Origin of the sequence: Streptomyces decoyicus (genome assembly GCF_019880305.1) — a bacterium.
Taxonomy (GTDB): Bacteria; Actinomycetota; Actinomycetes; order Streptomycetales; family Streptomycetaceae; genus Streptomyces; species Streptomyces decoyicus.
In genome coordinates this window covers 3657823-4580568 of the sequence record NZ_CP082301.1, presented here as the reverse complement: position 1 = coordinate 4580568, position 922746 = coordinate 3657823, and the positions used below count along the sequence as shown (strand labels likewise).

Here is a 922746-nt window from a genome sequence, read left to right as displayed (position 1 = left end):
TGTGCGGCGACGTACTCGCCGAGCGAGGCACGCCAGCGGGCGTCACGACGGCGCAGATACGCCTCGACGAGGTCGTGCTTGGCGGGGAAGCACTGGTAGAGGCGCTTGAGCGACACCCCGGCGGCGGTGCGGAGTTCGTCCATGCCGACGGACTGGATCCCGCGGTCGTAGAACAGCTTCTCCGCGGCGTCGAGTATCCGTGCGCGGGCTTCGTCGAGGTCCATGACACTTCCGGTGACTTTGCGGGAGAACGATCGTTCTCTACACTAGCCGACGCGAGGGAGAACGATCGTTCTCCCGGTTGACGCGCCGATTTCCGCTGCGCGCCGAGAGAGGGAGCCCGTCATGGAGCCACGCCCCCCGTTCCCGCCGTTCGACGAGCCGGGCGCGCGACAGAAAGTGCAGGCCGCCGAGGACGCCTGGAACACCCGCGACCCGGAGCGGGTCGCCCTCGCCTACACCGAGGACTCGGTCTGGCGGAACCGCGACACCTTCCTCACCGGCCGCGACGAGATCGTCGATTTCCTGCGCCAGAAGTGGACCCGCGAACTGGACTACGCGCTGCGCAAGGAGCTCTGGTCGTACAGCGGCAACCGCATCGCGGTGCGCTTCCAGTACGAGTCCCATGACGCGGCCGGCGAGTGGTGGCGCAGCTACGGCAACGAGCTGTGGGAGTTCGACGAGAACGGTCTGATGCGGCGCCGGGAGGCCGGCATCCACGATGTCGCGATCACCGGCGACGAACGCCGCATCTTCGGGCCCCGCCCGGAGGAGGAGCGGGTTCGCCCGCTGCCGTTCCGCTGATCAGCCGACACCGGGGAACTCCCCCTCATCGAGGGCGTCTACGGGGGGAAGCGGAGCAGCCGCGAGCTGCGCCGGCCGCCGTCATTCACCTGCGGACGTTTCGCTTCCCCGCGGTGTGGGGACGAAGTACCCACCGAACCACTGGGCTGCCCATCCCTCCTCGGGGATGTGCAGCCCGCCGTGTTGTTGCGCGTGTGGTCTGTGGTTGTGGTGCCCCGGAGCGGGATCTCTGGACGGCCCCCACAAAAGGGGTCCACATGAGTACGAATGTTCAGTCGCTGTCGCAGGAGCTGCTGCGGACAGCCGAACTCCCCGGCCAGGCCGCTGCGCCCGCCCCGGCGGGGCAGATGAGCCGGGCGGCAGTCCCGGCGCGCCTCTTCCTGGCCGTCACGTCGATCCCTGTCGGCAACAATCCGGTCGGGCTGGCGATCGCCCCCAACGGCGACCTCTACGTCGCCAACTCCGGGTCGGCCAATGTGTCGGTGATCAACACCACCACGGACACCGTCGTCGGCGGCCCGATCGGCGTCGGCGGTACGCCGGTCTGGCTGACGGTCGCCCCCAACGGCAACGCCTACGTGACCAACCGGGGATCGAACACCGTGACGGTGATCGACACCGCCGGCAACACCGTGATCGGCGCCCCGATCCCCGTCGGCGCCCAGCCGAACTTCGTGGCGATCGCGCCCAACGGCAACGCCTACGTCGCCAACATCGGGTCGAACAGCGTGACGGTGATCAACACCATCAGCAACACCGTCGTCGGCGCCCCGATCGCCGTCGGCAACCAGCCGTGGGGAATCGCGGTCGGCGCCGACGGAATCGCCTACACCGCAAACCGGGCGGCGAACAGCGTGACGGTGTTCGACACCGCCACCAACACCGTCGTCGGCGCCCCGATCCCCGTAGGCGCCGGACCGATCGCCGTGGCGGTCGCCGGCAACAACAAGGTCTACGTCAGCAACATCAACGGGAGCAACGTCAGCGTCATCCAATTCGACCCGACGCTGACCATCATCAACCCCACCCAAGGGCCCATCGCGGGCGGCACGGTCGTGACGATCAACGGCACCAACCTGACCGGAGCAAGTGTCGACTTCGGCGGCATCCCCGCCACCGGGGTGAGCGTCAACGCCACCGGCACGCAGATCACCGCCACCATTCCGCCCGGGGCGGCGGCCGGTCCTGTGATCGTCACCGTCACCACCCCTGGTGGCAGTGCCAGTCTGGTGAACGGCTTCACCTACCTCCTGCCCGTCCACGCCACCTCGCTGGTCGCGACCCCGGCGCTGTCGAAGCTGTTCCCGCCGCACGTGTACTTCCCGTACCTGACCGCCACGCTGACCGACCAGGTCACCGGGCTGCCCGTGCCCGGCCAGACCATCAGCTTCAAGATCGGCAGCAACCTCGTGGGCACCGCCACCACCGACGCACAAGGTGTCGCCCGGTTCAACGAGACGCTCATCCTGACGCTCATCCTCGCCCACGGCGGCTATGACGCCGAGTTCGCCGGCGGCTCCACCGGGTCGGCAATCCTGTCGCCGTCCAGCGACCACGCGGGAGTCATCGAGCCCTGACCCCCGCCCGGCCACCGGCCGACCCGGCGGCACCGGCGGGCACCGCCCACCACCCCGCCACGCCTCGCCCGAGCAGCCGCCGGGTCACCAGGCAGGCACCCCACCATTCCGTGTGCTGCGAGAGCAGGAGCGCACGGAATGGCCCGCTGCCCAGCGGTGGCGCACAGCCCCGTCACCCGCCGCGCAGCGCCTCGCCGACGACGGCCACCCCCTCCGCGATCTCGTCCGCTGTGCGCGCCGCATAACCGAGTACCAGCCCCGGCGGGTACCGGCGTTGGCTGTGCCAGGACAGCGGCTGGACCTTGACGCCGCGGGCGAGGGCGGCCGCGGCCAGGTCCGTGTCGGAGCCCCGGCAGCCGTCCCGCCCGAAGGTGATCGTCAGATGCAGGCCCGCCGCGGCGCCGTGCACGGTCGCTTCCGGCAGCCGGTCGCGGATCGCCGCGATCATGGCATCGCGGCGGCGGCGGTGGCGGCGGCGCAGCAGTCGCAGCCGGCGCTCCAGTTCACCGGACTCCATCAGCCGGGCCAGGACCAGTTGGGGCAGTGCGGCATTGCCGAGGTCGGCGAAACGCTTGGCGTCGACCAGCGCCTTCCGGTACTTCCGCGGCGGCAGCAGCCAGCCCACCCGCAGGGCGGGGGCCAGCAGCTTGGAGACGCTGCCGGCGTAGCAGACCTGCTCGGGGAGGAGCGAGCGCAGGGCGGGGACCGGCGCGCGGTCGTAGCGGTGCTCGGCGTCGTAGTCGTCCTCGACGATCAGGCCGCCGCCGGCCGCCCAGCGCATCAGCTCGCGGCGCCGGCCACCGCCGAGCACCACCCCGGTGGGGAACTGGTGCGCCGGGGTGAGCAGGACGGCCCGCGCACCGCTCGCCCGCAGCGCATCGACGCGTATCCCGTCGTCGTCGACCGGGACCGGGGGCGTCGCGAGCTGCCAGTGGCGCAGATGCTGCCGCGCTCCGAGGGAGCCGGGGTCCTCCACCGCGATCTCCGGGATCCCGTCATGGTGCAGCACCTGGGCGATCAGGCCGAGCGCCTGTGCGGTACCGGCGACGATCAGCACCTCGTCCGGGTCCGCCCTGATCCCGCGGTTACGTGCCAGCCAGTTGACGACGGCCAGCCGCAGCGCCGGAGTGCCGCGGGGGTCCCCGTAGCCGAGCTCGGTGGACGCGAGACCGGCGAGCACCGAGCGTTCGGCGCGGAGCCAGGCCGTGCGGGGGAAGGCGGACAGGTCGGGCACGCCGGGTGAGAGATCGATCCGTGCGGGCGCGGCGCGCAGCTCGTCGAAGATCTCCGGACCGGGCGGGGCGGCGAACGGAGCGGCGGGCGGAGCGGCGGGCGGAGCGGCCGTCGGAGCGACGGTCGCAGGGGCGGGCGGAGCGACAGACGGCGCGGCGGTCCGGTGCGCGTACGGCGTCGGAGCCGCGCCCTTCGCCACCGTGGTCACCGGAGCGGCGACGACCACGGTCCCGCCTCTCCCCCGTCCGGCGAGCTGCCCGTCCTCGGTCAGCCGCCGATACGCCTCGGTGATCACACCCCGCGAGACGCGCAGCTCGGCGGCGAGCACCCGGGTCGCGGGCAGCCGGCTCCCCACCGGCAGCCGGCCGTCCGCGATCGCGCCCCGCAACTCCCGGGCGAGCCAGACCGACCGGCCGCCCGCGGGCGCATCCTCGATGCGCAGTTGCAGGAAGTCGGAGGAACCGGCAGCCGCGGAAGGGGACGAGGAGCGCGCGGACGAGGAGGTCCCGAGCGACGCGGCGACGGACGCGGGAGTTATGGACTGCTCAATAGGCCGATCTTTGGACCTGTTCACCGATCCATTGTCCCGGCACGGTGAAGCCATGAAGACGAACACGGCATACGTACACGGCTACTCCTCCCAGGAGGCCCGGCGCCTCGGTGACCAGGCGGACACCCTGGCGACACTGCTGCATGCCGGTACGGCCTACCCCGTCGGCTCCCGGGTCCTGGAGGTCGGCTGTGGGGTGGGCGCGCAGACCGTCCATCTGGTCAGGAACAGTCCGGGGGCACGGATCGTCGCGGTCGACCGCTCCGAGGAGTCGCTGGCACAGGCCCGCGCGTACCTGGCGACGCGGGAGCCCGGGGCCGATGTGACGTGGCGGACCGCCGATCTGTTTCACCTGCCGTTCCCTGCACGGACGTTCGACCACGTCTTCGCCTGCTTCGTGCTGGAGCATCTCCAAGCCCCCGGCCGGGTGCTGACCGCACTGCGCCGGGTCCTGCGGCCCGGCGGGACCCTCACCGTGATCGAGGGCGACCACGGCTCGGTGGTCTTCCATCCGGACAGCCACCGCGCCCATGAGGTGATCGGCCACCAGGTCCGCCTACAGGCCGCTGCCGGTGGAAATGCGCTTCTGGGACGGGAGTTGCAACCGCTGCTCAGGGGAGCCGGATTCAGCGATGTGGTCATCCGGCCGCGTACGGTCTATGCCGACCGGACCCGGCCCTCGATGGTGGAGGGATTCACCCGGAAGACCTTCATCGCCATGGTCGAATCGGTCCGGGACGATGCGCTGGGCGCCGGTCTGACCACCGCCGCCGACTGGGACCGGGGGATCGCCGATCTACGGCGGACCGCGGACGACGACGGCACCTTCCACTACACGTTCTTCAAGGCCGTGGCCGTCAATCCGGGGCCTTAGGGTCTCGCCCCGGAGCCCTGTCGCCCTACCGTGCGCCCACCGGGCCGACCGCCGCTCCATCCGGGTCCGCGCCCGCCGCGCACGCCTGGAGCGCGGGCAGCTTCCGCGTCGTCGCCGCATCGGCCGGCATACACGCGAAGAGCTTGATACCGGGTGCGTCCAGCGCGGCCAGCTTCACGTAGTCAAAGGTCAGCTCCCCGGCCCGGGGATGGCGAAAGGTCCGGCGGCTGCTTCCGAAGTCCGCGATGTCATGCGCCGCCCACCAGGCCCGGAACTCCTCACTCGCCTCCCGCAGCCCGCCGGTGAGCTGCTCGTAGCGGGGGTCCCCGGAGCGCTGCCGGGCATCGGCCCGGAACTGGGCGACCAGGTCCTGCGCCTGCCCGGACCAGTCGGCCAGCAGTGAGCGCATCGCCGGATCCGTGAACACCAGCCACAGCAGGTTGCGTTCGGCGGGCTCCAACTGCCCGGGATCGCCGATCAGTCCCGCCTCGGCACGGTTCCAGCCCACCAGGTCCCAGTTGGCGTCGAGGAGGTATGCGGGGTTCGGTTCGAGTGCGTCGACCAGCCGTTGCAGGGCGGGGCCGGGGCCGGGGCCCGGCGGCCGCTCCGGCAACGGTTCCCCGGCCAGCGCGAACAGATGGCGGCGCTCGACCGAACTGAGCATCAGGGCGCGCGCCAGGCTCGTGAGGACCTGCCTGCTGACGGTGATGTCGCGCGCCTGCTCCAGCCAGGTGTACCAGGTCACGCTGACCCCGGAGAGCTGGGCGACCTCTTCGCGCCGGAGCCCCGGGGTGCGCCGCCGCGGTCCCGCGAGGATGCCCGCTTCCCGGGGCGTGAGCCGCTCCCGGCGCGAGCGCAGGAACTCCGCGAGACTCCGCCGCCGTTGCAGGTCAGCCATCGAAACTCCCGTTCGCCGCGGGTCGCGGGGGCCGGCCCGGGGTCGGGGCCCGCCGCACGCGTTTCCGGGCACAGCCCCTGTGTGGGGGTGGTGGGGACACCAGCATAATCGGCCTCTGTATGTCCGCCCGGGGCTGTCCGACGCTGGCCGCATGACCCAGACCACCCCACCCTCAGGCCCCACGGGACGGCACGCGGCGCCGGTTCGGCAGGACGCACCGGTTCGGCAGGACGGACCGCTACGGCAGGACGGGCCCCTACGGCAGGACGCCCCGGTACGGCCGGACCTCCCGCCGGACGGTCCGCGCTCCACCGCGGCACCGTGGCGGGCCCTGGCCATCGTGCTGGCCGGGGCGTTCATGGCCGTGCTCGACACCTTCATCGTGCTGGTCGCCGCCCCCGCCATCCAGGCGGATCTGCACTCCTCCGCCGCCGATGTCCAGCTCATCCTGGCGGGCTATCAGCTCAGCTACGCCCTCGCCCTGATCACCGGCGCCAGGCTCGGCGACCGCTTCGGCCGCAAGCGGCTGTTCATGACGGGGATGGCGCTGTTCACCCTCTCCTCCGTGGGCTGTGCGCTGGCACCCGGCTCCGGCAGTCTGATCGCCGCACGGCTGGTCCAGGGCCTCGGTGCGGCCGCGATGTTCCCGCAGGTCTTCGCGGTGATCCAGGTGCTGATCCCGGCCGCCCGGCGCCCGAAGGCATTCGGTGTGCTCGGGGCGGTCATCGGCATGGCCACGATGTCCGGCCAGTTGGTCGGCGGACTGCTGATCGCCGCCGACCTCTTCGGCACCTCGTGGCGGCCGGTGTTCTGGGTCAACGTGCCGGTGGGCCTGCTGACCCTGCTGCTCGCCGGTCGCTTCGTACCCGAATCACGGGCACCGGAGGCCCGGCGGCTCGATCTCCCCGGTGCCGTGGTGCTGACCGTGGCCCTCACACTGCTCGTGGTGCCGCTGGTCGAGGGCCGCGCGTACGGCTGGCCGCTGTGGGCCTGGCTCGGCCTGGCCGCAAGCGTCCCCGCGTTCGCCGCGTTCGGCCTGGTGGAACGGCGGGTGGACGCCAGGGGCGGCACCCCGCTCGTCCGGCTGAGGCTGCTGCGCGAGCGGCCGTTCGCGGTCGGGATGACCCTGGTCGTCGTCACGTATGCGGGCATCAATTCCTTGTTCCTCGTCCTGTCGCTGACCCTCCAGGACGGTCTGGGGATGGACGCGCTCGGCGCCGGCCTGGTCTACACCCCGTTCGCCGTCGCCTTCTTCGCCGCCAGCCTCGTCGCCGGCCGGCTGGCCCGCTTCGGCCGGCGCGTGCTGCTGCTCGGCGCCCTGACCGGCGCCCTGGGCTTCGTCGGCACCATCGCCCTCACCCTCAACGCCGGTTCCGCACTGACCGCCTGGGCGCTGGTGCCGACGCTGCTCCTGGTGGGCGCGGGCAACGGCCTGCTGGTCACCCCGCTGCTGAACGCGGTGCTCGGCAACATCCGCCCCGGGGAAGTGGGCATGGCCTCCGGGGTGCTCTCCACCGGCCAGCAGATCGGCGGCGCGGTCGGCGTGGCCCTCGTCGGCATCCTCTACTACGGCACGCTCGACGGCGCCGCGCACCACGACACCGGCGCGTACGGGCATGCACTGGCGGCCGCGCTGGTCCTCAACGTCGTCCTGGCCGCAGCGATTTCGACCCTCCTGCCGTTCCTTCCCGACGCCGCCGCGCGCCGCGCATAACGACCGCCGGACGACTCTCCTGAAACGGACGGCTCCCGCACCGGACGGCTTGCGCTCCGGACGGCTTGCGCTCCGCACCCCTTCACGGAAGGGCCGGTTCCAGAAGTTATCCCCAGCTGACTTCCCCAACTCCTTGACAGCGGAGGCGACTCGGAGCATCTTGGAATAACCGTTCCAAGATATGGGGCGAAGACGACGAGGCGGTGGCGGGCGCTTCCCGCGGCCCCCACCACCCGAATTCCGACGACCCGAACTCCCACGACCCGAACTCCCACCGCCTGAACCCGCACCACCCGACCCGGAACCACCCGATCCCGTACCGCCCGTGACAGCGAAACGAGCAGGCCGGCCATGCCCGACATCAAGCACTTCAACCCCGACATCGTGCTCGACGACGCCATCCAGGTCTTCTGGCGCCAGGGCCTGCCCACGACCGGCATCCAGGCGCTGGTGACCGCGACCGGAGTGAGCCGCTCCAGCCTCTATGCGACGTTCGGCAGCAAGGACGGCCTCTACGCCGCGGCGCTGGACCGCTATATAGCGCAGCACTCCACACCGGCCTTCGCCCAGCTGTCATCGGCCTCCTCGGGGCTGACCGCCATCGAGGAGTTCTTCAGCGGTCTGATCGAGGTGCGCTGCTCCGGACCGGTCGCCGGCTGGGGCTGCATGGTCACCAATGCCTACGCCGGACCGGAATGCGGCGACCCCGGCATCCGCACCCTGCTCGAAGAGCACCACACCACGCTGGAAGCGGCCATGCGAGCAGCCCTCACCACGGCCCACGACCTGGGCCAACTCCAGGAGGACGGCGATCTCGACGCCGCCGCCGCGGTGCTGGCGACGCTCGCGTACGGCGTCAATCTGCGCTCCCGTGGGGGCGCCGACGCCCAGGCGCTGACCGACACGGTGAACGCCGCCCTCGCGCCACTGCGCACCCGTCCCTCACCTCAGGAGCACCTACCGCAATGAGCCTCCGCGACGAACTCACCACGCTTCTCCGCACCGGCTACCCCGAACTCCCTCCCGCCGCACGCGAGGTGATGGAGCGAGCCGGCCGCGACCTCGCCGCATCGGGCCGGGCCGCGCGGGCCCGGCAGGCCGGTGACACGGCGCCCCGCTTCAGCCTCCCCACCGCGACCGGCGCCACCGTCAGCCTGGACGCCCTGCTGTCCGCCGGCCCCGTCGTGCTCACGTTCTACCGCGGCGCCTGGTGCCCCTACTGCAACCTCGCGCTGCGCGCCCTCCAGCAGCACCACGCCGATATCACCGCCCGCGGCGCCCAGTTGGCGGCCGTCTCGCCGCAGATCCCCGACGAGTCCCTCACTCTCACCGAAAAGCACGCGCTCGCCTTCGACGTCCTCAGCGACCTCGGCTCGGACACCGCCCGGCAGTACGGCCTCAGCTTCGATCTGCCCGACGACCTGGCCGCCGTGTACGACTCCTTCGGTTTTGAGCTACAGCGCGTCAACGGCGGCCATCCGCGCACCCTCCCGATACCCGCCACCTACGTCGTCGACCGCGACGGAACCATCCGCTGGGCCTTCGTCGACACCGACTACACCGCCCGCGCCGAACCATCCGACATCCTCGCCGCCCTCGACGCATTGCCCTCGGCCCGCTGAATTACGCCCGGCACTCCAGCACCACACCCGCGCAGGGAAATTACGCACCGAATATGCGGAGGTCTTAACGGGAATTCGACCGTCGCGACCCGGCACCCCAACTCGCCACCATCCCCCCATAGGCCGCCGCGTGCCGGAGCGCTAGGGTCGGTTTTCCAGGAACGTAACGGGGGAGGGCAGCCGCCTATGGCACAGGACGATGCCGTGATCGGCTGTACGGGAGTGCTGCTGATCGGCACACGTGGGGCTGCCGGCCCCGGTGAGGTCCTGGTACGGATCAGAGGCGGCACCGAGGCATTTCTCGCCTGGTCCGCCGAGCCCCTTCCGGTAGGGGCGACCGTGCTCGTGATCGAGTCCCGTGGCAGTCGCCAGGTCGATGTCATGGAGTGGGCCGATCCATTGGACGCGTTGTCCGGCAATGCCGACGACGCCGGCTGAGGAGACAAAGGATGTTCGGTTACCGCGTTCCTGCCCCCGATCAAGCCATGCTGATCTCAGGAGGCAGGCGTGGACAGGGGGGCGCGCCATTCCGAGTGGTCACCGGGCACGGCAAGTTCGTGCTGCCGGTCTTCCGTAAGGTCCGCTTTCTGACGCTGGCGATGTGTGAGTCGGAGGTCGCCGAGACCTGCGTGACCCGGCAGGGCATTGCGCTGACGGTGCGGGCCGTGATCGCGTTCAAGGTAGGTAACGACACCGAGAGCGTGGTCAACGCCGGCCAGCGATTCCTGTCCGACCAGGACCAGATGTCGGTGCTGACCGGCCGTATCTTCGCCGGTCACCTGCGCTCCATCATCGGTTCGATGACGGTCGAGGAGATCGTCACCGAGCGGCAGAAGCTGGCCACCGAGGTCCTGGAGACGTCCAAGACCGAAATGGCGAAGATCGGGCTGATCGTCGACTCGTTGCAGATCCAGTCGATCGACGACGGCGAGACGGGCTATATCGAGGCGATGTCCGCCCCGCACAAGGCGGCCATCCAGCGGCAGGCGCAGATCGCCCAGGCCCAGGCCACCCAGGCGTCGGTCGAGGCGCAGCAGGAGGCCGCGCGTAATCAGGCCGAATACTCCCGGCAGACCGCCGTCGTCCAGGCCGAGTACTCCGCCGAGGTGGACCGCGCCCAGGCCCGTGCCGCCCAGGCCGGCCCGCTCGCTCACGCCCATGCACAGCAGGAAGTCCTCGCCGCCCAGACCGAACTCGCCGAGCGCGCGGCCCGGCTGCGCCAGCAGGAGCTGGTGGCCGAGGTCGTCAAGCCCGCCGAGGCGGAGGCCGAGCGCATCCGGCTGCTGGCGCTGGCCGAGGCCGAGCGGATGAAGATCCAGGCCGAGGCCGCCGCCTCGCACGACCGTGTGGCGCTGGACCGGATGCTCATCGACCAGCTCCCGCAGATCGTCAAGGAAGCCTCCGCGGGCCTGGCCAACGCCAATGTCAATGTCCTCAACGGCACCGACGGCCTGGGCGAAATCGCCGCCGGCCTGGTCGGCCAGGGTCTGACCATCCTCGATTCGGTCCGCCGCAACCTCGGCACCCCCGACGGCCAGGACGACAAGACCGCCAAGAACGGCGGCACCGCAGCGAACCAGGGCCACAGCGGCCGGGTCGAGATCGAGTAACACCGGTCGGGGCGGCGGCGCCGCCGGCACCGGACGGGGTGGGGCCTCGCCCCACCGCGCTCATGCCTCCCGGTCCCGTGGCAGCTCCTCCGCCGTGTGCTTGCGGCGGGCATGGGCCACCAGATGGTTGAGCACAGTGACGGTGGTGGCGATGTCCGCGTCGTCGAAGCCGGCGAGGGACTCCCGGAGACCGGCTCGGCTGGTTTGCTGGAGACGGTTGAGGACCGCCTTCCCGTGGGGCGTGATCGCCACCTGACGGGCCCGCCGGTCGAGGGAGTCAGGGGTGCGTTCGACCAGGTCCTGGGATTCCAACTGGCTGATCTGGCGCGTCACATGAGGCGGTTCGACCATCAGCAGGGCGGCCAGATCGCCGACCCTGCTGACCCCTCCGCTGTCCTCCAGGGCCATCAGCAGCCATAGGTCGGAGCGTGCCGCCGTGACGCCCGCCCTGGCCGCCTGGCGTTCGTGCGCCCGGGAGCGGGTGAGCAGGTAGGACAGCGTGGCCAGCACTCTTTGCAGCGCGGCGGTGGGGTCCTGGTCTCTTCCGGGGTCCGGCATGCAGGCACTTTAGCGGCCCCCGGGGTGCTGGGAGCCCTGCTCCGGGACGCCGGTGCAGGGAGGGGCGGCCGCTCGGTTTGAGCCAACCTCGGGTGCGCCGTGATCGCCTCTTCCCTCCCCCGTTCAGGGTGAGTTAGCGTGACGAAAGTTAGTTGCTTAAGTTAGGTAACTAGTCGCTGACTGGTCACCACCTGACCGCGATTGCACTGGTCACGGCGGCTGACGAGCTGGTTACCGAGGTCGCAGCACCCGTCAAGGAGAGGCGCCACCCGCACCGTTCGCCACGGCAGTGCCGTGTCCCGATCGTGGAAGGACCAGCCGCATGACGACTGCACAAGGCACCGAGGCCGCACACGACTTCGGTCCGGGTGAGGGCCTCGCCCCCCTCACCGTCCCGGCCGCGCGGGCCGCCGGCTGCCCCTTCGATCCCGCACCCGGCGTCGAACGGGCCCGCCGGGAGGAGCCGGTCACCCGGGCCACGCTGTGGGACGGTTCCTCCTGCTGGCTGGTGACCCGGCACCAGGACGTACGGGAGGTGCTCGGCGACCCGCGGTTCAGCGCCGATGCGTCGCGGCCGGGTTTCCCCTTCCTCACCGTCGGCTCGCGCGAACTCGCCACCTCCACACCGACCTTCATCCGCAGGGACGACCCCGAGCATGCGCGGCTGCGCCGGATGCTCACCGCCGACTTCATGGTGAAGAAGGTGGAGGCGATGCGCCCCGAGGTGCAGCGCCTCACCGACGGTCTGCTCGACCGGATGACCGCGGGGCGCAGCTCGGCGGATCTGGTGGCCGAGTTCGCGCTGCCGCTGCCGTCCCTGGTGATCTGCCTGCTGCTCGGCGTCCCGTATGACGACCACGAGTTCTTCCAGGACCGCAGCCGCCTCCTGCTCAGCCTCCGCTCGACGGCCGAAGAGGTGCGCACCGCAGGGGACGAGCTCCAGCACTATCTGAGCCGGCTCGCCGAGGCCAAACGCCGCGAGCCGGACGACGGCATCGTCAGCCGGCTGGTCGCCCGCGACGATCTCGACGCCGAGGAAATCGCCTCCATGGGACGGTTGTTGCTGATCGCGGGCCATGAGACCACCGCCAATATGACCGCGCTGTCCACCCTCGCCCTGCTGCGCAACCCCGACCAGTTGGCGCGGCTGCGCGCCGACCCGTCGTTGATCAAGGGGGCCGTCGAGGAGCTGCTGCGCTACCTGTCGATCATCCACAACGGTCTGCCGCGGATCGCCGACGAGGACGTCACCATCGGCGGCCGCACCATCCGCGCCGGCGAGGGCGTGCTGTGCACCCTGAACTCCGCCAACCGTGACGAGGACGTCTTCCCCGGGGGCGAGGCGCTCGATATCGGGCGCGACGCCCGCCGTCATGTCGCCTTCGGCTTCGGTGTCCACCAGTGCCTGGGCCAGCCGCTCGCCCGGGTGGAGCTGCAGATCGCCGTCGAGACACTGTTGCGCCGGCTGCCCGGCCTGCGGCTCGACATCCCCTTCGAGGACGTCCCGTTCCGTCACGACATGGGGATCTACGGGGTCCACGCACTGCCGGTCGCGTGGTGACCCCCGCGTTCCGCCACCGCCACCCCGGCGCGTTCCGTCATCCCGGCGCGTTCCGCCACCCCGGCGCGTTCCGTCATCCCGGCGCGTTCACCGCCACCCCGGCGCGTGCCGCCGCCCCGACGCCTTCCGTCATCCCGTTCCAGCCCGTCCGCCAACGGCCCTCAGGGGTCGGGCGGCCCATCGTGGGGAGAGCCATGCGCGTGCACATCGACCAGGAGAAGTGCTGCGGCGCCGGAAGCTGTGTGCTGTCCGCGCCGGAGGTGTTCGACCAGCGCGAGGAGGACGGCATCGTCGTCCTCCTCGATGCCGAACCACCGGCCGACCTCCACGAAGCGGTCCATGAGGCGGCGGCCATCTGCCCGGCCGGAGCGATCTCGGTGGAGCAGGCGGAACAGGCGGAGCGGGTGGAGCGGGTCTAGGGGTGCCCTCCCGCTAGACCTGACGCCCGGCCAGAGCCGGACAGGCCCCGGGCCGGACAGAACGCAGGGCCGGACAGGCCGTAGGGGGGTGTCCGGCCCTGCGGCGGGCCCGCCCTACGGCTGGGGCGCCAGCCCGTCTTCGACCAGCCCGGCCAGCACCGCCTCCCCCAGCGCCTGCACCGCGGACTGCGGCCGCACCATCACCGTGAACTCCTTGATCCGGCCCGCCTCGTCGAATTGCAGCAGGTCGATGCCGTGGATCTGCTTGCCGTTCACGGTGGCCCGGAAGATCAGGATCACCGAGTCCGCGGAGCCGCCGTCCGGCCCCGCCGCCGTCTGTGCGCTGCCCGCCAGCTCGCCGACGTAACGGAAGTCCTCGAAGGTCCGCAGCAGCACCCCGAACAGTCCGAGCACCATCGGCCGCCCCTCGAAGGGCGTGAACTTCACCGGGCTGTACAGGCGGACATCCTCGGTGAACAGCCCTTCCGCCGCATCCAGATCCCGTGCTTCCACTGCCGCCTTGAAGCGGTCAGCGGTCGTCCCCGTGACTCCCCTGGCTCCCATGGCTCTTCCTCCTCGCTCGACCGGGCAGCGGCCCGGTCCCGATGTCTCATAGTCGCGACTATGATTAGTCAGATTCTTGAGTATGGGAAGGGGTGGCCGGGGAGATGTCCCTCAAGCACGCGGTGCTGGCGGCGCTGCTGGACGGCGAGTACAGCGGCTATCAGCTGGCGAAGGCGTTCGATGCCGGTGTCGCCAATTTCTGGCACGCGCTGCCGCAGCAGCTCTATGCGGAGCTGACCAAGCTGGAGGCGGAGGGACTGGTCGCCGGCCGCCAAGTGGTCCAGGAGACCCGGCCCAACAAGCGGCTGTTCCACGTCACCGACGAGGGCCTGGCCGAGCTGGAGCGGTTTGCGGCGACCGCGTCCAAACCGTCGTTCATCCGCGACGACCTGCTGGTCAAGGTGCAGGCCGTGGACCGGATCGACGCCGCACCGGTGATCGGGCAACTGGCGGAGCGGGCGCGGGTGGCCGCCGCCAAGGTCGAGATCTTCGAGCAGCTGCTGGCGCGGCTGCGCGGCGGCATGGACGAGACGGAGTTCCTCGCCCGCGGCGACCGGATCGGCCCGTACCTGACGTGTCTGCGCGGTCTCGGCTTCGAGCGGGAGACCCGCGACTGGTGCGAGCGGATCGCCGGGGTGCTGCGGGAGCGGAGCGGTGCGCACCCACGGCCGTAGGCGGCACGGCAATCCGCGCTCACGGCTCGCTTACGCCCTCACGGCCCGCATCCGCCCTCACGGCACGCATCCATGCGCGGGGGGGGCGGCGCGCCTTCGATTCCGCGGGCGTCGCGGAACCCGGGCCGACCCGAAACAGCGACCGAGGGATCGTTTCTTCGGAACCCCTTCGTGTGACAACGGACATCACAGGGCGTATGCGGGGCAACACACATTCCGCACGGAAACGGAAGGAAAGGAATATTCTTATGCGTCTTCGCCATACCGTCGCCACCGCCATCGGCACGCTCGCCCTCACCCTGGCCCTGCCCACCGCCTCGGCCGGCGCGGCCACCGGCCCGTTCACCTACGTGTACACCGACTCGACCGGCAACCCGCACGTGGGCCTGCTGTCCGACCCGCCGAGCCGGGCCTGCCTCAGCCTCCCCGAGGTGACCGACCCGTCCGTCCAGCCCGCCCACACGCCGAAGAACTACACCTCGTCCGTCGCGACGGTCTTCGCGGGCCCCCACTGCACGGGCGACTACTTCAGCCTCCGGCCGAACGGCGGTCATGCCTCGGACCGGCTGAAGGTCCGTTCGGTGGTCTTCGCCTGACCCGACGCCGGCAGCCGCAGTGCGTCGGCCGACCGCGACCCCGGCCCGGCGTGGTGGGTGATCACCTGTCGGCCGGGGTCGGCGGGCAGGGCCGGCGGGCAGGGCCGGCGTCGCATACGCCCAGGCCGAAGGGTGGTTCCGGCAGTACTAGGCACGCCGTGCATATGTTGAAGGGGGCCCTGGTTACGAGAAGCGCCACGAAGCATTCTCGATGGCATGACCCACACCTCTGTCTCCGCGTACGCCGCACCCGCCCCGAAAGCACCGCTGGAGCGGATCACGATTCCGCGCCGCGAGCTGGGGGCCCACGACATCCTGATCGACATCAAGTACGCCGGCATCTGCCACTCCGACATCCACACCGTGCGCGCCGAGTGGGGCGACGGCGGGGCCTTCCCGATCGTCCCCGGCCATGAGATCGCCGGTGTGGTCGCCGAGGTCGGCGCCGAGGTCACCCGCTACCGGGCGGGCGACCGGGTCGGGGTCGGCTGCTTCGTCGACTCCTGCCGGGAGTGCGAGAACTGCCGGGCCGGCCTGGAGCAGTACTGCACCGGCGAGCTCGGCAACGTCGGCACGTACAACGCGACCGGCCGGGACGGCGAGACCACCTACGGCGGCTACTCCACGCACCTCGTGGTCGACGAGAACTACGCCCTGCGGATACCCGAGAGCATCCCGCTGGACGCCGCGGCCCCGCTGCTGTGCGCGGGCATCACCCTCTACTCGCCGCTCGCCCACTGGCAGGCCGGCCCCGGCAAGAAGGTCGCCATCGTCGGCCTGGGCGGCCTCGGCCACATGGGCGTGAAGATCGCACACGCGATGGGCGCCGAGGTCACCGTGCTGAGCCAGTCACTGCGCAAGAAGGACGACGGCCTGCGGCTGGGCGCGGACCACTACTACGCCACCTCCGACCCGGCCACGTTCGAGGCGCTGGCGGGCACCTTCGACCTGATCGTCAACACCGTCTCCGCCAACCTGGACCTGAACGCCTACCTCGGACTGCTGGCCACCGACGGCACCCTGGTGCAGGTCGGCGCCCCGGAGAACCCGCTGCCGGTCGCGCCGTTCGCGCTGATCCCGCGGCGCCGGTCGATCGCCGGCTCGATGATCGGCGGCATCCCGGAGACGCAGGAGATGCTCGACTTCTGCGGTGAGCACGGGCTGACGGCGGACATCGAGGTGATCAGCGCGGAGCAGATCAACGAAGCGTACGAGCGGGTGCTCGCGAGCGATGTCCGCTACCGCTTCGTGATCGACACCTCGACGATCTGATCCACGGCCCGCTTCGGCGGCCCGGCCTTCGGAGGCGCGAACGCCCGGGGCTGCCTGACGCAGGCGGCCCCGGGCGTTCGCCTGCCGTGACCCCATGACCCCTGGCACTAATTGGAAACGGTATCCATTTTCATATAGCCTCTGACCTCCTGCCGCCCGACCGCCGAAGGAGGCCCCGCCCCATGGCCGTGCCCAAGCGCAAGCTCTCCCGCAGCAACACCCGCCACCGCCGCGCGCAGTGGAAGGCCACCGCGCCCCAGCTGGTGCCCGTCACCGTCGACGGCTCCGTCTACCAGGTCCCGCGCCGCCTCGCGAAGGCGTACCGACTCGGCCTGATCGACCCGAAGGACTGACCGGCCATGCCGCACCCCCGGCAGCCCGTCACCGTGCTCTCCGGATTCCTCGGCGCGGGCAAGACCACCCTGCTCAACCACGTCCTGGGCAATCGGGAAGGCCTGCGCGTCGCCGTCATCGTCAATGCGACGCCGCCGGCTTCCTGCCCGGACTCACCGGCGGCGACGGCCTCGCCGAACGCGGCCTCGACCAGTACGAGGGCGACGAACGCACCATCAGCGATCGGCTCATGGACCAGATCGAATTCGCCGATGTCATCGTGCTCCACAAGACCGACCTGGTCGACAGCGCGACCACCCTACGGCTCCAGGCGACGCCGGCCCGGCTCAATCCGGCCGCCCGCATCGTCCCCGCGCAGCGCGGCAGGGTGACGCCCACCGAGGTGCTGGGCACCGGCCGCTTCGACCTGGAACGCGCCCAGCAGGCGCCCGGCTCGGTCAGGGAGCTCAACGGCGACCATGTCCCGGAGACCGAGGAGTACGGCATCGCCGGCACGGTCCTCCGCGCCGGCCGGCCCTTCCCCCCGGCCCGTCTCTGGCACTTCGTCACCGGACAGCCGGACAGCGGCGCCTACGGCGAGATCCTCCGCTCCAAGAGCTTCTTCCGCCTCGCCACCCGCCCCGGCGTGACCGGTCTGTGGTCCCAGCCCGGCGCGGTCGCCCGCTTCGAGCCGTCGGGCGTGGACACGTCGGTGTCGGCAGCCAACTCAGTTGCGCAGGGCCCGGGTTGAGAGAAGGGGCGACCCGTCACCGCCCCTACCCGTAGCGCCCTCCCGCTCCCGCAGCGCCCTCCCGTCCGACCCCTGGAGCCCTTCCTCAGCTCTGCGCCCGCCGCATCGTGCGGGACGGCCACCAGCTCGCCCGCCCCAGGAGGATCAGTGCCGACGGCAGGATCACCACGCGGATGACGAAGGCGTCCAGCAGGACGGCCACCGCGAGACTGAAGCCGATCTGCTTCATCTCGGCGAGGTGCAGGAACATATAGCTGGCGAAGACCGTCACCATGACCGCTGCCGCGCTGGTGACGACCTTGGCGGAGGCGCCGACCCCGTGCAGCACCGCCTCCCGCGTCGGTACGCCGCGCAGTGCCGCCTCCCGTATACGGCTGACCACGAAGACCTGGTAGTCCATCGACAGGCCGAAGAGGATCACGAACAGGAACAGCGGGACGCGGGAGCCGATCGCGCTGGTCGCCGCGGCGTCGAAGCCGAACAGCGTGCTCGCCAGGCCGTGTTGGAAGAAGATCACGACCAGCCCGAACGCGGCGGCCGCGGACAGCAGATTGAGCGCGACGCCGACCAGACCGATGACGACGGAGCGGAAGACCAGGGCCGTCATCAGGAACGTCACCAGCAGCAGCGCCCCGACGACCAGGGGCAGTTTCTCGTTCTGGTGGGCGAGGTAGTCGGTGTCGTGCGCCACGTCCCCGCTGACCGCGAACTCCGCGCCGGGCACCTTGCCCACGGTGGCCGGCAGATAGTCCGTACGGAGGCGGTCGAGGGAGGTGAGCGCCTCGGGGGAGCTGACCTTGTGGGGCGTCGGCACGTCCATGGTGGTGGTGCGGCGGTCCCGGGAGGTACGGAGGGGCGGTGCGGAGTCCGTGGCGTACAGGGGATCGGAGTGGGTCCGTGCGCCCGCCTCCCGTAGTGCCGCCGCCACTTCGGGCGCGTGGGCGGCGGCGGACCGGACCACGATCTGGTGCTGGACGCGCAGGTCGGGGAAGGCCGCGGTGAGGCGGTCATAGGTCCGCAGTGCGGGGATCTCGCGTGAGTGGCTGTCCTTGTTGAGGACGCGCAGCTGCATGCCCAGGGCGGGTGCCGCAAGACCCAGCATCAGCAGGACGGACAGGCACAGGGCACGGGCCGGGTGGGTGCTCGCGGGGCGCAGCAGGGCGCGCCAGATGCGGCCGCTGCCGTCCGGCCGGACCCGCGGCGCCGGCCGGCGTCCGGTCCGCCGCTCGCGGCGGGCGGCGCGGCGTTCGGCGCGCTGGGCGATCTTGACCAGGAGTGCGGGCAGCGCCGTCAGCGAGCTGAGGACCGCGGCCAGGACGACGATGACGGTGCTCGTCGCGAGCGAGGAGAAGATCACGTCGGTGGCCAGGTAGAGGGTGGCCGTGGAGACGACGACCGCGAGGCCGGAGACGACGACCGCCCGGCCGGAGGTGGCGGCGGCCAGTTCCACCAGCGCCTCGGATCCGAGGCGGCCGCCCGCGCGGGCCCGTTCCTCCCGTTCGCGCTTGAGGTAGAAGAGCGTGTAGTCGACGCCGACCGCCATGCCGATCAGCAGGATGATGCTGGTGCCCACCCCGGCGTCCGGCAGTACGTGGGAAACCGTCATCGACAGGCCTATGGCGGCCGCGATCGACGTCAGCGCGAGCAGCAGCGGCACCGCCACCATCAGTGCGGACCCGAAGACGGCCAGCAGGGTCAGCAGGGTGACCGGCAGGGTGATCGCTTCGGAGAGCGCCAGGTCCTGGCCACGCTGGGTGTCGACGCCGACGCTGACCGACGGGCTGCCGGTCTCCGCCACCCGCAGGTGCGTATGGCTGCGCTGGACCGCCGCGGTCTGGGCGGCGAGCGGGGCGACATGGTCCTTGGCGTCCGCCGCCGCCCCCTTCATGATCACGGGGACCCGCAGCGCGCCGCCGTCCGCCGAGCGGACCGGGGGCGCGACCCGCGCCACCTCGGGCAGCTTCCGCATCCGGGCGGTGACGTCCCGGACGGCCGCCCGGACCGCGGCCTCCTCCAGCGGGCCGGACCGGGCGGAGATCAGCACCTGTTCGACCGGCTCGTGCCCCAGACCGGCCTCGGCGGCCAGGGTCTCGGCGCGGCCCGCCTCACCGACGCGGTGGTCCTCCGCGGTGGCCTGGTGGGTGCCCGCCGCGAGGCCCACCCCCAGGCACAGCACCACGAACGCCAGCCATCCGGCCAGTGCGCGCCAGGGATGCCGTGCGCTCCAGGCCGCCAACCGGACCGTGACCGGCCGCCTTTCCTCCGGCCGCTGCTCCGTCGGCCGCATTCGTACCGCCACGTTCATGTGCCCGGCTCCTTCGACATCACGTCGCGCCCCCCACTGGTACGCATGTAAGTCGAGGATTACAGGTGTCGGAGTGAAGCGTCAACCGTAAGATTGTGGTGGCCGGAGGGCGGCGGACGTGTTTGACAGTCCGTCGTGTCATGCGAAAACCTCCGCTGACAGGCGTCCGGAACGGCAAGAAGGTGGGCCATGAACAGCGAGGAGCTGCTGGCCCTGCTGTCCGCCGTGGGCCATGCGCAGCGGCTGCGGGTGATCGCCGAACTGGCCGACGGCCGGCTCTACGTCAGCGAACTGGCCCGTCGGCTGGAGATGTCCCGGCCGCTGCTCTATATGCACCTGGACCGCCTGGAGAAGGCCGGTCTGGTGGCGGGACGGCTGGAACTGTCCGAGGACGGCAAGGCGCTCAAGTACTTCGAACTGACGCCGTTCGAGCTGAAGCTGAACGTGGACACCGTCCTCGGCGCCCTCCAGGAGGACCGCTCGGGGGCGGCGTCATCGCAAGAAACCGGGGGCACGGACGGCTGAGCCGTCGGCCGCGGAGGGACCGAACGACCCTAGGGGGACCCGTACATGAACGGCAGCACCATCATCCCGATAGCCGTCCTGGTGATCATCTTCGCCTCGGTCACCACGATCGTGGTGTCGTACTTCAGGCTTCAGCGGCACCGGGCGGATGCCGCTGCGCTGGCCGAGTACCGCAGGCTCGCGGAACGGATCACCGTCCAACAGGAGACGGTGAGCGCGCAGTTGGCGGAGCTGGGCGACCGGGTCAAGGCCGTGGAGAAACTGCTGCACAGCGTGGGCTGACGGCCCAGGGAGGGGCGGACGCGGACCCGCGGAAGAATTTCCGCACCTCCCGGCAACCCCCGTCCCTGCCGCACGTCGTCACGGGTGAGGGCGCAATCGGGCGCCGACCTGACGAACAACGTGGAGCAGCCGACCGTGAAGTTCACCCGTACCTCCCCCGCCTCCGCCGGTTTCCGGCCGTCCGCCGCGCGCCCCCGTCTGCGCGGTGCGGCCGGCGCCGGACTGGTCGCGACGCTCGCGCTCGCCGCGCTGTCCGCGGCCGGCACCGCACACGCCGACGCCGCCGCATCCCAGCCGCAGCATCCGTACACCGGCCACGCGACCCCGTCACCCGTCCCCCAGCCGGCCGACGGCAGCGCCCGCCCCACGCCGGCCACCAGCGTCCCCCCGAAGGCCACCGCCCCCGCCACCCCCCGGCCCTCCGCCTCCCCCAGCCGCCCGGGGCCGCAGCCCAGCGTCAGCGTCCCGCCCAGCGCACCGCCGACCTCCCCCGGCAAGGGCGGTGACAGCCCCTCGGCAAGCGCCCGCCCCGCCCCCGCCAAGGGATCGGGCAGCGACAAGGAACTCGCACGCACCGGGGCGTCCGCCACGACCACCATGGCGCTCGGCGGAGCCGCCGCGGCCCTGATCGCCGCGGGCGGCGGCACCGTCTACGCGGTCCGCCGCCGGCGCGGCTGAGCCACCGCGCCCGCCCGCCCCGAGGATTCGATGGAGTACTCCGCCACCCCGCGGCACGCCCCGGTACGGTTCGCCCTGCCGGGGCTCCGGCCTGCCCTGCGGCGGTGGCTGCTGCGCACCGCCCGCCCGCCGGCCGCCCGCCGCGAAACACCGCGCCCCGGCCGGCAACCCCGGTATCCCGCGTACGGCGGGCCCACGGGCGTCGAGGCCCGGTTGCCGGACGACGACGCCCCCGCCCCGCCCCAAGCCGGGCCGACGATCAGCGAGCTCTACCACGCACACCGGCTGAACATGGTCCGGCTGGCCGTCCTGCTCGTCGACGACCGTGCCACCGCCGAGGACGTCGTCCAGGACGCGTTCGCCGCGCTCTACAAGCGGCACGGCGAGGAGCTCGGCGAGGTCGACAATGCGCTCGCCTATCTGCGCACCGCGGTCGTCAACGCCGCCCGCTCGGTGCTGCGGCGCCGCCGTACCGCACGCGACTACACCCCGCCCCACGAGGCGGATGCGCCGTCCGCCGAGGAGCGGATCGTGCTGGACGAGGAGCACCGGGAGGTGTTCGCCGCGCTGAGCGGGCTGACCGCCCGCCGCCGGGAGGTGCTCGTCCTGCGCTACTGGGGCGATCTGACCGAGGCGCAGATCGCGACGACGCTGGGCATCAGCCGCGGCTCGGTGAAGTCGATCGCCAGCCGCGCACTGGACTCGCTGGAGAAGATCTTGGAGGAGCGGTCATGAACGGCCCCGGCACGGGTACCGGCCGCACCGGCAGCGGGCCCGGCGACGGCGTGGGCGGCAGCGGCACGGGCCCTGACGACGGCACGTCCGGGCGCCCCGTGGAGGACCGGCTGCGCCGGGCCCTCGCGGCACGCGCCGAGAGCATCGCCCTGCGGGACCTGCGGCCCGCCGCGCCCCCCGGACCGCATACCCGCCGCGGCCGGCTGTCCGTTGCCGGGCTGCCGTGGCTGCGCCGTTTCGGGCTGCCGCTGGCCGCGGCAGCCGCCGCCGTCGTGATCGGCTGTCTGGCGACCGCCCCCGGCGGCCCCCCGGACCGGCCCTCCCCCGCGACGCCCCCGCACCCGGTCACCCCCGCCCCGTCCCCGGCGCATACGGGACCGACCCCCGAGCCGCCTACGGACACTCCCTCGACGGGCCACCGCAGCGTCGACCCCTCCGACTCGCCTGCGCCCGGCACCGGCCCGCCCCGGAGCCCCCGTGACACCCCCACGCCGAGCCCGACGGACCAGCCGGGCGACCGTCCCCCCACGACCTCCCGGCCCCCCTCCGCCACCCCGTCGGCTCCCACCCCGCAGAGCAGCACCACACCCGGCGGCAGGAGCAATTCCCCTTCACCCTCAAGCAGTTGAGCGTGCCACTGACGGACACCCGCTCCCGCCCCGCCGGCCTCGGGCCACAGCAGCCCGCCCGGCCCGTTCGCACGCCCGGTGCACAGCGGGCCCCGGCGGGCCGGCCGCAGCCGTGCGGTGCGGTCCGCGGGCGGGCGCCCCCGGCCGTGCCCGTACGGCAGCCGGTCCGCGACCGCCGGGCGGCGAAGCCCGCGCGCCGGACGGAGCGGGCACGGCGGCCGAGGCCTCCGGCATGCGTTAGCCGTGCGTTAGCGGATCACCAGCACCGGAGCCGAAGGTCGTGCACACGCCACCGTCCCGGGGGAGATCCCTATGCCGTTCACCGACACCACCACCTGCCGGGCCGTCGCCGCCGCCCTCCTCGCCACCGCCGCACTCGCCCTGACCACCGCCTGCCACGAGATCTCCGGCAACCGGATGGGCAACCCCGCGGGCGTCTCCCCGGCCCCCACCTCGTCCTCCCGGGAGGACGGCGAGAATCTGTCCCCCGGCCCCGACGGCCGGGTCGCCTGCACCCCCGAGATGCTCAGATTCCACGCCGGCGCGATGCCGCGGCGGACCCACCGCATGCTGCTGACGGTCACCAACTCCTCCGGCCGGACCTGCCACTTCGCCGCCCAGCGATACCCCCTGCTGCGGTTCGGCGACGACCGGCAGCCCATCCTCCCCGCAATCGCGGCGAGCCGGCCGTCCACCGCGGTCTCGCTGGCGCCCGGCGACACCGCGTACGCCACGATCACCACCTCCGCCGCCGGCGGAACGGGCGGCAGGGGCCACCGAGGCCGGAAGATCTCCCAGTTCGGCGTCGCGCTGACCGGCCGCGCCACCCCCACCCAGGTCGGCCTGGACGGCCGCGCCCCGGTCCATGTCGACCCGCGCACCGCCACGGTCACGTACTGGCAGCCGAGCCTGGAGGCCGCCCGGAAGTGGTGACGGTCCGGCCGCGGCACGAGTCCGGGACGCGCCGTGCCGTAGTCCGTTCGGGTCGCATCCGGCCATATCCTTCGGCCCTCCCCTCCCCAATGATCCAAGTTTGCCGTCAATGATCCTTTTGCGTTGCTGCGGCATGGCTGCGCCCGGTGCCGCTCGCCCGGTAGGCTTTCCGTGTGATCTTCAAGCGCATCGGAAACGGCCGGCCGTACCCGGACCACGGCCGGGAGAGCACCCGCCAGTGGGCGGACGTCGCCCCGCGTCCGGTACGCCTCGACCAGTTGGTGACGACCAAGCAGCAGCTCGATCTCGAAACGCTGCTCGCCGAGGACTCGACGTTCTACGGCGACCTCTTCGCGCATGTCGTGAAGTGGGAGGGCGACCTCTACCTGGAGGACGGGCTGCACCGCGCGGTACGCGCGGCTCTCCAGCAACGCCAGGTCCTGCACGCCCGCGTGCTCGAACTGGGCTGACGCCCACCCCCTGAGCAACTGGCCGGAAATCCCCTCTTACCGCCCGGCAGCACCCAACCCACCCTGTCCGTATTGACCCTTTTGGGTTGGGTCTCGCGCCACGCGTTGATCATTTGATAGGCACAACCCGCCTCCCGCACTACGCTGCGCCCATGAGCATGCTGACGCCCCCAGGCATGGGCGGTAAGAAGTACCGCATCACGGGCGACAGGTATCCGCGGATGCGCCGTCCCCGCCACCGTCGCCGGATCGCCCTCGCCCTTGTCGCCACGGCCTGCACCCTCGGCCTGGCCGGCTGGGGGACCCTGCAGCTCATCGACGTCTTCGGCGGCCGCAGCAGCACCGCCCAGGCCTCCCCGGGCAAAAAACACTGCCAGGACAGCAGCGAGAAGGAGGCGGCGCAGGCCAGGACGGCCGCGCAGAAACTGCCCGCGCCCGGCACGCTGACCGTCAATGTCCTCAACGCCACCCCGCGCTCCGGACTCGCCAAGCGCACCGCCGACGAACTCCAAAAACGCGGCTTCAAGATCGGCAAGGTGGGCAACGCGCCCGCCGCCTACGACAAGAAGGTCAAGGGCGCCGGGATACTGCTCGGCCCGGCGGCGGCCGACGGCCCGCTGAAGGTGCTGGCCACCCAGCTCGCCGGCGCCCAGCAGAAGACCGACGGCCGCAAGGGCGCCGAGCTCGACCTGATCATCGGCGACACCTTCAAGGCGCTGGCCCCCCGGGCGAGCGCGGCGAAGTCCCTGTCCCTGCTGACCCGTCCGTCCCCGGCCCCCGCCGACGCCGCCAAGTGCTGACCGCATACGGACGGGCCCCGCACCAACCCGTGGTGCGGGGCCCGGACAAAGATCAGGCGGGAAGGCCGCGGCCCGTTCAGCCGGCCGTGCCGTACATCCGGTCCCCGGCGTCGCCGAGGCCCGGCACGATGTAGCGGTCCTCGTTGAGCCGCTCGTCGACCGCCGCGGTGACCACCGTGACGGGCGTGCCGGCCAGCTCCTTCTCCATGACGGCGACGCCCTCCGGCGCAGCCAGCAGACAGATTGCGGTGACATCGTCCGCACCGCGCTTGATCAGCTCACGGATCGCCGCGACCAGCGTGCCGCCGGTGGCGAGCATCGGGTCGACGACGTACACCTGACGGCCCGAGAGGTCATCGGGCATCCGCGTGGCGTAGGTGTGCGCCTCGTACGTCTCCTCGTTGCGGACCATGCCCATGAAGCCGACCTCGGCGGTGGGCAGCAGCCGGACCATGCCGTCCAGCATGCCCAGACCGGCCCGCAGGATCGGTACGACCAGGGGGCGCGGGTGCGACAGCCGCACGCCGGTGGTCGCCGTCACCGGGGTCTCGATGTCGACCTGCGCGGTGCGCACATCACGGGTGGCCTCGTAGGCGAGCAGGGTGACCAGCTCGTCGGCGAGCCGCCGGAAGGTGGGGGAGTCGGTGCGCTTGTCGCGCAGTGTGGTGAGTTTGTGCGCCACCAGCGGGTGGTCGACGACGTGGATCCGCATGACATCGACAGTAACCGAGGCGGAAGGCACCGACGCCCGCCGTGCGGCACCGGCCTCCGTTCACGGCAGCACGACATGGTCGGCATCAAACCGCCGAAAGGAGGGAAAGTGGGCACGTACGCCCGATTGGCCGTCCCGTCGCCGGGCGAAGATCCTGCCCGAGGTGGTGCATGGGTGCCCGACCGTCAGCGGACCGATGACACGAACGAGGCCGTCCCCGGCAGCGAGGGCGCGGCCCCGGACGCCGCTGCGGAAGCGGCGCGCCGACGGCGCCGCGCACAATTTCTGCGGGAACTGCACGAGGCCAAGGAGCTGCGCAACCGCGTCCAGCCGCGCCGCGCACGGGCCGAACGGATGCGCCAGGCCATGCGGATGCGCACATTCCGCTGGTAGCGGAACACCCCCGCGCCCCCTCCTGCACTGCGGCACGTGAGCGACATCTCTCACAACCTCCGCACGACGCAGCGCCGAAGACCCCGCGCGAAGGCGTTGTTTCTGCCACGATTCCGAAGGGGCGGGACCAACGGCGTGCAGCGCCGCCCCGCCCGGCCCGGCACGCCTATGACCAGTGGGAGAGTCACGGTGTACTTCGCCGCACTGCTCGCGCGCACCGAAGACGGGTGGGAAGCGAGCGATACGGAGCTCGACGATGTGGAGACGCTGACCGATCTGGCCGATCTGGCCCGAGAGGCAGCCGTCGACGACGACACGGTGGTGGCCTTCATCGAGCAGGAGGACGCCTGGTTCGGCGTCGTCCGGGTGGACGGCGAGGAAGACCCGCGGGTCTTCCTCTCCAATGCCGCCGCCGCCGCCAGAAGCTCGTACGGCGCGATGCTGGCCGACGAGCTGCTCGGCCGCGATGAGGACGACGCGGCCGATGACCTCGACAGCCTCGACCTGGACGGCACGGAGGACGGCGAACCCGAATCGGACGACAACGTGGACGACGACGACCCCCTGGAGGCCGTGAACGGCTCGGACGGCCCGCCGCGCGGCCCGCTCGGCGATGCCGCCCTGCTGGCCGATCTGGGTGTCAGCGAGAAGGAGCTGCTGGCCCTCGACAGTGATGCGCTGAGCACCATCGCCGACTCGCTGGGCTGCACGGAGGTCCTGGAAGCCGTGCGCTGAGCCGGCCAGCCGGACCCGCGCCCCCAGGGCCCGGGTCCCGCCCCCGGTCGCGTCCCCGACACTGGGGACATGACCGTCCCCCCATCCGCCTCTCACCCCTCCCCCGCTCCCGACCCGCTGCGCGATCCCTGGATCGCACCGATGCGGCAGGCGCTGGGCGAGGCCGCCCGCGCCCCCGGGACCGGTGACGTCCCGGTGGGCGCCGTCGTGCTGTCCGCGGACGGCACGGTCCTCGGCACCGGCCACAACGCGCGTGAGGCCACCGGCGATCCGACCGCACACGCCGAGATCCTCGCGCTGCGGGCAGCGGCCCGGACCCTCCGGGAGCGGTCCGCGCTCCCGGAGCCCGCGGGAGGCGCCGGCCCGGGTGGCGGGCGCCGGCCGGGCGAGTGGCGGCTGACCGACTGCACGCTCGTCGTCACCCTCGAACCGTGCACGATGTGTGCCGGCGCGATCGTGCTCTCCCGCGTCGACCGGGTCGTCTACGGCGCCCGCGACGCCAAGGCCGGCGCGGCCGGCTCCCTCTGGGACGTCGTACGTGACCGGCGCCTCAATCACCGCCCCGAGGTCATCACCGGCGTCCTCGAAGCCGACTGTGCGGCCCTGCTCACCGACTTCTTCCGCGACCGCTGACCGGCGTTCCGCCCCCGCACGGGCCGCTCCCCGGAATCCGATTTCGGCGCACGGCCACCCGTGGGCTAAGCTCTCTCTCGGTAGCGTGTCCGAGCGGCCGAAGGAGCGCGCCTCGAAAGCGCGTGAGGGGGCAACTCCTCCGTGGGTTCAAATCCCACCGCTACCGCTCAGAGGGCAAGGGCCCCGATCTTTACGGATCGGGGCCCTTGTCGTTTCCGGGGCGCGTCGCACCCGAGGTCCGGCGCACCCGGGGTCCGGCGCAGGTCTCCTCAGGCCGCACACAGCCTCCGGTCACCGGGAACTCGCCCCTCCCACAGCGTGCGGAGACCGTGGGAAAGCGTCGATTACCTTTTCACGGCCAGGGCGACGCCCAGCATGCGTGCGAAAACCCCGACCATGGTCACGTCGTCCTGATGCAGATCTCCCGGCCTGAGGCCGTCGACCGCCAGGACCCCGAACGATTCGTCCCCGGCTTTCACCGAGCAGGCGATATAGGTCTTATAGCTGTCACTGTCGGGCTTTAACGCGGCAGGCAATTGGTCCACATTTTCCACGAACGTACTGGTGCCGTCGTCGAGCAGCTTCAATAACTCTTTTCCGCGGAGGTCGGCCTCCCGGAACGTCGTCACAGGCGCCACGTTCCTGCCCGACCAGAGGCTGTTACGGCACTTCACCTCACGCTGCCCGGACGGCGTACCGGGAACCTGCTCCAGAAAGCAGGCCCGTACATCCTGAGGACCGATCAGAGAAGCGGTGAGCGAGACGATCGCCTGCTTGGTCTGCTGCTGCAGTGCGGTCCGTTCGGCCTTGGTGGAACTCGAAACGATCTGGCCGAGGTTGGACGCCAGGGGAACGAGCACATCCTCAAAAGCGCGCCGCTGGTTCTTCGTCGCCGCCTTGGCGGCTTCATTTGCCGTGGTCACCCGACGGCTGGCCAACCACACCGTGGCGACCGTGGCGACCGATCCGACTCCCGTGATCACCCAGAACAACCATGTGGCCATGTCCAGCCCAATGACCATTTGAGCCACATATGCCAGGACCGCCAGAGCTCCGGCGGAAAACGCACCCCACCCCATATGCAACCCCCTCCCCTGTCCCCAACCCCAGGTTGCGTGTGCTGTCACGCACGATACACACAGAGTAGTCTCATCGGGCGAAAATCGTTTAGTTCCGGGCTGGTTCGGGTATCCCTCGGCTACTGTGTGATGCCGGATAAGGGCGATGTGCTCGGCTTGCACAGATGCACGTCGTGATGGGGCTGCTCGTGATCGCGACGCGAGCGGCCAGTGGCAGTGATCTCGCTGGGGGCACATATCGGCAGCTCGCGGCGGGTGTTCACCTCGGGGGTGAGGGATGGAACTTATGCCCGACCACCGCGGCAGACTCGCACGCGACGCAGAATCCGGGGGGGATTCAGTCATGAGTACGACGGCAGGTGTCTGGAACGGCGTGGCCTTAGAAACAGACCCGCGCATCGGGGAGTTTCAAGCCGACCCGGCCGCCTATATGAAACAGCACGCCGGAGCATGGCGTTCAGGTGACCTGGCGCAGGAACAGGCCCGCATCCTCAAGCAGAAGAACCAGTCTCTTCGGCTGGCGCTGAGGACATTGCTCGGCCGCCTCAGCAGCAAGTGACGCAGCCGAGGCGGTAGTCGGCCGGAGGTGGAGCGGAGGCCGAGTTGTCGTGGCATCCCGGTCCGGTGGCCGTGGCGCCATCGGACCGGTCGTTCGTCGCCGTCCCCCGTCATCAGCCGGCGTTCGTCGGCTTTCGTCGGCAGAGGGCAGCGCCCCCTGTTACGACCAGGAGGCGAGCCAATTCCCGGGAGAAGCCATCCCGTTGTTGCGCGCGAGGTGACAGACGGCAAAAAGCGGCGCGCCCGCCGGAACGGACGCGCCGCGGGGGCCTGAACGGCCCATGAGGCACTGATCAGGCGTCGCGACGGTTCCGCGCGCGGCGGAAGAAGCGCACGATCAGCCAGATCACCAGGATCATGACGACGAGGAAGAGGACGAACAGCACGATCAAGAAGATGCCGAGCTTCTTGAAGAAGCCGCCCTTCTTCTTCACCTTCGACTTCCACTTCGACGTCTTGGACTTCTTGGACTTGAAGACCGTCTTGACCGCAGTCGAGTGGTGCGTGCTGTGGTGGCGGTACGCGGCGGGCTGCGCGGGCGCGGCGGCGAGCCGGGAGGCATCCGCGCTCCGGCCCGGGGCGCTCGCGGTGGCCGTCACGCGTGCGCCGTCCACCGCGCTGCGGCCCGCCGCCGTTGCCGGTGCGACGGCCGCGGCCAGCAGGCCGACCAGCAGCGCCAGCACGACGGCCGGCCGCCGCCGGGTCAGGGGAGACCGCGGTCCCCTCCGGTCCGGCCGGGCAGCCGCGTGGGACGAATCGGTCTCGCGCGATACGGAGTTCATGGGCATTCTTCGGTTCCCCCTAGAGACGGGCGTTCAGCCATTATGGGCGGTGGCGGCCACTCCGGCCGAGGTCTCGACTTCGAGGAGGGAGGCGCTGTGCCGCTCCTCGTCGAAGGCGGCGCGGCCGCCCCTTAGCCCGAACAGCCGCTTGGTGAGCGCGATGTAGAGCACCGCGAGGATGTTGATCACCAGCGTGGCGATCTTGAGCCAGCTGACCTTCTCGGTCAGCTCGTAGATCTCCAGCGGCAGGAAGGCCGCCGTCGCCACCACCGTCAGATACTCCGCCCACCGCTTGGCCCGCCACAGGCCCACGCCCTCGATGATCTCCACCAGGGCGTAGACCAGCAGCAGCGCGGCCACCAGCAGCAGCGTGGAGTGGCGGTAGCCGAAGGTCTTCTGGATGGTGCCGACGACCGGTGAGTGGTCCAGGTCGTAGTGGAAATGCCGGGCCACCGGGCGGAGCACGGCGATGTACTCGTCGAAGAACCGGCGGACCGCGTCCTTACGGTTGCTGAACTGCCATACGCCGACCGCGGCCAGCACGATGAACACCCCGCGCACCGCGCGCTCGACGGCCAGGAACCGCAGGATGAACAGATCGCGCAGGACCTTGCCGCGCGGGACCAGCGGGGCGTCGGCGGCCGGCCCGGAGCCGTGCGGGTCACCGAGGGCGAAGTCGCCGCAGCGCAGACAGCGCCAGGCCTCGCCGAGAGCGGTGGCCGCGCGCAGCTTGTCCCGGAGGTGCTCCTCGCGCGGGAGGTAGGTGATGTGCCCGCGGCGCGCGCAGGTACGCCGGTCCCAGTCGATCTTCATCGTCGGAGCCTGTCTTCCTTTCGTCGTCCCACGCGGCCACATGCCGCGGTACGACACACTGCCGATGCGTCATGTGTCGTGTACATGATGCACGCTCCATGGCGACCAGGTACGTCGCGGCGCATGACGTCCAGGGTGCCCGCGTCGTACCGGGTGGGAGACGCGGGGTGCGTTCCTCTTGGTTGCGGCCGGCCCGCTGAAGAGGAACGCACCCCGCGGACGCGTGGCCGCGGGCTCCGGGGCCGCGTACGGCACGCGCGGCCGCCGCATGCGACGGAGCCCCGCCTCCGGGCCGTGTCCTGGGACCCCCCGTGGATTCCAGGGGTGGCGCGGGAGGCGGGGCTCCTGTTCGGTCGGGGGAAGCGGGCGTCAGGGGACGACCGCTCCCCCCGATTGCGGACCGAACCCCCGAATCCGCGCCACCGTCCCGCGGACGATCTTGGCGCGGACCCCGCAGAGAGGCCCTGGTCCCGGGCCCGTGGATTCCTGCCAGATCCACCGGGCCACCTCCTTCATGGTGCCTCGGGGAGGCCGCCCAACAGGCAGGCAAAGGGCCTCCCTTGGCAGGCCTTTGGTCCATAAAGTCCGGATCAGTGCCGGAGCCCGGGTGCCGCGGCCCGGCGGGGCCGCCCGAGCGGAGCCCGTAGGCCCGGCTCCCGCGATCGAACACGTGTGGTTACACTCGCCCGACTGCAACGGGGACGTGCAGGCATTGCCGGTAGGGGACTGCGTAGGGGAGACGGGACTGATGGCGCAGGCGAAGAAGATCGCGTTGTACATGATCATCGTCTTCGTGCTGTACACGATCATCACCTCCCCGCAGCGGGCCGCCGAAATGGTCCAGATAGGGTTCGAGGGCATATCGTCCGCCGCTCAGGGCGTCGGCCAGTTCATGACCCAGCTGATCAAGTAGGGATCGTCCGGTCCGACCCGGCGGGCCCTGGCGCCACCCGAGAGGCCGGCCCGCGATCGGCCGGCACCCCAGCCCGGCCCAGTCGGCCCACCGGACCGGCTGCGCCTCGTCCGCCGCACGGAGGCCCCCAGTGATCCGCCACCTGGTCCTGTTCAAGCTCAATGAAGGTGTCTCCCGCAACGAGGAGCGGGTGCAGGCCGGCGTCCGCGCGTTCGCGGCGCTGGAGGACGAGATCCCGGAGCTTACGTTCTGGGAGTGCGCCTGGAACATCACCGACCGCCCGATCGCCTACGACTTCGCGATCAACTCCGCCGTGGCCGACAAGGACGCCCTCAAGCGCTATATCGAGCATCCGGCCCACCAGGCGGCCGCTGCCCAGTGGCGCGAATTCGCCACCTGGGTGATGGCCGACTACGAATTCTGAGCCGCGGCACCTCCGTACAGCGCCCCGCCGAGCCCCTCGCCCCCTGCGGGCGGGGGGCTTCGCCGTACCCCCGGGCACCACCCGCCCCCCGGCCGCCCCGCACCCACTCAACTCTCTGTTCAACACGGCATTATGGGGTGCTTGCACACAGTGCACATGTCTTGTGATGCTATGACCGCTTTTGCCGGATACATGCACTGTGAAGGGTGGCGTGACCGTGACGGCCCGTACTGCGCCCAAGGCTCCATCCCGCGAGAGCCGAAGCGCGGACACGCGGGCGCTCACGCAGGTGCTGTTCGCGGAGTTGACGGACCTCGAACCGGGCACCCCCGAGCACACCCGGGTCCGTGCCGCGCTGATCGAAGCCAATCTGCCGCTGGTCCGCTATGCCGCGGCGCGCTTCCGCAGCCGCAACGAGCCGATGGAGGACGTCATCCAGGTCGGCACCATCGGCCTGATCAATGCGATCGACCGGTTCGATCCGGACCGGGGCGTCCAGTTCCCCACCTTCGCCATGCCCACCGTCGTCGGCGAGATCAAACGCTACTTTCGAGACAATGTCCGCACGGTCCATGTTCCGCGCCGCCTGCACGAGCTCTGGGTGCAGGTCAACGGCGCGACGGAGGACCTGACGGTGCTGCACGGCCGCTCCCCCACCACCGCCGAGATCGCCGAGCGACTGAAGATCGGGGAGGACGAGGTGCTGGCCTGCCTGGAGGCCGGCCGCTCGTATCACGCCACCTCGCTGGAGGCCGCCCAGGAGGGCGACGGCCTGCCCGGCCTGCTCGACCGCCTCGGATACGAGGACCCTGAGCTGGCCGGTGTCGAGCACCGCGACCTCGTACGGCATCTCCTCGTCCAGCTTCCCGAGCGCGAGCAGCGGATCCTTCTGCTGCGTTACTACAGCAATCTGACGCAGTCACAGATCAGTGCGGAGCTAGGGGTGTCGCAGATGCATGTCTCGCGGCTACTGTCGCGGAGCTTCGCCCGGCTGCGATCCGCAAACAGGATCGAGGCCTAACCGGGACGGGCGACCCGTCCCCGTACAGCCTGCGCAGATATGTCGACATGGCGCTACAGCGTGTTGCCGACATGTGACATTCTGCTGGAACCGCGTTTGCCGTAGCGCTGCCTCCGGTATTCAGGTGGAGGCATCACTCCTCGGTCCGCCCCGGTCCGAGGACGCCACAGCGACCCGACCGCGACCTCAAGGGGGTGGCATGTCCGTAGAACTGGGCAGCTCGAAGGTGCTTCCCGCGATTCCCGCGCCCGCACCGCACGTGCATGACGACGACGCCATCAACACCCGCACGCTCTCCCGCTCCCTGTTCCTGCGGCTGGCCTCGCTCGACAAGGACTGCGCGGAACGTACGTACGTCCGAGACACGCTCATCGAACTGAACCTCCCTCTGGTGCGCTACGCCGCGGCCCGCTTCCGCAGCCGCAACGAACCGATGGAGGACATCGTCCAGGTCGGCACCATCGGCCTGATCAAGGCGATCGACCGTTTCGACTGCGAACGCGGCGTGGAATTCCCGACGTTCGCGATGCCGACCGTGGTCGGCGAGATCAAGCGCTTTTTCCGTGACACGTCATGGTCGGTACGGGTCCCGCGCCGGCTCCAGGAGCTCCGGCTCGCCCTCACCAAGGCCAGCGACGAGCTCTCCCAGAAGCTGGACCGCTCCCCGACCGTCCCCGAACTGGCCCTGTGCCTGGGGGTGTCGGAGGAGGACGTGGTCGACGGCCTGGCCGTCGGCAACGCGTACACCGCCTCCTCGCTCGACTCCCCCTCCCCCGAGGACGACGGCGGCGAGGGCTCCCTCGCGGACCGCCTCGGCTACGAGGACACCGCCCTGGAGGGCGTGGAGTACCGCGAGTCCCTCAAGCCCCTGCTGGCCAAACTCCCGCCCCGCGAGCGCCAGATCATCATGCTGCGCTTCTTCGCCAACATGACGCAGTCCCAGATCGGCGAGGAGGTCGGCATCTCCCAGATGCACGTCTCCCGTCTGCTCACCCGCACCCTGGCGCAGCTGCGCGAGGGCCTCATCTCCGACTGAGGAACGGTCCGCCGAGGGGCTGCAAGGCGCTCAGCGTCGCTCGGCGGACAGTTGTAAAGCTTCGGAGAGGAAGGGGCGGGGCGTGGCGCGAGAGGCGCGCGCCCGGCCGCATGAGGGACGGCACGAGGCTCGTGAGCGCGTTCGGGCGTTTTATGTCGGGCGTTTTATGTCGGGCGTTTTATGTCGGGCGTTGTGCGTCGTTCCGGGTGTTCCGGATGTTCCGTTGGTGGATTGCCCTCCGTGCGTCGCCCTCTTTGGGTACCTGTGTTTGGGTCCCTGTCTTTGGGTCCCCGTGTGTGGAACCCCGTCTGTAGGTCCCGTCTGGGGGGCCTTTCGTGCGCCCCCGTCCGTGGCTCCCACGTGGATCGCCGAACGCAGCCCGTGGACCGAGAACTTGGTCCGGCCTTGACCGCCCGCCCTCCTGCCCGTCCGTCGCCCGTGAGGGTCAACCGGCCGACGCCGTCAGCAGTGCGCCCGGCCACGGGGGAGCAGGCTGTCGATCGCGTGCCCCATCGCGTCCTCCCCGGATCGCCGAGGAATGCGTCCGGCCGGCCTCTGTACACCTGATGCACCGTCAGCAACACTGGCGCGATGCGACGGACGACGACTGTGGCCTCCGCCTCTGCGGCCGTGCTGTGTCTGGGTGCGCTGCTCACCGGCTGCGGGAGCGCGGCCGGCCAGGGCTATGTCGCGGTGGGCGCGGCGGGCCCCGCCGATGGTCAGGCGCCGACCCGGGCCGTACCGCCTGGCGATGGTGTGGAGCTGACGCCCCTGGACGGCGACGGGGGCCGCAGGGGCGGTAGCGGAAGCGGCAGTGGCAGTGGCAGTGGAGACGGGGACGGCAACGGAGGCAGTGCGCCTGCTGGGCGGCCCGGATCCGGGTCCCCCGCCGGATCCGGCGGGGGCGAGGCGGCCGACGGCTCAGGAGCCCCCGGCAGCCCCGGTGCGTCCGGAGCCTCGCCCGGCCCCTCCGCACCACCCGCCGGAGCGCACTCCGGTCACGGCGACGGCGCCACGTCCCCGGGCTCACCGGACTCACCGGACTCACCCAACTCCCCCAGCCACCCCGGCGGTTCCACCCCGCCCCATGGCTCTCCCGCCCCGGAGCCGCCCTCCCCCACCATCCCGGCCGGTGCGGACGCGCCTGCCGGTCTTCTGATCGGCAAGCCCGCTCTCGCCGGCACCGACGTCCGCTGGTGCCAGAAGGTCACCCTCGACTTCCTCAACAGCGGCGACCGGCCCGTCACCGCCGGAACCGTCACCTTCGGCACCCACATCATCGGGGCCCTCGGCATCGACTGGGCGACGATCACGTCCACCCACGAACTTCCGCTGCCGCTCGCCCCCGGCAAGAAGAAGACCGGCACCTGGCGGGTGTGCGTGGACGGCTGGCGGGTGCCGCTGGGCATGCACCTCGACACCAAGGACGTCACCTTCGGGTGGAAGTGAGGCCGCTCGCGAAGGCCGTCCCGCACCCGGGCCCGGTCCGCGACCGTCCCGCTTCACCGCCGCCGCCGTCACCGCCACGGTTGGCCCACTCGCCGCTGCCATCGCCGCCGCCATCGCCCCGTCGTCGTCACCGTCGCCTTCGTAGTCGGCCTGGCCGAAAAACGCCCCCACAGGGCGAGCCGAATCGCGTCCCTGGAGGTGCGACCCGAACCGCGTCCCTGGATAGCGATGAGTTCCGAGCGGTGCGACGGTCTTAGGAGGCACAGACGCTGCCACCGGCAGCGACCCCGTCTCAGGGAGAAGACCATGCCCAAGATCATCCCCAACCTCTGGTTCGACACCCAGGGCAAGGAAGCCGCGGAGTTCTACTGCTCGGTATTCCCGGACTCGAAGATCAAGAACGTCACCTATTACAACGAGGCAGGCCCGCGACCTGCGGGGACCGTACTGACGGTGGAGTTCGAGCTCGACGGCCAGGAGTACATCGCGATCAACGGCGGCCCCGAGTTCACCTTCGACGAGGCCATCTCCCTGATGATCAGCTGCGCCGACCAGGGCGAGATCGACTACTACTGGGCCAAGCTCTCCGAAGGCGGCGAGGAGGGCCCCTGTGGCTGGCTGAAGGACAAGTACGGGCTGTCCTGGCAAGTGGCGCCCGGCGGCATGGCGGAGATGCTGAACGACCCCGACCAGGCACGTGCGGCCCGCGCCATGCAGGCCATGTTCGGCATGAAGAAGATCGACATCGCCGCGCTCCAGGCCGCGGCCGATCAGGCCTAGAGGCCCAGGAACAGCCCAGGCATCGGCTGTGCGCCGCGAGAGCCCCGGGCCGGCCACGGTCCGGGGCTCGCCGCCGCACCGGGAGCGGCTACCGTCCCAAACTCGCCGCCGCGCCAGGAGCGGCTACCGTCCCGGACTCGCCGCCGCGCCCCCGGCCGCCGCGCCTCAGGACCGGCTGCGATTGCGTCCCGTGCGCAGCGGGCGCGGTGCGGGGAGGCGGTGTACGCCCACGTCCCGCAGCGCTCGGGTGGCCGCGTTCACGGCCGTGGGGGACGCCTCGGCGAAGACCGCCTCATGGGCGTCTGCATTGACGCGGACGGCACGCTCGGCGGTCCGTACCCCGTCCGGTGTCAGCCGGATCATGGTGCTGCGGCCGTCGTCCGGTGAGGGCTCGCGGAGGACGAGCCCGCGGCCGGTGAGGTGGTTGACGACGTTGCTGATGCCGCCGGAGGACAGCAGCAGGGACCGGGCCAGTTCGTTCGGCTTCATACGGTACGGCTCACCGGACCTGCGCAGGGCGACCAGGATGTCGAACTCGGCGACGGTCAGGCCGAGTTCGGGCAGTACACCGCGGGTGGCCGCGTCCAGGGCGCCGGCGAGCTGCGTTATCCGTTTCGACAGTTCCGTCGTCGGGCGGAGCACATCCGGCAGCTCGGTGCGCCATGCGCTCAGCAGCGCATCGACGGGGTCGGGTACTGGTCCGGATGCTGCGGTCACTTCGGCAGGATAGATCACCACCATGATAGCTTTCTATAAAGCTTTCTTCCGAACGTGTAGAGGGTGACTTGCCATGGAAAACGAGCGCCACCACACACCGCGACTGCTTCTGCGCGGCGGCCTGGTCATCGACACCGCCCCCCACCCCGTCGTCCACCCGCACACCGACGTCCTCATCGAGGAGGGCCGGATCGCCGCCGTGGGCCCCGACCTGCCCCTCGACGACTCCGATCCCGGCCTGGAGGTGATCGACGCCCGCTCGATGGTCGTGCTGCCCGGGTTCGTCGACGCCCACCGGCATCTGTGGCAGGGGGTGCTGCGGTCCGCCGCGGTCGACGCGAGCCTGGACGGCTACTTCAGCCGGGTCCTCGGTGAGCTCGCCGGCCGCTTCACGCCCGCCGACGTGCACACCGGCAATCTCCTGGGCGCGCTGGACTGCCTGGACTCGGGGATCACCACCGTCCAGGACTTCTCCCACGTCCAGTACTCGCCGGAGCACACCGCAGCCGCCGTCGAGGCGCTCGAGGAAGCGGGGATCCGTGCCGTCTTCGGCTACGGCTACCCCGTCTTCGACGAGTCCGCCCGGCAGGCCGACTGGGTCCGCAAGGCCCGCACCGCGCACTTCCCGTCGCGCGGTGCGCGGGTCACGATGGCCCTGGCCCCGGTCGGCCCCTCCTTCACGCCACCGGAGGCCGTACGGGAGGACTGGCTGCTCGCCCGCGAGCTGGGGCTGCCCGTCGCCGTCCATGTGAGCGCCGGGCCGGTGGCGATGCGGCCGGTCAGCGCCCTCCGGGAACAGGGGCTGCTCACCGCCGGCACCCTGTATGTGCACGGCAATTCGCTGCCCGACTCCGAGCTGCGGCTGATCGCCGAGTCCGGCGGGGCGGTGGCGATCACGCCGGCGATCGAGGCCTCGATGCGGTTCGGCGCACCGATGGCGGGACGGCTGCGCCGGGCGGGCATCACCACGGGGCTGGGCGCGGACGCGGTCACCTCGGCGCCGGGTGACATGTTCTCCCAGATGCGCGCCGCACTGATGAGCAGCCACTTCGACGGCGACGGAGACGGAGACGGAGACGGAGACGGCGCCAACGGCGGGTTCGCGCTCAAGGCAGCCGATGTGCTGCGCATGGCCACCGCCGAGGGGGCCGCGGCGCTCGGCCTCGGCGAGGAGGTGGGCTCACTGGGCGTCGGCAAGCGCGCCGACCTCGTACTGCTGCGCGCCGACGCACTCAACCTCGCCCCGGTGGCGCACGATCCGGTCGGCGCGGTGGTGACCGCCGCACACCCGGGGAACGTCGATACGGTCCTGGTGGACGGGCGGGCGGTCAAGCGCGACGGGCGGCTGCTGTACGCGAACCTCGGTGGCGTACTGGCCGAGGCACATCGGGCGGCGGAGCGGCTGGTGGCGCCCGGCTCCCGGTAGGCCCGTGGCCGAGCTTGGCGGACAGAGGCGACAGCCCGCGCCCATCGGCTCCGGTGGGCGATGACGGCATGCCTCTCGAGTGCCCCGCCCCGAACGCGGCCGCGGACAAGCAGCAGGCGTACAACGACATCGTCGCCGTGCGCGAACAGGCCCTGCGGCAGGCGACGGAAGCGGACGAAAAGACAGCGGCCGAGCTGTACCGCCTGGCAGGCACTGTCGGCATCAGCGGCCCGGACAAGGCACTCAAAGAGCAGAACCGCGCCTCGCATGTCGAGATGGACATGCTCGCCGCCGACATCCCGAAGGCGAACACCGACCCGGCCGCGGTACGTGCCTGGTGGAACGGGCTGAGCGAGAAACAGCAGTACGACATGATGCGGGCCGAGCCCGTAAAACTCGCGCAGTTGGATGGCATCCCCGAGAACGCGAAGCGTGAAATGCGCGGCACGGACGGGAAGTTCGACCGGGTGAAGATGGTGGAGTACGCGCTGGAGAACTGGAACAAGAAGGACCCGATCCAGTTCGACAACAACTGCACCAACTTCGTCTCCCAGGCGCGACCACGCAGGCATGCAGAAAAAGATCGACCCTTGGTCAGGGTCCCGGGGCGACGACACATGGGGAAACACCGGCGGCATCGGCATCGACTCGGTCGACGCGAGCCTTTACTACTCCCAGACCTGGGCCGGAGCGGAGAACCAGCAGAACTTCATGCTCAAGCACGGTGGGGAGGAAGTCCCGCAGTACCGGGCGCGCCACCGCCCGGGAACTCCGTTTCTGCGTCCACCGACTGTGGGAAGCACTGCGGGTCGCGGCGAGCAGGGGCGGGCGCGTGAAGTAACCGTCGGCAGAAAGGTCAAGGGCCCGGCACAGCCATGCCGGGCCCCGTACACAGGAAGACGACTGCGGGGAAAGGCGTTACGCCAGCGCCAGCCACGCCGCGCCCGCGACGACCAGAACCGCGACGATCACGCCGACGATGACGCCCACCCGGGGGCCGGCCGACTGCTGGGGGGCCGGTGCGCGGCGGCTGCCGGCCTGCGGGGTGCCGCCCTCGTCCACGAAGGCCCGGAACATCTGCGTGCTGCCCGCCGGGTCGTAGTTGCCGCCGGCCTGGTTCTGCGGGTTGGTCGCCATGGGGAAGGACCCTAGCGAACCGGGGGCGGAGGGGCACCCCTGGGGCAGGTATGCGGCGCCCGCGAAGGCGCCTACGGAGCGGGGTCGGGCCGCGTACGGCGCGTCGCCGGGAGTGCGGCCGGGTCGTCTGGGGGTGTCCCGCTACCGACCAGTATCGGCCAGGGGCCACCGTCCGGGCCCTCACCTGCGCCTTTACGGGGGATCTTGCACCCATTGACCATCCCCCGGCGCAGACTTTTGGCTCCCTTTACTTCAACTCTGGACGAATCGTTTGCCTTCAGCAACCAACTTTGCTTATGGTTGCCCCAAGCAACAAAAGATGTTGATGCGATGTGCGATGGATGCGTGGAGGAGCTCGTGGCCGCCCACAGTCAGTACGAGGAGCTGGCCAGGCAACTCAGCGCCATCGGTGCCGTCAAGCGCGAAATGGGGCGGATGCTGCCCCAGGACTGCCCGCCCGCTTCGGCCGGGGTGCTCACCCTTCTCGACCGGCACGGCGAGATGCGGATGAGCCAGCTCGCCGAGCTGCTCGCCATCGACATGTCGGTGACCAGCCGGCATGTCGCCCACGCCGCCGAGCGTGGCTGGATCGAGCGGAAGCCCGATCCCGCGGACAAGCGGTCACGGCTGCTGCGCCTGACCCCGAGCGGCACGGCACTCCTGGAGGAGCTCGCCGAGCGCTACACCGCAACGCTCGCCCGGTACTTGGACGACTGGACCGACACCGACGTCGGACACCTCGTCGAACTGCTCGCCAGGCTCCGCACGAGCTTCGGCGACTGCCGCACCCGGGCGCATCACGACTCCACCACCCGTACACCCGCAGGATGAAAAGGAACTACATGGCTACGACCACACCAGCCGGTGTGCGGGGCGGCCACGCCAGGCATGGAGGCGGACACCACCACGCCTCCGACGGGGCCCCTATGACGCACCGTCAGATCATGGAGGCGCTCTCCGGGCTGCTGCTCGGCATGTTCGTCGCCATTCTGTCGTCGACGATCGTCTCCAACGCGCTGCCCGAGATCATTCATGACCTCGACGGCGGACAGAGCGCCTACACCTGGGTCGTCACCGCCTCGCTGCTCGCGATGACCGCGACCACCCCGCTGTGGGGCAAGCTCTCCGACCTGTTCAGCAAGAAGCTGCTGGTGCAGTTCGCGCTGATCATCTACGTCGCGGGCTCGGTCGTGGCCGGTCTCTCGCAGAACACCGGCATGCTGATCGCCTGCCGTGTGGTGCAGGGCATAGGCGTGGGCGGTCTGTCCGCCCTGGCCCAGATCGTGATGGCCGCGATGATCTCGCCGCGCGAACGCGGCCGGTACAGCGGATACCTCGGCGCCACCTTCGCCGTCGCCACCGTCGGCGGGCCGCTGCTCGGCGGTGTCATCACCGACACCGACTGGCTCGGCTGGCGCTGGTGCTTCTACGTCGGTGTGCCGTTCGCGATCATCGCGCTGATCGTGCTCCAGAAGACCCTGAAGCTGCCCGTCGTCAGGCGCGAGGGCGTCAAGGTCGACTGGGCGGGCGCCTTCTTCATCAGCGCGGCGGTCTCGCTGCTGCTGGTGTGGGTGACGCTGGCCGGTGACAAGTACGACTGGATGTCGTGGCAGACCGCCGCGATGGTCGGCGGCGCGGTCGTGCTCGGCGCGATCTTCGTCTTCGTCGAGACCAAGGCCAAGGAGCCGATCATCCCGTTGCGGCTGTTCCGCAACAAGACGATCACCCTGGCGTCGGTGGCCTCGCTGTTCGTCGGTATCGCGATGTTCTCCGGCACCGTGTTCTTCAGCCAGTACTTCCAGCTGGCGCGTGGCAAGTCGCCGACGATGTCCGGTGTGATGACGATCCCGATGATCGCCGGTCTGTTCGTCTCCTCGACCGTCTCGGGCCAGATCATCACCAAGACCGGCCGCTGGAAGGCCTGGCTGGTCTCCGGTGGCGTGCTGGTCACCGCGGGTCTCGGCCTGCTGGGCACCATCCGCTACGACACCGAGTACTGGCACATCGCGATCTTCATGGCCCTGATGGGTCTGGGCATCGGCATGATGATGCAGAACCTGGTGCTCGCCACGCAGAACCAGGTGGCGCCCGAGGACCTCGGTTCCGCCTCGTCCGTCGTGACCTTCTTCCGTTCCCTCGGTGGTGCGGTGGGTGTCTCGGCCCTCGGTGCGGTGCTCGCCAACCGCGTCACCCACTACGTCAAGGACGGCCTGGCCGACCTCGGCCCCAAGGCCGCCAAGGCCGCCGCCCACGGCGCCGGCAACAGCGGCGGGGGCATCCCGGACCTGGACGCCCTCCCGGCGCCGCTGCGCACCGTCATGGAGAGCGCCTACGGCCACGGTGTCGGCGATGTGTTCCTCTACGCGGCGCCCTGCGCGCTGCTCGCCTTCCTCTTCACCCTGTTCATCAAGGAGGTCGCGTTGAAGACGCGTGGCGGACTGTCCCAGAGCGCCGAGAGTGCCCAGGCCGCGGCCACCCCGTCGGATGCCGTCGTCCCGGACCCCGCCGCCGCCGCGGCGCTCGAGGAGCTGGAGCCCGCCCTGGTGGGCGCCCCCTCGGTCGCCTCCGACGACGACGTGCACACGCCCTCCTGGGCGCAGCCGGCCGCCGCGCCGGCCACCCAGCCGCTGGCGGCGTACGCCTCGGCCGGTGGCGGTGGCACCACCCCGACCGGTTCCGCGATCCACGGCTTCGTGCGCAATGCGGAGGGCCACCCCGTACCGCGCTCCGCGGTGACGCTGATCTCGCTCAGCGGGCGTCAGCTGGGCCGCGCGGTCGCCCAGGCGAACGGCTCGTACGCGCTCGACGCCCCCGGCGCCGGTTCGTACGTGCTGATCGCCGCGGCCGACGGCCACCAGCCGCAGGCGTCCACGGTCGTCGTCGGCGACCAGCCGTACGGCTACGACATCCTGCTCAGCGGCACCAGCGGCCTCGGCGGCCAGGTCCGCAGCGCGGCCACCGGCGAGCCGGTCGACGGTGCGATGGTCGTCGTCACCGATGTCCGCGGCGAGGTGCTGGCCACCGGAAGGACCGGCGCCGAGGGCTACTTCTCCTTCGACGAGCTGGCGCCCGGGACCTTCACCGTCGCCGTGAACGCCGCGAACCACCGCCCGGCCGCACTGCCGGTCGAGATCGGCGGCCAGGGCACGACCCGGATCGAGATCGAGCTGCTGTCCGGCGCGCGGGTGCAGGGCATCGTGCGGGCGGGCGGCCCGGACGGCGCCCGCCGCCCGCTGCCCGACGCCCGGGTCACGCTGGTGGACGCGGCGGGCAACGTCGTGGCCACCTCGACGACCGGCGAGGACGGCGCCTACGCCTTCACCGACCTGGACGCCGGCGACTACACGGTCATCGCGAGCGGCTACCCGCCGGTCGCCACCGGCCTCGTGGTCGATGCCCGCGGGGTCGACGGCTACGACGTCGAGCTCGCCCACCCCGGGGACTGAAACACCCCGGGCCCGGGGATCCACCCGGGAGCAATACCCCGGAACGGGGCGCGCGTTGAGCGGATACGCGCCCCGGGCCGGACCCCAGGGCTCCGGCGGCGGCGCTGCGCACAGGCAGGGGACGGCCTGCACGCCGCCGTCCGGAGCCCGACACTCCCCCAGGCTCTCGGCTCCGAGACGCTCTCGGCTTCGAGCAGGGGGCACCACCAGGCAACAAACGGGAGAGGCAATGACTTCGACGGGCGCGGGAGCTGCGGGACTGAGGGCCCAGGTCCGCACACGGGACGGCTGGGCGGTCCAGCACGCCGTGCTGACCGTCACCGATATGACGGGCGCACAGGTGCTGCGCGCAGCGGCGGACGACGAGGGTGCCGTCCGCAGCGAACAGCCGCTGCCCGCCGGCCCTTACACGGTCATCGTGACGGCCGTCGGCTATGCACCGGTCGCCTCCACCGCGATCGTGACGGCGAGCGGCCGGATGGACGTCGGCAGTGTCGTCCTGGCCCGGCAGGGCGGGGCCGAGCTGCCGCCGCCCGGCGCCTGGACCATCGACCCGATGCACTCGACGGTCGCCGCGGTCGCCCAGCACCTGGGGATCTCCAGCGTGCACGGCCGGTTCACCGAGTTCAGCGGCCGGATCGAGATCGCCGAGGACCTGTCCGCCTCGCAGGTCGAGGCGGCCATCAAGGCCACGTCGATCGACACCGGCAACGGTATGCGCGACGGGCATCTGCGCTCCGAGGATTTCCTGAACGTCGAGGAGTTCCCGGAGATCACCTACCGCAGCTCGGGCCTGGCACCGGCCGGCCCGGACCGCTGGACGGTGCACGGCGAGCTGTCGCTGCACGGGGTCGTACGCCCGGTGGACCTCGACCTGAGCTACCTCGGCACCGGCCCCGACCCGTGGGGCGGGGTGCGCGCCGCCTTCCGCGCCACCGCGGAGCTGCGCCGCGAGGACTTCAAGATGAACTACAACCAGGTCGTCGCGGCCGGTATCGCGGCGATCGGCACCACCCTGAAGGTCGAACTGGACATCCAGGCGGTGCAGGGGGAGATCCTGCCGATGGGGTGAGCGCCCCTGGACACACAGGCATGCGGGAGAAGGCCCCGGGCTGCTGAGCCCGGGGCCTTCTCCTGTCAGCCCTCCGGCCGGTCCCGCATCGCCTCGATCCCCGCGATCTGGAGATCGAGGGCGAACGCGAAGTCCCGGTCCAGCATTTCCACCACGCTGCGGCCCCGGCGGACCTCGCCGACCCGGGTGGACGGCTCCAGCATCTCGGCGAACTCCGGCCGGTCCGAGAGCGCGGCGACGACCTGCTCGAAGTAGTCGTCGAGGCTCATGTCGGCGGCGCGGCAGCGGGCCTCGTGGGTGGCCCGGATCGTCGAGAAGCCGTAGACGAAGTGGAAGAGGGACGCCAGCGCACCGGACGCCTGGTCTGCTGCCAGGCCGCTGCGCCGCATCACCCGCTGGGTGGCGTTGGAGAAGGCCGTCGAATACGGGCCGATGTTGATGAACTCGCCCAGCAGCCGGGCCGCCCAGGGGTGGCCCAGCAGCATGTCGCGGTAGCCGAAGGCGAGCGTGCGCAGCTGGTCGCGCCAGTCGGCGCCGGCGTCCGACTCGTCGGGCAGGTCCATCTCTCCGGCCACCGCGTCCACGGCCAGTTCCAGCAGGTCGTCCTTGGTGTCGACGTACCAGTACACGGACATCGCGGTGACGCCGAGCTCGGCGGCGAGCCTGCGCATCGAGAACTTCGACAGGCCCTCGGCGTCCAGCAGCCGGACCGTCGCCGCGACGATCTTGTCGAGGTCGAGTCCGGCCGGCTGCTCCGCCTTCCGTTTGAGCGGGGGCCGTTCGGTCAGCCAGACGCTGTTCGGCCGCTTCCTGGCGCGGTCGTCCGTCGCTGCCATGGCGCCCCTCCCTGTCCTGAGCGTCGTCGACGTCGTGGGTGGCGTCGTCGAGGTCGGCTTCGGTGTCGTCCGTCGGTGACGGCACGTACGGGTGTCATACGTGCCGCCGGTACGTGCCGTTCACGATCACATACCGGGCCGATGCTATTCCGCCGCGGCAGCGGCCGGTTGCGAACCGGGAGGCGCTGCGAGCGGCTCCGCCTCCTGGCCGGTGCGCTCCGCCCGGCGCAGCAGGACGGCCGCGACCAGCCCGCCGAGGAACACCGCGGCCGCGCCGACCAGCTGGCTGGTGCCGATGCCGGACGCGAAGGCGTCGTGGACGGCGGTCCGTTCGGCGTCCGTTCGGGTGCGGGCGAGTGCCGCGGACAGCGACCCGGCACCCGCGGCCGCCGCCGGAAGCAGCGCCACGAAGCGGGAGTTGAGGACCGCACCGAGGACGGCGACGCCGAGACCCTGGCCGAATTCCATCAGTGTGCCGTTGACTCCGGCCCCCACTCCGGCCTTGGCCGGCGGGATCGCGGACATGATGGCGTTGGCCATCGTGGGCATCGCGAGCGCGATACCGACGCCCATCACGACCAGGCCGAGCAGCATGCCGCCGTAGCCGGCGCCGCCCATCAGGGAGACGGCGGCCAGGCCGGCCGCGAGCAGCGACATCCCCGAGACGATCATTCCGGGGGTGCCGAACCGGGGGATCAGACGGGCGCCCAGCCCGGTGAAGTTGATCAGGATGACCGTCACGGCGAGCGGCGCCATCCGCAGTCCCGCATCCAGCGGGCCATAGCCCAGTACCAGTTGGAGATGCTGGGTGAGCAGGAACATCGAGCCGCCCATCCCGAAGGCGACGAGGATGCCGCCCGAGACGGCGCCGATGAACCGGCGGTTGCGGAAGAAGTGCATATCCAGCATCGGATGCGGGACGTGCAGTTCCCACAGCGCGAAGGCGGCGAGCCCGATGACACCGATGGCGGCGGAGATCAGCACCCGGCCGGACAGCCAGCCGTCCATCGGCCCGGAGATGATCGCAAAGACCACTCCGACCATGCCGATCACGGACAGCAGGGCGCCCAGCAGGTCGAGGGGGGCACCGCCGCGGCTGCTGGACTCGGGCACCAGGAAGACGACGGCGGTCAGCGCGATCACCGCGACGGGGAGGTTGACCAGGAACAGCGAGCCCCACCAGAAGTGGTCGAGCAGCGAACCGCCGATCAGCGGGCCGGCGGCGAAGCCGAGGGAGTTGACCGAGCTCCAGATGCCGATGGCCCGGGGGCGCTCCTCGTCGTCGAAGATCTGCATGACGACGGCGAGGGTGGTGGTCACCAGCAGGGCGCCGCCGATACCCATGCCGGCGCGGGCGGCGACGAGCTGGCCGGGCGACTGGGCGAGCGCGGCGCCGAGCGAGGCGACCCCGAACAGCGACAGGCCGACGACCAGCATCTTCTTACGGCCGTAGCGGTCGGCGGAATTGCCCGCGGTGAGCAGCAGGCCGGACTGGACCAGCGAATACGCGTTGATCATCCACTGGACGTCGGCGGTGGTCGCGCCCAGGTCCTCGGTGAGGGAGGGGATGGCGACGTTCAGGACGGTGTTGTCGAGGATGACCGTCAGCTGGGCGAGGCAGATGACGGCGAGGGTCAGCCACCGGGTGGCGGACCGGCCCGGTGGCTGGAGGGCGGTGGAGGTGGCGTCGGAGGCCACGGAGGACATACGGGCTCCCAGTACGGTGCGGGCGGTGACTTACACCGTACAGGGAGAGCTATACGCCGTACATTTGATTTCGGCCGCTCGGGGGAGGGGGCGGCGCGGACCGTCGCCGCGGCGGCGCCGCCCCGGGCGCGCCTCCCCGCTCAGGCCTTCCGGGTCAGGTCGTAGAAGGTGGCGCTGCCGACGGTGACCTTCTTGAAGGTCTTCGTCACCCACGCCGTGATCTTCGACGAGCCGCCCTGGCCGCCGCCCTGGCCGCCGCCGGGGCCGCCCCGCCCGCCCGCGATGAAGTAGTGGATCTTCCCGTCCGCGACATAGGCCTGGAACTGGGCGAGGGTCGGCGACGGGTCGCTCCCGTTGAATCCGCCGATCGCCATCACCGGCTTCTGGGTGGCGAGTTGATAGCTCGCCGCATTCTGCGCGCCGATGGCCGCGGCGGCCCAGGTGTAGTCCCCCGCGTCCTTCTCCAGCAGCGCCTTGGCCCGGTCGCTGACCTTGCTGCCGTTGAGCAGTCCGCCCATGCCGCCCATCCGGCCGGCGCCCCGCTCGCCGAGGCCGCCCGGCCCGCCCGCACCGCCGGGGAAGCCCGGCCGGCCGGCGCCCTGCCCCGGGAGCCGGCCCCGGTTGTTGGGCTGGTTGCCGACCCGGTTGCCGGGCTGGTTGTTGCCCTGCCGGGTGGCCTGGTTGGTGCCTTGGGGGCCGCCCGCGCCCTGGCCGCCCTGGCCGCCGCCCGGCGCGCCCCCCGCCGTACCGCCGTTGGTGCCGCGCCACATGCCGGGCGGCCGGCCGCCGGGGAAGCCGCCACCGGGCCCGCCCATGCCGCCCCGCACCGAGGGGCCGGCCGTGATGATCGACCCGCCCTTGGGCGTGTCGACCGTATTGAGGGTGTACGCGAGCGGACCGGCCAGCGCCGTCACCACCCCGAGCCCGGCCGCCAGCACCGCGACCCGCCGGCCGGCCCGCAGCGGCGCTCCGGCCGTGGCAGACGCTCCGGCCCGTACAGATTCCTTGTCCCGCACAGGCTCCCCGTCCCCCACAGGCCCCCTGTCCCCCACGGGCTCCCCGTCCCGCACCGAAGCTCCCGCCCGTACCGGCAGCAGCAGCCCCACCGCCGCCACCAGGCCGACGGCCAACACCGTCCAGCGCAGCCACGGCAGCCACTCCGGCGACCGGCCCAGCAGCACGTACGACCATCCGGCGGTCACCGCGACCGTCGCGGCCGGCACGAGCGAGGCGACCCGCCCGCCGCGCCGCCACAGCAGCGCCGAGCCCATCCCGACCAGCGCCGCGATATACGGGGCCAGCGCGATGTTGTAGTACTGATGGAAGATCCCGGACATGAAGCTGAAGGTCGCGAAGGTCGTCAGCAGCGCACCGCCCCACACCAGGAACTCCGCCCGCTGCCCGGCCTGTTCGGCGGCGGTCGCCCGCCGGGCCCGCCGCAGCACCCACACCCCCGCGACCAGCAGGATCAGCGCGGCAGGCAGCAGCCAGGAGATCTGCCCGCCCATGTCGGACGAGAACAGCCGGGTGATGCCGGTCTCTCCCCATCCGCCACCACCGGCCCCGGGCCGGCCGCCGCCCCCGCCGACGCTGCCGGTCTCATTACCGGTGATCCGTCCGAAGCCGTTGTAGCCGAAGGTCAGCTCCAGGAAGCTGTTGTGCTGCGAGCCGCCGATGTACGGACGCGAGGACGCGGGCCACAGCTCGACGATCGCCACCCACCAGCCGCCGGACACCACGATCGCCAGGCCGGCGACCAGCAGCTGACCGAACCGCCGGCGCAGCGCCACCGGCGCACAGCAGACGTAGACCACGGCGAGCGCCGGCAGGATCAGCCACGCCTGGAGCGTCTTGGTCAGAAAGCCCAGGCCGAAGCAGACACCGGCCAGCACCAGCCACTTCGTACGGCCGTCGTCCAGGGCCCGCAGCACGGCGGCGATCGCACAGACCATCAGCAGACACAGCAGCGCATCGGGATTGTTGAACCGGAACATCAGCGCCGCGACCGGCGTGACGGCCAGCGCCCCGCCGGCCAGCAGCCCCGCCCCCGCGCCGAACCGACGCCGTACGGCCCCGTGGAGCACCCCGACGGTCGCGACCCCCATCAGCGCCTCGGGCACCAGGATCGCCCACGAGCCGAGCCCGAAGAGCCGTACGGACAGCGCCATCGGCCACAGCGCGGCCGGCGGCTTGTCGACGGTGATGGAGTTCGCCGCGTCGGAGGAGCCGAAGAAGAACGCCTTCCAGCTCTCGCTGCCGGCCTGTACGGCGGCCGAGTAGAACTGGTTGGCATAACCGGACGCGGACAGGCTCCAGAGGTAGAGCACGGCCGTGACCAGCAACAACGCCAGCAGAGCGGGCCGCGCCCAGCGCGGCTGCGCGGGCTGTGCCGCGGCCCCGGGCGTCTGGGGGACAACGACCGACGCCGGCCCTCTCTCCTGTGGCGTGAGGGGCGACGGATACGACGGCTGGGCCGGCGTACCGGAGGGGGGCGGGGTCATCGAGCGCTCCTGGTGAGGTCGTTGTGTTCGTGTGTGGCGTGCGGCTGCGGTGCGTCGGCGTCGTCGGACCGCTCACGGTCGGGGAAGACCCACGCGCGGAAGAGCAGGAACCGCAGCACCGTCGCCGCGAGGTTGGCGGCCACCAGCACCGCGAGTTCGGTGCCGTGCGAGGCGTCGCCGCCCGCGGCGTCGAGGGCGGCCAGGGAGCCGCTGGTCAGGGCCAGTCCGATGGCGAAGACCACCAGCCCCTGGGCCTGGTGACGCAGCGCCCGGTCCCGGCCCCGCACCCCGAACGTCAGCCGCCGGTTGGCCGCCGTATTGGCCAGTGCCGACACCAACAGCGCCCCCGCATTGGCGAGCTGAGGTCCCACCCCGAGCCGGAAGAGGGAGTAGAGGGCGAGGTAGAGCAGGGTGCTGAGTCCGCCGACGGCACAGAAGCCGACGAGCTGACGGGCCAGTCCGCCGGGCACCCCGGACAGCTCACGGTCGCGCGGGTCGTCCCCGAACGGCCGGGCGAGCCGGTCCAGCGGCAGCCCACCGGTCGCCAGCGCCCGCCCCACCCGCCATACGCCCTTGAGGTCATCGGCGGCCGTACGCACCAGCTGCACGGTGCTCTCGGGGTCGTCGACCCAGTCCACCGGCACCTCGTGGATCCGCAGCCCCGCCCGCTCCGCGAGCACCAGCATCTCGGTGTCGAAGAACCATCCGGTGTCCTCGATCATCGGCAGCAGCCGCGCGGCGACATCCCCGCGGATGGCCTTGAACCCGCACTGCGCATCGGAGAACCGGGCGGCGAGCGAGCCGCGCAGGATGAGGTTGTACGTACGCGAGATGAACTCCCGCTTCGGGCCGCGCACCACCCGCGCACTGCGGCTGAGCCGGGAGCCGATCGCCAGATCCGAGTGCCCGGAGATCAGCGGAGCGACCAGCGGGAGCAGCGCGTTGAGGTCGGTGGACAGATCGACGTCCATATAGGCGAGCACCGGCGCCCCGGAGAGCGACCACACGGTGCGCAGTGCCCGCCCGCGCCCCTTCTGCTCCAGCCGTACCGCCGTGACCTCGTCGATCTCGTCGTCGAGCAGGGCGGCGACCTCCGGCGTACGGTCCGTGCTCGCGTTGTCGGCGATGGTGATGCGGAAGCCGTACGGGAAGGTGCGGGCAAGGTGCTCGTGCAGCCGTCGCACACACGGTTCGAGGTCGCGCTCCTCGTTGTAGACGGGGACCACCACATCGAGCACGGTCGCGATCTGACCGAGCCGCAGATGCTCGCGCGGTGGCAGGGAGCCCAGCGGTGTGCGGGGCGGCTGTGTCGTCGTCATGCCGACGACACTCGCCAACCGCGCTGTCACGGGGGTGTGCTGAGCCTGTGTCCTGACTGTGAGGGGGGAGCGGGGGCCGCAGCGGGCACCGGGGCAGGCACGGCCTTCGTCGGCAGCGTCACCGTGAAGACCGTCCGTCCGGGGACACTGTCGACGCCGACCGTGCCGCCGTGCGCGGCCACCACCGCCTCCACGATGGCCAGGCCGAGCCCCGTACTCCCGGCGGCTCGCGACCGCGAGGCATCACCGCGCGCAAAGCGCTCGAAGACATGCGGGAGGAGGGCGGCGGGAATGCCGGGCCCGTCGTCCTGCACCTCCAGCTGAACGACATCGCGTCGCCCGGCAGGAACGTCTGCCGTACGACCGGCCGCCGGACGACCGGCCGTAGGACCGGCAGGGCGCACCCTGGCGGTCACCGTCGTGCCCTGGGGCGTATGCGTCCGGGCGTTGGCCAGCAGATTCACCAAGATCTGGTGCAGCCGTCCGCCGTCGCCGTACACCCACGCCGGCTCATCGGGCAGCTCCAGCCGCCACCGGTGGCCGGGCCCCGCCACCCGCGCATCGCTCACCGCGTCCACCACCAGCGGCGACAGATCCGTGCTCTCGTAGGAGAGCGGCCGCCCGGAATCGAGCCGGGCGAGCAGCAACAGGTCCTCCACCAGCCCCGTCATCCGCTCCGCCTCCGACTCGATCCGGCCCAGGGCGTGCCGGGTCTCGGGCCCCGGCTGCTCCCGCCCGCGCCGGGTCAGCTCGGCGTACCCACGGATCGACGCGAGCGGCGTACGCAGCTCATGGCTGGCGTCGGCGACGAACCGCCGCACCCGCATCTCGCTCTCCTGACGAGCCGAGAGCGCCGCCCCGACATGCCCCAGCATCCGGTTCAGCGCCGCACCGACCTGCCCCACTTCCGTACGGCCGTCCGACTCGGCCGCCGGCACCCGGACGTGCAGCGCCACCTCGCCCTGGTGGAGCGAGAGTTCGGAGACCCGGGTGGCGGTGGCGGCGACCCGTCGTAGCGGCCGCAGGGCGATGCCGACGATGGAGGAACCGGCGATGCCGGCCGCGATCAGCCCGGCGACCGTCACACACTCCTCGATGACCACCAGTTGGCTGACCGTGTCCTGCACATGGCCGAGCGGCAGACCGAGCACCAGCGAGCCGTCCCGGGCGGACATCACCCGGTAGTCGCCGAGTCCTGGCAGCTCGGCGGTGTGCTGCCTGCCGTCCCGTGGCACCGAGCTCAGCGCCGCAACCTGCTGGCCGGACAGCCGCGCCAGCCGCTCCTCGGGCAGCCGGCTGGTCGAGTTGCTGAGCTTGGCGCCGTCCACGGCCATACCGTCGCGCGCGATCCGCGCCCCCACCGTCCCGATGGGCTGGCCCCCCATCGCCACGAAGTCCAGGCCTTGGCTTTGCGGAGGCACCGGGTCATGCGGCCGCGGGCCCTCGGCCCGTTTCACCGAACCCGTCAGCTGAATGTCCAACTGGCCTTGCAGGTAGGAGTGCAGGGCGATGGTCGTCACGGTGCCGATGACGGCTCCGACGACAGCGATCAGCGCCACCGCCGACACGACGAGCCGGGTCCGGAGCGACCAGCGGCGGCGGGGGGTGGGAGGGGGTGCGGCGGGTGTGCGCGGCCCCGAAGGCCCGGCGGCCGAGGCGGCGGACACCCGTCTACCCACCGGGCTTGATGAGGTAGCCCGCGCCCCGCCGGGTGTGGATCATCGGCGCCCGCCCCACGTCGATCTTCCGCCGCAGATACGAGATATACAGCTCCACGACGTTGGCCTGGCCGCCGAAGTCATAGCTCCAGACCCGGTCGAGGATCTGTGTCTTGCTCAGCACCCGCCGCGGATTGCGCATCAGATAGCGCAGCAGCTCGAACTCGGTGGCCGTCAGATGGATCTCCTGGCCGTCCCGCCACACCTCATGGCTGTCCTCGTCGAGTACGAGATCGCCCACCGTCAGCCGCGATTCGCTGCGCGCGGTGGCCGCGCCGGCCCGTCGGAGCAGCCCCCGCAGCCTGGCCACCACCTCTTCCAGGCTGAACGGCTTGGTGACGTAGTCGTCGCCGCCCGCCGTCAGCCCGGCGATCCGGTCCTCGACCGCGTCCTTGGCCGTCAGGAACAGCACCGGCACATCCGGAAGTTCACGCCGCAGCCGTCCGAGCACCGTCAGCCCGTCCATGTCCGGCAGCATCACATCGAGCAGCACCGCATCCGGCCGCCAACTACGGGCACAGCGCAGCGCTCCCGCGCCGTCCCCCTCCGCGCGGATGTCCCATCCCTCGTAGCGCAGCGCGAGGGACAGCAGATCGGCGAGGGAGGACTCATCGTCCACGACCAGCACCCGCACGGGGGTGCCGTCGGGCCGCAACAGCTCCGGCTGCTTCCCCGGCGCGCCCCTGGAGGACGAGGCCGAAGCCGGCATACGAAACGACGCTGAGGACGACGAAGTCACGGTCATACCCGTGAGCTTGACCCGCTCCCGTGAGAGCTCCCTTGCGCCTTTCTGTGAATCTCCTGAGAATCCCCCGTGCTTCGCTGCCCCTTCTCCGGGGCGTCTTCCCCTCCCGTGGGCCGCTTCCCCTCTCCTGCTCTCTCCCCCTCCCCGGGCCCCCGCCCCCACCCCGCCCCCACCCCCCGCCGGCCCCCACCGGCCCCGCCATCCCCCGCCGACGGCCAGCCCCCACCGGCTCCGCCGGCCCCTACCGACCGGGCCCCGTCAGCCCCCGCCAGCCCCGTCGGCCCCCTACCGACCTGGCCCCCGTCAGCCCGTACCGGCCCCCGCCGGCCCCCCGTTGGGCCCCATCTCCACCCCACCCCAGCCCTGACCGACCTGGACCGCCCCCCGTGCGGCCCAGGTCGATCACCACTTCTTAAGCATCGCACCTGGCACTGACAATCGCCCTGACCAGCACTTTCACCGCCGTCCGGAAGCCCGTCCGGCACTCCCGCAGCCCCCGGCCAACGGCCCTCGCCCCCCGCTGCACGGTCCACCGCCCCGCCCCCGAGCCGCACGCCACGTACCGTCATCCCATGAGACTCCTCGCCCTCTCCGGCAGTCTGCGTGCGCGCTCCTCCAACGGCGCGGTGCTGCGCTCCGCGCTCGCCCTCTGGGACGGCCCGACCACCACCGCGGACATCGGCGCACTCCCGCACTTCAACCCCGATCTGGACGGCGAGGACGCCACGCCCCCCGCCTCCGTCGCCGCCCTGCGTACCGCGGTCGCGACGTCCGACGCCCTGCTTCTCGTCAGCCCCGAGTACGCGCACGGCGTCCCCGGCGTCCTCAAGAACGCCCTCGACTGGCTGGTCAGCAGCGGTGAATGCGTCAACAAGCCGACCGCGGTGATCACCGCCTCGCCGTTCCCCACCGGCGGCGACCACGCCAACGCCCAGCTCCGCGAGACCCTGCGCATGATGACCGGCGAGGTCGTCACGGCCGCGTGCCGCGAGATCCCCGCGATCGGCCCGAAGACCGACCCCACTACGGAACGCGTCACCGACGAGGCCACCCTCGCCGATCTGGGCGTGGCCCTCACTCAGCTGGCCACGGCCGCCACCGCGACCGCCACCGCTCTTCCGTCCGAACAGCGCTGAACACCCGACGGCCCGCCCCGCGCACGCCCAAAAGGCCCTGAGCGCCCTGCACTCCGCCCAGCCACGCGCTGCGCCCTGCATCCCGCGTCCCGGCGTCCCGCTCCCCTGGCCGAAGCGGCCCCCTCCCGCTCCCCTGGCCGAAGCGGCCCTCTCCCGCTCACACCCCGAACAACCGCGCCGCGTTCCCGTAACAGACCCCCCGCAGCCACTCCGCCCCCAGCTCCAGCCTGCTGAGCGCCTCCAGCGCATGCGCGTACCCGTAGGGGATGTTGGGAAAGTCGCTGCCGAACAGCACCCGGTCGCCGAGGTCCGTGAGCCGCCGGCGTTCCGTCCGCGGGAACGGCGCGTCCCGCTCGGAGAAGTCCGTGAAGACCATCGTCGTATCGAGGTGTACGCCCGGGTAGCGCTGCGCAAGGTCCAGGAAGTCGGCGTACTCCGGCATCCCCATGTGCGCGATGATCAGCCGCAGCCCCGGATGGCGGGCCAGCAGCCGCCCGATCGGCTCGGGCCCGGTGTACTTGCCCGGCGCCGGTCCCGACCCGCAGTGGATGACCACCGGCACACCGGCCTCCGCGACGGCACCCCACACGGCATCGAGCAGCGCATCGGCCGGGTCGTACCCGCCCACCTGTACATGCGCCTTGAAGACCCGCGCCCCACCCGCCAGTTCGGCGCGCACATACGCCGCGGCACCGTCCTCCGGAAAGAACGTCGCGGTCCGGAGGCAGTCGGGCGTACGGGACGCGAAGTCGGCCGCCCAGCCGTTCAGCCACTGCGCCATCCCCGGCTTGTGCGGATAGACCATCGACGTGAACGCCCGCACCCCGAAACCGCGCAGCACCGCCAGCCGCTCGTCCTCCTCGAACCGGTAGGCGATCGGCCACTCCCGGCCGACCAGCGGCCCGGCCGCGTCGAAGTACGCCCAGACCTTCGCCATCACCCGCTCGGGCATGAAGTGCGTATGCACATCGATCAGCCCCGGCAGCCCCAACTCCCGCCAGAACGCGCCGACCCGCTCATCACCCTCCGCCACGCCGGGCCCCTCCCCTACGGTTCCGACCCCTACTCCCGGTCACGACGACCGCAACCAGGACGCCGCCCCTTCCACAGGCCGACACCACGCCCCCGGTGACACCCGTCCTCCGGCGACACCACGCGCCCCACCGACGCCACACCCTCCGGCGACGCCACACGCCCGGCCGACATCATGCACGGCCCACGCCACACGCCCGGCCGATGCGTCACGCTGCCGCCGTGACGCGCCCACCGATGCCCCGTGCCCAGCCGACGCACAACGCCCAGCCACCGAGCCCGCCATCTACCTGCCCCGAGCGTCTACCCGTCATCTACCTGCACCCAGCATCTAATCGCCCCCATCGGCCCGGAACAACCCCCGCCCTCCACTTCCCCAGCAGGCCGGCAAGCCCAGTAACCCCAACAAGCCCCGCAATCGCCAACCCGGCCACCAAGCGCCGCAAGCGCCGTAGGCCCACTGCCCGCCCACAAGTCCACCAAGCGCCGGCACGGCCATCCCACCACCAGCCCCGAAGCCCCCGGACGCCCCGAAGCCCCCTGGCCCCTCCCCGGCCATCCCCCCGAAACCGGCCCGCCCCGCCCCGAACCGAGCCGAGCCGGACCGAACCGAGCCGGACCGAGCCGACCCGCGCCCCGCCCCGCCCCCTCAGAACAACCCTTCCTGCCGCCCCGTCCCCTCCCCCTCCCGCTCCCCAGCCCCGGCGCCCACAGCCCGCACCGGCACCGTCGTCACCCGCCCCACAGCCGCCCCCAACACCCACCCCGACAACATCCGCGCATCCATCACCGCAACGCCCCCACCGCCCCGTCCCGCCACACCGACCGGACCCGTCCCACCGACCGCACCCGTCCCACCGGTCATCGCCAACCGCAGATACACATCGGACCCCACCCCGGTCAGCACCTCCCCCACGATCTCCGCTCCGGGCGTCATCCCGCCCAGCTCCGCCACCTCCCCCGGAATACGGTCGAGCCCGAACAGCTCCGTATGGTCCGCACAGGCGAACTCCACCGGCTGGAGAGTCTCCGGCCAGCCCGCCAACTCCTGGGCAGCACAGTGCAGTTGTTCCAACTCGGCAACCCGGTCCGGCACCGGGGGCAGCGCCCCGCGCGCCGCCCGTTTCGCCGCCTTCGCAAACCGGTCGGGCACCGCCAGCGCGCTCCCCAGCAGCGCCTCCGCCCGCCGCGCCGCCATCAACGGCCCGCGCCCCAGCCATGCGTACGCCACCGCCCCCTGCTCCACCAGCCGGGCCGGCCCGCGCTCGGCGGCCGTGATCCCCACCTTGAGCAGGCCGGGGCCGAAGTACGCGAGATAGACGCCGTACGGGCGCGGATCATCGGCCATGGTGTCCGCGGCCACCGACCGCGACCGGTCCAACTGGGCGCACCGCGCGCACTGATCCCTGGCACTCGCACCGTCGAGCACCGCACCGTACGGGCACACGAGCCGGCCGCCGGCCCGCCGCACGCCCAGACAGCGCCGCTCCCCCTGCGCGGCGAACGCCAGCACCTTGCCCGCGGGGAGCATGCTCACCCGCTCCTCGGCCCGCTCGGCGCAGTACCAACCGAGCCGCTGCCCGAACCGCCCCTCCGGCTCCGACCCCGGCCCGCCACCTGACCAGCGCGGTCCCGTACATCGCCACACACCGCCAGCGTACGACCACCCACTGACAACGCCGCCCGCACGCAGGACCGCCGGACACCAGGCCACCCCCCCCCCCACCGCCCCGCAGCGCCCGCCGGTAAGCGCACCACCCCACCCACCCGCAATACCCGCCCTCCCGAACCGGCGCCCTCACCCAGCTCAGGCCCCACCCAACCCCCGGCGCCACCCAGCCCCCGGCCCCACCCAGCCACAAACCTCACGCGCCCCCGGCCCCACGCGGTCCCCGGCCTCACACCATCCCCCAACCGCCCCCTCCCCCGACCACCCCCTCCCTCACGCAACCATCCCGCCCCCGCCTCCCGGCCCCCGGAACGTACTCCGATAGGCCCGCGGCGACACCCCCAGCGCCGACTGGAGATGCATCCGCAGCGAGGCCGCCGTCCCGAAGCCCGCCTCCGCCGCGATCCGGTCCACCGTCAGCTCCGTCTCCTCCAGCAACTGCCGTGCCCGCTCGATCCGTTGCTGCGTCAGCCACTGCAACGGCGAGATCCCGACCTCCTCCCGGAACCGCCGGGTGAAGGTCCGTACGCTCATCGACTCCCGCGCCGCCAGCTCCCGCAGGCTCAGCGGCCGGTCCAGATGTTCCAGCGCCCAGGCCCTGGCCATCCCTGTGGAGGACACCTGCGGCTCCGGCATCGGCCGCTGGATGTACTGCGCCTGCCCGCCCTCCCGGTGCGGCGGCACGACGGTCCGCCGGGCCACATCATTGGCCACCGCCGCGCCGTGATCACACCGGACCATGTGCAGACACAGATCGATCCCGGAGGCGACCCCGGCCGCGGTCAGCACATCGCCCTCGTCCGTGTACAGCACGTCCGCGTCCAGCTCGACGGCCGGGAACAACCGGCGGAAGTCGTCCACCGACCGCCAGTGCGTGGTCGCCCGCCGTCCGTCCAGCAGCCCGGCCGCGGCCAGCACGAACGCCCCCGTACAGATCGACGCGATCCGGGTGCCCGGCCGGATGCGCCCCAGGGCTTCGGCCATCGCCGGACTCAGCCGCCCCGCACTCCGCTCCTCCGCCCGCCCGTAGTCCGTCCCGGACGCCGGTACGACCACGGTGCCGGCCTCCGCCAGCGCCTCCGGCCCGTACGCGACATTCACCGTGAAGTCCGTGTCCGTCCGCACCTCACCGGGCTCCAGCGCGCAGGTCACCAGCTCGTAGAGCCGCTCCCCGTCCGCCGACCTGGCCTCCCCGAAGATCCGGTGCACGATGCCCACCTCGATCGGCAGCATCCCGTCCCGCACCAGCACCGCCACCCGGTGCGGCCGCCCCCTCCCCGGCACGGCCCGCACATGCCCACCACCGCTACCTCCACGGCTGCCTCCACCGCTACCGCCACCACGGCCGCTCTCCACCACACTCATGGCCCGATCCTTGCACACAATGGCCATCGGGCCACTCGTATGCCACCCGCCAATCGCACGACAGTGGAGGACATGAAGGTCCTCTGGCTGTTCGCCCACCCCGACCAGCGCTCCCTGAGCGGCGCGCTCAAGACCGAGGCACTGCGCACCCTCGAAGCCCACGGCCACCAGCACCGCGTCTCCGACCTGTACGCCATGAAGTGGAACCCGGTGGTCGACGCCGCCGACTACGACCACGACCCGGCCGACCGCCTGCTCGTCGGCCCGGCCTCCGAACGCGCCTATTCAGGCGGCCACTTGAGCCCCGACATCGCCGCCGAACAGCAGAAACTCACCTGGGCGGACACGCTGATCATCCAGTTCCCCCTCTGGTGGTACGGCATGCCGGCCATCCTCAAGGGCTGGTTCGACCGCGTCTTCGTCAAGGGCTTCGCCTTCGGCATCACCGACCCCGTCACCGGCCGCCCCCAGCGCTACGGCGACGGCAAACTCACCGGCAAGCGCGCCATGGTCATCACCACGGCAGGCGCCCGCGCCGCCACCCTCGGCCCGCGCGGCGTCAACGGAGACCTCAACGACCTCCTCTTCCCCCTCCAGCACGGCACCCTCTGGTACACCGGGATCTCCGTCGTCCCGCCCCTCCTGATCCCCGGCGCGGACCGCACCACCCCCACCGCCTTCGCCACCGCCGCCACCCGCCTGCACGAGCGGCTGCACAGCCTCCCCACCACCGAGCCGCTGGCCTTCCGCCACCAGAACGACGGCGACTACGACGACGACCTGCTCCTGCACCCCCACCTGGCCCGGCCCCACACCGGCCCGGCCGCCCACTACACCGCCCCGCCCCCACCGGTCCACGGCTGAACCGCACGCACAAAAGCCGCAGGCCCAGTGGAAGTGAATCCACTGGGCCTGCGGCGTCAGTAGCGGGGACAGGATTTGAACCTGCGACCTCTGGGTTATGAGCCCAGCGAGCTACCGAGCTGCTCCACCCCGCGTCGGTGAAATGAACACTACGCCACTCCCCCACCAATGCCTAATCGTTTCCCTCACCGCCACTCACCACCCCCACGGCGCCCTCTCAACTCCCCTCCCCCGCAAGCTGGTTGCCGCACTTCGCCGCCCACGCCCGGCCTCCCCCGTGCAAAGCTGCTGCCATGACGAGGCACCTGATAGCAGTCGTCGGCAACGGCCCGGGCGTCGGAAAATCGACCCTCTGCCACTCCCTGGCCCCATGGATCGCGAGCACCGGAGCCACCGTGGACCATTTCCGAGAGGCCGACATCCTCACCCGCCCCGCCTTCCGCCCCGTGGCCGAAGAGTTCGCCGACGGCAACCACAGCGTCCGCCCCGAGACCTTGATCGAGTCCACCCGCGCCTACCTCGCCGAGTCCCGCGCCGCCGGCATCGGCATCCTCGTCACCGACGCCCTGCTCCCCTTCATTCCTTCCCTGGTGGCCTGGGGTCACGACGAGCCCGCCATCGCCCATGTCCTGCGCGAATTGACCACCGCCGTCGAACCCACCCAGGTGACCGTGGTCTACATACACGACGACCCCTCGACCGCCCTCGCCCGCGCCGTCGTCCGCGAGGGCCCCGCATGGGAAAGCTGGTACATCGCCAAACTCGCCGCCTCCCCCGGCACCCGCTCCGTCCACGACCTCCCCTCAGCCGCCACCCACCTACGCCACGAAGCCGCCCTGACCCGGCGCCTCCTGGCCGCCACGCCCTGGAACGTCATCACTGTCGACGTCGCAGACCTCGACGCACCCCAAACCGCCACCCACGTCCGCCACCAACTCACCGCCCTCATCGGCTCCACACCCCCCTGAAGCCCCCACAGCCCCCACAGCCCCCAGCAACGAGATCCCCCGGCACCCCGGTCCTGCCTCCTCCGCCCGTCCGGCTCGCTGGCGTACGGGCGGGGTTGAGGGCGCGCGGACCGTGCTGGCGACGACGACGTGTCCGGCCTCATGGATGGCGCTGAGTAAGCGAATGCGGCGAGGCTCCAGACCGAGCATCGCGATCACCTCAGCGGAGAGGGCGATCTCCTTCTCGGATGACGCCGATCATTTGAGACGGGACACCCGGCCTGGGCGCCGCGCGGATGGAACTGGTGAGCCCCTGGGGCTTAGGGGAAAGCCCCTAGGGCTCCAGCAGTGGGGCGATCTTCCAGCAGTGGAGATCTTTTGAAGGCTGCGCGCGGCGCGTATCGGGCAGGCCGTGGGCGGCGACCGTTTGCAGTGCTTCGGGGCTGTTGGAGGTCTCAGCGTCCGAGGCGATGATGCCGGGCCAGTCGCCGCATGACCAGTACAGCCGATGCCGTCCGGGCGCCAGGGGGAGGACCCCCACCAGATTCACCCTGTCTGTCGAGTGCATCGTTTCCGGGGTCAGGACAGCCGGTTCCTGCTGTTCCTGGTCTCCTCGGATGTCGAGCAGGTCAAGGGCCAGGGACGGCATCTGCGACAGGTCGCCTTCGTCGTCGCGGTAAAAGGTCCGGTAGAAGGGGTCTGCGGTCTGGGCGGCCCGCACGATCTGGAGGACTTCGCCGGCGGCGATGATGATCTCGTCTTGGATCAGGGGGATTTCGTAGACATTCAGGTCCGGTGCACACGCGTCCTCCGTGCCGACGTCAACGCATACGGCTTCCTCCCCGCCCTGTGGTGGGAGTACTCCCCGCATGTAGGTGTTCCCGTGCAACGGGAAGGACAGGTGACGCAGGACCAGGTGGACCACCTGTGTCTGAATGCGGGAGCTGTAGAGAGAGGAGGAAGGCGTCAACGTCGACTCCGATCAGCAGATCAGACGGATTCGGCCACACCCCGCATTTGACGCGGCGGACCTTGGTTACGGCCTTCTCCGGGGTGTCGGCGACGCCGATGATCTCAGTGCCGATGACGCTGCGCCATTCGCGTACCTGGCGGTTGGCGCACTTCTTGCGGGCGTCGGCTCGCCATGTGCTGGGAGCCCTCGATGTAGACCCGCAGGCCGGGACCGCGCCGGTTGGGCACGGCGGAGACGTTGCCGACGACGACTTCGGCGATACCTCCAGGGCCCGCTGTACGGCGGCCGCGGTGCGCTCGGCCTTGCCGGGGCCGGAGTCCATGAGCCGGATCGACGTCACCAATACCTCAATACCTCACCAGGTCTGGGGCGATCGGCTGGAGGCGGGTAGAGCCGAGATTCGCCGCTGGTCGACCGTCCTGCGTATCGGACACGACCTCGCCCGCCTCGGCGCCACGCAGCACGCCGAACTGTGGCCCCACCTCATCAGCGGCCCCGTCGACCTCGCCGTCGAAGCGCACGAGTGCTTCCAGCGGTGGCGCGACGAATTCCACCCCACTCACCAGTACGGAGAGGCGCGATGACGAACCTGGACCAGGCCGCCACCCTGGCGACGTTCAGCGCGGTGTGGGCGGTGCGCTCCGTCGGGCACAACCTCGCGGATCACGTCACCTCGCCAGTCCTCCTCGATGGCGCGCTTGCGTCGGGCGGTGAGGTCCTCCTCCAAGTCGTCCAGGCAGGCCGGCATCTTCGGGTTGATGCTGAGCATCGGGCAGCGGATGCAGGCGTGCTCGTGCGCGCACGGGGTTCCGTAGGGGCGTCCGCAGACCCGGCAGGGAATCCCAGCCGCTACCTCCGCCATGCCGTTCGGCGACTTCCTCACCTACTGGCTCGCCGCCATCGTGCCCACCCGCCTCAAGCCCGCGACGCTCAACAGCTACGAGGGCCTTTCGCGGCTCTACATCAAACCCGCGCTCGGGAAGAAGAGGCTCAACCGCCTCTCCCCCGCCGACATTCGCCTGTTCCTCGCGGAGTTCAAGGGCGGCTGCCTCTGCTGCCTGCGAGGAGTCGACGCGCACGCGCCAAGGAAGACCGGACGTGCTGCGCCGTGAACAAGTGCTGCAAGCGCCGGCCATCGGCCCGCACCGTCCAGTACGTCCACGCCGTACTCCGCTCCGCGCTCCAACAGGCCGTCCGGGAAGAGCTCATCGCACGCAACGTCGCCCGCATCGTGGAAACGCCCACCGTCGAACGCCGCGAGGTACGCCCGTTGGACGCCGCAGAGGCAAGAATCCTGCTCAGACCGCCCGCAATCACCGGCTCTACGCCCTGTGGCTGCTGCTCATCGCCACCGGTCTGCGCCGCGGAGAAGCCCTTGGGCTCACCTGGTCGGACATCGACCTCTCCACCGGCCAGCTCGCGTCCGGCGCAACCTCCAGCGCATCAAGCGCGAACTGCTCTTCGGGACGCCCAAAACGACTCGCTCGCTCCGGACGGTGTCCCTGCCCAAGAGGTGTATGTGGACGCCCTGACCGCCCCCCAGGCGAAGCAGGAAGAGGAACGGAAGGTGGCCGGCGCCAAATGGCAGCCTCTCCCCGACGACCCGAACGGCCTGGTCTTCACCACGGCCTCCGGCCGGGCCACCGACCCTCGCAGCCTCAACCGCTTGCTCACGACCCTCTGCCGTGACGCCAAGGTGCGCCGCGTGCGGGTGCACGACCTCCGGCACACCTGCGCCGCCCTGCTGCTGGCCCAGGGCGTCGACCCCCGCACGATCATGGAGACGCTCGGCCACAGCACCATCACGATGACGCTGGACACCTACGCGCACATGATGCGGACCACTCTCAAAGCGGCGGCCGACCGAATGGACGACGCCCTGGGAATGGACGAGCCGACCGAGGACGCGGAGGGCGATCCGGGGTGTGCGCCGGCCGCGTGACGGACACGGCACCCACGTTGATGTCACCCGCCTGATGTCAAAGGCCCCCTGGACGATGTCCAGGGGGCCTTTGACCTGTGTGCGCTCGGCAGGATTCGAACCTGCAACCTTCTGATCCGTAGTCAGATGCTCTATCCGTTAAGCTACGAGCGCTTGGCTTTCCGGCGGTTTTTCTTGCCGGTCGGCGTTGCGGGAACAACATTACATGACCTGCGCCGTGAGGCGAAATCCATTGCCCGCAGCACCTCTGACCTGCGGAAACGCGCTCCTGGGGGACTTCGGGAGGCCATTGGGGCCAGGGGGACTCCTCGATGATGCGGACGAAGTTCGGGCGGGTGTAGCCCTCTTCGAAGCGGTCCGGAACGTCGGCCTTCACCTTGCCGAAGGCGGTCCGGGGTCGGTGGGCCGGGCCGGTGTGGAAGGCGTGGAGGGTGCGGCGCTTGAAGCCGGGGCGCGGGTGGGCGGCGATGACGGCCTCGCGGGTTTCCGGCGGGAGGGTGTCGTGGCCGATGCCGACGCCGAGGACGTCGAGCTCGACGTCGACTGTGACGAGCACCACTTCGGGGGCCATGTGGTGCGGAATTTCCTGGGCGGTGTGCAGGGCGATGCCCTCCCGGACCAGGTGGGCGCGGTCGGCGGGGATGCCGCGGGCGGTCAAGAAGGCGCGGGCCTCGTCGGCGCCGTCGAGCTCGGAGCGCTGCTGGGAGGTGCGGAACTTCTCAGTGAGACCGAGGTCGTGGAAGAGGGCTCCCATGTAGAGCAGCTCCGGGTCGAAGCCCAGGCCGTGCCGACGGCTGTGCCGACGGTCGTGATGGGCGCCGAGAGGTGGACGCGGCGGGAGTGGTGGTAGATCAGGTCGTCGGTGACATCGCGGATCAGCTCGGTGGCTTCCCTGGCCAGTTTGCTGTCGGGAGGGGGATGCCCCCGAGGGCCGGGCCGGTGTCCGACGCGGGCGAGCGGTCCTGAGGTGTCGTGGGTTCTGGGACGCCTGGTCCGGCGGGTGGCGCCCGGCGTGTGGCGTCCGGTGTGCGGGGACGGGTTGCCCACAGCTGTGGACAAAGCAGCGCCCAGCGCCCCCGGACCGTGGGCGCGGCGGTCATCGGACCTGGGGCGCGGCATGGGCCAGGCGCGGGGCTGGGCACGAGGCGGAGCGGGGCGGGTGGAGCGGGGTGGGTGGAGCGGGGTGGGTGGAGCGGGGCAGGTGGAGCTGGGCGGGGTGTAGATCGTTTCTGGGCGCGCAGGCCGTTCCCGTGCCTGCGCTCAGGCCGTTCCGGTACGCCTAGCTCACGCGCCTGGCCCAGGTCGCCGGCTCCGGCCCCATGCAGAGAAGATCGCGTCGCGCCGTACGGCGAAGATCGCTCCGCGACGGGTGGGGGAGATCGTCCCGGGTCGTACAAATGCGTTCAGGCCCCGGTCGGAGATGACCGGGGCCTGAACGAATAGGAGCGGAGGCGGAGGGATTTGAACCCTCGATGGGGGGTAAGCCCCAAACCGCATTAGCAGTGCGGCGCCATAGACCGGACTAGGCGACGCCTCCACACACCCCACACGCGCATGCACGCTGTGGCGTGTCCAGATGATGGCACAGCTCCCAGGGCTGTCACCAATCGCCCCCTACGGTACTAGGCGCGCGGGCCACCCGGCAAAGACGTTCCTGCGGCGCAACGTCGGGGGCGGCAGCGCGTTAGAGGTGTCGGGGCCGTGGCAACTCGCGTTGTCGTGCGCCCCCGGCGTGTACGTACCGCGTACCGCCCCGCACTCGCCTCTCAGGAGCCTGTGATGCCGCACCGCCGTACGTCATCCCTCTTCGCCGCGGCCGTCGGCGCGGCCGCCACGGCCGTGACCCGCCTCTCCGCCACCACTGCCGCCGCGAGCCGCTTCTCCGCCACCACCACCGCCGCCGCGGGCCGCCTCTCCACCACCGCCGCCGCGGCCGTCGTCTCCGTCACCGCGGCCCTGGCCCTGGCGGCGCCCGCCGCCTCGGCCGCTCCGATCCCGCTGCCGCACCACCGGTCCGGGAACGGCATCACCGGTGCGGGCCACCACACCCTCGCCGGTCACCCAACCGCCGTCGATCACTCCACCCTCGCCGGTCAACTAACCGCCGTCGGCCACTCCACCCTCGGCGGTCACCCAACCGCCGTCGGCCACTCCCCCCTCGGCGGTCTCGGCGTCTCCACCGGCCCCCGTACCCTCACCGACCCCCCTGCCCTCACTGCCGACCACGGTCCTGCTGCCGGTGAGGGGACACCGGGGCGCGAGCACGCGGCGGTCGACCACCTGACCGTCACCGTCCGCGACTCCGGCTCGGCGGCCACCGACGGCACCTTCGAGCTGTACTGCCACCCCGGCCGCGGCAACCACCCTCACGTCAAGCGCGCCTGCAAGAAGTTGGACGGGATGACGATGTGGGGCAGGGACCCGTTCGCGCCCGTACCGCAGGGCACGAACTGCACGATGATGTACGGCGGCCCGGCCACCGCGCATGTCACGGGGACCTGGGCGGGGCGTCCCGTCAACGCAGATTTCCGGCGCACCAATGGGTGTGAGATCAGCCGCTGGGGCCGCTTCGAACCCCTGCTCCCCTCGACCAGTTCATGACCCGGTTCGTGCCGTAGTAGCGCGCCAGGTCAGGACGAGGGGCACATGTCGGGCGTGCGGTGAGTCGCACAGAGCCGTGGCATTACCTCCTCGTCATCCGCCTCCGCGCCAGGGGCAAGTGCCCGTAGACTCCATTCCAGCGATCCGCCACGGTGGGTCGGCAAGGTGCGGTAACAGGGAGGAAGCGTCGTCGTGAGCAGCAGGCCATCCCGAGGCGCTGCTCGCCTCGCAGCCATACTCGACGCCCTCCCCGACGCGCTGTTGCTCGTCAACTGCAACGGCACGGTCGTCAACGCCAACTCCATCGCGCTGGAGACGTTCGAGGCGCCGGGCACGGCCCTGGTGGGGCGCGGGCTGCTCGATCTGCTGCCCTCCTTCGACTCCAAGCGCATCCCGGGCTCCATGCGGCGCCGGGACGAGGACGTCGAGGGCGGCCGGACGAAGCCGACCCGTATGGTCGCGCGGCGTACGGACGGGACCGAGCTGCTGGTCGAGGTGACCAGCGCCAATCTGGAGGACGGCCGCACCCCGTACGAGTCCGCCTTCGAGGCCGCGTACGCCGATCACCGCAACGGCTATACGGGCAATGAGCTGCTGATGCTCGTCGTCCGTGATCTGACCGGGACGCTGGACACCGAGACCGAGCTGGCCCGCCAGCAGCGGCAGACCGAGATGATTCTGCGGGCCGCGGCCGAGGGTGTGGTCGGGGTCGATGCCGAGGGCAAGGTCGTGCTCGTCAATCCGTCCGCGGCGCAGATCCTGGGGTTCCGGGCGAGCGAGCTGGGCGGCAAGGAGCTGCATCCGCTGATCCACCACTCACGGGCGGACGGCTCGCCGCTGCCGTGGGAGGACACCCCGCTGGCCGACACGCTCAAGTCCGGGCGCAAGCACCGGGTGCGCGGGCAGGCGCTGTGGGCGAAGGACGGGCGGGCGGTGTCCGTCGACCTGACGACGGCGCCGGTGCGGGACGGCGATCAGCTCGTCGGCGCGGTGATGACCTTCACCGACCGCCGTGCCTTCGACGCGCTGGCGGCCCGGCACACCCAGCTGCTGGCGGTGCTCGACCAGGCGTTGCGCGGGCCGCTGGAGGAGCTGAAGGGCGAGCTGGGCACGCTCGCCTCCGACCCGGCCGGGCAGCTGTGGCCCGAGGCGAACCAGATCCTCCACCACCTCGCGGCCGGCCACGCCCGGATGACGACGCTGGTGGACAACGTCCTGAGCTATCAGCGGCTGGACTCCGGCAAGGAGAAGCTCAACCGCACGAAGGTTTCGCTGGACGGGGTGGTCGCGGCCGGTGTGGAGGGCGCGATCGAGCTGATCGGTCCCGGCCGGGCGCAGTTCGCGGTGCATGCGCCGCCGATAGAGGCGACGGTCGACGCGGAGCGGATCGCCCAGGCGCTGTCCCATCTGATCGCGGATGTCGCGGGGGTGGACTCGACGGGCCGGATGTCTGCCGGTGAGGCTGCCGCGGGCGGGCGTTCGGGGCCGATCCCGGGTGATTCGACGATCGTGGTGGCGGCGGCCAAGCGCGGGGATGTCGTACGGATCGAGGTGCGCGGTCCGTACGGTGGCGGCGACCCGGTCCATGAGCCGATCGTCCGCGGGATCGTGCGGCAGCACGGCGGGCTGATGCAGACGCATGAGGTGCCCGGCGGCGGGCCCGGCGCGGGCGGCAGCTCGTATGTGCTGGAGCTGCCGGTGGCGGCGGACGGCACGACGGTGGACGGCGCGAGCCCCGGCGCGGACCGGATGGACGGGCCGACCGGCAACGAGACGACGGTGATGCCGGTACCGGCCGCCCACGCGCGGGGCACCCGGGGCGACGCCGCGGACACGGCGGGCACGGCGGACGCAGCGGACACGGGCAACGGTGACCAGGGGCCGGAGGGCGAGGGTCACGAGGGCGACGACGGCCACCCCGGCGGTGACGGTGGGCCGGGCGGTCCCGGCGGTTCCGGCGGTCCCGGCGGTCCCGGCGGTCCCGGCGGTCCCGGCGGTCCCGGCGGTCCCGGCGGTTCCGGCGGATCCGGTCAGCCGCTCGGTGGCGGTGGTGCGGAGCACGGTGTGGCGGTGCCGGCCCAGGCGGGCGGGGCGCAGCCGACCGGCCGTCGGCGTGCGCGGCATTCGGGCGCCGAGCAGGGCGCGCACCCGGGCAGGCCGGCCACGGCAGCGGGCGCGGGGCCGGAGTCCGGCGCTCCGCACGGTGCCGTGGGCGACGGGCCGCAGGGTGAAACGGGTCCCGGGGCGGCCGAGGGCGGCCGGGGGGCGCATCCGCAGCACGGTGACGCGGCGCGGGGCACACAGGGCGGGCGGCCGGCCGCGGACGGTGCGGGGCTGCCGCCGGGCATGGCGGGGGCCGAGTCCGTACCGCCGTCCGGCCGGCGCCGGGCCCGGCAGGGCGCACAGGAGGGGGGCGGGCTGCCCGCGCTCCCTCCTGGACCGAGTCACCCGTCGGGGCAGCAGCCAGGTAACGGGCCCGCGGCGGGCGCGCAGGGCCACGGCCAGGCCGCCGACGGGCCGCAGGGCCCCGCGGCGACGCCTCCGGGCGGTACGCAGGCGCCGGCCGCGGCGCCGGTCTCCGTGCCCACAGCCGCGGGCGCGTCCGGGTCGGCTCCGGTTCCTGCCCGTCCGCAGATTCCGGGACAGGCCCCCGCCCCGGGACAGCCGCACGTTCCCGGTCAGGCACAGGCCCCGGCCCCGGGACAGCCGCACGTTCCCGGTCAGGCACAGGCCCCGGTCGGGCCCCAGGGCCTCGGCCCCGTACAGCCGAGCGGCCGGCGGGCGCGCCGGGCGCTGGCCGAGGCGCCCGAGCGGACCGCGCAGGGTGAGCGGGGCCGGGCATCCGCGGCCGCCTCCGGGACGCAGCAGCAGGGCGGTGCGCGTACCGCCTTTGCGCTGCCGCCCGCCGCGGCGGACCGGACCCCGCAGTCGTCGGTGCCCGCGCCCGCCGACCAGGTGCCCGCGCAGGCGACCGGGCCGCAGGACGGCGGCGGCACGGGACGCCGTCGGGCGCGTCGGCCGGTGGCCGGCGGCCCGGAGGGGGCGATGGCCGGCGGACAGCCGGGATACGAGCTGGAAGCGGCCGCCCACTCCGCTGGTGCGCAAGGAGAGTGGGCCGGCGAGCCGACCGGCAGACGGCGGGCCAGACGGGCCGCGGCCGAGGAGCGTGCGGCGGCCGCGATGGCCGATTCCGAGTCGTCCGGCACGTTCGTGGCGGGCCCGGAGGGGCTGGTGGCGCAGCCCACCGAACCGGCCGAGGCCACGGGTACGGCCACCGGCACGGCGCCCGGGATCGCCCCGGCGCCGGACGCCGGTGCTGCGTCCCAGGCACCCAACGCGCCCCAGCCACCCCATGCGCCGGTCGCGCCCCAAGACCCCCAGGAGCCCAACGCTCCCGCCCCCACCGGCCGTCGGCGCGGCCGTCCCAGCCCGGCCGAGGAGGCGGCGGGCCGGCCGCCCGTGCCCCCGCACGGCGGGCCCGCCACCGGCCCGCACCGTCAGCCGCTGCCGCCCGCCGCCGAGGACGAGGCGCACGCCGCGGGGCACTCCCACGGGCGGGCGTTCAGCGTGCGGACGCTGGGGCAGGGCGTGCCGTTCGCCCAGCAGATCGCCGACCAGCAGCGCCCGCCGGTGCCGCCCGGCAGCACCCCGCCCGGCAGCACCCCGCCCGGCGGTACGTCCGCCGGTTCGGGCCGCCGCCGTAAGCTCGCCGCGCCACCGCAGGAGGGCGAGCGCACGACGGCCGCCGAGTCCCTGCCCCCGGAGGCACGTCCGCACCCCGGGGCACAGCAGCCTCAGCAGCAGCCCAGGCCACCGGCCCCGAACCAGGCCCCTGCCCAGCCCCCGGCGCAGTCCCAGCCGCAGCCGCGTCTGATGGATGCCGGCGAGGGCCGGGCCTTTGCCATCTCCGCGCCCGACGAGGGCAGCGAGGGGCCCGAACCGCTGGACGGTCCGAACGGCGCCATAGAGGTGATGGATCGTCAGCCGATGCCGATGGACGACGAGTTGCCGCCGGAGCCGCTGGACAATCCGCGTCGGCTGCTGGTCTGGCCGGCGCCGGATGTCGCCACCCAGCAGGCGCTCAGCGACCGCGGCTACCGCCCGGTGATCGTCAACTCCCGCGAGGAGGTGGACGCCCAGATCGCCGCGTACCCGGCGGCGCTCTTCGTCGACCCGCTGACCGGGCCGATCACCCGCACCGCGCTCCAGTCGTTGCGCCAGGCGGCGGGAGCGGCCGAGGTCCCGGTCCTGGTGACCGCCGGGCTGGGGCAGGCCACCCGGGAGGCCGCGTACGGCGCCGACCCGGCCGTTCTCCTCAAGGCGCTGGCCCCGCGCGACAGTGACGTCCATCCGCCGCGGGTGCTGCTGATCGAGCAGAACGACGACATCGCGGGCGCCCTCACCATGTCGTTGGAGCGGCGCGGGATGCAGGTCGCACGGGCCGGCGGGGACACCGACGCGGTCAACCTCGCGACGCAGATGCGGCCGAATCTGGTCGTGATGGACCTGATGCAGGTACGCCGCCGACGGGCCGGGATCGTCGACTGGCTGCGCGCCAACGGTCTGCTCGACCACACGCCGCTGGTCGTCTACACCTCCGCCGACATGGACCCGGCGCAGCTGCCGCGGCTGGCCGCCGGCGAGACGGTGCTCTTCCTCGCGGAGCGCTCCACGAGCGCCGAGGTACAGGCCCGGATCGTCGACCTGCTCGCCAAGATCGGGACGAACTGACCAACCTGGCAGGTGCCGGCCCCGGCCGGCACGAAGTGACCGGGGGGCGGCAGGAAGCGATCACGGGCGGGGCGAACTGACCACGGGCGGCTGCGAGGGCCGGTCACCGCTGCATGGGCCGGTCACGGGCTGCGGGGGCCGGTAACGGTCGGCGGGGTCCGCGGGGGCCGGTAACGGTCGGCGGGGTCCGCGGGGGCCGGTAACGGTCGGCGGGGATCAGCAGGGTCGGCAAGGTCGGCAGGGGTCTGCCGAAGCGACCCCTACGGGCCGCTCCGGCCCCGTACACGCACCGCCCGCGCCCCGTACACGCACCACCGAGCCCCGTAAACACACCGACCGGCCCCGTACGCACAGGCAGCTGACCGGCCCCGTACGCACAGGCAGCTGACCGGCCCCGTACACACAGACAGCTGGCCGGCCGGGCGCCCGGCCCGCGGACGCCCGGCCGTCGGCTCACGCCAGCAACGTCACGTCCAACTCGCCCTCGGCGTACTGCCGGCGCAGCACCTTCTTGTCGAACTTCCCCACGCTCGTCTTGGGCACCGCCGGAATCACGGCCCACCGCTCCGGCAGCTGCCAGCGCGCGATCCGCTCGCCGAGGAACGCCTGCAGCTCCTCGTACCCGATGGTCGCGCCCTGGGTGAGCACCACCGTCGCCAGTGGCCGCTCGCCCCACTTGTCGTCGGGTACGGCGACCACCGCGGCCTCCGCGACATGCGGGTGGGCCATCAGGTGGTTCTCCAGCTCGACCGAGGAGATCCATTCGCCGCCGGACTTGATGACGTCCTTGGCGCGGTCGGTCAGCGTCAGATAGCCGTTCGGGGTGATGGTGCCGACATCGCCGGTGCGCAGCCACCCGTCGGGGCTGAACTTGTCCTCGGGGCGCAGCGGTTCGCCCTGTGCGCCGCCGTAGTAGGCACCGGCGATCCACGGCCCGCGGACCTCCAGCTCGCCCGCGGCCACGCCGTCGCTCGGGAGCTGTTCGCCGTTGGGGCCGATCAGCCGTGCCTCGACGGAGGCGGGGAAGCGGCCCTGGGTGGCGCGGTAGGCCCACTCGTCGTCGCCGCTGACTCCGGCCGGCGGGTGGGCGACGCTGCCCAGCGGGGAGGTCTCGGTCATGCCCCAGGCGTGGACGACGCGGATGCCGTGGCGCTCCTCGAAGCCGCGCATCAGGGCGGGCGGGCAGGCGGAGCCGCCGATGACGACGGTCCGCAGGCAGGCGACATCGCGCTGCTTGGCATCCAGATCGGCCAGCAGCCCCTGCCAGATGGTGGGCACGGCGGCGCCGATGGTGGGACGTACGGTCTCGATCATCTCGGCGAGCGGCGCGGGCTGGAGGAAGCGGTCCGGCATCAGCAGCGAGGCACCGGCCATGAAGGCGGCGTGCGGCAGGCCCCAGGCGTTGACGTGGAACATCGGCACGACGGGGAGCGTGATGTCGCGCGAGGTGAGCGCGAACGCCTCGGCGGTGTTGACCTGCATCGAGTGCAGATAGAGCGAACGGTGGCTGTAGAGCACGCCCTTGGGGTCGCCGGTGGTTCCCGAGGTGTAACAGAGCGCCGCGGCCTCCCGCTCGTCGATCTCCGGCCACGCGTAGCTCTCCGGTCGCCCGGCGATCAGCTCTTCGTAGTCGTGCACCCGCGCCCGGCCGCCCGTTACCAGGGAGTGGTCGCCGGGGCCGACGACAACGACGTGTTCGATGTTGGGCAACTGCGGCAGCAACGGGGCGAGCAGCGGCAGCAGGGTGCCGTTGGCGAGCACGACCCGGTCCTCGGCATGGTTGATGATCCACACCAGCTGCTCGGCGGGCAGCCGCAGATTGAGCGTGTGCAGCACCGCCCCCATGGAGGGGATCGCGAGATAGGCCTCCAGGTGCTCCGCGTTGTTCCACATGAGCGTGCCGACCCGTTCCTCGTCGGCGACGGACAGCTCCTCGCGCAGCGCATGGGCCAGCTGTGCGGCCCGGCGGCCCACCTCGGCGAAGGTGCGCCGGTGCGGATCTCCCTCGGTCCAGGTGATGACCTGAGACTCGCCGTGAACCGTCGCCCCGTGGGACAGGATTCGCGAGACGGTGAGCGGTACGTCCTGCATCGTGCTGAGCACCGGGTGCCTCCGCTTTGTTACGGGCGGGTAGTGGTGCTGAGATTGTCAGCGCATACCGATCGGTATGTCACGCCCTCCGGGGTGTGTTCTTACCCGCTCATGCCGGAATGTGGCCCTCAGCGGGGTCGCACCAGGCGCACGACAACCAACAACGAGCCCCCTCGCGCCGTCGCGCGCCTACCCGTCCCCTCGGTCGATCCTGCGGTCGTCCCCTCGGTCGATCCTGTGGTCGTCCCCTCGGTCGATCCTGCGGTCGATCCTGTGGCCGATCCGGCCCGCCCGTCCGTCGAGGCCCCCGCTGCAGCCCGTAGTCGAATGTGTCGTCACGCGTCCGGCCCCCGGTGAAGCCGCCGCCGGGGGGGACGGCCGTGACCCGTCAGGTCCCCGGCAGCCTTCACCCGCAGGAAAGGCCCTTACGGCACGTTACTTGTGCGGTATCCGGCGGGGCCGGCACGCCGGCGGTCACCCGGTTAGTCAGCAGCGGGTTACTCAGCGCCGGGTCACTCCGTTAGTCGGCTACTCAGTCACTCGGCTACTGGGTCTCGTCTACTGAAGGAGCGTCCTATGCGCCCCCACCTCGGTCGTTGCCTCGTCCTTGCCGCCCTGGGCGGTGCGAGCGTGCTCGCGTCCGGTGTCGCTCAGGCGGCGCCGCAGGCCGCACAGGTCCAGCGGTCCTCCGGCGACGGCCTGTCGCTCGGCCGCCCGCTGTTCAGCGGGCAGTTCGACCCCGTCGGCGGTATGGGCGGCGGGGTGATCTCCGGCGGCGGGAGGCCGGTGTTCACCCACGCCGACGGCGGCAGGTCGTGACGCCGCGGCGCTGACCGCCCGTCCCCGGTGGGCCGGCCGGCCGCTCACGGGCGCCGTTCGGCCGCCGGGGTCACCGCCTGGAGCACCAGCACCGACAGATCGTCCTCGACCGGGCCGGTGCCGAAGTCGTGTGCGGCGCGGCGTACGTGCTCGGCGAGGGCCTTGGCGCCCAGCCCCATGCCGTCCCGCATCACCTCGATCAGACCGTCGTTGTCGTCCAACTGCCAGTTGCCGCAACGGCGTTCGGTGACCCCGTCGGTCACGCACAGCAGCGTCTCGCCCGGTGCGAGGTGGAAGGTGCTGGCGTGGAATTCGGTGCCCCCGTCGATGCCGAGCAGCATCTGGGGGTCGGAGGCCGCCTCCACGGCGCCGTCGACGAACATGTGCAGCGGCGGCGGATGGCCGGCGGTGGCGACCGTGCAGCGGGCTCCGGGTACGCCCGGAGCGACCTCCAGCTCGCCGTACAGCAGGCTCAGGAAGCGGGAGGCGGCCTGTTCGCCGCCCAGCTCCACCGCCTCCGCGCTCTCCTCGGCCATGGCCAGATTCAGCCTGCCGAGCACCGACTCGACGCCATGCCCCTCCCGGGCCAGCAGCCGCACCAGATGGCGGGCCAGGCCGGTCACGGACATCGCCTCCGGGTCCTTGCCCTGTACGTCCCCGAGCAGGAAGCACCAGCGGCGGTCGCCCATCGGAAAGACGTCGTAGAAGTCGCCGCCGACGGTCTGCCCCTCGCCGTGCGGCTCGTAGACGATCGCGGTGTCGACGCTGGGGATGCTGGCGAGCGTCGCGGGCAGCTGCCTTCGCTGGAGCGCCAGGCTGATCGTGGTCTGCCGGGTGTACTGACGGGCGGTGTACACGGCCTGCGCGACCCGGCGTGCCACGTCCTCGACCATCCGCACCACGGTGTCGGTCATCTGGAGGTGCCCGGCCCGCCCGAGCAGCAGCATGCCCTGCTCGGCGTCCCGGGCGATCAGCGGGAAGGCGAGCGCGGAGCCGCCCGAGGGAGCCGCACCGGCGCAGTCCGGCCAGGGCCAGGGGGTGCCGGCGGTGCTGACGATGTCGGCCGGCGGGTCCCGTTCCAGTTCGGCCCGGAGGGGGGTGATCCGCCGCTCGTCGACATGCCAGACCCGGGAGAGCTGCACCCCGCCGCCCTCGGTGCTCAGCCAGATGGCGCACCAGTCGGCGAGCCGGGGCACCAGCAGCTGGGCGGCGAGCGCGGTGACCATGTCCTGGTCGAGCTGCCCGGCCAGCAGTTCGCTGGTCTCGGCGAGGAAGGACGGGCCGCCGCGGTCGGCCCATTCGGCGGCGAACCTGTGCGGGCGGCCGCGCGGGGCCACGGGGTGGGGGTGGGCCGAACGAACGGGAGGCTCGGGGGCGCGCGCCTCGGCCCTGGGCACGGCACTGATGCGTCCGGGCTCCCCCTCGGTGGCCTCCAGACGGAACCACACGGTCTTCACGGCCCGGCGGTAGGTCACGCCCCAGGACTCCGCCAGCGCGCTCACCAGCTGGAGTCCGTACCCCGGCTCTCCGGTGCGGGCATCCACCCCGCCGCGGACGCGCCGGGCGGGATGGCGGTCGGAGACCTCCAGCACCACTCCCACCTTGGCCGGGCGGCGCTCCCCGTCGCCCTCGGCGGGCGGCCGGTCGTGCTCCAGGCGGCAGGTCACATCGATATCGGTACCGGCGTACATCACGGCATTGGTGACCAGCTCGCTGGTGAGCAGGACGGCGTCGCTGATCAGCTCCGAGCTGATCGCGGCCGCACCGGGCCCGGCCGTGGCGGGTGGGGCACCCGCCCGTTCGATGAGCAGCGCGCGCACGAATTTACGTGCGCCGGCGGCCGCGAGCTGGTTCGCGGGCAAGCCTTTCCGGGACACGCATTCCGTCGCGGACGGGGAGGACAGCGGTACCACTGCGCCCCCTGAAAGTGCCGGGAAAAACTAATTACAAGCGCTTTATACTATGTCATATCTGCCCAAATGGATCTCTGCCCGACCGGTTTCTCCACATCGATCACTGGGGGGATGGTGTGCCATGGCGCTCGACCCGTCCCGGCCCGAGCCTGCTTCTCCGCCCCCAGAGCCTCCCGAGCCCGCCGAGCCCCCGCAGCCCGGCGGCTCCCGGCACGACGGACAGTGGGTGCGGACCGGTGAGCTACGGCCGTTGCTCGCGGCGATGAACGCGCTGCGCGACGGTGATTTCACCGCACGCGTGGAGATCCCGCAGGACAGCACCTCCACCGATGGCGTGCTGGCCGACATGACCGGCGTCTTCAACCAGGTCGTCGCCCGCAACGCCCATCTGGCCTCCGAGCTCCAGCGCGTACGCAGCGAGATCATCCGGCAGGGCCGGCTGGACGAGCGGATCACCGCGAGCCCCGGCCAGGGGACCTGGACGACGAACATCGAGGCGGCCAACACGGTCCTCGAAGCGCTGGTGGTCCCGCTCGCCAAGGCCACCCGGGTGCTGGACGCGGTGGCCGACGGCGACCTGACCCAGCGGGTCGATCTGCACGACGGCAACCGCCAGCTCCGCGGCGATCTGCGCCGGCTGGGCAGCGGGGTGAACCGCATGGTCGACCAGCTGTCGCTGTTCACCGGCGAGGTCACCCGGGTCGCCCGTGAGGTCGGCACCGAAGGGCGGCTCGGCGGCCGGGCCAAGGTCCAGGGGCTCTCCGGCGACTGGCTCCATGTGACCGAGGCGGTCAACACCATGGCGTCACGGCTGACCGCGCAGGTCAGGGACATCGCCGTGGTCACGACCGCGGTGGCCACCGGCGACCTGACCCAGCAGGTGACGGTCGAGGCCACCGGCGAGCTGCTGGAGCTGAAGCTCACCGTCAACAAGATGGTGGACCAGCTGCGGGCGTTCGCCGACGAGGTCACCCGCGTCGCCCGCGAGGTCGGCACGGAGGGCCAGCTGGGCGGCCGCGCGCAGGTCAGGGGCGTCTCCGGGGTCTGGAAGGACCTCACCGACAACGTCAACTTCATGGCGTCCAACCTGACCTGGCAGGTCCGCAACATCGCCCAGGTCACCACGGCCGTCGCCAACGGCGACCTGAGCCAGAAGATCACCGTGGACGCACGGGGCGAGATCCTGGAGCTGAAGTCGACGATCAACACCATGGTCGACCAGCTCTCCGCCTTCGCCGACGAGGTCACCCGCGTCGCCCGCGAGGTCGGCACCGAAGGCCGGCTGGGCGGCCGAGCGCAGGTCAGGGGCGTCTCCGGGGTCTGGCGGGACCTCACCGAAAGCGTCAACTTCATGGCGGACAACCTGACGTCGCAGGTCCGCAACATCGCACTGGTCGCCACCGCCGTCGCGGAGGGCGACCTCGGCAAGACGATCACCGTGGAGGCGAAGGGCGAGATCCTGGAGCTGAAGACCACGATCAACACCATGGTCGACCAGCTCTCCGCCTTCGCCGACGAGGTCACCCGCGTCGCCCGCGAGGTCGGCACCGAAGGAAACCTGGGCGGTCAGGCGCAGGTCAGGGACGTCTCCGGGGTCTGGAAGGACCTCACCGACAACGTCAACTTCATGGCGCTGAACCTGACCTCGCAGGTCCGCAACATCGCCCAGGTCACCACGGCCGTCGCCAACGGCGATCTGTCCAAGAAGATCGATGTGGACGCACGGGGCGAGATCCTGGAGCTGAAGGACACGGTCAACACGATGGTCCAGCAGCTGCGGGCGTTCGCGGACGAGGTCACCCGGGTGGCCCGCGAGGTCGGCACCGAAGGCCGGCTGGGCGGCCGGGCCCAGGTCCATGGCGTCTCCGGCGTCTGGAAGAACCTCACCGACAACGTCAACTCCATGGCCGACAACCTGACGTCCCAGGTCCGCAACATCGCCCAGGTCGCGACCGCCGTCGCGAAGGGCGACCTGTCCAAGAAGATCGATGTGGACGCCCGCGGCGAGATCCTGGAACTGAAGACGACGATCAACACGATGGTCGACACCCTGTCCTCGTTCTCCTCCGAGGTGACCCGGGTGGCCCGCGAGGTCGGCAGCGAGGGCCAGCTCGGCGGCCAGGCCCGGGTCGAGGGCGTCTACGGCACCTGGAAGCGGCTGACGACCAGCGTCAACGAGCTGGCGCTGAACCTGACGACGCAGGTCCGCGCGATCGCCGAGGTGGCCAGCGCCGTCACCCAGGGCGATATGTCGGGCTCCATCTCCGTGGAGGCCCAGGGTGAGGTCGCCGCCCTGAAGAACAACATCAACCTCATGGTCGCCAATCTCCGCGAGACCACCCGCGCCAAGGACTGGCTGGAGTCCAACCTCGCCCGTATCGCCAGCCTGATGCAGGGCCACCGCGACCTGGTCGAGGTCGCCGACCTGATCCTGCGCGAGCTGACCCCGCTGGTGAATGCGCAGTTCGGCGCGTTCTTCCTGGCCGAGGCGGGCGCCGAACCCGGCGAGGGCCTGGAGCTGATCGCCGGTTACGGCACCGGCCAGCCCGAGGGCCGCCGCTCCCTGCCGCGGCTGCGCCTGGGCACCCCCGGCTGGGGCCTGATCACCCAGGCCGCCATGGAGAAGAAGCGCATCGTCGTCGAGGCCGTACCGCCCGACTACATCACCATCAGCTCCGGACTCGGTGCCGCGGCCCCGGCCAGCATCGTCATCCTCCCGATCCTCTTCGAGGACCAGGTGCTCGGCGTGATCGAGCTGGCCTCCTTCAGCCGGTTCAGCGAGGTCCACCTCGCCTTCATCGACCAGTTCGTGAACACCATCGGCGTCTCGATCAACACCATCATCGCCAACTCCCGTACGGAATCGCTGCTTTCGGAATCCCAGCGGCTGACCGCCGAGCTCCGCCAGCGCTCCGACGAGCTCCAGCTGACGAATGCCGAGCTGGAGGAGAAGGCGGCCCTGCTCGCCACCTCCTCCCAGTACAAGTCGGAGTTCCTGGCGAACATGTCGCATGAGCTGCGCACCCCGCTGAACTCCCTGCTGGTGCTCTCCCGGCTCCTCGCCGACAACCCCGACGGCCGGCTCTCCTCCCAGGAGGTGGAGTTCGCCGTCACCATCCACCGCGCGGGCTCCGACCTGCTCCAGCTCATCAACGACATCCTCGATCTGTCGAAGATCGAGGCCGGCCGGATGGACGTCCACCCCAAGACCCTGCCGCTGATCAAACTGCTCGACTACGTCCGCGCCACCTTCAAGCCGCTCACCGTCGACCGCGGCCTGACCTTCGACGTCAGGGTCGGCGAGAACGTCCCCAAGGAGCTCTTCTCCGACGAACAGCGCCTCCAGCAGATCCTCCGCAACCTCCTGTCCAACGCCGTGAAGTTCACCTCCTCCGGCAGCGTGGAACTCATCGTCCAGCGCGTACCGGGCACGGAATTCGAGGAGGAGTCCCTGCGCACCGCGGACGACGTCATCGCGCTCTCCGTGAAGGACACCGGAATCGGCATCTCACCGGAGAAACTCGACGGCATCTTCGAGGCGTTCCAGCAGTCCGACGGCACCACCAACCGCAAATACGGCGGCACCGGTCTCGGCCTCTCCATCAGCCGCGACATGGCCTCGCTGCTCGGCGGCCGGATCATCGCCGAGAGCGAGCCGGGCGTCGGCTCGACCTTCACCCTGTATGTGCCCGCGCGCTACACCGGGCCCTTCCCCGCGCCGAGCCCCACCGCCGCGACCCGCCCCGCGGACATCACCGCACAGGCCGGCCCCGCGCGCCCCGTCCTGGCCGAACAGCTCACGGCCGCGCCCAGCCCCGCGAGCACCTCGGCCTCGCCGAGCTCAGCCTCCGGTGACGTCTTCCCCGCCAAGACGGAGCAGGAGCAGACCCCGCACCTGGGAACCCACTCCCCCGACGGCAGCGATGTCACCTGGCCCGAGACCACCCGCCTCAAGGACTGGCTCAGCGGACGCCCCGGCGAGGTGCTGGTCAACCGCCGCATCCTCATCGTCGACGACGACATCCGCAATGTCTTCGCGCTCACGCATGTACTGGGCCGGGTCGGCATCCGCGTCAAGTACGCCGAGAACGGCCGCGAGGGCCTGGAGGTCCTCGACCGGACGCCGGACGTCTCGCTGGTGCTGATGGACATCATGATGCCCGAAATGGATGGTTACGAGATGATCAAGGCGATCCGACAAGCGCCCAGATTCGCGGACCTGCCGGTCATCGCGCTCACCGCGAAGGCCATGCCGGGCGACCGCGAAAAGGCGATCGAGAGCGGTGCCAACGACTACATCCCCAAACCGGTGGACGTGGACCGGCTGCTGACCGTGATCTGCGGCCTGCTGGACCCGGAGAACTGCGGTATGGCCCCGGCCCCTGATCCCGACAGCCCGGAGAGCCCGGAGAACCCCGCCAACCCGGAGAGCTGTGACACCGCAGAGACCGCCGGGAGTCCCGACAGCCCCCGGAGCGCCGACGACGGCGAGAGTGCAGACCAGGCCGACCAGCGACCGACGGGGGAGCCGTCATGACGACCGCACCGGACACCTCAGCCGGCATCCTCATCGTCGACGACATGGAGGAGAACCTCGTCGCACTGGAAGCCGTACTGAGCTCCCTCAGCCAGAAAGTGGTCCGCGCGCGCTCCGGCGAAGAGGCCCTCAAGGCCATGCTGCGCGAGGAGTTCGCGGTCGTTCTCATCGATGTGCTGATGCCGGGCATGAACGGTTTCGAGACCGCCGCCAACATCAAGGGCCTGGACCAGACGAAAGACGTCCCGATCATTCTCCTCACCGGCGCCTCGGTCGACCCGAACTACGCCTACCGCGGCTACACGGTCGGCGCCGCCGACTTCCTCATCAAGCCCTTCGATCCCTGGCTGCTGCGCACCAAGGTGAACGTCTTCCTCGACCTCCATCGCAAGAACCGTCAACTGGCCGCCCAGGCGGAGCAGTTGAAGCGTCTGCTGACGTCGGAAGACCACCCTGGGGACGAGGGGCCGTCGCCCGCCACCACGACGCCCACGACGACGCCCACGGCCGCGACCACCGCCACGATCACCGCCGGAACGGATGCGGCTTCGCCGTCGCCGCCGGCCTCGCCCGCGGGGTCGCCGACGATGTCGCCCTCGGTGTCGGCCGAGCACCCTCCCCTTCCCCCGGAAGGCCCCGGTGCCCCGCCGCCTCCCGAGCCGCCCCCGCAGCCCGCGGCGCCCGCCTCCGACGCCTCCCGCCTCGCGGACATCGCCGGCCAGCTCGCCGAGGTGGAACTCCTCCTGCGTGACGCAAAAGGCTCCGACAAGAAGCGTCTCGCCGACCGCATCACCGAATTGGAGCAGGCGGTGGGGCGGTTGATGGTGAGCCGGGGGACTTGAAGAGTGACGCCGGGAAAGTTACAGAGACTGTCCTTCTTGGGGGCTCTTGCCGCGAGGTCCCGGCACCTTGTCGACAGTAAAGGCGTAAATTCCGCCCAGCGCGAATGTGGACAGATACTGAGCCCAGATGAAGTCATCCAGCACGCTGTTCACCGCAATGACCACGCCGGCCCAGAGCACAGTAAATACAATCTTGCCCATCAGAATTCCCTAAGCCCGCAGGAGAGCGAGGAGAGGCAGCCGGTGGCCCCGGCAACGACGGCCTTGCCCGCGGCGCCCTTGACCACGTCCTCGCTGACGTGGCGGCCGACGGTCAGCGCTCCGGCCCCACCGATCGCCCCCGAGGAAATACTCTTCATCGAATTGTCCCCGATTCAACTTTTCATTCAGGGCGGCATGGGTCAGATACCGCGCCCTCTTGGTCCTCAACGAAAGTACTAGCTGGTAGCTGTATCCGGAACCCGCGTTTAGCGGATCTTGAGCGTGATGATTTTGTGAAACTCTCGCGTGACAGTCAATGGTGGCGTTTCGGCTGACTGATAACTCGATGTCCAACTATCCGTAGACGCGGGCATGTCGCCAAGCGCGCCGGTGGTACTGTCAACTCCCGCTAAACCGTGGGCAGTTCACTCGGCTGTTGGTCGATAGCGCGTTGGGTCGAGGAAGAACCGCCGGCCTGCCGGCCGGAGCGCTCAGCTCAACTTCATGCCTCTCTGCTCTTTGCTCTGACGTCCCGGCTGACGGCAGTCGCGGCAGCGGCCCGGGACAGGGGCGCGGAAGGCACGCTCGCAGCCGTCGCAGGTCTGGAGCGGGGGTGGTGGGGCCGTGGGGGTGGAGGGGGTTGCCGCCGGGAGAGGTGGCGGCAGGAGCTCTGCGAGCCGGTGGGCGAGTAGTGCTGCCGGGTGGCGGAGGGTCGGGGGGAGGCCGGTGGTCAGGGCGCTGTGTACGGCGTCCGGGGACGCGCCGCGCTCCAGCCAGGCGGCCACGGGCGGGGTGAGACGGTGGATATCCCGTACGGAGAGCAGGAGGCGGGGATCGTCACGGCGGAGGTTGGCCAGGAGGGCGGCGGCCGAGGTGTGGTGGTCGCGGGTGGCGGGTTCCGGTAGTTGCGCGAGCTGCGGACGTCGGTGCGGCGGGGGTGCGGGCTCCGTTCGTCCGTGCGGAGGCTCAAGAGCCGGGGCCGGGGCCGGGCATGGGGCCGGGGCCGGGGCCGGAGCGGCAGGGGGCGGCGGTTCGGCGGCGGTGCGGCGCTTGGTCTGCGCGGCGTCCTCGCGTGCGCGGCGGGCGCGGGTGGCCGCCGGGTTGTTGTACGAGATCGTGACCGTGACCATCCGCCCGTCGTCGGTGCGCCGCCGGACCCGTTCGAGGTAGCCGTACGCCTCCAACTCCCGTAAGGCGGCGGCGATCCGGCCCCGCCCCTCCGGGAACCTCTTCGCGAGCGTACGGACGTCGACCGGCGCGCCCTCGGGCAACGACTGGATGTAGGCGGCGAGCCCGATCGCCAGGCCGGACAGGGATCGGTGCTGGGTGAGGTGATTGCCGACGATCGTGTAGCCGGGGTCCTGGTGTTCGGTGACTTTGCGGACGCCGGACGGGGATCGGTGAACGTCGTACCGGGCGCGCGCAGGCGCATTAAACTGCTGCTCAGCCATCAGGAAGCTTGCTTCTTCCTCGTTGGTCAGGCCCTCGATCGGGATGCCAGTCCCGGCCGGGGGCCGTCGCATGTCTGCGGTTGGTTTGGGTTGTTGTTACCGAGAGTGCATGGGCGGGGGCCGCGGAGGCCAGCCTTCCGGTCGTGGATCACCCGAGTGAGTGACGGCGGCGGGGCGCCCAGGGCCGGTTGGGCTGGGTGGGGTCGGTTTCTGTACCTGGGGTTATGGGGTCCTTTACAGGCCGAAACCCCGGCGCGCGGCACACCGAAGCCCGGTTTTCCGGCCTCCGGTTGACGGGCGGCCGACCGCCTCATCGGCCCCACATCGGTAGGTCGAATTCCGCCCAGACCGTTTTGCAGGGGAAGGGTCCCCGTCGGGTGCCCCAGCGGTCGGCGAGCGCGTCGACCAGGATCAGACCGTGGCCCGATTCCCGTAGGCCTGAGCCCTGTGGGTCCGGGAGCCGGTCACCGCGGGCATCCGTCACTTCGATACGGAGCGTGTCCGCGTCGGACAGAACGGCGAGGCGGAAGTCCCGGCCCGGCACGAGGCCGTGCGACGCGGCGTTCGCGGCCAGCTCGGCAATGACCTGAGCCGGGCCTTCGAACGGCAGCCCCCAGGACCGGAGTTGCTCAGTCGCGAGAAGCCGCGCGAGACGGGCGCCCCGGCGGGTGGCGGACAGCTGGACGTGGAACGTGAGCTTGTGCTCGGCGATTTCCTGATTCACGTCACTCAGCGTGGTCGTGCGTGCTTACGCTGAATAGTGATAACGCCAGTACGCATGGTGATGTCCAGGATTTGTCCAGGGGCGTCCCCGCTGTCCAGGAGGTGGAAGCGGATGAATGTTGACGGTGCGGAAGACGGGGGTTGGGAACTCGACCCGGAAGATGACGCACAGGCGGCCGTGGAGACGGTCGGGCGCCAGCTCAAATTGTGGCGGGAGGCCGCCGGGCTACGCCCGGCAGAGTTCGGCGCGGCCGTCGGGTACGGGGAGAACCTCATCTACAAGATCGAGCGCGGCAGCCGCATCCCACGCCCGGAGTTCCTCGAAAGGGCCGATGAGGTCTTAGGCGCGGGCGGCAAGATCGCCGCAATGAAGAAGGATGTGGAGCGAGCCCGGTACCCGAAGAGGATTCGCGACCTGACGAGGTGGGAAGCCGAGGTCGTCGAGCTGGGCGCGTATGGCAATCACAACCTGCATGGGCTGTTGCAGACGAAGGAGTACACACGCGCACTGTTCGAGATGCGCCGCCCTGCCTACTCGCCAGACAAAGTGGAACGCGAGGTGACCGCGCGCATTGCTCGACAGTCGATCTTCGCCCGCACTCCTGCACCGGCGCTCATGTTCGTCCAGGAAGAGGTGACACTGCGCCGCCCCATTGGAGGCACAATGGTTCTGCGACAACAGCTCGAACACCTGTTGGAGGTAGGTCAGTTGCGGAACGTCGAAGTCCAGGTGATGCCGACGAACCTCGACGACCATGCCGGGATGGGCGGTGAGATCGAGATCCTGAAGTTCGGGGACGGGTCAGTAGTGGGTCGCCCCGATGACCAGTTCACCAGCCGTCTGATCTCCAGCCCGAAAGAGACCCGGATCCTGGAACTGCGGTATGGCATCATCCGGGCCCAGGCTCTCACGCCCCGGGAGTCGATGGCCTTCATCGAGAAAGTGCTGGGAGAGACATGACACTCAAGCCCTCTGCCGGAGACGCTTCCGAGCTGGAGTGGACCAAGAGCAGCTACAGCGGCCAAGGTAACGGCAACGAGTGCGTCGAAGTCGCCTGGCAGAAGAGCAGCTACAGCGACAGCAGTAACGGCCATGACTGCATCGAAGTCGCCCCCACCCCCCACACCATCCACATCCGCGACTCCAAGAACCCCCACGGCCCGCAGCTCCACCTCCGGCCCGCCGCTTGGGCGGACTTCGTCGCGTACGCCGCCGCCGGGCGCTGACGCGCGTCAGAGGGCCTCTGGCGCCTTGCTCCTGGGCCCTCCCGCGTCGCCCGTGTTGAGCGTGCCGGTCGGTTCGAGGAGCAGGATGGCGGTCTCTTCGTCCGCCACCGGGCAGTGTTCGACGCCTCGGGGAACCACGTACAGCTCGCCGGGGCCGAGCACCACATCGCCGTCCCTGAGCTGAAGGGTGAGCCGGCCGCTGATGACCAGGAACAGTTCGTCGGTGTCCTCGTGCGTGTGCCAGACGAACTCGCCCTTGAGCTTGGCGAGTTTGACCTCGTAGTCGTTGACGTCGGCGATCTTCTTCTGCGACCACAGGTCAGTGAACTGTGAGAGCTTGTCGGCGATATTGACGGGTACGGGAGAGTCAGTCATGCCATGAGACTGCCGTGCCCGGCCGTCGGCGGTCTTGTACGTTCCTGGCATGGCAGACGGCCCGCCCCGTACGAGGGTCAGCGCTTGGCGACCGCCCGTTGCGGGAATCGCCGAGGTCTTCCACGCGCACTTCACCGAGCACGCGTACCCGTCCCACACCCATGACACCTGGGCCCTGATGATCCTCAATGACGGGGCGGTCGACTTCGCGTGTGACCGCCACCGGCATGGCGTGACCGGGACCGGCACGGTCGTCCTGCTGCCTCCCGGTGTCGCCCATGACGGCAGGACCGTCACCGCGGCAGGATTCCGTAAGCGCGTGCTCTACCTCGACGCGACCGTCCTCCCCGAGGGCCTGACCGGCCGGGCGGTGGACGCCCCGGTCTTCGGCGATGTGCTGCTGCGCCATCGCATCCACCAGCTGCATATGTCCCTCGGCCACGCGGGCGACGCGCATGCGGGCGACTCTCCTGCGGACAGCGCTCAGGCGGACAGCGCTCAGGCGGACAGGGCTCAGGCGGCCAGCGCTCAGGCGGGCGACGTCTTCGAAGCCGAATCCCGGTTGGCGTTCATCCGGGAGCGGCTGCATTTCCACCTGGATGCGCTGCGGCCGACGCGTACGCCAGGCCGTGAGGCGCACCGGCTGGCTGCCGTCTTGCGGGACCTCCTGGACTCCCGCCTGGCGACCGGTCTGTCCCTGCACGAGGCGGCCGCCGTCCTGCACGCCCACCCCACGCACTTGATCCGCTGCTTCAAGCAGACCTACGGCCTGCCGCCGCACGCCTATCTCACCGGCAAGCGCATCGAGTGGGCCCGTGGGCTTCTGCTCGACGGCAGGCGGCCGGCGGAGGTCGCGGCAACGGTGGGATTCCATGACCAAGCTCACCTGAACCGGCACTTCACGCGGCACGTGGGCACGACGCCGGCGCGCTACGCGGGCATGTGAGGACGGCCCCCGGCCGCCGAGGGGGCGCCAGACCATCCGTAACGTCACGCCACACCACGTCACGTCACGTCACGTCACGTCACGTGACAGGCGCCTCCCCGCCCGCGCAGGATGAGTGGCTCTATCGTGCCGCCGGCTGGTGGAGCCAGGGCGCGCTGGTGGCCCAGAACATGACGTCGGCACCGAGGGTGTTCGTGCCGAAATCGATGAACTCCTCCCGGGTGTACGGCTTCTTCGTCGTGGGGTTCTTGTATTCGAAGTCGGGCTCCTGTACGGCCATGGCCACGATGGGGAGCTTGCCGCGGTATTTCTTGAAGAAGGGGTACGAGTTTTCCATCTGTGCCGGGCGGTTCGGGAGGACGTCAGGTCCGCCCAGGCCGATTCCGTGCGACTTGGCGAACTCGAAGGTGCGCTTCATATAGTTGCGGCTGTTGTTCCATTCACCCGGCCAGAAGTTGACATACTGAATGAACTGCGTCTTGGTGAAGACCTTCTTGCCGTAGGCCATGTTGGCGAGTTCTGCCTTGAAGTAGGATTCGTGACTGTATCCAGTACGGTCCTTCTTGGTGTCCACTCCGGTAGCGGTTTCCGGAAGGTTCACCCCGGCGAGGCGCCCGTCGAATCGCTGCGCCAGCGCCTTCAGCAGATGCTGGAAACGGCCCCTCACCTGTGGGTTCCACTGCGCTGCGACCGCTCCGGGCTCACCGGGGCCGAGGCCGCTTTCGTTCGTTGTCGGAGCCGCGCCTCCCTTGTATTCCGGCTCACGCAACAGATAGTCCGGGAGCCTGGTCGGCGGTGCAAAGAACCGGTCCTGGATCTGGATGAACAGCTTCTTGTGGCGGGGCTGCAGATAGTTCAGCACCCGGTCGATCTCCGAGAAATCGTACTGATTCTTCTTCTGCTCGAGTGCCTTCCACGGCACCACCAGCTGCACGCCGTTGACATCGGGGCGATCGATCAGCGGTTTCACCTCTGTATCGAAATCCCCAATGGATGCGTACAAGTAGTTCTTCGCTGCCCTGTTGCCGAGTGCTGAGGCGGAAGCAGAAGCCTTGTCGGACGTCGGAGCGGGACCCGCGGCGGCCGTCGCGGCTACGCCTGCCAAGGTTATCGTCGTGAGCATTCCGACACCGACGGCAATTCGTTTGGTCACCATGAACCCCACCATGTGGCGCGGTTATTAGAGAGATGTAAGAACGCCACGACCAGCTACCCGGCCGAGCCTGATCCCGCCGGGCACGGCCTGAGGCCGTCAGGCGAGGCTCACTTCGTGGCGTGTCCTCCGGCCGTCGGGAGAGATGCGCAGCCGATGCCTTTCGATTCCGGGCCGGCCAGCGGATTTGCCCCATTCCTGCCCCTTTCGCCAGGCGCCACGGGCACGGCCACGGCCACGGCCACGGCCACGGCCACGGAGAGCGTATGAGTGGTCACGGCAGTGCCGATAGGGCGCATTGGCGGAGACACCCCTGACGTGCGCCCTGACGTGCTCCTCTGACGTGCTCGCCGACAGCGACGGATCAGGCCGAGATCATCGCCAGCTCCGGGTCTTCCCGGAGTTTGGCCAGGGCGCGGGAGACGGCGCTCTTGACCGTGCCGATCGAGACCTCCATGACCTCGGCGGTCTGGGCCTCGCTCAGGTCCTCGTAATACCTGAGGACGACCATGGCCCGCTGACGGGCGGGCAGGCGCATCACCGCGCGCCACATCGCGTCGCGCAGGCCCTGGAGTTCGGCCGGGTCGGGCGCCGGCAGCGGGTCCGGCTCCGGCAGCTCGTCGACGGCGAACTCGTCGACCTTGCGCTTGCGCCACTGGGACGTGCGGGTGTTGATCAGCGCGCGGCGGACATAGCCGTCCAGCGCGCGGTGGTCCTCGATGCGTTCCCAGGCCACGAAGGTCTTGGCCAGCGCGGTCTGGAGGAGGTCCTCGGCGTCGTTCGGGTTGGCGGACAGCGACCGCGCAGTGCGCAGCAGGACCGGCCCCCGGGCCCGTACATAGGACGAGAACGTCGGGAACACAGCGGCGGTCGAAGCGCTTGTGCACACTGGCGTGGTCATGTGGACCACGCTAGAAGCGAGGGTGGGGCGGGCGGATCGCCCCAAGGTGCCGAAGCACCATCCGCCTCAAGTTGTACGGGTGGGGCTTGCCCGACCTCCTCTGGGGGGACAGGGCAGGGCTTACCCCTAGGGCATTGATCACGGTACCGAGTGCCGGCGACCGCTGGGGAGCGAGTGCCGGTGACCGGTGGGGACAGAGTGCCGGTGACCGGTGGGGACACGTACCCCGTGGGTACGTGTACGGCCGCGGCGGGCGGGCGCGCTCCTCCGCGGTCAGCCGTCCGCGCCGAGGATCAGCCCCGAGGTCGGGACGCCGGTCCCGGCCGTGACCAGGACATGTGCGGGGCTGCCGGCCTGGTTGACGGAGGTGCCGCGGAGCTGGCGGACGGCCTCGGCGATGCCGTTCATGCCGTGCAGATAGGCCTCGCCGAGCTGGCCGCCGTGGGTGTTGAGGGGCAGGGTGTCCGCGGCGACGAAGTCCGCGGCCTCCCCGGGGGCGCAGAAGCCGAACTCCTCCAGCTGCATCAGCACGAAGGGCGTGAAGTGGTCGTAGAGGATCGCGACGTCGATATCGGCGGGGGTGAGGGCGGCGGTGCGCCAGAGCTGGCGGGCGACCACGTCCATTTCGGGGAGGCCGGTCAGGTCGTCGCGGTAGAAGCTGGTCATCTGCTCCTGGCCGCGGCCCGCACCCTGCGCCGCGGCCGTGATCAGCGCCGGCGGGTGGGGCAGCCCGCGGGCCCGCTCGGGCGAGGTCACCACGATCGCCTGGGCGCCGTCCGTCTCCTGGCAGCAGTCCAGCAGCCGCAGCGGCTCCACGATCCAGCGGGAGGCGGCGTGGTCGGCGAGGGTGATGGGCTTGTTGTAGAAGTACGCGGCCGGGTTGCGGGCGGCATGGCGGCGGTCGGTGACCGCGACCGGGCCGAAGGCGTCCGGGGTCAGCCCGTAGGTGTGCAGGTAGCGCTGGGCGGCCATGGCGACCCAGGAGGCAGGGGTGAGCAGGCCGAACGGGAGGTTCCAGCCGAGCGCCGCGCCCTCGGCGGTGGGCTCCCGCTGCTGTACGCCGGAGCCGAAGCGGCGGCCGGAGCGCTCGTTGAACGCGCGGTAGCAGACGACGACTTCGGCGATGCCGGTGGCGACCGCCAGGGCCGCCTGCTGGACGGTCGCGCAGGCCGCGCCGCCCCCGTAGTGGACCCGCGAGAAGAAGGACAGCTCGCCGATGCCGGCCGCCTGGGCGACGGTGATCTCGGGGTTGGTGTCCATGGTGAAGGTGACCAGGCCGTCGACGTCCGCGGGGGCCAGCCCAGCGTCGTCCAGGGCGGCGCGTACCGCCTCGACGGCGAGCGTCAGTTCGCTGCGGCCGGAGTTCTTGGAGAACTCGGTCGCGCCGATTCCGGCGATGGCGGCCCGGCCGCCGAGGGAATCGGGACGGTGGACGCTCATGCCGTGCCCTCCGGGAGGCCTACGGTCACCGTGCCGGTGACGTGGTGTCCGAGGCCGTTCGCTCCGACGACCCGCACCACCGCCGTACCGTCCGTCACCTCGGTGACGGTTCCGCTCAACACCATGGCGTCTCCCGGGTAGTTGGGGGCGCCGAGGCGGATGGCCACCTTGTGCAGGGTGCAGCGCGGTCCGAAGTGGTCGGTGAGGTAGCGGCCGACGAGCCCGTTGGTGGTGAGGATGTTCATGAAGATCTCCGGAGAGCCCTTCTGCTGGGCCGCCTCGGTGTCGTGGTGCACGTCCTGGTAGTCGCGGGAAGCGAGCGCCCCGGCGACGATCAGGGTGCGGGTGATGGGGATGGTGAGCGTCGGCAGCTCGTCACCGGCCTTCATCCGGTCTCCTCCCGGTCTTCGCGGTCCGTGGGCGATATCAGCAACTCCCCCAATTCCTCCAGGGCTTCGGCTCCCGCGCCCAGGTACCCGGCCAGTTGCCTGCCCCAGAGGAAATGCCGGTGGACGGGGTGGTCCACGTCGGCGCCGATACCGCCGTGCAGATGCTGGCCGGTGTGCACCACGCGGGTGCCCGCCTCGGACGCCCACCAGGCCGCGGTCAGCGCATGCGGCCCGGCGTCCAGGCCCGCGTCCCGGCGCCAGGCCGCCTCGTAGGCGGTGAGACGGATGGCCTCGGTGTCCATGTAGGCGTCGGCGGCGCGCAGCTGCACGCCCTGGTTCGTGGCGAGCGGGCGGCCGAACTGCTCGCGGGTGGTGGTGTGGGACACCGCACGGGCCAGGGAGCCGGCGCAGACCCCGGTCTGGAGTCCGGCGAAGGCGGTGCGGGCGAGGGCCAGGACGTCGTCGTAGGCGCGGGCGGTACGGGGGTGCGGGGAGGTGGTCTCCCGGCCCAGGCAGGCGGCAGGGGCGTCGTCCAGGGTGAGCCGGCCCGCCGACCATGGGGCGGTGGTCTCGACCGGGTCGCGCCGTACCCCGGTGTCGTCGGTACGTACGAGCCACAGCGTCCGCGTCGTCCCGTCCGGCACCAGTACATGGGTGGCCTCGCGCAGCCATGGCACCACGGGGACCGTGCCGGTCAGCCGCCCCGTGCCACCCCCGCCATCCGTGGCACTCGTGGCACCTGTGGCGCGCTCGGCCCGTACGCCGCCGCGCCGCGCCGGGAAGGCCCCGGTGGCGACCGCCTCGCCGTCCCGCAGCGCCGGCAGCAGCCGTGCCCGCTGCTCCGGGCTTCCGTGCGCGCCGATCGCCAGCAAGCCGTACACACAGGTCGCCGCGAACGGCACCTGCGCCGTCGTACGCCCCTGCTCCTCCAGCATCAGCACGAGTCCGAGCAGACCCGTCTCCTCCACCGCGCCCGGCAGACCCGCTGCGCACAGCGCCTTCCACAGTGCGGCGTCCGTGCCGCTGCCGCAGGCGGCGAGGCGGTCCGGCGTGGACAGATCGCCGAATATCTGCGCGGCCAGTTCGCGGGCCGCCGCCTGCTCCGGAGTGGGCGTGAAGTCCATCTCACCCCTCACCGCCCTCTGCCGCGCGAAAGACCGGCAGCTCCAACTCCTCGTCCACCCGGAGGAATTCGAGCCGTACCGGCATGCCGATCCGCACCTTGTCGTACGGGACGCCGATGACATTGCTGACGATCCGTACCCCCTCGGCCAGTTCGATCAGCCCGACCGCGTACGGGGCGGGCGCGTCCGGGCCGGGGCTGGGTGCGCCCGCGTGGGGACGGGGCGCATCCGCATGGGGGCGAGGCGTATCCGCATGGGGACGGGGCGCATCCGCATGGGGACGGGAATGGGGCGCATCCGCATGGGGGCGAGGCGCGTCCGCGACGTGCTCGGAGACCGTGAATGCGGGGAAGGGCGGATGGTGCATCACGACGTAGGAGAAGACCGTTCCCGCACCGCTCGCCGCGACGGTCTCCCACTCCGGCGACCCGCAGGCATTGCACCCGGGCAGCCAGGGGAAGCGCAGCGTCCGGCATCCCGTGCAGCGCTGGATCAGCAGCCGGTGTCCGCAGACGCCCTCCCAGAAGCCGGCATTGTCGCGGTTGATGACGGGGCGGGGGCGCCGGGCCCGGGGCTGCTCGGGTGCCTGCGACCGCTGAGGCGCTTGCGGCCGCTGGGACACCTGCGGCCGCTCGGCTGTCCCGGGGGCCCGCTCGGCTGTCCCGGGGGTCCGCGGCCGCGTGCGGGCGGCCGCCTCGGACGTATGCGCGGCCGCCTCGGGCGTACGCACCGCCGGGGCGTACTTGAGGACCCGGAAGCGGTGCGTCCCGGCCGGCTCGCCGTCCGCGCGGATGTCCATCCGCGTCGTGATGAAGTACCCGGTCCCCAGCTTCGTCGTCTTGCGCTCCGACACCGATTCGATCACCGCGTCGAAGGTGATCCGGTCACCGGGCCGCAGCGGCCGCAGATACTCCTGCTCGCAGTCGGTGGCGACGATGGAGGTGTATCCGGCGCTGTCCAGCAGCCCGGACAGCTCGTCGTACGCCCCCGAGCGGTCGGTGTGGCCGGACAGGCCGCCCATCGTCCAGGCCTGGAGCATGGTCGGCGGGGCGATGGCGTCCGGCCCCCGGTAGGCGGGGTTGGCGTCACCCACGGCCTCGCACCAGTGCCTGATCATCGGCTCGTTGACCAGGTCCTTGCCCACACCGGCGGCCGAGGTCGACCGGCCCTCATAGGCCTTGAGCTGCTCGTATGTGAACTGTACGGCGCTCATCGCCGCCCCCTCCGCATCCCCAGCCGCATCGTCGCGACGATCTCCCGCTGGACCTCGCCGACTCCGCCCCCGAAGGTGTTGATCTGCGCCGCACGGTTCATCCGTTCCAGCTCGCCGTCCCCGAAGGCGCCCGGCGAGCCGGCCCGCACCAGGGCGGCGTCGCCCACCACCTCCTGGCACATCCGATAGACCTCGACGGTGCTCTCCGTACCTGCGAACTTGACCCCGCTGGCGTCGCCGGGGCTCAGCGTCCCGGCGCCCACGTCGCCGACCAGCCGCCAGTTCAGCAGCCGGGTGGCGGCCAGCCGGGCGTGCGCCTCGGCGAGCCGGGACCGCACCCATGGGCGGTCGGCGGGCCGCTCGCCGCTCGCCGGTTCCGGCGTACGGGCATGGGCCAGCGCCGCGTCGAAGGCTTCCTCGGCCTGCATGCCGATGGCGGCCAACGCCACGCGTTCATGGTTGAGTTGATTGGTGATCAGCCTCCAGCCGGCGTTCTCCTCGCCGACGAGGTTCCCGGCCGGGACGCGTACGCCGTCGTAGTAGGTGGCGGTGGTCGTCAGCCCGCCGACCGTCTCGATCGGCGTCCAGGAGAAACCGGGGACGTCGGTGGGCACGAGGATGATCGAGATGCCCTTGTGCTTGGGGGCGCCGGGGTCGGTGCGGCAGGCGAGCCAGATCCAGTCGGCCTGATGGGCGTTGCTGGTGAAGCTCTTGACGCCGTTGATCAGCCAGTGGGCGTCGTGGGCGTCCTGGGCGTCGTAGCCATCGGGGCGGCCGGGGCCGGCGGGGTCGGCGTGGGTGTCGTCGTCGGTCATCGGGACCTCACCCTCGCCCGTCCGTTTCACCGCGCGGGTGCGGAGCGCGGCGAGGTCGGTGCCGGCCTCGGGTTCTGTATAGCCGATCGCGAAGACGAGCTCGCCGCTGAGAATCCGCGGCAGGAAGTAGTCCTTCTGCTGCCGGGTGCCGTACTTCATCAGGGTCGGTCCGACGGTGTTGAGGGTGACCATCGAGACCGGGGCGCCCGCGCGGTACGCCTCGTCGAAGAAGACGAACTGTTCGCCGGGACCGCGGCCCTGCCCTCCGTACGCGGTCGGCCAGCCCAGTCCCAGCATGCCGTCGGCACCGATCCGGCGTAACACCGCACGCTGCGCCGCGGGGTCTTCGACCGGCCCGTCCGGCAGCAACTCGCGGAAGTACGTGCGCAGTTCAGTGCGCAATTGCTCCTGGCGCGCGGTCGGGGCGAGGTGCACGTCGGCGGCTCCCCTTCTGGTGGCCGCACGCCCGGCCCGCAGGAAGGTCCGGGCATACGAACGAGCGAGCGGGTTTCTGACTGTCCGTCAGAAACCCGCTCACTGTCAAGGTCGGCGCTGTGAACCCCGGAGAATCCCCATTCTCTCCCTACCGGCCCTGACGTCTCACCCTTCGATTCGCCCTTCGACTCACCCTTCGGTGCACCCTTCGATGCCCCCTTCGGTCAGTCGCCGCTTCCCCAGGCGGCGGGCCGGCTCACCAGAGGTTGGTGAAGTTGACGGTGGCGTTGGTCTGGTCGATACGCGTGGGGCCGGAGCCGTTCACGCTCGCGGTGTTGTTCTGGTTGGAGGCGCCGGCGCCATTGGCGACCTGCTGACCGGTGGTCGAGTTGCCGAGGTTGCTGCCGGCGACACCGGTCCCCGTCTGGCTCGTGGCCGCCGAACTCGACCCGTTGTTCGCAAGGCCGCCGTTATCGGCCTGCGCCACGCCGGTGAAGAGCGCGGCCGCGAAGGGCAGCGCGGCGGCAACGGCGATGACGCGGGCTGTACGGGTGCTTGCCATGTCTATTCCTCCTACGGAACACGACTTCTGGATCGCTGGAACTCCGCTTGCTCACCGGGCAGTTGGCCGACCACCGCGGTGCTTGCTTCGACGTCGCGCACTCAGGCTTGCCCATCAACCCCCGGCGGACCCGTCGCAACGGGTCGATTCCCTCGCAAGCATGAGGAACCCCGGGTAAACCCCCGCCGCCACACGGCCGCCCCGTCACACGCACCGCTCGGCGCCGCGACACCCCGCCGCGGCCCGCCACACCCCGCCCCCGCAAGGCCCGCGCGCTCCACGCGCCCCCTCGACAAAACCGGCGCACGGGCCGCTTCGCGCACGCCCCCCTTCCCTTTCTCGAACGTTCGTACGAAAATAGAGCCATGGCCATGCACCGACGCCATACCGGAACACCGACCGACGACCGGCCCGATCCGTGGCCTGGCCTGCGGGCCGAGCCGCCGGGAGAGCCGCGCGCCGAGCCGTGGGTCGAGGTCCGACCGGATCCGCGCGCCGAGCCATGGGGCGAAGTTCGACCGGATCCGCAGGCCGAGCCGTGCGCCGAATTTCGGCCGGATCCGCGGGCCGATCGGCCGGCCGCTCCGCCAGCCGAAGCCCGACCGGATCCGCAGGTCGCACCACACACTGACGCCCGGCCCGAAGCCCGCTCTGAGACCCGGCCCGCCCCGCCCCTCTGGCTCCCTTCCACCCCACCCGGGGATGCGCACGCCGCCGCGCTCGCCCACGCCCTCCTCGCCGCCGGACGCGGCTACCCCGTTATCCCGCTGACCCGCAGCAAGCTTCCGGCCATCCGGTCCCCGCACCGCGGGCACCCCGAGGCCCCGCCCTGCCGCGGCGAGTGCGGCCGGCTCGGGCACGGCGTCCACGACGCCGGCACCGACCCGCTCACCATCCGCCGGATGTTCGCCGCCGCCCCGTGGGCCATCGGCTACGGCCTCGCCTGCGGACTGCCCCCGCACCACCTCATCGGCATCGACCTCGACACCAAGAACGGCGCCGACGGCCTGACCGCCCTCCGGTTCCTCGCCGAACAACACAGCTTCCCGATCCCGCCGACGGTCACCGTCCTCACCCCCAGCGGCGGCCGCCACCTCTGGTTCACCGGCCCGCCCTCCGCACCCGTACCGAATTCGGTCGGCAGGCTCGCCCCCGGCGTCGACATCCGCGGCGCGGGCGGCTACCTCGTGGGCCCCGGCTCGCTCACCGCCCACGGGCGTTACGCCCTCGCACCGGGCTCACCGCAACGCCCCGCCCCCGTGCCGAGCACCCTGCTCACTCTCCTCACGGCCCCGCCCCCGTCCACCCACCGCGAGTTCCCGGCCGGCGTCCCGCCCCAGCCCGCCGCGGCACTCGTACGGTTCGTCCGCGCCTCCCCGCCCGGCCAGCGCAATGCCCGCCTCTTCTGGGCCGCCTGCCGCGCCTACGACTCCGGTCTCGGCCAGGAACTCACCGCCAGGCTGACGGAGGCGGCCCGCCACACCGGCCTGTCCGCACAGGAAGCCCACGCAACGATCACCTCGGCGGCCCGCCGTCGGCAGGGATAACAGGGAGCGGCAGCCCCTAGATGAATGAGTCCGATGTTCTCAGTGGTCGAAGGCGATCAGGGATCGTTTGATCTTGGCGCCGGTGGTCCAGTTGTGCCAGACACCTGCTGCGAGGGCGAGGAGTCGTTGGCCGGTGCGGGCGAACACTCCGGGCAGGGTTCTGCCGCCGTGATGTTCCAGGCTGAGCTGGCCTTTGAGCGTGTCGAACACGGCCTCGATCCACTGACGGACACGGGCGAGACGGCCGTGCCGGACGGGCTCGCCCTTCCGGTCCGGCCGCACCAGATGGACGCCCAGTCGCTCGGTCAGGAACGCCTCGAACTCCCGCCCGGCGAAGCCCTTGTCCGCGAGGATCACCTGACCGGAGCGGACAAGGCGGTGGTCGCGTGCCAGCAGTGCGGTCATCACCTCCCGTTCGCCGAGCTTGGGGTTCGCCAGGCACCACGACACCGGCATGCCTTCGGCGGTGGTCAGCAGGTAGAGCCGGAATCCCCAGAAGAAGCGGGAGTGGCTGCGGCAGTAGCCGTAGCCGGCGTGCCCGGCCAGTTCGGAGCGTTTGACGGTCTCGCGGGAGGCCGCGCAGGGCAGCGGTGTGGAGTCGATCAGCCGCAGGTCGTCGGTCCAGGTCGGGACCTGCCGGGCCAGGGCCTCGATCACGTCGCTGATCAGCGGTCCGGCGGCGTTGAGCCGCTTGTTGTAGGCGGACTGCTGAGGCAGGTAGCGAAAGAGGTGCCCCAGCCGGGCGTGGGCGAAGCGGATCCAGTGCCGGGCCGAGGGAAAGCCCAGCAGGACCTGGGCGACCGCGAGGCACAGCAGTTCGGCGTCTGTCAGTTTCGGGGGTCGCCCGATCCGGCGACGTGGCGCCACATGGTCGTCGATGAACACGTACAGTGCCGCCAGAAGGGCGTCCAGGTTTGTCGTCACACACGAGCCAACGGGCGCCCTTCGCCATGGTCGCGGCCAGCACAAACATCGGACTCAATCATCTAGGGGCGCCAGAGGCAGAGGCGCCATGTGGCAGAGGCGCCAGAGGCAGAGGCGCCATGTGGCAGAGGCGCCAGGGGCAGGGGCGCCAGAGGCAGAGGTGAGGGCGGGTGCCAGGAGTCAGCCCCGACGCGCCTCGATCAGGAAGCGGGTCGTGTGCGCGACGAACGCGCCCTCCCTACGGATCAACTCATCCAACTCCCGCAGGCGATCCCGATATTGCTCCACCGTGAACCCGGGGACCATCCACACCACCTTCCGCAGGAAGTAGATGACCGCCCCGATGTCGAAGAACTCGGTCCGCAGCGACTCCGCACGCAGCTCGACCACCTCAAGACCTGCCGCCTCCGCCGCCCGGAGCGCATCCTCGGGGTGCCGGGACCGCCGTACGTGCTCGGGCTGCGGCCCCAGAAAGTACTCCACCAGCTCGAACACGCTGGCCGGTCCGACCTGCTGAGAGAAGTACGTGCCCCCGGGCCGCAGCACGCGGGCGATCTCCTCCCACCACACGGTCACCGGATGACGGCTCGTGACCAGGTCGAACGCCGCATCCCCGAACGGCAGCGGCGGCTCATCCGCGTCGGCCACCACGACCGCACCGAGCGGATGCAACAGCGCGGTGGCCTTGGCGACATTCGGCGCCCAGGACTCCGTCGCCACCATCACCGACGGCAGCTTCGCCGCCCCGGCGAGCACCTCGCCACCGCCCGTCTGGATGTCCAACGCGGCCGACGCCCGCGCCAACCGCTCACTCATCGCCCGTTGATAGCCCCACGAGGGCCGCTCCTCCGTGGCTCGTCCTTCCAGCCACGAGAAGTCCCACCCCTCGACCGATACGGCATCGGCCTCGGCCACCAGTTCCTCAAATGATCGCGTCACACCTCCACACTCAATGCGAGAGGACCGCTTGGCCAACGATTTACTTGCCGGCCCCGCTGTCGGCCACCGGAACCACCGGAGCAACCGGAACCTCCGGAGCAACCGGAGCTACCGGAGCTACCGGAGCTACCGGGAATTCGAGCTCCGGGCGGTCCCACATCACCGCCGGCGGATTCGCCGGCACCGTTCCGACGGGCCGGGCGCCCACGCTGCGGTAGAAGCCCTCGGCGGGCGGATGCGACACCACCCGCACCCTGTCGATCCCGGCGCGCCGCGCCTCGCCCCGCATGTGCTCGACCAGCCGGCGCCCGATGCCGTACCCCTGCGCCTGGTCCGACACGAACATCAGGTCCAGCTCGGCCGGCTCCACCATGAGCGAGTAGAAGCCCAACACCCGCTCTCCGGGACCCTCATCACCAGGAATCTCCTCCACAGCGACAAAGACCCGATGCGCCTCGATGTAATCCGGCCCCACCCGATACCCCTCGACCATCGAGGCATACCGCCCCTCATAGGCCCGAGAACTCCGCACCAGCCGCGTGAGCCGCCCGGCATCCCGCCCTTCGGCCCGCCGGATCAGCACGACTCCCCGCCGGGCCGCACCCGCTGCCCCCACCCTCCGCGCACCCACGGTGACCACTACCCACTTCCCGCATTACACCTGGAATTCAATTCACATTCCCACCAGCCCCACCCTACCGTGCCACCGAACAACAACTCAGGCCCGCCGAAAAGAACGCCTCACCCTGAAGCGAATTCACCGCCTCGAAAAGGAATACCTGCCCCGAATAGACCTCCCGTCGCACAGCAAAGCCTTACGCGGCAGGGATTACAGGAACCCGGATGCAAAAATGGCCCTGCCCTCCCGCGCACGGGCGCGGGAGGGCAGGGCGGGCGCGGGCGCGGGCACGGGAGGGGCAGGACGCTGATGCAGGCGTACTACGCCCAGACCTTGTACCTGGGGGAGCAGTAGCTGAAGCCGGACTTCTTGAAGCACGCCTGAAGATAGAGGGTCTTGCCCTCGGCTACGTTCTTGGACTTGCACGCATCGTACGGAGACTTGTGGCCCTTGGTGGAGACGCTGACGCCGCTTGAAATGCTGCCGGTGATGTAGCCACCGTCGCCGGCGCCATCCCAGGCACAGAGCTTGTCGCCCTCGTTGCGGAACTCCACGTGGGAGTTGGCGACACCGTTGACGTATATCTGGATCTCGTCGCGGGGGTCGTAGTGGTTGAACTCGAAGGAGACCTTGGTGGCGGCGGAGGCCGGCGCGGCGGTGACGGCGGTCAGCGCGCTGGCGGCCAGGGTCGCGGCGCCCAGGGACGCGACGATGCGTCGGGATATGCGCACGGGTTCGTGCTCCTTGCTGGATCAGTGTGGAGGTACGGCCGAGTGGCCGTCGCATGAGCCTAATCCCTGGTCACAGGCTTACACGTCGTCAATCTCCGTTACCTGGCACCGTGTTCCGCCATCCCCGCCCGGATCCTGGCCACAGGTTGGCCGCACGCACTGGTCAGCGGTGGGACCCAGGGTGTGAGGTGCGACGGCAACAGTTCCAAGGGCGTTCCGGCTACGGGCACGGCTAGCGCACCGGTCTGGGACGTCGACCTGGGGGAGTCCAACTGGGCGCCACTGGCCCGCACATGGCCCACGAGGGCGGCAAGGACGGAGGGACCGCTGGAGAGAAATGCCGCCCCTGTCCTGCGGGGCGGCTCCTTCTCCCGTTCCGGGAGCGGAACCTGAAGAGCGCTTCAGGACTTCAGGTTGTGTTCAGGTTCGGTTCGGCACTGTGGTGAATGTCGGAAGGGCGCAACAGGGCCCGCCGACGGAACAGAACGCCACACGATCCGGAGGAACGTCCCCATGAAGGCCACCGCCAAGCGCACGCTCACCCCCCGCGCCGTCGTCCTGGCCACGGCCGCCGCCGTCGCACTGATCGGCAGCACGGGTGCCGCGACCGCCTTCGCGGACGACGACGGCCCGGCCCCGCAGTCCTCCGTCCAGCTCTCCCAGAACGAGCGCCACCTGGACGACACCGCCAAGGACCGCGCGCAGGTCAAGGCCGACAAGATCAGCCAGTCCGAGGCCACCGCCAAGGCACTCGAGGCCGTCCCCGGCACCGCGACCTCCGCCGAACTCGACAACGCGGACCGCAACGGCTCCCTCATCTGGGAGGTCGGCGTCCTCGGCAAGGACCACAAGAACCACGACGTCACCATCGACGCCGGCAACGGCAAGGTCCTGAACAAGCACACCGACCGCGACGACGACGCCGCCCAGGACGCCGCCGAGACCCAGGCCCTGGTCAAGGCCGACAAGATCGGCCACGGCAAGGCCACCGACAAGGCCCTGAAGGCCGTCCCCGGCACCGTCGTCTCCTACAGCCTCGACGACAACGACCGCAACGGCTCCACCGTCTGGGAGGTCGACGTCCTCGGCAAGGACCACAAGAGCCACGACGTCACCATCGACGCGGCCAGCGGCAAGGTCCTGGGCCAGCACGTCGACCAGGACGACAACGACGGCGACCACGACGGCGACGACGACTGATCAGACATCAGGCCACAGCCACCTGCCTGAAGCCTCCCCCCAGAGCCCGAAGGGGCCGCGCCCGCCACAGTCCGGCGGACGCGGCCCCTTCGCCGGTTCCGGACCTCGAAAACGCAGTCGGAACGGGCCCCGGAAGTACCGGAACCCGCTCCGACCTGCATGTTCATCTACCTCTGCGGAGGCTGTGGGATTTGAACCCACGGTGACGTTGCCGCCACGACAGTTTTCAAGACTGTTCCCTTAGGCCGCTCGGGCAAGCCTCCCCGCAACACCGGTGTGCAAGTGTCGCGGGATCAGACTAGCGCGTCACTTGTCGCCTGTGCGCTGGCCCAGGGTGACCTGGGTGGTGTGCTCCTTGCCGGCGCGCTTGTAGGTCAGGGTGACCTCGTCGCCGGGCTTGTGCTGCCAGATCTCGCTGATGAGGGTGGGGCCGCTGTCGACCACCGTGTCGTCGAGCTTGGTGATGGTGTCGCCGGGCTTGAGGCCCGCCTTGTCGGCCGGGCCGTTCGGGGTGACCGCTTCGGAACCGTTGTTGCCGGTCTTGGCGATGGTCGCGCCGTTGCCGGTGTCCCGCATGCCGACCTGGACGCCGATCTGGGGGTAGACCGGCTTACCGGTCTTGATCAGGTCCTGTGCCACCCGCCGCGCCTGGTCGATGGGGATCGCGAAGCCCAGGCCGATGCTGCCGGACTGCTGGGACTCGCCGCCCATTCCGCCGCCGTTGCCGGCCGACTGGATGGCGGAGTTGATGCCGATGACATTGCCGCCGGCGTCCATCAGCGGGCCGCCGGAGTTGCCGGGGTTTATCGAGGCGTCCGTCTGGAGGGCGCTCATGTAGGAGGCGCTGGTGCCGCCGCCGTCGCTGGAGGCCACCGGGCGGTCCTTGGCGCTGATGATGCCGGTGGTGACCGTGCCGGACAGGCCGAAGGGTGCGCCGATGGCGATCGTGGCGTCGCCGACCTGCACATGGGAGGACTTGCCCAGCGGGAGCGGGTTGAGCGGGGCGCCGGAGGCGTTCTTCAGCTTGATCACGGCGACGTCGTAGCCCTGGGCGTTGCCGACGACCTCGGCGTCGTACTTCTTACCGTTGGAGAACGTCGCGGTGAGCTTGCCGCCATTGGCCGCGCTGGCGACGACGTGGTTGTTGGTGAGGATGTGGCCCTGCTTGTCGTAGATGAAGCCGGTGCCCGTGCCCCCGTCGCCGGTGGCACCCTGTGCCTCGATCGTCACGACGCTCGGCAGCGCCTTCTGCGCTATCCCGGAGACGGACGTGGGCTTGCGGTTCAGTGCCCCGGGGTCGCCGGACGCGGAGACCGTCGTGGACGCGCCGTCGTTCTGGCCCGCGGCCCAGAAGCCGATACCGCCGCCGACACCGCCGGCGACCAGCGCGGCCACCAGGACGGCGGCGATGAGGCCGCCGTTGCGCCGCTTGGGGGCAGGGATGGCTGCCGTGCCCCAGGGGTCGCCGCCGCCACCGTAGGGAGGCTGCTGGCCCCAGCCGCCGGCGCCCGCTCCGGGGCCGGCTGCCGAGTAGGTGGGGAACTGGCTGGTCTGCTCGGCCGCGGGGTCGTCGCCGGGGTGGCCGTAGCCGGGGTGCCGGGGGTGTCCGGCGCCGTAGGCGGGCGGCATGGGGCCCGGCTCCTCGAAGTCGCCGGAGGTCGGGACGACGGTCGGTGCGAAGTCCGGCGGCGGGGGCGCCGCGGGCCGAGCGCCCGGCGCGGGCGGGGCGCCGGGAGTCCGGGCGCCGGAGGCGGACGCGCTGTCCGGCTGCGGCCCGGTCGGCGGCTTGGCCTCCGACGGGACGGCGGCTCCCTCGTTCTCGGTGCTCACAGCTCTCTCCTCAGCTTCACGACTGTCGGCGCCCACGGCCCTGGCAGGAGGGTCTCCTGTCCGCCCGGGGCCTCAGCCATGTCTGAGTGCCGGGGGCGGGCCGTTTCTTCCGGGGCTTGCAGTTCGGCCGGACCCTGGGGGTGCGTCCGGATGGTGCGGTCTTACGGGCCGGCGGACCGTGCGGCCCGCCGGGTGTGCGGTTGTTGCGTTCGGAGGCCCGAGGGCCGCCAGGTCCTGTCGTCCGGTCCGGCGGGCCTGGCGGGCCCTCCGGGTCGTGCAGCTCGCCGTGCCGGTCGACGCGGAACCCGTACTCCAGGATCAAGGATCCGGGCGGTACGAGCGAGTCCCGGTCCGCCGGTCCGGGCCCGCGGCCATGACCGCAGGCCCCGTCCCGCGTATCGGGGCTGTCGCGAGTCCCGGTCCGCAGGCCGCTCCGGACACCGCGGGCCGGCCGGTAGGGGCGAGTCTCCCTTCCACCCTTTCCCACCGCGCGTCAGAGCGCCGTAAGCCGAGGCTGTGACTGTCCCCTCATCCTTTATGCCGGACAAAACCGGCGCATCCCCTGTTCCGCACCTCGGGGTATGCGCCCGGCGGCCCGGCAGCGGTGGATGGCACGATAACGCGGTGACCTATGCACGCCCCGCCCAGGACGCCGGTCCCGGCCGTCCCGCCATCTCCGTCGTCGCCCACCGCGGTGCCTCGGAGGACGCTCCGGAACACACGCTCGCCGCCTACCGCAGAGCGATCGAGGACGGCGCCGACGCCCTGGAGTGCGATGTCCGGCTGACCGCGGACGGCCATCTCGTCTGCGTCCACGACCGGCGGGTGAACCGCACCTCGAACGGGCGCGGACCGGTCTCCGCCCTCGAACTCGCCGACCTGGCCACGCTCGACTTCGGCTCCTGGAAGGGCGACGGGGCCGCGAACGAGGCCCCGGACCGGCAGCACGAGGATCCCGAGCGGACCTCCGTACTGACGCTGGAGCGGCTGCTGGAGTTGGTCGCCGACGCCGACCGCCGGGTCGAGCTGGCCATCGAGACCAAACACCCCACCCGCTGGGCCGGACAGGTGGAGGAACGGCTGGTCGAGCTGCTCGCCCGGTTCGGACACACCAAACCGGCCACGCGGGCCGACCGGACCTCCCAGGTCCGGGTCATGAGCTTCTCGGCGCGCTCACTGCACCGCGTACGGACCGCGGCGCCCGGCATCCCCGGCGTCTACCTGATGCAATTCCTCACGCCGCGGCACCGCGACGGCCGGCTCCCGCCCGGCGTCGGCATCGCGGGACCCGGAATACGGATCCTGCGCGCGCACCCCGAGTACGTCGCCAGGGCGCACCAGGCCGGCCACCGGGTCCACGTCTGGACCGTCAATGACACCGCCGATGTCGAGCTGTGCCAGGAATTGGGCGTGGACGCGGTCATTACAAATCGCCCCAAGCAGGTACGAATGCAACTCGGCCTTGGCTAAAGCTCCTCACAGGGTGTGCACCGGCGCATTCGGGCCGTATTCGCTTATGTCCAATGCGTCACTGCGTGCCGCTTGGCCGGTTTCCGGTCCAGTCCATTGGGGCATTCATCCCGTGGCGTGGGGCAAAGGAGGTCTCGGGGGTGGCGTTGGTGGTGGCACAAGAGGTGCCGACGTCGTCGATCATGGCCGTACCTCATGGTCCAGTGGGTGTGGGCATGGCCAGACGACGCATGCGAGAAGAGCTGTTGGCAAGTGGAGTTCAGGACACCGTCGTCGATGACGCGGTGCTCGTTCTTTCCGAGCTGTTGAGTAATTCGTGTCGCCATGCGCGTCCGATATACGAAAACGGATCACCGGGTTCCGTAACGCCCGGCACAAAGGACGCCCCCCCGGCATCCGTCCGGGCTTCCTGGCGAATTGATGCGCAGGGCAGACTGACCGTCGCGGTCACGGACGGCGGCGGCCCGACCCGACCACTTCCGGCCACTCCGTCGGTCACGGCGCGCGGCGGCCGCGGGCTGGCGATCATCCGCTCGCTCGCCAAGGACTGGGGCGTACGGGACACCGTCGCCGGCGAGGTCACGGTCTGGGCGGTGCTCTCGCTTCAAGGCGCGTTCGCTACGCGCGTGGACCTGATGCCGGATCTGCCGGCCTCGCTCCCCACGGGCGCGGGCCTGAGCACCGGGCGGCCGCTGACCGCGGGCTTCCCGGACTTCGACGATCTGACGTAGCGGCACCCCGGGACACGCCGACGCCCGCCGCACCCAGGCGGGACACGGCCCGGTACGCAACGAGCGCGGCCTCGTACGCAATCCTCTAGGCTCGCGCCGAAACGCGTCCGTACGCCCAGGATCGACCAGGAGACACCGTCGCCATGGCCAAGAAGCGCCGTCCCCAGCCCCAGGCCGCAGCACCGCAGATCAGGGACGGCGAGGTGCCGGTCGTCGGCGCCCGTGAGCCCTGTCCGTGCGGCTCCGGCCGCCGGTACAAGGCCTGTCACGGGCGACAGGCGGCGCACGCCGCCACCGAGCTCGTGCAGCGCCCCTTCGAGGGCCTGCCCGGTGAGTGCGACTGGGTGGCGATGCGCGAGCTGGTGCCCGCCGCCACCGCCGAGTTGACGCTGAAGGGCGGGCTGCCCGAGGGCGTCCCGTCCGTGACGCTGGCGACCGTGCTGCCGATGGCCTGGCCCGCGCTGCGCCGCGACAACGGAGCGGTGCTGCTCGGCCTCCAGAACGACACCGCCTCCGGCGACCTCAGCCGCGACCTCGCGGACACGCTTCAGCGCGCGCTGGCCACGGAGCCCGGCAACCCGGTAGCGGCCGAGCGGCACACCGCCGACGGTCCGCGGCTCCAGGATCTGCTCGACCCCGACGCGGCTTTCGAGCCGACCGTCCACACCGGCTTCGAGTTCTGGGTGGAGAACGCCGAGAACGCCACCGGCGAGGTCGCCGCCTCCCTGGAGCGGGCCAACGCCGCGGCCATCCCGACCGCCCGGATCCCCGGGCTGGAGGGCGCGTACTGGTGCGAGGCCCCGGAGAAGAACCATCTGCGCTGGGTCACCGCGCACCCCGAGGAGCAGCTGCTGGACGCCCTCGCCCGGCTGCACGCCGCGGACGCCACCTCGCTCGGTGAGGGCACCCGTCTGGTGGGCTCGTTCCGTGCCCACGGCCTGGTCGTTCCGGTCTGGGACCTGCCCTCGTCGATGAGCGCCGACGACGTCGCCAAGCCGGCCGAGGCCTTCGCCGAGCGGCTGGCCCAGGCACTGGCGACGGACGCCCCGCTGACCCCGGAGGAGCGGCGGGCACGCGGCGGCCTCACCAACCGTCAGGTCACCCTGAGCTGACCGCGCCGCCCCCGACCATGCGGACCGGACGCCTCCGGGGAACCCCCTGCGTGACGCCTGTCACAACTCCCCGTACCTGCCGGTAAATAGGCGTCCGGAAATCCACGATCGAATTTGCGAACTGCCGATCTCTTGTTACGGTTCTAGAAGCCCGGTCGCTGGTGCATCCCCCGTCGCCAGCGACCGGGCGCTTCCATGTCCGGAACCAAGCATTCCGCTTGGCTCCGTCGACTCTCGCGCCCGCGCCCTCAGTGGACCGAACCGCCGCCTTCCGCGGACGAGTTGCTGCCGGAGCGCAGCAGCAGCCGCTCCCCCGCCGCATCGGCGATCTCCGCGACCGCGGCGTACGCCAGCCGGCCCCTGTGCACGGTCGGGGCGGTGGGCGTCTCGCACAAGCCCGGCACCCCGCCCGGTGGTACCTCGCAGTTCACCTGGACGGTCCTGCCGTCGGGCCGCAGCAGCGTCAGTACGGCGCGCAGCCGGTCACCGGTGCGGTTGCGGTAGTACGTACGCCCCCAGGTCAGACCGTCCTCGGCGAGCACGCAGGTCTGGGCCTCGATCCCCTGGGGAGCGGTGAGTTCGGGGCCGCAGCGGGAGGTGCGGCCGGTGAGGTGCGGCAGGCCGGGGCGGGCGAGGGAGCCGGCCTGCCTCGTGGAGGCGGCAGCGGTCCGCTTGCCCGGCTTGGGGCCGTTTTCAGACGTGTCTTCCGTTTCCGCCGTGGAGCTGTTTTCGGCCTTGGCTGCCTCCCCGGACCCCGTTTCCGGAGCCGAGGTGCCTGCCGGGCCGGCCATCGCGGCGCCCAGCGGCACGGCGATGGCAAGCAGCGCCGTACCGGCGAGCCCGATCATGCGGAATTTCTGCGCACGCTGCATGGGCCCCACCTGCGATTGAAGATGCCGCTGACGGCGGCTTGACAGTAGGCCGAACCTATCGGCCGGCGAGGGTGCCCCCGGGCACCCGGACCCCCGTTTCCCCAAGAGATCGGGGCAGGTCACACCCGTACGGGTGATCCGTCGCGGGTTGTTTCGTCCGCCCCCGTCACCCGGGTACGTCGTCCCGCTCGACCGACCGGCCGACCCTGCCGCCCGCCCGACTTCCCGTCCACCCGTCCGACCACCCGACCGTCGGTCGCTCGCGGGGGACGGCCGAGCCGCCCGGCGCGACGGGCACCCACGCGACGGCGGGCACCCACGCACGGCGGGCGCCCGCACAGGACGGGGCGCCCGGGGAGCGGGCGCCCAAGGCATCCGCAGGCACCGCAGGCAGCCGCAGGTGTCAGTACGCGAGGCGGCTGCCGCCGTCGGGGGTGCTGGTGCTCGCCGTGACCAGTGCGTCCACGATCGTGGCCACCTTCGGCAGCCAGGGCGCGGCAGGAGTGACGGCCGGCGGCCGCTCCCAGCGGACCCGGCCGGAGCCGATCTGGGAGGGCGGGAGCACCACATAGCCACCCTCGCCGTGGAACCGCAGCGAGCTGGGCACCCAGTCCTGGGAGTGCAGCAGCTCACCCAACTCCGGTAGGCCGTACGGCGATACGAGCAGCGACCAGCGGGTGGGCGTGGCCACCACGGGGCCGAGCCGCACACCGAAGTGGTCCAGGGCCGCCAGGGCGCGGGCACCGGCGACGGCGGGCAGGCTCACCGCGCAGGGCGCGCGGTCGCCGGTGGCCAGCACGACCGGGGCATCGGGGCGGTTCGTCCACCACCAGCGCACCATCCGGGCATCGGTGGTGGCCGCCAGCAGACCGGGGTCGAAGGGGTGCGCGCCGGGCACCACACAGTCGGGGTCGGGACAGCTGCACCGACGGGCGACCCGCTCGCCGAGGCCGAGCCGGGCGCCGGCCGGCTGCCGGCCGGCGGACCTGAGTCCCACACCGGGAAGAACCGGCCACTGCCACTCGGTGGCGTAATGGAGCGCCGCACCGAGCTGCGCCGACCTTCCGCCGCGCCGGAACAGGAGCTTGCGTCGCCTTCCGAGGATCTCGCGCATGAGCGCTCGTTCCTTTCCGTTAACGCCGAGGGCTTTGTCCATCGCACTACATGGCACTACAGGTCCGGTTCACCATCGTTTCGCGCCGTGCCGCTTCGTGCCGTTGTGGGGCGTGTCCTGCGGCCCGGCCGTGGAACCCGGGGTCGATCGCGCATCGATCACGCCACGTGGATCACTGGTCACCGCGTGTACAAGGCAGCGCATCACGCCGAAAGCCGAGCGTGAAACATGGCGAGGGGTGGCGTGCGTATGGCGCTTGCGCTTCCGTGGTGCAGCCCCCGCCGCTTGGGAGTGCGTCGCGGCCGTCGGCGTGTTAGACGCCAGTGCCCGCCGGAGAGTTCCGGTGCGGCGCCAACTGACCCGCACCTTTCCGAGTACGTACCCGCCACTGTGGTGATGACGCGCTGCTGATCGCCGTCAGTCGACCTTAAATTGACGCTCGGGGGGCTATTTTCAGGCCAATCCCCAGACCTCGTTGACACCACAAACCCCATGGGGACAATGCTGGACATCACATCGCTGGTGCGTGTACATGTGGAGGCATTAATAGCGGAGCAGCATGACATGGGGGTTTGCGATGCTATTGAGGAAATTGAGCGGCCACCCGTACCGCACAACGTCACTCAACAAAATGCCTCACTCCCTACCAAATAGCGGCCTGACCTGGGGTAATGCCTGGCGCGACGATAGCCGTCGGCCATGACCGCCCCGCACGTACCGAAAGTGGCTGGAATCGAACCAGCTCTGCCCGCTCCCGCGCACACTGTCGACCCGCGCGTGGCAAAAACCGCCGCGGACCCTGCCGCCGACACCCCGTCAGACGGCTTGCCCGGCACCCCTGCGGACGCTCCCCGGGGCACCGCACCCGACTCCGTATCCGGCGCCGCCCCCGACGTCTCCGCCGTCGACCAACTCGCCGCCGTGCAGGACCGGCTGGCCGGCTGGATCTCCGACCTCAGCACCCTGCACGACCTGACCGAACAGCTCGCGCGCACCCGTACGCTGGGCGACGCCCTCCACGAGCTGCTGCGCGCCGGCGCCTCCCTGGTCGGGGCGCGCCGCGGTCTGGTCGTCCTCGCACCGTCCGACGGCCTCGGCCCGGAGACCACCGTCGGCCTCGGCCTCGGCCACGCCGAGATCGGTCATATCGAGACCATCCCGCGCCGCGCCCTGTCGTACGCGCGGATACTGGACGGCCTCCCGGAGCGGGACCCCGGCGACGACGCCCGGACCGACCCGCTCGACGACACCCGTCACGAGACGCGCGGCGAGGGCCGTACCGCCGGCCCCCGCGACGACGCCCAGGCCGGACCCTGCACCGAGATCGCCGAACCGGACATCCCCGGTGAGAAGGACCTCGACCCCCGCCTGCGCGAGGTCGCCGCCCGGCTCGGGTACGCCGCCAGTTACGCGGTCCCGCTCTCCGCCGAACCCCTCGGCAGGACCGGTGCCGCGGTCTGGCTCTACGACGAACCGGCCGAGCCCACCGAACGCCAGCGCCACCTCGTCGGCCTCTACCGCGCGCACGCCGCCGAGCACCTCGCCCGGCTCCTCGAACTCCACCGCAGCCACCAGGCCATGCGGACCCTCCATGCGGAGCTGCTGCCGCAGCGGCTGCCGCGGATCCCCGGCGTACGCCTCGCGGTGCGGCACAGCACCGGGCCCCGCGGCGGCGGCGACTGGTACGACGCGCTGCCGCTGCCCGACGGCGCACTGGGCCTGGCCGTCGGTTCGGTGACCGGCTCCGGGCCGAGCGCGGTGGCGGCCATGGGGCGGCTGCGGGCGTCCCTGCGCGCCTACGCCGTCATGGAGGGCGAGGATCCGGTCGCGGTCCTCTCCGACCTCGAACTGCTGCTCCGGCTGACCGAGCCGGCCCGCAGCGCCACCGCGCTCTTCGCCTTCACCGAGCCGCCGCCCGGCACGGTGATGCCCGGCGGCATCGCCGACCCCTTCCCCCGCAAGCTCGTACTGGCCGGAGCCGGCCACTGCCCGCCGCTGATCCTCGGCGCGCTGCGGACCGAGTTCGTGGAGACCTCGCTGTCCGCGCCGCTGGGCATGCTGGCCTGCTGGGAAGCGCCGAGCGTGGAGATCGAGCCGGCCGGCGGCGAGACCCTGCTGCTCTACAGCGACGGGCTGTTGCACCGCACCGGCGAGCCCATGGACCGTGCCTTCACCCGGCTGCACGCGGCCGCCGCTGGCGTCCCGGCGGGGAGCCGCCATGATCCGGAGGCGGTCGTCGACCACATCGTGCGCACGATGCTGCCGCAGGGCCTGGACGATCCGTCGTCGGAGGAGGACGTGGTGCTGCTCGCGGCGTACTTCGAGGGGTAGGGCCGGCAGGAACGGCCCGCGCTCAGGGCCGGCAGGAGGGGCCCTGAGCGCGCCAGGCGTCGTGAGGCGGGCGCACGGCCGCCCGCCGGGGCGTGCGCCGGGTGCCGGGACCGTGCGCCGGGTGCCGGGTGCCGGGACCGTACGCCCCGTCCGGGCCGGTGGGCGCCATGCGTCCTATGACTGGAATGCCGGAGAGGTCACATCTTTCTGCCCGTGGACCTCTTTCCATCCGCACATACGATGGAAAGCGGTTCAGTCTTAAGAGGAGGCATTGTGACCGACGAGCTCACGCCGGAGACCCCGGACGAGGACGAGCAGCCGATCAAGCAGCGCAAGAACGGCCTTTACCCGGGCGTCTCGGATGAGCTCGCGGAGAACATGAAGGGCGGCTGGGCCGACACCGAGCTGCGCGACCTGCGGCCGATCGAGCAGGCCCCGAACGCCGCCCGCCGCCGCGCCGCACTGTCCGCGCGCTTCCCCGGCGAGCGGCTGGTGATCCCGGCGGGCAATCTGAAGACCCGCTCCAACGACACCGAGTACGACTTCCGCGCCTCGACGGAGTACGTCTACCTCACCGGCGACCAGACCGACGACAGCGTCCTGGTCCTGGAGCCCACGAAGGACGGCCACGAGGCGACGGTCCACCGGCTGCCCCGCTCCAACCGCGAGAACGGCGAGTTCTGGCTCGACGGCATGGGTGAGCTGTGGGTCGGCCGGCGCCACAGCCTGAGCGAGGCCGAGGCGCTGCTCGGCGTCCCCTGCAAGGACGTACGCGAGCTGGCCGAGGCGCTCAAGGAGGCCACCGGCCCGGTGCGCGTCGTGCGCGGCCATGACGCCGGCATCGAGACCGCGCTGACCGACAAGGTCACGGCCGAGCGCGATGAGGAGCTGCGGGTCTACCTCTCCGAAGCGCGCGCAGTGAAGGACGCGTTCGAGATCGGCGAGCTGCAGAAGGCCGTCGACTCGACGGTGCGCGGCTTCGAGGACGTCGTGAAGGTCCTGGACAAGGCCGAGGCCACCAGCGAGCGCTACATCGAGGGCACGTTCTTCCTGCGCGCCCGCGTCGAGGGCAACGACGTCGGCTACGGCTCGATCTGCGCCGCGGGGCCGCACGCCACCACCCTGCACTGGGTCCGCAACAACGGCGCGGTGCGCTCCGGCGATCTGCTCCTCCTGGACGCCGGCGTGGAGACCACCACCCTCTACACCGCCGACGTCACCCGCACCCTGCCCATCAACGGCCGCTACACCGACCTCCAGCGCAAGATCTACGACGCGGTGTACGAGGCGCAGGAGGCGGGCATCGCGGCGGTCAAGCCGGGGGCGGCCTACCGCGACTTCCACGACGCGGCGCAGCGGGTGCTCACCGAGAAGCTGGTCGAGTGGGGTCTGGTCGAGGGCCCGGTGGAGCGGGTGCTGGAGCTGGGGCTCCAGCGCCGCTGGACCCTGCACGGCACCGGCCACATGCTCGGTCTCGACGTGCACGACTGCGCCGCGGCCCGCACCGAGAACTATGTCAACGGCACGCTGGAGCCCGGCATGGTGCTGACCGTCGAGCCCGGTCTGTACTTCCAGGCGGACGATCTGACGGTGCCGGAGGAGTACCGCGGCATCGGCGTCCGGATCGAGGACGACATCGTCGTCACGGACGACGGCAACCGGAACCTGTCGGCCGGGCTGCCGCGGCGGTCGGACGAGGTCGAGGCGTGGATGGCGGGGCTGCTCGGCAAGTAGCCGGGTGGCACATGGCGGACCGTCCGGGGCGCGGCGTCCGCCACGGCTGACCGGATGAACGGATACCGGGCTGTCCGGACTGTCCGGCGGACAGGGCCCGTTGGCGCGCGCCCACGTCTCCCGGTGGCATCAGCCGCCGGGAGACGTGCCGTTCACCGGCGCCCCGCTCTTCGGTGCCCCGTTCACCGGTGTGCCGTTCACCGTTGCGCCGTTCACCGGCGTGCCGTTCACCAATGTGCCGTTCACCCCGGCGTGCCGTCCGTCCGCACGTACGCGCCGGCCCGGACCGCCGCCCAGACGGCGGTGGCGGCGGACTCGGCGAGGTCCTGGTCGACGGGACGGCGGGCGATCAGGATCCGGTAGTAGAAGGGCGCGCCGAGCGCCGCCATCACCTTCTCCGGGTCCGTGTCCGCGGGCAGCTCACCGCGGTCGACGGCCCGCTGCACCATCCGGCCGGCCAGCGCCAGCCGTTCGCCGAAGAAGGTCCGCAGCACCGTCGCCGCCTGGGAGTCCCGGGCCGCGGCGGAGACCACCGCCTCGATCAGGCGGCTCATCCGCGCCTCCCCGTAGAAGGCGGTTATCGAGAGGGCCAGCGCCCGCAGGTCCCCGGGCAGGGTGCCGGAGTCCGGCAGCGGCACCTCGGAGCTCAGGTCGGTCAGCAGATCGCACACCAGGCCCTCGGTGCAGCGCCAGCGACGGTAGAGCGTCGCCACATGAATTCCCGAGCGCTGCGCGACCCTCTCCATGGTCAGCCCGGCGAAGCCGACTTCGCCCAACTCCTCGAAGACGGCGGTCAATACGGCTTGCCGGGTGCGGGCGGTCCGCCCACCGGGCCTGGTCTCGCCCGGGGCATGGTGCGCTGTCGTCACGACGGCTCCGTATTGCAGTGCGGGTTCACGCCAAGTATTGTCCAGGAAAGATTAACGCGAGCAACTTCGCGTTAATCATGGTGCGCGCTGGTCTCGCAGGGACAGGGGACGCCGCGGGGGAGGTTCTCTCACCGCGAGACCGCGTTGCGCACCGCCCGCAAAGGGCTATTTCCAGCCAGTTTTCCGACTGCTGATGTTAGCCCGGATTGACACCTCATACGCGGACATCCTCGCGTCTGGCCGCTGTCGCGGGGTTCTCAGGGGCTCTCAGGGGCTCACACAGGGTTCACCGAACGTGCGCCGGTACGTTCCGGGCGTGGCACCGAATGCGGTGCGGAACCGGCGCCGCAGGTTGACGGCCGAGGAGAGTCCGACCCGCGTGGCAATGGCGTCCACCGACAGATCCGTCCGCTCCAACAGAACCCGGGCCGCGTCGAGGCGCTGTCCGAGCAGCCACCGGCCGGGGCTGGTCCCGAGCTGGTCGGCGAACCGGCGCGCGAGAGTGCGCTCCGATACGCCGGCCCGGGCGGCGAGCTGGTCGACCGTCAGGCGGGCGTCGAGCCGGGACACGGCCCACTCCAGCAGGGGCGCCAGCGAGGCGTCCGCCCGGGTGGACGCGTCGGCGTGGTGTGCGGCGTACTGGAGCTGGCTGCCCTCGCGGTGTGGTGGCAGCACCATGCTCCGGGCGACCTGGGCGGCGTACGCCGCCCCGTGGTCGGCACGCACCAGGTGCAGACAGAGGTCGATTCCGGCGCCCGAGCCGGCGCTGGTGGCCACGTCGCCGTGGTCGACGTACAGCACATCGGCGTCCACGCTCACCTTCGGGAAGGCAGCGGCGAGTTGGGCGGTGCGGCGCCAGTGCGTGGTGGCGCGGCGTCCGTCGAGGAGCCCGGCGCGGGCCAGGACGAAGGCGCCCGTACAGATGGCGGCGAGCCGTGCGCCGCGCCCGTGAGCGGCCCGTAGTGCGTCAAGGACGTCCGGCTCGACGGCCGTTCCGGGCGGCTGCCACCCGGGGACGATGACGGTATCCGCCTCCCGGAGGGCCTCCAGGCTGTGCTCGACGAGGAGCGAGTGCCCGACCGTGGTGCGCAGCGGACCGGGGCGACGGGCGCACACCGCGAAGTCGTAGTGGACCGGCAGGTCCGGACGGACGGTGCCGAACACCTCGGCGGCGCAGGCGAGCTCGAAGGGCGACTGCGGCTCGTTGAGCAGAGCCACCACCCGGTGGCGGGTCACGGGCGTGGGGTCATCGTCATGGTCATGGTCATGGCAGGAATGTACCCGAGGATGTCATTTCAGACTCTGCCTCGGCCGGCCTCACGGCGGCACAGTGGCCCCATGAGTGAGAGCACCGACACCCCCATGGGGAAGACCGTCGTCCACGTCGATGACGTGGCACCGCAGGAAGTCGTCCCCGGGATCGTGCGCCGCAGGCTTCCGGGGACGCCGTACGCCCGGGGATGGCTCATCGACTTCGCCCCGGGGACGGAATGGCCCGAGGTCGATGTGCATGCGGCCGAGGAGCGGTACTTCGTGGTGAGCGGGGAGGTGATCGACGGTGGGGAGCGCCACGGCCCCGGCTCGTACGTGGTCTTCGCACCGGGCAGCCGGCACCGGCCGCGCAGCGAGACGGGTGCGCGGATGCTCGGCATCACGGTGCTGAACGAGCGTCACCGGTAGGCGTCCGGCGTGGGGTCCGGCCCCGGGGCGGGGCGGCTCATACTGAAGCTCCATCGTGCGCGTGCTCGCAGCGTTGGATATTCAACGCCGGTCGTGGCCCCACGACTTCGCGGATACACCGCGTTTGCTCCGCGCGGTGCCGTCGCGCAGCGGGATGCGGACACAGCCGGGCGGCAGGATGAGCTTGTACCCGTGGGGCGCGGCCTGCTCGACGGCCGGTGGCTGCTGCTCGAGGTCGGACTCGGTCACGCGGCCGCCCGCTTTTTCAGAATGGGGCCGCTGATCGTCTGTTTGAGGTAGGTGCCCCTCGGTGAGTTAAAGGTGAATTCCCGGTACGTGACGAACACGATCAGGAACCCCACAGGTGCAAGCATGAGGGGCCAGAATGTGTAAGCGGGGGTGAGCCAGTCCATGCCGCCGTACTTGCTGCCTAGGTCCTGAAAGGCGGCGCAGAGGACCGGAACCACGGCGAACACACCAAGGGTCTTAACGCCCCTGGATTCTTTTCGACTTCGTCCCATATATCCAGCGAACTTTCCGATCAGTCCTGCCAGAAGGAACCAGAGCAGCGGTCGAGCGCGATCACTCGAACCGCAAGCAGGGCCCTGGACCCGCCTTGCCGGATGACATCGCGCTACCGCCTGCATTGCTTTGGCCGAAGTGGCTCACCAGTGGCTCCCCCCTTGCCATCAATCAACGACAATGTCGTTCGGGTGCACCACCTTCAGGCTGTGAGCGAATGCGTCGAACGCGTCAATATTCGCGGACACCCAGCCGAGGTCGTCGCTGACGGTGCGCATGGACAGGTCGATGCCATAAGGCTCGACGCGCCACCCGTAGTTGACCGACATGCCGAGAGCTTCGCCGCCCTTCGGCACGAAGTGGCGGATGGAGCGCAGCCCCCTGCCGAGGTTGTCGGTGGTGAAGTCATCGATGTGCGGATCCTGCGCGGCTCCGGGCTCGTTGCGTTGCACCAGCGCGTCCAGAACCTGCTCCACCGGCCCTTCCGACCGGGCCGCGTAGAAGAAGAACGGCACGAGGTCCCTGCGGAGATCCGGAGCGTACAGGAACATATAGTGCATAGGGATCTTCTGCGGAAACTGTTCGGAGAAGCCCTCAAGCGTGCGTGCCAGTTCCTTCACCTGCGACTTGTCACGAGGACCCTCGTCCTCAAGAGCCCAGCGCAACTCGGCGCTCCTCTTCGCCCACTTCCGCCGCTGCCGGCCAGCGCCCCGCCCCTCAAGGATGGGGACGGGAATCCAGTCTTCCGGGTCTTCGGTGAAGTCGAGTGCGTACGGAATGCTCATACTGCGCTCCAGCGAAAGGTGGCCATGACGTTAATGTTTATCCCTCGTCTTCTTTCCAGCGAAAGCAGCAGGCATCCCTTACTCAAGCCGTTCGACGAAGAAGGGCCCAGGCTTCGGGGTAAAAGCATGGGAACCAGTGGTCCGCATCGGATTCGATCCGATCATGAAGACTTCCAGGTATCCACTTCCTCATCCGGACTGATCCGGATGGTGCGGGCGAATTCGTCGATGTCGTCGAGGGACCGGAGGATCCGGCCGGCGTCGGGATCGGCCAGGATGATCAGGACGTCCGCGGCTTCCGTGCCCTTCTCGAAGCGCCAGGCGTAACGGAGGCCGACGTGGACCTCGTTGCTGTCCTCGTCCTGGTCCTGGTAGTAGCGCAGCACCCGCAAGCCGGCTCCCAGGTGCGGGGAGTCGAAGTCATCGACGATGGGGGGCTCGATGGCGTAGCCCGCATCGGCGTGGGTCAGAGCACGAAGTGCCGTTTCCCGGTCTTCGTCCTCCTCGATCTCCACCAGGTCGACATACGCCGGAAGCGGGATGTCCCTCGGGTGCGGGAGATGGAGGAAGACCTCGAAGTCAGGGAATGCCGCAGGGGCCCTGAGGGCGTACATCAACAAGATGTTGGTCAGCAGGTCGACTTCGCCCGGCTTTGGCTTCTCCGACGCGAAATCCTCCCAGAGGCCTTCGGCGAAGCAGCGTGCCCACGCCTCCGGCGACTGTGCCTCCTCGATGTCCTCAAGGCCGGGTTCCGGCCACATGAGCGGGATACGGATCCAGGGGGACAGTTGCATCGCGTGCTTGACGTTGAGCCAGCTCACTCATAACTCCATCGGAAGGTGCCGACCACCGCGTCGAACAACTCGACCAGCACGCCGGTGAATTCACTGTCGAGGTCGCCGTCGCCCGGTGTGGAGAAGTTGATGCTGATCCAGCGACCGTGACCGTCCGCGACGGGCATCACGTACTCGACCCGGCGGGTCGGCAGGGCGGTCTGCTGTACGGCTTCGGGGGCTGATCGCAGCTTTGCCGGGTCGGGAGCGGATCGGTAGGAGCGGCGGAGGGCGGGCACTCCCGCCACTTTCACCTCGGTCGCCGATCCGTCGGGGCCATCCTCGTTCGCCAGCTGAGCGAGCACTGCCTCCGGCGGCGCCGCACGGTCATGGCCGATCGGCATCTCGGCGACGATGAACGAAGCCATGAGAAAGATCCCCCCGCGCGGGAGCATCGGCAGGTAGAGGTCAAGGCCGCCGTTTCTCCTGGCCGCACGGGCCTGCTTCTCTATCTGGCGGCGCATGTCCAGGCGGAAGCGCATCGCATCGTCCCGGGGGATACCCTCCGGGACTTGCCCCATATGCGAGAAGAGGACCCTCTCCAGTGCTTCCTTTGTGCCGTTGCGCAGGGGGATGCGGACCCAGCCGGGTGGCAGGACGAGCTCGTAGCCACGGGGAGCGGTCCCCTCGACGGCTGGGGGCTGCTGCTCGAGATCGGACGTGCTCACGCGGACGCCCGCTTCTTCAGCTGCCGGTCGCCTACCAGGATCGCCAGAGAGGAGAGCACCGAAATCACCGCCAGCCAGCTGTAGCCGATGGCCCCGATGATGTTCCAGAGCGCGTACATGCCGGCGACGATCTTGATCGTCTGAGAGAAGTTGGAACCCGTGCGCGGGTTACGGATGAGTTCCCGATTCCTGATAAACAGGACCAGCATCAGCACAGGTGCGATCATCAACGACCATGCCGTGTAATCGTAGGTGAGCCAGTCCATGCCGCCGTACTTGCTGCCGAGGTCCTGGAAGGCGAAGCAAAGGATCGGCACCAATGTGCACGCAGCAAGGAACTTCATGGCCCGGGATTCCTCTGGACTTTTCGCCGGGATTGTTGCCACTGTCTTCCACTCCCTAGAAGGCTTTAGATTTCGCCATGTCCGGTTGTCGCCGGTCGCGTCTTACTCAGGGGTGGTCACCAGCGGCTCCCCACTTCACGCGTGAGGACGTCCTTGGCATCGCCATACTGGTCCGAGTAGGGGCCCTTTTCCCCGAGCTTGTCCCCTACGTCCACCGTGGTAGCAGCCCCGTAGTTCAGCTTGAACTTCAGTGCAGCCTTGTCCATCGCATCGGCCGCCTTCACCACGTCGGGATTCCCCCCGAATTCGGCCCGCATCGCCTTGGCGAACTTGCTCGCGCTGGCGACCTCTCCCTCACCGCTCAGCAGGCGGTCCAGTCGGGTCGTCCCGGGCGTTGTCTCCTTCGACCCGATCTGGCGCAGCGCCCGTTGTGCTCGAATCGCTTTCGCGCCGCGGGCCGAGTCAGCCCCGTGCTTCATGACGTTCTTGTTGAGCAGCTTGCGCAGATTCGTGTACCGCTCGAACCGTCCGGCCCTGGTGGTGGCCTTGAGCGTCGTGTGTGCGGCCTTAATGCCCTTCATTGCCACGCTGCCGACCCCCAACGTCGCCAGCGCGAAGACGTCCATGGCAACGTCCGCCCAGTTCCCGTCCCCGGAGAGAGCCAACATCGTGTGCCCGACACCGACGAGCGCGGTGAGACCGATGGTGGCCACCGTGATGAGAGTCGCCAGCCATCCGACCGGCGTGAAGAGGAGGGCAACAACCCCGATGATTGTGGCCGCCCAACTCAGGACTTCAATGACAGATTTGATCGTATCCGCGTTCTCGTGCACCCAGTCCTTGAAGTCCTCCCAGCCGCTGTCCTCAAGGACGTCCGAGATGTCTTCGCCGATGTTGTCGGCGTAGTGCTGGGCGCGGGTGTCGCGCTCGGAGGTGACGTCGTCCAGCTGCTTGTGATACTTCGCCAGGTGACTGTCGGAGTCGGAGTCCTCAGGCTTCTTCTTGTCGCCGTCCTTCTTCGCTTCGGCTTCCTGCTTATTCACCTCGGCAGCGTGTTCCTCGTCGGCCTGCTTTGCGGCCTTGAGGATCCCGTCCGCCCGCTCCTGGAAACCCTCCAGCTCGTGCGCCCACTTGCCGAGGTCACCGACCACGCGTTCGTAGCGGCCCGCCGTCTCGCGGAAGTGCTTCTCCAGGTCGCCGGACTTCTCGCGGATCTTGTCGGCGTACTTTCCCTTCAGCGCATCACCGTCCTCGGCCTTGCGCAGGATGCCGGCCTGGTCGCGGAGGGTCTTGGCGAGGTCCTTCATCTTGGTGACCTCGTGCCGGATATCCTCCGGATCGCCGGGGACCGGGTCCTTCTCCGCCAGGGGGTGCCAGTCGACCGGGCGCCGCCTACCCCTACCTGTTGCCATCGGTTACTTTCCCCCGTTTTTCTCTTTTTTCTCGGTCGCGTTCTTCAGGTCGAGGTCCTGTTTCTGGAAGCTCTTGAGCGCTCCCTCTACCTGCTTCCCCAAGTTCTCGACGTTGTCCTTCAGTTCACGTCGATAGTTGTCCCAGTTCGTGACGAACTCATCCATCTTGCCGGCGATGCTGTCGTGGCCCCAGATATCACGTATGTCGTCGCGGTGGTCGTCGATGTTGCCAAGGACTTTCTTGATCTCCCGGAGATTGCTCTTCGAAGATTCCAGCAGTGTGTAGTCGACAACCAGCCGGTCGTGGCCGCCCATGTGTCCCCTCCCTTTGTGCTTACGTGGTCAACAGGCTCACGTCGCGGCTCAACCCACCGGCACAACCACCGTGAACGCCTCCCCGCTCCCCAGGTGCAGCAGGCCCTTGCCCGGGGTGACCGGGCCGCCCACCGTGCTCCGGCTCAGGCGCACGCCGACCAGTTCGCCGCTCGAGGTGTCCTGCGGGGACAGCAGCAGGCCGCGCTTGGACTTCTTCAGGTCGACCTGCCAACCGCTGAAGCCCGAGCAGACGTCGTCCTCGTCGCCGGCGATGACGATGCCGATGCCGCGGTCGGAGCCCGTCGAGATCAGCTTCTTGAACTCGTCCTCCGCATCGCAGTCCTCCAGCAGTTCGCCGTCGTCGATCAGGACGACGATCGGATGCTCCACGGACGCCGTCGCCACGGCCTCCTGCAGCTCGTCCTCCTCGATGTCGCTGGCCGTGAAGACCGCCAAGACGCCTTCCAGGCCCTTCAGTTCGCGCAGCGGAGAGGGCCGCGGGGCGCAGACCACCAGGCGGGCGCCGCGGCCCACGAACGTACGCGCCAGGTTCATCAGCACCGTCGAGCGGCCCGACTTCGCCGGGCCCGCGATCACGAAGCCCGGCGAGCCGTGCGCCAGGTCAGGGCCGAAGGCCGTCAGGTCGTCGCCGCCGACGCCCACCAGGCCCCACAGCCGCGAGGCGGACGCCGCCTGGTCGATGTGCTGCCACGCCTGGTCGAAGGTGATACGGCTGGGCAGCGAGTCCACCCGGAACGGCCGCAGGGTCCGCGGCACCGCAGCGTCCCGGTGGGCCGCCCCCTCTCCGATGGCCACCAGGGCCGCGTTCTGCCCCTGCCCGGTGGAGTCCTCGCTCAGCAGCGCGAACTGGATCTCCGTACCCGTCTCGTTGCGGAACGCGCGGCCCGGCGGGATCTCGTCCGGCACCTTGCGGCTGTTGATGCCCAGCATCGAGAAGTCGGTACGGTCCGCCAGGCGCAGGCCGATCTTGTCCTCCGTCAGCGAGGAGATCCGACCGGTCAGCAGCTGCCTGTCGCCCGTGATCACCAGGTGGATGCCGACGCTCGCGCCCTCGCGCATCAGGGTCAGCAACTCGTCGGTCAGCTCGCCGTGTCCCAGCTCGCCCAGGGAGGAGACCCAGCCCTCCCAGCGGTCGAGGAGCAGCACGATGTGCGGCAGCCGCTGGTCCGCGGGCGCCCCGGCGCGCTGCTCGCCGATGTCCGCGAAGCCGTACTCCGCAAGGAGCTCCTGCCGCCTGCCCGACTCCGCCGACAGCCGGCGGACCAGGCGGACCGCCCGCTCGCTCTGGTTGCGGCCCACCACCGCGCCGCAGTGCGGCAGCTTGGCGAGAGCGTTCAGCGCGCCGTTGCCGCAGTCGATGCCGTACAGGTGGACGTCGCCGCAGGAGAGGGTGCGGGCCAGGGAGCCCGCGATCGTACGCAGCACCTGGGAGCGGCCGCTGCGCGGCGCACCCGCGATGAGCAGGTGGCCGAAGGTGGCGAAGTCGATCGCGACCGCGCGGCGGGACTGGCTCGACGGCATGTCCTCGATGCCGTACGGCGCCGCGGGCAGCACGCCCAGACCCTGCACCGGCGGCAGGTCCGCGGGCAGCACGGTCTCCGCGAGGGCCGGCAGCCACGGGCTGTGCTGCTGCGGGATCTGCAGGTGCGCGTTGGCCTCCCGGACGGCGTCGACGAGCACCTTCAGGTCGGTGATCTCCTCTTCCTCGCTCTTGGCGGCCGCGGGCTTCGCCAGCGCCGCGCGGCCCAGGCCGGTCCAGTCCAGCTCCCCGGCCCACGGGGCGAGGGCCATCGGGTCCGCGGTGCCGGGGCGGCGGCCGCCGACGCGGCCGGACTGGAAGGGGATGAGGGAGGCTGCGCCGGTGCGCACGTAGGCGCGGCCCGGGTTGTTCTTGGAGATGTTTCCGGCCTCGGGCGAGTCGATGACGTCCGACGACTCGCCGCCGTCGGTGACCCGCAGGGCGATACGGAGGTTGGTGTTGGCCCGGATCTCCGGCGAGACCACGCCGGACGGCCGCTGGGTGGCCAGCATCAGGTGGATGCCGAGGGAGCGGCCGCGCTGGGCGATGTTGACCAGGCCGGTGACGAAGTCCGGCAGGTCGCGGACCATGGACGCGAACTCGTCGATGACCAGCAGCAGCCGGGGCAGCGGCGCCATACCCGGATTACGGCGCACCAGGTCCTGGTAGTCCTCGATGTCCTTCGCCCCGACCTGGGCCAGCATGTGCTCACGGCGGTGCAGCTCGGCGCCGAGCGACTCCAGGGCGCGCTCGACGAGGTGGGCGTCGAGGTCGGTGACCATGCCGACGGTGTGCGGCAGGTGGACGCAGTCCTTGAACGCGCTGCCGCCCTTGTAGTCGATGAGCACGAAGGTCATGTTCTCCGGCGTGTTCGCCACCGCGAGCGCGGCGACGATCGTCTGCAGCAACTCGGACTTGCCGGATCCCGTGGTACCCGCGATGAGGCCGTGCGGCCCGTCCTTGCGGATGTCGATGCCGAACGGCCCGTCGTACGACTCACCGATCACCGCGAGCGTGGACTGCCCGCCGCTCTGCCAGCGGCCGGCCACCGCGCCGGCCGTCGGCGGCTCCATCCCGATGACGTCAAGGAGCCGGCTGGCGTCCGGCAGCGCGCTGTCCGTCGTCTCGCCGCTGATGTCGCGCAGCGGGGCGAGCGCCCGGGCCACCCGGGCGCACCAGGCCGGCGAGACGAAGTCGGGCCGTACGCCCAGGACTTTGTCCTTGCCCTCCTGCTGCACACGCAGCCGCAGCACGGAGGGGTCGACCTGCTCCGCGGCCGCCCGCGAGGCGGGCGAGGGGGCGCCGCTCTGGTTGTCGAGGGAGAGCATCACCGCGGCGGTGTTGGTCAGCGCCGGCGAGGCGGGCGCGGCCGACTTCTTCTGCTTCCCCTTGCGGCGCGACCTGCCGGTCTCGGCCGCCGCCTTCTGCCGCTGCTCCTCCTCGGCGGCCCGCCGCAGCACTTCGAGAGCGTCGCTCGCGCCGCCGCCGGCCTGCCGCTCGTGCGCGGCGTGCCGGGCATTGCGCGGCTCCGCGATCACGATGCCCTTGCACTCGCCCGGCAGGAAGCGCTCCTCGGCGTCCAGGCAGATCGCGTACATCGATACGGCCGGGCCTTCCTTCAGCAGCCGTACGACGCCGGGCATCGAGCGCAGCCGGCGCGAGCCGTCCCAGACGGCGACGATGTCGGGGTCGGAGAAGCCCGCCTGGCCGCGGTTCTCCTGGGCGGCCTTCTGCCTGGCCTCGAGAATCTGGGTGAGTTCGCCGATACGGGCGCCGACGGTCTCGGCGTCGTTCCCGATGAGGACGTTGGCGTCCTGCGCCGTCGGACGGGCATGCGGCAGCCAGCGGACCCAGTCCCAGCCGGCCTGCGCGTGCGCCTCGGTGAGCACGTAGAACTGCACGTCCAGCGGGCTGTGCAGGGCGGCCGCCTGCGCCACCGTCCACCGCGCCAGGCTGCGCGCGGTGTCGTCGGGACCCGCGAAGCCAATCACGCCGAGCCGGCCCAGATGCAGGGCAACGGGGGTGTCGGCGATGTCCCAGGTGACCTGGCGGCGGTGGTCGTCCTGCTCGGGGTCGTCGAGGACGACGGCGGAGGGCAGCCGGCCGGTGCCCACCCGCAGCAGCAGGTGGTCGGCGTCGCTGCGGCGGCGCTCCCAGACACGGGTGCGGGGGCCGGTGGCGTGGGACCAGACGGTGCCGGGGTCCGGGTGGTCGAGGCTGCGGTCGCCGCGCTCCAGGATCAGCGCCTCCTGCGCGTCGCGCTCGATCCGGGCCTTGTGCTCCTCGTACTCCTGGACCTGCTTGGCGTGGGACTTGCGGCCGTGCTTCTTGTCCCAGAAGTAGTTGGCGATCATGATCAGCGGGCTGAAGACCGCGATCAGCAGGTACGCCGTGCGCCCCATCACCAACGCCATGGTGACGGCCATGACGAGCGGGGAGGCCGCCATCAGCCAGGGCAGCGGCCGGGCCTCGTACTCCTTCGGGGGCGCCGGCAGGCGGAACTTGGTGACGCGCTCCGGCGGGCGCAGCCGCGGCGGGCGGTTGTAGTCGTGCCCGGAGCCGTCGTCGGACCACTTCAGGGCCGCGTCCGGGGGCGTGTAATAGGCCACGTCGAGCAGGGTGTTGCCGAGGGCGAGCTGGGAGCCGACGCGCAGCTGCTGCCCTTCGAGCGGCTTGCCGTCGATGCGCACCTCGCCGGGCCGGGGCTCCTCGCCCTCGGGTGCCGCACCCGGCCGGCCGTGCCCGCCCGGCTGCCGGCCCTGCCCCTCGCCGCCCTGCCCGCCGCCGTGCACGGCCAGGCGGAGGTCGTCCGGGGAGACCACGTAGAGCGTCAGCGCACGCTGCGGCACCTCCGGGTCGTTGATCAGCAGTTGGCAGCCCGGACCGCTGCCTATGTCGTACCGGCCGACGCCGAGCCGGAACACGGCGCCGGCGTCGGGCCCGCCGGCCACCCGGACCTCGATGACACCGGGCTGCTCGCCGGGCAGCGAGCCGGAGGGGTCGTCCAGGCTCACCACCGCGCCGTCGCGCAGCGGGGAGGTGGTGACGGTGTGGTGGGGGTCCACGTGGTGGTTGTCGACATAGAGCGCGGGACCTGGCGGCCCGGCCGCGGCCCCGCCCCGCACCCGGGCCGCCAGCTCCCGGGCAACGGCGTCGATACGGGTCTCCGGGTCGGCATCGAGGACGAGGTCTTTGTGCGCGTTCGTATAGGGGTCGACGACAGTCAGCTTCAAACGCACTTAGCTCCTCCTCGAAATGCCTCTCAACGCGGGAAAGGATATCGTCCGGCAAAAACTCGGTCAGGCACCTGTGAAATGCCACAACAATGTCCGGATTTGAGGGCAGTTAATGGCTGCCGCAATTGCGCTTATGTGCACCTGCGAGGGTTAGCAACTAAGGTGCCCAAAGGCGTGCGCCGAACCGGTGCGCGCCACACGTATGCCGGGAGGGGGACCTCGCGGTCGTCAGCGGAGCGAAGGGGAGCGTCATGGCTAAAGACCTCGATGTCACATATGAGGACATGCGGGCCGCCGCGAAGAAGATGAACCGCGAGAAGGAGCGCATCGAGGACAAGCTCCAGGACCTCAAGAGCTACATCGACGGCCTGCTCGAGAACGGCTTCGTCACCCGGCAGGCATCGAAGAAGTTCGGCCATGACTTCGAGGAGTTCAAGCAGGGCATGTCGAAGACCAACGAGGGTCTCGACGGCCTGGCCCAGTACCTGGAGAAGGCTGCGGACTCCTTCGAGAACCTCGACTCGGAGCTCGGCAAGTAAGTCGGCGACTGCCGCGGTTGGACCTGCCTGCGCACAGCGCCGGGGGGTGAGGGGGATGTCGGTCTGGAGCGGCCGATATCCCCCTCACCCCTTTTTTGCTTTCTGCGGCATGGCGCAAGAGGCGTTATGGGCGGCCGGGCCGCCACCCCGATGCTTCACCCGGAATTTCTCCATCTCCGTTACATCTTTTACGGCGCATTCACAGAGTATTCACAGGCGGCAAGTGTCGACGGGCTGGCAGTGTCAGCGGGATCGAAAATGCACCGCCACAGGAGAAGGGAAACGAGCCGGAGGCTCTGCCGCTGTCCTGGTTGAGGGCACTTCTGTCCCCTTCGGCGGCAGTCGTCATGGTCCTGGTGAGGGGGCGCTGGTATTTCCTGATTCTCGCTCCATGGACAAGAAGCACGGCCGTAAGAGGTCGCGCAGAAAGGTCCCATGGGGAGGACCGGAAATGTCAGTGGCGGCAGCGGTGAGACGAATGCGACCGGGCCGTCCCACGGCTCATGTGGGGGCACCCCATCGACCACCGGCAGCACCCGCGGGCAGACGCCGGAGTCATCGCGTCCGACCGGTCACGACGCCAGAGGAAGCGCCGCCCCCTCGCGCCACTTGAGGATCTTGTCGAAGCTGACGACCGCGCCGGGGCGGCCCGTCCGGTTGCGGTAGCGGACGTGGTCGGTGAGGGCCTCGATCAGAAAGAGCCCCCGGCCGTCCTCGGCAAAGGCGGGGGCCTGTGCGGGGGTGGGCACGGGGGCCGGCGGGAGGGCGCGGTCCGCTGCGGTATGGGGTGGGGCGGGGGGCGCGGGACAGTGGCGGAAGCCGGGGCCCGAGTCGGTGACTTCGATACGGCAGGTGTCGCCGTCGATGAAGGCCGTGACGCGGTAGTCCTCGGTGGCGTCGCCGCCGTGCTCCACGGCGTTCGCGCAGGCCTCGGAGAGGGCCACCGCGAGGTCGTAACAGATGTCCGGGTCGACGCCCGCTGTCTCCATCGTGCCCAGGAGCAGACGACGGGCCAGCGGCACGCTCGCGGCCTCACGGCGCAAATGGAGTGACCACCAGATGCTCATCGCTCCAGCCTCCTGGCCGCGGCTCGACATATCGATACCTATTGCCGCGCCGCATGGTCCGTAAGCATGTCCGGGACGTGATACCGCTCATTCGGCGGATGCGAAGAGCGAGCGCATCGGTGTAGGCGAAGCGCCGCCCATGCGCTGCCGCGCGCCCCGTCTGCCTCCCTGGACACCTCGCGGGGCGCCCGCTCGGCGCCGACCTGGCGTAGGCGTCGCGCAGGGGCAGTGGGATGATGGCGCGGCCATGACTCCACCGCCCGCCTCCACAGCGCGCGCAGCCGCCGATCTTCGGCTGTTGAGGGCCGCGGTCTTCACCGCGGTCTGTGTTGCGCTGTCCGCGGGCGGGCACATCGCCGCGTCGTGCACCGCCATCCCCGTGTGGACGCTGGGCGTCGCGGCGGCCGCGGTGTTCGCGGTCGCGGCTCCGATGGCGGGGCGGGAACGCTCGCTGCCGGAGATCGCCACGGGTCTCGCCGTGGGGCAGCTCGCCCTGCACGCGCTGTTCACCTGGGGCCAGCTCCCGATGTCCGCCATGGCGCGAGACGGTGCCGGCGGCACCGGCGGCACCGGCGGGCTTTCGGACCGGGCGGCGATCGCCCTTGCCCGGCATGTGACCTGCGGGCTCGGCAGCGGGCCCGCGGACGGCGCGGAGGCGCGCCGGATTCTCGTTTCGGGCGGCTTCGATACGGCCTCCGGTGCCGGGACGGCCGCACCGGCCGGGACCGGGACGGCCGGTGGCACGGCCGCCACCGACCCCGCGATGGCGCATGCACTGCTGCCGTCGCTGCCCATGGTGCTGGGACATCTGCTCGCCGCGCTCGCCGTCGGCTGGCTGCTGCGGCGGGGCGAGGCGGCCCTGTGGCGGCTGGTGCGGCTGTCGGCTCCGGCGGCGTACGAGATGGCGGTACAGGCACTGGTCGGTGCGGTGCGCGGGGCGCTCGCCCTCATCCGTGCCCTGCTCACGGGCCTGGAAGCAGCGCACGACGATGCGCTGCGCGCCCCCGTTTCGTACGGGGATGACAAACCCGGCCCGAAGAACCTCGCACTCCACCACAGTGTCGTGAGGCGTGGGCCACCCACCCTCGCCCTCGCGGCCTGACGACGCGAAGCACGCTCCCACAGGACGGGTACGGGCTCACGCGCCGTTGTCGCACGCGCGCCACCTGCACCGTCACCAGCACCTCTCTCCTTCCTGTGGAGTGTTTTCCGATGTCGAAGAACTCGAAGATGGCGAAGATGTCGCAGCAGCAGTCGAACGGGTCGTCCGCGCGCCGGCTCGCGCGGCGGCTGCCGCTCGTGGGCGCCGCCGCGGCCGGCAGTGTGCTGCTGCTCGCCGGCCCGGCCTTCGCGCACGTCAGCGTGCAGCCTGCGGGCCCGGCCGCCAAGGGCGGCTATGCGACCGTCAACTTCAAGGTGCCCAACGAGAAGGACGACGCCTCGACGGTGAAGCTCGAGGTCACGCTGCCGACCGACCACCCGCTGGCGTCCGTGATGCCGCAGCCGGTGCCCGGCTGGAAGGTGAACGTCACCAAGACCAAGCTCGCCAAGCCCATCGAGATGCACGGCGAGAAGATCACCGAGGCGCCCTCGAAGATCACCTGGACCGCCGAGGACAAGGGCGTCGAGCCCGGCCAGTTCCAGCAGTTCCCGGTCTCCGTCGGGCAGCTGCCCGAGGACGCCGACGAGGTCGTCTTCAAGGCCCTCCAGACGTACGACAACAAGGACGTCGTGCGCTGGATCGAGCCGACGAAGGAGGGCGCCCCGGAGCCGGAGAACCCGGCGCCGGTCCTCAAGCTCAGCGCGGCCGAGGAGGACGGCCACGGCGCCGCCGGCGCGGCGGACAAGGCCAGCGCCACGGCCGGCATGAAGAACACGGCCGCCGCCGCGGACGCGTCGGGCAGTGACACCACGGCGCGCGTCCTGGGCGCCATCGGCATCGTCGTCGGCATCATCGGGGTCGGCTTCGGCGTGTTCGCCGGCCGGCGCCGCAGCGCCTGATCACCGGCCGGGCCGGCGCCTGAACCGCGTCGGCCCGCCCACCCCTTCCCGCACCAACGGGAACCAAAGACACGGGATTTATCTGCCATGCACAGAAGGACCCTGCTCGCGTCCGCCCTCGCGGCGGCCGCGGCCCTCAGCCTGACCGCCTGCAACAGCGACGAGAGCAAGCCCGCCGCCGACGTCTCCGGCGGCACCGCGGCCAAGCCGATCGTCACGCTCGACAGCCCGATGGAGAAGCCGGACCTCGTCCTGACCGACTCCGACGGCAAGAAGTACGACCTGCTGGAGAAGACCAAGGGCCACCCGACGCTGGTCTACTTCGGCTACACCAACTGCCCGGACGTCTGTCCGCTGACGATGGCCAACATCGCGGTCGCGGTGAAGCAGCTGCCGCCGGCCGAACAGAAGGACCTGCGGGTCGTCTTCGTCACCTCCGACCCGGAGCGTGACACCCCGGCCGCGCTCAAGAAGTGGCTCGCCGGCATCGACAAGGACTTCGTCGGCCTGACCGGCAAGTTCGACACCATCCAGGCCGGCGCGCGCAGCGTGAACATCGGGATCGAGAAGCCGGTCAAGAAGAAGAACGGCGATGTCGTCTCCACCCACGGCGCGCAGGTCCTGCTGAGCTCCCCCAAGGACGACAAGGTCCACTGGATGGGCATGCAGGAGGCGACCTCCGACAACTACACCAAGGCACTTCCGAAGATCGTCAAGGGGCAGAACCCGTGAACCGCCGCACCAAGCTCGCCGCCGCCCTCACCCTGACAGCCGGTCTCACGCTGGCGGGCTGCGGCGGGGACAGCTCCCCGAAGATCGAGGTCACCGGCGCGTACATGCCGCAGCCGGTCACCGAGCAGATGGCCGGCGTGTACCTCACCGTCAAGAACAACGGCGACACCGCCGAGAAGCTCACCGAGGTCACCAGCAACCTGGCCAAGGCCATCACGATCCACAAGACGGTGGGCAGCAAGATGGAGCAGGTCGAGTCCCTGCCTGTCCCGGCGGGCGGCACGCTCCGGCTCAGCCACGGCGGCAACCACCTGATGTTCATGGGGCTGAAGAACAAGCCGGGCAAGGGCGACACCTTCACCGTCACGCTGCACTTCACCGCCGCCGACCCCGTCAGGGTGCAGGTCCCGGTCAAGGCCGCCGACTACCAGCCGAAGCACTAGCCGGATTCCGGAGAAGCACCCGCGGTCCGAAGAAGCCGGCAGCGGCCGGAAGCACCACGCCGGCCGGTACACACAACGGGAGTAAGGGGAGCGATCACTATGGTCACCACCGGGCTTCGGCCGCGACGGTCCGCCGTGCTGCGCCTGCTGGTCGTCGCGGTGGCGCTGGCCGGCGCACTGATCGGCGCGCTCGGCGGCGCCGCTCCGGCCTCGGCGCATGCCGCGCTGACCGGGAGCACGCCCGCGCAGGGCTCGGTGGTGGACCGCGCCCCCGAGCAGGTGACGCTCACCTTCTCCGAGGGCGTCGCGATGGGCGACAACTCGATCCGGGTGCTGGATCCGCAGGGCAAACGGGTGGACCGGGGCAAGCTGCGCAACCTGTGCAGCGACAGCATCGTCAAATACGGTGCGGGGCTGCCGCCGGGGCTCCGCGACGGTACGTACACCGTCACCTGGCAGGCGGTCTCCGCCGACAGCCACCCCGTGGCCGGCGCCTTCACCTTCTCGGTCGGCGCGCCCTCCAAGACGGCCGCCCCGGTGCCCGAGCAGAAGGTCGGCGGCGGTCTGGCCGGCGCGCTCTACGGCATCGCCCGCTACCTCGCCTACGCCGGGTTCGTGCTGCTCGTCGGCGGCGCCGCCTTCGTGCTGGCCTGCCGGCCGGCCGCGGCCCTCGTACGGTCCGTGCAGCGGCTGGTCGTGCAGGGCTGGGCGCTGCTGGCCGGCACCACCGTCGCGATGCTGCTGCTGCGCACCCCGTACACCGGGTCCGGCGATCTCGCCGACGCCTTCGACCTCGGCGGTCTCCAGCAGGTACTGATCACCAAGCCGGGCGCGGCGCTGATCTCCCGGCTGCTGCTGCTCGCCGCGGCGGCGCTGTTCGTGGCGGTGCTCTTCGGGACGTATGCGCGGCTCCAGGAGCCGGCGGAGGAGTCGGCGGAGGAGTCGGCAAAGGACAGCGGGCCGGGCGAGGCGGGTGAGGCAGCCGCGGACGGTGCGGAGAAGGCCGCGGAGGGCGCCGGGCAGCCGGCCGTGAACGCCGCCGAGCAGGCCAGGCAGCGCAAGGACCTCACCTTCGGGCTGGGTATCGGCGGCGTGATCGTCGCCGCCGGACTCGCGGCGACCTGGGCGTTGGCCGAACACGCCTCGACCGGTCTCCAGCCGGCCGTCGCGATGCCGGTCGATGTGCTGCATCTGCTCGCGGTCGCCACCTGGCTGGGCGGACTGGCGGCGCTGGTCGTGTCCCTGTACTGGGGGCCGCCCGTCGAGCGGACAGCCGTACGCCGCTTCTCGCGGATCGCGTTCGGCTCCGTGGTGGTGCTGGTGGCCACCGGCGTCTACCAGTCCTGGCGGCAGGTCGGCTCCTGGCGCGCGCTGACCGACACCACGTACGGGTGGCTGCTGCTGCTCAAGGCGGCTCTGGTCGTGGTGCTCGTCGGGATCGCCTGGGTGTCGCGGCGGTGGACGGGACGGCTGGCGGAGGTCCGGACGGCGCAGGTCGCTGCATCCGCGGTCCAGGCGGCGGAGGCCCGGCCCGCGGAGGCCAAGGCTTCCACGGCCCCGGCTCCGGTGGCTCGGGCGGCGGAGGCTGACGGAGCGGCCGAGAAGGACAGGACGGCCGAGAAGGCGACCGTCGGCGCCTCGGCGGCCGCCCGCGCCGGTAACGGGGTCCACACCGATAGCGGGGCCCACACCGGTGACAGTGCCCCCTCCGGTGACAAGGCCCCCGCCGCAGACACCACCGCTGACGGGGAGCCCTCCGCTGACGGAGCGACCGCCGGCGAGGAAGCCCCCGACCCCGCCCGCGCCGCCCAACTCGCCCGTCAGCAGGCGGCACTGCGGACCGCCCGTACCAAGCGGGAGCGCGATGCCGATCCGGAGCGGCTGGGGCTGCGCCGGTCCGTGCTGGCCGAGGCGGCGGTCGCCGTCGTCGTGCTCGTGGTGACCACGGTGCTGACCGCCACCGAGCCGGCCCGTACCGAAGAGGCGGTCAAGGCCACCGCGGGCGGGCAGTCCACCACGGGCAACCAGCCGCAGGTGCTGAGCATCCCGTTCGACACCGGCGGCCCGCACGGCAAGGGCACCGCCCGCCTCGACCTCGACCCCGGACGCAGTGGCAGCGCCAACGCGCTGCGGCTGCGGATCTCGGACCCCTCGGGCAAGGCCGTCGACGTCCCCGAGGTGAAGGTCTCCTTCACCCAGAAGGCCAAGAAGATCGGGCCGCTGCCGGTCGTCCCGAAGCACGTCGGCAAGGGCCGCTGGCGCGCGAACGGGGTCCAGCTGCCGGTCCCCGGGCAGTGGCAGCTGTCGCTGCTCGTGCGGACCTCCGACATCGACCAGGTGACCGAGATCAAGAACGTGAAGATCGGCTGATGAGCAAGCAGACGTCCCGCAAGAAGGCGCCCGGGAAGAAGGCCCCGGGCGCACAGTCCGCCGGGCCGGGCGGCAGAGCAACCGTGCCCGCACCGGCCGCAGCCCCGGCGCCCGAAGCCGACGGCGCCCCCGCCCTGGAGTTCTCCCGCCGCCGGCTGCTCGGCACCGTCGGCGCGGCGGGCGCGGCCGGGCTGGTCGTCGGCGGGGCCGGTGGCGCCATCGGGGCCACCGCCGGGCAGTCGGCCGCGCAGGACGCCGCCGCCAAGGCCGTGACCACCATCGGCTCGACCGAGGTTCCGTTCCGGACGGCGCACGCCGGGCAGCAGGCGGGGATCACCACCCCGTTGCAGGCCACCGGGCATCTCGTGGCCTTCGACCTGGCACCGGGCGCGGACCGCAAGGCCGCGGCCGCGCTGCTGCGCCGCTGGTCGCGGACGGCCGAGGAGCTGATGGCCGGGCACACCCCGGACGCCGACACGGGGGTCGCGCTCGACGCGGGCCCGTCCTCGCTGACCGTCACCTTCGGCTTCGGGCCCAGCTTCTTCGGCCGTACGGGCCTGACGAAGCGGCGCCCCGTAGCGCTCGACCCGCTGCCCGACTTCTCCGCCGACGCGCTGGATCCCGAGCGCAGCAACGGCGATCTGTGGATACAGATCGGCGCCGACGATGCGCTGGTCGCCTTCCATGCGCTGCGCGCGCTCCAGAAGGACGCGGCCGGCACGGCACGGCTGCGCTGGCAGATGAACGGCTTCAACCGCACACCGGGGGCCACCGCGCGCCCGATGACCGCCCGCAACCTGATGGGCCAGATCGACGGCACCAACAACCCCAAGCCGTCGGACCGGGACTTCGACGAGCGGATCTTCGTGGGCCGGGACGCCGACCAGGACTGGATGCGCGGCGGCTCGTACGCCGTCGTCCGCCGGATCCGGATGCTGCTGGACGACTGGGAGAAGCGTTCACTGCACGAACAGGAGAAGGTCATCGGGCGCCGCAAGGACAACGGGGCGCCGCTGACCGGAGGTTCCGAGACCACCCCGATGCGGCTGGACGCGAGCGGCCCCGACGGGCTGCCGGTCATCCCGGCCAATGCGCATGCGCGGATCGCGGCGCCGGAGTCCAACCAGGGCGCGGCGATGCTGCGCCGCCCGTTCTCCTTCCACGACGGGTTCCGGGAGGACGGCGCCCCGGACGCCGGGCTGCTCTTCATCTGCTGGCAGGCCGACCCGCTGCGCGCCTTCACCCAGGTCCAGCGGAAGCTGGACCGCGGGGACGCGCTGTCGCGGTTCCTGCGGCACGAGGCGAGCGGGCTGTACGCGGTGCCCCCGGCCGCCGAGCCGGGCGACTACGTGGGCCGCCCGCTGCTGGAGGGCTGAGCCCCCCGGCCAGGAGGCGGCCGCCGGGAACCGGCCCCCTGGTCAGCAGCCGCGGAGAGCCGGCCTCCCGGGAGACGGCGGCCGGGACGGCCCCGGTGAGCGGCCGGTCCCGGCCCTCCAGGGAAGTCCCGCCCGGCCTCCGGAGGGCTGGGTATCGTGGCGGGACAGGGAGAAGATCGGCGGGGTGCCCCCGCAGCTACGCGAGGGAGTCCGTTTCCATGTCGGCCAGCCGCTATACCTATCTCGGCCCCCAGGGCACGTTCACAGAGGCCGCGCTGCGCACCCTTCCGGAGGCGGCGACCCGTGAGCTGGTGCCGATGGTGTCGGTGCCCGCCGCCCTGGACGCGGTGCGCGCCGGTGAGGCTGCCGCGGCGCTGGTGCCGATCGAGAACTCCGTCGAGGGCGGGGTGACCACCACCCTCGACGAACTGGCCTCCGGCGAGCCGCTGATGATCTACCGCGAGGTGCTGCTGCCGATCGCCTTCGCGCTGCTCGTCCGCCCCGGTACGGTCGTCAGCGAGGTCAAGACGGTGACCGGGCACCCGGTCGCCCAGCCGCAGGTGCGCAAGTGGCTGGCGGCCCAACTCCCGGAGGCCGTATGGGAGTCCGCGGCCTCGAACGCCGACGGTGCGCGGCTGGTGCAGGAGGGCCGCTACGACGGCGCGTTCGCGGGCGAGTTCGCGGCGGCGACGTACGGCCTGGAGCCGCTGGTCACCGATATCCACGACGCACAGAACGCGGCCACCCGCTTCGTACTGGTGGGCCGCCCGGCCCGGCCCGTGGCGCCCACCGGCGCCGACAAGACCTCGGTCGTGCTGTGGCTGGCCGAGGACCACCCCGGTGCCCTGCTCGAACTGCTTCAGGAGTACGCGGTGCGCGGGGTGAACATGATGCGGATCGAGTCCCGGCCGACCGGCGAGGGCATCGGCCGCTACTGCTTCTCGGTGGACTGCGAAGGGCATGTCACCGACCGCCGGGTCAGCGAGGTCCTGATGGGCCTCAAGCGGGTCTGCCGCGAGGTGCGGTTCCTCGGTTCGTATCCGCGGGCGGACGCGGTGCCGCCGACCGTGCGGCGGGAGATGACGGACACCGCGTTCAGCGAGGCGTCGGACTGGCTGTCGCGCTGTCTGGACGGGCGGGGCTGAGGCGGATCCGGGTGCTCCTCGGCGGAGCCGACGGGCGCTGCGGAACGGCACGACCTGCGGCTTTGGACGACCTGTGGGTTATCCACAAAGTTATCCACAGGCTCGGTTCTCGACCTGTGGGTAAGTCGACACGAGAGTCGGACAGAGTCGACATATCGCCCTACTGACCGCACACCATTCCACAGCACCCCACCTCGGACACCGTCAGCACAATTCACGCGATCAATCCTTTAGGGCGAGGTAATCCCACACGAAAGAGTGCGTGAACGGGGTTTGGGCAGGGAATCCATAGCCGAGCATTTCGGGAGCGAAATGATCAGCTCCGACTTCCACAGATCTCACACACAGCCTGTGGATAAGAATCCCGAAACCCCGCCCCCCTGTGGACAACCAGGGGGTCCCGGGGGATAACCACAGCCTGGAACCCCCTCCGAGGCCCCCCCAACTCCCCTTGTCCACACCATGGATCAGCCGGCACGGAGACCGCGAAAGCCCCATCGCGGACACTGCGAAGATCTCGTGACGGACACCGCGAAGTCCCCCGCGGGCCGCCGCAAAGGCTCCTGGCCGACCGCGGGAAAGTCCGCCGCCGGACCACCGCGACCCTGGAATGCGCAAGAATTCCCCGCCCGTTTTCCCCCTCCTCCCCTCGCTCGCCTCAAGGGAATAAACAACCCCAAAACGGGCAAAACGACATGCCGGGGAATATCGCGTCGAGGGGTGAGGCGCGGCCCGGTAGCCTGGTGGGGTGATTGACCTTCGCCTGCTCCGTGAGGACCCCGACCGTGTGCGCGCGTCCCAGCGCGCCCGTGGAGAGGACGTCGCACTCGTCGACGCGCTTCTCTCCGCCGACGAGCGGCGCAGGTCGTCCAGCGTCCGCTTCGACGAGCTGCGTGCCGAACAGAAGGCGCTCGGCAAGCTCATCCCCAAGGCCGCCGGCGACGAGAAGGCCGTGCTGCTGAAGAAGGCCGGTGAGCTGTCCGCCGCCGTCAAGGCCGCCGACGCCGCACAGGACGAGGCCAAAGAAGAGACGCAGCAGCTGCTGCGGCAGCTCGGCAACCTCGTCCACCCCGACGTACCCGTGGGCGGCGAGGAGGACTTCTCCGTCCTGGAGACGCACGGCACGATCCGTGACTTCGCCGCCGAGGGCTTCGAGCCCAAGGACCACCTGGAGCTCGGCGAGCTGCTCGGCGCCATCGACGTCGAGCGCGGCGCCAAGGTGTCCGGCTCCCGCTTCTACTACCTCACGGGCGTCGGCGCGCTGCTGGAGCTCGCGCTGGTCAACGCCGCCATCGCGCAGGCCACCGAGGCCGGTTTCACGCCGATGCTGACCCCCGCCCTGGTGCGCCCGCGCGCCATGGAGGGCACGGGCTTCCTCGGCCAGGCCGCGGAGAACGTCTACCACCTGGAGAAGGACGACTACTACCTGGTCGGCACCTCCGAGGTCCCGCTCGCCGCGTACCACATGGACGAGATCCTGGACGGCGCCAAGCTGCCGCTGCGCTACGCCGGTTTCTCGCCGTGCTTCCGCCGCGAGGCCGGCACCTACGGCAAGGACACCCGCGGCATCTTCCGGGTCCACCAGTTCGACAAGGTGGAGATGTTCTCCTACGTCGCGCCGGAAGACGCCCAGGCCGAGCACCAGCGGCTGCTGGACTGGGAGAAGCAGTGGCTGACCGGCCTGGAGCTGCCGTTCCAGGTCATCGATGTCGCCACCGGTGACCTCGGCGCCTCGGCCTCCCGCAAGTTCGACTGCGAGGCCTGGATCCCCACCCAGGGCAAGTACCGCGAGCTGACCTCGGCCTCGAACTGCGACGAGTTCCAGGCGCGGCGGCTCTCCGTCCGGATGCGCGAGACCGTCGACGGCAAGCAGAAGGTCTCGCCGCTGGCGACCCTGAACGGCACGCTCTGCGCCGTTCCGCGCACGATCGTGGCGATCTTCGAGAACCACCAGCAGGCGGACGGCTCCGTGCGCGTCCCCGAGGTGCTCCGCCCCTACCTGGGCGGCCGGGAGATCCTGGAGCCCGTCGCCAAGTGAGCTCATCCGCTCCGCAGCCCTACAAGCTCATCGCGACGGATCTCGACGGGACGCTGCTGCGCCACGACGAGACCGTCTCCGAGCGCACCCGCCAGGCGCTCGCCGCGGCCACCGCGGCGGGTGCGGCGCATATCGTCGTCACCGGCCGGGCCGTGCCCTGGACCCGGCACATCCTCGACGCCCTGGACTACAAGGGCCTTGCGGTGTGCGGACAGGGCGGTCAGGTCTACCACGCCGGTGAGCACCGGCTGCTGACGTCGGTGACGCTGGACCGCCAGCTGGCCGGTCTCGCGCTGGCCAAGATCGAGGCGGAGGTCGGCCCGCTGCATCTGGCGGCCAGCCGGGACGGCCTGGAGGGCGAGGTGCTGGTCGGCCCCGGCTACCGCGTCCAGGAAGGCCCGCTGCCGAACGTCATGATGGACGACCCCGGCGAGCTGTGGGCGGCGCCGCTCAACAAGGTCTACATCCAGCATCCGACCCTGGACGACGATGCGCTGGCGCTGGCCGCACGTCAGGTCGCCGGGGATCTGGTGGGCGTGACGGTGGCCGGCGAGGGCATCGTCGAGCTGCTGCCGCTGGGGTTGTCGAAGGCCACCGGACTGTCGCTGGCCGCGCGCCGGCTGGGCGTGACCGCCAAGGAGACGCTGGCCTTCGGCGATATGCCCAACGACATCCCGATGTTCGCCTGGTCCGCTCGCGGAGTGGCGATGGCCAACGCCCATGACGAGCTGAAGGCCGTCGCGGACGAGCTCACCGCCTCCAACGAGGAGGACGGTATCGCGGTGGTGCTGGAGCGGCTCTACCTCTCCTGACGGCCCTCCGGCTCCGGCTCCTGCTTCGGGGGTGGTTGCGCGGCCGGATCCCGGAGTGGTTCCGGTTCCGCGGGCCGTTCGCCGTCCTCCTGCTCCGGTGGTGTCCCCTCGGCCGCCGCCGGGGTCAGCGGCCAGGCCGCAAAGCCCATGACCAGCGCGATGGCATGGCCGAAGTCGGTGAACGAGGCCCCGGTCAGCAGCGGAACCGCGAAGAAGACCAGTACCGCGGCGAGATAGCCGTAGCGCCAGGGCGGCCGCAGCCGGTACGTCAGCACACCGGCGGCCGCCGCCAGCCCGTACGAGACACCGATGTCCACGACATGGGTCATCGAACGCGGCAGCCGGTGGCCCTCGATGGCCAGCAGGACGAGTTCCTGGCTGGCGAGGGTGGCGGCGACATGCGCACCGCCGACGGTCAGCAGCCAGCGCACGCTGCCCGTCCAGCGCTCCACGTTGGCATGCACCAGCTCGAACATCACCACGTAGAGCAGGTACGACGAGGGGCGTTCGATCCAGAAGCCGCTGATCAGCAGCGACGGCAGCGGATGCTCGTTCAGCTCGTGGATGTTGCTGCTGGTGCGGTGGACGAGGAACTGCCCCAGCCCCTCGGACGCGGAGGCGATGACCAGGCTGGTGATGCCGATGACCAGCAGCCAGATATGGGTGCCGGGGCTGCTGCGCACCCAGTCCTTCACCCAGGTCAGGGGGTTGCCGGGGAACGGCCGCCGGCCGCCGCGGGGCGGCTCCGTCAGCGGCCTCACCGGCGGCGTCCGGAGGCCGCGGGGGAGAGGGGCACCAGCGGGCCCGCCCCCTTGATGTGGCGGATGCGGGGCGCGCTCTCCATCGCCCGTACGCCGGGCAGCGCCGCGACCCGGGTCGTCAGGTACGTATAGAGCGCGCCGACGTCCCGGCACAGCACGGACGCGAAGAGGTTGTTCGGGCCGGTGGTGGCGCAGGCGAAGGCGACCTCGGGGTGGACGGCCAACGCCTCGCCCGTGGCGGCGAGTTCGGCGGGAGCGACGGACAGCCAGAGGGCGACCATCACGCCGTGGCCGAACTGCCGCAGGTCGTAATCGACGTCGTAGTAGAGGACCCCGTCCGCGCGCAGCTCCGCGAGCCGGCGGCGGACGGTGGTGGGCGACCAGCCGGTGACGGCGGCGAGTTCGCCCAGGGGCGTACGGCCGTCCTGGGCGAGCGCGTCGAAGAGCCGGCGGTCGGCGTCGGTGAGCGTCACCGGGGCGGCGGGCGGGTCCGGCGGGGGCGGGCTCAGTTCGGCGATCTGTGTGTCGGTGAGCGCGCCGGACTTGGTGATCAGGCCCTGCGGGCCGCCGAAGAACTCGTGCAGCAGGCAGTGCGCGGTGACGCCGACGACGCTGGGGGTGCGCGGCAGCTTCTGAAGCAGCAGCGCATCGCTGTGGTCGCTGCTCGCCGCGCGGCAGACCGCGGCGATCTCGGTGCCGCCGGACATCAGGCTCACCCAGGAGGTGTCCGAGCGGCGGGCCAGCGCCTCGGCGACGGAGACGGCCGCGTCCGGCGTGCACTGGACCCGCACCATCCACTCGATTTCGCCCAACGCCCGGGCGTCGGCCAGCCCCAGCACCTTGAGCCCACCGGTGGTGCGGTGCCGGGTGTAGCGCCGGGCGACGGTCTGGTCGGAGACGCCGAGCACGGCGGCGATCCGGCTGAACGGCGCCCGGCCGTCCAGTTGCAGCGCATGCACCAGTTGGCGGTCGAGGGCGTCGAAGCCGGTGGTGGGGACGGTGGAGGTGGGGGGACCGATGGAGCTGGCGGGGCCGCCGAGGGGCCGGCCGGTGGTGGCTCTCCCCTGGGCCGTTCCGTCGGGCTTCCTGTCGCTTTTCACCATTCGAGGCTAGCGCGTGTCGGATTGCGTCGCCGGGAGCCCGGTGGCTGGGAGAACAGGCGGCTCGGGCCGCACGGTGGCGTCGGCAATACGGGGCGGCGCCGCGGAGCGCCGCGTCGGCAACACGAGCGGAGGATTGATCATGGTGAGCGCACCGGAGCGGGGGACCGCGGCGGGCGGCCGGGCGACGGGCACGGGCGGGAGACCGGGCGGTGGGCCGGATGCCGGGCCGGAGGCCGGTCCGATTGCGGGTCCGGAGGGGAGACGGGGTGGGAAGTGGTGGCCGCTGGTCGCCATCACCCTCGGCAACTTCCTTCTGCTGGTCGATGTGACGATCGTGAACACCGCGCTGCCGCGGATAGCCGACGGTCTGGGCGCCTCCTTCACCTCGCTCCAGTGGGTGATGGACATCTACGCGCTGGCGCTGGCCGCGCTGCTGATGGTGGCCGGCTCGGCCGCGGACCTCTTCGGACGGCGCCGGCTGTACGTGGCCGGACTGGCGTTGTTCGCGCTCGCCTCGCTGGCCTGCGGTCTGGCCCCGGACGCGGGCACCCTGGTCGCGGCCCGCGCCGTGCAGGGCATCGGCGCGGCGGCGATGTTCGCCACCAACACCCCGCTGCTGATGGCCGCTTATCAGGGCCGGGACCGTGGTGTGGCGTTCGGTGTCTGGGGTGGCACCAGCGGGGCCGCGGCCGCGCTCGGCCCCGTACTGGGCGGTCTGCTCACCGAGTACGTGGACTGGCGGGCGATCTTCCTGGTCAATCTGCCGCTGACCGCCGTCGCGGTGTGGATCACCCTGCGCCGGGTCCAGGAGTCGCACGGCGACCTCGCCCGGTCTCGAACGAAGTCTCGGACGAACGCGGCCGGGACGGCCCCCGTCGCCCGTATCGACTGGCCGGGTGCGGCGTCCTTCACGGCGTGCGCGGGCGCGCTGACATACGGGCTGATCCGCGGCGGTGAGCGGGGCTGGACGGAGTCCGGGACGCTCGCCTCGCTCGGCGGCGCGGTGCTCGCGCTGCTGGTCTTCCTCGTCATCGAGCGGCGGGTGCGCCGGCCGCTGCTCGACCTGCGGCTGCTGCGCCGGCCGTCGTTCGCGGCGCTGCTGGCGGCGGCGCTGCTGCTCCAGGCCGCGGCGTTCCCGTATCTCACGTTCGTGGGGCTGTGGGTGCAGAACGTCGTCGGGCTGAGCCCGGTGCAGGCGGGTCTCTCGGTGACACCGATGGCGCTGATGTCGCTGCTGGTCGGGGCGCTGGGCGGGCGGGCGCTCCAGCGGATGGCACCTCAACTCCCGGTCGGTGTGGGTCTGTTGTTGGTGGGCGCGGGCGCGCTGTTGTCGTGCGCGCTGCTGGACGACGACTCCGGCTGGGCGGCGCTGGTCCCCGGACTCGCGGTGAGCGGGCTGGGCATCGGCATGGCGATGCCGGTCCTGGTCTCGGCGGCGCTCGGCGCGGCGCCCCCGGAGCGGGCGGGCATGGCCAGCGGCGCCGTGAACACCTTCCGGCAACTGGGCTACGCGCTGGGCATCGCGGTCCTCGGCACCGTCTTCGCCACCGCGCTGCACGATGCCGCACGGCCCGGCGGCTCCCGTACGGCGGTCAAGGCCGCGTACGTCTCCGGGCTGACGGACATCATGCTGATCTCCGGGGTGGTGGCCCTGGCGGGCGGGCTGCTGGTCCTTGCGGTGGTACGGCGCGGGGAGGGCGGCGACGGCGGTCCGGCCGAGCGCTCCGCGGAGGGCACGGCGGCCGCTCCGGTACGGGATGGCATGGCGGCCGCTCCGGTGCGGAAGGGCGCGGGGGTATAGGGAGAACGACCGGTGCGGGTCGGCACCCGGAACCGTACGGCCGTACGCGGTTCCGGGTTGCCGCCCTGGGCCCTGTGACGAGCTTCGCTGCACCCCACACCCAAGTCAATCCTCTGGTCTTCTTCCAAATCCCTTAGTAATAGCTTGGGTTGAGGCATACCGTACGCGGGTGACCCTCGATGATCTGCGCGCCTTCGTCGCCGTCTGCGAGGCGGGCAGCCTCAGCGCCGTCGCCCGCGATCTCGGCTGCACCCAGTCGGCCGTCAGCCAGCGCATCAAACGCCTCGAACGGGAGGCGGGCATCGGTCTGCTGGAGCGCCAACCGCGCGGTGTGGCACCGACCCAGGCGGGCCGGATTCTGCACCGCGCGGCCGCGGACAGCATCGGCGGCCTGGATCTGGCGCTGCGCCGGCTGGCCGATCTGCGCGCGGGGGACGGCGGCACGGTCCGGGTGACCACCGGCGCCACGACCGTCCGGCACTTCATGTCCGAGGCGGTGGTCGCCTTCCGCGCCCGCCATCCGCACGTCAACCTGGAGTTCCGGACCGAGAGTTCCAGCCGCCGCTGCTTCGAGGCCGTCGCGGACGGCGATTCCGAGCTGGCCTGGATCACCATCGGCCCGCCGGTCGCCGGCATCGAGCAGCATCCGGTGGTCCGCCTGCCGTGGGTGCTCGCCGTGCGCGCCGACGACCCGCTCGCCTGCCGGGAGCGGATCGAGCCCGAGGAGCTGGCCGGTATCCGGCACATCCGGCTCCCGGAGAACTCCACGTCCCGTATGCGCCTCGACGGTCACCTCGGCCAAGGGGAAGCCGGCCCTGTGCCACCCCCGAGCACCACCAGCGTCGCCGACTGGGACACCGCCCTGCTGCTGGCCGAACTCGGCGTCGGCCCTGCGGTCGTTCCCCAACTGCCGGGCCTCCAGGCCGCCGCCCACCCGGCGCTGCGGCTGGTCCCGATCGCCGCGCTGCCCCCACTGGCCACCGGCTGGGCGGTACGCCGGTGGGAGGCGCTGAGCCCGGCGGCGGTGGCGTTCGCGGAGACGGTCACGGCATGCCAGGGCGGCAACACGGTCACGGCACGCCAGGGCGGCGACGCGGAGAGCTTCAGGCCCTGACCACCGGCTCCTGGATCTCGGTGACCCATTTCTCCTGATCCGACACTCCAGATACAGCTCGCGGGCGTACCCGGCGGAGCGGTAGCCGTTGGCGTCGATCCAGTGCGCGAGATTCTGGACGGTCGGCAGAATCCGGCTCATCGGGCCGCGGTGCACCACCGTCGCGGCGCAGTCGAGGGCGGGGAGGGTGACGACGTCGAAGCCGAGGCCGGTGGGGGGGTGAGGGTGGGGGTGGCGGAGGTGGTGCCGGGGCGGCCGGGCGTCACGTGGGCGATGGCACCGGCCTTGGCCAAGGCCTCCTCGGTGATCACGATCCCCGCGTGGACGACGATGGCCTCCCGGGACCAGGTGGGACCGTGCTTCTCCGGTGTCGTTGCTGCCAGTGTCTCCACTTCTGGTGTCTCTGCTGCCGGGGTCTCCGCTTCCGACGTCTCCGCTTCCGGTGTCTTTGCTGCCGGTGTCTCCGGTGCGTCCTCGTAGTACGCCAGCCCCGGCCCCGCCGGGGTCACCCCTGCCGTCTCCAGCCGTCGGCACAGCTCCCCGTAGAGCGGCTGGATGACCGGCCCGATGTCCTCGGGCCCGTAACTGGCGGCGACCCCGCTCAGCTCCGCGAGCAGAACCGCTCCGGTGCGTTTGACCACCACATCGTCGGCAGACATGCGTCCCTCACTCTCGATCGTCCGGAGCCTCGCCTCGACCTGCGCCAGCCGCGCACCCGCCGCCGCCAGCGACGCTTCCAGCTCCGCCCGGCGCAGCCGCAGCATGCCGCGCAGCTCCGGCACGCTCACCTCCTCGGCCAGGATCGCCCCCACCTGCTGGAGGCTGAATCCGAGGTCCTTGAGCGCGATGATGCGGTTGAGCCGGGCGAGCTGGGCCGCCTCGTAGAAGCGGTAGCCGCTGACGGGGTCGGTACGGGCCGGGCGCAGCAGTCCGATCGCGTCGTAGTGGCGCAGCATGCGGGCCGACACACGGCCGTACTGGGCGAAATCTCCGATGCTGAACATGCCGCCTTCCAGTGGAGTGCTTTCCACAGTGTCAAGGTCAAGCGCGGCGGTCCACGGAAGACGGACGGGCCGGCGGAGGCGGGACGCTCCGGGGGCATGTGGATACGGAAGAGCCGTGCTGCGGCGCCTGTCGGGGGACGTTGGGGGCGTTGGGGGCCAATGGATGCGGGACGTTGCGGGGGGGGCCGGGATCTGGCCCGGGCCCGGATCGGCTCCGGAACGCGTTCCCGGCCCGTACGGGTCACGCCTCAGCGTCACCGCCGCCGCACAATCGGCCACCGAGCAGCAGCATCGCGTCAAGTAGGGGCCACAACCCGTCAATGACGCGTCAGCGGCCGGCGGAGTGCCGCCTTCCCCGGGAATAGCGTCAGGGCCGAGCCCCGGCGTACGCGTTACCCACCGGTCCGGGGCCGTGGTCCTGTTCGAGGAGCAACGCCGTGTCCCACCTCTTGTACGCGGAAGATCCCGAGCCTGCCGATCGTGTCCCGGCCGGGCTTCTCTTCGTCCCTGTCCGGTCGGGCCCCGCGGGCTGCACGGCCCGCCTGTTCCGCACTCCGCTCGGCGGCCGTACCGCCGTCGGCTTCACCTCACCCCAGCGCCTCGCCGCGGCCCTCGGCAGCGACCAGCCCTGGGTCAGGCTCTCCGAGCCCGCGCTGCGTGCGCTGGCCGAACCCGTCGGAGCGACGGTCCTGACCGTCGATCCACGGTTCGCCCCCGACATCCCCCGTGGTCACCACCTACGGGCCGTCTGAGGGAGGGGCAACCACCATGAGCCACCGCACCCTGCCACCGACCGCCCACGGGGCCGGCGACCCGGCGTCGGCCACGACCATGGCGCCCCCGCCGCGGACCGCCGCCCCGCCGTCACCCGGAGGCGGGCCGCTTCCCGGCAGCGAGCTGCCGCGCGGCAGTGAGCCGTCGGCCGGCAGTGAATCACCGTCCGCCGGCGAGCCGCTGTCCATCTGGCCCCGGTCCGCGGCACCGCTCGGCCATGACGACCTCGCCGTGGGCGGCGTCCCGCTCACCGAGATCGCCGACCGCTTCGGCACCCCCGCCTACGTCCTGGACGAGGACGAAGTGCGCCACCGCTGCCGCGCCTACCTACGGGCCTTCCCCGATGCCGATGTCTGCTACGCCGCCAAGGCATTCCTGTGCCGCGCCATGGTGCACTGGGTGCACGAGGAGGGGCTCGGCCTGGACGTCTGCTCGGCCGGCGAGCTGGAACTGGCCGTCACCACCGGCTTCCCGCCCGAGCGGATCGTGCTGCACGGCAACGCCAAGAGCCCGGCCGACCTGCGGGCCGCGCTACGGCTCGGCGTCGGACGGATCGTCATCGACAGCACCTCGGAGATCGCCCGGCTGGCCGCCGCGGCCCCTGCGGGCAGCCGGCAGCGGGTACTGATCCGGGTCGTTCCGGGCATCGCGGCCGGCGGCCACGCCAAGATCCGTACCGGGACCGACGACCAGAAGTTCGGGCTGTCGATCGCCGACGGCTCCGCACAGCACGCCATCGCACGGGTACTCAGCCAGCCGCGCCTCGAACTGGTAGGCCTGCACTGCCACTTGGGCTCACAGATCACCACCGTCAAGCCCTATCTGTCGGCCGTACGCCGGCTGATCGGCCTGCTGGCCCGGATCCACGAGCAGCACGGCGTCACCCTGCCCGAGCTGGACCTCGGGGGCGGCCACGGCATCGCCTACCGCCCCGGCGAGCCCGCGCTCGATCTCCCCTCCCTCAGTACCAAGATCCGCGCCGAACTCGCCGGCGGCTGCGCGGCGGCCGGGCTGCCGGTGCCACGGCTCGCGGTCGAACCCGGCCGCGCCATCGCGGGCCCGGCCGGTGTCGCCCTCTACCGGGTGCTGGCCGTCAAACGGACCGGTGCGCACACCTTCGTGGCGGTGGACGGCGGGATGAGCGACAACCCGCGGCCCGCGCTGTACGGGGTGCGCTATGCGCCGCGGCTGATCGGCCGCCGCCCGTCCGCCGCGCCGGAACCGGTCACCGTCGTCGGACGGCACTGCGAGGCCGGTGACGTGCTCGCCGCCGAGGTCCCGCTGCCCGGCGACATCCGGCCCGGCGATCTGCTGGCCGTTCCCGTCGCCGGCGCGTACCACCTCTCCATGGCCTCCGGTTACAACCTCGTCGGCCGGCCACCGGTCATCGCCGTCACCGAAGGGCATGCCCGCCTTCTCGTACGGCGCGAATCCCTCGCGGACATCCAGGAGCGGGACATCGGGCTGTGAGACCGGGAGGGCCTGCCGCACGCCCCGCCTCTAGGGGGCGATGCCCGGCAGGCCCTCGCCTGGCGAGGTGCTCGCCTTGCTCCCCTGCTCTCCCCTGCTCTCCCCCTGTTCCCGCTGCTCCGTCCGTCACCTCCGGTACTTCCGTGTACGATGAATGCATCAGTTGTAGGATGACCGGGCAAGGTGCGGGGACAAGGGAGCAAGGGAGCGGAGGGGACATGGCGCTGCAGGCGGCGGGACGGCACTCCCTCGTGGACACCGTCGTCGACACCCTGCGGTCCCAGCTGACGGCCGGGGAGTGGCAGGTGGGGTCCCGTATCCCCACCGAGCACGCGCTCGCCGAGCAGCTCCAGGTCGGCCGCAACACCGTCCGTGAGGCGGTGCGGGTGCTCGTGCACGCCGGAATGCTCCGCTCACGGCAGGGCGAGGGCACCTTCGTCGTCTCCACCACGGATCCGGGCGACATCATGCGCGGCGTCCAGCGGGCCGGTATCCGCGACGTCCTGGAGCTGCGGATCGCCCTGGAGGCGGAGGCCGCCCGGCTGGCCGCGCTGCGCCATCAGCCCGCCGACCTGGAGCGGATGCGGGCGGCCCTGGACGCCCAGGCCGAGCTGGCGGACGCGGCGGGGCGGCCCCACTCCGACAGCCTGGAGCTCTACGCCGATCACGACATCGCCTTCCACAAGGCCGTCGTCGAGGCCGCGCACAACACCGCACTGACGGCGACATACGGCTGGTTCAGCAGCTCCGTGCGGGAATCGCTGGTCAGCTATCTCGACGACCGGGCGATGCCGGAAATCGTGCACGGCGATCACGTCGCGGTGCTGGACGCGATCGCGGCGGGCGACCCGGAGGCCGCTCAACAGGCCATCCGAGACGTGCTGGAGAAGCCGATGCGGGCCGTGGAGGCCCTGCTGACCACCCACTGAAGCCCCTCCCGCACTTCCCCGTTCCCCCTCAATTCCCTCCCCCCGTTTCTCCGTTGCTTTTCGTGCCCCGTCCCGCCTCTCCTGTCCTCTCCTGCCCCCCCTCCTGCCCCCTCCTGTCCCTTCCCCTCCTGCCCTTCTCTGGCCTTCCCCGTCCTTCCCTGTCCTTCTCTTTGCTCTCCTTTCTTTCCTCCCTGAACACCGATCTCCATCCCGAACGCACACCACTCTTGGCGAGGTACGCACGTATGGCAGGGCCCAGCCCCGAAGCACCCTTGATAGACGCTGAGGCAGATCTGGTCGCGGCAGCGCCGGTCGCCGCGGCCCGCCGACGGCTGCGGGCTCACCCGGCCCTGGTCATGGCCGGAATCGTCCTTGCCGCGCTCAATATGCGGGCGGCGCTGGCCGGGGTTTCGCCGTTGCTCAGCGAGATCGGCCGGCACTTCCAGCTGACCGCGACCGCCAGCAGCCTGGTGACGACCATCCCGCTGATCTTCATGGGCCTCGGCTCGATCGTCGCGCCGAAGCTGGCCCGCCGCTGGGGAACCGAGGCGGCGCTGTGCGCGGCGCTGGTGGCACTCTGCGGCGGCATCGTGCTGCGGATCGCCCCGCCGGTGGTCGCGCTGTTCGCCGGGTGTGCGGTGGTCGGTACCTCCATCGCCCTGCTGAACGTGCTGATGCCGGGCCTGATCAAGCGGGACTTCCCGGAACGGGCCGCGGGCATGACGGCGCTGTACTCGACCGCGATGATCCTGGGGGCGACCGTCTCGGCCGCCTCCGCGGTTCCGCTGGAGAGTGCGCTCGGCAGCTGGCAGGGGGCGTTGGCCTCCTGGTCGCTGCTGGCCGCTGTCGCCGCGGTCGTCTGGATCCCTCAGACGCTCATGGCCCGGCGGGGCACTCGCCACGGTGCGGCCGCGGCCACCCCGCTGCACGTCGGCGCGGACGGGCCGAAGCTGAGCCGCTCCCCGCTGGCCTGGCAGGTCACCTTCTTCATGGGCTCGCAGTCGCTGATCGCGTACGTGATCATCGCCTGGATGCCGACGATTTTCACCGACCACGGCATGGGCAAGGGCGAGGCGGGCCTGGTCTTCGCCTTCAGCACGCTGGTGCAGATGGTCGGTTCGTTCATCGTGCCGATGCTCGCGGGGCGGATGCGGCGTCAGCGGCTGCTGGGGGTGGCGGTGTCCGCGCTGATGGCCTGCGGCGTCATCGGTCTGCTGGTGGCACCGGTGGCCGGTGCCTGGCTGTGGGCCGCGCTCCTCGGCGTCGGGCAGGGCGGCGCGCTGGGCCTGGCCCTGACGATGATGGTGCTGCGCTCCGACAGCGCCCACACCGCTGCCCGCCTCTCCGGCATGGCCCAGACCGGCGGGTACCTCCTGGCTGCCGCCGGTCCTCTCGTCCTGGGGGCCGTCCACCAGGCCACCAACGGCTGGACCGTCCCCCTCGCCCTGCTGATCGTGGTCTGCGCCGGCCTGGCCCTGTTGGCCGTGGGCGCGGGGCGGGACCAGCGGATCGGGGTACCGGCGGACCGGTGATGACGGTGGGCCTGCGGTGACCGGTGGACCGGCGGTGACGGTGGGCCTGCGGTGACGGTGGACCGGCGGTGACGGTGGACCGGCGGTGACGGTGGGTCGGCAGTGACGGTGGGTCGGCGGGTGTGCGGCGTGTGGGGGTAGAGCCCGGCTGGCGGCATGCGCGGCGACCGGGCCCTCGTACCCGTACGGGGCGTCCCTCTGCGGGGTGTTCCGTGGGGGGCGTCCTGTACGGAGCGTCCGGTGCGGGGCAGGAACGTACGAGGCCGGGGCCCCGCAGCGCCGCGGGTGGCCGCTGCGTGGCGAGGTGGTGAATGATCTCCGCTGTCGGCAACGATCCGGGAGCGGCCGCCCCGCCCCTCTCCGGCCTCGCCTACCGTGCCCCCCATGAGCGATGTTCAGCGCACCGTTCGCCGGCCAGGACCGCGGCTCTCCCGCACCGGCCGGCTCATTGTCGTGGCGGTGCTGTGTGTCCTGGTTGTCCTTGCCGTTCTGCTGCTGCCGCGATTGCTGCGCGGGTTGCGGCCCGAACAGACGCTGACCGTCCCGGAGGGGCAGCGGGCCGCACAGATCTACGCCGCCGCCGACAAGGCCCTGCACCGGCCCGCCGGTTCCACCGCTAAGGCCGCCAAGAGCGCGCATCTGACGCTGCCGGACGAGGCGAAGGGCAATCCGGAGGGGTATCTCTTCCCGGCGACCTATCCCATCGACGCGGACACCACCCCGGCGTCGCTGCTCTCGTACATGGTCAAAACCGCCAACCAGCGGCTCGCCGATGACGGCATCGCCTCCTACCGGACGGTGATCATCGCCAGCATCGTGCAGGCCGAGGCGGACCGGCCGGCCGATATGGGCAAGGTCGCCCGGGTCATCGACAACCGGCTCGCGCACCACATGCCGCTACAGATGGATTCGACGATCAACTACGCGCTGGGCCGCAGCACGCTCCACACCAGCCACGCCGACACCAGGACCAAGAGCCCGTACAACACCTACCGGTACCAGGGCCTGCCGCCGACGCCGATCGACAATCCCGGGGCGGACGCGCTGAAGGCGGCCGGCGCCCCGCCCGCCGGCGACTGGCTCTACTTCGTCACCGTCAAACCGGGCGACACCCGCTTCACCGCCGACTACCAAGCGCATCTGCGGAACGTCCGGGAGTTCAACGACCGCCAGAAGGGCGCCGGGAGCGGCGGTGGCGGGGCTTAGGGCCCTGGGCTCCTGTCCGGCCCTGATCCGCCGGACGCCCCTTGGGGGGATCCCCGCGTCCCCTCCACCCACACCCACGCCCCGCCCGGACGTCATTACTCCTCGCCCGCGAGGGTGAGCGCCTTCAGACGGCGGGAGGCATACCAGGTGGCGGCGGCCGTGAGGGCCACCAACAAGCTGATTGCCACGGGCAGTTGGACATCGGAGGTGATCGCGCCCTCCGCGGCCGCCTTCTGGCCGACCGCCAGCGCCCACTGCTGGACGCTGAGCGTCTTCGCGCCCGGGACGAGGGTGCCTACCAGCGCCTCCCAGACAAGCGCATAGACCAGGCCGAACACGACGGCGTGCCGGGTGATCGTGCCGAACAGGAGGAACAGGGCGCTGTAGGCGACCGAGGCGATGGCCGCCGCCACGGCGTACCCCACGGCCATCTGCTGGCTGTTGCCGTTGAGGAGGAAGCCGGCAAGCAGGACGGGGACGGCCGAGAAGACGACCGTGACGCCTATCGCGACCAGGAGTTTGGTGAAGATGATCGTCGGCCGGGACACCGGCTTGGCCAGGAGGTAGACCACCGAGCCGTCGTCGATCTCCGGGCCGATCGCGCCCGTACCGGCGATGACACCGATCAGCGGCACCATCGTGCCCAGCGCGAAGCCGCCCAGGATGCCGCCGGCGGTGGAATCGTCGGCACCGGCCAGCACACGGACGGCCACCGCGAGCACCACCAGCAGGGCGGGCAGCGCGAAGAGGATCAGGGCCCGGCGCCGGCCGAGCAGGGCACGGTAGGTGAGCCGGGCGACGGTCGGGTGGAACAACGAGGCCTTGGGCGCGCCGGGACTTACGGGCGGGGCCGTCGTAGTGGTCGTGGACATGCGTCAGGGCTCCTTTCAGGCCTCAGGCCGCTACGAGGTAGGAGAAGACGGATTCCAGCGACTCGTCGGAGGGCGAGACCGTCAGAAGGCGGATGCCGTGGTCGCGGGCGACCCGCGGCAGGAGTTCGGTGAAGCGGCCGAAGTCGACCGCCTGGATGCGCAGTGCGCCTTCGGCGAGGTCCACCTCGATGCCGGCCGTCGAGGGGTCGGCGATCAGCGCACCGGCCAGTGCCCGGTCGTTGTCGGACCGGACCAGATAGCGGTGCGGGCGGTCCGTCATCAGCCGGCGGATCTTGCGGAAGTCTCCGGACGCGGCATGGCGTCCGGCCACCACCACCTCGATGTGCGAGGCGAGTTGCTCGACCTCTTCGAGGATGTGCGAGGAGAACAGGACCGTACGGCCCTCGTCGCCCATCCGCCGCAGCAGCTCCATCAGCTGCATCCGCTGCCGCGGGTCCATACCGTTGAACGGCTCGTCGAGCAGCAGCACGGACGGGTCGTGGACCAGCGCGGAAGCCATCTTCACGCGCTGCCGCATGCCCTTGCTGTAGGTCGAGATCTTGCGGTCCTGGGCGGACTCCATCTCGACGGTAGCCAGCGCCCTGGCCGCCTCCGCGCGGCCGAGGCCGTGCAGCTCCGCGTTGGCGACGACGAATTCGCGCCCCGTGAGGAAGTCGTACATCGCCTCGCGCTCCGGGACGATGCCGATGTGGCGGTAGATGCCGGCGTTGCGCCAGATCGTCGTCCCGTCGAGGGTGACGGAGCCGTTGGAGGGCGCGAGGAAGCCGCCCATCATGTTGATGAGAGTGGACTTGCCGGCGCCGTTGGGGCCGAGCAGGCCGGTCACGCCGGGGCCGATGGTCATCGTGATGTCGTTGACGGCGACGACATTGCCGAACCAGCGCGAGACATGGTCGATGGTGAGAGTGCTCATGGGCGCAGCCCATTCCTTCGGAGGGTGGTGGTCGGGCCGGCGGTCCCGGCCGAGGGGAGCCGGCGGCGCGGGGCGGTCACAGTCCGGCCTTCCTGTAGCGGCGCAGCAGCAGGGCATAGCAGCCGGCGATGACGGTCAGCGTGACGAGGAGATAGACGAATCCGGCACCGGTCGACGGCGCCAGGCCGTTGGGGAAGGAGCTGGTGCCGCCGAGGAATGTCGACTGCACACCGTCGATCAGCGTGATGGGGGAGAACAGCCCCAGCCAGCCGACGGCGGCCTCGTTGCCCTGGACGAAGGCGATCCCCTGGACGGCGCTCACCGCACCGTAGGGAATGGTGAGTACGGCGATCACGGCGGCGACGCCGAAGCCCCGGCGGGGCGTGACCGCGGAGACGACCAGGCCGATCCCGGCGAACAGCAGCGAGAGCAGCACCACGGAGACCAGTCCCTGCGCCAGCCCCTTGGTCTGGTCGACGAAGTCGAGCTTCGCCAGCAGCGCCCCGACGTAGAGGACCACCAGCGGGGCGCCCGTGAGGATGAACAGGGAGCTCGCCATCGCCGCGAACTTCGAGGCCACATAGTCGCCCCGCTCGATGGGGCGGGAGAAGTACAGCGGTATCGACTTGAAGCGCAGATCGCGCGAGACCGACTGCGGGGCCTGGGCGGCCAGATAGAGGCCGATGACGGCCTGGAGGTAGACGGCGTAGCGGGAGTAGCCGACCGGGAGGCTGGCGGCCTTGGTGAACACCGTCACCGCGACCATGATCGCGGCAGGCAGGCACATCACCGCGAAGAGCAGCATCGGCAGCACCTTGCTCTTGGCAGAACGGCCCAGACCGTAGGCGCCGCGCAGGCTCTGCGAGAAGAGCGACCGGCGGGCGTAGGCACGGCCCAGGCGGGGGCCGTCGTAGTGGCGGTAGCCGATGTTGTGGATATAGGCGCCGCCCGGCGCGGTGGATACGGGCGTCGTGGACGCCGGCGTCATGGGCTCAGGCGACATCGTGGGCGCCTCCGTCCTGGGTGGCATACGGGGCGCTCGGGGCGCCTGCGGTGGCGGGGGTGGCGTGCTCCGCGTCCGCGTCGCGGAAGACCTCGGCGATCTGGTGCCGGCGCTGTTCCATCCGGACCAGGCCGAGCCCGAGTCCGGCAACGGTGTCCCGCACCAGGTCGTAGGTCTCCTCACCGGCCGCCTCGACATACAGGAGGTGCCCGGCGGAGGCGACGCTCTCCGAGCCTGCGGCGCCGGTGGTCACGTTGGCTCCCGCGGCGGCCAGGGCCGCGCGCAGCGCTCCGGTGCCGTCCGGGTGGGTGTCGGTGTCCGTGACCTCGACCGCCAGCGAGGCCGTGACCTGCGTGAACTCATCGGTCGAGGAGGAGCGCAGCAGTTTGCCGCCGTCGATGACGACGACATGGTCACAGGTGCGCTCCAGCTCACCGAGGAGATGGGAGGTCACCAGGACGGAGATCCCGAAGTCGGTGTGAACGCGCCGGATCAGGCCGAGCATCTCGTCCCGCCCGGCCGGGTCGAGGCCGTTGGTGGGCTCGTCGAGGAACACCAGCTGGGGGTCGTGGACCAGCGCCTGGGCCAGTTTCACCCGCTGCTTCATACCCGTCGAATAGCCACCGATGGGGCGGTAGCGCTCCTCATAGAGGCCGACGTGGCGCAGGGTGTCCGCGGTGCGCTCACGGGCGGCGGCCGGCGGCAGACCGGACATCCGGGCCATGTGCACGACGAATTCGGTGGCCGAGACGTCCGGCGGCAGGCAGTCGTGCTCGGGCATATAGCCGACCCGCTCACGGATGGTGCCGCCGTCCTTGGTCACGTCCAGGCCGAGGACGTGCGCGGTCCCTTCGGTGGCGGGGGCCAGTCCGAGAAGGATCTTGATCAGGGTGGACTTGCCGGCACCGTTGGCACCCACCAGGCCCGTTACGCCGGGGGCGATGTCAAGGGAGAGCCGGTCCAAGGCGGTCACCCGCGGGTACCGCTTGCTCAGGCTTTCGGTCACGATCACAGTCACGTCATCGACGGTAGTGGCGCCCGCCACATCGGTCGTCAGACCAGACGATGGGATCTGCCTCCCCCTGCGGTATTACGTGCCCGTAGGGGTCTCCTGCTCAGAGTGCCCCCGGCGTCGGGGTGCGGTGCACGGCCGTACGCCCCCTTGACGCAGCCGCCGGTCATTGTCACATTCATCAGTGTCAAGTTACGGGCACGTACCGCGATGCACCGCTCACGGACGGACGGTTGGCGATGGCCTCAGTCACCTCAGCGACCTCACCACGAGCCGGAGAACTCACCGCCGGGCCGGAACTCACCGCCGGGCTGAGGGGGTTCAGAGAGGTCCAGCGGCTCGCCTATGCCTGCGCGGAAGCGGTGGCCGCCCAGCTCAAGCCCGGGGTCACCGAGCGTACGGCGGCACGGATGCAGCGCGAGTGGCTGCGTGAGCGCGGGGTGCGGGACTGGTTCCATCTGCCGTTCGCCTGGTTCGGCGACCGCACCGCTTTCGTCAACTTCCGCGTACCCCTTCAGTTCTTCCCGACCCACCGCGAGCTGGAGCCGGGGATGGCCTTCATCCTCGATATGGCACCGGTGTATCAGGGCTTCACGGCCGATATCGGCTACTCCGGCTGCCTCGGACTCAACCCCGTGCACGACCGGCTGCTCGCCGATCTCGAAGCACACCGGGAGCTGATCCTGCGCGAGGTGCGCGAGCGGCGCCCGCTGCGGGAGATCTACGAGGACGTCGACCGGCTGATGGCGCGGCAGGGCTATGCCAACCGCCACCGCGCCTACCCCTTCGGCGTCATCGCGCACAAGATCGACCGGGTCCGGCAGCGCCGCTGGTCCCCCACCCTCTTCGGTTTCGGCACGCAGGCGCTCAAGGGCCTCGCCTCCGATGCGCTGCACGGCCACCGTGACGGCTGGTCCCCGCTGTGGAGCCCGTACACCTTCTCCGACCACCCGCCGCAGCCCGGACTGTGGGCGGTCGAACCCCACCTCGGATTCCGGGGAACGGGCGCGAAGTTCGAGGAAATCCTGGTCGTCACGGACTCCAAGGACCCACAGGAAAGCGCCTTTTGGCTCGACGACGATCTGCCGCATGTGCGGCGCTGGCAGGAGGAGAAGGCCGCATGAACACGGGACGGGAAAACGGGCAGGGACAGGGAGACGGCCAGGGACAGGGAGACGGTCAGGGGCAGGAGCACGGGCCCGCTCGGGGACGTGGGCAGGAGCGTGGGCGAGGTAAGGGACGTGGCCGGGGAGCGGATCGGCGCCTCGCGAAGGGCCAGATGCCGTCTGGAGCCGGGGCCGGAGCCGGGGCCGGGGCCGGGGCCGGGGCCGGGGCCGGAAATGGCGCGGGGCTCGACGGGGTGGGGCTCGACGGTGCGCGGGAGCGCTGGGTGCGGACCGGCGGTATCGAGCTGTGCGTCGCCGAGCTGGGAGACCCGGCCCGGCCGACGGTGCTGCTGGTGCACGGTTATCCGGACAGCAAGGAGGTGTGGTCCGAGGTCGCCCGCGGCTTGGCCGACCGGTTCCATGTGGTGCTCTACGACGTCCGGGGCTGCGGCCGGTCCACCGCCCCCAAGCCGCTACGAGGTGGCTTCACGCTGGAGAAGCTGACGGACGACTTCCTGGCCGTTGCCGACGCCGTCAGCCCCGACCGCCCGGTCCATCTGGTCGGCCACGACTGGGGCTCGGTGCAGGCCTGGGAGTTCGCCACGGTGCAGCGCACGGAGGGCCGGATCGCCTCCTTCACCTCCATGTCGGGCCCGTCCCTGGACCACTTCGGCCACTGGATCAAGAAGCGGATGGCTCGCCCCACCCCTCGGCGCGCCGCCCAGCTCCTCAACCAGAGCGCCAAGTCCTGGTACGTCTACATGCTGCACACGCCCGTGCTGCCCGAGCTGGCGTGGAAGGGCCCGCTCGGCAAGCGCTGGCCCCAGATCCTCCAGCGGATGGAGAAAATGCCGGAGGGTGACTACCCGACCGCTTCGCTGCCGACCGATGCGGCCCATGGCGCCTGGCTCTATCGCGACAATGTTCTCCCCCGGCTCCGCCGGCCCCGCGCCGACGCCTATGCGCACTGCCCGGTCCAGCTCATCACCCCTACCGGCGATGCGTTCCTCTCCCAGCGGCTGTACGACGATCTGGAGCAGTGGGCGCCCCAGCTGGTACGCCGCACCCTCCCGGCCAAGCACTGGGTGCCGCGCACCCGCCCCGACCAGCTCGTCGCCTGGATCGGTGAGTTCGTCACCGCCAAGGAAGAGGGGGATCCGGCCAAGCAGGTCGTGGCGTCCGGCCCGCACGCCGACCGGTTCGGCGGTCAGCTGGTGCTGGTGACCGGTGCGGCGGGCGGCATCGGCCGGGCGACGGCGTTCGCCTTCGCCGAGGCCGGCGCGCGGGTCATCGCCGTCGACCGGGACGCCGAGGGCGCGGCGCGGACCGCCGAGATGTCCCGGCTGATCGGTGCACCGCAAGCCTGGGCGGAGGTCGTCGATGTCTCCGACGAGGCGGCGATGGAGAAGCTCGCCGACAGGATCGACGCCGAGTACGGCACCGTCGACGTGCTGGTGAACAACGCCGGCATCGGCCTCTCCGGCGCCTTCCTGCAGACCAGCGCCGAGGACTGGAAGAAGGTCCTGGACGTCAATCTGTGGGGCGTCATCCACGGCTGCCGGATCTTCGGCACGCGAATGGCGCGCCGCGGACAGGGCGGCCATATCGTCAACATCGCCTCGGCCGCCGCCTTCCAGCCCTCGAGGGTGCTGCCCGCCTACAGCACGTCCAAGGCCGCCGTCCTGATGCTCAGCGAGTGCCTGCGTGCCGAACTGGCCGGTCAGGGCATCGGCGTCTCGGCCATCTGCCCGGGGCTGGTCAACACCGGCATCACCACCACGGCCCGCTTCACCGGCGTCTCGGCCGAGGAGGAGAAGCGCCGCCAGGCCAAGGCCGCGCGGATGTACCGGCTGCGCAACTACCCGCCGGAGAAGGTCGCCGACGCCATCCTGCGTGCGGTGGTCCGCAACCAGGCGGTGGTGCCGGTCACCCCCGAAGCACGCGGCGCCCATCTGATGTCCCGCTTCACCCCGCGCGCGCTACGCGCCCTCGCCCGCTTCGAGCCCCGGCTGTAGCCGTATCTGCCGGCAGGCGTCCGTCCGGGCGTCACCCCCTATCCGCCGGCGGGCGCCCGGCCACGCATCCGTCCCGAACCCGATGCCGTACGGCGTCCCGGGGCGGTGGCCCGTCGCCACGGCCCTGAGGTACTTCCGGCCGCGCCCCGGGCCCGGCCGCCTCACCGTCAACCGGAGAACGCGCACGTCAGGAGCCGCGCATGAGCACGCCGCAATTCCCGTCACCCTCCCAGCCGCGCCCCCTGCCGGCCACCGACGAGCAGCCCCCGATATCGCCGCGTCGGGTGTCGTTCGACTGGGCTGATACTCCACTGCTCTGGATACCGGACGAGCCCACTGCCACCCACGTCATCAATGTGCTGCATCTGCTGCTCCCCGCGGGCGAGCGATGGTTCGTCAAGGTCTTCAAAGAAGCCCTGCCACTGGTCCGGGACGAGCGCCTCCTCAAGGACGTCAAGGGCTTCATGGGCCAGGAAGCCACCCACAGCGTCCAACACTCCTACGTGCTCGACCACTTGGCCCATCAGGGCCTGGACACCCGCCCCTACACCCGGCACATCGACTTCCTGTTCACCTGCCTCCTGGGCGAGAAGCCCCCCTTCGGCATCCCCATACCCGACCAGGAGTGGCTGCGCTTCCGGCTCTCGGTCATCGCCGCCATCGAGCAGTTCACCGCGGTGCTCGGCGACTGGGTGCTGGACGCCGACGGTCTCGACCGCGCCGGACCCGACCCGGTCATGCTCGACCTGCTGCGCTGGCACGGGGCGGAAGAAGTCGAGCATCGCGCGGTCGCCTTCGACATGTACCAGCACACCGGTGGTGAGGACCCCGCCCGCTATGCCCGCCGCGTCCTGGGCATGGCCGTGACGGCCCCCGTACTGCTCTACCTCTGGGGCTGGGGCACGGCCTACCTCCTCCGGCACGATCCCCAGCTCGCCACCCGGTCCCGCTACTCGCTGCGCGAGCACAACCGCGCCGTACGCAAGGGACTGCTGCCCACCTGGCGTGCGCTGGGAGCGGCGATACCGCGGTACCTGCGGCGGTCGTACCATCCCTCGCAGGAAGGGTCGCTGCGCACGGCCGTCGCCTACCTGGCGTCCTCCCCGGCCGCACGGGCCGCGGCGGGCGCGGTGGGCCGCGCGGCAATCTCGTAGCGCGCGGCCATCTCGTGAGGAGCACCGCAGTGACCGAGCAGCCGCCGACGGCCGAATACCGCATCGAGGACCTGGCGCACCTCAGCGGCGCCACGGTCCGCACGATCCGCGCCTATCAGGACCGGGGGCTGCTCCCCCGTCCGGAACGCCGCGGCCGGGCCAATGTCTACGGCGAGACCCATCTGGCCCGGCTGCGCCAGATCGCCGATCTGCTCGACCGTGGTTACACCCTCGCCAGCATCAAGGAGCTCCTCGCGGCCTGGGACGCGGGCCTCGACCTGGGCGGGGTACTGGGCCTGGTCGCCGAGATCGACGGGCCGTGGACCGATGAGGAGGCGTCCCGGATCAGCCGCCCGGACCTGGACGCCGCCTTCGGGGGCACCTCCGACGAGGAAGCGATCGCCGAGGCGGTCGAACTGGGCGTCCTGGAGCGCATCCCCGGCAAGGACGACGAGTTCCTCGTCCCCAGCCCGCAGGAACTCGCCGTCGCCGCCGAACTCCACTCCGCCGGCGTCCCGCTCCTGGCGATCTCCGGTCATCTGCGGGAACTGCGCGGCCAGGTCGAGCACATCGCCTCCCGCTTTCTGGACTTCACCGCCGAGCATGTCTTCCAGCCCTTCCTTGACCATCCGCCCACCGATGCCGAGGCTGCGGAGGCCGCCGCCCTCGTACGCCGGCTGCGCCCTCTGGCCCAGCAGACCATCGACGCCGAACTCGCCCGCGCCATGCGCACCCTGGCCACCCGGTACCTGCACCATCACCTCAGCGAGGCACTACCGGCAGAGGCCCAGCCAGTGACAGAAGCCGAGCCAGTGACAAAGGCAGGGACAGCGGCAGAGGCAGTGACGAAGGCGGAAGCAGTGGCGGAGGCAGTTCCGGCCGCCCCCGGGCCGGTCGCGGCCCCCCGTACCGTGACCGGCCCGGCGGTGGTGCCCGAGGCGGTGCTGCTCCCCGCCGAGGCCGTGCAGGCCGTGCGGGATCTCGTGGGCGCGGAGAACGCGGCCGCCTTCATCGCCGCCGCCGCACACCGGGAGGTGCAGGCCCGCACCATGGACGCCCTGGCGGCGCGCGGAGGAGGGACTGCATCGGGGTGGGGGAGCGAGGCCGCGCCGGCGGACGGAAGCGGGACCGCATCTCCGGTGGATGCGGCCGCCGCCGACACCCACACCCACACCCAGCACCAGGCCGGCAACCAGCCCTGAGCCGACGCGCGGGCGCTCTTCCCCCGCAACCCGCCCGCGCCCTCGTACATACCCAGTCTTGAGTTGTCAAGGATCAGGCGGTGCGCGGTCCCCCGCCGCGCCCTTGGTTGCCGTCAACTGACCGGATCGGGCAGCCAGTTGCCATGGAAGCCGTACGGCACTCGCTGCGGGAGATGGACCGTGGCGACCGGGTCGGCTGATATGTCCTCCGCGTCGAGTACGACGAGATCGCTGGTGTCCGTGGAGGCGTCGTAGACATAGGTGAGCAGCCAGCCCGGCCCTCCCGGACGGTCGTCCGCCGGGGCGAAGACCGCCTCGGCCGGAGTGCGCCCCGGACCGAAGTCATGGCGGACGACGGCACCGGTCTCCAGGTCGTAGCGGAGCAGGGCACCGGGTATCGGGCCGCTGCCCGGAAGCTCGCCGGTAGTGGCATGGCCGAAGCGGGCCGGCAGCCCGGCGAGCCGGTCGTCCACCCTGGGGAACTCGCAGAATTGGTCGTCGAGTTGCTCCTCGGTGACCGTGCCCGTCGCCAGATCGATCGTCCAGCGCCAGAGGTGGGCCGGGGTCCTGCCGCCGAATTCGGCGTAGCGGGACACATACAGAACGATGCGCTGCTCGCCGTCGTCGTGGGCGTTCAGGGCGTGGAAGACATAGCAGGGGTCGATGGACAGCCAGCGGACCTCGCCATAGGGGTCGTCACGCCGCAGCACCCCCAGCCGGGCGCCGTACTCCGGGTTCCAGTGGAACGGCATGCCGGGGCGGTTGCGGTCGAAGACGACCGGGAGGTCCATGAAGACGACATGGCCGGCGGTCAGATGGAAGTCATGCATCATCGTGTGCCCCGGAACATCGATGGGGCGGCTGATCACCAACTCCCCCGAGACGTCGGCACGGTGGTAGGTGAGATAGGGCGGAGTGGGCCCGCCGTAGCCGAAGAAATGCAGCTCGCCGGTTGTGGGGCAGGTCTTGGGGTGGGCGGTCATGGCCGTGGTGAGCCGGCCCCCGAAGTCATGGGCGCCGAGGGTCTCCAGCTCATGGCCGGGGCGGCAGTCGATTTCGTAGGGGAACGACGACTCGACCAGTGCGAGGGTGCGTCCGGCGTGCCGGACGATATGGGTGTTGGCCACGCCCGCCGCCAGATTGCGGCGGCCTTGCGCGTCCACCGGCCGCGCCCCGTCGGTGAAGGTGGAGGTGCGGACCCAGCGGTTGCGGTAGGAGACGGCCCGGCCGCCCTCCAGGCGCAGGCCATGGACCATGCCGTCGCCGAAGAACCAGTGCGGAGTGGCGGCGTCCCGCGGGTTCGGGCCGTTACGGAGGAACCAGCCGCTGAGCTCGGGGGGAATCGTGCCCGTGACCGGGAGGTCGTAGGCGGTCAGCTCCTCCTTCACCGGGGCGAAGTTGCCAGCCATATGAGGCGCGGGGGCACGGGATTCGGTGGCGGTGGTCGGGGGTGTGGTGGTCATGCGGCCATACCTCCTTGATTGGCAGTCCGCGCGCCGGAGTTCTCCATGAAGCGGGCACGGGCCCGCTCCGGGTAGCCGGCGGTGAAGCGGACGGGAAGGACGAATCCGGCGATCTGGATGACGATCGAGACGATGACGTTCACCTCATAGGCGGAGACGACGGTCTGGGCGATCGCAGTGAGAGTGAAGGACACCGCCCACACGCTCGTGAGCACGACATTGATGCGGCGGAACAGCAGGGTGTGCCAGACCTCCGGCGGGGCCATCCGGCGCGCGATCGCCATCGTGAAGGGCCGCTGCACGGCGACCGAGACCCAGGCGATGAGCGCCAGCCAGCCCATCGACAGGGCGCTGCCGTACAGCTTGAGACCGCTGTCGGGACGGGCGAAGGCCAGCACGCCGAGGGCCGCGAAGTACACGATCGTGCCGTACTCCAGCAGGCGGTAGTCGAGGGAGAGACCGGCGGCCCGGTCGGCGACGAGCAGCGCGACGGATATCGCCAGGCCCGCGAGCGCGCCCCACTGCCAGCCGACGGAGGACACCCCCGCAAAGGCCAGCCACGGAATGAAGTTCCGCAGGTAGTTCATGATCCCCCTCGTCACTCGCGACCGCACGCACGGCCGCACGCCTCGGCGCCGGGACGAGTGGCCGCATCTGCCGCACACTCCCCCACAGCACATTCCAACTTCGACATGTCGAACATAGAACCTCCACCTTTGACATGTCAACAGTGGAAAGTAAAGTGCTGACCATGAGCCTGAGACATGCCGTGCTGGGCCTGCTGGCCGAGGCCCCGGCGAGCGGATACGACCTGATGAAGCTGTTCAACGCCTCGCTGTCGAGCGTCTGGCCGGCCACACAGAGCCAGGTGTACGGCGAGCTCACCAAGCTCACGACCGCCGGCCTCGTCGAGGTCGCCGCCCACGGCCCCCGCGGCCGCAAGGAATACGCGATCACCGACGACGGCATGGCAGAGCTGCGCCACTGGCTCACCGAGGTCGAGCCCAGCGGCCCCCAGCGCCATGACGGCCTGCTGCGCGTCTTCTTCCTCGGCGTCGTCACACCGCTGGAGGCGCAGACATATCTCCTGCATCAGGCCGAGCGCGCCGCGCGCACCCGCGCCACGCTTGAACACATCGAAGAGACCGCCGAGTGGGACGAGGAGATGATTTCGGTCTACGGGCGGATCGCGCTGGAGTACGGCCTGCGGATGTCGGCGACCCAGGAGGAATGGGCCCGTTGGGCAGCTGACGAGGTGACCAGCGCAAAGGCGAGAAAGGCGAGTGAACTCGCGAGGGCGCAGCACAAGGAAGGCCGGCAGAGCCAAGAGAAGTGACGGGCCGGCCGGGCGAGGGCTGGCGATGCCCTCGGTTCATCCCGCGGGTCCGCAGGGCGAGCGCCGCCCGGGGCGGCCCGGCACCTGCCACGGCTCCCGGGCCCGCAATTCAGGTGCCGTCGCGCGCCTTGCGCGGCACTCTGGAGACATGAACAACCAGCGCTCCGTGCGCATCTCGAAGTATCTGGCGAAACATCTGCGCCATGAACCGGAGCGGATCGGCATCACCCTCGATCCCCAGGGCTGGGTGCCCGTGGAAGAGCTCATGGCAGCGGCCGCGCGACATGGATTCCGTTTCTCCCGGGCGGAGTTGGAGGCAGTCGTCGTCGGCAACGACAAGCAGCGATACGCCATCGAGGACGGCCGGGTCCGCGCCCAACAGGGCCACTCGGTACGCGTCGACCTCGATCTGCCGCCGACCGTACCGCCTACCCAGCTCTTCCACGGCACGGCGGTCCGCAGTGTGGCCGCCATCCGGGACGAGGGGCTGCGGCCGATGTCGCGGCACGCCGTCCATCTCTCGACCGACCGTGAGACCGCGACCCGGGTGGGCGCGCGGCGCGGCAGGCCCGTGGTCCTCACCGTCGACGCGGCCGCGATGCACCGCGCCGGCCATGTCTTCCGGGTCAGCGGCAACGGGGTCTGGCTCACCAGCCATGTACCCGCACAGTTCCTGCGATTCCCGGGCTGAGCCACCACCCCCGTAGGACCGACCGGGCTGAGCCACCGCCCCCCGTAGGACCGGGCCGAGACCAGCGCCCCCAGAGGCCGCGTGGTCCACCACCCCTCAGAGCCCCGGCGCTCCCCACACCGGGAACCACCGCGCCAGGTCCTGCTCGATCGTCAGATCGTCCCCGAGCATCGCCCGCACCTGAAGTTCGAGCGGGTTGTCGCGCTTCTCGCCACCGCCCTCCTTCGGGGAGAAGGGGTAGAACGTGCCGCGCTTGTAGAGGTAGACCAGCGCCAGCGACCGCTGCCGCTCATCGCGGAAACCGGCCAGCGAACACAGCAGCTGTGGGCCGAAACCCGCCTCCTCCAGGGACGTATTGACCGCGTGCAGGTCGTTGACCAGGCCCGCCACGTCCTCCGGCGGATGCCGTACGAGCAGCCACGTATAGCCGTACGCGTCCTGTGTGAACTCCACCGAACCGTCCAGGAGGGAGCGCGCCTCCTCCTGGATACGCGAGAACGTCGCGCCCTCCACGCTCGCGAAACACACCGACCCCAGGCCGGTGGGTTCAAAACCGGCCGCGGCCTGCAGAGTCACCGCGGCCGACGGCAGCGCGAACAGCTGGTCGAGATCGGGACGTACCGGCTTGCTGCGGCCCAGGATGGCGTCCAGAAAACCCATGCGCGACTACTCCTTGCTCGATACGGCGGTCCCCACTGCCCCGCCCGTCACGCCCGCCCCAGCTCCCCCGAGATCCTTGCCAGCTGGTCCAGGCGCTGTTCCAGCGTCGGGTGCGAGGACAGCAGGCGGCTGAAGCTCTCCTTGTTGAACGCCGGGGCGAAGTAGAAGGCGTTGAACGGCTGGGCCTTGCGCAGATCTTCGGTCGGAATCCTCGCGATCTGGCCGGTGACCTTGGTCAGCGCGGCGGCCAGCGCCGAGGGACGGCCGGTCAGCAACGCGGCAGCCCGGTCGGCGGACAGCTCGCGGTAACGGGACAGCAGCCGGGTCAGCAGGAAGCTGATGGCGTAGACGGCCACGCTCACGGCGGTCACGATGAGCACGGCGATGGCCGCGTTCTGGTCCCGGTTGCTGCGGCCGACACCGCTCCACAGCGCGGCCCTGGTGATGATCCCGGCCAGCACGCCGAGGAACGAGGCGATGGTCATCACCGCGACATCGCGGTGCGCGACATGCGAGAGCTCGTGCGCCAGCACCCCCTCCAGCTCCTCCGGCTCCAGTCGCCTGAGCAGCCCGGTGGTGGCACACACCAGCGAGTTCTTCTGGCTGCGGCCGGTGGCGAACGCGTTCGGCACATCCGACTCGGCGATCGCGACGCGCGGCTTGGGCATATCGGCCAGCGCACACAGCCGGTCGACGGCGCCGTGCAGCTCGGGCGCCTGCTCCGGTGTGACCTCGCGCGCGCCCATGCTGAACGCCGCGATCCGGTCGCTGAACCAGAACTGCGCCACGAACAGGGCGCCCGAGATCACCAGCACCACCACCCAGGCGCCTTTGAGCAGCACCACCAGCACGCCGACGACCACGACGTACAGCAGGCCGATGAAGAACATCGTCGTGACCATGCGTGTGGTCAGCCCACGGTCCGGGGCGAATCGGGTCTGTGCCATGGCTCCTCCGCAAACGCCGCACTTCGCGCAGTGCGCCGGCCTGCCGCGCGCCGTCCTCGCACCGCGCGCGGCGGCCCGCACACTGCGCCGCTGTCCCGATTCTCCCTCTTCAGAGCTATATGTGGGGTAAAGCCCAGGCCAGGGGAGTACCGGGCGCGCCGGGGCGGCCGGGCGCGTCGGGCATCCGAGCACCTGCGCCGCCGGAGGAGCCGAGCCGGCCGGCGGTCCGCAGGGGGCCGCCGGTCCGTGCTCCGCCTACCGGGCGGCCAGCTGCGCCGGCCCCTCCGTGGCGATCCGCTCGAAGACCGCGACATCGGCCTCGAAGACCGAGTCGGCGATCGGCCAGTGCAGGACCAGCTCGTCGATGCCCAGCTCGGCGTGGCGTCCGGCGAAGTCGACAAAGGCGTCGACGGAGTCCAGCGGGCTGTCGGGGGTGAAGCCGGTCAGCATGATCTTCTTCAGGTCGGCGAAGTCCCGCCCCTGATCGGCACAGGCCTTCCCCAGCCGCTCGAGCTGTCCGCGGATCGCCTCCCTCGACTCATCCGGCGTTCCGCCCCCGTTGGAGACCTTGGGATCGCCGGTCGTCACCCAGGCCTGGCCGTACCGGGCGGCCAGCTTCAGCCCGCGCGGCCCGGTGGCCGCCACCGCGAACGGCAGCCGCGGCCGCTGCACACAACCGGGGATGTTGCGGACCTCGTGCGCGGAGTAGTGGTCGCCGGCGTATGAGACGACATCCTGGGTCAGCAGCCGGTCCAGCAGCCCGACGAACTCGGCGAAGCGGTCGGCCCGTTCCCGCGGCGCCCAGGGCTCCTGGCCGAGCGCGGTGGCGTCGAAGCCGTTGCCGCCGGCCCCGATGCCCAGGGTGATCCGGCCGTCGCTGATGTCGTCGAGCGAGATCAGTTCCTTGGCGAGGGTGACCGGATGCCGGAAGTTCGGCGAGGTGACGAGGGTGCCCAGCCGCATCCGGGAGGTCGCGGCGGCGGCCGCGGTCAGCGTCGGAAGGGCGCCGAACCAGGCCTGGTCCCGGAAGCTCCGCCAGGAGAGGTGGTCATAGGTGTACGCGGCGTGGAAGCCAAGCTCCTCGGCGCGCTGCCACGCCTCCCGCCCGCCTTGGGACCAGCGGCGGACAGGGAGTATCACGGTGCTCAGTCGCATACCCCCGAGCGTACGGCCGTCCGGACGGTACCAACGCTCCGCTGCCGTGCCGTGGGCCTCCACCCCGCCTGTCCGTACGCCCTCGGCCTGCCGCCGCCGGCTCATGCGCGCAACCCACCGCACGCCTGTGCACGGCGGTACGGGAAGATGGCCCCGTGACTGATGCCCCCGCCACACCACTACGGGCGCCCGAAACGGCCGTTGCGCCCCGGCTGATCGCCACCGACCTCGACGGCACGCTGCTGCACGACGACAAGACGGTCTCGGACCGGACGATCGCCGCGCTCGCCGCCGCGGAGCAGGCCGGCATCGAGGTGTTCTTCGTCACCGGGCGTCCGGCCCGCTGGATGGGCGTGGTCAGCGACCACGTGCACGGTCACGGTCTGGCGATCTGCGCGAACGGCGCGGCCGTCGTCGATCTGCACCGCGGCGGCCGGATCGTCGAGGTCAGCCCCCTGGAGCGGACGGTCGCGCTGGCCGTCGTGGACGCGCTGCGCAGCGCCGCGCCCGGCACCTCGTTCGCGGTCGAGCGCACCGGCGGCATCCACTACGAGCCGCAGTACCCGCCCCTCCTCCTGGACCCGGCCGCGGCCGTCGCACCGGCGGAGAAGCTGCTCGCCGACGACTTCGTCTCGACGCTGTGTCCGGAGGCGAACAAGCCGGACGCCACCCGCGGGCCGGACGGCCGGTCCGCGGCCGCCCACAGCCCCTCCGATTCCGCCGGCCCCGCCTTCCCGGACCAGCCGGTGATCAAGCTGCTGGCGCACCACCCCGAGCTGGACCCCGACACGTTCCTCCAGCTGGCCCGGACAGCGGCGGGCGATCTCGCGTCCTTCACCCGGTCCAGCCCCACCGCCCTCCTGGAGATCAGCGGGCCCGGCGTCAGCAAGGCCGGCACCCTGGCCCGCTGCTGTGCGGAGCGCGGCATCTCCCCGGACGAGGTCGTCGCCTTCGGGGACATGCCGAACGACATAGAGATGCTGAGCTGGGCCGGCACCTCCTACGCCATGGCCAACGCGCACCCGGACGTGCTGGCCGCCACGACGGGCCGTACCGCGTCCAACAACGACGACGGTGTCGCGGCCGTCATCGAGCGGATCCTGCATGACGGCGGCCCACGGGGCGACCGCTCACACTGAAGACGACCGCTCACACGGGAGCGGCCGGCCGGCGGCAGCCGCCGGCCGCGCGTCGACGCCCGCCCTGCCCCTCACAGCGGCGCCTCCCACCTGACCATCGTCCCCGTGCCGTCCGCGCCCAGCCCCGGGCCGTAGGAGCTGGAGCCGCCCAGTGACTCCGCGCGCTTGGCGAGGTTCTTGAGGCCGCTGCGGCGACCGCCGTCCGAGATGCCGATGCCGTCGTCGGCGACGGTCAGACGGACTCCGTCGGCACCGTCCGGAAGCCGGATCGTGGCGTCGACGACGACATCGATCCGGGAGGCCTGGGCGTGCCGGAAGGCGTTCGACAGCGCCTCACGCAGCGCGGCGATCAGGTTTTTGCCGGTCAGCTCGCCGACCCGGGAGTCGACCGGGCCGATGAAGCCGGCCGACGGCTGGAAGCCGAGCGGTACGGCGGCGGTGCCGATCTCGCGCAGGACCCTGGTCCGCAGCCCGGACGGCGCCTCGGCCGGGCCCTGTTGCAGGGCGAAGATCGCGGTCCTGATCTCCTGGATGGTGACGTCCAGCTCGTCCACGGCCTTGCCGACGCCCTGTGCCACCTCGGGCACGACGGATCTGCGCTGTGCGCTCTCAAGGATCATGCCCGTCGCGAACAGCCGTTGAATGACGAGATCGTGCAGGTCACGGGCGATCCGGTCGCGGTCCTCGTAGACGGCGAGCCGCTCGCGGTCGCGCTGGGCGTCGGCCAGCACCAGCGCCAGCGCGGCCTGCGCCGCGAACTGGGTGGCCAGCGTCCGCTCGGCACCGGTGAACGGGCGGGCGCCCCGGGCCCGCGGTGTCGCCAGGGTGCCGAGCACCCGTCCGCCGCTTTTGAGCGGCAGCATCATGCTGGGGCCGAAGCGGGCCGCGATATCCGTGACCATCCGTGGGTCGGTGGCCGAGTCGTGTACGAACACCGGCTCCCCGGCGAGGAGTTGTTCGACCACCGGGCTGTCGGGCGGAATCTGCGTCCCCATGATCCCGGCGGGGGCGTCCGCCGACACCGCGACGATCTCCAGACCGCCCTCCTCGTCGGGCAGCAGCACGATGCCGGCCGCCGAGTCCGCCAGCTTGCGGGCCTGCTCGGCGACCACCGCGAGTGCGTCGTCGACATCGCTGCCGGCGAGGAGTTCGGTGGTCACCGCCACGGAGCCGTCGATCCACCGCTCCCGCTGCCGGGTCGCCGCATGCACCCTGGCGTTGCCGATCGCGATACCGGCCTCGGTGGCCAGCACCCGCACCATGTGCAGGTCTTCCTCACTGAACTCCGCGCCGCCGCGCTTCTCGGTCAGATAGAGATTGCCGAAGATCTCGCCCTGGACGCGGATCGGCACCCCGAGGAACGTCCGCATCGGCGGGTGTCCGGGCGGGAACCCTGCCGACCGGGGGTCCTTCGTGAGGTCGCCCAGGCGCAGCGGCTTGGGATCATGGATGAGTGCGCCGAGCAGGCCCTTGTGACCGTCCGGCAGCGCGCCGATCCGCTCGTGCGCTGCCCCGTTCACGCCGTACGTCACAAAGTCCGACAGCCCCTCGCGGGCATCGTCGATGATCCCGATCGCGGCATAGCGGGCGTCGGCGAGCTCGGCGGCGGTCTCCACGATCCGGTCCAGGGTGATGTGCAGATCAAGACCGGCACCGACCGTACGCATCGCTTCCAGCAGCTGCGGCACCCGCGCGGTCAGCTCGGACGACAGGCCCTGGAGACTGCGGGTCGCCTCGGTGGCGGCCTCCATGGGGTCGGGGGCCGCGCTCGCGCCCTCGCTCCCGGGGCCCCTGGGGTCCGGGGGTGGGGGTTCTGCCGTAGCTGCCATGCCATGAGCCTAATAACGGCTGATTTCCGGGGAAAGTCCAGTTATGCGGGGGAGGGGCCAGGGAGGGAGCGCCGGTGCGTGGCCGGCCCGCGACGGGAGACGGCGTCCGGTGCGCGGCGCAGGAGTGGCCGGGGGCGGCGGCGGGAGCCGGCCCATGGAAGTACGGCCGCCCCGGGCACCGGCCGGGCGCCACTTGACGCCACCGGCAGCGCGTCGCGTCATGCCACCGGCTGTGCGTCGCCCTGTGCGATCACCTGCACCTCGCCGTACGCCGCGTCCACCGCCCGCTCGCGCTCCAGCATCCGCCGGAACGGCCCGTCGGCCGCGGCCAGCTCCGCGTAACTCCCGCGCTGCACGGCCCGCCCCTGGTCCAGGACCAGCACTTCGTCGACCGCATCGAGACCGGTGAGCCGGTGGGTGATCAGGACCGTCGTACGGCCCTCGGTCGCGGCCAGCAGATCGGCGGTCAGCGCATCGGCGGTGGCCAGATCGAGGTGCTCGGCGGGCTCGTCCAGGACGAGTACCGGGAAGTCCGCGAGCAGCGCACGCGCCAGGGCCAGTCGCTGCCGCTGGCCGCCGGACAGCCGGGCGCCGTGCTCCCCGACCATGGTGTCCAGGCCGTCGGGCAGCCCGCGCACCCAGTCCGCGAGCCGTGCCCGGACGAGCGCGTCCCACAGGTCCTGGTCGCCGTCGCCCGCGGCGTCCCGGCGGTCCCGGCGGGCGAGCTTGAGGTTCTCCCGCAGCGAGCTGTCGAAGAGGTGCGCGTCCTGCGCACACAGCCCCACCAGCCGCCGGACCGCGTCACCGTCCACCGCCTGGGCATCCGTTCCGGCCAGCGTGTACGTCCCCCCTTCCCGGTCCAGGAAGCGCAGCAGCACCTGCGCCAACGTGGTCTTGCCGGAGCCGGACGGGCCGACGACGGCGAGCCGGCGGCCGGCCGCCAGGGTGAAGCCGACGCCGTCCAGCGCCGGCCGGCCCTGTCCCGGGTGGCGCGCGGTCAGATCCCGTACGGCCAGCGGGAACGGTGCCTCGGGAGCATCGGCCGGAGTGGCCGGCTCCTGCACCGGGACCGGGGCGTCCAGCACCTCGAAGACCCGCTCGGCGGCGTGCCGGGTGCGCCGCCGGTACTGCACGGCGAGCGGCAGCCCCGTCACCGCCTCGAACGCGGCGAGCGGGGTGAGCACGACGACGGCCAGCGCGACGCCCGTCAGCCGGCCCGCGTGGACGGCCTGGACCGCGGCCACCGCCGCCGCGGCGACCGTCAGCCCGCACAGCAGCGCCGACAGCCCGGCGCCGGTCCCGGCGACGGTGGCCGAGCGGGCGGCGATCCGGGTCAGGTCCCGGTCCGCGCGCCGTACCGAATCCGTACGGGCGGGGAGGGCACCGGCCACCGTCAACTCGGCGGTACCGGTGAGCACATCGACGACACGGGTGGCCAGCCGTCCGCGGGCGGGGGCCACTTGCCGCTCCGCCCGCCGGGCCAGCGCACCCGAGAGCACCGGCACCCCCACACCCGCGAGCAGCAGCCCGACGGCGAGGATCGCGCCGGCCTCGGGCAGCAGCCATCCGGTGAAACCGACCGCGCCGGCGCCGACCAGCACCGCCGCCCCTGCGGGCAGCAGCCAGCGGAGGAAGTAGTCCTGTCCCGCATCGACATCGGCCACCAGCCGCGACAGCAGATCGCCACGGCTGCGCTCCTTGAGCCTGGCCGGCGCCAGCCGCTCCAGCCGCCGGAAGACGGCGACGCGTACGTCGGCGAGCATCCGGAACACCGCGTCATGGGCGACCAGCCGCTCGGCGTACCGGAAGATCGCACGGCCGATACCGAACGCCCTGGTCGCGGTCACCGCCACCATCAGATAGAGCACCGGCGGCTGCTGTGCCGCCCGCGAGATCAGCCAGCCGGAGGTCGCCATCAGGCCCACCGCACTGCCCAGCGCGAGGCTTCCGAGCAGCAGCGCCACCGCGAACTGCGCCCGATGGGCACGGGCCGTCCGGCGCAGCCGGGTGAGCGCCGAGCCGCGGCCAAGGTCGGGCTCGGTGCCGGACTCCGGGCCCGCGTCCGATCCCTCGGCCTCGGCCTCGGCCTTGGTGGAGTCCCGGTCCGCAGCGGCCGGTTCCACGGCCGTCTTCGCAGGCGGAGCCACCGCGGCCGCTCCCTCGCGCGGTCCCGCACCCACCGCTTCCATCGGCTCCGTACCGACCGCCGCCCCCACCGGCTCCGGCAGCCGCACCACCCGGTCCGCCACCGCCAGCAGCGCCGGCCGGTGCACGACGAGCAGGACCGTACGGCCGACCGCGAGCCGGCGGACCGCGGCCACGACCGCCTCCTCGGTGGCGCCGTCCAGGTTCGCGGTGGGCTCGTCCAGGAGCAGGATCGGACGGTCGGCGAGGAAGGCGCGGGCGAGCGCGAGGCGCTGGCGCTGGCCGGCCGAGAGCCCGGCACCGGACTCGCCGAGCCGGGTCGCCATGCCGTCCGGCAGCGCGTCGATGAAGTCCAGCGCGCCCGCGTCGCCCAGGGCGGTGCGCACCGCGGCGGCGTCGGCATCCGGGCGCGCCAGCCGTACGTTCTCGGCGATGGTGCCGGCGAACAGATGCGGGTGCTGCGGAACCCAGGCGATCCGCTGCCGCCAGCTCTCGGGGGAGAGGGAGGCGATGTCCCGGCCGTCGACGAGAGCCCGGCCGCCATGCGGTTCGGTGAAGCCGAGCAGCACGCTCAGCAACGTGGACTTGCCCGCGCCGGAGGGGCCGACCAGTGCGACGGTCTCGCCGGGCCGGACCTCGAACGAGGTCGCCGGAAGTGAGTCGGCGGAGCGCCCGGGGTGGCGGACCACCAGATCCTCCACGGCCAGCGCGGTGCCCTCGGGCGCGGGTGCGGTGCCGGGGGTCCGCAGCGGTGTCTCCAGTACCGCGAAGATCTCCTCCGCGGCCGAGAGTCCCTCGGCGGCGGCGTGGTACTGCGCACCGACCTGCCGCAGCGGCAGATACGCCTCGGGCGCCAGTACCAGCACCATCAGGCCGGTGTAGAGGTCGAGCTCGCCGTGCACCAGCCGCATACCGATGCCGACCGCGACCAGCGCGACGGAGATGGTGGCGAGGAGTTCGAGCGCGAAGGAGGAGAGAAAGGCGATCCGCAGGGTGCGCAGCGTCGCCCGGCGGTATGCGCCGGTGATGGCCCGGATGGAGGCTGCCTGGGCCTTGGCCCGGCCGAAGACCTTGAGGGTCGGCAGGCCCTCGACGACGTCGAGGAAGTGGCCGGACAGCCGGGCGAGCAGCCGCCACTGGCGGTCCATCCGCGCCTGGGTGGCCCAGCCGATCAGGATCATGAACAGCGGGATCAGCGGCAGGGTGAGGACGATGGTGAGCGCAGAGATCCAGTCCCCGGTGACGATCCTGGCCAGCACCGCGAGGGGGACGACGACGGCCAGCCCCAGCTGCGGCAGATAGCGGGCGAAGTAGTCGTCGAGGGCGTCGATGCCGCGGGTGGCGAGGGCGGTGAGTTCGCCGGTACGCATCTCCAGGGTGCCCGCACCGTCGGGCTCGCCGGCCGCCTCCGGACCGTACGCACCCGGGGCCTGCGCGCCGCCGTCCGCGCGGCCGATCACCGCGCCGGGCCCCAGCTGCGCCGCCCGCTCGATCAGCCGCATCCGCAGCTCGGACTTGACCGCCGCGCCGGCACGGTGCGCGGCCAGCTCGGTGAGCCAGGCGATCAGACCACGCCCGACGGAGATCGCGGCGAGCAGCGCCACCGGTGTGGTCAGCGCGCCGAGATCGAGATCGTGCTGGAACGCCCCGACCACGATCTCGGCAATCAGCATCGCCTGGCCGATGACCAGGCCCGCTCCGGCAAGCCCGAGTACCACCACCGCGACGAGGAAGCCGCGGGTGGCGTGGGCGTAGCGGAGCAGACGCGGGTCGACCGGTTTCACGTGAAACATCCGTCCTGCTGAGGCCGCCCCCGAGAGGGCGGTGGCTCAGCTAGTGGGCATCGGCGATGTGCTGGGTGCCGATCCGCTTGCGGAACACCCAGTACGTCCACCCTTGGTAGAGCATCACCAGCGGCGTGGCGAAACCGGCACACCACGTGATGATCTTCAGGGTGTAGGGGCTGGACGAGGCATTGCCGACCGTGAGGTTCCAGCTCTCGTTCAGCGTGGACGGCATGACGTTCGGGAAGAGCGTCAGGAACAGCATCGCGACGGCGGCCACGACGGTGATGCCGGAGAACGCGAACGCCCACCCTTCGCGCCCGATCTTGTTGGCCCCGAGCGCCGCGGCCAGCGCGACCACCGCGACGATCATGGCGATCAGGCTGGTGCCGTCGCCCTTGTCGGCCTGCGTCCAGCCGAGGAAACCGACCGTCGGCACCGCGGTGAGCAATCCGAGGACGGTCGCCATCCTGCGTGCCCGCTGCCGGATGTCGCCCGTCGTCTTCAGCGAGGCGAACACTGCGCCGTGGAAGGTGAACAGCGTCAGCGTGAGCAGCCCGCCCAGGATCGCGTAGGGGTTCAGCAGGTCGAGAACGCTCCCGACGTACTCCTTGTGAGCGTCGATCTTGACGCCGTGCACGATGTTGCCGAACAGGACGCCCCAGAGCAGCGCGGGCAGCAGTGAGGCCCAGAAGATCGCGTTTTCCCAGTTCCGCTGCCAGTGCTCCTCTGACCGCTTGTGGCGGTACTCGAAGGCGACCCCGCGCACGATCAGGCACACCAGGATCAGCAGCAGCGGCAGATAGAAGCCGGAGAAGAGGGTGGCGTACCAGTCGGGGAAGGCGGCGAAGGTCGCGCCGGCCGCGCTGATCAGCCAGACCTCGTTGCCGTCCCAGACCGGGCCGATGGTGTTGATCAGTACGCGCTTCTCGCGCCGGTCGCGGGCGAGGAGCTTGGTGTGGATGCCGATTCCGAAGTCGAATCCTTCGAGGAAGAAGTACCCGGTCCAGAGGACGGCGATCAGGACGAACCAGACGTCGTGGAGTTGCACAGTCGCCTCCTAGTACGAGAAGGCCATCGGCCGGTCGGCGTACGCGCTGTCGCCGCCGATCTTGGTGGGCGGGTTGAGGTCGGAGTCGGTGAGCTCCTGCGGGCCGGCCTTGATGTACTTCACCAGCAGCTTGACCTCGACCACGGCGAGGACCGCGTAGAGCGCGGTGAAGACGATCATCGAGGTGAGCACCTCGCCCTGCGAGACGCCCGGGGACACCGCGTCCGAGGTGCGCAGCACTCCGTAGACGACCCAGGGCTGGCGGCCCATCTCGGTGAAGATCCAGCCCCACGAGCTCGCGATGAGCGGGAAGCCGAGGGTGACGAAGGCGAGCGACCAGTACCACTTGCTCAGACGGGCACCGAGCACCTTGTTCTTGGTGAGCGCGAGAAGCGGTGGTTCCTCGTCCCCCGTACGCAGCCCCGGCGCCAGCCAGAACTTCTTACGGGTGAGCCAGAGCCCGGCGAGCCCGATGGCGAAGGACGACATACCGAAGCCGATCATCCAGCGGAAGCCCCAGTAGGCGACCGGGATGTTGGGGCGGTAGTCGCCGGGCCCGAACTTCTGCTGCTCGGACTTGTTGACGTCGTTGATGCCGGGGACCGGCGAGGTGAAGTCGTTGTGCGCGAGGAAGGAGAGCAGGCCGGGTATCTCGATGGCGACCGAGTTGTGGCCCTTGTCGACATCCCCGTAGGCGAAGACCGAGAACGGTGCCGGCTCCTCCTTGTCCCACAGCGCCTCGGCGGCGGCCATCTTCATCGGCTGCTGCTTGAACATGACCTTGCCGAGCGAGTCACCGCTGACCGCGGTGAGGATGCCCGAGATGACCAGCGTGATCAGCCCGAGCCGCAGCGACGTCCGCATGACCTTGATGTGCTTCTTGCGCATCAGATGGAAGGCGGCGATACCGACCATGAACGCGGCACCGGTCAGGAAGGCCGCGGTCAGCGTGTGGAAGACGACCACCAGGGTGGTGTCCTGGGTCAGCACCTTCCAGAAGTCGGTCAGCTCGGCACGGCCGTTCGCGGCGTTGTACTTGTAGCCGACCGGGTGCTGCATCCAGGAGTTCGCCGCGAGGATGAAGTACGCCGACAGGATCGTGCCGATCGAGACCATCCACATGCAGAAGCAGTGGATCTTCTTCGGCAGCTTGTCCCAGCCGAAGATCCACAGGCCGATGAAGGTGGACTCGAAGAAGAACGCGATGAGCGCCTCGAAGGCCAGCGGGGCACCGAAGACGTCACCGACGAACCGCGAGTAGGCGGACCAGTTCATACCGAACTGGAACTCCTGGACGATGCCGGTGACGACACCCATCGCGATGTTGATCAGAAACAGCTTGCCCCAGAACTTGGTGGCCTTGAGGTACTTCTGCTTCCCCGTGCGTACCCATGCGGTCTCGAGTCCGGCCACCAGAGCGGCGAGGGAGATCGTCAGGGGGACGAACAGGAAGTGGTAGACGGTGGTGATGCCGAATTGCCATCGCGCCAGAGTCTCTGGCGCCAACGCCAGTTCCATGCCGTGCTCCTTACGTCGCCGTTGCACTACGGCAACGCCCCATTTGCGCCACATAAAGGGGCCCATACGGGACGCGCTTGTGAACGCGTTCACATTCACAAGCAATTATCTCCTACGCCCCCCAGCCATTCTTGCCGGGGGGTACGTGACTGCGGTCACGCCGGAATCCAGGGCACCGGGAGGTCCTCCACCTGCCACGTCCCGGGCCGCCTCGACGGTGCCCTGCGCGCTCGGGCCATCGCCCTCAGCGGCGCAAAACAGCGCCTCGCGCAAGAGGCCGTAGGTCAGGGACCTACGGCCTCTTGCCATGTCGTACGACGCCGTTCCCACGACGCCATTGCCACGTCCGACGACGGGCTTACAGCGCCTTGCGGAACTCCTCCGCGGCCTGGAGGAACAGATCCATCGCCGGGCTCTCCCCGATCGTCACCCGCACCCCCTCGCCGGCGAACGGCCGCACGACCACACCGGCCCGCTCACAGGCCGCCGCGAAGTCGGTCGTACGGTCCCCCAGCCGCAGCCAGACGAAGTTCGCCTGTGACTCGGGAACGGTCCAGCCCTGCCCGAGCAGCCCGTCCACGACCCGCGCCCGCTCGGTCACCAGCGCATCGACCCGCTCCAGCAGCGCCTTCTCGCTGCGCAGCGACGCCACCGCCGCCTCCTGCGCCAGCTGGCTCACGCCGAACGGCACCGCCGTCTTGCGCAGCGCGGCGGCCACCGGCTCATGCGCCACCGCAAAGCCCACCCGCAGCCCCGCCAGGCCGTACGCCTTGGAGAAGGTGCGCAGCACACACACATTGGGACGGTCGCGGTAGAGATCGATGCCGTTCGGCACCGAGGGATCACGCACGAACTCGCAGTACGCCTCGTCCAGCACCACCAGCACATCGCTCGGCACCCGGTCCAGGAAGGACTCCAGCTCCGCACGGCGCACGACGGTGCCGGTGGGGTTGTTGGGGTTGCAGACGAAGATCAACCGGGTCCGGTCGGTGATCGCGGCGAGCATCGCGTCCAGGTCGTGGACCTCATCGGAGGTCAGCGGGACCTGCACGGACGTGGCGCCGGAGACCTGGGTGACGATCGGGTACGCCTCGAAGGATCGCCAGGCGTAGATCACTTCATCGCCGGGCCCGGCCGTCGACTGGACCAGCTGCTGGGCCACCCCGACCGATCCGGTGCCGGTCGCCAGATGCTCCAGGGGCACCGAGAACCGCTCGGACAGCTCCGCCATCAGGCCCGTGCAGGCCATGTCCGGGTAGCGGTTGAAGGAGCCGGCGGCGGTCACCGCGCTCTCCAGGACGCCCGGCAGCGGCGGATAGGGGTTCTCGTTGGAGGACAGCTTGTACGTGACGGGGCCGCCGGTCGCTGCCGGCCGTCCCGGCTTGTAGGTCGGAATGCCGTCCAGCGCAGCACGCAGCTTGGGGGTCTTCTCGCTCACCGCAGGTCCTCCTCGACCGTCCTGCCCTTCTCCAATACTGCACACCTTATGAGGATTGACCCGTTCGGCGGCAGCCCCGGCCCGCCCCGAGTCCGGCGCCGGGCTCCCCCACGCACCCCTGACCGCCATCTGGGAAGCCCGCGCAGAGCCCCCAGGGGGCGCCGTCCAGTCCGGCGCGCGCCGGTGGCCTACGCCGTGGCGCGCATCCCCCGTCAAGGTGACTTGAGACCGATACGGGACCCGGGCCGATCGGCAGGCGAAGGCGCCATACCTCCCCCGGAATGATCACTTATCACGCCAACGTCCTTGGTTTTTCCGGGAATTGCTCGTTGATCGCCATGCAGAAACGTACCTCTTCACCACCGTCGGCCGGGCCCCGCGAATGGCCCTAATGAGCCCTACTATCGGCTCGCCATGACAGCAGCAGGGAAGCACCAGGTGAGCCGGTCGACCGGTCGCCGGCTGGGGCGGGCGGGCATCCGGGACGTGGCCGCCGCAGCCGGTGTGTCGATCACGACCGTCTCCGACGCGCTCAACGGCAAGGGCCGGCTTCCGGATGCCACCCGTAGCCATGTCCGCGAGGTGGCCGACCGGCTGGGCTACCGCCCGTCCGCAGCCGCCCGCACCCTCCGTACCGGCAAGTCAGGACTTCTGGGCCTGACCGTGACCACGTACGGGGACGAACCTTTCACCTTCACCGAATTCGCGTACTTCGCCGAGATGGCCAGAGCCGCCACCTCAGCGGCCCTGGCCCGCGGCTATGCGCTGGTCATCCTCCCCGCGACCTCGCGCCACGACGTGTGGTCCAACGTCGCCCTGGACGGCACCGTCGTCATCGACCCCGCCGACGGCGACCCCGTCGTCACCGAACTCGTCCGGCACGGCATCCCCGTCGTCTCGGACGGCCGCCCCGGCGGCGCACTGCCCGTCACCGGCTGGGTAGACAACGATCACGAGGCGGCCGTCCTCGGTCTGCTCGACCATCTCGCCGACGCCGGCGCCCGCCGCATCGGACTGCTCACGGGCAACACCACCGACACCTACACCCGGCTGTCGACCACCGCCTATCTGCGCTGGTGCGAGCGGGTCGGCCAGGACCCGGTGTACGAGGCCTACCCGGCACACGACCCGTGTGCCGGAGCCGTCGCCGCCGACCGGCTGCTGGCCCGCCCGGACCGCCCGGACGCCGTCTACGGGCTCTTCGACCCCAACGGCACGGACCTGCTCGCCGCCGCCCGGCGGTACGGCCTGAGAGTGCCGGAGGACCTGCTGCTGGTCTGCTGCAGCGAGTCCACCCTCTACGCCGCCACCGAGCCGCCCGTCACCACGCTGTCCCTCAAGCCGCGCCGCATCGGCACCGCCGTCGTACAGATCCTCATCGACGCCATCGAGGGGCTCGACAACGGCCGGCCCGTCGAACAGGTCATACCGACCGATCTGATCGTCCGGGCCTCGTCCCAGCGACGTTCCCCGAGAACGACCGTCAGCCCGCCACGAGGACCCACCGGCGACTGAGTGTGCTCCCTCATACGAGCGACCGGGCGATCTCTTCTTCGAGGAAAAAACAGGGTGATCCCGGGATAAATCAGCCGTGAACGCCGGGCTCCGGCGGATTGACCACCCCCGGGTGCGTCACAACCCGCGATCGGCATTCCTATGATGGGCGCACGACACCGCGGACCGCCGTCGACCAGGCAAAGGTCCGAGAGGTGCACGGCGGCGCGACGGTGGAGGGGTCGATGACTCAGGGGGCCAGCCAGGGACCCATGGTGTGGACCATGGCGGGAAACGCTGCGGCGTCTGTTCCGCCACCCGGAGTACCCTCCGGCGCGTCCGCCGGGTCCCCCGTGCCGCCGGTCGGCCCGCCGCTCCATCTGCCCGCCGGCGCCCCGCCCGCGCCTCCGGCGGCGCCCCCCGTGGTGCCGCCCGCGGCCCCGCCGGCCGAGCTGCCCGAGGAGTACACCCCGACCGCGCGCGACCTCCCGGTCATCGAGCCCGGCCGCACGGACACCCTCATCGACAGCCCCGTCGTCGTCCCGGTGCCCGAACCGGCCCAGGAGCCCGACGCGCCCGAGGGCATGGGCCCGCTGTATGTCGTCGGCGATGTGCACGGCTACTACGACGAGCTGCGCGAGGCGCTGGCCGTCGAGGGCCTGATCGACGCCGACGGCAACTGGGCGGCCGGCAACGCCCGGCTCTGGTTCCTCGGCGACTTCACCGACCGCGGCCCCGACGGCATCGGCGTCATCGACCTCGTCATGCAGCTCTCCGCTGAGGCCGCGGCGGCCGGTGGCTACTGCAAGGCCCTGATGGGCAATCACGAGCTCCTGCTGCTGGGCGCCAAGCGGTTCGGCGACACCCCCGTACAGTCCGGCGCCGGCACCGCCTCCTTCCAGGCCGCCTGGCTCCTCAACGGCGGCCAGAAGACCGATATGGACCGCCTGGAGGACCACCACCTCCAGTGGATGGCCCGGCTGGACGCCGTGATGGAGGAGGACGGGCATCTGCTCGTGCACTCCGACACCACCGCCTACCTCGAATACGGCGACTCCATCGAGGCCGTCAACGACACCGTCCACGACGTCCTCACCCGCAGCGACGCGGACGAAGTCTGGGATCTGTTCCGCAAGTTCACCAAGCGCTTCGCCTTCCGCGACGAGGCCGGCTCGGACGCCGTCCGCGAACTCCTCGACGCCTACGGTGGCGACCGCGTCGTACACGGCCACAGCCCGATTCCCTATCTGCTGGGCGAGGTCGGGACGGAGGAGGGCGAGAGCGAAGCCATCGCGGTCGACGGTCCGCATGTCTACGCGGACGGCCTGGCCATCGCCATGGACGGCGGCATCACGATGGCCGGAAAGCTCTTGGTCGTTCAACTTCCGCTGGCGGGCTGAGCGTTATCGTGACCGGCGTGCGGCAGGCTGCGCAGTGGGCGGTCGGCACGCCGTCGGGGGCAGCACGGGCGCAATCCGGTCGTGGCATTACTCAAATTCCGTAAACTCTCTGTCACCCCGCGCCGGAGTCGCTCTACCATCGGACTATCCGTAGCAGGCTCTCCTCCGTTTCCGCCCACTGCCCGGCCAACGCCGGCCGTACGGCCCTACGGAGCATCGGGGGATCCACATGAACAGCGCTCCGCACCTGTTGAACGAGGACCGCGCGGAATTTGCGCGGCTCCTTGATGAGGCGCTGCGCACCGCCGCCTACCGCCCGGACGACTTCACCACCACCGCGGGAAACCAGCTCAATACCGAGCAGTTGCGCACGATGGCGCTCAGCGCGACCACCGCCATTGCCGCATGCGCCACGGCCGAATACCAACGCTATGTACAGCTCCGCGCCGAGTTGCGCGCGCCGGTGCCCGCACCGTCCCGCCCCGAAGCGGACGACGGGGAGCAGAACGGGGCGGCCGACGGGAGCCCAGGACCGGCCACCGCCACCGTCCTCGACGAGGCCGGATCCACCGGCGCCGGACTCACCGCCATGGTCGCCGTCCTCGCCCCCGTCCTGGCCGGCATCGCCGCGGTCCTCTTCCTCCTCATCGGTTATGTGCTGCGCGCCCTCAGCCCCGACAAGTCCCTGGCACAGCCGCTGATCAGCGTCGGCTGGATCTTCGCTGCACTGACCGCCGCAGGCACCCTCGTCGCGATGGCAGGCCTCCTCGTCACGGCCCTGCGCAACGGCTCGTCCGCACAGGCCGCCAGAGCCGATGAACTGGGGGAGGCGCTGGACCACGCCCGTGAGGCATGGCGCCGCGCCCTCCTGGAGCGCGGCCTGCTGCCGTTTCTCCGTGAGGCCCTCACCGACCCCACGGCCGCCCCGGACGACGACCCGGCCCGCTATGTCCCCCGCCGTGCCCCGTCCCCCGAGAGCCGCATCCCGACTCTCGGCTACACCCGTCCCGAGTTCACCAGCCCCGACAGCGGCTCCTCGGGGTCCCGCCCGCGCTACTCCAGCCCGGACTTCACCAGCCCGGATTACGGGGGGCCTGACCACCGGCCGGACTAGGGCCTGTCCGGCGGATCAGGGCCGGGACGGCGGAGGGCCCCTACCTCCTCGGTAGGGGCCCTCCCTCACAGGTGTCCGAACTCCGGCTAGTCGGCGATCGGCAGGTACACGCGGTTGCCCGCCGCCGCGAACTCCTTCGACTTCTCGGCCATCCCGGCCTCGGCGTCGATCGCCAGATCACCCCCGTGTTCGCGGCGGATGTCCTGACTGATCTTCATCGAGCAGAACTTCGGGCCGCACATCGAGCAGAAGTGGGCCGTCTTCGCCGGCTCGGCGGGCAGCGTCGCGTCGTGGAAGGCGCGGGCCGTGTCCGGGTCGAGAGCCAGGTTGAACTGGTCCTCCCAGCGGAACTCGAAGCGGGCGTCGGAGAGCGCGTCGTCCCATTCCTGGGCCCCCGGGTGCCCCTTGGCCAGGTCGGCCGCATGCGCCGCGATCTTGTACGTGATGACGCCGGTCTTGACGTCATCGCGGTCCGGCAGGCCCAGGTGCTCCTTGGGCGTGACGTAGCAGAGCATGGCGGTGCCCCACCAGGCGATCATCGCCGCGCCGATACCCGAGGTGATGTGGTCGTAGGCGGGTGCGATGTCGGTGGTCAGCGGGCCGAGCGTATAGAACGGGGCCTCCTCGCAGATCTCCTGCTGGAGGTCGATGTTCTCCTTGATCTTGTGCATCGGGACATGTCCCGGGCCCTCGATCATCGTCTGTACGCCGTGCCGCTTGGCGATGGTGTTCAGCTCGCCGAGCGTCCGCAGCTCCGCGAACTGCGCCTCGTCATTGGCGTCCGCGATGGAGCCGGGGCGCAGACCGTCACCGAGCGAGTAGGTGACGTCGTAGGAGGCGAGGATCTCGCAGAGCTCCTCGAAGTGCGTGTAGAGGAACGGCTCCTGGTGGTGTGCCAGGCACCAGGCGGCCATGATCGATCCGCCGCGGGAGACGATGCCGGTCTTGCGGCGGGCCGTGAGCGGGACGTACCGGAGCAGCACACCGGCGTGCACCGTCATGTAGTCGACGCCCTGTTCCGCCTGCTCGATGACGGTGTCCTTGTAGATCTCCCAGGTCAGCTCCTCGGCCTTGCCGTCGACCTTCTCCAGCGCCTGGTAGAGCGGGACGGTGCCGATGGGGACGGGGGAGTTGCGGAGCACCCATTCGCGGGTGGTGTGGATATTGCGGCCGGTGGACAGATCCATGACCGTGTCGGCACCCCAGCGGGTCGCCCAGGTCATCTTCTCCACCTCCTCCTCGATGGAGGAAGTGACCGCCGAATTACCGATGTTGGCGTTCACCTTCACCAGGAAGTTCTTGCCGATGATCATCGGCTCGATCTCCGGGTGGTTGATGTTGGACGGCAGCACCGCGCGGCCCGCCGCGATCTCATCGCGTACGAACTCGGGCGTGACGTTCTCGCGGAGGGCGACGTACTCCATCTCCGCGGTGATCTCGCCGCGCTGCGCGTACGCGAGCTGGGTGACCGCGGCGCCGTCACGGCCGCGGCGCGGCTGGCGGGGGCGGCCCGGGAAGACCGCGTCGAGGTTCTTGAGTCCACCGCGCGGCGAGGTGTGCTTGAGGCCGTCGTCCTCCGGCCGCATGGGGCGGCCCGCGTACTCCTCGGTGTCGCCGCGGGCAATGATCCAGTTCTCCCGCAGCGGCGCCAGACCACGGCGGACGTCGGTATCGATATTGGGGTCGGTGTACGGCCCTGACGTGTCGTAGAGCGTCACGTCGTTGCCGTTGGTGAGGTGCACCCGCCGGACCGGGACCCGAAGGTCCGAGCGCGATCCGGAGACATAGCCCTTGTGCCAGCCGATCTGCGGCTCACTGCCGTCGGCACCGTTTCCGTTTTCGGGCGTGCGTGCATCCTGCAGAGTCATGAGACCCAACTCCCTACGCCGGCATTACCCGGTAACAGGTTCGGCGGTCGACGCAGCGGCTTCCGTCCATGGGCGTTTCACGTGAAACGCCGCTGGGACGAAGGTCAGCGCCCTCTCAGCCCGGTGCTCCGAGCTCCCGCGATTGCAAAGGTGCCACCACGGTAGCGGCCGATGTGGCGGGGTGAACAGGGGGCCCCGAGAGTTCTTGCGATGATCGGGCGGTGAGCCCTCACGAGTCCCACCACCAGTCCGCCGTGCACTCACATGCGCACGGCCATGGCCCTGCCACGCCGGTCTCCCGGCATCTGCGCAAGGTCATCGCAGCAGTGCTGATCCCCTTCGCGGCTGCGGTGGCGGTCGGCCTGGTCGTGCTGTGGCCAGGCGGCGCGCCCTCCCATAAGCCCTCCGGCGTCGGCTTCGACCAGCCCACGGAGCAGGCCAGAGTCATCAAAGTGGCGGAGGTGAACTGTGCGGATGTCCATGCCGAGCAGCAGCCCCAGCCGCCGTCTCCGACGGGACAGCCACCGACCGGGGGAGCGTCCAAGGGCAAGCCCTGCCAGCAGGCGACGATCAAGGTCACCACGGGAGAGAACGCCGGGCGTACCTTCCAGACGGTGGTGACACCGGACGCGCTGCGCCACTACACCACCGGGCAGGACGTGGTGGTGGCGTACTCCCCCAAGGCGCCGAAGGATCTGCAGTACTCGGTCAGCGATGTCGACCGATCGCTCCCGATGTGGGTGCTGGCTGGGATCTTCGCCCTCGCAGTGGTGATCGTGGGCCGACTCCGTGGAGTACTCGCGCTGGTGGCCCTGGCCGCCAGCTTTGTGGTCCTGACGCTGTTCATCCTCCCGGCGATCCTCCAGGGCTCCAATCCGCTGCTGGTGGCGGTGATCGGCGGAAGCGCGATCATGCTGATCGCGCTCTACCTGTGTCATGGGCTGACGGCCCGTACCTCGGTGGCGGTGCTCGGCACCCTCGCCTCACTGCTGCTGATCGGGCTGCTCGGTTCGGTATTCATCAACTGGGCTCTGCTGACCGGCAATACGGACGACACGACCGGGCTGGTGCACGGCCTGTACCCCGACATCGAGATCCGCGGTCTGCTGCTCGCGGGGATCATCATCGGGTCGCTGGGTGTGCTCGACGATGTGACGGTGACGCAGACCGCCGCGGTCTGGGAGCTCAAGGAGGCAGACCAGGCAGCCGGCTGGCGCAAGCTGTACGGTGCCGCGATGCGGATCGGCCGGGATCACATCGCCTCCGTCGTCAACACCCTGGTGCTGGCCTACGCGGGCGCCGCACTGCCGCTGCTTTTGCTGTTCTCGATCGCACAGAGCAGCGTCGGCACGGTCGCCACGAGCGAGGTGGTCGCGGAAGAGATCATCCGCACGCTCGTGGGCAGCATCGGACTGGTCGCCGCGGTGCCGCTGACGACGCTGCTGGCAGCGCTGGTCGTCTCGGCGGACCGGAAGGGCCTGGGCGGGCCGGGGAGCGGCGGCGGGGCAGGAGCCGGAGAGGGATCCGGGGCGGGTACGGGAGCCGGGGCCGCTGCCGGCGCGCCGACAGGCACCGCGGAGGGCAGGCCCAGCCGGCGCGGGGGACGGGGCAAGCGGCGTAAGCAGTGACGGGCATGAGTACGGCCCCTGGCAGGCGACTTCAAGCACGCGACGTGGCGCGTGAAGGGGCAGGGCACAGGTCGAGGGCAGCGAAGGGAGGCAGCACGGCCAGGAAGCGGCATACAGGTGCGCGGGTACGCGGGAGGACCGGCGTACCCGGTATGACGTCGGCGTGGACGGTCCGTCCGGCTCGGGGTCAGCCGGCCGGGGCCTCCGTGAGGATCTGGTCCAGTACGGCTTCCAGGGTGTCGCAGACCTCTTCCTTGCCGAGCGGCACGAGCCGGTCCGTACGGTCCAGGAAGGCGACCAGCGGTGCCGCACTCACCCGGAACAGCGCGCGCTCGGCGCCGACCTGAAGGCTGATGAAGACATCGCTGAGGTGCGTGGGGGAGGCAGGCTCGATCCGCACATCACCCTCGCCGGACGGCCGACTCAGGCCGTCCAGTAGCAGCTCCCGGCCGAACGCCCAGGTAACGGGCGCATCTCCGGGCAGATCGAAGGTGAGACGGACGGCGTACGGATCGGCGCTGGCAAAGTCCAGCTGCACCGGAATCCGGAACGCGAGCTCCTCCGAGACGACGAAGCTCATGATCACTTCTGCCTGAACTGTGTCGGTCATCAACCACTGCCCCGCACTTGATCGGAGATGGCCGGGAAACATCCCCCGTAGCCCTATTGGCGCCATCGTCTGCCACGCGCAAGCAGATCACAAGGAGTGAGTTTTCAGATACTGACAGAGAAGGCGAGTGTCGTTAGTGTCGCCTCCGCCATTCTTCGTAGTCGGTCTGTAACGGACCGCAATCGATGCAGTTCGTCCGTGCGCGGAGAATGCGCCGATGCCCCGGCGGCCGCCCCGACCTGGACCGGGAGGACCGGGCACGTCGTGCCCAGGGCATATGTCCGAACCAGGAAAGACCCCTGATGACAACGCACCGTATCCAAACAGTGCAGCAATTCGTCCTGAGATCGCACGGAAAAAGGCGTTATCAACAAGACGGCATGGCGGGCGTGGCGCTCTCTGCTCGATACCTCGTCAAGCTGCGCAAGCCGGCATTGCCCGATCGCGTGGGCGTCTGCGGCGGTACGGAAGTCGGCCCGCCCCGCCCCCGGCGAAGACTCCGGTTCATCGGTGCCCGCGAGCCTCTCGACATCACCCTTGCGGTAGACGGCGAAGTAGACGGGGGCGCCGGCTCCCGTCCCGCCGCGGCCGGCGCTTCGGAGATCCGGGCCGGGGCCGGCACCCGGAGCCGGCCCGGCCGACGGCCTGGGCGAGGATCGGATTCGCTGTTCACGATTGCCAACTCCGGCCCCCGCGTCCGCTCACAGCGGGGCGCGGGAGCCGGTCGGTGGAGAAACCGCGGCTTACCAATCGCTCTTCGACGAGGACGATGACGACGAGCCACTGGACCTGCGGACGAGGTAGATGACTCCGGCGATCAGGGCCGCCGCGATGAGGACCTTGAACAGCACGCTGATCAGGAAGCCGAGCGCGGTGGTGATCAGTCCGCCGAAGACCACGATCAGGACGACGGGCACCACGACCCAGGTGACCCACCACGGAAGCCCTGCGAATATCCCCTTACCAGCCACTGCTCTGCCCTGCTTTCTGTCTGTCGCGCTGTCGCTGTCCGTACCGCGATGACCGTCTGGTGCGCCGTTGTCGCGGTGGTGGCACCGTCCGCATGCGGCATGTCTGTCGCCTCACACCTCCGGTTCCCCCTGCACCAACGATGCTAGGACGCGGACCGCGGCCGCGGGGGCTTCGCAGCCCCGGCCCTCCCCTGACCCTTCCCCTACGGGTACCGGGGCCCGACCCTTAGCTCTCAGGAGGAGAGAAGACCACCATCACCCGGAGGTCCTCGCTGATGTGATGGAACTTATGGGGCACTCCGGCCGGCACATAGACCACGCTGCCCCGCGCCACCGGCTGTGTCTCCGTCCCGACGGTGATCGCCGCCCGGCCGCTGACCACGAGATACACCTCGTCCTGAGCGTGCGGCTGCTGCGGATCGCTGCTGCCGGCGTCCAGCGCATACAGCCCGACCGACATGTTGCGTTCCCGCAGGAACTGTAGATACGCGCCGTCGTTCGCAGCCCGTTCCACTTCCAGCTCGTCCAGTCTGAAAGCCTTCATGCCGATCGCACCCCTCTGATGATTCAGACTCGTCTGCGACGATCTCACCATGAAGCATTTTCTGGTCAAGACGATCGCCAACGCCGCGGCGCTTGCCGTGGCCATCTGGCTGCTCAAGGACATCACGCTCACCGGCGAGAACACCGGTCGCAAGATACTCACCCTGGTCCTCGTCGCGCTGATCTTCGGGCTGGTCAATTTCCTGGTCAAGCCCGTGGTGAAGCTGCTGTCCTTCCCCCTGTTCATCCTCACGCTCGGCCTGATCACACTGGTCGTGAACGCGCTGATGCTGCTGCTGACCTCCTGGCTCGCCGGCAAGGCCGACCTCGCCTTCCATGTGGGCGGCTTTTGGACGGCACTGCTCGGTGGCGTGATCATCTCCATAGTGGCCTGGGCGATGCACGTGATCCTTCCCGACGAGGACTGATCCTTGAACGCCCCCTTCCGCATCTGCTTCGTCTGCACCGGCAACATCTGCCGGTCGCCGATGGCGGAGTCCGTCCTCCGCGCCCGCTTCGCGGAGGACGGACTCGACGGCCTGGTCGAGGTCGACAGCGCAGGGACCGGCGGCTGGCACGAGGGCGATGGAGCCGACCCGCGCACGGTCGCCGTCCTGCGCGCGGGCGGCTATGAAACCGCCCACACAGCGCGGCAGTTCCACGCCTCCTGGTTCGCCCACCTCGACCTGGTCATCGCGCTCGACTCCGGCCATCTGCGCGAGCTGCGCGGCCTGGCACCCACCTCGCAGGACGCCGCCAAGATCCGTCTGCTGCGCTCGTACGCTGCGGACATGGCGGACACCGGCCCGGCGTCGGAGCCCCACCGCGCCTCCGGCCACGGCCTCGCCGGTGACCTCGACGTAGCCGATCCGTACTACGGCGATTTCGCCGGCTTCGAGGAGCGCCTGGACATGATCGAGACGGCGAGCGACGGTCTGCTCGCGGCGGTCCGCGCCACCGTCACGGCCCGTACCGTGGCCACGGCCCACGCACCCGGGCACGACACCGACCGGCACCAGGCACGGAACCCGCACCTACTGCGAGAGAAGGAGAGCGCATGACGGGCGACGGCACCCGAGCCGTACGTGCCGGGCTTCCGGAGCCCGAGGCCTACGAGCCGACCGTCCCGGGGCCGGTGTTCGCGGCGCACTACCACCTTCCCGGCGACGCCGTCGGCCCGTACACATACGGCCGCGACGCCAACCCGACCTGGACCCGCCTGGAACAGGCCATCGGTGAGCTCGAATCACCGGACGAAAGCGCCCATACCGTCGCCTTCGCCTCCGGGATGGCGGCGATCACCGCTGTCCTCTTCTCCCAGCTGCGCACCGGCGACTCGGTGGTGCTCCCCAACGACGGGTACCAGCTGCTGCCGGCCGTCCGCACCCGTCTGGAGAGCTACGGCATCGAGGTCCGTACGGCTCCGACCGCGCACGACGCACAGCTCGATGTGCTGGACGGCGCCCGGCTGCTGTGGATCGAAACCCCGTCCAACCCCGGCCTCGACGTCTGTGACATCCGGCGGCTGGCCGACGAAGCCCACCGCCGCGGCGCGTTGGTCGCCGTCGACAACACCCTCGCCACCCCGCTCGGGCAGCGGCCGCTCGACCTCGGGGCGGACTTCTCGGTCGCCAGCGGCACCAAGGCGCTGACCGGCCACGGAGACGTCCTGCTGGGGTACGCCAGCACCCGCGATGCCGCGCTGGCCGACTCCGTGCGGCTGTGGCGCAAGACGGTGGGCGCGATTCCCGGCCCGATGGAGAGCTGGCTCGCGCATCGCTCGCTCGCCACCCTTGCGCTGCGCGTCCGCCAGCAGTCGGAGGGTGCGCTGGCAGTGGCCGCGGCGCTGGCCGACCGCCCCGAGATCACCGGCCTGCGCCACCCGGGCCTTCCGTCCGACCCGTCCCATGAGCTCGCCGCCCGGCAGATGCGTCCGGGCCGCTTCGGCTCCGTGGTGTCCTTCGTGCTGCCCGACAAGGCCCACGCGGAGCGGTTCATGGCCGCGCTGACCCTGGTGGACGATGCGACGAGCTTCGGGGGCGTACGGTCCAGCGCCGAGCGACGGGCCCGCTGGGGCGGCGACGCCGTCCCGGAGGGCTTCATCCGCTTCTCGGTCGGTGTCGAGGAGCCGGAGGATCTGGTCGCGGATGTCATCCGGGCGCTGGACGAGGCCGCGCAGAACTGACCGGGCCACCGGCATGAACCGAAGCCGGGGAGCGAGTCGAACAAGCGGAGCGCGGCCCACGCCCGGCACACCGGCAGTGGCGTGAGGCCGGCCGGCAGGGCATCCCCCCTCGTCACCCTGCCGGCCTGCGGTTCCACATGGCCCCGAGTCCACGCGTTTCACGTGAAACCAACCGTTTCACGTGAAACGAACCGCTCGAACAAGGCTAGTTGACTGAGCGTCATTGTCCAATCACGCTAGCGACACAGCCCTATCGACAAATTTATAGTTGGCCCGCGACCAGGCTTCCGAGAGGCGCAGGGGGTACGCGATGGATCTGGCTCTGCTGCGCACCTTCGTCACCGTGCACCGAGCCGGCTCCTTCACCCGCGCCGCGGCACTGCTCGGCCTCTCCCAGCCCGCGGTGACCAGCCAGATCCGGGCGCTGGAACGCCAGTTGGGCCGTCCGCTCTTCCTCCGGTACGCCCGTGGCGTCACCCCCACCACCATCGGCGATGAACTCGCCCACAAAGTGGCACCGCACCTGGACGCGCTCACCGAGATCACCGAGGCCGGACTGGACCGGGACTCCGTCACCCGCACTCTCCATTTCGCCGGTCCCCCGGAGTTCCTCGCCGAACGCGCCCTCCCGGCGCTGACCCCGCTGATCGCCCAGGGCCTGTCCATACGCACCGCCTTCGGCCCGGCGGAGGAGCTGCTGTCCGGCCTGGCGGCGGGCCACCACGATCTGACCGTCACCACCACCAGGCCGCGCGGCGGGCTGCTCACCGCCACCCCGCTCTGCGACGAGGAGCATGTTTTGATCGCCGCGCCGCACTGGGCGGTCGAGCTGGGCGGGTCCGCGGTACTGCAGGCCGGGGGAGCCCGCGTGCTGGACCCCGTGCCGCTCGTCGAGGTCCACGAAAGCCTGCCGCTGATCGCCCGCTACTGGTCCGCTGTCTTCGACGCCAAGCCCGCCGCCTCCGCCGCCGTGATCGCTGCGGACCTTCGGGCGGTGCTGTCCTGCGTCACGGCCGGCGCGGGGCTCGCCGTACTGCCCCGCTATCTGTGTGCCGACGCGCTGGAGAACGGCGACGTCGTGGCCCTGCTCGACCCGCCGGTGCCACCGCTGCGGACATACTTCCTGGCCGTACGGACCGGGACGCTCGGACTGCCGCATATCGCGCGGGCGCATGAGTGGCTGCTGCGAACCGCTGTCGACTGGTGACCGAGGGGCGTGGGTTTCACCAGGGCGTGACTGCGGCATCTGTCCCCTATGAACGTACGGCCAGTCGTCAAACGCACCGCCCGCGCGATTCTGCTCGACGGCGCGGACCTCGTTCTGATCAAACGCACCAAGCCGGGCCGGTCCCCGTACTGGATCACTCCGGGTGGGGGTGTGGAGCCCGAGGACGCCACCGTTATCGACGCCCTCCACCGTGAACTGGACGAAGAGCTGGGCGCAAAGATCAAGGACGTGGTGCCGGTCTTCGTCGACACCGTCGAGCACTTCAGCGACGGCGGGGTGGACGGCGTGAAGGTGCAGCACTTCTTCGTCTGCCGGCTCGACTCGATGGACACCTCGCGCCGGCACGGTCCCGAGGTCGAGGAGCCCTGCGGGGAGTACGAGATCGTGCGGGTGCCCTTCACCCGCGTCGGCATCGCCTCCGTCGAGGTCGTGCCGCTGTCACTGCGGCACTACCTCGACGGCAACATCGAGGGCGTGTGGGCGATGCACGCCCCGGATCTGGGCTGAGGCCCGCCTGCCGCCGCGCCCGCCGCTCCGGCAGGCGCGGTGTCAGCGGCCGTCGGGCCGGTCGAACCAGCCGCTGAACTCGGGGCCGTCCTCCACCGACCGATGGGGCTGGGCACGGGCGAGCACCCGCTCGACCCGGTCGAGGAACTCCGCGTTCAGCTCCTCCACGAAGTCGCCCCGGACCGGGGCACGGTGTCCCCCGGCGTACGCGGGATCGACCCGTGGGGCAGGGTCCATGCCGGTTCCGTATGCCGGGCCGCTCCCGTACGCCGGGGCCGCACCTTGGTACACCTCGTCCTCGGTGTCCTCGTGCAGTCCGCCCCGGAGATGCTCGTTCTTGCGCTCGGCGCGCTGGAAGGGCGGCCGCTGCTCCGCCTCGGCCGCCGAGCCGAAGAAGTCGCCGCCCTTGCGCTTGACGTCGTCGGTGCCCCACGCTCGCGCCCCGCGCTGCTGTGCCGGGACCTTCTGCAGATGCGGAATGTGCTTGGCGCAGTGGATATAGGCCTCTTCGACCTCGACGGTGACCCACAGCTGGGCGCGTCGGCCGGGGATCGGGTCGACCGGCAGGCCCGGGTGGTGCGCCCGCATTTCCTCGTCCATGACGACCCGCGACCGGCCGTTGATGTGCAGCCCGATGCGGTCTCGGGTGAAGTCGACCATCAAGATGCCCAGGCGCGGGTTCTCCGAGATGTTCCCGATGGACGCCATGACACCGTTGCCACGGTATTCCGGGTAGGCCAGCGTCCGGTCGTCGAGCACCTGGACGAAGCCCGGCGGCCCGGCCCGGAAGGTCGCATCGCATTCGCCGTGCCGGTCGGCCGTGGCCAGGAAAAACATCTCCTGTCGGGCCACGAACTCCTGCATACGGACATTGAGATGGTCCAGTACCTGGTCCCGGTAGAAACGGTCGGCGCGCTCGGTCGTACCGAGTCTCTGCTGCACCAAGTGCTCGCCGTCGCTCCCGGGGCGCTCCTGCCGTGGCATGCCCCACCCCTCCCCTGTCGGACCGTATTCGACCTGTGCTGCCAAGATCTCAATCCCCTGCCGAGACCAGCTGGTCCACCGAGTCGTGCCGTATGCGCTCGGTCGGGATGCCGACCCCCACCAAAGCGTCCACACCGCTGCGGATCAACCCCGGCGGCCCGGAAAGATAGGCGTCGTATTCCCGGAACGGCCCGTATTGCCGTACTGCATCCGGCAATTGACCGGTTTCGCTGCTCGTCCCGCCGCGGGCCGCGGGCCCCGTGGCGACGACCGGGCGGACGGAGAGCCAGGGGTGGGTCTGTTCCAGGCGCAGCATGGTGTCGAGGTCGTAGAGGTCATGGTCGCTGCGGGCGCCGTAGAAGACCTCGACGGGGCGCCGGACACCGTGTTCCGCTACATCCTCGACCAGCGCCTTGATGGGTGCGATGCCGGTGCCGCCGCCGACGCACAGCAGACCGCTGCGCGTGCTGTGGTCGACGGTCATCGAGCCGCCGGGGGCGCCGAGCCGGATGACATCGCCGGGGCGGGCGCGGTGGACCATGGCGTTGGAGACCCAGCCGGCCGGGACCGCCTTGACGTGGAACGAGAGCAGGCCGTCGGAGCGCGGCGCCGAGGCGAAGGAGTAGTGCCGCCAGACCCGTGGCCACCAGGGGGTTTCCACACTGGCGTACTGCCCGGCGAGGAACGGGTAGGGCTGGTCCGGGCGGACCATCACCACCGCGATGTCGGGCGTCCGCAGCTCGTGGGAGACGACCTCGGCCTGCCACCAGGCGGGGGCCACGGCCTCGTCCTCGGCAGCCGCATCGATCATGATCTGCGAGATCGCGGTGTAGGCACGCACCCACGCGGCCTGGGTCTCCGGCCCCCAACTGGACGTCGCATAGCGCGCGAGCGCGTTGAGCAGGCACTCGCCGACCGCCGGGTAGTGGTCGGGCTGGGTGCCGTATTTGCGGTGTCCCCGGCCGAGGTTCGAGAGGTACGCGGTGAGCACATCGGCGTCGTCGACATGCTGGGCGGCGGTGAGCAGCGCCTTGAAGAGCCGGTCGCGCTGGGTGTCCATCGACGCGGGGAACAGCGCCCGCAGATCGGGGTACTGGACGAAGAGCAGCGCGTAGAAGTACGACGTGACCTTGTCGGCCACGGGCTCGATTTCCGCCATGGTGCGACGGATGAGAACCGCGTCGGGGGAGGCGGGTGTTGCGGACGAGGCCGAGGCTTGCAGGGCGTCGAGAGAGGGCTCCGGGGCGGGGGCTGCGGGACGCGCCTTGGGGGTGAAGGCAGAGGGAGCGGCGGCCGGGGCCTCGTTCTGGACGCGCGGCTCCGCGGCGGGCACGGCGCCGGTGGGGACACTCACCGCGGGCGCTCCCGTGGGGCGCGCCGATTCGTGTACGGGCTCGGGCTCCCGGCCCCTGGGGGGCTCGGCCTCGCGCCGCGGCGGCGCATAGGCCGGGGCCGGGGCGGCGTACCCGGGATCCGCGGCGGGCTGCTCGGGGTACGTGGCGGGCTGCTCGGGGTACGTGGCGGGCTGCTCGGGGTACGCGGGCGCGAAGGGCTGCTCGAGATAGACGGCTGCCCCGGACGGCCGGGCCGCTGCGTGCCGCGACGCAGGAGCCTGCGGCTGCTGCTCCGGCTCTCGCTCACGCTCGGCGGCGGTGCCTACCGGCCGGATCGAATTGACCGGCCGACTGGGTATCTGTTCCCGGTCGTTCCGTTCGTCTCTCGCGTTCCGCTCATGGCGGTCTCTGCGGTCGTGGCGTTCACTCCGGCCGTCCGGTTCGGCCCGGCCGTCCTCGTCCTGTGGCCGGTCCTGGCTGTTTTGCCGCTCCTGCTGTTCATCGGAGGACTTTTTCGCCGGCGGAGTGAACCAACCCCAATTGCCACTGCTCCCGCCGGAAGAGCCGCTATCGGCCGACGTGGTGGTCGGAGCGTCCATGGTCTGCCTCGCCTCGAACGTCTTTCGGTTGTCTTCGCACTTCCGTGGATCGGAACTGCCCGGAATTCCCCCGCCTGCCCCGGAATTCTTCATCGACTCAAGCGATTCCGGCAAAACCCTCCAAAACGGACAACACTCACTACCTCGCGACAATGTGGAGCAGATGCCACGTCAGTAGCATGTCACTCCGGCTCATCACATCGGACAAATAGTCGGAAGTCCGGGTGCCGAGGGCCGCTTTGCCGCTAGGCTGACGAGCTTTGAGCCCACCTTCGCGCACCCGCGGAAGCCCTCCCTCCGCCAAGCCGGACTCGACCATACCGGCAGTAGTTGAAACCACAAGCCCTGATCTTGGAACACTCCGCGCGGGCCCTCCGATAACAGTGATCCTCCCCACAGAGTGCATTTTCAGCACACACAGCGGACGAATCCGCCGGAGAAAGCGCGTAATTACCGGCCAGTACGCAACAGCTCGTATGCCTCACGCAGATCACCGCCCGCGTACACATATGAGGCCAGCCCACTGACATGGTGATCCGCATTCACGGCCACGGACTGCCCGACTGCCGCGAACAGTTCGGTGTCCGACATGGAGTCGCCGTATGCCACACAGTCGGCTCGGGTCAGTCCGTACTGCACACAGAGTTCATCCGCGATGTGTACCTTCGCCGCCGACGACAGGATGCCGGCCGGCTCCACCGCTTCCCGGAACGGCAACGCGGGCCAGCGGGAACCATGCGCCGCATCGGCTCCCCACGCCAGCAGCCGTTCGACGAAGAAACCCGGCGAGAGGGAAATCACCGCGCACCGTTCGCCACGCGCCCGGATATCCGCCCAGACTTCCCGGATTCCGGTCAGCCATGGTGCGCCGTCAAAAGCCGCGGCCACCATGAGTTCGGTCAACTCGGCGGCCCATAGATCGCATGCCCGCTGCGCGAACTGCGGAGGTGTCAGTTCACCCGCGGCAAATCCACGTTCCAGCTCGGCAATCTCCCGGTCCAGCCCGAGCTGCCGGGAGATCTCGATGGCGGCCGCGGACCCCTGGAGCAGAGTCCCGTCCATATCGAACAGATGCAGCTTGCCCATGCCCCGGAGCCTAGGACGCACAGTGGCGGAAGGCTCGGGCGGGCCCGCGGGAGGGTGCGACCGGTGCGCACGATTCCCGGGGGGGGCGAGGGCGCGACCGCTCCCGTACTCTCGGGCCCCGGAACAGAAGATTCCGGCACCGCACTTCGGGGACGTACCGGGACGTACCGGTGACGTACTCAAGCCCGCGTACGTGCGGATACTCCCGCCGGCAGATGTACCGCGGGGCCCGGGTCGCCACCGTGGAACCCATGCAGCAGCTCAGCCGCCCCGCCCGCCGGGCTCTCCTCGTCCTTCACCTCGCCGTCTCCGTCAGCTGGCTCGGTCTCACTCTCGGGCTGCTCGCGCTCGGCATCACCGGCTACACCACCGAGTCCCCCGACATGGCAGGCGTCGCCTACCGGGCGATGAAGATCTTCGGTGACTGGCTGGTCCTCCCCGTCGCCCTGGTCTCGCTGGTCAGCGGGCTGGTGCTGTCGCTGCGCACCGCCTGGGGGCTGGCCAGGCACCGCTGGGTCTACCTCAAGTTCTGGCTGACGCTCATCACCGTGCTGCTGTCGGTCTTCTCCCTGCAGCCCGGTGTCAACCACCTGGCCGCCCAGGCCGCGGCGGGCACCCCGGCCCCGGACATCAGCCTCGTCGTCGCACCGGCGGTCGCCACGGCCACCTATCTCTTCATCACCGCGATCTCCGTCCTCAAGCCCTGGGGACTGACCAAACGCGGCAGCCGACTGCGCGAGGCACAGTCGGCCGAGGCCCGCGCCGGCCGGGCGCGAAGGAGCGGTATCAAGGGCGCGGGCGTCCGTTAGGGCGTGTCCGCGACGCCGCGTCGTTCGCTCGTAGGGCGGGGCGTCGCGGACCCCGCCCTGCTGCGGGGCTGCCGTCGTTCAGGCGAGGTCGGCCTCCGCTATCGCCTCGGTGACGATCCGGTGGTCCTGTTCGGGGGCGCCGCCGCCGAAGCCGATCGCACCGATCAGCCGGCCGTCCCGGTGGAGCGGCACACCACCCGCGAGGAAGAGCAGCGGCCGGTCCAACGCCGTGGGGAGAGTGTGGAACAGCCCGTCGGGCCGTACGAGCTCCACCAGGTCAGCGGTGGGGGCGTCCAACTGAAGTGCCGTGTACGCCTTGCGGGTGCTCGTCTCCCCTGAGATCAGCACGGCCGTGTCGTCGCGCCGGAAGCCGAGCAGATGACCGCCCGCGTCCAGGACGGTGACACTGCCCCGCACGCCGAGCCCCTCGGCGGCACGGACGGCGGCCTCGATAAGACCCTCGGCGTCGCGGGTGGTGAGGGGACGGACGGTGGGGGCGGGGGTGGGCGTGGCAGGGGTGGTGGTGCTCATGAGAAGTGTCCCTTGGGGGTGTAGTGGTGCTGGTGGTGCGTGCTGAGCTCGTGGCGCATGGTGTGCTCGTGGTGCTCGTTGGTCTGGTGGCACGCCTTGCGCTGGTGGTGCTCGTAGCGCCGTTGATTCGGGGCGGGCGGCACGGGCCCGTCAGCTGTGCGCGGCTGCTACGGGCTCTTCGACGGCCACGGTGGAACCGCCGACGGCCACCACACGGCCACGGCCCCTTTGACGCCGCTCCAGAGCGGAGGCGAATATCGCCACCCCCAGCGCCGCGGCAGTCATGAGCGCACCGACCCAGTTGGGCGCGGTGTAGCCGAGGCCGGCCGAGATCACGATCCCGCCGAGCCAAGCGGCCAGCGCGTTGCCGAAGTTGAAGGCCGCGATGTTGCCGGCCGAGGCGAGGGTGGGCGCCGAGGCCGCCTGGTCCATCACCCGCTTCTGGAGCGGCGGCACGGTGGCGAAGCCGAAGATGCCGATCAGCGCGATGGTGACGATGGCGGCGATCTTGTTGTGCGCGGTGAAGTTGAAGGCGGCCAGCGACAGCGCCAGACCGGTCATCGACACGAACAGCATCGGCATCATGGCGCGGTCGGTGAAGCGACCTGAGACCAGGTTTCCGCCGACCATGCCGAGGCCGAAGATGGCCGTCAGCCAGATCACGGAGGACGGTGCGAAGCCGGTGACCTCGGTCATCATCGAGGCGAGGTAGGTGACGGCCGCGAAGACACCGCCGAAGCCCAGGATCGTCATCAGCATGGCGAGGCCGACCTGCGGATTACGGAATACCGCGAGTTCGCTGCCTAGGGGAGAGGCCGCCTTCGTCCGCTGCGCGGGGACCAGCTTGACGATGCCGAGCAGGCCGATCACGCCGAGCGCGGTGATCGCGTAGAAGGTGGTGCGCCAGTCGAACTGCTGGCTGAGCATGGTGCCGGCCGGTACGCCCACGACGTTGGCGATGGTCAGGCCGCTGAACATCAGCGAGATGGCCGTGGCCCGCTTCTCGGGCGCGACAAGGTCGGCGGCGACGAGCGCGCCGATGCCGAAGAACGCACCGTGCGTGAACGCGGCAACGATCCGTCCGGCCAGCATGATCCCGAAGTTGGGTGCGACGGCCGTGAGCAGGTTGCCGACGATGAACAGGCCCATCAGCAGCATCAGCATCTGCTTGCGGGTGAAGCGGGTGCCGAGGGCGGTCATCAGCGGCGCCCCGATGACGACGCCGAGGGCGTAGAGAGTGGTCGCGTATCCGGCGAGTGGGATCGAGACACCGAAGCCGGCCGCCATGTCGGGCAGCAGGCCCATGACCGCGAACTCGGTCGTTCCGATCCCAAAGGCACCTATGGCAAGAGCCAGGAGTGCGAGAGGCATGACGGATCCCTTCACATCATTGCGTACGTGCCTTACGAGCGTCCACAATAATTGCATACGCGGGTTAATTGCAAGCGCCGTATATTTCGAAGGTGTCCTATCCTGGGTGATGCGCCCATGAGGTGCGCCCTTGAGGAGGTCGTCGATGACGCAGCAGACGCGGGAGAAGCAGGAGACTCAGGAGACGGTGGAGGCACCGCAGCCGGCAGCACCCACTGCCCCCGGCTGCCCGCCGGCGCCCGCCCCCGCACTGGCTCAGGGCTGGTGCGCGCTCTCCGCCCTGCACGGCCGTATCGAGTCGCACATCGAACGCGCCCTCCAGACGGGGCACGACCTCAGCGTCCGTGAATTCTCGGTCCTCAATGTGCTCAGCGAGCAGCACGACGGACCCGGCGGCCATCTACGGATGCACCAGGTCGCGGACTCGGTGGTCCTCAGCCAGAGCGCCACGACCCGCCTGGTCACGCGGCTCGAGGAGCGGGGGCTGCTCTCGCGCTACCTGTGCCCCGACGACCGGCGCGGCATCTACACCAACGTGACGCCCGACGGCCTCGCGCTCCTGGTGGAGGCCCGGCCCACCCATGACGACGCGCTGCGTGAAGCCCTCCAGGACGCCGCACAGCGCCCCGAGCTGGCACCGCTCGTCACCGCCGTCGAGACGCTCGCGCCACCGGAGTGACGCCGGGGTGATGCGGGCGGACGGGCACGGGGTCGGGCCGACGGCTGACCGGGCGGCACGGCTGCCTGCCTGCCGCCCCCGCGATCACACGGCATAAGGTCGCGCCCATGAGCGATATCGAGATACGCCGCGCGACCGAGGCCGATCTGCCCGCCATCATCGCGATGCTCGCCGACGACCCGTTGGGCGCCACCCGCGAAGCGCCGGACGACCTGGCTCCGTACCGCGCCGCGTTCGAGGTGCTGGCCGCCGACCCGCAGCAGCACCAGATCGTCGCGGTCCGCGAGGGACGGACCGTCGGCACGCTCCAGCTCACGGTCATCCCCGGTCTGTCCCGGCGCGGTGCCACCCGCTCCATCATCGAAGGCGTACGGATCCACCGCGACGAGCGCGGCGGCGGCCTCGGCACCCAGCTCATCGAGTGGGCGGTCGCGGAATCCCGCACGCTCGGCTGCCAGATGGTGCAGCTCACCTCGGACGCGACCCGCATCGACGCACACCGCTTCTACGAGCGCCTCGGATTCGAGGCCTCCCACCTGGGCTTCAAGCTCCAGCTCTGAGCGACGCACCGGCCGGCACACGGCGACGTCTGATCACGTCTGCCGTGTGCGTCCCCGTGCCCGGTGTGCCTTCTGCCGGCAGGCGCCACCGCAGTAGCGGGCGGGCCGCCCCGTGCGTGCCGTCGTGATCGCCGTGCCACACAGCTCACATCGCGATTCGTTACGTTTCACCGGCTCAACCGGAAGTTTCGTCACGGCGCGCTCCGGCCGCAACGCATCGCACATCAGCGCCGTCATCCGGTCCTGCACCCCGGCCTCCACACCGCTTCCCGTCCTGGCCCGCTCCATCGAAAGACAGCCCACCAGCAGGGCCCTGAGATCCGTTATCCCAACGTCCTGCCGTACATCACCTGCCTCTTGGGCCCTCCCGAGTAGCACCTCCAGCGCATCGTCGAAGTCCTGCCCGACCCCGGGCGACGGCTCGAAACGACCGGCGCCGGCCGCTTCCAGCGCGTCACACAACGCCTTGTTCCGTGACGCGAGCCGCACCACGGAGGAAAGGAAGCGAAAGAACACCGCGCCGGGGTCCGGAACCTCGGCCAAGTCCCTTGCGGTGTCGGTGAAAAGCTCGATCCGCTCCACGATCGTCGCCCTGAACAGGGCTTCCTTGGAAGGAAAGTGGCGGTAGACGGTGCCCGCACCGACACCCGCCCGGCGCGCGATCTCTCCGAGGGGGACCCCCAACCCCCGTTCCTCGAAGGCGAATAGAGCCGCCTGGAGCACCAGCGCCCTGTTGCGCCGCGCATCCGCACGGGAAGGCGTGACACCACCCTCGACCACCGCCGGCCTCCCGAAAAAACGTCGACATCCGGTGCGCGCGTGCCGCTCTCACAAACGGGTCGCTCGTTCCGATTCTACGGGAGGCTTCGAGCATGATCGTTAAATGACCCGGACACGCGGCGGCGGGGGAACGGGCCGACGACGACCGGCACCGGGCGGACGTGCGAACCACCGAAGAGCCGCCGAGAGCCGTCGAATGGCCGTCGGCATGACCGGACCGCCGGCCGGGGCCCCGCAAGCGACGGCGCATACGGCGTCTTCCCGTCCAGCCTGCCGCCGGAGCCGGAGCACGCCACTGCACTGCTCCTGACGGACGACGGATGACGGGCGACGGGCGACGGGCGACGGGCGAGATCACGGTCAGCCGCAATGCCGCCGGAGCTGCCTCAGCGGCCGTGCGACACCTCGTCCCTTCTGGCTTCCGCAGCGGCCAACTCCCCTGCACATAACGGAGGTTGGTGAACGCCGAGCCGCCGAGGGGCGCACGCGGGCACAGGTGTTTCACGTGAAACGACGCCGCTTCCAGACACACGTGTGGGGTCGTGTTTCACGTGAAACACGGCCCCACCACGCCAACACGCCCTACGGCTGGGCGCCGGCTCGCCTCAGCCTGCGACCACCGCGTCCCATGCCGCGCCCGCCGCCACGGCGGCACCCTCGGCGTCCACGGACACCCCCAGCGCACGCAACCCGCCCGCCAGTGCCACCAGCGAGGCCGTGACCACCGCCCGGTCAGCGGCCCGGCCATAGTGGTTCACCCGGATCATCTCCTTGGCCAGCGCTCCGGCCGCGGCCTGCACCGGCACCGCCGCGTCCACCGCGAGCGCGGCGGTCACGATCTCCCGGGCGTCCACTCCCTCAGGTGCACGGAGCGTCGTGGCGGCCGGCGCCGCGTCCTCGTCACGCACGACGTAAGGAGCGAGCCCGCCCAGCGCCCGCACACCGGCCCTGGTCGCCGCGGCCGCCGCCCGGTGCCGGGTGATGACCGCATCCAGCCCCTCGGCGTTCATCCGGTCCGCCGCCTGCTCCAGAGCGAGCATCTCCAGCTGGGCCGGGGCGTGCGGCAGTGCCGTGCGGCCGCCGTCGATCCAGCGCTCCTTCCAGTCCAGCAGCGAGAGGTACGAGCGCCGCGGAGCCTGCTCATTGGCAGCGATCCGCTCCCACGCACGGGCGCTGACGGACGCCACCGACACCCCGGCAGGCCCGGCCATCGCCTTCTGCCCGCCGATCACACACAGGTCCACGCCCCACTCGTCGGTGAGCAGCGGCTCGGCGCCCACCGATGCGACCGCGTCCAGCATCAGCAGCGCGCCGTGCTCCCGCACCACCGCACCGATCTCGGCGACGGGGTTGGTGTTGCCGGTGGCTGCCTCCGCGTGCACCAGGCTCACGAAGTCGATCTCGGGGTGTTCCCGCAAGGCGTCCGCCTCCTGCCGCGGGTCGACCGCACCCGTGAACGGCGCGGTGACGGTGATCACCTCGGCGCCGCAGGAGCGCAGCCAGCCGCCGAAGGTCTCGCCGTACGGGCCGGTGATGATGTTGAGCGCGGTGCTGCCGGGCCGCACGGCGGAGCGGATACAGGCCTCCAGGGGCAGCAGCGCCTCGCCCTGCATCGCCACGACATCGCAGCGGGTGTGCATCAGGGCCGCGACCTTGTCCTCGATCCGCGCGAAGTGGGCCGCGGTGAGCGGAGGCAGGTCGAGCAGGTCCGGGGCGGCGTTCGCGGTCGGATCAGACACGGCAGTCACAGGGCCTTCCAGCGGTAGCGAGCCGACTCGGCGCGGCTCCTGACATCTGGTTCGACTGTACGTCCGCGGCCCGCGCCCCCGCCGTACGGGCCTCACACCCGCCAACCCTGCGGATCCACTCCACCGGGCACCGGTGCCGACGGCTCGTACGGTCCGCGGGTGAACACGAAGGTATGGAGATCGAGATGGCTGACCGAACCGTTTTCGTCGCGCACCACCCGCAGCGTCTCGCCCGCGTAATAGCCGTCCAGGCCCGTCCATGTGCCGTCGTTCTCCGCCCGGAACCGCGAGGAGCGCCCCGTCCCGGACAGCGGCGTGAGCTCCAGCCCGCGTTCGGTCCACAGCCGCAGGATGTGCGGGTTCGCGCCCCAGTACCAGGGCCCGGTCAGGGCCAGCAGTTCCGGATCCAGCGGCCCGGGCAGCGGGTGCCAGGGCTCGGGGATCCGTGGCTCGTGCTCGCTCACGATCCCGGTGAGATCGGCGGCGAGCGCGGCGACCGCCGGGCCCGAGGTGCAATTGGCCAGCACGACCCCGGCGATGTCCTCCTCGGCATCGGTCCACAGCGCCGCCAGGAACCCGGGCATCGAGCCGACATGCCCGGCCAGCAGCCGGCCTTCCCGCCATACGAGCTGAACGCCCAGTCCGTACCCCGCATCCCAGGCGTTCGTCTCCGGCGGCACGGCCGGTGTCCGCATCTCGGCCAGGCTCGACGCACTGAGCACCCGGCCGTCGCCCCGCAGCAGAAACGCCGCCCACCGGCACAGATCCTGGAGCGTCGACCACAACTGCCCCGCCGGGCCCATCAAACCGGTGTCCGCGGCCGGCTCCGGCAGCACGGCGTCGGCCCACGGGTGGACCGCCCAGCCGCTCGCGTGCGGCCCCTGCGGCCGCAGCGTCGTACGCCCCATGCCCAGCGGTTCCAGCACTTCGTTCCGCAGCACCTCGTCCCACGGGGTACCGCCCCGCAGCCGTTCGACCAGCGCGCCGAGCAGCGCATAGCCAGGGTTGGAGTAATGGTGGCGCCGTCCGGCGGGGAGCCGCTGCGGCCGCTCGTCGAAGAGATCGGCCTGCTCGGGCCGCAGTTCACCCGCGGTCCGCTCCCACCACGGACCTCGGGTCTCGGCCGCCAGCCCCGAACTGTGCGCGAGCAGTTGGGCGATCGTCGCATCGGGCACCGGAGACCCTTCCAGGTGCCTGCCTACCGGGTCCTCCAGTCGCAGCAGTCCCTCGTCCCGCAGCCTCAGTACCAGCACCGCGACAAAGGTCTTGGTGAGCGAGCCGATCCGGTACTGCACATCGTCGTGCGGTGCCTTCCCCTCCACCGAACCACGGGCCCCTGTCCACACCACTCGCCCCCCGCGGACGACCGCACCCGTCAAAGAGGGCGCCCGCCCCTCGGCCTGCCCGACCGCCAGCCGGCGCAGCAACGCCCGTCGGGTCGGGGGCAACAGCTCCGCGAACTCATCACGCGCGGCGCCCGCCTCCGGCCCGTGGCCGGCCGGTCCGGGCTCATGGGGCTCCGTGGGCTGTGGAATGGTCATGGCACTCTCCTCAACGGCGAATCCGACGCGGCCGGGCCCCATCCTCGCCGCATCACCACAGCGCCGCCGCACCGATCACCGCGCCCAGTTCGGTCTGCTCGTCCTCCGGCAGCCTGCGCGCGGCGTGCACCATGTGCAGCGCAGACCGCAGCCGCACCCGGTCCCCCTCCGTTCCGAGGTATCCGAGATAAGCGGGGAGCGTCAGCGCCAGGGCCGTGAGGTCGGACCGCGCACACCACCGCGCCACCAACTCCCGCACCCGCCCGTCGACCGCCGCATCGAGGTGCCGTGGCGCCATATCCCCGCCGTCCTCGTCCTCTTCCTCAAGGACCTTCCCAGCCGGCTCGGGAGCCGTCTCCCGCAAGCCCTCCGCGATCGCGAACCGATTCCAGTCGCCGTACTGCCCCTCGGGGACCTCACCCACCCGCTCGGCGGCCCGCGCGAAATACGTGTGCGCAAGGACCGTTCGGCCAAGCCGCCGGCAGGCCTGCCCCAGGTTCGCGTACAGCGACGGATAGAACCCGTGCACCCGCTCGTCACCCACCCGGTCAGCGCGCTCCAGGCACTCCTGGTTCCAACGGAGCGTCTCCTCGGGCGCGTTCTGATGCCGTGCGAGATAGTGCGCGGCGATACACGCCTCGTAGTCATCGGCAGCGATCTCCCAGGCCTGCTGGAACAGGCCGAGCGCCCTGCCGGCCTGCCCGTCCGCCTCGGCCCGCATCCCTTCCACGCACAGTTGCACCACCGGCAGTTCCGGATCCACCGGCCCGCTCCCCTCCTCAGCCATGGCAGCAGTCCCCGGTCCCGTCGGCTCAGTCATCGGCGGGAGCGGTGTCGCAACGATCCGCACCGGCACACTCGCGCACCGGCATCACCCATGTCGTGAAACTTCCCTGGTCGGCAGAGCGGACGACGACCGGCCGGTCCGCCGAAGTGATCTCCAGCAGCACATCCGGCCCCACTCCGGCCTCCAGCGCAGGCACCAGCACGGCCGGATCGAAGGCGATCCGCAGGCCCGGCCCCGTGCGCACCGCCCGCATCCGGACGGGCCCACGGCCGCCGCCCGCCACCTCCAGCACCTGCCCGGCCTCGTGCCGCGCCGTGTCCCCCACGGTGTCCGGTTCCCCCGGGCCGCCCACGTCAGCCGCCTCCCCGTGCCCCGCTCCGAGCGACAACGACACCGCTCCGGCCCGCCCGGTCACCGCGTCCCGCAGCCCCGCCCGGTCGACGATCACCCGATGTCGCCCCTCCTCCGGGCCCTCCAGGAGCAGCCGGTAGTCCGGATATGCGCCGGGGTCCCGGGCACCGCCCCGCCCCTGGCCGGCTCCCGCCGGCACCTCCCGCCGGCCCGACCCGCTCCGCAGCCGGACCCCGGCCGCGTCCGCCGCGCACTCCACCTCGACCGTCACCTGCCGTACGGCCCACTCCGCCAGGTCCCGTGCCGCATCCGGGCCGATCAGCACCCGTCGCGGCCCGCCCTCGAACCCCGTCGGTCGCAGCACCCGCGCCGCCAGCCGATAGCGGTCCGTCGCCACCCATCGCACCTCGCCGTCGGCGAGTTCGAGCAGCACACACCCCAGCACCGTGAATTCCTGTCGGCCCGCCCCGGTCGCGACCGCGGGCGCCACCTGCCGTACCGCACTGGCGAGTTCGGCCCCGCCCACCCGCGCCCAGGCCCAACTCGCGCGGTGCTCCGCCGTGCCGGTCGCCTCCCGCAGGAACCCCTCGACCACTGCCCGCGTCTCGTCCGCCGTCCGCCGCGTCCGCTCCAGATGAGTCCGCAGGACACCGCGCGCCGCGTCCTCGGGCCCGTCCAGTACGACCGCGACATCCACCAGCGGCAGCCCCGCCGCACGCAACTGCCGCACCTTCACTGCCCGCGCCGCCTGCCCCGCCCCGTAGCGGCGGTACCCCGTCACGGCATCCACCCGCGCGGGCCGCAGCACCCCGCAGTCGTCGTAGAACCGCAGGGCACTCGGCGCGAGCCCCACTCGTCGCGCAAACGCGCCGATGGTCAACAGCTCTTCGGTGTCGTCCATGAACGCGATTGTGGAGCTTCAAGCAGCCTGAAGGTCAAAGACCGCGACCCGCCCGCCGGTCTTCAGGCGGTCAGCTCGGCAGCGCTCCGGAACGTCCGCCGGTACACCTGCGGTGCCACCCCCACCGCGCTGTGCAGATGCTGGCGCAGGGAGGTGCCGGTGCCGAAGCCCGCGTGATGGGCGACGAGGTCGATGGGCCAGTCCGTGGTCTCCAGCAGATGCCGGGCCCGTTCGATGCGCTGGCCGGCGAGCCACTGACCGGGGCTCATGCCGACCTCGTCGCGGAAGCGCCGGGTGAGGGTGCGCACGCTGACCCGGGCGTGCGCGGCGAGGGCGGTCAGGGTCAGCGGCTCGCCGAGACGCTCCAGGGCCCATGCGCGGGTGGCCGCGGTGCCGCCCGTCGACGGTGCGGGGACGGGCAGCCGGATGAACTGGGCCTGACCGCCGTCCCGCCAGGGCGGCACGACACAGGAGCGGGCCACTTCATTGGCGACGGCGCTGCCGTGGTCACGGCGCACGATGTGCACACACAGGTCGACTCCGGCGGCGGCTCCGGCAGAGGTCAGCACATCGCCGTCGTCGACGAAGAGCACATTGGGGTCGACCCGTACGGTCGTGAAGAGGCGTTGCAGCTGCGTGGCCTCCCGCCAGTGGGTGGTGGCCGGCCGGTGATCGAGCATCCCGGCGGCGGCCAGTACGAACGCGCCGGTGCAGATGGCCACCATCCGGGTGCCGGGCCGGATGTACTCCAGCACCTTGCGCAGCTCATCGGGCAGCCGGCCGTCCTCGACGATCGTGGCCAGCGCGTGGGACGGCGGGACGACGACGGTGTCCACGCTCGCCAGGACGGAGGCGTCCTCGGCGACGGCGATCTCGTAGTCGGCTTCCGCGCGCACCGGGCGTCCGTCCGGACTACAGGTGACGACGGAGTACAGCGGCTCCCCGGCGGCGCCGTGCGCAGCCCCGAAGATCCGCGCGGGGATAGCGAGCTCGAAGGGGACGACACCGTCCAGGGCGAGAACACCGACGCGATGCATGACCCGATTCTTTCAAACGTTGGCCATCAGGACACCGCCGGGCCCCCGGCCGCCACGGAAAGCTGACAGCACCCCCGGGAAACCCGCCCGGTCAGCGACGCTGGATGCCCGGTCACCGCCGTGGCACCGTACGAAGGAGACACCATGCCCGAGACCCGGACCCCGCAGATGCGGGCCGTCAGCCAGGACACCGCCGGAGGCCCCGACGTCCTCAAGATGATCACTACCGACCGGCCGGTGCCCGGCCCGACGGAGATCCTGGTCCGGGTGCACGCCGCGGGCGTCAACCCGACCGACTGGAAGTCGCGCTCCCAGGGCGCTTTCCTGACGGGTGCCAAGGCCCCGTTCACCCTGGGCTTCGATGTCTCGGGCGTGGTGGAGGCGGTCGGCCTCGGCGTGACCCTCTTCGCGCCGGGCGACAAGGTCTTCGGCATGCCCCGCTTCCCGCACCCCGCCGGGGCGTACGCCGAGTACGTCACCGCCCCGGCCCGCCACTTCGCGCACCTCCCGGCGAGTCTGGATCACGTGCAGGGCGCCGCGCTCCCGCTGGCATCGCTGACCGCCTGGCAGGCCCTGGTCGACACCGCGCAGGTCCAGCCCGGCGCGCGGGTGCTGATCCACGCCGCGGCGGGCGGCGTCGGCCATCTGGCCGTGCAGATCGCCAAGTCCCGTGGCGCGTATGTCATCGGCACCGCCCGGCAGGCCAAGCACGACTTCCTGCGCGACCTGGGCGCCGATGAACTCGTCGACTACACCCAGCAGGATTTCGCGGAGGCGGTGCGCGACGTCGACATCGTCCTCGACACCATCGGCGGCGACTACGGCGCCCGTTCACTGCGCACCCTGCGCCCCGGCGGCACGCTGGTCTCGATCCTTCCGCTGGACGACGGCTTCCCGGCCGCACAGGCGAGCGAGGCACAGATCCGTGCGGGGTTCCTGCTGGTCGAGCCCGACCGGGCCGGGCTGCAGGCCGTCGCCGGCCTGGTGGACAGCGGACAACTGCGGGTCGCCGTCGACACCGTCGTACCGCTCGAGGAGGCCGCAAAGGCGCACACCCTCGGCGAGACCGGCCGCACCACCGGCAAGATCGTGCTGGCCGTGGCGCCCTGACGGCGGTCACCTGCCGACGGGTCCGCCACCGGCCGTTCCGTCGCCCTCGACCGCGCCGGCCGGTGGCTCCTCACCGACCGGCGCGGACCACTGAGGGCCGGCGGAGTACCTCACCTGGGGCGCGTCGAACTCCACGAAGCTGTCGACCGGCTGCATGCCGAGGGATTCGAGGAGCCGGCGCGAGCGGACGTTGGCTTCCTGGGTGGCGGCGATGACCGAGGGATCGGGTGACGGGACGGCCTCCAGCGCCCAGCCGACGACGACGGCCACGGCCTCACTGCCGTATCCCCGGCCCCAGTGCTCGGGCAGGAAGGCGTACGACACCTCTCGCCGGCCGTCGCACCGGGAATCCGCTTCCACCGACACCGAGCCGACCACGACGCCATCGTCCCGGGTGGTCACGCTGAACACCTGCGGCCGTCCCGCGAAATGCTGCTGGTAGAGGGCGAGCTTCTGCCCGGCGACCGGCCCGCCGAGAAAGCGCCGGACCTCAGGGTCCGTCCACGGCCGGGTGAACGCGTGGACGTCGCCGGCTTCGGCAGGACGCAGCAACAGCCTGGGCGTCCGGAGGGTGGCGGGCCAGGGACCCTCGGCAGGTAAGGCGGACATGCCCCGGAGCATCGCAGCCGGAGGCGTGTCGCGGCGCCCGCTTCAGGAGGACCAGGCCGGATATCGCCGCTGTTGCGCTTCGCGCGCTCTGCACTGCTGACGCGGGAGAAGCTCGCCACCCACGGCACAGACCGCCCGGGGCGGGGATGCCGGGCCCTACGACGCTCCCCTCACGTCTGCGCCATGTCCACGAACCGCGAGTAGTGGCCCTGGAACGCGACCGTGATCGTCGCCGTGGGGCCGTTACGGTGCTTCGCCACGATCAGGTCGGCCTCGCCGGCGCGCGGGGACTCCTTCTCGTAGGCGTCCTCGCGGTGCAGCAGGATGACCATGTCGGCGTCCTGCTCGATCGAACCGGATTCACGGAGGTCGGAGACCATCGGCTTCTTGTCCGTGCGCTGCTCGGGGCCACGGTTCAGCTGGGAGAGCGCGATGACCGGGAGCTCCAGCTCCTTCGCCAGCAGCTTGAGGTTTCGGGACATGTCCGAGACCTCTTGCTGGCGGCTCTCGGCGCGCTTCGAGCCGCCGGACTGCATCAGCTGGAGATAGTCGATGACCACCAGCTTCAGTTCGTTGCGCTGCTTGAGCCGCCGGCACTTCGCGCGGATCTCCATCATCGAGAGGTTCGGCGAATCGTCGATGTACAGCGGCGCGGCCGAGACGTCCGGCATCCGGCGCGCGAGCCTCGTCCAGTCCTCGTCCGTCATGCTGCCGGAGCGCATGTGGTGCAGCGCCACCCGCGCCTCGGCGGACAGCAGACGCATCGCGATCTCGTTGCGCCCCATTTCCAGCGAGAAGATCACGCTCGGCAGATTGCTCTTGATCGAGCAGGCCCGCGCGAAGTCCAGCGCAAGGGTCGACTTACCCATGGCGGGGCGGGCCGCGATCACGATCATCTGGCCGGGGTGCAGGCCGTTCGTCAGGGAGTCCAGGTCGGTGAAGCCCGTGGGCACGCCCGTCATCTGGCCCTGGCGTGAGCCGATCGCCTCGATCTCGTCGAGGGCGCCCTCCATGATGTCGCCGAGCGGAAGGTAGTCCTCGCTGGTCCGCTGCTCGGTGACGGCGTAGATCTCCGCCTGGGCGCTGTTGACGATCTCGTCGACATCGCCGTCCGCGGCGTATCCCATCTGCGTGATACGGGTGCCGGCCTCGACCAGGCGGCGCAGCACCGCACGCTCATGGACGATCTCGGCGTAGTACTCGGCGTTCGCCGCGGTCGGTACGGACTGGACGAGGGTGTGCAGATACGAGGCGCCGCCGACCCGCGCGATCTCGCCGCGCTTGGTCAGCTCCGCGGCGATGGTGATCGGGTCGGCCGGCTCGCCCTTGGCATACAGATCGAGAATCGCCTGGAAGACCAGCTCATGGGCGGGGCGGTAGAAATCCTCGCCCTTGAGGACCTCGACGACATCCGCGATCGCGTCCTTGGACAGCAGCATGCCGCCGAGCACGGACTGCTCGGCGTCCAGGTCCTGCGGGGGCACCCGCTCGAATCCGCCGTTCCAGGAGCCGCCGCCGTCGTCGTCGCGGTCCTGGCGGTCGCCGCGACCGCGGCCCTTGCCCTCGCCTCGCCGGGAGCGCGCGGCCGGCAGCAGGTCGCTGGGACCGGAGTCCGCCCAGGGGTCTTCCATGGGCTCGGGAATGCTCACCCCGGCACCTCCTCCCGTCCGCGACGCGGACCTTGCTGTGCTGTTCTTTCTTACGGCACAGCTCTGACAATCGAGACGCCCGACTCCGGTTACGGCGCGTCGAGTTCGGACGATTTCTCAGGCCGGAACAGGCGGCGGGTGCCGGACCACGGTAGGCCCGTGGGCACCGTCCGCCAATCTGGTTATCCACAGGCCATGTGGATGACTGCCCTACAGCTGTGGAGAAGTCCCCGGATCCTGTGCACGGCCCGGGGGAAACTTCTGTGGACAAGCACACAATCGCCCCAGCCCCACTGAGCTGACCTGCGCTTTTCTCATCCATAGGCTGTGGGGGAGAAAAACTTTCGCTCGCGGTTCAAGATCGCGACAAACGGCACAGGGGAGGCAACTCCGCACAGCGGAAAGTAAGGACTGCAAGGGGTTTGCATCTCTTACCTGTGGACGATTACATTGAGCGCATGACCCAGGCTCCCGCGACCCCGCGGCGCTCCGACCGCCGCCACGACCGCGAGATCATCGCCCTGGCCCTGCCGGCGTTCGGTTCACTGGTCGCGGAACCCCTCTTCGTCATGGTCGACAGCGCCGTCATCGGCCACCTCGGCACTCCCCAGCTCGCCGGCCTCGGTGTCGCCGCCGCCCTGCTCACCACCGCCGTCTCCGTCTTCGTCTTCCTCGCCTACGCCACCACCGCCGCGGTCGCCCGCAGGGTCGGCGCCGGCGACCTGCCCGCCGCCATCCGCCAGGGCATGGACGGCATCTGGCTCGCCCTGCTGCTCGGCGCCGCCGTCATCGCGACCGTGCTGCCCACCGCCCCCTGGCTCGTCGAGGCCTTCGGTGCCTCCGGTACCGCTGCCCCGTACGCCACGACCTATCTGCGCATCAGCGCGCTCGGCATCCCCGCGATGCTCGTCGTGCTGGCCGCGACCGGCGTGCTCCGCGGGCTCCAGGACACCAAGACCCCGCTCCATGTCGCCATCGGCGGCTTCTCCGCCAACGCCGCGCTGAACGTCGCCCTGGTCTACGGCGCCGGGCTCGGCATCGCGGGCTCCGCCTGGGGCACGGTCATCGCCCAGTGCGGCATGGCCGCCGTCTACCTCATCGTGGTCATCCGTGGTGCGCGACGGCACGGCGCCTCACTGCGTCCCGACGCGGCGGGGATCCGTGCCTCGGCCCAGGCCGGGGTCCCACTGCTGGTGCGTACGCTCTCGCTGCGCGCTGTGCTGATGATCGCCACCGCCGTCGCCGCCCGGCTCGGCGACGCCGAGGTCGCCGCCCACCAGATCGTGCTCACGCTGTGGTCCCTGCTGGCCTTCGCGCTGGACGCGATAGCCATAGCCGGGCAGGCCATCATAGGCCGGTACCTCGGTGCGGGGGACCGCGACGGTGCCAGGGCCGCCTGCCGGCGCATGGTCCAGTGGGGCATCGCCTCCGGCCTGGTACTCGGCGTGCTGGTCGCCCTCGCCCGCCCCCTCTTCATCCCCCTGTTCACCTCCGACCCCGCCGTGCAGGGCCCGCTGCTGAGCACGCTCCTGGTCGTGGCCGTGACACAACCGGTCTCCGGGATCGTCTTCATCCTCGACGGCGTACTCATGGGTGCGGGGGACGGGCCCTATCTCGCCCGGGCCATGGTCGTGACCCTGGCGCTGTTCGCTCCGGCCGCGCTGGCCGTACCTGTCCTCGGCGGCGGACTGGTCGCGCTGTGGTGGACGATGGCGCTGATGATGACCGTCCGCATGCTGACCCTGTGGCTGCGCACCCGCTCGGGCCGATGGATTGTGACCGGAGCCTCCCGCTGAAGGACCTCCCACAATACGCAGCGGGTGCCGATAATGACCGTGTGCGCTCGCTTGCCAGGAAGTCCGTGCTGCCCCTGACGTTCATCGTCATCGTGGCTGCTGTTGTGGTGGGCTACGCCTCGGAGGAAGCCGATACGAGCAACAGCGCCCTCGGCGGCCGCAGCAGCTTCGGCAAGTCCGGCGAGGCCGGCCAAGATCCCCAGGACCAGGACCCGGCCGCGACGGCCCCGGCCGATAACGGCAGTGCGTACACCCCGCGCAGAACCGAGCAGAACGCCCGGGTCGGCGCGGTCTTCGAGAAGGACGACACCGGCGAGCACTTCTGCACCGCGAGCGTGGTGCAGAGTCCGGGCCGGAACATGCTCATCACCGCGGCCCACTGTGCCTTCGATCCCGACGCCGAGACCACGGTCGACGATCTTGTCTTCGCGCCCGACTACCGCAACGGCAAGGAGCCCACCGGCCTGTGGAAGGTCAAGAAGGTGGTCATCGACGACCGCTGGGCCAAGTCGCAGGACGAGGATCTCGATATCGCCTTCCTCGTGCTCGACAAGAAGAACGGCAAGCAGATCCAGGACGTGCTGGGCGGCAACACGCTCGGCATCGACCGCGGCTTCGACAACGAGGTCAAGATCACCGGCTATCCGACCAGCCGTGACACCCCGATCTCCTGCCAGAACCGCACCACGAAGTACAGCAGCACCCAACTCCGTATCAAGTGCAGCGACTTCGAGGGCGGTACGAGCGGCAGCCCCTGGCTGGCCGACTACGACCCCAGAAGCCACACCGGCACGGTCATCGGCGTTCTCGGCGGCCATGAAGGCGGCGGTGACGTGGACGATATCTCCTACGCCGCGTACTTCGACGACGATGTCGTCAAGCTCTACAAGCGCGCCCAGGACGAGGACTGACAGCGGGCCGTCGGCACCCGGACACGGCAAAGGGCCGCATCCCGGACGGGATGCGGCCCTCGGCGTGGTGCTGCGCTTACGCGGCGACGACCTCGACGCCGAGCTTCGCAACGACCTCGGCGTGCAGACGCACGGAGATCTGGTGCGCGCCCAGGGTCTTGATCGGCGAACCGAGCTCGACACGACGCTTGTCGACGTCCGGACCACCGGCGGCCTTGATCGCCGAGGCGACGTCGGCCGGGGTGACGGAGCCGAACAGGCGGCCCGCGTCGCCGGCGCGAACGGCCAGCTTCACGTTGACGCCCTCGAGCCGGCCCTTGACCTCGTTGGCCTGCTCGATCGTGGCGATCTCGCGGATCTTGCGACCGCGGCGGATCTGCTCGACGTCCTTCTCGCCACCCTTGGTCCAGCGGATCGCGAAACCACGCGGGACCAGGTAGTTACGGGCGTACCCGTCCTTGACGTCAACGACGTCGCCGGCGGTGCCGAGGCCGGAGACCTCGTGGGTGAGGATGATCTTCATGATTCGGTCACCCTTCCCTTATCGCGCGGTGGACGTGTAGGGCAGCAGCGCCATCTCACGGCTGTTCTTCACAGCCGTGGCGACGTCACGCTGGTGCTGAGTGCAGTTGCCGGTGACCCGGCGGGCACGGATCTTGCCGCGGTCGGAAATGAACTTCCGCAGCAGGTTCGTGTCCTTGTAGTCGACGTAGGAGATCTTCTCCTTGCAGAACACGCAAACCTTCTTCTTAGGCTTGCGAGCAGGCGGCTTCGCCATTATCTCTCTCCAATGAGTTCAAGAAGTTTGTGCTGACGCCCTCAAGGCCCCTGACCGCTTCGCTGCGCTGTTTCACGTGAAACCGCGCGGAATCGAGCCAGCTGTACGGACCTAGAAGGGCGGCTCGTCCGAGTAGCCACCGCCGGAGCTACCGCCCCAGCCACCGCCGCCACCCTGCTGACCGCCGCTGGGGCCGCCGGCAGGACCATTGGTCGCCCACGGGTCGTCGGCGGGAGCACCGCCGCCGCCCTGCTGACCGCCGCCGGGGCCGCCGCCCCAGCCGCCGCCACCCTGGCCGCCGCCCTGCTGACCGCCGCCGAAGCCGCCGCCCTGGCCACCGCGACCGCTGGTCTTGGTGATCTTGGCTGTGGCGTTCTTGAGGCTCGCGCCGACTTCCTCGACGTCGAGCTCGTAGACCGTGCGCTTCACGCCCTCGCGGTCCTCGTAAGACCGCTGCTTGAGGCGGCCCTGGACGACCACGCGGGTACCCCGCGTCAGGGACTCGGCGACGTTCTCCGCCGCCTGACGCCACACCGAGCAGGTCAGGAACAGGCTCTCGCCGTCCTTCCACTCATTGGTCTGGCGGTCGAAAGTGCGGGGAGTGGACGCGACGCGGAACTTCGCGACCGCCGCACCGGACGGGGTGAAGCGCAGCTCGGGGTCGTCGACAAGATTGCCGACAACCGTGATGACGGTCTCGCCTGCCATTAGGGGAACCTCTCGGCGGGTGTGCTGCTGGCTGCTGGTGTTGCTGCTACTCGGACCCGGTTACCGCTGGGCGCTTGCGCGCTCAGTGGGTCTCGGGACGAAGGACCTTGGTCCGGAGGACCGACTCATTCAGGTTCATCTGACGGTCGAGCTCCTTGACGACCGCAGGCTCGGCCTGCAGGTCGATGACCGAGTAGATGCCCTCGGGCTTCTTCTTGATCTCGTAAGAGAGACGACGACGGCCCCAGGTGTCGACCTTCTCGACCTTTCCGTTGCCCTCACGGACGACGGAGAGGAAGTTCTCGATCAGCGGGGAGACAGCGCGCTCCTCGAGATCGGGGTCGAGGATGACCATCACCTCGTAGTGACGCATGTAGAACCCACCTCCTTTGGACTCAGCGGCCACGGTCGTTCCGTGGCAGGAGGGTCGTATGCGTTCCGCGCCGAGCCCGTCCGGGTCATCCGGGCAGACATGGGCGCAGACCGTACAGAGTACCTGCCTGAAGCCTTCCGGTTGAAATCCGCCCGGTGCACCCCTCAATCTGGAACACAACGGGTGTGAGCGGCGTTACAGTGCGCCGCCCTGTCATCGGAGGTGCCGCATGGCACAGGCAGCACGGACCCAGCGCAGTCTGCTCTCGCTTCTCAACAGCGACGGCAAGGCGCATCCCGTCGAGAACACCATCGCCATTGTGACCGTGGTCCTCGGCGCGATCGCCGTCTTGACCACGCTCTCTCCCAGCCTGCACCTGGTCAGCTCCTGGGTCGGCCTGATCGGAATCGGTACCGGCCTGTGGGGGCAGTTCATCTCGTCGACGACAGGTGAACGATTCCTGTTGATCATCGGCCTCGGGGCAGCGGCCGTCGGCTTCTACCTCGGCCTGGCACACGGCGGCCTCTTCGGCGGCCTTATCGGCTAGCCGATGCGGCATACGGGGCCCCGGCCCGTATGGCCCAGACGGGGCGCTCCGTGGTCACAGTAGGCTTCGGCGCGAGAGCCGGAGCCCCGACCGAGGGGACACACCTGCCGAGGAGCGCCCCGCATGAGCCTGACCCTGAGGACCATCAGCCGAGAGCAGCATCTGGCATACATCCAGAGTCTGCCCGCGGCCAGCCACATGCAGGTCCCCGCCTGGGCGGACGTCAAGTCCGAATGGCGGGCGGAGAGCCTGGGCTGGTTCGACGCGAGCGGCGAGATGGTGGGTGCGGGCCTGGTGCTCTACCGCCAGGTTCCCAAGGTCAAGCTCTACCTGGCGTACCTCCCGGAGGGGCCGGTCATCAACTGGCACTCGCCGAATCTGGAGGACTGGCTTCAGCCGATGCTGAAGCACCTCAAGCAGCAGGGTGCCTTCACCGTGAAGATGGGCCCGCCGGTGGTCATCCGCCGCTGGGACGCCCAGGCGATCAAGGCCGGCATCCAGAACCCTGACGTCAAGCGTCTGAGGGACGTCGAGGCGACGCACATCGAGCCGCGTGCCTTCGAGGTGGCCGACAAGCTGCGCCGTATGGGCTGGCAGCAGGGCGAGGACGGCGGCGCCGGCTTCGCCGACGTACAGCCCCGCTACGTCTTCCAGGTGCCGCTGGCCGACCGCTCGCTGGAGGAGGTCCACAAGGGCTTCAACCAGCTGTGGCGCCGCAACATCAAGAAGGCCGAGAAGGCCGGCGTCGAGGTCGTCCAGGGCGGATACGACGACCTGGCCGAATGGCAGCGCCTCTACGAGATCACCGCGGTCCGTGATCACTTCCGGCCGCGGCCGCTCGGCTACTTCCAGCGCATGTGGACGGCCCTCAACGCCGAGGATCCCAACCGCATGCGGCTGTACTTCGCGCGCCACGACGGCGTGAACCTCTCTGCGGCGACCATGCTCGTCGTCGGCGGGCACGTCTGGTACTCCTACGGCGCCTCGGACAACATCGGACGTGAGGTCCGTCCCTCGAACGCGATGCAGTGGCGGATGCTCCAGGACGCCTATGCGCTCGGCGCAACGGTCTACGACCTCCGCGGCATCAGCGACTCGCTGGACGAGAACGACCACCTTTTCGGCCTGATCCAGTTCAAGGTCGGCACAGGCGGGCAGGCAGCGGAGTACCTCGGCGAGTGGGACTTCCCGCTCAACAAGCTTCTGCACAAGGCGTTCGACATGTACATGGCGCGCCGCTGACCGCTTCACCGCACCGTCCGTACTCCTGACACACCAGCCACGAGAAAGGTTCCGGGCCCGGCCATGGCGCTCACCCTCTACGTCGACACCGCGCGCTGGCGGGCGCATCACCAGAGCGTTCTCCAGCAGTTCCCCGGGCTGGTCCCGGTCTGCAAGGGCAATGGTTACGGCTTCGGCCATGAGCGCCTCGCCGATGAGGCGACCCGCCTGGGCGCCGACATCCTCGCGGTCGGGACGACCTATGAAGCGGCCCGAATCAAGGACTTCTTCAGCGGCGACCTGCTCGTTCTGACACCGTTCCGCCACGGCGAGGAGCCGGTGCCGCTGCCCGACCGGGCGATCCGCTCGGTCTCCTCGGTCGAGGGCGTGGGCGGCCTGGTCGGCGCCCGGGTCGTCATCGAGGTCATGAGCAGCATGAAGCGCCATGGCGTCAAGCCGGAGGATCTGCCGAAGCTGGCCGCGGCCATCGAGGACATCCGGCTCGAGGGCTTCGCGCTGCACCTGCCGCTGGACCGCACCGACGGGTCCGACGCGGTCGAGGAGGTCATCGGCTGGATGGACCGGCTCCGCGCCGCCCGTCTCCCGCTGCACACCATGTTCGTCAGCCACCTCAAGGCCGATGAACTCGCCCGTCTCCAGCAGCAGTTCCCCCAGACACGGTTCCGCGCGCGGATCGGTACGCGGCTGTGGCTCGGCGACCACGAGGCCACCGAGTACCGCGGCTCGGTGCTCGATGTCACCCGGGTCGCCAAGGGTGAGCGCTTCGGCTACCGCCAGCAGAAGGCGGCCTCCGACGGCTACTTGGTCGTGGTGGCCGGCGGCACCTCGCACGGTGTCGGCCTGGAGTCGCCCAAGGCCCTGCACGGCGTGATGCCGCGCGCCAAGGGCGTGGCCCGGGCCGGTCTGGCAACCGTCAACCGCAATCTCGCGCCGTATGTGTGGGCCGGGAAGCAGCGCTGGTTCGCGGAGCCGCCGCACATGCAGGTGTCGATCCTGTTCGTGCCGGGAGACGCACCGCAGCCGCAGGTCGGTGAGGAACTGGTGGCCCATCTGCGGCACACCACCACCCAGTTCGACCGCATCGTGGACCGCTGAACCGGCCGAGCCCGCGCTCTGACACACGCCAAGGGCCCGGTGCCGCAGACGTTCTCTGCGGCACCGGGCCCTTGGCGTGGAGGGTCAGTCAGGGGGCCGGCTCATTCCCGTACGGCGCCCCAGCGCACCTGTGGCGCCCCCTCGAAGTGCACCGCGTGCCGGGGGCGGTGATAGGCCCGGCCTAGCACGAACGCATCGGGGCTGCGGTCCAGCACTCCGCCCGAGGGGTCGTCGTCCCCGTCCCTGCGGACCACATCGCGCTCCGGCATCAGGATGTCGCGTACGACCACGGCACACAGATAGAGCGTGCCCACGAGGTGCAGCACGATGGCCAGCTGGTAGCCCTCCGGCGGCAGTCCTTGGTGCTTGTCGCCGCTTCCCGTGTAGGCGAGGTACATCCAGATGCCCAGGAAGTACATGACCTCGCAGGCCTGCCAGATCAGGAAGTCCCGCCAGCGCGGCCGGGCCAGCGCGGCGAGCGGGGTCAGCCACAGGACGTACTGCGGCGAATAGACCTTGTTGGTGAGGATGAACAGCGCGACGACGAGGAACGCCAGCTGCGCGAAACGCGGTCGGCGCGGCGCATAGAGGGTCAGCAGGCCAATGGCGCCACAGCCCACGATCATCAGCAGCGTGGCATAGGTATTGGCGTTCTCCAGGGGGTTGCCGGTGCGCTGCGAGATCAGGAGCCAGATCGAACCGAAGTCGATGGGCCGCTCCTGGCTGAAGGTGTAGAACTTCGCCCAGCCCTCCCGGATGTGGAATCCCGCGGCATCGTGCGTGATCATCACCGGCAGGTTCACCACCAGCCAGGAGGCCGCAGCACCGGTCACCGCCCTCCCGTACGCGCGCCAGGATCCCGCGCGCCAGCAGAGCACCAGCAAGGGGCCCAGCAACAGCACCGGATACAGCTTCGCCGCGGTAGCCAGGCCGATGAGGATGCCGGCCGCCAGCGGGCGGCTGCGCGACCACATCAGCATCCCGGCGGCGGTCAGGGCGATCGCCAGCAGGTCCCAGTTGATGGTGGCGGTCAGGGCGGCGGCCGGTGCCAGGGCGACAAGGAGACCGTCCCAGGGGCGTCGCCGGTGGGTGCGGGTCACGCACACCGCGATGACAGCGGCACAGATCATCAGCATGCCGGCGTTGACCAGCCAGTAGATCTGTTCGCGGTGCTGGATCCCCCCGGCGTCCGGTGTCATCCAGGAGGCGATCTCCATGAAGACGCCGGTGAGCACGGGGTACTCGAGATACTCCATATCGCCGGGCAGCCGGTCGAAATAGGGGATCAGTCCATCGGCAAAGCCCCGCCCCGCATACAGATGGGGAATGTCCGAGTAGCAGGCGTGGGTGTACTGGCTCGTGGCGCCGAAGAACCAGCCACCGTTGTAGCAGGGCAGCTTCTGCACCATGCCCAGCGCGAACATGCCGATGGCGATGAGCGCGATGATCCGCACCGGCGTCAGCCAATGCGCCCCGAACAGTGCGCGCCGGCCGATCGGCCCGCCGATCAGCTCGCTGCCGGCCGCCCCCACCTCATCCCGCCTGGTCGGCCGTACCGACTCGTCCCGTCGCACGCTCGTCATGGGCCCATCCTGCCGTACGACCCTGTGCAGAAGACGGTGAAGCCCCCGCCCGGTCAAGCCGGGCGGGGGCTTCGTGGCTCCGTGTTTCACGTGAAACATGCAGCGTTTCACGTGAAACGGTCGTCAGCCGCTGGGGCCGCCGAACAGGCCGCCACCGCCGTTCGCATCCGTCGGTTCAGGTGTCGGACTCGTGCCACCGGTGTCACCGCCCGGCCCACCCGGTCCGCCCGGTCCTCCGCCGTTACCTCCACCGTTGCTCGTTCCCCCGCTGTTCTTGCAGTTGATGTCCCAGGGAGAACAGGTGTCTGTCGGGGTCGGGCTGGGAGAGTCCGTCGGGGAAGCGGAATCGCTCGGAGTCTCCGACGGAGTCTCCGACGGGGAGTCCGACGGCGTGGGCGTCGGCGTCGGCGTCGGCATACCCGCCTGGTCCACCTTCTGCCCGATGGGCGTAGCGGGCTGGAAAGTCTCCGGCGTCACGCCCTTCATCGCCTGGAGCATGTACTCGGTCCACACCTCGGTGGGCAGTGCACCACCGTGGATCGAGTCGAAGCCACCGACGCCGTTCATGGACAGCTGACGCGGATTCCCTGCGTCCTCACGGAACATCGTGACGGCAGTCGACAGCTGCTTGGTGTAGCCGACGAACCAGGCCGACTTGTTCTCGTCGGTGGTGCCGGTCTTGCCCGCTGCCGGCATGTTCAGCCGGCTGGCCAGCTTCCCCGTACCGTTCTTGATGACGTTCTGCAGCACCTTGGTCACGTTGTTGGCGACGTTGGGTTCCATCGCCGTCTCCTGCTTGGGCTTGTCGAAGCCCTGCAGGTCTTCACCCTCGAACGTCACCTTGGTCACCGAATAGGGCTCCACCTTCGTCCCCGACTGGGCGAAGGTCGCATAGGCATCGGCCATACGAATCGCGCTCGGCGTGGAGGTACCCAGCGCGAAGGACGGGTTCAGGTTCTTGTCGAAGCTGGCCGCCGAAATACCAGCAGCCTCCGCCATGTCGCGCACCTTGCTCATCCCGACATCCATGCCGAGCTGCACGAACGGCGTGTTGACGGACTGTTCCATCGCCTTGGTCAAGGGGATGTAGCCCCAGGGGTGGTTGCTCTCGTTCTCCTGGAAGAAGGGCGTGTTGTCCCGCTTCGTAACGAAGTGGCCGTCGGCGTCCTTCACCTTGAGGTGGTCATCGCCGTTGTAGCGGCTGTCCGGCGAGAGCGGCCCACCGCTATGGGCCGTTCCGTACTTCATCGCCGCTGCGAGCACGAACGGCTTCCAGGTCGAGCCGACCGGTACACCGAAGGTGTCGGCGTTGTTGCTGAAGTGCCCCTTGTCGTAGCCCTCACCGCCATACAGGGCGACGATCTTGCCGTCTCCCGGCACCACGGAGGCGCCACCGAACTGGACGTATTTGTCCTTCGTGCGCTTTTCCGGGTCGATGTACCGCTTGTTGACCTTCTTGACCGCGCCCTCGAGCTGCGTGGTCTTCTTCGCGTCGAAGGTCGTCCGGATCGTGTAGCCGCCCTTGTCGAACTGCGCCTCGCTGAGACCCGCGTGCTTCAGCACGTACTTCTTCGCGGTGTCCATCATGTAGCCGATCTGGCCGCCCTTGCTGGCCACCGGCTTCGGCAGATGCGGCTTGGGGAAGTGACCCCGGTACTTCTCCCGCTGCGCCTTCGACAACAGATGGTTCTCGACCTCCCGGTCGAGAATCCAGGACCACCGTGCCTCGGCACGCTTGGTGTTCGCCGCCCGCGTGGCTCCCGGGCTGGTGCCGCCCGCCGGGTCGTACAGGTCCGCGCCCTTGAGCACGGTGGCCAGGAAGGCGCTCTGATTCGGGTTCAGCTTCTCGGCGTCGATTCCGTAGTACGCCTGAGCCGCTGCCTGGATCCCGTAAGCACCGCGGCCGTAGTAGCTGGTGTTGAGATAGCCCTGAAGGATCTGGTCCTTGTTCTTCGACCAGCCGACCTTGATCGCGATGAACAGCTCCTTGAACTTGCGGTCAAGGGTCTGCTGCTGGCTCAGCATGGCGTTCTTCACGTACTGCTGGGTGATGGTCGAGCCACCCTGGGTCGAGCCACCCTTCGCCATGTTGAACACGGCACGCGCGATGCCCATCGGGTCCACGCCCGAGTCCGTTCGGAACGACGCATTTTCCGCAGCGATGGCCGCATTCTGCATCGAGCGCGGGATCTCGTTGATCGTGACGTTCTGCCGGTTCGTCTCACCGTCACGCGCCATGACCTTGCCGTTGGCCCAGAGGTAGACGTTGTTCTGCGACTTGGCGGCGTCGCTCTCGCTGGGCACGTTCACCAGGGCCAGCGCGACGCCGGAGGCGCCCACGATCAGCCCTATGAAACCGACGCACAGGGTGGTGACCTGTTTCCAGGACGGCACGAAGCGCCGCCACCCGACGCGGTTGGCACGCGGATAGTCGATCAGACGCTTCTTGGCCGGCTTCCCGCCGCCACGACCGCGACCGCGGCCCCCCTCGGGGCCACCGCCACCACCGCCGCGCCGACCTCCGCCGCCACGGCCGCCGGCGCCGTCTCCGGCAGCCATCCCGGACGCCTCGGACGCCCGTCGGCGGCCGCTGCGCTGGGTAGCTCTGCGGGCCTCGGCGCGCCCTCCTTGCCGCGGCTCATGACCGGTCGGCTCGGGGTGAGAGGCAGGATTGGCTGCGGAGCCACGCGAAGAGGCGCCTCGACGCCCCGGTGGCTGCTGTGCGGCGCGTCGGGCCGCGGCACGTCCGCCACTCTGCGGCTGTGGCGGTTTGCGACGGTGCTCGCTCATGGAACGAATACTCCTCGGGCAGGCGCGCTATCTCGTCGCCTGAAGGCGGCAGTTGTCTTCAGGTCCCCCCGATGCACGGCTCGCTCCTGAGGCGCGAGCCGCACTACACCGAGGACAGGGACGCCAGATATTGGCCCACGGTTCCCGGCAGTCTGCATGCCGCACAGACTACGCACGGCCAAAACCTGCCCAGTGTTGAAATTCACTCCAAATCAGTCAGGTTGATGAGAACGATTCGGTGATGTGATGCCGTTCACCGTGCCCCCTCTTGTTCCACCCAGCCGACCGATCTATCGTCTGGATGTATCGAGTCGATACATCAGCACGACATAAAGAGCGCACAGGACCAAGGAGGCGGAGGATGAGCAGACGTTCCGGCATCCTCGAGTTCGCCGTCCTCGGCCTGCTCCGCGAGTCCCCGATGCACGGCTATGAGCTGCGAAAACGGCTCAATACCTCGCTCGGGGTCTTCCGTGCGTTCAGCTATGGCACCCTCTACCCCTGCCTCAAGGCGCTGGTCGCGAGCGGCTGGCTCATCGAGGAGACGGACGGCGCCCCGGAGGACGTACCCCCCGCGGCGCTGTCGGGTCGCCGAGCCAAGATCGTCTACCGATTGACCGCAGCGGGCAAAGAACACTTCGAGGAACTGCTCGCCCACTCCGGACCGGATGCGTGGGAGGACGAGCACTTCGGCGTCCGCTTCGCGTTTTTCGGCCAGACCACGCGGGACGTACGGATGCGTGTGCTGGAGGGCCGCCGGAGCCGGCTGGAGGAGCGTCTCGAGAGGATGCGTACCTCCTTGGCCAGGTCCCGCGAGCGGCTGGACGACTACACCCTCGAACTACAGCGGCACGGCATGGAGTCCGTGGAGCGCGAAGTGCGTTGGTTGAACGAGCTCATCGAGAGTGAGCGCGCCGGGCGCGATCAGCGCCCACCAGGCCCCGCAGCACAGGACAAGAAGAACCAGTCAGGAGATACGGGCGGCCTGCCCCGGCACCGGGGTGGTTCCCGGCCGGATCCGTCCGATGACACCACCACATGAGGCTCTGCTGTGCAGGCCCTCATCGAGAACACAGGGAGCAACCGGAATGGGTTCGGTTCGCGTAGCCATCGTCGGCGTGGGCAACTGCGCCGCCTCGCTGGTACAGGGCGTCGAGTACTACAAGGACGCCGACCCGAAGAGCCGCGTGCCCGGCCTCATGCACGTGCAGTTCGGCGACTACCACGTGCGTGACATCGAGTTCGTGGCGGCATTCGACGTCGACGCCAAGAAGGTCGGGCTCGACCTCGCGGACGCCATCGGCGCCAGCGAGAACAACACCATCAAGATCTGCGACGTGCCCAACGCGGGCGTGACGGTCCAGCGTGGCCACACCCTCGACGGTCTGGGCAAGTACTACCGCCAGACCATCGAGGAGTCCCCCGAGGCGCCGGTCGACATCGTCCAGGTCCTCAAGGACAAGCAGATCGACGTCCTGGTCTGCTACCTCCCTGTCGGCTCCGAGGACGCCGCGAAGTACTACGCCCAGTGCGCCATCGACGCCAAGGTCGCGTTCGTCAACGCCCTCCCGGTCTTCATCGCCGGCACCAAGGAGTGGGCGGACAAGTTCACCGAGGCCGGTGTCCCGATCGTCGGCGACGACATCAAGTCGCAGGTCGGCGCCACGATCACGCACCGCGTGATGGCCAAGCTCTTCGAGGACCGGGGCGTCATCCTGGACCGCACGATGCAGCTGAACGTCGGCGGCAACATGGACTTCAAGAACATGCTCGAGCGCGAGCGCCTGGAGTCCAAGAAGATCTCCAAGACGCAGGCGGTCACGTCCCAGATCCGCGACCGTGAGATGGGCGAGGACAACGTCCACATCGGCCCCTCGGACTATGTGGCCTGGCTGGACGACCGCAAGTGGGCCTATGTCCGCCTCGAGGGACGCGCCTTCGGTGATGTCCCGCTGAGCCTGGAGTACAAGCTCGAGGTCTGGGACTCCCCGAACTCCGCGGGTGTCATCATCGACGCCCTGCGCGCCGCGAAGATCGCCAAGGACCGGGGTATCGGCGGCCCGATCCTCTCCGCGTCCTCGTACTTCATGAAGTCTCCGCCGGTGCAGTACTTCGACGACGAGGCCCGGGAGAACGTCGAGAAGTTCATCAGCGGCGAAGTCGAGCGCTGAGACGCCCGACTTCCCTCCCCTGCGCAGGCCCCCGGGTATTCCACCCGGGGGCCTGCGGGCTGTGTGAGGCTGTGCCCTATGCATGCTGTGCGCGACCTGCGCGTCCTCCTCCGGCTGCGCGACTTCCGTTCGCTCCTTGCCGCACGGCTCCTGTCCCAGGGGGCCGACGGAGTGTTCCAGGTCGCGCTCGCCACCTTCGTCGTCTTCTCGCCCGAGAAGCAGACCTCGCCCGCGGCCATCGCCTCCGCCATGGCGATCCTGCTGCTCCCGTACTCCCTCCTCGGGCCGTTCACCGGCGTGCTGCTCGACCGCTGGCGGCGCCGTCAGGTCCTGTTCTACGGCAATCTGCTGCGCACCCTGCTGGCCATGGGGACAGCGGCACTGATCGTGGCGAAGGTCCCCGACTGGCTCTTCTACGCCTCGGCCCTGGCCGTGACCGCCGTGAACCGCTTCGTCCTGGCCGGGCTCTCCGCCGCGCTGCCGCGCGTGGTCGACGGTGAACAGCAGCTGGTCATGGCCAACTCCCTGACCCCCACGGCCGGAACGCTCGCCGCGACGGCCGGCGGCGGGCTCGCCTTCGCCATCCGGCTGGCCGGCTCGAATGTGGACGCGTACGTCGTACTGCTCGCCGCGGCCCTCTATTTCTGTTCCGCCCTCACCGCCCTGCGCATGGCACGGCAGCTGCTCGGCCCCGATCCCGCAGGCCTCCAACCGCACCTCCGGGAAGCCCTGTTGAGCACGGTGCGCGGGCTGGTGGCCGGGCTGCGCCACCTCGCCGAGCGGCGCACCCCGGCCCGCGCACTGATCGCGATGACCGTGATCCGTTTCTGCTACGGAGCCCTGACGGTCATGGTGCTGATGCTGTGCCGGTACCTCTGGTCCGGCACCGAGTCGGAGGGCCTGGCCCTGCTCGGCCTCACCGTCGGGGTGTCAGGAGCGGGCTTCTTCGCGGCCGCTGTGGTCACGCCCTGGGCCGTCGGGCGGCTCACCGCGTTCGGCTGGATCGCCTGCTGTGCCGCGATAGGCGCCGTGTTGCTGCCGTCTCTCGGGCTGTTCTTCACGCCGGGTCCGATGCTGGCCGCCGCGTTCGTGCTCGGCCTCGGCACCCAAGGGACGAAGATCTCCACCGACACCATCGTCCAGTCGTCGGTCGACGACGCCTTCCGCGGCCGGATCTTCGCCATCTACGACGTGCTCTTCAATGTCGCCTTCGTCGGTGCCGCCGCGGTCGCCGCCCTCATGCTGCCGCCTGATGGCAGATCAGCCGCTCTGCTCGGCGTCGTGACCGTGCTCTATGCGGTCATCGTCGCGGCAGTCATCCGCTGGGGACGTGGATAGGCGTCTCGTGGTGCCCAGGCCCTGCGGCGCGGCGCCGGGACCAGATACCTTACGCACGTCCTACACGAGCCTGTACACATCAAAAATCGGGGGAGATCCATGACCACGCCGCCGCAGGGCCAGCAACCATACGGGCAGGCGCCGTACGGGCAGGCGCCGTACGGGCAGGCGCCGTACGGGCAGGCGCCGTACGGGCAGCAGCCGTACGGACAGAACCCGTACCCGCAGGCGCCGCCGGCACCCCAGGCCCCCTATGGCCAGCCCCAGGGCGGATACGCCTACCCGCAACAGCCGCAGGCTCCGTACGGACAGCCGCAGCAGGGCTACCCGGCGCCGCCGCAACAGCCCTTCATGCAGGGCGGAGCTCCCGTACCGCCGCCGCGGCCCGGCAAGACCCGTTCCCCCAAGGCGATCCTGAAGGGCATCGTCGTCGTCATCGGGCTGGTCTTCATCGGGGTTGCCTGGATCAGCAGCATGGACGACGCGAGCAGCGCCGAGGTCGGCGACTGCGTGAAGAAGTCCAGCAGTTCACTCGACGACGGCCTCGAGGTGGTTGATTGCGGCACCTCGGACGCCCAGTACAAGGTGTCCGCGGTGCACGAGAACACCTCGGACCCCTCCGTGTGTGCCGCAAACGAATCGGCCTACACCAAGAGCGTGCACCGTCGCCGGCGGGCCGACACGCACATGGTGCTCTGTCTGACATCGGCGAAGTAGCGCACCGCGAAAGCGTTGGATAAGCCGTGGGGCGGCGTTTCACGTGAAACACCGCCCCACGTTTCACGTGAAACATGGCGGCTCTCCAACCGCCTGTTTCACGTGAAACATCAACCCTGCGTGGCCCACCATTCCTTCAGAGCGGCGACCGCCGCCTCCCGCTCCATGGGCCCGTGCTCCAGCCGGAGCTCCAGCATCTGCTTGTACGCCTTGCCGACCTCGGGCCCCGGACGGATGCCCAGGATCTGCATGATGTCGTTGCCGTCCAGGTCTGGGCGGATCGACTCCAGCTCTTCCTCTTCCTGCAACCGCGCGATGCGCTCCTCAAGCCCGTCGTAGGCGCGCGACAGGGCACTGGCCTTGCGCTTGTTGCGAGTGGTGCAGTCCGAACGTGTCAGCTTGTGCAGCCGCTCCAGCTGCGGGCCGGCATCTCGCACATACCGGCGTACCGCGGAATCCGTCCACTCGCCCGTCCCGTAACCGTGGAAGCGCAGATGCAGCTCCACCAGACGCGAGACGTCCTTGACCATGTCGTTGGAGTACTTCAGAGCGGTCATCCGCTTCTTGGTCATCTTCGCGCCCACCACCTCGTGATGGTGGAAGGAGACCCGGCCGTCCTTCTCGAAGCGCCGCGTCCGGGGCTTGCCGATGTCGTGCAGGAGGGCGGCCAGCCGCAGCACGAGATCGGGCCCGTTCTCTTCGAGGTCGATCGCCTGCTCCAGGACCGTCAGCGAGTGCTCGTAGACGTCCTTGTGGCGGTGATGCTCGTCACTTTCCAGCCGCAGCGCGGGAAGCTCAGGCAGGACCTTGTCGGCCAGGCCCGATTCGACGAGCAGCCGCAGCCCCTCACGCGGGTGCGCGGACAGGATCAGCTTGTTCAGCTCGTCACGTACACGTTCCGCGGAGACGATCTCGATGCGGTCCGACATCGCCTTCATCGCGGCGACGACCTCGGGGGCCACTTCGAAATCCAGCTGGGCGGCAAAGCGGGCTGCGCGCATCATCCGCAGCGGATCGTCGGAGAACGACTCCTCCGGCGTCCCCGGCGTGCGCAGCACGCGCGCGGCCAGGTCCTCCAGGCCGTCGTGCGGGTCGACGAACTCCTTCTGCGGCAGCAGCACCGCCATGGCGTTCACCGTGAAGTCCCGACGCACCAGGTCGTCCTCGATGGTGTCGCCGTAGGACACCTCGGGCTTGCGGGAGGTGCGGTCGTACGCCTCGGAGCGGTAGGTCGTGACCTCGATGTCGAACGATTCCTTCTTGCAGCCGACCGTCCCGAAGGCGATACCGACCTCCCAGACCGCGTCCGCCCACGGCCGGACGATCTTCAGAACGTCCTCGGGGCGGGCATCGGTGGTGAAATCCAGGTCATTGCCGAGCCGGCCCAGCAGGGCGTCCCGGACCGAGCCGCCGACCAGGGCAAGTGTGAACCCGGCCTCCTGGAATCGACGGGCCAGGTCATCCGCGACGGGGGACACCCTCAGCAGTTCGCTCACGGCACGTCGCTGGACATGGTTCAGCGCGTTCGTCGACTGCGGGGTCCGCTCGGCGATCGGGGCGGGGAGGTCATTGTTGGCGTTCGGCACAACAAAACAGAGTACGTGGCCGCGCAGTGCAAGGCGTCACGTAATAAAGGGGACGGGCTGGGCGCGGGCCCTCCGGCCCCGCGATCATGTGGAGCAGTCCCTGGCACTTCGTCGCAGCGGGTCTCGTTACCATTCGTGGACGCACATTCCGAACGACCACTGACGACGACGAGGGACGGGCGAGCGCGTGGCCGAGGCGGCAGGGTTCCAGGGGACTGAACGGCCGCGTGGTCGATGGCTGCGAAGGACCGTGACACTGCTCACTGGAGTGCTCCTTCTCATGGGGCTGCTCCAGGTTCCGCATGCCTCCTCCGCCCAGGCGGCCCCGACGGGCTCCCGCACGGTCGACGTCACCATCGACTCCATGTCCCCGTCCGCTCCCTCCAAGAGCGACACGGTCACCGTCTCCGGCACGCTCACCAACGACGGCCGCAGCACGATCACGGACGCGCATGTCGGAATGCACCATGGATCCGCGCTCGGCGGCCGTAGCTCCATCGAGAATGCGTCCCGTCGTACCGGCTATCAGCCGAGTACGGACGGTGAGGAGATCAAGGGGCACACCGACAAGATCGGCAAGCTGGAGCCCGGCGTCAGCCGCCCCTTCAGCCTCAGCGTGCCGGTCAAGGACCTCAAGCTCACCGATAGCGGTGTGTACCCGGTCGGCATCTCTCTGTCAGGGCGCTCCCAGGCCGCGCCGTACGGGCAGGTCCTCGGCTTCGACCGGACGTTCCTGCCCTGGCAGACGGCCAATGCCGACAAGAAGACCCAGCTCACCTACATGTGGCCGCTGATCTCCCCCACCCATCTCACCGCCGAGACGGATGCCGACGCTCAGCAGACCCCGGTCTTCCGCAACGATGACCTCGCTGCCGAGCTCGCGCCCGGGGGCCGGCTCCAGCAGATGGTCGCGCTCGGCAAGAACCTTCCGGTGACCTTCGTCATCGATCCCGACCTGCTCGCGACCGTCGACGCGATGACCAAGTCGTACCGGGTGGACGGCCCGGACGGGCCCATGGGCAAGAACCAGGCGGTCGCCAAGCAGTGGCTGCACAACCTCGAAGAAGCGGTCAAGACGCACGAGGTCGTCGCGCTGCCCTTCGCCGACCCCGACCTGGCCTCGCTCGCCCACCACGGCAAGGGCGTGCCCAGTGCGCTCAGCCACCTCGGCCCGGCCACCGACCTCGCCGACAAGACCGTGGACACGATCCTCGGAGTCAAGCCCCGCACGGACTTCGCCTGGCCCGTCGACGGCGCGGTCGACTCGTCCATCGTGGATGTCGCGACCTCGGCCGGCGCCCACAACGTGATCACCCGCAGCGACAGCCTGCGGGACGCCGACAGGCTGCCCTACACCCCGACGGCGGCCCGCCCCATCGGCGGCGGCAACACCGCAGTCGTCGCGGACGCGCAGCTCTCACGGGCCTTCGAAGGCGATATGTCGAAGGCCGGAAACTCCACCCATGCGGTCCAGGAGTTCCTCGCCCAGACCCAGATGATCAACCTTGAGGACCCCGGCCGGCAGCGCAGCATCGTCGTCGCGCCGCAGCGCATGCCGTCGGTCAGCCAGGCCCACGCCATGGCCACCGCCCTGCGGAGTCTGGACGAGTCCGGGAGTTGGACCCAGTCGCTGAACCTCGCCGGCGCGGCCAAGGCCAAGCCCGACCGCGCAGCCACCCGTCATGTGCCGAGCGGCGCCGTCTACCCGTCCTCCCTGCGCAGGCAGGAACTCCCCGTCAACGCCTTCCGGCAGATCCAGGGCACCCAGTCCGCGCTGGACGACTTCCAGGTGATCCTGGCCCAGCCGGAGCGCGTGGTGACCCCGTTCGGCAACGCCATAATGCGGGAGATGTCGACGGAGTGGCGGGGAAACACCACCGGCGCCAAGACGTTCCGGCACTCCGTACGCAACTACCTCGACGGTCTGACCAAGAAGGTGCGCCTGATCCAGAAGTCGGGGGCGACGCTCTCCGGGCGCAGCGCCACGATTCCGGTGACGGTGCAGAACAACCTGGTCCAGGGCGTCAAGGACATGACGCTGAAGCTGACCTCGTCCCAGCCCAACCGTCTGGACGCGGGGAAGTCGCAGCAGATCACGGTGGACGGCGGGCACAGCCAGTCGTTCAAGTTCGACACCACGGCGAACGCCAATGGCCGGGCATGGGTGACCGCCCAGCTCTACACGGCGGACGGAAAGCCCTACGGTGAGCCGATGATGTTCCAAGTGAACGTCACGGAGATCACCGCCACGGTGATGCTCGTCATCGCGGGCGGCGTGCTGCTGCTCGTGCTCGCCGGTGTGCGGATCTATCTTCAGCGCAAGCGGTCGGCCGCCCGGCGGGCCGAGAACGGGCCCGACGGCGACGAGCCCGATGACGGTTCAGGCACGGACGGCGACAACGGCGGCACGGACGGCGACGAGCCGGAGAAGCCGAGTGACCCCACGCCGGACACCGGATCGGAAAGCTCCGACCCGTCCGGCTCAGGTGAGAAAGTGGACCGTTGATAGATGGCGGGGCCGGATGGCCGGCGACGGATGAGGTGGGGCAGCGATGAATGCGCCGTACGACGGTGACCGGGGCCGGGGCGCCAATGGCGACCCCACGGGGCCGGTCCCTCCGACGCCCCCGCCGCCCGGGGACCAGGATCCTTACGTCCAGGACCCTTATGTCCAGGACGCCTACCGCAACGACCCGCACCGCGCACAGGACCCGACGGCCCAGGATCCGGTGACCGAGGCGCTCTACGACCGTGCCGCGCACCCCCCGCCGCCCCCGGGGCAGCCCGCGCATCCGCTCTACCAGCAGCCTGCCGCGGGCCGCCACACGCCCGACCCGCAGCTGTGGGCCTCGCCCCCGCCGCCCGAGCCGCAAGGCCCGACCCGCAACCTCCCGTACGGCGATGCCGCCGCGACGACACAGTTCGTGGGTGTCGACGACCTGATCACCCAGGCCGCCGACGAGCGTCCGGAGCCCGATGCCTTCGCGCATCTCTTCCGGGACCAGCAGTCCTACGAGGGCCAGCACCCCGCTCCCGCGCCGATGGGCCCCCCGGTGGCCGGTGCGGCGCCCGGACCGGAGGCCGTGCCCCACCAGCCCGCGCCGGAGCCGGAGCCCGCCCCCGTGGCGGCGGCCGGCAAGCCCTCCGGGGGCCGCGCCTCCGGGCTGCTGAAGTCCAGCGCGGTCATGGCCGCCGGCACGATGGTGTCGCGTCTCACCGGCTTCGTCCGTTCGGCACTGATCGTCGCGGCCCTCGGTGGTGCGGTGCTCGGTGACTCCTGGCAGGTCGCCTACCAGCTTCCGACGATGATCTTCATCCTGACCATCGGCGGCGGTCTGAACTCCGTCTTCGTCCCGCAGCTGGTGCGCGCGATGAAGGAGGACGACGACGGTGGCGAGGCCTACGCCAACCGGCTCCTGACGCTGGTCATCGTGATTCTCGGCGCGCTGACGGTGCTGGCGGTCGTGGCGGCGCCGCTCCTGGTGAAACTGGTCTCCTTCGACATCTCCCGTGACCCGGCGGCCAACGAGGTCGCCGTCGCGTTCACCCGCTACTGCGTACCCACGATCTTCTTCATGGGTCTGCATGTCGTGATGGGACAGATCCTCAACGCCCGCGGCCGCTTCGGCGCGATGATGTGGACCCCGGTCCTCAACAACATCGTCATGATCGCCACCTTCGGCCTGTTCATCTGGGTCTACGGCACGGCGAACACCTCGCACATCGGCGTCACCACCATCCCCGACGAGGGCATCCGGCTCCTGGGGATCGGCACCCTTCTCGGGCTGGTCGTCCAGGCGCTGGCGATGATCCCGTACCTGCGCGACGCCGACTTCAAGCTCCGGCTGCGCTTCGACTGGCGTGGCCACGGCCTGGGCAAGGCCGCCAAGCTCGCCAAGTGGACCGTGCTGTTCGTGCTCGCCAACCAGGCGGGCGTCCTCGTCGTCACCCAGCTCTCCACCTGGGCCGGCAACACCGCCAACGATCAGGGCCACCCGGGCACCGGCTTCATCTCCTACGCCAGCGCACAGCTGATCTGGAACATGCCGCAGGCGATCATCACCGTCTCCGTCATGGCCGCGCTGCTGCCGCGGCTGGCACGGTCCGCGCACGACGGTGACACGGGAGCCGTCCGCGACGACATGTCGCAGGGCCTGCGCACCTCCGCCGTCGCCATCGTCCCGATCTCGTTCGGCTTCCTCTCCCTCGGCATCCCGCTGTGCACGCTGGTCTACGGCTCGTCCGGCGCCGGCATCCCGATGGGCTACATGCTGATGGGTTTCGGTGTGGGGCTGATCCCGTTCTCGGTGCAGTACGTCGTCCTCCGCGCCTTCTACGCGTACGAGGACACCCGCACCCCCTTCTACAACACCGTGATCGTCGCCGCCGTCAACGCCGCGGCCTCCGGTCTCTGCTTCCTGGTCCTGCCCGCCCAGTGGGCCGTGGTCGGCATGGCGGCCTCCTACGGCCTGGCATACATCATCGGCGTGGGCGTGGCCTGGCGCCGTCTGAGCAAGCGCATGGACGGCGACCTCGACACCGCTCATGTCGTCCGGACCTACGCACGGCTGGCGGGCGCCAGCATCCCGGCCACGATCATCTCGGGGGCCGCGGTGTACGGGATCATGCAGACGCTCGGCAGTGGGTTCCTCGGGTCGCTGGCCGCTCTGGTCGCCGGCTCCGCCGCACTTCTGGCCGTGTTCTACGTAGCTGCACGCAAAATGCGCATCGAGGAACTGAACGCCCTGGTCGGCATGGTCCGGTCGAAGCTTGGGCGTTGATTGAGCACAACCATCGACTGCCACCGTGTGTCGTGCATAGTGGCGGACTGTGGGCACAATTGTCTTGGCTCATTGAGCCTGCAACGGATGGGGAGGCAGGAACGACGGTGGCGGAACGGAGCACGGCTGCCGTCGACGTGGCTGACACGAGCGGTGAGGAACCGCTGACCGCCAAGGCGGGTAAGGCCACGGACGACGGTGCTAAGGCCGAGAAGGTATCCGGCGGGGAAAAGGACGCCGCAGGCACCGACGAGGAGCGTGCCGCGGCGATCGAAGCCGAGCCACCGGAGCTGCACAGCGGCCACAAGCTTGCCAGACGCTACCGCCTCGAGGAGTGCGTCACCCGTCTGGACGGATTCAGTAGTTGGCGCGCGGTCGACGAAAAGCTGCGCCGCGCCGTCGGCGTGCATATCCTGCCCGCCGACCATCCGCGGGCGCGGCCGGTGCTGTCCGCCGCCCGTTCCTCGGCACTGCTGGGTGACCCCCGGTTCGTCCAGGTCCTGGACGCCGTCGAGGAGAACGACCTCGTCTACGTGGTCCATGAGTGGCTGCCGGACGCCACCGAGCTCACCACGGTGCTCGCGAACGGCCCCCTGGAGCCGCACGACGCCTACCAGCTCGTCAGCCAGGTCTCCCAGGCCATGGCCGCCGCGCACCGCGAGGGCCTGTCCCATCTGCGGATCACGCCCGGCTCGGTGCTGCGTACGGAGTCCGGGCAGTACCGCATCCGCGGGCTGGCCGTCATGGCGGCGCTGCGCGGCATCACCTGCGAGCACCCGCAGCGCACGGACACGGAGGCGATCGGTGCGCTGCTCTATGCCGCGCTGACGCAGCGCTGGCCGTACGAGAACGATGCCCATGGCCTCACCGGCCTGCCCAAGGGCGTCGGTCTCATCGCGCCCGACCAGGTGCGGGCCGGCGTTCATCGTGGGCTGTCCGAGCTCGCCATGCGTGCGTTGATCAACGATGGCGCCACGGCTTCCCGGCAGGAACAGCCGTGCACCACCCCGGAGGAGCTGGCGAAGGCCGTCGCGGCCATGCCGCGTATCCGGCCTCCGGAGACCTCCTTCACCACACCTCCGCCGTACCAGCGCACGGGATTCCAGCAGGGCAGCTACCGGCAGTCGCCGGGGCAGGCGGCGCAGTCGACCCGGGCGACGCAGCCCGTCGCCACTCCGCCGCCCCCGCTGCAGAGCCGTACCGGCCGGGCGCTCAAGTGGTCCGTCTCCGCGCTGCTCATCGCGGCGCTGGGACTGGGCAGCTGGCAGCTGGCGGACACCCTGCTGAAGCGCGAGAAGGACCAGGACGACCCGAGCAATTCGCAGCCGAGCAGCGGCGGGGCCAAGAAGCCCCAGGGCAAGCCGATCAAGATCGTGGACGGTAGTGAGTACTACCCCGACGGTCAGCCGCAGCACGCGAATCAGGCGCAGGACACCTATGACGGGAACCCCAGCACCTACTGGGGCAGCAAGGGCTATCACGAGGGCCCTGATCTGAACCCGGCCTTCAAGAAGGGCGTCGGCCTCGTCTACGACTTGGGCTCGAAACAGCAGATAAGCGGCGCGTCGATCGGCCTGCACTACACCGGCGATCACACCACCGTGACGCTCTATGCAGCCAATTCACTCTCCCCGTCCGAGCCGCTCAGCTCCATGCGGCAGCTCGGAACGGGCAGGACCGCGGACTCGACGGCCAAGGTCAAGCTGAAGCAGCCGGAAAAGGCGCGCTACGTCGTCGTGTGGCTGACCGCGATGCCGTATGCGCCGGGTGACGGGTACACCAGCGCCGGGTACCGGCAGGGTGTGACAGAGGTGTCCTTCACCAGCTGAGCAGGTGGTGAGGCGGCACGACCGTCCAGGACAGTGGTGGGGCTCCGGTCCGGTATGGACCGGAGCCCCACACCCTTGGGCGCTGCTTCTGTGCGGAACGCCCACGTGAGAACGGCGTATATCGGCCACCTGCCTGCTCACCGCCGCCTTTCGACAGCATTTACATTCATGACCTGGCGGGCTTCAATTGGACCGAGATCAGGCAGCTACGGCCGGGGGGCCCGTGTCCACCGACAGCGACAAGGCTTCGATACCAACCGACGCCGATCTCCTTGCCCTGCACGTAAAGGGCGACCCCGACGCGTTCGGAGAGATCGTCCGGCGCCATCGCGACCGGCTCTGGGCGGTGGCGTTGCGCACCCTCGGTGACCGCGAAGAGGCCGCCGACGCCGTCCAGGACGCCCTGGTCTCCGCCTATCGCGCGGCCCACACCTTCCGCGGGCAGTCCGCCGTGACGACCTGGCTGCACCGCATCACGGTCAATGCCTGTCTGGACCGGGCCCGCAAGGCCGCCTCTCGGCGCACCTCGCCCGTTGCCGAGACCGAGCGGCTGGAGCAGCTTCTCGAGCCCGAGGAATCCGCCGCGGCCCCTGCCGAGCGCCAGGATCTGCACCGGGAACTGCTCGGCGCCCTGCGCACTCTTCCCGAGGAGCAGCGTGCCGCGCTCGTCCTCGTCGATATGCAGGGCTACCCCGTCGCGGAAGCCGCGGCGATCCTCGATATCCCCACCGGCACGGTGAAAAGCCGCTGCGCGCGGGGCCGCGCTCGACTCCTCCCCTTGGTCACCCATCTGCGCGCCGACAACGGGGATAGCAAACCCACGAGCGGGGGAAGGAACCGGGCGCAGGGGACATCCGTCCCACCGACGGCAGGGCCGAAGGACACAGGTGCCGTGAAGGGCGGAGGTGGGCGAGCGTGACGTCGACGACCGGCACGGGTGAGCACCCCACAGGTGAGCACCCGGAAGTCTCCGAGATTTCCGACCTCACGGACGGGCTGCTTTCTCCCTCCCGCAGCGCGGATGTACGTGAGCATCTCGTCGGCTGCCCGCTGTGCGATGACGTCTACGCATCCCTGGAAGAGATCCGGGCGCTGCTCGGCACTCTCCCTGGCCCGGTCCGGATGCCGGCCGACGTGTCCGGCCGCATCGATGCCGCCCTTGCTGCCGAGGCGCTGCTGGATGCCACTGCCCCCGGCGGCGCCGGGGCTCATGTTTCACGTGAAACAGCCACGCTCCCCGTCACTGTTTCACGTGAAACCGACGAGCTGCCCCGCGGTGCCACGCCGCCCGCACGGCCGTCCGGGCGGCCCCGGGGCTCGTCCGGGCCCGGTCGCCAGTCACCCGGCGTGCGCTCGTCCCGTGCACGGCGCTGGCCCCGGATTCTGCTCAGTAGCGCTGCGGCCGCGGCGGTCTTCAGCTTCGGCGGCCTGCTCATCCAGAACGCAGCCGTCGACGGCACACAGGCAAAGAGCCCTGGCCGGACCACCGCGACCCCCAAAGAGACCACGGATCGTGCGGCCGGTCTGACCGCCGCCAGCCTTGGGTCGCATGTCCACGATCTGCTGGCGGCAAAGGGCTCGCACAAGTCCCCGGAGATCGGCACGCGTACCTCCCCGGAGTCGACGCTGCGCGGCGGTGCCGACACCATCCCGTCGTGTGTCCGCCTCGGGATCAAGCGCATGGAGACTCCGCTCGCGTCCAGCCACACCCGATACCAGGGCAAGGACGCCTACCTCGTGGTGCTGCCGAACCCGACCGACCCGAAGCGCGTCTCCGCGTATGTCGTCAGTTCCTCTTGTGTCTCCGCCACGCCGCCGGCTCCCGGAAAGGTCCTGCTGTCTCACTCGTACCAGCGAGACTGAGCGACGAGAAGTGCGCTGTGACACTCCGGGAATGCTCGGCCCGTAGGATCCGTTGGGTGGGGTGAGAGTTCCGAGAGCCCCCAGCAAGCAGTCGGCAGAGACAAGGAAGACACCCGTGAGCGACGTCCGCAACGTGATCATCATTGGCTCCGGGCCCGCGGGCTACACCGCAGCGCTCTACACCGCCCGCGCGTCCCTGAAGCCGCTGGTCTTCGAAGGTGCCGTCACCGCCGGAGGCGCGCTGATGAACACCACCGACGTGGAGAACTTCCCCGGTTTCCGCGACGGCATCATGGGGCCGGACCTCATGGACAACATGCGCGCCCAGGCGGAGCGCTTCGGCGCCGAGCTTGTGCCGGACGACATTGTCTCGGTCGACCTCTCCGAGGAGATCAAGACCGTCACGGACACCGCTGGAAATGTGCACCGGGCGAAGACCGTGATCGTCAGCACCGGCTCCCAGCACCGCAAGCTCGGGCTCCCCCGTGAGGACGAGCTGTCCGGCCGTGGCGTTTCCTGGTGCGCCACCTGTGACGGGTTCTTCTTCAAGGACCAGGACATCGCCGTCATCGGCGGAGGCGACACCGCGATGGAGGAGGCCACCTTCCTCTCCCGCTTCGCCAAGTCGGTCACGGTCGTCCACCGCCGTGACACCCTGCGGGCCAGCAAGGCGATGCAGGATCGTGCCTTCGCCGACCCGAAGATCAAGTTTGTGTGGGACAGCGATGTCGCCGAGATCCACGGCGAGAGCAAGCTGTCGGGTCTGACGCTGCGCAACCGCAAGACAGGCGAGACCTCCGAGCTCCCCGTCACCGGCCTCTTCATCGCGATCGGCCATGACCCGCGGACCGAGCTCTTCAAGGGTCAGCTGAAGCTGGACGACGAGGGCTACCTCAAGGTCGATGCGCCCAGCACGCGGACCAACCTTCAGGGCGTTTTCGCCGCGGGCGATGTTGTCGACCACACCTACCGCCAGGCGATCACCGCAGCCGGCACGGGCTGCTCCGCCGCCCTCGACGCCGAGCGGTTCCTCGCTGCGCTGTCGGACAGCGAGGCCTCCGAGCCGGACAAGACCGCGACCGTCTGATCCGCACCCAGCTTTCCCACCACCCACCCCAGTAAGGAGACTGCCATGGCCGGCGCCACGGTGACCGTCACGGACGACAACTTCGAAGAGGTCGTCCTCAAGAGCGACAAGCCCGTCCTCGTGGACTTCTGGGCCACCTGGTGCGGTCCCTGCCGCCAGGTCGCCCCGTCCCTGGAGGCGATTGCCGCCGAGCACGACGAGATCGTCATCGCCAAGCTGAACACCGACGAGAACCCGGCAACCACCGCCAAGTACGGCGTCATGTCGATCCCGACCATGAACGTCTACCAGGGCGGCGAGGTCGTGAAGACCATCGTCGGTGCCAAGCCGAAGGCCGCGATCGAGCGCGACCTGTCGGACTACCTCGCCTGAGTCGCGCTACGACGTTTCACGGGAAACGGGCCCGCCCCACGAAGGGGGCGGGCCCGTTCTCTGTTTCACGGGAAACCGCGTGCCTCACAGCGGCCGCAGGGCGGGTTCCTTCTGGACGGCTCCCAGCAAGCGGTCGAGAGCCAGCTCGACGTCTTCCTTCCACGAAATCGTGGTCCGTAGCTCAAGGCGCAGCCGAGGAAAGCGGGGGTGGGGGCGTACGGTCTTGAAGCCCACCGCGAGGAGATGATCGGCGGGCAGCACACACGCCGGCTCGCTCCAGCGGGCATCGCCGAAGGCCTCGATGGCCTTGAAGCCGCGCTGGATGAGGTCCTTGGCGACCGTCTGGACCATCACCCGCCCCAGCCCCTGACCTTGGTAACCGGGAATCAGCCACGCCGTCAGCAGCTGCACCGCGTCCGGCGAGACCGGACTGGTCGGGAAAGCCGTGGAGCGCGGCACATACGCCGGCGGGGCGTACATCACGAACCCGACGGGCACCTCGTCGACATAGACAACCCGCCCGCAGGACCCCCACTCCAGCAGTACTGCCGAGATCCAGGCTTCCTTCTCGAGCTCGGGGCGACCCGCCTTTACCGCGGCCTCGCCGCTGACGGGGTCGAGCTCCCAGAAGACACAGGAGCGGCAGCGCTTGGGGAGGTCCGGAAGGTTGTCCAACGTGAGCGGTACGAGCCGACGGCCCATGGAACCAGGTCCTCACTTCCCTCGCCTGCCACACCACGAAGCGCCGTCAGCGCCGCCTGCTCTCTGAGCAGACCGCCAACGAACCCTCCGACGGCTGCGAGGCCGAACCCCGCTGCCAACAGTCCGGTGCGGCTCACCGATTGCATGGCTCTCTCCTCGGTGTGAGGTGTCTCCACATGGATGCGTGCCATACCCGAACGCATCGTATCCACCCTTTACGGGCACGGGTACCGCAAGAGAGCAAAGGGCGGGCCGTGTTCCGGTATGGGCTCCGGAACACGGCCCGCCCAGGAGCCGAGAGCATCAGCTCACTCTTCTTCGTTGATCTCCTCGGCCAGCGACTGGCCCAGGACGCGCCCCTCACCAGGAGCGAGCGTGCCGAGGATCCGCTCCAGATCGTCTATCGAGGCGAACTCGACGACGATCTTTCCCTTCTTCTGTCCCAGGTCGACCTTCACCCGAGTCTCAAAGCGGTCGGACAGCCGGGAGGCCAGGCCCGTGAGCGCGGGGGACACCCGGGTACCCGCACGGGGCCCCTTGGCCTTGTTCGCGCCCTTGGGGGTCGACCCCATCAGGGTCACGATCTCCTCGACGGAACGGACCGACAGCCCCTCCGCCACGATGCGGCGCGCAAGGTGGTCCTGCTCTTCCGAGTCCTCCACGGAAAGCAGAGCGCGGGCATGTCCTGCGGAGAGCACACCGGCGGCAAGCCGCTTCTGCACGGACGGCGAGAGCTTCAGCAGCCGCAGCGTGTTGGAGACCTGCGGACGCGAACGCCCGATCCTGTCGGCCAACTCGTCATGCGTGCACTTGAAGTCCTTCAACAACTGGTCGTAGGCGGCTGCCTCTTCCAGCGGGTTGAGCTGTGCCCGGTGGAGGTTCTCCAGAAGCGCATCGAGCAGCAGCTTCTCGTCGTCCGTGGCCCGCACGATCGCGGGAATCTTCTCCAGGCCGGCCTCACGGCACGCCCGCCAGCGGCGCTCGCCCATGATGAGCTCATACCGCCCCGGCCCCGTCTGCCGAACCACCACCGGCTGGAGCAGGCCCACCTCCTTGATGGAGGTGACCAGCTCGGCAAGGGCGTCCTCGTCGAAGACCTCGCGCGGCTGGCGCGGGTTCGGCTTGATCGCATCCAGCGGCACCTCGGCGAAGTGCGCTCCTGCCACCGCTGAGACGCCCGCCGACGAGGGATCCGTCGCGGCCGGTGCTTCCGTTTCACGTGAAACACCGTGCGCCGGCAGCGAAGTCACCTTGGCGGCCGCTACTCCTCGCTCCGGGGCCAGGACCGGTGCGGACGACGGTGACGTCGCGCCCTGTCCCGCCGACCCTGCGTTGTCCGTGCTCTGCGGTGCCGCGGGGATCAGCGCACCGAGCCCACGGCCCAGGCCTCTACGTCGTTCACTCACTGAGTCCCCTCCGAGATGCTGTGCTGTGCTTCATAGTTGACGCTGAGGCCCTGGCCTCCGGTTTGCGGGGCCCCACGCAACGCGATCTCTCGGGCCGCTTCGAGGTAGGAAAGCGAGCCACTGGATCCCGGGTCATAGGTGAGCACTGTCTGCCCATAGCTGGGTGCCTCGGAGATACGCACCGAGCGGGGGATGCTCGTACGGAGCACCTCGTGGCCGAAGTGACTGCGCACCTCGTCGGCGACCTGGGAGGCCAGCCGGGTGCGCCCGTCGTACATGGTGAGCAAGATCGTCGATACATGAAGTTCGGGGTTGAGATGCCCCCGCACCAGATCAACGTTCCGCAGCAGCTGCCCCAGCCCCTCAAGCGCGTAGTACTCGCACTGAATCGGGATCAGGACCTCGGCGCCGGCCACCAGCGCGTTGACCGTCAGCAGGCCGAGCGAGGGCGGACAGTCGATGAAGATGTAGTCCAGCGGCTGTTCATACGCCTTGATGGCCCGGTCCAGGCGGCTCTCACGCGCCACCAGCGAGACCAGCTCGATCTCCGCACCGGCCAGATCGATCGTGGCGGGCGCACAGAACAGGCCCTCCACATCCACGACCGGCTGCACCACATCGGAGAGCGGCTTGCTCTCCACCAGCACGTCATAGATGGAGGGCACTTCGGAGTGGTGGTCGATCCCCAGCGCCGTCGACGCATTGCCCTGGGGGTCGAGGTCAATCACCAGAACCCGGGCACCGTGCAGGGCCAATGAGGCTGCCAGGTTCACCGTGGTCGTGGTCTTGCCGACCCCGCCCTTCTGGTTGGCAACCACCATGACCCGCGTCTGTTCAGGCCGGGGCAGCCCCTCACCCGCGCGGCCAAGTGCCTCCACCGCCAGCTGAGCTGCACGACCGATCGGGGTGTCGTCCATCGGGGGCGGCGTTTCACGTGAAACGTCGTCCCCGAACGACTCGCTACGGGGACCGGGGACCGGATCGGTCATCGGTCCCGCGATGTTGGCGTCGGACCGCAAGGATTCACTCTCCTCGACATCAGGCTCACAGTGTTCAGAGCCTGCCATGCTTTCGGTGTCGTGAACCAGTGAGGTCCGTTCTCCTGTGGACGAATCCACTTCTGTGGATACTTCGCTGACCCTTGTGGGCCTACGGTCGCGCGGCGCGGCGGCCGCACGACCACGGCCGATGATCCCTTGCAGCAGAGAACGACGTTTCACGTGAAACACGATGCCAGCGTCGCGCCTGAATGAGCCGCGACACTCCGTCTTGTGTCGTTTTGGTGGCATTTGCGAAATTCGCACGTTCCGCTCCCTGGCGGAACGGAAAACCGGTGCCTCCATGCCGGTGTGTGTGGTTCCGGCACCCGGATGTCAGCGCCGGCGCCCCCTCGACACACGGCCCACCCGAGCCGCCTTCGCCCGCTTGGCCGCAAAGCGCACACCGCCGGGGCTCTCGCCCACCTCGACCCGCACGACGGTCGAGGGCGGGTCCACGATGCCCTCGCCCACATGCACCACCGAGGTCTCCACCACGCCGAGCTTGCTCAGCGCGGCACGGGCCCCCTTGAGCTCCTCCTCCGCGGCATCGCCCTTGAGCGCCAGCATCTCGCCATAGGGGCGCAGCAGCGGAACGCCCCAGCCGGCCAGCCGGTCGAGCGGGGCCACGGCACGCGCCGTCACCACATGCACCTGCGGAAGCTTGCCCATGACCTCTTCGGCCCGCCCGCGCACGACCGTCACATGGTCCAGCCCGAGCAGCTCGACGACCTCCTGAAGGAAGTTCGTCCGCCGCAGCAGCGGCTCCAGCAGCGTGATCTTCAGGTCCGGCCGCACCAGAGCCAGCGGGATACCGGGCAGCCCGGCCCCCGAGCCCACATCGCAGACCGAGACACCCTCGGGCACCACCTCGGAGAGCACCGCGCAGTTCAACAGATGCCGCTCCCACAGCCGTGGCACCTCACGCGGGCCGATGAGCCCACGCTTCACCCCGGCGTCGGCGAGCAGTTCGCCGTACCGCACAGCCTCCGGAAAGCGCTCGCCGAAAACCTCCTCCGCCGCCTGCGGCGCAGGAGGGAGCTCCGCTGCTTCCTCCGTCACGGGAACCGCCCTTCCTCTGGACTGCTTTTCCTGCCGGAAACCCGGGTTACGCCCCCGGGATAACACAGAACGCTGACAACTTTTGGCCCCGCCTGCGAGCAGACGGGGCCAAAGAAAAACGGGAGCGCTGAGCGGTCAGGCCGGGAGGACAACCACTCGGCGCTGCGGCTCCTCGCCCTCGGACTCGCTCCGGAGCCCCGCCGCCGCCACCGCATCGTGGACGACCTTGCGCTCGAACGGCGTCATGGGGTCGAGCTTCAGCGGCTCGCCGGTGCCCTTGACCTCCTCGGCCGCCTTCGCACCGATCTCCGCAAGCTCCTCACGCTTACGCGCCCGGAAGCCGGCGATGTCCAGCATCAGACGGCTGCGGTCACCGGTCTCACGGTGAACGGCAAGCCGGGTCAGCTCCTGAAGGGCCTCCAGCACCTCACCGTCGCGGCCCACCAGCTTCTGGAGGTCACGGCTGGTCGAGTCGCTGATGATCGACACAGCGGCGCGGTCGGCCTCGACATCCATGTCGATGTCGCCGTCGAGGTCGGCGATGTCCAGCAGACCCTCGAGGTAGTCGGCCGCGATCTCGCCTTCCTGCTCCAGGCGGGTCAGGGTGTCGGTGCCCTTGGTGGCAGGGGTCGTGTCCGTCACGAAAGGACTCCTTCTTACTTCTTCGACGGGTGCTTGGGGCGCTGCTGGCCCTTGCGCTGTCCGGACTTGGTGGTGCGGGACCCGGAGGCGCCGCCCTTCTCCTTGCCGTCCTGCGCGTCCTTCTTCTCCAGCGACTGCTTCTTCGCAGCACCCTCACCGGCGCCACCCGACGCCGATCCGGCACGCGTACGGTTCTGCGCACCGCCGGCCGGAGCGCCGCCGGTCTGCCGCTTGGACTTCGTCTGGCGCTTGGGCTGCTGGCGGTTCTGGCGCGCCTCTTCGACGGCCTGCTTCGCGGCGATCTCGGCCGGGTCCTCGACGATCTTGCCGGCGGCCCGCAGCCGCTCCTGGCGCTCCGCGAAGGCCTTGCTGCCCGGAGTCGGGTTACGACGGATGACGAACATCTGCTGGCCCATGGTCCACACGTTGGTGGTCAGCCAGTAGACGAGCACACCGACGGGGAAGTTGATGCCGAAGACGGCGAACATGATGGGGAAGACGTACATCAGCATCTTCTGCTGTTGCATGAACGGCGTCTTCACCGTCAGGTCGACGTTCTTGGTCATCAGCTGGCGCTGCGTGTAGAACTGCGACGCCGACATCAGGACGATCATGATGATCGTGACCACGCGGACGTCGACCACGGAAGCGCCCAGGCTCTGGATCTTCTCCGCGCTGTCCATGAACTTCGCCGCCAGCGGCGCACCGAAGATGTGGGCCTTCTGCGCGCTCTCCAGAAGCGGCTGGTCGATGACACCGACCACCTTGTTCTGGGCGATGTGGTTCAGAACCTGGTACAGCGAGATGAAGAACGGCGACTGGGCCAGAATCGGGAGACAGCTCGAGAGCGGGTTGGTGCCCGTCTCCTTGTAGAGCTTCATCATCTCTTCGGACTGGCGCTGCTTGTCGCTCTTGTAGCGCTCCTGGATCGCCTTCATCTTCGGCTGGAGCGCCTGCATGTTCCGCGTCGACTTGATCTGCTTCACAAAGAGCGGGATCAGGCAGATACGGATCAGCACCACCAGCGAGACGATGGACAGACCCCACGCCGCGCCACTGTCCCTGTCAAAGATGAGGCTGTAGAACGAGTGGAACTGGACGATGATCCAGGAAACAGCGATATAGAGGGGACCGAGGATCGTGTCCACGAATCAGGCTCCTTGGGCGTTGGGCTGAGTCTCGGGCTGGGCGACAGGCTCAGGGACGGTGGGCCCGCCCAGGCGGCTCCTCAGCCGCTGATGCCAAACCGGACGCTTCCGGGGAGGGACGTGGTCGACGCCACCGAGCGACCACGGATTGCATCGCAGGATGCGCCAAGCTGTCAGCGCAGTCCCTTTCACCGCGCCGTGCCGGTCGATGGCCGTATAGCCATAGTGCGAGCACGACGGGTAGTACTTGCAGACCGGTCCCAGCAGGGGGCTGATGGTCCACTGATAGATCTTGATCAAAAGCAGCAGCGGGTACTTCACTGTGCGCTCCCTCCCGGGTCCCGTCCGGGGTTCCGGGGGCCCGCGGCGCATCCGCCGTCGGTAGCAGCCCCCGGGGGATTGCAGCCTCTCGGCACCCCTCCCAGCAGCCGCTCGAGGGCGGCATCCAGGTCGCGGGCCAGCTGGTCGTGATCCGCATCACCCGCGCAGGGCAGGGCCCGTACGACAACCAGGCTACCGGCGGGAAGCCGGTCCAGCCGGTCGCGCATGAGATGCCGAAGCCTGCGCTTGACCTTGTTGCGCACGACAGCGTTGCCCACTGCCTTGCTCACGACGAAACCCGCACGTGCCGAGGGAACACTTTCCCCCGACCCGTGCGGGTCCGTTGCACCGCTGCGGAAATGAACGACAAGGAGCGGGCGCCCGGCCCTGCGTCCCCGGCGTACCGCGGTCGCAAAGTCCTCGCGCCGCCTCAGCCGATTCTCGGTAGGCAGCACGTCATGGACCTAGGTTCAGGCTGCTCAGGCCGACAGGCGGGCGCGACCCTTGCCACGGCGGGACGCGAGAATCGCGCGGCCGGCGCGGGTCCGCATGCGCAGACGGAAGCCGTGGGTCTTCGCGCGGCGGCGGTTGTTCGGCTGGAAGGTGCGCTTGCTCACTCGGGGGCTCCAGGAATGCTTGTTGCCTCAGCAGAGACAGATGTGGGGCGTCGACTGGCTGTCACCGTGCGCCCACGAGTAGCTCGCAACGCCTAAGTGCACCGCTACACGATCACTCGAGCGTGATCTTTGCCCATCGGAGGCAGGCGGCAGCAGCCATCGACAACTCGACCTGGTCACGGTACGCGCGGCTACGCCATCCGGTCAAACCGGCTTCTCGGCAGCGCCGACGAGCCGCTTGTCAGGACACACTATGCACAGCCTGTGGACAACAACTTGAATCACCAGGCCCGCCCTGACTACCGTGGCTGAACTCCGATTCCTTCCCGCCCGTCCTGAGAATCACACATTCGTGGGACTGCTGAGAGAGCGTGCCCCGTGGCTGATGTACCTGCCGATCTTGCCGCAGTGTGGCCGCGCGTGCTCGACCATCTCCTTCGCGCGGAGGCCGACGGCCTCAAGCCCAAGGACCAGGACTGGCTCAAGCGCACCCAGCCGCTGGCGCTGGTGGCCGACACCGCGCTGCTCGCCGTTCCCAATGAATTCGCCAAGGGCGTGCTCGAAGGCCGGCTGGCGCCATTGATCGGGGAGGCCCTCAGCCATGAGTGCGGCCGCCCGATCCGGATCGCGATCACCGTTGACGACTCCTCCGAGGAGCCCCCGGCGCAGTCCGCACCGCCCGCGCCTCAGCATGAGTCGCCGCAGCACCAGTCGCCCCAGCAGCACGCCCCGCGCCATCAGCCGTCGCATCAGTCTCCCCAGCAGCACGATGCCTACGACGGCTACGAAGCCCGGCACGACAACCGGCACGAGAGCCGGCAGGGCTACGGGCACCAGGGCGACGATCTGCCCGGCGTCCGGCCCGCCTACCCGGACTACCAGCAGCCGCGGCACGAGCCCGGCGGCTGGCCGCAGCACTCCTCCCACATGGCCGGCGGCCCCGGCCCGCGCGACGACTACGGCTGGCAGCAGCAACACCTCGGCGGCTTCCCCGAGCGCGACCCGTACGCCTCGCCGTCGTCCCATGTATCGCAGCATCAGCAGCGGCAGAACGACTACCGCGGGCAGGCGCCCGACCGCAGCGGTCCGCCGCAGCACTCCGACGGTCCGCGCTCCCCTTATGACCAGCCGCGGCGCGACCTCTCCGAGCACCAGCCCGGCGGGCACAACGGCCGCACGGGCGGTCCCGGCAGCATGCTTCCCGCGCCCAGCGGTGCGCCCAGCCCGCTCGCCGCGCAGCCCGCGCCGGCGACCGGCCCCGGTGAGCCGACCGCGCGGCTGAACCCGAAGTACCTCTTCGACACCTTCGTCATCGGTGCCTCGAACCGCTTTGCGCACGCCGCCGCGGTCGCTGTCGCCGAGGCACCGGCCAAGGCGTACAACCCGCTGTTCATCTACGGGGAATCGGGGCTGGGCAAGACCCACCTGCTGCATGCGATCGGGCACTATGCGCGCAGCCTGTATCCGGGCACCCGGGTGCGGTACGTGAGCTCGGAGGAGTTCACCAACGAGTTCATCAACTCCATCCGCGACGGCAAGGCGGACGCGTTCCGCAAGCGCTACCGCGACATGGACATCCTGCTGGTCGACGACATCCAGTTCCTGGCGAGCAAGGAGTCGACGCAGGAGGAGTTCTTCCACACCTTCAATACGCTGCACAACGCGAACAAGCAGATCGTGCTCTCCAGTGACCGGCCGCCCAAGCAGCTGGTCACCCTGGAGGACCGGCTGCGCAACCGCTTCGAGTGGGGACTGATCACCGACGTCCAGCCACCCGAGCTGGAGACCCGGATCGCGATCCTCCGCAAGAAGGCGGTACAGGAGCAGCTGAACGCGCCGCCGGAGGTGCTGGAGTTCATCGCGTCCCGGATCTCGCGCAACATCCGCGAGTTGGAGGGCGCGCTGATCCGGGTCACCGCGTTCGCCTCGCTCAACCGGCAGCCGGTGGACCTCGGGCTGACCGAGATCGTGCTGAAGGACCTGATCCCCGGCGGTGAGGACGCCGCGCCGGAGATCACCGCGACCGCGATCATGGCCTCGACCGCCGACTACTTCGGGCTGACCATCGACGACCTGTGCGGCTCGTCGCGCAGCCGGGTGCTGGTGACCGCCCGCCAGATCGCCATGTATCTGTGCCGCGAGCTGACCGATCTCTCGCTGCCGAAGATCGGCGCGCAGTTCGGCGGCCGGGACCATACGACCGTGATGCACGCCGACCGCAAGATCCGCGCGCTGATGGCCGAGCGGCGCTCGATCTACAACCAGGTCACCGAGCTGACCAACCGCATCAAGAACGGCTGAGGCCGGCCACCGTCGGCCCGCCGCCACCGCAGGACGTCCCAGGGCGCTCCGGATCCGCTCCCGGAGCGCCCTTCGGCGTACGGGGGCGGGGCCGTCGTGGGAAGCGCCTTTGCCCCTCGGTCCTCCCGCGGTTCCCCGACGCTCCTCAGGCCTCCCCGTCTCCTCTCGCGCCGCCCCTCAAGCCCTCCCGAGCGCCTCTGTACTCATCCACGTACGGCTCCCGAACCCGTTCCGGGCCTCTCCCGCACCCTCTCCGCCGCCGGTCCGATCCGCCCCGACGCCGTCCCAAACCTGTGGAGCGCGCCGCCGGTGTTCGATTCCGCGGCCGGTCACGGCTTCTCTCCACAGATTGGGCAAGAATCTTCCGTCCACATCCTGGGGAGGGGAAAGTTATCCCTGTGGGATCCACAGGCCGGTGTTCTGACGGGGCATCGGAGGAGGTCAACCGCGTGTGGATTTGTGGCCAACCCTCCTCCACAGGGTGTGGACAGAAGATTCGTCCACAGGAGGGGCCGCGTCTTGTCCACCGCCCGCCCACAGGCAAGCCGCCGTTGTCCCCAGCAATCCCCGGCTTCTCCACACCGCTGTCCACTGTTCGGCAACGCAACACCCGCCCTCACCGGGCCGAGTGAAAGCGGTCACACCAAGGTGATTGATTGGGCTGTGGGGAACGTGGGTAAAGCTGGGGACGGCACTGGGGAGAAGTACCCGTCCCCTGTGCATCGGGTGTGCAGAACTTCTGGCGGTCCACAGAACCGCCGGCTTATCCACGACCGCCACCCACAGGGGCAGTGGACAAAAAATCCGGGTTGACCTGCGCAAAAGCAGTTGTCCACGGTTTCCACAGCCCCTACTACTACGACCACGGATATCTACCGGGGAACTCGTTCGGAAACGGGGCCTGTGCACAAGTTGGCCGCCGGGCGTCCGCCATCGGTCGAGCCGACTTGACCCCGAGCCGCACCGACTGTCGGTGGCGTGCGTCAGACTGGTCTCCGGCAACCCAGCCGACGACGAAGGCCAGCAGGGCGAAGAGCCAGCAACAGCAGGAGGCGGTTTCCGGTGAAGATCCGGGTGGAGCGCGATGTACTCGCGGAGGCAGTGGCCTGGGCGGCCAAGAGCCTCCCGGCCCGTCCGCCGGTGCCCGTCCTCGCGGGCCTGCTGCTGAAGACGGAGGACGGCACGCTGAGCCTCTCCGGCTTCGACTACGAGGTCTCCGCGCGGGTTTCGGTGGACGCCGAGGTCGAAGAGGAAGGCACGGTCCTCGTCTCCGGCCGGCTGCTCGCCGACATCTGCCGTGCGCTCCCCAACCGCCCGGTGGAGATTTCCACCGACGGTGTACGGGTCACCGTCGTCTGTGGCTCCTCGCGGTTCACCCTCCACACCCTTCCTGTGGAGGAGTACCCGGCCCTGCCGACGATGCCCACCGCCACCGGCACCGTCCCCGGTGAGGTCTTCGCCGCCGCTGCCGCCCAGGTCGCCATCGCCGCCGGCCGTGACGACACCCTCCCGGTGCTCACCGGCGTACGCATCGAGATCGAGGGCGACACGGTCACCCTGGCCTCCACCGACCGTTACCGCTTCGCGGTGCGCGAGTTCCTGTGGAAGCCGGAGAGCCCGGACGCCTCCGCGGTCGCGCTGGTCCCCGCCAAGACGCTGCTGGACACCGCCAAGTCCCTGAGCAGCGGCGACACCGTCACGCTCGCGCTGTCCGGCTCCGGCCAGGGCGAGGGCCTGATCGGATTCGAGGGCGCCGGGCGGCGGACGACGACGCGTCTGCTGGAAGGTGACCTGCCGAAGTACCGCACGCTCTTCCCGACCGAGTTCAACTCGGTCGCCGTGATCGAGACCGCCCCGTTCGTCGAGGCCGTCAAGCGTGTGGCGCTGGTGGCCGAGCGGAACACTCCGGTCCGGCTGAGCTTCGAGCAGGGTGTGCTGATCCTGGAGGCCGGCTCCAGCGACGACGCACAGGCTGTGGAGAGGGTGGACGCCGACCTGGACGGCGACGACATCTCGATCGCCTTCAACCCCGGCTTCCTCCTGGAGGGCCTGTCCGCCATCGACTCCCCGGTGGCGCAGCTGTCCTTCACGACCTCGACCAAGCCCGCGCTGCTGAGCGGCCGGCCGGCCAAGGACGCCGAGGCCGACGACGCGTACAAGTACCTGATCATGCCCGTGCGGCTCTCGGGCTGACGGCCGCACGGCCAAGGGATCGCTGTCCGGCAGACACCGGACAGCGCCCTGGTCGGGGGCCTTGCGGCGACCGGCTGAAGAGGCCCTGATGAGCAGCTGAGCCCACAGGTGTGCACGGACCTGCGGGCGTAGGCTCGGACTCGGGTACGAACAGCAACGACTACGTGCAAAGAGGGTCTCTGATGGAGCTCGGTCTCGTCGGTCTCGGCAAGATGGGCGGCAATATGCGCGAGCGCATTCGCCGCGCCGGCCACACCGTCATCGGATACGACCGCAACCCCGACGTGGCGGATGTCAACAGCCTTCAGGGGCTTGTGGACAAGCTCAAGGGTCCGCGGGTGGTCTGGGTCATGGTGCCGGCCGGTGCCGCCACCCAGTCCACGATCGACGAACTGGCCGAGCTGCTCTCGCCGGGCGACATCGTCGTGGACGGCGGCAACTCCCGCTGGACCGACGACGAGAAGCACGCCGAGGAGCTGAAGGCCAAGGGCATCGGCTTCGTCGACTGCGGTGTCTCCGGCGGCGTCTGGGGCCTGGAGAACGGCTATGCGCTGATGTACGGCGGCGACAAGGACGATGTCGCGAAGGTGCAGCCGATCTTCGACGCCCTCAAGCCCGAGGGGAAGTTCGGCTCGGTGCACGCCGGCAAGGTCGGCGCCGGCCACTTCGCGAAGATGGTCCACAACGGCATCGAGTACGCGATGATGCAGGCCTATGCCGAGGGCTGGGAGCTGCTGGAGAAGGTCGACTCCGTCACCGACGTGCGCGAGGTCTTCCGCTCCTGGCAGGAGGGCACGGTCATCCGTTCCTGGCTGCTCGACCTGGCCGTCAACGCGCTCGGCGACGACGAGCACCTCGACGAGCTGCGCGGCTACGCCGCCGACTCCGGTGAGGGCCGCTGGACGGTCGAGGCCGCGATCGACAACGCCGTGCCGCTGCCCGCGATCACGGCCTCGCTCTTCGCGCGCTTCGCCTCCCGTCAGGACGACTCGCCGCAGATGAAGATGATCGCCGCGCTGCGCAACCAGTTCGGTGGCCACGCGGTCGAGGGCAAGAAGTAGCAAGCAGCACCACAGCAACCAGAAGCAACAGGCAGCACCAGCACGCAGCAGCCGGAGAGGTCGGCGCCCAGCAATGCACGTATCGCATCTGTCTCTCGCCGACTTCCGCTCGTACGCCCGGGTCGAGGTTCCGCTCGATCCGGGCGTCACGGCTTTCGTGGGCCCCAACGGCCAAGGCAAGACCAATCTCGTCGAGGCGGTCGGCTATCTCGCCACGCTCGGCAGCCACCGGGTCTCCTCGGACGCCCCGCTGGTGCGGATGGGCGCCGAGCGGGCGATCATCCGGGCCGCGGTCGTCCAGGGCGAGCGGCAACAGCTGGTCGAGCTGGAGCTCAATCCGGGCAAGGCCAACCGCGCCCGGATCAACCGGTCCTCCCAGGTCAGGCCGCGGGATGTGCTGGGGATCGTCCGGACGGTGCTGTTCGCGCCGGAGGATCTGGCGCTGGTGAAGGGGGACCCGGGGGAGCGCCGGCGGTTCCTGGACGAGCTGATCACCGCGCGTTCGCCGCGGATGGCCGGGGTGCGTTCGGACTACGACCGCGTCCTCAAGCAGCGCAACACCCTGTTGAAAACCGCGGCGTTGGCGCGCAGGCACGGCGGGCGGCAGATGGATCTGTCGACGCTGGACGTCTGGGACCAGCATCTGGCCCGCGCGGGTGCCGAGCTGCTGGCGCAGCGGCTCGATCTGATCGCCACGCTTCAGCCGCTCGCGGACAAGGCCTACGAGCAGTTGGCGCCGGGCGGCGGGCCGCTGGCGCTGGAGTACCGCGGTTCGGCGGGCGCGGCGATGGCCGACGCCACGACCCGCGAGGAGCTGTACGGCGTGCTGCTGGCGGCGCTCGGCGAGGCCCGTAAGGGAGAGATCGAGCGCGGGGTGACGCTGGTCGGCCCGCACCGCGACGATCTGGTGCTCAAGCTGGGGCAGCTCCCGGCGAAGGGCTACGCCAGCCACGGCGAGTCCTGGTCGTATGCGCTGGCGCTGCGGCTGGCCTCGTACGACCTGCTGCGCGCCGAGGGCAACGAGCCGGTGCTCGTGCTCGACGACGTCTTCGCCGAGCTGGACGCCCGCCGCCGCGAGCGGCTGGCGGAGCTGGTGGCCCCGGGCGAGCAGGTGCTGGTGACGGCCGCGGTGGACGACGATGTGCCGGGCGTTCTGGCCGGGGCGCGCTATGCGGTGTCCGACGGCGCCGCGGAGAAGGTGAATCCGTGAGCGAGGAGCAGCCCGAGCGGCCCAAGCCTCCGGAGCTCTCCGGCGTGGATCTGGCCCGGCAGGCGCTGGTGGCCGCGAAGGAGCAGGCGCGGGCGCGGGGCGCGGCAGCCCAGCAGAAGAAGCAGGCCAGGCGGGGCGGGCTGCGCTCGGGCGCACGGGCCGACGGCCGCGATCCGCTGCCGCTCGGTGCGGCGATCAACCGGCTGATCACGGAGCGCGGCTGGGAGACCCCGGCCGCGGTCGGCGGGGTGATGGGGCGCTGGCCGCAGCTGGTCGGGCCCGAGGTGGCCCAGCACTGTGAGCCCCAGAAGTACGACGAGGACGCACGGGTGCTGACCGTCCAGTGCGATTCGACGGCCTGGGCGACGCAGCTGCGGCTGCTGGCCCCGACGCTGGTGGCCCGCCTCAACGAGGACCTGGGCCACGGCACCGTAAAGATGATCAGGGTGCTCGGTCCGGGAGGGCCCGCACGCCGGTACGGATCGCTGCGGGCACCGGGAAGCAAGGGCCCCGGCGACACCTACGGCTGAGCCCCGCGCACCCCCTATACGGATGAGGCGGGTGAGACCCCGCTCACGGTAGCGGCCGGTTGACAGCCGGAAGCGCTGAGTGCCCGCTTGAGCGTCCTGAGGCCCCTTCTCGGATATGGGGAGTCGGCGGACGCCAGTTCAGGGCGGCACATGACGACTCAGGTGCCTGCAAACCCCCATGAGTGTCAGCGCTACCGGTAGACTGGTGGCAATCCCGCCCACTTGCGGAACATGTCGAACGACGCAGCCGCTCCCGCCTGTCCTCCCAGGGGTGAATCCCACAGGCGCGGAAGGGCTCGTGCTGTGCCAGAAAGGGCGCTTCGTGGCCGACTCCGGCGACCTCAACGAGAACAACACGGCTTCTACTGAAGAGGGGGTTCCTGCCGGCGCCATGGGCGACTCCGCGGTGGAGAAGTCGTATGACGCCAGTGCGATCACCGTCCTCGAAGGCCTGGACGCGGTCCGCAAGCGCCCTGGCATGTACATCGGCTCGACGGGCGAGCGTGGTCTGCACCACCTCGTGCAAGAGGTCGTCGACAACTCCGTCGACGAGGCGCTGGCGGGCCACGCGGACACCATCGCGGTGACGCTCCTGGCGGACGGTGGCGTCCGCGTCGTCGACAACGGCCGCGGTATCCCGGTGGGCATCGTGCCGTCGGAGAACAAGCCGGCCGTCGAGGTCGTGATGACGGTGCTGCACGCCGGCGGCAAGTTCGGCGGCGGCGGCTACGCGGTCTCCGGTGGTCTGCACGGCGTGGGTGTCTCCGTCGTGAACGCCCTGTCGCAGCGGGTGGCGGTCGAGGTCCGCACGGACGGCTACCGCTGGACGCAGGAGTACAAGCTCGGTGTGCCGACCGCGCCGCTCGCCCAGAACGAGGCGACGGACGACACCGGCACGACCGTGACGTTCTGGGCCGACCCCGACATCTTCGAGACCACCACGTACAGCTTCGAGACGCTGTCGCGCCGCTTCCAGGAGATGGCGTTCCTCAACAAGGGTCTGACGATCGCGCTGACCGACGAGCGCCCGGACCATGTGGACGAGGAGGGCAAGCCGCTCTCGGTGCGGTACCACTACGAGGGCGGCATCGTCGACTTCGTGACGTACCTCAACTCGCGCAAGGGCGAGCTGGTGCACCCGACCGTGATCGCGGTGGAGGCGGAGGACAAGGAGCGCCAGCTCTCGGTCGAGCTCGCGATGCAGTGGAACACCCAGTACAGCGAGGGTGTCTACAGCTTCGCGAACATCATCCACACCCACGAGGGCGGTACCCACGAAGAGGGCTTCCGCGCCGCGCTGACGGGCCTGATCAACCGCTATGCGCGCGACAAGAAGCTGCTGCGCGAGAAGGACGACAACCTCACGGGTGAGGACATCCGCGAGGGTCTGACGGCGATCATCTCGGTCAAGCTCGCCGAGCCGCAGTTCGAGGGCCAGACCAAGACCAAGCTGGGCAACACCGAGGTGAAGACCTTCGTCCAGAAGGTGGTCTACGAGCACCTCACTGACTGGCTGGACCGCAACCCCAACGAGGCCGCGGACATCATCCGCAAGGGCATCCAGGCCGCGACCGCACGCGTGGCGGCCCGTAAGGCGCGCGATCTGACCCGCCGCAAGGGCCTGCTGGAGACGGCGTCGCTGCCGGGCAAGCTGAGCGACTGCCAGTCCAACGACCCGACCAAGTGCGAGATCTTCATCGTCGAGGGTGACTCCGCCGGCGGCTCGGCCAAGTCCGGCCGGAACCCGGAGTACCAGGCGATCCTCCCGATCCGAGGCAAGATCCTCAACGTCGAGAAGGCCAGGGTCGACAAGATCCTCCAGAACAACGAGGTCCAGGCGCTGATCTCGGCGTTCGGCACGGGCGTGCACGAGGACTTCGACATCGAGAAGCTCCGCTATCACAAGATCATCCTGATGGCGGACGCCGACGTCGACGGTCAGCACATCAACACCCTGCTGCTCACGTTCCTCTTCCGCTTCATGCGACCGCTGGTCGAGGCCGGGCACGTCTACCTCTCCCGCCCGCCGCTGTACAAGATCAAGTGGGGCCGGGACGACTTCGAGTACGCCTACTCCGACCCGGAGCGGGACGCGCTGATCGAGATCGGCAAGCAGAACGGCAAGCGGATCCGCGAGGACTCGATCCAGCGGTTCAAGGGTCTCGGTGAGATGAATGCCGAGGAGCTGCGCATCACGACCATGGACACCGACCACCGGGTCCTCGGTCAGGTCTCGCTGGACGACGCGGCCCGTGCGGACGACCTGTTCTCCGTGCTGATGGGCGAGGACGTCGAGGCGCGCCGCTCGTTCATCCAGCGCAACGCCAAGGACGTCCGCTTCCTCGACATCTGAGCCCTGTCGGCCCGTACACCAGCCGCAGCTCGAAAGGACTTTGAACCACCATGGCCGACGAAAACCCCCCTGTGACCCCGGACGGCGTGACCGCCGAGGGCGCGCCCGCCGCCATCGAAGGCGTGGGGATGCGTGTCGAGCCCGTCGGGCTCGAGACGGAGATGCAGCGCTCCTACCTCGACTACGCGATGTCCGTCATCGTCTCGCGTGCGCTGCCCGATGTGCGGGACGGCCTCAAGCCGGTGCACCGCCGTGTGCTGTACGCGATGTACGACGGCGGCTACCGCCCCGAGAAGGGCTTCTACAAGTGCGCCCGCGTCGTCGGCGACGTCATGGGTACGTACCACCCGCACGGCGACTCCTCGATCTACGACGCCCTGGTGCGTCTGGCGCAGCCGTGGTCGATGCGGATGCCGCTGGTGGACTCCAACGGCAACTTCGGCTCCCCGGGCAACGACCCGGCGGCGGCCATGCGGTACACCGAGTGCAAGATGAAGTCGCTGTCCATGGAGATGCTCCGGGACATCGACGAGGAGACCGTCGACTTCCAGGACAACTACGACGGCCGTAACCAGGAGCCCACGGTCCTGCCGGCGCGCTTCCCCAACCTGCTGATCAACGGCTCGGCCGGTATCGCGGTCGGTATGGCGACGAACATCCCGCCGCACAACCTGCGCGAGGTCGCGGCCGGTGCCCAGTGGGCGCTGGAGCACCCCGAAGCCTCCAACGAGGAGCTGCTGGAGGCGCTCATCGAGCGCATCAAGGGCCCCGACTTCCCCACCGGCGCTCTGGTCGTGGGCCGCAAGGGCATCGAGGAGGCCTACCGCACGGGCCGCGGCTCGATCACGATGCGCGCGGTGGTGGCGGTCGAGGAGATCCAGAACCGCCAGTGCCTGGTGGTCACGGAGCTGCCGTACCAGGTCAACCCGGACAACCTCGCGCAGAAGATCGCCGACCTGGTGAAGGACGGCAAGGTCGGCGGCATCGCGGACGTCCGCGACGAGACCTCCTCGCGTACGGGCCAGCGCCTGGTCATCGTCCTCAAGCGGGACGCGGTCGCCAAGGTCGTCCTCAACAACCTCTACAAGCACACCGATCTGCAGACCAACTTCGGCGCGAACATGCTGGCGCTGGTCGACGGTGTGCCGCGCACGCTCTCCCTGGACGCGTTCATCCGCAACTGGGTGACGCACCAGGTCGAGGTCATCGTCCGCCGGACGAAGTTCCGGCTGCGCAAGGCCGAGGAGCGGGCGCACATCCTGCGCGGTCTGCTCAAGGCGCTGGACGCCATCGACGAGGTCATCGCGCTGATCCGGCGCAGTGAGACGGTCGACGTGGCGCGCGAGGGCCTGATGGGCCTGCTGACGATCGACGAGATCCAGGCGAACGCGATCCTGGAGATGCAGCTGCGCCGGCTGGCCGCCCTGGAGCGCCAGAAGATCACGGCCGAGCACGACGAGCTGCAGCGCAAGATCAACGAGTACAACGCGATCCTGGCCTCCCCGGAGCGGCAGCGCCAGATCATCAGCGAGGAACTCGCCGCGATCGTCGAGAAGTTCGGCGACGACCGGCGCAGCAAGCTGGTGCCCTTCGAGGGCGACATGTCCATCGAGGACCTGATCGCCGAGGAGGACATCGTCGTCACGATCTCCCGTGGCGGCTATGTGAAGCGGACGAAGACCGACGACTACCGCTCGCAGAAGCGCGGCGGCAAGGGCGTACGGGGCACGAAGCTCAAGGAAGACGACATCGTCGACCACTTCTTCGTCTCCACCACCCACCACTGGCTGCTGTTCTTCACGAACAAGGGCCGGGTCTACCGCGCCAAGGCGTACGAGCTCCCCGACGCGGGGCGGGACGCGCGGGGTCAGCATGTGGCCAATCTCCTCGCCTTCCAGCCGGACGAGCAGATCGCGCAGATCCTGGCGATCCGCGACTACGAGGCCATGCCGTACCTGGTGCTCGCCACCAAGGCCGGCCTGGTGAAGAAGACGCCGCTCAAGGACTACGACTCGCCGCGCTCCGGTGGTGTCATCGCGATCAACCTGCGCGAGCAGGAGGACGGCACGGACGACGAGCTGATCGGCGCCGAGCTGGTGTCGGAGACCGACGACCTGCTGCTGATCAGCAAGAAGGCCCAGTCGATCCGCTTCACGGCGACCGACGAGGCGCTGCGCCCGATGGGCCGGGCCACCTCCGGTGTGAAGGGCATGAGCTTCCGCGAGGGCGATGAGCTGCTCTCGATGAACGTGGTTCGCGCCAACACCTACGTCTTCACCGCCACGGACGGCGGCTACGCCAAGCGCACCGCGGTCGACGAGTACCGCGTCCAGGGCCGCGGCGGTCTGGGCATCAAGGCCGCCAAGATCGTGGAGGACCGGGGTTCGCTGGTCGGCGCGCTGGTCGTCGAGGAGACCGACGAGATCCTCGCGGTGACGCTCGGCGGTGGCGTGATCCGTACGCGGGTCAACGAGGTGCGGGAGACCGGCCGTGACACCATGGGCGTCCAACTGATCAACCTGGGCAAGCGTGATGCCGTCGTCGGCATCGCATGGAACGCCGAGGCCGGTCGTGAAGCCGAAGAGGTCGACGGGGGCGAGATGCCCGACGAGACCGAAGCGGCCGAGGGGACCGTGCCCACGGAGACCGAGGGCGAGCAGCCCGCGGCGGAGTAGCACGAGGAGTAGGTCGTGAGTGGAGCCACGGGCGCTACAGCGGGTGGATCGGGAGCCGGGAAGGATTCCCCGTCCGGACCCGCGACCGTGACGGATGACAGCGCCCGTGGCTCCGCCGTTTCTGACACCGGCCCCCGGGACGAGGGCTCGCACCAGGGGGGACCCGTGACCGATACACGTCAGCCGCAGCCGCAGCCCCGGCAGCAGTCCCAGGGGCAGGCCGAGAGCGGCTCTCAGCAGCCGTATCAGCCGCCTCAGGCGTATCCCACCGGCGGTGGGCAGAGTGGCGGGCAGGCGGTGCGCCGGCCGCGTACGGGCGCCAGTACGGCCCCGCGGACCCGCAAGGCCCGGCTGCGGGTGGCACGCGCCGATCCGTGGTCGGTCATGAAGGTCAGCTTTCTGCTCTCCATCGCCCTGGGCATCTGCACGGTCGTGGCCGCCGCGGTGCTGTGGATGGTCATGAACGCGATGGGCGTCTTCTCCACGGTCGGCGGGACGATCAGCGAGGCCACCGGCTCCAGTGACGGGGCCGGCTTCGATCTCCAGTCGTTCCTCTCGCTGCCGCGGGTACTGCTGTTCACGTCGATCATCGCGGTGATCGACGTGGTGCTGGCAACCGCGCTGGCCACGCTCGGTGCCTTCATCTACAACCTGTCGGCGGGCTTCGTCGGCGGTGTGGAGCTCACCCTCGCCGAGGACGAGTGACCTCCTCACGGGAGGGCGTTCGGGAGGCTCCCGGAACCGATTTTGGGAACGCCTCTGAAGTGCGCTAATCTTTCGGTGCAGCGAACGCGCGGCTATAGCTCAGACGGTTAGAGCGCTTCCCTGATAAGGAAGAGGCCCCAGGTTCAAGTCCTGGTAGCCGCACTGCACAATCGGCCCGGCCGGGGAACTCCCCGGCCGGGCCGATTCGTTGTACGGAGGCGGAAGTTGGCTCGCGGCCCAAGCCCTCGGACGAGGTGTTGCCGACTGCGAGCTAGGTAACCGATCGGTATCGGCCGGTGTGTATCATCGGCCGACATAGGTCCCCTACGTCAACGAAAGACGAGGTCGCGCGGTGAAGAAGCTTCTCCTGGTCGCACTGGCCGCCATCGGCGGGCTCCTCGTGTACCGCCAGATCCAGGCGGATCGCGCCGAGCAGGATCTGTGGACGGAGGCGACCGACTCCGTGCCCGCAGGTTCGGGTGTCTGAGACCCCCCACAGTTCGTTCGTACGGACCCCGATTGCCCCTGGGTGATCGGGGTTTCGTGCGTCCGGGGGCGGGCTGGCGGCGCGGTCTGGGCCGGGGCGCCGGAGGTCGTGCCCGGGTGGCTGGTTCTCGTTGCAGGACCGTGACGGCAGCCCTCTTGAGTTTGCTATAGCACACCACTAGATTGCGGTAGCAAATTCTGTGATGTGTCCGGCAGGGCACAGGGGGGATCAGGACATGGCACAACGACCGTGCAGAGGGGCGGTGGCGGTACTCGGGGGGCTGTTGCCGGCCCTGATCATCGGGCCACTTCCGGCCACAGCGGCCACACCGGCCCGGGCGCAGGCCGCCGAGGGCACCGGGATGGTGATGGTGCTCGACTCGTCCGGCTCGATGGCGGGGGGCGACGGCTCCGGCAGCACCCGGATCGATTCCGCCCGTAAGGCCGTCGGCACGGTCGCCGACGCCCTGCCCGACGGCTACCCCACCGGCCTGCGGGTCTACGGTGCCGACAAGGCCAAGGGCTGTGACGACACCCGGCTCGCCCAGCCGGTCGCCGCCCTCGACCGGGCGGGCCTCAAGCGGGCGGTCGCGGCCGTCCGGCCCAAGGGTGACACCCCCATCGGGCTCTCCCTGCGCAAGGCGGCCGGCGACCTTCCCCGGCCCGTCGGCGGAGCGACCGGCAAGCGCACGATCCTGCTGATCTCCGATGGCGAGGACAACTGCCAGGCGCCGCCGCCCTGCAAGGTCGCCGCCCAACTCGCCGCATCCGGCGGCGATCTGCACATCGATGCCATCGGCTTCCAGGTGGCGGGCAAGGCCCGCGCACAGCTGGAGTGCATCGCGAAGGCCGGCAACGGGCGGTACTACGACGCCCCGGACGCCAGGGCGCTCGCCCGCCAGCTCCAGCGGGCCGGCCAACTCTCCGCGGACAGCTACCGCTTCAAGGGCAAGCAGATCCGCGGGACGACGACGCGGAGCGGTGCGCCCGGCATCGTCCCCGGGCAGTATCTGGACACCATCGGGCCCAACGAAGAGCGCTACTACGCCGCCGGCCTGGATGCCGTCTCGACGGCCGACTTCTCGGCGACCGTGGTGCCCCAGGCCGGCGCGGCCGTCGACTCCCTCGACATGCTGCGCACCCGCATCGCGTACGGCACCACCGGCTCCTGTGCTTCCACCTCCGAGATGTTCGGGCAGCACGAGGGTGCGACACCGCTGACCTCGGGCGTCAGCCGTATCCCCACGCAGGGTGGCAACGGCGGATGTGACAAGGCCGGGCGGTACTGGCTGGTCGTCGAGCGCAAGGCCGCCAAGGGGTCGGACGCCGCCCGGTGGCCGATGGAGCTGACGTTTCACGTGGAACATCCGCTGAAGAAGGGCGTCACGCCCGCACAGTCGGAGCCGGAGTACGGCGCGGGCGGCAAGGACGCCTCGCTGCCCACCACCGCGCCCCAGGACGTCACCGGCGGCACCGGCTTCAATGACGCCCGTACGCTGCACCAGGGCGTCTGGCGGGACAAGGTCCTGCCGGCGCAGACCCTTTGGTACAAGGTGCCGGTCGGCTGGGGCCAGCAACTGCGCTACGACGTGGAATTCGCCAACGAGCCGACGGTCAAGGGCTACAGCGCGCATACGTCCTACGGCGGTACCCAGGTCTACACACCGTTCCGCGCGCCGGTCGGCAGCGGTACCGGCCAGTTCAGTGCCCAGGTGTCCTACAACGGGCGGCTGGCGTCGCTCAGCATGGGGACGGTCCCGGTCGCCTGGACCAATCGCTACGAGACGCACCCCGATGTCGTCCCCGTGCACCGCAACGGCGACTTCTACCTCGCGGTGACGCTGGGCGCCAAGGCCGCCGAGATCGCGCAGCATCCGCAGATCGGTGTGGTGCTGCGGATCGCGGTGCTGGGCCAGGAGAAGAGCGGCCCGCAGGCCGGGGCGTCCGCGGTCCGGGCCGAGGTCTCCCCGGGCGATTCCGGGCGCTCGGCGGACGGCACGCCCGACGGCGGTGGAGGATGGTCCACAGGACGTGTGGTGGCCGTCGCCATCGGTGGAGTGGGCGTACTGCTGCTGGCCGGTCTCGCGGTGGCCTACGGGTGGGCTCGCAGGAAGCCGCAGGCCGGCGCCGGGAATTCCGATCCGATGAGGGGTGGCTCGTGGTGACGGGGCGCACGACGAACAGGGGCATGGCCGTACTGGCGGCGCTCGCCGTGGTGGCGATTCTGCCGGGGACGGTGGGCGTGGCCTCGGCCGAGTCCATACCCGGCTACCGGACGGGGGACGGCGCCACGGCGACCAAGGGCACCTCCAGCGCCGCGGATGCGCCGCAGCTCAAGCCCGGACTGCACACCGACTCCATCAAGCGCGGCGAGCAGAAGTACTACGCCGTCACCCTGGACGACAGGACCAGCGCGTACTTCTCGGCCGTCGCGGCGCCCAAGCCCGGCACCAAGGTCGAGGACTACGGCGACAAGCTGACCGTCAACGTCCAGGACAGCGACGGCACGACCTGCGGCACGGGAGCCAGCCCGTCCTTCAACGGCGGCGGCATGGCGTATCCGCTCGCCGACTACGCCACCCGTCGCATCGGCGCCGACCGGACGGAGTGCCAGAAGGCCGGCCCGTACTACCTGGTGATCACCCGCGAGGGGTCGACGACCTCCGGACCCGACCCCTGGCCCCTCGAACTGAACTACCTCGACGAGCCCCCGCTCAAGGGCAACACCCCCGCCCGGCCGGGCCAGGGCAGCTGGAGCACCACCACGCCGGCCCCGCGCACGGACGCCACCAAGCGCAGCGCCAAGGGCGGCACCGGTTTCAACGACGCGGGTTCGGTCGACACCGGTGTGTGGAAGGACCGGATCACGCCGGGCGAGACCCGGTTCTACCGCGTACCGGTGGACTGGGGACAGCGGCTCAACCTGAGCGCGGAGCTGCCGAACGCGTCCTCCGGAGCGGCCGGCTTCGTCACCAGGGTGCTCGGACTGGGTGTCTACAATCCGGCGCGCGGTGCGGTCGGCAACGTCAGCTTCGTCCCGTACACCGGCAAGCCGGCCACGGCGAAGCAGTTCACCGCGCCCGTCGACTACGGCAACCGTTTCAACGCGACCGACTCGGTCGGGGCGATGCGGTTCGCGGGCTGGTACTACCTCGAGGTCAGCCTGCACCCCGACGCCGCGAAGTATTTCCCCAAGGGCGCGGAGCTCACTCTCCGGGTGGATGTCCTTGGCGCCGCGAAGGAGGGGCCCGGCTACGCCGAGCCGACCGACACCTTCTCCGTCACGACCGAGGACCGGGAGACGGCGCACAACGGCCAGACCGCGCAGGACGCGGCGAAGAGCGGCACCCTGATGACGGTGGCCTACGCCGGCATCGGTACGGGGGTGGTGCTGCTGGCGGGGCTGGGGGCGTGGACGCTGATGGCGCGGCGGTCCCCGGCCGTTGCGGCGGGTGCGCCGCCCGGGCCGGCCGCGGCGGCCGGGCCGGGCGGTCAGCCCTCCCTGCCGGGACAGTCGACACAGACGACCCAACAGGCTCAGTCCAACCGGCAGTTCGGGCCGCCACAGGGCTGGTAGCGGGCTCCCGAGGGCACGGGCGGGCCCGTCTGGTGGTGCGCCCCATGGCGTCCCCTCAGACGGCCTCTCAGGCGGTCACCAGTGCCCAGACACCGACCGCGATGCACAGCAACGCCACGATCAGTACCGGGATCGCGACCTTCGGGGGCGGTCCCGGCTTCCTGTACGGGACGGGCGGCGCCGCGGCCTGGGCGTCGGCAGGGGCGCCGCCCGGGGCCTGTCCCGGGACCGGGAGCGGGCCCGCCGTATAGGGGCGGGTCGCGGACTCCGGGTGGACGGCGGCCGTGGGCACGTACGAGGGCGCCGGAGGCGGGGGAGGCGCCGGGCGCCCGCCGGACGCGGTGCCGGGTCCGGCCGGGGTGCCGTGCCCGGTGGGCGAACCGCCGTGGCCGGTAGGCGAACCGCCGTGCCCGGTGGGCGAGCCGTGGTGCCCCGTGGGCGAACCGCCGTGCCCCGTGGGCGTCTCGCCGTAGCCGGTGTGCCAGTCACCATGTCCCGTGGGCGTATCCCCGTGCCCCGTGGGCGAACCGCCATGGCCGGCAGTCGAACCGTCCGGCACCGGCACCGGCGGGGGCGTCGCCGAGGCGCCCGGCCCCGACGCGGTGCTCGGCTCCGGCGGCGCGAGCTGGAAACTTCCGGTGTCCGACATGGAGAGGTGCCCGGTGGCCGCCGTGCCTGCGGTGGCGCCGGCCGTCGCGGGTCCGTCGGCCTCCTTGGCACGCAGCGGGCCGTCGGGCCCGAAGCCGGCCGGCAGCGGGCCTATGTGGTCGAAGACCTCGACGATCTCTTCCTCGATCGTCGCGTCCGGCAGCAGCTCGACCGTCGCGATGACGGCCTTACGCGCCCCCGTGGCCGTCCTGAACCGGGCTTCCGGGTCGGGGTGCACCAAGGACGCCAGCACCTGCCACAGCGGCTCCGGCACCCCCTCGGGCGCGTTCGGGATGCCGTGCCGGGAGAAGTGCTGGATCAGGCCGTCGGCGTCCGGTTTGGTGCCGGTGATCAGATAGAGCGCGACCAGACCGACCGCGAACAGGTCCGCGGGGAAGTCGGGTTCGGCACCCAGCAGCTGCTCCGGTGCGAAGTAACCGGGCGTGCCCACCACGAGGTTGGTCTCGGTCAGCCGTGGCTCACCCTTGCGCATCGCGATGCCGAAGTCCGACAGCCGCAGATGCGGCCGGCCGGTACCGGTGGCCTCCAGCAGGATGTTCGCCGGCTTGATGTCCCGGTGCACCACGCCCTCCGCATGCACCGCGGTCAGCCCGGCCAGCAGCTGGTCCAGGAGGAGGCACACGAACCGCGGCGGCAGCGGGCCGTAATCCCCGATCAGATGCGCCAGCGAGCCGCCGTTCACCAGATCCATGGTGAACAGCACCTTGTCGTCGTCCGCGGCCCAGCTCGCCGGGGCCAGCACATGCGGATGGTCGATCCGCAGGGCCTGTTCACGGACGAAGCGCAGCAGTGTGTGCGCGTCGCTCTGCTGCAGCACCTTGGCGGCAACGTAGCGGCGTCGCCGGGCGTCCCAGGCGCGCCAGACCGCGCCCACCCCACCCCGACCGATCGGGTCGATCAGTTCATACCGACCGGCGAAGATCTCACCCATTGCGCCCCGTCCGCCTTCTGAACTCGCAACGTCCCCTGTGGCTAACTCTGGTGCGCCTCGTAGTGGGCGACCGCGTCCGCGGTACGACCGGCACCGTAGACCCGGAGGAACTCTGCCAGTTCGGGGTGAGCGGGGGCGAGGGTGTTCGCCGCATCGATGATGTCCCCGGCGTCGGAGACGGACCGCAGCAGCGACTGGATCTCCCGTACCACGCGCCGCACCGTGGTCGCCCCCGTCGACGACGTCTGCTGTGCGGTGTTGTTGAGCACCGAACCCCCCGCCGTCTTCTTGATCTCTTCCATGCGGTCGGTGGCCTCGCCGGCGCTGACGCTGCCGTCGGCGACCTGGCCGGCCAGATCCTGCAGCGCCTGCACCCGCTGCACCACGGCCGGGTTGCCTATCTTCGCGCGCTGTCCGCTCATCAGCTGCGACAGCATCGGGGCCGACAGACCGAGCACAGCGGCGAGCCGGGCCTGGTTGAGACCGAGATCGTCGATGAGACGGCGGAACAGCGCACCCAGAGGCTCTCCGTACCAACTGCGCTGAAGTTCCCGGGCCCGTGCGGTGGCTTCCTGCTGTGCTGCGTCCATACCGTCTCCCCTGTCTCCCCGGTCGCTTCGCTGCCGCGAATCTCGCGAAGCATCCTACGGAGAGCGACGGTGTGCGGCGATACCCGGTCGGGAAAGCGGTCGGACACCGGGTACCCTGGTCGGCGAAGGGGCCTTAGCTCAGTTGGTAGAGCGCTGTCTTTGCATGGCAGATGTCAGGGGTTCGACTCCCCTAGGCTCCACTCCCAAAGCCCTTCGGATCGGCGTCGTCGCTGGTCAGGAGGGCTTTTGCGTTTCCTGACGAGACGTCGGCCCGCTCGCCGCGGCAGCTTTGCCGGCCCTACGCGACCGGGCCGCGCCCGCCACCCCTCGTACGGGGTGGGGACACGGCCCGGTGATGTTGCGGCGGTCCGCGGTCAGGCGGTGGTGCCGCCGCCGCGTTCGTCGGCCTCGGCCTCGGCCTGCTTGGCCTGGACGTCGGGGTCGAGCGAGGCGCCCTCGCTGCCGTCGACCGCGCTCAGCCGACCTCGGTCGCTGACCTCGGTGGGGGCCGGCGGCTCGACCAGCCAGTCAGGGTTGGCCTGCTTGTCCCACCACTTCCAGGCGGCGACCGCGCCGCCGGCCAGGATGCCCAGCACGGTGAGGCGCTTGGCGAGCTTGCCGCACTTGGCCCGTCGGCTGTGCTTCTTCTGGAGCTTGGCGATCTCGGCGGCCGTCACCTGGCCGCGGAGTGCGGCGAGCGCGGCGGTACCGCGGGCCAGCGCTTCCTCGCGTACGGGTTCGGCCGCGGCACGCGCGTGGGTCACGGCGTGCTCCAGCCGCGGTGCCGTGTAGTCGGCCGCCTGGCGGGCCGCCTTACGGGTCCGGCAGGCCGCCCGGGTCGCGGCCGCGTCCACCTTGGGCGGCAGCGTGCCACGGGCGTGTTCGATACGAGGGTGCAGATGGGCGTCGTACTGCGCACGTGCCTGGTGGGCGGCCTCGGCCACCTTGGGAGCCGCTCGCGTCCGGGCCTCGTGAGCGAAGTGCACGGCGGCGTCCTTGGCCGTACCGGCATAAGGAGCTACCACCTCCGCGGCGTGCCGCACGCTGTCCTTGGCCGTACCGGTCGCGGCGCGCACGCTGTCCTTGCGGGTCACGGGATCCTCCTCCTCGGTGGCGTGTCCGGGGCTTGGGGGGCTGGTCCCCCATGTCTGCTGTGTCGCCTGTCCACCCGTTTGAAGATCATGCCCGCTCATGCGCCGTACGGCATGTGCGAGCGGGCATCCGGGTCATTGCGGACCTTCCGGAGCCTTCTTGACGACAATGCCACGATTTGCCGCTCCGGGCGCAGGAAATCAGCACGAAAGATGTCAGGAAGCGAGGTCCGGGCGACGCGCGCGAGGCCGTGTGAGGCTCGTGGGGGCGGTTGTGGCCGGGCGAGGGTGAAAAGCGGCGCGAAGCTCTGTGCGGGGCCGTGGTCGGACGATTGGAGGGCCGGTCCGTGCGAGGATCGGGAACCGTCAGCGAAGACTTATGGAAGGTAGATCGTGGCTGAGCAGCTCTACGCCACCCTGAAGACGAATCAGGGCGACATCGAGATTCGGCTCCTGCCGAACCATGCACCCAAGACGGTCAAGAACTTCGTCGAGCTCGCCAAGGGCGAGCGGGAGTGGACCCACCCGGCGACCGGCAAGAAGTCCACGGACCGGCTGTACGACGGCACCGTCTTCCACCGGGTGATCAGCGGTTTCATGATCCAGGGCGGCGACCCGCTGGGCAACGGCACCGGCGGCCCCGGTTACGAGTTCGGGGACGAGTTCCACCCCGACCTGGCCTTCAACAAGCCGTACCTGCTGGCCATGGCCAACGCCGGTCCGGGCACCAACGGCTCGCAGTTCTTCATCACCGTCGGGGCGACCGCGTGGCTGACCGGCAAGCACACCATCTTCGGTGAGGTCAGCAACGAGGCGAGCAAGAAGGTCGTCGACGCCATCGCCGGCACCCAGACCAACCCGCGCACCGACCGTCCCGTCCAGGACGTCGTCATCGAGTCGGTGGTCGTCGAGACCCGCTGAGCCGCCTCTTGTGCCCCGGCCAGGTCCGGGGAACCATTGCGCCCCGCCCGGTCGTACATCAGGCGGGGCGCGAGGCTCGTCCAGGGCCGGGCGGGCGGGTGGAGCGTGGAAGCGCCCGGACGGAGAAGAGGACGAGGGGACGGATGGACCAGGTGCCAGGCAGCCCACAGAAGCCGCAGGACGCGCAGGGGAATGACGGCCTGCCGGGCTGCTACCGCCACCCGGATCGCCCGACCGGCATCCGCTGTACCCGCTGTGACAAGCCGATATGCCCCGAGTGCATGGTCAGCGCCTCGGTCGGCTTCCAGTGCCCGGACTGTGTACGCGGCGGCAGCGGCACGGGCCATGCACCGCAGGCGACGGCGCCGCGCACGATCGCGGGCGGCACGATCGCGGCCGATCCGCGGCTGGTCACCAAGATCCTTCTGGGCCTGAACCTCGCCGTCTTCATCGCCGTGCTGGCGACCGGCGACGAGCTGGTCAACCGGCTCGATCTGCTCGGGCTCGCCTTCGACCCGGGCCGCTATCAGCTCGTCGGCGTCGCCGAGGGCGAGTGGTACCGCCTGCTGACCGCGATGTTCCTGCACCAGCAGATCGCGCACATCGCCTTCAACATGCTGTCGCTGTGGTGGCTGGGGCCGCCCCTGGAAGCGGCGCTCGGCCGGCTGCGGTTCATCGCGCTCTACATGCTCTCCGGCCTGGGCGGCAGCGCGCTCTCGTATCTCCTCGCCGCGCAGAACCAGCCCTCGCTGGGTGCGTCCGGCGCGATCTTCGGGCTGCTCGGCGCCACGGCGATACTGCTGCGGCGGCTGAATTACGACATGAAGCCGGTGCTGATCCTGCTCGGCCTCAACCTGGTCTTCACGTTCCTGTGGCCGAACATCGCCTGGCAGGCCCATGTCGGCGGCCTGGTCGTGGGTGCCGCGGTGGCGTTCGGGATGGTGCATGCGCCGCGTGACCGCCGGACCCTGGTGCAGGCCGCGACGTGTGTGGTCGCGCTGCTCGCGGTCGGCGCGGTGGTGTGGGTACGGACCGTTCTGCTGGCGGCCTGAGGAGCCCGGCGCGTCAAGTTGTCCACAGTGCGTGGCCGATCTTGTGCATGCTGTGCGGCACGTCCGCCCCGGGCCACCCTGACCTGCGTTTCCCCAGCAAGGATGCGGGCAGACGCAGGCCGGGCGGGGGTGCCGCCGATCACACCGGCGTCAACCTCCGGAAGGTTATCCACAGATCTTCTGAAGTTTTCCCCGGCTGTGGATAACCGTGTGGATGGCCTTGGGTAGGGCTTGCGCTACTTCCACTGGGTGGATACGCCGAAGCCCACCGCGATGAAGCCGAAGCCGCACACGATGTTCCAGTTGCCCATGGCCGCGATCGGCAGATCGCCCTCGGACACGTAGAACATCACGATCCACACCAGCCCGATCAGGAACATCGCCAGCATCAGCGGCGCCACCCACCCGCGGCCTGAGCTCATCTTCAGGTTGGTGGTCTTCGCCGGCGGCGGCGTGAAGTCGTCCTTTTTGCGGATCCGTGACTTCGGCACGAGGAACTCTCCTGTCGATGCGCTGCTCCCCCGCCCTCAACCAGGCTTGAGCGGGCGGTGCCCCCATTGGCGGGGAGGTACGAGGTGTGCCGGGGCACGGACGAGGTGGGGAGCGGATTCCTTTTCCCGGGCGTCCGTTAGCGTAGTGCTTCCGCGGCGCCGTAAGGAGTAAGGGTACGTTGAGCAATTCCGCTGACCCCCCCGACCGCCCCACTCGCCCCCGTCTGCGGCCCGTGCGGATTCTCACCCTGATTGTGTTCGCGCTCGCCGGGCTGCTGTTCTGGCTGAGCTTCGACACCGCGCGGGGCACGAATCTGCGCTCGGACGACTCGATGCTGCGGCTGTCCGACCTCATCCAGGAACGCAGCCACAAAAACGGCTCCCAGGACGACCGCAACGCCACCCTGAGGGAGGATGTCGACGCCCTCGCGCGGCGCGACAACGGCAACTCCGAGGCCGAGGAAGCCAAGGTCAAGGGGCTGGAGAAGAGTGCCGGCACCAAGCCGGTGAAGGGCCAGGGCGTGACGGTCACGCTCACCGACGCCCCGCCGAACGCCGCCGCCAAGATCCCTGGGGTGCCCGAGCCGCAGCCCAACGACCTGGTCATCCACCAGCAGGACCTGCAGGCCGTGGTGAACGCCCTGTGGCAGGGCGGCGCCAAGGGCATCAAGGTCATGGACCAGCGGCTGATCTCCACCAGCGCGGTGCGCTGTGTCGGCAACACCCTGATCCTCCAGGGCCGGGTCTACTCCCCGCCGTACAAGGTCACCGCCGTCGGCAACCGCGAGGCCCTCACCAACGCGCTGACGGCCTCGCCCGCCATCCAGAACTACCTCCAGTATGTGAACGCCTACGGCCTGGGCTGGAAAGTCGACCAGCACGAAGCGGTGACTCTTCCCGGCTACTCCGGCACAGTGGATCTCCACTACGCACAGCCTGTGAAGCCGTAGCCCGCACGCCGCGGGGCGGCGGGAGGGGCGGGGCAGGATGACGCTGCGGGGCCGGACAGCGGTGCGGTGGATCGTGCGGACGCTCAGCGAAATCTGCGTCACCGTCGGCGCGCTGATCGTGATGTTCGTGGTCTATGTCCTCTTCTGGACCGGCGTACGTGCCGACAGCGCCATGGACGGCGAGATCGGCAAGCTCCAGCACCAGTGGTCCACGGGCTCCGTCACCGGCCCCGGCGGCGAGCAGACCCCCGACCGGAAGCCGGCCCCCGGCAGCACGTCCGCACCGGCCGAGCCGCCCCGCCGCTACACACCGGGTGCTTCCTTCGCCGTCATGTACATCCCGCGTCTGGGGGCCGACTGGGCCAAGCCCGTGCTAGAGGGCACCGCGACCGACGTCCTCAAGCGTGGCCTCGGCCACTACGACCGCACCGCGCGCCTGGGCGAGACCGGCAACTTCTCCGTCGCAGGCCACCGCCGCACCTACGGCGACCCCTTCAAGGACTTCCCACGGCTGCGCCCCGGCGACGCCGTGGTGCTGACCGACGGTACGACCTGGTTCACCTACCGCATCGACAACCGGCCCTATACGACGCTGCCCGCCGACACCGGGGTGATCGACCCCGTACCGCGGAAATCCGGCTTCAACGGCCCCGGACGCTATCTCACGCTGACGACCTGCGAGCCGGAATGGGGCCACAGCCACCGGCTGATCGCCTGGGCACACCTGGATTCCACCCAACCCGCGGCGCAGGGAAGGCCATCGGCTTTGACCGGCTGACCCCCCTGTGCCCGCCCTCGCCCCTTACTCTGGTGTCGCAATCGACATCGTCATCGGCATCGGCAAGGGGACAGCGACAGCATGTACGGCTGGATCTGGCGGCATCTGCCGGGCAACACGTGGGTGAAGGCGCTGATTTCACTGGTGCTCGCGCTGGCGGTCGTCTTCGTACTCTTCCAGTACGTCTTTCCGTGGGCGGAGCCCTTGCTCCCCTTCAATGACGTCACTGTCGACCAAGGGATGGCAGCCGTCCGATGACCGCACGGATTCTCGTCGTCGACAACTACGACAGCTTCGTCTTCAACCTCGTCCAGTACCTCTATCAGCTGGGTGCCGAATGTGAGGTGCTCCGCAACGACGAGGTCGCGCCGCGGCATGCCCAGGACGGCTTCGACGGGGTGCTGCTGTCGCCCGGTCCCGGCACCCCCGAGCAGGCCGGCGTCTGCGTCGACATGGTCCGGCACTGCGCGGAGACCGGCGTCCCGGTCTTCGGTGTGTGCCTGGGCATGCAGTCGATGGCGGTCGCGTACGGCGGTGTGGTGGACCGTGCGCCGGAACTGCTGCACGGCAAGACCTCGTTCGTCACCCACGAAGGCGCCGGCGTCTTCTCCGGTCTGCCGTCCCCCTTCACCGCCACCCGCTACCACTCCCTGTCCGTCGAAACGGCCACCGTCCCCGACGAGCTGATCGTCACCGCCTGGACGGTGTCCGAGGACGCCCCCGGCGGACGGATCGCCATGGGCCTGCGGCACCGCGAACTTCCGGTCGAGGGCGTGCAGTTCCACCCCGAATCGGTCCTGACGGAGTGGGGGCACCTGATGCTCGCCAACTGGCTCGTCGAGTGCGGCGACAAGGGAGCGGTGGAGCGCTCTACGGGGCTGGCCCCGGTGGTCGGCAAGGCCGGCGCGTGACCGACCTACGCCCCGAGCGTGAAGGGAGATCCTCCGAGCCGAACGACCCGCAGCAGTCGTACGCGCCGCAGGAGCCGCACGGACCACAGGATCCGTACGGGTACCCCGATGCGTTCGAGGCGGCGGTGGAGCAGCTCGACGACCCGTTGAACGATCCACTGCCGGGCCATGCGGCACCGACGCCCGCGCCCGGTCCGTACGGGCAGCCGGGCCGGGGGCGACGACGGGGCAAGGCGGCTCAGGAGGGCGGGGCGCAGGGTTCTCCGTGGTTCCGCCCGCATGTGGAGCCGGAACGCCCGTCCCGGCCGGACCGCCAGTCCTACGGCGCCGAGACGGCCGCCTACGGCCAGGGATATGGCTCGGGCCATGACTCCCGCCCCGCGTCGACCGAGCCGATATCCCAGCGCTATGCCGCGCCGGAGGCACCGGTACCGCCTGCCCCCGCGCCGGCCGTGAGTCCCGCTCCGGCCGCGGCAACTGCTCCCACGCCGTGGCTGGACGACAACGAGACCATGGCGCTGCGTCACGCCGAGGAGCCCGGCGAGACCGTTTCACGTGAAACCGAGGACCCGGTTTCACGTGAAACCGACACGTCGGATGCAGCGAACCCGGCCTCCGGAGGCCGAGCGGCCCGGCGCAAGGCCGCTCAGGAGGCCGCCAAGCGCGGCGGCAGGCGCGGACGCCACAGCGGTGCGGCCGCCACCACAGCGGCTGCTGCGACCGCATCTGAAGGGGCGTCCGCCCCCATGTCCCGGCTGGAGGCCCGGCAGGCCGCGCGAGCCGCCAAGGACAGCCCCAGCCTGATCGCCAGCCGCGCGCTGGGCGAAGTGTTCATCACCCTCGGCGTGCTGATGCTGCTGTTCGTCACCTATCAGCTGTGGTGGACGAATGTGATGGCCGAGCAGGAGGCGGGCGGCGCCGCCAACAACCTTCAGCACGAGTGGGACAAGGGCGGCGGCGAGAAGAAGAATCTCGCGGACGGCGAGCGCTTCGGGATCATGTATATCCCCAAGCTCGATGTGAAGGCGCCGATAGCCGAGGGGATCGACAAGCACAAGGTGCTGGACCACGGCATGGTCGGGCACTACGACAAGAACAGCGGGATCAAGACGGCGATGCCCTGGGACAAGAAGGGCAACTTCGCGGTGGCGGCCCATCGCAACACTCACGGTGAGCCGTTCCGCTACGTCAACCGCCTCACCAAGGGCGACAAGATCATCGTTGAGACGAAGAGCTCGTACTACACGTACGAGATGGAGAGCATCCTCCCGCAGACGTCTCCGAGCAACACCAGCGTGATCGGCCCCGTGCCGCCCGGTTCGGGATTCACCGGGCCCGGCCGCTACATCACCCTGACGACGTGTACTCCCGAGTTCACCAGTACCTTTCGGATGATCGTCTGGGGCAAAATGGTCGACGAGCGGCCGCGGAGCAAGGGCAAACCGGATGCGCTCGCCGGCTGAGCCAACATAAGAGGGGTGCAACGCGGTGACTGCAACCGGAACCGACGAGGAGTGCGACCGGTCCGCGCCGCCAGTCAAGCCGCGCCGTGTGCGCAGGACCATCGCCGCCGTCGTCAGCGTCATAGGCGAGCTGTTGATCACCGCCGGGCTGATCCTGGGCCTGTTCGTCGCCTACTCGCTGTGGTGGACCAACGTCCTCGCCGACCGCGAAGCGCACAAGCAGGGCGACCAGGTGCGGCAGCACTGGGCGAACAGCGGGCCCAAGGGGCCGGGGAAGCTGGACACCAAGGACGGCATCGGCTTCCTGCACGTACCGGCGATGAACAACGGCGAGGTACTGGTCGAGAAGGGCACCGACTCCGAGATCCTCAACGAGGGGGTGGCCGGCTACTACACCAAGCCGGTCAAGTCGGCGCTGCCGAAGGACAAGAAGGGCAACTTCACCCTCGCCGCGCACCGTGACGGCCACGGCGCGAAGTTCCACAACATCGACAGGCTCAAGGACGGCGATTCGATCGTCTTCGAGACCAAGGACACCTGGTACGTCTACAAGGTCTTCGCGACGCTGCCCGAGACCTCGAAGTACAACGTGGACGTCCTCGACGGCATCCCGAAGGAATCCGGCAAGCACAAGGCGGGCCGCTACATCACCCTGACGACCTGCACCCCGGTCTTCACCTCCAACTACCGCTACATCGTCTGGGGCGAGCTGGAGCGCACCGAGAAGGTCGACGCGGACCGCACCCCGCCGAAGGAACTCCGCTAGCGCAGGTCCGGCGCGCGCCAGAGCCCCTCAGGGCCAGGACCTGAGGGGCTCTGGCGCGCCGGGTGGGGTCGGCCCCGGGGGTGTGGACCGTCGCACTGAACACACCGCGTATGGCGGGGCGACCGCTGCCGGTGAAAGGAACTCCGAAGCGGCGAGATGCCACGGCGGTCGTTCGGTGCACGAGGGGCACGGTAAGGCGAGAGCCCCGGCCGCCTTGAAGGCTGCCGGGGCTCCGTGTCGCTTCCGTACGGGGACCGCTAGCCGTCGCCTCCGAACGGTCCGCCGATGAAGCCGCCGTTGCCATTGCCCCCGTTGCCGCCACCACCGACGGTCGTCAGCGTCACGGTGGTGGCCTTGGGGTCCGACGGTGTGTTCGGCTGCGGGTCCTGATTGATCACGCGGGCGTTGTCTTCCTGCGAACTGCCGCCGGCGAGCTGGAGGTTGGTGAAGCCGGCCTGCTGGAGCGCCTGCTTCGCCTCCTTCAGGGTCCGGCCGACCACACCCGGGACCGGTGTCTGAGCACCTGCCTTGCCGACCGTGAGAGTCACCGTGGAGCCGATCTTGGCCTGGGTGTTGCCGACGGGGCTCTGGTCGAGCACCTTGCCGACCTGGTTCGGGTCCGTGACTTCCTGCTCGGTCTTGCTGACCTCGAAGCCGTTGTCGCGCAGCTGCTTCTCGGCGGCCTCGAAGGCCTGGCCCTTGACGTCCGGGACGTTCCGCTTGGGGGACTCCTGGGCGACGGTCAGCGTGATCTGGGTGTTCTTGGTCGCCTCGCTCTGGCCCGGGGGGTCCTGGTCGATCACGGTGCCCGGCGTGCGGTCGGAGACCTTCTGGGTCTGCTTGACGTTGTCGAAGCCCTTGCTGCTGAGCTCGTCGGCCGCCTTCTGGAACGTGAGGCCCTTGACGTCCGGAACCGTGACCTTGGTGGCACCCGAGCACAGCGTGACGGTCACCGTCTCGTTCTTGGGGATCTCTCCGCCGGCTGCCGGCTTCTGGGAGGTGACCTGGCCCTTCTTGACGTTGTCGCAGGACTTGCGGCCACCCTCGGCGACCTTGAAGGTGCCGTTCCGCCCGTAGGCCTTGGCTTCCTTGAGGGTCTTGCCGACGAGGTTGGGCACCGGCGTGGTGCCGCCGCCCTTGTTGCCGCTGAACATCGCCTTGCCGATGAAGATCGCACCGACCAGGACGAGGACGGCCGCCAGCACCAGCAGGATCGTCGAGGTGTTGCTCTTCTTCTGGCCGCCACCACGACGCCGGTCGCCGCGATCGTCGTAGCCGTAGCCCCCGTCGTCCGGGTTCATCGGCGGAAGCATGGAGGTCTGGCCGGCCGGGTCCTGCGGCCGCAGCATGGTGGTCGGCTGGTCCTGGTCGTAGCCCGCCGCGCCCATGGCGGAGGTCGCCGCGACCGGCTGGCCGTCCAGCGCCGCCTCGATGTCGGCCCGCATCTCGTCGGCCGACTGATAGCGGTAGTCCGGGTCCTTGACCAGCGCCTTGAGGACGATGGCGTCCATCTCCGGCGTGATCTCGGGGTCGAAGTTGCTCGGCTTCTGCGGCTCCTCGCGGACATGCTGATAGGCCACCGCGACCGGTGAGTCACCGACGAACGGCGGCCGCACGGTGAGCAGCTCGTAGAGCAGACAGCCGGTGGAGTACAGGTCGGAGCGGGCGTCGACCTGCTCGCCCTTGGCCTGCTCGGGCGAGAGGTACTGCGCCGTGCCGATGACCGCCGCGGTCTGCGTCATCGTCATCCCGGCGTCGCCCATCGCGCGGGCGATGCCGAAGTCCATGACCTTGACCTGGCCGGTGCGCGTCAGCATGACGTTGGCCGGCTTGATGTCGCGGTGGACGATGCCGGCCCGGTGGGAGTACTCCAGCGCCTGGAGGACACCGGTGGTCATCTCCAGCGACCGCTCGGGCAGCAGCTTTCTTCCGGAGTGCAGAAGCTCACGCAGCGTGGAGCCGTCGACGTACTCCATGACGATGTACGGGATCGAGACACCGTCGACGTAGTCCTCGCCGGTGTCGTAGACCGCGACGATCGACGGATGGTTCAGCGAGGCGGCCGACTGGGCCTCACGGCGGAACCGGGCCTGGAAGGACGGGTCACGGGCGAGGTCCACCCGCAGCGTCTTCACAGCTACGGTGCGGCCCAGGCGGGTGTCATGCGCGAGGTACACCTCGGCCATGCCACCGCGGCCGAGCACCGAGCCCAGCTCGTACCGGCCGCCGAGGCGACGCGGCTCTTCCATAAGCTTCTCCAGCCCTCTCCGTCAGTCCCGACCGCACCGGTGTGTGGTCCGGCGGTGTGCTGTCCGGGCATACCGTACCCGGCACGCCGTACCGGGCCGGGCCGGAGCCGCAACCTGATACGTGACCGGTATTGGCATGGCCCGAGTCACTTCTCGCCTTCGAGTACCGCCTGCATGACGCGCTTTGCGACCGGAGCGGCAAGCCTTCCGCCGGCGATGTCGTCGCGAAGCGTGTCGGATCCCTCAATGACGACGGCGACCGCGACGGGGGTGCCCTTGTCGGTCTTCGCGTAGGAGATGAACCAGGCGTACGGGTTGTCCTTGTTGTTCTCGCCGTGCTGCGCGGTACCGGTCTTGCCGCCGACGGTGACGCCGGGGATCTGGGCGTTGGTTCCCGTGCCCTCCTTGACCACGGTCTCCATGATGCTCTGGACCTTCTGGGCGTTCTCCGGGCTGAGCGGGCGGTTCATCTCCTGCGGCGTGTGCTGCTGCACGACATTGAGGTTCGGCGCCACCAGCTTGTCGACCATGTACGGCTTCATTAGCTTGCCGCCGTTGGCGACCGCCGAGGCGACCATGGCCATCTGCAGCGGCGTGGCGCGGTTGGAGGCCTGGCCGATGCCCGCCATCGCGTTCTGCGGCCGGTTGTCCTTGGGGAAGATGCTCTCCGAGGCGCGGACCGGAGTGTTGATCCCCGGGTCGTTGAAGCCGAACTTCTCCGCCTCGGCCTTCATCTTCTTGTTGCCGAGGTCCGCGCTGATCTTGCCGAACACCGTGTTGCAGGACACCCGCAGCGCCTCACGCAGGGTGGCGTTCTCGCAGGGGATGTTGCCCTCGTTCTTCAGCTCGATACCCGAGGTGTCGGGGAGCGTGTAGGGCAGCGGCGACTGGGTCTTGGAGTCGACGTCGTCGTAGAGCCCGTTCTCCAGCGCAGCCGAGGCCGTGACGACCTTGAACGTGGAGCCGGGCGGGTAGGTCTGGCGCAGCGCCCGGTTGAGCATCGGCTCGTCGGGGTCGGCCTTCTTCTGCAGTGCGCTGTACGCCTCGGCGTCTTTGTTGCTCATCCCGGCGAAGGTGGACGGGTCGTACGACGGGGTGCTGGCCAGGGCCAGGATCGCGCCGGTCTCCGGGTTGATCGCGGCGACCGCGCCCTTCTGCGTGCCGAGGCCCTCGAAGGCGGCCTTCTGGGCCTTGGCGTCGAGGGTGGTCACCACGTTGCCGCCCTTCTGCTTGCTGCCGGTGAACATGTCGACCGTGCGGCTGAAGAAGAGCCTGTCGTCGGTGCCGCTGAGGATGCCGTCGTTGAGCTTCTCGAGCTGGTTGGCGTCGAAGGCCTGCGAGGCGTAGCCGGTGACCGGCGCCCACATCTTGCCGCTCTTGTACGTGCGCTTGTACTTGAAGTCGCCGCTGTCGGTGGTCGTGGAGCCGGTGATGGCCTTGCCGTCCACGATGATGTTGCCGCGCGGTGTGCTGTAGCGCTCGATGGCGACCCGGCGGTTGTGCGGGTCGTTCTTGAGCGCGTCACCCTGGACGAACTGCACCCAGTTGACGCGGACCAGCAGAGCGAGGACGAGCAGGCCGCAGAAGATCGCGACCCGGCGCAGGGGCTTGTTCACGGGCGGACCACCTGGGTCATCTCGGCGTCGGTGGACGGGGCAGGAGCCGGCGCCGGGCGGCGCGCGGTGTCGCTGATCCGGAGCAGGATGGCGACCAGTGCCCAGTTGGCGATCACGGACGAGCCACCCTGGGCGAGGAACGGCATCGTCATGCCCGTCAGCGGGATCAGGCCCGTCACACCACCGGCGACGACGAAGACCTGCAGCGCGAAGGCGCCGGACAGGCCGATCGCCAGCAGCTTGCCGAACGGGTCGCGGGCGGCCAGCGCCGTACGGATACCGCGCTCGATCAGCAGGCCGTACAGCAGCAGGATCGCCATCAGCCCGGCGAGCCCGACCTCCTCGCCCACCGTGGCGAGAATGTAGTCGCTCTTCGGCGCGATGCCGAGGATGAGCCGGGAGTAGCCCTGTCCCAGACCGGAGCCGAGGATGCCGCCGGAGCCGAAGGAGTACATCGCCTGGGCGGTTTCGGTGACACCGCCGTTGAGCAGCTCCAGCGGGTTGAGCCAGTTGTGGACACGCGTCTGGACGTGCGACTCGAACGTCGCCACCGCGACCGCGCCGCCGGCGCTGAGCAGCAGACCGAACACGATCCAGCTGGTCCGCTCGGTCGCGACGTACAGCATCACGACGAACAGGCCGAAGAACAGCAGCGAGGTACCCAGGTCGGTCTCGAAGACCAGGATCATCAGGCTCAGCGCCCAGATGACGAGGATCGGACCGAGGTCACGGCCGCGCGGGAGGTAGAGCCCCATGAAGCGGCGGCTGGCCAGCGCCAGCGCGTCCCGCTTCACCATCAGATAGCCGGCGAAGAAGATCGCGATGATGATCTTCGCGAACTCACCGGGCTGCAGCGAGCCGAGACCCGGGATCGTGATCCAGATCTTTGCGCCGTTCACACCGGGGAAGAACACCGGCGCGACCAGCAGCACCAGCGCGACCACCATCGAGATGTAGGTGTAGCGCTGGAGGACGCGGTGGTCCTTGAGGAAGATCAGGATGGCGAGGAAGAAGGCGACGCCGAGGGTCGACCACATCAACTGGTTGGGCGCCATCGCCTTGCCGAGCGAGGGCTCCTGGTCCAGCCGCCAGATGAAGATCAGACCCAGACCGTTGAGCAGGGTGCCGATGGGCAGCATCAGCGGGTCGGCGTACGGCGCCCACTTGCGGACGACGAGATGCGCGACGCCGGCCAGCAGGCCGAGGCCCAGGCTGTAGCCCAGTACGCCGGCCGGAACCGAACCGTCCTTCGCCAGACCGACGTTGACGTACGCGAACACCGGGATCAGCACCGCGAAGATGAGCATCGCCAGTTCGGTGTTGCGGCGGCTCGGGGCTCCGATGGTGCCAATGGTGGTGGTGTTGGTGGTGCTGCTCATAAGATCTACGGCCCCCTACGCCCTCACTGCTGGGTGCTGCAATTTCTTTCCAGCTTCTGCTGCTCCTCGGAGGGGGCCTGGCTGGTGGTCGGTGTGGGTTTCGGAGTCACGGTCGCCGCCAGCGGACCGGCCGCGCCGGTGCCGCTGTCGTTGCCCGCCTTGCTGCTGGAACCGGGCCTGGCGCTCGGCGAACCGGACGGCGAACCGGGCTTGGACGGCGAACCGGGCTTGGCCGGCGTACCCGCCTGTCCCTTGCCCGGGTGGCGCGCCGCTTCGCGCTCGGCGGCCTCCCGCTGCTCCTTAGTACGGCAGGCATTGGCCTGTTTACTCAACTCGGTGACTTTTTCGCCCGCCTGCGTGCGGCTGTCGACCGCGATCGTCTCCTTGACCTGGTTGCGCTGGTACGGCGGCAGGTACTTGAGTTCGATCTCGGGGTGATCCTCGTCCACGTCGTTGAGCTTTATCCACGCGAGGTCCTGGCTGATGCCCCGGTAGAGCGCGATGTGGTTGTCCTTGGCACCGACGAAGTACTGGGTCTGCGTCCAGTTGTAGCCCGCGTAGCACCCGCCGCCGACGACGGCCAGCGCCAGCGCGAGGAACAGCGACCGCTTGATCCACCTTCCGCGCCGACGGGGCTTGACGAAGTCCTCGTCGATGAACGCGCCGAACGAACCCTGCGGCGGCCCGACGATGTCCTGGTCACCGCTGCCGGGCGGCCCGAAGGCGCCACCGGGCCCGGACGGCTGCCCGCCCGCCCGGCCGAGTTCGGCGGCCCGCGCGGCGGGAGTCTGCAGCGTGCTCGGGTCGCTGAGCTGGTGCTGGTTCTCCGCGACGGCGCCGACGATGACCGGGGTGTCGTTGAGCTGGCCCGCCATCGTCTCGTTGCCGTCCACGTCCAGGACGTCGGCGACGATGCAGGTGATGTTGTCGGGTCCGCCACCGCGCAGGGCGAGCTGGATCAGCTCCTGCACCGTCTCGTGCGGCCCGTGGTAGCTGGCGAGGGTCTCTTCCAGCGTCTGGTGGCTGACGACCCCGGACAGTCCGTCCGAGCAGATCAGATACCGGTCGCCGGCCCGCACCTCGCGGATCGACAGATCGGGCTCGACATGATCGCCGCTGCCCAGCGCCCGCATCAGCAGCGACCGCTGCGGATGGGTGGTGGCTTCCTCTTCGGTGATCCGGCCCTCGTCGACCAGCCGCTGCACCCACGTGTGGTCCTGGGTGATCTGCGTCAGCACGCCGTCGCGCAGCAGGTACGCACGCGAGTCGCCGACGTGGACGAGGCCGAGCCGCTGCCCGGTCCACAGCAGGGCGGTCAGGGTCGTGCCCATGCCCTCCAGCTGGGGGTCTTCCTCGACCATCACCCGCAGCTGGTCATTGGCGCGCGTGACGGCCGTGCCCAGCGAGGTGAGGAGGTCGGAGCCGGGGACGTCGTCGTCGAGCTGGACGAGCGTGGAGATCACCTCGGAGGAGGCGACCTCACCGGCGGCCTGGCCGCCCATGCCGTCGGCGATGGCGAGCAGTCGTGGTCCGGCATAGCCGGAGTCTTCGTTGCCCTCGCGGATCATGCCCTTGTGCGATCCGGCGGCGAAGCGCAGTGACAAGCTCATGTGCACCTCACCCGTCGGCTCGGGGTACAGCCGGTCTCGTCGAGCCACACTGCCCACCCTCCGGTCGGGAGCACGCCCGGGTCCGCCGAGTGGACCGTCGCGGCTCGCTCGCTCCGCTCGCTCATTGTCGTACTACTTCCGCAGCTCGATGACGGTCTTGCCGATGCGGATCGGGGCTCCCAGCGGAATCGGTGTCGGGGTCGTCAGCCGGGTCCGGTCCAGATACGTGCCGTTGGTGGAACCGAGATCCTCGACGATCCACTGGCCGTCACGGTCCGGGTAGATCCTGGCATGCCTGCTGGACGCGTAGTCATCGTCCAGCACGATCGTGGAGTCGTGCGCACGGCCCAGAGAGATGGTCTGGCCCTGGAGGGCGACGGTGGTGCCGGTCAGCGAGCCCTCGGAGACCACCAGCTTGGTGGGTGCTCCGCGCCGCTGACGATTGTTGCCGCGGCCGCCTTCCTGGCGGCGCTGTTGTTGCTGCGGTGGCGCAGCCTGACGCTGCGGACGCGCTTCTTGCCCGCCGCGCCGGGCGGCACCGCGCTGTGTGACGCGCGTGCCGAACAGATCGCTGCGGATGACCTGAACGGCCACGATGACGAACAGCCACAGTACGGCGAGGAAACCCAACCGCATGACCGTGAGGGTCAGCTCTGACATTGCCCCCGCTTCACCCTTCGGCTTGCCGGTAAACGATGGTGGTACTGCCCACGACAATCCGCGAGCCGTCGCGGAGAGTAGCGCGAGTGGTGTGCTGCCCGTCTACCACGATGCCGTTCGTGGAACCCAGATCCTGGATCGTGGGGGGCGTTCCGACCCGGATCTCACAATGACGCCGGGAGACACCCGGGTCGTCGATCCGTACGTCAGCTTCGGTGCTGCGGCCCAGCACGAGCGTCGGGCGCGAGATCTGGTGGCGGGTGCCGTTGATCTCGATCCAGCGCCTGGTCTGCGCGGCGGGCTGCGGTCCTGCACCGGGCGGTGCCGTACGGGGTACGGGCTGCGCGCCGCCGGGAGGCGGGGACGAAGGCATGGGGGGCGGGCTCACGTGGCCGCCGCCGGGACGGCTGCCACGGGGCGCCGCGGCGCTCCGGTCGGCCGCCGCCGGGGCGTCCTGGGACGAGCTGGAAGCGAGCGTGCGGCTGCGGACGCGGTACAGGCCGGTGTCGAGATCGTCGGCCTTCTCCAGATGGACCTTGATGGAGCCCATGAAGGTGTAGCGCTGCTGCTTCGCGTAGTCGCGGACCATGCTCGAGAGCTCGTCACCGAGCTGCCCGCTGTAGGGGCTGAGCCGCTCGTAGTCGGGCGTGCTCAGCTCGACGATGAAGTCGTTGGGGACGACCGTGCGGTCGCGGTTCCAGATGGTGGCGTTGTTGTCGCACTCGCGCTGTAGCGCGCCGGCGATCTCAACGGGCTGCACCTCGGACTTGAACACCTTGGCGAAGGTGCCGTTGACGAGACCTTCGAGACGCTGCTCGAAACGCTTCAGTACTCCCACGGGGCACCTCCTTCCTCAGTCTTCGACGGGGTCGTCCTGATCGAGTCGTCCTGATACTGCTTACTGATCGTATCCACGCGTAGGGAAATCGGCTGGTTCCCCTTTCCCGCCTTGAGGACGAGTGTCGCCCCTCACAGGGTTGCCCGGTGCTTGCTTGCTCCTTGCCCACTGCTTGTGCACTGCGATCGTAGATGTGCCCCGCAGACAGTGTCCCGCAACCGCCGACCTCTCCCGCCGGGCGGGGGCCGGAGCCGGGCGTCGCGTGGTGCCGGACCCGGGCGGCCGGCACGGAGGCGGGCCGGGCGGCCCTGCTCCTGTTGCGGCTACCGCGAGTGTGAACCCTTTGGGCAGTGCTCGGCGAATGACCGAGGCACGGAGGGGTACCGCCCGGGGGTGCCGCGGGGCGGGGACCGGCGAAAAGGCGTGTGAAGGCACCCCCGTCAGCGTGCTAATGTTCTGGATGTCGGCAGGCGCTCGCACAAGACCCGGACGGAACAGCCCGGATCACGTGAGAGAATCAACCGGCAGCACCCATGCGCGGGTGGCGGAATAGGCAGACGCGCTGGATTCAGGTTCCAGTGCCCGAAAGGGCGTGGGGGTTCAACTCCCCCCTCGCGCACAGATGAGACCCCCGGTCTCCGGAGAAATCCGGAGACCGGGGGTCTTTCGTTGTGTTCGTCACGCTGTTGTGTATGTCACGGGCGCGGGGCGTCCGTGCCCGACGGCCCGCTCGGCGGGACCGCTTGAGGTCTACGTCACATGCGCGCCCTCTGCTGCCCGCGCCGCGGTGCCGACCGCCTCCGCGGCCTCCGTCACGGCCGTACGGAAGGCATGCACCCGGGCCGTCTCCCGCGCGGTGTGGTGGGCCAGGCCCAGGACCGAATCCGGCAGGCCGGTGACGGGGACGAAGGCGAGGTCGCGGCGGCCGTGGTAGTCGGCGGTGGGGCGGCACAGCAGCATGCCGCCGCGGCCGGCCGCGGCGAGGGTCAGGCCCTCCTGAAGGGTGCTGACGCCGGGGCCGGCGGGTATCGGGCGGCCCCGGGGGGTGGTGGCCGGGGCATGGGCCGTGCGCCAGTAGGCGGGCGCGGGAAGGGCCGGGGAGATCAGCGCGACGGCGGCGAGCTCCTCGGCGTCGATCTCCGCGCGGGACGCCAGCGGGTGCCGTACGGAGACGGCGAGGGTCTGCTGCTGGGCGGAGAAGACCGGGCCGAGGGTGAGATCGGGCTCGGCCACCGGCAGCAGCGTGACCGCGACATCGACCGCTCCGCTGCGCAGCGCGCCGAAGGGGTCGCAGAGCGGGATCTCGACGATCTCCGTGGCGCAGCCCGGGTGACGGCGGTGGAAGAGGTCGAGGGCCTGCATGATCCGGTCGTCCGCGGTGCCCTGGAAGCCGATCGTCAGGCGGCCTTCGATGCCGCGGGCGGCGCTGCGGGCGCTGTCCACCGTGGCGCGCAGTGCCTCGTAGGCGGGGCGCAGGGAGGTACGGAACTGCTCACCGAGCGGGGTGAGGCGGACGCGGCGGCTGGTGCGGTCCACGAGCCGGGCGCCGATCCGGGATTCGAGGGCGCGCAGGAGCTGGCTGACACGGCTCTGTGAGACGTACAGACGCTCACCGGTACGGCCGAAATGCAGCTCCTCGGAGAGCACGAGAAAGCACTCCAGCTCGCGGAGTTCGAGGCCGGGGGCGCGGTGGCCGGCGGTCGTGGCGGGCGGGCCGCTCATGGGCTTCCTTCGAGGGCGTCGGCGGTGGATCGATGAGTCCTGCTCATAGAAGGGTGAGGAGTTGGCCGTTGTTCCCCCGGGGGCGCGGGCGTTGGCTGGGGGCATGACGGACATCGAGGGTGGCACGGCGGCACGGACGGCCGAAGCGGCGGCGCGCGCAGGGGAGTCGGGGCGGAGGACGGGCGGTGGCTGGCCGGCGGTGGGGGCACTGGCGGCCGCGACGTTCACGGTGGTGACGTCGGAGATGCTGCCGGTCGGGCTGTTGACGCCGATCGGCCGGGAACTGCGGGTCTCGGACGGGACGGCGGGGCTGACGCTGACGGTCACCGGGCTGGTCGCCGCGGTGGCGGCGCCGTTGGTGACGCTGCTGGTGGGGAGGCGGGACCGGCGGGTGGTGCTGGCCGCTCTGACGGGCGCGCTGGCGGTGGCGAATCTCCTCGCGGCGTATGCGCCGAATGTCGGGGTGCTGCTGGCGGCGCGGGTGCTGGTGGGGCTGGGGATGGGCGGGGTGTGGGCGATCGCGGCGGGGCTGGCGGTGCGGCTGGTGCCCGCGCGGAGGGTGGCGGCGGCGACCTCGCTGGTCTTCAGCGGGGTCGCTGCGGCCTCGGTGCTGGGGGTGCCGGCCAGTGCCCTCGTGGGCGAACTGGGCGGCTGGCGCACATCGTTCGTGGCGATGGCCGCGGTCTGCGGGGCGGTGGCCATCGCGCTGGCCGTACTGCTGCCGCCGCTGCCGGAGGCCACCGTGGTGCGGCTGAAGGGAGTGTTGGGACTGCTGGGCGACGCGCCTGTACGGACCGGGCTCCTGCTGGTGACGTTCCTGGTCACGGGGCACTTCGCGGCGTACACGTATGTGCGGCCGGTGCTCGAGGAGGTGGCCGGCGCGGGGGCGGGGCAGATCAGCACGCTGCTGCTGGCCTTCGGCGTCGCGGGCCTGGCCGGGAACTTCGCGGCCGGTGCCGGGGCGGCGCGCTCGCCGCGGGCGGCGTTGCTGGTGATCTGCGGGGTGCTCGCGGGAGCGGTGTTGATGCTGCCGCTGCTGGGGCGTGGTGCGGGGATGCCGGGCGCGGCGGCCCTGGTCGCCGTATGGGGGCTGGCCTACGGGGGCGTCTCGGTCGGCACCCAGAGCTGGTTGATGGCGGCCGCGCCGGCCGCGAGGGAGGCGGCGTCCGCCCTGTTCGTGGCGGTGTTCAACGGGGCCATCGCCCTGGGTGCGCTGGCCGGCGGGCGGGCCGCGGACGGCTGGGGCGTGGTCGGCGTGATGTGGCTGGGCGGTGCGCTCGCGGTGGGGGCGTTGGTGACGGTGGGGGTGGGGAGAGGGCCGGTGCGGGAGAGGCCCTGATCTGCGGTGTGGGGTGGGGTGCCGTGCCGTGCCGTGGCGTGGGGTGCGGGGTGGAACGGGCGCGGGCCCGGGGGTGTGCGTTGGCGCGTTGGGCGGACCATGTGGCCCGCGGTGGCCCGGGGCGGGCGCGTGCGGGTGGGTGCGGGCTCGCGGTGTGTGACCGCACCCACCGGCTCGGTGGCGCTGCCGGGCGGTCTTGGCCGCGCTGGAGCGCCCGCGGACCGCTGGGGGCTGCCTCAGGCGGCGAGACGCTCGACGAGGGCCTTGGCCTTGGCCGCCGCGTCCTCGTGGGCCTTGTCGCGGGAGGCCTCGAACAGCGGGACCAGCTCGGCCATCGCCGGGTTGCTGGGGGCCATGGTCAGCTCGGGGACGATGAAGTCGACCTCGAGTCCCAGCCCGCCGTTGAGCACGGCCTCCAGGTAGTTCTGCACGTACTCGAACGACTCACGGGGCGTGCCCGGCGCGTACGAACCGCCGCGGCTGGCGACGACGGTGACCGGGGTGCCCTTGGCGGACGGCTTCTCGCCTGCCGTGCGCCCCATGATGATCACCTGGTCGAGCCACGCCTTGAGCGTGGAGGGGATCGTGAAGTTGTACATCGGCGCGCCTATGACGACGGCGTCGGCCTGCTCCAGCTCCTCGGCCAGCTTCACGCGCAGCGCGAAGGCGGCCTGCTGCTCGGGGGTGTGGCCGGCCGGGTCGGAGAAGCCGGCGGAGGCGCCGACGCCGTCGAGGTGCGGCAGCGGTTCGGCGGCCAGGTCGCGGTGGATCACGGTGCCGTCGGGGTGCTGCTCCTCCCAGGCCTTGCGGAAGGCCGCGGTGACCGAGCGGGAGGCGGAGCCGCCCTCAGGGAAGAGGGAGGAGTCGATGAGCAGAAGCGTGGCCATGGGGATCGGTCCTTCGGTACGCGGCCGGGCGGTGCGCGACCACTGGTTGAATTCCGTACGTCCCTATTAATAACACAGGGGCTTACTTTTCTACAGTAGCCAACGTCAGGGCGGTATCCTGGCTGTATGGCGGACCATGGCGAGGCGACGTGCAGGCAGGTCGACGGCGGCATGACGCGGGTCTTCGAACTGTTCGGGAAGCGCTGGACGGGGCTGATCGTCGCCACCCTGATGCCGGCCCCGGTGCACTTCGCCGATCTGCGGCGGGCCATCCCGGGGATCAGTGAGCGCATGCTCTCCGACCGGCTCATGGAGCTGGCGGGGACCGGCCTGCTCGTGCGCGAGGTGGATCCGGGCCCGCCGCTGCGTGTCTCCTACCGGCTGACGGAGGCCGGTCTGGCGATGGAGCCCGCGCTCAAGGAGCTGGCGCGCTGGGCGGAGACCTACCTTGCCGACGGCGGGCAGTGTCCGGAGCAGTTCCGGAAGTAGGGGGCCGGGGCGAAGCGGGGGCCGGTGCGGGGGCGTCGGTGGCTGCTTCGGTGGTCGCTGCGGTGGTCGCTGCGGTGGTGGTTCCGTGAGCGGGGCGGCGGGCCCTCCCGTGGCTGCTTCCGTGGCTGCTTCAGCGGCCGCTTCCGTGGCTGTTTCTCGCCGCAGCGTTGGCGGTTTCCCTAGCCCAGCCGTTAGCCCAGCCGTTCCTGGGCGGCGTTGTAGCGCAGCAGATACGTGGCGAAGCGGTCGAGGTCGTCCTCGTCCCAGTCGGCTAGCCGCTCGTGGAACGCCTGGCGGCGGCTGGCGGTGACGTTGGCGAGTACCTGGGCGCCCTTCTCGGTGGGGTGCAGTACCTGGACGCGGTGGTCCTCCGGGTCGACGCGGCGCTCGACGAAGCCGAGCTTCTCCAGCGCGGCGATCTGCCGGCTGACCGTGGACTTGTCCAGGAAGTAGTGCGCTGCGAGGTCCGTGGCGCGGCATCCTCGCTGGTCATCGAGGTGCGCCAGCAGGGTGTAGGAGACCAGTGACAGCTCGGGGTGCATCCGGGCGGCGGCCGCGCGAGCCCGGCGGGCAAACGCGGTCATCTCCTGCTGGATGGTCTCGACGGAGTCGTCGCGGTGGGCCACGGGTTGCCTTTCGTAGAGGTAGTTGTATAGTACAACGTGGATTGAGAGTTGTATTAGCCAACTAGTGGTCCCGGTCACTGGTGGCGACAGCTGAGCCGACGAGTTGAGAAGGCCTGCCCCATGAGTACGGTCCGACGTCCCGACCACCGGAGTGAGCAGCACGGCGGCCACCGTTCCGCGCGTTCCCTCCACTCCGCCGGGCTGCGTCACGTCCTGACGCACCTGATCACCCCGCTGCTGATGTGCATCGGGATGGGCCTGGCGTACCTGGGCGCCTTTGCGCACCCCGCGCCGCACCAACTGCCCGTCGCGGTCGTCGGATCGGGCCACAGCGCACAGCTGCTCGCCCAGTCGATCAACGACAAGGCGGGCGGTGACCTGGAGGTCCGGACCGTCGGCGACCGGTCGGCGGCGGTCGACCGGCTCAAGCACCAGGACATCTTCGGTGCGTATGTGATGCCTGCGAAGGGTGTGACGACGGGGGCGGCGAAGGCTTCGGTCGGTGGAGCCGGTGCCGAGGGGGCGGCCGCGGGCTCGTCGAAGGCGGCGGCGGCCCCGTCGAAGGCGGTCCCCGAACTGCTGGTGGCGACCGCGGGTTCCGACACCAGCGCCTCCGTCGTACAGAAGGTCTTCACCCCGATCGCGGCGCGCCAGGGCGCCCCGCTGAAGGTCACGGACGTGGCACCGACCGCCGAGGACGACCCGACCGGTCAGGGCATCTTCTTCCTGTTGGTCGCGATCAGCATCGGCTCCTACGCCTCGGTCGCGGTGATCGGCGGTGCGGGGGCCGTCCTGCCGGTCCGGTTGCGGGCGGGGCTGGCGATCGGCACGTCCTTCGTCGTCAGCCTCATCGGGACGGCGTTCGCCGGTCCGGTCTTCCACCTCGTCGACCACGGCCTCAGGGGCCTGTGGGCCATGGCCTGGCTCTACTCCGCCGGCATTCTGCTGATCGGCACCGGTCTCCATACCTTCCTCAAGCGCTGGACCACGCTCGGTGTGATGGCCCTCTTCGTGATGCTCAACTTCACCTCCTCCGGCGGGATCTTCCGCCCCGAGATGCAGAACGGATTCTTTGCGTCGCTGCACTCCTTCTGGAACGGCGCGGGCTTCGTGGAGGGCACCCGCAGCCATGTCTACTTCGACAACTACGGCCTGTCGGGGCACGTCTGGACGCTGGTGTGGTGGCTGGTCGCCGGCCTGCTGATGGTCGGTGTGGCGGCGCTGGCCGAGAAGCGACGGCGTACCGCGGAGGCGGAGGCGGCGGCCAATGCCGCGGCCGTGGCGGCGGCCGCGGTGGCGGCGACGGTGCCGGAGCCGACGGCGAAGCGGGGGAGCCGGACGGTGCGGTCGGCGCGGACCGCAGGGGGAGCGGGGACGGAAACGCGTGAGGGGGCTGCGGACGTGAATGAGGCTGCGGAGGCGGAGTCGGAGGCGGATGTGGCGATGGAGATGGAGATGGAGATGGAGGAGGTCGTGGGCGTTTAGCGGGTGGTTCGGGGGGCCGTGCCCGGCGTAGTGCCTCCGACGCCTCGCTGCGTGTCGTGTTGTGCCTCTTTGTGTCGCTGAGCCCCTCCTGGCCCTGTCCTCCGCGTGTCGGGAGGGGCTCGGCGGTTCTGGGAGGCTGAGGGGATGCTGAGGGGATGCTGAGGGGGCGGAGGGCGCGGAGGGCTCTGTGCGTTCTGAGCGCTCGGCGATCCCGTGTACCGCGACCCGGGAACCCAGGCGTATTCGGGTTCGGAGAGGTCGAGGGCTGGGGTCCGAAGAGTTATCCACAGGCTCTGCGGGATGTGGCGGGCTCTCGGTAACGTCATTGCTCGTCGGCGGGCCGGGATCGGTCGGCGGCTGGTGAATGCAGCGGACAGGGACACAAGAACGCAGGTCGTGAAGGGGGAGGTGGCCCGCTATGCCGCGTGTGCCGTACGTACCGGGGTTTGCGAAGGCGGAGGCGGAGGGGGCGTCGCCCAAGGCCGCCGGGCGGGCGCTGCGGGAGCGTGTTCCGCGGGCCGAGCAGGCCGCACTGTCGATCGCGGCCGGGCGGCCGGATGCGGTCGCGGCGGTCGAGGAGTCCAATGCCGGCCGGCTGCCCGAGCTGACGCCGATACGGGTCGGCCGGATGGCCGCGAGCCCCTTCGCCTTCCTCCGCGGTTCCGCGGGCCTGATGGCGTATGACCTCACGGCAGGCCCCGTGACCGGCATCGGAGCCCAGATCTGCGGCGATGCCCACGCCGCCAACTTCGGACTCTACGGCGACGCCCGCGGCCAGCTCGTCATCGATCTCAACGACTTCGACGAGACCCTGTACGGGCCGTGGGAGTGGGACGTGAAGCGGCTGGCGACGTCGATGGTGCTGGCGGGCCGGGAGGCGGGCGCCGGAGAGGACGACTGTCGCAGGGCGGCGCAGGACGTGGCGGGCGCGTATCGGCGCACGATGCGGCTGCTGGCCAAGATGCCGGTGACCGAGGCGTGGAACGCGATCGCCGACGAGGCGCTGGTCTCGCATGCCGACGCCAAGGATCTCGTGGGGACGCTGGAGCTGGTCGCGGACAAGGCGCGCAAGAACACCAGCGCGCGGTTCGCGGCGAAGGCGACGGAGCGGACGGAGGACGGCGGCCGCCGGTTCGTGGACGCTCCGCCCGTGCTGCGCCGGGTGCCGGACGCGGAGGCCGCAGCCGTCGCCGCGTCCCTGACCGGCTATCTGGAGACGCTCCCCGAGGACCGGCTGCCCCTGCTGGCTCGGCACGCGGTGCACGACGTGGCCTTCCGGGTGGTCGGCACGGGCAGCGTGGGCCTGCGGTCGTATGTGGTGCTGCTGCTGGACCACCGGGGCGAGCCGGTTGTCCTCCAGGTGAAGGAGGCGCGTTCCTCGATGCTGACGTCCTTCGTGGAGAGGGCGGGCTTCCCGGTGCCGCCGGTGGTGCACGAGGGCCGCCGGGTGGTGCTCGGGCAGCGCCGGATGCAGGTGGTCAGCGACATTCTGCTGGGCTGGACGACGGTGCAGGACGCGGCGTCGCTGGGCGGCGGCGCGGCCGTGGCGAACGGCCGGCGGGAGGGCCTGCACTTCCAGGTCCGCCAGTTCAGAAACCGCAAGGGCAGCGTGGACCCGGCGCAGCTCTCCGGCGACCAGATGGACGACTATGCCCGCATGACCGGCGCTCTCCTGGCCCGCGCCCATGCGCACAGCGCCGACCCGCGCCTTCTGGCCGGTTACTGCGGCAAGAACGAGGAGCTGGACGAGGCGCTCGCGCAATTCGCGGTCGCCTACGCGGACCGCACGGAAGCGGACCATGCGGAGCTGGCCACAGCGGTGAAGAACGGGCGGATCGCGGCGGAGACGGGGGTGTGAGGGGGAGGCGCGCGGCCGGGCCGCCACGCCGGCAGGAAACGATCGAATGCCGTGGAGGGCCCGGCCCGGCGTGGGCCGTACGCTGACCGGGTGACGAACTCGCACGCGGAGAACACGCAGGACGGTCAGCACCGACCGGACGTGCCGGGCACCCCGGACGCCCCGGCCGACCCGCAGGCACCGGACGCCCGCGGCGGCGGTCAGGGCTCCGGGCTCGGGCACGGCGGCGGCTCGGACGACCAGGCGGTGGGCCCTGAGGGGGTGGGCGCCGGCCAAGGGACTCAGGGCGATACGCCCACCGCTGAGGCCGGGGCGAACACCGAGCCGGGCGCTGAGCCGGGCGCCGAGCCGGGCCCCGCGCCGGGTGAGCAGGCGGCTCAGGACGAGGCGACCCGGCGGCTGGCGAAGGCGGTCCTGGCCGCGGAGCAAGCCCTGATCGAGTTCGAGATCGCGGTGGAGACCTTCCGGGTGGAGGTGGAGAACTTCTCCCGCCTGCACCACCAGCGGCTCGGCCCCATGTACGCGCGGCTGGACGAGCTCGACGCACAGATCGCGGAAGCGGTGGCGGCACGTACGGGCGCTCCCGAGGACCTCCGCAAGGCGCAGGAGGCGCGTGCGTCGGTGCTTCCGATGCCGGAGGTCGAGGAGCTGTTCCACGGCTGGATGGGCTCGGACGGGCTGTTCCCGGAGGCACAGGCGATGCTCACCGAGCAGTCGGTGCGGCCGCCGCAGAAGGTGCGGCCCAGCGAGGAGGCCCGCAAGGTCTACCGCGACCTGGTGCGCAAGGCCCATCCGGACCTGGCGCGGGACGATGCGGAGCGGGTGCGGCGCGACGAGTTCATCGCGCGGGTCAACGCGGCGTACGGCCAGGGTGACGTGGCGGTGCTGCGGGCGCTGGCCCAGGAGTGGGAGACCGGTCCTGCGCCGGCCGAGGAGCAGCTCAGTGCGAGCGAGGAGCTCTACGCCCGGCTGGAGTGGCTGGCCGAGCGCAAGGAGTTGCTGGCTGCCATGGCCTACGAGCTGGAGGAGAGCGCGATCGGCGCGATGATCAAGATGGCGCCGGAGGATCCGGACGCGCTCCTCGACGAGATCGCCGAGAAGCTGCTCGCCGATGTCGCGGAACGCGAGACGTACCTGGCGCAGCTGGTCGGGTAGCGTCGGATCCATGCAATTCGGTTCTGTGCCCACGGTCGGTGTCGACGCTCTCACGTCGGAGGACTTCCTCCTGGATGTGCGTGAGGACGATGAATGGGAGGCGGGGCACGCCGAGGGCGCGCTGCACATCCCGATGAGCGAATTCGTCGCCCGCTACGGTGAGTTGACCGAGGCGGCTCCCGAGGACGGCAAGGTGTACGTGCTGTGCCGGGTCGGTGGGCGCTCGGCGCAGGTGGCGCAGTATCTGATCCAGCAGGGCGTCGACGCGGTGAACGTCGCGGGCGGCATGCAGGCCTGGGAGGCCGCCGGCCGCCCCGTATCGGATGGCAAGGGCGGCTCCGGGGCGGTCGTCTAGTCCAGGACCCGCGAGTCCGGGAGCCGGGGAGCTCGTGAGTCCGGGAGTCTGGGAGTCCGCGAGTACGGGAGCTGGTGAGCCCGGGAGCCGGGAGCTCGTGAGTGGATGGCCGGGCGGCCTGATGGCGGGTTCTTTGGTGAAGCGGACACCCGCTGTGCCCTCCGCCTGCTTGCCCCCCTCGCCTCAGCCCAGCGGATGTGCCGCGAGCAGGTCTCCGAGTGCCTCCTCGTGGGCGGCGGCGGGGCCGAGGGAGAGCTCCAGCTGTTTGGCCCAGGCGTGATAGCGGTGCAGCGAGTAATCGGTGTCGGCGCCGAAGCCGCCATGAAGATGCTGGGCGGTCTGGACGACGCGGCGTACGCCCTCGGCGGCCCAGATCTTGGCGACCGCGACATCGCCGGCGGGCGGTAGCGGGCCGGCGGCGTCCGTGGTGATGCGCCAGGCGGCCTGCCAGAGCGTGGCCTCCATGGCGCGCAGGTCGATGAAGCGGTCGGCGGCCTGGACCGCGACGGCCTGGAAAGTGGCCACCGGGAACCCGAACTGTTCGCGCTTGCTGGTGTAGTCGCTGGTCATGGCGAGGACGCGCTCGCCGAGGCCCAGCGCGAGTGCGCAGGTGCCGGTGGTCAGAACATGGCGCAGCGACTCCCAGGCGGCTGGGTCGGTGATCGTTTCCTGGGCGCTGATGCGGACGGACTCCAGCCGGACCTCGGCATGGCGCTCTCCGCTGGTGGATATCTGCTCGTCGAGCGTGACGCCGGGGTCGGTGCGGGGGACGAGCGCGAGTACGGCGTGTCCTTCGGGGGTGTGGGCGGGGAGCAGGATCCGGTCCGCGGCCTGGGCCCAGGGGACGGCCGTCTGTGCGCCGTCGAGGATCCAGTCGGCACCCTCTTGGCGGGCATCCACGGCGAGTTCGGCCGGCTCGTGCCCCGTGCGGCCGCCGGCGGCGACGGTCACGACGAGGTCCCCGGCGGCAATCCGGGGGAGCGCTTGCGCACGCAGCTCGTCGGCCGCGTAACGCTGGAGGGTGAGCGCGGCGGCGCCTGACTCCAGCAGCGGTACCCGCGCCAGCACCTTGGCCGACTCGCGGAGCACGAGGCAGAGCGCGATCGGGTCCAGACCCGCGCCGCCGTACTCGGGTGCGATCGGCAGGCTCAGCAGATCGGCGTCGGCGAGCTTGCGCCACAGCGCGCGGTCGAAGTCGTCGGCGACCGCACCGGGGGCGAGCGCCGGGCTGGGCACGCTGTCCGGAGCGACCCCCGAGAAGACGGCCCTCGCCGCTTCGACGGCGGCCTGCTGCTCCTCGGTGAAGGTGAAGTCCATTGCTCTGTCCTCCCACGCGGCGCCTCGAACTGACGATGCGTCAAGGTAGAACAGGTTCCAGGAATTGGGAATGGCCGCAACGGCGGAGGGGGGAAGGAATGGGAGGAGTTCGCGGTGAGTTGCTGGGGCAGGGACGGATGGAGCGCGGCGGGCACGGGCACGGCTCGGCTGCGGTCGCAGCTGTTGGGCCGGCTCGGCGTCCACTGCCGGTTCGTCCGGTGCAGCGACCAGCAGCGGGCCGTCTGCGGGCCCGGTCCCGGCGCAGGAGGCCGTGCGGCGACTGGGCGGCCACCGGGGGCGACGGGGGCGACAGGATGGCTACTGGGGTGGTGCCGCCCGGCCGGCTCGTCGGGCCGCGCGCCCGGCCGGATCGGTGCTATCGGTCGAAGTCCAGCTCGACCTTTTCCGTGACCGGGTGGGACTGGCAGGCCAGGACGTACCCCGCGTCGACCTCTTCGGCTTCCAGGGCGAAGTTGCGGTCCATGCGGATCTCGCCCGAGACCAGGAAGGCGCGGCAGGTGCCGCAGACGCCGCCCTTGCAGGCGTACGGGGCGTCTGCGCGGTTGCGCAGGACCGCTTCGAGCAGCGACTCGCTGTCGTGGACCGGCCAGCTGCCGGAGCGGCCGTCGAGCGTGGCGGTCACGGTGCTGTGCGCGGGGGCGGAGACGGCGGGGGCGGTCGGGGCGCCGCTGTCGACGTGGAAGATTTCCTCGTGGATGCGGGTGCGGGGCACGTTGAGCGCGCGCAGGGCGCGTTCGGCGCCCTGGACCAGGCCGTAGGGGCCGCAGAGGTACCAGCCGTCGATGGAGTCGATCTTCAGCAGCGCGGGCAGGAGGGAGCGGAGCCGGGCCTCGTCCAGCCGGCCGGAGGGCAGGCCGGCCTGTTGTTCCTCGCGGGAGAGGGCGTGGATGAGCTGGAAGCGCTGGGGATAGCGGTCCTTCAGGTCGGCCACCTCCTCCAGGAACATCGTCGAAGCCGCCGTGCGGTCGCTGCGGATGAGACAGAAGTGGGCGTCCGGCTGCCGGTCGAGCAGGGTGGAGGCGATGGACAGCACGGGAGTGATGCCGCTGCCGCCGACGATGCCGACGAAATGGCCGGAGCGTGGTTCGAGGGTGAACCGGCCGGCCGGGGCCATGACCTCCACCGTGTCGCCGACAGCCAGCTCCTTGAGCGCGTAGGTCGAGAAGGCGCCGTCCTCGACGAGGCGGATGCCCACGCGCAATACGGGCTGGTCGGTGGCCGGGGTGCAGATGGAGTACGTGCGGCGGATCTCCTGGCCGTCGACCGATCTGCGCAGCGCGATGTGCTGTCCGGGGGTGTGCCGGAAGGTCGTGCGAAGCTCGGGCGGGACCGCGAAGGTGACGGCCACCGCGTCGTCCGTGAGCCGCTCGATCTCCCGGACCTGGAGCGGGTGGAACATCACAACTCCTTGAAGTGGTCGAAGGGTTCGCGGCAGGACTCGCAACGTCGCAGTGCCTTGCATGCCGTGGAGGAGAACCGGCTCAGCAGGGTGGTGTCGGTCGATCCGCACTGCGGGCAGCGGATGGTGAGGTCGACGGCGACCGGTCCGCCGGCCGGTCCCGTGGGGCGTGGGGGTGCGATCCCGAATTCGGCCAGCTTGCGGCGGCCTTCGGCGGTGATCGCGTCCGTGGTCCAGGGCGGGCTGAGGACCGTACGGACCTCGACCTCGGGTATGCCGTGGTCGTGCAGCACCTGCTCGATGTCGGCCGACATCGCCTCGATGGCCGGGCAGCCGGTGTAGGTGGGGGTGAGCCGCACCTCGACCCGGCCGGGGGCCGTGAGCTGCACCCCGCGCAGCACGCCCAGCTCGGCGAGGGTGAGCACCGGCAGCTCAGGGTCCGGAACGGAGCCGGCCAGCGCCAGCAGTTCCTCTTCGAGGGCGGTGGTGGTCACCATGTCGCCCCCGGGTGGCTGCGGTGGAGGTGCTGCATCTCGGCGAGCAGTCGTCCGAACGACTCGGTGTGCAGGCCCTGGCGGCCCGCGCCGGCCGTCCAGGCGCCGTGCCGGGGGCCTTCGGGGACCGTGAGGGTGGCTTCTTCCAGGGTGGTGGTGACGCGCGCGGTCCAGCTGTCGTGCAGGGCCGGCCAGGGCACCGTCTCCAGACCTTCCACCGGCTCGAAGAGTTCGCCGGTGAAGCGCCAGAGGGTGTCGACGGCGCGCTGCATCCGGGTATGGCTCTCGTCGGTGCCGTCGCCCAGGCGCAGCGTCCACTGATGGGCGTGGTCGCGGTGGTAGGCGACCTCCTTGACGGCCTTCCCGGCCAGCGGCGCCAACTCGCTCTCCGTTGCGGCGAGATGGCCGAACAGCAGCTCCTGGTAGGTGGAGAAGTAGAGCTGGCGGGCGATGGTGTGGGCGAAGTCGCCGTTGGGCTGCTCGACCAGCTGGAGGTTGCGGAACTGCCGTTCCTCGCGCAGATAGGCCAGCTCGTCCTCATCACCGGCCAGGGAGAGCAGCACGCGGGCCTGGCCGAGCAGGTCCAGCGCGATATTGGCCAGCGCGACCTCCTCCTCCAGGACCGGGGCGTGGCCGGCCCACTCGCCCAGGCGGTGGGAGAGGATCAGTGCGTCGTCCCCGAGGGGCAGGGCCGGGATGGCGGTGACGTTCATCAAAGGTGATGCACCCCGTCCGGGATCTCGTAGAAGGTCGGGTGGCGGTAGGGCTTGTCGCCGGCCGGCTCGAAGAAGACGTCCTTCTCGTCCGGCGAGGAGGCGGTGATCTGCGCGGAGGGCACCACCCAGAGGGAGACGCCCTCCGAGCGGCGGGTGTAGAGGTCGCGGGCGTTGCGCAGCGCCATCTCGGCGTCCGGCGCATGCAGGCTGCCGGCGTGGGTGTGCGAGAGGCCGCGACGGCTGCGGACGAAGACCTCCCACAGGGGCCAGTCGGTGGGCCGGGCGGCCGTCCCTGCGGCGGCCTCGGGGGCTTCGGCGGGGCGTGGTGTCGTCATCGGCTGGCCTTCCCGTGCTTGGCCGCGTGCGCGGCGGCTGCTTCGCGCACCCAGGCGCCTTCCTCATGAGCCTGCCGTCGGCGGCTGATCCGCTGTTCGTTGCAGGGGCCGTTGCCCTTGAGGACCTCGCGGAACTCGGCCCAGTCGATCGGGCCGAAGTCCCAGTGGCCGCGCGCGTCGTTCCACGTCAGGTCCGGGTCGGGGAGGGTGAGTCCGAGGGCCTCGGCCTGGGGAACGCAGATGTCCACGAAGCGCTGGCGCAGCTCGTCGTTGGAGTGCCGCTTGATCTTCCAGGCCATGGACTGCGCGGAGTGCGACGACTCGTCGTCCGGCGGGCCGAACATCATCAGCGACGGCCACCACCAGCGGTTCACCGCGTCCTGCGCCATGGCGTGCTGGGCGTCGGTGCCGCGGCTGAGGGTCAGCAGGAGTTCGTAGCCCTGTCGCTGGTGGAAGGACTCCTCCTTGCAGATGCGGACCATCGCGCGGGCATAGGGGCCGTACGAACACCGGCACAGCGGGACTTGGTTGGTGATCGCCGCGCCGTCCACCAGCCAGCCGACGGCTCCGACATCGGCCCAGGTCAGGGCCGGGTAGTTGAAGATCGAGGAGTACTTCTGGCGGCCGGAGTGCAGCTTGTCGAGCAGCTCGTCGCGGCCGGTGCCCAGGGTCTCGGCGGCGCTGTAGAGATACAGGCCGTGACCGGCTTCGTCCTGCACCTTCGCCATCAGGATCGCCTTGCGGCGCAGGGACGGCGCCCGGGTGATCCAGTTGCCCTCCGGCTGCATGCCGATGATCTCGGAGTGGGCGTGCTGCGCAATCTGCCGCACGAGTGTCGAGCGGTAGGCGTCCGGCATCCAGTCCCGCGGCTCGATGCGCTCGTCCGCGGCCACGGTGGCGTCGAATACGGCCTCGCGAGCCGTCTCTTCCGGCGCGATCGTCGTCATGTGGTGCCCCCTCGCTCCCGACCGACCGATCGTTCGGTTCAATGGTGAGTGGACGGACCTCGGGTGTCAAGCCTGTGGATAACCAGGGGAAGGGTGTGCCCGGTGCGGCCGCGTAGGTACGGTTCCGAAGCGGAGTCAGCCGCATGGATTCTTGGAACGGGGCGGGAATGCAGTCATACGGGGACGAATCGCGGCCATTGTCCGCGCTCTCGCTGCCCTCGCGGATCGTCATAGGGGTGGCGGCCTGTGCCATCGCAGTCATCGTCGCGATTCATCTCGCCATGATGTTCCTGCATGTCGCGCCGTCGAACACGCTCAGCAAACAGCAGGGCGCCCTGATCAGCGACTACGTCTATCCCGAGTACGAACAGAACTGGAAGCTGTTCGCACCCAACCCCCTCCAGCAGAACATCGCGGTCCAGGTCCGTGCACAGCTGCGCAGCGAGGACGGCACCGTGCGGACCACCGGCTGGACCGGCCTGACCGCCCGCGACGGCCAGGCCATCCTCCACAACCCGCTGCCCAGCCACACCCAGCAGAACCAGCTGCGCCGCGGCTGGGAGCTCTTCCTCAACACCCACAACGCGCAGAACCGCCCGGTCGGCCTGCGCGGTGAGCTGTCCGAGCGCTATATCCGGCGGATCGTGATGCTCCGGATGGACGGCGAGTGGACCCAGGGCGGCGGCCGGGTCGAGCAGATCCAGGTCCGCTCGCAGACGACGGCGGTCCGCCCGCCGCCGTGGAGCTCGGAGAAGATCAGCGAGAAGCCCGTGTACCGCGTGCTGCCCTGGTGGCAGGTCACCGCAGACGACCTGCCCAAGGGGGCGAAGAACCAGTGACATCACCGACGCCCCACCAGCCTCAGCAGACCCCGGGCGCACAGCAGTCCGTGCAGACGCCGGAGTCGGCCGACGTGCCTCAGCAGACGCAGGCACCGCAGACGCCCCAGGAGTCCGCCCCCTACGAAGAGACCCGTATCGAGCGGGCGATCGGACGCGGCTTCGGGCGGGTCACCAGCCGCGCGCTGGCCCCGTACCAGACCGCCGTGATCCGGATCGGCTTCTCGGCGACCTGGCTGCTGTTCCTGCTGCGTGAATGGCCGCACCGCGCGGTGCTCTACGGGCCCGACAGCCCCTGGAGCCTGGACATGGCGCGCCGGCTCCTGGACGGCAACCACGCCTTCTCCGTCCTGCCCTGGTCCGACAGCCGCGGCTGGTTCGAGTGCGTGTACCTCGTCGCCATCGTGGCCAGCGCCCTGCTGATGCTCGGCTGGCGCACCCGCACCATGTCGGTGCTCTTCATGGTGGGCGTGATCTCGCTTCAGAACCGCAGCATCTTCATAGGGGACGGCGGCGACAACGTCATCCACCTGATGTCGATGTATCTCGTGCTGACCCGGTGCGGGCAGGTCTGGTCGCTGGACGCACGCCGTGCGAAGCGGGCAGCGGCCGCCGCGTCCGCGTCCGGCGGGGACGCAAACGGCGGCGCCACTACCGCTTCCCGCGATCTCCCCGGCGTCATCCTGTGGGCCGTGCTCGGCCTCGGTCTGGCGGTGGCCCAGCTGAGCGGCAGCTACGGCCTCGGCTGGTCCGAGGGCGGCCCGGTCCCGCACATCGGCTGGAGCCTGGTGCTGTGGGGCCTGTGGCTGACGCACGGTGTGTGGTGGGCTGCGCAGCGGTACGCGCCCGGAGAGCCGCGCGTCGTCCTGGACACCCTCGCCAAGCTCGCCCACAACGGCGCACTGTTGGTGATCATGATCGAGGTCTGTCTGATCTACGCCACCGCCGGCTGGTACAAGATCCAGGGCTCACGCTGGCAGGACGGCACCGCGGTCTACTACCCGATGCACCTGGACTACTTCTCCCCCTGGCCGGCGCTGTCCGAGCTGCTGGGCAGCAACGGGGTGATCGTCATGCTGATCACCTACGGGACGGTGATCGTGCAGGTCGCCTTCCCGTTCACGCTCTTCAACCGCCGGCTCAAGAATGTGCTGCTGGTCGCGATGATCTGCGAGCACCTCTCGATCGCGTTCCTGCTCGGGCTGCCGTTCTTCTCGCTCGCGATGGTCGCCGCTGACGCGGTCTTCCTGCCGACGAACTTCCTGACCTGGCTCTCCGCCCGCGTCTCCGGCCTGCGCAAACGGCTCTTCTCGCGCGGCGGCCGGGACCGGCCGGCCGACGGTGCCGGGGGCGGCGAGCCGGAGGCCCGTACGGAGCACGACGGCGGTGGCCATACGCTCGTGGGGTGAGCAGCGAGAAAACCGCCCCCGCCGAGCCCCTCCAGTACGACGAGGGGTACGGGACCCAGATCGGCGTCGGACCGCACCCGGAACCCTGGCCGCAGGACGACCGCCTGGACCCCGAGCTGCTCGCGAACGGCGACCGCCGCAATGTGGTCGACCACTACCGCTACTGGAAGCGCGAGGCGATCGTCGCCGACCTCGACACCCGCCGCCATGACTTCCATGTGGCCGTCGAGAACTGGGGGCACGACTTCAACATCGGCTCGGTCGTGCGGACCGCGAATGCGTTCCTGGCCAAGGAGATCCATATCGTCGGGCAGCGCCGCTGGAACCGGCGCGGCGCGATGGTGACCGACCGCTACCAGCACGTCCGCCACCACCCGGACACCGCGGACCTCACCGCCTGGGCGGCGGCCGAGGAGCTGCCGATCATCGGGATCGACAATCTCCCCGGTTCCGTGCCGCTGGAGACGACCGAGCTGCCGCGGCGGTGTGTGCTGCTGTTCGGCCAGGAGGGGCCGGGGCTGACCGAGGAGGCGCGTCGGCATGCCTCGCTGACCTGCTCGATCGCGCAGTTCGGTTCGACCCGCTCGATCAATGCGGGGGCCGCGGCCGCCATCGCGATGCATGCCTGGATCGGCCGCCATGCGCGGATCGCGGGGCCGGACGGCCGCTGACGGAGCCCCTGCCCCGTCGGCCGCCTGGCGCGGGGACCAGGAGCACGTCCCGGGCCCCGGCGCCCGCACCGGTCAGGCCGGCCGCCGCACCTCCACCGTGCGGAAGCGGTTGGCCACGAAGGCGCCGTCGCACAGCGCGGCATTGGCCGCCGGGTTGCCGCCCGAGCCATGGAAGTCCGAGAACGCCGCGGTCTGGTTCACATAGACCCCACTGGTCAGATTCAGCGACAGCTGGGCGCACTCCTCCAGGCAGGCCTCCTCCACCAGCTGCTCGACCTCGGCGGAGGTGGTGTACGCGCCGACCGTCATGGCGCCCTTCTCGCGGACCGTGCGCCGCAGCAGATCCACCGCGTCGGCCGCGGAATCGACGGCCACCGCGAAGGACACCGGGCCGAAGCACTCCGACAGATAGGCCGCCTCGGAGTCCGGCTTGGCACCGTCCAGCTTGACGATCACCGGCGTCCGGACCGTGGCCCCGGGGAACTCGGGGTTGGCCACCTCACGGGAGGCCAGTGCCACCTCGCCGAGCCCGGCAGCCGCGTCGATCCGCTCCTTGACCTGCGGATTGACGATGGCGCCCAGGAGCGCGTTGGCCCGCGCATCGTCGCCCAGCAGCCCGTTCACCGCGGCCGCGAGATCGCTGACCACCTCGTCGTACGACTTCGGCCCGGCGTCGGTGGTGATGCCCTCGCGCGGGATCAGCAGATTCTGTGGGGTGGTGCACATCTGGCCGCTGTAGAGCGACAGGGAGAAGGCGAGGTTGCTCAGCATGCCCTTGTAGTCATCGGTGGAGTCGATGACGACGGTGTTGACGCCCGCCTTCTCCGTGAAGACCTGCGCCTGCCGGGCGTGCGTCTCCAGCCAGTCGCCGAACGCGGTCGAGCCGGTGTAGTCGATGATGCGGACCTCGGGACGGACGGCCAGTGTCTTGGCCAGCCCCTCGCCCGGCTTGTCCACGGCCAGGCACACCAGGTCGGCGGGGAAACCGGCCTCGGCGAGCACCTCGCGGGCCACCTTGACGGTCAGCGCCAGCGGGAGCACGGCGCGCGGATGCGGCTTGACCAGCACGGGATTGCCGGTCGCCAGAGAGGCGAACAGGCCCGGATAGCCGTTCCACGTCGGGAAGGTGTTGCAGCCGATCATCAGGGCGACGCCGCGCGGTACGGCCGTGAAGCTCTTGGACAGCTCGAGCGGGTCGCGCTTGCCCTGCGGCTTGGACCAGGGCGCCTGCTCCGGGGTGCGGACCTGCTCGGCGTACGCATACGCCACCGCCTCCAGGCCGCGGTCCTGGGCATGGGGTCCGCCCGCCTGGAACGCCATCATGAAGGCCTGGCCGCTGGTGTGCATCACGGCCTGCGCGAACTCGTGGGTCCGCGCGCTGATCCGGGCCAGGATCTCCAGGCACACCGCCGCGCGCGCCTCGGGGCCGGCTCCCCGCCAGGCGGGGAGCGCGGCGCGCATGGCCGGGAGCAGCACGTCCACGTCCGGATGCGGATAGCTGATGTCCAGCTTCAGGCCGTACGGCGAGACTTCCTCGCCCGTCCAGTCGTCCGTGCCGGGCTGGTCGAGCTCGAACCGCCGGCCGCGCAGTGCCTCGAAGGCGGCCAGCCCGTCGGGCGCGGCACTCTCGCCGTATGCCTTCGGGTGCTCGGGGTGCGGGGACCAGTAAGCGCGGGTGCGGATCGCCTCCAGCGTCTGGTCGAGGGTCGGGCGGTGCTTCTCGATCAACTGCGCTGTGGTCGTACGCGCTGCGGTCATTTCGGCGGCCATCGATGACCAACTCCTCGTCGAGCTGGGCGGAGAGCGGATAGGGGCTGGGAGCGGACAGGGCAACGGAGTTAGAGTAACCGAACGATCGGTCGGGGCAAGAGGGCCCGGCCAGCCTGTGGAAAAGTCGGTCGGGGAGGATCAGCTGGCATGACGGCTCTCGCAACCAGCAACACCGTGGCAGTGGTGGGCACCGGCACCATGGGACAGGGCATCGCGCAGGTGGCGCTGGTCGCCGGGCATCGCGTACGCCTCTATGACACCGCCGCCGGGCGCGCCGGACAAGCCGCCGAGGCGATCGGGGGCCGGCTGGACCGGCTGGTCGAAAAAGGCCGGATCTCGGCGGACGAGCGGGACGCCGCCCGCGAGCGCCTCTCCCCCGCCACCGCCCTCGCGGAGCTGGCCGACGCCGCACTGGTCATCGAGGCGATCCTGGAGCAACTCCCCGCCAAACAGGAGCTGTTCACCGCCCTGGAGGACATCGTGGCGACGGACTGCCTCCTGGCCACCAACACCTCCTCGCTGTCCGTGACCGCGGTCGCGGGGCGGCTGCGCCACCCCGGCCGCTGCCTGGGCATGCACTTCTTCAATCCCGCGCCGCTGCTCCCCCTGGTCGAGGTGGTCAGCGGCTTCGCCACCGACGAGTCCGCCGCCACCGCTGCGTACGAGACCGCCGTGGCCTGGGGCAAGCAGCCGGTGCGCTGCACGGACACCCCCGGTTTCGTCGTCAACCGCATCGCCCGCCCCTTCTACGCCGAGGCCCTGCGTGCCTACGAGGAGCGGGTCGCCGACCCGGCCACCATCGATGCGGTGCTGCGCGACGGTGCCGGCTTCAAGATGGGGCCCTTCGAGCTGACCGACCTCATCGGGCAGGACGTGAACGAGGCGGTCACCCACTCCGTATGGCAGGCCTTCTTCCAGGACCCGAAGTTCACGCCCTCCCTGGCGCAGCGCCGGCTGGTCGAGTCCGGGCTGCACGGCCGCAAGGCGGGCCGCGGCTGGTTCGACTACTCCGAGGGCGCCCGGCGGCCCGGGCCGCGGACCGCGGAGCCCTGCCCGGCGCCCGGGTCCGTCGGCCTGCACGCGAAGCTGCCCGGTCCCGCGGTGGTGCTGCGCGAGCTCATCGAGGAGGCGGGCATCAAGGTCACCCGCGACCGGACACCGGGGGAGTCGGAGGGTTTCCTCCGGCTGCCCGGCGGGGCCTGTCTGGGGCTGACGAACGGCTATCCGGCGACGTCCGACGTCCACGGGAAGTGCATCCGCTTCGACCTCTCCCTGGACTACCGCGCCGCGACCCGGATCGCCCTGGCGGCCTCGGAGGCGGTTTCCGAGGCGGACCTCGCGGAGGCCGTCGGGCTGTTCCAGGCGATGGGCAAGCAGGTCAGCGTGATCGAGGACGTACCGGGGATGATCGTCGCCCGGACGGTCGCGATGATCATCGACTTTGCGGTGGACGCCGCGGCCCGCGGGGTCGCGAGCCCCCAGGACATCGACACGGCCATGCGGCTGGGCGTGAACTATCCCGGCGGCCCCTTGGAGTGGGCCGAGCGGCTCGGCGCCTCATGGGTGTGGGATCTGCTGGACTCGATGCATCACCAGAACGCCGGTGGACGCTACGCACCGTCCTGGGCGCTGCGGCGCCGTGCAGACCTCGAGAAATAGGTGCTCTAATCATGACCATGGCCAAGCGCGACACCTATACGCCCGATTCGCTGCTCGCGGTCGCCGTCGAGGTGTTCATCGAGCGCGGCTACGACGGCACGTCCATGGAGCACCTCTCCAAGGCGGCGGGCATCTCCAAGTCCTCGATCTACCACCATGTCCGCAGCAAGGAAGAGCTGCTGCACCGCGCCATAAGCCGGGCCCTGGACGGGCTTTTCGGTGTGCTGGAGGAGCCGGGCGCCCTCCAGGGTCGGGCGATCGAGCGGCTGGAGCATGTCACCCGGCGCGTGGCCGAGGTGCTGATGGACGAACTCCCCTATGTGACGCTGCTGTTGCGGGTGCGCGGAAATACGGACACCGAGCGGTGGGCCATGGGGCGCCGCCGGGAGTTCGACCACGAGGTCTCCGCTCTGCTCAAGCAGGCAGCCGCCGCCGGCGACCTCCGGGACGACGTGGACATCCGGCTGGCCACCCGGCTGCTCTTCGGCATGATCAACTCGATTGTCGAGTGGTACCGGCCGGGGCGGGGTGGCGCGGTGAGCCGTGACGAGGTCGCCGAGGCCGTGGTGCGTACGGCGTTCGCGGGACTGCGCAAGGCCTGATCCGCGCACGCGCCGACCTGCGTGGCACCTGACCGGGGGCCCTGGTCCGGTCCGTATCCGGTATCCATCCGGTCGCCGACCGGGCGTCCCTGAGGCGTCCGCGCCCCGGGGGCTTTCTTCGCGACGCGGGGCGCGGGTCATCCCTCCTCGGGCCCGAGGTCGGTCTCCTCGAAGACCAGCAGGGTGCGGGTGCTGAGCACTTCCGGTATCGACTGGATGCGGGTGAGGACCAGCTCCCGCAGTTCGCGGTTGTCCTTGGTGTGGACCAGCAGCAGCACATCGAAATCGCCGCTGACCAGCGCGATGTGGGTGGCCCCCGGCAGCGCCGTGAGCTGTTTGCGCACCGTCCGCCAGGAGTTCTGCACGATCTTCAGCGTGATGTAGGCGGAGGCGCCCTGACCTGCGCGTTCCTGGTCGATGAGGGCGCTGAAGCCGCGGATCACGCCGTCGTCTATCAGCCGGTTGATCCGGGCGTAGGCATTGGCGCGCGAGACATGGACCCGCTCTGCCACGGAGCGTATCGACGCCCTGCCGTCGGTCTGGAGCATGCGCAGGATCGAACGGTCGATGGTGTCGAGCGGGCGCGCGGCCGGCGATGGCGGGGTGGGTGCCGCGGGCGGCTGCCCGCCGGAATTGGCCATCTGTTCGTCCGGCATATGGTCCCGCCTCCCCTTTGTGGACGCCCTGGCTTCATCTCAAGCTGTGCGGAACCGTTTGTCCACAGGGTGAGCCCGCCTGTAGCCAAAATGCATCAGCGACCGAACAATCGGTAGGGCAGGGCGTACCCGCCCTGGCCGATTCCATCCTGCCCCCCGCCGTCCGCCCACCACCCACATGAGGCGCACCGCGCCACCCCTTCGATCCGAGGAGGTGCTCGACATGACGGTCCTTGAGCAGCCAGGCAGCAGCAGGAACAAGAGCAGCCTGGCCGGCCCGCCGCCCGCCTGGCGACCCCGCGTCGACCCCGCGCCCCTCCTGCCCGACGAGGAGCCCTACCGCCTCCTGGGTACGGACGCCGCGGCCCGGCTCGACTCCGGGCTGCTGACCCGGCTGTACACCCAGCTGGTGCGCGGCCGCCGGTACAACGCCCAGGCCACGGCCCTGACCCGGCAGGGACGCCTGGCGGTCTACCCGTCCTCCACCGGACAGGAGGCCTGCGAGATCGCCGCGGCGCTCGCCCTCGAAGACCGGGACTGGCTCTTCCCCAGCTATCGCGACACCCTCGCCGCCGTGGCCCGCGGCCTCGACCCCGTACAGGCACTCACCCTGCTGCGCGGCGACTGGCACAACGGATACGACCCGCACGAGCACCGCATCGCCCCCTTGTGCACCCCGCTCGCCACCCAGCTCCCGCATGCCGTGGGACTGGCGCACGCCGCCCGCCTCAAGGGCGATGAGGTGGTGGCGTTGGCCATGGTGGGCGACGGTGGCACGAGCGAGGGCGACTTCCACGAAGCGCTGAATTTCGCGGCGGTCTGGCAGGTGCCGGTCGTCTTCCTCGTCCAGAACAACGGCTTCGCGATCTCCGTGCCGCTGGCCAAGCAGACCGCCGCGCCCTCCCTGGCCCACAAGGCGGTCGGATACGGCATGCCCGGCCGACTGGTCGACGGCAATGACGCGCCCGCCATGCACGAGGTGCTCACCGACGCCGTGCAACGGGCCCGCAGGGGCGGCGGCCCCACCCTGGTCGAGGCCGTCACCTACCGCATCGAGGCGCACACCAACGCCGACGACGCCACCCGCTACCGCAGCGACGCCGAGGTCGAGACCTGGAGGGCGCACGACCCGATAGCCCTTCTGGAGCACGAGCTGGCAGCCCGCGATCTGCTGACCGACGAATTCGTCGGGGCCACCCGGGACGGAGCCGAGCAGCTGGCGGCCGACCTCCGGGAACGGATGAACGCCGACCCGGAGCTGGACCCGATGGACTTGTTCACGCACGTATTCGCCGAGCAGACCAGCCAACTGCGCGCCCAGGCGGCACAGTTGCGCGCCGAGCTGGACGCCGAGGCCGACGGACACACCGAGGACGCAGCGGGCGCCGACGGCTCCGCCGAGGAGGCCAGGCCATGACGACCACCGCTCCGGCGACCGCGCGCAAGCCCGCCACCATGGCGCAGGCGCTGACCCGCGCGCTGCGCGACGCCATGGCCGACGACCCGTCCGTCCATGTCATGGGCGAGGACGTCGGCGCCCTGGGCGGCGTCTTCCGGGTCACCGACGGCCTCGCCAAGGAATTCGGCGAGGACCGCTGCACCGACACCGCGCTCGCCGAGGCCGGCATCCTGGGCACCGCCGTCGGTATGGCGATGTACGGGCTGCGGCCGGTCGTCGAGATGCAGTTCGACGCCTTCGCCTACCCGGCGTTCGAGCAGCTGATCAGCCATGTCGCCCGGATGCGCAACCGCACCCGTGGCGCGCTGACGATGCCGCTGACCATCCGCATCCCGTACGGCGGCGGCATCGGCGGGGTCGAGCACCACAGCGACTCCTCCGAGGCGTACTACCTCGCCACCCCCGGGCTCCAGGTCGTCACCCCGGCGACCGTCGAGGACGCCTACGGGCTGCTGCGCGCGGCCATCGCCTCCGACGACCCCGTGGTCTTCCTGGAGCCCAAGAGGCTGTACTGGTCCAAGGCCGACTGGTCGCCGGACGCACCCACCGAGGTCGCGCCCCTGGGCCGGGCCGTGGTCCGGCGCCGCGGCAGCAGCGCCACGCTGATCACCTACGGCCCGTCGCTGCCGGTCTGCATGGAGGCCGCCGAGGCCGCCCGCTCCGAGGGCTGGGACCTGGAAGTGGTCGATCTGCGCTCGCTGATGCCGTTCGACGACGACACGGTCTGCGCGTCGGTGCGGCGGACCGGGCGGGCCGTGGTCGTGCACGAGTCCAACGGGTTCGGCGGTCCCGGAGGGGAGATCGCCGCACGGATCACCGAGCGCTGCTTCCACCACCTGGAGGCACCGGTCCTGCGCGTCGCCGGCTTCGACATCCCGTATCCGCCGCCCATGCTGGAGCGGCACCATCTGCCGGGCGTGGACCGGATTCTGGACACCGTCGCCCGCCTCCAGTGGGAGTCGGACTGGACCGAGGGACGTGGTGAGTGATGGCCGTGGTCCGCGAATTCACCCTCCCCGACCTGGGAGAAGGCCTCACCGAGGCGACGATCGTGCACTGGATGGTCGAGGTCGGCGAGGTGGTGGCCATCGACCAGCCGGTGGTGGAGGTCGAGACCGCCAAGGCGATGGTGGAGGTGCCGTGCCCGTATGGCGGCGTGGTGACCGCCCGCTTCGGCGAGGAGGGGGAAGAAGTCCCGGTGGGGGCAGCGCTGGTGACGGTCGCGGTGGGGGCCGTGCCTGATGATCTGGCGGGGCTCGGGCACGGGACGGGGCCGGGTGCCGGGGCAGGTGCGGCAGGCGGTGCGTCCGATGCCGGGGTTTCGGCGCCGCCTTCCGGTGGGGCCTCCGGTCCGGCCGCGGAGGGCCCGGGGGATGCCGGGTCCGGGAATGTGCTCGTCGGCTACGGCACGAGCGCAGCGGCCGCGCGGCGGCGCCGGATCCGGCCGGGGGGCGTCGCGGGGCCCATGGCGGGAGTGCCGCGGCGGCCCGGAGAGACGGCAGACGGATCGGCCGGGGCCGAAGCGGTCGACGGTGCGCCTGGTGGCGCAGGGGCGGCTGAGGCCGGGGCGGCGACTGTTGGGGCAGTCGGTGTCACCGGAGCAGCCGGCTCCACGGGGATGCACGGTTCGGCCAGGACGGCCGGGGCGAACGGTTCGGCCGGGTCCGGTGCGGCGGATGCCGGTAGTCGTACGGCGGCCGTGATCTCCCCGCTGGTGCGTCGGATGGCGCGGGAAAACGGGCTGGATCTGCGGGAGTTGACGGGTTCCGGGCGGGATGGGCTGATTCTCCGCACGGACGTCGAGTGCGCGATCCGGGCACGGCAGGAGCGGGAGACGATGGGGGCTGCCGGGGCGGTCGCCACGGTTGGTGCCCATGGGGTGGGCAGTGCCGAGAGGATGCTCGGTGCCGGTGTGAGGGGCGTGGCGGGGGCCGCGACCGGCGGAGCCGTGAAGGCTACCGGGGCCACGCGAGCCGGTGCCGTGGCGGGCGAGGAGCGGATCCCGCTGAAGGGGATGCTCGGTGCGGCCGCCGAGAAGTTCAGCCGCAGCCGTCGGGAGATTCCGGAGGCGACCTGCTGGGTCGAAGCCGATGCCACCGAACTCCTCGCCGCCCGTAGGGCGATGAATGTGCCAGGCGCTCCCAAGGTGTCGCTGCTTGCGCTGCTGGCCCGGATCACCACGGCCGCGCTCGCCCGGTTCCCCGAGCTCAACGCCACCGTCGACACCAAGGCCCAGGAGATCGTCCGGCTGCCCGCCGTCCATCTGGGCTTTGCGGCGCAGACCGACCGCGGCCTGGTCGTGCCGGTCGTGCGGGACGCTCATGCCCGTACGGTCGAGGAGCTGTCCGCCGAGATCACCCGGCTCACCGAAACCGCCAGGGCGGGCGGGCTCTCCCTGGCCGAGCTGACGCATGGCACCTTCACCCTCAACAACTACGGCGTCTTCGGCGTGGACGGCTCCACGCCGATCATCAACCACCCCGAGGCGGCGATGCTCGGCGTCGGCCGGATAGCCGCCAAACCCTGGGTGCACGAAGGGGAGTTGGCCGTCCGGCAGGTCGTGCAGCTCTCGTTCACCTTCGATCACCGGGTGTGCGACGGCGGCACCGCCGGCGGTTTCCTGCGGTTCGTGGCCGACTGCGTCGAACAGCCCGCGGTGTTGCTACGGGCGCTGTGACGGCAGGGAGGACGGCGATACGGCGAGGCCGGTGAGTCCCGTGGCAGCCGCCACGGGTGGGGAAAGAGCCTTGCCCACCCGTGGCCCGTTGCGTGCGCTGTGGCGGAGCTGACATCGGCCGCAGTTCCGGCAGCGGTGTGATCCCGTTCCCCCCGGCGATACTCAAGAGGTGGACGACCTCACCGACTACGACACCATCGTGCTGGCCGGAGGCGCGGCCCGGCGGCTCGGCGGGGCGGACAAACCCTCCGTGGCCGTCGGCGGCCGCCCCCTCTTGGACCGGGTGCTCGCCGCCTGCCCCGATGCGGCGATCACCGTCGTCGTCGGCCCGCGTCGCCCGGCCGCCCGCGCCGTCGTCCACGCCCTTGAGGACCCACCCGGTGGCGGTCCGCTCGCCGCACTGGACGCCGGCCTGCGGCACACCACCGCCCAGACCGTGCTCGTCCTCTCCGCCGACCTCCCGTTCCTGACCGCCGCGACCGTACAGAGCCTCCTGGAAGCGGCGACGCGAACGGGCGGCGCCGCCGCGCCGGGCGGCGGTTCTGCGTCTCACGAGGGCCGTGCGTCTCACGAGGGTCACGCGCCTCATGAGGGTCACGCGCCCCACGACGGCCGCGCACCGCGCGACGGCGCGATGCTCCAGGACGCCTCGGGGCGGGACCAGCCGCTGGTGGCCGCCTATCGGGCCGAGCCGCTGCGCCGTGAGCTGGCGCGGGTGCGGGCCGAGCACGGCACTCTGGCCGGTCTGCCGCTGCGTGCCCTGATGGCCGGGTTGCTGCTCGAACGGGTCCCGGACGCCACGGCCACGGCATCCTTCGACTGCGACACCTGGGAAGACATCAGCGCGGCACGCGCCCGTATCAGGGAGCATGGAAACGTGTTGGACGAATGGATCACCGCAGTCAAGGCCGAACTGGGCATCGAGCTCGATGTCGACACGGCGGCGCTTCTCGATCTCGCGCGGGACGCGGCGCACGGCGTGGCCCGGCCGGCCGCGCCGCTGACCACCTTCCTGATCGGTTATGCGGCGGGCCAACAGGGCCGCGACGTGCAGGAACTGACCGACCGGGCCGCCGCGCTGGCCAACCGCTGGGCAGCCGAGGGCGCGGCGGACGCCGACGCCACGCGTGCCGAAACGAAGCCCGCGGAATGACCGACGGCGAGATCGACGGCGAGATCGACGGCGCGTTCGACGGAGCGTTCGGCGGGGAGCCCGGCGGCACGGGCGGTATGGCGGGCCCGGCCCGGGGCGAGCCGGCGGGCGAGGGGCGCGGTGACCCGTTCGACGAGGCACTCGCGCTGGCCAACGCGGCCGCACCGGTGCGCGTACGGCCCGAAACCGAAACCGAGGCCGGGTCCCGGGCCGAGCCCACGACCGTGCGGGTGCCGTACGCCACCCGTGAGACGGCTGCACCCCACTCCTCCACCACCGGAGGCGGCGGCGACGTCCCCTACACGCCGGACGACCCCTTCTCCCTGGACGACCCCGCCGCCTGCGGGAACGGCCACTCCAGCACCTCTCGCTCCTCCAGCACCTCCAGGTCTCCGGGTCACTCCGGCTCCTCCGACCCTTCCGGCCCCGAAGACCCACCGGCCCCCACCGCCTCCGGCCCCCGCCCCACCCCGGCCGCCCTCCCCTGGCACATCGCCCGGGACATCGCCGAGCGCGCCGTACCCGGCCCGCCCGCGCCCGAGGCCTCGGCGCTCGGTGACGCGCTCGGCCGCACGCTCGCCGCGCCCCTCACCGCACTCACGGATCTGCCGTCGTTCGACACCTCGGCGATGGACGGCTGGGCGGTGTCCGGCCCAGGCCCCTGGCGGCTCGACCACCCCGCGGGTGCACCCGAGGACGGCCCCCCGCCCGGCATCCTTGCCGGTCATGCGCCTACCGAGGTGCTGCACGACGGCCATGCCGTCCCGATCGCCACCGGCGCGCGCGTGCCGCCCGGCGCCACCGCCGTGCTGCGCAGCGAGCACGGCGAGGTCCGTGAGCTGAGTGACGGCGGCCGTCGCCTGTACGCACCGCAGCCCGCGCCGCCGGGCCAGGACATCCGGCCGCGGGGCCAGGAGTGCCGCCGCGGCGACCACCTGCTGCCCGTCGGCGCCTTGGTGACCCCCGCCGTTCTCGGCCTGGCCGCCGCGGCCGGCTACGACGAGCTGACTGCCTACCGCCGGCCTCGTGCCGAAGTTCTCGTCCTGGGCGACGAGTTGCTGGACCACGGCCTGCCCCAGGACGGCCGGATCCGGGACGCGCTCGGCCCGATGCTCGCCCCCTGGCTGCATGCGCTGGGCGTCGAGGCGGCCGCGCCGCGCCATCTCGCCGACGACGCCGACACCCTGTACGCCGCCGTCGCGGAATCCACCGCCGACGTGGTGATCACTACGGGCGGGACGGCGTCGGGCCCGGTCGACCATGTGCACCCGACCCTGCGCAGGCTGGGCGCCGAGGTGCTGGTGGACGGCGTGGCGGTACGCCCCGGGCACCCCATGCTGCTCGCCCGTCTCGCCCCGAACCGGCATCTGGTCGGCCTGCCCGGCAACCCCCTCGCCGCCGTCTCCGGCCTGGTCACGCTCGCCGAACCGCTGCTCCGTACGCTCGCCGCCCGCCCTCCTGCCGCGCCGTACCGTACGCCGCTGGCCGCCCCCGTCCACGGGCATCCGCAGGACACCCGGCTCGTTCCGGTGGCCTACCGCGAGGACGAACGACTCGGCCTGACGGCGGCGCCGCTGCACTTCCACGGCCCTGCCATGCTGCGCGGGATCGCCGCCGCCGATGCGCTGGCCGTCGTCCCGCCCGGTGGCGCGGAGCGCGGCACCGAGCTTGAACTGCTGGAACTGCCCTGGTCAGCGGGCTGGTCACCGGGTTCGTCGACGGGCTGGACCGCCCCCGGGGGCGCGTAGGACGCCGCACTGCGCCAGGCAGCCGCCCGCCCCTTCGGTCCGCCGTCCGCTTCGCGCTCCCGTCCACCGAGCCCCCGTCAGCTGCTCGGTACCGCCTGCCTGATGGTGATCACACGGTCGGTGAGTTCGAGCTTTGCGGCCTGCGGGTCGGTGTAGTTCAGCACCCGGTGCCCCCGAACGACCGCCACCACCAGATCCTGGAGCTCGCGGGGGGAGCGGCCTGCCTCGCTCCTCGTCACCGGCCGCTCGTCGAGATCCAGACCGTTCCCGTAGGTCAGCAGATCCTCCAGGATCGTGCCGACGTTCGGGCTGGCCATGGACATACCGAGCAGCCGCCCTGCCGCGCTCGAACTCGTGATGACCAGATCGGCGCCGCTCTGCTTCAGCAGCGGTACGTTCTCGTCCTCCCGGACCGCCACCACGATGGAGGCGTGCTTGTTGAGCTGCCGTGCCGTCAGGGTGACCAGGGCGGCGGTGTCGTCGCGCTGGGTCGCGACGACCACGCGCGCGGCGCGCTGCAACTCGGCTCTGATGAGAGTGTCGGAGCGGGTGGCGTCTCCGTGAACCCCCACGAAGCCGTCGCTGCTGGCGGCGTCCACGACCGACTTCTGGGGGTCGACAATGACGATCTTCTCTTTGGAGATGCCCTGGACGATCAGGGTCTCGATGGCGTGGCGGCCCTTCGTCCCGTAGCCGATGACGACGACGTGATCTCGCATACGGGATCTCCAACGGTGAATGCGTACCTGGTGCCGGGTGCGTGCGGTGAGGACTTCGAGCGTGGTGCCGACCAAGATGATCAGGAACAGTACGCGGAGCGGTGTGATGACCAGGATGTTGATCAGCCGTGCGCTGTCGCTGACCGGAGTGATGTCGCCGTAGCCGGTGGTCGAGAGGGTGACGGTCGCGTAGTAGGCCGCGCCGAGAAAATCGACCTGTTGGTGGGCGTTGTCGCGGTATCCGTCGCGGTCGAACCAGACGAGCAGCGTCGTGACGGCCAGTACCCCGAGCGCCATGACAAGCCGTCGCAGGACCTGTTGGAGCGGCGGTGCCATGCCCTGGGCGGGCAGGACGATGGAGCGGCCGGCCTCGGTGTCGTCCTTGGCCTCGGTCCGTGTGCGGGACCAGAGGGAGCGGAGGATCGGGAATCTGCCGGTCTCGCGGCGCGGTTGCTGCGCGTCACTCATCCGGCCGACCCTCCCGGAACGGTGTGAGCTGCGACGGTCTGCGTAGGGGGCATGCCTCCCATGCTCGGGCATGCAGGCGCCGGTGCGCCCGTAGCCGTGGAGGGAATTGGCGACCGGCGGTAAGGGGGTGCCGCGCCGGCGAAGGCGCGGGCGGACGTCTTGATCATGGAGCGTTGATATCGCCGGCAGAGGAGCCGTGGTGGGGCAATGCCGGGGTGCTCACCCGGTGGAGTGGCACGTGGCGGCGGGGCGACGAGATGCCCTGGCCGAGGTGCCGCACCGGGCCGGCCGGCCCGCGCACTGCGGCATGTCCAGCACCCGCCGGTCCCCGGTTCCCCCGCAGCGGCGTCGCCCCGATGCCGCGGGAGGACGGATAACCGCACGTCATGCGGGGTCCGGTGGCCGACCCGGGCGTAGCCGTCGGCCCCCGCACCGTCGCCCCGTGCGCGGACGACGAGTAGCCTCGCGCCCATGCGAGCGATCACTATCCCCGAGCCCGGTGGCCCCGAAGCACTTGTCTGGGCGGACGTGCCCGATCCGAAGCCCGCCGAGGGCGAGGTCCTGATCGAGGTCGCGGCCAGCGCCGTGAACCGCGCCGACCTGCTCCAGCGCCAGGGCTTCTACGATCCGCCGCCCGGGTCCTCCCTCTATCCGGGTCTGGAGTGCTCGGGGCGGATCATCGAGCTCGGATCCGGCGTGCACGGCTGGGCCGTCGGTGACGAGGTGTGCGCGCTGCTGTCGGGTGGCGGATACGCGGAGAAGGTTGCCGTCCCGGCCGGGCAGCTGCTGCCGGTGCCGCACGGCCTGGACCTGGTCTCCGCCGCCGCGCTGCCCGAGGTGACGTGCACGGTCTGGTCGAACGTCTTCATGATCGCGCACCTGCGCCCCGGCGAGACGCTGCTGGTCCACGGCGGTGCCAGCGGCATCGGCACCATGGCGATCCAGCTCGCCAAGGCGGTCGGCGCGCGGGTGGCGGTCACCGCGGGCGGCCCCGAGAAGCTGGCCCGCTGTGCCGAGCTGGGGGCGGACATCCTCATCGACTACCGCGAGCAGGACTTCGTCCAGGAGATCCGGAAGGCCACCGACGGCAAGGGCGCGGACGTCATCCTCGACATCATCGGCGCGAAGTATCTCCAGCGGAACGTCAAGGCGCTGGCGGTCAGCGGACGGCTGGCGATCATCGGGCTTCAGGGCGGGGTGAAGGCGGAGCTGAATCTCGCCGCCCTGATGGCCAAGCGCGCCGCGATCACCGGCGCCGGGCTGCGCGCCCGCCCGCTGAACGAGAAGGCGGCCATCGTCGCCGCCGTACGGGAGCACGTCTGGCCGCTGATCAGCAACGGCCAGGTGCGGCCGATCGTGGACCGTACGCTCCCGCTGGCGGAGGCCGCCGAGGCGCATCGCATCGTGGAGGCGAGTACGCACATCGGCAAGGTCGTACTGACGGTCTGAGCCGGCCAGCCGCCCCGCCCCGTAGCCCGCGCCGCCTGCGCCCCTCCCGCGTTTCCCGCCGAGTAACCCGGCTGATATGTCCGAGATGCCGTGAATCTCATCACATGTGACGCTGGGGTGGTCACTCGACGGCTCGGCACGGGAGGGGCACTGTGGTCGCTCCAGGTTTCCGTTCGCGCATTGCCACCGGTCTGTTGGTGGCCGCCGTCGTGCTGCCCGTACCGATAGGAGCCGCCTCCGCAGCGGCTGCGGATCGGCGGGCCACACCGGTCGACCGCCCCCCGCAGCTCGCCCGCCCGGGCGATCAGCCCGAGGACTATGTGCAGGAAGACACCGGGCCCGGCGACTACGACTTCGACGGCTACGGGTCCGACGACTATGGGGCAGACCCCCGCTCGGGCGACGGGCGGGGTGCCGGAGCGCGCCGCGGCCACCACGGTCACCCCGGCCATCCGGGTGCCCCGGGGCACCTCCCGGAGCTGCCGCCCCGCTTCCCCGGCCTGCCGGACGCCGTTCCGGGCTTCCCGCACCGGCCTCCGCACCACCACTTCGGCGGGCTTCGTGGGCCCGGGCGGTGGCACCACCGCCCGCTTCACCCGTTCGACCCTTCCTTCATCGGGCCGGACGCGCCCCGGTACCCCTTCCCGGGTCGCGACGACGACGTGTACTACCCGAGTCCGGGTCACCATGGGCCGTCCGCCGGGGCGAGCGCTCCCGACGCCGACCGTGCGCACCCCCGGCCTGGCCGGCGTGCCCCGTCACCGAAGCACCACAAGCCCTCGGCGCCCCCACCCCACGCGAGCGAGGGGACCCCGGCACGGCCGTCCCCCTCGCACCGCTTCCATGCCGCGGACCGGCTCATCCAGCACCCCTACGAGGCATTGCCGCCGCTCCCGAGCCCTGCCGTCCCGCAGGAGGAGGCGCGCTCTGCACCGGACAGCACGGATGGCGAATCGGCCGCCACGGCGAGTCCCTATGCCATGGAAGGCCCGGGCGCACCGGTCGAGCGGGTCCTTCCGATGGGCGCCGGCCTTGCTCTGACAGGTCTGGGGCTGGCCTTCTTCGCCCTGCGGCTGCGTCGGAGCTGATTTTTCGGTGGTTTCACGTGAAACGGTGGGAATCCGTTGTTTCACGTGAAACCACGGCAGCCGGGTGCGCCCAGAGGGGTGGATCACCTTCTCTCAGGGGCACCACCCTTCATGACCCCTCGTACGAGAGAATGGCGGCATGGATATGCCGATGAATGAACGGTCGCAGGAGAATTCGCACGTCCTGGTCGTCGGCCCGGACGGCATGGCACTCGGCAGCACCGGCTCCGGTGGCGGGGACGACGGCAACGAGTCCCGCGAGACCCCCGTGACGGACATGGTCGAACAGCCTGCGAAGGTCATGCGCATCGGCAGCATGATCAAGCAGCTGCTGGAGGAGGTGAAGTCCGCTCCTCTGGACGAGGCGAGCCGGGTCCGGCTCAAGGAGATCCACGCCAGCTCGGTCAAGGAGCTGGAGGACGGGCTGGCGCCCGAGCTGGTCGAGGAGCTGGAGCGGCTGTCGCTGCCGTTCACCGATGAATCGGTGCCGACGGATGCGGAGTTGCGGATCGCCCAGGCCCAGCTGGTGGGCTGGCTGGAGGGCCTCTTCCACGGCATCCAGACCGCACTGTTCGCCCAGCAGATGGCCGCCCGCGCCCAGCTGGAGTCGATGCGCCGTGCCCTTCCGCCCGGCGCCGTTCCGATGGAGGCCGAGGAAGGCCACCCCGGTCAGGGCGGCGCCCGCTCGGGCCCGTACCTCTAGGGAGAGACACACCCCCTAGCACTGTCTCCAGAGCCTGCAGAAGACAGAAGGGGCCGGCACGCATTCCGCGTGCCGGCCCCTTCCGCTGTCCACGGGAGGCCCGTGGGCCGTATGCCGTCAGCCGCTGCGGCCGGTCGAGACGGTCAGCTCGATGGTGTCGGACTTGCTCGGGTACCACCAGCTGATGGCGGCCGGGGTCTGGTTCGTGACGGTGTTCTTACCCCAGATCGAGCTGTCCTCCTGCCCCACGACCTTGTACTTCCAGCCCGCGGCCTCGATGCACTTCTTCACCGAGTCGAGGTTCTTGAAGCGGAACGAAGGGATGAGGATCTTGCCCTTGTCGCTGTAGCTCTTGGTGGGGTTGGTGCACTCGGACGTCAGGATCGTCGCCGACTTGTCCTCGGGCCGGACGCTCTCGGTGGGCGACGGCGACGAGGTGTCGGAGTACGCCGACGTCGGGGTGACATCACCGCCGTTGTCGTCGCCGGAGCCGGCGCTCAGACCGATGCCGATCGCGATCGCGGTGACCACGACCACGCCGACTATCGCCGAGACGACGATCACCGCGGTGTTGCTCTTCCGCGGGCCGGGGCCACCGGCCGACGGCATCGACGCCGTCACGGGCGGCGGGGTGTAGGTCGGCGGGGGCTGGAAGCCACCCGAGTTGAACGGTGCCGGCCCCGGGATGGGACCCGGCACCGGCGTCGGGTAGGCGTTGTTCGGCGGCGGGGGCGTCGAGGGCCCGAACCCGACCGCCTGCGTCGGCTGATACGGCTGCTGCACGCTCGGCGGGGCCGGGGTGTGAAGGTTGCCGGAGGCGGTGGGGAACACCGCGGAGGAGACCGACGAGCCGCTGGTGCGTGCCTTGGGGCCCTCGCCGATGATCAGCGGCGTCGCACCGGACTGCCCGGACCCGACGATCCGCAGGCACTCGTCCCGCATCGCCTCGGAGGTGGGGAACCGCTCGTTGGGATTCTTCTTCAGCGCCCGGGCCACCAGCGCGTCCACGGCCGGCGGCAGCGAGCTGTTGATGCTCGACGGGACCGGGGGCTCTTCCTGGACATGGGCGTAGGCGATGGCGAGCGGGGAGTCCGCGTCGAACGGCAGCTGACCGGTGAGCAGCTCGAAGAGCATGATGCCGACGGAGTAGAGGTCGGAGCGGGCGTCCACACCGCGGCCCAGGGCCTGCTCGGGCGAGAGGTACTGCGGAGTGCCGACGACCATGCCGGTCTGCGTCATCGACGTCACACCGGACTGCATGGCGCGGGCGATGCCGAAGTCCATGACCTTGACGACGCCACGCTTGTTCAGCATGACGTTCCCGGGCTTGATATCGCGGTGGACCAGGCCCATCTCATGGCTGACCTCGAGCGCGGCCAGCACATCGGCCGTGATCTTCAAGGCTTTTTCCGTCGGCATCGCGCCAAGTTGCGCAATGTCGGTGTCCAGATCCGAGCGCAGTGGCTGGCCCGCGACGTACTCCATGACGATGTACGGCACCATGCCGCCGTCGAGCTCGTCCTCACCGGAGTCGTAGACCGAGACGATATTGGTGTGCGTGAGTTTCGCCACGGACTGGGCCTCGCGGCGGAAGCGCTCACGGAAGGCCTGCTCGCGACCGAGCTCGGTATGCAGGGTCTTGATCGCGACCTCGCGATCAAGCACGCTGTCGTAGGCGAGGTGCACGGAGGCCATGCCACCGGCGCCCAGAAGATCACGAAGCTGGTAACGTCCTCCGCCGACCGAACGGCCCTCGAATTGGCCTTGAGCGCCGTCCTGGCTCATCGTTCCGCTTCCCCCTAGGCGCACTACATACGTAGAGCGATCAAAATCTGGAATTCCGCAGCCAAGTCTGCCCCAGGCCTCGGACACGTCAAGCTGTGTGCCCGTTCCGTGACCAGATGTGCAAGATCCCGTCACGGCCGTGAGGCTTTTGCGCGCCCGATCACCCCTGGTGAACTTGCGACTCGTGGCTTCCGGCAGGTTTGATGGCCGGTCCACGACGGACCGGCGGGTGCCGCGGAACCTGTAGCGTGCTCTAGCGAAGACCGATGACCCTACCGCTCTCATGCGGATCGATTCGACGGCGAGGACCGATGGCACCGACGCAGAGCCCACAGGGCCCGTCCGATCCTGACGCCACCGGCTCCAATATCCCCGACGCACCGGAGATGTGGGGCAATGGCGGGCTGGTCGGCGATGGCCGCTACCGGCTCACGCATCGGCTCGGCCGCGGTGGCATGGCGGAGGTGTTCGCGGCCGAGGACGTACGTCTCGGCCGGACCGTCGCCGTGAAGCTGCTGCGCGCCGACCTGGCCGAGGACCCGGTGTCCAAGGCCCGCTTCACGCGTGAGGCACAGTCCGTGGCCGGGCTGAACCACCACGCGGTGGTGGCGGTCTACGACTCCGGCGAGGACCTGGTCGGCGGCAACACCGTGCCGTACATCGTGATGGAGCTGGTCGAGGGCCACACCATCCGCGATCTGCTGCTCAACGCCGATGCCCCGCCGCCGGACCAGGCGCTGATCATCGTCTCCGGTGTGCTGGAGGCGCTGGCCTACAGCCACCAGCACGGCATCGTGCACCGTGACATCAAGCCCGCGAACGTGATCATCACGAACAGCGGCGCCGTCAAGGTCATGGACTTCGGCATCGCCCGTGCCCTGCACGGCGCCGCGTCCACCATGACCCAGACCGGCATGGTCATGGGCACCCCCCAGTACCTCTCCCCGGAGCAGGCGCTCGGCAAGACCGTCGACACCCGCTCCGACCTCTACGCCACCGGCTGTCTGCTCTACGAACTCCTCACGCTGCGGCCGCCGTTCACCGGCGAGACCCCGCTGTCGGTCGTCTACCAGCACGTCCAGGACATGCCGGTGGCGCCGTCCGAGGTCGCCAACGCGGTGCCGCCGGAGCTGGACGGCCTGGTCATGCGGTCGCTGGCCAAGGACCCCGACGACCGGTTCCAGTCCGCCGAGGAGATGCGCGGCCTGGTCCAGTACTCGCTCCAGATGCTGCACGAGCAGGGCGGTCACACCGGCACCTGGAACACCGGCCCGGTCGCCCTGCACGAGGGCGGTCACACGCCCATGGGCACGGCGGCCACCACCGCGCTGCCGCACTCCGACGCCGGCCGCACCACGGCGCAGCCGATTCTGACCCCCGGAATGCGGGATGACGACGGCGGCTTCGACGGCGGTCCCCGGCCGGGCAAGGGTGGCCGCGGCAAGATCTGGCTGATCGCGGCGCTCGCGGTGATCGCGATCGCCATGGGTGTGGCCTACGCGATACAGAACACCGAGGGCCAGGGCAAAAAGCACGAGACCCCCACGTCGCAGTCGCCGAAGCCGACGAAGGACGACAAGGCGAGCGAGTCGCCTTCGGAGGAGCCCAGCACCCCGGAGACCGACCCCGGCGACACGGGCGAGGACGACAGCACGTACAGCCAGCCGCCGCCTGAGCAGCCCAGTACGCCCGAGACGTCCGAGCCGCCCACCTCGGAGCCGCCGACGTCCGAGCCGCCGACGTCCGAGCCGCCCACCGACGACACCGGTGGCACGACCGACGGTGGTCCCACGGACGGTGGCACCGATGACGGGGGCGCCGCGAACGGTGGCGCCGCCGACGGCGGGACGTCCACCGGCACGGACAGCGGGGCCACCGCCGGCAGCGGCGCGGACTCCGGCACCTCGCTCGGTACGACCGGCTGACCGGCGCGCCGCCCCGGTTCAGCGGGTGAAGGCGTTCCGTACGGCCCGGTACTCGCGGGTCCACCACACGGCCAGTGCGGCCGCCGCCGGGAACTGTGGATCGGTGCGGCGGTCGCCCAGCTGGTAGCGCCAGGTGAGCATCCAGAAGTCGTTCAGCCGCTCCCACCACACCCGGTGGACGGCTGCCGCGAGCTCCTCGGCCCCGGCTCCGCAGGCCCTGCGGTAGGCGCCCGCGTACGCCGCCACCTTCGCCAGGTCCAGCGTGCCGCAGGGGCGGACGAAGAAGATCGCGGCGGCGCGTACCGCCTCCTCGGCGCGGGGCTGGACGCCCAGCCGGTCCCAGTCGACGATCGCGGTCGGCTCCGCGTCGCGGTAGAGCACATTCAGCGGGTGGAAGTCGCCGTGCACCCAGCCCGCCGGGGGTTCCGCACCCGGGGCGGGGCGATGGTGCGCATGCTGCGCCAGCAGGGCCCGGCGCTCCAGCAGACGGTGTTCGGCGAGTTCGTCGAAGCTGGTGCGCGGGCGGGCGCCGCGGGCCAGCGCCAGCAGTTCGTCGATCATCTCGAAGGTCCGCTCGGGGTCGGCGGCGGCGTCCGCGCACGGCGGCCGGGGCGGATGCGGCTCGTCGGCCATGACCTGCTCCAGTGCGGTGTGCACGAGCCCGAGCAGGGCGCCGAGCTGCCAGGACTGGCCGCGGGTCAGTGCGGCGCCGCCCAGGTGGTGGCCTTCGACCCAGGGGTGCAGGGCGTAGCAGCGGCCGTCGAGGACGGTGACGGTCCGGCCGTCCGCGTCGGCGACGGGCGGGGCGACCGGCAGGCCGAGCGCGGCGAGCCGGCGGCCGGCGCGGTGCTGGCGGGTGAGGGCGGCGCGGTCGCCGTCGAGGTGGTGTTTGAGGAAGTAGCGGCCGCGCGTGGTGGCGAGGAAGTAGCCGTGGTTGAGCAGGCCCTCGGCGACGGGTTCGCAGGACAGCGGCGCGCCGGCGCCGGTGTAGTGGCGGAGCAGGGATCCGAGAGTGTCTCTGTCGGGCGTCGCCGCCGTCCGGACTACAGATGAGCGCAGCACGCGCCAGATGTTAGATCAACTGCGCCCGTCGGAGTGGGTGTACCGCATGGATTCACGCAGAGTGCACATAGCGGAAGACCGGCACATCGGTGAGGTAGTGCAGGGTCACGAACTCGGGCTCGATGCGCAGGAAAACCGGGTCGAAGGGGACCCCGTCGGCCAGCCGGGGTGTGCGGCCGAAGAGCTCGCGCTCGGCCGGGCTGGGCTCGACGACCCGGGCGGTGCCGGTGAACTGCACCGACCATGTGTCGTGCTCACCGCTGTTGACGTTGTCGGCCTCGTAGGCGACCACGCTGCCGTCCAGGGCCTGGTGGTAGTCGTAGCCGCGGTGCAGCCGCAGCATCAGCCGCCCGTCCAGGATGAGATGGCGGGTGACGGTGGTGAAGGGCAGCGCCCGCCGACTGGCCGAGACGCGCCCGTAGGGCGTGCGGCTCAGCAGCTCGATGGCACGGTAGTTGTCGGTGGGCATGTCACCACCTTGCCGGTGGGTCCGGTCGGCAAGTAGAGGCCGGCAGCCCCGAGGAACAGGGACGATGGTCCTGAATCGCCATGAGCCGGGCAGAGCGTTACCGGTTCCTCTTTGCCGACATGCTGTTTCAGTGGCGTTCCGCCTGCATCCGCGCGACATACGCGGCGGCCTGGGAACGGCGCTCCATGCCGAGCTTGGACAGCAGGCTGGAGACATAATTCTTGATCGTTTTCTCGGCGAGATGGAGCCGTTCGCCGATGACGCGATTGGTCAGCCCCTCGCCGATCAGATCGAGGATCCTGCGCTCCTGGTCGGTGAGGCTCGCCAGCCGGTCGTCGCCCTTCGGGGCGTTGCCGTCGCGCAGCCGCTCCAGCACCCGGGCGGTGGCCACGGGGTCGAGCAGCGACTTGCCGGCCGCCACGTCGCGAACCGCGGAGAGCAGCTCGTTACCCCGAATGGCCTTGAGGACATACCCGGCCGCACCGGCCATGATCGCATCGAAAAGGGCCTCGTCATCCGCGAACGAGGTGAGCATCAGGCATTTGATGTCCTCGTCCTGCGAACGGATCTCGCGGCAGACCTCGACACCGCTCCCATCCGGCAGCCGGACGTCGAGCACCGCGACGTCGGGACGCGTCGCCGGGATCCTGACCAGGGCATCTGCCGCGGTACCCGCCTCGCCGATCACCTCGATGTCGTCCTCGACCGACAACATTTCGTGAACGCCACGCCGGACAACTTCGTGGTCATCGAGCAGGAATACCGTGATTTTTCCGTCTTCGCGCACCTCATCAGTCTCACACATCAACCCTTCCCGTGCTCCAGGTCAGCGATATAACGTGCCGTTGTCCCGGCGGCCTGCAACGCTGTGACCAGGAGTTGTTCCAAGCCTTAGCGATTTACTTGGAAATCCAAGCAAAATCGCAGGTCAGCGCCGTTTCCACTTCGGCTTTGACAATGGGTAACGTGCAATGAGCAGGCCACTGTCCGGGAGCTTTGTTCCACCCGGATCCGGCCGCGTTCGCACACACCCCGTGCGCCGTATCGGATACCGGGTGAGCCGCAATACGGCCACCGGCGGACCCCGGGGGCCGGACAGACGGAGGAGCAGCACGTGACCGTGGAAGGCACTGCGCAGCGGAAAAACGCCCGCGGCAGCAGCAAGCGCACCACCGCCAAAAAGGCGACGTCGGCCAAGAAGGCGTCCCCGGCCAAGACCCGGAACTCCGGTGGGCCCGAGGCGGAGCAGAACCAGCTCGTACAACTGCTGACCCCCGAAGGCAAGCGGGTCGAGCACCCGGATTACTCGATCGATCTTTCCGCCGACGAGCTGCGCGGGCTCTACCGCGACATGGTGCTGACGCGGAAGTTCGATGCCGAGGCGACCACTCTCCAGCGCCAGGGCGAACTGGGCCTGTGGGCTTCGCTGCTGGGCCAGGAGGCCGCCCAGATCGGCTCCGGCCGTGCGCTGCGCGACGACGACTATGTCTTCCCGACCTACCGTGAGCACGGTGTGGCGTGGTGTCGTGGCGTCGACCCGACGAATCTGCTGGGCATGTTCCGCGGTGTCAATCACGGCGGCTGGGACCCCAACAGCAACAACTTCCACCTCTACACGATCGTCATCGGTTCGCAGACACTGCATGCGACCGGCTATGCGATGGGAGTGCAGAAGGACGGCGCGGATTCCGCGGTCATCGCCTATTTCGGTGACGGCGCCTCCAGCCAGGGAGATGTCGCGGAATCCTTCACCTTCTCCGCGGTCTACAACGCCCCGGTCGTGTTCTTCTGCCAGAACAACCAATGGGCGATTTCCGAACCCACCGAGAAGCAGACCCGGGTGCCGCTCTACCAGCGCGCCCGCGGTTACGGATTCCCCGGTGTACGGGTCGACGGCAATGACGTACTGGCCTGTCTGGCGGTGACCAAGGCGGCGCTGGAGCGGGCGCGCACCGGCCAGGGCCCGATGCTCATCGAGGCGTTCACCTACCGCATGGGCGCGCACACCACCTCCGACGACCCGACGAAGTACCGGGCGGACGAGGAGCGGGCGGCCTGGGAGGCCAAGGACCCGATCCTGCGGCTGCGGACGTATCTGGAGGCCGAGGGCCTGGTCGACGAGGCGTATCTCGCCTCGATCGACGAGGAGAGCGAGGCGCTGGGCAAGCGGGTCCGCGACGCCGTTCGTGCCATGCCCGACCCGGACGACATGGCGATCTTCGAGAATGTCTATGCCGACGGGCATGCGCTCGTCGATGAGGAGCGCGCGCAGTTCGCCGCGTACCAGGCGTCGTTCGCCGACGCCGATGCCGTCGCGGAGGGGAACTGACCATGGCCGTCTTCGAGAAGATCACCATTGCCAAGGCGATCAACGAGTCGCTGCGTGCCTCCATGGAGGCCGACCCCAAGGTCCTCGTCATGGGCGAGGACGTCGGCAAGCTCGGCGGCGTCTTCCGTGTCACCGACGGCCTGCAGAAGGACTTCGGCGAGGAGCGGGTGATCGACACCCCGCTGGCCGAGTCCGGCATCGTCGGCACCGCGATCGGTATGGCGCTGCGCGGCTACCGCCCGGTCGTCGAGATCCAGTTCGACGGCTTCGTCTTCCCCGCCTACGACCAGATCGTCACCCAGCTCGCGAAGATGCACGCCCGTGCGCTGGGCAAGGTCAAGGTGCCGGTCGTCATCCGCATCCCGTACGCGGGTGGCATCGGCGCGGTCGAGCACCACTCCGAGTCCCCCGAGGCGCTGTTCGCGCATGTCGCGGGCCTCAAGATCGTCTCTCCCTCGAACTCCTCCGACGCCTACTGGATGCTCCAGCAGGCCATCGCGGGTGACGACCCGGTCATCTACTTCGAGCCCAAGCGCCGCTACCACGACAAGTCGCGGCTGGACACCGAGTCGATCCCCGACCCGCTGCACAAGGCCCGGATCGCCCGGACCGGCTCCGACCTCACGCTGGCCGCCTACGGCCCGATGGTCAAGGTCTGCCAGGACGTCGCCAATGTCGCGGCCGAGGAGGGCAAGTCGCTCGAGGTCGTCGACCTGCGCTCGCTCTCCCCGATCGACTTCGACACCGTGCAGTCGTCGGTGCAGAAGACCGGCCGGCTGGTCGTCGTCCACGAGGCCCCGGTCTTCTTCGGTGCGGGTGCGGAGATCGCCGCCCGGATCACCGAGCGGTGCTTCTACCACCTGGAGGCCCCGGTCCTGCGGGTCGGCGGTTTCCACTCCCCGTATCCGCCCTCCCGTCTGGAGGACGAGTACCTTCCGGGGCTGGACCGGGTGCTCGACGCCGTCGACCGTGCGTTGGCGTACTGAGGGTTTGAGGAGAGTTCGTGACCATGACTGCAAGTACCGCCAATGCTCAGCGCTTCCGCGAGTTCAAGATGCCCGATGTGGGCGAGGGGCTCACCGAGGCCGAGATCCTCAAGTGGTACGTCAAGCCGGGCGACACCGTCACCGACGGCCAGGTCGTCTGTGAGGTCGAGACCGCCAAGGCCGCCGTGGAGCTGCCCATCCCCTACGACGGGGTGGTGCATGAGCTGAACTTCGGCGAGGGCGTCACCGTCGATGTCGGCACCGTCATCATCTCTGTGGACACCGATCCCGGAGCCGGGCCCGCAGCGGCGCCGGCGGCGCAGCAGGCGCCGCAGGAGGCCGCCGCGTCCGAGGCGGGGGACGCCGAGCCGCAGGGCCGGCAGGCGGTGCTGGTCGGCTACGGCGCCGCGCCGTCCTCGACCAAGCGCCGGGCGCGCAAGCCCCAGGCGGCGGTGCCGGCCCAGCCGGAGCCCGTGAGCGCCGCGCTCCAGGCGGAGCTGAACGGGCGGGCCGCCCCCGCACCGACGACTGCCCCGTCGATCACTCCCGCCGCGCCCGCGGCCGCTCCGGTGACTCCGGTCGCGAACGGCGCCGGTGCCAGGTCCGCCGGGCGGCCGCTGGCCAAGCCGCCGGTGCGCAAGCTCGCCAAGGACCTCGGCATCGACCTGGCAGCGGTCGCCCCCACCGGGCCGGACGGCATCATCACCCGCGAGGACGTCCATGCGGCGGCCGCCCCGGCAGCGGCGCCGTCCCCGGCCGCCCCGGCCGAGGCCGCCGGGCCGGTCGCCGTTCCGGCGGCTGCCCCCGAGCCCGGCATCGTCGATGCGGCCGCCCGCGAGCGGCGGGTGCCGGTCAAGGGCGTACGCAAGGCCACCGCGCAGGCGATGGTCCAGAGCGCCTTCACCGCGCCGCACGTCACGGAGTTCATCACCGTCGATGTGACCCGCACGATGAAGCTCGTCCAGGAACTCAAGCAGGACCCGGACATGGCGGGGCTGCGCGTCAACCCGCTGCTGCTCGTCGCCAAGGCCTTCCTGGTCGCCATCAAGCGCCACCCGGAGGTCAATGCGTCCTGGGACGAGGCGCGTCAGGAGATCGTCTACAAGGACTACGTGAACCTCGGGATCGCGGCGGCCACCCCGCGCGGGCTGATCGTCCCGAACATCAAGGACGCCGGAGTCAAGACGCTCCCCCGACTCGCCGCGGAACTGGGCGAGCTGGTCGCCACCGCACGCGAGGGCAAGACCTCCCCCGCCGCGATGAGCGGCGGCACGGTCACCATCACCAACGTCGGCGTCTTCGGCGTCGACACCGGTACGCCGATCCTCAACCCGGGGGAGTCGGCAATCCTCGCCTTCGGGGCGGTCAAGCTCCAGCCGTGGGTCCACAAGGGCAAGGTGAAGGCGCGCCAGGTGACCACCCTCGCGCTGTCCTTCGACCACCGGCTCATCGACGGCGAGCTGGGCTCCAAGCTGCTCGCGGACATCGCGGCCGTGCTGGAACGGCCCAAGCGTCTGATCACCTGGGGATGAGCCAGGATGCGGGGCCGGGCGGTTCGGAGCGGTGTTTCACGTGAAACACCGCCTCGGGACCGCCCAGGCCTCGTGGACGAGCATCCGCTCGCCCGCCCCGTGCCGCCGCTCCGGCCGTACGTCAGCTCGTACGCCGGATACCGGCAGGCCGGGGTCCCACCGGGGCGGCACCGTGGGCTTCCCTCGCCACGGCTGACCCTGATCTTCACCCTCGACGAGCCGCTCACGCTGGCCGGCCACCCCGACCCCGGGCAGGCCCCCGGCACCTACGACACCCTCATCGGCGGTCTGCATACCAGCCCCGTGCTGATCACCCACCAGGGCCGTCAGTCCGGGATCCAGGTCGGCCTGCACCCGCTGGGCGCCCGCGCCTTGCTGGGGCTGCCCGCCGGAGAGCTGGCAAGCATCGACCTCCCCGCGGATGCGGTGCTCGGACGGCAGGGCACGGACCTCGGGGAACGGCTGCGTACGGCCCGCAGCTGGCCGGAACGGTTTGCGCTGCTGGACGCCTATCTGCTGCGCTGCCTGTCGCGGGAACCGCGCGGCCTCGGCGCCGCTCCGGTGCCGGAAGTCGTCCGCGCCTGGCGGTTGCTGGCCCGGTCACGGGGCACCGCACCGGTGACGGCGCTCGCCGAGGACGTCGGCTGGAGCACCCGCCATCTGACCGCCCGTTTCCGGCAGGAGACCGGTCTGACGCCCAAGACCGCCGCGAGGGTCATCCGCTTCGACCGGGCACGCCGGCTGCTCGGTGACGCGGTCCGTTCGGGCGCCCCGCCGCTGCTGGCCGATCTGGCCGTGCGCTGCGGCTACTTCGACCAGGCCCATCTCGCCCGGGAGTTCCGCTCGCTGGCCGGCTGCCCGCCCAGCCAATGGCTCACCGAGGAGTTCCGAAACGTCCAAGCTCCCGGGGATGCCATCGAGGAATGCTGAGGCCAGCGGCTCACCAGGGGCCGCCTGTCCGGCCTAGGAGGTCCGGCCACCATGCCCGAGAACCTGTCCGACACCACCCCCGCGCCCCAGGTATGGCCGACGCTGCGGGCCCGCGACGCCCGTGCGCTGATCCGTTTCCTGGTCGAGGCGTTCGGCTTCGAGGAGACCGTGGTCTACGGGGAGGGCGAGCGCGTCGAGCACGCCCAGCTCTGCTGGCCGGAAGGCGGCGGGATCATGCTCGGCTCCGTCAAGGACGCGGACGAGGACCGCTGGCCGCTGCGGCCGGGGACGTTCGGGGCCTACGTCGTCACCGACCACCCCGACGAGCTGTGTGCCCGCGCCAGAGCGGCCGGCGCGGAGATCACCGATGAGCTGACCGACACCGAGTACGGTTCGCGGGGCTTCGGCGCCCGCGATCCCGAGGGCAACCGCTGGTCGTTCGGCACCTATCGCGGTGAGCCGCGGAAGGCCTAGCAGGCCGGGCGGCGCCCGGCGCCCCGGTCAGCCGCGGATGAGCTCCACCGCGCGGCTGAAGTGTCCCACCGGCCCGACCGGGACGGAGTCGTCGGGGTGCGAGGCGCCGCGGGTCAGTGCGACGCCCGCCCACAGGCCGGCGACGATCAATGCCAGCACGACGGTGTTCCGCGTACGGCGGCCGGCGTTCGTCCTGGGCTGCATGGTCAACTCCCCTTGGATGTGGGAGCCTCCCCGGCTCCCTGCCTCTATTCACCCATGGGATCCGCGCCGGTCCGTACGCGGCAGGTATGGACTCTTGTCAGACTTGAGGCGGACCCGACATCCCTCTGCGGTCCCCCTTTCGACAGAGTCCCGGGCCCGGCGCGGAAAGGGTTTGCCGCCCCCGGCCGTGCTGTTTACGGTCGGCCGCATGAGCAGCGAAATGATCATTCGGCGTTATCGGGCCTCCGACCAGGACGCGGTCACCGATCTGTGGTCCCGGGCCGTGCGGCAGGCGCACCCGTTCATCGACGGGGAGGGCGAGGGGGAGCGGGCCCGGGTCCTCCGCGAGGTGTACCTCGTCCAGGCGGAGAACTGGGTCGCCGAGCGTGCGGGCAGCGTCGTCGGGCTGCTCGGACTGCTGCACGGCGGGCCCGGGGAGGGCGACGGGGGCGGTCCGGGGGCCGAGGTCGGCGGACTGTTCGTGGCCCCGGAGGCCCAAGGGGACGGCGTCGGGCGGGAGTTGCTGGAACATGCGGCGGCGCTGCACGGGGCGCTGGCCCTGGAGGTCTTCGAGGGCAACGGCCGGGCCCGACGCTTCTACGCGTACCTGGGCTTCACGGAGCGGGGACGGCGGACGGACGAGGAGACCGGCCATCCGCTGATCTCCCTGGAGCGTGCCGCGCCGCTGAAGTCGGTGAGCTGGCTGCATCTGCGCGACGGGCGGCTGCTGAGCGTACGGACGCGGGGGAATGACACGTTCTACCTCCCGGGTGGCAAGTACGAGCCCGGGGAGACCGCACGGGAGGCGCTCTCGCGTGAGCTCCACGAGGAACTCGGCCTGGTGGTGCCCGCCGAGGAGCTGTCGGAGGCGTTCGTCATCCATGACGTCGCCCATGGCAAGAGCGGCCGGCGGCTGCATATGACCTGCTTCACCGGCGGGCCGCAGGACATCGCACCGGCCCCCGGCCGGGAGATCGCCGAGTTCGCCTGGTTCGACCGCCGGGAGGCGCGGGAGCGCTGTGCCCCCGCCCATGCGCAGGTCGTGAACCGGTTGATCGCCCAGGGGCGGATGCCGGGCTGACGGCGCGGCCGGGCGGCGGCCGGCCGGGGCCCGCCTCGCCGCCCGGCCGCCGTTCAGTCGTGGGGGCGGGGTCCATAGCGCCCCTGCCAGGGCACATGTCCGCACCCTTGTCCGCATCGCGGAATGCACTGCCGTGCGCCTACCTGTTGTATCTATCCTGTGTGCATGCCCTCCGCCGCCACGCCCACCGCTCCTGCCAGAGTGCCCGCCGCCAAGCAGCCGCCCGCCGCCGAGCGGGTCTATGCACACATCAAGGACGCCGTCCTGGACCGCCGCTACGAGGGCGGGATGCTGCTCACCGAAGGCGAGCTGGCCGACGCCGTGGGGGTGTCACGGACGCCGGTCCGTGAGGCGCTGCTGCGGCTGGAGGTCGAGGGGCTGATCAAGCTCTACCCCAAGAAGGGCGCGCTGGTGCTGCCGGTCTCCGCGCAGGAGATCGCCGATGTCGTCGAGACCCGGCTGCTGGTGGAGAAGCATGCCGCGGCCAAGGCGGTGCCCGTGCCCGAGGCGCTGACCGGCGAGCTGACGGAGCTGCTGGAGACGATGCGGGAGCAGGCCGCATCCGGTGATCTGGCCGCCGTCTCCGTCACCGACCGCGCCTTCCACGCCGCCATTGTGCGCAGCGCCGGCAATCAGATCCTGGACCGGCTCTACGAGCAGCTGCGCGACCGCCAGTTGCGGATGGGCGTCGCGGTGATGCATGCCCACCCGGACCGGATCGCCAAGAACATCACCGAGCATGCGGAGATCCTGGAAGCCCTGCGAGCAGGGGATGCGGACGCCGCCACCGACGCCGTGCACCGGCACGTCAGCTGGGTCCGCAACCTCGCGCAGGGGGACGCGCGATGAGCGGTGGTACCGACAGCGCCGACAGCTCCGGCATAGGCGGCGGCTCCGCCCGGCTGCTGCCCGCCGATCCGCCCGGCGGCCGTAAGGCGATGGCCGTCTGGGGCATCGGCGTTGCGGTCTACTTCGTCGCGATCACCTACCGCACCAGCCTCGGCGTCGCCGGTCTGGACGCCGCCCAGCGCTTCCACATCAACGCCTCGGCGCTGTCGACGTTCTCCATCCTTCAGCTGCTGGTGTACGCGGGGATGCAGATCCCCGTCGGCCTGATGGTCGACCGGCTCGGCCCCAAGAAGGTGCTGACCCTCGGCGTGGTGCTCTACACCGTCGGCCAGTTCGGCTTCGCCCTCTCCTCGTCGTACGCCATGGCGCTCGGCTCGCGGGCACTGCTCGGCTGCGGGGATGCGATGACGTTCATCAGCGTGCTGCGGCTGGGCTCCCGGTGGTTCCCGGCCCGCCGTGGTCCGATGATCGCGCAGATCGCCGCGCTGGTGGGGATGGCGGGCAATCTGGTCTCCACGCTCGTCCTCGCCCGCTTTCTGCACACCTTCGGCTGGACCCCGACCTTCGCCTCCAGTGCCGCCGGCGGCATCGTCGTACTGGTCGTGCTGCTGCTCTTCCTCAAGGACCACCCCGAGGGCTTCGAGCCGCCGCCCGCCTCCGCCGAGCACACCGGCGCCGGATTCGTGCGCCGTCAGATCATGGACGCCTGGCGGGAGCCCGGCACCCGGCTGGGCATGTGGGTGCACTTCACCACCCAGTTCCCCGCGATGGTGTTCCTGCTGCTCTGGGGCCTGCCGTTCCTCGTCGAGGCGCAGGGCCTGTCCCGTGGCACCGCCGGTGAACTGCTCACCCTCGTGGTGCTCTCCAACATGGCGGTGGGCCTGGTCTACGGCCAGATCATCGCCCGCCATCACGCGGCCCGTACCCCGCTGGCACTGGGCACCGTCGGTGCCACAGCTCTGATGTGGGCGCTCGTGCTGTGCTGGCCGGCCGATCATGCGCCGATGAGGCTGCTGATCGCGCTGTGCGCGGTGCTGGGCGCCTGCGGCCCCGCCTCGATGATCGGCTTCGACTTCGCGCGGCCCGCCAACCCTCCGGAGCGCCAGGGCACCGCCTCCGGCATCGTCAACATGGGCGGCTTCACGGCCTCGATGACGACCCTGCTCGCCGTCGGCGTCCTGCTGGACGCGACCGGAGACAACTACCGGATCGCCTTCGCCTCGGTCTTCGTCCTGGAAGCGACCGGCGTTTCTCAGATTCTGCGGCTGCGTCGGCGCGCGGCACGGCGCGAGCGCGAGCGGCTGGTCGTCAGCCGCGTCGAGGCGGTCCACGTGCCGGCCTGAGGCCGGGAGCCGGGCGGTCGGCGGCCGGTCCGTTTCACGTGGAACGGACAGGGCTGTTTCACGTGAAACGGCTCACTCCGGGGCCAACTCCGCGTGCGCCAACCGGCCGAGGGCCAGGACATCGGGTGGCGTGGCATCTCGCCGGGACCCGACCGGGCCCCTCTCCGCTACGGCGTGATGGCGAAGTTGTCCAGGATCGCCTGGGCCAGCTCTTGATCGCCGTCGATCTTGATCTGCTCGGCGACGGCCGCCGGACGGACCCGGCCACAGGCCAGCTGGTGGAAGGTGTCCCAGTCCAGGGCGAGCGTCACGGTCGGGCCGAGCGAGACGCTGCCGTCGATCGTGGCATTGCCCTCGGCGTCGAGGCGGACCGTGCGCAGGAATTCCAGCGGCCCGCTGACGTCGAAGACCACCGCGGAATCGGCGGGCGCCTGGGCCCTCTTGGCGACGATGCCGGGCAGCACCTTCACCAGCAGATCGCGCGTCACATACGCGCCGGGGGAGTCGAGATTGCCGGGCTTGCCGAGCACCCGGCGCAGGTCCTGCTCATGTACCCAGACATCGAACGCCCGCTGCTGCAGCACGAATTCCAGCGAACGGTCCTCGCCGAGCGGGCTGCGCACCACGGCGTCCGGCTGGCGGGACTCGTTGCGCAGCTGCCGCGAGCGGCGGATGACGGTGTATTCGAGTTCGCTGAGCATCTCCGGCGCGGTGTGGTGCCGGCGGACGTCGACCTGCACCTCCATGCGCCGCGCCGACTCGGTGCGTACGTGGTAGAGGTCGCGCGGCAGCGTGTGGATCGGCCGCGGGTCGCCCAGCATTTCGCATTCCAGGCCGATGACATGGGAGACCACATCGCGAACGGACCATCCTGGGAGGCCCGTCGCCCTGTTCCACTCGCCTTCGACGAGCGGAGTGACCAGCTCGGTTATCGCTTCTATGGAGTGAGTCCAGGCATCGATGGAGGACTGAAGGCTGGGATGGACGGTCACGGGACCCCTCGGACGGTTCGTACGCGGGCTGCTGTCTGTGCAGTTAAGTTACGCTGCGCACGGGCACCCCGGCAGTGCTTTCGGATGACCATCGTAGGCCGATGTTTCCGGGCCGCAGAGGGGTGCTGCGTGCGGCCGCGAAGCCCGCTCGTCAGTCGTCCCCGTGCTCCCGCTCCGCCAGCCGGATCACGCACACCGCGACGGCGATCAGCAGCGGCGGATCCGCGTCGTCCCGTACGACATTGACCGCGTAGGTGTCGCGCACGGTCAGCCAGCGCCGCGAGATCTCCGCGAGCAGCTCGCCGTCGTACTCGATCGCGAACTCCCGGTCCAGGATCTTTCCGCTGACATCCAGCTCGGTGCCGTCCACCAGCTCGACGCGGTAGTGGTTGCGCAGCAGTGAGAGCCGCTTGCGCTTGATCGTGGCCAGCGGCTGGTCGTCCCGCTCGATGGTCATCGTGTCGCGCAGGCTGAGCATCTTCTTGCGGATGGTGATCAGCACCCGCCGCTCGGTGTCCTTCAGCTCGAAGGTCTCCCGCAGCCGCAGCGCCTTCGCGTCCACGAGGAAGGCATGCCGCCCGTGCTCGTCGTCGATCCAGTAGTCGTCGCCGATGCCGAAGATGCGGTCGCGCACCATGTACTTGCCCGAGTGCGGGGGCGGCCCCCCGGGAGATTGCTGCATGGCTGACGTGTTCCCGCGGGGACCTGCGGAATGCGCACGCACCGGAGTGACGTTGAATGTGCACATGGCTTCACGTGCACGCGTCCGCGCCCCCGAGCTGATCGGCAAGGGCGGCTGGCTGAACACCGGCAACAAGGATCTCACCCTCTCTGACCTGCGAGGACGCATTGTCGTCCTGGATTTCTGGACCTTTTGCTGTGTGAATTGTCTGCATGTCCTGGACGAGCTGCGGGAGCTGGAGGAGCGGCACCGCGACACGGTCGTGATCATCGGTGTGCACTCCCCGAAGTTTGTGCACGAGGCCGAGCACCAGGCGGTCGTGGACGCCGTGGAGCGCTACGGCGTCGAGCACCCGGTTCTGGACGATCCCGAGCTCGCCACATGGAAGCAGTACGCGGTACGGGCCTGGCCCACGCTCGTGGTGATCGACCCCGAGGGATATGTCGTCGCGCAGCACGCCGGCGAGGGCCATGCGCACGCCATCGAGAAGCTCGTCGAGGAGCTGGAGGCCGAGCACGGCGCGAAGGGCACGCTGCGGCGAGGTGACGGCCCGTACGTGCCGCCGGAGCCCGTCGCCACCGACCTGCGCTTTCCCGGCAAGGCGGTCCGGCTGCCCGGCGGCGGCTTCCTCGTCTCGGACACCACCCGGCATCAGCTGGTGGAGCTGGCGGCGGACGGCGAGCAGGTGCTGCGCCGCATCGGTACCGGCGAGCGCGGGCTGACCACGGACTCCTTCAGCGAGCCGCAGGGCCTGGCCCTGCTGCCCGACGGCCGGGTGGCCGTCGCGGACACCGTCAACCACGCCCTGCGCGTCTTCGATCCGGAAACCGGCGCGCTGGAGACGGTGGCCGGCACCGGCAAGCAGTGGTGGCAGGGCTCGCCGGCCTCCGGACCGGCGCGTGAGGTGGACCTCTCCTCGCCGTGGGACATCGCCTGGTGGCAGGACCGGCTGTGGATCGCGATGGCCGGGGTGCACCAGCTGTGGACCTACGACCCGGCCGCCGGCACGGTCGAGGTCGCGGCCGGCACGACCAACGAGGGCCTGGTGGACGGCCCGGCCGCGGAGGCGTGGTTCGCCCAGCCGTCCGGGCTCGCGGCAGCCGGCGACCGGCTGTGGATCGCGGACTCGGAGACCAGCGCGGTCCGTTGGGTGGAGCCCGCCGAGGAGGGCGACGGTTATGTCGTCCGTACGGCCGTCGGCACGGGTCTCTTCGACTTCGGCCACCGTGACGGCGCCGCCGACCAGGCGCTGCTCCAGCACCCGCTGGGCGTGACCGCCCTGCCCGACGGCTCGGTCGCCGTGGCGGACACCTACAACCACGCACTGCGCCGCTTCGACCCCGCGAGCGGCGAGGTGACGACGCTGGCGACGGATCTGCGTGAGCCGTCCGACGCGGTGCTCGTCGACGACGACATCGTGGTGGTGGAGTCGGCGCGGCACCGGCTGACCCGGCTGCGGCTGCCCGAGGAGGCGGTCCGCGTCGAATCGGTGGCGCACCGCACCCAGCGCGCGGCCACCGAGGTCGCCCCGGGCGCGCTGCGGCTCGATGTGGTCTTCCAGGCCCCGGCGGGCCAGAAGCTCGACACCCGATACGGCCCCTCCACGCGACTGCTGGTCAGCGCGACGCCGCCGGAGCTGCTGGCCGACGGCGCGGGCGCGGGCACCGATCTCGCACGGGATCTGGTGCTCGCGGACGGCGTGACCGAGGGCGTGCTGCATGTCTCGGCGATGGCCGCGTCCTGCGACGACGACCCGGACATCGAGTACCCCGCCTGCCATGTGCACCAGCAGGACTGGGGCGTCCCGGTCGAGATCGCCGAGGGCGGGGTGGCCCGGCTGGGGCTCGTCCTGGCAGGGCTGGACGCCGAGTAGGAGCGGACCCCGGGCCCGGCGGCCGGGTCCGGGACGAGACCGGCCGGTGGGCGGGGGGCGAGGCATCGGCGGATTACTGTCCGACGCCGCCCGCCAGCTGGGCCCCGTGAATGCTCGAGCTCCAGTTGGTGACCTTGCTCTTGCCGACGGAGATGTGCAGCCGCTTCTCCGCGAAGTTGACGGTCGCCGGACCGTGTGTGACGGAGCTCGCCGAGATGCCCATGAAGTCGATGGTCACCGACTTCTGTTCGGTGCCCTTGGTGGCCGCGGTGTTGGTCGGGATGACCGCGTAGGCGTAACCGTGGGCGGGCACGGTGATGCGGGTGCCGTCGAGGTGGCCGGGCGTGCCCTGGAGGAGCGGCAGCGGGTCCTTGGCGTGGTTGAAGCGCAGCAGCGGCGCGTTGTAGAGCTTGCAGTCGCGGCTGGTGGAGTTCTTGAACTTCACCGCCACATGGCTCTTCGGGCCGGTCTGCTGGGAGAACGTGACCTTGTACGTGCTGGGGTAGCAGTCGGGGACCCGCCGCGACGCCGTGCCCGCTCCCGCTGCGGCCGCGCCCCCACCGATGATCCTGCGCTTCTTGCTCTTCGAGGACGACGAGGACGACGAGGACGACATCTTCGACTTCGACGAGGAGGACCTCTTCGACTTCTTCGAGGAGTGGCTGTTGCAGCCGGTCAGCGCGAGCGAACCGGCCAGTCCGAGGGCCAGCGCTGCATACGCGGCGGATCGGCTGCTGCGGGAGCGGCGTGCGGTCATGGGTGGTTCCCCCCGTGGGTTGCTGCAATCAGCGCGGCGTGGCTGTCATGGCACGGCCACGATATCCATTGCCGGGCAATGCGCCAGGGCCGGTGCGCCGCGCCCTGACACGATGGGGCGTCATAGCAGGTCAGAGGGGTTGTGCGGGGCCGAGATCGGCCCGTGGAGAGGGCGTGAAGATCAGCTTGCGGGCGGGTCGGGACCGTTCCGCGGCAGGCGCCGAAGATCAGTCCGGGCAGCTGGGCAGCTCGGTGTTCTCCAGCTGTTCCGGGCGAACACGGATGCCCGGTACCCACACCTGCTTGCCGACGTGATCGACCCGGAACCACATGCTGCTGTGCCCGCCCACCTCGTCGGTGACCGTGACGCCGTCGGCGATCCGGCAGACGGCGCGCAGCACGTCGCCGTGCCATACATGGCCCACGATGTTGGAGCGGCGATAGAGCCGGTACGGGTCGCCTGCCAGGCCGAGTGCGCAGTTATCGGTGCGCCGGTGCTGACAGTTCCGTTCGGCATTGTGGACGGTGATCCGGGCGGAGCCGGGGGCCGAAGCCTCGGGCTGCGTGCCCTGTGTCCGGCCGTCGTCCGTCGCCCCGTCCGAGCCGGTCAGCGCCGGTACGGCCAGCATCGCTCCGGCGATCACCACGGCGGCCCCGAGCGCGGCGAGCACCAGCCGCGCCCGACGCCTCCCGGCCGTCGATCCGGCCCCGGCTTCCGCGTCGGCCCCGTCCCCGTCCGCGGCGTCGGACCGCGGCACCTCCGCGGACGCACCGTCCCGCTCCGCCGCCTCGTCCGCCGCTCCCCGCTCGCCCGCATCTGCCGCCTCCAGGGCGCGATGCAGCAGTTCGACAAGGGCGGGCAGCCGGTCCTCACCGGTGAAGGAGAGCTTGCACCACTGCACCAACAACCGTTCGTCCGGCAGGCTCTGACCGCGCAGGTAGCGCGAGAGGGACGAGCGGCTGGCGGGCAGCCGGCCCTCCAGCTCCTTGAGGCTGTAGCCGAGTTCGCCATGCATACGGCGCAGAGCGGCGACGAAGTCCCGCATCGGTCCGGAGAGTTCGTCGGGCAGAGGGGCTAACGGCTTACGGCGGACACGAGCGCCGTGGTTCTGATTGCCAGGCACGTCTCGCATTTCAGCACAGCGGACATGCGCGCGCGAGGGGCACCTCCGCTCCCCTGTGGCGGAAGTGCCCCTCGTTACACGATCCGGATCGGGCCCGGATCAGACGGTGACGTTTCACGTGAAACAGCGTGAGATCCTCCGTTGGACCCGTGTCCCGGACCGGGGTCAGTCGCCGAACTTCACGGGACGGTAGGGCTTGAACTCGGCGTCGCCGCCGGGCAGGCCGTAGGTCAGCGTCCGGTGGTCGGTGCCGTGGTCGCCGCGCTGCTCGTAGGCGGTGTACGAGGAGTGCGCGTCGTTGTTCCACTTCTCGAAGATCACGACATGCCGGGTGTTGTTGTCACCGGCCGCGTCGATGAGCAGGTCACCGGGCTTGAGTTCGCCCGGCGAGATGGGCCGGGTGATGTTGCGGTTGGTGGCCAGGCCCACGGTGTTGGTCCCGGGCGTCGGGAGCCCGAGCGCCATCGACGCATAGCCCGAGCAGTCCTGGCGGTAGCCGTCCTTCCAGACCTCGGCCTGGCTGTACGGCACCTGGGCACCGTTGTTGGCGGTCAGCCAGGTGGCGGCGCGGTTGAGCATCTCCTGACGCGAGCCGCCGGGCTGCGGCTGTCCGCCGCCGCCCTGGACCGGCACGCCCGGCAGCCGGTCCTGCGGGATGTCCACCGCGACCACGCTGAGGAAGCCGGAGACCGGCCCGGTGAGGTGCGCCATGAACGTCGAGCAGGTGCTGCCCTCGCAGACCTTGTGTCCGGTGTCGACTTGGTAGTCGGCAGTGATCCGGTCCTGTCCCGGCGCCGTCTTGTTGATCATGCCGACGGCGGGGGAGTCGGCGTCCGCGGTGGCGTGCACCGTCCAACGGGTGCCCCATGTGGGGAAGTCCGCAGCCGCGGCCTGCTTCACGGAACCGGTGCGGGCGGTGAGGGCGGAGCCGGTGGCGGAGGAGTCGCGGGAGAGCTTGGTGGCGGTCGCGGAGTGCCCGCCGGCGGCCGCCGCCGGGCCTGCCTCACTGCCGTGGGCGGGTCCCGCGAACCCGGCGACGCCGATACCGACGGCGGCAACCGCGGGCAGGAACGTGCGCAGTACGGTCCTGCGGAACGGGGACGTCTTCTGGCGGGTGGGTGCTGCGTGGTGCTCGGGGGCCGTGGTGTCTGCCGGGTGCGTGCTGCGGTGCTCGTACATGCCGATTCCCCTCCGTAGGAGGCCGGTTGGCCGATGGCTGAGCCGCCGGATGGTCTGTTCGCGGCGACGGAATCCATCGTCGAGCGGGGCACGGGAGCCGGCCGGAGGTTCCTCGCCCCATGAGATGTCCCGGCCCTGCGCACGACTGTGACCTGCGGAGTCACGCGAATGCCGGGACAGGGCGGGCCGCTGTGCGAGACATGACGGGACGCCGGACAGAGGAAAGGGCGCCCGCTGGGGGATGCGGGCGCCCTGGTTCAGGGGGATCTTCCGTCGAAGGCCTCGAAGGCCTCGAAGGCCTCGAAGGCCTCGGAGGCCTCGAAGGCCTCGAAGGGCATTCGGACGGCGTCGGACGGGATCGGTGGGTGACGGTCTGCCAGGAAGCCGCTCAGCAGGCGACAGTCGCTCAGCAGCTGTCAGTTGGCCGGACTCCGGAGCACCGGACGCGGCTCACCAGGCCGCTGCCTCGCTCGCGCCCGACTGCCAGTAGGTCACCCAGGCGCTGTCGTCGAGGTACACCGAGCCAAGGGGAAGCGCCACCGCCGCCGAGCCACCGATGCTGCCCTTGCCGTCACGGCCGGGGAGGCTGACCGACAGCGAGGTCACGGTGCGGCCGTTGCGGCCGGAGCCGTCGGCGGACGAGGTCAGCACGCCGGCGTAGCCGGACTCGCCGGGGGCGAGGGTGACCACGGCCTGCGGCCTGCTGTCCGGCAGCTCGGGGAGGGGGGCCTGCGCCGCGTCGAACCGCAGATACGGGGCGGAGTAGAGGTCGCAGGTGGCGCCGGAGGTGTTGGTGGCCTTCACCAGCAGGTGGTTGACCGGCCGGGTCAGCGGCTTGGCGACGATACGGATCTTCGCGGCGTCGCAGGCGCGGTGCCGGACCCCGGGGGCGCCGGCGGACCTGCCCGCGCCGTTCGTGCTCGCCCCGGTGGCCTTCGTCCCCGCGTCCGCACCGGTGCCGTTGCCGCCGCGTCCTGCGCTGACCTGCTCCGTCCGGCCGCCGTCGGTCCGTGCGCCGCCCTCAGCCCGCGCGGCCGGGGCGTCGGAGTCCTGGGGCGCCGGGTGGAACGGCTTGGCGGCGCTGGTCTGGAGGGGGTTGTCCTGGCTGCCGCAGGCGGTGAGGCCGAGAGCGGCGACGGCCGTGAGCCCGGCCGCGGCGATCCGCAGCGTCCGGCGGCGGACGGTACGGGACCCAAGAGGGGCACCGGTGGCGGTCCTGGCGCCCGTCTCGACGACGGCCTCGGGGCGGGTATGGCTGCGCGGCATTTCCGGTCTCCCCCGGTCGGTGGGCCGTGCCGCGGCTGCGGTACGTCCTGCGGTCTGGCCTGTGAGCTGTCCTGCGGCCTGACCACCAGGTTGCCGCCCGCCGCTGCCGTGCCACTAACGTGCGCCTAACGTTCCCCCGCGCCGGGCCGCGCGGTCGGCCACGGCTCAGCCGTCACTCCCCTAACTCCCGTCCCCCGTTCCGCCGGTGTCGCTCTCACCGCCTTCGCCGCGCTCGTCCCGCGCGAACAGCTGCGTCAGTGTGCTGATCGTGTAGACATCGGTGGCCTCTTCGTCCACCAGGTGCATCTCCGTGAGCCGGTCCAGACCGTCCTGGGTGCGCTCCGGGTCGTACCCGGCGAGCGCCGCCGCCAGCGACGCGTTGAGGTGCCCGTCCGCGCTGGTCGCCAGCGCGCTGAGCAACCGTGCGTCGTCCGCCGACAGCCGGGCGACGGACATCCGCAGCGCCGCCGCGATGCCGGTGTCCTCCGCCGACAGCAGCGCCAGCCGCCGCCGTTCGTCGCGCAGCGCGGCCGCCAGCCGGGCCAGCCGCCAGCGCGGCCGGGCGGTCAGCTGGGCCGCCGCGGCCCGCAGCGCCAGCGGCAGACCGTCGCACAGGTCGACCAGCTCCCGCGCGGCGGCCGGGTCCTCGGCGACCCGCTCCGGGCCGAGCATGGCGCCGAGCAGCGCCGCGCCCTCCTCGTGCCCGAGCGTCTGGAGACCGACCGGCCGGGCGCAGTCCGTGGCGACCAGGCCGTCGAGACGGCTGCGGCTGGTGACGACCGTGGCGCAGTGCGGACCGCCGGGCAGCAGCGGCCGTACCTGGGCCGAGCTGCGCGCATTGTCGAGGACGACCAGCAGCCGGCGCTCCGCGACCAGCGACCTGAACAGTGCCGATGCGGCCTGCGCCGAACTCGGCACCCGCTCCGGCGGGGTGCCGAGCGCCAGCAGGAAGTCGCCCAGGATCTCGGCCGGCGGCGCCTCGTCGCCCTCGCCGAAGCCGCGCAGATCGGCGAAGAGCTGCCCGTCGGGGAAGGATCCGGCATACAGATGTGCCCACTGCACGGCGCAGGCGGTCTTGCCGACGCCGGCCGGCCCGGCCACCACAGCGAGCGGGCTCTCGCCGGTCGTACCGTCCGTCAGCACCGTGGTCAGCGCGGCGAGTTGGGCCTCCCGGCCCAGGAAGCGGGCCGGTGGCCGGGGCAGCAGCCGCGGTGGTGCACCGGTCCGCCCGGAGCCGGAGCCGGAGCCGGAGCCGGACCCGCCACGGCCGCCGGCCGGTGTTCCCTGTTTCGTCCCGTCGCTACCTGGTGCACCCGCGGCACCGTGCGCCTCGTCCGTGTCGGCGCTCCCCTGTACGGGCGCCCGCCCCGTACCGTCAACGGGCCGCGCTGCATTGCCCGTTGCGGGACGGCTGTCTCCGGAAGCCCCGTAACGGCCGCCTCCGGAAGACGTCCCACCGGAAGGCGTCCCACCGGAAGCGCCGCCCGTTCCGCGCGCACCGCCCGCAGGCCGCGCCGCGCCCGTCCGCCCCCCGCCGGCCGCCTCCGCCCGCAGAATCTCCTCGTAAGCGCCCCGCAGCCGCTCGCCGGGGTCGACACCCAGCTCCTCGTTGAGCAGCCGCCGGGTGCGGTGGAACCACTCCAGCGCGTCGGACTGCCGCCCCGTATGGAACAGCGCGCGCATCAGCCCGGCGATCAGGCCTTCCCGCAAGGGGTGGTTGACGGCGGCGGAGTAGAGGATGGCCGCGGCCTGTTCGTGCTCGCCGAGCGTGCCGTGCGCCCGCCCCAGCGCCTCGACGGCCGTCAGCCGGCGCTCCTCCAGCGCATGTGCGGCGGCCGCGAACGGCGGGCTGGTGACCGTGCCGGTCAGCGCGGGCCCGCGCCACAGCCCCAGCGCCTCGCGCAGCAGCGGTACGGCGTCGGCCGGTGCCGCCTCGGGGCGTGCCAGCGCCACCAGCTCACCGAACCGGTGGGCGTCGATCAGCTCCTCCGGCAGCCGCAGCAGATAGGCCGAGCCATGGGTGGCCAGCTCGATGCCGTACGCCTCCGCACCGCCCTCGGCGAGCGTGGCGCGCAGCCGCGAGACATGCCCCTGGACGACCGTACGGGCGTGTTCGGGCGGCTCCTCCTCCCACAGGGAGTCGATCAACTGCTCCAGTGGGACGGTGGTGTTGGGCTGCAACAACAGCAGGGCCAGCACACTCCGCCGTTTGGCGGGGCCGAGCGACAGCTCCGCGGAGCCGGTCGTCACGGCGATCGGACCGAGCAGTGAGAATTCCAACTCAGCCCTCCAGGAAGGCCGTCAGGGCGTTCGCCAGCAGATACGGGTCCTCGGCGCCGCACAGCTCACGCGCCGAGTGCATGGACAGGATGGCAACGCCGATGTCGACGGTGGCGATGCCGTGGCGGGCCGCGGTGATCGGCCCGATGGTGGTGCCGCACGGCATCGAGTTGTTGGACACGAAGCTCTGCCACGGCACCTCGGCACGCTCGCAGGCCGCCGCGAAGACGGCCCGTCCGCTGCCGTCCGTGGCATAGCGCTGATTGACGTTGACCTTGAGGATCGGCCCGCCGTTGGGCATCGGGTGGTGGCCCGGCTCGTGCCGTTCGCTGTAGTTGGGGTGGACGGCGTGCCCGGTGTCGGACGACAGGCAGATGGTGCCGGCGAAGGCCCGTGCCCGGTCCTCGTACGAGCCGCCGCGGGCGAAGACGGAGCGCTCCAGGACCGTGCCGAGCAGCGGCCCGTCCGCGCCGGTGTCGGACTGGCTGCCGTTCTCCTCGTGGTCGAAGGCGGCCAGCACCGGAATGCTGGTCAGCTCGCTCCCGGCGGCCGCCGCGGCGGTGAGCGCGGCCGTACCGGCGTGCACGGACACCAGGTTGTCCATCCGGGGGCCGGCCACCAGCTCGCGGTCGCGGCCCAGGTAGGCGGGCGCCTCGATGCTGTGCATCATCAGGTCCCAGCCCTTGATGTCGGCGGCCGGTATGCCGGTCTCCTCGGCGACGAAGGTGATCAGATCGCCCTCGGCCACCTCGCCCAGGCCCCAGATCGGCGTCATGTGGCGCTGCTTGTCCAGCTTCAGGCCGTCGGCGTTCACCGAGCGGTCGAGGTGCACGGCAAGCTGGGGCACTCTCAGCAACGGCCGGTCGACATGGACGAGCCGGTGGCTGCCGTCACCGAGCGTCACCCGCCCGCTCAGCCCCAGGTCGCGGTCGAGCCAGGTGTTGAGCAGCGTGCCGCCGTAGATCTCGACGGCGATCTGCCGCCAGCCCCGGGAGCCGGTGTCCGGAATCGGTTTGACGCGCAAATTGGGAGAGTCTGTGTGTGCACCGACAATTCGGTACGAAGTCGAGGTGCTTGCGCCCTCGGGCACGTACCAGGCGATGATCGCGCCGCCGCGCAGCACATACTTCCCGCCGGTCCCGCCGTCCCATTCATCGACCTCGGCGACCTGCCGGAACCCGGCCTTGTCCAGCCGCTCCGCCGCATTCGCCACCGCGTGGTAGGGCGACGGACTGGCGGCGAGGAAGGACATGAGGTCGTCGGTGTGGCCGCGATCGAAGCGGGCGGAGTTGGTCATGGATTCAGCATAAGGAGCCGGACGCCGCATTCCCCGTGCGCATGCATCGTGACTCCGCTCCCTTCCGGCCAGGATTTCCGTATTCGGGACGGGAAAGCCCTCTGGAGCGGGGGATTCCGGGTTTCCGGGCCGATGTCCCCGCCCTGTGTGCCGCGCAGCCACGGCGGCCGGTGCGACCGCGGAGCGGACATGACGAAGCCCGCCTCTCCGGGGGAAGAGAGGCGGGCACCATCAGTCTGAACGGCCAATCTGAGAGATGTCTAAGAACGGCCGCCGCGGCGGGGCCGCGGAACGCGCTCCTAGAAGGCGGCTTCGTCGAGCTCCATCAGCGACTGGTCGACGGACTCGGCCAGACCGCGCTGGACGCCGACGCCCGGCAGCACGTTGTGCGCGAAGAACTTCGCCGCGGCGATCTTGCCGGTGTAGAAGGGCTTGTCCTTCGCCGAGGCGCCGGCCAGCTTCTCGGCGGCCACCGACGCACCCTTGAGCAGGAGGTAGCCGATGACGACGTCGCCGGAGGCCATCAGCACGCGGGTGGTGTTCAGGCCGACCTTGTAGATGGACTTGACGTCCTTCTCGGTCGCCGCGAGGTCGGTCAGCATGGCGCCGACGATCGCCTCGAGGTCGGCTGCGGCCTTGGCCAGCTCGCCGCGGGCCTGCTCCAGCTCCTCGCCGCCGGTGTTGTCGGCGAGGAACTTCTTGATCTCGTCGGAGAGGGCGGTGAGCGCCTGGCCCTGGTCGCGGACGATCTTCCGGAAGAAGAAGTCCTGGCCCTGGATCGCGGTGGTGCCCTCGTAGAGGGTGTCGATCTTGGCGTCCCGGATGTACTGCTCGATCGGGTATTCCTGGAGGTAGCCGGAGCCACCGAAGGTCTGGAGCGACTGCGCCAGCTGCTCGTAGGACTTCTCCGAGCCGTAGCCCTTCACGATCGGCAGCAGCAGGTCGTTGAGGCGGATCGCGGCGCTCGCGTCCTCGCCCGCGGCCTCCTTGACGAGGATCTCGTCCTGGACCGTGGCGGTGTAGAGCACCAGGGAGCGCATGCCCTCGGCGTACGCCTTCTGCGTCATCAGCGAGCGGCGCACGTCGGGGTGGTGGGTGATGGTCACGCGCGGGGCGGTCTTGTCGGTGAAGGCCGCCAGGTCCGGGCCCTGCACGCGCTCCTTGGCGTACTCCAGCGCGTTGAGGTAGCCCGTCGAGAGGGTGGCGATGGCCTTCGTGCCGACCATCATCCGCGCGAACTCGATGATCTTGAACATCTGGCGGATGCCGTCGTGCTTCTCGCCCAGCAGCCAGCCCTTGGCCGGGTGGTTGGCGCCGAAGGTCATCTCGCAGGTGTTGGAGGCCTTCAGGCCCATCTTGTGCTCGACGTTGGTGGCGTAGGCGCCGTTCCGCTCGCCCAGCTCGCCGGTCTCCCAGTCGAAGTCGTACTTCGGCACGATGAAGAGCGACAGGCCCTTGGTGCCCGGACCGGCACCCTCGGGGCGGGCGAGGACGAAGTGCACGATGTTCTCGGACATGTCGTGCTCACCGGAGGTGATGAAGCGCTTGACGCCCTCGATGTGCCAGGAGCCGTCCGCCTGCTGCACGGCCTTGGTGCGGCCGGCGCCGACATCCGAACCGGCGTCCGGCTCGGTGAGCACCATCGTGGAGCCCCACTGCTTGTCCACCATCAGCTGGGCTATGCGGTGCTGCTCCTCGGTGCCCTCCTCGTGGAGGACGCCGGCGAAGGCGGGGCCGGACGCGTACATCCACACGGCCGGGTTGGCGCCCAGGATCGTCTCGGCGAAGCCCCAGAGGAGGGAGCGCGGCGCGGTGGTGCCGCCGAGCTCCTCCGGGATGCCCAGACGCCACCACTCGGCGTCCATGAAGGCCTGATAGCTCTTCTTGAAGGTGTCCGGAACCGGCGCGGTGTTGGTGTCCGGGTCGAAGACCGGGGGGTTGCGGTCCGCGTCGGCGAACGACTCGGCCAGTTCGTTCTCGGACAGCCGGGCGATCTCGGACAGCACGCTCTTGGCGGTGTCGACATCCATCTCCGCGAACGGTCCGGTGCCGTACACGCTGTCACGGCCGAGCACCTCGAAGAGGTTGAACTCGATGTCGCGGAGATTCGACTTGTAGTGCCCCATGGATACGGCTCCGTAAGGGTTCGGGAGGGAGGACCTCAAACGCAATACCAGCAAGTAGCAAGTGCCTACGATGATGCTACCCACCGGTAATAAGAAGCAACCCCTACCGCCCATCTGTGACGAGCGTCCCCCGGCGAATCGCCGACTCAGTACGCTGTGGCGCATGTACGGCTACGACCAGAACGCGGGTGCAGGGCAGCAGCAGTACGGAGCGCCGCCCCCGCCGCAGCAAGCGGCCCCCGGGGGCTACGGCGAACAGCCGCTGTATCCCGAGCCGTCCCCGCCCTCCCTCGCCGACGCGGTGCGCGCCTTCACCACCGGCTCGATGTCGGCCGAGGACTTCCAGGGCATCTTCTCCACGTCCAAGATCTACTGCCCGCGTGGCGACAACCCCGGCTTCCTGGCGCTGCACAACACCCAGCAGCCGGTGATCCCGATGTTCACCTCCCTCAAGGAGCTGCGGCGGTACGCGGGCAAGGAGTCCAAGTACTTCGTGATCACCGGCGCCGAGGTGCTCGACCTGCTGCCGACCGGCTACGGGTTCGTCCTCGACATGGAAGGTGATCACCGGATGGTCTTCGACGCGAAGGCCGTGGAGCAGATGGTCGACTTCGCGATGCGGCGTATGTATGGCTGACCGCCACTGCTGTGCAGATGGCTGATGGCCGCCGCGGCGGCTGATGCGAGGGCCGGCCCCGGACGGGGGCCGGCCCGATGTGTGTGCCGGTCGGCGCCGGATCCGGTCCGGACCAACCCCTTCGACCTGCGGAAATACGCGCGGGAATGCCGCACGCCTTGCGGGTTGTTCACCATTCAACTAAGTTGATGCGAACGACCGAGGAGGCCGTCATGCCCGCTGTGACCGTAGAGAACCCGCTGACCTTGCCCCGTGTGGCGGCACCCGTCGCGGCACACACTCGTCCCGTGCTGGCCGTTGCCACCGCTCCCAGCGGCTTCGAGGGCGAGGGCTTCCCGGTGCGCCGGGCGTTCGCCGGCATCGACTACAAGCACCTCGACCCGTTCATCATGATGGACCAGATGGGCGAGGTGGAGTACGCGCCCGGAGAGCCCAAGGGCACGCCCTGGCACCCGCACCGCGGCTTCGAGACGGTCACGTATCTGATCGACGGCACCTTCGTGCACCGTGACTCGCACGGCGGTGGCGGCGTCATCAACGACGGCGACACCCAGTGGATGACGGCCGGCTCGGGGCTGCTGCACATCGAGGCGCCGCCGGAGTCGCTCGTCACGTCCGGCGGGCTCTTCCACGGCCTCCAGCTGTGGGTCAACCTGCCGAAGAGCGACAAGATGATGGCCCCTCGCTACCAGGACATCGGAGGCGGCCAGGTCAAGCTGCTGACCTCGGGCGACGGTGGCGCGCTGGTGCGGCTGATCGCCGGCGACATCGACGGCCACAGCGGTCCGGGCATCACGCATACGCCGATCACGATGATGCATGTGACGGTGAACCCGGGCGCCGAGCTCACCCTGCCCTGGCGCAAGGACTTCAACGCCCTCGCCTATGCCCTGGCCGGAAGCGGCTCGGCCGGTGCGGAGGGCCGCCCGTTCCGGATGGGGCAGGCGGTCGTGTTCGGCACCGGAGACTCGATCACGATCCGGGCGGACGAGTCCCAGGAGTCGCGGAGCCCGAACTTCGAGGTGGTGCTGCTGGGCGGGCAGCCGATCCGCGAGCCGATGATGCATTACGGCCCGTTCGTGATGAACACCCATGCCGAACTGGCCCAGGCCTTCGAGGATTTCCAGGCCGGCCGGCTCGGGAAGATCCCCGCCGGCGAGCGCTGACGCCGCGTCGGCGGCAAGGGCGGTGTTTCACGTGAAACACCGCCCTTGACCCGTTTCGGGGTCCGCGCCCAGGGCCTTCGGCCGTGGTGGACTGTCCGGGTGCAAAACGACTCGGATGGATCGGATGGAAAAGGGCGCGGCGCCGAGCCTGAACGGACACTGCCCGCGCAGCCGTTGCTGCCGGTCCAGGCCCGCCGTGCCGGGGCCTGGTGTCTGCTGGGGCTGCTGATCGCGGCCGTGGTGGCCCTCGTGGTGTGGCTGTGTGTCGAACTGAGCGCGGCGGTCACGCCCGTACTGCTGGCGCTGCTGGGCAGCGGGCTGCTCGGACCGCTCTACCGGCGGCTGGTGGCGATGAAGCTCAATCGTTCGCTGGCGGCCGGACTGACCTGTGCCGTCCTCGTGCTGGTGGTCGGCGGCGCCGGGTACATCGTCATCAGCGCGCTGGTCGACACCGGCGACCAGATCATCTCCTCGCTCCGGCAAGCCGCCAAGGACCTCTCCCAGCACTTCGGTGCGGCCGGTACCTCGCTCGACGATCTCGCCTCCAAGTCCAAGGGGCTGGTCACCAAGTTCGGCGGCACCGCGGCCTCGGGGCTGCTGACCGGTGTCAGTGCGGTCGGCCAGTTCCTCGCCGCCGCGGTCCTGGCCCTGCTGCTGACCTTCTTCTTCCTGCGCGACTCCGACAGGGCCGTGCGCACGTTGAACCACTGGGCGCCCGGCAGCTCCGCACCGCAGCTGGAGCGGATGGCCCGCCGCGGCTTCCAGTCCATCGAGGGCTTTATGCGGGGCACCACCTTCATCGCCCTGATCGACGCCATCTGCATCACCGTCGGACTGCTGATCCTTCGGGTGCCGGGCGCCGTCGGGCTGGGGGCGCTGGTCTTCGTCGGCGCCTATATCCCCTACCTCGGCGCCTTCATCTCCGGCGCCGTGGCGATCCTCGTGGCGCTGGCCGACCGCGGCTTCGTCATCGCACTCTGGGCGCTCGGCGTCGTCCTGGCCGTGCAGGTGCTGGAGGGGCATGTACTCCAGCCGATGATCCAGAGCCGTACGGTCCATATGCATCCGGCGACGGTGCTGCTGGCGATCACCGCGGGCGCCAGCGTCGCCGGAATCCTCGGCATGCTGCTGTCCGTACCGCTGACCGCCGCCGTCACCGGCGTGCTGCACGAGCTGCGGGCGTACTACGCCGAGGGCTCGGAGTCCGGTGACACCGGACCCGCCGCGTCCCCCGCGTCCTCGTAGAGCTCGAACCACGTCGACTTGCCGTCCCCGCGCGGATCCACGCCCCACGCCCCGGCCAGGAGCTCCAGCAGCAGCAGACCGCGCCCCGACGACGCCAGTTCGCCGGGGCAGCGGCGGTGCGGCAGCTCGTCGCTGCTGTCCGCGACATCGACGCGGATGCGCCGGGCGCCTCGCTCGCCGGTGATCTCGGCGACCAGCAGCGCGTCCCCGTCGGTGTGCAGCAGGACGTTGGTGACCATCTCGGAGACCATCAGCACCGCCGAGTCCACCTGGTCCGGGTCGGCCCAGTCGTGCAGCACATCGCGGACCTGACGGCGTGCCTCGGCTATCCGCTCCGGCTCGGCCTGCGCGACGGAGAGCACGGTGCGCCGTACGGGCTGCGGGGTCAGCAGACCGCCGGTGCCGATCCCGCAGCTGTCGCCCTCGCGGCGGAGCAGCAGTACGGCGATGTCGTCCTCGCGGCGGTCCACCAGCGGCCCGGTGGTGTGGTGCGAGGGCGGCCCGTGCACGGCCTGGACCAGGGCGTCGGCGAGCCGTTCCAGGCCCTCGTCGTCCTCGCCGGGCTCATGCGCCTCGATGATGTCGCGCAGGCGCGCCCAGCCGGTCTCCAGATCGTGGCCGCCGGTCTCGATCAGTCCGTCGGTGCACACCATCATGGTCTCGCCGGGCTCCAGGACGAACCGGGTCGTGGGGTAGTCGGTGTCCGGGACGATGCCCAGCGGCAGTCCGCCCGCGGTGGGCCGGACCAGCATCGTGCCGTCGCTCATCCGGATCGCCGGGTCGGGGTGGCCGGCCCGTGCGATGTCCAGCAGTCCCGTCGCCGGATCCACCTCGATGTAGAGGCAGGTCGCAAAGCGCTGGTCCTCGCCGTGGCCGCGGAACTCGGTTTCGTTGATCCCGGCCAGGAACCGGGAGGCGCGGGAGAGCACCGCGTCGGGGTGGTGGCCCTCGGAGGCATAGGCCCGCAGCGCGATCCGCAGCTGCCCCATCAGGCCCGCGGCCCGTACGTCGTGCCCCTGGACATCCCCGATGACCAGCGCGATCCGGCCGGACGGCAGCGGGATCATGTCGTACCAGTCGCCGCCGACCTCCAGCCCGCCGCCGGTCGGGACATAACGGGCCGCGACCGTCATCCCCGGGATGTCCGGCTGCACGGTCGGCATCATGCTGCGCTGGAGCCCCAGCGCCAGCTCCTGCTGCTCCTCCTGCACACCGGCCCTGGCCAGCGCCTGGGCCAGCATCCGGGCGACGGTGGTCAGCACCGAGCGCTCGTCGGGGGTGAACGCCACCGGCTGGGCGAACGCCGCCATCCAGGCGCCGATCGTCCGGCCCGCGTTCACCAGCGGCAGGAACGCCCAGGACGTACGGCGGAAGCGGGCGGCCAGCGGCCAGGTGACGGGGTAGCGGCGGCTGTAGTCCTCGGGCGTGGGCAGATAGATGGCCCGGCCGGTGCGGATGACTTCGGCGGCCGGATACTCGGTCTCCCGCGTCATGGCGACGAACGGCCGCTCGTCGTCGGCGTGGTGGCCGTGATGGCCGATCACCGACAGCCGGTCACCCTCGATGCCGAAGACCGCCAGCCCGTCCGGCATGAACCCGGGCATCGACAGTCCGGCGGCGACCCGCAGCACCTCGGCGGTGGACCGCGCCTCGGCGAGTCCCCGGCCCGCGTCCAGCAGGAACGCCTCGCGCGAACGGCGCCAGTCGCCCGTTATCGGGGTGTGCGCTGCGGAGGTCCCGGGCTGTGGCTCGGGCACCTCCTGAAGGGTGCCGACCAGCTCGAAACCGCCGTCGACGGTCCGGGGGCGGGAGCGGGAGCGGACGATGCGCTGCACCCGCCCGCGCTCGTCCACGATGCGCAGCCGGGCCTCGGCGAGCGTCTTCTCGGCGACCGCGAGCTGCACGATCCCGTTGATCTCGGCGAAGTCGACGGGATGAAAACGGGAGCGCACCGCGGCCTCGGTCAGCTCCACCGGGGCGGCGGGCAGCCCGAGCAGCCGGGCCGCTTCGGCGTCGAGGGTCACCCGTCCCGATGCGTTGTCCCAGCGCCACAGGCCGGTCGCGATGGCGGCCAGGAGATCCTCGGTGCGCATTGCATCACTTTATGTGCCTTTGGCGGGGCCCGACCAGCGAGCCGGACGTGACCATCGTCCCAGTCGGGAAGCCTCCCCCGGCCCCGGGCGCTGCTGATGCGTATATGTCAACGAAGACGAGCGGGCAGGGACGGTAACCTGGAGCGGTTATGTCAATCCTGGGGTGGCCTTTCGGGTGATCCACGGGGAGAGCGACCGGGCATCCGAGCCCGTACTCCTTTTCCTCTCCCTCTCCCGACAACTCCTCACCTCGACTCGCGACGACTTGGATGAGCGATGCATCGGTACCGGTCCCATAACTGCGGCGAGCTCCGAGCCGCGGACGTCGACACGGACGTCCGCCTCAGCGGCTGGCTGCACAATCGACGTGACCTGGGCGGCATCCTCTTCATCGATCTGCGCGACCACTACGGTCTCGTTCAGCTCGTCGCCCGCCCCGGCACCCCCGCCAACGAGGCCCTCGGCTCCCTGACCAAGGAGAGCGTCGTCCGTATCGACGGCAAGGTCAGCGCGCGGGGCGCCGACAACGTCAACCCCGACCTGCCGACGGGCGAGGTGGAGATCGAGGTCTCCGACGTCGAGGTGCTCGGCGCCGCCGACCAGATCCCCTTCACGATCAACGCGGACGACGGCGTCAACGAAGAGAAGCGTCTCGAATACCGCTTCCTCGACCTGCGCCGCGAGCGGATGCACCGCAACATCATGCTGCGCACCGCCGTCATCTCCGCCATCCGGCACAAGATGGTGGCCCTCGGCTTCAACGAGATGGCGACCCCGATCCTGTCCGCGACGTCCCCCGAGGGCGCCCGCGACTTCCTGGTCCCCTCGCGTCTGCACGCCGGCAAGTTCTACGCGCTGCCGCAGGCCCCGCAGCAGTTCAAGCAGCTGCTGATGATCGCCGGGTTCGACCGCTACTTCCAGATCGCGCCCTGCTTCCGCGACGAGGACGCCCGTGCGGACCGCTCGCCGGGCGAGTTCTACCAGCTCGACATCGAGATGAGCTTCGTCGAGCAGGAAGATGTCTTCGGGCCCGTCGAGAAGCTGATGACCGAGCTGTTCACCGAGTTCGGCAAGGGCCGCACGGTCACCTCCCCCTTCCCGCGCATCCCGTTCCGCGAGGCGATGCTCAAGTACGGCTCCGACAAGCCGGACCTGCGCGCCGAGCTGGAGCTGGTCGACGTCTCCGACGTCTTCGCGGGCTCCGGCTTCAAGGCCTTCGCCGACAAGCACGTCCGTGCCCTGGCCGTGCCGGACACCGCCGACCAGTCGCGCAAGTTCTTCGACCAGCTGGGTGACTTCGCCGTCCAGCAGGGCGCCAAGGGCCTGGCCTGGGTCCGCGTGGGCGAAGAAAACGCGCTCAGCGGCCCGATCGCCAAGTTCCTCACCGAGGACGACGTCAAGGCGCTGGTCGCCGCCCTGGACCTCAAGCCGGGCCACGCCGTCTTCTTCGGCGCCGGTGAGTTCGACGAGGTCTCCAAGATCATGGGCGCGGTCCGTGTCGAGGCCGCCAAGCGCGTCGGCCGCTTCGTCGAGGACGAGTTCCGCTTCTGCTGGATCGTCGACTTCCCGATGTTCGAGAAGGACGAGGACACCGGCAAGATCGAGTTCTCGCACAACCCCTTCTCCATGCCGCAGGGCGGCCTGAAGGCGCTGGAGACCAAGGACCCGCTGGACATCCTGGCCTGGCAGTACGACATCGTCTGCAACGGCACCGAGCTGTCCTCCGGTGCCATCCGTAACCACGAGCCCGAGGTCATGTACAAGGCCTTCGCGATCGCCGGCTACGACAAGGAGGCCGTCGAGGCGGAGTTCGGCGGCATGCTCCGCGCCTTCAAGTTCGGCGCCCCGCCGCACGGCGGCATCGCCCCCGGCGTCGACCGCATCGTCATGCTGCTGGCCGACGAGCCCAACATCCGCGAGACCATCGCCTTCCCGCTCAACGGCAACGCCCAGGACCTGCTGATGGGCGCCCCGAGCGAGGTCGAAGAGGCGCGCCTCAAGGAGCTGCACCTCACCCTGCGCAAGCCGCAGGCGAAGTAGGCATCACCCAGGGGCGATACCGCCCCGCAACGGACCGGGGCGGCGTTTCACGTGAAACGCCGCCCCGGCCCCTTCGCTGTCGGGCGGACGGCCGCGGTGTGCGCGCCGGAACGGGCCCCGACACGGCCCGCATGCCCCGTCCGCCGCACTCCTGTGGCCGGGCCCCGGCACGGCACGCACTGTGGTGCCCATGCAGCAAGCCAGTCTCCTCTCCGCCAGGTCCGCCCTGGGGCCGCCGGCCCATACGACGCGGCCCGTCCCGGCCGGCGATCTGTGGTGGCTCACCGCCGTGGCCGCCGTCTTCACCGCCTGCCTGCTCGCTTCCGCGCTCGTCACCCCCGGCCTGGGATGGGACGAGACGGTGTACGTCAGCCAGGTCGACCCCCATGCGCCGGCCTCGTTCTTCAGCGCCCCGCGCGCCCGCGGCGTCACCCTCCTCCTCGCCCCGGTGGCCGCCCTGACGACCTCGGCCACCGTGCTGCACTGCTACCTGGCGGTGCTCTCCGGCGTCGCGCTTTTCCTCACCCTGTGCATCTGGCGGCGCCTGCTGCCCGCCCCCGTACCGGCCCTGGGCGGTGCCCTGTTCGCCGGTCTGTGGATCACGCTCTTCTACGGTCCGCAGGCGATGCCCAATCTGTGGGTCGGCTACGCCGCGCTCGCCGCCACCGGCTGCTTCCTGCGGGCCGTACGGAAGCCGTCCCGCCAACTGGCCCCGCGCGCCGACCGGGGCGCGGCCGCCGGGCTCGCCGCCGCGGTGGCCGTGGCCGCCCTGATGCGCCCCACCGACGCCGTCTGGCTGGCCGTGCCGCTCTTCGCCGCGGCGTTGTGCGTACCGGCCTGGCGGCGCCCCGCCGTGCTGCTGGCGCTGCCGGCCGGCCTGGCCCTGGGGTGCGCCGAGTGGGCCGTGGAGGCGTCTCTGTCCTATGGCGGCCTCCTGGCGCGGCTGCGGCGGGCCGGGCAGATCCAGGGCGGCCTCGGCTGGCATCTGTCCTTCGACGACCACGCACGGGCGCTCCAGGGCAAGACGCTGTGCCGCCCCTGCCATCTGGCCTGGGAACATCCGGTGACGGCGGTGTGGTGGCTGGTGCTGCCGCTGGCGGTCGCCGGAGCGGTGTGGGCGGTGCTGCGCGTGCGCGAGCCCCGCGCGCTGCACGGGTACGGGCCCGCGGCGCGCAGCGGTGCCTGGCACCCCCTCGGGCTGGCGCCCATCCGGCCGGGCAGCCTCGTACCGGACCCGGCGGGCGACCCCGGGCCCGCAGACGGGCGGTACGGCTCCGGTCCCGCCTGGCCCGTGGTGCGCCTCCGCGATCCGCGTGGCCCGCTGCACCGGTACGGACCGTCCCCCGTCGTCCTCCCGGCTCTGGTCGGCCTCTGCCTCGCCGCCCCCTACCTCCTGACGGTGGACTACGCCGCCCCGCGTTTCCTGCTGCCCGCCTACGCGCTGCTGATGATGCCCGCCGCCTGGTTCCTGTACTGGCTGACCCGCCTGCCGCGCCACGGGCACGCCTGGGCGGTGGCCCTCCTCGTCCTCGCGCTGACCGGCCACGAGGCCATCCAACTGGCGATCGCGCACAAGATGGTGCGGAGCACCGCACGCTCCCAGGCCGGGATCGACCGGATCACCAAGTCGCTGCGCACGGCCGGCGTCCGGCCGCCCTGTGTGGTGAGTGGTGAGGAAGCGGTACGGGTGGCGTATCAGACGGGCTGTGCGTCCCGTCAGCCCGCCGGTCACGACGCCACCATCACCCCCGCGGGCCTGGCCCGGCTGGGCGCGGGCCGCCCGGTCGCCGTCGTCGTGGCAGGCGGCCACAAGCCGCCGGCCTACGCCCGTGGCTGGCGGCGGGTGGCCCTGCCGGCGGTGCCGGACTTCACCTCGTTGAGCGCCTATGTGTCCCGGCCCGCCAGACCCGCCCGGTCCGCCCGGCACTGAGCCAGGACCCGCCCGGCGACCGTCCGCCGCCGCCCGGACATGCGCGCGCCCGTCCGGCGGCAAGGGCGGGACGGGCGCGTGGGCGGTCCTCAGGTGTCCGCGCCGCGGACCGCTCGCGTTCGGACGGGCCTAGCGCTTCGGCTCGGACGGGCCTACCGCTCCGGTGCTCCGGCCGGCAGCGGTGCCCGGGTACGGGCCGGGCCTACTGCTCCGCGCCGCCGAAGCGCTCGCGGTAGGACTCCAGGTCCTCTTCGGTGATCTTCGCGAAGAGCACCGGCGGCACCGTGAAGGGCGTCCCGGCCGGCACCGAGGCCAGCGCCTTCGCCTCCTGCTGGGAGACCCACACGGCGGTGTCGTTCTCCAGGGTGAACGCCCCCCGCATCGCCTTGGCCGAGGCCGGAATGAACGGCTCGGAGATGACCGCGTACAGGTGGATCAGGTTCATCGCCGTGCGCAGGGTCAGCGCCGCCGCGTCCTTGTCGGTCTTGATCTCCAGCCACGGGGCCTTCTCCTCCAGGTAGGAGTTGCCCGCGCTCCACAGGGCACGCAGCGAGGCCGACGCCTTGCGGAACTGAAGGGCCTCCATGTGGCCCTCGTACTCCGCCAGCAGTCCGGCGATCTCCTCGCCCAGCTTCTGCTCCGCGGCACCGGCCTCGGCGCCCGCGGGCACCTCGTCACCGAACCGCTTCCGGGAGAACGACAGCACCCGGTTGACGAAGTTGCCGAGGGTGTCCGCCAGGTCCTTGTTGACGGAGGACGCGAACAGCTCCCAGGTGAAGGAGGTGTCGTCGGACTCCGGGGCGTTGGCGATCAGGAAGTAGCGCCAGTAGTCGGCCGGCAGCAGCTCCAGCGCCGCGTCGGTGAAGATGCCGCGCCGCTGGGAGGTGGAGAACTTCCCGCCGTAGTAGTTCAGCCAGTTGAAGGCCTTGAGGAAGTCGACCTTCTTCCACGGCTCGCGGGTGCCCAGCTGCGTCGCCGGGAACATCACGGAGTGGAACGGCACATTGTCCTTGGCCATGAACTCCGTGTACCGGACGTCATCGGCCTCGTACCACCACGACTTCCAGTCGCGGTTCTCCGGGTCGACGTCCGCCCACTCCTTCGTCGAGCCGATGTACTCGATCGGCGCGTCGAACCACACGTAGAAGACCTTGCCCTCGGCCGCCAGCTCCGGCCACACATCGGCCGGCACCGGAACGCCCCAGTCCAGGTCACGGGTGATCGCCCGGTCCTGGAGGCCTTCGGTCAGCCACTTGTGCGCGATGGACGAGGCCAGCGTCGGCCACTCCTTGCTGCCGTTGCCGTCCAGCCAGCCCTCGACCTCGTGCTGGAGCTTCGACTGGAGCAGGAAGAGGTGCTTGGTCTCCCGCACCTCCAGCTCACCGCTCCCGCTGATCGCCGAGCGGGCGTCGATCAGATCGGTCGGGTCGAGCACCCGGGTGCAGTTCTCGCACTGGTCGCCGCGCGCCTTGTCGTAGCCGCAGTGCGGACACGTACCGACGATGTAGCGGTCCGGCAGGAAGCGGTCGTCGGCGACCGAGAAGACCTGGCGGATCGCCCGCTCCTCGATGAAGCCGTTCTCGTGCAGCTTGCGCGCGAAGTGCTGCGTCAGCTCCACGTTCTCCCGCGAGGAGCTCCGCCCGAAGTAGTCGAAGTCGAGGCCGAAGCCCTCGTAGATCGCCTTCTGCTTGTCGTGCTGCTCGGCACAGAACGCGGCGACCGACTGCCCCGCGTCCTTCGCCGCCAGCTCGGCCGGGGTGCCGTGCTCGTCCGTCGCGCAGATGTAGAGGACATCGTGCCCGCGCTGCCGCATATACCGCGCATACACATCGGCCGGGAGCATGGACCCCACCATGTTGCCCAGGTGCTTGATCCCGTTGATATACGGAAGGGCGCTGGTGATGAGGTGTCGAGCCATTGCCGGCTGCTCCCAAGTCGCTACGGTGAGTGAGGATTTGCTTTACGGAACGTCAATATCGTACTGGACGGGGTGGGGGTGGCTGCGCGCGCTTTTCGGGGGCGACCGCCCCGTACCGCACCCTACGGACCCGGCCGCCCGGCCCCCACCCCCGGGCCTCGCCCGTACGTGCCCGGCCCGCGCCCCGCGCCCCGGAGGCGTGTTCCCGCCCCGCCCTCACACCGCTGCGTCCGCCGACGCCGCACTGTCCGCCGCCGGGGCCTGGCCGCGCTTCGGGGCCCGGCCGTTGACCAGCAGTCCGGCGACGAGAGCGGCCAGCAGCATGATCGCCGAGCCCACCCCGATGGCGACGGTGAAGCCGTCCACCACCCCGCTCTTCACGATCGCCTCCCGCGCCGCCGGGGTCAGCCCCGTCCCCCCGCTCTTCCGGGCCGCGTCCGCCAGGTGATCCGCGATGTACGCGGCACTCGTCGAGGTCGCGATCGTGTTCAGCAGCGCCGTACCGATCGAACCGCCCACCTGCTGCGCCGTGTTGACCGTCGCCGAGGTGACGCCGGAGTCGTGCGGTGCCACCCCGGAGGTGGCCGTCGCCATCACCGGCATGAAGGTCAGGCCCATGCCGAGGCCGACGAGCAGCATGGCCGGAAGCACATGCGAGACGTAGGCGGGCTCGGCCGTCAGGAACGTCAGGGTGAACAGCCCCGTGGAGGCGAGCAGGGCGCCCGGGACCATCAGGAACCGCGGCGGGATGCGGTGCAGCAGCCGCGCCGATATCTGTGTCGCACCGACGACGATCGCCGCCACCATCGGCAGGAACGCCACGCCGGTCCTGACCGGTGAATACCCGAGCACGGTCTGTAGGTAATAGGTCATGAACAGGAACATCCCGAACAGTGCGATGACCGCCAGCGCCATGGTCAGGAAGGCGCCGCCGCGATTCCGGTCCCGCACGATGTGCAACGGCAGCAGGGGATGCCGCGCCCGCGTCTGCCACCACGCAAAGACGGCCAGCAGCCCCACACCCCCCACCAGCAACCCGAGGACCAGCCCGTCCCCCCAGCCCCGCGGCTCCGCTTCGCTGCACCCGAAGACGATCGCGACCAGACCGCCGCCTCCCAGGACCACGCCCGGAGCGTCCAGGTGGACGCGCCCTCGTTCGGGCTTGTCATGCAGAAAGACGGCAGCGCCGATGAGGGCGAGCACGGCGATCGGGATGTTCACATACAGGCACCAGCGCCAGTCCAGGTATTCGGTCAGCAGCCCGCCGGCGATCAGCCCGATGGCCGCGCCCCCGCCCGCAATGGCCCCGTAGACCCCGAAGGCCTTGCTCCGCTCCTTTCCGATGGTGAACGTCGTGGTCAGCAAGGACAGCGCGGACGGCGCCAGCAACGCCGCAAAGGCCCCCTGCAGCGCCCGCGCCCCGAACAGCAGCCCGGACCCCGTGGCCGCACCGCCCAGCCCGGACGCGATGGCGAAGCCGACCAGCCCGATCATGAAGGTCTTCTTGCGTCCCACCAGGTCGGCGATCCGCCCGCCGAGCAGCAGCAGCCCGCCGAACGCGAGCGTGTACGCGGTGATCACCCACTGCCGGTTCGCGTCCGACATCCCCAGGTCCCGCTGGGCCGACGGCAGCGCGATATTCACGATGGTCGCGTCCAGCACCACCATCAACTGCGCAATCGCAATCACCACGAGCCCCCACCAGCGCCGCGGATCCGGCTCCGTCCGCGCGGCCCAACTGGGAGTACGGGACCGGGGAGGGGTAGCGGGGCCTCCCTCTTGGCTCGCGTCACTCATCACGGCCCGCCTCGCTCGGCTGGTACGGCCACCCCGGCCACCCAGCCGCCCACACCGGGAGCAACCGGATCAAACGGAGCACTTCACCCATTCAGCCTAGGGAGCGGGGAGAGGGCTCGCCTCTTGTGGTGAGGGGGGCGGGGCCTGCCGCGCGGAGGGGTCTCCGGCTCGCTCTGCGAGAGGCCTGACGTGTGTGCACACGACACCGGCCGCGGTCGGGCCGCGGGGGCCCGGCCGCGGCCGGTGAGGTGTCGTAACTGGACGGGAGAAGTGGTCAGTTGTCCTTGATGACGCCCGCGGTGCGGGCCTCGGCGAGCCACTCGGGGAACTCGACCATCAGCTGCTGGTAGAGCTCGTCGTGGGAGAGGCTGCGCGGGTCGCGGCCGGCGTGGAAGAAGCCGGCGTTGTCGACGACGCGCTTCTCCGGGACGGCCAGGTCGTCGAGCTTGCGGAGGAAGTCGAAGCCCTTGGCGTCCGGGTCCCCGAAGCCGATGAACTGCCAGAAGAGGGGGAGCCCGGCCGCCTCGCAGAGCGCCTTCTCGGCGGCCGGCTTGGAGGTCGGGGCACCGTCGGTCTGGAAGATGACGAAGGCCGGGGCGGTGGAGCCGGACTTCTTGTAGTGCTCGATGACGGCGTTGATGGCCCAGTGGTAGTTCGTACGGCCCATGTGGCCGAGGCCGGCGTGCAGTTCCGCGATGCGGCCCTCGTAGTTGGTGAGGTCGATCTCGGCGGTGCCGTCGATGTCGGTGGAGAAGAAGACGACGGGGACGGTGGCGTCGTCGTCGAAGTGCGCGGCGAGGCCGAGGGCCTGCTCGGCGAGGTTCTGGACCGTGCCGTCCTTGTAGTAGTTGCGCATCGAGCCGGAGCGGTCGAGGACCAGGTAGACGGCGGCGCGCTGGGTGGCGAGGCCGTGCTTGTCCAGGGTGGCGGCGGCGGACTTGTAGAGGCTGAGGAGCGCGGGGGCCGTCGTGGAGAGGGAGGCCGCGGCCTTGGCCTGGTCTTCTGCCTTCGGCTTGGGCTCGGTCACGGTCTCGGCGACCGGCTCGGCGATCGGCTCGGTCACGGTCTCGGCGACCGGCTCGGCGATCGGCTCGGTCACGGTCTCGGCGACCGGCTCGGCGACCGGCTCGGTCACCGGCTCTGCGGTGGGTTCCGCCTTCGCCTCGGCTTCGGCCACGGGCTCTGCGGGCGCCTGCTCAGCAGCCTCCGCCTTCGCTTCCGCCTCTGCCGCTGCCTTCGTCTCCGGCTTCTCCGCCGGCTCGGGGGCGGCCTCCGGCTCTGCAATGGCCGTCGCCTCAGCCTCGACCTCGGCGATTGCCTTGTCCTCGGGCTTCGCGACGGCTTCCGCCGCGGGCTCGGCCGCCGGCTCGGCCTCGGCCACCGGCTCCGCCTTCGGCTTCGCGGACTCGGCCGGCTCCGCGGGCTCGGCGGTACCCGCCGACGCCTGGCCCGGCTTGTCGAAGGCCTGGCTCACGAGGTCGGAGACGGTGTCGGAAGCGGCCGGGGCGGCGGCCGTGGGGGCCTCTTCCGCGGGCTCGACCGCCGCGGGCTCGTCCTTGTCGTTGCCGCTGTCCTCGGTGGCCTTGTCCTTGGCGGCGTCCGCAGTGGGCTTCTCGGCCGCTTCGGCCGCTTCGGCCGCTTCGGCCGCCTCGGTCGCCTCGACGGCCGACGGCTCAGCGGCGACCGACTCGGCGGTGGACGGCTCGGCCTTCGTGGGGGCCGCGGCCTCGGCCTCGTCCGCCCGCGCCGTGGAGGTCTCCGCCGCACGGTCTCCCCGGTCCGCCGGGCCGCCCTGTGCAGGCAGCGTCGCGGTCGCCGGTGCCGGGTCGGTGTCGGGGGCCTCCGTAGGGGCCGTCCGCGCGGCCGGGACCCCGGCTTCCGGGGTGGTGGCGGCCGGGACGGACTCTTCGCGAGCCTCCGGGATGGTCGCGGACTCCGGCTTGTCGGCGCCGCTCGGGGCCGCGCCGGTTTCTTCACGGGTCGCCTTGGAGCGACCGAAAGCGTTGCGCAGCAGACTCCGAATGCCCATCGGCGAACCTCTCTTGCGGGTGGTGGGTGCGGCGTATGTCCGTGAAGCACAGACATGTCCCTGACCAGGACGGATACGTAAGGGTAGCGGCCGGGACCGGCCTCATCGTGGGACCCCGCGCCTTGTGTGGTGGGCCATCCGGGGGTGTTGCCGGGGCGGAGGGTTTCGGTCGACCCGGCCTGGGCGCGTTCGCCCTGCGTACGGCGTTGCGCGGCCGTCCGTACCGCCTCTTCACCGCCTATGCGGCGTCTCAGAACCTCCTCGGCCGTCCGCAAAACCTCCACGGCAGTCCGTAGGGCTTCCCCGACGGCACGTACCCACTGGACCATACGCACCGACTCCCCGGTTCTCCTCAGGCCCCTCCCCGGGCTCGCCCCCAGGGCTCCCTCCCCATGCCGTCCGGACCTTCCCCAAGAGCTTGTTGACCGCCCGTACGGTCCGCGCGGGCCTGTCGTATCCCGGGATTCGCCGGGAGTTCATGTTTGCGTCGTCATACGGCGGGGCGGCCCCCTTAGCGTCACCGCGAATCGCACCTCGCGAATCGCGAACCGGACGCCGTCGTGCGGTCCGCAGCCTTATTGAGGGGGAAGTGTGCGCAAGCTCCTGCCGCTGATCGGCTCGCATCCTGGCGGGCGTTCGGCCATGACGTGCCGGTACCGCTGTGGTGACGCCTGTTTTCATGAGACGCCGAATGTGAGCGGCAACGACTATGTCGGTGATGTCATCGCCGGCGCGCTGTCGCGGCGTTCGATGGTGCGGGCCGCAGCGGTCGTGACCGTCGCGGCGGCGGCCGGCGGTGTGGTGGACGGGGCGGCGGCGCCACCGGCGGTTGCGGCGCAGGGGCGCGGCCGGGAACCCCGCGGCGGGAGGGGCCACCGGGCGGCGCGCGGGCTGCGGTTCGCGACCGTGCCGCCGAATACGGCCGACGCGGTGGTCGTCTCCGAGGGCCATGCCCAGAACGTCGTCATCCGGTGGGGCGACCCGATTCTGCGGGGGGCGCCGGCCTTCGACCCGGACCGGCAGTCGGCGAAGGCGCAGGCGGGGCAGTTCGGTTACAACAACGACTACATGGCCGTGCTGGACGTGCCGGACGAGCGGCACCGGCAGCTGATGGTGGTCAACCACGAGTACACGGACGAACAGTTGATGTTCGCCGGATACGACGCGGAGGCGCCGACACGGGAGCAGGCCGAGATCGGCTGGGCGGCGCACGGGCTGTCCGTGCTGGTCGTACAGGAGGAGCAGCGCAGCGGCCGGCTGACGGCGGTGACCCGGCACCGGCTCAACCGGCGGATCACCGGCACCACTCCGTTCGAGGTCACCGGTCCGGCCGCGGGCAGCGACCTGCTGAAGACGTCCGCCGACCCCGAGGGAACCCGGATTCTCGGGACGCTCAACAACTGCGGTGGCGGCATCACGCCGTGGGGGACGGTGCTGTCCGGCGAGGAGAATTTCAACCAGTATTTCGCCAATGGGGGCAGTGTCACCGAGCCGACGGCAGCTGCCCGGCTCAAGCGGTACGGGATCACCGGCGGGGCGAGCCAGCGCAAGTGGGAGCGGTTCGACCAGCGCTTCGACGTGGCGCGCGAGCCGAATGAGGTGCACCGGTTCGGATGGGTCGTGGAGATCGATCCGTACGACCCGGAGGCGACGCCGCGGAAGTTGACGGCGCTGGGACGGTTCAAGCACGAGGCCGCCGAACCGCGGCTGACGGCCGATGGCCGGCCCGTCCTGTACATGGGCGATGACGAGAAATTCGATTACTTCTACAAGTTCGTCTCCCACAAGCGGATGAAGCGGGGGAATTCGCGGGCCGCTCGGGAGCACAACCGGACGTTGCTGGACGAGGGGACGCTGTATGCCGCCAAGTTCAGCGGTGACAGCGCGGGCGAGATCGACGGCTCCGGGAAGCTGCCGAAGGACGGCGCGTTCGACGGGTCGGGGCAGTGGATTCCGCTGGCGAGCGGTGACACCTCGTATGTGCCGGGGATGACGGCGGAAGAGGTGTACGTCTTCACGCGGATCGCCGCCGACAAGGTGGGCGCCACGAAGATGGACCGGCCGGAGGATGTCGAGCCCAGCCCGCGCACGGGGCGGGTGTACATCGCGCTGACCAACAACAGCGACCGGGGGAAGACCGGCAAGGCTCCGGCCGACGAGGTCAATCCGCGGAACGGGAACAAGCACGGGCAGATCCTGGAGCTGAGCGAGCGGCGGGACGATCCGGCGGCGGACCGTTTCCACTGGCGGCTTTTCCTCGTCTGCGGTGATCCGGAGGACCCGGCCACCTATTTCGGAGGATTCCCCAAGGACCAGGTCAGCCCGATTTCCTGCCCGGACAACCTCACCTTTGATGTGCACGGAAATCTGTGGATATCGACGGACGGGAATGCGCTGGGCAGCCATGACGGACTGTTCGGGGTGGCGACCGCCGGGGGACGGCGGGGTGAGGTCAAGCAGTTCCTGACGGTGCCCACCGGGGCCGAGACCTGTGGGCCGGTCGTGCAGGAGCGACGGGTGATGGTCGCGGTGCAGCATCCGGGCGAGGTGGACGGGGCGAGTGTGGAGAAGCCCGCGTCGCAATGGCCGGACGGGGAAGGCGAGTTGGTCCGGCCTTCCGTGGTGAGTGTGTGGCGCGAGGACGGACGGGACATCGGGATCTGAGGGACGCCGGGGGCTCGTGGGGCGGGGGCCGGCTCCCCGTCCCGCGGGCTCTCCGGCCCGTCCACGGTCGCGAGCCCCTTCCCCACATCACGCCGGGGAAACGATGTGGCAAGAGCTGGGTAAGAACTGAGTCGTTCAGGTATCCGATGCGCAGGTGTGCCCGTCTTCTCCGGTGACCATTGTCCAGAGCCGTCCGTTGTGCCTTAGGCGGCCGTTAAGAAGGCAAGAACCCTTATCGAGGGTGACGGGAGATGTGGGCGCATGGGGCTGACCAGTCAGTCGCTCGAGTACACGGTGATCGTGCTGGCGGTGGCCTGTGTGGCCGCCACGGTGTGGCTCTGGCCCCGGCTGTCGCGGCGCGGGGTGCGTCCCGTCCTGGGCAGACTGGGCGCCATCCTGGTCACCCAGGTGTCGATCGTGTGCGCGCTCGCCCTCGCCGTGAACACGAACTTCGAGTTCTACGGCAACTGGGACGAGCTGCTGGGCAACAACGACAAGGCCCCGGTGTCCGTGAGCCAGGGCGGCGGGCAGTATGCCTCGGTCGGCAACATCAAGGGCGGACTCGTCCAGCCGGCCGGTCCGCAGGGCCTCGATCGGGTGACCGGGTTGCCCAAGGGACCCGCCGACAAGGTGGGCAAGGTCGAGTCCGTACGGATCGTCGGCCGTCGTTCGCGGGCCATCAACCCGGGCTTCGTCTATCTGCCGCCGCAGTACTTCCAGCAGCAGTTCCGCCGGCAGCGGTTCCCCGTCATGGTCGTGATCAGCGGCTACCCCGGCGGGATCATGAACCTTGCGCAGCACCTCCAGGTGCCGCAGAACGCGGGCAAGCTGATCGCGCAGGGCAGGATGCAGCCGACCGTGATCGTGATGGTCCGGCCGACGATCGCGCCGCCGCGGGACACCGAGTGCGTGGACGTGCCGGGCGGGCCGCAGGCCGAGACGTTCTTCACCAAGGATCTGCCGGACGCCATGAAGTCGGCCTACCGGGTGGGCCACGATCCCAGCGCCTGGGGTGCGTTCGGGTACTCGTCCGGTGGTACGTGCTCGTTGCAGCTGGCGATGCGCAACCCGAAGGCCTACACCTCGGCGGTCTCGCTCTCCGGTGACTACGCGATCAAGGACGACCTGACCACCGGCAGCCTCTTCGGTCCCGGCCCGGAGGGCGCCCAGCGCGAGCGCGAGCACGATCTGCTGTGGCGGCTGAAGAACCTTCCCACGCCGCAGATCTCCGCGCTGGTCGCCAGCAGCCGTAAGGGCGAGGCGGATTACGGCGAGACCATGAAGTTCCTCCACGCCGCGAAGTCGCCGATGACGGTCGACTCGATCATCCTGCCGCAGGGCAGTCACCAGTTCGCGACCTGGCGGCGCGAGGTCGTGCCGGCCCTGGAGTGGCAGAGCCAGCAGCTGACGTTCCCGCAGGACACCCAGGCCGTCGCCCCGCCGCGCAAGCAGGGACCTGGTGTGGGCAAGGGCGGCGCCCCGGGGCAGGGGACCGGGCCGTCCAAGGCGCCGTCGGCGTCCGACGACAAGGGACGCCGGCGGGTGGAGGCGGAGCGTCCCCAGGGGTGAGCCGCGAGTGGGTCGAGCAGGGGCGTCGGAGCAGCTGTCCGGCGCCCCTGCTGCGTGCGGTCGGCGTGCGGGGCGACCGCCCCGCGCCTCCCACATGATTCGTTGAACCCCGGGTAACCGAACCTCCCATCGGGCGCACTTGCGCATCTCGCACACCGGGGAGTGACCTCATGGCGCGTACGCAACAGGGCGACGAGGCGGCGTGGTCCCCGGTGGCCGCGCGGGCCCCGCTGGCCGTCCGGATCCTTCTGCTGGTGCTGGCTTTCGCCGCGATGGTGGCGTTCGCGGTGGCGCTGGCGCGGGTCACGCTGACCCCGTCGGCGGCCTCGGTGCCGCTGACCCATCCCAACCTCCGCCCCGGCGACTCGATCCGGAGCTACCTGGGGCAGCCGCACCTGGCCGACACGGTCAAGCAGCTCGGCGGCAACGTCGTGCTGGGGATGCCGTTCGGAGTGCTGCTGCCGGTGCTGCTGCCCAAGGCGCGGGGGCTGCTCCGGGTCGGGGTGGCGACCGCGCTGGTGATGCTGCTGGTGGAGCTGGTGCAGGGAGCGTTGATCACCGGCCGGGCGTTCGACATCGACGATGTGATCCTCAACTGCGCCGGCGCCCTGATCGGCTATCTGCTGCTGGGGTGCCGGCTGGGCCGCGCCGTGCATCCGCGGCGCCGGCACTGGTGGCACCGGCTCAGCGGGAAGGCGCCGGTCGGGCAGGCCGAGGCTGCCAAGGTCCGGGCCGGGTGACGGGGCGCAGATCCCGTCCCGTAGCGCCCGCTCCCTCACGTGCCCCTGGCTCCCCGCTCGTAGCGCCTGTGCCCCGTTCGGGCGCTACGGGCGGTAGACCATGCCCGGCTCGGCCTTCGCCGGGGACAGCAGCTGGGAGACCGTGACGACCGTATAGCCGCGCTTCTTCAGCTCCTTGAGGATGCCGGGGACGGCCGGCACGGTCCCCTTGTAGATGTCGTGCAGCAGGATGATGCCGTCGCGCTCGGTCTGTTCGAGCACGCGCTTGGTGATCAGGGCCGGGTCGTTGGTCTGGTAGTCCTTGGCGGTCACGCTCCACAGGACCTGTGCCAGGCCGAGGTCCTTGCTGATCTTGGAGACCTCTTCATCGGTCCTGCCCTGCGGTGGGCGCATCAGCCGGGGGGTCTTGCCGGTGATCTTGCGGACGGCGTCCTGGAGGCGGGACAACTCGCGCTTGGCCTCCTCGGGCTTGATGTCGGTCAGGATCTGGTGCGACCAGGTGTGGTTGGCCAGTTCATGGCCCTCGGCGTCGATCCGCTTCACCTCGGCGGGGCGCTTGTCGACGTGGTTCTCGCCGAGCATGAAGAAGGTCGCGTGCACTTTCTCCTTCTTGAGGATGTCCAGCAGGCGGGGGGTGTTCTCACTGGGACCCGCGTCGAAGGTGAGCGCGACGCACTTGGCCTGGCGGCAGTCGACGTCACCGGCCCCGCCGGGGGTCGTGGTCTGACCGGCGCCCTGAGAGCCCTTCGCGTCCCCGTTCTTGCCGTCGGCGTTCTTGCCGTCGGCGTTCTTCGTGCCCTTGGCCGCGGCGAGTTGGGCGTCCTTCGCCTGGACGGCGGCCGCCGGTGCGTCGGCGCGGGCGTCGGCCGGGGCGGTGACGTCGTAGTCGGCGCAGCCGCTGAGGGCCAGGGCCAGGGACGTGGCCGCCAGAAGCCCGGCTATGGACGTGCGGCGGGCCGCGGAAGTCTGCTTCGGCATGCGGGGTCTCCTCGGACGCGGGCCATCGACGGTGAGCCCATGACCTGCGGTTTTACGCATGGCAAAGCCGGCGCGTACGAGGCGTCGCCGCGTCGCGCCCACCCCCGGTCACAGCGGTCGAATGGACTCGAAGGAACTATACATAGAGAGTACACACTGCATGTATACGTGAGGTGTGTAGGCGGCGCGTGTACGGGGGAGGAGGGGGGAGGGGGCGGTCCGGTGCCTGTCGGCGCAGGCCGTCCGCGGCCACCCCCGATCGGACGCACCCGCCGCGACACCCCGCCCCCGCCGGGGTGGACTCGTACCGTGACCGCCCCGCCGCCGGACGACTGTCTGGCCCGTAACGACTGGATCTGCGGCGACTACCTGAGCACCCGTCGGCAGATCCTGCTCGACGCGACCGGCCAGCACATCCAGCTGACGGTGATCTCGGTGGCGCTCGGGCTGGTGATCGCGGTCCCGTTGGCGCTGCTGGCCCGCCGCAGGCGCTGGACGGTCGGACCGGTGCTCGGCATCACCACGGTCGTCTACACCATCCCGTCGCTGGCGATGTTCTCGCTGCTGCTGCCGGTCTACGGGCTGTCCGCCACCCTTGTCGTGGTGGGTCTCGCCCTGTACTCCCTCACCCTGCTCGTACGGAACATCCTGGCGGGACTGGACGGCGTCCCCGCCGAGGCCAAGGAAGCCGCCCGCGGCATGGGGTACGGGCCGATGCGCCAACTGCTGACCGTCGAGCTGCCGCTGGCCGTACCCGCCGCGATGGCCGGGCTGCGGATCGCCACCGTCTCGGCGGTCGCGCTCACCACCGTCGGAGCGATCGTCGGTTACGGCGGGCTGGGCAACCTCATCTACGCCGGCATGAATTCCTTCTTCAAGGCGCAGGTGCTCACCGCTTCCGTGCTGTGCGTGATCATCGCGATCGTCTTCGATCTGCTGCTGCTCGGCGCGGAACGGCTGCTCACACCCTGGCGCCGGGCCGGCCGGAAGGCGCGGGTGCAAAACCGGGTCACGGCGGGAGTGAAACGGCTGGTCACAGCCTCCGGGCGGCGGGCATGAACACCCTCTCGGCGGTGGGGGCCTGGCTGACCACTGCCGCCAACTGGTCCGGTGAGAACGGTGTCTGGCACCGCCTCGAACAGCACCTCGTGCTGACCTTCTCCTGTCTGGTCATCAGTGCCCTGATCGCGCTGCCGGTCGCGCTGACCCTCGGCCACCTCGGCCGCGGTGGCGCGCTGGCCGTCAACCTCGCCAACATCGGGCGTGCGGTGCCGACCTTCGCCGTGCTGGTCCTGCTTCTGCTCACCCCCATCGGACGGTACGGCCAGTGGCCGACGATCATCGCGTTGGTGCTGTTCGCCATCCCGCCGCTGCTGACCAACGCGTATGTCGGGATGCGCGAGGTGGACCAGAACGTGGTGCGGGCCGCGCGCGGCATGGGGATGACCGGGACGCAGCTGGTGTGGCGGGTCGAGGTGCCGCTCGCCTTTCCGCTGATCCTGACCGGCATCCGGATCGCCGCGGTCCAGCTGGTGGCCACCGCCACGCTCGCCGCGCTGGTGGGCGGCGGTGGCCTCGGCCGGATCATCACCGCGGGGTTCAACCTGGCCAGCACCCCCCAGGTGGTCGCCGGTGCGGTGCTGGTCGCGGTGTTCGCGCTGCTGATGGAGGCCGCCTTCGAGCTGGCGCAGCGATGCGCTCCGGACTGGGCGCGGGGGCGGATCCGGTGAGGGCGGCTGTGACGGCGGTCCTCACGGTCCTCATGGCCGTCGCGCTCCCGGCCTGTACCACCGGCCCCTCCCTGGAGACCCGCTCCGCGATCACCGCCTCCCCCGGCGACAGCCACGATCTGGCCCTCGGGTCGGCGGGCTTCACGGAGAGCGAGCTGCTCGCCCAGATGTATGCGGCGCTGCTCGACCGCGCCGGATACCGGACCCGTGTCCTGACGGTCGGCAACCGCGAGCTCTACGAACCCGCCCTGGAGGCCGGGCAGATCGATGTCGTGCCCGAGTACGCCGCCACTTTCGCGGACTGGCTCAACGCCAAGAACAAGGGGTCCAAGGCGGCACCGGTCGCCTCGCCGGACCTCGACGCCACCATGGCCGCGCTGCGCAAGCTCGCCGGCCCCCGTGGTCTGACCGTCCTCCCGGCGGGCCGGGCCGTCGACCAGAACGCCTTCGCGGTGAGCGCCGCCTACGCCCGCACACACCACCTCAAGACCCTCAGCGATCTGGGCCGCGCCAAGCTGCCCGTGCGTCTCGCGGCGGGCGATGAGTGTGTGCAGCGGCCGTTCTGCGCGCCGGGGCTCAAGAAGCGGTACGGGATCAACATCACCGCCATCGACCCGAAGGGCGTCGGCACCACGCCCGCCAAGCAGGCGGTGCAGAACGGGCAGGACCAGATGGTGCTGACCACCAGCACCGATGCCACCCTCGACCAGTTCGGCCTGGTGCTGCTCGCCGACGACAAGAAGCTCCAGAACGCCGACTACGTCGTCCCCGTCGTCAACCACGCCCGTGTGGGCAGCGCACGGGCGGCCGCCGCGCTCAACCGCCTCAACAAGGTCCTGACCACGGCCGACCTGGCGCACCTCAATGAGCAGGTGGACAGCTGGCGGCGGCTGCCGGCGGATGTGGCCCGTAACTACCTCCGGGCCAAAGGGCTGTTGCCGAAGGGCTGACCTCTGCCGGTGCGGGCGGGGTGTTTCACGTGAAACGCCGCGCAGGCAGGCAGGGCGGGCGTTTCACGTGAAACACCCCCGCCCCTGCCTGCGAGCTCACTGCGTAGGAACCGAATCCACCTCGGCCCGCTTCCGCGGTACCCCGCGCTCGTCCGAGCCGATGGTGCGGCGCAGGGCCTCATGGAGCGTGGTCGGGGTGAGGACGCCCAGGAACCGGTGACCGTCCAGGACCGCGATCCAGCCCGCGTCGTGTTTGAGCATCTCGCTGAAGGCCGCCTTGAGGGTGCCGGTCACCGGCACCCAGGCCTCCATCCGGCGGGCGTGACCGGCAACCGTGCCCTCCACGCCGGCCAGTTCCTCCGTGCCCACCCAGCCGTGCAGTTCGCCCTCCTCGTCGAGCACCACCGCCCAGCGGGCGCCCTCGGCCCGCAGCCGGGTCGCGGCGCCCGCGGCGGCTTCGCCGAGCCGGACGAACGGCGGGCGTTCGAGGTCGCCGCGGTCGATGCCGGTGACCGAGAGCTGTTTCAACGCGCGGTCGGTGCCGACGAATTCGGCGACGTACGGAGTGGCGGGGGCGCCGAGGACACTCGCGGGGGTGTCGTACTGCTCGATCCGGCCCTCCCCGTAAACCGCGATCCGGTCGCCGAGCCGGATGGCCTCCTCGATGTCATGAGTGACCAGCAGCACCGTCTTGTGCATGGTGGCCTGAAGCCGCAGAAACTCCTTCTGCAGCCGGTCGCGGACGACCGGGTCGACCGCGCCGAACGGCTCGTCCATCAACAGCACCGGCGGGTCGGCGGCCAGGGCACGGGCCACCCCGACCCGTTGACGCTGGCCGCCGGAGAGCTGCTCGGGGTAGCGCGAGCCGTAGACGGCCGGATCCAGGCCGACCAGGTCCAGGAGTTCGGCGGCCCGCTCGCGCGCCCTGGCCTTCTTCCAGCCGGTCAGGCAGGGCACGGTCGCGGTGTTGTCGAGGACGGTGCGATGCGGGAAGAGGCCGGTCTGCTGGATGACGTAGCCGATCCTGCGGCGCAGTTCGACGGGGTCGACGCCCGCGACGTCCGAGCCGTCGACGTAGATCTGCCCGTGGGTGGGGTCGATCAGCCGGTTGACCATCATCATGGTCGTCGTCTTGCCGCAGCCGGACGGCCCGACCAGGGTCACCAGCTCACCCTCACCGACCTCGAAGGAGAGGTCGTCGACGGCAGTGGTCCCGTCGGGGTACCGCTTGGTGACGGAGTCGAACCGGATCATTGCGCCATTGAATCCCGCGGCCCGGGACCGGACCCGTCATGCGGGCAATCGGGTGGGCGGTCGGGTGGGCGGTCGGGTGGGCGGTCAGGTGGACGGGCTGAGTTACGGACTGTCAGACACTCCCGGCCCCACGCCTGCCTCCGGCCCCACGCCCGCCTGCGGCCCCACGTCTGCTTCCGGCGCGCCGCCCGCCCCCGCCTCGTTGTCCGTCCCCGCTGTGCCGACCGCCCCCGCCCCGTCGCTGGTCCCCGCCCCGCCGCCCAGGCGGTACCCGGCGTCCGGCACGGTCTCGATCACCGGCGGATCACCGAGCTTGGCGCGCAGTTTGCCGAGCGCGACGCGTACGGCGTTGGTGCGGTAGCTGGTGTGCTCCTCCCAGACCTCCTCGATCAGCTCGTCGCCGCTGACCACCGCGCCCTGGGCGCGCAGCAGTACCTCCAGCACACCGAATTCGGTGCGGGACAGCGCCAGCGGCCGGCCGTCGCGTACCGCCAGCCGGCGCGCGGTGTCGACGGTGACCCCGGCCCGCTCGATGATCTGCGGTAGGGCGGGACGGGCACGCCGGCCCAGCGCCAGCACCCTGGCGAGCAGCTCCTCGTGGACGAACGGCTTGGTCAGATGGTCGTCGGCGCCCGGCCCCGGGTCCTCGACGCGTGCGCGGCCGGTACGGGAGGCGGTGAGCATCAACACCCGGGTCGGCAGCCCCTGTTCCGCCATCTGACGGCAGATCTCGTCGCCGGGCAGGCCGGGCAGATCACGGTCCAGGACGAGCACGTCGTACGCCCCGAGCCGCAGTGCGGTCGGCGCCGCGCGGCCGTCATGGACGATGTCCACCGCGATCGCCGCACGGCGCAGTCCCGCGGCGATCATGTCCGCGAGCAACTCCTCGGCCTCCACCACCAGTACGCGCATGGCGTCATATGTACCCGAGGCGGACCTTTCGGCGCCGCAATCCCCCTTCGTCGCTCCCCGCGGACGAGGGAATTCACCACGCTGGAGCCGGTCGGGGCCCGGAGAGGGGCGAAACGGGGTACGGGACGCCGACGGCGCGGACCGTCGGGCCGGGCCGGGTGCCGTCGGGCCGGGCCGCGCCGAACGGAGGGCCGGACAGCCCCGGCGTGAGGGGCCGTACGAGTTGCTTCCGCCGCACCGCCTCTCCTCCTGCCGCGTCCGGCCCCACCGGCGTGCTTACGATCCACTTCGGCCACCGGTCGGAAGGGTGGAAGGGAACGCCACGATGAGAGCCGTAGCAGTCAGCGCATTCGGTGAAAAGCCGCAGCTCATGGATCTGCCACAGCCCGAACCAGGGCCCGGTGAGGTCCTGGTGCGGCTGTCCGCCGCCGGACTCAACCCCGTCGACTGGAAGATCGCCGATGGCATGTTCGGGGATGCCATGCCGGTCGCCTTCCCCCTCGTCCTCGGGTCGGACGGGGCGGGCGAGGTACTCGCGATCGGCGACGGTGTACGGCGGTTCACCGTCGGCGACGCGGTGTTCGGCCAGTTCCAGCGGCCGGAGCAGGGCGGCGGCTCGTACTGCGAACTCGCCGTCACCGACGAGAGCCGCCTCGCGCATGCCGCCCGCAGCGTCACCTACGCCACCTCCGCGGCGCTGCCGACGGCCGGCATGACCGCCTACAACCTGGTCGAGGAGACCCGGGTCACCGAGGGCACACGGGTACTGATCGTCGGCGCGACCGGCGGCGTCGGCACCTTCGTCACCCAGCTGGCGGCCGGCCGCGGCGCCGAGGTGATCGCCACCGCGCGCCCGGCCAAGGCGGAGCTGATGCGCACGCTGGGCGCCGCGGAGACCGTCGACCACACCGCGGGTCCGCTCGCCGACCAGGTGCTCGCGGCCCATCCGGACGGTGTCGATGTGCTGATCGACATGATCGGCGGCCCCGGCGAATTCGCCGGGCTGACCCGGACCGTACGCGACGGGGGCACGGCCGTCTCGCTCATCGGCTCGGCCGACGCCGACGAGCTGACCGAGCACAACCTGCGCGGCTTCAACTTCGTCAACCGGCCCTCCCCGCAGCTGCTGGAGATCCTCGCCGGCCATGTCGACGCGGGCCGTCTGACGGTTCTCGTAGGACGCGAGGTCGGCCTGGAAGAAGCGCCGGAGGCGCTGGAGGCCAGCCGCACCGGCCGGGCACAGGGCAAGACGGTCCTGGCGGTCTGAGCGGTGGCCTGCGCGGTGGCCTGAGCGGAGGTCAGGCGGGCCTGGACCCAGGACCTGGAGCCAGGGCCGCGGGTCAGGGGCCGTCGGCGGCGCGGGCGAACCGTCGTATGAGCAGCGCCCGCGCCGCCGGCGGCCCCGCCGCGGCCAGCGCCGCGGTCAGGGTGCCCGCGCCGACCACCAGCCAGACCCCGGTGCGCAACGGACCGGTCAGCGCATCGGCGTAGGCGCCCGCGGCGGGCCGGGAGATCACGGCGGGCAGCGCGTCCAGGGCACGGCTGCGGACCAGCGCGAGCGCGACGGCCAGCAGGGCGGCGGCGGCCGCGCACCCCAGCCCCGTACAGATCAGCGCCCGCCGCCGGCGCCGCACCAGCAGCAGCCCGCCGGCCAGGCACAGCGCCGCGGCGGGCGGCAACAGCAGCGCCCCCGTGTGAACGACCTTGTAAACGGTCCGGATCCGCGGCACGTCCGGGCCCTTCAGCAGCACGATCTCCACCCCGGCCCGCGGCACCCGGCGCAGGATGTCGAGCCCCATACCGTTGTGGGACAGCTGGTGGGTGACCCGCTCCACGACCGGTGTGAGATCGAGGGTGACCGCGGAGCGGCCGGACGCGGTCAGACTGCCGTCCAGGGTCCGGTGGGCGGTCCGGTGCACCCCGTTCCACATCGAGGGGAAGTGGCGGCCGGTGACGACCTGCCGCACCTGCTTGTCCACGAACTCGCGGATGCCGCGGGTGAAGTGCTTCCGCAGCGCGGGGCGCTCGGCGCGCGGTACGGCGCGCAGCAGCCCGTCGAGCCGGACATGGGCCATCACCCCGTTCGTCACATCGTCGACGACCGCGTCCTGGACGGCGGCATTCCCGGCCAGCGGCGCCACCGTCGCCACATAGCTGTCGGTCTCGGCCAGCTCGGCCCGCGCCCATGTGGCGGCCAGACTCAACGGCAGCAGCAACGCACCCACCAGCAGCAGCACCCCGCCGGCCACCGCTCGCCCACGCCGCCGCGGCGCCCGCTCCCCCTCCGTCACCCGCCCGTCCTGGCGTACGGGGGCGCTCGCTGACATCGCGTCTGGTCCCTCCTGCCCGGCGGCGGACTGCGGCGCGTCCCATGGCTCGGCCGGGCCCGGGGAGACCCACAAGACGTGCGCCCTACGGCCATCTCCCAGGCAAGTGCGAACCCCGGCCGCCCGCGAGCGGGGCCGGTGCCAATGGGTGACCGGGCGCGCGGCTCCGGGCGTGCCCACGGGGGGACAGGGCGCGCGGCTCCGGACCGTGCCCGCGGGGGACCGGGCACGGTCCGGCTCGGGCTGCGGCCGACCGGACGCGCGCCCGCCGCCCTCAGTGCGGCTGCGCGGCGCGCCGCCGCCGTACCGCCCGTACCACTCCCGGCCCGAACAGGGCGGCGGCCGCGGCGGCCCCCGCCCACCACATCCAGCCGTCGCCGCCCCCGGCCTCCGCGTGCGTCTCCGGCAAGTCGTCCAGATCGCCCGAGCAGGCCGTGGGGGTGTAGGAATCGTCCACGTAGACACAGACCGTGGCGGCGGCGCGCAGGGTGCCGGGGGCCGCGGTGGCGGTGGGGCCGGTGCGGGCGCCGAGTACGGCCGAGGCGGTGAACACCTGGATGTCGTGCGCGGGCAGATCGGAGCGCCAGACCACCTTCTGCTGACCCACGTCATGCCCTTCGACGGTGCCGCCGGGCGCGGTGGCGGAGGTGGTGGTGGCCGGCATCTCCTGTTCGATGCGGGCCCCGCGGACCTCGGTGGGGCCCATGTTGTGCACGGTGATGCGGTAGTCGAGACGTCTGCCCGACTCGGCGTCGTCACGGCCGCCGGTCACGGCCACCGTGACCGAGACGGCGGGCGGAGCCTGCGGGGCGGACGCGGCGGCGGACGGTCCGGGGAGCGTGGCGGCGCACAGCAGCGCGCAGACAACGGCGGTTCTCATGCCGTCATCCGAGCATCGCGGCCCCCGTCACCGGCGGCAGGCGGGCTCCTCCCCGGCCGGGTTCACCCGAGTGAGGGCGGGCGGCGCTCCCTCATCGCCGATGCGGCCCCGACCGGTGCACCGGGCCATGGGCGTCCTCGCAGTGGCCGGTCTGCTCCTCCGGAGCGGGGCCGGTGCCGGGCCGCGGGCCCAGCGTCAGTACGTCGTCGGGCGAGCCCTGTTCGCCGACGTGGTCCACTTGGAGGGTGGCGTGGCTGATGCCGTACTCGCCGCTCAGCAGCTCCTGGAGACTGCGGCGGACCTTGTGGCAGTCGCCGCCCGGCGCCACGAGGATGTGCGCGGACAGCGCCGGCTGCCCCGAGGTGATCAGCCAGATGTGCAGATCGTGCACCTCGACGACCTCGTCCGTGGCGGCCAGACGGCCGCCCAGGGCGTCCGGGTCGACGCCCGTCGGCGCGGCCTCCATGAAGATCCGTCCGGACTCGCGCACCAGCCCCGTACCGGCCCGCAGCATCAGCACGACGACCACGAGCGAGGCGATCGCATCCGCCCGCTCGAAGCCCGTCGTCAGCACGATCAGACCGGCGAGGGCGGTGGCGACGAACCCGAACAGGTCGGTGAGGATGTGCTGGTAGGCGCCCTCGACGTTCAGGCTGGAGCGGTTGGCCTTCGACAGCAGCCAGGTGCAGATCAGATTCACCACGATCCCGGCCAGCGCGGTGACCAGCACCAGCCCGCCGGTCACCTTCGGCGGCGAGATCAGCCGCTCGACCGCCTCGTACGCCAGCCAGACCGACAGCAGCAGCAAGGTGATGCCGTTGGCCTGCGCGGAGAGGATCTCGGCGCGCTTGAGCCCGTAGGTGTAGCCGCCGCGCGCCGGCCGCGCGGCCAGCCGCATCGCGACCAGGGCCAGCACGATCGAGACCGCGTCGGTGAGCATGTGGGCGGCGTCCGAGATCAGCGCCAGGGACTGCGCCACCACACCGATGACGACCTCGACCGCCATGTACGCGGTGAGCAGGATGAGCGCGCTGCGCAGCCAGCGCCGGTCGGCGTCCGGTGCGACCCCGTGCGCATGGCTGTGGCTGTGCCCGTGGCTGTGGGCGTGCTCGGTCATGGGCGCGCTCCTTCCTGGCTCCTCGTGCGAAGCAAACCGCACTTCGGGCAAAGATCCAAAGGCTGCATCGGTGACCGTTGTCATTACCGTCAAACGGCCTATCGTGCCTGGTCAGAGCGGTGCGGAAGCGGAAGGGAGCGGGCGCGGAAAACGGAGCTGGGATGTCCGCTTCCGGCTGGCGTGGGAAGCCGTCGAGGCCCGCGCGCCCGGGTAGCATCCGGCGCTATGAGCGCTACGGGCGAGACCGCGCGGCCCGCACCCGGCAAGGGCCAGATCCTGGCGGTGCTCGGCCTGCTGGCCGCCGTCGCCATCCTGTCCACCCACCACGAGGGCCTCCCCTTCTGGCTGGGCGCCCTGACCGGCGTGGTCGCCGTCCTCGGCTACCTGGTCTGCTTCGACTCCCCGCGCGGCATCTGGCAGTGGTTCCCGGCGGGCGTGGGCTTCTGCGCGGCGTTTCTGTTCGCGGGGCAGTTCTTGATCGCGCTGCTGGCGTGAGCGCGCGCGGCAGGTGACGGGGCCCGGACCGGTCCGGGCGGCCGCCTCCCTCGCTTTTCATGGGGGGCAGCGGGACCGCGCGATCCGACCGGTCAGTAAAGTTCGGCTCCCGTCCCCCGGACCGGTGCCCTTCCCGGGACCGGCCCCTCCCGACCTCTGAGGTACTCGGCAGTGAGCCCCGCACCACCCGCCCCGGCCGCTCCTGAACCGCTTTCCGTCGTCGGCATCGGGGCCGACGGCTGGGACGGACTGCCCGCCGCCTCCCAGCAGGCCCTGCGGAGCGCCGAGGTGCTGATCGGCGGCCCCCGCCAGCTCGCGCTGCTGCCCGGGGAGTGCGCCGGTGAGCGCGTCCCGTGGCCCGCGCCCCTGCGCCCCGCCGTCCCCGGACTGCTCGCCGCACACGCCGGGCGCCGGGTCTGCGTGCTGGCCAGCGGCGACCCGATGTTCTACGGGATCGGGCGGACCCTGACCGAGGTGCTGGCGGAAGGGGCAGCGGCCGCGGCCGCCCCGCGGACGCCTCGGCTGCGCATCCTCCCCCACCCCTCCTCCGTCTCCTACGCCTGCGCCCGGCTCGGCTGGCCGCTGGAGGACACCGAGGTCATCACGCTCGTCGGCCGGCCCACCGAGAACCTGGCCCGCGCGCTGTACGACGGCCACCGACTGCTGGTGCTGTCCGCCGGGGCCGGCACCCCCGCCGAGGTCGCCGCCCTGCTGCGCGCCCACGGCTTCGGCCCGACCCGTATGCGCGTACTGGAGCAACTCGGCGGCGACCGTGAACGGACGGCCGAGGGCACCGCCGACGGCTGGGACGCCCCGCCCGCCGACCCCCTCAACGTCATCGCCCTCGACTGCCGCCGCGCGCCCGGCACCCCGCCCCTGTCCACCGTCCCCGGCCTCCCCGACGCCGCCTACGAACACGACGGCCAGCTCACCAAGCGCCATGTCCGCGCCGCCACCCTCGCCGCGCTGGCGCCCGCCCCCGGTGAACTCCTGTGGGACATCGGCGGCGGCTCCGGCTCCATTGCCATCGAGTGGCTGCGGGCGCACCGCAGCTGCCGCGCCATCAGCGTCGAGCGGGACGCCGCACGGGCCGAGCGGATCGGCCGTAACGCGGCCTCGCTCGGCGTACCGGCGCTGCGCATCGTCCGCGGTCCCGCGCCCGCCGCGCTGGACGGTCTGCCGACGCCGGACGCGGTGTTCATCGGCGGCGGGCTGACCGCCCCCGGCCTGCTGGCCGCCTGCTGGGAGGCGCTGCCGGCGGGCGGCCGGATCGTCGCGAACACCGTGACGCTGGAGTCCGAGGCGCTGCTCGCCGACCACTACCGGCAGCACGGCGGCGAACTGGTCAGGCTCGCGGTCGCCCATGCGGTGCCGGTCGGCGGCTTCACGGGCTGGCGGCAGGCGATGCCGGTCACCCAGTGGTCGGCCGTGAAGCCGCAGGCCGCTTCCCCGTCCCCGCCCTCCCTCCCCCAGGAGACCGAGCAACCATGACCGTCCACTTCATCGGCGCAGGTCCCGGCGCCGCCGACCTGATCACCGTGCGCGGTGCCCGCATGCTCGCCTCCTGCGGGGTGTGCCTCTACGCGGGCAGCCTGGTGCCGCGCGAGCTGCTCGCCGAGTGCCCGCCCGGCGCCCGGCTCATCGACACCGCTCAGCTGGACCTCGACACGATCACCGCCGAGATGGTGCGCGCCCACGAGGAGGGCCACGACGTCGCCCGGCTGCACTCCGGCGACCCGTCCGTCTTCAGCGCGGTCGCCGAGCAGATGCGCCGGCTGGACGCGGCCGGGGTGCCGTACGAGGTGGTGCCGGGCGTCCCCGCGTTCGCCGCCGCGGCCGCCGCCCTCAAGCGCGAACTGACCGTCCCCACCGTCGGCCAGACCGTCATCCTCACCCGCGTCGCCCAGCGCGCCACCCCCATGCCCGAGGGCGAGGACCTCGCCACGCTGGGCCGCAGCGGCGCGCTGCTGGTCCTCCACCTGGCCGCCATGTACGTCGACCGGGTCGTCGCCGAACTCCTGCCGCACTACGGCGCCGACTGCCCGGCCGCCGTCGTCGCCATGGCCTCCCGCCCCGACGAACTCGTGCTGCGCGGCACCCTCGCCGACATCGCCGGCCAGGTGAAGGCCGCGGGCGTGGTCCGTACGGCCGTCATCATGGTCGGCCGCACCCTGGGCGCCGAGCAGTTCCGCGACAGCCATCTCTATTCGGCGGACCGTGAGCGGCCGCACGGCGGGTGCGGTGCACACGGCCCCGCGCCCGCGGACACTCCCTGAGTCCCGACGCACCAAAACCCCGGGACGGGAGGTCCCGGGGTTCCGGTGCGCCGGCTCGTGGGCGCTGCGCCGGCGGGGGAGCAGGGCCCCCTTCGGTCTCAGATCTCAGAGACCGCTGGTCTGCACCGAGGCCAGGGCAGCGCCGGAGAGCTGCGCGCTGACGCCTTCGGGGGAGATCGACGCGCCGCCGCCGACGAAGCCGCCGACGTTCGCGGAGGCACCGTGCCCGGCGATCTCGGCACCCGCGTTGGCGCCGGCGCCGGCGATGCCACCGGCGATGTTCTCCAGGTCGCTGTCGGAAATCTCCGTGGCGGCAGGGGTGAAGCCGTTGCGCATGATGTGACCTTCCCGTAAAAGCTGTGGATTTTGAACGAATGCAGGCCGAATTGTGGCAGCGCAATCCGGCCGCAACACGGGCGCCGACACCGGAAATGTGACACCCGTAATGGCGTCCGCGTGTTCGTGAAATGCAATCACGTCACGTGGTTTCGCGGCAACTTACCGCCAGGTTTTTCACCGGCCTGAAATGCACCGCAACAACGCTTTGACGTGCATCTTTGCCCGATTCTTGCGGACGGTCCCCTTGCGTGGCAGCTGCGGGACAACGGTCATGGAATGGACCGTCATGCCCCCCTTGGGGCCCTCGGGTCAATCCGTGGAAGGCGTTCGCCGAGTGCCCGCCGTCGAGTGGGATGGCGGGAGATGTCTGCATTTTCCGCGTAACGCGGGTTATAGATTTACGCCGGGTCCTGAAGCGTCCTTCAAAGGATCCTCCAGGGCGCCGGTAAAGGAGGAATTCGCGCACGGCGCGGCGCGGCTCCGCACAGTTCGCGCAGCCCGCACAGCCCCGCCCGCCCGTGGCCTTCCGGGACCGTCCGTATGACCGTAGGACCGCATCGGGGTGAATGTCCGTTACTCGGCTCCCGGGGGCCGGTAAGGAAGCTGCGACACCCAAGGGGGGCCGAAGCAAAGGAGTACGCCACGATGCGTACCAGACTGGCCGCCGGTGCGGTCGGCGCCGCCGTCCTGCTGACGCTCTTCGGCGGCAATGCCGCCGGTGCCGACGGCAGGGAGCATGTCGCGCAGGCGACGGACACCCCGGGACAGCGGCACGACAGCTCGCCGTGGATGCACAACAGCCCGGGCCGGATGACCGACCAGCCGAGCCGGATGAACGAGCGCCGGGAAGGGCGCTACGACCGCCGGGAAGGGCGCTACAGCCGCCCCGGGTTCCGCGACAACCCGCTCCGGCTGACCACCTGTGCCCTCGGCACGGTGCTGGGCAGGCTCACCGGCCGCGGCAACGACTGTGTGGCCAACCGGTACGGGCTCCGCACCTGACAGGTGCGGAGGTGGGGGAGCCCTTCAACGGAGAGGGCTTCCCTGGCCGGTGTCCCCCGGCCCCCGCGGCTCCGCCCGTCCCACCACCATCCCCGCCCGGTCGATACAGATGACATCGACCGCGACGGGCGCGCCCCGCAGCACGGCCAGCGACTCGTCGCGCGCCGTCGCCGCCACCAGATCCCCCAGCGGGACGCCCGCCGCGGCGCACAACTGGAGCGCCGCCAGGCCCGTGTTGGCCTCCGCCACGACCCCCGCCAGCGCCTCGTCCGCCCCGCCCCGCCGGGCGAGATCCGCGAGGAACCGCTTGTCGACCTGGGACCGCGCGGAGTGCAGATCCAGATGCCCGGCCGCCAGCTTGGACAGCTTGGCGAACCCGCCGCAGATGGTGAGCCGCTCCACGGGATGGCGCCGGATGTACTTCAGCACCGCCCCCGCGAAGTCGCCCATGTCCAGCAGCGCGTCCTCGGGCAGGTGGTGCAGGGCGACGGCGACCTTCTCCGACGTCGATCCCGTACACCCGGCCACATGCCGCCGTCCCGCCGCCCGCGCCACATCCACGCCCCGCCGGATGGAGTCGATCCAGGCCGAGCAGGAGTACGGCACGACGATCCCGGTGGTCCCCAGGATCGACAGCCCGCCCAGAATCCCCAGCCGCGGATTCCAGGTACTCCGGGCGATCTCCTCCCCGTGATCGACGGAAATCTCCACCTCGACATCGGCCGTCGCCCCCGGCCCGCCGCCGTAGCGCCGGGCGACCTCCGTGAGATGCTCCCGCATCATCTGGCGCGGTACGGGATTGACCGCCGGCTCACCGACGTCCAGCGGCAGGCCGGGCCGGGTCACGGTCCCGACCCCCGGGCCGGCCTTGAAGACGATGCCCGACCCGGCGGGCAGCGGCCGCACGGTGGCCCGGACGAGCGCCCCGTGCGTCACGTCCGGATCGTCGCCCGCGTCCTTCACCACCCCCGCCATGGCGGCCGTCCGCCCCGGCGCGAGCTCCTCCACCGCCAGCGCGAAGGACGGCGTCTGCCCCTTCGGCAGCGTGATCGTCACCGGGTCCGGGAACTCGCCGCCGAGCAGCGCCGTGTACGCGGCCGTGCTCGCCGCCGTCGCACAGGCACCGGTCGTCCAGCCGTGCCGCAGCCCGGTGTGTGCGAGCTGCGCGCTACGCCCTCCGGCGGCCTTGCCCGTACCCTGCGGTTGCGCTTCAGCCACGGAGGAACCCACATCCCATGCCCGACGCAGCTCGCCCGCCGCGCCACGTACTGATCCTCGGCGGTACGACGGAGGCCCGCCGCCTGGCCGCCGGCCTGGCACCGGAGCCGTCCCTGCGCGTGACGACCTCGCTCGCCGGCCGGGTCGCCGCGCCCCGGCTGCCTGCCGGGGAGGTACGCATCGGAGGGTTCGGCGGCCCCGAGGGCCTCACCCGCTGGCTGCGCGAGCACGCGGTGGACGCGCTCATCGACGCCACCCATCCTTTCGCCGACACGATCAGTTGCAGTGCGGCCCATGCCGCCACCACCGCCCATGTTCCCCTGCTCGCCGTCCGCAGGCCCGGCTGGGTGCCGGGACCCGGCGACACGTGGCACCAGGTCACCTCCCTGGACGAGGCCGCCGCCGCGCTCCCCGCCCTCGGCACCCGCATCTTCCTCACCACGGGCCGGATGGGCCTCTCCCACTTCGCCCACCTCACCGACCTCTGGTTCCTCGTCCGCTCGGTGGACGCGCCCGAGCCCCCGTACCCGCCCCGGATGACCGCCCTCCTGGACCGCGGCCCCTTCACCCTGGACGGCGAACGGGAGCTGCTCCGCGCCCACCGCATCGACGTCCTGGTGACCAAGGACAGCGGTGCCGCCGCGACCGCCGCCAAGCTGACGGCGGCGCGGGAGGCGGGGGTGCCGGTGGTGGTCGTACAGCGGCCGCCGGTGCCGGAGGGGGTACCGGTGGCGGAAGGTCCGGAGGAGGCCGTGAACTGGGTCCGCCATATTTTCAGCGAGGCCAATTCACGCTGAGGTAATTGGCTTCGCGGACCCTTTCGGCTAAATCTTCGCGACGCTGCACGGATTCCTCCGGTGTCTCCTCTGGTGTCTCCTCTGGTGTCTCCTCACCGCCCGGTTCACGGACGGTCGTGGATTTTCCCCCCTCCTCGCTCACGGGGCGCACGTCCGCACCGCGTCCGCGAGCCGGCGTGCGACCTCGGGGGTGCAGCGGCCCAGCTCCACGAGCGGCCGCGGAAAGTGTTCCGCCAGCGAGACCACGTCCACGGCCAGCGACGGCAGGGTGATGCCCGCCCCCTTCAGCGCCGTCCGCAGCTCGCCGCACGCCTGCTCCGCGTCCCTGATCTTCCCGGCCACCGGACCGCGCTCCGCCATTCCCATTCCCATCCACCTTCTCCGTTCGAGTCCTGACTGGGCTGCAAAAGCCCTTTCACAGTTCTAGAGTCGTCACAACGAGCCGCCTCCGACAGGGAGTTGGCGTTGCCGTCGGAACGGGACAACAGGGGGATGGGGGAATTGGCGAATGGTCGAAAAGAATTCCGAGGACGAGGGCTCGGCTCGTTGGGTCCTTGCGTGTGAACTCCGCCGGTTACGGGAGTCGTCCGGCAGGTCGCTGGCCCGGCTGGCCGACGAGATCAAGTACGACCGCACCTACTTGCATCGCCTGGAGACCGGCGAACGACTCTCGAAGCTGCCGGTGATGGAGGCACTGGACCGGACGTACGGCACGGGCGGGCTGCTGGTGCGGTTGTGGGGGCTGGCACGGCTGGACGCCTTCAAGGACAAGTACCGGGAGTTCATGCAGCTGGAGGCGAAGGCCGTGATCCTGCATGCGTACGTGGCCACTATCCCTGGCCTGTTGCAGAACGAGGACTTCGCGAGGGTGGTGCTGTCGTCGGCGCCGACGCCCATAAGCCCCGACGAGCTCGAAGAGAACATCGCGGCACGCATGGGCAGGCAGGACGTACTGCACCGCGACCCGCCGCTGACTGTCCGGATCATCCTGGACGAATCAGCTCTGCGGCGCCCGGCACCGGACGACAAGGTCTGGTACGACCAGCTGACTCGGATCGTAGAAGTCGCTGCTACCCCGCACGTGACGATTCAGGTGCTTCCGTTCTCCGCAGGGCTGCACGGCTTGATGGAAGGTTCGCTGTCCTTGCTGTGGATGGCGGACGGCAGTGCTGTTGCCTACTTGGAAGGCAACAAGTCAGGCGATTTGATCGAAGAGCCAACGGACGTGGCGCAATATCGCCTGGCTTACGATCGGCTCCGAGATGCGGCTCTCACGCCGCACGATTCAGCAGTGTTCATGCGGCAGTTGGTGGAGGACAGCAGACCATGACGACAGCATCTGACCTGGCCGGAGCCGCGTGGCGCAAGAGCAGCTACAGCGACGGCGGAGCCAACAACTGCATCGAGATCGCGGACGGCTTCCCCGGGGTGGTCCCTGTCCGTGACAGCAAGAATCGGACCGGCGCTGTGCTGCTGTTCCCGGCCGCCGCTTGGTCGGCCTTCATAGGCGGCGTGACGGCTGACCAGTTCCACTGAGGCGAGTGGAGGACAGCAGAGCATGAAGACGATCCCCAACTTGGCAGGCGTTGCATGGCGCAAGAGCAGCTACAGCGACGGAGGAGAGGACAACTGCGTCGAGGTCGCCGACGGCTTCCCCGGCATGGTCCCCGTCCGCGACAGCAAGAACCCGACCGGCGCTGTGCTGCTGTTTCCGGCCGCTGCCTGGACGGGCTTCATAGGCGGTGTGAAGGACGGTTGGCTCGGCTGAGTGCCGTCCGAGCTGCGGATCGGCCGACTTCGCCGCTAGGGTACGGGTACGTACCCGTACCCTAGCGGCATGGGAAGGAGCACGATGATGTCCGATGCAAATGTCCGTATCCCTGAGGAAGCCAAGGACCGGCTCGCCACGATCGCGGCCGCCGAGGGCCTGTCGTTGCGCGCCTATCTGGCACGCATGGCCGAGACCCTGCTGACCCCGGCTGAGCGTGCAGAGCGCGCGGAGAAGGCCCTCGCGGCGCTGAAGAAGTGGAACGGGTATGCCCCGACCGCGGCACAGCAGGAGGACTTGGACAGTGAGCTCGACCGGCGTCTGGCCCAGGTGACCGGCCGGTGAGCGACGCCTTGCACATCGTCCTGGACGACACCGCGATGACCGCAGCCGGCCAGGGCAACGTCCTCGCCTCCCGCCTCATCCACCGCGCCCACGTCGAACCCGGCTGGTACCTCTACGCGCCGACGTGTGCGCTCGTCGAGGCCGACCGCGCACGACCCGGCACGGCCGAGCACCTCGCCGCCCTGCCCGGCATCACCGTCCTGGGCCTGGACCTGCCCGCCGCCCTGGCCATAGCGCGACAGGAGACGTGGGCTCCGGCCCACAGTCAATACGCAGCCCAGCCCACGCCCGACCGTCCCGACGGAGCGATCGTCGCCACCACCGCCCCGAAGCGATGGCACGGCGAACCGGTCCGCGTCCTGGACCTCAACGCCTGAAAGCACCCCTTTGACGGTGGCCCCGGCACGCTCATTGCGCGAGCCGAAGCCCCGTCCTGGCCGTATGGCTCACCCCTCCGGATACCTCCGCGGCGTCCACACGACCTCGGTGCCGTCGTCGCGTCGTACCGCCTGGGTCTGGGACGAGCCGACGATCAGGAGGGTGCGCATGTCGACCTGGAGCGGGTCCAGGTCGGCCAGGTGGACGGTGCGGACGGATTCCTCGGGGCCGCCGATGTCGCGGGCGAGGATGACCGGGGTGTCGGGGGCGCGGTGTTCCAGGAGGAGTTCGCGGGTCTTGCCGACCTGCCAGGTGCGGCTGCGGGAGCCGGGGTTGTAGAGGGCGAGGGCCAGGTCGGCGGAGGCCGCCGCGTGGAGGCGTTCGGCGATGACTTCCCAGGGCTTGAGGCGGTCGGAGAGGGAGATGACCGCGTAGTCGTGGCCGAGCGGGGCGCCGGCGCGGGCGGCGGCGGCGTTGGCGGCGGTGACGCCCGGCAGGACGCGTACGGGGATGGCGCGGTACGGGTCCTGGGAGGCGATCTCCAGGACGGCGGTGGCCATGGCGAAGATGCCCGGGTCGCCGCCGGAGACCACGGCCACCCGACGGCCGCGCCGGGCGAGGTCGAGGGCGAGTTCGGCGCGTTCGGACTCGACCTTGTTGTCGGAGGCGTGGCGGCGCTGGCCGGGGCGCAGCGGGACGCGGTCCAGGTAGGTGGTGTAGCCGACGAGGTCTTCGGCGGCGGCCAGCGCGCCGCGGGATTCGGGGGTCAGCCAGAGGGGCCCTGCGGGGCCGGTGCCGACGACCACCACCTCGCCGGGGAAGGCGGGGGATGCGGCTGTCTCGCCGTGACCATCGGGTGACGCGGTGACCTCGTCGGCGCCGTCGGACGAGGCGGCCACGTCCCCGCAGCCGGGCGAGGCCGTTGCCGCGGGCGGCAGGTCGGCGATGCGGCTGGGGACGACGGTGACGGAGAAGTACGGGACCGTCTCGGCGTCGATGTCCGTCAGTTTCTGCGTGCGTTCGCCGGGCATGGTGGCGCGTTCGACGTAGTGGGCCTCCGGCAGGCGGCCGGAGCGTTCCATGGCGCGGCGGACGGTGGGGAAGGTGCGGCCGAGCTTCATGACGACGGCGGTGTCGGTCGAGGCCAGACGGGCGGTGAGTTCTTCCTCCGGGAGCGTGCCGGGGAGGATCGTCAGGACCTCGTCGGCCTCGGCGAGCGGCTTGCCCAGGCGGGCCGCGGCGGCGCTGATGGAGGTGACGCCGGGGATGACCTCGGTCGGGTAGCGGTGGGCCAGCCGCTTGTGCATGTGCTGGTAGGAGCCGTAGAAGAGCGGGTCGCCCTCGGAGATGACGGCGACGGTGCGGCCGGCGTCGAGGTGGGCGGCGAGGCGGGCCGCCGCGGACTCGTAGAACTCGTCCAGGGCGCCCCGGTAGCCGCCGGGGTGGTCGGTCGACTCGGTGGTGACCGGGTAGACCAGTGCCTCCTCGATGTGGTCGGCGCGCAGGTGCTCGGCGGCGATGGAGCGCGCGATCGAGCGTCCGTGGCGGGCGCTGTGGTAGGCGATGACATCGGCCCGGTCGATCACCTGGACGGCCCGGACCGTCATGAGGGACGGGTCGCCGGGGCCGAGGCCGACCCCGTAGAGGCGGCCAGGGCCAGTCGTCTTCGCGACGCTGCCGTCACCGGTTGCCTGCTGCTCGCTCACGCTTACTCTTCCTCGCTTGCCATGGCGTTGATCGCGGCCGCGGCCATGGCGCTGCCGCCACGACGGCCGCGCACCACGATGTGGTCCAGCTTCGACGGGTGGGCGATCAGCGCGTCCTTGGACTCCGCGGCGCCGATGAAGCCGACGGGTATGCCGATCACGGCGGCCGGGCGGGGCGCGCCCTCCTCGATCATTTCGAGGAACCGGAAGAGGGCGGTGGGGGCGTTGCCGAACGCGACCACGGCGCCTTCCATACGGTCCCGCCACAGCTCCAGGGCCGCGGCGCTGCGGGTGGTCCCCATTCGGGCGGCCAGGTCGGGGACGGCGGGGTCGGCGAGCGTGCACAGCACGTCGTTGTTCGCCGGCAGCCGCTTACGGGTGACGCCGCTGGCGACCATGTTGGCGTCGCAGAGGATCGGCGCACCGGCGTGCAGCGCCTTGCGGGCGGCTGCCACCACGTCGGGGGTGAAGGCCAGATCGCGTACCAGGTCGACCATGCCGCAGGCGTGGATCATCCGGACCGCTACCTGGCTGACGTCGGCGGGCAGCCCGGCGAGATCCGCCTCGGTGCGGATGGTGGCGAAGGACTGGCGGTAGATCGCCGCACCGTCCTTCTCGTAGTCGAACGCGGTCACTCTGGCCTCGGGGGTGTCGGGTGCGGGAGGGCTCGGTGGTTCGGGTGGTTCAGGTGGACCGGGTGGTTCACGTGAATCGGGTGGATCGGGTAATTCAGGTGGTTCGCATGGCTCGGGCGGTTCGCATGGCTCGGGTGGTTATGGGGCGGGGCATGGGGCTTTGGCGTTGCTGTGGTTCATGGGGCCGTGGGCGGGGGCGCCGCGGTGCGTGGGGCGGTCGGTGCGGTGTCCGGCCCCACCAGTGCTACCCGGTAGCCCTCCGCCGTGGCCAGCACGTCGATCCAGGTGCCGTGCGGGTGACCGCAGCGGCGTGCGCAGCCGGACCAGTAGACGGGGAGGCCCTCGGGGGCCGGGCCGGGGGGCCGCCCGCCCGGGACGGCCGCACCGGCGGCGAGCGCGGCCGTCGCGTCGGCGCGTACGTCGGTGAGGGACTTGGCGCAGCCGGGGCGGCCCGTACAGGCGCCGAGCCGGTGCCAGGGAGAGGCCGGGTCGGTGATCAGTCCGGCGGTGGTGAGCTCCGCCAGCCGGCGGGGTGCCGCGGCGGCCGGCAGTCCGGGCAGGACGATGCCGCGCCACGGGGTGAGGCGCAGCGCCCCGGAGCCGTCGCCGGCGGCGATCGTGGTCAGCAGCCGCCATTGGGCCACCGACAGCCTGCCGAGCGGCGCCAGGACCGAGAGCGCACGGTCGTCGTCGGGGCCCTCGATGACGCCGGGGGCGGCGGAGTCCGCGTACGGCGGGGAGGTGCGGGCGCCGGGGGCGGGAGCCGCGGCCACGTACGCGGCCCCGATGCCCGCCGACCGCAGCGTCTTTGCCACCTCCCGGGCCGTCAGGCCGTGTCCGTCGGGGAGTTCGCGGACCCGCCAGGCTCCGCTGCCGCTCGCCGCGGCGGCGGTCAGGAAGGCCTCGGCGGCGGCGAGCGCGGCGCGCGGTACGTCCGGTCCGGCGATCCGCAGCGCCGCCGGACCGTCGCCGACCCGCAGCAGGGCGCCGCCCGCCGGTCCGGTCCGGCCCCCGGCCGGTTCTGCGAGCAAGCTCACATCTCCGCCGAGCGCGGCCACATCGCCCCGCCCGTCGTCCAGGACGAACAGGAAACGGCCCGAGAGGGCGGTCGCGGACTCGCTCGCACAGAGCAGCGCGTCCAGCTCACGGGCCCACCGTCGCACGTCAGAAGGGGTGTGGCGGTCCAGTCCGGCCAGCGGGGAAGCGAGGATGTTGCGGATGCGTTCGTGGCGCTCGGAGGGCAGCAGGCCGGCGTCGCGCAGCAGAGCGGCGAGCCGGCCGCCGCAGCCCTCCGCAAGGCCGCGGAGTTCGACGTTGCCGCGGGAGGTGAGGGAGAGATGGCCGTCACCGAGCAGGTCCGCGGCGTCGGCCAGGACGGCTGCCTGACGCACCGTCAAATCTCCGGCCGGGAGCCGGATTCGGGCGAGGTGGCCGTCGGCGGCCCGGTGCAGCCGCAGCGCTCCCGGGCAGGCGTCACCGCGGTCGCGCAGAGGCGGTGCGGCGGCCTGGGGCCGTGTCGAGGGGGAGGGCGGCATGGCCGCGAGCATACCCACGGGGGCGGGCGCCGATCCGGGCCGGATCCGGCCAGGCGCCCGGCCCGCGGCGTGCGCGCCCCCGTCCTGGTCCGGCCTGCCCGGAGGCCCGCTTACCTCGGCCGTCCACAGCCCTTACTATGCAGGTCGGTGGGTCGGCTGGCCCACCGACGCCAGCGACGGCGCAGGGTCCTACGGCCCTAGGGAGGAAGCCCGGTGAGAATCCGGCGCGGTCCCGCCACTGTGAACCCGGAAACTGCCGGGCGAGCCAGGAACTCCCGCCGTCCTTACGACCACCCGGGGCGCGGACACCCCGAGGAAGGCCTGCGCTCGCATGCTTCTGCTGCTGTCGACCTCCGACACCGACCTGCTCAGCGCCCGCGCGGCCACGGGTCCCGTGCCGTACCGGCTCGCCAACCCCGCCCGGCTCGATGTCGCCGAGCTGCCCGCGCTGCTGGAAGGCTGTGACCTCGTCGTCGTACGCCTCCTCGGTGGCATCCGTGCCTGGGAGGAGGGCCTGGAGGTGCTGCTCGCCGAGGACCAGCACCGGCCGGTCGTCGTGCTCACCGGTGAACAGGCCCCCGACGCCCAGCTCATGGAGCAGTCGACGGTCCCGGTCGGCATCGCGGCCGAGGCGCACGCCTACCTCGCGCACGGCGGGCCCGCCAACCTCGACCAGCTCGCCCGATTCCTCTCCGACACGGTGCTGCTGACCGGCCACGGTTTCGACCCGCCGGCCCCGGCCCCGTCCTGGGGCCCGCTGGAGTGGGAGGCCCGCAACGAGACCGGCCCGCTGGTCGCCGTGCTCTACTACCGCGCCCACCACATGAGCGGCAACACCGGCTTCGTACGGACCCTGTGCGAGCAGATCGAGGCGGCGGGCGGCCGCGCCCGGCCCCTGTTCGTCGCCTCCCTCCGCGCCCCCGAGCCGGAGCTGATCGAGGAGCTGCGGGCCGCCGACGCCCTGGTCACCACCGTCCTCGCCGCGGGCGGCACCAAGCCCGCCGAGGCCTCCGCCGGCGGCGACGACGAGTCCTGGGACGCGGGTGCGCTGGCCGCCCTCGACGTACCGATCCTCCAGGCCCTGTGCCTGACCGGGCCGCGCAGCGCCTGGGAGGAGAACGACGAGGGGCTGTCGCCGCTGGACGCCGCCTCGCAGATCGCCGTCCCCGAGTTCGACGGCCGGCTGATCACCGTCCCGTTCTCCTTCAAGGAGGTCGACGAGGACGGTCTGCCGATGTACGTCGCCGACCCCGAGCGCGCCGCCCGGGTCGCCGGCATCGCCGTCCGGCACGCCCGGCTGCGTCATATCCCGGCCACCGAGAAGCGCCTCGCGCTGGTGCTGTCCGCGTACCCGACCAAGCACTCCCGGATCGGCAACGCGGTCGGCCTGGACACCCCGGCCAGTGCCGTCGCCCTGCTGCGCCGCCTCCAGGCCGACGGCTACGACTTCGGCACCGAAGAGGTTCCCGGCCTCGTGTCCGGCGACGGCGACGAGCTGATCTACGCCCTCATCGAGGCCGGCGGCCACGACCAGGAGTGGCTCACCGAGGAGCAGCTCGCCCGCAACCCCGTGCGTATCCCGGCCGCCGACTACAAGCGCTGGTACGCCACGCTCCCGCAGGAGCTCCGGGACTCCGTCGAGGAGCACTGGGGGCCGCCGCCCGGCGAGATGTTCGTCGACCGCAGCCGCAACCCCGACGGCGACATCGTGCTGGCCGCTCTGCGCCGCGGCAACCTCCTGATCCTCATCCAGCCGCCGCGCGGCTTCGGCGAGAACCCGATCGCGATCTACCACGACCCCGATCTGCCGCCCTCGCACCACTACTTGGCGGCGTACCGCTGGATCGCGGCCTCCGCGGACGACGGCGGCTTCGGCGCGGACGCCATGGTCCACCTGGGCAAGCACGGCAACCTGGAATGGCTGCCCGGCAAGAACGCGGGCCTGTCCGCGGCCTGCGGCCCGGACGCCGCCCTCGGCGACCTCCCGCTCGTCTACCCCTTCCTGGTCAACGACCCCGGCGAGGGCACCCAGGCCAAGCGCCGGGTGCACGCCACCCTCGTCGACCACCTCGTCCCGCCGATGGCCCGCGCCGAGTCCTACGGCGACATCGCGCGCCTGGAGCAGCTGCTCGACGAGTACGCGGCGATCTCCGCCATGGACCCGGCCAAGCTGCCCGCGATCCGCGCCCAGATCTGGACGCTGATCCAGGCCGCCAAGCTCGACCACGACCTGGGCCTGGAGGCCCGCCCGGACGACGACGGCTTCGACGACTTCCTGCTGCACGTGGACGGCTGGCTGTGCGAGGTCAAGGACGCCCAGATCCGCGACGGTCTGCATGTCCTGGGCGGCGCCCCGGCCGGTGAGGCCCGCGTCAACCTCGTCCTGTCCATCCTCCGCGCCCGCCAGATCTGGGGCGGTACGTCCGCCCTGCCCGGTCTGCGCGAGGCGCTCGGTCTCGACGAGTCCGCCGCGACCCGGACGACGGCCGACGAGGCCGAGGCCACGGCCCGCGCGCTGGTCCAGGCGATGGAGGACGCGGACTGGGACCCGGCGGCGGTGTCCGGTGTCGCCGAGGGGCATCCGGCCGCGGTCGCCGACATCCTCGACTTCGCCGCCCGCCAGGTCGTCCCGCGTCTCGCCGCCACCACCGACGAGATCGACCACGCCGTGCACGCGCTGAACGGCGGCTTCGTCCCGGCGGGCCCCTCGGGATCCCCGCTCCGCGGCCTGGTCAACGTCCTGCCGACGGGCCGTAACTTCTACTCCGTCGACCCCAAGGCCGTTCCCTCCCGTCTGGCCTGGGAGACCGGCCAGGCCCTCGCCGACTCGCTCCTGGAGCGCTACCGCTCCGACAACGGCGACTGGCCGCAGTCGGTCGGGCTGTCCCTGTGGGGCACGAGCGCGATGCGGACCAGCGGCGACGATGTCGCCGAGGCCCTCGCCCTGCTGGGTGTCCGCCCCGTATGGGACGACGCCTCGCGCCGGGTCAACGGACTGGAGGCGATCCCGCTCGCCGAGCTCGGCCGCCCCCGTGTCGACGTCACGCTGCGCATCTCGGGCTTCTTCCGGGACGCGTTCCCGCACGTCATCGGGCTGCTCGACGACGCCGTACGGCTGGTCGCGGGCCTGGACGAGCCCGCGGAGTCCAACTTCGTGCGCGCCCACTCCCAGGCCGACCTGGCCGAGCACGGCGACGAGCGCCGCGCCACCACCCGCATCTTCGGCTCCCGCCCGGGGACGTACGGCGCGGGTCTGCTCCAGCTGATCGACTCCCGCGACTGGCGCACCGATGCCGACCTCGCCGAGGTCTACACCGTCTGGGGCGGCTACGCCTACGGCCGCGGTCTGGAGGGCCGCCCGGCCCGGGACGAGATGGAGACCGCCTACAAGCGCATCGCGGTCGCCGCCAAGAACACCGACACCCGCGAGCACGACATCGCGGACTCCGACGACTACTTCCAGTACCACGGCGGCATGGTCGCCACGGTCAAGGCACTCAAGGGCAAGGCCCCCGAGGCGTACATCGGCGACTCCACCCGTCCCGAGACGGTCCGCACCCGCACCCTCGTCGAGGAGACCTCCCGGGTCTTCCGCGCCCGGGTGGTCAACCCCCGCTGGATCGAGGCGATGCGCCGCCACGGCTACAAGGGCGCCTTCGAACTCGCCGCGACCGTGGACTACTTGTTCGGCTACGACGCCACCACGGGCGTGGTCGCCGACTGGATGTACGACAAGCTCGCCCAGACGTACGTGCTCGACCCCGAGAACCGCGACTTCCTCCAGCAGGCCAACCCCTGGGCGCTGCACGGCATCGCCGAGCGCCTCCTGGAGGCCGAGTCCCGCGGCATGTGGGAGAAGCCGGACGCCGAGACGCTGGCGGCGCTGCGGCAGGCGTTCCTGGAGACCGAAGGGGAGCTGGAGGGGGAGGACTGACGCCGGGGGGCTGCGCCGCCCCGGTCGGGAGCCGGGGCCGGAAGCCGGTCCCGGTCAGCGCTCCCCCGGGCCCGCCTGATGCCGCGGCATCAGGCGGGCTTTGCGGTGATGTCCCCGTTGCTGGTGGTCAGGTCCAGCTGGAAGCGTCCCGCCGGGTCCTGGGCGATGCCCAGGTGTTTGTCGCCGTTGCTGGTCTGTGCGGAGACGCGGTACGGGCCCTTCGGCAGTTGCAGGGTGATGGTGCCGTTGGACGTCCTCGCCCGGACGTTCTGGGCGACGGCCGGGGTCAGATCGATCTCCCCGTTGGAGGTCTGCGCCGTGATGCGCTTGCCCGCCAGGCCGCGTCCGGTGATCCCGCCGTCGGAGGTCCGTGCGTCGACCGTGCCGGCCACGCCGTCCAGGTCGATGTCCCCGGAGCTGGTGGTCACCTTCACCGGGCCCACCCCGCTCAGATCCACCGCCCCGGAGGAGGTCTCACCGCTGACCGGGATGCCCTTCGGCAGCTCGACCGTGTAGTTCACCGAGCAGTCCTCGCCACAGCCGCCGAGCACCAGCGCCCCGTCCTCGATCCGGTGCGTGGCCCCTTCGGGCCGTTCGCCGTGGTACCTCACCGAGCGGTGGACCGAGACCCTGCCGCCGCCCTTGCCGCCGTGCACCGTAAGGCCCCCGGAGGTGCTGTCCAGCCGGATGGCCGTGATCTTCTTCGACACCACGGCGTCGTCCTTCAGGGTCTTCCCGGGCAGCACTCCGCAGGCGCTGATGCCGCATGCCCCGAGGGCGGCCATCGTGAGGACCCCGATATAGCGGACGCGCTTGCGCATGAATTCCCCCGGAAAGCTCGGTAGTTGGTGCGGCGAGGGGGCGCCCCTGCCCGGTTCCCCGCCACGACGAGGCTAGGGCGGCGGGTACGGCCCCACCATGGGGAAAGCCCCCGGACCGAGGTGTGGTGTGCCCCAGGTGCGGGCCGCGGACGCCGGTGCGAGGATTTTTGTGGGGGCGGTTCATGGGCTGCTTATGGGGGCGGACGAGGAGGCTTCCGGTGACTGCCACGAAGACATGGAACGCCGAGATCAGCATCACCGAGACCGACAGCGAGGTCCGGGCCGAGGCCAGGCTGCGCGGCAAGGACGGCGGGCAGATGGTCGGCCAGGGAGCGGCGCGCTGCAACCCCGCCGACGAGAACATCCCGGCCATCGGGGACGAGCTGGCGGTGGCGCGGGCGATGTCGGACCTCAGCCACCAGCTGCTTCAGCGGGCCGCACACGACATCGAGGTGCACACGGCCCGGCCGGTGGAACGGCTGCGCGTCTGAGGGACGTCGGCGCGGGGGTCGTGGGGCGACCGCGTACCGCCGGGGCCCGTCCGGCATCCGCGTACCGGGTCCGTCCGGCAGGTCACGGGCGGTGCCCAGATGCGGCATGCGTCATGCCGCATGCCGCATGCCGCATGCTGTAGCCGGAGCGCGTCCCCGTCGGCATGACGCGCCCCCCGCGCGCGCCAGGGCACCCGGGCCGGCTGCGGTTCTCAGGGCATGTCCGCCGGGAAGTCCGGCCCGATCGTCAGCGTCACCGCGCCCGGTGCCGCCTCGGCCGACTGCGTGGCCTTGGTGCCGGCGAGACGGGAGGCGAGCACCGCGCTCTGTGTCTTGAGTGCGGCCGGGTAGGTGACGGTGGTCTTGTCCGTCCCCGGGGCGTTGCCGGTGGCGACGACCGTGAAGCCGAGCCCCCGCAGCTGGTCGGCGGCGGAGGCGGCCCGGCCGGGTACGCCGGTCCCGTTGAGGACGCGGACCTGCACGGAGCGCGCGGTCACCGGGTTCTTTGCGGCCTCGGCGAGCTTCTTCTTTCCGGCGGCGCCGATCTCGCGGTCGTGCGCGAGGTCGCTGAAGAGCCGGCCGGCCTGCGGATACTGCCAGACCACATTGGCCTTGTCGGTGGGGACGTCGGCCTCGCGGTAGTAGTTGGGGACGGTCAGGAAGGTGAGGCGGTCGGTGGGGATGTCCTTGACGGTCGCGGCCAGGTCGTAGAGCGGCTTGACGCCGGCCAGGGCGTTGTCGGTGGTGATGGATTTGGTGGCCGAGTCCAGGAAGTCGTAGAGCTCGCCGGGGCTGGTGAGCTTGGACTGGGCCTTGGCGCCCAGCGCCTTCATGAACTCCTGCTGGCGGCCGATGCGGCCGAGGTCGGAGCCGTCGCCGACGCTGTAGCGGGTGCGGACGTAGCCGAGCGCCTTCTCGTCCCGGACGTTCTGGCAGCCCGCGTCCATGTCCAGATGGGCCTTCTTGTCGTGGATGGCGTGCTTGGGGCAGACCTCTATGCCGCCCAGCGCGTTGACCATGCCCTTGAAGCCCTGGAAGTCGACCGAGGTGAAGTGGTCGATGCGCAGCCCGGTGTTCTTCTCGACGGTCTTGATCGTGCAGGCGGCGGCCTTGCGGATGCTGCCGGAGTCACCGCCGATCGAGAACGCCTCGTTGATCTTGAAGTGGTGCGGGGACGACTTCGAGCCGTTGCCGCGGGTGCAGGCGGGGATCTGCACCCACGAGTCGCGGGGGAAGGACAGCGCGGTCGCCCATTTACGGTCGGCGGCGATGTGCAGCACCATCAGCGTGTCCGACTGCATGGTGCTGAGGTTCTTGCCGTACTTGGCGTTGGCACCCGCGCGGCTGTCGGAGCCGACGACCAGGATGTTCTTGGACCCGGGGCTGAGGTTGACCGGCCGGGCGCCGTCGACCCCGATGTCCACACCGCGGATATTGCCGTCCAGGTGCTGGTAGACCCACGCCCCGACGCCGGCCGTGCCGAGCAGCAGCACGCCGAGCGTGCCGCCGGTCCAGGCGAGGATGCGGCCGCGGCGGGTCATCCGCAGCTTGCCCGTGCCGCCTGTACCGCCCGTGCCGCCCCTCCGGCCGGAGCCGTCGCCGGATCCGCGGGGGCCGCCGGACGGCTTACGGCGCGAGCGGGTGCCGGACTCGCGGGAGGCGTCGCCGGTGGTGCGGGACGATCCGGGTGTCTCGCCGGTGCCCCGTCGGGCCGTCTGCTGGTGCGTCTGCCTGTCATGCACGCCGATGGCCCTTCTGGTCCTTCTGATGCTGGTGATGCGAGTGCTGCTCTACGGGGGAGGGGGCGACAGCGGCGGCCGGCGGTGCCGGCAGGAGGCAGCGGGTCAGGTGCCGGTGCTGGGCAGCAGCAGGATGGACTCGGGGTCGTAACGCAGCCACTGCGGACACGCGCCGCCGGGCAAGGTGCGCAGCCGGCACCACAGTTCGCCCGCGCCGTCCGTCCACCAGGCGTTGATCCGGCCCAACCGCCATCTGCCGTCCGGGTATTGGACCTCCACCGGCTGATAGACCCATCGCACCTCCGCCTCTGGAGGCGGGCAGTCCCAGGTCAGGAGTCCGCACCTCGTCGCCATCTCCCCCTCCGGCCGCGCCTGTTGCGCATCTGCGCGCCACTCTACCGGGAAGTTCTACAGTGTTGTAGAAGTTGCCTGGTACGGACGGCTCACAGCGCGGTGCGCCGCGTCGGCCCGGTGAGGGTCAAGGGTCAGTGTGCCCCTAGAGCGGCGTTGCTGCCTTCAGAACAACGAACAGCGCTACTGCCGCGTTGAGCGCGGAGAGCGCGGAGGCGGCCGTGCCCGCCGCGGCGACCAGGGCCGCCAGTCCGGCCGGGGTCAGGGCCGGCGGCCAGTGGCGGGCCGGCGGCACGGGCCCGAGCAGCGCCGCCACCCGGCGCGGCACCGGGCCCGGTTCGGGCCCCGCGAAGTGCGCCAGCCCCGGTTGCGGCGCGGGCCGCGCGACCAGCGCCGCCTTGCCCACCGCACGGGCGGTCAGCCGCCGGTCGCCGACCACCTGCGCCGCCTCCTCGTCCGCCCAGCGCTCGGTGGCGAAGGCCACCGCGGAACGCAGCGGCAGCAGCAGCGGGTTGACGCAGCCGGCCAGGCGTACGGCGAGCAGATAGCGGTGGTGGCGGCAGTGCAGATGCGCGTGCTCATGGGCGAACAGCGCGCGCCGCTCGTCACCGTCCAGACAGCGCAGCATGCCGCGGGAGACCGCGATCCGGCCGGGCCTGGCGGGGCGTCCGGGGCGGGCCGGGGTGCCGGGCACGGCGTAGGCGTAGGGATCGTCGTCCGGCAGTACCGCGGGGCCGGCGTCGGCCGGCAGCACGTCCAGCGCGCGGTGGGTACGGGCCCGGATGCGGCGGTGGCGGCGGAGCGCGGCGCCGCAGACGTGGAGCGCGGCGGCCAGCAAGGGGATCGCGGCGACACCGGCGACCTCGGCGAACGGGACCGCGGCCCGCACTTCCGGGTCCGACCAGCCGTCGGGCAGCGGATTGCCGGGCAGTTGGGCGGTGCCGACGACCACCAGCAGGCCCAGGCAGAGCGTGCTGCACAGGCCGAGGACGGCGGCGAGCAGGGTCAGCAGACGGGTGGTGGCCCGCGGGTGGAGGTGCTGCTCCGCGAGCCGGGCGATCGGCAGCGCGGTGAGCGGCAGGACGAGCGGCAGGAACACGAAGACGCCCACCGGTCAGCCTCCGCGTGCTTCGTCCGAGGGGTGGTGCCGTCCGGGGGCCGGGGCCGCGTGGGGCTCCTCGGCGCCGGCCAGGTCGTCGGCGGTCGTGAGGTCGTCGGTGGTCGGGAGGCTTTCGGCCGGGCCGGGGCCGTCGGCCGCGTCGCGGTCGAGGAGGGTGCGCAGCAATTGCTCGTCGTGCGCGGAGAGCGCGGAGACGAAGCTGGTCAGTACGGCGTCCCGGTCCGGTTCGCCGTCCAGGACGCGGCGCATCCGCAGCGCGGCGAGCCCGGCCTCGTCGGCGGCCGGGGTCCAGACGTAGGCGCGGCCGGAGCGCTCGCGGGTGACGGCCTGCTTGGCGTGCAGCCGGGACAGGATCGTCATCACGGTCGTGTACGCGAGGTCGCCGCCGAGCCGTTCCTGTACCCAGGCGGCGGTGACCGGTCCCGGCGAGTGGTGCAGCGCGTCCAGGACCTGGGCTTCCAGCTGGCCCTGCCCCCGCCTGCGGGCGCGTTCCCGTCCGGAGCCGCCGAAGTTCCCGAAGGCCTTCCCGCCCATACCGTCGCCTCCCGTCGCGCCGGGTGTCCCGCGGGCCGGGACGTCGGGGCATCTTACTGAGTGGCCGGATCCGGGCGGTGGTCCGTTCGGGCGTAGCCGGACGCCGCAGATTCCCGGCACCGTACTTCTACACTCCTGTAGTTTTCGAGGCTCACCCGGAATGCAGGCAACACCTGGAGGGAAGCCATGGGAGTCTCGCTGGCCAAGGGCGGCAACGTCTCGCTGTCGAAGGAAGCGCCCGGACTGACCGCGGTCACGGTCGGCCTCGGCTGGGACGTACGGACGACGACGGGCGCGGACTACGACCTGGATGCCAGTGCGCTGCTGTGCACCGAGGCGGGCAAGGTCGTCTCGGACGCCCACTTCGTCTTCTACAACAACCTCACCAGCCCCGACGGCTCGGTGCAGCACACCGGCGACAACACGACCGGCGAGGGCGAGGGGGACGACGAGTCCATCGACGTCACGCTGTCCGGAGTGCCCGCCGAGATCGCAAAGATCGTCTTCCCGGTCTCCATCCACGACGCGGAGAGCCGGGGACAGAGTTTCGGCCAGGTCCGCAATGCCTTCATCCGCGTCGTCAACAAGGCGGACGGGGCGGAGCTGGCCCGCTACGACCTGAGCGAGGACGCCTCGACCGAGACCGCGATGGTCTTCGGGGAGCTCTACCGGCACGGCGAGGAGTGGAAATTCCGGGCCGTGGGCCAGGGCTATGCCTCCGGCCTGGCGGGCATCGCGGCGGACTTCGGCGTCAACGTCTGAGTGAGGCGCCCTCGGGGGGCAGGGGAGGGGGACGAGGGCCGGAGCGAAATCTACAGGTTTGTAGAGGTCGCCCGCTCTCGGCCCTCTCCCTCGGCCTCCCTCCCTGCCTCCCCCTCGGCCTTCCTCCCGGCCTTCCTTCCTCCTTCCTCCCTGCCTGCCTCTCAGCGCCGCTCACCTCTTCGCCCATAACTGCCCATAGCGGGATGCACAGGGCCCCCGCGGGGTACCTTGGAAGCACCGGAACACCGAAGGATGCCCAGGGATGCCGCGGGATACGAGGTATTCGGTGAGGTGAGCTCCATGCAGACTCTGTTGACCGTGGTCGTGCTGCTGGCGCTGGTCGCGCTGGGCGCGCTCTTCATCGCCCGGGTCAATGCCCAGGGAGCCGGCCGGATGGCCACCCACCGGTACACGGACTGGAAGCAGTCGATGCGGCAGCGGAAGCACAAGCGGCCGCGCGATGAGGCGGGCCACGAATCGCCGGTATCCAGCCCACCGTCACCACCCCCGGGTAAGGCGGGCGACGAACCGTGACGTCCACTGCCCGAGGCCTCCCGTCGCCACAGGACTACGACGGCACCTCGCCGTTCCCCGACAGCGGTGCCGCACCTCCGACCGATAGCGGCCGCCGTATGTACGTCACGGTGACCGGCATCATCGTCGTCGCCCCGTTCGTGGGCCTGGGCATTGCGATCCCCCTCCTGTGGGGCAGCGTCGTACACCTCACCGACCTCGTGCTGCTGGCCGTCTTCTACGTCATCAGCGGCCTGGGCGTCACCATCGGCTTCCACCGGGGCCTCACCCACGGCAGCTACACCGCCGCTCCCGCACTGCGCGTCGCGCTCGCCCTCGCGGGATCGCTCAGCTTCCAGGGCGATGTCATCGACTGGGTGGCCACCCACCGTCGCCACCACGCCTACACCGACCGCCCCGGCGATCCGCACTCCCCCTATCGCTACGGCACCAGCCTGCGCGGCCAGCTGCGCGGACTGGTCCACTCGCACATCGGCTGGCTGTTCGGCAACGACCCCACCTCACACCGCCGCTTTGCGCCCGATCTGCTCGCCGACCCCGGAATCCGTGCGGTGGACCGGGCGTTCCCCGTGCTGTGTCTGCTCACGCTCGGCCTGCCGTTCGCGCTGGGCTGGGCGCTCGGCGGCTCCTGGGTCACCGCGCTGACCGCCCTGCTGTGGGCGGGGTTCATCCGGATCGCGCTGCTGCACCACGTCACCTGGAGCGTCAATTCGCTCTGCCATGTCATCGGCGAGCGGCCGTTCCGCACCCGGCGCCACGACCGGGCGACCAACCTGTGGCCGCTGGCTCTGCTGTCGTTCGGCGAGAGCTGGCACAACCTGCACCACGCCGACCCGACCTGCGCCCGGCACGGCGTCGACCGCGGTCAGATCGACGTGTCCGCCGCCGTCATCCGGCTCTTCGAACGCCTCGGCTGGGTCCGGGACGTGCGCTGGCCCGACCCCGCACGGGTGGCGGCCCGCCGTATCAGGAGCACCGCATGACCACTGCCAGGGGCTCTCCCGGCCCAGCCCCTTCCCGGCACCACACGCCACCTCCCGTCGCCCGCCTGGCCATCGCCCCGCACACCGATACGGTGCGCTGCATCGACGGTGTCTGGTGGCCCCATTCGGTCGACCTGCTGGCCGAACTCCCCGAACTGCTGGCCGCATTGCCCTTCGACTGGCCCCGGATCACCCACGCCACGGTGAACGGCGCGGCCTGGTGCGCTCTCCCCGCCCACATCCTCGTCGAGGGCCATGTCGTCCGCCTCCGCAGAACCACCGGCCGCCCGGGCCCGGACACCGTCTGCCTGGTCTCCCCCGGCCACGGCCGCTGGGACCTGCTGATCATCCCGCCCGAGACCCCCGAGCCCGAGGCCGTCCACATGATGGCGGAGATGGCTCGCACGGGGGAGCTGGCACCGGCCTGAGCGGGGCAGTGAGCGGGACGGCGCCACGTCAACTCGCAGCCGTGTGCGGCTGTTTCACGTGAAACAGCCGCGACGGGCCCGAGGCGGTGGCCGCCGGACCCCACCCAGGGCCTGTCGTGTGGATCAGGCCCTAACCGAGAATCCCCCGGTCGTAGGCCACCGCCACCGCCGCGGCCCGGTCCTTCGCACCCAACTTGCCGTAGATGTGCGTCAGATGGGTCTTGACCGTCGCCTCGCTGATGAACAGCACGGCGGCGATCTCACGGTTCGAGGTGCCCTTGGCGACGAGGGCCAGGACCTCGCGCTCGCGGGCGCTGAGCGGTTCGTTGCCCGGTGAGCGGACCCGTGAGACCAGACGGGAGGCGACCGCGGGCGAGAGGACCGTACGGCCCTCGGCCGCCGCACGGACGGCCGTGAACAGTTCCTCGCGAGGGGTGTCCTTGAGGAGGTAGCCGGTGGCGCCGGCCTCGATCGCCGGGAGGGTGTCGGAGTCGGTGTCGTACGTCGTGAGCACCAGCACCTTGCAGCGCGACGCCCGGCGCGCCAGCTCGGTGATGGCCGCCACCCCACCGCCGCCCGGCATCCGCAGATCCATCAGGACCACATCGGGGTCGAGGCGGGCGGCGAGCTCCACCCCCTCGATGCCGTTGCCGGCCTCACCCAGCACCTCGAAGCCGGGGGCGGAGGAGAACATGCCGCGCAGACCGTCCCGGACGACGGGGTGGTCGTCGACGATGAGGACGGTGACGGTGGCCCGCTCGGTCCGCTCCGTGTGCTCAGCCATGGCGGACCAACGGTACGCGAGCGGATATGGCTGTTCCCCGGCCCGGTTCGGACTCGATGCCGACGGCGCCCGCGATCCGTTCGGCGCGTGTCCGCATCCCGCCGAGGCCGAAGCCGCCGGTGCGTTCGCGGGGCGGCAGCGTCGCCGGGTCGAAGCCGCGGCCGTCGTCGCGGACGTCCAGGGTCACCTCGTCCCCCATGTACGAGAGGGTGACGCCGACCCGCGAAGCGGCCGCGTGCCGACGGGTGTTGGCCAGGCCCTCCTGGGCGATCCGCAGCAGGGTGGCCTCGACCTCGTCGTGCAGCGGCTCGGCGGTCCCGGTGACGGTGAACTCGGCACGTACGCCCGCCACCGCCGACCATTCCTCGACGGTCCGGCGCAGGGCATCCGGAAGTGCGGCATGTTCCAGCACTCCGGGGCCCAGGTCGTGCACGGAGCGACGGGCCTCGCCGAGGCTTTCGCGGGCCAGTGCCACGGCGCGCCGGGCGTGCCCGCGGGCGGCCACCGGATCGCTGCTCTCGGTGGCGGCCTCCAGCTGCGTGATGATGCCGGCCAGGCCCTGCGCGAGCGTGTCATGGATCTCCGCGGCCAGCCGGCGGCGCTCATCGGCGATACCCGCTTCCCGCGCCTGGACGAGCAGCTGGGCGTGGAGACCGACGTTCTCCTCCAGCGCCGCCTCCAGCCGGGCGTTGGTGCGCTCCAGCTCGGCGATGGTGGCGGCATTCGCCGCGGCGTGTTCGGCCTCCTGGACGGCGATCCGGCTGAAGACCAGTACCAGCGGGGCGTTGAGGACGTACAGCAGCCCGAAGGCCACCCAGTTCACGGCACTCGCCGGGGGCAGCCCCCCGGACTGCGAGCCGGCCATGATCACCGCGGTGGCCAGCAGCCCCGCGCGTACGAAGCGCGGCGGCAGCAGATGCGGGGCGTCGAAGTAGCCGAGCACCGCGTAGATCGCGAAGAAGGGGTTCAGCCAGGTCAGCACGAAGGCCAGCAGATAGCGGACGAGGTAGTGAAACGGCCCGGCCGGTGACTGCGGGGGCTTCCGGTGGCCGGTCCGGCTCCACCACACCTGGAGCGCCAGCGCAGCCGCCACCAGCACCCCCGCCACATACACCTCGTCCCCCGGCAGCAGCGGATCCGCCGACGCGGCCGAGGTCAGGGCCCCGAGGCCGAGCAGGGGGTAGCCGCCCCACCGCCGGAAATTGCGGTCCCACGCCTGCTGCTCGCGGCTGCGCGACTGCGTGAGCGTGGGAGAGGTGCGCGGCACCTGTGGGCCGGCGACGGGCTCCGCCGCCCCGTCCTTGCTGTCGACGCTTGCCATGCGGGCAGTGTCCCCCGGGCGGTGTGCGGACACCCAGACTCCGGTTGCCACCCTCACTCCCAACGGAAGCGACGCCGGGCGACCCGGCCCAGTACGAGGGTCCACACCGTCAGCACGGCGAGATGCGACCAGCCGGGCCAGTGGCCGGACGCGGCCTGGTTGAGTGCCTGCGAGGCGGCACCGAACGGCACCAGCTGGACGATCTGCTGGAGCATGTCCGGCATGGCCTGGACCGGGCCCCACACGCCCGCCGTGAACATCATCGGGAAGAACACCGCCGAGCCCGCCACACTCGCCGCCTTGGTGGTCGGGGAGAGCGCGCAGAGCAGACAGCCCACGGCGAGCGCGCTGCACAGGGTCAGGAAGGCCGCCAGCACATAGCCGATGAGCTGTTCGGGCAGCGCCACACCGAAGGCGAGGCGGCCGACGGCGAGCGCCAGCGTCATGGAGACCACGGTGGCCGCGCCGTGCAGGGTGATCTGCGCGCCGAGCAGCGCCGCGGGCCGTACCGGGGTCGTCGACATCCGGCGCAGGATGCCGCGCTCCCGATAGCCCGTCAGCACCGCGGGCATCACCTGGATTCCGGTGGTGATCGCGGCGAGCAGCAGCGCCACCGGCACATACAGATCGATGATCCGCCGGCCGCCCATCGACGGATTGGCCTCGCGGAAGGACGGGATCAGGCCGAGGATGACCAGCAGCAGGGTCGGAAAGACCAGGATCCAGAACAGGGATCCGGGCTCGCGCAGGAACAGCCGGGCCTCGGTCTGCAGGACGGCGCGCGCGGCGGCCCGGGGCTTCGGCGGGGCAGCCGTATGTGTCGGGGCGGGCGTGGCGGGCACGGCGGGCACCTCAGGCTTCCTGTGCGGTCAGATCGAGAAAGGCGTCGTCGAGCGTGGCGTCGCCGACCCGTAGTTGCCGGGCGGTGATGCGGTGCCGGGCCAGCAGGGAGATCACCGCGTCGACGGTGGCGTCCGTCCCGTGGATCACCAGCCGCTCATCGGCGGAGCCCGCCGCCCCCCGTCCGTCGGTCCGGCCGCTCCGTTCCACGGACCCGAGCTGCGGCAGCGCCGCCAGTTCGGCCGGGTCGAGCGGCGCCGACGGCGTGAAGGAGATGACGACGGACCGCGAGGCCTTGCTGATCAGACCCGCCGGGCTGTCCAGCGCGGCGACCCGGCCGCGGTCGATCACCGCGATCCGGTCGCACAGCCGCTGGGCCTCTTCCATGAAGTGGGTGACCAGCAGCACCGTCACCCCGGAGTCACGGATCTCCTCGATCAGCTGCCAGGTGTCCCGGCGGGCCCGCGGATCGAGGCCGGTGGTCAGTTCGTCGAGCACCACCACCCGCGGATTGCCGATCAGCGCGAGCGCGATGAACAGCCGCTGCTTCTGGCCGCCGGAGAGCTTGCCGAAGCGGGCGGTGAGCCGGTCGGTGAGACCGAGCCGCTCGACGAGCTGCCGCCAGTCGGCCGGGCGCGGGTAGCAGGCGGCGTAGAGCTCCAGCGCTTCCCGCACGGTGAGTTTGGCCTGTAGCTCGCTCTCCTGGAGCTGGGAGCCCAGGATCTGGGTGACCCGGTCATGGTCCGCGACCGGGTCCAGCCCGCCCACGCGCACCGTCCCGCCGTCCGGGACACGGAGGCCCTCGACGCACTCGACGGTCGTCGTCTTGCCGGCGCCGTTCGGGCCGAGGACGCCGAAGATCTCCCCTTCCTCCACCGCGAAGGAGACCTCGTCGACCACGGCCCGGCCCCCGTAGACCTTGCGCAGCCCGGTGACTTCGATGATTGCCATAACCCGAGAATCCGCCCGACGCACCCGGTGGCACATCGCCCATCGCGCTCGGAACGGCATCAACCGATCGGTTGACCGGGGCCTACGATCTGCCGCCCGCCTGCCGTCCGACGGCTGTGGCTACTGCGTACGGGTGGTGTTCATCAGAAGAACGCCGATCCTGGGGCGTCGGTCCGTGAATCCTCCCATTGCGTACTCATCATAAGAAAACGCAACAGAAGCGACGCCATCAAAGCGGTGCACCGGAAGCGGCGCAACTGAAGCGAAGCAACAGAGGAAGCACAACAGAAGCAGACGCAACGGATCTCTCGGGGAGATCCCGACCGAAAGTGAGGGGCCATGGCTGCGACCAAGGTCATGAAGTTCTGGGCGGTGTGCCTTGCCATGCTGGGCAAGCTGCTGGCATCACTGGGTGTCTCCGCTGCGGCGTCGGCCGCGCGCCGGGACGCCGCACTGTACGAGCGGACCCTGGGCAACGGGAAGGCGGGCACCGACGCCCCGGGTACCGAGGCCCCGGAGGCGGTGCACTGCGCCGTGCCGGATCCCGGGCCAGGGACTCCTGCCGTGCCCGCGCCGCGCGCCGTACCGCTGTTCGGCCAACCCGACCCCGCCCGGCGGATGTTCGCCCGGCCCGAGCTGCCGCCGACGATCAAGCAGCGCATCAGCGCCGAGGCCCATGGCACCTCGCCCGGCCTGCGCAGCCGCACTCGCACCCGCACCGAGCCGCTGGTGGCCGATGAGCTCACCGACTCGGCCGGGGCCGCGCCGGACCGCGGTGCCGAGGCGGATGCACGCACAGCGGCCGTCCCGGCGGCCCGCCGTCATGCGTCCACCGCTCGCGTCCTCTGAACCGGCCGGCAGCCGCTGTGCAGCCGGCCCCACCAGCCCTGCAAAGGGGCGAAACGGCGCGTGACAGCTCTCGCGTGACAGCTCTACGGAACTGATCCACCCGAAAGCGGATCCAGGAGTAACCGCTCAGGCCCGAGCCGGACTTCGGCACGGAGGCCCGAGCCAGAGGACGACGCAGTAGCCGGCGATGAACTGCAAGCCGGTGATGAACCGCAGGCCGGTGACGAACCGCAGGCCGGCGATGAACTGCAGGCCGACATGTTCCACGTGAAACATCCGCAGACGTGAACCGCACGGAGATGCCGCAACACCCACAGACGTGAACCACCCACAGACGTGAACCACCCACAGACTTGAACCACCCACAGGCGTGACCCACCCACTGGCGTGAACCGCCCGCGATTCGCCCGGAGTTCTATCGCTCAGCCCCCGACCGGGGCACCGGTCCCCGGACCCCCTCCCAGCTCCAGCCCGAGCTCCGCACGCAGCGCACGCGTGTCGGGCTTTCCGTTGGCAGTGAGCGGGAAGTGGTCGACGACATGGACCGCATTGGGCTGTTCATACTCCGCAAGGTGCTCGGCGAGCCGTCGGCGCCAGGTGAGCGGGGCCTCGCCATCGGGGTCGGCGACCACGAAGTGCAGTGCACTGCCACGGCGTTGGTCCTCGACCGCCAGTACCTTCACCGGCCGGCCACAGGCTTCGGCACGGCGCTCCAGGCTCTCGGGGTAGAGCGTGAAGCCCAGCCGGTGCACGGCCTGATTGCGGCCCACCACCCGCACGGTGCCCTCGGCGTCGACACTGCCCAGGTCGGCCGTCGGATACCAGGCGTCCGGGTCGACCGGCGTGAGCGAGCCGTCCTCCTGGAGGTAGCCGGCCATCAGCCCGGGGGAGCGCACCTCGATGCCGCCGAGCTCGCCGGGGCCGGCAGCCGTGCCGTCGGGGCGCATGACGCGCAGCCGTACGCCGGGCAGCGGACGCCCGCAGCCGTGCGGCGAGTCGGGGGTGGCCAGCGCGACATTGCCGAGTTCCGTCAGACCGTAGCCGTCCAGGAGTGGGCGGCCCATCGTCGTGTGGAAGGACTCGGCCAGCGGGGTGGGCAGCGGTGCCCCGCCCACGCCCCAGAGCCGTACGCCCGCGAGCCCGGCGCGTACCTCCGGGCGGCGGCGCACCACGCCGAGGAGCGAGTGGTACGTGGACGGGGCGGCGTCCACGGCGGTGGCGCCGTGGGCCGCGGCCTGGCCGACGGCCGCGTCGAGCCGCTGGTAGGGGGTGACCAGCAGGGTGCAACGGGCCAGCCACCACAGCAGGATGACGGAGAGCCCGTATTGGTGCGAGAAGGGCAGCAGGGGCGCGAGGACGTCGTCCTCCCGGTAGCCCATGGCCTGGATGGTGCGCAGCGAGTTGTCGAGGACGGCCCGGCCGGGCTTGATGATGCCCTTGGGGCGCCCGGTGGTGCCCGAGGACCACAGGACGAGGGCGTCGGGGCGGCGGAACCAGGGGGCCAGGTCGACGGCGGCGGGCGGTGGCGCCGGGGCGTCGGCGGCGAGCCGCGGGTAGTGGATGACGTGCCGGTCGGGAATGCCGGGGAAGCCGGTGGCGCGGTCGGCGCCGGTGACCAGCCAGCGGGCGTCGGCCTGACGGCCGGCCGCGGCGGCGTCGGCGGCGGAGAGCCGGTGGTCGAGCGGGATGAGTGAGGTGTCCAGCTGCATCAGGGCCAGCAGCGTGACGACATAGTCGACGCTGTTGTCGCCCTGTACCAGGACCCGGTCGCCGGTCCGGAGGCCGAGCTGTCGTAAGGCGTGTGCGGTGGTTCCTGTCCGGCGGGCGAGTGTCGGGCCGTCGAGGCGGCCGCCGCCGCCGAGCGGGGCCGCGGTGCCGTCGACGAGCCGGGCGGCGGCGACCGGAGGGGCGATGGTGTCGGTCATGGGTGCTCCGATCCCGTGGTGTCGCGAGGGCGCCGGGCGGGCCGCGGTGCGGTGGCCGGGCACAGCAGCGAGGACGTGGTGGTGGCCACCCAGGCGCCGTCCGCGTCCCGGAACTCGCAGTCGAGCGTGAGGAGGGGGCGGCCGGCGAGGGTGGTGGCCGCGACGAGGCGGACGGTGGCGTGCAGGGTGTCGCCGGCGTGTGCGGGGCGGGCGTGGCGCAGCGACTGCGCGCGGTGCACGGTGCCCTCGGTGGCCGTGAAGTCCGGCCGGGCGTTCAGCAGTTGGTCCTCGGCGTCGGCGGCGAGGGTGGCCAGGTAGGTGGGTGGGGCGATGATGTCCGGGTGGCCGAGGGCGCGGGCGGCCGCCGGGTCCGTGTACGCGGGGTGGGGGTCGCCGAGCGCGGCGGCGAACGCGGCGATCCGCTTCCGCTCGATGGCGTACGGGCCGCAGCACAGGGTGGTGGGCGCCGCCGCTCGCTCCGTCATCGCCGCTCAGTCGCCGATCATGTGGTGGCCGCCGTCCGCGTGCACGATCTCGCCGGTGGTGGCGGGCAGCCAGTCCGACAGCAGCGCCACACACGTACGGGCGACCGGCTCGGCGTCCTGCGGGTCCCAGCCGAGAGGGGCGCGGGCCGCCCAGCTCTTCTCGAAGGACGGGCCGTCGCCGCCGATGCCGCGCGCGGCCAGGGTGCGCAGGGGGCCTGCCGCGACGAGGTTGGCCCGTATGCCCTGACCGCCGAGGTCACGCGCCAGATAGCGCGAGCAGGCCTCGAGTCCCGCTTTGGCGACGCCCATCCAGTCGTAGCCGGGCCAGGCGCGGGAGGCGTCGAAGTCGACGCCGACGACGGAGGATCCGGGGCGGAGCAGCGGGCGGCAGGCCATGGTCAGCGCCACCAGGGAGTACGTCGAGGTGTGCAGGGCGGCGGACACATCGCGCCACGGGGCGGTCAGGAAGCCGCCGTCCAGGCAGTTGGCGGGGGCGTTGGCGACGGAGTGCAGGATGCCGTCGACGCCGTCGAGGTGCTCGCCGACGCGGTCGGCGAGGGTGGTGAGCTGCTCTTCGTCCGTGACGTCCAGCTCCACGACGGGGGGCTCCTCCGGCAGCCGCCGGGCGAGCCGGGCGACCAGAGTCGGCCGTCCGTAGGCGGTGAGGACGATCTTGGCGCCCTCCTGCTGGGCGAGCCGCGCCACCGCGTAGGCGATCGAGCTTTCGGTGATCACGCCGGTGATGACCAGCTGCTTTCCGTCGAGCAGACCGCTCATGCGGTTCCTCCGTGTGACTCATCATCGACTTCGGAGTCACTGAAAATAACTCAGAAGCATTGTCCTGGCTTGGTCTTGAAAGGTAGTCGTTGACAACCTATCGGACCTCCAGTTGACTAGAGCAGTCAAGTGTAGTCAAGAGAATGACTCCGTGTCACGGAGGATTCCCATGCCGTGCCGGAGCACGTTGCTTCTCGATGACGCCGCACGCGCCGGGATGCCACGTCTGCCGGCCGGTGAGCTGTGTGCGGTCGTCGGCCTCGCCGCGCCGCGGCCCCGGTGTGCGCCGCACCCGGCCCGCACGGCCCCGGGTCGTGCCCACGACCCGTACCGCCCGTATTCCACAGAGAGGTGACCGTCATGACCGTCCCCACCCGCGAAGAGATCGTTGCTGAACTCGCCGAGATCCTGCACGAGGTGGCCGGCGTGGTGCCGGCGACGGTGACCGAGGAGAAGTCCCTGGTCGAGGAGTTGGATGTGGACTCGCTCGCGATGGCCGAGGTCGTCGTCGTGGCGGAGGAGCGCTTCGGGATCGCGCTGCCCGAAGAGGAGATGAAGGACATGCGCACGGTTTTGGACATAGTGATCCGGGTGGAGAAGCAGCTGGCGTCCTGAGGGATGCCCCCGGCCGGTGCGCTTCTGCCGGTCGCATCCTCCGGCAGAAGCGCACCCGTACAAGGGATGTGAATAAGGGTCAGATTCCCGGCAACGGAAGACCGGCCACTGCTCGACTTGCGGTGGCCAGGGTTCACCGTGCCGCGCCGGGGCTCACTTTGGCGAAATCTGGTAATGGCTCCGGGTAAACCAAAGTTGATTTTCGGTCGTCCCTTGTTGACGCAGGCATAGACCAGGGTTACCTTGAAGATCTCCGGAGGGTAAATCAAATCGACTCAGTGCACTGCTTTCCCGGATGTGACCGGTCCGGAAAGGAGACATGGTGCGAGGGGATCTATGCGGGGGGACCGGCGTTCCTGTGGCGCACATTCGCTCAACCATGACGGTGGCCCGGCCAACTCGCCCTCAGGGGGCGTCAGTTGGGGCCCGTCCCGCTCATCCGAATTAGCCGACGGTTGTTTGCATATATTCTCGAACGTCCCCGGTGACATTCGACAGCCCGACTGCTTAACGGCATTTCTGGGCCGGTTACTGCATTGTTCACCGGGCGATATTCCGGTGACCCGGGACGGCTTCGGACGACCGGTGTTCGCCGAACCGCCCGCCGCCACCGGCTGGCCTCCCGGCGCCCGCCTTTGCCTGGACGCCGCCGCCGACGCGGGCCGGCAGTTCCTGGCCCTGGCCCGGGACCTCCCCGTGGCCCTGTCCGTGCACACCGTTCCGCGCGGACCGGTCGGCGAACTGCTGCTTCCCTTCACGCCGTTGGAGCGCGGCTACGTCCAGGAGGCCCCCCTGGGCCGGCGGGCGCAGCGGCTGGCCCAGCTGTGGACCCGTAAGGAAGCGGCCCTGCGGCTGACCGGACGGGGCGAGCTGGCCGCCGCCGACGCGATCGATGCGCTGAGCGGCGCGCGGGAGGGCAAGATCGTGATTCCCGGCTCCGCGGCCCATCCCGGCCGCACCGCCTACGTCCGGGATCTGCCCGCCGGCCCGCAGAGCGTGGCCTGTGCGGCCACCTCCGACCCGGCACCCGGCGCCAGATTCTGGCGGGCGCCGGAGGCCGGTGCGTACGGCGGCCCGGCGGTCGAGGCGGACAGCGCCGAGGCCACGGACACCGCTACGGCATGAGGACCGCGTGCGGATCCGGCCCCTCGCCCGCCCGGCCGCCGGCGCTCAGCTCGCGCCAGCTCTCCAGCGCCAGCCGGAAGGCCCCGGCCTTCTCGTAGCCCTCGGCGGCCTCCTTGAAGTCGGCCTCCGCGGCCTCCTCGCCACCCTCCGCGCGATGGGCGCGGGCCAGATGGAGCAGACAGCGGGCACGGTCGAGGGGCGTCAGCCCGGCGGCGTCGGGGTCGATCGCGGCGGCCTGGCCGGCGGCCTTCACCGGCTCGTTGCGGCGCAGTGCCGCGGCCGTCTCCAGGACGGCCAGCCACGTCCTGGCGGACGGGGTGTCGATGAGCGCGGCGGCCTGCCGGGCCCGCTCCAGCAGGGCGCCGGCCTCGTCCTGCCCGCCCGCCGCGAGCGCCAGCAGCGTCCGCGCGCGGGCCAGCCGCAGCCGCAGCCGCACCCCGTCCGTCGCGGCGAGCAGCTGCTCCGCCTCGGCCAGCAGCTCCAGCGCCCGGTCCGGATGCCCGCCGAGATACTGCGCACCGGCCACGGCCCACAGCGCGCTCGCCCGCAGTTCGCCGGCCGGCAAGGGTGCGACCTGGGTGTGCAGCTCCGCTCCGAGCTGCTCGGCGCGGCTCCACTCCCCGCTGTCGACGGACACGGACAGCAGCGCCACCTGGGCCTGCGCCCGCTCCGGGCGGCCGGGCTCCAGCTCGCCGGTGACCCGGACCGCTTCCTCGGCGAAGCGGACACCGTCCGCGAGGCGGCCCGCGGCGCGCAGCAGCTGGGAGAGCTCGATGGCGACGCGGGCGTGCAGCACGGGCGCGGAGCGGGTGAGGGGGTCGTCGAGCAGCCGGCGCAGCGCCGCCTCATGGCGGGCCGGGTCGTCGAGCCGCCCGAGGACGGTGGCCAGTTCCCAGCGCGCCTCCCAGCGCACCTCGTCCTGATCGGCGCCGGCCGCTTCCACCACGGACTCCAGCTGCTGCCGGGCCGCGGCCCAGTCGCCGGCCAGCTGGGCGGCGCGGGCGGCCACCAACTGGCCGACCAGGCCGAGGCGCTGGGTCAGCCGGTCCCCCGGCTCGTCGGTGGCGCACAGCGCCTCGACCGTCGTGCCGAGGCGTTCGGCGATGGACCGGGCGATCTTGGCGCTGGGGATTCTGCGGCCGTTCTCGACCAGCGAGACATAGCTGGGGGAGAGATCGTCCCCGGCCAGGTCCCCCTGGGACAGACCCTGAGCGCGCCGGACCTCCCGCACTCGCTTACCGAAAGCAGGCTGCTCAATCGTCAAGAAAATCGCTCGCAGTTGAGTGGGGCGGACGGACGGTGGCAAGGCGCGGACGGCTGCGGACAGAGGGAACGTGATGACCGCGAGTCTACTCACCGGAGGTCCGCTCAGGGGCGCCTGTGGATGGTCTGGCGCCCGACAGGAGTCATTTTTTGTCACTTTCGGAGTACGCCATTCCCGTTTCCGCTGTGCGGGCATCGCGACAGCTGAGAGGCCAGCTCGGGCGCTCGGTACCGGGGAGAGCGGGGAGGTGGGGGGTCTCATGGGCCGGCCGGGAGCGGGGCCGCTTGTCATATGGGACAGTCGAGCGCAATGACTATGCTTGACAATAAATGACTATTGGCTGACGCTGACCCTCCATGGACTACGCCCCGAGGAGGGACATATGAGCTCCGCTCCCGCATGGCCGACCGTGGCCGCCGAGCCGGAGGACAGCACTGACAGCCGACGCGCGGCAGCCGTGCACCGGGTCCGGGACTTCCTGGTGAACGACGCCGGTACCGTGCACGATCTGCTGTGCGAGATCTCCACCCACCGCGCCGCGCGCTACGAGATCGAGTCGACCGTCGCCACCCTCGACGGGGCCCTGGACGAGGTGGCCGCCCACCGGCCCGGCCGGGTCCCCCGGCTGGCCGCCTTCATGCCGTCGAACGTCATCCTCTACTCCTACGCCCTCTACCTCCTGGTCCCCGCGCTCTACACCGACCGGCTGGTCTTCCGTCCCTCCAGCCGCGTCAAGGACCAGATGCACCGGCTGCACACCCTGCTCGCCGAGCAGCACGGTCTGCCCATCACCCTCTCCGGCGCCAGCCAGCGGGAATTCCTGCAGGATCACGTACGCCCCGCCGATGTCGTCGTCTTCACCGGCGCCTACGCCAACGCCGAACAGATCCGCGCCCAGCTCTCCCCCGGGCAGCTCTTCCTCTTCCTCGGCTCCGGCGTCAACCCGTTCGTCGTCGCCCCCGGCGCCGATGTCGAGCAGGCGGCCCGCGACGCCATCGCCATCCGGGTCCTCAACACCGGCCAGGACTGCCTGGGCCCCGACCTGTTCACCGTCCATGAGTCGCTGCTCGACCCCTTCGTCGACGCCCTGGTCAGCGAGCTGAAGGGGCTGCGCTACGGCCCGTATTCCGACCCGGACGCCGACTTCGGGCCGATCTTCTACGAGAGCGCGCTGGAGGACGGCGCGCAGTTCCTGGCCCGTAACCGCGGCGGCATCGTGCACGGCGGGCATGTCGACTTCCGCGCCCGGCGGCTCGACCCCACCGTCGTCGTCGGCGAGGAGGTCACACCGCGCACCCACGTACCGGAGTTCTTCGCCCCGATCTTCAACATCGCCGGCTACCGCGACCAGGACGCCCTGGCCGCGACCCTCACCACCGGCATGTTCACCGAACGCGCCCTGGGCTCCAGCGTCTACGGTCACGCCCCCGGCCTCGTCGAGGCACTGCGCCGGCGCACCACCGTCACCCTCGACACCACCTTGCTGTCCATCGACGACGGCAACGCCCCGTTCGGCGGCTACGGACGGATGGCCAACTACATCTTCGACGGCGAGGAAGTGCGGGCCGAGCCCGTGCTGATCTCCAAGGCCGTCGCCGCCCACGGTCCGGGAGCCGGCCGATGACCTCGTACACCCACCCCACCGCCTGGGCCGCGATCGCCGACCACCTCCACCACCTGGGCACCGAGGTCGTGTTCGGGCTGCCCGGTGACGACATGGCGCTGCTCGGCGAGCTGGAGCGGTCCGACACCACCGTGGTGCTCTGCCGGGACCAGCGCAACGCCCTGTTCATGGCGACCGGTTACGCGCTCGCGTCGGGCCGTCCCGGTGTCTGCGTGATCGGCAAGGGCCCGGCGCTGACCAATGCGCTCACCGGCGTCCTGGAGGCGCGCTCCGCCGCCGCACCGCTGATCCTCATCGCCGACGGCACCCGGCTCGACCGGCTCGGCACCGGCGCCTTCCAGGAGCTCGACCAGCTGACCGCGGTCCGCCCGTACGTGAAGTGGGCGGCCCGCGTCGACCACGCCGAGCGGCTGCCCGGCGCCCTGGAGAAGGCCGCCGCGCTCGCCGTCAACGGCGCTCCGGGGCCGATCTACCTGGAGCTCGCCGAGCAGATCGCCGCCGAACCGGTCACCCGCAGCGGACCGTGGCGCCCGGCCGCGCCCCAGCGGCCGGCCCCCGACCCGGACGCGCTGGCCGCGACCGCGGCGCGGATCGCCGCCGCCGAGCGGCCGTTACTGCTGGTCGGCGGCGGCGCCCGGCACCGCAACACCGGCCGCCGCATCGAGCGCTTCGCCGAGCGGATCGGCGCCGGCCTCTTCAGTACCGCCTCAGGACGTGGCACGGTCGCCGAGGACCACCCGCTCCACTGCGGTGTCAGCGGCCTCTACACGGTCGCCCCGATGGACGCGCTGTGGCGCGAGGCGGACCTCGTCATCGCGCTGGGCAGCCGGCTGGAGGAGACCGCCACCTTCGGCTGGCCGGAGGACGCCGCTCAACTCCTGGTGATTCAGGCCGTGTTGGGGGAGGAGAGCCTGACCATGGAGCGGCCCGGCGCCCATGTGCTGGGGGACGCCGGACGGATCGTGGACGGCTGGGCGGAGCTGCTGGCCGGTCACCGGCCCGCCGAGGCCTGGCCGGCGCGGGTCCGTGCGGCGCGTGCCGCGCTGGTGCAGCGCGCCGCGGACCGCGCCGAGGAGGCCGCCAAGACGGTGGCCGACGGGGCCGTGCCGGTCGCCCGGGTGCTGGCCGCCCTCGACCGCGCCGTCCCCGCCGACCGGGTCCTCGTCCAGGAGAACGGCCTCCAGGACATGTGGTCGTACTTCTTCCCGCACTGGTCGCTGGGGTCCGGCGGCGGCTCCGTGGTGCCCAGCGAGCAGACCCCGCTCGGCTTCGGCGCGGCCGCCGCGGTGGGCGTACGGCTGGCCGAGCCGGCCGGGCGGCCGGTGGTCGCGGTGGTCGGCGACGGAGCCTTCAACCTCTTCCGCAGCGAGCTGCCCACCGTCGCCGACGCGGGCGCCGCCGTCCTCTATGTCGTCCTCGACAACGGCGGCTACGGCTGGCTCCAGTCCAACCTCGACCGGGTTTCCGGCACTCACTCGCGCTTCGCCTTCACCCGCCCCCGCCCGACCGGAACCGAGGGCCTGACCAGCGCCTATGGCCTGGGATACCGGCGGGTGACGGACGCCGACGAGCTGGCCGGGGCGCTGGCGGACGGCTGGCGGCAGGTCGCGGCCGGGACTACCACCGTGGTGGAGGTCGCGACCGCGCTCGCCGACACCCCGCCGGGGATGACCGCCTCCGCGGGGGACTTCCCGGAGCGGGAGGGCCATCAGCCGGACGGGGCGCCCTAGGGGTCGTCCCTGTCGCCGGACCCTCACCACGGTGGCCGGTCGCTTGCCGAGGCGGAACCCGCCCGGCGGTGCGGCGCCACGACGGTGAGGGTCCGGCCGTATGCCGAGAGCGCGGGCAACGCCCCGTACGACCGGACTTGGGGGGAGAGGGGTGCGTGCCCGGCCTCCTTCGGCCCGGGGGTGGCCGGAGGGGGCCGGGCACGTCTTCTTCGTGCGGAGGGAGCCACGCCGAGGGCGTGCCGGGGGAGGTACTCCGCTCCGTACGGGATCGGGTGTCAGGTCTTGGTGCGGAACTTGGCGATGGCCGGCGGGGCGGTGAGCGCGGTGAGGGCCGCCGACCACACCAGCGTCCAGAACACCGGGCCCGCCACCGGCCCCTCGCCCAGGGCGAGTCCGCGGGCCGCGTCGGCCATGTGGGTCAGGGGGTTGAAGCGGGTGAAGGTCTGGAGCCACTCCGGCATGGTCGCGGGCGGCACGAAGATCGAGGAGGCGAATTGCAGTGGGGTCAGCACCACGACCGAGAGTCCCTGGATGGCCTGAGCGGTGCGCATGGTGAGGCCCAGCAGCATGAATCCCCACACCAGTGAGGTGCCGAAGACGGCGGTCAGGGCGACCGCGGCCAGCAGGCCCGGCCAGTGTCCGGTGAGGTCGAAGCCGAGCAGCGCGCCGAAGACGAGGAGCACCGTGATGGCGACCAGCATCCGGCCGGTCTCCACCACGACCTTGGCCAGCAGCACCGAGGAGCGGGCGATGGGCATCGTGCGGAAGCGGTCCATCACGCCCGTACGGAAGTCGTCGTTGACGCCGACGCCCACGGCCATGGCGATGGTCATCCCGAGGATCACCATCAGCCCCGGTATCAGGAAGGTGGTGTACTGCGCGCGGTCGCCGCCGGCCCCGATCGCGCCGCCGAAGACGAAGACGAACAGCCCGGTCAGCACGATCGGCATCAGCAGCGCGTCGGTCATCGACGTCGGGTTCTGCCGGATCTGGAGGAGATTGCGGCGGGCCAGCGCGCCGGTGTGCCGCACCGTGGCCCGCAGGCCTATCCGCGGCTCGTCGAGGAGCGGGGCGGACGGTGCGGAGGGGGGCAGGACCTGAGGGGACGTCACGGATTCTCCTCGGCTCAGGCCCGGCTGCGGCGCTCGTCGAGCCACTTCTGCCAGTACGTGCGGCGGTCGCTGTCGGGGTGGGCGACGATGATGTCGCCGAGGACGGCGGAGCCGTTGATCCGTACGAGCGGGGTGATGGCCGCCGGGCCGGCGTGCTCCCGGGTCAGATTGCGCAGATCACCGAGGACCTTGGAGCAGTTCATCTCGACCCGGACGCCTTCCGGCAGCAGCAGGTGCACATCGCCGACGAGCGCGCGGGCCTCGATGGTCAGCTCGCCGGTGGACGGTGCCGGGGAGGCGCACAGGTCGAGGGTCAGATCTCCGAAGACCGCGGTCGCCGCGATGCCGTGCTCCAGCACGGGACTGTGGTGGACGAGGTCGCCGAAGGTGGCGCGGAAGGTGCGCTGTCCGGTGGCGGTCCCTGCCGAGGCGGGGGGTGTCACGTGCGGCAGATCCTCGCCGACGGACATCAACTCGGCGTGGGTACGGGCCAGATAGGCGGCCTCGGAGCGCTCGGCCAGCTCCTCCAGGGTTAACCGGCCCTCCGCGGTGGCCTCGCGGAGCCGTTCGACCATGGCCTCGCGCTCGGCGTCCGAGGCCAGCACCGAGGGCGACGAGGTGTGCGGGGACGCCACATCCTTGTGCAGATCGGGGCGTTGGGGCTGCGTCATCTGTGGTGCCTCCGCGGAGTCCGGCGGTGGTGGGGCGCTTGCGGCCCCATCCGACCACGCCGCCGCGGGGGTGTGCATCGCCGTGCGGTAGTACATCGAAAGGTTGACCCATGGCGCCGCCGCACACAGTTCGGTGTACCCGGCGGCCGGTTTTCCGTTGTGCGCACCGGCCTCTCGCGAGGGGCTCCGCACAATGCGCCGAGCCCCCTCGAAATGATCTCGGCGGGCCCGGTGAAGACCGGTGAAGGAATCCGAATAGCGGTCGACTTCTTCTTGACTGCTTGGTAAAGTGCCCACCACTCATTGTGACTCGCCGTTTTGATGCAGTCGGCCGGAGTCATCCACTGTTCGAAATCCGGAGGGCTTGTCGAATGCCTGAGCTGGCGGACACCGGGAGGAGAATCAAAGAGCTCCGGGTCGGCGCTGGAATGACCCAGCACGACCTTGCCGGGTCTGAAATGTCGTCCAGCTACATCTCGCTCGTCGAACGCGGGAAGCGTATTCCCAGCGGCCGGGCACTCAAGATCCTCGCGGAACGCCTCGGGGTCGGCGTGGACGAAATATCCGGCACCGCAGAGCAGGCCGAAACCACCGGCCGGGTCCGCAGGCTCGACCTCGTCGGGCGATTGGTGGCGGCGCGCAGGCAATGGGACGGCGGGGACGCCGTGGGTGCGCTGTCGGAATTCCGCGCACTGGCCGAGATGGAGCCGGCCGGCCGGCAGGACGACGTATTCACCGAGGCGCAGCTCGCCATTGCCGAAATACTGGGCACGCTGGGCCGCGCCGACGAGGGTGCCGAGGTCCTGCTGCGGATGCTGGACGCCCCGGCTCCCGCGCCGTTCGCCGAGCCCCGGCTGCGCGCCCTGATCGCGCTGGCCGACCTCCTGGAGTCGGCCGGCCGGGTCCAGGACGGGCTGCGCTACGCCCTCACCGGCTTCCTCGAATGCGCCGGTCAGCGCCCCGGCACCGGCTTCCACTCCCTGCTGGTCCTGGAAGTCCTCACCCGCTGCGCGTATTGGAGCGGCTGCCCGGACTGGGCTCCCGACACCGACCACGGCCGGCCCTCGGCGGACGGTGTGCTCCCCGGGCCGCGCGCCGCCATCGATCTGCACCGGGCGCTCGACCTGCGCGACCGGGGCGAGGCGGAGCGTGCCGCCGCCCTGCTGGGGGAGTGTGCGCGCCGGGTGCCCCCGGGCGCCGGCTTCCCGCTCTGGGAGAAGGTCAACGGGCATTACGCCCTGCTGTTGCTGCACCGCGGGGAGACGGCGGAGGCCCGCAGTATCGTCGAGCGCGGCCTGGTCGTGGCCTCGGTGGCGCAGGAACCGGAGTTCCCGCTCTGGCTGACGACCGCGGACGCGGTCCTCGCGGAGGCGGCCGGTGACACCGGCCGCCTCCTTGCGCTGGGCGAGCAGCTGGCCGCGCTGCCCGATACGGGCCGCAGCCATGAGAAAGCCGCCGCGCTCCTGGAGATCGCGGCGGCATGCGAGCGGGTGGGGGACCGGGAAAGGGCGGCCGGGCACTTCCGGTATTCCGCTGAGCTGTTCCGGCGGGCCCAGGCGTACCGGCACGCCGAGCGGGCCCGGGAACGGCTGGCGGACCTCCTCGAAAAGCGGGACTGACGACCGCCGGGGCCAAAGTGCCGCGGCGGCGAAAATGCCGTTATTGCGCGCAATGCGCGTTTATTTATTAGCTTTCTTTCCCAATCCCAGAAGCGCGAACAAGGCCTCTGCGCCACCGATGATGGCCAGGATCAGCCCGGCCTTGTGAAGCGAGACGATCGGGGTCTCCACTTCCTTTGTGGTCAGCCATAGGACCAGACCTACGATCGCCAGAACAATACCTACGGCAATACCCTTCATGAGTTCCCCTCGTTCCTTGTGATGGTGTCGGAGCTCGTTGTACGGACCAGCGTCCCGTCCGCCCGGCACATTCGGATCATCCGCAGGTAGGCACTTTCCGACCCGTCGTCTGTCACTTTCTATGTACTCCCGGCCCGACCAGCGGGCGGCGCGGGGGCGGTGCGAGGGCGGCATGGAGGCGTCGCGGGGGCGGTGTGGACGCGTCAGAGGGGGCGTCAACGGGGCGGTCAGGGGCGGCCAGGGGGCGCAGTGGGGGCGCCCGCACCGCGCCCCGCCAGTGCCCCGCAGGCACCCCGGCTCCGTCCGTCGCCGCCCCCTCCGGACGCACCCCCCGGCGCCGGGCAACCGCCATCATCTGCCCGCCCATCTGCCTGCCATAGTCAATTTTCGTGACTCAGTCAGTCACGCTCCTGAGAGCGTTTCCGCTGGTGCGAGGCTTGGCCGTCCATAGGGGTGGGCCTCGATGACTGACCACCTTCCGCGAAGGCTGTTGACAGCACGATGACTCACCTGTCATGTTTCTGGTCATGAGGACGCCCCAAGCGTGACAACGGGGCAGAAAAGTAGGAGGCGAGTTCCATGGAGTTGCGCGAGGATCGGCGGCGCGTTGTCGTCACCGGCTGCGGCGTGGTGTCCCCCGTGGGAAACACCACCGCGGACTTCTGGGCCGCTCTCCTGGCCGGCCGTAGCGGCCTCGGTCCCGTCACCCGCTTCGATGCCTCGGACCTCCCGGTCCGTATCGGCGGGGAGGTCACCGATTTCGACACGACCGGCTACCTCACCCCGCAGGAGGCCCGGCGCAGCGACAGCTTCACCCAGTACGCGGTGGTCGCCGCCGCCCAGGCCCTGCGGGCCGCCGGCCTCGAACCGCCGGCCGGCATCGACCCGTACCGCTTCGCCGCGGTGATCGGCTCCGGCTACGGCGCCGCCCACGCGATCCAGCAGCAGTACGACGTCCTCAAGGAAAAGGGCCCGCGGCGGGTCTCCCCGTACCACTCGGTCCTCACCGCCATCGACCACCCGGCCAGCCTGCTGTCCATCAAGTACGGCATCGGCGGCCCCAGTTGTGCGGTCTCCGCGGCCTGTGCCACCGGCGCGGTGGCCATCGGCGAGGCGACCGAGCTGATCCGCTCCGGCCGTGCCGACATCGCCCTGGCCGGCGGCGCGGACGATTCACTCACCGCCACCGACCTGGCCGGCACCGCCAACGCGCAGGCCCTCTCCCGCCGCAACGAGGACCCCGAAGGAGCCAGCCGGCCCTTCGACCGGGACCGCGCCGGCTTCGTGATGGCCGTCGGTGCCGGCGTCCTGACACTGGAGGAGGCCGGGCACGCCGAGCGCCGCGGCGCACCGATCCTCGCCGAGGTGGCCGGGTACGCCGCCACCACCGACGCCCATCATGTGACCGCCCTCGACCCGACCGGCGCCGGAGCCATCCGCGCCGTGCGCGGTGCGCTCGCCGACGCGGGCCGGGCCCCCGAGGAGGTCGGGCAGGTCAGTGCCCACGGCACCGGCACCGTGCAGAACGACCGCATCGAGGCGGCGATCCTGCGCGAGGTGCTCGGCCCCGACCAGCTGCCCCGTACGCCGATCACCGCAGTCAAGAGCATGACCGGGCACATGCTCGGTGCATCCGGAGCCGTCGAGGCCATCGCCGCGGTGCTCTCGCTGCGGGACCGCAAGATCCCACCGATCCGTAACTGCGACCACCCCGAGGAACCGGATCTCGACCTGGTGGTCAAGGGCGCCCGCGACTGGGACGGCGACGTGGTGCTGAGCAATTCGTTCGGATTCGGCGGCCACAACGCCGTACTCGTACTGACCCGCTACACAGGCTGAGGAGGGAGACGCATCATGCAGGGACGACTGGTGACCTTGGAATGGCCCGGCGACGACGACTGGGCAGCGATCGCCTCCTGGCTGCGGCCCGGCTCGCCGGCCGCCGTGCTCAGCGGGGACTGGGAGCTGCTGGGCGCCGCCGAGGTCGAAGCGGCCAACCGCTCGGGGCGGGTCCACCATCTGGTGATCCGTACGAAGGACGGCGACGGCATCGGCACCGTCAGCTACCAGCGCAGCGGCCGGATCGGCGGCTTCACCGTCGGCGGCGCGATCGGCTCCCCCGAGCTGTGGCGCCGCGGCTACGGCGCGGAGGCCGTCGTCCTGCTCGTCGACTACCTCTTCCACCAACTCGACGCGCACCGGGTGCAGGTCACCACCGCCGGCTACAACAAGGGCATCATCCGGCTGATGACCAAGACCCCGTTCGTGGTCGAGGGCATCCTGCGCGACCACTGCTATCTCGACGGCGCGTATCACGACTCGATCGTGTGGGGGCTGCTGCGCGACGAGCACTACGCCTCGCTGAAGCCCAGCGCCGACAACCGCGTACTGGCCGTCGGACTCGCCGACTTCGTGGACGGGGACGACAAGGCCCAGGCCCGCGCCGTCCTCGCCGAGCATCTGACGACGACCGGGCGCACCGCGCTCGCGGAGTTCCTGGACGACGACCCCGCACAGCACGACGGGGCCACGCCCGACGCCGCCGCCCGTGCCGACGGGCTCCATGACACCGCCCGGACCGACGAGCCCGTCCCGGCCGCCGCCGCCCCCGCGCGAGGTGCCGCATGAGAGACGGCGCCGAGAGCTTCGCCCTGGCCGACCGCACCTTCTTCGACTGGCCCGGCAACTGGGACCTGGAAGCCACCCGCTTCCCCGCCCCGCCGCTGCCCGACGGCTGGACCCGCGACGACAACGATGCCTGGACCTTCTGCCGGCCGCCCGAGGACCACCTCCCCGACCAGGGCTGGAAGATCCACGTCAGCGCGGCCCAGGAGGACGCCCACCGCACCCTCGCCGATGTCGCCGCCCACTGCACCCGGCACGGCATCGCCTTCAAGTACCTCAAGAGCGCCAACGTCCTGCGTGCCCTGAGCCGCAAGTACGCCCAGCGCTCCTCCGCCGGCAAGCTGCTGACCGTCTACCCCGTGGACGAGGCCGAGCTGGCCCGCACCCTCGAAGGCCTGGACGCGCTCGTCGGCGGCCGGCCGGGCCCGTACGTCCTCACCGATCTGCGCTTCCGCGAGGGCCCGCTGTACGTACGCTACGGCGGCTTCCGCACCCGCTACATGGAGGACGCCGACGGCGAACTGGTGACGGCCTTCCGGCGCCCTGACGGCACACCGGAACCGGACCGCCGCGCCCCGGTCTTCCACACTCCCGACTGGGTCGGGATGCCGGACATCCTCAAGGACTCGCTGGCCGCCCGGCAGGCCGTGGACGACTTCCCGTACCGGATCACCGGTGCGCTGCACTTCTCGCACGGCGGCGGCGTCTACCGCGCCGAGCCGGCCGGCGACCACGCCCTCGGCGCCGGGGAGCGCAGCGTCGTCCTCAAGGAGGGCCGGCCGTACTCGGGTACGGACGGCGTCGGCCGCGACGCGGTCGCCCGGCTCGCCCATGAGCACCGGATCCTGGCGAAGCTGGCCGGACTGCCCGGCATCCCCCGTACTTTCGGCACCTTCCAGGTCCGCGACCACCTGTTCCTGGTCCTGGAGGAGATCGAGGGGCAGGACTTCCAGTCCTGGCTCGCCGGGATCTATCCGCTGACCGTGCCCGAACCCGACGAGTCGGCCGTGGCCGCCCACCGGGACCGCGCCCTGGCCCTGTTCGGCCGGATCGAGGCGCTGATCGCCTCGGTGCACGGGCGCGGGGTCCGCATCGGCGACCTGCACCCGGGCAACTTCATCATCCAGCCCGGCGACATCCCCGTCCTGCTGGACTTCGAGGTGGCCGACGCGATCGACCTGGCCACCCCCAGCAGCCTCGGCGCCCCGGGCTTCCACCGGGCCGACGCCACCGGCGCGGACGGCGACCACTACGCACTGGCCGCCATCGCGCTGTGGATGTTCCTGCCGCTCGCCGCGCTCGGCGGGCTGGCACCCGACAAGGCGTCGGCGCTGCTCGACACCGCGGCACGCCGGTTCGGCCTCCCGGGCGACCTGGTGGCACGGCTGGCCCCCCAGCTCGCCCCCAACGACAACACGACCTCCCCGCTCCGCAGCGCCCCGGGGGCGTTCCCACCGCCCGACGTGCTGACCTCGATCGGCCGCGGGCTGCGCGACAGCGCCACCCCGCACCGCACGGACCGGCTGTACCCCGGCGACTTCGCCCAGTTCGCCGAGGGCGGCGCGGGCTTCGGACACGGCGCGGCCGGCGTCCTGTGGGCCCGCCACACCGTCCTCGGGGAACACGACGAGGAGGGCGCGGCCTGGCTGCGCGCCGCCGTCGACCGGGTCCCCGCCGAGCGGACCGGCTTCTACGACGGTCTGCACGGAATGGCCTACGTCTTACGGGAGTTGGGCGACGACGAGGGAGCCCTGCGCGCCCTCGACCGGGCCGCGGACCGGCTCTCCGTACGCCACTGCCCCAGCCTCTACCGCGGCCTGTCCGGCGTCGGTCTGAACCTTCTGCACTTCGCCGACGCGCTGGACAGCGCCGCCCTGCGGCAGCAGGCCCTCGGCCTCGCCGACCGCGTCACGGAGCGGCTCGCGGCGGCCCGTACCGAGCCCGTCGAGCACAAGCGCCGGCGCGGCTCCACCCACGCCGCCGGGCTGATGTACGGCTGGTCGGGACCGGCGCTGTTCCTGCTCCGCGCCCACCGGTCCACCGGCGACCGGGGCCTGCTGGACGAGGCCGTCCGGGCCGTGCACCGCGACCTCGACCGCTGCGCGTCAGGACCGCAGGACACCCTCCAGGTCGACGAGGGGTTCCGGCTGCTGCCCTATCTCGACAACGGCAGCGCGGGCATCGCCCTGGTGGCGGCCGATCTCCTGCGCCACCGCGACGACGCGCGGATCCGCGAGGCCCTGCCGGCCCTGCTGCGGGCCTGCTCCTCCGACTTCGTCATCGAGTCGGGGCTGTGGGGCGGACGCGCCGGACTGATCGGCACCCTCGCCACGTTGCGCGAGTGGGTCCCGCTGCCCGCGGAGACCGCCGAGCGGCAGCTGCGCCGCCATCTGACCAACCTTCACCAGCACGCCATGACGCTGAACGGCGCGACGGTCTTCCCCTGTGACGGCCGGGCCCGGATCTCCATGGACGTGGCCACCGGCGGGGCCGGCGTACTGCTGGCCCTCGGCGCCGCCGAACGGGGCACCGAACTGCTCCCGTTCCTCACCGACTCGCGGTCCGCCGCGGCCGTTCACTCGGCCGCCCCGGAGCGCGCCCGCGGCGCCCATGGCGCCGCGAACCCCACCGCCCCGTCCGGGACGGCGGGCACTGCGGACAACGGAAGGGAGGTGTCGTAAATGACCATCATGGATCTTCAGGGTCTGGAGGTGCCGGGCGAGCGTGAGGCCCAGGCGCTCGGCTCCACCGTCAGCACCGGCTGCTGATGTGACGCCGGCGGGCCGTGCACCGCAATGCCCGTCCCACCGGCTCCAGGTGTCCCGCAACGGCACCTGGGACATCAGCTCCGCTGTCCACCGCTCCTGCTCACCCCCGAAGGGAGGTGTCGCAATGACCATCATGGATCTTCAGGGTCTGGAGGTGCCGGGCGAGCGTGACGCTCAGGCGCTCGGCTCCACCGTCAGCGGCGGCTGCTGACACCGAGTTCGGTGTCCTCTACGCACTGTACGCACCCGGATCGGACAACGGAAGGGAGGGGTTCGAGATGAGCATCATGGATCTTCAGGGTCTGGAGGTGCCGGGCGAGCGTGACGCCCAGGCGCTCGGCTCCACCGTCAGCACCGGCTGCTGACACGGCGCCCGGTGGCCCGTGCTCCGTGCACGGGCCACCGGGCCCCTATCTGTGCGCGTACGCCACGTCCGGACAGCGGCCAACGGACGGAGTCCAGTTGAACGACCACACGGGCCCGGCCCGCTCCCTCTGCATCATCGGCTGCGGCCCGCGCGGCGCCTCGATCGTCGAGCGGATCCTCGCCAACGTCCCGGCCCTGTACGGCGACCGGCCCCTGGATCTGCACATCGTCGACCCGTACCCGCCGGGCGCCGGCCGCACCTGGCGCACCGACCAGTCCGGACTGCTGTGGATGAACTCCGCCGCCGAGCAGGTCACGATGTACCCGGACGAGAGCGTGGAGTGCGACGGGCCGCCGCGGCCCGGCCCCACGACTGCGGGATGGCTCGACGCCCCGCTCCACGACGGCGCCTACGCCGCCCGCCGCGACCAGGGCCGCTATCTGCGCCACTTCTTCGCGACCGTGACCCGTGAGCGGCCCGCCTCGGTACGGCTGTACGTCCACCGGGCCCGGGTGACCGATCTGCGGCGCACGGCCGCCGACGGGGCGGCACCGGACGGGCGGGGCCGCCAGCAGGTGATCCTCGACTCCGGTGAACCCCCTTTCCTCGCCGACCGGGTGGTGTTCGCCCAGGGCCATACGGAGACCCTCGCCGCCCCCGTGCCGGCCGGCCTGACCCGCATCGGCCCCGGCCCCGCCGACGCGGCAGCGCTGGAGCGCATCCCGCCCGGTGCGCCCGTCGTCGTCCGCGGCCTCGGTCTGGTCTTCATCGACTGTCTGGCGCTGCTGACGGAGGGCCGCGGCGGCCGCTTCGCGCGCACCCCGGACGGTGCGCTGCGCTATCTGCCGTCCGGGCGCGAGCCGCGTCTGTACGCCGGTTCCCGCCGGGGCGTTCCGCTGCCGCCCAAACCGGCCAAACCGGCGTCCGGCGCACCGGCCACGGCTCCGGCGACGGCCCCGGCCGCCGCCCCCCGCTTCGCCACCGTCGACGCCTGCCGCGCCCGGCTGTCCCGGCCCGGCGCCTCCTTCGCCCGCGATGCCTGGCCGCTGGTGGTGGCCGAACTGGGCTGGTGCCACTACCGCGCACTCTTCGCGGAACAGCCCGCTCGTACCCGCATGACCTGGCAGGACTTCGACGCCCAGTACGCCGTGCTGATCACCGACGCCGACCGGCTGGCCAAACTCGCCCGTGCCGCGGTGCCCGACCCCGCCGACCGCCTCGACCTGGACCGGCTGGCCGCGCCGCTGGCCGGGCTGCGGTTCGCGGGCACCGAAGACCTCCAGCGGCAGCTGCGCGGCCACCTCGCCGAGGTGCTGCAACGCCGTACCGGACCGGCGCGCGGTGTCGACACCGCCCTGGTCGACGCCCTCCAGCGGGTCGGCTCGGTCATCGAGGAGCTGTGGCGGTCCGGGGGCCTGGACGCCCACCATGTCGTGGAGGCGCTGCGCCACTTCGCGCTCGGTACGTACCTCAGCTCGGGCCCGCCGCCGCTGCGCGCCGCACAGCTGCTGGCGCTGGCAGAGGCGGGGATCGTGACGTTCGTGGGTCCCGGGATGCGGGTCGTGGCGCTGGGCGGGGACGAGGCAGGGGCCGGGGAGCGCGCCCCGGGCGGCTCCGTCTTCCGCGCGAGCAGCCCCGCCGTGCCCGGCGCCGTCCACGAGGCGGCCGTGCTGCTCGACGCCCGCCTTGCGGCTCCCGACCCGGACCGGGTCACCGACCCCCTGCTGCGCGCCCTGCTGTCCCGAGGCGAGCTCGTCCAGGAGCACACCGAGGACGGAGCGGGCGGCATGCTGCAGCTGTCCGGTGCGGGTCTGCACCCCGTCGATGCGTCCGGCGCCGTGCACCGGGACCGGATCATCGCCGGACCGGCCCAGTTCCCCCGTCCGCACACCAACGCCGTCTACTTCCGCCAGAACGACGCCCTGGCGCGCGGACTGCTCACCGACGGGTGACGCCGGGGGCCGCACCCCCCCGCGCCCGGCCCGCTCAGCCCCGCAGGGCGATCCCGTGCTGCTGCGCCAGAATCGCGGCCTGCACCCGGCTGCGCAGATGCAGCTTCGACAGAATGCGGCTGGTGTGCGTCTTCACGGTGCCCTCCGCGAGGTTGAGGGTCTCGGCGATGGCGCTGTTGGCCAGCCCGCGGGCGATACAGGCCAGCACCTCCAACTCCCTTTTGGTGAGGGTGTCGAGGGCCTGTGTGGCGCCGTCCGGCAGCGTGGGGCCGGTCGCCGGCGGCCGCCCGGCGAATTCGGTGATCAGCCGCCGGGCGATGGCCGGGGTGAGGAACCCGTCCCCGTACGCCACCTCCCGTACCGCGCTGACCAGTACGGCCGGTTCCGCGTTCTTGAGGATGAAGCCGCCGGCGCCGGCCCGCAGCGCCCCGAAGATGTACTCGTTGAGGTCGAAGGTGGTCAGCACCAGCACCTCCGCGAGCCCGCGCTCCACGATCCTGCGGGTCGCGGCGACCCCGTTGAGCTGCGGCATCTGTACGTCCATCAGCACGACATCGGGCCGCAGTTCGGCGGCCATCCGGACCGCCGTGGCACCGTCACCGGCCTCACCGACCACCGTGATGCCCGGGTCGGTCTGCAACACCAGGACCAGCCCGGACCGTACGGCGGCCTGGTCGTCGGCCACCAGCACCCGTATGCCCTCGGGCCTGCCCACCGGAGCCTGGGCCGGCGCACCCGCCGGCCCGCCCCTCCACTCGTCCGTCACTAAGTCCTCCACTGGCTGCGCCACCTTTCTCGTCAGGAGTTCTGGGTCAGCGGGAGCACGGCCCGCACCCGCCAGCGCCCGGGGGCGGTGCGGTCGGGTCCCGCGTCGAAGATGCCGCCGACCAGGGCGGCCCGTTCGGACATCCCGGCGAGCCCGGCGCCCGCCCCGGTGGTCAGCTGCTCCACGGGGCGCTGCCGGGCCCGGCCGTCGGGGCGGGTCAGCGGGCTGTCGACCGAGATGGTCAGCTGCTCGGCGCCGGCCTCGCAGCGGATCCGCACCCGCCCCGCCGAGGCATGCTTGAGGACGTTGGTCAGCGCCTCCTGCACGATGCGGTACGCCGTCACCTCGATCACCGAGGACACTTCGGGGAAGCTCTCGGGGAACTCGGTGTGCAGGGTCAGCGCCGCCGCGTCGGCGGCCGGGCGGGCCTGATCGACCAGTGCCCCCAGCGCGTTCAGCTGGGGCCGGTCCCAGTCGTCGTCCACCCCCCGGTCGGACCGCAACAGCACCACCATCCGCCGCATTTCGGCCAGTCCTTGCACACTGTTCTCGCGTATCACGGCGAGCGCCCGCAGCACCGGGTCCTCCTCGGCCGCCCTGTCCTTCTCCCCTTTCGCCTCGGTCAGGGAGAGCACGGCGCTGGAGTGGATGGCGATGGCGCTGAGGTGGTTGGCCACCAGGTCGTGCAGCTCACGGGCCATACGGGTGCGCTCGGTCTGGAGCACGGTCTTGCGGTCCAGCTCCGCCAGCCGGTTGATCTGCGCGGCTCGCTGCCGCTCGGCATCGGCCCGCTCCTTGTGGTTGCGGATCAACACCCCGGTCCACACCGGGGAGATGAGCAGCAGCGCGACGATGACACCGGTCGTCACCCCCTCCGAGCGGTCGCCGGTGAGGACGAGGAAGACGGTGGTGGCGAGGGTGGCCGCGATGGTCCCGACCTGAAGCACCCGGCACAGCCACGGGGCTCCGTACAGCGCTGCCGCGTAGAGCAGGTCCGTATAGACGAGGAGGGGGCCCAGGCCGCCGCTGGAGGTCGTCTCCACGGTCACGGTGAGGGTGCCGACGGCGACGGCGACCGGCGGCAGGGTGCTGCGCAGCGCGGTCGCGGCACACAGCACGAGGACCGGCAGGACGGCCTGCCAGGCGGGGATATCGCCCCCCATGACCCGTGGGCCGCCCACGACATACAGGATCAGACAGCCGGCAAAGAAACCGACTGCCAATCTGATGTCACGGAGCGGTATGGGGCGGCGGCGCGCGTGCGTACTTGTGAAAAGACGTAACCACACATGAGGACAGTACTTCGGTGCGTTGCCCGTTTTCCTGGCCCTGGCGCCCGAATTTGGGTCTCTCCCTCGTACATCGAAGTATGTAGCCGTACATCAGCAAGAGGGATGACTCGAAGGCTCCGGAGGATCTGCAAACCTTGGGCTGTCTGTATCGATCGATGTAGGCGAAAAAGGGGGAGAGACCCATCGCATGACGGGCCGTCACTCACCCAGTACGGCCTCGGCACCGCTCAACTGTGGAGGACGGAAAGTACGTGGAAACGAACGCCGCTCTTCTCGAACTCTGTCCGGAGCCCCTTGACCAGGGGGTTCCTGACCACCGGCAGCACTCCGGCCAGGCTCGCCGGGGGCCGCTGGCCGCTGCGCCCGCAGCTGCTCACGATCACCCGGACGTCCTGTCCACACCCGTCCCGATATTCATCGTCCCCTTAGGATCCACCCCTCCCGGCGGCGCCGGAACGGGGCTGTCCCCCGACGACTGCCGGCGGCTCAACGGCCACTCCAGAGCCACGCTCGACGCCACGTCCCGCAGCCTGCTGCTGGCCCGGCTCCCCGACCGGGTGAGCGCCGCGATGGCCGCCGCCACCCACTGGCAGCTGTACGGCACCCGCGGCCTGCTGGTCGTGGCCTGCGGCGACGACGCCCGCCAGATGGGCTTCTCGGTGGAATCCGTCCGCCCCGAAACGTCCCCGCCGCACACCCCGTACGAGGTGCTGACGGCCCATGAATCACGGATCGCGGCGGACTGCCCGGCCGCCGAGCGGGAACGCCTCGTCACCCGTTTCTGGGTCCGCAAGGACGCCGCCCTCCAGGCCGTCGGCCGTGGCCTGTCCCTCGCTCCCGAACGCATCGAGGCCGGTTTCCCCGCCGACCGCGGCACGGTCACCGTCCCCGGGCCCTATGGCATCGAAGTGCCCGTCTTCGTGCGGAACTTCACTTTCTCCCCCTCCTACGAGTTCGCCGTCGCCACCCCGGAACCCCTTGCCCTCACCCCGTCTTTCGCCTATTCGGTCACGTAGATGCCCGTTTCCACAGGGGCGGTGACAAGCGCACCGGTCCGCAATTGCTTCGGCTGGCTTGAATTCGGATCTTGACATAGGGCGGCGGCACCGGAAATAGCGGCGCAATCGCACGGCCACGGGGCCTTTTGGGCCATGAGAGTCGAGGGGTCTCGCCCTGCACCCACCCGGGTGAAACACGTGCATGTCGCGCTCCCCAGGCATGCCGAAAACCATATTGCCGGGTTAGTTGGTGCGTGCCCACCGGTCGTGGCGAGTACTCCGTCACGGCGCTGCCGGAGCACAGCGGAGGATTCCCGTGATGCCGTCGCCCCTCGCCAAACGGTCCGTCGAAACGCTGCTGTCCGTGCTGCTGGTCCTCCTGAGCGTCGTCGGCCCGGCCGGCCCGAGCGCCGCGGCCGCCGGGCCGGCCGCTGCATCGCCGGGACCAGACTGGGAGCGCATCGCCGCCTGCGAGAGCAACGGCCGCTGGCACATCAACACCGGCAACGGCTACCACGGCGGTCTCCAGATCGACCTCGCCACCTGGCGCGCCTACGGCGGCCACCGCTACGCCCCGCGTGCCGACCTCGCCACCCGCGCCGAGCAGATCGCCATCGGCAAGCGCATCGTCCGGGACCGCGGCCTGTCCGCCTGGCCCAACTGCGCCCGCACGGCCACGAGCGGCTCCGGCGGCTCCAGCGCCGGCTCCGCGAGCGGCTCCGGCGACACCTCCGCCACGGCCGCCCGGCAGTCCGCCTCGTCCGCCCCCGACCCGCAACAGGCCCGCACCACGCGCGGCCGCACCTCCACTGCCGGCGCCGCCGCCCGCACCTATGTCGTCCAGCCCGGCGACTGCCTCTCCGTCATCGCCGAACGCACCCATGCCCCGGGCGGCACCCCGGCCCTGTACGAGATGAACAAGGACGCACTAGACCAGGGACCGGACCACATCTACCCGGGGCAGCGGCTCCGGCTGCGGGCGTGAGGACGGCACCTCGGCCGCCTCGGGGGCGGTGCGTCCACGCCGTCGGCGGAGCCCGCTGCCCGGGGTCGCGCAAAGAGCCGTCACGGTGAATCCACTGATCGGTCAGAGTGAATGCGGGGGACGGGCCGTTGCTCAGGCTTGGCGGATGGGGCAAGGCCCGGTAGCAAGACCGCGGGTACCCAAACCGCGAGGTGCAGGAGCACACAGTGAAGAACATGGCACGCATGAATTTCGTGATCGCAGGAGCTTGCGGCCTGCTCCTGGCCGCTGGTGGGATGTCGCCCGCCCAGGCGTGGGGCGGGCCGTGGGGCGGGGGCGGTGACAGCGTGTGGGACAGCGACACCATCGCCCAGATCCGCACCGGGCTCCACTGCCCGCGCCGGGCCAGGGTCTGCGTCAACGGACCGCTGAACAGCGGAAACCTCCAGAACTCGCAGAACGTCTACATGCGGGGCAACAACAACGACAGCGGCAGCCCGACCAACATCAACGGAAACACCAACTCGCACGACGAGACGCATGGCGTCGAGTCGAGGACCCGGAACCACCTCCAGAACGTCGGTCGCCACCACAGGCAGGGGCTGTGACCCGACGCTGATCCGGTCTTTCCGGCTCCGGCTCCGGCCCCGGTTCGTTCCGGGGCCGGAGCCGGAGCCGTTTCCGGCAGACGGGGTGCTCTCGGGGGCTCCGGTCCAAAAACGGCGATCGCCCGGCGGAGTGCGCCGGGCGATCGCGGGACGGCTCGCGAAGAGGCCGTGGGCCGTAGCCGTATCAGGAGGCCATATCCGGGTCAGTGGAGGAGGCCTCCGAGGATGCGCTGAATGTTGTTGCTGCTGTTCGACGAAGCGCCGCTGACCGAGTTGGCGCTGTTGGTGGACCCGTTGGTGTTGGCGATGTTGCCGCTGTTGTTCGGGTTTCCGTGGTTGAGGAAGTTGCCGCTGTTCAGGCTGTTGCCGCTGTGTACCGGCCCGTTGATGCAGGGGTGCGGCGACTTGAAGACCGGTGACTTGTAGTTGAAGTCGGCGAGACGGTTGTTGCAGATCACCCCGGAGACCATGCCGGCCACCGTGCCGACGTCCGCGCCCACCGCCGCCGAGAGCAGGGACTCGCCCGGCAGGGTCACCGCATGGGCCGCTCCGCTGCCGAGCAGCATCAGCCCACACGTCCCGACGATGGTTCCTGCCTGCGCAATTCTTCTCACGTCGCTCCTCGCCTCTTCGACCTACTGATGCCAGACGTATCGTGCTGCCGTTGTCTGCCCGCAACGTCGTTCAACCCGCGGGAAGCAAAACGCTCGGCGGCCACAATCAGCCGGGTGGCCCAACAGCTCGCGAGAGTTTCCGTGGCGGCGGAGGAGCATGCACGGGCATGCCGGCCGGCCCCGGGCGGCATGCCGTGGCGAGAGAAGAGACCCTCAGGGCCTCAAGAGCCCCAGTGCCCCCAGTGCCCCCAGTGCCCCCTGTGCCTCTAGAGCACCAGCCGTTCCGGCATGGGCTGCGCCACACCGTCCAGCTCCAGCGTGCACCGGGGCATGGACGGGACGAGGTGCGGCTGGCGCAGCAGGATCCGGAAGGGGTGGGCGGGCTCCTCGGGGAGTTCGCCGGTCAGCACGTTCATGCCGGCGCTGTGCTCCTTCCGGTACGCGACGACCTTGCCGTCGACCAGCAGCTCGATCTCCCCGGACCGGCCGGGCCCGACATTGACCGTGATCGAGTGATCACCCTGGTCCAGGTGGAAGTGGTGGCTCTGTCCCATGACGCACCTCCGGCAGTTCCGTCCGTACGACCAGCGTGCCACCCGTACGACCAGCAGTCCTTTCCTGCCTCCAGGGTAGGTTTTGCGAGCGACAATTGTGGTGGGCGCCGGACCGGCCGGTTCACGGAGTGCAGGCCGCCCAGGCCTGCCCGCAGGAACCGGGCGCCGGACCGGCCAGGAGACGACGATGAACGGCTCGGTCCGTGTCGGACATGTGGTCGGGGTGCCGCTGCGCATGCACTGGAGCGTGCCGCTGCTGGTGGGCCTGTTCGCGTACGGACTCGGCCACCAGGGCCTTCCGGTCTGGACGCCGGGCCGCTCGGACGCCGTGTACGCGGTCGCCGGTGTCGCCGGGGCCGCGCTGCTCATGGGCAGCCTGCTGCTGCACGAGACGGCACATGCCGCGACCGCCCGGCGGAGGCAGATCTCGGTCCAGGACGTGACGCTGTGGGCGCTGGGCGGTACGACCCGGATGGGGCGGCCGCAGACCGCGGCGGCGGCTTTCGCGGTGGCCGTCAGCGGGCCGCTCATCAGCCTGCTCATCGGTGGTGTGGCGCTCGGGGCCGGGATCGGGCTGCACGAGGTGTCCGGCTGGGCGGTGCCGGCCGTCGTCCTGGCCTGGCTGGGCTGGGCGAACCTCTTCCTGGGCGTCTTCAATCTGCTGCCCGCCGTGCCGCTGGACGGCGGGCGGGTGGTGCAGGCGGTGCTGTGGTGGCGCACGGGGGACCGGGACCGCGCGGACCTGGCGGCCTCGCGGGGCGGCCAGATCATGGGGATGCTCCTGGTGGCCGCCGGCTGGATCTCCGTGCTCCGCGGGGCGCCGGGCGGGCTGTGGATCGTCTTCATCGGTCTCTTCGTCATGATCGTGGCGGGGGCGGAGCGGCGCCGTGCCGCCCTGCACACCGCGCTGCGCGGGATACCGGTCTCCGATGCCATGTCCAGCCCGGTGGTGAGCGGCGCCGACTGGCTGACCGTCCAGCGCTTCATCGACGAGGTGGCCGTGCACTCCCGCCACTCCGCGCTGCCGCTGCTCGACTTCGACGGCCGCCCCAGCGGTCTCGTGCAGATCCGCCGGCTCGCGACGGTCCCCGGTCCGGGCCGGGAGACGATGCGGGTGCGCGAGGTGGCCATGCCGCTGTCCCAGTGCGCGGTCGCCGCTCCGGACGAGCTGCTGAGCGAGGCTCTCGACCGGGTCAGCCTGCGCACCGGCGCGCGCATCCTCGTCGTGGACGCGGGGCATCTGGTCGGGATCGTCACGGGGAAGGACATCGGCCGGCTGATGCGGCGGAACACCCTGAGCGGCAAGCAGTCCGGCTGACCGGCGAGGAGCCCGGCCGGCCGTCACAATGGTGGTACGGCACGCCACGGGGGACGAGGGCCTGCCGGAGCGCAGCACCGGAGCCGGACACGAGCCATGCCGTACCTCACCGTGACCGCCCTGAGCCACACCGGACTGATCCGCGAGCACAACGAGGACAGCCTGGTGGCCGGCCCCTGGACCCTCTGCGGCACGGTGACCGAGAACCCGCAGACCCTGGTGTTCCCGCTCGGCAGCCCGGTGGTCGTCGCGGCCGCCGACGGTATCGGGGGGCAGCCGGGCGGGGAGGTGGCCAGCGCGCTGACCGTCCGGCAACTGGCCGCGCTCGGTCCCTCACTGGGCAGCGAGGACGCCGTCCGGGATGCCGTGAACCTCTGCAACCACGCGGTGTACGCGGCCGCCGAACGGGACCCGGAGCTGACCACCATGGGCACCACGGTCGCCGGCGTGGTCGTGCAGGAGGAGTCCCTGCTGGTGTTCAACGTCGGTGACAGCCGGGTGTTCGACGCGGCCGCGGGCAGTCTGCGGCAGGTGAGCGTGGACGACAGCCCGCCGCTGTCGCCGGGGCGGCGCACCACCTCGCTCGTCACCCAGGCGCTCGGCGGCGCGGTGACGTTCAGCGCCGTCACCCCGCACCTGACGACCGTGCCGCTCTCCGTGGGCGACCGCTACCTGGTGTGCACCGACGGTCTGACCGACCCCGTCCCGCAGGACGTGCTCGACGAACTGCTACGGCTGCACACCGGCGGCCGGGCCGCCTTCGAGCTGTGGAAGTCGGCGATCGAGTCGGGCGGCCCCGACAACATCACGCTGGCGCTGATCACCGTCGGGGAGTAGGGCGGGCGGGACCGGGCCGACGGCGCGCGACGGCTCCCCCCTCGGGATAACCCCACCACGGTTGTCCCGGCAGCCGGATGGGCCGCGGCGTCCCGCTCAACAACCCTTGTGCCATGACGACTTACGCCCGCCGCACCCTTCTGCTGACCCTGTCCGCCGCAGCTGTCGCCGGCACCCTGGCCGCTGTCTCCCCGGCGGCCCGTGCCCAGGCCTCCGGCACCACGGGACCCGCCCTCACCTGGGGGGCGTGCGCCGAGCCCGCTCTTGCCCGACAGGAGTGCGCCGAGCTGCCCGTACCGCTCGACTACCGCGATCCGGAGGGGCCGCAGCTCAGACTCGCCGTGTCCCGGGTGCGCAGCGAGCGGCCCGGGGCACGGCGGGGGACGCTGCTGCTGATCCCCGGAGGCCCGGGGGGATCCGGGGTGCCCTGGCTGGGGGCGAAGGGCGCGGCGCTGGGCAAGGAGATGGCCGGCGCGTACGACCTCGTCAGCTTCGATCCGCGGGGGACGGGCGGCAGCACGAAGGCGGGCTGTGGACTCGCCCCGGCCGACCGGCATCTGGTGACCCTGCGGTCGTGGCCGGGGCCGGACGGCGGCATCACGGAGAACGTCGCCCGGTCCCGGCGGATCGCCGCGGCGTGCGGCCGTCATGGCGGTGCCGTGCTGGGGAGCCTGTCCACCGCGAACGAGGTGCGCGACATCGAGAGCCTGCGCCGGGCCCTGGGCGAGGCGAAGCTGTCGGCCTGGGCCAGCTCGTACGGGACGTATGTCGGGGCGGTGTATGCGCAGAAGTACCCGCAGCACACCGACCGCTGGGTGCTGGACAGCAATGGTGACCCCGACCCGTCGCGGGTGGAGCGGGGCTGGCTGGCCAATACGTCGGCGGGCGCGGACGAGCGGTTCCCCGACTTCGCGGCCTGGGCGGCGGACCCGGCCAGGGAGGACGAGGGGCTGCGGCTGGCCGAACGTCCCCAGGACGTCCGGCCGTTGGTCCTCCGGCTGGCGGCGAAACTGGACCGCGTACCGAAGGAGTCCAGCACGAAGGGCGTCCCGCTGACCGGCAACCGGCTGCGCCAGGCGCTCCAGAACGCGCTGTTCAGCGACGGTTTCTTCCCTCAGTTCGCCCGGCTCGTCCGGCAGGCCCAGGACCCGGCCGCCCGGCCGGTGCTGCCCGACGCCCTCGCCGGGCCGCTGCCGGACGAGGACGCGGCGGCCTTGATGGCGCCGCTCTGCAACGACGTGCGCTGGCCGGCGTCGGTCGCCGCGTACCGGCGCGCGGTGGCCGCCGACCGCGCCCGGCATCCGCTCACGGCAGGGATGCCGGCGAACGTCGTGCCCTGCGCCTTCTGGAAGGACGCGCCGGCACAGAAGCCCACGCGGATCACCGCCGACGGACCGTCCAACATCCTGATGATCCAGAACCGGCGGGACCCCGGCACCCCGTACTTCGGCGCCCTGAAGATGCGTCAGGCCCTGGGCGGCCGGGCCCGTCTGGTCACCTTGGAGCACGGCGGCCACGGCGCCTACCTGGGCAACGGCAACGCCTGCGGCAACCGCACCGTCACCGCCTTCCTGACGACGGGCCGGCGCCCGCAGCAGGACACGTACTGCGCCGACTGAGCCGGTCGCGTGGCGGCGGCGGGCCCGGCCTCCTCGTGGGGCCCGGCGCCAAGGGCAGCCCTTAGCGCGGACGGGCGACATGTCCGTCTGTGTGCGTCTTGCGGCCCCGGCCCGCGTCTAGGTTGGCCGGATGAGCGCGGCAGGGATCACCGTCCGGGGAGAGGTGCTCCTGGGCACGCTGGGCTCCGTGCTGCTGGGCGCGGGCGGGTGGGGATCCGGGGCGCTGCCGGGGGGAGTTCCGGACGGGCTGTGGGGGCGGCACGGCACGCCGCTCATGTGCGTGGGCGTCGCCCTGTCGTACGCCGGGCTGGTGCTGCTGATCATCGCGTGGTGGCGGCTGGGCACGCGCGTCGCGGACGGGACGGCCGCCGGGTGGCGTGAGTCGTACACGGCTCTGTGGTGCTGGGCGTTGCCGCTGGTGCCGGGTCCGTTGCTGGGCAGCAGTGACGCCTACAGCTACCTCGCCCAGGGTGCGCTGGCGGGCCGCGGGCGCGATGTGTACGTGCTGGGCCCGGCGGCGCTGGGCGGGCCGCTCGCGGCCAATGTCCCCGGGATGTGGCACGACACCCCGGCCCCGTACGGACCGCTGTCCGTCGCCGCGGCGCGGGCCGTGGTGGCGGTCACCGGGGAACAGCATGTGGTGGCCGCGACCGTGGGGCTGCGGCTGGTGGCGCTGGCCGGTCTGGGCCTCATGGTGTGGGCGCTGCGCCGGCTGGCCGCCGCGTCGGGCTCCGGCGCGGCCGGGGCGCTGTGGGCCGGGGCGCTCAACCCCTTGGTACTGCTGCATCTGGTGGGCGGGGCGCACAACGAGGCGCTGATGCTCGGGCTGATGACGGCCGGGTTGCTGGCGTTCGGCCGGGGGCGCTGGGCCGTGGGGACCGTCGTACTGACCGCCGCGGTGCTCGTGAAGGCGCCGGCCGGGGTGGCCCTGCTGTGCGCGGCGGCGGTGGCCGTGGCGGGGCGGTCCGGGGCCTGGCCGCGGGTGCGGCAGGCGGCGGGGATCGCCGGGGTGGCCGTCGCCGCACTGGTGGCGGGGGTGGCCGTGTGCGGCCAGGGGTGGGGGTGGCTGTGGACCCTCCGTACGCCTGCCGAAGTGCGCACCCTGCTGTCCCTGAGCACGGACGCGGGCCGGCTGCTGGGGTGGCTCGCCGAGGGGCTGGGGTGGGGCACGGCGGCCGGTGCGATGACGGCCGCGCGGCTGGCCGGGCTGCTGGTGGGCCTGGCCGCGGTGGGCTACTGGGTGCGGTGCGCCCCGGAGGTCGGCGCCGAGCGGGCGACGGGGCTGGCGCTGCTGGCGCTGGTGGCCTCCGCTCCGGTGGTGCAGCCGTGGTACGTGCTGTGGGCGGTGGTGCCGTTGGCGGCGGTGTCCTGGCGACGGCTGGGGCGGAGCGGCGCCAAGGCGGCGATGGTGGGGCTGATGCTGGTGGTGATGCCGTCGGGGCACGGTCCCACCTGGACGAGCGGGATCGCGGCCGCCGTCGGGGCAGCGGCGGCCGTGACGGCGGTGGCGCGGTGGGCGCCTAGGGAGCGGCCGGTGCGGGAGCGGGGCGCCGTCGTCCCGCGCGCAGCAGCCAAAGCGCCCCGGTGAGCGCGCCCAGCGGAATCTCCAGCAGATGCGTGAAGGTGGCGAACAGCAGCATCGCCGAGGCCACGGCCGTGGGGGCGCCGCCGAGGGCGACCAGCGCGACGGCGGCGGCGCACTCGGTGACGCCGATCCCGCCGGGGGTGACGGCGATCTGGGTCAGCAGCCGGCTGGCCGCGAAGACCGCCAGCGCATCCGCCGTGCCCGTACGGGAGTCCGTCGCCTGCAGACAGGCCAGGAACAGCGCGCCCTGGGCCCCGAGGGTGGCGGACATGCCGCACACCAACCGCGCCCAGGAGCGGCGGACGACATCCCGGCTCTCGTCGCGCAGCCGCGCCGCCGACTGCCGGGCCCGCCGGACGAGCCGCCCCGGCGCTCCGGCCGGCGCGGTCCGCCGGTGGGTACCGGGCGCCCGGCGGCGGTGGCGTACGGCAGGCCACGCGGCCGCCACCGCCACGGGCAGGACGAGGGCCACGCCGCCCGCGGCCGCCGCCCAGCCGATGCCCGGAACGGGCGTCCCCGCCAGCAGCAGGGCGCCCACCGCCGACAGCACCAGCCGTGCGGCCACGTTGCACACTCCGGTGAGCGCGACGCACACGGCCACGGCTCGCGGCGGATGCCCCCAGCCACGTGCCATGGCATAGGTGACCGCGACTCCCGCACCGCCGCCGAGCGGCAGCAGATTGCTGACGGCGCTGCCGGTGCAGTTCATCCACAGCGCCTGACGCAGCGTCAGTCCGGGGAGCGCGGCGCTGAGTACGTAGGTGTAGCTCCACAGTGCGGCACCTGCCAGGCCGCACATCAGCGCCACCTGTGGGCCGCTGATGTGCCCGAGGTGGGACCGGACGGCGGCCCAGTCCGTTCCCGCCGCCCTCGGTACGGCCAGGGCCAGTACGACGAGGCCGGCGGCGGAGGAGAGCAGGCCCAGCAGGCGCAGGGCGGACCTCGGCAGAGGCACGGGGGACTTCGGCAGCCGCAGCGCGGACTTCGGCAGACGCACGGTGGGCCGGGTCATCGGCTCGGTGCCGTGGCCCTGGCGTTCGGGAGGGTGGCCAGCGGATCGCGGTGGAGGGTTCCTGCCGGCAGCCCGCGCTGGATGTACCACTCGGTCCCCATCACCTGCCGGAAGGCCGGTCCGGGCAGGCGGCCCAGCGCGGCCAGGGTGCGTTCGGAGTCGCCGCCCCGGGCCTGGCTGAGGTGCGCGGCCAGGCTGGCGCGCTTGGCCCGCCAGTGCCGTTTGACCGGCACCCGGTGGGTGATCTCGGAGCGCGCGCCGTACGCCGTCCGGAAGGAGTCCCGGTCGAAGTGCGGCGGGAAGCGGTGGACCCAGGAGGCCGCGCGCAGTCCGCGCAGCAGGAGCGTCCGGTCGACGGTGGCCTCCAGCACCACCGGGGTGCCCGCCATGCGGGCGGCGCGGTAGCCGACCCGGTGGACCTGTACGTGGTCGGGGTGCCCGTAGCCGCCGGCCGGGTCGTAGACGGTGAGCAGGTCGGCGCGCTCCTCGGTGAGCAGGTCGGCCAGCCGGGCGGCCGCCTCCTCGACGTCCGCCGCGGCGAACGGCCGGGTGCCGCCGCGGGACGGGGCCGGGCCGGGCGTGTGCCCGGAATCGGCGTAGCCGAGGAAGGCGACCCGGGAGCAGCCCAGGATCCGGGCGGAGGCGTGCGCCTCCTCGCGGCGCACCGTGCCGAGGCCCCGGTCCCGCAGGTCCTGCGGCGCCAGGCCGCGTTCGCCCGCCGTGGCCAGCACCAGCACCACGCGGTGTCCCGCACCGGCCAGGCGCGCCATGGTGCCGGCGGTCAGCAGCGCCTCGTCGTCCGGATGTGCGTGGAAGAACAAGCATGTATGTCTCACGAACCATGCTTTACCACCCCATACTGGGGAACTTCACGCCCCATTTCGGAAGTGCAGCCATGATCCTTCACATTTCAGACTGCTTTGCGCCGCGGACGGGAGGTATCGAAATCCAGGTCGCCGCCCTGGCCGCCGCGCAGCGCCGGGCGGGCCAGGCCGCCGAGGTCGTCACCGCGACGCCCGCCGGGCCGGGGCCCGAGGTGGCCTCGTGGCCGTATCCCGTGCACAGGATCAGCGCGCGACTACCCGGGCAGCTCCCCGTTCACCCCAGGGCGGGACACGCCATCGACCGGCTGTTGACGGCCCGTCACCCGAGGGTGGTGCATGTGCACCTGGGCGCGGCCTCCCCGTTCGCCTGGGCCGCACTGGCCTGCGCCCGGCGCCGGGGCATCCCCGCCGTCGCCACCGTCCACAGCATGTGGGATCCGGTGGTGCGGGCCCTGTACCGGCTGCTGAGCCGGACCGGACACGGCCCCACCGCTCCGGTGGCCGTCACGACCGTGAGCAGGCCGGCCGCCCGCCTCATCCGGCAGGCCCTGCCGGACGTCACCCCCCGGGTCATTCCCAATGGCATCGACGCCGCGTGGTGGCGCAGTCCGGGCGCGGCGGTCGAGCGCCAGGACGGGCGGGTGCATGTCGTCGCCGTCGGCCGGCTCGTCCCGCGCAAGGAGCCGATGGAGCTGCTGGCCGCACTGCACTCCGCCCATACGCGGATGTCCCGCCGGGGCACCGCGCTGCGCGCCACGTTCGCCGGCGCCGGACCCAGCGCGGGGCCGATACAGCGCTATCTGCGCCGCAACGGGATGGACAGCTGGATCCGCCTCGCCGGCCGTCTCCAGCCCGGCGAGGTGCGGGAGCTGCTGGCCGGTGCGGATCTGTTCGTCAATCCCTGCCGCCGGGAGTCCTTCGGGATCGCGGCCCTGGAGGCGCGCACCAGCGGACTGCCGGTCCTCGCCCGTGCGCACACCGGCGTCGCCGACTTCGTACGGCACAACCGCGAGGGGGCGTTGTGCGGGCACTCGGCCTTCGCCCTGGCCGACGAGGTGCTCTGGCTGGCCCGTACGCCGGGAGCCCGGAGCACCCTGGCCGCACACAACTGGGAGACCGAGCCGGTGCACTGCACCTGGCCCGTGGTCACCGAAGCGTTCGCCCACGCCTACGACGACGTCGCCCGCTGACGCACCGTCATCCCGCATCCGCCGGCGGCCTCCCGGGACAGTGGCCACCGCAACGGCCGGAAGGTTCTCATGCACCGGGTCCTCGACCGCGCTCACCGCATCCTCTTCGCCGCGCTCTCCCTCCTCGGCCTCCGTGGCCAGGGGCGGGTCCTGCACTGGTACTTCGACTGGTGGCACCGACGGCCGGACCCGTGGGGGCTGGCCGTGGACGACTACGAGCAGTCCAAGTACGCGACGACCCTGCGGCAGCTCCCCCGGCGCCGCTACCGGCGGATCCTGGACGTCGGGTGCAGCGAGGGCGCCTTCACCCACCGCCTCGCGGCGGCATATCCGCACGCCGAGGTCACCGGCGTGGACATCTCGGAACGCGCGCTCGCCCGGGCCCGCACTCCGGTGCCCGGCGGCACCCCGGCCCCCCGGTTCGCGCGGCTGAACATCCTCACCGCGCCCCCGGAGGACCGGTTCGACCTCGTCTTCTGCGCCGAGCTGCTGTACTACCTGGGCCGGCACCGCCACCTGCGGCGGGCCTGCGCACATCTGACCCGGGCGGTGGCGCCCGGCGGTCTGCTGGTCCTGGTGCACCCCTGGCCGGAGTCCCGCAGGTTCTGTGCGTACTTCGAGGCCGTCGCGAGGTTCCGCCGCGTGGCCGAGCACGTGGAACCGGACAGCGCCCGCCCCTTCGCCGTCAGCGTCTACGAGGCCCCGGCCGCGGACCGCACCGGGGAACTGCGGAACGCGGGTCCCGGTCCGGCCCCGGGCCGGGACGCATGAGCCCCACGGTGCGCTTCCCGGCCGGCGGTCCGGCGGCCGGCGGTGCACCGGAGAACACCCGGTCCGGCCGACGGCGTATCGACGCGGTCCGCCGCACGACGGTCCGCCGTCCGGGCACGGTGCTGCTGCTCGCCGCCGTGGTGATGCTGCTGCTGGTGTGGGTCCCGGCATGTCTGCGGGTGGGCATGGTGGATCTGCGGGTCTACCGGACCGCGGCCCCGCACCTGCTCAGCGGCGATCTGTACGCCTTCCGTCTGCGGCTGCCCGGCCCCGACCTGTTTCCGCTGCCGTTCACCTATCCGCCGTTCGCCGCGCTGCTCTTCCTCCCGCTGTCGTGGGGGGCGTGGCCGCTGGTGAGCGCGGTGTGGACCGCGGCCTCGGTCCTGGCGCTCTGCGTCCTGGTCCACTGCTGCCTGCGGATGGCCGACCCCGCCGCGCCGGCGGCCCGGCACCGCCGGCGCGTACTGCTGTGGAGCGCCGCCCTGCTGTGGACCGAACCGGTCGCCGTCACGCTCGCGCTCGGGCAGATCAATCTGCTGCTGGCGGCGTGCGTGGCGTACGCCGTCGAGCGGCGCTCGGCGGCCGCGGCGGGGCTCGGCACCGGCCTCGCCGCGGGGGTGAAGCTGGTCCCGGCCGTCACCGGCCTCTACTTCCTGGTGCACCGGCGCTGGTCGGCGGTGTGGTGGTCGGGGGCGGTGTTCGCCGCCACCGTCGCGGCCGGATGGTGGGCGGCGCCCCGGCCCGCCGCCGACTTCTGGCTCCACGCGGTCGGCGAGGCCGCACGGGTCGGCCCCGTCGGCTCGGTGCTCAACCAGTCGGTGCGCGGGGCGCTGTCCCGCACGCTCGGCCACGACGTCGGCTGGTCCGCCCCGTGGTGGGCCTGCGCCGTCCCGGCAGCGCTGCTGGCGCTGACCGCCGTGGTGCGCACGGCCCGCCGCACCGACCGCCTCGGCGCTCTGCTCGCCGTAGAGCTCCTGGGCCTTCTGATCAGCCCCATCTCGTGGTGCCACCACTGGATCTGGTCCGTCGCGGCCGTCCTGTGGCTGATCCACACCCCGCACCGCACCCGGGTCCACACCGCGGCCCTGACCGCCTGGGGCCTCGCCCTCGCCGGCTATCTCATCCACTGGCTGGCGCTGGCCCAGGCGGACATCTGGGAGTTCGGCCGCCCCTGGTACCTCGCCGCGCTCGGCTGGAGCTATCCCGTCTGCGCGGTGCTCACGCTCGTCGCGCTGCTGCTGCCCGCCGCGGGGCAGGGAACGGACCGGCCGCGGAACGCCAGTCAGTCACGCTCCTCCTCGGCCTCCATCAGCCGGATGCCCTGATGGGTCAGCGTGACCATGGCGGGGGTGTTGCCCGCCACCCAGTCGACCGTGATCAGGCCCTCGCCCACCAGATAGGTGCAGGCGGCCGCCAGATCCTGGGCATCGATCCCGAGGTCGTCATGCAGCTTCGCGCCGGTGACGCCCAGCAGGCGGTTGCCCTCGGTGGCCTCGTACAAGGCCTTCATGACGTGGTCGCGGTACGTCTTGCGCTCGCGCAGTGTTGCCATGGCTGCCGCCCTCTCGTGCCCGGCGCCGTGCTGTCTCAGACCTCGTCGGCCTGCGGCCCGTTGCCCCCGGACGACCGGCCCGACGCAAGCCAGGACCGTGCAGGCCGGGCCGGGTGCGCGGTGTCGACGGTGAGGTGGAGGCGGGTGCCGCCGTCGCCGCCGGCGGGGTAGCTGCGCTGTTCGGTGGTGGCGAAGCTGCGGCGGAGCGTCTCCGCGACCTGCCGGGCGGTCTCGGGGGAAGCGGCGACGATACGCACCTCGGCCTGCCCGCCCGAGGGCATGGGCTCCACAGGTTCCTTGGCAGCCTCGGATTTCATGCCGACCTCCATGCCCTCGCCGGACCGCAAGTTTCGAAGGCCTCACGGTCTCTTCACCCTACTCCGCCCGAGGCCCCCGAGCTCTGGCGTGACCAGCGATTTTCCCAGTCCCGCGCCCGTGGCCGGCGCTGTGGGCGGCCCCGTGCGCCCGCCCGCGGAGTCGTGCGCCCGCCCGCGGAGTACCGTGAAGCCAGCGAGGCTTTGCACGTCGGCGGCCGCGCCGGCGTCGTCACGGGCAAGCAGCGGACGTACCGAACCGCGGACGGGCGGGCACACCATGACCGACTCCGACACCCCCGACCTCCCCAAGCTTCTGCCGGAAGCGGTCCACCACGAGGTGAGACCCGGTACGGCGCTCGTGAGGCTGGAGACGACGCGGTCCCGCGAGGGCGTTCTCGACGGTGCGTGGTGGCCGCGTTCCCGCGACATCGGCGCCGAGCTGCCGGGTCTGATCACGGCACTGACCGAGCATCTCGGCCCCGTCGCACGCGTCGGCCTGGACGCGAGTGCCTGGGAAGAGCTCCCGACACGTCTGGTCATCGAGGACCGGATCGTGCACATCGACTCCTTCCCGGTCGGCGACGACACGATCCTCATCACCCGCGGCGACCAGGACCACTTCTCGCTGCTGGTGGTCCCGCCCACCGCAACGGCCGAGGCGGCACACGCCGCCATGAACAGGGCCGTGCAGGCCGACAACGTCGCCCAGGCCGGACAGATCCTCATCGACACCGGCAGCGGTCCGCCGCCCCCGAGCCCCGCGGAAGGCCCGCGAACCGGCCGGGAACCCAGCGGCTCGACCTGACGGCCCGGTCGTCGGGCGCGGGCGCGGGCGCCTCAGGCGCCGAGGCGGATTCCCTTGACGGCGGTGTCGAAGACCGGCCGGTAGGTGTTCCACTGTGCGTCCGGCGCGGAAAGGTAGATCACGTACTGGGTGCCGCCGTCGTCGCTGAACGCCAGCTCCACCGCCCGGTACTTCCGCTTCTTGCCGTCGAAGGTGAACTCCCAGTACCCCGCGGGCCGTCCGCGGAAGGTCGTGGGGTCCATCCGCACCCGCTCATAGCCCGGGTTGTCCCGGCGCGTCTGGTCCTCTTCGGTTTCCCGCCAGTGCCGGAGCGGATCGGACCCCGCGAACCCGACGATGTTGATCCGCAGCCCCACCAGCTCGGACGGGTCCACGTAGGCGACCTCACCGCCGGGCGGATCCTCGCGCGTCCAGCCGTCCCGGACGGGGAGGGAGAAGCCGTCGCCCTCCTTCTGGAGGTGGTAGCCGGCGGGGAGCGGGGGAAGCGGGGAAGGGCTGTCGTGCGCAGGGCGGCCGGCCGAGGCGGTGTCCGAGGGGCCCTTGTCCGTTGCCTCGGCGCCGCCCCAGGGCCACAGCAGCGCGCCGCCGGTCACGGAGGCGGCGGCCGCCACCGCCGAGGCGCACCACAGCACCGTGCGCCGCCTGCGGCTGCCCCCGCGCGGGGGCGCTTCGCTGACGACGGCGCGCTGCGGCTGCGTCGCCGGGGCGTCGAGCGCGGTCCGTGTTCCGGAGGTGTCGCCCAGGAGGTGCTGCCTGGTGGTCGTTGCTCCGGCGGCCCGGCCCAGGAGGCGTTCGGCCTCGTGGGCGTCCATGCGCTGACCGGGTTCCTTCCGGAGCAGACTCTCGATCACCGGGGCCAGCTCCCCGGCGTTGCGCGGGGCCTCGTACGCCTCGGCGGCGATGGCGTACGCCGTCTCGATCGCGGTGTCCCGGCCGAACGGGGGCCGGCCCTCGACCGCTTGGTAGAGCGTCGCCCCGAGGGACCACAGGTCGCTGGCGGGTCCGGGTTCGGCGATGTTGCTGCGGAGGCGTTCGGGCGCCAGGTACTGGATGGACCCGACCAGCTCGCCGGTCCTGGTCAGGGAGGGCGTACCGGACTGCACGGCGATCCCGAAGTCGGTGAGGACGATGCGCCCGTCCTTCCCGAGCAGCACATTGGCCGGCTTGACGTCCCGGTGCAGCACTCCGGCGTCGTGCGCGGCGCGCAGCGCGGCGGCCATGCCGCAGCCGATCCGGGCCGCTTCCTCCGGCGCCAGCGCGCCCTGCCGCTTGAGGACGTCGCCCAGGGTGTCCGAGGGGATGTACTCCATGACGATGCACGGCAGACCCTCGTCGTCGACGACGTCGTGCACCACGATCACGTGGGGATGGGTGATCCGGGCGGCGCTGCGGGCCTCGCGGCGGGTGCGCTCGTAGAGCGTGCGGACCTCGTCGTCGTTCAGGTGCGGCGGAACGAACAGCTTCTTCACGGCGACATGGCGGCCGAGAAGTTCGTCCTCGGCCCGCCAGACCGTGCCCATGCCGCCGCGGCCCACCCGCTCCACGAGCCGGTACCGGTCGGCTATCAGCCGCCCCAGATCGGACACCGCGTGGTCGCCTCCTTCGCCCGGCCGTACAAGCTTGCGGGAGCACGATAGCCCGTGCCGAGGCGCGCCCGGAGGGGGGCGTTCCGCCTCGATCCGGCACGGTGGCGGCCGGGTGCCGGGCGGACTCCGGGGCGGGCGGGGCAACTGCCCCAGCGGCGCGCCCCCTTCGCCCGGCCGCCCCTGTGGGCACGGTCGGCCTTCCGCGCTCCGCGCTCCGCGTTCCGCACCCGGCACTCCGCGCTCGGCACCCGGCACCCGGCAACCCGCGCCGAGGACGTCGAGCCGGAAGGCCGAGTGATCGCCGCCGGCCCCGGCCCCGCCTCACCTACGGCCTCACATATGGCCTCACCCACGGCCTCACCCACGGCCTCACCCACGCCGATGAACCCGCCCCCCACCCGCGGAGGAACCCGCTCGCACTCCAGTACGTCTTCCCGCGTACGTGTCGGCGTGTGGACGGTCCCTGGAGGAACCCGGTGGAGCACAGGATGTTGGGCCAGCGGTACGAGCTGGTGGAGCAGCTCGGGCACGGCGGGATGGGCAAGGTGTACCGGGCCGTTGACCACCGGTTGCGCCGTACCGTCGCCGTGAAGACCCTCTCCGCCGAACTGGCGCTGGAGCCCGAGTTCCTCACCCGGTTCCAGCGCGAGGCGCACGCCGCCGCCGCCCTCAACCACCCGGGTGTGGCCACCGTTCATGACGTGGGGGAGGACGCTGGTGGCGGTGCCGCCGAGCCCTATCTGGTCATGGAGTACGTGGAAGGCAGGACCCTCAGCCATGTCCTCAAGGACGGCGTGCTGCCGGTGGCACAGGCGGTCGACCTCACGGGCCAGGTGCTGGAGGCCCTGGAGCACAGCCACCGGCACGCCATCGTGCACCGGGACATCAAACCCGCGAACGTGATGCTCACCGGTACGGGCCGGGTCAAGGTCGTCGACTTCGGCATCGCCAAGGCGCTGACCGAGGTGGCCACCCGGCTGACCGGCACGGGCGTGGCCGTCGGTACCCCCGCCTATCTGGCCCCGGAGCAGATCAACGGCGGCGAGACCGATCACCGTACGGACCTGTACGCCGTGGGCTGTCTGCTCTACGAGCTGCTGACGGGCCGCCCCCCGTACACCGGGGACTCCCCGTTCTCCGTCATGCACCAGCATCTGGCCGCGGAACCGGTGCCTCCCTCCCGGCTCCGCCCGGAGCTGCCGCCCGCCATGGACGCGGTGATCGCCAGGGCGCTGCGCAAGGGCCGGGAGGACCGCTTCGCGAGTGCGTCCACGATGCACCAGGCGCTCGGCGAAGCCTCCCGGCCCCGCCCACCGGCTCCGCCCGTCCGCACCCCCACCGCACTCGACCCGGCCGTGCTCGACCCGGCCGTGCTCGACCCGGCCGTGCTCGATCCGGCCGTGCTCGATCCGGCCGTCAGGGAGCCCGCCCCGGCGGCCGTAGCCTCCCCCGCGCCCTCCGGGAGCGGACCGGAGGCACCACAGCCCGCCCGCCGGAGACCGGCCCGGGTGGTCTTCCGCCCGACGGCCGAAGGCGCGGTCGCCCTCCTCGGCTGCTTCCTCTCCCTGGTGATATCCCGGACCGACATGATCGAGGTCGGCCAGTTCAACCGGGTCGCGCTGTTCGCCGCCGTCGCCGGTGCGGTGTTCCTGCTGTGGTCGGCACGGCTCGCCTGCGCGGTGGCCTGGGGCCCGGTGGCGGAGGCGGTGGCCACCTGGTCCGAGCTCGCCCGCGGCAGCGTCGGCTGGGAAACCCACTACGTCATCATCGCCCTGGTCCTGGGCATCGTCGCCGCACTGTGCCTGGCCGCCGGATACAAGGACGAAGGCACGGGCGGATTCGCGCTCGTGGCGTTCTGGTTCACCGCCCTGACCTCCGTCTGGTTCTTCCTCGACGACCTCCGCAAGATCGCCGTCTTCTACGTCCTCCTCCTGGGCGTCCCCCTCGCCCTCGGCGCCCAGATCCTCAAGTCCCGCATCCGGCCGCCGTCTTCGGCACAACCGGCCGCCCAGGCGGTGGCCTCCGGAGCTCTGCGCTCCATGGGCGGGCCGGACCGTAAGCGGACCCAACGGCGTGCCGGAACGGAGATTCCGGGGACCAGAGGGTAAGAATTCGAACTTGTTCACGCTTCGGTCACCGGTAGCGGACCAGGATGCCCGGTGCGGAGCGCGGGGGAGGGAAACACGATGCGAGTGCTCTTAGCCGAGGACATGCAGCTCTTACGTGGGTCACTGGTCAGCTTGCTGCGCCAGGAGGCCGACTTCGAGGTGGTCGCCGAGGTGGCCGGAGGGGACGCCATCCTGCCGGCCGCGCTGCGCACCGAGCCGGACGTAGCACTGATCGACATCGGTCTGCCCGGAATGGACGGACTCAGCGCTGCGGCGCAGCTGCACCAGCACCTGCCGACGTGCCGGAGTCTCATCGTCACGAGCCTGGGCCGTCCCGGGAACATCCGGCGTGCTCTGGAAGCACATGCCGCGGGATTCCTGCTGAAGGACACCCTCCGGCTCAGCTTGTTCTGGCCATCCGCAAGGTGGCGGCGGGCGAGCGGGTCATAGATTCGGAACTTGCGGTGTCTGCGTTGGAGAGTGCGCCGAGCCCCTTCACACCGCGCGAGGCCGAGGTGCTGAGACGGGCGGCCGAAGGAGCGTCACCGCAGGAAATCGCCGACCAGCTCCACCTGGAGCTCAGCACCGTACGGAACTACCTGTCGACGGTGGTCACCAAGTCAGGGGGCAGAAACCGCGTCGACACCATCCGGATCGCCCTCCACGAGGGATGGATCTGACGCCCAGGCGAGCAGCTGCCGGGGAGGAACGACACCGTCGGCTTCGGTGGTTCCGGGCAGGTGAGCCTCCAACCGGAACTCTTCTCCCCAACGGGCCTTGGGACGCGAGATGAGCAGGGTTCCGCCCAGGAGGGCGACACGCTCGGACAGGTTCCGCAGACCGGATGCGTCGGGGTGCTCGCCAACGCGGGCCGGGTGAGGCCGGTCGTTGATGACGATCAGTCGGGTGGCGCCACGGCTCTGGGTGAGCCGCACCGTGCAGTGGCGGGCAGCACTGTGGCGTACGACGGCGCTCCCCCTTGTCCTCCAGGCCCATCTTCACCTCGGTCGGTACCGCGCAGTCCTCGGCAAGAACCGTGAGCGCGGCCGGCAGACCGCGGTCGGTCAGGGCGATGGCCGGACCGGTGCTGTTGGCGGCGGGGCTCAGCACCATGCTGCTGTGCGGCAATGCCGTGTCGCAGGCCGTGGACACCACCCAGACGGCACTTCAGCAGCAGAACAACGCGGTGGGCATGCGCATCCTCATGACCCCGCTGCTCGTCTACACGGCCCTGGGCATTCTCAACACCCTCCTCCTGGCCACCCGGCAGCGCCGCCAGGAGTTCGCGGCCCTGCGGCTGGCCGGCAGCACCAAGGCCCAACTGCTGCGCATGCTGGGGTGGGAGTCGGTCGTCGTGGTGCTGAGCGGACTGCTGATGGCAGGGTTGGTGATCACGGCCTTCCTCGCCGGGCTGTCGGCCCGGACTGCGCCGTATCTGACAGCGCCCGCCCCACTGCCCTGGGGGACGCTGGCCCAGGTGGCGGCAGGATGTGCTGGTTTGGGAGTGCTGGGGGTGCTGGTCCCCGGCGTGCTGGTGCTGCGCGTGCGCCCGGTGCGCGCCATACGGTCAGCGGAATAGCGATCCGCGAGCGCGTGGGCGGGAGCAGCGGCGGCCCTGCGGCGCCGCCATCCCGCCCGGCACGCCGGTGCCCCGCGCCCGTGGGCGCAGCCGACCGCTCAGCGGCCGTCCGTACGCCCGGACCTGGCCGCCGGCTGTCCGGCCGGCGGCGTCAGCGGCCCGCAGCGGTTCCCCAGGGAACCCGCGGCGCTTCCCCGGCGGTTCCCCAGGGAACCCGCGGCGCTTCCCCGGCGGTTCCTCAGGGAACCCGCGGCGCTTGCCCGGCGAATCCTCAGCGGTTCCGCAGGGGTGGCTTCCGTCGGCGCTCGGCGCCCGCCGGAGCCTCAGTTGACGCAGACAAGTCCCAGCAGGCACACATGGGTCGGTGAGGTGGGATCGGCCGACGGGCTGGTCGGCGCGGTCGAGGTGTCCGGTGCGGGATGCGCCGGCGAGGTGCCTGTGTCGGAGCTTCCGGTGGAAGCGGGGGCGGTCGTCGCCGAGGGTGCCGCGACGCCGGTGTGCTCGACGGGTGCCTTCTTGGTCGCGGCGGGCGTGGCGGTGTGCGGTGCCGCGCCCGGGGAGGCGACGTGGTGTGCCGGGGTGGCGGAATGCGGCTGCCGGGGCGTGGCGGCAGAGGGCGGCGCGGGCGGGATGGTGTGCTGCTGCCGGGCAGCTGTGTGGTGCGGGTGCGTATCCGGGTGCCGTGAGGCCGGGGTGTCCGGCTGCTCCGAGGCCGAGGCGGCGGACTCCGTCCGGGGCGAGCCCACGCTGCCCGGCTCCGGCGACGAGGCCGCCTGCGCGTGGCCGGGGGACGGCTTGTTCTGGAGCAGCGAGGCGGTCAGGCCACCGCCGACAAGGGCGAAGGCCGTCGCGGCCACGGCCCGGCGCCGGTGCTTCTTCCAACGTGCCAGCTGCCGACGCCGAGCCGCCCGGCCCTGGCCGGTAGCCGCAGCGCCTCCGGAGCCATCGGCCACACCGGCGTCCGCGGCGTCCGCCGGTACGTCCTGCGCGGGTGCGTCGTTGCCGAAGAGGTCCTTCTCGGACGCACCGCTGCCGAGCGGTGCGGCATCGAACGGCTGGGTGCCCGGGTGCGGAGCGCCCTGATGCGGAGCGCCCTCCTGGGGCCCGAGGCCGGCGGCTTCCTCCGCACGCCACGCCTCCCACGTCGCGGCAGCGGTCGGCGCACGGTGGTGGCGGTGGGTGGGCGGGGCTATGTCCGGGGCGTAATCCCCACATCCCGGGCACACGAGTGCCCCGTTGAGACTCCGGCGGCACGACGAGCAGTAGTCCATCTTCGATCTTTCTGTGCTGACTGCGCCGCCAAGGACGCCGGCGACCTGAATGAAGTTCGCACGCGGGATCGAGCGGGCAGTAACGCTAACGGCACCCGCCGCTCCCAAAACGAAGATGGTGTGACGCTTCGGTGCAGATTCCTTGCCGGTGCCTTTCGGCACTCCGGACATGTGACGACGAATCCCGGAATGAGGGGCTGGGCGTGCCGACCACAGCGCTCACTCGGAATTCGGTCAGAGGCGACGTATCCACGCAGCAATCCCATGACCGAGCAGAAGGTAAATCACTGCGGCCAAGCCATAATTGAGGAAAACCCGCATGCCTTCGATGTCCATAGTGAAGATGTCCTGGGACCAGCCGGCGAGCCAGTCGGCCGTTCCCTGCACGAAGCCGACGAAGACATTTCCCTGGTTGGCGTCGAGCAGGTACAGCAGGATCCACAGGCCCAGAAAGCCCGCGGCGATGTCCGCGATCGTGTGGATGACCAAGGCTGTCCGGTCCGCTCCGGCACCTTCCCGGCTTCGCCTGCGGGTGTCCTGAGGGTGGTCATAGGGGCGGTAGGGGTCGTTCAGGGGCATGGGTTCCTGGGGGCTGTTCATGCTCCCTTACTTGCCTCACGCGAGTACGCAAAACCACTTTCAAACCTTCGATTCCATATCGGTTTCTGGGTCCGCACGCACGCTGTGAGCTTCATCGAGAACGCCGGTGTCCGAATTCCACACGGGCTCCACACGGATTCCATGCCGGGTCGCACGGAACGCCAAATGCCGCAAGTCGGAGCCAGTTCGGAATGGCGAAGCCACGCCGCGCGCGGGCCTGGGCCGCTCCTCGCCAGTGAGCCACGAGTGGGCGGCCGGGGCGGGTAGGCCCCGGAGGCTGGGCCCCCGGCCGGCTCCCGGTGCCGTCAGCCGCGTCCGGTGAACTGCTGTCCGACCCCGAGTCCGCGCAGACTGGCGAGGACCTGCGGGTCCTGGGCGTCGAGCCAGTCGCACAACTGCCGGAAGGAGACCATCCGGACGTCCTTGTGCTTCTCGTCGCCGATGTGCTTGATCGCTTCCTCGACGGCGTCCATGTAGATGCCGCCGTTCCACTGCTCGAAGTGGTTGCCGACGAACAAGGGGGCGCGGTTGGTCTCGTACGCCCGCTGGAAGCCGGCGATGTAGGCGTCGGCGGCCTGCTTGCGCCAGCCCGGGTAGTTGGCCGGCGGGCCCTTGGTGGAGTTCTTCGACTGATTGAACATCAGGTTGAAGTCCATCGAGAGGGTCTCGGAGTGGCCGGGGAACGGTATCGACTGGAGCGGGAAGTCCCAGATGCCCTGCTTGGTGGGCCAGACCTGGAGGCCGCCGGGGGAGCTGGCGTCGTACCGCCAGCCGCGCTTCCGCGCCGTCGGCAGCAGGTTCTGCTGGCCCTTCAGGCAGGGAGTGCGGCTGCCGACGAGCTCCTTGCTGTAGTCGAACGGCAGCGGTTCGAGGTCGGTGAAGCCGGTGTTCGTACGCCACTTGGTGACGAAGTCCATGGCCTGCTCGATCTCGGAGTCCCACTGGGCGGGGGTCCAGTGCTCGACCGACCCGGTGCCGTCGCAGAAGTGGCCGTTGAAGTGGGTGCCTATCTCGTGGCCCTCCAGCCAGGCAGCGCGCAGGTTCTTGAGCGTCTCCTTGATGTGGTCATTGGTGAGATAGTCGATGGCCGAGGCGCCGACGGGGTTGTTCGGGGGCCGGTACAGACGCTTCTTCGACTCGGGCAGCAGATACAGCCCGGAAAGAAAGAAGGTCATCGAGGCGTTGTGGTCGCGGGCGATTTTGCGGAACCGCGGGAAGAGGCCATTGCCCACCTCGCCCGCGCCGTCCCAGGAGAAGACGACGAACTGCGGCGGCTTCTGTCCCGGCTTCAACTTCTCCGGTGTGGGCGGCTGGTGGGGCTGCTTTCCGGTGTACGCGGTCGAACCGTCCCCGATCGGCTTGCTCTTCGCCGTCTTTCCGGGGTTGGTCCCGACCTTGCCGGAGCCCGACGACCCGGAGGTTGAGCAGCCGGCAACGGAGAGCGCGGCCGCCGCCCCTATCCCGAGTCCAAATATGCCCCGGCGGCTGAATTTACGCATAACGGTACCCATCGCATTCGTTCGAAGTTCTGGCATGTGGGGCGTCCGGAGAAGCGGGAAGCCCAGAGAGGCGGGGAGGCGGATACCGAGGTTCCGCTGCGACCCCGAGAAGGAGAATGCTCAACGGAGGGTGGCGGGCGATTCATTCTCCGAAGCCAGGGGAGAGGCCCCGGGAGCCCGGACTCCGCAGCGAACTACGCGATGGTTAAGCCCGAGAAGGAGAACACAGCCGTTTGTGCTGCCCCGTTGCCCCACTGCCGCGCGGGGGGACTGTCAACCTTGGTGATGCGCACGTGATCCATCGTCATCTTCTGCATGTCATGGCTCCCCCGTTCAATGGGCGGGGCAGAGAGCTGAAGGCCTCAGCGGCCCTCACCCAACGCCCTTGGACGCACATGACTCTCACGGAGATCGCTAGCGCACCGGTAACGCCTCACTAACAACCGTTGCCCAGCAGCCCTGCGTGGTGAACGCAGGCGAACAGCCCGGAGGGACGGTCGGAGCTCGCGGGCGGGCTTCCCCGGAGCTGGCGGATGCTTCCCCGGGAGCCGGGGTGCCGTCGGACGGTTGACCGGAGGCCGGACTACCGGGCGGGAGTGCCGGCGAGGCGCTCGCGCAGCGTGCCGGCGAATTCCTCCGCCCGTGCGAGCTGGGTGCGCAGGTCCGCCACCCGCTGTTGCGCCGCCTTCGCAAAGCCGCGCACCCGCTCCAGCAGTGCCTCCCGCTCGCCGGCGGGCAGGTCCTTGCCGGAGTCGAGGCGGTCGGTGGCGTCCAGCAGATCGCGCATCTCGTCGAGGGAGAAGCCCAGGGGCTTCATGCGGCGGATGACCATGAGGCGGGCGACGTCGGCTTCCGTGTAGAGACGGAATCCGCCCTGAGAGCGGGCGGAGGGGATCACCAGCCCCGTCTCCTCGTAGTGACGGATGGTGCGCAGGGACAGTTCGGTGCGCGTGGCGACCTCGCCGATCTGCATATGCTCGCCGTTCACCGGGCGCCTTCCCGTCTGTCGCCGAGGCCACAGTGAGCAGCCTCGATCTCTACCCTAACGTTAGGGTAGAGTAAGGGCGGACGGGGCTGCCCGAGCTGCTCAGCACCCGGTGCGCGACAGTGTGGCGCGCCTGCGCCGCGTCGGGGCCGATGGTGCCCCCGGCGAAGTCCGACAGCCGGCAGGAGAGCGTACGCATGCCCCTGATGCCCGCCGCCGCCTGCCCGCCGTGACCCTGCGCCCCTGAACCAGCACTGCTCTGCTTCACCGGCAGCAGCTGCACCGACTTCGGTCCGCCGACTGCGGGCCCGTGAGCGGCCGCCTCGGCCCTTCACGCCTCCGCACGCCCTTGAGACGCCGGGTGTGCCCGAGCACGACGGGGTTTTCCTCTCTTGTCTTCTTCCGCACTGTCACCCGTCGCGCGGCTGCGCGGCTCCCGTCCCCCGTGGCTGTCCCCGAAGGTCTTCCGCACCGAGGTCCTCGCCGGTCTGGTCGTCGGCCTGGCGCTGATCCCCGAGGCGATCTCCTTCTCCGTCATCGCCGGGGTCGACCCCAAGGTGGGGTTGTTCGCGGCCTGCACCATGGCGATGGTGATCGCCTTCGTCGGCGGCCGGCCGGCGATGATCTCGGCCTCCACCGGTGCCGTGGCGCTGGTCGTCGCCCCCGTCGCCCGTGAGCACGGCCTGGGGTACCTGATCGCGACCGTCATTCTGGCGGGGGTGTTCCAGATCGTTCTCGGTGCCCTGGGGGTGGCGAGACTGATGCGGTTCGTGCCGCGCTCGGTGATGGTCGGCTTCGTCAACGCCCTGGGCATCTTGCTGTTCTCGGCCCAGATCCCCAATCTGCTCGATGTGCCGTGGCCGGTGTACCCGTTGGTCGCCGCGGGCCTGGCGCTCATGGTGTTCTTCCCCCGGCTCACCAAGGCCGTGCCCGCGCCGCTGGTCTCCATCGTCATCCTCACGGTCATCACCGTCGCGGCAGGCATCGCCGTCCCCACCGTCGGCGACAAGGGCAAGCTGCCCTCCTCCCTGCCCGTGCCCGGCCTGCCGGATGTCCCGTTCAGCCTCCACACCCTGACCGTCATCGCCCCTTACGCGCTGGCGATGGCCCTGGTCGGACTGATGGAGTCGTTGATGACCGCCAAGCTGGTCGACGAGATGACCGACACCCGCTCCAACAAGACGCGCGAGTCCATCGGGCAGGGCATCGCCAACATCGTCACGGGCTTCTTCGGCGGTATGGGCGGCTGCGCGATGATCGGCCAGACGATGATCAACGTGAAGAACGGGGCCCGCACCCGGCTGTCCACCTTCCTCGCCGGGTTCTTCCTGCTCATCCTGTGCATCGTCCTCGGCCCGATCGTCTCCACGATCCCCATGGCCGCACTGGTCGCCGTGATGGTCCTCGTCTCGGTCGGCACCTTCGACTGGCACTCCATCAAGCCCGCCACCCTCAAGCGGCTGCCGATCGGCGAGACCACCGTCATGGTGATCACCGTCGCGGTCGTCGTCGCCACCGGCAACCTCTCCATCGGCGTGGGCGTCGGCTCGCTCACCGCCATGGTCATCTTCGCCCGCCGCGTCGCCCATCTCGCCCACGTCACTGCGGTCCTCGACCCCGACGGCACCCAGGTCGTCTACTCCGTGACCGGCGAACTCTTCTTTGCCTCCTCCAATGACCTGGTCACGCAGTTCCATTACGCCGCCGACCCGGACAGGGTCGTCATCGACCTGACCGCGGCGCACATCTGGGACGCCTCGTCGGTCGCCGCCCTCGATGCCATCGAAGACAAGTACAAGCAGCGCGGCAAGTCCGTCGAGATCGTCGGCCTGAACGAGCCCAGCGCCCGTATCCACCGGACGCTCAGCGGCGAACTCACCGGCGGCAACTGACCAGCTGGAGCGCGGGCATCAGCTTCCGCAGGCGCAGCCCGGGGCGGGATCCGCGTCAGCCGTCCCGCTCGCGCAGCAGCCGTCGCTGCTGGTTGCCGCGGACGGATCGGCGCTCTTGCCGAGGGTGCCGGCATCGGCCTTGACGACGTAGACCTCCCACGGCTCCTTGCCGGGGCCGTGCACCCACACCTTGTCCTGGAGGGCGTAGCAGCACGAGGTGTCGTTCTCCTCGAAGGTGGCGAGGCCGGCGTCCTTGAGGCGGGCCGTCGCTGCCGTCACTTGATCCGTGGACCCGACTTCCACCCCGAGGTGGTCGAGGCGGGTTTCCTGCCCGGGGTCGCCCTCGATCAGCACGAGTTTGAGCGGCGGCTCTGTGAGGGCGAAGTTGGCGTAGCCCGCGCGTCGCTTGGCCGGTTCGGTGCCGAACAGCTTCGAGTAGAAGGTGACCGACGCTTCAAGGTCGCTGACGCGCAGGGCGAGCTGTGCACGTGACATGGCGAGACTCCGATCGGCTTGCATTGATGTCTTTCGATTCAAGGTTGCGCCCTGGTTTGATAAACGTCAACATAGAGGGATGTCGAATCAAGAGCTTGAGATCCTCGGGCAGACCGACCAGGACGATGCGTGCTGCCCGGGCCTGCTGTCCGCCCCGCTCGACGAGGGCCAGGCCGTGGAGCTGGCGAAGGTGTTCAAGGCGCTGGGCGACCCGGTGCGACTCCGCTTGCTGTCGATGATCGCCTCGCGCGCCGGCGGCGAGGTCTGCGTCTGCGACCTCACCCCGGCCTTCGACCTGTCGCAGCCGACGATCTCGCATCACCTCAAGCTGCTCCGGCAGGCCGGCCTCATCGACTGCGAGCGGCGTGGCACGTGGGTCTACTACTGGCTGCTGCCGGAGATGACCGACCGCCTCGCGGGCATCCTCATGCGTCCCGCGGGCGGGCCCCTCCCCGCCCCCACCGAGGCGGCTGGGGCGACCTCGTGAGCGCCGCACCCGAGCAGGCGGTCGCCGGCCGCCTGTCGTTCCTCGACCGCTACCTCGCCGTGTGGATCCTCGCCGCGATGGCGCTCGGCCTCGGCCTCGGGGGCCTCGTGCCCGGCCTCGGGGGCGCCCTCGCCAAGGTGACCGTGACCGGGGTGTCCCTGCCGATCGGGCTCGGCCTGCTCGTGATGATGTACCCGGTCCTCGCCAAGGTGCGCTACGACCGGCTCGACACCGTCACCCGCGACCGCCGCCTGCTGCTGCCCTCCCTGCTGCTGAACTGGATCGTCGGGCCGGCGCTCATGTTCGCGCTGGCGTGGCTGCTCCTCCCGGACCTGCCCGAATACCGCACGGGCCTGATCATCGTCGGGCTGGCCCGCTGTATCGCCATGGTCATCATCTGGAACGACCTCGCGTGCGGCGACCGCGAGGCCGCCGCCGTCCTGGTCGCGCTGAACTCCGTCTTCCAGGTCATCGCGTTCTCGGCCCTCGGCTGGTTCTACTTGTCGGTGCTGCCCGGGTGGCTCGGCCTCGAGCAGTCCGGCCTCGCGGTGTCCGTGTGGGAGATCGCCCGCAGCGTGCTGATCTTCCTCGGCATCCCGCTCGCCGCCGGCTACCTCACCCGCCGGATCGGAGAGAGGGCCAAGGGACGCGCCTGGTACGAGTCCGGACTGATCCCGCGCCTCGGCCCGTTCGCCCTGTACGGCCTGCTGTTCACGATCGTCATGCTGTTCGCGCTGCAAGGCGACGCGATCACCTCGCAACCGCTCGACGTCGCCCGTATCGCGCTCCCGCTGCTCGTGTACTTCGCCCTGATGTGGGCGGGCTCCATGGCACTCGGACGCTCCGTCGGCCTCGACTACCCGCGTGCGACGACCCTTGCGTTCACGGCAGCGGGCAACAACTTCGAGCTGGCCATCGCGGTGGCCATCGCCACGTTCGGCGCCACCTCCGGACAGGCCCTCGCGGGTGTGGTCGGCCCGCTCATCGAGGTGCCGGTGCTGATCGGCCTCGTCTACGTCGCGCTGTACGCCCGCCGCTTCTTCACCACCCCCGCGCCTCTGAGGACCGAGGAAGACCCCGCCCATGTCTGACACTGCTCCGCCCTCCGTGCTGTTCGTCTGCGTCCACAACGCCGGCCGCTCGCAGATGGCCGCCGCGTTCCTCACGCACCATGGAGGCGACCGCGTACAGGTGCGGTCCGCAGGGTCCGCCCCCGCCGACGCCGTGAACCCGTCCGTCGTGGCGGCGATGGCCGAGGTGGGCATCGACGTCTCGGCCGAGGTGCCCAAGATGCTCACCGTCGAGGCCGTGCAGGCATCCGACGTCGTCATCACGAGGGGATGCGGCGACACCTGCCCCGTCTTTCCCGGCAAGCGGTACCTCGACTGGCAGTTGCCCGACCCCGCCGGGCAGGGTGTCGACGCCGTACGGCCCCTCCGTGATGACATCGAGCAGCGGATTCGCGCACTGCTCGACGAGATCGCCCCCGGCGGGCAGGGGTGAGCGTGGCGGTGGCCGAGGGGGGCGACGGATTTCCGGTCGAATACGGGCGAGCGCCGATGCCGAATATCTCCTGCCGCAACTGCAGAAATGGCCACTGGTGCGGCAAGGGTTTTTTGCCCTCTCGAAATCGTCGGGATCATGTGCCGCGCATGGCCGCCAGGAGCGTGCTACCGTCGATCTCAGTTGCAGTTGTGGTTCCCAAGACTTGAAGCGTGCTCGCTGTCGTACATGGCGGAGCGCTTTCGTATTTCCGGTGTTTATTTCCGGACGGGCAATCAACGCAGCGACACGGAGCCCGCATGGTGTGGGCTCCGGGCACTGCCCCGAAGGAGATATGACATGGCTACTGGCACCGTGAAGTGGTTCAACGCGGAAAAGGGCTTCGGCTTCATCGAGCAGGAGGGTGGCGGCGCCGACGTCTTCGCCCACTACTCGAACATCGCCGCCCAGGGCTTCCGCGAGCTGCAGGAGGGCCAGAAGGTGAACTTCGACGTCACGCAGGGCCAGAAGGGCCCGCAGGCCGAGAACATCGTCCCCGCCTGACGCTGACGCGTACACCGTAGCTGGGGCCCGCACCTTGGGTGCGGGCCCCAGCTCGTTGCTTTTCGGTGTTTCCCGTGTGCCCCGCAACGGCCGCACGAGCGGCGGGCGGGCAGCGAGTTCGATTTCCCGGCCGCTATCCCGCCACGGGCAATCCGCCCGGATCCACGATCCGGCAACTGCTTCGCTCTTCTTGCGGCGTTGCCGGTCCCGCTTCGGCGTGCAGGGGCGAAATATTTCCGCCCCGCTTCGTTTCATCTCATTTCATCGGTTCGTTCTGGCGATTCTTGTGTGCGGCTTATTGCCACCGGGAATTCCTCGACGTACCGCATCGAGGAAGGTTCTCCATGAACCGCACAGCTCGCACGAATGACCGCTACTCCCGCTCTGCCGGCTCGTCAGGCTCAGGCCGCGGCGGCTACCGCTCCGGCGGGCCGAATCGCTCGGGCACGGGCCGTTCCGGAGGCCCCGGACGGCGTCCCGCGACGCTGCAGGGAGAGTTCGCCCTGCCCGTCACCCACACGCCCGCCCTGCCCCCGGCCGAGACGTTCGCCGAGCTGGACATGCCGCCGGCGCTGCTGGCGGCCCTCGGCGCGGAAGGCATGTCCGCCCCGTTCCCCATCCAGGCCGCCACGCTGCCGAACTCGCTGGCCGGACGCGACGTCCTGGGCCGCGGACGCACCGGCTCGGGCAAGACGCTGGCCTTCGGTCTGGCCCTGCTGGCCCGCACCGCCGGACAGCGCGCCGAGCCCCGCCAGCCGCTGGCCCTGGTGCTGGTCCCCACCCGGGAGCTGGCCCAGCAGGTCACCGACGCACTCACGCCCTATGCCCGGTCGCTGAAGCTGAGGCTGGCCACCGTCGTCGGCGGGATGTCGATCGGCCGGCAGTCCAGCGCACTGCGCGGCGGCGTCGAAGTGGTCGTCGCCACGCCCGGACGGCTCAAGGACCTCATCGAGCGCGGCGACTGCCGGCTGAACCAGGTCGCCATCACCGTGCTGGACGAGGCCGACCAGATGGCGGACATGGGCTTCATGCCCCAGGTCACCGCCCTGCTCGACCAGGTCCGGCCCGAGGGGCAGCGGATGCTCTTCTCGGCCACGTTGGACCGCAACGTGGACCTCCTGGTCCGGCGCTACCTCACCGACCCGGTGGTCCACTCCGTCGATCCCTCGGCGGGCGCGGTCACCACGATGGAGCACCACGTGCTGCACGTCCACGGTGCCGACAAGCACGCCACCACCACCGAGATCGCGGCCCGCGAAGGCCGGTCGATCATGTTCCTGGACACCAAGCACGCCGTGGACAACCTCACCAAGCACCTGCTGAGCAGCGGCGTGCGCGCCGCTGCCCTGCACGGCGGCAAGTCCCAGCCCCAGCGCACCCGCACCCTGGCCCAGTTCAAGACCGGACATGTCACCGTCCTGGTGGCCACCAACGTCGCGGCCCGCGGCATCCACGTCGACAACCTCGACCTCGTCGTCAACGTCGACCCGCCGAGCGATCACAAGGACTACCTGCACCGCGGCGGACGCACCGCCCGCGCGGGCGAGTCCGGCAGCGTCGTCACCCTCGTCCTGCCCAACCAGCGCCGCACCATGAACCGCCTGATGGCGGACGCGGGCATCACACCGCAGTCCACCCAGGTCCGCTCCGGCGAGGCCGAACTGAGCCGTATCACCGGCGCCCAGGCACCCTCCGGCATCCCGGTCACCATTGCCGCACCCGTCGTCGAACGCGCCAAGCGCAGCGGCTCCTCCACGCGCGGCCGCCGCAGCCGCCCCGCCCAGGCCCGCCGTGCCGCCGGGGCAGCCCGAACCGCGACACCGACGGCGCGGCAGTCCTCCTCGGCCCCGGCCGCCTAGACCGGTCCCGGACGATCACGCCCAGCTCGTCGGATCACCCTCGTCACGGAGGTTTTTGTCGATGCTCCAGAGCCACCCCCGGGCGGACTGCTCCGGCGAGGCAGCCGGCGACGTCATGACGTCGCCGGGACCGCAGGTCGGCGACGACATGATCGTCGACCTGGCGCTGTCCGTCCTCATCGGGGCCGGTGCCGACCATCTCCTCGTCCGTGACGAGGACGGGCGGTGTACGGGCCTGATCACCCGTTCCCAGATGACAGCCCACCACCAAGGCTCCTGGTACACCGAGGAGACCCGGTTGCGGGACATCGTCTACGACCGGGGTCCCTTCACTTCGCCCGTGATGTCTGTACACGACGCGGAACGCGCCATGCGCCGACGCGCGCTGCGGGCCTCACCCGTGATCGGTGAGGACGGGCACGCCCTGGGCGTCGTCGTCCTCACCCGTTGACACTTCTCCGCCCGGGGCCGGTGATCCGTTTCCGGCTTCTCTCCGACCTTGTGGAGGCACTATGCGCGTCGTCATCGCCCGCTTCCCCTTCAACCTGCTCAAGACCGAGGTGCAGGATGCGATGAAGGGCATCAAACCCGAACCCGTCACAGGTGAGTCCGTGCTCATCGGCCGCCGCCATTACCCCGTCAAACAGGTCGGGGAGGTCATCACCCGGCAGGACCGTCGTGACTTCTCCGCCGGCGAAGTGACCCGAGCTCTGAGCCGCCTCGGCTTCGTGTGCCGCCCGGCCGCCGCGCTCGTGCCCCCGACCGCTCTCACACCACTGGAGACGGCGTCGGCCTTGTTGGGGCACCCGGCCTGACCCGACCGCTGTGGCACTGCAGGCCCGGCGGTCCGAGGCCGGTCTCCCCACACGCTGTTGCGGGGTGACTCCTGCCGTGGCTGTCTGGTGGTCAGCGAGGCCCAACAGTCCGAAGGAGGACGGAAGCCGTGTCCCGCGACGCCGCCGAATCCGCAAGTGTGCCCCTCGCCCCGGTGAGGGGAGCACGTGCTCCAGCCGGCCAACCCCGCGAAGAGCACCGTGACAGTGCCGCGGAGGGCGCTCACCCGGCTGCCGCTCTGGTGGAGCGGGCGGCCGGCCTGGTGGAGCCGATCAAGCCGAAGCTTCGTGGCTGGCTCCACGCCGGAACGGTCCCCGCCGCGCTGATCGCAGGCGTCGTCCTCATCCGCCTGGCCCGGACCCCGCAAGCCGCCCTGGCCTGCACCGTGTACGCCGTCACCGCGTTGCTGCTGTTCGGGACGAGCGCCGTCTACCACCGCGGCACCTGGGGGCCGCTCGGCGAGGCCGTTCTGCGTCGTCTCGACCACGCCAATATTTTCCTCATCATCGCCGGCACCTGCACCCCTCTGGCCGTGCTCCTCCTCCCTCCGGACCAACGGCCCGTCCTGCTGTGGATCGTGTGGGCGGGGGCACTGGCCGGCATCGCCTTCCGCGTCCTCTGGGTCGCAGCTCCCCGTTGGCTGTACACCCCCTGCTACCTGGCCCTGGGCTGGGCACCGGCGCGCTACCTGCCCGACTTCCTGCACACCGGCGGAGCGGCCGTACTCACCCTGATCGTGACCGGCGGTCTCCTCTACAGCGTGGGCGCGGTGGTCTACGCCCTCCAGCGCCCCGATCCCTCACCTCGCTGGTTCGGCTTCCACGAGGTCTTCCACGCCCTGACCGTGGCGGGCTTCACCGCGCACTACATCGCCCTCTCCCTCGCCGTCTGCTGAGCACAGCAGTGTCCTGGCGCGTGGGCCTCGTCCGTCCCACGTCCCGATGGCCCGCCCGGCTCCCGGTGAATCAGAGGCGCGGAGCCTCGGACGCTGCCGCGAGAAGAGGGGACACCTCGGCCACGGAGCTCAGCCCCCCGGCGTCCGGCTGACGGCGATGAGCTCCGGCGACGACATCGACGGAGCTCGTCCGGGTGGCTGCTGTGGGACGGGCCGTGACGCCGGCGGGTCCGACGCCGACTGAACGTCCTCGGGGCGCGGCGGCCGTGCGCGGGCGCGGAAGCGGGTTTTCAGACGTCGGCCTCGAGGCGGGGCCCGGCGGGTGACGTGCGCAGTTCTTCGTTGATGCGCTGAGCTTCCTCGAGCTGGTCTTGGAGGATGACGATGCGGCAGGCGGCGTCGACGGGGGTTCCCTGGTCGACGAGTTCGCGGGCGCGTGCGGCGATACGCAGCTGGTAGCGGGAGTAGCGGCGGTGGCCACCCTCGGACCGCAAGGGCGTGATCAGCTGGGCCTCACCGAGGGCCCGCAGGAAGGCGGGGGTGGTGCCGAGCATTTCGGCGGCTCGCCCCATGGTGTAGGCGGGGTAGTCCTCGTCGTTGAGACGGTCGTGAGAGATTTCTGCGGTCATTTGCACCTCTGGTCGGGGACGTCGCGGGGCCCTGGTGCCGAACACGCACCAGGGCCCCGAGGGATTTGAACACCATCTGCCGGCTACTGCGGTGCCGGCTTTCTGTTTCCGCACCGTCGCCCGGGAGAGGGCGGGAAGTGCGGGGATCGCGGATGTGTGACCGGGGACCACCTTCCATTCCGGGGCCTGCGGTACCCGAGCGGACTCACTTCCTCGCCCGGGCGATCCTGATGGCGTCTGCCTCCTTCTCATCCGTCTGCTGACCTGCTTGCTCCTGCGGATCCCTGCGGTTCCGCTCGCGGCCCCAGGGGCCGCCCGGCCCGGCAGTCAGTCGCGGGGCCCACATGCATACCATTCGGCCCCGCGACTCCACTGCCGTGCCTCTTCTGGCACTGCACGCGCGGCAGTTCGACCTCTGCCGCGCCTTTCGATCTCTTGGCTACGTCGAAAACCCTAACCCCCGAGGGCCCGCATGTCTACCGCCGCCATGGCAGATTTTCTGTGAAGGCGAGGGCCGAGCTTCTGTCATCCGTGTCTGATGGAAACTGCACCAGGAAGCGCGTTGTCCGGGGTGTGGGAACGGACGGGGCGGGCACACTGCCAGCCACGGCAAAAGGCGCAACAGATCACAGGCGGGGTGTACGCGCATGAACGGTATGAAGATCACCAGCGCCCCTCATCCCGTACCGACCGTGGTGCGGGGCGAAAGCCTGGACAGCATCCACCGGGCCCGCGAGGCGACCCGCGCATTCACCGACCACCTCACTCCGGCACCGGATCCCGAGCGGGTGGACACCTTCCTCCTGGTGGTCTCCGAACTCGCCACCAACGCACTGCGCCACGGCGGTGGCCGGTACACCCTCCAACTCTTCGCCGGCCCGGACACGCTGACCGCGGCGGTCAGCGACCTCAGCTCAGCGGCCCCCCGCGAACGCACCCCTGATCTCAACGGCGGCGGCGGTGGCTTCGGCTGGCACATGGTCCGCCACCTCACCAGCTACCTGGCCATCACCCCCGCCCCCGGAACCGGCAAAACCATCCATGCCCAACTTCCCCGGTAGCGGGGCCCTGTGGTCCCGCCACGGGACGCGGTCTCGCCCGACCGTGACCAGCGAGGCGGCGCCCCCCACGACAGGGCCGGATCTTGAGGTCGAGGGGGTGCACGGAGGCGGCCCGCACCCGGATCCGGGCCTGGCCCGGCGCGGGCTCCGGCGGGGTGACCTCCGACGGCCGCAGCACCTCGGGCGCGCCGTACGCGGCGAAGGTGATGGCTTTGGACATCGGAAACTCCCGGGTAGCGGCGGGAAGAGAGGCGACGGCACGCGCTATGCCTCACTGCGGGGCTGCCCCGGCTCAGTCGCCGCTCAGGCGCTGAGGGTGGGGTAGTCGGTGTAGCCGCGGTGGTCGCCGCCGTAGAAGGTGGCCTTGCCGGGGTCGTTGAACGGGCCCTGACCACCTGACCGCCTGAGCACCTGACTACCCACCAGCAGCCATCCCCAGAGTGTTGTCGACGCCCTGGAAGCTCCACGTCGCACAGTTCCCGGATGGCTGTGCGCCGCCTGGCCCGCCGAGCACTGAAGCGATGCAGCTGGAAATGGCAGCCGAACTCCTGGAGCACGCGCTCGAAGTACTCGGCGGGGAGGGGAGACGCGAGCCGGCTGGTACGAGTGGCGATCGACCACCGTATGAGGAGTTCGATCTACGGAGCCTTGAAGGCCGTGCCTTCTTGTGCTGGGAGGCCGTCAGAGGCCGCTTGCGGGCGGGCCGTCTGCCGTCATTGATGTCAGGCGGGGATGCCCACACCTGGCAGGCCCGCCATGTGACACTTCCTGCTAATGCTGGTCATCGTCGCCGAGATCGACGTCATCGGCCATGCGACTCCACTCGTTGATGATCGTCTGACTGTCGATGACTTTCTGAACCGCGGCCTGAATCGTCCTGAATTTCGGCCGGAGCCGGCGGCTTCCTTGCGCGGCGCCGCCGATGCTGTTCGAGAATTCCTTGAGCTGGGCGGTGGTCGTTGTGGTGACGCCCGCCAGTTCCTTGATCTCTTTAAAGAATGAGCGAGCAGCCTCTCTGTCTTCGAGAGGGATGTCTTCTTCCGAAGCGCGCCTGATGATGCCAATGACGCCTGGGTCGATAGCGGCCAGCTCGGTCCAATACTTCGACCCGAGGGCGTCGGCCTTCTCCGCCGGCTCGGCAAGTCGCGTGGCCAGTTCTTCTGCTACGCGCATGCGACCGGTGAATCCTCCGCCTCTGGCGTCGGATGCGGCGATTTCTACTGCCGCCCAATTCGACTCCTCGCCAATGCTGGCAATGATCTCCGCGAACTGCTGGACGGTTTCGTACCAGGCGGGGAGGGCTTCCTCCATTTCCGCCATGATCTCAATGAAGCCAGGCGGTTCTTCCTCGACCTGATTCAGTGGAGCGAGCTCTACGGGCTGGGCGGGAGGCGCTGTGTCGAGGATTTCAGCAAGTCGCCGAGCGAGCTCGTGGACTGCTTTTCGATACGCTGGAGAATCTTCGTCCTCCAGGCGGAGCTCGCGCCAATCTACCCATTGTCGCTTCGAGATGAGTTCCACAACCTCGTCGGCTGGGTGATCCTCAGCCTCTTGCGTCAGTTGAGGCACGTTCACGTAGTGGATTGGCAATAAAAGCTCATCCAGGCTGAGGCTGGCAGCGTGTCCCGCAAATGTGATGACTTCGCGCCTGCATTCCTGGCTCATCAGGAACTTGGGCGTCACGATCGGAATGAGGAAGGTGGTGCCGGTAAGGACGGAGTCCAGTCGCATTCGCCAGGCATCGCCCCACTCGAGTGACTTCTTGTCGAGAAAGATTTCGAGAGGATCGCCTGTGATGATTTCGAACGCATTGGCGATCTGCTCGGACAGTCGTACGATGCGGCCGCCATCCAAATGGTCATCGCGATGGGTGTAGCTCCAGAACCCAATGGGCTGTGCGTTAGTCACGTTGAAAGATTAGTGCGATGCGTGGGACACCACTCGAGGTTTCGCAAAACGAGGCAGACGCAACGACTTTGGGCTGGAACTGCTATACGCCGTCATGGCTCTGCACGTGAGGTGGTCGGCAAGCTCGGTGGCGGAGGCTGCGGTGTGCAGCCTCCGGTCCGGCAGTACCGGAGTCTTCCCAGCCGCAGGTCTTACGCGTCGACCACGCCGTCGACCTCGGCCGGGTCGAGGGAGTCGACGTCCTCCATGAAGCTCAGCATCCGGGCGTTGACCACGTCGGGGTGGTCGATCTGCGGGCCGTGGCCCGTAGCGGCGATGATCTCGGCACGGGCTCCGGGGATCAGCCGCGGCACCCGTTCCAGCTGCCGCTGCGGGTGTACCAGCAGGCTGCGCTTGCCCATGACGAGGTAGAGCGGGGTCCGGATGGAGCGCAGCGCGTCCTCGGTCAGCGGCAGCGGCGCGGGGCGGCGGATCCGGAAGGCGCGCGCGCCCGCCTGGATCCACGTCCGCAACTCGGGAACGGCGATGACCGGTTGCTCCAGCCAGGAGGCGAGGCGCGGGCGCAGCGCCTTGGGGGCGAAGCTGGCGAAGAGACTGACGAAGACCCAGGCGAAGAAGCGCAGGCCCACCTTCTCCAGGCCGCCGGGGTCGAGGGCGGTGACCGACGCGAGCCGTCCGGGCCGGCGGTGGGCCATGTTGAGCACCAGCCAGCCGCCGTACGAGGAGCCGACCAGGTGGACCCGGTCGAGGCCGAGGGCGTCGAGCGCCTCGTCGAGCCACTGGGTGGCGTGCTCCGGCTGCCACATGGGCTCGCGGTGGACGCTGCGCCCGGCGTCGCCAGGGGTGTCGAGCGCGTAGACGGGCCGTTCGGCGCTGAGCGCGGGGGTGTTGGGGTACCACATCGCCGAGCAGTAGCCCGCGCCGTGGATCAGGACCACCGGCGTACGGGACTCGGCTGCCGGATCCGTGGGGCCGTACCGGTAGACGTGCGTGGTGCCGAAGCTGGTCTCGACGTCCGTCTCGGAGCGGGCGGGCGCACCCATCGCGTAGACGGCGTCGCAGGCGGCGAAGTAGCGGTCGCGCAGCTCGTCGTTCACGTAGCGGCCGACATCGCGGCGCACACGGGTCGTGTTCTCGGGCACGGGGGCACCTCCGGGGAGATCCGTTCTTCGTGATACGACCGTACCATGACGATGGTACGGCGGTACCATAAAGAGGTCCGGGAAGAGCCGGACCGCGAACCCGACACCGACGGGCGGAGACACCGGCACATGCCAAAGCGCGTGGACCACGAGGAACGGCGCGCCCAGATCGCCGAGGCGCTCATCCAGGTCGCGGGGCGTCGAGGACTGCACGCCGTCGGCATGCGCGACGTGGCCGCGGAGGCCGGCGTATCCCTCCGACTCGTGCAGTACTACTTCGAGACCAAGGAGAAGCTGCTCTTCTACGGGCTCCAGCACCTGACCGACCGCTTCACCGCGCGGGTGGGCGCTCGCCTCCGCGCCGCCGGTCCGAACCCGGGCCCCCGCGCGACCAGCGAGGCGCTGCTGCTTGCCTCCCTCCCGACCGATGAGGAGAGCCGCACCTTCCACCTCCTCTACAGCTCCTACTCGATCCTGGCCGTGACCGACGACGCACTGGCCGCCCAGCCCTTCATCGACAACCCCGACGCCGCCGAGAACGCCCTGACCGGCCTGCTCGAAGAGGCCCAGGCGTCAGGTCTGGCCGCTCCCGGGCTCGACGCGCGCACGGAGGCGATCAGCCTGCTCGCGATGACGGCGACCATGGGCACCAGCATCCTCGTGGGCCAGCGGAGTCCGGAGTCGGTCATCGCGGTGCTCCGGCACCATCTCGACCGGATTTTCGCGACCGCCGAGACGGCGGCGGCGTCCGAGTAGGACCCAATCTGGCGCACCACTACGGCACTTGTGGCTGCGGATGGCACGCACATGGCGCGCGACTCCGAGGCATTCAGGCAAAGAAGAAGGCCCAGGTCTCCGACCTGGGCCTCAACTATGGAGCGGGTGACGGGAATCGAAGCCGCGCTCTGAGCTTGGGAATCAACGGTGACTGAGCGGAGTAGTCGGCCAGTTGAGCGTGTGAGTGGGCAGGGGGACGACCGGGGTCCAAGGGCAGTTTCCGGTGATCTCACCGAGTCACCGAGTCACCGAGTCACCGAGTCACCGAGTCGCCGAGTCACCGAGTCGCCGAGCCGCCGGGGAGCCGGGGAGCCTTGCGAGCTCCGGCCGTAGACGGGCCCGGGGGAAGGCGGTGACGCGCCACTGGCCGACGGGCCGTCAGAAGTTGTACGGCTTCTTGGTGCTCCAGTTCAGCACGTCGGCCTCGCTCCAGCTGAACTGCGTCTTCTCGCCCTGGATGTCGACCGAGTAGGAGGGGCCGTCGTGACCGTCCGCGCCGCGCAGCGCGAGGGCGAACGACTGCGCCGTGTGGTTCTTCGAGCCGTAGTCGAAGAGGTTCACCGCGCTGTATGCCTTGCCGCCGGGCTGGAGCGTGATGTGCTTGTCGCCGCCCGGGTTGTCCTTCTTCGAGTGCGGCAGTGCGGCGCTGTCGACGTCGCCGAGCTTCACGGTCGGGTACGAGGTGACCCAGCAGGGCTTGGTGCCCTTGTTCGACGCGGTGACCAGCAGGTGGTCGCCCTGCTGCCCGGCGAACCGGTGCACCGCGGTGAGCAGCATCTCGTCGCCGCGGCACTGCTGGGCGCCGGCCGTCGTGCCCTTGCTCGCGGCCTCGCCCGTCCCGCCCGGGGCGGAGCGCGCGCCCTCCTTGGCGTTACCGCCGCTCTCGGCCTGCTCCGCGCCGCCCTTGCCGTCCCCGTTGGACGCGGACCGGCTCTGCGCGCTACCGGCGGCGTTGTCGCCGCCCGCCGCCTTCGAGCTGCCCTCGGCGCCGCCGCAGGCGGTCAGGCCCAGCGCCAGCGCGGCGGTGACGGCGGCCAGGGTGGCGGTACGAATCCGGGAAGTACGCATGATCAGGTTCCCCCTGTGCTTCGTGCGGGAGTTTCCTCTGGCCGGTCCCTTTGGCCGTTCCCGCGGTGTGGACACCACTTTTCCCGGGGCCACTGACGTTCCGGAAACGCCTCACTCACGTCCCGCAAACAAGCCGCGCGAACGGATGAGGCCGAGCTGCTCGTGGCGGAGACGGGCAAGCCGTTCCGGCGGTCCACCTTCGGGCGGACATGGCGCACGGCACGCGCGGCCGCGCCAACCACTCGGATCTTGAGGGGGATGCTGGTGGCTCTCGCTCGCATCGCCCGCTTCGCGACACCGGTCCGAGGAAGCCCCGCGCCCGGTTAGTGATCACTGCTCGTGTCAGGACGTCTGGCCTGTGCCGGTGTGCTCGTGCCAGCGGCATCCGCATCGGCCCCACCGTCACAGAGCGTCTCGAAACGGCAGAGGTGACGCGCCGCCTCTGTGCTCCGTGGTCATGTGATCGATCAATGCTCTGGCCTGCGATGGAGCTGTCATCGGTGGCCGGCGTTGGTCGCCCTTGAGTGCCCTTGTATGCCCTTTTCACGGCCCGTAGACGGCCCGAGGGGAACTGTCCCCTCGGCCCGCAGACGGCCTGAGGGGAGCTGTTGCACCCTTCGATGCGACCTATGGGCGCGCCGGTCGCTGATCCCTGGTCAACAGGGCCGCGGCATTGGTCAGTTGGAGGTCGGATTCGCGGGCAGCGCCACCACGATCAGTAACCGATGGTGCGCGTTCCCTCACTCTAATGGGGCGCATCGGATGGCGGTTCCGTCCGCCTCATTCCTAGCCTGGGCTGGTGCGTTCGATTCGTAGAGAACGCACGAACCACTCAGAGAGGTCAAAGCATGTCCCGCACCAAGCTCCTCGCCCTGGCCGCTGCACCCGCGTTGGCCGTCAGCCTGGCGTCCCCCGCACTGGCCGATGACGAAACCGCCCACCCCCGCGTCGTCACCGCAGAGAGCCCGGTCCGGTCCATCGGGGCCAACCAGACCGAGATCGTCACTGTCACCTGCCCTAGGGGCACCTTTGCCGTCAGTGGTGGCTGGCTCGTGTCCTCCGCCAGCATCGACGTGACGGGCAACCGTGCGGTGAGCGACAGACGGTGGAAGATTCGATTCGAGAACGAGGCGAACCAATCCGGCAGGGTGCAGGCTTTCGCCCGTTGCGCGGCCTGACGGCGAGCAGTCGCCAGGGCAGGCGGGACCGCCTGAACGTCGCGACCGCGCTCCCTCCAGTCGAATGAGGGGGAAGTGGTGCGGATCCGGTGCGGGACGCCTGAACTGGCCCGGACGACGAAAAAGGCCCAGGTCGCCGACCTGGGCCTCAACTATGGAGCGGATGACGGGAATCGAACCCGCGCTCTGAGCTTGGGAATCAAGGGTGCTCGTGACAGCCATTGACATGCTGACCTGCGTAAACGCGGGCTGTGGGTGCAGCGGGGAGGGGCAGCGGGCACCAGCATTGACCGTGATTTACCGCCCGTTAGGCACGCAGAGGGCACGGGCTGGAGCGGGGAGCGACGGCGGCAAGATCCGTGGCCTCGGCCGGCGTGGCGGCCTCTCTCCGAGGTCTGTCAACGGCGCAACGGCTGGAGGAGTAGGGGGAGTTCGCACGGGAATGGCACCGCCGCGGTACGCCGTGATCCTCATATCTCCCCACGGCGTGGCGCACCTGGCCGGCAAGTGCAACCCTCACCCCTACAAGAGCCACCGAGCGGCGGGCAGGGGAGGGGGGATGGAGCCAGATGAGGGGGTCTGGGAGGGGATCAGCCGCGGAAACCCGCTCCAAGCGACGCACGGCGATGCGGTGCGTGTCGCGTGGGAACGATGTGGTCACTGGCTCATGTAGGAGCCGCGACAGAGCATCGAGACTGGCAGCGGCGCCCGAGCAGCGCTGCGTTGATGCGGGCCGAGGTCGGTCTGCCTCCCGCGCACACCACTTTCGGCTGGATGTGGATTGCTCCGGCCACAGCAGCGGGCCGGGTGTGCGGACGGCCGACGGGCAGGCGGATGCGCACCTTCTTCAGGGCGGGGATGAGCCTCTGGGATCGCGCGAGGTTCTTGGCGAGGTACGCGGCCCGGGTACCCTTGCCGCCCCCCGGGGGTCCGACGAGGACGATTCGCATCAGCGGAGGAACCCTTCGTAGTTGCGCTGCTGAAGCTGGCTCTCGATCTGCTTCACGGTCTCCAGGCCCACACTCACGATGATGAGGATGCTTGTCCCGCCGAAGGGGAAGTTCTGGTTCGCGTTGAACAGCACCAACTCCATTGTTGGTACGAGCGCGATCAGCCCCAGGTACAGCGAGCCCGGCCACGTGATGCGGTTGAGCACGTAGCTGAGGTACTCGGCCGTCGGGCGACCGGCCCGGATGCCCGGGACGAAGCCACCGTGCTTCTTCATGTTGTCGGCGACTTCTTCGGGGTTGAAGCTGATGGCCACGTAGAAGAAGGCGAAGAACACGATCAACAAGACGTACGCGGCGAGGTAAACGGGGTGGTCTCCCTTGGTGAAGGTGGTGGCGATCCAGGTCGCCCATGCCGCCTTCGACCCGCTGAACTGCGCGATGAGCGCCGGGATGGAGAGCAGCGATGACGCGAAGATGACGGGAATCACACCCGCCTGGTTCACCTTGAGCGGGATGTACGTGGACGTACCGCCGTACGACCGGCGCCCGATCATACGCTTCGCGTACTGCACCGGTATGCGCCGCTGGGCCTGCTCGACGAAGACCACCAGGGCGACCATCGCCAGGCCCACCAGGATCACCGCGAAGAACTCGATCCAGCCGCCGGCGAGCTTGCCCTGGAGCTTGACCTGCCACAGCGCGCCCGGAAAGCGGGCGGCGATCGAGATGAACATCAGGATCGACATGCCGTTGCCGATACCGCGGTCGGTCACCATCTCGCCGAGCCACATGACCAGGGCCGTACCGGCGGTCATCGTGATGACCATCGTGATGGTGGTGAAGACCGAGCCGTTGGGCACGATCTGGCGCGTGCAGCCCTGGAAGAGCGAACCGGCGCGGGCGGCGACCACCAGGGCGGTGCCCTCCAGGGCGGCGAGCGCCACGGTCAGATAGCGGGTGTACTGGGTGATCTTCGCCTGGCCGGACTGCCCCTCCTTCTTGAGGGCCTCCAACTGCGGGATCACCACGGTCAGCAGCTGGAGGATGATGCTCGCCGTGATGTACGGCATGATCCCCAGCGCGAAGATCGTGACCTGCAGCAGCGCTCCACCGCTGAACATGTTCACCAGGCCGAACAACCCGCTGTTGGCGTGGGTCCGCTCCATGCAGAACTCGACGTTCGCGTACTTCACCCCAGGGACCGGGATGTGCGCTCCGACCTGGTAGAGCACGATGATGCCCAACGTGAACAGCAGCTTCTTGCGCAGGTCGGGCGTCTTGAACGCTCGGGCGAACGCGGTGAGCACGGTGCCTCCTGCGCCCCCCGCCCCTCTTAGGGCAGGGAGGCGACGGTCTTGAATATCGACGGATACGTAGCGGCTGTACTGCGCGGAGCTCGCCCGCACGGCGGGTTCCGAGGCAGGACCCCGTGGCCGACTTGGTTGCCCAGGGTGCGGTGCGCGCGCAAACGAATTCGCCGTCTCCCTCTAGCCCGGGTGTAGGGACACTGGGCTTCCGTACACACCCATCGCGACCGCTTGACCGCGGCCAAGGCGCTACCTGGCGGCCGGGGTTTGTGTCGGCGTGGGAACCTGCTCGGCGGGTGAGGGACGGTACGGCATCGGCACCAGGCCGGTAGTCGGGGCGCGGGTCGGCATCGGCACCGGGCCGGTAGTTGAGGCGCAGGTCGGCATCGGAACCGACCGGGTGGTCGACGTGCAGGTCGGCATCGGCGCCTTCGTGGCACTGGGCACGGGGCGGGGTCTCGACGGCATCGGGACCGACTCGGCGGGGGTGCCGGGGCGGTGCTGAGGGCCTGTGGGGCCGTCCTGAGCGAAGGAGCTTGGCAGGACCATCAGTCCGACTCCGAGCCCGGCAGCGGTCAGCACTGATCCGGTGGCCGTCCAGGCCGCTCGAGCCCGTCGGCGTGCGCGAACGCCGGCGTGCAGTCGGTCGCGGTGCCGGTCCTCATAGAGCGTGTCCTCCTGGCCGTCGCGCATCATCCGCGCCAGCTCCTGCTCGAAGTGATCCATAGCTCCCTCTTCACTCCACCGGCTCTGCCTCAGCCAGAAGCTGACGCAGCCGTGCAACGCCGCGTGCCGTCAGTGAACGGGCGGTACCCACCGGACAGCCCAGGACCTCCGCGACGTCCCGCTCGGGCAGGTCCTGGTAGTAGCGCAGCACCACCGCAGCCCGCTGCCGCGCCGGCAGCAACGCCAACACGGCCTCCAACCGGGTCTGCTCGTCCACGGCAGCGGTCTCATCTGCCACCTCGGGCGGGTCGGGCAGCTGGTCCACAGGGTGCTCACCCCACCAGCGACGCCGTGCCGAGCGAGCCGCAGCACGGGCCAAGACCCTGCGCACATACGCCTCGGGCGCCTCCTTGGCCACCTTCGGCCAGGCAAACCACAGTTTGACAAGCGCTTCCTGCAGCAGATCCTCGGCCCGGTGTCGGTCTCCACCGGTGAACAGCCGCGCCAGGTGAAGCAACGCCGACCACCGAGCCGCCACGAACCGGTCGAACTCATCGGCCCGCAACTGCCCCATCAGCGTCACCCCCTCACCTCAACACGCCCCTACACCCTCAATAAAGGCACTGGCCCCTGCCCCGCTATGCACCCCCGACAAGTGACTTGGCTCACGCATGCCATCCGGCCGTGCCCACGGCTCGACGTGTCCGGGTCGGCGGCGGCAGGTCGGACGGGATGGAGGACCGGAAGAGGAACACGGAAGGCGGATGCCATGACCGTTGACGAGCTGACCACCCGCGACCTGGCTGGGGCCCTGGCCGTCACAGGTGAGCGCGCCGAATGGCTGGAGCTAGGGGACTTCACGGCCATGCCCGAGGCTGACTGGGCACCTCGGGCCGACGAGTTCCGGATGCTGCCCGGTGAGACGCTAGGCGGTGTACTGGCCTACTACGCCGAGGTGGCCCGGCAGACCGACGATCTGGTCGCCACTCTGCCCGACCTGGTGGCCACGCGGCCGCTGCCGAAAGCCCCGTGGTCCGAGCCCGGTGCGCAGTGGTCGGCCCGCCGGGTGCTGATGCACATCATCGCCGAGACCGCCCAGCACGCCGGCCACACCGGCCACGCCGGCATCATCCGCGAGTCCATGGACGGCGCCACGAGCATGAGTTAGGGACTCTGCCTACCAGCACCGCAACACGGGGCCAGAGCGGAACGATGCAAACGTGACGCAGTTACAGGGCCCATCGGACGCGCCTTAGCGGTGCACGAGTGGTGTGCCCCTTCTAGGCCGACCAACCGATCCGCCCAGGAGGCTGGTTCGGCAGGTATCGGCCGCTCCTGGGCGGCTTGATGCTGGCCGAGGCCGGGGCATGCCGAAGGCAGGCGGACGGGGAAACCCCCTTCTGGCCTGCGAGTTTATCGGTTACGCCCGCCGCCACGCACCTTCATCGTCCTCTCCTCGCACAGCAGTTGGCGTGAGCGGGTCACGCAAAATGGATCTCAGGATTCGAGGCAACCCTAGGGTTGAGGTCCGATTTCCGACCCAGGGCCGCCGCTGGGCCCTCCATTGGGGGTCTAGTGGTGCGGCGCCCCGGAATTGGACGAGAAAAACAACTAAGCCCCAGGCCGTCGACCTGGGGCTTTCGCATGGAGCGGGTGACGGGAATCGAACCCGCGCTCTGAGCTTGGGAAGCTCATGTTCTACCATTAAACTACACCCGCGTAATCCCGCCTCTGAGCGAGGGCGGAACATCGTCGCACACTCTACCCCATCACCGCTTCGCGGTGCATTTGGCATGCCCGGGTGGGGTGTCGGGGGTGTCCGGCGGGGCTGCCGGGCGGGGTTCCGGGGGTGCGGGTTGTGGGTGATGTGCGGGTGGGATGCGAGTGTGGGGCACGGGAGTTGAGGCGTACGGTGGGGCGTCGGAGTGCCGCTTGTAAGGGCGCCCAGTTCATCCCCTAATGTGGCTTTTGTTGTCCACGCAGTTGGGAGAGGGACTTGATGGAGCGCACCGTCGTACGTTGTGCCGAGGGCCACGTGTTCAGCACCGCTTCGTTCCCGATGCAGACCACCGACCGGCTCGGGCCCGGACGGCTGTTGCGCTGCCCGCGCTGTGCTCGGCTGCGGCACTCGGTGCCCGTCGAGCACTCGAAGCGGTAGCGATCAAGAGGCGTAGCGGCACGTAGTAAGAGGCGTAGCGGTACATGTAGGAGCAAGGAGTCGTCAGGGCCCGGCTTCCCCGGTGGGGGGCCGGGCCCTCGTCGTGCGGGGCGGGTGGTGTGGGCGCGTATCCTCATCTGCGTGCTTCTCTCAGACAAGGACATCCGGGCCGAGATCGATGCTGGTCGGGTGCGTATCGACCCCTACGAAGAGTCGATGGTGCAGCCGTCCAGCATCGACGTGCGGCTCGACCGCTACTTCCGGGTGTTCGAGAATCACCGCTACCCGCACATCGACCCCGCCGTCGAGCAGTCCGATCTCACCCGTGAGGTCGTGCCCGAGGGCGATGAGGCGTTCATCCTGCACCCGGGCGAGTTCGTGCTCGCCTCGACGTACGAGGTCATCACGTTGCCCGATGACCTTGCGTCCCGGCTCGAGGGCAAGAGCTCGCTGGGGCGGCTGGGGCTGCTGACGCATTCGACCGCCGGGTTCATCGACCCGGGGTTCAGCGGGCACGTGACGCTGGAGCTGAGCAATGTCGCCACGCTGCCGATCAAGCTGTGGCCGGGCATGAAGATCGGGCAGCTGTGCATGTTCCGGCTGACCTCGCCGGCCGAGCACCCGTACGGCAGTGAGAAGTACGGCTCCCGCTACCAGGGGCAGCGCGGTCCGACGCCGTCCCGGTCGTTCAGGAACTTTCACCGGACGCAGGTATGACGACGCAGGCATGACACAGCCGCTTCGGTGTGGGGGGCGCGCCCGACAGGGCGGGCGCGTGGCAGGGCGTGTGGACACAGAAGGTCTGAGAGAGATACGTGAGTGACGTGCGGGAGAACCTGACGTACGAGCGGTTCGGCGGGGCGGTCCGCGAGCTGGCGCAGACGATCGCCGATGACGGGTACGAGCCCGATGTCGTGTTGTCGATCGCCCGGGGCGGGGTCTTTGTCGCCGGCGGCCTGGCGTACGCGCTGGACTGCAAGAACATCCACCTGGTGAATGTGGAGTTCTACACCGGGGTGGGGACCACCCTGGAGATGCCGGTCATGCTGGCGCCGGTGCCGAATGCGATCGACTTCTCGGAGAAGAAGGTGCTGATCGCCGATGACGTCGCCGACACCGGCAAGACGCTGAAGCTCGTGCACGACTTCTGCCAGGGGACCGTGGCGGAGGTCCGCAGCGCGGTGATCTATGAGAAGTCGCAGTCGCTGGTGAAGTGCGAGTACGTGTGGAAGCGCACCGACGAATGGATCAACTTCCCGTGGAGCGTCGAGCCGCCGGTCGTGCGGCGTGCGGGGCAGGTCCTCGACGCCTGAGGTGACGGGCCGACCACCGATCGCCGTCCCCGGTAAGGGAGTTGGCGGTCGGGTGGGTTTCCCTGCGCTGCTTTCGGCCAATCCCGTTCCGGGTGTTCCACCGTCTGCTACCTGCGAGTACAACCCGCGGTAACAGCAGACCGGAGGGGAGGCCCAATGGTGCGCGCGAGACGCGGGCGGTGGGCGTTACGTGGGCGGCGTACGGGAGCAAGGGCGCGTACGGACGCAGGGCGGTGTACGGGAGCAGCAGCGCGTACGGGATGCCGGGCGCGGGCCGGGCGGGGGCGGTGGCTCAGGGGCGGCGTGGTGACGTCGACCGTGGCGCTGGCCGTGGTGTTCTCCGTGGCGGCGGGTGGGGCGAGTGCCGCCACCGGAGCCGCGGGGGGCCGGGCGCCGGCCGGGTCCGTGGCCGCCGAGTCGTTGCCGCCCGGGCTGGAGAAGATCCGGGCGCGGGAGGCGGCGAAGCTCTACGGGGATCCGGCCGAGCGGCCCCTCGGGGAGCGGAAGACCTCGTTGATCTCGCTGGGGGACAGCGAGATCTCGGGGGAGGGCGTCGGGACGTATGAGCCGGGCACGGACGGTCCGGACAACTGGTGCCACCGGTCGCCGGACTCGGCGATCCACCGGACCGGTATCGCGGCGGATGTGACGTACAACGCCGCCTGCTCGGGTGCGTCCAGCGGCAACATCGTGATCGGCGGCAGCAAGCAGTACGCCGACGAGCTGGTACAGAGCGACAGTCTCGCCATCGCGGCCCGGAACACCCGGCTGAAGATGGTGCTCCTGGTGGCCGGCGCCAATGACGATCTCCAGTTCGGGCCGGTGATGACGGACTGTGTGGTGCGCTGGTTCACACTCCAGGGCACCTGTGAGCCGAAGTACCAGCCGGGCTGGCAGGCGCGGGTCGACGGCCTGGTGCCGAAGGTCGGGCGGACGCTCGGCGATCTGCGGACCGTGATGCGGGACGCGGGGTACGCGGACGGCGACTACCGGCTCGTGGTGATGTCGTATCCGAGCCCGATCGGGCCGGATGTGGAGGACAACCCGCACTACCCGGGGAAGCTGCCGGGCGGCTGCACGGGCTACACCTCCGACGCGGGCTGGGGGCGCAATGCCGCGGTGCCGGCCTTCGAACGGGGGGTGCGGAAGGCCGCGCGGGACGCGGGGGCGACCTATCTCGACGCGTCGCGGCTGTTCCACGGGCACGAGGTGTGCATGGAGGACACCTGGGCCCGCGGGCTCTCTGTGAATCTCACCAACCCCTTCCCGCCGGACTCGAATTCCGTGCGGCAGTCGTTCCACCCCAATGCCCGCGGGCACGGCGCCTTCGCCTCGTGTCTGACCCAGCTGTACGCCGCGGGGGTGCGCGAGGCGTCCTGCGCCGATCCGGCGAGCACCGGGCAGCCGAAGCTGTACGCGGGGGCCTGGGACGACGCGTACCGGCCGCTGAAGAACGCCGGTACGGGGAGTTGTGTGGATGCGACCGGCGGTGCCAGCCGTAACGGGACGGCGGTCGGTGGCTGGGACTGCAACGGTCAGCGGCACCAGGACTGGTGGTACGACGGCGGTCAGCGGTCGGTGCATGTGGGGCTGACCCAGGACCGGTGTCTGGATGTGCCGGGCGCGCGGTACCGGGCCGGTGCCGGGCTGGTGTTGTGGAACTGCTCGGGCGCGGCCAACCAGCAGTTCGTCCGGGACGGCGGCGGCACGATCCGGCCCGCCGCCGCACCGTCGCTGTGCCTGACGCTGGCGGCGGCGAAGGAACCGCTGCGGTTGCAGGGGTGCGACGGGTCGGCGGGGCAGCGGTTCGCCTAGGGCGCGTCTTTCGGATCACGCTGGGACCGCAACGCGGTGAGTCCGCCGTACGGCAAGGGGCGAGTCCGCTGTACGGCACGGGGCGAGTCCGCTGTACGGCAAGGGGCCCGCTCCGGAGCCTGGTGCTCCGGGGCGGGCCCCTTGCGGTGGCCGGTCCGGCGTTACAGCGTGCCGAGCTTCAGCAGGGCGAGCAGCGCGACCAGCTGGATCGAGGCGGCGCCGAGTGCCTTGGGCCACGGCAGGTCGTGCGACTTGCTGACCATGGAGGTGAGGAGGTAGCCAGCGGCGAGCCAGGTCAGCCAGCCCAGGACCTGGACCAGGGTGCTGTCGCCGCCGAGGAACATCGCGAAGAGCAGCCGGGGCGCGTCCGAGATGGTCATGATCAGCATGGCCAGGCCGATGGTCGGCTGCCAGGCGCCGTCGCCGCCGAGCTGACGGGCCAGGGTGTGGGTGACCGTGCCCAGGATCAGGCTGCCGATGATGAACATCACGGCGGTGATCGCGACCCACGGGATGCTGTTGGAGAGGGTGGCGTTGAGCACATCCTCGCGGGCCTTGTCGAAGCCGAAGACCGCGAGCAGGCCGTAGATGAAGGTGACGACCAGCGCCGGGGCCCAGACCGCGTGGTCGCGCATCTGCCAGAACGTGGCGTCGGGGCGCAGCACGATGCCGGACAGCAGCTGCTTCCAGTGCAGCCGGGGGCCGGCCGGCGGTGCGCTGGTCTGGCCGGCGCGGTAGGTGCCGCCGGACGCATAGTCACCCTCGGGACCGTGGTCGTACTGGCCCTGGGGCGCACCGTAGGCGTCCGGGGTGTCGCCCACGCTGAACTGCTGCGTGTGGCCGGGGTTGTTGTCGTTGGAGTACGGCGCGTAGGACTGCTGCTGGGGTTGGTAGCCACCGTCGCCGAAGTACTCGGGCTCGCCGTACTGCCCGTGCGGCTGCGTCTGCCCCTGCGTCCCGGCCCCGTAGTGCTGAGGGGCCTGCTGCGGCGCCTGCTGCCATTGTCCAGGGGGCGGCGGGGGCTGCTGCCCGTACGGCCCTTGCTGCCCGTACGGAGCCTGCTGCCCCTGCTGTCCCTGCTGTCCGTTCTGCGCGGGGCGGGCATCCCGTCCGCGACCCATCCTGAATCCAGCCACGTACTCGAAAGTACCTGGTCCGTGCGGATCGGGTGGCGGAGCAGGCGGATCGGGGCGGGGTTTGCATCTGACCTGTGACATCCCCTAGGGGGTTCCCCGAGGGATCAGGGGCTCCGGGGCCGGGGCCCAGCGGAGGGTGAGCTCCGGCAGGTTCTCCATGTTGGCGCGGCCGTCGTGGATGGCCACCACCCGGAAGCCGTGGTGGGCGTAGAACGCCCGTGCGTCGGCGTTGAGTTGGAAGACGTGCAGGGACAGGCCGTCGGGGCGGTGCCGCCGCGCCTCGGCGAGGAGGAGGGTGCCGATGCCGGCGCGCCGGACGTCCGGCCGGAGGTAGAGCTGGTCGAGCAGGTCGCCCTGTACGGCCGCGTAGCCGAGGAGCTCGGGGCCGCGGGTGGCGACGACGGTGTGGCACTGCGGCAGCACGATCTCCCGGATCCAGCGGGTGACCTCTTCGTGGGTACGGCGCTGGGGCGGCAGGTAGGGCATGGTGGCCTGCCGTGACGCCTGGTGGACGGCGGCGATCGCGGGGGCGTCGATGGGGAGGGCGAGCCGGGTCGTGACGGGCAAGGTGGGCGGCGTCCCCGGTGGGGTGGGGCGTGCCATGGCGCCCGGACCGTCGGCCGTGTCCCTGCCCGTGTCTGTGTCCATGGCGTCATGTTCGGCGCGCGTCCGGCGCCGGGCAACTGTATTAGCCACGCACCACAATCCGCGGCGAGAGCGGTCAGGGAGCCGCAAAGTCAGCCGTGGTGAAGGAGAGGGCGGGGTGCGCGGCGAGGCCCGAGGGGCCGCCGGTGAGGACCGTCACCCGGTCGTGGGTGCGGCCGCGCCGGGTGAGGAGGACGAGATCGGCCCGGCGGTCACCGTCGAAGTCGGCGAGGGCGAGAACCGTGGAGTGCGGGCGGCCGGCGCCGGGGAGACGGGGCACGGGGAGGCGGCGGGGGGTGGCGGACAGCCCGTGCGCGGTGCCGCCCAGCAGGGCCGGGCGGGTGCCGCCGAGGACGAGATCCGGGTGGCCGTCGTGGTGCACATCGCCGGCCGCGAGGGTGGGGACCTGGCCCGTGCCCGTACGGATCCGGCCGGGGCGGCCGCCGACGGACAGCAGACCGTCGGTGTCGGCGGTGACGGACGTCACCCCCCGGCCGGGCCCGGCGAAGCGGCCGAAGGCCGTGGCGTAGCCGGGCGGGTAGACGGCCGGGCCGGCGCGGAGCGGGCCCCGGGGGCCGCCGAGGGCGAGGCGGCTGCGGGCGCGGCGGCCGGGGTCGGCGGAGCGTACGAGGAGGTCGTCGGCGCCGTCGTGGTCGATGTCGGACGAGGGCGCGAGGGGCGCGGTGGCGGCCAGGGCGGTTCCGGGGATGCCGAGGGGGGCGCCGGCCGCCTCGGGAGCGCCGGTGCGGGTGAACGGGCCCCGCAGATAGCTGATCCGGGGGCCGGAGGCGGTGACGGCCAGGTCGGGCGCGCCATCGCCGTCGAAGTCACCGCAGACCGGCTGGTCGGGCCACTCGTTGCCGAAGCGCGCCCGGTCGGGGATGCGGAGCTTGACGGCGCGGGCGGAGCCGAGGCCCCGCGGCGAGCCGAAGAGGAGCTGTACGGGGACGGGCGGGCGGCCCACGCCGTCGTAGGGCGGGTCGGTGGTGACGACGAGGTCGCTGAAGCCGTCCCGGTCGAGGTCGCAGACGGTCTCGGCGTCGAAGGCGGCGGGGACGGCCGTCCGGGTGGGGGCGGCGTTCCGGGCCGGGGTGAGCAACTCCCGGGTGGCCGGGGCGAGTCCGTGTGCGGAGCCGTAGACGATGCCGATGCCCGGGTCGTCGTCATGGCCGCGGGCGAGCAGGCTGTCGAGGACCAGATCGGGGTGGCCGTCGCCGTTGAAGTCACCGGCGGCCTTGCTGCCTTGGCCGACGGGGACGGGGCGCGCGGCAGGGAGTGACGAGGTGCGGTGCGGGGCGGCGCGGTGGGCGTCGCCGGAGGGGGAGAGCAGACCGCAGGAGCTGAGAAGGGCGACCAGTCCGAGCCCCGCTGTCGTGACGATCCGTCTGTGCATACCGCCCACCCCACCCGTGCCGCTGTTGTCGTCTCGTCCTCCGCGGCCCCCGATGCTCCCCGGGGCCCGCCGCCCCGCCATGCCGCCCGCACCCGCGGCCCGGCATACCGAGGGCCGGCCCCCGTACGGAACAGGGACCGGCCCTCGGCCAACGCGCTTGTCCGCGCCGTTACTTCACCGGCTCCGGCTCCGGCGCGTCCTCGGACTCCTCGTCGGCCGCCGGGTCGGCGGGGGTCTTGACGGAGTCCAGCAGCAGCTGGGCCACGTCGACGACCTGGACGGATTCCTTCGCCTTGCCGTCGTTCTTCTTGCCGTTGACCGAGTCGGTCAGCATGACCAGGCAGAAGGGGCAGGCCGTCGACACGATGTCGGGGTTCAGCGACAGTGCCTCGTCGACGCGCTCGTTGTTGATGCGCTTGCCGATGCGCTCTTCCATCCACATGCGGGCACCGCCGGCGCCACAGCAGAAGCCGCGCTCCTTGTGGCGGTGCATCTCCTCGTTCCGCAGGCCCGGCACCTTGGCGATGATCTCGCGCGGCGGGGTGTAGACCTTGTTGTGGCGGCCCAGGTAGCAGGGGTCGTGGTAGGTGATCAGACCCTCGACCGGGGTGACGGGGGTGAGCTTGCCCTCGTCCACCAGGTGCTGGAGCAGCTGGGTGTGGTGGATGACCTCGTACTCGCCGCCCAGCTGGGGGTACTCGTTCGCGATCGTGTTGAAGCAGTGCGGGCAGGTCGCGACGATCTTCTTCGACGACTTCGGCTTCTTGGTCGACTCGTCCACCCCGCCCTCCTCGTTGAGGGACTCACCGAATGCGGCGTTCAGCGTGGCGACGTTCTCGGCGCCGAGCTGCTGGAAGAGGAACTCGTTGCCCAGACGGCGCGGCGAGTCACCGGTGCACTTCTCGTCGCCGCCCATGATCGCGAACTTCACGCCCGCGATGTGCAGCAGCTCGGCGAAGGCCTTGGTGGTCTTCTTGGCGCGGTCCTCCAGGGCGCCGGCGCAGCCGACCCAGTAGAGGTACTCGACCTCGGTGAGGTCCTCGACGTCCTGGCCGACGACCGGAACCTCGAAGTCGACCTCCTTGGTCCAGGCCAGGCGCTGCTTCTTGGCCAGGCCCCAGGGGTTGCCCTTCTTCTCCAGGTTCTTGAGCATCGTGCCCGCCTCGGACGGGAACGAGGACTCGATCATGACCTGGTAGCGGCGCATGTCGACGATGTGGTCGATGTGCTCGATGTCGACCGGGCACTGCTCGACACAGGCGCCGCAGGTGGTGCAGGACCACAGGACGTCCGGGTCGATGACGCCGTTCTCTTCGAGGGTGCCGATCAGCGGGCGCTCGGCCTCGGCCAGCGCGGACGCGGGGACGTCGGCGAGCTGCTCGGCGCTCGCCTTCTCGTTGCCCTCTTCGTCCTTGCCGCCGCCCGCGAGCAGGTACGGCGCCTTGGCGTGCGCGTGGTCGCGCAGCGCCATGATCAGGAGCTTCGGGGAGAGCGGCTTGCCGGTGTTCCAGGCGGGGCACTGCGACTGGCAGCGGCCGCACTCGGTGCAGGTGGAGAAGTCGAGCAGGCCCTTCCAGGAGAAGTGCTCGATCTGGGAGACGCCGAACTGGTCGTCCTCGCCCGGGTCCTCGAAGTCGATCGGCTTGCCCTGGGTGGTCATCGGCTGAAGGGCGCCGAGGGCGACGTCGCCGTCCGCCTCGCGCTTGAACCAGATGTTGGGGAAGGCGAGGAAGCGGTGCCAGGCCACACCCATGTCGGTCTTCAGCGAGACCGTGATCATCCAGATGAAGGACGTCGCGATCTTGATGCCCGCGAAGAGGTAGGTCAGGTTCTGCACGGTGCCCAGGCTCATGCCCTTGAAGGCCACGACCAGGGGGTACGAGACGAAGTACGCGGGCTCGTAGTGGTCGACGCCGTGCTGGGCGCCCTCCAGGGCGTGCAGCGTCACGATGCAGATGCCGACGATGAGGATGACGGTCTCGACGAAGTACGCCTGGCCGGTGTTGGACCCCGCGAAGCGGGACTTGCGGCCCGCGCCGCCGGGACGGTTCAGCTGCCGGATGACGATCAGGGCGATGATGCCCACGGTCGTCATCGTGCCCATCGCCTCGACGAACATCTCCCACGGCAGCCAGTCGCCGATGACCGGGATCAGCCAGTCGGCCTGGAAGAGCTGGCCGATGGCGTTGACGATCGTCAGCAGCAGGGTGAGGAAGCCCACCGCCACGAACCAGTGCGCCACGCCGACGACGCCCCAGCGGTTCATGCGAGTGTGGCCGAGGAACTCCTTGGCCACCGTGACGGTCCGTTGGGCGGGAGCGTCGGTCCGGGTGCCTGCGGGCACCGGCTGGCCCAGCCGCATCTGGCGGTAGATCTGCAGGAGGGCGCGGCCGAACAGCGCCACGGCGACCGCGATGAGCACCAGCGACACGATGATCGCGGCGAGTTGCATGGGAGGCTCCTCGTACCTGCGAGAGCGGAAAACGGTGGGAACTACTAAGCGGTAACTTTTTGGGTCTGCCGCTGAGGTTACCCATTCTCCTCCGCCCCATGAAGCCGCCCGGCCGGTGATCTGCGTCGCGAAGGCAACCCTCTGTGCGGCCTCCGCGTCCTGGGATGGAACCCTGGTGACGGTAAGGGCGATATAAAACTTGAGCGCACTCGACTCAGGTCTGTTGACAGGATTTCTTCGGTGCTGCACTGTTGAGCCTGTTCCACTCAAGTCAGCTGGAGGAATTGAAATGGCACGTGCGGTCGGCATCGACCTGGGCACGACGAACTCCGTCGTCAGTGTTCTCGAAGGCGGTGAGCCCACCGTCATCACCAACGCCGAGGGCGCCAGGACCACGCCGTCCGTTGTCGCCTTCGCCAAGAACGGCGAGGTGCTGGTCGGCGAGGTCGCCAAGCGCCAGGCGGTCACCAACGTCGACAGGACCATCCGGTCGGTCAAGCGCCACATGGGCACCGACTGGAAGATCGACATCGACGGCAAGGGCTTCAACCCGCAGCAGATGAGCGCCTTCATCCTGCAGAAGCTCAAGCGCGACGCCGAGGCGTATCTGGGCGAGAAGGTCGTCGACGCGGTCATCACCGTTCCGGCCTACTTCAACGACTCCGAGCGCCAGGCCACCAAGGAGGCCGGTGAGATCGCGGGCCTCAACGTCCTGCGGATCGTCAACGAGCCCACCGCGGCCGCCCTGGCCTACGGCCTGGAGAAGGACGACCAGACCATTCTGGTCTTCGACCTCGGTGGCGGCACCTTCGACGTCTCGCTGCTGGAGATCGGTGACGGCGTCGTCGAGGTGAAGGCCACCAACGGTGACAACCACCTCGGTGGTGACGACTGGGACCAGCGCGTCGTCGACTACCTGGTCAAGCAGTTCCAGAACGGCCACGGCGTGGACCTCGCCAAGGACAAGATGGCGCTCCAGCGCCTGCGCGAGGCCGCTGAGAAGGCGAAGATCGAGCTGTCGTCCTCCACGGAGACGACGATCAACCTTCCCTACATCACCGCCTCCGCCGAGGGCCCGCTGCACCTGGACGAGAAGCTCACGCGCTCGCAGTTCCAGCAGCTCACCTCGGACCTCCTGGACCGCTGCAAGACCCCGTTCCACAACGTGATCAAGGACGCGGGTATCAACCTGTCCGAGATCGACCACGTGGTCCTGGTCGGCGGCTCCACCCGTATGCCCGCCGTCGCCGAGCTCGTCAAGGAGCTGACCGGCGGCAAGGACGCCAACAAGGGCGTCAACCCGGACGAGGTCGTCGCCATCGGCGCCACCCTCCAGGCCGGTGTGCTCAAGGGTGAGGTCAAGGACGTCCTCCTGCTGGACGTCACCCCGCTGTCCCTCGGTATCGAGACCAAGGGCGGCATCATGACCAAGCTCATCGAGCGCAACACCACGATCCCGACCAAGCGCTCCGAGATCTTCACGACGGCCGAGGACAACCAGCCGTCCGTGCAGATCCAGGTCTACCAGGGCGAGCGCGAGATCGCGGCGTACAACAAGAAGCTCGGGATGTTCGAGCTGACCGGTCTGCCGCCGGCCCCGCGCGGGGTCCCGCAGATCGAGGTCTCCTTCGACATCGACGCCAACGGCATCATGCACGTGACCGCGAAGGACCTGGGCACGGGCAAGGAGCAGAAGATGACCGTCACCGGCGGCTCCTCGCTGCCGAAGGACGAGGTCGACCGGATGCGCCAGGAGGCCGAGAAGTACGCGGACGAGGACCACGCCCGCCGCGAGGCCGCCGAGGCCCGTAACCAGGGCGAGCAGCTCGTCTACCAGACCGAGAAGTTCCTCAAGGACAACGAGGAGAAGGTCCCGGGCGAGGTCAAGACCGAGGTCGAGGAAGCCCTCACCGAGCTGAAGGAAAAGCTCAAGGGCGAGGACACGGCCGAGATCCGCACCGCCACCGAGAAGGTCGCGGCCGTCTCCCAGAAGCTGGGTCAGGCCATGTACGCCGACGCCCAGGGCGCGCAGGCCGCCGGCGGTGCCGAGGGCGCCGCTGCCGGTGAGCAGGCCCAGGACGCCGCCGATGACGTCGTGGACGCCGAGATCGTCGACGACGAGAAGCCGAAGAAGGATGGTGCCGCGTGACGGAGGAGACCCCGGGCTTCGACGAGAAGCCCGACGTCCCTTCCGACGCCGCTCCCGAAGACGCGGCGCAGGCCGAGTCCGCCGACAAGGCGGGCTCGGCCCCGGCCGGGGACGTAACGGACATAGCGCTCCAGGCGCAGCTGGACCAGGTACGCACCGCGCTCAACGAGCGCACGGCGGACCTCCAGCGGCTCCAGGCGGAGTACCAGAACTACCGCCGTCGGGTGGAGCGGGACCGGGTCACGGTCAAGGAGATCGCCGCGGCGAATCTCCTGTCCGAGCTCCTTCCCACGCTCGACGACGTCGGCCGTGCGCGTGAACACGGCGAACTGGTCGGCGGCTTCAAGTCGGTGGCCGAATCGCTGGAGACCGTGGTCGCCAAGCTGGGTCTCCAGCAGTTCGGCAAGGAGGGCGAGCCCTTCGACCCGACGATCCACGAGGCGCTGATGCATTCGTACGCACCGGATGTCACCGAGACGACGTGCGTGGCGATCCTGCAGCCCGGGTATCGCATCGGTGAGCGAACGATCCGCCCCGCGCGGGTCGCCGTCGCCGAGCCGCAGCCGGGCGCGCAGGGCGCCAAGTCCACCTCCGACGAGGACGTGAAGGCTTCGGACGAGGAGAGCGGTGGCCCGGACGAGGGCTGACGTGAGGGCAAACAGAAAATCCGCGCGGGAGGAGGGACGTCGGGGATGAGCACCAAGGACTTCGTCGAGAAGGACTATTACAAGGTCCTCGGCGTCCCGAAGGACGCCACCGAAGCGGAGATCAAGAAGGCGTACCGGAAGCTCGCCCGCGAGTTCCACCCGGATGCCAACAAGGGCGACGCCAAGGCCGAGGAGCGCTTCAAGGAGATCTCCGAGGCGAACGACATCCTGGGGGACAGCAAGCGCCGCAAGGAGTACGACGAGGCGCGCACGCTGTTCGGCAACGGCGGCTACCGGCCGGGTCCCGCCGGCGGTGGCGGCTCCTTCAACTTCGACCTGGGCGACCTCTTCGGAGGCGCGCCCGGTCAGGGTGGCGGGGGCGGCGGCTTCGGCGGGGGCCTCGGGGACGTCTTCGGCGGTCTGTTCAACCGCGGCGGCGCCGGTACGCGTACCCACGCGCGCCGCGGCCAGGACATCGAGTCCGAGGTGACGCTCAGCTTCACCGAGGCGGTGGACGGGGCCACGGTCCCGCTGCGGATGTCCAGCCAGGCGCCGTGCAAGGCGTGTTCGGGCACCGGCGACAAAAACGGTACGCCCCGGGTCTGCCCGACCTGTGTCGGCACCGGCCAGGTCAGCCGGGGCGCGGGCGGCGGCTTCTCGCTGACCGACCCGTGCGCCGACTGCAAGGGCCGGGGCCTGATCGCCCAGGACCCCTGTGAGGTCTGCAAGGGCAGCGGTCGCGCCACCAGCGCCCGCACGATGCAGGTCCGTATCCCCGCGGGCGTCTCCGACGGGCAGCGCATCCGGCTGCGCGGCAAGGGCGCCCCGGGCGAGCAGGGCGGTCCGGCCGGCGATCTGTATGTGGTCGTGCATGTCGACGCCCACCCGGTCTTCGGCCGCAAGGGCGACAACCTCACCGTCACGGTGCCGGTCACCTTCCCGGAAGCCGCCCTCGGCGGCGAGGTGAAGGTACCGACCCTGGGCGGTCCGCCGGTGACGCTGAAGCTGCCGGCCGGCACCCCCAACGGGCGCACCATGCGGGCCCGGGGCAAGGGTGCCACCCGCAAGGACGGCACCCGCGGTGATCTGCTGGTCACCATAGAGGTGCTGGTCCCCAGCGACCTCAGCGACAAGGCGAGGGAGTCGCTGGAGTCCTATCGCGAGGCGACCGCGGGCCCGGACCCGCGGGCAGAGCTGTTCCAGGCCGCGAAGGGAGCTTGAGATGGACAGCCGGGGCGGGCAGCGTCGTAACCCCTATCAACTGACCGATGAGTCGCCGGTGTACGTCATCTCCGTCGCGGCTCAGCTCTCCGGCCTGCATCCGCAGACCCTTCGTCAGTACGACCGGCTCGGGCTGGTCTCGCCCGACCGCACGGCCGGGCGGGGCCGCCGCTATTCGGCCCGGGACATCGAACTGCTCCGTACGGTGCAGCAGTTGTCCCAGGACGAGGGCATCAACCTCGCCGGCATCAAGCGCATCATCGAGCTGGAGAACCAGGTCGCGGCCCTTCAGCAGCGGGTCATCGAGCTCCAGGGCGCCCTGGAGGGCGCGGCCAGCGCGATGCAGCAGCGGGAGGCGGCGGTGCACGCTTCCTACCGGCGCGATCTGGTGCCGTATCAGGATGTGCAGCAGGGCAGTGCGCTGGTGGTGTGGCGGCCCAAGCGGCCGGAGTGAACGGCCGTCCCGGGGCGCGAGCACCCGGCGCATGACGTGGCAAAGGGCCGGGGAAACCCGGCCCTTGTCGCGTCTCTGCGCCTGTTCCCTGCCCCGCGCGTCTTCCGGTGTCCTCCTGCGGCTGTCTTCCTGCGGCCTCAGTCCGCGGGCTTCCGCCTGCGTACCGTCCGCGCCCCGCCCCCACCGCTCAGCAGCCGCTGTACCCCGCCGTCGGCATCGACAGCCGCCGGTGCACATGTGACTTCATCGCCAGCGTGTAGACCGGCTCGTCGAGGTCGGCGGTCTCCAGGCGCACCCCGGCCGCGGCGCACCGTGCGGTGAACTCGGCGGTGCCGTCGATGGCGTTCTCCAGGGCCCGGCGGTTGGGCGTCACGAACACATCGACCAGGCCCTCTTCGACATCGCGCCACAGCGCGCTGTGGTCGGCGCGCAGGTGGTGCAGGCTGAGCCGGCAGGTCAGGCGGTAGTCACGGGCTGCCGCCCACTGTTTGCACATGTCGTGCTGGCTGCGGTCATCGACCAGGAACGGATCCTCGTCCAGCTCGGACAGCGGCATCAGGCAGGCGATCGCCGTCACTCGGACCGAGTTCATCGTGCCCTCCGGGGCGTGGCGACTGTGGGGGCGACGATACCCCCGTGGGTGGCCCGTGGAGGAGGGGCTGTACCGGGCGGCGAAGCGTAACCGCAGGCGTGGCAGATCTTCCAGCCGTCCTGGTTGACGGCCAGTTGGCCGCCGCAGCGCGGGCAGAGCTCGGCGTGCGGGCGCGGTCGGGTGGGGGGCGGACGGCGCGGAACGGTCGTCACGATGCGCAATGCCGACGCCATGCGGCCTCCAGCTGCCGTCTTTTGCCTGGGGCAGGCCCGATGCCGTCCGTCCTTGCACGGAGCTGTTCGGTTCCCGTCGCTCCTGAGTACCAGGTGGACGGCTCACGGCGGAGCGGAAGGGGCCGTTTTCGGCCAGGGAGCCGGTGTGGCCGGCGGGACGGGGAGGCGGTGGGCAGGCTCTCAGGCCCGCCCCATCGCCCTGGTCACCGCGATCTCGATCATGATGCGATCGGGGTTGGGCGTCGGCGTCCGGCCGTAGCGCTCGGCATACCGGCTCACCGCGTCGGCCACCGACTCGGTGTCCGTACGCACCCGCGCGATGCCCTCCAGGGTCGCCCAGCGCCCCTTGTCGACCTGGCACACGGCGACGGTGGCGCCGTCCGCCCCGGCGGCGAGGATGTTCTTGACCTTGGCGCTGTCCTTGCGGGTGATGATCCGCGCGATGCGCTGCCCGGCGTCGTAGGTGACGCCTACCGGGACGACGTGCGGCGTCCCGTCCGTACGCAGCGTGGTGAGCGTCGGCATCAGATACTCGCCCCAGAAGGCGAGGTACTCCGGGCTGAGGGCACTGAGGTCATGGGCCATGGGGGCAAGGGTAGTTCCGGGCCCGGGGTTCAGAGGAAGTCGGCGGTTTCCAGATCGAAGGAGAAGGGGGCGGGGAGGGGGAGGGGTTTGCCGAAGGGGGCGATGTGGGTGTTGAGGTAGTCCTCGCCCTCCGGCTCGCTGAACAGTGGGACCGTTGACTTGTCGCGGTCGACCAGGAGATGGAGCGGAATGCCGGAGCGGGCGTAGCCATGGCGCTTGGCGACACGGTCCTTGTGGGGCTTGCTCGACGTCACCTCGACGACCATGGCAACGCCGTCGCTGGGCATCCAGGGAGGGGCGCCGCGGAAGAGACGCAGTGCGCGCGGGGCGATGGTGGCGTCGGGGATCACATGGTCCGCGGGCTGGCCCGCCGCGTGGGAGAGGAGGAGTCCTTTGTGGGGGGCTCCAATCAACCTTGAGTGGAATAGACTCAACTTATCGCACGTTGGCACGAGCAGGATGTGCCGCGCGGGCGCGCCGACGGGGCCCAGACTGGGCGTAGAGGCTGTTGAGGACGAGTCGAGGAGGATCGCGAGGACGTGGACGCCGAGCTGACCAACAAGAGCCGGGAGGCGCTGAGCGCCGCCAACGAGCGGGCGGTCACCGCCGGACATGCGGACATGACGTCCGCGCATCTCCTGCTCGCGCTGCTGGCCGGGCAGGACAACGAGAACATCATGGACCTGCTGTCCGCCGTCGAGGCGGACGCCGCCGTGCTGCGCAACGGCGCCGAGCGGCAGCTCGCCGGGCTGCCCAGCGTGCAGGGCTCGACGGTCGCGCCGCCGCAGCCGGACCGCGATCTGCTCTCCGCCATCGCGGACGCCACTCAGCGAGCCAAGGAGCTCGGCGACGCCTATGTCTCCACCGAGCACCTCCTCATCGGTATCGCCGCCAAGGGCGGCCGCACCGGCGAGCTGCTGGCCGACCAGGGGGCGAGCGCCAAGAAGCTGCTGGCCGCCTTCGAGGCGACCCGCGGCGGGCAGCGGGTGACCAATGCCGACCCGGAAGGCACGTACAAGGCCCTGGAGAAGTTCGGTACGGACTTCACGGCGGCCGCCCGCGAGGGCAAGCTCGACCCGGTCATCGGCCGGGACCACGAGATCCGGCGCGTGGTGCAGGTGCTCTCCCGCCGTACGAAGAACAACCCGGTGCTGATCGGTGAGCCGGGTGTCGGCAAGACCGCCGTCGTCGAGGGGCTGGCGCAGCGGATCGTCAAGGGCGATGTGCCCGAGTCGCTGCGCAACAAGCGGCTGGTCGCGCTCGACCTGGGGGCGATGGTCGCGGGAGCCAAGTACCGCGGTGAGTTCGAGGAGCGGCTGAAGACCGTCCTGGCGGAGATCAAGTCCAGCGAGGGCCAGATCATCACGTTCATCGACGAGCTGCACACCGTCGTGGGCGCGGGCGCCGGCGGCGACTCCTCGATGGACGCCGGCAACATGCTCAAGCCGATGCTGGCCCGCGGTGAGCTGCGGATGGTCGGCGCGACGACGCTGGACGAGTACCGCGAGCGGATCGAGAAGGACCCGGCGCTGGAGCGGCGCTTCCAGCAGGTGCTGGTCGCCGAGCCGACCGTCGAGGACACGGTGGCGATCCTGCGCGGGCTCAAGGGCCGCTACGAGGCCCACCACAAGGTGCAGATCGCGGACTCCGCGCTGGTCGCCGCCGCCTCCCTCTCCGACCGCTACATCACCTCCCGTTTCCTGCCCGACAAGGCCATCGACCTGGTCGACGAGGCCGCCTCCCGCCTCCGTATGGAGATCGACTCCTCCCCCGTGGAGATCGACGAGCTCCAGCGCGCCGTGGACCGGCTCAAGATGGAGGAGCTGGCGCTGCGCAACGAGACCGACGCCGGCTCGCTCCAGCGGCTGGAGAAGCTGCGCAAGGACCTCGCCGACAAGGAGGAGGAGCTGCGCGGTCTGACCGCCCGCTGGGAGAAGGAGAAGGAGAGCCTCAACCGGGTCGGTGCGCTCAAGGAGAAGCTCGACGAGCTGCGCGGCCAGGCCGAGCGTGCCCAGCGAGACGGCGACTTCGACACCGCCTCCAAGCTGCTCTACGGCGAGATCCCGGCCGTGGAGCAGGCGCTGGAGGAGGCGGCCGCCGCCGAGGCCGAGCAGGAGGCGTCCAAGGAGTCCATGGTCAAGGAGGAGGTCGGTCCCGACGACATCGCGGATGTGGTCGGCGCCTGGACCGGCATCCCGGCCGGCCGTCTGCTGGAGGGCGAGACCCAGAAGCTCCTGCGGATGGAGGAGGAGCTCGGCAAGCGGCTGATCGGCCAGACCGAGGCCGTCCGGTCGGTCTCCGACGCCGTGCGCCGCACCCGCGCCGGCATCGCCGACCCGGACCGCCCCACCGGCTCCTTCCTCTTCCTCGGCCCGACCGGTGTCGGCAAGACCGAGCTGGCCAAGGCGCTCGCGGACTTCCTCTTCGACGACGAGCGGGCGATGGTCCGTATCGACATGTCGGAGTACGGCGAGAAGCACAGCGTCGCGCGGCTGGTCGGCGCGCCGCCCGGCTATGTCGGCTACGAGGAGGGCGGCCAGCTGACGGAGGCGGTCCGCCGCCGCCCGTACTCCGTCATCCTGCTGGACGAGGTCGAGAAGGCCCACCACGACGTCTTCGACATCCTGCTCCAGGTCCTCGACGACGGCCGGCTCACGGACGGCCAGGGCCGAACGGTCGATTTCCGCAACACCATCCTCATCCTGACCTCTAACCTCGGCTCCAACTTCCTCATGGACCCGCTGCTCAAGGAGGACCAGAAGCGGGAGAAGGTACTGGAGACCGTCCGCGCGTCCTTCCGTCCCGAGTTCCTCAACCGGCTCGACGACGTGGTGGTCTTCCACCCGCTCGGCACGGACCAGCTCCAGCGGATCGCCCGGATCCAGCTGGACCACCTCCAGCGCCGCCTCGGCGACCGCCGGCTCCGGCTGGACGTCACCGACCGTGCCCTGACCTGGCTCGCCTGGCTCGGCCAGGAGCCGGTCATCGATGCTCCGGCCCCGGACATGTCGTACGGCGCCCGGCCGCTGCGCCGCCTGGTCCAGACCGCCATCGGCGACCAGCTGGCCCGCGCCATCCTGGCGGGCGAGGTGCGTGACGGGGACACCGTACGGGTGGATGTGGACGGTGATCAGCTGTCGGTGGAGTCGGGCGGGGCGCCCGGGGCCTGACCGGCGCGGAGATCCGGGCGCCCGGTCTCCCGCCCGGCCGCGTCCCTGATCATGTCCTTGACCGACAGCGTGACCGACACCTTGACCGCCACCTTGCCCGTATCCGCTCCGTCCCGGGTTGCCAGGACGGGGCGGATGTGGGGGAGGATGGCAGGGACCATACGAAGGGAATTCCACGGTGAGCATCGACCCGTCCTCGATTCCGAATTTCGGGGGCCAGCCCGAACCCGAGCCCGCGGGGCCTGATGGTCCCGTCGTGCCAGACCAGGACCTGGTCAAGCAGCTCCTCGACCAGATGGAGCTGAAGTACGTCGTCGACGAGGAGGGTGACCTCGCCGCCCCGTGGGAGCAGTTCCGCACGTACTTCATGTTCCGGGGCGAGGAGGAGCAGCAGATCTTCTCCGTCCGCACGTTCTATGACCGTCCCCATGGCATCGACGACAAGTCGAAGCTGCTGGAGGCGATCGACGACTGGAACCGCCGGACGCTGTGGCCCAAGGCCTACACCCACACCCATGACGACGGCACGGTCCGTCTGATCGGTGAAGCATCGATGCTGATCGGCACCGGTGTCTCGCTCGAACACTTCGTGTCGAGCACGGTCAGCTGGGTCCGCGCCTCGATCGAATTCGACAAGTGGATCGTCGAGCAGCTCGGCCTCGAAGCCGAGATCGAAGGCGACTCCGACGAGAAGCCGGGTGACGACGAGGCCTGAGCCCCGTCCGTCCCACACCCACCCTGCTGCGCGGGCCCCGGAGCTTTCGGCTCCGGGGCCCGCGTCTGTCTGGTGACGGGGGACCCGGTCGGTCGGTGCGGCGTACGGCTCGCGCTCCGGCTCCGTAAGCGATTCCACTTCCGGCCGACTTGATCATCTTCGGTCGGCCGTGGAACCGTGCTGGGCACATCGCTCGTCCACATACGCGGAGTTGAGCGGACGCGGAGCCAAGGGGGAGGCCGGCGGTGTCCATCGAGCTGCCTGGTGAAGTCGTCTGGATCATGGACCTGATGGGTCTGGAATGGCCCGACATCGACGAGGACGAACTGCGGGCCTGGGCCGGGCATGTGCGGGAGTTCGGCCAGAACCTCGCGGAGGGGCACAGCGGGCTGGACTCCACGCTGAAAGGACTCGCGGACGCCTACGAGGGTGCCTCCTACGAGGCCTTGCTCAGCCGGTGGAACCAAGTCTCCGGCGAACACCACACGGTCCTGACCAACTGCTGCGAAGTGCTCGCCACGGCACTTGAGGTGGCGGCCGTCGGCGTGGTCGTGGCCAAGGGCGTGGTCATCGCCCAACTCGTCATCACCGCAGTCGAGATGGCGGCCGCGGCCGCCGCGACGGTGGCCACCCTCGGCATCGCCGCAGCCGCTGAGGCAGCAGCCATCGAGATCGGCAAACGCATCATCAGAGAGGTCATCCAGGAGATCGAGGACGTCCTCATCGCCGAACTCGTCTCCATGGCGATCGAGCCCTTCCAGGCGGAGATCGAGAAGGCCGTATCCGGCCTTGTCTTCAAGGGCGTTGACGCGGCGCTGGGCGCGGGAGGTGCGAAGTGAGCCGTGGATTCAAGGCGCACCCCGACAATCTGGCGAAGGCGGCCAAAGACGCCCATGGTCACGCGGAGAAGGTGGAGCGGTTCAGCACCAACCTGGACTCCAAAACCCGCGGCCGGCTGCTCGGCAAGGGCAAGTACGGGCAGATCGTGGAGAAGGCGATCCGCCCGATCATCGACTCGATGATCACGGACATGTCCAAGGCGATGGCCAAGGGGCACCGGTCGATCGGCCACGGGCTGGACATCACCAGGAAGAACATCAACGAGGCCGAGGAGGCGATACGCAAGGACATGCGGCGCCACCAGGACGACCGGGATGCGGTTCACCTGAAGCTCGGCCAGCGGGTGCTCAACGAGGATGATCTGCGGGACAGGCACAGGAAACAGGTCGCTGAGCGCGTCGACGACCTTCGCAGGCAGGGGCATGGGCCGCAAAGGCACCTGGACCCGACCGATGAGATGTTGAAGGAGCGGCTGGGAGAGCCGGCCAAGCGCGTCGACGGGAATGGCAACCCGATCTTCGACAGCCATGGAAAACCGATCTATAGCCAGCAAGATGGCTACATTCAAAGTTCCGGCAAGGTCGACCCCGCGCATGGCCCCAATGCCAAGGAACGGTTGGGTGAAGACGCCTACCTGGACGCGGAGAACAAGGATAAAAGACACAAGTGCGATGCGTTCTCCACGGGCTTCAACCACGGCCAGGACGAGGCTTTCATGCATGCCGATCTCCATGGCAGATCTTTGCTGGATCCGGCCAAGGCGGATCGGCAGTACATTCGGTTCGCGCCCGAGGACGCCTGGGGCCCCGGCGACAATCACCACGAGAGATTCCGCGGGTTCTACATTGATCCGGACCGGCCGATGACGGGTAAGGATATTAATTACAAGCCAGTGGACTTCCGTGACAGCGGTCTCCTCGCGATTTACGACCCGGATGGTAAGGGTGGACATAAACTGGTGACGATGTACCCGGAGCCGAAGAGGGAGAGAAACGCATGAGGTACCGCGGGGAGGGCATTCCGCACTTTGCCACCGATCCCGATATCTGTACGTTCTTCGAAGTCGCGCTCGGCGTCGAATGGATTGACGACATCGACAAGACGAAGGCGAACGTGGCGTCGGACACGACGTTCTCCCGGCATTTGCGGGAGGCATTGGAGTGTCTGCTCCGCGAGCGGCCGGTCACCGCGAAGCAGTGGGGGCAGCTGAACCATGTCTTCTTCTACGAAGATGACCGTCTGTACGCCTACCTACAGGATCTCTATGACTACTTCTATGGTGACCGGCAGGAGCCGCCGGAGGCCCCGGACCCGGAGGCGCCGCCGCCTGCTTGGTACTGGGAATGACGGTCGGTGTGGCGTCGGCCCACAGCGGGGAGATGAGGGCGATATATACACCAGGCGGGAATGGTGGATATGAATTGGTGACGATGCTCCCGGAGCCAGTCGGATCGCACAATGCGTGAGGTGGAGCTGAACTCTGAGGAGTTCAGGCCATCGAGTATCCCGCATTTTTTCGTGGAGGTGGGCGGGGTCGGTAAATTCTTCAGGTCCTGCCTCAATATTGAGTTCACCGATGACGTCCCCGTTTGCAAGTCGTACATCGCCCGAAACCCTAAATCGCCAGACGCCCGGAATCTGCGTGAAGCGTTGGAGTACCTGCTTCGTGAGCGGTCTGCCACCGACCGCAAGGAGCCGCCGGAGTCCCCGGATGATGTCCCGCCGCCCGGCTACGGGGTTTGACGCCCCGTCGTACCACGGGTCGCTCATGGGAAGATTGGCCACGCCCGAGCAGCTCGAACTCTCGATGGACGGAGTCTCCGTTTCATGACAATGCGCGACCAATTGCCACCGCGCACCGGCCCGTGGGCTACCCGCTTCGACACCGAGGAGGCCATGGTCCAAGCGGACGACGCCCTCCGTGAGGCGGCGCTGAAGAATCACGATCTTTCGCCGATTCTGCCGTTCGAGGCCGTTTACGGAGAGGGGGAGAACTGCCTGGGGAAGGCCACAGCGATCACCATCGATCCCAGGCGGCCGTACAGCCCCGACGGTGAAGTGAACTACGTCTACGCGGACTTCTCGACGCGCGGCCTGCTGTACGGCGTGTACCGCCCGGCGCAGGATCTGGAGAGCGAGGATGGGCCGGAGAACGAGGCCGACCTGCGGAACACCACGCTCTACCCGTACCCGGGCGGCTACGAGGAAATAGACCCGGTCACCGTCGCGCTGGCCGATATCGGTCTGGACGTACCTGGCGTCGATCGCCGCTTGGTGAACTTCTGTGCCGGAATGCTCGGCGTCGAAGCGGTCGACGACCTCGGAATGCTGCGCGAGACGTTCGATGCGGCCTGGCCCGACTATCAGGACACGATTCGTGCGGGGCTGAAGCACCTTGTGGCGAACCAGCCGCTGACGGTGGAGCAGTGGTTCGGGCTGACCTATGTGACCTTCCCCGACCAGCGGGAGCTGAGGGCGTACCTCGCTCAGGTTTATGCGTACCTCTTCGACGACTTCGAGGCCATGCCGCTCGCTCCGCAGTGAGGCAGTCCGGAACTCAGGGCGCATATACGTCATGACCAGCGTCCCCTTCTGGGAGGACGACCGCCTCTACGCCTATCTCCAGGACCTCTACGACTCTTTCTGCGGTGACCGGAAGGAGCCGCCGGTCGCCCCCGACCCGGAGGCGCCGCCGCCCGAGAGCTTCTGGGCGTGACGGCGGGCCGTATATCCCGTACGGCCCGTATGTCCCGTACGGGACGTAAGAGCGTCCGGCGGCTCCGTTCCTCAGAGCTTCTGTAGGCGGCCGACCGCCTCCCGCAGGACCGACTGCTGCTTGCAGAAGGCGAAGCGGACGTACGGTGCGCCCTGGTCCTTGTGGTCGTAGAAGACGGCGTTGGGGATGGCGACGACGCCGGCGCGTTCGGGCAGGGCACGGCAGAAGGCGAAGCCGTCCTCGTGGCCGAGGGGGCGGATGTCGGTGGTGATGAAGTAGGTGCCGGAGGGGCGGAAGACCTGGAAGCCGGCCTCGGTGAGTCCGGTGGCCAGGATGTCGCGCTTGGCGCGCAGATCGTCGCGCAGCTCCGTGAAATAGCTGTCGGGGAGGGCCAGCGCCTCGGCGACGGCGTACTGGAACGGGCCCGCGGAGACATAGGTGAGGAACTGCTTGGCCGAGCGGACCGCGCTGACCAGCTCCGGGGGCGCGGTGATCCAGCCGACCTTCCAGCCGGTGAAGGAGAAGGTCTTGCCGGCCGAGCCGATGGTGACGGTGCGCTCGCGCATGCCGGGGAATGACGCGAGGGGGAGGTGCTCGCCCTCGAACACCAGGTGCTCGTAGACCTCGTCGGTGATGACCAGGAGGTCGTGCTCGCAGGCGAGGCGGGCGATCTCGGTGAGCTCCTCGTGGGACAGGACGGTGCCGGTGGGGTTGTGCGGAGTGTTGAGCAGGATCAGACGGGTGTGGTCGGTGATGGCGTCGCGCAGTTCGTCCAGGTCGAGGCGGTAGGTGCCGGACTCCGGGTCCGCGCGCAGGGTCACCGGGACGCGGCGGCCGCCTGCCAGCGCGATACCGGCGGCGTAGGAGTCGTAGTAGGGCTCCAGGGCGATGACCTCGTCGCCCGGTTCCAGCAGTGCCAGCAGAGAGGCCGCGAGGGCTTCGGTGGCGCCCGCGGTGACCAGGACCTCGGTGTCGGGGTCGTAGGAGAGGCCACGGTGGCCGTAGAACCGCTGCTGGTGCGCGGCGACGGCGGTGCGCAGCTCGGGGATGCCGGGGCCGGGTGGGTACTGATTGCCGCGGCCGTCGCGCAGGGCACGCACCGCGGCCTCCCTGACCTCTTCCGGGCCGTCGGCGTCGGGAAAGCCCTGGCCGAGGTTGATGGAGCCGGTCCGGACGGCGAGTGCCGACATTTCGGCAAAGATCGTGGTGCCGAATTCGGCGAGGCGGCGGTTCAGCAGCGGTCGGTCCATGTGCGCCATCCTCCGTCGAACCTCTTGAGTTCCTCAACTGTGCTTTGAGACGTCGGGGACCAGGGCATCAGCCCCGCACGAAGGACAGTGAGGGCCGTCGACGAGGACGGTCCACGGCGCGGGACGGCGCCGGAATCGGCGCACCGGGCGCCGGACGGAGCGGATGCCTCGCTTCGGGGGAACGGAAGGAGTGTGAGGCAGATGGGGATCGTGATTTTCCTGGTGATCTGTGCAGGGGTGATCGGTCTGGTGGCCTTGGCCTCGCGGAACGGTGGCGGCGGCGGAGGCCGCGGCGGATGGCGTTCCGGCGGTTCGAGCGGGGGCAGCTGGTGGGCCGGCGGTGACGCGGGCTCCGGCTTGGGCGGGCATCACGGGGGCGGGCACCACGGTGGGCACCATGGCGGTGGCTCGTGCGGCGGTGGTTCCTCCTGTGGTGGCGGTTCCTGCGGTGGCGGCGGCGGTGGCGGCTGCGGTGGTGGCGGCGGCGGTTCCTGAGCCGACGGCCGCTCCAACTCCACTTGCGCAAAAGGGTTGTTGCTTGCTGCATATGCGCCTGGCGGGTGTTGGCGATGTCGCCAACACCCGCCAGGCGCTTGGTTGTTGAACAACTGAACTGCATGGCCCCCGAGCGGATGGAAACCCGGCGAAGATGGGTAAAAGCGCTGTGGACCACAGGGCTTTCATGATTCCCTCTCCCTGGAGAATCCCCCAGTTCTCCGATCCCACGTGGGCACGAGCCGGCAGGCATTCGGACATCCATCCCTGGCCTTCAACGGGCGGGCCGGCCCACCATTCCACTGCGTGCTTGCGGAGCCGACCCATGCTCACCACTTTGCAGACGGCGTACACCGATACCCGTGCCTCCGACCTGGCCTGGGCGCTGGGCAGGGAACCCCTGCCCGCCCTCGCCGTACTGGATCTCCAACTCCATGGTGCCCAGGTGCAGTTGAGACTGCTCGGCGCCTCTCACCAGGTGCTTCTCGAAGAGGAGCGCGGTACCTGTTCCGAAACGGTCGCCTGTATGCCGGGCAGCAGCACACCGCTGCCGCTGGGCGTGGCCAAACGGCTCGGCGAATGGGAGTACGAATTCGCCGCCCACGTGGAGACGCTGTCGCGCGGCTCGTTCGCGGGGCGTGCGCAGGAATTGCTCGCGCTGGTGGCCGAGCATCCGCACGGCCTCGCCGGTACGTTCCCGGGCTCGCCGCACGCCTTCACCGCGATGCTGGCGCAGTGCCAGCAGGGGCAGGTGCGCTGGCGGACCTGGCACGCGTATCCGCAGGAGGGCCGCTTGGTGGCCACCCGCACCCGCGTGGGCGTACGGGCGGCGGTCGCGGCGGTCTAACCGGGGGCGGGCGAAGGGAACCGGTCCGGTCGGCGGGAGTGGCGTGGGGGCGCGGGGAGTGGGGAGTGCGAGGGGCGCGAAGGGAGTGCGCCGGGGCGTAGATGCCCGCTGGGGCGTGGACGGTGTGGTGTGCGCGGTCTGTCGGTGCGGCCGGGCGCGGATGCACCCACTGCGCCCCGTGCACCGGCAACGCCCCAATTGGTGCGTGTAGCCCGCAGACTGCACCCGTGTGGGTGACGTAGGGCCACGGAATCGTCACGTAGCGTTCACGTTATGATCGACCCGCCAGAGCCGGTTCTCCCCGGCGCCCCCGGGGTGTCGGAGGCCATGACACCGGTGCGGCTGCCCGTGCCGGCCGGGCCGGGCCGGCTGCTCGTCCTCGCCGTCGTCTTCGTCTGCGCCGCCTGCGGCCTGGTCTACGAACTCGAACTGGTCGCCCTGGCCACGTACTTGGTCGGTGACTCCGTCACCCAGGCGTCGGTCGTGCTGTCCGTCATGGTCTTCGCGATGGGCGTCGGGGCGCTGCTCGCCAAGCGGCTGCGCTGCCGGGCGGCGGTCGGCTTCGGCGCGATCGAAGCCGCTCTCGCGCTGGTCGGCGGCTGCTCCGCGATGGCGCTCTACGCCTGCTTCGCATGGTTCGGCCAGTCCCGCTCCGCGCTCGTCGGCTTCTCCCTGGCCATCGGCATCCTGATCGGCGCCGAGGTGCCGCTGCTGATGACGCTGATCCAGCGGGTGCGCCGGCAGGACGCGGGCGGCGCGGTCGCCGACCTCTTCGCCGCGGACTATGTCGGCGCGCTCGTCGGCGGTCTGGCCTTTCCCTTTCTGCTGCTGCCGAGCTTCGGGCAGCTGACCGGGGCGCTGCTCACCGGCGGGGTCAACGCGGTGGCCGGGAGTGTGCTGGTGCTGTGGCTCTTCCGCCGCGATCTGAGCGGCCGCGCCCGCTGGGCACTGTTCGCCGCCAACGCACTGGTCCTCGCGCTGCTCGCCGCGGGGATGATGCTGGCCGCGCCGTTCGAACGGGCCGCCCGGCAGGCGGTGTACGGCTCCTCGGCGCGGGTCGCGGTGCAGACCGGTATCCAGGAGGTGGTGATGACCGGCGGCACGGGGGCCGGAGCCGGTGCGGGGCGGGGGAGGAAAGGTTCCGGCGGACCGCTGGCGCTGTATCTGGACGGGCGGCTCCGCGTCAGTGCGGAGACCGAGTTCCGCTATCACGAAGCGCTGGTGCATCCGGCGATGGCGGGCGGTCCGCACCGCCGGGTGCTGGTCCTCGGCGGCGGCGACGGCCTCGCGGTGCGCGAGATCCTCCACCACCGCTCGGTCCGCTCGGTGACCGTCGTGGAACTCGACCCCGGTGTGCTGAAGCTGGCGCGCACCGACCCCGGCCTCTCCCGTCTCAACCACCGTTCGCTCGGCGATCCGCGGGTGCATGTGGTGACCGCCGATGCCTTCGACTGGCTGCGGCAGCAGGGCCTGCGCGGGCGGCGGCAGGCCCCGTACGACGTCATCGTCTCCGACCTCCCCGACCCCGGGATCGCCGCGAGCACCAAGCTCTACTCACAGGAGTTCTACGGCCTCGCGGCGCGGCTGCTGGCCCCTGACGGGCGGCTGGTGGTGCATGCCGGGCCGCCGGTCGAGCGGTCACGCCTGTACTGGACGGTGGAGTCGACCCTCCGGTCGGTGGGCCTGGCGACCGTGCCGTACCGCCTGTCCGGCCGGCCCGCGGGGTTCTCCGGCGGCCCGGACCGCACGGTGGACGCCGCCCCGCCGGTGGCCGCGGAGGTGCCCGCCGCCAGGCCGTCGGCGGGCCGGGACCGGTACTGGGGCTTCGTGCTGGCCGCGCGGCATCGGCCGCGGTTCGGTCTGGCGCCCGATGCGCCGCCGCCGGCGGGCCTCAGCCGCGCGGAGCTGCAGGCCGGCCGGCGCGGGGAGGCCCGGGACCGGATGCCCGGACTGCCGGCGTCGACGCTGATGCATCCGCGGTATCTCGACTGAGCGCACGGGGCGGGCCCGGGCGGGTCCGGGGCCGGGCGGGCGGACGCCGAGGGGCTGCGCGGCGGGGCGGAGGGCGTGCGGGGGCCGGGGCGGCCGCGCAGAAAGTTCTGTGTGGGCAGGCACGGGGTGCGGGGGCGCTGGGTAGGCTCCCATGTCATGGAGCATGAGGTGTACGTTCCGTTTCCCGTCGGGACCGTGCGGCAGGCGCTCACCGAGCCGGAGCGGGTGGCGCGCTGTGTCCCAGGAGTCCAGCTCGACGCCGATGCGGCCCCGCGGTCCCCGGTGGGCCGGCTGCGGCTGCGTATCGGAAGCTCCACCATCACCTATCGCGGCACGTTGACGGTCAGCGCCGCCGCGGACGGCAGACCCGGCGACGCCGATGCCGCCGACGGTGCGGCCGCCACGGTGACCGTGGAGGCGAAGGGCACCGAGGCGCGCGGCGACGGGTCGGTCGCGCTGACCCTGGCCGTACGGCTCTCCCCGGCCACCGAGCCCGGCCCCGGTACGACGCTGGCCTGCTCGGGCACGGTCCACGGCGACGGCCGGCTCGCCGAGGCCACCGACCACGCCGCCGAAGCCGCAGGGCGCCGGCTGCTGGACCGCTTCGCGGAGAACCTGGCGGCGGACCTGCGGCAGCGGCCCGTGGAAGGGCAGGCCGGCGAGGACGGTCCGGACCGGGGTGCCGCCGAGGCGGCCGCCCCGGGGGTGTTCGACACCGAGGTGCCGCCGTCGCCGGCTCCGCTCAGTGACGAGGACGCCGTCGAAGCGGCGGACACCGACGACGCGGCCGATGCCGTCGAGGACCTCGACGCGGGGGACGCGGTCCACGCCGCGCACGATGCGCACCCCGAGCACGCCTACGGTCACGATGCGGACGACCTCGCCCCCGCCGAGGCCGCGCACGCCCGCCGGACGATGATCGGGCGCAGCGCGGAGGAGGTCGACCACGCCCCGCCGCGCGGGCGGTACGCACCGGTGCCCGCGCCCGAGCAGAACGGCACCTCCGCGACCCTGCGCTGGGCGGCGCCCGCAGCCGCGGTGGTGCTGGCGTCCGCCGTGGTCGTCGGCCGGGTGCTGCGCCGGCGCCGCTGACCGGTCTCCGCCGGCCCCGGCGTCGACGGGCGTGGCGGGCGACGGCGGGTGGTCATGGCGTTCCGCGCCGGGCGCGGGACAGCCCTTAGGGTCGGTCCCGTGAGTACCGACAACACCCCGCAGAGCGCAGCGCCCACGCCGGCGCCGAAAGGCGTACGGCTGGCCGCGGGCGACACCGAACTGACCGTCCACCCGGACAACGGCTGCCGGATCGCCAGTCTCCGTGTCGGCGGTACGGAGCTGCTGCGGCAGGGCGCCAAGTACGGCTGTTTCCCGATGGTTCCGTGGTGCGGACGGATCGCGCACGGGCAGTTCCGCAATGGCGGCGAAGTGCATCAGATGCCGCTCAACGCCGCGCCGCACGCCATCCACGGCACCGGCCGCAACCTCCGCTGGCGCACGGCGCGTTCGAGTGCCACGGAGGCGGTGTTCATCTATGACCTCGCCGATCCGGCGGCGCCCTGGCCGTACCCGGGGCGGGTGACCCAGCTCGTCGAGCTCGCCGCGGACGGTGGCTCGCTCACCCTCACCATGGGCGTCGAGACGACCGGCGACTCGTTCCCCGCGCAGGCCGGGTGGCACCCCTGGTTCCTGCGGAATCTCGGCGAGGGCGGCGAGGACGCACGCCTCGACTTCGCGCCCGAGTGGCAGGAGGAGCGGGGGGACGACCATCTCCCGACCGGCCGGCGGACCGTGCCGCAGCCGGGCCCCTGGGACGACTGCTTCGGCATGCCGCAAGGGGTCGGGGCCACGCTCACCTGGCCGGGACGGCTGGAGCTGAAGGTCGCCAGCCGTGCCGAGTGGGTGGTGGTCTACGACGAGCAGGAGGCCGCGGTCTGCGTGGAGCCGCAGTCCGGACCGCCCAACGGTCTCAACACCCTGCCGCGCCTGGTCACGCCCATCGAGCCGCTGGAGATCTCCACGACCTGGAGCTGGCGGAGCCTCGCGCAGGACACCGCCTAAGCTCGTGCGCATGAGTGACGACGTGCGCGGCGAGCTGCTGCAGCAGATCAAGGACAAGGCCGTGGTGCACGGCAAGGTGACGCTTTCCTCCGGCAAGGAGGCCGACTACTACATCGACCTGCGCCGGATCACCCTGGACGGCGAGGCCGCGCCGCTGGTCGGTCAGCTGATGCTGGAGATCACCGCCGATCTGGATTACGAGGCGGTCGGCGGTCTGACGCTCGGTGCCGACCCGGTCGCGACGTCGATGCTGCACGCCTCCGCCGCGCGCGGCGGCAAGCTGGACGCGTTCGTCGTCCGCAAGGCGCAGAAGGCCCACGGCATGCAGCGCCGTATCGAGGGCGCGGACATCAAGGGCCGCCGGGTCCTGATCGTCGAGGACACCTCCACCACCGGTGGCTCCCCGCTGACCGCCGTCGAGGCGGCGCGTGAGGCGGGCGCCGAGGTCGTTGCGGTGGCAACGATCGTCGACCGGGGCGCCGCGTCGGCCATCGCCGAGGCCGGGCTCCCCTACATCACCGGCTACGAGCTCGGCGACCTCGGCCTGAGCTGAGTCCACCCCGGCCTGAGCCGCGTCCGCCCGACGGGCCGCTTCGGACCGGGAAAACCGCGCTGAGCTGTGGCTTTACCGAGGGGCGGCTGGTTTCACGTGAAACCGGCCGCCCACACTGCGGGACGGCCGGGCGCGGGATGTGGAGCAATTCGCCGAGTCTGGGAAGATGTGCTCGGCGAAGTCCTCGCCCCCTGGTCAGGGCCAAGAACGCAACCCGCACACACAAGGAGCGGACAGATGCCCATCGCAACTCCCGAGGTCTACAACGAGATGCTGGACCGGGCGAAGGCAGGAAAGTTCGCCTACCCGGCCATCAACGTCACGTCGACGCAGACGCTGCACGCCGCGCTGCGCGGGTTCGCCGAGGCCGAGAGCGACGGCATCATCCAGATCTCCACCGGTGGTGCGGAGTTCCTGGGCGGCCAGTACAACAAGGACATGGTGACCGGCGCGGTCGCGCTCGCCGAGTTCGCGCACATCGTGGCCGAGAAGTACGACGTCACCGTCGCGCTGCACACCGACCACTGCCCCAAGGACAAGCTCGACGGTTACGTACGCCCGCTGCTGGACATCTCCGCGGAGCGCGTGGCCAAGGGCCAGAACCCGCTGTTCCAGTCCCACATGTGGGACGGCTCGGCCGAGAACCTGGCCGACAACCTGGCCATCGGCCAGGAGCTGCTCGCCAAGGCCGCCGCCGCCAAGATCATCCTTGAGGTCGAGATCACCCCGACCGGTGGCGAGGAGGACGGCGTCACCCACGAGATCAACGACGAGCTCTACACCACGGTCGACGACGCGCTGCGCACCGCCGAGGCGCTGGGCCTGGGCGAGAAGGGCCGCTACCTGCTCGCCGCCTCCTTCGGCAATGTCCACGGCGTCTACAAGCCGGGCAATGTCGTGCTCCGCCCCGAGCTGCTGAAGGACCTCCAGGAGGGCGTCGGCGCCAAGTACGGCAAGACCGCCCCGTTCGACTTCGTCTTCCACGGCGGCTCCGGCTCCACCCCGGAGGAGATCGCCACCGCGCTGGAGAACGGCGTGGTCAAGATGAACCTGGACACCGACACCCAGTACGCCTTCACCCGCCCGGTCGCGGACCACATGTTCCGCAACTACGACGGTGTGCTGAAGGTCGACGGCGAGGTCGGCAACAAGAAGCACTACGACCCGCGCAGCTGGGGCAAGCTGGCCGAGGCCGGCATGGCCAAGCGCGTCACCGAGGCCTGCGCCAACCTGCGCTCCACCGGCACCAAGATCAAGTAAGCGCGGGGCGGCCGTTCACCGGCCGGCCTCGCTGCGCACAAGGGCTCCGCATCCGCCGGGATGCGGAGCCTTTTGTGTGCCGTGCGCAGGTCCGCCGGTGCCGTGGCTGTACGCCCCGCCCGGCCGTGTGCCGTGCCGCGGTCCCCGCTGTACGGCGCAGGGCGGGCGAGCGGACGCGGATACGGGCATGCTCGCGGTATGAGCGAACCGAGTGCGCCCGGCGCGGTCCGGCTGACCTCGGCACAGGGCCGGTGGGTGCTGGCGACGGCCGTGCTGGGGTCCGGCATGGCGATGCTCGACAGCACCGTCGTCAATGTCGCCCTGCCCAGGATCGGCGAGGACCTCGACGCGGATCTGGCGGTCCTCCAGTGGACCGTCACCGCCTACATGCTCACCCTCTCGTCGCTGATCCTGCTGGGCGGGGCCCTCGGCGACCGCTTCGGCCGGCGCCGGGTCTTCGTGATCGGCGTGGTGTGGTTCGCCGCGGCCTCGCTGCTGTGCGGGCTCGCCCCGGACGCCGGGGTGCTGATCGCGGCCCGCGCGCTCCAGGGCGTCGGCGGGGCGCTGCTCACCCCCGGTTCGCTGGCGCTGATCCAGGCCGTCTTCCACCCCGACGACCGGGCGCGGGCGGTCGGCGCCTGGTCGGGACTGGGCGGAGTGGCCGCGGCGGTGGGCCCGTTCATCGGCGGCTGGCTGGTCGACGGTGCCGGCTGGCGGTGGGTGTTCTTCCTGAACGTGCCGCTGGCGGCGGTGTGTGTGCCGGTGGCGCTGCGGCACGTACCCGAGACCCGGGAGCGGGACGCGCGCGAGCGCCGCGGCTTCGATGTGCAGGGCGCGGTGCTGGGGGCGCTGGCGCTGGCCGGGGTGACCTATGCGCTGATCGCCGCGCCGGGCGGGGGCGCCGGGCCCGGCGTGATCGTTCCCGCGGTGGCCGGGGTGCTGCTCGGGGTGCTCTTCGTCCATGTCGAGCGGCGGCGGAAGGACCCGATGCTGCCGCCTGCCATCTTCGGCATCCGGCTGTTCTCGGCCGTCAACGCGGTGACGGTGTGTGTCTACGCCGCGTTCGGCGGCTTCTTCTTCCTGGCGGTGCTCCAGCTCCAGGTCGTGGTGGGGTACTCGGCGCTGGCGGCCGGTACCGCGCTGCTGCCCACCACCGTGCTGATGCTGCTGCTGTCCGCCCGCTCCGGGCAGCTGGGGCAGCGCATCGGGCCGCGTATCCCGCTCACCGTCGGACCGCTGCTGTGTGCCGTGGGGATGCTGCTGATGACGCGGGTGGGCCGGGGCGCTTCGTACTTCGCCGATGTGCTGCCCGCGCTGCTGGTGCTGGGGGCGGGAATGGTGACGCTGGTCGCGCCGCTCACCTCGACCGTGCTGGCTTCGGTGGACGTGGACCGGGCGGGCCTGGCCAGCGGTATCAACAACGCGGCGGCGCGGGCCGCGAGCCTGGTGGCGGTGGCGGCACTGCCGCTGCTGGCGGGCATCGGACCGGAGGCCTACCGCTCGGCGGACGAATTCGGCGCGGCCTTCCGGCGGGCCATGCCGCTGTGCGCGGGCATCCTGGTGATCGGCGCGCTGATCGCCCTGCTGACCGTACGCAGCAACGTCCTGCGCGCCGAACCGGGTGCCGAGGAGCCGTGCCGGGCGGAGACGGCCTACCACTGCGGGGTGAGCGCACCGCCGCTGGATCCGGGCGAGACGAAGACCCGGGAGCCGGAGCGGCTGCCGGGCGCCGGGGGGCCGGGACGGCCGGCCGAGGGGCCGTAGTACACGCCGGGACGGCCGGCCGAGGGCTGTAGTACATGCCGTGGCGGGCCGGCCAGGGTCCGTAGAACACACCACGGCCGGCCCGCCGCCGGCCCCTACCCGTCAGCCGCGCCGCCGTACCACCCGGGGTGCAGGATCCCGGCCGCTCCCCACCCCGCCCCGACGACCAGGCAGACTGGGAACCATGGCCATTCACGAGAATCTGCTCGGGGGACCGCCCCCGACCCATCTGCCCGACGACCCGGAGCCCCGCGAACTGCTCGCGGGGGGCGCGGCACCGTCCGACGTCGCCGCGAAGTACCCGACTTCCTCCCTGGCCTGGGCGCAGCTCGCCGACGACGCGTTCGAGCAGGGCCGCGTCGTCGAGTCGTACGCCTACGCCCGCACCGGCTACCACCGCGGCCTGGACTCGCTGCGCCGGGCCGGCTGGAAGGGCCACGGCCCGGTGCCGTTCGAGCACGAGCCCAACCGCGGCTTCCTGCGGGCGCTGCACGCCCTCGCCCGCGCCGCCCAGGCGATCGGCGAGCAGGACGAGTACGAGCGCTGCTCGACCTTCCTGCGGGACTCCTCGCCGACCGCGGCCGACACTCTCACCTGAGAGATCCGCCGCCGGTTCTCCCGCCGGGGAGCCGTCAGCTCTCCCGCCGGGGAGCGCCGGGGAGCGCCGGGCAAGATCAATGGGCCGGCCGCGTGATCGCGGTCGGCCCTTGCGCGGTCGCTGTCCAGCACGGATGATTTCCAGTGGGCCGGGTCATCCCGCGCCCGAGGGGACCGGGGCTCCCGAGCCGACAAGGAAGGGGCGGACCGCTACCCGGTAGTTCGCACTTGAGGAGTCCCTCATGTCGCAGCCGTCTCCCATCGATCCCGTGGAGAGCGCGTCCACCGCACCCGCAGCAGGACCGGTACCGGCCGACGCCGCCGAGCCCGACCCGCCGTTCGCCCCGGATCTCAGCATCGGCAGCAGCAGCACGACCCCGTACGAGGACTATGTCCAGGCGGATGTCCTCACCCACCTCCAGCACCCGCTCTCCGACGACCCCGGCGAGATGGTCTTCCTGGTCACCACCCAGGTCATGGAGCTGTGGTTCACGGTCATCGTCCATGAATGGCACACCGCCGCCGAGGCGCTGCGCCGCGACGACCTGACGGTGGCGATGGAGGCCCTGCGCCGCTCCACCTACGAGCTGGAGGCGCTGAACGCCGCCTGGAAGCCGCTCGCCCGGCTGACCCCGGCCCAGTTCAACGCCTATCGCAGCGCGCTCGGCGAGGGCTCCGGCTTCCAGTCCGCCATGTACCGGCGGATGGAGTTCCTGCTCGGCGAGAAGTCCGCTTCGATGCTGGTGCCGCACCGCGGCGCGTCGCGGGAGCACGCCGAGCTGGAGAAGGCCCTCCAGGAGCCGAGCCTGTGGGACGAGGTGCTGCGGCTGCTCGCGCGCCGTGGCCATGCCGTCCCGGAGGCCGTGCTCCAGCGGGATCCTGCGCTGCGCTACGAGGCGGACCCGGCCGTCGAGGCCGTCTGGGCCGGGATCTACGCGGGCTCGCAGGAGTGCGAACTCGTCCGGCTGGGCGAGGCGCTGACCGATGTCGCCGAGCTGGTCTGGCGCTGGCGCAACGACCACCTGGTGGCGACCCGGCGGGCGATGGGAGCGAAGATGGGCACCGGTGGTTCCGCGGGGGTGGCCTGGCTGGAGAAGCGGGCCCGCAAGAACGTCTTCCCCGAGCTGTGGACGGCGCGCAGCCATGTCTGAGACCCCGGAATTCCCCGACGGCGCCGGCCGCCACGAGCCCTCGCGGACCCGTGACCTGGCCGCGCGCGCCGCGGAGCGGGACGCCGCCGACCCGCTGGCCTCGATCCGCGACCGCTTCGTCCTCGATGCCGCGCCCGACCATGCCTCCGGCGATGCCGGTGTCTACCTCGACGGCAACTCCCTCGGTGCACTGCCCCGCACGGTGCCCGGCCGCATCGCCGATGTCATCGCCCGTGAGTGGGGCGAGCTGCGCATCCGGTCCTGGACCGAATCCGGCTGGTGGACCGCGCCCGAGCGGATCGGCGACAAGATCGCGCCGCTGATCGGGGCCGGACCGGGCCGGGTGGTGGTCGGCGACTCGACCAGCGTCAACCTCTTCAAGGCCCTGGTCGGCGGCGTCCGGATGGCCGGCAAGGGCTGTACGGAGATCCTCGTCGACGCGACGACCTTTCCGACCGACGGCTATATAGCCCGGTCCGCGGCCCGGATGACCGGCCTCGCGGTGCGTCCGGTCGAGCCCGCGCGGATCGCCGACGAGGTCACCGAACGCACCGCGCTGGCGCTGGTCAACCACGTCGACTACCGCACGGGCCGGCTCAACGACCTGCCCGGCATCACCCATGCGTTGCACTCCGCGGGCGCGCTCGCGGTCTGGGACCTGTGCCACAGCGCCGGCGCACTGCCGGTCGGCCTCGATGCGCACCACGTCGACCTCGCCGTCGGCTGTACGTACAAGTACCTCAACGGCGGCCCGGGTTCGCCCGCCTACCTCTACATCCGCGAAAGCCTCCAGGAGCGGTTCGAATCGCCGCTGCCCGGTTGGAACTCGCACGCGGATCCGTTCGCCATGGACCCCTCCTACACCCCTGCCGAGGGCATTGCGCGCGGCCGGGTCGGCACCCCCGACATCCTGTCGCTGCTCGCGCTGGAGGCGGCGCTGGAGGTCTGGGACGGGGTGTCCATCGAGGCCGTACGCACGAAGAGCCTCGCCCTGACCGACTTCTTCCTGGAGTGCGTGAACGCCTACGTACCGGCGGGGCGGGTCCGCTCCGTCACCCCGCATGACCATCAGCGGCGCGGCAGCCAGGTGTCGCTGGAGTGCTCCCCCAAGCTCTCCACTGCGGCCGAGCAGGGAGGTACCCCCACGGCCGCAGAGGTGATGGACGAGCTGATCCGCCGCGGGGTGGTCGGCGACTTCCGCCAACCCGACGTGCTGCGCTTCGGGTTCACCCCGCTCTACACCTCCTTCGCGGACGCGGAGCGGGCGGCGTGGGTCCTCGGCGAGGTGCTGGGGGCACTGCCCGACGTCGAGCCCGGGGCGGCCGGGACCGCCGGGTGAGCGTGGCGGACGAGGAGCCGGCGCTGCTGGGGCTCGCCCCGGTGGCGCCGGACCGGACGGTGGCCTACGGGCCGCATCCGGACCAGATCGTCGACCTGTACGTGCCGCGGGCGGCCGACGGCGCGCGGGCGGAGGCGGCGGGCGGCCCGCTGGTCGTCCTCCTGCACGGCGGCTTCTGGCGCGCTGCCTACGACCGCCGCCATCTGTCGCCGCTCGCCGCCGAACTGGCCGGGCGGGGGCTGCCGGTCGCGCTCGCCGAGTACCGCAGGGTCGGTGCGGGCGGTGGGGCGCCGCAGACGTTCGAGGACGTCACGGCGGGTATCGCGGCCGCGGTGCGCGAGGTGCCCGGGGGCGGGGGTCCGGTCCTGGTCGGCCACTCCGCGGGCGGCCATCTCGCGCTGCTCGCCGCCGCCCGCCCCGGCACGCCCGTATCCCGCGTCCTCGCCGTCTCGCCGGTCGCGGACCTCGCGCGCGCCCACGCGCTGGGCCTGAGCGACGGCGCGGTGGCCGAGCTGATCGGACCCGGGCCCGGCCTCGCGGACCGTATTGCCGCGGCCGACCCGGCGTGCGGTCCGCCCGCCGGCGTCCCGGTCACGATCCTGCACGGCACCGACGACCCGGACGTCCCGCTCGACCTCTCCCGCCGCTACGCCGCGCACAGCCCGGCCACCACGGATCTGCGCGAGCTGCCCGGCGTCGGCCACTACGCCCCCGTCACCCCCGGCAGCCCCAGCTGTCACACGCTCATCGCCTTCCTGCACGCCACGTAGTACTTGAGGCGGACTCCGGTAGATCCTCACTGGTGGGGACGCCCGGGTGCCCGCCGGTTGCTTACCGTTGTCAGCGTGAACGACACGACCCAGTCGCAGAGCCACCTGCGCTCAGAGGCCCGGATAGCCCATGGCGCGCTGCACCGGCTGCGCCAGGACCTGTTCGTCGGCGCCTTCGCCTTCCGTCCGATGCCGCCGCTGGAGGACGCCAAGGTGTCCCGGTGGCTGCCGTTCCTGCCGCAGCGGCTGCGGCACTGGGCGCGCTGGATGCCGCACTTCGTCGTCGGCTTCTTCTCGGTGTGTGTCTTCCTGGGGACCCTCACCGACACCTCCGGGCCCGGCGCGCTGCGCGGCATTCTGGGCACCGGCTTCAGCGCGCTGGTCGCCGCCGGGCCGATGCTCACGCTCTTCCGCCCGGTGGGCGCCTACTGGCTGTCGGTGGGCGCGTTCGTCGTGTCGGCGGTCACCTACGCGGCCCTCTCGTCTCCGTTCGCCAGCGTCGTCGGGGCGGTGGCCTTCCCCACCCACCTCGCCGTGATGGTCCTGGTGGTGCTGCGCACCCGGCCCCGGATGGCCGTCGAGATGTGGCTGGTCACCTTCGCCACGGCGGCCGTGCTGACCGCTCTCCTCGGCAAGGACTCGGGCGATCTGCCGCCGGTCGCGGTCTTCTGCGGTGTGGTGCTGGTCTCCGCCGCCGCGATCCGCGCCTGGCGCGAGGAGCGCCGCCAGGTCCTCGCGACCCGGTCCGCCACCGCGGAGGAGCGTTCGCGCCGCACGCTCCTGGAGGAGCGCGCCCTGATCGCCCGTGAGCTGCATGATGTCGTCGCCCACCACATGTCCGTGATCGCCATCCAGGCCGAGGCGGCGCCGTACCGCGTCAAGGACACCCCGCCCGAGCTCGCCACGTCCTTCGCGACGATCCGGGAGAACGCCGTCGCCGCGCTCGCCGAGCTGCGCCGCATCCTCGGTGTGGTCCGCTCCGCGGACCCGGACGCCTTCGCCGAGAGCGATCCGGAGGCCCCGCAGCCGACGCTCGACAGCCTCGACGCGCTGCTCGCCAGCGTCCGCAGCGCCGGGCTGATTGTCGAGGCGGTGACCACCGGTGCGCCCCGGCCGCTGCCGCAGGGCGTGGAGCTGTCCGCGTACCGGATCGTGCAGGAGGCGCTGAGCAATGCGCTGCGGCACTCGCCGGGCGCCGATGCCCGGGTGGAGATCTCCTATGTGCTGGGCGGGCTGGGCGTGCGTATCGTCAACGGTGCGCCGAGCCGCCTCGCCAAGCCCTCGCCCGGCGCGGGCCACGGGGTGCTGGGGATGCGGGAGCGGGTGCAGATGCTGGGCGGCGAGATGACGGCCGACAACACCGCGGACGGCGGCTTCGAGGTCGCGGCGTTCATCCCGGTGACGAACACAACGGCGGGGAACACGTCCGGGGGGATGCGGCCATGATCCGAGTACTGATCGTCGACGACCAGGTGATGGTCCGTGAGGGCTTCTCGGTCCTGCTCAACGCCATGCCCGACATCGAGGTCGTCGGGGAGGCGGTCGACGGCCGCCAGGCGGTGCAGAAGGTCGCGGTCCTCAAGCCCGATGTCGTGCTGATGGACATCCGGATGCCGGAGATGAACGGCCTGGAGGCGACCCGCGAGATCGTGGCCGCGGACGCGGACGCCAAGGTGCTGGTGCTGACCACCTTCGACCTGGACGAGTACGTCTACCAAGCGCTGCGCTCCGGGGCCAGCGGCTTCCTCCTCAAGGACGCCTCGGCGGGCCAGCTCGCCGAGGGCGTCCGCATCGTCGCCTCCGGCGAGGCCCTGCTCGCCCCCACCGTCACCAAGCGCCTGATCTCGGAGTTCTCCCGGCTGGGCACCCCCCGCGCCCCCGCCCAGGAGCGCATCGCCGATCTCACGGAGCGCGAGACCGAGGTGCTGGTGCTGGTCGCCCAGGGCCTCTCGAACGGCGAGATCGCCGAGCATCTCGTCGTTGCCGAATCCACGGTGAAGACGCATGTCAGCCGCATCCTGGTGAAGCTGGGGCTGCGCGACCGCACGCAGGCGGCGGTCTTTGCGTACGAGGCGCGGTTGGTGACGCCCGGGGGCTGAGGCCGCCGCACCCGAGGCCCCGAGGCCCCGAGGCCCCGAGGCCCCGAGGCCGCCGGCGGACGAGGCCGGCGGCTGGGACCGGGGCCTTACGGCTGGGGTACCTCCCGCACCAGCTTCGAGGTCCAGGGGCACCAGATCAGCCCGGGGAGGAAGGGGCCGCCGGCCTCGTCCAGATGCTCCTCGACATAGGGCGTGGTGGCGTCACAGACCTCGATGGCGAAGTCGAAGAAGTCGATCGTGTCCGGGCGGAGATGGAAGCTCCAGCGCCAGTTGTACGGGGCGGGGCGCTTGTCGATCCGGCCGATGACATGCGGCTCCGAGCTGGACGCGCCGCTCAGCAGGTCCCGTGCATGCTGGATCTTCCGGGGGTCGGTGAGCTTGATGACGAATTCCTCGCGGGTGACGTCGGTCATCACGAAGTAGGCCGCCGATTCGGCCTGGGTGCGGTGTGCGGCGTCGCTCGCCTGCTTGCCCTGGGCGGGCCCGGCCGCCGTGACGGCGAGCAGTGCCGCCGCCGCGAGCATGCCGATCCTGGTGGTGATGCGTCGCATGAACCCCTCCGGTGCCGCGGGTCGTGGTCACGACCGTGCGTACGGAAAGTAACGGGTATGTCACCGACTGCTCCAGAGTTACTACGGGTTATCGCGCGGCCAGGTGAAATGGCGAAGAGTGACTGGCGCCCGAGGGATTCCTGTGCTGTATCCACAGCCTGTGGACGCAGCGGGGTGAATGCAGCAGGGCCGATGCGCGTCCCACACAGAAGTGCGCCGCCGGAGTCCGCTACAGCTCCGGCGGCGCACGTATACGGGGCGGCCGGCCGCAGGAGGGCCGGCCGCCGGGGGCTCAGCCGATGTCGCGCCGGCGCAGGCCCGCCAGGCCGGCGAGGGCGAGCAGGGCGGAGAGGGCCAGCAGCCAGACGAACGGGGCGGCGGTGGCGTCGGTGCCGGGGAGCTTGGGGAGGTGGCTGTACGGCGAGAGGTTCATGGCCCACCGGGGGAGCTTGAGGGAGGGGCCGGCCCAGCCGATGGCCAGACAGCCGCCGACCAGGGCCCAGACGGCACCGGTGGCCTTGGGGAACAGGCCGAGGACGAGGACCGCCGGCCCGGTAAGAGTCCAGACGGCCGGGACCTGGGAGAGGGCGGCGGCCAGGACCGGGCCGAGCTTGCCGCCGAGGTCGTCGGCCGAGAGGCCGTAGGCGAGGCCCAGGCCCAGTCCGCCGGAGGCCAGGATGACGGCGGTGCCCGCGTACGCGAGGAGCAGATGGCTGCCCGCCCAGCGCAGCCGCCCCACCGCGCCGGCCAGCACCGGCTCCGCGCGCTCGGCGGTCTCCTCGCCGCGCAGCCGGAGCACCGCACCGGCCGCATAGAGCGCCGCGACCATGCCGAGCATGCCGGTCATCGTGGCCAGGAAGGCGTCGGTCAGGCCCTGCTGACCGCCCATCCGCTCGACGATCTCGCGGGTCTGCCGATTGCCGCCGACCAGGTCGGAGGCGCCCTCGGCGATACCGCCGAAGATCCCGCCCGCGCACAGGAAGCCGAGCGTCCAGCCCAGCAGCGTGGTGCGCTGAAGCCGCCAGGCCAGACCGAAGGGGCCGCTCAGGGAGCGTGGCGCGACGGCCGGCCCGGGGCGGGCGGGCAGGAAGCTCATGCCGAGGTCACGGCGGGCGGTCAGGGCGTAGGAGGCGAGGACGGCCAGGGCGGTCGCCGCCAGGAAGAGCAGGGCGATCCACCAGCGTTCGCCGGCGTACGGCCGGACGTTCTGTGCCCAGCCGATGGGGGAGACCCAGGTGAGGGGGGAGGCGGCCGACGGATCGGCGGCGTCGCCCGCGGCGCGCAGCGCGAAGGCGAGGCCGAGGGCCGCGCCGGTCAGCCCCTTGGCCAGCCGCGCGCTCTCGGTCAACTGGGCGGCGATGGCGGCCAGACCGGCGAAGAGCAGGCCGGTGCAGCCGATGGCGAGGCCGAGCGCGAGGGAGCCGGCGGCCGGCTGACCGGATCCGGCCAGTCCGCCCGCGATCATCAGGGCGAGCGCGGTGTTGGCGGCCAGGGCCGTCAGCAGGGCCGCGGTCAGTGGCGCACGGCGGCCGACCATGGCGGCGGAGAGCAGCTCCTGACGCCCCGTCTCCTCCTCCTCGCGGGTATGCCGGACGACGATCAGCAGGCTCATCACCGCGGCGAGGACGGCCCCGAGGCCGGCCATCCGCCAGGCGACCAGGCCACCGACGGAGTCGCTGAAGACCGGTCCGTACAGTGCGCGCATCGAGCCGTTGCCGTTCATCGACGCGGCCAGTCCGGCGCGTTGGGCGGCGGTGTCGTAGACCGCCTCGAAGGACGAGCCCATGGCGGCGACGGCCGGGCCGAGGGCCAGCACCCAGGCCGGGATCATCACCCGGTCGCGGCGCAGCGCGAGGCGCAACAGGGCACCGGTGCCCGCCAGATGACGGGAGCGGGCGGCGGGTGCGGGGAGGGGTGCGGCCACGGCGGTCATCGTGCGACCGCCTCGTGGCTGCGGGCGTCGTCCTGGTAGTGGCGCAGGAAGAGCTCTTCCAGGGTGGGCGGGGTGCTCGTGAGGCTGCGGACGCCGGAGGTGCCGAGCGAGCGCAGTACGGCGTCGAGCTTGTCGGTGTCGGCCTGGAGCCGGACGCGGTGGCCCGCGCTTCCCCGGAGCGGCTGCGTGGACAGGCCGTGGACGCCGGGGAGCGTAGCCAGGCCGTTGGGCGGTCCGGTGAGTTCGGCGACGACCGAGGTGCGGGTCAGATGCCGCAGCTCTGCCAGTGAGCCGGACTCGACGGTCCGCCCCTTGCGGATGATGCTGATGCGGTCGCAGAGCGCCTCCACCTCGGACAGCACATGGCTGGAGAGCAGCACCGTGCGGCCGCGGTCGCGCTCCTCGGCGACGCAGTTCTGGAAGACCTCCTCCATCAGCGGGTCGAGCCCGGAGGTCGGCTCGTCCAGGATGAGCAGCTCGACCTCGGGGGCGGAGGCGAACGCGGCGACCAGGGCGACCTTCTGACGGTTGCCCTTGGAGTACGTCCGCCCCTTCTTGGTGGGGTCGAGTTCGAACCGTTCCAGCAGCTCGGCACGCCGCGCGCCGTCCAGTCCTCCGCGCAGCCGGCCGTAGAGGTCGATGACCTCGCCGCCGGAGAGATTGCGCCACAGGGTCACGTCGCCGGGGACGTAGGCGATACGGCGGTGCAGCTCGACGGCGTCCTGCCAGGGGTCCTTGCCCAGGAGCCGGGCCGTGCCGCCGTCGGCGCGCAGCAGGCCGAGCAGGACGCGGATCGTCGTGGACTTCCCGGCGCCGTTGGGTCCGAGGAAGCCGTGTACCTCACCGGCCTCGACATGCAGATCGAGGCCGTCCAGGGCGTGGGTGCGGCCGAAGGACTTGCGGAGACCGTCGACCCGGATCGCGGGAGCGGGAGAGATTGCCTTGGTCATGCTTCGGAAATTACGCTTGATTCACAAATTTGTGAAGTTAAGAAAGCGTATAAAGTTGAGGTGGGTGGCTCTGATCAGGGGAGATGATGCGGATATGAGCGAGCAGCAACAGCAGAGCGCGGACCGGACCGAGGACGCCGCCCAGGATCCCGGCGACGTCACGCCCGAGGACAAGCGCGACGAAAAGCGCGACGTCGAGGCGGTCTCACAGTTCGTCGAGCGGTTCGCCGCGCAACTGGTCGAGGCCGGTATGCAGCGCATGTCCGCCCGTGTCTTCGCCTGTCTGCTGGCCTCCGACTCCGGCGTGCTGACGTCCGCCGAACTCGGCGAGCGCCTCCAGGTCAGCCCCGCCGCCGTCTCCGGCGCGATCCGCTACCTCTCCCAGGTCGACATGGTCAGCCGGGAGCGCGAGCCGGGCTCCCGCCGCGACCGCTACCGCGTGCACAGCGACCAGTGGTACGAGGCCATGGCGCGCCGGGACAACATCCTCACGCGCTGGGAGGGCACCCTGCGCGAGGGGGTCGAGAGCCTCGGCGAGGACTCCCCGGCGGGCCGCAGGATGAGCGAGACGCTCGTCTTCTTCGAGTTCCTCCAGGCGGAACTCGCCGGGATGCTGCAGCGCTGGCGCGAGCACCGCGACAAGCTGCGGGCCGAGTACGGCGACGCCGCCCGCTGAGGCGCGGCCCGGCGCTCACCCCCGCGGCAGCTGAAGCCGCCAGGCCGCCGGCTGGAGGGTCCACGTACGGGTCCTGACCGGTCCGCCGACCACCGCGTCCGCCCGGTAGTGGAAGTCCGCGCCGGACACCGTCACCGCCCGCGCCCGCGCCCGTACCGGCCGGCCCCCGCCCGGCCAGTGCACCACGACCTCGGCCAGCTGCCCGCCGTCACCGGCGCCGGACCACGGCCCGTCCGCCCGGTGCCGTCCGCCGGGCACCACCGACACCCCGCGCACCGGCCGGTCCAGGTCCGCCAGCAGCACCCCGTCCGCCTCGATCCGCAGCCGCTGCTGCGGCACCCGTGCGCGCCGCCCGCCCAGCCCCGCGGCCGGCGCCGCCAGCAGCGCCAGCGCCGTACGGGCGGTCCGCGCGGCCGGCTTCCACCACGGCCGGTGCCCGTCGAGGCCGCCGGTCAGGCCGTCGCGCCCCTCCAGGGCATCCATCGGATCCGCCGGCACCACCGAGGGGGCCGGCACCACCTCGATCCTGTGACCCTGCCGGGCCGCCTCGCTCCCGCAGGGGATCCGCAGTCCGCCGAGCACAATGCCGTCGCTGTCGTCCGTGAGCAGGTCCATCGGCCGCTCCCCGCCGTCCAGGACGGCCCGCGCGGCGGCCACCGTGTCCGTGGGGATGCCCAGGGCGCGGCTCATCGCGACGGCGGCCGGCGCCCCGACCGGGACCATCGACAGCGGCACCCCGGCCAGCTCGCGTTCCTTGTGCAGCAGGCCCACCACCCGCAGCAGCGCCCGGTCGTCACCGATCACCACCGGCCGCCGGTGGCCGCGCCGGGCCAGGATCCGCGCGAATTCCTCCGGCCCGTCCGGAAGGCAGATTTTCGCCCCCGCGCCCGCGCACAGGACATCCTTCGCGATCCGCACGGACTCACCGTCCGTACTGCGGGCGACCGGGTCGATGACCACGAGCAGGGGGTACCCCCGAACGGAGTCCACGGGAGAGTGCCCAGAAGGCTGCGCCGACACCTCGGTCCTTCCTCAGGTAGCATCTCGGTGCAAGAGCCCCTTGCGCTATTGCGCCAGGGGCTTCGTCTATTCCGGGGCACCGGTCCGACGGCTCTAGCGATGACGTCTGCGTGAACACGCACGCCGACGCCATCCACGCACGTTGGACATGCCCCGCCCGGAAGGGGTGTACGCCTGTGCCCGCACTTGTGCTGCTCGGTGCTCAGTGGGGTGATGAGGGCAAGGGAAAGGCCACCGATCTGCTCGGTGGGTCCGTTGACTATGTGGTGCGCTACCAAGGCGGCAACAACGCCGGCCACACGGTCGTCGTCGGCGACCAGAAGTACGCGCTGCACCTTCTCCCTTCCGGAATCCTCTCGCCGGGGTGCACCCCGGTCATCGGCAACGGTGTCGTGGTCGACCCGGCGGTCCTGCTCTCCGAGCTGAGCGGACTCAACGAACGCGGCGTCGACACGTCCAAGCTGCTGCTCAGCGGTAACGCGCATCTGATCACGCCGTACAACATCACCGTCGACAAGGTGACGGAACGGTTCCTCGGCAAGCGGAAGATCGGCACCACCGGGCGCGGCATCGGCCCGACCTACGCCGACAAGATCAACCGTGTCGGCATCCGGGTGCAGGACCTCTACGACGAGTCGATCCTCACCCAGAAGGTCGAGGCGGCCCTCGAGGTCAAGAACCAGCTCCTCACCAAGCTCTACAACCGTCGCGCCATCGAGGCCGACCAGGTCGTCGAGGAGCTGCTGGGCTACGCCGACAAGATCAAGGGCTATGTCGTCGACACCACCCTGATCCTGAACAAGGCGCTCGACGACGACAAGGTCGTCCTCTTCGAGGGCGGCCAGGGCACGCTGCTGGACATCGACCACGGCACGTACCCCTTCGTCACGTCCTCGAACCCGACCGCGGGCGGCGCCTGCACCGGTGCCGGTGTCGGCCCCACGAAGATCAACCGCGTCATCGGCATCCTCAAGGCCTATACGACGCGCGTCGGCGCCGGTCCGTTCCCGACCGAGCTGTTCGACGAGGACGGCGAGGCGCTGCGCCGCATCGGCGGCGAGCGCGGTGTGACCACCGGCCGGGACCGCCGCTGCGGCTGGTTCGACGCGGTCATCGCCCGCTACGCCACCCGCGTCAACGGTCTGACGGACTTCTTCCTCACCAAGCTCGACGTGCTCACCGGCTGGGAGCAGATCCCGGTCTGCGTGGCCTACGAGATCGACGGCAAGCGCGTCGAGGAGCTGCCGTACTCGCAGACCGACTTCCACCACGCCAAGCCGGTCTACGAGATGCTCCCCGGCTGGTCCGAGGACATCACCAAGGCGAAGTCGTTCTCCGACCTGCCGAAGAACGCCCAGGCCTACGTCAAGGCGCTGGAGGAGATGTCCGGCGCCCCGATCTCCGCGATCGGCGTCGGCCCCGGCCGGGACGAGACGATCGAGATCAACTCGTTCCTGTCGTAGGGACACCGCCCGGGGGACCTGCGCGGTCCCCCGGCACAGCGCAGCAGGCAGCCGCGCGGCTACTTCACCCTGGAGTAGCCGCGCGGCTGTTTGTCGTCGCCCAGGAACTCGCGGTGCAGGGTGCCGTCGCCGGCCAGACTGAGCACGGAGGTGCTGCTCGGTGTGCAGCCGGGCGCGGCCCGGTCGACGACCGACGGGCCGACGGTCAGCTTGCCGCCCTCCGCCGCGTAGAGGGCGGCGTGCGCCGTGCAGCGGCCGCCGCGGCCCACGACGACGGTGCTGAGGACCGTGCTGCCCGCCGGTGCCTGCTTGACGGTCAGCTGCTGGCTGCCGTAGCCGTCGTCGTTCGGCCGCCGCCAGGTGCCGAGGAAGCCGGCCGGGACGGTGCCGTCGGCCGGGGCGACGCGGTGCAGCGTCGCGGTGCGCCCGGCCGCGGCCCAGGTCAGGGTGCCGGCGCCGCCCTCCTCCAGGGTGTGCTCGCCCAGGGCTGCGCAGCGGCCGGCCGGGACGGACCGGACGACCGTGGTGTCCAGGTGCAGTGCCGGGTGCCCGTCCTGACGGGTGACGGACACCAGCTTGCCGTCGCTGCGGCATTCGTAGGTCGCCCCGAGGCTGGTGCTGTTCGCGACCACCTCGCCGACCGTGCCGTGGGTGATCACGAACCGCCGCTGCTGCCCGGTGGGCGTCCCGTCCCGCAGCACCGGCCCCGACCAGGTGCCGACATAGCGGGCCGGGATGTCGGACGCGCCGGCGTCGGCGTCCGCCCCGCCGCTCAGCAGCGGGACCGCGGCGGCGGCCGTGGCGGCCGCGACGACGGCCGTGGCGACGAGGGGGAGCCATCGACGGCGACGGCGTCGCTCCGCCGCGGTGGGCGGCGGGGGCGGCGCGGGACTCGGCAGGGTCCTGGTGGTCAGCACCGTCGGCGGCTGGCCTCCGGGCGGGGTGTCGGTGTCCAGGAGGAGCACGGCGTGCCGCCCCAGGCGGGCGATCAGTTCGGCCGGCAGCCAGGGCGGGGCCGACGGGCCGCCGGGCACCGGCCCGAGACGCTCGGCGAGCTCCCCGGGGGCGGGCCGCGCCGCCGGGTCCTTGGCCAGGCAGTCCCGGATCACGTCGCGGATGCCGTCCGGCGCGCCCGCCAGTTCGGGATCCTCCTGCGCGATCTTGAACATCACCGCATGGAAGCCCGAGCCGACGCCGCCGAACGGCTGGCGCCCGGTCGCCGCGTACGCCAGCACCGACCCCACACAGAAGACATCGCTGGCCGGGCCGACGCGGTGCCCCTGGACCTGCTCGGGCGACATGAAGGCGGGCGAGCCGAGGACCGTGCCGGTGCGGGTCTGGGTCTGGTCGCCGACCGCGTCCAGGGCCCGCGCGATACCGAAGTCGATGACCCGGGGGCCGTCGATGGTGAGCAGCACATTGGACGGCTTGAGGTCGCGGTGCACCAGGCCGACGCCGTGGATGTCGAGCAGCGCGCTGGACAGCCCGTACGCCAGCCGCCGCAGCGAGTGCTCCGGCAGCGGGCCGTAGCTGCCGGTGCGGCCGTACGAGCCGCCGACGACCTCGCTCAGCGTGGGGCCCGCGATATAGCCGGTGGCGACCCACGGCACCGCGGCCTCGGTGTCGGCGTCCAGCACCGGCGCGGTCCAGCGCCCGCCGACCCGCCGCGCGGCCGCGACCTCGGCACGGAAGCGGTCCCGGAACTCCTCCTCGACCGCGAGTTCGGCCTTCACCAGCTTCACCGCGACGGTCCTGCCGCCCTCGGAACGGGCGAGGTAGACCCGTCCCATCCCGCCGCTGCCGAGACGGCTGAGCAGCCGGTAGTCCCCGATCCACTGCGGATCGTCGGCCGTCAGCCCCCGCAGGCCGTCCATCCGGGCGCCCTCCCCCGTCTCGTTCCCGTGCCTGAGGCGCGTTCCGGCAGCAGGCGTCCCCTGAGCGTAGGCGGCCGGGGATCGCGCCATGGCCGACAGATCGTTACGACGGGAGAACGATCGGCCCATGACGGGGGAACGAACGGGGCGTTGACGACGGCTTTGGGGCGTCTCCCCGAGGGGCCTTTCTCCGAGGGGCCTCTCCCTCAGCCGCTCTTGCGGTACGACAGCGCCTTCCCGTCGGCGAAGGCGCGGCGCAGCTTGCCGTGCACCATCTCCAGAATGCTCGGCGAGCCGGGACGGCAGCTGTCGGTCGGTCCGTTGAGGACGGTGGAGGGGCCGAGGCGGACCGGGGGGCCGGCGTGGGCCAGGGGGGCGGAGAACTCGCAGCGGTAGGACTCCCCGCTCGCCGTCATCGTCAGCACGGTGTCACCGGCCTTGCCCTGAGTGAGCGTGAAGCGCCGGACCTCGGCGGTGGAGTCGTCGAGCGTCGCCTCCCAGGTGCCGAGGTAGTCCGCGGGAATCGGCCCGTTCGCGGTGTGCTGCCCCGCCCCCTGGGCCCTGCTGTCGCCTCCGGCACCGACCTTGGCGTCGACCGACCGTACGCCGTCGTCGTCCCCGTTCAGCAGGGTGTACGCGGTGGCCGCACCGGACCCGGCGAGCACCAGCGCGACCGCGGTGAGCAGGGCGGTGCCGGCGCCACGGCGCCGGGGCGCGGCGGGCGCCGGAGCCGCGGAACGGTGGTGTGCGGCGGTGGCGTGGGGCGGGTGCGACGCCGGACCCTGCGTCAGGGGAGACGGTGGCGGCGTCGCCGGGGCGGGGTCGGTTGCGGGCGTGGGCGAGACGGTGGTGGGACGCGCACACAGCCCGGGGTCCTCGGCGGCGGGCGACGACGATGCCACGGGCGGTGTGCCGGCCGGGCCCGTACCGCCCGGGGCGCTCTCCCCGCTCTGTGGGTTCTCCGCCTCCAGCAGTTCCACGGCGTGCCGGCCCAGCCGGACGGTCAACGCCCCCGGCAGCCACGGCTCGTCGTCCGCGCCCGGCCCGCCCCCGTCACCGCCGCCCACCGCCTGCGCCACCAACTGCGCGGGCGTGGGCCGCTGCCCGGGGTCCTTGGCCAGGCAGCCGGCGATCAGTTCGCGCAGCCCCTCGGGCACCGCGGAAAGGTCGGGCTCCTCCTGGGTGATGCGGAACATCACCGCGTGCACGACGCTGTCGGCCGTTCCGAACGGATGCCGCCCGGTCGCCGCGTACGCCAGCACGGACCCGAGGCAGAAGACGTCGCTGGCCGGGGTGAGCGGTGCGCCGCGCACCTGCTCCGGCGACATGAAGCCCGGCGATCCGACCGTCGCGCCGGTATGCGTCACGCCACCGACGGGGGCCGCCTCCAGCGCCCGTGCGATGCCGAAGTCGATGACCCGCGGCCCGTCGATGGTGATCAGGACATTGGACGGCTTGAGGTCGCGGTGGATGATTCCGGCGGCATGGATCGACCCCAGAGCACGGGCCAGTCCGGCGGCGAGGATCCGTACCGTCCGCTCGGGCAGCGGGGTGCCGCGGCCGACGACCTGTTGCAGGGACGAGCCGGCGATATAGCCCGTGGCGACCCAGGGGGTCTCGGCCTCGGTGTCCGCGTCCAGCACGGGCGCGGTCCACTCCCCGCCGACCTGCCGCGCGGCCCGCACCTCCCGCCGGAAGCGCGTCCGGAACTCCTCCTCGCCGGCCAGCTCCGCACGCACCAGCTTGACCGCGACCGTCCGGCCGCGATCCGAACGGGCCAGGAACACCCGCCCCATGCCGCCCTCGCCGAGCCGCCCGATCAGGCGGTAGTCCCCGATCCGCCGCGGATCCTGCGCACCCAGTGGCGTCAGCCCTGGCTGCCCCCCGCGCCCCGGCCACCCCTGCTGCTCCGGCTGTCTCGGCCGTCCTGCCTCTTCCACGATCGGTCGCCCTTTCCCCCGAGTCCGCCCTGCGGGCGAGGAAGCGCAGGCGCATGCACACACGGGCCGCCCCGCCCCTCCCTCCGCAGTTGAGGATATCGAGGGAACCTCGGCACCCGGCAGACCGGCGTCCCCTCACGCCTCCGTGCCGGACAGCTCGTCCAGCGCCGCCGACAGCTCCTCCAGCGCCGCCGTGACCCGGCGGAAGTCGCCCGGTCCGCCCAGCTGTTCGCCCAGGCGGGCGGCGAACTCCGCATGGCCGGGGGTGATCCGGGCGACGACCGCCCGGCCTTCGTCGGTGGGGGCGAGAAGTTTGGCGCGACGGTGCGCGGGATTGGGCCGGTATTCGGCCAGACCGCGGTCCACCAAGAGGTCGGCGATGCGCTGCACGCTCTGGCGGGTGATGCCCATCGCGCGGGCGATACCGGCGACGGGGAGCGGCTCGGGCAGTACGGCGCCCAGGACCTGCCACCAGGCGGCGGTCAGTCCGGCCGGGCCCGCGAGTCCGTCCGCGACGGAGAGGAACTGGCCGTTGAGCCGGAAGACGGCGAGGGCGGTACGGCTGAGGAGTTCGGGGGCTCGGGGTTCGCCGGGCGGGGGGCCGGAAGGCCGGCGTCCGGCGGGCCTGGCCGCGCTCATACGGTCTCGGCTCCGGCCTCGGCTCCGGCCTCGGAGCGGGCCGCCTCCGCCGCCATCAGGAGGGGGAAGGCGGTGGCGTCGGAGTGGGCGAACAGGCGGTACCAGGCGTCCAGCACCGACGGCTCCATGACGTCGAGTTCGGCGAAGATCTCACGGGCGAAGGCCACCGGCTCGGTCGGTCCCGCGGTGATCAGACCGCGGTCGCGCACCGCGGCGGCCTCCCGGTAGTGGCCGCCGCCCCGGTAGTGGGGCTGCACGGCGAGGTACGGGGCGGCGCCGCTGGTGTGCGGACGGTCGTCCAGCAGGCCCTCCCGGGCGAGTCCCGCGGTCGCGCCGCAGGTGGCGGCGACCGGCACCCCGGCCGTCAGGAACTCGCGGGCCTTGGCCGCGAACGGCGCCAACTCCTCTCCGGGGTCCCACAGTTGGGCGCCGGGAAGGACCAGCAGCGCACTGTCCTCGGGGCGCAGCGCGTCGAGCGCGAGATACTCAAGGGTGTCGTCCGGGTGGCCCTCTGGATGCCCCCCGGATGCCCCGGATGCCCCCTAGGGCCGCCGGTGGCCGGGACGCGACGGTCGTGGATGTCTGTTTCCGCGTCCCGGAACTTTCCCGGGGCGCGGAACGTCGTACGCGTACCTCGCCACCACGGCGGCCGTATGCACACCTCGTCCGCACACCTCGTACGCGCACCACGGACAGCACGCCACGACAACGGAACAGCGCGCCCCCCGGTCCCGCACGTCCCCCGTCCCCGCCCGCTGTCTGCCCGCCAAGGAGACCGTGTGAATCCCGCCGTACGTGCCCTCGCCCGTGCCGCCATGGCCGCGCGCCCCGTGCCGCTCGCCGACGTCCAGGCACGGGCCGAACTCCTCGCCCGTTTCGACCGCCGCTATCTCGTCCCGGTCGAGGTCTTCGCCGCCTTCGCGGCCGAACTCACCGACCACCGCAGGCCGGGCGGCCCGTTCGCGGCCCTGTGTATCAACGGGCGCCGCTGGTTCCGCTATCGCTCCGTCCACTACGACACCCCTGACCTGCGGTTGTTCCATGACCACCGGCAGGGCCGACGGCTGCGCTACACGATCCGCGAGCGGCTGTACGAGGACACCGGGGAGCGGCAGTTCGAGATCAAGCTGACGGGGCGGCGCGGCGAGACGGTCAAGCACCGGCAGCCGCTGCTGCCGGGCGACCCGGCCCTCGGCGCGGCCCCGCGCGGCTTCCTCGCCTCCGTACTGGACCGCGCCTACGGCATCGACGCCCCCACCGACCTGGGCCGCGCGCTGGAGACCGACTACACCCGGGCCACCCTCGTCGCCGACGGCCGGCGCATCACCTGTGACGCGGCGCTGCACTGCCGGGACCTGGAGTCGGGCCGCACGGTCCGCGCCGACGGCGGCCTGGTCCTCGTCGAGACCAGGACCACCGGCCGCCTGACCGAGGCGGACCGGCTGCTCGACGGGTACGGCGTGCAGGCCGCCGCGTTCGGCAAGTACTGCGGAGGCCTGTCGGCGCTGCGCCCGGACCTGACCGCCGACCACTGGCGCCGAGCCGTACGCACGGCCTTTCCCGCGGCCGTCTGACGGCGGGTGCCGCGGTCGCTGTCCGACGGCGGGTGCCCAGGCGCTGCACGGGCCTTCCGCGGCCGCCTGGCAGCCGCCACCCGGCCACCCCCCAGCCCGGCCCCGACCCCTGGAGTTTCCTACAGCCCGTAGACATTCTGTCCGTGCGCGTGGTGAGCGCCATACACAGTGTCGGTACCGGTCGGCGGACCGTGATCCCTAGGCTGAGGGCGTTCGCCGCGCCCATCCCCCGGCGGACCCGAGCGACCCGATCCGAGGTACTGACCGTGACCCAGACGCATCCCGCTGCCTCTGCCGCCGACCCGGCCGCCGGCGCCGCCGTGAAGGCCGCCGACCGCGCGCACGTCTTCCACTCCTGGTCCGCGCAGGGCCTGATCGACCCGCTGCCGATCGCCGGCGCCGAGGGCTCGTACTTCTGGGACTACGACGGCAACCGTTACCTCGACTTCTCCTCGCAGCTGGTGAACACCAACATCGGCCACCAGCACCCCAAGGTCGTCGCGGCGATCCAGGAGCAGGCCGCGAAGCTGTGCACCATCGCGCCCGGCTTCGCCGTGGACGTCCGGTCCGAGGCCGCGCGGCTGGTCGCCGAGCGCACCCCCGGCGACCTCGACAAGATCTTCTTCACCAACGGCGGCGCGGAGGCCGTGGAGAACGCGGTCCGGATGGCCCGGCTGCACACCGGCCGCGCCAAGGTGCTCTCCGCCTACCGCTCGTACCACGGTGCCACCGCCACCGCGATCAACCTGACCGGCGACCCGCGGCGCTGGCCCTCCGACACCGCCTCGGCCGGTGTCGTGCACTTCTGGGGCCCGTTCCTCTACCGCTCCGCCTTCCACGCCGAGAACGAGCAGCAGGAGTGCGAGCGCGCCCTCGCGCACCTGGAGCAGACCATCGCCTTCGAGGGCCCGCAGTCGATCGCGGCGATCATCCTGGAGACCGTCCCCGGCACCGCCGGGATCATGGTCCCGCCGGCCGGCTACCTCGCCGGCGTCCGGGAGATCTGCGACCGCCACGGCATCGTCTTCATCCTCGACGAGGTCATGGCGGGCTTCGGCCGTACCGGCAAGTGGTTCGCCGCCGACCACTTCGGCGTCACCCCCGACCTGCTGACCTTCGCCAAGGGCGTCAACTCCGGCTATGTCCCGCTGGGCGGCGTCGCGATCAGCGCCGAGATCGCCGCGACCTTCGACCAGCGCCCCTACCCGGGCGGTCTGACCTACTCCGGCCACCCGCTGGCCTGCGCCTCCGCCGTCGCCACCATGAACGCGATGGCCGAGGAGCGGATCGTGGAGAACGCCGCCGAGATCGGCGAGCGGGTCATCGGCCCCGCGCTGCACGAGATCGCCGAGCGCCACCCGTCCGTCGGCGAGGTCCGCGGCATGGGCGTCTTCTGGGCGCTCGACCTGGTCAGGAACAAGGAGACCCGCGAGCCGCTGGTCCCCTACAACGCCGCCGGCGCCGCCAACGCCCCGATGGCCGAATTCGCCGCGGCCTGCAAGCGCGGCGGGCTGTGGCCGTTCGTGAACATGAACCGCACGCATGTCGTCCCGGCCTGCACGGTCACCGAGGCCGAGGCCAAGGAAGGCCTCGCCGCCCTCGACGAGGCACTGGCGGCGGCCGACGCCCACACCGTCTGAGCCCGCCGGGCGACGCGTCCGGGGAGCGGAACCGCAGGTCACGGCCGTGGTACGGGACGGACCAACGGTAACCTCGGGCGGCAGCCAGGAGCGGCCCTCGCCTATCGTGGGCGGGGGCCGCTCCCATCTGCGCGGTCAGCGACGTCGAAGGAGACGCACACGATGGCCGCCGGCGGAGACAGCTCAGTCATACGACGCAGCACCCTGCGCCAGCAGATCGCCGAGGCACTGCGCGACGAGGTCCTGGCAGGCCGGCTGCCGTCCGGCCACCCCTTCACCGTCAAGGAGATCGCCGAGCAGTACGGCGTCTCCGCCACCCCGGTGCGCGAGGCGCTGCTCGACCTGTGCGCGCAGGGCCTGCTCGACGTCGAACAGCACCGCGGCTTCAAGGTGCACGCCTTCACCGCCGACGACTTCCGCGCCATGGTCGAGGCCCGCACCCTGATCATCGAGGGCATCTTCCGCAGCGGCGCCGACCGGGCGCTGCGCGAGACCCCCGCCGAGGTGCTGATCTCCATCCGGCGCCGCGCCGACGAGGCCGAACGGGCCGCGCGGGGCGGCGACCTGGACGTCCTGATCGGCTACGACCTGCGGTTCTGGCGCGAGTTGAGCAGCATCGTGAACAACGCCTACATCAGCGACTTCCTGGACCGGATCCGCGTCCAGACCTGGATGTTCGCGGTACCGCTGCTGCGCCGTGAGGGCGACCTCAGGGGCCATCTGTGGCAGGGCCACAGCGCGCTGGCCGACGCCCTGCTCCAGCACGACCTGGCCGCGGCCCAGCGGCTGATCGCCGAGTACAACGAGCACTCCCTCGCTCTCGTCGGAACGCGCGGCTAGCACTACGCTGTCCCGACCATCGGCCGTAATGGGCCGTACCCGTAGCTGTACGTGCGCCGGCGTCCCTGTTCCCGACCGGAAGCGAGACCGCACTCGTGGCATGTGACCTGTGGCTGGTACCCCTCGTCGATGTGCTGTGCCACAGCCCCGACAACCCGTTCTCCGAAGAGATCGCCGCCTACGACAAGGCCCTGACGGAAGCGGGCCTGCCACCGGTCCCGGTCTTCAGCTACATGCCCGGCCTGTCCGGTGACGTCGCCCCGGTCGCCGGCTTCGACTACGACGCCCTGCACTTCCTGCGCCGCGCCTACCTGCTGCGGCTGTGCAACCTGGAAGTGACACCGGTCGACGAACTGGGCGGCGACTACGAGCAGTTGCTGGAGATGTTCGAGGCCACCGCGCAGCAGTCCCATCTGGTGTGGCACTACGACCACGCGGGCGCCTACGTCCCGGTCGACTTCCCGCATCCGCTCGCCAACGAGCAACTGCTGGAGGGCGGCGGCCCGCTGGGCTCCTCGCACGGCCTGCTGCGCGACCTCGAACTGGTTGCGCCATCCCTCGGTATCGATCCGGCCAATCCGCCGGCCGCCCCCGCGCCGCCGGCCGGCCCCACCTCTCTGGAGGAGCGGGCGGGCGCGGTGCCCCTGGACGACAGCCCGTTCGCCAGGGAGCGGCACGTGTGGCTCGGCCTGCATGCGGCCGCCACCCGAAGCCTGGGCCAGGGCTCCATGATCGTCTTCAGCTGACCCTGCATCCCACCACGCACCGTTTCCACCCACGGCCCACATCCCACCCACCACGGGAGTGACGGGCCGGAGGGGCCGGTATGGGGGACGTAAAGCGAAGCAGTCCCCCACACCGGCCCCCCCGGCCCGTCACCGCACCCACAGCCCCGCGCAGCGGACCCGGCCCGCCGCAGGCGCAACGGCGAGAAACCACCACGGCGCAGCAGCCGAAAACGTGGGAAGCACCCCAAGCGCTCAGCGCGGGGACTCCGGCGGCCGCTGCCGCGGCATGTTCGGGCGGGCACCGGGCGGCGGCAGCAAGAACCGTCCCGGCTGCCCCGTGCCCTCCTGCCGCGCCGCCGCCCACGGCACCACCGACTGCGTGGCCTGCGGCACCGGACCGGCCCGGAACTCCGCCATCCAGTCCGCCGTCTCGGCCCGCACCAGCTCCCCGAGGTCCTCGTTGAACCGCCGCAGCACGCCCAGACAGCGCTCCGCCGCCTCGCCCGCCGTGCCCTCGGCCGGCCCGAGCACCTCGCGCACACTCTCCACCGCCCAGTCGAACTGAAGCGCCTCCAGCCGCCGGTGGATCGCCTGGGCGGTTGCCAGGTCCCGCATCCAGCCGGCGGTCACCCCGAAATACCGGTCGCAGCCCACGCACACCGCCGCCAGCAGCAGCGACAGAGCACCCCAGGGCGCCCCGCCCTCCCAGATCCCGGCCAGATCCAGCAGCGGAAGCACCCCGCCCCCCGTCACCCCGGCCGCCACACCCAGCCGCAGCGCCCGCGCGCCGCGGCGCTTGGCCAGCCGGCCGCGCAGATACCAGTCCGCGGCGCGCAGTGCGCCCTGCTCGGTCCAGAGATAGAGCGCGTCCAGGCGGTCGGCCGGTTCCCCCCAGTCACCGAGCGGAAAGACCCGCCCCGCGAGATCCCTCCGGCCGCGGCCCCGGCTGCCGCTCTCCCGGATGGGGCTGCCGCCCTCCCGAGGGGGCCCCTCGGGCTGCATCTCCGGATGACTCACCCGTGCACTCCCTCTCTCTGCTCTCCACGGATACGTGCGGTGCATGCGTGACGTGTGACGTACGAGACGGCCGTTGCGCACAGCTCCCTTCCTACCGCCGAACGGCTGGCGTCGGCCCCACGATCACGCTCTTTCCGCCCGGAAGTGGTGCGGGATCGGATATAAGGCCACCCGGGATCTCACCCGAAAGAGTTGCCACCGCGGCGACGCACGGTTTCCAGCCGCCCCGGGCCCGTCCGCCGCCCGGACCCGGCCGACGTCCGGCCGCCCGGCGCTCTCGTCTAGGCTGCCACCGTGAAGGTCCTCGTCATCGGCGGCGGCGCCCGCGAACACGCCCTGTGCCGCTCTCTGTCCCTCGACCCCGACGTCACCGCGCTGCACTGCGCTCCCGGCAACGCCGGCATCGCCGAGGTGGCCGAATTGCACGGGGTCAACGCCCTCGACGGCACGGCCGTCGCCGAACTCGCCGCCGGCCTGGCGGCCGATCTGGTCATCGTCGGACCCGAGGCCCCCCTGGTGGCGGGCGTCGCGGACGCCGTACGCGACCGCGGCATCCCGGTCTTCGGCCCCTCGGCCCAGGCCGCCCAGCTGGAGGGGTCCAAGGCCTTCGCCAAGGACGTGATGGCCGCCGCGGCCGTCCCCACCGCCCGCAGCTATGTCTGCACGACCCCGGCCGAGGTCGACGTCGCCCTCGACGCCTTCGGCCCGCCGTACGTCGTCAAGGACGACGGCCTGGCGGCCGGCAAGGGCGTCGTGGTCACCGAGGACGTCGACGAGGCCCGTGCGCACGCGCTGGCCTGCGACCGCGTGGTCATCGAGGAGTTCCTCGACGGGCCCGAGGTCTCGCTCTTCGCGATCACCGACGGCGAGACCGTCGTCCCGCTCCAGCCCGCCCAGGACTTCAAGCGCGCCTACGACGGCGACGAGGGCCCCAACACGGGCGGCATGGGCGCGTACAGCCCGCTGCCCTGGGCCGACCCCAAGCTGGTCGACGAGGTGATGGACACCGTCCTCCAGCCCACCGTCGACGAGCTGCGCCGCCGCGGCACCCCCTTCTCCGGGCTGCTCTACGCGGGCCTGGCGATCACCTCCCGCGGGGTGCGCGTGATCGAGTTCAACGCGCGCTTCGGCGACCCGGAGACCCAGGTCGTGCTGGCCCGCCTCAGGACCCCGCTCGCCGGACTGCTGCTCGCCGCGGCCACCGGCACCCTCGCCGCCCTCCCGCCGCTGCGCTGGAGCGACGGCGCGGCGGTCACCGTCGTCATCGCCTCCCACAACTACCCGGACACCCCGCGCACCGGCGACCCGATCGACGGGCTCGCCGACGTCGCGGAGCAGGACGGCCCCAAGGCGTACGTCCTGCATGCCGGCACCAAGCGCGACGAGGCCGGCGCGGTGCTCAGCGCGGGCGGCCGGGTGCTGTCCGTGACCGCCACCGGCTCCGACCTCACCACCGCCCGGCAGCGCGCCTACCGCGCCGTCGGCCGGATCTCCCTGGACGGCTCGCAGCACCGCACGGACATCGCCGCCAAGGTCGCGGACGCGGCGGCCGAGGAGCAGGGCGCGTAGCACCTGTCGGGTCCTGCTCCTCCGCCGGACAGGGCCCGTCGCGCGCAGCACGTGCGGACGCGCACGGCGCGGCCGCTCCGGTCTGTGACATCTCTCCAGGGGCATATGCCACATACGGTGACATATGCCCCTGTCCTTCCGGTGCAGACCGGGCCGAGGCGTCCACCGCCCACGCCTGCCCGCCGCAGGTTCCCGGCTTTGCCCAAAGCCATTCCATCGAGTGACCGCACCAGGTATACGGCTGACGAGGCCCGCACCCCCAACTAGGGTGCCGCGCAAGCGTCCTGTGGCCGCCGGGCCGGAATCCGGCACGGTTGCCACGGTGGCGTCCGGCAAGTGGCTCACCGGCATTGCGATGTCAGTGGCCGGTGCCACAGTGGTGGTGGAGCGCCCTCGCTCCACACACCGCGCACTTCTCGTACGTCCGTCCCGTGTTCTCTCCGTCCGGCTCCATCAGGACAGCAGGGGGTGTACAGGCTCGTGGCAAGTCCGGAAACAGGCGTCCTGGCGGCGCGTGCCCGCGCCCTCGCCGTGCTGCGTATCCGCAGCACCGCACTGGCCGTCGCACTGCTGCCGGCGGCCGTGGCCGTGGTGCTGTTCGCCGGCCGGGCGAGCGGCCATCTCGGCGCGGGTACCGGCTGGGACCTCGCCCGCTGGATCGCCGGCTCTCTCGCGGTGCTCAGCCTGCTCCTGGCCGCGCTGGTCGCCCTCGTCGTCGCGCGCGCCAGACCCGCGCTCAGCCCGTCCGTGCCGATCTCCGAGAAGTCGGCCCCCGATCTCTACCGCCTCGTCCGCGATCTCGCCGACCGCCTTGAGGTCCCCGCGCCCTCGGCCATAGCGCTCACCCCGGACTGCGACAGCTGGCTGGAGGACCGTACGCACCGCGCCCACGGCCCGCCGCGCCGCAGCACGGGAGCGGCCCGCGGTGAAGCACGCCGCACGCCCGAGGCGCCGGTCCTGGTCATCGGCTCCCCTTTCCTGTGGTGGATGCGGGTGGCCGAGCTGCGCGCCCTGCTGGCCCCCGTCGTCGCCGGCACCGGTCCGTCCGCCCATCCCGACATAGCTGCCGCCCGCCGCTTCATCCGCGGCCTGGATGCCGCCGTCGCCGTCGCGGCCCGCGCCCGCGGCCCGCTGCGCGCGCTCCCGCTCCGCTTCGTCGGCCGGGTCGCCCGGCTGCTGCTGCGCGCCGGCCGCGAACACGCCACGATCATGGAACGCGCCGTGGCGGCCGCCGCCTCCGAGCGTGCCCAGACCGTCGACTACGGCCTGCGGATCGTCGCCCAGGAACAGGTCGGCCTCGCCTACGCGGGCTGGGACCGGCTGCTGACCCGGGTCGCGCTGCCCGCCTGGCGGATGGGCCGCTGGCCCTCCCGGCTGGACGCCGGTGTGGTCTCCGCGCTCACCGAACTCTCCCGCCGCGACCGCCTGGCCAACGGCTTCGCCTCCCGCCTCGGCGAGCGCCCCGCCTGCGACCTCCTGGAGGAGCCCGGCGCCATCGACCGTGCCGCCTCCCTGCTGGCCGCCCGCCTCTTCCACGGCGGCCCGGCCGAACCGGGCCCCGACTGGTCACCGGTCGGCTGGGGCCAGTACCCGGAAGAGGTCGTGGACCGGAAGTGGCGCCTGGAGGCAGCCCGACTCCACCGCGTCCTCGACAACCTCCCGGCGACCGCGCTCCCGGCGACCGCGCTCCCGGCGGCCCCGCCGACGTCGGCGGCCCCCGCCCCGCACCCCGCCTCCGCCCCGCCCCTCTCGTACGCCCGCTCCGCCCCCCGTACGCCCGCAGACCGGTCGCCTGCCGACCACCACCCCACCGCCGACCGGCCCGCCGGCCCGTCCTCCGCCGACCGCTCCGGTGACCGGCCGGCCGCACCGGCCCCGGGCCCGACGCTGGCCCGCGTCATCGACCGGCTCGCCCAGGACGAGCGGGCGGGCGATCTGGTCGCCGCCCGGCTGGGCGCGGAGGTCGAGCGAGAGGAACGCGAGGAGGCCGCCCGCCAGGCCGCCCGTGGCGGCTCGGCGCAGGACGCCACCGTCGGCGTGGCCTGGGGTGACGGCATGGTGGCCGAGGGCGGTCTGCCGCTGTTCCCGCTGCAACCGCCCCGTACGGGCCGCGAACTCCTCGCCGACCACGTCACCGCCATGGTCTGCTGTGCGGCCGTCGACACCGCCGGTGCCGCCCCCGGCCTGGACTGGCTCGACGGCCCGGCGCTGCTGGTCGACGGCGCCCGCCGCGCCGACCTCGGCCGTCCGGTGCTCAGCCTGGTCGACGACGGCGATGCGGAGCCGCTCCGCGGATGGCTGACGACGGTGGGCGTACGCCCCGAGAAGCCGGTCCGGCTGGTATGACCGGTAAGCCGCACTTATCCGCCGTGCGGGGGCCGGGGCAGACGCCCCGGACCTCCCGCGCCACCGGCTGAATGTTCCCTTCCAGTTCGCATTTCGGGGGCGGCACCCTCTAAATTCACGACGAAGGGTGACGAAGTGAGTGCGTAATGTGATGTGCTGGGGGATGGCCGGCCGGGTTAGCCCGACCGGGCGCAGCACCGGCCCGATCGGCCGCGGCCGAACGGGGACGCGGGAGGGGAGTGGAAGGTGGCGACGGATCAGATCAGGCGCTGGGAGTCGGGCGCGCTCGCCCACGCGGTCACGGACCCGTTCGGACAGGGCCCGCTGCCCTGGCTGCGCGGCAGCGAGAACTACTTCGACTCCGGCCGCATCATTCCCTGGTACGTCGACCCCGCCGTCGCCCAGGGCGATCTGCGGGTGCCCGCCCCCAGCAAGCACAACGGCCCGCGTACCGCCGACGACGTGCACCGCCAGATCAAGGGCTTCGCCGGTCCGGGCGCGGTGGCTCCCGGCGAGGCCATCGACTTCCGTGTCTCGGTCGATCCGCCCCAGCCGTTCAACATCGACATCTACCGCATCGGCCATTACGCGGGCGCCGGCGCCTCCAAGATCACCAACAGCCCCCGGCTGGCCGGCATCGTCCAGCCGCCCCCGCTGACGGCCGACCGCACGGCCTCCTGCCACCACTGGTGGCTGTCCTGGCGCCTTCAGGTCCCCACGTACTGGCAGCTCGGCGCGTATGTCGCCGTGCTCACCACCGCCGACGGCCGCTACCGCTCCCACATCCCCTTCACGGTCCGCGACAACCAGCCCGCCGACCTCCTCCTGCTGCTGCCCGACATCACCTGGCAGGCCTACAACCTCTACCCGGAGGACGGCCGGACCGGCGCCAGCCTCTACCACGCCTGGGACGAAAAGGGCGCCCTGCTCGGCGAAGGGGACGCCGCCACCACCGTCTCCTTCGACCGCCCCTACGCCGGCGCGGGACTGCCCCTCCATGTCGGCCACGCCTACGACTTCATCCGCTGGGCCGAGCGCTACGGCTACGACCTCGCCTACGCCGACGCCCGCGATCTGCACGCCGGCCGCGTCGACCCGTCCCGCTACCGCGGCCTGGTCTTCCCCGGCCACGACGAGTACTGGTCGGTGCCCATGCGCCGTACGGTCGAGCACGCCCGCGACAACGGCACTTCCCTCGTCTTCCTCTCCGCCAACACCATGTACTGGCAGGTCGAACTCTCTCCGACCCCCTCGGGTGCGGAGTCCCTGCTGCACTGCCGCAAGCGCCAGGGCCCCGGGCGTCCCGCCCTCTGGCGGGAGCTGGGCAGCCCCGAACAACGACTGATGGGCATCCAGTACGCCGGCCGGGTCCCCGAGCCGGCCCCCCTGGTCGTCCGCAACGGCGCGCACTGGCTGTGGGACGCCAGCGGTGCCCACGAAGGCGACGAACTCCCCGGCCTGGTCGCCGGCGAGGCCGACCGCTACTTCCCGCGCACCAACCTCCCCGAGCACACCGAACGCATCCTGCTCGCCCACTCCCCCTACCGCGACAGCGAAGGCGCCCGTCGCCATCAGGAGACCTCCCTCTACCGCGCCCCCAGCGGCGCCTGGGTCTTCGCCTCCGGCACCTTCGCCTGGTCCCCCGCCCTCGACCGCCCCGGCCATGTCGACGAACGCGTCCAACGCGCCACCGCCAACCTCCTCGACCGCATTTGCAAACGCGACTGAGTCCGGCCGCCTGCCGGTAACCGCCGTACCGCGCTCGCCCGCACGCGCCGTACCGCGCTCGCCCGCACGCGCCGTACCGCGCTCGCCCGCACGCGCCGTACCGTGCTCGCCCGTACCCGCCGTACCGTGCTCGCCCGTACCCGCCGTACCGTGCTCGCCTGGCCGTCCGTAACCGCCGTGCCGCGCCCGCCCGGCCGGGCCGCGGCCACCCTCGTGCCGATCGCCCTCCGGGGCACCCGGACCACCGCCTGACGCACGCCTCCACCGGTGCACCCGGCCCCCGCCCGTCACCACCGGCCCGCGTAAGGGAGAATCGAGATGACTCCTGGATCAACCTACGCGGAGGAAGCGTGCCCGGTTTTGTAGAAAAGCCTGAGCCGGTGGAGGTTCCCGGGCTCACCCACCTTCACACCGGCAAGGTGCGCGACCTCTACCAGAACGCCGCCGGCGATCTGATCATGGTCGCCAGCGACCGCACCTCCGTCTACGACTGGGTGCTGCCCACCGAGATCCCCGAGAAGGGCCGCATCCTCACCCAGCTGTCCCTGTGGTGGTTCGAGCAGCTCACCGACCTGGTCCCGCACCACGTCATCTCCACCGACGTCCCGGCCGGTGCCCCCGCCGACTGGGCGGGCCGCACCCTGGTCTGCAAGTCGCTGCGGATGGTCCCCGTCGAGTGTGTGGCCCGCGGCTACCTCACCGGCTCCGGCCTCGCCGAATACCGGCAGACCCGTACGGTCTGCGGGCTGGCCCTCCCCGAAGGCCTGGTGGACGGCTCCGAGCTCCCCGCGCCGATCTTCACCCCGGCCACCAAGGCTGCCGTCGGCGACCACGACGAGAACGTCTCCTACGAGGAAGTCGCCCACCAGGTCGGCCCCGAGGTCGCCGCCCAACTGCGGCAGACGACCCTCGCCGTCTACGGCCGGGCCCGCGACATCGCCCGCGAGCGCGGCGTCATCCTGGCGGACACCAAGTTCGAGTTCGGCTTCGACGGTGAGCAGCTGACCCTGGCCGACGAGGTCCTGACGCCCGACTCCTCGCGCTTCTGGCCCGCCGACCTGTGGCAGCCGGGCCGCGCCCAGCCGTCCTTCGACAAGCAGTTCGTCCGCGACTGGCTGACCTCCCCGGCCGCGGACTGGGACCGTACGGGCGAGCTGCCGCCCCCCGCCCTCCCGCAGGAGATCGTCGAGAGCACCCGCGCCAAGTACGCCGAGGCCTACGAGCGCCTCACGGGCCTGCGCTGGTCGTGACCCTCCTCCGGCCCGGGTGTGCACCCGGGCCGGAGCACCGGTCTCCGGGCCGGGCGCCCCGGCGCAGCGCCCCGGCACACGAAAAGGCCCCGGTCGGCATCACTACCGACCGGGGCCTTCTCTTCTGAGCGGACGACGAGGCTCGAACTCGCGACCTCAACCTTGGCAAGGTTGCGCTCTACCAACTGAGCTACGTCCGCATGCTCCGTGCACAGCTCCTGGAATCAGTCGCCGCCGCGCGGTGCGGGCACCACTATAGCCAACCTCGCTCGCGGGCGAGGCGCGCCGCGGCATGGCGGTTCTCCGCGCCCAGCTTCGCGGTCGCCGACGAGAGGTAGTTCCGCACCGTCCCCGGCGACAGCGACGCCCGCTCCGCGATCTCCATGACCGGCGCCCCGTCCTCGGCGCATTCCAGCACCTCCGCCTCCCGGACCGTCAGCGGTGACTCCCCGGCGCTGATGGCGTCCGCCGCCAACTCCGTGTCCACATAACGGTTTCCGGCGTGGACCGTACGTATGATCTCCGCCAGCCTCTGCGCCGACACCGTCTTCGGCACGAACCCCCGCACCCCGGCCTCCAGCGCCCGCTTCAGATGCCCCGGCCGCCCATGACTCGTCACGATCATGGACTGGCACCCCGGCACCTCACCCCGCAACGATGTGGCCACCGCCACACCGTCCGCCCCCGGCATCTGCAGATCCAGTACCGCCACGTCCGGCTCGTGCGCCCGTGCCATCGCCCGAGCCTCCGGCCCCGATGCCGCCTCGGCCACCACCAGCAGATCGTCCTCCAGCGACAACAACGCCGCCAGCGCCCCCCGGATCAGATGCTCGTCATCCGCGAGCAACACCCGGATCATGCTGCCCTGCACCCCGTCGCTCACCCGCCACCCACCTCTCCACCCACCTCTCCAGCCACCGCGAACCCCCGCACCGAGCCGTTTACCCCCTCGCCCCTACTCACTCCCTGGCCCCTACCCCGTCGCCGCTCCCATGGGTAGTTCGACGGTCAGACGGTAGGAACCGTTCAGGACCGGGCCCGAGGTCAGGGTGCCGCCCAGGGGGTGGAGCCGCTCCCGCAGTCCCTTGAGGCCGCTGCCGGGGAGCGAGCCGCTGGCGGCGGGCGGCGGGTGGGTGACGCCGTCGTTCTCCATGATCATCACGAGCACCGAGCGGTGCGCATCGATCCGGGTCCGCACCGCACAGCGCCGCACCTCGGCGGCATGCCGCAGGACGTTCGTGGTGCCTTCGCGGACGACCCAGCCGAGCGCCGACTCCACCTCGGGCGGCAGCTGTGTCTCCTCCTCGCCCTCGATACGGCAGTCCACTCCGGCCGCCCGCAGGATGGAGCGGGCCCCGGCCAACTCCGCCTGCAGATCGGCCCTCCGGTAACCACGCACCACCTCCCGTACCTCCCGCTGGGACTCCTGGGCGATCCGCTGCACCTCCACCATCTGCTCCGCGGCCTCCGGCCGTTCCCGCCGGGCCAGCTGGACCGCCAGCTCGCTCTTCAGGGCGATCACCGCCAGATTCCGGCCCATGACATCGTGCAGATCGCGGCCGAACCGCAGCCGCTCCTCGGCGACCGCGAGCCGTGTCTCGATGCTGCGCGCCGCATCCAGCTTCCGGACCGCGGCGAGTATCCAGCCCGTGGGCCGCGTCGTCCCGAGGCTCCATACGCCGGCGAAGACCAGCAGGACCGCCAGGCCCAGCGAGCCCAGCCAGGATCCCGTGAGCAGGGCGAGCAGCAGGAGGAGCCCCGTCGCGGCGCCGGCCAGCGCCGCAAGAAAGCTCCGCTTGGACACCACCAGACTGTGAGCCATGAAGAACGGTGTGAGGCTCGCGCCGATCGCCAGGGCCACCGAGCTCAGTCTTTCCTTGTCGGCCGTTCCCTGGACCGCTATCAGCGCGCACAGCGCGATCTCGGCGGCGAGGGTCAGCACACCCGAGACGACCAGCAGGCCGCGCGGTGTCGTCCCCAGCTTCAGATAACGGTCCAGAGCCCGGTTCAACAGCGGTACGGCCAGTACGCCCTGCACCACATTCAGAACAACGGCGACAGTGGCCAAAGCGACCGGCAACGGCCTCCCCCCTGTGTTGCCCATAACGGGCGCCACCCCACCCAACACGGGAAGCCAGGGGAGGGCGTAGAGAGTCCAGCGGAAGTACGCGTCGACCATGCCCACCTGGCCCCGCCGCTGCCAGGCCGCCCGTAGCCGTCCGATCATGCGCTGCTCGCCCCCGTCGTGCCGATAGCTCTGCGTTGCTAGCGCCGCGGCTCCCACTGGAACCACCGCTGCACAGCCAACAGCGCGAGCCCGCTCCAGGCCAGGCCGGTAATCAGCTGCCCCACCGTCTGCTTGACGCCCTCGCCCCCGGCCCAGCCTGCCCGTATCAGCTCCATCGCAGGTGACAGCGGGAGGACTTCGAGGAAGGCGGCGACGTTCTTCGGAAGGACGTCCAGCGGAACCATCATCCCGGACCCGGCCAGCGACACCAGCATGAAGGGCAGCACGGTCAGCTGAGCGGACTCGGCCGACTTCGCGAAGGCCGAGGACGCCGCGGCGAGCCCGACGGCCACGGCCAGGCCCAGCAGCACTCCGGCGATCAGGAGATGCGGCGCGGTGGGCAGACCGGTGCCCAGCGCCGGACTGCCGGCGACGACGAGGAGCGCGCACTGCGCCAGCCCCAGCAGTACCGAGGGGAGCGCGGTGCCCGTCAGTATTTCCAGATCCCGCAGCTCTCCGGTACGCAGCCGTTTGAGCACGAGTTCCTCGCGCCGGGCGACATAGGCGGCGGTGAGGTTGGAGTAGACGGAAAAGATCAGAACGCAGCCGAGAGTGCCGGGCAACAGCACCGTTCCGAGCGACAGTCCCATGCCGGCCAGGTTCGTCGAGCTGGCCGCCCGCTGCATGGCGAACGCCATGACAATCGGCATGATCAGCGAGGTGTACAGCGCGGTCTTGTTGCGGCCGAGAAGCGTCAACTCGGCTCGCCCCAGGGAGAGTAGACGGCCCACAGTGCGCGTTTCCACGGGAATTTTCGGCCGCTCATTGCCGACAGCTCGGCTCGCACTTGCACTCATGTGTTCTCCAGCCCCTTTGCGATGTGCAGAAATGCCTCTTCCAGGGACGCGGATCTGACGTCCAGGCCGCGCAGCGTTATCCCCTTGTCCTGCGCCCACAGCAGCACTCCGGTCGCGGTCCGCTGTAGTTCGTCCGTCTGCAGCCGGACCGTGCGCCCGCGCGTCTCTTGGCCGATGACGCCCAGTTCCCCCAGCGGCGGGAGATCGCCCAGATGGAATCCGTCGGGCAGCTCGAAGGAGAGGTGCGAGGGATGCGCGGCGACCACGTCCGCGACATGTCCCGCTGCCGCTATCCGCCCGTTGTGCAAGATCGCCAGTCGGTCCGCCAGCTCCTCGGCTTCTTCGAGGTAGTGCGTGGTCAGCACGATCGTGGTCCCGGAGTCCCGCAGCTCGCGGACCAACTCCCAGGTGGCACGGCGCGCTTCGGTGTCCAGCCCCGTCGTCGGCTCGTCCAGGAACAGCACCTCGGGCCGTCCCAGCAGCGCGAGGGCGAGGTCCAGCCGCCGGCGCTCACCCCCGGACAGCTGCTTGACCCGGACGTCCCTGCGCCGGTCCAGCCCCACCGTGCCGAGGGCTTCATCGACCGGGCGCGACCCGGTGGTGCAGCCCGCCCACATCCGCAGGGTCTCCGCGGGCGTCAGCTCGGAGGGAAAGCCGCCCTCCTGGAGCATGACGCCGATACGGGGCCGCACCCTGCCCCGCTCACGGAACGGATCATGGCCGAGGACCCGGACCCGCCCGGCGGTGGGCGCGGCCAGGCCCTCCAGCAGCTCGAGAGTGGAGGTCTTGCCCGCGCCATTGGTCCCCAGCAGCGCGAACAGCTCGCCCCGGTCGACGGAGAAGTCGATTCCGCGCACGGCCTCATAGCTCTCCCGCGCGGCGGTCCGGCTCCGCGCTCCGCGCTCACCGCGCCCGCCCCCGCGCCCGCCCCGCTCCTGCCCCTTGTCGGTGCGTCGTAGCACCTGCGGAGTTCGGTGACTTCGATCACACCGACTCCGGAGCCGGCGCTCCCGGTGTCGCCGCGGCCGGCGTCCGCGATGGTTTTCTCCCCGATGTTCATGCGTCCAGCGTTTCGCCGGATCAAGGTTCCGGGCAGTGCGGACTGTCATCGCAGCCGATGACAAATGTCAGTTGCCAACGCCGGAAGGGAGGAGAGAGGCAGGAGGGGCCGGAGTGGCGTCGCGGTAAATGAAGAAGGCCCCGGTCGCAATGACCGGGGCCTTCTCTTTCTGAGCGGACGACGAGGCTCGAACTCGCGACCTCAACCTTGGCAAGGTTGCGCTCTACCAACTGAGCTACGTCCGCAGGCATCCACTCGGCTTTCACCGAGCGGCGCGACAGCTACTGTACCTGATCCAAAGACCGGTCGAGCTGTCAGAGCGGGTGACAGGGATTGCACACTGCGCCTCCCTCTTGGAAAGAGGGCGCTCTACTACTGAGCTACACCCGCGTGACTCCGTGAGGTCCGGCCTTTCGGCCTCGCCCCTCGGCGTGCTCCAGACTCTAGCTGATCAGTAGGGGTGCTGTGCAAGTCGGCTGTGCCCGGGCCGGGGGACGCCGGTAAGTCGGTTAGTGATTGGCGGCGTTGAAGGCTTCGTAGACCTTCTTGGGGATCCGGCCGCGCGGGGGGACGTCCATCTGGTTGGAGCGGGCCCAGGCACGGACGGCCGCGGGATCGGGGTTCACCGCGGTCCGGTGGTAGGCCTTGCCGGACTTGGCCCGCTTGCGGCCGGCCTCGACGAACGGAGCGAGGGCGCCGCGCAGTTTCTTCGCATTGGCGGGATTGAGGTCGATCTCGTACGACTTCCCGTCCAGTCCGAAGGTGACCGTCTCTGCGGCTTCTCCTCCGTCGATGTCATCGGAGAGCGTTACTACTACGCGCTGCGCCACGGATATCGGTCCTTTCGGGGAGCAACCCCTTGTTGACATGGGGTGATGCTCCGGATCCGGCTGATTGGGATCAATGCTTTTTCATTTGTACAGCGATGGGCATTGCATTGTGAAGCCCAGTTAATTTCGTCAGCGTGTCTTCCCGCAATCCGGACCCCGGATCTTTTCGAGAATTTTTCCTGAGCCGCGCTCCTGCCGATACCGGACCGTGATCGGGCTCCCTGCATATCTATGCGCGTAGATTTTCGAACACGGTACTGTGTTGACACCGCCTTACGCACCACACCACCGGGAGTGCCAGTGGCACGCGTCGTAGTCGACGTCATGCTCAAGCCGGAGATCCTCGACCCGCAGGGGCAGGCGGTGCAGCGCGCACTGCCACGCCTGGGCTTCGAGGGGATCGCCGACGTCCGTCAGGGCAAGCGTTTCGAACTTGAGGTGGAGGGTCCGGTCGACGACGCCGCCCTCGCTCGCATCCAAGAGATGGCCGAGACCTTCCTCGCCAATACCGTCATCGAAGACTTCACCGTGCGGGTCGACTCATGACCTCGCGGATCGGAGTTGTGACCTTCCCCGGCACGCTCGACGACCGCGACACCCAGCGCGCGGTCCGGGTCGCCGGAGCCGAAGCGGTGCCGCTGTGGCACCGCGACAAGGACCTCAAGCAGGTCGACGCCGTGGTGCTGCCCGGCGGTTTCTCCTACGGCGACTATCTGCGGGCCGGGGCCATTTCCCGGTTCTCGCCGGTGATGGAGACCGTGATCGAGCAGGCCAGGGCCGGTATGCCGGTCCTTGGCATCTGCAACGGCTTTCAGGTGCTCACCGAGTCCCACCTGCTGCCCGGCGCGATGCTGCGCAACAACCATCTGCACTTCATCTGCCGCGACCAGAAGCTGCGGGTGGAGAACGCGGAGACCTCCTGGACCTCGGACTATGCGTCCGGTCAGGAGATCAGCATCCCGCTGAAGAACATCGACGGCCGGTATGTCGCCGACGAGCGCACGCTCGACATGCTGGAGGCCGAGGGCCGGGTCGCCTTCCGCTACCTGGACGGCAACCCCAACGGCTCGCTCCGCGATATCGCCGGCATCACCAATGAGGCGGGCAATGTCGTCGGCCTCATGCCGCATCCCGAGCACGCCGTGGAGCCGCTGATCGGTACGGGCCGTACCGACGGCCTCGGATTCTTCACCTCGATCCTGAAGAAGCTGGTCAACGCATGAGCGACGCACGCGCGGCCACCGGGCCGCAGCCGAAGACGAATGCCGCACCTCTGCGCCGCGCGGGCGGAGAAGCGAGTGAAAGGTGCGCGGCATGACTCTCGACACCGTCAAGCACGCAGCCGAGACGCCGGACACCGACCAGCCGTGGGCCGAACTCGGCCTGAAGCAGGACGAGTACCAGCGCATCCGTGAGATTCTCGGCCGCCGTCCCACCGGCGCCGAACTCGCCATGTATTCGGTCATGTGGTCCGAGCACTGCTCCTACAAGAGCAGCAAGGTCCATCTGAAGCAGTTCGGCGAGAAGGCCCCCGAGAACGACGCGCTGCTCGTCGGCATCGGCGAGAACGCCGGTGTCGTCGACGTCGGCCAGGGCTACGCCGTGACCTTCAAGGTGGAGTCCCACAACCACCCCTCGTACATCGAGCCCTACCAGGGCGCGGCCACCGGCGTCGGCGGCATCGTCCGCGACATCCTCGCCATGGGTGCCCGCCCCGTCGCCGTCGTCGACCCGCTGCGCTTCGGTGCCGCGGACCACCCCGACACCAAGCGCGTCCTGCCGGGCGTGGTGGCCGGTATCGGCGGTTACGGCAACTGCCTGGGCCTGCCCAACATCGGTGGCGAGGTCGTCTTCGACGCCTGCTACCAGGGCAACCCGCTGGTCAACGCCGGCTGCATCGGCGTCATGAAGCACGAGGACATCCACCTCGCCAAGGCGTCCGGCGCCGGCAACAAGGTCATCCTCTACGGCGCCCGCACCGGCGGCGACGGCATCGGCGGCGTCTCCGTGCTGGCCTCGGAGACCTTCGACGACTCCAAGCCCACCAAGCGCCCCGCCGTGCAGGTCGGTGACCCCTTCCAGGAGAAGCTCCTCATCGAGTGCACCCTGGAGATCTTCAAGGAAGACCTGGTCGACGGCATCCAGGACCTCGGCGGCGCCGGGCTGTCCTGCGCCACCAGCGAGCTGGCCTCGGCCGGTTCCGGCGGTATGCGCGTCGAGCTGGACACCGTGCCGCTGCGCGACTCCTCCCTCTCGCCCGAGGAAATCCTCATGAGCGAGTCGCAGGAGCGCATGTGCGCGATCGTCGAGCCCGGGAAGGTCGACCGCTTCCTGGAGATCTGCGAGAAGTGGGACGTCATCGCCACCGTCATCGGTGAGGTGACGGACGGCTCGCAGCTGGAGATCTTCTGGCACGGCGAGCAGATCGTGGACGTACCGCCGCGGACCGTCGCCCACGAGGGCCCGGTCTACGAGCGCCCGTACGCCCGGCCCGACTGGCAGGACGCCCTCCAGGCCGACGACGCGGCCAAGCTGACCCGCCCGGCGAACGCGGACGAGCTGCGTGCGCAGGTCCTGAAGCTGGTGGCCTCGCCCAACCAGGCCTCCAAGGCGTGGATCACCGACCAGTACGACCGGTTCGTGCAGGGCAACACCGTCCTCGCGCAGCCGGAGGACGCCGGCATGGTCCGGATCGACGCGGACAGCAACCTCGGTGTCGCGCTCGCCACGGACGGCAACGGGCGCTACGCCAAGCTCGACCCGTACACGGGCGCGCAGCTGGCCCTGGCCGAGGCGTACCGCAATGTCGCCGCGTCCGGTGCCAAGCCGCTGGCGGTCTCCGACTGCCTGAACTTCGGTTCGCCCGAGGACCCGGCGGTCATGTGGCAGTTCGCCGAGGCCACCCGTGGTCTCGCCGATGCCTGCCAGACCCTCGGTACGCCCGTGACCGGCGGCAATGTCTCGCTCTACAACCAGACCGGCGAGACGGCGATCCACCCGACGCCGGTCGTCGCGGTGCTCGGCGTCATCGACGATGTGAACCGCCGCACCCCGATCGCGTTCGCGGACGAGGGCCAGCTGGTCTACCTCCTGGGTGACACCCGCGAGGAGCTGGGCGGCTCGGCGTGGTCGCAGGTCGTGCACGATCACCTCGGTGGTCTGCCGCCGAAGGTGGACCTGGAGCGCGAGCGGCTGCTGGCCGATGTGCTGATCTCCGCCTCCCGTGACGGCATGATCGACGCCGCGCACGACCTCTCCGACGGCGGTCTGATCCAGGCCCTGGTGGAGTCCTGCCTGCGCGGCGGCAAGGGTGCCCGCGTCGTCGTTCCCGACGGTCTCGACCCCTTCGTGCTGCTCTTCTCCGAGTCGGCGGGCCGGGCGGTCGTCGCCGTTCCGCGCAGCGAGGAGCTCCGCTTCACCGACATGTGCGGTGCGCGAGGGCTGCCGGCCACCCGGATCGGTGTGATCGACGGCGACGCCATCGACGTCCAGGGTCAGTTCAGCCTCCCGCTGAGCGAGCTGAAGGACGCGCACGAGGCGACGATCCCGCACCTGATCGCGTAGTCACCCCTCCGGGCCGCGGCCCGGGAAGCCTGGGCCGAAACGGCCCGCCAGCACGTCCGGCGGGCCGTTTCGGCTGTTTGGGCTGTCCGGCCGATTCCGGGAGGCCCCGCACCCGCCTCCTGGTAAGCCGTTGCGAGGAATTACGTAATTACGTAATCTCTCACCATGGATCTCGAACAGCGGGTGGCCGAGCTGGAGCGACGGCTGGCCGCCCTGGAGCGGTCCGCCGGCCTGGCCGCCGGCCCGCCCGAGCGCGAGTCCGACGACGACCTGTGGGCCCTGCACGGTCTCCAGGCCCAGCTCGCCGAGCTGGGCGCCCACAACGGCGGAGTGCTCTTCACCGGCGCCGTACGGATCCCGGCCGGACAGCGCTACGAGTGGCAGTACGGCCTGGACACCGACACCGTGCTGGACGCCGACTGGGCGGACGCCGCCGAGTCGTTCGCGGCGCTCGGCCAGCCCGTACGGCTGCGGCTGCTGCGCGAGATCCTCCGCGGCCGCTGCACAGCCGCCGAACTCACGGAGCTGGACGGCACGGGCACGACCGGCCAGATCTACCACCACCTCCGGCAGCTCACCGCCGCCGGCTGGCTGCACACGGCCGCCCGTGGCCGCTACGAGGTACCGGCCCACCGCGTCGTACCGCTGCTCGTGATGCTGACCGCCGCCGGGCGCTGACGCCCGGCCGATTCCAGGGGGACAGGAATGAAGTCCATATCCATGCGGAAACTCTCCGGCCAGGCCGCTCGCCTTTGCTGGTTCGCCTTCTTCGCGGTGGTCGTGGCGAGCTTCTTCGTCGACATTCCGTACTGGTGGGGCTGGGTTCCGCTCGTCCTCTGGCTGCTGCTCCGATTGGGCATGAACCGCCAGGCGGCCCGCGCGGAGCCGAAGAGCTCGGCAGGCGCCGCCCCCGAGGCGGTGGAGGTCGCCGCGCCGGTCACCGGCCGCTGGAAGGCCCTCAACAGCCCCGCCGACAAGGTCCCCAGCCACGGCACCCGGTCATACGGACAGGCCTACGCCATCGACATCGTGGCGGAACCCGAGCCCGGCGCCCGCCCCGGTTTCGGCTGGTGGCCCCTGGTCCGGCGCAACGAAGCCTTCCCGGCTTTCGGCGCGCCTCTGCTCGCCGTCGCCGATGCCACCGTCGTACGGGCCGACGACCGCCAGCGCGACCACCTCAGCCGCACCTCATGGCCCGCGGCGGTCTACATGCTCGCCGTCGAGGGGTCGGCCCGCGTGCTGGGAGGCGCCCGCCGGGTCGTCGGCAACCACGTGATCCTCGATCTGGGCGACGGCACGTACGCGCTCTACGCCCATGTCCGGCGCGGTTCGCTCACCGTCCGCACCGGCGACCGGGTACGGGCCGGGCAGCCGCTCGGCCAGTGCGGCGACTCCGGCAACAGCTCGGAGCCGCACGTCCACTTCCAGCTCATGGACGGCGTGGACCTGAAGACCGCCAAGGGGGTTCCCTTCACCTGGCGGGGCATCGGCGTCCCGCCCAACGGGGAACTCTTCGACGCCGAAGAACCGGCCGGGACGCCCGCGAGCTGAGGGGTCTCGACGCTTGCGCGAGAGAGGCCGAGGCCGGGCGAGGGAGCGTGTGGGGCGGTCCCTGCACCGGAACCCCGGGCCTGTTGTCGCCAGAAATCCCTGGCCCGTTGTCAGAGGTGCCGCCTAGGCTGATCGTCATGCCGCCTGCCGCCCGGAAACCGCGCGCCCGCCAGTACGACGCCCAGAAGACCCGTGCCGCCGTCGCGGCCCAGCTCGATCATCTCCGGGAAGCCGTACGCGGTCTGGCGCCCGAGCAGTTCGCGCTGCCGACCCGGCTCGGTGACTGGACGGTGCGGGAGCTGGTGGCGCATCTGTCCATGGCGGTCGGCAGCGTGGCGCGCAGTCTTGAGCATCCGGCCCCGCCGCGGGCGGAGGCCGCCCTCGTGGACTGGCCGGCCGCCGGCGGCCCCCTCGCCTCCTCCGTGGACGACCGCACCCGCGCCCTGGCCGACGCCCACGACCCCGTGGAGCTGCTGGAGCGCACCGCCGACGAACTGGCCCGCGTCCTAGCGCCGGAAGCGGACGACCGCGTGGTTGCTTGCCGTCCCGGTGCGATGCGGCTCTCCGACTTTCTCGTCACCCGCTGTGTCGAACTCGTCGTGCACAGCGACGATTTGTCGGCGGCGACCGGTCTGCGGATCCCGTACGACCGCCAGGCCCTGGCCGCCACCACCCGGCTGTTGGCCGATGCCCTGGCCGCCAAGGCGCCCGGCAATTCGGTCGAGGTCCGGGTGCCGCCGTTCGCGGTGGTGCAGTGCGTCGAGGGCCCGCGGCACACCCGCGGCACCCCGCCGAACGTCGTCGAGACGGACCCGATGACGTGGCTCCGGCTGGCCACCGGCCGTACGACCTGGGCGGAGGCGCTGGACGCGGCGACCGTCAGCGCCAGCGGAGAGCGGGCCGATATCGGGGGATATCTGCCCCTGCTGAGCTGAGCTGAGGTGAGGCGGGCGGAGGTGGGCTGGGCCGAGGTGACGGACCGGTGCGGCGACGGCCGTGTTCCGCGGTGGTGAGCTCCGGCGGTCCGCGGTCCGCAGTCCGCAGCCGGCCGGAGGGCGCGTCGCGTATCTCACACCGCCAGAGGGGAGCCCCACTGGTGACAAACGCCACAAGTGAGGCGAACCGCCCATTTCGTGCCGCCCACGAAGGGCCGGGAAGCGGAGCGCGCAAATCCGGTGACGGGCGAGGAAAGCGCAGCTCAGAGAGGCCACCACAAGATCAGCTGAAGCGCGGAAGGCGGCCACCGCACCCCACGGCCCGTCCCGCGCAGCTTCCGCGCCCCTCCGCCGCGACGGGGGACGCCGACGGGATGACCGGGATCGGCACGGCGGCCTCGCCTCGGGGCCCTGCCCGCGACGGGGCACCCGGTGAGAGGCCAGGTGCGCCAAGGGTTCCGGGGCTTCCGGAGGCGGAAATCCCGGCGAGGCGGCCGTGGCCACGTCAACCGCGCGCCACTCCCCGTTTATGCACTCATCCAGGTGCGCGGCCATCCCCGGTTCGGATGAATCCGCGAACTGCCCTAGACTCGGTGCCGTGCCACGTGGTGACGGACGACTCAACCACGACCTGCTCCCCGGTGAGAAGGGCCCCCAGGACGCTTGCGGCGTCTTCGGTGTCTGGGCTCCGGGTGAAGAGGTCGCCAAACTCACCTATTTCGGGCTGTATGCGCTGCAGCACCGTGGACAGGAGTCCGCGGGCATCGCGGTGAGCAACGGCTCCCAGATCCTCGTCTTCAAGGACATGGGCCTCGTTTCCCAGGTCTTCGACGAGACTTCGCTCGGCTCTCTCCAGGGCCATATCGCCGTGGGCCATGCCCGCTACTCCACCACCGGTGCCTCGGTGTGGGAGAACGCCCAGCCGACGTTCCGTGCGACCGCGCACGGCTCGATCGCGCTCGGCCACAACGGCAACCTGGTGAACACCGCCGAGCTGGCGGATCTGGTCGCTGCGCTGCCCCGCGAGGGCGGCCGGGCGACCCAGGTCGCGGCCACCAACGACACCGACCTGGTGACGGCGCTGCTGGCCGGCCAGGTCGACGAGGACGGCAAGCCGCTGACCGTCGAGGAGGCCGCACCCCGCGTCCTGCCGAAGGTCAAGGGCGCCTTCTCGCTCTGCTTCATGGACGAGCACACGCTCTACGCCGCCCGCGACCCGCAGGGCATCCGCCCGCTGGTCCTGGGCCGGCTGGAGCGCGGCTGGGTGGTGGCCTCCGAGTCCGCCGCCCTCGACATCTGCGGCGCCAGCTTCATCCGGGAGATCGAGCCCGGTGAGATGGTCGCCATCGACGAGGACGGTCTGCGCAGCAGCCGCTTCGCCGAGGCCCGCCCCAAGGGCTGTGTCTTCGAGTACGTCTACCTCGCCCGCCCGGACACCGACATCGCCGGCCGCAATGTGTACCTCTCCCGTGTGGAGATGGGCCGCAAGCTGGCCGCCGAGGCGCCGGCCGACGCCGACCTGGTGATAGCGACGCCGGAGTCCGGCACCCCCGCAGCCGTCGGATACGCCGAGGCCAGTGGCATCCCCTACGGCTCCGGCCTGGTCAAGAACTCCTACGTCGGCCGGACCTTCATCCAGCCCTCGCAGACCATCCGCCAGCTCGGTATCCGCCTCAAGCTCAACCCGCTCAAGGAAGTCATCCGCGGCAAGCGCCTGGTGGTCGTCGACGACTCGATCGTCCGTGGCAACACCCAGCGCGCCCTGGTCCGGATGCTGCGCGAGGCCGGCGCTGCCGAGGTCCACATCCGGATCTCGTCCCCGCCGATCAAGTGGCCGTGCTTCTTCGGCATCGACTTCGCCACCCGCGCCGAGCTGATCGCCAACGGGCTGAGCGTGGAGGAGATCGGCAAGTCGCTGGGCGCCGATTCACTCGCGTACATCTCCATCGACGGCATGATCGAGGCGACCACGATCGCCAAGCCGAATCTGTGCCGCGCCTGCTTCGACGGCGAATACCCGATGGATCTGCCCGACCCGGAGCTGCTGGGCAAGCACCTCCTGGAGTCGGAGACCGCGAGCCAGGCGAAGTCCGATGTGGACGGCGTCCAGACGCTCACCGCCGGGGTCGGCGGGGCCGACGCGCTGCGTCGCCCGTAGAGCTCGTCACCCACCCGACACGAAAGTTCTCCGTCATGTCAGAGACCACTGGTGCCAGCTACGCGAGCGCGGGCGTCGACATCGAAGCCGGCGACCGCGCCGTGGACCTGATGAAGGAGTGGGTGAAGAAGGCCACCCGCCCCGAGGTCGTCGGCGGCCTGGGCGGTTTCGCCGGCCTCTTCGACGCCTCCGCCCTCAAGCGGTACGAGCGCCCGCTGCTCGCCTCCGCGACCGACGGCGTCGGCACGAAGGTCGACATCGCCCGCAAGATGGGCGTGTACGACAGCATCGGCCACGACCTCGTCGGCATGGTCGTCGACGACCTGGTCGTCTGCGGTGCCGAGCCGCTGTTCATGACCGACTACATCTGCGTCGGCAAGGTCTACCCGGAGCGGGTCGCCGCGATCGTCAAGGGCATCGCCGAGGGCTGTGTACTGGCCGGCTGCGCGCTGGTCGGCGGCGAGACCGCGGAGCACCCGGGGCTGCTGGGCGCGGACGAGTTCGATGTCGCCGGTGCCGGCACCGGTGTCGTCGAGGCGGACCGGGTACTGGGCGCGGATCGTATCCGTACGGGCGACGCGGTGATCGCCATGGCGTCCTCCGGGCTTCACTCGAACGGGTACTCGCTGGTCCGCCATGTGCTGTTCGACCGCGCGGGACTGGCCCTGGACCGGGACATTCCGGAGTTCGGCCGCACGCTCGGCGAGGAGCTCCTGGAGCCCACCAAGATCTACTCGCTGGACTGCCTGGCGCTGACCCGTACGACCGAGGTGCACGCCTTCTCGCACATCACCGGCGGCGGCCTGGCCAACAACCTCGGCCGGGTGATCCCGGACGGCCTGCACGCCACCGTCGACCGCGCCACCTGGACGCCGGGCCCGGTCTTCGACCTGGTCGGCTCGGCCGGCTCGGTCGAGCGCCGGGAGCTGGAGAAGACCCTGAACATGGGCGTCGGCATGATCGCCGTCGTCCCGCAGGAGTCGGTGGAGGCCGCCCTGACCACGCTGGCCGACCGGGGTGTGGACGCCTGGGTCAGCGGCGAGATCGTCGAGCGCGGTGACCACGCAGAGGCAGTGACCCTGACCGGTGACTACGCGAGCTGAGCGGACGGGCGCCTTCCATGGCTCCACGCGGGCCATGGGCGGCGCCCCACTCTCCGGCAGCCGCCGGTGCGCCCACCGCCCGCCCCATGGTCATCTGGGCAGCACAGAACCCGGCCCGGGCGATGCCCCGGACCGGGTCCGTGATGCTGTTATGGGTGCCGCGAGCGCACAGAGCGGTCAAGCGCGACGACGCTGCTGGGACGAGTCGCCCTCGTCTTCTTCGTCGTCGTCGCTGTTGTACAGATCTGCGTACCGTGCGTACGGGTCGTCGTCCTCGTCCTCCTCGAACGGCTCTGCGTTCGGAGGCTGCTGGTTCGACGGTGATGCACCCAGCTCGTCGGCCAGTCGTGAGAGATCCGTCCCACCGCTGCTGTACTTCAGCTGGCGGGCGACCTTCGTCTGCTTGGCCTTGGCCCGGCCGCGCCCCATGGGTCGACCCCCTCAATGACGGGGCTCGATGGCCCCAGAGTCTTGACACGCGTTCATGGATCAGAGCGGGCTCTCGACAGAGAGACCGGCCCGTAGGGCTTTAACGGTACCTGCTTCCGCGGCCATACGGTACGTCGCCCGCATCACCCGCCGCTCGGCACGACCTGCAAGGTGCCCCGTCCCCGCTGGTCAACTGCGATTTTAACCTGTCCTGCACAGCGACCCGCCGACGGGTGGTGAGGGATGTCTCCCTGACCACCCGTGGCGGGCCGCGCAAGGCTGTGTTTCCGGCCGACAAGACCGCTTTTCCGGCCTGGGTCAGGCGTGCCGCGCCTCCGCCATACGCTGCTCGGCCAGACGGTCGGCGGCCGCGGCGGGCGGAATGCCATCGGCCTTCGCACGAGCGAATATCGCCAGCGTGGTGTCGAAGATCTTCGTCGCCTTGGTCTTGCAGCGGTCGAAGTCGAAGCCGTGCAGTTCATCGGCCACCTGGATGACACCGCCGGCGTTCACGACGTAGTCGGGGGCGTAGAGGATGCCGCGGTCGGACAGCTCCTTCTCGACGCCGGGGTGGTCGAGCTGGTTGTTGGCCGCACCGCACACCACCTTCGCGGTCAGCACCGGCAGCGACTCGTCACTCAGCGCACCGCCCAGCGCGCACGGCGCATAGACGTCCAGGCCTTCGGTGCGGATCAGCGCTTCGGTATCCGCGACGGCCGTGACCTGCGGGTACTTGGTGCGGACCCGCGCCACCGAGTCGGCCCGGACGTCCGTGATCACGACCTCGGCGCCGTCCTGAAGGAGGTGCTCGACGAGGAGGTGGCCGACCTTGCCGACGCCCGCGATGCCCACCTTGCGGCCCCGCAGCGTCGGGTCGCCCCAGGCGTGCTGGGCCGAGGCGCGCATGCCCTGGAAGACGCCGTACGCGGTCAGGACGGAGGAGTCGCCGGCGCCGCCGTTCTCGGGGGAGCGGCCGGTGGTCCACTTGTTCGTACGGGAGACCACATCCATATCGGCGACGTACGTACCGACATCGCAGGCGGTGACGTAGCGGCCGCCCAGGGAGGACACGAACCGGCCGTAGGCCAGCAGAAGTTCCTCGGTCTTGATCAGATCCGGGTCACCGATGATCACGGCCTTGCCGCCACCGTGGTCCAGCCCGGCGAGGGCGTTCTTGTAGGACATGCCGCGCGCCAGATTCAGGGCGTCCAGCACGGCCTCCTCCTCGGAGGCGTAGGCGTGGAAGCGGGTACCGCCGAGGGCGGGGCCCAGGGCGGTGCTGTGGATGGCGATCACGGCCTTCAGGCCGCTGGCGCGGTCCTGGCAGAGAACGACCTGCTCATGGCCCCCCTGCTCCGATCGGAACAGGGTGTGCAGAACGCCGCCGTCGGTGCCGGCGTGGGCCGGACGTACGTCAGTCACTGTGGTGACTCCCATAAGTCGCGAAGGACGCCCTCCTACGGGTGGGGAGGGCCGGTTGAAAAGAGCGTAAGACCTGCGAGGCCGGTGGATCGGCCGGGTGCCCGGGATCACCCTCTCCCGGGGGACGGGCATGGGACGATCTGGTCGTATCGCAGGCCGGCGGGGGCCCTCGGGATCACCCGGCGGTGGACTTCCCCTTTGAAGGAGCGGGCGTGGCCCTGGCGTCGTCGGTGAAGGTCCCGTACATGGCATATCTACGGGTCTACGAGCCGCTGGCTGCGTTCCCCGAGCCGGAACGCTCCCATTGGGCGCGCTACGCCAAACGGGAGGACACCCCCACCGCCCAGGACGAGCAGCGCCGGGCGCTGGCCGATCTGCTGGCGACCCCGCCGGTCCCGGTGCCGGTCCACGAGAGCGCGGACGCCTTCATCGCCGTCGTGAACGAGGTGACCTGCGTATGTCCGTGGCGCACCCGGCTGCGCGGCTGGCAGGCCCTGGAGGCGCTGGACGAACTGCTGCCGACGTCGGTGCTGGATGCGGCGCTGCCCCCGGTGGTGCGCCTCCAGGCGGCCGGCGACTACGAGCAGTGGCGGGAGCGCAACCCGGACGCCCGGCCCTGGATCCGGGGCGCGGCCTGGCATGTCCCGGTCCGCTGGTTCGTGCTGTTCGACGACGGCGAGCGGGAGTACACGAAGAGTGACCAGGAGTCCGTGCTGCGTTACCGGACGCCCATGGTGCAGGCGCGACGGCGGGTCGCGCGGGGGCTGCGCACGCTGCGGGACGCCCTGGAAGAGGGGCCGCTGATCGACGGCCTGGTAGATGTGGGGCGCTGGCTCGAGGAATTCCATCCGCGTTCGCTCGTGGAGCTGGATTACGGAGGGCTGGTGCACGCGGTGCCCGAGGGGCAGCTCGCCGAGGACCGCTCCGCCGCCGAGGTGGCGGAGGGACTGGCGGCGCTGCGCGACGGGGACGGCGAGCGGGCCGGCGTCGCGTACGAGAAACTTTCCCAGCGGTGGCGTGCGGTGCGTGAGCGGCAGTTCTCCAGCTGAACGGCGGTGCACGTCAGAGGTTCGCGGCGCGGAAGTGCCGTGTCCACTTTTCGGTGGTCGGGCGGCAAGGGGCGTAGGTCCTGATCCGGGCGAATGCCTCGAGCGTGACCTAAAGCACTGACTTCGGGTCTTGCTCCCAAGCCATACCCTCGTGCCAAAATAGGACAAGGAGCCCGACGTGGGCTCCTTCCGTCCAACTAAGGGCGGATAGATCGGTATTGCGCTCCTTGAGGGGTCTCGTGGCGGCTGATCACGTTGTGACTGATCGTCACGGACGAGTGACTGTCCGCTATGGCACGGTCCATCGGCTTCCGCCGAGGTTGAACACCTGAGAGGGCAATTCCATCGGTTTGGCCGACGTGGCTGGACGGATGGTGTAGTTGTAGTGCCGAGGACAAGCCGTTCGTCCTATAACCGACTCGGCCCGCGTCCGCCATTTCGGGCAACGTGGGTCAAGGTGCAGAATTTAGAGGAAAGAACCGTGATGGTTCGGTTCTCCCGAGGAGGCCGCTCATGACCGCTCGCACCCCTGACGCCGAGCCGCTGCTTACCCCTGCTGAGGTCGCCACGATGTTCCGCGTGGACCCGAAGACGGTGACCCGCTGGGCCAAGGCAGGCAAGCTCACGTCCATCCGCACGCTCGGAGGGCACCGGCGTTACCGCGAGGCTGAGGTCCGCGCACTGCTCGCGGGTATCCCGCAGCAGCGCAGCGAGGCCTGAACAACCGCATAACCAGGTCGTTTTCGGGGCCCCCAACCCGAAAATGCCCGCTTTGCACCCCTAGCTCGACCTGCTCCACCATGCTTTGCACAGCTTCATACGACGCGGCGCCTGCCCCAACAGGCCCCACACCCGCTCCATCTGGGTACGTCATTGATCGCGCTGGACTCCGCCGGGTCCAGCGCGATTTTTTTTGTGTGCGCCCGTTCCAGGGCCCTTGGGGACGGTCGGGTCGGCACGGCGCCGACGCCACCCCGGGCGTCGGTCAGGGTGCCTTCACGGCTCCTGTGAGGGTGTTTGTGCGCGGACCCGGCGAGCTCGTTACTGAGTCGTTCACAGGTAGTGCAATTGCACATATTAAATTGACCGGTTGTATGGGGGGTGTAAGTTCCACATCCCGCCGAACTTGTTCGGTGACACCCGTCACACTACGCGGCGCTTGAAGACGATACGTCCGCTGCGGTAGAGAACTTCCCCCCGCCACGCCCAACGGCCTGCCGCCGCGCAGCGGGTGGCATATGCGTCCCAGGTCACCGGGGCACAGGACTTTCGCCCTCGGTCGCCGGCGGCTCGGGAACGTCCGAAGGCGTGGTCGGGGCGGACGCGGCCGCCGGAGGCCCGGAGCGGGCCGTGTGCGGCTCCATGGCGAGCCGCAGCAGCCGATGGCAGACCGGGCAGTGCCGCGTCAGATGGCGATAGCCCGTGGCCGCCGACAGATGGGCTCGCAGCAGCGCCCTGGTCTCGTGCCGTACCGCAGTCGTCATGCGTATACCTCCCCGGCCCCACACCTTCCTCAGTGAGTACCGGCGGTACGTGCCGCCGTCAATACAGCGGGGCGCAAACCGGCTACACACCGCATTCGGACGGGGCGGATGTGGACAGAGGCGCGGTCCGCGCCTGTCGGTGCCGCGGACGGAGGGCGGCCTACGGCCCACCGGGCCGCGACAGGGGCAGGAGCAGGGGAAGGGGAAGGGGAAGGGGAAGGAGGGGCGCGGCCCCTTGATCGGCGCGGCGCGGGCGGAGGGCGGCGGCGCGGTCCGCACCGTTTCGCGATACGGGTCCTGCGGGCGGGTCCTGACGGGATGTGCGGTGCCCGAGGGGCGGCCGCACGGGGGGCGTTGCGGACAGCAGTACGGCCCGCATCCGAAGAGGATGCGGGCCGTAGAAATGCGGTCCTGACGGGATTTGAACCCGCGGCCTCCACCTTGACAGGGTGGCGAGCACTCCAAACTGCTCCACAGGACCTTGCGTTTCGCTTTCCGCTTGCGGCGGGCTGCGAAGCAAGACTGTACAGCAGGTCAGGGGGTGCGGTCGAACTCGATACCGGCAGCCCTGATTCCTACGGCGCGGCGGCGTCCACGGCCTTCACGATGCGCTTGTCCGAGACCGGGTACGCGGTCCCCAGAGCGTGCGCGAAGTAGCTCACCCGGAGCTCCTCGATCATCCAGCGGATCTCCAGGGCCGCGGCCGGCACCGGGCGGCCCTGCGGGAACTGCTCCAGCAGCCAGGCGTATTCGTCCTGCATCTCCTTCACCTTCGCCATACGGGTGCGGTCCCGCTCGGCGTGGGTGGGCAGCTGCTGGAGGCGGCGGTCGGCGGCCACCAGATAGCGCATTAGGTCCGGCAGCCGCTTGGCGCCGTGCGCCGTCACGAAGCCCGGCTTGATCAGCGCCGCCAGCTGCTCCTTGATGTCCGTGAGGGACGGCAGCAGCGAGGGGAACGTCGTCTCCTTCAGCCGGCGCTCGCACGCCTGCCAGGCGGCCAGCACCTCCTGGACCTGCTGGATGGTCTTGAGCGTGACGTCCACCAGATCGGCGCGGACCGCGTCGAACAGCTTCCGGAAGGACTCCTCGTCCCATGCCGGGCCGCCCCGGGCCGCGATCAGGCGGTCGGCGGCGGCGGTCACGCAGTCCTCGAAGAGCGCCGCGATGGAGCCGTGCGGATTACGGGACAGCGCCAGCTTCTGCTGATTGCTCAGCTTGCCCTGCGCGAACTTGGCCGGATTGGACGGGATGTTGAGCAGGATCAGCCGGCGGGTGCCCGCCCACATCGCCGTGAGCTGCTCGGCCTCGGTGTCGAAGAGGCGGACGGCGACGCTGCTGCCCTCGTCGACCAGCGCCGGGTACGCCTTCAGCGGCTGGCCGGCACGCCGGGTCTCGAAGGTGCGCGGCAGCGTGCCGATCGTCCAGGACGTCAGCCCGGTCCGCTGCTCCGGGCCGGCCGGGGCCGGTCCGGAGCCCGCGCCGCCCTTGCGGTCCCCGGCGGGCCGCTCGGCGGCCTGCTCGAAGGCCCTGGAGATGGCCGCCCTGGTCTTCGGCTTGAGCTCCAGCTGGAGCGCCTCCAGGTCCTTGTCCTCGGCGAGCTTGCGGCGGCGCTCGTCGACGACCCGGAAGGTGATCTTGAGGTGGTCGGGGATCTTGCCCGGGTCGAAGTCCGCTGCGTCGACCGGTACGCCCACCATCCGCTGCAATCCCGCGGCCAGAGACGTCGTCAGGGCGCCCTGGAGGGGGACCGTGGAGTCCAGGAAGCGGGCGGCGAAGTTCGGTGCCGGGACGTAGTTGCGCCGGATCGGCTTGGGAAGTGACCGGATCAGCTCCGTCACCAGCTGCTCGCGCAGGCCCGGGATCTGCCAGTCGAAGCCCTCGGAGGAGACCTGGTTGAGGACCTGGAGGGGGATGTGGACGGTCACGCCGTCGGCGTCGGCGCCCGGCTCGAACTGGTAGGTGACCTTGAACTTCAGCTTTCCCTGCCGCCAGGAATCCGGGTAGTCGTCCTTCGTGACGGCCTCGGCGGATTCGTTGATGAGCATCGAGTGCTCGAAGTTCAGCAGCTCCGGCTCTTCCCGCTGCTGCTTCTTCCACCAGGCGTCGAAGTGCGCGCCGGAGACCACATCGGCCGGAATGCGCTGGTCGTAGAAGTCGAAGAGCGTCTCGTCGTCGACGAGAATGTCGCGGCGCCGGGCGCGGTGCTCCAATTCCTCGACCTCGCCGAGGAGTTTGCGGTTGTCATGGAAGAACTGGTGGTGGGTGCGCCAGTCGCCCTCGACCAGGGCGTTGCGGATGAACAGATCCCGCGAGGTCTCCGGGTCGATACGGCCGTAGGCGATCTTGCGCTGGGCGACGATCGGGACGCCGTAGAGCGTCACCCGCTCGTACGCCATCACCGCGGCCATCTTCTGTTCCCAGTGCGGCTCGCTGTATGTCCGCTTGACCAGGTGCTGGGCGAGCGGCTCGATCCACTCCGGCTCGATCTTCGCATTCACCCGTGCCCACAGGCGGGACGTCTCGACCAGCTCGGCGGACATCACCCAGCGCGGCGGCTTCTTGAAGAGCGCGGAGCCGGGGAACACCGCGAACTTGGCGCTGCGGGCGCCGAGATATTCGTTCTTGGCGTCCGTGTCCTTGATGCCGATGTGCGAGAGCAAACCAGAAAGCAGGGAGGTGTGGATGTGGTCAGGGGCCGCATCCTCCTCGCTGAGGTGAATGCCCATGGTCTTGGCGACCGAACGCAGCTGGGAGTAGATGTCCTGCCACTCGCGTATCCGGAGATAGTTCAGGAATTCACTCCGGCACATGCGGCGGAAGGCCGAGGAGGACAGCTCCTTCTGCTGCTCGCGGATATAGCGCCAGAGGTTGAGGAAGGCGAGGAAGTCGGAGGTCTCGTCCTTGAAGCGGGCGTGCTGCTGATCGGCCTGCTGCTGCTTGTCGGCGGGCCGCTCGCGCGGGTCCTGGATGGACAGCGCCGCCGCGATGACCATGACCTCGCGGACACAGCCGTTGCGGTCCGCCTCCAGCACCATCCGCGCCAGCCGGGGGTCGACCGGCAGCTGGGAGAGCTTGCGGCCGAGCGGGGTCAGGCGCTTCTTGGGGTCCTTCTGCTTGCTGTCGAGCGCGCCGAGCTCGCTCAGCAGGTCGACGCCGTCCTTGATGTTGCGGCGGTCCGGCGGGTCGATGAACGGGAACTTCTCGATGTCGCCGAGGCCGGCCGCGGTCATCTGGAGGATGACGGAGGCGAGGTTCGTCCGGAGAATCTCCGCGTCCGTGAACTCGGGACGGGAGAGGAAGTCGTCCTCGGAGTAGAGGCGGATGCAGATGCCGTCGCTGGTACGGCCGCAGCGGCCCTTGCGCTGATTGGCGCTGGCCTGCGAGACCGGCTCGATGGGCAGCCGCTGGACCTTGGTGCGGTAGCTGTAGCGGGAGATACGGGCCATGCCCGGGTCGATGACGTACCGGATGCCCGGGACGGTCAGCGAGGTCTCGGCGACGTTCGTGGCCAGCACGATCCGTCTGCCCGTATGCCGCTGGAAGACGCGGTGCTGCTCGGCGTGCGACAGCCGCGCGTACAGGGGGAGGACTTCGGTGAACGGCAGGGCCTTCTTGTTGAGCGCGTCCGCGGTGTCGCGGATCTCCCGCTCGCCGGAGAGGAAGACCAGGATGTCTCCGGGCCCCTCCAACTGGAGCTCGTCCACGGCGTCGCAGATCGCGGTGATCTGGTCGCGGTCCGAGTCCTGGCCACCCTCCTCCAGCAGCGGGCGGTAGCGCACCTCCACCGGGTACGTACGGCCGGAGACCTCGACGACCGGCGCGGTCGGCTTCGCCTCGTCGTCGCTCCCGGAGGCGTCCGGGGCAGCCGGGGAGCCGGCGCGGTGCGGCGCCGCCCCTACGGACGCGAAGCTGCCGAAGTGCCGCGCGAACCGCTCCGGGTCGATGGTCGCGGAGGTGATGACGACCTTGAGGTCCGGGCGCCGGGGCAGCAGCTGGGCCAGATAGCCGAGGATGAAGTCGATGTTGAGGCTGCGCTCGTGGGCCTCGTCGATGATGATCGTGTCGTACTGGCGCAGCTCGCGGTCCGTCTGGATCTCGGCGAGCAGGATGCCGTCCGTCATCAGCTTGACGAGGGTGTCGCCGCCGACCTGGTCCGTGAACCGGACCTTCCAGCCGACCGCCTCGCCCAGCGGAGTCCTCAGCTCCTCGGCCACCCGCTCGGCGACCGTACGGGCCGCGATCCGGCGGGGCTGGGTGTGCCCGATCAGGCCCCGGATGCCGCGGCCGAGCTCCAGACAGATCTTGGGGATCTGCGTCGTCTTGCCGGAGCCGGTCTCACCGGCGACGATCACGACCTGGTGATCGCGGATCGCGGCGAGGATCTCGTCCTTCTTCTGGCTGACCGGCAGCTCTTCCGGATACCTGATCTCGGGCACCGCGGCGCGCCGCTGGGCGACCCGCAGCTCGGCTTCGTCGATGCCGTCGGAGATCTCGGCGAGGACGGCCGCCCGGGCTTCGGGCTTACGGATCCGGCGCGCGCCGTCGAGCCGGCGTCCCAGCCGCTGCTGATCGCGCAGCATCAGCTCGGGCAGCCGCTCCAGCAGGGCGTGGAGGGTGGGAGCAGGGGTGCCCGGCAGGGCGGGAGCAGTGCCGTCGGGCAGGGCGGAGGCAGGCTGACTGGACATACGTCCCCCAGGATCTCACCTCACGTAATCGACTGGCGAACCATTTGCCCGCACGGCCGGATCGCGGACACCTGAGAGGCCGCGCACGGGGCATCTGCCCGGGTATGCCCGGCATTGCTGCTTTAGCGTGTCCCTATGGCTGATGACCACGGCCCCTCGGGCGATTCGGGTCCGCCCGGCGAAGCCGCCCGGCGCGGCGCACACGGCGGGCCGCGGATCGTGGCGCAGAAGTGGGCGGACTTCAAGGAGTCGCCCCACTTCCCCGCGGTCGTGCTGGTCTTCATCCTCGCCGCGGCGGCCGGCCTCTTCGCCGGCTCGTACACGTACGCCATGGCCAATCCGACCCCGCGGTCCATCCCGACCGCCGTGGTCGGTTCCCCCGCCGTCCCGCAGGTGAAGGCGTTCACCCTGGGGATGGAGAAGGCGCTGCAGGCTTCGCTGCAGGTGACGCAGTACGCCACGTACGGCCAGGCCCGGCGGGCCGTCGACGAGCAGGAGGAGTTCGCGATCCTGGGCGCCCGCGGCAAGAGCGTGGAGCTGGAGGTGTCCGGCGCCTCGGGCGCCACGGTGGCGCAGCTGCTGGCCGAGTCGGGCGCGCAGGTCGGCAGGGCGATCGGCGTGGACGTCCGGATCCGGGACATCAAGCCGCTGCAGAAGGGTGACCCGCGCGGCCTGGCGCTGTTCTACATCTCGCTGGCCGCGGTGATCATCGGCTTCGTCGGGGCGATCCAGCTCAGCGTGCACGCCCGGGCCCTGGACCCGGCCGAGCGGATCGCCTTCACCATGGCCTACGCGCTGCTCGGAGGCTTCTGCATCGCGGCGGTCGTCGACTGGTGGCTGGGCGCGCTGCGGCTGCCGTTCGTGGAGTCCTGGCTGATCCTGGCGCTGACGATGTTCACGTCCGGGATGGTCTTCACGATGTTCAACGCCCTCATGGGGCGCTGGGCGATGATCCCCACCTGGGGACTGATGGTGCTGCTGGGCAACCCCTCCTCGGGCGGTGCGGTCTCCTGGCCGCTGCTGCCGTCCGGTCTCGGCCACATCGGCCGCTGGCTGCCCCCGGGCGGTTCGGTCAACGCCCAGCACACCGCGGTCTACTTCGGCGGTCACCAGCACGCCTTCCCCTTCCTGGTACTGGCCGGCTGGCTGGTGGTCTCGTGCACGGTCTTCTGGATCCTGCGGCACCGCCACCCGGGTGGCCGGGAGACGGCTCCCGCCCCTGCCGCGGACGCCTGAGCCGGCGGCCGCAGGAAAGCGCGACGCCGAAAAGGGGATTACGGCGCCTTTGTGCGTACGCCAGGATGGCCGTATGGACAAGGGATTACGACGAATGGCGGGCGTCGTCTTGATGGTCGCCGGAATCGCGTGCGATGTATGGCTGGGCTTCGGCGCGCCGAACGACTGGGATGGCGCCGGACGGGTGCTGCGGTTCGGGCTGGGCCTCGCAGCGACGGGGGCGATCACCTGGGGTGCGGGGTTGATTTTCTGGCAGCCGAAGGCTGAACGCTCCGAGGCCGCCGACGTCGCATAGCAACGAAGAAGGCCCCGATTCGATGAATCGGGGCCTTCTTCCAATGGGTGTGGCTGGGGCCGGGGTCGAACCGGCGACCTATCGCTTTTCAGGCGATCGCTCGTACCAACTGAGCTACCCAGCCGCAGCGGTCCTGACGGGATTTGAACCCGCGGCCTCCACCTTGACAGGGTGGCGAGCACTCCAAACTGCTCCACAGGACCTTGCATTGTGCGAAAGCGGCGTGAACCAGTCTCGCACACGGTGATGCGTGCCCCCAACGGGATTCGAACCCGTGCTACCGCCTTGAAAGGGCGGCGTCCTGGGCCACTAGACGATGAGGGCTGGTGGCCACCTTGGCGTCGTTACCGGCGCCGTCGGGGACGTGAGAAGCATATGGGATGGGAGGACGGTTCGCCAAAACGGTTTACCTGGGGCTGTCGGAAGGGCTCCCGGACGGGCGTGAAGGAGGGCCGGACGGCGGGCCGGACGGGTGAGGGGGGCCGGACGGCGCGGGCGTGGCGCCGGGTTGGTTCTCACGGGGGAGGTGGCGGCTGACCTCGGCCCGGGACAGGCCCAGTCCGCCGAGGGTGATCTCGTCCCACGCCTGTAGCCGTTTCGTCGTGCGGTCCAGATAGAGCACGGACGCCTCGACCGGCGCGGGCTTCTTGTTCTGCACCGCCCGCAGCCCGCCGCCGCCCGTGGAGCCCTCGACCATCAGCCGGGTGCCCTGGGGGAGCAGGGTGTTCTCGCGGTGGTGGAGGTGGCCGGCCAGCGCCAGCGGGGCCAGTCCGTCCGCCTCGGTCACCGCGGTGGGGTTGTGGGCCAGCGCGATATCGACCGGGGTGCCGGCCAGCCGCTGGGTGCGCAGCGAGTCGGCGAGCCGGCCGCCGGCGGTGCGCTCGGCGGGCTCGCCGGCCGCCACCACGGAGCGGTCCGGGGTGAACTGCGGGTCGCCGACGCCCGCGATGCGTACGCCGGCGACCTGGGCGGCCTTGCCGTGGTCGAGGACGGTGACGTGGGCGCGGCGGGTCAGGTACTTCTGCGTGCTGCGCGAGTCGTGGTTGCCGCGCACCCAGACGTACGGGGCGCCGAGGGCGGAGACCGGGTCCAGGAAGTGGTTCTCGGCGGCCGAGCCGTGGTCCATGGTGTCGCCGGTGTCGATGATCACGTTGATCCGGTACTGCTTCACCAGGGAGGCGATGATCCGCCAGCTGCCCGGGTTGAGGTGGATGTCGGAGACGTGCAGCACTCGGATGGTGGTGGGGTCCGGCTGGTACACCGGCAGCGTCGAGGTGGCGTCGTAGAGCTTGGTGACGTTGGTGACCAGGCGCGCCAACTCCTTCTGGTAGACGTTGAATTCGCTGACGATGTTGCGGGCGTTGCCGACCACGGACGGGGCCGAGGAGAGCAGTCCGGAGAACTTCGGCTCCAGTACGGACCGGGGGTTCCACGTGGCGTACGCGGTGCCCGCGGAGGCGGCGAGCAGGGCGAGCGCCAGCCCGCCGGCGGCCAGCGCGCGGCGCGGGCGGCGGTAGACGGCCAGCCCCAGAGCGGTCGCGCCGGACGCCACGGCAACACAGGAGTGCAGCGCCAGCCCCAGCGTGCCGCGGGTGACGTCATGGGTGACCTCGGCCTGGAGGCCGGCGAACCTCTCGGGGTGGTCGACCAGCGCCTGGGAGCGGACCGGGTCCAGCCGGTCGACGTCGACATCGAGCCGTACGGGCGCGTAGTGGCTGCTCAGTTCCAGGTCGCCGAGCGGCGGGACATTGATCGTCGTGCCGCCGGTCAGTGAGGGGCGCAGCGCCATGCTGGTGTCCATCGGGCCGACGGGGGCGTGGACGCGGCCGATGAGGAGCAGCCCCAGCCAGGCACCGAGGACGGTGACGGCTATCAGGCCGAGCGAACGGGCCAGGGGGTGCGGCGGCTCGATGAGGGGCGCGGTGGGGGCCGTACGGCGGGAGCGGTAGGTGCGGCGGACGGTCGCGGGCGGCGCGGGTACGCCGTCGAACCAGGTACGGAGCAGCCGGTGCAGCGGGTTGTGCGGTGGGTCGGGGTTCGGTGTCCGGGAGCGCGCGGCGCGGGCCATTGGTCCCGTATGCCCTGCCACGGCTGCCGTTAAGCGGGGAGCGGCGGCTTCCGGTTGGGGTGCGGAGTCACGGGCGGGCCGCGACGATCGGTGGTGGGGCCGGGTGGCGGAGAATGGTGGTGTGCTGGAAATGACGCGCGAGGAGTTCGAGGAACTGGTCGCCGAGGCGCTGGACCGGATCCCGCCGGAACTGACCCGGCTGATGGACAACGTGGCGGTGTTCGTCGAGGACGAGCCGCCGGCCGACGACCCCGGGCTGCTGGGGCTGTACGAGGGGACGCCGCTGACCGACCGCGGGGAGTGGTACGCGGGCGTGCTGCCGGACCGGATCACCGTCTACCGGGGGCCGACGCTGCGGATGTGCGACACGCGTGAGGACGTGGTCGCGGAGACCGAAGTGACGGTCGTTCATGAGATCGCGCACCACTTCGGGATCGACGACGAGCGGCTGCACGCGCTCGGCTACGGCTGAGCGCCCTTGGGCGGGGCCTCGAACGGCCGAAGCTCACCGGCCGGGTCTGCCGGGCCGCGGTCCTGCGGGGCGGGTTCTGCGGGCCGGTTCTGCGGGCCGGTGTGCGTCCGGGCCCGGTCCGAAGGCGCGGCGGGCGCGATCGGCCGGGCCCCGTGCGTGTCCTCAGGTGGGGAGCGGGAGTTGGGCAGGGCGTCCGTGCCGCTGTCCCTGCGCTCCGGATCCGGAGGTCCCGCCGTGCGCCCGAGCCCTTACGACCACTCGCCCCTGACGCCGACACCGTCCCCGTCGTCGTCCGTCACCCCCGCCCCTTCGTCGCGCCCGCCGACGAGCCGGATGCGCTCCCGGGCCACCGCCGCGGCGGTGGTCGTCTCCGCGCTGGCCGCGTCGCTGGCCGGGTGTATGAGCGTGAGCGATGCGGAGAAACCGAGACCCTCGGGCAGTACCGCGCGGCAGGGCGGGAAGGACGGGCCCGGCCCCGGCGGGGTGACCGCGGACGGCCGGGGCACCGGCCCGCGGCGGATGGGCCACAAGGGCGCCGGGAAACCGGCCGGTGGCGACGACAAGGCGAAAAAGGCGTCCGGGAGCGCGGAACCGACGCCGTCCGAGCCCGGTGTGCCGTCCCACCCCGTGCAGCCGTCCGGCCCCGAGCCGGGCGCGGGAGGGGACCACGGCGGCAGCGACGGCCACGGCGGCCGCCCCGGGCACCCGAAGCCGTCGCCGTCCCACCCCGATCACCCCGCCACCCCGCCGGCCTCGCCCCCGCCCAGTACGCCCACCGCCGCGCCGACCCCGCCGCCGAGCAGCCCCCCGCCGCCGCCGAGCTCGCAGGCCTCCGGACCGTCCCCCGTGGCGCCGATGTCGTCGCAGCCGGACCTCTACGAGGAGGGGGCATAGGGAGGCGCAGAAGGGCCATTGCGGAAGGGGTGCAGGGGGAGCCGGGCGGGGCGCGTAGCGTTGTCCGGGCGTGGGGCTACAGGGGGGCGGAAGGCCGGGGCCGGAAGGTCATTTGCCATCCGGGGTGCGGAGTGCGTATGGTGGTAGATCGTTTGATCCCATTTGCCCGGCGCCAGAAAAGAAGCGCGCCGCGTGGCGCGTTCTCTCCCTTGCCGTGGCTGACCGCATAGAGGCGGTCGTGTGAAACACACGGAGTTTGGGCGCGTGCCGAGACTCCGGAAGGTTTCGCATTTCGCATGTCCATTTCCACTGAGCAGTCCGTCATGCCCGCATCCGACGAGCAGACGGCCCCCGAGGTGACGGCGGCCGACGAGTCGCCCGAGACCCCCGCGGCGGAAGCCGCCACCGACACCGTCACCTTCGCCGACCTCGGACTGCCCGAGGGCGTCGTCCGCAAGCTCGCGCAGAACGGCGTCACCACCCCCTTCCCGATCCAGGCCGCGACCATTCCGGACGCGCTGGCGGGCAAGGACATCCTCGGCCGTGGCCGCACCGGCTCCGGCAAGACGCTCTCCTTCGGTCTGCCGACCCTGGCGCAGCTCACCGGCGGCCACACCGAGAAGAAGAAGCCCCGCGCGATCATCCTCACCCCGACCCGTGAGCTCGCGATGCAGGTCGCGGACGCGCTCCAGCCCTACGGCGACGTGCTCGGCCTGAAGATGAAGGTCGTCTGCGGCGGTACGTCCATGGGCAACCAGATCTACGCCCTGGAGCGCGGCGTCGACGTCCTCGTCGCCACCCCGGGCCGGCTGCGCGACATCATCAACCGTGGCGCCTGCTCCCTGGAGAACGTCCAGGTCGCGGTCCTCGACGAGGCCGACCAGATGTCCGACCTGGGCTTCCTGCCCGAGGTCACCGAGCTGCTCGACCAGATCCCCGGCGGCGGCCAGCGGATGCTCTTCTCCGCCACCATGGAGAACGAGATCGGCACCCTGGTCAAGCGCTACCTGACCAACCCGGTCACCCACGAGGTCGACAGCGCCCAGGGCAACGTCACGACCATGACCCACCACGTCCTCGTCGTGAAGCCGAAGGACAAGGCGCCGGTCACCGCCGCCATCGCCGCCCGCAAGGGCCGCACCATCATCTTCGTCCGTACGCAGCTGGGCGCCGACCGCATCGCCGAGCAGCTCGTCGAGTCCGGTGTGAAGGCCGACGCGCTGCACGGCGGCATGACGCAGGGCGCGCGGACCCGGGTGCTCGCGGACTTCAAGGACGGCTACGTCAACGCGCTGGTCGCCACCGACGTCGCCGCCCGCGGTATCCACGTCGACGGCATCGACCTGGTCCTGAACGTCGACCCGGCCGGTGACCACAAGGACTACCTGCACCGCTCGGGCCGTACCGCCCGCGCCGGCCAGTCCGGCACCGTCGTGTCGCTGTCGCTGCCGCACCAGCGCCGCCAGATCTTCCGCCTGATGGAGGACGCGGGCGTGGACGCCTCGCGCCACATCGTCGGCGGCTCCGGTGCCTTCGACGAGGACGTCGCCAAGATCACCGGTGCGCGTTCGCTCACCGAGGTCCAGGCCGACGGCGCCAACAACTCCGCCAAGCAGGCCGAGCGTGAGGTGGCCGAGCTGACCCGCGAGCTGGAGCGCCTGCAGCGCCGCGCCACCGAGCTGCGCGAGGAGGCCGACCGGCTGACCGCCCGTGCCGCCCGTGAGCGTGGCGAGGACCCGGCCGAGGCGCTTGCCGCCGCGGCCGTCACCGCCGAGGCCGAGGCCGCCGCCGAGGCCGCCGTACCGGCCCAGGCCGGTGGGTCGGACGAGCGCCGCGACGACCGGGGCAACTTCGAGCGCCGTGACCGTCGTGACGACCGCTCGGGTGGCCGTTCTTTCGACCGTGACCGTCGCGATGACCGTTCCGGTGGTGGCTTCAACCGCGACCGTCGTGACGACCGTTCCGGTGGGCGTTCCTCCGACCGTCGTGACGACCGCTCGGGTGGCCGTTCTTTCGACCGTGACCGCCGCGACGACCGTTCCGGTGGTGGCTTCAACCGTGACCGTCGCGATGACCGTTCCGGTGGTGGCTTCAACCGCGACCGTCGTGACAACCGTTCCGGTGGTGGCTTCAACCGCGACCGTCGTGACGACCGTTCCGGTGGTGGCTTCAACCGCGACCGCGGCGACCGTCCGAGCCGTCCGTTCAACCGTGACGACCGTTCCGGTGGCCGTCCGGCCTCCGGTGGCTACCGCTCCGGTGGCGGCGACCGTCCGTTCAACCGTGACGACCGTTCCGGTGGCCGTCCGGCCTCCGGCGGCCACCGCTCCGGCGGCGACCGTCCGTACGGCCGCCGTGACGACCACCGTGGCGCCACGACCGGCTCCTTCGGCCGCCGTGACGACAAGCCCCGTTGGAAGCGCAACGGCTGATCATCCAGGCTGACCGCAGGGCCCGTACGCACTCAAGTGGCGTACGGGCCCTGCGTGTTGAGCGGGGGACACCGGCCCCGTGAAGGTCCGCCGAAGGGGCCTGTGGCACCCCGCGGGGCAGCCTGATCCCTAATGCCTTCGGGCTGTGGCACGTCCTCGGGCTATGCTGCTCGGTGCGGGCCATTAGCTCAATTGGCAGAGCAGTGGACTTTTAATCCATTGGTTCAGGGTTCGAGCCCCTGATGGCCCACCAGAAGTGGACGGGAGAACCGTCCGGCCTGCTGAGCAGGACCCGAAGGGCCCGGACCGTATGCGGTCCGGGCCCTTCGCGCTGGCCGGGTCGTGAGCGGCCTCCAAGTGGGCCTGTGGGGGGCAATCTTGTGCTGTCGGTTGTCGGCTGTCGGCTGTCGGCTGCTGGCTGGTGTTTGCGGTTTGCCGTCTGCCGTCTGCCGTCTGCTGCCCTGGCCTGCGCCGTGACCCGTCCGGCCCCTGAGGATTCGCCGCCCGGTGCCGTACCGGAAACGCTGGGGACATCGACGCGGCCGCCACCACGGTGCTCGTACGGACGGGCGGGAGCGGGAAGAGGCCGGTGCGGATGCTCCAGGACGAAGCGCCTCCCATGGACGAGGGGGAGCGGCGGGTGCGCCGCGGCCGGCGGGGCCCGTCCGGCCGCTACCTGATGCACAGGCTCCCCGTCCTTCTGATCGTCTGCGGCCTCGCCCTCGGCATCGGGATGCCGGCCGGCTACACCGCCGCCCCCTTCTTCTGCGCCGCCCCGCTGGTCGCCGCCTCGTTCTCCTCCCTGCGTACGACCGCCCTCACGGCCCTCGCCGCCGTGCTCGGCGAGATCTGGGCCGTCGCCTACCGCGGCGTCGCACCGGACTACGGCGAGTCGCTGGCGGAGACCGCCATGGTCCTCGTCATCGCCCTGCTGGCCCTCGGCATCAACCGGGTCGTCCGGAGGAGCGATGCCCACCTGGCGTCCGTACGGGACATCGCAGAGGCCGCCCAGCGTGCCGTACTGCCCACGCCGCCCGAACAGCTCGCCGGCCTCGCCGTCGCCGCCCGTTACGTGGGAGCGCGGGCGGATGCCCGGATCGGCGGCGACCTCTACGCGGTGCAGGACACCCCGCACGGCGTACGGCTGATCGTCGGCGACGTGCGGGGTAAGGGGCTGGAGGCGGTGGAGGCCGCGGTGATCGTCATCGGGGCCTTCCGCGAGGCGGCGGAACAGGAGACGACCCTGGAGGCGGTGGCGGGCCGGCTGGAGCGGGCGCTGCAACGGGAGGGCGGGCGGCGTGCGGGGCTCGACCAGTTCGAGGGGTTCACCACTGCCGTCCTGGCCGAGATCCCCGCCAACGGGCAGTCCGTTCTGCGTGTGCTCAACCGTGGCCACCCGTCCCCGTTGCTGCTCACCCCGGACGGCGGCCTGCGTGAGCTGGTTCCCGCGGCGCCGGCGCTGCCCCTGGGGATGGGCGAGGTGGCGAGCTGGCCGGACCGGTCGGACGAGACGTTCTTCCCCGCCGGCGCGCTGCTGCTCTTCTTCACCGACGGGGTGACCGAGGCCCGCGACCTGCTGGGCCGCTTCTACACCCCGTCGAGCAGACTGCGCGGCCGCCGCTTCACGGGCCCGGACGACCTGCTGGAGACCCTCGTCGAGGACGTCGCACGGCATACGGGCGGTGCGCCGGCCGACGACATGGCCCTGCTGGCGGTGCAGCGGCCGATGGGGGCGTAGCGGCCGATGGAGGCGTAGGGAGGCGTAGGGAGGCGTTGCAGGGCGCCGTGGGCGGGGGTGTGCGGGGCGTCCCTTGGACGGGAGCGTTGCGGGGGCGTTCCGTGGGCGGGGAGCGCGGGGCCCGCGCTCAGTCCCGGGCCACGCCCTCTGCCCCCGGGAGCCGCCGCAGGGTCTCGCCGTGCGGGCCGGTGAGCGCTACCGGGCGCTCGTCCAGGGCGAGGGTCAGCAGCGCGTCATCCGGGTGCGGCGGGTGGTGCGCCGGCGCGGTGATCCAGGGCAGGACGGAGTGGTGCTCGTTGGCGATCCAGTGTCCGCCGCCGGCCCGGCCGTCGAGCAGTGACCGTACGAGCCGCGCGAACTCCTCGCGGCGGGCGGGCGGGAGGTGTGCCAGCGCGGCGGTGTGGAAGATGACCAGCGTCGCCTCGGGCGGCGCCTCGGCGGCGAGCGCGGGCAGCTCGTCGAGCAGATCGCCGCGCACCATCCGCGGGCGCGGCACCGACCGCACCGCGTCGACGGCCGCGGACAGCCGCGCCGCCCGCTCCCCGTCGCCCGGCCGGACCAGTGCCTGTAGCCAGCGCAGATCGTCCCGTTCGGCAGCCGGGTCGAGCGGGTCGAGGCCGATCCCGCCCCGCCAGACGATGTGGGGCAGCCGGTCGGGCAGCTCGTCGGCCGGCCATCCCGTACGGCACCCGAGCACCAGCGGATTGCCCGGCTCCCCTACCTCGGCCCGGAGGGGGGCACGTTGGGGGGCGGCATCTCCGTGATGGGCGTCTCCCCGGAGGGCGTCTCCCGGGAGGGCACCCCCGCCCGCACCCCTGTCGTCCTCGTAGCGGTAGCGGTAGTGGTAGCGATAGCGGTCGGGGTGCAGACACAGCCCCGCCGACGTGCCGACCTCCAGCAGCGCCAGTGGCTGCGGCAGGCGGGCGAGCAGCGGCAGCAGGGTGGCGCAGTGGGCCGGCTCGTCGGTCCGGGCGGAACGCTGCATGATCACCGCGCGCACTTCGTCCCAGTGCCGGATGGTCCACTCGCGCCAGCGTCCGTAAGCCAGGTCGCCGCGCGGGCCCAGCTCGGCGTGCGGGCCGTCGAGATAGCGGACGGCGGCGAGCAGGAGGTCCGGCTGCTGTTTGTCGCCGGCCGGCAGCGACCCCGACAGCAGATCGCAGAGCTCCGGGTCCTGGCCGATCCGCGCGCTCAGCTCCTCATGGGCGGTGCACCGCCCCCGGGCCTGACGCCAGGAGAACTCCCGGTACCGCCCCGCCACTCCCCATGCGCCGGCGGCAGCGCTCTCGACGTTCCCGGTGTTCCCGACGTTGACGACCATGATCCGACGTTACTGCTCTCACGTTCCGTAACCGAGGGGCACCCCTCCGCATAACAACTGACGCACAATCAACGGGAGATCGTTTAGAGGCGGACGGTCAACTCGCCCGGTTTGTGGCCGTGCTGGCCGAAAAAGTCCACGCCAAACCTTGTGCGGAGACGACAGGGATTCACGGGAAGGCTTGGAATTCGGCTGCGATCTCTATTACTGTCCGATAACGCAGCGCGGTCGTCCCAGCCGTCGCAAGAGGCGGCACCGCGCGCCGACGCCGAATCCCGCACGCGCTTTTCACGCACCTCCAGCACCTCGAACTGCACCAAGGGAACCGGGGAACCACTTCCTTGGGGTGAATCGGACGCCCTCCGCCAGCGGGCGCCCGTAGGAGACCTTCCTGCTCCGAACCCGTCAGCTAACCCGGTAGGCGAGAAGGAAGGAAAGGAGAGCGCCCCCGTGGCGTCCAACAGGCCTGCCCCCGAGGGTCCGTCCGCCTACGACCTCGATGACCGAGGTGCCTTCCAAGGCCCCGGTGATGCGGACAACACGAACGACGGACCGTGGGAGGAATGGAATCCCACCGAGGACTCCATCCGCTCCGTCCGCGGCAAGCACCGGGTGGCCAAGCAGCGCGGCGGCGGACTCGCCCGCAGCGGCACGGTCCTGGGCGTCGGTGTCATCGCCGCGGTCGGCGCCGGCGGAATGGCCACGGCCGAGGGCCGCCCGGCGGTTCCGATCTCCATGCCGGACGTCGGCGGAATGGCCGACGACCTCGCCGACAAACTCCCGGACGCCGAGTCCCTCTCCGGCGTCGGCGACCTCATATCGGACTCGGGCTCGGACTCCGGCACGGACTCCGCCGCGGCCGCGGACTCCGCAACGGACGGTGCGGTTCAGGACGTCTCCGGCCCCCTGACCCAGGCCTCAGGGACGGACTCGGGCACGGGCGCCGGCGAGGCGCTGCGCAGCCGCATCCTCCAGCAGGCCGACGCGCAGCAGGGCGCCGCCGAGAGCGAGGCCCGCGAGGCCGCCGAACACGCCGCTTTCCAGAAGGCCGAGACCGAAGCCGCCACGCACCAGAAGTCGGCCGAGAAGGCCGCAGCAGCCAAGAAGGCGGCCGAAATGGAGGCCAAGCGCGAGGCAGAAGAAGCGGCCCGCCGGAAGGCGGAGGCCGCACGCCTCGCCAAGCTGGCGAAGAACTTCATCGCGCCGGTCTCCTCGTACACCCTCACCGCCAGCTTCGGCCAGGCCGGCGACCGCTGGGCCGCTGACCACACCGGACAGGACTTCGCCGCGCCGACCGGCACTCCCGTCAAGGCCGTGCACTCCGGCACCATCACCCAGGCCGGCTGGGCCGGCTCGTACGGCTACCGCATCGTCGTCACCCTCGACGACGGCACCGAACTCTGGTTCTGCCACCTGTCCTCGATGGTGAAGACCTCCGGCAAGATCAACACGGGCGACGTCATCGGCCGCGTCGGCGCCACCGGCAATGTCACCGGCCCGCACCTCCACCTGGAGGTCCGCCCCGACGCCGGCGACCCGATCGACCCCATGCCGTGGCTGCGCGACCACGGCATCAACGTGTGAGGCGCGGCTTCAACATGTGACGCACGGCCTCAAGGCAGGCTGACGCGCGGCCTCAAGGTGTGATGTGCGGCCTCCAGGTGTGATGTGCGGCCGCAAGGCAGGCTGACGCGCGGCCTCCAGGCGTGACGCGTGGCCGCAGGACGTGACGCGCGGCCTCAACGTGTGACACCGCTGGTGACACTGCTGACGGAAGTGGCTGCTGGGGGGCAGCGGAAGGAATAACTCCGCGCCCCCCGACGCTGCCACCACGCATGACCGCGACACAAAGCCCCCGAAACCACCGGCCGCTCGGCTCGCTCTCCGTTTCCCCGCTGTGCCTGGGCGGGAACGTCTTCGGCTGGACGGCCGACGAAGCCGCATCCTTCGCCGTGCTCGACGCCTACGTGGCGGGCGGTGGCAACTTCATCGACACCGCCGACGCCTACTCGGCCTGGGTCCCCGGCAACAAGGGCGGCGAATCCGAGACGGTCCTCGGCAACTGGCTGGCCTCCCGCGGCAACCGCTCCGATGTCGTCATCGCCACCAAGGTCGGCGCCCACCCGGACCTCAAGGGCCTGTCCGCCGCCACCATCAAGTCCGCGGTCGACGGATCCCTCACCCGTCTGCGCACCGACTACATCGACCTCTACTACACCCACTACGACGACGAATCGGTCGAGGTCGGGGAGTTCCTCACCGCTCTCGACGACCTCGTCCGGGCCGGCAAGGTCCGCGAGATCGCCGCGTCCAACATCTCGGCGAAGCGCCTGGAGGAGTCCCTGGCCTTCTCCGCCCGCGAGGGCCTGGCCCGCTACGTCGCCCTCCAACCCCACTACAACCTGGTCTCCCGCGACACCTACGAGGGCGAACTCGCCGACGTGGCCGCCCGCCACGACCTCGCCGCGGTCCCGTACTTCGCCCTCGCCTCCGGCTTCCTGACCGGCAAGTACCGCCCGGGGACCACCGTTGACAGCGCCCGCTCCGGAGGCGCGCTCAAGTACGTGGACACCGACCGCGGCCGGCGCGTCCTCCAGGCCCTCGACACGGTCGCCGCCGCCCACGAGGCCGAGCCGGCCACCATCGCCCTCGCCTGGCTCGCCGCCCAGCCCACCGTCGCGGCGCCCATCGCCAGCGCCCGCACGGTGGAACAGCTGCCGGCGCTGCTCGCGGTGGCCGATCTGACCCTGACAGAGGCGGAACTGGCGCTGCTGAACGAGGCGTCTGCCTGAACCACGCCATACGGGGGGCGGAGGGGGCGGGGCCACCAAGGCCCCGCCCCCTCCGCGCGCTCTGCTCCTGCTCTACCCCTGCTCTACTTCCGTTCTGCTCCCGCTCTGCTCCCGCTCTGCTCCCGCTCTGCTCCCGCTCTACTTCCGCTCTACTTCCGGCGGTCCACCGCCACCCAGGACGCGAGCGCAACCCCACCCGCCACCGCACACACGGAAGGCCAGGCCCCGATCTTCTTGGCCAACGGATGCGACCCGGCAAACGCCGCCACATACGCCCCACTCAGCGCCGCCGCCGTCGCATTCCCCGCCTTCTGCTGCCAACCCCTGGCCGCCACGGCCCCGGCGGCAGCCAGAGCGACCCCGCCGAGCGGCCGCTTCTTGGTCCAGCGGGCGGTGGCGTAGCCGCCCAGCAGGCCGGTTGCCGCAATTGCTGCGGTGGGAACTTCAGCCATCAGTACACCCTCCTTGTCGGGACAACTCTTCCGGCCTCAAGCGTGCGGGCTCTTCGATGCCTTGCGGTCAGCAGCGCGCCGGCCGGGTGCTGCGCGCTCCTGCTTGACCGCCACGCGGAGCAGTGTTTCGGCGTCAGAAAAGAGCCTGTACTCCAGGAGGCTGTGGGCGAGACCGATGACATCCTCGGCAGGCTGGTCTCGTGCGTACCCCCGGAGGAGCGTCTCCGCCTCGTCGCGAACTCCTCTGCTGCGGAGTCCGACTACCAGGATTGCCACCTCCGTTGGCGGCAACACTTCGCCAGCATGGCTAAGAACGGCACTGGCTTCGTGATGATCCTGCGCGCTGGCCAGAGCCGACACGCGCTTGGTGACGGTCTCGGCGGCACGGGTGTCGTTCAGCTCGCGCTGCCGGTCCGCGCGGTAGTAGGGGACCGGCAGGGCACTAGGCGGCCTGCGTCGGTGCTGCAAACGCTCATGGGTGCCGGCTCCTGAACCGGACCAGCGGCTCAAGTCGCGGCATTCGGCGAGGGCCCGTTCCAGTTGCCACTTCTGGAACATGGCCGTCAGGCGCTCCGTCTCACTGCGGCTGAGTTCCTTGATGAGCTTGTTGCACCCAGAGCAGTCAGTCGGTTCGTTTGCTGACCTTTGCAGTGCCAGCAGCTCTTCGAGCGGGGATAAGGATCCGTCAGTATGGCGTCCACGCTGGATCGTCGCGTGTAACCAGCAGATGAACCATCCTGGCGCTATCAACTTGCCGCTGAAGTAGCGGGAGATGGTCGTCTTGCTCAACTGTTCACTATTGCAATCTGTGGCCGCTTGTTCGGCGATCGCGGTGTAGGTGCCCAGGCCCGGCGGCAACAGCTGGTGCATCGCCCGGAGTGCTTCGGCGAGTCTTCTGTTGCCAGCAGGCAGACCAAGGTCAATCGCAGCCATGCGACGCCCCTGCTGCGCCATGCGATCCCGCCTTCGCCGTAGTGACAGTGACGGCAAGACTAAATTCAATTGTTGCGTTTGTCCGGGAAACCTCTGTTGCTGCTCGCAATCGTGAGGCGAGGCCGCTGATATGGAAACCACACGTCGGCCGCCACACTTCCTCCGTGGCGGCCGAGTGGACCTTGACGTCAGCAGAAGGGTGGGGCCGTGATGAACGTGCCGTCCTGGCAGGACACGTCGTACGGAAGCAAGGTTCGCGTTGCCCGATGGCTCGTGGAAGTGGTGGGTGAGGGAAGCCTGTTCACGAAAACGGCGATGCGCGAGGCGTTCCCCGGAGTCGCGCAGATCGACCGCCGCATGCGCGACCTCCGCGAGGCGGGCTGGGTGATTGATACGAACCGGGAAGACCCGAGCCTCAACAGCAACGAGCATCGCTTTGTGGCAGAGGGCGAACCGGTCTGGTTGCCGGGCAGGGGGAAGGCAAAGCCGAACAGCACTCTGACCGCTACTCAGCGGAGTGAGGCGATGAAGGCCGACAGCTATTTGTGTCGCAGTTGTGGAGTGGGGGCTGGCGAGAGCTTCGGGAGCGGGCCGGGGACCGCTCAGCTGGAGATCGCACGCCGTCAGGTAAAGCTCGCAGACGGCAGTACGGAGACGCAGCTGGTCACTGAATGCAACCGCTGCCGAGTGGGAAACCGGGGCAGCGAGGCCGACCTGACGGAGCTGCTGGGGAGGGTGGACACCCTCGGACCTGTCGAGCGTAAGGCGCTCGCTCAGTGGATGGAGGCAGACCAGCGTACGTACAGCATCCTTGAGAAGCTGTGGGGAACGTACCGGTCGTTGCCGGCGGATGCACGTGGAGCCGTCAAGCAGGCGGTCTGTGGCGAGAGCCAGTAGAGGGGTGGGGCACATCATGCAGGAATTCCCGCCGCCGCCGAAGGCGGCCGAGTTCAGCGAGCTGATCAAGAAGCGTGTGGGGGAGGTGAAGAACTCCGGAGGTACGCGCGAGACCGTGACGGTCGACTGGAACGGACAGCCGCTCAACGTCGAGGTCATCGATCTGCCTCTGTCAGGGCTCTATTACAACCCTGCCACGCACCGAATCCGGGCGCAGCGGACCCATAACGCCGAGAAAGACTCGGCACTTGAGTCTGACCCCTGGAGCCAGGCAGGACAGGACTATCTCGGGGACCTGCTGCAAGCGGAGCCGGCCGATCCGATCCGGCGCGACCCCGCGTTCGACAAGCTCAAGGAGAGCCTCAAGGAATACGGGCAGAACGACCCGGGACTGATCACTCACCAGGGCATCCTGGTTAACGGCAACACCCGGGCCGCAGCGCTGAAGGAGCTTGGCGCGGCTTCCATGCGTGTGGGCGTCCTGCCCGAGTCGTTCACTTGGGCTGACATCAACGCAGTGGAACTGTCGTTGCAGTTGCGCAAGGACCACCGCCGCGACTACTCGTACATCAACCGGCTCCTTGCCATGGAGGAGCAGGCGAGCCTGGGGCGTACCCCTGATGTCATCGCAAAGGCATTCCGGATCCAGGTCAAGACGTACGACCAGGAGCGGTGGATCCTCAGGGTCGTTCGCGATCAGATCGAGCGCAGCGAAAACGGGAAGGCGGCGCTGCGGCTGGTCGATTTCGAGGACCACCAGGAGAAGCTGAAGGAGCTGCAGCGCGACTACAGCAAGCTCGCAGCATCCGATCCTGACCGTGCGGAAACCCTCAAGGAGACCCGCATGGCAGCGATCACCCTGGGATTCTCGAAGACGGACGTCCGGCACATCGAGGAGGGGTTTCAGGAGCACTACCTGTCCCCTGCCCTTCCGCCTCATCTTGTGCCAGAGGCAGAGCAGGAAGAGAGCATCTCGGTTCCTGGTCTGGGTCTTTCCGTACCGGGAGCCTCGTCGAGAGTGTCCGCTGCGCGTGAACTCAACCGTCGCGTCCTCCAGGCAAAGGCGCGTGTTGCGGCGTCGGAGACGAGTGAGGAGGAGAAGCGTGCGGCGCAGTCGTTGCAGGACGATGTGCGCAAGGCCTTCGACAAGGCCATTGACCGGGCGGGACGTGACGCACGGCTGCGCAAGCGGAAGCAGATCGCTCCGGAGCGGCTGATGGACGCTTGTGCCGCGATCGAACTCTGCGTGGTTGAGCTGGTTAAGGCGCGGGCCTCCCGCAGCCTGGATGAAGCGGCCTTTGATGAGGCGGCAGTCAAATTGCGGGATAGCGTCCGGCAGCTGGCACAGCAGGCCGGCCGGGGCCCCCACCAGCCCGGAGAAGGCGTCAAGTGGCTCCTCGACGCAGCAACTCTGGAACGTGACTGATGCCGGACATGGGCAGCGGCGTCACGCTGCACCTCGGCTTCGACACCTCACACACCAAGGTCGTCCTGAGGGCTACCGAGGAATACCGCTCTGCCCTTGTCCAGCTGGCTGCCCGTTTCCGCACGGGCGGCCAACTCGGCCCCCTCGCAGTGATCGTTGAGATTGACGATCTGCTTTCCCAGCTCAACGCCGTTGGCAGCTGGCCCGACCCTCAAGGTGTCAGCTGGGCCCCGGAACTCAGACACCTGGTCGTTTCCAGCGTCCAGGACGCGGAAATGGTCCGAAAGGAGCTGGAAGCCCCGGATGCTCAGCAGCGGCTGGCGGCGAGCGACGTCGCGGACCTGCTGGGCAGCAACTGGACTGCTCCGCTGACAGAGTTCCAGGAGCGGGATATCGCGAAGCTGCTGTCACTCCGGCATGGCGCTAACTTCAGCGTTCCGGGGGCTGGCAAGACCCGCGTTGGACTCGCGGTCTACTCGGCGATGAAGGAGCAGGGCGACGTGAGCCGGCTGATGGTAGTCAGCCCGAAGTCGGCCTACGAGTCATGGCTCTACGAAAGTGGCGCGTGCTTCCGCAACCGGCCTCGCCCGATGCTGCTGGAATCCGCCCGCGACCAGTGGGCCGAGATCCTCATTGTCAATTACGAGCGGCTGGACCGCTCGCTGCCGTTTCTCGCCGCCTGGCTGCAGGAAGCCCCCTCCATGATCATCTTGGATGAGGCGCACCGTATGAAGCTTGGCTCACGCGGTACGTACGGTGCTGCGTGTATGACTCTAGGGCCTCTGGCCAGGCGACGGCTGATCTTGACGGGAACTCCGGCACCGAACGGTGCGAAGGATCTGGAGAACCTTCTGGGCTTCGTCTGGCCGGGTTATGGACAGCGCTCTGTCGCCCAGGCAGTGGCGGACGGCGACCTGGCGCACGCGAGTTCCGTGCTCCGTCCGCTCTTCACCCGGACGACCAAGCATGAACTGGAGCTCCCGCCGCTGGAACCGGTGATGGTTTCCGTAGAGATGTCTGCGCTGCATGGGGAGATTTACCAGGCACTTGTGGGCGACATGTCTGCGCGAGCCGAGCCTTCCGCTGACGACTTTGCTGCTCTCGGCAAGTCTGCCCTCCGGCTCCTCATGGCGGCGACCAACCCGGCGCTGCTTCTGGAGGGGAGCAGTAGGTACGAACCGGTGGAATACCGCCTCCCCCCACTGGAGATCCCGCAGGGTGACTCTCTCTACGAGCTGCTGAAGGATCTTCCCAGCTACGAACTGGCCCCTAAATACACGGAAGCCGCGAAAATTGTGGCGGCCAATGCTGAGCAGGGGCGCAAGACGCTGGTGTGGACGACGTTCGTGCGCAGCCTGACCTCGCTGGCCAAGCTGCTGGAGAACTTCGGACCGGCGGTCGTTCATGGTGGCACTCCCGATCGTGAGGAGCAGTTGCGCCGGTTCCGTGAGGACCCGGACTGCATGGTGCTGGTGTCAAACCCGGCCACCCTCGGAGAGGGCATCAGCCTGCACCAGGTATGTCATGACGCCGTATACGTGGACCGGGATTTCATGGCGGGCCGGTATCTGCAGAGCCTCGACCGTATCCACCGGCTTGGGCTGGATCCCGATGTCGAGACCCGGGTCACGGTTCTCGCTGCCCAGGAAACGGTGGACGAAGTGGTGGCGGTTCGCCTGCAACAGAAGCTGGATTTCATGGCCAGGGTGTTGGACGACCCTTCCGTCCAGCAGCTAGCGGATCTACAGGAGGCACCGTCCATGGCGGGAGGCCTGGACGCGCAGGACATCCGGGCGATGCTGAAGCACATCGGCCGCGGCTAGCAGCCGTGGGGCGTGAGAGTTCTGCTCCTGACAGGAGGCCCTGCCAGGAGCAGACTTGACGCGTGCTGGGAAACTTCTGGTGCTGACAGCAGACCATCGGTCAACTGCGTTTCGTAAGCGGCAGCCGAGAACTCTGCGACACTTGAGAATCTGCTTTGAGCCACACCAGGAGGATCCACGCCCATGGGCGCGAGCAGCCGTGACGAGAGCACTTCGCTGACCTCGATCGAGATCTGCGCAGGAGCAGGGGGGCAGGCACTCGGCTTGCACGGGGCGGGATTCCGGCACCTTGCCCTAGTCGAGATCGACAAGTACGCGCATGCCACCCTTCAGGAGAATCTCTCCCAGATCGATGAGTGGGGTGACTGTGAAGCACTGAATCAGGATCTCGTCTCAGAGTTCGATGCCCGGCGAGCAATGGCTGCCCTTGGCGGCAGGGAGGTCGGTGAAGAAGATCTCGACCTCTTGGCTGGAGGGGTGCCGTGCCCCCCTTTCTCTGTGGCTGGGAAGCAACTCGGTGGCGACGATGAGCGGGATTTGTTCCCGCGCATGGTTCAGTTGATCGACGAATTTAAGCCTCGGGCTGTCATGATTGAAAATGTACGCGGCATCATGGATGCCAAGTTTGATGAATATTGCAATTCAATCATCAAGAGCATTGAGGGAATGGGATACTGGTTCTGCGGGTGGCATCTCCTTGAAGCTCGCAACTATAATGTTCCCCAGCTGCGGCCGCGTTCGATCTTCGTCGCTATTCGCGAAGAGGACCGTAAGAAGGCAGGTCTGGGGCTTGATGAATTCCCTTGGCCGGTCGGCGTAACGGAACGCAAAGAGAACGTTTTCGATGCGCTCGAGAAGACCATGGAGTACCGTCGTGACCGGCTGATCGAAGAATTTCCGGCCGACGTCGCCCGCATCAAGGATGCCTACATTAAATGGCGTGATAAGGCTGATCAGCCCAGGGGGGTAGCGCCCACGCTCGTCGGTGGGTCCAAGAAGCATGGAGGCGCTGACCTTGGGCCGAGCAGGGCTAAGGCCGCCTGGCGTGCTCTCGGCGTCAATGCCCTTGGGGTTGCCGACGACATCGACAGTGTGAAGCGGATCGACCGGGACAAGCATCTTGAGCGTGAATTCCTGCGCCCCGATGGACCGATGCTGACCGTACAGCAGGCTGCGCTCATTCAGCAGTTCCCGGAGACCTGGAAGTTCCAAGGCGGTAAAACAGCGCAGTACCGGCAGGTGGGGAATGCCTTCCCTCCGCCGGTGGCTAAGGCGGTTGGGCAGGCGATTGCTTCCGTGCTGCAGCCTGACCGTCGCGAAGAGCTGCTGGAGGGCCTACAGATTGAGCAGCTCGGTGCGAAGAGGGGGAAGCGCGCCTTCCAGCAGCCGGAGATTGCTGAGGTGCTGGAAGTTTCAGTTTCCCCCGCTGAGGCGCCGTTGAATGACTGTAGCGGCGATCTTGTCGGCGCATAGTTCCGCTGGCTCGTGCTCCCAGAACCGGAGCACGAGCCAGCCTGCGTTGATGAGCTGCTGATCGGTATCGCGGTCACGGGTGACGTTTCTGGTTACTTTCTCTGACCAGTAACCGGAATTTGTCCGGGGTGCGACGTAGTGCTCCGGACAGCCGTGCCAGTAACAGCCGTCAATGAAGACCGCGACTCTGGCCGGGCGGAAGACCATGTCGGCGGTTCGCCGAAGGTCCGGCAGCGGGCGGGCGGATACGCGATAGCGCAGACCCTGGGCATGGACCAGGCGGCGGATCCGTTGCTCGGGCTTAGTGTCGCGGCTGCGGATCGCCTGCATGTTGCGACGGCGTGCAGCCGACGAGGCCCAGGACCCCTCTGGAGCACTCCACTCAATGTCATCGGGCACATCTCCGAGCCTAGCGTTGGCTACGAACCGCGTGCTGGTCGCCGCAACCTGCCGGATCGGGCCCATGAGACTGCTGCGATCACAAGGCCAGCGCTCCTAACTGTGTGTGCTGTCGTGCCCGTGCGCTTGATGAGCAGCGCCCTGCCCTCGCCGCTCCGCATCCCACGCATGGATCAGCGACGCCCGCCCCCAAGCCTGGTAATGCCGCAAATGCTGCAACAAGTGCTGCTCCCTGGTCATGAAGTCCGGGGAGGGTCCCAAGAGGCAAGCCCGCCGCCGATGGAACGACAGCGTGGTCGCGATGGTGGCGTATTCGGTGACCGCGCGGGCGGCGGCCGGGCCTTGGGTGTGGCGGGCGATGTTGCGGGCCAGGGCGCGTGTTTTGAGGGAGGAGAGGGCGGCGGGTTCGGTGGGGGTGAGCCAGCCGGCGGTGATGTAGGGGGCGAGGTAGCCGCGTAGGGAGAGCAGTTCTTGGTTGCGGGCCCAGATCGCCAGCCAGGTGAGGGCGATGAGGACGGGGACCATGAAGAGGCCGTAGACGGTGAGGAAGCCGAGGTCGCCGAGGGAGGAGGCGCCGTTCCAGATGGCGTGCAGGAGGACCGAGGTGAGCAGGCCGAGGAGGGCGAGCGCGATCCGGGCGGCGCGGCGGCGGGGGTAGCGGGTGGCGGCGATGCCGAAGGCGAGGCCGGTGAGGATCGTGAAGAGCGGGTGGGCGAAGGGGGAGACGATGATGCGGAGGAAGAAGGTGCCGGCGGTGAGTGAGTCGAGGCCGGAGTGGCCCATGGACTGGTCCTCGCCGAAGGCGTTGCCCAGGTAGAGGACGTTCTCGGTGAAGGCGAAACCGGTGGCGGTGATGCCGGCGATGACGATGCCGTCCGTGATGCCGTCGAAGTCGCCTCGGCGGAAGCGGTAGAGGAGGAGTACGGCGGCGGCCTTGACCACCTCCTCGACGACCGGGGCGATGACCGTGGCGCCCCAGGCCTCGGCCTCGGAGGGTGAGGCGGAGGCGATGTTGGCGGCCAGCCAGTCGGTCGCGAAGCCGTTGGCGAGGAGCGCGACCAGGGTCGCGGCACAGGCGCCCCAGGCGAAGGCGAAGGCGAGGTTGCGCCAGGGTTCGGGCGCGACGCGGTCGAGCCAGCAGAACGCCGCGATGAGGAGCGGTACGGGGAAGACGGCCAGGCCGAGGCCGACCAGGAAGCCCTCGGTGCCGGTCTCCTGGCGGACGATGCCGACGATGATCACGCCGGAGAGCGCGAACATCGAGATCAGTGCGATGGCGCGGAGTGTTCTGCTGTGCCAGGGGGCCGTCCGGCGGCGGTGCGCGCCCGTGTGCTCGCGCGCGTGGGGTGTGTACGGGGGAGGGGTGGGTGCGGACGGCGGGTGCGGGGGCGGCTGGGACGGGTACACCCATCGACCCTAACGAGCGGCGATCGCCTACGCGTCGCGGCGGCGGAAGAGGAGGTCGTGGACGACATGCCCCTTGTCCAGGCCCTGGCCCTCGAACTTGGTGAGGGGGCGGAAGTCCGGACGCGGCGCGTAATCGGGGTAGAGGTTTTCGAGCGTCGGCTCGGCGGAGAGGACCTCGAGCATCTGCTCGGCGTACGGTTCCCAGTCGGTCGCGCAGTGGACGAGGGCGCCGGGCGCGAGCCGGGTGGTCGCCAGGGCGATGAACTCCGGCTGGACGAGGCGGCGCTTGTGGTGGCGCTTCTTCGGCCAGGGGTCGGGGAAGTAGATGCGCAGGCCGGCGAGGGAGGCGGGCGCCAGCATCTCGCGCAGCAGGATGATCGCGTCGCCGTTGGCCACCCGGATGTTGGACAGTCCGTTCCGCTCCGCGAGACCGAGCAGATTGCCCTGTCCGGGGGTGTGGACGTCGCAGCCGAGGATGCCGGTGGCCTGGTCGGCGGCGGCCATCTGTGCCGTGGCCTCGCCCATGCCGAAGCCGATCTCCAGGACGACCGGCAGCCCGTCGAAGAACGCGTCGAGGTCGATACGGGAGAGCCCGTCGATGTCCAGCCCCCACGTCGGCCACAGGCGGCGCAGCGCATCGGCCTGGGTGGGCGAGACACGGCTGCGGCGCGGCTGGAAGGAACGGATGCGCCGCTCGTGATGCGAACCCGCGGGGTCGGCGGCGGGGCCGGTCCCGTCGGGGAACATGGGCTCACCGCGGCGCGGGGTGGCGGCCGAGACGGCGGTGGAGCCGAGGCTGCGGGCTTCTGGCGCGTCGGCTTCCTGGGGGACGGCTTCGCGGGCGGGGGCCTGGGGTGCGGCGGCCGGAGCGTCGGCTTCCTGGGCGTTCGCTGCGCGGGCGTCGGTTTCGGGGGTGGCGGGATTCTCGGACACAGTGAGTTGATTCTACGGATGGTGGGGTGGGGGAGGGGCGGCTGAGGGCGGTCGGCAGCCGGCGGGGAGCGGGGAGCGGGGAGCGGGGAGCGGGAGGCGGTTGGGGCCTGGGGGTGGGGGTTGGTGGGTGGTGGGTGATGGCTTGTGGGTGGTGGGTGTGCAGGCGGACCGACCGGGCGTCCGTCAGCGCCCCAGCACCCCCAGTACCCGTCGTGCCACCTTGCGTCCGATGGGGAGCGAGGCCGTGGCCGCCGGGGACGGGGCGTTGAGGACGTGGATCATGCCGGGGGATTCGGCGAAGAGGAAGTCATCGACGAGGGTGCCGTCGGGGAGGACGGCCTGGGCGCGGACGCCGGCCGGGGACGGGCGCAGGTCCTCCTCGCGGGCGGCCGGGAGCAGGCGGCGGACCGCGTCGGCGAAGGCGCGCCGGGACAGTGAGCGGTGGAGTTCGCCGGCGCCGTAGCGCCAGTGGCGGCGGGCTATCCGCCAGGCGCCGGGGTAGGCGAGGGTGCCGGCCAGCTCGGCGGGGCGGAGGGTGCGCCAGTCGTAGCCCTCGCGGGCCAGGGCGGGGACGGCGTTCGGGCCGATGTGGACGGCGCCGTCGATGCCGCGGGTCAGATGGACGCCGAGGAAGGGGAAGGCCGGGTCGGGGACCGGATAGACCAGGCCGCGGACGAGCGAGGCGCGCTCCGGAGCGAGGGTGAAGTACTCGCCGCGGAACGGGACGATCCTCATGCCCGGGGCGTCGCCGGCCAGCCGGGCGATCCGGTCGCAGTGCAGACCGGCGCAGTTGACGAGGGCGCGGGCGCGGTGGACCGTGCCGTCGGCCGTACGGACCGCCACCCGGCCGGGGCGGCGGCCGATGGTCGTCACCTCGGTGCCGTACACGATCTGCGCGCCGGCGTCCTCGGCGAGCCGGGCGAAGCGGCGGGCGACCGCGCCGAAGTCGCAGATGCCGGTCGTGCCGACATGGATGGCGGCCAGGCCGCGCACCTCGGGTTCGTACTCGGCTATCTGGGCGGGGCCCAGTTCGCGCACCGGCAGGCCGTGTTCCCGGCCGCGCTGGATCAGGCCGTGCAGCCGCGGCAGCTCGCTGCGGTCCGTGGCGACGATCAGCTTGCCGGTGACCTCATGCGGGATGTCGTGTTCGGTGCAGAATTTCACCATCTCCGCCGAGCCCTGGAGGGCGAAGCGGGCCTTGAGCGAGCCGGGTGGGTAGTAGATGCCGCTGTGGATCACGCCGCTGTTGCGTCCGGTCTGATGGCGGGCCGGGCCGGGCTCCTTCTCCAGGACCACGACGCGCGTGCCGGGTGCGGCGCGCGTGATCGCGTAGGCCGTAGAGAGTCCGACGATGCCGGCACCGATCACCAGCACATCGCAGTCGTACGCCGCCACTGCACCTCCCCAACCGCATGACCGCAGGCCCGCCCGTCGCCGCGGACCCGCGCATCATCGCCGACGACGTATCCCATCATGACGGCCGGCACTGACAATGCCGATCGGACAGCCCCGGTACGCCGATGCGACGGTGTCCGGAGCCGCTCCGCTGCGGCCCGCTCTTCGGGCGGACGACGGGAGTGTGACGACTCAGGGCCTAGGGGGCGTCTCCCCCTAGGCCGGCGCCGCCAGCAGCGGTCTCGCCCGTTCCCGCAGCTCCACCACCCGCGGCTCGTCGCCGTACGGCTCCAGGCGGTGCAGCAGATCACGGACGTACTCGGTGGTGCGGGCGGAGGAGATGCGGCCGGCCACCTCGACCGCGCGGGTGCCCGCCGCGCAGGCCGCGTCCAGATTGCCGGACTCCAGTTCGGCGACCGCGGACACGACCAGGCGCAGACCGTGGGAGCGGACGAATTCCTCGGTGGGGCGGGACAGCGCCTGCTCGGTGAAGCGGCGGACCTGACGCGGCAGCCGCAGATCGCGGTAGCACTCGGCGGCGTCGGCCGCGAAGCGTTCGTACGAGTAGAAGTCCAGCCACGACGGGTCGGGGTCGCCGCTGCGGGAGCGCTCCAGCCAGCCTTCGGAGGCCTTCAACGCCACCTCGCAGGCACGCGCCTCGCCGGCCTTGGCCTGCGCCCGTGCCTCCACCAGGCGGAAGAAACTCATGGTCCGGGCCGTGGCCAGACCGCGGTTGCGTTCCAGGGCGGCCTGGGCGAGGTCGACGCCCTCGTCGGCGAAGCCGCGGTAGGTCGCCTGGAGGGACATCGAGGCGAGGACGTATCCCCCCAGGGGGACGTCGGCGGCCGCGCGGGCCAGTCGCAGTGCCTGGATGTAGTACCGCTGTGCGGCCTCCTGCTGGCCCGTGTCGAAGGCCATCCACCCGGCGAGCCGGGTGAGCTCGGAGGTCGCCCCGAACAGCGCACGGCCCACCTCATCGCTGTACGAGGCGAGAAGTAACGGCGCCGCATCCACCCGTAGGCATTCCGGAACCATCGAGGAACGCCAGTCCCCGCCGCCGTACTTGGAGTCCCAGCGGCGGGCGTCCTCCGCCGCCTCGCGCAGCTTGCTGACATCGCTGTGGCCGACGTGCTGCGGAATCCCGCCGTCGCCGGCCGCCGCGGCGTCCTTGTCGCGGGCCTCGGCCGCCTCCCGCGCCACCGAACTGTCGGCCGGGGATATCAGCCAGCGCGAGGCGGGGGTGGCGTACGCGCTCACGGCGAAGGATCCGGCCAGGCTCTGCCAGATGCCGCCGCCGCCCGCCCGTCGTCCGGCCAGATCGAGTCGGTACAGCTCGGTCGCGGAGCGCACCGCGGCGCCCACATCGCGGGGAAATGCCAGGCCCACCTCGGGCGCAGGGTCCGCGTCGGCCAGTCCGATCTCGTGCAGCGGGACCGGCCGGCCGAGTTTGCTGCCGATCGCGGACGCGATCAGATGGGGCGCGGCGCCCTGGGGCACCATGCCCTTCGAGACCCATCGCGCCACCGACGTCTTGTCATAGCGAAGCGTCAGTCCGCGCTGCGCACCGAGGTCGTTGACCCGGCGCGCCAGTCCGGCATTGCTGATACCCGCGAGGGCGAGAACGGTGCCGAGCTTTTCGTTCGGCCCGCGTATATCCCTGGACATGCGCACCCCTCGACACAGCGACGGCCGCCCCGGTACCCCGGGGCATGCGTCCACCCAGAGTAGTTCGCCGGATCCCGACCGTTAAGAGTCGGTGTCCCGGATGGCGAGATTCATGTTCAAACAGGGGTGCGGGAATTGGCATGTGCTCCGGGTACGTGTGCCCGTGCGCCCGTCCGTGCGCGCTGGCCGCCCGATATCGGGAGCGCTTCCATGTCTTCTGCGTGGGTCGGCCCGCTGCACTGGATCCAGTGGGCTGGGGGATACCGTCACCCCATTCCCCGCGGGTGACGGTCCGGTCCGGGGGGCGCAGCCCGCCTCCCGGACCGTCGCGCAGACCGGTCGCCGGCCGTCCCTGTCACCGGTTGACGCAACGCCCGAATGTGTCAACTGGGCTGTATAGAGCGGACTTTGGCCGAAAATCGACGGGTGATGATTTCGCGCCGTCGCATGCTCGGGGGTCGCCCCGGGGGCCACACGGGGGGCCTCCCGGGGCCGATGCGGCGGAGGACTCGCGCCCGGTGCGAGGCGTACCGGGGGCCGGCGCGCACGGCCGTGCCCCGAAGCCCGGCGCCCCGCCCGCTCCACCGTTCACGGACCGCCCGTGGTGCCCCCGTGACGCTCCCAAGGGCCCGCCCGCCGACCCTCGGCGGCCGTCGGCGCCGCGAACCGCCCGTATACGGGCCCGCTTCGACACCTCCCCCGTGCCCCTGTCATGGCAGCATGGTCGCCACAACAGCTCGGCGACAGCCGGGCAATCCGCTGTACGGGGTGGCCGTTGGCCCCGGCGCACGGGGAAATCGGGTGGAGGCGGCGATGCGCTGGTTGGTGGGGTGGAGCAGTGCCGCCACGGGGCCGTCCCTCACAGGGCCGACGGCCGGCGAGGAAAGCCGCGCGGTGCTCCCCGTAGGCGCCCAACTCCTGTGGAACGAGCCGGATCCCCTCTGGGCGGTCGGCGACTGGCGGCCGGACGAGGTCCGCGTCGTACAGGCCGACCCCGAGACCCGGCTCGCGGTCTTCGGGGTCTGCGGAGCCACCGACGACCAACTGCGGGTGGGGCTGTTCGCGGCCCGCGGGGGCGCGCTGCGCCATCTCACCGCCTGGCCCGGCAGCTACACCGCCGTCGTCCAGGTTGGGCGGCGGATCACCGTCACCGGCGACCTGGCCGGTGCCCGTCCTGTCTTCCACACCCCCTGGGCCGGTGGCACCGCCTACGCCACCGCCGCCCTCCCGCTCGCCGACCTCGTCGAGGCCAGCCTCGACGTCGGCCACCTGGCCGCGCTGCTGGCCTGCCCGGACATCCCCGAGGCGCTCGGTGCCGGCACGCCGTACGAAGGGGTCCGCCGGATCCCGCCCGGACACGCCCTGGTGCTGCGCGGCGGCGCCGGCGAGATCACCTCCTTCGAGCCGACCGCCTCGCTCGCTGTCGCCGCGCCCCAACTCGCCCCCGAACAAGCCGTGGACGGCGTCCGCGACGCCCTGGTCGAAGCGGTCCGCGCCCGGCTCGCCGGGCCCCGGCACGCCCCCGACCCGGACGGGCTCGACGGCCTCGACCCCGGCCCGGTGCCCGGCATGGGGCCCGCCGAGCGGCGCGCGGCGCGCGGGGCGCCGGCCCCCGGCATCGGCGCCGACCTCTCCGGCGGCAGCGCCTCCGGGACCCTCGCCCTGCTGGCCGCCGGCCTTCCCGGCCAGCCCGGGAGGCTCAACGGTCACGGCGAACGCCTCCTGGCCGTCACCTTCAACGACCGCGCCACCAACGGCGGACAGGCTTACCGCGACGCCGAGTTGGAGCGCGCCCGCACCATCGCCGACAATCCGCGGCTGCACCATGTCGTCGTCGCGGCGGGCGAAGAGGCCCTCCCGTACGCGGACCTCGGCATCGGCCCGCTCACGGACGAGCCGGGCCCCTCCCTCACCACCGCGAGCCGTCACCGCCGACGGCTGCTGGCCGGCAGCGCGGACCACTTCGTCGGACACGGCGCCCGCCAGGTCCTCGACGCCCACCCCGCCCGACTCGCCGACCTCCTCATGGACCGCCGCCGACGCCATCTCTTGCGCCCGGTCACCGCGCTGGCCAAGGCGGACGGCCCCTCCGCGCAGTCCGTCCTCGTCCCCTTCACGGTCTACCGCGCCGCCCGCAGGCTCGCCCGTACGCCGTACTCGGCCGGCATCGCCGATACGGCGCGCCGCCTCCTGGAGCGGCAGTTCGCCGACGAGCCGGTGGCCGGCGGGGCCGTGGACGCCTCGCTGGCCGCGCTCGCGTGGTGCGGGCCGGGGCCCGCCGCGCGCTGGCTCACGGGGGAGGCGCTGGCTGAAGTATCGGTTCGGCTCAGCGATGCGGCGACCCGCTCGCCCGCCGTCGGCCGCCCCGGGGAGCGGCGCGCCCGAGCCGCACTGGCCCGTCAGGCCGCCGACCACCGCGTCTTCGAGCAGGCCGCCGAGGTCCGCAACCAGCGGCTGCACGCCCCGTTCCTCGACAACCAGGTGGTGCTCGCCTGCCGCGCCCTGCCGGACACCCTGCGGGTGCAGCCGGGGGCGCGGGCGGCGGTGCTGCGCTCCGTACTGGCCGGGGCCGGGGTACGGGATCTGCCGCCCGGCTGGGGCGCCACCTCGCACGTCACCCATGCGGCGGCCGTACGTGCCGGGCTGCGCGGCGCCGTCGGTGACCTGGTGCAGCTCTTCGACACGCCGCTGCTGGCCGATGCGGGGCTGGTGGAGGCCCGGGTGGTCCGCAAGGCGCTGCGGTCGGCGGCGGAGGGGGCGGCGCTGCCGTTGGACGGGCTGGCCGAGCTGGTCTCCACGGAGCTGTGGCTGCGGCGGCTGGTGGCGCGGCGGGGGACGTGTTGGACGGGGGCCGGGGCGCCACGCCAAAAGGCGGTCGCGGGGGGAGTGGTTCCGCGGGCGCGGCTGGTTTGAGGCCGGGGGCGTTGTCGTCGGCGGGTGGCCGGGCGCCGGCGGGTGGCCGGGCGCGGGCGGGTGGCCGGGCGGGGGCGGGGTGGTTTCTGCCGCCCAGCTTTTGGGGGCGCCCACCTCTGGCGGGAGGGTCCGCGCGGGAGGGGGGTGCGCGGATGTCCGCGCCGGTCGCCGGTCGCCGGCCGCTGGTCGCCGGTCGCTGGTGGTGGGGCGGCGGGTGCGGTGTCTTCCGGCCGGTGGGTGCGGTGTCTTCCGGCCGGTGGGTTCCCGGCCTGCTTCGCCTGACGCACGGGCCTGCCGGGCCGGGCCCGTCGCCTCGGGCCCACCGCCTCGGGCCGCAGCCCCGCCGGCATGGCTGTGGATAACTGAGGTCCGCATCGAGTCGGGCTGTGGATGAAAATCGGGGGAGCGGCGTGGGGCTGGACAATGACCGGGTGAGATTTCGGATTCTGGGTGCGACGGAGGTCCTGGACGCGCGGGGGCAGCCGGTGTCGCTGGGCGGGGCGCGGGTGCGGGCGCTGGTGGTCGCGCTGGCCCTGCGTGGTGGGCGGCCGGTTGCCGTGGAGACGCTGATCGACGAGGTGTGGGCGGTGGATGCGCCGCCGCAGGACGCACCGGGTGCGTTGCAGGCGCTGGTGGGGCGGCTGCGCCGGGCCCTGGGCAAGCAGGCGGTGGAGTCGCTGCCGGGGGCATATCGGCTGGTCACGGGGCCGTACGAGGTCGATCTGCATCAGTTCGAGCGGCTGGTCGCCATGGGGACGCGACAGTTGCAGGAGGGGGATCCGGCCGCGGCGGCCGGGACGTTGCGCACCGGGCTCGCGCTGTGGCGCGGACCGGCACTGCTGGATCTGCCCGACGGGGCGGGGGCGGCCCATGGCCCGGAGGCGTTGCGGCTGGCGGCGCTGCACCGGCGGATCGATGCGGATCTGGCGCTCGGCCGTACCGAGGAGCTGCTGCCCGAGCTGCGGCAGCTGACCGCGGACCATCCCCTGGACGAGCCGTTCCGGGCCCAGCTCATGCGGGCCCTGTACGGCGCGGGACGGGGCGCCGATGCGCTGGCCGCGTACGAGGAGACCCGCCGGCTGCTCGCGGACCGGCTCGGGGCGGACCCGGGCCCCGAACTACGGGCGCTGCACGCCCAGTTGCTCGCACAGAAGGTGGAGCCGGAGCCGGCGGCGTCCCCTCCGGCCTCGGATGCGGGCCCCCGCTCCGGCAATCTCCGCTCCCGCCTCAACTCCTTCGTCGGCCGCGAGGCCGAACTCTCCTCACTCCACTACGAGTTGAGGTCACATCGAACGCGCCTCGTCACGCTCACCGGAGCGGGCGGATCCGGCAAGACCCGGCTCGCCGAGCAGCTGGCCGGCTCGCTGGCCGGGGAACACCCCGACGGGGTCTGGGTCGCCGAGCTCGCGCCGCTGGACGCTCCGGAGGCCGTGCCCGGGGCCGTCCTCTCCGCGCTCGGCCGGCGGGACACGACCGTCTTCTCCCCGGCCATGGAGGCCCGTACGGCCGCCGAGCACACCGACCCGGCGGCCCGGATCGTCGACCACTGCGCCTCGCGCAGACTCCTGCTCGTCCTCGACAACTGCGAGCATGTGGTGGGCGCCGCCGCCGAGTTGGCCGACCGGCTGCTGCGGCACTGCCCGGGACTGACCGTGGTGGCCACGAGCCGGGAACCGCTCGGCGTACCCGGCGAGGTCGTCCGGCCACTGGAACCGCTGCCGCCGGCCCCCGCGCACCAGCTGTTCGCCGAGCGGGCGGCGGCGGTGCGGACGGATTTCCGGGCCGTGGACGACCCCGCGGCAGTGGACGAGATCTGCCGCCGGCTGGACGGTCTGCCGCTCGCCATCGAGCTGGCCGCGGCGCGGCTGCGGCTGCTCTCCCCGCGCCAGATCGCCGACCGGCTCGACGACCGCTTCCGGCTCCTGACCAGCGGCAGCCGGACCGCACTGCCCCGCCAGCAGACGCTGCGCGCGGTCGTCGACTGGTCCTGGGACCTGCTCGACGAGCCCGAGCGCGCGTTGCTGCGCCGGCTGTCGGTGTTCGCCGGCGGCTGCACCCTCGCGGCCGCCGAGGCGGTGTGCGGCGAACGGGCCGAGGAGGTGCTCGACCGGCTCGGAGCGCTGGTGGACAAGTCGCTGCTGATCGTCGACCACCGGGGCGCCGAGCCCCGCTACCGGATGCTGGAGACCATCCACGCCTACGCCAGGGAGCGGGCCGCCGACCGCCCCGAGGAGCATGAGCGCACCCTCGCCCGGCACACGGGTCACTTCCTGGACTTCCTGACGGACGCCGAACCGCGTATCCGCTCCGCCGAGCAGCTGCCGTGGCTGGCGCGTATCGAGGCCGAGCTGGACAACGTACGAGCGGTGCTGCACCGCGCGGTCACCGGCCGGGAAGCGGACACCGCACAGCGGGTGGTCCTGGCCATGGGCTGGTTCTGGTGGTTGCGCAACTACCGTGAGGAGGGCGCCTCCTGGGCGGAGCGGACCGCGGCCCTCCGTCCCGGTCCGGAGCAACTCGCCGACACGGACCCGGCGTTCTGGGCGCAGGCGGACCTACAGTTGCTGCTCCTCTTCCTGCTCCAGGACCAGAGCCGCGACCGCCATGGCGAGACCCAGAAGCAGCGCGCCCTGATCGACCGGCTGCTGACGTCCTACCGCCGCCCGCATCCGCGCAGCGCCCGCTTCCCCGGACTGCTGTGGCCGTTCACCGCGTTCTTCCTCGGCGGCTACGACCAGATACTGCCGCTCGCGGACGGTGCCGTGACCACCACCCGTGCTCTGGGCGGCAGTTGGGAGCTGGGCGTCTCGCTGATGTTCCGTACACATCTTGCGATCGGCCTTCCCGGCGGCCTGGAATCGGCAGAGGCCGACGAGCCGGAGCTGGTCGCACTGGCCCGGCGGGTCGGCGACCGCTGGATGCTCGCCCAGGTCGCCGCCGCAACAGCGGAGATGCGGCAGATCCGTGGCCGCTACGACGAGGCGCGTACCGCCTACGAGGAGGCGCTCGCGCTGACCTGCGAGCTGGGCGCGTACACAGAGGGGCCGTTCATCCTGTCCCGGCTGGCCGAACTCCACTTCGCCGACGGTGATGTGGACAGCGCCGAGCAGGCGCTGGTGCGGGCGGACGAGCAGGCCGCCGAGTGGGGCGTGCAGGACCCGCTGGCCTTCAACCACTCGCTGCACGCCCGCATTGCGCTCCGCCGCGGGAAGCCCGAGGTGGCGCGCGCGGAGTGCGAGGCGGCGCGTACGGCCGCCGCGCTGGGGACCCCACCGCCCCATTTCGCGCTCGTGCTGGACGCGTTGGCGGGCCGGATCGCGGCGGAAGCAGGTGAGCTGACGGACGCGCTGAGCCAGTGCCATCAGGCGCTGAGATCGGGGCTGGCGCACTACTGCACCCAGCCGGTGCTGGCGGCCGTCGTGGAATCCGCGGCCGTGGCACTCCAGCGCGCCGGCCGCCCGCAGGACGCGGCCCGGCTGCTGGGTGCCGCCGGCGCCTGGCGCGGCGAACTTCCACGGATCGTCCCCGAAGAGGAGGACGTACAGCACACGGCGGACACGCTCCGCGCCGAGCTGAACGCCGCATCCGACGACGACCTGAGCGGCGGCATACGGGACGGCCTGCACAAGGGCATACGGGTTGGCCTGCACGAGGACACAGGGGTTGGCCTGCACGAGGGCATGGAGGGCGGTGGCCTGCACGAAGGCATACGGGACGACACCCGCGGCGCCACGGGCGCCGGCACTCGCGCCGACAGGGGCGGCGACCTACGCGGCGGCGTCTACGAGGCGCTGTACGCCGAGGGCGCGCGCCTCACCCCCGCCGAGGCCGTCGCGCTCCTGGCGCCGCGCCCCGAGGACGGCGACCAGGAGCCGTCCCATGACGCTTCCGACGGGGAGCCATCCCGTGACGCCTCCGCCCCGGCGCCGTCCCGCGACGCCACCGGTCAGGAGCCATCCCGTGACGCCTCCGCCCCGGCGCCGTCCCGCGACGCCGTCACCCCGGCTTCGTCCCGCCCCCTCAACGACAGCTGATCGTCGACTGCGCCCAGTCCCCCAGCGCCACCGCGCCGACGGGCGACGCCGGCTCGGCCACCAGCCGCAGCGTCTTACGGCCCGCCAGCGGGACATGCACCGGCACCGCCCGCTCCCCGCCGCGCACCACCGCCGACTGCCAGAGCCGCACCCCGTCCGCGTAGACGGAGAAGCGCACCGCGCCCTGCCCCAGGCTCAGATCGTCGACGCCCGCAACGGCGTCGTACGCGGTACACCGGCGGTTGAGGTCGACGGTCACCGAGGATCGCGCGTGCACGCTCACGCCATGCGCATACCTGGTGCCGGCGATCTTCGGTTCCTGCCGCTGCCAGAGCCAGCTGCTCCCGATGGTGCGCACCTCCGGCCTGCTGCCGTCGCCCATGAAGTCGTGGTCGAGCGCATTGAGGCGGTACGCGGTCGGGGCGGGAAGCGGCGGCTTGGGTGAGGGCTTCGACGGCGTGGGCCGCGGGGCCGGCGTCGAAGGTGGCGTCGAGGGCGCAGGCGATCCGGGCGCCGGTCGCTGCGGTGCCCCCGGAGAGGCGGGCGTCGGCTCGGCGCGCGGCTCGCGCGCCGGAGGCGGTGAGGGGTGCGGCTTCGCGGTCTGCTTCGGAGCTGCCGGTGCGGCACCGGCCGCCGGCGGGAGCGCCGCCCCCGACGGCTCGGGGGCCGGCTTCTGCGGCGCGGACGGGCGCGGCTGCGCGGGCTGGGCATGGGGCGCCGGCGCCGGCTCGGGGGAGCCGGTCAGCGCCAGCGCCAGTGCCGCGCCCGCCACCACCGTCGCCCCGGCCCCGATACCGACCTTCACCGCCGCGCCCAGCCCCTCACCTGCGGCGGCACCACCACCGCTGCCGCCCGCCGCACCGGCCCCGCCACCACCCGCGACCGCCGCCGCACCGGCCGCCGCACCCGCACCCGCGACACCCACCGCCGCGGCCGCCGCCTTGACGGCGTACCCGGCGGCGAACCAGCCGATGACCGCGACCGGCAGCAGCGCCCCGATCCGCTGGTTGACGTCCTCGACCTCCAGCGCGGCCAGCCGGCACCGGGTACATGCGTCCAGATGCTTGCGCAGCCCCCGCTCGGCCCGCATCCGCAGCCCACCGCGGGCATAGGCGCCGAGCCGGTCGGCGTACCGGGCGCAGTCGCCCCCGGCGGTCAGCGACTGGCTGACATGCGCCTGCAAATAGGCCTGTTTGAGGCCCTCCCGGGCGCGGTGCGCCAGTACGGCGGTGGCGTTCGCGGTCAGCCCGAGCAGCGGGGCGACCTCGCTGGGCGACTCGTCCTCGACGGCGGTGTGCCACAGCACCGTCTGATAGCGCTCGGGCAGACTGCGGAACGCCTGCACGGCCATCGACTGCTCGGCCTCGTGCAGAGCGCGCACGTCCGCGCCCAGGTCCAGGGTGTCCCTGTCCCCCGGCGCACCGGCCGCGGACACCGCGAACACCGCGAAGTCCTCGACCAGTTGCTCCCGGCGCGCGGTCTTCGCCCAGGACGCGGCGACCCGGCGGACGGTCGTCAGCAGGTAGGCACGCACCGCGGAATCCGGGCCCGCGCCGCCGCGCACCGCCTGCAGCGTGCGCGCGAAGACCTCGCCGGTCAGGTCCTCCGCGGTGTGCACGTCCCGGCAGCAGCTGCGGGCATAGCGCCGGACCGCGTCGGCATGCCTGCGGTACATCTCCTCGTACGCACGGTCGTCCCCGGCCCGCAGATCGGCGAGCAACTGGGCGTCGGACGGCGGGAGTTCGCCGCCTTCGGCGTTGGCGGCCGGGGTCGTCCGGCGGGAACGGTCCCGCTGCGGCGGCACGCTGTGGCCCTCGCCCGCCGGTTCACCGGCGCGATCGTGCCGCGTGGCCGGCCCGGTCCGTCCCGGGATCCGCCCGGACGGCGTCCCCGCGCGCTCTTCCACCCCGGCGTCGCCGTCGCGCCGCCCGTCCCGCCCGTCAACACCCATCTTCGAGGCCCCCGAAGCCGCCGTCACACCGGAACACCGCGCCAGCGTGCCATACCGAACCCCGGTGGTTGAGGGCCCTGACGGTCATCCACTCATCCGGGGTGAGAACGCGGACGACCGCACGGACGTTCACCCGTACGAGCCCACCGCAGATGCGGGCCGCATCGCGCATACGGGCTGAACCGCCCGCGGTCCCGTACGTGCCACCACGAGCGGGAGCCGTAGGCGGCCCCCGGAGCACGGAGACGGACACCCGAAGCCCAGCCACGGTCCCCGCGGCCCGCGTACGACACCGCCCCGTGCTCCACCCACGACACCACCCCGTGGCGCGGCCCCGCCCGAGGAACCCGGCACTCGGGTCCACCCGGACGGGGCCGGCCACCGGACTTCACCGCGCGGGGCGCGAACGCAGCCCTTCCAGCAGAATTTCCAGCAGTCGCGCGGAGGCGGCCTGCTGATGGCCGGGATCGGGCAGCGTGGGCGCGCCCGTGGCAATCACTAACAGGATGTCGGAGACCGTCACGTCGGCGCGCAGTTCGCCCGCCGTCCTGGCGCGCTCCACGAGCCGGCCGACGACCTCCAGCAGCGCATCGGCGCCGGTCGTCTCCTCGGCCGAGGCCGAGGCCGAAGCGGCCGCTGCCGCCTGGCCCGCCTCGCCCTCCGGAGCGGACCCGCCCTCCGGGGCGACCAGCCGGAGATCGACCGGTACCCCGTCCGAGCCGGGAGCCATCCGCTGCTGCGGCACCCGTGCGTCACTCAGGCCGTCCGGCACCCGGGGACCTTCCGGGCCGTCCGCCGTCTCCGCGAGCCGGTCGGCGTCCGCGCTCCCCCGCAGAATGCCCGGCGGCAGCAGCCGTCCGGCACCCGAGGCGACCGACGTCCGCAGAAAACGGGACAGCGCCGACCACGGGTCGTCCTCCTGGCCCAGCGCCGTACGCGCCTGGTCCGTCAGCCGTGAGGTTTCCTCCTCGGCTATCCGGCGGACCAGTACGTCCTTGCTCGGGAACCGGCGGTAGACCGTGCCCACCCCGACCCGGGCCCGCCGGGCCACGTCCTCCATGGGCGCGCCGTACCCCAGCTCGCCGAAGACCTCGCGCGCGGCGCGCAGCACATGTTCCAGATTGCGCTGGGCGTCCACCCGCAGCGGCGTGCTCCGGCCGCCCGCCCCCGAGCGGGCACCGTTGCTCACACCGGAGCCGTTGCCGGCGCCGCTGCCGTTGCCTCTGTCGTTTCTGCTACTGCTACCGCTCCCGGCATCGTCGGCGGCAGGTGCCACAGCGACGTTGGTCGGCCAATGAGAGCCCTGAATGTGCATAGTGATCCCCCGGTAATGTCGTCTCCCCCCGGAGACTCCCCGCCCTGACAGTCAGGGCGTACCGATGACAGGGTCCACCCCAACGGATACGAACATAGTTGAGCCCGCGTCAAGAATGAAGGGGGCGTTCCGCGCAATGCGCCCCCCGATCGGCCCAAGGGGCCTGATCCGCCCGGATTACACCCCCGTTCTCCCGTCGCCACCCACCCCCTGACCAGCGCACCTCTTCCCGGGTAGGCGGAATGGGTCGTTCCGTCCCCAGGGCCGCGGCCGGTCATACATTTCGACGGGCCTGTGGACAAAGGCGCTCCGGCGGTGCGTCATGGAACAGTGCTGTGCTTTCCCGGGGGTGCAGCTCCGATGGTGGCCGCGCCGCAGGCCGCCGTCCGGATCGGTGCTGCCCGGGCCTGGTCGACACCGCGAGGAGAACCTCTGTGAAGACTGAGTCTTCGAACGACGTGACGCGCATTCTCGTGGTCGGCGGTGGCTACGTGGGGATGTATACCGCCCTGCGATTGCAGCGGAAGCTGAAGCAGGAGTTGCAGCAGGGCACTGTCGAGGTCATCGTGGTCGACCCCGAGCCGTATATGACGTATCAGCCCTTCCTGCCCGAGGCCGCGGCCGGTTCGATCTCCCCGCGCCACGTCGTCGTACCGCTGCGCCGGGTGCTGCCGCAGTGCAAGGTCGTCATCGGTGAGGTCACCGCCCTCGACCACACGGACCGCCGGGCCACGATCACCACCCTGGCCGCGGAGGAGACCGGCAACGGCGCCATCGAGGTGGAGTACGACGAAGTGGTCCTGGCGCCGGGCTCGGTCTCGCGCACCCTGCCCGTCCCGGGCCTCGCCGACGTCGGCATCGGTTTCAAGACCGTCGAAGAGGCCATCGGACTGCGCAACCACGTCCTCGGGCAGCTCGACATCGCCTCCTCCACCCGCGACCCCGCGGTCCGCGACGCCGCGCTCACCTTCGTCTTCGTGGGCGGCGGTTACGCGGGCGTCGAGGCGTTGGCCGAACTGGAGGACATGGCCCGCTATGCCGTCCGCTACTACCACAACATCCAGCCCGAGGACATGAAGTGGATCCTGGTCGAGGCGACCGACCGGATCCTGCCCGAAGTGGGCCCTGACATGGGCCGTTACGCCGTCCGTGAGCTGCGCGCCCGCAACATCGACGTACGGCTGGAGACCCGGCTGGACTCCTGCGAGAAGCGGGTCGCCCAGCTCAGCGACGGCTCCCGCTTCCCGACCCGGACCCTGGTGTGGACCGCGGGCGTCAAACCGCACCCCATCCTGGCCGCGACCGGGCTGCCGCTGAACGCGCACGGCCGCCTCAAGTGCACCCCCGCCCTCCAGGTGGACGGCGTCGAACACGCCTGGTCCGCCGGCGACGCGGCCGAGGTCCCCGACCTGACGGCTCCGCCGCCCGCCAAGCCCGACGAGCCCCGCGCCGTCTGCGCCCCCAACGCGCAACACGCCGTCCGTCAGGCCAAGGTGCTCGCCGAGAACATCGCGGCGGCCGTGCGCGGCGGCCCGATCCAGGACTACGAGCACAAATACGTCGGCTCGGTGGCCTCGCTCGGCCTGCACAAGGGCGTCGCACACGTCTACGGGCGCAAGCTGAAGGGCTACCCGGCGTGGTTCATGCACCGTGTCTACCACCTCAGCCGGGTGCCGACCTTCAACCGCAAGGCGCGGGTGCTCGCCGAATGGACGCTGGCCGGCCTGTTCAAACGCGAGATCGTCTCGCTCGGCTCGCTGGAGAACCCGCGCGCCGAGTTCGAACTCGCCGCGGGGACCGGACGGCACAACGAAGCCAGTTGACGCGCCGTACCCCACAAGAGTCGACGTACCGTCAGCCCTGGTACGCCGGATGTTCCGGAGTGCGGAACTCCATGCGGGCACCCGGGCGTCTGACGGATGTCCGTCCGGTCGGCCACACTGGACGTGTGACCATGGGTGGGCTCGTATCTGCAAAGAGTGACAATCACGAGGATTCTGGACGTTTGCTGCATTCCGCAAATGGACGCCGAGAGTGTCCCCAGCCGACCCTTCTCCGGCCGCCGGCCGGGAGGTCCCGCCCTGCCGACGGCCCGATCCCGCGCGACGACGCGAAGTAAGAGGTACCCCTCCGTGATCTTCACGCGCTGGAGCGCCAAACTCCCCGGCACACAGCGGCGTGCCGCCGCCCGGTCCGACCGCGCCGCGCCCCGCCCCGCGTCCGGCACGCCGGCCGCCCCGCCCGCCGCGGCCCCGGCGCCGTCCACCGTGCCCGCGGCCCCGGACGGCACGCCCGCCGCCCCGACGGCAGCCACCACGGGTACCGTCCCCGCGGCCCGCGCCGAGCACGCGGAAACCACGCCGTACCAGGACGCCACCCCCGTGGGGCTGCCGCCCACCGTCGACGCACTGTCCGTCCACGACATCCTCGGCACCATCCCCGCCCTCGTCGCCGTCGTCTACGGCCCCGAGCACCGCCTCGCCTACGTCAACGGCGCCTATGCCGCCGCCTTCGGCCCCCGGCCGGCCGGCCACACCGCCCGCGAAGCCCTCCCCGAGCTCGACACCCTGGGTCTGCTCCCCCTGATGGACCAGGTCCTGCGCAGCGGCAAACCGCGGACGGTCAAGTCCCGCAAGGTCCCCGGCGGCGCGGGCGGCGACCGCTCCCGCGACGGCTACTACACCTTCACCTGCACCCCGATCGAGGTCGCGGCGAGCGGCCCGGCACCCGACCCCGAGGTCGCCTGCGTCGCCCCGCACAAGGGCGTCCTGGTCTTCGGCGCCGAGGTCACCGACCAGATCGAGTCCGCCGAGCGGCTGCGCGCCAGCGAGGCCCGCCAGCGCGAGGCCGCCGTCACCCTCCAGCGCTCCCTGCTGCCCCAGGAACTGGAACAGCCCGACGACCTCTGCGTCGCCGCCACGTACCAGCCGGGCGGCACGGACGCCGCGGTCGGCGGCGACTGGTACGACGTCATCACCCTCGGCGCCGGCCGTACGGCCCTGGTCATCGGCGACGTCATGGGCCGCGGGGTGCGCGCCGCCGCCGTCATGGGCCAGCTGCGCACCGCGGTCCGCGCCTACGCCCGCCTCGACCTCCCGCCCCACGAGGTCCTCCAGCTCCTGGACGGCCTGGCCGCCGAGATCGACGCCAGCCAGATCGCCACCTGCGTCTACGCCGTCCACGACCCGAACGAGGGCCGGCTGGTCTACGCCTCGGCCGGCCATCTGCCCATCCTCGTACGCGACCCGGACGGCACGATCCGCCGCGCCGCCGAGCCCACCGGGCCGCCCCTGGGCACCGGCGGCTGGCTGCACACCTCCGGTTCCGTCCCGCTGGGCCCCGGCAGCAGCGCCGTCCTCTACACCGACGGTCTGGTGGAGCGCCGCGACAAGGACATCGACCACGGCGTCGAGGCCCTGGAGCGCGCCTTCGCCGGTGCCGCCGGCGCGCCGGACATCGTCTGCGACCGCCTGCTGCGCTCCCTGGGCATCACCGCCAGCCACGACGACGATGTCGCCATCCTGGTCCTCCAGCACCCGGAGCGGACCGGCCATGACGCCGAGCTGTTCCACAACGCCGCGCTCGAACTCCACGGCGGCACCGAAGCGGCCCCGCGCGCCCGCGCCTTCGCCTCCGGGGTCCTCGCGTCCTGGCGCTTCCCGACCGAGCTGCACGACCTCGGTGTGCTGGCCGCCAGCGAACTGGTCGCCAACTCCCTCCAGCACGGCACCCCGCCCATGCGCCTCCGGCTGCGCCGCACGGACCGCCGTCTGATCGTCGAGGTCACCGACGGCGACGACCACCTCCCGCGCCGCCGCCGCGCCGAACCCGCCGACGAGGCCGGCCGGGGCATCTCCATCGTCGCCACCATCGCCTCGTCCTGGGGCTCGCGCCGCACCCCGGGCGGCGGCAAGGCCGTCTGGTGCGAATTCGCCCTGCCGCGCGGATAGCCGTACGCCACCGGCCCCCGGCCTGATCCGATCGGACCAGGCCGGGGGCCGGTGGGCGCGCCGCTCTTACGGCGCCGGGCGCGTGGGCTTCAACGACCGCCCATGGGCCCGGCGGTCCGGGCACGATGCTCAGGCGCCGCAGACAACCGCTTCCGCTGCCGGCTCCGCAGGCACCCGTGCCGCGGGCAGGGACGCCACCGCCCGGTGCGGATTGTCCTGCTCCGGACGCAGCATCCGCCCCAGCCGCAACGACAACACCGTGATCCCCAGCGCACAGACCACGAGCATCCCGATGTACGCCACATACATCCCATGCCCCACCATCAGTGCGCCCACGGCCGGACCGACCGCCAGCGCCAGCTGTTTGACCAGGGCGAATGCCGAGTTGTACTGGCCGATCAGGGAAGCCGGCGCCAGATCGGCCACCAGCGGAGCCACCGTCGGCGACAGCATCGACTCACCGATACCGAACAGCGCATACGTCGAGATCAGCAGCGTCGTCGCCACCACCTGCGCACCGTGCACCAGCCCGGACAGCCCGGCGGCTATCCACGCCACCGTCCAGACCATCCCGACCAGCGCCATCACCCGGCTGCGCCGCCGGCGCTCGACCAGTTTGAGCACCACGAACTGCGCCGCCACGATCGCCGCCGTATTCGCCGCCAGCGCGATCCCCAGGCTGGCCGGCGGGATCCGGGTGACCTCGGTCGCGTAGGCCGCCAGCCCCGACTCGAACTGCCCGTAGCAGGCGAAGAACAGCACGAACCCCAGGACGCACAGCCACACCATCCGCCGGTCGGCGAACATCGCGCGCCAGGCGCCCTTGGCCCGCTCCTCGGTCGGCACCGGGTCCTCGACCTTCGGCGCCCGCGGCAGCCGTACGGTCGCCACCGCCGCGCCGAGCACCAGGAACATCACGGCCTCGATGGCGAACAGCCGCACAAAGCTCGACGCATGCGACTCGTCGACCAGCAGCCCGCCGACCAGTCCGCCGACGCCCAGCCCCAGGTTGTTCAGAAAGAACTGGGTGGCGAACGCCCGCGACCGTGTCACGGTCGTCGAGCACCACACGATCATCGTCGCGAGCGCCGGCTGGATGACCGCTATCCCGGCACCGAGGGCGATGGCCGCCGCAATGACCAGCGGCTCGCTGGCGGACAGCCCTATCCCCAGGGAGCCGATGGCGGCGCAGACCGAACCGATGACGGCCACCGGCAGTGGCCCGCGCCGGTCGATGACGCGACCGGTCAGCGGCAGGACGACCAGCGCGGCCACCGCCAGCATCGCCAGTACGGCACCGGCCGTACTCGCGCCGAGATCCCGCACCTTCGCCACATAGACGTACAGATACGGAACGGTGAAGCCGCTCCCGAACGCGCTCAACGCGTTCCCGAGCTGGATCCGGCGCAACGCGGCGCCCATCGCGGTGGTCACACTCACCTACCTAGGTCAGGTCATCAGACGGATAAGAGGGACGAACCCACGAGCTGGGACAGACGCCAGGGCGAGACCGTCCGGAGCCGGACAGTCTCACCCTGAAGACTTCAACTCTAAAGTTCGAAGCTAAAGACTACATGCCGAAGAACTTCAACGCCAATGACTTACATGTCATACTGCGCCGCATGCCTGAGCCCTCCGATGCGGCCGCCGACACTGCCGAGCCGAGCCTCGAGGAACAGATCGCGGCCTACCAGCGCGAATTCCAGGACCTCGACCCCCAGGTGGAGCAGGTCGTCTCCGCACTTCAGCGCCTCAACCGCCGGATGAACGTCGCCTACGGGCGGCAGACCGCCACCCTCGGCCTGAGCAACGCCGAATGGGAGGTCCTCAAGGCCCTCGTCGTCTCCGGAGCCCCCTACGAAATGGGCCCCGGCGAACTCGCCAAGCTCCTAGGCCTCACGCCGGCCGCCATGACCCACCGCATCGACCGCATGGCGAACGAGGGTCTGGTCACGCGCGAGCGCGACGAGAACAACCGCGTCCGCGTCATCGTCGCGCTGACCCACGAGGGCCGCGAGAAGTGGCTCGAGGCGATGCGCTTGGCGACGGTCTTCGAGGAGGACCTCCTCCAGGACCTCTCCGGAGAGGAACGGCAGCTCCTCGGCCAGGTCCTGACCCGTCTGCTGCGCCGCGTCGAGGACGCCCAGCCCGACGCCGACGGGCGTCTGAGTGACCTTGACTGACGCGTGTTGACACGGCCCTTCCCCATCCGTAGTGTTCTCCGAGTTGCCACAGAGCCGGAACGGTTCCGCGGCGACCATCCCGCCGCTTCGCGGCACCCACTACTGCACGGCCCCTCACTGGGAAAGATTTCGGCATGCCGAAATTCGAACCGTGGCGTGATTATGCGTCAACGAGGAATTCCGCTAAAGTAGTGATCACGCCGAAAGGCGCGGCAGTTCAAATAGCCGCACCCCAGGCGGACCCCCTCCGACGGGGAATCGGAAACGAATTCGGACCGGCAACGGAACGAAATCGGGCCTGATAGAGTCGGAAAGGCCGGAAAGCGAAAGCCGAACGGCCGACCCCGCTCCGACAGGGGCCAGAGACGGAAACGGATCTGGTAGAGTCGGAAACGCGAAGAAGCCGAAAGGCGGAAACGCACCGGCGAAAATCGGGCCCGCAAGGATCTGATAGAGTCGGAAACGCAAGACCGAAGGGAAGCGCCCGGAGATCCTGGTGAAACAGGAACAAAGGAAGCGTCCGTTCCTTGAGAACTCAACAGCGTGCCAAAAGTCAACGCCAGATATGTTGATACCCCGTCCACCTCGGTGGATGAGGTTCCTTTGAAAGCCCACCACGGCCCATGCGGTCGGGGTGGCACACACAGCGAGGACGCTGTGAACGACCGGACCTATTCCGTCTGGTCGTTCCGCTCTCGTGTGTGTTGACCCGATTACGGGTAAACATTCACGGAGAGTTTGATCCTGGCTCAGGACGAACGCTGGCGGCGTGCTTAACACATGCAAGTCGAACGATGAACCTCCTTCGGGAGGGGATTAGTGGCGAACGGGTGAGTAACACGTGGGCAATCTGCCCTTCACTCTGGGACAAGCCCTGGAAACGGGGTCTAATACCGGATACGACACACGACCGCATGGTCTGTGTGTGGAAAGCTCCGGCGGTGAAGGATGAGCCCGCGGCCTATCAGCTTGTTGGTGGGGTGATGGCCTACCAAGGCGACGACGGGTAGCCGGCCTGAGAGGGCGACCGGCCACACTGGGACTGAGACACGGCCCAGACTCCTACGGGAGGCAGCAGTGGGGAATATTGCACAATGGGCGAAAGCCTGATGCAGCGACGCCGCGTGAGGGATGACGGCCTTCGGGTTGTAAACCTCTTTCAGCAGGGAAGAAGCGAGAGTGACGGTACCTGCAGAAGAAGCGCCGGCTAACTACGTGCCAGCAGCCGCGGTAATACGTAGGGCGCAAGCGTTGTCCGGAATTATTGGGCGTAAAGAGCTCGTAGGCGGCTTGTCACGTCGGATGTGAAAGCCCGGGGCTTAACCCCGGGTCTGCATTCGATACGGGCAGGCTAGAGTTCGGTAGGGGAGATCGGAATTCCTGGTGTAGCGGTGAAATGCGCAGATATCAGGAGGAACACCGGTGGCGAAGGCGGATCTCTGGGCCGATACTGACGCTGAGGAGCGAAAGCGTGGGGAGCGAACAGGATTAGATACCCTGGTAGTCCACGCCGTAAACGTTGGGAACTAGGTGTGGGCGACATTCCACGTCGTCCGTGCCGCAGCTAACGCATTAAGTTCCCCGCCTGGGGAGTACGGCCGCAAGGCTAAAACTCAAAGGAATTGACGGGGGCCCGCACAAGCAGCGGAGCATGTGGCTTAATTCGACGCAACGCGAAGAACCTTACCAAGGCTTGACATACACCGGAAACGTCTGGAGACAGGCGCCCCCTTGTGGTCGGTGTACAGGTGGTGCATGGCTGTCGTCAGCTCGTGTCGTGAGATGTTGGGTTAAGTCCCGCAACGAGCGCAACCCTTGTTCTGTGTTGCCAGCATGCCCTTCGGGGTGATGGGGACTCACAGGAGACTGCCGGGGTCAACTCGGAGGAAGGTGGGGACGACGTCAAGTCATCATGCCCCTTATGTCTTGGGCTGCACACGTGCTACAATGGCCGGTACAATGAGCTGCGATACCGCGAGGTGGAGCGAATCTCAAAAAGCCGGTCTCAGTTCGGATTGGGGTCTGCAACTCGACCCCATGAAGTCGGAGTTGCTAGTAATCGCAGATCAGCATTGCTGCGGTGAATACGTTCCCGGGCCTTGTACACACCGCCCGTCACGTCACGAAAGTCGGTAACACCCGAAGCCGGTGGCCCAACCCCTTGTGGGAGGGAATCGTCGAAGGTGGGACTGGCGATTGGGACGAAGTCGTAACAAGGTAGCCGTACCGGAAGGTGCGGCTGGATCACCTCCTTTCTAAGGAGCACTTCTTACCAACTTCGGTTGGTCAGAGGCCAGTACATCAGCGAATGTCTGATGCTGGTTGCTCATGGGTGGAACGTTGACTATTCGGCACACTTGATTGGTTGTCACTAGTACTGCTTCGGCGTGGAACGTGGGGATTGATGGAGTGGGCCGGGCACGTTGTTGGGTATCTGAGGGTACGGACTGTTGAGTCTGGACCTTCGCGATGCCGGCCCCAGTGAACTCAGCCTTCGGTTGGGGTGGTGGGTGGCTGGTCGTTGCTTGAGAACTGCACAGTGGACGCGAGCATCTGTGGCCAAGTTTTTAAGGGCGCACGGTGGATGCCTTGGCACCAGGAACCGATGAAGGACGTGGGAGGCCACGATAGGCCCCGGGGAGCTGTCAACCGAGCTTTGATCCGGGGGTGTCCGAATGGGGAAACCCGGCAGTCGTCATGGGCTGTCACCCGCTGCTGAACACATAGGCAGTGTGGAGGGAACGCGGGGAAGTGAAACATCTCAGTACCCGCAGGAAGAGAAAACAACAGTGATTCCGGGAGTAGTGGCGAGCGAAACCGGATGAGGCCAAACCAGTCACGTGTGATACCCGGCAGGGGTTGCGTGGTTGGGGTTGTGGGATCTCTTTACTGCAGTCTGCCGGCTGTGGGACGAGTCAGAAACCGTTGGTGTAGGCGAAGGACATGCGAAAGGTCCGGCGTAGAGGGTAAGACCCCCGTAGCTGAAACATCAACGGCTCGTTTAAGAGACACCCAAGTAGCACGGGGCCCGAGAAATCCCGTGTGAATCTGGCGGGACCACCCGTTAAGCCTAAATATTCCCTGGTGACCGATAGCGGATAGTACCGTGAGGGAATGGTGAAAAGTACCGCGGGAGCGGAGTGAAATAGTACCTGAAACCGTGTGCCTACAAGCCGTGGGAGCGTCGCACAAGGAACTTGTTCCTTGTGTCGTGACTGCGTGCCTTTTGAAGAATGAGCCTGCGAGTTTGCGGTATGTTGCGAGGTTAACCCGTGTGGGGAAGCCGTAGCGAAAGCGAGTCCGAATAGGGCGTTGAGTAGCGTGCCCAAGACCCGAAGCGGAGTGATCTAGCCATGGGCAGGTTGAAGCGGAGGTAAGACTTCGTGGAGGACCGAACCCACCAGGGTTGAAAACCTGGGGGATGACCTGTGGTTAGGGGTGAAAGGCCAATCAAACTCCGTGATAGCTGGTTCTCCCCGAAATGCATTTAGGTGCAGCGTCGTGTGTTTCTTGCCGGAGGTAGAGCACTGGATAGGCGATGGGCCCTACCGGGTTACTGACCTTAGCCAAACTCCGAATGCCGGTAAGTGAGAGCGCGGCAGTGAGACTGTGGGGGATAAGCTCCATGGTCGAGAGGGAAACAGCCCAGAGCATCGACTAAGGCCCCTAAGCGTGTGCTAAGTGGGAAAGGATGTGGAGTCGCAGAGACAACCAGGAGGTTGGCTTAGAAGCAGCCACCCTTGAAAGAGTGCGTAATAGCTCACTGGTCAAGTGATTCCGCGCCGACAATGTAGCGGGGCTCAAGCACACCGCCGAAGTCGTGTCATTGCAGCATGAGGACCAACGTCCGTTGTGATGGGTAGGGGAGCGTCGTGTGCCGGGTGAAGCAGCCGTGGAAACGAGTTGTGGACGGTTCACGAGTGAGAATGCAGGCATGAGTAGCGATACACACGTGGGAAACGTGTGCGCCGATTGACTAAGGGTTCCTGGGTCAAGCTGATCTGCCCAGGGTAAGTCGGGACCTAAGGCGAGGCCGACAGGCGTAGTCGATGGACAACCGGTTGATATTCCGGTACCCGCTTTGAAACGCCCAATATCGAATCCATTAATGCTAAGGCCGTGAAGCCGGCCTGGAGTCTTCGGACAAAGGGACGTGGTGGAGCCGCCGATCCAAGGTGGTAGTAGGTAAGCGATGGGGTGACGCAGGAAGGTAGTCCAGCCCGGGCGGTGGTTGTCCCGGGGTAAGGGTGTAGCCCGTCATCTAGGCAAATCCGGATGACATGAGGGTGAGACCTGATGCCGAGCCGATTGTGGTGAAGTGGATGATCCTATGCTGTCGAGAAAAGCCTCTAGCGAGTTTCATGGCGGCCCGTACCCTAAACCGACTCAGGTGGTCAGGTAGAGAATACCGAGGCGTTCGGGTGAACTATGGTTAAGGAACTCGGCAAAATGCCCCCGTAACTTCGGGAGAAGGGGGGCCATTGCTGGTGATGGAATTTACTTCCTGAGCTGGTGGTGGCCGCAGAGACCAGCGAGAAGCGACTGTTTACTAAAAACACAGGTCCGTGCGAAGCCGTAAGGCGATGTATACGGACTGACGCCTGCCCGGTGCTGGAACGTTAAGGGGACCGGTTAGTCACATTTCGGTGTGGCGAAGCTGAGAACTTAAGCGCCAGTAAACGGCGGTGGTAACTATAACCATCCTAAGGTAGCGAAATTCCTTGTCGGGTAAGTTCCGACCTGCACGAATGGCGTAACGACTTCTCGACTGTCTCAACCATAGGCCCGGTGAAATTGCATTACGAGTAAAGATGCTCGTTTCGCGCAGCAGGACGGAAAGACCCCGGGACCTTTACTATAGCTTGATATTGGTGTTCGGTTCGGCTTGTGTAGGATAGGTGGGAGACTTTGAAGCAGCCACGCCAGTGGTTGTGGAGTCATTGTTGAAATACCACTCTGGTCGTGCTGGATGTCTAACCTGGGTCCGTGATCCGGATCAGGGACAGTGTCTGGTGGGTAGTTTAACTGGGGCGGTTGCCTCCTAAAGAGTAACGGAGGCGCCCAAAGGTTCCCTCAGCCTGGTTGGCAATCAGGTGTTGAGTGTAAGTGCACAAGGGAGCTTGACTGTGAGACTGACGGGTCGAGCAGGTACGAAAGTAGGGACTAGTGATCCGGCGGTGGCTTGTGGAAGCGCCGTCGCTCAACGGATAAAAGGTACCCCGGGGATAACAGGCTGATCTTCCCCAAGAGTCCATATCGACGGGATGGTTTGGCACCTCGATGTCGGCTCGTCGCATCCTGGGGCTGGAGTCGGTCCCAAGGGTTGGGCTGTTCGCCCATTAAAGCGGTACGCGAGCTGGGTTTAGAACGTCGTGAGACAGTTCGGTCCCTATCCGCTGTGCGCGTAGGAGTATTGAGAAGGGCTGTCCCTAGTACGAGAGGACCGGGACGGACGAACCTCTGGTGTGCCAGTTGTCCTGCCAAGGGCATGGCTGGTTGGCTACGTTCGGAAAGGATAACCGCTGAAAGCATCTAAGCGGGAAGCCTGCTTCGAGATGAGTACTCCCACCCCCTTTGAGGGGTTAAGGCTCCCAGTAGACGACTGGGTTGATAGGCCAGATATGGAAGCCTGGTAACGGGTGGAGTTGACTGGTACTAATAGGCCGAGGGCTTGTCCTCAGTTGCTCGCGTCCACTGTGTAGGTTCTGAAGTAACGACCTGTGTCTTTGCCGGGTTGGTCAACTTCATAGTGTTTCGGTGGTCATTGCGTTAGGGAAACGCCCGGTTACATTTCGAACCCGGAAGCTAAGCCTTTCAGCGCCGATGGTACTGCAGGGGGGACCCTGTGGGAGAGTAGGACGCCGCCGAACAATCATTGTGGGGAAGCCCCGCACCTTATGGTGCGGGGCTTTTCTGCGTTCCGGGCCGCGTCGGTACGCTCGTGGGCATGCGCTATGACCTGGTCATTTTCGATAACGATGGCGTCCTGGTGGACAGCGAACCGATCTCCAATCGGCTCCTTGCCGCCTACCTCACCGAACTGGGGCATCCGACCACCTATGAGGAGTCGTTGCGCGACTACATGGGCGGCGCGATGCACCGTATTCATGAAGTGGTGCTGGAGCGGTCGGGAAAGCGGCTGCCGGCCACGTTCGACGAGGACTTTCATGCGCGGGTCTTCGAGGAATTCCGCAGGCGGCTGGAGCCCGTGGCGGGTGTGGTGGAGGTGCTGGAGAAGCTGGCCGCGGACGGCGTGCCGTATTGCGTCGGGTCGTCGGGGAGCCATGAGCGTATTCGGGTGGCGTTGACGAAGACCGGGCTGCTCGAGCGGTTCGCCGGAGGGCGGGCCGGTGAGGGGGGCGCCGAGCGGATCTTCTCCTCGCAGGATGTGGGGCGGGGGAAGCCGGCGCCGGATCTCTTTCTGCATGCGGCGCGGGAGATGGGTGTGGCGCCGGAGCGGTGTGCGGTGGTCGAGGACAGCCCGCTGGGGGTGCGGGCCGCGGTTGCCGCGGGGATGGACGTCTACGGCTTCACGGCGATGACGCCGGCGGCGAAGCTGACGGAGGCCGGGGCCACGGGGCTGTTCGGCCATATGGCGGAGCTGCCGGCGCTGTTGCAGTAGCGGCCTCGCGGGTGGGACTCACGTCGGAATGGGCGAAGTGATCCATCTACCCAGCAGTAGTGCGGAGTCCTAGGCTGAGCGGCCATGACGGTCCCTCGGGTACCAGGAGCGCGGTCGCGGCACGGCCGGGTCTCGCTCGCTCTCAGCTTCTTCGTCCAGGGGGCGGTCTTCGCCCTTCTCGTGACCCGAATACCCGCGATCCAGGACCGCTACGGGATTTCTGATGCCCTGTTGCCGGCCTTCCTCGCGGCGGTACCCGTCCTTGCGGGGGTCGGCAGCGTCGGTACCGAGCAGCTGGTGAAGCGGGTGCGGCCCAGCCGGGTGCTGCGGTGTGCGCAACCCGTGGTGTGTCTGGCGCTGCTGGCGGTCGGGGCGGTCGGGTCGATGGCGCAGGTCGCGGTGGCGCTGGCGGTGTTCGGGCTGTCGGTGGGGGCCCTGGATGCCTCGATGAACATGCTCGGGGTGAGCCTCCAGCGGGCGTACGGGCGGAGCATCATGCTCGGGTTCCACGCCGCGTACAGCCTGGGCGGCATCGTGGGCGCCTCGCTGGCCTGGGCGGGGGCGCACTGGAAGCTGTCGCTTGCGCTGCTGTACGGGCCGGTGGTGGCGGTCCTGGTGCCGCTGGCGCTGATCGTGGGCCGCTGGTTCGTGGACCGGGACAGGCAGGAGGCGGCGGGGGGCCAGGAGGGTGCCGCGGCGGCCGTTGCGCCGCTCGCGATGCGGCTGTTGTTGCCGCTGTGTCTGGTGATGGCGTTCGCGTATATCGGGGACTCGACCGTCTCCAACTGGAGCGCCAAGTATCTCCAGGACGTCCTGGGGAGTTCGGAGCAGCTCGCCACCGTCCCGTACAACGTCTATATGGTCACCACGCTGCTCGGGCGGGCGGTCGGGGATCTGGGGGTGCGGCGTTTCGGGGCGGTCGCGGTGGTGCGGACCGGGACGGTGGTCGCGGCGGGCGGTTTCGCGGTGGTGGCGGCGGCTCCTGGGGCCTGGGCCGGAATGGCGGGGTTCGCGCTGCTCGGGCTCGGGCTGTGTGTGATCGTTCCCCAGACGTTCGCGGCGGCGGGGCGGTACGCGTTCGAGCGCCACGGCCCCGGGGCCTCCGACATGGCCGTCGCACGCCTGAACATTTTCAACTATGTGGGCTTTTTGATCGGCTCTCCGCTGGTCGGTGCGCTCGGTGATGCCTGGAGTTATCGGGGAGCGATGCTGGTGCCGATGGTCCTGGTGCTGGTGACGCTGGTGTATGCCCGCTCGTTCGGGGCGCCGGAGGCCCGATACGGTGACGGATATGAGCGGCCGCGCACAGCTGATGTGGGATGAGGCAGTAACGGGCTACGACTTCGGGTCCGGGCATCCGATGGACCCGGTCCGGCTCGCGCTGACCATGCGTTTGGTGGAGGCGTACGAGCTGGACCGCGGGCCGCTGGAGGTGGTCGCGGCCAAGCCTGCCGGGGACTCCACCCTGCGGCTGGTGCATCGCGAGGACTTCATCAGCGCGGTCCGCAGAGCCTCGGCGGATCCCGCCGCCGCGGACCTCTCGTACGGGCTGGGGACGGCGGACGACCCGGCGTTCGTGGGGATGCACGAGGCATCGGCGCTGATCGCCGGCCAGTCGGTGGGTGCCGCGGAGGCCGTCTGGCGCGGCGATTGCGTGCATGCGGTGAACTTCGCCGGCGGACTGCACCATGCGATGCCGGGCGGGGCGGCCGGTTTCTGTATCTACAACGACGCCTCGCTGGCGGTCGCCCGGCTGCTGGAGCTGGGTGCCGAGCGGGTCGCGTACGTCGATGTGGATGTGCACCACGGCGACGGGGTGCAGGCGGCGTTCTGGCAGGACCCGCGGGTACTGACCATCTCGCTGCACGAGCATCCGCGGACGCTCTTCCCGCAGACCGGCTGGCCGGAGGAGACCGGTGGCGAGGGCGCGGAGGGCACCGCGGTGAATGTGGCGCTGCCGGCCGGAACCGGGGACGAGGGCTGGCTGCGGGCCTTTCATGCGGTGGTGCCGGAGCTGCTGGGGGCCTTCCGGCCGCAGGTGATCGTGACGCAGCACGGTGCGGACACCCACTTCGAGGATCCGCTGGCGCATCTCGCGGTGAGCCTGGACGCCCAGCGTGCGGTGGCGGAGGCCTGCCACGACCTGGCGCACGAGCACGCGGACGGCCGCTGGGTCGCGCTCGGCGGAGGCGGCTATGCGGTAGTGGACGTGGTGCCGCGCAGCTGGACGCATCTGACCGCGATCGCGGCGGGCCGGCCGATCGACCCGGCCTCCATGGTGCCGGAGGCCTGGCGGCACGAAGTGTTCCGCAGGACGCGGCAGTTGGCGCCGCTGCGGATGACGGACGGGCGGACGCCGCACTGGCGGGATTTCGTCGCCGAGGGCTATGACCCGGCCGACCGGCTGGACCAGGCGGTGCTGGCCACCCGCCGGGCGGTGTTCCCGGCGCACGGGCTGCTGCCGTAGCTCCCGTGGGGCAGGAGCCCGCGGCGCCGGCCGGCATGCGGTTGCGGCGCTCCAGGGTGGGCGGCCCCTGGGCGAGGCGCGCCGATCCGCTGCCATACCCGTGTAGTGCCGTCCGCTGTGCCCGTACGGCCGTATCTGCCGCCGTGCCCGTGTAGTGCCGTCCGCCGACCCCGTATGGCCGTATCCGTCGCCGCGCTCCCCGAAGGTGTGACTACCCGTCGGTCAGGGCACCCGTAGGCCGACCAACCGGACAGTATGGGCCGCGTGTTGGGTACCGGTGCGCTGCGGGCGCATCTGATCGAGGCGCGGCTCGCGGGGACGATCGCGACCACGCGGGAGAAGAGCCTGGCGCGCTACCGGCTCTTCGCGGCGCGTGACCCCCGTGCACTGCTGGGGCTGGATCCCGAGCGGGACTGGCCGGTCGGTGAACTACTGCGACTGATGGGGCAGAAGTGTGGGGTTTCGGCCGATCCCACCCATACTTCCGGCCTGGATGTCATCGATCCCGACCGCACCATCGCGGCACTGGACCGGTTCGCCGAACGGCTCGGTGAGACGGCCGGCCGCCGGGCGCCGGTGCTCATCGGCACCGGCCATCCGCACGGGCTGCTGGAGTTCTACGCCGCCCTCGCAGACGCTCTCTCGTCGGCGGGCTGCCCCGTCCTCACCCCGGCGTATGGCGCCCGTGTCGACATAGCGACCCGGTTCGGGGTACGTCCCTGCACCCTCGACTACGTACGGGGAGTCGCGCTGATGCGAGAAACCGGCGTGCGGGGCGCACCCGGGGCGGGGGGCGTACACACCCATTCGCCGCTCCCGGTACGTACCGCTCTCGCGGCCGTGGGGGAGGTGGCGGGGCCCCTGCCGGGGCTGGCGATCGGGGACCACGGCTGGGTCTGCGGGGCAGGTCAGCTGGGCATCGAGGCGATCGGGCTGGCGGACACGGACGACCCGGCGCTGTTCGTCGGCCAGGCGGAGGGACGGGTGTCCGTGGCGGTGCCGCTCGACGATGCCGTGCCGAGCGCGTGCTACCGGCCGCTGGCGCGCTATGTACTCAATCGCGCGTGTCTGTCCCGATAGGCGGCTGTTCGCTGCTCCTCTTCCCCACTCGCATCACCCGCCCCTAATCTGGGGAGTGAGCGCATAGCGACGAAGAGTCACCGGAGGGGAAGCCGGTGTCCGTCTTATGCGGAAGGTGCAGGTGTGGCATGGCTGCAGACCAGAGGCCTCTGAACGAGGTCGTGTTCCTGACAGTGGCGGAGGTCGCCACGGTGATGCGGGTATCGAAGATGACCGTGTACCGCTTGGTGCACAGTGGTCATCTGCCCGCGATTCGGGTGGGGAGGTCTTTCCGGGTTCCGGAGCAAGCGGTTCACGACTATCTCCGTGAGTCCTTTGTGGGGGTGGAATCAGCCTGACGGCGCTTCGCCGAACCTCGGATTACGCCGTTCGCCCGTCGCCGGGTAGGCTGGCCCGATGTAGGTAGTGTGGGCTCGGACGCCCCGCACCGAGTGATTCGAAGTGAGCGAGGGTAGTCGTGGGCTCTGTTATCAAGAAGCGGCGCAAGCGGATGGCGAAGAAGAAGCACCGCAAGCTGCTCAAGCGCACCCGTGTTCAGCGTCGTAACAAGAAGTAAGCGACGCTGATCGCGAATTCGCAGCCCCTCATCGCCTTGGGCGATGGGGGGCTGCGGTGCGTTGTGGGCCGTATGGACGGTGGTCGGACGGAAATGTGGCCACGGGCATCCTGCGGTCATCACAGCGCAACACCTACCCGATAGCGTGGCCCGGACAGCTCGGCCACGGCGGTCGCGGCGGGAAGGAAGGGCTGATCTTGGGCAAGGTCGTGCTCGTCACGGGAGTCGCACGCCAGCTGGGCGGCCGGTTCGTCCGCCGTATCCAGCGCGATCCCGATGTCGACCGGGTGATCGGGGTCGACGCCGTGGCACCGGAACACCATCTGGGCGGCGCCGAATTCCTCAAGGCCGATATCCGGCATCCGGCCATTGCCAGAGTCCTGGCCGAGACGGGCGTCGACACCGTCGTCCACATGGACATCAACGGCACGCCGTTGGGCAAACGCGGCGGCCGCACCTCGGTGAAGGAAACCAATGTCATCGGGACGATGCAGCTGCTCGGCGCCTGCCAGAAAGCCCCGAATGTGCAGCGCCTGGTCATCAAGTCCAGCACCAGCGTCTATGGCTCCGCGCCCCGGGACCCCGCGGTCTTCACCGAGACCACCACGCCGAAGTCACTGCCCAGTGGCGGCTTCGCCAAGGACGTCGTCGAGGTCGAGGGGTATGTACGCGGCTTCGCCCGGCGCCGGCCCGACGTGGCGGTGTGTGTGCTGCGCTTCGCCAACATCCTCGGACCGTGTGCGGATTCCCCGCTCGCCGAGTACTTCTCGCTGCCCGTGCTGCCGACCGTCCTCGGCTATGACCCGCGGCTCCAGTTCGTCCACGAGGGCGACGCCATCGAGGTGCTGCGGATCGCCGCCGCCGCGCCGCGCCGCGGCACGCTCAACAGCGGCACGTTCAATATCGCCGGCGACGGTGTGCTGCTGCTGTCGCAGACCTCCCGGAGGCTGGGGCGGCCCACCGTGCCGCTCCTGCTGCCGACCGTGACCTGGGCCGGTACGGCGCTGCGGTCCATCGGCATCACGGACTTCTCGCCGGAACAGATCCGGCTGCTCACGCACGGCAGGGTCGTGGAAACGACACAGATGCGCGAGACACTGGGGTTCCATCCGAAGTACACGACGGCGGAGACCTTCGCGGAATTCGCCCGAAGCCGCGGACCCGGGCTGCTGCCGCCCGCGTCCGTCGCTCGCACCGTCGACCGGCTCGCCGGCGTGCTGCCCGCACGCGGCGGCCCGACCCAGTGAGGAGTTCACCCACGATGGCGGACGCCAAGGTCATCCCCTTCGGCGAGGAGCCCCGGGCGCGCAGGAAGGCCCGGCGGGCCGGGCGCTCGGGGCGCGGTACGGCGCTGGCGCCCGTACCCGAGGCACGGACCGAGCACCCGCCGGCGGCACCCCCGCCGCCGAGCCCTCGCTCCCTGGAGCAACGCATCGCGGGCGGGCTGGCCTTTCTGCGCCGGCGGATCACCGGCGACTACGAGGTCGACGACTTCGGGTACGACGAGGAGCTGACCGACCAGGTCCTGATGTCGATGCTGCGGCCCCTCTACGAGAAGTACTTCCGGGTCGAGGTCAAGGGTGTCGAGAACATCCCCTCGGACGGCGGGGCCCTGATCGTCGCCAACCACTCCGGGACGCTTCCGCTGGACGGCCTGATGCTCCAGGTCGGGGTGCACGACAACCATCCGGCGCAGCGTCACCTGCGGCTGCTGGCGGCCGATTTGGTGTTCGTCCTGCCGGTGATAAACGAGCTGGCGCGCAAGGCGGGCCACACCCTCGCCTGTGCGGAGGACGCCCAGCGGCTGCTGGAGCGCGGCGAGATCGTCGGGGTGATGCCGGAGGGCTTCAAGGGCATCGGCAAGCCCTTCGCGGACCGCTACAAGCTCCAGCGGTTCGGGCGGGGCGGCTTCGTCTCGACGGCGCTGAAGGCCGGGGCCCCGATCGTGCCGTGCTCGATCGTGGGCGCGGAGGAGATCTACCCGATGATCGGGAACGCCAAGACGCTGGCGCGGGTGCTGGGGCTGCCGTATTTCCCCCTCACGCCGACCTTCCCGTGGCTGGGGCCGCTGGGGGCGGTGCCGCTGCCGACGAAGTGGACGATCCAGTTCGGCGAGCCGATCCCGACGGCCGGTTATCCGCCGGAGGCGGCGGACGATCCGATGCTGATGTTCAACCTGACCGATCAGGTACGGGAAACGATTCAGCACACCCTCTACAAGCTGCTCGTGCAGCGGCGCTCGGTGTTCTTCTGAGGGAAGGACCAGAAGAACACCGAGCGCCGGTGGGACCGCTTCGCTACTTCGGGAGATCCTCGCCGTCGATGCCCAGACCGGGAAGCAGCCCCGGGATCAGCGGCGGGAGGGTGACGTCGGGCTGACCGCCGGTGTCCCGGCCACCGTGGTGGTGGCCCCGGTCGTGCGGGGACGGGCTGCCCTTGGACGGCGGGTCCAGCAGGCCGCCCGTATTGCCGCCGAGCAGGCCGTCTTCCTGGGACGGTGAGGCCGACGGGCGGGGGGCGTGCGAGCCGCCGGCGTGTTTGCCGGAGGAGGACTTGCTGCCGGACGGCGCCGGGCGCCCGTCGGAGCCGGAGCCGGTGCCCGCGGAGCCGGGCGTGTGGCGGTGGTGGCTACGGCCGTCCCGGGTGGGCGGCAGCAGCGGGCGGAGCGGACCGACCTCTTTGTCTATGGCGTCGAAGACCGAACTGACCTGGTCACGGACGTCCGTGAGCTGCGCAGGGAGCCGGTCGCGCAACTGTGACCAGGTGCTGCGGTGGGACTTGGTGAAGGAGTTCAGCGCCTGGATGGGGCCGAGTGAACCATCGCGTTCGTACGCCTGGTGCAGCAGGCGGTGGCCCTCTCCCGCGTCGTGGGTGACGCCGGCGAGCGCCTTGCGGACCTCGCTGAGCGCTTCGTGGTCGAGGTCGGCGACCCGGGCGCGCTCCATCAGCCGACGGGCCTCCATCATGCGGATGGCGGCTTGGTCCAGATAGAGCAGGCCGCGGTCGGAGTCGTCGTCGGCCATGTTGAGCTTGAGATCCTCCATGCCGCGCTTGAGGCCATAGAGGGAGTCGCCGGGGAGGGCGTCGGAGCTGGCCGCGGCGACGCCGGTGAAGGCGCCGGCGGCGACGCCGACCGTCAGCCCGCCCGCCGCCAGTCCCTTGGAGAGGCGGGAGCGCGGACGCAGCCTGCCCATCGATTTCGTGGCGCGGTGCGCGCCCTTGTGTTCGCGCTGCTCGGGCACCCTGGCACCGTCGGACGGAGCGCCTTCGGCGAAGGCGGCCTCCATCGCGGCGATGAGCTGGGCGCGCTGGACAGTCTTGACCTCGGCTGCCATCTCGGGCCTCGGGAGTTTCCCGAGGCCGTCGGCGACCGCCAACAGCCGTGCTTCGCCCGGCGCTTGCGCCGGATTGTCGACCTGGTCCTCGGCCGCCGCGCCCTCGAGGACCTGCTCCTCAAAGGCCTGGGCGAAGGCGTTGGCCCGCCGGTGCACCGAGACATTCGCGATCACGGGCGGCACCTCCTCTCGTCATCCCGCTCGACTCCCCGGACTGGCTTTGACTGTCCAGACGGACCGGACGGTTGCAAGCCATTGTCCGCAGCCACTCGATCGAGTGAGAGGCGGCGGGCAAGGCATGACCGCATGGAGCCTGCATCCCGCACAACGAGCGGCGCGGCACTCGGGTTACGCACTCACGATGATCTGACCGACCGGGTATGGAAGGTCACGAAGAGTGAGCAGTCGGGGCATGGGGCTGGTGGTCGGCATTTGTGGACAGGGGGTGGGGTCAGCGGGCGTCTTCGGGGAGGAGCCGGGCCAGGGTGCGGACGGCGCGGTACTGGAGGGTCTTGATCGCGCCCTCGTTCTTGCCCATGACGCGGGCGGTCTCGGCGACCGAGAGGCCCTGGAGGAAGCGCAGCGTGACGCACTCCTGCTGCTGGGGGTTGAGCTTGCGGACCGCCTCCAGCAGGGCGGCGTTGGAGAGGGATTCGAGGACCGAGTCCTCGGGGCTGCGCTCGACCTCGTTGGCGTCGAGCATCTCTCCGGTGGTGACTTCCAGGCGGAAGCGGGAGGACTTGAAATGGTCGGCGACGAGGTTGCGGGCGATGGTCACGAGCCAGGCGCCGAAATCACGGCCCTGCCAGGTGAAGGTGCCGATGCGGCGCAGGGCGCGCAGAAAGGTCTCGCTGGTGAGGTCCTCGGCCGTGGCGCGGCCGCCGACGCGGTAGTAGATGTAGCGGTAGACCGTGTCGGCGTACTGGTCGTAGAGGCGGCCGAAGGCTTCGGCCTCGCCCGCCTGGGCTCGTTCGACGAGGTCCATCATGCGACGGCTGTCGCTGTCGGCGGGGCGACGGGCGGTGGTCGTGCCGGTGCCGGAGCGGCGGGTTCTGCCGGCGGCCTTTCCGACCGCAGCACTCCCGTCGGCCAGGGCGTAGCAGGGTCCGGCGGCGGGGACGGCTGAGGCGAATGCGGGGACGGCGTACGCGGTGGGGACAAAACTGCGCAGGTGGTCGACGAGTGTCGTACGCAGCGTAGCCAGGCCCGAGGCGTCAACCCCGACGTGTGGGTACACGGGACTCCCAGAGGCAGAGCTTCCATCACGTGCAGTGCGGGACCGTTCACTCGTCGTAGGGACGTGTGGGTTCCGGATTGCGTCTGAGGAGAATAACGCTTCGTACAGGCAGCGCTACACCCAGTTGCTCAAATCATCGATTACTTACGGTCCGTGCCGGGTTGGTGGCAGATCAAGTATCGAATACTGAGCAACTTTTGATCGGAAGGGAACGCAATCTGCCTGGTTGGAAGGCGTGTTGTGCTTACCCGGCAGCAACGGGACTGAGGGGGTGGCGGAGGGGGTAGGCAGAGGGGATGGCCCGCCGTGTCGTGAGGTGATCAGGCCTGGTCAGCGGCGTCGGCGCTGGAGTGCGACCGCGGCCGCGGCGCCGCCTGCAAGGGCGCCCACCCCGGCTGCCGCGGGGATGCCGATCTTGGCGGCTTTGCGGCCGGTCCGGTAGTCGCGCAGCCGCCACCCCTGCTCCCGGGCGTGCTTGCGCAGCCGGCTGTCAGGATTGATCGCATAGGGGTGCCCGACGAGCGAGAGCATCGGGATGTCGTTGGCGGAGTCGCTGTAGGCGGCGCAGTGCGAGAGGTCCAGGCCCTCGGCGGACGCCAGGGCGCGGACCGCCTCGGCCTTGGCGGGGCCGTGCAGCGGCTCGCCGACCAGCTTTCCCGTGTAGACACCGCCGACGGACTCGGCGACGGTGCCCAGCGCGCCGGTCAGGCCGAGCCTGCGGGCGATGATCGTTGCGGTCTCGACGGGGGCCGCGGTCACCAGCCAGACCTTCTGGCCTGCATCGAGGTGGGCCTGGGCCAGGGCACGGGTGCCGGGCCAGACCCGCTCGGCCATGTACTCGTCGTAGATCTCCTCGCCGATGGACATCAGCTCGGCGACGCGGTGGCCCTGGACGATGGACAGCGCGCTGTTGCGGACGTCCGCCATGTGCTCGGGGTTCTCCGAGCCGGCCAGCCGGAAGTAGATCTGCTGCCAGGCGAAGCGGGCCAGATCGCGCTTGTGGAAGAAGCGCCGCTTGTACAGGCCGCGGCCGAAGTGGAACAGCGCGGCGCCCTGCATGACGGTGTTGTCCAGGTCGAAGAAGGCGGCGGCCGCCGTGTCCCCGACGACCGGGAAGTCGGGTTCCGCCGGGGTCTCGGTCTCCTCGGCGGGCGGCGCTTCCTGGGAGGACTTCCGGGCGGCTTCCGCCGCGGCCTCGCCGGCCAGCACGCTGCGGGCCGTGGCGGGTCGTCTGCGGCGGGGGAACCAGCCCAGGGAGAAGAGTGCCGCGGGGGCACTCCAGCGGGGGCGGTGAGCGGGCGACGGGCGGGCCATGGCGCTAGCGTAGCCAGTTTGTTCGGTGCAACTGGTTACGGGCGCGTGTCAGGAGGGCCTGCGGCGGCGGACAGTTGCGTTACGGCCATCCGCGGCGCCGTCCGCGGCGCCGTCCGTGAGGGCGTCCCCCGCGGGCCCCGCGGGAGGGGTGCGGCTCAGGCGCCCAGGGCCGTACGCAGGCGTTTCGGGTCGACTCGCCAGAAGTCGTGCTGGGCGCCGTCGACGAGGATGACCGGAATCTGCTCCCAGTACTTGCGGTGCAGCTCGGCGTCCTCGGTGATGTCTTTCTTCTCCCAGGACGCGCCGGTCTCCGCGCAGATTTTCTCGATGACGGCCTGGGCGTCGTCGCAGAGGTGGCAGCCCGGCTTGCCGACGAGGGTGACCATCCGGTCGGCCGGGTTCGTGCGGGGGCTGCGGCTGAACAAAGGGGCCATGGAGCCATTGTGCCGGGTCGGGGCGGCGGGAGGGCGTGCCGTGGCGGCCGCGACGGGCCGTGACGCCGTGAGGGCGTGCCGTACGGGCCGGGGCCGGGAGCCGTTCGCCGGGCCGGTCGGCGAGGCGCCCGCGGCTGTCCGGGTCGATTACCATCGATGGGCGATTTGTAGGTTTCCGGGGGTATAGCGGTGAGGAGTGAGGGCGCGTGCTCCCGTGGGTGCTGCCGTGTTTCGCGGGCGGCGCGAGTGAACGGTGTGACGTGGGAGTTGGTTCCGCGGCGGCTTGTAATCGCCGCGTGACCCCGGTCACTTTGGGCGGACAAACCGGACACCATCTTTGTGCACGCGTTCACAAAGACATAGCCTGCACAAGACAGGGCGGTCGGGTTCCATGCGGTCGCCCGCAGCCCCGCTCTACCCGCAGGAGCACCGTGGCAACTGGCCGAACTCACCGACCGGCGACCCGCAGCCGAGGCATTCCCGAGGCCACGGTCGCCCGGCTTCCGCTGTATCTGCGTGCACTGACCGCGCTCTCCGAGCGTTCGGTCCCCACGGTCTCCTCCGAGGAACTCGCAGCCGCGGCCGGGGTCAACTCCGCCAAGCTGCGCAAGGACTTTTCCTACCTCGGCTCCTACGGGACCCGCGGGGTCGGCTACGACGTGGAGTACCTCGTCTACCAGATCTCGCGCGAGCTGGGGCTGACGCAGGACTGGCCGGTTGTCATCGTCGGTATCGGTAACCTCGGCGCCGCGCTCGCCAACTACGGCGGCTTCGCCTCCCGTGGCTTCCGCGTCGCCGCGCTGATCGACGCGGACCCGGCCATGGCCGGCAAGCCCGTCGCGGGCATCGGTGTCCAGCACACCGACGAGCTGGAGCACATCATCGAGAGCAACGGTGTCTCGATCGGTGTCATCGCCACGCCGGCCGGGGCCGCCCAGCAGGTCTGTGACCGTCTGGTCGCCGCCGGCGTCACCTCGATCCTCAACTTCGCGCCGACCGTGCTGACCGTCCCCGACGGGGTGGACGTCCGCAAGGTCGACCTGTCGATAGAACTCCAGATTCTCGCCTTCCACGAGCAGCGCAAGGCGGGCGAGGAGGCCGGGCCCGACGGCGGGGCGCCGGCCCCGGCCGCCCGTGCTGCCGCCGCCGCGGCGGGCGACCGTAAGGGACCTGACGGGGACATGCCCGCCGTGATGCCGGCATGACCCTCCTGGTCGTCGGACTGAGCCACCGCAGCGCGCCGGTGAGCGTGCTGGAGCGGGCTGCGCTCGCCCCGGAGGCGCGCGGCAAGCTGCTCCAGGACGCGGTGTCGGCCGAACCGGTCACCGAGTCCGCGGTGCTCTCCACCTGCAACCGCATCGAGCTCTACGCCGACGTGGACAAGTTCCACGCCGGTGTCGCCGAGCTCTCCACCCTCCTGGCCCGCCACAGCGGCGCCGGCCTGGAGGAGCTCACCCCTTATCTCTACGTCCACTACGAGGACCGCGCGGTCCACCACCTCTTCTCGGTGGCCTGCGGCCTGGACTCGATGGTCGTCGGCGAGGGCCAGATCCTCGGGCAGATCAAGGACGCGCTGGCCGTCGCCCAGGAGCTGCACACCGCGGGACGGCTGCTGAACGACCTGTTCCAGCAGGCCCTGCGGGTCGGCAAGCGCGCCCACAGCGAGACCGGCATCGACAAGGCCGGCCAGTCGCTGGTCACCTTCGGGCTGGAGCAGCTCGCGGACGGCCAGGACGTCGAGGCCTGGGCGCACGGCAAGCGGGCGCTGGTCATCGGCGCCGGATCGATGTCGTCGCTGGCCGCCACCACCCTCGTACGGGCCGGTATCGGTGAACTGATCGTCGCCAACCGCACCGTCGAGCGTGCCGACCGGCTCGTCCAGATCCTCACCGAGGCAGGCAGTCCCGGCGCCGCGAAAGCGCTGACCGCCCGTGCGGCCGCCATGACCTCCGTCCCGGACGAGCTGGCGCTCGCCGACATCGTGGTCTCCTGTACCGGCGCGACCGGCCTGGTCCTGGCCGGCGAGATGGTCGCCGCCGCACGCGAGGGGAACACGGCGCCGCTGGCGCTGCTGGACCTCGCGATGCCGCGGGACATAGACGCCGCGGTGCACCGGATCGAGGGCGCGCATCTCGTCGACATCGAGTCGCTGGCCGACGCGTCCGCGGACGCGCCGATGGCGGCCGACGTGGACAAGGTGCGCGGCATCGTCTCCGATGAGGTCGCCGCGTTCGGCGCGGCCCAGCGGGCCGCGCACATCACCCCCACCGTGGTCGCCCTGCGCACCATGGCAGCGGATGTCGTCGCCGGTGAGATCGCCCGGCTCGACGGCCGCCTTCCCGACCTGGACGACAAGCAGCGCGCGGAGATCACCCAGACCGTGCGCCGCGTCGTCGACAAGCTCCTGCACGCGCCCACCGTCCGGGTCAAGCAGCTCGCCAGCGAGCCCGGCGGCGCCGGGTATGCGGACGCCCTGCGGGAACTCTTCGATCTCGACCCCCAGACGGTCGCCGCCGTCAGCCGGGCCGACACGCGCGCCGACAGGCACGATGTACGGGAGCGGGCATGACCGACAGCACTACGAGAGCACTGCGGCTGGGCACGCGGCGCAGCAAGCTCGCCATGGCCCAGTCCGGACAGGTCGCCGAGGCGGTACGCGAGCTGACGGGCCGTCCCGTCGAGCTGGTGGAGATCACCACCTACGGCGACACCTCCCGGGAGCACCTCGCGCAGATCGGCGGCAGCGGCGTCTTCGTCTCCGCGCTGCGCGACGCGTTGCTCGCCGGGGAGATCGACTTCGCCGTCCACTCCCTCAAGGACCTGCCCACCACGCAGCCCGAGACCCTCACCCTGGCCGCGATCCCCGTACGGGAAGACCCCCGTGACGCGCTGATCGCCAGGGACGGGCTGACGTTCGAGCAGCTGACCGCCGACGAGGACCGGGTGGCCCGTATCGGCACCGGCTCGCCCCGGCGGATGGCGCAGCTCAACGCCTGGGCCAGGTCGCTGGGCCGGCGTGTGGAGACCGTGCCGATACGCGGGAACATCGACACCCGCATCGGTTTCGTCGAGAAGGGTGAACTGGACGCGGTCGTACTGGCCGCCGCCGGGCTCACCCGTATCGGCCGGATCGACGAGGCGACACAGCTGCTGTCGCCCGACGTGATTTTGCCCGCCCCCGGCCAGGGGGCACTGGCGATCGAGTGCGCTGCGGTCAACGTGGATCTCATCGCCCGGCTCGCCGAGCTCGACGACCCGGACACCCGGGCCGCCGTGACCGCCGAGCGCTCCCTGCTCGCCGCCCTGGAGGCCGGCTGTTCCGCACCCGTCGGAGCACTGGCCGACCTTTCCCCAAGCTCTCGACTTCACTCGAGCAGGGGAGGCCCCAAGGCTGACGAGCAGGCTGTCACCGAATTGCATCTGCGTGGTGTCGTCGGCACGACCGACGGCAGCACGCTGGTGCAACTGTCCACCACCGGGCACGCACCCGCCTCTCCCGACGACGTGTCGACCCCGCTGAACATGGGTCATGAACTCGCCGCCGAGATGCTCGCCAAGGGTGCGGCCGGTCTTATGGGGGAGCGAGCACTTTGAACCCCACCGCCCCAAACCACTCCGCCTCCGGTCAGGTCACCTTCCTGGGTGCCGGGCCGGGAGACCCGGGTCTGCTGACGCTGCGTGCCGTGGAGGCGCTGGCCTCCGCGGACGTACTCATCGCCGACCCGCAGGTGCTGGACGTCGTGCGCGTGCATGCCCGCGCACAGGTGGACACACCACTCCAGGCATCAGCTGACGAGGCGTCAATCCCCGCCGGTGTCCCTACCCTTAGGGACACCGCCAATCTTGTCATGACGGCCGCCCGTGCGGGCAAGCGGGTCGTACGTGCCGTCACCGGAGACCCCGGACTCGACGGTTATGTCGCCGAGGAGATGCTGGCGTGCGCCGCCGAGGGCATCGTCTTCGAGGTGGTGCCCGGCATCGCCGCGGCCGTCGGCGTGCCCGCGTACGCCGGTGTCCCGCTACGCGACGCCCAGGGCACCGACGTGCGCTTCATCGACGCCCCCAGCGCCGACGCGCGCTGCTGGTCCGAGGTGGGTGCCAGTGACGCCACCGCCGTCGTCTCCACCACCCTCGACTCGGTGGCCGCGGCCGCCGGTGAGCTGGTGTCCGGGGGCCGCAAGCCGGACACCCCGATGACCGTCACCGTCGCCGGCACCACCACCCGCCAGCGCACCTGGACCGCCACCCTCGGTTCGGTCGCCCAGGTGCTCAAGGCCGCCAAGGTGCTGCCCTCGGCGGACGGCGGCCAGCCGGTCATAGCCGTGGTCGGTGAGCGCAGTGCCGCAGCCCAGCGCGACCGTCTCTCGTGGTTCGAGTCCAAGCCGCTCTTCGGCTGGCGGGTGCTCGTGCCGCGGACGAAGGAGCAGGCTGCGTCGCTCTCCGACCAGCTCGTTTCGTACGGCGCGGTGCCGCACGAGGTCCCGACCATCGCCGTCGAGCCGCCGCGCACCCCGCAGCAGATGGAGCGCGCGGTCAAGGGTCTGGTCACCGGCCGCTACGAGTGGATCGCCTTCACCTCGGTCAACGCCGTCAAGGCGGTCCGGGAGAAGTTCGAGGAGTACGGCCTGGACGCCCGCGCCTTCGCCGGGATCAAGGTCGCCGCCGTCGGCGAACAGACCGCCAAGGCGCTGGTCGCCTTCGGTGTGAAGCCCGACCTGGTGCCGAGCGGCGAGCAGTCGGCCGCCGGTCTCCTGGAGGACTGGCCGCCCTACGACGCGGTCTTCGACCCGATCGACCGCGTCTTCCTGCCGCGCGCCGACATCGCCACCGAGACCCTGGTCGCCGGGCTGATCGAGCTGGGCTGGGAGGTCGACGACGTCACCGCCTACCGGACGGTGCGCGCGTCGCCGCCGCCGGCCGAGACGCGTGAGGCGATCAAGGGCGGTGGCTTCGACGCCGTGCTCTTCACGTCCTCGTCGACCGTGCGGAACCTGGTCGGTATCGCGGGCAAGCCGCACAATGTGACCGTGATCGCCTGTATCGGCCCGGCCACCGCCAAGACCGCCGAGGAGCACGGACTGCGGGTGGACGTCATGTCGCCCGAGCCTTCCGTGCACAAGCTGGCCGAGGCGCTCGCGGACTTCGGCGCGGCGCGGCGCGACAACGCGATCGAGGCCGGGGACCCGGTCACCCGGCCCAGCGAGCGGCGGCCGGGGTCGCGTCGGCGGGCTCGTAGCTAGCAGCGGTAGCAGGACAGCTTTGAAGGGCGCCTCTTCTTGGGGCGCCCTTCTGCGTTACTGCCGCTCGGCGGCGTACGGCAGGAAGTCGGCCCAGGTGGTGGGGGTGAAGGTGAGGCGGGGGCCGTCGGGGTTCTTGGAGTCGCGGATGAGGATGGTGCCGGGGGTGGTGGCGACCTCGACGCAGTCGGGACCGTCGCCGGTGCTGTAGCTGCTCTTGCGCCAGGCGACTTCGACGCATTCCGGTCCGTCGCCGGTGCTGTAGCTGCTCTTTATCCATGCCAGGGCGGAACCGTTCCCGCCAGAGGGCTTGAGTGTCATGTCTCTCCCCGCACTTTCTCGATGAAGGCCCGCGACTCCCGTGGGGTGAGCGCCTGCGCCCGGATCATGCCATAGCGCAATTCGAGGATCTGGAGCTCTCGCGCGTCGGAGATCACTCGGCTCAGGTGTTGGACTTCGAGGTGTCCGAGTGTGGTGCCGTTTTTGAGCTTCAGCAGCCGGAACGGCCCTTCGAGGCCTGAGTTGTCCTCCCGGCGAAGAGGCAAGACCTGGATCGTCACGTTCGGCAACTGCCCGACCTCCAACAACCGTTCGAGCTGCCTGCGCAGGACCATTGTGCCCCCGATGCAACGCCGTAACGTCGCCTCGCACTGGACGAAGCTGACGACCGGCAGCCCTGTCGCGCTGTTGATGATCCCCTGACGGTCCAGGCGCCCGGCCACGCGCCGCTCCACCTCGTTCTCCGGGAAGGGCGGCTGACGGTTTCCGATCACCGCCCGCGCGTACTCCGCCGTCTGCAACAACCCATGAATAACCGAGTTGTTGTACGCGCACAGCTCGACCGACTCGGCCTCCAGCTTCTTGAGATCCCGTACCTTCTTCGGGTACCGGACCTCCGCGACATCCTCCGTCAGTGCCGAGATTTTGCCGCCCGCCCCCAGGACCTCGTCCGCACGGTCCAAGTACTCAGGCCGGGGAATCCGGCGTCCCCGTTCGACGGAGGAGACGAGTTCTTCCCCGTACCCGATGGCCACACCGAACTCCGCCTGGGTGAGGCCTGCCGCCTCCCGCCACAGCTTCAACTGCCGTACCACGGCCTTCATCACGGCCCAGGCCTCGGCGTCGTCCGCCCCTGTGTCCCAGTCATCCACGTCTGCCGCCGCCCTCCGTCAAGCCGTACGCGTACAACTCCGGCCGCCCGTGCGCCGTCACCCCCGTACAGCCCGGACAGAACCGGACCGCAGCCGGACGGTTGCCGTCAGCACGGGCGCCAACCCTTCTCAGGCTAGATAGGCGCGACCACGCTGTGTGACGTGAATCAGCGAATCGCCCGAATCAGCAGTTCCGTTACCGGTCTCGCGGCGGACCCCGTCCCGGCGCTCCGGTTCTCCGTACCGCTCTCCGTCACCCGCCGGGGAGCACGGTTGGCAAGGCTTCTGGCTACCGAGCAACTGCGCTCGTGGGGGCTGCCGTTGGATCCGGCGAGGTTGATCGTGGCCGAGCTGGCGGCGAATGCCGTGCTGCACGGCCGGGTCCCCGGGCGGAGCTTCCGTCTTGTCCTCGTCGTCAGGCGGCCCGACACGCTCCGTATCGAAGTGACCGATACCCGCGGTGACCGGCTGCCTGCCCGTACGCCGGGCGCCGGTGGGGCTCTGGCGGAGTCCGGGCGCGGGTTGCTGCTCGTGGGGGAGCTGGCGGACCGCTGGGGCGTCGAGGAGGGGCCGATGCCGTGCAAGACCGTATGGGCGGAGATCGACCTCGATGGCGGTTGCTGAACACCGACCGGCGCCCGGAAACGCGGGACCCGGTGGGCCGGGCGGCGGTGCGGCGGGCGGTCAAGAGCAAAGAACCGCTGGAGAGAACCCTCCAAACCCACCAAACCCCGCGTACGTCACTCGTGGGGGTGAATCGGCTCAACTCGGCTGGCGCGAGGGCGACTTGGTGGGCAGGCTCGGGCCTGACCACCGCAGACATGCGACGGCCCCCGCCGGGACGGCAATCCCAGTGCGAGGGCCTGACCACCAGAGGAAGAGCAGAGCTTCCCGATGGCTGAGCAGAAGCTTAGCGGCGCCGTGCGCCCGTATAGCCGTGTTCGTCGAAGTGCCACCCACAGCGGGGTGACGCATATCCGGCAGTACCAGCCGGACCGGTACACGATCATTGGCAATCACCTCGCCCAGCACCGCGAACTCTCGCTGACCGCGATCGGGGTGGGCACCCACATCCTGTCGCTGCCCGAGGGTGCCTCCGTCGATATCCGCAGCCTCGCCGCCCGCTTTCCCGAGGGGCGCGACCGGATCGCCTTCGCGCTGCGGGAGCTGGAGGCCCACGGATATGTCGAGCGGGTACGGGAGCGCACCTCCGACGGCCGCGTGATCACCCGTACTTACGCGCACAATGCTCCGGGTGCCCATACGGAGGCCTACGCCGCCGAGGCCCCGGAGGCGGGGGCGAGGCTCCGCCACCGTCCGTCCCGGCCGCGCCATCAGTCCCCGCCGGGCCACCCGCCCCAGCCGCGCCGCAGGCGCCGGGCCCCGCCACGGAAGCGCCCGCCAGTGAGCACCACGCCGCTGCCGTCTCCCTGCTCGCGGCGCTGCGCCGTACCGACGACCGGCTCACGCTCTCCCAGCGGGACGTGCGCCGCCTCGCCGCCGCCGTCGCCGCGTGGTTTGAGAACGGTGCGACGGTCGCGGCCGTTCATCGCACCCTGACCGCGGATCTCCCGTGCGATCTGAAGAACCCGGCGGGGCTGCTCGCCCACCGTCTGCGGGAGCTGTTGCCGCCGCCGCTTCCGGCGGGCCGCGAAGCCCTGCCCGGACGCGAAGCCCCGCCGGGCCTCGGTGCGGACGGCCGTCACCGGCCCCCGCCGGAGCCGTTCCAGACCTGCGACGGCTGCGAGCGGGCGTTCCGTGCCCGGAGGCCGGGGCGCTGCCGGGACTGCCGTGGCGAGCCGGCGCCGGGTGATCTCGCTGGTCCCGCTTTCGCGGCCTGAGCGGGCGGCAATTGCGGCCGCGACTGCCGACGACACGTCGGCAAAGGCAGGGGCAAAGCGGGCGTAGCGTGGGCGGTATGACGAAGTACGGAAGCTTCCCCGGTGCGCGGCCCCGGCGGCTGCGTACCACCCCCGCCATGCGGCGGATGGTGGCCGAACACCGGCTGCACCCCGCAGACCTGATCCTTCCCGCGTTCGTACGAGAGGGGATCGGCGAGCCGGTGCCGATCTCCGCGATGCCGGGCGTCGTCCAGCACACCCGCGACTCGCTGCGGAAGGCCGCCGTCGAGGCGGTCGACGCAGGGGTCGCCGGGATCATGCTGTTCGGGGTGCCCGAGGACGCGAAGAAGGATGCCGCCGGTACGGCGGGCACCGACCCCGACGGGATCTTGCAGGTCGCCATCCGTGATGTGAAGGCCGAGGTCGGCGACGACCTCGTCATCATGTCGGACCTGTGCCTGGACGAGTACACCGATCATGGCCACTGCGGCGTCCTGGATGCCGAGGGGCGGGTCGACAACGACGCGACGCTGGAGCGCTACGCCGAGATGGCGCAGGTGCAGGCCGACGCGGGCGTCCATGTCGTGGGCCCCAGCGGCATGATGGACGGCCAGGTCGGCGTCATCCGTGACGCGCTCGACCAGACCGGCCACGAGGACGTTTCGGTCCTCGCCTACACGGTGAAGTACTCCTCCGCCTTCTTCGGGCCCTTCCGGGAGGCCGTCGGCTCGTCGCTGAAGGGCGACCGCAAGACGTACCAGCAGGACCCGGCCAACCTCCGTGAGTCGATGCGCGAGCTGGCACTCGACCTGGAGGAGGGCGCCGACATGGTGATGGTGAAGCCGGCGCTGCCCTATCTCGACGTGCTGGCGAAGGTCGCGGACACGGTGGACGTACCCGTGGCCGCATACCAGATCTCCGGTGAGTACGCGATGATCGAGGCGGCCGCCGAGAAGGGCTGGATCGACCGGGACAAGGCGATCCTGGAGGCGCTGACCGGCATCAAGCGGGCCGGTGCCGACATGATCCTGACGTATTGGGCGACGGAGGTCGCGCGGGGGCTGTGACCGCCCGCCCGGCCGGCTGTGTCGTGCCGAAGCTCCCGTCCCCGGGTTCCGGGGGCGGGAGCTTTGTCGTAGGCGCGACGTTTTGTCCGGCGCCTGCCGGGCACGCGCCGAGTGTCAAGGAAGGCCCCGACCGACCGAGGAGCGGGTAACCATGACTGCCAAGCGCAAGATGCAGGCCAAGGGCGCGCAGGTCATCGGCGCCGTGAAGGAAGTCGTCGGCCGGGCCACGCATAACCGCAAGCTGGAGGCCGAGGGCAAGGCCGAGAAGACCGCGGGGCACGGGCTGGACGCGAGCGAGAAGGTCAAGGACGCGGTACGGAAGCCCTGGCAGCACTGATGGCAGCCTGGCAGCACTGACGGCGCCGCCGCCCGTGGCCGTGTGAACCCTCGCGGCCTGCACCCCGCCACCCGACGTCCCGCGGGCTGAACTCCGCGGCCCGCACCCCGCGGCCGTTCAGCCCGCCACGGCCCGTGCGAGCACCTTTGTCACGTCCACGATCAGCGGATTGTCGTAGGCCGCGGCCTGCTCCGGCTTGCCCGTCAGCACGGCCAGCACGATCGGGGTGCCGTCCGGTGCCCAGGCCACGCCCACGTCGTTGCCGGTGCCGTACGAGCCGGAGCCTGTCTTGTCGGCGATGGCCCAGGCCTTGCCCAGGGCGGCGCGGAAGCGTTCCGTGTTGGTTTCGTTGGTCTTCATCCACGCCGTCAGCCGGCCCCGGTCGGACGCCGAGAGCGCGTCGCCCACCAGCAGCCGGGCGTAGGTGCGGCCGATGGCGGCGGGGCTGGTGGTGTCCGTCCTGCGCCAGGGCTCGGCCGAGTTCAGTTCCGTCTCCCAGCGGTCGAGGCGGGTGGTGCGGTCGCCGAGGGAGCGGGCGAAGGCGGTGACGGCGGTCGGGCCGCCGAGTTCGCGCAGCAGGAGGTTGCCGGCCGTGTTGTCGCTGCGCCGGACGGCGGCGGCGCACAGTTCGGCGATCGTCATGCCGGTGGCGACGTGCTTTTCGGTGACGGGCGAGTTCTCGACGAGGTCGGCGTCGGTGTAGTGGATGCGGCGGGCCAGCGTCTCCCCGTTGCGGTCGAGGTCGCGCAGCACCGCCGCGACGGCGAGGGGCTTGAAGACCGAGCAGAGCGGGACGCGGGTGTGGGCGCGGTAGGCGACCGTCGCGCCGGTGGCGGTGTTGTGGGCGAAGGCGCCGACCCGCGCCCGGTGGGTGTGCTCCAGCCGGCGCAGGGCCTCGTAGGGATCACCGGTGGTGGGGGCCTGTGCGGCCGCGGGTGTGGTGGCGGACGCCAGGAAACCTGCCGCCAGCAGTCCGGCTCCGGTGCCCAGCGCGGCGCGCCGGGTCGGACCGGCGGTGTGCGTGGTGCGCTCGCTGCTCCGGTGTGGTGCTGGGTGCATCGCTGCCCCTCCCCTTGAGACCTGAGCGGCCCCGTACAACACCTGTGTTGTACGGGGCCGTTGTGGCAGGAGAGTAAGCGACGGCAGGCCTCGCGGGGGGCCGGACGACGCGCCGGGCTCAGAGCCGCTCGGGCGTACGGATGCCGAGCAGGGCCATGCCCTGGTGGAGGGTGCGGGCGGTCAGATCGCAGAGGAACAGCCGGTTGGCAAGCTGGTCCGGGCCGCCCTCGGCCTTCAGGACCGGGCACTGGTCGTAGAAGGTCGTGAACAGCGAGGCGAGGCCGTAGAGGTACGCGGCGACCTTGTGCGGCTCGTACGACGCGGCGGCCTCGGCGAGCACCTCGCCGAACTGGTCGAGGTGCAGGCCCAGCGCCCGCTCCGCCGGGGCCAGCGAGAGCTCCGGGTGCGCCGCGGGGGCCGCGTCACCGGCCTTGCGGAAGATCGACTGGATACGGGCGTAGGCGTACTGGAGGTACACCGACGTGTCGCCGTTCAGCGACACCATCTGGTCCAGGTCGAACTTGTAGTCCCGGCCGGCCGACGTCGACAGGTCCGCGTACTTCACGGCGCCGATGCCGACCTGCGCGCCGTTGCCCGTGATCTCCTCCTCGGTCAGGCCGATCGGCTCGCCCTTCTCCCGGACCACCGCGGTCGCCCGGTCGATCGCCTCGTCCAGCAGGTCGACCAGCCGCACCGTCTCGCCCTCACGGGTCTTGAACGGCTTGCCGTCCTTGCCCAGGACCGTGCCGAAGGCCAGCTGGACGGCGTGCGTCTTGTCGTTCAGCCAGCCGGCCCGGCGGGCGGTCTCGAAGACCATCTTGAAGTGCAGGGACTGCCGGGCGTCGACGACGTACAGGAGGGTGTCGGCGGAGAGGTTCTGGACCCGGTCGCGGATCGCGGAGAGGTCGGTGGCGGCATAGCCGTAGCCGCCGTTGGTCTTCTTGACGATCAGCGGGACGGGGTTGCCGTCGGGGCCCTTGACGTCGTCGAAGAACACGCAGAGGGCGCCCTCGGAGCGCACCGCGACGCCGGACTCCTCCAGCAGCCGGCAGGTCTCCTCCAGCATGTCGTTGTAGCCGGACTCGCCGACGACATCGGGGTCCTGGATGTCCATGTCCAGCTTGTTGAAGACCGAGTAGAAGTAGATCTTCGACTCGTCGACGAAACGCCGCCACAGGGCGAGCGTCTCCTCGTCGCCGGCCTGGAGGTCGACGACCCGGCGGCGGGCCCGCTCCTTGAACTCCTCGTCGGAGTCGAAGAGCGCGCGGGAGGCCTTGTACAGCCGGTTGAGGTTGGACATGGCCTCCTCGCCGGAGACCTCGCCGCTCTTGTGGTCCAGCTCGTGCGGGTGCTCGATGAGGTACTGGATGAGCATGCCGAACTGGGTGCCCCAGTCGCCGATGTGGTGCCTGCGGATCACCTTCTCGCCGGTGAACTCCAGGATCTCGACCATCGCCGCGCCGATCACCGCGGACCGCAGGTGGCCGACGTGCATCTCCTTCGCCACGTTCGGCTGGGCGTAGTCGATGACGGTCGTGCCGGCACCGTCGGCGTACGGCACGCCCAGGCGGTCGTCGGCGGCGCGCTCGGCGAGGGTCTTGATGATCGCCTCGTCGGCGACGGTGATGTTGAGGAAGCCGGGGCCGGAGACCTCGATCTCCTTGATCACGGCGCCGCTGTCACCCGTGGGGATACCTGCGACGACCTGTGCGGCCAGCTCCCGCGGATTGCCCTTGAGCTTCTTGGCCAGCGCCAGCATGCCGTTGGCCTGGAAGTCCGCCCGGTCGCTTCGGCGCAGCAGCGGGTCGGCGGCGCCGGCCTCCGGCAGGGCTGCCGAGAGGGCGTCCGCGACGCGCTGGTTGACCGAAGCTGCGAGGGAAGTGACCGAGGCCATGGAAAGAGCCGTTCCGTCGGAGTGGAAAGGGTTTGCCAATGAGTATCCCACGGCACTACCACTGATTTTTCGTCTGGGACAATGGGCACTGTCAGGCATTTGTGCGTCGCACGCGCAAGACGGCGCAATCAGGAAGCACCAGGAAGAGGAAGGGCCGATCGTGGCTCAGCAGAGCACCGAGACCGACTGGGTCTCCAGGTTTGCGGACGAGGTCATTGCCGAGGCGGAGCGCCGCGCCCCCGGCAAACCGATCGTCTGCGCCTCGGGCCTGAGTCCGTCCGGCCCGATCCACCTCGGCAATCTCCGCGAGGTCATGACCCCGCACCTCGTCGCCGACGAGATCCGCCGCCGCGGTTATGAGGTCCGTCACCTCATCTCCTGGGACGACTACGACCGCTACCGCAAGGTGCCGGAAGTGCCGGGCGTCGACAAGTCCTGGAACGAGCACATCGGCAAGCCGCTGACCTCGGTGCCGGCCCCGGCCGGCTCGGCGTACCCGAACTGGGCCGAGCACTTCAAGGCCGCCATGCGCGAGGCGCTCGCCGAGATGGGCGTCGAGTACGACGGCATCAGCCAGACCGAGCAGTACACCGCCGGTGTCTACCGCGACCAGGTGCTGCACGCGATGAAGCACCGCGCGGACATCGACGCGATCCTCGGCCAGTACCGCACGAAGAAGGCCCCGGCCAAGAAGTCGCAGAAGCCCGTCGACGAGGCCGAGCTGGAGGCCGCCGAGGGCTCGGGCGCGGCCGCCGAGGACGACGGCAGCGGCGGCTCGGCCGGCTACTTCCCGTACAAGCCCTACTGCGGGCAGTGCGAGAAGGACCTCACCACGGTCACCTCGTACGACGACGAGACCACGGAGCTGGCCTACACCTGCACGGAGTGCGGTTTCGGCGAGACGGTCCGGCTGAACGAGTTCAACCGCGGCAAGCTGGTCTGGAAGGTCGACTGGCCGATGCGCTGGGCCTACGAGGGCGTGATCTTCGAGCCGTCCGGTGTCGACCACTCCTCGCCGGGCTCGTCCTTCGTCGTCGGCGGCCAGATCGTCCGCCAGATCTTCGACGGTGCGCAGCCCATCGGCCCCATGTACGCCTTCGTGGGCATCAGCGGCATGGCCAAGATGTCGTCGTCGCGCGGCGGGGTGCCGACCCCGGGCGACGCACTGAAGATCATGGAGGCGCCGCTGCTGCGCTGGCTGTACGCGCGCCGCAAGCCCAACCAGTCCTTCAAGATCGCCTTCGACCAGGAGATCCAGCGGCTCTACGACGAGTGGGACAAGCTGGAGTCCAAGGTGGCGGACGGCAGCGCGCTGCCGGCGGACGCCGCCGCGTACTCCCGCGCGGCCCGTACCGCCGCCGGCGAGCTGCCCCGTACGCCGCGCCCGCTGCCGTACCGCACGCTCGCCTCGGTCGCGGACATCACCGCCGGCCATGACGAGCAGACGCTCCGGATCCTGAGCGAACTGGACCCGGGCAACCCCGTCACCTCGCTGGACGAGACCCGGCCGCGGCTGGACAAGGCCGAGTACTGGATCAACACCCAGGTCCCGGCCGAGCAGCGCACCGTCGTCCGCGACCAGCCCGACGAGGAGCTGCTCGGCACCCTCGACGAGCAGTCCCGCGGCTCGCTGCGGCTGCTGCTCGAAGGTCTCGACGAGCACTGGTCGCTGGACGGCCTGACCACCCTGGTCTACGGCGTCCCGAAGATCCAGGCGGGCCTGGAGCCGGACGCCAAGCCGACCCCGGAGCTGAAGGTAGCCCAGCGGGCCTTCTTCGCCCTGCTCTACCAGCTGCTGGTCGGCCGGGACACCGGGCCGCGGCTGCCCACCCTGCTGCTGGCCGTGGGCGCCGACCGGGTGCGCAAGCTGCTCGGAGGATGACGGGCCGCCGGAGAGCTGTTGCCGTCGAGTCGCTGCCGTTGAGTCGTAGACGCGTCCGTGTGGTCTCCGACTGAGGGATGAGAAGGGTTCGGCCCCGGGGACGAGGATCCCCGCGGCCGGACCCGTCACGCTGGAGCCATGAGAGGTTTAATCGGCTTCATCGTCATGATTCAGGGCGTCATGGGATTCATCGGGCAGGTCTTCTTCGATCATGCCTGGGGGCTGCTGCCCCACTGGTTCGAGCTGCCGTCCGCCGCGTATGCCGGCGTCTTCGCGGCCGGTGCGGCGCTGGCCGTCTGGGGGGACGCGGCCAAGAAGCGCAAGGCGAAGCAGGCGGGGCAGACGGGCGCCGGGGCGGTCTAGCGGTCTAGGGACCTACGGGACGACACCCGGCGTGTGGTGCCTTATGCGATGTGCTCGTCCATCATTTCCGCGTTGAGGCGGTCGCTGAACTGGTCCATGTAGCGGTTCAGGTCCCGCGACCGCAGGCGGACCCCGTACTGGGCGTCCAAGTTCGCCGCGAACGCGCCCGGTGTCGGCATGCCTTCGCCCTCTATCGAGTGCCGGAACACCTGGTACAGGTCCTCGTCGGTCGGGGTCGCGGCCGGTGCCTGAGCAGGCTGCGGGCCCGTCTCCGGGGTGCCCTGGCCGAGCGGACGCGTCCCCCCTGCACCGTTCGGCACCGGGACCTGTGGCTGGGGCTCCGGCGCGCGCGGCGCCGGTACGGCGACCTGCTCGCGCGTCGGGACCTGCTGGTGCGTCGGGACCTGCTCGCGGGTCGGCACCTGCTGGTGCGTCGGCGCCTGCTCGTACGTCGGCGCCTGCGGGTGCTCGTCGTACGAGGGCTGTCGCTCCTGCTCCGGGACGTACGCCGGGTCGTAGCCACCCTGATACGTCACCTGCTGCGGCGCCGCGAACCACTGGCTCGGCATCTCCTCGGCCTCGGCAGGTTCCTGGGCCGGTTCCTGGGCCTTCGGCTCCCGAGCGGGCGTCAGGGACTGCTGTGGCGCCGGCAGCAGCTGCGGTTCGATGCCCGCCGCGGTGAGCCCCGCGGGAGCGGTCTGGGCCAGCGGCACCCCGAACCGGGCGAGCCGCAGGGGCATCAGGGACTCCACGGGAGCCTTACGGCGCCAGCTCCGCCCGAAGCGCGAACGCAGCCGTGCCTGGTACACGAGCCGTTCCTGCTCCAGCTTGATCACCGCGTCGTACGACCGCAGCTCCCACAGCTTCATCCGCCGCCACAACAGGAACGTGGGGACGGGCGCCAGCAGCCAGCGCGTGATGCGCACACCCTCCATGTGCTTGTCCGCCGTGATGTCGGCGATCCGCCCGACGGCGTGCCGGGCGGCCTCGACGGTGACGACGAACAGCACCGGGATGACGGCATGCATGCCCATGCCCAAGGGATCGGACGACGCCGCGGCGTTGAACGCCACCGTCGCGACCGTCAGCAGCCACGCCGTCTGCCGCAACAGCGGGAAGGGCATGCGGATCCAGGTCAGCAGCAGATCCAGCGCGAGCAGGACGCAGATGCCCGCGTCGATGCCGATGGGGAAGAAGTAGGCGAAGCCGCCGAAGCCCTTTTTGACGGCGAGTTCGCGCACGGCCGCGTAGGAGCCGGCGAAGCCGATGCCGGCGATGACCACCGCACCGGCGATGACCACTCCGATGAGTATCCGGTGCGTGCGTGTCAGCTTCAGTGGCGCGGCCACCCGAGGACCCCTCCCAGTCGGTCTGTTGCGAGCGACAGCCTGGCACATGGGTACGGGAGGGCGTGTTGCCGGTACGGACAAAGACCCGGCAGGCAGGCGTGACGGCCGATCGCCCGCGGGCCGGGCCGGCGGGCGTATTGCCGGGCCAACGGCCTTGACCTCAACCGAACTTCAGGTAGGAGTTTGGGAGGCATGGAAAACGACACCGCCGCCACCCTGGGCTCCCTCTCTTCACACCAGGGGCTGTCCGATCCGCAGCACTCCGACGTCGTCCCACTGTCCGCCGCCACACTCGATGAGCTTGCCGAGAAGCTTGCCGCCGCGGCAACGGTCGTCGGCATCGGCGAGTCCACACGAGCCTCCCGGGAGACCTTCGGTGTGCGGGACCAACTCTTCCGCCGGCTGGTCCGGCGCCACGGTTTCCGGGCGCTGGCCGTACAGGACGGTGCCGGGGTCGCCGCCGGCCTCGACAGGTACGTGCGCGAAGGCGAGGGTTCGGCCGAGTCGGCGCTCGACGGCGCCTGGCGTCCCTGGCGTACCGCCGAGATGGCCGCGGCGTTGGAGTGGATCCGGGCGTTCAACCGGGAGCACCCGGACGACCCCGTACGGATCTTCGGTGTGAAACCCGCGCAGGCGCAGGCCGAGGACTACGACGCCGTCCTGGATCACGTCCGTGGGTCAGCCCCGGAACGGCTGGCAGAGGTCGCATCCCATCTGGAGGTGATCCGGACCGCTCACCACACCGACGAGCACGTGCAGCGCGCCCGGGGAATGCACCCGGGGCGTCCTTTCGCCGACCACGCCCGTGATGCGCTCGCGCTGGTCCGATCCTTGCCCGATGCCGACGATGCCGACCATGCCGGCGGCATCCTGGCGCGGATGCGTCTGATCGTGGACTTCCATGAGCGCAGCGTGGCCGGACGAGGCAACTACGCGGGCGACGCCGCAGTGTGGGCGGACGCTCTCGGTGACGCTCAGCGCCGGGCCGGGCTGCGCGTGGTCTATTGGGACGGTATCGCCCACACGTCGGCGGCCGAGACGGTCCTGGGCCTGGCTCCCGAGCGTGGTCCGCAGCCCAGCGTGGGCAGTCTGCTGCGCAGGCGTTATGGCGCCCGGTATGTCTCCGTGGCGATCGGCTTCCACCACGGAGACCTCGGTGTCGTCACCGTCCCGGAGCCGGCCGGGGAGCTGATCGACGCGATGCTCGGCGAGGTGGATCTGCCGGCCCACTGGCTGGACCTGCGCCGCGACGCCGTACGCCGCCGATGGGACGGGCCGGCGAAGGCCCGCGTCATCAGCGGCGTCTACGACGCCTCCCGCGATGCCGCCGAGCACATGGCCGTTGCTTCCCTTGCCGATGCATTCGACGTGCTCATCCACATCCGCCGGGTGTCTCCCGTGCGAGGGCTGCCGTGACGGGCAACCCGCCATCGCCCTGACAGCCCGGGCGGTGTCGGTGCGGTCAGCTGTTGGCCTTCGCGGCGGCGGCGACTGCCTCCTTGGCGGCGGCCTGGTTGTGCTTGAGCAGGTCGGCAACCTTGGGGGCGTCCGCGCCGGCCAGGCCCGCGCCGTTGTAGTTGATCGTCACGACGATGTTGGAGGTGCGGGCGACGATCGTGGTGTTCTTGAAGTTGGTGCCGTCCCGCTTCACGTCGTAGGTGATCGCGGTCGCCTCGTCACCGGTGCCGGAGGTCTTGACGGTCTCCAGCTTCTTGGCGCCCTTGGTGGCCTTCGCCTCGGAGACCTGCTTGGCGTAGAAGTCCGTGGCGCGCTTCTCGCCGCTGCCGACGCCCGGGTCGGATTCGTAGCGCTGGTAGCCGATGTCCAGCCAGCGCCACTGGGTGCCGTCGACACCCTTCTCGTCCGAGCTGGTCCACGAGCAGGTGCCGTGGGCGGCGTTGTCCGTGGAGTTGCCCTGCTCCCCGGAGGCGTCCTTCGCCTTGGGCAGCATCTTCTTGATGGTCTCCTTGGAGAACGCCGAGCACGGGTTCGGCAGCTTCTTGAACTTGGCGGGCGCGACGGTCGGCGAGGGCTTGGCCGCGCTGCTGGAGGCGGAGGAGGGGGCGTCACCGGAGCTGTCGCTGTCCGAGCCGGAGCAGCCGGCGACGAGCAGCACCGGTACTGCTGCGCAGGTGAGAAGGCTGGCGAGTCGCTTGGCTGAACGGTGCATGGTTCCTTCGCTGTTCGTCGTCGTCGGGTCGGCACGGCCGTGGCGGTGGCCGTGGGGCCTGCCCTGCCGCGCGTACGGGGCAGGGCTAGACGGCACGGTACGCGGCGCGGCGAGGTGGGTGACCGATTCATGTCGATGAGCGCAACGCTCAAATCGGGCGTTTCGCCTCCTTGTCCGTCGACTCGGTCAATGTGCCTGAACCGGACTATTCACTGAGGCTGTCGGACAGCTCGGTGGCCAGCGAACGGGCCTTGTCCTGCAGTTCCTGGCTGTCCGGCAACATCGTCTTGTCCGTGGACCACTGGTCGTAGGTGATCTTCACGATGACGTTCGACGTGCGAAAGACCACAGTGACATCGCGGTGGACGCCGGAGTCCGCTGTGACCAATTTGTCATTGAGGAAGGCAACGTCCCCGAGGTCGTCCAGGACGCGCGGGGCGGTGGAGCCGCTCGGGTCCGCGCTCGGGGACGCGCTCTGGTCGGACTTCTGCGAGGGGCTCCCGGACGGGGCCTTCCCCTTCGCGCCTGCCGTGCTCTTGCCCGTTGCGCCCTTGTCCGTCGCGCTCTTGTCCCTCGCGTCGTTCGTGACGACTCCTTCGCCCTCCCCCTTGTTCTTCGAGGCGGAGGCGGAGGGGGACGGGGCGGCGGGCGAGGGGGAGCCGCCGCCGGACGGTATCTGCGCGGCCAGCTCCTTCTTGCCGTAGATCGCCTGCGCCTTGTCGTCATCGCTGACGGCGGAGTCGTACGAGACCACGCGCTGGATGTCCAGGCCCAGATGGCGGGTGCCCGCGGTGGTCTCGCGGGTCCAGCGGCAGCCGACGCGGCGGTCGGTGTCGTAGGTGATGTCGGCCTGGCCGCCGTAGACCTTCTGGGCCTCGGTGCCCGACAGGGCCTGGCCGTCGCCGGGGAGCATGCGGCGGATGACGCCGCGCGAGGGCAGCCCGCAGGCCTCCGGGAGGGTCTGGTAGCGGCCCGGCTCGGCGGCCGGGCTCGATGTGGCGGCGCCGCCGCTCTTGGCGTCGGCGGCGTCGCCGTCGGGGCTGGAGCTGCCGGTGCAGCCGGTGAGACCGGCGGCCAGCGCCGCGGCCACCACCACTGCGGCACCGGGTACGAACGGCTTCCGTGGCATCGTTCGCGGCTCCTTCCCCTACGAAATGCGGTTGCCGCCGGTCGGCGGCCGATGGACACAATGTCTATCGCACGTCTTGCCGCAAACGCTGGTCCGCCGTCCAAGATCGGATAAATTGTCCGGCTTTTGCGTTTTTCATAAATTCGGGGGAATGGGGAAGTTATGTCGTACGTCGAGGTGCCTGGCGCCCAGGTACCGATCCGGATGTGGACGGACCCGGCCGCGGTCGAGGACGTCGCGATGCAGCAGCTGCGCAACGTCGCCACCCTGCCGTGGATCAAGGGCCTGGCCGTGATGCCGGATGTGCATTACGGCAAGGGAGCGACGGTCGGCTCGGTGATCGCCATGCGCGGCGCGGTCTGTCCGGCGGCGGTCGGTGTCGACATCGGCTGCGGGATGAGCGCGGTGAAGACCTCGCTCACCGCCAACGACCTGCCCGGCGATCTCTCCCGGCTCCGCTCGAAGATCGAGCAGGCGATTCCGGTGGGGCGCGGGATGCACGAGGCTCCGGTCGACCCCGGACGGCTGCACGGCTACCCGACGGCGGGCTGGGGGGACTTCTGGTCGCGGTTCGACGGGGTGGCCGAAGCGGTCAAGTTCCGTCAGGAGCGCGCGACGAAGCAGATGGGCTCGCTGGGAAGCGGCAACCACTTCATCGAGTTCTGCCTCGATGACACCGGCGCGGTGTGGCTGATGCTGCACTCCGGCTCCCGGAACATCGGCAAGGAGCTGGCCGAGTTCCATATGGGGCAGGCGCAGAAGCTGCCGCACAACCAGGGGCTGGTCGACCGCGATCTCGCCGTCTTCATCGCGGACACCCCGCAGATGGCGGCGTACCGCAACGATCTGTTCTGGGCGCAGGAGTATGCCAAGCACAACCGGGCCGTGATGATGGCGCTCTTCCAGGACGTCGTCCGCAAGGAGTTCAAGAAGGCCAAGCCGGCGTTCGAGCCGGTGATCTCCTGCCACCACAACTATGTGGCGGAGGAGCAGTACGACGGCATGGACCTGCTGGTGACCCGTAAGGGCGCGATCCGGGCGGGCAGCGGCGAGTACGGCATCATCCCGGGCTCGATGGGCACCGGGTCGTACATCGTCAAGGGACTGGGCAACGCCGCGTCCTTCAACTCCGCCTCCCACGGCGCCGGCCGCAAGATGAGCCGGAACGCCGCGAAGAAGCGGTTCTCCACCCGGGACCTGGAGGACCAGACGCGGGGTGTGGAGTGCCGTAAGGACTCCGGTGTGGTGGACGAGATCCCGGGTGCCTACAAGCCGATCGAGAAGGTCATCGATCAGCAGCGGGACCTGGTCGAGGTCGTTGCCAAGCTCAAGCAGGTGGTGTGTGTGAAGGGCTGAGCCCTGGGGCGGAGACGGGGCGGGGCGGTCCGGCGCGGTGTGCGCCGGGCCGCCCCCTCTGTCGTCCGTCGGCGGGCCGCTTTCCCGGCCGGGGCCGCGGCAGGCGGCTCAGGTGGTGCGGTGGACCTTGGAGTTGGAGGCCTGGGCGCGGGGGCGGACCACCAGGAGATCGACATTGACGTGGGCGGGCCGGGTGATCGCCCAGGTGATGGTGTCGGCGACATCCTCCGCGCTCAGCGGCTGGTCGACGCCCTCGTAGACCTTGGCGGCCTTGGCGGAGTCGCCACGGAAGCGGGTGGTGGCGAACTCGTCGGTCTTGACCATGCCCGGGGCGACCTCGATGACGCGCACCGGCTCACCGCACAGCTCCAGGCGGAGCGTCTCGGCGATGACATGCGCGCCGTGCTTGGCGGCGACGTACCCGCCGCCGCCCTCGTAGGTGCCATGGCCCGCGGTGGAGGAGAGCACCACGACGGTGCCCTCGCCGGAGGAGGTGAGCGCGGGCAGCAGCGCCTGGGTCATATGGAGCACGCCCAGCACATTGACCTCGTACATGGCGCGCCAGTCGGCGGGGTCGCCGGTGGCGACCGGTTCCGCGCCGTAGGCACCGCCGGCGTTGTTGACCAGGACGTCGACGGAGGGGTAGCGGTCGAGGGCTGCCGCGAAGGCGTCGACGGCGGCGCGGTCGGTGACGTCGAGTGCGTAGGCCTCGGCGTTCGGCAGCTCGGCGGCGAGCGCCTCGATGCGGTCCTTGCGGCGGGCGGTGAGCAGCACGTGGTAGCCGGCCGCGGCCAGCGCTCGCGCGGTGGCGGCGCCGATGCCGCTGCTCGCTCCGGTGACGACGGCGGTACGGGCCTCGGCGGTCATGGCACTCTCCTCGGGGCGGTGGGGTCCCCCTGCTCCGCGAAGCCTGGGGGAGGGCGGTCCGCGGCCAGGATATGCAGGCGGGGTCAGCGGCTCCTGGGGGCGTACATGATCACGGCCATTCCGGCCAGACAGATCAGTGCGCCGGTCACGTCCCAGCGGTCGGGGCGGTAGCCGTCGGCGATCGCGCCCCAGGCCAGCGATCCGGCGACGAAGACGCCGCCGTACGCGGCGAGGATCCGCCCGAATTCGGCGTCCGGCTGGAGGGTGGCGACCCAGCCGTACACCCCCAGCGCGATCACTCCGGCGCCGATCCAGACCCAGCCCTTGTGTTCGCGGACGCCCTGCCAGACAAGCCAGGCGCCGCCGATTTCGAAGAGGCCGGCGAGGACGAAGAGAGCGGCGGAGCGGGCGAACAGCATGCGTCCAGCGTACGGACGACGGGACGGGTCCCGAAGTGGGTGGGGATCGTCGGGCGAGGCATGACTGGGATCGTCGGGCGATGCGCGGCTGGAGATGGTCGGGCGACGCTTGGACGTCGGCGGGGGGCCGCTGAACGTCGGCTGGGGGCTGTCGGCGGGGGACTGTCAGTGGGGTGTGAGAGCTTCGGGGGCATGCTGATCGAACGGGCTTACGTGGACGTTCCGGAGGGGGAGGGGACGGCTGAGAACGGCTGGCCCTGGACGGTGCCGTGTGTGCGCCAGCTGGTCGAGGAAGGGCTGGCCTTCCGCGCTCCGGTGACTTTTCTGGTGGGGGAGAACGGTTCGGGAAAGTCGACGCTGGCCGAGGCGCTGGCGGAGGGCTTCGGGCTGGATTCGTACGGCGGCTCGGCGGGATACAAGTACGCCAGCTCGCGGGAGGCATCCCTGCTCGGCGGCCTGATGCGGTTCGATCCGACGCGGGAGGGGCGGCAGATGGTGCGGGGGCCGCGGGTCCGTCGGCGGGGGTTCTTCCTGCGGGCCGAGACAGCGCTGGAGGCGTTGAACGGCGAGCGGAGGTCGAACCGACTGTCCCGTTCCCCGGACGATATGAGCCACGGAGAAGGCTTTCTGATGGCCTTCCGGGAGCGGTTCGCACAGCGGGGCCTGTATGTCATGGACGAGCCCGAGGCGGCCCTGTCCTTCTCCTCCTGTCTTGAACTGATCGGGCTGATGGGTGAGTTGGGGAGCGGTGGTGCCCAGGTCATCTGCGCCACCCACTCCCCGCTGCTGACGGCGCTGCCCGGCGCCGCGATCGTCGAGGTCGGCGAGCACGGGATGCGGAGCGTGGAGTGGGCGGAGCTGGGGATCGTCGACCACTGGCGGCGTTATCTCAACGACCCCCGGGCCTATCTGCGGCATGTGCTGGAGGGGTGAGGGCGGCGGGCCGGGCGGTGCCTATGGATCCGCCGTCCTCGGGCGCGGCGCCGGTCCAGTGCAGGAGTGCGGACCGTAGCGCCAGGGCGCGGTCGGCGGGGGCCGTGGCGTCGGTGGCCCAGGCGATATAGCCGTCGGGGCGCACCAGAAGCGCCGTACGGCGGCCGCTTTGCCAGGAGGCGGTCAGGAAGCGGTCCTCGGCGGGGTGAGGGCGGTCCCCCTTGCCCGTCAGGGCCCGGGGGACGCCGGGCTCGTCGGCGGGGGTGAGAAGAACGAACCGGCCCTGGCGGAGGAGTTCGTAGAGGCGGCTGCCGTCGGCCAGACGGATGTCGGGGGCGCGCCGGCCCGCGAGGGGGTGGGCGCCGGGCCCGGCACCGTAGGCGATGCCGATGCCGGAGATGGTGCGGATGGCGCGGCCGGACAGCGGGCGCAGATGGTTGAAGACCCGGGCGGCGAGGCCGCGCGCGGCGCGGCCGGGGGCGCCGTGCAGCAGGGCGAGCCGGATGAGGGCACCGCTGCTGCGCAGCACCTGCTTCCCCACCGGGTGGCGCTCGGTCTGATAGCTGTCCAGCAGGCTGTCGGGGGAGTGGCCCCGGAGCACCGCGGCCAGTTTCCAGCTGAGGTTGGCGGCGTCCTGGAGGCCGGTGTTCATGCCCTGGCCGCCGGCGGGGGAGTGCACATGGGCGGCGTCGCCGGCGAGGAAGACGCGGCCGACGCGGTACTCGGGGGCCTGGCGCTCGTCGCTGTGGAAACGGGAGACCCAGCGGGCGTCGTGCATGCCGTAATCACTGCCGAGGGCGAGCCGGGTGATCTCGCGGACCTCGTCGAGACCGGTGGGCGCGTCGTCGTCGGCCTGATGGCGGCGGCTCCAGCAGATGACGCGGTACCAGCCGTCGCCGAACGAGCCGATCAGGGCGAAGGCCTCGTCGTTGGCGTTGACGGTGAAGGGGGAATCGGGCTCCTGGGCCAGCCGGACATCGGCGAGCACCAGGGAGCGGATCACGGACTTGCCGGGGAACGGCTGGCCGACGGCCTCGCGGATGGTGCTGCGGACGCCGTCGGTGCCGACCACGTAGGCGGCGCGGCGGCTGCCGATGCCCTCGGCATTACGGAAGCGCACCGTCACACCGTCGGCGTCCTGATCGAGGCCGAGCACCTCGGAGTCATGACGGAAGTCGACACCGGCCCGGCGGGCCCGCCGCTCCAGCAGCCGCTCGACCTCGAACTGCGGAGTGATCAGCACCATGGGGAAGCGGGAGCGGAGCCGGGTCGCATCGACGGTGGCCTCCCCGAAGAGGCGGAGGGCGGAGAGCCGATGGCCGCCGGCGATCAGCTCGTCGGCGAGGCCGCGGGCGTCCAGCTGCTCCAGGGTGCGGGCATGGACGGCTAGGGCGCGGGTGAGGTTGCTGAGGGTGGCGGGGCGGCGCTCCAGGAGCGTGACGCCGAGGCCTGCCTCGGCGAGGTCTCCGGCGAGCAGCAGGCCGGTCGGTCCTGCGCCCACGACGATGACGTCCGTGTCGCGGGCCGCACGCGCCTCGTCGGCCTCAGGGCCGCTGCCGGCGGTCTTGCGGTTCATGGCATCCATGGCTTCCGCCTCCTGTGCCTGTGGCTGTGCCTGTGGCTGCACCTGCATTCATGCCAACGCATGTTGGTCAACGCTTGTTGGCAAGCGTAGAGCGGCCGGACCTGGCGTGTCAACAGGTGTTGGCCTACAGTTGTTGACATGGCCGAACATGCTCCCTCCGCCGCTGATCCCGCGCCTGCCGCGTCCGATGCCGCGCCTGACGACGCCGCGCCCGCCGCGCCCGCTGCGTCGGCCGTGATGCCCGGGGCCACCGCCGACGCCGCGCCCGGCGGGGCGTCGGACCCCGCCCGCCCCCGGCGCTCCGCCGCCACGCGCGCCGCGATCCTGGCCGCCGCCCGGGACCGCTTCGCCGCGGACGGCTACGAGCGCGCCACCATCCGCGCCATCGCCAGGGACGCGGACATCGACCCGTCGATGGTGATGCGCTACTACGGCAACAAGGCCGGCCTCTTCGCCGCCGCCTCCGAGATCGAGGTGCACGCCCCGGACCTCACCCACGTACCGCGCGACGAGGCCGGCGCCCGGCTCGTACGGCACTTCCTGGAGCGCTGGGAGTGCGACGAGACGCTGACCGGCATGATGCGCGTCGGCGTCACCAACGAGGCGGGCGCACAGCGGATGCGCGGCGTGTTCGCCGAACAGATCAAGCCGGTCCTGGCCGCGGTCTGCCCGGTGCCCGAGGAGGCGCCGACCCGCGCCGCGCTGATCGCCTCCCAGATACTCGGCATGGCGCTGTGCCGCTATGTCCTGCACATCCCCCCGGCCGTGGACCTCGGTCACGACGAGGTCATCGCCTGGCTGGCCCCCACCATCCAGCGCTATCTGACGGCCGAACACCCCTGAGGGCCCGGCGCGGCCGGACTCAGCGCAGGTACGCGGTCGGCGGGACCCCGACGGTGGCGGTGACATCGCGGACCAGATGCGCCTGATCGCTGTAGCCCAGCTCGGCGGCGAGCGCGGCCCAGTCGACCTCCGCCCCGGACGCGGCGCGCTCCAGGGCCTCGTGCACCCGGTAGCGCAGCAGCACCCACTTGGGGCTGACCCCGACGTAGCCGGCGAACAGCCGCTGGAGGGCCCTTACGGACATGCCCTCGGCCCGTGCGAAGTCCGCGACCCGGCGGATCGTACGGTCCGTGCGGATCCGGCCGGCCAGTCCCACGGCGAGGTCGGCCTGGGCGAGGATCCGCGGCCCGGCTTGCAGACGAGGGGTCAGGAAGGCGTCGAGCGCGGCCACCCGGGCGTCCTCGTCGTCCGGCTCCAGTACGGGCCCCGCGGCATCCGTGGGCCCGAAGGCCGTCGCCAGCGGCAGCCGGCGGCCCGTCCAGTCCGTCGCGGGCCGCTCCGGGGCGAACGGCCGGAACCCGCCCGGCCGGAACTGCACCCCGCACACCCGCCCGCGACCCGCCAGCTTCTGTGCGAACAGCTCCAGCCCGACGCCCGCGACCTCCCCGAAGCCGGGGCGGTCGGCGTACCGCTGGAAGACGAGGTTCACGCACGGGTGCGGAACGACATGCGTGGCATACGGCTCGGACAGCTCCCAGTCGATCAGCCAGTAGTGCTCGACATAGGGGCGCAGAGGTGCGGCGGGGGTGCGGCGGCGGAACTGCACCCGCGTGAAGAGACCGGGGGCGTCGACGATGCCCCGGGTGTCGCGCCGTGGAGCGGCCATGCCGGGATTTTAGGCGCTGCCCGCAGGGTCCCGCCCGGCCCGCCGGGACGGGCCGCGCCGATCGCGCGGGGCCTGTCGCGTTTTTTCAAGCCGCCAACCGGCGGCGGTCCGTAGCGTCATCGCCATGAACGACATGCAAGACATTTCGGATGAAACGCCCGTGAACGAGCAAGCCGACCCGACCGCACCGGCCCCCACGGCCCCACCGACCCCCACACCCACACCGATCAGCGCGCTGCTCGACGCGGCGGCGCAGGCGGCGCTCCCCGTACTGCGCCGGGTGCGCGACGACCAGCTGGGGCTGCCGACGCCCTGCGCCGCGTACGACGTACGGGCGCTGCTCAACCACCTCTTCCAGGTGGTCGTCGCTTTCCAGGCCCTGGCCGCGAAGAAGGACACCGACTTCAGCACCACCCCCGACCGGCTCGGCGACTACGGGGCGCAGTGGCCCGACCGGTTCGCGGACGAGGCGGCGCGCCTGGTCGAGGCGTGGGCGGTGCCGGGCGCGGAGGACGGTCCGACCGGCGGGATGAAGCTGCCGGCGCGGACCGTCGGCGCGATGGTGCTGCTGGATCTGACGGTGCACGCCTGGGACGTGGCACGGGCGGCCGGCCTGCCGTACACGCCGGCTCCCGGGTGCGTGGCCGAGCTGCGGACGCTGGTCGCACAGATGGCCCCGACGGCCCGGAAGATGAACGTCTTCGCCGAGCCGCTCCCCGTTCCGCCCGGTGCCTGCGGCCTCGATGCGCTGCTGGCCGAGACGGGCCGCGACCCGCACTGGACGGCCGGCTGACGGAGGTGGGCGGCCGTCCAGCACCGGGACGCGGTATGCCGGGCGGGACACCGGGCACACTCCCTAGGCTGGATCATCACCACCGGCAGTCGGCGGACGACTGGGAGGCGGCCCGCGGATGGACGAGCAGCGCAGGTCCCATGAGCGGCTCCCCGAGGCGCTGATCGACTTCTACGGGCTGGTGCCGCTACCCCGTGAGGGCGGACGGTTCCGGCGTACGTGGGCGGGCCCCGAGCGACCCGACGGGCGGCCCGAGGGCTCCGCGATCGTGATGCTGCTGACCGACGAGCCGGGCGACTTCTCCGCGCTGCACCGGCTGCCCGCCGACGAGATCTGGCACTTCTACCGGGGCGATCCGCTCACCCTCTTCCTTCTCCCGGACGGCGGCGGCGCCTGGGAGGGCGGCGGCCTCGCGGAGGGCGGTGACGGCGGCGCTGCCCGTACTGTCGTGCTCGGGCCGGACGTCCTGGCCGGGCAGCACGTCCAGTTCACGGTGCCGGCCGGTACGTGGATGGCCGCCGAGGTCGCCGACGGCGGTTCCTGGACGCTCTTCGGGTGCACGATGGCGCCCGGTTTCACCTTCGAGGACTACGAGCACGGGGACGCCGCCGAACTGGCCGCGCGCTTCCCCCAGGAGGCGGCGCGGATCACCGCGCTGAGCAGGCCATGACCGAGACCGGACCGGACGCCACCGGCCGCCCCCAACTTCCCGGTCTGAGCGGCCAGATCGCCCTCGTCACCGGCGCCGCCGGGGGCATCGGCCGCGGTATCGCGCTGCGGTTCGCCGCGGCGGGCGCGGCCGTCGTGGCGCATTACCGTACGGGCGCCGAGGCGGCCCGGGACCTGGTCGGGCGGATCGAGGCGGACGGCGGGAGCGCGCTGGCGCTGCGCGCCGACCTGGCCGTCGAGGAGGAGTGCCACCGTCTGGTGAACGAGGCGGCCGGCTGGCGCGGCCGGCTGACCGCGCTGGTGAACAATGCCGGGGTGCAGCCGACGCAGGAGCTGGCGGCGATGTCGCTCGCCGACTGGCGGGCGGTGGCGGACCCGAACGTGCACAGCGTCTTCGCCTGCACCCAGGCCGCGGCGGCCGTGATGCGGGCGTCCGGCGGTGGCTCGGTGACCCATATCGCCTCGATCGAGGCGGACCGTCCGGCGCCGCAGCATGCTCACTACTGCGCGTCCAAGGCGGCGGTGGTGATGCATGCGCGCGCGGCGGCGCTGGAGTACGGGGCGTACGGCATCCGCGTCAACAGCGTCTCGCCCGGTCTGATCGACCGTCCCGGCCTGGCGGAGGACTGGCCGGAGGGGGTGCGCCGCTGGCAAGCAGCGGCGCCCGCCGGACGGTTGGGCACGCCGGAGGACGTGGGCGATGCCTGTGTGTTCCTCGCCTCACCGATGGCGTCCTGGATCACCGGGCACGATCTGGTCGTGGACGGCGGTGTGTCGGCCCGTCCCACGTGGTGACCGGCGCGGCCTCCGTGCGGAGGGTGCCCCGGCCGGGCGGCGCGCCGCGCCCGGGGCCGCCGCGCCGGGGCCGCCGTGCCCGCGCTGAACCGTTACGGCCAGACCAGGCAGTACGCCTGGTGCCCCGCCTCGTGCAGCCGGTGGCTGAAGTCCTGCCACTCGTGCAACAGCTGGTAGACGGTGAAGGCGTCGCGCGGGCCCCCGCGGTCGGGAACGGTGGACCAGATGAAGGCGGCCGCGCCGACCGACTCCTCACCGACGCCGCGCAGCGGGTCGACCACGGTCATGGGGAGCTTGACGACGGCGTAGTCGGGGTGGAGGACGACAAGTTCGAGCGGCGGAACCTTATGGAGGGGTATGCCCTCTATGCCGGTGAGGACCATGGCGGCCATCGTCTCCGGCTTGATCTTGCTGAACATGCCGCCCATGCCGAGCTCGTCACCGCCGAGCTCCTCGGGACGCATGGAGACCGGGACGCGGGCCGCGGTCGCACCATTGGGCGCGCCGAAGTACCTGTACGTCACCCCCATGCGGCCGCCTCTGATCTCCCCGCCCGTGCTCTCGCCCGTGGTGTCCTCGCGGGTCTCGCCCGTGGTGTCCTCGCGCCGGTGACGGCCGCGCTGGGCGCGCTCGGGACCCCGGTCATTGGTTCCCTCGCCCAGTTCGCCACCGCGATGCATATCTCCACCCGACCACTCGCAGCCCCAGCCGCGCAACCCGATCATCGTCTCAGAGACCTCCCCCGTCACCGGCGCGTGAAACGCCCGGCCGCACGCCCCCGTGCGCCTCTGAGACCATTGCTTGCGTGACTTATCTCGTACGTCGGCCCAGTTTCGCAGACGAGTGGGGGCTGACGCCCGGTCGAGCGAGAGGAATCAAAAAAGGAGCGAGAGTGAACCCAGCGGCGCCCGCAGGCGTATCGCGAGGGAGATTCCCGCACCCGTTGTCAGCCGGGCCGCGTCCGTGCGCCGCCCCTCCCGCCGTTTATGCAGGTCAGGATCACAGTGTCTTTTCCGTATGAAGCCCCTGTTTCGCAGTCGCTGTTCGACCGCGCGTCCGCTGTGACGCCGGGCGGCGTCAACTCTCCGGTGCGGGCCTTCCGGGCCGTGGGCGGTACGCCCCGGTTCATGGTGTCCGGCACCGGTCCGTACCTCACGGACGCCGACGGCCGTGAGTATGTCGACCTCGTGTGCTCATGGGGGCCGATGATCCTGGGCCACTCGCACCCCGAGGTGATCGCCGCGGTCCAGGACGCGGTCGCCCGCGGTACGTCCTTCGGCACGCCCGGCGCGGGCGAGGTCGAGCTGGCCGAGGAGATCGTGGCCCGGATCGAGCCGGTCGAGCAGGTGCGCCTGGTCTCCAGCGGCACCGAGGCGACGATGTCGGCGATCCGGCTGGCACGCGGCTTCACCGGCCGGCCGAAGGTGGTCAAGTTCGCGGGCTGCTACCACGGGCATGTGGACGCGCTGCTGGCCGCGGCCGGTTCGGGCGTGGCGACCTTCGGACTGCCCGACACGCCGGGTGTGACGGGTGCGCAGGCCGGCGACACGATCGTGCTGCCGTACAACGACATCGAGGCGGTACGGGCCGCGTTCGCCGCGCACCCGGGCGAGATCGCCTGTGTGATCACGGAGGCGTCGCCGGGCAACATGGGCGTGGTGCCGCCGCTGCCGGGCTTCAACCAGGGCCTGAAGGATCTGTGCGCCGGCAACGGGGCGCTCTACATCTCCGACGAGGTGATGACCGGCTTCCGCGTCAGCAAGGCCGGTTGGTACGGAATTGATGGCGTACGCCCGGATTTGATGACCTTCGGGAAGGTCATGGGCGGCGGCTTCCCGGCCGCGGCCTTCGGCGGCCGCGCGGACGTCATGGCGCATCTCGCCCCGGCCGGCCCGGTCTACCAGGCGGGCACCCTGTCCGGGAACCCGATCGCCACCGCCGCGGGCGTCGCGCAGCTGCGGCTGCTGGACGATGCCGCCTACGGGAAGGTCGACGCGGTCTCGGCGGAGGTGCGGGGCCTGGTCACCGCCGCGCTGGCGAAGGAGGGCGTGGCGCACCGGCTCCAGGTGGCGGGGAACATGTTCTCGGTCTTCTTCACCGATGCCGAGGTGACCGACTACGACGCCGCCAAGGCGCAGGAGTCGTTCCGCTTCACCGCCTTCTTCCACTCGATGCTCTCGCAGGGCGTCTACCTCCCGCCGTCCGCCTTCGAGTCGTGGTTCCTCTCGACCGCACACGACACGGCGGCCGTCGAGCGGATCGCCGCCGCACTGCCGGCCGCCGCGCGGGCCGCGGCCGGGGCGACGGCCTGACGACGGTTGCGGGCACGGGCCGGCGACTGCTTGCAGACGACTGAATGAATGGGTGACATGAGCAGCGAAGACATCACCGTCGTGCATCTGATGCGGCACGGCGAGGTGCACAACCCCGACGGCGTGCTCTACGGGCGCCGGCCCGGCTACCACCTCTCCGAGCTGGGGCGGAAGATGGCCGACCGGGTGGCGGAGCACCTCGCGGAGCGGGACATCACACATGTCGTCGCCTCGCCGCTGGAGCGTGCGCAGGAGACCGCGGTGCCGATCGCCGGTGCGCATGGTCTGGATCTGGCCACCGACGAGCGGCTGATCGAGGCGGCCAACGTCTTCGAGGGGAAGACCTTCGGGGTCGGCGACGGTGCGCTGAAGAAGCCGGGGAACTGGAAGTACCTGACGAACCCGTTCCGGCCGTCCTGGGGCGAGCCGTACCTGGAGCAGGTCGTCCGCATGATGGCGGCGCTGGGTGCGGCGCGGGACGCGGCGCGCGGGCACGAAGCGGTGGCGGTCAGCCATCAGCTGCCGATCTGGATCGTGCGCAGCTTCGCGGAGCGGCGGCGGCTGTGGCACGACCCGCGCAAGCGGCAGTGCACGCTGGCCTCGCTGACGTCGTTCACCTTCCACGGCGACAAGATCATTTCGGTGGGGTACAGCGAGCCTGCGCGCGACCTGGTTCCCTCCCATCTTCTGGCGGGCGCCAAACCCGTGAAGGGAAAGGCCAAGGCTTTCGGGGCCTGACGGTGCATCACTTGGTGGAACGTCAAGTCCAGGCAAAATGACATATCCGAGCGAATAAACCCGGAACCCCGACGCTCGACATGCCCTCTTCTCCATTGTCCGTTTATATGGATATTGAGTTCGGCGAGCACGGATGGGGACGAGGGTATGCGCGCGATCAGTCGGCGAAACCTGCTGGGTATGGGAGTTGGTGCAGCCGCGGCGCTGGGCGTCGCCGGCTGCTCTTCGCCGGACTCGGGCGCAGTGGCCGACAAAGCGCGTGTGAAGAACTCGGTACAGGCTCGCCCCAAGCTCATCGGTGACGGCTCGACAGCGAATTACGGCTCGCAGCCCCATCAGCCGAAAGCACCCGAACGGCTGGAGCCCGGACAGACCCCGCCGCAGTTCGTCATCTTCTCCTGGGACGGTGCGGGAGAGGTCGGCAACGGCCTCTTTCCCCGCTTTCTCAAGCTCGCCCGGGACCATGGCGCCGCCATGACCTTCTTCCTGTCCGGGCTCTACCTCCTGCCCGAATCCCAAAAGCACCTCTACGAGCCGCCGAACAACCGGCGGGGCGCCTCCGACATCGGCTACCTCAGCGACGACCACATCAAGGAGACGCTGAAGTACGTGCGGGAGGCCTGGCTGGACGGCCACGAGATCGGCACCCACTTCAACGGGCACTTCTGCACCGGCGCCGGCACCGTCAAACGCTGGACTCCGCAGCAGTGGCAGTCCGAGATCGACCAGGCGATGGATTTCGTCACCAAGTGGCGTACCAACACCGGCTTCACGGATCTGGATCCGCTGCCCTTCGACTACCGAAAGGAATTGGTCGGCAGCCGTACGCCATGCCTGCTGGGGCAGGAAAATCTGCTGCCCACCGCCAAGGAACTCGGCTGGCGCTATGACGCCAGCGCGCCCGGCGGTCTCCAGATGTGGCCGAAGAAGAAGATGGACCTCTGGGACTTCCCGCTCCAGCAGATTCCCTTCCCGGGGCACTCTTTCGAGGTGCTCTCGATGGACTACAACATCCTCGCCAATCAGTCCAAGAACTCGACGAAGGCCCCGCCGGTAAACTACCCGGGCTGGCGGCGCCAGGCCACCGACGCATATATCTCCGGATTCCGCCGGGCCTACGAGACCAACCGGGCGCCCTTCTTCATCGGCAACCACTTCGAGGAGTGGAACGGCGGTATCTATATGGACGCCGTCGAGGACGCGCTCAAGCACATTGCCAATGAGCAGAGCCGGGATGTCCATCTGGTGTCGTTCCGGCAGTTCACCGACTGGATGGACGCCCAGGATCCGGAGGTGCTGCGCAAGCTTCAGCAGCTCCCCGTCGGGCAGCAGCCCTCCGGCGGCTGGAAGGCGTATCTCTCGGCGGCCTGACATGCCCCTTCGGTCGGGGACGGGTCCGGCGAGGGGGGCGCGGAAGATCCGGAAATGGCCCATGCGAAACTTTTCACATGAGTGCTTGCCGCGCCCCACGCCGCCTCACGAGCCGCCGCCGCATCACCCTGCTCGCCGCAGGGGCGGCGGCCGCGTCGCTGACGCTCAGCGCCTGCGGCGACGGCGCCTCCGGGGGCTCGTCCCAGACCCGGTTCGTCCAGGGCAAGAACGGCATCGACACCGTCAAGAAGAACGAGCGGCAGCCGGCGCCCGATCTTGCCGGTGAGACCACCACCGGCAAGAAGCTGGACGTGGCCGACTACAAGGGCAAGGTCGTCATCCTCAACGTCTGGGGATCATGGTGCGGCCCCTGTATCGCCGAGGCGCCGAACTTCGCCAAGGTCGCGAACGAGACCAAGAGCAAGGGCGTCCAGTTCATCGGGATCAACACCCGCGACTCCGAGACGTCGCAGGCCACCAGCTTCGAGGAAGAGCACAAGGTGCCCTACCCGAGCCTCTTCGACCCGACCGGTCGGCTGATGCTGCGCTTCCCCAAGGGCAGCCTCAACCCGCAGTCCATCCCCTCCACGATCGCCATCGACAAGCAGGGCAAGATCGCCGCCCGCTCGATCGGCCCGCTCGCCGAGGACGAACTGCGCAAGATGGTCGCCCCGCTGATCGCCGAGAAGTGATCACGTGATCGCGCTCGCCGCCGCCGCGGAAAACCAGACCGTCCTCAGCGGCACCCTCCTCGCCGCCGTCCCCATCGCGCTCCTCGCCGGCCTCGTCTCGTTCTTCTCGCCCTGCGTCCTGCCGTTGGTGCCGGGCTATATGTCGTACGTCACCGGCGTCACGGGCACCGACCTCGGCGAGGCCCGGCGCGGTCGGATGCTGGCCGGCGCCACGCTCTTCGTCCTCGGCTTCACCGCCGTCTTCGTCTCCGGCGGCGCGCTCTTCGGGTTCTTCGGCCAGAGCCTCCAGGAGCACAAGGACGTCATCTCGCGGGTCCTCGGCGTGCTGATGATCCTGCTCGGGCTGGCGTTCGCCGGTGTCCTCAAGCGCTTCGGACAGCGCGAACTGCGCTTCCACATGAAGCCCGCCATGGGGCTGGCCGGCGCACCGGTGCTCGGAGTGCTCTTCGGCGTCGGCTGGACCCCCTGCCTCGGCCCCACCTTCGCCGCCGTCAGCACCCTCGCGTACTACGACGCCAGCGCCGGCCGCGGAGCCCTGCTCACCGTCGCGTACTGCCTGGGCCTGGGCCTGCCCTTCATCGGCGTCGCGCTGGCCTTCCGCCGGGCGCTCGGCGCGTTCGGCTGGGTCAAACGGCACTATCTGTGGGTGATGCGGATCGGCGGCGGCATGATGGTCGCGCTCGGCATCCTCCTCGTCACCGGCATCTGGGACAGCCTGATGTCCGAGCTCCAGAGCTGGACGCAAAGCTCCACCGTTGGGATCTGATTGATGTCCACCAAGACCGACACCCCCCGCGACCCGGGCCCCGGGGCCGACGCGGGCAGCGATCTCGGCACGGCCGGATCCCAGCTCTCGACCGCGCCCACGGAAGACGTCAGCTTCCCCTCGCTCGGCCCCCTCGGCTGGGTGCGCTGGTTCTGGCGGCAGCTGACCTCGATGCGGGTGGCGCTGCTGCTGCTCTTCCTGCTGTCGATCGGTGCGATCCCGGGCTCGCTGATCCCGCAGACCAGCGTCGACCCGACCAAGGTCGACCAGTTCAAGGCCGATCACAGCACCCTCGCGGGCATCTACGACAAGCTCGGGATGTTCCACGTCTACAGCTCGGTGTGGTTCTCGGCGATCTATCTGCTGCTGTTCATCTCGCTGATCGGCTGCATCGTGCCGCGCAGCTGGCAGTTCGTCGGACAGCTCCGCCGCCGCCCGCCGGCCGCCCCGCGCCGGCTGACCCGGCTGCCCGCGTACACGACCTGGCGCACGGACGCGGCGCCCGACGAGATCCTCGGTGCGGCCCAGCGGCTGCTGAAGAAGCGGCGCTTCCGCGCCCACCGGGCCGGCTCCGCCGTCGCCGCCGAGAAGGGCTATCTGCGTGAGGTCGGCAACCTCGTCTTCCATGTCGCGCTGATCGTCATGCTGGTGGCCTTCGCCGTCGGCGGCCTGTGGAAGTCCGAGGGCAACAAGCTGGTCACCGAGGGCGACGGCTTCTCCAACAGCCTCACCCAGTACGACGAGTTCAAGTCGGGACCGTTCTACGACACCGACGACATGGAGCCGTTCGGCTTCAAGCTCCACCGCTTCGACGCGACGTACGAGCGGACCGGGCCCCAGCGGGGCACCCCGCGCACCTACCGGGCGCAGATCTCCTACTTCCTGGGTGCGGACGGCAAACAGCACCACAGTGCCATCGAGGTCAACACCCCCCTCGACATCGCCGGCAACAAGGTCTTCCTGCTCTCGCACGGCTACTCGCCCGTCGTCACCGTCAAGGACGGCCGCGGCAAGACCGTCTTCCACGGCGCGACGGCCTTCCTGCCCGCGGACCCGAAGAACCTCACCTCGACCGGTGTGGTGAAGGTGCCCGGCGCGCAGACCAAGGACGGCAAGCGCAACCAGCTCGGCTTCCAGGCCATGTTCGTCCCGACGTTCGGCGGGCGCGGCACCGGCTCGATGTTCTCGCAGTTCCCCGCGCTGGACTTCCCCGTGCTCTCGGTGAACGCGTACCACGGAGACCTGGGGCTGGACTCCGGCCTGCCGCAGAGCGTCTACAAGCTGGACACCAAGCGCCTCAAGAAGTACCAGGACAGCAAGGGCGGCATCCTCAAGAAGATGCTGCTGCCCAAGGACCGCGTGGAGCGGCACGCCGGCTCCAAGAACAAGGCGGCCGTACGCGCCGCCGAAGAACAGACCACGATGAAGCTGCCCAACGGCGAGGGCTCCATCACCTTCGAGGGCGTCAAGAGCTGGGCCAGCTTCAAGGTCTCCCACCAGCCCGGCAACGGCCTCGCGCTGACCGGCGCGGCCGCCGCCCTCCTGGGCCTGGCCGGCTCGCTGTTCATCCAGCGCCGCCGGGTGTGGGTCCGGGCGGAGAAGGGCGCCGACGGCGTCACCGTCGTCGAGATGGCCGGCCTCGGCCGCAGCGAGTCGGCCCGGCTGCCGGAGGAACTCGCCGGTCTCGCCGGAGCACTGCTGCCCGACGCCCCGCCGGCTCCGGACGCCGAACCCGGCACGGAACCCGGCACGGAACCCGGCTCCCCGCCCGAGCCGGACCCCGGACCCGCCCCCGACACCGAAGACCCCGCGGAGCCCACTGACTCTGACGGACCTGCTGACCCCTCCGAAGGAGCGCGCGCGTGAACATCGCTGCCGCAGCCAACGAGACACTGGCGCACAACAGCAACCTGCTGGTCTATTCGGCGATGGCGGTCTATACGCTCGCCTTCCTCGCGCACATGGCCGAGTGGGTGTTCGGCAGCCGCAGCAAGGTCGGCCGCACCGCCGCCGCCCTGACCGCACAGGCCAAGGCGACCGCGACGGTCTCCGTGCACAAAGCCCAGCAGCAGGGGGGAACGGCCGTCCTGGAACGGCCCGAGGTCATCACCAAGCCCGTCGCCGGCAGCCGTGACGTCCCCGACGGGCCGGGCGCCGCGGGCGGCACCGAGAAGGGCGACCTCTACGGGCGGATCGCCATCTCGCTGACCGTCCTGTCCTGGGCGCTGCACGTGGGCGGCGTCGTCACCCGCGCCCTGTCCGTGGAACGTGCCCCCTGGGGCAACATGTACGAGTTCTCCACGACCTTCGCCTCGGTCGCGGTGGGCCTCTACCTGCTGCTGCTCGCGCTCAAGAAGAACGTCCGCTGGATCGGGCTGCCCCTGGTCACCACCGTCCTGCTCGACCTCGGGCTGGCCGTCTCGGTGCTCTACACCGCCAGCGACCAGCTGGTGCCCGCGCTGCACTCCTACTGGCTGTGGATCCACGTCAGCTGCGCGATCATCTCCGGCGCGGCGCTCTACCTCGGTGCCGTCTCCGCGCTGCTCTTCCTCTTCCGCGACTCGTACGAGGCCAAGCTCGCCGCCCCGAAGGGCAAGCAGCCCGGCGCGTTCGCCTCGTCCGTGCTGGAGCGGCTGCCCTCGGCCGCCTCGCTGGACAAGTTCTCCTACCGCGTCAACGCCACCATCTTCCCGCTGTGGACGTTCACCATCATCGCGGGCTCCATCTGGGCCGAGGCCGCATGGGGCCGCTACTGGGGCTGGGACCCCAAGGAGGTCTGGGCCTTCATCACCTGGGTCGCCTACGCCACCTATCTGCACGCCCGCGCCACGGCCGGCTGGAAGGGCCGCCGGGCCGCCTGGCTGGGCCTGATCGGGTTCGTCTGCTACCTGATCAACTACTACGGCGTGAACATCTTCGTGACGGGTCTGCACTCCTACGCCGGAGTCTGATCGCCGGAGCCTGATTGCCGCAGTCCGAACGCCGCAGTCCGAACGCCGCAGTCGGATCCGCACACCCCGCGGTGCCGTACGGGACGCCTCCTCGCGAGGCCGGCCCGTACGGCACCGTCGTTTTACGGAGGGGGAACGGAGAGGTGCCGTGCGCGGCCCGGGGCCCTGGGGGTGAGTGCCTCCTAGCGCCGCCTGCGCCGGCCGCGCTCCTGGCGCGGTGGCCGCTGTCCCGCGCCCGGCAGCGTCGGCTTCGGCAGATGAGCCACCTCCCACTGCGCCTCGACCAGCTGCTCGGCGGTGTCGCGGGGCAGCCGCGGCGGGCGGCGCGCCCGGTGGCGGAAGCCGAACGCGGACGTCAGATCGCCGAAGGCCGCCCGCCGCCAGTCGCTGATGTTCGGTTCCTCCACGCCCGTCCAGCGCTCCAGGAACTGGAGCACCGAGGTGTGGTCGAAGGGGTCACCGGCGGCCCAGCCGCCCACCGTCCACGGCGAGATGATCAGACACGGCACGCGGAAGCCGCCGCCGATCGGCAGGCCCCGGACGAACTCGTCCTTCGTCCCCGGGGGCGGCACCGGCGGCGGCACATGGTCGAAGAGGCCGTCGTTCTCGTCGTAATTGAGGATGAAGACGGTCTTGGCCCACACCCTCGGATTGGACGCGATCGCCTCGATCTTCTTTGCGACGTAGTCCGCGCCGGCGGCCGGCAGATAGTCCGGGTGCTCGGACTGGTGGCTGGTGGGGATCAGCCAGGAGACGGCCGGCAGCCGGTCATTGCGGGCGTCGTCCTCGAAGGTGCCGGCCGGCTGCGGCACCATCCCGCGCTCGTGGAGCGGATCGCCCGGCTTGGCGTCCCGGAACGTCTGGAACTGCTCCAGGAGGTTGCAGCCGTAGTCGTCCTCCTCCTGGTACACCCGCCAGCTGATGCCGGCCGCCTCCAGCCGCTCGGCGTAGGTCGTCCAGCGGTACGGCTTGGGCGCGGTGTTGTTCAGCACCGGGCCGCCCCGGGTGCCGCCCGGGTCGAGGGTGCCGGTCATCCAGTACAGCCGGTTCGGCCAGGTCGGCCCGAAGACCGAGCAGAAGTAGTTGTCGCACAGCGTGAACGCCTCGGCGAGGGCGAACTGGAACGGGATGTCGTCCCGTGTGTGATAGCCCATCACATACGGACCGTTGACGCCGTCGGCCTTGCGGTGCGCGGGCAGCCAGCGGTCCATCTTCCCGCCGTTCCACGCCTCGTGCTGCACGGACCAGGCGTGGCTGGTGGAGGGGATGGCCTGGGCGCTGGTGGTGTGCGTGTCGAGGCGGAACGGCAGCAGATAGCCGTCCGGGTTCTGCGCGTCCGGCTGGTGGAAGACCGACCGGCCGTCCGGCAGCGTCAGCGCGTCCGGGTCTGCGAAGCCGCGGACGCCGCGCAGGGTGCCGAAGTAGTGGTCGAACGAGCGGTTCTCCTGCATCAGCATCACGACGTGCTCGATGTCGTGCAGTGAGCCGTGACGTGCGGGTCCGGCGGCGACGGCCTTTTGCACGCTGGGCGGCAGCAGCGACAGCGCGGCGGCGCCGCCGACCACGCCGGCCGTGGAGCCGAGGAGTCTTCGTCGGGTCATGTCGGGCATATGTGCCACTCTCCCTGAGTCGCGTGAGCCCTCGGTGGGCCGACATGACTGTGGCGGTGCCCGGCATTCCCGGGCAGGGGGAGGTAGCTGAACGATGCACCAATTGGCTGTGAACGGCCTGCAGTTGGCCAAAGACCCCTACGTCCCGTACGTCACGCGAAGCAGTGCGCCGCGGACCCCGCGGTGGCCGGAATTACGCGTTTGCGAAGGTACGTCAGGACACGCGGCCGAGGCCCGGAGTTCCCTCGGGTGCCGGGTAGGGGCGCTCCTCGGGCAGCAGAGCGGCGGCCGCCGCGGTGTCCCCGGCACGCACCAGCGCATGGATCTCGTGGGCGAGCGGGGTGACATCCGTGATGGCCACCGTCCACTCGTCGGCGTACCGGCGCGACGCCTCCCCCGCCAGCCCCAGCTGGAGCGACCGGTACGGCAGCGCCTGAAGCCGCAGATCGCGCTCCGGGTCCCACTGCACCCGCGCCGGCGCCCCCTTCAACTGCCGCTGCCAGGCCCCGCGGTCGGGATGCTCGTCCGGGTCGTAGTGCGACAGACAGGCGCTCCGCAGCGCCCAGTCGAAGCCGCCCCGGTCGATCTCGACGGCGAGCACGGTCTCCTGGTCGGCCTTGGCGCTCCAGCCGCAGCGGTACATCATCCACAGGAACGACGGCTTGATCCATGTCATCCGCTCCCGCTTCCACGCCACCGGGAACCGCCCGTCCCGCGCGGCCGGAACGCCCAGCGCCGGGGAGTACGCCTGGTAGACGGTGACGGTCTCGTCGGTGTGCAGGGCGCGGATGCGACGGTGCGGTTCGGCGGGGTGTACGGGGGCGTGCGTGGCCTGTACAGGGGCGTGCGCGGCCTGTACGGGGGCGTCCGGGCTGGTGCTCATGGCTGGTCATCCTGGTGGATGGCGGGGGCGGGGGCCAGCGAATTGCGTACGGAGGGTGTGCGCACGGGCGGCGCCGTGGGCAGGCCACGAAGCGCAGGAGGGGCACGTTTGTTCCCGAACGCCTGACTGCGGCCGCCCGCACCGCCAGACTTGGAGGAATGCCTCCCCCTTCCCGCCACGGGCCCGTGCCCGACGCCTACGGCGCCACGAAGCAGCAGGCAACCCGGAACATCGCCGTCTTCATCAAGGACCTCGCCGAGAGCGGTGTCGCCGTGGTGTCCTTCGCGCCGGCCACCACCTGCTACCGCGGCGAAGGCCGCTGGGCCTACCTGCTCCTCACCGACGACGAGCGGCGCCTGGAGATCCGGATGCCCGGCCATCCGCTCGGCGAGGTCCGCGGCGGCTGGACGCGGACCCACGTGGACGGCCAACCCTGGGACTGGGACACCGCGCTCGAGAAGTGCAGGCTTCCTGACTGATCACCCTGCCCGTGGAGCCTGCCACCGGGACCACTGAAGAGTGCGCCGGGGCGGGGCTGCCCGGTGCCCTCACTCGCCATCGGTGCCCTCACTCGCCCCCGGTGTCCTCCTGCCAGAGCTCCGGCCGCTCCCCGATGAAGTCCCGCATCATCGCCGCGCACTCGGGGTCGTCCAGCAGCACGATCCGTACGCCGTGCCGGGCCAGCCAGTCGTGACCGCCGTGGAAGGTCCGCGCCTCGCCGATCACGACCCGCGAGATGCCGAACTGGCGGACCAGGCCGCTGCAGTACCAGCAGGGGGAGAGGGTGGTGACCATGGTCGTGCCGCGGTAGGTGCGCCGGCGGCCGGCGGCGCGGAAGGCCGCGGTTTCGGCGTGCATGGTGGGGTCGTCGTCCTGGACGCGGCGGTTGTGGCCGCGGCCGAGGAGGGCGCCGTCGGGGCCGTAGAGGGCCGCGCCGATCGGGATGCCGCCTTCGGCGAGTCCGGTGCGCGCCTCGGCGATCGCTGTCGCCAGCATGGCGCGGGCCTGTTCCTGCACATGGTCGGGGTGGCCGACCCGGTCGCTGTGGCCGTCGACGTGGCCGTGCAGCCGGAGTTCGTCGCGGTCCTGCCCCCAGTCCTGCGTACGGTCCATGCGCTCACCGTACGCCGGGGCGACCGCCGCCGCGGGTTCCGACGGACCGCCGCCGTGGGTCCCGACGGACCGCCACCGTGGGTTCCAACGGGCTGACGTCGTGGTTCGGGTCGTCGTCGTGACCGGTCGTCGTGGTGGCGGGTCGACGTCGTGACCCGTCGACGCCGTGGCGGGGCGTCGTTGTGACCGATCGACGTCATGACCGGTCGTCGTGACGGCCGCCGCCGTGACCGTCGACGTCGCGGTGCTCGACGACGCGGCGGGAGGAACTTCTACCCCTTCGCGGGCGGCTGGGGGTCGTCCGGGCCGTTCGTCTCGTCCTTCTTGCCCTCGGTGCGCCGCAGCTCCTCCTCGCGGCGGCGCAGGTCCGCCTCCCAGTCCTTGAGCAGCGCCTCGTCCTTGTTGTTGCCGTTGTTCCCGCCGTTCTCGCTCTTGAGGGACGCGAGGAACTCGGGATTGTCGTCGGGCGCGACGAACTTCGTGCGGTGGTTGCGGTGCCATTGCGAGGGGGTGGAGCCGTCTCCCGTCACCGGTCGGCGCTGCTTGCCCGCGACCAGCCAGGCGACCGGGCCGACCAGCACCTCGCCGAAGAGCAGGATGATGATCACCCAGATCACCTTGGGCAGTCCGCGCACCTGTGATTCGGGAGTGTTCAGGCAGTCGATGAACGCGTAGATCCACAGTGCCAGCACCAAGAGGAACGGCAGATACCTGAGCATTGCGGAACGCGCCCCCTGCACACGGCGGCGGGCCCTCGCCGGGGCCCGGTGACCCGTCCAGGGTAGTGCGTACCCGATACTGGAAGGCATGGCTTACGACGATCTTCGCTCGTTCCTGCGTGCACTGGAGCGGGAAGGCGACCTCAAGCGCATCAAGGCCGAGGTCGATCCGTATCTGGAAGTCGGCGAGATCGTGGACCGGGTGCAGAAGTCCGGTGGCCCGGCGCTGCTCTTCGAGAACGTCAAGGGCTCGGCGATGCCGCTCGCCATGAACGTCTACGGCACCGACCGCCGGCTGCTGAAGGCGCTGGGCCTCAAGGCGTACGAGGACATCAGCGGGAAGATCGGCGGACTGCTCAAGCCGGAGCTGCCGCAGGGCTTCGTCGGCGTACGCGAGGCGTTCGGAAAGCTCGCCGGCATGGCGCACGTCCCGCCCAAGAAGGTCAAGGAAGCCCCCGTCCAGGAGGTCGTGCTCCAGGGCGACGACGTCGATCTCGACCAGCTCCCCGCGCTGTTCACCTGGCCCGAGGACGGCGGCTCCTTCTTCAACCTGGGCCTGACGCACACCAAGCACCCCGAGACCGGCGTGCGCAACCTGGGCCTCTACCGCCTCCAGCGCCACGACAAGCGCACCATCGGCATGCACTGGCAGATCCACAAGGACAGCCGCAACCACTACCAGGTCGCCGCCAAGCGCGGGGAGAAGCTGCCGGTCGCCATCGCCTTCGGCTGCCCGCCGGCCGTGACGTACGCGTCGACCGCGCCGCTGCCCGGCGACATCGACGAGTACCTCTTCGCGGGCTTCCTCCAGGGCAAGCGGATCGAGATGGTCGACTGCAAGACCGTCCCGCTCCAGGTCCCGGCGCACGCCGAGGTCGTCATCGAGGGCTGGCTGGAGCCCGGCGAGATGCTGCCCGAGGGCCCGTTCGGCGACCACACCGGCTTCTACACGCCGCAGGAGCCGTTCCCGGCGCTGACCATCGACTGTGTGACGATGCGTAAGCGGCCGCTGCTCCAGTCGATCGTCGTCGGTCGCCCGCCGACGGAGGACGGGCCGCTCGGCCGCGCGACGGAGCGCTTCTTCCTCCCCCTGCTCAAGATCATCGTCCCGGACATCGTGGACTACCACCTCCCCGAGTCCGGCGGCTTCCACAACTGCGCGATCGTCTCGATCGACAAGAAGTACCCCAAACACGCACAAAAGGTTATGCACGCCATCTGGGGCGCGCACATGATGTCGCTGACCAAGCTGATCGTGGTCGTGGACGCGGACTGCGATGTGCACAACCTCCACGAGGTCTCCTGGCGGGCGCTGGGCAACACCGACTACGCCCGTGACCTCACCGTCGTCGAAGGCCCCGTCGACCATCTCGACCACGCCTCCTACCAGCAGTTCTGGGGCGGCAAGGCGGGCATCGACGCGACGGAGAAGTGGCCCGAGGAGGGCTATACGCGCGACGGCGGCTGGCCCCACATGGTCGAGTCCGACCCGCGGACGGCGGCGATGGTCGACCGCCGCTGGAAGGAGTACGGACTCTCGTGAGCAGCGCATCCGCAGCGGTCCCGCAGCCGGGCCGCACCAAGGCCTTTCTGCGCCTCGTGATGATCGAGCACTCGGTCTTCGCGCTGCCCTTCGCCTACATCGCCTCCCTGACCGCGATGTACCAGTGGGACCGGCACATCCACTGGGGCCGGCTGCTCCTCGTCACCATCGCCATGGTCGGCCTGCGCACCTTCGCGATGGCCGCGAACCGGATCATCGACCGTGAGATCGATGCCCGTAACCCGCGCACCGCGCACCGGGAACTGGTCACCGGCGCGGTCTCGGTGAAGTCGGCGTGGACGGGCGCGCTGATCGCGCTCGTCGTCTTCCTGGGCGCGGCAGCGCTGCTGAACCCCCTGTGCCTGGCGCTCGCGCCCCTCGCGGTGGTGCCGATGGTGGTCTATCCGTACGGCAAGCGCTTCACGAACTTCCCGCAGGCGATCCTCGGCCTCGCCCAGGCGATGGGCCCCATCGGCGCCTGGCTCGCGATCACCAACTCCTGGTCCTGGGAGGCGGTGATCCTCGGCCTCGCGGTCGGCATCTGGATCGGCGGCTTCGACCTGATCTACGCCTGCCAGGACGTGGAGACGGACCGTGAGGTCGGTGTGAAGTCGGTGCCGGCCCGGTTCGGCATCCCGGCCGCGATCTGGGGGGCGCGCGGCTGTCACCTCGTCACGACGGCGCTCTTCGCCTGGTACGCGCTCGCGACCGGCGCGGGCGTGTTCTTCTGGCTGGGCCTGGCGATCGTGGCCGTGGCCTTCCTGTACGAGCACAGGATCGTGAAGCCGCACGACCTGACCCGGCTGAACCGGGCCTTCTTCCAGGTCAACGGTTTCATCGGGATCGCGCTCTTCGTCTGCGCGCTGCTGGATCTGCTGGTGCGCGGGCTGACGGTCTGACGGGGCTTTACGGGCCTCACGCGGGGTCGGTGGGCGGGCTGGCGGGTGGACGGGTCCGGTGGGCGGGCTGGCGGGTGGACGGGTCCGGTGGGGCGGGCTGACGGGCGCTGTGTGGCTCGGCGTCCGACGGCTGCGTGGACTGGCGGTTGCTGTGTGGCCTGTCGCCGTGGGCTGGGCGGGTCTTGCGGTCTGGCGGCCGTGGGGCTGGGCGGGTCTTGCGGTCCGTCGGGCGTACGGCTGCGGAGGCTTTCGTGCGGCTGTGGAGGCTTTGGGGGTGTCGGTTGTCTGGGTGTGGGGGGCCTTGTGTGCTGCCTCCTTTTGTTCCGGCAACGATTACGGAGAGTAATCAGTTCCTGGCGGGCGGTGGTGGCGGCGGCGCTTGGTGGTGTCAGCCCTTGCTGAGGGGCCAGGCGATCAGTCGCGGGTAGGTCCACAGTTCGCCGCGGGTCGCCTTGACCGTGCCGATGACGGCGCAGATCACGCCGGACAGGGCGTAGCTGCCGAAGATGCCGATCACGGTGAGCAGCGGGACCGCCAGGCCGGAGCTGTTGCGCTGGGCGTCCGTCGTGGCGGCCGCGGCGAAGATGAAGGCGCTGGCGACGTACAGCACCACCCCGAGGGCCGCCATGATCGCCTGGGTGATGCCGAAGTTCACGGCCTGGGTGGCGTGGTGGCGGATGTACGGGTCGTGTTTGTGGCGGTCGTTGCCGCGGAGGGACAGCGGGAAGATCCAGCCGAGGAAGGCGCCGAGGCCGCAGCACATCATCGTGCCCGCGGTCATGGTCAGCAGGGCGCCGAGGTGGGCCCACATCGCGGTGCCGGTCGGGGGCGCGGGCGGCTGGGTGCCGTAACCGGGGCCGGGCTGCTGCGTGCCGGGGTAGCCGTAGCCGCCGCCGGGCGTGCCGCCGGGCCAGGCCTGCTGCGGAGTCCCGTACGGCTGTTGCTGCGGAGGTCCGTACGGCTGCTGTGGTCCGCCGGCCGGTGGTCCGTAACCGGGCTGGTGGTAGTCGGACATGCTCTGCTCACCCCGTATGTACTGCGCACTATGTACTGCGTACTGCGCCCGTCGCCGCGCGCGCTGCGAGGCAGTGCGCGCGACCCCGCGGCTCCCGTTCGTCTTGAGGCTACGTGACGGGTCCGACACCGGCGCCGGTCGGACCGCTGCGCGGGCGCTCCCGGAAGGCGAAGGCCGCCAGCACCCCGCCTATCAGCCCGAACAGATGCCCCTGCCAGCTGATCCCGCTGTCGGTCGGCAGCGCGCCCCACAGGATCGAGCCGTACAGCACGCCGACGACCAGGCCGATGCCGATATCGAGGAGCTTGCGCTCGATGAAGCCGCGCACCAGCAGATAGCCGAAGAGGCCGAAGACGACACCGGAGGCGCCCGCGGTGTTGCTGTCCGGCGCGGCCGTGAACCATACGCCCAGCCCGCTGGCGAGGATGATCAGCAGGACCACGGCGAGCAGCCGGTGCACCCCGCTGCGCAGCGCGGCCACAAAGCCGAGGAGCAGCAACGGCAGGGTGTTCGCGGCGAGATGGCCGAAGCCGAAGTGCAGGAAGGCGGCGGGCACCACATCGACCAGCTCGGCGGGCTCGCGCGGCTGGATGCCGAAGGTGTCCAGCGAGCCGCCGGTGGCGAAGTCGACGCCCTCCAGCAGCCAGAGCAGCGCGCCCCAGCCCAGCATCAGGCAGATCGCGGGCTTCGCGCGTGATGTCATCTGCGGCCGTCCCTTTCTCGTCCCCGGTGGGGCGGCCCTCGGCGGTGCTCCGCGAGGGGCGCACAGGTAAGAACGGCCGTGATGGGGTCCGTGGTTCCGCCGGATAGGCTCGATGCGTGGAGCCGCCGCACATCGACACCAGTAAGCAGGGCCCCGGCCGACGCCGTCCGTGGGTCGTGGGGATCTCCGGCGCGTCCGGGACGCCGTATGCCGCGTCCGTATTGCGCGGGCTGCTCGCCGCCGGGGAGGCGGTGGATCTGATCGTCAGCCGGGCGTCGCGGCTGACCCTGCTGGACGAGACCGGCATTGCCTTCCGGGACGCCCATTGGCGCGCCGACCTGCGGGAATGGCTGGCGCGCGGAGCTGATGGCAAGCCGTCGACGTTTCCGGTGACGGAGGCGGACCTGGCGGATGTGCGGTACTGGCCGGCGGGGGATCTGGCGGCCGGGCCCTCGTCGGGTTCGTATCCGGTGAAGGGGATGCTGATCGTCCCGGCGAGCACGGCGTGTGTGGCCGGGGTGGCGCTCGGGCTCTCGAAGGATCTGCTGCAGCGGGTGGCGAGCGTGACGCTCAAGGAGCGGCGGCGGCTGGTGGTCACGGTTCGCGAGACCCCGTTGAACGGGCCGACGCTGAAGCATCTGGTGACGCTGGACGAGGCGGGCGCCGTGGTGCTGCCCGCCTCGCCGGCGTTCTATGCGGGGGCGACGCACATCCAGGACCTGGTGGACTTCGTCGCCGGCCGGGTGCTCGATGCGGCCGAGGTGCCGCACGGGCTGTACCGGCGCTGGGAGGGGGAGCTGCGGGGCGGCTCCAGGGACAACGAAGCGGAGGAGGCCCCGGACGCTCGCTAGCGCTTCTTCGCTGCGGCGGCGCGGCCGAAGAGGCGGCGGGTCCGCGGTGCCGCGGCCCGGTGGGCACGTGAACGATTGGCCTGGTCCTGAAGCTCGCGCATGCGGGCGTAGGCCATCTCGATCGAGTACACGGTGACAACTCCTGAGATCGTCTTTGATCGTCTGAAAGATTCGCAGGGTATGGACCCTGTGTGCCTTAGATTCTACATGCAGAACCCGAAAATGCGTAAAGATTGGAAGGCTTGAGGGCATGGACGCGGTGGATAGGCAGCTCATCCAGGCACTTCGCGAGAACGGCCGGGCCTCGTACGCGGAGCTCGGGCGGCTCGTCGGCCTCTCCGGGCCCAGCGTCACGGACCGGATCAACCGCCTCGAAGCGGCCGGTGTGATCACCGGGTACCGCGCGACGGTCGACGCCGCATCGCTCGGTCTCGGCGTCACCGCACTGGTCGGCATCTCCCTGTCGGACGCGGCCGACCACGAGGACGTCGCTCGCCGGCTGCGCGACCTCGCCGAGATCGAGGACGCCTGGTTCATCGCCGGCGACGACTCGTACATGCTCAAGGTGCGGGTGGGCGACGTGGACGGGCTGGAGCGCACCATCCGGCGGCTGTCCGGCACCAAGGGCGTCTCCCGTACACGCACCACGATCGTGCTCTCCACCAAGTGGGAGAACCGCGTCGGCGAACTGCCCGAGGAGGCCGAGTAGGCCCCGGCACCGGCGGGACACACCGGAGCGGACGGGCGCACCAAGGGGCCCCCGTCCGCCCCTTTTACGGGGGAGTACGCTCGACGAAGCCCGTTTCCTGCACCAGAAACGGCACCGACAAGGCAGAGACTGGGAGGCGACCGGATGGCTGCGTCGATGGATGTGGGCCTCAAGCGTGAGCTGGAGGCGAAGGTCCACGCCGGGGAGCGGCTGACCCGCGAGGACGGTATCGCCCTCTACGAGTCCGACGACCTGGCATGGCTGGGCGGCCTCGCCCACGAGGTGCGCACGCGCAAGAACGGCGACGTCGTCCACTTCAACGTCAACCGTCACCTCAACATGACGAACGTGTGCACCGCGTCGTGCGCCTACTGCTCCTTCCAGCGCAAGCCGGGCGAGAAGGACGCGTACACGATGCGCATCGAGGAGGCCGTCCGCCTCGCCAAGGCGATGGAGAACGACAACCTCACCGAGCTGCACATCGTCAACGGCCTGCACCCGACCCTGCCGTGGCGCTACTACCCGCGCTCCCTCAAGGCCCTCAAGGAAGCCCTCCCGGAGGTCTCCCTCAAGGCCTTCACCGCCACCGAGATCCACCACTTCGAGACCATCTCGGGCCTGTCCGCCTCCGAGATCCTCGACGAGCTGATCGACGCCGGCCTGGAGTCGCTGACCGGCGGCGGCGCCGAGATCTTCGACTGGGAGGTCCGGCAGCACATCGTCGACCACGCCACCCACTGGGAGGACTGGTCGCGGATCCACCGCCTCGCCCATGAGAAGGGCCTCAAGACCCCGTCGACGATGCTCTACGGGCACATCGAGGAGCCCCGCCACCGCGTCGACCACGTCCTGCGGCTGCGTGAGCTCCAGGACGAGACCGGCGGCTTCCAGGTCTTCATCCCGCTGCGCTACCAGCACGACTTCGTGGACATGCAGGACGGCAAGGTCCGCAACAGGCTCCAGGCCCGGACGACGATGGCGACCGGCGCCGAGGCTCTGAAGACCTTCGCGGTCTCCCGCCTCCTCTTCGACAACGTCCCGCACATCAAGTGCTTCTGGGTCATGCACGGTCTCCAGACCACCCAGCTCGCCCTCCAGCACGGCGCGGACGACATGGACGGCTCGGTCGTCGAGTACAAGATCACGCACGACGCGGACAACTACGGCACGCCCAACAAGCTGACCCGTGAGGACCTGCTCGACCTGATCCGCGACGCCGGCTTCCGCCCCGTCGAGCGCAACACCCGCTACGAGGCGATCCGCGAGTACCCGGGCCCCGACCCGGAGCGCCGCGAATCGCCCCAGCCGATGCGCGTCTGAGATGCGCGTCTGACCTGGTCAGCGGCGCTGTCGGTGGGGAGGGTCGGGGAGAGTTAGGGTCCGGGGTCATGGACGTGCATTTCGACCCGGACCCTTCTGTCACTCCCGAACTCCGTGATGGGATATGCGCGTTGTGGGCCGATGTGTCCAATGCCGGTGGCGCGGTCGGCTTCCTCCCGCCGGTGGCGCCCGATCAGGTCCGCCCCGACCTGCTCAGGCATCTGACCGCCATGGCCGAGGGCCGCGCGCGCCTGGTGGTCGGCCGTGAGGGGGACGGCCGGGTCGTGGCGACGGCGTTCCTCACCCTCAACGGCCACCGCCTGATGACGCACTGGCTGTGGGTCTACACCGTCATGGTCCACCCCTCCCTCCAGGGCCGGGGCGCCGGCCGTCAGCTGATGGCCGCGGTCGCCGAGGCCGCCCGCACCGTCGAGGGGATCACCGCCCTGCGCCTCACCTGCCGCGGCGGCTCCGGCGCCCGCCCCTTCTACGAGGCCTGCGGCTACAAGGAGGTCGGCCGCGTGCCCGGCGCGATACGGCTGGCCGCGGACGATTACCGCGACGACATCACCATGTGGCTGGAGCTGGGCTGAGCTGAACCGGGCTGAAAGGGCTGAGCTGAGCCGGACTGAGCCGGACTGAGCTGGGCCGACGGGCGCCGCCGCGGGCCGGGGCCCCGGGGCAGGGCCGCCGCGGTGGGGCGATGCGGTGGGCCGATGCGCCCTGGGCGGGGCCGCGGCGGGGGCCGCGAAGATCGCCCGAAGCGCTGTGCTTGACTGGATGCAGACCCTTTAGGTTGCCGTTGAGGAGAAGGTCCCATCCGTGAGTAGCCACAACTTCGCCACGCTCCGCTACACCGCCCTTCGCATCGGCCTCTTCGTCGCCTCGTTCGCCGTGGTGTGGGTGCTGGCGTACTTCCACGTCATCCCGCTGGCCATCGGCGCCTCCAACACCGTCTGGATGCTGCTGCTCGCCATTGTGATCTCCGCGCCGCTCAGCTTCGTGCTGCTGCGCAAGCAGCGGGACGCGATGTCCGAACAGATCGTCGCCAAGGTCGACCGCCAGCGCGAGCGCCTCATGGCCAGCGCCGGCCAGGAGGACGGGCTGAAGTAGGCCCTGGACTGATGACGGCCTGGACTGATGACGGCCTGGACTGATGACGGCCTGGACTTGACTGAAGTCCTGGCCCTAAAGGCCTGGACCTTTATGTAAGACGCCTCACAGCCTCTTCTCCACGACAGGCGCCCGGCGCCATGGATTCCGCTCCATGGCCGGGCGCCTGTCGCGTTGTTGACGGGTGGTCCGGCGCCCAGGCCTCCCCGGAACTCAAAGATTTTCTTTGAGTTCCTCAAAGTTCGAGTGTTAACGTACTTGTCATGAAGACAGCAGCCGCGCCTCCGTCCCCCAGGAGCACTCCGCTCGTGGCGCGCCTGCACGTCGATCTCTGCCGCTGTATGTCCGCGGCCTGTTGCCGCCGCTGACCTCTCTCCTCAGCGGCCGGAGATCTTCTCCCTCACCCTCCGGGCGGGAGAGGCCCCCTTCGCGTCTGCCCCGCAGCCGCTCATCTTCCTGGCGCTTCTTTTCGCCGTCCCGACGCCTTACCTGTCCCCGGAGTGTGTCCGTTGTCCACGTCTGCCGAGACCGCCGAGTCTTCACAGGCCCCCCGGTCCCCCAAGTCCTCCCGCATATCCAAGATCCCGTTCTGGGTGCAGATCCTGGCCGGCCTCGCCCTGGGCGTGCTGCTCGGCTGGATCGCCAAGAGCGGTGACATCGGCTGGCTCACCACCACGCTCCAGCACGTCGGCGACCTCTTCGTCCAGCTGCTGAAGCTCGCCGTGGCCCCGCTGGTCTTCTTCGCGATCCTGGTCTCGATCACCAATCTGCGGCAGGTCAACAACGCCGCCCGGCTCGCCACCCGCACCCTGCTGTGGTTCATGGTCACCTCGCTGATCGCCGTCGCGATCGGCCTGGCGATCGGCCTGCTCACCCACCCGGGCGCGGGCACCGGCCTGACCCCCAAGGACGGCAAGCTCCCCGACCACGCGGGCTCCTGGATCGACTTCCTGACCGGCATCGTCCCCACCGACATCATCACGCCGTTCACCGAGCTCAACGTCCTGCAGATCGTCTTCATGGCGGCCGTCGCCGGCATCGCGGCCCTCCAGCTCGGCGAGAAGGCCGAGCCGGTCCTCACGATCAGCCGCTCGGTCCTCGAACTGCTCCAGAAGGCCCTGTGGTGGGTCATCCGGCTCGCCCCGCTCGGCACCGTCGGCCTCATCGGCAACGCCATCGCGACGTACGGCTGGAACCTGATCGGCAAGTACGCGACCTTCACCGTCGACATCTACGTCGGCTGCGCCCTGGTCCTGTTCGGCGTCTACCCGCTGCTGCTGGCTACCGTCGCCAAGGTCAACCCGCTCCAGTTCTTCCGCGGCGCCTGGCCCGCCATCCAGCTGGCCTTCGTCTCCCGCTCCTCGGTCGGCACCATGCCGGTCACCCAGAAGGTCACCGAGCGCCTCGGTGTGCCGCGCGAGTACGCCTCCTTCGCGGTGCCGTTCGGCTCGACGACCAAGATGGACGGCTGCGCCTCGATCTACCCGGCGATCGCCGCGATCTTCATCGCCCAGATCTTCGACGTCCACCTCGGCATCGGCGACTACCTCCTGATCGCCTTCGTCTCCGTCATCGGCTCCGCCGCCACCGCCGGCCTGACCGGCGCGACGGTCATGCTGACGCTGACCCTCTCCACGCTGGGCCTGCCCCTGGAGGGCGTCGGTCTGCTGATGGCCATCGACCCGATCCTGGACATGATGCGTACGGCCACCAACGTCGCCGGTCAGTCGGTCATCCCGATCCTGGTCTCCGCCAGGGAGAAGATCCTGGACCGCGACGCGTACAACAGCGCCGGGAGCATCACTCTGGATGCGGCAGAGTCCGGTGCCGCTACCGGTGCCGATGCCCAGGGTGCGGAAGAGAAGGGCTCCGTGCCGGCGCCGGCTGCTGCCTAGGGGCAGCCCCCTCCCGGACTCCGCCCCGGCGCCGCCCGGCCCCGGCCCGGCCTCGGCCGCGGCCCCGACGACGCACAGACGCGCTCCCGCCTTCACGAAGGGCGGGAGCGCGTCTGTGCGTAGCTGCCGGGTGGCGTCGGGCGGCATCGGGGTGTGTCGGGCGGCGTCAGCCCTTCGTCGCTTCCGTATGGCTCAGGATCGCCGCGGCGAGCGGCTCCAGTACGGCGGGCGGCAGCGCATGCCCCATGCCCGGGATCTCGACGACGGATGCGCCGCGGACGCACTGCGCGAGGTGCTGGGGGTGCGGCGGCGGGAAGACCGGTTCGGCGGGCGCGCAGACCACGAGCGTCGGCACCTCGTTCGCGGCGAGCCGGTCCGTACGGAGCATGCCCTCGTGCTCCGCACGGCCGTGCGCGGTGCTGGTCCGGTGATGCCCCGTGTGCTCGATGACGCGGTGCTCAAGGGCGCGGAAATACTCGGTGTCGAAAGGGAGTCGGTCACCGGCGAGTACCCGCCAGTGTTCGATCCGGCGCTCCATCTGGGCCGCCGGACCATGATCCTCGACCGGACGGGCCCATAGCTCCAGGACCTCGGGTGCGATGCCCGGCAGCTCGTCGACCGGCACCGTACTGCCGTCGGGGCGGGTGTACGGGGTGCTGCTGAGGGCGCTGGTGCCGATGAGAGTGGCGCTGAGCAGTCGGTCGGGGTGGTCGGCGAGCACCATCTGGGCCAGCATGCCGCCCAATGACATGCCGACGACATGCGCCCGGCCGACTCCCAGCCCGTCCAGTACCGCGATCACGTCCTCGGCGAGGTCGGCGATCCGGTACGGCTGCTCCTCGAAGGGCCAGGTGGAACGGCCGGTGTCGCGGTGGTCGTAACGGATGACCCGATGGTGCTCGGCAAGCGCGTCGACCAGTGGCTCCGGCCAGCCGACGCCGGCCGCCTGGGCGCCCATGATCAGCAGCAACGGGGCCGCATCGGCGGCGCCGCGCTGCTCGGTCCACAGGCGGACGCCGGGGGCGGCGTCGATGAACTGCTGCATGGGGCTGTCCTCCAGGGGGAGTGGGGGCACGGGCATCACGTCCGTGCTGCGTCGCGCCGCGCCCGCGTGGCGCACGCAGCGCAGGATGGCGTGACGAGACGTATCGTCTCGCCATGGCGGGAACGTGTCAAGGGAGCGAGGGCGGGAGCGAAGATCGTAAACTTACTTTGCAGTAAAGGGGCGGGATGGAGGGACATTCAGGGTGGGAGCTGTGAAGAGCAAGCGGGTGCCGCGTGCGGTCCGGGAGCAGCAGATGCTGGACGCCGCGGTGCTGACGTTCGCACGGCGTGGTTATCGGGCGGCCTCGATGGATGAGATCGCCGAGGTGGCCGGGGTCTCGAAACCGCTGGTCTATCTCTACCTGAATTCGAAGGAAGACCTGTTCAGTACGGTGATCCGGCGGGAGTCGGAGAGGCTGGTGGCGGCCGTGACGGCGGCCGTCGAGCCAGGGGGAACGGCCGAGCGGCAGCTGTGGAGCGGCCTGAAGGGCTTCTTCGCGTACACCGCCGAGCATCCGGACGGCTGGGCCGTGCTCCATCAGCAGGCGCGGACGCACGGAGAGCCGTTCGCGCACCAAGTGGCCGCGATGCGGACGGAAATCGTCGCATTCGTCACGGAGTTGCTCGGTGCGGCCGCAAAGGAAGCGGGCTGCGTCGGCGAACTGGCCGAACGGGAGGTCGCGGGGCTCGCCCATGCCTTGGTCGGTGCGGCCGAGTCACTCGCCGAGTGGGCCAATGTCCGTACGGACGAAGGCGCTTCGGGCGCGCACGAGCATCCGTCGGCGAAGGACACGGCGGCCACGATGATGAACTTCGCCTGGACGGGCCTCGGCCGGCTGACGGGGGGCGAGCGGTGGGCGCCCGGCGGACTCGTCGTCGACCAGGAGAGCCGGTCGGCCGCCAGGGGGTGACGCGGGCGGGCGGTTGTTGGGCGACTCCTTCTTGGGGTGGGGCTTCGGGGATGCGGCGGGCCCCGGTGGGTTCGGACTCCCCGCACTCGGGCGGCGGCGTGGGCTGCGGCAGACCGGGACGGCGGGGGAGGGGGTGGGCGAAGGGGCGGCGAAGAGGCTGACGGAGGGGCGGCCGGGCCCGGAATTGTCGAGATGAAGGGAGTGAGGGGCATTGGCCAACTCCCGCTCCTCGCGTAGCTTTACCTCGAAGTAAGGTTACTGTCGGGTCAGAAACTGGGTCGAGGATGTGTTCCACGGATTCCCGCGCCGGGGGCGAGCCCTCCGTCATCGGTCGTCACCGCCGCTCCCGCGCTGCCGTAACTCGCCTGGCCTCAACGGTTGTTCGGACCTGACGAGTCCGAGTCGAGTCCGAGTGCGACGCCGAGTGCGAGTCCGAGTGCGCCGCCGATCCGACTTCGACTTCGAGTCCGCCAGCGGCTTCGACTCCGACTTCGAGTCCGACGGCGACTTCGACTCCAAGTCCGACTTCGAGTCCGACGTAGACGTCGACGTCACGATGACGGCCGGCATTCCGACGCCAGGGGGAGAGGCCGGTACGGGCTTCGTCCGCCGCTGCCCGGTGGGGCGGGGCCCCGTCCCGTCCCCTGCCCGCCGACCCACGCACGGTGTGGGCGGCCCTCAGCTACGGAGGGCACCTGCCGCCAACTCCGTCCCGCGGACGGCCCCGTACGTCCCCACCGGCCCGGCTGCGAGCACCGTCAACGGCCCGTCAAAAGCCGCAGTAGCCGCCGCCGGCAGCCCGTCGGCACCCATCGCATCCGGCCCTCCCACATCCGGCCCTCCCACATCCGGCCCTCCCGCATCCGCAGCCCCGCCCCACCCCCTCTCCGCCTCCTCCCTCCCCTCCCCGCACTCCACAGGAGAAACGAGGACCCGCTCGTGTTCAACCAGGAAAGTGCAGCCACCGGATCACCCACCGGCCCAGCCGACGCCCCCGCCACCTCCCCCTCGCACCCCGCTCCCGTCCCCGACCCCGTCCTCGTAGCGCCGGAAAAGACTCTGGTCGGCGGCACGGTCCGCGAGGTCTACGTCCCCCCACTGGCCCCGCCCGTACACAGTGGCTCGCTCGGCGACATCCCCTTCACCAACGCCACCGAGGCCCCCGCCGAGATCGTCCTGTCCCGCAAGCAGCCCAGCGGCACCTGGCACGACCTCACCGCCGCGGAATTCGCCGTCCAGGTGCGCGCGGTGGCGAAGGGCCTGATCGCATATGGCCTGCACCCCGGCGACCGGGTCGCGATCATGGCCCGTACGACCTACGAGTGGACCCTCATCGACTTCGCCGCCTGGGCGGCCGGCCTGGTCACCGTCCCGATCTACCCCACGTCCTCGGCCCGCCAGGTGCAGTGGATCCTGGACGACTCCGGTGCCCGCGCCTGCGTCGTGGAGAACGTCGACGAGACCCGCCTGATCAGCGGCCTGCGCACCCAGCTCGCCGGTCTCGACCACCTCTGGCAGTTCAACACCGGCGCCGTCTCCCAACTCGTCGCCGCAGGCCGCGACGTGCCGGAGGCCGTAGTGGACGAGCGCCGCGCCGCCACCGGCCCGTACGACCTCGCCACCCTCATCTACACCTCCGGCACCACCGGCCGGCCCAAGGGCTGCGCCCTCACCCACGCCAACTTCTTCGCCGAGGTCGACAACGCCGTCGAACTCCTCCACCCCGTCTTCAAGTCGGTCAGCGAGGAGCCCGCCTCCACCCTCCTCTTCCTGCCCCTCTCGCACGTCTTCGGCCGGATGGTCGCCGTCGGCTGTCTGCGCGCCCGGGTCCGCCTCGGCCACGCCCCCAGCATCCAGACCGACGACCTGCTGGCCGACCTGGCGGGCTTCCGGCCGACCTTCCTCCTCGCCATCCCGTACGTCCTGGAGAAGGTCTACAACACCGGCCGTGCCACCGCGGAGAAGATGGGCCGTGCCTCCTCCTTCGACCGCGCGGCCCGTATCGCCCGCTCCTACGGCGAGGCCGTCGAGGCCAAGGAGCACGGGACGGGCCCCGGCCCCGGCGTCGCCCTCAAAGCCGCCCGGAAGTTCTACGACCCGCTCGTCTACCGCCGTATCCGCGCCGCCCTCGGCGGCAAGGTCCGCCACGTACTCTCCGGCGGCTCCCCCCTCGGCCACCGCCTCGCCGCCTTCTACACCGGCGCCGGCATAGAGATCTTCGAGGGCTACGGCCTGACGGAATCCACCGCGGCCGCCACCATCACCCCACCCCTCCGCCCCCGTATCGGCACGGTCGGCTGGCCCCTCCCCGGCAGCGCCGTACGCATCGCCGACGACGGCGAGATCCTGCTCCACGGCGGCCACATCTTCTCCGGCTACTGGGACGCGGCCCTCGGCGCGGCCCGCCCCGTCACCGACCAGGGCTGGCTCGCCACCGGGGACCTCGGATCCCTCGACGCCGACGGCTACCTCACGATCACCGGCCGCAAGAAAGAGATCCTCGTGACCACGGGAGGCAAGAACGTCGCCCCCGCTCCCCTGGAGGACCGCCTCCGCTCCCACCCCCTCGTCGGCCAGTGCATGGTGATCGGCGACAACCGCCCGTACATCACCGCACTGATCACCCTGGAGCCGGACGGCCTGGCCCACTGGCGCCAGATGCACAGGAAGCAGGACCTCCTGCCCCAGCAGCTGGTCCACGACGAGCTCCTGCTCGCCGACATCCAGCGCGCCGTCGACGACGCCAACGAACTGGTCTCCCGCGCCGAATCCATCCGTCGTTTCGCCATCCTCCCGGTGGACTTCAGCGTGGAAACCGGGCATCTCACCCCGTCCCTGAAACTCCGCCGTGCCGCCGTCGCCCGCGACTTCTCCGAAGACATAGCGGGCCTTTACGAAAGCAGGTGACCCCCGCTCTGGAGCCACGGCCCTCGGCGCGTCAAACTGGAACCCCCGTGTCACCTCTGTGGGGGAGGTGGCACGGGGTCTGACGTGCGCTGTCGCGGTGGCGTGCCACGGCGCTGTGACGCGGTGCGCTGTCGCGGCGCTACGTCCCGCCGAGTTCGCACCAGACGGTCTTACGGCTGATCCCTTGATGTACACCCCCCCGCAGCGAGACGGCCTCCAGCAGCGACAGGCCCCGCCCGCGCTCGTCGTCGCCGGCCTGTTTCCGAGCCGGTCTGTTTCCGAGGATCTGCGCCGCAACAGCGCCTGCCTCACCGCGCCCGCGGTTCTCTCACTGCGGGGGCAGGGCCACAGCCGTCTGAATCTCACACGAGTTGCACCAGAACGCCCACCCGTTGGCGTCAACGGACCTCGAGCCGCACGCAAGGCACGGATCGCCCACGAAACTCGCCGGAACCCAAGCCCCCGCGGTCGCCGCGCGGCGGCCGGCGACCGCACACTCATCGGCATAGCAGGGAATGCACAACCCACCCTGCTGGCCGGGCAGTTTCATCGAACGTATCCCGCAGGTCGCGCACGGCAGCCGGCCGACGTACTGCGCGTCCAGGCCGGCCGGCCTACCGTTCCTGTTGAAGGCCGCCATACCTGCCTCTGCCCCTCCTCTACGCCAGGACGGTTCCGGTGCCACCGCACCCGGAACACTGCGTGGTGACCGCATCGCCCATCGGCGTCTCCCACTCCACGGTGCCTCTGCCGCCACAGTCGGGGCAGGGCTTCTGTGGGGGCATGTCCTCGCTCATCTTGCCCAAGATAGGCCGCTCCATGTTGTCATGTGAGCACTTTCCGTGATCACTTCGCCATGGGCGCGGGCCCGGTGGCGCCCGGTCCCGCACCGAGGCTGCCCGCGGGCGGTCGAGCCGAGGAGAAAGGGCCGATCTGGGCGACAGTCTGATCCTCGGCGTTGATCGCGACCAGGGAAGAGGCGCCGACGTATGTCACCAGAGGGCGCAAGGTCCAGCCGGTTCCGGCGAGTGCTTCTGCGCACGTTCTATCGGCTGAGCTGTCTCGTCCACCGTGAGGGCGCAGTCGACCAAGCGTGGCGGAGCCAGGTGCCGTCGGAGTCGTTGACCGTGCGCGCTCGGCTGTCCTGCTCTGGGGCATACGGGGCGCGCAGGGGCGTCATAGATACGGCTGGAGCGGGCCGGCACTCGACGCTCAGCGCGCTCGGTGCGCAACAGGGTGCAAGGAGACTTGGAGTCCTTAAGGCTGTTCCGTGAAGCACCGGGAATACAGGGTGATTTCCAGCAGTGGCGTGTGGCCATCCAGCCCCTTGAGCCAGGTTTCCTCAAGCTGGGTGTGCGTTTTCACATGAACAGCCATGATCTCCAGGTTATGGTTTCTGCTGGAATCCTTTCCGTACTTCGTTACCTTCCACCCCTGGTTCGGCAGTGCGTTGTGAAGGTTCTTCATTCCCTTCTCCAGAGCATCGCTCCCTACGCCGTAGAGGGACCAAGGGTGACGGACGCTCTGATGCGTTCGCGAGGTGTCATGGGATGCGTCGCACGGTGCGGCAGCGGGGCCGGGTTCGGTTGATTTCCCCTTGATGTTCAGCATTTCGAGGACTCGACTCGAAAGCATTCCGACTTCGCGTACAACCTGTTGGCTGTCGCGGTCCCGGACGAATGTCTTGGCCGTGTCGCCGATCAAGGTGCTGCCGTAACCATGGCCGAGGACGGTGGTGTGACCTGTGTCGCCGGTCGCGTAGGTGTGGGCCGCTCGACTGCCCTCGAGGTACTGGTGCAGGCGCGGTGCGCCCCGCTCCGCGTAGGTGTCGGACGGAGCGTCGGTCAGCACGTTGTCCGGCGCGTCGTCATCGAGCCAGGTGATGGTGGAGACCTTTTGCCCCGGAGTGAGACGTCCGCTCTCACGCCACAGCCTTTCGCTGCGCTTGAGATCCGAAGGCGTGTCGCCATCGTCCTCCGCGATTGTCGAAAGGTCTTTCGTAGTGCCAGGTATGTAGAGGGCTGTGTGATCTGCCGTATCTGGATTTCCGTTGGCGAGAATAACTCTTCCGTTACCCTCGCCGTCAGGGTCAAAGCCCAGTAGGTATGCCTCGGGGAGACCACCCTGGCCGGTCCGGTCGAACCGGCCTTGAATCGCCTGCATCCCCTTGATCTTCCCCTCCAGGCGCTCCTTCTTGTCGCGCCGGTCCAGCCACTTCTGGCTGTACTTCATGTCGCCGCGGGCCCCGACGTTCTCGAACTCGGGTGGCTCCGACTTGTTGAGCGCAGCCAGCCTCACCTCGTACTGGCCACGTGTTTCCGCGAGGACGGCCCGGTTGGCCTCGTCGCGTGCATTGGCGGGGAGACCGTTCATCGCCCCGATGCTCGCGGGGTGCATCGAGATATAGGCGTCCCGTTCATCGGCGGACAGGTGCTTCCACCACTCCGCGTTGTCCTCCGGGTCACCGTGCTTGGGCGGGGCCTTGATCGCGTCCAGATAGCGCTCGGCGCCCTCGCGTATGCCACCCGTGTCCTTCTTGGCGTCGACCCAGTCCGCGGCGGAGACGGTCAGATCGTCGTCAGCCTTCAGCTTCCGCAGCTTCGGGGCCCGCTTCTCGTCGGCCTCCGTGGCTTCTTCCAGGGCCGCGGTGATCCGGTCGGCACACGCCAGTGCCCGTGCGAAATACGGGTTGGGGTGGAGATGTGGGCGGCCTGCCGGTGCAGTGCCTTGGCCGTCTGGTCCGTGACACCGTTCACCGTGCCGCCCGGAGGGGTCTTGCCCCGGTACTTGTCACCCTTCCGGGGAGGTGACCGAACCGTTCTTCTCCACGGTCAGCTTTTCGCCCTCGGCGTCCGCGACCGCCGCGCCGAGCTTGCTCTTGGCGGCCTGGAGGTCCGCCGCCAGGGCATTGAGGGCGGTGCTGAGCACGCCGCATTCGACCTGTGTCCCGTCGCCGGAAACCGACCGGGGCGTCAAGGTGCCACGCGGACCGGTGCGCTCAATGCCGCGGCAATTCCGTATTGCGTGTGGCATTCGGTGCGCCAGGTGCCGGACGCCAGGAATTCATGTAGCTGCCAGCCAAGCCGGTGCGGCGAATAAAAGGCAGGAGCCCCGCTCGCCACCGAAGTGGCGGAGCGGGGCTCCTTGGGTACTGCTAGGGGCGACCTGGAAAAAATTCCGGGCCGGGCAACTTAGACCGGCGTAACGTTCTCCGCCTGCGGACCCTTCGGGCCCTGCGTGACGTCGAAGTTCACCTGCTGGTTCTCCTCCAGGGAGCGGAAACCAGAGGCGTTGATCGCCGAGTAGTGGACGAAGACATCCGGGCCGCCGCCGTCCTGGGCGATGAAGCCGAAGCCCTTTTCAGCGTTGAACCACTTGACGGTTCCGGTAGCCATAAGCCCTCCTTGGGCCAAAGGGTTGCCCTGCTCCAGAACCTGCAAAGAAGTCTGAAACTACAAGAGCCTGCGGGGTCACATGCTCCGCAGGCTCTGTACTGCAAGGGAAACCAAACTGCAACTTGCGCTGAGCGTAGCATGTGCTGCTCCTGAGGCGGAAGAGCCAAAGATCACGTTTAACCGACCGCACTAACGTCCATACGCCGCCCCGCCGCGCTGCCCCTTGGGAGACAGGTCTAGCCTCCGCATGTGGACAATTCAACCTTCGGAGACGCACCCGCGGGAGCCGACGCCGGCCGCCGTCGCAGCCGGCCGCGAGTGGGCCACATCCAGTTCCTGAACTGCCTGCCCCTTTACTGGGGCCTCGCCCGTACGGGCACCCTGCTCGATCTGGACCTCACCAAGGACACGCCGGAGAAGCTCAGCGAGCAGCTGGTCCGCGGGGAGCTCGACATCGCGCCGATCACCCTCGTCGAATTCCTGCGCGCCGCCGACGACCTCGTCGCCTTCCCCGACCTCGCCGTCGGCTGCGACGGCCCGGTGATGTCCTGCGTGATCGTGTCGCAGAAGCCGCTGGACCAGCTCGACGGGGCCAGGGTCGCCCTCGGCTCCACCTCGCGTACGTCCGTACGGCTGGCCCAGCTGCTGCTGGCCGAGAAGGTCGGCGTGCAGCCCGACTACTACACGTGTCCGCCGGACCTCGGGCTGATGATGCAGGAGGCGGACGCGGCGGTGCTGATCGGCGACGCCGCGCTGCGCGCCAATCTGCACGACGGGCCGCGGCTGGGCCTGGAGGTGCACGACCTCGGCCAGATGTGGAAGGACTGGACGGGCCTGCCGTTCGTCTTCGCCGTCTGGGCGACCCGGCGCGAGTACCTGGAGCGCGAGCCGGTCGTGGTGCAGAAGGTGCACGAGGCGTTTCTCGCCTCGCGTGATCTGTCGCTGGAGGAGGTTGCCAAGGTCGCCGAGCAGGCGGCCCGTTGGGAGACCTTCGACGAGCCGGTCCTGGAGCGTTACTTCACCACGCTCGACTTCCGCTTCGGCCCCGCGCAACTGGGCGGTGTCACGGAGTTCGCCCGGCGGGTCGGGCCGACGACCGGATTCCCGGCCGATGTGAAGGTGTCGCTGCTGGAGCGGCCGGCCGGGTAGCCGGCCGCATGCCGCACAGCCGACCGGGGGGGCGCGGCGCGAGGCCTGGTGGTGCGAGCGTGCCGGGCCGGGGCCGTCCTCCGGGGGGGCCGGGGCCGTCGCCCCCCGGTGTCCGTGCCGGGGCAGTCCCGGGTACGGAGTTCCGGGGGCCCGGCAGGCGCTGCGTCATAAGCTGGGCGCGCCGTATCGAGGGGGAGGCGCCATGGAGCCGTTGGCAGCGGATGATCCACGGGTCCTGGGCGGGTACCGGCTGCTGGGCCGGCTCGGCGCGGGCGGGATGGGCCGGGTCTATCTCGGACGCAGCGCGGGCGGACGTACCGTCGCCGTGAAGGCCGTCCATGCGCATTTCGCCGTGGACGACCAGTTCCGTGCGCGGTTCCGGCGCGAGATCGAGTCGGCGCGGCGGGTGGGCGGCGCCTGGACCGCGCCGGTGCTGGACGCCGACCCGGACGCGGCCGTCCCGTGGGTCGCCACCGGCTATGCCGCGGGCCCCTCGCTGGCGCAGGCCGTTGCCGGCCTCGGGCCGCTGGCCGAGCACTCCGTACGGGCGCTGGGCGCCGGGCTGGCCGAGGCGCTGGCCGCGGTGCATGCGCTCGGGCTGGTGCACCGGGACGTCAAGCCGTCCAATGTGCTGCTGACGCTCGACGGGCCGCTGCTGATCGACTTCGGGATCGCGCGGGCCACGGAGGGCACCGCGTCGCTGACCTCGACGGGCGTCTCGGTGGGGTCGCCCGGCTATATGGCGCCCGAGCAGATCCTGGGCAACGGGGCCGCGGGCGCCGCCGATGTCTTCTCGCTCGGCGCGGTGCTGGCTTTCGCGGCGACCGGGGTCAGCCCGTTCTCGGGTGATTCATCCGCTGCGCTGCTCTACAAGGTCGTGCACGAGGAGCCCGAGTTGGGTTCCCCGCTCGTCGGCGATCTGCGGGAGCTGGTCGCCGGCTGCCTGGCCAAGAACCCCGCGGACCGTCCCGCCCCGGAGGCGCTGGCGGCCCGTCTCGCGGGGGAGGGGAGCGGTGGCGCGGCGGGGCTGGTGCGGGCCGGGTGGCTGCCCGGCCCGCTGGTCGAGCGGGTCAGCCGGCAGGCGGTGGAGCTGCTGAATCTTGATGCGGGGGAGGGGACCGAGGCCGGAGCTCCGGCCGCGACGATCGCCGGTCCGGCGGGCGTGTCGCCCGGTGGGGCGTTCGGGCCGCCGGATCCCTCGTACGGGGCGGCGGGCGGGCCGTTGGACCCGTCGTACGGGGCGGCGTCCGGGCTGGTGCCGTTCGAGAGCGCGCCTCCGGCCGGGCCGCCCGGTCAGGCGCCGGGCGCCGCGGGCCTCCCCGGCGTCCCTGGCCGGCCGCCCGGCGCTCCGCCCGGTCCTCCGCCCGGTCCTCCACTCGGCACTCCGCCCGGTCCTCCACTCGGCGCTCCACTCGGCGCTCCGCCCGGCGCTCCGCCCGGTCCTCCACTCGGCGCTCCGCCCGGTCCTCCACTCGGCGCTCCGACCGGCGCTCCGCCCGGTCCTCCGCCGCCACAGCCGGCGTCCTGGCCGGTGGCCGGCGGGGTGCCGTCCGCCGCGGCAACCGGCCACGGCCACCCCGCGACGGCCGGTAGCGGTCACCCCGCGACGGCCGGCAGTGGTCATCCCGGGGCGGCCGATAGCGGTCGTCAGCCGGCCGGCCCCGGCATCGCCGACCTGCCCACCGGGGCGCCGCCCGCCGCCGCCAAGGAGCGGCGGATCGCGCTGTCCGGTGCGGTCGGCGGCGAGGGCCGGCCGCGGCGGATGAGCTGCACGCTGGTGCTGTCGGTGGCCGGTGCGCTCGCCGTCGCGACGACCGCCGGGTTCGTCTTCCGCCTGATGCCGGGCATGGGCGGTGACACGGACAGCGGGGCCCAGACGGGTGCCAAGCCGCCGGCCGACGGCGCGCCGACCGCACGGCCCACCGGACCGGGGGGCGCGGGCAGCGGCCGGGCCACGGTGGCCAAGCCCTTCCTCGGCACCTGGACGGGCAGCGTCACGACGGCGCACGGCATCCCCAACGGCACGATCACCAGCGTCATCAAGCCGGGCGGCAAGGGCGACTACGTCATCCACACCACCTACGACGCGGTGTTGGTGAAGTGCCGGGCCAAGGCGAAGCTGGAAGCGGCCACGAAGCGGCGGCTGGTGCTCATGGAGCGGCCGGACGGCAAGCAGGGGCCCGGCTGTACGGGCAACAAGTCCCGTGTGACGTACACGCTCGGCAAGGGCGGCACGCTCGGCTTCGCCTCGCAGGACGACGCGGGCGGCACGCCGAAGGCGACGTTGACGAAGCACTGAGACGAAGCACTGAGACGAAGCGCTGAGGATGCGCGGGGCGAGGCACCGGGGTGAGGCGGCGGGCAAGGCGGGGCCGGTCGCCGGCCGGGCGTCCGGTGGAAGCGCCGGCTGACCGGCGGCGAGGCTGTCGGACCCCTGACGTACGCTGGTTCAGTTCGTGATGCCCGCCTGCGAAAGGGACGCCCCGGTGACCGAGAACGCCGACCTCCAGTCCGTACTCGACCGCGCCGCGCAGGGCGGCCGCATCACGCCGGAGGAAGCGCTCGACCTGTACCGCTCCGCTCCGCTGCATGCGCTGGGCCAGGCCGCCGACGCCGTGCGCCGCCGCCGCTACGCCGGCACCGAGCACATCGCGACGTACATCATCGAGCGCAACATCAACTACACCAATGTGTGCGTGACGGCCTGCAAGTTCTGCGCCTTCTACGCCGCGCCCAAGGACACCGCCAAGGGCTGGACCCGCGACCTCGACGACATCCTGCGCCGCTGCGCGGAGACCGTCGAACTGGGCGGCACCCAGATCATGTTCCAGGGCGGCCACCACCCGGACTACGGCGTCGAGTACTACGAAGAGCACTTCTCCGCCATCAAGAAGGCCTTCCCGCAGCTGGTAATCCACTCCCTCGGCGCGTCCGAGGTCGAGCACATGGCCCGGATCTCCAAGGTGTCCGTCGAGGAGGCGATCTCGCGCATCCACGCCGCCGGGCTCGACTCCTTCGCGGGTGCCGGCGCCGAACTCCTCCCGGCCCGCCCCCGTAAGGCCATCGCCCCGCTGAAGGAGTCCGGCGAGCGCTGGCTGGAGATCATGGAGGTGGCTCACGGGCTGGGCGTGGAGTCGACCTCCACGATGCTCATGGGCACCGGCGAGACCAACGCCGAGCGGATCGAGCATCTGCGGATGATCCGCGACGTCCAGGACCGTACGGGCGGCTTCCGCGCCTTCATCCCGTACACCTACCAGCCGGAGAACAACCACCTGAAGGGCCAGACGCAGGCCACCCTCTTCGAGTACCTGCGCATCATCGCCCTCGCCCGGATCTTCCTCGACAACGTCGCGCACATCCAGGGCTCCTGGCTGACCACCGGCAAGGAGATCGGCCAGCTGTCGCTGCACTACGGCGCGGACGACCTCGGCTCGATCATGCTGGAGGAGAACGTGGTCTCCTCGGCCGGTGCCAAGCACCGCTCCAACCGCATGGAGATCATCGACCTGATCCGCAAGGCGGGCCGGGTCCCGGCGCAGCGCGCGACCACGTACGAGCACCTGGTCGTGCACGACGACCCGGCCAACGACCCCGTCGACGACAAGGTCGTCTCGCATCTGTCGTCCACGGCGATCGAGGGCGGCACGGCGCATCCGGAGCTGAAGCTCGTCGAGGCCAACTGAGCCTGCCGTGCTGACGATTCACCGGGTGCGCGCGCTCCGCCCGGTCGTGGACGGTCCGGATCACGACCAGGCGGACGAGGCCGGGTACGCGGTCGTCGTCAGGGGCGACCGCCTGGCCGCCGTCGGACCGTTCGACGCGCTGTTCGCGGAGTACGGCGCGCAGGCCCGCGTCCGGGAGTGGGACGGTGTGCTGACACCCGGCCGCCACGAACCGGACGGCGCCGCTCTGCTGGAGGCGGCCTACCACCCCGACCCGCGCGAGGCGGACGCCCTCGGCAGCGAGCCGGTCACCGGCGACGCGCTCACCGCCCTCGACATGACGGATGCCCGCTGGGGCGCGAGCGCCCGGCGCGGACTGCAACGCCTGATGGCCACCGGGACCACGGCGCTGACCGGGCCCTTCCACCGCCCCGCGGTCCGCACGGCCGTGGAGCGCTCCGGCCTGCGGGAGCTGGCGGAGCGTGTCCCGCGCTCCCTGGAGACCGGCGGTCGTGCCGACTTCGCCGTCTTCGCCGAGGACGGCAGCTGCCTGGTCACCGCACTCCACGGCCGCCTCGTCTTCCGCCGCCGCTGAAACCGCCGCCCGGCAATCAGGCCGTGCCCGGTGCGGGCGCCGGCCCCGGCACGGTGGACAATGGCCGGGTGACCCGAGCATCCCTGGACAAGCAGCCGCACGAAGTCGCCGCGATGTTCGACGACGTGGCGGCGCGGTACGACCTCACCAACGACGTGCTGTCCCTGGGGCAGGCGCGGCTCTGGCGCAAGGAGGTGGACCGCGCGGTGGCCGCCCGGCCCGCCGAGCGGGTGCTCGACCTCGCGGCCGGCACCGGCACCTCCTCGCTGCCGTTCGCCCGGACCGGCGCCTACGTCGTGCCGTGCGACTTCTCCGTCGGCATGCTGCGGGAGGGCAAGAAGCGGCATCCGTGGCTGCCGTTCACCGCCGGTGACGGCACCCGGCTGCCGTTCGCGGACGGGGTGTTCGACGCCGTCACCATCTCCTTCGGGCTGCGCAACATCCAGGACACCGACGCCGCGCTGGCGGAGCTGTACCGGGTCACCAAGCCCGGCGGCCGGGTCGTGATCTGCGAGTTCAGCGAGCCGACCTGGGCGCCGTTCCGGACCGTCTACACCGAGTACCTGATGCGGGCGCTGCCGCCGGTCGCCCGTGCGGTCAGCAGCAACCCGGACGCCTATGTCTATCTCGCCGAGTCCATCCGCACGTGGCCGAACCAGCCCGAACTCGCCGCCCGCATGCAGGGCGTGGGCTGGACGGGGGTGGCCTGGCGCAATCTGACCGGCGGCATCGTGGCGCTGCACCGGGGGACCAAGCCGGCCGGGAGCTGACGGACGGCAAGAGGGGCCGGCGCGCGTTGCTCAGCCCGCGCCGGCACCGCCGTCCGCGTACGGCTCACACATCCAGCCGATGGCAGTACGCCGTCTGCTTTCCCTGCGGCGTGATCACCGTCTCCGCCTGCCGCATCCCCAGCCGCCGGGTCACCGCGATCGACCGCTCGTTGCGCGCATCCACCATGGCGACCACATGGCGCACCCCGGCCGTGCGCACGGCCTCCAGCGCCGTCCGCGCCGCGGCCGTGGCGTAGCCCTTGCCCCAGTACGCGCGGCCGAGCCGCCAGCCGATCTCGATCTCGCCCACCGGGCCCCAGTCCCGCGGCCACGGCTGGGCGCCGGTGAAGCCGATGACCGCGCCGTCCGCCGGATCCAGCAGCGTGAACAGGCAGAATCCCAGCTCCGCGTGGTGTCTGCGCTGGCGCGCGGCGAGCTCCTCGTATACGGAGAGTTCGGCGGGTACGCCACCGTGGAACTCCATGACATCCGGGTCGTTGAAGACCCGGTGCCAGTTCATCGCGTCCTCCTCGGTGGGCACGCGCAGCTCGACGGCGGGGAGCGGCCGGTTCGCGGGCGGGGTGTTCACAGACTTCACGGCACAACCCTTCAGGTTCTGATCACCACGGCCCCCATAGACTGCACGTGCCCAGTGCCGGTCGGCACCCAGATATCCAGATCGACTTCCGGGAGACAGCGCCGTGACCGAGTCCGCGTCCGTGACCGATTCCGTGACCACAGCCCGCTCGGAGCACAGCGCGGACGTGATCGTCGTCGGTGCCGGGCCCGCCGGCTCGGCGACCGCCTATCACCTCGCCAAGTCCGGCCTGGACGTCCTCCTTCTGGAGAAGACCGCCTTCCCGCGCGAGAAGGTCTGCGGCGACGGGCTGACCCCCCGCGCCACCAAGCAGCTGGTCGCGATGGGGGTCGACATCTCCGAGGAAGCGGGCTGGCTGCGCAACAAGGGCCTGCGGATCATCGGCGGCGGCTCCCGCCTCCAGCTCGACTGGCCGGAGCTGGCCTCCTACCCCGACTACGGACTGGTCCGTAAGCGCGACGACTTCGACGAGCAGCTCGCCCGGCAGGCGCAGAAGGCCGGCGCGCGGCTCTACGAGCGCTGCAATGTGGGCGCGCCGATCGTCCACGAGCTGACCGGCCACATCACCGGCGTGCACGCCAAGCTCGGCGAGGAGAAGACCCCGGTCACCTTCCACGCGCCGCTGGTCGTCGCCGCCGACGGCAACTCCACCCGGCTCTCGCTGGCCATGGGCCTGCACCGCCGCGAGGACCGCCCCATGGGCGTGGCCGTCCGTACGTACTTCACCTCGCCCCGCCACGACGACGACTACCTGGAGTCCTGGCTCGAACTGTGGGACCGCCGCGGCGCCGAGGACCGGCTGCTGCCCGGCTACGGCTGGATCTTCGGCATGGGCGACGGTACGAGCAACGTCGGCCTCGGCATCCTCAACTCCAGCTCCGCCTTCAAGGAGCTGGACTGGCGGGAGATCCTCAAGGCGTGGTGCGCCTCGATGCCCGCCGACTGGGGCTACACCCCGGAGAACATGACCGGCCCGATCCGCGGCGCCGCGCTCCCCATGGCCTTCAACCGCCAGCCGCACTACACCAAGGGCCTGTTGCTGGTCGGTGACGCGGGCGGGCTGGTCAACCCGTTCAACGGCGAGGGCATCGCCTACGCCATGGAGTCCGGCGCGATCGCCGCCGAGGTCATCGTGCAGGCACACGCCCGCGCCACGTACGCGCAGCGTGAACTGGCCCTGCAGCGCTACCCCAAGATCCTCAAGGACACCTACGGCGGCTACTACTCCCTGGGCCGCGCCTTTGTGAAGCTCATCGGCAACCCCAAGGTCATGAAGATCGCGACCCAGCGCGGTCTGACCCACCCGCTGCTGATGCGCTTCACCCTCAAGATGCTCGCCAACCTCACCGACCCCACGGGCGGCGACGCGATGGACCGCATCATCAACGGCCTGAGCAAGGTCGCGCCGAAGGCGTGACGCAGGGACGGGGCGGGCGCACGGGCGCCGGCCCCGGTGCGGGCTTCGGTGCCGGCCCTGGCGGCGGTCCGGGATTTCCCGTCCGCCGCGGTCACATTCTCCGGCCGGGATCCGTCAGTGCGGTGACGACGGAATTCCCTAAGGAGAGCAGTGATGGACGCACGGATGAAGAACCCCGCGGTGGTCCTCCCCGAGGCCATGCAGCCCCTCCTCGACGTGGTCAAGGCCACCCGTCAGGGCGGGGTGCCGGAGACCACGCTGGAGCTGGTGCATCTGCGCGCGAGCCAGATCAACGGCTGCAGCTTCTGCGTCGACGGGGGCGTGAAGAGTGCCCGGAAGGCGGGCATGAGCGATGACCAGCTGTTCGCGGTCGCGGCCTGGCGGGAGGCGCCGTACTTCTCGGACGCCGAGCGTGCCGCCCTGGCACTCACCGAGGCGGCCACCCGGCTCGCCGACAGCTCCGACCCGGTGCCGGACCATGTCTGGGATGACGCCGCCGACCACTTCGACGAGCGGCAGCTGTCGGCGATCATCCTGACGATCGGTGTCACCAACCTCTTCAACCGGCTCAATGCGACCACCAAGCAGCCCGCGGGTGCGGGCTGGTAACGCGCGCTCCGGTCACCGACGCCCTGATGCGCCCTGACGCGCCTTGGAGCGGCCTGGTGGGGCCTTGCGGGGCCCGTTGGGCGAGTTACGCCCGTTGGCGGCCCCTTGGGGGCGTGTTGCGGCCGTATGCCCGTGACGGCCCGGGAAGAGGCCTCTGCGGCCCGTCGGTGCATCCGGCGGGCCGCTTGCCGTGGGCGGGGGGTCCCGTCAGGCGGCCGGGGCGTGAGCCGGGGCGGGGAGCCGGCGTGCCGGGTCCGGGGCCGGCAGCCGGCGGTCCGGGGCGGTCAGCCGCTCGGCGCCCGGAGGCACCGGCACCGCCGCGAAGATCGCGTTCTGCTGCTCCTGAAGTTCCCGCACCCTCTCCCGGGGAGTGCCCGGCAGCCGCTGCTCCTCGTACAGCTTGTGGGTCTCCAGCTGGGCGGCCTTGCTCTCGGGGGTGTGGAACTGGACCTCGAAGAGCTGGTGGGAGCGGGGCGCGCGCCAGGCGGAGTTGATCGCCTTGTAGCCGGCGGTCCGGTTCCAGGTGTTGGCCCAGCGGGTGGAGTCGTTGCCCCACGCGGACAGCAGCCCGGCCGCGGTGTGGACGCCCTGGCTGTACTGGTCGGCGGGCCACTGGAGGGTGAAGCGGACCGCGTCGTTGATCATGCCGAGCGAGGTGTCCACCGACCGCCCCGGTGACTCCTGCATCGAGGTGGCGACCTTGCGCTTGAGCGAGTCGGGCGACTTCAGCCGCTGGTCGAACCCGATCAGGTCGGCATGGCTGATCCGGGCGGCCGCGCGTACCCCGGGGCTGATGGCACGCTCGGCCCGCCGGGCGCGGAGGACGAAGGCGTCCACCTTCTTGTTGTCGGCGGCCTTCAGACGCAGCCCGTCCTGGTGCCAGCTGCCGTCGGGGTCGGTGTCTGCGGGGCGTACGGAGGGCGCCGCGGCGGACGGGCCGGTGGCGGTCGCGGCGGGGACGGCGCCCAGGCCGAGCGCGGTGGCCAGTGCGGCGGCCGTCGCGGCCCGGGTGACGAGGCGGCGGGCGGTGCGGTGGGTGTTCATCGGAGCGCGGTGACCCTCTCTCTGCGGAGGCCGCACGGAGCCGAAGTGGCATATGTGCGGCATATGGCGAGAGGTGCAACGGCGCGCGCCGTGACGGGGTAGCTCTACGGGCGGCCGCCGGCCCGGTACCTGGCTTGAATCTGGCGCTGCACGGCGCGATTCGGCCGCCTCACGACGCGCGGGCGGCCCGCGGGCCCGCATGCCGAAGGACCGTCCCTCCCGAGCGGCGAAAGAGACGGTCCTTGTGAGGCACCAAGGGTGCGGCGGACCTAGAGGACGCGCACCGCGCCGGTCGGCATGTCGTAGTTGAGCGGGCGCTCGACGATGCCGGTGCTGGAGTTCTGGGCGCCGATGAAGTTGCCGTTACCGACGTAGACACCGACGTGGTAGGCGCTGCCCGCGCTGCCCCAGTACAGGATGTCGCCGACCTGGAGGTTGTCCAGGCCGACCTGGGTGCCGGCGGTGGACTGGTCCTGCGACACCCGCGGCAGGTCGATGCCGATCTGGTTGAACGCGGCCTGGGTCAGGCCGGAGCAGTCGTACGACGAGGGGCCGCTGGAGCCCAGCACGTACGCCTTGCCCAGCTGCGCCTTGAGGAAGGAGACGAGCGTGGCGGTGCTGCCGGTGGCGGTGGACGACGAGGGCGCGGACAGGGTCGACCGCTCGGAGGAGCGCGAGGCACGGGCCTGCGCGGCCTCCTTGGCCTTGCGGGCTTCCTCGGCCTTCTTCTTGGCCTCGGCCTTGGCCTTCTTCACGGCCTCGGCCTTGTGCTTCTCGGCGGCCTTGGCGGCCTTGGAGAAGGCGCTGTCCTGGAGGGCCTGGCGCTCGTAGTTGAACGCGACCTGCTCGGCAGTGTCGGCGCTCTTGGCGGCGCTGGTGGCCAGCGCCGTCGTGATCGTCGGCATCTCCTGGGTTTCGGCGACGGGCTTCTCCGCGGCGTTGGCCGGGACGGTGGCACCGGTCACCGCGAGGGTGAGGAAGCCACCGGTCACGCCCGCGCGCAACGCCCGGGAGGACGCGGAAGGACGGCGGGGCTTCCGGTGGCTGGGTATGAGTGCGTTCGGGGACATGGCAACAACGGCTATCAGGAGCCACAGGTTGCTGCCAAGAAAGGTGCAGTGCGCCACACTTGACGTGTACGCGGCGAATAAACCGGACTTTTGGCCGCCCATCGAGTCCGCGGCGGGATGTCCGAATTTCGCGATCATGTTCCTACGCATGGCATTTGCTGCTCGATGCGGGGGCGGCGGGCGCCTATCACTTCCCCATCCGCCACGCCAAGGCTTCCCGTGCGTCAAGGACTTAGTGCTGGAAATAGCGTGGGATAGGTCACTCTTGAGTGTCCGTTATGTTCCTGTGATCTGACGCGGCCCGCTCGCTCGTGAATCGAAGCACGCGTCGACGATCACGGACCGGTCACGAGTGGATCACGCCTGCGGGCCCTCTGCGTATAGCAGTTGGCTGCGTCCAGCACCAATTTGCCCGTAGCGGCCACCACTTGATAGTGGCAACCCCGCCCTGACCAGCGGTAACCCAGGTGAATGTCACCTCTCGTGATCACTCGCGCGCTTCACGTATGAAGATCACCGCTCATCCGACTTCATGATCCTTCGCCGGGTGGTGGAGATCACAAAGGCGTTGTCCACTCCCGTGTCGCAGATCACAGACCAGCGGGCATAAGATGCTGGCGGTTCGGGCTTGTGAACTGCCTCACATATGCACGATCTCCATGGGGCAGCCTGAGGGCCCGAGCGGACCGCCATCCAGTCATCGTCGACTGAAGGGAGCGAGGACGGTGAACGCTTACGCGCCCATCCTCGTACTGGGAGCCCTCGGGGCAGGCTTTGCGATCTTCTCCGTCGTGATGGCCACCCTCGTCGGGCCCAGGCGCTACAACCGGGCCAAGCTCGAGGCGTACGAGTGCGGAATCGAGCCGACGCCACATCCGTCCGGTGGCGGTCGCTTCCCGATCAAGTACTACCTGACGGCGATGCTCTTCATCGTCTTCGACATCGAGATCGTCTTCCTCTATCCCTGGGCCGTCACCTTCGACGCCCTGGGGCTGTTCGGGCTCGTCGAGATGCTCCTCTTCGCGCTCACCGTCTTCGTCGCCTACGCCTATGTCTGGCGTCGTGGCGGCCTGGAATGGGACTAGGGGTCACACATGGGACTTGAAGAGAAGCTGCCGAGCGGCTTTTTGCTGACCACTGTCGAGCAGGCCGCGGGCTGGGTGCGCAAATCATCGGTCTTCCCCGCGACCTTCGGGCTGGCCTGCTGCGCCATCGAGATGATGACGACCGGCGCCGGGCGCTACGACCTGGCCCGCTTCGGTATGGAGGTCTTCCGCGGCTCACCGCGGCAGGCGGATCTGATGATCGTGGCCGGCCGGGTGAGCCAGAAGATGGCGCCCGTGCTGCGGCAGGTCTACGACCAGATGCCGGACCCGAAGTGGGTGATTTCCATGGGGGTTTGCGCCTCATCGGGCGGAATGTTCAATAACTACGCGATTGTGCAGGGCGTCGACCACATCGTTCCCGTCGACATCTATTTGCCGGGCTGCCCGCCGCGTCCCGAGATGCTCATGGACGCCATTCTCAAGCTGCATCAGAAGATCCAGAACACCAAGCTCGGGGTCAATCAGCAGCAGGCCGCCCGTGAGGCGGAGGAGGCGGCGCTCAAGGCGCTCCCGCTGATCGAGATGAAGGGGCTGCTGCGGTGAGTGAGCAGAAGAACCCTGAGGGTCCCGGCGAGCCGAACGGCCAGAACGGCCAGGAGGACGCCGTGCCCGCGCAGCGTGACGACACCGGCGAGGTGATCGGCACCCGCCGCGGCATGTTCGGCGCCGACAACGGCGGCGACACCAGCGGTTACGGCGGCCTCGTCCGGACCGTCCGGCTGCCCGGCGCGACCCAGCGGCCGTACGGCGGACCGCGTGGTGGTGGGGGAGGCTACGGCGAGTTCGACGAGATCGCCGACGAGCTGGAGGGCGCCCTCGACGAACAGGGCCTGATCCCCGAGAACGTCATCGAGAAGACGGTCGTGGACCGCGCCGAGCTGACCTTCCACATCGAGCGCGCCTATCTGCCGACGGTCGCCAGGACCCTGCGCGACGACCCCGCGCTGCGCTTCGAGCTGTGTACGGGCGTGAGCGGGGTGCACTTCCCCGGTGACAAGGGCCGCGAGCTGCACGCCGTCTACCACCTGCGCTCGATCACCCACAACCGGCTGATCCGGCTGGAGGTCTCCGCCCCGGACGCCGACCCGCACGTGCCCTCGCTCGTGGAGGTCTATCCGACCAACGACTGGCACGAGCGCGAGACCTACGACTTCTTCGGAATCGTTTTCGACGGCCACCCGGCGCTGACCCGGATCATGATGCCCGACGACTGGCAGGGCTTCCCGCAGCGCAAGGACTACCCGCTCGGCGGCATCCCCGTCGAGTACAAGGGCGCCCAGATTCCGGCTCCCGACCAGCGGAGGTCGTACAGCTGATGACTACTGCACCGCACTCCCACTCCCCGAACGGCCACCGCACCTCGAGCGACTTCGACACCACGGAGTCCCTGGCCCGGGAGACCACCGAGGGCACCGTCTACAACGTCTCCGGTGGCGACTGGGACGAGATCGCGGCCGCCGCCGTGAAGTCCGACGACGAGCGGATCATCGTCAACATGGGGCCGCAGCACCCCTCCACCCACGGCGTGCTCCGGCTGATCCTGGAGATCGACGGCGAGACCGTCACCGAGGCCCGCTGCGGCATCGGCTATCTGCACACCGGCATCGAGAAGAACCTCGAATACCGGACCTGGACGCAGGGCACCACCTTCGTCACGAGGATGGATTACCTCACCCCCTTCTTCAACGAGACGGCCTACTGCCTCGCCGTGGAGAAGCTGCTCGGGATCACCGACCAGATCCCCGACCGGGCCACCGTCATCCGCGTGATGCTGATGGAGCTCAACCGGATGTCCTCCCACCTCGTGGCGATCGCCACCGGCGGGATGGAGCTGGGCGCCACCACGATCATGATCTACGGCTTCCGGGACCGGGAACTCATCCTCGACCTCTACGAGCTGATCACCGGCCTGCGGATGAACCACGCCTACATCCGGCCCGGCGGCCTCGCGCAGGACCTGCCCCCGGGCGCGGTCGACCAGGTGCGTGAGTTCGTGAAGAAGATGCGCAAGAACATCGGCGAGTACGACAAGCTCGCCACCGGCAACCCGGTGTTCAAGGGCCGCATGGAAGGCATCGGCTATCTCGACCTGGCCGGCTGCATGGCCACCGGCGCCACCGGGCCCATCGTGCGCTCCGCCGGACTGCCGCACGACCTGCGCAAGACCCAGCCGTACTGCGGTTACGAGACCTACGACTTCGAGGTGCCGACCGCCGACACCTGCGACTCCTACGGCCGGTTCCTGATCCGGCTGGAGGAGATGCGCCAGTCGCTGCGGATCGTCGAGCAGTGCCTGGACCGGCTGGAGCCCGGCCCGGTGATGGTCGCGGACAAGAAGATCGCCTGGCCCGCGCAGCTGGCCCTGGGCCCGGACGGCCTGGGCAACTCCCTCGACCACATCAAGAAGATCATGGGCACCTCGATGGAGGCCCTGATCCACCACTTCAAGCTGGTGACCGAGGGCTTCCGGGTCCCGCCGGGGCAGGCCTACTCCGCCGTCGAGTCGCCCAAGGGCGAGCTGGGCGTGCATGTGGTCAGCGACGGCGGCACCCGCCCCTACCGGGTGCACTTCCGCGACCCGTCCTTCACCAACCTCCAGGCCATGGCGGCGATGTGCGAAGGCGGCCAGGTCGCCGACGTCATCGTCGCCGTCGCGTCCATCGACCCCGTGATGGGAGGCGTCGACCGGTGAACGCCACTCCGGCAAACCATGACGTGCAGCTGGGGATGCCCGCGCTCCCCGCCCCCGACTTTCCGGTGGACGTACGGGCCCGGCTGGAAGCGGACGCCAAGGAGGTGATCGCCCGCTACCCCGGTGCGCGCTCGGCGCTGCTGCCGCTGCTGCACCTCGTCCAGGCCGAGGAGGGGCACGTCACCCGCACCGGCATCCGCTTCTGCGCCGAGATGCTCGACCTGACCACCGCCGAGGTCACCGCGGTCTCGACCTTCTACTCCATGTACCGCCGCAAGGCGAGCGGTGATTACCAGGTCGGGGTCTGCACCAACACGCTGTGCGCGGTGATGGGCGGCGACGCCATCTTCGAGGACCTCAAGGAGTACCTCGGCGTCGGCAACGGCGAGACCACCGAGGACGGCGCCGTCACCCTCGAACACATCGAGTGCAACGCGGCCTGCGACTTCGCCCCGGTCGTGATGGTCAACTGGGAGTTCTTCGACAACCAGACGCCGCGGTCCGCCCGGCAGCTGGTCGACGACCTGCGGGCCGGCCGGACCGTCGAGCCCACCCGCGGCGCACCGCTGTGCACGTTCAAGGACACGGCCCGGATGCTCGCCGGATTCCCGGACGAGCGGCCGGGCGCCGTCGAGGCCACCGGCGGAGCGGGCCCCGCCTCGCTGATCGGGCTGCGGCTCGCCAAGGGCGAAGCCGCCCCCGGCCGGGGCGCCGACCACGTCATCGCGCCGCGCGCCACCACCGACGGTCCCACCGACGGAACCGGCGGCGAACCCCCGTCCGGCCACCCCGCCGACGAGCCGCCCGCCGGGCACCCCAGCTCCCACGACGCACCGCAGCAGACCTCGGCCTCGGACGACCAGCACCCGGCCGGCCCGACAGCAGAGGAGGGGGAGTGATGACAGTGGCAGCCGAACACGGCGGCGCCTCCCGGCCGGAGGCCGGCGGGGAGATCAACCCCGAGAAGCTTCTGACGCCCGTGCTGTCCGCCTTCTGGGACCAGCCCGAGCCCTGGACGCTGGAGACCTACCGCCGTCACGAGGGCTACGAAGGCCTGCGCAAGGCGCTCGCGATGCCCCCGGACGACGTCATCGCCTACGTCAAGGACTCCGGGCTGCGCGGCCGCGGCGGCGCCGGCTTCCCGACCGGGATGAAGTGGCAGTTCATCCCGCAGGGCGACGGCAAACCGCACTACCTGGTCGTCAACGCCGACGAGTCGGAGCCCGGGACCTGCAAGGACATCCCGCTCCTCTTCGCCAACCCGCACTCCCTCATCGAGGGGATCGTGATCGCCTGCCATGCGATCCGGTCGCATCACGCCTTCATCTATCTGCGCGGCGAGGTCGTACCCGTCCTGCGGAGGCTGCACGAGGCCGTGCGCGAGGCCTATGCGGCGGGCTACCTCGGGAAGAACATCCTGGGCTCGGGCCTCGACCTCGATGTGATCGTGCACGCGGGCGCCGGTGCGTACATCTGCGGTGAGGAAACCGCGCTGCTCGACTCCCTGGAGGGCCGTCGCGGACAGCCCCGGCTGCGTCCCCCCTTCCCGGCGGTGGCGGGCCTGTACGCCTGCCCCACCGTCGTGAACAACGTCGAGTCCATCGCCTCGGTTCCCGCGATCATGAACAAGGGCAAGGACTGGTTCCGGTCGATGGGCAGCGAGAAGTCCCCGGGCTTCACGCTCTACTCGCTCAGCGGCCATGTCACCAACCCCGGCCAGTACGAAGCCCCGTTGGGCGTCACGCTGCGCCAGCTGCTGGACATGAGCGGCGGTATGCGCCGCGGCCACCGGCTGAAGTTCTGGACGCCGGGCGGCTCCTCGACGCCGATGTTCACCGACGAGCACCTCGACGTCCCCCTCGACTACGAGGGCGTCGGCGCGGCCGGCTCGATGCTCGGCACCAAGGCGCTCCAGTGCTTCGACGAGACCACCTGCGTCGTCCGCGCGGTCACCCGCTGGACCGAGTTCTATGCGCACGAGTCCTGCGGCAAGTGCACGCCCTGCCGTGAAGGGACCTACTGGCTGGTGCAGCTGCTGCGCGACATCGAGGCAGGCAAGGGCGTGATGGACGACCTCGACAAGATCGACGACATCGCCGACAACATCAACGGCAAGTCCTTCTGCGCCCTCGGCGACGGCGCCGCCTCGCCGATCTTCTCCTCGCTGAAGTACTTCCGCGAGGAGTACGAGCAGCACATCACCGGCAAGGGCTGCCCCTTCGACCCGGCCAAGTCGACCCTCTGGTCCGACAACGACGCTCACCTGGGGGTGAATGCATGACCGTCACGACAAATGCTCCCTCGGGAGGCGGCGAGGCGGCGATCCCGCCGGAGGACCTCGTCACCCTGACGATCGACGGCATCGAGATCTCCGTCCCCAAGGGGACGCTGGTCATCCGTGCCGCCGAGCTCCTCGGCATCGAGATCCCGCGCTTCTGCGACCACCCGCTGCTGGACCCGGCGGGCGCCTGCCGGCAGTGCATCGTCGAGGTCGAGGGCCAGCGCAAGCCGATGGCCTCCTGCACCATCACCTGCACCGACGGCATGGTCGTCAAGTCGCAGCTCACCTCGCCGGTGGCCGAGAAGGCCCAGCGCGGGGTGATGGAGCTGCTGCTGATCAACCACCCGCTGGACTGCCCGGTCTGCGACAAGGGCGGTGAGTGCCCGCTCCAGAACCAGGCGATGCAGGTCGGCGATACCGACACCCGCTTCGAGGGCAAGAAGCGCACCTTCGCCAAGCCGGTGCCGATCTCCACGCAGGTGCTGCTGGACCGCGAACGGTGCGTGCTGTGTGCGCGCTGCACCCGCTTCAGCAACCAGATCGCCGGCGACCCGATGATCGAGCTCGTCGAGCGCGGCGCCCTCCAGCAGGTCGGCACCGGCGAGGGCGACCCCTTCCAGTCGTACTTCTCCGGCAACACCATCCAGATCTGCCCGGTCGGCGCGCTCACCTCCGCCGCGTACCGCTTCCGCTCCCGCCCCTTCGACCTGGTCTCCTCGCCGTCGGTGTGCGAGCACTGCGCGGGCGGCTGTGCGACCCGTACGGACCACCGGCGCGGCAAGGTCATGCGGCGGCTGGCGGCGAACGACCCCGAGGTCAACGAGGAGTGGATCTGCGACAAGGGGCGGTTCGCCTTCCGGTACGCGCAGCAGCGTGACCGGCTGGAGCACCCGCTCGTGCGCAACCCGGAGTCCGGCGAACTGGAGCCGGCGAGCTGGCCCATGGCCCTGGAGACGGCGGCCCGCGGACTGGCCGCGGCCAAGGGGCGCACGGGCGTGCTGACCGGCGGCCGGCTGACCGTCGAGGACGCCTACGCCTACGCCAAGTTCGCCCGGATCGCGCTGGGCACCAACGACATCGATTTCCGGGCGCGGCTGCACAGCGCCGAGGAGGCCGACTTCCTGGCGTCCCGGGTCGCCGGCCGCGGCCGCGATCTGGACGGCGAGGGCGTCACGTACACCGCGCTGGAGAACGCGCCGGCCGTTCTGCTGGCCGGTATCGAGGCCGAGGAGGAGGCCCCGGGCGTCTTCCTGCGGCTGCGCAAGGCGCACCGCAGGAGCGGACAGCGCACCTACGGGCTGGCCGGTCACGCCTCGCGCGGGCTGATCAAGGCCGGTGGCACGCTGCTGCCGTCCGCGCCCGGGACCGAGACCGAATGGCTGGACGCGCTCGCGGGCGGCGTCGGCCTGGACGGTGCGGGGCAGGCCGCGGCCGAGGCGCTCCGGGCCGACGGCTCGGTGATCATCGTCGGCGAGCGGCTGGCGGCGGTGCCCGGCGCGCTGACCGCCGCCGTCCGCGCCGCCCGTGCCACCGGCGCCCGGCTGGTGTGGATCCCCCGGCGGGCCGGCGAACGCGGCGCCGTCGAGGCGGGCGCGCTGCCCGGTCTGCTGCCCGGTGGCCGGCCGGCCACCGACCCGCGGGCCCGCGACGAGGTCGCGGCCGCCTGGGGCGTGGCCGCGCTGCCGCACCGGCACGGCCGGGACACCGGCCAGATCATCGAGGCCGCGGCGACCGGCGAGATCGGCGCGCTCCTCGTGGCGGGCGTCGAGGTCGCCGACCTGCCGGACCCGGCCCGCGCGCTGGCCGCCCTGGACGAGGTCGGCTTCCTGGTCAGCCTGGAGCTGCGGCCCTCGCAGGTCACCGAGCGGGCGGATGTGGTCCTCCCGGTGGCGGCCGTGGTCGAGAAGGCCGGCACGTTCCTCAACTGGGAAGGCCGGGCGCGGCTGTTCGAGGCCGCCCTCAAGCCGGACCAGATGACCCGCCGGCATCTGCTGCCGGACTCCCGGTTGCTGCACATGCTCGCCGATGCGATGGACGTCCACCTCGCGCTGCCGGACATCCGCTCCGTACGCCGCGAGCTGGACCGGCTCGGTGGCTGGGACGGCCCGCACGCGGGCGAGCCCATGGAGAGCGGGCGCCCGCTGCCCCGCCCCGACAGCGGTGAGGCCGTCCTCGCCGGACACCGGCTCCTTCTGGACCAGGGGCGGCTCCAGGAGGGCGACGAGGCGCTGGCCGGCACCCGGCACGCCGCCGTCGCCCAGCTGTCGCTGACCACCGCGCAGGAGACCGGGGTCAAGGACGGTGACCTGCTGGCGGTCACCGGACCGGCCGGCGCGGTCCACCTGCCGCTCCAGGTCACGCCGATGCCCGACCGGGTGGTGTGGCTGCCACTCAACTCCGTGGGCGGTGGCGTTGCCGCCGACACCGGGGCGCAACCCGGTGACCTGGTGAAGATCTCCGCCGTCCCGGGCACCCCGGAGCCGGCCAAGGAGGTGGACGCATGATGCAGCAGCTCGATCAACTCGCCGCCGCCGGAAGCGCGCTGGCGCAGGAAGACCTGTCGATGTTCGGCCGCGACCCGTGGTGGCTCGTCGTCATCAAGGCGGTCTTCTGCTTCGCGTTCCTGATGCTGACGGTGCTGTTCTCGATCGTCTGGGAACGCAAGGTCGTCGCCTGGATGCAGCTGCGCATCGGCCCCAACCGGCACGGCCCCTGGGGGATGCTCCAGTCCCTCGCCGACGGCATCAAGCTGATGCTGAAGGAGGACCTGGTCGTCAAGCGGGCCGACAAGGTGGTCTACATCCTCGCGCCGGTCGTGGCGGCCATCCCGGCCTTCATGGCGATCGCGGTGATCCCCTTCGGCCCGGCCGGCAACGAGATCTCCATCTTCGGGGTCCGCACCCCGATGCAGCTGACCGACCTGCCGATCGGCATCCTCTACATCCTGGCCACGGCCTCGGTCGGCATCTACGGCATCGTGCTGGCGGGCTGGTCGTCCGGTTCGACCTATCCGCTGCTCGGCGGGCTGCGCTCGTGTGCGCAGATGATCTCGTACGAGATCGCGATGGGCATGTCGTTCGCAGCGGTGTTCCTCTACTCCGGGTCGATGTCGACGTCGACGATCGTGGAGTCGCAGCAGAGCAGGTGGTACGTCCTGCTGCTGCCGGTGTCCTTCATCATCTACATCGTCGCGATGGTGGGCGAGACCAACCGCGCGCCGTTCGACATGCCGGAGTCCGAGGGCGACCTCGTCGGCGGCTTCAACACCGAGTACTCGTCCATCAAGTTCGCGATGTTCATGCTCGCCGAGTACGTCAACATGGTCACCGTCTCGGCGGTCGCGATCACCCTCTTCCTGGGCGGGTGGAAGGCACCCTGGCCGGTCTCCACGTTCTGGGAAGGCGCGAACCACGGCTGGTGGCCGCTGCTCTGGTTCACCCTCAAGGTGCAGCTGCTGCTGTTCTTCTTCATCTGGCTGCGCGGCACCCTTCCGCGGGTGCGCTACGACCAGTTCATGAAGCTGGGCTGGAAGGTCCTCATCCCGGTCTCGCTGGTCTGGCTGATGCTGGTCGCCACGGTCCGGGCGCTGAAGAACGAGGGCTACAACTTCTCCCAGATCGTGCTCTATGTCGCCGGCGGGGCCGTCGCGCTGCTGCTGATCTCCCTCCTCGTGGACTTCTTCCGGCGTGCCGAGACGGAGGAGGAGACGGACGGGGACGGGGCCTTCGACCCGATGGCCGGCGGTTTCCCCGTGCCGCCGCTGCCCGGACAGAGCCTGCCGCCCGTGCCGCGACGCAGGCCGCGCCGTGACCGCGAGCTGATTGTCAGTGGCGGGCCGGACACTGTCAGTGACGGAATCGGAAACGACGGAAAGGGGGGCGACGGTGCCTGAGTTCCAGAACCCCGTGGCCGGCTTCGGCGTGACCTTCAAGGCCATGTTCAAGAAGCGGCTGACCGAGCAGTACCCGGAGGAGAAGAAGCCGACGGCGCCGCGTTTCCACGGCCGGCACCAGCTCAACCGGCATCCGGACGGGCTGGAGAAGTGCATCGGCTGCGAGCTGTGCGCATGGGCCTGCCCGGCGGACGCGATCTATGTCGAGGGCGCGGACAACGCCCCCGAGGAGCGCTACTCCCCGGGTGAGCGCTACGGCCGCGTCTACCAGATCAACTATCTGCGCTGCATCCTGTGCGGCCTGTGCGTGGAAGCCTGTCCGACCCGCGCGCTGACGATGACCAATGAGTACGAACTCGCCGACCGGTCCCGCGAATCGCTCATCTACACCAAGGAGGAGCTGCTCGCGGGCCTGGAGGAGACGATGGTCGACTCGCCGCATGCGATCTACCCCGGCATGACGGAGAAGGACTACTACCAGGGCCTGGTGACCGAGGCCGCCCCCGGGACCGTCCGTCAGGCCGCGGTCTCCAAGGGCGAGAAGGCCGACGGGAACGCCCAGGAGAAGGAGGCGAACGCATGACCGGACTCGCCGCCGCGGCCTCCATGACCTCCACCGGTGAGGCCGTGCAGTTCTGGATCCTGGGCATCGTCGCTGTCAGCGGCGCGCTGTGCACGATCCTGATGAAGCGCGCCGTGCACAGCGCCCTCTCGCTCGCCGGGACCATGATCGTCCTGGCGGTCTTCTACCTCGCCAACGGCGCGTACTTCCTCGGCGTCGTCCAGATCGTCGTCTACACGGGCGCGATCATGATGCTGTTCCTGTTCGTCGTCATGCTGGTGGGTGTCACCGCCGCGGACTCCCTCAAGGAGACCCTCAAGGGCCAGCGCTGGCTCGCCGCCGGACTGGGCCTCGGCTTCGGCATCCTGCTGATCGCCGGGATCGGCAACGCCTCGCTCAAGGAGTTCAACGGCCTGGGCGAGGCCAACGCCGGCGGCAATGTGCAGGGCCTGGCCGCGCTCATCTTCACCAAGTACGTCTTCGCCTTCGAAGTCACCGGCGCACTGCTGATCACGGCGGCCGTCGGCGCGATGGTGCTCACCCACCGGGAGCGTACGGAGCGCGCCAAGTCCCAGCGCGAGCAGTCCGAGGCGCGCATCCGCGAGGGCAAGCAGGTACCGCCGCTGCCCGCCCCGGGTGTCTACGCCCGGCACAACGCCGTCGACATCCCGGGCCTGCTGCCCGACGGCACCACGTCCGAGCTGAGCGTCAGCCCGACGCTGAGGGAGCGCGGCCAGGTCCGCGATGTCTCCGGTGAGTCGCTCGCCGAGCTGAAGGCGCTGGAGGAGCGCTCCGAGGACTGGCTGGGCCGGGGGGCCGAGGAGCCCCGGTCCTCGTCGTCCGGTGGCGTGGCGCCGAAGGAGCACAAGGAGGGGGCCAAGAAATGAACCCGGTCTACTACCTCTATCTCGCCGCCCTGTTGTTCACCATCGGTGCGGCCGGGGTGCTGATCAGGCGGAACGCCATCGTGGTGTTCATGTGCATCGAGCTGATGCTCAACGCCTGCAATCTCGCCTTCGTCACCTTCTCGCGGATGCACGGGAATCTGGACGGCCAGATCATCGCCTTCTTCACGATGGTCGTCGCCGCGGCCGAGGTCGTGGTCGGCCTGGCGATCATCGTGTCGATCTTCCGCACCCGTCATACGGCCTCGGTCGACGACGCCAGCCTGATGAAGCTGTAAGGGGTCGCACAAAGTGGAGAACTTGATCGCGCTGCTTGTCGCGGCACCGCTGGTCGGTGCGGCCCTGCTGTTGTGCGGCGGCAAACGATTCGACCGCACCGGCCACTTGATCGGCACGCTGTTCTCGGTGGCGTCGTTCGCCATCGGGGTGGTGCTCTTCGCCGGCATGCTCGGCAGGGGCGCCGAGGACCGTGCCCTGCATCAGCACCTGTTCAGCTGGATCCCGGTGGGCGGCTTCCAGGCCGACATCGCCTTCCAGCTCGACCAGCTGTCGATGACCTTCGTCCTGCTGATCACCGGTGTCGGATCGCTGATCCACATCTACTCGATCGGCTATATGGAGCACGACGAGCGGCGCCGCCGCTTCTTCGGCTATCTCAACCTCTTCCTCGCGGCGATGCTGCTGCTCGTCCTCGCCGACAACTACCTTCTGCTGTACGTCGGCTGGGAGGGCGTCGGCCTCGCCTCGTACCTCCTCATCGGCTTCTGGCAGCACAAGCCGAGCGCGGCCACGGCCGCCAAGAAGGCGTTCCTGGTCAACCGCGTCGGCGACATGGGCCTGTCCATCGCGATCATGCTGATGTTCACGACGTTCGGGACCTTCGCCTTCGGCCCGGTGCTCGCCGCCACCGGCGACACCTCCGAGGGCAAGCTGACCGCCATCGGGCTGATGCTGCTGCTGGCCGCCTGCGGCAAGTCGGCGCAGGTACCGCTGCAGTCCTGGCTCGGCGATGCGATGGAGGGCCCGACCCCGGTCTCGGCCCTGATCCACGCCGCCACGATGGTCACCGCCGGGGTGTATCTGATCACCCGCTCCGGGGCGATCTTCAACGCCGCGCCGACCGCCCAGCTCGCGGTCGTCGTGGTCGGTGCGGTCACCCTCCTCTTCGGTGCGATCGTCGGTTGCGCCAAGGACGACATCAAGAAGGCGCTGGCCGGCTCGACGATGTCGCAGATCGGCTACATGATCATGGCGGCCGGTCTCGGTCCGATCGGCTATGCCTTCGCGATCATGCATCTGGTCACCCACGGCTTCTTCAAGGCGGGTCTCTTCCTCGGCGCCGGCTCCGTGATGCACGGCATGAACGACGAGGTGGACATGCGCCGCTACGGCGGCCTGCGGAAGTACATGCCGGTCACCTTCGTCACCTTCGGCCTCGGCTATCTGGCGATCATCGGCTTCCCCGGTCTGTCCGGCTTCTTCTCCAAGGACAAGATCATCGAGGCGGCCTTCGCCAAGGGCGGCACCGAGGGCTGGATCCTCGGCGGCGCGGCCCTGTTGGGCGCCGCGATCACCGCGTTCTACATGACGCGGGTGATGCTGATGACGTTCTTCGGCGAGAAGCGCTGGAATCCCGACGAGGTGCATCCGCACGAGTCGCCGAAGGTCATGACGGTCCCGATGATCGTGCTGGCCGTCGGATCGGTCTTCGCGGGCGGGCTGTTCAGCGTCAACGAGGCCTTTGTGAAGTGGCTGGAGCCGGTCACCTCGTTCGCGCACGGCCACTCCCCGGTCAGCGCCACCACGGTCACCGCCTCGACGATCGTGGTGCTGCTCGTCGGCGTCGGCATCGCCTGGCTGATGTACGGCCGCAAGCCCGTTCCGGCGCTCGCCCCGCGCGGCTCGCTGCTGACCCGGGCCGCCCGCCGTGATCTGCTCCAGGACGACTTCAACCACGTGGTCTTCGTGCGCGGCGGCGAGGAGCTCACCGGCACACTCGTCCAGCTCGACCGCTCCCTGGTGGACGGCGCGGTCAACGGCACGGCGGCCTCGATGGGCGGACTCTCCGGCCTGCTGCGCCGGTTGCAGACCGGATTCGTCCGTTCGTACGCGGTCCAGATGCTGGGCGGGGCCGCCGTTCTCGTCGCCGCGACCCTGCTGATGAGGGGTGTCTGAGCCATGTCGTTTCCCCTGCTGACGGCGGTAGCCGCGGTGCCGGCGATCGGTGCGATCGCCACCGCCGCGCTGCCCGCCGCCAAGCGCACCGCGGCCAAATGGCTCGCGCTGCTGTTCTCGCTGGTCACCTTCGCGCTGGCGCTGGTGGTCGGGTTCCGCTTCGACCCCGGCGCCAAGGGCCCCTTCCAGCTCACCGAATCGCACGCCTGGATCAGCGACTTCGGCGTCCGCTACGAACTCGGCGTGGACGGCATCGCGGTCGCCCTGATCGCCCTGACCACCCTGCTGATCCCGTTCGTCATCCTGGCCGGCTGGCATGACGCCGACCCCCTGGAGGAGGCCACGCCCAACCGGCGCTGGCGGCCCACCCAGGGCTTCTTCGCGCTGATCCTGGCCGTCGAGGCGATGGTGGTGCTCTCCTTCGAGGCCACCGACGTCTTCCTCTTCTACATCTTCTTCGAAGCCATGCTGATCCCGATGTACTTCCTCATCGGCGGCTTCGGGGACCGGGCGGACGGGGACGGCGAGGAGCGGGCCGCGAGCCGGCGGTCCTCCGCGGCGGTGAAGTTCCTGCTCTACAACCTCGCCGGCGGGCTGATCATGCTGGCCGCGGTGATCGGGCTGTATGCGGTCACCGCCGACCAACTCGGCACGGGCACGTTCTCGTTGCAGCAGATCGTCGAGGCCCGTGCGGCCGGCAAGCTGGAGATCGGCACGGGCACCGAACGGCTGCTCTTCCTCGGCTTCTTCTTCGCCTTCGCGGTGAAGGCGCCGCTGTGGCCGCTGCACACCTGGCTGCCCGGCGCCATGGGCGAGTCGACGTCGCCGGTCGCGGTGCTGATCACGGCCGTGGTCGACAAGGTCGGCACGTTCGCGATGCTCCGCTTCTGCCTCCAGCTCTTCCCCGAGGCCAGCAGCTGGGCCACCCCGGTCATCCTCGTCCTCGCGCTGATCAGCGTGCTGTACGGCGCGCTGCTGGCGGTCGCCCAGCGGGACATCAAGCGTCTGATCGCCTACGCCTCGATCTCCCACTTCGGCTTCATCATCCTGGGCATCTTCGCGATGACCTCCCAGGGCCAGAGCGGCGCGACGCTCTACATGGTCAACCACGGCATCTCGACCGCCGCGCTGATGCTGGTGGCCGGCTTCCTGATCAGCCGCCGCGGCTCGCGTCTGATCGCGGACTACGGCGGCGTCCAGAAGGTCGCCCCGGTCCTGGCCGGTACGTTCCTCATCGGCGGCCTCGCCACCCTGTCGCTGCCCGGTCTGGCACCGTTCGTCAGCGAATTCCTGGTCCTGGTCGGCACGTTCAGCCGCTATCCGGTGATCGGCATCATCGCCACCCTCGGCATCGTTCTCGCCGCGCTGTACGTCCTCGTCCTCTACCAGCGGACGATGACCGGGCCGGTGAAGGCCGAGGTGAAGAGCATGCCGGACCTGCGGGTGCGGGAACTGGTGGTGGTCGCGCCGCTGATCGCGCTGCTGCTCTTCCTCGGGGTGTATCCCAAGCCGCTCACCGACATCGTCAACCCGGCGGTCGGCCACACCCTGTCCGTTGTGGACAAGAAGGATCCCCAGCCCGCTGTGCAGGTGGACGCCGTGCCCGGTGGCAGCCGGCCCGGCCACGCCGTGCATGATCAAGACGTGGAGGCCGCGAAGTGAGTTCCGTGGCAAGTGTCCACAGCCTGTGGACAGTGGCGGCCGGTGCGCCGGGCAAGATCCCGGCACCGCACATCGAGTACGCCCAGCTGGCGCCGACGCTGATCGTCCTCGGCGCGGCGGTGCTCGGCATCCTCGTCGAGGCGTTCGTGCCGCGCCACAACCGCTATTACTCCCAGCTGCTGCTGACCCTGGTGGCGCTGGCCGCCGCGTTCGCCGCGGTGATCGGCCTGGCGGCCGGCGGCTTCGGCTCGTCCAAGGCGCATATCGCCGCCATGGGGGCCATCGCCGTCGACGGCCCGGCGCTGTTCCTCCAGGGCACGATCCTGCTGGTGTCGGTGATCGCCGTCTTCACCTTCGCCGAGCGCCGGCTCGATCCGGCGGCTCATGGCAAGCGGGTGGACTCCTTCGCCGCGCAGGCCGCGGCCGTGCCCGGCGGCGCCGCCGAACAGGCCGCCGTCAAGGCCGGGTTCACCACAACCGAGGTCTTCCCGATCGTGCTGTTCGCGGTCGGCGGCATGCTGGTCTTCCCGGCGGCCAACGATCTGCTGACGCTCTTCATCGCGCTGGAGGTCTTCTCCCTCCCGCTGTACATCCTGTGTGCGCTGGCCCGCCGCCAGCGGCTGCTGTCGCAGGAGGCCGCGGTGAAGTACTTCCTCCTCGGCGCCTTCTCGTCGGCGTTCCTGCTGTTCGGCGTGGCCCTGCTGTACGGCTACGCGGGCACCGTGACGTACGCCGGGATCGCCGAGGTGATCTCGGACGGCGCCAAGCAGATCGATCCGGCGCTGGCGGGCACGATGGGCAATGACGCCCTGCTGCTGATCGGTGCGGCGCTGGTGCTGATGGGGCTGCTGTTCAAGGTCGGCGCGGTCCCGTTCCACATGTGGACCCCGGATGTCTACCAAGGCGCCCCGACCCCGGTCACCGGCTTCATGGCGGCCGCCACCAAGGTCGCGGCCTTCGGCGCGCTGCTGCGGCTGCTGTATGTCGTGCTGCCGGGCATGCGCTGGGACTGGCAGCCGGTGATGTGGGGCGTCGCGATCATCACGATGCTGGGCGGAGCGATCGTCGCCATCACCCAGACCGACATCAAGCGGCTGCTGGCCTACTCCTCCATCGCGCACGCCGGTTTCATCCTTGCCGGTGTCATCGCCACCAGCAAGGACGGCATCTCCTCGGTGCTCTTCTACCTCGGCGCCTACTCCTTCGTGACGCTCGGCGCCTTCGCCGTCGTCACCCTGGTGCGGGACGCGGGCGGTGAGGCCACCGCGCTGTCCAAGTGGGCCGGCCTCGGCCGGCGTTCGCCGCTGGTGGCCGCGGTCTTCGCGGTCTTCCTGCTGGCCTTCGCGGGCATCCCGCTGACCTCGGGGTTCGCCGGGAAGTTCGCGGTCTTCAAGGCGGCCGCGCAGAGCGGCGCGGGCTGGCTGGTGGTCGTCGGTGTGCTCTCCTCGGCCATCGCCGCCTTCTTCTACATCCGCGTCATCGTGCTGATGTTCTTCAACGAGCCCAAGGCGGACGGTCCGACCGTCGCGGTGCCCAGCCCGCTGACGACCACGGCCATCGCCGTCGGCGTGGCGGCGACCCTGGTGCTCGGCCTGGCGCCGCAGTACTTCCTCGACCTGGCCGGCCAGGCCGGGGTCTTCGTGCGCTGACGACCGGCGGCGCGGTACGGCAACGGCCGCCGCCCGGAGCCCTCGGGGGGTTCCGGGCGGCGGCCGTTGCCGTGCGGCGGGCGGTCAGCTCTTGGGCACACCGCTCGGAAGCTGCGGCATGTCGGGGATCTTCACGCTGCCGTCGGTGGACTTGGTGTACTTCTCCGTGGGCCCGTTCTTCCAGTCGACGGTCAGGGTCTTGCCGTCAGCGCCGGGCTTGAGGGTGCCCATGGTGCGGGTGGTGTCCCCGTCGGTGCACTTGAGGGCGGCCATGGTCATCCCGGCCATCTCCTGGACCTTGCCCAGACACGCGGCCTTGTGCCCGTTGCTGAAGGCGACGGTGCCCTTGCTGATCACGAGGACCTGCGGGCTGCCGGCCGAGCCGGCCTTCCAGGCGCCCTCGATCCCGCCCGGGTTCGCGGGCTTGTCGGCGCCTCCCGGAGTCGACGGCGCGGCGTCCGGCGACTTGCTCGGCTTGCTGTCGTTGCCGTTGTCGCCGCTGCTTCCGCAACCGCTGAGCAGCATCGCGGCGATGGCTGCCGCCCCGGCGATCTGCGCTGCCTTGCGCACGTACGTCTCCTCCGTTGTGGGACAGGGAGACGTGAGGCTAGCAGCGGTCCCGCACCGCGGTCCGGGCCGCGGCCCGTATTGCGGCACCGTCGGTACGGACTTGGTGTGGTGCTGTGACGGAGAAGCGGACATGGCGGGTGGACGGTCGCATTCCGGGAATCTCGGTCCGGCTCAGCCGGAGGCGGCATTCGACCCCGCTTCCTTGTCCTGGCGTACCGCGCGCTCCACCGCATGCACCGTCCAGATCTCCCGCGCCCACCGCTTCACCTCGCGCCGTACGGGGCGGTGCTCGCGGCTCCGCAGGAGTACGCGGTCCAGATCGGTCGCCGAGGCCAGCCCGGCGAGCAGCCGGCTGCGGCGGTCCGGGAACCCGGCTCCGAGCGCCCCGGCGAAGCGGTCCCGGGCCGGGCCGGCGAGATCCACCGCCCCGGCCGGGAAGCAGGTGTACGGGAAGAGACCCAGGACGCGCCGGGTCTCCCTGCGCAGCGCGCCGCGCTCCTCCAGACGGTGCAGACACAGCTCATGGACCGGCCGGCCGGCGCTGCGCACCCAGCGCTGCGCCTTGACGCCCCGGCGCTGCTTGTCCGGTCCTGGCAGCGCCGCCAGCGCGCCGTCCAGCACCGGATCGCCCAGCGGCAGCGGGTTGGTCACCCTGATCCGGTCGCCGCCCTCGACGGCGATCCGCCCGGCCTCCTCCAGATCGGCCAGCGCCGCGCCGGCCAGCCCGTACTGGAGGTACCTGCGGTGGTTCAGCGACCGGCCGCGGACCGGGTCGAGGGCGAGCAGCAGCAGCTCCTCCGGGAGGGTGAGCGGCGCGCCGGTCATACCGCGGGCAGGATGCGGCCGGTGACCTCGCCCAGGCCGATCCGGGCGCCCTCGGGGCCGGGCGCCCAGGCGGTGAGGGTGACCTCGTCGCCGTCCTGGAGGTAGGGGCCCTTGCCCTGGGTGAGTTCGAGCAGGCACCCGAGCTGGTCGGGGTCGGGCCCGGAGACCGTGCCGGAGGCGAACAGGTCGCCGGTGCGCAGCGAGGCGCCGTTGACGGTCATATGGGCGAGCTGCTGGGCGGCCGTCCAGTACATGGCGGAGAACGGCGGCCGGGAGACCGTCTCGCCGTTGATGCGCACCTCGATACGGATGTCGATGCCGCCCGGCTCCGCGTCCGCGTCGTCGAGGTAGGGCAGCAGCGGGACATCCCGGGAGGGCGGCGGCGTACGGGCCTCGTCGAGGGCGTCGAGCGGGGTGATCCAGGCGGAGACGGAGGTGGCGAAGGACTTGCCGAGGAAGGGGCCGAGCGGCACGTACTCCCAGGCCTGGATGTCGCGGGCGGACCAGTCGTTGAGGAGGCAGACGCCGAAGACGTGGTCGCGGAAGGCGTCCAGGGCGACGGGCCGGTGCAGCGTGGAGGGCGTACCGACGACGAAGCCGACCTCGGACTCGATGTCGAGGCGGAGGGAGGGGCCGAACGTTGGTGCCTCGTCCGCGGGGGCCTTGCGCTGGCCCTGGGGCCTGACGACCGGCGTGTCACTGACGACGACGGTGCCCGCCCGGCCGTGGTAACCGATCGGCAGATGCTTCCAGTTGGGGGTCAGCGCCGCGTCGTTCGGGCGGAAGATCCGGCCGACGTTGGTGGCGTGGTGCTCGCTGGCGTAGAAGTCGACGTAGTCGGCGACCTCGAAGGGGAGGTGCAGCGTGACCTCGGACAGCGGATGGAGCAGCGGCGCCACTTCGTCGCGGTGCGCGAGGTCGGTCACCGCGCTGTGGACGGCCGCGCGGATCTGCTGCCAGACGGGGCGTCCCGCGGCCAGCAGGGGGTTGAGGGTCGGGGCCGCGAGCAGCTCGGCGTGCGGATGGATGGCGGCGGGCAGTGCGCTCGGCAGTGCGCTCAGATCGAGGACGTGGGTGCCGTAGCGGACGCCGAGGCGGCGCTGGTCGGGCGCGTCGACGGTGCTGAAGACGCCGTAGGGCAGGTTGTGCGGGCCGAAGGGATCGCCTTCTGCCAGGTCGAACGGGCTCTGCTCGGGCATGGACAGCTCCTCGCGTTCGTCGTCGCCGGTGGGCGGCCGGGCCGGCCGGGCCTGGTGACCCGCGGGCCGGCGGTGCCGTTGATCAGCGTACGGCCGGGCGGTGGGCAGCGGGACGGTCATGGGGCGCAAGGGCGTGGAGGCGTACGTGTTTGGACGGCGGACGCGCCGTGCGTAGCGCCCCCACGCCTCGGCAATGTCCGGAAAAGCCTTGCTGCACTGCGCAATTCGGGCCTAGCTTCCTTTCCTGGCGCGGGCCGGGGAGGGACCGCGCCGTTGGGGGGACACGTGGCTCGCAGTGGCGCACGGCTCGCGGTCGACCGGAGCGTTCCGGGGCTGATCGTGAAGATCGGGGCTTACCCCCTGCACCACGGCGGCGTGGGGGCGATCCGCAGTCTGGGGCGGCTCGGGGTGCCCATGTACGCCGTGACGGAGGACCCCTTCACACCGGCGGTGGCCTCCCGCTACCTCCGTGGCCGCTTCGTCTGGCCGACCACCGGACGGGAGGAGCCGGACCGGCTGGTGACGGGGCTGCTGCGCATCGGCCGGCGGATCGGCAGGCCGGCGCTGCTGATCCCCACCGACGAAGAGGCGGCCGTGCTGATAGCCGAGCACGCCGACGCGCTCGCCGGGTCGTTTCTCTTCCCCCGGGCAGCCCCCGGCCTGCCGCGGCAGCTGGCCAGCAAACAGGGCCTGCACGAACTGTGCGTCGCACACGGGGTGCCCTCGCCGGCCGCCGTCTTCCCCGGCTCGTACGCGGAGATAGTGGCGTATGCCGGGCGGGCGCGCTTCCCGGTGGTGGCCAAGAACCGCGAGGCGTTCGTCCGGCGCAAAAGGCCCGCCGTCTCCGGCGCGACCCGGATAGGAGGGCCGGACCAGCTGCTGGACCTGGCCCGTGACTGGGGCCCGCGGCCGGGCGTGATCCTCCAGGAGTATCTGCCGCGGGAGCAGGCCGAGGACTGGATCGTGCACGCCTGCTTCGGCGCGGACCGGGCGCCGCTGGCGCTGTTCACCGGCGTCAAGGTGCGCTCCTGGCCGCCGCACGCCGGCATGACGGCCTGCGCGTATGTCGTCGACAACCCGGAACTCGCCCATCTGTCGGCGGAGTTCGTCCACCGCATCGGCTTCACCGGGGTCGCCGATCTGGACTGGCGGTTCGACCGCCGCGACGGCCGGTACAAGCTGCTGGACTTCAATCCGCGGATGGGCGCCCAGTTCCGGCTCTTCGAGAACGTGGCCGGGGTGGACGTCGTCCGCGCCCAGCATCTGGACCTCACCGGGCGCGCCGTCCCCGGGGGCGCGCAGCGGGCCGGGCGCCGCTTCGTCGTCGAGAACGTCGATCTGCCCGCACGGCTCGCGTACCGGCGCAGCGGCTGCCCCGCGCCGCACGCTCCGGCGCGGGCCTGCGGCACCGAGCTGGCGTGGTTCGCGGGCGATGACCCGCTGCCGTTCTTCACGATGCTCGCGCGGTCCGTCGGGCCGGGCGCCCGCCATCTGATGCAGCTGCGGCGGGCGGGCCGCCGGGCGGGAACCGAGGCACCACTCAGGCAAGGGGAGGGACCGAAGTGAGCACTCCGGTAGCGGTCATCGGGGCCGGCCCGTACGGCCTGTCGACGGCCGCGCATCTAAGGGCGCGCGGCCTGCCGGTGCGGGTCTTCGGGCAACCGATGGCGAGCTGGCGCACGCAGATGCCCGCGGGCATGCTGCTCAAGTCGACGCCGGCCGCCTCCAGTATCGACGCCCCGCAGACCGGCCACACCCTCGCCGACTTCTGCGCGGCGACGGGGGAGGGCCCCTACGCGTCGGACTGGGACATCCTCCCCATCGAGGTGTTCGTCCGGTACGGGCAGTGGGCGCAGCAACGGCTGGTCCCCGACCTGGAGCAGGTCAAGGTGGTCTCGGTCGACCGGCGGGACGACGGTTTCGAACTGAAGCTGGACAGCGGGGAGCAGGTCGGCGCGCGGGCGGTGATCGTGGCCACCGGCCTGAGCGGGCTGGCGCACCTGCCGCCGGAACTCGCCGCCGCGATCCCGGACGGGCCGTCCGCCACGGGGCCGGTCTCGCACAGTGCGCAGCACCACGACCTGTCCGCGCTGGCCGGCCGGCAGGTGGTCGTGATCGGCGCCGGGCAGTCGGCGCTGGAGAGCGCGGTGCTGCTGGCCGAGGCGGGCGCGGCGTCCGTACGGGTGGTGGCGCGCGGGCCCGCCGCCGTGGGCTTCGGCACGCCGCCGGACCGCCAGCCCCGTCTGCGGCCGCCGTCGCCGTTCGGCAACGCCTGGTCGCTGTATGCGCTGACGCACCACGCCGGTGCCTTCCGCCGGCTGCCGGTGCCCGCCCGGCGGTATCTGGTGCGGCGGGTGCTCGGCCCGTTGGGCGCGTGGTGGCTGCGGGACCGCTTCACCGGCCGGGTGCAGGTGACGCAGGGGCGGCGGATCGTACGGGCCACGGTCCGGGACGGCCGCCCCGTGCTGGCGCTGCGCGGCGCCGACGGGCAGGGCGGGGAACTCGTTGCCGACCATGTGCTGGCCGCGACGGGGTACCGGATGGATCTGGCGGCGCTGGACTTCCTCGGGCAGGGGCTGCGCACCGGCATCGTGACGCGGGCCGGCGGGCCGCTGCTGGACGCCGGCTTCGGCTCGTCCGTACCGGGGTTGTACTTCACGGGGCTGCCGGCGGCCGCCTCGTTCGGGCCGGTGATGCGCTTCGTGTGCGGTACGGAGTTCGCCTCGCCGCGGCTGGCGCGGGCGGTGGCGCGGGCGTACGGGTGAGGCCGGGGGCTTCTTCCGGCGGGCCCGTGGTCCCCTCTTGGGTGCGGGAAGTCATCCTGCGCTGCGGTGATTTCGCGGGGAGGGCGGATCCCGGCGGGCCGCAGGGTCCCGCTGATGGCTGATGGCTGATGGCTGATGGCCGATGGCCGATGGCCGATGGCGGGCGGCGGTGTGCCGGGCCGGGGCGGGCGTCGCCCGGGGCCGGGGCCGCGGTGCTCCGCGCGGTGTCGAGGTGTCGAGGTGTCGCGGTGTCGCGGTGTCCGGGTACGGCGGGTGGCCGGCGTGCCCGGGAAGAAGTGGTGGGCCTTGCCGGGGGAGAAGAAGGCCAGAAATACTCTTGTCGTTGCCGGCCTCACGCTCTCGCGCCACACCCGCGTCAACAGGTGATCCAGGACCTGCCGGCGGGGTCGCCGTGCTTCCCGGGTGGGTCGGGGGGCGGGCGCTCACGGTGATCGAACTGAGACCGGATACGCTGGCCAATGGTGGAGACAGCGACAGATCGACATTCAGTTTGATCGTCAGCAGACAGGAGTACCCCTCGTGACCGTCGTCGGGCCCTTCGGGCTGAGCGTGCGGGACCAGGCTCTTGAGGCCGATGTCCAGGCCGGGTTGGCGGCTGTCGAGGAGGGCCTGCTGGAGGCCACCAAGAGCGACGTGCCGTTCATCACCGAAGCCGCGCAGCACCTCGTGCGCGCGGGCGGTAAGCGGTTCCGTCCGCTGCTGGTGACGCTGGCCGCCCAATTCGGTGACCCCTACAGCCCGGGTGTGGTGCCCTCCGCGGTCGTCGTGGAGCTGACGCATCTGGCGACGCTGTATCACGACGACGTGATGGACGAGGCCGATGTGCGCCGCGGGGTGGCCAGCGCCAACGCCCGTTGGGGCAACTCCGTCGCGGTGCTGACCGGGGACTTCCTGTTCGCCCGCGCCTCGCACATCCTCGCCGACCTCGGGCCGGAGGCGGTCCGGATCCAGGCCCAGGCGTTCGAACGCCTGGTGACCGGCCAGATCCTGGAGACCGCCGGCCCGCGCGACGGCCGCGACCCCATCGACCACTACCTGGACGTCCTCGCCGGCAAGACCGGTTCGCTGGTCGCCGTCGCGTGCCGCTTCGGCGCGATGATGTCGGGCGCCGAGGAGTCGACGGTCAACATCCTCACCCAGTACGGCGAGCGGCTGGGCACCGCCTTCCAGCTCGCCGACGACGTACTGGACATCGCCAGCGATTCGCATGAATCGGGCAAGACGCCCGGCACGGACCTGCGGGAGGGCATTCCGACGCTGCCCGTGCTGCATCTGCGGGCGCGCGCCGAGAGCGACTCCGGTACGCCGGAGGACCGTGCCCTGTGCGAGCTGCTGGCCGGCGACCTCACCGACGACGCCCGGCACGCCGAGGCGCTGGCCGGCCTGCGCGCCCACCCGGCGCTCGAAGAGGCCCGCCGCGACACCGTGCGCTATGCCCAGGAGGCCCGCGCGATGCTGGCGCCGCTGCGGCCTTGCACGGCCAAGTCGGCCCTCGAAGGACTCTGCGACGCCGTGGTGCACCGGGCCGGCTGAGGTCTCCTCCCTCCCGCGCCTGGCCCCTCCCCGCCCGGGGCCCGTCCCGTGTCCCTGAGAGCCTGTCCCCGGATCCCCTAGGGAAAGATCCGACTCCTGGTGTACGGACTCCGCCCCGAGGTGACCGTGCGTCATACCTCAGCAGTAGGACAAGTTGCTCCCGCGGGGTGACGTTATCCGCGACGCATTTTGGTCAGATGGAAAGCACCAAAGCGCGGCGGCCGGGTCACAATCAGCCCCAGGGGTGGACGAGTGGACAGCGCAGCAACCGCCGCATACGACGGAGGTAGGGCAGATGCCACGGAACGAACCGACAGAGGGCACCGACGGATGGGACGGGGGGCGTTCCCCGGGGCGCCGTAAGGCGGTGCGCTATGGCGTACCGGTCGCGGTGGCAGGGGTGGCGGCGGCCACGATCGGGCTGGTCCCGGCGTTCGCCGGTTCCGGCTCTCCGGACCTGCCGAAGATCTCGGCCCAGGACCTGATAGCCAAGGTCGCCAAGTCGGACGTCCAGCAGCTCTCCGGGACGGTCCGGGTCTCCACGGACCTCGGCCTGCCGTCCCTGCCGGGTGCCGGTGGCGGTGCCGGCGGCTTCGGCGGTGCCGAGGGCGGCGGGAAGGGCGGGGACGGCGCCTCCGCCGCGCCCCAGAACAAGCTGATGGAGCTGGCGTCCGGTGCGCACACGCTGCGCGTCGCGGCCGACGGCCCCGAAAAGCAGCGGGTGTCGATCGTCGACAAGGCCGCCGAGTACAGCCTGGTCCACAACGGCAACGAGGTCTGGGCCTACGACAGCGGCAGCAACACCGCCGTGCACAGCACCGCCCCCGACGGCGGCCGGCACGGCAAGCAGCACCGGGCGCCCAAGGACCTCCCCGGGGGCCTGAAGGACGCCACCCCGCAGGAGCTCGCGAAGCAGGCCCTGAAGGCGGCCGGCGACACGACCTCGGTCACTGTCGACGGCACCGCCAAGGTCGCCGGGCGGGACGCCTACCAGCTGCTGATCAAGCCCAAGCAGGCCGCCTCGACGGTCGGCTCGATCCGGGTCGCGGTGGACGCCGCCAACGGTGTGCCGCTGAAGTTCACCCTGACCCCCAAGAGCGGTGGCGCGGCCGCCGTCGACGTCGGCTACACCAACGTCGACTTCGCCAAGCCCGCCGCGAGCACGTTCTCGTTCACGCCGCCCAAGGGCGCCAAGGTCGTCGACGGCGACAAGGCGCGGGCGAAGACGCCGCGGGAACACGGCAAGGACACCCCGTCCCACAAGGACGTGAAGGCCTTCAAGAAGGACATGGGCGGGCTGAACGTCCTCGGCAAGGGTTGGACGTCCATCGCCACGATCAAGGGCGGCGGCTCCGGTCTGCCCTCCGGCAAGGACCAGGGCCCCGGCGGCGACGCGGGCAAGTTCCTGGACAGCATCGGCGAGAAGGTGCACGGCTCCTTCGGCTCCGGCCGGGTCTTCAGCACCCGCCTGGTCAACGCCCTGATCACGGACCACGGCACGGTCTATGTCGGCGCCGTCGACAAGCAGGCTCTGATCGACGCGGCCAACGCCGCCAAGTAACGGGCCACCGCAGTATCGCGGGGCGCCGCGCCATCCCTCCGCGGGTGGCGCGGCGCAGCCCGTGGGCCACATCCGTACGACGTCGGGGGAGCCGATGCCACAGCCGCCCGCCGCAGGGCATGACGGCGCCCGCCCGCCCGCAGACGGGCCCGGCCCCCGGCCGTCCGCAGACCTGGCGATCGAGACGCGGGGGCTGACCAAGGCGTACCGCGGCGGCCAGCTCGCCGTCGACGGCCTCGATCTGGCCGTACCGCGCGGCAGCGTCTTCGGCTTCCTCGGCCCCAACGGCTCCGGCAAGACCACCACCATCCGCATGCTGATGGGCCTGATCGAAGCCACCGCGGGCAGCGCCCGGGTGCTCGGGCAGCCGATGCCCGCCGCGGGCCGCCGGGTGCTCCCCAAGGTCGGCGCCCTCATCGAGGGCCCGGCGCTCTACGGCTTCCTCAGCGGGCGGGACAACCTGCGGCGGTTCGACGCCGCCGACCCGGTCGCCGATCCCCGCAGCCGGGCCGAGCGGGTCGGCCATGCGCTGGAGCGGGTGGGCCTGGCCGCCGCAGCCGGCAAGAAGGCGCGCGCCTACTCCCTCGGCATGAAGCAACGCCTCGGCCTGGCGGCCGCCCTGCTCCAGCCGCGTGAGCTGCTGGTGCTCGACGAGCCGACCAACGGCCTGGACCCCCAGGGCATGCGGGAGATCCGGGCCCTGGTCCGCGAACTGGCGGCGGACGGCACCACCGTCTTTCTCTCCTCCCATCTCCTCGACGAGATCGAGCAGGTCTGCACCCATGCCGCCGTGATGGCCCGCGGCCGGCTGATCACCCAGGGAACGGTCGCCGACCTCTCCGCCACGGTCCTCGACTCGCGCGGCCACGGCCGGCTGACGGTGACCACCCCCGACACGGCCGATACGGTCCGCGTCCTGAAGGAGCACGGCCTGACCGGTCTGGAGGCCGCCGACGACCGGGTGACGGGCGAACTCCCGGACGCGGACGCGCCGCTGGACACGCCGGACGGCGGGGGGCCGCTGGACCTGGCGGATCTCAACGCCGCGCTGGTGCACGCCGGTGTGCGGGTCCGCGGCTTCGGTACGGAACGCGCCTCGCTGGAGGATGTCTTTGTGCAGCTGACCGGGGAGGGCTTCGATGTCGCAGGCTGAGGCGGTGCCGCGGGCACCCCGGCCGTTGTGGTCGCTGGGTCTGCTGCGCAGCGAGATCGGCGTGACGTTCCGGCGCTGGCGCACCCTCGCGCTGCTGGCGGTGCTCGCGGGCGTACCGGTCCTGGTCGGCATCGCCGTCAGGATCGAGACCGGCGACGGCGGGCCGGGCGGCGGTCCGGGCGGCCCGGCGTTCCTCTCCCAGATCACCCACAACGGCCTCTTCCTGGTCTTCACCTCGCTCGCGGTGACGCTGCCGTTCTTTCTGCCGATGTCCGTCGGTGTGATCGCGGGCGACTCCCTCGCCGGGGAGGCGCACGGCGGGACGCTGCGCTATCTCCTGGTCGCCCCCGCGGGCCGCACCCGCCTGCTGCTGGTCAAATACGCCACGACCCTGACGTTCTGCCTGGTGGGCACCCTCGTCGTGGCGCTCTCCGCATTGGTGACCGGCGCGCTGCTCTTCCCGCTGGGCGAGGTCACCCTGCTCTCGGGCACGTCCGTGTCCTTCGGCGAGGGGCTGCTGCGGGCGCTGGCCGTCGCGGTCGCGGTGGCGCTGTCCCTCATCGGGGTGGCCGCCGTCGGCCTGTTCGTCTCGGCGCTCACCACCAGCGGTATCGCGGCCATGGCGACCACGGTCGGCCTGCTGATCACCGTGCAGATCCTGGACACCCTCCCGCAGCTGCACGCCATCCAGCCCTATCTCTTCCCGCACTACTGGCTGTCCTTCGCGGACCTGCTCCGGGACCCCGTCTACTGGGACCAGTTGCAGAAGAACCTCGGGCTCCAGGCGCTGTACGCCCTGGTGTTCGGCTCGGCGGCCTGGGCGCGCTTCACCACCCGGGACATCACTGCGTGAGGCCGGGAGGCTGCGGCGGCGCGGTCTGCGCGGCGGCGTCCCGCGCGGCGGCCGCTTCCTGCGCCGCGTCCGCCGCCTGTACCGCGCCGCCCGCGGCGGCCTCGCCCGCGCGGGCCGCGGCGTCGGCCAGCGCCGTCCGCGCCCGCCGTGCGGTCCGCAGCGCGTCCCAGGTCAGCACCGCCAGGGCCAGCCACACCAGCGCGAACCCGGCCCAGCGCTCCGGCGGCATCTTCTCGTGGAAGACGGTGAGCCCCAGCACGAACTGAAAGGTCGGCGCCAGATACTGGAGCATCCCGACCGTCGTCAGCGGAAGCCGCACGGCCGAGGCACCGAAGCAGATCAGCGGCACCGCCGTCGCGATACCGCAGGCGGAGAGCAGCAGCGCCTGGCCCACTCCGCCGGTGGTGAAGCTGGACTCGCCGCGCAGGCCGAGGAAGACCAGGAAGCCCAGCGCCGGCAGCGCCTGGAGGGCGGTCTCGGCGCTGAAGCCCTCGATCCCGTCGAGTTTGATGCCCTTCTTCGCCAGACCGTAGGTCGCGAACGAGAAGGCCAGAATCAGCGCGATCCAGGGCACCTTGCCGTAGGCGGCGGTCATCACGAGGACGGCGAGGAGGCCGACCCCCACCGCGGTCCACTGCAACGGACGCAGCCGCTCACGCAGTACCAGTACACCGAAGGCGATGCTGACCAGCGGATTGATGAAGTAGCCGAGTGAGGCCTCCAGGACATGCCCGGCATTGACCGCCCAGATGTAGAGAAACCAGTTCGCCGAGATGACCACGGCGCAGACCAGTATCAGCGCGAGCCTTCTGGGCTGCCGCAGCAGCGGGCGGATCCAGGACCAGCGGCGCAGCACGGCCAGGATGACGACGGCGACAGGCAGCGACCACAGCATGCGATGCGCCAGGATCTCGGACGGCGAGGCGGCGCCCAGCAGATGCCAGTAGAGCGGCAGCAGTCCCCACATGGTGTAGGCGGTGACACCGTAGGCGAGTCCGACACGCTGATCGCTCCGAGGCTGCAAGGGGGACCTCCTGTGGGTGCTGCGCCGCCGCTGTGAACGTAGCGCCGCCCGGCCCGGCTGTCATGCCTGTCTTGGCATACGGTCATGACGGCCGGTGGGGTCCGGTGCGGGCCGGACGTACCGGGGGGGGACGCGTACGCAGACCCGGTTCAGCCGGGGGACCGGGCGCTTGGGGGACGGCCGCTTCGGACCGGGGACCGCTTCAGGCGGGGAGCTCCTTCAGCGCCTCCGTGATCGCCTCGGCGAGCGGTGTGGTCGGGCGGCCGAGCAGCCCGGCCAGCTCGCCGGGGGTCGCGGCCAGCTCGCCGCGGGCGATCCCGGCGTCCGCATCGGCGACCATCTGGGCGCCCAGGGCCGGTACGCCCGCCTCGACCATCAACGCCACATACCGCTCCTGCGGCAGGTCGCGGTACGGGATCGTCCGGCCGGTCTGCCGGGACACCTCGGCCGCGTACTCGGCCATCGTCCAGGCGGTGTCGCCGCTCAGTTCGTACACCGAGTTCTCGTGGCCGCTGCCGGTGAGGACGACAGCGGCCGCCTCGGCGTAGTCCCGGCGCGCGGCGGTGGCTACCCTGCCCTGGCCGGCGCTGCCGACGACGGCGCCGGTCCTCAGGGTGGTGGCGAGCGCACCGGTGTAGTTCTCGTGGTACCAGCCGTTGCGCAGCAGGCAGTACGGCACCCCGGACGCGAGCAGCGCCTGCTCGGTGGCGACATGCTCCTCGGCGATGGAGAAGGTGGCGGCCGGCCCGCCCAGCACGCTGGTGTACGCCAGCAGCGCGACGCCCGCCTCCCGCGCGGCGTCGATGACGGCGCGGTGCTGGGTGAGGCGCCGGCCCGCCTCGTTCCCCGAGATGAACAGCACCCGGTCGCCGGACGCGAAGACTCCCTGGAGCGTCTCGGGCCGGCTGTAGTCGGCGACCTCGACCCCGACACCGCGGGCGGCGAGGCCGGCGGCCTTGGCACGGTCGCGGGCGACCGCGACGATCTCGTCCGGTGCGGTGCGCTTCAGCAGTTCCTCGATGACGAGCCGGCCGAGTGCCCCGGTGGCGCCGGTGACGACGATGCTCATGTCCTACCCCTTGGCGGTTGGAAGCGGCCAGCATGGCACCCGTCCCGGACGCCGTAGAAGGGACGCGGCGCGGAACGGCGGGCGAGGGCCGGCATCCAGGACGCCTGCCGGGCGGCCGGCAGGCCGGTGGCCTCACCCGGAGCAGCCGCGCGACAGACCGGAACGCCGGCGGATGCCCGTACGGGGTGCCGGACGCCGGCGGATGCCCGTACGGGGTGCCGGAAACGCCGGCGGATGCCCGTACGGGGTGCCGGAAACGCCGGCGGGTGCCCGTACGGGGTGCCGGAAACGCAAGCGGGTGCCCGTACGGGGTGCCGGAAACGCAAGCGGGTGCCCGTACGGGGACGCCGTAAGACGTTCCCGTACGGGCACCCGCGGACGATCCGGCGGATCCCCAGGTCCTCCCCGTGCGGCGGCCGGCCCGGGAAACCGCCGGCGATTTCCGCCGTGGAGCGAGAGTCAGCCGACGACCGTCCAGGTGTCGCTGCCGGTCAGCAGGGCGGCGAGGTCGCCCTTGCCCTTCTGCTCGATGGCGTCGTCGAGCTGCTCGGACATCAGGGTGTCGTAGACCGGCCGGTTGACGCTGCGGAGGACCCCGATGGGGGTGTGGTGCAGGGTGTCGGCGTCGGCGAGCCGGGAGAGGGCGAAGGCCGTGGTGGGCGAGGGGTTGTGCGCGTCATGCACCAGCACACCGCCCGTGCCCTCCTCCCGTACGTCGATGACCTTGAGGTCGCCGGTGGCCGGGTCGCGGACCACGCCCTTGGAGCCGAAGCCGTCCGGGGCCAGGGCGCCGAAGCGGATCGGCTGCCCGTGCTCCAGGCGGATGACGGCCTCCTCGGCCTGATCCTTGTCCTTGAGGACCTCGAAGGCGCCGTCGTTGAAGATGTTGCAGTTCTGGTAGATCTCCACCAGCGCCGTACCGGGATGGGCGGCGGCCTCGCGCAGCACCGAGGTGAGGTGCTTGCGGTCGGAGTCGACGGTGCGGGCGACGAAGGACGCCTCGGCGCCGAGCGCCAGCGAGACCGGGTTGAACGGGGCGTCCAGCGAACCCATCGGCGTCGACTTGGTGATCTTGCCGACCTCGGAGGTGGGGCTGTACTGGCCCTTGGTCAGACCGTAGATCCGGTTGTTGAACAGCAGGATCTTGAGGTTGACGTTGCGCCGGAGGGCATGGATGAGGTGGTTGCCGCCGATGGAGAGTGCGTCGCCGTCGCCCGTGACGACCCAGACGGACAGATCACGCCGTGAGGACGCCAGGCCGGTGGCGATGGCGGGCGCGCGGCCGTGGATGGAGTGCATCCCGTAGGTGTTCATGTAGTACGGGAAGCGGGAGGAGCAGCCGATGCCGGAGACGAAGACGATGTTCTCCTTGGCCAGGCCGAGCTCGGGCATGAAGCCCTGTACGGCGGCAAGGACGGCGTAGTCACCGCAGCCGGGGCACCAGCGCACTTCCTGGTCGGACTTGAAGTCCTTCATGGACTGCTTGGCGTCGGCCTTGGGCACCAGGGAGAGCGCCTCGATCTGCGAGGAACCCTCCGTGATCGTCTCAGTCATTGATGGCCTCCTTAAAGACCTCCGCAAGCTGCTCGGCCTTGAACGGCATTCCGCTGACCTGGGTGTGCGAGTGCGCGTCGACGAGGTACTTGGCGCGCAGCAGAGTGGCGAGCTGTCCGAGGTTCATCTCCGGCACGATCACCTTGTCGTAACGCGCCAGGACCTCGCCGAGATTCCGCGGGAAGGGGTTGAGGTGCCGCAGATGAGCCTGGGCGATGCGCTCCCCGGCGCCCCGCACACGCCGTACCGCCGCGGTGATCGGCCCGTAGGTCGACCCCCAGCCCAGTACGAGGGTGCCGGCGCCCTGGCCGCTGTCGTCGGCGGGGTCGTCGACCTCGAGGTCGGGGACGTCGACGCCGTCGACCTTCGCCTGGCGGGTGCGCACCATGAAGTCGTGGTTGGCCGGGTCGTAGGAGATGTTGCCCGTGCCGTCCTGCTTCTCGATGCCGCCGATACGGTGCTCCAGCCCCGGCGTGCCCGGCACCGCCCAGGGCCGGGCCAGCGTCTGCTCATCACGCTTGTACGGCCAGAACACCTCGGTGCCGTCCGCCTGCTGGTGATTGGGGCCCGAGGCGAACTGGACCCGCAGATCCGGCAGTTCGTTGACATCGGGGATCCGCCACGGCTCCGAACCGTTGGCCAGATAGCCGTCGGAGAGCAGGAAGACCGGTGTGCGGTAGGCCAGTGCGATCCGGGCCGCCTCCAGCGCCGCATCGAAGCAGTCCGCGGGCGTCTTCGGCGCCACGATCGGCACCGGTGCCTCTCCGTTGCGCCCGTACATCGCCTGGAGCAGATCCGCCTGCTCGGTCTTCGTCGGCAGCCCCGTCGACGGCCCGCCGCGCTGGATGTCCACGATCAGCAGCGGCAGTTCCAGACTGACCGCCAGGCCGATCGTCTCCGACTTCAGCGCCACACCGGGTCCCGAGGTGGTCGTCACCGCCAGCGCACCGCCGAACGCGGCGCCCAGCGCCGCACCGATCCCGGCGATTTCGTCCTCCGCCTGGAACGTGCGCACACCGAAGTTCTTGTGCTTGGACAGTTCGTGCAGGATGTCGGAGGCCGGGGTGATCGGGTAGGAGCCCAGATACAGCGGCAGATCCGCCTGCCGGCCCGCCGCGATCAAGCCGTAGGACAGCGCAAGGTTCCCGGAGATATTGCGGTAGGTGCCGGTCGGGAAGGCCTTCGTCGCCGGTGCGACCTCGTAGGAGACGGCGAAATCCTCCGTCGTCTCACCGAAGTTCCACCCCGCCCGGAACGCCGTGACATTCGCCTCCGCGATCTCCGGCTTCTTCGCGAACTTCGCCCGCAGGAACTTCTCGGTGCCCTCGGTCGGCCGGTGGTACATCCACGACAGCAGACCCAGCGCGAACATGTTCTTGCTGCGCTCGGCCTCCTTGCGGGAGAGCCCGGACTCCTTGAGCGCCTCGATCGTCAGCGTGGTCAGCGGCACCGGATGGACGTTGTAGGCCTCCAGCGACCCGTCCTCCAGCGGACTGGTCGCATAGCCCACCTTCGCCATCGGGCGCTTGGTGAACTCATCCGTGTTCACGATGATGTCCGCGCCCCGCGGCACATCCGCGATATTCGCCTTCAGCGCGGCCGGGTTCATCGCCACCAGCACATTCGGCGCGTCGCCGGGCGTGAGGATGTCATGGTCGGCGAAGTGCAGCTGGAAACTGGAGACACCCGGCAGGGTCCCGGCAGGGGCGCGGATCTCGGCGGGGAAATTCGGCAGCGTCGACAGGTCGTTGCCGAACGACGCGGTCTCGGACGTGAACCGGTCGCCGGTGAGCTGCATACCGTCACCGGAGTCGCCGGCGAACCGGATGATCACACGGTCAAGGCGTCGGACTTCCTTGCCTTCACCGGAAGCGCGCTGTTCCCCGACAAGCGCTGCGTCGGTCTGCTCGGCTGGGCTACTGACCTGGCTGGTCACTGCTTCGGACCTCCCTCGAGGGGTGCGGCGTCCCCGCCCGGAGGCAGGGCTCGGGACGTGTCATACCGACCGGTTGTCCCATAACCATCGTACGTGGGTAAGGGTGGCCTTCCCTGGATCGTTCGCATGCTGGACGTCAACATGAGACACCGATCTGGTGTGTTTTGTCATGAAATCATCGCCCCCGTGACCCCCTCTTCATGACGCTCCGGACTCGTCCATTGGTTCTACGACCAAAGTCCTGGACCTCGGTGGAAAACACCTCGGGCCACTCACCTGACGGAGTGTCAGGTGGTCAGGAGCCCAGGTAGGTGAGTACTGCAAGCACCCTGCGGTGATCCCCGTCACTCTGCGACAGGCCCAGCTTCAGGAAGATGTTGCTGACGTGCTTCTCGACCGCACCGTCGCTGACCACCAGCTGCCGGGCGACGGCGGAGTTCGTCCGGCCCTCGGCCATCAGGCCCAGCACCTCCCGCTCCCGCGGCGTCAGATTGGCCAGCACGTCCTGCTTGCGGCTGCGGCCCAGCAGCTGCGCCACCACCTCCGGGTCCAGCGCGGTCCCGCCCTCGGCCACCCGGACCACCGCGTCGACGAACTCCCGCACCTCGGCCACCCGGTCCTTGAGCAGATAGCCGATGCCCCGGCTCGACCCGGCCAGCAGCTCCGTCGCGTACTGCTCCTCGACGTACTGCGACAGCACCAGCACCCCGAGGCCGGGGTGGTCCCGGCGCAGCCGGATGGCGGCCCGCACCCCTTCGTCGGTGTGCGTCGGCGGCATCCGTACGTCCGCCACCACCACATCCGGCAGGGCGCCCTCGTCCGCCAGCCCCCCGATCGTCTTGATCAGCGCCTCGGCGTCCCCCACGCCCGCCACGACCTCGTGCCCCCGGTCGGTGAGCAGCCGGGTCAGGCCCTCCCGGAGCAGCACCGAGTCCTCGGCGATGACCACCCGCACCTTGTCCTCCACGGCTCAGATTCCCCCATGCCTCATCGCATCCCGCCCCTACCGGCCTCCAGCATCCCAGTATCCGGACGGCGGCGAGGCGGATGAGGGGGATCGGGGGCGGAGAAAGGGAGGGGAGGGAGACGGGAGAGGGGGAGACGAGGGAGAGGGAGGCGGGGGAGAGGGGACCGGCAGTTCCGCGGTCACCCGCGCCACGGCAGCTCGGCGGTGATGCGGGTCGGGCCGCCGACCGGGGAGTCCACCACCAGCAGGCCGTCGACGGCGTCGAGCCGTTCGGCGAGACCGGCCAGGCCGGTGCCCGTCGCGGTGTGCGCGCCGCCCCGGCCGTTGTCGGAGACCAGCACCATGATCCGGTCCGCGGTGCGCCAGACGTCCAGCGTCGCGCTGGTGGCCCGGGCGTGCCGGGAGACGTTCTGGAGCAGCTCGGAGGCGGTGAAGTACGCGATGCCCTCGATCGCCGCGGCCGGCCGGTGGTCCAGGTCCACGGTCACCGTCACCGGAACCGTGCAGCGCGCGGCCAGTGCGGACAGCGCCGGGCCGAGACCCCGGTCGGTGAGGATCGCCGGGTGGATGCCGCGGGCCAGATCCCGCAGCTCCTGGAGCGCGATCTTCACCTCGCCGTGTGCCTCGTCCACCATCTTCGCGGCGGCCTCCGGATCCTCGGCCAGCTTCTCCCTGGCCAGCCCCAGGTCCATGGCGAGCGAGACCAGCCGGGCCTGAGCCCCGTCGTGCAGATCGCGCTCGATGCGGCGCAGATCGGCCGTCGCGGTGTCCACCACCACCCCGCGGTCCGACTCCAGCTGCGAGACCCGGGTGGCGAGGAGGGAGGGCCCCAGCAGGCCGTGGACCATGACCCGGTCCATCTGGGTCAGACCATGGATCACCCACGGCCCGGCCAGCACCAGCAGCAGCCCGGCGCCGCTGGTGACCACGATGTCCGCCGGGGCGTCGAGGTAGAGGCCGTCGCCGTGGCCGTCACCCCACATCTGGATGCCCGGCTGGTCGAGGTACGCGGGGAACGTCCACCGCCACAGGGGGTAGGTCAGCAGTCCCCAGCCCAGGGTCCAGAACGTCACCGAGAAGATGAAGGAGAAGAGCGCCCACGGGAAGTGCAGCAGGGAGTAGAGAAGGTGTCGCCAGGACGCCCCGCTCTTCAGCACGGCCCCGACCCACCCCATCAGGCTCGGCTTGGAGGGCCGGACGGGCTCCGGATCGGCGACGTCCATACCCAGCAGCGCGCGGGCCCGTAGGCGCTCCAGACCGCCCAGCGCACGGCTGCCGGCCAGACCGCCCGCCAGCACCGGGATGCCCAGGAACGTGACCAGCAGGCCGGCGCCCAGCGAGATCACCACGATGGCGTAGGCGAACATCACGATGGACATCGGGAGGCTGAGGAAGAGGTACAGGAACTCCCGCCAGGTGCGCCCGGAGAACGGGGCGCGCAGCCCCACGGGCATACGGGAGCCGCGGGGAGGGGGTGCGTATGCGGTTTCCATCGTCTCGTCGTCCGTTCTGCCGGATGCGGCCCATGGACGCGGCCCATGGATACGGCCATGGATGCGGCCCATGTCATGTCTGTCGGATCCGCTGCCTGAACTGCCAGGCCGTGCGGCTTCTTCCGCTCCGACAAGGGTCCGCGCGCGGCGCCCTCCGCACCATGAGGGTCTTCGCAGTCTTCGCCTGGGGTTTTCCCCACCCCCGGGCCGGTGGCCGGCACCACCCGCCTCCCCGTCCCGGACCGCCAGATCCGGATGCCGGCCCCGGACACCCGGCCGGCCGGACGACCCGTCAGCGGCCCTTGGCCCCCGCCTTGGTCCCTGCCCCTGCCCTCGATCCCGCCCCCGTCCGCGCCCGCCACGGCACCTCCGCCGTCACCCGCGTGGGCCCGCCCACCGGAGAATCCAGCACGAACAGGCCGTCCACCGACCCCAGCCGCTCGGCGAGCCCGGCCATCCCGCTGCCGCCGTCCAGCCGCGCCCCGCCCCGCCCGTCGTCCGTCACCTGGATCAGCAGCCGGCCGCCCGCCCGTCGCCCACCACCGCCCTTGTCCGAGGGCCCTGCGGGCCCGTCCCCCTTGTCTCGCCACACCTCGACGGACGCCTGTCGCGCCGCGCTGTGCTTGGAGATGTTCTGCAGCAGCTCGGAGACCGTGAAATAGACGATGCCCTCGATGGCGGGCGCCGGCCGCTCGTCCAGGTCCACGGCAGTGGTGGCGGGCACCGTGCAGCGCCCGGCCAGCGAAGCCAGGGCAGGCCCCAGCCCGCGGTCGGTGAGGATCGCCGGATGGATGCCGCGGGCCAGATCCCGCAGCTCCTGTAGCGCCAGCTTCACCTCGCCGTGCGCCTCGTCCACCATGGCCGCCACGCTCTCGTCGGTCCGGCCCTCCAGCAGCTTCTCCTTGGCCAGGCCGAGCCCCATGGCGAGCGCCACGAGCCGGGCCTGTGCGCCGTCGTGCAGATCCCGTTCGATGCGCCGCAGATCGGCCGCCGCCGTGTCGGTGACCGTCACCCGGTCCGACTCCAGTTCGGCGATCCGCCGCTCCAGTTCGTCGGACGGCGAGAGCAGGCCGCGCACCATCGCCCGGTCCACGTTGGACAGCCAGCGCGCCACCCACGGCAGCGCCGGCCACGCCGCGAACAGCGAGGCGACGACGACCGTGAACGTGAGGACGACCCACGGCAGCCGGATGGCCGCGAACAACGCATGCCGCCAGGCGACCGGATCCTTCAGACAGGCCCACACCCGGGGCAGGAACCCGTGCTCCCGGGCCCGCAGCGGACTCGGTTCCGGTATCCGCACCCCGAGCAGTCCCCGGGCCCGCGCCCGTTCCAGCCGCCCGTACATCCGGCACGCCCCCAGGCCGCTCGCCAGCAGCGGCAGCCCGATCACGGTGACGGCCAGCCCGGTCCCGAGCGCCAGCCAGATCACCAGCACCAGGAACCCGGTGATGCCCAACGGGAGATTGGACAGCAGGTACGCGATCTCCCGCCACGTCATGCCGCTGAGCGGCCCTCGGGGAGGCGGCAATGAGACGCCGTCAGGGGCGTCGTCAGCGGCATCAGCAGCACGGGGTCGGGAACTTTCCGTCATGCGCCCAGCCTGCCCGGCCGCCGCTCCGTGTGCCATGGGGTGGCTGGGGTGGTGGGGGTGGGGTTTTCCCCACCATCCGCTGTCGTTTGCCCCACCATCCGCTGTCGGCCGTGCTGGACACCGCGTCGTGGGCGGGCCGTATCGTGTCGCGATAGGTAACGGGCAACGCAGGGACCGCGTCGGCATGGTGAGTGTGAGTTCGGGGATGGATCCGGGGGCCGTGTCGCGCACCGCCCTCGGCCGGGTGACCCTCGTGGGCGAGCGGCGGCGGGTCGAGCTCGTGCTCCCCGCGCAGGAACCCCTCGGTGTGCTGCTGCCGGACATTCTCCGGCTGTTCGGTGCCGGGCCCGGTGAAGGGCCATCGCCGCGACGGCTGGTGACCGCGGACGGGTCCGTGCTGTCGCAGGACGACTCGCTGGCTTCGGCGCGGGTGCCCGACGGCTCGGTGCTGCGGCTCGTACGCGAGCACGAGGCGTCGGCGGCGCCGGTCGCGCACGACCCCATGGACGAGGCCGTCGACGATCCGGGTCTGCGCACCCGCCGCTGGGACGAGCGGAGCCGGACGTGGACGGCCGGTGCGGCGAGCGTGCTGTTGGCGCTGGTCGCCGGTGCCGCGGCGGCGAGTTGGTACGGGGCAGGCCCTGCCGCGCTCCGGCTCGGAGTCGCCGGTGTGCTCGCCGCGGCCGTGGGAGCTGCGGGTGCCCGGCTCGGACGGCGTTCGCTGGGCACCACCCTGCTCGTTGCGGGCGGCGCGCTCGGCGCGCTCGCCTCCTGGCAGGCCGCCTCGACAGCCCCGGTGCGGCTGGCAGCCGTGGGACTGACCGTCGCGGCCGCGCTCGCGCTGCTCGGGGCCTGCACGGAGCTGGGCCGCGGTGGACTCGTCGGCGCGGCGACGGTCGCGCTCGCGGTGGGAGCCTGGGAGGCCGGGCTGGCGCTGACCGACGCGGCCCGTACGGGAGTCGCGCTCGGTGTGCTGTCGGTGCTGGTGCTGGGCCTGCTGCCCCGACTGGCGTTGACGGCGGCCGGGTTGACCCGGCTCGACGACCAGCGGTCGGGCGGTACTCCGGTGAGCCGTCACCAGGTGGTGACGGCCCTCGGCGCCACCCATCGCGGTCTCGCGCCGGCCACGGTCGCCATGGCGGTGTCCACGGGCGCGGCGGGAGTGCTGGCCGCCGGCCACGGTGACGGCTGGTCGGTCACTGCCGCGGCCCTGCTGTCCTTGGTGACGCTTTCGCGCGCACGCGCCTATCCCCTGACGGCCGAGGTCGTCGCCCTGCTGACGGCCGGCACGGCCGTGGGGGTGGGGCTGGCGCTGCGGTGGGCGGCGGGCGCGGGGGACCCGTCGGGTGCGCTCGCCGCGCTGTGCGTGCTGGCGCTGCTTCCGCTGGTGGTGCTCGCGGTGCGCGTGCCCGAGCACGTTCAGGTCCGGCTGCGCCGGCTGATGAACCTCGTCGAGTCGGTCAGCGTGGTGGCGTTGATCCCGGTCGCCCTCGGGGCGTTCGGGGTCTACAGCCGGCTGCTGCACACGCTCTGAACCGGAAAGGCGGCCGCGGGATCATGTCGGCAGAGGGATCAGCAGATGGATCAAAGGGACCGAGCGGGCCAGGTGGACCGGTACAACCAGGTGGACCGGTACAAGGGGACTGGCCGCACGATCCGCTGTGCGAGCCCGGCGGCGCGGCGATGACGCCGGGAACGTCCGTGGGAGCGGGCGGCCCGGCGGGCGGCCCGGCCACCCCCGATTCCGCGGACGCGTCTGTGGAAGCCGTGGGCGCACCTGTGGAAGTCACGTCCATGCCTGTGGCAGCTACGCCCGCGCCCGTGGAGGTCACGCCCGCTCCCGTGGAGGTCACGTCCGCTCCCGTGGAGGTCACGTCCGCGCCCGTTGAGGCGTCCGTGTGGGACATACCGGTGACGGCGAGGGCGCAGCCGGCCGTGCCGGATGCCGCAGCCGCGCCCGCGGGAACCGCTCCGGCTCCCGCGTACTCCGCGTACTCCGCGTACGCCGCGCACTCCGCCACGCAGGGCCCCAGCGGTGTGGTGTACCCGCAGGGCCACAGTGGTGTGGCGTATCCGCCGGGCCACAGTGGTGTGGCGTACCCGCCCGGACCCGGCGGCGCGGCGTACCCGCCGGTGCCCTCCGCTCCGCCGCAGGCACCGGACGCCGCTGCCCTATGGGACCGCGCTCCGGCCGCCCATGCCGCCCCCGGTCCCATGCCCGCTTCCGGTCCCATGCCCGCTTCCGGTCCCATGCCCGCCGCGGGCCCGCTGCCCGCTTCGGGTCCCATGCCTGCCGCCGCTCCGACGCCACAGCCCGTACCGGAACCGGCCCCTACGCCGGCTTCCCACGCCACACCGGCCACCCACATCGCGTCGGCTTCGCAGGCCACACCAGCCACCCACGTCGCGCCGGCTTCCCACGCCACGCAGGCGCCCCACCCCACGCCGCCCCCGTCCACCGCTGCGGTCCCTTCCGCTCCCGTTCACACGCCCACCCCCGTACGCCGGCCCGGCCCGGCCCCCGTACGCAGGTCCGGCCCCACCCCCGTCTCGGTACCGCTGATGCCGCCCGAGCTGGACGCGCTGCGGTCCAAGCCGCGGCACGGGGAGTCCGTCGCACAGCGCGCGGGGCGGGCCGTCCGGCGGGCGATCGCGTCTTCGCCCGCGGCGGAGACCGCCTCCGTCACGCAGACCGCGTACGCCATCCAGCAGCCGGTGACCACAGGCCGGCAGATCTCCGTGTCGAGCATCCGGGGCGGGGCGGGCAAGTCCACCGTCGCCGCGCTGCTGGCCCTCACCTACGCGCACTACCGCGCCGATCCGGTGCTGGCGATCGAGGCCGATCCGGCGCTCGGCACGCTGCCGCACCGGCTGGGTGCGCGGGAGGTGCGCTGGTCGGGCACGGACCTGGCGCAGATCGTGGATCCGTCGATGCTGATCACGGACCTCACGGGCTATCTGATTCCGTTCCCCGGTGGCGGCTGGCTGCTGCCCGGCAGCCAGGGCGCCATCGGGACGCGGCTGGACATCGACACCTACCGGGTGGTGATGACCTCACTGCGCCGGTACTTCGCGACCACCGTCGTGGACTGCGAGACGCTGCCCGCCGAGGTGGCGCGTACCGCGCTGGTGACGACGCAGGCGCGGGTGCTGGTCTCCCCGGCGACCCCGGAGGGAGTCGCGGCCACCCGATCCGTACTGGACTGGGTCGGTGGGCTCCACCCCGGAATGCTGCCGACGACGGTGGTGGTCCTCAGCCATGTGTCACCCGATTCCGGGCTGGAGCTGCGCAAGGCCACCGAACATCTGGGCATCGGCGGCGCGACGGTCCTCCCGCTTCCGTACGACCGCCATCTCGCGGCCGGCGGCGCGATCCGTACGGAGCTGCTCGGCGAGCGGACGCTTCAGGCGGCGGCGCGGATCGCGGCCGAGGCGATGAACCGGGCGGTCTCGCGCGGACCGGGCCGGCAGCGTACGGGCCGGCCCGACCCGGAGCCCCCCGGCGGCGCCGGCCGGTGACGGTACGCAGGGTGCGCGCGTGACTGTGCCACCCGCCCCGTCCGTCCGATCCGTGAGACACCTGCTGAGACAACCGGCCCCGCCGTCCACGCTCCCTGCCGCCCAGGTAGGTCCAAGTAGGGACAAGCTCACCATCGGCGACGATGCGGCTTCTCGGGGCGGTCCGGCCAGGGCCTAGACTCCCATCCGTACAGATCGTCGAAGTCGTTGAACAAGCGCAGTCAGGGAGCGAGGGGCGGACGTGCCGGACGCGACCGTACGCACCACCGTCGCCGCGGACTATTTCCAGGGCTACTCGGTCGTCGGGATCATCGCCGTGATCGGCGTGCTCTTCGTCGCGGTGGCCTTCGGGGCCGGGCGGCTGCTGCGGCCTGTCGTGCCGACGCCCGAGAAGCTGCTGACGTATGAGTGCGGCGTGGACCCGGTCGGCGAGGGCTGGGCGCACACCCAGGTCCGCTATTACGTGTACGCCTTCCTCTACGTCATCTTCGCCGTCGACTCGATCTTCCTTTTCCCTTGGGCGACGATCTTCGCCGCACCCGGTTTCGGCGGTGTGACGCTCGTGGAGATGTTCATCTTCCTGGGCTTCCTCACCGTCGGCCTGCTCTACGCATGGAAGAAGGGCGTCCTGGAATGGACGTGACCCCCGCCCGGCACACCTCCGCAGCCACGCCCGAGGACGCCGCCCCGCAGTACCTGCCGGAACCGCGGCGCCTGGGGACGCTGGCCCGGCTCGCGCCCGAACCGATGAAGGTGGTCCTCAACTGGGGCCGCCGCTACAGCCTGTGGGTCTTCAACTTCGGCCTCGCCTGCTGCGCCATCGAGTTCATCGCCGCGTCCATGGCGCGGCACGACTTCATCCGGCTCGGCGTGATCCCCTTCGCGCCCGGCCCCCGCCAGGCCGACCTGATGGTCGTCTCCGGCACGGTCACCGACAAGATGGCGCCCGCGGTCAAGCGGCTCTACGAGCAGATGCCCGAGCCGAAGTACGTCATCTCCTTCGGGGCCTGCTCCAACTGCGGCGGCCCCTACTGGGATTCGTACTCGGTCACCAAGGGCGTCGACCAGATCATCCCCGTGGACGTATACGTACCGGGCTGCCCGCCGCGTCCGGAGGCGCTGCTCCAGGGCATCCTCAAGCTGCAGGAGAAGATCGCGCGCGAGTCGCTGGGGGAGCGGTACGCGAAGGGCGGCGCGGCCCGGCCCTCCGCGGCCGCGCTGCGCAGCGGGCTGGTCCCGCCGCCCGCACCCGAGGCGGCGGATGCGTCGAAGGCGGGGGACGCGTCGAAGGCGCCGAGGGAGGAGCCCCGATGAGCGAGCAGCCGGAGCAGCAGGCGGAGACCCCCGCGCCGCAGCCGGAACAGCCCGAGCAGCCCGATCAGCCGGAGCAGCCCGTCGCCGAGCCCGTTGTCGGCTGGCTGCCGCGGCCCGCGAGCGAGATCTTCGGTACGGGGGCCACGGCGGAGCTGGCGTACGACGCGCTGACCGTCGACGTCCCCGTGGACGCCTGGCTCACCGCGCTGACGGCCGCCCGCGACGACCTGGGCTGCAGCTACTTCGACTGGCTGAGCGCCGTCGACGAGCCCGGCACCGGCTTCCTGGTCTGTGCCCACCTCGCCGACGTGGCGCGGCCCGGCACCGTCCACCGGCTGATCGTACGGACGACCGTGCCGCACGAGGCGGCCGTGCTGCCCACCGCCGTGGGTGTGTACGCGGGCGCGGGCTGGCACGAGCGGGAGACCCACGAGATGTTCGGCGTGGACTTCACCGGCCATCCGCACCTCGTTCCGCTGCTGCTCCCGGACGGCTTCGAAGGGCACCCGCTGCGCAAGGACTTCGTGCTGGCGGCGCGGGTCGCCAAGGCATGGCCGGGGGCCAAGGAACCAGGGGAGTCCGAGCACGGCGGGCCCAAGCGCCGCCAGATGCTGCCCCCCGGTGTCCCGGACCCGAACGAATGGGGCCCGCTGAAGGGCCAGCTGCCGCCGGCGCCCGCACGCCCGGCACGCGGTGCGCGTGCGGCAGGCGGTGCACGCGCGGCCGGTGGTGCCGGTGCGGCAGCCGGTGAGCGTCCGGCGCGGCGGGCGCGGACCGCGGGCGCGGGCTCGGCCGGCCAGCAGCAGGCGGGGGAGGCGGCCGGGACCCCCGCGGCGGAGACTCCCGCGGCCGAGGCACGTCCCGAGCGGGCGGAGCGCCCGGCGCGGCGTACCCGGTCGGCGAGCGAGGGCTCGGCCGCCCAGCGGCGCGCGGCGGAGGCGGCCGCGACCGAGGAGACTTCTCAGGCGCCCTCGCCCAAGGGGACCGCTGAGGCGCCCTCGCCCAAGGGGACCGCTGAGGCGCCCTCGCCCAAGGAGACCTCTGAGTCGCCGTCGCCCAAGGAGGCCCCGGCGACGGAAAGCCCGGCAGCCCCCGCGAAGGAGGCGGCCCCGCGCTCCTCGGACGCACCCTGGCACCACGCCCGTCCTGCCTTCGACGAGCCGGCGAAGCCGGAGCAGCCGGAGGCCGAGGCAGCGCCGGAGGAGCCGAAGGCAGCGCCGCAGGACAGCAAGGCAGCGCCGGACGAGGCCGAGCCGGCGCCCGGGAAGAAGGCCGAACAGGCGCCCACGGGCGCACCTGAGCCCGCAGCCGAGCCGCAGCCGGATGCCGCACCGGAACCCGGCCCCGAGCCGAAGCCGGACGCCGCGCCGGAGCCCGCCCCCGGGCCTGAGCAGGACACCCCCCGAGACCCGGCAGGAGGCGACACCCCGTGAGCGACGCTTTCGACATCGCGCTGCGCCTCATCGCCGTCTTCGTCGTCTTCCTGGTCTTCCCCCTGGTCATCGGGCAGACCGAGCACAAGGTCATGGCCCATATGCAGGGCCGGCTGGGCCCCATGTACGCGGGTGGGTTCCACGGCTGGGCACAGCTCGTCGCCGACGGTGTGAAGTTCGCGCAGAAGGAGGACATCGTCCCGGCCGGCGCCGACCGGCGGATCTTCCAGCTCGCGCCAGCCGTCGCACTGCTGCCGTACCTCCTGGTCCTGGTCGCCATCCCGGTAGGCCCGCACAACGCCGTGGGACAGGCCCTGGACGCGGGGATCTTCTTCGTGCTCGCCGTCATGGGCGTCGGTGTGCTCGGCTCGCTGATGGCGGGCTGGGCCTCGGCCAACAAGTTCTCGCTGCTCGGCGGTCTGCGGACGGCCGCGCAGCTGCTGGCGTACGAACTGCCGATGCTGCTTGCGGCGGCCTCCGTCGCGATGGCGGCCGGCACGCTCTCGCTGCCGGGCATCATCGAGGCCTTCCACTGGTGGTGGGTGCCGTGGCAGATCGTCGGCGGCGTCGTCTTCTTCACTGCGGGGCTCGCCGAGCTGCAACGGCCGCCGTTCGACATGCCGGTCGCCGACTCGGAGATCATCTTCGGTGCGTACACCGAGTACACCGGACTGCGCTTCGCGCTCTTCCTGCTCGCCGAGTACGCCGGCATCGTCGTCCTCTGCGCCCTGACCTCCGTCCTCTTCCTCGGCGGCTGGCACGGCCCGTTCGGCGCCGACGGCCTGGGCTGGCTGTGGACGCTGGTGAAGACCGCGATCCTCGCCTTCGTCGTCATCTGGCTGCGGGTGACCTACCCGCGGCTGCGCGAGGACCAGCTGCAAAAGCTCGCCTGGACGGCCCTCATCCCGCTCGCCCTCGCCCAGATCGCCCTCACCGGCGTCGTCAAGGTGGTGATCTCGTCATGAGCTTCCCCGGTTCCGGCCTCGCCAAGGGGCTGGCCGTCACCCTCCGGACGATGACGAAACGATCGGTCACCGCGCAGTACCCAGACGTCCAGCCCGACCTCCCGCCGCGTACCCGTGGCGTCATCGGGCTGTTCGAGGAGAACTGCACGGTCTGCATGCTGTGCGCCCGTGAGTGCCCCGACTGGTGCATCTACATCGACTCCCACAAGGAGACGGTGCCGCCGGCCGCCCCCGGAGGCCGGGAGCGCAGCCGCAATGTGCTGGACCGCTTCGCGATCGACTTCGCGCTGTGCATGTACTGCGGTATCTGCATCGAGGTCTGCCCCTTCGACGCGCTGTTCTGGTCACCGGAGTTCGAGTACGCCGAGACGGACATCCACGAGCTGACGCATGAGCGCGACAAGCTCCGCGAGTGGATGTGGACGGTGCCCGAACCGCCGGCGCTCGACCCGGCGGCCGAGGAGCCCAAGGAACTCGCCGCCGCCCGCAAGGCAGCGGACAAGCTCGCCGCCCAGCAGCAGGCCGAAGCCGAAGCGGCCCGGGCCCAGGCCCAGGCGCCGGAGCAGGAAACAGCGGACCAGGAAACAGCGGACCAGGACCGACCGGACACCCCAGAGGAGGGCACGTGACGCTCGCCGCCACCGCAGCCGGCCATGGCTTCCTGTCGACCTCCGGTGTCGAGATCGCCTTCGTCCTCGTCGGAATCGTCACCCTCGGCGCGGCCGTCGTCACCGTCACCACCCGGCAGATGGTGCACGCCGCCCTCTGGCTGGTCGTCGCCCTCGGCGGGATCGCCGTCGAATATCTCCTGCTCACGGCGGAGTTCATCGCCTGGGTGCAGGTGCTGATCTACGTCGGTTCCGTCGTCGTCCTGCTGCTCTTCGGGCTGATGCTCACCAAGGCGCCCATCGGCCGCTCCCCGGACGCCGATTCGGGCAACCGCTGGGCCGCGCTCGCCGTGGCCCTCGCCTCGGCCGCCGCCCTGGTCTGGGTCGTCGTGGACGCTTTCCGCGCCACCTGGATCAACCTCGACGGCCCCGCCCAGGGCTCCACCGAGGTCTCCGGGCACAGCCTCTTCCAGTACTGGGTGCTGCCCTTCGAGGCGCTGTCCGTACTGCTGCTGGCCGCGCTCGTCGGGGCGATCGTGCTGTCCCGCAGGACGGGGGAGGGCAGGTCCGCGGCGGCGGACCTCAAGAACGGTGCCTCCCGCGCTCCCGTTGCCCCCGCCCCGCGAGAGGAGCAGCGCTGATGCATCTCGCCTACCCGGCCGTCCTCGCCGTCCTCCTCTTCTGCACCGGTCTGTACGGCGTGCTCGCGCGCCGCAACGCGATCCTGGTGCTGATGTCCGTCGAGCTGATGCTCAACGCCGTCAACCTCAACCTCGTCGCCTTCGACGTCTGGCTGCGCGACACCCTGCACACCGGCCAGGCGCTCACCCTCTTCACCATCGCGATCGCCGCCGCCGAGATCGGCATCGGCCTGGCGATCGTGCTGCTCGTCTACCGCAACCGCGGCAGCTCCGACATCGACCGGCTCCGCGATCTCGCCGAGAAGACGGGCGCCGCGGACGGGGACCCGCAGCCGGACACCACGGCGGAGGCCGCCGCGTGACGCTCACGACCACCGCTGTTCTCGTTCCCCTCCTGCCCTTCCTCGGGGCCGTCGCCGGCCTCCTCCTGGGACGCCGTGCGCCCGGCTTCGTCCGGCCGCTGGCAGTGCTGCCGACGCTGGCCGCGGCCGCGCTCACCGTGACCGTCGCCGTCGGACAGGGCACCGGCCCGGCCACCGACGTCGCCACCCGGCTCACCCCGACCGGCTCGGTCCCCATCGACCTGGCCCTGCACCTCGACGGCTTCGCCGTGCTGATGGCGGTCCTGGTCGGGGTCGTGGCGACCTGTGTGCAGATCTACTCCACCGGCTATCTGCGCGACGATCCGCGCTACCCCTCCTACGCCGCGCTGGTCTCGCTCTTCACTTCCGCGATGCTGCTGGTCGTCTACACCGGCGACCTGATGCTGCTGCTGGTCGGCTGGGAAGTCATGGGCATCTGCTCCTACTTCCTCGTCGGCCACTACTGGGAGACCGAGGCCGCCCGCGCCGCCTCCCTCAAGGCCTTCCTCGTCACCAAGCTCGGCGACGTCCCGTTCCTCTTCGGCATCTTCGCGCTGGCCGCAGACGCCGGGACCTTCCGGATCACCGGCATCCTCGGCTCCGTCGCCAGCGGCGGCCTGGACCACCCGACGCTGATCGCGCTGCTGCTGCTGGCCGGTGTCGCGGGCAAGTCGGCGCAGTTCCCGCTGCACACCTGGCTGCCGGACGCGATGGCCGGTCCGACGCCCGTCTCGGCGCTGATCCACGCCGCGACGATGGTGGCGGCCGGTGTCTATCTCGTGGCCCGTCTCCTCCCCGTCTTCGCCGCCTCCGCCGCCGCGCTGGTCGTGCTCGCCGTGATGGCCGCGATCACCATGGTCGGCTCGGGCCTGGCCGCGCTGGCCCAGGACGACATCAAGCGCGTCCTGGCCTATTCGACGGTCGGCCAGCTCGGCTACATGCTCGGCGCCCTGGCCGTCGGCGACCGCGGCGCCGCCGTCTTCCACCTCCTCTCGCACGGCGCGTTCAAGGCCCTCCTCTTCCTCGGCGCAGGCGTGATCATCCACGCCGCGGGCACCAACTCGCTGGCCGCCATGTCCCGGATGAGCGGCCTGGCCCGGCGCATCCCGGACGCCTACTGGACGGCCACCATCGCGCTGCTCGCGCTCGCCGCGATCCCGCCGTTCGCCGGCTTCTTCTCCAAGGAAGCCGTCCTGGGCGCCGCCGAACACGCCGCCACCGGTGACGCGCACGGCATCCCCGGCGCGGCCGGCTGGACCGTACTGGTCTCCGGACTGCTCACCGCCCTCCTCACCGCGGCCTACGCCACCCGCCTGTGGCTGCTGGCCTTCAAGGGCAAGGGCGTCGAAGCCCCCGACCACGGCCCGCAGCCGGTCGCCATGAACGCCGTCCTGTGGGTGCTCTTCCTCCCGACCGTTGGGCTGGGTCTTTCCGCCCCCTTCCTGCCCGACTGGTTCGACGGGCGCTCGCTCGCGCCGACCCTGACCACCTCCGTCCTGGGCACCGGAATCGCCCTCGTCGGCGGACTGGTCACCTATGCGGCCTGGCGCCACACCACCGCCCTTGCCGCCCGCACGCCGCTCGGCGCGGTCGTCGCCGCCCCGGACGCCACCCCCGCGGTCGCCGAGGAGGTGGCCATCGACACCCACGCCCCGGCCTACGGCGACAACGCCGGCGCCCCGGACCCGGCCGACCCCGGCCGGCTCCTCCTGGGCCCGCTGCACCGCCACGCGGCCGTCGGCTTCCACGTCGACGCCGTCTACTCCGCCCTCTTCGTCCGGCCCGTACGCGCCGCCGCCACCCTCGTCCGTTTCCTCGACCGCGAGGTCGTCGACACCTACGTCCGCGGCGCGGGCGCCGCACCCCGCCTGCTGGGCGCCGCGGTCCGCCGCGCCCAGACCGGCAACGTGCAGACCTATCTCGCCGCGCTGCTCGCGGGCTCGCTCGTCCTGGCCATCGCGGCCGTCCTCGTCGCTACGGGCACGGGAGCCTGACCGATGCCGCACACCGCTGGTGCACGCACCCCGCACCCCCAGCCGACACCCCTCGCGGCCGTGCTCGCCGGAGCCGAAACCCTGAGGAGGGCCTGACCCGTGAACCCCACCGCTCTGCAGTACCTCCTCGCGGCGGTCGTCGTCCTCCCCCTGCTGGGCGCGGCCGGCGCCCTGCTCCCGGCGCCCCCCGGTCTCCGGGGCCGCAGCCCCGACCAGGCCGTACTGCGCCACGGCGTGACCGCCACCGGCGTCGTGCTCGCCGCGGCCGTTGCGCTGGCCGTCGGCTTCGACCACGACCATCCGGCCCGTATGCAGGCCACCACCGACATCAGCTGGATCCCGGCGCTGGACATCCGCATCCACCTCGGCGTCGACGGCATCTCGCTCCCCCTTGTCGTGCTGACCGCGCTGCTGACCTTCCTCTGCGCGCTCTACAGCTACTTCCACATGCCAACGGGCCCGTCCCCCAAGGCATTTGTGGCCCTGCTGCTCACCCTCGAGGCCGGCACCCTCGCCACTTTCGCCGTCCTCGACCTGATGCTGTTCTTCCTCGCCTTCGAGATGGTCCTCATCCCGATGTACTTCCTCATCGCCCGCTGGGGCGGTGCGGAAAAGCAGGCGGCGGCGTGGAAGTTCATCCTCTACACGCTGCTCGGCTCCGTCGTGATGCTGCTCGGCCTCCTCCTCATCGGCGTGAAATCCGGCACGTTCGACATGGTGGCACTCGCCACTGACAACGGGCCGAAAGCGCAGCTCAGCCACACTGTCCAGCTCCTGGCGGTACTCGCCGTCGGTATCGGACTGGCCGTCAAGTCCCCGCTGTGGCCGCTGCACAGCTGGCTGCCCGACGCGCACACCGCCGCCCCCACCGTCGGCTCGGTGCTGCTGGCCGGCGTCCTGCTGAAGATGGGCACGTACGGGTTCGTGCGGATCGCGCTGCCCATCACGCCCGACGGCATGCACGCCTTCGCGCCGTACCTCGCCGCGCTGGCCGCCGTCGGCATCATCTACGGCTCGCTCGCCTGCCTCGCCCTGGTGCGCAAGGGCGCCAAGGGAGACCTCAAGCGCCTGATCGCCTACAGCTCCGTCGGCCACATGGGCTTCGTCCTGCTCGGCATCGCCAGCATGACCCCCACGGGAGTCAACGGCGCGCTGTTCGCCAACATCGCCCACGGCCTGATCACCGGCCTGCTCTTCTTCCTCGTCGGCGCCCTCAAGGACCGCTACGGCAGCACCGACCTCGACACCCTCGCGGGCAGCACCGGCGCGGCCCTGTACGGCAAGGCCCCCCGCTTCGGCGGTCTGCTCGCCTTCGGGGCCGTCGCCTCGCTGGGCATTCCCGGGCTGGCCGGATTCTGGGGCGAGATGCTGGCGATGTTCGGCGCCTTCCAGCCGGCCGCCGGCCTCAGCCGCCCCGCCTTCCTGACGTTCATGGCGCTGGCCGGCCTCGGCACCCTGCTGACCGCCGCCTACCTGCTGCTCGTCGTCCGCCGCGTCTGCATGGGCGGCACCCCGGGGGTCGCCGAAGCCGTCCCGGCCGTCGAGGAGGGCACCGCCACGGCGGCCGAAGCGGTCACCGAGGTCCCGGCCGCACCGTCCCCCGTCATCCCCGACCTCGCGCGCTACGAGTACGCGGCCTGGGCCCCCCTCGCCGTCCTCACCGTCCTCGCCGGACTGTGGCCCGCGGCCCTCCTCGGCCTCACCGACCCGGCCGTCCAGCAGCTCCTCGGAGGCGGTAAGTGATGAGCACGGTCACCTCTCTGGTCCAGTCCGTCGACTGGCTCGCCCTCGCGCCGCCCACCGTCGCCGCGGCCGTCGCCCTGGTGGTGCTCGTCGCCGACCTCTTCCTCCCGGTGGCCCGCAAGCCGCTGCTGGGGTGGATCGCGACGGCGGGCCTCGCGCTCGCCGCGCTGTTCCTGCTGCCCCTCCTGGGCGACGACCGCCGCACCTTCTGCCTCCCCGCCCACCCGGACGTGTGCAGTTATGTGGCCGACCCGTTCACCCTGGTCATCCAGTTCCTGGTGCTCGGCGGGGCGCTGCTGACCGCCCTGCTGTCGATCGACACCCTCAAGGACCACGACCTGCCCAGCGGCGAGTACTGGTTCCTGCTGCTCTCCTCGGCCTCCGGCGCGGCCCTGCTGCCCGCCTCCAGGGACCTCGCCACCCTCGTCATCGCCCTCGAAGTCGCCTCGCTGCCCGCCTTCGCGCTGGTCGGACTGCGGCGCGGGGACCGCCTCTCCTCCGAGGCCGCGCTCAAGTTCTTCCTGTCCTCGGTGGCCGCCACCGCCGTGATGCTGCTCGGTGTGAGCTTCCTGTACGCGGCCACCGGCAGCCTGCACCTCTCCCAGGTGGCGCACGCCCTCACCGCCCTGCCCGACCCGCGGCTGGCCACCCTGGCGAGCGCCGGTGTCGCGCTCACCCTCGTCGGCTTCGCCTTCAAGACCGCCGCCGCCCCGTTCCACTTCTGGGTGCCGGACACCTACGTCGGCGCGCCGCTCCCCATCGCGGGCTACCTCTCCGTGGTCGGCAAGGCCGTCGGCTTCTCCGGCCTGATCCTCGTCACGGTCCAGGGCTTCCCCACGTACGCGAACGTCTGGGGCCCGGCCCTGGCCGTCCTCGCCGCGCTGACCATGACCGTCGGCAATGTCGCGGCCCTGCGCCAGGACCCCCGCCGTGCGCACAGCGCCGTACGCCTGCTCGCCTGGTCCTCGGTCGGCCAGGCCGGCTACCTCCTGGTCCCGATCGCGGCGGCGGGCTACACCGACGACCCGGCGCACGCCATCGGCTCCACCGTCGCCTACGCCCTGATGTACGCGGCCGTGAACCTCGGTGCCTTCGCCGTCGCCGCGCTGGTGGCCCGTACGCGCCCCGCCAACCGCATCACCGACTACCGGGGCCTGTACCACCAGCGGCCCGTCGTGGCGCTCGCCCTCGGCTTCTTCCTGCTCTGCCTCGCCGGTCTGCCGCCCGGCATCATCGGCCTGTTCGCCAAGGTCACGGTCTTCTCCGTGGCCGTCGACGCGGGCCTGGCCTGGCTCGCGGTGATCATGGCGTTCAATGTCGTGATCGCGCTCTACTACTACCTCCAGTGGACGACGGTCCTCTTCCGGGGAGCCGAGGAAGCGACCGGGGGAGCGGACGGCGCAAAGGCCCCCGAGGCCGCGCAGACGCGGCAGCCGTCCCACGCCAGGATTCCGGCGCCGCTGGCCACCGCCATCGCGCTCGCCACCGTGCTCGGCATCGCCCTCTCCGGCGCCCCGCAGCTCGTCCTGCGCTTCGCCTCCGGGGCGCTGCTCTAACGGCCGAGTCCCGGCGCAGGGGCCCGTCCCCGGCAGCCCCTGCCGGCCCGCACCGGCCTCCAGCCCAGCCGTACGTCGTCACGCCCCACCGGGCGCGGCGGTGTGCCCCGCCCGGCCCACCGCGCGTGCACAGGGGAACCAGGCTCGTTCATCTCGCGTTGACCAGTGAGTAAGGGTCCACTGGAGAGTGGAGAAACGCAGCACAGGGTTCCCCTGCCGCACCGCTTGGAGGGCGTACCGTGCACCGCCGGCACAACGGGCTCAGGACCGCCGTACTCCTCGGGGGACTGTCCGCCCTCATCATCGTCATCGGCAGCCTGTTCGGCCGTACGGGCCTGATCATCGCCGTCGTCGTCGCCCTGGGCACCAACGCCTACGCGTACTGGAACAGCGACAAGATGGCCCTGCGGGCGATGCGCGCCCGCCCGGTCAGCGAGTTCGAGGCGCCACAGCTCTACCGCATGGTCCGTGAGCTCTCCACCATGGCCCGCCAGCCCATGCCACGCCTGTACATCTCCCCGACCCAGGCGCCCAACGCCTTCGCCACCGGCCGCAACCCCCGCCATGCCGCGGTCTGCTGCACCGACGGCATCCTCCAGCTGCTCGACGAACGCGAGCTGCGCGGCGTCATCGGCCATGAGCTCAGCCATGTCTACAACCGCGACATCCTCATCTCCTCCGTCTCGGGCGCGCTGGCCTCCGTCGTGATGTTCCTCGTCAACTTCGCCTGGCTGATTCCCATAGGCCGTTCCGACGACGACGAGGGCCCCGGCCTCCTGGGCATGCTGCTGATCATGATCCTCGGGCCGGTCGCGGCCGGGCTCATCCAGCTCGCCGTCAGCCGCTCCCGCGAGTACGAGGCGGATGCCTCGGGCGCCCAGCTCACCGGCGACCCGCTGGCCCTGGCCTCCGCCCTGCGCAAGCTCGAAATCGGCACCCGGCAGCTCCCGCTCCCGCCCGAGCCGCGGCTGGAAACCGCCGGCCACATGATGATTGCGAACCCGTTCCGGGCGGGCGGGGGCCTGTCCCGGCTGTTCTCCACCCACCCCCCGATGCACGAACGCATCGCCCGCCTCGAACAGATGGCGGGCCACCGCCCCTGACGCCTCCCGGGAGCGCCCGACCGGTGGCCGCCGGCGCAGGCCCGTCGCATCATGAACGCAACGATCCACCGGTCCCAGGGCGTCTAGCACGGCAGATGCATTCACCGCCGTGCCCGTGGAAGGCTGTTGATCATGAAGTTCATCCTTAACGTCCTCTGGCTGATCCTCAGTGGCTTGTGGCTGGCGCTCGGCTATGTCGTCGCGGGCATCATCTGCTGCATCCTGATCATCACCATCCCGTTCGGCATCGCGTCCTTCCGGATCGCGGGCTACGCCCTGTGGCCCTTCGGCCGTACGACCGTCGTGCGCCACGACGCCGGCGCCGGATCGGCGATCGGCAATGTCATCTGGATCATCTTCGCGGGCTGGTGGCTGGCCCTGGGGCACATCGTCACCGGCCTCGTCCTGTGCGTGACGATCATCGGGATCCCCTTCGGCATCGCCAACTTCAAGATGATCCCGATCTCCCTCATGCCCCTGGGCCGCGACATCGTCCCCACGGACGAGCCGTTCGCCGCCCGCTGAGCCCCGCCGGACGCCGTCCCCTCGCCCTCAGACCCGTACGAGCCCCCGAGGGGCCGCATACCGCCGGAACCCGACCGGCTCGACCCCCGGCAGGCCGTCGATGAACCTCCGCACCTCCCCGCGCCGCCGGAGCCTGGTGCCGAGCTCCCGCTCATGCGACTTTGGGTCCGTCCCCTCGCTGTAGTTGACGACCTGTCCGCCGTCCTCGCTGATGTGGAAGTGCGAGGCGATCCCGCCGTCCCCCTGCTGGAGCTCGCCGCCCCTCTCCAGCAGGCCGTCGACGAGCCCACGGGCCGTGTCGTGCCCCGTCGTACGGAAGGCGACGCGCACGACGCAGCCCGGCGTCTTGGGCTCCCCCTGCGGCAGCATGCTGCGGTACAGCCGGAACCGGCCGGGACCGGAATTCCCGACGTCCCCCACGCCGTCCAGCACCGCCGCGATCCGCTCGCTCAGCCCGGTGTCCTCGGTCCGTACGGACTCCCGGTGCGCCGCCTCGCTCGTCCACTGCGCGTAGTTGAGCACACTGCGCTCGTCCGCCCCGGCGAACAGCACCCGGGACGGAAAGCCCGCCGGCAGCGGGTCTGCGCCCAGGCGCGGGCGACACCGTCCAGGACGGCCCGCTGCCCCTCGGGGCCGCCCGCGTCCCACTCGCTGATCAGGACGGCACCGGCATCCGCCCGCCGGATCTCCGGAAACACGTCGACGAGGAACCCGTCCCCGGGCCCGGCACCAGGACGGCTCTGCGCCGCACGAGAAGCAGTCATGCCGCGCCCCTGCAACCCCAAGCACGCTTGAGGTCAAGCGCCGCAAGGCCGCTCCGGCAGGGCCGCCACCTAGCGCCGCTCCGTATCCCCGCCCCGACACACCGGTGGGGCGGCACGCCGAAGCGCGCCGCCCCATCCCGTGGCACCGGAAAGCCGGTCCGCTACCGGTAGTTCACGAACTGCAGCGCGAAGTCCAGGTCCTTGCCCTTCAGCAGCTGCTGCACCGCCTGGAGGTCGTCCCGGCTCTTCGAGCTGACACGCAGCTCGTCGCCCTGCACCTGCGCCTTGACGCCCTTGGGGCCCTCGTCGCGGATGATCTTGGCGACCTTCTTGGCGTTGTCCTGCGAGATCCCCTCCTCGATCGAGGCGAAGATCTTGTACTCCTTGCCCGAGGCCTGCGGCTCGCCGGCGTCCAGCGCCTTCAGTGAGATCCCGCGCTTGACCAGCTTGGACTGGAAGATGTCGAGTACGGCCTTCACCCGCTCTTCGGCGTTGGCCCGCATCTCGATCTTCTCGCCCGACCACTCGATCGACGCGCCCACGCCCTTGAAGTCGTAGCGCTGCGAGATCTCCTTGGCGGCCTGGTTGAGGGCGTTGTCGACCTCCTGCCGCTCTACCTTCGAGACGATGTCGAAACTGGAGTCGGCCATGTTGAGTTGGCTCCTCGTACGTAGATCCGTCAGGGGCGCGGCCCTTCCCGGGCCGCCTGCCAAGCCTAGCCACCCGGCCAAGATCCAGCGCTCCCGAATCGAGTGGCGAACCACCCCCAGCCATCGGGTATGGTTTACGTCGTTGCCACGGAGCGCCGCCCCACAGCGGGCTCCCGGCAGCAAACCTTGGCGGTGTGCCCGAGCGGCCAAAGGGAGCAGACTGTAAATCTGCCGGCTCAGCCTTCCCAGGTTCGAATCCTGGCGCCGCCACAGGAGTGCAAGGGGCCCTTGATCTGCGGAGAACGCGGATCAAGGGCCCCTTGTCATGCGCTCTCGCATCGATCGGGCGGCCCCTACCCGGCCGGGGTGCTGCGGCGATCCCCCTTTTTTCTCCACGCACTCAAGATCGTTAAGGTGATCGCCGGCGGTCGGCGGTGACGCGTATGCGTCAACTTCGCCGGCCCCGGCTTCTGCCCCCACCCTCGAAGAAGAAGACTGTGCGATCGCGTGCACGTACCCGGATCCTGACCCTGGCCGGCGCAGTCGCCCTCGCCGGCCTCACCGCGGCACCGGCGGCACACGCCGCCGCCTCGGGGTGCACCCACAACTGGAGTGGCCCGCAGATCTGCATCGCGACCACCGGCGAGAGCGGCCACACGTACCCCGGCACCATCACCGCCACCTGGACGAACCCGCCCAAGAGCCGCAACAAGGCGACGGTCTACCTCACGAACTGGTCCGCGGGCACCATCAAGATGACCGCCAAGCGCCACGGCGACGAGATCAAGGGCAGCTGGACCCCGCAGGGCAACCCCTTCAAGGCCGGCGAGCTCTGCGCCCGCTTCAAGGGCTCCAGCGTCAAGGCGTGCGTCGACCTGATCAACAGGTAACGCCCCGCCTCCGCGAGGCTCCCCGCACAGCGGAAGCGGGAAGCCGTCGAGGTCCGCCGGATCTCCACGCGCCACGCCGGGTGGGCATCCGCGCGCCGGCCCGGTCTCCATTCCGCCCATGCGACGCTCCAACTGCCGTGCACGGGCATGCACGTTGGGTGTCGATCAGCGGCAACCGGCAACCGGCAACCGGGCCGCCCGCCGCGAACCCGCAGCGGCTGTTCATCCGTTGAGCAGCGCTAGCTCGCGGCCGCCGGCTCCCTCGGCACCCGGCGGCCGCCGCACCCTCAGTGCCCCGCCACCGCCCGCACCGCTTCCTTCACCGGCACCTCCCCGCCGATCAGCTCCAGCGTCCGGCCGATGGTGCCCGGCTCGTCGAGCAGCGCCGCCAGGACGGCCGCCACATCGTCCCGGGGCACCTCGCTGCGCCCGGTCGCGTCGGCCAGCGTCACCAGGTCCGTTCCGGGGTCGTCGGTCAGCCGGCCCGGCCGCAGGATCGTCCAGTCCAGCCCGGCGCGGGCCCGTACGTCCGCGTCCGCGGCACCCTTCGCCCGCAGGTACGCGGCGAAGACCGGGTCGGTGCCCTCGGGGGGCTCACGGTCCGCACCCATGGACGAGACGACGAGGAAGCGCCGTACCCCGGCCGCCTCGGCCGCGTCCGCGAAGAGTGCCGTCGCGCCGCGGTCCACCGTGTCCTTGCGTTCGATGCCACTGCCCGGTCCCGCACCTGCCGCGAAGACGGCCGCGTCGACGCCCTCCATGTGCCGGGCGACGTGCTGCACCGACGCCGACTCCAGGTCGCAGACCACCGGCTCGGCTCCCGCGGCCAGCAGATCGCCGGCCTGCTCCGGCCGGCGGATGATGCCAGCGACCTCGTCACCGCGCCCGGCGAGCAACCGCTCCAGCCGCAGCGCGATCTGACCATGTCCACCTGCGATGACAATGCGCATGATCCCGACCGTACGCCGAAGGGCCGCCGCGGGGCGCGGGACCGGCCGGGGTCCGGTGGGTTCTCGCCGCCGTGGCTCAGCGCTGCGACTGCCGGGGCAGTTCCAGCGCCACCTCCGCCGCCGAGTCGCAGTACTCCCGCACCGCGCTGGTACGGGCGACCACCCGACCGCGGTGGATCACGATCCGGCTGTAGGCCAGCGAGAGCACCCCGGCGATCCGCTCGCCGCGCACCGCCAGCAGCTCCGCGGGAAAGCCCGCCTCGACACGCACCTCCGGCAGCCCCAGCGTCGCCCGCGCGGCCGAGCTCACGGTCTCGTACGCCGCCTCCGGCGTCGCCTCGCCCAGGGAGGCCAGGAGGTAGGCGGCCTCCAGCGGGTCGCCGCGCCCCACCGGGTTCGCCACGTCCCGCAGCGCCCCGCTGCCCGCCGCCACCCGCACCCCGGCCGCCCGCAGCAGCCGTACGGGCGCCGGACGCGACACCCGCGAGCCGTACCGCTCCAGTCCCGTGCAGTCGCCCTGCGGCAGACAGACGACGGCGACCCCGGCGGCCGCCAGCTGCTCGGCGACCCGCGCCGCCACGCTCCGCGGCATCCGCGCCATCCCGGCGCACGGCCCGAGGGCGACGCCGGGCCGCAGCCCCCCGGACATCGCCGCGAACCGCGCCAGCCGCGCCGGATCGTCACCGTCGGTGTGCAGATCCACCGGGCAGCCGTGCTCCCCGGCCAACTCCAGGACCGCCTCGACATAACCGGCCGGGTCGGGGTCGAGATCCGGGCATCCGCCGATGACCGAGGCGCCCATCTTCATGGCGTCCCGCAGCATCGCCAGCCCGTCCGCCCCGGCCACCCCGGTCAGCACCCGCGGCACCGCGACCGCCGCCAGATCGGCCAGCCCGCGCAGCGACCTGCGGGCCTGCAACACCGCCTCCAGCGACCGCAGCCCTTGTACGTCGCCGATCCTGACGTGGCTGCGCGAGGCCGTGGCGCCGTGCCCCAGCTGGAGCAGCGCGGCCTCCGTGGTCCGGCGCTGGACGTCCTCGGGTGAGCCGGAGGCGGGGCCGTCGGAATCGGCCGTCAGGGCGGTGTCGCAGTGTGCATGAGGTTCGACGGGGGCGGGGAGCAGGAGGTAGCCGGCGAGGTCGACACGGGCGCCCTGCGGGGCGAGGCTGCCCGCCGTCCCGACGGCCTCGATGCGTCCGCCGCCGAGCCGTACGTCCACCGTCCGGCCGTCTGCGAGCCGGGCGCCGCACAGAACCAGCGCACCGTTGTCCGACCTGGCGTAGCGGCCGGCGCCGCCGGGCTTTCCCGGCTGGGGCTGCGGCGAACTGCTGTCGGACATCGCGCTCCTCGAAGCCACCGGCGTGCAAGATCACGCAGCGTTCTTCCGAGCCTAGGGCGCTGCCGGGAGAGCTTCGCGCAGGCGCGAAATAGTCGTACCGGTGTGGTGCGCGGGGCCGTTGGGGCACGGCCCGGATACGGATTTCACGTTTGGCGGCGGGCCGTGTAATGTCTTCATCGCTCGCCCCAATAGCTCAGTCGGCAGAGCGTCTCCATGGTAAGGAGAAGGTCTACGGTTCGATTCCGTATTGGGGCTCTGATGTGTGAGGTACCTCGCCTTCGGGCGAGGGACTCTTACATCACAGCGGTGTAGCTCAGTCGGTAGAGCAAGCGGCTCATAATCGCTGTGTCACCGGTTCAAGTCCGGTCACCGCTACTGACAGTAGCCGATTGTGGGGTCGGTCCTCCGATCGGCTACTCTTTTATGCGTTAATCCGACCACCCGTCCGTCCAAGGAGCACTCACGTGGCTGCCACCGACGTCCGCCCGAAGATCACGCTGGCCTGCGTGGAGTGCAAGGAGCGGAACTACATCACCAAGAAGAACCGGCGTAATGACCCGGACCGTCTTGAGATGAAGAAGCACTGCCCTCGTTGCAACTCGCACACCGCGCACCGCGAGACGCGATAACACAGGCTCGTCCGTGAGGCCGTCCCCATTCGTGGGGGCGGCCTCACGGCGTTATCACCATCAGTACAGGGAGGTTGCGAGCCATGGCGCTCGACCAGTCTTTTGTCGGACGCACGTACCCGCCCACCGACCCGTACGAGGTCGGCCGGGAAAAGATCCGCGAATTCGCCGAGGCGATCGGTGACACCAACCCCGCCTACACGGACGCCGAAGCGGCCAAGGCGCTCGGGCACTCCGACGTGATCGCGCCGCCGACTTTTGTGTTTGCGATCACTTTCAAGGCCGCGGGGCAGGTCATCGAGGATCCGCAACTGGGTCTGGACTACAGCCGGGTGGTGCACGGCGACCAGAAGTTCGCCTACACCCGGCCGGTGCGCAGCGGGGACCGACTGAGCGTCACCTCCACCATCGAGGCCATCAAGACCATGGCGGGCAACGACATCATCGATATCCGCGGCGAGGTGCACGACGAGGCGGGCGAACACGTCGTGACCGCCTTCACCAAGCTGGTGGCCCGCGCCGCGCAGGAGGCCTGAGATGACCGCCAAGATTTCCTACGACGAGGTCGAGGCCGGCACGGAACTCCCGGCGCAGACCTTCCCCGTGAGCCGCGCCACGCTCGTCCAGTACGCGGGCGCCTCCGGCGACTTCAACCCGATCCACTGGAACGAGAAGTTCGCCAAGGAGGTCGGGCTGCCGGACGTCATCGCCCACGGCATGTTCACCATGGCCGAGGCGATCCGGGTGGTCACCGACTGGGCCGGCGACCCGGGTGCGGTCGCCGAGTACGGCGTGCGTTTCACCAAGCCCGTCGTCGTCCCCGACGACGAGACCGGTGCGCTGATCGAGGTCAGCGCCAAGGTCGCCGCCAAGCTGGACGACGACGACCGTACGGTCCGCGTCGACCTCACCGCGATGAGCGCAGGCCAGAAGGTGCTGGGCATGTCCCGCGCCGTGGTCCGCCTCGCCTGAACCACTCCTTTCGGGGGCGGCCGGCCGAGCGCTGCCGGACCGCCCCCGTACCCTTGGGCGCGTGCAGGAACTCCACGACGCGCCCCTCGCCCCGCTGACCACCTTCCGCCTCGGCGGCCCGGCAACCCGCCTCGTCACGGCCACCACCGATGACGAGGTCATCGCGGCGGTCCGTGCGGCCGACGAGGCCGGGACCCCGTTGCTGATCATCGGTGGCGGCAGCAATCTCGTCATCGGCGACAAGGGCTTCGACGGCACGGCCCTGCGCATCGCCACCCGCGGCTTCGCCCTCGACGGCACGGACCTCACGCTCGCCGCGGGCGAGAACTGGTCCGACGCGGTCGCCCGTACGGTCGAGGCCGGACTGGCCGGCGTGGAGTGCCTGGCCGGCATCCCCGGCTCGGCGGGCGCCACCCCGATCCAGAACGTGGGCGCGTACGGCCAGGAGGTCTCCGCCACGATCACCGAGGTCGTCGCATACGACCGCCGCGCCGGCGAGACCGTCACCCTCCCCAACGAGGAGTGCGGCTTCTCCTACCGCCACAGCCGCTTCAAGCAGCACCCCGACCGGTTCGTGGTGCTGCGGGTGCGCTTCGCCCTGGAGGACGCCGGTGGCCTCTCCGCGCCCCTGAAGTACCCCGAGACCGCCCGCGCCCTCGGTGTCGAGGCAGGAGACCGGGTCCCGGCCGCCGTCGCCAGGGAGACCGTTCTGGCGCTGCGCGCCGGCAAGGGCATGGTGCTCGACCCCGCGGACCACGACACCTGGTCGGCCGGCTCGTTCTTCACCAACCCGATCCTCACCGACGCCGAGCACGACGCCTTCCTCCGGCGCGTCCAGGACCGCCTCGGCCCCGACGTCGCCCCGCCCGCCTTCCCGGCCGGCGAGGGCCTGGTGAAGACCTCCGCGGCCTGGCTCATCGACCGGGCAGGCTTCACCAAGGGCTACGGCAGCGGCCCGGCCCGCATCTCCACCAAGCACACCCTCGCGCTCACCAACCGCGGCAAGGCCACCACCGAGGACCTGCTCGCACTGGCCCGTGAGGTCCGCGACGGCGTCCACGCGGCCTTCGGCGTCACGCTCGTCAACGAACCCGTCACGGTCGGCGTCAGCCTCTAGGGGAGACACCCCCTGGGCCTCCCCGGCCCTGGTCTACCGCAGCCCCGGCAGCCTCCACGGAGGCGCTACGCGGCCAGCCAGGCGTCGATCTCCGTCAGCAGCCGCTGCTGCTCGTCCTGCGGGGCGCGCGAGCCGCGGACCGACTGCCGGGCCAGCTCGGCCAGTTCGGCGTCCGTGAAGCCGTGCGCGGTGCGGGCGATCTCGTACTGCGCGGCCAGCCGCGAGCCGAACAGCAGCGGATCGTCCGCGCCCAGCGCCATCGGCACGCCCGCGTCGAAGAGCGTCCGCAGCGGTACGTCCTCCGGCTTCTCGTAGACCCCCAGCGCCACATTCGACGCCGGGCACACCTCGCAGGTCACCCCGCGCGAGGCCAGCCGGCTCAGCAGCACGGGGTCCTCCGCGGCCCGTACGCCGTGCCCCACCCGGCCGGCGTGCAGATCGTCCAGGCAGTCCCGGACGCTCGCCGGGCCCGACAGCTCTCCGCCGTGCGGCGCCGCCAGCAGGCCGCCCTCCCGGGCGATGGCGAAGGCGCGGTCGAAGTCCCGGGCGAAACCCCGGCGTTCGTCGTTGGAGAGCCCGAAACCGACCACGCCCCGGTCGGCGTAGCGCACCGCCAGACGCGCCAGCGTGCGGGCGTCCAGCGGGTGCTTCATACGGTTCGCGGCGACCACGACGCGGATGCCGAGCCCGGTGTCACGGGAGGCGCTGTGCACCGCGTCCAGGATGATCTCCAGGGCCGGGATCAGCCCGCCCAGCCTCGGCGCGTACGAGGTCGGGTCGACCTGGATCTCCAGCCAGCGCGATCCGTCGCGGACGTCCTCCTCGGCGGCCTCGCGCACCAGCCGCCGGATGTCCTCGGGTTCCCGCAGACATGACCGCGCGATGTCGTAGAGCCGCTGGAAGCGGAACCAGCCGCGCTCGTCCGTGGCTCTCAGCTGGGGCGGCTCCCCGCTCCGCAGCGCCTCCGGCAGATGGACGCCGTACTTGTCGGCCAGCTCCAGCAGGGTCGTGGACCGCATCGACCCGGTGAAGTGCAGGTGCAGATGGGCCTTCGGCAATCGGCGCAGGTCTCGAAGTGCGGCTCCGCCGCGGGCACGAACGCTCTCCATCCCAAGATCTTGCCGTATCGGGGCGGTGCGCCGGTAGGCCTTTCCCGAAGGGGGGTCCGGGGGAACGCGCGAACGGGCGCCCGGAAGGCTCCGGACGCCCGCTGCGCGACCACCTACGGCTTTCCGCAGGTGGTCTTGGTCACTTCGCCTCGGCCAGCAGCTTCTGGAGGCGCGACACGCCCTCGACGAGGTCCTCGTCGCCCAGCGCGTACGAAAGCCGCAGGTAGCCGGGGGTGCCGAAGGCCTCGCCCGGGACGACGGCGACCTCCGCCTCCTCCAGGATCAGCTCGGCCAGCTCGACGCTGCTCTGCGGGCGCTTGCCGCGGATCTCCTTGCCCAGGAGCTCCTTGACCGACGGGTACGCGTAGAACGCGCCCTCCGGCTCCGGGCACAGCACGCCGTCGATCTCGTTGAGCATCCGCACGATGGTGCGACGGCGGCGGTCGAAGGCGACCTTCATCTCCTCGACGGCCGTCAGATCGCCGGAGACCGCCGCGATGGCCGCGGCCTGCGCGACGTTGGAAACATTGGACGTGGCGTGCGACTGGAGGTTCGCGGCGGCCTTGATGACGTCCTTGGGGCCGATCGCCCAGCCCACCCGCCAGCCGGTCATGGCGTACGTCTTCGCCACGCCGTTGACGATGATGCACTTGTCGCGCAGCTCGGGCACGACCACCGGCAGCGACGAGAACTCGGCGTCGCCGTAGACCAGGTGCTCGTAGATCTCGTCGGTGAGCACCCACAGGCCGTGCCCGGCGGCCCAGCGGCCTACCGCCTCGACCTGCTCACGAGTGTAGACCGCACCGGTCGGGTTCGACGGCGACACGAAGAGCAGCACCTTGGTGCGGTCCGTACGGGCCGCCTCCAGCTGCTCGACGGTCACGCGGTAGCCGGTGGTCTCGTCGGCGACCACATCGACCGGCACACCGCCCGCGAGCCGGATCGACTCGGGGTAGGTGGTCCAGTACGGCGCCGGGACGATGACCTCGTCGCCCGGGTCGAGGATCGCCGCGAACGCCTCGTAGATGGCCTGCTTGCCCCCGTTCGTCACCAGGACGTTCGCGGCCTCGATCTCGTAGCCGGAGTCGCGCAGCGTCTTCACGGCGATCGCGGTCTTGAGCTCGGGGAGACCGCCGGCCGGGGTGTAGCGGTGGTACTTCGGGTTGCGGCAGGCCTCGATCGCCGCCTCGACGATGTAGTCGGGCGTGGGGAAGTCGGGCTCACCGGCGCCGAAGCCGATCACCGGGCGTCCGGCGGCCTTGAGTGCCTTCGCCTTGGCGTCGACGGCAAGGGTCGCGGACTCGGAGATCGAACCGACGCGGGCCGAAACCCGGCGGTCGGTGGGGGACGATGCGGAAGGGGTTGCAGCGCTCATATATGCATCGTTGCAGACCTCCGAGGAGCCCGGTACACGGGTTTGCGGGCACCACCCGGGGGGATCCTGTTCGACGCCCGGCCCCGAAACACGTACACTCGCTGACCGTTGGCTCCTAACAGGTCGCCGCGGCGCACGCACTTAATGCAGTCGGCCGCATGCGGTAGGTTGGGGGAACCACAAAGGGTCGTAGCTCAATTGGTAGAGCACTGGTCTCCAAAACCAGCGGTTGGGGGTTCAAGTCCCTCCGGCCCTGCTACACGCACTCTCCACCGCAGTGCGTGCACGCGTACGTATGAAATGCACCGCCGTGCGGCTCAACCGGGCGCGGCACGGCCACGACCCGGATTCAGGTGAGGACGAGTGACGGACGCCCTGGGCTCCATCGACATGCCTGAGCGCGGTCGTTCCGAGGACGAAGCGGCGGAATCCCAGAAGAAGCCCCGCCGCGGCGGCAAGCGCGGCAAGAAGGGCCCCTTCGCGCGTCTCGCGCTCTTCTACCGCCAGGTCGTGGCGGAACTCCGCAAGGTCGTCTGGCCCACGCGTAGCCAGCTGTCGACGTACACCAGCGTGGTGATCGTCTTCGTTGTCATCATCATCGGTCTCGTAACCGTGATTGACTTGGGAATCAACCGAGTCGTCGGGTACGTCTTCGGCTGATCCCGCGGAGGGCGCCTCAGCGGGCGCCCATTTCGCATGTTCAACCCCTTGAAGCCAGGAAGAAGCAGCCACCGTGTCTGACCCGAACCTGAACGACGCCGCCGACTCCGCCGAGACGGCAGCGGCCGACGTTGACGCGGCTGCCTCGGCCGAGGTCGAGGGCGACGACACCGCGCTTGAGATCGTCGAGGCCGTCGACGAGGTCGATGAGCTCGACGCCGAGGACGCTGCCGCCGGCGAGCCCGCCGAAGAGGCCGCGGTACACGTCGACGAAGATGCCGAGGCCGCCGCAGAGGTCGCCGAGGACGAGGAGCAGGAGCCGGTCGACCCGGTGGCCGCCCTCCGCGACGAACTCCGTGGCCTCCCCGGTGAGTGGTACGTCATCCACACCTACGCGGGCTACGAGAACCGCGTGAAGACCAACCTCGAGCAGCGCGCCGTCTCGCTGAACGTCGAGGACTTCATCTTCCAGGCCGAGGTGCCGCAGGAAGAGGTCGCGCAGATCAAGAACGGCGAGCGCAAGACCATCCGCCAGAACAAGCTCCCGGGCTACGTGCTCGTGCGCATGGATCTGACGAACGAGTCCTGGGGCGTCGTCCGCAACACCCCGGGCGTCACCGGCTTCGTCGGCAACGCCTACGACCCCTACCCGCTGACGCTGGACGAGATCGTCAAGATGCTCGCCCCGGAGGCCGAGGAGAAGGCCGCCAAGGAGGCCGCCGCGGCCGAGGGCAAGCCGGCGCCGTCCCGCAAGGTCGAGGTCCAGGTGCTGGACTTCGAGGTGGGCGACTCCGTCACCGTCACCGACGGCCCGTTCGCGACGCTGCAGGCGACGATCAACGAGATCAACGCCGACTCGAAGAAGGTCAAGGGCCTCGTCGAGATCTTCGGTCGCGAGACCCCGGTCGAGCTCAGCTTCGACCAGATCCAGAAGAACTAGGTTCTTCCGGACCACCAGCCAAATCGACCAGGTCAGACGGGCTCACAGCCGGTCTGACCTGCTCGGTTTTTGGCCGCGCGACTATACCCGTTATCGTTGTGCGGTATGCCTCCATCCGGATGACCGGATGGATCGGCGAAACACCTCTCACTAGGACCCGGAGAGAGCATGCCTCCCAAGAAGAAGAAGGTCACGGGGCTTATCAAGCTCCAGATCAGCGCCGGCGCCGCAAACCCGGCTCCGCCGGTCGGCCCCGCGCTGGGCCAGCACGGCGTCAACATCATGGAGTTCTGCAAGGCCTACAACGCCGCGACCGAGTCGCAGCGTGGCATGGTCGTGCCGGTGGAGATCACGGTCTACGAAGACCGCTCCTTCACCTTCATCACCAAGACCCCGCCGGCCGCGAAGCTCATCCTGAAGGCCGCGGGCGTGGAGAAGGGCTCCGGCGAGCCGCACAAGACCAAGGTCGCCAAGATCACGCGCGACCAGGTCCGTGACATCGCCACGACCAAGATGCCCGACCTGAACGCCAACGACCTGGACGCCGCCGAGAAGATCATCGCCGGCACCGCCCGTTCCATGGGCATCACGGTCGAGGGCTGATCCCCAGCCCCACTGGCACCACCGTGGCAGGACCAGGCGCTGGTCCGCACCACGACTCCACCCCACTGCATCAGGAGCAGAAGTGAAGCGCAGCAAGACTCTTCGCACCGCGGACGCGAAGATCGACCGGGAGCGTGTGTACGCCCCCCTCGAGGCCGTCCGTCTCGCCAAGGACACCACCTCCGTGAAGTTCGACGCGACCGTCGAGGTTGCCATGCGTCTGGGCGTCGACCCGCGCAAGGCCGACCAGATGGTCCGTGGCACCGTGAACCTCCCGCACGGCACCGGTAAGACCGCCCGGGTCCTGGTCTTCGCGACCGGTGACCGTGCTGCGGCCGCGGAAGCCGCCGGCGCCGACATCGTCGGCTCGGACGAACTGATCGACGAGGTCTCCAAGGGCCGTCTGGACTTCGACGCCGTCGTCGCCACCCCGGACCTCATGGGCAAGGTCGGCCGCCTCGGCCGCGTGCTCGGTCCGCGTGGTCTGATGCCGAACCCGAAGACCGGCACCGTCACCCCGGATGTCGCCAAGGCTGTCACCGACATCAAGGGCGGCAAGATCGAGTTCCGCGTGGACAAGCACGCGAACCTCCACTTCATCATCGGCAAGGTCTCCTTCGACGAGACCAAGCTGGTGGAGAACTACGCCGCGGCGCTCGAGGAGATCAACCGCCTCAAGCCGTCCGCCGCCAAGGGCCGCTACATCAAGAAGGCCACCATCACCACCACGATGGGCCCTGGCATCCCGCTGGACGCCAACCGCACCCGCAACCTCCTCGTCGAGGACGAGGCCGTCTGATCTCCCTGATCGACGCCTCGTAGCGCGTGATTCACGCGTCAGGCCCCGTTTCTCCCTGTGGAGAGACGGGGCCTGACGCATGTGCGGTCAGTGGCCTGCACTACAGTCGCCCCGAGGTCCATAAAGAAGATTTAAGGGGGAGCCTCAAGTGCGTAGCACGCGTATAGCCGCCGCCGTGGCGGGTGCCGTGATTCTGGTGGGTGGCCTGAGCGCCTGTAACGACGGCGGCAAGTCGTCCGGTGGCGGGAGCAGCAGCGACGCGGCGGGCGGGAGCCCGGCGGACGCACTGAAGGCGGCCCAGGCGGCGACCGAGGGCAAGAAGTCCGCGAAGATCGACGGCTCCACGACCACGACCACCCCCAACGGCCAGGTGAAGCAGACCAGCAAGGGCGGGCTGGACTGGTCGCAGGGCATGCGGATGAACGTGGAGAACACCATGTCCGGCGGGGGGAGCCCCGGTAAGCCGATCAAGGCGATCTACACCCAGGACGCCGTGTACATGAACATGGGCGCGTCCATGCCGGGGGCGGGCGGCAAGCCCTGGATGAAGTACACGTACGCCACCCTGTCGAAGCAGCTGGGCGGCTCCGGCACCCTGTTCCAGGACGTGCTCCAGAACGCCAACCCGAGCCAGCCGATCGAGCTGCTGCTCGCCTCGGGCACGGCCAAGGCCGTCGGCAAGGAGGACGTCAACGGCGTCCAGGCGACGCACTACAGCGGCACCGTCACGATGGACCAGCTGAGCGGCAAGCTCAGCAAGGACCTCCGCGACATGCTCCGCAAGCAGCTCGAGAAGGGCGGCGCGAAGAGCGAGCAGCTCGACGTCTGGATCGACGCCAACAACCTGCTGGTCAAGAAGGTGGAGAAGATCGGCGGCAAGCAGCCCAGCGACTCCACCGCGCTCTTCACGGACTACGGCACCAAGGTCGACGTGGCCCCGCCGCCGGCGGGCCAGACGGCGACCGCGCCCGGCGCCTGACCGGCACCGCTGAGCCTGTGACGGCGTGAGCGGGGGCGCTCCGATGCCCCCGCTCACGCCGATTTGCATGAGCGCATCCCGCTCCCGTATCTTTTCCCGGAAGCCAAAGACCGCTGGTTGTCTCTGCGCGTCCGGTCCCGGACGTGTGGTGGCCGAAGGATCCGCTAGCTGCGGACGGCCTGCGCAGGTGTGTATGGATGAACTCCCGGACGGACTCCGTTCCGGTCGAGTACGCCCCGTGCGCCTGCGCCGGGGCGTTTGTTTTGCCCAGCCCCTTCTGCGCGGTCCTCATCACCCGGAAGGAGGCCGAGGCTCATGGCGACGTCTGACAAGAACGCAGCCGTTGCGGAGATCACCGAGAAGCTCCGTGACTCCAACGCAGCTGTTGTGACTTCTTACACCGGACTGACTGTGGCGCAGCTCAAGGAGCTGCGTCGTTCTCTCGGCGAGAACGCTCAGTACCGTGTGGTGAAGAACACGCTGACCAAGATCGCGGCCAAGGAGGCCGGGATTCAGCTGGACGAGCACCTCAAGGGCTCGACCGCTGTCGCCTTCGTGACCGGTGACCCGGTCACGGCGGCGAAGGGTCTTCGTGACTTCGCCAAGGAGAACCCCGCTCTCGTCATCAAGGGCGGTGTCCTTGAAGGCAAGGCGCTGTCCGCCGACGAGATCAAGAAGCTTGCGGACCTCGAGTCCCGTGAGGTTCTGCTCGCCAAGCTGGCGGGTGGCATGAAGGCGTCCACGGCCAAGGCCGCGGCGACCTTCCAGGCCCCGCTCACGAAGTTCGTCCGCACCGCGGACGCGCTTCGCAGCAAGGTCGAGCAGGGCGGTGCCGGTACGCCGGCTCCCGCCGAGGCTGCCGAGTAACCACTCGGACGCCCAGCGGGCCCGTAGTACGCCCGCCAGACATGTACATCCGGCACCAGCCGAATTAGTGGAAGGACCGCCACCATGGCGAAGCTCAGCCAGGAAGACCTGCTCGCGCAGTTCGAGGGCATGACCCTCATCGAGCTCTCCGAGTTCGTGAAGGCGTTCGAGGACAAGTTCGACGTCGAGGCTGCCGCCCCCGTCGCCGTTGCCGCCGCCGGTGCCCCGGGCGCCCCGGCCGCCGCCGAGGCCGAGGAGCAGGACGAGTTCGACGTCATCCTCACCGGTGCGGGCGACAAGAAGATCCAGGTCATCAAGGTCGTGCGTGAGCTGACCTCCCTGGGCCTGAAGGAGGCCAAGGACCTCGTCGACGGCACCCCGAAGCCGGTCCTCGAGAAGGTCGCCAAGGACGCCGCGGAGAAGGCTGCCGAGTCCCTCAAGGGCGCCGGCGCCTCCGTCGAGGTCAAGTGACCCCCTGAGTCTCTGACTCACGTCCACGGCGCCTGAGGCGCTTCGGACACCAGCCAAGGGCGATCACCCATGCGGGTGGTCGCCCTTCGGCGTGCTCGTCACAGCTGCATTGTCTCGCGCCTGCGTGCGAGTATGGTGATCTTCGTTGCCCGGACGTGCCCCCATGTGACGATCTCCCAGAGGTGGGGGGCCTTGACGAACCGGACGCGGCGCGCAATTCTCGGGACGCGACGCAGAAGCGATCCAGGGTTCGAGGCATGGATCGCGGACGAAGAGGGAAGCATCGGTGTGCGCCACTGGCGCAGGGCTTTCGGCAGGCGCAGGGCATTGAGAAGAACAACGAGGGCTTCCTCCGGTGCGGAGGGCATGACCTCCCGGAGGGAGAAGATCGGTATCACGGTGCTGAACCGGTCTCCGGAAACTCGCTCTGGACATCAGTGTGCCAAGTGGCTACACTGACCCTTTGCGCTGCCTGTTAGCTGCTCCCTGCCCGTCACCAGGGGCATACCCGAGCCCGAGCAAAGCTGAATGATCTGCCCTGACCTGGGCTTTCCCTCAGTCTGCTCGATTCGGGACCGGTACGCGCGTAGTGAGTCCGAGCCCTCGGAAGGACCCCCTCTTGGCCGCCTCGCGCAACGCCTCGACTGCCAATACGAACAACGGCGACAGCACCGCCCCGCTGCGCATCTCTTTTGCGAAGATCAAGGAGCCCCTCGGGGTTCCGAACCTCCTTGCGCTGCAGACCGAAAGCTTCGACTGGCTGCTCGGCAATGCCGCATGGAAGGGTCGCGTCGAGGCTGCGCTGGAGAGTGGGCAGGAAGTCCCCACCAAGTCCGGTCTTGAAGAGATCTTCGAAGAGATCTCCCCGATCGAAGACTTCTCCGGGTCGATGTCGCTGACGTTCCGCGACCACCGCTTCGAGCCCCCGAAGAACTCCATCGACGAGTGCAAGGAGCGCGACTTCACGTACGCCGCTCCGCTCTTCGTCACCGCCGAGTTCACCAACAACGAGACCGGCGAGATCAAGTCCCAGACGGTCTTCATGGGCGACTTCCCGCTCATGACGAACAAGGGCACCTTCTGCATCAACGGCACCGAGCGTGTCGTCGTTTCGCAGCTTGTCCGCTCGCCGGGCGTGTACTTCGACAGCTCCATCGACAAGACGTCCGACAAGGACATCTTCTCCGCCAAGATCATCCCGTCCCGGGGTGCCTGGCTGGAGATGGAGATCGACAAGCGCGACATGGTCGGTGTGCGCATCGACCGTAAGCGCAAGCAGTCCGTGACCGTTCTGCTCAAGGCTCTCGGTTGGACGACCGAGCAGATCCTCGAGGAGTTCGGCGAGTACGAGTCCATGCGCGCCACCCTGGAGAAGGACCACACCCAGGGCCAGGACGACGCGCTGCTCGACATCTACCGCAAGCTGCGTCCGGGCGAGCCGCCGACCCGTGAGGCCGCGCAGACGCTGCTCGAGAACCTCTACTTCAACCCCAAGCGCTACGACCTCGCCAAGGTCGGCCGCTACAAGGTCAACAAGAAGCTCGGCGGCGACGAGCCGCTCGACGCGGGCGTGCTGACCACCGATGACGTCATTGCGACGATCAAGTACCTGGTCAAGCTGCACGCCGGCGAGACCGAGACGATGGGTGAGTCCGGCCGTTCGATCGTCGTCGAGACCGACGACATCGACCACTTCGGCAACCGTCGTCTGCGCAACGTCGGTGAGCTCATCCAGAACCAGGTCCGCACGGGTCTGGCTCGTATGGAGCGCGTCGTGCGTGAGCGCATGACCACCCAGGACGTCGAGGCGATCACGCCGCAGACCCTGATCAACATCCGGCCGGTCGTCGCCTCCATCAAGGAGTTCTTCGGCACCAGCCAGCTGTCGCAGTTCATGGACCAGACCAACCCGCTGTCGGGTCTGACCCACAAGCGCCGTCTGTCGGCGCTGGGCCCGGGTGGTCTCTCCCGTGAGCGGGCCGGCCTGGACGTCCGTGACGTGCACCCCTCGCACTACGGCCGCATGTGCCCGATTGAGACCCCTGAAGGTCCCAACATCGGTCTCATCGGCTCGCTGGCCTCCTACGGCCGGGTCAACGTCTTCGGCTTCATCGAGACGCCCTACCGCAAGGTCGTCGACGGCCAGGTCACCGAGGAGGTGGACTACCTCACGGCTGATGAGGAGGACCGCTTCCTGATCGCCCAGGCCAACGCGAAGCTCTCCGAGGACATGCGGTTCTCCGAGCAGCGTGTCCTGGTCCGCCGTCGTGGCGGCGAGGTCGACCTCGTCCCCGCCGACGAGGTGGACTTCATGGACGTCTCGCCGCGCCAGATGGTGTCGGCCGCGACCGCCATGATTCCGTTCCTCGAGCACGACGACGCCAACCGTGCGCTCATGGGATCGAACATGATGCGCCAGGCCGTTCCGCTGATCAAGGCGGAGTCCCCGCTGGTCGGCACCGGCATGGAGTACCGCTGTGCGGTCGACGCCGGTGACGTCATCAAGGCGGAGAAGGACGGTGTGGTCCAGGAGGTCTCCGCGGACTACATCACCGTCGCCAACGACGACGGCACGTACACCACGTACCGCGTCGCCAAGTTCACCCGCTCCAACCAGGGCACCTCCTTCAACCAGAAGGTCGTCGTGGACGAGGGCGCGCGGGTCATCGAGGGCCAGGTCCTCGCCGACGGTCCGTCCACGGACGAAGGCGAGATGGCGCTCGGCAAGAACCTGCTCGTGGCGTTCATGCCGTGGGAGGGCCACAACTACGAGGACGCGATCATCCTGTCGCAGCGCCTCGTGCAGGACGACGTCCTCTCCTCGATCCACATCGAGGAGCACGAGGTCGACGCCCGTGACACCAAGCTGGGCCCCGAGGAGATCACCCGGGACATCCCGAACGTCTCCGAGGAGGTCCTCTCCGACCTCGACGAGCGCGGCATCATCCGTATCGGTGCCGAGGTCGTCGCCGGCGACATCCTCGTCGGCAAGGTCACGCCCAAGGGTGAGACCGAGCTGACCCCCGAGGAGCGCCTGCTCCGCGCGATCTTCGGTGAGAAGGCGCGCGAGGTGCGCGACACCTCGCTGAAGGTGCCGCACGGTGAGATCGGCAAGGTCATCGGCGTCCGCGTCTTCGACCGCGAAGAGGGCGACGAGCTTCCCCCGGGCGTGAACCAGCTGGTCCGCGTCTATGTCGCCCAGAAGCGCAAGATCACCGACGGTGACAAGCTCGCCGGCCGTCACGGCAACAAGGGCGTCATCTCGAAGATCCTGCCGGTCGAGGACATGCCGTTCCTCGAGGACGGCACCCCGGTCGACATCATCCTCAACCCGCTGGGTGTCCCGTCCCGAATGAACCCGGGACAGGTCCTGGAGATCCACCTCGGCTGGCTCGCCAGCCAGGGCTGGAAGGTCGAGGGTGTCGAGGAGGAGTGGAAGAAGCGTCTCCACTCGATCTCCGCCGACGAGGTCGCCCCCGGCTCCAACGTCGCCACCCCGGTGTTCGACGGTGCGCGCGAGGACGAGATCTCCGGTCTCTTCGAGTCGACGATCCCCAACCGCGACGGCGAGCGGATGGTCAAGGGCTCCGGCAAGGCGCGGCTGTTCGACGGCCGCTCCGGTGAGCCGTTCCCGGACCCGATCTCGATCGGGTACATGTACATCCTCAAGCTGCACCACCTGGTCGACGACAAGCTGCACGCGCGTTCGACCGGTCCGTACTCGATGATCACCCAGCAGCCGCTGGGTGGTAAGGCTCAGTTCGGTGGCCAGCGGTTCGGTGAGATGGAGGTGTGGGCGCTGGAGGCTTACGGCGCCGCATACGCCCTCCAGGAGCTGCTGACGATCAAGTCCGACGACGTGACCGGCCGCGTGAAGGTCTACGAGGCCATCGTCAAGGGCGAGAACATCCCCGAGCCCGGCATTCCCGAGTCCTTCAAGGTGCTCATCAAGGAAATGCAGTCCCTGTGCCTCAACGTGGAGGTGCTGTCCTCGGACGGCATGTCCATCGAGATGCGCGACACCGACGAGGACGTCTTCCGCGCAGCGGAGGAGCTCGGCATCGACCTGTCCCGGCGCGAGCCGAGCAGCGTCGAAGAGGTCTGACGGGAGTCTGACGGAGCCCAGCCCGCTGGGCTCCGTCGGCCCCAAGACCCCCGTTTCAGACCACAGACTTACAACCCTGAGAGGGATTGACGCATAGTGCTCGACGTCAACTTCTTCGATGAGCTCCGGATCGGTCTGGCTACCGCTGACGACATCCGTCAGTGGAGCCACGGCGAGGTCAAGAAGCCCGAGACCATCAACTACCGCACCCTCAAGCCCGAAAAGGACGGACTCTTCTGCGAGAAGATCTTCGGTCCTACGCGGGACTGGGAGTGCTACTGCGGTAAGTACAAGCGCGTCCGCTTCAAGGGCATCATCTGCGAGCGCTGCGGCGTCGAGGTCACTCGCGCCAAGGTGCGTCGTGAGCGGATGGGCCACATCGAGCTCGCCGCGCCCGTGACGCACATCTGGTACTTCAAGGGTGTGCCGAGCCGGCTGGGCTACCTGCTGGACCTCGCGCCCAAGGACCTCGAGAAGGTCATCTACTTCGCCGCCTACATGATCACGTGGGTGGACGAGGAGCGTCGTACGCGTGACCTGCCCTCGCTGGAGGCGCACGTCTCCGTCGAGCGTCAGCAGATCGAGCAGCGTCGTGACTCCGACCTGGAGGCCCGCGCCAAGAAGCTCGAGACCGACCTGGCCGAGCTCGAGGCCGAGGGTGCCAAGGCCGACGTGCGCCGCAAGGTGCGCGAGGGTGCCGAGCGTGAGATGAAGCAGCTGCGCGACCGTGCGCAGCGCGAGATCGACCGTCTCGACGAGGTCTGGAACCGCTTCAAGAACCTCAAGGTCCAGGACCTCGAGGGCGACGAGCTGCTCTACCGCGAGCTGCGTGACCGCTTCGGCACGTACTTCGACGGCTCCATGGGTGCCGCTGCCCTGCAGAAGCGCCTGGAGACCTTCGACCTCGACGAGGAGGCCGAGCGCCTCCGCGAGATCATCCGCACCGGCAAGGGCCAGAAGAAGACCCGTGCGCTCAAGCGCCTCAAGGTCGTCTCCGCCTTCCTGCAGACCCGCAACAGCCCCAAGGGCATGGTGCTGGACTGCATCCCGGTGATCCCGCCGGACCTGCGTCCGATGGTGCAGCTGGACGGTGGCCGCTTCGCGACCTCCGACCTGAACGACCTGTACCGCCGTGTGATCAACCGCAACAACCGCCTGAAGCGGCTTCTCGACCTCGGCGCGCCCGAGATCATCGTGAACAACGAGAAGCGCATGCTCCAGGAGGCCGTGGACGCCCTCTTCGACAACGGTCGTCGCGGTCGCCCGGTCACCGGTCCCGGTAACCGCCCCCTGAAGTCCCTCAGCGACATGCTGAAGGGCAAGCAGGGCCGGTTCCGTCAGAACCTGCTCGGTAAGCGAGTCGACTACTCGGCGCGTTCCGTCATCGTCGTCGGCCCGCAGCTCAAGCTGCACCAGTGCGGTCTGCCCAAGGCCATGGCGCTGGAGCTCTTCAAGCCGTTCGTGATGAAGCGCCTGGTGGACCTGAACCACGCGCAGAACATCAAGTCGGCCAAGCGCATGGTCGAGCGCGGCCGCACGGTCGTCTACGACGTGCTCGAAGAGGTCATCGCCGAGCACCCGGTGCTGCTGAACCGTGCACCCACCCTGCACCGTCTGGGCATCCAGGCCTTCGAGCCGCAGCTGGTCGAGGGCAAGGCCATTCAGATTCACCCGCTCGTCTGCACCGCGTTCAACGCGGACTTCGACGGTGACCAGATGGCCGTCCACCTCCCGCTCTCCGCGGAGGCCCAGGCCGAGGCCCGCATCCTGATGCTGTCCTCGAACAACATCCTCAAGCCGGCCGACGGCCGTCCGGTCACCATGCCGACCCAGGACATGGTGCTCGGCCTCTTCTTCCTCACCACGGATGAAGAGGAGCGCAAGGTCATCGGCGAGGGCCGGGCGTTCGGCTCGACCGCCGAGGCGATCATGGCGTTCGACGCCAAGGAGCTCTCGCTCCAGGCGAAGGTCGACATCCGCTTCCCGATCGGCACCGTCCCGCCCCGTGGCTGGACCCCGCCGGTTCCGGAAGAGGGCGAGCCCGAGTGGCAGCAGGGCGACAGCTTCCGGCTGCGGACGACCCTGGGCCGCGCGCTCTTCAACGAGCTGCTGCCCGAGGACTACCCGTTCGTCGACTACTCGGTGGGCAAGAAGCAGCTCTCCGCGATCGTCAACGACCTGGCCGAGCGCTACCCGAAGGTCATCGTGGCGGCGACGCTCGACAACCTGAAGGCGGCCGGCTTCCACTGGGCGACCCGTTCCGGCGTCACCGTCGCCGTCTCGGACATCGTCGTGCCGGAGGCCAAGAAGGCCATCGTCGCGGGCTACGAGGCCCAGGACGAGAAGGTCCAGAAGCAGTACGAGCGCGGTCTGATCACCAAGGACGAGCGCACGCAGGAACTCATCAACATCTGGACCAAGGCGACCAACGAGGTCTCCGAGGCGATGAATGAGAACTTCCCCAAGACGAACCCCATCTTCATGATGGTTGACTCGGGTGCCCGAGGAAACATGATGCAGATGCGGCAGATCGCCGGTATGCGTGGTCTGGTGTCGAACGCGAAGAACGAGACCATCCCGCGTCCGATCAAGGCGTCGTTCCGCGAGGGTCTGTCCGTGCTGGAGTACTTCATCTCCACCCACGGTGCCCGTAAGGGTCTGGCGGACACCGCCCTTCGTACCGCCGACTCCGGTTACCTCACCCGTCGTCTGGTCGACGTCTCCCAGGACGTCATCATTCGCGAGGAGGACTGCGGCACGGAGCGTGGCCTCAAGCTGCGGATCGCCTCGAAGGACGCCGCAGGCGTGCTGCGCAAGGCGGACGACGTCGAGTCCAGCGTCTACGCACGCATGCTGGCCGAGGACGTCGTCGTCGACGGCAAGGTCGTCGCCCCGGCGAACGTCGACCTCGGTGACGTGCTCATCGACGCCCTGGTCAACGCGGGCGTCGAGGAGGTCAAGACCCGCTCGGTCCTGACCTGTGAGTCCGCGGTCGGCACCTGTGCCTTCTGCTACGGCCGTTCGCTGGCCACCGGCAAGCTGGTCGACATCGGTGAGGCGGTCGGCATCATCGCCGCCCAGTCCATCGGTGAGCCCGGCACCCAGCTGACGATGCGTACCTTCCACACCGGTGGTGTGGCCGGTGACGACATCACCCTGGGTCTGCCGCGTGTCGTCGAGCTCTTCGAGGCCCGTACGCCCAAGGGTGTCGCCCCGATCTCGGAGGCGGCCGGCCGCGTCCGTATCGAGGAGACCGAGAAGACCAAGAAGGTCATCGTCACCCCGGACGACGGCAGCGACGAGATGCCCTACGGCGTCTCCAAGCGTGCCCGTCTCCTGGTGGGCGAGGGCGACCACGTCACGGTCGGCCAGCCGCTGACCGTGGGTGCCGTCAACCCGCACGACGTGCTGCGGATCCTCGGCCAGCGTGCCGTCCAGGTCCACCTGGTCGGCGAGGTCCAGAAGGTCTACAACAGCCAGGGCGTGGCGATCCACGACAAGCACATCGAGATCATCATCCGGCAGATGCTGCGCCGTGTGACGATCATCGAGTCCGGCGACGCGGAGCTGCTGCCGGGCGAGCTGGTGGAGCGCACGAAGTTCGAGGGCGAGAACCGTCGCGTCGTGGCGGAAGGCGGCCACCCGGCCTCCGGCCGTCCGCAGCTGATGGGTATCACCAAGGCTTCGCTGGCCACCGAGTCCTGGCTGTCGGCGGCGTCCTTCCAGGAGACGACCAGGGTCCTGACCGACGCGGCGATCAACGCCAAGTCGGACTCCCTGATCGGCCTCAAGGAGAACGTCATCATCGGTAAGCTCATCCCGGCCGGTACGGGCCTGTCCCGCTACCGCAACATCCGGGTCGAGCCCACCGAAGAGGCCAAGGCCGCGATGTACTCGGCCGTCGGTTACGACGACATCGACTACTCGCCCTTCGGCACCGGCTCCGGCCAGGCGGTCCCGCTGGAGGACTACGACTACGGTCCGTACAACCAGTAATCCTGGTCCGTACGACAGCAACAGGGCGGCCATCCCTTGCGGGGTGGCCGCCCTGCGGCGTTGTGGCCGGCCCTCTCGCGGGTTGAGGGCCGTGCGGGGGAACTTGTCCTCCCATTGCTGCGTCTGTGATGAGAAGATGAGGAGAACTGTCGAGCGGGGGGAGGTTCGCGAAGTGGCATTCCAGCCGTGGCAGGGTGGGCAGCCCGCTCAGCCGTCGAATCAGGTGCCTGCCATGCGTGCCTCGCACGCCGATCGTGAGCGAGCGGTCGATGTGCTCAAGGCGGGATTTGCCGAGGGGCGGCTGCTTCAGCCGGAGTACGAGCAGCGGATCACACGGGCCTACAAGGCGCAGACGCATGCCGAACTGCAGATGCTGGTAGCGGATCTTCCGCAGGGGCCGGTGCCGCAGGCGCAGTTCATGCCGCAGCGTCCGGTGCCGGCGACTTTCATGCCGATGCCGATGCAGATGCCCATGCCGGTGCACACCAACAGCTCGGCGACGGGCGCGCTGGTCTGCGGGATCATGACACCGGTGACATGGGGGCTGACGGCGATCCCGGCCGTGATCCTGGGTCACAAGGCGCGGGCCGAGATCCGGCGGACCGGAGAGCGCGGGGACGGTCAGGCCATCACGGGACTCGTCCTCGGCTGGCTGGGGATCGGTGGCTGGGCGCTGTTCATCCTGGTGACGATCCTGGTGGCCGCGACCAATCTGTAAAGGGCGTACGAGGGCGGCGGAGCTCGTCGGCGGAGGGCCGTCGCCCGGGCGTGGCGCCTTCTTCCGTCCGGCCGGGGATCGCACTACGGTGGCCGCATCGCCGTGAGGAGTCCGGCGTGTCCTTCGCGTGTGCATTTGTTTTGACCGCAGCCAATGCGGTAGGTACGCTCTGACCTTGTGCCTGGGGTGTCCCTGGGCTGCCGTGCCCGCAATCTCCACAGCCTTCGGGTGGGAGAGCCACAGCACGGAAGCCGGGTTTTGACACCGCAATCTGCCGCCTCACTCGTTCCAGCGAGGGACCGGACTGCAGTATTCGACACACCCGACCGCGTGGGTCGGGGAATGTTCCAGGTTAGCTTTACCGAGACTGGCACACAGAAACCGGAGAAACGGTGCCTACGATCCAGCAGCTGGTCCGCAAGGGCCGGCAGGACAAGGTCGAGAAGAACAAGACGCCCGCGCTCGAGGGTTCCCCCCAGCGCCGTGGCGTCTGCACGCGTGTTTTCACGACCACCCCGAAGAAGCCGAACTCGGCCCTGCGTAAGGTCGCGCGTGTGCGTCTGACCAGCGGGATCGAGGTCACCGCTTACATTCCGGGTGAGGGCCACAACCTGCAGGAGCACTCGATCGTGCTCGTGCGTGGTGGTCGTGTGAAGGACCTGCCGGGTGTTCGGTACAAGATCATCCGCGGCTCCCTCGACACGCAGGGCGTCAAGAACCGCAAGCAGGCTCGCAGCCGCTACGGCGCCAAGAAGGAGAAGTAAGAATGCCTCGTAAGGGCCCCGCCCCGAAGCGCCCGGTCATCATCGACCCGGTCTACGGTTCTCCTCTGGTGACCTCCCTCATCAACAAGGTGCTGCTGAACGGAAAGCGCTCCACCGCCGAGCGCATCGTTTACGGCGCCATGGAGGGTCTGCGCGAGAAGACCGGTAACGACCCGGTCATCACGCTCAAGCGCGCGCTCGAGAACATCAAGCCGACCCTTGAGGTCAAGTCCCGCCGTGTCGGTGGCGCGACCTACCAGGTCCCGGTCGAGGTCAAGCCCGGCCGCGCCGCCACCCTCTCGCTGCGCTGGCTCGTGGGCTACTCCCGCGCCCGCCGCGAGAAGACCATGACCGAGCGCCTCATGAACGAACTGCTCGACGCCTCCAACGGCCTCGGCGCTTCGGTCAAGAAGCGTGAGGACACGCACAAGATGGCCGAGTCCAACAAGGCCTTCGCGCACTACCGCTGGTAGTCGCAACCCACATCGAGACCGAGAGAAGATTGAGCCACTATGGCCACCACTTCGCTTGACCTGGCCAAGGTCCGCAATATCGGGATCATGGCCCACATCGACGCGGGCAAGACGACCACCACCGAGCGGATCCTGTTCTACACCGGTGTTTCTTACAAGATCGGTGAAGTCCACGACGGCGCTGCCACGATGGACTGGATGGAGCAGGAGCAGGAGCGCGGCATCACCATCACGTCTGCCGCGACGACCTGCCACTGGCCGCTGGAAGACGTCGACAACACCATCAACATCATCGACACCCCGGGCCACGTCGACTTCACGGTCGAGGTGGAGCGCTCGCTGCGCGTCCTGGACGGTGCGGTGACGGTGTTCGACGGCGTTGCCGGTGTCGAGCCCCAGTCCGAGACCGTCTGGCGTCAGGCGGACCGCTACGGCGTTCCGCGTATCTGCTTCGTCAACAAGCTCGACCGTACGGGCGCCGAGTTCCACCGCTGCGTCGACATGATCGTGGACCGCCTCGGCGCGACCCCGATCGTGATGCAGCTCCCGATCGGCACCGAGGCCGACTTCAAGGGCGTCGTCGACCTCGTGACGATGAAGGCCCTGGTCTGGTCGGCCGAGGCCGCCAAGGGCGAGATGTACGACACCGTCGACATCCCGGACACCCACATCGAGGCTGCCGACGAGTGGCGCGGCAAGCTGCTCGAGGCCGTTGCCGAGAACGATGAAGAGATCATGGAGCTGTACCTGGAGGGCCAGGAGCCCACCGTGGAGCAGCTCTACGCGGCGATCCGCCGGATCACCATCGCTTCGGGCAAGGCCGAGAACACCACCGTCACCCCGGTGTTCTGCGGTACCGCGTTCAAGAACAAGGGCGTGCAGCCCCTGCTCGACGCGGTCGTGCGCTACCTCCCCTCCCCGCTGGACGTCGAGGCCATTGAGGGCCACGCGGTCAGCGACCCGGAAGAGGTCATCAAGCGCAAGCCGTCCGAGGACGAGCCGCTTTCCGCCCTTGCGTTCAAGATTGCGAGCGACCCCCACCTGGGCAAGCTCACCTTCATCCGGGTGTACTCGGGCCGCCTTGAGGCCGGCTCGCAGGTGCAGAACTCGGTGAAGGGCAAGAAGGAGCGCATCGGCAAGATCTACCGGATGCACGCGAACAAGCGTGAGGAGATCGACTCGGTGGGTGCCGGTGACATCGTCGCCGTCATGGGTCTGAAGCAGACCACCACCGGTGAGACGCTCTGCGACGCCGGCAACCCGGTCATCCTGGAATCGATGGAGTTCCCGGCCCCGGTCATCCAGGTCGCCATTGAGCCCAAGTCCAAGGGCGACCAGGAGAAGCTGGGTGTCGCCATCCAGCGCCTCGCCGAAGAGGACCCCTCGTTCCAGGTGCACACCGACGAGGAAACCGGCCAGACCATCATCGCGGGTATGGGCGAGCTGCACCTCGACGTGCTGGTCGACCGTATGAAGCGTGAGTTCCGGGTCGAGGCCAACGTCGGCAAGCCGCAGGTCGCCTACCGCGAGACCCTGCGCAAGCCGGTCGAGCGTCTCGACTACACGCACAAGAAGCAGACTGGTGGTTCCGGCCAGTTCGCGAAGGTGCAGATCGCGATCGCGCCCCTCGAGGGCGACGGGTACGAGTTCGAGAACAAGGTCACCGGTGGCCGTATCCCGCGGGAGTACATCCCGTCCGTGGACGCGGGCTGCCAGGAGGCCATGGAGTTCGGTGTTCTCGCCGGCTACCCGCTGACCGGCGTCAAGGTCACGCTCCTCGACGGTGCCTTCCACGAGGTCGACTCTTCCGAGATGGCCTTCAAGATCGCCGGTTCGATGGCCTTCAAGGAGGCCGCGCGCAAGGCCTCCCCGGCCCTGCTCGAGCCGATGATGAAGGTCGAGGTCACCACGCCCGAGGACTACATGGGCGATGTGATCGGCGACATCAACTCTCGCCGTGGACAGATCCAGTCCATGGAGGAGCGCAGCGGCGCCAAGCTCGTCACGGGCCTGGTTCCCCTGTCGGAGATGTTCGGCTACGTCGGCGACCTCCGCAGCAAGACCTCGGGTCGCGCAAGCTACTCGATGCAGTTCGACTCCTACGCCGAGGTTCCCCGGAACGTCGCCGAGGAGATCATCGCGAAGGCCAAGGGCGAATAGCTCCGTCTCCGAGAGTCGGAACACGCTTTAGGCTTGACACCGTCTGCCGGGGTAATCCCCGCAATCCGTGAGGAATGCCCCGGCAGCCGGCATCCCAGCAAAGATCACCTGGCGCCGATGAGTAAGGCGTACAGAACCACTTCAGGAGGAACCAGTGGCGAAGGCGAAGTTCGAGCGGACTAAGCCGCACGTCAACATCGGCACCATCGGTCACATTGACCACGGTAAGACGACCCTCACGGCCGCCATTACCAAGGTGCTGCACGACGCGTACCCGGACCTGAACGAGGCCTCGGCCTTCGACCAGATCGACAAGGCTCCTGAGGAGCGCCAGCGCGGTATCACGATTTCGATCGCGCACGTCGAGTACCAGACGGAGAACCGTCACTACGCCCACGTCGACTGCCCCGGTCACGCGGACTACATCAAGAACATGATCACGGGTGCGGCGCAGATGGACGGCGCCATCCTCGTGGTCGCCGCCACCGACGGCCCGATGCCGCAGACCAAGGAGCACGTGCTCCTGGCCCGCCAGGTCGGCGTTCCGTACATCGTCGTCGCCCTGAACAAGGCCGACATGGTGGACGACGAGGAGATCCTGGAGCTCGTCGAGCTCGAGGTCCGTGAGCTCCTCTCCGAGTACGAGTTCCCCGGCGACGACGTTCCGGTCGTCAAGGTCTCGGCGCTCAAGGCGCTCGAGGGCGACAAGGAGTGGGGCGACTCCGTCCTCAAGCTCATGGCCGCCGTCGACGAGTCGATCCCGCAGCCCGAGCGCGACGTCGACAAGCCGTTCCTGATGCCGATCGAGGACGTCTTCACGATCACCGGCCGTGGCACCGTTGTCACCGGTCGTATCGAGCGTGGTGTCCTCAAGGTCAACGAGACCGTCGACATCATCGGCATCAAGACCGAGAAGACCACCACCACGGTCACCGGTATCGAGATGTTCCGGAAGCTCCTCGACGAGGGCCAGGCCGGTGAGAACGTCGGTCTGCTCCTCCGTGGCATCAAGCGCGAGGACGTCGAGCGCGGCCAGGTCATCATCAAGCCGGGCTCGGTCACGCCGCACACCTCGTTCGAGGCCCAGGCGTACATCCTGTCGAAGGACGAGGGTGGCCGTCACACCCCCTTCTTCAACAACTACCGCCCGCAGTTCTACTTCCGCACCACCGACGTGACCGGCGTCGTGACCCTCCCCGAGGGCACCGAGATGGTCATGCCGGGCGACAACACTGAGATGACCGTTGAGCTCATCCAGCCCGTCGCGATGGAAGAGGGCCTGAAGTTCGCCATCCGTGAGGGTGGCCGGACCGTCGGCGCCGGCCAGGTCACCAAGATCACGAAGTAATTTCGCTGATCCGGTTGATCCGGTAGCTCCCGGCCTTCGGGCCGGGGGTCCGGGGCGCTGCCCCGAAAAAGCATGACGAGGAGCCCTGCCCGCCATCAGGTGGGCGGGGCTCCTTGACAGTTGGGCCCCGATTAGCCTTACGCGTCCCAGGTGTGGCACACTGTCCAGGTTGCTCGGTTGAGTGCCGATGCTGCGCGCCTCCCGCCGGGAGGACTGGAAGCGAGTCCCAGGTATTCGTCGTCCCTTCTCAGGGTCGGAAATACGGGAATCTTCCGGGAAGCGTCAGCGGGGTGCCTCGGCCAGGCGCCCGGTGGGTGTTCTTCCCCTGCCTACTCCTTCTGAAGGATCTCCTTTACGGAGATTTACGGGAAGGGGTGCGACACGCCCGACCGCGGGGGTCGGAGAAGAACAGTGCTCCTCAGGGAGCACAGCGCATCGGGTCCCAGAGCGTTTACGAGAGACAGGACTACGAAGTAGCCATGGCGGGACAGAAGATCCGCATCCGGCTCAAGGCCTACGACCACGAGGTCATCGACTCTTCGGCGAAGAAGATCGTCGAAACGGTGACCCGTACTGGTGCGTCGGTCGCGGGCCCGGTGCCGCTGCCCACTGAAAAGAACGTGTACTGCGTCATCAAGTCGCCGCACAAGTACAAGGACTCGCGCGAGCACTTCGAGATGCGCACGCACAAGCGCCTGATCGACATCCTCGACCCGACGCCCAAGACCGTTGACTCGCTGATGCGCCTGGACCTTCCGGCCGGCGTTGACATCGAGATCAAGCTCTGAGAGGCGCGGAAGAGATGGCTAAGCAGATCAAGGGCATCCTGGGCGAGAAGCTCGGCATGACCCAGGTCTGGGACGAGAACAACCGTGTCGTCCCGGTCACTGTGGTCAAGGCCGGCCCCTGTGTCGTTACCCAGGTGCGCACCAATGACCAGGACGGTTACGACTCCGTCCAGATCGCCTTCGGCGAGATCGACCCGCGCAAGGTGAACAAGCCCCTCAAGGGCCACTTCGCGAAGGCCGACGTCACCCCCCGTCGTCACCTCGTCGAGGTCCGTACCACCGACGCCGGTGAGTACACCCTCGGCCAGGAGCTGACCGCTGAGACCTTCGAGTCCGGCGTCAAGGTGGACGTGACCGGCAAGAGCAAGGGCAAGGGCTTCGCCGGCGTCATGAAGCGTCACGGCTTCCACGGCGGCAAGGCGTCCCACGGTGCCCACCGTGTGCACCGTAAGCCTGGCTCCATCGGTGGCTGCGCCACCCCGGGCCGCGTGTTCAAGGGCATGCGGATGGCCGGCCGTATGGGCAATGAGCGGGTCACCACCCAGAACCTGACCGTCCACGCCGTTGACGCGGAGAAGGGTCTGCTGCTCATCAAGGGCGCAGTTCCTGGTCCGAACGGCGGCCTCGTCCTGGTCCGTACCGCGGCCAAGGGGGCCTGAGGTAACCGATGAGCACCATTGACATCCTTTCGCCGGCAGGCGACAAGGCCGGTACCGTCGAGCTCCCCACGGAGATCTTCGACGCGAAGGTCAGCGTTCCGCTGATCCACCAGGTCGTTGTCGCACAGCTGGCCGCTGCCCGTCAGGGCACGCACAAGACCAAGACTCGCGGCGAGGTCCGCGGCGGTGGCAAGAAGCCTTACCGCCAGAAGGGCACCGGCCGCGCGCGCCAGGGTTCGACCCGTGCGCCGCAGTTCGCCGGCGGTGGCATCGTCCACGGCCCCGTGCCGCGTGACTACAGCCAGCGGACCCCGAAGAAGATGAAGGTCGCCGCCCTGCGCGGTGCCCTCACCGACCGGGCCCGCAACAGCCGTATCCACGTCGTTGCCGGCGTGGTCGAGGGCGACATCTCCACCAAGGCCGCCAAGACTCTCCTCGGCAAGGTCAGCGAGCGCAAGAACGTGCTCCTGGTCGCCGAGCGCAGCGACGAGGCCGCGTGGCTGTCCGCCCGCAACCTGCCCCAGGTCCACATCCTGGAGCCGGGCCAGCTGAACACGTACGACGTGCTCGTCTCCGACGACGTGGTCTTCACCAAGGCCGCCTTCGAGTCCTTCGTGTCTGGCCCCAAGGCCAACGCTGAGACCGAAGGGAGCGACGCCTGATGAGTGAGGCCGTCGTCACCAGCAAGACCTTCTCGGACCCGCGCGACATTCTCGTCAAGCCGGTTGTCTCGGAGAAGAGCTACGCCCTGCTGGACGAGAACAAGTACACGTTCATCGTCGCGCCGGGCTCGAACAAGACCCAGATCAAGCAGGCCGTCGAGGCGGTCTTCTCGGTCAAGGTCACCGGGGTCAACACGATCAACCGGCAGGGCAAGCGCAAGCGCACCCGCACCGGTTACGGCAAGCGCGCCGACACGAAGCGCGCCATCGTGACCCTCGCCGAGGGCGACCGTATCGACATCTTCGGCGGCCCGGTCTCCTAACGGAGTCCGAGTCGTCCGGAATCGGACGAGGACTGAGAAATGGGTATCCGCAAGTACAAGCCGACGACCCCGGGCCGTCGTGGCTCCAGCGTCGCCGACTTTGTCGAGATCACGCGGTCCACGCCGGAGAAGTCGCTGGTCCGCCCGCTGCACAGCAAGGGCGGCCGTAACAACGCCGGTCGTGTGACCGTTCGCCACCAGGGCGGTGGCCACAAGCGCGCCTACCGAGTGATCGACTTCCGTCGTCACGACAAGGACGGCGTGCCGGCCAAGGTCGCGCACATCGAGTACGACCCGAACCGCACCGCGCGCATCGCGCTGCTGCACTACGCAGACGGCGAGAAGCGCTACATCATCGCGCCCCGTGGCCTGGCCCAGGGTGCTCGGATTGAGAACGGCGCTGGCGCCGACATCAAGCCGGGCAACAACCTGCCGCTGCGTCACATCCCCGTGGGTACGACGATCCACGCGATCGAGCTGCGTCCGGGCGGCGGTGCGAAGTTCGCCCGCTCGGCCGGTGCCTCCGTGCAGCTGCTGGCGAAGGAGGGCCGCATGGCCCACCTGCGCATGCCGTCCGGTGAGATCCGCCTGGTCGACGTCCGCTGCCGCGCCACTGTGGGCGAGGTCGGCAACGCCGAGCAGTCGAACATCAACTGGGGCAAGGCCGGCCGTATGCGCTGGAAGGGCGTCCGCCCGACCGTGCGTGGTGTCGTGATGAACCCGGTTGACCACCCGCACGGTGGTGGTGAGGGCAAGACCTCCGGTGGTCGCCACCCGGTCTCGCCCTGGGGTCAGAAGGAGGGTCGTACTCGTTCGCCGAAGAAGGCGAGCAACAAGTACATCGTCCGCCGCCGCAAGACGAACAAGAAGCGCTAGGAGCGGGTTTAGATGCCGCGCAGTCTCAAGAAGGGGCCCTTCGTCGACGACCACCTTTCCAAGAAGGTGGATGTTCAGAACGATGCCGGCACCAAGAACGTCATCAAGACCTGGTCCCGCCGCTCCATGATCGTCCCGGCCATGCTCGGCCACACGATCGCGGTGCACGACGGCCGCAAGCACGTCCCGGTGTTCGTCACCGAGTCGATGGTCGGCCACAAGCTCGGCGAGTTTGCGCCGACCCGCACCTTCCGCGGCCACGAGAAGGACGACCGCAAGTCGCGGCGTCGTTGATCGGCGGAGTGCGAAGACTATGACTGACACCGAAGGGACAACCATGGAAGCCAGGGCCCAGGCGCGGTACATCCGCGTCACGCCCATGAAGGCCCGCCGCGTGGTGGACCTTATCCGTGGCATGAATGCCACGGAGGCTCAGGCGGTCCTGCGTTTCGCCCCGCAGGCCGCGAGCGTGCCGGTGGGCAAGGTGCTGGACAGCGCCATTGCCAACGCCGCGCACAACTACGACCACACCGACGCCGGCAGCCTCGTCATCTCCGAGGCATACGTCGACGAGGGCCCGACCCTGAAGCGGTTCCGTCCGCGTGCTCAGGGCCGTGCCTACCGGATCCGCAAGCGGACCAGCCACATCACCGTGGTCGTCAGCAGCAAGGAAGGAACCCGGTAATGGGCCAGAAGGTTAACCCGCACGGGTTCCGGCTCGGCATCACCACCGACTTCAAGTCGCGCTGGTACGCCGACAAGCTGTACAAGGACTACGTCAAGGAAGACGTCGCCATTCGTCGCATGATGACGAAGGGCATGGAGCGCGCCGGTATCTCCAAGGTGGAGATCGAGCGCACCCGTGAGCGCGTCCGCGTTGACATCCACACCGCTCGTCCGGGCATCGTCATCGGCCGCCGTGGCGCCGAGGCCGACCGCATCCGTGGCGAACTGGAGAAGCTGACCGGCAAGCAGGTCCAGCTGAACATCCTCGAGGTCAAGAACCCCGAGACCGATGCTCAGCTCGTGGCCCAGGCCGTCGCCGAGCAGCTCTCCTCCCGCGTCTCCTTCCGTCGCGCCATGCGTAAGAGCATGCAGTCGACGATGAAGGCCGGCGCCAAGGGCATCAAGATCCAGTGCGGCGGCCGTCTCGGCGGCGCCGAGATGTCCCGCTCGGAGTTCTACCGCGAGGGCCGTGTGCCCCTGCACACGCTCCGTGCGAACGTCGACTACGGCTTCTTCGAGGCCAAGACCACCTTCGGCCGTATCGGCGTGAAGGTCTGGATCTACAAGGGCGACGTCAAGAACATCGCCGAGGTGCGTGCCGAGAACGCTGCCGCCCGTGCGGGTAACCGCCCGGCTCGCGGTGGCGGCAACGACCGCCCGCGCCGCGGTGGCGAGCGTGGCGGCCGCGGTGGCCGCAAGCCGCAGCAGCAGACCGCCGCTGCCGAGGCCCCCAAGGCCGAGGCCGCTGCCGCTGCTCCGGCGGAGACCCCCGGAACGGAGGCCTGACCGACATGCTGATCCCTCGCAGGGTCAAGCACCGCAAGCAGCACCACCCGAAGCGCAGCGGTATGGCCAAGGGTGGCACCGAGCTGGCCTTCGGTGAGTACGGCATTCAGGCCGTCACCCCGGCTTACGTGACGAACCGTCAGATCGAGTCCGCTCGTATCGCGATGACCCGTCACATCAAGCGTGGCGGCAAGGTCTGGATCAACATTTACCCGGACCGCCCGCTCACGAAGAAGCCGGCCGAAACCCGCATGGGTTCCGGTAAGGGTTCTCCGGAGTGGTGGGTCGCGAACGTCAAGCCCGGTCGGGTGATGTTCGAGCTGTCCTTCCCGAACGAAAAGGTTGCCAAGGAGGCGCTGACCCGCGCCGCCCACAAGCTTCCGATGAAGTGCCGCATTGTGCGGCGCGAGGCAGGTGAGTCGTGATGGCGGCCGGTATCAAGGCGACCGAGCTGCGCGAGCTGAATGACGAGGACCTCGTCGGCAAGCTTCGTGAGGCCAAGGAGGAGCTGTTCAACCTCCGCTTCCAGGCGGCGACCGGACAGCTCGAGAACCACGGTCGGCTCAAGTCCGTCCGTAAGGACATCGCCCGGATCTACACCCTGATGCGTGAGCGCGAGCTGGGCATCGAGACGGTGGAGAGCGCCTGATGAGCGAGAAGAATGTGACTGAGACGAACGAGCGCGGTTTCCGCAAGACCCGTGAGGGTCTCGTCGTCAGCGACAAGATGGACAAGACCGTCGTCGTCGCCGTCGAGGACCGCGTCAAGCACGCGCTGTACGGCAAGGTCATCCGCCGTACCAACAAGCTCAAGGCGCACGACGAGCAGAACGCTGCCGGCGTCGGCGACCGCGTCCTCCTGATGGAGACCCGGCCGCTGTCCGCCACCAAGCGCTGGCGCATCGTCGAGATCCTCGAGAAGGCCAAGTAATCCCTCCTAGGGGGACTCCCTAGGAACAGTTCCGCCAGGCTCGGCAGGGGCTCGCCTCAGCAGAGGAAAGCCCCTGCCGGGAACCGGCAGACAAACAGGAGATAGACGTGATCCAGCAGGAGTCGCGACTGCGTGTCGCCGACAACACTGGTGCGAAGGAAATCCTTTGCATTCGTGTTCTCGGTGGTTCCGGTCGCCGCTACGCGGGCATCGGTGACGTCATCGTCGCCACCGTGAAGGACGCGATCCCCGGTGGCAACGTGAAGAAGGGTGACGTCATCAAGGCGGTCATCGTTCGCACCGTCAAGGAGCGCCGCCGTCCGGACGGCTCGTACATCCGCTTCGACGAGAACGCGGCCGTCATCCTCAAGAACGATGGCGACCCCCGCGGCACCCGCATCTTCGGCCCCGTGGGCCGGGAGCTGCGCGAGAAGAAGTTCATGAAGATCATCTCGCTCGCGCCGGAGGTGCTGTAACCGATGAAGATCAAGAAGGGCGACCTGGTCCAGGTCATCACCGGTAAGGACAAGGGCAAGCAGGGCAAGGTCATCCAGGCCTTCCCCCGCGAGGACCGTGTCCTGGTCGAGGGTGTCAACCGGGTCAAGAAGCACACCAAGGCCGGACAGACCGCTCGTGGTTCGAAGACCGGCGGCATCGTGACGACCGAGGCCCCTGTCCACGTCAGCAATGTTCAGCTGGTCGTGGAGAAGGACGGCAACAAGGTCGTTACCCGCGTCGGATACCGCTTCGACGACGAGGGCAACAAGATCCGCGTTGCCAAGCGGACCGGTGAGGACATCTGATGACTGCCACCACCAACGCGCCGCGTCTGAAGACGCGCTACCGCGAAGAGATCGCCGGGAAGCTGAAGGACGAGTTCTCGTACGAGAACGTCATGCAGATCCCCGGTCTGACCAAGATCGTGGTCAACATGGGTGTGGGCGACGCCGCCCGCGACTCCAAGCTGATCGAGGGCGCCATCCGCGACCTCACCACGATCACCGGACAGAAGCCGGCCGTCACCAAGGCCCGTAAGTCCATCGCGCAGTTCAAGCTGCGTGAGGGCCAGCCGATCGGTGCCCACGTCACCCTCCGCGGTGACCGCATGTGGGAGTTCCTGGACCGCCTGCTGTCGCTGGCGCTGCCGCGCATCCGCGACTTCCGTGGTCTGTCCCCGAAGCAGTTCGACGGTCGGGGCAACTACACCTTCGGTCTCACGGAGCAGGTCATGTTCCACGAGATCGACCAGGACAAGATCGACCGGACGCGGGGCATGGACATCACCGTGGTCACCACGGCGTCCAACGACGATGAGGGCCGCGCCCTGCTTCGTCACCTCGGCTTCCCGTTCAAGGAGAACTGACCGTGGCGAAGAAGGCTCTGATCGCTAAGGCGGCTCGTAAGCCGAAGTTTGCTGTCCGCGCGTACACGCGTTGCCAGCGCTGCGGCCGTCCGCACTCCGTCTACCGCAAGTTCGGCCTGTGCCGCGTGTGCCTTCGTGAGATGGCTCACCGTGGCGAGCTGCCGGGCGTGACCAAGAGCTCCTGGTAATCCCTTCATTGGGATGACCAGGGCTCTCGGTAAGCATTGGGCCGGTGGGCGCCCCACCCCTTCTTTCCCGTAGGGTAGAAGGGTTTGGGCGCCCCGCCGCCCGAGACCGACCGCGGGCCGTGCCCGCATAAAGTCGCTTACTACGCCGTAGGTCCCCGCGCCGCACCCGTCCCGACTCTGATCGGGGAGAGGGATGGCGCACATAGGAAACCCCGGCGAGAGAGGCCGAAGGCCAATTCATGACCATGACTGATCCCATCGCAGACATGCTGACCCGTCTGCGTAACGCGAACTCGGCGTACCACGACACCGTCGTGATGCCGCACAGCAAGATCAAGTCGCACATCGCGGAGATCCTCCAGCAGGAGGGCTACATCACCGGCTGGCGCGTCGAGGACGCCGAGGTTGGCAAGAACCTCGTCCTCGAGCTGAAGTTCGGCCCGAACCGCGAGCGCTCGATCGCCGGCATCAAGCGGATTTCGAAGCCGGGCCTGCGGGTCTACGCAAAGTCCACCAACCTGCCGAAGGTCCTCGGCGGCCTGGGCGTGGCGATCATCTCCACGTCCCACGGTCTCCTGACCGGTCAGCAGGCCAGCAAGAAGGGCGTGGGTGGGGAAGTCCTCGCCTACGTCTGGTAACCAGGGAACGGAGGAATAGCTAATGTCGCGTATTGGCAAGCTGCCCATCCAGGTTCCCGCTGGTGTGGACGTCACCATCGATGGCCGTACGGTCGCGGTGAAGGGCCCCAAGGGTTCTCTCTCGCACACCGTCGCGGCGCCCATCGAGGTCGCCAAGGGTGAGGACGGCGTGATCAACGTTGTCCGCCCGAACGACGAGCGTCAGAACAAGGCCCTGCACGGCCTGTCCCGCACGCTGGTGGCGAACATGATCACCGGCGTGACCCAGGGCTACAGCAAGGCGCTCGAGATCAGCGGTGTCGGTTACCGCGTCCAGGCGAAGGGCTCCAACCTGGAGTTCTCCCTGGGCTACAGCCACCCGATCCTGATCGAGGCCCCCGAGGGCATCTCCTTCAAGGTCGAGTCCCCGACCAAGCTCAGCGTCGAGGGCATCGACAAGCAGAAGGTCGGCGAGGTTGCGGCGAACATCCGCAAGCTGCGCAAGCCTGACCCGTACAAGGCCAAGGGCGTCAAGTACGCCGGCGAGGTCATCCGCCGCAAGGTCGGAAAGGCTGGTAAGTAAGCCATGGCATACGGTGTGAAGATCGCCAAGGGCGACGCTTACAAGCGGGCCGCTGCGAAGCGGCGCCACATCCGCATCCGTAAGCGGATTTCGGGTACCCCGGAGCGTCCGCGTCTGGTGGTGACGCGGTCCAACCGTGGCATCACCGCTCAGGTCATCGACGACATTGCGGGCCACACGCTGGCCTCGGCGTCGAGCCTGGACGCGTCGATCCGTGGTGGCGAGGGCGACAAGAGCGCTCAGGCTCAGAAGGTCGGCTCCCTGGTCGCCGAGCGTGCCAAGGCCGCCGGTGTCGAGGCCGTCGTGTTCGACCGTGGTGGCAAGCAGTACGCCGGGCGGATTGCCGCTCTGGCCGACGCCGCCCGCGAAGCCGGGCTGAAGTTCTAAGCCCCGGTTCCGGAGCTAGCGGACGTAACAGAGAGAGGTAAATCCAATGGCTGGACCCCAGCGCCGCGGGAGCGGTGCCGGTGGCGGCGAGCGGCGGGACCGGAAGGGTCGCGACGGTGGCGCTGCCGCCGAGAAGACCGCATACGTTGAGCGCGTTGTCGCGATCAACCGTGTCGCCAAGGTTGTCAAGGGTGGCCGTCGCTTCAGCTTCACCGCGCTGGTCGTGGTGGGCGATGGTGACGGCACCGTAGGTGTCGGTTACGGCAAGGCCAAGGAAGTTCCGGCTGCCATCGCCAAGGGCGTGGAAGAGGCCAAGAAGAACTTCTTCAAGGTCCCCCGTATCCAGGGCACCATCCCTCACCCCATCCAGGGCGAGAAGGCTGCGGGCGTTGTCCTGCTCAAGCCGGCTTCCCCCGGTACCGGTGTGATCGCCGGTGGCCCCGTGCGTGCCGTTCTGGAGTGCGCGGGCATCCACGACGTGCTGAGCAAGTCGCTCGGTTCGTCGAACCCGATCAACATCGTGCACGCCACGGTGACCGCGCTTCAGGGCCTTCAGCGCCCCGAGGAGATCGCGGCCCGTCGTGGCCTGCCGCTGGAGGACGTTGCTCCCGCCGCTCTGCTGCGGGCGCGTGCCGGGGTGACCGCGTAATGGCGCACCTCAAGATCACGCAGACGAAGTCTTTCATCGGTAGCAAGCAGAACCACCGCGACACCCTTCGTTCGCTGGGCCTCAAGCGGCTCAACGACGTGGTTGTCAAGGAGGACCGCCCCGAGTTCCGCGGAATGGTGCACACCGTCCGCCACCTCGTGACGGTTGAGGAGGTCGACTGACATGGCGGAGAACAACCCGCTGAAGGTCCACAACCTCCGTCCTGCCCCGGGTGCCAAGACCGCCAAGACCCGTGTCGGTCGTGGTGAGGCGTCCAAGGGTAAGACCGCTGGTCGTGGTACCAAGGGCACGAAGGCCCGTTACCAGGTTCCGGAGCGCTTCGAGGGCGGGCAGATGCCCCTCCACATGCGCCTCCCGAAGCTGAAGGGCTTCAAGAACCCCGCCCACAAGCAGTTCCAGGTCGTGAACCTGACCAAGCTGGCCGAGCTCTACCCGCAGGGTGGCGAGGTCACGGTGGCCGATCTGGTTGCCAAGGGCGCGGTGCGCAAGAACGAGCTCGTCAAGGTCCTGGGCCAGGGCGAGGTCTCCGTGGCGCTGCAGGTTTCGGTTGACGCCGTTTCCGGCTCCGCCAAGGAGAAGATCGCCGCTGCCGGCGGCACCGTCACCGAGCTCATCTGAGTTCGTTGGTTCAACTGACCGGGGATGCCCATCGTTTGGGCATCCCCGGTTGGTCGTTCCACGGGGGTAGGGTCGCCGGTAAGGTGGCATGGACTGTTGTTTTCCGGGGCCCCGGCCCCGGGCCCCCGCCGCGCGGGCCATGTCCGCGCGGTTTTTAGCCGCTCACTATTCGTCGATCCTCAAGACCGTCACCTCCCGCATTCAAGGCGGGGGGCGCAGGAGGCACCGTGCTCACCGCGTTCGCCCGAGCGTTCAAGACGCCCGACCTGCGCAAGAAGCTGCTGTTCACATTGGGCATCGTGGTGCTCTACCGGATCGGCGCACACGTCCCGGTCCCCGGGGTGAACTACGCGAACGTCGAGACCTGCATGAAACAGGCCGGCGGTAACAGCGGGTTGTTCGCCCTGGTGAACATGTTCAGCGGTGGTGCGCTGCTGCAGATCACGATCTTCGCGCTGGGGATCATGCCGTACATCACGGCGAGCATCATCCTCCAGCTGCTGACCGTGGTGATCCCGCGGCTGGAGGCCCTCAAGAAGGAGGGGCAGTCCGGCCAGGCGAAGATCACCCAGTACACCCGCTATCTGACCGTGGCGCTCGCCATCCTCCAGGGCACCGGCCTGGTGGCCACCGCCCGCAGCGGTGCGCTCTTCCAGAGCTGCCCGGTCGCCAGCGAGATCGTGCCCAGCGACTCCGTCTTCACCACCATCACGATGGTCATCACGATGACCGCCGGTACGGCCCTGATCATGTGGCTCGGCGAGATGGTGACCGACCGCGGTATCGGCAACGGCATGTCGATCCTGATGTTCATCTCGATCGCCGCCGGCTTCCCGGGCGCGCTGTGGCAGATCAAGCTCCAGGGCAAGCTGGCCGACGGCTGGATCGAGTTCTTCGCGGTGATCGCGGTGGGCCTGGCGATGGTCGCGCTGGTGGTCTTCGTCGAGCAGGCTCAGCGGCGCATCCCCGTGCAGTACGCGAAGCGGATGATCGGCCGCCGGTCCTATGGCGGTACGTCCACGTACATCCCGCTCAAGGTGAACCAGGCGGGTGTGATTCCCGTCATCTTCGCGTCATCGCTGCTCTACATTCCAGCCCTCGTTGCACAGTTCAGCGGGTCGAAGGCGGCATGGGCGACGTGGGTCGCCACCAACTTCACCAAGGGAAATCACCCGGTTTACATCGTTACGTACTTCCTGCTGATCGTGTTCTTCGCGTTCTTCTACGTCGCCATCAGCTTCAACCCCGAAGAAGTTGCCGACAACATGAAGAAGTATGGTGGCTTCATCCCGGGTATCCGGGCTGGTCGCCCGACGGCCGAGTACCTCAGCTACGTGCTCAACCGGATCACGTGGCCGGGCTCGCTGTACCTGGGGCTGATCGCGCTCGTACCAACAGTGGCGTTGGTGCTTTTCAACGCGAACCAGAACTTCCCGTTCGGCGGGACGAGCATCCTCATCATCGTGGGTGTGGGCCTGGAGACCGTGAAGCAGATCGAGAGCCAGCTTCAGCAGCGCAACTACGAAGGGTTCCTCCGCTGATGCGAATCGTCCTCGTCGGACCCCCGGGGGCCGGCAAGGGTACGCAGGCTGCGTACCTTGCCAAGAACCTCGAGATCCCGCACATCTCCACGGGGGACCTGTTCCGCGCCAACATCAGCCAGGGCACGCCCCTCGGCCGCGAGGCGAAGTCGTACATGGACGCCGGCAACCTGGTACCCGACTCGGTCACCATCGCGATGGCCGAGGACCGGATGGAGCAGGCCGACGCGGCCAACGGCTTCCTGCTGGACGGCTTCCCGCGGAACCTGGGCCAGGCCAAGGCGCTGGACGAGTACCTCAAGGACAAGCACCTCACGCTGGACGCCGTCCTGGACCTGGAGGTCCCCGAGGACGAGGTCGTGAAGCGGATCGCCGGCCGGCGCATCTGCCGCAACGACAGCAGCCACGTCTTCCACGCCGAGTACAACAAGCCGAAGGCCGAGGGCGTCTGCGACACCTGTGGCGGCGAGCTGTACCAGCGGGACGACGACCGCGAGGAGACCGTCCGCAAGCGGCTGGAGGTCTACCACACGGAGACCGAGCCGATCATCGACTACTACAAGGCCCAGGACCTGGTCGTCACCATCCCGGCCATGGGCAAGGTCGACGAGGTCACCAAGCGCTCGATGGCGGCCCTGCCGTCCCGGGACGCATAGCAGCACACGGCTTCCGATACGGCCGCGGTGCCCGCAAGGGGCACCGCGGCCGTATCGTGTACGGGGCGGTCGTGACGGCCGCCGGACAAGCGTTGTAGTCGGTTCAGGAAGGCGCCAGCCGTCATGGTGGAGATCAAGACCCCCGAGCAGATCGCGAAGATGCGCGAGGCGGGGCTGGTGGTCGCCGCCATTCACGCGGCGACCCGGAAGGCCGCGGTGCCCGGCGCCACGACCAAGGACCTGGACGACGCGGCGCGCAAGGTGCTCGCCGAGCACGGAGCGAAGTCGAACTTCCTCGGCTACGGCGGCTTCCCCGCGACGATCTGCACCTCGGTCAACGATGTCGTGGTCCACGGCATCCCCGACACCGAGACGGTGCTGCAGAACGGCGACATCATCTCCATCGACTGCGGCGCGATCATCGACGGCTGGCACGGCGACGCGGCGTACACCGCCTTCGTCGGGTCGGGTCACTCCGCGGAGCTGGTCGAGCTCAGCCGGGTCACCGAGGAGTCGATGTGGGCGGGCATCGCCGCGGTCGCCAAGGGCAACCGGCTGGTCGACATCTCCAAGGCGATCGAGGGCTACATCCGCCGCCAGCCCCGTCCGGCGAGCGGCAAGTACGGCATCGTCGAGGACTACGGCGGCCACGGCATCGGCTCGCAGATGCACATGGACCCGCATCTGCTGAACTACGTCGACCGCAAGCGCGGCCGCGGCCCGAAGCTGGTGCCCGGCTTCTGCATCGCCATCGAGCCGATGGTCAACCTCGGCACGGCCAAGACCCACGTTCTCGACGACGACTGGACGGTCAAGTCGAACGACGGCAGCTGGTCCTCGCACTGGGAGCACTCGGTCGCGCTGACCGAGGACGGCCCGTTGGTGCTGACCGCGCCGGACGGCGGCAAGGCCAAGCTGGCCGAGCTGGGCATCACGGCTGCGCCCGATCCTGCCGCAGGGTCCTGAGGGCCACAGAGCACCCTCGCTTCGCCCGAGCCGACCGCCCCGACGGGGCCGTCGGCGTAAGGATCTCCCCGAGTGGGCAATAATCCTGGATTCGTCTTTTCCCAGGCACTGTCGTAGACTGACGCGTCGGCTCTCGTGCATCCGTATGCCCTCTTGGTTGAGGGCGAGGTGCGGGGGTGTCGATCAAGGTAGCCGATTCGAAGGGCGAAGCGTGGCCAAGAAGCAAGGTGCCATCGAGATCGAGGGCACCGTGATCGAGTCTCTCCCGAACGCCATGTTCAAGGTGGAGCTCCAGAACGGTCACAAGGTCCTCGCGCACATCAGCGGCAAGATGCGGATGCACTACATCCGTATCCTCCCGGATGACCGGGTCGTGGTGGAGCTTTCTCCGTACGACCTGACGCGTGGCCGGATCGTCTACCGATACAAGTAGATCTTGTCGCCGCCCCGCTCCCGTGGGGTGACGGCACTGACCCGGAGAACCTCACATCCCATGAAGGTCAAGCCGAGCGTCAAGAAGATCTGCGACAAGTGCAAGGTGATCCGCCGCCACGGCCGGGTCATGGTCATCTGCGACAACCTGCGCCACAAGCAGCGCCAGGGCTGACGCACGCCGACCACCTGCATTTCGCAGTTTTCGCGCGACGCAACATACGTACATACGCAGTCACCCGACCCCCGCATTTCTCGCGTGGGACGACACCCTCGGCTCGGAGGCCGGGGACCCGGCTCGTAATTCTTCAGAGTCTTACGGGAACGGTGCTGCGGAAGACCTCCGAATAGCCATCAGGAGCCACATCAATGGCACGCCTCGCAGGCGTTGATCTCCCGCGCGAAAAGCGTGTGGAGGTCGCCCTCACCTACGTCTTCGGTATCGGGCGGACGCTGTCGCAGCAGACCCTCGCCGCCACCGGCGTGAACCCGAACACCCGTGTTCGCGACCTTGCCGAGGAAGACCTCATCAAGATCCGCGAGTACGTGGACAACAACCTCAAGACCGAGGGTGACCTCCGTCGCGAGATTCAGGCCGACATCCGCCGCAAGGTCGAGATCGGCTGCTACCAGGGTCTGCGTCACCGTCGCGGTCTGCCGGTGCACGGTCAGCGCACCAGCACGAACGCCCGTACCCGCAAGGGTCCGCGTCGCGCGATCGCCGGCAAGAAGAAGCCGGGCAAGAAGTAGTCCTCAGCAGGACGCACTGTGTGCTCTGGGGGACACCCCCCGGACCCCTGCAAGCGGTCTTCGCTGTAGGACCGACCACCTCCACGGGAGTAATGAATGCCTCCGAAGGGCCGTACGGCCGGCGCCAAGAAGGTGCGCCGCAAGGAGAAGAAGAACGTTGCCCACGGGCACGCTCACATCAAGAGCACGTTCAACAACACGATCGTTTCGATCACCGACCCCACGGGCAACGTGATCTCTTGGGCCTCTGCCGGCCACGTCGGCTTCAAGGGCTCGCGCAAGTCCACCCCCTTCGCCGCGCAGATGGCCGCCGAGTCGGCCGCGCGTCGCGCGCAGGAGCACGGCATGCGCAAGGTCGACGTCTTCGTCAAGGGTCCCGGCTCCGGCCGTGAGACCGCGATCCGCTCCCTCCAGGCCACCGGCCTCGAGGTGGGTTCGATCCAGGACGTCACCCCCACTCCGCACAACGGATGCCGCCCGCCCAAGCGCCGCCGCGTCTGACCAGCTGAAGTAGGAGACAAAACAATATGGCGCGTTACACCGGGGCCGACTGCAAGCGTTGCCGTCGGGAGAAGCAGAAGCTCTTCCTCAAGGGGAGCAAGTGCGAGAGCGCAAAGTGCCCGATCGAGATTCGTCCTTACCCCCCGGGTGAGCACGGTCGCGGGCGCACCAAGGACAGCGAGTACCTGCTCCAGCTTCGTGAGAAGCAGAAGTGCAGCCGTATCTACGGTGTCCTTGAGAAGCAGTTCGTGAACTACTACAAGGAAGCGAACCAGAAGTCCGGCAAGACCGGTGAGAACCTTCTGCGCATCCTTGAGACTCGTCTCGACAACGTGGTCTACCGGGCCGGCTTTGCCAAGTCCCGTGACCACGCCCGTCAGCTGGTCCGTCACGGACACATCACCGTGAACGGCCGCAAGACCGACATTCCGTCGGCTCGTGTGGCTGCCAACGACATCATCGAGGTTCGCGCGAGCTCCCGGAACCTGACCCCGTTCGCGGTGGCGCAGGCCGAGGCCGGCGAGCGGACCGTTCCGGCCTGGCTGGAAGCGATTCCGTCGAACCTGCGGATCCTCGTGCACAGCATGCCCGAGCGCCAGGTGATCGACACCCAGGTGCAGGAGCAGCTGATCGTTGAGCTCTACTCCAAGTAAGAGCTGACCGGTGGGGGCGGTACGGAGCCTATGGCGCCGTGCCGCCCGTACCCTTGTCAGTACAGCGGGCGTCAAATAGCGGGCGTCCACGACTGAAGGATCGAACAACATGCTGATTGCTCAGCGTCCCTCTTTGACCGAAGAGGTCGTCGACGAATACCGCTCCCGGTTCGTGATCGAGCCGCTGGAGCCGGGCTTCGGCTACACCCTCGGCAACTCTCTGCGTCGTACGCTCCTCTCCTCGATTCCGGGTGCGGCGGTCACGTCCATCCGCATCGACGGTGTCCTGCACGAGTTCACCACCGTGCCGGGCGTCAAGGAGGACGTCACCGACCTCATCCTCAACATCAAGCAGCTGGTCGTCTCCTCGGAGCACGACGAGCCGGTCGTGATGTACCTGCGCAAGCAGGGCCCCGGCCTGGTCACCGCTGCTGACATCGCCCCGCCGGCCGGTGTCGAGGTGCACAACCCGGACCTGGTCCTCGCCACCCTCAACGGCAAGGGCAAGCTGGAGATGGAGCTGACCGTCGAGCGCGGTCGCGGCTACGTTTCCGCCGTCCAGAACAAGCAGGTGGGCCAGGAGATCGGCCGTATCCCGGTCGACTCCATCTACTCGCCGGTGCTCAAGGTCACGTACAAGGTCGAGGCGACCCGTGTCGAGCAGCGCACCGACTTCGACAAGCTGATCGTCGACGTCGAGACCAAGCAGGCCATGCGCCCGCGTGACGCCATGGCGTCCGCCGGTAAGACCCTGGTCGAGCTGTTCGGTCTGGCGCGCGAGCTCAACATCGACGCCGAGGGCATCGACATGGGCCCGTCCCCGACGGACGCCGCCCTGGCTGCCGACCTGGCGCTGCCGATCGAGGAGCTGGAGCTCACGGTCCGCTCGTACAACTGCCTCAAGCGTGAGGGCATCCACTCCGTGGGTGAGCTCGTGGCGCGCTCCGAGGCCGACCTGCTCGACATCCGCAACTTCGGTGCGAAGTCGATCGACGAGGTCAAGGCGAAGCTGGCCGGCATGGGCCTGGCCCTCAAGGACAGCCCGCCCGGATTCGACCCGACCGCCGCCGCCGACGCCTTCGGCGCCGACGACGACGCGGACGCCGGGTTCGTGGAGACCGAGCAGTACTGAGTTTGTCCGGCTGGGGTCCGGGGCCGCGTGCCCCGGGCCTCAGCCGTGAGCCTTCCGCGGGGCGCCCGCCTCGTGGGAACTGACACCGGTACCTGATACGGCCGGTGCAGCAATGAAGGAGATACACCATGCCGAAGCCCGCCAAGGGTGCCCGTCTGGGCGGCAGCGCTGCGCACGAGCGCCTCATGCTGCGCAACCTGGCCACCTCGCTGTTCGAGCACGGCCGCATCACGACGACCGAGGCCAAGGCCCGTCGTCTGCGTCCGTACGCGGAGCGCCTGGTGACCAAGGCGAAGAAGGGCGACCTTCACAACCGCCGTCAGGTCATGCAGCTGATCTCGGACAAGAGCGTCGTGCACACGCTCTTCACGGAGATCGCCCCGCGGTTCGAGAACCGCCCGGGTGGCTACACCCGTATCACCAAGATCGGTAACCGTCGTGGCGACAACGCTCCCATGGCCGTCATCGAGCTGGTGGAGGCGCTGACCGTGGCCCAGCAGGCCACCGGTGAGGCCGAGGCCGCGACGAAGCGTGCGGCCAAGGACGCGGAGGCGGCCACGGCTGCCGAGGCGACCGAGGAGTCGAAGGACGCCTGAGTCCTGACTTACGTGTGAGCGGGTCCGCCCTTCGGGGCGGGCCCGCTTTCGCGTGGGCGGACGGGCTTCGCTTCGCCGTGGGCGGCGGGGCGGGCCCGCTGTGGCCGCGGGTTCTGCCCGTGCCGCAACGAGGGTCCATGGCGTGAGGGAGGATTGCTGTCGTGAGTGACGAAGTGGAGCCCGGGTTCGTCCGGGTGCGGCTGGACCTTTCCTATGACGGAAAGGACTTTTCCGGGTGGGCGAAGCAGGCCGGCGGGCGGCGGACCGTGCAGGGGGAGATCGAGGACGCGCTGCGGACGGTGACGCGGTCCGGGGAGACGTATGAGCTGACCGTGGCCGGGCGGACGGACGCGGGGGTCCATGCGCGGGGCCAGGTGGCGCATGTGGACCTGCCCGAGACGGTGTGGGCCGAGCACCGGGAGAGGCTGCTGCGGCGGCTGGCCGGGCGGCTGCCCAAGGACGTGCGGGTGTGGCGGCTGGCCGAGGCGCCGTACGGGTTCAACGCGCGGTTCTCGGCGATCTGGCGGCGGTACGCGTACCGGGTGACCGATCACCACGGCGGCGTGGATCCGCTGCTGCGGAGCCATGTGCTGTGGCACGACTGGGAGCTCGACGTCGACGCGATGAACGAGGCCTCGCGGCCGCTGCTGGGGGAGCACGACTTCGCGGCGTACTGCAAGCGGCGGGAGGGCGCGACGACGATCCGTACGCTCCAGGAGCTGAGCTGGTCGCGGGGGGCGGACGGGATCATCACGGCGACCGTCCGGGCGGATGCCTTCTGCCACAACATGGTGCGGTCGCTGGTGGGGGCGATGCTGTTCGTGGGGGACGGGCACCGGCCGGTGGAGTGGCCGGGGAAGGTGCTGGCCGCCGGGGTGCGGGACTCCGCGGTGCATGTCGTACGGCCGCACGGGCTGACGCTGGAGGAGGTCGGCTACCCGGCCGATGAGCTGCTGATGGCGCGCAATCAGGAGGCGCGGAACAAGCGGACGCTGCCCGGGAGCGGGGCCGGCTGCTGCTGACCGGCGGCCTGGAAGGCCTCGCCGGTGGCGCCGCCGGGAAGGGCGGCGCCACCGGCGACGGTCAGGACTTGCCGGCCTTCTTCCGGGCTTCCCGCAGCTGCTGCTCGGCGACCTTCGCGGCCTGGTCCTTGCCGCGCTGGGTGATCTGGCTGAACGCGTAGGAGCCGCCGTCCTGGGCGATCTGCCGGGCCTTGGTCTCGGTGGCGGTGACGTCCTTGCCGTTGAGGTAGCCGGCGATCGTGAAGTAGGCGTAGCGGCCGGTGGCATTGGTCGCCATCCGGCACTTCGTGCCCTGGCAGAAGTCCGCGGGGACCCCGCCGCCGGGCAGCGGCATGAGGTTGGCCTTGTTCTCGTTCATGACCTTGGCGGCCTTGGCGGGGGAGTCGAAGACCGCGATGCCGACGGTGACGGCGACGCCGTCCTTGGCGTACGTGGCGCGCAGCAGCTGCTTGCAGCCGTTGTGGGTCAGCGACGAGACGAGCGGTCCCTGGGCGGCGGCGGTGCAGTCCTTGGTGGTGGCGGTGTGGGTACGCGGGTAGGTGTGCTCGCCGACGACCATGCTCTTCTGCGCGAAGAGGGTGGCCGGGGTGAGCGGCGCCTTGTCCTTCTTCGGGTCGGAGATGAAGTCCCGCGGGTTGGGCGGGGGCGGCACGGAGACGTCGGGGAAGGACGGCTTGTCGTCCGGCACCGCGGCCTGGTCGGACGCCGTGGGCGCCGCCGTCGGGCTGCCGCCCGGAGAACCACTGCCGCCGGCCATGACGGCGACGGTGACGATGCCGGCCACCGCGAGGGCCGCCAGCGCACCGCCGCCGATCCACAAGCGGCGTTTGCGGCGGGCCTGCGCCTCGCTCTCCGCGGCGAGTGCACCCCAGTCCGGAGTGGACGACGACGAACCCCCGGGGCCGTCGAACGGCCCCCCTTGCCCAAAGCTCATGCCGCGCATCCTAATGGGGTTGGTGGAACGCTCGAAGGGCGGTCACAATCCCGCTCATGGGACATCTTGAGGCCGGACATCTGGAGTACTACCTGCCGGACGGGAGGGTCCTGCTGGGGGATGTGTCCTTCCGGGTGGGGGAGGGCGCGTCGGTCGCGCTGGTGGGGGCCAACGGCGCCGGCAAGACGACACTGCTGCGGCTGATCGCGGGGGAGCTCCAGCCGCACGGCGGGGCGGTCACCGTCAGCGGCGGACTGGGCGTGATGCCGCAGTTCGTGGGCTCCGTACGGGACGAGCGCACGGTGCGCGACCTGCTGGTCTCCGTGGCGCAGCCGCGGATCAGACAGGCCGCGGCGGCGGTGGACGCCGCCGAGCTCGCGATCATGACCGCCGGGGACGACGACGAGGCCGTGCAGATGGCCTATGCCCAGGCGCTCAGCGACTGGGCCGAGGCGCGCGGCTACGAGGCCGAGACGGCCTGGGACATCTGCACCATGGCGGCGCTGGGCATGCCGTACGAGAAGGCCCAGTGGCGGCAGGTGCGCACGCTGTCCGGGGGCGAGCAGAAGCGGCTGGTGCTGGAGTCGCTGCTGCGCGGCACGGACGAGGTGCTGCTGCTGGACGAACCGGACAACTATCTGGACGTGCCCGGCAAGCGCTGGCTGGAGGAGCAGCTCCGGCAGACCCGTAAGACGGTGCTGTTCGTCTCGCACGACCGGGAGCTGCTGGCCCGTGCGGCGGAGAAGATCGTCAGCGTGGAGCCGGGGCCGGCGGGCTCCGACGTCTGGGTGCACGGTGGCGGCTTCGACACCTTTCACGAGGCGCGCAAGGAGCGTTTCGCCCGCTTCGAGGAGCTGCGGCGGCGCTGGGACGAGAAGCATGCGCAGCTGAAGAAGCTGGTGGTCTCGCTGCGGCAGGCGGCCTCGGTCAGCCATGAGCTGGCCTCGCGCTATGCGGCGGCGCAGACCCGGCTGAAGAAGTTCGAGGAGGCCGGGCCGCCGCCGGAGCCGCCGCGCGAGCAGGACATCACCATGCGGCTGCGCGGCGGGCGCACCGGCGTACGGGCGATCACCTGCGAGAACCTGGAGCTGACCGGCTTGATGAAGCCGTTCGACCTGGAGATCTTCTACGGCGAACGGGTCGCGGTCCTCGGCTCCAACGGCTCCGGCAAGTCGCACTTCCTGCGGCTGCTGGCCGGCGACGAGCAGAACCCCGTCCCGCACACCGGCGCATGGAAGCTCGGCGCCCGTGTCGTCCCGGGCCACTTCGCGCAGACCCACGCCCACCCCGAGCTGCTGGGCCGCACCCTGCTCGACATCCTGTGGACCGAGCACGCCAGGGACAAGGGCCAGGCCATGTCGGCCCTGCGCCGCTACGAGCTGGAGCAACAGGCCGAGCAGCGCTTCGAGCGGCTCTCCGGCGGCCAGCAGGCACGCTTCCAGATCCTGCTGCTGGAGCTGTCCGGCACGACGGCGCTGCTGCTCGACGAGCCGACGGACAACTTGGACCTGGAGTCGGCGGAGGCGCTCCAGGAGGGCCTGGAGGCGTACGAGGGGACGGTGGTGGCGGTGACGCACGACCGCTGGTTCGCCCGGTCCTTCGACCGGTTCCTGGTGTTCGGGTCGGACGGGCTGGTGCGGGAGACGGCGGAGCCGGTGTGGGACGAGCGGCGGGTGGTGCGGGACCGGTAGGGGCGTCTTTCCGCCGGAGCGGGTGTGCAGCGTGCGGCGGCGGGCACCCACGGTGATCGCGGAGGCGGCGGCGGGACGGGACCGCACGCCGGTTCGGGGGGCGTTTTGACCCGACCGGGGCCGGGCCGGTATTCTGCCTGTTCGTTATGCGTATTGGCTTGCTCTATCTCACGTGAGGGGGCCCTTACGCGGTCCACCGGGCCGATGACCAGCGACGGACGATCGGGTTGCGTCACCCGTAGTGCCGCTCCTGCTGGTGTGATCGGTCGTGGTGACCAGTACAGGACCCGTCCCCGCGGCCTCTGGGCCAGGGGATACCCCACCTCTGAAGAAGCGAAGGCTAACCGTGCGTACGTTCAGCCCCAAGCCCGGCGATGTCCAGCGCCAGTGGCACATCATTGACGCGCAGGACGTTGTCCTGGGCCGTCTGGCCACCCAGGCCGCGTCCCTCCTGCGGGGTAAGCACAAGCCCGTTTACGCGCCGCACGTTGACATGGGTGACTTCGTCATCATCGTCAACGCCGACAAGGTGCACCTGTCCGGCAACAAGCGGACCCAGAAGATGGCTTACCGCCACTCGGGCTTCCCGGGTGGTCTGCGCTCCGTCCGCTACGACGAGCTGCTCGACAAGAACCCCGAGAAGGCCGTCGAGAAGGCCATCAAGGGCATGCTCCCCAAGAACACCCTCGGCCGTCAGATGCTCTCGAAGCTGAAGGTCTACGCGGGCGCCGAGCACCCGCACGCTGCGCAGCAGCCGGTCCCGTTCGAGATCACCCAGGTCGCGCAGTAAGTCCGGCCACCCCCTAAGACGACAGAGAATTCTGAGGAGCATCGTGGCCGAGACCACTCCCGAGACCGTCATCGAGAACGACGACGCCGTCGAGGAATACACCACTGAGACCGAGGTCGTGGAGTCGGAGTACACCTCCGAGTCCCTCGCCTCCCGCTTCGGCGACCCGCAGCCGGCTGCCGGCCTGGGCCGTCGCAAGAACGCCATCGCCCGCGTCCGGATCGTTCCGGGCACCGGCCAGTGGAAGATCAACGGTCGCACCCTTGAGGGCTACTTCCCCAACAAGGTGCACCAGCAGGAAGTCAACGAGCCCTTCAAGGTGCTCGAGCTCGACAACCGCTACGACGTCGTGGCCCGCATCTCCGGCGGCGGCATCTCCGGCCAGGCCGGTGCGCTGCGCCTGGGCGTGGCCCGTGCGCTGAACGAGGCGGACGTGGACAACAACCGCGGCGCGCTGAAGAAGGCCGGATTCCTCAAGCGTGACGACCGTGCGGTCGAGCGCAAGAAGGCCGGTCTGAAGAAGGCCCGTAAGGCGCCGCAGTACAGCAAGCGCTAATCCGCGCTCGCTGCGACATGCAGCACTTGGCGAACGCCCCGGTGGCACGGATCCGTGCTGCCGGGGCGTTCGGCTATCCACGACCAGGGGCGTATACCTGGACTTAATGCTCTGGTCCAAGCTCATCTACTCGGAGGACACCAGTGGGACGACTCTTCGGCACGGACGGTGTGCGCGGCGTCGCCAATGCGGATCTGACGGCGGAGCTGGCGCTCGGTCTGTCGGTCGCTGCGGCGCATGTGCTCGCGGAAGCGGGCACATTCGAAGGTCACCGGCCGGTGGCGGTGGTCGGACGCGATCCACGCGCGTCCGGTGAGTTCCTGGAGGCCGCGGTCGTCGCGGGTCTGGCCAGCGCCGGCGTGGACGTGCTGCGGGTGGGCGTGCTTCCGACCCCGGCGGTCGCGTATCTGACCGGCTCGCTCGGCGCGGACCTCGGCGTGATGCTCTCCGCCAGCCACAACCCGATGCCCGACAACGGCATCAAGTTCTTCGCCCGTGGCGGCCACAAGCTCGCCGACGAGCTGGAGAACCGGATCGAGCAGACCTACCGCGCCCACAGCTCCGGTGAGCCGTGGGCGCGGCCGACCGGCGCCGGCGTGGGCCGGGTCACCGTCTACGACGAGGGCTTCGACAACTACGTCGCGCATCTCGTCGGCGTCCTGCCCAACCGCCTGGACGGGCTGAAGATCGTCGTCGACGGCGCCCACGGTGCGGCGTCGCGGGTCTCGCCCGAGGCGTTCGCGCGGGCCGGCGCCGATGTCATCACGATCGGCACCGACCCCGACGGCCTCAACATCAACGACGGCTGTGGCTCCACCCACCTCCAGCTGCTGCGGGCGGCCGTCGTCGAGCACGGCGCCGACCTGGGTGTCGCCCACGACGGCGACGCGGACCGGTGCCTGGCCGTGGACCGCGAGGGCAACGAGGTCGACGGCGACCAGATCCTGGCCGTCCTGGCGCTCGGGATGCGCGAGGCGGGGACGCTGCGCAAGAACACCGTCGTCGCCACCGTGATGTCCAACCTGGGCTTCAAGCTCGCCATGGAGCGCGAGGGCATCGACCTCGTCCAGACCGCGGTCGGCGACCGGTACGTCCTGGAGGAGATGAAGGCGCACGGCTTCGCGCTGGGCGGTGAGCAGTCCGGGCATGTGATCGTGCTGGACCACGCCACCACCGGCGACGGCACGCTGACCGGTCTGATGCTGGGGGCCCGGGTCGCCGCGACCGGCCGGCCGCTGGCCGAACTGGTGCGCGTCATGGAACGGCTGCCGCAGATCCTCATCAACGTCCCCGACGTCGACAAGTCGCGGGTGACCACTTCTCCCGAGCTGACCGCGGCGGTCGCCGAGGCGGAGCGGGAGCTGGGCGCCACCGGCCGGGTGCTGCTGCGGCCGTCCGGCACGGAGCCGCTGGTGCGGGTGATGGTGGAGGCCGCGGACATCGAGCAGGCCCGGTCGGTGGCCGAGCGGCTCGCCGACGCGGTCAAGTCCGCGCTGGGCTGAGCCCTTTCGCAGCTTCCCGGGCCTGTCCTCCCAGGGGTGTCTTCCCTAGCGGAGGGCGGGCCCGGTGTCGTGCCGGGCCCACAGCAGCTTCTGTGCCGCCAGGGTGAGCGTGCCGGCGATGATGATGCCTGCCAGGTTGAGCAGGAGCTGTTCCATGGAGTGCCAGGCCTGGCCGTACTCCTGGTAGCCGAGGGCCACCGCGGCGTTGGCGGCGGCCGGGACGGTGGTGACGGAGATCGCCACGCCGACCAGGGCGCCCGATTTGGCGGACGTCAGTGACAGCACCCCGGCGATGCCGGCGAGGACCGCGACGACGAACGAGAACCAGTCGGGCCGGTAGATGAAGTTGGTGTTGGGGCGCGCGGCCTCCAGCGCCTCGATGCGGAAGAGGCCGACCGCGTCCATGAAGAGGCTGAAGCCGACGGTCACCACCATCGCCAGCGCGAAACCGACGAGCAGCGCCTGGACCGAGCGCCAGGCCAGGCGCGGTGCCCGCTGGACGAGCGCGGTGCAGATACCGGCCAGCGGGCCGAACTCCGGGCCCACGGCCATCGCGCCGACGATCAGGATCGCGTTGTCGAGGACCACACCGCAGGCCGCGATCATCGTGGCGAGGGTCAGGAACGCGAGGTAGGTGGCCGAGAGCGTCGACTCCTCATGGGTGGCGTCGGTCAGCGACTCCCACAGCACGGCGTCCGCGCCCTCGCCGGGTGCCTCGTCCTCCGCCCGGTCGGCCCGCCGGGACAGCGACAGATCGATGTTCTCGATGGCGATCGAACCGGTCCGGTCGAGATCCATCGCCCGCAGCCGGGCCAGCAGCCCGTCACCGGCCTCCCGTGCGACATCGCACAGCACCACATCGCCCTGCGGATCGCGGGCCGCCCCGCTCAGTACGACCAGATGGGTCGTCCCGACGGTCGTCTCCAGCAGCTGGAGCACCTCGTCGGTACGGTCCGCAGGGACGATCAGGCGCAGATGCAGCACGGCGTTCGCACTCCCTAGAGCTTGCGCAACGACAGTCGTTGCACCTTGTGGTCCGGTCCCTTGCGCAGCACCAGGTTGGCGCGGCCGCGGGTCGGCGCGACGTTCTGTTGCAGATTGGGCTTGTTGACGGTGCGCCAGATCATGCGGGCGTAGTCGAGGGCCTCGTCCTCGGAGACCTGGGTGTACTTGCGGAAGTACGAGAACGGGTTCTGGAAGGCCGTCTCGCGCAGTTTGCGGAAGCGGCCGAGGTACCACTTCTCGATGTCCTCGGTGCGGGCGTCGACGTAGACGGAGAAGTCGAAGAAGTCGGCGAGCCCGAGGCGGGTGCGGCCGTCCTTGCCGGGCAGCGCCGGCTGGAGGACGTTCAGGCCCTCGACGATGAGGATGTCCGGGCGCTGCACGGTCAGCCGCTCGCCGGGCACGATGTCGTAGATCAGGTGGGAGTAGACGGGCGCGGTGACCTCGGCCTTGCCGGACTTCACATCCGCGACGAAGCGGGTCAGCGCCCGCCGGTCGTAGGACTCCGGGAAGCCCTTGCGGGACATCAGGCCGCGCCGGTGCAGCTCGGCGTTGGGGAAGAGGAAACCGTCGGTGGTGACCAGCTCGACCCGCGGATGCTCGGGCCAGCGGGCCAGCAGGGCCTGGAGCAGCCGGGCGGTGGTGGACTTCCCGACGGCCACGCTGCCCGCGACCCCGATGACGAACGGGGTACCGGGCTGGGGGCCGCCGCCCACGTCGCCGAGGAAGGTGTTCAGCGCACCACGCAGATTGCTGGTGGCGCCGACGTAGAGGTTGAGGAGCCTGGACAGCGGGAGATAGACATCGCGCACCTCGTCGAGGTCGATGACATCGCCCAGGCCCCGCAGCCGTTCGACCTCGTCGGCCGTCAGGGGCAGCGGGGTCTTCTCCCGCAGGGCACTCCACTGCGCGCGCGTCAGATCGACGTACGGGGAGCTGTCGGCGCGGCGTCGTTGCTGCGGATCGGTCGTCATGGGCACGGGCCCATTGTGCGCAGCCGCCACACGCCGTTCATCTCGGGGTGCCCGACCGGGGGGCCCGGGGGCGGGGTTGTGGCCTCGTGGCCGGCTTGGGTGTTTCTCTGCCCGGCTGTCTGTACCCGAGGGATTTTGCCCGGTACGGTCGGCTGCGGGGAGAGGCCCGGCCGCGGGCCGTGGACGAATCAGGGGGTGCGTGTGCGAGCGCGTAAGACCGGTCTGCTGGGACAGCGACCGTGGGGGAGGACCGGAGGCGCGAGGGGCCGGGGGGCCGATGCCGCGTCGGACTTATTTGCCGCGCGGGTCTACGCCGAGCTGGCGGAGGACCTGCCGGACGAGGATCTGGGGGAGGATCTCGCCGACTTCCTGGAGCGTCACGAGCCGGGCAGCGAGCTCGGGGCAGGCGCGGAGGCGGACGAGGAGTTCCTGGAGACGGTGCGTGAGGCGCACCACCGGATAGCGCGCGGGTATTGACAGGCGGGCGTCGTAGGCTGCCTCCATGTGCGGAATCGTGGGATATGTGGGCGGGCAGAGCGCCCTGGATGTCGTCCTGGCCGGGCTGAAGCGGCTGGAGTACCGCGGCTACGACTCGGCGGGTGTCGCCGTGCTTGCCGACGGCGGTCTGGCAGCGGCCAAGAAAGCCGGCAAACTCGCCAACCTGGAAAAGGAGCTGGCGGACCGTCCGCTGCCGGCCGGCTCGACCGGAATCGGGCACACCCGGTGGGCCACCCACGGCGGGCCGACCGACGAGAACGCCCATCCGCATCTGGACAACGCCGGCCGGGTCTCGGTCGTGCACAACGGCATCATCGAGAACTTCGCCGGGCTGCGGGCCGAACTCACCGACCGCGGACACGAGTTGGCGTCCGAGACGGACACCGAGGTCGTGGCGCATCTGCTCGCCGAGGCCTACTCGTCCTGCGGTGAGCTGGCCGAGGCGATGCGGCAGGTGTGCCGGCAGCTGGAGGGTGCGTTCACCCTGGTCGCGGTGCATGCCGATGAGCCGGATGCAGTCGTCGGGGCGCGGCGCAACTCGCCGCTCGTGGTGGGCGTCGGGGACGGCGAGGCGTTCCTCGCCTCGGACGTGGCGGCGTTCATCGCGCACACCCGTGAGGCGATCGAGCTGGGCCAGGACCAGGTCGTGGAGCTGCGCCGGGACGGGGTGACGGTCACCGACTTCGACGGCGCGCCCGCTGAGGTCCGCGAGTACCACGTCGACTGGGACGCCTCGGCCGCCGAGAAGGGCGGCTACGACTACTTCATGCTCAAGGAGATCGCCGAGCAGCCGAAGGCCGTCGCGGACACCCTGCTGGGCCGGATCGACGCCTCGGGGGTGCTGTCCCTGGACGAGGTGCGGATTCCGCCGGCGGTGCTGCGCGAGGTCGACAAGGTCGTCATCGTGGCGTGCGGGACGGCGTACCACGCGGGGATGATCGCCAAGTACGCGATCGAGCACTGGACGCGGATTCCCTGCGAGACGGAGCTGGCCAGCGAATTCCGCTACCGCGACCCGATCCTGGACCGGCACACGCTGGTCATCGCCATCAGCCAGTCCGGCGAGACGATGGACACCCTGATGGCACTGCGCCATGCGCGGGAGCAGGGCGCGAAGGTGCTCGCCATCTGCAACACGAACGGTTCGACCATCCCGCGGGAGTCGGACGCGGTGCTGTACACGCACGCCGGGCCGGAGGTCGCGGTGGCCTCCACGAAGGCGTTCCTGACCCAACTGGTGGCCTGCTACCTGGTGGCGCTGTACGTCGCGCAGGTGCGGGGCACGAAGTGGGGCGACGAGATCCGGGCCGTGGTGCGCGAACTGGCGGCCATCGGCACCCAGGTCGAGCAGGTGCTCGGCACGATGGAGCCGGTTCGGGAGCTGGCGCGCAGCCTCGCCGACAAGAACACGGTGCTTTTCCTCGGCCGGCATGTGGGCTACCCGGTGGCGCTGGAGGGCGCGCTGAAGCTCAAGGAGCTCGCGTACATGCATGCGGAGGGCTTTGCGGCCGGGGAGCTCAAGCACGGGCCGATCGCGTTGATCGAGGACGATCTGCCGGTCGTCGTCGTGGTGCCGTCCCCGCGCGGGCGGTCCGTACTGCACGACAAGATCGTGTCGAACATCCAGGAGATCCGGGCCCGGGGTGCGCGGACCATCGTCATCGCGGAGGAGGGCGACGAGACCGTCGTGCCCTACGCCGACCACCTCGTACGGATTCCGCGGACGCCGGTGCTGCTTCAGCCGCTGGTCTCGACGGTCCCGCTCCAGGTCTTCGCCTGCGAGCTGGCCACCGCCCGGGGCAACGAGGTCGACCAGCCGCGCAACCTCGCCAAGTCGGTGACGGTGGAATGATCATCGGGGTCGGGATCGATGTCGCCGAGATCGAGCGGTTCGGCGCGGCGCTGGAGCGTACGCCGGAGCTGGCGCAGCGGCTCTTCATCGAGGAGGAGCTGATACTGCCGAGCGGGGAGCGCCGCGGTATCGCCTCTCTGGCGGCGCGGTTCGCCGCCAAGGAGGCGCTGGCCAAGGCGCTCGGGGCGCCGAGCGGGCTGCACTGGACCGATGCCGAGGTGTACGTCGAGGACAGCGGGCAGCCGCGGCTGCGGGTGCGCGGGACGGTCGAGGCGCGCGCGAAGGAGCTCGGGGTCCGCTCGTGGCACGTGTCGCTGAGCCATGATGCGGGGGTCGCCTCCGCCGTGGTGATCGCCGAGGCCTGAGGCCGCTGCGGCGCCCGCCCCCCGCTCGTCGGTGGGCGGGCGCCGTCTTTGCGGGGAGGCCGCCCCCGGGAGGGGAAATCCCCCGCCCCCCGTGGGCGAGGGGCGAGACTTGTCGGTATGAGGACTGCCTACAGCGTGGAGACCGTGCGGGCCGCGGAGCGAGAGCTCATGGCCCGGTTGCCCGAAGGGGCCCTGATGCAGCGGGCGGCGGCCGGACTGGCCGTGGCCTGCGGGGAGTTGCTGGGGCGGGTGTACGGGTCCCGGGTGGTGTTGCTGGTGGGCAGCGGCGACAACGGCGGGGACGCGCTGTACGCCGGTGCCCGGCTGGCGCGGCGGGGAGCCGGGGTGGCGGCGGTGCTGCTCTCGCCCGATCGGGCGCACCAGGGCGGGCTCGGCGCGCTGCGGGCGGCTGGGGGGCGCGTCTCGGGCGACGCGTTGCGGGACATCGCGCGGGCCGATCTGGTCGTGGACGGGATCGTCGGGATCGGCGGGCGGGGCGGGCTGCGCCCGGAGGCCGCCCGACTGGCGCATGCGGCATGGGAGTCGGCGCCGGTGGTGGCCGTCGATCTGCCCAGCGGTGTGGACGCGGACAGCGGTGAGGTGCGGGGGGAGGCCGTACGGGCCGATGCGACGGTGACGTTCGGCGCGTACAAGCCGGGGCTGCTGATCGACCCGGCACGGGAGCGGGCTGGGGCGCTGCGGCTGGTGGACATCGGGCTCACGCTGCCCGCGGACGCCGGAATGGAGGCGTTGCAGCATGCGGACGTGGCTCAGCTGCTGCCGCGTCCGGTGCCCGAGAGCGACAAGTACCGGCGCGGTGTGGTCGGTGTGGTCGCCGGGTCCGCGCGGTATCCCGGGGCGGCGGTGCTCGCGGTGGCGGGTGCGTTGCGGGGCGGTGCGGGGGCCGTGCGCTATGTCGGTCCGGCCGCCGACGCGGTGCTGGCGCGCTTTCCGGAGACGCTGGTGCATGCCGGTCCGCCGGACAAGGCGGGCCGGGTGCAGGCGTGGGTGATCGGTCCCGGCATCGGCGAGGAGTCGGACGCGCTGGAGGACGTGCTGGCGTCGGAGGTGCCGGTGCTGGTGGACGCGGACGGGCTGCGGTTCCTGACGCCCCGTCGGGTCGCGGAGCGCACGGCCGCGACGTTGCTGACGCCGCATGCGGGGGAGGCCGCCGCGCTGCTGGGATGCGGCCGTGAGGAGGTCGAGGAGGCACGGCTGGCGTCCGTACGGGAGTTGGCGGCACGGTACGACGCCACGGTGCTGCTCAAGGGCTCGACGACGCTGATCGCGGAGGCGGACGGGCCGGTGCGGGTCAATCCCACGGGGACCGGCTGGCTGGCGACGGCCGGGAGCGGGGACGTGCTGTCGGGGGTGACGGGGTCGTTGCTCGCCGCGGGGCTCACGGCGCGTGACGCGGGGTCGGCCGGTGCGTATCTGCACGGGCTGGCGGCCCGCCGCGCGGCCGGTCCGGCCGGCGCGCCGATCCTGGCGTCGGAGGTCGCCGGTCAGCTGGCCGACGCCTGGCGTGATGTGACGGGCTGACAGCTGACGCTCCGGCATTACGCCCCGCGGGGGAATGGGGCGGGCACCAGGGCGAACCTGGTGCCCGACGGGCGGTACGGGCGCGCGGCCACGGCATGCGTGAGGGCATGAAACGCACTCTTCCGGCGCTGCTGGTCTGCGCCTCGCTGCTCGCTGTCGCCGGGCCTCCCGCGCAGGCCGTGGCGCCGTCGCCCGTCTCGCACGCGGTCTTTGAGCCCGTCTCGTACCCGGCCGCCGACCTGGTCCCCGGCATCCCGCGCGCTCCGCAGGCGCCGGCCGCGCAGGAGAACCCCGGCCGGGCGCAGACGCGCGGGCGGCAGCCGCACATCGAGTACGTGCCGCGGTCCGAGGTGGTGCGCCACGGCACGAGGGCGGTGGCGTGCAGCCGGGCGACCGGGCCCTTCCAGCGGCAGGCGGAGCGCTATCTGCGGCGGGAGGCGGACGGGCGGCAGAGCGCGGGGGACTGCCGGGCGATCCGGCGGTTCCAGCAGGCGCACCGGATCGCACCGGCGACCGGCTTCGCGGGGCCGGTCACGGGCGCGATGGTGCGGCTGATGCGGGCCAAGAAGGACCCCAACCGGGCCGGGCGCTGCCCCGACCGTCGCGAGCGGACCGCGTGCGTCGATCTGAACCGGCAGCTGATGTGGGTGCAGCAGAACGGGCGGGTGATCTTCGACCCGGTGGCGATCCGTTCCGGGGCGCCGACGATGGAGACCCGTACGGGTTCGTACCGGATCTACCTGCGGCACAGAAGTCACATTTCCAACCTTTACGGCACCTCGATGCCGTTCGCGCAGTTCTTCGACCGCGGCGAGGCGCTGCACGGCGTCTACGAGGACCTCTACCAGGGGCCCGGCTCGCACGGCTGCGTCAACCTCACATGGAGCGATGCGCGGAAGCTGTGGGATCTGCTGAAGAAGGGGGACGTCGTGTACGTCTGGGGGCGGAAACCCAGCGTGTGAGCACGGTTTTCCCGCCCGTCCCCCGGGGTGCCGCGGCGTGGCCTGCAACACTGAGGGGGATGAACGAGACAGCGAAGCGCGCCCGTGCCGCCATCGACGTCGCCGCCGTGCGGTCGAACGTCCGTGCACTGCGGGCCCGCGCACCCCGGGCAGAGCTGATGGCCGTGGTCAAGTCCGACGGCTACGGACACGGGGCGGTGCGCTGCGCGCGCGCCGCCCGTGAGGCCGGTGCGGGCTGGCTGGGCACGGCGCTGCCCGAGGAGGCCTTCGCGCTGCGTGCGGCCGGTGACACCGGGCGGCTGATGTGCTGGCTGTGGACGCCGGGCGGCCCCTGGCAACAGGCCGTCGAGCAGGACATCGACGTCGGGGTGAGCGCGCTGTGGGCGCTGCGCGAGGTGGTAGCGGCGGCGCGGGCCTGCGGCCGCACCGCCCGTGTCCAGCTCAAGGTCGACACCGGCCTGGGCCGCAACGGCTGCCCGCCCGCCGACTGGCCGGAACTGACCGCGGCCGCCCGCGCCGCCGAGGCCGAGGGCGCGCTGACCGTCACCGGTGTCTGGTCGCACTTCGCCTGTGCCGACGAGCCCGGCCACCCCTCGATCGCCGCCCAGCTGGATGTCTTCCACGAGGCGCTGAAGACCGCCGAGACGGCCGGACTGCGCCCCGAGGTGCGGCACATCGCCAACACCCCGGCCCTGCTGACCCTGCCCGAAGCGCACTTCGACCTGGTCCGCACCGGCATCGGCATCTACGGCATCTCGCCCAGCCCGGAGGTCGGCACCTCCCAGGACTTCGGGCTGCGGCCGGCGATGACCCTGGAGGCGTCGCTCGCGTCGGTCAAGCGCGTCCCGGGCGGCCACGGGGTGTCGTACGGGCACCACTACACGACACCCGGCGCCACCGCCCTGGCGCTGATCCCGCTCGGCTACGCCGACGGCATCCCGCGGCACGCCTCCGGCACCGGCCCGGTGCTGGTCGCCGGCGAGTGGCGGACCGTCGCCGGACGGATCGCGATGGACCAGTTCGTGGTGGACCTGGGCGGCGACAGCGCCGAGCCGGGCGACCTGGCGGTGCTGTTCGGCCCCGGGGACCGCGGTGAGCCGACCGCGGAGGACTGGGCCCGGGTGGCCGGAACCATCGGCTACGAAATCGTCACCCGGATCGGATCCCGGGTGCCACGCGTCTATGTGGACAGCGGCATACGGAGCGAAGCCGAAGGGGACAGTGCGCTTACGGGGGGCACGGCATGACCGAGGGACAGGAGGCCGCCGCGCAGGCGGTCGAGGCGGCGGCCGAGGTGGCCGGCAACTGGGCGCGGGCGGGCCGGCACGCCGGTGTCGCCGGCGCCGCGATCGGCGTGGTCGCGGCGGGTGCCGCGGCCGGGGTGGCGATAGAGCGGATGACGGTCGGCCGCGGGATGCGGCGCCGCGCCCGGCTCGCGCTGGACGCCGCGGGCCCGTACGGCACGCTGCGCGGCACCCCGGGTGCCGCGATCGCCGAGGACGGCACCGAGCTGTACTACGAGGTCGACGAGCCGGGCCCGGAGCCGGGCCGCCCGGAGAAGGGCGACGGGACGGGCAAGTCCGCCGTGAACGGCAAGCACGGCAAACACGGCAAGGGCGACCGCTCCGCCAAGCCCGTCCGCGGCAAGGAGGCCCGTGCGGCGCAGGAGGCACAGGGCGGTCTGCGCAAGCGGCTGACGGCCGCACTGGGGCGGCGCTCCGCGGCCCCCACGGTCGTTTTCAGCCACGGCTACTGCCTCAGCCAGGACTCCTGGCACTTCCAGCGCTCCGCGCTGCGCGGCACGGTGCGCACCGTCCACTGGGACCAGCGCAGCCACGGCCGCTCCTCGCGCGGCCACGGCCAGATCGACGGCACGGAACCGGTCACCATCGACCTGCTGGGCCGGGATCTGAAGGCGGTGCTGGACGCCGCGGTCCCGGAGGGGCCGATCGTGCTGGTCGGGCACTCCATGGGCGGGATGACGGTGATGGCGCTGGCCGACCAGTTCCCCGAGTACGTCGCGGAGCGGGTGGTCGGGGTGGCTCTGATCGGCACCTCCGCCGGCCGGCTCAGCGAGGTCGGCTTCGGGCTGCCGTCCATGGGCGTCAAGGCCTTCCACTGGCTCGCGCCGGGCGTCCTCAAGGCGCTGGGCTGGCAGCGCGAGATCGTCGAGCGCGGGCGGCGGGCCACCGCCGACCTCTTCGCGGGGCTGATCAAGCGGTATTCGTTCGGGACGCCGGAGAACGTGGACCCGGGCATCGCGCGGTTCGGCGAGCGGCTGATCGAGGCGACGCCGATCGACGTGGTCGCCGAGTTCTTCCCGGCGTTCGCGGTGCACGACAAGACCGAGGCGCTGGTGGCGTACGACGCGGTGCCCGCGCTGGTGCTCGCCGGGGAGAGCGATCTGATCACTCCTGCCGACCACAGCCGGACGATCGCCGAGATGCTGCCCGCCGCGGACCTGGTGTGTGTCCCCGGCGCCGGGCATCTGGTGATGCTGGAGCGGCCCGAGCTGGTCAATGACCATCTGGTGTCGCTGGTGGAGCGGGCGAGCGCGACGGCCCGCAGCTCGCGGCACGCCCGCGCCTGACCCGCCGGGGCCTGCCGGACAGCGGCCCGGCAGGCCGTCGCGCCGGGCCCGCCGGCGCGGGGCGGCGGCGTGGAGGGCCGGTGGCCGGGCGGCGGGGACAGGGCCGCCGTCCCGCAGGGGTGTCGTGGAGGGGCGCCGGCCGGGCGGCGGGCGGGCCGTACCATTTGCGGCATGAGCACCACCGCATCGATTGCGCACGTAACCGTCAAGTCACCCGAACAGATGCAGGAGTTGGGCCGCCGGCTGGCCCCGCTGCTGCGCCCCGGCGACCTGGTGCTGCTCACCGGTGAGCTGGGCGCCGGCAAGACCACGCTGACCCGCGGCCTGGGCGAGGCCCTGGGCGTGCGCGGCGCCGTGACCTCGCCCACCTTCGTCATCGCCCGGGTGCACCCCTCGCTGACCGGCGGCCCCGCGCTGGTGCATGTCGACGCCTACCGGCTCGGCGGCGGGCTGGACGAGATGGAGGACCTGGACCTCGATGTCTCGCTGCCGGAGTCGGTGGTGGTCGTGGAGTGGGGCGAGGGCAAGGTCGAGGAGCTGTCCGAGGACCGGCTGCATGTGGTGATCGGGCGCGCCGTGGGAGCGGAGGCGCCGGGCGGCGCGGACGGGGCGCTGGTGGAGGCCGCGGACGATGTGCGCGAGGTGACGGTCACCGGCCTCGGCGCGCGCTGGGCGGACGCCGGCCTGCCCGAGCTGGAGACCTGCTGACGGCGGGCGGACCGGGCGCGGCGGCGGGGTGACCGGTCGTGGCGGCGGCGGGCGGACCGGCCCGTGGCCCGGTCACGCGTCCCGTAGTTTCCGACAAGCCGTCGGTAAGATGTTGCATACCTGGTGCCGGGCGTGGTGACATGGGTGGAGACCTCAGTTAGGTCAGCCTAAGTAGCAAGCCTAGCTTCTGTCGCTCGTCCCAGGAGCCCCGGGAGGCGTCCATGTCGGCCCACCAGCCCTCCCCTACGCCTGAAGGGCGCGGGGGGACCCCGATCACGGCGGCCGGGCGCGCCGATCATGAGGCGCGCGAGACGCCGTCCATGAATGAGCTGCTGGCGGCGTGTGCCGCGGCCAGCGCCGTATCCACGCCCCCCGACGCCGCCGAGGAAGCCCGCCAGGGCAAGCCCGCACGGTCCGCGGACGAGCCGGCGGGGGAGGACGAGGCCGGACCCGCCGGGTCCGCGTCCACCGGGGGCCGCGACGCGGCGTAGCCCGTAGGGGCGAATAAACGGGGCGCCGGGCGCCGTGCGGTCAGGAGACCACGACGACCTTGGTGCCGTGCAGGGCGAAGTCCCACATCGCCTTGCCGTCCTCGCGCGACTCACGGATGCCGCCGGTCTTCTTCGTCGAGCCCGCGGCGGGCATCGAGCCGTCGACGGCCGCGCTGAAGCCGATGGTGACGCTGTCCACACTCGCGAACCGCACCACGTGCTCGATGGCGATGCCGTCCGAGCCCGTGACGCTCACCGAACGCGAGCTGACCGCGTACGACCCCAGCGGCGGGCTCACCGTGCTCGGCGCGACCCGGTACGTACGCAGCGCCTTGTCCTTCGGGCCGACCAGCCAGACCCGCTTGGCGTCGAGCGAGTAGACGATCCGCCGGCCCTTCCCGGACGCCGCGGGGACCTCGGCCGGAGCGGGCGCCTTGCCCTTCTTGCGGCCCTGCTCCGAGTGCTCCTTGGGCGCGCGGTGGTGGCTGTCCTTGCGGGCCTGGGTGAGGGTGTCCGGAGCGGACGCCGCGGCCTGGTAGCCGAGCACACCGACCACGACCACGGCAGCCGTGGTCAGCGCGGTGACGATCGTGCTGCTCTTAGCGGGCACCGCTGTGCCACCTTTCCTCCCTCTCCCTGCCTCCGGCGGGGAGCCCCGGGCCTTGGAATGCCGGGCTGCTTGCTGCTGGGCTACGGGGGCGACGGTAGCACCGCGACAGGTACCACCGGCCGAGCCGTAGTCTTAAGGGCGTGCTGCTGCTAGCTCTTGACACCGCCACCCCCGCCGTCACCGTCGCGCTCCATGACGGCACCCGCGTCCTCGCCGAGTCCCGCCAGGTCGATGCACGCCGGCACGGCGAGCTGCTGCTGCCCGCCGTCGACCGGGTGCTGGCCGAGGCCGGCCTGAAGCTCGACGCGGTCAGCGACATCGTGGTCGGCGTGGGCCCGGGGCCGTACACCGGACTCCGGGTCGGCCTGGTGACCGCCGCGACGTTCGGGGCGGCGCTCGGCGTACCCGTCCACGGCCTGTGCACCCTCGACGGCCTCGCCTACGCCTCCGGCCTGACCGAGCCCTTCGTCGTGGCCACCGACGCCCGCCGCAAGGAGGTCTACTGGGCACGCTACGAGGCCGGCCCCTCGACCGGCTCGGCCGCGCCCCGCACGATCACGCGGCTGACCGAGCCCGCCGTCGACCGCCCCGCGGACATCGCCGACCAGGTGGCCGGCGTCCCCGCCGTGGGTGCGGGCGCACTGCTCTACGACACGGTCTTCACCGGCGTACGGCGCGAGGGCCCCGAGCACCAGTCCGCCGGGGCGCTGGCCACACTGGCCGCCGGGAAGCTGGCCGCGGGCGAGGAACTGCCGCCCCCGCAGCCGATGTACCTGCGCCGCCCGGACGCCCAGGTGCCCGCCAACTACAAGGTGGTCACCCCCCAGTGACCGCCCGCCCGTCGTCCGAGCGCCCCTCGGCGAGCCCGCCGGGTGCCCCTCAGTCCGGCGCGGTGCTGCGCGAGATGCGCTGGTGGGACATAGCGCCGGTGCTGGATCTCGAACGGGAGCTCTTCCCCGAGGACGCCTGGTCGCCGGGCATGTTCTGGTCCGAGCTGGCCCATGCGCGCGGCCCGCACGCCACCCGCCGCTACCTCGTCGCCGAACTGGAGGTGCCGCCGCGCAGCGGCGCCGATGAGGGGTGGCGGTCGGGTGGCGGGCGGGCGGGCCGGCTGGTCGGCTACGGCGGGCTGGCCGCCGTCGACGGCACCGGCGACATCCAGACCATCGCCACCGCCCGCGACCAGTGGGGCACCGGCCTCGGCGCCCGGCTGCTGACCGAACTCCTCGGTGCCGCGACAGACTTCGAATGCCACGAGGTGCTGCTGGAGGTGCGCGTCGACAACCTCCGCGCCCAGCGCCTCTACGAGCGCTTCGGCTTCGAGCCGATCGGCTTCCGCCGTGGCTACTACCAGCCCGGCAACCACGACGCCCTCGTGATGCGCCGTACCACCCAGACCTCCTCCGAAGCACCCTCCGTACAAGGAACTTGACACTCATGGCTGACTCACGCGGCGGACCGCTCGTCCTCGGCATCGAGACCTCCTGCGACGAGACCGGTGTCGGCATCGTCCGCGGCCACACCCTCCTCGCCGACGCGGTCGCCTCCAGCGTCGACGAGCACGCCCGCTTCGGCGGTGTGGTGCCGGAGGTGGCCTCGCGCGCCCACCTGGAGGCGATGGTCCCCACCATCCAGCGGGCCCTGAAGGACGCCGGGGTCGCGGCCTCCGACCTGGACGGGATCGCGGTCACCGCGGGGCCGGGCCTGGCCGGTGCGCTGCTGGTCGGCGTCTCGGCCGCCAAGGCCTACGCCTACGCCCTGGGCAAGCCGCTCTACGGGGTCAACCACCTCGCCTCGCACATCTGCGTCGACCAGCTGGAGCACGGCCCGCTGCCGGAGCCGACGATGGCCCTGCTGGTGAGCGGCGGCCACTCCTCCCTCCTGCTGGCCCCGGACATCACCTCCGACGTGCGGCCGCTGGGCTCGACGATCGACGACGCGGCGGGCGAGGCGTTCGACAAGATCGCGCGGGTGCTGAACCTCGGCTTCCCCGGCGGCCCGGTCATCGACCGCTACGCGCGCGAGGGCAACCCGGACGCGATCCGCTTCCCGCGCGGCCTGACCGGCCCCCGCGACCCGGTCTACGACTTCTCCTTCTCCGGTCTGAAGACGGCCGTCGCCCGCTGGATCGAGGCCAAGCGGGCGGCCGGTGAACAGGTGCCGGTGGCGGACGTCTCGGCGTCCTTCCAGGAGGCCGTGGTGGATGTGCTGACCCGTAAGGCCGTCCGGGCCTGCAAGGACAGCGGCGTGGACCACCTGATGATCGGCGGCGGGGTCGCGGCCAACTCCCGGCTGCGGGCGATGGCCGCGCGCCGCTGCGAGGACGCCGGGATCACCCTGCGGGTGCCGCGGCCCAAGCTGTGCACCGACAACGGCGCGATGGTCGCCGCCCTGGGCGCGGAGATGGTGGCCCGCAACCGGCCGGCCTCCGCCTGGGACCTCTCCGCCGACTCGTCCCTGCCGGTCACCGAACCGCATGTGCCCGGTGAGGCCCCCGATGACCCGCCCGCCCCGTCCGGCCACCACCATGACCATGACCACGGCCATGACCACGTCCACGAGATGAGCAAGAACAACCTCTACTCCTGAGGCCGCGCGAGGGCTCGTTTTGTCGTTCTGCGAGTCCTCCCGCTTCCCCCGGCCCGACGTCCGGCCCGAGGTCTTACCCTGACTTGCAGCACCCGAGCGCGCACGTGGGGAGGCGGCAAGACGTGGACTGGTTCTGGTGGGTCTTCATCTTCTTCATGGCGGGCGGCTTCGCGAAGGTCGCCGACACCGCGCGTACGGCGCTGCGTACGCGGCACGAACGCAAGATGGAGCGACTGGAGACCGCCCGTCAGGAGCGGCAGGAGCTGGCCGCCGCCCAGCAGCCGCCGCAGCCGGTGTGCGGCTGCACCCACCACCTCGCCAAGCATGACAAAAAGGGCAAGTGTCATGAGCGGGTGGAGGTGGCGGTCGCCTGGGACGCCGACCACAAGCCGGTGCAGTACGAGGCGGGCCAGTGCACCTGCCAGCAGTACATCGGCCCGCAGCCGCTCTCCCAGATCTACGCCGAGGACCTCACCGACCTGGCATGAGGGCCCCTCAGGGCGCGTCCGCCGCGGGGTGCCCCAGCAGCATCGAGGGGGCGCCGGCGACCCGGGTCAGGAAGATCGTGCAGGACTTGCGGCCCCCGCCGAGCTTCAGCTTCTTGCGCAGCTCCTCCGGCTCCACCGCGGAACCGCGCTTCTTGATCACCGCGATGCCCACCTCGCGCTCCCGCAGCAGCGCCTTGAGCTTCTTGACGTGGAACGGCAGCACATCGGTGATCGCGTAGGCGGTCGCGTACGGCGTCTCGACCAGCCGGTCCGCGGTGAGGTACGCGATCGTCGGATCGATCAGCCGGCCGCCGATCTGCCGGGCGACATCCGCGACGAGATGGGCGCGGATCACCGCCCCGTCCGGCTCGTACAGCCAGTCCCCGACGGGGCCCGGCTCGGGATCCGGCAGTCCGGCGCCGAGCAGGGAGTCACCGGCCGGGAGCAAGGTGGCGCGGCGGCCACCGGGCGTGGGACCCGGCGCTCCGTCCACCGCCGTCCCGAACCACACCACGGCCTCCTTGACGTCGCCCCCGTCCGAGATCCACTCCGTCTCCGCGTCCTCGGGCAGCGCCTCGTGCGGCACCCCCGGCGCGATCTTCAGCGCGGCGAACGGTGCCTTACGGGCCGCCTCGACGGCCCATGACAGCGGTGGCTCATACGCCTCCGGATCGAAGATGCGCCCGCCGGTCGCCCGGCCACCGCCCCTCACCGAGGCGCTGCGCGCCGCCCCCTTCGTCGGCGCCTTGCCGCGCCGCGCCGGATCGACGAACACCGCGTCATATCCGGCGGTGTCCACCTCCGTCACGTCCGCGCAGCGCACCTCGATCAGCTCCGCGAGCCCCAGCGCCTCGGCGTTGGCCCGGACCGCGGCGCAGGCCAGGGGGTCCCGGTCGACGGCCAGGACCCGGATCCCGGCGCGGGCCAGCGCGATCCCGTCGCCGCCGATGCCGCAGCACAGGTCGGCCAGCGTACGGACGCCCAGTGCGGCGAGCCGGGCGGCGCGGTGGGCGGCGACCGTGGCACGGGTGGACTGCTCGACGCCGTTGGGCGTGAAGTACATCAGCCGCGCATCCGCCCCGAACTTCGCCACCGCGCGCTGCCGCAGCCGGGCCTGCCCGAGCGCGGCGGAGACCAGCGGCGCGGGGTGGTCACGGCGCAGCCGGGTGGCTGCCGCCAGCTCGTCCGCCGGGTCGTGGTCCCGCAGCTCGGCCAGCAGCGATTGCCCCTCCGGGGCGAGCAGGGCGGCGAAGGTGTCCAGGTCGTTCACGGTGTCATTGTCCCCCCACGTTGTCGGCTTTCCCGCCGTGGTGGTGTGTCGCCGTTTGTCGCCCGCTGCGCGGTGCGCTCGCCGTTGCGCTTGGCCTCCGGCCCACGTTGTCGGCTGTCCCGCCGTGGTGGTGTGTCGCCGTTTGTCGCCCGCTGCGCGGTGCGCTCGCCGTTGCGCCTGCGGCGGGCGGGGTCCGCTGCGCGGGGCTGTGGGTGCGGTGACGGGCCTCCGGGGCCGGTGTGTGGGACTGCTTCGCTTTACGTCCCACACACCGGCCCCTCCGGCCCGTCCCCTCCCGTGAGTGGAGAAAGTGAAAGTGGGTGGGGGCGGGCCACCGGCGTGGGCGTTTGCAAGTGATCTACGAGGTGCGCCGGACCCTCCACTAGCACCCCCACCAGCCTTTCCCCACCCCCCATCGGGAGGGGTCGCGCCGCAGGACGAAGTCCGGAGGAGCGGCACCGCACCCGACAGCCCCGCGCAGCGACCCCGGCCCGCCGCAGGCGCAACGGCGGGAAATTCCCACGGCGGGCCAGCCGAAGACGTGGGGCACAAGGCAAAGCGCAGCGGAACGGCGGGAAAGCCAAAAACGTGGGAAGAATCAGACCCGCTCGCGCCGCCGCTGCGCGTGGTCGCTGATGCGTAGGAGCAGGGCCACCATCACCCAGTTCGCGACCAGGGACGAGCCGCCCTTGGCGAGGAACGGCAGGGCCTTGCCGGTCAGGGGGATCAGGCCGGTGACGCCGCCGGCGACCACGAAGACCTGGAGCAGCAGCGCCCCGGAGAGACCGACGGCGAGCAGTTTGCCGAACGGGTCGCGGGCGGTCAGGCCCACCCGCAGTCCGCGCTGGGCGAGCAGCACGTACAGCATGATCACGACCATCACTCCGGCCAGCCCCATCTCCTCGCCGACGGTGGTGAGGATGAAGTCGCTGTTACCGGCGAAGCCGATCAGCTCAGGGTGGCCCTGGCCCAGGCCGCTGCCCGAGATGCCGCCGCTGCCGAAGCTGAACAGTGCCTGCGCGGCCTGGTCGGAGATCAGCCCCGGCGGCCGGCGGTCCTCGGGCAGAAAGATGTCCATCGGGTGCAGCCAGGCCATGATCCGGCCCTTGACGTGCGGCTCTATGGAGCCGACGACGGCGGCGCCGATCGCGGCCATGGCCAGGCCGCAGAGCACCCAACTCGTGCGCTCGGTGGCCATGTACAGCATGATCACGAAGACGCCGAAGAAGATCAGCGAGGTGCCCAGGTCCCGTTCGAAGACCAGCACCAGCAGGCTGATCACCCAGATCGTGAAGATCGGCGCGAGCTGCCGCCCCGGAGGCAGCTGGACGCCCAGGACGCGGCGTCCGGCCAGCGCCAGCGCATCGCGGTTGACGGTGAGATAGCCCGCGAAGAACACCGAGATCATGATCTTCACGAACTCGCCGGGCTGGAGGGACAGCGGTCCGAGCAGAATCCAGCGCTTGGCGCCGTACATGTCGGCGCCGAAGAAGGCCGGCGCCATCAGCAGCACCAGCGCGACCACCATCGTCAGATAGATGTAGCGCTGGAGGATGCGGTGATCGCGCAGCACCAGCAGGATGGCTATACAGACCGCCACCCCGATCACCGTCCACACCAGCTGGCCGCTCGCCGCCTCGGCGATCTTCAGCCGGGGCGTTTGCGCGTAGGTGAGGTCCAGGCGGTGCAGCAGCACCAGACCTATCCCGGTCAGCAGCGTCGCCAGCGGCAGGATCAGCGGATCGGCGCGGGGCGCGTAGCGGCGCAGGACCAGATGCGGGACCAGCGCCACGAAGAACATGCTGACGGCGAAGCCGGCCAGCCCGCCGGGCAGCCGGCCGGTCATCGACAGGCCGGTGAAGGCGTAGCCGAAGTCCGCGATCAGTACGGCGAAGGCGAGCAGCCATGCCTCGGTCCGCCGGCGGTCCGGTGCCTGGGCCAGCGCGGCGAACGTCATGGTGCGCTCGGCGTCGCTCTCCGGCTGCCGGGCAGCCCGGGGAACGCTGGTCGGTCCACGCACGGGTTTCCTCCGCCACTGATCGTCAAGGCCGCGGGCCGGCCGGGTTGTGCCCGGTTCGTCGGCCCGGCAGTCGGGGAGGTAGACGAGGCAGCCGGTGGCGTGGTTGCGAGGGAACGGGAAGGTGTGTCCGATTTGATAGGAACCTGCCCCTTACACGGCCCGTAAGTCGGCGCGTAACCCGCCCCGATCCCGCGGCAGATGGCCGTGACCGGCGGGGTGCGGACCGCCGGAGGCCGCGGATTCGTGCGGCCGGTCAACCGGTGCGGAGGGAAGCGCACCCCGCCGCGCTGGCACTCCGCTTGACCGAGTGCTAACCGCGTCATAGTCTCGGCGTTGGCACTCTCCAGTGGGGAGTGCCAGAAACACAGCGACGGGCAGGTCCGGCACCCGCGACGACGGATCCACCTGGTCGCCACCTCAGACAGTTAACCCCGTGAGATCTCCGAAGGGGGAGGTCGGATCGTGACGACCACCAGCTCCAAGGTTGCCATCAAGCCGCTTGAGGACCGCATTGTGGTCCAGCCGCTCGACGCCGAGCAGACCACGGCCTCGGGCCTGGTCATTCCGGACACCGCCAAGGAGAAGCCCCAGGAGGGCGTCGTCCTGGCCGTGGGCCCGGGCCGGGTCGAGGACGGCAAGCGCGTCGAGCTCGACGTGAACGTCGGCGACGTCGTGCTCTACAGCAAGTACGGCGGCACCGAGGTGAAGTACAACAACGAGGACTACCTCGTTCTCTCGGCTCGCGACGTTCTCGCGATCGTCGAGAAGTAAGTCACCCAGTTTTGCCGTGATCTGCGCCCCTGGTTCCCGCGTCTAAACAACCCGGGGCAGGGGCGCAGTTCGTTTGAGCGACAGCGGTCCCCACGTCGTGGCCGAGGATCGCAATGAGAGGACTTGAAGCAACCCATGGCGAAGATCCTGAAGTTCGACGAGGACGCCCGTCGCGCCCTTGAGCGCGGCGTCAACAAGCTTGCCGACACGGTCAAGGTGACGATCGGCCCCAAGGGCCGCAACGTCGTCATCGACAAGAAGTTCGGCGCGCCGACGATCACCAACGACGGTGTCACCATCGCCCGTGAGGTCGAGGTCGACGACCCGTACGAGAACCTGGGTGCCCAGCTCGTCAAGGAGGTGGCGACCAAGACCAACGACATCGCGGGTGACGGCACCACCACCGCCACCGTGCTGGCGCAGGCGCTGGTCCGCGAGGGTCTGCGCAACGTCGCCGCCGGCGCCTCCCCGGCCGCCCTGAAGAAGGGCATCGACGCCGCGGTCAAGGCCGTGTCCGAGGAGCTCCTCGCGACCGCCCGTCCGATCGACGACAAGTCCGACATCGCTGCCGTGGCCGGTCTGTCCGCGCAGGACAAGCAGGTCGGCGAGCTCATCGCCGAGGCGATGGACAAGGTCGGCAAGGACGGTGTCATCACCGTCGAGGAGTCCAACACCTTCGGTCTGGAGCTGGACTTCACCGAGGGCATGGCCTTCGACAAGGGCTACCTCTCGCCGTACATGGTCACCGACCAGGAGCGTATGGAGGCCGTCCTCGAGGACCCCTACATCCTGATCCACCAGGGCAAGATCGCCTCGATCCAGGACCTGCTGCCGCTGCTGGAGAAGGTCATCCAGGCGGGGGCCTCCAAGCCGCTGCTGATCATCGCCGAGGACGTCGAGGGCGAGGCCCTGTCGACCCTGGTCGTCAACAAGATCCGTGGCACCTTCAACGCCGTTGCCGTCAAGGCTCCCGGCTTCGGTGACCGCCGCAAGGCCATGCTCGGCGACATCGCCACCCTCACCGGTGCCACGGTCATCGCCGAGGAGGTCGGCCTCAAGCTCGACCAGGCCGGTCTGGACGTGCTGGGCACCGCCCGCCGCGTGACCGTCACCAAGGACGACACCACCATCGTCGACGGTGGCGGCAACTCCGAGGACGTCGCGGGCCGCGTCGCCCAGATCAAGGCCGAGATCGAGTCCACCGACTCCGACTGGGACCGCGAGAAGCTCCAGGAGCGCCTCGCCAAGCTCGCCGGTGGCGTCTGCGTCATCCGTGTGGGTGCGGCCACCGAGGTCGAGCTCAAGGAGAAGAAGCACCGTCTGGAGGACGCCATCTCCGCGACCCGCGCCGCGGTCGAGGAGGGCATCGTCTCCGGTGGTGGCTCCGCTCTGGTCCACGCCGCCAAGGTGCTGGAAGGCTCCCTGGGCAAGGAGGGCGACGAGGCCACCGGTGTCGCCGTCGTCCGCCGCGCCGTCGTCGAGCCGCTGCGCTGGATCGCGGAGAACGCCGGCCTCGAGGGCTACGTCATCACCGCGAAGGTCGCCGAGCAGGACAAGGGCAACGGCTTCAACGCCGCCACCGGCGAGTACGGCGACCTGGTCAAGGCCGGCGTCATCGACCCGGTGAAGGTCACCCGCTCCGCCCTGGAGAACGCCGCGTCGATCGCCTCGCTGCTCCTGACGACCGAGACCCTGGTCGTCGAGAAGCCCGCGGAGGACGAGTCGGCCGAGGCCGGTCACGGCCACGGGCACTCGCACTGACGCATAGCGCCGGGCAGCTCGCTGCCTGACGCACGAGACCCGGTTCCCGCTGCGCGCGGGGGCCGGGTCTTGCGTTTGTGCGGGGGGGGGGAGGGCGCTGTGGGTGGGTTGTGTCGGGGTGGGGGTTCCTCCGGGGCCGGGGGGTCCGTTTGTGCCGAGGGGGCGGGGCTGCGGGGTCTGGCGGTGTGGGGGGGGGCGTCCAGGGGGCTCGCTTGGGTTCGGCGCTCTAGGGGGCTCGTTTGCGCTCGGCGCTCCTGGGGGCTCGCTTGTGCTCGGCGCCCCTGGGTTGTTTCCCCGCCGCCCCCCTGGGTGTTGTTGTTTCCCCGCCGCCCACCCCGGTGTTGTTGTTTCCCCGCCGCCCACCCCCCTTCGGGGGGTGGGCGGGTGTGGTGGGCAGGAACCGCAAGTGTGCTGCGGCCCCAAGTGCGGTGGGCCGTTAGTGGGCCTTCAAGCGTGGTGGCCCCCGGAAGTGGTGAGCCTCCAGGGTGTGCCGGGCCCCCGGAAGCGGTGGGCCCCCGGAAGCGATGGACCCCAGGCGCGTTGGGCAAGCCCAGCGGGGGTGGCCGGTGCCCTCTGGACGGGCCCGGTCAAGCCGAGTGGGGCAGATGCTCGGGGCGTACGGGGCCGGTGAACGGGCGGCCTTGGGCATAGCGTTCGAGTTCGTTGAGGGCGTGGTCGGCGAGGCGGTGGAGTTCGGTGCCCAGCGACCCCGCCACGTGTGGCGTCAGCAGGACGTTCGGCAGCTCGTACAACGGCGAAGCGGGAGGCGGGAGTTCGGGCTCGGTGACGTCGAGGACGGCGTGCAGGCGGCCGGTGACCAGCTCGGGGAGCAGGGCCGTCCCGTCGACCAGGGAGCCGCGGGCGGTGTTGATCAGGGTCGCGCCGTCGGGCAGCAGGGCCAGTTCGCGGCGGCCGAGCAGATGGCGGGTGGCGGGAAGCTGCGGGGCGTGCACGGTGACGACGTCGCTGTCGGCACAGAGGGCGTCGAGGGGGACCGGGCACACGCCGAGCCGGGCGGCCTCGGCGGCGGACACATACAGGTCGTGCAGCAGGACGCGCAGGTCGAACGGGCGCAGCAGCTCGATGACGCGGCGGCCGACACGGGAGGCGCCGATGACGCCGACGGTGCGGCGGTAGTTGCCGGCGGCGGCGAGTTCTTGGTGCCAGTCGTGCGGTGTGCGCAGGCCGCGGTAGCGGTGGGCCGAGTGCAGCACGCGTTTGTTGGCGAAGAGGATCGCGGCGAGGGTGTATTCGGCGACCGGGAGCGCGTTGGCGTCGGCGGCCGAGCTGACCGCGATACCGCGCTCCCAGCAGGCGTCGGTGATGTGGTGTTTGACCGATCCGGCGGCGTGGACGACGGCGCGCAGCCGGGGGGCCGCGTCCAGCACCGGGCCGGTGAGCGGCGGGGCGCCCCAGCAGGTGAGGAGCACCTCGGCGGAGGCGAGCGCGGCGGTGACCTCGGGAGGGGGGTGGGCCAGATCGTGGGCGACGAGGCGTGGGTCGGTACGGGCGAGGGCCGCGAGGCGGGTGTGGTGGCGGGCATCGAGGAGCCGGTCGGCGACGCCGGGGCCCATCGCCAGCAGCAACGTGGGCCGGGAAGGCGGCATTTCCGCAGGTCCGGGGGCATTGTCAGTGGTGGGGTGCATAGTGAGGAACGTGCTCCTTCGCGGTCGCCCGTCGTTGTTCGTCACTTGCCGCTGCCGGCTGGGAGACCGGCTTCGATCCCATTCTCCGTCCCTTCGACTGACGTGCTGCCGGCCTCGGTTGAAGGATTCCGCCGCCCGGCCGCCACCCACCGCCTCAGGGGAAGCCATGACCGAGCCCCAGACCCAGCCCCAACCCCAGACCCCACCCGAACGTCACCGGCACTTTCCACACCACTCGCCCCAGCACTCCTTATCGCTCCCCTTCCCCCTCCCGCCCGAGGACCGCCGCCGCAGCCCGTACACAGGCTGGACCCGCGCCCACTGGGAAGCGACGGCCGACGGTCTGCTGCACTCCACCGCCCGCTACGCCTCCCCGCGCCACGGCCTGATCGCCTTCCCCGGCGCCCGCCCCAGCTCCTCGGGCCCCCGCTCGGACGCCCTCGAAGGCTTCGCCCGTACGTTCCTGCTCGCCGCCCTCAGAGTCGCCGGCAGCAAGGGCCACGACCCGCACGGCCACCTCTCCCGCTACGCCGAAGGCCTGGCCGCGGGCACCCGAAAGCCCAGCAGGGCGCGCGAGATGACGCCCGTCGACCCCGACTCCTGGCCCCGCGTCGGCACCATCCGGCAGGCCCGTGTCGAAGCCGCCTCGCTCGCCCTCGGCCTGCGCCTGACCCGCCCCTGGCTGTGGGACACCCTCGACGACGGAGTCCGCGCCCGCGTCGCCGACTGGCTGCTGCCCGCCCTCGGCCCGTCCCCCGTCGACAACAACTGGTGGCTCTTCGGCCTCACCGTCGGCGGCTTCCTCCGCGACGCGGGCATCGAGACCGTACGCGCTCAGGCCGCCATCGACCGCGCGCTGACCCGTATCGAGGACTGGTACCTCGGCGACGGCTGGTACTCGGACGGCGAAAACCGCGCATTCGACCACTACAACGCCTGGGCGATGCACTTCTACCCGGTCCTGCACGCCCACCTCGCCGGCGACCGGACGCTCCTGGCCGGCTACGGCGCACGTCTGCATGCCCAATTGGAGGGCTACACCCGCCTCTTCGACGCCAACGGTGCGCCGCTGCCGTTCGGCCGCTCCCTCACCTACCGCTTCGCCGCCACCGCCGCTCCGTGGCTGGGCGCCCTCACCGGCCACACCCCGCTCACCCCCGGCGCCACCCGCCGCCTCGCCTCCGGGGCCCTGCGCCACTTCCTCGACCGCGGCGCCGTCACGGAGGACGGCCTGCTACCACTCGGCTGGTACGGGCCGTACGCCCCGATGCTCCAGAGCTACTCGGGCCCGGCCTCGCCCTACTGGGCGGCCAAGGGCTTCCTCGGCCTCCTGCTGCCCGCCGGCGACCCGGCCTGGACCGACCCCGAGGCGCCCCTGCCCGCCGAAACCGCGGACGCCGCCCACCCCCTCGGCCCTACGGGTCTGCTGCTGCACTCCACCGCCTCCGACGGCCTGGTACGCCTCCACAACCACGGCAGCAACTCCACCCTCGCCGCCCCCGACCCCTACTACGCCCGCTTCGCCTACTCGACCCGTACGGGCCCGACCGCGCCCACCGCCGCAGACCAGTCCCTGCCCGACAACCACTTCGCCCTGCTCATCGACGGCCACCCCACCACCCGTGGCCCCGCCACTCCGCAGGCCACCGGCCCCGGCCGGGCGTCCTCCCTCCACACACCCCGCCATGCCGACGGCAGCGAACTCCCCGGTATCCGGATCCTGTCCGCCACCCTCATCCACGGCCGCGCCGAACTCCGCGCCCATCTGGTCACCGGCGCCGCCCCCGGCACCCGCGTACGCCAGACGGGCTGGGCCACCACGCCCGACGGCCCCACCGCCCAGCTCCATCCCGTCCACGGCTACGACACCCCGGCCCGTCAGACCCCGACGGGGAGCACCCTCATCGGCCCCGGCACCGAAACCGCCGTCCTGGAGGGCACCCTCACCTCCGGCCCCGGGGGCACCCTCTTCGTGGCCCTGGCGTCCCTGACAGGGGACCCGGATCCCGCCCCCGTACACACCCTGGCGACCACACACCTCACAGGCCACGACATCCATGTCACCTGGCAGGACGGCACGAGCGCTCATCTGACCCTGGCTCACCCGCCCAGAGCAGGTGACGGCCCGCAGGGGCTGGAGGAGCCGGGGCCGTAACGCGGCAGCCCTGCTCCCGGAGGCGCCGCCCGGCCCCCGCCCCTCCGCCCCGTGCAGCGGAAAGGACTGACCACCACGTCACCGCCCCGGCAACGCAGGAACACGTCATCCCTGCCCCCGGCAACGCAGGAAGCAGCACCGCGTCAGCAAGCAACGTCCGCAAGCAACACCCGCGTCCGCAAGCAACGCCTGCGTCCGTAAGCAACGCCTGCGTCCGTAAGCAACGCCTGCGTCCGCAAGCAACGCCTGCGTCCGCAAGCAACGCCTGCGTCCGTAAGCAACACCCGCGTCCGCAAGCAACACCCGCGTCCGCGAACGACGCCGCGTCAGCGAGGCCCGTACTTACGGCCCGTACGCGACGTAAGACCCCCGAGCACCCCACGCGGTGCCAACTTCGCGGCGCCCATGAGTGCCTTGTACCGCGGGTCCGGGATGGAGAGCGACTTCCCCCGCGTCAGGTCCTTCATCGCGGCGTTCACCAGCTTGTCCGCGTCCAGCCACATCCAGCCGGGGATGTTGTCCGTCCCCATGCCCGCCCGCTGGTGGAATTCGGTCCGCACGAACCCCGGGCACAGCGCCATCAGCCGCACCCCGCTGCCCGCCAGATCCCGCGCGGCGCCCTGCGTGAACTGCACGACCCACGCCTTGCTCGCGCCATAGGTGCCGCGCGGCACGAACGCCGCCACCGACGCCACATTGACCACCGCGCCCCGCCGCCGCTCCCGCATCCCGCGCACCCCGGCCGTGGTCAGCCGCAGCACTGCCTCGCAGTGCACCTTCAGCATCGTCAGCTCGTCGGCCATCGAGACTTCGAGGTACTCGCCCTTGTTGCCGAAGCCGGCGTTGTTCACCAGCAGATCCACCGGGTGCTTGGTGTCCGAGAGCCGCGCCTCGACGGCCGCGATGCCCTCGTCGGTGGCCAGATCGGCGCTCAGCACCTCCGCCTCGATGCCGTGCCGGTCGTGCAACTCGGTGGCCTGCTCGTGCAGTCGCTTCTCGTCGCGCGCGACCAGCACCACGCTGTGGCCGTCGCTCGCGAGCCGCCGGGCGAACGCCGCCCCGATGCCCGCCGTCGCTCCCGTGATCAATGCAGTCGTCATACGGGCACGCTATCCGCCCGCGGGCGCGACACCCGAGCCCCTCCCCCCGGCGGCGCGGCCGCCCGCGCACACCGCGCGACACACCCTCCGGCAACCGGTTCCGAGGCCCCGCCGCTCGGGCCCGCAGGGCCGCCGGCTACCCGGGCCGCCCGCCCGGCGCCGCTGAGCCGTCCCATACGTCCCCGCGGCTCAATCCCCTGCCTGCTCCGCATACTTCAGCGCCTTGCGCCGCGCCTCCTCCGGGAGCGCGCCGCCCGCCTCCAGCAACCGCGGCAGCAGCTCCCGCTGACTGGTCAGGGCCCGGAACATCAGCTCGATCGTCACCTCGTGATCCGGGCGGTGCACCACCTCGACGGCGTCCCCCGCGCGGATCTCGCCCGCCTCGATCACCCGGAGATACGCGCCGGGCACCGCGGCCTGGGTGAACCGCTTGAGCCAGCCGCGTTCGCCGAGCCATCCGTGGAAGGTGCGGCAGGGGATACGCGGTGAGGTGACCTCCATCAGCAGCTGCGGGCCGACCCGCCAGCGTTCGCCGATGCGGGCGCCGGTGACCTCGACGCCCGAGGTGGTGAGGTTCTCGCCGAAGAAACCGTTGGCCAGCTCGCGGCCCAGCTCCCGCTGCCAGTCGTCCAGGTCCTCGCGCGCGTAGGCGTAGACGGCCTGGTCGTCGCCGCCGTGATGGCGCAGGTCGACGACCGCGTCACCGGCCAGCCCGCTGCCGCCGGTGCCCTTGGGGCCGGGAGCGGTGACCGGCACGGGGCCGTCCACGGGCCGCTTGTCGATGCCCGTGCCGCCCTCGGCGTCGGTGAATTCGGACGGGATGGGCTGCCCCAGGTTCACGGTCAGCAGCTTCATTACGGCGCTCCGTTGCTCGATCGGCGTGATCCGCGACAGGGCCGTCGGGGCACCCCCGACTCACGTACGCCACGGATCTCGGTCCACGCTAGCTAGTTCCCCGAAAGCAGCGACCCAATTTTTCCCGATCAACCCAAGACCGGCTTATGCTCGAATCATGATCGAGGCCCGTCATCTCCGCGTGCTGCGCGCCGTCGCCAGGACGGGCTCGTTCTCCGCCGCCGCGCGGGAGCTGGGCTGCACCCAGCCGGCCGTCAGCCAGCAGATGAAGGCCCTGGAGCAGTCGGCCGGCACCCCGCTGCTGGTGCGTGCGGGCCGTGAGATGCGGCTGACCCAGGCGGGCGAGGCGCTCGTACGGCACGCGGTCGGCATCCTGGCCGGGCTCACCGCCGCCGAGGAGGAGATCGCGGCCATCGCGGGCCTGCGTGCGGGCCGGGTGCGGCTGGTGTCCTTCCCCTCCGGCAGCTCGACGCTGGTGCCGACCGCCCTGGCGAAGATGCGCGCCGCACACCCGGGGACCCGGGTCTCGCTGGTCGAGGCCGAGCCGCCGCGCTCGATCGAGATGCTGCGCAACGGCGACTGCGAGATCGCGCTGGCCTTCCGCTATCCGGAGGTGCGCGGCGCGGACCCGGCGGCCGGGGCGGAATGGGACGACCTGGTGGTGCGGCCGATCCTGGCGGACCGGCTGATCGGCCTGGTGCCGGACGGCCACCGGCTGGCGAAGGCGGGTACCGCGCGGTTCGCCGAGCTGGCCGACGAGGCCTGGATCGCGGGCTGTCCCCGCTGCCGCAGGCATCTCGTCGAGGTCTGTGAGAGTGCGGGCTTCACCCCGCGTATCGACTTCGCGACGGATGACTACCCGGCCGTGATCGGCCTGGTCGGCGCGGGCCTGGGGGTCGCCGCGCTGCCGGAGCTCACCCTGGAGTCGGTACGCCCCAAGGGGGCCACGGCGATACGTATGGAGCCCGCCGTGCACCGCGAGATCGTCGCGCTCACGCTGCCGGATCTGGCGCACGTCCCCGCCGTCGCGGCGACGCTCGACCGGCTGGCGGATGCAGCAGGGCGCTGAGGGGTCCGCGCACGTCCGCGCCCGCCCGTAGCTGCCGAACGGCACCGTTCCGGCGGAAAACCCCTGGCCGTACGGTCCGCCGGACCCGTCGCACGGCCTGGTGGCACCGAGCCCGTCCCTCACGGCAGCACTCTCCCGCCGCAGCTCTGTCGGCGTGCAGCCATGCAGGAACGTTTCTTCAGGAGTGATGCGCTCCTGAAGTTCAGGCGCCGGGGACGCCCGTGGGACCGGTCATGGAGGACGCGGGGATCAGCCGGTGACGGGCCCGTCCCATGAGTTCCTCGCGTTCGTCCTCCGTCAGGCCGCCCCACACCCCGTAGGGCTCACGGACGGCCAGGGCATGCGCCGCGCATTCGGCCCGTACCGGGCAGCGCATGCAGACCTCCTTCGCCGATGTCTCACGCGCGCTGCGGGCCGCTCCGCGCTCGCCCTCGGGATGGAAGAAGAGCGAGCTGTCCACACCGCGGCAGGCGGCGAGCAGCTGCCAGTCCCAGAGGTCTGCGTTCGGGCCCGGGAGGCGGGAGAAATCTGCCATTGCTTGTCCCCTCGAAGCGATGCTGATTCGGGCTCGGTGCTCACGACGGTACATCTACTGTCGAAGTAGATGTAAATATGACTCATTGCGAATCTAGTCATAGTCACCATGAAAATGGAAGAAAGAGAGCCAAATAGGGCATAGGGTGCACGCGCGGATGCCGGTCGCCCGATGAGTCGTCTGCGTATCCGGCTCCTCACGGAGCGTGTTGAACTCGGTCGCCGAAGCCGTAACTCTTTCGGGTGACCGTCGTTGAGAGTGCGGAGGCGATTGGCAGAGGTAGTCGTCGGGCAGATGTCCGAGGCCGCCAATCGCACAGGTGACGATACGTACCAGCCTGGAGGCTCAAGGTGACGCGCATCAGCTGCGGAGGGCGGTCATGACATCCGTCCTCGTCTGCGACGACTCCCCGCTTGCCCGAGAGGCGCTCCGTCGGGCGGTTGCGACCGTGCCCGGCGTCGAGCGTGTGACGACCGCGGCCAACGGCGAGGAAGTCCTCCGCCGCTGGGGTGCCGATCGTTCGGATCTGATTTTGATGGACGTACGGATGCCCGGCCTCGGCGGTGTCGAGACCGTGCGCCGGTTGTTGTCCGCCGACCCCGGCGCACGGATCATCATGCTCACGGTGGCCGAGGATCTGGACGGTGTCGCGCTCGCGGTCGCCGCCGGTGCCCGCGGCTATCTGCACAAGGACGCCTCGCGCGCCGAGCTGCGGGCGACGGTGACCCAGGCGCTCGCCGACCCGACGTGGCGGCTCGCCCCGCGCCGGCTGCGGTCCGCCGAGATGGGTGCCGCGCCGACGCTGACCGCGCGCGAGATCCAAGTACTGGAGGGCATGAGTCACGGCCGTTCGAACGCCGAGATCGGCCGTGAGCTGTTCCTGTCGGAGGACACGGTCAAGACCCACGCCCGGCGCCTTTTCAAGAAACTCGGCGCCTCCGACCGGGCGCATGCGGTGGCCCTGGGCTTCCGCTGGGGACTGGTCCGCTAAGGCGTTGTGACGTGCAGCGATGCGGGGGAGTGAAGATCCCCGCCCGCCCTGCGGCGGGCGGGGCGGCAGGGTGCCCCGCAAGCCGCCGCGTTCGCCGGCGGTCCGTTTCACCGCGCGGTGCCGCATCCTTGAGGTATGGAGTTCCTCGGGGACGGGTCGGTCGGGCACGAGGGGAGGGCGCAGGACATGACAGCCGGCGCACCTGCCGCGCATAACGCTTCAGTGCACAAGTACGGACCTGATGCCGCGGATCGAGCGGCACCAAGGCACCATGGTCCGATGCGTGATGACGGGAAGCAGGAAATCGGCGCTCTCGTCGCACGAGCCGTCGAGGGGGACCAGCGGGCCACGCACGATCTGCTGGCCCATGTGCACCCCCTCGCTCTGCGCTACTGCCGCACCCGGCTGTCGAGGCTGCCGGGTGACGCGCGGCACTTCGTCGAGGATCTGGCGCAGGAGGTGTGTGTCGCGGTGCTGTGCGCGCTGCCGCGCTACCGCGACACCGGCAAGCCCTTCGAGGCGTTCGTCTTCGCCATCGCCGGCCACAAGGTCGCCGATCTTCAGCGGGCCGCGATGCGGCATGGCAGCACGGCCGTGCCGTCCGACGAGATGCCCGAGCAGCCGGACGACTCCCTCGGCCCCGAGGAGCGGGCGCTGCTGAGCAGCGACGCCGAGTGGGCCAAGAAGCTGCTGGCGAATCTTCCGGAGAACCAGCGTGAGCTGGTCCTGCTGCGGGTCGCCGTCGGGCTGACGGCCGAGGAGACCGGGCAGATGCTGGGGATGTCGCCCGGTGCGGTGCGGGTCGCCCAGCACCGTGCGCTCAGCAGGCTGCGGGCGCTCGCGGAGCAGTAGCAGATCCGCACCATGGATGGCGGAATATCGCCGTAGAAATACACAAGTGACGAGGCCCTCATCGCTCGTGGATTGGGACACTTCCTTAGGCCGTTAGCATGGGAGTCCGCGCTGAGGCAAGAGCATTGGGGAAGGTGTCATGAGTGACAACGTCGACGGTATGCCCGCCAAATTCGCCATGCTCGGGCTGACATACGACGACGTGCTGCTGCTGCCCGGTGCGTCGGAGGTGCTGCCCAACGCGGTGAGCACCGCGTCCCGGGTCTCGCGCAACGTCGCGGTGAACATCCCGCTGCTGTCCGCGGCGATGGACAAGGTCACCGAGGCGCGGATGGCCATCGCCATGGCGCGGCAGGGTGGCGCGGGCGTACTGCACCGCAATCTGTCCATCGAGGACCAGGCCAATCAGGTCGACCTGGTCAAGCGCTCCGAGTCCGGCATGGTCACCGACCCGATCACGGTCCGTCCGGACGCCTCGCTCGCCGACGCCGATGCGCTGTGTGCCAAGTTCCGCATCAGCGGGGTGCCGGTCACCGACGCCGCGGGCAAGCTGCTGGGCATCGTGACCAACCGCGACATGGCCTTCGAGATGGACCGCAGCCGTCAGGTCCGCGAGGTCATGACGCCGATGCCGCTGGTCACCGGCAAGGTCGGCATCTCCGGCGAGGACGCCATCGAGCTGCTGCGCCGCCACAAGATCGAGAAGCTGCCGCTGGTCGACGACGCGGGCGTGCTCAAGGGCCTGATCACCGTCAAGGACTTCGTCAAGGCGGAGAAGTACCCGAACGCCGCCAAGGACGCCGAGGGCCGGCTGGTCGTCGGTGCGGCGGTGGGTGTCGGCGACGCGGCGTACGACCGGGCGCAGGCGCTGGTCGAGGCCGGTGCCGACTTCCTCGTCATCGACAGCGCGCACGGCCACAGCCGCGGCATCCTCGACATGATCGCCAAGGTCAAGTCCAACATCAACGTCGATGTCGTCGGCGGCAATGTCGCCACCCGTGACGGCGCCCAGGCGCTGATCGACGCGGGTGCCGACGGCATCAAGGTCGGCGTGGGACCCGGCTCCATCTGCACCACCCGCGTCGTCGCCGGTGTCGGCGTCCCGCAGGTCACCGCGATCTACGAGGCGGCGAAGGCCGCGAACGCCGCGGGTGTGCCGCTGATCGGTGACGGCGGTCTGCAGTTCTCCGGCGACATCGCCAAGGCCATCGCGGCCGGTGCGGACACGGTCATGCTGGGCTCGCTGCTGGCCGGCTGCGAGGAGTCGCCCGGCGAGATGGTCTTCATCAACGGCAAGCAGTTCAAGTCGTACCGCGGCATGGGTTCGCTCGGCGCGATGCAGTCCCGTGGCCAGGGCCGGTCCTTCTCCAAGGACCGCTACTTCCAGGACAACGTCCTCTCCGAGGACAAGCTGGTCCCCGAGGGCATCGAGGGCCAGGTGCCCTACCGCGGCCCGCTCTCCTCGGTCGCGCACCAGCTCGTCGGCGGCCTGCGCGCCTCCATGGGTTACGTCGGCTCCGCCGACATCCCCGAGCTCAAGGAGAAGGGGCACTTCGTCCGCATCACCTCCGCGGGCCTCAAGGAGAGCCACCCGCACGACATCCAGATGACGACCGAGGCGCCGAACTACTCGCGTCGCTGAGTGGGGCGCGGCTCCGGCCGGGGGTCCGGGGGTTGTCCCCCGGGGCTTGGGGTCAGATGACGACCGAGGCGCCGAACTACAGCCGGCGCTGAACCTGGGCGTACGGTCGTGCCGTACGCCACGCGGAAGCCCGCGGCCGCACCCCGGCCGCGGGCTTCGCCGTGTCGGGGATACTGGGACAGCAGACGTAGAGGGAAAGGCCACACACGTGACTGAGATCGAGATCGGGCGCGGCAAGCGCGGCCGCCGGGCATACGCATTCGACGACATCGCCGTCGTACCCAGTCGCCGCACCCGCGACCCGAAGGAGGTCTCGATCGCCTGGCAGATCGACGCCTACCGCTTCGAGCTGCCGTTCCTGGCCGCTCCCATGGACTCGGTGGTCTCGCCGCAGACCGCGATCCGCATCGGCGAGCTGGGCGGTCTGGGCGTCCTCAACCTGGAAGGCCTGTGGACCCGGTACGAGGACCCGGAGCCGCTGCTCGCCGAGATCGCGGAGCTGGACGGCCCCACGGCCACCAAGCGGCTCCAGGAGATCTACGCGGCGCCGATCAAGGAAGAGCTGATCGGGCAGCGGATCAAGGAGGTGCGGGACGCCGGTGTCGTCACCGCCGCCGCGCTGTCGCCGCAGCGTACGGCGCAGTTCTCCAAGGCCGTCGTGGACGCGGGCGTGGACATCTTCGTGATCCGCGGGACGACGGTCTCCGCCGAGCACGTCTCCTCCGCGGCCGAGCCGCTGAACCTCAAGCAGTTCATCTACGAGCTGGACGTCCCGGTCATCGTCGGCGGCTGCGCCACGTACACCGCGGCGCTGCACCTGATGCGTACGGGCGCGGCCGGTGTGCTGGTCGGCTTCGGCGGCGGCGCCGCGCACACCACGCGTAACGTCCTCGGCATCCAGGTCCCGATGGCGACCGCGGTCGCCGATGTCGCGGCCGCGCGCCGCGACTACATGGACGAGTCCGGCGGCCGCTACGTCCACGTCATCGCCGACGGCGGTGTGGGCTGGTCCGGCGACCTCCCGAAGGCGATCGCCTGCGGCGCCGACGCCGTGATGATGGGCTCCCCGCTGGCCCGCGCCACGGACGCGCCCGGCCGCGGCCACCACTGGGGCATGGAAGCGGTGCACGAGGACGTGCCGCGCGGCAAGCGGATGGACCTCGGTGCGGTCGGCACCACGGAGGAGGTGCTGCTGGGGCCGTCCACGGTTCCCGACGGCTCCATGAACTTCTTCGGTGCGTTGCGCCGGGCGATGGCGACGACCGGGTACTCGGAGCTGAAGGAGTTCCAGCGGGTCGAGGTGACGGTGTCGCCTTCGCAGCACGACAACGGCTGACGCGGCGTTTCCCACGTTGCCGGGTGAGCCCGCCGTACCTCGTCGGTTGTTCTTTTCCCGCCTTCGGCGGGGGCGGGGTTGGTTGTGTGGGGTGGGGCCCCTGGGTTTGTGGGGGTGCCGGGTTCGGGGCCTCCGGCCCCGCCCCCTCCCGTCCGTTGTGGGCCCCGCCCCGGTGGGGGAGCAGGAGAAAACCAAAGACCGGAAGCTCGGCCGCATCGTCGCGCGGCCGAGCTTCTGGTCTCTGAGGACACTCCCCACCGGGCGGGGGTCGCCACCCCGGGCGGGAGGGGGTGGGGCCGGAGGCCCGCCACCGGCACCCACCACACACAGCAAGCGGCCCCCGCCCAACCCCCCCGCCGAAGGCGGAAACCGGCACGGCGCCGCAGCCGAAAACGTGGGATTACAACCGGTGCGCCGCACCGGTAGGCGTCGCCCCCCTGGTGTCCAGCAGCAACTGGGCCTTCACCGACAGCCCTTGCAGGTCGTACGTCCGGTGCGCCTGCAACAGCACCGTCAGGTCGGCGGCGGCAGCAGCCTCGTACAACGAGTCGGCCCTGGGGACGGGCCGACCCAGCACGTTCCACTGGGGCACATACGGGTCGTGGTAGGTGAGGTGGGCCCCCAGCTCCATCAGGCGGGAGGCGATCTCGCGGGACGGTGAGCCCGCCTGGTCGCCGATGTCCGGCTTGTAGGTGACGCCGAGCAGCAGGATGCGGGCGCCGCGGGCGGACTTGCCGTGTTCGTTGAGGAGGGTGGCGCAGCGCTGGATGACGTAGCGCGGCATACGGCCGTTCACCTCCTGGGCGAGTTCCACCATGCGCAGCGGGTGGCCGAGTGAGCGGCCTTTGTAGGAGAGGTAGTTGGGGTCGATGGGGGCGGCGTGGCCGCCCACTCCGGGGCCGGGGCGGAAGGACTGGAAGCCGAACGGTTTGGTCTCGGCGCAGCGGATGACGTCCCACAGGTCGACGCCGATGTCATGGCAGAAGACCGCCATCTCGTTCATCAGGGCGATGTTGATGTGGCGGTAGTTGGTCTCCAGGAGCTTGGCGGTCTCGGCCTCGCGGGGGCCCCGGGCGCGTACGACCTTGTCGGTGAGGCGGCTGTAGAAGGCGGCGGCGGCCTCCGTGCAGGCGGGGGTGAGGCCGCCGATGACCTTGGGGGTGTTGGCGTAGCGGTGGGTGCGGTTGCCGGGGTCGTGACGGCCGGGGGAACAGGCGAGGTGGAAGTCGCGGCCGGCGGTGAGGCCCGAGCCCTCCTCCAGGAGGGGGCGCAGGAATTCCTCGGTGGTGCCCGGGTAGGCGGTGGATTCGAGGATCACCGTGGTGTGCGGGCGCAGCTGCGCGGCCAGTGTGCGGGCGGCGTCGGCCAGGGCGGTGAGGTCCAGTGCGCGGTCCTCGCCCAGCGGTGTGGGCGGGCAGAGGACGGCGGTACGGACCCGGCCGAGGGTGGTGGGGTCGGTGGTGGTGCGGAAGCCGGCGGAGAGCAGGCGGCGGAGTTCGGTGGCGGTCAGCGGCCCGTCGGCGCCGGAGAGGGCGGCGGTGTGCGGGTCGGGGTCGTAGCCGATGGTGCCGATACCGGCGGTGGTGGCGGCCTGGGCGAGGGGGAGGCCGAGGTGACCGAGTCCGATGACGGCGAGGTCTGCGGGCATGCTGCGGCCGTCCTTCCCGAGCGACTGCGAATGACGTGTGCGCGCGACGTATGCGGATGGCGCATAAATACACTAAGCGGATATTTGACACAGAATAGGGATTGATGGATCAAGGCGGCGGGGTGTTGCCGTCGTGAGCGAAGGGTGGATACCGGCACGCAGCGCGGACAGAATCGACGGACGGCGGGTGTGGCGCCGATCACAGCGGGAGGCAGCGGTGAAGACAGCGATACTGGGACCGGCGCAGCGGGCCGAGGCGCTCGCCCGAATGGCGGAGCGGGAGCTGGACATTCTCGTGGTCGGCGGCGGAGTCGTCGGCGCGGGGACAGCCCTGGACGCGGCGACCCGCGGTCTGGCCACCGGGCTGGTCGAGGCGCGCGACTGGGCCTCGGGCACGTCCAGCCGGTCGAGCAAGCTCATCCACGGCGGTCTGCGGTATCTGGAGATGCTGGACTTCGCGCTGGTCAGAGAGGCGCTCAAGGAGCGCGGGCTGCTGCTGGAGCGGCTGGCTCCGCATCTGGTCAAGCCGGTGCCCTTTCTGTATCCGTTGCAGCACAAGGGCTGGGAGCGCTGGTACGCGGGCTCGGGTGTGGCGCTGTACGACGCGATGTCCGTCTCGTCGGGGCACGGGCGCGGGCTGCCCCTGCACCGGCATCTGTCGCACAAGCGGGCCCTGCGGGTGGCCCCCTGTCTGAAGGCGGACGCGCTGGTCGGCGCGCTTCAGTACTACGACGCGCAGATGGACGACGCGCGCTATGTGGCGACGATGGTGCGGACCGCGGCCGCCTACGGGGCGCAGGTCGCCAACCGCGCGCGGGTGGTGGGTTTTCTGCGCGAGGGCGAGCGGGTGGTCGGCGCGCGGGTGCAGGACGTCGAGGGCGGCGGCGAGTACGAGATCCGGGCGCAGCAGATCGTCAATGCCACCGGGGTGTGGACGGATGACACCCAGGCGCTGATCGGCGAGCGCGGGCAGTTCCATGTCCGTGCGTCGAAGGGGATTCACCTGGTGGTCCCCAAGGACCGGATCCATTCGACGACCGGGCTGATCCTGCGGACGGAGAAGAGCGTTCTGTTCGTCATCCCGTGGGGGCGGCACTGGATAGTGGGGACGACGGACACGGAATGGAACCTGGACAAGGCGCATCCGGCGGCCTCCAGCGCGGATATCGACTATCTGCTGGAGCATGTGAATGAGGTGCTGGCGACTCCGCTGACCAGGGACGATGTGGAGGGCGTGTATGCGGGGCTGCGTCCGCTGCTGGCCGGGGAGTCGGATGCCACCAGCAAGCTGTCGCGGGAGCACACCGTCGCGCACCCGGTGCCGGGGCTGGTCGTGGTCGCGGGCGGCAAGTACACGACGTACCGGGTGATGGCGAAGGACGCGGTGGACGAGGCGGTGCACGCCCTCGACCAGCGGGTCGCGGAGAGCGTCACCGAGGACATTCCGCTGGTCGGGGCCGAGGGCTACAAGGCGCTGTGGAACGCGCGGGCCCGGATCGCGGCGCGCACCGGACTCCATGTGGCGCGCATCGAGCATCTGTTGAACCGGTACGGCTCGCTGGCCGAGGAGCTGCTGGAGCTGGTGGTGGCCGATCCTTCACTGGGCGAACCGCTGACGGCCGCGGACGACTATCTGCGGGCCGAGGCGGTCTACGCCTGCACGCACGAGGGCGCCCGCCATCTCGACGACGTACTGACGCGGCGCACCCGCATCTCCATCGAGACCTTCGACCGGGGCACCCGGAGCGCCCGGGAGGTGGCCGAGCTGATCGCGCCGGCGCTGGGCTGGGACAGCGACCAGATCGAGAAGGAGATCACGCACTACCGGAAGCGGGTCGAGGCGGAGCGCGAATCCCAGCGGCAGCCGGACGATCTGACGGCGGATGCGGCGCGGCTGGGGGCTCCGGACATCGTGCCGCTGTAGGCCCGTGGGCCTGTTGGCAGCAGGCGCCGGGGCGCGTCCTCCGGGTCGGCGCGCCCCGGGGTGATCCGGCGGCACGCCCTACGGACGCCGTGCCGCGCAGAACTCCGCGGTCAGCACCGCCGTGCCGTGCGCCGGGTCGGGCAGGGTGTCGGTGTTGGCGCGGTAACTGACGATGTGGCGGCCGTCGGCGGTGCCCGCGGTGCGGGCGTAGGAGCCGTTGATATCGCCGTTGTGGCCCCAGACCGTGACCCCGCAGGACAGCCTGGTCGCGTAGAGGCCGAGTCCGTACGCGCCGTCGGTGCCCTTCTCGTTGCGTATCTGGGCCATCTGGCGCGGCGCCAGGAACCTTCCGCCGAGCAGCGCCGCGAAGAAGCGGTTGAGGTCGCCGAGGGTGGTGACCATCTCGCCGGCCGCGCCCGCCCGGCTGGGGTCCAGGGACGTGGCGTCCACCCGCCGGGCACCGGCCCGGGAGTACGCGCGGCCGTGCGGTTCGGGCAGTACCGGATCGGTGCCGGGGAAGGAGGTGTGGCCGAGCCGGGCGGGGACGAGGATGCGGCGGCGGATCTCCGTGGCGTACGGGTTGCCGGTGACCGCCTCGATGACCAGTCCCAGGACGAGGTAGTTGGTGTTGGAGTAGGCGTACCGGGTGCCCGGTGCGGCCACCGGCGGGTGGCTGAGGGCGATCCGCAGCAGCTCGGCCGGGGTGTGGCTGTCGTAGCGGTGGGCGCCGAAGCCCTTGCCGTAGAGCTGTTTCGAGAGCCGGGGGTCCTGGGTGTAGTTGAACAATCCACTCGTATGGTCCAGCAGCTGGCGGATCGTCACCCTCCGTAGCTCGCTGCGGTCGCCGTCGCCCGTGGCCGGTACGCCGGGCGGGAGGTGGGCGGCGGCGTGGTCGTGCAGGGCCAGCCGGCCCTCGGCGACGAGCTGGAGGACGACCGTGGCGACCAGGGTCTTGGTGAGGCTGCCGGCCCGGAAGTGGTCCTGCGGGGCCATCCTGCGGCCGCTGCGCAGGTCGGCCACGCCGGCCGTGGAGTAGCGCGCGGCGGAGAACCCGTCGCGGGTGATGAGGGAGGCCGCGCCCGGGGCCCCGTCGTCGACGAGGCGGTGCAGCGCATGTGCCGTCGTCGCGGGCGGCCGTTCGGGTGTCCGGTGCGCGAGGGGGACCGAGCGGATCTGGCCGCTACAGGCCGCCAGGACCAGCGCGGCCAGCGCGGCCAGGCCACCCGAACGGAGCAGGGCCCCCGAAAGCGCCACGGCACGGCGGCGGACGGCCGGCACCGGCGGGCCGGGCGCGGCGGTTGCGGCCGGGCGAGGCGAGCGCTTCGGCATCGGGACTCCCGTTCGTCGGGGCCATCATGACGGGTACGCGGTGTCGTCCGGCACCGACCCGGGCCTTCCGCATCGCTGCGGATGAGGGAGAATGAAGGCTCTGCCAGGGTGGGTTGTCCGAGTTGGGCCAGTTTGGTGATCGATGGGACGTCGAAGCTGCCAACTCGGCTGGATTGCAGAGGGGATTCAGTGGGCGACGAGGTCGAGATGGACGGCAAGGGGGGCAGGCTGCTCGCCGGGCGGTACCGGCTCGCCGATGTTCTCGGCCGGGGCGGCATGGGCACCGTTTGGCGGGCACGCGACGAGGTCCTGGGCCGCACGGTCGCGGTCAAGGAACTGCGCTTTCCGGGCGGGGTCGAGGAGGACGAGAAGCGTCGTCTGATCACCCGCACGCTGCGTGAGGCCAAGGCGATCGCCCGGATCCGGAACAACGGCGCGGTGACGGTCTACGACGTGGTCGACGAGGACGACCGCCCGTGGATCGTGATGGAGCTGGTCGAGGGCCGCTCGCTGGCCGAGGTCGTACGCGACGACGGCCCGCTCACCCCGCGCCGCGCCGCCGAGGTCGGCCTGGTGGTGCTCGATGTGCTGCGCGCCGCGCACGCCGAGGGCATCCTGCACCGCGATGTGAAGCCCTCCAACGTCCTGATGTCCGACGACGGCCGGGTCGTGCTGACCGACTTCGGTATCGCCCAGGTCGAGGGCGACCCCTCCGTGACCTCGACCGGCATGCTCGTCGGCGCTCCCTCCTACATCTCCCCGGAGCGCGCCCGCGGCCACAAGCCGGGCCCGCCGGCCGACATGTGGTCGCTGGGCGGTCTGCTGTACGCCTGTGTCGAGGGCGTGCCGCCGTACGACAAGGGCTCGGCGATCGCCACGCTGACGGCGGTGATGACCGAGCCGGTCGAGCCGCCGAAGAGCGCCGGCGCACTGGAAGAGGTCATCTACGGCCTGCTGGTGAAGGACCCGGCGGGCCGGCTGGACGACGCCGGTGCGCGGGCGCTGCTGGAGGACGTGATCCACGCCCCCGAGGCGAAGGCGCCGGAGCCCCCGATGGACGCGACCCGGGCGATGGCGCTGCCGACGGTGCCCCGGGAGCGGGCGGAGCCGAAGTCCAAGGCCACGCCGAAGCCCAAGGCCGCCCCGAAGCCGAAGCCGGCCGCGAAGTCGCGGGTGACGCGGGGGGCGAAGCCGGCGGCCGTCCCGGTGGCGGAGCCTGCCGCAGGGAACGCGCACACGTCCGACGGGGGCACGGCGGACGCGGGCACGTCCGCGGGCACCACGCCGGGCAAGAGCAAGGCCGGTGCCGCCCGGGCCGCCGCGGCGAGCGCGCCGGTGCGTACGGAGCGTCCGCAGAAGAAGGCAGCCGCCGCGGCGGCGGAGAAGACCAGCGGGCCGGACCGGGCGGATGCGGACCGTACGGGTGCGGCCGGTTCGGGCGCGGACCGTCCGGCGGGTGCCCGTCCCGGCTTCGACGCCGAGGCCGCCAAGGAGCGGCTGCGCGGCGCCCTGGAGTCCGTACGCAGTGCCGCCGCCGCGGTGACGGCCCGTATGGACTCCAGATCCGGTGACGGGAACCGCTCGCCCGCGCGCGCGTCGGTGACCGATGTCGTCCCGCGCCGCACCCTGGTCATCGTGGCCGTGGTCGTCGTCCTGGCGGTGCTGGGCACGGTGCTGGCCGTCACGCTGGGCGGCGACGACTCGGCGAAGAAGGGCGGCAAGGCGTCCGGCAAGCAGGGCACGTCGTCCGCGAGCCGGGCCAAGCCCTCGACGGACGCGGCCGACACGAGCGGGGACGAGGCGAAGGGCCAGGCCCCGTCGAGCCCGCAGCCGCCGTCGAACGTCACCCCGGCCGAGGACAACGGCGGCAAGGGCGACGGGGGCGGCAAGGGCGGCAAGGCCCTGCCGGACGGCTTCTCCGAGCTCACCAACGGCAAGTTCCACTTCCGTATGGCGATGCCCAAGGGCTTCCACCAGACCGACACCGCGGGGGCGGGGTCCGGCGCCATATACAGCGCCTCGGGCGGCTTCCCGCGCATCCAGATCGACTACAACGCCAAGCCCGGCACCGATGCGGCGGCCTCCTGGCGCAGCCTGGAGCCGGCCGTGCGCTCCTCCAGCGAGGACTACCACCTCATCGACATCAAGTCCGTGAAGTGGCGGGGCTATCCGACCGTCGCCGACTGGTCGTTCACCCGTCGGCAGAGCGGCGAGAAGGTACGGGTGCTCAACCGTGGCTTCAAGGCCGATGACGACCACGGCTACGCCATCATGATCACCTGCAAGGCGGACGCCTGGTCGGACAAGGCCTGCCAGCAGATGATCACGACCGCGTTCAAGACCTTCGCGCTGAAGGACTGAGCGGAGCGCCGGGGCGCGGACGGGGCGAAGGACGGAGAGGTCGCGCGTCGTTGCGCCGAGCGGGCCGCAAGCGTCGATGCGGGCACGTATCGTGAGACGTCGAAGACCGTACGCATCCGCATTCGGCGGGAAGACGACCGGAAGTGACCGGAGGCGCCAGCGCCGACGGGCGGCTCCGGCGCGACGGTAGACACAGCGCGCGCTGCGGGGAGGCGTCGTGGACGAGTACGCGGGAAGGGTGCTCGCCGAGCGATACCGCCTGCCGTTGCGGCCCCTCGGCGACGACGAATTCAGCGCGACCCGGGCGTTCGACACCTTCAGCGGGCAGGAGGTCCTGGTCCGTCAGGTGCCGCTGCCGGAGGTCGTCGAGGCGGAGGTCGTGGGGGCGGAGGCGGCCGGGCCCGCCGAGCGGAGTTCCGGCGGCGGCCGTTCCGGCGCCGCGCGGGTGACGGCGGGGGTGGCCTACCGCAGCCCCCGGGACCCCACCGTACGGCGCGCGGTGGAGGCCGCGACGACGGCGGCCCAGCTGGCCGACCACCCCCGGCTGGAGCAGGTCTTCGACGTCTTCGCGCAGGACGGCAGCCTGTGGATCGTCTCCGAACTCCTCACCGCCCGCCCGCTGTCCGCGCTGCTCGCCGGTCGGCCGCTGTCCCCGCACCGCGCGGCGGAGATCGCCGCGGATCTGCTCACCGCGCTGCGGGTGCTCCATGCGAACGGCTGGCTGCACCGCAATATCACCGCCCGCACGGTCCTGGTCTGCGAGGACGGCCGGGCCATCCTGACCGGCCTGGCGGCGGGCGCCGCCCAGGAGGCGCTGTGCGGAGACGAGGCCCTTGGCGCGGGCGCGGGCGGGGCTCCGCAGGCTGACGGGCCCGCACCTGATGGGGCCGTACCTGACGGGCCCGCGCCTGACGGGCCCGCGCCTGACGGGCCCGCGCCTGACGGGCCCGCGCCGGACGGGCCCGCGCCGGACGAGTCCGCCTCCGCCGAGTCCGCCTCCGCCGAGACCTCGCTGACCAAGCCCGCAGCGGACGGCGGCGCCCCGGAGACCCCCGCATACGGCCGGCCCACCGCCGGGCTCGCCGCCGAGCGGGCGCGGCAGGCGCGGCTGACCGTCATCGGCCCGGTCACCGAGCGCTGGGCGCCGGAGCAGGCCGGACCGGTGCACGAGAACTGGCAGTTGGCGCCGCCGGTCGGCCCGGCCACCGATCTGTGGGCGCTCGGCGCCCTGCTGTACCGGAGCGTGCAGGGGCAGCCGCCGTTCCCGGAGGACAGTGCCGTCGAACTGGCGCAGCTGGTCTGCTCGCAGTCGCCCGCGGTCGCCGAGGAGTGCGGGGCGCTGCGTCCCGTCGTCGAGTCCCTGCTGCGTCAGGACCCCGCCGACCGCCCGGATGTCGAGGAGCTGAGCGGCTGGCTGCGGTCGTTGATCCGTACGGCGCCGGAGCCGCAGGCCGGCAGCCGGCTGGTGACGATGCCGGCGGCCGAGGACACCGATCCGCGGCGGCTGCCGATCGTGCGGCGCCGCGGTGAACTCGTCCGGAAGGGGCGGCACAAGAAGACCCGGACGCCCCGGCGCGCCCGGACCCGGCCGGCACCGGCCGTCATGGGAGCGCCCGCCGCCGCGGCCGCGGACGCGCCCCCCGTCCCGTGGACGCCGGATCCGGAGCGGTCCGCCCCGCCCGCGCCCCGTCCGCCCCGCCCCCCGAAGCAGCCCAAGCCGCTCCGGCAGCCCAGGACGGCCCGGACGGACCGGCCCGCCGAGCCCGCCACGCCTCCGGGGCGGAGCGGGACCGCGGACCGGGATCCGTACGAGCAGCAGGTGTCGGACCAGGCCGGCCGGGAGGCCGCACCGCGCCCGGCGGGTGCGCCGCGTCATCTCGGCCGGCTGCTGCTCACCGCGATCCTGCTGCTCCTCGTCGGGGCGGTCATCTACGCGATGGCGTTCCTGCCCGAGTCCGGCCAGGACTCCAAGGCCGGGCGCGGCGCGGACCGTACGGGCACCTCGGGCGAGGCGCCCGGACCCGGCCCCACGCCGTCCGGGGACCAGGGAAGCGAGGGGGACGGCGGCTCCGCCGGCACCGGCGCGCCGCAGACCACCCGGCCGACGGAGCTCGCCAAGGGCTACGAGGTCCGCACCGACCCCGAGGGCTTCCAGGTCGCGGTCCACAAGGGCTGGCAGCGGCGCGGGGCGAACGACCGGGGCCAGGTGCGCTATGTCGGCGGGGACTTCGAGCTGGTGGTGGTGCCCGGCCGCGACACGACGGCGCACTCCGGTACCGACCCCATGGCGTACATGCAGAACAAGGAACCCGAGCTGGCCCCGTACCGCTCCTCCGGGTGGGCCTCGGCCTCCGGTCTCCAGCGGATCGACGTCGGGAAGACGGCGATGGCCGAGGGCACCTTCTCCTGGCGCGACGGCAGCGGCCGTGAGGTGTATGTGCGCAACCTCGCGATGATTCACAACGGCCGCTACCACCTCGTCCTCCTCATCGGCCCGGACAGCGGCCGGCACGAGGTGGACGAGCTCTACGAGCAGGCGACGAGCTCCTACCGTCCGGGCTGAGCGGGCCGGGCGGTGGTCCGGCCGCCGGTGGTCCGGCCGCCGGTGGTCATCCGCTCAACTCCCGTTCCAGCGGGCTCCGGAAGCGCGGGGTGACGCGGACGTCGCCGACCCAGGCCGCCAGCCGGGCCGCCTCGGCCGTCACCGCCGCGGTGGCCTCACTGCCTCCCCCGAGCTCTCGGCTTCGCTCGGGCAGGGAGGTACCCCCACCGCCCGTCAGCAGCCGCCAGACGATCTCGCCGTCCGCGCGCTGGGCCCAGCCGCCGATGATCCGGCCGCACCACCACACCGTCGGCCCGATGTTGCCGCTGCGGTCGAAGAGCTGCGGTACGTGCTCCGGGTCGAGGTACCAGTCGCGGGCCTTCCAGCCCATCGCGGTGGGGTCCAGCGCGGGCAGCAGGGCGGCCCAGGGTTCGGGCGCGGCGACCGGTTCGAGGTCGTCGGGCAGCGCGACGCCGGGGGCGCCGTCGTCCAGGTCCACCTCGACGGCGCCGCTCGCGGCCAGTGCCTGCCGGGTGGCGGTGAGGGGCCAGCCCGTCCACCACTTGAGGTCCTCGACGGTCGCCGGGCCGTACAAGGCGAGCCAGCGGCGGGCGAGGTCGGCGCGCGCCTCGGGGGCCGGCGGCGCGGCCAGTTCGGCGAACGCGGTGCCCGGCCTCCAGCGGAAGGTGCTGCTGGTCCAGCCGCCGCGCGGCCGCCCGCGCCGGATGCGGCCCTCGGCGGCCAGGGTCCGCAGGATCCGGCTGGAGACGGCGACCGTGGCCTGGTACGGCTTGCCGGGGGAGACCACGATGGTGTCGCGCAGGTCGGGGACCTCGGCGGCGAGCTGGGCCGCGGTCGCCTCGCCGTGCGCGCGCAGCGCGGCCAGCGTCCTCGCCTCGACATCGGCCAGCCGCCGCTCGTCCCACCCCGGCGCGCCCTCGGTGATCCACTTGACCATTCCCGCCCGTTCCTTGGCGGCGATGGCCTGCGCGGTGGAGGAGGCGACGACCGGGGCCAGCGCGGTGCCGACCGCGAAGAGCGTGCGGCGCATGCACAGCATCCGGACCAGTGATCCCTCGTCGTACAGCGCGCGTTCCACCTCGGCCGGGTCCGGGGCGGCCAGCCGGGCGCAGGCCGCCAGATGGACGGTCGCCGGATCGCTGGCGTGCAGCCCCACGACCGCGTTGGCGACCTCCTCGGTACGGGCTGCCCGGTATGCGGGGGCCAGCAACTGCCGCCGTCCGAGGCGGGCACGGCGCCCGGCGGTGTCGATACGGGGTCGGGAGTGACTCATGGGGCGACGGTACGGGGCGGGTAGGACAGGAGGTGTCCTACCCGGACAGGTCCCCGCCGGGTGCCCCGCCCCTCCCCGGCGCGTCCCGCCCGCCCCCGTACCGCTCCCGCAGCTCCTGCTTGAGGACCTTGCGCAGGGTCGCGCCGCGCGGCAGGGCGGCCGGCAGCTCCAGTTGTTCGGGGAGCTTGTGCGGGGCGAGGCCCTGGGCGAGGAGGTGCGCGCAGGCGTTGTGCAGCGTCAACTGCTGTGCCCCCGGGGGCTGTTCGATAACGGCACGGACTCTTTCTCCGCGCGCGGCGTCCGGCAGTCCGATGACCGCGGCGTCGGCTACGCCCGGATGCCCGTGGAGGAGCTGCTCGATCTCCTGGGCGGAGACGTTCTCGCCCTTGCGGATGATGATGTCCTTGAGGCGACCGGTGATGACGAGGTGGCCGGTGGGGGCGAGGTGGCCGAGGTCGCCGGTGGGCAGGAAGCCGTCGGGGGCAAAGGGGTCGGGCTCGTCGAGGTAGCCACGGCAGACGGCCGGGCCGCGCAGGGATATCTCGCCGGTGCCGGGCGCGATGCGGATCTCCATACCGGCGGGCGGCCGGCCGGCGGTGGTGGCGAGGTGCTCGGGGCTGTCGTGCGGATCGCCCATGGTGACCATCGGGGCCTCGGTCATGGCGTAGCCATGGGTCAGTTGGCAGCCCGGTTCGGCGACGACCGCGTGAGAGAGCCCGGGGGCATGGACGCCCCGCCGCCGGCCAGCAGCCGCAGCGAGGCAACAGCCGCTGCCCCGGCGGCAGCTTGCGCTGTTCGGCGAGGAAGAGGACGTAGAAGGCAGTGGAGCCGCCGGCGACGGTGACGCGGTGGCGGCGGTAGGCGGCGAGCGTGATCCGGGCAGCGCGAAGTGCTCCAGCAGGAGGGCGGGGATGCCGTGCAGCAGGAGGGCGGTGGCGCCGGGGGTGCGGGCGGCGCGCCAGGCCACCAGGTCCCAGAGGGTGGTGCCGGTCATCCGCCCCTCCTGTGACTGACGCTGCGTCAGGTTTTGGGCCGAGAGTAGAGGTCGGCGGCTTGTCGGTCCAGAGGGCCCGGGGCTAGCCTCTTTCTGACGGGTCATCAGAAAATGGGCCGAGGGGACAACGATGGGGAACCCGATGGAGCTGCCGCGCATCATCAGCGTCGACGACCATGTGATCGAGCCCGCGCACCTCTTCGAGACCTGGCTGCCGAAGAAGTACCAGGACCGGGGGCCGAAACCGCTGACCACGGGGATCGGCGAGCTGGCGTACATCGGGGGCAAGTACCGGATCACCATGGACCCGGACGGGCCGCCGGCCGACTGGTGGATCTACGAGGACCTGAAGTTCCCGTACAAGCGCAATATCGCCGCCGTCGGGTTCGACCGCGACGACATGACGCTGGAGGGCATCACCCGCGAGGAGATGCGGCCGGGCTGCTGGGACCCGGCCGAGCGGCTCAAGGACATGGACCTCAACCATGTCGAGGCCTCCCTGTGCTTCCCGACCTTCCCGCGCTTCTGCGGCCAGACCTTCGCCGAGGCGCAGGACAAGGACGTCGCGCTGGCCTGCGTCCGCGCGTACAACGACTGGATGGTGGAGGAGTGGTGCGGCGGCAGCGGCGGCCGGCTGATCCCGCTGTGCATCATCCCGCTGTGGGACATCGGCCTCGCGGTCGCCGAGATCCGGCGCAACGCGGCCCGCGGGGTGCGGGCCGTGACCTTCTCCGAGATTCCCACGTATCTCGGCCTGCCGTCGATCCACTCCGGCTACTGGGACCCGTTCTTCGCGGTCTGCCAGGAGACCGGCACGGTCGTCAACATGCACATCGGCTCGTCCTCGCAGATGCCCGCCGCCTCGCCCGACGCCCCGCCCGCCGTCCAGGCCGCACTCTCCTTCAACAATGCGATGGCCTCGATGACGGACTTCCTCTTCTCCGGGGTCCTGGTGAAGTTCCCGCGCCTGAAACTCGCCTACAGCGAGGGCCAGATGGGCTGGATCCCGTACGCCCTGGAGCGCGCCGACGACGTCTGGGAGGAGCACCGTGCGTGGGGCGGGGTGCGCGATCTGATCCCCGAACCGCCCTCCACCTACTACTACCGGCAGATCTTCTGCTGCTTCTTCCGCGACAAGCACGGGGTGGCGTCCCTGGACAAGGTCGGCCGCGACAACGCCACCTTCGAGACCGACTACCCGCACGTCGACTCGACCTTCCCGCACACCAAGGAGGTCGCCCTCGACCATGTGAAGGGCCTGGACGAGGAGACGGTCCACAAGCTGATGCGCGGCAACGCGATCCGCATGCTCGGCCTGGACCTCGACAAGTAGCCGCCATGGACCTCACGTACACACCGGAAGAGGAGGACTTCCGGGCGCGGCTGCGCAGCTGGCTCGGCACGGTGCTGCCGGGCCTCCCCGCGAAGCCCGCCGCGACCGACTGGCCGGGCCGGCGGGCGTACGACACGGCCTGGCAGCGGATGCTGTACGACGCCGGATACGCGGGCCTGCACTGGCCGGAGGACGCCGGCGGGCAGGGTGCCACCCCCACCCAGCATCTGATCTTCCTGGAGGAGACCGAGCGCGCCGGGGCACCCTACGTCGGTGCGAACTTCGTCGGGCTGCTGCACGCGGGGCCGACCCTGGCCGCCGAGGGTACCGCCGAACAGCGTGCCCGCTGGCTGCCGCCGATCCTGCGCGGCGACGAGATCTGGTGCCAGGGCTTCAGCGAACCGGACGCCGGCTCCGACCTCGCCGCGCTGCGCACCCGGGCCGTGCGCGACGGGGACACCTACGTCGTCAGCGGCGCCAAGATCTGGACCTCGCACGCCGAGGTCGCGGACTGGTGCGAACTCCTCGTCCGTACCGACCCGGCCGCGCCCAAGCACCGTGGCATCAGCTGGCTGGCGATGCCCATGGACGCTCCCGGGGTGACGGTCCGGCCGCTGCGCACCCTCGCCGGCTCGGCGGAGTTCGCCGAGGTGTTCCTCGACGGGGTGCGGATACCGGTCTCCCACCGCGTCGGCGCGGAGAACGACGGCTGGCGGGTGACGATGGTGACGCTGTCCTTCGAGCGCGGCACCGCCTTCGTCGGCGAGGTGGTGGCCTGCCGCCGGGTGCTCGGCGCGCTGGCCCGGGCGGCGCGCGCCAACGGCCGCTGGGACGATGCCGTGCTGCGCCGCAGACTGGGCCGGCTGAACGCACAGTTCGCGGCGCTGTGGCGGCTGACCCAGTGGAACGTGAGCGAGGCACAACAAGGCGGCGGCGTCCCGGGAACCGGCGGCTCGGTCTTCAAACTGCGCTATTCGCACGCCCGCCAGGAGCTGTACGACACGGCCGCCGAGGTCCTCGGCGCCGGGGCGCTGGACGCGGACCACGAGTGGGTCGCGGACCGGCTGTCGTCGCTCTCGTACACCATCGCGGCCGGTACCTCGCAGATCCAGCAGAACATCGTCGCCGAGCGGATTCTCGGCCTGCCGAAGGGGCGGTGACCGGGCCGTGCACTTCCAACTCACCAAGGACCAGCGGGCGTTGCGGGACGGTACCCGTGAGCTGCTGGCCGGGCGGTTCGGCCGGGACCGGCTGCGGGCCGCGGTCGGTGACCCGGCACTGGACCGTGCGCTGTGGCGGGAGCTGGGCGCGGCCGGGTTCTTCGCGTTGCGGCTGCCGGAGGAGGCCGGCGGGGTCGGGCTCGGGCTGCCGGAAGCGGTGCTGGTCCTCGAGGAGGCCGGGCGGGCGCTGCTGCCGGGGCCGCTTGTGGCGTGCCAGCTGCTGGCCGGGGCGGTGGACGGTGTCGCGTCCGGCGAGAAGATCGCCGGGCTGTGCGAGGGGGAGCGGGAGCCGGTGCTGTGGGAACACCCGGCCGACTGCGATGAGTTGATCTTGGTGGAGGGTGGTGCGGGACCGCCCGCTCACGGGGCCGGGGACGGGGCCGGGGGCGCACAGGGGCGCACGGGCAGCGCCTACCGGAGTGCGCCGGACCGGGTGGCCTGCGCCCCGTTCGCCTCCGTCGATCCCCTCACCCCGCTCGCCCGCGTCACGGGCCTGCCGCGTACCGAGCCCCTGGCCCTGGATGTCCCCAGGCTCCGGCGCGAGGCCACGCTGCTCACCGCGGCGCAGCAGCTGGGCAGTGCGGCCCGTACGGTCGAGATGGCGGTGCGCCACGCCCGTGAACGCGAGCAGTTCGGTGCCCCCGTCGGCTCGTTCCAGGCGGTCAAGCATCTGTGCGCGCAGATGCTCGTACGGGCGGAAATGGCACGAAGTGCGGTATATGCGGCGTCGGTCACGGAGAGTGTTCTCGACGTCACTGCCGCGAAGCTGCTCGCCGACGAGGCCGCGGTGGACAACGCGCGGGATTGTCTGCAGGTCCACGGCGGAATGGGCTTCACCTGGGAAGCCGATGTCCATCTCCACCTCAAGCGGGCGTGGTTGCGGGCCGCGCGCTGGGAAGTGGCGCACGAGGCTGAGGAACTGCTGGCGGCGGGCTTGATCGCCTGACGGCGGCGGCGCGGAGGCCGTCAGGCGGCGCCCGGCGCCCGGTGATGTCGGACTCTGGCAGCCCGTATGCGAAATGTCGGACTCCGCACACAGAAGCGGTCACGGAGTGTCGATATCGGGTTGTGTCCTAGGCGTGACTCGTCACAGGGGGGAGTCGGCGTTCCGCTCGGGTACGCTCCGTTGGGTGCGAGTGGTTCTGTGGCGCAACGAACCCGGTGTCGTCGGAAAGACGGCTCCGGGGTACGGACTGCGCGCCGCTCGCCCTTGGGCAGGGCGTGGTCGCCCCCCTTGTTCGACTCCCCGCAAAGTGCGTCGCACAGTATGCAGGACGCATACTCCCTTGCGCTGGAATATGCCCGAAGCGCTTGTTGGGGTGACTCAACGTCAACCATGCTGTGCATCGCCGGGGTCACGCACCGTGACTCCGTGGAGGCGCGAGGCGATGTTTCCGCCGGTTCGGATGGTGTGAGCGGTGCAGGTGCTTCAGGTGCAGTTGGACGTACGGCCCGACCCCGCGGAGGTGGGGAGGGCCCGGCGGTGGGCCCGGTCGCGGCTCGTGGGTTCCGGTATAGGGGTCGACGAGCCGCTTGCGGAGACGCTGATCCTGTTGATCTCCGAGCTCGTCACCAACGCCGTGGTGCACACCGGCGCGGCGGCCGAGCTGCGGATGTGCTTCTCCGGATCGGGAGCCGTGGTGGGCACGGTCCGGGTCGAAGTGGTGGACGCCAGTGCCCGCCCGCCACGCCAGCGGCACGCGGACGGTGACGACACCAACGGTCGCGGCCTGGAGCTGGTCGACGGTCTGGCCGACCGCTGGGGTTGGCAGCAGGAGGGCGGCGGCAAGCGGATCTGGTGCGAGGTGGACCGCTGCCAGCCGCTGCTGATGGCGGCAGGGTCCGACCTGGGGGCCTATGAATCCCCTCGCACGGCGCCGCATGCCGTGACGCACCGGGCGTGATCCACGCCGTTCGGTGCATGGCCGGTGCGATGCCGTCGGGTGCGGCAAATCGGGTGTATCGAATTTAGTCCAGACCAGGTGTTGACGTGGCGTGTTCAGTTGATCACTCTTGGGTGGAGCGATTCGCCGCGAGGGGACGCCGAGGTCGTGGGGGAGCCGGGATACCGGTCCGGGGCCTTGACGAGTGCGGATCGCGGCCTGGTCGGGCCCCGGCGGAAGCCGGGGACGGGTGGCGGTCCGCAGTGCCGTGCTCGGGGCGCGCATTGAGCGCACCGCCACCTGGCCGTCCGGGCGCCGTCGTGCCGCCGGCCGTGGGGGCCGGCGGCCCGACGCGGCCCGGTCAGAGGATCGCCACGGGCGCGACCGGTGTGCCGGATCCGCCGACGAACGGTTCGGCCATCGCCGACAGCAGGAACGACCGGCGGCCCGCCTCCGTGCAGGCCGTCGACAGTTCCTCCAGATTCCAGTTCTGGCCCTGGAGCATGCCCATCTCGACGAGATCGAGCGCGTGCACCGGCATCCACAGGTTCTCGATCTCCGGCGGGAAGATCTCGAAGGTCAGGGTGTCGTTGGCGACCGCCGCGACATCGCGGGCGTGGAACCACTCCGGGGTGCGCAGGGACAGGCCGGGTGACGGGAACGCGTAGGCCTGCCGGTCACCGGCGAGGTAGTGCCGCAGCTGCCCGGTCCGTACGAGGACGATGTCACCGGCCCGTACCTTCGTCCCGGCCAACTCCTCGGCGGCGTCCAGGTCTTCAGGGGTGACGGCGTGCCCGCCGGGCAGCCGGTCGGTGCCGTGCGCACGGGCCACGTCCAGCAGGACCCCGCGGGAGACGATCGGGGTGGCCTTTTCGATGCCGAGTGCGGTGGCGCCGTGGTGCGCGGTGACCGAGGCGGCGGGGCGGTTGTTGTAGAGCCGCCCGGAGTGCGAGACATGGGTGAGGCCGTCCCAGTGGGTCGCGGCCTGGAGGCCCATCGTGACCGCGTCGTCCGAGGTCGCGACCGTGCCGGGGCCGAAGATCTCCTGGTTGATGGCGGTCATGGTGTGCAGCGGGTTCACCCGGCCGGGGATCATGCCGGTCTGTACGCCGTCCTGCCGGAGCGGGAGCGCGAGCGGGATGCGGCGGCCGCTGCGGATGCAGCCGGCGGCCTCCCGTACGACCTGATCGGTGATCAGGTTGAGGGTTCCGATCTCGTCGTCCGGCCCCCAACGCCCCCAGTTGTTCACGCGCTTGGCGATGTCGTGGAACTCCTGCGGCAGGGGCATGGGCACTCCTCGGGATGGCTGGGTTCGGTTCGGCCCCGGGTCTTGTGTTCGTCCCGCGTCTGCTCAAAAATCTAACGGTCCGTCAGAAACTGCGGGAAGGGTCACGGCATGGGGAACTTCTTGGCCGGCAAAGTGATCGCCGTAACGGGGGCGGGCCGCGGTATCGGCCGGGCGGTGGCTCTCGCCTGCGCGGACCAGGGCGCCAAGGTGGTCGTCAACGACTACGGGGTCTCCGTCGAGGGCGGCGCACCCAGCGGCGAGGTCGCCGAATCCGTGGTGAAGGAGATCGAGGCGGCCGGGGGCGTGGCGGCCGCGGTGGCCGACGACGTGTCCACCATGGCCGGCGGGCAGCGGATCGTGGACACCGCGCTGGCGCAGTTCGGACGGATCGACGGCGTGGTGTGCGTGGCCGGGATTCTGCGGGAGCGGATGCTCTTCAACATGTCCGAGGAGGAGTGGGACCCGGTGGTCGCCACCCACCTGAAGGGGACGTTCACGGTCTTCCGGGCCGCGTCGGCCGTCATGCGCCGGCAGGGGTCGGGGACCCTGGTGGGCTTCACCAGCGGGAACCACCAGGGGTCGGTGTCCCAGGCCAACTACGCGGCCGCGAAGGGCGGGATCATCTCGCTGGTGCGGAGCGCCGCGCTGGGGCTGCACAAGTACGGGGTGACGGCCAATGCGGTGGCGCCCGTCGCGCGGACCCGGATGTCGGCGAACGTGCCGATGGAGCTGACGGAGATCGGCGAGCCGGAGGACGTGGCGGCGCTGGTCGTCTATCTGCTCAGCGAGCAGGCCCGGGAGATCACCGGGCAGGTGTACACGGTGGCCGGGCCGAAGATCGCCGTATGGGCCCAGCCGAGGGAGCTTCGCTCCGTGTATGCCGACGGGGGCGGCTGGACGCCGGAGCGGGTGGCGGAAGTGCTGCCGGGGTCGGTGGGGACCGATCCGATGCCGATGCTTGCGCAGGTGGCGGCGAGCGCTGCGGCGGCTGCGGCGAAGGCGCGGCCCAACCAGTAGGTGGTTTTTGTACGTTGCCGGGTGCGGCGGCGAGGCGTGGCCCACGTTTTCGGCCTTCCCGCCGTGGGGGTTGTTCGCCGTTGCGCCTGCGGCGGGCGTGGTGTTGTCGGGTGCGGTGCCGCTCCTCCGGACTTCGTCCTGCGGCGCGGCCCCTCCCGTGGGTGGGTGGGGAAAGGCTTCGTGGGGGCGGGCGTGGGAGGTCTTCGTGGACTTTGAGTTCGGGTGCGGGGATGAGGAGTTCCGGGCGGAGGCTCGTGAGTGGCTGGAGAGTCATCTCGTAGGCGCCTACGCGGAGTTGGTGGGGCGCGGCGGACCGGGGAGCGAGCACGAGGGGGCGGACGCGCGGCGGGCGTGGGAGCGGGAGCTCGGGGCCGGTGGGTGGATCGGGCTCGGGTGGGAGTGCGCGGAAGGGGCGTACGGAAACCGTTCGGCGGGTCCGACCCGGCAGGTCGTGTGGGCCGAGGAGTATGCGCGGGCCAGGGCGCCGGGGCGGGTGGGGCACATCGGGGAGAACCTGCTGGCGCCGACGCTGATCGCGTACGGGGACGAGGCGCAGCGGCGGCGGTTTCTGCCGGCCATCGCCCGGGGCGAGGAGCTGTGGTGCCAGGGCTACAGCGAGCCGGATGCGGGGTCGGATCTGGCGGGGCTGCGGACGGTGGCGGTCCGGGACGGTGCCGGCTACCGCGTCAGCGGACAGAAGATCTGGACGTCGCTGGCCGGGGAGGCCGACTGGTGCTTTGTGCTGGCGCGGACGGATCCGGCCGGGCGGCGGCACCGGGGGCTCTCGTTCCTGCTGGTGCCGATGGACCAGCCGGGGCGCGTCGAGGTACGGCCGATCCGGCAGATGTCGGGGACGGCGGAGTTCAACGAGGTGTTCTTCGACGGTGCGGTGGCCGGGCATGTGGTGGGCGGGGAGGGCGCGGGCTGGCGGGTGTCGATGGGGCTGCTCGCGCGGGAGCGCGGGGTGTCCACGCTCGTCCAGCAGATCGGGTTCGCGACGGAGCTGGACGAGGTGCTCGGGGCGGCGGTGCGCTGCGGTGCGCTGCGAGATCCGGTGCTGCGCGACCAACTTGTCCGCCAGTGGGCCGAGTTGAAGGTCATGCGGTGGAACGCGCTGCGGACCCTGGGTGCGGCCGGGGATGCCGGCGCACCGAGTGTGGCGAAGCTGCTGTGGGGCGGCTGGCATCAGCGGCTCGGGGAGCTGGCGATGCGGGTGCGGGGGGCCGCCGCGGCGCTGGGGCCCGCCGACTGGACCGCGCAGGCGCCGTACGAACTGGACGCCCTGCAACGGCTGTTCCTGTTCACCCGGGCCGACACCCTGTACGGCGGCTCGGACGAGATCCAGCGCAACATCATCGCCGAGCGGGTGCTCGGCCTGCCCAGAGTGGAGCGGACATGAGGGGCGTCATATTCGACGGCGAGCAGCCCCGGGTCGTGGACGATCTGGAGGTGCGGGATCCGGGACCGGGCGAGGTGCTGGTCGGCATCCGGGCCGCCGGGTTGTGCCACAGCGATCTGTCGGTGGTCGACGGAACCATTCCGTTTCCGGTGCCGGTGGTGCTGGGGCATGAGGGGGCGGGGGTGGTCGAGGCCGTGGGCGCGGGCGTCGGGCATGTGGCGCCCGGCGATCATGTCGCGCTGTCGACACTGGCCAACTGCGGGGCGTGTGCGGAGTGCGACCGGGGGCGGCCGACGATGTGCCGTAAGGCGATCGGGATGCCGCAGAAACCGTTCCGGCGGGGCGATACCGAGCTGTTCAGCTTCGCCTCGAACTCGGCGTTCGCGGAGCGCACGGTCGTCAAGGCGGTGCAGGCGGTGAAGATCGCCGACGATATTCCGCCGGCCTCGGCCGCGCTGATCGGGTGCGGGGTGCTGACCGGGGTCGGGGCGGTGCTCAACCGGGCGCGGGTGGACCGCGGGGACTCGGTCGTGGTGATCGGGGCCGGCGGTGTCGGCCTCAACGTGCTCCAGGGGGCGCGGATCGCCGGGGCGTCGGTGATCGTGGCGGTGGACGCCAACCCCGCGAAGGAGGCGGCGGCGCGGCAGTTCGGGGCGACGCACTTCATCGACGCGTCGGCGGTCACGGACGGCGTCAAGGCGGTGAAGGAGATCCTGCCGACCGGCGCCGACCATGCCTTCGAGTGCGTGGGCAGCACCCGGCTGATCCGGCAGGCCATCGATCTGCTGGACCGGCACGGCCAGGTGGTGTTGCTCGGTGTGCCGCCGGCCACCGCGGAGGCGTCGTTCCGGGTGTCGTCGATGTATCTCGACAAGTCGATTCTGGGCTGCCGCTACGGGTCGTCCCGCCCGCAGCGGGACATCGCGCTCTACGCCCGGCTGTATCGCGAAGGGCGGTTGCTGCTCGACGAGTTGGTGACCAAGACGTATCCGGTGCAGGACTTCGCGAAGGCGGCGGACGATGCGCACCATGGGCGGGTGGCGCGGGCGGTGCTGACGTTCGGGTAGGGCGTGCCTTTCGGGTCACCGCGGGACCGGGGTGACCCCGAGCCACGTTCCAGGGGGCCATGGCCCGATCCTGTGGAAGCCTGGCCTTCCGGCCACTCGTTCCGTCCGGGGTGCCGGGCGAAGCTGCTGCGGTGACCCAGACACCCGAACTGCCCCTGCGTACGGCGGACCCCGTCGCTGCCCCCGTACCCCGTCGGCGGCGCCCGCACCGGGCCTGGTCCGTCGCCGCCGTCACCTTCCTCACGATCATCGGCGCGGCCGGCTTCGCCTCCCTCCCCGGCCTGCTCGTCGACCCGCTGCACACCGAGTTCCACTGGTCGCGCGGCACCATCGGCTTCGCGGTGTCGGTGAACCTCGCGCTCTACGGGCTGACGGCGCCGTTCGCCGCCGCGCTGATGGACCGGTTCGGCATCCGGCGGGTGGTCGCCACGGCCCTGACGGTGATCGCGGCCGGTGCCGGGCTGACCGTCTTCATGACCGCCGCCTGGCAACTCGTCCTGTACTGGGGCGTCCTGGTCGGCCTGGGCAGCGGCTCGATGGCGCTGGCTTTTGCGGCGACGGTCACCGGGCGCTGGTTCACCGCGCGGCGCGGTCTGGTCACCGGCATCCTCACCGCGGCCGGCGCCTCCGGGCAGCTGGTCTTCCTTCCGGCCCTCTCCTGGATCGTCGACCGGCACGACTGGCGGCCGGCCGCGGTGACCGTCGCGCTCGCCGCGCTCGCCGTCGTCCCCCTGGTGTGGCTGCTGCTGCGCGACCACCCGGCGGATGTGGGCCTCGCGCCGTACGGGGCACAGGAGTTCGTCGCCAAGCCGCCGCCGCAGCGGGGCGCGGCCCGGCGCGCGGTGCGGGCACTCGTCTCGGCGGCGCGTACGGGTCCTTTCTGGCTGCTGGCGGGTACCTTCGCGATCTGCGGCGCCACGACGAACGGACTGGTCAAGACGCACTTCGTACCCGCGGCGCACGACCATGGCATGCCGATGACGGCGGCCGCCTCGCTGCTCGCGGTGATCGGCATCTTCGATATCGCCGGAACCATCGCCTCCGGCTGGTTCACCGACCGCTTCGACACCCGCCGGCTGCTCGCCGTCTACTACGGCCTGCGCGGACTGTCGCTGATGTTCCTGCCGCTGCTGCTGTCCGACACCGTCCACCCGCCGATGGTCTTCTTCATCGTCTTCTACGGCCTCGACTGGGTGGCGACCGTTCCGCCGACCATCGCCCTGTGCCGCGAGCACTACGGCGACGACAGCGCGATCGTCTTCGGCTGGGTGCTGGCCGCGCACCAGGTGGGCGCCGCCCTGATCGCCTTCCTGGGCGGCCTGGCCCGCGACGCCTTCGGCACCTACAACCCGGTCTGGTACGCCTCGGGTGCGCTGTGCGCCGTCGCGGCGCTGATGGCCCTGATCATCCGGCAGCGGCGCACGGGCGCGGCGACGGCGCGGCCGGCCACTGCATAGGCCGCCGGCGCCGCCTTCGGCACGTCACCGCGCGAGCGCAGCGTCCGCAGCGTCCGCACTCACGCACGGAAGTGCCCGAAGGCGCCCCGGTGGAAGAGGAGCGGGCCGCTCCCGGCGGCGGCCGGGTCCGTGCCGAGGGCGTCGACCCGGCCGACCACGATGAGATGGTCGCCGCCGGTGTGCACGGCGTGGACCGTGCAGTCGATCCAGGCGGGGACGTCCGCCAGCCGCGGTGAACCGGTCGCGGGCGCGGCCCCGTAGCGGACACCGGCGAACTTGTCGCCGCCGCTGACCGCGAAGGCGCGGCAGAGTGCGCCCTGCCCGGCGCCGAGGATGTTGACGCAGAACACCCCGGCGCGGGCGATCCGGGGCCAGGTGGTCGACGTGCGCGCCACCATGAACGTCACCAGCGGCGGGTCGAGGGAGAGCGAGGCGAAGGACTGGCAGGCGAACCCGGCCGGTCCGGGCTCCCCGGGCGACGTGATCACCGTGACGCCGCTGGCGAAGTGCCCCAGGACGGAGCGGAATTCGGCCGGGTCCAACGGGGCGCGCTCGTCGTCGCGCACCGCCCGCAGCGCGGGCCGCGCACGTGGCCCGGCGGGCGCGGCGGCCGGTGCGGCGGCCGTGGTGGGCGCGCCGACGGAGCGCAGATACCGCACGGCCGTGGCCGCCATTCCCGCGTGTCCCATCATGCCTTTATTGAATCTGATGAGGCGTCAGATGTGAAGGGTCGGGAGCGCCGGCCACCCACACGTGTGGTTTGCCGGGCGATCGGGGCTGATCTTGGTGGATTCGCGGGAGATTGGTGAGTGGATTCCTGATTGCGTGTCGTCCGCACGGGTAGCGTCCACCGCGGCCGCGTCCGTAGCCGAGCACGGGGGAGAGTTCCGGTTCATGGCCGATGCGACATCGTCGTCAGCTTCGTCTGCCGCGTCACCCACCTTCGACGAGGTCTTCTGCGGGCTGTTGCCCCGGCTCTACCGGAGGGCGGTGATGCTGGCCGGATCCAGACAGTCCGCGGAGGACGTGGTGCATGAGGCGTATCTCAGACTCGCGGCCCGTCCGCAGCGCTTCCTCGCCCATCCGGAGCCGTACGCCTACGCCTTCACCGCCGTGCTCAACGTCGCCCGCGATGCCTACCGCAAGGACCGCCGCCAGGTGCTGGTCGACGGTATGGACGGCGTCGAGGACGCCGGGGCGGGCGGCGGCGCGGGGCCCGGTGTTGCGGGCGGTGGCTGGGACGGCGGGGTGGAGCGGCGGCAGGCCGAGATCGAAGCGGTGCGCCTGCTGGGGAAGTTGTCGCACCGGCAGGCCGGCATCGTCATCCTCGTCGACCTCGACGGCTACACCATCGACCAGGCCGCAAAGATCATGAAAGTGCATCGTGGCACCGCCGCCCGCCATCGCGCCCGTGCGTTGGACAGGCTGCGCGCCTACCTCGTTGAATCGGAGCACGGGCAGGCCGGGAGGTGAGCGGCACGGTGGGTGTGGGGCCACGCTACGACGGCGGTGCGGGCGGAACGGGCGGCTGCGGCCGGGACGTCGGCGGTGGCCGCGGCGACGGCGCCGGGGACGATGCCGAGGCGCTGCTGCGCGCACGGCTACGGCTCGCGGACGAACAGATCGAGACCCCGCCCGGCCTGTGGGGCCGCATCAGGGAGTCCGGCCCCGCACCGGCGCCCTCCCTGGCCGCCCTGCCCCGGCCGTACACGGTCGCGCTCGTGGTGGCGGCGACGGTGGCCGCGGTGGCGCTGGGGGTGTGGTGGCTGGTGCGCCCCGGGCCCGTCTCCGTGCAGCCGGCGGGCCCGTCCCGCACGGTGAAGATCACGGTCTACAACAGCGAACAGGCCTGCCGCACCGGCCGCTCCCTGGAGTGCGCCCTGCGGCTGGCAAAGGACCCGCGCGCCCAGTACGCCGCGCGCGGCAACGCCGCCGGCCGGGTCTGGCATGGCGACGGCCTGGCCGCGCGCTGTGTGGTGACCGACGGCCGGATGGTCCGCGACGAAGCGGGCATCACCTCCACCCGCTGGTATCTGGTCACCAGCGGGCTGGGGGTGCAGGGATGGCTACCGGGGGTGCGGACGCGGAACACCCGGGAGGTGCCGGAGTGCGCTGAGGGGTGAAGTAGGGGGGAGTGGGGTGGTGGGGGCCCGGTGGGCCCGGCTCGGGGCGGGTCCGGTCCGGTCCGGTCCGGTTCGGTTCGGTCCGGTTCGGTTCGCCGTCCCCGGTGCGTCCGGCTCGGGTCATCGTCCCCGGTACGTCGGTGTTCGGCGCTCCACGAACGAGGAGACCCCCTCCTGCGCGTCCGCCGTCGTCATATTGATCTCCTGGGCGGCGGCCTCGGCAGTGAAGGCCGTGCCGCGGTCGGTGTCGAGCGAGGCGTTGACCAGCTGTTTGGTCAGGGCCAGTGCGCGGGTCGGGCCGGCCGCCAGCCGCTCCGCCCACTCCCTGGCCGTCTTCGCCAGCTCGCCGTCCGGGACGACCCGGTTGACGAGACCCCATCGCGCCGCCTCGGCGGCCGGGACCGCGTCGCCGAAGAACATCAGCTCCTTGGCGCGCTGCGGGCCGATCAGCCGCGGCAGGAGGTAGGCACCGCCGCCGTCCGGGACCAGCCCGCGGCGTACGAACACCTCGATGAAACGGGCCGATTCGGCCGCCAGCACCAGGTCGCAGGCGAGCGCGAGGTGGGCGCCGATCCCGGCCGCGGTGCCGTTGACGGCGGCGACGACCGGCTTCTCGCAGTCCAGCACCGCCGTGATCAGCCGCTGGGCGCCGCCTCGGATCATCCGGGCGACGTCACCGGCGACCCGTTCCCCCGCCGACGGCGATCCGCGCAGATCGGCCCCCGCACAGAAGCCCCTGCCGGTCGCGGTGATGACGACAGCCCGTACGTCCGGGTCGGCCGAGGCGTCGGCGAGCAGGCCGATGAGGCGCTCGCGCTGCTCCCACGTGACGGCGTTCATCGCCTCCGGCCGGTTGAGGGTGATCCACGAGACGCCGTTGTCAGTGGCGTGCAGTACCAATGAAGGGACGGAGTCCGCGGGGCCGGGGGCATCGGGACGCGGACGCGCGGCGCCGTCTACGGGCTGGCCGCGCTTGCCGGGCTTGCTGAGCTCGCCGGGGCGGGCGGGCGTGACAGGCCCGACGGGCGTGACAGGGCTCTCCGGCCTGGCGGCCGGGGGATCGGAACGGGGGGACGGTGAGGGTGTCATGGGGGAGCGGCTCCCAGGGGTGTCAAGGGCAGATGGCGAGCGCGTCGAGGGCCACGGCGCCCTCTCCGCGGGGCAGGACCACCAGCGGATTGATGTCCAACTCGGCCAGTTCGCCGTCGAGTTCGAGTGCCATCCGCTGCACCCTGAGCACGACCTCGACCAGCGCATCCACATCCGCGGGCGGTGCGCCGCGTACGCCGTCCAGCAGGGCGCGGCCGCGGAGTTCGTCGAGCATCGCGCGGGCCTGGTCCTCACCGAAGGGCGGGATACCCACCGCGACGTCCTGGAGCACCTCCACGAGCACCCCGCCGAGGCCGACGGTCACGGTCGGGCCGAAGAGGCTGTCGTGGGTGATGCCGACGACCATTTCGACACCCCGCTCGATCATCTGGCAGACCAGTACGCCGTCCAGCGGGACGTCCTCGTAACGGGCGATGTCGGTGAGTTCCCGGTAGGCGTCCCTGACCTGGCTGGCCGAGGTCAGCTGGACCTTGACCAGGCCGAGTTCGCTCTTGTGCGCCAGCTGGGGGCCCGAGGCCTTCATGACCACGGGGTAGCCGACCAGGCTCGCCGCCCGTACGGCCGCCGCCGCGCTGGTCACCAGCTGTTCGCGCGGGACCCGGATGCCGTAGGCGCGCAGCAGCTGCTTGGCCGCGTGCTCGCTGAGCGGCTGGCCCGGACGCATCAGGGCCTTGGCCTTGCGCGCGGACGGGGACGGTATGCGAGGGGCGTCCTCGAAGGGCGAGCGGTAGCCGGTGGCGAAGCGGTGGTGGTCGAGGTAGGCGCGTACGGCCGTGATGCAGTTGGCGAAGGTGCGGAAGGTCGCCACCCGCGAGGAGCCGAGGAGGGTGCCGCGATAGGCGTCCTCCGTGCCGACCGGCGAGCCCCACACCACACACACCAGCTTGTCCGTCTGCTCCGCCGCGTCCACCAGATCCTGGGCGAGCTTGTCGCTCATGGGCGGGAAGGGCCCGGTGATCGGGCAGATCAGTACGCCGATGGACGGATCGGCCAGCATCGCGTCGATGATCTTACGGCCGCGCCAGTCACCGACCGGGTGCCCGCCGTTGTCGACCGGATTGGCGACGTCGAGGTAGTCCGGTATCCACTGGTGCAGTTCGGCCTGCTTGGCGGCGCCGAGGGTGGGCAGCCGCAACCCCGCCGCGGTCGCCAGGTCGGAGAAGTGCGCGCCGGTGCCACCGGAGATCGAATAGACGGCGACGCCCTCGGCGGTGGGCTCTTTGGCGCGGGCCAGCAGCGCAGCGGTGTCCTGGAGCTCGTCGAGCCCGTCCACCCGGATCACGCCGAACTGCCGCATCGCGGCGTCCACGACGCCGTCCGCACCGGTGAGCTTGCCGGTGTGCGAGGCGGCCGTCCGGGCGCCGGTCTCGGTGCGGCCGACCTTGACGGCGACGACGGGCACCTTGTTGCGGGCGGCCCGGTCGGCGGCGAGCAGAAAGCTGCGGCCGTCCTTGAGGCCTTCCACATACGCGGCGATGGCGCCGACCTCGGGACGGGTGGCGAAGTAGGAGAGAAAATCAGCGGTCTCCAGATCCGCTTCGTTGCCGGTGGGGGCCCAGTGCGAGAGACGGACGCCCAGTTCCTGAAGGCTGAAGACGGGGCGGCCCTGGTGGCCCGACTGGGTGATCAGGGCGATGGCCGGGCCGTCCAGGTCCTCGCGGAACTTCTCGAAGGCGTTGAGGTTGGTGTTCGGTCCGAGCAGCCGCAGCCCGGAGCGTTCGACGGCCTCGGCCAGCCGGGCCTGGGCGGCCGCGCCGCGCTCGCCGGTCTCGGCGAAACCGGAGGCGAAGGCCACGGCGAACTTGACCTTGGCCTCGGCGAGTTGCTCGATGACCGTCAGCGGATCGCCGACGAGGAGGACGGCGAGATCCACGGTCTCCGGCAGATCGGCGACGGTGGCATGGCAGGCCCGCCCGAAGACCTCGGTGCGCCCCGGGTTGACGGGGTGGAGCCGGGCGCCGACGCGCTCCGCCCAGGCGACCAGCTGGCGGGTGATCCCGGTGTTGGGCCGGCCCTCGCTGTCCGAGGCGCCGATCACGGCCACGGACCCGGGCCGGAAGAACCGGTCCAGGTCGGGCACCGGAGCGTGCAGCGGGCGCCCGCTGACATCGCGGTCGACCGCGCCGGCGCCCTGTCCGCCGTCGCCGGAGTGCGGTTCACTCATGCCGTGGACGGTGTGTGGTGGTTGCTCCCCACAGGCCACGACGCGGGCCGGCCGGGAGTGAGTGGTGAGGGTGCCGTGAGTCGATCCAAGCATCGCAGACGCCCGCTCCTGTGTGAGGCCTCTCATTCTCAGTACCTGACGCATAGTCAGATTACTGAACTGACGGCATGTCAGGAATGGGCGTGCACGGTAAAGCTTGCGGGGAGCCGGTGCTTGCAGGGCCCCGGGCTCCGCCTGAGTCGTGCGGACGGCATGCAACGCGGCCCGCGGGCTGCGCGGCCCTGCTCGGCCCGACGGATGCGGCATGGTGCCGGGGCGCAGGTCACGGCATCGTCTCGCTGCTCGACCCCAGGGGGTCCTCGGTGACGCGGACCGGGGCTGCGAGTGCGGCCTCGTAGGCGGGTCGGTCGAAGGCGTACGGGCCCATGGGAAGCTCGCCCCATTCCTTGCGGAAGGGCTGCCGGAAGGAGGACCAGATGACGGTCTCCGGGGTGGCGGTGATGATCGTCAGCAGGGGCCAGCAGCCCCAGACCCCGCAGGAGCAGCCCAGGACCGGGGTGGTGCCGGTGGGGGGATCGGCGAACTCCGGGGCGGGGTCGCCGAGGAAATGGCGTACGGGGTCGCCGACCTCCCGGAGCGAGAGGCCGCCGTGCTGATGGAGCAGGAAGAGTTCGTTCTCGGCCGGGCTCTCCTCCTCGTGCTCCTGTCGCCAGAGGTCGCGGGTGGCGTCGGCGGTGTACGCGCGCAGATCCGTGCCGTCGATACGAATGCCCCATAGGAGGCCCGGCAGTTGGCCGCTTGCGGGGTAGTTCAGGAACTCGATGCGCTGCATGGTCATCATTCTGACGAGCGGCCACCGCCCACGCGACGCAATTGGCCGCCCATGGCCGACGGGTGCAGGTGGATCGCGTAGGGGCCCCTTGCGCGAAGGCTCTGCTTCGGCTGAACTGACGTACCGTCAGAAGCGGTGGGAAGGTGTGTGCCGGTGTGCGCGGTGTGTGCGGTGGGACGCGCCGATGCCGGGCACCCGGCGTGGCAGCGGGAGGGTGTGCGGGATGCAGACGATCTGGCTCGGTGGGGCCGAGTGGCTGGCCGTGCTCCGCATCGGCCTCGGCCTGTGGTGGCTGGAGAGCTGGCGGCACAAGGACAAAAGGGGCTGGTTCGAGCGCGGTACGGGCATCGCGTGGGCCGGGGATGTGGCCGGCAAACACCGCTGGCGCGTGGTGCGCAGCGGCTTCGATGCGGTCGTCCGGCCCCGGCCCAAGGCGATGGCGTACCTCGTGGTCTACGCCGAGTTGGCCCTCGGGCTCGGCCTCGTCCTCGGGTTCCTCACCCCGATCGCGCTGGTTGCCGGCCTGGTGCTCAACCTGCTCTATCTGGTGCTGATGATCCACGACTGGGCGGAGCAGGGGCAGAACGCCATGATGGCGCTGATCTCCCTGGTCGCCCTGTTCACGATGAGCTGGCAGACATGGTCACTCGATGACGTGATGGGGGTGTTCTCGTGATGGCCGGGGTGGCCGGGGTGGGCGGGGCGGCGGGGACGCCGGGTGCCGGGTCATATGCGGCGCGGGGTGCTGTGCCGGGTGCGCCGCGGAGCGCGGCGCGAAGCGGGGCCCGGAGCGCGGCGCGTGGTGACCTGCCGGAGGTGGATGCCTTCACCAGGCCGTACTGGGCCGCGGCGGCCGAGGGGCGGCTGCTGCTCCGCCGCTGCCGGGGCGAGGGGTGCGGTGCGGCCCATCACTACCCGCGTGAGTTCTGCCCGTACTGCTGGAGCGAGGACGTGGTCTGGGAGCCGGCCACCGGCCGCGCCACCCTCTACACCTGGTCCGTCGTGCACCGTAACGATCTCCCGCCGTTCGGCGAGCGGGTCCCGTACGTCGCGGCCGTGGTCGATCTCGTCGAAGGCCCCCGGATGATGACCGAGATCACCGACTGCCCGGAGCCGGAACTACGGATCGGGATGCCGCTCGCGGTGCACTTCCGTCGCGAGGGCGAGGGCGAGGGCGAGGGCGAGGGCGAGGGCGAGGGTGAAGGCGAAGGCGCGGGCGAAGGCGAGGACGGGAGGGTCGCCATCCCTGTTTTCCGGCCCGCGTGACGCGGGCGCGTCCCTGAGTTCCCGCCCTGGGGCCTCGCGTCGCCGTCCCTGAGCCCCGGCGCCGATCCTGGGCTCACGCGCCCACCTTGCCGTTCAGGGCCGCGACGCATTGCGGTGGCGGCCCCTGCGGGTCCGCGGGATGCTGTGGCCGTGCTGATTCGTGAGGCGACCGCGGGCGACTGGCCCGCCATCTGGCCCTTCCTCCATGCCATCGTGGCGGCCGGGGAGACCTACACCTATCCGCGGGACATCGACGAGGCGACGGCCCGCGAGATGTGGATGCTGACGGCGCCCGGCCGTACGGTCGTCGCCGTCGACGACTCCGGCACGGTGCTCGGTACGGCCAAGATGAACCCCAACCACATGGGCGGCGCCGCGCATATCGCCAGCGCCAGCTTCATGGTCGACCCGCAGTACGGCGGGCGCGGCGTCGGGCGGGCGCTGGGCGAACACGTACTGGCGTGGGCCCGCGCGGAAGGCTATCGCGCGATGCAGTTCAATGCCGTCGTGGAGACCAACACCGGCGCGGTCGCCCTCTGGCAGTCTTTGGGCTTCCAGATCATGACGACACTGCCCGAGGGCTTCCGGCACCCCACCAAGGGCTATGTGGGGCTGCACATCATGTATCAGCAGCTGTGAGGGCGAGCGGGGCGGCGCCCGCCCCGGCCGCCCGTGAGGGGAGCCCGCGCCGGCCGCCCCTCACGGCCAGAGCAGTTCCTGCACCCAACGGCCGCCCGCGTAGCGGTAGTTGAGGCGGATGTGGCGGCGCCGCGCATCACCCTGGAAGAACTCGACCTCCTCGGCGCGCAGCACGTACAGCGTCCAGCTCGGCACCGGCGCCTCCGGCTCGCGCCGGGCCCGCTCCCATGCGGCGTCCGAGGCGCGCGCCAGCTCCTCCGTGGAGCCGAGCACCTCGCTCTGCCGGCCGACCAGCCCAGCGGCCAGCGCACCCGTGGAGCGGCGGTGCAGATCCGCCGCGCTCTCCTCGGGTCCCGCCGCGGTCACCGACCCCCGGACACGCACCTGGCGGCCGACCCCCGGCCAGTAGAAGCCGAGCGCCGCCCGCGGCCGCACGGCCAGCTCGCGGCCCTTACGGCTGCCGCGGTGCGAGGCGAAGTGCCAGCCCCGCTCGTCGGCGTCGTGCAGCATCAGGGTCCGTACGGAGGGGGCGCCGGACGCGTCCGCCGTGGCCAGCGTCATGGTGTGCGGCTCGGGGACACCGGCCTCGGCGGCCTCCCGCAGCCACTGCCGGAACAGTGGCAGCGGCTCGTCCGGGGCCGTTGCCGGGTCGAACGACGGCAGCTCGACGTCCCAGACGCGCAGCCCGCGCAGCAGCTCACGGAACGCGCGGGCGTCCGCGGCGTCGGAGCCGTGCGCGGCGGAATCGTGCGCGTCGGAATCGTGCACGGCAGGTTCGTGCGCGGTGGCGCCGGTGGAAGCGGCGTCCGGCGGGTCCTGGTGCCCGGGATGATCAGTCATGTCAGGCAGCGTACGTGGGGCGTGTGGCGGCCGGCGCGGGGCCGGCGGCGCGGTTCGGTACCGGATAGTCCTTGAGTGTGATCGCGAGGGCGGCTCGCTGGACATCCTCCGCGATCTTCTTCGCGATCACGTTCTTCCACGGCAGGTAGGGCAGGATCCGCATCATCAGATGCCGGAACCGGATCTGCCGCCGGGTGTCCGCCGTCATTTCCCGGGCGAACTTCCTCGCCAGCGCGTGATTGACCGCGACATAGCCGCGCATCTCCTTCTCGTAGCGCCCGAAGGCCTCCTCCGGGGCGCGGCCGGCCGCCGCCAGCTCGCCGGCCAGGACGTACGCGCCGACCAGCGCCATCCCCGTGCCCTGCCCCGACGCAGGTGAGGGGCAGTGCGCGGCATCGCCGAGCAGTACCACCCGGCCGTGCGACCAGCGGTCCATCTCGATCAGCTGCATCCCGTCGAAGTAGAAGTCGCCCGCCTCACGGGCTGCTTCGAGCATCCGGGGGACCTGGCCCCAGCCTCCGGCCGGCGAGCCGGCCACCCCCACGCCCTCGAACGCCGCCTCCAGCAGCTTCAGTTGCTGCTGCGGGTCCCGGTGGTCGTAGGTCAGCCGCGGTGAACGGAAGACGAGCAGGCCCTTGGCGGCCGGGTCCCCTGCGGAGCTGTAGGCACAGATCAGCCTGCCGGGCTGGGCGTGGTACAACTCCTCGCGGTCCAGGCCCAGTTCATTGGGCATGGAGAAGGCGCTGATATACGCCCCGAGGTGCCGTACGAACCGCTCTTCCGGGCCGAAGGCCAGCCGCCGGACGGTCGAGTGCAGGCCGTCCGCGCCAACGACGAGGTCGAAGCGGCGGGGAGCGGCATGCTCGAACGTGACGTCGACGCCGTCGATACCGTCGGCGCCGTCGAAGTCTGTGACGCCGTCGACTTCGCGGTGGTCGTCCGCTCGCTCGGTGATCGAAGTGATCGAGGTGGTCGAGGGGGTCGAGGTGATCGACGTGATCGACGTGATCGACGTGATTGACGTGATCGAGTCGTCGAAGAGGTACTCGACGTCCGACCGGGTGCGCTCGTAGAGGATGCGCGCCAGATCGCCGCGCATGATCTCGTCGTCACGGCCGACCCGGGCGCCGAAGATATCGGCGGGCAGGGTGGCGATCCGCTTGCCGTCGTCGTTCACATACGCGCCGGTCTGCATGTCCGTACTGGCGCGCTGGATGTCCCCCAGGAGGCCCATCCGCTCGGCGACCTCGATCGCGGCGCCCCGGATGTCGACCTTGTAGCCGCCGGTCCGCAGCGCGGGGGCGCGCTCGACGACGGTCACCGCGAAGCCGTAGCGGTGCAGCCAGTAGGCGAGCGCCGGGCCGGCGATGCTCGCGCCGGAGATCAGTACGGTCCGGGGCGCTGCGCTGCGGGGGGAGGGGCCGGTGTCGGACATGGCGGGGTTCCCTTCGGGGCCGTGGTGCTCCTGCACGGACTGCGCCGGGTGATCACGGATCACGGCGCTCGGTCGTGTTGCGTGTGTCATGTGCTCACTGGACCGGTGGGCTGACTATACAAGCGTCTTAAACGCATGTCTATGACGCTTGTCTATGGCGCATGTTTATGGAGCTTGCCCCTGGCGTTCGTCCACGGTGCTTGTCGGTGAGGCCGCGCAGAGGCGTCCCATGTAGGACACGTCCTGACCTTGATCCTCACTAGCGTCGGCCTTGGCAGCGTCACCGCGAAGGAGCAGAAGTTGAGCAAGGTCAGCACCAACCAGCCGCTCGGAACGCCGACATGGATCGACCTCGGGGTCCCCGACCTCGGCCGTGCGAAGGCGTTCTACCGCGCGCTGTTCGGCTGGCAGTACGAGGAGCGGTCGGCGGCCACCGGCCCCTTCACCCTGTGTCTGCTGCGCGGCCGGCGGGTGGCGGTGCTGCGGCCCGTCTCCGCCGCCGATGCCGAAGGTGAGTCCTGGTGGCATGTCCACCTCGCCACGGACGACTGCGACCGTACGGCCAAGCAGATCGTCGTCAGCGGCGGGACGGTGCTCGTTCCGCCGGCGGATGTGGCGGACCTGGGGCGTACGGCCGTCGTCGCGGATCCCACCGGCGCCCGCTTCGGCCTCTGGCAGGGACGTACGCTGGCGGGCTGCGAGCTGGTCAACGAGCCCTGCGCACTGGTCCGCAACGACCTCGCCTGCCCGGACCCCGGCCCCGCCCGCCGCTTCTACGCCACCGTCTTCGACTTCACGCTCGACGGCAACGACGAACTCCCCGGCTTCGACTTCACGTTCCTGCGCCGCCCGGACGGCCATGAGATCGGCGGTATCTTCGGCGACCCCGCGGCCCCCGCGTCCCGTTGGCAGACCGTGTTCGAGGTCGCGGACACCGACGAGCTGGTGGCCCTCGCCGTCGCAGCGGGCGGCACCGCAGGCACCCCGGAGGACGCCCCCTACGGCCGGATGGCCGCGATCACCGACCCCTTCGGCACGTCCTTCAGCGTCATCACCCGCCCGTCGCCGGCCAGTTAGGCGCGGGACGGGAGCGACACCCCGCCCCGCCCCTCCCGCCTCGTCCGGCCCCCCGTCCTGCCAACGTCCCGTCCCGTCCCGGCCCGGCGCCGTCCCGCCGGGCCGCCACCCCACCGTCACGGAATAAATTCGTTCGCCCCGCCCCGGGGGCCCCGCCTACGCTGCCCCCATGCACTTCCTCCAGATCTACGGCTGACACGGCCGAGGGCGCTCCGCCGCCCCGCCCGCACCCAGGCGTGCCCGCAGCGCGACCGGCTTCGTTGCCGCTGTCGCGCGGTGCCGCCTGGGCCGTCGGGCTTCCGTGTCCCCGTTCCGTAGCTCTGTACCGAAGGAAGTCCTGGTCCTATGCGTTCCTCCGACTTTGCCCCTGCCCCTGCGCGCGCCCATATCGCCATGATCGGCACGCCGATGGTCAGCCATGTGCTGCCCAGCCTGGAGATCATCCGGGAGTTGGTGGCCCGCGGCCATCGTGTGACGTACGCCAACGCCGACCATGCGGCCGGGCTGATCGCCCCCACCGGCGCCGAGTTCGTCCGCTACTCCACCACCCTGCCGGTCGCGGACAACGACTGGCCGCAGGATCCCGTTGCCGCCGCCTCGCTCTTCCTCGACGAGGCGATCGCGGTGCTGCCGCAGCTGCACACCGCATACGGCGACGACCCCGCCGACCTCTACCTCTACGACATCGCCTCCTACTCCGCCCGCGCGCTGGCCGAGGCGCAGGGCCGTGACCTCGTCCAGCTGTCACCGACCTTTGTGGGCTGGGAGGGGGCCCAGGAGGAGATCGGCGCGATGTTCGCCGGGCTGCCGGGGGCGGATGCCTACCAGGCGCGGTTCGCCGAGTGGCTGGCCCGGTGCGGTGCGGTCACCACGGAGGTGGACGCGTACGCCGGCCGGCCGCGCCGGGCGGTGGCGATGATCCCGCGCGCCATGCAGCCGCATGCGGACCGGGTCGACACCGAAGCGGTGACCTTCGTCGGGCCGTGCCTCGGCAGCCGTGCGGAGCAGGGCGGTTGGACGCGGCCGGCCGGTGCGGAGAAGGTGCTGCTGGTGTCGCTGGGCTCGGCGTACACGCGGCAGCCGGAGTTCTACCGGCAGTGTGTGGCGGCGTTCGGGGAGCTGCCGGGGTGGCATGTGGTGCTACAGATCGGCAAGTACACCGATCCGGCGGAGCTGGGTGAGCGGATTCCCGCGAACATCGAAGTGCGGTCGTGGGCACCGCAGTTGGCGGTGCTGGAGCAGGCGGACGCGTTTGTGACGCATGCGGGGATGGGTGGCAGCAGTGAGGGGCTGTACACGGGTGTGCCGATGATCGCCGTCCCGCAGGGCGCCGAGCAGTTCCTCAACGCCGACCGGCTGGCCGAGCTGGGCGTCGCCCGCCGTATCGACACCGCGGATGCCACGGCCGCGGCGCTGCGCCGCGCGCTGCTGGAGCTCACCACTGATCCGCAGGTCGCCGCGCGTTCGGCCGAGCTACGGGCCGAGGCCCGCGCGGCGGGGGGCGCCCGACGGGCCGCGGACCTGATCGAGGAGCGGTTGCGCTGACGCCCAGGGGGCCGGGCCGGGCGCCACCGGTCGGCCCGGCCCCCGTCGGCCTCCTCCTCACCCCTGCCCCTCCCCTCACCCTCGCCCCAGCACCACCGTCCCCGAGGAGCAGAACCAGCCGCCCGTGCCCGAGGCGACCGCGAGCTGGGGGAGTGCGCCGCCGGATTTGCGTACCTGGCGGTCCGGGCCGGCCTCGCCGCGGAGTTGGCGTACCGCCTCGACCAGCAGGAACAGGCCGCGCATACCGGGGTGGCAGGCGGCCAGCCCGCCCCCGTCGGTGTTGACCGGCAATTCCCCGTTCCGCAGCAGCCGCCCCTTCTCGACGAATGCCCCGCCCTCGCCCTTGGCGCAGAAGCCGAGGTCCTCCAGCGTCACCAGGGTCATATAGGTGAAGGCGTCGTAGAGCTCGGCGAGGTCGATCTCGTCGGGGCGCACACCGGCGCGCTCGAAGGCCAGCCGGCCGGAGACCGCGGCGGGCGAGACGGTGAAGTCCTCCCACTCCGACATGGTGGTGTGCGAGACCGCGGTGCCGGAACCGAGCACCCACACCGGGGGCTTGGCGAGGTCGTGGACGTAGTCCTCGGCGACGAGCAGGACCGCGCAGCCGCCGTCGGAGCGGATGCAGCAGTGCAGTTTGGTGAACGGGTCGGCGATCACCGGGCCGGAGAGCACCTCGTCGACGGTGATCGGGTCGCGGTACATGGCATCCGGGTTGGCCGCCGCATTGGCGCGTGCCTGGACGGCTATCTGGGCCAACTGCTCCAGGGTGGTGCCGTATTGATGCATATGGCGACGGGCGGCCATGGCGTATTTGGCGATCAGGGTGTGCCCGTAGGGGACTTCGAACTGGAGCGGGCCGCGGGCCCCGAAGGAGAGGTTCGCGGTACGGCGCCCGGCCTTGATGTCGGCGCGGGCGGTGGAACCGTAGACGAGAAGCACGGCGTCGGCATGGCAGGCGGCGATCGCGTCGGCGGCGTGTGCGGCCAGCACCTCCCAGGTGGAGCCGCCGACCGAGGTCGAGTCGACCCAGGTGGGGTGCAGTCCCAGATATTCGGCGACTTCGACGGGCGCGAGAGTGCCCAGGCCGGCAGAGGCGAAGCCGTCGATCACCGAACGGTCCAGACCGCTGTCCGCCAGCGCCCGGCGGGCCGCCTGGGCGTGCAGGGCGTACGGGGTGGCCTCGTCCACGCGTCCGCAGTCGGACAGGGCCACTCCGGCGACGGCGACCCTGCGATTCCCGTAAGGGGTCCCTGAAGTCATGAATCTGACGGTACATCAGATATCGGGGGGCGGGCAGGGTGCGAGGGGTCGCTCGGCTCCCGACCCCGGGTCCGCCCGGTGTCGGCCCGGTGTCGCCCCGGTGCCGACCCCGCGCCCGTCCGGTCCCCCGGGCGGCCAGGCCCGCCCGGGGACCTGTCCGCCCGCCTGGCGAGGAAGCCGAACTAAAGCGATTATCCGAGAATCGGAGATATGGAAGCGGGCTTCAAATGCTTTCCCCGGAAGGGTATTCTCCATTCGCTGTGTGTAATTCACCGGCCCCACTTCGGCCGGTTTGCTGCTCGCTGTTGCCCATACGGTGAAGCAGGCATTTCCGTGTGCGGGACAAGGTCGTCCCGCCTGCCTCAGGGAGTGTCATGTTCGCCTATACGTCAGAATTTCCTGCGCCCGGCCAGGTGCCCGGCCCCGGAGTAAGTGCCGCATTCTTAGCGGGGGCCGTGATTCCCGTGGGTACCATGCCCGGGGGAATCAGCCTCGCCCCTGGTGCGGCCCGCGCATATGTGGCCAACCAGGGCTCGAATACGGTGAGCGTGATCGACACGGCCACCGACACCGTCACCAGCACCATCCCCACGGGGGCAGGCCCCTCCTTCGTGGCGATCAGCCCGGACGGCACCCGCGGCTATGTGACGGTCTCCGGCGACGGTCTCGTCAGCGTGATCGACACCGCCACGAACGCCATCATCACGAACATCCCCGTGGCGTCGGGCCCGGCGATGGCGGCGCTCACCCCGGACGGCACCCGCCTCTACGTGACACAGCAGGCCGGCAACACGGTGAGCGTGCTCGACACGGCCACCGACACCGTCGCCGGCACCATCACCGTCGGGGACGGGCCGATCGGCCTGGTCCTCACCCCGGACGGGACCCGCGCCTATGTGGCGTGCCTCTTCTCCGGCGCCGTGAGCGTGATCGACACCGCCACGGACACCGTCGTGGTCACGATCCCGGTCGGCGGCGTCCCCATCCTGCTGGCGGTGGCCCCCGACGGGGCCGAGGTCTACGTCACGAACGTCGCCACCTCCACGGTGGGCGTGATCGACACCGCGGCCGGCGCCGTCACCGCCACCATCGGTGTCAGCGGCCAGCCGCGCTTCCTGGCGGCGAGCCCCGACGGCGCCCATGTGTACGTGGCGAATTCCCTCCCGGACACGGTGAGCGTGATCGACACCGCCACCCGCACCGTCGTCGAGAACATCGGCGTGGGGGCCGGCCCCACCGGCCTCGTGGTCTTCCCCGACGGCACACACGCCTACGTGAGCAACTCCGAAGCCGGCACCGTCGGGGACATGGCGACGACGGTGATTCCCGACCAGGGGCGCACGGCCGGCGGAACGAGGGTGACGCTCACCGGTCACCACCTGTCCAATGCCAGTGCTGTGCACTTCGGTACCGCCCAGGCCGCCATCACCGCCAATACGGCGACCTCGCTGACCGTCACCACTCCCGCCGGATCCGGTGTCGTCCCCGTGACGATCACCACCCCGGGCGGCACCGGCTCCCTCGGATTCTTCTACTACATGCCGTTGCCCGCCCTCACCGGCATCAGCCCCGCCGCGGGCCCCGTCGCCGGCAGCGACGAGGAGATCGTCATCACCGGCCGCAACCTCGCCGGGGCGATCGACGTGTACTTCGGCCCCACCCGAGCCGTCATCCAAAGCGTCTCCGACACGCAGGTCACCGTCAGAGCCGCCGGTGCCCCGGGGCCGGGCGGCGTGGCCGTCACCGTGTTCACCGCCGGCGGGAGCGCCGACGGGCTGACCTACACCTACGTCAGCCCGTCCAGCGTCACCGGCGTCAGCCCCGACTCGGGACCGACCTCCGGCGGCACCGTGGTGACCGTCACCGGCACCGGCCTGTCCACCACCGACCAGGTCACCTTCAACGGCGTCCCGGCGCCCTTCGAGATCGTCTCCGACACCACCGTGACCGCCACGTCCCCGCCCAGTGGCGCCCCTGGCACCGTCACCGTCACCGTCACCGGCCCCGGAGGCACGCCTTCCGGATCGTTCACCTACGTCTCCGGCCCCGATATCTGATCCCTGCGGGCGCCACGACCGGCCGGCCGCGCGGCGGACCCGGCCTGCCCGAGCGGCGCCCCCGGAACGCCGAGCCCCCGGCCGGTCAGGGGCGGGATTCGCGGCGCCGCGGCGTGACTGCGCAATTGCGTCCTGGCGTCCCTGCGATATCGGCCGGGAATTACTGCACCATTACCGCATTTCATGGCCATAGCCAGTGCACTTCCCTTCCAGTCCCAGAGGAGAAAACCGTGCGTCACTTCAAGCATGTCGCTCTGAGTGCGGCCGCCGGATTGGCGGCCCTCCTTTTCTGTGCACCCTCGGCATCGGCTTCCACCGGTACCGGATCCGGGCCCAATCCCCCGAGAGGGGAAGTTTTCCAGCTGGTCGCGAAGCAGACACAGGGCGGTCTCGTCGATGTGGACGGGTCGGGCGGCCCCAGCCTGGGGGACGAATTCGTCCTGAGCGGGAATCTCTTCCGCGGCAGCCTCGCGGTCGGCACCTACAGCGAGATCTGCACGCTGACCCGGTTCGCGCCCGCGGATGAGTTCGACCTCCAGTGCGCGGGCGATCTGTCCCTTTCCCAGGGGCAGCTCACCGTGCAGGGCCGGTTCACCGTCACCGCCGCCGGCCCCGGCAACATCGACCTGGCGATCACCGGAGGCACCGGGCGCTACCGCACGGCCCACGGCTTCCTCCACGTCGTCAACGTCAGTGACACGGAATCGCAGCTCACGGTCCATCTCACCCTCTGACGCGGCGGGAAGGCTCCCAGGGCGGCGGGCGGCCCGGACATCCCGGCCCGCTCGCCGGGCCCCGGCACCCCTGCCCCGACTTCTATGGTGAAGTCGGGGCAGGGGCATGGCTGTTGGGGCCTGCAGCCCCGCCGGGTCGTCTTCCTCCCCTCCGGGGACTTTGCGAACTCGCCCTAGGAAAGTGCACCCCCCGTCCCTACTATGACGGCCCGTCAGGTCTGAAGCGGGGGCCCGTCGCACCGGACGGGCGTTGTCGCACGGCCGGGAGGAGCCCGCCGATGGATGCCGCGTTCACCGAGGAGCAGCACGAAATCCGCCGTACGCTGCGCGAGCTGCTGCTCAAGCGCTGTGGTCCGGACGAGGTCAAGGCGGCGGTACGCACCCCACCCGGGTACGACGAGCAGCTGTGGCGGCAGCTCGCCGGCCGGCTCGGCCTGCCCGGCCTGGCGCTGCCCACCGCATACGGCGGGGTGGGCTGCGGGCCCACCGAACTGGCCCTGGCCTGCGAGGAGACCGGCCGCGCCGTACTCCCCTCGCCGCTGATCGCCACCGCCGCGCTGGCCGCGCCGCTGATTCTCGCGCTCGGAAGCGAACGCCAGCGCACCGCACTGCTGCCGGCCCTGGCCACCGGAGAGCTGACCGGAACGCTCGCCGTACCGGGCGGGCAGCTCGCCACCGCACTGGCCCTGACCGGGCCGAACGACGGCGACTGGGCGGGCGGCGGCCGGGCCGGCGGCATCCAGGCGCGGATGCAGGACGGCACGTGGCGGCTGTACGGGGAGGCCGGACAGGTGCTGAACGGGCACACCGCGGACGTGCTGGTGGTGGCCGCGCACACCGGAGGGTTCGCCCGCAGCCGTACCCTGCTCTTTCTCGTACGGGCGGCGGCGCCCGGCCCGGCGGACGGAGCGGACGCCCGGCGCCGTGCGGACACCGGCGTGCCCGGTCTGCTGCGGACCCGGCAGACCGCGCTGGACGAGACCCGTCCGCAGGCGCGCCTCGAACTGCGGGAGGTGCCGGCGGAGTTGCTGGGGGAGGGGGACGGTGACGAGGCGGCGGTGGCCGGGGCGCTCGCCTCGGCCGGGGCGGCGGCGGCCGCGGCGCTGGCTGCCGAGGCGGTCGGCACGGCCGATACGGCGCTGGCCCGAACCGTCGCCTACGTCCAGGAGCGCGAGCAGTTCGGCCGGCCCATCGGTTCCTTCCAGGCGGTCCAGCACCGGCTCGCCGATCTGTATGTGACGCTCCAGGCGGCGCGCTCGGCGGCGTACTACGCGGCCTGGTCGGCGGGCCGTGGTCGGTCCGGGGCCGAGGGAGCGGTGGGACCGTACGGTGCGGCCGAGCCCGGTGCGGGGGCGCTGGCGCTCGCGCAGGCGCTGGAGACGCTGCGGGCGGTGGCGGCCGAGGCGGTGCAGTTGCACGGCGGTATCGGCTTCACCTGGGAGCACGAGGCGCATCTGTACTTCAAGCGCGCCGCCTGCGACGAACTGCTGCTGGGGCCCGTGCACCGGCTGCGGGCACGGGCCGCCGAGGAGGCGGGGCTGTTCGCGGGCGGGGCGGGGGAGACGGTCGGAAGCGCGGCGGCGGACGGAAGCGGGACGAGGGGCCGAAGCGGGGCGGCGGACGGAAGCAGCGAGGCGGGTGGAGGCGGGGCGAGACCCGCGAGCGCCGAGGCGGCCGATGGGTCCGATGCCGCCGATGGGTCCGGCGTCGCCGATGGGCCCGATGGGTCCGGTGCGTCCGATGCGGCCGGCGCGTCCGCGGGGCCCCGTGCGCCCGAGGCGGTGGAGGTCTGATGCCGCCGGGTGAGCGGTTGCTCCAGAGGGTCTCCGCGACCCGTACGTTCGCCCGGATCGCGCCGCACTTCATCCCCGCGCTGGACCGCGCGGTGCACCGGCTGACCCGCGGAAAAGTGCTGCTCAGCGCCCGGATGCTGCCCGGGGTGATCCTCACCGCGACCGGGGCGCGGAGCGGGCAGCCGCGGCGTACCCCGCTGGCGTGCCTGCCGGAGGAGGGTGGCGGCTGGCTGCTGATCGGCAGCAACTTCGGGCGGCCGGGGCATCCGGCCTGGACCGGCAATCTGCTCAAGAATCCGGAAGCCGAGGTGAGTTGGCGCGGCCGGGACATTCCGGTGCGGGCCCGGCTGCTCACCGGTGAGGAGCGGGCACAGGCCTGGCGGGCGGCGCTGGCGTTCTGGCCGCCGTATGCCGCGTACCAGGCGCGGGTGGCGCGGGAGATCCGGCTGTTCCGGCTGGAGCGGCGGTGATCCGTCCGGTGCGCCAGGGGGCTTCGCCCCTGCCCGGTCGGTTCGCCATGCACACAGCGGGCGCCGCGGCGAACCCCCGAGGGGCCGCGCGGCGCCCGCTGTGTGTGCGGTACAGCTATGGCAGGACGGATACAGGACGAATGGCGAACGAGCCCGGCAGCACCGGGACTTCGAGGCGCGGCTGCCTCTCGGGCCGCTTCGGCTGCTTTCTCGGCGGTGTGGTTATTTGGTCGGCTTCTTGCCGGTGACGCCGAGGTGTACGAGCAGCGCCAGGTTCGGCTTGAGCTCGGCCTGCTTGACGCCCCAGCTCTGGAAGCCCTTCTGGTGCCCGGCAACCGCGGCCAGCATCGCGACGAGCGAGCCGGCCATCGCGGGCGGGCTCACGTCCTTGTCGACCTTGCCCTTGCTCTGAAGTTCCTTGATCGAATCTGTAAGGGAGTTGGTGACGGCATTAAGGATCTTCATGCGGATCTTGTAGAACCGCTTGTCGCCTTCGGCCGCACCCAGGTCGATGACGCGCAGAATCGCGTCGTGCCTCCGCCAGAAGGAGAGGAAGCCCTCGACCAGATCCTCCGCCGCCTGCCACGCGGATTTGCCCACCCAGGAGCGTCCGGCGACAAGATCGGTCAGAGTGGCGCCTTCTTTGGCCATCTCCTCGGCGATTTCGAGGACGGCGCCCTCGACGTCCGGGAAGTACTGATAGAACGTTGCGGGTGAAGTCCCCGCTTTTCGGGCTACATCGATGACCTTGACGTCCCGGTAGGGGGACGAACTGAGCATTTCGCTGAGGCAGTCGAGAAGCTTTTGCCGCGTCGCCTGTCCGCGGCGGCCGGCAACTCTGCCGTCGACGGTTCGAACTTGTCCTGTCATGCCGTCAGCTTACCGAGGGGTGATCGGAGCGCGATTTGGCTGCCTGCAAATGGGGATGGGGGAGTTCGCGGTGCGCGGCCCCTTAAAGGGCGCCGGCAGGGGCCCGCCCGCGGCCGCGGTTTGTGCGGAGCCGCTTGGTCCGATCCGGTGAAGAGTGTTATCAACAGGCTGTGGACAACTTTGGTGGATAAGTGGTCACCGTCTGTGTGGCAAGTGCACGACGATGGCCGTCAGTTGAACATCGGCACCTTCTCCCGTCCGTCATCGCCGCGCCCGGAGGGCCCTCCAGGAATCGACCGTGTGTGCGAACCCTTGGCGGGCGAACCGTGCGAACCGGCGCTAGCTTGGAGATCTGACCACCGCGGCGGCAGGCAATCCGGCCTGCCCGGATTCCCGGCCAGGCGCCACGCCAGGTGTCATGGCGCCGAAATGACCTTCGAACGCGCAGAATTGGGCCGAGGGGCCGAGGGCGACGACGGGGATGGCATGACCGGTGGGGGATGGGTGTGCACGGTCGGTGGAGCGGTCGGTGGAACAGCATGGTTTTGGCCACCGCGGCCACCGGATGTCCGGGGGTGTGAACCGCTCCCGCGGTGCGCCCGTCAAACAAAGTGGTGAGCGTCCGTATTTCGGGCGGTGCCGCGCACGGGGGATTTGCAACCCGCCGGTAACCCGCTCGGCAAACGCCCGTCAAGGGACGTATCGCAGCACGTCAGGCGCGGTTGGGTTACGTCGGGTAACGGGCCCGGTGCGGGTTACAGGGGGTATGCCGTGACACGGCGGACAGGCCCCGGGTTCGCAACCGTCGGCCCGGCCAGGAACAATCAGCACGCGTACGGCCGTTTCGACAGTCCTCGCCGCAGGCGGGGAGACGCTGCACGGGGCAGTGGCTCTCGGCGGCTCGTGGCTATTGAGAGTCTCTTTTTTACGCCCCACGGGGAGGTGGCAGGCAAGTGGTGGAGCAGCTGAAGCAGCTGACGCAGCACGATCCCCGGCGGATCGGCCCGTTCGAGGTGCTCGGCCGTCTCGGGGCCGGCGGCATGGGCCTGGTCTATCTGGCGCGTTCGGCGTCCGGCCGGCGCGTGGCGATCAAGACGGTGCGTACCGAGCTCGCCGAGGACCAGCTGTTCCGGGTCCGCTTCACACGCGAGGTGGAGGCGGCCCGCGCGGTCAGCGGCTTCTACACGGCCGCGGTGGTGGACGCCGATCCGCGGGCGGCCGTGCCCTGGCTCGCGACGGCCTATGTCCCCGCGCCCTCCCTCGAGGAAATAGTCAATGAGTGCGGGCCGCTCCCGGCCCAGGCGGTGCGCTGGCTGGCGGCAGGGATCGCCGAGGCGCTTCAGTCCATCCACGGCGCCGGCCTGGTGCACCGTGACCTGAAACCGTCGAATGTGCTGGTCGTCGAGGACGGCCCCCGGGTGATCGACTTCGGTATCGCCTCCGGGGTGTCCAACACCCGACTGACGATGACCAACGTCGCCGTCGGCACGCCCGCCTATATGTCGCCCGAGCAGGCCCGTGACTCGCGCAGTGTGACGGGCGCGAGCGATGTCTTCTCCCTCGGCTCGACGCTGGTCTTCGCCGCCACCGGACATGCGCCGTTCCATGGTGCCAACCCCGTCGAGACCGTCTTCATGCTGCTGCGTGAGGGGCCCGACCTGGCCGGGCTGCCGGACGAACTGCGTCCGCTCATGGAGTCCGTGATGCAGATGGAGGCCGGCCGGCGGCCTTCCCCCGCCGATCTCCAGTCCCAGCTCGCGCCGCATCTCTTCGGTTCCGGCAGCGATGACAGCGGTACCGCCTCGGCCTGGCTGCCGGCCGGCGCGGTGGCACTCATCGAGGGCCGCCGCGGTGGCCGCACCACCGTGGCGAACAACAGCCAGCGGGCCGGAGCCGGGCGCGGCGCCGGCCGTTCGGCGCCCGCCGCGCCGCCGTCCCCGCCCGTGTCGCCCCCGATGCCCGCATCGCAGCCCGTCCCGGCGCCGCCGCGCCCGGAGAGCGCACCGGCCGGCGCGGAGTCCGGCTGGCCCGGACAGATGGGCGCGGGCCCCGGCGCACACCGCGGCAGCGATCCGCGCGGCGCCAACCCGGGCCCCATGCCGCAGCCCGCGGCGCTCGGCCCGGACGTCTCGACGGCCCGGGTGACCCCGGTCTCCGCCGCGCCGCCCGCCGCTGCCCCGCCCGCCGCCGCGCTGTCCGCCGCGCCGCCGGCCGTTTCCGTGGACGGCGCCGCCGGTCCCGTACGCCTCGGTGGCTCGCCCGCCCCGATAGGGCCGGGGCCGCGCGCCGACTCCCCCGGAGCCCAGCCGCGCGGGCAGGCCGGTGCCGCGACGAACTGGGTGCGGCCGCCCGGTACCGGACCGGTCACCGGTGTGCCGCCGCAGGGCCCGGCCAACGGTGCCGCGGCCGGGGACGGTCCGGCCCGTGGCGAGGCCGCACCGCCCGTGCCGCCCGAGGCGCCGCCCGCCGAGCCGGGCCGCTGGCGCCCCTGGCGGTTCCGGATGTCGAACGATGTGTGGGGCACCCCTGCCGTCGCCGACGACCTGCTGTACGTCACGTCCTTCGAGGTGCATGCGCTCGACGTGGCCAGCGGGCGCCGCAAGTTCAAGACCCGTGACGTCGCCTGGGCGATGGCGGTCGCGGACGGCCGGATCCATGCCTCGGACGGCCCGAGCCTGTACGCGCTGGACGCCGACGACGGCACCGAGCGCTGGCGGCTGCACACCGAGGGCTGGGTCTACGCCGTCAAGGTCGACCGCGGGACCGTCGTCACCAGCACCCGCGGGGGCGGCGTCCAGGCGTGGGAGGCCGCCAACGGCGAACTGCTGTGGGAGATCGGCGGCGTCCAGACCGACTTCGAGACCGCCGAGGCCGGGCCCGTGGTGCACGAGGGCACGGTCTTCGTCTGGGCGGACGCCCGGCTGAAGGCGCTGGAAGCGCGGACCGGCGCCGAGCGCTGGTCGTATCCGGTGGGCGACGCCGCGGCCTGCGGCGGGGTGCCGGTGCGGCTGCTGCCGGCGTCGGACGGTGCGGTCTATGTCGTGGCCGGGACCCGGGTGCTGGCGATCGACATCGCGCGCGGCGACGTGCGCTGGCACTTCGAGGCGCCCGCGGCGTTCCTCAGCCCGCCCGCCTTCGCGCCCGGCCCGGCCGTCACCGGCGGCGGGGTCTATCTGGCGGACTACCTCGGCACGGTCTACGCACTGGACCCGTCGGACGGCCGCGACCGCTGGCGGATCGCCACCGAGGCGCGGCAGTCCACCGAACCGGTGCTGGTCGCGCACGGCGCGGTCCACCTGGGCAGCGGCAAGGCGCTCTACACGCTGGACGCGGTGACCGGCACCCCGCGCTGGCGGTTCCAGGCCGGCGCGGAGGTCGTCGGCGCACCGGTCGTCGCGGAGGGCCGGGTGCACTTCGGCTCGGCCGACCACTGCCTCTACACGCTCGACGCGATGGGCGGCCAGCTGCGCTGGAAGCTGGCGACCGGCGGCGAGATCACCGGTTCACCGGTCGCGGTCGGCGGTGTGGTCTACGCGTGCAGCAAGGACCGCTGTGTGTACGCGCTGGACGCGGCCAAGGGGACGGGGCTGGCGCGGCGGTCGTGATGCGGCTGTCGTGACCCGGTGGCTGCCGTGACCTGGTGGCCTACTGCCGGTCCTCCGGGGGCTGTTCGGGATGTGGGGACCGGTCAGGCTGTCCGGGCTGACCGGGCTGGCCCGGCTCTCCGGGCTGTTGTGGCTGCGCGGGGCGCGGTTGCCGGTGCTCCTTGGCCCACTCCACCGGAGGTGTGGGGGGCTGCTGATGGGCCGGCATGGTCGGCGGTGGCGGTTGCGGCTGCTGCGGTTGTTGAGGTTGTTGTTGTGGCTGTGTCCGCTGTTGGTGCGTGGGCGGTGGTGGTGGCGGCGGGGTGACCGGCAAGGGAGCGGTGGGGGTGTCCTCCCTCGGGCCGTAGGCACCGCCGCCGGGGCCGACGGGTGCCGCGGGGCCTGCCGGGGGTCCGGCGGGGCCGGTGGAATACGGCTCCGGGTTCCACTCCTCGGCTCCCGGGCGGCCCGCGTCCCAGGGTTCGGGCGTCCCCGGGGGGTAGGGCGTGTGCGGGTCGTACGGCGCACGCTCGTCGTAGCGGTCGTCCGGCGCGGAGGGCCCGTAGCGTCCGTCGGGGTACCGGCGCTCGTCGTATCCGCGGTCCGGGACACGTCGGCCGCGGCCGCGCATGATCAGGGCGCCGAGCAGCAGCAGTGCGCCGCCGCCCAGGGCGTTGGCGACGCCCACCCCCAGGCCGCGGGCACCGGCCGTCAGTTCGCTGGCGGCCTGGCCCTGGCGGACCATCCACAGGATCGTGAAACCGAGCACCACCAGGCCCGCGAGGGTGACCAGCAGCCGGGAGCGCAGGGCGACTCCGATCAGGGTCAGCAGGGCGGCGAACGCCATGGGGAGGACGACGGAGCCGAAGAGCGCGGCGCTGCTGCGGGTGATGCCGTTGAAGAGGTCTTCGATCCGCACGTCGCTGCCGTGACGGCCGTCGTACCAGGGACGGAAGGGGCTCCAGACGGCGGCCGTCGCTCCGACGAGGGCGATCAGCGACCCCAGAACGTTGCGCACCACGGGCGTCGCCTCGCTTCGAGTCGTCCGGTCATCCTCCGTGACCGACGCTACGCCCGCCCCCCTGTGCTCGCGAGAGAAGTACGCCCGCACGCGTGGCATGGGCCCGTACGGGGTGTCACCGGGCCTTGCTATGGTGCCGTGCACGCGTCAAACCACAGGTGACGGGTTCAGAGGTTTCCACGGGGGATGAACAAGAGAATGCAGCAGCGCACACGCATGGGCAGCCGCGGCGGCGCCCGTACGGGAATCAGGGCAGCGGTGGCGTCCGCATTGGTGCTGGCCACGGTCGCCACGGCAGGTGGCTGCGCCTTCCCCCGGCCTCGTGTCAAGGTGCCGGTCTCCGCGCCGAGCCCCACCTTCACCAGCGGGTACGACGCGAGCAGTCCGACCCCGTCGTACGAGCCCACCTACTCGCCCTCGCCGACCCAGGAGACCTACGATCCGGACGGGCGGTCGGACGCCCGCGGCAGCAACTGCGACTTCTCCGATTCGCTGCGCCAGTTCACGTACACGGTCGCCATCACCAATCCGTCGTCGACCGATTCCTTCTCCTATGACATGGCCGTCAACTGGATGAAGGCCAAGCCGGCCGACGGCAAGGCGTACGGGCTGCACGAGCGCTCCATCATCGTCGGCCCCGGCGACACCGAGACGTACACCGCCAAGTACACCGTCAACCAGTCCTCCATCGGGCAGTTCTGGTTCACCTGCGAGATCACGCGGGCGCACAAGTCGCGGATGTAGGTCACCTGACCGGCGGTCCATCCTCCCGCCCGCCTTCCTGGCCGCCTTCGAGGCCGCCGTGCCGCGGGCGGGCGGCGAACAGCCCGGCCTGGCGGTCCGGGGGCAGGTTGCCCAGCGCGATCAGCTGGGGTGCCTGCGCCAGGGCCTGCGTCCGGGCCGCCTCCTTGGCCGCCCACAGGGCGCGCACGGTGCCCTGGACCGCCTCGGTCGGCTGGGCGGCGAGCACGGCCGCGCGGCGCAGCGCCACCTCGGCCGCGGCACCGGGCGCGGTCAGCTCGGAGACCAGGCCGATCTCGTACGCGCGGGGCGCGCCCAGCCGCTCCGCCGCCCCCATCAGGGCCAGCCGGGCGATCTCCCCGTAGGGCATCCGCTGCGCCATGTAGATGGACTCGTATGCGCTGACCATCCCGTAGGTGGTGTGCGGGTCGAAGAAGGTGGAGGTCTCGGAGGCGATGAGGAACTCGGCCTCCCCCAGGAGATAGAAGGCGCCGCCGCAGGCCATTCCGTCGACGGCGGCGATGACCGGCTTCCACAGGTCGTTGGCCTTCGGGCCGATGCGGAGCAGCGGGTCGTCGAGGGAGTAGGGCGAGGGCGGCTGGGGGACGTCGACAAAGCGGTCGAGGCCGCTGGAGAAGGCCCGGCCGCCGGCGCCGGTGACCACTGCGGCCCGTACGGCGTCATCGAAGCGGAACGCCCGCCAGGCCGCGCCGAGTTCGGCGGCGGTGTCCAGGTCGATGGCGTTGTGCCGTTCGGGCCGGTCGAGGGTGACCAGCGCGACCCCGTCCTTGATCTCCGTGCGGAGCGTCATGGCCGCTCCAGGAGCCAGCGGGGTACGGTCACGCCTCCCGGCATGGTGTGGAAGGCGGCCTTCACCGGGGCGCCGATGCGCAGCCGTGCCGGGTCGACGGAGTTGAGGGGGGCGTCGGCGGCGGCGACGAGATTGCCGACGAGGCGGATACGCGGGGCCTCGGCCAGCTCCACGATGATCGCGTTGTAGCCCGGCCGGGCGGCGTAGGCGGGCAGCAGCGGCGGGTGCGGCAGCACATAGGACCAGATGCGGCCGCGGCCGCTCATCCGCTGCCAGTGCGCGGCGAAGGACTGGCAGTGCGGGCAGCAGGGCCGGGGCGGGAAGCGCAGTTCGTCGCAGCCGGAGCAGGCCTGGACGCGCAGTTCACCGTGCGCCGCGTACTCCCAGAAGGGCGCCCCGTCGTCATCGGCGACGGGAAGCAGCAGGTCGGCGGCGCTGTCGGACCCGTTGTCAGTGGCGGGTGTCACGATCGGGGACAGGGAATCGCGAACGGACTCGGGAGGGCTCATGGCGTATCAACTCCTCAGCAGCAGGGCCGAGGTGGGGACGCCCTCGCCCGCGGTGACCAGGCAGGTGGCGGCGTCGGGGACCTGCGCGGTGCTGGTGCCGCGCAGCTGCTTGACGCCTTCGGTGATGAGGTTGAAACCGTGCACGTACGCCTCGGAGAGACCGCCGCCGCCGGTGTTGAGGGGGAGCCGGCCGCCGATCTCCAGCGCGCCGCCCTCGGTGAAGGCCGCGCCCTCGCCGCGTCCGCAGAAGCCGTAGCCCTCCAGTGAGAGGGGGATCAGGGGGGTGAAGGCGTCATAGATCTGTGCCACGTCGACGTCCTGCGGGCCGAGGTCGGCGCCCTTCCACAGGTGCCGGGCTGCGGCCCAGGCCGGGCCGGTGAGGGGGGCGTCGTTCCAGTAGTTGACCATGCCGTGGTGCTGGGCGGGCAGGCCCTGGGCGGCGGAGTGGACGTAGACCGGCCGCTGCCGGCAGTCGCGGGCGCGCTCGGCCGAGACCACGACACAGGCCAGCGCGCCGTCGGTCTCCAGGCAGTTGTCGAAGAGGCAGAGCGGCTCGCTGATCCAGCGGGCGGTCATATACATCTCGCGGGTCAGCGGGCGTTCGTACATGACCGCCGCCGGGTTCTGGTTGGCGCGGTTGCGGCAGGCGAGCGCGACGTTGAAGAGGTGGTCGCGGGTGGCGCCGTATTCGTGCATATAGCGGCGGGCCAGCATGCCGATCTCGTCGGCGGGGCGCAGCAGTCCGAAGGGGCGGGTCCACTGTCCCGGGGTGGGCAGCTGGACCTGGGTGTTCTTCCAGGGGCGCGGTCCCGAACCGCGTTTGCGGGACCGCCAGGCGACACCGACGCTCGCCTGGCCGGTGGCGATGGCGGCGGCCAGATGGGCCACCGTCGCGCAGGAACCGCCGCCGCCGTAGCCGACCTTGGAGAAGTGGGTGAGGTCCCCGGCACCGATCGCCTTGGCTATCTCGACCTCGTCGGTCTCCTCCATGGTGTAGGAGGCGAGGGCGTCCACCTCCGAGGGGGCGATCCCGGCGTCGTCCAGCGCCGCGACGATCGCCTGACAGGCCAACGTCTTCTCGGAGGCGGGCAGTTGCTTCGCGAACGGAGTCTGTCCGATGCCGGCTATCGCCGTAGCGTCCTTGAGGGTTGCCCCCATCGCCACCTCCGTGGTCGGTCGTCAGTGCTGACAGCGGAGGAGGCTACCGTTAATCTGACGGGTAGTCAGCTAGTGGCGCAGGGCTCTTCGGCGGGAGGCAACGCGATGCGCGACGACCTGGAGGCGCGGGCGGACCTGGAGTACGGCGTCATCCCCCGGCTGGTGCGCACGGCTTCGCGGCGCTACGCCTCCCGCGAGGCCGTGGTCGAGGGCCGCACCCGGGTCTCGTACGCCGAGCTCGGGGCGCGGGTGGAGGCCGCGGCGGCCGCCTGTATCGCCTCCGGCGTCGCGCCCGGCGACCGCGTGGCCCTCTGGGCGCCCAACACCCTCGACTGGATCGTCTCCGCCCTCGGGGCCGTCACCGCGGGCGCCGTCCTCGTCCCGGTCAACACCCGCTTCAAGGGGACCGAGGCCGCCTACGTCCTGCGCCGCACCCGCGCCAAGCTCCTCTTCGTCACCGGCACCTTCCTCGGCACGTCCTACGTCGCCTCACTCCGCCGCGCCGCCAAGGAAGGCAGCGGCCGTGGCCCGCTGCCCGGACTGCCGGAGCTGGAAAAGGTCGTGGTGCTCTCCGATGACGCCCCCGCCGACTTCACCACCTGGCAGGACTTCCTCGCCGGCGGCACGGAGGTGTCGGCGGAGACGGTCCGCGGCCGGGTCGACGCCCTGCACCCCGACGCACCCTCGGACATCATCTTCACCTCCGGCACCACCGGCCATCCCAAGGGCGCGGTGATCACCCATGCGCAGACCCTGCGCGCCTACGACGCCTGGAGCGATCTGGCCGGCCTCCGGGAGGGCGACCGCTATCTGATCGTCAACCCGTTCTTCCACACCTTCGGCTACAAGGCCGGGATCATCGCCTGTCTGCTGCGCGGCGCGACGATGATCCCGCAGCCGGTCTTCAGCGTGGAGACCGCGCTCGCCAATACCGCCGCCGAGCGGATCTCCGTACTCCCCGGCCCGCCCACCCTCCACCAGCAGATCCTCGACCACCCCGCCCGCGCCCTGCACGACCTCTCCGCGCTGCGCCTGGTGGTCACCGGAGCTGCCGTGGTCCCCCTGGAGCTGGTCGAGCGGCTGCGCAGCGAGCTGAAGATCTCCACCGTCCTGACGGCATACGGGCTGTCGGAGAGCTCGGGCGTGGTCACGATGTGCCGCCGCGGCGATCCGCCCGAGGTCATCGCCACGACCTCGGGCCGGGCCCTGCCCGGCACCGAGGTCCGGGTCGTCGACGTCTCGGGCGGCCCCCTGCCGCCCGGCGACCCCGGCGAGGTGCAGGTGCGCGGCTACCACGTGATGTCCGGCTACTTCGAGGACCCGGCCGGCACGGCCCGCGTGATCACCCCCGACGGCTGGCTGTGCACCGGCGATGTGGGCGTCCTCGACGCGGACGGCAACCTCCGCATCACCGACCGCATCAAGGACATGTTCATCGTCGGCGGCTTCAACGCCTATCCCGCCGAAATAGAGCAACTCCTCGGCCGCCACCCGGACATCGCCGACGTCGCCGTCATCGGCATACCCGACCGACGTCTCGGCGAGGTCGGCAAGGCCTATGCGGTCCGCCGCGCCGGCTCCTCGCTCACCGCCGACGATCTGATCGCCTGGTCCCGCCGCGAGATGGCCAACTACAAGGTCCCGCGGGAGGTCGCCTTCGTCACCGAAATCCCGCGCAACGCCAGCGGCAAGATCCTCAAGACCCGGCTGCGGAACGGAGCCCCGGGGCCCGCTCCGGCGTGATCCGGCCGCGCAGGACGCCGACGCCCTACGACCCCGGCGGCGCCCAGTCGGGCCGGCGGCCGCTGAGCGCCACCACCTGGTCCAGGAGCGGTGCGTCCGCCCCCACCGCCACCGGCGGGCCGAACACCGGCACACGGTCCGGGCTCTCGGCCATCGGCGCGAGCAGCGCATACGAGACCCCGAGGCTCGCCGCGTCGGGCAGGTAGTCCTGTCCGGTGGCGCGCGCCAGGTCCCAGCCGTGCAGCACCAGCTCGTTCAGCGCGAACCGGCCCGCGATGGCGGCGGGCAGGGTCACCCCGCCCGCCTGGGTCTCGCCCTCCCAGGCCGCCGGATCGTGCCAGGCCTCCGCCATCCCGCGGAGGTTCCGGTCCAGCTCGGCCCGCCAGCCGGGCTCCACGTCCGGCACCTCCGCACCCGGGTCGCCACTCGTCGTCGCCCCCAGGTTCTTGCGCGCCGAGTCCTGGAATGCCGCGGACAGGCCGACGAGGTGGCCCAGCAGATGGCGCACCGCATAGGCCTCGCAGGGGGTGGGGGCGTCGAGCTGCTCATCGGCGGTCTGCGCCGCGAGCTGCGACACCAGCCGGGCCTGCGCAGCGAAGTCGATCGTCTCGGTCATCGTCCGGGTCCTTCCGTCCTGCCGGGGGCGTCCTGCCGGGTCGTCCCACCGGATGCGTGCCGCGCACCCCTCCGGTGACGCTCCCAGTGAAGACTCCGCCGGCGCCCGGAACTCATCGCCACACCGCCGCAGCGCCCCGGCTACTCCGTATACCGCTCCCGCAGCACCGCCTTGAGCACCTTGTTCAGCGGCCCGCCGCGCGGCAGCTCGCCGACGGTCTCCAGCTGCTCCGGCAGCTTCTGCGTCATCAGCCCGGCCGCCCGCAGATGCGCGGTCAGCCCGTCCAGGGTCAGCGGCGGCGCCGCCGGATCGGCAGCCGTGACCACCGCGCACACCCGCTCGCCACGCTCCCGGTCCGGCAGTCCGATCACCGCCGCCTCCGCCACCGCCGGATGGGTGTGCACCAGGTCCTCGATCTCCTGCGCGGAGATGTTCTCGCCCTTGCGGATGATGATGTCCTTGAGCCGCCCGGTCAGCACCAGATGCCCGTCGGGACGCAGATACCCCAGGTCTCCCGTGCGGAAGAAACCGTCGGCGGTAAACGCCTCGGCGGTCAGCGCCGGGGCCGTGTACCGCCGGAAGAGCATCGGCCCCTTGAGCGTCACCTCACCGGCCTCCCCGGCCCCGGCCTCGCTCCCGTCCGGCCGGGCGATCCGTATCTCCGCCCCCACCACCGGCCTGCCGACCGTCCGCGACAGCTGCTCGTCCCCGTCGTACGGCGTGCCCATCGTGATCATCGGGCACTCGGTCATGCCGTATCCGTGCACGATCGCGCACCCCAGCTCCCGCCCGGCCGCGGTGTACAGCTCCGGCGGCATCGGCGCCCCGCCGCCGGACAGCAGCCGCAACGAGGGAATCAGCCTTCCGGCCTGCGGATGCCGCTGCCGGTAGCGGCGCGACTCATCGAGAAACGCCTGGTAGAAGGCGGTGCTGCCACCGGCCATCGTCACGCCGTGCCGCCGGTGGACGGCGGCCGCGCGGCCCGGCTCGAAGGTGTCCAGGATGACCGCGGGAAACCCACTGACCAGCATGGCGATGACATAGTCCGGGCCGGCGATATGCGCGTACGGGAAGGCGATCGAGCCGACGTCGTCCGCGGACATACCGAGCGCGGTGGCCAGCCCGATGCCGCCGGCGAGGAGAGTGGCGTCGGTGTGCTCGACACCCTTGGGGGAGGAGGTGGTGCCCGAGGTGTAGTAGATCCAGGTGGTGCCACCGTCGCTGTCGGACACCGCATCGGGCAGCCCGGCCGGGTCCGCCGTGGGCAGCCCGTCCCCGACCGGGACCACCCGCACCCCGTCCCCGGCGACCTTCCGCACCATCGCGGTGTGGTCGAACCCCCGCCACACGCCCGGTACGAGCACGAACTCCGCCGCCGACTCCGCCAGGATGAACCCGACTTCGCGCTCCCGGTGCAGCGGGATGACCGGTGTCTGTACGGCCCCGAGCCTGGCCAGCGCCAGCGAGGCGATCACCGTCTCGATCCGCGTCGGCAACTGCCAGGCCACCCGGGTCCCCGCCCCGATCCCCAGCTCCCGGAACCCGGCCGCCGCCCGCAGCGCCGCGTCGCGCACCCCGTCGAAGGTGACGCTCCGCCCGTCCCCGTCGTAGAACATCGACGCCCCGCGCGAGACCTGTGCCCGGTACTCGACCAGTTCCCAGAGCGAATGTGTGCGGGCGGGTTCGAACACGGCGCCTCCTCGCGGGTCGCGGGTGGCGTGACTGTAGCACCACGAACTGACGTACCGTCAGATACCTGCAAGGAGCGGAGCGATGAACTCCTTGCCGAGCCGTGGGCCCTGCGGGCCGGGTGCGGAGCGTTCCGTGGCAGCCCGTGTGGTGAGGGCTGCCGGATGTGTCAGGGGGTGTGGCTGTCGAGGGGCGCCAGCGGCAGGTGGCTGTCGCTCGGTATCACCGGCATGTGGTTGTCCGGGACGACCACGGAGTGCGGCGGAGCGGGCGTGTGGCTGTCGGCGAGGGCGGGTGCGGTGGCGCCCCCGAACGCGGAGAGCGCGAGCGCGCCGACGATCAGAGCCTTCTTTTTGTAGGTCACTTCAACTCCTGTATCGCAAAGGAACATTGTTCTATTTGTTAGCAAAATTTCGGCACACGAGGGCGGATGTTTGGGCTTCTGGCCGGGGTTTCCGGGCATGCCATCGTCCGGAGTGGAGAAATGCCGCAGGGACCGGTGTCGATGGCTCCCCCTCCGAGTCATCGACGCCGGCCCCTGCGTTCCCCCGAGTGCCTTGGTGGCGCGAAACGTTACTTGGGCTCGCCGAGAGGCAGGGGCGTGTTGCGCGGTGCCGGGCCACCTGTCTCGACGACGTCCTTCTTGGTGCCACGCGGGCCGGTGATCGGCATGTGGCTGTCCATCGGCTTGACGATGTCCCGCTCATCGGGATTGGTGACGTTGGTCCCGGTGATCGGCATGTGGCTGTCCATCGGCTTGACGATGTCTCGCTCGTCGGACTGTGGCTTGTTCTCGGTAGCCATGATCAACTCCTTGTTGGGCGCTTGGCGGAACGCACCCGGCCGGCGACTCCCCCGTGGGCCGCCGGACGGGGCATCCCAGGGCCGAACACCTTAACGGTGGGGCCTGACACTGAGCCGCTTGCCCCCCGAGGCGGCGGTTCGGTAATAAAGAGAGTGACGCGCGGCGATGAACGATCGATAAACGCCGGAATGTTGGGGCGAGAGGCAAGGAGAGGCCGACGGCGCTGGACGTCACACGAGGGTGGGCTCGAACCCTCCGGCTAAGGTAGTTGCTCGTTCACGCGAACGATACGTGCGTCAGCAGCGCTTGGACTTCACGGCCTTCCGGGGAGCCGAGGCCCTCGTAGACGGAGAGGGCCTCTTGCCAGCACACGCGGGCGCGGCGGGTGTGCCCTATCTCGTTCAACGCTCGCCCCAGCAGGGTCAGCATGTTGGCACGCCACCATTCTCCGCCGACGCCGCGCAACGCGGTCAGGGCTTGCTCGGCGCGGTTGGCGGCGTCAGCCGGCCGGTGGTCGGCAATGCTGACCTCGGCCAGCCGGAAGTGGGTCATCGCCACCCAGAAGCGCTGCCGGTTCGCCTGGAACATCGCCAGAGCTTCGGAAAGCTGATCGGTGGCGTCGGTCAGCCGCCCGGCACGGGTATAGGCCATCGCCAGCGCGTACATTCCGTTGGGAAGCCGGCGGGTCGCTCCCGACTCGCGATAGATGGCGATGCCGTCCGCTGCCAACGCAATGGCGCTCTCGACCCGCCCGGAGTTCAGATGGACGCGGGAGAGATTGCACAGAGCACTGGCCTCGGACTGCTTGTTGTGGTCGGCGCGGAAGGCTGCCAGCGCCTGATCGAGATATGCCTCGGCGTCGGCATGCCGCTGCTGGGAACCCGCGATGATGCCCCGCTCATTGGGCGCATTGGAGGTAGAGAACGGATCTCCGCTTGCCAGGCCCAGCAACATCGCCGACTTGGCGTGCTCCTCAGCCTGGCCGAGGCGACCGGCGAGCGTGTGGGCCGCCGCCAGCGCCGTGTGGGCGCGGGCCTCGGCCAGCTGGTCCTCCGCATTGCGGGCGGCTTCGAGCAGAAGGGTGTTGGCCTGGGCGTACTGCAACGCGTCGGCGCCGGACTCGGACAGATCCCGGGTGACCAGCAACAGGTCGACCGCACGCCGCAGATAGGCTGGGCTGTCGGACTGCTGGGCGCAGGCGAGCAGGCAGCGTGCCTCGCTGAACAGCCACTCAAGTGCGACCGTGGAGTCCTGGAACTTCAGGCCGCACTGGTGCTGCGGCGTCGCCACATGGTCGACCAGCCGGTCGCCGGGCCGTTCCAGTGCGTATACCTGGGTGGCCGTGGCCAGATAGAAGTCCAACAACCGCGACAGCGCCGCGTCGCGCTCCGACGGCGGATGCTCATCACGCTCCGCACAGTCCCGCGCGTACAGCCGCACCAGGTCGTGAAAGCGGTAGCGGCAGGGGGCGGCGGATTCCAGAAGACTGGCGTCGACAAGGGACTCGACGAGGCCTTCGGCGGCGTCAGGGTCCAGGCCGAGGATGGCGGCCGCCGCCGCAAGCGAGATGTCCGGCCCGTCGGCCAGGCCCAGCAGGCGGAAGGCGCGGGCCTGCTGGGGCTCCAGCTGGCCGTAGCCGAGTTCGAAGGTGGCCTTGACGGCGAGGTCGCCGGCGCGGAGTTCGTCCAGGCGGCGGCGCTCGTCGGCGAGCTTGCGCGCCAGGATGGAGACCGTCCACGTACGGCGGGCGGCAAGCCGGGAGGCGGCGATACGGATGGCCAGCGGCAGGAAGCCGCAGGCCCCGACGACGGCCATGGCGGCCTGCCGCTCCGAGGTGACGCGCTCCTCGCCGACGATCCGGGTGAAGAGGGAGAGCGCTTCCTCCGGGCTCATCACATCGAGATCGATGAGGTGCGCACCGGCCAGGTCGTTCATCCGGGCGCGGCTGGTGACCAGCGCGGCGCAGCCCTCCGTACCGGGCAGCAGCGGCCGGACCTGGGAGGCGTCCCGGGCGTTGTCCAGCAGTGCCAGGACACGTCGGCCGGCGAGGGTGGAGCGGTAGAGGGCGGAGCGCTCCGCCAGGCCGTCGGGGATGGAGGCGTCGGGCGTGCCCAGGGCGCGGAGGAAGGCGCCGAGGACGGCCACCGGCTGGGAGGGGTTGTGCCCGGCGCCCTGGAGGTCGACGTAGAGCTGCCCGTCGGGGAAGTGGTCGCGCGCGGCGTGGGCGACATGGACGGCGAGGGTGGTCTTTCCGACGCCGCCGATGCCGGTGAGCGCCGAGACGGCCATGACGCTGCCCTCGGCGGTGGCGAGTTGATCGCCGAGTTCGGAGACGAAGGCGGCGCGGCCGGTGAAGTCGGCGACGGTGGCGGGCAGTTGCTGCGGGCGCACCACGGCGGGGCCGCTGGTGTTCGCGTCGAAGCTGACGATGACGGGTGCGTCCAGCTCCGGGTCGGCCCGGAGGATCCGCTGCTGGAGCTCGGAGAGCGAGGCGCAGGGCTCGACAGCCAGTTCCTCGTCGAGCAGCCGGCGGGTGTCGGCGTAGACGGCGAGCGCCTCGGCCTGCCGGCCGCTGCGGTACAGCGCGAGCATGAGGAGTTCCCGCAGCCGCTCGCGGAGCGGGTGAGCGGCGGTGAGGGCGGTCAGCTCGGAGACCGCCTCGGCGTGGCACCCGAGCTCCAGGTCGAGTTCGAGGCGGGTCTCCAGCAGGGTCAGGTGCCACTCGTCGAGGCGGGTGCGCTGGGTGTCGGCGTACGGACCGGCGAGGCCGGCCAGCGGTTCGCCGTCCCACTGCGCGAGCGCGGCGTCGAGGAGTTCGCGGGCCCGGCCGCGGTCACCGGCGGCCTTGGCCTTCTCGGCCTCGGCCGCGTACTGCTCGGCATGGTCGTGGTCGAGGTCCAGCGGGCGGCCGTCCACCGACCGGATCGCGTAGCCGCCGGACTCGCTGACCAGGGCGGCGGCGTCATCGCCGAGCGCCTTGCGGAGCCTTGAGGCGTACGTACGGAGCGCGGCGAGCGCGGCGTGCGGCGGTTCGTCGCCCCACAACGCGTCGACGAGCTCGGGTGCGGTGGCGGTACGCCCGCCGCGCAGCAGCAGTGCGGCAAGCAACGCACGCTGCTGCGGGGACCCCGCCGCCAGCGGTGTTTCGCCGCGCCAGGCCCGCACGGGACCGAGCACGGAGAAGCGGAGCCGCTCCCGCCCCTGCCCCGGACTGTCGTCCATGTGTCCACCTGCCCTGTGCCATCCGTTCGTACCGTTCGCATCGGTTCACCGAGCGCAACGGTCAGTCTGCCTTGTCACGGCGCCTTACGTCAGTAGGGGTCCGGAGCATCCACAAAGCCTCCTCGGGTGATCAGGACGGGTATGCGCCGGCGCACAGGGAGGCGCGAGATTCCGCTTCCGTGCGCCCATTGGCCGGTAGTTGCCTCTCTGCGCTCCGAACGCGCCCCATCGAGCTCTTCCGCTCTCGCTCACCCGTCTCTCCACTTCCACTGACTTCGCGTCAGCCGCCGCCACCCCTCCACTGAAGGCACGACTCATTGCTGACGGATCGTCAGATCAGCGCTACCGTGTCGGCCATGGAGACCTTCCCCAAGATCATTTCGGTGGACGACCACACGGTGGAGCCCCCCAGCGTCTGGCGGGACCGGCTCCCGTCGAAGTACCACGACATCGGTCCGCGCATCGTCCGGGCGCCCCTGAAGGAAATGACGTTCGTGGGCGGGAAGTTCGCCCCGAAGATGGGTGCCGCGGGGGACGACGGGCCGATAGCCGACTGGTGGGTCTACGAAGATCTGCACCGACCGCTGACCCGCCTCGACACCGCCGTCGGCTACTCCCGTGACGACATCAAGCTCGAAGGCATCACCTACGAGCAGATGCGTCCGGGCTCCTTCAGCGTGCCCGAACGGCTGGCCGACATGGACGTCAACCACGTCCAGTCCGCCCTCTGCTTCCCCACCTTCCCCCGCTTCTGCGGCCAGACCTTCACCGAGGCCAAGGACCGCGAACTGGGGCTGCTGGGCGTGCGCGCGTACAACGACTGGATGGTGGAGGAGTGGTGCGGCCCGCAGGCGCGGGGCCGGCTGATCCCGCTGACCCTCGTCCCCCTCTGGGACGCGGAGCTGGCCGCCGCGGAGGTGCGGCGCAACGCGGCCCGCGGCGTACGGGCGGTCTGCTTCAGCGAGATCCCGCCGCATCTGGGGCTGCCCAGCATTCACACCGACTACTGGGACCCGTTCCTGCGTGCCTGCGACGAGACCGGCACGGTCATCGCGATGCACATCGGCTCCTCGTCGAAGATGCCGTCGACCTCCGCAGACGCCCCGCCCGCCGTGGGCTCCACGATCACCTTCGCCAACTGCTGCTTCTCGATGGTCGACTGGCTGATGAGCGGCAAGTTCGACCGCTTCCCCGACCTGAAGATCATGTACGCCGAGGGCCAGATCGGCTGGATCCCGTACATCCTCGAACGTGCGAACGTGGTGTGGGAGGAGAACCGCGGCTGGGGCGGGGTCGCCGACAAGGTCCTCCGCCCGCCGTCCGAACTCTTCACCGAGCACATCTACGGCTGCTTCTTCGACGACGCCTTCGGCCTGAAGAACCTGGACGCCATCGGCGTCGGCAACGTCCTCTACGAGACGGACTACCCGCACTCCGATTCGACCTGGCCCAAGTCGAGGGAGGTCGGCGAGTCCCAGATGGGGCACCTGGCACCGGACGTGGTGGAACAGATCGTTCGGGGGAACGCGATTTCGCTGCTGGGGTTGACGGGGGAGGGGCTTTGGGCGGCGTCGGCGGAGGGAGATTGAGGGAGGGAACGAGGGTGACGGGTGGGGGCTCGGCATTGAGCCCCCACGGGTGATCCGCTCCCCGGACCCGCCCCCGCAGCGGTTTCCACAAGGGATCAACAAGGAGGGCCCGGCCCCGTACTCTGGCTGTGACGAGCTGCACAGAGAGGGGCAAGGCTGTGTCTTCAGATGCCACGCCGGACCCGTTCGCCGAGCCGGTTGCCTTTGGTCAGCGCATGCAGATCCTGCGGACCCGTAGAGGGATGAGCCGCAATGTCCTGGCCGGGCTGCTGGGCAAGTCGCCGAGCTGGGTCAAGCAGATCGAGGGCGGGCGCCTGCACATGCCCAAGCTGCCCACGATCTTGCGTATTGCGGAGGCCCTCAGGGTCAGGGATCTCTCCGACCTCACGGGTGATCAGTCGATGGCGATCGCCATGTTCGCCGGGCCTGGGCACGCCCGACTGCCCGCGGTACGGGCGGCCCTCAATACGTTCCCTTTGACGACGCGACGGGAAGCTCCGACGGCGGCGCACCTCAGGGAGCGCCTCGTCCGCGCGTGGGGTGCCCGGCATTCCGCGCCGAACCACCGCGACGTCATCGGGGCTCTCCTGCCGGAACTCATAAGGGATGCGCAGCTGGCGGTACTGCAAGCCGACTCGGCGGGCGAGCGGCGCGTGGCGCAACGACTGTTGTCCGAGGCGTACAGCCTGAGCCAGTTCTTTCTCGCGTACCAGCCGGACGCCTCGCTGCTGTGGCGGGTCGTGGAGCGGGGGATGATTTCCGCGCAGGAATCCGAGGACCCGCACACCATCGGCGTCTCCGCGTGGCTGGCGACCCAGGCACACCGCGACAGTGGGCACGCACACTTCGACGCCGCCGACGCGGTGAACCTGGAGACGCTCCGCTACCTGGAAGCGTTCTTGCCGGACGCCGGCGACGAGGTGCTCGCCATTGCCGGAGCGCTGCAATTCGAGGCGGGCTACACCGCCGCCCGCCGGGGGGACGCCGGAACCGCCTGGCGCTACTGGGATACGGCACGTGCCATGGCGGAGCGGCTGCCCGCCGACTACTACCACCCCGTGACATCGTTCTCCCGGGCCGTCATGGGAGCCCACGCGGTCACCCTCGCGGTCGAGTTGCACGCGGGGGCGGAGAGCGTGCGGCAGGTGGCCGCTGCCGACACCACGACGATCCCCTCCCGGCCGCGGCGTGCGCGGCACCGGATCGAGGAAGCGCGCGGTTATCAACTCGACGGACAGGCGGAAGCCGCCTTGGCCGCCCTCGGCAAGGCGTACGAGGCGGCGCCGGAAACCGTCCGGTACAACGGCTATGCGCGACGCATCGTCCTCGAAGAGGCGGAGTCCAAGAGCCCGTCCCAGCGACGCCGGGCGAGCGAACTCGCCGTCAGGATCGGTGTATTGGCCGCCTGACCGAGGGGGTGCAAAGTGTGCCCCCGCTACCTCCTCAAGGCCCCTACGGTCAGTCCTCGTACGACTACCGAAGGCCCCCGCGACGGCGTCAACGGCGGCTCGGGGGCATGGCCAACCTGAGGAAAGCAGGTCGACGTGCCGCACTGTATCGCCCGGATCTTCGAGCCGTTGTTGCGGTTATTGCTGCCGCCGCCGGGCCGTCACCGGGGGGACGTTACCCATCCTTCCGAACCCCGCGGGGCCGCAGCGGCCGGGCGCCTGACGCGTGTGCCGGTGCTGCGGGGTGAGGACACCGTCATGGTCCGGCCGTATCTCGTGGCGCATGAGCGGCGGCAGCAGGTACGCATGCCAAGTGCCCGCCCCCGCGCCTTCTGGACGGCCGTGGCCGGTGTGCCCCTCGACCTGCGTCTGAAGTGTGGAGCGGCGGTGGTCGTGCCGTGAGCGAGTCGCAGACGGTCCGGCTGCTGCCGTGGTCGACCCCGGACGGCAATCCGTGCTTCCTCGCGGGCGACGGCAGCGGCTACGTATCGCGCGTGGCCGACAGCATCGAGACCATGCAGCTCGACGTGGCGGACGACCTGCTCGGCCACGCCGACGACATGCTCGGCGACTCCAAGGCCACCGCGCGGGAGCTCCGCTTCCTTGCGGCTGAGCTGACCGTGGCGTTGCGGGACACGCGCCGGGTCGCGGTGAGCCGGGGCACGCGGCTGTCGTCGTCGGTCCCTGGGCCCGAGGGGCACGGCAACGACGCGAGCGCGGGCGGATAGGCGGCGGGGCCGATCGGTCCGCGCCGGTTGTGCCGTGCCGTGCCGTCAGCCGCAGGTGCGACGGGGCGGCGGGGTGGTTCCTACGTAGCGGCGCCATTCGGCGTCGGTGAGGTTGCGGTCGGCGATCCGGCAGAGGCCCTCGATCCAGGAGTTCACCGAGAAGTCCCAGGAGAGGACCTCGCCGCCTTCGGTGGCTGTCCACAGGGTGCCTGTGCTGTCCATGACGAAGCCGGTGTGCTCCCCGATGCCGCCGAACCCGGACATCGTGTGGAGCGGGAGGGGGATATCGGGGCCGCCCAGCCGGTCCCCGGTGTCCGCGTCCCACCTGGTCAAGGCGCCACTGTCGGCCAGGGTGAGGACCGTACGGCCGTCCGCGCTCGCGGTCACCCGGGCCCCGTTCGGTTCGTCGCTCTGCCAGCGGAACCGCTGTTCGTCCAGGTCCCAGCGGGCGAAGGTTCCTCTGCTGCCGTCGAGGAACAGTGCGTTTCCCCCGCCGGCCAGCGCGAGCGCATTCACCTTCTCGCCGTCCAGGCGAACCGACTGCATTTTCCGGTCGGAGCCGACGTCGTAGAGGTCGACGGCGCCCTTGGTGTTCTCCACCGCGGCCGTCCGGCCGTCGTTGCTCAATGAGGAGAGCAGCCCGCGCTGAGGGTCGCCGGTACCGCGTGGTATCGCGATCCGGGTGCGCTGCGCCGACGGGCCGGCGACATGGACGGCCCCGTCGTCCGTGGTGATGACCAGGGTGCCGTCCGCGCGCGGGGCGATCATGACGGGGTCCCGGTAGGCGTCCTGCCGTCCGGAGAAGGTCACCGTGTGCCGTTTCACCAAGCGGTGTCCTGGACCTGCCATGACTGCACCTCGCCGCCCGTGCCGGCGTACAGGGTCCGGCCGTCGGGGCTGAAGGCGAGCGCGTCGTAGAGGAGGGCGTCCCCGCCCATGAGCATGCCGCGGCGCTTCGGGCTCCAGACGTGCAGCCTGGTTTCCTTGACGACGGGGTCGCCCTGCATGAGGTTGCTCCAGGCGACCTGGCCGTCCGGCCCGGCGGCCAGCGACGGGCTGTGGATCATGGTCTGGTCGTCCGAGAGGGGCAGACCGTGCGCATGAGCCGTCCGGGAAGACTGCTGGAAGTTCCACAGCGCGACCGTCCTGCCGTGTGCGGAAGCGAGCCTGTCGCCCGTGTCCGAGAACTGCAGCAGCGAGGGGCGGCCGACACCGGTGAGCTTGCGGAGCTGGCCGGACTGCCCTTTGGGCTGCGCGTCGGCCACCGTGATGCCGGACGCCGTGCCCACGGCCATCCGGCCGTTGTCGGACAGCGCCAGCAGCCTGGCTTCCTCGTTGGGGAGCGCGGGGAAGTCCGGGCAGGTGCCGGCGAGGGACTCATGGCCCTTGAGCTTCGGTAGTCCGGTGCTGATCAACTGCCCGAATTTGAGGTAGCCGAAGCAGTGGCCACCGTTGGAGACGGCCGCCACGTACTGGCCCGCGGGCACCGAGAGCTGATTGCTTTCCAGGATCGTGCGCAGCTCGGGCACGGTGTACAGGGCGCCGCCACCCACCTCGTCGCGCACCAGAAGGTGGGAGTCGACGTTCTGGAAGACGGTCACCTTGCCGGAATGCCCGCGGCGCTTCGAACGGACCTTCTTCCCGCTCTTCTCGTACAGCGCCACCGTGCCGTACTCGTCCGCGCCGGCCACTTGTCCCGCCATGCTGAATCCCAGCGAGGAAACGCTCTTCGGCAGGGGAACGAGCCGCCGCAGTGTCTTGCGCGTCAGGTCATGGACCCCCACATTGCCCTTGCTGTCCCCGGCGGCCAGCCGCTTCCCGTCCTCGCTGAAGCCCACTGCCGTGATACGGCCCGGCAGCGAGGTCCGGGCACGCAGGGTGCGGCCGTCGGCACCCCGCACCGCCACCGCACCGCCCTCGTCCCCGACAGCGACCGCCTTGTCGTCCGTACTGAAGGCGAGCGCGCTGATGTCCTTCGCGCTCGACACCATGCTCACCAGATGAGGGCTGTCCGTGGAGAGCCGGTTCAGCGTGGCGATGGCCTCGGGTGACTGCTGCATGCGGTACGCCTCGATCGCCAGCAGCGACGCCAGCCGCAGATTTCCGTCCTTCAGGTTCAGAGCGGTCGCGGCCAGCTGCCGGGAGGTCGCCAGCCGGGCCTGCCGCTGGGCCTCGTCCCGCTGCTGGACGGCGTTCACCCAGCCCAGGCCGGCCGTCACGGCGAGACCGGTGATGACGGCGAGCGCACCGCGCACGAGCCGTTTCGTCCTGCGCTGCCGGGTGACGTCCGCACCGATGAGGTCCTCTTTGGGGCGCTCGTGCAGCGGGGCCGCCAGGTCGGCCACACACTGCTGGAAGCGCGAGTCCCGCAGCGAGCCGGGATCCTGTTCCGACATCCACCGCAGATCGACCCACCGAGGCTCGTCGCGGAACATTCCCGCCATGGTGCGCGGCAGGCAGGTGGTGCGCTCCCAGTCGAAGTCCCCCGTCCCGTGGTCCCACGTCAGCTCGCCGCCGGTGACGACGATGAGCGTCCGCCGCGCCCCGGGGCCGGCGCGCCACCAACTGATCTCCTTCTGCACCCACTCCGAGTCTGCGGACCTCGGGCAGGCGAGCAGAATAAAGGCGCCGGAATCCGCAAGATGACGCTCGATTTCGGGCCACAAACCTGGGTTCGCCGCCAGCGAGGCATTGTCGAGGAAGATGCGCAGCGCCCGTAATTGCCGCCAGCTGCTGCGCGCGAAATTCTGCAGGCCCCGCCGCAGATGATCAGCTTTGGCGCTGTCGGCCGCATGGCTGTAGGAAAGGAAGGCGTCGTATCGGTGGGTGCGCTGCGAGGCGTTCTGACCAGCCATTCCGGTTCCCCCGTCGTCAGGTCGGCACGGGGCCGCCGCACGTCCCCGTCGCCGCATCATCCACATCGCCGGGGAGGGTGGCAACGGTGCCTTGTGGAAGTGAAGTTGGTGTCACCGCGGCGTCCCGTCCCCGGCCCGGTCCCGTTCCCTGAATGCCGGGATGGCCGCCGACGATCGGCTCTACACTTCGTTCGTATTTCGGGCTCATGTTGCGGGATGCGAGGGGGCGGGCTGCGGTGAGCGAGGGGCGAACACTCGGCGAAGAGGATTTTCCGGCGGTGTTCCGGTCGGCGGATGCCGCTTCGATTTCGGGGCAGCGCCGCCATATGCGGGGCACGAAATGGCGGCTGTTACTGGCGATTGCGGCTGCCGTTTGCGCGGTATCGAGCAACCACGCCGCGGTCACGGTGGTGCTCCTGGCCTTCTTGGCGACCGTCTACTTGGAGGTGTGGATGCTCACGGAGCGGCCGGAGCGCGCCTGGTACGACGGGCGTGCCCTTGCGGAGTCGGCGAAGACGCTGTCCTGGCGGTACGCGGTGGCGGGCGAGCCGTTCCCGGCCACGCTGCCCGCGGACGCCGCGGACCGCAGATTCCACGAGCGGCTGGAGGTCCTGCTCAGGGAGGCGCCGGCCGACAGCATCGTGCCGGTGGGCTCCATGGCCGCCACCCAGGCCATGGGCGAGTTGCGCCGCAGCCCGTTCGCGTGCCGTAAGCAGGCGTATCTCGCCGGGCGCATCGTGGATCAGCAGCAGTGGTACGGAACCAAGGCGGCCGTGAACATCGCCCTGGCCCGTCGCTGGCGGATCGGCCTCATCGTTGTGGAGGGGCTCGGTGTGCTCGCCGCCGTGCTGCGCCTGCTGAAGGTCATCGACTTTGATCTGCCCGGTGTGCTCGCGGCCGTGCTGGGTGCCGGTGCCGCCTGGTTCGCGGTGCGGCAGTACGAGTCGCTCGGCCGTGCCTACACCTTCGCGGCCACCGAACTGAGCATCGTGCACCAGCGGCTGTCCGCGACCCATGAGGAGTCGGACTGGATGCAGGAGGTGGCCGACGCCGAGGAGGCGATCAGCCGCGAACACACGATGTGGCGGGCCTCCCGGGGAGCCGTGTAGCCGACTGCACCCGGGCGCCCGCCCTTGTCTGATGGAGCGTCAGGCGCGACGATGTGTCGTCGCGCGAGATGTGTGACGCATCGTCAGATTGCGGGAGGGCCTGTGGACGGCGTGCGCGGTGAGGTGTGGCGGCCGGAGGACGGGCGGCTGGTGTACGGGATGCAGTTGCCGGTGCAGTCGCAGAGCACTCTTTATGCGGAGAGCTGGGAGGCCGCGGCCGGGCCCGTCGACCTGGTGGCGATCGCACAGGCCGCCGACCGGTACGGGTTCGCGTATATCGCCTGCTGCGAGCACCTCGCGATTCCGCGGCGGCTGGCCGAGGCGATGGGCACCGTCTGGTACGACCCGGTCGCCACTCTTGCGCATCTGGCCGCCGTCACCGAGCGGGTGCGGCTGCTCAGCCATGTCGCGGTGGTCGGGCTGAAGCATCCGCTGGTCACGGCCAAGCAGTACGCGACGCTCGACCGGCTCTCCGGCGGGCGGCTGATTCTCGGGGTGGGGGCCGGGCACGTCACGGAGGAGTTCGAGGCGCTCGGGGTGGACTTCGAGCGGCGTGGGGCGGTGCTGGACGAGACGGTCGATGCGCTGAAGGCGGCACTGGGGCCGGAGGAGTTCCCGACGTTCGCGGGGGAGCGGTTCGCGTTCGAGGGGCTGGGGCAGGCGCCGCGGCCCGTGCAGACGCCGCGGCCGCCGGTCTGGGTGGGCGGCTCCTCGCCCGCCGCCGTACGCCGGGCCGCGGTGCGCGGCGACGGCTGGCTGCCGCAGGGGGACCGGCGGGCGGACCTGCCGGCGCAGATCGGGAAGCTGCGGAGGCTGCGGGAGGCGGCCGGTATCGACGAGCCCGCCGTGATCGGCACCATCGCCGAACCGCTGTACGTCGGCGAGCCGGGGTGGGAGGTCGGCCGGCGGACCCTGTCCGGGGCGCCGGAGCGGATCGCCGCGTCGTTGCGGGAGTACGCCGCGATGGGTGTCGCGCAGATCCAGGTGCGGTTCCGCTGCCGCAGCAGGAGCGAACTGACGGATCAGATGGCGGCGTTCGGGACGGATGTCGCGCCGTTGCTCAACGGCTGACGGCTGACGGCTGACGGCTGACGGCTGACGGCTGGACGGCTGAGGCTGACGGCTGACCCCTGGCGGCTCACAGCCGACGGGCCGGAGGGGCGGGAACGTACTCACCAGCAGAGGAGTGCAGGCATGGGCAAGCTCGACGGGCGGGTTGTGATCGTGACGGGTGCGGCGCGCGGGCAGGGTGAGCAGGAGGCGCGGCTGTTCGTCGCGGAGGGTGCGAAGGTCGTGCTGGGGGACGTGCTCGATGCGCAGGGCGAGGCGCTGGCCAAGGAGCTGGGGGAGGACCGGGCCCGCTTCGTCCATCTGGATGTGACGCAGGAGGCGGACTGGGAGGCCGCGGCGGTCGCGGCCAAGGACGCCTTCGGGAAGATCGACGGGCTGGTCAACAACGCCGGGATACTGCGCTTCAACGAGCTGGTGTCCACGCCGCTGGCGGAGTTCCAGCAGGTCGTGCAGGTCAACCAGGTCGGCTGCTTTCTGGGGATCCGTACGGTGGCGCCCGAGATAGAGGCGGCCGGTGGCGGCACGATCGTCAACACGGCCTCGTACACGGCGCTTACGGGCATGGCCTTCGTCGGTGCGTATGCCGCGACCAAGCATGCGGTCCTCGGGCTGACCCGGGTCGCCGCGGTGGAGCTGGCGAGCAAGAAGATCCGGGTCAACGCGGTGTGCCCGGGGGCGGTGGACACCCCGATGACCAACCCGGCCGCGCTCGATCCGGCCGCCGATCCCGCCGAGTCGAAGCGGGCCGTGGACGAGCTCTACCAGAAGCTGGTGCCGCTGGGCCGGATCGGGCAGCCGGAGGAGGTCGCCAAGCTGGCGCTCTTCCTGTCGTGCGAGGACTCGTCGTACATCACCGGGCAGCCGTTCGTCGTCGACGGCGGCTGGCTGGCGGGGGTCAGTGTTACCTGACGCTGCGTCAGGCAACCTCGGCGGCGGCTATTGACGCTCCCCGGGTGCGGTGGAACAGTCGGCACATCGAATCTGACGGTACGTCAGAAATGGCTGCATGGCTCAGGGGACGGTGAACCTCCTTGGAATTCGGGCTCTTTGTACAGGGATACGTGGGCAAGCGGGCCGAGACCGATCCGCTCGCGGAGCACAAGGCGCTGATGGAGGAGACCGAGTACGTCATCCAGGCGGACAAGTCCGGCTTCAAGTACGCCTGGGCGTCCGAGCACCACTTCCTGGAGGAGTACTCGCACCTCTCCGCCAATGACGTCTTCCTCGGCTATCTGGCCCATGCGACCGAGCGGATCCATCTGGGCTCGGGGATCTTCAACCCCCTCGCCCAGGTCAACCACCCGGTGAAGGTCGCCGAGAAGGTCGCCATGCTCGACCACCTCAGCGAGGGCCGCTTCGAGTTCGGCAGCGGACGCGGCGCCGGCAGCCACGAGATCCTGGGGTTCCTGCCGGGCATCACCGACATGAACCACACCAAGGAGATCTGGGAAGAGACCATCGCCGAGTTCCCGAAGATGTGGCTCCAGGAGGAGTACGTCGGGTTCCAGGGCAAACACTGGCAGCTGCCGCCGCGCAAGATCTTCCCCAAGCCGTACGGGGCCTCCCACCCGGCGATGTGGTACGCGGCCGGATCGCCCTCCTCGTACGCCATGGCGGCCAAGAAGGGCCTGGGTGTCCTCGGCTTCAGCGTGCAGAAGGTCTCCGACATGGAGTGGGTGCTGGAGCAGTACAAGACGGCGATCCGGGAGGCCGAGCCGGTCGGCGACTTCGTCAACGACAACGTGATGGTGACGTCGACGGCGATCTGTGCCGAGACGCATGACAAGGCGGTGGAGATCGCCGTCAACGGGGAGCTCAACTACCTCCAGTCGCTGGTCTTCCGCTACCACGACACCTTCCCGCGGCCCGACGGCATCCCCGAGTGGCCCGAGCTGCTGCCCGACTACACCGCCGAGATCATCGAGCTGCTGATCGCCGAGGAGCTGATGATCTGCGGCAACCCGGACGAGGTGCTCCAGCAGTGCAAGCGCTGGGACCGGGCCGGTGCCGACCAGCTGAGCTTCGGGCTGCCGATCGGGGTCTCGTACGAGGACACGATGAACACGGTCAAGCTCATCGGCGAACACGTGATCCCGAAGATCGACACGGATCCGGTGCACCGGACGACCCGGTTCCGCCAGGCCGCGGGCGGCTGAATCCGCGGCGCCAGGCCGCGGGGCCTGAACCCGCGGAGTTCCGCCTATCCGCCTAGGGGGAAGGGGGCACAGCCCGTGCTCGACCACCTGATCAAGGGCGCGACCGTTGTGGACGGGACGGGCGCGCCCTCGTACACCGCCGACGTCGGCATCCGCGACGGCCGTATCGCCGTCGTCGCCCCGCCCGGCACCGTCACCGAGGAGGCGGGGACGAGCGAGGACGCGGCCGGTCTCGTCCTCGCCCCCGGTTTCGTCGATCCGCACACCCACTACGACGCGCAGCTGTTCTGGGACCCGTACGCGACCCCCTCGCTCAACCACGGGGTGACGACCGTGGCGGGCGGCAACTGCGGTTTCACGCTCGCACCGCTGCACCCCGGGCGGCCCGCCGACGCCGACTACACCCGCCGGATGATGTCCAAGGTCGAGGGCATGTCCCTGGTGGCGCTCGAAGAGGGCGCGCCCTGGTCATGGAGCTCGTTCGGCGAGTACCTGGACGCGCTGGAGGGGCGGATCGCCGTCAACGCGGGCTTCATGGTGGGACATTGCGCGCTGCGGCGCTACGTCATGGGGGAGGACGCCGTCGGCGGGCAGCCGACGCCCGCACAGATGGAAGAGATGCTGGCGCTCTTCCATGAGGCGATGGAGGCCGGGGCGTGGGGCCTGTCCACCACGCAGTCCGCCACCCATTCCGACGGCGACGGAAAGCCGGTCGCCTCCCGGCATGCCCGGCCGGCGGAGCTGCTCGCGCTGTCGCGGGCCGTCGCCGCGCACGAGGGCACCCAGATCGAGGCGATCGTGGCGGGCTGCCTCGACCAGTTCAGCGACGAGGAGATCGAGCTGTTCGTGGCGATGAGTGCCGAGGCAGGCCGGCCGCTGAACTGGAACGTCCTGACGATCGACGCGGCGGTGCCCGAGCGGGTACCGAGGCAGCTGATCGCCAGCGAGCGGGCCCGGGAGGCCGGCGGCCGGATCGTGGCGCTGACGATGCCGATCCTCACCCCCATGAACATGTCCCTCGGCACCTTCTGCGCCCTGAACCTGATCCCCGGCTGGGGCGAGATCCTGGGCCTGCCGGTGCCCGAGCGGATCGCGAAGCTCCGCGACCCCGTCGTCCGGGCCGAGATGCTGCGGCGCGCGGAGAGCAAGGAGGCGGGGGTCTTCCGGCGGCTCGCCCACTTCGGCCGGTACGTCATCGGGGACACCTACTCCACGGCGAACGAGGGGCTGACCGGGCGCGTCGTGCAGGACATCGCGGCCGAGCGTGGCCAGGAGCCCTTCGCCTGCCTGATCGAGATCTGCGCCAACGACCAGCTGCGGACGGTCCTTTGGCCCATGCCCACCGACAACGACCCGGCCTCCTGGGCGCTGCGCGCGGAGACCTGGCAGCACGAGGACGTGCTGCTGGGCGGCTCGGACGCGGGCGCGCATCTGGACCGGATGTGCGGTGCGCCGTACACGACGCGCTTCCTCGGCGACTGTCTGCGGGGCAGGAAGCTGGTGGGTCTCGAGCAGGCCGTCAAGATGCTCACCGACGACCCCGCGCAGCTCTTCGGTCTGCGGGAGAGGGGACGTATCGAGGAGGGGTGGCATGCGGATCTCGTCCTCTTCGACCCGGAGCGGATCGACGCGGGCAAGGCCACGCTCGTGCACGATCTGCCGGGCGACAGCCCGCGCCTGGATTCCCGGGCGATCGGCATCAACGCGGTGTGGGTCAACGGTGTCGAGACGATCCGCGAGGACGTGGTGACCGGCGCGGTACCGGGGACGGTGCTGCGGTCGGGGCGGGACACGAGGACGGTGAGCACGAAGTGACGCCGGTGGGGCGGGGGTGCGGGCGTTGAGGCTGGTGGGGTGGGGTGTGGTGGAGACGTGGTGCGTGGTGGAGACGTGGTGCGTGAGGCGGGGCATGGGGGCGGTGAGGGGGAATTGATGTCCGTGGGGCGGCTGTTCATCGGTGGTGAGTGGGTCGAGCCCGACGGCGGCCACTACGAGGTCGTCGATCCGGCGACGGAAGAGGTCGTCGGGCTCGCGCCCGAGGCGAGCCGGGCGCAGGTCCACGAGGCGGCGGCCGCGGCGCGCGAGGCCTTCGGGGCCTGGTCCCGTACGTCGCCGCAGGAGCGCGCCGCGGTCCTCGACCGGGCCGCGGAGGTGATCCAGCGCGACTTCGCGGCGCATGCCGAGCTCGCTCGGGCGGAGAGCGGCGCCACGACCGCGACCGCGCGCGGGATGCAGGTCGCGGTGGGGGTGGCGCGCTTCCGGCGGTATGCGAAGGGGGCGCTGGAGCCGGTCGAGCAGGGGCTGCCGCCGCAGATCAACGAGGCGGGGCCGATGGGGAAGGCGGGGGTGCTGGGCGCGCTCGCCGCACGCCGGCCCGTCGGCGTCGTCACCTGCATCACCTCCTACAACAACCCGTGGGCCAACCCGGCGGGCAAGATCGCCCCGGCGCTGGCCATGGGCAACACCGTCGTCGTCAAGCCCGCTCCGCAGGACCCGCTGTCGGTGTACCGGATGGCGGCGGCGCTGGCGGAGGCGGGGGTGCCGCCGGGGGTGGTGAACGTCGTCAGCGGCGCTTCCGTGGCGGCCGGTGAGGCGGCCGTGGACTCGCCGGACGTGGACATGGTGAGCTTCACGGGCTCGACGGCCGTCGGGCAGCGCATCGCCGAGGTGTGCGGACGCGGGATGAAACGCCAGCTCATGGAGCTGGGCGGCAAGGGAGCCGCGGTGGTCTTCGACGACGCGGACCTGGACTCGGCGGTGGCCGGCATCGGCACGACGTACTCCTTCTACAGCGGGCAGATCTGCACGGCGCCGACGCGGGTGATCGTGCAGCGAGGGGTGTACGAGGCGCTGGTCGAGCGGCTCACGCGCTACATCGGGCAGCTCACGGTCGGCGACCCCCGGGCGCCGGGGACGGTGGTCGGGCCGGTGATCTCGGCCGCACACCGCGACCGGGTCGAGTCGTATGTGGAGCTGGGCAGAAAGGAGGGCGCACGGGTCGTGGCGGGCGGGGCGCGGCCGTCCGCTCCGGAGCGCGGCTTCTATGTGGCGCCGACGCTGCTCGCCGACTGCACCCCCGACATGCGGGTCGTACGGGAGGAGATCTTCGGTCCGGTCGTCGTGGTCGTGCCCTTCGACGACGAGGACGAAGGCGTGGCTCTCGCCAACGACAGCGACTACGGGCTCATCGACTACGTCTGGTCCGGTGATATCGCCCGCGCCTTCCGCGTGGCCGGGCAGCTGCGGGCCGGCGGGGTCGGGGTGAACACGGTCGGCCGGAACATGGAAGCGCCGTTCGGAGGCTTCAAGAAGAGCGGGGTGGGGCGCGACGTGGGCTCGTACGCGCTGCATGCGTACAGCGAGCTCCAGGCGATCGTCTGGCCGGGGTGAGGGCGGGACGCGGGCGGAGGCCGGAGGGCCGTCCTCGGGCGTGCGGAAGCCCGACGGGAAAATTTGGAACCGGCGCAAAACGGACAGTGCTGCGGTTCTCGCAATGCGAAAGATGTATGTCGAAGTCGTTAAGGCAAAGGTTGGACTCGGATTCTGTCTTTGCTTTGCGCGACTGATGGGTTTTCTGGCCTGTGGAATGAAGGAATGAAGTGCGGAGGATGATCTTCCGGATACGGATACAGCAGCGCTTAACGTCCTGTTCATGGTTCAGGTTGACCCCCGCCCCCAGGCCGGAGACACGGTAACGAGCGTCGGCGCTACCGGCAGTGACACCCGCAGCGGCGCCCCCGGTGGCACCCGCAGCAAGGGCCTCAGCGGCAACTCCGTGGGCCTGCTCGGCAGCGCGGTCATCGGCATCTCGACCGTCGCGCCCGTCTACTGCCTCACCTCCACGCTCGGCCCCACGGTCGGCGAGGTCGGGGTGCAGATGCCCGCGGTCTTCCTCGCGGGCTTCCTGCCGATGCTGCTGGTCGCCTTCGCCTACCGCGAGCTCAACAAGGCGGTCCCGGACTGCGGCACCTCCTTCACCTGGACGGTCAAGGCCTTCGGGCCGCGGGTCGGCTGGCTGTGCGGCTGGGGGCTGGTGATCGCGACGATCATCGTGCTCTCCAACCTGGCCGGCGTCGCCACCTCGTTCTTCTACCTGCTGCTCGGCGAAATCACCGGCAGCCAGGCCATCGCCGACCTGGACGGCAACAAGGCCGCCCACGTCCTGACCTGTCTGGCCTTCATCGCCGTCGCCACGGCCATCAGCTACCGCGGCATGACCGCCACCAAGGGTGTCCAGTACGCCCTGGTCGGGCTGCAACTCGCGGTGCTCGCCGTGTTCGTCGTGCTGGCCGTGATCAAGGCGCAGTCCGGCGACTTCGCCGGCTCCCTCGACTTCTCCTGGACCTGGCTCGACCCGTTCGCCGTCCAGTCGTTCTCCGCCTTCACGGCGGGCCTGTCGCTGTCGATCTTCATGTTCTGGGGCTGGGACGCCTGTCTCACCGTCAACGAGGAGACCGCCGGCAGCGCGAAGACGCCCGGCCGTGCCGCCCTGCTGGCGATGGTCGTGCTGATCGGTTCCTACCTGCTCACCGCCGTGGCCGCGCAGATGTTCTCCGGCGTCGGCGACAAGGGCGTGGGCCTCGGCAACCCGGACACCGCCGACAATGTCTTCGCCGCCCTCGCCGACCCCGTCATGGGCACCGTGCTCGGCGTGCTGCTCTTCGTCGCGGTCCTCGCCTCGGCCGCGGCCAGCCTCCAGACCACCTTCATCCCGGTGGCCCGTACGGTCCTCGCGATGAGCACGTACGAGGCGCTGCCGGCGTCCTTCGCCACGATCCATCCGCGGTTCCGTTCCCCGGGCAAGGCGACCGTCGCGGCCGGCGTCGCCACCGGTGTCTTCTACTCCGTGATGAGCTTCCTCAGCGAGAACGTCCTGATCGACACCATCTATGCGCTCGGCCTCATGATCTGCTTCTACTACGCGATCACGGCCTTCGCCTGCGCCTGGTTCTTCCGCCGCGAACTGCGGAACTCGGCTCGCGATCTGCTGTTCAAGGGCGTCTTCCCGGCCCTGGGCGGCGTCCTGCTCGCGGCCGTCTTCTTCAAGACCCTGATCGACATGTGGAACCCCGCCTACGGCTCGGGCAGTTCGGTCTTCGGCGTCGGCTCGGTGTTCGTCATCGGCGTCGGTCTGCTCCTCCTGGGCGTCGTGATCATGCTGGTGATGCAGCGCCGCAGCCCGGCCTTCTTCCGCGGCGGGGTGCTGACCCGGGCTACGCCGGCGTTGGTGGTGGAGGACTAGGGGGTGCCTCCTCCAGGCCACTAGGGGGTCTCTGTCCTGGGCCACTGGGGGTGTCTCCCCTGGGCAACTAGGGGGTGCCCCTCCTGGGCCGTCAGGAGGTGTCTCCCCCTGGGCCACCAGGGGTCTCTCCCTAGGTCCTGTCCGTGGGGCGCGTGGCGCGGGGCGCGTGGCGCGGGGCCGGTTCAAGGGCGGAGCACCAGCTTTCCCTTCGTGCGGCGGGCGAGCAGGTCCTCGTGTGCGTCGCGAGCCCGCGCGAGGTCGTACTCCGCGCCGACCAGCGGCCGCAGGCGTCCCCGCGCCGTGAGGTCGAGCAGTTCCTCAAGTGCCGGGCCGCCGAGTCCGTTTCGGGCAATGAGCGGGATGAGCCAGAAGCCGGCGACGGCGATGCTCTCCACCGCGAGTCGTTCCGGCGTGAGGGCCGAGGCCGCCTTCCGGGACGAGGCGCCGTAGGTGACCAGGCGCCCGAGGTAACCGAGTGTGTCCACTGCGGCGTCGAGGACCGGACCGCCTATGGCGTCCAGGATGATGTCGACCGGGCGGCCCTGGTTGGCGTCGAGAATCCGCTCCTTGTAGCCCTCCGCCTCGCCGTCGATTGCCGCGTCCGCGCCGAGTTCGAGGGCAAAGGCGCGCTTCTCGTCGGACGACGCCGTGGCGATGATGCGTCCGGCCCCGAACTCCCTGGCCAGTTGGACGGCGAGACTGCCCGTCCCGCCCGCGGCGGCATGGACCACGACGCTCTCACCGGGCCGCACGCGGGCGACCGACCGCAGCACATGCCACGCCGTCAGACCCTGCACGAGCAGAGCCAGCGCCGCGCCCGCGCTCACGCCCGATGGCATGGTGACCAGATCGCGGTCGGCGACAACCGTCTTGGCGGCGTAGCCACCCTGCTGGACGTAGCCGAGTACCCGCCTGCCGTTCGTGGTCCGGCCGACGACCTCCATGCCGGGGATGTGCGGCAACGGGCCCTTCGGCGCATACGGACCGTCGGTGTGCTCGCCCGCCATGTGCTTGATGTCGCCGAAGTTGACGCCCGCGGCCTCCACTTCGACCAGGGTCTCGCCCGGCCCCGCCACCGGGTCCGGCACCTCGGCCTCCGCCAGGACTTCCGGATCACCGAACCGCTCGAACTGCATGGCACGCATGAACGCCCCTCCCAGGCTTGATCATGTTTCCGCGACTGGGCATGACTCGCGCGGCTGACGATGTTTCCCGCGACCGATCCTGCTTCCCGAGACCGATCAGACTTTCCAGCAACTGAGCATGCTCCCCGCGGCTGGTCAGACTTCCCCGCGGCTGGTCAGACTTCCCCGTGACGGATCATGCTTCCTCGCGACCGAGCAGGATGCCCGGCGACCGAGCAGAATGCCCCCCGGCCGAGCAGGGTTCCCTGTCAAGGTACGTCGGCGCCCGGCGATCACAGGGGCATCTCGCGGCGCTGCACGGCGAACGCCACCGGGGACGTTCGCTCACGGGTCAGGCATGGCCCACGCGGTCTGCCACGGCCTCCGGCATCGCCACGCGATCTGCGTCGACGGCCGGACGGTGGTCGTGCGGAACCGCCGGGGTCGTTTGCCGGACCTTCGCGGGCCTGCCGCTGTCGGGCAGGCCCGTAGGCCGGTCGTCGATGTCGATGAATCGGCTTATCCAGCCCGCGTGTTCAGTCGATCGTCAGCACCGCCTTTCCACGGATCTCGCGGTTGATGAGGGCGGTGGCGGTCTCGCCGGCCTGTGTCCAGTCCGCCACCCGGTCCACGCTCGACTGAAGGCGGCCCTCGGCGACGAGGCGCACGAGATGGGCCAGATCGGGCCCGGTGTTGCCGCCCGCCTGAATGCCGATCAGCTTCAGTCGGCCGATGACCAGTTGGTACGGCTGGATCGGGGTCGGCTCGGACGAGGTGGCGCCGATGGAGATGACCGTGCCGTCGGGGGAGACCCGGCCGAGCAGCTCACCGAGCAGGGAGCCGCCGACGTTGTCCAGCACCACATCCACCGTCCCGTCGAGATCGGCCGCACCGGTCAGGACGTGGTCCGCGCCGAGCGCGGCCAGGCCGGCACCGCGTGCCGGACTGCCGACGAACGCAAACACCTCGGCACCGGCCTGGTGCGCGAGCTGAACGGCGAAGCGTCCCACGCCGCCGGAAGCGCCGGTGATGGCGACGTGCTGTCCGGGCAGCACTCCGGCCGTACGGAGCGCGCGCAGTGCCGTCAGCCCGGCCACGGGGAGGGCGGCGGCCGTGGTGGAGTCCACCGAGTCGGGCAGCACGGCGAGTTCATCGACCGGGACGGCGCGCAGCTCGGCCCACCCGGCGTTCCAGCCCCAGGTGATGACGCGGTCGCCGGGCTTGGGGCCGCGGCCACTGGCGGCGGCACGCTCGACCACGCCGGCGGCGTCCCAGCCCGGGACGGTGCCCTCGATGTCGTCGTCGGACTTGGGCAGCTCGCCGTAGTTCAGCGATATCGCGCTGATCTTGACCAGTACCTCGTCGGGCCCGGGGACGGGATCGGCGACGTCACCCAGGGACAGACGGCCAGGTACGGAGTGATCGACAACGAGGGCGCGCATCGGAATTCTCCCTAAGAGGTTCGGCACAGACGCTGATGCTCCAGGTAACCGGTGGGTGACTCCGGTTATTCCGTCGGCGCGGCGAGTGCCTGGGTGTCTCTGGGTGCTCAGGCGTCTGGGGGCCTGAATGCTTGAGGGCTGAGGGCTGAGGGCTGAGGGCTGAGGGCTGAGGGTTGAGGGTTAAGGGTTGAGGGAGGGCTGAGGGCTGAGTGGCAGGTGCTGGCCGGGCGGTGGCTGTTCGGCCCCCGCCGAGCCCCGCCCTTGACCCTTCGCCGTGCCTCGGTCCTTGTAGCCCTGCCCTGCCGTGCCCCCCTGCCCCGATCTTCCTCAGCCCCAGCGGCCCAGGAAGATCGGGTTGGTCATGGCCGCCATGGGGCCCGGCAGGCCCGCAGTTGTCGAGGGGTGGCGGACTTCGGCGCGTATATAGGCCGAGTAGTCAGGGGTGGTCTGCCAGCTGACGGTGCCATCGCCCGAGGCGGGGAGTGGGGTGGAGTACAGACGTCCCTGGTCGGTGATGAAGGAGACCGTGCAGCCCGGGGCGCCGGAGACCTTCAGCTGCGCGGTGACCTTCGCCGTACGGGAGACCTCCAGCCGCTCGGCGATCCCGGCGTGTTCGCCGCGCTCACCGGTGACGGAGAAGGCCAGATCGACCTTCGACGACTCGGCGATCCAGACCCGGCCCGTCCGGATGCCGTCTTGCAGGGCGCGGCGCGAGAGATCGTCGGCGAGCACCACGGTCTGCGGCAGGCCCACGACATCCGGGTCGCGATGGGCGTCGCTGTGGCCGACGGCCGGCAGCCAGTCCGCGCGACCACGGGTGTGCGCGACCAGGGCGTTGTCCCACTCGGCGAGGGTGATTTCGTCATCGGGGGTGTACGGGCCGTTCCAGACCTCCACCGCATCGGCTTCGTTGAGCCCGAACTTCCAGTTGCAGCCGATGCAGGTGGCGTGCGGATGCGCCGGGATGACCAGGCCTCCGGCCCGCCGGATGGCGCGGGCGTACTTTCCGAAGGCGTTGTCGCGGGCCCGGTAGCGCCAGTCGATGAAGACCCCGGGGTCGGTGCCCAGCGCCACCACGTGCCCATTGCGGGTGGTCACCTCTTCGCCGGTCAGGATCAGCAGGTCATCGCCCCACAGGCCGTCCCAGGCGCGGTGCGCGGAGATGGTGTTGTGCTCGGAGGTGTTGATGAAGTCCAGCCCGGCGGCGCGGGCCAGCGCGGCGATCTCGGCGGGGGTGCGCTTGCCGTCGGAGTGGACGGAGTGCAGATGGCTGTCGCCGCGGTACCAGGCGCGGCCACGGCCCCGGGCGCGCTCGGGCGGATGGACGGGCGCGGGGGTGTGCCCCTGGGGGCCGTACCGCAGGGTGATCGTGACGTCGTAGGACAGCCCTTGCGGCGCGACCGTGTACGGGCCGAGGGCGATGTGCCAGGTGCCGGCATTGACGGGGCCCGGCAGATATCCGGGGGTGGCATCGTCGGCGCGGAGGAAGAACTCCGTACGCGCCCCGCCCGACCAGCCGCGGAAGCCGGTGCCGCCGAGGTCCGTGCCCCGCTCGTCGAAGATGCCGATGTCGCAGGCGTTGCCGGGCGTGCCCTCGGGGACGGCGGGTTTGTCGTAGCTGTAGGCAACGGCGATCTCGCGGACTCCGTGCGGCACTTCGACCGGCAGGTACACGAAGTCCGGCGCGCCCGTGGGCAGATGGCCGGTGACCCGCCGGGTCCGCTCGCCCGGTCCGCCTCCGGGCTGCCCGGCCGCGGGCGCTGCGTCGGCGAAGCTCACACGTCCGAGCGTAAGCGCGCCCGTCGCGCCCGCAACCGCCGAAAGCCTCAGAACGTCGCGTCGTTCCATCCCCGCCCCCCGTGCCGTCTCGTACCCGTCTCGTTCCGCCGCGCAGCCGGCTCGTTGCGCCGCGTGAAAACTGTTGTACGCGCGTGTGACTGAGAGGGAAAGGCCTGTGGATAACCGTCGGGCGGTGAGGCAACATGCGGTCACTCACACGCCCGACGCGGAGGTCCCAGCATGCGCATCGCGACCACGATCTTCCTGACCGACGAGACGATCCGGCCGGACCGGCTGGGCCGCGAGCTGGAGCAGCGCGGATTCGCCGGTCTCTACCTCCCCGAGCACACCCACATCCCCGCCAGCCGGGACACCCCCGCCCCCATGGGCGGTCCGCTGCCCCGCGAATACGGCCGCACCCTCGACCCGTTCATCGCACTCGGCCAGGCCGCCGCGGTCACCGAACGGCTCGCCCTGGGCACCGGCATCACCCTCGTCGCCCAGCACGACCCGGTCGACCTCGCCAAGCAGATCGCGACCCTCGACTTCCTCTCCGGAGGCCGCTTCACCCTCGGCATCGGCTACGGCTGGAACGTCGAGGAGGCCGCCGACCACGGGGTGGAGTGGTCGACCCGGCGTGCGCTGACCCGCGACCGGGTGGCGCTGATGCGCGCGCTGTGGGCCGAGGAACCGACCGCGTACGACGGCGCATTCGGGTCCGTCCGGGCCTCCCTCGCCCACCCCAAGCCGGTGCACGGCGCGCCGCGCACCCTCCTGGGCGGCGCGGCCGGGCCCAAGCTCTTCGGGCAGATCGCCGAGTACGCGGACGGGTGGCTGCCGATCGGCGGCCGCGGGCTGACGGAGACCCTTCCGGTGCTGCGGCGGGCGTGGTCGGACGCCGGGCGTGCGGGCGAGCCGGTGGTGGTGCCCTACGCGGTCCACCCCTCGTCCGGGAAGCTGGCGCACTACCGCGAGCTGGGCCTTCAGGAAGTGGTACTGCAGCTGCCTGCGGCCGGGGAGGCCGAGGTCCTGCGGACGTTGGACGACTTCGCGCAGTACCTGTGACATGTGACGTACCGGAGTGTGACGTGCGGGATGGGTGACGTGTACGGGAAGTGTGCCGTGCGGGAGAGGTGGCGTGTACGGGAAGTGTGCCGTGCGGGAGAGGTGGCGTGTACGGGAAGTGTGCCGTGCGGGAGAGGTGGCGTGTACGGGAAGTGTGCCGTGCGGGACGGGTGACGGGCGGCGGAGTGGGAGGGTGCGCGCCGGGGCGGGGCTCCTGCGGACAGGCCGTAGGGCACGCTCAGAACAGGCCCCAGGGCAGTCTGAGGACACGGGCCGGGGCCTCGTTCCGGTCCTAGGGCCATAGGTGTACGGCACCCCCGCCCGGGTCGGGACCCGAGACCGATCCGCGTCCGCCTCTCCGGACGTAGCGTCGAAGGTGAGGGCCGCGGATCTCGTAGCGGATCAGCGGTCCAAAGAGAACGGTCCAAGGCCAAGAAGATCAACGGTCCATGAAGGTCAACAGGTCAACAGGTCAACGGTCCGAGCCGATGCAGCAGATCAGGGGACCCGCTGATCACGCGACCTGAGAGATCACCGCGACCTGAGAGATCAAAGGAGATCCGATGCCTCGCCTCGACCACACGATCGTGCACAGCACCGACCGTTTCGCCTCCGCCCGGTTCCTGGCCGATCTGCTCGGCGCGCCCGAACCCAAGGCGTTCGGCCCCTTCGCCGCCCTCAAGCTGGACAACGGGGTGGCCCTCGACTACGCCGAGCATGTCGCCAACGGCGAGTTCGTCCCCACGCACTATGCGTTCCTGGTGACCGAGGACGAGTTCGACGCGATCTTCGGCCGTATACAGGAGCGCGGGCTGTCCTACTGGGCCGACCCCGGGCACACCAGGCCTCAGGAGATCAACACTCTGGACGGCGGCCGCGGTGTCTACCTCAACGACCCCGATGGCCACAACATGGAGTTCTTGACCAGGACATACTCCGACGAGCTGCTGGCCAGTATGTAAGCGTGCGAGGAGCCGCCGCCGGGAAGTGCCCTTTCGGGGCCGGCCGGAACCTCCGTCCGCAGTGATCAGTGGCACATCGGCCGCCGGTTCTCCGGCGGCGGCGCTGTCGGTGTGCGCTCGTATCCTCGGAGGATGACTTCCAGCGCACAGGGACCTGACCAGGCATCCGACCAAGGGACCGACCGCGAAACGGGCGCCGGAGCCGCCCCTCAGGGCAGGCCGACGACCAACGCGATGCGCCGTGCGCTCAAGCGGGCCCGCGACGGTGTGGCGCTGGACGTCAGCGAGGCCGCGGTGCTGCTCCAGGCGCGCGGCGCGGACCTCACGGACCTGTGCGCCTCCGCGGCCCGGGTGCGGGATGCCGGCCTGGAGGCCGCCGGCCGTCCCGGAGTCATCACGTACTCGCGCGGGGTCTTCATCCCGCTGACGCGCCTGTGCCGGGACAAGTGCCACTACTGCACCTTCGTCACCGTCCCCGGCAAACTGCGCCGGGACGGCCACGGGATGTTCATGTCGCCCGACGAGGTACTGGACATCGCCCGCCGCGGCGCCGAAATGGGCTGCAAGGAAGCCCTGTTCACGCTCGGCGACAAGCCGGAGGACCGCTGGCCCGAGGCCCGCGAGTGGCTGGAGGCGCATGGCTATGACGACACGCTCTCGTACGTCCGCGCCATGGCGATCCGCGTCCTGGAGGAGACCGGCCTGCTGCCGCACCTCAACCCCGGGGTGCTGTCCTGGACGGACTTCCAGCGGCTCAAGCCCGTCGCCCCGTCCCTGGGGATGATGCTGGAGACGACCGCCGAGCGCCTGTGGAGCGAGCCCGGCGGCCCCCACTACGGATCGCCCGACAAGGAGCCCGCCGTCCGGCTGCGTGTCCTGGAGGACGCCGGCCGCTCCAACGTCCCCTTCACCACGGGGCTGCTGATCGGTATCGGCGAGACCTACGAGGAGCGCGCCGACTCCCTCTTCGCGCTGCGCCGTATCCAGCGTGCCTACCACGGCATCCAGGAACTGATCATGCAGAACTTCCGCGCCAAGCCGGACACGGCGATGCGCGGAATGCCGGATGCCGAGCTGGAGGAACTCGCCGCGACCATCGCGGTGGCCCGGCACATCATGGGCCCCTCGACGCGCATCCAGGCGCCGCCCAACCTCGTCGACGGTGAGTATGAGCTGCTCATCGACGCCGGGATCGACGACTGGGGCGGCGTCTCCCCGCTGACCCTCGACCATGTCAACCCCGAGCGCCCCTGGCCGCAGATCGACGAGCTGACCGAACGCTGCGCCGCCGCCGGTTTCGAGCTGCGCGAACGGCTCCCCATCTACCCGGAGTTCCTCCAGCGCGGCGAGCCCTGGCTCGATCCCCGCCTGCTGCCCCATGTACGGGCGCTCGCCGACCCGGAGACGGGCCTGGCGGTCGAGGACGCCCCGGTCGTCGGCCGTCCCTGGCAGGAGCCCGACGAGGGCTTCACGATGAGCTCCTCGGGCCGTACGGACCTGCACCACACCATCGACACCGAAGGCCGCACGGCCGATCGCCGCGACGACTTCGACGAGGTCTACGGCGACTGGGAGGCGCTGCGCGAGGCCGCCGCCCCCGGGATGGTGCCGGAGCGCATCGATGCCGACGTACGACAGGCTCTGTCGCAGGCCGCCGACGACCCCACCAAGCTCACCGACGCGGAGGCACTGGCGCTGCTGCACGCCGACGGGCCCGCCCTGGACGCCCTCTGCACCATCGCCGACCAACTGCGCCGCGACACCGTGGGCGACGACGTCACCTACATCGTCACCAGGAACATCAACTTCACCAACGTCTGCTACACCGGCTGCCGCTTCTGCGCGTTCGCCCAGCGCCGCACCGACGCCGACGCCTACACGCTCTCCCTCTCCCAGGTCGCCGACCGTGCCCAGCAGGCCTGGGACGTCGGCGCGGTGGAGGTGTGCATGCAGGGCGGCATCCACCCCGACCTGCCCGGTACCGCGTACTTCGACATCGCGCGTGCCGTGAAGGAACGCGTCCCCGGCATGCATGTGCACGCCTTCTCGCCCATGGAGGTCGTCAACGGCGCGTCGCGTACGGGGCTCTCCATCCGTGAGTGGCTCACCGAAGCCAAGGCCGCCGGACTGGACACCATCCCGGGCACCGCCGCCGAGATCCTCGACGACGAGGTCCGCTGGATCCTCACCAAGGGCAAGCTGCCCACCGCCACCTGGGTCGAGGTCATCAAAACCGCCCATGAGCTGGGCATCCGCTCGTCCTCGACGATGATGTACGGCCATGTCGACCAGCCCCGCCACTGGCTCGGTCATCTGCGTCTGCTGGCACAGATCCAGCAGGAGACCGGCGGCTTCACGGAGTTCGTCACCCTTCCCTTCATCCACACCAACGCCCCCGTCTACCTCGCAGGCATCGCCCGCCCCGGCCCCACCACGCGCGACAACCGCGCGGTGACGGCGATGGCCCGGGTGCTGCTGCACCCGCACCTCACCAACATCCAGACCAGCTGGGTCAAGCTCGGAGCGGAAGGCGCCGCCGAGATGCTCCGTTCCGGCGCCAACGACCTGGGCGGCACGCTGATGGAGGAGACCATCTCCCGTATGGCGGGATCGAGTTACGGCTCCTACCGCTCCATCCAGGACCTCATCGCCATCGCCGACCAGGCCGGCCGCCCGGCCCGGCCCCGCACCACGACCTACACCCCGGTCACCGAGGACCGCCGGACCGTCGCCCTCGCATCGGACGGGCAGCTGCCGGAACTGCTGCCCCTGGTCGAGTAGCGCGGGCGGACCGCGGGCGCCGGAGTTATCCACAGCTCCCGGTCCGCCACTCCGCACACGGCTGATCTGCGAAGGCGGGGTGGTGATCCGGCAGGCGGCGAGGCCGGCCCGAACCTGTCGTCGGCCGCCAGCCTCCTTACTCGCCGCCCTCGCCCTCGTACTCGGCCTCGTGCTGGAGGATGCACTGCTGCCACTGCGACAGTGCCTCTTCGCGGTCGCCTCCGCTGTCCTGGGCGGCGACGATCAGTGCGTCGGCAGCCATGGCGGCGAGCCGCACCGCGATATGGCAGACATCGCTCTGGGGGAGCGGACGGAGGAGTTCCACCGCGCCGTCGCTGTCCCCGGACAGTGCGGAGGCGACGACAGCCATGGTGGTGCGATCCCACTCGTACTCGGACATGGGGAGAGCATGCCCAGCGCGCGCCGCCGCCATCATCGAACGAATGAGCCCCCCGACGGGGTGGGGCCGTAGGGATGGCACAGCGCGGAGTCATACGGATTCTCCCGAGAGGTGTGACGGATGGCATGACGGTGCTCAGACCGGACGGTAGGGCCCCCGTGCCCGAGCCGACCCGTACCGCCCGTGCCCGAGCCGATTCGTGCCGCCCCGTATCGCCCCGTACCCGAGCCGACCCGTACCGCCCCGGGCCGGCGAAGCCGTATCGGTCGATCGAGCGGTATCGATCAATCGACCGAGCCGTTTCGGCCAAGGCCGTATCGGCCGAGCCCGGACTCATCGGGACCGTACCGGCCAAAAGCCGCCTTGCGAGTGACTATTCGCAATACTCACCTGGCCGGAAATTGATCAATCCTGGTCGATTACAGTGCTGCGCCAGGGGCCCCGCAAGGCCCCGGGACGTAGTCAGCTTGGGAGGGCGCAGTGAGCGCAGCGGGAGGCGGCGGCGCCATCTGGGGCCGTGCGGAGCAGCAGGACTTCCGCAGCCGGGTACGCGGCTGTCTGCTCGGCGGCGCCATCGGCGATGCGCTCGGCGCCGGTATCGAATTCGACTCGCTCGACGCGATCCGCAAGGCGCACGGCCAGGAGGGCGTGTCCGATTTCGTACCCGCCTTCGGACGGCGCGGAGCGGTCACCGACGACACCCAGATGACCCTGTTCACCGTGGACGGGCTGATCCGGGCCCAGGTACGCCGTGACACCGGCGCCTGGCATCCGCCCACCGACGTCCACCGCGCCTACCTGCGCTGGGCCGCCACCCAGCGCGACTGGGGCCCGGACGAGCGCAAGAAGGACGACGGCTGGCTCGCCCGCGAGGAGTGGATGTACTCCCGCCGGGCGCCCGGCCGGGCCTGCCTGAGCGGCCTCGGCGACGAGGTGATGGGGACGCTGGAGGCACCCAAGAACCCGGACTCGAAGGGCTGCGGCGCGGTGATGCGCTCCGCGCCGTTCGGACTGCTGGTCGGCTGGGAGCCGCAGCTGGTCTTCCAGCTCGCCGTCGAGTGCGCGGCGCAGACGCACGGCCACCCCACCGGCTATCTGGCGGCCGGCGCGTTCGCGGTGATCAGCCACTCGCTGGCGCGCGGCGAGGACCTCGACGGCGCCGTGCAGAAGGCGCTGGCGCACCTGGCCACCCGCCCCGGCCACGAGGAGACCACCGACGCCCTCAAGCGCGCGCTCGGCGCCGTACGGCAGGGCATGCCGACGCCCGCCCGCGTGGAGTCGCTGGGCGAGGGCTGGACGGCCGAGGAGGCGCTGGCGATCGGTGTGTACTGCGCCCTGGTCGCCGAGGACATCCGGCACGGCCTGCTGCTCGCCGTCAATCACAGCGGGGACAGCGATTCCACCGGCGCCATCTGCGGCAACCTGCTGGGCACCCTGCACGGTGAGACGGCGCTGCCGCCGGTGTGGCTGGTCGAGCTGGAGGGCCGGGAGACGATCCTCCAGCTGGCCGACGACTTCTCGATGGAGATGACGCAGGGGCCCGCGCTGCACGGCCCGGCCGGTTCGTCACCGGGGTGGCTCGCCCGGTACCCGCGGGCCTGACCGACCGACCGCTCGGAGCCGGTCCGCTCCGAGCCCCCTCATCCCCTGCCCCTCACTCCCTGCCCCTCACTCCCTGCCCCGTCACCCCCTGCCTCCACCACCCCGTACACCGTCACCCCCCCGTCAACACGACCTACGCCCCGTCCTTGGTCTCCGCCCCCGTCCCGTCCCGCGCCCCATCCCGCGGCGCCCCGCCCCCCTGCCCGGGAATCGCCACCGAAGCCGCCGAAGCCGCCGAAGCCGCTGCCCCCGCCGCCCCCGCCGGCCCGTCGTCGTCCGAATTGATGCGCGCCAGCACCGCATCCCGCTCCGGCGTGTCCTCCGGCCGTACGAAGCCGAGGAGGACGAAGAGGACGAGCGAGGTGGCGACCGGCGAGACGATCTGGATCTGCAACTGGACGCCGTTCAGGCCGTAGTTGGTCAGCCAGAAGGCGAACAGACCCGCCGCCCAGGACCCCAGCGCGGCCGTGGGGCCGGACTTGCGGAAGAACCGCAGCATGCCGAGCAGGAACGGGATGGAGATCGGGCCGACCAGCCCGGCCACCCATTTGATGACAATCGTGATGATGTCCTTGAACGTGGGGGAGTTGACCTGCGTCGCGATCGCCATCGAAAGCCCCAGGAAGGCGACCGTGGACAGCCGCGCAGCGAGGAGCCCGGCCCGGTGCGACCAGGCGCGCGCCTTCGCCGAGAGCGCCGGCGCGATGTCCCGGGTGAAAACCGCGGAGATGGCGTTGGCGTCCGAGGAGCACATGGCCATCGTGTGCGAGAAGAAGCCGACGATGACCAGGCCCAGCAGACCGTGCGGCAGCAGACGTTCGGTCAGCAGCGCATACGCGTCGGAGGCGTCCGGCTTCTTGGTCTCGACCAGCAGCGGAGCGACCCACATCGGGAAGAAGAGGACCGCGGGCCAGACGAACCACAGCGCCGCCGACAGCCGCGCCGAGCGCTTGGCCTGCCGGGCGTTGCGGGTGGCCATGAAGCGCTGGGCCTGGTTCCACATGCCGCCGCTGTACTCGAAGGTCTTGATGAAGAGGTAGGCGAGCAGGAACGTCAGGGTGTACGGGCCGACGGTCGGCTGGGTGTGGCTGTCCGGCAGCTTCTCCCATACGGTCCACAGCGAGCCGAAGCCGCCCAGTTCGCCCATGACGGTGACCAGCATCGCGACACCGGCCAGCAGTTGGATGACGAACTGCCCCAGCTCGGTCAGCGCGTCCGCCCACAGCCCGCCGACCGTGCAGTAGATGCCGGTGATCACGCCCGTGATGAGGATGCCCTGGTTGAGCGAGATACCGGTGAAGACGGACAACAGGGTGGCGATCGCCGCCCACTTGGCCCCCACGTCCACGATCTTCAGCAGCACCCCGGACCAGGCCAGCGCCTGCTGCGTCGGCAGGTTGTAGCGGTTCTTGAGGTACTCCAGCGGCGAGGCGACACCCAGCCGCGAACGCAGCCGGTTGAGCCGCCCCGCGAACAGCTGGGCGCCGATGGCGATGCCGATCGCGATGGGGAAGGACCAGGTGACGTAAGAGGTGATGCCGTATTGGTAGGCGATACCGGCGTAACCGGTGAACATCACCGCGCTGTAGCCGGACATGTGGTGGGAGATGCCGGACAGCCACCACGGCATCTTGCCGCCCGCGGTGAAGAAGTCGCTGACGTCGTCCACCCGCTTGTGCGACCACACACCGATCGCGATCATCACGCCGAAGTAGCCGATGAGTACGGCCCAGTCGAGACTGTTCATGCCCCCTCCAGGGGTCCGCCTTGTGAACGTGAATCACTTCGCCGTGACGTCCTGTGGGGCGGTATCCCCTGCGGGAGTAGGGGACTTCGGGGATTGAACCGTCCAACGAGCGGGCCGGTCAAGGGTATCGATGGTCATGGATGTGAACAGGGATCAGTAAAGCGAACGATTTTACCTTCTCTTGGCCCTCGGGGGCGTTGTCCCGGAGGCGGCGCCGAACACACGATGAGCGCACACTTCGCCGGGCGCCGTCGGCCCGAACGCACGCACTGACACCGGCACCAAAACTGCCGCACGGGGCGCGGGATCCCGTACGGCTGCTCAGTCCGAACCGGCCCGGTTCAGTCGGATCCGGCTCGGCTCAGCCCCACCCAAGCCGGCTCGGACCGGCGCGGCCGGGCAGGCCTCAGTCGGGTGCCGTCCGCGAGGAGGCCGCCCAGAGGAGCCCGCCCAGTGAAGACAGTCCGGAGAAGGCAGCCCAGAGGGGTCGCTACCGCATCAGCTCTCCGGCGTTGACCAGCAGCGACTGGCCCGTGATGGCACGCCCCCGGTCCGAGGCCAGAAAGACCGCGGTCTCGGCCACATCCGCGTCCGTCGCCAGCTCGGGCAGCGCCATCCGCTCCGTGAGGCGGGCCAGCACCTCGGACTCCGGGACGCCTTCGCTGTGCGCCTGGAACCGCACATACGCCTCCACCGGCGGCCCCCACATCCAGCCGGGCTGCACGGTGTTGACCCGTATCCGGTCCGGCCCCAGCTCGCGTGCCAGCGAATACATCGCCGAGACCAGCGCGCCCTTGGACGCCGCGTACGCCGCCTGTCGCACCTGCGAGGGCGCGGCGACCGACGACTGGGTGCCGATCATCACGACGGATCCGCCGCCGCGCGCCACGAGCGAGGGCAGGCAGGCGCGGGTCATCCGCAGCGTGCCGAAGAGGTTGACGTCCACGACACCGCGCCAGGAGTCGAAGTCGGCGTCCCGCAGGCCCCCGAACAGCGAGTCCAGCGCGGCGACATGGATCACCGCGTCGATGCCGCCGAACCGCTCCACGGCCAGTGCGGCCAGTGCCTCGCACTGTGCCTCGTCGCTGATATCGGTCGCCCGCCAGGCCGTACGTGTCCCCGAAGGGTCGGCCTGCGCGGCCGACTCGGCGAGATTCGCCTCCGTACGGGCGCCCAGCACCACCGAGGCGCCGTCCCGTACGCAGGCCGCCGCGACCTGACGGCCGAGCCCGGCCCCTACGCCCGAGACGATGACGGTCTTGTTCCGCAGCAGCATGTGTGCCTCCCGGCCGGGCCGCCCAGCTCGCAACTGATGGGGCGTCAGGTTAGGCCCGGAGGCTCGGGAAGGCCAGGGCCGTTCGTGACCGTGACGGCAGGAGTCTCCCGGGCTCAGCCGTCCCGTCGCGCGCCCTCCAGCGCCTTCTCCAGGCGCCCCAGACCCTCGCGGATCTCCTCCGGGGAGTGCGTCACGAACGACAGCCGGACGGCCGTGGCGTCCGGCGGCCCGGCGAAGAACGGCGCCCCGGGGACGTAGGCGACGTCATGCCGCACCACCTCGGGCAGCAGCGCCGTCGCGTCGTACCCCTCGGGCAGCGTCGCCCACACGAACATGCCGCCCTCGGGACGGTTCCACCGCGAACCCTCGGGCAGCGTCGCGGGCAGCCCGTCGACCAGCGCGTCCCGCCGCTCGCGATAGGCGTCGCGCACCCGCCGCAGGTGTGCGTCCAGGTCCGCGACCGCCAAGTAGCGTGCCGCGGCGGCCTGGTCGATGGTCGAGGTGTGCAGATCGGCGGCCTGCTTGGCGATGACACAGGCGCGCCGCAACGCGGCCGGCGCGCGCAGCGAGCCCAGCCGCATTCCGGGCGCCATCACCTTGGAGAACGAGCCGAGCAGCGCCGTACGGTCCTCCGCTCCGGGGAACGACGCGACCCACGGCACCGGCTCGCCCTCGAAACGCAGTTCGCTGTACGGGTCGTCCTCGGCGATCCACAGCCCGCGCCGGGCGGCGACCTCGGCGACCGCTGCCCGGCGCTCGGCGGACAGCGTGCGGCCGGTCGGATTCTGGAAGGTCGGCACGAGGTAGAGCAGCTTGGGCCGCTCGCGCGCGGTGATCTCGTCCAGCGCGGCCGGGTCCAGGCCCTCGTCATCGGTCGGCACCGGCACCACCCGCGCACCGGTGAAGGAGAAGATCTGGAGCGCCGCCAGGTAGCAGGGGTCCTCGACCAGCACCACGTCACCCGGCTCCAGCAGAGCCGTGGCCAGCAGCGTCAGGCCCTGCTGGGAGCCGGTGGTCATCACCAGGTCATCGGCATCGGTGGGCAGCCCGCGCGCGGTCGTACGCGCCGCGACGGCCGCACGCAGCGCCGGATCACCCTCGCTGGTGGAGTACTGCAGGGCCCGCATCGGGGCCTCGGTCAGCACATGCTGGAAGGCGGCCGCTATGCCCGCCGCATCGAACAGCTCGGGCGCGGGCAGCCCACCGGCGAAGGAGATGACCTCGGGACGGGCCGTGAGCGCCAGGATGTCGCGTACCGGCGAGCTCCGGGTCCGCGCCACCCGCGCGGCAAGCTCCGGGACGGCGGTGGCTGCGTGGGCAAGGATCGCGTCCGACATGGCGGCTCCCATCGCTCGTGTCTGCGATTAACCGGCGTTAGCTGCAGATAACAGGCAGCCTAAGCGCGCCGGGGAGCGGTGTGCAGGGGTGCCCGCATCGTGGGCTTTCACATGGGGAAAGCCTCGGAGTGATGTCGTGCGGTCCGGCTACGGTGACCTCCAGACGTGGACTACTTCGAATGGGGGCGCGGAAATGGATCCGTTGGTTCTCGCGGCGGGAACTGCCTTGGTGAGCAGCATGGCAACCGATGCCTGGCAGCACGCCCGCGATTCAGCGGTGGCTCTGTGGCGCCGAGTGCATCCGGACCGGGTGCCTGCCATCGAGGCCGAGCTCGCCGACGTCCGGTCGGAGGTGATCGCGGCCCGGGACGACGGCGACGTGCAGGCGGAGGAGGAACTCGCCGCCGACTGGCAGCGCCGACTGCGCAGGCTCCTCCGGGACGATCCCTCTCTCGCGAATGAACTGCGCCGCGTCCTGGACGAGGAGTTGAGTCCGCTGCTGGCCCCTGCCGAGCAGTCCCGCATCGACCAGGTGCAGATGACCGCGACGGCCTCCGGCCATGCTCGCGTCTATCAAGCGGGTGGCAACCAGACCATCCGGGAAGCGTGAGGGAAACCGCGCGAGGGCATTTGCCGCGCCCTGGAGGCGCGCTCACGGGACGAGGCAGTGAACCAGCGTGGCCGGCAGAGGAGTTCAAAAGAATGTCGGAGCAGCATCCTCGCGGGAATATCGGGGCTCCCGAAGCCGTGGCCCACGGTCACGGGAGGGTATTCCAAGCAGACGGAGATCAGCACATCACTGAGCATCACCACCACTACGGCGGTGATGCGACGGGCCAGCCCTTCCCGCAGCAGCCTCCGGGAGCCAGGGAAGCGGGACCGGACTCGATTCGGGTGCCCCTGGCGGCACCGAAGCCGGTCGTCGTACGGGATCGGGACGAGGCCAAGGCGAAACTTGTGTCCGCCGTGACGACTCGGGACGGTGCACGAATCCATGTGCTGCACGGAATGGGCGGATGCGGCAAGACCACTCTGGCGCGATTCGTTTTCGACGAGACGGTCAGCGGTCGTGCCGTTGAGGGATTCTGGGTGAGTGCCGCCAGCCGTTCCGCACTGCGTGCGGGCATGCTGTCCGTCGCCGCCGAGCGAGGTGCCACCACTGCGGAACTCGACGCGGTCCATCGAGGGCATCGGCCGGCCGCGGACCTGGTCTGGGGGTACCTGGATCGGCCGGGCACGCCGTGGATACTCGTGATGGACAACGCCGATGACCCCACCTTCCTTGACGGCGGATGGCTCAGGTCCAGCCGGCACGGGACCGTCCTGGTGACAACACGGCAGGCGCAGTCGCCGGTTTGGACGGACGCCGAACTCCACCACATCGGTCTCCTGCCGCCGCAGGATGCGGCCCTGGTGCTGAGTGACCTTGCGCCCGCCACAGGGAGCGACAAGGACGCACTGGAGCTGGCGCAGGCAGTGGGCCGCCTCCCGCTGGCTCTCACGCTCGTCGGGTCGCAGCTTTCCGATCAGCTGCTGGAGGCGGTGACGATGGCCGACTTCCGTCGTCGGCTCGCGCATCAACCGAGTGTGCAGATCGATAACGGGAGCGTCCCCTGGGACTCCGATATGCGGCGGACCCTCGGTAGCACCTGGCAGCTCTCACTCGATGCGCTGGCGGAGCGCGGGCTGCCGGATGCCGGCACGCTCATGCGTGTGTTCAGCTGCTTCGCCCCTGACCCACTGCCCATCAGCCTGATCCGGCCGGGCGAGTTGGAGGCCGCCGGGCTGGGAAGGCTCCAACCGCCGCTTTCCAGCAGCCGAGTTGCTGTATGCCTGCGAGGGCTCATCGGCCAGGCCTTGGTCCTGGTCGAGGACTACCCCGGCCAGGGTGGTGAACCGCCCACTCGTATCGTGCAGCTCCACGCGCTGGTGCTCGACACGGTCTTCGGGGGCATCCCCGCGCGTATGCGTGCACCCCTGTTGGTTGCGGCTGCCTCTCTCTTCCTCCGGGCTCGCCCGGAGGAAGTCCCCACACCTGCTGGAGATCGCATGCGAAACATGATGGCCCCGCACGCTGTCCAATTACTTCGGAACGCGGAAGCGGAAGGCGGCGAACAGGCCATTGCCGCCGCTTTGACGTCGGCCCGACAGCTCCGCGACGACTTGATGACCCGAGGTGAGGAGCTAAGTGCTCATCCGCTGGCGCAACGTGTGGTCGAAGTGGCCCAGCGGGATGCGCCGGCAGACGACCCGGCTCTCCTCGAGGACCGGCATCAGCTCGCCCGGACTCTTGTCTGGGCCGATGAACACGATGCTGCGATCTCCTTGCACCGTGAGGTGCTGACACGGCGCGAGCGCACTTTGGGCGCCGATTCCCCGGACACCCTGCGCAGCGCGCATGAGCTGTTTTTCGGCCTCTACTACCTGGGGGATTGGCCGGCTGCCGAGCGGACGATCCGCCGAGCCGCGGAAGGGCGCGAGCGGGTATTGGGCAAGGGGCACCCCGACACCTTGCACAGCCGCGGCCTTCTGGCGGAGGTGTTGTGCCGCATGGGAGATGAGGAGGAGAACGTCCGGATCTCCGAAGAGATCTGTGAGGTCAGCGAAAGGGTGCTGGGAACGGAGCATCCCATCACCATCAGCAGCACCCTCACCAGGGCATTTGTGCTCGACGAAGTGGGCAGGCCGGCGGATGCCGAGGGCCCGGCCCGCCGCGCTCTGGAGGCCTGCAGGCGGGTGCACGGTGAGCAGCACTGGCTCGCGATGGCCAGCGCAAACCGGCTCGCCATGGTCCTTCGGGGCCTTGGCCAGTGCGAGGAAGCCCAGAGGCTGGCAGAGGAAGTCCTCGGCGTTCGGCAAGCGATGCTCGGAGATGAGCACCACCACACGCTGCTCATCCGTATCGAACTCGTGCGTATCGCGCATGCCGCCGGGCGTGCGGAAGAGGCGGTCGCACTGGGGAGGGCGACGCTCGAAGCCTGCCGGCGTGTGCTCGGCGAGGATCACCAGGAGACGATCGACTGTCTCGCCGCGTTGCGGGCGGCTGAGGGCGCCGCACGGTAGCTGCACCCCTAGCCAGTAATCTGACGGAGCATCAGGATAGTGCTCCGTCAGATCTGCCTGCCCTGGGAGTTTTGCGATGGACGAGGTCACGCACGTGGACGCGTATGCCCAGTTGGCCGGCGTGGGCCCGTACGGCGTCAGTCCGGGTCATGCGCTGATCACGATGGTGGAGCCGCATGCCGGCCACGAGCGTGCCTATAACAGGTGGTACGAGGACGATCACTTCATCGCCGGAGCCATGGCCATGCCATGGATGTATGCGGGTCGTCGATGGGTGGCGACGCGTGACCTCCAACTCCTCAGGTACCCGACGGAGTCCGCAGTCGCCCGGCCGGTGACCAGTGGGTGTTATATATCGACATACTGGGTGACAGAGGGGCGCTATCCCGAGCACATCAAGTGGAGCGTGGGAATCAATCAGCGACTCAATGAGGACAACCGCGTCTATCGCGATCGGACGCATGTCTTCACGGCCTTCCATGAGCATGTGGCCACGGTCTACCGAGATGGCGCCGACGGCCCCCGTGATTTCCATGCCTTGCATTACCCCTACGACGGTTTGGTCGTGGAGGTTATCGATACCGCTGATGCCGGCCAGCGCTCCGAACTTCTCGAGTGGCTGTGCGCGGAGCACCTCAAGGAAAGGCTGACAGGATCTCCAGCGGCCATGGTGATGGCCTTTTGTCCCCACCCGCTGCCGGCGGACAGAATGTCGTACGTCAAGCAGGCGGAGGGGGTGGAGAGCCGTGTGACGCTCCTATGGTTCCTGGAGCAGGATCCGCGAGTGTGCTGGAGGGAGCGTTTCGCGGGGCTCGATTCGCTCGTGGCGGATCGTGGTCTCGGCTCCGTGGAATTGGTTGCGCCCTTCATTCCCACATTGCCGGGAACCGACCGTTATGTCGATGAGCTCCGTTGAGCGGCGGCTCTGTTCCGGCAGAAGCGAAGGGGCGCCCGGCGCTCAGCGGCTGCATGGTGGGCGAGGCTGAGCCCCCTCGGCCAGGACGGCGGACCAGTCGAGAGGGCTCGTAAACGTGACGCGGGGCAGCGGTGGTGTCAGGCGCTACCAAGACGTCCGCGGTCGATATCCGAAAGCAAAGCCGTCCAGGCCTGCTCCGAAAAGGAGAGGACCGGCCCACGAGGCGCCTTGCTGTCGCGGACGGCTACCGCCGACTCGTCCAGGCGGGCGATCTCGACGCAATTTCCGTCCTTACCCGAGTATGTCGACTTCTGCCACATCAGAGTCGTGTTGAGCTTCCTCGTCATTGTCACTCCCGTGTGTTCGGGTTGGCGAGAAGTGGTGACTTCTCGGAGTGCTGACGACGCTACGCTCCAACATCGCTAACGGGAGGACGTGCTCACTCGACCGGATGACATATACCGGAGTGCTCTTCCGTCGGGTGCGGTGGTGGTGTACTTTCCGCCTCCGCGGTCTCAGGTGGCGTACTCCTTGGCCACGTCTGAGATGAATTTTCTGGTCTCGTCCGCATTCAGCGCCTGAGCCCGCAGATGCTCGTACATGATCCCGTACTTGTGGACGTCTCCATGCTTCTCCAAGTAGAGGTCGCTGGTGACGCCTTCCAAATAGACCGTGGTCGAGTCGGACGGGTCGTCGAACTCCAAGATGGAGAACGTCCCGGTCATACCAGGGTGTGACCCCACCGAGTACGGGACCACCTGGAGGGTGACATGGGGGAGCTGGCTCAACTCGACGAGGTGCTCGAGCTGTTCGCGCATCGTCTGGCGGTCCCCGACGATCCGACGGGTGGCCGACTCGTCGATCACGGCCCAGAAGCGGAGCGGGGTCTCGGAGGCGTGCAGCCGCTGCTGTCGCTTGAGGCGCACGCCGACCCGGCTCTCCACGTCCTCCGGAGTGGCCTCGGGCCACATCCCGCGGATCACGGCCTCCGCGTACTCGGGCGTCTGAAGGAGGCCCGGAACCAGCAGTGACTCGTAATTCCGCACGGAGAGCGCATCGGCCTCCAGGCCGATATAGACGCTGTAGCTCGGCGAGAGGCTCCCGAATGCGTGCCACCAGCCTTGCTGACGGGACTCCTTGGCCATTTGCATGAGGGATTCGACCATGTGCTGATCGGCAACCTCATAGACCCCGCACAGATCGCGGACATCGCGCTGGCTGATGCTGCGACGTCCGTTCTCCAGTCTGCTGATCTTCGACTGCGAGACGAGCAGCCGGTCCGCCACCTCTTCTGCCGTCATGCCTTTGGCCTCTCGAAGCCTGCGCAGCTCCTGGCCCAATCGGCGTCGTCTGACGGTGGGGTTGACGTTGGACGCCACGCTAAGTGCACCTCCGGCTCCGTACTGCTGTTTTCTGCTCAGCAGACTGCCACCAACGGTCCGCGCCGCGCTGGCAAATGGCCGGACAAGGTGGTCACGATGGAAATTTGGGACCGGAATTGCGAAAGCGCGACCGCGCATGTGCGCGGGGTGGCGGGCCGATCGTCGTCCAGAACGGTCGGCCCGCCACCCCGCGCTTCTTGCTGCGGCTCCCGAACGGGATCGTGGGACGGTGGTGCGGGTGCTGTACCGGTGGTGCGGGAGGCGCCGTACGGCGCCTTACGGCGTCAGCGGGCGCCCACCCGGGCCATCCGGCCGTGGCCGTGCCGTGACTGGCCCGGCGCACCGGCCGGCTCAGCCGTGGCCCGGACCGCCGGTTGCCCTACGGCTCCCGCGCCGGCCGGCTGCGGCCGCCGAGGCTGGGCCACGGCGCCGTTCTGCACATCCATGACGGCATGTGCGACCAGCCCGCCCATCGGGTCGTGTCGGATCAGATCCCGGAGACGGGAGCGCGATGAACGCCCTTCGTTCCCTGGATACAGATGCTTGCCGAGGCCGACCGCATGGGCCAGCGCGGCAAGCGCCGCGGTCCGCGGGTCCGGGGGTACGCCGGTGCGGATCGCGTTGTCCAGCCGGGCCCTGATTTCCCGGCTGATAGCCGTCTCCGTCGCTTGGTAGCGCGTCGTCGGCAGTACCCCGCACATCTGTCCCGCCACGGCATGCACCATGCCGCACCGTTCGAGGTGCGTGAGGTAGGTCTGGCGCAGCCCCAGCCGGGGCCCGCCGATCCAGTGGACCGCGCGCACCGGACTGCCGCGTCGGCGCAGCAGTTCGAGCGCGGAGTCCAGAGTCGGATCTCCTGTCGGCCGTGCCATCACCACGGCGATACGATCCCCATCTGGGGCTATCCGTCCTGCCAGAGCCAGCTCTACTAGCTGGGCCCCGGCCAGGCCGAGGTCGAGCGACTGCGGCTGCGCTGTGGTACCCGTCGTCGGGTCCAAAGCGAGCAGCAGAAGCTCCTCCGGAATTGTTCTGCGGCTCCTGCCCATCCATGCCTCCCCGCGTGGATGAATGACAGGGTGACCCCTCTCACATTCATCTGTCGAGAGTGCGTGGGGGGTTCGATAGGGAACCGGTAGGTATGTCGTTCTCGTCTTGCACGTCGGCGACATCTTTCTGTGGGGTGCGGCGCCTTCCGGTACGCGTGGCGGCGAGGTGGTGCCACGCGGACACAGGACACTTGGAAACACTGGGCCAGGCAGGCAGTGCGACGTATGAAGGAGACATCGGTGGCGGGCGAGTCCCCCGACAAGTCGGACAAGAAGCAGTCGTCGGGGAAGACGGCGCGGAACAAACGTGATCCGCGCCTGTCGGCCTTCCGCGGGGAGCCGGCCGAGCCGGCAAAGGAACCGGGGGCCGGCACGGACTCGAAGCCTGAGAAAGAGCCGGAGGCCGCGGCGGCGCCGAAGCCTGCGGCAAAGCCGGAATCCGGGGCGAAGCCGGGGTCTGGAGTGACGTCGGAGCCTGCGTCCGGGGCGGAGTCCGGGGACTCGTCCGAGGTGGCTGGGGAGGCCGGGGCTTCCGAGGCTTCCGAGGCGCCTCAGGGTGGCGCTGAGGGCCCTGGTGGCGCCGAGGGCGGAGACGACCGCCTCCGGGCTGCTGTGGCCGCCTGGGTCGCCGGTGGCGACGAGGAGGGCGCCGGGGCGGGCGACGGCGAAGGTGAAGGCCAGGTCGCGGCCGGTGCCGGTGACGGTGAGACCTCCGTGGCGTCCGGCGCGCGCGATGAGGACGCGGACGGCGCCGATGACGTGGACGGGGATGCTGACGGTGCCGTCGCAAAGCCGGAAGCAAAGCCGGAAGCAAAGCCGGACGCGAAGCTGGACGCCAAGCCGGAGGCGAAGGGTGGGGCGGGGGCTGATGCAGCTGAGGTAAAGGCCTCGGACGTCGCTTCGTCGGACGTCGCTTCCTCGGATGCCAAGGCTGGGAAGAAGGCGGATGGGAAGGCTGCCGCGGAGGCTGCTGTGAAGGGGGAGGCTGCCCCGGAGGCCAACGACAAGGCCAACGACAAGGCCAAGGACAAGGCCAACGACAAGGGTGACGGCGAGGTCGACGGTGGTGGTGGCGCCGCGTCCGCCGGGTCCGCGCCTGAGGCCGAGTCGAAGGGTGGGGCGGAGGCTCAGTCCGGGGGCAAGGCCGGGTCCGAGTCGCCGGCCGCGCCCAAGGTCGTCGATCAGCCGACCGCCGTGTTCAAGACCGTCGGGCCGCAGAAGAGCAAGTCCGACGAGCGGGTCGGTGCTGCTGCTGAGGGCAAGGCCGGCGGCGAGGGCGACGAGGGTGAGGCCGACGGGTCGGCGGTGGATGACGCGACCCGGGTGTTTGCTGTCGCGAAGCTGAAGGGCAAGGGTGCGGCGGCCGATGCCGTCGACCAGGCGACCACCACACTCAAGATCAACCCGCCCGCCAAGGCGACGGATGCGGTCAAGGCCAAGGACGCGGGCAAGGCCGAGGACGTAGCCAGGGGCAAGGCCGCGAGCCAGACCAAGGCCGAGAGCCACGGCAAGGCGGACAGCAAGTCCGAGGGCAAGGGCAAGGCCGACTCCAAGGACGCCGCGAAGGCCGATCCCAAGGGCGCGGCGAAGGCTGGTGCCAAGGGCGACGCCAAGGCGACGGCCGCTCCCGAGCGGGACTCCGAGCGGACCAGTCAGTTCGTGGCGCTGAAGTCGGCGGACGACGGTACGGCCGGGAAGTCGCTGGGCAAGACGGCGCCCAGGACGCCCGCCCGTACGGCCGACAAGGCCGTGGAGAAGCCCACGGACAAGCCCGAGGGCAAGACGGCCGACAGGACGGCCGACAAGGCAGCGGGCAAGCCGGAGGGCAAGGCCACCGGCGTGCTGCCCACTGCCGAGCCCGCGAAGCCCGTCGAGCCCGCCAAGCCGGCGAATTCCGCCGTGCCGGCGGCCGCGCCGGCCAAGCCCGACGGCCGCCCGGGTGCGATGCCGCCCGCCGCGGGAGCCACGGCCGCCGACGGACCCGCCGCGCTGCCCGAGTCGGAGCGGACCAAGCAGCAGCCGCTGCCGCCGCTCGACCTCCTGGCGAAGCTCACCAACACCCCGCCGCCGCCCGAGACCCCGCTGCGTACGGTCGCCCGCCGGTTCAAGATCTGGACCCCGCTGGCGGTGCTGCTGGCGATCATCTTCGTGGTCGCCCAGGCGGTGCGCCCGCTGCCCAACCCGACGCTCACCCTCGGCGACGCCGCATCCTCGTTCACCTTCGAGGGCGGCAAGCTCGCCATCCCGTGGCCCGCGCACGGGCAGGCGGCGGTCAAGGTGGTGGGCTCCGGGGACCTGGGGACGTTCGGCCCGCAGAAGCCGGTGCCCACCGCGAGCGTGGCCAAGATCATGACGGCCTATGTCATCCTCCGGGACCACCCGCTCAAGAAGGACGAGAAGGGCCCGAAGATCGAGGTCGACGCCAAGGCGGTGGCCGAGGGCGGCTCCACGAGTGAGTCCCGGATCGAGGGGCTCAAGGCGGGGCAGAAGTTCAGCGAGCAGGACATGCTCAAGATGCTGATGATCCCGTCCGGCAACAACATCGCCCGGCTGCTGGCCCGTTGGGACACCAAGTCCGACAACGAGGCAGCGTTCGTCAAGAAGATGAACGCCGCCGCCAAGGACCTGGGCATGAAGAACTCCACCTACACCGACCCCAGCGGCCTGGACCCCAAGACCGTCAGCACCGCCGTCGACCAGCTCAAGCTGGCCGAGGCCATCATGAAGTTCGACGCCTTCCGGCCGATCGTCGCCATGACCAACGCCGACATCCCGGGCCTGCCGGGGCGGATCAACAGCAACATCGACAACTTGCTGCTGGCCGGGCTGAGCATCAAGGGCATCAAGACCGGCTCCAGCACGGCGGCCGGCGGCACGCTGTCCTGGGCGGCCTACAAGACCGTGGACGGCAAGGACCAGCTGGTACTGGGCACGATGATGGACCAGCACTTCAAGGGCCTGGACCCCAACGGCTCCAACAGCCTCACCCTGGTCAAGAACAACAGCCAGAAGGTCATCGAGGCCGTGCGCAACGCGCTGACCTCGACCACGGCGGTGAAGAAGGGCCAGGTCGTCGGCTATGTCGACGACGGCCTGAACGGGCGCACGCCGGTCGTCGCCACCAAGGACCTGAAGGCAGTCGGAGTCCCGGGCCAGAAGCTGGAGTTGAGCGTCGGTGACGGGGGCAAGACCGTCCCGCACACCGCGAAGGCCGGTACCGAGGTCGGTGTGCTGACCGTCGGCAACGGCGAGAGGAGCCAGAAGGTCCCGGTCGCTCTGCAGAAGGACCTCGGCGAGCCGTCCTTCGGAGCGAAGCTGGTCCGCATCACCTGAGCGGGCCGGGGGCCGCGGGCGTTCGGCCCGCGCCCCCCGGATCGCCGCACGCGGCCCCTGGTTCACCGTCACCGCCCGGTTCCGGGGGCCTGATCCCCTCATGTCCCGCGGCCACCGCGTGCGTTCTTTCCCCGGTGGCCGGCCGTGGCCGCCCTGCTCGCCCGTCTGGTCGTCGAGCGGCCGCCCGCTCTATCGTGAGCCTGCCTTTCTGACTGTCTGTCCGTCCGTCCCGTGCGTGACCGGAGCCCGTCATCGACGTAGCGCAAGCGCAGAAGACGTATGCGTCCGCCAGGGCCGCCCGCGGTGCCTGGGCGGCGCAGGGCGCGGTGGTGCTGATGCCCTCCGGGCTGATGCTGTTCCTGGGCGCGTGGGGGGTCCGCAGGCAGGACGCCATCTGGCGGGACGAGGCGGTCACCTACGACATGGCGCACCGCAGCCTGGCCGACCTGTGGCCCACGCTGGAGCACGTCGATGTCGTCCACGGTCTCTACTACGCGCTGATGCACCTCTGGTTCCGGATCTACGACGTCACCCTCGGCGGCGTCTTCGGCGAGGTGGTCGGCCTGCGGCTGCCGTCCGTGGCCGCGATGACCGCCGCCGCCGCGGGCGTCGCCCTGCTGGGGGAGCGCCTGGTCGGCCGGCGCGCGGGGCTGCTCGCGGGCTGCACCTTCGCGCTGATCCCGGTCGTGCAGCAGTACGCGCAGGAAGGCCGCTCGTACGCGATGGTCTGCGCGCTGGTCGTCTGGGCCAGCCTTCTGCTGGTGCTGGCCGCCGCCCGCCCGCGCCGAAAGCTGTGGCTCGGCTATACGACGCTGATGCTGTTCGCCTGTCTGCTGCACGAGTTCGCGTCACTCGCACTGCCCGCACACGGCGCCGCGGTGATCCTCGCGCGCCTGCCCCGCCGGGTACTGCGCTCCTGGCTGCTCGCCGCGGTCACCGTTCTCGCCGGTCTGGCCCCGCTCGCGGTGTTCAGCACCCGGCAGTCGGCGCAGATCAGCTGGCTCATGTGGCCGGACCCCGTTCAGCTGCTGACCTTCGCCGTGCTCGCGGTCCTCGGCATCGCCTGCACCCGCGTCCGGATCCGCTCCCGCGGCCCGATCGGACTGCGCGCCCTCGGCCTCCCCCTGCTGCTCCTGCCCACCCTGCTCCTGCTGCTCCTCTCCCATGTCGAACCCGCCTACGTGGACCGCTATGTCCTCTACTACGTCGTCGGGTTCGCGCTGCTCGCGGGCGCCGCACTGGCGCGGCTGCTGCGGCCGCCCGGTGAGCTGGGCCAGACCCGTGGCCGGCGGCTGCGGTGGACGATGACGGTGGTGCTGATCGTGGCGGTGCTGCTGCCCGTCAACGTCCATCTGCGCAGCCCGGACAGCCGGGTCGACGATGTCACCGCGATTGCGCACGCCATACGGGAGGTGGCCGAGCCGGGCGACGGGCTGCTGTTCATGCCGTCCCGGAGGCGGGTCTGGCGGGCGACCCTGCCACGCGACTTCCGCGGGCTGCACGATCTCGCCCTGGCCGAGAGCCCGTTGGCC

General features: G+C 70.6%; 819 protein-coding genes, 21 tRNA genes, 3 rRNA genes, 10 pseudogenes and 2 riboswitches (2 of these 855 cut by a window edge). Of the genes and pseudogenes, 511 read left to right on the top strand and 342 right to left on the bottom strand.

Annotation, left to right across the window (positions count from 1 at the left end):
- A protein-coding gene (locus K7C20_RS20165; RefSeq protein ID WP_053210213.1) for a TetR/AcrR family transcriptional regulator crosses the window boundary here: on the bottom strand, nt 1-224 show its beginning. It extends 373 nt beyond the left edge of the window; 224 of the gene's 597 nt are visible here — the first part of the coding sequence; it begins with the start codon at nt 222-224; its stop codon lies beyond the left edge, outside the window.
- A 121-nt stretch (nt 225-345) separates the two neighbouring features.
- On the opposite strand from K7C20_RS20165, the gene K7C20_RS20160 reads away from it, so the two are divergent.
- Nucleotides 346-804, top strand: a complete 459-nt coding sequence (locus K7C20_RS20160) for a nuclear transport factor 2 family protein (RefSeq protein WP_030077840.1) — start codon at nt 346-348, stop codon at nt 802-804.
- A gap of 257 nt (nt 805-1061) precedes the next feature.
- Nucleotides 1062-2381: an IPT/TIG domain-containing protein gene (locus K7C20_RS20155; RefSeq protein WP_030077839.1), complete on the top strand. Its 1320-nt coding sequence runs from the start codon at nt 1062-1064 to the stop codon at nt 2379-2381.
- A 172-nt stretch (nt 2382-2553) separates the two neighbouring features.
- Here K7C20_RS20155 and pdxR read toward each other — a convergent pair whose 3' ends face one another.
- Nucleotides 2554-4188, bottom strand: a complete 1635-nt coding sequence (gene pdxR / locus K7C20_RS20150; protein WP_245171740.1) for a MocR-like pyridoxine biosynthesis transcription factor PdxR — start codon at nt 4186-4188, stop codon at nt 2554-2556.
- Nucleotides 4189-4216: 28 nt separating this feature from the next.
- On the opposite strand from pdxR, the gene K7C20_RS20145 reads away from it, so the two are divergent.
- A complete protein-coding gene (locus K7C20_RS20145; protein ID WP_030077837.1) occupies nt 4217-5038 on the top strand; it encodes a methyltransferase domain-containing protein in 822 nt (273 codons plus the stop codon).
- 25 nt (nt 5039-5063) lie between these two features.
- Here the strand turns inward: K7C20_RS20145 and K7C20_RS20140 are convergent, their stop codons facing one another.
- A complete protein-coding gene (locus K7C20_RS20140; protein WP_048828968.1) occupies nt 5064-5936 on the bottom strand; it encodes a helix-turn-helix transcriptional regulator in 873 nt (290 codons plus the stop codon).
- A gap of 151 nt (nt 5937-6087) precedes the next feature.
- Here K7C20_RS20140 and K7C20_RS20135 point away from each other — a divergent pair, with 151 nt between their 5' ends.
- From K7C20_RS20135 to K7C20_RS20115, 5 genes are all read left to right on the top strand, one after another.
- Nucleotides 6088-7650: an MFS transporter gene (locus K7C20_RS20135; RefSeq protein ID WP_245171742.1), complete on the top strand. Its 1563-nt coding sequence runs from the start codon at nt 6088-6090 to the stop codon at nt 7648-7650.
- A gap of 351 nt (nt 7651-8001) precedes the next feature.
- Complete coding sequence (locus K7C20_RS20130) at nt 8002-8619, top strand: TetR/AcrR family transcriptional regulator (RefSeq protein ID WP_030077834.1); 618 nt, start codon at nt 8002-8004, stop codon at nt 8617-8619.
- Nucleotides 8616-9272, top strand: coding sequence for a peroxiredoxin-like family protein (locus K7C20_RS20125; protein ID WP_030077833.1), 657 nt, complete (start codon nt 8616-8618; stop codon nt 9270-9272). Before K7C20_RS20130 ends, K7C20_RS20125 begins: the two co-directional genes overlap by 4 nt.
- Before the next feature lie 186 nt (nt 9273-9458).
- Nucleotides 9459-9710 carry a hypothetical protein gene (locus tag K7C20_RS20120; RefSeq protein ID WP_030077831.1) on the top strand — a complete coding sequence of 84 codons (252 nt, stop codon included), beginning with the start codon at nt 9459-9461 and terminating at the stop codon, nt 9708-9710.
- Between the two features lie 11 nt (nt 9711-9721).
- Complete coding sequence (locus tag K7C20_RS20115; protein ID WP_030077830.1) at nt 9722-10882, top strand: SPFH domain-containing protein; 1161 nt, start codon at nt 9722-9724, stop codon at nt 10880-10882.
- Between the two features lie 60 nt (nt 10883-10942).
- Here K7C20_RS20115 and K7C20_RS20110 read toward each other — a convergent pair whose 3' ends face one another.
- Nucleotides 10943-11440 (bottom strand): MarR family winged helix-turn-helix transcriptional regulator, encoded by a 498-nt coding sequence (locus tag K7C20_RS20110; RefSeq protein WP_030077828.1) that lies wholly within the window; start codon nt 11438-11440, stop codon nt 10943-10945.
- A gap of 322 nt (nt 11441-11762) precedes the next feature.
- On the opposite strand from K7C20_RS20110, the gene K7C20_RS20105 reads away from it, so the two are divergent.
- Both K7C20_RS20105 and K7C20_RS20100 read left to right on the top strand, forming a co-directional pair.
- On the top strand, nt 11763-13001 hold the full coding sequence (locus tag K7C20_RS20105; protein WP_030077826.1) for a cytochrome P450: 1239 nt from the start codon (nt 11763-11765) through the stop codon (nt 12999-13001).
- A gap of 194 nt (nt 13002-13195) precedes the next feature.
- Complete coding sequence (locus tag K7C20_RS20100) at nt 13196-13420, top strand: ferredoxin (RefSeq protein ID WP_030077822.1); 225 nt, start codon at nt 13196-13198, stop codon at nt 13418-13420.
- 114 nt (nt 13421-13534) lie between these two features.
- Here K7C20_RS20100 and K7C20_RS20095 read toward each other — a convergent pair whose 3' ends face one another.
- On the bottom strand, nt 13535-13984 hold the full coding sequence (locus tag K7C20_RS20095) for a nuclear transport factor 2 family protein (RefSeq protein ID WP_030077820.1): 450 nt from the start codon (nt 13982-13984) through the stop codon (nt 13535-13537).
- 104 nt (nt 13985-14088) lie between these two features.
- Here K7C20_RS20095 and K7C20_RS20090 point away from each other — a divergent pair, with 104 nt between their 5' ends.
- From K7C20_RS20090 to K7C20_RS20070, 5 genes and pseudogenes are all read left to right on the top strand, one after another.
- Nucleotides 14089-14658 (top strand): PadR family transcriptional regulator, encoded by a 570-nt coding sequence (locus K7C20_RS20090; RefSeq protein WP_030077818.1) that lies wholly within the window; start codon nt 14089-14091, stop codon nt 14656-14658.
- Nucleotides 14659-14906: 248 nt separating this feature from the next.
- Complete coding sequence (locus K7C20_RS20085; RefSeq protein WP_053210214.1) at nt 14907-15254, top strand: hypothetical protein; 348 nt, start codon at nt 14907-14909, stop codon at nt 15252-15254.
- 216 nt (nt 15255-15470) lie between these two features.
- Nucleotides 15471-16526 (top strand): NAD(P)-dependent alcohol dehydrogenase, encoded by a 1056-nt coding sequence (locus K7C20_RS20080; RefSeq protein ID WP_030077814.1) that lies wholly within the window; start codon nt 15471-15473, stop codon nt 16524-16526.
- A 182-nt stretch (nt 16527-16708) separates the two neighbouring features.
- The gene (gene rpmF, locus K7C20_RS20075; protein WP_030077812.1) at nt 16709-16879 is read left to right on the top strand and encodes a 50S ribosomal protein L32; all 171 of its coding nucleotides are present in this window, start codon (nt 16709-16711) and stop codon (nt 16877-16879) included.
- Nucleotides 16880-16885: 6 nt separating this feature from the next.
- A pseudogene (locus tag K7C20_RS20070) lies at nt 16886-17559 on the top strand (CobW family GTP-binding protein); the annotation flags it as partial.
- Between the two features lie 136 nt (nt 17560-17695).
- On the opposite strand, the gene K7C20_RS20065 reads toward K7C20_RS20070, so the two are convergent.
- The gene (locus K7C20_RS20065; protein ID WP_053210222.1) at nt 17696-19897 is read right to left on the bottom strand and encodes an MMPL family transporter; all 2202 of its coding nucleotides are present in this window, start codon (nt 19895-19897) and stop codon (nt 17696-17698) included.
- A 207-nt stretch (nt 19898-20104) separates the two neighbouring features.
- Between K7C20_RS20065 and K7C20_RS20060 the strand changes: the two genes are divergently transcribed.
- From K7C20_RS20060 to K7C20_RS20025, 8 genes are all read left to right on the top strand, one after another.
- Nucleotides 20105-20440, top strand: coding sequence for an ArsR/SmtB family transcription factor (locus K7C20_RS20060; protein WP_030077806.1), 336 nt, complete (start codon nt 20105-20107; stop codon nt 20438-20440).
- Between the two features lie 45 nt (nt 20441-20485).
- The gene (locus tag K7C20_RS20055) at nt 20486-20722 is read left to right on the top strand and encodes a hypothetical protein (protein WP_030077804.1); all 237 of its coding nucleotides are present in this window, start codon (nt 20486-20488) and stop codon (nt 20720-20722) included.
- An 84-nt stretch (nt 20723-20806) separates the two neighbouring features.
- Nucleotides 20807-21400, top strand: a complete 594-nt coding sequence (locus K7C20_RS20050) for an LPXTG cell wall anchor domain-containing protein (protein WP_150127332.1) — start codon at nt 20807-20809, stop codon at nt 21398-21400.
- Between the two features lie 30 nt (nt 21401-21430).
- On the top strand, nt 21431-22135 hold the full coding sequence (locus tag K7C20_RS20045) for an RNA polymerase sigma factor (RefSeq protein WP_053210216.1): 705 nt from the start codon (nt 21431-21433) through the stop codon (nt 22133-22135).
- Entirely contained in the window at nt 22132-22764 is a 633-nt protein-coding gene (locus K7C20_RS20040) for a hypothetical protein (protein ID WP_222892638.1), read from the top strand. The genes K7C20_RS20045 and K7C20_RS20040 overlap by 4 nt, the downstream gene beginning before the upstream one ends.
- A gap of 312 nt (nt 22765-23076) precedes the next feature.
- Nucleotides 23077-23697 carry a DUF4232 domain-containing protein gene (locus tag K7C20_RS20035; RefSeq protein WP_030084953.1) on the top strand — a complete coding sequence of 207 codons (621 nt, stop codon included), beginning with the start codon at nt 23077-23079 and terminating at the stop codon, nt 23695-23697.
- 173 nt (nt 23698-23870) lie between these two features.
- Entirely contained in the window at nt 23871-24167 is a 297-nt protein-coding gene (locus K7C20_RS20030) for a type II toxin-antitoxin system VapB family antitoxin (protein WP_030084955.1), read from the top strand.
- Nucleotides 24168-24319: 152 nt separating this feature from the next.
- Nucleotides 24320-24967, top strand: coding sequence for a LytR C-terminal domain-containing protein (locus tag K7C20_RS20025; RefSeq protein ID WP_048829865.1), 648 nt, complete (start codon nt 24320-24322; stop codon nt 24965-24967).
- Between the two features lie 76 nt (nt 24968-25043).
- On the opposite strand, the gene upp is transcribed toward K7C20_RS20025, so the two are convergent.
- On the bottom strand, nt 25044-25679 hold the full coding sequence (gene upp / locus K7C20_RS20020; RefSeq protein ID WP_030084960.1) for a uracil phosphoribosyltransferase: 636 nt from the start codon (nt 25677-25679) through the stop codon (nt 25044-25046).
- A gap of 174 nt (nt 25680-25853) precedes the next feature.
- Here upp and K7C20_RS20015 point away from each other — a divergent pair, with 174 nt between their 5' ends.
- The 4 genes from K7C20_RS20015 to K7C20_RS20000 all read left to right on the top strand — a co-directional run bounded on the left by K7C20_RS20015 (nt 25854) and on the right by K7C20_RS20000 (nt 27606).
- Nucleotides 25854-26072, top strand: coding sequence for a hypothetical protein (locus K7C20_RS20015; RefSeq protein ID WP_030084962.1), 219 nt, complete (start codon nt 25854-25856; stop codon nt 26070-26072).
- Between the two features lie 189 nt (nt 26073-26261).
- Nucleotides 26262-26807 (top strand): tRNA adenosine deaminase-associated protein, encoded by a 546-nt coding sequence (locus K7C20_RS20010; RefSeq protein WP_030084970.1) that lies wholly within the window; start codon nt 26262-26264, stop codon nt 26805-26807.
- Between the two features lie 69 nt (nt 26808-26876).
- Nucleotides 26877-27440: a nucleoside deaminase gene (locus K7C20_RS20005; protein ID WP_078953673.1), complete on the top strand. Its 564-nt coding sequence runs from the start codon at nt 26877-26879 to the stop codon at nt 27438-27440.
- A 79-nt stretch (nt 27441-27519) separates the two neighbouring features.
- Nucleotides 27520-27606 (top strand) — tRNA-Ser (locus tag K7C20_RS20000).
- 178 nt (nt 27607-27784) lie between these two features.
- Here the strand turns inward: K7C20_RS20000 and K7C20_RS19995 are convergent.
- Nucleotides 27785-28462 (bottom strand): GAF domain-containing protein, encoded by a 678-nt coding sequence (locus K7C20_RS19995; protein ID WP_030084972.1) that lies wholly within the window; start codon nt 28460-28462, stop codon nt 27785-27787.
- Nucleotides 28463-28862: 400 nt separating this feature from the next.
- On the opposite strand from K7C20_RS19995, the gene K7C20_RS19990 reads away from it, so the two are divergent.
- Complete coding sequence (locus K7C20_RS19990) at nt 28863-29078, top strand: hypothetical protein (protein WP_150127356.1); 216 nt, start codon at nt 28863-28865, stop codon at nt 29076-29078.
- A 292-nt stretch (nt 29079-29370) separates the two neighbouring features.
- Here K7C20_RS19990 and K7C20_RS19985 read toward each other — a convergent pair whose 3' ends face one another.
- Together K7C20_RS19985 and K7C20_RS19980 are read right to left on the bottom strand one after the other, a co-directional pair.
- On the bottom strand, nt 29371-29859 hold the full coding sequence (locus K7C20_RS19985) for a hypothetical protein (protein ID WP_030084973.1): 489 nt from the start codon (nt 29857-29859) through the stop codon (nt 29371-29373).
- A gap of 33 nt (nt 29860-29892) precedes the next feature.
- A complete protein-coding gene (locus K7C20_RS19980; RefSeq protein ID WP_030084974.1) occupies nt 29893-30672 on the bottom strand; it encodes a DUF2127 domain-containing protein in 780 nt (259 codons plus the stop codon).
- A 748-nt stretch (nt 30673-31420) separates the two neighbouring features.
- Here K7C20_RS19980 and K7C20_RS19975 point away from each other — a divergent pair.
- The 6 genes from K7C20_RS19975 (at nt 31421) to K7C20_RS19950 (ending at nt 36295) form a co-directional block, all read left to right on the top strand.
- Nucleotides 31421-31585, top strand: coding sequence for a hypothetical protein (locus K7C20_RS19975; protein ID WP_167352561.1), 165 nt, complete (start codon nt 31421-31423; stop codon nt 31583-31585).
- 130 nt (nt 31586-31715) lie between these two features.
- On the top strand, nt 31716-32009 hold the full coding sequence (locus K7C20_RS19970) for a Dabb family protein (RefSeq protein WP_030084975.1): 294 nt from the start codon (nt 31716-31718) through the stop codon (nt 32007-32009).
- 211 nt (nt 32010-32220) lie between these two features.
- Nucleotides 32221-33030: an RNA polymerase sigma factor SigF gene (locus K7C20_RS19965; protein WP_030084976.1), complete on the top strand. Its 810-nt coding sequence runs from the start codon at nt 32221-32223 to the stop codon at nt 33028-33030.
- Nucleotides 33031-33229: 199 nt separating this feature from the next.
- Nucleotides 33230-34066: an RNA polymerase sigma factor SigF gene (locus K7C20_RS19960; RefSeq protein ID WP_030084977.1), complete on the top strand. Its 837-nt coding sequence runs from the start codon at nt 33230-33232 to the stop codon at nt 34064-34066.
- Between the two features lie 591 nt (nt 34067-34657).
- Nucleotides 34658-35515, top strand: a complete 858-nt coding sequence (locus K7C20_RS19955; protein ID WP_053210609.1) for a hypothetical protein — start codon at nt 34658-34660, stop codon at nt 35513-35515.
- Nucleotides 35516-35821: 306 nt separating this feature from the next.
- Nucleotides 35822-36295 (top strand): VOC family protein, encoded by a 474-nt coding sequence (locus K7C20_RS19950; RefSeq protein WP_030084980.1) that lies wholly within the window; start codon nt 35822-35824, stop codon nt 36293-36295.
- A 165-nt stretch (nt 36296-36460) separates the two neighbouring features.
- Here K7C20_RS19950 and K7C20_RS19945 read toward each other — a convergent pair whose 3' ends face one another.
- Nucleotides 36461-37012, bottom strand: coding sequence for a MarR family winged helix-turn-helix transcriptional regulator (locus tag K7C20_RS19945; RefSeq protein ID WP_245171942.1), 552 nt, complete (start codon nt 37010-37012; stop codon nt 36461-36463).
- Between the two features lie 73 nt (nt 37013-37085).
- Between K7C20_RS19945 and K7C20_RS19940 the strand changes: the two genes are divergently transcribed.
- Complete coding sequence (locus K7C20_RS19940) at nt 37086-38438, top strand: amidohydrolase family protein (RefSeq protein WP_053210610.1); 1353 nt, start codon at nt 37086-37088, stop codon at nt 38436-38438.
- Nucleotides 38439-38506: 68 nt separating this feature from the next.
- On the top strand, nt 38507-39274 hold the full coding sequence (locus K7C20_RS19935; RefSeq protein WP_222892637.1) for an amidase domain-containing protein: 768 nt from the start codon (nt 38507-38509) through the stop codon (nt 39272-39274).
- Nucleotides 39275-39356: 82 nt separating this feature from the next.
- On the opposite strand, the gene K7C20_RS19930 is transcribed toward K7C20_RS19935, so the two are convergent.
- Nucleotides 39357-39575: a hypothetical protein gene (locus K7C20_RS19930; protein WP_030084990.1), complete on the bottom strand. Its 219-nt coding sequence runs from the start codon at nt 39573-39575 to the stop codon at nt 39357-39359.
- Nucleotides 39576-39932: 357 nt separating this feature from the next.
- Here K7C20_RS19930 and K7C20_RS19925 point away from each other — a divergent pair, with 357 nt between their 5' ends.
- The 3 genes from K7C20_RS19925 to K7C20_RS19915 all read left to right on the top strand — a co-directional run bounded on the left by K7C20_RS19925 (nt 39933) and on the right by K7C20_RS19915 (nt 44093).
- Nucleotides 39933-40406 carry a MarR family winged helix-turn-helix transcriptional regulator gene (locus K7C20_RS19925; RefSeq protein WP_048829870.1) on the top strand — a complete coding sequence of 158 codons (474 nt, stop codon included), beginning with the start codon at nt 39933-39935 and terminating at the stop codon, nt 40404-40406.
- Nucleotides 40407-40417: 11 nt separating this feature from the next.
- Nucleotides 40418-43021: an MFS transporter gene (locus K7C20_RS19920; protein WP_053210611.1), complete on the top strand. Its 2604-nt coding sequence runs from the start codon at nt 40418-40420 to the stop codon at nt 43019-43021.
- Nucleotides 43022-43250: 229 nt separating this feature from the next.
- Entirely contained in the window at nt 43251-44093 is an 843-nt protein-coding gene (locus K7C20_RS19915) for a YceI family protein (RefSeq protein ID WP_053210612.1), read from the top strand.
- A 65-nt stretch (nt 44094-44158) separates the two neighbouring features.
- Here the strand turns inward: K7C20_RS19915 and K7C20_RS19910 are convergent, their stop codons facing one another.
- The 6 genes from K7C20_RS19910 to K7C20_RS19885 form a co-directional block, all read right to left on the bottom strand.
- On the bottom strand, nt 44159-44929 hold the full coding sequence (locus K7C20_RS19910; protein ID WP_030085000.1) for a TetR/AcrR family transcriptional regulator: 771 nt from the start codon (nt 44927-44929) through the stop codon (nt 44159-44161).
- Nucleotides 44930-45073: 144 nt separating this feature from the next.
- Nucleotides 45074-46636, bottom strand: coding sequence for an MFS transporter (locus tag K7C20_RS19905; protein WP_053210613.1), 1563 nt, complete (start codon nt 46634-46636; stop codon nt 45074-45076).
- 140 nt (nt 46637-46776) lie between these two features.
- On the bottom strand, nt 46777-49137 hold the full coding sequence (locus K7C20_RS19900) for an ArnT family glycosyltransferase (protein ID WP_222892636.1): 2361 nt from the start codon (nt 49135-49137) through the stop codon (nt 46777-46779).
- Nucleotides 49134-50456, bottom strand: a complete 1323-nt coding sequence (locus tag K7C20_RS19895) for a bifunctional glycosyltransferase family 2/GtrA family protein (protein WP_053208954.1) — start codon at nt 50454-50456, stop codon at nt 49134-49136. Before K7C20_RS19895 ends, K7C20_RS19900 begins: the two co-directional genes overlap by 4 nt.
- A gap of 26 nt (nt 50457-50482) precedes the next feature.
- Nucleotides 50483-52015 (bottom strand): sensor histidine kinase, encoded by a 1533-nt coding sequence (locus K7C20_RS19890; RefSeq protein WP_280921984.1) that lies wholly within the window; start codon nt 52013-52015, stop codon nt 50483-50485.
- A 112-nt stretch (nt 52016-52127) separates the two neighbouring features.
- Nucleotides 52128-52883: a response regulator transcription factor gene (locus tag K7C20_RS19885; protein WP_280921985.1), complete on the bottom strand. Its 756-nt coding sequence runs from the start codon at nt 52881-52883 to the stop codon at nt 52128-52130.
- Between the two features lie 608 nt (nt 52884-53491).
- Here K7C20_RS19885 and K7C20_RS19880 point away from each other — a divergent pair.
- A complete protein-coding gene (locus K7C20_RS19880; protein ID WP_048828437.1) occupies nt 53492-54055 on the top strand; it encodes an NADPH-dependent FMN reductase in 564 nt (187 codons plus the stop codon).
- Between the two features lie 157 nt (nt 54056-54212).
- Here K7C20_RS19880 and K7C20_RS19875 read toward each other — a convergent pair whose 3' ends face one another.
- The 3 genes from K7C20_RS19875 to K7C20_RS19865 all read right to left on the bottom strand — a co-directional run bounded on the left by K7C20_RS19875 (nt 54213) and on the right by K7C20_RS19865 (nt 58148).
- The gene (locus K7C20_RS19875) at nt 54213-55088 is read right to left on the bottom strand and encodes an amidohydrolase family protein (protein ID WP_030074417.1); all 876 of its coding nucleotides are present in this window, start codon (nt 55086-55088) and stop codon (nt 54213-54215) included.
- A gap of 648 nt (nt 55089-55736) precedes the next feature.
- Nucleotides 55737-56735 (bottom strand): DUF2797 domain-containing protein, encoded by a 999-nt coding sequence (locus K7C20_RS19870; protein WP_246655310.1) that lies wholly within the window; start codon nt 56733-56735, stop codon nt 55737-55739.
- 294 nt (nt 56736-57029) lie between these two features.
- On the bottom strand, nt 57030-58148 hold the full coding sequence (locus K7C20_RS19865; protein ID WP_409351313.1) for a GlxA family transcriptional regulator: 1119 nt from the start codon (nt 58146-58148) through the stop codon (nt 57030-57032).
- A 45-nt stretch (nt 58149-58193) separates the two neighbouring features.
- Between K7C20_RS19865 and K7C20_RS19860 the strand changes: the two genes are divergently transcribed.
- Nucleotides 58194-58985 carry an NAD(P)H-dependent oxidoreductase gene (locus tag K7C20_RS19860; RefSeq protein ID WP_030088937.1) on the top strand — a complete coding sequence of 264 codons (792 nt, stop codon included), beginning with the start codon at nt 58194-58196 and terminating at the stop codon, nt 58983-58985.
- A gap of 60 nt (nt 58986-59045) precedes the next feature.
- Here K7C20_RS19860 and K7C20_RS19855 read toward each other — a convergent pair.
- A tRNA-Met gene (locus K7C20_RS19855) sits at nt 59046-59119 on the bottom strand.
- A 159-nt stretch (nt 59120-59278) separates the two neighbouring features.
- On the opposite strand from K7C20_RS19855, the gene K7C20_RS19850 reads away from it, so the two are divergent.
- Complete coding sequence (locus K7C20_RS19850; protein WP_030088939.1) at nt 59279-59953, top strand: nucleoside/nucleotide kinase family protein; 675 nt, start codon at nt 59279-59281, stop codon at nt 59951-59953.
- 313 nt (nt 59954-60266) lie between these two features.
- Here the strand turns inward: K7C20_RS19850 and K7C20_RS19845 are convergent, their stop codons facing one another.
- Nucleotides 60267-60857, bottom strand: coding sequence for a hypothetical protein (locus K7C20_RS19845; protein ID WP_160328702.1), 591 nt, complete (start codon nt 60855-60857; stop codon nt 60267-60269).
- A gap of 158 nt (nt 60858-61015) precedes the next feature.
- On the opposite strand from K7C20_RS19845, the gene K7C20_RS19840 reads away from it, so the two are divergent.
- Nucleotides 61016-61489, top strand: coding sequence for a hypothetical protein (locus K7C20_RS19840; protein ID WP_160328701.1), 474 nt, complete (start codon nt 61016-61018; stop codon nt 61487-61489).
- Here K7C20_RS19840 and K7C20_RS19835 read toward each other — a convergent pair.
- On the bottom strand, nt 61465-61674 hold the full coding sequence (locus K7C20_RS19835) for a hypothetical protein (protein ID WP_209443870.1): 210 nt from the start codon (nt 61672-61674) through the stop codon (nt 61465-61467). The genes K7C20_RS19840 and K7C20_RS19835 overlap by 25 nt on opposite strands.
- Before the next feature lie 91 nt (nt 61675-61765).
- Between K7C20_RS19835 and K7C20_RS38285 the strand changes: the two genes are divergently transcribed.
- A complete protein-coding gene (locus K7C20_RS38285) occupies nt 61766-62017 on the top strand; it encodes an N-terminal phage integrase SAM-like domain-containing protein (protein ID WP_053208906.1) in 252 nt (83 codons plus the stop codon).
- A gap of 407 nt (nt 62018-62424) precedes the next feature.
- Nucleotides 62425-62847, top strand: a complete 423-nt coding sequence (locus tag K7C20_RS38280) for a tyrosine-type recombinase/integrase (protein ID WP_245171022.1) — start codon at nt 62425-62427, stop codon at nt 62845-62847.
- A gap of 80 nt (nt 62848-62927) precedes the next feature.
- On the opposite strand, the gene K7C20_RS19825 is transcribed toward K7C20_RS38280, so the two are convergent.
- A tRNA-Arg gene (locus tag K7C20_RS19825) sits at nt 62928-63000 on the bottom strand.
- A 349-nt stretch (nt 63001-63349) separates the two neighbouring features.
- Between K7C20_RS19825 and K7C20_RS19820 the strand changes: the two genes are divergently transcribed.
- Nucleotides 63350-63697 (top strand): hypothetical protein, encoded by a 348-nt coding sequence (locus K7C20_RS19820; RefSeq protein WP_160328700.1) that lies wholly within the window; start codon nt 63350-63352, stop codon nt 63695-63697.
- 596 nt (nt 63698-64293) lie between these two features.
- Here the strand turns inward: K7C20_RS19820 and K7C20_RS19815 are convergent.
- A tRNA-Ser gene (locus tag K7C20_RS19815) sits at nt 64294-64384 on the bottom strand.
- 242 nt (nt 64385-64626) lie between these two features.
- On the opposite strand from K7C20_RS19815, the gene K7C20_RS39475 reads away from it, so the two are divergent.
- Both K7C20_RS39475 and K7C20_RS19805 read left to right on the top strand, forming a co-directional pair.
- A complete protein-coding gene (locus tag K7C20_RS39475) occupies nt 64627-65448 on the top strand; it encodes an SSI family serine proteinase inhibitor (RefSeq protein WP_053208589.1) in 822 nt (273 codons plus the stop codon).
- 192 nt (nt 65449-65640) lie between these two features.
- The gene (locus K7C20_RS19805; RefSeq protein ID WP_078952862.1) at nt 65641-70179 is read left to right on the top strand and encodes a PAS domain-containing protein; all 4539 of its coding nucleotides are present in this window, start codon (nt 65641-65643) and stop codon (nt 70177-70179) included.
- Between the two features lie 453 nt (nt 70180-70632).
- On the opposite strand, the gene K7C20_RS19800 is transcribed toward K7C20_RS19805, so the two are convergent.
- Nucleotides 70633-72282, bottom strand: a complete 1650-nt coding sequence (locus K7C20_RS19800; protein ID WP_053208591.1) for a long-chain fatty acid--CoA ligase — start codon at nt 72280-72282, stop codon at nt 70633-70635.
- Between the two features lie 564 nt (nt 72283-72846).
- Here K7C20_RS19800 and K7C20_RS19795 point away from each other — a divergent pair.
- A complete protein-coding gene (locus K7C20_RS19795) occupies nt 72847-73089 on the top strand; it encodes a hypothetical protein (protein ID WP_030088677.1) in 243 nt (80 codons plus the stop codon).
- 44 nt (nt 73090-73133) lie between these two features.
- On the opposite strand, the gene K7C20_RS19790 is transcribed toward K7C20_RS19795, so the two are convergent.
- Nucleotides 73134-74951 (bottom strand): SpoIIE family protein phosphatase, encoded by a 1818-nt coding sequence (locus tag K7C20_RS19790; protein WP_245170958.1) that lies wholly within the window; start codon nt 74949-74951, stop codon nt 73134-73136.
- 172 nt (nt 74952-75123) lie between these two features.
- On the opposite strand from K7C20_RS19790, the gene K7C20_RS19785 reads away from it, so the two are divergent.
- Both K7C20_RS19785 and K7C20_RS19780 read left to right on the top strand, forming a co-directional pair.
- Complete coding sequence (locus tag K7C20_RS19785) at nt 75124-79539, top strand: HAMP domain-containing protein (protein ID WP_245170959.1); 4416 nt, start codon at nt 75124-75126, stop codon at nt 79537-79539.
- The gene (locus tag K7C20_RS19780; protein WP_053208593.1) at nt 79536-80381 is read left to right on the top strand and encodes a response regulator; all 846 of its coding nucleotides are present in this window, start codon (nt 79536-79538) and stop codon (nt 80379-80381) included. Before K7C20_RS19785 ends, K7C20_RS19780 begins: the two co-directional genes overlap by 4 nt.
- 18 nt (nt 80382-80399) lie before the next feature.
- Here K7C20_RS19780 and K7C20_RS19775 read toward each other — a convergent pair whose 3' ends face one another.
- The 4 genes from K7C20_RS19775 to K7C20_RS19760 form a co-directional block, all read right to left on the bottom strand.
- Nucleotides 80400-80582, bottom strand: coding sequence for a hypothetical protein (locus tag K7C20_RS19775; protein WP_030088664.1), 183 nt, complete (start codon nt 80580-80582; stop codon nt 80400-80402).
- Complete coding sequence (locus K7C20_RS19770; RefSeq protein ID WP_160328694.1) at nt 80582-80740, bottom strand: hypothetical protein; 159 nt, start codon at nt 80738-80740, stop codon at nt 80582-80584. The genes K7C20_RS19775 and K7C20_RS19770 overlap by 1 nt, the downstream gene beginning before the upstream one ends.
- 333 nt (nt 80741-81073) lie before the next feature.
- Complete coding sequence (locus K7C20_RS19765; protein WP_222892634.1) at nt 81074-82033, bottom strand: helix-turn-helix domain-containing protein; 960 nt, start codon at nt 82031-82033, stop codon at nt 81074-81076.
- A 310-nt stretch (nt 82034-82343) separates the two neighbouring features.
- Nucleotides 82344-82757 (bottom strand): ATP-binding protein, encoded by a 414-nt coding sequence (locus tag K7C20_RS19760; protein ID WP_030088080.1) that lies wholly within the window; start codon nt 82755-82757, stop codon nt 82344-82346.
- Between the two features lie 111 nt (nt 82758-82868).
- Between K7C20_RS19760 and K7C20_RS19755 the strand changes: the two genes are divergently transcribed.
- A complete protein-coding gene (locus K7C20_RS19755; protein WP_030088082.1) occupies nt 82869-83717 on the top strand; it encodes a helix-turn-helix domain-containing protein in 849 nt (282 codons plus the stop codon).
- A complete protein-coding gene (locus K7C20_RS19750) occupies nt 83714-83983 on the top strand; it encodes a DUF397 domain-containing protein (RefSeq protein WP_030088084.1) in 270 nt (89 codons plus the stop codon). Before K7C20_RS19755 ends, K7C20_RS19750 begins: the two co-directional genes overlap by 4 nt.
- A 6-nt stretch (nt 83984-83989) precedes the next feature.
- Here the strand turns inward: K7C20_RS19750 and K7C20_RS19745 are convergent, their stop codons facing one another.
- Nucleotides 83990-84358, bottom strand: a complete 369-nt coding sequence (locus K7C20_RS19745) for a cupin domain-containing protein (RefSeq protein ID WP_030088086.1) — start codon at nt 84356-84358, stop codon at nt 83990-83992.
- A 49-nt stretch (nt 84359-84407) separates the two neighbouring features.
- Between K7C20_RS19745 and K7C20_RS19740 the strand changes: the two genes are divergently transcribed.
- Nucleotides 84408-85304 (top strand): helix-turn-helix domain-containing protein, encoded by an 897-nt coding sequence (locus K7C20_RS19740; RefSeq protein WP_030088088.1) that lies wholly within the window; start codon nt 84408-84410, stop codon nt 85302-85304.
- Nucleotides 85305-85425: 121 nt separating this feature from the next.
- Here the strand turns inward: K7C20_RS19740 and K7C20_RS19735 are convergent, their stop codons facing one another.
- The 8 genes from K7C20_RS19735 to K7C20_RS19700 all read right to left on the bottom strand — a co-directional run bounded on the left by K7C20_RS19735 (nt 85426) and on the right by K7C20_RS19700 (nt 93336).
- Nucleotides 85426-86460, bottom strand: coding sequence for a hypothetical protein (locus K7C20_RS19735; protein ID WP_053208728.1), 1035 nt, complete (start codon nt 86458-86460; stop codon nt 85426-85428).
- A 361-nt stretch (nt 86461-86821) separates the two neighbouring features.
- The gene (locus tag K7C20_RS19730) at nt 86822-87358 is read right to left on the bottom strand and encodes a SigE family RNA polymerase sigma factor (RefSeq protein WP_030088092.1); all 537 of its coding nucleotides are present in this window, start codon (nt 87356-87358) and stop codon (nt 86822-86824) included.
- A gap of 273 nt (nt 87359-87631) precedes the next feature.
- Nucleotides 87632-88798, bottom strand: a complete 1167-nt coding sequence (locus K7C20_RS19725; protein ID WP_053208729.1) for a lipid-transfer protein — start codon at nt 88796-88798, stop codon at nt 87632-87634.
- Nucleotides 88795-89187, bottom strand: coding sequence for a MaoC family dehydratase (locus tag K7C20_RS19720; protein WP_030088095.1), 393 nt, complete (start codon nt 89185-89187; stop codon nt 88795-88797). The genes K7C20_RS19725 and K7C20_RS19720 overlap by 4 nt, the downstream gene beginning before the upstream one ends.
- Nucleotides 89184-90311 (bottom strand): acyl-CoA dehydrogenase family protein, encoded by a 1128-nt coding sequence (locus K7C20_RS19715; protein WP_053208730.1) that lies wholly within the window; start codon nt 90309-90311, stop codon nt 89184-89186. Before K7C20_RS19715 ends, K7C20_RS19720 begins: the two co-directional genes overlap by 4 nt.
- 1 nt (nt 90312) lies before the next feature.
- Nucleotides 90313-91524: a bifunctional MaoC family dehydratase N-terminal/OB-fold nucleic acid binding domain-containing protein gene (locus K7C20_RS19710; RefSeq protein ID WP_053208731.1), complete on the bottom strand. Its 1212-nt coding sequence runs from the start codon at nt 91522-91524 to the stop codon at nt 90313-90315.
- Nucleotides 91521-92774 carry an acyl-CoA dehydrogenase family protein gene (locus K7C20_RS19705; protein WP_030088099.1) on the bottom strand — a complete coding sequence of 418 codons (1254 nt, stop codon included), beginning with the start codon at nt 92772-92774 and terminating at the stop codon, nt 91521-91523. The genes K7C20_RS19710 and K7C20_RS19705 overlap by 4 nt, the downstream gene beginning before the upstream one ends.
- Before the next feature lie 256 nt (nt 92775-93030).
- The gene (locus K7C20_RS19700; RefSeq protein ID WP_053208732.1) at nt 93031-93336 is read right to left on the bottom strand and encodes a hypothetical protein; all 306 of its coding nucleotides are present in this window, start codon (nt 93334-93336) and stop codon (nt 93031-93033) included.
- Between the two features lie 686 nt (nt 93337-94022).
- Here K7C20_RS19700 and K7C20_RS19695 point away from each other — a divergent pair.
- A pseudogene (locus K7C20_RS19695) lies at nt 94023-94883 on the top strand (bifunctional DNA primase/polymerase); the annotation flags it as partial.
- A 39-nt stretch (nt 94884-94922) separates the two neighbouring features.
- Here K7C20_RS19695 and K7C20_RS19690 read toward each other — a convergent pair.
- From K7C20_RS19690 to K7C20_RS19675, 4 genes are all read right to left on the bottom strand, one after another.
- Nucleotides 94923-95807 carry an IS982 family transposase gene (locus tag K7C20_RS19690; protein ID WP_030988783.1) on the bottom strand — a complete coding sequence of 295 codons (885 nt, stop codon included), beginning with the start codon at nt 95805-95807 and terminating at the stop codon, nt 94923-94925.
- A 180-nt stretch (nt 95808-95987) separates the two neighbouring features.
- Complete coding sequence (locus tag K7C20_RS19685; RefSeq protein WP_030074413.1) at nt 95988-96746, bottom strand: class I SAM-dependent methyltransferase; 759 nt, start codon at nt 96744-96746, stop codon at nt 95988-95990.
- 40 nt (nt 96747-96786) lie between these two features.
- Nucleotides 96787-97386: a GNAT family N-acetyltransferase gene (locus tag K7C20_RS19680; RefSeq protein WP_078953658.1), complete on the bottom strand. Its 600-nt coding sequence runs from the start codon at nt 97384-97386 to the stop codon at nt 96787-96789.
- 299 nt (nt 97387-97685) lie between these two features.
- Complete coding sequence (locus K7C20_RS19675) at nt 97686-98096, bottom strand: hypothetical protein (protein WP_030074409.1); 411 nt, start codon at nt 98094-98096, stop codon at nt 97686-97688.
- 513 nt (nt 98097-98609) lie between these two features.
- Between K7C20_RS19675 and K7C20_RS19670 the strand changes: the two genes are divergently transcribed.
- Entirely contained in the window at nt 98610-99296 is a 687-nt protein-coding gene (locus K7C20_RS19670) for a PepSY domain-containing protein (RefSeq protein ID WP_053210556.1), read from the top strand.
- Nucleotides 99297-99472: 176 nt separating this feature from the next.
- On the opposite strand, the gene K7C20_RS19665 is transcribed toward K7C20_RS19670, so the two are convergent.
- Together K7C20_RS19665 and K7C20_RS19660 are read right to left on the bottom strand one after the other, a co-directional pair.
- Nucleotides 99473-99559: transfer RNA gene (locus K7C20_RS19665), tRNA-Ser, on the bottom strand.
- 43 nt (nt 99560-99602) lie between these two features.
- A complete protein-coding gene (locus tag K7C20_RS19660) occupies nt 99603-101126 on the bottom strand; it encodes a S1C family serine protease (protein ID WP_053210557.1) in 1524 nt (507 codons plus the stop codon).
- A gap of 624 nt (nt 101127-101750) precedes the next feature.
- On the opposite strand from K7C20_RS19660, the gene K7C20_RS19655 reads away from it, so the two are divergent.
- Nucleotides 101751-102596, top strand: coding sequence for a glycerophosphodiester phosphodiesterase (locus tag K7C20_RS19655; protein ID WP_030075952.1), 846 nt, complete (start codon nt 101751-101753; stop codon nt 102594-102596).
- A gap of 58 nt (nt 102597-102654) precedes the next feature.
- On the opposite strand, the gene K7C20_RS39015 is transcribed toward K7C20_RS19655, so the two are convergent.
- The gene (locus K7C20_RS39015; RefSeq protein WP_266105151.1) at nt 102655-102780 is read right to left on the bottom strand and encodes a hypothetical protein; all 126 of its coding nucleotides are present in this window, start codon (nt 102778-102780) and stop codon (nt 102655-102657) included.
- On the opposite strand from K7C20_RS39015, the gene K7C20_RS19650 reads away from it, so the two are divergent.
- Nucleotides 102737-103327 carry an ATP-binding protein gene (locus K7C20_RS19650; RefSeq protein ID WP_030075950.1) on the top strand — a complete coding sequence of 197 codons (591 nt, stop codon included), beginning with the start codon at nt 102737-102739 and terminating at the stop codon, nt 103325-103327. The genes K7C20_RS39015 and K7C20_RS19650 overlap by 44 nt on opposite strands.
- Nucleotides 103328-103470: 143 nt before the next feature.
- The gene (locus K7C20_RS19645; RefSeq protein WP_030075948.1) at nt 103471-104439 is read left to right on the top strand and encodes a DUF5926 family protein; all 969 of its coding nucleotides are present in this window, start codon (nt 103471-103473) and stop codon (nt 104437-104439) included.
- A gap of 248 nt (nt 104440-104687) precedes the next feature.
- On the opposite strand, the gene K7C20_RS19640 is transcribed toward K7C20_RS19645, so the two are convergent.
- Nucleotides 104688-105311, bottom strand: coding sequence for a hypothetical protein (locus tag K7C20_RS19640; RefSeq protein WP_053210558.1), 624 nt, complete (start codon nt 105309-105311; stop codon nt 104688-104690).
- A gap of 403 nt (nt 105312-105714) precedes the next feature.
- The gene (locus K7C20_RS19635; RefSeq protein ID WP_053210559.1) at nt 105715-106425 is read right to left on the bottom strand and encodes a bifunctional DNA primase/polymerase; all 711 of its coding nucleotides are present in this window, start codon (nt 106423-106425) and stop codon (nt 105715-105717) included.
- Between the two features lie 699 nt (nt 106426-107124).
- Between K7C20_RS19635 and K7C20_RS19630 the strand changes: the two genes are divergently transcribed.
- Entirely contained in the window at nt 107125-108756 is a 1632-nt protein-coding gene (locus K7C20_RS19630; protein WP_053210560.1) for a PP2C family protein-serine/threonine phosphatase, read from the top strand.
- Nucleotides 108757-109029: 273 nt separating this feature from the next.
- The gene (locus K7C20_RS19625) at nt 109030-110490 is read left to right on the top strand and encodes an aminopeptidase P family protein (protein WP_030075937.1); all 1461 of its coding nucleotides are present in this window, start codon (nt 109030-109032) and stop codon (nt 110488-110490) included.
- A gap of 242 nt (nt 110491-110732) precedes the next feature.
- Here the strand turns inward: K7C20_RS19625 and K7C20_RS19620 are convergent, their stop codons facing one another.
- Both K7C20_RS19620 and K7C20_RS19615 read right to left on the bottom strand, forming a co-directional pair.
- On the bottom strand, nt 110733-111359 hold the full coding sequence (locus K7C20_RS19620; RefSeq protein WP_030075935.1) for a TetR/AcrR family transcriptional regulator: 627 nt from the start codon (nt 111357-111359) through the stop codon (nt 110733-110735).
- A gap of 267 nt (nt 111360-111626) precedes the next feature.
- On the bottom strand, nt 111627-112595 hold the full coding sequence (locus K7C20_RS19615) for a helix-turn-helix domain-containing protein (RefSeq protein ID WP_030075933.1): 969 nt from the start codon (nt 112593-112595) through the stop codon (nt 111627-111629).
- A 102-nt stretch (nt 112596-112697) separates the two neighbouring features.
- Between K7C20_RS19615 and K7C20_RS19610 the strand changes: the two genes are divergently transcribed.
- Nucleotides 112698-113039, top strand: coding sequence for a cupin domain-containing protein (locus tag K7C20_RS19610; protein ID WP_030075931.1), 342 nt, complete (start codon nt 112698-112700; stop codon nt 113037-113039).
- A gap of 81 nt (nt 113040-113120) precedes the next feature.
- Here the strand turns inward: K7C20_RS19610 and K7C20_RS19605 are convergent, their stop codons facing one another.
- The 9 genes from K7C20_RS19605 to K7C20_RS19565 form a co-directional block, all read right to left on the bottom strand.
- Nucleotides 113121-113288: a hypothetical protein gene (locus K7C20_RS19605; protein ID WP_160328784.1), complete on the bottom strand. Its 168-nt coding sequence runs from the start codon at nt 113286-113288 to the stop codon at nt 113121-113123.
- Complete coding sequence (locus tag K7C20_RS19600) at nt 113285-113515, bottom strand: hypothetical protein (protein ID WP_030075929.1); 231 nt, start codon at nt 113513-113515, stop codon at nt 113285-113287. Before K7C20_RS19600 ends, K7C20_RS19605 begins: the two co-directional genes overlap by 4 nt.
- A gap of 213 nt (nt 113516-113728) precedes the next feature.
- The gene (locus K7C20_RS19595) at nt 113729-114346 is read right to left on the bottom strand and encodes a hypothetical protein (protein ID WP_030075928.1); all 618 of its coding nucleotides are present in this window, start codon (nt 114344-114346) and stop codon (nt 113729-113731) included.
- Between the two features lie 161 nt (nt 114347-114507).
- On the bottom strand, nt 114508-115167 hold the full coding sequence (locus K7C20_RS19590) for a hypothetical protein (protein ID WP_048828669.1): 660 nt from the start codon (nt 115165-115167) through the stop codon (nt 114508-114510).
- The gene (locus K7C20_RS19585) at nt 115164-115847 is read right to left on the bottom strand and encodes a hypothetical protein (protein WP_053210561.1); all 684 of its coding nucleotides are present in this window, start codon (nt 115845-115847) and stop codon (nt 115164-115166) included. The genes K7C20_RS19590 and K7C20_RS19585 overlap by 4 nt, the downstream gene beginning before the upstream one ends.
- On the bottom strand, nt 115844-116191 hold the full coding sequence (locus tag K7C20_RS19580) for a hypothetical protein (protein ID WP_030075922.1): 348 nt from the start codon (nt 116189-116191) through the stop codon (nt 115844-115846). The genes K7C20_RS19585 and K7C20_RS19580 overlap by 4 nt, the downstream gene beginning before the upstream one ends.
- Nucleotides 116192-116307: 116 nt before the next feature.
- Nucleotides 116308-117603: a putative T7SS-secreted protein gene (locus tag K7C20_RS19575; protein WP_030075920.1), complete on the bottom strand. Its 1296-nt coding sequence runs from the start codon at nt 117601-117603 to the stop codon at nt 116308-116310.
- Between the two features lie 3 nt (nt 117604-117606).
- Complete coding sequence (locus tag K7C20_RS19570) at nt 117607-117918, bottom strand: hypothetical protein (RefSeq protein ID WP_030075918.1); 312 nt, start codon at nt 117916-117918, stop codon at nt 117607-117609.
- 48 nt (nt 117919-117966) lie between these two features.
- Nucleotides 117967-122697 (bottom strand): FtsK/SpoIIIE domain-containing protein, encoded by a 4731-nt coding sequence (locus K7C20_RS19565; RefSeq protein WP_053210563.1) that lies wholly within the window; start codon nt 122695-122697, stop codon nt 117967-117969.
- 248 nt (nt 122698-122945) lie between these two features.
- On the opposite strand from K7C20_RS19565, the gene K7C20_RS19560 reads away from it, so the two are divergent.
- Nucleotides 122946-123233 carry a WXG100 family type VII secretion target gene (locus K7C20_RS19560; protein WP_030075914.1) on the top strand — a complete coding sequence of 96 codons (288 nt, stop codon included), beginning with the start codon at nt 122946-122948 and terminating at the stop codon, nt 123231-123233.
- A 572-nt stretch (nt 123234-123805) separates the two neighbouring features.
- Here K7C20_RS19560 and K7C20_RS19555 read toward each other — a convergent pair.
- Nucleotides 123806-124300 carry an ATP-binding protein gene (locus K7C20_RS19555; protein WP_222892632.1) on the bottom strand — a complete coding sequence of 165 codons (495 nt, stop codon included), beginning with the start codon at nt 124298-124300 and terminating at the stop codon, nt 123806-123808.
- A 247-nt stretch (nt 124301-124547) separates the two neighbouring features.
- On the opposite strand from K7C20_RS19555, the gene K7C20_RS19550 reads away from it, so the two are divergent.
- From K7C20_RS19550 to K7C20_RS19510, 9 genes are all read left to right on the top strand, one after another.
- Nucleotides 124548-125402: a hypothetical protein gene (locus K7C20_RS19550; protein ID WP_030075908.1), complete on the top strand. Its 855-nt coding sequence runs from the start codon at nt 124548-124550 to the stop codon at nt 125400-125402.
- 110 nt (nt 125403-125512) lie between these two features.
- Nucleotides 125513-126301: a YcnI family copper-binding membrane protein gene (locus K7C20_RS19545; RefSeq protein ID WP_078952843.1), complete on the top strand. Its 789-nt coding sequence runs from the start codon at nt 125513-125515 to the stop codon at nt 126299-126301.
- 87 nt (nt 126302-126388) lie between these two features.
- A complete protein-coding gene (locus tag K7C20_RS19540; protein ID WP_030075905.1) occupies nt 126389-127033 on the top strand; it encodes an SCO family protein in 645 nt (214 codons plus the stop codon).
- A complete protein-coding gene (locus tag K7C20_RS19535) occupies nt 127030-127476 on the top strand; it encodes a copper chaperone PCu(A)C (RefSeq protein WP_030075904.1) in 447 nt (148 codons plus the stop codon). The genes K7C20_RS19540 and K7C20_RS19535 overlap by 4 nt, the downstream gene beginning before the upstream one ends.
- A gap of 99 nt (nt 127477-127575) precedes the next feature.
- The gene (locus tag K7C20_RS19530) at nt 127576-129846 is read left to right on the top strand and encodes a copper resistance CopC/CopD family protein (RefSeq protein ID WP_053208533.1); all 2271 of its coding nucleotides are present in this window, start codon (nt 127576-127578) and stop codon (nt 129844-129846) included.
- The gene (gene efeB, locus K7C20_RS19525; RefSeq protein ID WP_167352485.1) at nt 129846-131222 is read left to right on the top strand and encodes an iron uptake transporter deferrochelatase/peroxidase subunit; all 1377 of its coding nucleotides are present in this window, start codon (nt 129846-129848) and stop codon (nt 131220-131222) included. The genes K7C20_RS19530 and efeB overlap by 1 nt, the downstream gene beginning before the upstream one ends.
- A 218-nt stretch (nt 131223-131440) precedes the next feature.
- Nucleotides 131441-132367, top strand: a complete 927-nt coding sequence (gene pheA / locus K7C20_RS19520; RefSeq protein WP_030075896.1) for a prephenate dehydratase — start codon at nt 131441-131443, stop codon at nt 132365-132367.
- 748 nt (nt 132368-133115) lie between these two features.
- Complete coding sequence (serS, locus tag K7C20_RS19515) at nt 133116-134405, top strand: serine--tRNA ligase (RefSeq protein ID WP_053208532.1); 1290 nt, start codon at nt 133116-133118, stop codon at nt 134403-134405.
- A complete protein-coding gene (locus tag K7C20_RS19510) occupies nt 134402-135217 on the top strand; it encodes an HAD family hydrolase (RefSeq protein ID WP_030075890.1) in 816 nt (271 codons plus the stop codon). Before serS ends, K7C20_RS19510 begins: the two co-directional genes overlap by 4 nt.
- Here K7C20_RS19510 and K7C20_RS19505 read toward each other — a convergent pair.
- Together K7C20_RS19505 and K7C20_RS19500 are read right to left on the bottom strand one after the other, a co-directional pair.
- Complete coding sequence (locus tag K7C20_RS19505; RefSeq protein WP_053208536.1) at nt 135205-135969, bottom strand: rhomboid-like protein; 765 nt, start codon at nt 135967-135969, stop codon at nt 135205-135207. The two genes, K7C20_RS19510 and K7C20_RS19505, sit on opposite strands and share 13 nt — an antisense overlap.
- Nucleotides 135970-135974: 5 nt before the next feature.
- Nucleotides 135975-137081 carry an Lrp/AsnC family transcriptional regulator gene (locus tag K7C20_RS19500; protein WP_078952842.1) on the bottom strand — a complete coding sequence of 369 codons (1107 nt, stop codon included), beginning with the start codon at nt 137079-137081 and terminating at the stop codon, nt 135975-135977.
- A 139-nt stretch (nt 137082-137220) separates the two neighbouring features.
- On the opposite strand from K7C20_RS19500, the gene K7C20_RS19495 reads away from it, so the two are divergent.
- On the top strand, nt 137221-138882 hold the full coding sequence (locus tag K7C20_RS19495) for an MFS transporter (protein WP_053208531.1): 1662 nt from the start codon (nt 137221-137223) through the stop codon (nt 138880-138882).
- Nucleotides 138883-139051: 169 nt separating this feature from the next.
- On the top strand, nt 139052-139996 hold the full coding sequence (locus tag K7C20_RS19490) for a LysR family transcriptional regulator (RefSeq protein WP_048828664.1): 945 nt from the start codon (nt 139052-139054) through the stop codon (nt 139994-139996).
- A 137-nt stretch (nt 139997-140133) separates the two neighbouring features.
- Here K7C20_RS19490 and K7C20_RS19485 read toward each other — a convergent pair whose 3' ends face one another.
- Complete coding sequence (locus K7C20_RS19485) at nt 140134-141000, bottom strand: MerR family transcriptional regulator (RefSeq protein ID WP_078952841.1); 867 nt, start codon at nt 140998-141000, stop codon at nt 140134-140136.
- A gap of 437 nt (nt 141001-141437) precedes the next feature.
- Here K7C20_RS19485 and K7C20_RS19480 point away from each other — a divergent pair, with 437 nt between their 5' ends.
- The 5 genes from K7C20_RS19480 (at nt 141438) to mltG (ending at nt 146911) form a co-directional block, all read left to right on the top strand.
- Nucleotides 141438-141752 (top strand): SAV_915 family protein, encoded by a 315-nt coding sequence (locus K7C20_RS19480; RefSeq protein WP_030075874.1) that lies wholly within the window; start codon nt 141438-141440, stop codon nt 141750-141752.
- 16 nt (nt 141753-141768) lie between these two features.
- Nucleotides 141769-143244: a diaminopimelate decarboxylase gene (lysA, locus tag K7C20_RS19475; protein WP_245170946.1), complete on the top strand. Its 1476-nt coding sequence runs from the start codon at nt 141769-141771 to the stop codon at nt 143242-143244.
- Between the two features lie 218 nt (nt 143245-143462).
- Nucleotides 143463-144173 carry a FadR/GntR family transcriptional regulator gene (locus K7C20_RS19470; protein WP_053208530.1) on the top strand — a complete coding sequence of 237 codons (711 nt, stop codon included), beginning with the start codon at nt 143463-143465 and terminating at the stop codon, nt 144171-144173.
- A 245-nt stretch (nt 144174-144418) separates the two neighbouring features.
- The gene (locus tag K7C20_RS19465; protein ID WP_053210269.1) at nt 144419-145705 is read left to right on the top strand and encodes a CynX/NimT family MFS transporter; all 1287 of its coding nucleotides are present in this window, start codon (nt 144419-144421) and stop codon (nt 145703-145705) included.
- Nucleotides 145706-146089: 384 nt separating this feature from the next.
- Complete coding sequence (gene mltG, locus K7C20_RS19460) at nt 146090-146911, top strand: endolytic transglycosylase MltG (RefSeq protein ID WP_048828662.1); 822 nt, start codon at nt 146090-146092, stop codon at nt 146909-146911.
- Nucleotides 146912-147006: 95 nt separating this feature from the next.
- Here the strand turns inward: mltG and K7C20_RS19455 are convergent, their stop codons facing one another.
- From K7C20_RS19455 to K7C20_RS19440, 4 genes are all read right to left on the bottom strand, one after another.
- Entirely contained in the window at nt 147007-147726 is a 720-nt protein-coding gene (locus K7C20_RS19455; protein ID WP_053210271.1) for an ABC transporter permease subunit, read from the bottom strand.
- A gap of 79 nt (nt 147727-147805) precedes the next feature.
- Complete coding sequence (locus tag K7C20_RS19450; protein WP_053210268.1) at nt 147806-148717, bottom strand: ABC transporter ATP-binding protein; 912 nt, start codon at nt 148715-148717, stop codon at nt 147806-147808.
- Nucleotides 148718-148793: 76 nt separating this feature from the next.
- Nucleotides 148794-149705, bottom strand: a complete 912-nt coding sequence (locus tag K7C20_RS19445) for an ABC transporter permease (RefSeq protein ID WP_030075865.1) — start codon at nt 149703-149705, stop codon at nt 148794-148796.
- A 4-nt stretch (nt 149706-149709) separates the two neighbouring features.
- Nucleotides 149710-150765 (bottom strand): ABC transporter ATP-binding protein, encoded by a 1056-nt coding sequence (locus tag K7C20_RS19440; protein WP_048828661.1) that lies wholly within the window; start codon nt 150763-150765, stop codon nt 149710-149712.
- A gap of 206 nt (nt 150766-150971) precedes the next feature.
- Between K7C20_RS19440 and K7C20_RS19435 the strand changes: the two genes are divergently transcribed.
- The 4 genes from K7C20_RS19435 (at nt 150972) to K7C20_RS19420 (ending at nt 156209) form a co-directional block, all read left to right on the top strand.
- On the top strand, nt 150972-151856 hold the full coding sequence (locus K7C20_RS19435; RefSeq protein ID WP_078953565.1) for a M24 family metallopeptidase: 885 nt from the start codon (nt 150972-150974) through the stop codon (nt 151854-151856).
- A 155-nt stretch (nt 151857-152011) separates the two neighbouring features.
- The gene (locus K7C20_RS19430; protein WP_409351312.1) at nt 152012-153853 is read left to right on the top strand and encodes an SDR family oxidoreductase; all 1842 of its coding nucleotides are present in this window, start codon (nt 152012-152014) and stop codon (nt 153851-153853) included.
- A gap of 200 nt (nt 153854-154053) precedes the next feature.
- Nucleotides 154054-155007, top strand: a complete 954-nt coding sequence (locus K7C20_RS19425; RefSeq protein ID WP_078953564.1) for a metal-dependent hydrolase — start codon at nt 154054-154056, stop codon at nt 155005-155007.
- 29 nt (nt 155008-155036) lie between these two features.
- Nucleotides 155037-156209: a MerR family transcriptional regulator gene (locus tag K7C20_RS19420; RefSeq protein WP_078953563.1), complete on the top strand. Its 1173-nt coding sequence runs from the start codon at nt 155037-155039 to the stop codon at nt 156207-156209.
- Nucleotides 156210-156322: 113 nt separating this feature from the next.
- Here the strand turns inward: K7C20_RS19420 and K7C20_RS19415 are convergent, their stop codons facing one another.
- A complete protein-coding gene (locus tag K7C20_RS19415; protein ID WP_053210265.1) occupies nt 156323-157672 on the bottom strand; it encodes a carotenoid oxygenase family protein in 1350 nt (449 codons plus the stop codon).
- A complete protein-coding gene (locus tag K7C20_RS19410) occupies nt 157669-158259 on the bottom strand; it encodes a hypothetical protein (protein WP_030075847.1) in 591 nt (196 codons plus the stop codon). Before K7C20_RS19410 ends, K7C20_RS19415 begins: the two co-directional genes overlap by 4 nt.
- A 164-nt stretch (nt 158260-158423) precedes the next feature.
- Between K7C20_RS19410 and K7C20_RS19405 the strand changes: the two genes are divergently transcribed.
- Together K7C20_RS19405 and K7C20_RS19400 are read left to right on the top strand one after the other, a co-directional pair.
- Complete coding sequence (locus tag K7C20_RS19405) at nt 158424-159008, top strand: PadR family transcriptional regulator (protein WP_030075846.1); 585 nt, start codon at nt 158424-158426, stop codon at nt 159006-159008.
- 148 nt (nt 159009-159156) lie between these two features.
- Entirely contained in the window at nt 159157-159699 is a 543-nt protein-coding gene (locus K7C20_RS19400) for an RNA 2'-phosphotransferase (protein WP_030075845.1), read from the top strand.
- Nucleotides 159700-159795: 96 nt separating this feature from the next.
- On the opposite strand, the gene pspAB is transcribed toward K7C20_RS19400, so the two are convergent.
- The 3 genes from pspAB to K7C20_RS19385 form a co-directional block, all read right to left on the bottom strand.
- Nucleotides 159796-160359, bottom strand: coding sequence for a PspA-associated protein PspAB (gene pspAB / locus K7C20_RS19395; protein ID WP_030075843.1), 564 nt, complete (start codon nt 160357-160359; stop codon nt 159796-159798).
- 47 nt (nt 160360-160406) lie between these two features.
- A complete protein-coding gene (gene htpX / locus K7C20_RS19390; RefSeq protein ID WP_030075841.1) occupies nt 160407-161306 on the bottom strand; it encodes a zinc metalloprotease HtpX in 900 nt (299 codons plus the stop codon).
- A 255-nt stretch (nt 161307-161561) separates the two neighbouring features.
- The gene (locus K7C20_RS19385; protein WP_053210270.1) at nt 161562-162461 is read right to left on the bottom strand and encodes an LLM class flavin-dependent oxidoreductase; all 900 of its coding nucleotides are present in this window, start codon (nt 162459-162461) and stop codon (nt 161562-161564) included.
- Between the two features lie 155 nt (nt 162462-162616).
- Here K7C20_RS19385 and K7C20_RS19380 point away from each other — a divergent pair, with 155 nt between their 5' ends.
- Complete coding sequence (locus K7C20_RS19380; protein WP_053210264.1) at nt 162617-163600, top strand: HAD hydrolase family protein; 984 nt, start codon at nt 162617-162619, stop codon at nt 163598-163600.
- A gap of 71 nt (nt 163601-163671) precedes the next feature.
- On the opposite strand, the gene K7C20_RS19375 is transcribed toward K7C20_RS19380, so the two are convergent.
- The 5 genes from K7C20_RS19375 to hisC form a co-directional block, all read right to left on the bottom strand.
- Entirely contained in the window at nt 163672-165351 is a 1680-nt protein-coding gene (locus K7C20_RS19375) for a sensor histidine kinase (RefSeq protein WP_053210263.1), read from the bottom strand.
- Between the two features lie 296 nt (nt 165352-165647).
- Entirely contained in the window at nt 165648-169358 is a 3711-nt protein-coding gene (gene cydD / locus K7C20_RS19370; RefSeq protein ID WP_053210262.1) for a thiol reductant ABC exporter subunit CydD, read from the bottom strand.
- A gap of 49 nt (nt 169359-169407) precedes the next feature.
- On the bottom strand, nt 169408-170409 hold the full coding sequence (cydB, locus tag K7C20_RS19365) for a cytochrome d ubiquinol oxidase subunit II (RefSeq protein WP_030075828.1): 1002 nt from the start codon (nt 170407-170409) through the stop codon (nt 169408-169410).
- 9 nt (nt 170410-170418) lie between these two features.
- A complete protein-coding gene (locus tag K7C20_RS19360) occupies nt 170419-171927 on the bottom strand; it encodes a cytochrome ubiquinol oxidase subunit I (RefSeq protein WP_030075826.1) in 1509 nt (502 codons plus the stop codon).
- Nucleotides 171928-172285: 358 nt separating this feature from the next.
- Nucleotides 172286-173365 (bottom strand): histidinol-phosphate transaminase, encoded by a 1080-nt coding sequence (hisC, locus tag K7C20_RS19355; RefSeq protein WP_030075824.1) that lies wholly within the window; start codon nt 173363-173365, stop codon nt 172286-172288.
- A 414-nt stretch (nt 173366-173779) separates the two neighbouring features.
- On the opposite strand from hisC, the gene K7C20_RS19350 reads away from it, so the two are divergent.
- The 3 genes from K7C20_RS19350 to K7C20_RS19340 all read left to right on the top strand — a co-directional run bounded on the left by K7C20_RS19350 (nt 173780) and on the right by K7C20_RS19340 (nt 177373).
- Nucleotides 173780-174880, top strand: coding sequence for a LacI family DNA-binding transcriptional regulator (locus K7C20_RS19350; protein ID WP_030988789.1), 1101 nt, complete (start codon nt 173780-173782; stop codon nt 174878-174880).
- A 251-nt stretch (nt 174881-175131) separates the two neighbouring features.
- Entirely contained in the window at nt 175132-176259 is a 1128-nt protein-coding gene (locus K7C20_RS19345; RefSeq protein WP_053210261.1) for a metallophosphoesterase, read from the top strand.
- Nucleotides 176260-176488: 229 nt separating this feature from the next.
- A complete protein-coding gene (locus tag K7C20_RS19340) occupies nt 176489-177373 on the top strand; it encodes a G protein-coupled receptor family protein (RefSeq protein ID WP_030075820.1) in 885 nt (294 codons plus the stop codon).
- 86 nt (nt 177374-177459) lie between these two features.
- Here K7C20_RS19340 and thiC read toward each other — a convergent pair whose 3' ends face one another.
- Nucleotides 177460-179241: a phosphomethylpyrimidine synthase ThiC gene (thiC, locus tag K7C20_RS19335; RefSeq protein WP_030075819.1), complete on the bottom strand. Its 1782-nt coding sequence runs from the start codon at nt 179239-179241 to the stop codon at nt 177460-177462.
- 221 nt (nt 179242-179462) lie between these two features.
- Between thiC and K7C20_RS19330 the strand changes: the two genes are divergently transcribed.
- The gene (locus K7C20_RS19330; RefSeq protein WP_030075817.1) at nt 179463-180869 is read left to right on the top strand and encodes a YibE/F family protein; all 1407 of its coding nucleotides are present in this window, start codon (nt 179463-179465) and stop codon (nt 180867-180869) included.
- A gap of 187 nt (nt 180870-181056) precedes the next feature.
- On the opposite strand, the gene K7C20_RS19325 is transcribed toward K7C20_RS19330, so the two are convergent.
- The 3 genes from K7C20_RS19325 to K7C20_RS19315 form a co-directional block, all read right to left on the bottom strand.
- On the bottom strand, nt 181057-181479 hold the full coding sequence (locus K7C20_RS19325) for an SsgA family sporulation/cell division regulator (protein ID WP_030075815.1): 423 nt from the start codon (nt 181477-181479) through the stop codon (nt 181057-181059).
- Nucleotides 181480-182222: 743 nt separating this feature from the next.
- Nucleotides 182223-182450 carry a DUF5326 family protein gene (locus K7C20_RS19320; protein WP_030075813.1) on the bottom strand — a complete coding sequence of 76 codons (228 nt, stop codon included), beginning with the start codon at nt 182448-182450 and terminating at the stop codon, nt 182223-182225.
- A gap of 226 nt (nt 182451-182676) precedes the next feature.
- Nucleotides 182677-182994 (bottom strand): cupin domain-containing protein, encoded by a 318-nt coding sequence (locus tag K7C20_RS19315; RefSeq protein ID WP_030075811.1) that lies wholly within the window; start codon nt 182992-182994, stop codon nt 182677-182679.
- Between the two features lie 49 nt (nt 182995-183043).
- On the opposite strand from K7C20_RS19315, the gene K7C20_RS19310 reads away from it, so the two are divergent.
- The 5 genes from K7C20_RS19310 to K7C20_RS19290 all read left to right on the top strand — a co-directional run bounded on the left by K7C20_RS19310 (nt 183044) and on the right by K7C20_RS19290 (nt 186913).
- Nucleotides 183044-183421 (top strand): phage holin family protein, encoded by a 378-nt coding sequence (locus K7C20_RS19310; RefSeq protein ID WP_030075809.1) that lies wholly within the window; start codon nt 183044-183046, stop codon nt 183419-183421.
- Between the two features lie 3 nt (nt 183422-183424).
- Nucleotides 183425-184054: a low molecular weight protein-tyrosine-phosphatase gene (locus K7C20_RS19305; RefSeq protein ID WP_030075807.1), complete on the top strand. Its 630-nt coding sequence runs from the start codon at nt 183425-183427 to the stop codon at nt 184052-184054.
- Complete coding sequence (locus K7C20_RS19300; protein WP_030075805.1) at nt 184051-185178, top strand: cystathionine gamma-lyase; 1128 nt, start codon at nt 184051-184053, stop codon at nt 185176-185178. The genes K7C20_RS19305 and K7C20_RS19300 overlap by 4 nt, the downstream gene beginning before the upstream one ends.
- Before the next feature lie 310 nt (nt 185179-185488).
- On the top strand, nt 185489-186385 hold the full coding sequence (locus K7C20_RS19295; RefSeq protein WP_030075803.1) for a LysR family transcriptional regulator: 897 nt from the start codon (nt 185489-185491) through the stop codon (nt 186383-186385).
- 48 nt (nt 186386-186433) lie between these two features.
- Complete coding sequence (locus K7C20_RS19290) at nt 186434-186913, top strand: NUDIX domain-containing protein (RefSeq protein ID WP_030075801.1); 480 nt, start codon at nt 186434-186436, stop codon at nt 186911-186913.
- A gap of 42 nt (nt 186914-186955) precedes the next feature.
- Here the strand turns inward: K7C20_RS19290 and K7C20_RS19285 are convergent, their stop codons facing one another.
- The 3 genes from K7C20_RS19285 to K7C20_RS19275 form a co-directional block, all read right to left on the bottom strand.
- Entirely contained in the window at nt 186956-187897 is a 942-nt protein-coding gene (locus K7C20_RS19285; protein ID WP_053210260.1) for a pyridoxamine 5'-phosphate oxidase family protein, read from the bottom strand.
- Nucleotides 187898-187946: 49 nt separating this feature from the next.
- Entirely contained in the window at nt 187947-189830 is a 1884-nt protein-coding gene (locus K7C20_RS19280) for a globin domain-containing protein (protein WP_030075797.1), read from the bottom strand.
- Nucleotides 189831-190280: 450 nt separating this feature from the next.
- Complete coding sequence (locus K7C20_RS19275; RefSeq protein ID WP_030075795.1) at nt 190281-190916, bottom strand: HAD family hydrolase; 636 nt, start codon at nt 190914-190916, stop codon at nt 190281-190283.
- A 251-nt stretch (nt 190917-191167) separates the two neighbouring features.
- Between K7C20_RS19275 and K7C20_RS19270 the strand changes: the two genes are divergently transcribed.
- Nucleotides 191168-191725: a hypothetical protein gene (locus K7C20_RS19270; protein WP_030075793.1), complete on the top strand. Its 558-nt coding sequence runs from the start codon at nt 191168-191170 to the stop codon at nt 191723-191725.
- A gap of 78 nt (nt 191726-191803) precedes the next feature.
- Here the strand turns inward: K7C20_RS19270 and K7C20_RS19265 are convergent, their stop codons facing one another.
- The 3 genes from K7C20_RS19265 to K7C20_RS19255 are packed head-to-tail and all read right to left on the bottom strand — an operon-like array spanning nt 191804 to nt 193627.
- The gene (locus K7C20_RS19265) at nt 191804-192256 is read right to left on the bottom strand and encodes a GlcG/HbpS family heme-binding protein (protein WP_030075791.1); all 453 of its coding nucleotides are present in this window, start codon (nt 192254-192256) and stop codon (nt 191804-191806) included.
- Entirely contained in the window at nt 192253-192399 is a 147-nt protein-coding gene (locus tag K7C20_RS19260; protein ID WP_160328769.1) for a hypothetical protein, read from the bottom strand. Before K7C20_RS19260 ends, K7C20_RS19265 begins: the two co-directional genes overlap by 4 nt.
- 7 nt (nt 192400-192406) lie before the next feature.
- The gene (locus tag K7C20_RS19255) at nt 192407-193627 is read right to left on the bottom strand and encodes an MFS transporter (RefSeq protein WP_030075789.1); all 1221 of its coding nucleotides are present in this window, start codon (nt 193625-193627) and stop codon (nt 192407-192409) included.
- 145 nt (nt 193628-193772) lie between these two features.
- On the opposite strand from K7C20_RS19255, the gene K7C20_RS19250 reads away from it, so the two are divergent.
- Entirely contained in the window at nt 193773-194306 is a 534-nt protein-coding gene (locus tag K7C20_RS19250; RefSeq protein ID WP_245171781.1) for a MarR family winged helix-turn-helix transcriptional regulator, read from the top strand.
- A gap of 107 nt (nt 194307-194413) precedes the next feature.
- Nucleotides 194414-194866, top strand: coding sequence for a GNAT family N-acetyltransferase (locus K7C20_RS19245; protein ID WP_030075785.1), 453 nt, complete (start codon nt 194414-194416; stop codon nt 194864-194866).
- A 33-nt stretch (nt 194867-194899) separates the two neighbouring features.
- Here K7C20_RS19245 and K7C20_RS19240 read toward each other — a convergent pair whose 3' ends face one another.
- The 6 genes from K7C20_RS19240 to K7C20_RS19215 form a co-directional block, all read right to left on the bottom strand.
- On the bottom strand, nt 194900-195646 hold the full coding sequence (locus tag K7C20_RS19240; protein ID WP_053210259.1) for a TetR/AcrR family transcriptional regulator: 747 nt from the start codon (nt 195644-195646) through the stop codon (nt 194900-194902).
- A gap of 605 nt (nt 195647-196251) precedes the next feature.
- Nucleotides 196252-197394 carry a pyridoxal-phosphate-dependent aminotransferase family protein gene (locus K7C20_RS19235; RefSeq protein ID WP_053210258.1) on the bottom strand — a complete coding sequence of 381 codons (1143 nt, stop codon included), beginning with the start codon at nt 197392-197394 and terminating at the stop codon, nt 196252-196254.
- Between the two features lie 92 nt (nt 197395-197486).
- Nucleotides 197487-198935, bottom strand: a complete 1449-nt coding sequence (locus tag K7C20_RS19230; RefSeq protein WP_078953561.1) for a serine hydrolase domain-containing protein — start codon at nt 198933-198935, stop codon at nt 197487-197489.
- Between the two features lie 52 nt (nt 198936-198987).
- Nucleotides 198988-199698 carry a hypothetical protein gene (locus K7C20_RS19225; RefSeq protein ID WP_048828708.1) on the bottom strand — a complete coding sequence of 237 codons (711 nt, stop codon included), beginning with the start codon at nt 199696-199698 and terminating at the stop codon, nt 198988-198990.
- A gap of 49 nt (nt 199699-199747) precedes the next feature.
- The gene (locus tag K7C20_RS19220) at nt 199748-200974 is read right to left on the bottom strand and encodes a MerR family transcriptional regulator (RefSeq protein WP_030075773.1); all 1227 of its coding nucleotides are present in this window, start codon (nt 200972-200974) and stop codon (nt 199748-199750) included.
- Between the two features lie 62 nt (nt 200975-201036).
- Nucleotides 201037-202011 carry a GlxA family transcriptional regulator gene (locus K7C20_RS19215; protein WP_053210257.1) on the bottom strand — a complete coding sequence of 325 codons (975 nt, stop codon included), beginning with the start codon at nt 202009-202011 and terminating at the stop codon, nt 201037-201039.
- Nucleotides 202012-202155: 144 nt separating this feature from the next.
- Here K7C20_RS19215 and K7C20_RS19210 point away from each other — a divergent pair, with 144 nt between their 5' ends.
- Entirely contained in the window at nt 202156-203121 is a 966-nt protein-coding gene (locus tag K7C20_RS19210; RefSeq protein WP_030075767.1) for an NADP-dependent oxidoreductase, read from the top strand.
- Nucleotides 203122-203127: 6 nt separating this feature from the next.
- Here the strand turns inward: K7C20_RS19210 and K7C20_RS19205 are convergent, their stop codons facing one another.
- Complete coding sequence (locus tag K7C20_RS19205) at nt 203128-203730, bottom strand: GNAT family N-acetyltransferase (RefSeq protein WP_245171779.1); 603 nt, start codon at nt 203728-203730, stop codon at nt 203128-203130.
- A 170-nt stretch (nt 203731-203900) separates the two neighbouring features.
- Nucleotides 203901-205361, bottom strand: coding sequence for a replicative DNA helicase (gene dnaB / locus K7C20_RS19200; protein ID WP_030075765.1), 1461 nt, complete (start codon nt 205359-205361; stop codon nt 203901-203903).
- 476 nt (nt 205362-205837) lie between these two features.
- Between dnaB and K7C20_RS19195 the strand changes: the two genes are divergently transcribed.
- On the top strand, nt 205838-207175 hold the full coding sequence (locus tag K7C20_RS19195) for an MATE family efflux transporter (protein ID WP_030075764.1): 1338 nt from the start codon (nt 205838-205840) through the stop codon (nt 207173-207175).
- A 41-nt stretch (nt 207176-207216) separates the two neighbouring features.
- Entirely contained in the window at nt 207217-208086 is an 870-nt protein-coding gene (locus K7C20_RS19190; RefSeq protein WP_053210256.1) for a trypsin-like serine peptidase, read from the top strand.
- 76 nt (nt 208087-208162) lie between these two features.
- Here the strand turns inward: K7C20_RS19190 and rplI are convergent, their stop codons facing one another.
- The 4 genes from rplI to rpsF form a co-directional block, all read right to left on the bottom strand.
- Nucleotides 208163-208609, bottom strand: coding sequence for a 50S ribosomal protein L9 (gene rplI / locus K7C20_RS19185; RefSeq protein WP_030075760.1), 447 nt, complete (start codon nt 208607-208609; stop codon nt 208163-208165).
- An 18-nt stretch (nt 208610-208627) separates the two neighbouring features.
- A complete protein-coding gene (gene rpsR, locus K7C20_RS19180; protein ID WP_003978893.1) occupies nt 208628-208864 on the bottom strand; it encodes a 30S ribosomal protein S18 in 237 nt (78 codons plus the stop codon).
- A gap of 111 nt (nt 208865-208975) precedes the next feature.
- Nucleotides 208976-209572: a single-stranded DNA-binding protein gene (locus K7C20_RS19175; protein ID WP_053210255.1), complete on the bottom strand. Its 597-nt coding sequence runs from the start codon at nt 209570-209572 to the stop codon at nt 208976-208978.
- A gap of 82 nt (nt 209573-209654) precedes the next feature.
- Entirely contained in the window at nt 209655-209945 is a 291-nt protein-coding gene (rpsF, locus tag K7C20_RS19170; RefSeq protein ID WP_006604399.1) for a 30S ribosomal protein S6, read from the bottom strand.
- 229 nt (nt 209946-210174) lie between these two features.
- Here rpsF and K7C20_RS19165 point away from each other — a divergent pair, with 229 nt between their 5' ends.
- From K7C20_RS19165 to K7C20_RS19155, 3 genes are all read left to right on the top strand, one after another.
- On the top strand, nt 210175-210492 hold the full coding sequence (locus K7C20_RS19165; protein WP_030075758.1) for a hypothetical protein: 318 nt from the start codon (nt 210175-210177) through the stop codon (nt 210490-210492).
- A 123-nt stretch (nt 210493-210615) separates the two neighbouring features.
- Entirely contained in the window at nt 210616-211734 is a 1119-nt protein-coding gene (locus K7C20_RS19160) for a lipid II:glycine glycyltransferase FemX (RefSeq protein ID WP_030075756.1), read from the top strand.
- Nucleotides 211735-211797: 63 nt separating this feature from the next.
- Nucleotides 211798-212829: an alanine racemase gene (locus K7C20_RS19155; protein WP_030075754.1), complete on the top strand. Its 1032-nt coding sequence runs from the start codon at nt 211798-211800 to the stop codon at nt 212827-212829.
- 101 nt (nt 212830-212930) lie between these two features.
- Here K7C20_RS19155 and K7C20_RS19150 read toward each other — a convergent pair whose 3' ends face one another.
- Together K7C20_RS19150 and K7C20_RS19145 are read right to left on the bottom strand one after the other, a co-directional pair.
- Complete coding sequence (locus tag K7C20_RS19150) at nt 212931-214412, bottom strand: glycosyltransferase family 87 protein (protein ID WP_053210254.1); 1482 nt, start codon at nt 214410-214412, stop codon at nt 212931-212933.
- A gap of 123 nt (nt 214413-214535) precedes the next feature.
- Nucleotides 214536-217202: a transglycosylase domain-containing protein gene (locus K7C20_RS19145; protein ID WP_167352547.1), complete on the bottom strand. Its 2667-nt coding sequence runs from the start codon at nt 217200-217202 to the stop codon at nt 214536-214538.
- A gap of 361 nt (nt 217203-217563) precedes the next feature.
- Here K7C20_RS19145 and K7C20_RS19140 point away from each other — a divergent pair, with 361 nt between their 5' ends.
- The 4 genes from K7C20_RS19140 (at nt 217564) to K7C20_RS39010 (ending at nt 221428) form a co-directional block, all read left to right on the top strand.
- On the top strand, nt 217564-218244 hold the full coding sequence (locus K7C20_RS19140; protein ID WP_030075750.1) for a PadR family transcriptional regulator: 681 nt from the start codon (nt 217564-217566) through the stop codon (nt 218242-218244).
- A 46-nt stretch (nt 218245-218290) separates the two neighbouring features.
- Nucleotides 218291-219373: an inositol-3-phosphate synthase gene (locus K7C20_RS19135; protein WP_030075749.1), complete on the top strand. Its 1083-nt coding sequence runs from the start codon at nt 218291-218293 to the stop codon at nt 219371-219373.
- A gap of 78 nt (nt 219374-219451) precedes the next feature.
- Entirely contained in the window at nt 219452-220711 is a 1260-nt protein-coding gene (locus K7C20_RS19130) for an MFS transporter (RefSeq protein WP_030075747.1), read from the top strand.
- A 99-nt stretch (nt 220712-220810) separates the two neighbouring features.
- On the top strand, nt 220811-221428 hold the full coding sequence (locus tag K7C20_RS39010) for an LppU/SCO3897 family protein (RefSeq protein ID WP_209444022.1): 618 nt from the start codon (nt 220811-220813) through the stop codon (nt 221426-221428).
- Nucleotides 221429-221538: 110 nt separating this feature from the next.
- On the opposite strand, the gene K7C20_RS19120 is transcribed toward K7C20_RS39010, so the two are convergent.
- The gene (locus K7C20_RS19120; protein ID WP_048828657.1) at nt 221539-223014 is read right to left on the bottom strand and encodes a CCA tRNA nucleotidyltransferase; all 1476 of its coding nucleotides are present in this window, start codon (nt 223012-223014) and stop codon (nt 221539-221541) included.
- Nucleotides 223015-223264: 250 nt separating this feature from the next.
- Between K7C20_RS19120 and K7C20_RS19115 the strand changes: the two genes are divergently transcribed.
- The 7 genes from K7C20_RS19115 (at nt 223265) to trxA (ending at nt 232946) form a co-directional block, all read left to right on the top strand.
- Nucleotides 223265-225520: a DUF6049 family protein gene (locus tag K7C20_RS19115; protein WP_048828656.1), complete on the top strand. Its 2256-nt coding sequence runs from the start codon at nt 223265-223267 to the stop codon at nt 225518-225520.
- A gap of 46 nt (nt 225521-225566) precedes the next feature.
- On the top strand, nt 225567-227795 hold the full coding sequence (murJ, locus tag K7C20_RS19110; protein ID WP_030075740.1) for a murein biosynthesis integral membrane protein MurJ: 2229 nt from the start codon (nt 225567-225569) through the stop codon (nt 227793-227795).
- 107 nt (nt 227796-227902) lie between these two features.
- Nucleotides 227903-229624 (top strand): protein kinase family protein, encoded by a 1722-nt coding sequence (locus tag K7C20_RS19105; RefSeq protein WP_053210253.1) that lies wholly within the window; start codon nt 227903-227905, stop codon nt 229622-229624.
- Between the two features lie 223 nt (nt 229625-229847).
- Nucleotides 229848-230543 carry an RNA polymerase sigma factor SigM gene (sigM, locus tag K7C20_RS19100; RefSeq protein ID WP_053210252.1) on the top strand — a complete coding sequence of 232 codons (696 nt, stop codon included), beginning with the start codon at nt 229848-229850 and terminating at the stop codon, nt 230541-230543.
- Nucleotides 230540-231487: an anti-sigma factor family protein gene (locus K7C20_RS19095; RefSeq protein WP_030075731.1), complete on the top strand. Its 948-nt coding sequence runs from the start codon at nt 230540-230542 to the stop codon at nt 231485-231487. The genes sigM and K7C20_RS19095 overlap by 4 nt, the downstream gene beginning before the upstream one ends.
- 115 nt (nt 231488-231602) lie before the next feature.
- On the top strand, nt 231603-232574 hold the full coding sequence (trxB, locus tag K7C20_RS19090) for a thioredoxin-disulfide reductase (RefSeq protein WP_030075729.1): 972 nt from the start codon (nt 231603-231605) through the stop codon (nt 232572-232574).
- A 45-nt stretch (nt 232575-232619) separates the two neighbouring features.
- Nucleotides 232620-232946, top strand: coding sequence for a thioredoxin (gene trxA, locus K7C20_RS19085; RefSeq protein WP_030075727.1), 327 nt, complete (start codon nt 232620-232622; stop codon nt 232944-232946).
- A gap of 84 nt (nt 232947-233030) precedes the next feature.
- Here the strand turns inward: trxA and K7C20_RS19080 are convergent, their stop codons facing one another.
- From K7C20_RS19080 to rpmH, 9 genes and pseudogenes are all read right to left on the bottom strand, one after another.
- Nucleotides 233031-233648, bottom strand: coding sequence for a GNAT family N-acetyltransferase (locus K7C20_RS19080; protein ID WP_030075726.1), 618 nt, complete (start codon nt 233646-233648; stop codon nt 233031-233033).
- A 308-nt stretch (nt 233649-233956) separates the two neighbouring features.
- Nucleotides 233957-235054 carry a ParB/RepB/Spo0J family partition protein gene (locus K7C20_RS19075; RefSeq protein ID WP_078953557.1) on the bottom strand — a complete coding sequence of 366 codons (1098 nt, stop codon included), beginning with the start codon at nt 235052-235054 and terminating at the stop codon, nt 233957-233959.
- A complete protein-coding gene (locus K7C20_RS19070) occupies nt 235051-236121 on the bottom strand; it encodes an AAA family ATPase (RefSeq protein WP_078953556.1) in 1071 nt (356 codons plus the stop codon). The genes K7C20_RS19075 and K7C20_RS19070 overlap by 4 nt, the downstream gene beginning before the upstream one ends.
- 306 nt (nt 236122-236427) lie before the next feature.
- Nucleotides 236428-237153 (bottom strand): 16S rRNA (guanine(527)-N(7))-methyltransferase RsmG, encoded by a 726-nt coding sequence (rsmG, locus tag K7C20_RS19065; protein WP_030075720.1) that lies wholly within the window; start codon nt 237151-237153, stop codon nt 236428-236430.
- 135 nt (nt 237154-237288) lie between these two features.
- Entirely contained in the window at nt 237289-237795 is a 507-nt protein-coding gene (locus K7C20_RS19060) for a Jag family protein (RefSeq protein ID WP_030075718.1), read from the bottom strand.
- Nucleotides 237796-237809: 14 nt separating this feature from the next.
- On the bottom strand, nt 237810-238943 hold the full coding sequence (gene yidC / locus K7C20_RS19055) for a membrane protein insertase YidC (RefSeq protein ID WP_030075717.1): 1134 nt from the start codon (nt 238941-238943) through the stop codon (nt 237810-237812).
- 3 nt (nt 238944-238946) lie between these two features.
- A complete protein-coding gene (gene yidD / locus K7C20_RS19050; protein ID WP_006604423.1) occupies nt 238947-239264 on the bottom strand; it encodes a membrane protein insertion efficiency factor YidD in 318 nt (105 codons plus the stop codon).
- 86 nt (nt 239265-239350) lie between these two features.
- Nucleotides 239351-239719, bottom strand: a pseudogene (gene rnpA, locus K7C20_RS19045) (ribonuclease P protein component); the annotation flags it as partial.
- A gap of 24 nt (nt 239720-239743) precedes the next feature.
- Nucleotides 239744-239881, bottom strand: a complete 138-nt coding sequence (gene rpmH / locus K7C20_RS19040) for a 50S ribosomal protein L34 (protein ID WP_003949374.1) — start codon at nt 239879-239881, stop codon at nt 239744-239746.
- 378 nt (nt 239882-240259) lie between these two features.
- On the opposite strand from rpmH, the gene dnaA reads away from it, so the two are divergent.
- The 12 genes from dnaA to K7C20_RS18980 all read left to right on the top strand — a co-directional run bounded on the left by dnaA (nt 240260) and on the right by K7C20_RS18980 (nt 256972).
- Nucleotides 240260-242182, top strand: a complete 1923-nt coding sequence (dnaA, locus tag K7C20_RS19035) for a chromosomal replication initiator protein DnaA (protein ID WP_078953554.1) — start codon at nt 240260-240262, stop codon at nt 242180-242182.
- Between the two features lie 1062 nt (nt 242183-243244).
- A complete protein-coding gene (gene dnaN / locus K7C20_RS19030; RefSeq protein WP_030075713.1) occupies nt 243245-244375 on the top strand; it encodes a DNA polymerase III subunit beta in 1131 nt (376 codons plus the stop codon).
- A gap of 182 nt (nt 244376-244557) precedes the next feature.
- Nucleotides 244558-245436: a phosphogluconate dehydrogenase (NAD(+)-dependent, decarboxylating) gene (gene gnd, locus K7C20_RS19025; RefSeq protein ID WP_030075711.1), complete on the top strand. Its 879-nt coding sequence runs from the start codon at nt 244558-244560 to the stop codon at nt 245434-245436.
- A 73-nt stretch (nt 245437-245509) separates the two neighbouring features.
- Entirely contained in the window at nt 245510-246646 is a 1137-nt protein-coding gene (gene recF, locus K7C20_RS19020; protein ID WP_053210251.1) for a DNA replication/repair protein RecF, read from the top strand.
- Nucleotides 246643-247176 (top strand): DUF721 domain-containing protein, encoded by a 534-nt coding sequence (locus tag K7C20_RS19015; RefSeq protein ID WP_030075707.1) that lies wholly within the window; start codon nt 246643-246645, stop codon nt 247174-247176. The genes recF and K7C20_RS19015 overlap by 4 nt, the downstream gene beginning before the upstream one ends.
- A gap of 298 nt (nt 247177-247474) precedes the next feature.
- Nucleotides 247475-249529 carry a DNA topoisomerase (ATP-hydrolyzing) subunit B gene (gyrB, locus tag K7C20_RS19010; protein ID WP_030075705.1) on the top strand — a complete coding sequence of 685 codons (2055 nt, stop codon included), beginning with the start codon at nt 247475-247477 and terminating at the stop codon, nt 249527-249529.
- A gap of 50 nt (nt 249530-249579) precedes the next feature.
- Complete coding sequence (gene gyrA, locus K7C20_RS19005) at nt 249580-252204, top strand: DNA gyrase subunit A (RefSeq protein ID WP_030075703.1); 2625 nt, start codon at nt 249580-249582, stop codon at nt 252202-252204.
- Nucleotides 252205-252219: 15 nt separating this feature from the next.
- A complete protein-coding gene (locus K7C20_RS19000; protein WP_078953553.1) occupies nt 252220-252909 on the top strand; it encodes a DUF3566 domain-containing protein in 690 nt (229 codons plus the stop codon).
- Nucleotides 252910-252997: 88 nt separating this feature from the next.
- Nucleotides 252998-253071, top strand: a tRNA-Ile gene (locus K7C20_RS18995).
- Between the two features lie 190 nt (nt 253072-253261).
- The gene (locus K7C20_RS18990; protein ID WP_003958712.1) at nt 253262-253396 is read left to right on the top strand and encodes a DLW-39 family protein; all 135 of its coding nucleotides are present in this window, start codon (nt 253262-253264) and stop codon (nt 253394-253396) included.
- A 235-nt stretch (nt 253397-253631) separates the two neighbouring features.
- Complete coding sequence (locus K7C20_RS18985) at nt 253632-255560, top strand: vWA domain-containing protein (RefSeq protein WP_030075699.1); 1929 nt, start codon at nt 253632-253634, stop codon at nt 255558-255560.
- A gap of 23 nt (nt 255561-255583) precedes the next feature.
- Entirely contained in the window at nt 255584-256972 is a 1389-nt protein-coding gene (locus K7C20_RS18980; RefSeq protein ID WP_245171775.1) for a hypothetical protein, read from the top strand.
- 67 nt (nt 256973-257039) lie between these two features.
- Here the strand turns inward: K7C20_RS18980 and K7C20_RS18975 are convergent, their stop codons facing one another.
- Nucleotides 257040-258572: a serine/threonine-protein kinase gene (locus tag K7C20_RS18975; RefSeq protein WP_053210250.1), complete on the bottom strand. Its 1533-nt coding sequence runs from the start codon at nt 258570-258572 to the stop codon at nt 257040-257042.
- Nucleotides 258573-258613: 41 nt separating this feature from the next.
- A complete protein-coding gene (locus K7C20_RS18970; protein ID WP_030075693.1) occupies nt 258614-259162 on the bottom strand; it encodes a helix-turn-helix domain-containing protein in 549 nt (182 codons plus the stop codon).
- Nucleotides 259163-259289: 127 nt separating this feature from the next.
- Here K7C20_RS18970 and K7C20_RS18965 point away from each other — a divergent pair.
- Nucleotides 259290-259362 (top strand) — tRNA-Ala (locus tag K7C20_RS18965).
- A gap of 174 nt (nt 259363-259536) precedes the next feature.
- On the opposite strand, the gene K7C20_RS18960 is transcribed toward K7C20_RS18965, so the two are convergent.
- The gene (locus K7C20_RS18960; protein ID WP_053210249.1) at nt 259537-260256 is read right to left on the bottom strand and encodes a DUF5324 family protein; all 720 of its coding nucleotides are present in this window, start codon (nt 260254-260256) and stop codon (nt 259537-259539) included.
- A 390-nt stretch (nt 260257-260646) separates the two neighbouring features.
- On the opposite strand from K7C20_RS18960, the gene K7C20_RS18955 reads away from it, so the two are divergent.
- Nucleotides 260647-261174 (top strand): peptidylprolyl isomerase, encoded by a 528-nt coding sequence (locus K7C20_RS18955; RefSeq protein WP_030075689.1) that lies wholly within the window; start codon nt 260647-260649, stop codon nt 261172-261174.
- A gap of 143 nt (nt 261175-261317) precedes the next feature.
- On the top strand, nt 261318-262226 hold the full coding sequence (locus K7C20_RS18950; RefSeq protein ID WP_030075687.1) for a rhomboid family intramembrane serine protease: 909 nt from the start codon (nt 261318-261320) through the stop codon (nt 262224-262226).
- Nucleotides 262227-262462: 236 nt separating this feature from the next.
- Here the strand turns inward: K7C20_RS18950 and crgA are convergent, their stop codons facing one another.
- Nucleotides 262463-262717: a cell division protein CrgA gene (crgA, locus tag K7C20_RS18945; protein WP_018092078.1), complete on the bottom strand. Its 255-nt coding sequence runs from the start codon at nt 262715-262717 to the stop codon at nt 262463-262465.
- Nucleotides 262718-262896: 179 nt separating this feature from the next.
- On the opposite strand from crgA, the gene K7C20_RS18940 reads away from it, so the two are divergent.
- The 6 genes from K7C20_RS18940 to K7C20_RS18915 all read left to right on the top strand — a co-directional run bounded on the left by K7C20_RS18940 (nt 262897) and on the right by K7C20_RS18915 (nt 267585).
- Complete coding sequence (locus K7C20_RS18940; RefSeq protein ID WP_030075683.1) at nt 262897-263667, top strand: DUF881 domain-containing protein; 771 nt, start codon at nt 262897-262899, stop codon at nt 263665-263667.
- 37 nt (nt 263668-263704) lie between these two features.
- Entirely contained in the window at nt 263705-264445 is a 741-nt protein-coding gene (locus K7C20_RS18935; protein WP_030075681.1) for a class E sortase, read from the top strand.
- 81 nt (nt 264446-264526) lie between these two features.
- The gene (locus tag K7C20_RS18930; protein ID WP_006604449.1) at nt 264527-264703 is read left to right on the top strand and encodes a hypothetical protein; all 177 of its coding nucleotides are present in this window, start codon (nt 264527-264529) and stop codon (nt 264701-264703) included.
- Nucleotides 264700-265356, top strand: a complete 657-nt coding sequence (locus K7C20_RS18925) for an aminodeoxychorismate/anthranilate synthase component II (protein ID WP_030075679.1) — start codon at nt 264700-264702, stop codon at nt 265354-265356. Before K7C20_RS18930 ends, K7C20_RS18925 begins: the two co-directional genes overlap by 4 nt.
- Nucleotides 265353-266819 (top strand): class E sortase, encoded by a 1467-nt coding sequence (locus K7C20_RS18920; RefSeq protein ID WP_053210248.1) that lies wholly within the window; start codon nt 265353-265355, stop codon nt 266817-266819. The genes K7C20_RS18925 and K7C20_RS18920 overlap by 4 nt, the downstream gene beginning before the upstream one ends.
- Nucleotides 266820-266844: 25 nt before the next feature.
- The gene (locus tag K7C20_RS18915; protein ID WP_030075673.1) at nt 266845-267585 is read left to right on the top strand and encodes a class E sortase; all 741 of its coding nucleotides are present in this window, start codon (nt 266845-266847) and stop codon (nt 267583-267585) included.
- Nucleotides 267586-267842: 257 nt separating this feature from the next.
- On the opposite strand, the gene pknB is transcribed toward K7C20_RS18915, so the two are convergent.
- The 6 genes from pknB to K7C20_RS18885 form a co-directional block, all read right to left on the bottom strand.
- Nucleotides 267843-269834 carry a Stk1 family PASTA domain-containing Ser/Thr kinase gene (pknB, locus tag K7C20_RS18910; RefSeq protein ID WP_053210247.1) on the bottom strand — a complete coding sequence of 664 codons (1992 nt, stop codon included), beginning with the start codon at nt 269832-269834 and terminating at the stop codon, nt 267843-267845.
- Between the two features lie 146 nt (nt 269835-269980).
- Nucleotides 269981-271450 (bottom strand): peptidoglycan D,D-transpeptidase FtsI family protein, encoded by a 1470-nt coding sequence (locus tag K7C20_RS18905; RefSeq protein WP_030075667.1) that lies wholly within the window; start codon nt 271448-271450, stop codon nt 269981-269983.
- Nucleotides 271447-272829: an FtsW/RodA/SpoVE family cell cycle protein gene (locus K7C20_RS18900; RefSeq protein ID WP_030075665.1), complete on the bottom strand. Its 1383-nt coding sequence runs from the start codon at nt 272827-272829 to the stop codon at nt 271447-271449. Before K7C20_RS18900 ends, K7C20_RS18905 begins: the two co-directional genes overlap by 4 nt.
- 23 nt (nt 272830-272852) lie before the next feature.
- Nucleotides 272853-274439 (bottom strand): PP2C family protein-serine/threonine phosphatase, encoded by a 1587-nt coding sequence (locus K7C20_RS18895; protein WP_053210246.1) that lies wholly within the window; start codon nt 274437-274439, stop codon nt 272853-272855.
- Nucleotides 274440-274571: 132 nt separating this feature from the next.
- Entirely contained in the window at nt 274572-275099 is a 528-nt protein-coding gene (locus tag K7C20_RS18890) for an FHA domain-containing protein FhaB/FipA (protein WP_030075663.1), read from the bottom strand.
- A 10-nt stretch (nt 275100-275109) separates the two neighbouring features.
- A complete protein-coding gene (locus tag K7C20_RS18885) occupies nt 275110-275937 on the bottom strand; it encodes an FhaA domain-containing protein (RefSeq protein ID WP_030075661.1) in 828 nt (275 codons plus the stop codon).
- Between the two features lie 535 nt (nt 275938-276472).
- On the opposite strand from K7C20_RS18885, the gene K7C20_RS18880 reads away from it, so the two are divergent.
- Nucleotides 276473-276556 (top strand) — tRNA-Leu (locus K7C20_RS18880).
- A gap of 131 nt (nt 276557-276687) precedes the next feature.
- On the opposite strand, the gene K7C20_RS18875 is transcribed toward K7C20_RS18880, so the two are convergent.
- The gene (locus K7C20_RS18875) at nt 276688-277659 is read right to left on the bottom strand and encodes a LysR family transcriptional regulator (RefSeq protein WP_048828654.1); all 972 of its coding nucleotides are present in this window, start codon (nt 277657-277659) and stop codon (nt 276688-276690) included.
- A 103-nt stretch (nt 277660-277762) separates the two neighbouring features.
- Between K7C20_RS18875 and K7C20_RS18870 the strand changes: the two genes are divergently transcribed.
- Nucleotides 277763-278998 (top strand): MFS transporter, encoded by a 1236-nt coding sequence (locus K7C20_RS18870; RefSeq protein WP_030075657.1) that lies wholly within the window; start codon nt 277763-277765, stop codon nt 278996-278998.
- A gap of 236 nt (nt 278999-279234) precedes the next feature.
- Here K7C20_RS18870 and K7C20_RS18865 read toward each other — a convergent pair whose 3' ends face one another.
- Nucleotides 279235-279885, bottom strand: coding sequence for an FMN-dependent NADH-azoreductase (locus K7C20_RS18865; protein WP_030075655.1), 651 nt, complete (start codon nt 279883-279885; stop codon nt 279235-279237).
- Nucleotides 279886-280011: 126 nt separating this feature from the next.
- On the opposite strand from K7C20_RS18865, the gene K7C20_RS18860 reads away from it, so the two are divergent.
- Nucleotides 280012-280374, top strand: coding sequence for a winged helix-turn-helix transcriptional regulator (locus K7C20_RS18860; protein ID WP_030993359.1), 363 nt, complete (start codon nt 280012-280014; stop codon nt 280372-280374).
- A gap of 191 nt (nt 280375-280565) precedes the next feature.
- Here K7C20_RS18860 and K7C20_RS18855 read toward each other — a convergent pair whose 3' ends face one another.
- A complete protein-coding gene (locus tag K7C20_RS18855) occupies nt 280566-281000 on the bottom strand; it encodes a MarR family winged helix-turn-helix transcriptional regulator (protein WP_030075649.1) in 435 nt (144 codons plus the stop codon).
- A 120-nt stretch (nt 281001-281120) separates the two neighbouring features.
- Here K7C20_RS18855 and K7C20_RS18850 point away from each other — a divergent pair, with 120 nt between their 5' ends.
- From K7C20_RS18850 to K7C20_RS18835, 4 genes are all read left to right on the top strand, one after another.
- Complete coding sequence (locus K7C20_RS18850; RefSeq protein WP_063781278.1) at nt 281121-282485, top strand: hypothetical protein; 1365 nt, start codon at nt 281121-281123, stop codon at nt 282483-282485.
- 418 nt (nt 282486-282903) lie between these two features.
- Nucleotides 282904-284343, top strand: coding sequence for a DUF2252 domain-containing protein (locus tag K7C20_RS18845; protein WP_053209176.1), 1440 nt, complete (start codon nt 282904-282906; stop codon nt 284341-284343).
- Nucleotides 284344-284433: 90 nt separating this feature from the next.
- Complete coding sequence (locus K7C20_RS18840; RefSeq protein ID WP_078953164.1) at nt 284434-285498, top strand: J domain-containing protein; 1065 nt, start codon at nt 284434-284436, stop codon at nt 285496-285498.
- 10 nt (nt 285499-285508) lie between these two features.
- Nucleotides 285509-285853 (top strand): rhodanese-like domain-containing protein, encoded by a 345-nt coding sequence (locus K7C20_RS18835; protein ID WP_030075641.1) that lies wholly within the window; start codon nt 285509-285511, stop codon nt 285851-285853.
- 183 nt (nt 285854-286036) lie between these two features.
- Here K7C20_RS18835 and K7C20_RS18830 read toward each other — a convergent pair whose 3' ends face one another.
- From K7C20_RS18830 to paaA, 6 genes are all read right to left on the bottom strand, one after another.
- On the bottom strand, nt 286037-287170 hold the full coding sequence (locus tag K7C20_RS18830) for an acyl-CoA dehydrogenase family protein (protein ID WP_053209178.1): 1134 nt from the start codon (nt 287168-287170) through the stop codon (nt 286037-286039).
- 376 nt (nt 287171-287546) lie between these two features.
- Complete coding sequence (locus K7C20_RS18825) at nt 287547-288590, bottom strand: 2Fe-2S iron-sulfur cluster-binding protein (protein ID WP_030075640.1); 1044 nt, start codon at nt 288588-288590, stop codon at nt 287547-287549.
- The gene (gene paaD, locus K7C20_RS18820) at nt 288590-289087 is read right to left on the bottom strand and encodes a 1,2-phenylacetyl-CoA epoxidase subunit PaaD (RefSeq protein WP_030075639.1); all 498 of its coding nucleotides are present in this window, start codon (nt 289085-289087) and stop codon (nt 288590-288592) included. The genes K7C20_RS18825 and paaD overlap by 1 nt, the downstream gene beginning before the upstream one ends.
- Entirely contained in the window at nt 289081-289797 is a 717-nt protein-coding gene (gene paaC / locus K7C20_RS18815; RefSeq protein ID WP_030075638.1) for a 1,2-phenylacetyl-CoA epoxidase subunit PaaC, read from the bottom strand. Before paaC ends, paaD begins: the two co-directional genes overlap by 7 nt.
- The gene (paaB, locus tag K7C20_RS18810; protein WP_048828652.1) at nt 289797-290135 is read right to left on the bottom strand and encodes a 1,2-phenylacetyl-CoA epoxidase subunit PaaB; all 339 of its coding nucleotides are present in this window, start codon (nt 290133-290135) and stop codon (nt 289797-289799) included. The genes paaC and paaB overlap by 1 nt, the downstream gene beginning before the upstream one ends.
- Entirely contained in the window at nt 290132-291082 is a 951-nt protein-coding gene (paaA, locus tag K7C20_RS18805) for a 1,2-phenylacetyl-CoA epoxidase subunit PaaA (RefSeq protein WP_053209179.1), read from the bottom strand. Before paaA ends, paaB begins: the two co-directional genes overlap by 4 nt.
- A gap of 167 nt (nt 291083-291249) precedes the next feature.
- Between paaA and K7C20_RS18800 the strand changes: the two genes are divergently transcribed.
- From K7C20_RS18800 to K7C20_RS18790, 3 genes are read left to right on the top strand one after another with little or no spacing between them, the layout of a single operon-like run.
- Nucleotides 291250-291921, top strand: a complete 672-nt coding sequence (locus K7C20_RS18800) for a DUF5819 family protein (RefSeq protein ID WP_053209180.1) — start codon at nt 291250-291252, stop codon at nt 291919-291921.
- The gene (locus K7C20_RS18795) at nt 291918-293330 is read left to right on the top strand and encodes an HTTM domain-containing protein (RefSeq protein WP_053209181.1); all 1413 of its coding nucleotides are present in this window, start codon (nt 291918-291920) and stop codon (nt 293328-293330) included. Before K7C20_RS18800 ends, K7C20_RS18795 begins: the two co-directional genes overlap by 4 nt.
- Complete coding sequence (locus K7C20_RS18790) at nt 293327-294001, top strand: TrmH family RNA methyltransferase (protein ID WP_030075633.1); 675 nt, start codon at nt 293327-293329, stop codon at nt 293999-294001. The genes K7C20_RS18795 and K7C20_RS18790 overlap by 4 nt, the downstream gene beginning before the upstream one ends.
- Nucleotides 294002-294073: 72 nt before the next feature.
- On the opposite strand, the gene paaN is transcribed toward K7C20_RS18790, so the two are convergent.
- Nucleotides 294074-295771 (bottom strand): phenylacetic acid degradation protein PaaN, encoded by a 1698-nt coding sequence (paaN, locus tag K7C20_RS18785; RefSeq protein WP_030075632.1) that lies wholly within the window; start codon nt 295769-295771, stop codon nt 294074-294076.
- A 147-nt stretch (nt 295772-295918) separates the two neighbouring features.
- Between paaN and K7C20_RS18780 the strand changes: the two genes are divergently transcribed.
- The gene (locus K7C20_RS18780) at nt 295919-297430 is read left to right on the top strand and encodes a 3-hydroxyacyl-CoA dehydrogenase (RefSeq protein ID WP_030075631.1); all 1512 of its coding nucleotides are present in this window, start codon (nt 295919-295921) and stop codon (nt 297428-297430) included.
- Between the two features lie 11 nt (nt 297431-297441).
- Complete coding sequence (locus K7C20_RS18775) at nt 297442-298032, top strand: TetR/AcrR family transcriptional regulator (RefSeq protein ID WP_030075630.1); 591 nt, start codon at nt 297442-297444, stop codon at nt 298030-298032.
- Nucleotides 298033-298169: 137 nt separating this feature from the next.
- Here K7C20_RS18775 and K7C20_RS18770 read toward each other — a convergent pair whose 3' ends face one another.
- Nucleotides 298170-298688 (bottom strand): Lrp/AsnC family transcriptional regulator, encoded by a 519-nt coding sequence (locus K7C20_RS18770; protein ID WP_030075629.1) that lies wholly within the window; start codon nt 298686-298688, stop codon nt 298170-298172.
- A gap of 223 nt (nt 298689-298911) precedes the next feature.
- Between K7C20_RS18770 and pdhA (K7C20_RS18765) the strand changes: the two genes are divergently transcribed.
- From pdhA (K7C20_RS18765) to K7C20_RS18745, 5 genes are all read left to right on the top strand, one after another.
- Nucleotides 298912-300105, top strand: a complete 1194-nt coding sequence (pdhA, locus tag K7C20_RS18765; RefSeq protein WP_030075628.1) for a pyruvate dehydrogenase (acetyl-transferring) E1 component subunit alpha — start codon at nt 298912-298914, stop codon at nt 300103-300105.
- Nucleotides 300102-301136, top strand: a complete 1035-nt coding sequence (locus K7C20_RS18760) for an alpha-ketoacid dehydrogenase subunit beta (protein ID WP_030075627.1) — start codon at nt 300102-300104, stop codon at nt 301134-301136. Before pdhA (K7C20_RS18765) ends, K7C20_RS18760 begins: the two co-directional genes overlap by 4 nt.
- Nucleotides 301136-302824, top strand: coding sequence for a dihydrolipoamide acetyltransferase family protein (locus tag K7C20_RS18755; RefSeq protein WP_053209182.1), 1689 nt, complete (start codon nt 301136-301138; stop codon nt 302822-302824). The genes K7C20_RS18760 and K7C20_RS18755 overlap by 1 nt, the downstream gene beginning before the upstream one ends.
- Nucleotides 302825-302993: 169 nt before the next feature.
- On the top strand, nt 302994-303977 hold the full coding sequence (locus K7C20_RS18750; RefSeq protein ID WP_053209183.1) for a DUF6457 domain-containing protein: 984 nt from the start codon (nt 302994-302996) through the stop codon (nt 303975-303977).
- Nucleotides 303974-305725 carry a molybdopterin molybdotransferase MoeA gene (locus K7C20_RS18745; RefSeq protein ID WP_167352511.1) on the top strand — a complete coding sequence of 584 codons (1752 nt, stop codon included), beginning with the start codon at nt 303974-303976 and terminating at the stop codon, nt 305723-305725. The genes K7C20_RS18750 and K7C20_RS18745 overlap by 4 nt, the downstream gene beginning before the upstream one ends.
- 77 nt (nt 305726-305802) lie before the next feature.
- Here K7C20_RS18745 and K7C20_RS18740 read toward each other — a convergent pair whose 3' ends face one another.
- Complete coding sequence (locus K7C20_RS18740) at nt 305803-306912, bottom strand: potassium channel family protein (protein WP_030075621.1); 1110 nt, start codon at nt 306910-306912, stop codon at nt 305803-305805.
- 471 nt (nt 306913-307383) lie between these two features.
- On the opposite strand from K7C20_RS18740, the gene K7C20_RS18735 reads away from it, so the two are divergent.
- From K7C20_RS18735 to K7C20_RS18725, 3 genes are all read left to right on the top strand, one after another.
- Nucleotides 307384-308361 (top strand): NAD(P)H-quinone oxidoreductase, encoded by a 978-nt coding sequence (locus tag K7C20_RS18735; RefSeq protein WP_030075620.1) that lies wholly within the window; start codon nt 307384-307386, stop codon nt 308359-308361.
- Nucleotides 308362-308513: 152 nt separating this feature from the next.
- Nucleotides 308514-309449 carry a chromosomal replication initiator protein DnaA gene (locus K7C20_RS18730; protein ID WP_150127216.1) on the top strand — a complete coding sequence of 312 codons (936 nt, stop codon included), beginning with the start codon at nt 308514-308516 and terminating at the stop codon, nt 309447-309449.
- 139 nt (nt 309450-309588) lie between these two features.
- On the top strand, nt 309589-310152 hold the full coding sequence (locus K7C20_RS18725) for a bacterial proteasome activator family protein (RefSeq protein WP_209443905.1): 564 nt from the start codon (nt 309589-309591) through the stop codon (nt 310150-310152).
- 117 nt (nt 310153-310269) lie between these two features.
- Here the strand turns inward: K7C20_RS18725 and K7C20_RS18720 are convergent, their stop codons facing one another.
- Entirely contained in the window at nt 310270-311937 is a 1668-nt protein-coding gene (locus K7C20_RS18720; RefSeq protein ID WP_053209186.1) for a protein kinase domain-containing protein, read from the bottom strand.
- 311 nt (nt 311938-312248) lie between these two features.
- On the opposite strand from K7C20_RS18720, the gene K7C20_RS18715 reads away from it, so the two are divergent.
- A complete protein-coding gene (locus K7C20_RS18715) occupies nt 312249-313862 on the top strand; it encodes a protein kinase domain-containing protein (RefSeq protein ID WP_030075616.1) in 1614 nt (537 codons plus the stop codon).
- A gap of 18 nt (nt 313863-313880) precedes the next feature.
- Here K7C20_RS18715 and K7C20_RS18710 read toward each other — a convergent pair whose 3' ends face one another.
- The 3 genes from K7C20_RS18710 to K7C20_RS18700 form a co-directional block, all read right to left on the bottom strand.
- On the bottom strand, nt 313881-314924 hold the full coding sequence (locus tag K7C20_RS18710; RefSeq protein WP_053209187.1) for a phosphotransferase: 1044 nt from the start codon (nt 314922-314924) through the stop codon (nt 313881-313883).
- Between the two features lie 52 nt (nt 314925-314976).
- The gene (locus tag K7C20_RS18705; protein ID WP_030075614.1) at nt 314977-315393 is read right to left on the bottom strand and encodes a pyridoxamine 5'-phosphate oxidase family protein; all 417 of its coding nucleotides are present in this window, start codon (nt 315391-315393) and stop codon (nt 314977-314979) included.
- A gap of 127 nt (nt 315394-315520) precedes the next feature.
- Complete coding sequence (locus K7C20_RS18700) at nt 315521-316180, bottom strand: response regulator (RefSeq protein WP_030075613.1); 660 nt, start codon at nt 316178-316180, stop codon at nt 315521-315523.
- Nucleotides 316181-316507: 327 nt separating this feature from the next.
- On the opposite strand from K7C20_RS18700, the gene pdhA (K7C20_RS18695) reads away from it, so the two are divergent.
- The 5 genes from pdhA (K7C20_RS18695) to K7C20_RS18675 all read left to right on the top strand — a co-directional run bounded on the left by pdhA (K7C20_RS18695) (nt 316508) and on the right by K7C20_RS18675 (nt 321644).
- Nucleotides 316508-317722: a pyruvate dehydrogenase (acetyl-transferring) E1 component subunit alpha gene (gene pdhA / locus K7C20_RS18695; RefSeq protein WP_030075612.1), complete on the top strand. Its 1215-nt coding sequence runs from the start codon at nt 316508-316510 to the stop codon at nt 317720-317722.
- A 2-nt stretch (nt 317723-317724) separates the two neighbouring features.
- Entirely contained in the window at nt 317725-318708 is a 984-nt protein-coding gene (locus K7C20_RS18690; protein ID WP_030075611.1) for an alpha-ketoacid dehydrogenase subunit beta, read from the top strand.
- Between the two features lie 23 nt (nt 318709-318731).
- Nucleotides 318732-320240 carry a dihydrolipoamide acetyltransferase family protein gene (locus tag K7C20_RS18685; RefSeq protein ID WP_053209188.1) on the top strand — a complete coding sequence of 503 codons (1509 nt, stop codon included), beginning with the start codon at nt 318732-318734 and terminating at the stop codon, nt 320238-320240.
- 72 nt (nt 320241-320312) lie between these two features.
- On the top strand, nt 320313-321170 hold the full coding sequence (locus tag K7C20_RS18680; RefSeq protein ID WP_053209189.1) for a helix-turn-helix transcriptional regulator: 858 nt from the start codon (nt 320313-320315) through the stop codon (nt 321168-321170).
- 51 nt (nt 321171-321221) lie between these two features.
- Complete coding sequence (locus K7C20_RS18675) at nt 321222-321644, top strand: VOC family protein (protein WP_030075607.1); 423 nt, start codon at nt 321222-321224, stop codon at nt 321642-321644.
- Between the two features lie 27 nt (nt 321645-321671).
- Here K7C20_RS18675 and K7C20_RS18670 read toward each other — a convergent pair whose 3' ends face one another.
- Nucleotides 321672-321848: a hypothetical protein gene (locus K7C20_RS18670; protein WP_167352513.1), complete on the bottom strand. Its 177-nt coding sequence runs from the start codon at nt 321846-321848 to the stop codon at nt 321672-321674.
- 208 nt (nt 321849-322056) lie between these two features.
- Between K7C20_RS18670 and K7C20_RS18665 the strand changes: the two genes are divergently transcribed.
- The 3 genes from K7C20_RS18665 to K7C20_RS18655 all read left to right on the top strand — a co-directional run bounded on the left by K7C20_RS18665 (nt 322057) and on the right by K7C20_RS18655 (nt 325121).
- Entirely contained in the window at nt 322057-322929 is an 873-nt protein-coding gene (locus K7C20_RS18665) for a GNAT family N-acetyltransferase (protein WP_053209202.1), read from the top strand.
- 165 nt (nt 322930-323094) lie between these two features.
- Complete coding sequence (locus tag K7C20_RS18660) at nt 323095-323778, top strand: GntR family transcriptional regulator (protein WP_030075605.1); 684 nt, start codon at nt 323095-323097, stop codon at nt 323776-323778.
- Between the two features lie 89 nt (nt 323779-323867).
- Nucleotides 323868-325121, top strand: a complete 1254-nt coding sequence (locus tag K7C20_RS18655; protein ID WP_048828650.1) for an MFS transporter — start codon at nt 323868-323870, stop codon at nt 325119-325121.
- Nucleotides 325122-325288: 167 nt separating this feature from the next.
- On the opposite strand, the gene K7C20_RS18650 is transcribed toward K7C20_RS18655, so the two are convergent.
- A complete protein-coding gene (locus K7C20_RS18650; RefSeq protein WP_053209190.1) occupies nt 325289-326113 on the bottom strand; it encodes a maleylpyruvate isomerase family mycothiol-dependent enzyme in 825 nt (274 codons plus the stop codon).
- A 151-nt stretch (nt 326114-326264) separates the two neighbouring features.
- A complete protein-coding gene (locus K7C20_RS18645; RefSeq protein ID WP_048828649.1) occupies nt 326265-326795 on the bottom strand; it encodes an LURP-one-related/scramblase family protein in 531 nt (176 codons plus the stop codon).
- A 64-nt stretch (nt 326796-326859) separates the two neighbouring features.
- Here K7C20_RS18645 and K7C20_RS18640 point away from each other — a divergent pair, with 64 nt between their 5' ends.
- The gene (locus K7C20_RS18640; RefSeq protein ID WP_030075600.1) at nt 326860-328668 is read left to right on the top strand and encodes an NHL domain-containing thioredoxin family protein; all 1809 of its coding nucleotides are present in this window, start codon (nt 326860-326862) and stop codon (nt 328666-328668) included.
- Between the two features lie 73 nt (nt 328669-328741).
- On the opposite strand, the gene K7C20_RS18635 is transcribed toward K7C20_RS18640, so the two are convergent.
- The 7 genes from K7C20_RS18635 to K7C20_RS18605 form a co-directional block, all read right to left on the bottom strand.
- Nucleotides 328742-329425 (bottom strand): DUF4232 domain-containing protein, encoded by a 684-nt coding sequence (locus K7C20_RS18635; RefSeq protein ID WP_053209191.1) that lies wholly within the window; start codon nt 329423-329425, stop codon nt 328742-328744.
- Nucleotides 329426-329651: 226 nt separating this feature from the next.
- Complete coding sequence (locus K7C20_RS18630) at nt 329652-330557, bottom strand: helix-turn-helix domain-containing protein (protein ID WP_030075599.1); 906 nt, start codon at nt 330555-330557, stop codon at nt 329652-329654.
- Nucleotides 330558-330713: 156 nt separating this feature from the next.
- Complete coding sequence (locus K7C20_RS18625; RefSeq protein WP_245171129.1) at nt 330714-331727, bottom strand: NlpC/P60 family protein; 1014 nt, start codon at nt 331725-331727, stop codon at nt 330714-330716.
- Between the two features lie 450 nt (nt 331728-332177).
- Nucleotides 332178-332993 carry a DUF4232 domain-containing protein gene (locus K7C20_RS18620; RefSeq protein WP_053209192.1) on the bottom strand — a complete coding sequence of 272 codons (816 nt, stop codon included), beginning with the start codon at nt 332991-332993 and terminating at the stop codon, nt 332178-332180.
- 180 nt (nt 332994-333173) lie between these two features.
- Nucleotides 333174-335273 carry an AfsR/SARP family transcriptional regulator gene (locus K7C20_RS18615; RefSeq protein WP_053209193.1) on the bottom strand — a complete coding sequence of 700 codons (2100 nt, stop codon included), beginning with the start codon at nt 335271-335273 and terminating at the stop codon, nt 333174-333176.
- 1 nt (nt 335274) lies between these two features.
- Complete coding sequence (locus K7C20_RS18610; RefSeq protein WP_053209194.1) at nt 335275-336570, bottom strand: M18 family aminopeptidase; 1296 nt, start codon at nt 336568-336570, stop codon at nt 335275-335277.
- A 299-nt stretch (nt 336571-336869) separates the two neighbouring features.
- Nucleotides 336870-338696, bottom strand: a complete 1827-nt coding sequence (locus K7C20_RS18605; RefSeq protein WP_053209195.1) for an acyl-CoA dehydrogenase — start codon at nt 338694-338696, stop codon at nt 336870-336872.
- 163 nt (nt 338697-338859) lie between these two features.
- Between K7C20_RS18605 and K7C20_RS18600 the strand changes: the two genes are divergently transcribed.
- From K7C20_RS18600 to K7C20_RS18590, 3 genes are all read left to right on the top strand, one after another.
- Entirely contained in the window at nt 338860-339333 is a 474-nt protein-coding gene (locus K7C20_RS18600; RefSeq protein WP_030075592.1) for an SseB family protein, read from the top strand.
- A 212-nt stretch (nt 339334-339545) separates the two neighbouring features.
- Entirely contained in the window at nt 339546-340499 is a 954-nt protein-coding gene (locus K7C20_RS18595; RefSeq protein WP_030075591.1) for a pirin family protein, read from the top strand.
- 174 nt (nt 340500-340673) lie between these two features.
- Nucleotides 340674-341744, top strand: coding sequence for an AI-2E family transporter (locus K7C20_RS18590; RefSeq protein WP_400846456.1), 1071 nt, complete (start codon nt 340674-340676; stop codon nt 341742-341744).
- Here K7C20_RS18590 and K7C20_RS18585 read toward each other — a convergent pair.
- The gene (locus K7C20_RS18585; RefSeq protein ID WP_030075589.1) at nt 341684-343837 is read right to left on the bottom strand and encodes an ATP-binding SpoIIE family protein phosphatase; all 2154 of its coding nucleotides are present in this window, start codon (nt 343835-343837) and stop codon (nt 341684-341686) included. The genes K7C20_RS18590 and K7C20_RS18585 overlap by 61 nt on opposite strands.
- Nucleotides 343838-344113: 276 nt before the next feature.
- On the opposite strand from K7C20_RS18585, the gene aspS reads away from it, so the two are divergent.
- On the top strand, nt 344114-345877 hold the full coding sequence (aspS, locus tag K7C20_RS18580) for an aspartate--tRNA ligase (RefSeq protein WP_030075588.1): 1764 nt from the start codon (nt 344114-344116) through the stop codon (nt 345875-345877).
- Between the two features lie 190 nt (nt 345878-346067).
- Entirely contained in the window at nt 346068-347807 is a 1740-nt protein-coding gene (locus K7C20_RS18575) for a hypothetical protein (protein ID WP_053209196.1), read from the top strand.
- Between the two features lie 202 nt (nt 347808-348009).
- On the opposite strand, the gene metG is transcribed toward K7C20_RS18575, so the two are convergent.
- From metG to K7C20_RS18560, 3 genes are all read right to left on the bottom strand, one after another.
- Nucleotides 348010-349725: a methionine--tRNA ligase gene (gene metG, locus K7C20_RS18570; RefSeq protein WP_030075586.1), complete on the bottom strand. Its 1716-nt coding sequence runs from the start codon at nt 349723-349725 to the stop codon at nt 348010-348012.
- A 216-nt stretch (nt 349726-349941) separates the two neighbouring features.
- On the bottom strand, nt 349942-351417 hold the full coding sequence (locus K7C20_RS18565; RefSeq protein WP_030075585.1) for an MFS transporter: 1476 nt from the start codon (nt 351415-351417) through the stop codon (nt 349942-349944).
- A gap of 379 nt (nt 351418-351796) precedes the next feature.
- The gene (locus K7C20_RS18560) at nt 351797-353551 is read right to left on the bottom strand and encodes a vWA domain-containing protein (RefSeq protein WP_053209197.1); all 1755 of its coding nucleotides are present in this window, start codon (nt 353549-353551) and stop codon (nt 351797-351799) included.
- 591 nt (nt 353552-354142) lie between these two features.
- Here K7C20_RS18560 and K7C20_RS18555 point away from each other — a divergent pair.
- The 3 genes from K7C20_RS18555 to K7C20_RS18545 all read left to right on the top strand — a co-directional run bounded on the left by K7C20_RS18555 (nt 354143) and on the right by K7C20_RS18545 (nt 358524).
- Nucleotides 354143-356215 (top strand): PhoX family protein, encoded by a 2073-nt coding sequence (locus K7C20_RS18555; protein ID WP_053209198.1) that lies wholly within the window; start codon nt 354143-354145, stop codon nt 356213-356215.
- Between the two features lie 261 nt (nt 356216-356476).
- Entirely contained in the window at nt 356477-357784 is a 1308-nt protein-coding gene (locus tag K7C20_RS18550; RefSeq protein WP_030075580.1) for an alpha/beta hydrolase, read from the top strand.
- Nucleotides 357785-357954: 170 nt separating this feature from the next.
- Nucleotides 357955-358524, top strand: coding sequence for a VanZ family protein (locus K7C20_RS18545; protein WP_245171132.1), 570 nt, complete (start codon nt 357955-357957; stop codon nt 358522-358524).
- A gap of 84 nt (nt 358525-358608) precedes the next feature.
- On the opposite strand, the gene K7C20_RS18540 is transcribed toward K7C20_RS18545, so the two are convergent.
- On the bottom strand, nt 358609-359502 hold the full coding sequence (locus K7C20_RS18540; protein ID WP_053209199.1) for a polysaccharide deacetylase family protein: 894 nt from the start codon (nt 359500-359502) through the stop codon (nt 358609-358611).
- Between the two features lie 309 nt (nt 359503-359811).
- Between K7C20_RS18540 and K7C20_RS18535 the strand changes: the two genes are divergently transcribed.
- The 3 genes from K7C20_RS18535 to K7C20_RS18525 are packed head-to-tail and all read left to right on the top strand — an operon-like array spanning nt 359812 to nt 362182.
- A complete protein-coding gene (locus tag K7C20_RS18535; protein WP_030075577.1) occupies nt 359812-360561 on the top strand; it encodes an ABC transporter permease in 750 nt (249 codons plus the stop codon).
- Complete coding sequence (locus K7C20_RS18530; RefSeq protein ID WP_030075576.1) at nt 360558-361232, top strand: ABC transporter permease; 675 nt, start codon at nt 360558-360560, stop codon at nt 361230-361232. The genes K7C20_RS18535 and K7C20_RS18530 overlap by 4 nt, the downstream gene beginning before the upstream one ends.
- The gene (locus K7C20_RS18525) at nt 361196-362182 is read left to right on the top strand and encodes an ABC transporter substrate-binding protein (protein WP_030075575.1); all 987 of its coding nucleotides are present in this window, start codon (nt 361196-361198) and stop codon (nt 362180-362182) included. Before K7C20_RS18530 ends, K7C20_RS18525 begins: the two co-directional genes overlap by 37 nt.
- Before the next feature lie 96 nt (nt 362183-362278).
- Here K7C20_RS18525 and K7C20_RS18520 read toward each other — a convergent pair whose 3' ends face one another.
- Entirely contained in the window at nt 362279-363436 is a 1158-nt protein-coding gene (locus K7C20_RS18520; protein WP_053209200.1) for an ABC transporter ATP-binding protein, read from the bottom strand.
- A gap of 219 nt (nt 363437-363655) precedes the next feature.
- Nucleotides 363656-364348, bottom strand: a pseudogene (locus tag K7C20_RS18515) (response regulator transcription factor); the annotation flags it as partial.
- A gap of 325 nt (nt 364349-364673) precedes the next feature.
- Between K7C20_RS18515 and K7C20_RS18510 the strand changes: the two are divergent.
- Nucleotides 364674-365615: an NADP-dependent oxidoreductase gene (locus K7C20_RS18510; protein WP_030075571.1), complete on the top strand. Its 942-nt coding sequence runs from the start codon at nt 364674-364676 to the stop codon at nt 365613-365615.
- A 73-nt stretch (nt 365616-365688) separates the two neighbouring features.
- Here K7C20_RS18510 and K7C20_RS18505 read toward each other — a convergent pair whose 3' ends face one another.
- The 3 genes from K7C20_RS18505 to K7C20_RS18495 all read right to left on the bottom strand — a co-directional run bounded on the left by K7C20_RS18505 (nt 365689) and on the right by K7C20_RS18495 (nt 368672).
- Nucleotides 365689-366675 (bottom strand): hypothetical protein, encoded by a 987-nt coding sequence (locus tag K7C20_RS18505; protein WP_053209543.1) that lies wholly within the window; start codon nt 366673-366675, stop codon nt 365689-365691.
- A 274-nt stretch (nt 366676-366949) separates the two neighbouring features.
- A complete protein-coding gene (locus K7C20_RS18500) occupies nt 366950-367555 on the bottom strand; it encodes a hypothetical protein (RefSeq protein WP_053209544.1) in 606 nt (201 codons plus the stop codon).
- Nucleotides 367556-367646: 91 nt separating this feature from the next.
- Nucleotides 367647-368672 (bottom strand): cation diffusion facilitator family transporter, encoded by a 1026-nt coding sequence (locus K7C20_RS18495; protein ID WP_030075569.1) that lies wholly within the window; start codon nt 368670-368672, stop codon nt 367647-367649.
- 225 nt (nt 368673-368897) lie between these two features.
- Here K7C20_RS18495 and K7C20_RS18490 point away from each other — a divergent pair, with 225 nt between their 5' ends.
- The 3 genes from K7C20_RS18490 (at nt 368898) to cobM (ending at nt 371443) form a co-directional block, all read left to right on the top strand.
- On the top strand, nt 368898-369167 hold the full coding sequence (locus K7C20_RS18490) for a hypothetical protein (RefSeq protein WP_234341226.1): 270 nt from the start codon (nt 368898-368900) through the stop codon (nt 369165-369167).
- Nucleotides 369168-369338: 171 nt separating this feature from the next.
- Nucleotides 369339-370658 carry a bifunctional cobalt-precorrin-7 (C(5))-methyltransferase/cobalt-precorrin-6B (C(15))-methyltransferase gene (locus K7C20_RS18485; RefSeq protein WP_053209545.1) on the top strand — a complete coding sequence of 440 codons (1320 nt, stop codon included), beginning with the start codon at nt 369339-369341 and terminating at the stop codon, nt 370656-370658.
- Nucleotides 370655-371443 (top strand): precorrin-4 C(11)-methyltransferase, encoded by a 789-nt coding sequence (gene cobM / locus K7C20_RS18480; protein ID WP_030075565.1) that lies wholly within the window; start codon nt 370655-370657, stop codon nt 371441-371443. Before K7C20_RS18485 ends, cobM begins: the two co-directional genes overlap by 4 nt.
- A gap of 105 nt (nt 371444-371548) precedes the next feature.
- Here cobM and K7C20_RS18475 read toward each other — a convergent pair whose 3' ends face one another.
- Nucleotides 371549-371779 carry a hypothetical protein gene (locus K7C20_RS18475; RefSeq protein ID WP_030075564.1) on the bottom strand — a complete coding sequence of 77 codons (231 nt, stop codon included), beginning with the start codon at nt 371777-371779 and terminating at the stop codon, nt 371549-371551.
- Between the two features lie 648 nt (nt 371780-372427).
- On the opposite strand from K7C20_RS18475, the gene K7C20_RS18470 reads away from it, so the two are divergent.
- Entirely contained in the window at nt 372428-372784 is a 357-nt protein-coding gene (locus tag K7C20_RS18470; RefSeq protein WP_053209546.1) for a hypothetical protein, read from the top strand.
- 24 nt (nt 372785-372808) lie between these two features.
- Here K7C20_RS18470 and K7C20_RS18465 read toward each other — a convergent pair whose 3' ends face one another.
- On the bottom strand, nt 372809-374002 hold the full coding sequence (locus K7C20_RS18465; protein WP_053209547.1) for a cobalt-precorrin-5B (C(1))-methyltransferase: 1194 nt from the start codon (nt 374000-374002) through the stop codon (nt 372809-372811).
- 17 nt (nt 374003-374019) lie between these two features.
- Between K7C20_RS18465 and K7C20_RS18460 the strand changes: the two genes are divergently transcribed.
- On the top strand, nt 374020-374799 hold the full coding sequence (locus K7C20_RS18460; RefSeq protein WP_053209548.1) for a cobalt-precorrin-6A reductase: 780 nt from the start codon (nt 374020-374022) through the stop codon (nt 374797-374799).
- Between the two features lie 138 nt (nt 374800-374937).
- On the opposite strand, the gene K7C20_RS18455 is transcribed toward K7C20_RS18460, so the two are convergent.
- On the bottom strand, nt 374938-375165 hold the full coding sequence (locus K7C20_RS18455; protein ID WP_107083435.1) for a hypothetical protein: 228 nt from the start codon (nt 375163-375165) through the stop codon (nt 374938-374940).
- A 142-nt stretch (nt 375166-375307) separates the two neighbouring features.
- Between K7C20_RS18455 and K7C20_RS18450 the strand changes: the two genes are divergently transcribed.
- From K7C20_RS18450 to K7C20_RS18430, 5 genes are all read left to right on the top strand, one after another.
- On the top strand, nt 375308-376129 hold the full coding sequence (locus K7C20_RS18450) for a helix-turn-helix domain-containing protein (RefSeq protein ID WP_030075558.1): 822 nt from the start codon (nt 375308-375310) through the stop codon (nt 376127-376129).
- Nucleotides 376126-376335: a DUF397 domain-containing protein gene (locus K7C20_RS18445; RefSeq protein ID WP_030075557.1), complete on the top strand. Its 210-nt coding sequence runs from the start codon at nt 376126-376128 to the stop codon at nt 376333-376335. Before K7C20_RS18450 ends, K7C20_RS18445 begins: the two co-directional genes overlap by 4 nt.
- Nucleotides 376336-376357: 22 nt before the next feature.
- A complete protein-coding gene (locus K7C20_RS18440) occupies nt 376358-376567 on the top strand; it encodes a DUF397 domain-containing protein (protein WP_030075556.1) in 210 nt (69 codons plus the stop codon).
- Nucleotides 376568-376654: 87 nt separating this feature from the next.
- Nucleotides 376655-376912: a hypothetical protein gene (locus K7C20_RS18435; RefSeq protein ID WP_053209549.1), complete on the top strand. Its 258-nt coding sequence runs from the start codon at nt 376655-376657 to the stop codon at nt 376910-376912.
- Nucleotides 376909-377289 (top strand): PIN domain-containing protein, encoded by a 381-nt coding sequence (locus tag K7C20_RS18430; RefSeq protein ID WP_030075554.1) that lies wholly within the window; start codon nt 376909-376911, stop codon nt 377287-377289. The genes K7C20_RS18435 and K7C20_RS18430 overlap by 4 nt, the downstream gene beginning before the upstream one ends.
- A gap of 69 nt (nt 377290-377358) precedes the next feature.
- Here the strand turns inward: K7C20_RS18430 and K7C20_RS18425 are convergent, their stop codons facing one another.
- From K7C20_RS18425 to cobG, 3 genes are all read right to left on the bottom strand, one after another.
- Nucleotides 377359-378996, bottom strand: coding sequence for a precorrin-2 C(20)-methyltransferase (locus K7C20_RS18425; RefSeq protein ID WP_030075553.1), 1638 nt, complete (start codon nt 378994-378996; stop codon nt 377359-377361).
- A 2-nt stretch (nt 378997-378998) separates the two neighbouring features.
- Nucleotides 378999-379631 (bottom strand): precorrin-8X methylmutase, encoded by a 633-nt coding sequence (locus tag K7C20_RS18420; protein WP_030075552.1) that lies wholly within the window; start codon nt 379629-379631, stop codon nt 378999-379001.
- A gap of 176 nt (nt 379632-379807) precedes the next feature.
- Nucleotides 379808-381166, bottom strand: coding sequence for a precorrin-3B synthase (gene cobG, locus K7C20_RS18415; RefSeq protein WP_245171388.1), 1359 nt, complete (start codon nt 381164-381166; stop codon nt 379808-379810).
- 136 nt (nt 381167-381302) lie between these two features.
- A riboswitch (cobalamin riboswitch) is annotated at nt 381303-381463 on the top strand.
- Between the two features lie 34 nt (nt 381464-381497).
- Here cobG and cobN point away from each other — a divergent pair.
- Entirely contained in the window at nt 381498-385100 is a 3603-nt protein-coding gene (gene cobN / locus K7C20_RS18410; RefSeq protein WP_030075550.1) for a cobaltochelatase subunit CobN, read from the top strand.
- A gap of 89 nt (nt 385101-385189) precedes the next feature.
- On the opposite strand, the gene K7C20_RS18405 is transcribed toward cobN, so the two are convergent.
- On the bottom strand, nt 385190-385921 hold the full coding sequence (locus K7C20_RS18405) for a DUF4097 family beta strand repeat-containing protein (RefSeq protein ID WP_030075549.1): 732 nt from the start codon (nt 385919-385921) through the stop codon (nt 385190-385192).
- A 218-nt stretch (nt 385922-386139) separates the two neighbouring features.
- Here K7C20_RS18405 and K7C20_RS18400 point away from each other — a divergent pair, with 218 nt between their 5' ends.
- Nucleotides 386140-386412 (top strand): DUF1876 domain-containing protein, encoded by a 273-nt coding sequence (locus K7C20_RS18400; protein WP_030075548.1) that lies wholly within the window; start codon nt 386140-386142, stop codon nt 386410-386412.
- Nucleotides 386413-386624: 212 nt separating this feature from the next.
- Here K7C20_RS18400 and K7C20_RS18395 read toward each other — a convergent pair whose 3' ends face one another.
- The 4 genes from K7C20_RS18395 to K7C20_RS18380 all read right to left on the bottom strand — a co-directional run bounded on the left by K7C20_RS18395 (nt 386625) and on the right by K7C20_RS18380 (nt 390156).
- A complete protein-coding gene (locus K7C20_RS18395; RefSeq protein ID WP_030075547.1) occupies nt 386625-387953 on the bottom strand; it encodes an LCP family protein in 1329 nt (442 codons plus the stop codon).
- A gap of 303 nt (nt 387954-388256) precedes the next feature.
- A complete protein-coding gene (locus K7C20_RS18390) occupies nt 388257-388505 on the bottom strand; it encodes a hypothetical protein (protein WP_245171391.1) in 249 nt (82 codons plus the stop codon).
- Nucleotides 388506-388647: 142 nt separating this feature from the next.
- Nucleotides 388648-389613: a M56 family metallopeptidase gene (locus K7C20_RS18385; RefSeq protein ID WP_053209550.1), complete on the bottom strand. Its 966-nt coding sequence runs from the start codon at nt 389611-389613 to the stop codon at nt 388648-388650.
- Nucleotides 389614-389616: 3 nt separating this feature from the next.
- On the bottom strand, nt 389617-390156 hold the full coding sequence (locus K7C20_RS18380; RefSeq protein WP_053209551.1) for a BlaI/MecI/CopY family transcriptional regulator: 540 nt from the start codon (nt 390154-390156) through the stop codon (nt 389617-389619).
- 186 nt (nt 390157-390342) lie between these two features.
- Between K7C20_RS18380 and K7C20_RS18375 the strand changes: the two genes are divergently transcribed.
- The 4 genes from K7C20_RS18375 to K7C20_RS18360 all read left to right on the top strand — a co-directional run bounded on the left by K7C20_RS18375 (nt 390343) and on the right by K7C20_RS18360 (nt 392863).
- Nucleotides 390343-390918, top strand: coding sequence for a TerD family protein (locus K7C20_RS18375; protein WP_030075543.1), 576 nt, complete (start codon nt 390343-390345; stop codon nt 390916-390918).
- Between the two features lie 300 nt (nt 390919-391218).
- Nucleotides 391219-391452 (top strand): hypothetical protein, encoded by a 234-nt coding sequence (locus K7C20_RS18370; protein ID WP_245171393.1) that lies wholly within the window; start codon nt 391219-391221, stop codon nt 391450-391452.
- Nucleotides 391449-392435 (top strand): acyl-CoA desaturase, encoded by a 987-nt coding sequence (locus K7C20_RS18365; protein ID WP_030075541.1) that lies wholly within the window; start codon nt 391449-391451, stop codon nt 392433-392435. The genes K7C20_RS18370 and K7C20_RS18365 overlap by 4 nt, the downstream gene beginning before the upstream one ends.
- Complete coding sequence (locus K7C20_RS18360; RefSeq protein ID WP_030075540.1) at nt 392432-392863, top strand: DUF5994 family protein; 432 nt, start codon at nt 392432-392434, stop codon at nt 392861-392863. Before K7C20_RS18365 ends, K7C20_RS18360 begins: the two co-directional genes overlap by 4 nt.
- 130 nt (nt 392864-392993) lie before the next feature.
- Here the strand turns inward: K7C20_RS18360 and K7C20_RS18355 are convergent, their stop codons facing one another.
- Genes K7C20_RS18355 through K7C20_RS18340 form a run of 4 tightly spaced genes read right to left on the bottom strand, consistent with a single transcriptional unit; the run spans nt 392994 to nt 396759 of the window.
- Nucleotides 392994-393647: a response regulator gene (locus tag K7C20_RS18355; protein ID WP_030075539.1), complete on the bottom strand. Its 654-nt coding sequence runs from the start codon at nt 393645-393647 to the stop codon at nt 392994-392996.
- Nucleotides 393640-394968: a sensor histidine kinase gene (locus K7C20_RS18350; RefSeq protein ID WP_078953313.1), complete on the bottom strand. Its 1329-nt coding sequence runs from the start codon at nt 394966-394968 to the stop codon at nt 393640-393642. Before K7C20_RS18350 ends, K7C20_RS18355 begins: the two co-directional genes overlap by 8 nt.
- 53 nt (nt 394969-395021) lie before the next feature.
- Complete coding sequence (locus K7C20_RS18345) at nt 395022-395810, bottom strand: ABC transporter permease (RefSeq protein WP_030075536.1); 789 nt, start codon at nt 395808-395810, stop codon at nt 395022-395024.
- Nucleotides 395811-395820: 10 nt separating this feature from the next.
- Nucleotides 395821-396759, bottom strand: a complete 939-nt coding sequence (locus tag K7C20_RS18340; protein WP_030075535.1) for an ABC transporter ATP-binding protein — start codon at nt 396757-396759, stop codon at nt 395821-395823.
- Nucleotides 396760-397098: 339 nt separating this feature from the next.
- On the opposite strand from K7C20_RS18340, the gene K7C20_RS18335 reads away from it, so the two are divergent.
- Nucleotides 397099-397608: a DUF6344 domain-containing protein gene (locus K7C20_RS18335; protein ID WP_030075534.1), complete on the top strand. Its 510-nt coding sequence runs from the start codon at nt 397099-397101 to the stop codon at nt 397606-397608.
- Between the two features lie 126 nt (nt 397609-397734).
- Here K7C20_RS18335 and K7C20_RS18330 read toward each other — a convergent pair whose 3' ends face one another.
- From K7C20_RS18330 to fabI, 4 genes are all read right to left on the bottom strand, one after another.
- On the bottom strand, nt 397735-397884 hold the full coding sequence (locus K7C20_RS18330) for a hypothetical protein (protein ID WP_160328737.1): 150 nt from the start codon (nt 397882-397884) through the stop codon (nt 397735-397737).
- A gap of 146 nt (nt 397885-398030) precedes the next feature.
- A complete protein-coding gene (locus K7C20_RS18325) occupies nt 398031-399533 on the bottom strand; it encodes a class I adenylate-forming enzyme family protein (RefSeq protein ID WP_053209552.1) in 1503 nt (500 codons plus the stop codon).
- A complete protein-coding gene (locus K7C20_RS18320; protein WP_078953314.1) occupies nt 399530-400018 on the bottom strand; it encodes a MaoC family dehydratase in 489 nt (162 codons plus the stop codon). The genes K7C20_RS18325 and K7C20_RS18320 overlap by 4 nt, the downstream gene beginning before the upstream one ends.
- A 6-nt stretch (nt 400019-400024) precedes the next feature.
- Nucleotides 400025-400795 carry an enoyl-ACP reductase FabI gene (fabI, locus tag K7C20_RS18315; protein WP_053209553.1) on the bottom strand — a complete coding sequence of 257 codons (771 nt, stop codon included), beginning with the start codon at nt 400793-400795 and terminating at the stop codon, nt 400025-400027.
- A gap of 360 nt (nt 400796-401155) precedes the next feature.
- Here fabI and K7C20_RS18310 point away from each other — a divergent pair, with 360 nt between their 5' ends.
- Together K7C20_RS18310 and K7C20_RS18305 are read left to right on the top strand one after the other, a co-directional pair.
- Complete coding sequence (locus K7C20_RS18310) at nt 401156-401410, top strand: acyl carrier protein (protein WP_030075529.1); 255 nt, start codon at nt 401156-401158, stop codon at nt 401408-401410.
- Between the two features lie 558 nt (nt 401411-401968).
- Nucleotides 401969-402535, top strand: coding sequence for a 4'-phosphopantetheinyl transferase family protein (locus K7C20_RS18305; RefSeq protein ID WP_053209554.1), 567 nt, complete (start codon nt 401969-401971; stop codon nt 402533-402535).
- On the opposite strand, the gene K7C20_RS18300 is transcribed toward K7C20_RS18305, so the two are convergent.
- On the bottom strand, nt 402525-403766 hold the full coding sequence (locus K7C20_RS18300; protein WP_245171395.1) for a helix-turn-helix domain-containing protein: 1242 nt from the start codon (nt 403764-403766) through the stop codon (nt 402525-402527). The genes K7C20_RS18305 and K7C20_RS18300 overlap by 11 nt on opposite strands.
- Nucleotides 403767-404181: 415 nt before the next feature.
- Here K7C20_RS18300 and K7C20_RS18295 point away from each other — a divergent pair, with 415 nt between their 5' ends.
- Together K7C20_RS18295 and K7C20_RS18290 are read left to right on the top strand one after the other, a co-directional pair.
- Nucleotides 404182-405423, top strand: coding sequence for an aldehyde dehydrogenase family protein (locus tag K7C20_RS18295; protein ID WP_048828643.1), 1242 nt, complete (start codon nt 404182-404184; stop codon nt 405421-405423).
- Nucleotides 405420-407153: a thiamine pyrophosphate-binding protein gene (locus K7C20_RS18290; RefSeq protein ID WP_053209556.1), complete on the top strand. Its 1734-nt coding sequence runs from the start codon at nt 405420-405422 to the stop codon at nt 407151-407153. The genes K7C20_RS18295 and K7C20_RS18290 overlap by 4 nt, the downstream gene beginning before the upstream one ends.
- A 275-nt stretch (nt 407154-407428) precedes the next feature.
- Here K7C20_RS18290 and K7C20_RS18285 read toward each other — a convergent pair whose 3' ends face one another.
- Both K7C20_RS18285 and K7C20_RS18280 read right to left on the bottom strand, forming a co-directional pair.
- Nucleotides 407429-408265: an ABC transporter permease gene (locus K7C20_RS18285; RefSeq protein ID WP_030075523.1), complete on the bottom strand. Its 837-nt coding sequence runs from the start codon at nt 408263-408265 to the stop codon at nt 407429-407431.
- A gap of 14 nt (nt 408266-408279) precedes the next feature.
- Nucleotides 408280-408936, bottom strand: a complete 657-nt coding sequence (locus K7C20_RS18280) for a DUF1707 SHOCT-like domain-containing protein (RefSeq protein WP_052414232.1) — start codon at nt 408934-408936, stop codon at nt 408280-408282.
- A gap of 371 nt (nt 408937-409307) precedes the next feature.
- Between K7C20_RS18280 and K7C20_RS18275 the strand changes: the two genes are divergently transcribed.
- On the top strand, nt 409308-410555 hold the full coding sequence (locus K7C20_RS18275; RefSeq protein WP_078953316.1) for a helix-turn-helix domain-containing protein: 1248 nt from the start codon (nt 409308-409310) through the stop codon (nt 410553-410555).
- Between the two features lie 60 nt (nt 410556-410615).
- Here the strand turns inward: K7C20_RS18275 and K7C20_RS18270 are convergent, their stop codons facing one another.
- Nucleotides 410616-410795: a DUF5708 family protein gene (locus tag K7C20_RS18270; RefSeq protein ID WP_030075520.1), complete on the bottom strand. Its 180-nt coding sequence runs from the start codon at nt 410793-410795 to the stop codon at nt 410616-410618.
- Nucleotides 410796-411374: 579 nt separating this feature from the next.
- On the opposite strand from K7C20_RS18270, the gene K7C20_RS18265 reads away from it, so the two are divergent.
- The 6 genes from K7C20_RS18265 to K7C20_RS18240 all read left to right on the top strand — a co-directional run bounded on the left by K7C20_RS18265 (nt 411375) and on the right by K7C20_RS18240 (nt 418507).
- Nucleotides 411375-412634 (top strand): beta-ketoacyl-[acyl-carrier-protein] synthase family protein, encoded by a 1260-nt coding sequence (locus tag K7C20_RS18265; protein ID WP_030075519.1) that lies wholly within the window; start codon nt 411375-411377, stop codon nt 412632-412634.
- A gap of 15 nt (nt 412635-412649) precedes the next feature.
- Nucleotides 412650-413423: a GNAT family N-acetyltransferase gene (locus K7C20_RS18260; protein WP_048828641.1), complete on the top strand. Its 774-nt coding sequence runs from the start codon at nt 412650-412652 to the stop codon at nt 413421-413423.
- Nucleotides 413420-416101, top strand: coding sequence for a class III lanthionine synthetase LanKC (gene lanKC / locus K7C20_RS18255; RefSeq protein ID WP_053209557.1), 2682 nt, complete (start codon nt 413420-413422; stop codon nt 416099-416101). Before K7C20_RS18260 ends, lanKC begins: the two co-directional genes overlap by 4 nt.
- Nucleotides 416102-416188, top strand: coding sequence for a class III lanthipeptide (locus K7C20_RS39470; protein WP_199812551.1), 87 nt, complete (start codon nt 416102-416104; stop codon nt 416186-416188).
- A gap of 167 nt (nt 416189-416355) precedes the next feature.
- Complete coding sequence (locus K7C20_RS18245) at nt 416356-416553, top strand: class III lanthipeptide (protein ID WP_150127276.1); 198 nt, start codon at nt 416356-416358, stop codon at nt 416551-416553.
- Nucleotides 416554-416650: 97 nt separating this feature from the next.
- Nucleotides 416651-418507, top strand: a complete 1857-nt coding sequence (locus K7C20_RS18240; RefSeq protein ID WP_053209558.1) for an FAD/NAD(P)-binding protein — start codon at nt 416651-416653, stop codon at nt 418505-418507.
- A 34-nt stretch (nt 418508-418541) separates the two neighbouring features.
- Here the strand turns inward: K7C20_RS18240 and K7C20_RS18235 are convergent, their stop codons facing one another.
- A complete protein-coding gene (locus K7C20_RS18235) occupies nt 418542-419222 on the bottom strand; it encodes a response regulator (RefSeq protein WP_030075513.1) in 681 nt (226 codons plus the stop codon).
- 83 nt (nt 419223-419305) lie between these two features.
- Entirely contained in the window at nt 419306-420454 is a 1149-nt protein-coding gene (locus K7C20_RS18230) for a sensor histidine kinase (protein ID WP_150127277.1), read from the bottom strand.
- Nucleotides 420455-420816: 362 nt separating this feature from the next.
- Here K7C20_RS18230 and K7C20_RS18225 point away from each other — a divergent pair, with 362 nt between their 5' ends.
- The 3 genes from K7C20_RS18225 to K7C20_RS18215 all read left to right on the top strand — a co-directional run bounded on the left by K7C20_RS18225 (nt 420817) and on the right by K7C20_RS18215 (nt 423135).
- Nucleotides 420817-421581 carry a 4'-phosphopantetheinyl transferase family protein gene (locus tag K7C20_RS18225; protein WP_150127278.1) on the top strand — a complete coding sequence of 255 codons (765 nt, stop codon included), beginning with the start codon at nt 420817-420819 and terminating at the stop codon, nt 421579-421581.
- 301 nt (nt 421582-421882) lie between these two features.
- Nucleotides 421883-422548 (top strand): transglycosylase family protein, encoded by a 666-nt coding sequence (locus K7C20_RS18220; protein ID WP_053209561.1) that lies wholly within the window; start codon nt 421883-421885, stop codon nt 422546-422548.
- A gap of 215 nt (nt 422549-422763) precedes the next feature.
- Entirely contained in the window at nt 422764-423135 is a 372-nt protein-coding gene (locus K7C20_RS18215) for a hypothetical protein (protein WP_245171399.1), read from the top strand.
- Nucleotides 423136-423338: 203 nt separating this feature from the next.
- Here the strand turns inward: K7C20_RS18215 and K7C20_RS18210 are convergent, their stop codons facing one another.
- Together K7C20_RS18210 and K7C20_RS18205 are read right to left on the bottom strand one after the other, a co-directional pair.
- Nucleotides 423339-423701 (bottom strand): SET domain-containing protein, encoded by a 363-nt coding sequence (locus K7C20_RS18210; protein WP_051818375.1) that lies wholly within the window; start codon nt 423699-423701, stop codon nt 423339-423341.
- A 314-nt stretch (nt 423702-424015) separates the two neighbouring features.
- Nucleotides 424016-424303, bottom strand: a complete 288-nt coding sequence (locus tag K7C20_RS18205) for a hypothetical protein (RefSeq protein ID WP_030075506.1) — start codon at nt 424301-424303, stop codon at nt 424016-424018.
- Nucleotides 424304-424490: 187 nt separating this feature from the next.
- On the opposite strand from K7C20_RS18205, the gene K7C20_RS18200 reads away from it, so the two are divergent.
- The 4 genes from K7C20_RS18200 (at nt 424491) to mptB (ending at nt 429665) form a co-directional block, all read left to right on the top strand.
- Nucleotides 424491-425621, top strand: coding sequence for a site-2 protease family protein (locus tag K7C20_RS18200; protein WP_030075505.1), 1131 nt, complete (start codon nt 424491-424493; stop codon nt 425619-425621).
- 96 nt (nt 425622-425717) lie between these two features.
- Nucleotides 425718-426458 (top strand): PP2C family protein-serine/threonine phosphatase, encoded by a 741-nt coding sequence (locus K7C20_RS18195; protein ID WP_053209562.1) that lies wholly within the window; start codon nt 425718-425720, stop codon nt 426456-426458.
- A 113-nt stretch (nt 426459-426571) separates the two neighbouring features.
- Nucleotides 426572-428077, top strand: a complete 1506-nt coding sequence (locus tag K7C20_RS18190) for an alpha/beta hydrolase (RefSeq protein WP_053209563.1) — start codon at nt 426572-426574, stop codon at nt 428075-428077.
- A gap of 130 nt (nt 428078-428207) precedes the next feature.
- Entirely contained in the window at nt 428208-429665 is a 1458-nt protein-coding gene (gene mptB / locus K7C20_RS18185; protein WP_222892628.1) for a polyprenol phosphomannose-dependent alpha 1,6 mannosyltransferase MptB, read from the top strand.
- Here the strand turns inward: mptB and K7C20_RS18180 are convergent.
- Both K7C20_RS18180 and K7C20_RS18175 read right to left on the bottom strand, forming a co-directional pair.
- Nucleotides 429598-430674 carry a lysylphosphatidylglycerol synthase transmembrane domain-containing protein gene (locus K7C20_RS18180; RefSeq protein ID WP_053208496.1) on the bottom strand — a complete coding sequence of 359 codons (1077 nt, stop codon included), beginning with the start codon at nt 430672-430674 and terminating at the stop codon, nt 429598-429600. The genes mptB and K7C20_RS18180 overlap by 68 nt on opposite strands.
- On the bottom strand, nt 430671-431510 hold the full coding sequence (locus K7C20_RS18175; protein ID WP_245170939.1) for a PIG-L deacetylase family protein: 840 nt from the start codon (nt 431508-431510) through the stop codon (nt 430671-430673). The genes K7C20_RS18180 and K7C20_RS18175 overlap by 4 nt, the downstream gene beginning before the upstream one ends.
- Before the next feature lie 59 nt (nt 431511-431569).
- Between K7C20_RS18175 and K7C20_RS18170 the strand changes: the two genes are divergently transcribed.
- From K7C20_RS18170 to K7C20_RS18160, 3 genes are all read left to right on the top strand, one after another.
- Entirely contained in the window at nt 431570-432688 is a 1119-nt protein-coding gene (locus tag K7C20_RS18170) for a glycosyltransferase family 4 protein (RefSeq protein ID WP_053208495.1), read from the top strand.
- 69 nt (nt 432689-432757) lie between these two features.
- A complete protein-coding gene (locus K7C20_RS18165; protein WP_048828634.1) occupies nt 432758-433459 on the top strand; it encodes a class I SAM-dependent methyltransferase in 702 nt (233 codons plus the stop codon).
- Nucleotides 433456-434784 carry a glycosyltransferase 87 family protein gene (locus K7C20_RS18160; RefSeq protein ID WP_078952820.1) on the top strand — a complete coding sequence of 443 codons (1329 nt, stop codon included), beginning with the start codon at nt 433456-433458 and terminating at the stop codon, nt 434782-434784. Before K7C20_RS18165 ends, K7C20_RS18160 begins: the two co-directional genes overlap by 4 nt.
- On the opposite strand, the gene K7C20_RS18155 is transcribed toward K7C20_RS18160, so the two are convergent.
- Both K7C20_RS18155 and K7C20_RS18150 read right to left on the bottom strand, forming a co-directional pair.
- Nucleotides 434742-435011, bottom strand: coding sequence for a hypothetical protein (locus tag K7C20_RS18155; RefSeq protein WP_030075492.1), 270 nt, complete (start codon nt 435009-435011; stop codon nt 434742-434744). The genes K7C20_RS18160 and K7C20_RS18155 overlap by 43 nt on opposite strands.
- 35 nt (nt 435012-435046) lie before the next feature.
- Nucleotides 435047-435328, bottom strand: coding sequence for a hypothetical protein (locus K7C20_RS18150; RefSeq protein WP_030075491.1), 282 nt, complete (start codon nt 435326-435328; stop codon nt 435047-435049).
- Between the two features lie 277 nt (nt 435329-435605).
- On the opposite strand from K7C20_RS18150, the gene K7C20_RS18145 reads away from it, so the two are divergent.
- Complete coding sequence (locus tag K7C20_RS18145; protein ID WP_030075490.1) at nt 435606-436133, top strand: DUF5994 family protein; 528 nt, start codon at nt 435606-435608, stop codon at nt 436131-436133.
- Between the two features lie 32 nt (nt 436134-436165).
- On the opposite strand, the gene K7C20_RS18140 is transcribed toward K7C20_RS18145, so the two are convergent.
- Nucleotides 436166-437719, bottom strand: a complete 1554-nt coding sequence (locus K7C20_RS18140) for a serine/threonine-protein kinase (protein WP_053208494.1) — start codon at nt 437717-437719, stop codon at nt 436166-436168.
- 488 nt (nt 437720-438207) lie between these two features.
- Here K7C20_RS18140 and K7C20_RS18135 point away from each other — a divergent pair, with 488 nt between their 5' ends.
- The 3 genes and pseudogenes from K7C20_RS18135 (at nt 438208) to K7C20_RS18125 (ending at nt 441406) form a co-directional block, all read left to right on the top strand.
- Nucleotides 438208-439827, top strand: coding sequence for a protein kinase domain-containing protein (locus K7C20_RS18135; protein ID WP_052414231.1), 1620 nt, complete (start codon nt 438208-438210; stop codon nt 439825-439827).
- Nucleotides 439828-439905: 78 nt separating this feature from the next.
- Nucleotides 439906-440507, top strand: a pseudogene (locus tag K7C20_RS18130) (response regulator).
- A 299-nt stretch (nt 440508-440806) separates the two neighbouring features.
- Nucleotides 440807-441406 (top strand): ABC transporter permease, encoded by a 600-nt coding sequence (locus K7C20_RS18125; protein WP_150127154.1) that lies wholly within the window; start codon nt 440807-440809, stop codon nt 441404-441406.
- Between the two features lie 323 nt (nt 441407-441729).
- On the opposite strand, the gene K7C20_RS18120 is transcribed toward K7C20_RS18125, so the two are convergent.
- The 5 genes from K7C20_RS18120 to K7C20_RS18105 form a co-directional block, all read right to left on the bottom strand.
- Nucleotides 441730-442677, bottom strand: coding sequence for an SCO2400 family protein (locus K7C20_RS18120; protein WP_457852758.1), 948 nt, complete (start codon nt 442675-442677; stop codon nt 441730-441732).
- A 234-nt stretch (nt 442678-442911) separates the two neighbouring features.
- Nucleotides 442912-443256 (bottom strand): hypothetical protein, encoded by a 345-nt coding sequence (locus tag K7C20_RS18115; protein ID WP_030075484.1) that lies wholly within the window; start codon nt 443254-443256, stop codon nt 442912-442914.
- A 326-nt stretch (nt 443257-443582) separates the two neighbouring features.
- A complete protein-coding gene (locus K7C20_RS18110) occupies nt 443583-444776 on the bottom strand; it encodes a polysaccharide deacetylase family protein (RefSeq protein WP_030075483.1) in 1194 nt (397 codons plus the stop codon).
- A 194-nt stretch (nt 444777-444970) separates the two neighbouring features.
- Nucleotides 444971-445093 carry a hypothetical protein gene (locus tag K7C20_RS39005; protein WP_280921976.1) on the bottom strand — a complete coding sequence of 41 codons (123 nt, stop codon included), beginning with the start codon at nt 445091-445093 and terminating at the stop codon, nt 444971-444973.
- Between the two features lie 266 nt (nt 445094-445359).
- A complete protein-coding gene (locus tag K7C20_RS18105) occupies nt 445360-445764 on the bottom strand; it encodes a MerR family transcriptional regulator (protein WP_030075482.1) in 405 nt (134 codons plus the stop codon).
- Nucleotides 445765-446153: 389 nt separating this feature from the next.
- Between K7C20_RS18105 and K7C20_RS18100 the strand changes: the two genes are divergently transcribed.
- Nucleotides 446154-447653, top strand: a complete 1500-nt coding sequence (locus K7C20_RS18100) for a SulP family inorganic anion transporter (RefSeq protein WP_030075480.1) — start codon at nt 446154-446156, stop codon at nt 447651-447653.
- 18 nt (nt 447654-447671) lie between these two features.
- Here the strand turns inward: K7C20_RS18100 and K7C20_RS18095 are convergent, their stop codons facing one another.
- Complete coding sequence (locus K7C20_RS18095; RefSeq protein ID WP_030075479.1) at nt 447672-448148, bottom strand: ArsI/CadI family heavy metal resistance metalloenzyme; 477 nt, start codon at nt 448146-448148, stop codon at nt 447672-447674.
- 79 nt (nt 448149-448227) lie between these two features.
- On the opposite strand from K7C20_RS18095, the gene K7C20_RS18090 reads away from it, so the two are divergent.
- The 8 genes from K7C20_RS18090 to trhA all read left to right on the top strand — a co-directional run bounded on the left by K7C20_RS18090 (nt 448228) and on the right by trhA (nt 454269).
- Nucleotides 448228-448635, top strand: coding sequence for an ArsR/SmtB family transcription factor (locus K7C20_RS18090; RefSeq protein WP_030075478.1), 408 nt, complete (start codon nt 448228-448230; stop codon nt 448633-448635).
- A complete protein-coding gene (gene arsB, locus K7C20_RS18085) occupies nt 448632-449726 on the top strand; it encodes an ACR3 family arsenite efflux transporter (protein ID WP_030075477.1) in 1095 nt (364 codons plus the stop codon). Before K7C20_RS18090 ends, arsB begins: the two co-directional genes overlap by 4 nt.
- On the top strand, nt 449719-450138 hold the full coding sequence (locus K7C20_RS18080; protein WP_030075476.1) for an arsenate reductase ArsC: 420 nt from the start codon (nt 449719-449721) through the stop codon (nt 450136-450138). Before arsB ends, K7C20_RS18080 begins: the two co-directional genes overlap by 8 nt.
- Nucleotides 450139-450477: 339 nt before the next feature.
- Nucleotides 450478-450681, top strand: coding sequence for a cold-shock protein (locus K7C20_RS18075; RefSeq protein WP_006604711.1), 204 nt, complete (start codon nt 450478-450480; stop codon nt 450679-450681).
- Between the two features lie 344 nt (nt 450682-451025).
- Nucleotides 451026-452540: a DEAD/DEAH box helicase gene (locus K7C20_RS18070; RefSeq protein ID WP_222892626.1), complete on the top strand. Its 1515-nt coding sequence runs from the start codon at nt 451026-451028 to the stop codon at nt 452538-452540.
- Between the two features lie 61 nt (nt 452541-452601).
- Complete coding sequence (locus K7C20_RS18065; protein ID WP_048830081.1) at nt 452602-452991, top strand: CBS domain-containing protein; 390 nt, start codon at nt 452602-452604, stop codon at nt 452989-452991.
- A gap of 61 nt (nt 452992-453052) precedes the next feature.
- The gene (locus tag K7C20_RS18060; protein WP_030086723.1) at nt 453053-453355 is read left to right on the top strand and encodes an SCO5918 family protein; all 303 of its coding nucleotides are present in this window, start codon (nt 453053-453055) and stop codon (nt 453353-453355) included.
- A gap of 173 nt (nt 453356-453528) precedes the next feature.
- Nucleotides 453529-454269, top strand: a complete 741-nt coding sequence (gene trhA / locus K7C20_RS18055) for a PAQR family membrane homeostasis protein TrhA (RefSeq protein WP_400846734.1) — start codon at nt 453529-453531, stop codon at nt 454267-454269.
- 290 nt (nt 454270-454559) lie between these two features.
- Here trhA and K7C20_RS18050 read toward each other — a convergent pair whose 3' ends face one another.
- Nucleotides 454560-454898, bottom strand: coding sequence for a MerR family transcriptional regulator (locus tag K7C20_RS18050; RefSeq protein WP_030086725.1), 339 nt, complete (start codon nt 454896-454898; stop codon nt 454560-454562).
- A gap of 647 nt (nt 454899-455545) precedes the next feature.
- Between K7C20_RS18050 and K7C20_RS18045 the strand changes: the two genes are divergently transcribed.
- The gene (locus K7C20_RS18045; protein WP_030086727.1) at nt 455546-455959 is read left to right on the top strand and encodes an ATP-binding protein; all 414 of its coding nucleotides are present in this window, start codon (nt 455546-455548) and stop codon (nt 455957-455959) included.
- Nucleotides 455960-456730: 771 nt separating this feature from the next.
- Here K7C20_RS18045 and K7C20_RS18040 read toward each other — a convergent pair.
- On the bottom strand, nt 456731-457867 hold the full coding sequence (locus tag K7C20_RS18040; protein ID WP_063754031.1) for a toll/interleukin-1 receptor domain-containing protein: 1137 nt from the start codon (nt 457865-457867) through the stop codon (nt 456731-456733).
- Nucleotides 457868-458058: 191 nt separating this feature from the next.
- Nucleotides 458059-459009 carry an alpha/beta fold hydrolase gene (locus tag K7C20_RS18035; protein WP_030086729.1) on the bottom strand — a complete coding sequence of 317 codons (951 nt, stop codon included), beginning with the start codon at nt 459007-459009 and terminating at the stop codon, nt 458059-458061.
- Nucleotides 459010-459138: 129 nt separating this feature from the next.
- Here K7C20_RS18035 and K7C20_RS18030 point away from each other — a divergent pair, with 129 nt between their 5' ends.
- Nucleotides 459139-459765: a TetR/AcrR family transcriptional regulator gene (locus tag K7C20_RS18030; RefSeq protein ID WP_030086731.1), complete on the top strand. Its 627-nt coding sequence runs from the start codon at nt 459139-459141 to the stop codon at nt 459763-459765.
- 399 nt (nt 459766-460164) lie between these two features.
- On the opposite strand, the gene K7C20_RS18025 is transcribed toward K7C20_RS18030, so the two are convergent.
- Nucleotides 460165-460854, bottom strand: coding sequence for a DUF4232 domain-containing protein (locus K7C20_RS18025; RefSeq protein WP_053208677.1), 690 nt, complete (start codon nt 460852-460854; stop codon nt 460165-460167).
- Between the two features lie 848 nt (nt 460855-461702).
- Here K7C20_RS18025 and K7C20_RS18020 point away from each other — a divergent pair.
- Nucleotides 461703-462032, top strand: coding sequence for a hypothetical protein (locus tag K7C20_RS18020; protein ID WP_030086733.1), 330 nt, complete (start codon nt 461703-461705; stop codon nt 462030-462032).
- Between the two features lie 875 nt (nt 462033-462907).
- On the opposite strand, the pseudogene K7C20_RS18015 reads toward K7C20_RS18020, so the two are convergent.
- Both K7C20_RS18015 and secY (K7C20_RS18010) read right to left on the bottom strand, forming a co-directional pair.
- Nucleotides 462908-462982, bottom strand: a pseudogene (locus K7C20_RS18015) (adenylate kinase); the annotation flags it as partial.
- Nucleotides 462982-464289, bottom strand: a complete 1308-nt coding sequence (gene secY / locus K7C20_RS18010) for a preprotein translocase subunit SecY (protein WP_222892624.1) — start codon at nt 464287-464289, stop codon at nt 462982-462984. The pseudogene K7C20_RS18015 and the gene secY (K7C20_RS18010), both read right to left, overlap by 1 nt.
- 277 nt (nt 464290-464566) lie before the next feature.
- Between secY (K7C20_RS18010) and K7C20_RS18005 the strand changes: the two genes are divergently transcribed.
- The gene (locus K7C20_RS18005) at nt 464567-464794 is read left to right on the top strand and encodes a hypothetical protein (RefSeq protein ID WP_030088488.1); all 228 of its coding nucleotides are present in this window, start codon (nt 464567-464569) and stop codon (nt 464792-464794) included.
- Nucleotides 464795-465025: 231 nt separating this feature from the next.
- On the opposite strand, the gene K7C20_RS18000 is transcribed toward K7C20_RS18005, so the two are convergent.
- Complete coding sequence (locus K7C20_RS18000; protein WP_030088490.1) at nt 465026-465529, bottom strand: SigE family RNA polymerase sigma factor; 504 nt, start codon at nt 465527-465529, stop codon at nt 465026-465028.
- Between the two features lie 276 nt (nt 465530-465805).
- Between K7C20_RS18000 and K7C20_RS17995 the strand changes: the two are divergent.
- Nucleotides 465806-466123: pseudogene (locus K7C20_RS17995) on the top strand (mycothiol transferase); the annotation flags it as partial.
- Between the two features lie 477 nt (nt 466124-466600).
- Here the strand turns inward: K7C20_RS17995 and K7C20_RS17990 are convergent.
- Nucleotides 466601-466674, bottom strand: a tRNA-Gly gene (locus K7C20_RS17990).
- A 580-nt stretch (nt 466675-467254) separates the two neighbouring features.
- On the opposite strand from K7C20_RS17990, the gene dcd reads away from it, so the two are divergent.
- The 3 genes from dcd (at nt 467255) to K7C20_RS17975 (ending at nt 470241) form a co-directional block, all read left to right on the top strand.
- The gene (gene dcd / locus K7C20_RS17985; protein WP_030088492.1) at nt 467255-467830 is read left to right on the top strand and encodes a dCTP deaminase; all 576 of its coding nucleotides are present in this window, start codon (nt 467255-467257) and stop codon (nt 467828-467830) included.
- A gap of 98 nt (nt 467831-467928) precedes the next feature.
- Nucleotides 467929-468426, top strand: coding sequence for a phosphoribosyltransferase (locus tag K7C20_RS17980; RefSeq protein WP_030088493.1), 498 nt, complete (start codon nt 467929-467931; stop codon nt 468424-468426).
- Between the two features lie 303 nt (nt 468427-468729).
- Entirely contained in the window at nt 468730-470241 is a 1512-nt protein-coding gene (locus K7C20_RS17975; protein ID WP_053208678.1) for a ricin-type beta-trefoil lectin domain protein, read from the top strand.
- A gap of 161 nt (nt 470242-470402) precedes the next feature.
- On the opposite strand, the gene K7C20_RS17970 is transcribed toward K7C20_RS17975, so the two are convergent.
- The 4 genes from K7C20_RS17970 to K7C20_RS17955 form a co-directional block, all read right to left on the bottom strand.
- Complete coding sequence (locus K7C20_RS17970) at nt 470403-471362, bottom strand: Yip1 family protein (protein ID WP_030088496.1); 960 nt, start codon at nt 471360-471362, stop codon at nt 470403-470405.
- Nucleotides 471363-471461: 99 nt separating this feature from the next.
- Complete coding sequence (locus K7C20_RS17965; RefSeq protein WP_030088498.1) at nt 471462-472025, bottom strand: GNAT family N-acetyltransferase; 564 nt, start codon at nt 472023-472025, stop codon at nt 471462-471464.
- Between the two features lie 73 nt (nt 472026-472098).
- Nucleotides 472099-473415: an FG-GAP repeat domain-containing protein gene (locus K7C20_RS17960; RefSeq protein WP_053208679.1), complete on the bottom strand. Its 1317-nt coding sequence runs from the start codon at nt 473413-473415 to the stop codon at nt 472099-472101.
- 169 nt (nt 473416-473584) lie between these two features.
- A complete protein-coding gene (locus K7C20_RS17955; RefSeq protein ID WP_053208680.1) occupies nt 473585-475867 on the bottom strand; it encodes a (Fe-S)-binding protein in 2283 nt (760 codons plus the stop codon).
- Nucleotides 475868-476156: 289 nt separating this feature from the next.
- On the opposite strand from K7C20_RS17955, the gene dnaK reads away from it, so the two are divergent.
- The 4 genes from dnaK to K7C20_RS17935 are packed head-to-tail and all read left to right on the top strand — an operon-like array spanning nt 476157 to nt 480338.
- Nucleotides 476157-478016, top strand: coding sequence for a molecular chaperone DnaK (gene dnaK / locus K7C20_RS17950; protein ID WP_222892623.1), 1860 nt, complete (start codon nt 476157-476159; stop codon nt 478014-478016).
- On the top strand, nt 478013-478663 hold the full coding sequence (grpE, locus tag K7C20_RS17945) for a nucleotide exchange factor GrpE (protein ID WP_030086077.1): 651 nt from the start codon (nt 478013-478015) through the stop codon (nt 478661-478663). The genes dnaK and grpE overlap by 4 nt, the downstream gene beginning before the upstream one ends.
- 45 nt (nt 478664-478708) lie before the next feature.
- Nucleotides 478709-479884 (top strand): molecular chaperone DnaJ, encoded by a 1176-nt coding sequence (gene dnaJ / locus K7C20_RS17940; RefSeq protein WP_030086079.1) that lies wholly within the window; start codon nt 478709-478711, stop codon nt 479882-479884.
- Between the two features lies 1 nt (nt 479885).
- Nucleotides 479886-480338 (top strand): heat shock protein transcriptional repressor HspR, encoded by a 453-nt coding sequence (locus K7C20_RS17935; RefSeq protein WP_030086081.1) that lies wholly within the window; start codon nt 479886-479888, stop codon nt 480336-480338.
- 187 nt (nt 480339-480525) lie between these two features.
- Here K7C20_RS17935 and K7C20_RS17930 read toward each other — a convergent pair whose 3' ends face one another.
- The 3 genes from K7C20_RS17930 to K7C20_RS17920 form a co-directional block, all read right to left on the bottom strand.
- Complete coding sequence (locus K7C20_RS17930; RefSeq protein WP_030086082.1) at nt 480526-480930, bottom strand: hypothetical protein; 405 nt, start codon at nt 480928-480930, stop codon at nt 480526-480528.
- Between the two features lie 413 nt (nt 480931-481343).
- Nucleotides 481344-481748: a pyridoxamine 5'-phosphate oxidase family protein gene (locus K7C20_RS17925; RefSeq protein ID WP_030086084.1), complete on the bottom strand. Its 405-nt coding sequence runs from the start codon at nt 481746-481748 to the stop codon at nt 481344-481346.
- A 29-nt stretch (nt 481749-481777) separates the two neighbouring features.
- The gene (locus tag K7C20_RS17920; protein ID WP_160328766.1) at nt 481778-482161 is read right to left on the bottom strand and encodes a Uma2 family endonuclease; all 384 of its coding nucleotides are present in this window, start codon (nt 482159-482161) and stop codon (nt 481778-481780) included.
- Nucleotides 482162-482287: 126 nt separating this feature from the next.
- On the opposite strand from K7C20_RS17920, the gene clpB reads away from it, so the two are divergent.
- Nucleotides 482288-484918, top strand: a complete 2631-nt coding sequence (gene clpB, locus K7C20_RS17915; protein ID WP_053210139.1) for an ATP-dependent chaperone ClpB — start codon at nt 482288-482290, stop codon at nt 484916-484918.
- Here the strand turns inward: clpB and K7C20_RS17910 are convergent.
- Nucleotides 484879-485079, bottom strand: coding sequence for a hypothetical protein (locus K7C20_RS17910; protein ID WP_030086090.1), 201 nt, complete (start codon nt 485077-485079; stop codon nt 484879-484881). The two genes, clpB and K7C20_RS17910, sit on opposite strands and share 40 nt — an antisense overlap.
- Nucleotides 485080-485096: 17 nt before the next feature.
- Between K7C20_RS17910 and K7C20_RS17905 the strand changes: the two genes are divergently transcribed.
- From K7C20_RS17905 to K7C20_RS17875, 7 genes are all read left to right on the top strand, one after another.
- Nucleotides 485097-485633, top strand: a complete 537-nt coding sequence (locus tag K7C20_RS17905; RefSeq protein WP_030086092.1) for a YbjN domain-containing protein — start codon at nt 485097-485099, stop codon at nt 485631-485633.
- 245 nt (nt 485634-485878) lie between these two features.
- On the top strand, nt 485879-486472 hold the full coding sequence (locus K7C20_RS17900) for a WXG100 family type VII secretion target (protein WP_048830006.1): 594 nt from the start codon (nt 485879-485881) through the stop codon (nt 486470-486472).
- The gene (locus tag K7C20_RS17895) at nt 486469-487473 is read left to right on the top strand and encodes a hypothetical protein (RefSeq protein ID WP_048830007.1); all 1005 of its coding nucleotides are present in this window, start codon (nt 486469-486471) and stop codon (nt 487471-487473) included. Before K7C20_RS17900 ends, K7C20_RS17895 begins: the two co-directional genes overlap by 4 nt.
- The gene (locus K7C20_RS17890; RefSeq protein ID WP_048830008.1) at nt 487470-487820 is read left to right on the top strand and encodes a hypothetical protein; all 351 of its coding nucleotides are present in this window, start codon (nt 487470-487472) and stop codon (nt 487818-487820) included. Before K7C20_RS17895 ends, K7C20_RS17890 begins: the two co-directional genes overlap by 4 nt.
- A 111-nt stretch (nt 487821-487931) precedes the next feature.
- Complete coding sequence (locus tag K7C20_RS17885; RefSeq protein WP_078953510.1) at nt 487932-488216, top strand: hypothetical protein; 285 nt, start codon at nt 487932-487934, stop codon at nt 488214-488216.
- A gap of 84 nt (nt 488217-488300) precedes the next feature.
- Entirely contained in the window at nt 488301-489017 is a 717-nt protein-coding gene (locus K7C20_RS17880; protein WP_030086095.1) for a hypothetical protein, read from the top strand.
- Nucleotides 489018-489048: 31 nt separating this feature from the next.
- Nucleotides 489049-489189: a hypothetical protein gene (locus K7C20_RS17875; protein ID WP_245171712.1), complete on the top strand. Its 141-nt coding sequence runs from the start codon at nt 489049-489051 to the stop codon at nt 489187-489189.
- A 71-nt stretch (nt 489190-489260) separates the two neighbouring features.
- Here K7C20_RS17875 and K7C20_RS17870 read toward each other — a convergent pair whose 3' ends face one another.
- On the bottom strand, nt 489261-490439 hold the full coding sequence (locus K7C20_RS17870; RefSeq protein WP_053210149.1) for a pyridoxal phosphate-dependent aminotransferase: 1179 nt from the start codon (nt 490437-490439) through the stop codon (nt 489261-489263).
- An 820-nt stretch (nt 490440-491259) separates the two neighbouring features.
- Here K7C20_RS17870 and K7C20_RS17865 point away from each other — a divergent pair.
- The 13 genes from K7C20_RS17865 (at nt 491260) to K7C20_RS17805 (ending at nt 505361) form a co-directional block, all read left to right on the top strand.
- On the top strand, nt 491260-491781 hold the full coding sequence (locus K7C20_RS17865; protein WP_030086102.1) for a DUF2617 family protein: 522 nt from the start codon (nt 491260-491262) through the stop codon (nt 491779-491781).
- A gap of 273 nt (nt 491782-492054) precedes the next feature.
- Nucleotides 492055-493773, top strand: coding sequence for a polyamine aminopropyltransferase (locus tag K7C20_RS17860; protein ID WP_053210140.1), 1719 nt, complete (start codon nt 492055-492057; stop codon nt 493771-493773).
- A 156-nt stretch (nt 493774-493929) separates the two neighbouring features.
- Nucleotides 493930-494865 (top strand): SRPBCC family protein, encoded by a 936-nt coding sequence (locus tag K7C20_RS17855; protein WP_053210141.1) that lies wholly within the window; start codon nt 493930-493932, stop codon nt 494863-494865.
- A gap of 99 nt (nt 494866-494964) precedes the next feature.
- Entirely contained in the window at nt 494965-495828 is an 864-nt protein-coding gene (locus K7C20_RS17850) for an aldose epimerase family protein (RefSeq protein WP_030086112.1), read from the top strand.
- Between the two features lie 10 nt (nt 495829-495838).
- Nucleotides 495839-496381, top strand: coding sequence for an orotate phosphoribosyltransferase (pyrE, locus tag K7C20_RS17845; protein WP_030086114.1), 543 nt, complete (start codon nt 495839-495841; stop codon nt 496379-496381).
- A 237-nt stretch (nt 496382-496618) separates the two neighbouring features.
- Nucleotides 496619-497641 carry a class II fructose-bisphosphate aldolase gene (gene fbaA / locus K7C20_RS17840; RefSeq protein ID WP_030086120.1) on the top strand — a complete coding sequence of 341 codons (1023 nt, stop codon included), beginning with the start codon at nt 496619-496621 and terminating at the stop codon, nt 497639-497641.
- A gap of 198 nt (nt 497642-497839) precedes the next feature.
- The gene (locus K7C20_RS17835) at nt 497840-499405 is read left to right on the top strand and encodes an MFS transporter (RefSeq protein ID WP_048830010.1); all 1566 of its coding nucleotides are present in this window, start codon (nt 497840-497842) and stop codon (nt 499403-499405) included.
- A gap of 184 nt (nt 499406-499589) precedes the next feature.
- The gene (locus tag K7C20_RS17830; protein ID WP_030086122.1) at nt 499590-500003 is read left to right on the top strand and encodes a DUF3151 domain-containing protein; all 414 of its coding nucleotides are present in this window, start codon (nt 499590-499592) and stop codon (nt 500001-500003) included.
- A 241-nt stretch (nt 500004-500244) separates the two neighbouring features.
- Entirely contained in the window at nt 500245-501153 is a 909-nt protein-coding gene (locus K7C20_RS17825; RefSeq protein WP_030086124.1) for a tryptophan 2,3-dioxygenase family protein, read from the top strand.
- Complete coding sequence (gene kynU, locus K7C20_RS17820; RefSeq protein WP_030086126.1) at nt 501146-502492, top strand: kynureninase; 1347 nt, start codon at nt 501146-501148, stop codon at nt 502490-502492. The genes K7C20_RS17825 and kynU overlap by 8 nt, the downstream gene beginning before the upstream one ends.
- On the top strand, nt 502489-503262 hold the full coding sequence (locus K7C20_RS17815; RefSeq protein WP_053210142.1) for an alpha/beta hydrolase: 774 nt from the start codon (nt 502489-502491) through the stop codon (nt 503260-503262). The genes kynU and K7C20_RS17815 overlap by 4 nt, the downstream gene beginning before the upstream one ends.
- Before the next feature lie 75 nt (nt 503263-503337).
- Entirely contained in the window at nt 503338-504708 is a 1371-nt protein-coding gene (locus K7C20_RS17810) for a sensor histidine kinase (RefSeq protein WP_030086132.1), read from the top strand.
- Nucleotides 504705-505361: a response regulator gene (locus tag K7C20_RS17805; protein ID WP_053210143.1), complete on the top strand. Its 657-nt coding sequence runs from the start codon at nt 504705-504707 to the stop codon at nt 505359-505361. The genes K7C20_RS17810 and K7C20_RS17805 overlap by 4 nt, the downstream gene beginning before the upstream one ends.
- 86 nt (nt 505362-505447) lie before the next feature.
- On the opposite strand, the gene K7C20_RS17800 is transcribed toward K7C20_RS17805, so the two are convergent.
- The 3 genes from K7C20_RS17800 to K7C20_RS17790 form a co-directional block, all read right to left on the bottom strand.
- Entirely contained in the window at nt 505448-505912 is a 465-nt protein-coding gene (locus K7C20_RS17800) for a BP74-related protein (RefSeq protein ID WP_030086138.1), read from the bottom strand.
- 292 nt (nt 505913-506204) lie between these two features.
- Nucleotides 506205-507845 carry an ABC transporter permease gene (locus tag K7C20_RS17795; protein WP_053210144.1) on the bottom strand — a complete coding sequence of 547 codons (1641 nt, stop codon included), beginning with the start codon at nt 507843-507845 and terminating at the stop codon, nt 506205-506207.
- Nucleotides 507842-508795, bottom strand: coding sequence for an ABC transporter ATP-binding protein (locus K7C20_RS17790; RefSeq protein ID WP_030086144.1), 954 nt, complete (start codon nt 508793-508795; stop codon nt 507842-507844). Before K7C20_RS17790 ends, K7C20_RS17795 begins: the two co-directional genes overlap by 4 nt.
- A gap of 94 nt (nt 508796-508889) precedes the next feature.
- Between K7C20_RS17790 and K7C20_RS17785 the strand changes: the two genes are divergently transcribed.
- On the top strand, nt 508890-509471 hold the full coding sequence (locus tag K7C20_RS17785) for a GbsR/MarR family transcriptional regulator (RefSeq protein ID WP_030086145.1): 582 nt from the start codon (nt 508890-508892) through the stop codon (nt 509469-509471).
- Nucleotides 509472-509486: 15 nt separating this feature from the next.
- Here the strand turns inward: K7C20_RS17785 and K7C20_RS17780 are convergent, their stop codons facing one another.
- Complete coding sequence (locus K7C20_RS17780) at nt 509487-510431, bottom strand: diacylglycerol kinase catalytic domain-containing protein (protein WP_053210150.1); 945 nt, start codon at nt 510429-510431, stop codon at nt 509487-509489.
- A gap of 236 nt (nt 510432-510667) precedes the next feature.
- Between K7C20_RS17780 and K7C20_RS17775 the strand changes: the two genes are divergently transcribed.
- The gene (locus K7C20_RS17775) at nt 510668-511954 is read left to right on the top strand and encodes an adenylosuccinate synthase (protein WP_053210145.1); all 1287 of its coding nucleotides are present in this window, start codon (nt 510668-510670) and stop codon (nt 511952-511954) included.
- Nucleotides 511955-512013: 59 nt separating this feature from the next.
- Here K7C20_RS17775 and K7C20_RS17770 read toward each other — a convergent pair whose 3' ends face one another.
- The 4 genes and pseudogenes from K7C20_RS17770 to K7C20_RS17755 form a co-directional block, all read right to left on the bottom strand.
- Nucleotides 512014-513828, bottom strand: a complete 1815-nt coding sequence (locus K7C20_RS17770) for a serine/threonine-protein kinase (protein WP_053210146.1) — start codon at nt 513826-513828, stop codon at nt 512014-512016.
- 206 nt (nt 513829-514034) lie between these two features.
- A complete protein-coding gene (locus K7C20_RS17765; RefSeq protein ID WP_053210151.1) occupies nt 514035-515699 on the bottom strand; it encodes a serine/threonine-protein kinase in 1665 nt (554 codons plus the stop codon).
- A 204-nt stretch (nt 515700-515903) separates the two neighbouring features.
- A complete protein-coding gene (locus K7C20_RS17760; RefSeq protein WP_048830011.1) occupies nt 515904-516407 on the bottom strand; it encodes a MarR family winged helix-turn-helix transcriptional regulator in 504 nt (167 codons plus the stop codon).
- Nucleotides 516404-516889: pseudogene (locus K7C20_RS17755) on the bottom strand (DJ-1/PfpI family protein); the annotation flags it as partial. The pseudogene K7C20_RS17755 and the gene K7C20_RS17760, both read right to left, overlap by 4 nt.
- A gap of 297 nt (nt 516890-517186) precedes the next feature.
- Between K7C20_RS17755 and K7C20_RS17750 the strand changes: the two are divergent.
- The 4 genes from K7C20_RS17750 (at nt 517187) to K7C20_RS17735 (ending at nt 521207) form a co-directional block, all read left to right on the top strand.
- Entirely contained in the window at nt 517187-517981 is a 795-nt protein-coding gene (locus K7C20_RS17750; RefSeq protein WP_053210147.1) for a polyphosphate polymerase domain-containing protein, read from the top strand.
- 260 nt (nt 517982-518241) lie between these two features.
- Nucleotides 518242-519621, top strand: a complete 1380-nt coding sequence (locus K7C20_RS17745) for an aspartate aminotransferase family protein (protein WP_400846740.1) — start codon at nt 518242-518244, stop codon at nt 519619-519621.
- 162 nt (nt 519622-519783) lie between these two features.
- A complete protein-coding gene (locus K7C20_RS17740) occupies nt 519784-520461 on the top strand; it encodes a GntR family transcriptional regulator (protein WP_030086168.1) in 678 nt (225 codons plus the stop codon).
- A 95-nt stretch (nt 520462-520556) separates the two neighbouring features.
- Nucleotides 520557-521207 carry a hypothetical protein gene (locus K7C20_RS17735; protein ID WP_030086170.1) on the top strand — a complete coding sequence of 217 codons (651 nt, stop codon included), beginning with the start codon at nt 520557-520559 and terminating at the stop codon, nt 521205-521207.
- A 234-nt stretch (nt 521208-521441) separates the two neighbouring features.
- Here the strand turns inward: K7C20_RS17735 and K7C20_RS17730 are convergent, their stop codons facing one another.
- Complete coding sequence (locus K7C20_RS17730) at nt 521442-522206, bottom strand: SLATT domain-containing protein (RefSeq protein ID WP_030086172.1); 765 nt, start codon at nt 522204-522206, stop codon at nt 521442-521444.
- A 294-nt stretch (nt 522207-522500) separates the two neighbouring features.
- On the opposite strand from K7C20_RS17730, the gene purD reads away from it, so the two are divergent.
- The 5 genes from purD to K7C20_RS17705 all read left to right on the top strand — a co-directional run bounded on the left by purD (nt 522501) and on the right by K7C20_RS17705 (nt 529099).
- A complete protein-coding gene (purD, locus tag K7C20_RS17725; protein ID WP_030086174.1) occupies nt 522501-523775 on the top strand; it encodes a phosphoribosylamine--glycine ligase in 1275 nt (424 codons plus the stop codon).
- A gap of 480 nt (nt 523776-524255) precedes the next feature.
- Nucleotides 524256-526121 carry a hypothetical protein gene (locus K7C20_RS17720; protein ID WP_246655309.1) on the top strand — a complete coding sequence of 622 codons (1866 nt, stop codon included), beginning with the start codon at nt 524256-524258 and terminating at the stop codon, nt 526119-526121.
- A 246-nt stretch (nt 526122-526367) separates the two neighbouring features.
- Nucleotides 526368-527849 (top strand): N,N-dimethylformamidase beta subunit family domain-containing protein, encoded by a 1482-nt coding sequence (locus tag K7C20_RS17715; RefSeq protein WP_030086180.1) that lies wholly within the window; start codon nt 526368-526370, stop codon nt 527847-527849.
- A gap of 102 nt (nt 527850-527951) precedes the next feature.
- The gene (locus K7C20_RS17710) at nt 527952-528101 is read left to right on the top strand and encodes a hypothetical protein (protein WP_160328777.1); all 150 of its coding nucleotides are present in this window, start codon (nt 527952-527954) and stop codon (nt 528099-528101) included.
- Between the two features lie 98 nt (nt 528102-528199).
- Nucleotides 528200-529099, top strand: coding sequence for a phosphoribosylaminoimidazolesuccinocarboxamide synthase (locus tag K7C20_RS17705; RefSeq protein ID WP_030086184.1), 900 nt, complete (start codon nt 528200-528202; stop codon nt 529097-529099).
- Between the two features lie 127 nt (nt 529100-529226).
- On the opposite strand, the gene K7C20_RS17700 is transcribed toward K7C20_RS17705, so the two are convergent.
- The 8 genes from K7C20_RS17700 to K7C20_RS17665 form a co-directional block, all read right to left on the bottom strand.
- Nucleotides 529227-529299 (bottom strand) — tRNA-Gly (locus K7C20_RS17700).
- 53 nt (nt 529300-529352) lie between these two features.
- A complete protein-coding gene (locus K7C20_RS17695) occupies nt 529353-529958 on the bottom strand; it encodes a response regulator transcription factor (RefSeq protein ID WP_030086186.1) in 606 nt (201 codons plus the stop codon).
- Nucleotides 529959-530072: 114 nt separating this feature from the next.
- On the bottom strand, nt 530073-531179 hold the full coding sequence (locus tag K7C20_RS17690) for a sensor histidine kinase (protein WP_245171858.1): 1107 nt from the start codon (nt 531177-531179) through the stop codon (nt 530073-530075).
- 185 nt (nt 531180-531364) lie between these two features.
- Nucleotides 531365-532132 carry an ABC transporter permease gene (locus K7C20_RS17685; protein ID WP_342452600.1) on the bottom strand — a complete coding sequence of 256 codons (768 nt, stop codon included), beginning with the start codon at nt 532130-532132 and terminating at the stop codon, nt 531365-531367.
- Nucleotides 532133-532179: 47 nt separating this feature from the next.
- Nucleotides 532180-533040 carry an ABC transporter ATP-binding protein gene (locus tag K7C20_RS17680; protein ID WP_048830012.1) on the bottom strand — a complete coding sequence of 287 codons (861 nt, stop codon included), beginning with the start codon at nt 533038-533040 and terminating at the stop codon, nt 532180-532182.
- 375 nt (nt 533041-533415) lie between these two features.
- A tRNA-Gly gene (locus tag K7C20_RS17675) sits at nt 533416-533488 on the bottom strand.
- Between the two features lie 73 nt (nt 533489-533561).
- A tRNA-Gly gene (locus tag K7C20_RS17670) sits at nt 533562-533633 on the bottom strand.
- Nucleotides 533634-533752: 119 nt separating this feature from the next.
- Nucleotides 533753-534073, bottom strand: coding sequence for a histone-like nucleoid-structuring protein Lsr2 (locus K7C20_RS17665; protein ID WP_030086195.1), 321 nt, complete (start codon nt 534071-534073; stop codon nt 533753-533755).
- Nucleotides 534074-534373: 300 nt separating this feature from the next.
- On the opposite strand from K7C20_RS17665, the gene purS reads away from it, so the two are divergent.
- From purS to purM, 8 genes are all read left to right on the top strand, one after another.
- Entirely contained in the window at nt 534374-534619 is a 246-nt protein-coding gene (gene purS, locus K7C20_RS17660; RefSeq protein ID WP_030086196.1) for a phosphoribosylformylglycinamidine synthase subunit PurS, read from the top strand.
- Complete coding sequence (purQ, locus tag K7C20_RS17655; RefSeq protein WP_030086197.1) at nt 534616-535296, top strand: phosphoribosylformylglycinamidine synthase subunit PurQ; 681 nt, start codon at nt 534616-534618, stop codon at nt 535294-535296. The genes purS and purQ overlap by 4 nt, the downstream gene beginning before the upstream one ends.
- Nucleotides 535297-535387: 91 nt before the next feature.
- On the top strand, nt 535388-537637 hold the full coding sequence (purL, locus tag K7C20_RS17650) for a phosphoribosylformylglycinamidine synthase subunit PurL (protein ID WP_048830013.1): 2250 nt from the start codon (nt 535388-535390) through the stop codon (nt 537635-537637).
- 165 nt (nt 537638-537802) lie between these two features.
- Entirely contained in the window at nt 537803-538315 is a 513-nt protein-coding gene (locus tag K7C20_RS17645) for a helix-turn-helix domain-containing protein (protein ID WP_030086198.1), read from the top strand.
- A gap of 36 nt (nt 538316-538351) precedes the next feature.
- On the top strand, nt 538352-539188 hold the full coding sequence (locus K7C20_RS17640) for a M23 family metallopeptidase (protein WP_030086199.1): 837 nt from the start codon (nt 538352-538354) through the stop codon (nt 539186-539188).
- A gap of 137 nt (nt 539189-539325) precedes the next feature.
- Nucleotides 539326-540123 carry a maleylpyruvate isomerase family mycothiol-dependent enzyme gene (locus K7C20_RS17635; RefSeq protein ID WP_053210421.1) on the top strand — a complete coding sequence of 266 codons (798 nt, stop codon included), beginning with the start codon at nt 539326-539328 and terminating at the stop codon, nt 540121-540123.
- A 598-nt stretch (nt 540124-540721) separates the two neighbouring features.
- Nucleotides 540722-542281, top strand: coding sequence for an amidophosphoribosyltransferase (gene purF / locus K7C20_RS17630; RefSeq protein WP_030086203.1), 1560 nt, complete (start codon nt 540722-540724; stop codon nt 542279-542281).
- A 35-nt stretch (nt 542282-542316) separates the two neighbouring features.
- Nucleotides 542317-543384 (top strand): phosphoribosylformylglycinamidine cyclo-ligase, encoded by a 1068-nt coding sequence (gene purM / locus K7C20_RS17625; protein ID WP_030086206.1) that lies wholly within the window; start codon nt 542317-542319, stop codon nt 543382-543384.
- Between the two features lie 177 nt (nt 543385-543561).
- Here purM and K7C20_RS17620 read toward each other — a convergent pair whose 3' ends face one another.
- Together K7C20_RS17620 and K7C20_RS17615 are read right to left on the bottom strand one after the other, a co-directional pair.
- Nucleotides 543562-543813, bottom strand: coding sequence for a DUF3073 domain-containing protein (locus K7C20_RS17620; protein WP_030086208.1), 252 nt, complete (start codon nt 543811-543813; stop codon nt 543562-543564).
- Nucleotides 543814-544131: 318 nt separating this feature from the next.
- Complete coding sequence (locus K7C20_RS17615; protein ID WP_030086209.1) at nt 544132-545250, bottom strand: Leu/Phe/Val dehydrogenase; 1119 nt, start codon at nt 545248-545250, stop codon at nt 544132-544134.
- A 197-nt stretch (nt 545251-545447) separates the two neighbouring features.
- Between K7C20_RS17615 and K7C20_RS17610 the strand changes: the two genes are divergently transcribed.
- Nucleotides 545448-546284 (top strand): hypothetical protein, encoded by an 837-nt coding sequence (locus K7C20_RS17610; protein WP_030086211.1) that lies wholly within the window; start codon nt 545448-545450, stop codon nt 546282-546284.
- 513 nt (nt 546285-546797) lie between these two features.
- On the top strand, nt 546798-547004 hold the full coding sequence (gene bldC / locus K7C20_RS17605; RefSeq protein ID WP_003949541.1) for a developmental transcriptional regulator BldC: 207 nt from the start codon (nt 546798-546800) through the stop codon (nt 547002-547004).
- A gap of 530 nt (nt 547005-547534) precedes the next feature.
- Here the strand turns inward: bldC and K7C20_RS17600 are convergent.
- The 3 genes from K7C20_RS17600 to hrpA form a co-directional block, all read right to left on the bottom strand.
- On the bottom strand, nt 547535-547768 hold the full coding sequence (locus tag K7C20_RS17600) for a DUF6274 family protein (RefSeq protein WP_053210422.1): 234 nt from the start codon (nt 547766-547768) through the stop codon (nt 547535-547537).
- Nucleotides 547769-548174: 406 nt separating this feature from the next.
- Nucleotides 548175-548249, bottom strand: a tRNA-Asp gene (locus K7C20_RS17595).
- Nucleotides 548250-548343: 94 nt separating this feature from the next.
- Nucleotides 548344-552453 carry an ATP-dependent RNA helicase HrpA gene (gene hrpA / locus K7C20_RS17590; protein ID WP_053210423.1) on the bottom strand — a complete coding sequence of 1370 codons (4110 nt, stop codon included), beginning with the start codon at nt 552451-552453 and terminating at the stop codon, nt 548344-548346.
- 135 nt (nt 552454-552588) lie between these two features.
- Between hrpA and K7C20_RS17585 the strand changes: the two genes are divergently transcribed.
- Nucleotides 552589-553689, top strand: coding sequence for an ABC-2 transporter permease (locus tag K7C20_RS17585; RefSeq protein ID WP_053210424.1), 1101 nt, complete (start codon nt 552589-552591; stop codon nt 553687-553689).
- Nucleotides 553690-553762: 73 nt separating this feature from the next.
- Nucleotides 553763-553984: a hypothetical protein gene (locus K7C20_RS17580; RefSeq protein WP_245171860.1), complete on the top strand. Its 222-nt coding sequence runs from the start codon at nt 553763-553765 to the stop codon at nt 553982-553984.
- A 50-nt stretch (nt 553985-554034) separates the two neighbouring features.
- Here the strand turns inward: K7C20_RS17580 and K7C20_RS17575 are convergent.
- From K7C20_RS17575 to K7C20_RS17560, 4 genes are all read right to left on the bottom strand, one after another.
- Nucleotides 554035-554108: transfer RNA gene (locus K7C20_RS17575), tRNA-Phe, on the bottom strand.
- 4 nt (nt 554109-554112) lie between these two features.
- Nucleotides 554113-554187: transfer RNA gene (locus K7C20_RS17570), tRNA-Asp, on the bottom strand.
- A gap of 48 nt (nt 554188-554235) precedes the next feature.
- A tRNA-Glu gene (locus tag K7C20_RS17565) sits at nt 554236-554308 on the bottom strand.
- Between the two features lie 82 nt (nt 554309-554390).
- Entirely contained in the window at nt 554391-556052 is a 1662-nt protein-coding gene (locus K7C20_RS17560) for a metallophosphoesterase family protein (RefSeq protein WP_053210425.1), read from the bottom strand.
- A 121-nt stretch (nt 556053-556173) separates the two neighbouring features.
- Between K7C20_RS17560 and K7C20_RS17555 the strand changes: the two genes are divergently transcribed.
- The 5 genes from K7C20_RS17555 (at nt 556174) to K7C20_RS17535 (ending at nt 561588) form a co-directional block, all read left to right on the top strand.
- Nucleotides 556174-556524: a metallopeptidase family protein gene (locus tag K7C20_RS17555; RefSeq protein ID WP_006604686.1), complete on the top strand. Its 351-nt coding sequence runs from the start codon at nt 556174-556176 to the stop codon at nt 556522-556524.
- A gap of 234 nt (nt 556525-556758) precedes the next feature.
- A complete protein-coding gene (locus K7C20_RS17550) occupies nt 556759-557418 on the top strand; it encodes a hypothetical protein (RefSeq protein ID WP_246655308.1) in 660 nt (219 codons plus the stop codon).
- A gap of 296 nt (nt 557419-557714) precedes the next feature.
- A complete protein-coding gene (locus K7C20_RS17545; protein ID WP_053208582.1) occupies nt 557715-559850 on the top strand; it encodes a DEAD/DEAH box helicase in 2136 nt (711 codons plus the stop codon).
- A gap of 177 nt (nt 559851-560027) precedes the next feature.
- Nucleotides 560028-560103, top strand: a tRNA-Lys gene (locus tag K7C20_RS17540).
- Between the two features lie 342 nt (nt 560104-560445).
- Nucleotides 560446-561588, top strand: coding sequence for a PP2C family protein-serine/threonine phosphatase (locus K7C20_RS17535; protein ID WP_078952860.1), 1143 nt, complete (start codon nt 560446-560448; stop codon nt 561586-561588).
- A gap of 127 nt (nt 561589-561715) precedes the next feature.
- On the opposite strand, the gene K7C20_RS17530 is transcribed toward K7C20_RS17535, so the two are convergent.
- A complete protein-coding gene (locus tag K7C20_RS17530) occupies nt 561716-562909 on the bottom strand; it encodes a DUF2332 family protein (protein ID WP_030074376.1) in 1194 nt (397 codons plus the stop codon).
- A gap of 292 nt (nt 562910-563201) precedes the next feature.
- A riboswitch (cyclic di-AMP (ydaO/yuaA leader) is annotated at nt 563202-563348 on the top strand.
- 11 nt (nt 563349-563359) lie between these two features.
- Between K7C20_RS17530 and K7C20_RS17525 the strand changes: the two genes are divergently transcribed.
- Nucleotides 563360-564493 carry a M23 family metallopeptidase gene (locus K7C20_RS17525; RefSeq protein ID WP_030074375.1) on the top strand — a complete coding sequence of 378 codons (1134 nt, stop codon included), beginning with the start codon at nt 563360-563362 and terminating at the stop codon, nt 564491-564493.
- A 251-nt stretch (nt 564494-564744) separates the two neighbouring features.
- Nucleotides 564745-565701 (top strand): aldo/keto reductase, encoded by a 957-nt coding sequence (locus K7C20_RS17520; RefSeq protein WP_030074374.1) that lies wholly within the window; start codon nt 564745-564747, stop codon nt 565699-565701.
- A 149-nt stretch (nt 565702-565850) separates the two neighbouring features.
- Here the strand turns inward: K7C20_RS17520 and K7C20_RS17515 are convergent, their stop codons facing one another.
- Both K7C20_RS17515 and K7C20_RS17510 read right to left on the bottom strand, forming a co-directional pair.
- Nucleotides 565851-566153, bottom strand: coding sequence for a hypothetical protein (locus K7C20_RS17515; protein ID WP_030074372.1), 303 nt, complete (start codon nt 566151-566153; stop codon nt 565851-565853).
- Nucleotides 566154-566189: 36 nt separating this feature from the next.
- Nucleotides 566190-567086: a hypothetical protein gene (locus tag K7C20_RS17510; RefSeq protein WP_222892621.1), complete on the bottom strand. Its 897-nt coding sequence runs from the start codon at nt 567084-567086 to the stop codon at nt 566190-566192.
- A 210-nt stretch (nt 567087-567296) separates the two neighbouring features.
- Between K7C20_RS17510 and K7C20_RS17505 the strand changes: the two genes are divergently transcribed.
- From K7C20_RS17505 to K7C20_RS17490, 4 genes are all read left to right on the top strand, one after another.
- Nucleotides 567297-567983, top strand: a complete 687-nt coding sequence (locus tag K7C20_RS17505; RefSeq protein ID WP_030074369.1) for a hypothetical protein — start codon at nt 567297-567299, stop codon at nt 567981-567983.
- A 16-nt stretch (nt 567984-567999) separates the two neighbouring features.
- Nucleotides 568000-569409, top strand: a complete 1410-nt coding sequence (locus K7C20_RS17500) for a ParB/RepB/Spo0J family partition protein (protein WP_342452551.1) — start codon at nt 568000-568002, stop codon at nt 569407-569409.
- An 8-nt stretch (nt 569410-569417) separates the two neighbouring features.
- Nucleotides 569418-571232: a DEAD/DEAH box helicase gene (locus K7C20_RS17495; protein WP_409351348.1), complete on the top strand. Its 1815-nt coding sequence runs from the start codon at nt 569418-569420 to the stop codon at nt 571230-571232.
- A 183-nt stretch (nt 571233-571415) separates the two neighbouring features.
- The gene (locus K7C20_RS17490) at nt 571416-572705 is read left to right on the top strand and encodes a DNA cytosine methyltransferase (protein ID WP_063753798.1); all 1290 of its coding nucleotides are present in this window, start codon (nt 571416-571418) and stop codon (nt 572703-572705) included.
- On the opposite strand, the gene K7C20_RS17485 is transcribed toward K7C20_RS17490, so the two are convergent.
- From K7C20_RS17485 to K7C20_RS17465, 5 genes are all read right to left on the bottom strand, one after another.
- A complete protein-coding gene (locus K7C20_RS17485) occupies nt 572646-573104 on the bottom strand; it encodes a very short patch repair endonuclease (protein ID WP_234341321.1) in 459 nt (152 codons plus the stop codon). The genes K7C20_RS17490 and K7C20_RS17485 overlap by 60 nt on opposite strands.
- A 96-nt stretch (nt 573105-573200) precedes the next feature.
- Complete coding sequence (locus K7C20_RS17480; RefSeq protein ID WP_245170954.1) at nt 573201-574511, bottom strand: PrsW family intramembrane metalloprotease; 1311 nt, start codon at nt 574509-574511, stop codon at nt 573201-573203.
- A 27-nt stretch (nt 574512-574538) separates the two neighbouring features.
- The gene (trmB, locus tag K7C20_RS17475; RefSeq protein ID WP_030074359.1) at nt 574539-575444 is read right to left on the bottom strand and encodes a tRNA (guanosine(46)-N7)-methyltransferase TrmB; all 906 of its coding nucleotides are present in this window, start codon (nt 575442-575444) and stop codon (nt 574539-574541) included.
- Nucleotides 575445-575627: 183 nt separating this feature from the next.
- Nucleotides 575628-576839: an L-2-hydroxyglutarate oxidase gene (gene lhgO, locus K7C20_RS17470; RefSeq protein WP_030088383.1), complete on the bottom strand. Its 1212-nt coding sequence runs from the start codon at nt 576837-576839 to the stop codon at nt 575628-575630.
- Nucleotides 576840-577055: 216 nt separating this feature from the next.
- Nucleotides 577056-578504, bottom strand: coding sequence for a hypothetical protein (locus K7C20_RS17465; protein ID WP_030088381.1), 1449 nt, complete (start codon nt 578502-578504; stop codon nt 577056-577058).
- An 813-nt stretch (nt 578505-579317) separates the two neighbouring features.
- Here K7C20_RS17465 and K7C20_RS17460 point away from each other — a divergent pair.
- Both K7C20_RS17460 and K7C20_RS17455 read left to right on the top strand, forming a co-directional pair.
- The gene (locus tag K7C20_RS17460; RefSeq protein WP_078953040.1) at nt 579318-581417 is read left to right on the top strand and encodes an asparagine synthase-related protein; all 2100 of its coding nucleotides are present in this window, start codon (nt 579318-579320) and stop codon (nt 581415-581417) included.
- 431 nt (nt 581418-581848) lie between these two features.
- Entirely contained in the window at nt 581849-585451 is a 3603-nt protein-coding gene (locus tag K7C20_RS17455) for an AfsR/SARP family transcriptional regulator (RefSeq protein WP_150127166.1), read from the top strand.
- Here the strand turns inward: K7C20_RS17455 and K7C20_RS17450 are convergent.
- Together K7C20_RS17450 and K7C20_RS17445 are read right to left on the bottom strand one after the other, a co-directional pair.
- Entirely contained in the window at nt 585438-587402 is a 1965-nt protein-coding gene (locus K7C20_RS17450) for a sigma-70 family RNA polymerase sigma factor (protein ID WP_053208697.1), read from the bottom strand. The two genes, K7C20_RS17455 and K7C20_RS17450, sit on opposite strands and share 14 nt — an antisense overlap.
- A gap of 388 nt (nt 587403-587790) precedes the next feature.
- Nucleotides 587791-588717, bottom strand: coding sequence for a TetR/AcrR family transcriptional regulator (locus tag K7C20_RS17445; protein ID WP_078952921.1), 927 nt, complete (start codon nt 588715-588717; stop codon nt 587791-587793).
- Nucleotides 588718-589151: 434 nt separating this feature from the next.
- Between K7C20_RS17445 and K7C20_RS17440 the strand changes: the two genes are divergently transcribed.
- Together K7C20_RS17440 and K7C20_RS17435 are read left to right on the top strand one after the other, a co-directional pair.
- On the top strand, nt 589152-590540 hold the full coding sequence (locus K7C20_RS17440; protein ID WP_030089397.1) for an NAD(P)/FAD-dependent oxidoreductase: 1389 nt from the start codon (nt 589152-589154) through the stop codon (nt 590538-590540).
- Between the two features lie 309 nt (nt 590541-590849).
- Nucleotides 590850-592667, top strand: coding sequence for an ATP-binding SpoIIE family protein phosphatase (locus tag K7C20_RS17435; protein WP_053208698.1), 1818 nt, complete (start codon nt 590850-590852; stop codon nt 592665-592667).
- A 129-nt stretch (nt 592668-592796) separates the two neighbouring features.
- Here the strand turns inward: K7C20_RS17435 and K7C20_RS17430 are convergent, their stop codons facing one another.
- Nucleotides 592797-594101, bottom strand: coding sequence for an MFS transporter (locus K7C20_RS17430; protein ID WP_053208699.1), 1305 nt, complete (start codon nt 594099-594101; stop codon nt 592797-592799).
- Between the two features lie 188 nt (nt 594102-594289).
- On the opposite strand from K7C20_RS17430, the gene K7C20_RS17425 reads away from it, so the two are divergent.
- From K7C20_RS17425 to K7C20_RS17370, 12 genes are all read left to right on the top strand, one after another.
- Nucleotides 594290-594850 carry a MarR family winged helix-turn-helix transcriptional regulator gene (locus tag K7C20_RS17425; RefSeq protein WP_030089388.1) on the top strand — a complete coding sequence of 187 codons (561 nt, stop codon included), beginning with the start codon at nt 594290-594292 and terminating at the stop codon, nt 594848-594850.
- A 726-nt stretch (nt 594851-595576) separates the two neighbouring features.
- Nucleotides 595577-597105: ribosomal RNA gene (locus tag K7C20_RS17420) — 16S ribosomal RNA — on the top strand.
- A gap of 302 nt (nt 597106-597407) precedes the next feature.
- A 23S ribosomal RNA gene (locus K7C20_RS17415) occupies nt 597408-600529 on the top strand.
- Nucleotides 600530-600603: 74 nt separating this feature from the next.
- A 5S ribosomal RNA gene (gene rrf, locus K7C20_RS17410) occupies nt 600604-600720 on the top strand.
- The 16S, 23S and 5S rRNA genes sit together here, the layout of an rRNA operon.
- 77 nt (nt 600721-600797) lie before the next feature.
- Nucleotides 600798-601472, top strand: coding sequence for an HAD family hydrolase (locus tag K7C20_RS17405; RefSeq protein WP_030074490.1), 675 nt, complete (start codon nt 600798-600800; stop codon nt 601470-601472).
- A gap of 84 nt (nt 601473-601556) precedes the next feature.
- The gene (locus tag K7C20_RS17400) at nt 601557-602795 is read left to right on the top strand and encodes an MFS transporter (RefSeq protein ID WP_030074492.1); all 1239 of its coding nucleotides are present in this window, start codon (nt 601557-601559) and stop codon (nt 602793-602795) included.
- Nucleotides 602764-603939: an acetoin utilization protein AcuC gene (locus K7C20_RS17395; protein ID WP_053209538.1), complete on the top strand. Its 1176-nt coding sequence runs from the start codon at nt 602764-602766 to the stop codon at nt 603937-603939. Before K7C20_RS17400 ends, K7C20_RS17395 begins: the two co-directional genes overlap by 32 nt.
- Nucleotides 603940-604203: 264 nt before the next feature.
- Complete coding sequence (locus tag K7C20_RS17390) at nt 604204-605019, top strand: phosphatase (protein WP_053209542.1); 816 nt, start codon at nt 604204-604206, stop codon at nt 605017-605019.
- A gap of 128 nt (nt 605020-605147) precedes the next feature.
- Nucleotides 605148-605357 carry a helix-turn-helix domain-containing protein gene (locus K7C20_RS17385; protein WP_006604741.1) on the top strand — a complete coding sequence of 70 codons (210 nt, stop codon included), beginning with the start codon at nt 605148-605150 and terminating at the stop codon, nt 605355-605357.
- A gap of 119 nt (nt 605358-605476) precedes the next feature.
- Nucleotides 605477-605575: a 30S ribosomal protein bS22 gene (locus tag K7C20_RS17380; RefSeq protein WP_003948845.1), complete on the top strand. Its 99-nt coding sequence runs from the start codon at nt 605477-605479 to the stop codon at nt 605573-605575.
- 197 nt (nt 605576-605772) lie between these two features.
- Nucleotides 605773-606822: an NAD-dependent epimerase/dehydratase family protein gene (locus tag K7C20_RS17375; RefSeq protein WP_030074500.1), complete on the top strand. Its 1050-nt coding sequence runs from the start codon at nt 605773-605775 to the stop codon at nt 606820-606822.
- 14 nt (nt 606823-606836) lie between these two features.
- A complete protein-coding gene (locus K7C20_RS17370; protein ID WP_030074502.1) occupies nt 606837-607829 on the top strand; it encodes a lysophospholipid acyltransferase family protein in 993 nt (330 codons plus the stop codon).
- 43 nt (nt 607830-607872) lie between these two features.
- On the opposite strand, the gene K7C20_RS17365 is transcribed toward K7C20_RS17370, so the two are convergent.
- The 4 genes from K7C20_RS17365 to K7C20_RS17350 all read right to left on the bottom strand — a co-directional run bounded on the left by K7C20_RS17365 (nt 607873) and on the right by K7C20_RS17350 (nt 611895).
- A complete protein-coding gene (locus K7C20_RS17365; RefSeq protein WP_053209537.1) occupies nt 607873-609084 on the bottom strand; it encodes a DUF5667 domain-containing protein in 1212 nt (403 codons plus the stop codon).
- 277 nt (nt 609085-609361) lie between these two features.
- Nucleotides 609362-610147: an ECF subfamily RNA polymerase sigma factor, BldN family gene (locus K7C20_RS17360; RefSeq protein ID WP_006604745.1), complete on the bottom strand. Its 786-nt coding sequence runs from the start codon at nt 610145-610147 to the stop codon at nt 609362-609364.
- Nucleotides 610148-610477: 330 nt separating this feature from the next.
- Nucleotides 610478-611461 carry an HAD family hydrolase gene (locus tag K7C20_RS17355; RefSeq protein WP_048828450.1) on the bottom strand — a complete coding sequence of 328 codons (984 nt, stop codon included), beginning with the start codon at nt 611459-611461 and terminating at the stop codon, nt 610478-610480.
- A gap of 155 nt (nt 611462-611616) precedes the next feature.
- Nucleotides 611617-611895 carry a glutaredoxin family protein gene (locus K7C20_RS17350; RefSeq protein WP_030074509.1) on the bottom strand — a complete coding sequence of 93 codons (279 nt, stop codon included), beginning with the start codon at nt 611893-611895 and terminating at the stop codon, nt 611617-611619.
- Nucleotides 611896-612326: 431 nt separating this feature from the next.
- Here K7C20_RS17350 and K7C20_RS17345 point away from each other — a divergent pair, with 431 nt between their 5' ends.
- From K7C20_RS17345 to K7C20_RS17330, 4 genes are read left to right on the top strand one after another with little or no spacing between them, the layout of a single operon-like run.
- Complete coding sequence (locus K7C20_RS17345) at nt 612327-613100, top strand: redox-sensing transcriptional repressor Rex (protein WP_030074511.1); 774 nt, start codon at nt 612327-612329, stop codon at nt 613098-613100.
- Complete coding sequence (locus K7C20_RS17340; protein WP_053209536.1) at nt 613097-614464, top strand: glutamyl-tRNA reductase; 1368 nt, start codon at nt 613097-613099, stop codon at nt 614462-614464. Before K7C20_RS17345 ends, K7C20_RS17340 begins: the two co-directional genes overlap by 4 nt.
- Nucleotides 614461-615489, top strand: coding sequence for a hydroxymethylbilane synthase (gene hemC, locus K7C20_RS17335; protein ID WP_053209535.1), 1029 nt, complete (start codon nt 614461-614463; stop codon nt 615487-615489). Before K7C20_RS17340 ends, hemC begins: the two co-directional genes overlap by 4 nt.
- Entirely contained in the window at nt 615486-617135 is a 1650-nt protein-coding gene (locus K7C20_RS17330) for a bifunctional uroporphyrinogen-III C-methyltransferase/uroporphyrinogen-III synthase (protein ID WP_053209534.1), read from the top strand. The genes hemC and K7C20_RS17330 overlap by 4 nt, the downstream gene beginning before the upstream one ends.
- A gap of 54 nt (nt 617136-617189) precedes the next feature.
- On the opposite strand, the gene K7C20_RS17325 is transcribed toward K7C20_RS17330, so the two are convergent.
- Together K7C20_RS17325 and K7C20_RS17320 are read right to left on the bottom strand one after the other, a co-directional pair.
- Nucleotides 617190-617453, bottom strand: a complete 264-nt coding sequence (locus K7C20_RS17325; RefSeq protein WP_030074518.1) for a DUF397 domain-containing protein — start codon at nt 617451-617453, stop codon at nt 617190-617192.
- Nucleotides 617450-618283 (bottom strand): helix-turn-helix domain-containing protein, encoded by an 834-nt coding sequence (locus K7C20_RS17320; RefSeq protein WP_030074520.1) that lies wholly within the window; start codon nt 618281-618283, stop codon nt 617450-617452. Before K7C20_RS17320 ends, K7C20_RS17325 begins: the two co-directional genes overlap by 4 nt.
- Before the next feature lie 162 nt (nt 618284-618445).
- On the opposite strand from K7C20_RS17320, the gene K7C20_RS17315 reads away from it, so the two are divergent.
- The 4 genes from K7C20_RS17315 (at nt 618446) to K7C20_RS17300 (ending at nt 621528) form a co-directional block, all read left to right on the top strand.
- Nucleotides 618446-618907 carry an ATP-binding protein gene (locus K7C20_RS17315; protein WP_078953312.1) on the top strand — a complete coding sequence of 154 codons (462 nt, stop codon included), beginning with the start codon at nt 618446-618448 and terminating at the stop codon, nt 618905-618907.
- Between the two features lie 342 nt (nt 618908-619249).
- Nucleotides 619250-619843: a helix-turn-helix domain-containing protein gene (locus K7C20_RS38260; RefSeq protein WP_245171381.1), complete on the top strand. Its 594-nt coding sequence runs from the start codon at nt 619250-619252 to the stop codon at nt 619841-619843.
- A 358-nt stretch (nt 619844-620201) separates the two neighbouring features.
- Complete coding sequence (gene hemB / locus K7C20_RS17305) at nt 620202-621191, top strand: porphobilinogen synthase (protein WP_053209541.1); 990 nt, start codon at nt 620202-620204, stop codon at nt 621189-621191.
- Nucleotides 621192-621342: 151 nt separating this feature from the next.
- The gene (locus K7C20_RS17300; protein WP_030074530.1) at nt 621343-621528 is read left to right on the top strand and encodes a CsbD family protein; all 186 of its coding nucleotides are present in this window, start codon (nt 621343-621345) and stop codon (nt 621526-621528) included.
- A gap of 117 nt (nt 621529-621645) precedes the next feature.
- Here K7C20_RS17300 and bla read toward each other — a convergent pair whose 3' ends face one another.
- Nucleotides 621646-622587, bottom strand: a complete 942-nt coding sequence (bla, locus tag K7C20_RS17295; protein WP_030074533.1) for a class A beta-lactamase — start codon at nt 622585-622587, stop codon at nt 621646-621648.
- Between the two features lie 118 nt (nt 622588-622705).
- Nucleotides 622706-624481: an arginine--tRNA ligase gene (gene argS / locus K7C20_RS17290; protein WP_053209532.1), complete on the bottom strand. Its 1776-nt coding sequence runs from the start codon at nt 624479-624481 to the stop codon at nt 622706-622708.
- 160 nt (nt 624482-624641) lie between these two features.
- Between argS and lysS the strand changes: the two genes are divergently transcribed.
- Nucleotides 624642-626363, top strand: coding sequence for a lysine--tRNA ligase (gene lysS, locus K7C20_RS17285; protein WP_030074537.1), 1722 nt, complete (start codon nt 624642-624644; stop codon nt 626361-626363).
- Nucleotides 626364-626501: 138 nt separating this feature from the next.
- Nucleotides 626502-626726, top strand: coding sequence for a hypothetical protein (locus tag K7C20_RS17280; RefSeq protein ID WP_030074538.1), 225 nt, complete (start codon nt 626502-626504; stop codon nt 626724-626726).
- Between the two features lie 41 nt (nt 626727-626767).
- Here K7C20_RS17280 and K7C20_RS17275 read toward each other — a convergent pair whose 3' ends face one another.
- On the bottom strand, nt 626768-628075 hold the full coding sequence (locus K7C20_RS17275; RefSeq protein WP_030074539.1) for a DUF2637 domain-containing protein: 1308 nt from the start codon (nt 628073-628075) through the stop codon (nt 626768-626770).
- A gap of 192 nt (nt 628076-628267) precedes the next feature.
- On the opposite strand from K7C20_RS17275, the gene K7C20_RS17270 reads away from it, so the two are divergent.
- Nucleotides 628268-629491, top strand: a complete 1224-nt coding sequence (locus tag K7C20_RS17270; protein ID WP_030074541.1) for an erythromycin esterase family protein — start codon at nt 628268-628270, stop codon at nt 629489-629491.
- Between the two features lie 46 nt (nt 629492-629537).
- On the opposite strand, the gene K7C20_RS17265 is transcribed toward K7C20_RS17270, so the two are convergent.
- On the bottom strand, nt 629538-630245 hold the full coding sequence (locus K7C20_RS17265; RefSeq protein ID WP_030074543.1) for a DUF3558 domain-containing protein: 708 nt from the start codon (nt 630243-630245) through the stop codon (nt 629538-629540).
- A 205-nt stretch (nt 630246-630450) separates the two neighbouring features.
- Nucleotides 630451-631374 carry a hypothetical protein gene (locus tag K7C20_RS17260; RefSeq protein ID WP_053209531.1) on the bottom strand — a complete coding sequence of 308 codons (924 nt, stop codon included), beginning with the start codon at nt 631372-631374 and terminating at the stop codon, nt 630451-630453.
- 162 nt (nt 631375-631536) lie between these two features.
- Here K7C20_RS17260 and K7C20_RS17255 point away from each other — a divergent pair, with 162 nt between their 5' ends.
- Nucleotides 631537-632730 carry an RtcB family protein gene (locus K7C20_RS17255; RefSeq protein WP_030074545.1) on the top strand — a complete coding sequence of 398 codons (1194 nt, stop codon included), beginning with the start codon at nt 631537-631539 and terminating at the stop codon, nt 632728-632730.
- Between the two features lie 108 nt (nt 632731-632838).
- Here the strand turns inward: K7C20_RS17255 and K7C20_RS17250 are convergent, their stop codons facing one another.
- Nucleotides 632839-633597 carry an SDR family oxidoreductase gene (locus K7C20_RS17250; RefSeq protein WP_030074547.1) on the bottom strand — a complete coding sequence of 253 codons (759 nt, stop codon included), beginning with the start codon at nt 633595-633597 and terminating at the stop codon, nt 632839-632841.
- An 83-nt stretch (nt 633598-633680) separates the two neighbouring features.
- A complete protein-coding gene (locus tag K7C20_RS17245) occupies nt 633681-634016 on the bottom strand; it encodes a YnfA family protein (protein ID WP_030074549.1) in 336 nt (111 codons plus the stop codon).
- Between the two features lie 192 nt (nt 634017-634208).
- Here K7C20_RS17245 and K7C20_RS17240 point away from each other — a divergent pair, with 192 nt between their 5' ends.
- Nucleotides 634209-634949 carry an AAA family ATPase gene (locus tag K7C20_RS17240; protein ID WP_030074551.1) on the top strand — a complete coding sequence of 247 codons (741 nt, stop codon included), beginning with the start codon at nt 634209-634211 and terminating at the stop codon, nt 634947-634949.
- Here K7C20_RS17240 and K7C20_RS17235 read toward each other — a convergent pair.
- Nucleotides 634906-636534: an FAD-dependent monooxygenase gene (locus tag K7C20_RS17235; protein ID WP_053209530.1), complete on the bottom strand. Its 1629-nt coding sequence runs from the start codon at nt 636532-636534 to the stop codon at nt 634906-634908. The genes K7C20_RS17240 and K7C20_RS17235 overlap by 44 nt on opposite strands.
- A gap of 138 nt (nt 636535-636672) precedes the next feature.
- On the opposite strand from K7C20_RS17235, the gene K7C20_RS17230 reads away from it, so the two are divergent.
- Nucleotides 636673-637377 carry a TetR/AcrR family transcriptional regulator gene (locus K7C20_RS17230; protein WP_078953311.1) on the top strand — a complete coding sequence of 235 codons (705 nt, stop codon included), beginning with the start codon at nt 636673-636675 and terminating at the stop codon, nt 637375-637377.
- Between the two features lie 19 nt (nt 637378-637396).
- Here K7C20_RS17230 and K7C20_RS17225 read toward each other — a convergent pair whose 3' ends face one another.
- Nucleotides 637397-638203 carry a helix-turn-helix domain-containing protein gene (locus K7C20_RS17225; RefSeq protein WP_053209529.1) on the bottom strand — a complete coding sequence of 269 codons (807 nt, stop codon included), beginning with the start codon at nt 638201-638203 and terminating at the stop codon, nt 637397-637399.
- Between the two features lie 160 nt (nt 638204-638363).
- Between K7C20_RS17225 and K7C20_RS17220 the strand changes: the two genes are divergently transcribed.
- From K7C20_RS17220 to K7C20_RS17210, 3 genes are all read left to right on the top strand, one after another.
- Entirely contained in the window at nt 638364-638996 is a 633-nt protein-coding gene (locus K7C20_RS17220; RefSeq protein WP_245171378.1) for a TIGR03086 family metal-binding protein, read from the top strand.
- 118 nt (nt 638997-639114) lie between these two features.
- On the top strand, nt 639115-639666 hold the full coding sequence (locus K7C20_RS17215) for a cupin domain-containing protein (protein ID WP_030074560.1): 552 nt from the start codon (nt 639115-639117) through the stop codon (nt 639664-639666).
- The gene (locus K7C20_RS17210; RefSeq protein ID WP_030074562.1) at nt 639663-640460 is read left to right on the top strand and encodes an SDR family NAD(P)-dependent oxidoreductase; all 798 of its coding nucleotides are present in this window, start codon (nt 639663-639665) and stop codon (nt 640458-640460) included. Before K7C20_RS17215 ends, K7C20_RS17210 begins: the two co-directional genes overlap by 4 nt.
- A gap of 92 nt (nt 640461-640552) precedes the next feature.
- Here K7C20_RS17210 and K7C20_RS17205 read toward each other — a convergent pair whose 3' ends face one another.
- A complete protein-coding gene (locus K7C20_RS17205) occupies nt 640553-641140 on the bottom strand; it encodes a hypothetical protein (protein ID WP_078953309.1) in 588 nt (195 codons plus the stop codon).
- Between the two features lie 306 nt (nt 641141-641446).
- Between K7C20_RS17205 and hemL the strand changes: the two genes are divergently transcribed.
- The 7 genes from hemL (at nt 641447) to ccsB (ending at nt 649290) form a co-directional block, all read left to right on the top strand.
- The gene (gene hemL, locus K7C20_RS17200) at nt 641447-642772 is read left to right on the top strand and encodes a glutamate-1-semialdehyde 2,1-aminomutase (RefSeq protein WP_053209528.1); all 1326 of its coding nucleotides are present in this window, start codon (nt 641447-641449) and stop codon (nt 642770-642772) included.
- Between the two features lie 57 nt (nt 642773-642829).
- On the top strand, nt 642830-643510 hold the full coding sequence (locus tag K7C20_RS17195; RefSeq protein WP_053209527.1) for a histidine phosphatase family protein: 681 nt from the start codon (nt 642830-642832) through the stop codon (nt 643508-643510).
- Nucleotides 643511-643657: 147 nt separating this feature from the next.
- Nucleotides 643658-644881, top strand: coding sequence for a polysaccharide deacetylase family protein (locus K7C20_RS17190; protein ID WP_030074569.1), 1224 nt, complete (start codon nt 643658-643660; stop codon nt 644879-644881).
- Nucleotides 644882-644958: 77 nt separating this feature from the next.
- Complete coding sequence (locus K7C20_RS17185) at nt 644959-645573, top strand: TlpA family protein disulfide reductase (RefSeq protein WP_030074570.1); 615 nt, start codon at nt 644959-644961, stop codon at nt 645571-645573.
- A 4-nt stretch (nt 645574-645577) separates the two neighbouring features.
- The gene (locus tag K7C20_RS17180) at nt 645578-646339 is read left to right on the top strand and encodes a cytochrome c biogenesis CcdA family protein (RefSeq protein ID WP_030074573.1); all 762 of its coding nucleotides are present in this window, start codon (nt 645578-645580) and stop codon (nt 646337-646339) included.
- Nucleotides 646340-646342: 3 nt separating this feature from the next.
- Entirely contained in the window at nt 646343-648205 is a 1863-nt protein-coding gene (gene resB, locus K7C20_RS17175; RefSeq protein ID WP_053209526.1) for a cytochrome c biogenesis protein ResB, read from the top strand.
- Nucleotides 648202-649290 carry a c-type cytochrome biogenesis protein CcsB gene (gene ccsB / locus K7C20_RS17170; protein WP_030074576.1) on the top strand — a complete coding sequence of 363 codons (1089 nt, stop codon included), beginning with the start codon at nt 648202-648204 and terminating at the stop codon, nt 649288-649290. The genes resB and ccsB overlap by 4 nt, the downstream gene beginning before the upstream one ends.
- A 182-nt stretch (nt 649291-649472) precedes the next feature.
- Here ccsB and K7C20_RS17165 read toward each other — a convergent pair whose 3' ends face one another.
- Both K7C20_RS17165 and K7C20_RS17160 read right to left on the bottom strand, forming a co-directional pair.
- Complete coding sequence (locus K7C20_RS17165) at nt 649473-650900, bottom strand: alkaline phosphatase family protein (protein ID WP_053209525.1); 1428 nt, start codon at nt 650898-650900, stop codon at nt 649473-649475.
- Nucleotides 650901-651114: 214 nt separating this feature from the next.
- Nucleotides 651115-651783 (bottom strand): DUF4291 domain-containing protein, encoded by a 669-nt coding sequence (locus K7C20_RS17160; protein WP_078953308.1) that lies wholly within the window; start codon nt 651781-651783, stop codon nt 651115-651117.
- Nucleotides 651784-651941: 158 nt separating this feature from the next.
- On the opposite strand from K7C20_RS17160, the gene K7C20_RS17155 reads away from it, so the two are divergent.
- On the top strand, nt 651942-652262 hold the full coding sequence (locus tag K7C20_RS17155) for a hypothetical protein (protein WP_030074582.1): 321 nt from the start codon (nt 651942-651944) through the stop codon (nt 652260-652262).
- 88 nt (nt 652263-652350) lie between these two features.
- Here the strand turns inward: K7C20_RS17155 and K7C20_RS17150 are convergent, their stop codons facing one another.
- Nucleotides 652351-652896: a nucleoside deaminase gene (locus tag K7C20_RS17150; RefSeq protein ID WP_078953307.1), complete on the bottom strand. Its 546-nt coding sequence runs from the start codon at nt 652894-652896 to the stop codon at nt 652351-652353.
- A gap of 272 nt (nt 652897-653168) precedes the next feature.
- Complete coding sequence (locus K7C20_RS17145) at nt 653169-653615, bottom strand: PLD nuclease N-terminal domain-containing protein (protein WP_030074586.1); 447 nt, start codon at nt 653613-653615, stop codon at nt 653169-653171.
- A gap of 88 nt (nt 653616-653703) precedes the next feature.
- On the opposite strand from K7C20_RS17145, the gene K7C20_RS17140 reads away from it, so the two are divergent.
- Nucleotides 653704-655158, top strand: coding sequence for a menaquinone biosynthesis decarboxylase (locus K7C20_RS17140; protein ID WP_053209524.1), 1455 nt, complete (start codon nt 653704-653706; stop codon nt 655156-655158).
- Entirely contained in the window at nt 655155-656057 is a 903-nt protein-coding gene (gene mqnP / locus K7C20_RS17135; protein ID WP_030074591.1) for a menaquinone biosynthesis prenyltransferase MqnP, read from the top strand. Before K7C20_RS17140 ends, mqnP begins: the two co-directional genes overlap by 4 nt.
- A gap of 388 nt (nt 656058-656445) precedes the next feature.
- On the opposite strand, the gene K7C20_RS39000 is transcribed toward mqnP, so the two are convergent.
- Nucleotides 656446-657072 (bottom strand): DUF4870 domain-containing protein, encoded by a 627-nt coding sequence (locus K7C20_RS39000; protein WP_030074593.1) that lies wholly within the window; start codon nt 657070-657072, stop codon nt 656446-656448.
- 109 nt (nt 657073-657181) lie between these two features.
- Entirely contained in the window at nt 657182-657775 is a 594-nt protein-coding gene (locus K7C20_RS17125; RefSeq protein WP_030074595.1) for a rhomboid family intramembrane serine protease, read from the bottom strand.
- Nucleotides 657776-657891: 116 nt separating this feature from the next.
- Between K7C20_RS17125 and K7C20_RS17120 the strand changes: the two genes are divergently transcribed.
- Nucleotides 657892-658626 carry a UbiX family flavin prenyltransferase gene (locus tag K7C20_RS17120; RefSeq protein ID WP_030074597.1) on the top strand — a complete coding sequence of 245 codons (735 nt, stop codon included), beginning with the start codon at nt 657892-657894 and terminating at the stop codon, nt 658624-658626.
- Here K7C20_RS17120 and K7C20_RS38995 read toward each other — a convergent pair.
- The gene (locus tag K7C20_RS38995; RefSeq protein ID WP_260639410.1) at nt 658623-658757 is read right to left on the bottom strand and encodes a hypothetical protein; all 135 of its coding nucleotides are present in this window, start codon (nt 658755-658757) and stop codon (nt 658623-658625) included. The genes K7C20_RS17120 and K7C20_RS38995 overlap by 4 nt on opposite strands.
- Before the next feature lie 119 nt (nt 658758-658876).
- Between K7C20_RS38995 and K7C20_RS17115 the strand changes: the two genes are divergently transcribed.
- From K7C20_RS17115 to K7C20_RS17095, 5 genes are all read left to right on the top strand, one after another.
- Nucleotides 658877-659335 carry an Lrp/AsnC family transcriptional regulator gene (locus tag K7C20_RS17115; RefSeq protein WP_030074599.1) on the top strand — a complete coding sequence of 153 codons (459 nt, stop codon included), beginning with the start codon at nt 658877-658879 and terminating at the stop codon, nt 659333-659335.
- Nucleotides 659336-659491: 156 nt separating this feature from the next.
- Complete coding sequence (mqnE, locus tag K7C20_RS17110; RefSeq protein ID WP_030074601.1) at nt 659492-660655, top strand: aminofutalosine synthase MqnE; 1164 nt, start codon at nt 659492-659494, stop codon at nt 660653-660655.
- Between the two features lie 68 nt (nt 660656-660723).
- Nucleotides 660724-661248, top strand: coding sequence for a GNAT family N-acetyltransferase (locus K7C20_RS17105; RefSeq protein ID WP_053209523.1), 525 nt, complete (start codon nt 660724-660726; stop codon nt 661246-661248).
- Nucleotides 661249-661477: 229 nt separating this feature from the next.
- Nucleotides 661478-661768 carry a DUF4229 domain-containing protein gene (locus K7C20_RS17100; protein WP_030074607.1) on the top strand — a complete coding sequence of 97 codons (291 nt, stop codon included), beginning with the start codon at nt 661478-661480 and terminating at the stop codon, nt 661766-661768.
- A 509-nt stretch (nt 661769-662277) separates the two neighbouring features.
- Nucleotides 662278-663663, top strand: coding sequence for a dicarboxylate/amino acid:cation symporter (locus K7C20_RS17095; RefSeq protein ID WP_030074609.1), 1386 nt, complete (start codon nt 662278-662280; stop codon nt 663661-663663).
- Nucleotides 663664-663829: 166 nt separating this feature from the next.
- On the opposite strand, the gene K7C20_RS17090 is transcribed toward K7C20_RS17095, so the two are convergent.
- Nucleotides 663830-664708 (bottom strand): alpha/beta fold hydrolase, encoded by an 879-nt coding sequence (locus K7C20_RS17090; RefSeq protein ID WP_053209522.1) that lies wholly within the window; start codon nt 664706-664708, stop codon nt 663830-663832.
- A gap of 211 nt (nt 664709-664919) precedes the next feature.
- Between K7C20_RS17090 and K7C20_RS17085 the strand changes: the two genes are divergently transcribed.
- Both K7C20_RS17085 and K7C20_RS17080 read left to right on the top strand, forming a co-directional pair.
- Nucleotides 664920-665618 carry a TetR/AcrR family transcriptional regulator gene (locus K7C20_RS17085; RefSeq protein WP_053209521.1) on the top strand — a complete coding sequence of 233 codons (699 nt, stop codon included), beginning with the start codon at nt 664920-664922 and terminating at the stop codon, nt 665616-665618.
- A 1059-nt stretch (nt 665619-666677) separates the two neighbouring features.
- Nucleotides 666678-668525 (top strand): AMP-dependent synthetase/ligase, encoded by a 1848-nt coding sequence (locus K7C20_RS17080; protein ID WP_063781249.1) that lies wholly within the window; start codon nt 666678-666680, stop codon nt 668523-668525.
- Nucleotides 668526-669782: 1257 nt separating this feature from the next.
- On the opposite strand, the gene K7C20_RS17075 is transcribed toward K7C20_RS17080, so the two are convergent.
- From K7C20_RS17075 to K7C20_RS17065, 3 genes are all read right to left on the bottom strand, one after another.
- The gene (locus K7C20_RS17075; protein ID WP_160328691.1) at nt 669783-670898 is read right to left on the bottom strand and encodes an alpha/beta hydrolase; all 1116 of its coding nucleotides are present in this window, start codon (nt 670896-670898) and stop codon (nt 669783-669785) included.
- A 417-nt stretch (nt 670899-671315) separates the two neighbouring features.
- Entirely contained in the window at nt 671316-671453 is a 138-nt protein-coding gene (locus K7C20_RS17070) for a hypothetical protein (RefSeq protein WP_160328692.1), read from the bottom strand.
- Between the two features lie 263 nt (nt 671454-671716).
- Nucleotides 671717-671920: a cold-shock protein gene (locus K7C20_RS17065; RefSeq protein ID WP_003984261.1), complete on the bottom strand. Its 204-nt coding sequence runs from the start codon at nt 671918-671920 to the stop codon at nt 671717-671719.
- A 249-nt stretch (nt 671921-672169) separates the two neighbouring features.
- Between K7C20_RS17065 and K7C20_RS17060 the strand changes: the two genes are divergently transcribed.
- The 5 genes from K7C20_RS17060 to K7C20_RS17040 all read left to right on the top strand — a co-directional run bounded on the left by K7C20_RS17060 (nt 672170) and on the right by K7C20_RS17040 (nt 678099).
- Complete coding sequence (locus K7C20_RS17060) at nt 672170-673069, top strand: menaquinone biosynthetic enzyme MqnA/MqnD family protein (protein WP_078952847.1); 900 nt, start codon at nt 672170-672172, stop codon at nt 673067-673069.
- 202 nt (nt 673070-673271) lie between these two features.
- Nucleotides 673272-675368 (top strand): serine/threonine-protein kinase, encoded by a 2097-nt coding sequence (locus K7C20_RS17055; protein ID WP_222892620.1) that lies wholly within the window; start codon nt 673272-673274, stop codon nt 675366-675368.
- 187 nt (nt 675369-675555) lie between these two features.
- Complete coding sequence (gene mqnC / locus K7C20_RS17050; protein WP_030074627.1) at nt 675556-676755, top strand: cyclic dehypoxanthinyl futalosine synthase; 1200 nt, start codon at nt 675556-675558, stop codon at nt 676753-676755.
- Between the two features lie 7 nt (nt 676756-676762).
- Complete coding sequence (locus K7C20_RS17045) at nt 676763-677329, top strand: hypothetical protein (RefSeq protein WP_053208540.1); 567 nt, start codon at nt 676763-676765, stop codon at nt 677327-677329.
- A 68-nt stretch (nt 677330-677397) separates the two neighbouring features.
- Nucleotides 677398-678099, top strand: coding sequence for a demethylmenaquinone methyltransferase (locus K7C20_RS17040; protein WP_053208567.1), 702 nt, complete (start codon nt 677398-677400; stop codon nt 678097-678099).
- A gap of 64 nt (nt 678100-678163) precedes the next feature.
- On the opposite strand, the gene K7C20_RS17035 is transcribed toward K7C20_RS17040, so the two are convergent.
- Nucleotides 678164-678697, bottom strand: coding sequence for a GNAT family N-acetyltransferase (locus K7C20_RS17035; protein ID WP_030074633.1), 534 nt, complete (start codon nt 678695-678697; stop codon nt 678164-678166).
- A gap of 40 nt (nt 678698-678737) precedes the next feature.
- Here K7C20_RS17035 and K7C20_RS17030 point away from each other — a divergent pair.
- Nucleotides 678738-680114: pseudogene (locus K7C20_RS17030) on the top strand (geranylgeranyl reductase family protein); the annotation flags it as partial.
- A gap of 153 nt (nt 680115-680267) precedes the next feature.
- A complete protein-coding gene (locus K7C20_RS17025; RefSeq protein ID WP_030074635.1) occupies nt 680268-680723 on the top strand; it encodes a carboxymuconolactone decarboxylase family protein in 456 nt (151 codons plus the stop codon).
- Between the two features lie 207 nt (nt 680724-680930).
- Here K7C20_RS17025 and K7C20_RS17020 read toward each other — a convergent pair whose 3' ends face one another.
- Both K7C20_RS17020 and K7C20_RS17015 read right to left on the bottom strand, forming a co-directional pair.
- Entirely contained in the window at nt 680931-681767 is an 837-nt protein-coding gene (locus K7C20_RS17020) for an ATP nucleotide 3'-pyrophosphokinase (RefSeq protein ID WP_053208541.1), read from the bottom strand.
- 269 nt (nt 681768-682036) lie between these two features.
- On the bottom strand, nt 682037-682837 hold the full coding sequence (locus K7C20_RS17015; RefSeq protein WP_030074637.1) for a C40 family peptidase: 801 nt from the start codon (nt 682835-682837) through the stop codon (nt 682037-682039).
- Between the two features lie 725 nt (nt 682838-683562).
- Here K7C20_RS17015 and K7C20_RS17010 point away from each other — a divergent pair.
- Genes K7C20_RS17010 through nuoN form a run of 14 tightly spaced genes read left to right on the top strand, consistent with a single transcriptional unit; the run spans nt 683563 to nt 699761 of the window.
- Entirely contained in the window at nt 683563-683922 is a 360-nt protein-coding gene (locus K7C20_RS17010) for an NADH-quinone oxidoreductase subunit A (protein ID WP_006604811.1), read from the top strand.
- Between the two features lie 9 nt (nt 683923-683931).
- On the top strand, nt 683932-684486 hold the full coding sequence (locus tag K7C20_RS17005) for a NuoB/complex I 20 kDa subunit family protein (RefSeq protein ID WP_030074638.1): 555 nt from the start codon (nt 683932-683934) through the stop codon (nt 684484-684486).
- Entirely contained in the window at nt 684483-685259 is a 777-nt protein-coding gene (locus tag K7C20_RS17000; protein ID WP_030074639.1) for an NADH-quinone oxidoreductase subunit C, read from the top strand. The genes K7C20_RS17005 and K7C20_RS17000 overlap by 4 nt, the downstream gene beginning before the upstream one ends.
- The gene (locus K7C20_RS16995) at nt 685259-686635 is read left to right on the top strand and encodes an NADH-quinone oxidoreductase subunit D (RefSeq protein WP_048828454.1); all 1377 of its coding nucleotides are present in this window, start codon (nt 685259-685261) and stop codon (nt 686633-686635) included. Before K7C20_RS17000 ends, K7C20_RS16995 begins: the two co-directional genes overlap by 1 nt.
- 35 nt (nt 686636-686670) lie before the next feature.
- Entirely contained in the window at nt 686671-687534 is an 864-nt protein-coding gene (gene nuoE / locus K7C20_RS16990; protein WP_030074641.1) for an NADH-quinone oxidoreductase subunit NuoE, read from the top strand.
- The gene (gene nuoF / locus K7C20_RS16985) at nt 687534-688916 is read left to right on the top strand and encodes an NADH-quinone oxidoreductase subunit NuoF (protein ID WP_030074642.1); all 1383 of its coding nucleotides are present in this window, start codon (nt 687534-687536) and stop codon (nt 688914-688916) included. The genes nuoE and nuoF overlap by 1 nt, the downstream gene beginning before the upstream one ends.
- Nucleotides 688913-691420 carry an NADH-quinone oxidoreductase subunit G gene (locus tag K7C20_RS16980; protein WP_053208542.1) on the top strand — a complete coding sequence of 836 codons (2508 nt, stop codon included), beginning with the start codon at nt 688913-688915 and terminating at the stop codon, nt 691418-691420. The genes nuoF and K7C20_RS16980 overlap by 4 nt, the downstream gene beginning before the upstream one ends.
- On the top strand, nt 691420-692808 hold the full coding sequence (gene nuoH, locus K7C20_RS16975; protein WP_030074645.1) for an NADH-quinone oxidoreductase subunit NuoH: 1389 nt from the start codon (nt 691420-691422) through the stop codon (nt 692806-692808). The genes K7C20_RS16980 and nuoH overlap by 1 nt, the downstream gene beginning before the upstream one ends.
- On the top strand, nt 692801-693391 hold the full coding sequence (nuoI, locus tag K7C20_RS16970; protein WP_245170947.1) for an NADH-quinone oxidoreductase subunit NuoI: 591 nt from the start codon (nt 692801-692803) through the stop codon (nt 693389-693391). Before nuoH ends, nuoI begins: the two co-directional genes overlap by 8 nt.
- The gene (locus K7C20_RS16965) at nt 693388-694257 is read left to right on the top strand and encodes an NADH-quinone oxidoreductase subunit J (RefSeq protein WP_030074649.1); all 870 of its coding nucleotides are present in this window, start codon (nt 693388-693390) and stop codon (nt 694255-694257) included. The genes nuoI and K7C20_RS16965 overlap by 4 nt, the downstream gene beginning before the upstream one ends.
- A complete protein-coding gene (gene nuoK, locus K7C20_RS16960) occupies nt 694254-694553 on the top strand; it encodes an NADH-quinone oxidoreductase subunit NuoK (protein ID WP_018090964.1) in 300 nt (99 codons plus the stop codon). The genes K7C20_RS16965 and nuoK (K7C20_RS16960) overlap by 4 nt, the downstream gene beginning before the upstream one ends.
- Before the next feature lie 13 nt (nt 694554-694566).
- A complete protein-coding gene (gene nuoL / locus K7C20_RS16955) occupies nt 694567-696450 on the top strand; it encodes an NADH-quinone oxidoreductase subunit L (protein WP_030074656.1) in 1884 nt (627 codons plus the stop codon).
- Nucleotides 696451-696453: 3 nt separating this feature from the next.
- Nucleotides 696454-698112, top strand: coding sequence for an NADH-quinone oxidoreductase subunit M (locus tag K7C20_RS16950; RefSeq protein WP_053208543.1), 1659 nt, complete (start codon nt 696454-696456; stop codon nt 698110-698112).
- The gene (gene nuoN / locus K7C20_RS16945; protein WP_053208544.1) at nt 698109-699761 is read left to right on the top strand and encodes an NADH-quinone oxidoreductase subunit NuoN; all 1653 of its coding nucleotides are present in this window, start codon (nt 698109-698111) and stop codon (nt 699759-699761) included. The genes K7C20_RS16950 and nuoN overlap by 4 nt, the downstream gene beginning before the upstream one ends.
- A gap of 84 nt (nt 699762-699845) precedes the next feature.
- On the opposite strand, the gene K7C20_RS16940 is transcribed toward nuoN, so the two are convergent.
- The 3 genes from K7C20_RS16940 to fahA form a co-directional block, all read right to left on the bottom strand.
- A complete protein-coding gene (locus K7C20_RS16940; protein ID WP_030074658.1) occupies nt 699846-700331 on the bottom strand; it encodes a hypothetical protein in 486 nt (161 codons plus the stop codon).
- A 171-nt stretch (nt 700332-700502) separates the two neighbouring features.
- Nucleotides 700503-701156, bottom strand: a complete 654-nt coding sequence (locus K7C20_RS16935) for a GOLPH3/VPS74 family protein (RefSeq protein WP_053208545.1) — start codon at nt 701154-701156, stop codon at nt 700503-700505.
- Nucleotides 701153-702355, bottom strand: a complete 1203-nt coding sequence (gene fahA / locus K7C20_RS16930; RefSeq protein ID WP_030074660.1) for a fumarylacetoacetase — start codon at nt 702353-702355, stop codon at nt 701153-701155. Before fahA ends, K7C20_RS16935 begins: the two co-directional genes overlap by 4 nt.
- 285 nt (nt 702356-702640) lie before the next feature.
- On the opposite strand from fahA, the gene K7C20_RS16925 reads away from it, so the two are divergent.
- From K7C20_RS16925 to K7C20_RS16900, 6 genes are all read left to right on the top strand, one after another.
- Nucleotides 702641-703921 carry a carboxylate--amine ligase gene (locus K7C20_RS16925; RefSeq protein ID WP_053208546.1) on the top strand — a complete coding sequence of 427 codons (1281 nt, stop codon included), beginning with the start codon at nt 702641-702643 and terminating at the stop codon, nt 703919-703921.
- Entirely contained in the window at nt 703918-705120 is a 1203-nt protein-coding gene (locus K7C20_RS16920) for an FAD-dependent oxidoreductase (protein WP_053208547.1), read from the top strand. The genes K7C20_RS16925 and K7C20_RS16920 overlap by 4 nt, the downstream gene beginning before the upstream one ends.
- A gap of 540 nt (nt 705121-705660) precedes the next feature.
- Nucleotides 705661-706674, top strand: coding sequence for a polyprenyl synthetase family protein (locus tag K7C20_RS16915; protein WP_030074671.1), 1014 nt, complete (start codon nt 705661-705663; stop codon nt 706672-706674).
- Nucleotides 706675-706969: 295 nt separating this feature from the next.
- Nucleotides 706970-708235, top strand: coding sequence for a LolA family protein (locus tag K7C20_RS16910; protein WP_030074674.1), 1266 nt, complete (start codon nt 706970-706972; stop codon nt 708233-708235).
- Nucleotides 708236-708329: 94 nt separating this feature from the next.
- Entirely contained in the window at nt 708330-709388 is a 1059-nt protein-coding gene (locus tag K7C20_RS16905) for an ABC transporter ATP-binding protein (RefSeq protein ID WP_053208548.1), read from the top strand.
- Nucleotides 709375-710241: an ABC transporter permease gene (locus K7C20_RS16900; RefSeq protein ID WP_030074680.1), complete on the top strand. Its 867-nt coding sequence runs from the start codon at nt 709375-709377 to the stop codon at nt 710239-710241. The genes K7C20_RS16905 and K7C20_RS16900 overlap by 14 nt, the downstream gene beginning before the upstream one ends.
- Here the strand turns inward: K7C20_RS16900 and rarD are convergent.
- The 7 genes from rarD to K7C20_RS16865 all read right to left on the bottom strand — a co-directional run bounded on the left by rarD (nt 710231) and on the right by K7C20_RS16865 (nt 719878).
- Entirely contained in the window at nt 710231-711265 is a 1035-nt protein-coding gene (gene rarD / locus K7C20_RS16895; protein WP_053208549.1) for an EamA family transporter RarD, read from the bottom strand. The two genes, K7C20_RS16900 and rarD, sit on opposite strands and share 11 nt — an antisense overlap.
- A 202-nt stretch (nt 711266-711467) precedes the next feature.
- The gene (locus tag K7C20_RS16890; protein ID WP_030074684.1) at nt 711468-712334 is read right to left on the bottom strand and encodes an SDR family oxidoreductase; all 867 of its coding nucleotides are present in this window, start codon (nt 712332-712334) and stop codon (nt 711468-711470) included.
- Nucleotides 712335-712793: 459 nt separating this feature from the next.
- Entirely contained in the window at nt 712794-713888 is a 1095-nt protein-coding gene (locus K7C20_RS16885) for a 2-oxoacid:ferredoxin oxidoreductase subunit beta (RefSeq protein WP_030074686.1), read from the bottom strand.
- Nucleotides 713881-715824 (bottom strand): 2-oxoacid:acceptor oxidoreductase subunit alpha, encoded by a 1944-nt coding sequence (locus tag K7C20_RS16880; RefSeq protein ID WP_030074688.1) that lies wholly within the window; start codon nt 715822-715824, stop codon nt 713881-713883. The genes K7C20_RS16885 and K7C20_RS16880 overlap by 8 nt, the downstream gene beginning before the upstream one ends.
- A gap of 295 nt (nt 715825-716119) precedes the next feature.
- The gene (locus K7C20_RS16875) at nt 716120-716779 is read right to left on the bottom strand and encodes a response regulator transcription factor (protein WP_030074691.1); all 660 of its coding nucleotides are present in this window, start codon (nt 716777-716779) and stop codon (nt 716120-716122) included.
- Nucleotides 716780-716970: 191 nt separating this feature from the next.
- Complete coding sequence (locus K7C20_RS16870) at nt 716971-718284, bottom strand: sensor histidine kinase (RefSeq protein ID WP_053208550.1); 1314 nt, start codon at nt 718282-718284, stop codon at nt 716971-716973.
- Nucleotides 718285-718576: 292 nt separating this feature from the next.
- Nucleotides 718577-719878, bottom strand: coding sequence for a sensor histidine kinase (locus K7C20_RS16865; RefSeq protein WP_048828457.1), 1302 nt, complete (start codon nt 719876-719878; stop codon nt 718577-718579).
- A gap of 220 nt (nt 719879-720098) precedes the next feature.
- Between K7C20_RS16865 and K7C20_RS16860 the strand changes: the two genes are divergently transcribed.
- The 14 genes from K7C20_RS16860 (at nt 720099) to K7C20_RS16795 (ending at nt 735641) form a co-directional block, all read left to right on the top strand.
- Nucleotides 720099-721412, top strand: a complete 1314-nt coding sequence (locus K7C20_RS16860; RefSeq protein ID WP_409351310.1) for an EsaB/YukD family protein — start codon at nt 720099-720101, stop codon at nt 721410-721412.
- A 1028-nt stretch (nt 721413-722440) separates the two neighbouring features.
- Entirely contained in the window at nt 722441-723397 is a 957-nt protein-coding gene (locus tag K7C20_RS16855) for a hypothetical protein (RefSeq protein WP_052414212.1), read from the top strand.
- Between the two features lie 241 nt (nt 723398-723638).
- Nucleotides 723639-724040: an NADH-quinone oxidoreductase subunit A gene (locus tag K7C20_RS16850; RefSeq protein ID WP_030074701.1), complete on the top strand. Its 402-nt coding sequence runs from the start codon at nt 723639-723641 to the stop codon at nt 724038-724040.
- Nucleotides 724031-724711 carry an NADH-quinone oxidoreductase subunit B gene (locus K7C20_RS16845; RefSeq protein WP_030074703.1) on the top strand — a complete coding sequence of 227 codons (681 nt, stop codon included), beginning with the start codon at nt 724031-724033 and terminating at the stop codon, nt 724709-724711. Before K7C20_RS16850 ends, K7C20_RS16845 begins: the two co-directional genes overlap by 10 nt.
- Nucleotides 724708-726144 carry an NADH-quinone oxidoreductase subunit C gene (locus K7C20_RS16840; protein ID WP_078952853.1) on the top strand — a complete coding sequence of 479 codons (1437 nt, stop codon included), beginning with the start codon at nt 724708-724710 and terminating at the stop codon, nt 726142-726144. The genes K7C20_RS16845 and K7C20_RS16840 overlap by 4 nt, the downstream gene beginning before the upstream one ends.
- Nucleotides 726141-727109 (top strand): complex I subunit 1/NuoH family protein, encoded by a 969-nt coding sequence (locus K7C20_RS16835; RefSeq protein WP_053208551.1) that lies wholly within the window; start codon nt 726141-726143, stop codon nt 727107-727109. Before K7C20_RS16840 ends, K7C20_RS16835 begins: the two co-directional genes overlap by 4 nt.
- Nucleotides 727106-727738 carry a NuoI/complex I 23 kDa subunit family protein gene (locus K7C20_RS16830; protein WP_030074713.1) on the top strand — a complete coding sequence of 211 codons (633 nt, stop codon included), beginning with the start codon at nt 727106-727108 and terminating at the stop codon, nt 727736-727738. The genes K7C20_RS16835 and K7C20_RS16830 overlap by 4 nt, the downstream gene beginning before the upstream one ends.
- Nucleotides 727735-728358 carry an NADH-quinone oxidoreductase subunit J family protein gene (locus K7C20_RS16825; protein ID WP_030074715.1) on the top strand — a complete coding sequence of 208 codons (624 nt, stop codon included), beginning with the start codon at nt 727735-727737 and terminating at the stop codon, nt 728356-728358. Before K7C20_RS16830 ends, K7C20_RS16825 begins: the two co-directional genes overlap by 4 nt.
- On the top strand, nt 728358-728720 hold the full coding sequence (gene nuoK / locus K7C20_RS16820; protein ID WP_030074717.1) for an NADH-quinone oxidoreductase subunit NuoK: 363 nt from the start codon (nt 728358-728360) through the stop codon (nt 728718-728720). The genes K7C20_RS16825 and nuoK (K7C20_RS16820) overlap by 1 nt, the downstream gene beginning before the upstream one ends.
- Nucleotides 728717-730714: an NADH-quinone oxidoreductase subunit 5 family protein gene (locus K7C20_RS16815; RefSeq protein WP_053208552.1), complete on the top strand. Its 1998-nt coding sequence runs from the start codon at nt 728717-728719 to the stop codon at nt 730712-730714. Before nuoK (K7C20_RS16820) ends, K7C20_RS16815 begins: the two co-directional genes overlap by 4 nt.
- Before the next feature lie 114 nt (nt 730715-730828).
- Nucleotides 730829-732457, top strand: coding sequence for a complex I subunit 4 family protein (locus K7C20_RS16810; protein ID WP_030074723.1), 1629 nt, complete (start codon nt 730829-730831; stop codon nt 732455-732457).
- On the top strand, nt 732457-734013 hold the full coding sequence (locus K7C20_RS16805; RefSeq protein WP_053208553.1) for an NADH-quinone oxidoreductase subunit N: 1557 nt from the start codon (nt 732457-732459) through the stop codon (nt 734011-734013). Before K7C20_RS16810 ends, K7C20_RS16805 begins: the two co-directional genes overlap by 1 nt.
- Before the next feature lie 239 nt (nt 734014-734252).
- Nucleotides 734253-735116, top strand: coding sequence for a zinc metalloprotease HtpX (htpX, locus tag K7C20_RS16800; protein WP_030074729.1), 864 nt, complete (start codon nt 734253-734255; stop codon nt 735114-735116).
- 132 nt (nt 735117-735248) lie between these two features.
- On the top strand, nt 735249-735641 hold the full coding sequence (locus K7C20_RS16795) for a YccF domain-containing protein (protein ID WP_030074731.1): 393 nt from the start codon (nt 735249-735251) through the stop codon (nt 735639-735641).
- A gap of 27 nt (nt 735642-735668) precedes the next feature.
- On the opposite strand, the gene K7C20_RS16790 is transcribed toward K7C20_RS16795, so the two are convergent.
- Complete coding sequence (locus K7C20_RS16790; protein WP_048828458.1) at nt 735669-736193, bottom strand: hypothetical protein; 525 nt, start codon at nt 736191-736193, stop codon at nt 735669-735671.
- A 373-nt stretch (nt 736194-736566) separates the two neighbouring features.
- Nucleotides 736567-737055, bottom strand: coding sequence for a YajQ family cyclic di-GMP-binding protein (locus K7C20_RS16785; protein WP_018090929.1), 489 nt, complete (start codon nt 737053-737055; stop codon nt 736567-736569).
- A 188-nt stretch (nt 737056-737243) separates the two neighbouring features.
- On the opposite strand from K7C20_RS16785, the gene K7C20_RS16780 reads away from it, so the two are divergent.
- Nucleotides 737244-737325 (top strand) — tRNA-Tyr (locus K7C20_RS16780).
- A 227-nt stretch (nt 737326-737552) separates the two neighbouring features.
- On the top strand, nt 737553-737945 hold the full coding sequence (locus K7C20_RS16775; RefSeq protein WP_030074735.1) for a hypothetical protein: 393 nt from the start codon (nt 737553-737555) through the stop codon (nt 737943-737945).
- A 287-nt stretch (nt 737946-738232) separates the two neighbouring features.
- Here the strand turns inward: K7C20_RS16775 and K7C20_RS16770 are convergent, their stop codons facing one another.
- Together K7C20_RS16770 and K7C20_RS16765 are read right to left on the bottom strand one after the other, a co-directional pair.
- Entirely contained in the window at nt 738233-738895 is a 663-nt protein-coding gene (locus K7C20_RS16770; protein ID WP_030074737.1) for an SDR family oxidoreductase, read from the bottom strand.
- Nucleotides 738896-738971: 76 nt separating this feature from the next.
- Nucleotides 738972-740234 (bottom strand): amidohydrolase family protein, encoded by a 1263-nt coding sequence (locus K7C20_RS16765; protein ID WP_030074739.1) that lies wholly within the window; start codon nt 740232-740234, stop codon nt 738972-738974.
- 182 nt (nt 740235-740416) lie between these two features.
- Between K7C20_RS16765 and K7C20_RS16760 the strand changes: the two genes are divergently transcribed.
- The 6 genes from K7C20_RS16760 (at nt 740417) to K7C20_RS16735 (ending at nt 742952) form a co-directional block, all read left to right on the top strand.
- A tRNA-Thr gene (locus K7C20_RS16760) sits at nt 740417-740489 on the top strand.
- Between the two features lie 47 nt (nt 740490-740536).
- A tRNA-Met gene (locus K7C20_RS16755) sits at nt 740537-740609 on the top strand.
- An 89-nt stretch (nt 740610-740698) separates the two neighbouring features.
- Complete coding sequence (gene rpmG, locus K7C20_RS16750) at nt 740699-740863, top strand: 50S ribosomal protein L33 (RefSeq protein WP_006604855.1); 165 nt, start codon at nt 740699-740701, stop codon at nt 740861-740863.
- A gap of 83 nt (nt 740864-740946) precedes the next feature.
- Entirely contained in the window at nt 740947-741399 is a 453-nt protein-coding gene (locus tag K7C20_RS16745; RefSeq protein ID WP_030074742.1) for a MaoC family dehydratase N-terminal domain-containing protein, read from the top strand.
- 1 nt (nt 741400) lies between these two features.
- Nucleotides 741401-741835 (top strand): MaoC family dehydratase, encoded by a 435-nt coding sequence (locus tag K7C20_RS16740; RefSeq protein WP_030074744.1) that lies wholly within the window; start codon nt 741401-741403, stop codon nt 741833-741835.
- Between the two features lie 61 nt (nt 741836-741896).
- Nucleotides 741897-742952, top strand: a complete 1056-nt coding sequence (locus K7C20_RS16735; RefSeq protein WP_030074746.1) for a UDP-N-acetylmuramate dehydrogenase — start codon at nt 741897-741899, stop codon at nt 742950-742952.
- A 65-nt stretch (nt 742953-743017) separates the two neighbouring features.
- On the opposite strand, the gene K7C20_RS16730 is transcribed toward K7C20_RS16735, so the two are convergent.
- Both K7C20_RS16730 and K7C20_RS16725 read right to left on the bottom strand, forming a co-directional pair.
- On the bottom strand, nt 743018-744061 hold the full coding sequence (locus K7C20_RS16730; RefSeq protein ID WP_030074749.1) for an adenosine deaminase: 1044 nt from the start codon (nt 744059-744061) through the stop codon (nt 743018-743020).
- A 139-nt stretch (nt 744062-744200) separates the two neighbouring features.
- Nucleotides 744201-745436, bottom strand: a complete 1236-nt coding sequence (locus tag K7C20_RS16725) for a pyridoxal phosphate-dependent aminotransferase (RefSeq protein WP_030074751.1) — start codon at nt 745434-745436, stop codon at nt 744201-744203.
- A 183-nt stretch (nt 745437-745619) separates the two neighbouring features.
- Between K7C20_RS16725 and K7C20_RS16720 the strand changes: the two genes are divergently transcribed.
- The 47 genes from K7C20_RS16720 to truA all read left to right on the top strand — a co-directional run bounded on the left by K7C20_RS16720 (nt 745620) and on the right by truA (nt 782744).
- Nucleotides 745620-745692: transfer RNA gene (locus K7C20_RS16720), tRNA-Trp, on the top strand.
- A 107-nt stretch (nt 745693-745799) separates the two neighbouring features.
- Nucleotides 745800-746096: a preprotein translocase subunit SecE gene (secE, locus tag K7C20_RS16715; RefSeq protein ID WP_030074753.1), complete on the top strand. Its 297-nt coding sequence runs from the start codon at nt 745800-745802 to the stop codon at nt 746094-746096.
- A gap of 73 nt (nt 746097-746169) precedes the next feature.
- A complete protein-coding gene (nusG, locus tag K7C20_RS16710) occupies nt 746170-747036 on the top strand; it encodes a transcription termination/antitermination protein NusG (protein WP_053208555.1) in 867 nt (288 codons plus the stop codon).
- Nucleotides 747037-747204: 168 nt separating this feature from the next.
- Nucleotides 747205-747639: a 50S ribosomal protein L11 gene (gene rplK, locus K7C20_RS16705; protein ID WP_030074757.1), complete on the top strand. Its 435-nt coding sequence runs from the start codon at nt 747205-747207 to the stop codon at nt 747637-747639.
- A gap of 82 nt (nt 747640-747721) precedes the next feature.
- A complete protein-coding gene (rplA, locus tag K7C20_RS16700; RefSeq protein ID WP_030074759.1) occupies nt 747722-748438 on the top strand; it encodes a 50S ribosomal protein L1 in 717 nt (238 codons plus the stop codon).
- Between the two features lie 148 nt (nt 748439-748586).
- The gene (locus K7C20_RS16695) at nt 748587-749417 is read left to right on the top strand and encodes a LolA-like protein (RefSeq protein WP_063753804.1); all 831 of its coding nucleotides are present in this window, start codon (nt 748587-748589) and stop codon (nt 749415-749417) included.
- Nucleotides 749418-749732: 315 nt separating this feature from the next.
- Nucleotides 749733-750284, top strand: a complete 552-nt coding sequence (gene rplJ / locus K7C20_RS16690; RefSeq protein WP_030074763.1) for a 50S ribosomal protein L10 — start codon at nt 749733-749735, stop codon at nt 750282-750284.
- An 84-nt stretch (nt 750285-750368) separates the two neighbouring features.
- Nucleotides 750369-750755, top strand: coding sequence for a 50S ribosomal protein L7/L12 (rplL, locus tag K7C20_RS16685; RefSeq protein ID WP_030074765.1), 387 nt, complete (start codon nt 750369-750371; stop codon nt 750753-750755).
- A 619-nt stretch (nt 750756-751374) separates the two neighbouring features.
- Nucleotides 751375-754860, top strand: coding sequence for a DNA-directed RNA polymerase subunit beta (gene rpoB / locus K7C20_RS16680; protein ID WP_030074767.1), 3486 nt, complete (start codon nt 751375-751377; stop codon nt 754858-754860).
- A gap of 96 nt (nt 754861-754956) precedes the next feature.
- Nucleotides 754957-758856, top strand: a complete 3900-nt coding sequence (locus tag K7C20_RS16675) for a DNA-directed RNA polymerase subunit beta' (protein ID WP_030074769.1) — start codon at nt 754957-754959, stop codon at nt 758854-758856.
- A gap of 232 nt (nt 758857-759088) precedes the next feature.
- Nucleotides 759089-759574 carry a DUF1707 and DUF4190 domain-containing protein gene (locus K7C20_RS16670; RefSeq protein ID WP_030074771.1) on the top strand — a complete coding sequence of 162 codons (486 nt, stop codon included), beginning with the start codon at nt 759089-759091 and terminating at the stop codon, nt 759572-759574.
- A gap of 392 nt (nt 759575-759966) precedes the next feature.
- Nucleotides 759967-760338 (top strand): 30S ribosomal protein S12, encoded by a 372-nt coding sequence (gene rpsL / locus K7C20_RS16665; protein ID WP_003948652.1) that lies wholly within the window; start codon nt 759967-759969, stop codon nt 760336-760338.
- Nucleotides 760339-760340: 2 nt separating this feature from the next.
- Nucleotides 760341-760811, top strand: a complete 471-nt coding sequence (rpsG, locus tag K7C20_RS16660; RefSeq protein ID WP_004571813.1) for a 30S ribosomal protein S7 — start codon at nt 760341-760343, stop codon at nt 760809-760811.
- 39 nt (nt 760812-760850) lie between these two features.
- On the top strand, nt 760851-762971 hold the full coding sequence (gene fusA, locus K7C20_RS16655) for an elongation factor G (RefSeq protein ID WP_030074773.1): 2121 nt from the start codon (nt 760851-760853) through the stop codon (nt 762969-762971).
- A 154-nt stretch (nt 762972-763125) separates the two neighbouring features.
- On the top strand, nt 763126-764319 hold the full coding sequence (gene tuf / locus K7C20_RS16650; protein WP_006604872.1) for an elongation factor Tu: 1194 nt from the start codon (nt 763126-763128) through the stop codon (nt 764317-764319).
- Nucleotides 764320-764798: 479 nt separating this feature from the next.
- Complete coding sequence (gene rpsJ / locus K7C20_RS16645) at nt 764799-765107, top strand: 30S ribosomal protein S10 (protein ID WP_003948644.1); 309 nt, start codon at nt 764799-764801, stop codon at nt 765105-765107.
- 14 nt (nt 765108-765121) lie between these two features.
- Nucleotides 765122-765766: a 50S ribosomal protein L3 gene (rplC, locus tag K7C20_RS16640; RefSeq protein WP_018090903.1), complete on the top strand. Its 645-nt coding sequence runs from the start codon at nt 765122-765124 to the stop codon at nt 765764-765766.
- Between the two features lie 8 nt (nt 765767-765774).
- The gene (gene rplD, locus K7C20_RS16635) at nt 765775-766428 is read left to right on the top strand and encodes a 50S ribosomal protein L4 (protein ID WP_030074776.1); all 654 of its coding nucleotides are present in this window, start codon (nt 765775-765777) and stop codon (nt 766426-766428) included.
- Nucleotides 766428-766751 carry a 50S ribosomal protein L23 gene (gene rplW / locus K7C20_RS16630; RefSeq protein ID WP_030074778.1) on the top strand — a complete coding sequence of 108 codons (324 nt, stop codon included), beginning with the start codon at nt 766428-766430 and terminating at the stop codon, nt 766749-766751. Before rplD ends, rplW begins: the two co-directional genes overlap by 1 nt.
- A 39-nt stretch (nt 766752-766790) precedes the next feature.
- A complete protein-coding gene (gene rplB, locus K7C20_RS16625; RefSeq protein ID WP_030074780.1) occupies nt 766791-767627 on the top strand; it encodes a 50S ribosomal protein L2 in 837 nt (278 codons plus the stop codon).
- Between the two features lie 12 nt (nt 767628-767639).
- Nucleotides 767640-767921, top strand: a complete 282-nt coding sequence (rpsS, locus tag K7C20_RS16620) for a 30S ribosomal protein S19 (RefSeq protein ID WP_018090899.1) — start codon at nt 767640-767642, stop codon at nt 767919-767921.
- A gap of 43 nt (nt 767922-767964) precedes the next feature.
- Nucleotides 767965-768312: a 50S ribosomal protein L22 gene (gene rplV, locus K7C20_RS16615; protein ID WP_037839423.1), complete on the top strand. Its 348-nt coding sequence runs from the start codon at nt 767965-767967 to the stop codon at nt 768310-768312.
- On the top strand, nt 768312-769139 hold the full coding sequence (gene rpsC, locus K7C20_RS16610; protein WP_030986147.1) for a 30S ribosomal protein S3: 828 nt from the start codon (nt 768312-768314) through the stop codon (nt 769137-769139). Before rplV ends, rpsC begins: the two co-directional genes overlap by 1 nt.
- Before the next feature lie 5 nt (nt 769140-769144).
- Nucleotides 769145-769564, top strand: a complete 420-nt coding sequence (rplP, locus tag K7C20_RS16605) for a 50S ribosomal protein L16 (RefSeq protein ID WP_006604880.1) — start codon at nt 769145-769147, stop codon at nt 769562-769564.
- Nucleotides 769564-769788, top strand: a complete 225-nt coding sequence (rpmC, locus tag K7C20_RS16600; protein ID WP_030074787.1) for a 50S ribosomal protein L29 — start codon at nt 769564-769566, stop codon at nt 769786-769788. The genes rplP and rpmC overlap by 1 nt, the downstream gene beginning before the upstream one ends.
- Entirely contained in the window at nt 769788-770069 is a 282-nt protein-coding gene (gene rpsQ, locus K7C20_RS16595; protein WP_006604882.1) for a 30S ribosomal protein S17, read from the top strand. Before rpmC ends, rpsQ begins: the two co-directional genes overlap by 1 nt.
- 107 nt (nt 770070-770176) lie before the next feature.
- Nucleotides 770177-770545, top strand: a complete 369-nt coding sequence (gene rplN / locus K7C20_RS16590; protein ID WP_003992364.1) for a 50S ribosomal protein L14 — start codon at nt 770177-770179, stop codon at nt 770543-770545.
- A 3-nt stretch (nt 770546-770548) separates the two neighbouring features.
- Nucleotides 770549-770872, top strand: a complete 324-nt coding sequence (gene rplX, locus K7C20_RS16585) for a 50S ribosomal protein L24 (RefSeq protein ID WP_006604883.1) — start codon at nt 770549-770551, stop codon at nt 770870-770872.
- On the top strand, nt 770872-771432 hold the full coding sequence (gene rplE / locus K7C20_RS16580; RefSeq protein WP_030074789.1) for a 50S ribosomal protein L5: 561 nt from the start codon (nt 770872-770874) through the stop codon (nt 771430-771432). Before rplX ends, rplE begins: the two co-directional genes overlap by 1 nt.
- Before the next feature lie 2 nt (nt 771433-771434).
- On the top strand, nt 771435-771620 hold the full coding sequence (locus tag K7C20_RS16575) for a type Z 30S ribosomal protein S14 (protein ID WP_004571834.1): 186 nt from the start codon (nt 771435-771437) through the stop codon (nt 771618-771620).
- 239 nt (nt 771621-771859) lie between these two features.
- Nucleotides 771860-772258, top strand: a complete 399-nt coding sequence (gene rpsH / locus K7C20_RS16570; protein ID WP_006604885.1) for a 30S ribosomal protein S8 — start codon at nt 771860-771862, stop codon at nt 772256-772258.
- 22 nt (nt 772259-772280) lie between these two features.
- The gene (rplF, locus tag K7C20_RS16565; protein WP_030074792.1) at nt 772281-772820 is read left to right on the top strand and encodes a 50S ribosomal protein L6; all 540 of its coding nucleotides are present in this window, start codon (nt 772281-772283) and stop codon (nt 772818-772820) included.
- Nucleotides 772821-772823: 3 nt separating this feature from the next.
- A complete protein-coding gene (gene rplR / locus K7C20_RS16560; protein ID WP_030074793.1) occupies nt 772824-773207 on the top strand; it encodes a 50S ribosomal protein L18 in 384 nt (127 codons plus the stop codon).
- Nucleotides 773208-773253: 46 nt separating this feature from the next.
- Nucleotides 773254-773856 (top strand): 30S ribosomal protein S5, encoded by a 603-nt coding sequence (gene rpsE, locus K7C20_RS16555; RefSeq protein ID WP_006604888.1) that lies wholly within the window; start codon nt 773254-773256, stop codon nt 773854-773856.
- The gene (gene rpmD, locus K7C20_RS16550; RefSeq protein ID WP_030074796.1) at nt 773856-774038 is read left to right on the top strand and encodes a 50S ribosomal protein L30; all 183 of its coding nucleotides are present in this window, start codon (nt 773856-773858) and stop codon (nt 774036-774038) included. Before rpsE ends, rpmD begins: the two co-directional genes overlap by 1 nt.
- 1 nt (nt 774039) lies before the next feature.
- Nucleotides 774040-774495 (top strand): 50S ribosomal protein L15, encoded by a 456-nt coding sequence (gene rplO / locus K7C20_RS16545; RefSeq protein ID WP_030074798.1) that lies wholly within the window; start codon nt 774040-774042, stop codon nt 774493-774495.
- Between the two features lie 227 nt (nt 774496-774722).
- Nucleotides 774723-776036, top strand: coding sequence for a preprotein translocase subunit SecY (gene secY / locus K7C20_RS16540; RefSeq protein WP_053208556.1), 1314 nt, complete (start codon nt 774723-774725; stop codon nt 776034-776036).
- Nucleotides 776036-776692 (top strand): adenylate kinase, encoded by a 657-nt coding sequence (locus K7C20_RS16535; protein ID WP_222892618.1) that lies wholly within the window; start codon nt 776036-776038, stop codon nt 776690-776692. Before secY (K7C20_RS16540) ends, K7C20_RS16535 begins: the two co-directional genes overlap by 1 nt.
- 123 nt (nt 776693-776815) lie before the next feature.
- Nucleotides 776816-777658: a type I methionyl aminopeptidase gene (map, locus tag K7C20_RS16530; protein ID WP_053208558.1), complete on the top strand. Its 843-nt coding sequence runs from the start codon at nt 776816-776818 to the stop codon at nt 777656-777658.
- Nucleotides 777659-777869: 211 nt separating this feature from the next.
- Nucleotides 777870-778091 carry a translation initiation factor IF-1 gene (gene infA, locus K7C20_RS16525; protein ID WP_003956442.1) on the top strand — a complete coding sequence of 74 codons (222 nt, stop codon included), beginning with the start codon at nt 777870-777872 and terminating at the stop codon, nt 778089-778091.
- A 60-nt stretch (nt 778092-778151) separates the two neighbouring features.
- A complete protein-coding gene (rpmJ, locus tag K7C20_RS16520) occupies nt 778152-778265 on the top strand; it encodes a 50S ribosomal protein L36 (RefSeq protein WP_003956441.1) in 114 nt (37 codons plus the stop codon).
- Nucleotides 778266-778459: 194 nt separating this feature from the next.
- Entirely contained in the window at nt 778460-778840 is a 381-nt protein-coding gene (gene rpsM, locus K7C20_RS16515) for a 30S ribosomal protein S13 (protein WP_030074809.1), read from the top strand.
- A gap of 96 nt (nt 778841-778936) precedes the next feature.
- On the top strand, nt 778937-779341 hold the full coding sequence (gene rpsK / locus K7C20_RS16510) for a 30S ribosomal protein S11 (RefSeq protein ID WP_004571845.1): 405 nt from the start codon (nt 778937-778939) through the stop codon (nt 779339-779341).
- A 26-nt stretch (nt 779342-779367) separates the two neighbouring features.
- Nucleotides 779368-779994: a 30S ribosomal protein S4 gene (gene rpsD / locus K7C20_RS16505; RefSeq protein WP_030074811.1), complete on the top strand. Its 627-nt coding sequence runs from the start codon at nt 779368-779370 to the stop codon at nt 779992-779994.
- Nucleotides 779995-780103: 109 nt separating this feature from the next.
- The gene (locus K7C20_RS16500; RefSeq protein ID WP_003956430.1) at nt 780104-781126 is read left to right on the top strand and encodes a DNA-directed RNA polymerase subunit alpha; all 1023 of its coding nucleotides are present in this window, start codon (nt 780104-780106) and stop codon (nt 781124-781126) included.
- Between the two features lie 128 nt (nt 781127-781254).
- Entirely contained in the window at nt 781255-781722 is a 468-nt protein-coding gene (gene rplQ / locus K7C20_RS16495; protein WP_030074813.1) for a 50S ribosomal protein L17, read from the top strand.
- A 161-nt stretch (nt 781723-781883) separates the two neighbouring features.
- A complete protein-coding gene (gene truA, locus K7C20_RS16490) occupies nt 781884-782744 on the top strand; it encodes a tRNA pseudouridine(38-40) synthase TruA (RefSeq protein ID WP_030074815.1) in 861 nt (286 codons plus the stop codon).
- A 61-nt stretch (nt 782745-782805) separates the two neighbouring features.
- On the opposite strand, the gene K7C20_RS16485 is transcribed toward truA, so the two are convergent.
- On the bottom strand, nt 782806-783678 hold the full coding sequence (locus tag K7C20_RS16485) for a hypothetical protein (protein ID WP_053208559.1): 873 nt from the start codon (nt 783676-783678) through the stop codon (nt 782806-782808).
- 56 nt (nt 783679-783734) lie between these two features.
- Between K7C20_RS16485 and K7C20_RS16480 the strand changes: the two genes are divergently transcribed.
- From K7C20_RS16480 to glmM, 4 genes are all read left to right on the top strand, one after another.
- Entirely contained in the window at nt 783735-785369 is a 1635-nt protein-coding gene (locus K7C20_RS16480) for an ABC-F family ATP-binding cassette domain-containing protein (protein WP_053208560.1), read from the top strand.
- 346 nt (nt 785370-785715) lie between these two features.
- Nucleotides 785716-786159 (top strand): 50S ribosomal protein L13, encoded by a 444-nt coding sequence (rplM, locus tag K7C20_RS16475; RefSeq protein WP_006604900.1) that lies wholly within the window; start codon nt 785716-785718, stop codon nt 786157-786159.
- Between the two features lie 43 nt (nt 786160-786202).
- Nucleotides 786203-786715, top strand: a complete 513-nt coding sequence (rpsI, locus tag K7C20_RS16470) for a 30S ribosomal protein S9 (RefSeq protein WP_018090882.1) — start codon at nt 786203-786205, stop codon at nt 786713-786715.
- 143 nt (nt 786716-786858) lie between these two features.
- Nucleotides 786859-788217: a phosphoglucosamine mutase gene (gene glmM, locus K7C20_RS16465; protein ID WP_053208561.1), complete on the top strand. Its 1359-nt coding sequence runs from the start codon at nt 786859-786861 to the stop codon at nt 788215-788217.
- A gap of 45 nt (nt 788218-788262) precedes the next feature.
- Here glmM and K7C20_RS16460 read toward each other — a convergent pair whose 3' ends face one another.
- From K7C20_RS16460 to K7C20_RS16450, 3 genes are all read right to left on the bottom strand, one after another.
- A complete protein-coding gene (locus tag K7C20_RS16460) occupies nt 788263-789201 on the bottom strand; it encodes a DUF389 domain-containing protein (RefSeq protein ID WP_030074826.1) in 939 nt (312 codons plus the stop codon).
- Between the two features lie 14 nt (nt 789202-789215).
- Complete coding sequence (coaA, locus tag K7C20_RS16455; protein WP_037839425.1) at nt 789216-790199, bottom strand: type I pantothenate kinase; 984 nt, start codon at nt 790197-790199, stop codon at nt 789216-789218.
- Nucleotides 790200-790484: 285 nt separating this feature from the next.
- Complete coding sequence (locus K7C20_RS16450) at nt 790485-790697, bottom strand: hypothetical protein (RefSeq protein ID WP_160328693.1); 213 nt, start codon at nt 790695-790697, stop codon at nt 790485-790487.
- Here K7C20_RS16450 and glmS point away from each other — a divergent pair.
- The 8 genes from glmS (at nt 790696) to K7C20_RS38240 (ending at nt 799201) form a co-directional block, all read left to right on the top strand.
- Nucleotides 790696-792543: a glutamine--fructose-6-phosphate transaminase (isomerizing) gene (gene glmS, locus K7C20_RS16445; protein ID WP_053208562.1), complete on the top strand. Its 1848-nt coding sequence runs from the start codon at nt 790696-790698 to the stop codon at nt 792541-792543. The two genes, K7C20_RS16450 and glmS, sit on opposite strands and share 2 nt — an antisense overlap.
- The gene (locus K7C20_RS16440; protein ID WP_030074832.1) at nt 792540-792908 is read left to right on the top strand and encodes a holo-ACP synthase; all 369 of its coding nucleotides are present in this window, start codon (nt 792540-792542) and stop codon (nt 792906-792908) included. Before glmS ends, K7C20_RS16440 begins: the two co-directional genes overlap by 4 nt.
- 117 nt (nt 792909-793025) lie before the next feature.
- Nucleotides 793026-794450: a bifunctional ADP-dependent NAD(P)H-hydrate dehydratase/NAD(P)H-hydrate epimerase gene (locus tag K7C20_RS16435; RefSeq protein WP_030074834.1), complete on the top strand. Its 1425-nt coding sequence runs from the start codon at nt 793026-793028 to the stop codon at nt 794448-794450.
- Between the two features lie 107 nt (nt 794451-794557).
- Entirely contained in the window at nt 794558-795412 is an 855-nt protein-coding gene (locus K7C20_RS16430; protein WP_245170949.1) for a L,D-transpeptidase family protein, read from the top strand.
- Between the two features lie 59 nt (nt 795413-795471).
- Nucleotides 795472-796659, top strand: a complete 1188-nt coding sequence (gene alr, locus K7C20_RS16425; RefSeq protein ID WP_053208563.1) for an alanine racemase — start codon at nt 795472-795474, stop codon at nt 796657-796659.
- Complete coding sequence (locus tag K7C20_RS16420; protein WP_053208564.1) at nt 796656-798002, top strand: alpha/beta fold hydrolase; 1347 nt, start codon at nt 796656-796658, stop codon at nt 798000-798002. The genes alr and K7C20_RS16420 overlap by 4 nt, the downstream gene beginning before the upstream one ends.
- Nucleotides 798003-798173: 171 nt before the next feature.
- Entirely contained in the window at nt 798174-798710 is a 537-nt protein-coding gene (gene tsaE / locus K7C20_RS16415) for a tRNA (adenosine(37)-N6)-threonylcarbamoyltransferase complex ATPase subunit type 1 TsaE (RefSeq protein WP_030074844.1), read from the top strand.
- A gap of 320 nt (nt 798711-799030) precedes the next feature.
- Nucleotides 799031-799201, top strand: coding sequence for a hypothetical protein (locus K7C20_RS38240; RefSeq protein WP_245170950.1), 171 nt, complete (start codon nt 799031-799033; stop codon nt 799199-799201).
- A 40-nt stretch (nt 799202-799241) separates the two neighbouring features.
- Here the strand turns inward: K7C20_RS38240 and K7C20_RS16405 are convergent, their stop codons facing one another.
- Nucleotides 799242-799811, bottom strand: coding sequence for a L,D-transpeptidase (locus tag K7C20_RS16405; protein ID WP_053208565.1), 570 nt, complete (start codon nt 799809-799811; stop codon nt 799242-799244).
- Nucleotides 799812-799951: 140 nt separating this feature from the next.
- On the opposite strand from K7C20_RS16405, the gene tsaB reads away from it, so the two are divergent.
- The 4 genes from tsaB (at nt 799952) to K7C20_RS16385 (ending at nt 802888) form a co-directional block, all read left to right on the top strand.
- A complete protein-coding gene (tsaB, locus tag K7C20_RS16400) occupies nt 799952-800641 on the top strand; it encodes a tRNA (adenosine(37)-N6)-threonylcarbamoyltransferase complex dimerization subunit type 1 TsaB (RefSeq protein ID WP_053208566.1) in 690 nt (229 codons plus the stop codon).
- A complete protein-coding gene (locus tag K7C20_RS16395) occupies nt 800638-801243 on the top strand; it encodes a GNAT family N-acetyltransferase (protein WP_409351309.1) in 606 nt (201 codons plus the stop codon). Before tsaB ends, K7C20_RS16395 begins: the two co-directional genes overlap by 4 nt.
- 5 nt (nt 801244-801248) lie before the next feature.
- The gene (gene tsaD / locus K7C20_RS16390) at nt 801249-802400 is read left to right on the top strand and encodes a tRNA (adenosine(37)-N6)-threonylcarbamoyltransferase complex transferase subunit TsaD (protein ID WP_053208867.1); all 1152 of its coding nucleotides are present in this window, start codon (nt 801249-801251) and stop codon (nt 802398-802400) included.
- Between the two features lie 122 nt (nt 802401-802522).
- Complete coding sequence (locus K7C20_RS16385; RefSeq protein WP_053208868.1) at nt 802523-802888, top strand: hypothetical protein; 366 nt, start codon at nt 802523-802525, stop codon at nt 802886-802888.
- Between the two features lie 7 nt (nt 802889-802895).
- Here K7C20_RS16385 and K7C20_RS16380 read toward each other — a convergent pair whose 3' ends face one another.
- Both K7C20_RS16380 and K7C20_RS16375 read right to left on the bottom strand, forming a co-directional pair.
- On the bottom strand, nt 802896-804158 hold the full coding sequence (locus tag K7C20_RS16380) for a THUMP-like domain-containing protein (RefSeq protein ID WP_030089492.1): 1263 nt from the start codon (nt 804156-804158) through the stop codon (nt 802896-802898).
- Nucleotides 804159-804756: 598 nt separating this feature from the next.
- Nucleotides 804757-806115 carry an FtsW/RodA/SpoVE family cell cycle protein gene (locus K7C20_RS16375; protein WP_053208870.1) on the bottom strand — a complete coding sequence of 453 codons (1359 nt, stop codon included), beginning with the start codon at nt 806113-806115 and terminating at the stop codon, nt 804757-804759.
- A 525-nt stretch (nt 806116-806640) separates the two neighbouring features.
- Here K7C20_RS16375 and groES point away from each other — a divergent pair.
- A complete protein-coding gene (gene groES, locus K7C20_RS16370; protein ID WP_030089482.1) occupies nt 806641-806949 on the top strand; it encodes a co-chaperone GroES in 309 nt (102 codons plus the stop codon).
- Nucleotides 806950-807084: 135 nt separating this feature from the next.
- On the top strand, nt 807085-808710 hold the full coding sequence (groL, locus tag K7C20_RS16365; RefSeq protein WP_053208869.1) for a chaperonin GroEL: 1626 nt from the start codon (nt 807085-807087) through the stop codon (nt 808708-808710).
- A gap of 587 nt (nt 808711-809297) precedes the next feature.
- Here the strand turns inward: groL and K7C20_RS16360 are convergent.
- Nucleotides 809298-810356 (bottom strand): hydroxyacid dehydrogenase, encoded by a 1059-nt coding sequence (locus tag K7C20_RS16360; RefSeq protein ID WP_245171312.1) that lies wholly within the window; start codon nt 810354-810356, stop codon nt 809298-809300.
- A 166-nt stretch (nt 810357-810522) separates the two neighbouring features.
- Here K7C20_RS16360 and K7C20_RS16355 point away from each other — a divergent pair, with 166 nt between their 5' ends.
- Nucleotides 810523-812511: a DUF2264 domain-containing protein gene (locus tag K7C20_RS16355; RefSeq protein WP_048830003.1), complete on the top strand. Its 1989-nt coding sequence runs from the start codon at nt 810523-810525 to the stop codon at nt 812509-812511.
- Between the two features lie 326 nt (nt 812512-812837).
- On the opposite strand, the gene K7C20_RS16350 is transcribed toward K7C20_RS16355, so the two are convergent.
- Both K7C20_RS16350 and K7C20_RS16345 read right to left on the bottom strand, forming a co-directional pair.
- Nucleotides 812838-813611 (bottom strand): SDR family NAD(P)-dependent oxidoreductase, encoded by a 774-nt coding sequence (locus K7C20_RS16350; RefSeq protein WP_030086053.1) that lies wholly within the window; start codon nt 813609-813611, stop codon nt 812838-812840.
- Nucleotides 813612-813800: 189 nt separating this feature from the next.
- On the bottom strand, nt 813801-814466 hold the full coding sequence (locus K7C20_RS16345) for an MOSC domain-containing protein (RefSeq protein WP_030086055.1): 666 nt from the start codon (nt 814464-814466) through the stop codon (nt 813801-813803).
- A gap of 157 nt (nt 814467-814623) precedes the next feature.
- On the opposite strand from K7C20_RS16345, the gene K7C20_RS16340 reads away from it, so the two are divergent.
- Nucleotides 814624-815535 (top strand): LysR family transcriptional regulator, encoded by a 912-nt coding sequence (locus tag K7C20_RS16340; protein ID WP_030086057.1) that lies wholly within the window; start codon nt 814624-814626, stop codon nt 815533-815535.
- A 202-nt stretch (nt 815536-815737) separates the two neighbouring features.
- Here the strand turns inward: K7C20_RS16340 and K7C20_RS16335 are convergent, their stop codons facing one another.
- Nucleotides 815738-816070 carry a WhiB family transcriptional regulator gene (locus K7C20_RS16335; RefSeq protein WP_030086059.1) on the bottom strand — a complete coding sequence of 111 codons (333 nt, stop codon included), beginning with the start codon at nt 816068-816070 and terminating at the stop codon, nt 815738-815740.
- Between the two features lie 379 nt (nt 816071-816449).
- Here K7C20_RS16335 and K7C20_RS16330 point away from each other — a divergent pair, with 379 nt between their 5' ends.
- The 4 genes from K7C20_RS16330 (at nt 816450) to K7C20_RS16315 (ending at nt 820891) form a co-directional block, all read left to right on the top strand.
- Complete coding sequence (locus K7C20_RS16330) at nt 816450-817061, top strand: response regulator transcription factor (RefSeq protein ID WP_003948568.1); 612 nt, start codon at nt 816450-816452, stop codon at nt 817059-817061.
- Nucleotides 817062-817340: 279 nt separating this feature from the next.
- Complete coding sequence (locus tag K7C20_RS16325) at nt 817341-817913, top strand: sigma-70 family RNA polymerase sigma factor (protein ID WP_030086060.1); 573 nt, start codon at nt 817341-817343, stop codon at nt 817911-817913.
- 139 nt (nt 817914-818052) lie between these two features.
- Nucleotides 818053-819555: an IMP dehydrogenase gene (gene guaB, locus K7C20_RS16320; RefSeq protein ID WP_030086061.1), complete on the top strand. Its 1503-nt coding sequence runs from the start codon at nt 818053-818055 to the stop codon at nt 819553-819555.
- Between the two features lie 208 nt (nt 819556-819763).
- Nucleotides 819764-820891, top strand: coding sequence for a GuaB3 family IMP dehydrogenase-related protein (locus K7C20_RS16315; protein WP_030086062.1), 1128 nt, complete (start codon nt 819764-819766; stop codon nt 820889-820891).
- Nucleotides 820892-821291: 400 nt separating this feature from the next.
- Here the strand turns inward: K7C20_RS16315 and K7C20_RS16310 are convergent, their stop codons facing one another.
- Complete coding sequence (locus tag K7C20_RS16310) at nt 821292-822539, bottom strand: nucleotide sugar dehydrogenase (protein ID WP_053208571.1); 1248 nt, start codon at nt 822537-822539, stop codon at nt 821292-821294.
- Between the two features lie 217 nt (nt 822540-822756).
- Between K7C20_RS16310 and K7C20_RS16305 the strand changes: the two genes are divergently transcribed.
- Nucleotides 822757-824463, top strand: coding sequence for a glycerol-3-phosphate dehydrogenase/oxidase (locus tag K7C20_RS16305; RefSeq protein WP_053208572.1), 1707 nt, complete (start codon nt 822757-822759; stop codon nt 824461-824463).
- 78 nt (nt 824464-824541) lie between these two features.
- Here the strand turns inward: K7C20_RS16305 and K7C20_RS16300 are convergent, their stop codons facing one another.
- Nucleotides 824542-825792, bottom strand: a complete 1251-nt coding sequence (locus K7C20_RS16300) for a serine hydrolase domain-containing protein (RefSeq protein WP_053208573.1) — start codon at nt 825790-825792, stop codon at nt 824542-824544.
- 207 nt (nt 825793-825999) lie between these two features.
- Between K7C20_RS16300 and K7C20_RS16295 the strand changes: the two genes are divergently transcribed.
- Both K7C20_RS16295 and K7C20_RS16290 read left to right on the top strand, forming a co-directional pair.
- Entirely contained in the window at nt 826000-828153 is a 2154-nt protein-coding gene (locus tag K7C20_RS16295) for a serine/threonine-protein kinase (RefSeq protein WP_053208579.1), read from the top strand.
- A gap of 217 nt (nt 828154-828370) precedes the next feature.
- Complete coding sequence (locus K7C20_RS16290) at nt 828371-830716, top strand: protein kinase (protein WP_053208574.1); 2346 nt, start codon at nt 828371-828373, stop codon at nt 830714-830716.
- Nucleotides 830717-830762: 46 nt separating this feature from the next.
- Here the strand turns inward: K7C20_RS16290 and K7C20_RS16285 are convergent, their stop codons facing one another.
- Together K7C20_RS16285 and K7C20_RS16280 are read right to left on the bottom strand one after the other, a co-directional pair.
- Nucleotides 830763-831989: a winged helix DNA-binding domain-containing protein gene (locus K7C20_RS16285; RefSeq protein WP_053208575.1), complete on the bottom strand. Its 1227-nt coding sequence runs from the start codon at nt 831987-831989 to the stop codon at nt 830763-830765.
- Nucleotides 831990-832026: 37 nt separating this feature from the next.
- A pseudogene (locus tag K7C20_RS16280) lies at nt 832027-832917 on the bottom strand (class I adenylate-forming enzyme family protein); the annotation flags it as partial.
- 196 nt (nt 832918-833113) lie between these two features.
- Here K7C20_RS16280 and K7C20_RS16275 point away from each other — a divergent pair.
- The 4 genes from K7C20_RS16275 (at nt 833114) to K7C20_RS16260 (ending at nt 837440) form a co-directional block, all read left to right on the top strand.
- Nucleotides 833114-834316, top strand: coding sequence for an amidohydrolase family protein (locus K7C20_RS16275; protein WP_030080483.1), 1203 nt, complete (start codon nt 833114-833116; stop codon nt 834314-834316).
- Nucleotides 834317-834321: 5 nt separating this feature from the next.
- Nucleotides 834322-835476, top strand: a complete 1155-nt coding sequence (locus K7C20_RS16270; protein WP_053208576.1) for an acyl-CoA dehydrogenase family protein — start codon at nt 834322-834324, stop codon at nt 835474-835476.
- Between the two features lie 7 nt (nt 835477-835483).
- Entirely contained in the window at nt 835484-836482 is a 999-nt protein-coding gene (locus K7C20_RS16265) for an acyl-CoA dehydrogenase family protein (RefSeq protein ID WP_030080487.1), read from the top strand.
- Between the two features lie 472 nt (nt 836483-836954).
- Complete coding sequence (locus K7C20_RS16260; protein WP_053208577.1) at nt 836955-837440, top strand: ATP-binding protein; 486 nt, start codon at nt 836955-836957, stop codon at nt 837438-837440.
- 340 nt (nt 837441-837780) lie between these two features.
- Here K7C20_RS16260 and K7C20_RS16255 read toward each other — a convergent pair whose 3' ends face one another.
- Nucleotides 837781-838707 (bottom strand): cyclase family protein, encoded by a 927-nt coding sequence (locus K7C20_RS16255; RefSeq protein ID WP_053208578.1) that lies wholly within the window; start codon nt 838705-838707, stop codon nt 837781-837783.
- Nucleotides 838708-838815: 108 nt separating this feature from the next.
- On the opposite strand from K7C20_RS16255, the gene K7C20_RS16250 reads away from it, so the two are divergent.
- The 4 genes from K7C20_RS16250 to K7C20_RS16235 all read left to right on the top strand — a co-directional run bounded on the left by K7C20_RS16250 (nt 838816) and on the right by K7C20_RS16235 (nt 843647).
- Complete coding sequence (locus tag K7C20_RS16250; RefSeq protein ID WP_030080493.1) at nt 838816-839724, top strand: SDR family oxidoreductase; 909 nt, start codon at nt 838816-838818, stop codon at nt 839722-839724.
- A 205-nt stretch (nt 839725-839929) separates the two neighbouring features.
- Nucleotides 839930-841123 carry an acyl-CoA dehydrogenase family protein gene (locus K7C20_RS16245; RefSeq protein ID WP_030080495.1) on the top strand — a complete coding sequence of 398 codons (1194 nt, stop codon included), beginning with the start codon at nt 839930-839932 and terminating at the stop codon, nt 841121-841123.
- Complete coding sequence (locus K7C20_RS16240) at nt 841120-842190, top strand: Zn-dependent alcohol dehydrogenase (protein WP_030080497.1); 1071 nt, start codon at nt 841120-841122, stop codon at nt 842188-842190. The genes K7C20_RS16245 and K7C20_RS16240 overlap by 4 nt, the downstream gene beginning before the upstream one ends.
- A gap of 131 nt (nt 842191-842321) precedes the next feature.
- On the top strand, nt 842322-843647 hold the full coding sequence (locus K7C20_RS16235; RefSeq protein WP_030080500.1) for an MFS transporter: 1326 nt from the start codon (nt 842322-842324) through the stop codon (nt 843645-843647).
- Between the two features lie 59 nt (nt 843648-843706).
- Here K7C20_RS16235 and K7C20_RS16230 read toward each other — a convergent pair whose 3' ends face one another.
- Nucleotides 843707-844321, bottom strand: coding sequence for a flavin reductase family protein (locus tag K7C20_RS16230; protein ID WP_030080502.1), 615 nt, complete (start codon nt 844319-844321; stop codon nt 843707-843709).
- A gap of 220 nt (nt 844322-844541) precedes the next feature.
- On the opposite strand from K7C20_RS16230, the gene K7C20_RS16225 reads away from it, so the two are divergent.
- Complete coding sequence (locus K7C20_RS16225) at nt 844542-845120, top strand: RNA polymerase sigma factor (protein ID WP_078889463.1); 579 nt, start codon at nt 844542-844544, stop codon at nt 845118-845120.
- Between the two features lie 8 nt (nt 845121-845128).
- Entirely contained in the window at nt 845129-845770 is a 642-nt protein-coding gene (locus K7C20_RS16220; protein ID WP_245170976.1) for a hypothetical protein, read from the top strand.
- A gap of 120 nt (nt 845771-845890) precedes the next feature.
- On the opposite strand, the gene K7C20_RS16215 is transcribed toward K7C20_RS16220, so the two are convergent.
- From K7C20_RS16215 to K7C20_RS16205, 3 genes are all read right to left on the bottom strand, one after another.
- Nucleotides 845891-846859: an enoyl-CoA hydratase/isomerase family protein gene (locus K7C20_RS16215; RefSeq protein WP_078952908.1), complete on the bottom strand. Its 969-nt coding sequence runs from the start codon at nt 846857-846859 to the stop codon at nt 845891-845893.
- A gap of 22 nt (nt 846860-846881) precedes the next feature.
- Nucleotides 846882-849137, bottom strand: a complete 2256-nt coding sequence (locus K7C20_RS16210) for an acetate--CoA ligase family protein (RefSeq protein WP_030080508.1) — start codon at nt 849135-849137, stop codon at nt 846882-846884.
- Between the two features lie 229 nt (nt 849138-849366).
- A complete protein-coding gene (locus tag K7C20_RS16205) occupies nt 849367-849876 on the bottom strand; it encodes a hypothetical protein (RefSeq protein ID WP_245170975.1) in 510 nt (169 codons plus the stop codon).
- Nucleotides 849877-850099: 223 nt separating this feature from the next.
- Here K7C20_RS16205 and K7C20_RS16200 point away from each other — a divergent pair, with 223 nt between their 5' ends.
- The 3 genes from K7C20_RS16200 (at nt 850100) to K7C20_RS16190 (ending at nt 851781) form a co-directional block, all read left to right on the top strand.
- Nucleotides 850100-850552 carry a DoxX family membrane protein gene (locus K7C20_RS16200; protein WP_030080512.1) on the top strand — a complete coding sequence of 151 codons (453 nt, stop codon included), beginning with the start codon at nt 850100-850102 and terminating at the stop codon, nt 850550-850552.
- 131 nt (nt 850553-850683) lie between these two features.
- Nucleotides 850684-851142, top strand: a complete 459-nt coding sequence (locus K7C20_RS16195) for a Zn-ribbon domain-containing OB-fold protein (protein WP_030080514.1) — start codon at nt 850684-850686, stop codon at nt 851140-851142.
- 150 nt (nt 851143-851292) lie between these two features.
- Nucleotides 851293-851781 (top strand): GNAT family N-acetyltransferase, encoded by a 489-nt coding sequence (locus tag K7C20_RS16190; protein ID WP_030080516.1) that lies wholly within the window; start codon nt 851293-851295, stop codon nt 851779-851781.
- A 60-nt stretch (nt 851782-851841) separates the two neighbouring features.
- On the opposite strand, the gene K7C20_RS16185 is transcribed toward K7C20_RS16190, so the two are convergent.
- Entirely contained in the window at nt 851842-852621 is a 780-nt protein-coding gene (locus tag K7C20_RS16185) for a pyridoxine/pyridoxamine 5'-phosphate oxidase (RefSeq protein ID WP_078952902.1), read from the bottom strand.
- 1 nt (nt 852622) lies between these two features.
- Nucleotides 852623-854056, bottom strand: coding sequence for an FAD-dependent monooxygenase (locus K7C20_RS16180; protein ID WP_030080518.1), 1434 nt, complete (start codon nt 854054-854056; stop codon nt 852623-852625).
- A 300-nt stretch (nt 854057-854356) separates the two neighbouring features.
- Between K7C20_RS16180 and K7C20_RS16175 the strand changes: the two genes are divergently transcribed.
- Together K7C20_RS16175 and K7C20_RS16170 are read left to right on the top strand one after the other, a co-directional pair.
- On the top strand, nt 854357-855133 hold the full coding sequence (locus K7C20_RS16175; RefSeq protein WP_053208665.1) for a VOC family protein: 777 nt from the start codon (nt 854357-854359) through the stop codon (nt 855131-855133).
- A 345-nt stretch (nt 855134-855478) separates the two neighbouring features.
- Nucleotides 855479-856678 (top strand): macrolide family glycosyltransferase, encoded by a 1200-nt coding sequence (locus tag K7C20_RS16170; RefSeq protein WP_053210186.1) that lies wholly within the window; start codon nt 855479-855481, stop codon nt 856676-856678.
- A gap of 75 nt (nt 856679-856753) precedes the next feature.
- On the opposite strand, the gene K7C20_RS16165 is transcribed toward K7C20_RS16170, so the two are convergent.
- Nucleotides 856754-857938, bottom strand: coding sequence for a thiolase C-terminal domain-containing protein (locus tag K7C20_RS16165; protein WP_078953524.1), 1185 nt, complete (start codon nt 857936-857938; stop codon nt 856754-856756).
- Between the two features lie 473 nt (nt 857939-858411).
- Between K7C20_RS16165 and K7C20_RS16160 the strand changes: the two genes are divergently transcribed.
- The 4 genes from K7C20_RS16160 to K7C20_RS16145 all read left to right on the top strand — a co-directional run bounded on the left by K7C20_RS16160 (nt 858412) and on the right by K7C20_RS16145 (nt 862992).
- Nucleotides 858412-859995, top strand: a complete 1584-nt coding sequence (locus tag K7C20_RS16160) for an IPT/TIG domain-containing protein (protein ID WP_063781307.1) — start codon at nt 858412-858414, stop codon at nt 859993-859995.
- 230 nt (nt 859996-860225) lie between these two features.
- Entirely contained in the window at nt 860226-860729 is a 504-nt protein-coding gene (locus tag K7C20_RS16155) for an allene oxide cyclase barrel-like domain-containing protein (RefSeq protein WP_030080533.1), read from the top strand.
- Between the two features lie 278 nt (nt 860730-861007).
- Nucleotides 861008-862522: an acyl-CoA dehydrogenase family protein gene (locus tag K7C20_RS16150; RefSeq protein WP_078953523.1), complete on the top strand. Its 1515-nt coding sequence runs from the start codon at nt 861008-861010 to the stop codon at nt 862520-862522.
- Entirely contained in the window at nt 862522-862992 is a 471-nt protein-coding gene (locus K7C20_RS16145; protein ID WP_030080539.1) for a nitroreductase family deazaflavin-dependent oxidoreductase, read from the top strand. The genes K7C20_RS16150 and K7C20_RS16145 overlap by 1 nt, the downstream gene beginning before the upstream one ends.
- A 222-nt stretch (nt 862993-863214) precedes the next feature.
- Here K7C20_RS16145 and K7C20_RS16140 read toward each other — a convergent pair whose 3' ends face one another.
- Complete coding sequence (locus K7C20_RS16140; RefSeq protein WP_030080541.1) at nt 863215-863862, bottom strand: TetR family transcriptional regulator; 648 nt, start codon at nt 863860-863862, stop codon at nt 863215-863217.
- 953 nt (nt 863863-864815) lie between these two features.
- Here K7C20_RS16140 and K7C20_RS16135 point away from each other — a divergent pair.
- Entirely contained in the window at nt 864816-867467 is a 2652-nt protein-coding gene (locus K7C20_RS16135; protein ID WP_053210184.1) for an outer membrane protein assembly factor BamB family protein, read from the top strand.
- Between the two features lie 40 nt (nt 867468-867507).
- Here K7C20_RS16135 and K7C20_RS39465 read toward each other — a convergent pair whose 3' ends face one another.
- Complete coding sequence (locus K7C20_RS39465; protein ID WP_030080546.1) at nt 867508-868467, bottom strand: hypothetical protein; 960 nt, start codon at nt 868465-868467, stop codon at nt 867508-867510.
- Nucleotides 868468-868653: 186 nt separating this feature from the next.
- Here K7C20_RS39465 and K7C20_RS16125 point away from each other — a divergent pair, with 186 nt between their 5' ends.
- On the top strand, nt 868654-869211 hold the full coding sequence (locus K7C20_RS16125) for a hypothetical protein (RefSeq protein WP_245171724.1): 558 nt from the start codon (nt 868654-868656) through the stop codon (nt 869209-869211).
- A gap of 1 nt (nt 869212) precedes the next feature.
- Here K7C20_RS16125 and K7C20_RS16120 read toward each other — a convergent pair whose 3' ends face one another.
- The 3 genes from K7C20_RS16120 to K7C20_RS16110 are packed head-to-tail and all read right to left on the bottom strand — an operon-like array spanning nt 869213 to nt 871686.
- Complete coding sequence (locus K7C20_RS16120; protein ID WP_030080550.1) at nt 869213-870019, bottom strand: enoyl-CoA hydratase/isomerase family protein; 807 nt, start codon at nt 870017-870019, stop codon at nt 869213-869215.
- Nucleotides 870016-870528: a Zn-ribbon domain-containing OB-fold protein gene (locus K7C20_RS16115; protein WP_078953522.1), complete on the bottom strand. Its 513-nt coding sequence runs from the start codon at nt 870526-870528 to the stop codon at nt 870016-870018. Before K7C20_RS16115 ends, K7C20_RS16120 begins: the two co-directional genes overlap by 4 nt.
- Nucleotides 870529-870534: 6 nt before the next feature.
- Entirely contained in the window at nt 870535-871686 is a 1152-nt protein-coding gene (locus K7C20_RS16110; protein WP_053210183.1) for a lipid-transfer protein, read from the bottom strand.
- A 105-nt stretch (nt 871687-871791) separates the two neighbouring features.
- Between K7C20_RS16110 and K7C20_RS16105 the strand changes: the two genes are divergently transcribed.
- Nucleotides 871792-873429 (top strand): FadD3 family acyl-CoA ligase, encoded by a 1638-nt coding sequence (locus K7C20_RS16105; RefSeq protein WP_053210182.1) that lies wholly within the window; start codon nt 871792-871794, stop codon nt 873427-873429.
- A 25-nt stretch (nt 873430-873454) separates the two neighbouring features.
- Here the strand turns inward: K7C20_RS16105 and K7C20_RS16100 are convergent, their stop codons facing one another.
- The 5 genes from K7C20_RS16100 to K7C20_RS16080 form a co-directional block, all read right to left on the bottom strand.
- On the bottom strand, nt 873455-874045 hold the full coding sequence (locus K7C20_RS16100; RefSeq protein WP_030080556.1) for a TIGR03086 family metal-binding protein: 591 nt from the start codon (nt 874043-874045) through the stop codon (nt 873455-873457).
- A 140-nt stretch (nt 874046-874185) separates the two neighbouring features.
- Nucleotides 874186-875736, bottom strand: coding sequence for a class I adenylate-forming enzyme family protein (locus tag K7C20_RS16095; protein ID WP_053210181.1), 1551 nt, complete (start codon nt 875734-875736; stop codon nt 874186-874188).
- A 167-nt stretch (nt 875737-875903) separates the two neighbouring features.
- Nucleotides 875904-876098, bottom strand: coding sequence for a hypothetical protein (locus tag K7C20_RS16090; protein WP_030080562.1), 195 nt, complete (start codon nt 876096-876098; stop codon nt 875904-875906).
- 209 nt (nt 876099-876307) lie between these two features.
- Nucleotides 876308-876538: a hypothetical protein gene (locus K7C20_RS16085; protein WP_030080563.1), complete on the bottom strand. Its 231-nt coding sequence runs from the start codon at nt 876536-876538 to the stop codon at nt 876308-876310.
- 277 nt (nt 876539-876815) lie between these two features.
- A complete protein-coding gene (locus K7C20_RS16080; protein WP_053210180.1) occupies nt 876816-879761 on the bottom strand; it encodes an AfsR/SARP family transcriptional regulator in 2946 nt (981 codons plus the stop codon).
- Nucleotides 879762-880117: 356 nt separating this feature from the next.
- Here K7C20_RS16080 and K7C20_RS16075 point away from each other — a divergent pair, with 356 nt between their 5' ends.
- From K7C20_RS16075 to K7C20_RS16065, 3 genes are all read left to right on the top strand, one after another.
- Entirely contained in the window at nt 880118-881350 is a 1233-nt protein-coding gene (locus K7C20_RS16075; protein ID WP_030080574.1) for an amidohydrolase family protein, read from the top strand.
- A gap of 158 nt (nt 881351-881508) precedes the next feature.
- Complete coding sequence (locus K7C20_RS16070) at nt 881509-882759, top strand: helix-turn-helix domain-containing protein (protein ID WP_030080576.1); 1251 nt, start codon at nt 881509-881511, stop codon at nt 882757-882759.
- Between the two features lie 437 nt (nt 882760-883196).
- Nucleotides 883197-883526, top strand: coding sequence for a hypothetical protein (locus tag K7C20_RS16065; protein ID WP_052414303.1), 330 nt, complete (start codon nt 883197-883199; stop codon nt 883524-883526).
- Nucleotides 883527-883571: 45 nt separating this feature from the next.
- On the opposite strand, the gene K7C20_RS16060 is transcribed toward K7C20_RS16065, so the two are convergent.
- On the bottom strand, nt 883572-884375 hold the full coding sequence (locus tag K7C20_RS16060; protein ID WP_150127329.1) for a WD40 repeat domain-containing protein: 804 nt from the start codon (nt 884373-884375) through the stop codon (nt 883572-883574).
- Nucleotides 884348-886381 (bottom strand): toll/interleukin-1 receptor domain-containing protein, encoded by a 2034-nt coding sequence (locus K7C20_RS16055; RefSeq protein WP_030080583.1) that lies wholly within the window; start codon nt 886379-886381, stop codon nt 884348-884350. The genes K7C20_RS16060 and K7C20_RS16055 overlap by 28 nt, the downstream gene beginning before the upstream one ends.
- Nucleotides 886382-886587: 206 nt before the next feature.
- On the opposite strand from K7C20_RS16055, the gene K7C20_RS16050 reads away from it, so the two are divergent.
- The 7 genes from K7C20_RS16050 (at nt 886588) to K7C20_RS16020 (ending at nt 895959) form a co-directional block, all read left to right on the top strand.
- On the top strand, nt 886588-887490 hold the full coding sequence (locus K7C20_RS16050) for a DUF4231 domain-containing protein (protein ID WP_053210179.1): 903 nt from the start codon (nt 886588-886590) through the stop codon (nt 887488-887490).
- Nucleotides 887491-887649: 159 nt separating this feature from the next.
- Complete coding sequence (locus tag K7C20_RS16045; protein ID WP_053210187.1) at nt 887650-888561, top strand: LLM class F420-dependent oxidoreductase; 912 nt, start codon at nt 887650-887652, stop codon at nt 888559-888561.
- Between the two features lie 123 nt (nt 888562-888684).
- Nucleotides 888685-889470: an SDR family NAD(P)-dependent oxidoreductase gene (locus K7C20_RS16040; RefSeq protein ID WP_030080587.1), complete on the top strand. Its 786-nt coding sequence runs from the start codon at nt 888685-888687 to the stop codon at nt 889468-889470.
- Between the two features lie 122 nt (nt 889471-889592).
- Nucleotides 889593-890717 (top strand): LLM class flavin-dependent oxidoreductase, encoded by a 1125-nt coding sequence (locus tag K7C20_RS16035; protein ID WP_030080589.1) that lies wholly within the window; start codon nt 889593-889595, stop codon nt 890715-890717.
- Nucleotides 890718-890792: 75 nt separating this feature from the next.
- Nucleotides 890793-892532, top strand: coding sequence for an N-acyl-D-amino-acid deacylase family protein (locus K7C20_RS16030; protein WP_030080591.1), 1740 nt, complete (start codon nt 890793-890795; stop codon nt 892530-892532).
- 117 nt (nt 892533-892649) lie between these two features.
- Nucleotides 892650-894107, top strand: coding sequence for an aldehyde dehydrogenase family protein (locus tag K7C20_RS16025; RefSeq protein WP_030080593.1), 1458 nt, complete (start codon nt 892650-892652; stop codon nt 894105-894107).
- A gap of 262 nt (nt 894108-894369) precedes the next feature.
- A complete protein-coding gene (locus K7C20_RS16020) occupies nt 894370-895959 on the top strand; it encodes an APC family permease (RefSeq protein WP_030080595.1) in 1590 nt (529 codons plus the stop codon).
- A gap of 182 nt (nt 895960-896141) precedes the next feature.
- Here the strand turns inward: K7C20_RS16020 and K7C20_RS16015 are convergent, their stop codons facing one another.
- The 3 genes from K7C20_RS16015 to K7C20_RS16005 form a co-directional block, all read right to left on the bottom strand.
- A complete protein-coding gene (locus K7C20_RS16015; RefSeq protein WP_030080597.1) occupies nt 896142-897104 on the bottom strand; it encodes a quinone oxidoreductase family protein in 963 nt (320 codons plus the stop codon).
- A 515-nt stretch (nt 897105-897619) separates the two neighbouring features.
- Nucleotides 897620-898525 carry a zinc-binding dehydrogenase gene (locus tag K7C20_RS16010; protein ID WP_030080599.1) on the bottom strand — a complete coding sequence of 302 codons (906 nt, stop codon included), beginning with the start codon at nt 898523-898525 and terminating at the stop codon, nt 897620-897622.
- 327 nt (nt 898526-898852) lie between these two features.
- Nucleotides 898853-900373: a CehA/McbA family metallohydrolase gene (locus K7C20_RS16005; protein WP_030080601.1), complete on the bottom strand. Its 1521-nt coding sequence runs from the start codon at nt 900371-900373 to the stop codon at nt 898853-898855.
- Between the two features lie 171 nt (nt 900374-900544).
- Between K7C20_RS16005 and K7C20_RS16000 the strand changes: the two genes are divergently transcribed.
- From K7C20_RS16000 to K7C20_RS15990, 3 genes are all read left to right on the top strand, one after another.
- Nucleotides 900545-901369, top strand: coding sequence for a TIGR03619 family F420-dependent LLM class oxidoreductase (locus K7C20_RS16000; protein WP_053210178.1), 825 nt, complete (start codon nt 900545-900547; stop codon nt 901367-901369).
- A 563-nt stretch (nt 901370-901932) separates the two neighbouring features.
- The gene (locus tag K7C20_RS15995; RefSeq protein ID WP_030080608.1) at nt 901933-902331 is read left to right on the top strand and encodes a VOC family protein; all 399 of its coding nucleotides are present in this window, start codon (nt 901933-901935) and stop codon (nt 902329-902331) included.
- 132 nt (nt 902332-902463) lie between these two features.
- Complete coding sequence (locus K7C20_RS15990) at nt 902464-905112, top strand: bifunctional FO biosynthesis protein CofGH (protein WP_078953042.1); 2649 nt, start codon at nt 902464-902466, stop codon at nt 905110-905112.
- 136 nt (nt 905113-905248) lie between these two features.
- Here K7C20_RS15990 and K7C20_RS15985 read toward each other — a convergent pair whose 3' ends face one another.
- Nucleotides 905249-905512 (bottom strand): hypothetical protein, encoded by a 264-nt coding sequence (locus K7C20_RS15985; protein ID WP_037839439.1) that lies wholly within the window; start codon nt 905510-905512, stop codon nt 905249-905251.
- A gap of 480 nt (nt 905513-905992) precedes the next feature.
- On the opposite strand from K7C20_RS15985, the gene K7C20_RS15980 reads away from it, so the two are divergent.
- A complete protein-coding gene (locus tag K7C20_RS15980) occupies nt 905993-907114 on the top strand; it encodes an ADP-ribosylglycohydrolase family protein (protein WP_030080616.1) in 1122 nt (373 codons plus the stop codon).
- A 133-nt stretch (nt 907115-907247) separates the two neighbouring features.
- Here the strand turns inward: K7C20_RS15980 and K7C20_RS15975 are convergent, their stop codons facing one another.
- The 3 genes from K7C20_RS15975 to K7C20_RS15965 form a co-directional block, all read right to left on the bottom strand.
- Nucleotides 907248-908861, bottom strand: coding sequence for a sodium:solute symporter family protein (locus K7C20_RS15975; RefSeq protein ID WP_030080618.1), 1614 nt, complete (start codon nt 908859-908861; stop codon nt 907248-907250).
- Nucleotides 908862-909351: 490 nt separating this feature from the next.
- Entirely contained in the window at nt 909352-910137 is a 786-nt protein-coding gene (locus K7C20_RS15970; RefSeq protein ID WP_030080620.1) for an SDR family oxidoreductase, read from the bottom strand.
- 113 nt (nt 910138-910250) lie between these two features.
- Nucleotides 910251-911474: an aminotransferase-like domain-containing protein gene (locus tag K7C20_RS15965; protein ID WP_030080622.1), complete on the bottom strand. Its 1224-nt coding sequence runs from the start codon at nt 911472-911474 to the stop codon at nt 910251-910253.
- 238 nt (nt 911475-911712) lie between these two features.
- Between K7C20_RS15965 and K7C20_RS15960 the strand changes: the two genes are divergently transcribed.
- The 3 genes from K7C20_RS15960 to K7C20_RS15950 all read left to right on the top strand — a co-directional run bounded on the left by K7C20_RS15960 (nt 911713) and on the right by K7C20_RS15950 (nt 915453).
- On the top strand, nt 911713-912084 hold the full coding sequence (locus K7C20_RS15960; protein ID WP_107083326.1) for a hypothetical protein: 372 nt from the start codon (nt 911713-911715) through the stop codon (nt 912082-912084).
- A 92-nt stretch (nt 912085-912176) separates the two neighbouring features.
- On the top strand, nt 912177-914537 hold the full coding sequence (locus K7C20_RS15955; protein WP_063753927.1) for a tetratricopeptide repeat protein: 2361 nt from the start codon (nt 912177-912179) through the stop codon (nt 914535-914537).
- 76 nt (nt 914538-914613) lie between these two features.
- A complete protein-coding gene (locus K7C20_RS15950; protein WP_030080628.1) occupies nt 914614-915453 on the top strand; it encodes a hypothetical protein in 840 nt (279 codons plus the stop codon).
- 137 nt (nt 915454-915590) lie between these two features.
- Here the strand turns inward: K7C20_RS15950 and K7C20_RS15945 are convergent, their stop codons facing one another.
- The 3 genes from K7C20_RS15945 to K7C20_RS15935 form a co-directional block, all read right to left on the bottom strand.
- Entirely contained in the window at nt 915591-915800 is a 210-nt protein-coding gene (locus K7C20_RS15945) for a DUF397 domain-containing protein (protein WP_030080630.1), read from the bottom strand.
- A gap of 168 nt (nt 915801-915968) precedes the next feature.
- A complete protein-coding gene (locus K7C20_RS15940) occupies nt 915969-916832 on the bottom strand; it encodes a helix-turn-helix domain-containing protein (protein ID WP_078952867.1) in 864 nt (287 codons plus the stop codon).
- Nucleotides 916833-917119: 287 nt separating this feature from the next.
- Nucleotides 917120-917881 (bottom strand): GOLPH3/VPS74 family protein, encoded by a 762-nt coding sequence (locus tag K7C20_RS15935; RefSeq protein ID WP_053208596.1) that lies wholly within the window; start codon nt 917879-917881, stop codon nt 917120-917122.
- A gap of 225 nt (nt 917882-918106) precedes the next feature.
- Between K7C20_RS15935 and K7C20_RS15930 the strand changes: the two genes are divergently transcribed.
- Both K7C20_RS15930 and K7C20_RS15925 read left to right on the top strand, forming a co-directional pair.
- Nucleotides 918107-921214: a D-alanyl-D-alanine carboxypeptidase gene (locus K7C20_RS15930; protein ID WP_457852757.1), complete on the top strand. Its 3108-nt coding sequence runs from the start codon at nt 918107-918109 to the stop codon at nt 921212-921214.
- Nucleotides 921215-921549: 335 nt separating this feature from the next.
- A protein-coding gene (locus tag K7C20_RS15925) for a glycosyltransferase family 39 protein (RefSeq protein WP_245170960.1) crosses the window boundary here: on the top strand, nt 921550-922746 show its 5' portion. Its footprint extends 237 nt past the window's final position; the window shows 1197 of its 1434 coding nt (coding positions 1-1197); the start codon lies at nt 921550-921552; its stop codon lies beyond the right edge, outside the window.

Excerpts from the sequence above, each read along its gene's own strand:
- K7C20_RS20160 (WP_030077840.1), top strand. The coding sequence starts at position 346 with ATGGAGCCACGCCCCCCGTTCCCGCCGTTCGACGAGCCGGGCGCGCGA.
- K7C20_RS20155 (WP_030077839.1), top strand. The coding sequence starts at position 1,062 with ATGAGTACGAATGTTCAGTCGCTGTCGCAGGAGCTGCTGCGGACAGCC.
- K7C20_RS20145 (WP_030077837.1), top strand. The coding sequence starts at position 4,217 with ATGAAGACGAACACGGCATACGTACACGGCTACTCCTCCCAGGAGGCC.
- K7C20_RS20140 (WP_048828968.1), bottom strand. The coding sequence starts at position 5,936 with ATGGCTGACCTGCAACGGCGGCGGAGTCTCGCGGAGTTCCTGCGCTCG.
- K7C20_RS20135 (WP_245171742.1), top strand. The coding sequence starts at position 6,088 with ATGACCCAGACCACCCCACCCTCAGGCCCCACGGGACGGCACGCGGCG.
- K7C20_RS20130 (WP_030077834.1), top strand. The coding sequence starts at position 8,002 with ATGCCCGACATCAAGCACTTCAACCCCGACATCGTGCTCGACGACGCC.
- K7C20_RS20125 (WP_030077833.1), top strand. The coding sequence starts at position 8,616 with ATGAGCCTCCGCGACGAACTCACCACGCTTCTCCGCACCGGCTACCCC.
- K7C20_RS20120 (WP_030077831.1), top strand. The coding sequence starts at position 9,459 with ATGGCACAGGACGATGCCGTGATCGGCTGTACGGGAGTGCTGCTGATC.
- K7C20_RS20115 (WP_030077830.1), top strand. The coding sequence starts at position 9,722 with ATGTTCGGTTACCGCGTTCCTGCCCCCGATCAAGCCATGCTGATCTCA.
- K7C20_RS20110 (WP_030077828.1), bottom strand. The coding sequence starts at position 11,440 with ATGCCGGACCCCGGAAGAGACCAGGACCCCACCGCCGCGCTGCAAAGA.
- K7C20_RS20105 (WP_030077826.1), top strand. The coding sequence starts at position 11,763 with ATGACGACTGCACAAGGCACCGAGGCCGCACACGACTTCGGTCCGGGT.
- K7C20_RS20100 (WP_030077822.1), top strand. The coding sequence starts at position 13,196 with ATGCGCGTGCACATCGACCAGGAGAAGTGCTGCGGCGCCGGAAGCTGT.
- K7C20_RS20095 (WP_030077820.1), bottom strand. The coding sequence starts at position 13,984 with ATGGGAGCCAGGGGAGTCACGGGGACGACCGCTGACCGCTTCAAGGCG.
- K7C20_RS20090 (WP_030077818.1), top strand. The coding sequence starts at position 14,089 with ATGTCCCTCAAGCACGCGGTGCTGGCGGCGCTGCTGGACGGCGAGTAC.
- K7C20_RS20085 (WP_053210214.1), top strand. The coding sequence starts at position 14,907 with ATGCGTCTTCGCCATACCGTCGCCACCGCCATCGGCACGCTCGCCCTC.
- K7C20_RS20080 (WP_030077814.1), top strand. The coding sequence starts at position 15,471 with ATGACCCACACCTCTGTCTCCGCGTACGCCGCACCCGCCCCGAAAGCA.
- rpmF (WP_030077812.1), top strand. The coding sequence starts at position 16,709 with ATGGCCGTGCCCAAGCGCAAGCTCTCCCGCAGCAACACCCGCCACCGC.
- K7C20_RS20065 (WP_053210222.1), bottom strand. The coding sequence starts at position 19,897 with ATGCGGCCGACGGAGCAGCGGCCGGAGGAAAGGCGGCCGGTCACGGTC.
- K7C20_RS20060 (WP_030077806.1), top strand. The coding sequence starts at position 20,105 with ATGAACAGCGAGGAGCTGCTGGCCCTGCTGTCCGCCGTGGGCCATGCG.
- K7C20_RS20055 (WP_030077804.1), top strand. The coding sequence starts at position 20,486 with ATGAACGGCAGCACCATCATCCCGATAGCCGTCCTGGTGATCATCTTC.
- K7C20_RS20045 (WP_053210216.1), top strand. The coding sequence starts at position 21,431 with ATGGAGTACTCCGCCACCCCGCGGCACGCCCCGGTACGGTTCGCCCTG.
- K7C20_RS20040 (WP_222892638.1), top strand. The coding sequence starts at position 22,132 with ATGAACGGCCCCGGCACGGGTACCGGCCGCACCGGCAGCGGGCCCGGC.
- K7C20_RS20035 (WP_030084953.1), top strand. The coding sequence starts at position 23,077 with ATGCCGTTCACCGACACCACCACCTGCCGGGCCGTCGCCGCCGCCCTC.
- K7C20_RS20025 (WP_048829865.1), top strand. The coding sequence starts at position 24,320 with ATGAGCATGCTGACGCCCCCAGGCATGGGCGGTAAGAAGTACCGCATC.
- upp (WP_030084960.1), bottom strand. The coding sequence starts at position 25,679 with ATGCGGATCCACGTCGTCGACCACCCGCTGGTGGCGCACAAACTCACC.
- K7C20_RS20005 (WP_078953673.1), top strand. The coding sequence starts at position 26,877 with ATGACCGTCCCCCCATCCGCCTCTCACCCCTCCCCCGCTCCCGACCCG.
- K7C20_RS19995 (WP_030084972.1), bottom strand. The coding sequence starts at position 28,462 with ATGGTCATTGGGCTGGACATGGCCACATGGTTGTTCTGGGTGATCACG.
- K7C20_RS19990 (WP_150127356.1), top strand. The coding sequence starts at position 28,863 with ATGAGTACGACGGCAGGTGTCTGGAACGGCGTGGCCTTAGAAACAGAC.
- K7C20_RS19985 (WP_030084973.1), bottom strand. The coding sequence starts at position 29,859 with ATGAACTCCGTATCGCGCGAGACCGATTCGTCCCACGCGGCTGCCCGG.
- K7C20_RS19980 (WP_030084974.1), bottom strand. The coding sequence starts at position 30,672 with ATGAAGATCGACTGGGACCGGCGTACCTGCGCGCGCCGCGGGCACATC.
- K7C20_RS19975 (WP_167352561.1), top strand. The coding sequence starts at position 31,421 with ATGGCGCAGGCGAAGAAGATCGCGTTGTACATGATCATCGTCTTCGTG.
- K7C20_RS19960 (WP_030084977.1), top strand. The coding sequence starts at position 33,230 with ATGTCCGTAGAACTGGGCAGCTCGAAGGTGCTTCCCGCGATTCCCGCG.
- K7C20_RS19955 (WP_053210609.1), top strand. The coding sequence starts at position 34,658 with ATGCGACGGACGACGACTGTGGCCTCCGCCTCTGCGGCCGTGCTGTGT.
- K7C20_RS19950 (WP_030084980.1), top strand. The coding sequence starts at position 35,822 with ATGCCCAAGATCATCCCCAACCTCTGGTTCGACACCCAGGGCAAGGAA.
- K7C20_RS19940 (WP_053210610.1), top strand. The coding sequence starts at position 37,086 with ATGGAAAACGAGCGCCACCACACACCGCGACTGCTTCTGCGCGGCGGC.
- K7C20_RS19935 (WP_222892637.1), top strand. The coding sequence starts at position 38,507 with ATGCCTCTCGAGTGCCCCGCCCCGAACGCGGCCGCGGACAAGCAGCAG.
- K7C20_RS19930 (WP_030084990.1), bottom strand. The coding sequence starts at position 39,575 with ATGGCGACCAACCCGCAGAACCAGGCCGGCGGCAACTACGACCCGGCG.
- K7C20_RS19920 (WP_053210611.1), top strand. The coding sequence starts at position 40,418 with ATGGCTACGACCACACCAGCCGGTGTGCGGGGCGGCCACGCCAGGCAT.
- K7C20_RS19915 (WP_053210612.1), top strand. The coding sequence starts at position 43,251 with ATGACTTCGACGGGCGCGGGAGCTGCGGGACTGAGGGCCCAGGTCCGC.
- K7C20_RS19910 (WP_030085000.1), bottom strand. The coding sequence starts at position 44,929 with ATGGCAGCGACGGACGACCGCGCCAGGAAGCGGCCGAACAGCGTCTGG.
- K7C20_RS19905 (WP_053210613.1), bottom strand. The coding sequence starts at position 46,636 with ATGTCCTCCGTGGCCTCCGACGCCACCTCCACCGCCCTCCAGCCACCG.
- K7C20_RS19900 (WP_222892636.1), bottom strand. The coding sequence starts at position 49,137 with ATGACCCCGCCCCCCTCCGGTACGCCGGCCCAGCCGTCGTATCCGTCG.
- K7C20_RS19895 (WP_053208954.1), bottom strand. The coding sequence starts at position 50,456 with ATGACGACGACACAGCCGCCCCGCACACCGCTGGGCTCCCTGCCACCG.
- K7C20_RS19885 (WP_280921985.1), bottom strand. The coding sequence starts at position 52,883 with ATGCCGGCTTCGGCCTCGTCCTCCAGGGGCGCGCCGGGGAAGCAGCCG.
- K7C20_RS19880 (WP_048828437.1), top strand. The coding sequence starts at position 53,492 with ATGAGACTCCTCGCCCTCTCCGGCAGTCTGCGTGCGCGCTCCTCCAAC.
- K7C20_RS19865 (WP_409351313.1), bottom strand. The coding sequence starts at position 58,148 with ATGGCCATTGTGTGCAAGGATCGGGCCATGAGTGTGGTGGAGAGCGGC.
- K7C20_RS19860 (WP_030088937.1), top strand. The coding sequence starts at position 58,194 with ATGAAGGTCCTCTGGCTGTTCGCCCACCCCGACCAGCGCTCCCTGAGC.
- K7C20_RS19850 (WP_030088939.1), top strand. The coding sequence starts at position 59,279 with ATGACGAGGCACCTGATAGCAGTCGTCGGCAACGGCCCGGGCGTCGGA.
- K7C20_RS19840 (WP_160328701.1), top strand. The coding sequence starts at position 61,016 with ATGACGCTGCGCCATTCGCGTACCTGGCGGTTGGCGCACTTCTTGCGG.
- K7C20_RS19835 (WP_209443870.1), bottom strand. The coding sequence starts at position 61,674 with ATGCTCAGCATCAACCCGAAGATGCCGGCCTGCCTGGACGACTTGGAG.
- K7C20_RS38285 (WP_053208906.1), top strand. The coding sequence starts at position 61,766 with ATGCCGTTCGGCGACTTCCTCACCTACTGGCTCGCCGCCATCGTGCCC.
- K7C20_RS39475 (WP_053208589.1), top strand. The coding sequence starts at position 64,627 with ATGCCGCACCGCCGTACGTCATCCCTCTTCGCCGCGGCCGTCGGCGCG.
- K7C20_RS19795 (WP_030088677.1), top strand. The coding sequence starts at position 72,847 with ATGCGCCCCCACCTCGGTCGTTGCCTCGTCCTTGCCGCCCTGGGCGGT.
- K7C20_RS19785 (WP_245170959.1), top strand. The coding sequence starts at position 75,124 with ATGGCGCTCGACCCGTCCCGGCCCGAGCCTGCTTCTCCGCCCCCAGAG.
- K7C20_RS19780 (WP_053208593.1), top strand. The coding sequence starts at position 79,536 with ATGACGACCGCACCGGACACCTCAGCCGGCATCCTCATCGTCGACGAC.
- K7C20_RS19775 (WP_030088664.1), bottom strand. The coding sequence starts at position 80,582 with ATGGGCAAGATTGTATTTACTGTGCTCTGGGCCGGCGTGGTCATTGCG.
- K7C20_RS19770 (WP_160328694.1), bottom strand. The coding sequence starts at position 80,740 with ATGAAGAGTATTTCCTCGGGGGCGATCGGTGGGGCCGGAGCGCTGACC.
- K7C20_RS19765 (WP_222892634.1), bottom strand. The coding sequence starts at position 82,033 with ATGGCTGAGCAGCAGTTTAATGCGCCTGCGCGCGCCCGGTACGACGTT.
- K7C20_RS19755 (WP_030088082.1), top strand. The coding sequence starts at position 82,869 with ATGAATGTTGACGGTGCGGAAGACGGGGGTTGGGAACTCGACCCGGAA.
- K7C20_RS19750 (WP_030088084.1), top strand. The coding sequence starts at position 83,714 with ATGACACTCAAGCCCTCTGCCGGAGACGCTTCCGAGCTGGAGTGGACC.
- K7C20_RS19745 (WP_030088086.1), bottom strand. The coding sequence starts at position 84,358 with ATGACTGACTCTCCCGTACCCGTCAATATCGCCGACAAGCTCTCACAG.
- K7C20_RS19740 (WP_030088088.1), top strand. The coding sequence starts at position 84,408 with ATGGCAGACGGCCCGCCCCGTACGAGGGTCAGCGCTTGGCGACCGCCC.
- K7C20_RS19735 (WP_053208728.1), bottom strand. The coding sequence starts at position 86,460 with ATGGTGACCAAACGAATTGCCGTCGGTGTCGGAATGCTCACGACGATA.
- K7C20_RS19730 (WP_030088092.1), bottom strand. The coding sequence starts at position 87,358 with ATGACCACGCCAGTGTGCACAAGCGCTTCGACCGCCGCTGTGTTCCCG.
- K7C20_RS19725 (WP_053208729.1), bottom strand. The coding sequence starts at position 88,798 with ATGAGCGTCCACCGTCCCGATTCCCTCGGCGGCCGGGCCGCCATCGCC.
- K7C20_RS19720 (WP_030088095.1), bottom strand. The coding sequence starts at position 89,187 with ATGAAGGCCGGTGACGAGCTGCCGACGCTCACCATCCCCATCACCCGC.
- K7C20_RS19715 (WP_053208730.1), bottom strand. The coding sequence starts at position 90,311 with ATGGACTTCACGCCCACTCCGGAGCAGGCGGCGGCCCGCGAACTGGCC.
- K7C20_RS19710 (WP_053208731.1), bottom strand. The coding sequence starts at position 91,524 with ATGAGCGCCGTACAGTTCACATACGAGCAGCTCAAGGCCTATGAGGGC.
- K7C20_RS19700 (WP_053208732.1), bottom strand. The coding sequence starts at position 93,336 with ATGGCAAGCACCCGTACAGCCCGCGTCATCGCCGTTGCCGCCGCGCTG.
- K7C20_RS19670 (WP_053210556.1), top strand. The coding sequence starts at position 98,610 with ATGAAGGCCACCGCCAAGCGCACGCTCACCCCCCGCGCCGTCGTCCTG.
- K7C20_RS39015 (WP_266105151.1), bottom strand. The coding sequence starts at position 102,780 with ATGATCGACGACGTCGGCACCTCTTGTGCCACCACCAACGCCACCCCC.
- K7C20_RS19645 (WP_030075948.1), top strand. The coding sequence starts at position 103,471 with ATGGCCAAGAAGCGCCGTCCCCAGCCCCAGGCCGCAGCACCGCAGATC.
- K7C20_RS19640 (WP_053210558.1), bottom strand. The coding sequence starts at position 105,311 with ATGCAGCGTGCGCAGAAATTCCGCATGATCGGGCTCGCCGGTACGGCG.
- K7C20_RS19635 (WP_053210559.1), bottom strand. The coding sequence starts at position 106,425 with ATGCGCGAGATCCTCGGAAGGCGACGCAAGCTCCTGTTCCGGCGCGGC.
- K7C20_RS19630 (WP_053210560.1), top strand. The coding sequence starts at position 107,125 with ATGACCGCCCCGCACGTACCGAAAGTGGCTGGAATCGAACCAGCTCTG.
- K7C20_RS19610 (WP_030075931.1), top strand. The coding sequence starts at position 112,698 with ATGAGTGAGAGCACCGACACCCCCATGGGGAAGACCGTCGTCCACGTC.
- K7C20_RS19595 (WP_030075928.1), bottom strand. The coding sequence starts at position 114,346 with ATGAGCATTCCGTACGCACTCGACTTCACCGAAGACCCGGAAGACTGG.
- K7C20_RS19580 (WP_030075922.1), bottom strand. The coding sequence starts at position 116,191 with ATGAAGTTCCTTGCTGCGTGCACATTGGTGCCGATCCTTTGCTTCGCC.
- K7C20_RS19575 (WP_030075920.1), bottom strand. The coding sequence starts at position 117,603 with ATGGCAACAGGTAGGGGTAGGCGGCGCCCGGTCGACTGGCACCCCCTG.
- K7C20_RS19570 (WP_030075918.1), bottom strand. The coding sequence starts at position 117,918 with ATGGGCGGCCACGACCGGCTGGTTGTCGACTACACACTGCTGGAATCT.
- K7C20_RS19560 (WP_030075914.1), top strand. The coding sequence starts at position 122,946 with ATGGCTAAAGACCTCGATGTCACATATGAGGACATGCGGGCCGCCGCG.
- K7C20_RS19555 (WP_222892632.1), bottom strand. The coding sequence starts at position 124,300 with ATGAGCATCTGGTGGTCACTCCATTTGCGCCGTGAGGCCGCGAGCGTG.
- K7C20_RS19550 (WP_030075908.1), top strand. The coding sequence starts at position 124,548 with ATGACTCCACCGCCCGCCTCCACAGCGCGCGCAGCCGCCGATCTTCGG.
- K7C20_RS19545 (WP_078952843.1), top strand. The coding sequence starts at position 125,513 with ATGTCGAAGAACTCGAAGATGGCGAAGATGTCGCAGCAGCAGTCGAAC.
- K7C20_RS19540 (WP_030075905.1), top strand. The coding sequence starts at position 126,389 with ATGCACAGAAGGACCCTGCTCGCGTCCGCCCTCGCGGCGGCCGCGGCC.
- K7C20_RS19530 (WP_053208533.1), top strand. The coding sequence starts at position 127,576 with ATGGTCACCACCGGGCTTCGGCCGCGACGGTCCGCCGTGCTGCGCCTG.
- efeB (WP_167352485.1), top strand. The coding sequence starts at position 129,846 with ATGAGCAAGCAGACGTCCCGCAAGAAGGCGCCCGGGAAGAAGGCCCCG.
- pheA (WP_030075896.1), top strand. The coding sequence starts at position 131,441 with ATGTCGGCCAGCCGCTATACCTATCTCGGCCCCCAGGGCACGTTCACA.
- K7C20_RS19500 (WP_078952842.1), bottom strand. The coding sequence starts at position 137,081 with ATGGTGAAAAGCGACAGGAAGCCCGACGGAACGGCCCAGGGGAGAGCC.
- K7C20_RS19495 (WP_053208531.1), top strand. The coding sequence starts at position 137,221 with ATGGTGAGCGCACCGGAGCGGGGGACCGCGGCGGGCGGCCGGGCGACG.
- K7C20_RS19485 (WP_078952841.1), bottom strand. The coding sequence starts at position 141,000 with ATGTTCAGCATCGGAGATTTCGCCCAGTACGGCCGTGTGTCGGCCCGC.
- lysA (WP_245170946.1), top strand. The coding sequence starts at position 141,769 with ATGAGCCACCGCACCCTGCCACCGACCGCCCACGGGGCCGGCGACCCG.
- K7C20_RS19470 (WP_053208530.1), top strand. The coding sequence starts at position 143,463 with ATGGCGCTGCAGGCGGCGGGACGGCACTCCCTCGTGGACACCGTCGTC.
- K7C20_RS19465 (WP_053210269.1), top strand. The coding sequence starts at position 144,419 with ATGGCAGGGCCCAGCCCCGAAGCACCCTTGATAGACGCTGAGGCAGAT.
- mltG (WP_048828662.1), top strand. The coding sequence starts at position 146,090 with ATGAGCGATGTTCAGCGCACCGTTCGCCGGCCAGGACCGCGGCTCTCC.
- K7C20_RS19450 (WP_053210268.1), bottom strand. The coding sequence starts at position 148,717 with ATGAGCACTCTCACCATCGACCATGTCTCGCGCTGGTTCGGCAATGTC.
- K7C20_RS19445 (WP_030075865.1), bottom strand. The coding sequence starts at position 149,705 with ATGACGCCGGCGTCCACGACGCCCGTATCCACCGCGCCGGGCGGCGCC.
- K7C20_RS19435 (WP_078953565.1), top strand. The coding sequence starts at position 150,972 with ATGGCCTCAGTCACCTCAGCGACCTCACCACGAGCCGGAGAACTCACC.
- K7C20_RS19430 (WP_409351312.1), top strand. The coding sequence starts at position 152,012 with ATGCCGTCTGGAGCCGGGGCCGGAGCCGGGGCCGGGGCCGGGGCCGGG.
- K7C20_RS19425 (WP_078953564.1), top strand. The coding sequence starts at position 154,054 with ATGAGCACGCCGCAATTCCCGTCACCCTCCCAGCCGCGCCCCCTGCCG.
- K7C20_RS19415 (WP_053210265.1), bottom strand. The coding sequence starts at position 157,672 with ATGACCACCACACCCCCGACCACCGCCACCGAATCCCGTGCCCCCGCG.
- K7C20_RS19410 (WP_030075847.1), bottom strand. The coding sequence starts at position 158,259 with ATGAACTACCTGCGGAACTTCATTCCGTGGCTGGCCTTTGCGGGGGTG.
- K7C20_RS19405 (WP_030075846.1), top strand. The coding sequence starts at position 158,424 with ATGAGCCTGAGACATGCCGTGCTGGGCCTGCTGGCCGAGGCCCCGGCG.
- K7C20_RS19400 (WP_030075845.1), top strand. The coding sequence starts at position 159,157 with ATGAACAACCAGCGCTCCGTGCGCATCTCGAAGTATCTGGCGAAACAT.
- pspAB (WP_030075843.1), bottom strand. The coding sequence starts at position 160,359 with ATGGGTTTTCTGGACGCCATCCTGGGCCGCAGCAAGCCGGTACGTCCC.
- htpX (WP_030075841.1), bottom strand. The coding sequence starts at position 161,306 with ATGGCACAGACCCGATTCGCCCCGGACCGTGGGCTGACCACACGCATG.
- K7C20_RS19385 (WP_053210270.1), bottom strand. The coding sequence starts at position 162,461 with ATGCGACTGAGCACCGTGATACTCCCTGTCCGCCGCTGGTCCCAAGGC.
- K7C20_RS19375 (WP_053210263.1), bottom strand. The coding sequence starts at position 165,351 with ATGGAGGCCGCCACCGAGGCGACCCGCAGTCTCCAGGGCCTGTCGTCC.
- K7C20_RS19360 (WP_030075826.1), bottom strand. The coding sequence starts at position 171,927 with ATGGAACTGGCGTTGGCGCCAGAGACTCTGGCGCGATGGCAATTCGGC.
- K7C20_RS19350 (WP_030988789.1), top strand. The coding sequence starts at position 173,780 with ATGACAGCAGCAGGGAAGCACCAGGTGAGCCGGTCGACCGGTCGCCGG.
- K7C20_RS19345 (WP_053210261.1), top strand. The coding sequence starts at position 175,132 with ATGGTGTGGACCATGGCGGGAAACGCTGCGGCGTCTGTTCCGCCACCC.
- K7C20_RS19340 (WP_030075820.1), top strand. The coding sequence starts at position 176,489 with ATGAACAGCGCTCCGCACCTGTTGAACGAGGACCGCGCGGAATTTGCG.
- thiC (WP_030075819.1), bottom strand. The coding sequence starts at position 179,241 with ATGACTCTGCAGGATGCACGCACGCCCGAAAACGGAAACGGTGCCGAC.
- K7C20_RS19325 (WP_030075815.1), bottom strand. The coding sequence starts at position 181,479 with ATGACCGACACAGTTCAGGCAGAAGTGATCATGAGCTTCGTCGTCTCG.
- K7C20_RS19315 (WP_030075811.1), bottom strand. The coding sequence starts at position 182,994 with ATGAAGGCTTTCAGACTGGACGAGCTGGAAGTGGAACGGGCTGCGAAC.
- K7C20_RS19310 (WP_030075809.1), top strand. The coding sequence starts at position 183,044 with ATGAAGCATTTTCTGGTCAAGACGATCGCCAACGCCGCGGCGCTTGCC.
- K7C20_RS19300 (WP_030075805.1), top strand. The coding sequence starts at position 184,051 with ATGACGGGCGACGGCACCCGAGCCGTACGTGCCGGGCTTCCGGAGCCC.
- K7C20_RS19295 (WP_030075803.1), top strand. The coding sequence starts at position 185,489 with ATGGATCTGGCTCTGCTGCGCACCTTCGTCACCGTGCACCGAGCCGGC.
- K7C20_RS19290 (WP_030075801.1), top strand. The coding sequence starts at position 186,434 with ATGAACGTACGGCCAGTCGTCAAACGCACCGCCCGCGCGATTCTGCTC.
- K7C20_RS19285 (WP_053210260.1), bottom strand. The coding sequence starts at position 187,897 with ATGCCACGGCAGGAGCGCCCCGGGAGCGACGGCGAGCACTTGGTGCAG.
- K7C20_RS19280 (WP_030075797.1), bottom strand. The coding sequence starts at position 189,830 with ATGGACGCTCCGACCACCACGTCGGCCGATAGCGGCTCTTCCGGCGGG.
- K7C20_RS19275 (WP_030075795.1), bottom strand. The coding sequence starts at position 190,916 with ATGGGCAAGCTGCATCTGTTCGATATGGACGGGACTCTGCTCCAGGGG.
- K7C20_RS19270 (WP_030075793.1), top strand. The coding sequence starts at position 191,168 with ATGCAGCAGCTCAGCCGCCCCGCCCGCCGGGCTCTCCTCGTCCTTCAC.
- K7C20_RS19265 (WP_030075791.1), bottom strand. The coding sequence starts at position 192,256 with ATGAGCACCACCACCCCTGCCACGCCCACCCCCGCCCCCACCGTCCGT.
- K7C20_RS19255 (WP_030075789.1), bottom strand. The coding sequence starts at position 193,627 with ATGCCTCTCGCACTCCTGGCTCTTGCCATAGGTGCCTTTGGGATCGGA.
- K7C20_RS19250 (WP_245171781.1), top strand. The coding sequence starts at position 193,773 with ATGACGCAGCAGACGCGGGAGAAGCAGGAGACTCAGGAGACGGTGGAG.
- K7C20_RS19245 (WP_030075785.1), top strand. The coding sequence starts at position 194,414 with ATGAGCGATATCGAGATACGCCGCGCGACCGAGGCCGATCTGCCCGCC.
- K7C20_RS19230 (WP_078953561.1), bottom strand. The coding sequence starts at position 198,935 with ATGACCATTCCACAGCCCACGGAGCCCCATGAGCCCGGACCGGCCGGC.
- K7C20_RS19220 (WP_030075773.1), bottom strand. The coding sequence starts at position 200,974 with ATGGACGACACCGAAGAGCTGTTGACCATCGGCGCGTTTGCGCGACGA.
- K7C20_RS19215 (WP_053210257.1), bottom strand. The coding sequence starts at position 202,011 with ATGCATCGCGTCGGTGTTCTCGCCCTGGACGGTGTCGTCCCCTTCGAG.
- K7C20_RS19210 (WP_030075767.1), top strand. The coding sequence starts at position 202,156 with ATGCCCGAGACCCGGACCCCGCAGATGCGGGCCGTCAGCCAGGACACC.
- K7C20_RS19205 (WP_245171779.1), bottom strand. The coding sequence starts at position 203,730 with ATGTCCGCCTTACCTGCCGAGGGTCCCTGGCCCGCCACCCTCCGGACG.
- dnaB (WP_030075765.1), bottom strand. The coding sequence starts at position 205,361 with ATGGAAGACCCCTGGGCGGACTCCGGTCCCAGCGACCTGCTGCCGGCC.
- K7C20_RS19195 (WP_030075764.1), top strand. The coding sequence starts at position 205,838 with ATGACCCAGGCTCCCGCGACCCCGCGGCGCTCCGACCGCCGCCACGAC.
- rplI (WP_030075760.1), bottom strand. The coding sequence starts at position 208,609 with ATGAAGATCATCCTCACCCACGAGGTCTCCGGCCTCGGCACCGCCGGC.
- rpsR (WP_003978893.1), bottom strand. The coding sequence starts at position 208,864 with ATGGCGAAGCCGCCTGCTCGCAAGCCTAAGAAGAAGGTTTGCGTGTTC.
- K7C20_RS19175 (WP_053210255.1), bottom strand. The coding sequence starts at position 209,572 with ATGGCAGGCGAGACCGTCATCACGGTTGTCGGCAATCTTGTCGACGAC.
- rpsF (WP_006604399.1), bottom strand. The coding sequence starts at position 209,945 with ATGCGTCACTACGAGGTGATGGTCATCCTCGACCCCGATCTCGAGGAG.
- K7C20_RS19165 (WP_030075758.1), top strand. The coding sequence starts at position 210,175 with ATGGCACAGGCAGCACGGACCCAGCGCAGTCTGCTCTCGCTTCTCAAC.
- K7C20_RS19160 (WP_030075756.1), top strand. The coding sequence starts at position 210,616 with ATGAGCCTGACCCTGAGGACCATCAGCCGAGAGCAGCATCTGGCATAC.
- K7C20_RS19155 (WP_030075754.1), top strand. The coding sequence starts at position 211,798 with ATGGCGCTCACCCTCTACGTCGACACCGCGCGCTGGCGGGCGCATCAC.
- K7C20_RS19150 (WP_053210254.1), bottom strand. The coding sequence starts at position 214,412 with ATGACGAGCGTGCGACGGGACGAGTCGGTACGGCCGACCAGGCGGGAT.
- K7C20_RS19145 (WP_167352547.1), bottom strand. The coding sequence starts at position 217,202 with ATGAGCGAGCACCGTCGCAAACCGCCACAGCCGCAGAGTGGCGGACGT.
- K7C20_RS19140 (WP_030075750.1), top strand. The coding sequence starts at position 217,564 with ATGAGCAGACGTTCCGGCATCCTCGAGTTCGCCGTCCTCGGCCTGCTC.
- K7C20_RS19135 (WP_030075749.1), top strand. The coding sequence starts at position 218,291 with ATGGGTTCGGTTCGCGTAGCCATCGTCGGCGTGGGCAACTGCGCCGCC.
- K7C20_RS19130 (WP_030075747.1), top strand. The coding sequence starts at position 219,452 with ATGCATGCTGTGCGCGACCTGCGCGTCCTCCTCCGGCTGCGCGACTTC.
- K7C20_RS39010 (WP_209444022.1), top strand. The coding sequence starts at position 220,811 with ATGACCACGCCGCCGCAGGGCCAGCAACCATACGGGCAGGCGCCGTAC.
- murJ (WP_030075740.1), top strand. The coding sequence starts at position 225,567 with ATGAATGCGCCGTACGACGGTGACCGGGGCCGGGGCGCCAATGGCGAC.
- trxA (WP_030075727.1), top strand. The coding sequence starts at position 232,620 with ATGGCCGGCGCCACGGTGACCGTCACGGACGACAACTTCGAAGAGGTC.
- K7C20_RS19080 (WP_030075726.1), bottom strand. The coding sequence starts at position 233,648 with ATGGGCCGTCGGCTCGTACCGCTCACGTTGGACAACCTTCCGGACCTC.
- K7C20_RS19070 (WP_078953556.1), bottom strand. The coding sequence starts at position 236,121 with ATGGCAGGCTCTGAACACTGTGAGCCTGATGTCGAGGAGAGTGAATCC.
- gnd (WP_030075711.1), top strand. The coding sequence starts at position 244,558 with ATGGAGCTCGGTCTCGTCGGTCTCGGCAAGATGGGCGGCAATATGCGC.
- recF (WP_053210251.1), top strand. The coding sequence starts at position 245,510 with ATGCACGTATCGCATCTGTCTCTCGCCGACTTCCGCTCGTACGCCCGG.
- gyrA (WP_030075703.1), top strand. The coding sequence starts at position 249,580 with ATGGCCGACGAAAACCCCCCTGTGACCCCGGACGGCGTGACCGCCGAG.
- K7C20_RS18985 (WP_030075699.1), top strand. The coding sequence starts at position 253,632 with ATGGCACAACGACCGTGCAGAGGGGCGGTGGCGGTACTCGGGGGGCTG.
- K7C20_RS18980 (WP_245171775.1), top strand. The coding sequence starts at position 255,584 with ATGGCCGTACTGGCGGCGCTCGCCGTGGTGGCGATTCTGCCGGGGACG.
- K7C20_RS18975 (WP_053210250.1), bottom strand. The coding sequence starts at position 258,572 with ATGGGTGAGATCTTCGCCGGTCGGTATGAACTGATCGACCCGATCGGT.
- K7C20_RS18970 (WP_030075693.1), bottom strand. The coding sequence starts at position 259,162 with ATGGACGCAGCACAGCAGGAAGCCACCGCACGGGCCCGGGAACTTCAG.
- K7C20_RS18950 (WP_030075687.1), top strand. The coding sequence starts at position 261,318 with ATGGACCAGGTGCCAGGCAGCCCACAGAAGCCGCAGGACGCGCAGGGG.
- K7C20_RS18935 (WP_030075681.1), top strand. The coding sequence starts at position 263,705 with ATGACGCTGCGGGGCCGGACAGCGGTGCGGTGGATCGTGCGGACGCTC.
- K7C20_RS18930 (WP_006604449.1), top strand. The coding sequence starts at position 264,527 with ATGTACGGCTGGATCTGGCGGCATCTGCCGGGCAACACGTGGGTGAAG.
- K7C20_RS18925 (WP_030075679.1), top strand. The coding sequence starts at position 264,700 with ATGACCGCACGGATTCTCGTCGTCGACAACTACGACAGCTTCGTCTTC.
- pknB (WP_053210247.1), bottom strand. The coding sequence starts at position 269,834 with ATGGAAGAGCCGCGTCGCCTCGGCGGCCGGTACGAGCTGGGCTCGGTG.
- K7C20_RS18900 (WP_030075665.1), bottom strand. The coding sequence starts at position 272,829 with ATGAGCAGCACCACCAACACCACCACCATTGGCACCATCGGAGCCCCG.
- K7C20_RS18895 (WP_053210246.1), bottom strand. The coding sequence starts at position 274,439 with ATGAGCTTGTCACTGCGCTTCGCCGCCGGATCGCACAAGGGCATGATC.
- K7C20_RS18890 (WP_030075663.1), bottom strand. The coding sequence starts at position 275,099 with ATGTCAGAGCTGACCCTCACGGTCATGCGGTTGGGTTTCCTCGCCGTA.
- K7C20_RS18875 (WP_048828654.1), bottom strand. The coding sequence starts at position 277,659 with ATGAGCGGCCCGCCCGCCACGACCGCCGGCCACCGCGCCCCCGGCCTC.
- K7C20_RS18870 (WP_030075657.1), top strand. The coding sequence starts at position 277,763 with ATGACGGACATCGAGGGTGGCACGGCGGCACGGACGGCCGAAGCGGCG.
- K7C20_RS18865 (WP_030075655.1), bottom strand. The coding sequence starts at position 279,885 with ATGGCCACGCTTCTGCTCATCGACTCCTCCCTCTTCCCTGAGGGCGGC.
- K7C20_RS18860 (WP_030993359.1), top strand. The coding sequence starts at position 280,012 with ATGGCGGACCATGGCGAGGCGACGTGCAGGCAGGTCGACGGCGGCATG.
- K7C20_RS18850 (WP_063781278.1), top strand. The coding sequence starts at position 281,121 with ATGAGTACGGTCCGACGTCCCGACCACCGGAGTGAGCAGCACGGCGGC.
- K7C20_RS18845 (WP_053209176.1), top strand. The coding sequence starts at position 282,904 with ATGCCGCGTGTGCCGTACGTACCGGGGTTTGCGAAGGCGGAGGCGGAG.
- K7C20_RS18835 (WP_030075641.1), top strand. The coding sequence starts at position 285,509 with ATGCAATTCGGTTCTGTGCCCACGGTCGGTGTCGACGCTCTCACGTCG.
- K7C20_RS18830 (WP_053209178.1), bottom strand. The coding sequence starts at position 287,170 with ATGGACTTCACCTTCACCGAGGAGCAGCAGGCCGCCGTCGAAGCGGCG.
- K7C20_RS18825 (WP_030075640.1), bottom strand. The coding sequence starts at position 288,590 with ATGTTCCACCCGCTCCAGGTCCGGGAGATCGAGCGGCTCACGGACGAC.
- paaD (WP_030075639.1), bottom strand. The coding sequence starts at position 289,087 with ATGGTGACCACCACCGCCCTCGAAGAGGAACTGCTGGCGCTGGCCGGC.
- paaC (WP_030075638.1), bottom strand. The coding sequence starts at position 289,797 with ATGAACGTCACCGCCATCCCGGCCCTGCCCCTCGGGGACGACGCACTG.
- paaB (WP_048828652.1), bottom strand. The coding sequence starts at position 290,135 with ATGACGACACCACGCCCCGCCGAAGCCCCCGAGGCCGCCGCAGGGACG.
- paaA (WP_053209179.1), bottom strand. The coding sequence starts at position 291,082 with ATGACGACGATCGCGCCGGAAGAGACGGCTCGCGAGGCCGTATTCGAC.
- K7C20_RS18800 (WP_053209180.1), top strand. The coding sequence starts at position 291,250 with ATGCAGTCATACGGGGACGAATCGCGGCCATTGTCCGCGCTCTCGCTG.
- paaN (WP_030075632.1), bottom strand. The coding sequence starts at position 295,771 with ATGGCCGCCGAAATGACCGCAGCGCGTACGACCACAGCGCAGTTGATC.
- K7C20_RS18780 (WP_030075631.1), top strand. The coding sequence starts at position 295,919 with ATGACGGCTCTCGCAACCAGCAACACCGTGGCAGTGGTGGGCACCGGC.
- K7C20_RS18775 (WP_030075630.1), top strand. The coding sequence starts at position 297,442 with ATGACCATGGCCAAGCGCGACACCTATACGCCCGATTCGCTGCTCGCG.
- K7C20_RS18770 (WP_030075629.1), bottom strand. The coding sequence starts at position 298,688 with ATGCCGGACGAACAGATGGCCAATTCCGGCGGGCAGCCGCCCGCGGCA.
- pdhA (WP_030075628.1), top strand. The coding sequence starts at position 298,912 with ATGACGGTCCTTGAGCAGCCAGGCAGCAGCAGGAACAAGAGCAGCCTG.
- K7C20_RS18760 (WP_030075627.1), top strand. The coding sequence starts at position 300,102 with ATGACGACCACCGCTCCGGCGACCGCGCGCAAGCCCGCCACCATGGCG.
- K7C20_RS18755 (WP_053209182.1), top strand. The coding sequence starts at position 301,136 with ATGGCCGTGGTCCGCGAATTCACCCTCCCCGACCTGGGAGAAGGCCTC.
- K7C20_RS18745 (WP_167352511.1), top strand. The coding sequence starts at position 303,974 with ATGACCGACGGCGAGATCGACGGCGAGATCGACGGCGCGTTCGACGGA.
- K7C20_RS18740 (WP_030075621.1), bottom strand. The coding sequence starts at position 306,912 with ATGAGTGACGCGCAGCAACCGCGCCGCGAGACCGGCAGATTCCCGATC.
- K7C20_RS18735 (WP_030075620.1), top strand. The coding sequence starts at position 307,384 with ATGCGAGCGATCACTATCCCCGAGCCCGGTGGCCCCGAAGCACTTGTC.
- K7C20_RS18725 (WP_209443905.1), top strand. The coding sequence starts at position 309,589 with ATGGATATGCCGATGAATGAACGGTCGCAGGAGAATTCGCACGTCCTG.
- K7C20_RS18720 (WP_053209186.1), bottom strand. The coding sequence starts at position 311,937 with ATGAGCCAGGACGGCGCTCAAGGCCAATTCGAGGGCCGTTCGGTCGGC.
- K7C20_RS18715 (WP_030075616.1), top strand. The coding sequence starts at position 312,249 with ATGGCACCGACGCAGAGCCCACAGGGCCCGTCCGATCCTGACGCCACC.
- K7C20_RS18705 (WP_030075614.1), bottom strand. The coding sequence starts at position 315,393 with ATGCCCACCGACAACTACCGTGCCATCGAGCTGCTGAGCCGCACGCCC.
- K7C20_RS18690 (WP_030075611.1), top strand. The coding sequence starts at position 317,725 with ATGGCCGTCTTCGAGAAGATCACCATTGCCAAGGCGATCAACGAGTCG.
- K7C20_RS18685 (WP_053209188.1), top strand. The coding sequence starts at position 318,732 with ATGACTGCAAGTACCGCCAATGCTCAGCGCTTCCGCGAGTTCAAGATG.
- K7C20_RS18675 (WP_030075607.1), top strand. The coding sequence starts at position 321,222 with ATGCCCGAGAACCTGTCCGACACCACCCCCGCGCCCCAGGTATGGCCG.
- K7C20_RS18670 (WP_167352513.1), bottom strand. The coding sequence starts at position 321,848 with ATGCAGCCCAGGACGAACGCCGGCCGCCGTACGCGGAACACCGTCGTG.
- K7C20_RS18665 (WP_053209202.1), top strand. The coding sequence starts at position 322,057 with ATGAGCAGCGAAATGATCATTCGGCGTTATCGGGCCTCCGACCAGGAC.
- K7C20_RS18660 (WP_030075605.1), top strand. The coding sequence starts at position 323,095 with ATGCCCTCCGCCGCCACGCCCACCGCTCCTGCCAGAGTGCCCGCCGCC.
- K7C20_RS18655 (WP_048828650.1), top strand. The coding sequence starts at position 323,868 with ATGGCCGTCTGGGGCATCGGCGTTGCGGTCTACTTCGTCGCGATCACC.
- K7C20_RS18645 (WP_048828649.1), bottom strand. The coding sequence starts at position 326,795 with ATGCAGCAATCTCCCGGGGGGCCGCCCCCGCACTCGGGCAAGTACATG.
- K7C20_RS18640 (WP_030075600.1), top strand. The coding sequence starts at position 326,860 with ATGGCTTCACGTGCACGCGTCCGCGCCCCCGAGCTGATCGGCAAGGGC.
- K7C20_RS18635 (WP_053209191.1), bottom strand. The coding sequence starts at position 329,425 with ATGACCGCACGCCGCTCCCGCAGCAGCCGATCCGCCGCGTATGCAGCG.
- K7C20_RS18630 (WP_030075599.1), bottom strand. The coding sequence starts at position 330,557 with ATGCGAGACGTGCCTGGCAATCAGAACCACGGCGCTCGTGTCCGCCGT.
- K7C20_RS18625 (WP_245171129.1), bottom strand. The coding sequence starts at position 331,727 with ATGTACGAGCACCGCAGCACGCACCCGGCAGACACCACGGCCCCCGAG.
- K7C20_RS18620 (WP_053209192.1), bottom strand. The coding sequence starts at position 332,993 with ATGCCGCGCAGCCATACCCGCCCCGAGGCCGTCGTCGAGACGGGCGCC.
- K7C20_RS18610 (WP_053209194.1), bottom strand. The coding sequence starts at position 336,570 with ATGACCAACTCCGCCCGCTTCGATCGCGGCCACACCGACGACCTCATG.
- K7C20_RS18605 (WP_053209195.1), bottom strand. The coding sequence starts at position 338,696 with ATGGGGCACTACAAGTCGAATCTCCGCGACATCGAGTTCAACCTCTTC.
- K7C20_RS18600 (WP_030075592.1), top strand. The coding sequence starts at position 338,860 with ATGTACGGCTACGACCAGAACGCGGGTGCAGGGCAGCAGCAGTACGGA.
- K7C20_RS18595 (WP_030075591.1), top strand. The coding sequence starts at position 339,546 with ATGCCCGCTGTGACCGTAGAGAACCCGCTGACCTTGCCCCGTGTGGCG.
- K7C20_RS18585 (WP_030075589.1), bottom strand. The coding sequence starts at position 343,837 with ATGCGCACCGAGGATCTCCTGGCCGCCATCGCGACCGGCCTGTGGCGC.
- aspS (WP_030075588.1), top strand. The coding sequence starts at position 344,114 with ATGCATCGGTACCGGTCCCATAACTGCGGCGAGCTCCGAGCCGCGGAC.
- K7C20_RS18575 (WP_053209196.1), top strand. The coding sequence starts at position 346,068 with ATGCAGCAAGCCAGTCTCCTCTCCGCCAGGTCCGCCCTGGGGCCGCCG.
- metG (WP_030075586.1), bottom strand. The coding sequence starts at position 349,725 with ATGGCTCGACACCTCATCACCAGCGCCCTTCCGTATATCAACGGGATC.
- K7C20_RS18560 (WP_053209197.1), bottom strand. The coding sequence starts at position 353,551 with ATGGGCATTCGGAGTCTGCTGCGCAACGCTTTCGGTCGCTCCAAGGCG.
- K7C20_RS18550 (WP_030075580.1), top strand. The coding sequence starts at position 356,477 with ATGGGGCTGACCAGTCAGTCGCTCGAGTACACGGTGATCGTGCTGGCG.
- K7C20_RS18545 (WP_245171132.1), top strand. The coding sequence starts at position 357,955 with ATGGCGCGTACGCAACAGGGCGACGAGGCGGCGTGGTCCCCGGTGGCC.
- K7C20_RS18540 (WP_053209199.1), bottom strand. The coding sequence starts at position 359,502 with ATGCCGAAGCAGACTTCCGCGGCCCGCCGCACGTCCATAGCCGGGCTT.
- K7C20_RS18530 (WP_030075576.1), top strand. The coding sequence starts at position 360,558 with ATGAACACCCTCTCGGCGGTGGGGGCCTGGCTGACCACTGCCGCCAAC.
- K7C20_RS18525 (WP_030075575.1), top strand. The coding sequence starts at position 361,196 with ATGCGCTCCGGACTGGGCGCGGGGGCGGATCCGGTGAGGGCGGCTGTG.
- K7C20_RS18520 (WP_053209200.1), bottom strand. The coding sequence starts at position 363,436 with ATGATCCGGTTCGACTCCGTCACCAAGCGGTACCCCGACGGGACCACT.
- K7C20_RS18510 (WP_030075571.1), top strand. The coding sequence starts at position 364,674 with ATGAGAGCCGTAGCAGTCAGCGCATTCGGTGAAAAGCCGCAGCTCATG.
- K7C20_RS18505 (WP_053209543.1), bottom strand. The coding sequence starts at position 366,675 with ATGTCAGCGAGCGCCCCCGTACGCCAGGACGGGCGGGTGACGGAGGGG.
- K7C20_RS18500 (WP_053209544.1), bottom strand. The coding sequence starts at position 367,555 with ATGAGAACCGCCGTTGTCTGCGCGCTGCTGTGCGCCGCCACGCTCCCC.
- K7C20_RS18495 (WP_030075569.1), bottom strand. The coding sequence starts at position 368,672 with ATGACCGAGCACGCCCACAGCCACGGGCACAGCCACAGCCATGCGCAC.
- K7C20_RS18490 (WP_234341226.1), top strand. The coding sequence starts at position 368,898 with ATGAGCGCTACGGGCGAGACCGCGCGGCCCGCACCCGGCAAGGGCCAG.
- cobM (WP_030075565.1), top strand. The coding sequence starts at position 370,655 with ATGACCGTCCACTTCATCGGCGCAGGTCCCGGCGCCGCCGACCTGATC.
- K7C20_RS18475 (WP_030075564.1), bottom strand. The coding sequence starts at position 371,779 with ATGCGCAACGGCTTCACCCCTGCCGCCACGGAGATTTCCGACAGCGAC.
- K7C20_RS18470 (WP_053209546.1), top strand. The coding sequence starts at position 372,428 with ATGCGTACCAGACTGGCCGCCGGTGCGGTCGGCGCCGCCGTCCTGCTG.
- K7C20_RS18460 (WP_053209548.1), top strand. The coding sequence starts at position 374,020 with ATGCCCGACGCAGCTCGCCCGCCGCGCCACGTACTGATCCTCGGCGGT.
- K7C20_RS18455 (WP_107083435.1), bottom strand. The coding sequence starts at position 375,165 with ATGGGAATGGCGGAGCGCGGTCCGGTGGCCGGGAAGATCAGGGACGCG.
- K7C20_RS18450 (WP_030075558.1), top strand. The coding sequence starts at position 375,308 with ATGGTCGAAAAGAATTCCGAGGACGAGGGCTCGGCTCGTTGGGTCCTT.
- K7C20_RS18445 (WP_030075557.1), top strand. The coding sequence starts at position 376,126 with ATGACGACAGCATCTGACCTGGCCGGAGCCGCGTGGCGCAAGAGCAGC.
- K7C20_RS18440 (WP_030075556.1), top strand. The coding sequence starts at position 376,358 with ATGAAGACGATCCCCAACTTGGCAGGCGTTGCATGGCGCAAGAGCAGC.
- K7C20_RS18435 (WP_053209549.1), top strand. The coding sequence starts at position 376,655 with ATGTCCGATGCAAATGTCCGTATCCCTGAGGAAGCCAAGGACCGGCTC.
- cobG (WP_245171388.1), bottom strand. The coding sequence starts at position 381,166 with ATGCCGCCCTCCCCCTCGACACGGCCCCAGGCCGCCGCACCGCCTCTG.
- cobN (WP_030075550.1), top strand. The coding sequence starts at position 381,498 with ATGCTTCTGCTGCTGTCGACCTCCGACACCGACCTGCTCAGCGCCCGC.
- K7C20_RS18405 (WP_030075549.1), bottom strand. The coding sequence starts at position 385,921 with ATGCGCAAGCGCGTCCGCTATATCGGGGTCCTCACGATGGCCGCCCTC.
- K7C20_RS18395 (WP_030075547.1), bottom strand. The coding sequence starts at position 387,953 with ATGACCCGCCGCGGCCGCATCCTCGCCTGGACCGGCGGCACGCTCGGC.
- K7C20_RS18390 (WP_245171391.1), bottom strand. The coding sequence starts at position 388,505 with ATGGCGACGAGGTGCGGACTCCTGACCTGGGACTGCCCGCCTCCAGAG.
- K7C20_RS18380 (WP_053209551.1), bottom strand. The coding sequence starts at position 390,156 with ATGGGCGGGAAGGCCTTCGGGAACTTCGGCGGCTCCGGACGGGAACGC.
- K7C20_RS18375 (WP_030075543.1), top strand. The coding sequence starts at position 390,343 with ATGGGAGTCTCGCTGGCCAAGGGCGGCAACGTCTCGCTGTCGAAGGAA.
- K7C20_RS18370 (WP_245171393.1), top strand. The coding sequence starts at position 391,219 with ATGCAGACTCTGTTGACCGTGGTCGTGCTGCTGGCGCTGGTCGCGCTG.
- K7C20_RS18360 (WP_030075540.1), top strand. The coding sequence starts at position 392,432 with ATGACCACTGCCAGGGGCTCTCCCGGCCCAGCCCCTTCCCGGCACCAC.
- K7C20_RS18355 (WP_030075539.1), bottom strand. The coding sequence starts at position 393,647 with ATGGCTGAGCACACGGAGCGGACCGAGCGGGCCACCGTCACCGTCCTC.
- K7C20_RS18350 (WP_078953313.1), bottom strand. The coding sequence starts at position 394,968 with ATGGCAAGCGTCGACAGCAAGGACGGGGCGGCGGAGCCCGTCGCCGGC.
- K7C20_RS18340 (WP_030075535.1), bottom strand. The coding sequence starts at position 396,759 with ATGGCAATCATCGAAGTCACCGGGCTGCGCAAGGTCTACGGGGGCCGG.
- K7C20_RS18335 (WP_030075534.1), top strand. The coding sequence starts at position 397,099 with ATGGCTGCGACCAAGGTCATGAAGTTCTGGGCGGTGTGCCTTGCCATG.
- K7C20_RS18330 (WP_160328737.1), bottom strand. The coding sequence starts at position 397,884 with ATGTTTCACGTGGAACATGTCGGCCTGCAGTTCATCGCCGGCCTGCGG.
- K7C20_RS18325 (WP_053209552.1), bottom strand. The coding sequence starts at position 399,533 with ATGACCGACACCATCGCCCCTCCGGTCGCCGCCGCCCGGCTCGTCGAC.
- K7C20_RS18320 (WP_078953314.1), bottom strand. The coding sequence starts at position 400,018 with ATGACGGAGCGAGCGGCGGCGCCCACCACCCTGTGCTGCGGCCCGTAC.
- fabI (WP_053209553.1), bottom strand. The coding sequence starts at position 400,795 with ATGAGCGGTCTGCTCGACGGAAAGCAGCTGGTCATCACCGGCGTGATC.
- K7C20_RS18310 (WP_030075529.1), top strand. The coding sequence starts at position 401,156 with ATGACCGTCCCCACCCGCGAAGAGATCGTTGCTGAACTCGCCGAGATC.
- K7C20_RS18295 (WP_048828643.1), top strand. The coding sequence starts at position 404,182 with ATGAGCTCCGCTCCCGCATGGCCGACCGTGGCCGCCGAGCCGGAGGAC.
- K7C20_RS18290 (WP_053209556.1), top strand. The coding sequence starts at position 405,420 with ATGACCTCGTACACCCACCCCACCGCCTGGGCCGCGATCGCCGACCAC.
- K7C20_RS18280 (WP_052414232.1), bottom strand. The coding sequence starts at position 408,936 with ATGACGCAGCCCCAACGCCCCGATCTGCACAAGGATGTGGCGTCCCCG.
- K7C20_RS18275 (WP_078953316.1), top strand. The coding sequence starts at position 409,308 with ATGCCTGAGCTGGCGGACACCGGGAGGAGAATCAAAGAGCTCCGGGTC.
- K7C20_RS18270 (WP_030075520.1), bottom strand. The coding sequence starts at position 410,795 with ATGAAGGGTATTGCCGTAGGTATTGTTCTGGCGATCGTAGGTCTGGTC.
- K7C20_RS18265 (WP_030075519.1), top strand. The coding sequence starts at position 411,375 with ATGGAGTTGCGCGAGGATCGGCGGCGCGTTGTCGTCACCGGCTGCGGC.
- K7C20_RS18260 (WP_048828641.1), top strand. The coding sequence starts at position 412,650 with ATGCAGGGACGACTGGTGACCTTGGAATGGCCCGGCGACGACGACTGG.
- lanKC (WP_053209557.1), top strand. The coding sequence starts at position 413,420 with ATGAGAGACGGCGCCGAGAGCTTCGCCCTGGCCGACCGCACCTTCTTC.
- K7C20_RS39470 (WP_199812551.1), top strand. The coding sequence starts at position 416,102 with ATGACCATCATGGATCTTCAGGGTCTGGAGGTGCCGGGCGAGCGTGAG.
- K7C20_RS18220 (WP_053209561.1), top strand. The coding sequence starts at position 421,883 with ATGCCGTCGCCCCTCGCCAAACGGTCCGTCGAAACGCTGCTGTCCGTG.
- K7C20_RS18215 (WP_245171399.1), top strand. The coding sequence starts at position 422,764 with ATGGCACGCATGAATTTCGTGATCGCAGGAGCTTGCGGCCTGCTCCTG.
- K7C20_RS18210 (WP_051818375.1), bottom strand. The coding sequence starts at position 423,701 with ATGCTGCTCGGCAGCGGAGCGGCCCATGCGGTGACCCTGCCGGGCGAG.
- K7C20_RS18205 (WP_030075506.1), bottom strand. The coding sequence starts at position 424,303 with ATGGGACAGAGCCACCACTTCCACCTGGACCAGGGTGATCACTCGATC.
- K7C20_RS18200 (WP_030075505.1), top strand. The coding sequence starts at position 424,491 with ATGAACGGCTCGGTCCGTGTCGGACATGTGGTCGGGGTGCCGCTGCGC.
- K7C20_RS18195 (WP_053209562.1), top strand. The coding sequence starts at position 425,718 with ATGCCGTACCTCACCGTGACCGCCCTGAGCCACACCGGACTGATCCGC.
- K7C20_RS18190 (WP_053209563.1), top strand. The coding sequence starts at position 426,572 with ATGACGACTTACGCCCGCCGCACCCTTCTGCTGACCCTGTCCGCCGCA.
- mptB (WP_222892628.1), top strand. The coding sequence starts at position 428,208 with ATGAGCGCGGCAGGGATCACCGTCCGGGGAGAGGTGCTCCTGGGCACG.
- K7C20_RS18180 (WP_053208496.1), bottom strand. The coding sequence starts at position 430,674 with ATGACCCGGCCCACCGTGCGTCTGCCGAAGTCCGCGCTGCGGCTGCCG.
- K7C20_RS18170 (WP_053208495.1), top strand. The coding sequence starts at position 431,570 with ATGATCCTTCACATTTCAGACTGCTTTGCGCCGCGGACGGGAGGTATC.
- K7C20_RS18165 (WP_048828634.1), top strand. The coding sequence starts at position 432,758 with ATGCACCGGGTCCTCGACCGCGCTCACCGCATCCTCTTCGCCGCGCTC.
- K7C20_RS18160 (WP_078952820.1), top strand. The coding sequence starts at position 433,456 with ATGAGCCCCACGGTGCGCTTCCCGGCCGGCGGTCCGGCGGCCGGCGGT.
- K7C20_RS18155 (WP_030075492.1), bottom strand. The coding sequence starts at position 435,011 with ATGGCAACACTGCGCGAGCGCAAGACGTACCGCGACCACGTCATGAAG.
- K7C20_RS18150 (WP_030075491.1), bottom strand. The coding sequence starts at position 435,328 with ATGAAATCCGAGGCTGCCAAGGAACCTGTGGAGCCCATGCCCTCGGGC.
- K7C20_RS18145 (WP_030075490.1), top strand. The coding sequence starts at position 435,606 with ATGACCGACTCCGACACCCCCGACCTCCCCAAGCTTCTGCCGGAAGCG.
- K7C20_RS18135 (WP_052414231.1), top strand. The coding sequence starts at position 438,208 with ATGTTGGGCCAGCGGTACGAGCTGGTGGAGCAGCTCGGGCACGGCGGG.
- K7C20_RS18120 (WP_457852758.1), bottom strand. The coding sequence starts at position 442,677 with ATGGACTACTGCTCGTCGTGCCGCCGGAGTCTCAACGGGGCACTCGTG.
- K7C20_RS18115 (WP_030075484.1), bottom strand. The coding sequence starts at position 443,256 with ATGCCCCTGAACGACCCCTACCGCCCCTATGACCACCCTCAGGACACC.
- K7C20_RS18110 (WP_030075483.1), bottom strand. The coding sequence starts at position 444,776 with ATGCGTAAATTCAGCCGCCGGGGCATATTTGGACTCGGGATAGGGGCG.
- K7C20_RS39005 (WP_280921976.1), bottom strand. The coding sequence starts at position 445,093 with ATGCAGAAGATGACGATGGATCACGTGCGCATCACCAAGGTTGACAGT.
- K7C20_RS18095 (WP_030075479.1), bottom strand. The coding sequence starts at position 448,148 with ATGTCACGTGCACAGCTCGCCCTGCGCGTCAGCGACCTTGAAGCGTCG.
- K7C20_RS18090 (WP_030075478.1), top strand. The coding sequence starts at position 448,228 with ATGTCGAATCAAGAGCTTGAGATCCTCGGGCAGACCGACCAGGACGAT.
- K7C20_RS18080 (WP_030075476.1), top strand. The coding sequence starts at position 449,719 with ATGTCTGACACTGCTCCGCCCTCCGTGCTGTTCGTCTGCGTCCACAAC.
- K7C20_RS18075 (WP_006604711.1), top strand. The coding sequence starts at position 450,478 with ATGGCTACTGGCACCGTGAAGTGGTTCAACGCGGAAAAGGGCTTCGGC.
- K7C20_RS18070 (WP_222892626.1), top strand. The coding sequence starts at position 451,026 with ATGAACCGCACAGCTCGCACGAATGACCGCTACTCCCGCTCTGCCGGC.
- K7C20_RS18065 (WP_048830081.1), top strand. The coding sequence starts at position 452,602 with ATGCTCCAGAGCCACCCCCGGGCGGACTGCTCCGGCGAGGCAGCCGGC.
- K7C20_RS18060 (WP_030086723.1), top strand. The coding sequence starts at position 453,053 with ATGCGCGTCGTCATCGCCCGCTTCCCCTTCAACCTGCTCAAGACCGAG.
- K7C20_RS18050 (WP_030086725.1), bottom strand. The coding sequence starts at position 454,898 with ATGACCGCAGAAATCTCTCACGACCGTCTCAACGACGAGGACTACCCC.
- K7C20_RS18045 (WP_030086727.1), top strand. The coding sequence starts at position 455,546 with ATGAACGGTATGAAGATCACCAGCGCCCCTCATCCCGTACCGACCGTG.
- K7C20_RS18030 (WP_030086731.1), top strand. The coding sequence starts at position 459,139 with ATGCCAAAGCGCGTGGACCACGAGGAACGGCGCGCCCAGATCGCCGAG.
- K7C20_RS18025 (WP_053208677.1), bottom strand. The coding sequence starts at position 460,854 with ATGCGTACTTCCCGGATTCGTACCGCCACCCTGGCCGCCGTCACCGCC.
- K7C20_RS18020 (WP_030086733.1), top strand. The coding sequence starts at position 461,703 with ATGTCCCGCACCAAGCTCCTCGCCCTGGCCGCTGCACCCGCGTTGGCC.
- K7C20_RS18000 (WP_030088490.1), bottom strand. The coding sequence starts at position 465,529 with ATGGGGCAGTTGCGGGCCGATGAGTTCGACCGGTTCGTGGCGGCTCGG.
- K7C20_RS17970 (WP_030088496.1), bottom strand. The coding sequence starts at position 471,362 with ATGGGTCGCGGACGGGATGCCCGCCCCGCGCAGAACGGACAGCAGGGA.
- K7C20_RS17965 (WP_030088498.1), bottom strand. The coding sequence starts at position 472,025 with ATGGACACAGACACGGGCAGGGACACGGCCGACGGTCCGGGCGCCATG.
- K7C20_RS17960 (WP_053208679.1), bottom strand. The coding sequence starts at position 473,415 with ATGCACAGACGGATCGTCACGACAGCGGGGCTCGGACTGGTCGCCCTT.
- K7C20_RS17955 (WP_053208680.1), bottom strand. The coding sequence starts at position 475,867 with ATGCAACTCGCCGCGATCATCGTGTCGCTGGTGCTCATCGCGGTCGCC.
- dnaK (WP_222892623.1), top strand. The coding sequence starts at position 476,157 with ATGGCACGTGCGGTCGGCATCGACCTGGGCACGACGAACTCCGTCGTC.
- dnaJ (WP_030086079.1), top strand. The coding sequence starts at position 478,709 with ATGAGCACCAAGGACTTCGTCGAGAAGGACTATTACAAGGTCCTCGGC.
- K7C20_RS17935 (WP_030086081.1), top strand. The coding sequence starts at position 479,886 with ATGGACAGCCGGGGCGGGCAGCGTCGTAACCCCTATCAACTGACCGAT.
- K7C20_RS17930 (WP_030086082.1), bottom strand. The coding sequence starts at position 480,930 with ATGAACTCGGTCCGAGTGACGGCGATCGCCTGCCTGATGCCGCTGTCC.
- K7C20_RS17925 (WP_030086084.1), bottom strand. The coding sequence starts at position 481,748 with ATGGCCCATGACCTCAGTGCCCTCAGCCCGGAGTACCTCGCCTTCTGG.
- K7C20_RS17910 (WP_030086090.1), bottom strand. The coding sequence starts at position 485,079 with ATGGTCCCTGCCATCCTCCCCCACATCCGCCCCGTCCTGGCAACCCGG.
- K7C20_RS17890 (WP_048830008.1), top strand. The coding sequence starts at position 487,470 with ATGAGGTACCGCGGGGAGGGCATTCCGCACTTTGCCACCGATCCCGAT.
- K7C20_RS17885 (WP_078953510.1), top strand. The coding sequence starts at position 487,932 with ATGCGTGAGGTGGAGCTGAACTCTGAGGAGTTCAGGCCATCGAGTATC.
- K7C20_RS17880 (WP_030086095.1), top strand. The coding sequence starts at position 488,301 with ATGACAATGCGCGACCAATTGCCACCGCGCACCGGCCCGTGGGCTACC.
- K7C20_RS17875 (WP_245171712.1), top strand. The coding sequence starts at position 489,049 with ATGACCAGCGTCCCCTTCTGGGAGGACGACCGCCTCTACGCCTATCTC.
- K7C20_RS17870 (WP_053210149.1), bottom strand. The coding sequence starts at position 490,439 with ATGGACCGACCGCTGCTGAACCGCCGCCTCGCCGAATTCGGCACCACG.
- K7C20_RS17865 (WP_030086102.1), top strand. The coding sequence starts at position 491,260 with ATGCTCACCACTTTGCAGACGGCGTACACCGATACCCGTGCCTCCGAC.
- K7C20_RS17860 (WP_053210140.1), top strand. The coding sequence starts at position 492,055 with ATGATCGACCCGCCAGAGCCGGTTCTCCCCGGCGCCCCCGGGGTGTCG.
- K7C20_RS17855 (WP_053210141.1), top strand. The coding sequence starts at position 493,930 with ATGGAGCATGAGGTGTACGTTCCGTTTCCCGTCGGGACCGTGCGGCAG.
- pyrE (WP_030086114.1), top strand. The coding sequence starts at position 495,839 with ATGAGTGACGACGTGCGCGGCGAGCTGCTGCAGCAGATCAAGGACAAG.
- fbaA (WP_030086120.1), top strand. The coding sequence starts at position 496,619 with ATGCCCATCGCAACTCCCGAGGTCTACAACGAGATGCTGGACCGGGCG.
- K7C20_RS17835 (WP_048830010.1), top strand. The coding sequence starts at position 497,840 with ATGAGCGAACCGAGTGCGCCCGGCGCGGTCCGGCTGACCTCGGCACAG.
- K7C20_RS17830 (WP_030086122.1), top strand. The coding sequence starts at position 499,590 with ATGGCCATTCACGAGAATCTGCTCGGGGGACCGCCCCCGACCCATCTG.
- K7C20_RS17825 (WP_030086124.1), top strand. The coding sequence starts at position 500,245 with ATGTCGCAGCCGTCTCCCATCGATCCCGTGGAGAGCGCGTCCACCGCA.
- kynU (WP_030086126.1), top strand. The coding sequence starts at position 501,146 with ATGTCTGAGACCCCGGAATTCCCCGACGGCGCCGGCCGCCACGAGCCC.
- K7C20_RS17805 (WP_053210143.1), top strand. The coding sequence starts at position 504,705 with ATGATCCGAGTACTGATCGTCGACGACCAGGTGATGGTCCGTGAGGGC.
- K7C20_RS17800 (WP_030086138.1), bottom strand. The coding sequence starts at position 505,912 with ATGCGACGCATCACCACCAGGATCGGCATGCTCGCGGCGGCGGCACTG.
- K7C20_RS17795 (WP_053210144.1), bottom strand. The coding sequence starts at position 507,845 with ATGACCGCCGTGGCCGCACCCCTCCCCGCACCCGCCGCCCGCTCCCGT.
- K7C20_RS17790 (WP_030086144.1), bottom strand. The coding sequence starts at position 508,795 with ATGACCAAGGCAATCTCTCCCGCTCCCGCGATCCGGGTCGACGGTCTC.
- K7C20_RS17785 (WP_030086145.1), top strand. The coding sequence starts at position 508,890 with ATGAGCGAGCAGCAACAGCAGAGCGCGGACCGGACCGAGGACGCCGCC.
- K7C20_RS17770 (WP_053210146.1), bottom strand. The coding sequence starts at position 513,828 with ATGGACGGCCTGCGGGGGCTGACGGCCGACGATCCGCAGTGGATCGGG.
- K7C20_RS17760 (WP_048830011.1), bottom strand. The coding sequence starts at position 516,407 with ATGAGCGCGGCCAGGCCCGCCGGACGCCGGCCTTCCGGCCCCCCGCCC.
- K7C20_RS17740 (WP_030086168.1), top strand. The coding sequence starts at position 519,784 with ATGGCCGCCGGCGGAGACAGCTCAGTCATACGACGCAGCACCCTGCGC.
- K7C20_RS17695 (WP_030086186.1), bottom strand. The coding sequence starts at position 529,958 with ATGATCCGGGTGTTGCTCGCGGATGACGAGCATCTGATCCGGGGGGCG.
- purQ (WP_030086197.1), top strand. The coding sequence starts at position 534,616 with ATGACCTCGCGGATCGGAGTTGTGACCTTCCCCGGCACGCTCGACGAC.
- purL (WP_048830013.1), top strand. The coding sequence starts at position 535,388 with ATGACTCTCGACACCGTCAAGCACGCAGCCGAGACGCCGGACACCGAC.
- K7C20_RS17645 (WP_030086198.1), top strand. The coding sequence starts at position 537,803 with ATGGATCTCGAACAGCGGGTGGCCGAGCTGGAGCGACGGCTGGCCGCC.
- K7C20_RS17635 (WP_053210421.1), top strand. The coding sequence starts at position 539,326 with ATGCCGCCTGCCGCCCGGAAACCGCGCGCCCGCCAGTACGACGCCCAG.
- purM (WP_030086206.1), top strand. The coding sequence starts at position 542,317 with ATGTCAGAGACCACTGGTGCCAGCTACGCGAGCGCGGGCGTCGACATC.
- K7C20_RS17620 (WP_030086208.1), bottom strand. The coding sequence starts at position 543,813 with ATGGGGCGCGGCCGGGCCAAGGCCAAGCAGACGAAGGTCGCCCGCCAG.
- K7C20_RS17615 (WP_030086209.1), bottom strand. The coding sequence starts at position 545,250 with ATGGGAGTCACCACAGTGACTGACGTACGTCCGGCCCACGCCGGCACC.
- bldC (WP_003949541.1), top strand. The coding sequence starts at position 546,798 with ATGACCGCTCGCACCCCTGACGCCGAGCCGCTGCTTACCCCTGCTGAG.
- K7C20_RS17600 (WP_053210422.1), bottom strand. The coding sequence starts at position 547,768 with ATGACGACTGCGGTACGGCACGAGACCAGGGCGCTGCTGCGAGCCCAT.
- hrpA (WP_053210423.1), bottom strand. The coding sequence starts at position 552,453 with ATGTCCAGTCAGCCTGCCTCCGCCCTGCCCGACGGCACTGCTCCCGCC.
- K7C20_RS17585 (WP_053210424.1), top strand. The coding sequence starts at position 552,589 with ATGGCTGATGACCACGGCCCCTCGGGCGATTCGGGTCCGCCCGGCGAA.
- K7C20_RS17580 (WP_245171860.1), top strand. The coding sequence starts at position 553,763 with ATGGACAAGGGATTACGACGAATGGCGGGCGTCGTCTTGATGGTCGCC.
- K7C20_RS17560 (WP_053210425.1), bottom strand. The coding sequence starts at position 556,052 with ATGGCCCGCGCCGCGCGCTCCCGGACACCGAACCCCGACCCACCGCAC.
- K7C20_RS17545 (WP_053208582.1), top strand. The coding sequence starts at position 557,715 with ATGTCCATTTCCACTGAGCAGTCCGTCATGCCCGCATCCGACGAGCAG.
- K7C20_RS17535 (WP_078952860.1), top strand. The coding sequence starts at position 560,446 with ATGCTCCAGGACGAAGCGCCTCCCATGGACGAGGGGGAGCGGCGGGTG.
- K7C20_RS17530 (WP_030074376.1), bottom strand. The coding sequence starts at position 562,909 with ATGGTCGTCAACGTCGGGAACACCGGGAACGTCGAGAGCGCTGCCGCC.
- K7C20_RS17520 (WP_030074374.1), top strand. The coding sequence starts at position 564,745 with ATGACCGCGACACAAAGCCCCCGAAACCACCGGCCGCTCGGCTCGCTC.
- K7C20_RS17515 (WP_030074372.1), bottom strand. The coding sequence starts at position 566,153 with ATGGCTGAAGTTCCCACCGCAGCAATTGCGGCAACCGGCCTGCTGGGC.
- K7C20_RS17510 (WP_222892621.1), bottom strand. The coding sequence starts at position 567,086 with ATGGCTGCGATTGACCTTGGTCTGCCTGCTGGCAACAGAAGACTCGCC.
- K7C20_RS17505 (WP_030074369.1), top strand. The coding sequence starts at position 567,297 with ATGAACGTGCCGTCCTGGCAGGACACGTCGTACGGAAGCAAGGTTCGC.
- K7C20_RS17500 (WP_342452551.1), top strand. The coding sequence starts at position 568,000 with ATGCAGGAATTCCCGCCGCCGCCGAAGGCGGCCGAGTTCAGCGAGCTG.
- K7C20_RS17495 (WP_409351348.1), top strand. The coding sequence starts at position 569,418 with ATGGGCAGCGGCGTCACGCTGCACCTCGGCTTCGACACCTCACACACC.
- K7C20_RS17490 (WP_063753798.1), top strand. The coding sequence starts at position 571,416 with ATGGGCGCGAGCAGCCGTGACGAGAGCACTTCGCTGACCTCGATCGAG.
- K7C20_RS17465 (WP_030088381.1), bottom strand. The coding sequence starts at position 578,504 with ATGTCCAGGGATATACGCGGGCCGAACGAAAAGCTCGGCACCGTTCTC.
- K7C20_RS17460 (WP_078953040.1), top strand. The coding sequence starts at position 579,318 with ATGCGCTGGTTGGTGGGGTGGAGCAGTGCCGCCACGGGGCCGTCCCTC.
- K7C20_RS17450 (WP_053208697.1), bottom strand. The coding sequence starts at position 587,402 with ATGGGTGTTGACGGGCGGGACGGGCGGCGCGACGGCGACGCCGGGGTG.
- K7C20_RS17445 (WP_078952921.1), bottom strand. The coding sequence starts at position 588,717 with ATGCACATTCAGGGCTCTCATTGGCCGACCAACGTCGCTGTGGCACCT.
- K7C20_RS17425 (WP_030089388.1), top strand. The coding sequence starts at position 594,290 with ATGCCTGAGCCCTCCGATGCGGCCGCCGACACTGCCGAGCCGAGCCTC.
- K7C20_RS17405 (WP_030074490.1), top strand. The coding sequence starts at position 600,798 with ATGCGCTATGACCTGGTCATTTTCGATAACGATGGCGTCCTGGTGGAC.
- K7C20_RS17400 (WP_030074492.1), top strand. The coding sequence starts at position 601,557 with ATGACGGTCCCTCGGGTACCAGGAGCGCGGTCGCGGCACGGCCGGGTC.
- K7C20_RS17395 (WP_053209538.1), top strand. The coding sequence starts at position 602,764 with ATGAGCGGCCGCGCACAGCTGATGTGGGATGAGGCAGTAACGGGCTAC.
- K7C20_RS17385 (WP_006604741.1), top strand. The coding sequence starts at position 605,148 with ATGGCTGCAGACCAGAGGCCTCTGAACGAGGTCGTGTTCCTGACAGTG.
- K7C20_RS17370 (WP_030074502.1), top strand. The coding sequence starts at position 606,837 with ATGGCGGACGCCAAGGTCATCCCCTTCGGCGAGGAGCCCCGGGCGCGC.
- K7C20_RS17355 (WP_048828450.1), bottom strand. The coding sequence starts at position 611,461 with ATGGCCCGCCCGTCGCCCGCTCACCGCCCCCGCTGGAGTGCCCCCGCG.
- K7C20_RS17350 (WP_030074509.1), bottom strand. The coding sequence starts at position 611,895 with ATGGCCCCTTTGTTCAGCCGCAGCCCCCGCACGAACCCGGCCGACCGG.
- K7C20_RS17340 (WP_053209536.1), top strand. The coding sequence starts at position 613,097 with ATGACCCTCCTGGTCGTCGGACTGAGCCACCGCAGCGCGCCGGTGAGC.
- hemC (WP_053209535.1), top strand. The coding sequence starts at position 614,461 with ATGACCGACAGCACTACGAGAGCACTGCGGCTGGGCACGCGGCGCAGC.
- K7C20_RS17325 (WP_030074518.1), bottom strand. The coding sequence starts at position 617,453 with ATGACACTCAAGCCCTCTGGCGGGAACGGTTCCGCCCTGGCATGGATA.
- hemB (WP_053209541.1), top strand. The coding sequence starts at position 620,202 with ATGACGAAGTACGGAAGCTTCCCCGGTGCGCGGCCCCGGCGGCTGCGT.
- K7C20_RS17300 (WP_030074530.1), top strand. The coding sequence starts at position 621,343 with ATGACTGCCAAGCGCAAGATGCAGGCCAAGGGCGCGCAGGTCATCGGC.
- bla (WP_030074533.1), bottom strand. The coding sequence starts at position 622,587 with ATGCACCCAGCACCACACCGGAGCAGCGAGCGCACCACGCACACCGCC.
- argS (WP_053209532.1), bottom strand. The coding sequence starts at position 624,481 with ATGGCCTCGGTCACTTCCCTCGCAGCTTCGGTCAACCAGCGCGTCGCG.
- K7C20_RS17280 (WP_030074538.1), top strand. The coding sequence starts at position 626,502 with ATGAGAGGTTTAATCGGCTTCATCGTCATGATTCAGGGCGTCATGGGA.
- K7C20_RS17270 (WP_030074541.1), top strand. The coding sequence starts at position 628,268 with ATGGAAAACGACACCGCCGCCACCCTGGGCTCCCTCTCTTCACACCAG.
- K7C20_RS17265 (WP_030074543.1), bottom strand. The coding sequence starts at position 630,245 with ATGCACCGTTCAGCCAAGCGACTCGCCAGCCTTCTCACCTGCGCAGCA.
- K7C20_RS17260 (WP_053209531.1), bottom strand. The coding sequence starts at position 631,374 with ATGCCACGGAAGCCGTTCGTACCCGGTGCCGCAGTGGTGGTGGCCGCG.
- K7C20_RS17255 (WP_030074545.1), top strand. The coding sequence starts at position 631,537 with ATGTCGTACGTCGAGGTGCCTGGCGCCCAGGTACCGATCCGGATGTGG.
- K7C20_RS17250 (WP_030074547.1), bottom strand. The coding sequence starts at position 633,597 with ATGACCGCCGAGGCCCGTACCGCCGTCGTCACCGGAGCGAGCAGCGGC.
- K7C20_RS17245 (WP_030074549.1), bottom strand. The coding sequence starts at position 634,016 with ATGCTGTTCGCCCGCTCCGCCGCTCTCTTCGTCCTCGCCGGCCTCTTC.
- K7C20_RS17240 (WP_030074551.1), top strand. The coding sequence starts at position 634,209 with ATGCTGATCGAACGGGCTTACGTGGACGTTCCGGAGGGGGAGGGGACG.
- K7C20_RS17235 (WP_053209530.1), bottom strand. The coding sequence starts at position 636,534 with ATGGATGCCATGAACCGCAAGACCGCCGGCAGCGGCCCTGAGGCCGAC.
- K7C20_RS17230 (WP_078953311.1), top strand. The coding sequence starts at position 636,673 with ATGGCCGAACATGCTCCCTCCGCCGCTGATCCCGCGCCTGCCGCGTCC.
- K7C20_RS17225 (WP_053209529.1), bottom strand. The coding sequence starts at position 638,203 with ATGGCCGCTCCACGGCGCGACACCCGGGGCATCGTCGACGCCCCCGGT.
- K7C20_RS17215 (WP_030074560.1), top strand. The coding sequence starts at position 639,115 with ATGGACGAGCAGCGCAGGTCCCATGAGCGGCTCCCCGAGGCGCTGATC.
- K7C20_RS17210 (WP_030074562.1), top strand. The coding sequence starts at position 639,663 with ATGACCGAGACCGGACCGGACGCCACCGGCCGCCCCCAACTTCCCGGT.
- K7C20_RS17205 (WP_078953309.1), bottom strand. The coding sequence starts at position 641,140 with ATGCATCGCGGTGGCGAACTGGGCGAGGGAACCAATGACCGGGGTCCC.
- hemL (WP_053209528.1), top strand. The coding sequence starts at position 641,447 with ATGCAGGTCAGGATCACAGTGTCTTTTCCGTATGAAGCCCCTGTTTCG.
- K7C20_RS17195 (WP_053209527.1), top strand. The coding sequence starts at position 642,830 with ATGAGCAGCGAAGACATCACCGTCGTGCATCTGATGCGGCACGGCGAG.
- K7C20_RS17190 (WP_030074569.1), top strand. The coding sequence starts at position 643,658 with ATGCGCGCGATCAGTCGGCGAAACCTGCTGGGTATGGGAGTTGGTGCA.
- K7C20_RS17185 (WP_030074570.1), top strand. The coding sequence starts at position 644,959 with ATGAGTGCTTGCCGCGCCCCACGCCGCCTCACGAGCCGCCGCCGCATC.
- resB (WP_053209526.1), top strand. The coding sequence starts at position 646,343 with ATGTCCACCAAGACCGACACCCCCCGCGACCCGGGCCCCGGGGCCGAC.
- K7C20_RS17165 (WP_053209525.1), bottom strand. The coding sequence starts at position 650,900 with ATGCCCGACATGACCCGACGAAGACTCCTCGGCTCCACGGCCGGCGTG.
- K7C20_RS17160 (WP_078953308.1), bottom strand. The coding sequence starts at position 651,783 with ATGAGCACCAGCCCGGACGCCCCCGTACAGGCCGCGCACGCCCCTGTA.
- K7C20_RS17155 (WP_030074582.1), top strand. The coding sequence starts at position 651,942 with ATGCCTCCCCCTTCCCGCCACGGGCCCGTGCCCGACGCCTACGGCGCC.
- K7C20_RS17150 (WP_078953307.1), bottom strand. The coding sequence starts at position 652,896 with ATGGACCGTACGCAGGACTGGGGGCAGGACCGCGACGAACTCCGGCTG.
- K7C20_RS17145 (WP_030074586.1), bottom strand. The coding sequence starts at position 653,615 with ATGCTCAGGTATCTGCCGTTCCTCTTGGTGCTGGCACTGTGGATCTAC.
- K7C20_RS17140 (WP_053209524.1), top strand. The coding sequence starts at position 653,704 with ATGGCTTACGACGATCTTCGCTCGTTCCTGCGTGCACTGGAGCGGGAA.
- K7C20_RS39000 (WP_030074593.1), bottom strand. The coding sequence starts at position 657,072 with ATGTCCGACTACCACCAGCCCGGTTACGGACCACCGGCCGGCGGACCA.
- K7C20_RS17125 (WP_030074595.1), bottom strand. The coding sequence starts at position 657,775 with ATGACATCACGCGCGAAGCCCGCGATCTGCCTGATGCTGGGCTGGGGC.
- K7C20_RS17115 (WP_030074599.1), top strand. The coding sequence starts at position 658,877 with ATGGACGCGGTGGATAGGCAGCTCATCCAGGCACTTCGCGAGAACGGC.
- mqnE (WP_030074601.1), top strand. The coding sequence starts at position 659,492 with ATGGATGTGGGCCTCAAGCGTGAGCTGGAGGCGAAGGTCCACGCCGGG.
- K7C20_RS17105 (WP_053209523.1), top strand. The coding sequence starts at position 660,724 with ATGGACGTGCATTTCGACCCGGACCCTTCTGTCACTCCCGAACTCCGT.
- K7C20_RS17090 (WP_053209522.1), bottom strand. The coding sequence starts at position 664,708 with ATGCAGCAGTTCATCGACGCCGCCCCCGGCGTCCGCCTGTGGACCGAG.
- K7C20_RS17075 (WP_160328691.1), bottom strand. The coding sequence starts at position 670,898 with ATGAACGGTCTCCCCGCCAATGCACGCGACGAGGCCAACCGGGCCGTC.
- K7C20_RS17065 (WP_003984261.1), bottom strand. The coding sequence starts at position 671,920 with ATGGCTACCGGAACCGTCAAGTGGTTCAACGCTGAAAAGGGCTTCGGC.
- K7C20_RS17055 (WP_222892620.1), top strand. The coding sequence starts at position 673,272 with ATGGAGCCGTTGGCAGCGGATGATCCACGGGTCCTGGGCGGGTACCGG.
- K7C20_RS17025 (WP_030074635.1), top strand. The coding sequence starts at position 680,268 with ATGGACGCACGGATGAAGAACCCCGCGGTGGTCCTCCCCGAGGCCATG.
- K7C20_RS17020 (WP_053208541.1), bottom strand. The coding sequence starts at position 681,767 with ATGAACACCCACCGCACCGCCCGCCGCCTCGTCACCCGGGCCGCGACG.
- K7C20_RS17015 (WP_030074637.1), bottom strand. The coding sequence starts at position 682,837 with ATGTCCCCGAACGCACTCATACCCAGCCACCGGAAGCCCCGCCGTCCT.
- K7C20_RS17005 (WP_030074638.1), top strand. The coding sequence starts at position 683,932 with ATGGGACTTGAAGAGAAGCTGCCGAGCGGCTTTTTGCTGACCACTGTC.
- K7C20_RS16995 (WP_048828454.1), top strand. The coding sequence starts at position 685,259 with ATGACTACTGCACCGCACTCCCACTCCCCGAACGGCCACCGCACCTCG.
- nuoE (WP_030074641.1), top strand. The coding sequence starts at position 686,671 with ATGCCCGCGCTCCCCGCCCCCGACTTTCCGGTGGACGTACGGGCCCGG.
- nuoF (WP_030074642.1), top strand. The coding sequence starts at position 687,534 with ATGACAGTGGCAGCCGAACACGGCGGCGCCTCCCGGCCGGAGGCCGGC.
- K7C20_RS16980 (WP_053208542.1), top strand. The coding sequence starts at position 688,913 with ATGACCGTCACGACAAATGCTCCCTCGGGAGGCGGCGAGGCGGCGATC.
- nuoH (WP_030074645.1), top strand. The coding sequence starts at position 691,420 with ATGCAGCAGCTCGATCAACTCGCCGCCGCCGGAAGCGCGCTGGCGCAG.
- K7C20_RS16965 (WP_030074649.1), top strand. The coding sequence starts at position 693,388 with ATGACCGGACTCGCCGCCGCGGCCTCCATGACCTCCACCGGTGAGGCC.
- nuoK (WP_018090964.1), top strand. The coding sequence starts at position 694,254 with ATGAACCCGGTCTACTACCTCTATCTCGCCGCCCTGTTGTTCACCATC.
- K7C20_RS16950 (WP_053208543.1), top strand. The coding sequence starts at position 696,454 with ATGTCGTTTCCCCTGCTGACGGCGGTAGCCGCGGTGCCGGCGATCGGT.
- K7C20_RS16935 (WP_053208545.1), bottom strand. The coding sequence starts at position 701,156 with ATGACCGGCGCGCCGCTCACCCTCCCGGAGGAGCTGCTGCTGCTCGCC.
- fahA (WP_030074660.1), bottom strand. The coding sequence starts at position 702,355 with ATGCCCGAGCAGAGCCCGTTCGACCTGGCAGAAGGCGATCCCTTCGGC.
- K7C20_RS16910 (WP_030074674.1), top strand. The coding sequence starts at position 706,970 with ATGCCACGGAACGAACCGACAGAGGGCACCGACGGATGGGACGGGGGG.
- K7C20_RS16905 (WP_053208548.1), top strand. The coding sequence starts at position 708,330 with ATGCCACAGCCGCCCGCCGCAGGGCATGACGGCGCCCGCCCGCCCGCA.
- K7C20_RS16900 (WP_030074680.1), top strand. The coding sequence starts at position 709,375 with ATGTCGCAGGCTGAGGCGGTGCCGCGGGCACCCCGGCCGTTGTGGTCG.
- K7C20_RS16890 (WP_030074684.1), bottom strand. The coding sequence starts at position 712,334 with ATGAGCATCGTCGTCACCGGCGCCACCGGGGCACTCGGCCGGCTCGTC.
- K7C20_RS16885 (WP_030074686.1), bottom strand. The coding sequence starts at position 713,888 with ATGACTGAGACGATCACGGAGGGTTCCTCGCAGATCGAGGCGCTCTCC.
- K7C20_RS16870 (WP_053208550.1), bottom strand. The coding sequence starts at position 718,284 with ATGGAAACCGCATACGCACCCCCTCCCCGCGGCTCCCGTATGCCCGTG.
- K7C20_RS16865 (WP_048828457.1), bottom strand. The coding sequence starts at position 719,878 with ATGACGGAAAGTTCCCGACCCCGTGCTGCTGATGCCGCTGACGACGCC.
- K7C20_RS16855 (WP_052414212.1), top strand. The coding sequence starts at position 722,441 with ATGCCGCCCGAGCTGGACGCGCTGCGGTCCAAGCCGCGGCACGGGGAG.
- K7C20_RS16845 (WP_030074703.1), top strand. The coding sequence starts at position 724,031 with ATGGACGTGACCCCCGCCCGGCACACCTCCGCAGCCACGCCCGAGGAC.
- K7C20_RS16840 (WP_078952853.1), top strand. The coding sequence starts at position 724,708 with ATGAGCGAGCAGCCGGAGCAGCAGGCGGAGACCCCCGCGCCGCAGCCG.
- K7C20_RS16830 (WP_030074713.1), top strand. The coding sequence starts at position 727,106 with ATGAGCTTCCCCGGTTCCGGCCTCGCCAAGGGGCTGGCCGTCACCCTC.
- nuoK (WP_030074717.1), top strand. The coding sequence starts at position 728,358 with ATGCATCTCGCCTACCCGGCCGTCCTCGCCGTCCTCCTCTTCTGCACC.
- K7C20_RS16805 (WP_053208553.1), top strand. The coding sequence starts at position 732,457 with ATGAGCACGGTCACCTCTCTGGTCCAGTCCGTCGACTGGCTCGCCCTC.
- K7C20_RS16795 (WP_030074731.1), top strand. The coding sequence starts at position 735,249 with ATGAAGTTCATCCTTAACGTCCTCTGGCTGATCCTCAGTGGCTTGTGG.
- K7C20_RS16785 (WP_018090929.1), bottom strand. The coding sequence starts at position 737,055 with ATGGCCGACTCCAGTTTCGACATCGTCTCGAAGGTAGAGCGGCAGGAG.
- K7C20_RS16770 (WP_030074737.1), bottom strand. The coding sequence starts at position 738,895 with ATGCGCATTGTCATCGCAGGTGGACATGGTCAGATCGCGCTGCGGCTG.
- K7C20_RS16765 (WP_030074739.1), bottom strand. The coding sequence starts at position 740,234 with ATGTCCGACAGCAGTTCGCCGCAGCCCCAGCCGGGAAAGCCCGGCGGC.
- K7C20_RS16745 (WP_030074742.1), top strand. The coding sequence starts at position 740,947 with ATGGCGCTCGACCAGTCTTTTGTCGGACGCACGTACCCGCCCACCGAC.
- K7C20_RS16740 (WP_030074744.1), top strand. The coding sequence starts at position 741,401 with ATGACCGCCAAGATTTCCTACGACGAGGTCGAGGCCGGCACGGAACTC.
- K7C20_RS16730 (WP_030074749.1), bottom strand. The coding sequence starts at position 744,061 with ATGGAGAGCGTTCGTGCCCGCGGCGGAGCCGCACTTCGAGACCTGCGC.
- K7C20_RS16725 (WP_030074751.1), bottom strand. The coding sequence starts at position 745,436 with ATGAGCGCTGCAACCCCTTCCGCATCGTCCCCCACCGACCGCCGGGTT.
- rplK (WP_030074757.1), top strand. The coding sequence starts at position 747,205 with ATGCCTCCCAAGAAGAAGAAGGTCACGGGGCTTATCAAGCTCCAGATC.
- rplJ (WP_030074763.1), top strand. The coding sequence starts at position 749,733 with ATGGCGACGTCTGACAAGAACGCAGCCGTTGCGGAGATCACCGAGAAG.
- rplL (WP_030074765.1), top strand. The coding sequence starts at position 750,369 with ATGGCGAAGCTCAGCCAGGAAGACCTGCTCGCGCAGTTCGAGGGCATG.
- K7C20_RS16670 (WP_030074771.1), top strand. The coding sequence starts at position 759,089 with ATGCGTGCCTCGCACGCCGATCGTGAGCGAGCGGTCGATGTGCTCAAG.
- rpsG (WP_004571813.1), top strand. The coding sequence starts at position 760,341 with ATGCCTCGTAAGGGCCCCGCCCCGAAGCGCCCGGTCATCATCGACCCG.
- fusA (WP_030074773.1), top strand. The coding sequence starts at position 760,851 with ATGGCCACCACTTCGCTTGACCTGGCCAAGGTCCGCAATATCGGGATC.
- rpsJ (WP_003948644.1), top strand. The coding sequence starts at position 764,799 with ATGGCGGGACAGAAGATCCGCATCCGGCTCAAGGCCTACGACCACGAG.
- rplC (WP_018090903.1), top strand. The coding sequence starts at position 765,122 with ATGGCTAAGCAGATCAAGGGCATCCTGGGCGAGAAGCTCGGCATGACC.
- rplD (WP_030074776.1), top strand. The coding sequence starts at position 765,775 with ATGAGCACCATTGACATCCTTTCGCCGGCAGGCGACAAGGCCGGTACC.
- rplW (WP_030074778.1), top strand. The coding sequence starts at position 766,428 with ATGAGTGAGGCCGTCGTCACCAGCAAGACCTTCTCGGACCCGCGCGAC.
- rplB (WP_030074780.1), top strand. The coding sequence starts at position 766,791 with ATGGGTATCCGCAAGTACAAGCCGACGACCCCGGGCCGTCGTGGCTCC.
- rpsS (WP_018090899.1), top strand. The coding sequence starts at position 767,640 with ATGCCGCGCAGTCTCAAGAAGGGGCCCTTCGTCGACGACCACCTTTCC.
- rplV (WP_037839423.1), top strand. The coding sequence starts at position 767,965 with ATGGAAGCCAGGGCCCAGGCGCGGTACATCCGCGTCACGCCCATGAAG.
- rpsC (WP_030986147.1), top strand. The coding sequence starts at position 768,312 with ATGGGCCAGAAGGTTAACCCGCACGGGTTCCGGCTCGGCATCACCACC.
- rplP (WP_006604880.1), top strand. The coding sequence starts at position 769,145 with ATGCTGATCCCTCGCAGGGTCAAGCACCGCAAGCAGCACCACCCGAAG.
- rpmC (WP_030074787.1), top strand. The coding sequence starts at position 769,564 with ATGGCGGCCGGTATCAAGGCGACCGAGCTGCGCGAGCTGAATGACGAG.
- rpsQ (WP_006604882.1), top strand. The coding sequence starts at position 769,788 with ATGAGCGAGAAGAATGTGACTGAGACGAACGAGCGCGGTTTCCGCAAG.
- rplX (WP_006604883.1), top strand. The coding sequence starts at position 770,549 with ATGAAGATCAAGAAGGGCGACCTGGTCCAGGTCATCACCGGTAAGGAC.
- rplE (WP_030074789.1), top strand. The coding sequence starts at position 770,872 with ATGACTGCCACCACCAACGCGCCGCGTCTGAAGACGCGCTACCGCGAA.
- rpsH (WP_006604885.1), top strand. The coding sequence starts at position 771,860 with ATGACCATGACTGATCCCATCGCAGACATGCTGACCCGTCTGCGTAAC.
- rplF (WP_030074792.1), top strand. The coding sequence starts at position 772,281 with ATGTCGCGTATTGGCAAGCTGCCCATCCAGGTTCCCGCTGGTGTGGAC.
- rplR (WP_030074793.1), top strand. The coding sequence starts at position 772,824 with ATGGCATACGGTGTGAAGATCGCCAAGGGCGACGCTTACAAGCGGGCC.
- rpsE (WP_006604888.1), top strand. The coding sequence starts at position 773,254 with ATGGCTGGACCCCAGCGCCGCGGGAGCGGTGCCGGTGGCGGCGAGCGG.
- rpmD (WP_030074796.1), top strand. The coding sequence starts at position 773,856 with ATGGCGCACCTCAAGATCACGCAGACGAAGTCTTTCATCGGTAGCAAG.
- rplO (WP_030074798.1), top strand. The coding sequence starts at position 774,040 with ATGGCGGAGAACAACCCGCTGAAGGTCCACAACCTCCGTCCTGCCCCG.
- K7C20_RS16535 (WP_222892618.1), top strand. The coding sequence starts at position 776,036 with ATGCGAATCGTCCTCGTCGGACCCCCGGGGGCCGGCAAGGGTACGCAG.
- map (WP_053208558.1), top strand. The coding sequence starts at position 776,816 with ATGGTGGAGATCAAGACCCCCGAGCAGATCGCGAAGATGCGCGAGGCG.
- rpmJ (WP_003956441.1), top strand. The coding sequence starts at position 778,152 with ATGAAGGTCAAGCCGAGCGTCAAGAAGATCTGCGACAAGTGCAAGGTG.
- rpsM (WP_030074809.1), top strand. The coding sequence starts at position 778,460 with ATGGCACGCCTCGCAGGCGTTGATCTCCCGCGCGAAAAGCGTGTGGAG.
- rpsK (WP_004571845.1), top strand. The coding sequence starts at position 778,937 with ATGCCTCCGAAGGGCCGTACGGCCGGCGCCAAGAAGGTGCGCCGCAAG.
- rpsD (WP_030074811.1), top strand. The coding sequence starts at position 779,368 with ATGGCGCGTTACACCGGGGCCGACTGCAAGCGTTGCCGTCGGGAGAAG.
- K7C20_RS16500 (WP_003956430.1), top strand. The coding sequence starts at position 780,104 with ATGCTGATTGCTCAGCGTCCCTCTTTGACCGAAGAGGTCGTCGACGAA.
- rplQ (WP_030074813.1), top strand. The coding sequence starts at position 781,255 with ATGCCGAAGCCCGCCAAGGGTGCCCGTCTGGGCGGCAGCGCTGCGCAC.
- K7C20_RS16485 (WP_053208559.1), bottom strand. The coding sequence starts at position 783,678 with ATGAGCTTTGGGCAAGGGGGGCCGTTCGACGGCCCCGGGGGTTCGTCG.
- K7C20_RS16480 (WP_053208560.1), top strand. The coding sequence starts at position 783,735 with ATGGGACATCTTGAGGCCGGACATCTGGAGTACTACCTGCCGGACGGG.
- glmS (WP_053208562.1), top strand. The coding sequence starts at position 790,696 with ATGTGCGGAATCGTGGGATATGTGGGCGGGCAGAGCGCCCTGGATGTC.
- K7C20_RS16450 (WP_160328693.1), bottom strand. The coding sequence starts at position 790,697 with ATGGAGGCAGCCTACGACGCCCGCCTGTCAATACCCGCGCGCTATCCG.
- K7C20_RS16440 (WP_030074832.1), top strand. The coding sequence starts at position 792,540 with ATGATCATCGGGGTCGGGATCGATGTCGCCGAGATCGAGCGGTTCGGC.
- K7C20_RS16435 (WP_030074834.1), top strand. The coding sequence starts at position 793,026 with ATGAGGACTGCCTACAGCGTGGAGACCGTGCGGGCCGCGGAGCGAGAG.
- K7C20_RS16430 (WP_245170949.1), top strand. The coding sequence starts at position 794,558 with ATGAAACGCACTCTTCCGGCGCTGCTGGTCTGCGCCTCGCTGCTCGCT.
- alr (WP_053208563.1), top strand. The coding sequence starts at position 795,472 with ATGAACGAGACAGCGAAGCGCGCCCGTGCCGCCATCGACGTCGCCGCC.
- K7C20_RS16420 (WP_053208564.1), top strand. The coding sequence starts at position 796,656 with ATGACCGAGGGACAGGAGGCCGCCGCGCAGGCGGTCGAGGCGGCGGCC.
- tsaE (WP_030074844.1), top strand. The coding sequence starts at position 798,174 with ATGAGCACCACCGCATCGATTGCGCACGTAACCGTCAAGTCACCCGAA.
- K7C20_RS38240 (WP_245170950.1), top strand. The coding sequence starts at position 799,031 with ATGAATGAGCTGCTGGCGGCGTGTGCCGCGGCCAGCGCCGTATCCACG.
- tsaD (WP_053208867.1), top strand. The coding sequence starts at position 801,249 with ATGGCTGACTCACGCGGCGGACCGCTCGTCCTCGGCATCGAGACCTCC.
- K7C20_RS16375 (WP_053208870.1), bottom strand. The coding sequence starts at position 806,115 with ATGACGTTCGCCGCGCTGGCCCAGGCACCGGACCGCCGGCGGACCGAG.
- groL (WP_053208869.1), top strand. The coding sequence starts at position 807,085 with ATGGCGAAGATCCTGAAGTTCGACGAGGACGCCCGTCGCGCCCTTGAG.
- K7C20_RS16360 (WP_245171312.1), bottom strand. The coding sequence starts at position 810,356 with ATGCACCCCACCACTGACAATGCCCCCGGACCTGCGGAAATGCCGCCT.
- K7C20_RS16355 (WP_048830003.1), top strand. The coding sequence starts at position 810,523 with ATGACCGAGCCCCAGACCCAGCCCCAACCCCAGACCCCACCCGAACGT.
- K7C20_RS16350 (WP_030086053.1), bottom strand. The coding sequence starts at position 813,611 with ATGACGACTGCATTGATCACGGGAGCGACGGCGGGCATCGGGGCGGCG.
- K7C20_RS16345 (WP_030086055.1), bottom strand. The coding sequence starts at position 814,466 with ATGAAGCTGCTGACCGTGAACCTGGGGCAGCCCATCCCGTCCGAATTC.
- K7C20_RS16340 (WP_030086057.1), top strand. The coding sequence starts at position 814,624 with ATGATCGAGGCCCGTCATCTCCGCGTGCTGCGCGCCGTCGCCAGGACG.
- K7C20_RS16335 (WP_030086059.1), bottom strand. The coding sequence starts at position 816,070 with ATGGCAGATTTCTCCCGCCTCCCGGGCCCGAACGCAGACCTCTGGGAC.
- K7C20_RS16330 (WP_003948568.1), top strand. The coding sequence starts at position 816,450 with ATGACATCCGTCCTCGTCTGCGACGACTCCCCGCTTGCCCGAGAGGCG.
- K7C20_RS16325 (WP_030086060.1), top strand. The coding sequence starts at position 817,341 with ATGCGTGATGACGGGAAGCAGGAAATCGGCGCTCTCGTCGCACGAGCC.
- guaB (WP_030086061.1), top strand. The coding sequence starts at position 818,053 with ATGAGTGACAACGTCGACGGTATGCCCGCCAAATTCGCCATGCTCGGG.
- K7C20_RS16310 (WP_053208571.1), bottom strand. The coding sequence starts at position 822,539 with ATGCCCGCAGACCTCGCCGTCATCGGACTCGGTCACCTCGGCCTCCCC.
- K7C20_RS16300 (WP_053208573.1), bottom strand. The coding sequence starts at position 825,792 with ATGCCGAAGCGCTCGCCTCGCCCGGCCGCAACCGCCGCGCCCGGCCCG.
- K7C20_RS16295 (WP_053208579.1), top strand. The coding sequence starts at position 826,000 with ATGGACGGCAAGGGGGGCAGGCTGCTCGCCGGGCGGTACCGGCTCGCC.
- K7C20_RS16285 (WP_053208575.1), bottom strand. The coding sequence starts at position 831,989 with ATGAGTCACTCCCGACCCCGTATCGACACCGCCGGGCGCCGTGCCCGC.
- K7C20_RS16275 (WP_030080483.1), top strand. The coding sequence starts at position 833,114 with ATGGGGAACCCGATGGAGCTGCCGCGCATCATCAGCGTCGACGACCAT.
- K7C20_RS16270 (WP_053208576.1), top strand. The coding sequence starts at position 834,322 with ATGGACCTCACGTACACACCGGAAGAGGAGGACTTCCGGGCGCGGCTG.
- K7C20_RS16255 (WP_053208578.1), bottom strand. The coding sequence starts at position 838,707 with ATGCCCCTGCCGCAGGAGTTCCACGACATCGCCAAGCGCGTGAACAAC.
- K7C20_RS16250 (WP_030080493.1), top strand. The coding sequence starts at position 838,816 with ATGGGGAACTTCTTGGCCGGCAAAGTGATCGCCGTAACGGGGGCGGGC.
- K7C20_RS16240 (WP_030080497.1), top strand. The coding sequence starts at position 841,120 with ATGAGGGGCGTCATATTCGACGGCGAGCAGCCCCGGGTCGTGGACGAT.
- K7C20_RS16230 (WP_030080502.1), bottom strand. The coding sequence starts at position 844,321 with ATGGCGGCCACGGCCGTGCGGTATCTGCGCTCCGTCGGCGCGCCCACC.
- K7C20_RS16225 (WP_078889463.1), top strand. The coding sequence starts at position 844,542 with ATGGCCGATGCGACATCGTCGTCAGCTTCGTCTGCCGCGTCACCCACC.
- K7C20_RS16215 (WP_078952908.1), bottom strand. The coding sequence starts at position 846,859 with ATGACACCCTCACCGTCCCCCCGTTCCGATCCCCCGGCCGCCAGGCCG.
- K7C20_RS16210 (WP_030080508.1), bottom strand. The coding sequence starts at position 849,137 with ATGCTTGGATCGACTCACGGCACCCTCACCACTCACTCCCGGCCGGCC.
- K7C20_RS16205 (WP_245170975.1), bottom strand. The coding sequence starts at position 849,876 with ATGCAGCGCATCGAGTTCCTGAACTACCCCGCAAGCGGCCAACTGCCG.
- K7C20_RS16200 (WP_030080512.1), top strand. The coding sequence starts at position 850,100 with ATGCAGACGATCTGGCTCGGTGGGGCCGAGTGGCTGGCCGTGCTCCGC.
- K7C20_RS16185 (WP_078952902.1), bottom strand. The coding sequence starts at position 852,621 with ATGACTGATCATCCCGGGCACCAGGACCCGCCGGACGCCGCTTCCACC.
- K7C20_RS16180 (WP_030080518.1), bottom strand. The coding sequence starts at position 854,056 with ATGTCCGACACCGGCCCCTCCCCCCGCAGCGCAGCGCCCCGGACCGTA.
- K7C20_RS16170 (WP_053210186.1), top strand. The coding sequence starts at position 855,479 with ATGCGTTCCTCCGACTTTGCCCCTGCCCCTGCGCGCGCCCATATCGCC.
- K7C20_RS16165 (WP_078953524.1), bottom strand. The coding sequence starts at position 857,938 with ATGACTTCAGGGACCCCTTACGGGAATCGCAGGGTCGCCGTCGCCGGA.
- K7C20_RS16160 (WP_063781307.1), top strand. The coding sequence starts at position 858,412 with ATGCCCGGGGGAATCAGCCTCGCCCCTGGTGCGGCCCGCGCATATGTG.
- K7C20_RS16150 (WP_078953523.1), top strand. The coding sequence starts at position 861,008 with ATGGATGCCGCGTTCACCGAGGAGCAGCACGAAATCCGCCGTACGCTG.
- K7C20_RS16145 (WP_030080539.1), top strand. The coding sequence starts at position 862,522 with ATGCCGCCGGGTGAGCGGTTGCTCCAGAGGGTCTCCGCGACCCGTACG.
- K7C20_RS16140 (WP_030080541.1), bottom strand. The coding sequence starts at position 863,862 with ATGACAGGACAAGTTCGAACCGTCGACGGCAGAGTTGCCGGCCGCCGC.
- K7C20_RS16125 (WP_245171724.1), top strand. The coding sequence starts at position 868,654 with ATGAACAAGAGAATGCAGCAGCGCACACGCATGGGCAGCCGCGGCGGC.
- K7C20_RS16120 (WP_030080550.1), bottom strand. The coding sequence starts at position 870,019 with ATGACGCTCCGCACGGAGATCAAGGACGGGGTCGCGCTGGTCACCCTC.
- K7C20_RS16115 (WP_078953522.1), bottom strand. The coding sequence starts at position 870,528 with ATGAGCCCTCCCGAGTCCGTTCGCGATTCCCTGTCCCCGATCGTGACA.
- K7C20_RS16110 (WP_053210183.1), bottom strand. The coding sequence starts at position 871,686 with ATGGGGGCAACCCTCAAGGACGCTACGGCGATAGCCGGCATCGGACAG.
- K7C20_RS16105 (WP_053210182.1), top strand. The coding sequence starts at position 871,792 with ATGCGCGACGACCTGGAGGCGCGGGCGGACCTGGAGTACGGCGTCATC.
- K7C20_RS16100 (WP_030080556.1), bottom strand. The coding sequence starts at position 874,045 with ATGACCGAGACGATCGACTTCGCTGCGCAGGCCCGGCTGGTGTCGCAG.
- K7C20_RS16085 (WP_030080563.1), bottom strand. The coding sequence starts at position 876,538 with ATGGCTACCGAGAACAAGCCACAGTCCGACGAGCGAGACATCGTCAAG.
- K7C20_RS16080 (WP_053210180.1), bottom strand. The coding sequence starts at position 879,761 with ATGGACGACAGTCCGGGGCAGGGGCGGGAGCGGCTCCGCTTCTCCGTG.
- K7C20_RS16075 (WP_030080574.1), top strand. The coding sequence starts at position 880,118 with ATGGAGACCTTCCCCAAGATCATTTCGGTGGACGACCACACGGTGGAG.
- K7C20_RS16060 (WP_150127329.1), bottom strand. The coding sequence starts at position 884,375 with ATGGCAGGTCCAGGACACCGCTTGGTGAAACGGCACACGGTGACCTTC.
- K7C20_RS16055 (WP_030080583.1), bottom strand. The coding sequence starts at position 886,381 with ATGGCTGGTCAGAACGCCTCGCAGCGCACCCACCGATACGACGCCTTC.
- K7C20_RS16050 (WP_053210179.1), top strand. The coding sequence starts at position 886,588 with ATGTTGCGGGATGCGAGGGGGCGGGCTGCGGTGAGCGAGGGGCGAACA.
- K7C20_RS16045 (WP_053210187.1), top strand. The coding sequence starts at position 887,650 with ATGCAGTTGCCGGTGCAGTCGCAGAGCACTCTTTATGCGGAGAGCTGG.
- K7C20_RS16040 (WP_030080587.1), top strand. The coding sequence starts at position 888,685 with ATGGGCAAGCTCGACGGGCGGGTTGTGATCGTGACGGGTGCGGCGCGC.
- K7C20_RS16025 (WP_030080593.1), top strand. The coding sequence starts at position 892,650 with ATGTCCGTGGGGCGGCTGTTCATCGGTGGTGAGTGGGTCGAGCCCGAC.
- K7C20_RS16020 (WP_030080595.1), top strand. The coding sequence starts at position 894,370 with ATGGTTCAGGTTGACCCCCGCCCCCAGGCCGGAGACACGGTAACGAGC.
- K7C20_RS16015 (WP_030080597.1), bottom strand. The coding sequence starts at position 897,104 with ATGCGTGCCATGCAGTTCGAGCGGTTCGGTGATCCGGAAGTCCTGGCG.
- K7C20_RS16010 (WP_030080599.1), bottom strand. The coding sequence starts at position 898,525 with ATGCGCGCCCTCGTTGTCGATCACTCCGTACCTGGCCGTCTGTCCCTG.
- K7C20_RS16005 (WP_030080601.1), bottom strand. The coding sequence starts at position 900,373 with ATGGAACGACGCGACGTTCTGAGGCTTTCGGCGGTTGCGGGCGCGACG.
- K7C20_RS16000 (WP_053210178.1), top strand. The coding sequence starts at position 900,545 with ATGCGCATCGCGACCACGATCTTCCTGACCGACGAGACGATCCGGCCG.
- K7C20_RS15995 (WP_030080608.1), top strand. The coding sequence starts at position 901,933 with ATGCCTCGCCTCGACCACACGATCGTGCACAGCACCGACCGTTTCGCC.
- K7C20_RS15990 (WP_078953042.1), top strand. The coding sequence starts at position 902,464 with ATGACTTCCAGCGCACAGGGACCTGACCAGGCATCCGACCAAGGGACC.
- K7C20_RS15985 (WP_037839439.1), bottom strand. The coding sequence starts at position 905,512 with ATGTCCGAGTACGAGTGGGATCGCACCACCATGGCTGTCGTCGCCTCC.
- K7C20_RS15975 (WP_030080618.1), bottom strand. The coding sequence starts at position 908,861 with ATGAACAGTCTCGACTGGGCCGTACTCATCGGCTACTTCGGCGTGATG.
- K7C20_RS15970 (WP_030080620.1), bottom strand. The coding sequence starts at position 910,137 with ATGCTGCTGCGGAACAAGACCGTCATCGTCTCGGGCGTAGGGGCCGGG.
- K7C20_RS15965 (WP_030080622.1), bottom strand. The coding sequence starts at position 911,474 with ATGTCGGACGCGATCCTTGCCCACGCAGCCACCGCCGTCCCGGAGCTT.
- K7C20_RS15960 (WP_107083326.1), top strand. The coding sequence starts at position 911,713 with ATGGCAACCGATGCCTGGCAGCACGCCCGCGATTCAGCGGTGGCTCTG.
- K7C20_RS15955 (WP_063753927.1), top strand. The coding sequence starts at position 912,177 with ATGTCGGAGCAGCATCCTCGCGGGAATATCGGGGCTCCCGAAGCCGTG.
- K7C20_RS15950 (WP_030080628.1), top strand. The coding sequence starts at position 914,614 with ATGGACGAGGTCACGCACGTGGACGCGTATGCCCAGTTGGCCGGCGTG.
- K7C20_RS15945 (WP_030080630.1), bottom strand. The coding sequence starts at position 915,800 with ATGACGAGGAAGCTCAACACGACTCTGATGTGGCAGAAGTCGACATAC.
- K7C20_RS15935 (WP_053208596.1), bottom strand. The coding sequence starts at position 917,881 with ATGGGCAGGAGCCGCAGAACAATTCCGGAGGAGCTTCTGCTGCTCGCT.
- K7C20_RS15930 (WP_457852757.1), top strand. The coding sequence starts at position 918,107 with ATGAAGGAGACATCGGTGGCGGGCGAGTCCCCCGACAAGTCGGACAAG.